This window comes from Bradyrhizobium sp. WU425, assembly GCF_021052305.1.
Taxonomy (GTDB): Bacteria; Pseudomonadota; Alphaproteobacteria; order Rhizobiales; family Xanthobacteraceae; genus Bradyrhizobium; species Bradyrhizobium canariense_D.
The window spans coordinates 5,151,296-6,063,664 of the sequence record NZ_CP088089.1 but is presented as its reverse complement, the minus strand read 5'-3'; the positions used below and the strand labels follow the sequence as shown (position 1 = coordinate 6,063,664).

Annotated in this window: 824 protein-coding genes, 1 tRNA gene, 13 pseudogenes and 4 riboswitches (1 of these 842 running past the window's edge); of the genes and pseudogenes, 482 read left to right on the top strand and 356 right to left on the bottom strand. The window is 63.5% G+C overall.

Going from position 1 to position 912,369, the window contains the following annotated elements; genetic code table 11:
- Both BcanWU425_RS29335 and BcanWU425_RS29330 read right to left on the bottom strand, forming a co-directional pair.
- On the bottom strand, window positions 1-113 hold the beginning of the coding sequence (locus BcanWU425_RS29335; protein WP_204513886.1) for an aminotransferase-like domain-containing protein. Its footprint begins 1,120 nt before the window's first position; 113 of the gene's 1,233 nt are visible here — the first part of the coding sequence; it begins with the start codon at window positions 111-113; the stop codon falls past the left edge of the window.
- A gap of 91 nt (window positions 114-204) precedes the next feature.
- Complete coding sequence (locus tag BcanWU425_RS29330) at window positions 205-732, bottom strand: DUF3124 domain-containing protein (RefSeq protein WP_231188774.1); 528 nt, start codon at window positions 730-732, stop codon at window positions 205-207.
- Window positions 733-799: 67 nt separating this feature from the next.
- Between BcanWU425_RS29330 and BcanWU425_RS29325 the strand changes: the two genes are divergently transcribed.
- The 4 genes from BcanWU425_RS29325 (at window position 800) to BcanWU425_RS29310 (ending at window position 6,205) form a co-directional block, all read left to right on the top strand.
- Window positions 800-2,527, top strand: coding sequence for a cation:proton antiporter (locus BcanWU425_RS29325; protein ID WP_085352555.1), 1,728 nt, complete (start codon window positions 800-802; stop codon window positions 2,525-2,527).
- Window positions 2,528-2,680: 153 nt separating this feature from the next.
- Window positions 2,681-3,757: a 3,4-dihydroxy-2-butanone-4-phosphate synthase gene (gene ribB, locus BcanWU425_RS29320; protein ID WP_018456228.1), complete on the top strand. Its 1,077-nt coding sequence runs from the start codon at window positions 2,681-2,683 to the stop codon at window positions 3,755-3,757.
- Window positions 3,758-3,917: 160 nt separating this feature from the next.
- A complete protein-coding gene (locus BcanWU425_RS29315) occupies window positions 3,918-5,132 on the top strand; it encodes an acyl-CoA dehydrogenase (RefSeq protein ID WP_007594720.1) in 1,215 nt (404 codons plus the stop codon).
- 149 nt (window positions 5,133-5,281) lie between these two features.
- The gene (locus BcanWU425_RS29310) at window positions 5,282-6,205 is read left to right on the top strand and encodes an MBL fold metallo-hydrolase (RefSeq protein WP_204513888.1); all 924 of its coding nucleotides are present in this window, start codon (window positions 5,282-5,284) and stop codon (window positions 6,203-6,205) included.
- A 7-nt stretch (window positions 6,206-6,212) separates the two neighbouring features.
- Here the strand turns inward: BcanWU425_RS29310 and BcanWU425_RS29305 are convergent, their stop codons facing one another.
- Complete coding sequence (locus BcanWU425_RS29305) at window positions 6,213-7,067, bottom strand: DUF1499 domain-containing protein (protein WP_085352553.1); 855 nt, start codon at window positions 7,065-7,067, stop codon at window positions 6,213-6,215.
- A 242-nt stretch (window positions 7,068-7,309) separates the two neighbouring features.
- Window positions 7,310-8,938: a fatty-acid--CoA ligase gene (locus BcanWU425_RS29300; protein WP_085352551.1), complete on the bottom strand. Its 1,629-nt coding sequence runs from the start codon at window positions 8,936-8,938 to the stop codon at window positions 7,310-7,312.
- A gap of 65 nt (window positions 8,939-9,003) precedes the next feature.
- Here BcanWU425_RS29300 and BcanWU425_RS29295 point away from each other — a divergent pair, with 65 nt between their 5' ends.
- Window positions 9,004-10,125 carry an extensin family protein gene (locus BcanWU425_RS29295; RefSeq protein ID WP_085352550.1) on the top strand — a complete coding sequence of 374 codons (1,122 nt, stop codon included), beginning with the start codon at window positions 9,004-9,006 and terminating at the stop codon, window positions 10,123-10,125.
- A 37-nt stretch (window positions 10,126-10,162) separates the two neighbouring features.
- Here the strand turns inward: BcanWU425_RS29295 and BcanWU425_RS29290 are convergent, their stop codons facing one another.
- Complete coding sequence (locus BcanWU425_RS29290) at window positions 10,163-10,849, bottom strand: L,D-transpeptidase (RefSeq protein ID WP_018456233.1); 687 nt, start codon at window positions 10,847-10,849, stop codon at window positions 10,163-10,165.
- A 336-nt stretch (window positions 10,850-11,185) separates the two neighbouring features.
- Between BcanWU425_RS29290 and BcanWU425_RS29285 the strand changes: the two genes are divergently transcribed.
- Together BcanWU425_RS29285 and BcanWU425_RS29280 are read left to right on the top strand one after the other, a co-directional pair.
- Complete coding sequence (locus BcanWU425_RS29285; protein WP_018456234.1) at window positions 11,186-12,163, top strand: magnesium transporter CorA family protein; 978 nt, start codon at window positions 11,186-11,188, stop codon at window positions 12,161-12,163.
- 186 nt (window positions 12,164-12,349) lie between these two features.
- Complete coding sequence (locus tag BcanWU425_RS29280; RefSeq protein WP_026233114.1) at window positions 12,350-12,568, top strand: hypothetical protein; 219 nt, start codon at window positions 12,350-12,352, stop codon at window positions 12,566-12,568.
- 206 nt (window positions 12,569-12,774) lie between these two features.
- On the opposite strand, the gene BcanWU425_RS29275 is transcribed toward BcanWU425_RS29280, so the two are convergent.
- Together BcanWU425_RS29275 and pdxH are read right to left on the bottom strand one after the other, a co-directional pair.
- Complete coding sequence (locus BcanWU425_RS29275; protein WP_026233115.1) at window positions 12,775-13,527, bottom strand: SDR family NAD(P)-dependent oxidoreductase; 753 nt, start codon at window positions 13,525-13,527, stop codon at window positions 12,775-12,777.
- Between the two features lie 97 nt (window positions 13,528-13,624).
- The gene (gene pdxH, locus BcanWU425_RS29270) at window positions 13,625-14,266 is read right to left on the bottom strand and encodes a pyridoxamine 5'-phosphate oxidase (RefSeq protein WP_018456236.1); all 642 of its coding nucleotides are present in this window, start codon (window positions 14,264-14,266) and stop codon (window positions 13,625-13,627) included.
- Window positions 14,267-14,379: 113 nt separating this feature from the next.
- Between pdxH and BcanWU425_RS29265 the strand changes: the two genes are divergently transcribed.
- Together BcanWU425_RS29265 and BcanWU425_RS29260 are read left to right on the top strand one after the other, a co-directional pair.
- On the top strand, window positions 14,380-14,787 hold the full coding sequence (locus tag BcanWU425_RS29265; protein ID WP_018456237.1) for an RT0821/Lpp0805 family surface protein: 408 nt from the start codon (window positions 14,380-14,382) through the stop codon (window positions 14,785-14,787).
- A gap of 109 nt (window positions 14,788-14,896) precedes the next feature.
- Entirely contained in the window at window positions 14,897-15,862 is a 966-nt protein-coding gene (locus BcanWU425_RS29260; protein ID WP_018456238.1) for a DnaJ C-terminal domain-containing protein, read from the top strand.
- Window positions 15,863-16,190: 328 nt separating this feature from the next.
- Here the strand turns inward: BcanWU425_RS29260 and BcanWU425_RS29255 are convergent, their stop codons facing one another.
- Window positions 16,191-16,961: an anti-sigma factor family protein gene (locus BcanWU425_RS29255; protein WP_085352549.1), complete on the bottom strand. Its 771-nt coding sequence runs from the start codon at window positions 16,959-16,961 to the stop codon at window positions 16,191-16,193.
- Between the two features lie 106 nt (window positions 16,962-17,067).
- Window positions 17,068-17,556 carry a sigma-70 family RNA polymerase sigma factor gene (locus BcanWU425_RS29250; protein WP_007594679.1) on the bottom strand — a complete coding sequence of 163 codons (489 nt, stop codon included), beginning with the start codon at window positions 17,554-17,556 and terminating at the stop codon, window positions 17,068-17,070.
- A gap of 172 nt (window positions 17,557-17,728) precedes the next feature.
- On the opposite strand from BcanWU425_RS29250, the gene fabI reads away from it, so the two are divergent.
- The 4 genes from fabI to BcanWU425_RS29230 all read left to right on the top strand — a co-directional run bounded on the left by fabI (window position 17,729) and on the right by BcanWU425_RS29230 (window position 21,683).
- On the top strand, window positions 17,729-18,544 hold the full coding sequence (gene fabI, locus BcanWU425_RS29245; protein WP_204513889.1) for an enoyl-ACP reductase FabI: 816 nt from the start codon (window positions 17,729-17,731) through the stop codon (window positions 18,542-18,544).
- A gap of 14 nt (window positions 18,545-18,558) precedes the next feature.
- Complete coding sequence (locus BcanWU425_RS29240) at window positions 18,559-19,158, top strand: histidine phosphatase family protein (protein ID WP_204513890.1); 600 nt, start codon at window positions 18,559-18,561, stop codon at window positions 19,156-19,158.
- 165 nt (window positions 19,159-19,323) lie between these two features.
- Entirely contained in the window at window positions 19,324-20,412 is a 1,089-nt protein-coding gene (gene aroC, locus BcanWU425_RS29235; protein WP_018456243.1) for a chorismate synthase, read from the top strand.
- Between the two features lie 80 nt (window positions 20,413-20,492).
- A complete protein-coding gene (locus BcanWU425_RS29230) occupies window positions 20,493-21,683 on the top strand; it encodes an adenylate/guanylate cyclase domain-containing protein (protein ID WP_204513891.1) in 1,191 nt (396 codons plus the stop codon).
- Between the two features lie 44 nt (window positions 21,684-21,727).
- Here BcanWU425_RS29230 and BcanWU425_RS29225 read toward each other — a convergent pair whose 3' ends face one another.
- The 7 genes from BcanWU425_RS29225 to BcanWU425_RS29195 form a co-directional block, all read right to left on the bottom strand.
- Complete coding sequence (locus BcanWU425_RS29225) at window positions 21,728-22,843, bottom strand: HWE histidine kinase domain-containing protein (RefSeq protein ID WP_231188772.1); 1,116 nt, start codon at window positions 22,841-22,843, stop codon at window positions 21,728-21,730.
- A gap of 112 nt (window positions 22,844-22,955) precedes the next feature.
- The gene (locus tag BcanWU425_RS29220; protein ID WP_026233118.1) at window positions 22,956-23,207 is read right to left on the bottom strand and encodes a hypothetical protein; all 252 of its coding nucleotides are present in this window, start codon (window positions 23,205-23,207) and stop codon (window positions 22,956-22,958) included.
- Window positions 23,208-23,758: 551 nt separating this feature from the next.
- Entirely contained in the window at window positions 23,759-24,064 is a 306-nt protein-coding gene (gene clpS, locus BcanWU425_RS29215; protein ID WP_007594672.1) for an ATP-dependent Clp protease adapter ClpS, read from the bottom strand.
- A gap of 43 nt (window positions 24,065-24,107) precedes the next feature.
- On the bottom strand, window positions 24,108-24,449 hold the full coding sequence (locus BcanWU425_RS29210) for a DUF190 domain-containing protein (protein WP_085384121.1): 342 nt from the start codon (window positions 24,447-24,449) through the stop codon (window positions 24,108-24,110).
- 2 nt (window positions 24,450-24,451) lie between these two features.
- Window positions 24,452-24,880: a fluoride efflux transporter CrcB gene (crcB, locus tag BcanWU425_RS29205; protein WP_085361373.1), complete on the bottom strand. Its 429-nt coding sequence runs from the start codon at window positions 24,878-24,880 to the stop codon at window positions 24,452-24,454.
- Window positions 24,881-24,886: 6 nt separating this feature from the next.
- Window positions 24,887-25,276 (bottom strand): fluoride efflux transporter CrcB, encoded by a 390-nt coding sequence (crcB, locus tag BcanWU425_RS29200; protein WP_026233119.1) that lies wholly within the window; start codon window positions 25,274-25,276, stop codon window positions 24,887-24,889.
- Window positions 25,277-25,292: 16 nt separating this feature from the next.
- Window positions 25,293-26,501: an MFS transporter gene (locus tag BcanWU425_RS29195; RefSeq protein ID WP_085384122.1), complete on the bottom strand. Its 1,209-nt coding sequence runs from the start codon at window positions 26,499-26,501 to the stop codon at window positions 25,293-25,295.
- A gap of 126 nt (window positions 26,502-26,627) precedes the next feature.
- Window positions 26,628-26,705: riboswitch (Fluoride riboswitch) on the bottom strand.
- A gap of 286 nt (window positions 26,706-26,991) precedes the next feature.
- On the opposite strand from BcanWU425_RS29195, the gene BcanWU425_RS29190 reads away from it, so the two are divergent.
- Together BcanWU425_RS29190 and BcanWU425_RS29185 are read left to right on the top strand one after the other, a co-directional pair.
- On the top strand, window positions 26,992-27,876 hold the full coding sequence (locus BcanWU425_RS29190) for a DUF1194 domain-containing protein (RefSeq protein ID WP_018456251.1): 885 nt from the start codon (window positions 26,992-26,994) through the stop codon (window positions 27,874-27,876).
- Window positions 27,877-28,051: 175 nt separating this feature from the next.
- Complete coding sequence (locus BcanWU425_RS29185; RefSeq protein ID WP_018456252.1) at window positions 28,052-28,684, top strand: hypothetical protein; 633 nt, start codon at window positions 28,052-28,054, stop codon at window positions 28,682-28,684.
- A gap of 4 nt (window positions 28,685-28,688) precedes the next feature.
- On the opposite strand, the gene BcanWU425_RS29180 is transcribed toward BcanWU425_RS29185, so the two are convergent.
- The 3 genes from BcanWU425_RS29180 to BcanWU425_RS29170 all read right to left on the bottom strand — a co-directional run bounded on the left by BcanWU425_RS29180 (window position 28,689) and on the right by BcanWU425_RS29170 (window position 30,535).
- The gene (locus BcanWU425_RS29180; protein ID WP_018456253.1) at window positions 28,689-28,853 is read right to left on the bottom strand and encodes a hypothetical protein; all 165 of its coding nucleotides are present in this window, start codon (window positions 28,851-28,853) and stop codon (window positions 28,689-28,691) included.
- Between the two features lie 29 nt (window positions 28,854-28,882).
- Window positions 28,883-29,071: a hypothetical protein gene (locus BcanWU425_RS29175; protein ID WP_204513893.1), complete on the bottom strand. Its 189-nt coding sequence runs from the start codon at window positions 29,069-29,071 to the stop codon at window positions 28,883-28,885.
- A 405-nt stretch (window positions 29,072-29,476) separates the two neighbouring features.
- Window positions 29,477-30,535 (bottom strand): class I SAM-dependent methyltransferase, encoded by a 1,059-nt coding sequence (locus tag BcanWU425_RS29170; protein WP_204513894.1) that lies wholly within the window; start codon window positions 30,533-30,535, stop codon window positions 29,477-29,479.
- Between the two features lie 167 nt (window positions 30,536-30,702).
- On the opposite strand from BcanWU425_RS29170, the gene BcanWU425_RS29165 reads away from it, so the two are divergent.
- Window positions 30,703-31,305 (top strand): hypothetical protein, encoded by a 603-nt coding sequence (locus tag BcanWU425_RS29165; protein WP_204513895.1) that lies wholly within the window; start codon window positions 30,703-30,705, stop codon window positions 31,303-31,305.
- Here BcanWU425_RS29165 and BcanWU425_RS29160 read toward each other — a convergent pair whose 3' ends face one another.
- The 9 genes from BcanWU425_RS29160 to BcanWU425_RS29120 form a co-directional block, all read right to left on the bottom strand.
- A complete protein-coding gene (locus tag BcanWU425_RS29160) occupies window positions 31,306-32,553 on the bottom strand; it encodes a class I SAM-dependent RNA methyltransferase (protein ID WP_204513896.1) in 1,248 nt (415 codons plus the stop codon).
- Entirely contained in the window at window positions 32,546-33,280 is a 735-nt protein-coding gene (locus BcanWU425_RS29155; protein ID WP_085384123.1) for a TlyA family RNA methyltransferase, read from the bottom strand. The genes BcanWU425_RS29160 and BcanWU425_RS29155 overlap by 8 nt, the downstream gene beginning before the upstream one ends.
- Before the next feature lie 26 nt (window positions 33,281-33,306).
- Complete coding sequence (locus BcanWU425_RS29150; RefSeq protein ID WP_018456259.1) at window positions 33,307-33,861, bottom strand: nucleoside 2-deoxyribosyltransferase; 555 nt, start codon at window positions 33,859-33,861, stop codon at window positions 33,307-33,309.
- Window positions 33,862-33,894: 33 nt separating this feature from the next.
- Window positions 33,895-35,823: a 1-deoxy-D-xylulose-5-phosphate synthase gene (gene dxs / locus BcanWU425_RS29145; RefSeq protein ID WP_026233122.1), complete on the bottom strand. Its 1,929-nt coding sequence runs from the start codon at window positions 35,821-35,823 to the stop codon at window positions 33,895-33,897.
- A 175-nt stretch (window positions 35,824-35,998) separates the two neighbouring features.
- On the bottom strand, window positions 35,999-36,199 hold the full coding sequence (locus tag BcanWU425_RS29140) for a hypothetical protein (protein WP_085361378.1): 201 nt from the start codon (window positions 36,197-36,199) through the stop codon (window positions 35,999-36,001).
- A 222-nt stretch (window positions 36,200-36,421) separates the two neighbouring features.
- Window positions 36,422-36,673 (bottom strand): exodeoxyribonuclease VII small subunit, encoded by a 252-nt coding sequence (locus BcanWU425_RS29135; RefSeq protein ID WP_007594646.1) that lies wholly within the window; start codon window positions 36,671-36,673, stop codon window positions 36,422-36,424.
- A 73-nt stretch (window positions 36,674-36,746) separates the two neighbouring features.
- Window positions 36,747-37,676 carry a histone deacetylase family protein gene (locus tag BcanWU425_RS29130; protein ID WP_085352539.1) on the bottom strand — a complete coding sequence of 310 codons (930 nt, stop codon included), beginning with the start codon at window positions 37,674-37,676 and terminating at the stop codon, window positions 36,747-36,749.
- Between the two features lie 133 nt (window positions 37,677-37,809).
- The gene (locus BcanWU425_RS29125; protein WP_018456263.1) at window positions 37,810-39,468 is read right to left on the bottom strand and encodes a bifunctional metallophosphatase/5'-nucleotidase; all 1,659 of its coding nucleotides are present in this window, start codon (window positions 39,466-39,468) and stop codon (window positions 37,810-37,812) included.
- Window positions 39,469-39,668: 200 nt separating this feature from the next.
- Window positions 39,669-40,427, bottom strand: a complete 759-nt coding sequence (locus BcanWU425_RS29120) for an enoyl-CoA hydratase-related protein (RefSeq protein WP_204513897.1) — start codon at window positions 40,425-40,427, stop codon at window positions 39,669-39,671.
- Between the two features lie 245 nt (window positions 40,428-40,672).
- Between BcanWU425_RS29120 and BcanWU425_RS29115 the strand changes: the two genes are divergently transcribed.
- Window positions 40,673-41,914 carry an MFS transporter gene (locus tag BcanWU425_RS29115; RefSeq protein WP_085352688.1) on the top strand — a complete coding sequence of 414 codons (1,242 nt, stop codon included), beginning with the start codon at window positions 40,673-40,675 and terminating at the stop codon, window positions 41,912-41,914.
- Window positions 41,915-42,005: 91 nt separating this feature from the next.
- Here the strand turns inward: BcanWU425_RS29115 and BcanWU425_RS29110 are convergent, their stop codons facing one another.
- Window positions 42,006-43,784, bottom strand: a complete 1,779-nt coding sequence (locus tag BcanWU425_RS29110; RefSeq protein WP_085361379.1) for an acyl-CoA dehydrogenase — start codon at window positions 43,782-43,784, stop codon at window positions 42,006-42,008.
- A gap of 253 nt (window positions 43,785-44,037) precedes the next feature.
- Here BcanWU425_RS29110 and BcanWU425_RS29105 point away from each other — a divergent pair.
- From BcanWU425_RS29105 to BcanWU425_RS29095, 3 genes and pseudogenes are all read left to right on the top strand, one after another.
- Window positions 44,038-44,112 (top strand) — tRNA-Gln (locus BcanWU425_RS29105).
- A 274-nt stretch (window positions 44,113-44,386) separates the two neighbouring features.
- A pseudogene (locus BcanWU425_RS29100) lies at window positions 44,387-44,666 on the top strand (aldehyde dehydrogenase family protein); the annotation flags it as partial.
- Window positions 44,667-44,741: 75 nt separating this feature from the next.
- Window positions 44,742-45,218 carry a 2Fe-2S iron-sulfur cluster-binding protein gene (locus tag BcanWU425_RS29095; RefSeq protein ID WP_083926417.1) on the top strand — a complete coding sequence of 159 codons (477 nt, stop codon included), beginning with the start codon at window positions 44,742-44,744 and terminating at the stop codon, window positions 45,216-45,218.
- A 49-nt stretch (window positions 45,219-45,267) separates the two neighbouring features.
- On the opposite strand, the pseudogene BcanWU425_RS29090 reads toward BcanWU425_RS29095, so the two are convergent.
- A pseudogene (locus tag BcanWU425_RS29090) lies at window positions 45,268-45,591 on the bottom strand (cyclic nucleotide-binding domain-containing protein); the annotation flags it as partial.
- 1,666 nt (window positions 45,592-47,257) lie between these two features.
- Between BcanWU425_RS29090 and BcanWU425_RS29080 the strand changes: the two are divergent.
- Window positions 47,258-47,602, top strand: a complete 345-nt coding sequence (locus tag BcanWU425_RS29080; RefSeq protein WP_204513898.1) for a hypothetical protein — start codon at window positions 47,258-47,260, stop codon at window positions 47,600-47,602.
- Window positions 47,603-48,366: 764 nt separating this feature from the next.
- Here BcanWU425_RS29080 and BcanWU425_RS29075 read toward each other — a convergent pair.
- The 3 genes from BcanWU425_RS29075 to BcanWU425_RS29065 all read right to left on the bottom strand — a co-directional run bounded on the left by BcanWU425_RS29075 (window position 48,367) and on the right by BcanWU425_RS29065 (window position 51,137).
- The gene (locus BcanWU425_RS29075) at window positions 48,367-48,540 is read right to left on the bottom strand and encodes a hypothetical protein (protein WP_204513899.1); all 174 of its coding nucleotides are present in this window, start codon (window positions 48,538-48,540) and stop codon (window positions 48,367-48,369) included.
- A 1,035-nt stretch (window positions 48,541-49,575) separates the two neighbouring features.
- Entirely contained in the window at window positions 49,576-49,752 is a 177-nt protein-coding gene (locus BcanWU425_RS29070) for a hypothetical protein (RefSeq protein WP_231188768.1), read from the bottom strand.
- Window positions 49,753-50,798: 1,046 nt separating this feature from the next.
- On the bottom strand, window positions 50,799-51,137 hold the full coding sequence (locus tag BcanWU425_RS29065; protein WP_204510834.1) for an H-NS histone family protein: 339 nt from the start codon (window positions 51,135-51,137) through the stop codon (window positions 50,799-50,801).
- A 628-nt stretch (window positions 51,138-51,765) separates the two neighbouring features.
- Between BcanWU425_RS29065 and BcanWU425_RS29060 the strand changes: the two genes are divergently transcribed.
- The 40 genes from BcanWU425_RS29060 (at window position 51,766) to BcanWU425_RS28865 (ending at window position 86,058) form a co-directional block, all read left to right on the top strand.
- On the top strand, window positions 51,766-52,251 hold the full coding sequence (locus BcanWU425_RS29060; protein WP_231188765.1) for a hypothetical protein: 486 nt from the start codon (window positions 51,766-51,768) through the stop codon (window positions 52,249-52,251).
- Window positions 52,252-54,548: 2,297 nt separating this feature from the next.
- Window positions 54,549-56,801 (top strand): VCBS domain-containing protein, encoded by a 2,253-nt coding sequence (locus BcanWU425_RS29055; RefSeq protein ID WP_231188763.1) that lies wholly within the window; start codon window positions 54,549-54,551, stop codon window positions 56,799-56,801.
- Window positions 56,798-57,100 (top strand): Ig-like domain-containing protein, encoded by a 303-nt coding sequence (locus tag BcanWU425_RS29050; RefSeq protein ID WP_231190920.1) that lies wholly within the window; start codon window positions 56,798-56,800, stop codon window positions 57,098-57,100. The genes BcanWU425_RS29055 and BcanWU425_RS29050 overlap by 4 nt, the downstream gene beginning before the upstream one ends.
- Window positions 57,097-57,699 (top strand): Ig-like domain-containing protein, encoded by a 603-nt coding sequence (locus tag BcanWU425_RS29045; protein ID WP_326956062.1) that lies wholly within the window; start codon window positions 57,097-57,099, stop codon window positions 57,697-57,699. Before BcanWU425_RS29050 ends, BcanWU425_RS29045 begins: the two co-directional genes overlap by 4 nt.
- Window positions 57,696-57,998 carry an Ig-like domain-containing protein gene (locus tag BcanWU425_RS29040; RefSeq protein WP_231190920.1) on the top strand — a complete coding sequence of 101 codons (303 nt, stop codon included), beginning with the start codon at window positions 57,696-57,698 and terminating at the stop codon, window positions 57,996-57,998. The genes BcanWU425_RS29045 and BcanWU425_RS29040 overlap by 4 nt, the downstream gene beginning before the upstream one ends.
- Window positions 57,995-58,597, top strand: a complete 603-nt coding sequence (locus BcanWU425_RS29035; protein WP_326956062.1) for an Ig-like domain-containing protein — start codon at window positions 57,995-57,997, stop codon at window positions 58,595-58,597. The genes BcanWU425_RS29040 and BcanWU425_RS29035 overlap by 4 nt, the downstream gene beginning before the upstream one ends.
- Window positions 58,594-58,896, top strand: coding sequence for an Ig-like domain-containing protein (locus tag BcanWU425_RS29030; protein WP_231190920.1), 303 nt, complete (start codon window positions 58,594-58,596; stop codon window positions 58,894-58,896). The genes BcanWU425_RS29035 and BcanWU425_RS29030 overlap by 4 nt, the downstream gene beginning before the upstream one ends.
- The gene (locus BcanWU425_RS29025; RefSeq protein ID WP_231190920.1) at window positions 58,893-59,195 is read left to right on the top strand and encodes an Ig-like domain-containing protein; all 303 of its coding nucleotides are present in this window, start codon (window positions 58,893-58,895) and stop codon (window positions 59,193-59,195) included. The genes BcanWU425_RS29030 and BcanWU425_RS29025 overlap by 4 nt, the downstream gene beginning before the upstream one ends.
- A complete protein-coding gene (locus tag BcanWU425_RS29020) occupies window positions 59,192-59,494 on the top strand; it encodes an Ig-like domain-containing protein (RefSeq protein WP_231190920.1) in 303 nt (100 codons plus the stop codon). The genes BcanWU425_RS29025 and BcanWU425_RS29020 overlap by 4 nt, the downstream gene beginning before the upstream one ends.
- The gene (locus tag BcanWU425_RS29015; RefSeq protein WP_231190920.1) at window positions 59,491-59,793 is read left to right on the top strand and encodes an Ig-like domain-containing protein; all 303 of its coding nucleotides are present in this window, start codon (window positions 59,491-59,493) and stop codon (window positions 59,791-59,793) included. Before BcanWU425_RS29020 ends, BcanWU425_RS29015 begins: the two co-directional genes overlap by 4 nt.
- On the top strand, window positions 59,790-60,692 hold the full coding sequence (locus BcanWU425_RS29010; RefSeq protein ID WP_326956064.1) for an Ig-like domain-containing protein: 903 nt from the start codon (window positions 59,790-59,792) through the stop codon (window positions 60,690-60,692). Before BcanWU425_RS29015 ends, BcanWU425_RS29010 begins: the two co-directional genes overlap by 4 nt.
- Window positions 60,689-61,291 carry an Ig-like domain-containing protein gene (locus BcanWU425_RS29005; RefSeq protein ID WP_326956062.1) on the top strand — a complete coding sequence of 201 codons (603 nt, stop codon included), beginning with the start codon at window positions 60,689-60,691 and terminating at the stop codon, window positions 61,289-61,291. The genes BcanWU425_RS29010 and BcanWU425_RS29005 overlap by 4 nt, the downstream gene beginning before the upstream one ends.
- Window positions 61,266-61,514, top strand: a complete 249-nt coding sequence (locus tag BcanWU425_RS29000; RefSeq protein WP_231188761.1) for a VCBS domain-containing protein — start codon at window positions 61,266-61,268, stop codon at window positions 61,512-61,514. The genes BcanWU425_RS29005 and BcanWU425_RS29000 overlap by 26 nt, the downstream gene beginning before the upstream one ends.
- Window positions 61,511-61,813 carry an Ig-like domain-containing protein gene (locus BcanWU425_RS28995; protein ID WP_231190920.1) on the top strand — a complete coding sequence of 101 codons (303 nt, stop codon included), beginning with the start codon at window positions 61,511-61,513 and terminating at the stop codon, window positions 61,811-61,813. Before BcanWU425_RS29000 ends, BcanWU425_RS28995 begins: the two co-directional genes overlap by 4 nt.
- Window positions 61,810-62,712 (top strand): Ig-like domain-containing protein, encoded by a 903-nt coding sequence (locus BcanWU425_RS28990; protein ID WP_326956064.1) that lies wholly within the window; start codon window positions 61,810-61,812, stop codon window positions 62,710-62,712. Before BcanWU425_RS28995 ends, BcanWU425_RS28990 begins: the two co-directional genes overlap by 4 nt.
- The gene (locus BcanWU425_RS28985) at window positions 62,709-63,011 is read left to right on the top strand and encodes an Ig-like domain-containing protein (protein WP_231190920.1); all 303 of its coding nucleotides are present in this window, start codon (window positions 62,709-62,711) and stop codon (window positions 63,009-63,011) included. The genes BcanWU425_RS28990 and BcanWU425_RS28985 overlap by 4 nt, the downstream gene beginning before the upstream one ends.
- On the top strand, window positions 63,008-63,310 hold the full coding sequence (locus tag BcanWU425_RS28980; RefSeq protein WP_231190920.1) for an Ig-like domain-containing protein: 303 nt from the start codon (window positions 63,008-63,010) through the stop codon (window positions 63,308-63,310). Before BcanWU425_RS28985 ends, BcanWU425_RS28980 begins: the two co-directional genes overlap by 4 nt.
- Window positions 63,307-63,909 carry an Ig-like domain-containing protein gene (locus BcanWU425_RS28975; RefSeq protein ID WP_326956062.1) on the top strand — a complete coding sequence of 201 codons (603 nt, stop codon included), beginning with the start codon at window positions 63,307-63,309 and terminating at the stop codon, window positions 63,907-63,909. Before BcanWU425_RS28980 ends, BcanWU425_RS28975 begins: the two co-directional genes overlap by 4 nt.
- Entirely contained in the window at window positions 63,906-64,208 is a 303-nt protein-coding gene (locus BcanWU425_RS28970) for an Ig-like domain-containing protein (RefSeq protein ID WP_231190920.1), read from the top strand. Before BcanWU425_RS28975 ends, BcanWU425_RS28970 begins: the two co-directional genes overlap by 4 nt.
- Window positions 64,205-64,507 carry an Ig-like domain-containing protein gene (locus BcanWU425_RS28965; RefSeq protein WP_231190920.1) on the top strand — a complete coding sequence of 101 codons (303 nt, stop codon included), beginning with the start codon at window positions 64,205-64,207 and terminating at the stop codon, window positions 64,505-64,507. Before BcanWU425_RS28970 ends, BcanWU425_RS28965 begins: the two co-directional genes overlap by 4 nt.
- Window positions 64,504-64,806: an Ig-like domain-containing protein gene (locus tag BcanWU425_RS28960; RefSeq protein WP_231190920.1), complete on the top strand. Its 303-nt coding sequence runs from the start codon at window positions 64,504-64,506 to the stop codon at window positions 64,804-64,806. Before BcanWU425_RS28965 ends, BcanWU425_RS28960 begins: the two co-directional genes overlap by 4 nt.
- The gene (locus tag BcanWU425_RS28955) at window positions 64,803-65,405 is read left to right on the top strand and encodes an Ig-like domain-containing protein (RefSeq protein WP_326956062.1); all 603 of its coding nucleotides are present in this window, start codon (window positions 64,803-64,805) and stop codon (window positions 65,403-65,405) included. Before BcanWU425_RS28960 ends, BcanWU425_RS28955 begins: the two co-directional genes overlap by 4 nt.
- Entirely contained in the window at window positions 65,402-69,844 is a 4,443-nt protein-coding gene (locus BcanWU425_RS28950; protein ID WP_326956060.1) for a beta strand repeat-containing protein, read from the top strand. The genes BcanWU425_RS28955 and BcanWU425_RS28950 overlap by 4 nt, the downstream gene beginning before the upstream one ends.
- 94 nt (window positions 69,845-69,938) lie before the next feature.
- Complete coding sequence (locus BcanWU425_RS28945; protein ID WP_231188757.1) at window positions 69,939-71,651, top strand: type I secretion system permease/ATPase; 1,713 nt, start codon at window positions 69,939-69,941, stop codon at window positions 71,649-71,651.
- 9 nt (window positions 71,652-71,660) lie between these two features.
- A complete protein-coding gene (locus BcanWU425_RS28940; protein ID WP_204513902.1) occupies window positions 71,661-73,031 on the top strand; it encodes an HlyD family type I secretion periplasmic adaptor subunit in 1,371 nt (456 codons plus the stop codon).
- Window positions 73,032-73,437: 406 nt separating this feature from the next.
- A complete protein-coding gene (locus BcanWU425_RS28935; protein WP_204513903.1) occupies window positions 73,438-73,677 on the top strand; it encodes a hypothetical protein in 240 nt (79 codons plus the stop codon).
- Between the two features lie 17 nt (window positions 73,678-73,694).
- A complete protein-coding gene (locus BcanWU425_RS28930; RefSeq protein WP_018458240.1) occupies window positions 73,695-73,910 on the top strand; it encodes a hypothetical protein in 216 nt (71 codons plus the stop codon).
- A 101-nt stretch (window positions 73,911-74,011) separates the two neighbouring features.
- On the top strand, window positions 74,012-74,518 hold the full coding sequence (locus tag BcanWU425_RS28925) for an A24 family peptidase (RefSeq protein WP_162496568.1): 507 nt from the start codon (window positions 74,012-74,014) through the stop codon (window positions 74,516-74,518).
- A gap of 1 nt (window position 74,519) precedes the next feature.
- Entirely contained in the window at window positions 74,520-75,485 is a 966-nt protein-coding gene (gene cpaB, locus BcanWU425_RS28920) for a Flp pilus assembly protein CpaB (RefSeq protein ID WP_018458242.1), read from the top strand.
- The gene (locus tag BcanWU425_RS28915) at window positions 75,485-76,690 is read left to right on the top strand and encodes an AAA family ATPase (RefSeq protein ID WP_018458243.1); all 1,206 of its coding nucleotides are present in this window, start codon (window positions 75,485-75,487) and stop codon (window positions 76,688-76,690) included. Before cpaB ends, BcanWU425_RS28915 begins: the two co-directional genes overlap by 1 nt.
- A complete protein-coding gene (locus BcanWU425_RS28910; RefSeq protein ID WP_204513904.1) occupies window positions 76,687-78,111 on the top strand; it encodes a CpaF family protein in 1,425 nt (474 codons plus the stop codon). Before BcanWU425_RS28915 ends, BcanWU425_RS28910 begins: the two co-directional genes overlap by 4 nt.
- Window positions 78,108-79,040 (top strand): type II secretion system F family protein, encoded by a 933-nt coding sequence (locus BcanWU425_RS28905; RefSeq protein ID WP_018458246.1) that lies wholly within the window; start codon window positions 78,108-78,110, stop codon window positions 79,038-79,040. The genes BcanWU425_RS28910 and BcanWU425_RS28905 overlap by 4 nt, the downstream gene beginning before the upstream one ends.
- Window positions 79,037-79,945 carry a type II secretion system F family protein gene (locus BcanWU425_RS28900; RefSeq protein ID WP_018458247.1) on the top strand — a complete coding sequence of 303 codons (909 nt, stop codon included), beginning with the start codon at window positions 79,037-79,039 and terminating at the stop codon, window positions 79,943-79,945. The genes BcanWU425_RS28905 and BcanWU425_RS28900 overlap by 4 nt, the downstream gene beginning before the upstream one ends.
- 2 nt (window positions 79,946-79,947) lie before the next feature.
- Window positions 79,948-80,595 (top strand): methyltransferase family protein, encoded by a 648-nt coding sequence (locus BcanWU425_RS28895; RefSeq protein WP_018458248.1) that lies wholly within the window; start codon window positions 79,948-79,950, stop codon window positions 80,593-80,595.
- 51 nt (window positions 80,596-80,646) lie between these two features.
- On the top strand, window positions 80,647-81,093 hold the full coding sequence (locus BcanWU425_RS28890; RefSeq protein WP_085352212.1) for a hypothetical protein: 447 nt from the start codon (window positions 80,647-80,649) through the stop codon (window positions 81,091-81,093).
- A 9-nt stretch (window positions 81,094-81,102) separates the two neighbouring features.
- A complete protein-coding gene (locus BcanWU425_RS28885; protein WP_204510516.1) occupies window positions 81,103-82,440 on the top strand; it encodes a TadG family pilus assembly protein in 1,338 nt (445 codons plus the stop codon).
- Window positions 82,437-82,856: a TadE family protein gene (locus BcanWU425_RS28880; RefSeq protein WP_204510517.1), complete on the top strand. Its 420-nt coding sequence runs from the start codon at window positions 82,437-82,439 to the stop codon at window positions 82,854-82,856. Before BcanWU425_RS28885 ends, BcanWU425_RS28880 begins: the two co-directional genes overlap by 4 nt.
- Window positions 82,857-83,349: 493 nt before the next feature.
- A complete protein-coding gene (locus tag BcanWU425_RS28875) occupies window positions 83,350-85,038 on the top strand; it encodes a type II and III secretion system protein family protein (protein WP_204510518.1) in 1,689 nt (562 codons plus the stop codon).
- Window positions 85,039-85,047: 9 nt separating this feature from the next.
- On the top strand, window positions 85,048-85,446 hold the full coding sequence (locus BcanWU425_RS28870; RefSeq protein WP_204510519.1) for a hypothetical protein: 399 nt from the start codon (window positions 85,048-85,050) through the stop codon (window positions 85,444-85,446).
- Between the two features lie 75 nt (window positions 85,447-85,521).
- Entirely contained in the window at window positions 85,522-86,058 is a 537-nt protein-coding gene (locus BcanWU425_RS28865) for a tetratricopeptide repeat protein (RefSeq protein ID WP_204510520.1), read from the top strand.
- Between the two features lie 37 nt (window positions 86,059-86,095).
- Here BcanWU425_RS28865 and BcanWU425_RS28860 read toward each other — a convergent pair whose 3' ends face one another.
- Window positions 86,096-86,866: a hypothetical protein gene (locus BcanWU425_RS28860; protein WP_204510521.1), complete on the bottom strand. Its 771-nt coding sequence runs from the start codon at window positions 86,864-86,866 to the stop codon at window positions 86,096-86,098.
- A 602-nt stretch (window positions 86,867-87,468) separates the two neighbouring features.
- Window positions 87,469-88,731: an ROK family protein gene (locus BcanWU425_RS28855; RefSeq protein ID WP_204510522.1), complete on the bottom strand. Its 1,263-nt coding sequence runs from the start codon at window positions 88,729-88,731 to the stop codon at window positions 87,469-87,471.
- Between the two features lie 256 nt (window positions 88,732-88,987).
- Here BcanWU425_RS28855 and BcanWU425_RS28850 point away from each other — a divergent pair, with 256 nt between their 5' ends.
- The 4 genes from BcanWU425_RS28850 to BcanWU425_RS28835 all read left to right on the top strand — a co-directional run bounded on the left by BcanWU425_RS28850 (window position 88,988) and on the right by BcanWU425_RS28835 (window position 94,087).
- On the top strand, window positions 88,988-89,953 hold the full coding sequence (locus BcanWU425_RS28850; protein WP_204510523.1) for a sugar-binding protein: 966 nt from the start codon (window positions 88,988-88,990) through the stop codon (window positions 89,951-89,953).
- A 65-nt stretch (window positions 89,954-90,018) separates the two neighbouring features.
- Window positions 90,019-91,545, top strand: a complete 1,527-nt coding sequence (locus tag BcanWU425_RS28845) for a sugar ABC transporter ATP-binding protein (RefSeq protein WP_085362206.1) — start codon at window positions 90,019-90,021, stop codon at window positions 91,543-91,545.
- Window positions 91,542-92,603, top strand: a complete 1,062-nt coding sequence (locus tag BcanWU425_RS28840; protein ID WP_231188753.1) for an ABC transporter permease — start codon at window positions 91,542-91,544, stop codon at window positions 92,601-92,603. Before BcanWU425_RS28845 ends, BcanWU425_RS28840 begins: the two co-directional genes overlap by 4 nt.
- A gap of 137 nt (window positions 92,604-92,740) precedes the next feature.
- Window positions 92,741-94,087, top strand: coding sequence for a carbohydrate porin (locus BcanWU425_RS28835; protein WP_204510525.1), 1,347 nt, complete (start codon window positions 92,741-92,743; stop codon window positions 94,085-94,087).
- 109 nt (window positions 94,088-94,196) lie between these two features.
- On the opposite strand, the gene BcanWU425_RS28830 is transcribed toward BcanWU425_RS28835, so the two are convergent.
- Complete coding sequence (locus BcanWU425_RS28830) at window positions 94,197-95,084, bottom strand: VOC family protein (protein WP_018458262.1); 888 nt, start codon at window positions 95,082-95,084, stop codon at window positions 94,197-94,199.
- 166 nt (window positions 95,085-95,250) lie between these two features.
- Here BcanWU425_RS28830 and BcanWU425_RS28825 point away from each other — a divergent pair, with 166 nt between their 5' ends.
- A complete protein-coding gene (locus BcanWU425_RS28825; RefSeq protein ID WP_204510526.1) occupies window positions 95,251-96,438 on the top strand; it encodes a CaiB/BaiF CoA transferase family protein in 1,188 nt (395 codons plus the stop codon).
- Here BcanWU425_RS28825 and BcanWU425_RS28820 read toward each other — a convergent pair.
- Window positions 96,435-97,220, bottom strand: a complete 786-nt coding sequence (locus tag BcanWU425_RS28820) for a DUF72 domain-containing protein (RefSeq protein WP_018458264.1) — start codon at window positions 97,218-97,220, stop codon at window positions 96,435-96,437. The genes BcanWU425_RS28825 and BcanWU425_RS28820 overlap by 4 nt on opposite strands.
- Between BcanWU425_RS28820 and BcanWU425_RS28815 the strand changes: the two genes are divergently transcribed.
- Window positions 97,219-97,530 carry a hypothetical protein gene (locus tag BcanWU425_RS28815; protein WP_018458265.1) on the top strand — a complete coding sequence of 104 codons (312 nt, stop codon included), beginning with the start codon at window positions 97,219-97,221 and terminating at the stop codon, window positions 97,528-97,530. The two genes, BcanWU425_RS28820 and BcanWU425_RS28815, sit on opposite strands and share 2 nt — an antisense overlap.
- Window positions 97,531-97,536: 6 nt before the next feature.
- Here BcanWU425_RS28815 and BcanWU425_RS28810 read toward each other — a convergent pair whose 3' ends face one another.
- The 4 genes from BcanWU425_RS28810 to BcanWU425_RS28795 all read right to left on the bottom strand — a co-directional run bounded on the left by BcanWU425_RS28810 (window position 97,537) and on the right by BcanWU425_RS28795 (window position 102,425).
- Complete coding sequence (locus BcanWU425_RS28810) at window positions 97,537-98,685, bottom strand: amidohydrolase (RefSeq protein WP_204510527.1); 1,149 nt, start codon at window positions 98,683-98,685, stop codon at window positions 97,537-97,539.
- 105 nt (window positions 98,686-98,790) lie between these two features.
- Window positions 98,791-99,879: a mandelate racemase/muconate lactonizing enzyme family protein gene (locus BcanWU425_RS28805; RefSeq protein ID WP_018458267.1), complete on the bottom strand. Its 1,089-nt coding sequence runs from the start codon at window positions 99,877-99,879 to the stop codon at window positions 98,791-98,793.
- A 74-nt stretch (window positions 99,880-99,953) separates the two neighbouring features.
- Window positions 99,954-101,147 carry a M20/M25/M40 family metallo-hydrolase gene (locus tag BcanWU425_RS28800; RefSeq protein ID WP_204510528.1) on the bottom strand — a complete coding sequence of 398 codons (1,194 nt, stop codon included), beginning with the start codon at window positions 101,145-101,147 and terminating at the stop codon, window positions 99,954-99,956.
- Window positions 101,148-101,171: 24 nt separating this feature from the next.
- A complete protein-coding gene (locus BcanWU425_RS28795; protein ID WP_231188752.1) occupies window positions 101,172-102,425 on the bottom strand; it encodes an MFS transporter in 1,254 nt (417 codons plus the stop codon).
- 143 nt (window positions 102,426-102,568) lie between these two features.
- Between BcanWU425_RS28795 and xylB the strand changes: the two genes are divergently transcribed.
- The 6 genes from xylB to BcanWU425_RS28765 all read left to right on the top strand — a co-directional run bounded on the left by xylB (window position 102,569) and on the right by BcanWU425_RS28765 (window position 111,275).
- The gene (gene xylB, locus BcanWU425_RS28790) at window positions 102,569-104,014 is read left to right on the top strand and encodes a xylulokinase (protein ID WP_204510530.1); all 1,446 of its coding nucleotides are present in this window, start codon (window positions 102,569-102,571) and stop codon (window positions 104,012-104,014) included.
- Between the two features lie 210 nt (window positions 104,015-104,224).
- Window positions 104,225-105,760 (top strand): sugar ABC transporter ATP-binding protein, encoded by a 1,536-nt coding sequence (locus BcanWU425_RS28785; protein ID WP_204510531.1) that lies wholly within the window; start codon window positions 104,225-104,227, stop codon window positions 105,758-105,760.
- Window positions 105,753-106,808, top strand: a complete 1,056-nt coding sequence (locus BcanWU425_RS28780; protein WP_018458272.1) for an ABC transporter permease subunit — start codon at window positions 105,753-105,755, stop codon at window positions 106,806-106,808. The genes BcanWU425_RS28785 and BcanWU425_RS28780 overlap by 8 nt, the downstream gene beginning before the upstream one ends.
- Window positions 106,809-106,961: 153 nt before the next feature.
- A complete protein-coding gene (locus BcanWU425_RS28775) occupies window positions 106,962-107,909 on the top strand; it encodes an ABC transporter substrate-binding protein (RefSeq protein ID WP_018458273.1) in 948 nt (315 codons plus the stop codon).
- A 984-nt stretch (window positions 107,910-108,893) separates the two neighbouring features.
- On the top strand, window positions 108,894-109,841 hold the full coding sequence (locus tag BcanWU425_RS28770) for a phosphatase PAP2 family protein (protein ID WP_204510532.1): 948 nt from the start codon (window positions 108,894-108,896) through the stop codon (window positions 109,839-109,841).
- Window positions 109,842-110,183: 342 nt separating this feature from the next.
- Entirely contained in the window at window positions 110,184-111,275 is a 1,092-nt protein-coding gene (locus BcanWU425_RS28765; protein ID WP_204510533.1) for a sensor histidine kinase, read from the top strand.
- A 160-nt stretch (window positions 111,276-111,435) separates the two neighbouring features.
- Here the strand turns inward: BcanWU425_RS28765 and BcanWU425_RS28760 are convergent, their stop codons facing one another.
- The 5 genes from BcanWU425_RS28760 to BcanWU425_RS28735 all read right to left on the bottom strand — a co-directional run bounded on the left by BcanWU425_RS28760 (window position 111,436) and on the right by BcanWU425_RS28735 (window position 116,754).
- Window positions 111,436-113,166: an adenylate/guanylate cyclase domain-containing protein gene (locus BcanWU425_RS28760; protein ID WP_204510534.1), complete on the bottom strand. Its 1,731-nt coding sequence runs from the start codon at window positions 113,164-113,166 to the stop codon at window positions 111,436-111,438.
- A gap of 130 nt (window positions 113,167-113,296) precedes the next feature.
- Window positions 113,297-114,703, bottom strand: coding sequence for an invasion associated locus B family protein (locus BcanWU425_RS37595; protein WP_204510535.1), 1,407 nt, complete (start codon window positions 114,701-114,703; stop codon window positions 113,297-113,299).
- A 358-nt stretch (window positions 114,704-115,061) separates the two neighbouring features.
- Complete coding sequence (locus tag BcanWU425_RS28745; protein ID WP_231188750.1) at window positions 115,062-115,412, bottom strand: hypothetical protein; 351 nt, start codon at window positions 115,410-115,412, stop codon at window positions 115,062-115,064.
- Between the two features lie 407 nt (window positions 115,413-115,819).
- Window positions 115,820-116,101, bottom strand: a complete 282-nt coding sequence (locus BcanWU425_RS28740) for an HGGxSTG domain-containing protein (protein WP_204510536.1) — start codon at window positions 116,099-116,101, stop codon at window positions 115,820-115,822.
- Entirely contained in the window at window positions 116,098-116,754 is a 657-nt protein-coding gene (locus tag BcanWU425_RS28735; RefSeq protein WP_204510537.1) for a hypothetical protein, read from the bottom strand. Before BcanWU425_RS28735 ends, BcanWU425_RS28740 begins: the two co-directional genes overlap by 4 nt.
- A gap of 442 nt (window positions 116,755-117,196) precedes the next feature.
- Between BcanWU425_RS28735 and BcanWU425_RS28730 the strand changes: the two genes are divergently transcribed.
- Window positions 117,197-118,171 carry a Bug family tripartite tricarboxylate transporter substrate binding protein gene (locus BcanWU425_RS28730; protein ID WP_204510538.1) on the top strand — a complete coding sequence of 325 codons (975 nt, stop codon included), beginning with the start codon at window positions 117,197-117,199 and terminating at the stop codon, window positions 118,169-118,171.
- Here the strand turns inward: BcanWU425_RS28730 and BcanWU425_RS28725 are convergent.
- On the bottom strand, window positions 118,158-118,640 hold the full coding sequence (locus BcanWU425_RS28725) for an NUDIX domain-containing protein (protein ID WP_085352065.1): 483 nt from the start codon (window positions 118,638-118,640) through the stop codon (window positions 118,158-118,160). The two genes, BcanWU425_RS28730 and BcanWU425_RS28725, sit on opposite strands and share 14 nt — an antisense overlap.
- A gap of 102 nt (window positions 118,641-118,742) precedes the next feature.
- Here BcanWU425_RS28725 and BcanWU425_RS28720 point away from each other — a divergent pair, with 102 nt between their 5' ends.
- On the top strand, window positions 118,743-119,867 hold the full coding sequence (locus BcanWU425_RS28720) for a DUF1236 domain-containing protein (protein ID WP_204510539.1): 1,125 nt from the start codon (window positions 118,743-118,745) through the stop codon (window positions 119,865-119,867).
- A 49-nt stretch (window positions 119,868-119,916) separates the two neighbouring features.
- Here the strand turns inward: BcanWU425_RS28720 and BcanWU425_RS28715 are convergent, their stop codons facing one another.
- Window positions 119,917-120,873, bottom strand: a complete 957-nt coding sequence (locus BcanWU425_RS28715) for a lytic transglycosylase domain-containing protein (RefSeq protein WP_018457183.1) — start codon at window positions 120,871-120,873, stop codon at window positions 119,917-119,919.
- Between the two features lie 183 nt (window positions 120,874-121,056).
- On the opposite strand from BcanWU425_RS28715, the pseudogene BcanWU425_RS28710 reads away from it, so the two are divergent.
- A pseudogene (locus BcanWU425_RS28710) lies at window positions 121,057-122,090 on the top strand (L,D-transpeptidase family protein).
- Window positions 122,091-122,436: 346 nt separating this feature from the next.
- Here BcanWU425_RS28710 and BcanWU425_RS28705 read toward each other — a convergent pair.
- Together BcanWU425_RS28705 and BcanWU425_RS28700 are read right to left on the bottom strand one after the other, a co-directional pair.
- Window positions 122,437-123,294, bottom strand: a complete 858-nt coding sequence (locus BcanWU425_RS28705) for a VOC family protein (RefSeq protein ID WP_231188748.1) — start codon at window positions 123,292-123,294, stop codon at window positions 122,437-122,439.
- 147 nt (window positions 123,295-123,441) lie between these two features.
- Window positions 123,442-124,632: a urate hydroxylase PuuD gene (locus BcanWU425_RS28700; RefSeq protein WP_204510541.1), complete on the bottom strand. Its 1,191-nt coding sequence runs from the start codon at window positions 124,630-124,632 to the stop codon at window positions 123,442-123,444.
- Between the two features lie 234 nt (window positions 124,633-124,866).
- On the opposite strand from BcanWU425_RS28700, the gene BcanWU425_RS28695 reads away from it, so the two are divergent.
- The gene (locus tag BcanWU425_RS28695; protein ID WP_204510542.1) at window positions 124,867-126,207 is read left to right on the top strand and encodes a PQQ-dependent sugar dehydrogenase; all 1,341 of its coding nucleotides are present in this window, start codon (window positions 124,867-124,869) and stop codon (window positions 126,205-126,207) included.
- A gap of 168 nt (window positions 126,208-126,375) precedes the next feature.
- On the opposite strand, the gene BcanWU425_RS28690 is transcribed toward BcanWU425_RS28695, so the two are convergent.
- Genes BcanWU425_RS28690 through BcanWU425_RS28680 form a run of 3 tightly spaced genes read right to left on the bottom strand, consistent with a single transcriptional unit; the run spans window position 126,376 to window position 128,559 of the window.
- Window positions 126,376-127,176, bottom strand: a complete 801-nt coding sequence (locus BcanWU425_RS28690) for an SDR family NAD(P)-dependent oxidoreductase (protein WP_085352069.1) — start codon at window positions 127,174-127,176, stop codon at window positions 126,376-126,378.
- 1 nt (window position 127,177) lies between these two features.
- Entirely contained in the window at window positions 127,178-127,732 is a 555-nt protein-coding gene (locus tag BcanWU425_RS28685; RefSeq protein WP_204510543.1) for a carboxymuconolactone decarboxylase family protein, read from the bottom strand.
- A gap of 14 nt (window positions 127,733-127,746) precedes the next feature.
- Window positions 127,747-128,559 (bottom strand): SDR family NAD(P)-dependent oxidoreductase, encoded by an 813-nt coding sequence (locus tag BcanWU425_RS28680; protein ID WP_204510544.1) that lies wholly within the window; start codon window positions 128,557-128,559, stop codon window positions 127,747-127,749.
- A gap of 232 nt (window positions 128,560-128,791) precedes the next feature.
- On the opposite strand from BcanWU425_RS28680, the gene BcanWU425_RS28675 reads away from it, so the two are divergent.
- From BcanWU425_RS28675 to cyoD, 4 genes are read left to right on the top strand one after another with little or no spacing between them, the layout of a single operon-like run.
- Entirely contained in the window at window positions 128,792-129,625 is an 834-nt protein-coding gene (locus BcanWU425_RS28675; RefSeq protein WP_018457175.1) for a ubiquinol oxidase polypeptide II, read from the top strand.
- Window positions 129,615-131,615 (top strand): cytochrome o ubiquinol oxidase subunit I, encoded by a 2,001-nt coding sequence (cyoB, locus tag BcanWU425_RS28670; protein WP_085362444.1) that lies wholly within the window; start codon window positions 129,615-129,617, stop codon window positions 131,613-131,615. The genes BcanWU425_RS28675 and cyoB overlap by 11 nt, the downstream gene beginning before the upstream one ends.
- Complete coding sequence (locus BcanWU425_RS28665; RefSeq protein ID WP_018457173.1) at window positions 131,615-132,256, top strand: cytochrome (ubi)quinol oxidase subunit III; 642 nt, start codon at window positions 131,615-131,617, stop codon at window positions 132,254-132,256. Before cyoB ends, BcanWU425_RS28665 begins: the two co-directional genes overlap by 1 nt.
- A complete protein-coding gene (gene cyoD / locus BcanWU425_RS28660; protein WP_018457172.1) occupies window positions 132,253-132,642 on the top strand; it encodes a cytochrome o ubiquinol oxidase subunit IV in 390 nt (129 codons plus the stop codon). The genes BcanWU425_RS28665 and cyoD overlap by 4 nt, the downstream gene beginning before the upstream one ends.
- Window positions 132,643-132,861: 219 nt before the next feature.
- Here the strand turns inward: cyoD and BcanWU425_RS28655 are convergent, their stop codons facing one another.
- Window positions 132,862-133,650, bottom strand: a complete 789-nt coding sequence (locus BcanWU425_RS28655; protein WP_204510545.1) for a thermonuclease family protein — start codon at window positions 133,648-133,650, stop codon at window positions 132,862-132,864.
- Between the two features lie 196 nt (window positions 133,651-133,846).
- On the opposite strand from BcanWU425_RS28655, the gene BcanWU425_RS28650 reads away from it, so the two are divergent.
- The 4 genes from BcanWU425_RS28650 to BcanWU425_RS28635 all read left to right on the top strand — a co-directional run bounded on the left by BcanWU425_RS28650 (window position 133,847) and on the right by BcanWU425_RS28635 (window position 138,797).
- The gene (locus tag BcanWU425_RS28650; protein WP_204510546.1) at window positions 133,847-135,445 is read left to right on the top strand and encodes a GMC family oxidoreductase; all 1,599 of its coding nucleotides are present in this window, start codon (window positions 133,847-133,849) and stop codon (window positions 135,443-135,445) included.
- 7 nt (window positions 135,446-135,452) lie between these two features.
- Entirely contained in the window at window positions 135,453-135,902 is a 450-nt protein-coding gene (locus BcanWU425_RS28645; RefSeq protein WP_018457169.1) for a hypothetical protein, read from the top strand.
- A 91-nt stretch (window positions 135,903-135,993) separates the two neighbouring features.
- Window positions 135,994-137,013 carry a S1C family serine protease gene (locus BcanWU425_RS28640; RefSeq protein ID WP_204510547.1) on the top strand — a complete coding sequence of 340 codons (1,020 nt, stop codon included), beginning with the start codon at window positions 135,994-135,996 and terminating at the stop codon, window positions 137,011-137,013.
- A 59-nt stretch (window positions 137,014-137,072) separates the two neighbouring features.
- Window positions 137,073-138,797 carry an FAD-dependent oxidoreductase gene (locus BcanWU425_RS28635; RefSeq protein ID WP_231188746.1) on the top strand — a complete coding sequence of 575 codons (1,725 nt, stop codon included), beginning with the start codon at window positions 137,073-137,075 and terminating at the stop codon, window positions 138,795-138,797.
- A 204-nt stretch (window positions 138,798-139,001) separates the two neighbouring features.
- Here BcanWU425_RS28635 and BcanWU425_RS28630 read toward each other — a convergent pair whose 3' ends face one another.
- The gene (locus BcanWU425_RS28630; protein WP_085352076.1) at window positions 139,002-142,478 is read right to left on the bottom strand and encodes an indolepyruvate ferredoxin oxidoreductase family protein; all 3,477 of its coding nucleotides are present in this window, start codon (window positions 142,476-142,478) and stop codon (window positions 139,002-139,004) included.
- A gap of 176 nt (window positions 142,479-142,654) precedes the next feature.
- On the opposite strand from BcanWU425_RS28630, the gene BcanWU425_RS28625 reads away from it, so the two are divergent.
- From BcanWU425_RS28625 to BcanWU425_RS28615, 3 genes are all read left to right on the top strand, one after another.
- Window positions 142,655-143,632 (top strand): hypothetical protein, encoded by a 978-nt coding sequence (locus tag BcanWU425_RS28625; RefSeq protein ID WP_204510549.1) that lies wholly within the window; start codon window positions 142,655-142,657, stop codon window positions 143,630-143,632.
- Window positions 143,633-143,828: 196 nt separating this feature from the next.
- On the top strand, window positions 143,829-144,530 hold the full coding sequence (locus BcanWU425_RS28620; RefSeq protein ID WP_204510550.1) for a cysteine hydrolase family protein: 702 nt from the start codon (window positions 143,829-143,831) through the stop codon (window positions 144,528-144,530).
- Between the two features lie 10 nt (window positions 144,531-144,540).
- Entirely contained in the window at window positions 144,541-146,196 is a 1,656-nt protein-coding gene (locus BcanWU425_RS28615) for a regulator (RefSeq protein ID WP_085362231.1), read from the top strand.
- Here the strand turns inward: BcanWU425_RS28615 and BcanWU425_RS28610 are convergent, their stop codons facing one another.
- From BcanWU425_RS28610 to BcanWU425_RS28565, 10 genes are all read right to left on the bottom strand, one after another.
- A complete protein-coding gene (locus BcanWU425_RS28610; RefSeq protein ID WP_204510551.1) occupies window positions 146,197-147,021 on the bottom strand; it encodes a carbohydrate ABC transporter permease in 825 nt (274 codons plus the stop codon).
- On the bottom strand, window positions 147,018-147,956 hold the full coding sequence (locus BcanWU425_RS28605) for a carbohydrate ABC transporter permease (RefSeq protein WP_204510552.1): 939 nt from the start codon (window positions 147,954-147,956) through the stop codon (window positions 147,018-147,020). Before BcanWU425_RS28605 ends, BcanWU425_RS28610 begins: the two co-directional genes overlap by 4 nt.
- A complete protein-coding gene (locus BcanWU425_RS28600; RefSeq protein ID WP_204510553.1) occupies window positions 147,953-149,275 on the bottom strand; it encodes an ABC transporter substrate-binding protein in 1,323 nt (440 codons plus the stop codon). The genes BcanWU425_RS28605 and BcanWU425_RS28600 overlap by 4 nt, the downstream gene beginning before the upstream one ends.
- Window positions 149,276-149,353: 78 nt before the next feature.
- A complete protein-coding gene (soxA, locus tag BcanWU425_RS28595; protein WP_204510554.1) occupies window positions 149,354-150,133 on the bottom strand; it encodes a sulfur oxidation c-type cytochrome SoxA in 780 nt (259 codons plus the stop codon).
- Entirely contained in the window at window positions 150,130-150,447 is a 318-nt protein-coding gene (gene soxZ / locus BcanWU425_RS28590) for a thiosulfate oxidation carrier complex protein SoxZ (RefSeq protein ID WP_204510555.1), read from the bottom strand. The genes soxA and soxZ overlap by 4 nt, the downstream gene beginning before the upstream one ends.
- Window positions 150,447-150,914: a SoxY-related AACIE arm protein gene (locus BcanWU425_RS28585; RefSeq protein ID WP_204510556.1), complete on the bottom strand. Its 468-nt coding sequence runs from the start codon at window positions 150,912-150,914 to the stop codon at window positions 150,447-150,449. The genes soxZ and BcanWU425_RS28585 overlap by 1 nt, the downstream gene beginning before the upstream one ends.
- Before the next feature lie 8 nt (window positions 150,915-150,922).
- Window positions 150,923-151,372, bottom strand: coding sequence for a sulfur oxidation c-type cytochrome SoxX (gene soxX, locus BcanWU425_RS28580; protein WP_204510557.1), 450 nt, complete (start codon window positions 151,370-151,372; stop codon window positions 150,923-150,925).
- A complete protein-coding gene (locus BcanWU425_RS28575) occupies window positions 151,365-152,636 on the bottom strand; it encodes an NAD(P)/FAD-dependent oxidoreductase (protein WP_204510558.1) in 1,272 nt (423 codons plus the stop codon). The genes soxX and BcanWU425_RS28575 overlap by 8 nt, the downstream gene beginning before the upstream one ends.
- Window positions 152,637-152,690: 54 nt before the next feature.
- Complete coding sequence (locus tag BcanWU425_RS28570; RefSeq protein ID WP_204510559.1) at window positions 152,691-154,877, bottom strand: xanthine dehydrogenase family protein molybdopterin-binding subunit; 2,187 nt, start codon at window positions 154,875-154,877, stop codon at window positions 152,691-152,693.
- Between the two features lie 11 nt (window positions 154,878-154,888).
- Window positions 154,889-155,338, bottom strand: a complete 450-nt coding sequence (locus BcanWU425_RS28565; RefSeq protein ID WP_007594050.1) for a (2Fe-2S)-binding protein — start codon at window positions 155,336-155,338, stop codon at window positions 154,889-154,891.
- 257 nt (window positions 155,339-155,595) lie between these two features.
- Here BcanWU425_RS28565 and BcanWU425_RS28560 point away from each other — a divergent pair, with 257 nt between their 5' ends.
- On the top strand, window positions 155,596-157,215 hold the full coding sequence (locus tag BcanWU425_RS28560) for a B12-binding domain-containing radical SAM protein (RefSeq protein ID WP_018457153.1): 1,620 nt from the start codon (window positions 155,596-155,598) through the stop codon (window positions 157,213-157,215).
- Between the two features lie 4 nt (window positions 157,216-157,219).
- Here the strand turns inward: BcanWU425_RS28560 and BcanWU425_RS28555 are convergent, their stop codons facing one another.
- Complete coding sequence (locus BcanWU425_RS28555; protein WP_085362235.1) at window positions 157,220-158,608, bottom strand: MFS transporter; 1,389 nt, start codon at window positions 158,606-158,608, stop codon at window positions 157,220-157,222.
- 169 nt (window positions 158,609-158,777) lie between these two features.
- On the opposite strand from BcanWU425_RS28555, the gene BcanWU425_RS28550 reads away from it, so the two are divergent.
- A complete protein-coding gene (locus BcanWU425_RS28550) occupies window positions 158,778-159,839 on the top strand; it encodes an isocitrate/isopropylmalate dehydrogenase family protein (RefSeq protein ID WP_204510560.1) in 1,062 nt (353 codons plus the stop codon).
- A 280-nt stretch (window positions 159,840-160,119) separates the two neighbouring features.
- A complete protein-coding gene (locus BcanWU425_RS28545) occupies window positions 160,120-160,416 on the top strand; it encodes a UBP-type zinc finger domain-containing protein (protein WP_231188744.1) in 297 nt (98 codons plus the stop codon).
- A 110-nt stretch (window positions 160,417-160,526) separates the two neighbouring features.
- On the opposite strand, the gene BcanWU425_RS28540 is transcribed toward BcanWU425_RS28545, so the two are convergent.
- Window positions 160,527-161,270, bottom strand: coding sequence for an SDR family NAD(P)-dependent oxidoreductase (locus BcanWU425_RS28540; protein WP_085352088.1), 744 nt, complete (start codon window positions 161,268-161,270; stop codon window positions 160,527-160,529).
- Between the two features lie 163 nt (window positions 161,271-161,433).
- Between BcanWU425_RS28540 and BcanWU425_RS28535 the strand changes: the two genes are divergently transcribed.
- The 5 genes and pseudogenes from BcanWU425_RS28535 to BcanWU425_RS28515 all read left to right on the top strand — a co-directional run bounded on the left by BcanWU425_RS28535 (window position 161,434) and on the right by BcanWU425_RS28515 (window position 167,600).
- Window positions 161,434-162,204, top strand: a complete 771-nt coding sequence (locus BcanWU425_RS28535; protein ID WP_018457149.1) for a methyltransferase domain-containing protein — start codon at window positions 161,434-161,436, stop codon at window positions 162,202-162,204.
- A 210-nt stretch (window positions 162,205-162,414) separates the two neighbouring features.
- The gene (locus BcanWU425_RS28530; protein WP_018457148.1) at window positions 162,415-163,416 is read left to right on the top strand and encodes a DctP family TRAP transporter solute-binding subunit; all 1,002 of its coding nucleotides are present in this window, start codon (window positions 162,415-162,417) and stop codon (window positions 163,414-163,416) included.
- Between the two features lie 67 nt (window positions 163,417-163,483).
- Window positions 163,484-163,996: pseudogene (locus BcanWU425_RS37590) on the top strand (TRAP transporter small permease); the annotation flags it as partial.
- A gap of 255 nt (window positions 163,997-164,251) precedes the next feature.
- A complete protein-coding gene (locus tag BcanWU425_RS28520; RefSeq protein WP_409363702.1) occupies window positions 164,252-165,544 on the top strand; it encodes a TRAP transporter large permease in 1,293 nt (430 codons plus the stop codon).
- A 124-nt stretch (window positions 165,545-165,668) separates the two neighbouring features.
- Window positions 165,669-167,600: an alkyl/aryl-sulfatase gene (locus BcanWU425_RS28515; protein WP_204510562.1), complete on the top strand. Its 1,932-nt coding sequence runs from the start codon at window positions 165,669-165,671 to the stop codon at window positions 167,598-167,600.
- 133 nt (window positions 167,601-167,733) lie between these two features.
- Here the strand turns inward: BcanWU425_RS28515 and BcanWU425_RS28510 are convergent, their stop codons facing one another.
- Window positions 167,734-168,804 (bottom strand): glycosyltransferase family 4 protein, encoded by a 1,071-nt coding sequence (locus BcanWU425_RS28510; RefSeq protein WP_018457145.1) that lies wholly within the window; start codon window positions 168,802-168,804, stop codon window positions 167,734-167,736.
- Window positions 168,805-168,914: 110 nt separating this feature from the next.
- Window positions 168,915-169,160, bottom strand: a complete 246-nt coding sequence (locus BcanWU425_RS28505; protein WP_018457144.1) for a hypothetical protein — start codon at window positions 169,158-169,160, stop codon at window positions 168,915-168,917.
- On the opposite strand from BcanWU425_RS28505, the gene BcanWU425_RS28500 reads away from it, so the two are divergent.
- From BcanWU425_RS28500 to BcanWU425_RS28485, 4 genes are read left to right on the top strand one after another with little or no spacing between them, the layout of a single operon-like run.
- Window positions 169,083-170,846 carry an ABC transporter ATP-binding protein gene (locus BcanWU425_RS28500; RefSeq protein WP_026233312.1) on the top strand — a complete coding sequence of 588 codons (1,764 nt, stop codon included), beginning with the start codon at window positions 169,083-169,085 and terminating at the stop codon, window positions 170,844-170,846. The genes BcanWU425_RS28505 and BcanWU425_RS28500 overlap by 78 nt on opposite strands.
- Window positions 170,847-170,902: 56 nt before the next feature.
- A complete protein-coding gene (locus BcanWU425_RS28495) occupies window positions 170,903-173,107 on the top strand; it encodes an amylo-alpha-1,6-glucosidase (RefSeq protein WP_026233311.1) in 2,205 nt (734 codons plus the stop codon).
- Between the two features lie 22 nt (window positions 173,108-173,129).
- A complete protein-coding gene (locus BcanWU425_RS28490; protein ID WP_026233310.1) occupies window positions 173,130-173,651 on the top strand; it encodes a PRC-barrel domain-containing protein in 522 nt (173 codons plus the stop codon).
- A gap of 23 nt (window positions 173,652-173,674) precedes the next feature.
- The gene (locus BcanWU425_RS28485) at window positions 173,675-174,988 is read left to right on the top strand and encodes an MFS transporter (protein WP_231188742.1); all 1,314 of its coding nucleotides are present in this window, start codon (window positions 173,675-173,677) and stop codon (window positions 174,986-174,988) included.
- 38 nt (window positions 174,989-175,026) lie between these two features.
- Here the strand turns inward: BcanWU425_RS28485 and BcanWU425_RS28480 are convergent, their stop codons facing one another.
- The 4 genes from BcanWU425_RS28480 to fixL form a co-directional block, all read right to left on the bottom strand.
- Window positions 175,027-175,725: a helix-turn-helix domain-containing protein gene (locus tag BcanWU425_RS28480; RefSeq protein ID WP_026233309.1), complete on the bottom strand. Its 699-nt coding sequence runs from the start codon at window positions 175,723-175,725 to the stop codon at window positions 175,027-175,029.
- A 103-nt stretch (window positions 175,726-175,828) separates the two neighbouring features.
- On the bottom strand, window positions 175,829-176,251 hold the full coding sequence (locus BcanWU425_RS28475) for a response regulator (RefSeq protein WP_018457138.1): 423 nt from the start codon (window positions 176,249-176,251) through the stop codon (window positions 175,829-175,831).
- Window positions 176,252-176,310: 59 nt separating this feature from the next.
- Window positions 176,311-176,928: a response regulator FixJ gene (fixJ, locus tag BcanWU425_RS28470; protein WP_018457137.1), complete on the bottom strand. Its 618-nt coding sequence runs from the start codon at window positions 176,926-176,928 to the stop codon at window positions 176,311-176,313.
- A 3-nt stretch (window positions 176,929-176,931) separates the two neighbouring features.
- Entirely contained in the window at window positions 176,932-178,449 is a 1,518-nt protein-coding gene (gene fixL / locus BcanWU425_RS28465) for a sensor protein FixL (RefSeq protein ID WP_085362240.1), read from the bottom strand.
- Between the two features lie 205 nt (window positions 178,450-178,654).
- Here fixL and BcanWU425_RS28460 point away from each other — a divergent pair, with 205 nt between their 5' ends.
- From BcanWU425_RS28460 to ccoS, 10 genes are all read left to right on the top strand, one after another.
- A complete protein-coding gene (locus BcanWU425_RS28460; RefSeq protein WP_204510564.1) occupies window positions 178,655-179,488 on the top strand; it encodes a universal stress protein in 834 nt (277 codons plus the stop codon).
- Window positions 179,489-179,526: 38 nt separating this feature from the next.
- Complete coding sequence (locus tag BcanWU425_RS28455) at window positions 179,527-179,952, top strand: CBS domain-containing protein (RefSeq protein WP_085362242.1); 426 nt, start codon at window positions 179,527-179,529, stop codon at window positions 179,950-179,952.
- 210 nt (window positions 179,953-180,162) lie between these two features.
- The gene (gene ccoN, locus BcanWU425_RS28450; RefSeq protein ID WP_007607681.1) at window positions 180,163-181,812 is read left to right on the top strand and encodes a cytochrome-c oxidase, cbb3-type subunit I; all 1,650 of its coding nucleotides are present in this window, start codon (window positions 180,163-180,165) and stop codon (window positions 181,810-181,812) included.
- Window positions 181,813-181,822: 10 nt separating this feature from the next.
- On the top strand, window positions 181,823-182,557 hold the full coding sequence (gene ccoO, locus BcanWU425_RS28445; RefSeq protein WP_204510565.1) for a cytochrome-c oxidase, cbb3-type subunit II: 735 nt from the start codon (window positions 181,823-181,825) through the stop codon (window positions 182,555-182,557).
- A 13-nt stretch (window positions 182,558-182,570) separates the two neighbouring features.
- A complete protein-coding gene (locus tag BcanWU425_RS28440) occupies window positions 182,571-182,735 on the top strand; it encodes a CcoQ/FixQ family Cbb3-type cytochrome c oxidase assembly chaperone (protein WP_018457132.1) in 165 nt (54 codons plus the stop codon).
- A 6-nt stretch (window positions 182,736-182,741) separates the two neighbouring features.
- Window positions 182,742-183,617, top strand: a complete 876-nt coding sequence (gene ccoP, locus BcanWU425_RS28435) for a cytochrome-c oxidase, cbb3-type subunit III (protein ID WP_204510566.1) — start codon at window positions 182,742-182,744, stop codon at window positions 183,615-183,617.
- Between the two features lie 111 nt (window positions 183,618-183,728).
- The gene (gene ccoG, locus BcanWU425_RS28430; RefSeq protein ID WP_204510567.1) at window positions 183,729-185,195 is read left to right on the top strand and encodes a cytochrome c oxidase accessory protein CcoG; all 1,467 of its coding nucleotides are present in this window, start codon (window positions 183,729-183,731) and stop codon (window positions 185,193-185,195) included.
- A gap of 15 nt (window positions 185,196-185,210) precedes the next feature.
- Window positions 185,211-185,696, top strand: a complete 486-nt coding sequence (locus BcanWU425_RS28425) for a FixH family protein (protein WP_085352098.1) — start codon at window positions 185,211-185,213, stop codon at window positions 185,694-185,696.
- Window positions 185,697-185,707: 11 nt separating this feature from the next.
- Window positions 185,708-187,900 (top strand): cation-translocating P-type ATPase, encoded by a 2,193-nt coding sequence (locus BcanWU425_RS28420; protein ID WP_204510568.1) that lies wholly within the window; start codon window positions 185,708-185,710, stop codon window positions 187,898-187,900.
- The gene (gene ccoS / locus BcanWU425_RS28415; RefSeq protein ID WP_007594007.1) at window positions 187,900-188,067 is read left to right on the top strand and encodes a cbb3-type cytochrome oxidase assembly protein CcoS; all 168 of its coding nucleotides are present in this window, start codon (window positions 187,900-187,902) and stop codon (window positions 188,065-188,067) included. The genes BcanWU425_RS28420 and ccoS overlap by 1 nt, the downstream gene beginning before the upstream one ends.
- On the opposite strand, the gene BcanWU425_RS28410 is transcribed toward ccoS, so the two are convergent.
- Both BcanWU425_RS28410 and BcanWU425_RS28405 read right to left on the bottom strand, forming a co-directional pair.
- Complete coding sequence (locus BcanWU425_RS28410; protein WP_204510569.1) at window positions 188,064-189,266, bottom strand: MFS transporter; 1,203 nt, start codon at window positions 189,264-189,266, stop codon at window positions 188,064-188,066. The genes ccoS and BcanWU425_RS28410 overlap by 4 nt on opposite strands.
- Window positions 189,267-189,366: 100 nt before the next feature.
- Window positions 189,367-189,849: a cupin domain-containing protein gene (locus BcanWU425_RS28405; protein WP_204510570.1), complete on the bottom strand. Its 483-nt coding sequence runs from the start codon at window positions 189,847-189,849 to the stop codon at window positions 189,367-189,369.
- A 242-nt stretch (window positions 189,850-190,091) separates the two neighbouring features.
- On the opposite strand from BcanWU425_RS28405, the gene BcanWU425_RS28400 reads away from it, so the two are divergent.
- On the top strand, window positions 190,092-190,376 hold the full coding sequence (locus tag BcanWU425_RS28400; protein WP_204510571.1) for a hypothetical protein: 285 nt from the start codon (window positions 190,092-190,094) through the stop codon (window positions 190,374-190,376).
- Between the two features lie 80 nt (window positions 190,377-190,456).
- Window positions 190,457-191,173: a peroxiredoxin-like family protein gene (locus BcanWU425_RS28395; protein ID WP_085362251.1), complete on the top strand. Its 717-nt coding sequence runs from the start codon at window positions 190,457-190,459 to the stop codon at window positions 191,171-191,173.
- Between the two features lie 24 nt (window positions 191,174-191,197).
- Here BcanWU425_RS28395 and BcanWU425_RS28390 read toward each other — a convergent pair whose 3' ends face one another.
- Complete coding sequence (locus tag BcanWU425_RS28390) at window positions 191,198-192,085, bottom strand: LysR family transcriptional regulator (protein WP_018457123.1); 888 nt, start codon at window positions 192,083-192,085, stop codon at window positions 191,198-191,200.
- A 177-nt stretch (window positions 192,086-192,262) separates the two neighbouring features.
- On the opposite strand from BcanWU425_RS28390, the gene BcanWU425_RS28385 reads away from it, so the two are divergent.
- The 3 genes from BcanWU425_RS28385 (at window position 192,263) to BcanWU425_RS28375 (ending at window position 195,327) form a co-directional block, all read left to right on the top strand.
- Window positions 192,263-193,078: a 3-hydroxybutyrate dehydrogenase gene (locus BcanWU425_RS28385; protein ID WP_094183368.1), complete on the top strand. Its 816-nt coding sequence runs from the start codon at window positions 192,263-192,265 to the stop codon at window positions 193,076-193,078.
- Between the two features lie 68 nt (window positions 193,079-193,146).
- Window positions 193,147-194,292, top strand: a complete 1,146-nt coding sequence (locus BcanWU425_RS28380; protein ID WP_018457121.1) for a patatin-like phospholipase family protein — start codon at window positions 193,147-193,149, stop codon at window positions 194,290-194,292.
- A 36-nt stretch (window positions 194,293-194,328) separates the two neighbouring features.
- Window positions 194,329-195,327: an oxygenase MpaB family protein gene (locus BcanWU425_RS28375; protein ID WP_210350865.1), complete on the top strand. Its 999-nt coding sequence runs from the start codon at window positions 194,329-194,331 to the stop codon at window positions 195,325-195,327.
- Between the two features lie 127 nt (window positions 195,328-195,454).
- Here BcanWU425_RS28375 and glgA read toward each other — a convergent pair whose 3' ends face one another.
- The gene (gene glgA, locus BcanWU425_RS28370; protein WP_085352107.1) at window positions 195,455-196,870 is read right to left on the bottom strand and encodes a glycogen synthase GlgA; all 1,416 of its coding nucleotides are present in this window, start codon (window positions 196,868-196,870) and stop codon (window positions 195,455-195,457) included.
- Window positions 196,871-197,065: 195 nt separating this feature from the next.
- Between glgA and BcanWU425_RS28365 the strand changes: the two genes are divergently transcribed.
- The 3 genes from BcanWU425_RS28365 to BcanWU425_RS28355 all read left to right on the top strand — a co-directional run bounded on the left by BcanWU425_RS28365 (window position 197,066) and on the right by BcanWU425_RS28355 (window position 200,725).
- Entirely contained in the window at window positions 197,066-198,262 is a 1,197-nt protein-coding gene (locus BcanWU425_RS28365) for a CaiB/BaiF CoA transferase family protein (RefSeq protein ID WP_204510572.1), read from the top strand.
- Between the two features lie 184 nt (window positions 198,263-198,446).
- Window positions 198,447-199,514 (top strand): alcohol dehydrogenase, encoded by a 1,068-nt coding sequence (locus BcanWU425_RS28360; RefSeq protein WP_204510573.1) that lies wholly within the window; start codon window positions 198,447-198,449, stop codon window positions 199,512-199,514.
- Window positions 199,515-199,645: 131 nt separating this feature from the next.
- The gene (locus BcanWU425_RS28355; RefSeq protein ID WP_204510574.1) at window positions 199,646-200,725 is read left to right on the top strand and encodes an isocitrate/isopropylmalate dehydrogenase family protein; all 1,080 of its coding nucleotides are present in this window, start codon (window positions 199,646-199,648) and stop codon (window positions 200,723-200,725) included.
- Between the two features lie 33 nt (window positions 200,726-200,758).
- Here BcanWU425_RS28355 and BcanWU425_RS28350 read toward each other — a convergent pair whose 3' ends face one another.
- The 5 genes from BcanWU425_RS28350 to BcanWU425_RS28330 form a co-directional block, all read right to left on the bottom strand.
- Window positions 200,759-201,043 (bottom strand): hypothetical protein, encoded by a 285-nt coding sequence (locus BcanWU425_RS28350; protein ID WP_085352111.1) that lies wholly within the window; start codon window positions 201,041-201,043, stop codon window positions 200,759-200,761.
- Between the two features lie 180 nt (window positions 201,044-201,223).
- The gene (locus tag BcanWU425_RS28345; RefSeq protein WP_018457114.1) at window positions 201,224-202,045 is read right to left on the bottom strand and encodes an enoyl-CoA hydratase; all 822 of its coding nucleotides are present in this window, start codon (window positions 202,043-202,045) and stop codon (window positions 201,224-201,226) included.
- A 111-nt stretch (window positions 202,046-202,156) separates the two neighbouring features.
- Window positions 202,157-203,506, bottom strand: a complete 1,350-nt coding sequence (locus BcanWU425_RS28340) for a L,D-transpeptidase family protein (protein ID WP_085352113.1) — start codon at window positions 203,504-203,506, stop codon at window positions 202,157-202,159.
- Window positions 203,507-203,881: 375 nt separating this feature from the next.
- Window positions 203,882-204,253 carry a helix-turn-helix domain-containing protein gene (locus tag BcanWU425_RS28335; RefSeq protein WP_026233304.1) on the bottom strand — a complete coding sequence of 124 codons (372 nt, stop codon included), beginning with the start codon at window positions 204,251-204,253 and terminating at the stop codon, window positions 203,882-203,884.
- A 29-nt stretch (window positions 204,254-204,282) separates the two neighbouring features.
- Window positions 204,283-205,329, bottom strand: coding sequence for a LysR family transcriptional regulator (locus BcanWU425_RS28330; RefSeq protein WP_231188740.1), 1,047 nt, complete (start codon window positions 205,327-205,329; stop codon window positions 204,283-204,285).
- A 514-nt stretch (window positions 205,330-205,843) separates the two neighbouring features.
- Here BcanWU425_RS28330 and BcanWU425_RS28325 point away from each other — a divergent pair.
- A complete protein-coding gene (locus BcanWU425_RS28325) occupies window positions 205,844-206,110 on the top strand; it encodes a hypothetical protein (RefSeq protein ID WP_018457109.1) in 267 nt (88 codons plus the stop codon).
- A 206-nt stretch (window positions 206,111-206,316) separates the two neighbouring features.
- Window positions 206,317-207,048 carry a cytochrome c biogenesis CcdA family protein gene (locus BcanWU425_RS28320; RefSeq protein WP_204510575.1) on the top strand — a complete coding sequence of 244 codons (732 nt, stop codon included), beginning with the start codon at window positions 206,317-206,319 and terminating at the stop codon, window positions 207,046-207,048.
- Here the strand turns inward: BcanWU425_RS28320 and BcanWU425_RS28315 are convergent.
- The 3 genes and pseudogenes from BcanWU425_RS28315 to BcanWU425_RS28305 form a co-directional block, all read right to left on the bottom strand.
- A complete protein-coding gene (locus BcanWU425_RS28315) occupies window positions 207,045-208,181 on the bottom strand; it encodes a mandelate racemase/muconate lactonizing enzyme family protein (RefSeq protein WP_204510576.1) in 1,137 nt (378 codons plus the stop codon). The two genes, BcanWU425_RS28320 and BcanWU425_RS28315, sit on opposite strands and share 4 nt — an antisense overlap.
- Window positions 208,182-208,194: 13 nt before the next feature.
- A pseudogene (locus BcanWU425_RS28310) lies at window positions 208,195-209,651 on the bottom strand (sensor histidine kinase).
- 345 nt (window positions 209,652-209,996) lie between these two features.
- Window positions 209,997-210,341 (bottom strand): DUF1236 domain-containing protein, encoded by a 345-nt coding sequence (locus BcanWU425_RS28305; RefSeq protein ID WP_204510577.1) that lies wholly within the window; start codon window positions 210,339-210,341, stop codon window positions 209,997-209,999.
- Between the two features lie 137 nt (window positions 210,342-210,478).
- Here BcanWU425_RS28305 and BcanWU425_RS28300 point away from each other — a divergent pair, with 137 nt between their 5' ends.
- The 4 genes from BcanWU425_RS28300 (at window position 210,479) to BcanWU425_RS28285 (ending at window position 214,001) form a co-directional block, all read left to right on the top strand.
- A complete protein-coding gene (locus BcanWU425_RS28300; protein ID WP_026233301.1) occupies window positions 210,479-210,712 on the top strand; it encodes a hypothetical protein in 234 nt (77 codons plus the stop codon).
- 374 nt (window positions 210,713-211,086) lie between these two features.
- Window positions 211,087-212,085, top strand: a complete 999-nt coding sequence (locus BcanWU425_RS28295; RefSeq protein ID WP_204510578.1) for a TRAP transporter substrate-binding protein — start codon at window positions 211,087-211,089, stop codon at window positions 212,083-212,085.
- Window positions 212,086-212,169: 84 nt separating this feature from the next.
- On the top strand, window positions 212,170-212,685 hold the full coding sequence (locus BcanWU425_RS28290) for a TRAP transporter small permease (RefSeq protein WP_204510579.1): 516 nt from the start codon (window positions 212,170-212,172) through the stop codon (window positions 212,683-212,685).
- The gene (locus BcanWU425_RS28285) at window positions 212,682-214,001 is read left to right on the top strand and encodes a TRAP transporter large permease (RefSeq protein WP_018457100.1); all 1,320 of its coding nucleotides are present in this window, start codon (window positions 212,682-212,684) and stop codon (window positions 213,999-214,001) included. Before BcanWU425_RS28290 ends, BcanWU425_RS28285 begins: the two co-directional genes overlap by 4 nt.
- A 49-nt stretch (window positions 214,002-214,050) precedes the next feature.
- On the opposite strand, the gene BcanWU425_RS28280 is transcribed toward BcanWU425_RS28285, so the two are convergent.
- On the bottom strand, window positions 214,051-215,325 hold the full coding sequence (locus BcanWU425_RS28280) for a serine hydrolase domain-containing protein (protein WP_018457099.1): 1,275 nt from the start codon (window positions 215,323-215,325) through the stop codon (window positions 214,051-214,053).
- A 170-nt stretch (window positions 215,326-215,495) separates the two neighbouring features.
- Between BcanWU425_RS28280 and BcanWU425_RS28275 the strand changes: the two genes are divergently transcribed.
- Window positions 215,496-216,413 (top strand): intradiol ring-cleavage dioxygenase, encoded by a 918-nt coding sequence (locus tag BcanWU425_RS28275; protein WP_204510580.1) that lies wholly within the window; start codon window positions 215,496-215,498, stop codon window positions 216,411-216,413.
- Between the two features lie 31 nt (window positions 216,414-216,444).
- On the opposite strand, the gene BcanWU425_RS28270 is transcribed toward BcanWU425_RS28275, so the two are convergent.
- On the bottom strand, window positions 216,445-217,338 hold the full coding sequence (locus BcanWU425_RS28270) for a LysR family transcriptional regulator (RefSeq protein WP_204513906.1): 894 nt from the start codon (window positions 217,336-217,338) through the stop codon (window positions 216,445-216,447).
- Window positions 217,339-217,438: 100 nt separating this feature from the next.
- On the opposite strand from BcanWU425_RS28270, the gene BcanWU425_RS28265 reads away from it, so the two are divergent.
- Window positions 217,439-218,308 carry an SDR family oxidoreductase gene (locus BcanWU425_RS28265; RefSeq protein ID WP_204510581.1) on the top strand — a complete coding sequence of 290 codons (870 nt, stop codon included), beginning with the start codon at window positions 217,439-217,441 and terminating at the stop codon, window positions 218,306-218,308.
- Window positions 218,309-218,350: 42 nt separating this feature from the next.
- Window positions 218,351-219,025 (top strand): NAD(P)-dependent oxidoreductase, encoded by a 675-nt coding sequence (locus tag BcanWU425_RS28260; protein WP_204510582.1) that lies wholly within the window; start codon window positions 218,351-218,353, stop codon window positions 219,023-219,025.
- Between the two features lie 23 nt (window positions 219,026-219,048).
- On the opposite strand, the gene BcanWU425_RS28255 is transcribed toward BcanWU425_RS28260, so the two are convergent.
- Entirely contained in the window at window positions 219,049-220,785 is a 1,737-nt protein-coding gene (locus BcanWU425_RS28255) for a bifunctional protein-serine/threonine kinase/phosphatase (RefSeq protein ID WP_204513907.1), read from the bottom strand.
- A gap of 55 nt (window positions 220,786-220,840) precedes the next feature.
- Window positions 220,841-221,680, bottom strand: coding sequence for a formate/nitrite transporter family protein (locus tag BcanWU425_RS28250; RefSeq protein ID WP_018457093.1), 840 nt, complete (start codon window positions 221,678-221,680; stop codon window positions 220,841-220,843).
- A 674-nt stretch (window positions 221,681-222,354) separates the two neighbouring features.
- Between BcanWU425_RS28250 and BcanWU425_RS28245 the strand changes: the two genes are divergently transcribed.
- From BcanWU425_RS28245 to BcanWU425_RS28195, 11 genes are all read left to right on the top strand, one after another.
- Window positions 222,355-223,674: a CmpA/NrtA family ABC transporter substrate-binding protein gene (locus BcanWU425_RS28245; RefSeq protein ID WP_085362268.1), complete on the top strand. Its 1,320-nt coding sequence runs from the start codon at window positions 222,355-222,357 to the stop codon at window positions 223,672-223,674.
- Between the two features lie 60 nt (window positions 223,675-223,734).
- A complete protein-coding gene (gene ntrB / locus BcanWU425_RS28240; protein ID WP_204510583.1) occupies window positions 223,735-224,631 on the top strand; it encodes a nitrate ABC transporter permease in 897 nt (298 codons plus the stop codon).
- Between the two features lie 12 nt (window positions 224,632-224,643).
- Window positions 224,644-225,438, top strand: a complete 795-nt coding sequence (locus BcanWU425_RS28235; RefSeq protein WP_085362269.1) for an ABC transporter ATP-binding protein — start codon at window positions 224,644-224,646, stop codon at window positions 225,436-225,438.
- A gap of 338 nt (window positions 225,439-225,776) precedes the next feature.
- A complete protein-coding gene (locus tag BcanWU425_RS28230) occupies window positions 225,777-227,156 on the top strand; it encodes an MFS transporter (RefSeq protein WP_204510584.1) in 1,380 nt (459 codons plus the stop codon).
- 119 nt (window positions 227,157-227,275) lie between these two features.
- On the top strand, window positions 227,276-227,704 hold the full coding sequence (locus BcanWU425_RS28225; RefSeq protein ID WP_026233298.1) for a globin family protein: 429 nt from the start codon (window positions 227,276-227,278) through the stop codon (window positions 227,702-227,704).
- Window positions 227,705-227,714: 10 nt separating this feature from the next.
- Window positions 227,715-228,932, top strand: coding sequence for an NAD(P)/FAD-dependent oxidoreductase (locus BcanWU425_RS28220; protein ID WP_085385885.1), 1,218 nt, complete (start codon window positions 227,715-227,717; stop codon window positions 228,930-228,932).
- A 15-nt stretch (window positions 228,933-228,947) separates the two neighbouring features.
- Window positions 228,948-231,653, top strand: coding sequence for a nitrate reductase (locus tag BcanWU425_RS28215; RefSeq protein WP_231188738.1), 2,706 nt, complete (start codon window positions 228,948-228,950; stop codon window positions 231,651-231,653).
- Window positions 231,654-231,885: 232 nt separating this feature from the next.
- Window positions 231,886-232,788, top strand: coding sequence for an SMP-30/gluconolactonase/LRE family protein (locus BcanWU425_RS28210; RefSeq protein ID WP_085352126.1), 903 nt, complete (start codon window positions 231,886-231,888; stop codon window positions 232,786-232,788).
- A gap of 45 nt (window positions 232,789-232,833) precedes the next feature.
- Window positions 232,834-233,673 carry an aldo/keto reductase gene (locus BcanWU425_RS28205; RefSeq protein ID WP_085352127.1) on the top strand — a complete coding sequence of 280 codons (840 nt, stop codon included), beginning with the start codon at window positions 232,834-232,836 and terminating at the stop codon, window positions 233,671-233,673.
- A gap of 185 nt (window positions 233,674-233,858) precedes the next feature.
- On the top strand, window positions 233,859-234,800 hold the full coding sequence (locus tag BcanWU425_RS28200) for a DMT family transporter (protein WP_018457082.1): 942 nt from the start codon (window positions 233,859-233,861) through the stop codon (window positions 234,798-234,800).
- A 59-nt stretch (window positions 234,801-234,859) separates the two neighbouring features.
- Window positions 234,860-235,939: a zinc-binding dehydrogenase gene (locus tag BcanWU425_RS28195; protein ID WP_085352129.1), complete on the top strand. Its 1,080-nt coding sequence runs from the start codon at window positions 234,860-234,862 to the stop codon at window positions 235,937-235,939.
- Window positions 235,940-235,943: 4 nt separating this feature from the next.
- On the opposite strand, the gene BcanWU425_RS28190 is transcribed toward BcanWU425_RS28195, so the two are convergent.
- Window positions 235,944-236,405, bottom strand: coding sequence for an Lrp/AsnC family transcriptional regulator (locus BcanWU425_RS28190; RefSeq protein WP_014497003.1), 462 nt, complete (start codon window positions 236,403-236,405; stop codon window positions 235,944-235,946).
- 133 nt (window positions 236,406-236,538) lie between these two features.
- On the opposite strand from BcanWU425_RS28190, the gene BcanWU425_RS28185 reads away from it, so the two are divergent.
- Window positions 236,539-238,902, top strand: a complete 2,364-nt coding sequence (locus BcanWU425_RS28185) for a transketolase (protein WP_204510586.1) — start codon at window positions 236,539-236,541, stop codon at window positions 238,900-238,902.
- Window positions 238,903-239,108: 206 nt separating this feature from the next.
- Complete coding sequence (locus tag BcanWU425_RS28180; RefSeq protein WP_085352131.1) at window positions 239,109-240,539, top strand: aldehyde dehydrogenase family protein; 1,431 nt, start codon at window positions 239,109-239,111, stop codon at window positions 240,537-240,539.
- A gap of 54 nt (window positions 240,540-240,593) precedes the next feature.
- Here the strand turns inward: BcanWU425_RS28180 and BcanWU425_RS28175 are convergent, their stop codons facing one another.
- Together BcanWU425_RS28175 and BcanWU425_RS28170 are read right to left on the bottom strand one after the other, a co-directional pair.
- Window positions 240,594-240,800, bottom strand: coding sequence for a hypothetical protein (locus BcanWU425_RS28175; protein ID WP_204510587.1), 207 nt, complete (start codon window positions 240,798-240,800; stop codon window positions 240,594-240,596).
- Between the two features lie 131 nt (window positions 240,801-240,931).
- Window positions 240,932-241,909, bottom strand: a complete 978-nt coding sequence (locus BcanWU425_RS28170) for an SMP-30/gluconolactonase/LRE family protein (RefSeq protein WP_204510588.1) — start codon at window positions 241,907-241,909, stop codon at window positions 240,932-240,934.
- Between the two features lie 89 nt (window positions 241,910-241,998).
- On the opposite strand from BcanWU425_RS28170, the gene BcanWU425_RS28165 reads away from it, so the two are divergent.
- Window positions 241,999-242,823 (top strand): NAD-dependent epimerase/dehydratase family protein, encoded by an 825-nt coding sequence (locus tag BcanWU425_RS28165; protein ID WP_204510589.1) that lies wholly within the window; start codon window positions 241,999-242,001, stop codon window positions 242,821-242,823.
- 38 nt (window positions 242,824-242,861) lie between these two features.
- On the opposite strand, the gene BcanWU425_RS28160 is transcribed toward BcanWU425_RS28165, so the two are convergent.
- Entirely contained in the window at window positions 242,862-244,133 is a 1,272-nt protein-coding gene (locus BcanWU425_RS28160; RefSeq protein WP_204510590.1) for an MFS transporter, read from the bottom strand.
- A 299-nt stretch (window positions 244,134-244,432) separates the two neighbouring features.
- Between BcanWU425_RS28160 and BcanWU425_RS28155 the strand changes: the two genes are divergently transcribed.
- Window positions 244,433-244,846 (top strand): hypothetical protein, encoded by a 414-nt coding sequence (locus BcanWU425_RS28155; protein ID WP_085352135.1) that lies wholly within the window; start codon window positions 244,433-244,435, stop codon window positions 244,844-244,846.
- Window positions 244,847-244,912: 66 nt separating this feature from the next.
- On the opposite strand, the gene BcanWU425_RS28150 is transcribed toward BcanWU425_RS28155, so the two are convergent.
- Together BcanWU425_RS28150 and BcanWU425_RS28145 are read right to left on the bottom strand one after the other, a co-directional pair.
- Window positions 244,913-245,329: a DUF1236 domain-containing protein gene (locus BcanWU425_RS28150; RefSeq protein ID WP_026233295.1), complete on the bottom strand. Its 417-nt coding sequence runs from the start codon at window positions 245,327-245,329 to the stop codon at window positions 244,913-244,915.
- A 181-nt stretch (window positions 245,330-245,510) separates the two neighbouring features.
- Window positions 245,511-246,212: a GntR family transcriptional regulator gene (locus BcanWU425_RS28145; protein ID WP_085352224.1), complete on the bottom strand. Its 702-nt coding sequence runs from the start codon at window positions 246,210-246,212 to the stop codon at window positions 245,511-245,513.
- A 176-nt stretch (window positions 246,213-246,388) separates the two neighbouring features.
- On the opposite strand from BcanWU425_RS28145, the gene BcanWU425_RS28140 reads away from it, so the two are divergent.
- The 4 genes from BcanWU425_RS28140 to BcanWU425_RS28125 all read left to right on the top strand — a co-directional run bounded on the left by BcanWU425_RS28140 (window position 246,389) and on the right by BcanWU425_RS28125 (window position 251,257).
- Complete coding sequence (locus BcanWU425_RS28140; protein WP_204510591.1) at window positions 246,389-248,119, top strand: IlvD/Edd family dehydratase; 1,731 nt, start codon at window positions 246,389-246,391, stop codon at window positions 248,117-248,119.
- A 62-nt stretch (window positions 248,120-248,181) separates the two neighbouring features.
- Entirely contained in the window at window positions 248,182-249,189 is a 1,008-nt protein-coding gene (locus tag BcanWU425_RS28135; protein ID WP_204510592.1) for a TRAP transporter substrate-binding protein, read from the top strand.
- 149 nt (window positions 249,190-249,338) lie between these two features.
- A complete protein-coding gene (locus BcanWU425_RS28130) occupies window positions 249,339-249,920 on the top strand; it encodes a TRAP transporter small permease (protein ID WP_204510593.1) in 582 nt (193 codons plus the stop codon).
- Window positions 249,917-251,257 (top strand): TRAP transporter large permease, encoded by a 1,341-nt coding sequence (locus BcanWU425_RS28125; RefSeq protein WP_204510594.1) that lies wholly within the window; start codon window positions 249,917-249,919, stop codon window positions 251,255-251,257. Before BcanWU425_RS28130 ends, BcanWU425_RS28125 begins: the two co-directional genes overlap by 4 nt.
- A gap of 17 nt (window positions 251,258-251,274) precedes the next feature.
- Here the strand turns inward: BcanWU425_RS28125 and BcanWU425_RS28120 are convergent, their stop codons facing one another.
- Window positions 251,275-252,069, bottom strand: a complete 795-nt coding sequence (locus tag BcanWU425_RS28120; RefSeq protein WP_018457067.1) for an enoyl-CoA hydratase/isomerase family protein — start codon at window positions 252,067-252,069, stop codon at window positions 251,275-251,277.
- A 224-nt stretch (window positions 252,070-252,293) separates the two neighbouring features.
- Between BcanWU425_RS28120 and BcanWU425_RS28115 the strand changes: the two genes are divergently transcribed.
- The gene (locus tag BcanWU425_RS28115; RefSeq protein ID WP_204510595.1) at window positions 252,294-253,514 is read left to right on the top strand and encodes an NAD(P)/FAD-dependent oxidoreductase; all 1,221 of its coding nucleotides are present in this window, start codon (window positions 252,294-252,296) and stop codon (window positions 253,512-253,514) included.
- On the opposite strand, the gene BcanWU425_RS28110 is transcribed toward BcanWU425_RS28115, so the two are convergent.
- Together BcanWU425_RS28110 and BcanWU425_RS28105 are read right to left on the bottom strand one after the other, a co-directional pair.
- Window positions 253,515-254,432, bottom strand: a complete 918-nt coding sequence (locus BcanWU425_RS28110) for a ribokinase (protein ID WP_018457065.1) — start codon at window positions 254,430-254,432, stop codon at window positions 253,515-253,517.
- Window positions 254,433-254,450: 18 nt separating this feature from the next.
- Window positions 254,451-255,344: a sugar kinase gene (locus tag BcanWU425_RS28105; protein WP_007593904.1), complete on the bottom strand. Its 894-nt coding sequence runs from the start codon at window positions 255,342-255,344 to the stop codon at window positions 254,451-254,453.
- Between the two features lie 210 nt (window positions 255,345-255,554).
- Here BcanWU425_RS28105 and BcanWU425_RS28100 point away from each other — a divergent pair, with 210 nt between their 5' ends.
- From BcanWU425_RS28100 to BcanWU425_RS28060, 9 genes are all read left to right on the top strand, one after another.
- Entirely contained in the window at window positions 255,555-256,403 is an 849-nt protein-coding gene (locus tag BcanWU425_RS28100; RefSeq protein ID WP_018457064.1) for a VOC family protein, read from the top strand.
- Between the two features lie 221 nt (window positions 256,404-256,624).
- A complete protein-coding gene (locus BcanWU425_RS28095; RefSeq protein WP_018457063.1) occupies window positions 256,625-257,284 on the top strand; it encodes a TetR/AcrR family transcriptional regulator in 660 nt (219 codons plus the stop codon).
- Between the two features lie 290 nt (window positions 257,285-257,574).
- A complete protein-coding gene (locus BcanWU425_RS28090) occupies window positions 257,575-258,384 on the top strand; it encodes an ABC transporter permease (RefSeq protein WP_204510596.1) in 810 nt (269 codons plus the stop codon).
- Window positions 258,385-258,446: 62 nt separating this feature from the next.
- Entirely contained in the window at window positions 258,447-259,439 is a 993-nt protein-coding gene (locus BcanWU425_RS28085; protein WP_204510597.1) for an ABC transporter substrate-binding protein, read from the top strand.
- Window positions 259,436-260,284: an ABC transporter ATP-binding protein gene (locus BcanWU425_RS28080; protein WP_204510598.1), complete on the top strand. Its 849-nt coding sequence runs from the start codon at window positions 259,436-259,438 to the stop codon at window positions 260,282-260,284. Before BcanWU425_RS28085 ends, BcanWU425_RS28080 begins: the two co-directional genes overlap by 4 nt.
- A gap of 4 nt (window positions 260,285-260,288) precedes the next feature.
- Window positions 260,289-261,686: a hypothetical protein gene (locus tag BcanWU425_RS28075; protein WP_204510599.1), complete on the top strand. Its 1,398-nt coding sequence runs from the start codon at window positions 260,289-260,291 to the stop codon at window positions 261,684-261,686.
- A complete protein-coding gene (locus BcanWU425_RS28070; protein ID WP_204510600.1) occupies window positions 261,683-262,834 on the top strand; it encodes a Gfo/Idh/MocA family protein in 1,152 nt (383 codons plus the stop codon). Before BcanWU425_RS28075 ends, BcanWU425_RS28070 begins: the two co-directional genes overlap by 4 nt.
- 10 nt (window positions 262,835-262,844) lie before the next feature.
- The gene (locus BcanWU425_RS28065) at window positions 262,845-264,050 is read left to right on the top strand and encodes a dihydrodipicolinate synthase family protein (RefSeq protein ID WP_231188729.1); all 1,206 of its coding nucleotides are present in this window, start codon (window positions 262,845-262,847) and stop codon (window positions 264,048-264,050) included.
- A complete protein-coding gene (locus BcanWU425_RS28060) occupies window positions 264,050-264,913 on the top strand; it encodes a sugar phosphate isomerase/epimerase family protein (protein ID WP_018457056.1) in 864 nt (287 codons plus the stop codon). Before BcanWU425_RS28065 ends, BcanWU425_RS28060 begins: the two co-directional genes overlap by 1 nt.
- A gap of 136 nt (window positions 264,914-265,049) precedes the next feature.
- Here BcanWU425_RS28060 and BcanWU425_RS28055 read toward each other — a convergent pair whose 3' ends face one another.
- Window positions 265,050-266,270: a cytochrome P450 gene (locus tag BcanWU425_RS28055; RefSeq protein ID WP_204510601.1), complete on the bottom strand. Its 1,221-nt coding sequence runs from the start codon at window positions 266,268-266,270 to the stop codon at window positions 265,050-265,052.
- Window positions 266,271-266,377: 107 nt separating this feature from the next.
- Between BcanWU425_RS28055 and BcanWU425_RS28050 the strand changes: the two genes are divergently transcribed.
- The 9 genes from BcanWU425_RS28050 (at window position 266,378) to cnbZ (ending at window position 277,805) form a co-directional block, all read left to right on the top strand.
- Window positions 266,378-266,932, top strand: a complete 555-nt coding sequence (locus BcanWU425_RS28050; protein ID WP_204510602.1) for a phosphonopyruvate decarboxylase — start codon at window positions 266,378-266,380, stop codon at window positions 266,930-266,932.
- The gene (locus BcanWU425_RS28045; RefSeq protein WP_204510603.1) at window positions 266,929-267,519 is read left to right on the top strand and encodes a thiamine pyrophosphate-dependent enzyme; all 591 of its coding nucleotides are present in this window, start codon (window positions 266,929-266,931) and stop codon (window positions 267,517-267,519) included. The genes BcanWU425_RS28050 and BcanWU425_RS28045 overlap by 4 nt, the downstream gene beginning before the upstream one ends.
- Before the next feature lie 89 nt (window positions 267,520-267,608).
- Window positions 267,609-268,310 (top strand): TetR/AcrR family transcriptional regulator, encoded by a 702-nt coding sequence (locus BcanWU425_RS28040; protein ID WP_085352143.1) that lies wholly within the window; start codon window positions 267,609-267,611, stop codon window positions 268,308-268,310.
- A gap of 1 nt (window position 268,311) precedes the next feature.
- Window positions 268,312-269,505 (top strand): efflux RND transporter periplasmic adaptor subunit, encoded by a 1,194-nt coding sequence (locus tag BcanWU425_RS28035; protein ID WP_018457051.1) that lies wholly within the window; start codon window positions 268,312-268,314, stop codon window positions 269,503-269,505.
- 76 nt (window positions 269,506-269,581) lie between these two features.
- A complete protein-coding gene (locus BcanWU425_RS28030; protein WP_026233289.1) occupies window positions 269,582-272,677 on the top strand; it encodes a MexW/MexI family multidrug efflux RND transporter permease subunit in 3,096 nt (1,031 codons plus the stop codon).
- Window positions 272,678-272,818: 141 nt separating this feature from the next.
- The gene (locus BcanWU425_RS28025; protein ID WP_204510604.1) at window positions 272,819-275,416 is read left to right on the top strand and encodes an ATP-binding protein; all 2,598 of its coding nucleotides are present in this window, start codon (window positions 272,819-272,821) and stop codon (window positions 275,414-275,416) included.
- Window positions 275,413-275,802: a response regulator gene (locus BcanWU425_RS28020; protein ID WP_018457048.1), complete on the top strand. Its 390-nt coding sequence runs from the start codon at window positions 275,413-275,415 to the stop codon at window positions 275,800-275,802. Before BcanWU425_RS28025 ends, BcanWU425_RS28020 begins: the two co-directional genes overlap by 4 nt.
- A complete protein-coding gene (locus BcanWU425_RS28015; protein WP_204510605.1) occupies window positions 275,799-277,049 on the top strand; it encodes an adenylate/guanylate cyclase domain-containing protein in 1,251 nt (416 codons plus the stop codon). The genes BcanWU425_RS28020 and BcanWU425_RS28015 overlap by 4 nt, the downstream gene beginning before the upstream one ends.
- A 9-nt stretch (window positions 277,050-277,058) precedes the next feature.
- Window positions 277,059-277,805 (top strand): 2-amino-5-chloromuconate deaminase CnbZ, encoded by a 747-nt coding sequence (gene cnbZ, locus BcanWU425_RS28010; RefSeq protein WP_204510606.1) that lies wholly within the window; start codon window positions 277,059-277,061, stop codon window positions 277,803-277,805.
- Here the strand turns inward: cnbZ and BcanWU425_RS28005 are convergent.
- From BcanWU425_RS28005 to BcanWU425_RS27950, 12 genes are all read right to left on the bottom strand, one after another.
- Entirely contained in the window at window positions 277,802-278,689 is an 888-nt protein-coding gene (locus tag BcanWU425_RS28005; RefSeq protein ID WP_085352146.1) for an ABC transporter permease, read from the bottom strand. The two genes, cnbZ and BcanWU425_RS28005, sit on opposite strands and share 4 nt — an antisense overlap.
- Before the next feature lie 4 nt (window positions 278,690-278,693).
- Window positions 278,694-279,635: an ABC transporter permease gene (locus tag BcanWU425_RS28000; protein ID WP_018457044.1), complete on the bottom strand. Its 942-nt coding sequence runs from the start codon at window positions 279,633-279,635 to the stop codon at window positions 278,694-278,696.
- Between the two features lie 31 nt (window positions 279,636-279,666).
- Window positions 279,667-281,178: an ABC transporter substrate-binding protein gene (locus BcanWU425_RS27995; RefSeq protein ID WP_204510607.1), complete on the bottom strand. Its 1,512-nt coding sequence runs from the start codon at window positions 281,176-281,178 to the stop codon at window positions 279,667-279,669.
- A 23-nt stretch (window positions 281,179-281,201) separates the two neighbouring features.
- On the bottom strand, window positions 281,202-282,302 hold the full coding sequence (locus BcanWU425_RS27990; protein ID WP_204510608.1) for an ABC transporter ATP-binding protein: 1,101 nt from the start codon (window positions 282,300-282,302) through the stop codon (window positions 281,202-281,204).
- Entirely contained in the window at window positions 282,302-283,291 is a 990-nt protein-coding gene (locus BcanWU425_RS27985) for an ABC transporter ATP-binding protein (RefSeq protein WP_085362287.1), read from the bottom strand. Before BcanWU425_RS27985 ends, BcanWU425_RS27990 begins: the two co-directional genes overlap by 1 nt.
- Window positions 283,288-283,998 (bottom strand): DUF1028 domain-containing protein, encoded by a 711-nt coding sequence (locus tag BcanWU425_RS27980; protein ID WP_085362288.1) that lies wholly within the window; start codon window positions 283,996-283,998, stop codon window positions 283,288-283,290. The genes BcanWU425_RS27985 and BcanWU425_RS27980 overlap by 4 nt, the downstream gene beginning before the upstream one ends.
- Window positions 283,999-284,007: 9 nt before the next feature.
- Entirely contained in the window at window positions 284,008-285,813 is a 1,806-nt protein-coding gene (locus tag BcanWU425_RS27975; RefSeq protein ID WP_018457039.1) for a gamma-glutamyltransferase family protein, read from the bottom strand.
- Window positions 285,814-285,894: 81 nt separating this feature from the next.
- On the bottom strand, window positions 285,895-286,884 hold the full coding sequence (locus BcanWU425_RS27970) for an ABC transporter ATP-binding protein (protein WP_018457038.1): 990 nt from the start codon (window positions 286,882-286,884) through the stop codon (window positions 285,895-285,897).
- Window positions 286,881-287,867 carry an ABC transporter ATP-binding protein gene (locus BcanWU425_RS27965; RefSeq protein ID WP_231188728.1) on the bottom strand — a complete coding sequence of 329 codons (987 nt, stop codon included), beginning with the start codon at window positions 287,865-287,867 and terminating at the stop codon, window positions 286,881-286,883. The genes BcanWU425_RS27970 and BcanWU425_RS27965 overlap by 4 nt, the downstream gene beginning before the upstream one ends.
- A gap of 88 nt (window positions 287,868-287,955) precedes the next feature.
- Window positions 287,956-288,927 carry an ABC transporter permease gene (locus tag BcanWU425_RS27960; RefSeq protein WP_018457036.1) on the bottom strand — a complete coding sequence of 324 codons (972 nt, stop codon included), beginning with the start codon at window positions 288,925-288,927 and terminating at the stop codon, window positions 287,956-287,958.
- Between the two features lie 10 nt (window positions 288,928-288,937).
- Window positions 288,938-289,918, bottom strand: coding sequence for an ABC transporter permease (locus BcanWU425_RS27955; RefSeq protein WP_007607877.1), 981 nt, complete (start codon window positions 289,916-289,918; stop codon window positions 288,938-288,940).
- A 103-nt stretch (window positions 289,919-290,021) separates the two neighbouring features.
- Window positions 290,022-291,617: an ABC transporter substrate-binding protein gene (locus BcanWU425_RS27950; protein WP_018457035.1), complete on the bottom strand. Its 1,596-nt coding sequence runs from the start codon at window positions 291,615-291,617 to the stop codon at window positions 290,022-290,024.
- Window positions 291,618-291,921: 304 nt separating this feature from the next.
- On the opposite strand from BcanWU425_RS27950, the gene BcanWU425_RS27945 reads away from it, so the two are divergent.
- From BcanWU425_RS27945 to BcanWU425_RS27920, 6 genes are read left to right on the top strand one after another with little or no spacing between them, the layout of a single operon-like run.
- Entirely contained in the window at window positions 291,922-292,179 is a 258-nt protein-coding gene (locus BcanWU425_RS27945; protein ID WP_007593837.1) for a DUF6489 family protein, read from the top strand.
- The gene (locus BcanWU425_RS27940) at window positions 292,179-292,979 is read left to right on the top strand and encodes an esterase/lipase family protein (RefSeq protein WP_018457034.1); all 801 of its coding nucleotides are present in this window, start codon (window positions 292,179-292,181) and stop codon (window positions 292,977-292,979) included. The genes BcanWU425_RS27945 and BcanWU425_RS27940 overlap by 1 nt, the downstream gene beginning before the upstream one ends.
- Before the next feature lie 46 nt (window positions 292,980-293,025).
- Window positions 293,026-294,576 carry a WS/DGAT/MGAT family O-acyltransferase gene (locus BcanWU425_RS27935; protein WP_018457033.1) on the top strand — a complete coding sequence of 517 codons (1,551 nt, stop codon included), beginning with the start codon at window positions 293,026-293,028 and terminating at the stop codon, window positions 294,574-294,576.
- 10 nt (window positions 294,577-294,586) lie between these two features.
- Entirely contained in the window at window positions 294,587-295,582 is a 996-nt protein-coding gene (locus tag BcanWU425_RS27930; protein WP_018457032.1) for an alpha/beta fold hydrolase, read from the top strand.
- Window positions 295,583-295,627: 45 nt separating this feature from the next.
- A complete protein-coding gene (locus BcanWU425_RS27925) occupies window positions 295,628-298,861 on the top strand; it encodes a bifunctional cytochrome P450/NADPH--P450 reductase (protein ID WP_204510609.1) in 3,234 nt (1,077 codons plus the stop codon).
- 30 nt (window positions 298,862-298,891) lie between these two features.
- A complete protein-coding gene (locus tag BcanWU425_RS27920) occupies window positions 298,892-299,566 on the top strand; it encodes a spermidine synthase (RefSeq protein ID WP_204510610.1) in 675 nt (224 codons plus the stop codon).
- 29 nt (window positions 299,567-299,595) lie between these two features.
- Here BcanWU425_RS27920 and BcanWU425_RS27915 read toward each other — a convergent pair whose 3' ends face one another.
- Both BcanWU425_RS27915 and BcanWU425_RS27910 read right to left on the bottom strand, forming a co-directional pair.
- Window positions 299,596-300,060 (bottom strand): nuclear transport factor 2 family protein, encoded by a 465-nt coding sequence (locus tag BcanWU425_RS27915; RefSeq protein ID WP_204510611.1) that lies wholly within the window; start codon window positions 300,058-300,060, stop codon window positions 299,596-299,598.
- A 149-nt stretch (window positions 300,061-300,209) separates the two neighbouring features.
- Complete coding sequence (locus BcanWU425_RS27910) at window positions 300,210-301,124, bottom strand: alpha/beta fold hydrolase (RefSeq protein ID WP_204510612.1); 915 nt, start codon at window positions 301,122-301,124, stop codon at window positions 300,210-300,212.
- A gap of 170 nt (window positions 301,125-301,294) precedes the next feature.
- Here BcanWU425_RS27910 and BcanWU425_RS27905 point away from each other — a divergent pair, with 170 nt between their 5' ends.
- The 16 genes from BcanWU425_RS27905 (at window position 301,295) to BcanWU425_RS27830 (ending at window position 315,114) form a co-directional block, all read left to right on the top strand.
- Window positions 301,295-301,678: a hypothetical protein gene (locus BcanWU425_RS27905; protein WP_018457027.1), complete on the top strand. Its 384-nt coding sequence runs from the start codon at window positions 301,295-301,297 to the stop codon at window positions 301,676-301,678.
- A complete protein-coding gene (locus BcanWU425_RS27900) occupies window positions 301,675-302,757 on the top strand; it encodes a PHA/PHB synthase family protein (RefSeq protein ID WP_026233284.1) in 1,083 nt (360 codons plus the stop codon). Before BcanWU425_RS27905 ends, BcanWU425_RS27900 begins: the two co-directional genes overlap by 4 nt.
- Window positions 302,754-303,347 carry a GNAT family N-acetyltransferase gene (locus BcanWU425_RS27895; protein ID WP_204510613.1) on the top strand — a complete coding sequence of 198 codons (594 nt, stop codon included), beginning with the start codon at window positions 302,754-302,756 and terminating at the stop codon, window positions 303,345-303,347. The genes BcanWU425_RS27900 and BcanWU425_RS27895 overlap by 4 nt, the downstream gene beginning before the upstream one ends.
- 202 nt (window positions 303,348-303,549) lie before the next feature.
- Window positions 303,550-304,005, top strand: coding sequence for a phasin (locus BcanWU425_RS27890; RefSeq protein WP_204510614.1), 456 nt, complete (start codon window positions 303,550-303,552; stop codon window positions 304,003-304,005).
- Between the two features lie 165 nt (window positions 304,006-304,170).
- Window positions 304,171-305,457 carry a DUF445 domain-containing protein gene (locus BcanWU425_RS27885; RefSeq protein ID WP_018457023.1) on the top strand — a complete coding sequence of 429 codons (1,287 nt, stop codon included), beginning with the start codon at window positions 304,171-304,173 and terminating at the stop codon, window positions 305,455-305,457.
- A gap of 201 nt (window positions 305,458-305,658) precedes the next feature.
- Complete coding sequence (locus BcanWU425_RS27880; protein WP_018457022.1) at window positions 305,659-306,429, top strand: esterase/lipase family protein; 771 nt, start codon at window positions 305,659-305,661, stop codon at window positions 306,427-306,429.
- Window positions 306,430-306,521: 92 nt separating this feature from the next.
- Window positions 306,522-307,388, top strand: a complete 867-nt coding sequence (gene paaX, locus BcanWU425_RS27875) for a phenylacetic acid degradation operon negative regulatory protein PaaX (RefSeq protein ID WP_018457021.1) — start codon at window positions 306,522-306,524, stop codon at window positions 307,386-307,388.
- 73 nt (window positions 307,389-307,461) lie between these two features.
- Window positions 307,462-308,454 (top strand): 1,2-phenylacetyl-CoA epoxidase subunit PaaA, encoded by a 993-nt coding sequence (gene paaA, locus BcanWU425_RS27870; protein ID WP_231188726.1) that lies wholly within the window; start codon window positions 307,462-307,464, stop codon window positions 308,452-308,454.
- 10 nt (window positions 308,455-308,464) lie between these two features.
- Window positions 308,465-308,752, top strand: a complete 288-nt coding sequence (gene paaB, locus BcanWU425_RS27865; protein ID WP_008136594.1) for a 1,2-phenylacetyl-CoA epoxidase subunit PaaB — start codon at window positions 308,465-308,467, stop codon at window positions 308,750-308,752.
- On the top strand, window positions 308,752-309,522 hold the full coding sequence (gene paaC, locus BcanWU425_RS27860) for a 1,2-phenylacetyl-CoA epoxidase subunit PaaC (RefSeq protein ID WP_085352161.1): 771 nt from the start codon (window positions 308,752-308,754) through the stop codon (window positions 309,520-309,522). Before paaB ends, paaC begins: the two co-directional genes overlap by 1 nt.
- Complete coding sequence (gene paaD, locus BcanWU425_RS27855) at window positions 309,516-310,019, top strand: 1,2-phenylacetyl-CoA epoxidase subunit PaaD (RefSeq protein WP_018457018.1); 504 nt, start codon at window positions 309,516-309,518, stop codon at window positions 310,017-310,019. Before paaC ends, paaD begins: the two co-directional genes overlap by 7 nt.
- Before the next feature lie 2 nt (window positions 310,020-310,021).
- Window positions 310,022-311,104: a 1,2-phenylacetyl-CoA epoxidase subunit PaaE gene (gene paaE, locus BcanWU425_RS27850; RefSeq protein ID WP_085352162.1), complete on the top strand. Its 1,083-nt coding sequence runs from the start codon at window positions 310,022-310,024 to the stop codon at window positions 311,102-311,104.
- A gap of 55 nt (window positions 311,105-311,159) precedes the next feature.
- Complete coding sequence (gene paaI, locus BcanWU425_RS27845) at window positions 311,160-311,609, top strand: hydroxyphenylacetyl-CoA thioesterase PaaI (RefSeq protein ID WP_204510616.1); 450 nt, start codon at window positions 311,160-311,162, stop codon at window positions 311,607-311,609.
- Between the two features lie 28 nt (window positions 311,610-311,637).
- The gene (gene paaK / locus BcanWU425_RS27840; RefSeq protein WP_085352164.1) at window positions 311,638-312,969 is read left to right on the top strand and encodes a phenylacetate--CoA ligase PaaK; all 1,332 of its coding nucleotides are present in this window, start codon (window positions 311,638-311,640) and stop codon (window positions 312,967-312,969) included.
- 79 nt (window positions 312,970-313,048) lie between these two features.
- A complete protein-coding gene (locus tag BcanWU425_RS27835) occupies window positions 313,049-314,053 on the top strand; it encodes a quinone oxidoreductase family protein (RefSeq protein ID WP_204510617.1) in 1,005 nt (334 codons plus the stop codon).
- A gap of 2 nt (window positions 314,054-314,055) precedes the next feature.
- Complete coding sequence (locus BcanWU425_RS27830) at window positions 314,056-315,114, top strand: YeeE/YedE family protein (RefSeq protein ID WP_204510618.1); 1,059 nt, start codon at window positions 314,056-314,058, stop codon at window positions 315,112-315,114.
- Here the strand turns inward: BcanWU425_RS27830 and BcanWU425_RS27825 are convergent.
- A complete protein-coding gene (locus tag BcanWU425_RS27825; RefSeq protein ID WP_204510619.1) occupies window positions 315,093-316,007 on the bottom strand; it encodes a DMT family transporter in 915 nt (304 codons plus the stop codon). The two genes, BcanWU425_RS27830 and BcanWU425_RS27825, sit on opposite strands and share 22 nt — an antisense overlap.
- Window positions 316,008-316,108: 101 nt before the next feature.
- On the opposite strand from BcanWU425_RS27825, the gene pdxR reads away from it, so the two are divergent.
- The gene (gene pdxR / locus BcanWU425_RS27820; RefSeq protein ID WP_204513908.1) at window positions 316,109-317,539 is read left to right on the top strand and encodes a MocR-like pyridoxine biosynthesis transcription factor PdxR; all 1,431 of its coding nucleotides are present in this window, start codon (window positions 316,109-316,111) and stop codon (window positions 317,537-317,539) included.
- Between the two features lie 10 nt (window positions 317,540-317,549).
- On the opposite strand, the gene BcanWU425_RS27815 is transcribed toward pdxR, so the two are convergent.
- The 4 genes from BcanWU425_RS27815 to BcanWU425_RS27800 form a co-directional block, all read right to left on the bottom strand.
- The gene (locus tag BcanWU425_RS27815; RefSeq protein WP_204510620.1) at window positions 317,550-318,773 is read right to left on the bottom strand and encodes a bifunctional alpha/beta hydrolase/OsmC family protein; all 1,224 of its coding nucleotides are present in this window, start codon (window positions 318,771-318,773) and stop codon (window positions 317,550-317,552) included.
- A 25-nt stretch (window positions 318,774-318,798) separates the two neighbouring features.
- Window positions 318,799-319,461: a sulfite oxidase-like oxidoreductase gene (locus tag BcanWU425_RS27810; RefSeq protein ID WP_018457009.1), complete on the bottom strand. Its 663-nt coding sequence runs from the start codon at window positions 319,459-319,461 to the stop codon at window positions 318,799-318,801.
- 54 nt (window positions 319,462-319,515) lie between these two features.
- A complete protein-coding gene (locus tag BcanWU425_RS27805; RefSeq protein WP_204510621.1) occupies window positions 319,516-320,739 on the bottom strand; it encodes a cytochrome P450 in 1,224 nt (407 codons plus the stop codon).
- A gap of 67 nt (window positions 320,740-320,806) precedes the next feature.
- A complete protein-coding gene (locus tag BcanWU425_RS27800; protein ID WP_007607931.1) occupies window positions 320,807-321,016 on the bottom strand; it encodes a ferredoxin in 210 nt (69 codons plus the stop codon).
- Window positions 321,017-321,151: 135 nt separating this feature from the next.
- Between BcanWU425_RS27800 and BcanWU425_RS27795 the strand changes: the two genes are divergently transcribed.
- Window positions 321,152-321,799 carry a TetR/AcrR family transcriptional regulator gene (locus tag BcanWU425_RS27795; protein WP_204510622.1) on the top strand — a complete coding sequence of 216 codons (648 nt, stop codon included), beginning with the start codon at window positions 321,152-321,154 and terminating at the stop codon, window positions 321,797-321,799.
- On the opposite strand, the gene BcanWU425_RS27790 is transcribed toward BcanWU425_RS27795, so the two are convergent.
- From BcanWU425_RS27790 to BcanWU425_RS27775, 4 genes are all read right to left on the bottom strand, one after another.
- Entirely contained in the window at window positions 321,796-322,446 is a 651-nt protein-coding gene (locus tag BcanWU425_RS27790; protein WP_018457005.1) for an aspartate/glutamate racemase family protein, read from the bottom strand. The genes BcanWU425_RS27795 and BcanWU425_RS27790 overlap by 4 nt on opposite strands.
- A gap of 63 nt (window positions 322,447-322,509) precedes the next feature.
- Window positions 322,510-323,523, bottom strand: a complete 1,014-nt coding sequence (locus BcanWU425_RS27785) for an amino acid ABC transporter substrate-binding protein (protein WP_085352170.1) — start codon at window positions 323,521-323,523, stop codon at window positions 322,510-322,512.
- Between the two features lie 12 nt (window positions 323,524-323,535).
- Window positions 323,536-324,885 carry an aspartate aminotransferase family protein gene (locus BcanWU425_RS27780; protein ID WP_204510623.1) on the bottom strand — a complete coding sequence of 450 codons (1,350 nt, stop codon included), beginning with the start codon at window positions 324,883-324,885 and terminating at the stop codon, window positions 323,536-323,538.
- A 3-nt stretch (window positions 324,886-324,888) separates the two neighbouring features.
- Window positions 324,889-325,761, bottom strand: coding sequence for a MurR/RpiR family transcriptional regulator (locus BcanWU425_RS27775; protein ID WP_204510624.1), 873 nt, complete (start codon window positions 325,759-325,761; stop codon window positions 324,889-324,891).
- An 86-nt stretch (window positions 325,762-325,847) separates the two neighbouring features.
- On the opposite strand from BcanWU425_RS27775, the gene BcanWU425_RS27770 reads away from it, so the two are divergent.
- Entirely contained in the window at window positions 325,848-327,035 is a 1,188-nt protein-coding gene (locus BcanWU425_RS27770; protein ID WP_204510625.1) for an amino acid ABC transporter permease, read from the top strand.
- Between the two features lie 2 nt (window positions 327,036-327,037).
- Window positions 327,038-328,144: an amino acid ABC transporter permease gene (locus BcanWU425_RS27765; RefSeq protein WP_204510626.1), complete on the top strand. Its 1,107-nt coding sequence runs from the start codon at window positions 327,038-327,040 to the stop codon at window positions 328,142-328,144.
- A gap of 155 nt (window positions 328,145-328,299) precedes the next feature.
- Here the strand turns inward: BcanWU425_RS27765 and BcanWU425_RS27760 are convergent, their stop codons facing one another.
- Both BcanWU425_RS27760 and BcanWU425_RS27755 read right to left on the bottom strand, forming a co-directional pair.
- Window positions 328,300-329,718 carry an amidase gene (locus tag BcanWU425_RS27760; protein WP_018456999.1) on the bottom strand — a complete coding sequence of 473 codons (1,419 nt, stop codon included), beginning with the start codon at window positions 329,716-329,718 and terminating at the stop codon, window positions 328,300-328,302.
- Window positions 329,719-329,871: 153 nt separating this feature from the next.
- Window positions 329,872-330,648 (bottom strand): SDR family oxidoreductase, encoded by a 777-nt coding sequence (locus BcanWU425_RS27755; RefSeq protein WP_204510627.1) that lies wholly within the window; start codon window positions 330,646-330,648, stop codon window positions 329,872-329,874.
- 157 nt (window positions 330,649-330,805) lie between these two features.
- Here BcanWU425_RS27755 and BcanWU425_RS27750 point away from each other — a divergent pair, with 157 nt between their 5' ends.
- Window positions 330,806-331,879 carry a tartrate dehydrogenase gene (locus BcanWU425_RS27750; protein WP_204510628.1) on the top strand — a complete coding sequence of 358 codons (1,074 nt, stop codon included), beginning with the start codon at window positions 330,806-330,808 and terminating at the stop codon, window positions 331,877-331,879.
- A 193-nt stretch (window positions 331,880-332,072) separates the two neighbouring features.
- On the opposite strand, the gene BcanWU425_RS27745 is transcribed toward BcanWU425_RS27750, so the two are convergent.
- The 4 genes from BcanWU425_RS27745 to BcanWU425_RS27730 are packed head-to-tail and all read right to left on the bottom strand — an operon-like array spanning window position 332,073 to window position 336,282.
- Window positions 332,073-333,146 carry a malate/lactate/ureidoglycolate dehydrogenase gene (locus tag BcanWU425_RS27745; protein ID WP_018456996.1) on the bottom strand — a complete coding sequence of 358 codons (1,074 nt, stop codon included), beginning with the start codon at window positions 333,144-333,146 and terminating at the stop codon, window positions 332,073-332,075.
- A gap of 11 nt (window positions 333,147-333,157) precedes the next feature.
- Window positions 333,158-334,069, bottom strand: coding sequence for an NAD(P)-dependent oxidoreductase (locus BcanWU425_RS27740; RefSeq protein WP_204510629.1), 912 nt, complete (start codon window positions 334,067-334,069; stop codon window positions 333,158-333,160).
- A gap of 12 nt (window positions 334,070-334,081) precedes the next feature.
- Window positions 334,082-335,332, bottom strand: coding sequence for a Zn-dependent hydrolase (locus BcanWU425_RS27735; RefSeq protein WP_018456994.1), 1,251 nt, complete (start codon window positions 335,330-335,332; stop codon window positions 334,082-334,084).
- A gap of 32 nt (window positions 335,333-335,364) precedes the next feature.
- A complete protein-coding gene (locus BcanWU425_RS27730) occupies window positions 335,365-336,282 on the bottom strand; it encodes a LysR family transcriptional regulator (protein ID WP_018456993.1) in 918 nt (305 codons plus the stop codon).
- Between the two features lie 118 nt (window positions 336,283-336,400).
- Between BcanWU425_RS27730 and BcanWU425_RS27725 the strand changes: the two genes are divergently transcribed.
- The 6 genes from BcanWU425_RS27725 to BcanWU425_RS27700 all read left to right on the top strand — a co-directional run bounded on the left by BcanWU425_RS27725 (window position 336,401) and on the right by BcanWU425_RS27700 (window position 341,975).
- A complete protein-coding gene (locus tag BcanWU425_RS27725; protein ID WP_085352173.1) occupies window positions 336,401-337,216 on the top strand; it encodes a putative hydro-lyase in 816 nt (271 codons plus the stop codon).
- Window positions 337,217-337,305: 89 nt separating this feature from the next.
- Window positions 337,306-338,550, top strand: coding sequence for an ABC transporter substrate-binding protein (locus BcanWU425_RS27720; protein ID WP_018456991.1), 1,245 nt, complete (start codon window positions 337,306-337,308; stop codon window positions 338,548-338,550).
- 192 nt (window positions 338,551-338,742) lie between these two features.
- Window positions 338,743-339,576, top strand: a complete 834-nt coding sequence (locus BcanWU425_RS27715) for a branched-chain amino acid ABC transporter permease (RefSeq protein WP_018456990.1) — start codon at window positions 338,743-338,745, stop codon at window positions 339,574-339,576.
- Window positions 339,576-340,559 (top strand): branched-chain amino acid ABC transporter permease, encoded by a 984-nt coding sequence (locus BcanWU425_RS27710; protein ID WP_018456989.1) that lies wholly within the window; start codon window positions 339,576-339,578, stop codon window positions 340,557-340,559. Before BcanWU425_RS27715 ends, BcanWU425_RS27710 begins: the two co-directional genes overlap by 1 nt.
- A complete protein-coding gene (locus BcanWU425_RS27705) occupies window positions 340,556-341,287 on the top strand; it encodes an ABC transporter ATP-binding protein (protein WP_018456988.1) in 732 nt (243 codons plus the stop codon). The genes BcanWU425_RS27710 and BcanWU425_RS27705 overlap by 4 nt, the downstream gene beginning before the upstream one ends.
- A complete protein-coding gene (locus BcanWU425_RS27700; protein ID WP_018456987.1) occupies window positions 341,271-341,975 on the top strand; it encodes an ABC transporter ATP-binding protein in 705 nt (234 codons plus the stop codon). The genes BcanWU425_RS27705 and BcanWU425_RS27700 overlap by 17 nt, the downstream gene beginning before the upstream one ends.
- Window positions 341,976-342,157: 182 nt before the next feature.
- Here the strand turns inward: BcanWU425_RS27700 and otnC are convergent, their stop codons facing one another.
- Entirely contained in the window at window positions 342,158-342,823 is a 666-nt protein-coding gene (otnC, locus tag BcanWU425_RS27695) for a 3-oxo-tetronate 4-phosphate decarboxylase (RefSeq protein WP_204510630.1), read from the bottom strand.
- A 103-nt stretch (window positions 342,824-342,926) separates the two neighbouring features.
- Between otnC and ltnD the strand changes: the two genes are divergently transcribed.
- From ltnD to BcanWU425_RS27665, 6 genes are all read left to right on the top strand, one after another.
- On the top strand, window positions 342,927-343,844 hold the full coding sequence (gene ltnD / locus BcanWU425_RS27690) for an L-threonate dehydrogenase (protein ID WP_085362313.1): 918 nt from the start codon (window positions 342,927-342,929) through the stop codon (window positions 343,842-343,844).
- Between the two features lie 17 nt (window positions 343,845-343,861).
- Entirely contained in the window at window positions 343,862-344,644 is a 783-nt protein-coding gene (gene otnI / locus BcanWU425_RS27685; RefSeq protein WP_018456984.1) for a 2-oxo-tetronate isomerase, read from the top strand.
- Entirely contained in the window at window positions 344,641-345,930 is a 1,290-nt protein-coding gene (otnK, locus tag BcanWU425_RS27680) for a 3-oxo-tetronate kinase (protein ID WP_204510631.1), read from the top strand. Before otnI ends, otnK begins: the two co-directional genes overlap by 4 nt.
- Window positions 345,931-346,096: 166 nt before the next feature.
- Window positions 346,097-347,788, top strand: coding sequence for a methyl-accepting chemotaxis protein (locus tag BcanWU425_RS27675; protein WP_204510632.1), 1,692 nt, complete (start codon window positions 346,097-346,099; stop codon window positions 347,786-347,788).
- Between the two features lie 247 nt (window positions 347,789-348,035).
- Window positions 348,036-351,215: an efflux RND transporter permease subunit gene (locus BcanWU425_RS27670; RefSeq protein WP_204510633.1), complete on the top strand. Its 3,180-nt coding sequence runs from the start codon at window positions 348,036-348,038 to the stop codon at window positions 351,213-351,215.
- A complete protein-coding gene (locus tag BcanWU425_RS27665) occupies window positions 351,202-352,404 on the top strand; it encodes an efflux RND transporter periplasmic adaptor subunit (RefSeq protein ID WP_204510634.1) in 1,203 nt (400 codons plus the stop codon). Before BcanWU425_RS27670 ends, BcanWU425_RS27665 begins: the two co-directional genes overlap by 14 nt.
- Before the next feature lie 108 nt (window positions 352,405-352,512).
- Here the strand turns inward: BcanWU425_RS27665 and BcanWU425_RS27660 are convergent, their stop codons facing one another.
- Both BcanWU425_RS27660 and BcanWU425_RS27655 read right to left on the bottom strand, forming a co-directional pair.
- Window positions 352,513-354,030 (bottom strand): acetyl-CoA acetyltransferase, encoded by a 1,518-nt coding sequence (locus BcanWU425_RS27660; RefSeq protein ID WP_204510635.1) that lies wholly within the window; start codon window positions 354,028-354,030, stop codon window positions 352,513-352,515.
- Window positions 354,031-354,145: 115 nt separating this feature from the next.
- Window positions 354,146-355,279, bottom strand: a complete 1,134-nt coding sequence (locus tag BcanWU425_RS27655; RefSeq protein WP_204510636.1) for a nitronate monooxygenase — start codon at window positions 355,277-355,279, stop codon at window positions 354,146-354,148.
- A 306-nt stretch (window positions 355,280-355,585) separates the two neighbouring features.
- Here BcanWU425_RS27655 and yghU point away from each other — a divergent pair, with 306 nt between their 5' ends.
- A complete protein-coding gene (gene yghU, locus BcanWU425_RS27650) occupies window positions 355,586-356,467 on the top strand; it encodes a glutathione-dependent disulfide-bond oxidoreductase (protein WP_204510637.1) in 882 nt (293 codons plus the stop codon).
- Window positions 356,468-356,516: 49 nt separating this feature from the next.
- Here the strand turns inward: yghU and BcanWU425_RS27645 are convergent, their stop codons facing one another.
- From BcanWU425_RS27645 to BcanWU425_RS27635, 3 genes are all read right to left on the bottom strand, one after another.
- The gene (locus BcanWU425_RS27645; protein ID WP_027516797.1) at window positions 356,517-357,794 is read right to left on the bottom strand and encodes an acyl-CoA dehydrogenase family protein; all 1,278 of its coding nucleotides are present in this window, start codon (window positions 357,792-357,794) and stop codon (window positions 356,517-356,519) included.
- Window positions 357,795-358,067: 273 nt separating this feature from the next.
- Window positions 358,068-358,448, bottom strand: a complete 381-nt coding sequence (locus BcanWU425_RS27640; protein ID WP_204510638.1) for a VOC family protein — start codon at window positions 358,446-358,448, stop codon at window positions 358,068-358,070.
- A gap of 111 nt (window positions 358,449-358,559) precedes the next feature.
- Window positions 358,560-359,339, bottom strand: coding sequence for an SDR family NAD(P)-dependent oxidoreductase (locus BcanWU425_RS27635; RefSeq protein WP_204510639.1), 780 nt, complete (start codon window positions 359,337-359,339; stop codon window positions 358,560-358,562).
- 165 nt (window positions 359,340-359,504) lie between these two features.
- Between BcanWU425_RS27635 and BcanWU425_RS27630 the strand changes: the two genes are divergently transcribed.
- The 3 genes from BcanWU425_RS27630 to BcanWU425_RS27620 are packed head-to-tail and all read left to right on the top strand — an operon-like array spanning window position 359,505 to window position 361,656.
- Window positions 359,505-360,293, top strand: a complete 789-nt coding sequence (locus BcanWU425_RS27630) for an enoyl-CoA hydratase/isomerase (protein WP_026233276.1) — start codon at window positions 359,505-359,507, stop codon at window positions 360,291-360,293.
- Complete coding sequence (locus BcanWU425_RS27625) at window positions 360,290-361,276, top strand: phosphotransferase family protein (protein WP_204510640.1); 987 nt, start codon at window positions 360,290-360,292, stop codon at window positions 361,274-361,276. The genes BcanWU425_RS27630 and BcanWU425_RS27625 overlap by 4 nt, the downstream gene beginning before the upstream one ends.
- Before the next feature lie 2 nt (window positions 361,277-361,278).
- Window positions 361,279-361,656, top strand: a complete 378-nt coding sequence (locus BcanWU425_RS27620; protein WP_204510641.1) for a DUF6285 domain-containing protein — start codon at window positions 361,279-361,281, stop codon at window positions 361,654-361,656.
- Window positions 361,657-361,802: 146 nt separating this feature from the next.
- On the opposite strand, the gene BcanWU425_RS27615 is transcribed toward BcanWU425_RS27620, so the two are convergent.
- A complete protein-coding gene (locus BcanWU425_RS27615; RefSeq protein WP_204510642.1) occupies window positions 361,803-362,582 on the bottom strand; it encodes an enoyl-CoA hydratase-related protein in 780 nt (259 codons plus the stop codon).
- 210 nt (window positions 362,583-362,792) lie between these two features.
- Between BcanWU425_RS27615 and BcanWU425_RS27610 the strand changes: the two genes are divergently transcribed.
- The gene (locus BcanWU425_RS27610; protein ID WP_204510643.1) at window positions 362,793-364,067 is read left to right on the top strand and encodes an acyl-CoA dehydrogenase family protein; all 1,275 of its coding nucleotides are present in this window, start codon (window positions 362,793-362,795) and stop codon (window positions 364,065-364,067) included.
- Window positions 364,068-364,233: 166 nt separating this feature from the next.
- Here BcanWU425_RS27610 and BcanWU425_RS27605 read toward each other — a convergent pair whose 3' ends face one another.
- Together BcanWU425_RS27605 and BcanWU425_RS27600 are read right to left on the bottom strand one after the other, a co-directional pair.
- Entirely contained in the window at window positions 364,234-365,811 is a 1,578-nt protein-coding gene (locus BcanWU425_RS27605) for a fatty acid--CoA ligase (RefSeq protein ID WP_204510644.1), read from the bottom strand.
- A 134-nt stretch (window positions 365,812-365,945) separates the two neighbouring features.
- Window positions 365,946-366,818 carry an SDR family oxidoreductase gene (locus BcanWU425_RS27600; RefSeq protein WP_018456968.1) on the bottom strand — a complete coding sequence of 291 codons (873 nt, stop codon included), beginning with the start codon at window positions 366,816-366,818 and terminating at the stop codon, window positions 365,946-365,948.
- Window positions 366,819-366,934: 116 nt separating this feature from the next.
- On the opposite strand from BcanWU425_RS27600, the gene BcanWU425_RS27595 reads away from it, so the two are divergent.
- The 5 genes from BcanWU425_RS27595 (at window position 366,935) to ppc (ending at window position 374,027) form a co-directional block, all read left to right on the top strand.
- Entirely contained in the window at window positions 366,935-367,744 is an 810-nt protein-coding gene (locus tag BcanWU425_RS27595) for a crotonase/enoyl-CoA hydratase family protein (RefSeq protein ID WP_204510645.1), read from the top strand.
- A gap of 128 nt (window positions 367,745-367,872) precedes the next feature.
- Entirely contained in the window at window positions 367,873-369,417 is a 1,545-nt protein-coding gene (locus tag BcanWU425_RS27590) for an acyl-CoA synthetase (RefSeq protein WP_204510646.1), read from the top strand.
- A gap of 171 nt (window positions 369,418-369,588) precedes the next feature.
- Complete coding sequence (locus BcanWU425_RS27585) at window positions 369,589-369,993, top strand: YccF domain-containing protein (protein WP_018456965.1); 405 nt, start codon at window positions 369,589-369,591, stop codon at window positions 369,991-369,993.
- A gap of 292 nt (window positions 369,994-370,285) precedes the next feature.
- Window positions 370,286-370,510 (top strand): hypothetical protein, encoded by a 225-nt coding sequence (locus BcanWU425_RS27580; RefSeq protein WP_204510647.1) that lies wholly within the window; start codon window positions 370,286-370,288, stop codon window positions 370,508-370,510.
- A gap of 727 nt (window positions 370,511-371,237) precedes the next feature.
- Window positions 371,238-374,027, top strand: a complete 2,790-nt coding sequence (ppc, locus tag BcanWU425_RS27575; RefSeq protein WP_204510648.1) for a phosphoenolpyruvate carboxylase — start codon at window positions 371,238-371,240, stop codon at window positions 374,025-374,027.
- Window positions 374,028-374,079: 52 nt separating this feature from the next.
- Here ppc and BcanWU425_RS27570 read toward each other — a convergent pair whose 3' ends face one another.
- The 4 genes from BcanWU425_RS27570 to BcanWU425_RS27555 all read right to left on the bottom strand — a co-directional run bounded on the left by BcanWU425_RS27570 (window position 374,080) and on the right by BcanWU425_RS27555 (window position 377,799).
- A complete protein-coding gene (locus BcanWU425_RS27570; RefSeq protein WP_085362324.1) occupies window positions 374,080-375,192 on the bottom strand; it encodes an SMP-30/gluconolactonase/LRE family protein in 1,113 nt (370 codons plus the stop codon).
- A 129-nt stretch (window positions 375,193-375,321) separates the two neighbouring features.
- Window positions 375,322-376,236, bottom strand: coding sequence for an SDR family oxidoreductase (locus BcanWU425_RS27565; RefSeq protein WP_007593675.1), 915 nt, complete (start codon window positions 376,234-376,236; stop codon window positions 375,322-375,324).
- Between the two features lie 5 nt (window positions 376,237-376,241).
- Window positions 376,242-377,381 (bottom strand): thiolase C-terminal domain-containing protein, encoded by a 1,140-nt coding sequence (locus BcanWU425_RS27560; protein WP_085362325.1) that lies wholly within the window; start codon window positions 377,379-377,381, stop codon window positions 376,242-376,244.
- Between the two features lie 4 nt (window positions 377,382-377,385).
- Window positions 377,386-377,799: a Zn-ribbon domain-containing OB-fold protein gene (locus tag BcanWU425_RS27555; RefSeq protein WP_026233272.1), complete on the bottom strand. Its 414-nt coding sequence runs from the start codon at window positions 377,797-377,799 to the stop codon at window positions 377,386-377,388.
- 173 nt (window positions 377,800-377,972) lie between these two features.
- Here BcanWU425_RS27555 and BcanWU425_RS27550 point away from each other — a divergent pair, with 173 nt between their 5' ends.
- From BcanWU425_RS27550 to alkB, 4 genes are all read left to right on the top strand, one after another.
- Window positions 377,973-379,322 carry an amidase gene (locus tag BcanWU425_RS27550; RefSeq protein ID WP_085352193.1) on the top strand — a complete coding sequence of 450 codons (1,350 nt, stop codon included), beginning with the start codon at window positions 377,973-377,975 and terminating at the stop codon, window positions 379,320-379,322.
- Window positions 379,315-380,001 (top strand): DUF2848 domain-containing protein, encoded by a 687-nt coding sequence (locus tag BcanWU425_RS27545; protein ID WP_085352194.1) that lies wholly within the window; start codon window positions 379,315-379,317, stop codon window positions 379,999-380,001. The genes BcanWU425_RS27550 and BcanWU425_RS27545 overlap by 8 nt, the downstream gene beginning before the upstream one ends.
- Before the next feature lie 158 nt (window positions 380,002-380,159).
- Entirely contained in the window at window positions 380,160-380,906 is a 747-nt protein-coding gene (locus BcanWU425_RS27540; RefSeq protein WP_085352195.1) for a 2OG-Fe(II) oxygenase, read from the top strand.
- Window positions 380,907-380,915: 9 nt separating this feature from the next.
- Entirely contained in the window at window positions 380,916-381,569 is a 654-nt protein-coding gene (gene alkB, locus BcanWU425_RS27535) for a DNA oxidative demethylase AlkB (RefSeq protein WP_204513909.1), read from the top strand.
- 168 nt (window positions 381,570-381,737) lie between these two features.
- On the opposite strand, the gene BcanWU425_RS27530 is transcribed toward alkB, so the two are convergent.
- From BcanWU425_RS27530 to hpaH, 6 genes are all read right to left on the bottom strand, one after another.
- Complete coding sequence (locus BcanWU425_RS27530; protein WP_204510650.1) at window positions 381,738-383,366, bottom strand: thiamine pyrophosphate-dependent enzyme; 1,629 nt, start codon at window positions 383,364-383,366, stop codon at window positions 381,738-381,740.
- A 25-nt stretch (window positions 383,367-383,391) separates the two neighbouring features.
- Entirely contained in the window at window positions 383,392-384,261 is an 870-nt protein-coding gene (locus tag BcanWU425_RS27525) for a fumarylacetoacetate hydrolase family protein (protein WP_204510651.1), read from the bottom strand.
- Between the two features lie 3 nt (window positions 384,262-384,264).
- Entirely contained in the window at window positions 384,265-385,248 is a 984-nt protein-coding gene (gene hpaD, locus BcanWU425_RS27520) for a 3,4-dihydroxyphenylacetate 2,3-dioxygenase (RefSeq protein WP_085352199.1), read from the bottom strand.
- A 66-nt stretch (window positions 385,249-385,314) separates the two neighbouring features.
- A complete protein-coding gene (gene hpaE / locus BcanWU425_RS27515; RefSeq protein WP_231188724.1) occupies window positions 385,315-386,853 on the bottom strand; it encodes a 5-carboxymethyl-2-hydroxymuconate semialdehyde dehydrogenase in 1,539 nt (512 codons plus the stop codon).
- Window positions 386,846-387,244: a 5-carboxymethyl-2-hydroxymuconate Delta-isomerase gene (locus BcanWU425_RS27510; protein ID WP_204510653.1), complete on the bottom strand. Its 399-nt coding sequence runs from the start codon at window positions 387,242-387,244 to the stop codon at window positions 386,846-386,848. Before BcanWU425_RS27510 ends, hpaE begins: the two co-directional genes overlap by 8 nt.
- 30 nt (window positions 387,245-387,274) lie before the next feature.
- The gene (gene hpaH / locus BcanWU425_RS27505) at window positions 387,275-388,081 is read right to left on the bottom strand and encodes a 2-oxo-hept-4-ene-1,7-dioate hydratase (RefSeq protein ID WP_204510654.1); all 807 of its coding nucleotides are present in this window, start codon (window positions 388,079-388,081) and stop codon (window positions 387,275-387,277) included.
- A gap of 110 nt (window positions 388,082-388,191) precedes the next feature.
- Between hpaH and hpaR the strand changes: the two genes are divergently transcribed.
- The 12 genes from hpaR to BcanWU425_RS27445 all read left to right on the top strand — a co-directional run bounded on the left by hpaR (window position 388,192) and on the right by BcanWU425_RS27445 (window position 405,224).
- Entirely contained in the window at window positions 388,192-388,710 is a 519-nt protein-coding gene (gene hpaR, locus BcanWU425_RS27500) for a homoprotocatechuate degradation operon regulator HpaR (protein ID WP_018456948.1), read from the top strand.
- A gap of 240 nt (window positions 388,711-388,950) precedes the next feature.
- Window positions 388,951-389,727, top strand: coding sequence for an HpcH/HpaI aldolase family protein (locus BcanWU425_RS27495; protein WP_018456947.1), 777 nt, complete (start codon window positions 388,951-388,953; stop codon window positions 389,725-389,727).
- A gap of 93 nt (window positions 389,728-389,820) precedes the next feature.
- Window positions 389,821-391,344 carry a UxaA family hydrolase gene (locus tag BcanWU425_RS27490; protein WP_018456946.1) on the top strand — a complete coding sequence of 508 codons (1,524 nt, stop codon included), beginning with the start codon at window positions 389,821-389,823 and terminating at the stop codon, window positions 391,342-391,344.
- Between the two features lie 104 nt (window positions 391,345-391,448).
- Window positions 391,449-394,718: a transglutaminase family protein gene (locus BcanWU425_RS27485; protein WP_204510655.1), complete on the top strand. Its 3,270-nt coding sequence runs from the start codon at window positions 391,449-391,451 to the stop codon at window positions 394,716-394,718.
- A gap of 27 nt (window positions 394,719-394,745) precedes the next feature.
- Window positions 394,746-397,283 (top strand): circularly permuted type 2 ATP-grasp protein, encoded by a 2,538-nt coding sequence (locus tag BcanWU425_RS27480; protein ID WP_204510656.1) that lies wholly within the window; start codon window positions 394,746-394,748, stop codon window positions 397,281-397,283.
- Window positions 397,280-398,158 (top strand): transglutaminase family protein, encoded by an 879-nt coding sequence (locus BcanWU425_RS27475; RefSeq protein WP_204510657.1) that lies wholly within the window; start codon window positions 397,280-397,282, stop codon window positions 398,156-398,158. Before BcanWU425_RS27480 ends, BcanWU425_RS27475 begins: the two co-directional genes overlap by 4 nt.
- 210 nt (window positions 398,159-398,368) lie before the next feature.
- Window positions 398,369-399,196: a metal-dependent phosphohydrolase gene (locus BcanWU425_RS27470; RefSeq protein WP_026233269.1), complete on the top strand. Its 828-nt coding sequence runs from the start codon at window positions 398,369-398,371 to the stop codon at window positions 399,194-399,196.
- Between the two features lie 12 nt (window positions 399,197-399,208).
- Entirely contained in the window at window positions 399,209-400,099 is an 891-nt protein-coding gene (locus BcanWU425_RS27465; RefSeq protein ID WP_204510658.1) for an alpha/beta fold hydrolase, read from the top strand.
- Between the two features lie 135 nt (window positions 400,100-400,234).
- Complete coding sequence (gene folE / locus BcanWU425_RS27460; protein WP_018456940.1) at window positions 400,235-400,861, top strand: GTP cyclohydrolase I FolE; 627 nt, start codon at window positions 400,235-400,237, stop codon at window positions 400,859-400,861.
- 27 nt (window positions 400,862-400,888) lie between these two features.
- Window positions 400,889-402,412, top strand: a complete 1,524-nt coding sequence (locus tag BcanWU425_RS27455) for an FAD-dependent oxidoreductase (protein WP_204510659.1) — start codon at window positions 400,889-400,891, stop codon at window positions 402,410-402,412.
- Between the two features lie 179 nt (window positions 402,413-402,591).
- The gene (locus BcanWU425_RS27450; protein ID WP_018456938.1) at window positions 402,592-403,800 is read left to right on the top strand and encodes an ABC transporter substrate-binding protein; all 1,209 of its coding nucleotides are present in this window, start codon (window positions 402,592-402,594) and stop codon (window positions 403,798-403,800) included.
- A gap of 194 nt (window positions 403,801-403,994) precedes the next feature.
- The gene (locus tag BcanWU425_RS27445; RefSeq protein ID WP_018456937.1) at window positions 403,995-405,224 is read left to right on the top strand and encodes an acyl-CoA dehydrogenase family protein; all 1,230 of its coding nucleotides are present in this window, start codon (window positions 403,995-403,997) and stop codon (window positions 405,222-405,224) included.
- An 87-nt stretch (window positions 405,225-405,311) separates the two neighbouring features.
- Here the strand turns inward: BcanWU425_RS27445 and BcanWU425_RS27440 are convergent, their stop codons facing one another.
- Window positions 405,312-406,649 (bottom strand): epoxide hydrolase family protein, encoded by a 1,338-nt coding sequence (locus tag BcanWU425_RS27440; RefSeq protein WP_204510660.1) that lies wholly within the window; start codon window positions 406,647-406,649, stop codon window positions 405,312-405,314.
- A 634-nt stretch (window positions 406,650-407,283) separates the two neighbouring features.
- Here BcanWU425_RS27440 and BcanWU425_RS27435 point away from each other — a divergent pair.
- The 3 genes from BcanWU425_RS27435 to BcanWU425_RS27425 all read left to right on the top strand — a co-directional run bounded on the left by BcanWU425_RS27435 (window position 407,284) and on the right by BcanWU425_RS27425 (window position 408,897).
- The gene (locus BcanWU425_RS27435; RefSeq protein WP_085352210.1) at window positions 407,284-407,775 is read left to right on the top strand and encodes a septal ring lytic transglycosylase RlpA family protein; all 492 of its coding nucleotides are present in this window, start codon (window positions 407,284-407,286) and stop codon (window positions 407,773-407,775) included.
- A gap of 362 nt (window positions 407,776-408,137) precedes the next feature.
- Window positions 408,138-408,599 carry a hypothetical protein gene (locus BcanWU425_RS27430; RefSeq protein ID WP_231188720.1) on the top strand — a complete coding sequence of 154 codons (462 nt, stop codon included), beginning with the start codon at window positions 408,138-408,140 and terminating at the stop codon, window positions 408,597-408,599.
- 49 nt (window positions 408,600-408,648) lie between these two features.
- Window positions 408,649-408,897 carry a cupin domain-containing protein gene (locus tag BcanWU425_RS27425; RefSeq protein ID WP_231188718.1) on the top strand — a complete coding sequence of 83 codons (249 nt, stop codon included), beginning with the start codon at window positions 408,649-408,651 and terminating at the stop codon, window positions 408,895-408,897.
- Window positions 408,898-408,954: 57 nt separating this feature from the next.
- Here BcanWU425_RS27425 and BcanWU425_RS27420 read toward each other — a convergent pair whose 3' ends face one another.
- The 3 genes from BcanWU425_RS27420 to BcanWU425_RS27410 form a co-directional block, all read right to left on the bottom strand.
- On the bottom strand, window positions 408,955-410,925 hold the full coding sequence (locus BcanWU425_RS27420) for an AI-2E family transporter (RefSeq protein WP_026233267.1): 1,971 nt from the start codon (window positions 410,923-410,925) through the stop codon (window positions 408,955-408,957).
- A 103-nt stretch (window positions 410,926-411,028) separates the two neighbouring features.
- The gene (locus tag BcanWU425_RS27415; protein ID WP_018456931.1) at window positions 411,029-411,343 is read right to left on the bottom strand and encodes a hypothetical protein; all 315 of its coding nucleotides are present in this window, start codon (window positions 411,341-411,343) and stop codon (window positions 411,029-411,031) included.
- Window positions 411,344-411,761: 418 nt separating this feature from the next.
- A complete protein-coding gene (locus tag BcanWU425_RS27410) occupies window positions 411,762-413,501 on the bottom strand; it encodes a methyl-accepting chemotaxis protein (protein ID WP_231188717.1) in 1,740 nt (579 codons plus the stop codon).
- 219 nt (window positions 413,502-413,720) lie between these two features.
- On the opposite strand from BcanWU425_RS27410, the gene BcanWU425_RS27405 reads away from it, so the two are divergent.
- The 4 genes from BcanWU425_RS27405 (at window position 413,721) to BcanWU425_RS27390 (ending at window position 420,206) form a co-directional block, all read left to right on the top strand.
- Entirely contained in the window at window positions 413,721-415,103 is a 1,383-nt protein-coding gene (locus BcanWU425_RS27405; RefSeq protein WP_204510662.1) for an ethanolamine ammonia-lyase subunit EutB, read from the top strand.
- 151 nt (window positions 415,104-415,254) lie between these two features.
- Window positions 415,255-416,841, top strand: a complete 1,587-nt coding sequence (locus BcanWU425_RS27400; protein ID WP_085352431.1) for a B12-binding domain-containing radical SAM protein — start codon at window positions 415,255-415,257, stop codon at window positions 416,839-416,841.
- Between the two features lie 6 nt (window positions 416,842-416,847).
- Window positions 416,848-417,633 carry an ethanolamine ammonia-lyase subunit EutC gene (gene eutC / locus BcanWU425_RS27395; protein ID WP_204510663.1) on the top strand — a complete coding sequence of 262 codons (786 nt, stop codon included), beginning with the start codon at window positions 416,848-416,850 and terminating at the stop codon, window positions 417,631-417,633.
- 206 nt (window positions 417,634-417,839) lie between these two features.
- On the top strand, window positions 417,840-420,206 hold the full coding sequence (locus BcanWU425_RS27390) for an efflux RND transporter permease subunit (RefSeq protein ID WP_231188715.1): 2,367 nt from the start codon (window positions 417,840-417,842) through the stop codon (window positions 420,204-420,206).
- 121 nt (window positions 420,207-420,327) lie between these two features.
- On the opposite strand, the gene BcanWU425_RS27385 is transcribed toward BcanWU425_RS27390, so the two are convergent.
- The gene (locus tag BcanWU425_RS27385) at window positions 420,328-420,825 is read right to left on the bottom strand and encodes a hypothetical protein (protein WP_018456925.1); all 498 of its coding nucleotides are present in this window, start codon (window positions 420,823-420,825) and stop codon (window positions 420,328-420,330) included.
- Between the two features lie 455 nt (window positions 420,826-421,280).
- Between BcanWU425_RS27385 and BcanWU425_RS27380 the strand changes: the two genes are divergently transcribed.
- From BcanWU425_RS27380 to BcanWU425_RS27355, 6 genes are all read left to right on the top strand, one after another.
- Window positions 421,281-421,514, top strand: a complete 234-nt coding sequence (locus BcanWU425_RS27380) for a hypothetical protein (RefSeq protein ID WP_007593627.1) — start codon at window positions 421,281-421,283, stop codon at window positions 421,512-421,514.
- Between the two features lie 193 nt (window positions 421,515-421,707).
- Entirely contained in the window at window positions 421,708-422,592 is an 885-nt protein-coding gene (gene hpnC, locus BcanWU425_RS27375) for a squalene synthase HpnC (RefSeq protein ID WP_018456924.1), read from the top strand.
- A complete protein-coding gene (gene hpnD / locus BcanWU425_RS27370) occupies window positions 422,582-423,421 on the top strand; it encodes a presqualene diphosphate synthase HpnD (protein ID WP_018456923.1) in 840 nt (279 codons plus the stop codon). The genes hpnC and hpnD overlap by 11 nt, the downstream gene beginning before the upstream one ends.
- Window positions 423,421-424,674 carry a hydroxysqualene dehydroxylase HpnE gene (gene hpnE / locus BcanWU425_RS27365; protein WP_085352235.1) on the top strand — a complete coding sequence of 418 codons (1,254 nt, stop codon included), beginning with the start codon at window positions 423,421-423,423 and terminating at the stop codon, window positions 424,672-424,674. Before hpnD ends, hpnE begins: the two co-directional genes overlap by 1 nt.
- 76 nt (window positions 424,675-424,750) lie before the next feature.
- Window positions 424,751-426,718, top strand: a complete 1,968-nt coding sequence (gene shc / locus BcanWU425_RS27360; RefSeq protein WP_085352236.1) for a squalene--hopene cyclase — start codon at window positions 424,751-424,753, stop codon at window positions 426,716-426,718.
- Window positions 426,715-427,464 carry a phosphorylase gene (locus BcanWU425_RS27355; RefSeq protein WP_026233265.1) on the top strand — a complete coding sequence of 250 codons (750 nt, stop codon included), beginning with the start codon at window positions 426,715-426,717 and terminating at the stop codon, window positions 427,462-427,464. Before shc ends, BcanWU425_RS27355 begins: the two co-directional genes overlap by 4 nt.
- An 81-nt stretch (window positions 427,465-427,545) precedes the next feature.
- Here BcanWU425_RS27355 and hpnH read toward each other — a convergent pair whose 3' ends face one another.
- Window positions 427,546-428,706: an adenosyl-hopene transferase HpnH gene (gene hpnH / locus BcanWU425_RS27350; protein ID WP_007593619.1), complete on the bottom strand. Its 1,161-nt coding sequence runs from the start codon at window positions 428,704-428,706 to the stop codon at window positions 427,546-427,548.
- Window positions 428,707-428,741: 35 nt separating this feature from the next.
- A complete protein-coding gene (gene ispH, locus BcanWU425_RS27345; protein ID WP_035993095.1) occupies window positions 428,742-429,668 on the bottom strand; it encodes a 4-hydroxy-3-methylbut-2-enyl diphosphate reductase in 927 nt (308 codons plus the stop codon).
- 461 nt (window positions 429,669-430,129) lie between these two features.
- Between ispH and BcanWU425_RS27340 the strand changes: the two genes are divergently transcribed.
- Entirely contained in the window at window positions 430,130-432,718 is a 2,589-nt protein-coding gene (locus BcanWU425_RS27340; RefSeq protein WP_018456918.1) for a hopanoid transporter HpnN, read from the top strand.
- On the opposite strand, the gene BcanWU425_RS27335 is transcribed toward BcanWU425_RS27340, so the two are convergent.
- The gene (locus tag BcanWU425_RS27335; RefSeq protein ID WP_204510664.1) at window positions 432,686-433,318 is read right to left on the bottom strand and encodes a DUF2147 domain-containing protein; all 633 of its coding nucleotides are present in this window, start codon (window positions 433,316-433,318) and stop codon (window positions 432,686-432,688) included. The genes BcanWU425_RS27340 and BcanWU425_RS27335 overlap by 33 nt on opposite strands.
- 141 nt (window positions 433,319-433,459) lie before the next feature.
- Between BcanWU425_RS27335 and hpnO the strand changes: the two genes are divergently transcribed.
- Both hpnO and BcanWU425_RS27325 read left to right on the top strand, forming a co-directional pair.
- Entirely contained in the window at window positions 433,460-434,851 is a 1,392-nt protein-coding gene (gene hpnO, locus BcanWU425_RS27330) for an aminobacteriohopanetriol synthase HpnO (protein WP_026233264.1), read from the top strand.
- A gap of 115 nt (window positions 434,852-434,966) precedes the next feature.
- Entirely contained in the window at window positions 434,967-435,371 is a 405-nt protein-coding gene (locus tag BcanWU425_RS27325; protein ID WP_204510665.1) for a GFA family protein, read from the top strand.
- Between the two features lie 15 nt (window positions 435,372-435,386).
- Here the strand turns inward: BcanWU425_RS27325 and BcanWU425_RS27320 are convergent, their stop codons facing one another.
- The 5 genes from BcanWU425_RS27320 to BcanWU425_RS27300 all read right to left on the bottom strand — a co-directional run bounded on the left by BcanWU425_RS27320 (window position 435,387) and on the right by BcanWU425_RS27300 (window position 439,955).
- Window positions 435,387-436,142, bottom strand: coding sequence for an anti-sigma factor family protein (locus tag BcanWU425_RS27320; RefSeq protein WP_018456914.1), 756 nt, complete (start codon window positions 436,140-436,142; stop codon window positions 435,387-435,389).
- Window positions 436,139-436,687 (bottom strand): sigma-70 family RNA polymerase sigma factor, encoded by a 549-nt coding sequence (locus BcanWU425_RS27315; protein ID WP_018456913.1) that lies wholly within the window; start codon window positions 436,685-436,687, stop codon window positions 436,139-436,141. Before BcanWU425_RS27315 ends, BcanWU425_RS27320 begins: the two co-directional genes overlap by 4 nt.
- Before the next feature lie 157 nt (window positions 436,688-436,844).
- Window positions 436,845-437,180, bottom strand: coding sequence for a cupredoxin domain-containing protein (locus BcanWU425_RS27310; RefSeq protein ID WP_018456912.1), 336 nt, complete (start codon window positions 437,178-437,180; stop codon window positions 436,845-436,847).
- 23 nt (window positions 437,181-437,203) lie between these two features.
- Entirely contained in the window at window positions 437,204-438,148 is a 945-nt protein-coding gene (locus BcanWU425_RS27305) for a metallophosphoesterase family protein (RefSeq protein WP_204510667.1), read from the bottom strand.
- A 187-nt stretch (window positions 438,149-438,335) separates the two neighbouring features.
- Window positions 438,336-439,955, bottom strand: coding sequence for a GMC family oxidoreductase (locus BcanWU425_RS27300; RefSeq protein WP_204510668.1), 1,620 nt, complete (start codon window positions 439,953-439,955; stop codon window positions 438,336-438,338).
- Window positions 439,956-440,155: 200 nt separating this feature from the next.
- Here BcanWU425_RS27300 and BcanWU425_RS27295 point away from each other — a divergent pair, with 200 nt between their 5' ends.
- Window positions 440,156-441,328 carry a M20 aminoacylase family protein gene (locus tag BcanWU425_RS27295; protein WP_018456909.1) on the top strand — a complete coding sequence of 391 codons (1,173 nt, stop codon included), beginning with the start codon at window positions 440,156-440,158 and terminating at the stop codon, window positions 441,326-441,328.
- Between the two features lie 87 nt (window positions 441,329-441,415).
- Here the strand turns inward: BcanWU425_RS27295 and BcanWU425_RS27290 are convergent, their stop codons facing one another.
- The 3 genes and pseudogenes from BcanWU425_RS27290 to BcanWU425_RS27280 all read right to left on the bottom strand — a co-directional run bounded on the left by BcanWU425_RS27290 (window position 441,416) and on the right by BcanWU425_RS27280 (window position 445,821).
- Window positions 441,416-443,044 (bottom strand): inorganic phosphate transporter, encoded by a 1,629-nt coding sequence (locus BcanWU425_RS27290; RefSeq protein WP_204510669.1) that lies wholly within the window; start codon window positions 443,042-443,044, stop codon window positions 441,416-441,418.
- 98 nt (window positions 443,045-443,142) lie between these two features.
- Window positions 443,143-444,586: pseudogene (locus BcanWU425_RS27285) on the bottom strand (UdgX family uracil-DNA binding protein).
- Window positions 444,586-445,821 (bottom strand): putative DNA modification/repair radical SAM protein, encoded by a 1,236-nt coding sequence (locus BcanWU425_RS27280; protein ID WP_204510670.1) that lies wholly within the window; start codon window positions 445,819-445,821, stop codon window positions 444,586-444,588. Before BcanWU425_RS27280 ends, BcanWU425_RS27285 begins: the two are co-directional and overlap by 1 nt.
- Before the next feature lie 162 nt (window positions 445,822-445,983).
- Here BcanWU425_RS27280 and BcanWU425_RS27275 point away from each other — a divergent pair, with 162 nt between their 5' ends.
- From BcanWU425_RS27275 to BcanWU425_RS27265, 3 genes are read left to right on the top strand one after another with little or no spacing between them, the layout of a single operon-like run.
- Window positions 445,984-446,772, top strand: a complete 789-nt coding sequence (locus BcanWU425_RS27275; RefSeq protein ID WP_204510671.1) for an ImuA family protein — start codon at window positions 445,984-445,986, stop codon at window positions 446,770-446,772.
- On the top strand, window positions 446,669-448,261 hold the full coding sequence (locus BcanWU425_RS27270) for a Y-family DNA polymerase (RefSeq protein ID WP_166520834.1): 1,593 nt from the start codon (window positions 446,669-446,671) through the stop codon (window positions 448,259-448,261). The genes BcanWU425_RS27275 and BcanWU425_RS27270 overlap by 104 nt, the downstream gene beginning before the upstream one ends.
- Window positions 448,258-451,626 (top strand): error-prone DNA polymerase, encoded by a 3,369-nt coding sequence (locus tag BcanWU425_RS27265; protein WP_204510672.1) that lies wholly within the window; start codon window positions 448,258-448,260, stop codon window positions 451,624-451,626. The genes BcanWU425_RS27270 and BcanWU425_RS27265 overlap by 4 nt, the downstream gene beginning before the upstream one ends.
- A gap of 115 nt (window positions 451,627-451,741) precedes the next feature.
- Here BcanWU425_RS27265 and BcanWU425_RS27260 read toward each other — a convergent pair whose 3' ends face one another.
- Together BcanWU425_RS27260 and BcanWU425_RS27255 are read right to left on the bottom strand one after the other, a co-directional pair.
- Window positions 451,742-452,512 carry an SDR family NAD(P)-dependent oxidoreductase gene (locus tag BcanWU425_RS27260; RefSeq protein WP_204510673.1) on the bottom strand — a complete coding sequence of 257 codons (771 nt, stop codon included), beginning with the start codon at window positions 452,510-452,512 and terminating at the stop codon, window positions 451,742-451,744.
- Between the two features lie 176 nt (window positions 452,513-452,688).
- On the bottom strand, window positions 452,689-452,976 hold the full coding sequence (locus BcanWU425_RS27255; RefSeq protein ID WP_007593600.1) for a hypothetical protein: 288 nt from the start codon (window positions 452,974-452,976) through the stop codon (window positions 452,689-452,691).
- Window positions 452,977-453,030: 54 nt separating this feature from the next.
- On the opposite strand from BcanWU425_RS27255, the gene BcanWU425_RS27250 reads away from it, so the two are divergent.
- The 3 genes from BcanWU425_RS27250 to BcanWU425_RS27240 all read left to right on the top strand — a co-directional run bounded on the left by BcanWU425_RS27250 (window position 453,031) and on the right by BcanWU425_RS27240 (window position 458,985).
- On the top strand, window positions 453,031-454,443 hold the full coding sequence (locus tag BcanWU425_RS27250) for a CoA transferase (protein WP_204510674.1): 1,413 nt from the start codon (window positions 453,031-453,033) through the stop codon (window positions 454,441-454,443).
- A 145-nt stretch (window positions 454,444-454,588) separates the two neighbouring features.
- A complete protein-coding gene (locus BcanWU425_RS27245; RefSeq protein WP_085352249.1) occupies window positions 454,589-455,833 on the top strand; it encodes an efflux RND transporter periplasmic adaptor subunit in 1,245 nt (414 codons plus the stop codon).
- Between the two features lie 35 nt (window positions 455,834-455,868).
- Window positions 455,869-458,985, top strand: coding sequence for an efflux RND transporter permease subunit (locus tag BcanWU425_RS27240; protein ID WP_018456899.1), 3,117 nt, complete (start codon window positions 455,869-455,871; stop codon window positions 458,983-458,985).
- A 9-nt stretch (window positions 458,986-458,994) separates the two neighbouring features.
- Here the strand turns inward: BcanWU425_RS27240 and BcanWU425_RS27235 are convergent, their stop codons facing one another.
- The 6 genes from BcanWU425_RS27235 to BcanWU425_RS27210 form a co-directional block, all read right to left on the bottom strand.
- On the bottom strand, window positions 458,995-459,564 hold the full coding sequence (locus tag BcanWU425_RS27235) for a LysE family translocator (RefSeq protein ID WP_231188709.1): 570 nt from the start codon (window positions 459,562-459,564) through the stop codon (window positions 458,995-458,997).
- Window positions 459,565-459,770: 206 nt separating this feature from the next.
- The gene (locus BcanWU425_RS27230) at window positions 459,771-460,784 is read right to left on the bottom strand and encodes an amidohydrolase family protein (protein WP_204510675.1); all 1,014 of its coding nucleotides are present in this window, start codon (window positions 460,782-460,784) and stop codon (window positions 459,771-459,773) included.
- A gap of 51 nt (window positions 460,785-460,835) precedes the next feature.
- Entirely contained in the window at window positions 460,836-461,393 is a 558-nt protein-coding gene (locus tag BcanWU425_RS27225; protein WP_018456896.1) for a hypothetical protein, read from the bottom strand.
- 24 nt (window positions 461,394-461,417) lie between these two features.
- Window positions 461,418-462,815 (bottom strand): TolC family outer membrane protein, encoded by a 1,398-nt coding sequence (locus BcanWU425_RS27220; protein WP_204510676.1) that lies wholly within the window; start codon window positions 462,813-462,815, stop codon window positions 461,418-461,420.
- Between the two features lie 222 nt (window positions 462,816-463,037).
- A complete protein-coding gene (locus tag BcanWU425_RS27215) occupies window positions 463,038-463,817 on the bottom strand; it encodes an enoyl-CoA hydratase (protein ID WP_018456894.1) in 780 nt (259 codons plus the stop codon).
- Window positions 463,818-463,968: 151 nt separating this feature from the next.
- The gene (locus BcanWU425_RS27210; RefSeq protein ID WP_018456893.1) at window positions 463,969-464,625 is read right to left on the bottom strand and encodes a hypothetical protein; all 657 of its coding nucleotides are present in this window, start codon (window positions 464,623-464,625) and stop codon (window positions 463,969-463,971) included.
- A 293-nt stretch (window positions 464,626-464,918) separates the two neighbouring features.
- Here BcanWU425_RS27210 and BcanWU425_RS27205 point away from each other — a divergent pair, with 293 nt between their 5' ends.
- Together BcanWU425_RS27205 and BcanWU425_RS27200 are read left to right on the top strand one after the other, a co-directional pair.
- Entirely contained in the window at window positions 464,919-465,464 is a 546-nt protein-coding gene (locus tag BcanWU425_RS27205) for a sigma-70 family RNA polymerase sigma factor (protein WP_085352255.1), read from the top strand.
- 2 nt (window positions 465,465-465,466) lie between these two features.
- Window positions 465,467-466,105 carry an NrsF family protein gene (locus tag BcanWU425_RS27200; protein ID WP_018456891.1) on the top strand — a complete coding sequence of 213 codons (639 nt, stop codon included), beginning with the start codon at window positions 465,467-465,469 and terminating at the stop codon, window positions 466,103-466,105.
- A gap of 10 nt (window positions 466,106-466,115) precedes the next feature.
- Here the strand turns inward: BcanWU425_RS27200 and BcanWU425_RS27195 are convergent, their stop codons facing one another.
- Window positions 466,116-467,219 carry a DUF2336 domain-containing protein gene (locus BcanWU425_RS27195; protein ID WP_026233261.1) on the bottom strand — a complete coding sequence of 368 codons (1,104 nt, stop codon included), beginning with the start codon at window positions 467,217-467,219 and terminating at the stop codon, window positions 466,116-466,118.
- Between the two features lie 63 nt (window positions 467,220-467,282).
- On the bottom strand, window positions 467,283-468,440 hold the full coding sequence (locus BcanWU425_RS27190; protein WP_018456889.1) for a GGDEF domain-containing protein: 1,158 nt from the start codon (window positions 468,438-468,440) through the stop codon (window positions 467,283-467,285).
- A 433-nt stretch (window positions 468,441-468,873) separates the two neighbouring features.
- Here BcanWU425_RS27190 and BcanWU425_RS27185 point away from each other — a divergent pair, with 433 nt between their 5' ends.
- The 4 genes from BcanWU425_RS27185 (at window position 468,874) to BcanWU425_RS27170 (ending at window position 473,012) form a co-directional block, all read left to right on the top strand.
- Window positions 468,874-469,443, top strand: a complete 570-nt coding sequence (locus BcanWU425_RS27185) for a sigma-70 family RNA polymerase sigma factor (protein WP_007593582.1) — start codon at window positions 468,874-468,876, stop codon at window positions 469,441-469,443.
- The gene (locus BcanWU425_RS27180; RefSeq protein WP_026233260.1) at window positions 469,440-470,135 is read left to right on the top strand and encodes a hypothetical protein; all 696 of its coding nucleotides are present in this window, start codon (window positions 469,440-469,442) and stop codon (window positions 470,133-470,135) included. The genes BcanWU425_RS27185 and BcanWU425_RS27180 overlap by 4 nt, the downstream gene beginning before the upstream one ends.
- A 15-nt stretch (window positions 470,136-470,150) precedes the next feature.
- Window positions 470,151-471,857, top strand: coding sequence for a S8 family serine peptidase (locus tag BcanWU425_RS27175; RefSeq protein ID WP_204510677.1), 1,707 nt, complete (start codon window positions 470,151-470,153; stop codon window positions 471,855-471,857).
- A gap of 513 nt (window positions 471,858-472,370) precedes the next feature.
- Complete coding sequence (locus BcanWU425_RS27170) at window positions 472,371-473,012, top strand: TIGR03809 family protein (RefSeq protein ID WP_204513910.1); 642 nt, start codon at window positions 472,371-472,373, stop codon at window positions 473,010-473,012.
- A gap of 27 nt (window positions 473,013-473,039) precedes the next feature.
- Here the strand turns inward: BcanWU425_RS27170 and BcanWU425_RS27165 are convergent, their stop codons facing one another.
- The 14 genes from BcanWU425_RS27165 to BcanWU425_RS27100 form a co-directional block, all read right to left on the bottom strand.
- Window positions 473,040-474,410: a TIGR03808 family TAT-translocated repetitive protein gene (locus BcanWU425_RS27165; protein ID WP_204510678.1), complete on the bottom strand. Its 1,371-nt coding sequence runs from the start codon at window positions 474,408-474,410 to the stop codon at window positions 473,040-473,042.
- A gap of 103 nt (window positions 474,411-474,513) precedes the next feature.
- Window positions 474,514-475,167, bottom strand: a complete 654-nt coding sequence (locus BcanWU425_RS27160) for a pyroglutamyl-peptidase I (protein ID WP_018456884.1) — start codon at window positions 475,165-475,167, stop codon at window positions 474,514-474,516.
- Window positions 475,164-476,153, bottom strand: coding sequence for a methylmalonyl Co-A mutase-associated GTPase MeaB (meaB, locus tag BcanWU425_RS27155; protein WP_018456883.1), 990 nt, complete (start codon window positions 476,151-476,153; stop codon window positions 475,164-475,166). The genes BcanWU425_RS27160 and meaB overlap by 4 nt, the downstream gene beginning before the upstream one ends.
- A 51-nt stretch (window positions 476,154-476,204) precedes the next feature.
- Window positions 476,205-477,719, bottom strand: coding sequence for a tripartite tricarboxylate transporter permease (locus BcanWU425_RS27150; protein WP_018456882.1), 1,515 nt, complete (start codon window positions 477,717-477,719; stop codon window positions 476,205-476,207).
- Between the two features lie 4 nt (window positions 477,720-477,723).
- The gene (locus BcanWU425_RS27145; RefSeq protein ID WP_007608177.1) at window positions 477,724-478,218 is read right to left on the bottom strand and encodes a tripartite tricarboxylate transporter TctB family protein; all 495 of its coding nucleotides are present in this window, start codon (window positions 478,216-478,218) and stop codon (window positions 477,724-477,726) included.
- 174 nt (window positions 478,219-478,392) lie between these two features.
- Window positions 478,393-479,385 (bottom strand): tripartite tricarboxylate transporter substrate binding protein, encoded by a 993-nt coding sequence (locus BcanWU425_RS27140; RefSeq protein ID WP_018456881.1) that lies wholly within the window; start codon window positions 479,383-479,385, stop codon window positions 478,393-478,395.
- A gap of 366 nt (window positions 479,386-479,751) precedes the next feature.
- The gene (scpA, locus tag BcanWU425_RS27135) at window positions 479,752-481,908 is read right to left on the bottom strand and encodes a methylmalonyl-CoA mutase (protein WP_204510679.1); all 2,157 of its coding nucleotides are present in this window, start codon (window positions 481,906-481,908) and stop codon (window positions 479,752-479,754) included.
- A 23-nt stretch (window positions 481,909-481,931) separates the two neighbouring features.
- A complete protein-coding gene (locus BcanWU425_RS27130) occupies window positions 481,932-482,396 on the bottom strand; it encodes a GFA family protein (protein ID WP_007608185.1) in 465 nt (154 codons plus the stop codon).
- On the bottom strand, window positions 482,393-484,264 hold the full coding sequence (locus tag BcanWU425_RS27125; RefSeq protein ID WP_204510680.1) for a methylmalonyl-CoA mutase family protein: 1,872 nt from the start codon (window positions 484,262-484,264) through the stop codon (window positions 482,393-482,395). Before BcanWU425_RS27125 ends, BcanWU425_RS27130 begins: the two co-directional genes overlap by 4 nt.
- A gap of 81 nt (window positions 484,265-484,345) precedes the next feature.
- Window positions 484,346-484,837, bottom strand: a complete 492-nt coding sequence (gene folK, locus BcanWU425_RS27120; RefSeq protein WP_018456875.1) for a 2-amino-4-hydroxy-6-hydroxymethyldihydropteridine diphosphokinase — start codon at window positions 484,835-484,837, stop codon at window positions 484,346-484,348.
- A 1-nt stretch (window position 484,838) separates the two neighbouring features.
- Complete coding sequence (gene folB, locus BcanWU425_RS27115) at window positions 484,839-485,207, bottom strand: dihydroneopterin aldolase (protein ID WP_018456874.1); 369 nt, start codon at window positions 485,205-485,207, stop codon at window positions 484,839-484,841.
- Complete coding sequence (gene folP / locus BcanWU425_RS27110; protein WP_026233258.1) at window positions 485,204-486,064, bottom strand: dihydropteroate synthase; 861 nt, start codon at window positions 486,062-486,064, stop codon at window positions 485,204-485,206. Before folP ends, folB begins: the two co-directional genes overlap by 4 nt.
- 271 nt (window positions 486,065-486,335) lie before the next feature.
- A complete protein-coding gene (locus BcanWU425_RS27105) occupies window positions 486,336-486,743 on the bottom strand; it encodes a DUF4332 domain-containing protein (protein WP_018456872.1) in 408 nt (135 codons plus the stop codon).
- A 26-nt stretch (window positions 486,744-486,769) separates the two neighbouring features.
- Entirely contained in the window at window positions 486,770-487,135 is a 366-nt protein-coding gene (locus BcanWU425_RS27100; RefSeq protein WP_018456871.1) for a hypothetical protein, read from the bottom strand.
- 346 nt (window positions 487,136-487,481) lie between these two features.
- On the opposite strand from BcanWU425_RS27100, the gene BcanWU425_RS27095 reads away from it, so the two are divergent.
- From BcanWU425_RS27095 to BcanWU425_RS27085, 3 genes are all read left to right on the top strand, one after another.
- Complete coding sequence (locus tag BcanWU425_RS27095) at window positions 487,482-489,110, top strand: helicase HerA-like domain-containing protein (protein ID WP_204510681.1); 1,629 nt, start codon at window positions 487,482-487,484, stop codon at window positions 489,108-489,110.
- Between the two features lie 133 nt (window positions 489,111-489,243).
- The gene (locus tag BcanWU425_RS27090) at window positions 489,244-490,572 is read left to right on the top strand and encodes a glycosyltransferase family 87 protein (protein WP_204510682.1); all 1,329 of its coding nucleotides are present in this window, start codon (window positions 489,244-489,246) and stop codon (window positions 490,570-490,572) included.
- 51 nt (window positions 490,573-490,623) lie between these two features.
- Window positions 490,624-492,018 (top strand): M20/M25/M40 family metallo-hydrolase, encoded by a 1,395-nt coding sequence (locus BcanWU425_RS27085; protein ID WP_204510683.1) that lies wholly within the window; start codon window positions 490,624-490,626, stop codon window positions 492,016-492,018.
- A gap of 203 nt (window positions 492,019-492,221) precedes the next feature.
- Here the strand turns inward: BcanWU425_RS27085 and BcanWU425_RS27080 are convergent, their stop codons facing one another.
- A complete protein-coding gene (locus BcanWU425_RS27080; protein WP_018456867.1) occupies window positions 492,222-493,001 on the bottom strand; it encodes a class II aldolase/adducin family protein in 780 nt (259 codons plus the stop codon).
- A gap of 187 nt (window positions 493,002-493,188) precedes the next feature.
- Window positions 493,189-494,838, bottom strand: coding sequence for an ArnT family glycosyltransferase (locus BcanWU425_RS27075; RefSeq protein ID WP_204510684.1), 1,650 nt, complete (start codon window positions 494,836-494,838; stop codon window positions 493,189-493,191).
- 313 nt (window positions 494,839-495,151) lie between these two features.
- Between BcanWU425_RS27075 and BcanWU425_RS27070 the strand changes: the two genes are divergently transcribed.
- Together BcanWU425_RS27070 and BcanWU425_RS27065 are read left to right on the top strand one after the other, a co-directional pair.
- Window positions 495,152-496,021 (top strand): DUF308 domain-containing protein, encoded by an 870-nt coding sequence (locus tag BcanWU425_RS27070; RefSeq protein ID WP_204510685.1) that lies wholly within the window; start codon window positions 495,152-495,154, stop codon window positions 496,019-496,021.
- Window positions 496,022-496,211: 190 nt separating this feature from the next.
- Window positions 496,212-496,628 carry a MucR family transcriptional regulator gene (locus BcanWU425_RS27065; protein ID WP_231188698.1) on the top strand — a complete coding sequence of 139 codons (417 nt, stop codon included), beginning with the start codon at window positions 496,212-496,214 and terminating at the stop codon, window positions 496,626-496,628.
- Window positions 496,629-496,633: 5 nt separating this feature from the next.
- Here BcanWU425_RS27065 and BcanWU425_RS27060 read toward each other — a convergent pair whose 3' ends face one another.
- Window positions 496,634-497,065 carry a SufE family protein gene (locus tag BcanWU425_RS27060; protein WP_018456863.1) on the bottom strand — a complete coding sequence of 144 codons (432 nt, stop codon included), beginning with the start codon at window positions 497,063-497,065 and terminating at the stop codon, window positions 496,634-496,636.
- A 68-nt stretch (window positions 497,066-497,133) separates the two neighbouring features.
- Entirely contained in the window at window positions 497,134-497,559 is a 426-nt protein-coding gene (locus BcanWU425_RS27055) for a DUF5330 domain-containing protein (protein WP_085362369.1), read from the bottom strand.
- Window positions 497,560-497,943: 384 nt separating this feature from the next.
- On the opposite strand from BcanWU425_RS27055, the gene BcanWU425_RS27050 reads away from it, so the two are divergent.
- Genes BcanWU425_RS27050 through BcanWU425_RS27040 form a run of 3 tightly spaced genes read left to right on the top strand, consistent with a single transcriptional unit; the run spans window position 497,944 to window position 500,950 of the window.
- Window positions 497,944-499,860 (top strand): PAS domain-containing sensor histidine kinase, encoded by a 1,917-nt coding sequence (locus BcanWU425_RS27050; protein WP_204510686.1) that lies wholly within the window; start codon window positions 497,944-497,946, stop codon window positions 499,858-499,860.
- Complete coding sequence (locus BcanWU425_RS27045; RefSeq protein ID WP_204510687.1) at window positions 499,853-500,548, top strand: peptidoglycan-binding domain-containing protein; 696 nt, start codon at window positions 499,853-499,855, stop codon at window positions 500,546-500,548. The genes BcanWU425_RS27050 and BcanWU425_RS27045 overlap by 8 nt, the downstream gene beginning before the upstream one ends.
- Window positions 500,549-500,605: 57 nt before the next feature.
- Window positions 500,606-500,950 (top strand): DUF1491 family protein, encoded by a 345-nt coding sequence (locus tag BcanWU425_RS27040; RefSeq protein ID WP_204510688.1) that lies wholly within the window; start codon window positions 500,606-500,608, stop codon window positions 500,948-500,950.
- On the opposite strand, the gene BcanWU425_RS27035 is transcribed toward BcanWU425_RS27040, so the two are convergent.
- Entirely contained in the window at window positions 500,947-501,933 is a 987-nt protein-coding gene (locus BcanWU425_RS27035) for a DUF2336 domain-containing protein (protein ID WP_204510689.1), read from the bottom strand. The two genes, BcanWU425_RS27040 and BcanWU425_RS27035, sit on opposite strands and share 4 nt — an antisense overlap.
- A gap of 254 nt (window positions 501,934-502,187) precedes the next feature.
- Between BcanWU425_RS27035 and BcanWU425_RS27030 the strand changes: the two genes are divergently transcribed.
- Together BcanWU425_RS27030 and BcanWU425_RS27025 are read left to right on the top strand one after the other, a co-directional pair.
- Window positions 502,188-502,376 (top strand): hypothetical protein, encoded by a 189-nt coding sequence (locus BcanWU425_RS27030; RefSeq protein ID WP_018458490.1) that lies wholly within the window; start codon window positions 502,188-502,190, stop codon window positions 502,374-502,376.
- A gap of 15 nt (window positions 502,377-502,391) precedes the next feature.
- Window positions 502,392-503,153: a hypothetical protein gene (locus tag BcanWU425_RS27025; RefSeq protein ID WP_204510690.1), complete on the top strand. Its 762-nt coding sequence runs from the start codon at window positions 502,392-502,394 to the stop codon at window positions 503,151-503,153.
- Here the strand turns inward: BcanWU425_RS27025 and BcanWU425_RS27020 are convergent.
- Entirely contained in the window at window positions 503,150-504,007 is an 858-nt protein-coding gene (locus BcanWU425_RS27020; RefSeq protein WP_204510691.1) for a LysR family transcriptional regulator, read from the bottom strand. The two genes, BcanWU425_RS27025 and BcanWU425_RS27020, sit on opposite strands and share 4 nt — an antisense overlap.
- A gap of 75 nt (window positions 504,008-504,082) precedes the next feature.
- On the opposite strand from BcanWU425_RS27020, the gene BcanWU425_RS27015 reads away from it, so the two are divergent.
- Window positions 504,083-504,910 (top strand): MBL fold metallo-hydrolase, encoded by an 828-nt coding sequence (locus BcanWU425_RS27015; RefSeq protein WP_026233595.1) that lies wholly within the window; start codon window positions 504,083-504,085, stop codon window positions 504,908-504,910.
- Between the two features lie 9 nt (window positions 504,911-504,919).
- Here BcanWU425_RS27015 and BcanWU425_RS27010 read toward each other — a convergent pair whose 3' ends face one another.
- From BcanWU425_RS27010 to BcanWU425_RS27000, 3 genes are all read right to left on the bottom strand, one after another.
- Complete coding sequence (locus tag BcanWU425_RS27010; RefSeq protein ID WP_204510692.1) at window positions 504,920-505,513, bottom strand: amino acid synthesis family protein; 594 nt, start codon at window positions 505,511-505,513, stop codon at window positions 504,920-504,922.
- 9 nt (window positions 505,514-505,522) lie between these two features.
- A complete protein-coding gene (locus BcanWU425_RS27005) occupies window positions 505,523-506,386 on the bottom strand; it encodes a fumarylacetoacetate hydrolase family protein (RefSeq protein WP_204510693.1) in 864 nt (287 codons plus the stop codon).
- 93 nt (window positions 506,387-506,479) lie between these two features.
- A complete protein-coding gene (locus tag BcanWU425_RS27000; RefSeq protein WP_018458496.1) occupies window positions 506,480-507,181 on the bottom strand; it encodes a GntR family transcriptional regulator in 702 nt (233 codons plus the stop codon).
- Between the two features lie 112 nt (window positions 507,182-507,293).
- On the opposite strand from BcanWU425_RS27000, the gene BcanWU425_RS26995 reads away from it, so the two are divergent.
- The 4 genes from BcanWU425_RS26995 to BcanWU425_RS26980 all read left to right on the top strand — a co-directional run bounded on the left by BcanWU425_RS26995 (window position 507,294) and on the right by BcanWU425_RS26980 (window position 511,818).
- Window positions 507,294-508,286, top strand: coding sequence for a zinc-dependent alcohol dehydrogenase family protein (locus BcanWU425_RS26995; protein ID WP_018458497.1), 993 nt, complete (start codon window positions 507,294-507,296; stop codon window positions 508,284-508,286).
- Window positions 508,287-508,302: 16 nt separating this feature from the next.
- Window positions 508,303-509,208 (top strand): VOC family protein, encoded by a 906-nt coding sequence (locus BcanWU425_RS26990; RefSeq protein ID WP_085395560.1) that lies wholly within the window; start codon window positions 508,303-508,305, stop codon window positions 509,206-509,208.
- 75 nt (window positions 509,209-509,283) lie between these two features.
- Complete coding sequence (locus BcanWU425_RS26985; protein WP_204510694.1) at window positions 509,284-510,261, top strand: tripartite tricarboxylate transporter substrate binding protein; 978 nt, start codon at window positions 509,284-509,286, stop codon at window positions 510,259-510,261.
- A 177-nt stretch (window positions 510,262-510,438) separates the two neighbouring features.
- Complete coding sequence (locus tag BcanWU425_RS26980; protein ID WP_204513911.1) at window positions 510,439-511,818, top strand: carbohydrate porin; 1,380 nt, start codon at window positions 510,439-510,441, stop codon at window positions 511,816-511,818.
- A gap of 34 nt (window positions 511,819-511,852) precedes the next feature.
- Here the strand turns inward: BcanWU425_RS26980 and arsC are convergent, their stop codons facing one another.
- The 3 genes from arsC to BcanWU425_RS26965 are packed head-to-tail and all read right to left on the bottom strand — an operon-like array spanning window position 511,853 to window position 513,310.
- The gene (arsC, locus tag BcanWU425_RS26975) at window positions 511,853-512,254 is read right to left on the bottom strand and encodes an arsenate reductase (glutaredoxin) (protein ID WP_204510695.1); all 402 of its coding nucleotides are present in this window, start codon (window positions 512,252-512,254) and stop codon (window positions 511,853-511,855) included.
- The gene (locus BcanWU425_RS26970) at window positions 512,251-512,955 is read right to left on the bottom strand and encodes an aquaporin (RefSeq protein WP_204510696.1); all 705 of its coding nucleotides are present in this window, start codon (window positions 512,953-512,955) and stop codon (window positions 512,251-512,253) included. The genes arsC and BcanWU425_RS26970 overlap by 4 nt, the downstream gene beginning before the upstream one ends.
- Window positions 512,948-513,310: an ArsR/SmtB family transcription factor gene (locus BcanWU425_RS26965; protein ID WP_204510697.1), complete on the bottom strand. Its 363-nt coding sequence runs from the start codon at window positions 513,308-513,310 to the stop codon at window positions 512,948-512,950. Before BcanWU425_RS26965 ends, BcanWU425_RS26970 begins: the two co-directional genes overlap by 8 nt.
- 126 nt (window positions 513,311-513,436) lie before the next feature.
- On the opposite strand from BcanWU425_RS26965, the gene BcanWU425_RS26960 reads away from it, so the two are divergent.
- The 3 genes from BcanWU425_RS26960 to BcanWU425_RS26950 all read left to right on the top strand — a co-directional run bounded on the left by BcanWU425_RS26960 (window position 513,437) and on the right by BcanWU425_RS26950 (window position 516,470).
- A complete protein-coding gene (locus tag BcanWU425_RS26960) occupies window positions 513,437-513,754 on the top strand; it encodes an ArsR/SmtB family transcription factor (protein WP_018458504.1) in 318 nt (105 codons plus the stop codon).
- A gap of 51 nt (window positions 513,755-513,805) precedes the next feature.
- A complete protein-coding gene (locus BcanWU425_RS26955) occupies window positions 513,806-515,173 on the top strand; it encodes an NAD(P)-binding domain-containing protein (RefSeq protein WP_204510698.1) in 1,368 nt (455 codons plus the stop codon).
- A gap of 115 nt (window positions 515,174-515,288) precedes the next feature.
- A complete protein-coding gene (locus BcanWU425_RS26950; RefSeq protein WP_204513912.1) occupies window positions 515,289-516,470 on the top strand; it encodes an MFS transporter in 1,182 nt (393 codons plus the stop codon).
- 12 nt (window positions 516,471-516,482) lie between these two features.
- On the opposite strand, the gene BcanWU425_RS26945 is transcribed toward BcanWU425_RS26950, so the two are convergent.
- The 3 genes from BcanWU425_RS26945 to BcanWU425_RS26935 are packed head-to-tail and all read right to left on the bottom strand — an operon-like array spanning window position 516,483 to window position 518,914.
- Complete coding sequence (locus BcanWU425_RS26945; RefSeq protein ID WP_204510699.1) at window positions 516,483-517,283, bottom strand: ABC transporter permease; 801 nt, start codon at window positions 517,281-517,283, stop codon at window positions 516,483-516,485.
- Window positions 517,280-517,876, bottom strand: a complete 597-nt coding sequence (locus tag BcanWU425_RS26940; RefSeq protein ID WP_085395539.1) for an ABC transporter ATP-binding protein — start codon at window positions 517,874-517,876, stop codon at window positions 517,280-517,282. The genes BcanWU425_RS26945 and BcanWU425_RS26940 overlap by 4 nt, the downstream gene beginning before the upstream one ends.
- Before the next feature lie 3 nt (window positions 517,877-517,879).
- Window positions 517,880-518,914 carry a Cj0069 family protein gene (locus BcanWU425_RS26935; protein WP_204510700.1) on the bottom strand — a complete coding sequence of 345 codons (1,035 nt, stop codon included), beginning with the start codon at window positions 518,912-518,914 and terminating at the stop codon, window positions 517,880-517,882.
- Between the two features lie 480 nt (window positions 518,915-519,394).
- Here BcanWU425_RS26935 and BcanWU425_RS26930 point away from each other — a divergent pair, with 480 nt between their 5' ends.
- The 7 genes from BcanWU425_RS26930 to BcanWU425_RS26905 all read left to right on the top strand — a co-directional run bounded on the left by BcanWU425_RS26930 (window position 519,395) and on the right by BcanWU425_RS26905 (window position 523,751).
- The gene (locus tag BcanWU425_RS26930) at window positions 519,395-519,628 is read left to right on the top strand and encodes a hypothetical protein (RefSeq protein WP_026233600.1); all 234 of its coding nucleotides are present in this window, start codon (window positions 519,395-519,397) and stop codon (window positions 519,626-519,628) included.
- A gap of 16 nt (window positions 519,629-519,644) precedes the next feature.
- Entirely contained in the window at window positions 519,645-520,553 is a 909-nt protein-coding gene (locus BcanWU425_RS26925; RefSeq protein ID WP_094183500.1) for a DUF1259 domain-containing protein, read from the top strand.
- Between the two features lie 153 nt (window positions 520,554-520,706).
- A complete protein-coding gene (locus BcanWU425_RS26920) occupies window positions 520,707-521,018 on the top strand; it encodes a conotoxin (RefSeq protein ID WP_231188696.1) in 312 nt (103 codons plus the stop codon).
- 401 nt (window positions 521,019-521,419) lie between these two features.
- A complete protein-coding gene (locus BcanWU425_RS37460) occupies window positions 521,420-521,554 on the top strand; it encodes a hypothetical protein (RefSeq protein ID WP_268738913.1) in 135 nt (44 codons plus the stop codon).
- 90 nt (window positions 521,555-521,644) lie between these two features.
- Window positions 521,645-522,406 carry a sulfite exporter TauE/SafE family protein gene (locus BcanWU425_RS26915; RefSeq protein ID WP_204510701.1) on the top strand — a complete coding sequence of 254 codons (762 nt, stop codon included), beginning with the start codon at window positions 521,645-521,647 and terminating at the stop codon, window positions 522,404-522,406.
- 221 nt (window positions 522,407-522,627) lie between these two features.
- Window positions 522,628-523,221, top strand: a complete 594-nt coding sequence (locus BcanWU425_RS26910; RefSeq protein WP_039800453.1) for a hypothetical protein — start codon at window positions 522,628-522,630, stop codon at window positions 523,219-523,221.
- Window positions 523,222-523,250: 29 nt separating this feature from the next.
- Window positions 523,251-523,751: a GlcG/HbpS family heme-binding protein gene (locus BcanWU425_RS26905; RefSeq protein WP_026233603.1), complete on the top strand. Its 501-nt coding sequence runs from the start codon at window positions 523,251-523,253 to the stop codon at window positions 523,749-523,751.
- Between the two features lie 113 nt (window positions 523,752-523,864).
- Here the strand turns inward: BcanWU425_RS26905 and BcanWU425_RS26900 are convergent, their stop codons facing one another.
- Complete coding sequence (locus BcanWU425_RS26900; RefSeq protein WP_083926524.1) at window positions 523,865-524,125, bottom strand: DUF1127 domain-containing protein; 261 nt, start codon at window positions 524,123-524,125, stop codon at window positions 523,865-523,867.
- Here BcanWU425_RS26900 and BcanWU425_RS26895 point away from each other — a divergent pair.
- The 4 genes from BcanWU425_RS26895 to BcanWU425_RS26880 all read left to right on the top strand — a co-directional run bounded on the left by BcanWU425_RS26895 (window position 524,037) and on the right by BcanWU425_RS26880 (window position 527,577).
- On the top strand, window positions 524,037-524,402 hold the full coding sequence (locus BcanWU425_RS26895; RefSeq protein ID WP_231190996.1) for a hypothetical protein: 366 nt from the start codon (window positions 524,037-524,039) through the stop codon (window positions 524,400-524,402). The two genes, BcanWU425_RS26900 and BcanWU425_RS26895, sit on opposite strands and share 89 nt — an antisense overlap.
- 130 nt (window positions 524,403-524,532) lie before the next feature.
- Window positions 524,533-526,494 (top strand): hybrid sensor histidine kinase/response regulator, encoded by a 1,962-nt coding sequence (locus tag BcanWU425_RS26890; RefSeq protein WP_085352288.1) that lies wholly within the window; start codon window positions 524,533-524,535, stop codon window positions 526,492-526,494.
- Between the two features lie 235 nt (window positions 526,495-526,729).
- Window positions 526,730-526,918, top strand: a complete 189-nt coding sequence (locus BcanWU425_RS26885) for a hypothetical protein (protein ID WP_085352289.1) — start codon at window positions 526,730-526,732, stop codon at window positions 526,916-526,918.
- 263 nt (window positions 526,919-527,181) lie between these two features.
- Window positions 527,182-527,577 carry a response regulator gene (locus tag BcanWU425_RS26880; protein ID WP_085352290.1) on the top strand — a complete coding sequence of 132 codons (396 nt, stop codon included), beginning with the start codon at window positions 527,182-527,184 and terminating at the stop codon, window positions 527,575-527,577.
- 36 nt (window positions 527,578-527,613) lie between these two features.
- Here BcanWU425_RS26880 and BcanWU425_RS26875 read toward each other — a convergent pair whose 3' ends face one another.
- The 3 genes from BcanWU425_RS26875 to BcanWU425_RS26865 form a co-directional block, all read right to left on the bottom strand.
- Complete coding sequence (locus tag BcanWU425_RS26875; protein ID WP_026233604.1) at window positions 527,614-527,808, bottom strand: hypothetical protein; 195 nt, start codon at window positions 527,806-527,808, stop codon at window positions 527,614-527,616.
- Between the two features lie 657 nt (window positions 527,809-528,465).
- Window positions 528,466-528,879, bottom strand: a complete 414-nt coding sequence (gene rnk / locus BcanWU425_RS26870; RefSeq protein ID WP_143273371.1) for a nucleoside diphosphate kinase regulator — start codon at window positions 528,877-528,879, stop codon at window positions 528,466-528,468.
- Between the two features lie 9 nt (window positions 528,880-528,888).
- The gene (locus BcanWU425_RS26865) at window positions 528,889-529,380 is read right to left on the bottom strand and encodes a GreA/GreB family elongation factor (RefSeq protein ID WP_085352291.1); all 492 of its coding nucleotides are present in this window, start codon (window positions 529,378-529,380) and stop codon (window positions 528,889-528,891) included.
- A 478-nt stretch (window positions 529,381-529,858) separates the two neighbouring features.
- Between BcanWU425_RS26865 and BcanWU425_RS26860 the strand changes: the two genes are divergently transcribed.
- The 9 genes from BcanWU425_RS26860 (at window position 529,859) to BcanWU425_RS26825 (ending at window position 537,871) form a co-directional block, all read left to right on the top strand.
- Window positions 529,859-530,014, top strand: coding sequence for a hypothetical protein (locus BcanWU425_RS26860; protein WP_158091577.1), 156 nt, complete (start codon window positions 529,859-529,861; stop codon window positions 530,012-530,014).
- A gap of 163 nt (window positions 530,015-530,177) precedes the next feature.
- On the top strand, window positions 530,178-533,099 hold the full coding sequence (locus tag BcanWU425_RS26855; protein ID WP_204510702.1) for a monovalent cation/H+ antiporter subunit A: 2,922 nt from the start codon (window positions 530,178-530,180) through the stop codon (window positions 533,097-533,099).
- Entirely contained in the window at window positions 533,099-533,440 is a 342-nt protein-coding gene (locus tag BcanWU425_RS26850; protein WP_018458528.1) for a Na+/H+ antiporter subunit C, read from the top strand. Before BcanWU425_RS26855 ends, BcanWU425_RS26850 begins: the two co-directional genes overlap by 1 nt.
- Window positions 533,437-535,068 (top strand): monovalent cation/H+ antiporter subunit D, encoded by a 1,632-nt coding sequence (locus BcanWU425_RS26845; protein WP_204510703.1) that lies wholly within the window; start codon window positions 533,437-533,439, stop codon window positions 535,066-535,068. The genes BcanWU425_RS26850 and BcanWU425_RS26845 overlap by 4 nt, the downstream gene beginning before the upstream one ends.
- Entirely contained in the window at window positions 535,065-535,553 is a 489-nt protein-coding gene (locus tag BcanWU425_RS26840) for a Na+/H+ antiporter subunit E (protein ID WP_018458530.1), read from the top strand. The genes BcanWU425_RS26845 and BcanWU425_RS26840 overlap by 4 nt, the downstream gene beginning before the upstream one ends.
- Entirely contained in the window at window positions 535,550-535,831 is a 282-nt protein-coding gene (locus tag BcanWU425_RS26835) for a K+/H+ antiporter subunit F (RefSeq protein WP_018458531.1), read from the top strand. Before BcanWU425_RS26840 ends, BcanWU425_RS26835 begins: the two co-directional genes overlap by 4 nt.
- A complete protein-coding gene (gene mnhG / locus BcanWU425_RS26830) occupies window positions 535,828-536,178 on the top strand; it encodes a monovalent cation/H(+) antiporter subunit G (RefSeq protein ID WP_018458532.1) in 351 nt (116 codons plus the stop codon). Before BcanWU425_RS26835 ends, mnhG begins: the two co-directional genes overlap by 4 nt.
- A gap of 408 nt (window positions 536,179-536,586) precedes the next feature.
- On the top strand, window positions 536,587-536,715 hold the full coding sequence (locus tag BcanWU425_RS37455; RefSeq protein WP_018458533.1) for a hypothetical protein: 129 nt from the start codon (window positions 536,587-536,589) through the stop codon (window positions 536,713-536,715).
- Between the two features lie 253 nt (window positions 536,716-536,968).
- Window positions 536,969-537,871, top strand: coding sequence for a universal stress protein (locus BcanWU425_RS26825; RefSeq protein ID WP_204510704.1), 903 nt, complete (start codon window positions 536,969-536,971; stop codon window positions 537,869-537,871).
- Between the two features lie 81 nt (window positions 537,872-537,952).
- Here the strand turns inward: BcanWU425_RS26825 and BcanWU425_RS26820 are convergent, their stop codons facing one another.
- The 4 genes from BcanWU425_RS26820 to BcanWU425_RS26805 all read right to left on the bottom strand — a co-directional run bounded on the left by BcanWU425_RS26820 (window position 537,953) and on the right by BcanWU425_RS26805 (window position 542,010).
- Entirely contained in the window at window positions 537,953-538,129 is a 177-nt protein-coding gene (locus BcanWU425_RS26820; RefSeq protein WP_018458535.1) for a hypothetical protein, read from the bottom strand.
- 424 nt (window positions 538,130-538,553) lie between these two features.
- A complete protein-coding gene (locus BcanWU425_RS26815; RefSeq protein ID WP_018458536.1) occupies window positions 538,554-539,138 on the bottom strand; it encodes a DUF1254 domain-containing protein in 585 nt (194 codons plus the stop codon).
- Window positions 539,135-539,713, bottom strand: coding sequence for a DUF1214 domain-containing protein (locus BcanWU425_RS26810; protein ID WP_018458537.1), 579 nt, complete (start codon window positions 539,711-539,713; stop codon window positions 539,135-539,137). Before BcanWU425_RS26810 ends, BcanWU425_RS26815 begins: the two co-directional genes overlap by 4 nt.
- An 8-nt stretch (window positions 539,714-539,721) precedes the next feature.
- Window positions 539,722-542,010: a transglycosylase domain-containing protein gene (locus tag BcanWU425_RS26805; RefSeq protein ID WP_085352296.1), complete on the bottom strand. Its 2,289-nt coding sequence runs from the start codon at window positions 542,008-542,010 to the stop codon at window positions 539,722-539,724.
- Between the two features lie 295 nt (window positions 542,011-542,305).
- On the opposite strand from BcanWU425_RS26805, the gene BcanWU425_RS26800 reads away from it, so the two are divergent.
- Window positions 542,306-542,821: a YcgN family cysteine cluster protein gene (locus tag BcanWU425_RS26800; protein WP_026233606.1), complete on the top strand. Its 516-nt coding sequence runs from the start codon at window positions 542,306-542,308 to the stop codon at window positions 542,819-542,821.
- A 154-nt stretch (window positions 542,822-542,975) separates the two neighbouring features.
- Entirely contained in the window at window positions 542,976-544,556 is a 1,581-nt protein-coding gene (locus BcanWU425_RS26795; protein ID WP_085352297.1) for an MDR family MFS transporter, read from the top strand.
- 6 nt (window positions 544,557-544,562) lie between these two features.
- Here the strand turns inward: BcanWU425_RS26795 and BcanWU425_RS26790 are convergent, their stop codons facing one another.
- Together BcanWU425_RS26790 and BcanWU425_RS26785 are read right to left on the bottom strand one after the other, a co-directional pair.
- The gene (locus tag BcanWU425_RS26790) at window positions 544,563-547,064 is read right to left on the bottom strand and encodes a GAF domain-containing sensor histidine kinase (RefSeq protein ID WP_204510705.1); all 2,502 of its coding nucleotides are present in this window, start codon (window positions 547,062-547,064) and stop codon (window positions 544,563-544,565) included.
- A gap of 114 nt (window positions 547,065-547,178) precedes the next feature.
- A complete protein-coding gene (locus BcanWU425_RS26785) occupies window positions 547,179-548,813 on the bottom strand; it encodes a thiamine pyrophosphate-requiring protein (RefSeq protein ID WP_204510706.1) in 1,635 nt (544 codons plus the stop codon).
- A 465-nt stretch (window positions 548,814-549,278) separates the two neighbouring features.
- Here BcanWU425_RS26785 and BcanWU425_RS37585 point away from each other — a divergent pair, with 465 nt between their 5' ends.
- Together BcanWU425_RS37585 and BcanWU425_RS26775 are read left to right on the top strand one after the other, a co-directional pair.
- Complete coding sequence (locus BcanWU425_RS37585) at window positions 549,279-549,632, top strand: hypothetical protein (RefSeq protein WP_326951828.1); 354 nt, start codon at window positions 549,279-549,281, stop codon at window positions 549,630-549,632.
- Window positions 549,633-549,644: 12 nt separating this feature from the next.
- Window positions 549,645-551,090, top strand: a complete 1,446-nt coding sequence (locus BcanWU425_RS26775; RefSeq protein ID WP_204510708.1) for a hypothetical protein — start codon at window positions 549,645-549,647, stop codon at window positions 551,088-551,090.
- A 1-nt stretch (window position 551,091) separates the two neighbouring features.
- Here BcanWU425_RS26775 and BcanWU425_RS26770 read toward each other — a convergent pair whose 3' ends face one another.
- The 7 genes from BcanWU425_RS26770 to ku all read right to left on the bottom strand — a co-directional run bounded on the left by BcanWU425_RS26770 (window position 551,092) and on the right by ku (window position 556,683).
- Window positions 551,092-551,775, bottom strand: coding sequence for a class I SAM-dependent methyltransferase (locus BcanWU425_RS26770; RefSeq protein ID WP_210350868.1), 684 nt, complete (start codon window positions 551,773-551,775; stop codon window positions 551,092-551,094).
- 8 nt (window positions 551,776-551,783) lie between these two features.
- On the bottom strand, window positions 551,784-552,779 hold the full coding sequence (locus tag BcanWU425_RS26765) for a glycosyltransferase family 2 protein (protein WP_085352302.1): 996 nt from the start codon (window positions 552,777-552,779) through the stop codon (window positions 551,784-551,786).
- A gap of 175 nt (window positions 552,780-552,954) precedes the next feature.
- A complete protein-coding gene (locus BcanWU425_RS26760; RefSeq protein ID WP_204510710.1) occupies window positions 552,955-554,517 on the bottom strand; it encodes a hypothetical protein in 1,563 nt (520 codons plus the stop codon).
- 185 nt (window positions 554,518-554,702) lie between these two features.
- Window positions 554,703-554,867 carry a Flp family type IVb pilin gene (locus BcanWU425_RS26755; RefSeq protein ID WP_018458549.1) on the bottom strand — a complete coding sequence of 55 codons (165 nt, stop codon included), beginning with the start codon at window positions 554,865-554,867 and terminating at the stop codon, window positions 554,703-554,705.
- Window positions 554,868-555,059: 192 nt separating this feature from the next.
- The gene (locus BcanWU425_RS26750; protein ID WP_018458550.1) at window positions 555,060-555,242 is read right to left on the bottom strand and encodes a hypothetical protein; all 183 of its coding nucleotides are present in this window, start codon (window positions 555,240-555,242) and stop codon (window positions 555,060-555,062) included.
- A gap of 169 nt (window positions 555,243-555,411) precedes the next feature.
- Entirely contained in the window at window positions 555,412-555,648 is a 237-nt protein-coding gene (locus BcanWU425_RS26745) for a hypothetical protein (RefSeq protein ID WP_018458551.1), read from the bottom strand.
- A gap of 51 nt (window positions 555,649-555,699) precedes the next feature.
- On the bottom strand, window positions 555,700-556,683 hold the full coding sequence (ku, locus tag BcanWU425_RS26740; RefSeq protein ID WP_018458552.1) for a non-homologous end joining protein Ku: 984 nt from the start codon (window positions 556,681-556,683) through the stop codon (window positions 555,700-555,702).
- 233 nt (window positions 556,684-556,916) lie between these two features.
- Between ku and BcanWU425_RS26735 the strand changes: the two genes are divergently transcribed.
- The 14 genes from BcanWU425_RS26735 to BcanWU425_RS26670 all read left to right on the top strand — a co-directional run bounded on the left by BcanWU425_RS26735 (window position 556,917) and on the right by BcanWU425_RS26670 (window position 573,915).
- A complete protein-coding gene (locus tag BcanWU425_RS26735) occupies window positions 556,917-557,072 on the top strand; it encodes a hypothetical protein (RefSeq protein ID WP_007593402.1) in 156 nt (51 codons plus the stop codon).
- A gap of 231 nt (window positions 557,073-557,303) precedes the next feature.
- A complete protein-coding gene (locus BcanWU425_RS26730; protein ID WP_018458554.1) occupies window positions 557,304-557,975 on the top strand; it encodes a response regulator transcription factor in 672 nt (223 codons plus the stop codon).
- Window positions 557,976-558,097: 122 nt separating this feature from the next.
- Complete coding sequence (locus BcanWU425_RS26725; RefSeq protein ID WP_018458555.1) at window positions 558,098-559,474, top strand: sensor histidine kinase; 1,377 nt, start codon at window positions 558,098-558,100, stop codon at window positions 559,472-559,474.
- A 159-nt stretch (window positions 559,475-559,633) separates the two neighbouring features.
- Window positions 559,634-561,034 (top strand): hypothetical protein, encoded by a 1,401-nt coding sequence (locus tag BcanWU425_RS26720; protein WP_204510711.1) that lies wholly within the window; start codon window positions 559,634-559,636, stop codon window positions 561,032-561,034.
- Window positions 561,035-561,134: 100 nt separating this feature from the next.
- Entirely contained in the window at window positions 561,135-561,404 is a 270-nt protein-coding gene (locus BcanWU425_RS26715; protein WP_007593394.1) for a hypothetical protein, read from the top strand.
- A 131-nt stretch (window positions 561,405-561,535) separates the two neighbouring features.
- Window positions 561,536-562,651, top strand: coding sequence for a c-type cytochrome biogenesis protein CcmI (gene ccmI, locus BcanWU425_RS26710; protein WP_204510712.1), 1,116 nt, complete (start codon window positions 561,536-561,538; stop codon window positions 562,649-562,651).
- Between the two features lie 37 nt (window positions 562,652-562,688).
- Window positions 562,689-563,198, top strand: a complete 510-nt coding sequence (ccmE, locus tag BcanWU425_RS26705) for a cytochrome c maturation protein CcmE (protein WP_026233609.1) — start codon at window positions 562,689-562,691, stop codon at window positions 563,196-563,198.
- The gene (locus tag BcanWU425_RS26700; protein WP_204510713.1) at window positions 563,195-565,177 is read left to right on the top strand and encodes a heme lyase CcmF/NrfE family subunit; all 1,983 of its coding nucleotides are present in this window, start codon (window positions 563,195-563,197) and stop codon (window positions 565,175-565,177) included. Before ccmE ends, BcanWU425_RS26700 begins: the two co-directional genes overlap by 4 nt.
- A 4-nt stretch (window positions 565,178-565,181) precedes the next feature.
- Window positions 565,182-565,664, top strand: a complete 483-nt coding sequence (locus BcanWU425_RS26695) for a cytochrome c-type biogenesis protein (RefSeq protein ID WP_026233610.1) — start codon at window positions 565,182-565,184, stop codon at window positions 565,662-565,664.
- 232 nt (window positions 565,665-565,896) lie between these two features.
- Window positions 565,897-567,480, top strand: a complete 1,584-nt coding sequence (locus BcanWU425_RS26690; RefSeq protein ID WP_204510714.1) for a Do family serine endopeptidase — start codon at window positions 565,897-565,899, stop codon at window positions 567,478-567,480.
- 283 nt (window positions 567,481-567,763) lie between these two features.
- Window positions 567,764-568,444, top strand: coding sequence for a response regulator transcription factor (locus tag BcanWU425_RS26685; protein ID WP_035969420.1), 681 nt, complete (start codon window positions 567,764-567,766; stop codon window positions 568,442-568,444).
- A complete protein-coding gene (locus tag BcanWU425_RS26680) occupies window positions 568,428-569,882 on the top strand; it encodes a sensor histidine kinase (RefSeq protein ID WP_085352306.1) in 1,455 nt (484 codons plus the stop codon). Before BcanWU425_RS26685 ends, BcanWU425_RS26680 begins: the two co-directional genes overlap by 17 nt.
- Window positions 569,879-572,869 carry a bifunctional [glutamine synthetase] adenylyltransferase/[glutamine synthetase]-adenylyl-L-tyrosine phosphorylase gene (locus tag BcanWU425_RS26675; protein WP_204510715.1) on the top strand — a complete coding sequence of 997 codons (2,991 nt, stop codon included), beginning with the start codon at window positions 569,879-569,881 and terminating at the stop codon, window positions 572,867-572,869. The genes BcanWU425_RS26680 and BcanWU425_RS26675 overlap by 4 nt, the downstream gene beginning before the upstream one ends.
- Window positions 572,870-573,021: 152 nt before the next feature.
- Window positions 573,022-573,915: a LysR family transcriptional regulator gene (locus BcanWU425_RS26670; RefSeq protein ID WP_204510716.1), complete on the top strand. Its 894-nt coding sequence runs from the start codon at window positions 573,022-573,024 to the stop codon at window positions 573,913-573,915.
- Window positions 573,916-573,918: 3 nt separating this feature from the next.
- Here BcanWU425_RS26670 and BcanWU425_RS26665 read toward each other — a convergent pair whose 3' ends face one another.
- The 13 genes from BcanWU425_RS26665 to BcanWU425_RS26605 form a co-directional block, all read right to left on the bottom strand.
- Complete coding sequence (locus tag BcanWU425_RS26665) at window positions 573,919-576,249, bottom strand: PAS domain-containing sensor histidine kinase (protein WP_018458565.1); 2,331 nt, start codon at window positions 576,247-576,249, stop codon at window positions 573,919-573,921.
- Between the two features lie 227 nt (window positions 576,250-576,476).
- The gene (locus BcanWU425_RS26660) at window positions 576,477-577,850 is read right to left on the bottom strand and encodes a cation-efflux pump (RefSeq protein ID WP_204510717.1); all 1,374 of its coding nucleotides are present in this window, start codon (window positions 577,848-577,850) and stop codon (window positions 576,477-576,479) included.
- Window positions 577,851-578,064: 214 nt separating this feature from the next.
- On the bottom strand, window positions 578,065-579,033 hold the full coding sequence (locus BcanWU425_RS26655) for a zinc-binding dehydrogenase (protein WP_204510718.1): 969 nt from the start codon (window positions 579,031-579,033) through the stop codon (window positions 578,065-578,067).
- 25 nt (window positions 579,034-579,058) lie between these two features.
- A complete protein-coding gene (locus BcanWU425_RS26650) occupies window positions 579,059-580,054 on the bottom strand; it encodes an NAD(P)H-dependent flavin oxidoreductase (protein WP_018458568.1) in 996 nt (331 codons plus the stop codon).
- A gap of 1,025 nt (window positions 580,055-581,079) precedes the next feature.
- Window positions 581,080-581,727 (bottom strand): hypothetical protein, encoded by a 648-nt coding sequence (locus BcanWU425_RS26645; RefSeq protein WP_085352311.1) that lies wholly within the window; start codon window positions 581,725-581,727, stop codon window positions 581,080-581,082.
- Window positions 581,728-581,797: 70 nt separating this feature from the next.
- Entirely contained in the window at window positions 581,798-581,998 is a 201-nt protein-coding gene (locus BcanWU425_RS26640) for a hypothetical protein (protein WP_007608336.1), read from the bottom strand.
- 183 nt (window positions 581,999-582,181) lie between these two features.
- Entirely contained in the window at window positions 582,182-583,588 is a 1,407-nt protein-coding gene (locus BcanWU425_RS26635; protein ID WP_204510719.1) for a hypothetical protein, read from the bottom strand.
- 274 nt (window positions 583,589-583,862) lie between these two features.
- Window positions 583,863-584,648 (bottom strand): fumarylacetoacetate hydrolase family protein, encoded by a 786-nt coding sequence (locus BcanWU425_RS26630; protein ID WP_204510720.1) that lies wholly within the window; start codon window positions 584,646-584,648, stop codon window positions 583,863-583,865.
- On the bottom strand, window positions 584,648-585,667 hold the full coding sequence (locus BcanWU425_RS26625) for a 2-dehydropantoate 2-reductase (protein ID WP_204510721.1): 1,020 nt from the start codon (window positions 585,665-585,667) through the stop codon (window positions 584,648-584,650). The genes BcanWU425_RS26630 and BcanWU425_RS26625 overlap by 1 nt, the downstream gene beginning before the upstream one ends.
- 104 nt (window positions 585,668-585,771) lie before the next feature.
- Window positions 585,772-586,197 (bottom strand): CBS domain-containing protein, encoded by a 426-nt coding sequence (locus BcanWU425_RS26620; RefSeq protein WP_018458573.1) that lies wholly within the window; start codon window positions 586,195-586,197, stop codon window positions 585,772-585,774.
- A gap of 174 nt (window positions 586,198-586,371) precedes the next feature.
- Complete coding sequence (oxlT, locus tag BcanWU425_RS26615; protein ID WP_204510722.1) at window positions 586,372-587,694, bottom strand: oxalate/formate MFS antiporter; 1,323 nt, start codon at window positions 587,692-587,694, stop codon at window positions 586,372-586,374.
- A gap of 255 nt (window positions 587,695-587,949) precedes the next feature.
- On the bottom strand, window positions 587,950-589,236 hold the full coding sequence (gene oxlT, locus BcanWU425_RS26610) for an oxalate/formate MFS antiporter (RefSeq protein ID WP_026233613.1): 1,287 nt from the start codon (window positions 589,234-589,236) through the stop codon (window positions 587,950-587,952).
- Between the two features lie 251 nt (window positions 589,237-589,487).
- Window positions 589,488-589,625: a hypothetical protein gene (locus tag BcanWU425_RS26605; RefSeq protein WP_007593333.1), complete on the bottom strand. Its 138-nt coding sequence runs from the start codon at window positions 589,623-589,625 to the stop codon at window positions 589,488-589,490.
- A 277-nt stretch (window positions 589,626-589,902) separates the two neighbouring features.
- On the opposite strand from BcanWU425_RS26605, the gene BcanWU425_RS26600 reads away from it, so the two are divergent.
- Window positions 589,903-591,234 (top strand): Hsp70 family protein, encoded by a 1,332-nt coding sequence (locus BcanWU425_RS26600; protein ID WP_085395521.1) that lies wholly within the window; start codon window positions 589,903-589,905, stop codon window positions 591,232-591,234.
- Between the two features lie 39 nt (window positions 591,235-591,273).
- Here the strand turns inward: BcanWU425_RS26600 and BcanWU425_RS26595 are convergent, their stop codons facing one another.
- On the bottom strand, window positions 591,274-591,717 hold the full coding sequence (locus BcanWU425_RS26595; protein WP_026233614.1) for an SRPBCC family protein: 444 nt from the start codon (window positions 591,715-591,717) through the stop codon (window positions 591,274-591,276).
- A gap of 396 nt (window positions 591,718-592,113) precedes the next feature.
- On the opposite strand from BcanWU425_RS26595, the gene BcanWU425_RS26590 reads away from it, so the two are divergent.
- From BcanWU425_RS26590 to BcanWU425_RS26580, 3 genes are all read left to right on the top strand, one after another.
- The gene (locus BcanWU425_RS26590; RefSeq protein WP_007593324.1) at window positions 592,114-592,323 is read left to right on the top strand and encodes a cold-shock protein; all 210 of its coding nucleotides are present in this window, start codon (window positions 592,114-592,116) and stop codon (window positions 592,321-592,323) included.
- Between the two features lie 98 nt (window positions 592,324-592,421).
- Window positions 592,422-592,664 carry a transcriptional regulator gene (locus BcanWU425_RS26585; protein ID WP_085395520.1) on the top strand — a complete coding sequence of 81 codons (243 nt, stop codon included), beginning with the start codon at window positions 592,422-592,424 and terminating at the stop codon, window positions 592,662-592,664.
- 54 nt (window positions 592,665-592,718) lie between these two features.
- The gene (locus BcanWU425_RS26580) at window positions 592,719-592,943 is read left to right on the top strand and encodes a hypothetical protein (RefSeq protein WP_026233616.1); all 225 of its coding nucleotides are present in this window, start codon (window positions 592,719-592,721) and stop codon (window positions 592,941-592,943) included.
- A gap of 64 nt (window positions 592,944-593,007) precedes the next feature.
- Here the strand turns inward: BcanWU425_RS26580 and BcanWU425_RS26575 are convergent, their stop codons facing one another.
- The 4 genes from BcanWU425_RS26575 to BcanWU425_RS26560 all read right to left on the bottom strand — a co-directional run bounded on the left by BcanWU425_RS26575 (window position 593,008) and on the right by BcanWU425_RS26560 (window position 597,410).
- A complete protein-coding gene (locus BcanWU425_RS26575; RefSeq protein WP_007608360.1) occupies window positions 593,008-593,190 on the bottom strand; it encodes a hypothetical protein in 183 nt (60 codons plus the stop codon).
- A 373-nt stretch (window positions 593,191-593,563) separates the two neighbouring features.
- Complete coding sequence (gene frc, locus BcanWU425_RS26570; RefSeq protein ID WP_018458582.1) at window positions 593,564-594,841, bottom strand: formyl-CoA transferase; 1,278 nt, start codon at window positions 594,839-594,841, stop codon at window positions 593,564-593,566.
- A gap of 64 nt (window positions 594,842-594,905) precedes the next feature.
- Window positions 594,906-596,639, bottom strand: coding sequence for an oxalyl-CoA decarboxylase (oxc, locus tag BcanWU425_RS26565; protein WP_007608367.1), 1,734 nt, complete (start codon window positions 596,637-596,639; stop codon window positions 594,906-594,908).
- Between the two features lie 78 nt (window positions 596,640-596,717).
- Complete coding sequence (locus BcanWU425_RS26560) at window positions 596,718-597,410, bottom strand: GntR family transcriptional regulator (RefSeq protein WP_162496371.1); 693 nt, start codon at window positions 597,408-597,410, stop codon at window positions 596,718-596,720.
- Between the two features lie 348 nt (window positions 597,411-597,758).
- Between BcanWU425_RS26560 and BcanWU425_RS26555 the strand changes: the two genes are divergently transcribed.
- From BcanWU425_RS26555 to BcanWU425_RS26505, 11 genes are all read left to right on the top strand, one after another.
- On the top strand, window positions 597,759-599,888 hold the full coding sequence (locus BcanWU425_RS26555; protein WP_204510723.1) for an acetate--CoA ligase family protein: 2,130 nt from the start codon (window positions 597,759-597,761) through the stop codon (window positions 599,886-599,888).
- Between the two features lie 61 nt (window positions 599,889-599,949).
- Complete coding sequence (locus tag BcanWU425_RS26550) at window positions 599,950-600,792, top strand: IclR family transcriptional regulator (protein ID WP_204513913.1); 843 nt, start codon at window positions 599,950-599,952, stop codon at window positions 600,790-600,792.
- Window positions 600,793-600,895: 103 nt separating this feature from the next.
- Complete coding sequence (locus tag BcanWU425_RS26545; protein ID WP_204510724.1) at window positions 600,896-601,864, top strand: Bug family tripartite tricarboxylate transporter substrate binding protein; 969 nt, start codon at window positions 600,896-600,898, stop codon at window positions 601,862-601,864.
- Window positions 601,861-602,346, top strand: a complete 486-nt coding sequence (locus BcanWU425_RS26540; protein ID WP_204510725.1) for a tripartite tricarboxylate transporter TctB family protein — start codon at window positions 601,861-601,863, stop codon at window positions 602,344-602,346. Before BcanWU425_RS26545 ends, BcanWU425_RS26540 begins: the two co-directional genes overlap by 4 nt.
- Window positions 602,346-603,845 (top strand): tripartite tricarboxylate transporter permease, encoded by a 1,500-nt coding sequence (locus BcanWU425_RS26535; protein ID WP_204513914.1) that lies wholly within the window; start codon window positions 602,346-602,348, stop codon window positions 603,843-603,845. The genes BcanWU425_RS26540 and BcanWU425_RS26535 overlap by 1 nt, the downstream gene beginning before the upstream one ends.
- A gap of 52 nt (window positions 603,846-603,897) precedes the next feature.
- Window positions 603,898-604,698: an NYN domain-containing protein gene (locus tag BcanWU425_RS26530; RefSeq protein ID WP_204510726.1), complete on the top strand. Its 801-nt coding sequence runs from the start codon at window positions 603,898-603,900 to the stop codon at window positions 604,696-604,698.
- Window positions 604,699-604,783: 85 nt separating this feature from the next.
- Window positions 604,784-606,586, top strand: a complete 1,803-nt coding sequence (locus BcanWU425_RS26525) for an adenine deaminase (protein WP_204510727.1) — start codon at window positions 604,784-604,786, stop codon at window positions 606,584-606,586.
- 153 nt (window positions 606,587-606,739) lie between these two features.
- Complete coding sequence (gene gcl, locus BcanWU425_RS26520) at window positions 606,740-608,530, top strand: glyoxylate carboligase (RefSeq protein WP_204510728.1); 1,791 nt, start codon at window positions 606,740-606,742, stop codon at window positions 608,528-608,530.
- 12 nt (window positions 608,531-608,542) lie between these two features.
- Complete coding sequence (gene hyi / locus BcanWU425_RS26515; protein WP_204510729.1) at window positions 608,543-609,328, top strand: hydroxypyruvate isomerase; 786 nt, start codon at window positions 608,543-608,545, stop codon at window positions 609,326-609,328.
- Window positions 609,329-609,340: 12 nt separating this feature from the next.
- The gene (locus tag BcanWU425_RS26510; RefSeq protein WP_204510730.1) at window positions 609,341-610,228 is read left to right on the top strand and encodes a 2-hydroxy-3-oxopropionate reductase; all 888 of its coding nucleotides are present in this window, start codon (window positions 609,341-609,343) and stop codon (window positions 610,226-610,228) included.
- A 115-nt stretch (window positions 610,229-610,343) separates the two neighbouring features.
- Complete coding sequence (locus BcanWU425_RS26505; RefSeq protein WP_085352324.1) at window positions 610,344-610,727, top strand: DUF1236 domain-containing protein; 384 nt, start codon at window positions 610,344-610,346, stop codon at window positions 610,725-610,727.
- A 43-nt stretch (window positions 610,728-610,770) separates the two neighbouring features.
- On the opposite strand, the gene BcanWU425_RS26500 is transcribed toward BcanWU425_RS26505, so the two are convergent.
- The 3 genes from BcanWU425_RS26500 to BcanWU425_RS26490 form a co-directional block, all read right to left on the bottom strand.
- Window positions 610,771-611,148: a VanZ family protein gene (locus tag BcanWU425_RS26500; protein ID WP_085395512.1), complete on the bottom strand. Its 378-nt coding sequence runs from the start codon at window positions 611,146-611,148 to the stop codon at window positions 610,771-610,773.
- A 76-nt stretch (window positions 611,149-611,224) separates the two neighbouring features.
- A complete protein-coding gene (locus tag BcanWU425_RS26495) occupies window positions 611,225-611,827 on the bottom strand; it encodes a thiamine pyrophosphate-dependent enzyme (RefSeq protein WP_018458596.1) in 603 nt (200 codons plus the stop codon).
- Between the two features lie 11 nt (window positions 611,828-611,838).
- Window positions 611,839-612,405 carry a thiamine pyrophosphate-binding protein gene (locus BcanWU425_RS26490; protein ID WP_204510731.1) on the bottom strand — a complete coding sequence of 189 codons (567 nt, stop codon included), beginning with the start codon at window positions 612,403-612,405 and terminating at the stop codon, window positions 611,839-611,841.
- A 264-nt stretch (window positions 612,406-612,669) separates the two neighbouring features.
- On the opposite strand from BcanWU425_RS26490, the gene BcanWU425_RS26485 reads away from it, so the two are divergent.
- On the top strand, window positions 612,670-613,719 hold the full coding sequence (locus tag BcanWU425_RS26485; protein WP_204510732.1) for a hydroxyacid dehydrogenase: 1,050 nt from the start codon (window positions 612,670-612,672) through the stop codon (window positions 613,717-613,719).
- A 185-nt stretch (window positions 613,720-613,904) separates the two neighbouring features.
- Window positions 613,905-614,117, top strand: coding sequence for a hypothetical protein (locus BcanWU425_RS26480; protein ID WP_204510733.1), 213 nt, complete (start codon window positions 613,905-613,907; stop codon window positions 614,115-614,117).
- Window positions 614,118-614,177: 60 nt separating this feature from the next.
- On the opposite strand, the gene BcanWU425_RS26475 is transcribed toward BcanWU425_RS26480, so the two are convergent.
- From BcanWU425_RS26475 to BcanWU425_RS26460, 4 genes are all read right to left on the bottom strand, one after another.
- Complete coding sequence (locus BcanWU425_RS26475; protein WP_204510734.1) at window positions 614,178-616,382, bottom strand: xanthine dehydrogenase family protein molybdopterin-binding subunit; 2,205 nt, start codon at window positions 616,380-616,382, stop codon at window positions 614,178-614,180.
- 7 nt (window positions 616,383-616,389) lie between these two features.
- Window positions 616,390-617,406, bottom strand: a complete 1,017-nt coding sequence (locus tag BcanWU425_RS26470; protein ID WP_204510735.1) for an FAD binding domain-containing protein — start codon at window positions 617,404-617,406, stop codon at window positions 616,390-616,392.
- Complete coding sequence (locus tag BcanWU425_RS26465) at window positions 617,403-617,894, bottom strand: (2Fe-2S)-binding protein (RefSeq protein ID WP_018458602.1); 492 nt, start codon at window positions 617,892-617,894, stop codon at window positions 617,403-617,405. The genes BcanWU425_RS26470 and BcanWU425_RS26465 overlap by 4 nt, the downstream gene beginning before the upstream one ends.
- A gap of 139 nt (window positions 617,895-618,033) precedes the next feature.
- Window positions 618,034-618,513 carry an Lrp/AsnC family transcriptional regulator gene (locus tag BcanWU425_RS26460; RefSeq protein ID WP_018458603.1) on the bottom strand — a complete coding sequence of 160 codons (480 nt, stop codon included), beginning with the start codon at window positions 618,511-618,513 and terminating at the stop codon, window positions 618,034-618,036.
- Window positions 618,514-618,647: 134 nt separating this feature from the next.
- Between BcanWU425_RS26460 and ald the strand changes: the two genes are divergently transcribed.
- Complete coding sequence (ald, locus tag BcanWU425_RS26455) at window positions 618,648-619,763, top strand: alanine dehydrogenase (protein ID WP_085362406.1); 1,116 nt, start codon at window positions 618,648-618,650, stop codon at window positions 619,761-619,763.
- Window positions 619,764-619,772: 9 nt separating this feature from the next.
- On the opposite strand, the gene BcanWU425_RS26450 is transcribed toward ald, so the two are convergent.
- Complete coding sequence (locus BcanWU425_RS26450) at window positions 619,773-620,408, bottom strand: 2-hydroxychromene-2-carboxylate isomerase (protein ID WP_204510736.1); 636 nt, start codon at window positions 620,406-620,408, stop codon at window positions 619,773-619,775.
- A 240-nt stretch (window positions 620,409-620,648) separates the two neighbouring features.
- Here BcanWU425_RS26450 and BcanWU425_RS26445 point away from each other — a divergent pair, with 240 nt between their 5' ends.
- The gene (locus BcanWU425_RS26445; protein ID WP_231171117.1) at window positions 620,649-620,828 is read left to right on the top strand and encodes a hypothetical protein; all 180 of its coding nucleotides are present in this window, start codon (window positions 620,649-620,651) and stop codon (window positions 620,826-620,828) included.
- A 149-nt stretch (window positions 620,829-620,977) separates the two neighbouring features.
- Window positions 620,978-622,036 carry a YeiH family protein gene (locus BcanWU425_RS26440; RefSeq protein ID WP_018458606.1) on the top strand — a complete coding sequence of 353 codons (1,059 nt, stop codon included), beginning with the start codon at window positions 620,978-620,980 and terminating at the stop codon, window positions 622,034-622,036.
- Between the two features lie 74 nt (window positions 622,037-622,110).
- Here the strand turns inward: BcanWU425_RS26440 and BcanWU425_RS26435 are convergent, their stop codons facing one another.
- The 5 genes from BcanWU425_RS26435 to BcanWU425_RS26415 form a co-directional block, all read right to left on the bottom strand.
- Window positions 622,111-622,983 carry an ABC transporter ATP-binding protein gene (locus BcanWU425_RS26435; protein WP_026233618.1) on the bottom strand — a complete coding sequence of 291 codons (873 nt, stop codon included), beginning with the start codon at window positions 622,981-622,983 and terminating at the stop codon, window positions 622,111-622,113.
- Window positions 622,980-623,888, bottom strand: coding sequence for an ABC transporter permease (locus BcanWU425_RS26430; RefSeq protein WP_085352332.1), 909 nt, complete (start codon window positions 623,886-623,888; stop codon window positions 622,980-622,982). Before BcanWU425_RS26430 ends, BcanWU425_RS26435 begins: the two co-directional genes overlap by 4 nt.
- Complete coding sequence (locus tag BcanWU425_RS26425; protein WP_204510737.1) at window positions 623,885-625,306, bottom strand: ABC transporter substrate-binding protein; 1,422 nt, start codon at window positions 625,304-625,306, stop codon at window positions 623,885-623,887. The genes BcanWU425_RS26430 and BcanWU425_RS26425 overlap by 4 nt, the downstream gene beginning before the upstream one ends.
- Before the next feature lie 181 nt (window positions 625,307-625,487).
- A complete protein-coding gene (locus BcanWU425_RS26420) occupies window positions 625,488-626,267 on the bottom strand; it encodes a Crp/Fnr family transcriptional regulator (protein WP_018458610.1) in 780 nt (259 codons plus the stop codon).
- 192 nt (window positions 626,268-626,459) lie between these two features.
- Window positions 626,460-626,756 carry a gamma-butyrobetaine hydroxylase-like domain-containing protein gene (locus BcanWU425_RS26415; RefSeq protein WP_018458611.1) on the bottom strand — a complete coding sequence of 99 codons (297 nt, stop codon included), beginning with the start codon at window positions 626,754-626,756 and terminating at the stop codon, window positions 626,460-626,462.
- Window positions 626,757-626,965: 209 nt separating this feature from the next.
- Here BcanWU425_RS26415 and BcanWU425_RS26410 point away from each other — a divergent pair, with 209 nt between their 5' ends.
- The 25 genes and pseudogenes from BcanWU425_RS26410 to BcanWU425_RS26290 all read left to right on the top strand — a co-directional run bounded on the left by BcanWU425_RS26410 (window position 626,966) and on the right by BcanWU425_RS26290 (window position 654,522).
- Window positions 626,966-627,739 (top strand): ferredoxin--NADP reductase, encoded by a 774-nt coding sequence (locus BcanWU425_RS26410; RefSeq protein ID WP_204510738.1) that lies wholly within the window; start codon window positions 626,966-626,968, stop codon window positions 627,737-627,739.
- A gap of 104 nt (window positions 627,740-627,843) precedes the next feature.
- Window positions 627,844-629,586 carry a fumarate reductase/succinate dehydrogenase flavoprotein subunit gene (locus BcanWU425_RS26405; protein WP_026233620.1) on the top strand — a complete coding sequence of 581 codons (1,743 nt, stop codon included), beginning with the start codon at window positions 627,844-627,846 and terminating at the stop codon, window positions 629,584-629,586.
- 28 nt (window positions 629,587-629,614) lie between these two features.
- Entirely contained in the window at window positions 629,615-629,848 is a 234-nt protein-coding gene (locus BcanWU425_RS26400) for a 4Fe-4S dicluster domain-containing protein (protein ID WP_007593252.1), read from the top strand.
- A 2-nt stretch (window positions 629,849-629,850) separates the two neighbouring features.
- Window positions 629,851-630,828, top strand: a complete 978-nt coding sequence (locus tag BcanWU425_RS26395; protein ID WP_204510739.1) for a HEAT repeat domain-containing protein — start codon at window positions 629,851-629,853, stop codon at window positions 630,826-630,828.
- 111 nt (window positions 630,829-630,939) lie between these two features.
- Entirely contained in the window at window positions 630,940-632,112 is a 1,173-nt protein-coding gene (locus tag BcanWU425_RS26390) for a fumarylacetoacetate hydrolase family protein (RefSeq protein WP_026233621.1), read from the top strand.
- Window positions 632,113-632,557: 445 nt separating this feature from the next.
- On the top strand, window positions 632,558-633,520 hold the full coding sequence (gene ytfQ, locus BcanWU425_RS26385) for a galactofuranose ABC transporter, galactofuranose-binding protein YtfQ (RefSeq protein WP_204510740.1): 963 nt from the start codon (window positions 632,558-632,560) through the stop codon (window positions 633,518-633,520).
- Window positions 633,521-633,641: 121 nt separating this feature from the next.
- Window positions 633,642-635,186 (top strand): sugar ABC transporter ATP-binding protein, encoded by a 1,545-nt coding sequence (locus BcanWU425_RS26380; RefSeq protein WP_204510741.1) that lies wholly within the window; start codon window positions 633,642-633,644, stop codon window positions 635,184-635,186.
- On the top strand, window positions 635,183-636,175 hold the full coding sequence (locus BcanWU425_RS26375) for an ABC transporter permease (RefSeq protein WP_204510742.1): 993 nt from the start codon (window positions 635,183-635,185) through the stop codon (window positions 636,173-636,175). The genes BcanWU425_RS26380 and BcanWU425_RS26375 overlap by 4 nt, the downstream gene beginning before the upstream one ends.
- Complete coding sequence (gene yjfF, locus BcanWU425_RS26370; RefSeq protein ID WP_204510743.1) at window positions 636,172-637,152, top strand: galactofuranose ABC transporter, permease protein YjfF; 981 nt, start codon at window positions 636,172-636,174, stop codon at window positions 637,150-637,152. The genes BcanWU425_RS26375 and yjfF overlap by 4 nt, the downstream gene beginning before the upstream one ends.
- Entirely contained in the window at window positions 637,149-637,928 is a 780-nt protein-coding gene (locus tag BcanWU425_RS26365; RefSeq protein WP_204510744.1) for a FadR/GntR family transcriptional regulator, read from the top strand. Before yjfF ends, BcanWU425_RS26365 begins: the two co-directional genes overlap by 4 nt.
- The gene (locus tag BcanWU425_RS26360) at window positions 637,925-638,851 is read left to right on the top strand and encodes a Gfo/Idh/MocA family protein (protein ID WP_204510745.1); all 927 of its coding nucleotides are present in this window, start codon (window positions 637,925-637,927) and stop codon (window positions 638,849-638,851) included. Before BcanWU425_RS26365 ends, BcanWU425_RS26360 begins: the two co-directional genes overlap by 4 nt.
- 2 nt (window positions 638,852-638,853) lie before the next feature.
- Window positions 638,854-639,930, top strand: coding sequence for an aldose epimerase family protein (locus tag BcanWU425_RS26355; protein ID WP_204510746.1), 1,077 nt, complete (start codon window positions 638,854-638,856; stop codon window positions 639,928-639,930).
- Complete coding sequence (locus BcanWU425_RS26350) at window positions 639,930-640,808, top strand: SMP-30/gluconolactonase/LRE family protein (protein ID WP_204510747.1); 879 nt, start codon at window positions 639,930-639,932, stop codon at window positions 640,806-640,808. The genes BcanWU425_RS26355 and BcanWU425_RS26350 overlap by 1 nt, the downstream gene beginning before the upstream one ends.
- 70 nt (window positions 640,809-640,878) lie before the next feature.
- Entirely contained in the window at window positions 640,879-641,952 is a 1,074-nt protein-coding gene (gene chvE, locus BcanWU425_RS26345) for a multiple monosaccharide ABC transporter substrate-binding protein (RefSeq protein ID WP_007593237.1), read from the top strand.
- Between the two features lie 184 nt (window positions 641,953-642,136).
- Window positions 642,137-643,711, top strand: coding sequence for a multiple monosaccharide ABC transporter ATP-binding protein (gene mmsA / locus BcanWU425_RS26340; RefSeq protein WP_231188693.1), 1,575 nt, complete (start codon window positions 642,137-642,139; stop codon window positions 643,709-643,711).
- The gene (mmsB, locus tag BcanWU425_RS26335; RefSeq protein ID WP_007608442.1) at window positions 643,708-644,898 is read left to right on the top strand and encodes a multiple monosaccharide ABC transporter permease; all 1,191 of its coding nucleotides are present in this window, start codon (window positions 643,708-643,710) and stop codon (window positions 644,896-644,898) included. The genes mmsA and mmsB overlap by 4 nt, the downstream gene beginning before the upstream one ends.
- Window positions 644,899-644,968: 70 nt before the next feature.
- Window positions 644,969-645,628, top strand: coding sequence for an HAD family hydrolase (locus BcanWU425_RS26330; protein ID WP_204510749.1), 660 nt, complete (start codon window positions 644,969-644,971; stop codon window positions 645,626-645,628).
- An 8-nt stretch (window positions 645,629-645,636) separates the two neighbouring features.
- Window positions 645,637-646,587: a sugar-binding transcriptional regulator gene (locus BcanWU425_RS26325; RefSeq protein ID WP_204510750.1), complete on the top strand. Its 951-nt coding sequence runs from the start codon at window positions 645,637-645,639 to the stop codon at window positions 646,585-646,587.
- Between the two features lie 430 nt (window positions 646,588-647,017).
- Window positions 647,018-648,271 (top strand): annotated as a pseudogene (locus tag BcanWU425_RS26320) (ABC transporter substrate-binding protein).
- A gap of 90 nt (window positions 648,272-648,361) precedes the next feature.
- On the top strand, window positions 648,362-649,234 hold the full coding sequence (locus tag BcanWU425_RS26315; protein ID WP_085385945.1) for a carbohydrate ABC transporter permease: 873 nt from the start codon (window positions 648,362-648,364) through the stop codon (window positions 649,232-649,234).
- A gap of 3 nt (window positions 649,235-649,237) precedes the next feature.
- Window positions 649,238-650,068 (top strand): carbohydrate ABC transporter permease, encoded by an 831-nt coding sequence (locus BcanWU425_RS26310; RefSeq protein ID WP_085352347.1) that lies wholly within the window; start codon window positions 649,238-649,240, stop codon window positions 650,066-650,068.
- A 16-nt stretch (window positions 650,069-650,084) separates the two neighbouring features.
- Window positions 650,085-651,092 carry an ABC transporter ATP-binding protein gene (locus BcanWU425_RS26305; protein ID WP_204510752.1) on the top strand — a complete coding sequence of 336 codons (1,008 nt, stop codon included), beginning with the start codon at window positions 650,085-650,087 and terminating at the stop codon, window positions 651,090-651,092.
- A gap of 30 nt (window positions 651,093-651,122) precedes the next feature.
- Window positions 651,123-651,896 (top strand): SDR family NAD(P)-dependent oxidoreductase, encoded by a 774-nt coding sequence (locus BcanWU425_RS26300; RefSeq protein WP_018458634.1) that lies wholly within the window; start codon window positions 651,123-651,125, stop codon window positions 651,894-651,896.
- Window positions 651,897-651,934: 38 nt separating this feature from the next.
- Window positions 651,935-653,581, top strand: coding sequence for an FGGY-family carbohydrate kinase (locus tag BcanWU425_RS26295; protein WP_204510753.1), 1,647 nt, complete (start codon window positions 651,935-651,937; stop codon window positions 653,579-653,581).
- A 5-nt stretch (window positions 653,582-653,586) separates the two neighbouring features.
- Window positions 653,587-654,522: a carbohydrate kinase family protein gene (locus tag BcanWU425_RS26290; protein WP_204510754.1), complete on the top strand. Its 936-nt coding sequence runs from the start codon at window positions 653,587-653,589 to the stop codon at window positions 654,520-654,522.
- Between the two features lie 7 nt (window positions 654,523-654,529).
- On the opposite strand, the pseudogene BcanWU425_RS37580 reads toward BcanWU425_RS26290, so the two are convergent.
- Window positions 654,530-655,416 (bottom strand): annotated as a pseudogene (locus BcanWU425_RS37580) (LysR family transcriptional regulator).
- Between the two features lie 121 nt (window positions 655,417-655,537).
- On the opposite strand from BcanWU425_RS37580, the gene BcanWU425_RS26275 reads away from it, so the two are divergent.
- The 7 genes from BcanWU425_RS26275 (at window position 655,538) to BcanWU425_RS26245 (ending at window position 663,796) form a co-directional block, all read left to right on the top strand.
- Complete coding sequence (locus BcanWU425_RS26275; RefSeq protein ID WP_204510755.1) at window positions 655,538-656,959, top strand: amidase; 1,422 nt, start codon at window positions 655,538-655,540, stop codon at window positions 656,957-656,959.
- A gap of 99 nt (window positions 656,960-657,058) precedes the next feature.
- Window positions 657,059-658,009 (top strand): ABC transporter permease, encoded by a 951-nt coding sequence (locus BcanWU425_RS26270; protein WP_026233628.1) that lies wholly within the window; start codon window positions 657,059-657,061, stop codon window positions 658,007-658,009.
- The gene (locus BcanWU425_RS26265) at window positions 658,006-658,899 is read left to right on the top strand and encodes an ABC transporter permease (RefSeq protein WP_018458640.1); all 894 of its coding nucleotides are present in this window, start codon (window positions 658,006-658,008) and stop codon (window positions 658,897-658,899) included. The genes BcanWU425_RS26270 and BcanWU425_RS26265 overlap by 4 nt, the downstream gene beginning before the upstream one ends.
- 2 nt (window positions 658,900-658,901) lie before the next feature.
- Window positions 658,902-659,915: an ABC transporter ATP-binding protein gene (locus BcanWU425_RS26260; protein WP_026233629.1), complete on the top strand. Its 1,014-nt coding sequence runs from the start codon at window positions 658,902-658,904 to the stop codon at window positions 659,913-659,915.
- Window positions 659,912-660,916: an ABC transporter ATP-binding protein gene (locus BcanWU425_RS26255; protein ID WP_204510756.1), complete on the top strand. Its 1,005-nt coding sequence runs from the start codon at window positions 659,912-659,914 to the stop codon at window positions 660,914-660,916. The genes BcanWU425_RS26260 and BcanWU425_RS26255 overlap by 4 nt, the downstream gene beginning before the upstream one ends.
- Window positions 660,917-660,970: 54 nt before the next feature.
- Window positions 660,971-662,467 carry an ABC transporter substrate-binding protein gene (locus tag BcanWU425_RS26250; protein WP_018458643.1) on the top strand — a complete coding sequence of 499 codons (1,497 nt, stop codon included), beginning with the start codon at window positions 660,971-660,973 and terminating at the stop codon, window positions 662,465-662,467.
- Window positions 662,468-662,821: 354 nt separating this feature from the next.
- Window positions 662,822-663,796 (top strand): magnesium transporter CorA family protein, encoded by a 975-nt coding sequence (locus BcanWU425_RS26245; protein WP_204510757.1) that lies wholly within the window; start codon window positions 662,822-662,824, stop codon window positions 663,794-663,796.
- Between the two features lie 42 nt (window positions 663,797-663,838).
- Here BcanWU425_RS26245 and BcanWU425_RS26240 read toward each other — a convergent pair whose 3' ends face one another.
- Both BcanWU425_RS26240 and BcanWU425_RS26235 read right to left on the bottom strand, forming a co-directional pair.
- The gene (locus tag BcanWU425_RS26240; protein ID WP_018458645.1) at window positions 663,839-664,465 is read right to left on the bottom strand and encodes an alpha/beta hydrolase; all 627 of its coding nucleotides are present in this window, start codon (window positions 664,463-664,465) and stop codon (window positions 663,839-663,841) included.
- Window positions 664,462-665,400 carry a ring-cleaving dioxygenase gene (locus tag BcanWU425_RS26235; protein ID WP_204510758.1) on the bottom strand — a complete coding sequence of 313 codons (939 nt, stop codon included), beginning with the start codon at window positions 665,398-665,400 and terminating at the stop codon, window positions 664,462-664,464. The genes BcanWU425_RS26240 and BcanWU425_RS26235 overlap by 4 nt, the downstream gene beginning before the upstream one ends.
- A 130-nt stretch (window positions 665,401-665,530) precedes the next feature.
- On the opposite strand from BcanWU425_RS26235, the gene BcanWU425_RS26230 reads away from it, so the two are divergent.
- Window positions 665,531-666,442 carry a LysR family transcriptional regulator gene (locus BcanWU425_RS26230; RefSeq protein ID WP_204510759.1) on the top strand — a complete coding sequence of 304 codons (912 nt, stop codon included), beginning with the start codon at window positions 665,531-665,533 and terminating at the stop codon, window positions 666,440-666,442.
- Window positions 666,443-666,494: 52 nt separating this feature from the next.
- Here BcanWU425_RS26230 and BcanWU425_RS26225 read toward each other — a convergent pair.
- The 6 genes and pseudogenes from BcanWU425_RS26225 to cobU all read right to left on the bottom strand — a co-directional run bounded on the left by BcanWU425_RS26225 (window position 666,495) and on the right by cobU (window position 673,253).
- Window positions 666,495-667,376, bottom strand: a pseudogene (locus tag BcanWU425_RS26225) (alpha/beta fold hydrolase).
- A 76-nt stretch (window positions 667,377-667,452) separates the two neighbouring features.
- On the bottom strand, window positions 667,453-670,128 hold the full coding sequence (locus BcanWU425_RS26220) for a hybrid sensor histidine kinase/response regulator (protein WP_204510760.1): 2,676 nt from the start codon (window positions 670,126-670,128) through the stop codon (window positions 667,453-667,455).
- On the bottom strand, window positions 670,125-671,156 hold the full coding sequence (locus BcanWU425_RS26215; RefSeq protein WP_204510761.1) for an ABC transporter substrate-binding protein: 1,032 nt from the start codon (window positions 671,154-671,156) through the stop codon (window positions 670,125-670,127). The genes BcanWU425_RS26220 and BcanWU425_RS26215 overlap by 4 nt, the downstream gene beginning before the upstream one ends.
- Before the next feature lie 177 nt (window positions 671,157-671,333).
- Window positions 671,334-671,966 carry a 5,6-dimethylbenzimidazole synthase gene (bluB, locus tag BcanWU425_RS26210; protein ID WP_204510762.1) on the bottom strand — a complete coding sequence of 211 codons (633 nt, stop codon included), beginning with the start codon at window positions 671,964-671,966 and terminating at the stop codon, window positions 671,334-671,336.
- 4 nt (window positions 671,967-671,970) lie between these two features.
- Window positions 671,971-672,753 (bottom strand): adenosylcobinamide-GDP ribazoletransferase, encoded by a 783-nt coding sequence (cobS, locus tag BcanWU425_RS26205; protein ID WP_204510763.1) that lies wholly within the window; start codon window positions 672,751-672,753, stop codon window positions 671,971-671,973.
- Window positions 672,750-673,253 (bottom strand): bifunctional adenosylcobinamide kinase/adenosylcobinamide-phosphate guanylyltransferase, encoded by a 504-nt coding sequence (cobU, locus tag BcanWU425_RS26200; protein WP_204510764.1) that lies wholly within the window; start codon window positions 673,251-673,253, stop codon window positions 672,750-672,752. Before cobU ends, cobS begins: the two co-directional genes overlap by 4 nt.
- Window positions 673,254-673,374: 121 nt before the next feature.
- On the opposite strand from cobU, the gene cbiB reads away from it, so the two are divergent.
- Window positions 673,375-674,328 carry an adenosylcobinamide-phosphate synthase CbiB gene (gene cbiB, locus BcanWU425_RS26195; protein WP_231188690.1) on the top strand — a complete coding sequence of 318 codons (954 nt, stop codon included), beginning with the start codon at window positions 673,375-673,377 and terminating at the stop codon, window positions 674,326-674,328.
- Between the two features lie 11 nt (window positions 674,329-674,339).
- On the top strand, window positions 674,340-675,302 hold the full coding sequence (gene cobD, locus BcanWU425_RS26190; protein WP_204510765.1) for a threonine-phosphate decarboxylase CobD: 963 nt from the start codon (window positions 674,340-674,342) through the stop codon (window positions 675,300-675,302).
- On the opposite strand, the gene BcanWU425_RS26185 is transcribed toward cobD, so the two are convergent.
- Both BcanWU425_RS26185 and cobO read right to left on the bottom strand, forming a co-directional pair.
- Entirely contained in the window at window positions 675,291-676,739 is a 1,449-nt protein-coding gene (locus tag BcanWU425_RS26185; protein WP_204510766.1) for a cobyric acid synthase, read from the bottom strand. The two genes, cobD and BcanWU425_RS26185, sit on opposite strands and share 12 nt — an antisense overlap.
- Window positions 676,740-676,749: 10 nt before the next feature.
- On the bottom strand, window positions 676,750-677,385 hold the full coding sequence (gene cobO, locus BcanWU425_RS26180; protein ID WP_204510767.1) for a cob(I)yrinic acid a,c-diamide adenosyltransferase: 636 nt from the start codon (window positions 677,383-677,385) through the stop codon (window positions 676,750-676,752).
- A gap of 40 nt (window positions 677,386-677,425) precedes the next feature.
- Window positions 677,426-677,643, top strand: a riboswitch (cobalamin riboswitch).
- Window positions 677,644-677,738: 95 nt separating this feature from the next.
- Here cobO and BcanWU425_RS26175 point away from each other — a divergent pair.
- The 7 genes from BcanWU425_RS26175 to cobJ are packed head-to-tail and all read left to right on the top strand — an operon-like array spanning window position 677,739 to window position 685,670.
- On the top strand, window positions 677,739-678,122 hold the full coding sequence (locus BcanWU425_RS26175; protein ID WP_204510768.1) for a DUF1636 family protein: 384 nt from the start codon (window positions 677,739-677,741) through the stop codon (window positions 678,120-678,122).
- Window positions 678,119-679,168, top strand: a complete 1,050-nt coding sequence (gene cobW / locus BcanWU425_RS26170) for a cobalamin biosynthesis protein CobW (RefSeq protein ID WP_204510769.1) — start codon at window positions 678,119-678,121, stop codon at window positions 679,166-679,168. Before BcanWU425_RS26175 ends, cobW begins: the two co-directional genes overlap by 4 nt.
- Window positions 679,168-682,416, top strand: a complete 3,249-nt coding sequence (cobN, locus tag BcanWU425_RS26165; RefSeq protein WP_204510770.1) for a cobaltochelatase subunit CobN — start codon at window positions 679,168-679,170, stop codon at window positions 682,414-682,416. The genes cobW and cobN overlap by 1 nt, the downstream gene beginning before the upstream one ends.
- Window positions 682,413-683,576 (top strand): precorrin-3B synthase, encoded by a 1,164-nt coding sequence (gene cobG, locus BcanWU425_RS26160; protein ID WP_204510771.1) that lies wholly within the window; start codon window positions 682,413-682,415, stop codon window positions 683,574-683,576. Before cobN ends, cobG begins: the two co-directional genes overlap by 4 nt.
- Window positions 683,576-684,205: a precorrin-8X methylmutase gene (locus tag BcanWU425_RS26155; protein ID WP_018458662.1), complete on the top strand. Its 630-nt coding sequence runs from the start codon at window positions 683,576-683,578 to the stop codon at window positions 684,203-684,205. The genes cobG and BcanWU425_RS26155 overlap by 1 nt, the downstream gene beginning before the upstream one ends.
- A 2-nt stretch (window positions 684,206-684,207) precedes the next feature.
- Window positions 684,208-684,939, top strand: a complete 732-nt coding sequence (locus BcanWU425_RS26150; RefSeq protein ID WP_026233633.1) for a precorrin-2 C(20)-methyltransferase — start codon at window positions 684,208-684,210, stop codon at window positions 684,937-684,939.
- Window positions 684,936-685,670, top strand: coding sequence for a precorrin-3B C(17)-methyltransferase (gene cobJ / locus BcanWU425_RS26145; RefSeq protein ID WP_018458664.1), 735 nt, complete (start codon window positions 684,936-684,938; stop codon window positions 685,668-685,670). Before BcanWU425_RS26150 ends, cobJ begins: the two co-directional genes overlap by 4 nt.
- On the opposite strand, the gene BcanWU425_RS26140 is transcribed toward cobJ, so the two are convergent.
- On the bottom strand, window positions 685,646-686,392 hold the full coding sequence (locus BcanWU425_RS26140) for a cobalt-precorrin-6A reductase (RefSeq protein ID WP_204510772.1): 747 nt from the start codon (window positions 686,390-686,392) through the stop codon (window positions 685,646-685,648). The genes cobJ and BcanWU425_RS26140 overlap by 25 nt on opposite strands.
- Here BcanWU425_RS26140 and cbiE point away from each other — a divergent pair.
- The 8 genes from cbiE to cobT all read left to right on the top strand — a co-directional run bounded on the left by cbiE (window position 686,391) and on the right by cobT (window position 693,596).
- On the top strand, window positions 686,391-687,572 hold the full coding sequence (gene cbiE, locus BcanWU425_RS26135; protein ID WP_204510773.1) for a precorrin-6y C5,15-methyltransferase (decarboxylating) subunit CbiE: 1,182 nt from the start codon (window positions 686,391-686,393) through the stop codon (window positions 687,570-687,572). The two genes, BcanWU425_RS26140 and cbiE, sit on opposite strands and share 2 nt — an antisense overlap.
- Window positions 687,569-687,937 (top strand): cobalamin biosynthesis protein, encoded by a 369-nt coding sequence (locus BcanWU425_RS26130; RefSeq protein WP_162496360.1) that lies wholly within the window; start codon window positions 687,569-687,571, stop codon window positions 687,935-687,937. The genes cbiE and BcanWU425_RS26130 overlap by 4 nt, the downstream gene beginning before the upstream one ends.
- On the top strand, window positions 687,934-688,716 hold the full coding sequence (cobM, locus tag BcanWU425_RS26125) for a precorrin-4 C(11)-methyltransferase (RefSeq protein ID WP_018458668.1): 783 nt from the start codon (window positions 687,934-687,936) through the stop codon (window positions 688,714-688,716). The genes BcanWU425_RS26130 and cobM overlap by 4 nt, the downstream gene beginning before the upstream one ends.
- Window positions 688,716-690,026 carry a cobyrinate a,c-diamide synthase gene (locus BcanWU425_RS26120; protein ID WP_018458669.1) on the top strand — a complete coding sequence of 437 codons (1,311 nt, stop codon included), beginning with the start codon at window positions 688,716-688,718 and terminating at the stop codon, window positions 690,024-690,026. The genes cobM and BcanWU425_RS26120 overlap by 1 nt, the downstream gene beginning before the upstream one ends.
- Window positions 690,023-690,754, top strand: a complete 732-nt coding sequence (gene cobA, locus BcanWU425_RS26115; protein WP_018458670.1) for a uroporphyrinogen-III C-methyltransferase — start codon at window positions 690,023-690,025, stop codon at window positions 690,752-690,754. The genes BcanWU425_RS26120 and cobA overlap by 4 nt, the downstream gene beginning before the upstream one ends.
- A 45-nt stretch (window positions 690,755-690,799) precedes the next feature.
- A riboswitch (cobalamin riboswitch) is annotated at window positions 690,800-691,018 on the top strand.
- A 37-nt stretch (window positions 691,019-691,055) separates the two neighbouring features.
- Window positions 691,056-691,733, top strand: coding sequence for an energy-coupling factor ABC transporter permease (locus BcanWU425_RS26110; RefSeq protein ID WP_085352375.1), 678 nt, complete (start codon window positions 691,056-691,058; stop codon window positions 691,731-691,733).
- A 45-nt stretch (window positions 691,734-691,778) separates the two neighbouring features.
- Window positions 691,779-692,528: a precorrin-6A synthase (deacetylating) gene (cobF, locus tag BcanWU425_RS26105; protein WP_085352376.1), complete on the top strand. Its 750-nt coding sequence runs from the start codon at window positions 691,779-691,781 to the stop codon at window positions 692,526-692,528.
- 15 nt (window positions 692,529-692,543) lie between these two features.
- On the top strand, window positions 692,544-693,596 hold the full coding sequence (cobT, locus tag BcanWU425_RS26100) for a nicotinate-nucleotide--dimethylbenzimidazole phosphoribosyltransferase (RefSeq protein WP_085352377.1): 1,053 nt from the start codon (window positions 692,544-692,546) through the stop codon (window positions 693,594-693,596).
- Here cobT and BcanWU425_RS26095 read toward each other — a convergent pair whose 3' ends face one another.
- Window positions 693,597-694,169 (bottom strand): histidine phosphatase family protein, encoded by a 573-nt coding sequence (locus tag BcanWU425_RS26095; protein WP_204510775.1) that lies wholly within the window; start codon window positions 694,167-694,169, stop codon window positions 693,597-693,599.
- Between the two features lie 72 nt (window positions 694,170-694,241).
- Window positions 694,242-694,443, top strand: a riboswitch (cobalamin riboswitch).
- 116 nt (window positions 694,444-694,559) lie between these two features.
- Between BcanWU425_RS26095 and BcanWU425_RS26090 the strand changes: the two genes are divergently transcribed.
- The 7 genes from BcanWU425_RS26090 to BcanWU425_RS26060 all read left to right on the top strand — a co-directional run bounded on the left by BcanWU425_RS26090 (window position 694,560) and on the right by BcanWU425_RS26060 (window position 705,468).
- Entirely contained in the window at window positions 694,560-696,917 is a 2,358-nt protein-coding gene (locus tag BcanWU425_RS26090) for a TonB-dependent receptor (protein ID WP_085385842.1), read from the top strand.
- Between the two features lie 11 nt (window positions 696,918-696,928).
- Window positions 696,929-698,362 carry a PepSY domain-containing protein gene (locus BcanWU425_RS26085; RefSeq protein ID WP_085352380.1) on the top strand — a complete coding sequence of 478 codons (1,434 nt, stop codon included), beginning with the start codon at window positions 696,929-696,931 and terminating at the stop codon, window positions 698,360-698,362.
- Window positions 698,363-698,831: 469 nt separating this feature from the next.
- Window positions 698,832-700,841, top strand: a complete 2,010-nt coding sequence (locus tag BcanWU425_RS26080; RefSeq protein WP_204510776.1) for a hydantoinase/oxoprolinase family protein — start codon at window positions 698,832-698,834, stop codon at window positions 700,839-700,841.
- Complete coding sequence (locus BcanWU425_RS26075; RefSeq protein ID WP_085352382.1) at window positions 700,838-702,418, top strand: hydantoinase B/oxoprolinase family protein; 1,581 nt, start codon at window positions 700,838-700,840, stop codon at window positions 702,416-702,418. Before BcanWU425_RS26080 ends, BcanWU425_RS26075 begins: the two co-directional genes overlap by 4 nt.
- Window positions 702,419-702,428: 10 nt before the next feature.
- On the top strand, window positions 702,429-703,724 hold the full coding sequence (locus tag BcanWU425_RS26070; RefSeq protein WP_231188685.1) for an aminotransferase class III-fold pyridoxal phosphate-dependent enzyme: 1,296 nt from the start codon (window positions 702,429-702,431) through the stop codon (window positions 703,722-703,724).
- A gap of 137 nt (window positions 703,725-703,861) precedes the next feature.
- The gene (locus tag BcanWU425_RS26065; protein ID WP_018458680.1) at window positions 703,862-704,794 is read left to right on the top strand and encodes an N-carbamoyl-D-amino-acid hydrolase; all 933 of its coding nucleotides are present in this window, start codon (window positions 703,862-703,864) and stop codon (window positions 704,792-704,794) included.
- 5 nt (window positions 704,795-704,799) lie between these two features.
- Window positions 704,800-705,468 carry a flavin reductase family protein gene (locus BcanWU425_RS26060; protein WP_026233636.1) on the top strand — a complete coding sequence of 223 codons (669 nt, stop codon included), beginning with the start codon at window positions 704,800-704,802 and terminating at the stop codon, window positions 705,466-705,468.
- Here the strand turns inward: BcanWU425_RS26060 and BcanWU425_RS26055 are convergent.
- Complete coding sequence (locus tag BcanWU425_RS26055) at window positions 705,465-706,127, bottom strand: aspartate/glutamate racemase family protein (protein WP_204510778.1); 663 nt, start codon at window positions 706,125-706,127, stop codon at window positions 705,465-705,467. The two genes, BcanWU425_RS26060 and BcanWU425_RS26055, sit on opposite strands and share 4 nt — an antisense overlap.
- 56 nt (window positions 706,128-706,183) lie before the next feature.
- Between BcanWU425_RS26055 and hydA (BcanWU425_RS26050) the strand changes: the two genes are divergently transcribed.
- The 13 genes from hydA (BcanWU425_RS26050) to BcanWU425_RS25990 all read left to right on the top strand — a co-directional run bounded on the left by hydA (BcanWU425_RS26050) (window position 706,184) and on the right by BcanWU425_RS25990 (window position 721,759).
- The gene (gene hydA, locus BcanWU425_RS26050) at window positions 706,184-707,653 is read left to right on the top strand and encodes a dihydropyrimidinase (RefSeq protein ID WP_204510779.1); all 1,470 of its coding nucleotides are present in this window, start codon (window positions 706,184-706,186) and stop codon (window positions 707,651-707,653) included.
- Between the two features lie 16 nt (window positions 707,654-707,669).
- A complete protein-coding gene (locus tag BcanWU425_RS26045) occupies window positions 707,670-708,644 on the top strand; it encodes an NAD-dependent epimerase/dehydratase family protein (protein WP_018458684.1) in 975 nt (324 codons plus the stop codon).
- A 1-nt stretch (window position 708,645) separates the two neighbouring features.
- Window positions 708,646-709,395 (top strand): SDR family oxidoreductase, encoded by a 750-nt coding sequence (locus tag BcanWU425_RS26040; RefSeq protein ID WP_204510780.1) that lies wholly within the window; start codon window positions 708,646-708,648, stop codon window positions 709,393-709,395.
- The gene (locus BcanWU425_RS26035; protein WP_204510781.1) at window positions 709,392-710,828 is read left to right on the top strand and encodes an NAD(P)-binding domain-containing protein; all 1,437 of its coding nucleotides are present in this window, start codon (window positions 709,392-709,394) and stop codon (window positions 710,826-710,828) included. The genes BcanWU425_RS26040 and BcanWU425_RS26035 overlap by 4 nt, the downstream gene beginning before the upstream one ends.
- Window positions 710,829-710,947: 119 nt before the next feature.
- Window positions 710,948-712,567: an ABC transporter substrate-binding protein gene (locus tag BcanWU425_RS26030; RefSeq protein WP_085352389.1), complete on the top strand. Its 1,620-nt coding sequence runs from the start codon at window positions 710,948-710,950 to the stop codon at window positions 712,565-712,567.
- A 25-nt stretch (window positions 712,568-712,592) separates the two neighbouring features.
- Window positions 712,593-713,627 carry an ABC transporter permease gene (locus BcanWU425_RS26025; RefSeq protein WP_377786573.1) on the top strand — a complete coding sequence of 345 codons (1,035 nt, stop codon included), beginning with the start codon at window positions 712,593-712,595 and terminating at the stop codon, window positions 713,625-713,627.
- Window positions 713,624-714,472 carry an ABC transporter permease gene (locus BcanWU425_RS26020; RefSeq protein ID WP_027569265.1) on the top strand — a complete coding sequence of 283 codons (849 nt, stop codon included), beginning with the start codon at window positions 713,624-713,626 and terminating at the stop codon, window positions 714,470-714,472. The genes BcanWU425_RS26025 and BcanWU425_RS26020 overlap by 4 nt, the downstream gene beginning before the upstream one ends.
- The gene (nikE, locus tag BcanWU425_RS26015) at window positions 714,469-716,139 is read left to right on the top strand and encodes a nickel ABC transporter ATP-binding protein NikE (RefSeq protein ID WP_085352390.1); all 1,671 of its coding nucleotides are present in this window, start codon (window positions 714,469-714,471) and stop codon (window positions 716,137-716,139) included. Before BcanWU425_RS26020 ends, nikE begins: the two co-directional genes overlap by 4 nt.
- A gap of 141 nt (window positions 716,140-716,280) precedes the next feature.
- Window positions 716,281-717,882, top strand: a complete 1,602-nt coding sequence (locus BcanWU425_RS26010) for an ABC transporter substrate-binding protein (RefSeq protein ID WP_204510783.1) — start codon at window positions 716,281-716,283, stop codon at window positions 717,880-717,882.
- Between the two features lie 17 nt (window positions 717,883-717,899).
- Window positions 717,900-718,841 (top strand): ABC transporter permease, encoded by a 942-nt coding sequence (locus BcanWU425_RS26005; protein WP_204510784.1) that lies wholly within the window; start codon window positions 717,900-717,902, stop codon window positions 718,839-718,841.
- On the top strand, window positions 718,838-719,761 hold the full coding sequence (locus BcanWU425_RS26000) for an ABC transporter permease (protein WP_204510785.1): 924 nt from the start codon (window positions 718,838-718,840) through the stop codon (window positions 719,759-719,761). Before BcanWU425_RS26005 ends, BcanWU425_RS26000 begins: the two co-directional genes overlap by 4 nt.
- Before the next feature lie 19 nt (window positions 719,762-719,780).
- A complete protein-coding gene (locus tag BcanWU425_RS25995) occupies window positions 719,781-720,770 on the top strand; it encodes an ABC transporter ATP-binding protein (RefSeq protein ID WP_204510786.1) in 990 nt (329 codons plus the stop codon).
- On the top strand, window positions 720,767-721,759 hold the full coding sequence (locus BcanWU425_RS25990) for an ABC transporter ATP-binding protein (protein ID WP_204510787.1): 993 nt from the start codon (window positions 720,767-720,769) through the stop codon (window positions 721,757-721,759). Before BcanWU425_RS25995 ends, BcanWU425_RS25990 begins: the two co-directional genes overlap by 4 nt.
- A 179-nt stretch (window positions 721,760-721,938) precedes the next feature.
- Here the strand turns inward: BcanWU425_RS25990 and BcanWU425_RS25985 are convergent, their stop codons facing one another.
- The 11 genes from BcanWU425_RS25985 to BcanWU425_RS25935 form a co-directional block, all read right to left on the bottom strand.
- Window positions 721,939-722,226 (bottom strand): YciI family protein, encoded by a 288-nt coding sequence (locus BcanWU425_RS25985; protein WP_018458696.1) that lies wholly within the window; start codon window positions 722,224-722,226, stop codon window positions 721,939-721,941.
- Between the two features lie 80 nt (window positions 722,227-722,306).
- Complete coding sequence (locus BcanWU425_RS25980) at window positions 722,307-723,281, bottom strand: sugar ABC transporter substrate-binding protein (RefSeq protein WP_204510788.1); 975 nt, start codon at window positions 723,279-723,281, stop codon at window positions 722,307-722,309.
- A gap of 42 nt (window positions 723,282-723,323) precedes the next feature.
- Window positions 723,324-724,301 carry an ABC transporter permease gene (locus BcanWU425_RS25975; RefSeq protein WP_204510789.1) on the bottom strand — a complete coding sequence of 326 codons (978 nt, stop codon included), beginning with the start codon at window positions 724,299-724,301 and terminating at the stop codon, window positions 723,324-723,326.
- Window positions 724,298-725,248 carry an ABC transporter permease gene (locus BcanWU425_RS25970; protein ID WP_204510790.1) on the bottom strand — a complete coding sequence of 317 codons (951 nt, stop codon included), beginning with the start codon at window positions 725,246-725,248 and terminating at the stop codon, window positions 724,298-724,300. The genes BcanWU425_RS25975 and BcanWU425_RS25970 overlap by 4 nt, the downstream gene beginning before the upstream one ends.
- Window positions 725,241-726,767: a sugar ABC transporter ATP-binding protein gene (locus BcanWU425_RS25965; protein WP_085352395.1), complete on the bottom strand. Its 1,527-nt coding sequence runs from the start codon at window positions 726,765-726,767 to the stop codon at window positions 725,241-725,243. Before BcanWU425_RS25965 ends, BcanWU425_RS25970 begins: the two co-directional genes overlap by 8 nt.
- Window positions 726,764-728,158 (bottom strand): FAD-linked oxidase C-terminal domain-containing protein, encoded by a 1,395-nt coding sequence (locus tag BcanWU425_RS25960; RefSeq protein ID WP_085352396.1) that lies wholly within the window; start codon window positions 728,156-728,158, stop codon window positions 726,764-726,766. Before BcanWU425_RS25960 ends, BcanWU425_RS25965 begins: the two co-directional genes overlap by 4 nt.
- A gap of 57 nt (window positions 728,159-728,215) precedes the next feature.
- Window positions 728,216-729,100 (bottom strand): intradiol ring-cleavage dioxygenase, encoded by an 885-nt coding sequence (locus BcanWU425_RS25955; protein ID WP_231188683.1) that lies wholly within the window; start codon window positions 729,098-729,100, stop codon window positions 728,216-728,218.
- Between the two features lie 15 nt (window positions 729,101-729,115).
- Window positions 729,116-730,018 carry an NAD(P)-dependent oxidoreductase gene (locus tag BcanWU425_RS25950; RefSeq protein ID WP_018458703.1) on the bottom strand — a complete coding sequence of 301 codons (903 nt, stop codon included), beginning with the start codon at window positions 730,016-730,018 and terminating at the stop codon, window positions 729,116-729,118.
- A gap of 20 nt (window positions 730,019-730,038) precedes the next feature.
- Window positions 730,039-731,409, bottom strand: a complete 1,371-nt coding sequence (locus BcanWU425_RS25945) for an amidohydrolase family protein (protein WP_204510792.1) — start codon at window positions 731,407-731,409, stop codon at window positions 730,039-730,041.
- Between the two features lie 4 nt (window positions 731,410-731,413).
- Window positions 731,414-732,493, bottom strand: coding sequence for a maleylacetate reductase (locus BcanWU425_RS25940; RefSeq protein WP_204510793.1), 1,080 nt, complete (start codon window positions 732,491-732,493; stop codon window positions 731,414-731,416).
- Window positions 732,490-732,813 (bottom strand): Dabb family protein, encoded by a 324-nt coding sequence (locus tag BcanWU425_RS25935; protein WP_018458706.1) that lies wholly within the window; start codon window positions 732,811-732,813, stop codon window positions 732,490-732,492. Before BcanWU425_RS25935 ends, BcanWU425_RS25940 begins: the two co-directional genes overlap by 4 nt.
- 108 nt (window positions 732,814-732,921) lie before the next feature.
- Here BcanWU425_RS25935 and BcanWU425_RS25930 point away from each other — a divergent pair, with 108 nt between their 5' ends.
- The 6 genes from BcanWU425_RS25930 (at window position 732,922) to mdlC (ending at window position 740,654) form a co-directional block, all read left to right on the top strand.
- A complete protein-coding gene (locus BcanWU425_RS25930; protein WP_018458707.1) occupies window positions 732,922-733,845 on the top strand; it encodes a LysR family transcriptional regulator in 924 nt (307 codons plus the stop codon).
- Between the two features lie 43 nt (window positions 733,846-733,888).
- Window positions 733,889-734,356, top strand: a complete 468-nt coding sequence (locus BcanWU425_RS25925) for a MarR family winged helix-turn-helix transcriptional regulator (RefSeq protein WP_018458708.1) — start codon at window positions 733,889-733,891, stop codon at window positions 734,354-734,356.
- 46 nt (window positions 734,357-734,402) lie between these two features.
- Window positions 734,403-736,112 carry an FAD-dependent oxidoreductase gene (locus BcanWU425_RS25920; protein ID WP_204510794.1) on the top strand — a complete coding sequence of 570 codons (1,710 nt, stop codon included), beginning with the start codon at window positions 734,403-734,405 and terminating at the stop codon, window positions 736,110-736,112.
- An 89-nt stretch (window positions 736,113-736,201) separates the two neighbouring features.
- On the top strand, window positions 736,202-737,527 hold the full coding sequence (locus tag BcanWU425_RS25915) for an MFS transporter (protein ID WP_026233642.1): 1,326 nt from the start codon (window positions 736,202-736,204) through the stop codon (window positions 737,525-737,527).
- Window positions 737,528-737,562: 35 nt separating this feature from the next.
- Entirely contained in the window at window positions 737,563-739,011 is a 1,449-nt protein-coding gene (locus BcanWU425_RS25910; protein WP_204510795.1) for an aldehyde dehydrogenase, read from the top strand.
- 35 nt (window positions 739,012-739,046) lie between these two features.
- The gene (gene mdlC / locus BcanWU425_RS25905) at window positions 739,047-740,654 is read left to right on the top strand and encodes a benzoylformate decarboxylase (RefSeq protein ID WP_204510796.1); all 1,608 of its coding nucleotides are present in this window, start codon (window positions 739,047-739,049) and stop codon (window positions 740,652-740,654) included.
- Here the strand turns inward: mdlC and BcanWU425_RS25900 are convergent.
- From BcanWU425_RS25900 to BcanWU425_RS25890, 3 genes are all read right to left on the bottom strand, one after another.
- Window positions 740,651-742,186, bottom strand: coding sequence for a glucosamine inositolphosphorylceramide transferase family protein (locus tag BcanWU425_RS25900; protein ID WP_085395552.1), 1,536 nt, complete (start codon window positions 742,184-742,186; stop codon window positions 740,651-740,653). The genes mdlC and BcanWU425_RS25900 overlap by 4 nt on opposite strands.
- 30 nt (window positions 742,187-742,216) lie before the next feature.
- Entirely contained in the window at window positions 742,217-743,392 is a 1,176-nt protein-coding gene (locus tag BcanWU425_RS25895) for a glycosyltransferase family 4 protein (RefSeq protein WP_204510798.1), read from the bottom strand.
- A gap of 302 nt (window positions 743,393-743,694) precedes the next feature.
- Entirely contained in the window at window positions 743,695-745,041 is a 1,347-nt protein-coding gene (locus tag BcanWU425_RS25890; RefSeq protein ID WP_204510799.1) for a lipopolysaccharide biosynthesis protein, read from the bottom strand.
- 428 nt (window positions 745,042-745,469) lie between these two features.
- Here BcanWU425_RS25890 and BcanWU425_RS25885 point away from each other — a divergent pair, with 428 nt between their 5' ends.
- The gene (locus BcanWU425_RS25885; RefSeq protein WP_018458716.1) at window positions 745,470-746,693 is read left to right on the top strand and encodes an FAD-dependent oxidoreductase; all 1,224 of its coding nucleotides are present in this window, start codon (window positions 745,470-745,472) and stop codon (window positions 746,691-746,693) included.
- A 30-nt stretch (window positions 746,694-746,723) separates the two neighbouring features.
- On the opposite strand, the gene BcanWU425_RS25880 is transcribed toward BcanWU425_RS25885, so the two are convergent.
- On the bottom strand, window positions 746,724-747,860 hold the full coding sequence (locus tag BcanWU425_RS25880; RefSeq protein ID WP_204510800.1) for a GNAT family N-acetyltransferase: 1,137 nt from the start codon (window positions 747,858-747,860) through the stop codon (window positions 746,724-746,726).
- A 1,067-nt stretch (window positions 747,861-748,927) separates the two neighbouring features.
- Between BcanWU425_RS25880 and BcanWU425_RS25875 the strand changes: the two genes are divergently transcribed.
- Window positions 748,928-750,076 (top strand): ABC transporter substrate-binding protein, encoded by a 1,149-nt coding sequence (locus BcanWU425_RS25875; RefSeq protein WP_085352421.1) that lies wholly within the window; start codon window positions 748,928-748,930, stop codon window positions 750,074-750,076.
- Between the two features lie 34 nt (window positions 750,077-750,110).
- Here the strand turns inward: BcanWU425_RS25875 and BcanWU425_RS25870 are convergent, their stop codons facing one another.
- The gene (locus tag BcanWU425_RS25870; RefSeq protein WP_018458719.1) at window positions 750,111-750,869 is read right to left on the bottom strand and encodes an SDR family NAD(P)-dependent oxidoreductase; all 759 of its coding nucleotides are present in this window, start codon (window positions 750,867-750,869) and stop codon (window positions 750,111-750,113) included.
- Window positions 750,870-751,032: 163 nt separating this feature from the next.
- On the opposite strand from BcanWU425_RS25870, the gene BcanWU425_RS25865 reads away from it, so the two are divergent.
- Genes BcanWU425_RS25865 through BcanWU425_RS25840 form a run of 6 tightly spaced genes read left to right on the top strand, consistent with a single transcriptional unit; the run spans window position 751,033 to window position 756,898 of the window.
- Complete coding sequence (locus BcanWU425_RS25865) at window positions 751,033-752,292, top strand: extracellular solute-binding protein (RefSeq protein WP_204510801.1); 1,260 nt, start codon at window positions 751,033-751,035, stop codon at window positions 752,290-752,292.
- Between the two features lie 2 nt (window positions 752,293-752,294).
- Window positions 752,295-753,236, top strand: a complete 942-nt coding sequence (locus BcanWU425_RS25860) for a carbohydrate ABC transporter permease (RefSeq protein WP_085385835.1) — start codon at window positions 752,295-752,297, stop codon at window positions 753,234-753,236.
- A complete protein-coding gene (locus tag BcanWU425_RS25855; RefSeq protein ID WP_085352423.1) occupies window positions 753,229-754,077 on the top strand; it encodes a carbohydrate ABC transporter permease in 849 nt (282 codons plus the stop codon). Before BcanWU425_RS25860 ends, BcanWU425_RS25855 begins: the two co-directional genes overlap by 8 nt.
- A gap of 22 nt (window positions 754,078-754,099) precedes the next feature.
- Window positions 754,100-755,197 carry a Gfo/Idh/MocA family protein gene (locus tag BcanWU425_RS25850; protein ID WP_085394191.1) on the top strand — a complete coding sequence of 366 codons (1,098 nt, stop codon included), beginning with the start codon at window positions 754,100-754,102 and terminating at the stop codon, window positions 755,195-755,197.
- Between the two features lie 10 nt (window positions 755,198-755,207).
- Entirely contained in the window at window positions 755,208-755,852 is a 645-nt protein-coding gene (locus BcanWU425_RS25845) for a ThuA domain-containing protein (protein ID WP_085394203.1), read from the top strand.
- Entirely contained in the window at window positions 755,849-756,898 is a 1,050-nt protein-coding gene (locus BcanWU425_RS25840; RefSeq protein WP_026233645.1) for a LacI family DNA-binding transcriptional regulator, read from the top strand. The genes BcanWU425_RS25845 and BcanWU425_RS25840 overlap by 4 nt, the downstream gene beginning before the upstream one ends.
- A 23-nt stretch (window positions 756,899-756,921) precedes the next feature.
- On the opposite strand, the gene BcanWU425_RS25835 is transcribed toward BcanWU425_RS25840, so the two are convergent.
- The 25 genes from BcanWU425_RS25835 to BcanWU425_RS25715 all read right to left on the bottom strand — a co-directional run bounded on the left by BcanWU425_RS25835 (window position 756,922) and on the right by BcanWU425_RS25715 (window position 784,749).
- On the bottom strand, window positions 756,922-757,548 hold the full coding sequence (locus tag BcanWU425_RS25835) for an FMN-dependent NADH-azoreductase (protein ID WP_204510802.1): 627 nt from the start codon (window positions 757,546-757,548) through the stop codon (window positions 756,922-756,924).
- Between the two features lie 3 nt (window positions 757,549-757,551).
- Window positions 757,552-759,126, bottom strand: a complete 1,575-nt coding sequence (locus BcanWU425_RS25830) for an isochorismatase family protein (RefSeq protein WP_204510803.1) — start codon at window positions 759,124-759,126, stop codon at window positions 757,552-757,554.
- Window positions 759,127-759,144: 18 nt separating this feature from the next.
- Window positions 759,145-759,993: an MBL fold metallo-hydrolase gene (locus tag BcanWU425_RS25825; RefSeq protein ID WP_007593031.1), complete on the bottom strand. Its 849-nt coding sequence runs from the start codon at window positions 759,991-759,993 to the stop codon at window positions 759,145-759,147.
- 41 nt (window positions 759,994-760,034) lie between these two features.
- Window positions 760,035-760,919: an amidohydrolase family protein gene (locus tag BcanWU425_RS25820; protein ID WP_204510804.1), complete on the bottom strand. Its 885-nt coding sequence runs from the start codon at window positions 760,917-760,919 to the stop codon at window positions 760,035-760,037.
- Window positions 760,916-762,037, bottom strand: coding sequence for a vWA domain-containing protein (locus BcanWU425_RS25815; protein WP_204510805.1), 1,122 nt, complete (start codon window positions 762,035-762,037; stop codon window positions 760,916-760,918). The genes BcanWU425_RS25820 and BcanWU425_RS25815 overlap by 4 nt, the downstream gene beginning before the upstream one ends.
- Complete coding sequence (locus BcanWU425_RS25810) at window positions 762,034-762,915, bottom strand: AAA family ATPase (protein WP_018458729.1); 882 nt, start codon at window positions 762,913-762,915, stop codon at window positions 762,034-762,036. Before BcanWU425_RS25810 ends, BcanWU425_RS25815 begins: the two co-directional genes overlap by 4 nt.
- Window positions 762,916-762,922: 7 nt before the next feature.
- Window positions 762,923-763,945 (bottom strand): xanthine dehydrogenase family protein molybdopterin-binding subunit, encoded by a 1,023-nt coding sequence (locus BcanWU425_RS25805; RefSeq protein ID WP_085352430.1) that lies wholly within the window; start codon window positions 763,943-763,945, stop codon window positions 762,923-762,925.
- A 1-nt stretch (window position 763,946) separates the two neighbouring features.
- Window positions 763,947-765,548, bottom strand: coding sequence for a xanthine dehydrogenase family protein molybdopterin-binding subunit (locus BcanWU425_RS25800; protein WP_204510806.1), 1,602 nt, complete (start codon window positions 765,546-765,548; stop codon window positions 763,947-763,949).
- Between the two features lie 11 nt (window positions 765,549-765,559).
- Window positions 765,560-766,036 (bottom strand): (2Fe-2S)-binding protein, encoded by a 477-nt coding sequence (locus tag BcanWU425_RS25795; RefSeq protein ID WP_007593025.1) that lies wholly within the window; start codon window positions 766,034-766,036, stop codon window positions 765,560-765,562.
- Window positions 766,037-766,041: 5 nt separating this feature from the next.
- The gene (locus tag BcanWU425_RS25790) at window positions 766,042-766,860 is read right to left on the bottom strand and encodes an FAD binding domain-containing protein (RefSeq protein WP_018458732.1); all 819 of its coding nucleotides are present in this window, start codon (window positions 766,858-766,860) and stop codon (window positions 766,042-766,044) included.
- Window positions 766,857-767,306 carry an SRPBCC family protein gene (locus tag BcanWU425_RS25785; protein WP_085394730.1) on the bottom strand — a complete coding sequence of 150 codons (450 nt, stop codon included), beginning with the start codon at window positions 767,304-767,306 and terminating at the stop codon, window positions 766,857-766,859. Before BcanWU425_RS25785 ends, BcanWU425_RS25790 begins: the two co-directional genes overlap by 4 nt.
- Before the next feature lie 5 nt (window positions 767,307-767,311).
- Window positions 767,312-767,749, bottom strand: coding sequence for an SRPBCC family protein (locus tag BcanWU425_RS25780; protein ID WP_007593021.1), 438 nt, complete (start codon window positions 767,747-767,749; stop codon window positions 767,312-767,314).
- Between the two features lie 9 nt (window positions 767,750-767,758).
- On the bottom strand, window positions 767,759-770,662 hold the full coding sequence (locus BcanWU425_RS25775) for a flotillin family protein (RefSeq protein ID WP_204510807.1): 2,904 nt from the start codon (window positions 770,660-770,662) through the stop codon (window positions 767,759-767,761).
- Window positions 770,663-770,687: 25 nt separating this feature from the next.
- Window positions 770,688-771,521 carry a phosphoenolpyruvate hydrolase family protein gene (locus BcanWU425_RS25770; protein ID WP_018458736.1) on the bottom strand — a complete coding sequence of 278 codons (834 nt, stop codon included), beginning with the start codon at window positions 771,519-771,521 and terminating at the stop codon, window positions 770,688-770,690.
- A 3-nt stretch (window positions 771,522-771,524) separates the two neighbouring features.
- The gene (locus BcanWU425_RS25765) at window positions 771,525-773,738 is read right to left on the bottom strand and encodes an ABC transporter permease (RefSeq protein ID WP_204510809.1); all 2,214 of its coding nucleotides are present in this window, start codon (window positions 773,736-773,738) and stop codon (window positions 771,525-771,527) included.
- A complete protein-coding gene (locus tag BcanWU425_RS25760) occupies window positions 773,731-774,513 on the bottom strand; it encodes an ABC transporter ATP-binding protein (protein ID WP_204510810.1) in 783 nt (260 codons plus the stop codon). The genes BcanWU425_RS25765 and BcanWU425_RS25760 overlap by 8 nt, the downstream gene beginning before the upstream one ends.
- Window positions 774,506-775,627 (bottom strand): branched-chain amino acid ABC transporter permease, encoded by a 1,122-nt coding sequence (locus tag BcanWU425_RS25755; protein WP_204510811.1) that lies wholly within the window; start codon window positions 775,625-775,627, stop codon window positions 774,506-774,508. Before BcanWU425_RS25755 ends, BcanWU425_RS25760 begins: the two co-directional genes overlap by 8 nt.
- Window position 775,628: 1 nt before the next feature.
- Window positions 775,629-776,639 (bottom strand): branched-chain amino acid ABC transporter permease, encoded by a 1,011-nt coding sequence (locus BcanWU425_RS25750; RefSeq protein WP_018458740.1) that lies wholly within the window; start codon window positions 776,637-776,639, stop codon window positions 775,629-775,631.
- A 200-nt stretch (window positions 776,640-776,839) separates the two neighbouring features.
- On the bottom strand, window positions 776,840-777,667 hold the full coding sequence (locus BcanWU425_RS25745) for an AraC family transcriptional regulator (RefSeq protein WP_027569321.1): 828 nt from the start codon (window positions 777,665-777,667) through the stop codon (window positions 776,840-776,842).
- A gap of 130 nt (window positions 777,668-777,797) precedes the next feature.
- Complete coding sequence (locus tag BcanWU425_RS25740) at window positions 777,798-779,048, bottom strand: ABC transporter substrate-binding protein (protein WP_026233649.1); 1,251 nt, start codon at window positions 779,046-779,048, stop codon at window positions 777,798-777,800.
- A 339-nt stretch (window positions 779,049-779,387) separates the two neighbouring features.
- Entirely contained in the window at window positions 779,388-780,353 is a 966-nt protein-coding gene (locus BcanWU425_RS25735; protein ID WP_204510812.1) for an ABC transporter ATP-binding protein, read from the bottom strand.
- Window positions 780,350-781,324, bottom strand: coding sequence for an ABC transporter ATP-binding protein (locus tag BcanWU425_RS25730; protein WP_026233650.1), 975 nt, complete (start codon window positions 781,322-781,324; stop codon window positions 780,350-780,352). The genes BcanWU425_RS25735 and BcanWU425_RS25730 overlap by 4 nt, the downstream gene beginning before the upstream one ends.
- Window positions 781,325-781,327: 3 nt before the next feature.
- Window positions 781,328-782,188, bottom strand: a complete 861-nt coding sequence (locus tag BcanWU425_RS25725; RefSeq protein WP_204510813.1) for an ABC transporter permease — start codon at window positions 782,186-782,188, stop codon at window positions 781,328-781,330.
- On the bottom strand, window positions 782,185-783,129 hold the full coding sequence (locus BcanWU425_RS25720; protein WP_204510814.1) for an ABC transporter permease: 945 nt from the start codon (window positions 783,127-783,129) through the stop codon (window positions 782,185-782,187). Before BcanWU425_RS25720 ends, BcanWU425_RS25725 begins: the two co-directional genes overlap by 4 nt.
- 78 nt (window positions 783,130-783,207) lie before the next feature.
- Window positions 783,208-784,749 (bottom strand): ABC transporter substrate-binding protein, encoded by a 1,542-nt coding sequence (locus BcanWU425_RS25715; RefSeq protein ID WP_204510815.1) that lies wholly within the window; start codon window positions 784,747-784,749, stop codon window positions 783,208-783,210.
- A gap of 239 nt (window positions 784,750-784,988) precedes the next feature.
- Here BcanWU425_RS25715 and BcanWU425_RS25710 point away from each other — a divergent pair, with 239 nt between their 5' ends.
- Complete coding sequence (locus BcanWU425_RS25710) at window positions 784,989-785,945, top strand: MurR/RpiR family transcriptional regulator (protein WP_085350847.1); 957 nt, start codon at window positions 784,989-784,991, stop codon at window positions 785,943-785,945.
- A 33-nt stretch (window positions 785,946-785,978) separates the two neighbouring features.
- Here the strand turns inward: BcanWU425_RS25710 and BcanWU425_RS25705 are convergent, their stop codons facing one another.
- Window positions 785,979-787,346 (bottom strand): amidase, encoded by a 1,368-nt coding sequence (locus BcanWU425_RS25705; RefSeq protein WP_085350848.1) that lies wholly within the window; start codon window positions 787,344-787,346, stop codon window positions 785,979-785,981.
- Window positions 787,327-788,523, bottom strand: coding sequence for an MFS transporter (locus tag BcanWU425_RS25700; protein ID WP_204510816.1), 1,197 nt, complete (start codon window positions 788,521-788,523; stop codon window positions 787,327-787,329). The genes BcanWU425_RS25705 and BcanWU425_RS25700 overlap by 20 nt, the downstream gene beginning before the upstream one ends.
- A 26-nt stretch (window positions 788,524-788,549) precedes the next feature.
- Here BcanWU425_RS25700 and BcanWU425_RS25695 point away from each other — a divergent pair, with 26 nt between their 5' ends.
- Window positions 788,550-788,885 carry a hydroxyisourate hydrolase gene (locus BcanWU425_RS25695; protein ID WP_026233653.1) on the top strand — a complete coding sequence of 112 codons (336 nt, stop codon included), beginning with the start codon at window positions 788,550-788,552 and terminating at the stop codon, window positions 788,883-788,885.
- Here BcanWU425_RS25695 and BcanWU425_RS25690 read toward each other — a convergent pair whose 3' ends face one another.
- Genes BcanWU425_RS25690 through BcanWU425_RS25675 form a run of 4 tightly spaced genes read right to left on the bottom strand, consistent with a single transcriptional unit; the run spans window position 788,886 to window position 792,753 of the window.
- Entirely contained in the window at window positions 788,886-789,701 is an 816-nt protein-coding gene (locus BcanWU425_RS25690; RefSeq protein WP_204510817.1) for an ABC transporter permease, read from the bottom strand.
- Entirely contained in the window at window positions 789,701-790,564 is an 864-nt protein-coding gene (locus BcanWU425_RS25685; protein ID WP_085362425.1) for an ABC transporter permease, read from the bottom strand. Before BcanWU425_RS25685 ends, BcanWU425_RS25690 begins: the two co-directional genes overlap by 1 nt.
- A gap of 17 nt (window positions 790,565-790,581) precedes the next feature.
- On the bottom strand, window positions 790,582-791,628 hold the full coding sequence (locus BcanWU425_RS25680; RefSeq protein ID WP_007608710.1) for an ABC transporter substrate-binding protein: 1,047 nt from the start codon (window positions 791,626-791,628) through the stop codon (window positions 790,582-790,584).
- Between the two features lie 30 nt (window positions 791,629-791,658).
- Entirely contained in the window at window positions 791,659-792,753 is a 1,095-nt protein-coding gene (locus BcanWU425_RS25675) for an ABC transporter ATP-binding protein (protein ID WP_018458754.1), read from the bottom strand.
- 88 nt (window positions 792,754-792,841) lie between these two features.
- Between BcanWU425_RS25675 and BcanWU425_RS25670 the strand changes: the two genes are divergently transcribed.
- On the top strand, window positions 792,842-794,233 hold the full coding sequence (locus BcanWU425_RS25670; RefSeq protein WP_085362426.1) for an amidase: 1,392 nt from the start codon (window positions 792,842-792,844) through the stop codon (window positions 794,231-794,233).
- On the opposite strand, the gene BcanWU425_RS25665 is transcribed toward BcanWU425_RS25670, so the two are convergent.
- Window positions 794,230-794,979 (bottom strand): aspartate/glutamate racemase family protein, encoded by a 750-nt coding sequence (locus tag BcanWU425_RS25665; RefSeq protein ID WP_018458756.1) that lies wholly within the window; start codon window positions 794,977-794,979, stop codon window positions 794,230-794,232. The two genes, BcanWU425_RS25670 and BcanWU425_RS25665, sit on opposite strands and share 4 nt — an antisense overlap.
- Window positions 794,976-795,692, bottom strand: a complete 717-nt coding sequence (locus tag BcanWU425_RS25660) for a GntR family transcriptional regulator (RefSeq protein WP_018458757.1) — start codon at window positions 795,690-795,692, stop codon at window positions 794,976-794,978. Before BcanWU425_RS25660 ends, BcanWU425_RS25665 begins: the two co-directional genes overlap by 4 nt.
- Before the next feature lie 206 nt (window positions 795,693-795,898).
- Between BcanWU425_RS25660 and BcanWU425_RS25655 the strand changes: the two genes are divergently transcribed.
- Window positions 795,899-796,639, top strand: coding sequence for a maleate cis-trans isomerase family protein (locus BcanWU425_RS25655; protein WP_018458758.1), 741 nt, complete (start codon window positions 795,899-795,901; stop codon window positions 796,637-796,639).
- A complete protein-coding gene (gene hydA, locus BcanWU425_RS25650) occupies window positions 796,639-798,060 on the top strand; it encodes a dihydropyrimidinase (protein ID WP_204513915.1) in 1,422 nt (473 codons plus the stop codon). Before BcanWU425_RS25655 ends, hydA (BcanWU425_RS25650) begins: the two co-directional genes overlap by 1 nt.
- Window positions 798,061-798,285: 225 nt before the next feature.
- Here the strand turns inward: hydA (BcanWU425_RS25650) and BcanWU425_RS25645 are convergent, their stop codons facing one another.
- The 3 genes from BcanWU425_RS25645 to BcanWU425_RS25635 all read right to left on the bottom strand — a co-directional run bounded on the left by BcanWU425_RS25645 (window position 798,286) and on the right by BcanWU425_RS25635 (window position 800,498).
- The gene (locus tag BcanWU425_RS25645; protein ID WP_231188681.1) at window positions 798,286-798,582 is read right to left on the bottom strand and encodes a hypothetical protein; all 297 of its coding nucleotides are present in this window, start codon (window positions 798,580-798,582) and stop codon (window positions 798,286-798,288) included.
- 141 nt (window positions 798,583-798,723) lie between these two features.
- Complete coding sequence (locus BcanWU425_RS25640) at window positions 798,724-799,884, bottom strand: iron-containing alcohol dehydrogenase (RefSeq protein ID WP_204510818.1); 1,161 nt, start codon at window positions 799,882-799,884, stop codon at window positions 798,724-798,726.
- A gap of 35 nt (window positions 799,885-799,919) precedes the next feature.
- Window positions 799,920-800,498 (bottom strand): TetR/AcrR family transcriptional regulator, encoded by a 579-nt coding sequence (locus BcanWU425_RS25635; RefSeq protein WP_204513916.1) that lies wholly within the window; start codon window positions 800,496-800,498, stop codon window positions 799,920-799,922.
- A gap of 86 nt (window positions 800,499-800,584) precedes the next feature.
- Between BcanWU425_RS25635 and BcanWU425_RS25630 the strand changes: the two genes are divergently transcribed.
- From BcanWU425_RS25630 to BcanWU425_RS25610, 5 genes and pseudogenes are all read left to right on the top strand, one after another.
- Window positions 800,585-801,691, top strand: a complete 1,107-nt coding sequence (locus BcanWU425_RS25630) for an efflux RND transporter periplasmic adaptor subunit (RefSeq protein ID WP_204510819.1) — start codon at window positions 800,585-800,587, stop codon at window positions 801,689-801,691.
- A gap of 39 nt (window positions 801,692-801,730) precedes the next feature.
- On the top strand, window positions 801,731-802,186 hold the full coding sequence (locus tag BcanWU425_RS25625) for a nuclear transport factor 2 family protein (protein WP_231188679.1): 456 nt from the start codon (window positions 801,731-801,733) through the stop codon (window positions 802,184-802,186).
- Window positions 802,187-802,247: 61 nt separating this feature from the next.
- A pseudogene (locus BcanWU425_RS25620) lies at window positions 802,248-802,642 on the top strand (efflux RND transporter permease subunit); the annotation flags it as partial.
- Window positions 802,643-803,072: 430 nt separating this feature from the next.
- Window positions 803,073-804,272 carry an ABC transporter substrate-binding protein gene (locus BcanWU425_RS25615; protein ID WP_085362428.1) on the top strand — a complete coding sequence of 400 codons (1,200 nt, stop codon included), beginning with the start codon at window positions 803,073-803,075 and terminating at the stop codon, window positions 804,270-804,272.
- Window positions 804,269-806,128, top strand: coding sequence for an AMP-binding protein (locus BcanWU425_RS25610; RefSeq protein ID WP_231188677.1), 1,860 nt, complete (start codon window positions 804,269-804,271; stop codon window positions 806,126-806,128). The genes BcanWU425_RS25615 and BcanWU425_RS25610 overlap by 4 nt, the downstream gene beginning before the upstream one ends.
- Before the next feature lie 26 nt (window positions 806,129-806,154).
- Here BcanWU425_RS25610 and BcanWU425_RS25605 read toward each other — a convergent pair whose 3' ends face one another.
- Window positions 806,155-806,667, bottom strand: coding sequence for a winged helix-turn-helix transcriptional regulator (locus BcanWU425_RS25605; protein WP_018458768.1), 513 nt, complete (start codon window positions 806,665-806,667; stop codon window positions 806,155-806,157).
- A gap of 239 nt (window positions 806,668-806,906) precedes the next feature.
- On the opposite strand from BcanWU425_RS25605, the gene BcanWU425_RS25600 reads away from it, so the two are divergent.
- Entirely contained in the window at window positions 806,907-807,539 is a 633-nt protein-coding gene (locus BcanWU425_RS25600; protein ID WP_085351026.1) for a 2-hydroxychromene-2-carboxylate isomerase, read from the top strand.
- A 99-nt stretch (window positions 807,540-807,638) separates the two neighbouring features.
- Window positions 807,639-808,838, top strand: coding sequence for a CaiB/BaiF CoA transferase family protein (locus tag BcanWU425_RS25595; protein WP_204510821.1), 1,200 nt, complete (start codon window positions 807,639-807,641; stop codon window positions 808,836-808,838).
- A 33-nt stretch (window positions 808,839-808,871) separates the two neighbouring features.
- On the opposite strand, the gene BcanWU425_RS25590 is transcribed toward BcanWU425_RS25595, so the two are convergent.
- Both BcanWU425_RS25590 and BcanWU425_RS25585 read right to left on the bottom strand, forming a co-directional pair.
- Window positions 808,872-809,480, bottom strand: a complete 609-nt coding sequence (locus BcanWU425_RS25590) for a glutathione S-transferase family protein (RefSeq protein ID WP_377830600.1) — start codon at window positions 809,478-809,480, stop codon at window positions 808,872-808,874.
- A 70-nt stretch (window positions 809,481-809,550) separates the two neighbouring features.
- A complete protein-coding gene (locus tag BcanWU425_RS25585; protein WP_026233658.1) occupies window positions 809,551-810,294 on the bottom strand; it encodes an SDR family NAD(P)-dependent oxidoreductase in 744 nt (247 codons plus the stop codon).
- Between the two features lie 229 nt (window positions 810,295-810,523).
- On the opposite strand from BcanWU425_RS25585, the gene BcanWU425_RS25580 reads away from it, so the two are divergent.
- The 7 genes from BcanWU425_RS25580 to BcanWU425_RS25550 all read left to right on the top strand — a co-directional run bounded on the left by BcanWU425_RS25580 (window position 810,524) and on the right by BcanWU425_RS25550 (window position 816,549).
- Window positions 810,524-810,769, top strand: a complete 246-nt coding sequence (locus BcanWU425_RS25580) for a hypothetical protein (RefSeq protein ID WP_204510823.1) — start codon at window positions 810,524-810,526, stop codon at window positions 810,767-810,769.
- A gap of 14 nt (window positions 810,770-810,783) precedes the next feature.
- Window positions 810,784-811,521 carry an SDR family oxidoreductase gene (locus BcanWU425_RS25575; RefSeq protein WP_018458774.1) on the top strand — a complete coding sequence of 246 codons (738 nt, stop codon included), beginning with the start codon at window positions 810,784-810,786 and terminating at the stop codon, window positions 811,519-811,521.
- Window positions 811,522-811,530: 9 nt separating this feature from the next.
- A complete protein-coding gene (locus tag BcanWU425_RS25570) occupies window positions 811,531-812,712 on the top strand; it encodes an acyl-CoA dehydrogenase family protein (RefSeq protein ID WP_018458775.1) in 1,182 nt (393 codons plus the stop codon).
- 23 nt (window positions 812,713-812,735) lie between these two features.
- Window positions 812,736-813,866, top strand: a complete 1,131-nt coding sequence (locus BcanWU425_RS25565; protein WP_018458776.1) for an acyl-CoA dehydrogenase family protein — start codon at window positions 812,736-812,738, stop codon at window positions 813,864-813,866.
- Window positions 813,867-813,880: 14 nt separating this feature from the next.
- Entirely contained in the window at window positions 813,881-815,068 is a 1,188-nt protein-coding gene (locus BcanWU425_RS25560; protein WP_204510824.1) for an acetyl-CoA C-acyltransferase, read from the top strand.
- A 22-nt stretch (window positions 815,069-815,090) separates the two neighbouring features.
- The gene (locus BcanWU425_RS25555; protein ID WP_204510825.1) at window positions 815,091-816,101 is read left to right on the top strand and encodes an NAD(P)H-dependent flavin oxidoreductase; all 1,011 of its coding nucleotides are present in this window, start codon (window positions 815,091-815,093) and stop codon (window positions 816,099-816,101) included.
- Between the two features lie 151 nt (window positions 816,102-816,252).
- A complete protein-coding gene (locus BcanWU425_RS25550; protein ID WP_085350863.1) occupies window positions 816,253-816,549 on the top strand; it encodes a YciI family protein in 297 nt (98 codons plus the stop codon).
- A 24-nt stretch (window positions 816,550-816,573) separates the two neighbouring features.
- On the opposite strand, the pseudogene BcanWU425_RS25545 reads toward BcanWU425_RS25550, so the two are convergent.
- A pseudogene (locus BcanWU425_RS25545) lies at window positions 816,574-816,741 on the bottom strand (acetyl-CoA C-acetyltransferase); the annotation flags it as partial.
- A 170-nt stretch (window positions 816,742-816,911) separates the two neighbouring features.
- Here BcanWU425_RS25545 and BcanWU425_RS25540 point away from each other — a divergent pair.
- The 7 genes from BcanWU425_RS25540 to BcanWU425_RS25510 all read left to right on the top strand — a co-directional run bounded on the left by BcanWU425_RS25540 (window position 816,912) and on the right by BcanWU425_RS25510 (window position 823,915).
- Window positions 816,912-817,799, top strand: coding sequence for an AraC family transcriptional regulator (locus BcanWU425_RS25540; RefSeq protein ID WP_204510826.1), 888 nt, complete (start codon window positions 816,912-816,914; stop codon window positions 817,797-817,799).
- Window positions 817,800-818,007: 208 nt separating this feature from the next.
- Entirely contained in the window at window positions 818,008-819,081 is a 1,074-nt protein-coding gene (locus BcanWU425_RS25535) for an ABC transporter substrate-binding protein (RefSeq protein ID WP_026233659.1), read from the top strand.
- A 60-nt stretch (window positions 819,082-819,141) separates the two neighbouring features.
- Window positions 819,142-819,966, top strand: coding sequence for an ATP-binding cassette domain-containing protein (locus tag BcanWU425_RS25530; RefSeq protein WP_085350866.1), 825 nt, complete (start codon window positions 819,142-819,144; stop codon window positions 819,964-819,966).
- Complete coding sequence (locus tag BcanWU425_RS25525) at window positions 819,963-821,219, top strand: sugar ABC transporter permease (RefSeq protein WP_085350867.1); 1,257 nt, start codon at window positions 819,963-819,965, stop codon at window positions 821,217-821,219. Before BcanWU425_RS25530 ends, BcanWU425_RS25525 begins: the two co-directional genes overlap by 4 nt.
- A gap of 27 nt (window positions 821,220-821,246) precedes the next feature.
- A complete protein-coding gene (locus tag BcanWU425_RS25520) occupies window positions 821,247-821,975 on the top strand; it encodes an SDR family oxidoreductase (protein WP_085350868.1) in 729 nt (242 codons plus the stop codon).
- 24 nt (window positions 821,976-821,999) lie between these two features.
- Window positions 822,000-823,625, top strand: a complete 1,626-nt coding sequence (locus tag BcanWU425_RS25515) for an FGGY-family carbohydrate kinase (RefSeq protein ID WP_204510827.1) — start codon at window positions 822,000-822,002, stop codon at window positions 823,623-823,625.
- Between the two features lie 113 nt (window positions 823,626-823,738).
- Window positions 823,739-823,915, top strand: a complete 177-nt coding sequence (locus tag BcanWU425_RS25510) for a hypothetical protein (protein ID WP_158091523.1) — start codon at window positions 823,739-823,741, stop codon at window positions 823,913-823,915.
- Window positions 823,916-823,938: 23 nt separating this feature from the next.
- Here BcanWU425_RS25510 and BcanWU425_RS37575 read toward each other — a convergent pair whose 3' ends face one another.
- A complete protein-coding gene (locus BcanWU425_RS37575) occupies window positions 823,939-824,532 on the bottom strand; it encodes a hypothetical protein (RefSeq protein ID WP_311979540.1) in 594 nt (197 codons plus the stop codon).
- Here BcanWU425_RS37575 and BcanWU425_RS37570 point away from each other — a divergent pair.
- Entirely contained in the window at window positions 824,531-825,211 is a 681-nt protein-coding gene (locus BcanWU425_RS37570; RefSeq protein ID WP_311979541.1) for a hypothetical protein, read from the top strand. The genes BcanWU425_RS37575 and BcanWU425_RS37570 overlap by 2 nt on opposite strands.
- A 179-nt stretch (window positions 825,212-825,390) precedes the next feature.
- On the opposite strand, the gene BcanWU425_RS25500 is transcribed toward BcanWU425_RS37570, so the two are convergent.
- On the bottom strand, window positions 825,391-825,825 hold the full coding sequence (locus tag BcanWU425_RS25500) for a hypothetical protein (RefSeq protein WP_231188675.1): 435 nt from the start codon (window positions 825,823-825,825) through the stop codon (window positions 825,391-825,393).
- A gap of 163 nt (window positions 825,826-825,988) precedes the next feature.
- The gene (locus tag BcanWU425_RS25495) at window positions 825,989-826,411 is read right to left on the bottom strand and encodes a hypothetical protein (protein WP_231188673.1); all 423 of its coding nucleotides are present in this window, start codon (window positions 826,409-826,411) and stop codon (window positions 825,989-825,991) included.
- 319 nt (window positions 826,412-826,730) lie between these two features.
- On the opposite strand from BcanWU425_RS25495, the gene BcanWU425_RS25490 reads away from it, so the two are divergent.
- Both BcanWU425_RS25490 and BcanWU425_RS25485 read left to right on the top strand, forming a co-directional pair.
- Window positions 826,731-827,030, top strand: a complete 300-nt coding sequence (locus BcanWU425_RS25490) for a hypothetical protein (RefSeq protein ID WP_143273136.1) — start codon at window positions 826,731-826,733, stop codon at window positions 827,028-827,030.
- Window positions 827,031-827,554: 524 nt separating this feature from the next.
- Entirely contained in the window at window positions 827,555-827,860 is a 306-nt protein-coding gene (locus BcanWU425_RS25485; RefSeq protein ID WP_085351027.1) for a hypothetical protein, read from the top strand.
- Between the two features lie 28 nt (window positions 827,861-827,888).
- On the opposite strand, the gene BcanWU425_RS25480 is transcribed toward BcanWU425_RS25485, so the two are convergent.
- Window positions 827,889-828,041 carry a hypothetical protein gene (locus BcanWU425_RS25480; RefSeq protein WP_204510828.1) on the bottom strand — a complete coding sequence of 51 codons (153 nt, stop codon included), beginning with the start codon at window positions 828,039-828,041 and terminating at the stop codon, window positions 827,889-827,891.
- Between the two features lie 215 nt (window positions 828,042-828,256).
- Here BcanWU425_RS25480 and BcanWU425_RS25475 point away from each other — a divergent pair, with 215 nt between their 5' ends.
- From BcanWU425_RS25475 to BcanWU425_RS25460, 4 genes and pseudogenes are all read left to right on the top strand, one after another.
- Window positions 828,257-828,454 carry an SANT/Myb domain-containing protein gene (locus BcanWU425_RS25475; RefSeq protein WP_231188671.1) on the top strand — a complete coding sequence of 66 codons (198 nt, stop codon included), beginning with the start codon at window positions 828,257-828,259 and terminating at the stop codon, window positions 828,452-828,454.
- Between the two features lie 26 nt (window positions 828,455-828,480).
- Window positions 828,481-828,786 (top strand): annotated as a pseudogene (locus BcanWU425_RS25470) (MBL fold metallo-hydrolase); the annotation flags it as partial.
- Window positions 828,787-829,340: 554 nt separating this feature from the next.
- Window positions 829,341-831,107 carry a cytochrome b5 domain-containing protein gene (locus tag BcanWU425_RS25465; protein WP_204510830.1) on the top strand — a complete coding sequence of 589 codons (1,767 nt, stop codon included), beginning with the start codon at window positions 829,341-829,343 and terminating at the stop codon, window positions 831,105-831,107.
- Window positions 831,108-832,492: 1,385 nt separating this feature from the next.
- On the top strand, window positions 832,493-832,807 hold the full coding sequence (locus BcanWU425_RS25460) for a hypothetical protein (protein ID WP_204510831.1): 315 nt from the start codon (window positions 832,493-832,495) through the stop codon (window positions 832,805-832,807).
- A 128-nt stretch (window positions 832,808-832,935) separates the two neighbouring features.
- Here BcanWU425_RS25460 and BcanWU425_RS25455 read toward each other — a convergent pair whose 3' ends face one another.
- From BcanWU425_RS25455 to BcanWU425_RS25410, 9 genes are all read right to left on the bottom strand, one after another.
- On the bottom strand, window positions 832,936-833,265 hold the full coding sequence (locus BcanWU425_RS25455; RefSeq protein WP_085350875.1) for a GcrA family cell cycle regulator: 330 nt from the start codon (window positions 833,263-833,265) through the stop codon (window positions 832,936-832,938).
- Window positions 833,266-833,302: 37 nt separating this feature from the next.
- Complete coding sequence (locus BcanWU425_RS25450) at window positions 833,303-833,473, bottom strand: hypothetical protein (protein ID WP_166517563.1); 171 nt, start codon at window positions 833,471-833,473, stop codon at window positions 833,303-833,305.
- 150 nt (window positions 833,474-833,623) lie between these two features.
- Entirely contained in the window at window positions 833,624-833,935 is a 312-nt protein-coding gene (locus BcanWU425_RS25445; protein ID WP_085350876.1) for a hypothetical protein, read from the bottom strand.
- Window positions 833,936-834,100: 165 nt separating this feature from the next.
- The gene (locus BcanWU425_RS25440) at window positions 834,101-834,466 is read right to left on the bottom strand and encodes a dodecin family protein (RefSeq protein ID WP_326951669.1); all 366 of its coding nucleotides are present in this window, start codon (window positions 834,464-834,466) and stop codon (window positions 834,101-834,103) included.
- 2,160 nt (window positions 834,467-836,626) lie between these two features.
- Window positions 836,627-842,506 carry an ATP-binding sensor histidine kinase gene (locus BcanWU425_RS25435; RefSeq protein ID WP_231188669.1) on the bottom strand — a complete coding sequence of 1,960 codons (5,880 nt, stop codon included), beginning with the start codon at window positions 842,504-842,506 and terminating at the stop codon, window positions 836,627-836,629.
- A gap of 1,650 nt (window positions 842,507-844,156) precedes the next feature.
- Window positions 844,157-844,339: a hypothetical protein gene (locus BcanWU425_RS25425; RefSeq protein ID WP_018458807.1), complete on the bottom strand. Its 183-nt coding sequence runs from the start codon at window positions 844,337-844,339 to the stop codon at window positions 844,157-844,159.
- A 417-nt stretch (window positions 844,340-844,756) separates the two neighbouring features.
- Window positions 844,757-845,497, bottom strand: coding sequence for a Crp/Fnr family transcriptional regulator (locus tag BcanWU425_RS25420; RefSeq protein ID WP_204510833.1), 741 nt, complete (start codon window positions 845,495-845,497; stop codon window positions 844,757-844,759).
- Between the two features lie 1,417 nt (window positions 845,498-846,914).
- A complete protein-coding gene (locus BcanWU425_RS25415; RefSeq protein ID WP_085350879.1) occupies window positions 846,915-847,151 on the bottom strand; it encodes a hypothetical protein in 237 nt (78 codons plus the stop codon).
- 985 nt (window positions 847,152-848,136) lie between these two features.
- Entirely contained in the window at window positions 848,137-848,475 is a 339-nt protein-coding gene (locus BcanWU425_RS25410) for an H-NS histone family protein (RefSeq protein WP_204510834.1), read from the bottom strand.
- Between the two features lie 628 nt (window positions 848,476-849,103).
- On the opposite strand from BcanWU425_RS25410, the gene BcanWU425_RS25405 reads away from it, so the two are divergent.
- On the top strand, window positions 849,104-849,583 hold the full coding sequence (locus BcanWU425_RS25405; RefSeq protein WP_231188667.1) for a hypothetical protein: 480 nt from the start codon (window positions 849,104-849,106) through the stop codon (window positions 849,581-849,583).
- A 1,678-nt stretch (window positions 849,584-851,261) separates the two neighbouring features.
- On the opposite strand, the gene BcanWU425_RS25400 is transcribed toward BcanWU425_RS25405, so the two are convergent.
- Window positions 851,262-851,675, bottom strand: a complete 414-nt coding sequence (locus tag BcanWU425_RS25400) for a hypothetical protein (protein WP_231188665.1) — start codon at window positions 851,673-851,675, stop codon at window positions 851,262-851,264.
- A 1,029-nt stretch (window positions 851,676-852,704) separates the two neighbouring features.
- Here BcanWU425_RS25400 and BcanWU425_RS25395 point away from each other — a divergent pair.
- Entirely contained in the window at window positions 852,705-853,004 is a 300-nt protein-coding gene (locus tag BcanWU425_RS25395; RefSeq protein WP_026233247.1) for a hypothetical protein, read from the top strand.
- A 395-nt stretch (window positions 853,005-853,399) separates the two neighbouring features.
- Window positions 853,400-853,595 (top strand): annotated as a pseudogene (locus BcanWU425_RS25390) (cold-shock protein).
- 99 nt (window positions 853,596-853,694) lie between these two features.
- Here the strand turns inward: BcanWU425_RS25390 and BcanWU425_RS25385 are convergent.
- From BcanWU425_RS25385 to BcanWU425_RS25365, 5 genes are all read right to left on the bottom strand, one after another.
- The gene (locus BcanWU425_RS25385) at window positions 853,695-853,907 is read right to left on the bottom strand and encodes a hypothetical protein (protein ID WP_018456774.1); all 213 of its coding nucleotides are present in this window, start codon (window positions 853,905-853,907) and stop codon (window positions 853,695-853,697) included.
- 893 nt (window positions 853,908-854,800) lie between these two features.
- Window positions 854,801-854,974, bottom strand: a complete 174-nt coding sequence (locus tag BcanWU425_RS25380) for a hypothetical protein (RefSeq protein WP_162847236.1) — start codon at window positions 854,972-854,974, stop codon at window positions 854,801-854,803.
- Between the two features lie 321 nt (window positions 854,975-855,295).
- Window positions 855,296-855,511, bottom strand: a complete 216-nt coding sequence (locus BcanWU425_RS25375; protein ID WP_204510836.1) for a hypothetical protein — start codon at window positions 855,509-855,511, stop codon at window positions 855,296-855,298.
- Window positions 855,511-855,879, bottom strand: coding sequence for a hypothetical protein (locus tag BcanWU425_RS25370; RefSeq protein ID WP_143275430.1), 369 nt, complete (start codon window positions 855,877-855,879; stop codon window positions 855,511-855,513). The genes BcanWU425_RS25375 and BcanWU425_RS25370 overlap by 1 nt, the downstream gene beginning before the upstream one ends.
- Before the next feature lie 771 nt (window positions 855,880-856,650).
- The gene (locus BcanWU425_RS25365) at window positions 856,651-857,076 is read right to left on the bottom strand and encodes a hypothetical protein (protein WP_157642985.1); all 426 of its coding nucleotides are present in this window, start codon (window positions 857,074-857,076) and stop codon (window positions 856,651-856,653) included.
- An 80-nt stretch (window positions 857,077-857,156) separates the two neighbouring features.
- Between BcanWU425_RS25365 and BcanWU425_RS25360 the strand changes: the two genes are divergently transcribed.
- Entirely contained in the window at window positions 857,157-857,372 is a 216-nt protein-coding gene (locus BcanWU425_RS25360) for a hypothetical protein (protein ID WP_018456770.1), read from the top strand.
- A gap of 671 nt (window positions 857,373-858,043) precedes the next feature.
- On the opposite strand, the gene BcanWU425_RS25355 is transcribed toward BcanWU425_RS25360, so the two are convergent.
- The gene (locus BcanWU425_RS25355; RefSeq protein ID WP_018456767.1) at window positions 858,044-858,202 is read right to left on the bottom strand and encodes a hypothetical protein; all 159 of its coding nucleotides are present in this window, start codon (window positions 858,200-858,202) and stop codon (window positions 858,044-858,046) included.
- 179 nt (window positions 858,203-858,381) lie between these two features.
- Between BcanWU425_RS25355 and BcanWU425_RS37750 the strand changes: the two genes are divergently transcribed.
- Complete coding sequence (locus BcanWU425_RS37750) at window positions 858,382-858,912, top strand: hypothetical protein (RefSeq protein WP_231188663.1); 531 nt, start codon at window positions 858,382-858,384, stop codon at window positions 858,910-858,912.
- Here the strand turns inward: BcanWU425_RS37750 and BcanWU425_RS25345 are convergent.
- The 8 genes from BcanWU425_RS25345 to BcanWU425_RS25315 all read right to left on the bottom strand — a co-directional run bounded on the left by BcanWU425_RS25345 (window position 858,893) and on the right by BcanWU425_RS25315 (window position 866,631).
- Window positions 858,893-859,135: a hypothetical protein gene (locus BcanWU425_RS25345; protein ID WP_204510837.1), complete on the bottom strand. Its 243-nt coding sequence runs from the start codon at window positions 859,133-859,135 to the stop codon at window positions 858,893-858,895. The genes BcanWU425_RS37750 and BcanWU425_RS25345 overlap by 20 nt on opposite strands.
- Entirely contained in the window at window positions 859,104-859,391 is a 288-nt protein-coding gene (locus BcanWU425_RS37745) for a DUF7662 domain-containing protein (RefSeq protein WP_433994716.1), read from the bottom strand. Before BcanWU425_RS37745 ends, BcanWU425_RS25345 begins: the two co-directional genes overlap by 32 nt.
- A 135-nt stretch (window positions 859,392-859,526) precedes the next feature.
- The gene (locus tag BcanWU425_RS25340) at window positions 859,527-859,823 is read right to left on the bottom strand and encodes a hypothetical protein (RefSeq protein WP_085358638.1); all 297 of its coding nucleotides are present in this window, start codon (window positions 859,821-859,823) and stop codon (window positions 859,527-859,529) included.
- Window positions 859,824-860,305: 482 nt separating this feature from the next.
- A complete protein-coding gene (locus BcanWU425_RS25335; RefSeq protein WP_085349057.1) occupies window positions 860,306-860,902 on the bottom strand; it encodes a DsrE family protein in 597 nt (198 codons plus the stop codon).
- Window positions 860,903-860,936: 34 nt separating this feature from the next.
- Complete coding sequence (locus BcanWU425_RS25330) at window positions 860,937-861,488, bottom strand: hypothetical protein (RefSeq protein ID WP_231188661.1); 552 nt, start codon at window positions 861,486-861,488, stop codon at window positions 860,937-860,939.
- Window positions 861,485-862,504, bottom strand: a complete 1,020-nt coding sequence (locus BcanWU425_RS25325) for a TAXI family TRAP transporter solute-binding subunit (RefSeq protein ID WP_204510839.1) — start codon at window positions 862,502-862,504, stop codon at window positions 861,485-861,487. Before BcanWU425_RS25325 ends, BcanWU425_RS25330 begins: the two co-directional genes overlap by 4 nt.
- A gap of 119 nt (window positions 862,505-862,623) precedes the next feature.
- Window positions 862,624-864,024, bottom strand: a complete 1,401-nt coding sequence (locus BcanWU425_RS25320; RefSeq protein WP_231188658.1) for a hypothetical protein — start codon at window positions 864,022-864,024, stop codon at window positions 862,624-862,626.
- Window positions 864,025-866,415: 2,391 nt separating this feature from the next.
- Window positions 866,416-866,631 carry a hypothetical protein gene (locus BcanWU425_RS25315; RefSeq protein ID WP_085349052.1) on the bottom strand — a complete coding sequence of 72 codons (216 nt, stop codon included), beginning with the start codon at window positions 866,629-866,631 and terminating at the stop codon, window positions 866,416-866,418.
- Between the two features lie 696 nt (window positions 866,632-867,327).
- Between BcanWU425_RS25315 and BcanWU425_RS25310 the strand changes: the two genes are divergently transcribed.
- From BcanWU425_RS25310 to BcanWU425_RS25300, 3 genes are all read left to right on the top strand, one after another.
- Complete coding sequence (locus BcanWU425_RS25310; RefSeq protein WP_085358644.1) at window positions 867,328-867,573, top strand: hypothetical protein; 246 nt, start codon at window positions 867,328-867,330, stop codon at window positions 867,571-867,573.
- Window positions 867,574-867,784: 211 nt separating this feature from the next.
- Window positions 867,785-868,900 (top strand): serine/threonine protein kinase, encoded by a 1,116-nt coding sequence (locus BcanWU425_RS25305; protein WP_204510841.1) that lies wholly within the window; start codon window positions 867,785-867,787, stop codon window positions 868,898-868,900.
- A 37-nt stretch (window positions 868,901-868,937) separates the two neighbouring features.
- Entirely contained in the window at window positions 868,938-869,963 is a 1,026-nt protein-coding gene (locus BcanWU425_RS25300) for a nucleotidyltransferase family protein (RefSeq protein WP_231188656.1), read from the top strand.
- Window positions 869,964-870,032: 69 nt separating this feature from the next.
- Here BcanWU425_RS25300 and BcanWU425_RS25295 read toward each other — a convergent pair whose 3' ends face one another.
- The gene (locus BcanWU425_RS25295; RefSeq protein ID WP_085395796.1) at window positions 870,033-870,416 is read right to left on the bottom strand and encodes an H-NS histone family protein; all 384 of its coding nucleotides are present in this window, start codon (window positions 870,414-870,416) and stop codon (window positions 870,033-870,035) included.
- A 715-nt stretch (window positions 870,417-871,131) separates the two neighbouring features.
- Here BcanWU425_RS25295 and BcanWU425_RS25290 point away from each other — a divergent pair.
- Complete coding sequence (locus BcanWU425_RS25290) at window positions 871,132-871,500, top strand: H-NS histone family protein (protein ID WP_204510843.1); 369 nt, start codon at window positions 871,132-871,134, stop codon at window positions 871,498-871,500.
- A 68-nt stretch (window positions 871,501-871,568) separates the two neighbouring features.
- Here BcanWU425_RS25290 and BcanWU425_RS25285 read toward each other — a convergent pair whose 3' ends face one another.
- From BcanWU425_RS25285 to BcanWU425_RS25275, 3 genes are all read right to left on the bottom strand, one after another.
- Window positions 871,569-873,038 carry an exopolysaccharide biosynthesis polyprenyl glycosylphosphotransferase gene (locus BcanWU425_RS25285; RefSeq protein ID WP_204510844.1) on the bottom strand — a complete coding sequence of 490 codons (1,470 nt, stop codon included), beginning with the start codon at window positions 873,036-873,038 and terminating at the stop codon, window positions 871,569-871,571.
- Between the two features lie 162 nt (window positions 873,039-873,200).
- Window positions 873,201-875,282, bottom strand: coding sequence for a hypothetical protein (locus tag BcanWU425_RS25280; RefSeq protein ID WP_204510845.1), 2,082 nt, complete (start codon window positions 875,280-875,282; stop codon window positions 873,201-873,203).
- A 99-nt stretch (window positions 875,283-875,381) separates the two neighbouring features.
- Window positions 875,382-877,661: an AAA family ATPase gene (locus BcanWU425_RS25275; protein ID WP_231188655.1), complete on the bottom strand. Its 2,280-nt coding sequence runs from the start codon at window positions 877,659-877,661 to the stop codon at window positions 875,382-875,384.
- A 348-nt stretch (window positions 877,662-878,009) separates the two neighbouring features.
- On the opposite strand from BcanWU425_RS25275, the gene rfbC reads away from it, so the two are divergent.
- The 9 genes from rfbC to BcanWU425_RS25230 all read left to right on the top strand — a co-directional run bounded on the left by rfbC (window position 878,010) and on the right by BcanWU425_RS25230 (window position 893,428).
- Window positions 878,010-878,567, top strand: a complete 558-nt coding sequence (gene rfbC, locus BcanWU425_RS25270; protein ID WP_231188651.1) for a dTDP-4-dehydrorhamnose 3,5-epimerase — start codon at window positions 878,010-878,012, stop codon at window positions 878,565-878,567.
- Window positions 878,568-878,577: 10 nt separating this feature from the next.
- A complete protein-coding gene (gene rfbB, locus BcanWU425_RS25265) occupies window positions 878,578-879,636 on the top strand; it encodes a dTDP-glucose 4,6-dehydratase (protein WP_204510847.1) in 1,059 nt (352 codons plus the stop codon).
- Between the two features lie 8 nt (window positions 879,637-879,644).
- The gene (gene rfbD / locus BcanWU425_RS25260; RefSeq protein WP_204510848.1) at window positions 879,645-880,634 is read left to right on the top strand and encodes a dTDP-4-dehydrorhamnose reductase; all 990 of its coding nucleotides are present in this window, start codon (window positions 879,645-879,647) and stop codon (window positions 880,632-880,634) included.
- On the top strand, window positions 880,543-881,442 hold the full coding sequence (gene rfbA, locus BcanWU425_RS25255; RefSeq protein ID WP_311979544.1) for a glucose-1-phosphate thymidylyltransferase RfbA: 900 nt from the start codon (window positions 880,543-880,545) through the stop codon (window positions 881,440-881,442). Before rfbD ends, rfbA begins: the two co-directional genes overlap by 92 nt.
- A gap of 88 nt (window positions 881,443-881,530) precedes the next feature.
- Window positions 881,531-888,265, top strand: a complete 6,735-nt coding sequence (locus tag BcanWU425_RS25250; RefSeq protein ID WP_204510849.1) for a DUF4082 domain-containing protein — start codon at window positions 881,531-881,533, stop codon at window positions 888,263-888,265.
- A 9-nt stretch (window positions 888,266-888,274) separates the two neighbouring features.
- Window positions 888,275-888,610: a hypothetical protein gene (locus tag BcanWU425_RS25245; RefSeq protein ID WP_204510850.1), complete on the top strand. Its 336-nt coding sequence runs from the start codon at window positions 888,275-888,277 to the stop codon at window positions 888,608-888,610.
- Window positions 888,588-890,792 carry a peptidase domain-containing ABC transporter gene (locus BcanWU425_RS25240; RefSeq protein WP_204510851.1) on the top strand — a complete coding sequence of 735 codons (2,205 nt, stop codon included), beginning with the start codon at window positions 888,588-888,590 and terminating at the stop codon, window positions 890,790-890,792. Before BcanWU425_RS25245 ends, BcanWU425_RS25240 begins: the two co-directional genes overlap by 23 nt.
- Complete coding sequence (locus tag BcanWU425_RS25235; protein WP_204510852.1) at window positions 890,789-892,216, top strand: HlyD family type I secretion periplasmic adaptor subunit; 1,428 nt, start codon at window positions 890,789-890,791, stop codon at window positions 892,214-892,216. Before BcanWU425_RS25240 ends, BcanWU425_RS25235 begins: the two co-directional genes overlap by 4 nt.
- Before the next feature lie 24 nt (window positions 892,217-892,240).
- Entirely contained in the window at window positions 892,241-893,428 is a 1,188-nt protein-coding gene (locus BcanWU425_RS25230; protein ID WP_231188649.1) for a hypothetical protein, read from the top strand.
- A gap of 1 nt (window position 893,429) precedes the next feature.
- Here the strand turns inward: BcanWU425_RS25230 and BcanWU425_RS25225 are convergent, their stop codons facing one another.
- Window positions 893,430-894,317 (bottom strand): glycosyltransferase, encoded by an 888-nt coding sequence (locus BcanWU425_RS25225; protein ID WP_204510853.1) that lies wholly within the window; start codon window positions 894,315-894,317, stop codon window positions 893,430-893,432.
- Between the two features lie 190 nt (window positions 894,318-894,507).
- Here BcanWU425_RS25225 and BcanWU425_RS25220 point away from each other — a divergent pair, with 190 nt between their 5' ends.
- From BcanWU425_RS25220 to BcanWU425_RS25180, 9 genes are all read left to right on the top strand, one after another.
- Complete coding sequence (locus tag BcanWU425_RS25220; RefSeq protein ID WP_204510854.1) at window positions 894,508-895,302, top strand: WecB/TagA/CpsF family glycosyltransferase; 795 nt, start codon at window positions 894,508-894,510, stop codon at window positions 895,300-895,302.
- A 3-nt stretch (window positions 895,303-895,305) separates the two neighbouring features.
- Entirely contained in the window at window positions 895,306-896,430 is a 1,125-nt protein-coding gene (wecB, locus tag BcanWU425_RS25215; RefSeq protein WP_204510855.1) for a non-hydrolyzing UDP-N-acetylglucosamine 2-epimerase, read from the top strand.
- A complete protein-coding gene (wecC, locus tag BcanWU425_RS25210) occupies window positions 896,423-897,685 on the top strand; it encodes a UDP-N-acetyl-D-mannosamine dehydrogenase (RefSeq protein ID WP_204510856.1) in 1,263 nt (420 codons plus the stop codon). Before wecB ends, wecC begins: the two co-directional genes overlap by 8 nt.
- 38 nt (window positions 897,686-897,723) lie before the next feature.
- Window positions 897,724-898,785, top strand: a complete 1,062-nt coding sequence (locus BcanWU425_RS25205; RefSeq protein ID WP_204510857.1) for a Gfo/Idh/MocA family protein — start codon at window positions 897,724-897,726, stop codon at window positions 898,783-898,785.
- A gap of 44 nt (window positions 898,786-898,829) precedes the next feature.
- Window positions 898,830-900,305 (top strand): oligosaccharide flippase family protein, encoded by a 1,476-nt coding sequence (locus tag BcanWU425_RS25200; protein WP_204510858.1) that lies wholly within the window; start codon window positions 898,830-898,832, stop codon window positions 900,303-900,305.
- Window positions 900,306-900,331: 26 nt separating this feature from the next.
- Window positions 900,332-900,853, top strand: coding sequence for an acyltransferase (locus BcanWU425_RS25195; RefSeq protein WP_204510859.1), 522 nt, complete (start codon window positions 900,332-900,334; stop codon window positions 900,851-900,853).
- A 93-nt stretch (window positions 900,854-900,946) separates the two neighbouring features.
- On the top strand, window positions 900,947-902,122 hold the full coding sequence (locus tag BcanWU425_RS25190; RefSeq protein ID WP_204510860.1) for a DegT/DnrJ/EryC1/StrS family aminotransferase: 1,176 nt from the start codon (window positions 900,947-900,949) through the stop codon (window positions 902,120-902,122).
- Complete coding sequence (locus BcanWU425_RS25185; RefSeq protein WP_204510861.1) at window positions 902,119-903,120, top strand: NAD-dependent epimerase/dehydratase family protein; 1,002 nt, start codon at window positions 902,119-902,121, stop codon at window positions 903,118-903,120. Before BcanWU425_RS25190 ends, BcanWU425_RS25185 begins: the two co-directional genes overlap by 4 nt.
- Window positions 903,060-904,256 carry a DegT/DnrJ/EryC1/StrS family aminotransferase gene (locus tag BcanWU425_RS25180; RefSeq protein WP_204510862.1) on the top strand — a complete coding sequence of 399 codons (1,197 nt, stop codon included), beginning with the start codon at window positions 903,060-903,062 and terminating at the stop codon, window positions 904,254-904,256. Before BcanWU425_RS25185 ends, BcanWU425_RS25180 begins: the two co-directional genes overlap by 61 nt.
- Before the next feature lie 25 nt (window positions 904,257-904,281).
- On the opposite strand, the gene BcanWU425_RS25175 is transcribed toward BcanWU425_RS25180, so the two are convergent.
- Entirely contained in the window at window positions 904,282-905,616 is a 1,335-nt protein-coding gene (locus BcanWU425_RS25175) for a glycosyltransferase family 4 protein (protein WP_204510863.1), read from the bottom strand.
- A 192-nt stretch (window positions 905,617-905,808) separates the two neighbouring features.
- Here BcanWU425_RS25175 and BcanWU425_RS25170 point away from each other — a divergent pair, with 192 nt between their 5' ends.
- Window positions 905,809-907,260, top strand: a complete 1,452-nt coding sequence (locus BcanWU425_RS25170) for a class I SAM-dependent methyltransferase (RefSeq protein WP_204510864.1) — start codon at window positions 905,809-905,811, stop codon at window positions 907,258-907,260.
- Window positions 907,261-907,360: 100 nt separating this feature from the next.
- Window positions 907,361-908,662, top strand: coding sequence for an O-antigen ligase family protein (locus tag BcanWU425_RS25165; RefSeq protein ID WP_204510865.1), 1,302 nt, complete (start codon window positions 907,361-907,363; stop codon window positions 908,660-908,662).
- Here BcanWU425_RS25165 and BcanWU425_RS25160 read toward each other — a convergent pair.
- Together BcanWU425_RS25160 and BcanWU425_RS25155 are read right to left on the bottom strand one after the other, a co-directional pair.
- Window positions 908,646-909,431, bottom strand: coding sequence for an FkbM family methyltransferase (locus BcanWU425_RS25160; protein WP_204510866.1), 786 nt, complete (start codon window positions 909,429-909,431; stop codon window positions 908,646-908,648). The two genes, BcanWU425_RS25165 and BcanWU425_RS25160, sit on opposite strands and share 17 nt — an antisense overlap.
- A 311-nt stretch (window positions 909,432-909,742) precedes the next feature.
- Complete coding sequence (locus BcanWU425_RS25155) at window positions 909,743-910,621, bottom strand: right-handed parallel beta-helix repeat-containing protein (RefSeq protein ID WP_204510867.1); 879 nt, start codon at window positions 910,619-910,621, stop codon at window positions 909,743-909,745.
- 144 nt (window positions 910,622-910,765) lie between these two features.
- On the opposite strand from BcanWU425_RS25155, the gene BcanWU425_RS25150 reads away from it, so the two are divergent.
- The gene (locus BcanWU425_RS25150; protein WP_204510868.1) at window positions 910,766-911,854 is read left to right on the top strand and encodes a glycosyltransferase family 2 protein; all 1,089 of its coding nucleotides are present in this window, start codon (window positions 910,766-910,768) and stop codon (window positions 911,852-911,854) included.
- Window positions 911,855-912,369 lie beyond the last annotated feature (515 nt).

The window sequence follows — 912,369 nt, the reverse complement described above, 5'->3', positions numbered from 1 at the left end:
TCGGAGTCGTTGTTGCCGCCGACAAAACTGTATTTGGCGAGGCCCGTCCAGCGCGCAGAGGGGGCCGGCAGCCCTGCGGGAAACAGGGGCGCAAAATCGAAGCTGGACGTCATGGGAGCGTTCCTCGTTGTTTTCTTTTTGAGCCGGCCGGCGTTGCGTCGGCCATGCCTATTTCTTTTGCCCGCATCCGGCGGACAGACGGCCTTAGTTCTTGCCGGCCGTCCGGGTCGGACGGCCTTGGCTGATGAAAGCGTAATCCGCATTGGCGACGCCGCCAACCATCAAGGCCTCGACAGCAGGCTCGGCGATCTCGCTTGCTGCGGCCCAATCGACCAGGAAATTGGCTCCGGTCCCGCCGCGTACGTCGTCGGTCGGAATGAAGATCGAGACGGTGGCGAGGGGCTTCAACGCGACGGGCGCCTTCAGATAGCTCTCGACCTGCTTGCCTGCGGTGTCGAAATAGGCGATGCGTTTGACGACCAGCGGCTGGGTCTCGGAGGCGTTGTGCACGCTCAAGGTCACCGAGAAGTCGACGCGCAGCTTGCCCTGGCTCATCGCGACACTGGAATAGGCGGGCACGTAGAACCCGCCGGCGACGGCGAGTTCTTCTTTCGGCAGCGCGGTGAGGGAATCTGCAAAGTTTTGTTCGATATTGACCTTGGATTGAGCGGCTGCGGGCACGGAGCAGGCGAGGGGGCATAGCAGCAGTGCAGTGGCGAGCCCCATCCGCATGTGACGAATTGCTTGCTTGCCGCACCGCACTCGATCACTAGGGTGCGGCAAAACGGACCAATCTGGCATGCACGAGCTCATTCGCGACATCACTCTCTGTATCCTGTTTGCCTGGATGCTGGGCCTGCTTGCCCACTTCTCCAGGCAACCGCTGATCCTTGCCTATCTTATCGCCGGCTTCTGCATTGGTCCATTTGGCGCCGGCTGGGTCAAGTCGCAGGAATCGATCAGCGTCATCTCCGAGCTTGGCCTGATCTTCATGCTGTTCATGATCGGCCTGGAGATCGACCTGAAGAAGATCGTGCGGGCCGGAAAGGTCATCCTGTTCGCGGCGGGCGGCCAGCTCCTCGGCGGCTGCCTGCTCGGGGTGCTGTTCTTCGTCGGCATCGGCCTGTCGCTCGGGGGCGGACAGTTCGATGCGGTTTACCTCTGTGTCGCCTGCGCGCTGTCGAGCACCGTCATCATCGTCAAGGTGCTCTACGAGAAGCGCGAGCTCGACACGCTGCCCGGCCGCATCACCCTCGGCGTGCTGGTGCTCCAGGACATCTTCGCCATCCTGTTTCTGGCGGTGCAGCCGAGCCTTGCCAATCTGGAAATCAGCGTGATCCTGCTCTCGATCGGGCGGGTCGCAGTGCTGGTCGCCGCGGCACTGCTGGTGAGCCGCTACGTGCTGCCGCGCCTGTTTCACCAGATCGCCCGCCGCCCCGAGTTGATCCTGCTCGGCGCGCTCGCCTGGTGCTTCCTGGTCGCCGAGACCGCCGAGCGGCTGTCGCTGTCGCGCGAGATGGGCGCCCTGATCGCCGGCGTCTCGCTCTCGACCTTTCCCTATGCGCTCGATGTCACGGCCAAGGTCACCACGCTTCGCGATTTCTTCATCACGCTGTTCTTCGTCGCGCTCGGCATGACCATTCCCGTGCCCGGCCTCTCCGTGATCGGACTTGCCCTGATGATCGCGGCGTTCACGGTGGTGAGCCGCCTCGTGACCACCTTCGTCCCGCTCTATCTGATGAAGCAGGGCCTGCGCGCCAGCCTGTTGCCGGCCCTGAATCTCGCGCAGATCTCCGAGTTCTCGCTGGTGGTGATCCAGACCGGCGTTGCCGACCACCACATCGCAGCCCAGACGGCGAACGCGGCCTCCTTCGCCTTCGTGGTGCTGGCGGTGCTCTCGACCTTCGTGATGACCCGCAGCGACGAGATCACCCGCTGGGCGATCGGTCCCCTGAAGCGGATCGGCCTGCGCGATCTCGACCACGGCAATGGCCACGGCGAGGAAGGACACGAGGGCCATGGCGAGGCGCGCCGCATCGTCATCCTCGGCTTTTTCCGTGCGGCGAGCGCGCTGCTGGCCGAGATCGAGCGGCAGGCACCGGTGCTGCTCGAGCAGATCACCGTGATCGACTTCAATCCCAATGTGTACCAGACGCTGCTGTCGCGCGGCCTGCACGTGATCTATGGCGATATCAGCAGCGCCGACACGCTGCTCCATGCCGGCGTCGGCAAATCCGAGATGATCATCCTCAGCGTCCCGGATGCGCTTCTGAAGGGTGCCAGCAACGAGAAGCTGGTCCGCCACGTCCGCACCCTCAACCCGACCGCCATGATCATTGCCACGGCCGATCTGTTGTCGGATGTAGACGAACTCTACGCGGCTGGCGCCAGCTATGTCACCGTGACCCGGCTCAGCGACGCCCATGAGCTGTTCACGGTGATCGAGGCCGCCCAGGCCGGCCTGTTGGCCGACAAGCGGGCCGAGCTCGATCAGCGGCTCGGCGAGCGGCGCGAAGTGCTGCCCTGACCGCTCCCGGCCGGCTTCTCACCGGGCTTAGGCCCGACGCGAGCCGCCCGTCGGGCAGGGCTGCGGTCCGGCATATGCGGTTGCGCCGGGGACACTAGCGCCCCGGCTCAAGTCCGGCTAAGCCTCCGGGCCATAACCGATAGAGATTGGGAAATGCCGGATAACGTCCAGGAAGTCTTGCAGGCCTTTGCCCGGGGTGAGCTCGTGGTCGTCACCGACGACGAAGACCGCGAGGGCGAGGGCGATCTGATCGTCGCCGCCTCGTTCTGCACCGCCGAGAAGATGGCGTTCATCATCCGCCACACCTCCGGCATCGTTTGCGCCCCGATCACCAGCGAAGATGCGCGCCGCCTGCGGCTCGATCCGATGGTGGCCCACAACGACTCAGCGCACACCACCGCATTCACGGTCTCGATCGACTACAAGCCCGACGGCGGCACCGGCATCTCGGCCGAGGAGCGCGCCTCGTGCTGCCGCGCGCTGTCCAATCCCAATGCCGGCGCCAACGACTTCGCCCGTCCCGGTCACATCTTCCCGCTGATCGCCAAGGACGGCGGCGTGCTGCTGCGCTCCGGCCATACCGAGGCCGCGGTCGACCTGTGCAAGCTCTCCGGCCTGCCGCCGGTCGGCGTCATCAGCGAGTTGATGAACGACGACGGCAGCGTGATGAAGGGCGAGCAGGTCGCCCGCTTCGCCGCCCAGCACAAGCTCAAGCACGTCACCATCGCCGACATGATCGCCTACCGCCAGGTGCGCGAGAAACTGATCGAGCGGGTCTCGACCTTCGTCACCGAGAGCCCGATCGGGCCGCTGCAGGGCTATGCCTACCGCTCGCCGTTCGATTCCATCGCCCATGTCGCCTTCGTCTACAACGGCGTCGGCGACGGCAAGAACGTCCTGACACGCTTTCACAAGCCGAACATCGTCAAGGACATCTTCACCGGCCACAAGCGCATGGCGGCGGTGCTCGAGCACTTCAAGAAATCGGGCCGTGGCGTTCTGGTCTATCTGCGCGACGGTGCGGCCGGTGTCCCTGTGGCGCCGCTGCCCGATGAGAGCGCGACCGAGGCCGACCGCAACCGCCAGTGGCGCGAAGTCGGCGTCGGTGCACAGATCCTGCGCGATCTCGGCGTCACCTCGATCCGGCATCTCACCTCCTCGGTGCACGACTACAAGGGCCTTTCGGGCTTCGGCATCGAGATCGTCGCCAACGAGCTACTCGAAAGCTAGCGCTGTCATCCAGGGGTGCGCGAAGCGCATCCCCCGAGGCGCGCCTCGCGGGTCCCCGGGAATCACGCAGACCCGTACATCTGCAACGCAATTGCACTTGTTGCCGCGGCGCTTTACTTTGTCGGGCAAATTTTGACGGAACCAGACGAAAGGACGTTTCATGACCGCGCGCCCTCAGGCCAAGGACAAGCCGGCTTCGGCTTCTTTCCAGTGGGACGATCCGTTCCTGCTCGACGAGCAGCTCACCGAAGACGAGCGCATGGTGCGCGACACCGCGCGCGCCTACGCCCAGGACAAGCTGCTGCCGCGCGTCGCCAAGGCCTATCTCGAAGAGAAGACGGATCGCGAGATCTTCAACGAGATGGGCGAACTCGGCCTGATCGGCATCACGTTGCCGGAGGAATATGGCTGTGCCAATGCAGGCTATGTCGCCTATGGTCTGGTCGCGCGCGAGATCGAGCGGGTCGATTCCGGCTACCGCTCGATGAACTCGGTGCAGTCCTCGCTGGTGATGTATCCGATCTACGCCTATGGCGACGAGAACCAGCGCAAGAAGTACCTGCCGAAGCTCGCCAGCGGCGAGTGGGTCGGCTGCTTCGGGCTGACCGAGCCTGATGCCGGCTCCGATCCGGCCGGCATGAAAACGCGCGCCGAGAAGGTGTCGGACGGCTATCGCCTGACCGGCAGCAAGATGTGGATCTCGAACGCGCCGATCGCCGACGTGTTCGTGGTCTGGGCCAAGTCGGCCGCGCACGACAACCAGATCCGCGGCTTCGTGCTGGAGAAGGGCATGAAGGGCCTGTCGGCACCGAAGATCGGCGGCAAGCTGTCGCTTCGCGCCTCCATCACCGGCGAGGTCGTGATGGACGGTGTCGTGGTTCCGGAAGACGCGCTGCTGCCCAACGTCTCCGGCCTGAAAGGCCCGTTCGGCTGCCTCAACCGCGCCCGCTACGGCATTTCCTGGGGCGTGCTCGGCGCGGCCGAGGACTGCATGCACCGCGCCCGCCAGTATACGCTCGACCGCAAGCAGTTCGGCAAGCCGCTCGCCGCGACCCAGCTCGTGCAGAAGAAGCTCGCGGACATGCAGACCGAGATCGCGCTGGGCCTTCAGGGCTCGCTGCGCGTCGGTCGCCTGATGGACGAGGGCAAGTTCGCTCCCGAGATGATCTCGATCATGAAGCGCAACAATTGCGGCAAGGCGCTCGACATCGCCCGCGTCGCGCGCGACATGCACGGCGGCAACGGCATCTCGATCGAGTATCACGTGATGCGCCACGTCCATAACCTCGAGACCGTCAACACCTACGAGGGCACCCACGACGTCCACGCCCTGATCCTGGGCCGCGCGATCACGGGCATTCAGGCGTTTTTCTGAGCAAACCGCCCCAGTGTGGGATGCGACTGAACTCTCCAATCGCGTCATGGCCGGGCTTGTCCCGGCCATCCACGTCTTAGACCACGCGAAGAACGTGGATGCCCGGCACGAGGCCGGGCATGACGAAGTCAGCAAGGTACGAGCAAGCCATGTCCGACAACGACGACGTCCCGTTCAACCGCGACTTTCCGCTGAAGCCCGGCATCGTCGAGGAAGTCCGCCCCGGCGTGCGGCGCGTGCTCTGTAACAATCCGAGTCCGTTCACTTTCACCGGCACGGTCAGCTACATCGTGGGCCGGGGCAACGTCGCGATCATCGATCCCGGTCCGGACGACGAGGCGCATGCGGCGGCGCTGCTCGATGCCGTCAGCGGCGAGACGGTGAGCCATATCTTCGTCACCCACACCCACCGCGACCATTCGCCGAACACCGCGCGGATCAAGCGGTCGACCGGCGCGCCAGTTTACGCCGAAGGCCCGCACCGCGCCTCGCGCCCGCGCTTCGAGAGCGAGAAGCACAACCCGGAATCCGGCGCCGACCGCGACTTCGCGCCCGATATCAGGATCGGCCATGGCGACGTGGTCGAAGGAGATGGCTGGCGGCTCGAGGCCGTGGCGACACCCGGCCATACCGCCAATCACCTCGCTTTTGCCTGGTCCGAGCGAAAATTCAACTTCGTCGGCGATCACGTGATGGGGTGGTCGACCTCGATCGTGGCCCCGCCCGACGGGTCGATGATCGACTACATGGAATCGCTGGATCGTCTCGCCGCGCGCGAGGAGGATGTGTATTTCTCCGGTCACGGCCCCGAAATTCCGGACGGTCCGCGCTTCGTGCGCTTCCTGATCCGTCACCGCAAGGCGCGCGAGGCCTCCATCCTGCACCGCCTTGCCAAGGGCGAGACCGACATCCCGACCATGGTCCGGGCGATCTATATCGGCATCGATCCGAGGCTCACCACGGCGGCGGGCTACTCCGTGCTGGCGCATCTGGAAGACCTGGTCGCCCGCGGCGTGGTGGCGACGGACGGCGATCCCGTGATCGGCGGGACCTATCGGATGGCGAACGCTTAGCCTACCGTCACTTCTTCACCGTCTTCGCCGGCGCCTTCGGCGGCGCCACCGGCGTCTTCTTCACCGGCTTGAGTGCGTCGGCATCGGCGGCGGTGTTGAGATCGTCGATGAATTTCTTCACGCGTGCGGCGTTGCTGCCGAGGTCGCTCTCGAAATAGCGCGAGGCGGAGCGGATATCGACGCGGGAATCCTCGCCGTCGGGCACGACCCGGATGGCGATGTCCTCGCGGAAACCCATGATCGGTGAGCGCGCCACCGCCTCGATGCGGCCGATGCGGCGCGGGGGCTGCGGCGCGCGCTCGTCGATGATCAACCATTTGCGCTTGTTGACCAGCTGAAGCGCGATCGCATAGGCGCGGTCGACTGAAATCTCGAGCTCGATCGGCTCGATATCGGGATAGAATTGACGCTGCTGCTCGGCCGAATAGAGGCCGGCATACACAGCGGTATTGGCACCATCGCCGGTGCGCAGGCGGGCCAGGGCGTCGAAGCGCGGCGGGTCGATCGGGTCGGTGGTGATGTCGTGGATCGCCGGCAGCTTGCGGTATTGCAGGCCGAGATAAGCGGGATAGGCGAGGATCGCGCCGTCGATCAGGAACGCAAGCAGGATGCGCGCCATGCCGCGCGAGCCGTTCTGCCAGATCGCGGCGAAGCCGGCGAGCCCGAACAGGATCGAGAGCGCGGCAATCCCGAGCCCGCCGAAGAAGGTCGCGAGCGCCGGCTTCATCTCCAGGAAGCCGAACCGGACGATGATGATCGAGACCACCACCGCCACCACGGCGAACACGGCCAGATTGCGCGCCCAGCTCGCGAGGCTGGAGACGGGCTCCGACTGGTAGGGAGCGGAAAACCTGCGGGCCATCGGGTCAGCTCTGCCGGGATCTTGGGGACGGTGCCGGCCGATCTGGCACGACGATGGGCCGTTGAGACCACGGCCCGCGGGCAAATTCAAGAGTTCCGCAGAAGGCTGCATCGTCATGGCCGGGCTTGACCGGCCATTCACGTCTTTTTGCCATGAGGACGCGGATGTCCGGGCCGTCGCCGCGCCGAAGGGGCTTTGGCCCCGCAGGCGGGACGAAGCCCGGGCACGACGTCCGAGATGGCCTACGCCGCCGCGTTCGGGAAGCGGTATTCCCTAAACTGATCGCGCAGCGCGGTCTTCAGGATCTTGCCCGTCGCCGTGTGGGGGATACCGTCGACGAAGGCAACGTCGTCGGGCATCCACCATTTGGCGATCTTGCCATCCATGAACTTCAGGATGTCCTCGCGGCTGGCCTGCTGGCCCTGCTTCAGCTGCACGATCAGCAGCGGACGCTCGTCCCATTTGGGATGGAACACGCCGATCACGGCGGCTTCCGCCACCGCGGGATGGCCGACTGCGAGGTTCTCCAGCTCGATCGAGGAAATCCACTCGCCGCCGGACTTGATCACGTCCTTGGAGCGGTCGGTGATCCGCATGTAGCCGGCTTCGTCGATGGTCGCGACGTCGCCGGTGTCGAAGAAGCCGTCCTCGTCGAGAATGTTGGCGTCGACCCGGTAATAGGCCTTGGCGACGGCCGGGCCGGCGACCTTGAGGCGGCCGAAGGTCGTGCCGTCCCACGGCAGTTCCTTGCCGGCATCGTCGGTGATCTTCATCTCGACGGCGAACGGCGCGTAGCCCTGCATCTGGAGCACGTCGAGCCGCGCCTCGCCGGTCGCATTCTGGAACGGCGGCTTCAGCGCCGCGACGCTGCCGATCGGGCTCATCTCGGTCATGCCCCAGGCGTGACGGACGTTCGAGCCCATGTCGAGGAAGGCCTTGATCATCGAACGCGGCATCGCCGAGCCGCCGCAGATCACCATCTTCAGGTCCGGCAGCTTCAGATTGTTCGCGGTCATGTGCTGGAGCAGCATCAGCCACACCGTGGGCACGCCGGCGGTATGCGTCACCCTCTCGGTCGAGAGCAGCTCATAGACCGAGGCGCCGTCGAGCTTGGCGCCGGGCATGACGAGCTTGGTGCCCTGCGACGGCGCGGAGAAGGCGATGCCCCAGCTGTTGGCGTGGAAGAGCGGCACCACGGGAAGCATGGTTTCGGAGGCGCTGGTACCGAGCGCGTCGACATTGTTGGCCATCAGCGCGTGCAGCACGTTGGAGCGATGCGAATACAGCACGCCTTTGGGATCGCCGGTGGTGCCCGATGTGTAGCACATCGCGGCCGCCGTGTTCTCGTCAAAGTCCTTCCATTTAAACTTGCCGTCGGCCTCCGCAATCCAGTCCTCGTAGGCGACCACGTTCTTCAGCGTCGTCTGCGGCATGTGCGCCTTGTCGGTGAGCACGACATAGCGTTCCACGCTTGTCAGCTTGTCGGCGATCTTCTCCAGGACCGGAATGAACGTGATATCGGTCATCACGATGCGGTCCTGCGCATGGTTGATGATCCAGGCGATCTGCTCGGGGAAAAGGCGGGGATTGACGGTATGGCAGATGGCGCCGATCCCCATGATGCCGTACCAGACCTCAAGATGGCGCCAGGTGTTCCAGGCGATCGTTGCGACACGGTCGCCGAGCTTGATGCCGTCGCGCTCCAGCATCTGCGAGACCTTGAGCGCGCGCTTGTGGATATCGGCATAGGTGGTGCGATGGATCGGTCCCTCGACCGAGCGCGTCACGACCTCCTGCTTGCCATGAATCTTGGCGGCGTGTTCGATGATCCTGTGGCAGAGCAGGGGCCAGTCTTGCATCAAACCAAGCATTCCGTCGTTCCTCCGAGAAGCCGCTGGGCGGATTGTCGCTCTCAGCGTTGGGCCAAAGAATTGTCATGAGTTTTAGCCTGCCCGCCTTTCGCCGCAAATGGTCTTATCGCGGCTATATGTCCGTCGGCGCGGCAATGGTTACCGTCGCGCTCGGGCTCGCGGATCGGGCAGAGGCGCGCAAATATGGGTCCCCGCTGGACATCTTTGGTATTGCGGCACCACGGCCGCGCGCCACGGTTCATTCTGCCAATATCTCTGGCAGGATCCCGCTCCCAAGACCTCGCCCCGAGGAGGCCCCCAAGGGGTCGGCCAAGGCATCGGACGAGGCTCCTGCGGAGACCGAAGACAAGCCTTCCGCGGACAAACCTGGCGCCGCCCAGCCCGCCGAAGCCGCGCCGCCGCCCGAGAAGCAGGCCTCGGCGTGCCGCCTCGCGCTGACCGAGGAGATCGCGATCGCGCCTTCGATCCCGGATATCCGCGGCCCCGGCGCCTGTGGCGGCGAGGATCTGGTGCGGCTCGAGGCCATCGTGCTGCCGGACAAGCGCAAGGTGGCGGTCAAGCCGGCGGCGATCCTCCGCTGCACCATGGCATCCGCAATCGCCGATTGGGTGCGCAAGGACGTGGTGCCGCTGGCCGCGAGCCTCGGCTCGACCATCAGCGATCTCGACAATTTCGACAGCTTCGAGTGTCGTGGCCGCAACCGCGTCGTCGGCGCCATGCTGTCCGAGCACGGCAAGGCCAATGCGATCGATGTGCGCGCCATCAAGCTCGCTAACGGGCAGTCGATCGGCCTGACCGACCGCACCATGCCGCGCGAGGTGCGCGAGCGCGTGCTGCATTCGGTCTGCTCGCGCTTTTCGACCGTGCTCGGCCCCGGCTCGGATTGGTACCACGAGGACCATATCCATCTCGATCTCGCGCAGCGGCGCAACGACTACCGGATCTGCCAGTGGAACGTCTGGGATCCGCTGCCGCAGGTTGCCCCGCTGCTGCCGGCGGAACGGCCCGAGGAGGCGCCGCCGCGTGAGGTCGCGGCCAAACCCGAAGCGAAGCCCGAGGCCAAGCCCGAGACGAAGCAAGGAATTGACGACGAGGCGTCGGAGAAGTCGGCTGCCTCCCCGGACAAGCCGGCGGCCGACGGCCAAAAAGCCCGGCCGCACAAGCCGGCAACAAAAAAGCGCCGGTGAGACCGGCGCTTTTGAATGTCAGAGATCAGGTACCTGATCAGTAGCTGCCCGCCTGGCCAGTTTGGCTGCCGCCGAGCGCAAGCCGTGAATTGTAGGGCGAGTCGCCATGCTTGGGCTCGAGCACCACAACGAGGGTGCCGACCTTGACGCGATCATAGAGGTCGATCGCGTCCTCGTTGGTCAGGCGGATGCAGCCCGACGAGATCGACGCGCCGATATATTCCGGCTGGTTGGTGCCGTGAATGCGGAACAATGTGTCCTTGCCGCCGGAGTAGAGATACATCGCGCGGGAGCCCATTGGATTGTCCGGACCGGGGGCGACGAAGGTGGGCACGCCCAGGCGCGAAATTTCGCCGGGGGTGGGGTGCCAGGCCGGCCACTCGGTCTTGCTGCCCACCTTGGCGATGCCCGACCAAGCCATGGCTTCTTCACCGACGGTGATGCCGTAGCGGATCGCCTTGCCGCCATCCAGAACGTAGTAGAGGTAATGGTTGTCGGAATCGACCACAATCGAGCCCGGCGATTCCTTGCGGTGGTACTCAACGATGGCGCGGCGGAACGGCTCTGCGACCGGGGTGTTCTCGTACCGAACCTTGGCAAGGAGTTCCTTGTCCTTCGGCTTGAAGGCCTTGGTGTCGGTCGCTTCAAAATGCGTGGCCTGCATGCAGCCCGACAGCATCAGGCCAGCGGCCAAAATACCCAGCGTAACTTTCAGCGACGACATGATTTGGTTCCAATCGACAACAACAAGCTTTCGTGGAGCTTGAGTAAGCCCAATTCCACGATTCCGTTGGCCCCATTATCGTTGAAATCTGCCACAATTCCAGCCTCACGACGCTTCTCCCGCGCTGCAAGACCTTACCTGTGGCTTTTCTGCCGCAAGTTTTGCGGGCCAGCGCCGGTTTTTGGGCAAAACGGTCGTAAGTGTCGATTCCGTGCCACAGTTGGGCCATGGCGTCGCCACAAATGCAAACGCTCCGTTAATGTGCTTGTCATCATCAACTTGTCAGAATCGCGCTAAGCGCTGTCAGTCTGTCGCAGGCCCCTGCTGGAGTTGTGCATGTTTTCTGTGTTCGTTCCCTTCGAGTCCTCCCTCAAGAAGGCCGTCATCGAGGATCTCGCAGCAGTCCCGGAGCATGCGGTCTGGATCGACCTGGTCAACCCCACCGCGGCCGAGGACAAAGCCGTCGAGAAGCTCTCGGGGATCGCAATCCCGACCCGGGAGGACATGCAGGAGATCGAGATCTCGAGCCGCCTCTATATGGAGAACGGCGCGCGCTACATGACCGCGACGCTGATGTGCCAATCCGATACCGATATGCCGAGGACCACGGCGGTCACGTTCATTCTGGGCGACCACCGCCTGGTAACGGTGCGCTATGACCAGCCCAAGCCCTTTGCGCTGGTCGAGGCCAAGCTGGCCCGTTCCTGCACACCGGCCATCACCGGCGAGATGGTGCTGATGGAGCTGCTCGATGCCGTGATCGACCGCTGCGCCGACATCCTGGAGCGCTGCGGCGCCGAGATCGATCAGGTCTCCCATGACATTTTCGAGCCGGAGAGCGAGCGCCACGGTCACGCCAAGCAATATTCGCAAATCCTGATCTCGATCGGCCGCAAGGGCGATCTGACCTCCAAGGTCCGCGAGAGCCTGGTCTCGATCGGCCGCGTCGTCGCCTTCCTTTCCGCGGTGGTGGAGGGCGTGAAATGGTCGAAGGACATGCGCGAGCAGCTCAAGACCATGCAGCGTGACGTCGTCTCGCTGACCGATCATGCCTCCTATCTCTCCAGCAAGATCACCTTTGTGCTCGACGCCATGCTCGGCGTCGTCAATCTCGAGCAGAACAACATCATCAAGCTGTTTTCGGTCATGGCGGTTGTCCTGATGCCGCCGACGCTAATCGCCTCGATCTACGGCATGAACTTCAAGTCGATGCCGGAACTCGAATGGGTGCACGGTTATCCGTTCGCGCTGGTGCTGATGCTGATTGCGGCGATCGTTCCGTACTGGATATTCAAGTGGAAGAAGTGGCTGTAATAGTGACCGAGACCTTACGCCGGACGCAGAGACACAGTGTCTGGTGTCGCAGAATAGAGCGGGATTGCGGCCGCACGGCGATGTGTGCTCGCCGCCCCAATTCCTCCGGTAAAATTTGAGCGGTGGGCTGAACGTTTGCGCGAAACTTGTCTGCGATAAGGAGCAGGTAAGCCGCGAGGAACAGCCATGGTTGAAAAACACATAACGACGCCCCCCAACGTCATCGATCTGGCGAGCTATCGCCACGTCGCGACGAGCGGCAAGGCGTCGTCGATGTCGGCGCGCATGTGCCGGCACTGTGGTGCTCCGCTGCTCGACGGCGAGAACGACGACGATTGCTCGACTGCAATCAGCACGGCCGCTCCGCAGCCACGCGAGAGGTCACGTCGGATTCGACTCGATTGAGGAACGGAAAGCTAAGGGCGATCCAGGTCTTGCGGCGGCGTTGTCTGGATCGCCTTGCTTCTCCGGCGTAATTTCCAGCATCATCATTGCGAGGAGCTCGCGACAAAATTGCGAAGCAATTTTGCACTGAAGCGACGAGGCAATCCAGACTGTCCTCACCGAGGCAGTCTGGATTGCTTCGCTTGCGCTTGCAATGACGCGGTAGCCTACACGTGCTGGCCGCCGTTGATGTGGATCTCGGCGCCGTTGACGTAAGAACTGGTGTCCGTGCACAGCACGTAGATGATCTTGGCGACCTCGTCCGGTGTGCCGAGCCGGTGCATCGGGATCTGCTGGTCGACGATCTTCTCGGTGCCCGGCGACAGGATCGAGGTGTCGATCTCGCCCGGCGCGATCGCGTTGACGCGCACGCCGACGCGGCCGAAGTCGGAGGCCATTTCGCGCGTCAGGGACGCCAGCGCGGCCTTCGAGGTGGCGTAGGCCGCGCCCGCGAAGGGATGCACGCGCGAGCCCGCGATCGAGGTGACGTTCACGACAGAGCCCTTGGCCGCCTTCAATTCCTCGATCAGCCCGCGCGCCATCATGATCGGCGCGAAGAAGTTGACATTGAACACGTGCGTCCAGGTGTCGAGGTCGGTGTCGATCGAGCCGAGCCTGGAGCCGCCGGCCCCCTTCGGCGAGATCGCGGCGTTGTTGACCAGCGCATGCAGCATGCCGCCTTCGAGACGGTCGCGGATGTCGGAGATCGCGCGCGTGGTATCTGCGGGGGTGGCGAGGTCGACCTGGATATGGTCCTCAGGGCCCGCGTCCCAGGGACAATCCTCCGGGAACGGATGCCGCGAGCAGGTGATCACGCGCCAGCCGGCCGAGGAGAAACGGATCACGGTGGCATGGCCGATGCCGCGGCTCGCCCCGGTCAGGAGCAGCGTACGGCGCGGCGCATTGGACGACTGCGGCATGGACATCTTTCAGGCTGGAGCATGATCCGGACCCGGAGGGCCGCGTTAGCGCAAACTGTGCAGCGGTTTTCCGAAGGGATCATTCTCGAACAAAGTTCTAGGGATACATTCGCGTCTTGGACCATTTCTGGCCGGCCGCGTCACGGCGAAATTCAATGCGGTCGTGCAGGCGGAACGGGCGGTCGTGCCAGAACTCGATACGCGACGGTGTTATACGCCAGCCGCTCCAGCCCGGCGGACGCGGCACCTTGCCGATCATGTGCTTGGCGGCGACCTTGGCGATCGCCTGCTCGAAAGCGAAGCGGCTCTCGAGCTCCTGCGACTGCTTGCTCGCCCAGGCGCCGATCTGCGCCTGCTTGGGACGGGTGGCGAAATAGGCGTCGGCTTCGGCCTCGGTCACCGGCGTCACGTTGCCGCGGATGCGGACCTGACGGCGCAGCGACTTCCAGTGAAAAAGTAACGCCGCCTTAGGATTTGCGGCGAGTTCGCGGCCCTTCTGGCTGGCGATGTGGCTGTAGAAGACGAAACCATCGGTATCGAAGCCCTTCATCAGCACCATGCGCACGTCCGGCAGGCCGTCGGGATCGACGGTCGCGAGCGCCATGGCGTTCGGATCGTTCGGCTCGCTCTTGATGGCTTCGTTCAGCCAGGCCTCGAACAGCGCAAACGGCTCGTCGGCGGCGGTGAAATCACCGGATGTTAAGGGTGTCTGGTGTTTCATCGAGGTCGTGTCGGTCATGTCTGGGGTCCGAGTTGCGTCCTGCGGTCCAAAACGCGTTGTTGTCTGCTACCGCCCTATATAGGGTATGGGGACGCGTTGGCCTATCGGCGATCCGGCCGTCCGGCTTCGTCATGACGATCATTCTGATCGGACTCGGCACCGGCGGTTGCAGCTTTTCCCGCAACGACAAGAGTGCCTACGCCAAGGCCGATGACAGCGACCTTACCGGCTCGATCGCAATGCCGGCCAGGGTGGCGGCACCGACAGAGACCGATCTCGCCTTTGCCCGCAACGCCGCCTCCGACGTGCTCAGCAAGAACGATAAGGATTCCAGCCAGCATTGGGAGAATCCGGAAACCGGGGCGCGCGGTTCGGTCACGCCGATCGCGCAATCCTATGCCGCCGAGGACGGCCGCAAGTGCCGCGACTTCCTGGCGAGCTACGTCAATGGCAGCACCGAAAGCTGGCTCCAGGGCGCGGGCTGCCAAAGCAGCCGTGGCAGTTGGGAGATTCATACGCTAAAGCCGTGGCGGAGCTAGGAATCGCTTCACCAGGCTAGTTGCAAAAATACCACTCGCCCCCCACATGAGGCTCAGTTGGGGCGGGGAGCCCTTTGAACAATTCGATTTCTTGAAGGAGACGTGACGGATGCGCGACCCCTATGAGGTCTTGGGGGTGCCGCGGAGCGCCAACGCTGCCGCGATCAAGAGCGCCTATCGCAAGCTTGCCAAGAAGCACCATCCCGACAGCAACAAGAACGACCCGAAGGCGGCCGAGCGCTTCGCTGAGCTCAATACGGCCAATGAGATCCTCGGCGACGAGGACAAGCGCAAGCAATTCGACCGCGGCGAGATCGACGCCGACGGCAAGCCGCGCTTCCAGGGTTTTCCGGGCGGCGGCGGTGGGCCGCGCGGGCGCGCGGGTCCCGGCGGGTTCGAGAGCTATACGTTCCGCGGTGGCGGCGCGGGCCCTGGTCCGGGCGGCGGCGCGTTCGAGGACATCCTCAACAGCATGTTCGGAGGAGGGCCGCGTCCGCGCCCAGGGGCCGGCGGCGGTGCCCAGTTCGAATTCGACACCGGCGGGATCGGGCTCGATCTCGACGTCAATGTCGCCATGACCGTCTCGCTGGAGGAGGCGGTGAAGGGCGGCGAGAAGCGCGTCCGGCTGCCGAACGGCAAGGAGCTCAACGTCAAGATTCCGGCCGGCGTGACCGAAGGCCAGCAGATCCGGTTGCGGGGGCAGGGCGAGAGCGCTCAGGGCCACCCGCCGGGCGATCTCCTGATCACGATCGGCATCGCGCAGCATCCGTTCTTCAAGATCGAGGGCGCCGATCTCAGGATCGACCTGCCGGTCACGCTCTACGAGGCGGTGCTTGGCGGCAAGGTCCGCGTGCCCACCCTCGGCAATGCCGTAGAGCTTTCGGTTCCGCAAAACACCTCCAGCGGCCGGACCTTCCGCCTCAAGGGCAAAGGATTGCCAAAAACTGGTGGAACCGGGGATCTCTTCGTCACCGTCAGGATTATGCTACCGGACGGGAACGACGCCGAGCTTGAAGCATTGATGGAAAAGTGGCGGGAGCAGCGCCCCTACAATCCACGTAGCGGGCTTGGCTAAGTGTGATCCGGAAAGTGTGAGGGGTTCTCCTAAAGACTGAGAGCGTCGTGCATCGAGATGATGCTCATCATATGCCCGAGGCGTGGTAGCCCTTCTTGGCTCACGTGCTCGACGTGTCGGCTGTCCGGCGGGGCAGCCGATAAAAAGGTGCGGCCTCGAGAGGGGGACCAGCGCGGTACCAAAAACCCCAATCGAGGCCGCCCGCGTCGATCGGCGGATCGAACGCTGCTCATTTTCGCGTGATCATCCGGTGCGATAATGAGACGCGCCGATGTCTTCATTCCAAATTTTCAATGTCGGAATCGAGGCACCGCGTTTGCGTGGTTGTCTAGGTGCCGCTTTTCTCTGCTTGGTCGTAGACCGCCTGCGCCACTTTGGTCAGCCGGTCCCGGTCGCCGCCACCGCTGACGACGTAGCCGACACCGCGCTCCGACCAGAACAGCGCCCCGTCCTTGTCCGTTCTGGCATACCGCATCTGCGTCGCGCCATTCTCGGTCTTGGCGGTGTAGATCGTGTACCGCTCGCCCGAGGCGCCCTCATACATCAGGAACGACGCCGGGCCGTTCGGCCCCGGCAAGAGCCGGCCGCCGACGAGCTTTAGTCCACTCGCCTCCAGGTTCGGAGCAAACACGGTCCAGCCGCAGCGTCTGGTCAGCCAGGCCTGGAGGTGGTCGCGCTCGTTGCCGCCGACCTCGACGGGATGGCGAACCTCGACGACATAGAGGCGGTGGGCGTCGAGTGCGTCGGTCGTAAAGCTCTGGAAAGTCGAGGGCGCGTTGGCGGCACCGTGCGCCAGCCAGCCGGCGGTGCCGCCGGCCATGAAGGCCACCAGCACAGCCGCGGCGGCGCCATAGAGCCAGTGCCGCGGGCGGCGCTCCAGCCGTTCGAGCTCGAGCCGCGCCGGCACCGGCTCCTGGGCGACGGAATCGTAGCGGGCGTGCAGCATCTCGGCCATGGCGCGCCAGGACTGCACGCGCTCGCCATCCTCGGGCTGCGCGGCAAGCCAGGCCTCGACATCGGCGCGGCGCTCGGCCGGCAGCTCGCCGTCAACATAGGCGTGCAGTTCGTCCTCGGTCACTGGGATCTTGCGGTCGTTCATATCGATCGTCTCTGGCTCTGCGGCCCAAAATGTTCTTCGTGGTTCAACTGCGCCGCTTTCCGCGCCATGCAGGAGAAACGACCGGCGCGATGCATCAATCCTGCCATCATTTCACCCGCCTGAGCGCCGGGCGCTCGCCCTCCAGCGAGGCTTTGACGTGGGCGCGGGCGCGTGCCAGGCGCGACATCACTGTGCCGATCGGCACGCCCTGGATGTCGGCGACCTCGCGGTAGCTCATGCCCTCCAGCATCACCAGGAGCAGCACCGAGCGTTGCTCCTCGACGAGCGTCGCCAGCGCCCTCTCGATATCGCGCCCTTCGGCTTCGGTCCCGCTGGCATCCGGGTTGTTCTCCGTCAGCTGCATGAATTGCGGCCGTCGTGCCAGCGAACGCCGCCGGTTCTTGTTGAGGTTGGTCAGGATCGTATAGAGCCAGCTCCTGACGTCGCCTCCGAGGAACAGACGCTCCGAACGCAGCGCCCGCACCAGCGTATCCTGCACCAGATCGTCGGCCGCATCCGCCTCGCGCGTGAGCGCGCGGGCGTAGCGGCGCAACGCCGGGATCATGGCTTCAACACTCTGGCGAAACGCACTCATTGCGGTCTTGACGTCCTGATGTCGGCGCGAGCGCCACAACGATCATAACACCCGAGCGGAACGGCTATTCCGGCGCTTGAAACAGCGTTAACGCCGCGTATTAGGACTGTACCGCAACGGAGGGCTGGTGTACCTCCAAACCTCACCGGGAGCTCGACGGGACGTTAGCAAAATGGCGCAGAATTCAGGTCTGATGCAGGGCAAGCGGGGCGTGGTCCTCGGCGTTGCCAACAACCGCTCGATCGCCTGGGGCATTGCCAAGGCATGCCACGCGGCCGGCGCGGAGCTTGCCTTCACCTATCAGGGCGATGCGCTGAAGAAGCGCGTCGAGCCGCTCGCCGCCGAGATCGGCGGGCTCGTGCTCGGCCATTGCGACGTCACCGATGCTGCGACCATCGATGCGGCCTTCGCGGTGCTGAAGGAGAAGTGGGGCAAGATCGACTTTCTGGTGCATGCGATCGCCTATGGCGAGCAACTCGACGGCCGCTACGTCGACACCACGCAGGAGAATTTTTCGAAATCCCTGCTGATCTCCTGCTATTCGTTCACGGCGGTGGCGCAGCGCGCCGAGAAGCTGATGACCGACGGTGGCTCGCTCATCACGCTCAGCTATTACGGCGCCGAGAAGTGGATGCCGCATTACAACGTCATGGGCGTCGCGAAAGCGGCGCTCGAAGCGAGCGTGCGTTATCTCGCCGTCGATCTCGGTGAGAAGAATATCCGCGTCAACGCGATCTCCGCGGGGCCGATCAAGACCCTCGCGGCGTCCGGCATCGGCGATTTCAGATATATCCTGAAGTGGAACGAGGCCAACGCACCGCTGCGGCGCAACGTCTCCACGGAAGACGTCGGCGGCAGCGCGCTGTATTTCCTCTCCGACCTCTCGCGCGGCGTCACCGGCGAGGTGCACCACGTCGATTCCGGCTATCACGTGCTCGGCATGAAGCGCCCGGACGCGCCGGACATTTCGTTCGGCGGGAAGGACTAACTTTTCACCCAGCAATGCCCGTCCCCACGATCTATTACCTTCGCCACGGCGAGACCGAGTGGAATGCGCTCGGGAGGCTTCAGGGCATCAAGGACATTCCGCTGAACGCACGCGGTCGCGGTCAGGCGGTGCAGGCCGGCGGCATTCTCGCCGATCTCTTCAAGCGCGAGGACCGCGACAAGGCCGCATTACCCTACGTGTCGAGTCCGCTTGGCCGCGCACGAGAGACCATGGAACTGGCGCGGAGCAAGCTCGAACTGCCGACTGCGGGCTATACGCTCGACGATCGCCTGCGTGAGATCGGCTACGGCACCTGGGAGGGACTGACGCTGGCCGAGAGCGAGGCCTCCGATCCCGACATCTACGCCCGGCGCCTCGCCGACAAATGGACGGTGGGCCCCGCGGGCGGAGAGACCTACGCCGATGTGCAGGTCCGCGTGCGCGCTTGGTACGACCAACTCCGGACCGACACCGTCGCGGTCGCCCATGGTGGGACCTGCCGGGCCCTGATGGTTTCACTCGGCCTGGAGACGCCGGCGAGCGCCGCCGAACTTTATATCGAGCAGGGCGCCGTCTACGTGTTCCGCGACGGGCGGTTGGAGAAGTTTAGTTAAGCCGGTTCGCTTGCGCGTCCTGCGCCGTCATGCCCGGGGCGCCCTTTTGCGCTTGTGGGCCAAGAACGTGGATGGCGGGACAAGCCCGGCCATGACGACCGTGTAGGCATTTGACCCCAATTTCAGGGCGAGTTAAGTCAGCACTGACTTACGAGCTAGATACGGATGTCCTTCAACACCTTCGGCCACATGTTCCGCGTCACGACCTTCGGCGAGAGCCATGGGGTGGCGATCGGCTGCGTGGTCGACGGCTGCCCGCCCATGATCCCGCTCGTCGAGGCCGACATCCAGGGTGATCTTGATCGCCGCCGACCCGGCCAGTCGCGCTTCACGACCCAGCGTCAGGAGCCGGACCAGGTCAAGATCCTCTCCGGCGTGATGGCGCATCCGGAGACCGGCGTGCAGGTGACGACGGGCACGCCGATCGGGCTCCTGATCGAGAACACCGACCAGCGCTCAAAAGACTATTCCGAGATCAAGGACAAGTTTCGGCCTGGCCACGCTGACTTTACCTATGAAGCGAAGTACGGCCTGCGCGACTATCGCGGCGGCGGCCGCTCCTCGGCGCGCGAGACCGCGACGCGCGTCGCCGCCGGCGCGATCGCTCGAAAGGTGCTGCCCGATGTGAAGGTGCGCGGCGCGCTGGTGCAGATGGGGCCACACAAGATCGACCGCGCGAAATGGGACTGGGACGAGATCGCGAAAAACCCGTTCTTCTGTCCGGACAAGGACAAGGCCGCGTTCTTCGAGACCTATCTCGACGGCATCCGCAAGAGCGGCTCCTCGATCGGCGCGGTGATCGAGGTCGTCGCCGAAGGTGTGCCGGCTGGCCTTGGCGCCCCGATCTACGCCAAGCTCGATGCCGAGCTCGCCGCCGCAATGATGAGCATCAATGCGGTGAAGGGCGTCGAGATCGGCGCCGGCTTCGGCGCGGCCGAACTCACCGGGGAAGAGAATGCCGACGAGATGCGCACGGGCAATGACGGCACGCGTTTTCTGTCCAACCACGCTGGTGGCGTGCTGGGCGGCATCTCCACGGGGCAGCCGGTGGTGGTGCGTTTCGCCGTCAAGCCGACCTCGTCGATCCTGCAGCCGCGTCTCACCGTCGATCGCAACGGCGCCGACACCGAGATCATGACCAAGGGCCGCCACGATCCCTGCGTCGGCATCCGCGCCGTCCCCGTCGGCGAAGCCATGATGGCCTGCGTGTTGGCGGATCATTTCCTGCGCGACCGCGGCCAGGTCGGGCGCTAGCGTTCCGCAGGGCGCTTGTATCGCGCCACTAGTCCACCGCGCAGCTTGACGATCCCACAACTTCGTCCGCAAATGCGCGCATGGAAAGCTCCGAGCTCCAACGTATCACCAACTGGCTGATCGACGGCGCCTGGTCGTCGAAGGCCCCGGCCGAGATGACGGCCGAAGCCTGCGAACGGATGGTTGCAGCCGGTCTGCCGCTATGGCGGTTCGGCATCTTCATCCGCACGCTGCATCCCGAAATTTTCGGTCGCAACTTCATCTGGCGGGAAGGCGAGGAGGTCGAGATCGGCACGGTCGATTTCGAGATCCTGGAGACGCCGGAATTCGCCAGAAGTCCGCTGCGGGTCGTGTTCGAGCAGGGACTTGAGGTGCGGGGACGCATGGACGATCCCGGCAGCAAGCATTTCCCTTTTTTCGACGATATGCGTGCCGAAGGCGTAACCGACTACGTCGCGACGCCAATGCAGTTTCTCGACGGCTCGGTCCACGCGACGAGCTGGACAACGCGCCATCCAGGCGGCTTCACCGATGAACACATCGCGGCGATTCACACCATCGTCAAGCCGCTCGCGCGCATCACCGAGATCATCAGCCTGCGCCGCACCGCCGAGATGCTGCTCGACACCTATGTCGGCAATCGTGCCGGCGCGCGCATCCTTGGCGGTCAGATCCGCCGCGGCCACAACGACACCATGCAGGCTGCGATCTGGCTCTCCGATCTGCGCGGCTTCACGGCGCTGTCGGACCGGCTGCCGGCCGAGACCGTGGTCGAGATCCTCAACCATTATTTCGACTGCCAGGTTGCCGCGATCCGCGGCCATGGCGGCGAGGTGCTGAAATTCATGGGCGACGGCCTGCTCGCGGTATTCCCGATCGACGAATATGTCGGCGATGCCGCGCATGTCTGCACGCGGGTGCTGGAGGCAGCGCGCGAATCTCGCGCCAGTGTCGAGGCGCTCGCATATCCTGTCGGCGACGTCGTCGAGCGCTTCCGCTTCGGCGTGGCGCTCCACGTCGGCAACATCCTCTACGGCAATATTGGCGGCGGCAACCGCCTCGACTTCACCTGCATTGGCCCCGCGGTCAATCTTGCTGCGCGGCTGGAGAAGATCACGGGTCGCCTGGGGCGGACCGTCGTGGCCTCAGAAGGCTTCGCCAATGTCTGCCACCACGACTGGCACGAGCTCGGCGAATTCCCGATCGCGGGCTTTTCCAAGGCGCAGCGCGTGTACGGGCTGACGGAGGAGACGCCGGTGGTGATGGCCTGAGGTCATCCTCGGATGTCCGCCGCCGTCAGCCTGGTGAGCAGAATTCAGGCGTTCGACGCCATCACCGACTTCAGCGGTACATCCAGCTGATAGACAAATCCGGACGGTTCGTAGGCCAGCCGCACCTGTCCGTTCAGTTGCTGGCCGAGCGACTCGATCATCCGGGTGCCGTAGCTCCGTCGTGTCGGCGGCGCCACCACGGGGCCGCCGCTTTCGCTCCACTTCAGGCGCAGCCTTTGCTCGATCTCGTCCACCGTCCATGCGATCTCGACATGTCCGGAGGAACTGGACAGTGCGCCGAACTTCGTCGTGTTGGTGCAGAGCTCGTTGAACGTCATCGCGAGCGCTATCACGGCACCGGATGTGATCCGGAGATCCGGCCCATTGAAATGGAATCGTCGACCTCCCTGACCGTCATAGGGATCGGTGGCGCCGCTCAGGGTATGAGTGAGGCTCGCATTGGACCAGCTGACCTGTATCAACAGGTCGTGGGCGCGCCCCAACGCCAGCAAGCGGCCATCCATGGCTTTTTGGCCTTGCTCGAGATTGATTGCGGCCCGGAAGCTCTGGGCTGCGATTGCGCTCACCGTCGCAAGCGTATTCTTGATGCGATGATGCAGCTCTCCGAGGATGAGCTTTTGCAACTTGTCGGCCGCCTCGCGTTCGTGGGCTTCGATGCCGGCTTGAGCGAGCAGGACCTTGGCGTCGGTGTCGGCCTGTTCCAGCAACAGGCGCAGATTGTCGTTCTCCGCCACCAGAACCGATTCCTGTGGCGATCGGGCAACCCCAAGGTTTTCCCCGGGATCCGTTGTGGTCGGAAGGATTTTTAGCGCGCCCGCTCCGATCATCGTCTGCAACTGCGAGATCATTTCGTCGACGGCGAGCGGCTTGCGAAAGAAGCGGCTGTCCGCCGGCGTTTCGGTTTCAGACGGCTTTACCTGACCGGAGACCAGTACGATCTTGATGGCAGGCCAGCGATCGTGCACCGCGTGGGCCAGCTTCAGGCCGTCCATGGTCCCGGGCATCTGGATGTCGCTGAACAGAAGCGAGATGTCCGACCGCGACTCGAGGATCGAGATGGCTTCGTCGGCGTTGACGGCCTCCACAGGGCAGAAGCCTGCATCCTCTACGATATCGACCGCGCGCATGCGCAGGATCATCTCGTCTTCGACGACGAGAACGTTCGGCAAGGAGGTTGGGGGCGTTGACATCTGTGCACGACACTTTCCTGGATCATCCGACAAGCTCGGCCGGCGCTTTGCGATGGTTGGTCTAGCGGCGAGCCGTCACCAAACGAGCTTCATGAACCCTGACATCGGATTCACCCCGGCGCAGACACGATGCTTCGAAGTCCGGCCAGACCTGGCCCAGGCAATTCCGCGCCACCGGAAGGCTCGCCAGCCGGTCCGCCTTCGCCAAAGCAACGGTTTCGCGCGCTTTTACTTGCGGAGCAAAACCGGGCAGCACCATTACGGACACTCCGAGGAGCGCGAACATCGCGAACGCGACAAGAGATTTCATCATTTGGGCTGCTTTGGCTGTTGACCGCCCCGTTTCGTTTGGGGACGCTGTTATAACAACCAAAATGAAATATAGTTCATTTCATACAACTTATATTTGAAGTGCGATTTGAAGGCGGATGCCGCCCTTGGCCCGGATCGTCGCTCGACGTGAACAGGCGGTCGACAAGGTTTGCTTGCCATTACCTCGGGGTTTTGGGGCCAGGCAGGCTTATCCAATCATGAATGTGCGAGGCCGTTTCACTCAATCGCGCCGCCTTGAGCAGCGATTCCCGCTGAACGCCGGGCGGGGCAATCTCTGCGCGACGGCGAGCCTCGGCTGCCAATTGGGCAAGGCGATTGCTCAGAGGGATGGTGCGCTTGGTGGTGTCTTGCATAGGACGCTCCGCATTGGGCGGGAGCGCAAAGACTCTCTCAGTCACCGATGGATGCCGTGATGAGCCGGTGATGGCTCAGCATGCGCCTGTTGACAGCCAATAGATACACTATTCGGCAGAGCAGATTCGGCGCCGAAATCGAAAGCGGGCGCAAAAGCACCAAAGCCGGACCGGTGCACTATTCCTCCGGCTCCGTGGTGAACAGCAGGGGATAGCCCTTGGTGCGGCCGGCATCCGTTGCGCGGGTAGCCTTGGTCTCGGCGACGTCCTTGGTGAAGACCGCGACGACGCAGGCGCCGAGCTTGTGGGCGGTGATCATCACCTTGTAGGCCTGATCCTCGGTCATGCGGAACTCGGCCTTGAGGATCATCGTGACGAATTCGCGGGGCGTAAAGTCGTCGTTGATCAGGATGACCTTATGCAGCTTCGGCCGCTCGACCTTGGTCTTCGTCCTGGTTTTCGGTTTGGCAACGGTATCGTTCATTCCGCCTCCCGGATATGGCGGGCTCGGGTTCCTGCCGGCGCGCTCAGCGCGCGGCCTTCTCACCATATTGCAGGACCTGCACCTTCTCCAAGGTGATCAGGCCGCTCGACATCATGCCATCTAGGATGGGCAGGAATGCATTGATGTTGTCCTCGCTGTCGACGATCTCGATCAGCAACGGCAAGTCTTCCGAGAGCCGCAGAATCTTGGAAGTGTGGAGCCGGCTGGACTTGCCGAAGCCCATCGGGCCGCGCAGCACGGTGGCGCCGGCCAGATGCCGCTCGCGCGCCGTCATCACGATCGCTTCATAGAGCGGCTTGCCGTCGAATTGGTCGTTCTCGCCAAGGAAGATCCGGAGCGAAACTGCCTGATTAAGGATTTGCATGGTCAGCTCCTTCGCAAGCGGTTGGTGCCGCTGGCTATCATGTGGCCTGCCCATACCGACACCAGCCAGCAGATGACGGATGCCGCGATATAGGCGAGCGCCGTATATTTCATGCCGCCGTGGAACAGGCGGAAGGTCTCCAGGCTGAAGGTTGAAAAGGTCGTGTAGCCGCCGCAGAACCCGGTCATGACGAACTGCCGGTGCTCGGGCCGCGCCAGCAGGCGGCCGTCGGGCCCGGTCAGCGTCGCGTAGAAGCCGATGACTAGTGAGCCGGTGGCGTTGATGAACAGCGTCGCGACCGGGAAGCCGGAGCCGGTGTCGAGCGCGAGCCCGACCAGATAGCGCGTTAGCCCGCCGACCATGCTGCCGGCGGCAATCCAGGCATAGAGCGTCGCGGTGCGCCAGCGATCGGCAGAGGAGGGGGACTTCATCTGCCTCTAGCCTCCCAGAGTGTCCGCGAGGAGGAAGCCGCAACTGACGGCCGCGAGGCAGAGCACGACCGAGACCGCGAGATTCCCGAGCGCGTGCATCGCCTCGCCGTTGCGCGCCAGCGTCAGCGTTTGCAGGCTGAACGAGGACACCGTGGTGTAGCAGCCAAGAAAGCCGGTGACCGCGAACAGCCATGGATCGGGCGCGGCGAAGACCGAGCCGGGATGGGTCGCCAATGCGCCAAAAATGCCGATCAGGAAGGCGCCGGTGACGTTGACGGTCACGGTGCCCCACGGAAACGTCTCGCCCAGCCGCCGCGCGATCGCGCCGGAGATGAAATAGCGCGCACAGCCGCCCAGCACGCTGCCGATCATAATCGCAAGCACTCCGCTCAGCACGGCGAACAGCCCCCCGTCATCGTTTCTCCTCCGTTGCCAGCCCGTTGCCGACGGCAAATAGTCCCATGAGCGCGACCAGCGCGAAGCCGAGCCCCGCCAGGAACGTGCCAGCCGGACCATAGGCATCCCACAAGGCGCCGGCGATCACGCTTGCGGCCAGCAAGGCAAGGCCGGTGAACAGGTTGAAATAGCCGAACGCGGTGCCGCGCAAGCTCGGTGGCGCTGCGTCGGCGACGAGGGCCGAGAGCAGGCCTTGCGTCAATCCCATATGCAGTCCCCACAGCACGACGCCGAGGGCGAGGCCGCCAAGGTTTGGCAGCAGCGCGAGCGCGAGATCGGCGCCGGCGAGGAAGACGAGGCCGAGCGCGAGCAGGCCGGTGCGGTTGATCCGGTCCGAGAGCACGCCGGCCGGATAGGCCGACAACGCATAGACGATGTTCATCAGCACCAACACGGCCGGCACCCACATCGCATTGAGCCCGATATTCTGCGCACGCAGGATCAGGAAGGCCTCGCTGAAACGTGCCAGCGTGAACACGACGCCAACCGCGACCACGCGCCAGTACACGGACCCGAGCTGGCGCATCGCAGCGGTATTCAGCGGATTCCTTGACGGCTCCCGGCCGGGGTCCGGCTCCGGCTCGCTCACCGCGAACGCGATCAGTCCGAACGACAGGAAGCCCGGCAGCACGGCCACCCAGAACACCATCGTAAAATTGTCCGCCGTCCACCACATCAGGCCGATCGCCATCAGCGGCCCGACGAACGCACCGATGGTGTCGAGCGACTGCCGCAGGCCGAAGCTCGCGCCGCGCAGACCGATAGGTGCTATATCGGCGATCAGCGCATCGCGCGGCGCGCCGCGAATGCCCTTGCCGACGCGATCGATGAAGCGCGCGGCAACCAGCCATTCGACGCTGGGGGCAAGCGGGAACAGCGGTTTTGTCAGCGCGGCCAGCCCGTAGCCGAGCGCAGCGAGCAATTTGCGCCGACCGAGCCAGTCGGACAACGCGCCGGAGAAGATCTTCGTGATCGAGGCGGTCGCCTCGGCAATGCCCTCGATGAAGCCGACGGTGAGCGTGGAGGCGCCGAGCACGGTGACGAGATAGACCGGCAGCAGCGCGTGGATCATCTCGGAAGAGACGTCCATCAGCATCGAGACGAAACCGAGCACCCAGATCCCCCTGGGCAGCCCCGCACGCGCAGCATTCGGTGTTGTCGTCATCACGTCCAGGACTTCTCCTCGGCCTCTGCTTGACCTCTCCTCGGCCTTCATCCAGGCAACAAAAAACCCGCCGGCGGCGGGTTTGTCCATGCTCCCGCCGAAGGCAGAGGCCTAGAAATTGCCTCTCCTCAAGCAGGAGTCATCAGCCCACTACGGTCACAGGCCGCCGGGCGGTTGTCGGGGGACTCCATCCCCATCTGTCCGGCCAGCCTAACATGGAAATCGCGCCGGACAAGTGGGCGAGGTGCGCTGTCCAGTGGCCCGTCAGTCCGGGAGCGGACCGCACATGACGGCATGCCGGCGCCAGCGATCGCGCAGTCCAGCGGCGCGAGCGCGGCAACATCGCGGCTGCTTTGCGTACTGCTTCGCAATTCCGCCTGCAAATGCCTAACTGGCAAATGCCTAACCGGAATGTGAAGCGCGAGCGATCTTCGGACTTTGCGGCAAGGCGATTGCATGTCACCATCAGGTCATACGACGGGAGGCTGCGATGCGCTTGCTGTTCTCGATCGGGGCTGTGCTGGTGACCGGCATGTTCGCCGGAGGGGACGTCGCGGGCATCGCGGCACCAGGACCCAAGTTTGAGTCGCCCAGACTGGCGCTACTCAAAAATCAGCCGCAGCGGCAAGCAGCCGACAGAGACGCGCAGACGGTCGATGTCGAGCTGATCCTCGCCGTCGACGTCTCCTACTCCATGGACATGGACGAGCTCGCGGTCCAGCGTGAAGGCTATGCGCAGGCGATCCAGTCGAAGGAATTCCTGCAGGCGCTGAAGCTGGGCCCGAACGGCCGGATCGCGGTGACCTATTTCGAGTGGGCCGCTTCGACCGACCAGAAGATCATCATTCCGTGGCGGCTGGTCGACGGACCGGAGACCGCCGATGCCGTCGCCGCCGAAATCCTGAAGACGCCGATCCGGCGTGCCTCGCGCACCTCGATCTCCGGCGCGATCAGTTTCGCGATGCCGCTGTTCGACGAGGATCCCTATCGGGGCTTGCGCCGCGTGATCGACATTTCCGGCGACGGTCCCAACAACAATGGCACTCCGGTCACGATTGCGCGCGACGCAGCGATCGAGAAGGGTATCGTCATCAACGGCCTGCCGATCATGGTCAAGGAACCCTCCTACTCGACTATGGATATCGACAATCTCGATTTCTACTATGAGGATTGCGTCATCGGCGGCCCCGGTTCCTTCGTCATCACGATCAAGGACCGCGATAAGTTCAAGGAAGCCATCCGCACCAAGCTCTTGATGGAGGTTGCGGGCCGTATGCCGGAGCGTCCCGTGATGCGGGTTGCGGAGAAGGACAAGGAGCCGCGTGTGAACTGCATGATCGGCGAGAAGATCTGGTCGGACCGCTGGGGTCGCTGAGCGCGGCCACCGGACGAGACCTTTTGCCCTATTTGCCGGCGATGGAATTTTAACCATGCGTTTACCCTTGCGTGGCCCTAATCGGCTGCTTTCATTTGTTTCCGGATAAGGTTCTGACGTTGCTGTCGGGGCGCGAAAGAAGCGGGCCTGTCAGACACATCCGCCGAGCAACCCAATGGCCATCGTCACCTCGAGCACCAGCCAGATTTCTCCCGCTCTCGAGCGAGTGTATCACCAGAGCTCCCTGCTCGGTGAGTGGAAGGGCAATTGGGCTGGCAACAACCAGCCCGTCAGCTTCAAGGTCGTGAACATCCGCGGGGCCCGGGCGCAAGTCGAGTACACCCATAACGGGCGCACCGAGCGCGGCTTTGGCGAGGTCGCCGGTTCGCTTCTCACCTTCGGCACGGTCACGGTCGGCACCAAGGACGGCAAGAGTCTGGTGCTGTTGTCATCTGCAGGCGCGGGCAAGCAGACCGCGACTCTCGAGAAGCAGGCGCCGCCGGCCTCCGACAGCCGCCTGATGGGAAGCTGGGGCGGCTATTCCAGTGACAATGGCAAGAGCGCGAGCTTCAGGGTGCTCGCTGTCAACGGCAACGAAGCGCAGGTCAGCGTCACCACAGATGGCGTCACCCGTCAGGGCACCGGCACCGTCTACAAGAACGTCATCATGTTCGGCCAGGCGCAGATTGCGACCGACGACGGGCAGAATGGCAAGATCATCTACCAGGTCCGCAACAAGTCCTTCGTGGTGCCCGTGACCAAATATCCGCCGTCGGATACATCGTCCTCGGTGGACAGGACGGCGTAGCAGATCACGGCTGCTGCTCGCTGGACCGCGTCAGCGCCTTCAATTGCCGGTCGATCTGACGCAAGACGTCGCAGGCGGTCGCCAAAGCGCCATTGCCGATCAGTCGCCAGATCTCCGTCGCCTGCTCGTCCAGATGCGGAATTGTCAGCGGTAACCGCGCTGCTTCCATAGCGCACCCTTCTCGTTGATGAGATAGCGCTAGTTCAGTGCGAACACGATCTGCGCAACGCAGGCCAGCGACCGGTAGACGCATCCGGCGATATGGGTCTGCTCGTTACGTGCGGCCGCAAGCTCCGCATTCTCGATGCCGAAGAGGATTTCCCACTGGAAGCGCCGGATCAGGGCATCCCGCAACGGTTGCGGGTAGGGCAGCGCGATCGATTTCAACCGGTTGATCAGGTCTTGCGGATCGCGCAGTGGTTGGCAATGCGATCTCGCCCATCCAGATCGCCGAGCAGAAGCCGTGTGGATGGCCGGGTTGGTAGTCCATGGTGATGATGCCGGCCCGACAGGATTCCATGATGACTTCGACAGCGTCGGCGTTGCGATAGAGCAGGTCGACCCTTTGTCCGCCAACGGACAGCCAGGCACCTCCGATGATCCACGGCCCCCATTCAGCGCCATCGCAAATTCATGGAGAGCGGCTTCGTCGTCCTCCCGTCATGACGGACTCGCGTCGCCTTGTCCGATCGCCAGCTTATGTCGCGGCGCGAGCGAGGGAGGGTGTCGGCGCCGGGCGTGGCTGCAGCATCGGCATGGCATATGCCGCGGCCACGCGCCGGAATCGGAAGATCAGATCCGCGCCTCCAGAATCAGATTGAAGGGCGTTTCAGCGGCGCGGCGGAAGCGCGTCAGTCCGCCCTCTTGCGCGACCTTGCGCAGCCTTGCCTCGCCCGCTTGCGCGCCCAGTGCGAGGCCCACCTCCTGGTCGAGCGAGGCCGGCGTGCAGATCATGGTCGACGCCGCATAATAGACCCGCCCGACCGGGTTGAGATTGTCCTCGAGGCGGTCGCCTGCGAACGGCTCGACCAGCATGCAGGTGCCGTCCTTTGCCATGGTCTCGCGCACGTGGCCGATGGCGCCGACGGGATCGCCCATGTCATGCAGGCAATCGAAGAAGCAGACGAGATCATAGCCCTCGGCCGGATAGGTCTTGGCGGAATGAACAGCGAAGCTGACCCGGTCGCCCAATCCGGCTTCGGTGGCCGCCTTTCGCGCGGCCTCGATCGAACCCTCGTGATAGTCGAAGCCGTAGAAGCGGGAGTTCGGGAAGGCTTCCGCCATCAGCCGTGTCGAGACGCCGTGCCCGCAGCCGACATCGGCGACCTTGGCGCCGCGCTTCAGCTTGTCCACGACGCCGTCGAGCGCGGGCAGCCATTCCTGCACCAGATGATGCATGTACCCGGTCCGGAAGAAGCGGGCGGTGCCGCAGAACAGGCACTCGCTGCGCCGGTTCCAGCCGACGCCCTTGCCGGATTTGAATGCGTCCGAGATCTTCGGCTCGTCGAGAAACGCCGAGGCAATGACATTGCCGAACGCGCCGAGGAACACCGGACTGTCCTCATCGGCAAGCGCCATCGCCTGCTCCGGTAGCATCGAGAATTTTGCCGAAGCGGAATCGTATTCGATGTAGCCGGACGCCGCCTGACTCGCGAGCCATTCGCGGACGTAGCGCTCCGCCGTCCCGGTGGCGCTTGCGAGCTCGGACGAGTTCATCGGTCCCTTGGCGGCAAGGGTACGGTAGAGACCGAGCTTGTCCCCGAGCAGGACCAGCGACGCATTCATCGCCGCCCCGAATTCGGTGACCATCTTGCCCATAAAGGCATTCAACTTGTCGGAATTGACCTCCATGACAGCCTCCGTGCTGACGCGCCCCCTTAGGTGGGTCAATCCGGCATGGGGGAAGTTCAAATTGGCAGAAAAACGTGATCCCGGAACTCAGGGAAGAATGGTGTCGCTATGCTGGCATTCATGATGTCTGGTGGGTATAATTCGCAAGCTTTTCGACGGTTATTTGAATGTTCAGGCTTACACCCTCTTGCGGTCTCGCGGTTTTTCTTGCCCTGCTCTGCCTCGGCGAAGCGCCGGCTCATGCGCAAGCCGCACCCCTGCAATATTGGATCCCCGGCGGACCTTTCGGCTTCGGCGGTGTTGCCGGCCAGAGCGCCGATAGCTACGGCATTTTCCCGAGCTTCAATGGCGGCGACGCAAGCGGCCGCAGCAATTCTGCGAACGGCTTCTTTGTCGGCAGCCAGCATGGCAATCTCAATTGGAGCGGCCTCAGCCCGGCCGGACTGAGCGGCAATTTCACCGCGCTCTCCTACGACAGCACGCAGTTCGGCTACAACACCAAGACCGCGGGCGGCATGCCCGTCACGTTCTTTGCCGGGTTCGACACCCTGAAATACGGCGGCGGCATTGGCAGCTCGCTTGCGCCGCTCACCTCCAGCGCCTCGCCCGGCTACGGCGCATTTGCGGGTGTCGAGCTCAAGCCGACCTCCAACCTCAGCCTGTCGTTTGGGGCCGGGTTCACCCAGCAGGACTCGGGCCGCATGGATAGCGATCTCAGATCGAACATGCTGCCCGGCGAGTCGCCGGCGTTGAATGGCCTTCGACGCTAACTAGCGCGTGAACTTCGCAACGAGCTCGACATGCGGCGTGTGGCGGAACTGATCCACCGGCACGACTACGTCGATCTTGTACCCGCCATCGATCAGCAGCCGCGCGTCGCGGGCAAAGGTCGCGACATTGCAGGAGACCGCGACCACCACCGGCACCTTGCTCGCGACGAGCTTCAAGGCCTGCGCCTGCGCGCCCTGGCGCGGCGGGTCGAACACGACGGCGTCGAAATCGCGCAGCTCCGGCGCCACCAGGGGACGGCGAAACAGATCGCGCGGCTCGGCCTTGATCGGCTTGAGACCCGGCGTGCGCGCGGCCTTTGCGAGCGCTGCAATGGCGCCGGCGTCGTTGTCATGGGCGGTGACGCGGGCCTTCTCGGCGAGCCGCAATGCAAACGGCCCGACGCCGCAGAAGAGATCGAGAACGTTCTTCGCCTTGCCGATGCGCTCGGCGACCAGCGACGCGAGCGTCTCTTCGCCGGCGACGGTCGCCTGCAGGAACGAGCCCGGCGGCAGCGTCACCTCGGCGCGGCCCATCTGCAGGGTCGGTGGCAGGCGTTGCAGCACCAGTTCGCCGTGCCGTGTCAGCCGCGCCAGGCGGTGCTGCTCGGCGACGCGCGACAGCGCCGTCACGAGCGACGTGGGCAGCGGGCCGGAGCCGCGCACGTCGACATCGAGACCGTTGGCGGTCGCGGTGACCTGGATGTCCAGCGGTTTCGTCACCGGCATTTTGGACGTCAGCAGCTCGGCGAGCGCCCAACCGGCATCGAGTGCACCCTCGAGCCCGGGATCGAGGATCGGGCAGCGATCAATCGGGATGACGTCGTGCGCGCTGGCAGCCGAAAAGCCGACCTTGAGGATGTCATGGGTGCCGAACCGGCCGTGCAGCGTGATGCGCCTGCGCCCCGCGCCGTGAGCGTCGACCAGCGGCGTCACCTCGCAGTCGATGCCGGCCTGGGCCAGGGTCTCGACCACGATGCCGCGCTTCCAGGCGTGATACGGTTCAGTCGCCCAGTGCTGGATCGCGCAGCCGCCGCAGACGCCGAAATGCGGACAGAACGGCGCGACGCGCTCGGGACTGGCGACGTCCACTACCAGCAGCTTGCGGCGGTCGGGATGATTGCCGACGACATGATCGACTTCGACGGTCTCGCCGCCGAGCGTGTAGGGCACATAGATGGCATCGCCAGCGTCGAGCGAGACGCCGTCGCCGCGATGGCCGACGTGATCGATCGTCACGCGCTCAACCACGGCGCGCGCCCAGGAAGAATTCGATGTTGCCGTCGCCGCCGGTGATCGTCGACGGGAACACCTCGATACCGGTGCAGCCGAGCGAGGCAGCAAAGGCGGCGATGTCGTCGCAGATCTCGCGGTGCACGGCGGCGTCGCGGACGATGCCCTTCTTGTTGTGCTTCCGGTCCGCCTCGAATTGCGGCTTGATCAGCGCCAGCAGGCTCATCGGCGCGGCGGCCAGCGACAGCGCGATGGGCAGCACCGTCTTGAGCGAGATGAAGCTGACGTCGATCACGACGACATCGGGCCGCGCCGGCAGGCGCTTGCCGTCATAGGCGCGGATGTCGGTCTCTTCCATCGACACGATCTTGGCGTGACCGCGCAGCGAGGGATGCAACTGGCTGGTGCCGACATCGACGGCAAAGACGAGGCTCGCGCCATTCGCCAGCAGTACCTCGGTGAATCCGCCGGTGGAGGCGCCGACGTCGAGGCAGACATGGTCCTCGATCTCGATCGGGTAGCGCTCCAGCGCGCCGGCGAGCTTGACGCCGCCGCGGGAGACGTAGGGGTGCGCGGGCTCGGCCTGGATCACGGCGTCCTCGGCGATGGTCTCCGACGGCTTTGCGACCTGCTTGTCGTCGGCGGTGACGAGCCCGGCCTCGATCGCCGCGCGCGCCCGCGCCCGGCTCTCGAACAGGCCGCGCTCGACCAGCAGAACATCCGCGCGCTTGCGGGCAGGGGACATCATCTCTCCGAAGACGCCTGAGGCGCTTATGTAGCGATCAATCGCGCGGCCGCCATCCGGACGCAAGCCTCGAACGCGGCCAGATCGTGCCAGACGTCGATCGGCATCTGCGCCGGCGTCACCAGCGGGCAGCCATGCAGCTCCAGCGCGTGGATCATCATGAGATTGTCGACGAGGCCAAAATCCTCGACCGTCAGCCCCTGCGCGTCGACCAGCCGTCCGTCTTCGGACGTCACGTCCATGAAGCGACTGACACGGTCGGCATAGGCGGCACCGTCATTGGAATAGGCGAGGCAGAACTTGCGGCGGCCGGCCATGTAGCCGAGCTCGTAGACGGTGCCGGGATCGGCGCCGGCGCCGCGGAACGGCGTGAGGTTGGCGATGATCGCATCGGCCGCGTCCATCATCGCCTCGTTGCCGCAAAAGATCTGCCGCGAGGCGTCGGGCGCGGCGAGGTCGATTTCGTTGTCGAGGGGATAGAGGCCGGTGACGCCGTGCGCGGCACAGACCGCGACTTTGTGCCGGCCGATCTCGACCGCATCTGGCAGGAACACGTCGGGGCCTGCCAGATAGATTTTCATCACAGCTGCTTCGCGGAAGGTCGAAGCTCGCTATCAGGCGAGCTTGACCGTCTCGGCCTTGACGTCCTTGCCGAGCGCCTCGAACACCTTGGCGACGATGCCCTTGGCGTCGAGACCGGCACGACCGTACATCGCCGCCGGGGTGTCGTGGTCCTGGAACACGTCGGGCAGCACCATGGTGCGGAACCGCACCAGGCCGCTGTCGAGCGCGCCCTGATCGGTCAGATATTGCGCGACATGCGAGCCGAAACCGCCGACCGAGCCTTCCTCGATCGTGATCAGGATCTCGTGGTCGCGCGCGAGCTTGAGCACGAGCTCGGTGTCCAGCGGTTTCATGAAGCGCGCATCAGCGATCGTGGTCGAAAGGCCGTGGGCTGCAAGCTCGTCGGCGGCCTTCTCGCATTCGGCGAGGCGCGTGCCGAAGGAGAGCAGGGCGATCTTGCTGCCCTGGCGGACGATGCGGCCCTTGCCGATCTCGAGCGGAATGCCGACTTCGGGCATCTCGATGCCTCGGCCTTCGCCGCGCGGATAGCGCAGCGAGCTCGGACGATCATTGATCGCGACCTGGGTTGCAACCATGTGCACCAGCTCGGCTTCATCGGACGCGGCCATGATCACCATGTTCGGCAGACAACCGAGATAGGCGTTGTCGAACGAACCGGCATGGGTGGCGCCGTCGGCGCCGACGAGGCCGGCGCGGTCGATGGCGAAGCGAACCGGCAGGCTCTGGATCGCGACGTCATGCACGATCTGGTCGTAGCCGCGCTGCAGGAACGTCGAGTAGATCGCGCAGAACGGCTTGTAGCCCTCGGTGGCGAGACCGGCGGCGAACGTCACTGCGTGCTGCTCGGCGATGCCGACGTCGAAGGTGCGGTCCGGGAACGCCTTGTTGAAGATGTCGACGCCGGTGCCGGAAGGCATGGCCGCGGTGATGGCGACGATCTTGTCGTCCTTCTCCGCTTCCTTGACGAGGCTCTGGCCGAATACGTTCTGATAGGCCGGCGCGTTCGGCTTGGACTTGGCCTGGGTGCCGGTCGCGACGTCGAACTTGACGACCGCGTGGTACTTGTCGGCGGAGGCTTCCGCCGGGCCGTAGCCCTTGCCCTTCTGCGTCACGACGTGGAGCAGGATCGGGCCGGTCTCCATGTCGCGCACGTTCTTCAGCACCGGCAGGAGATGGTCGAGGTTGTGGCCGTCGATCGGGCCCACGTAATAGAAGCCGAGCTCCTCGAACAGCGTGCCGCCATCCATCATGAAGCCGCGGGAATATTCCTCGACGCGGTTGGCTCGGTTGGCGAGGATCTTGGGCAGGCGCTGGTTGATCTGCTTGGCCACATCGCGCAGCGTGCGATAGGTCTTGCCCGAGTAGAGCCGCGACAGATAGGCGCTCATCGCGCCGACCGGCGGCGCGATCGACATGTCGTTGTCGTTGAGGATGACGATCAGGCGCGAGTTCATCGCCCCCGCATTGTTCATGGCCTCATAGGCCATGCCCGCCGACATCGCGCCGTCACCGATGACGGCGATAACGTTGTTCTTGCCGCCGGAGAGGTCGCGCGCGACCGCCATGCCGAGGCCGGCGGAGATCGAGGTCGAGGAATGCGCGGCGCCGAACGGATCGTAATCGCTCTCGCTGCGCTTGGTGAAGCCGGACAGGCCGCCGCCGGTGCGCAGCGTGCGGATGCGATCGCGCCGGCCGGTGAGGATCTTGTGCGGATAGGCCTGGTGGCCGACGTCCCAGATCAGCCGGTCGCGCGGGGTGTCGAAGACGTAATGGATTGCAGTGGTGAGCTCGACCACACCAAGGCCTGCGCCGAAGTGACCGCCGGTCACCGAGACGGCATCGATGGTCTCCTGACGCAGCTCGTCGGCGACCTGGCGAACCTGCTCGACCTTGAGTTTGCGCAGGTCGTCCGGCGTCCGGATGGTGTCGAGAAGCGGCGTTTTACTATATGCGTTCACGGCGATTTCCAATTTGTCAGCGCCGGAAGATCGTTCCGGCGCGCGATGGGTTTGCTCAATATCGGCGCAGCGCGAGTCCTTAAACCGTCGGAGCCACCTGCATGGGGCAAAGCCCCGTCTTCAAGCTTAGGTGAGCTTAAGTGCTCTCCGGTTCAGTCTCTGTGATCCCTGTCACTTAGATCGGCTTCGTCCATCCCAGCCAATTCATCAGCAGTTTGAAGCGCTTGTCGTCGGTAATCAGTGCCCACGCAAGGCTTACAAAAAGCCACACTCCGCGCAGCTTTACACCAAAGCTTGGGCCAAAGCCAACCCGCTGGGCCCGATTACGGGCATGCACCTGCAACCCGCGGGCCAGAGTGGTTAATCCTGGCGCCATCGGAAGGGTTCCAACCTAGCCCGGTTCCTCGGCAAGGTTTTTCGCGTGGGGAAGCTATTTTTAGGCCGGATTCAGGAGGACAAGGGGCGCTCTGAGGGAGGTTCCATAATCTCCGGAGCGCCGGTTCCCTGGAATCAGGCAGCAGCAACGCCGACGGCGGCGTGCGATCATGAAAAATTGCCGGTGCGCGCTGCGTGAGATAGGCGGCTTTGAAGGCGGCCCTTACTGGACGTCGAGCGGCGCGGTGCCGGTCGCCTGGCCGCTGGCATCGGTGGTGATCTTGTCGACGCGCGCCTCGGCCTGGCGCAGCAACTCCTCGCAGCGGCGCTTCAGGGCCTCGCCGCGCTCGTAGATCGTCACGGATTCCTCGAGCGGCACCTTGCCGTCCTCGAGCCGTTTCACGATCGTTTCGAGCTCCTCGATGGCGCGTTCGAAGGTCAGCCTGGAGATGTCGATTTGGGTATTTTCGGCCATATAAGTTTCCGATTGCCCGATTCGCTTCACGTCGGAGAAAGCAAAGTTTTGCGGGCGCAATGTGGCGGGTGTGTCAGGCGCCCATCAGGGCGCCGACATGCGCCGTAACAGATTCTTTCAGTCCTTGCAGGTCGTAGCCGCCCTCGAGCACAGAAACAACGCGCCCTCCGGCGGTCTTGTCAGCGAGGTCCATCAACTTACGCGTCACCCAGGCATAATCCTCCGCGCGCAAATTCAGCGACGCCAGCGGATCGCGATAATGCGCGTCGAAGCCGGCAGAGATGACGAGCAGCTCCGGGCTGAATTTTTCGAGCTGCGGCAGGATCAGATTCTCGAACGCGATGCGGAATTCCGGCCCGCCGTCCTCGGAGGCGAGCGGTGCGTTGACGATGGTGTCGTGGTCGCCGCGCTCGCTCTTGGCACCGGTGCCCGGAAACAGCGGCATCTGGTGCGTCGAGCAGTACATCACGGTCGGGTCCGACCAGAAAATATCCTGCGTGCCGTTGCCGTGATGCACGTCGAAATCGACGATGGCCGCGCGCTTGATGCCGTATTTACGCTGCGCGTGGCGCGCGGCGATGGCGACGTTGTCGAAGAAGCAGAAACCCATCGGCTTGCCGATCTCGGCGTGGTGGCCGGGCGGGCGCACCGCGACGAAGGCGTTGCGATGCTCGCCCGCCATCACCGCTTCGGTCGCCGCGACCGCGCCGCCGACGCCGCGCATCACCGCTTCCCACGTGCCAGGCGACATCGAGGTGTCGCCATCGATATAGACCTGTCCGCTGGTCGGCGCGATGTGGCGCAGCTCCGTGACGTAGTGCTCGTTGTGGCAGAGCGTGACGAAGTCGAGATCGCCCTCCGGCGCCTGGTCGCGCACCAGGAACTGGAAGCGCTCATGCGACAGCGCTTCCTCCACCGCGCGCAGGCGGTCCGGCCTTTCAGGGTGTCCCGGCGGCGTGACGTGGTCGAGGCAGGCCTTGTGGGAGAGGAGAAGCGTACTCATCAGTCGGCCTCATGGGATGCGGGCTCTCGATGTCGCTTGGCGCATCCGGCGCCAAAACGCAAATGCAAAACCCAATCTATGCGTTCCCCCGGGAATGGCAAAGGGTGTCCCGGAGCGGCCTGTTTGATCCGGATCAATTCACGCGCAGGATGCGGCTCAGCGGCAGCGGTCCGATCGGTCCGTGCGCCCGGAAGAACGCGAACAGCGCGTCAGCGTCGTAGCCGCCATATTGCGGCCCCGTGCCTTGTTTGGCGACCGTAAACCCGTCGCCCCCGACTGCGAGGTAATCGTTGAGGGTGACGCGGTAGCCGCTTCCGGCTTCGATCAGCCTGCCATTGAGCGTCATCTTCTCGTTGATCACGCGCTCGCCGTATGGCTTCGCCGCATCCCAGGCGTAACTGAACCCGTTCGAGACCTGGAGAATCCGCGGCCGCTTCGGATCGAGCCATTGCTGCTCCAGCATGTCCTTGAGCTGGCTGCCCGTGAGCGTCATGGTGACGAGCCGGTTGCGGAACGGCTGGCTGGCGAAAACGTCGCCGAAGGTGATCGCGCCGTTCTCCTTTGGCACGATGTCGGTGCGGATGCCGCCGGGATTGGTGAGCGCGATGACGGCGCTGCCGTCCTTGGCGTCCCTGGTCGCGGCCAGCTGCGCGTCCGCAATGACGTCACCGAGCGGGCTTTCGCCGGCCTCGTTCGGCACGCGTGACAGCGTCTGCGTCACCGATCCAGCCGGGCGATTGGCGATCGGCGCCGAAAGCCTGTCGTAAGCGTCGATCAATGCGGTCTGCTCGGGATCCCTAGGCAGCGAGGCATTGGCGACGAGGACGTTCTCGGCCCTAGCGCTGACGATGTCGCGCGTTGCCGGATCGAGCTTGAGGTCGATCGCGGTGACCAGAGTACCGTATTTGTCGCCGCTGGTGACGAGCCGCCCGTCAATATCGCAGACATAAGCACGATGGGTGTGGCCGCTGACGACGAGGTCGACGGCGCGATCGATTTTTTTCACGATGTCGACGATCGGCCCCGTGATAGCAGGGCATTCATTGTAGTCGCCGGCCGGCTCGCCGCCCTGGTGGATCAGCACTACGATCGCCTCGACCCCACCCGCTTTCAGCTGCGGCACCAGCGCGTTCACCGTTTCGGCTTCGTCGCGGAATTCGAGGCCGGTGATGCCCGATGGCGAGACGATGCCCGCGGTGTCCTTCAAGGTCAGCCCGATGAAGGCGATGGGGATGCCTTCGAATTCCCTGATCTCGTAAGGCGGCAGCACGCTCTTGCCCGTCGCCGTCTCGATGGTGGACGCCGCTAGATAGCGGAATCTGGCGCCCGTAAAGGAATGCGGCCCCTGACAGCCGTCGACGGGATGACAGCCCCCGTTCTGCATCCGCAGGAGCTCGGTCTTGCCTTCGTCGAATTCGTGATTGCCGACCGAGCTGATCGCGAGCCCCATCATCGAGAGCGACTCGATCGAAGGTTCGTCGTGGAACATCGCCGACAGGAACGGGCTCGCGCCGATCAGGTCGCCGGCGGCGACGAAGATCGTGTTCTTGTGGCCCTCGCGCAGCTGCTTCACCAGCGTCGCCATGTATTCGGCACCGCCGGCCGCCACCATCACCTTCCTGGCCTTGTCCTCGGGATCGCTGATCCGGATGCCGCCCGGCGGCGGGCGCAGATTGCCGTGGAAATCGTTGATCGCCAGGATGCGCAGCTCGACGGGTGCGGCGGTTTGGGCGGACGCGGGCAGGGCGGCGAGCGCGAGCGAGAAGACGGTCAGCCGGAGAACATGTTGCATGAAACCAGACTAGTCGTTCCGCACGAAGATTTCACGAAGCTTTCTTCCTTCTCCCCTTCTCGAGAAGGTGTCGCGAAGCGCCGGATGAGGGGGTGTCTCCGCAAATTCAAATGTGAGTTCGACTCGCGGATAGAACCCGTCACCCGTCTCGCCGCTTTGCGGCGAGCCAGGCTCTCCCGCCATGGGAGAGGGAAGACAGCCTACCGCTTCTTCCTGTTCATAAACGCGTTGAACGCGGCGGTGGCTTCTTCCGACTTCAGCCGCTCGCCGAACAGATGGGCCTCCTGATCGATGCGGCGGGTGAGCTCCTCGGATGCGACGCGGAGCAGTTTGCGCGAGATCGCGACCGCTTCGGCGGGAAGCCGACAGATATCGCGCGCCACCTTGCGTGCCTCGACCTCGGTATGACCCGGCGAGACCACGGTGTTGACGAAGCCGGCGGCATGCGCTTCCGCGGCCGTAAAAGTCCGTCCCATCACCAGCATGGCGAAGGCGCGCTGGTAGCCCATCGTGTTCGGCATCAAGAGGCTGGACGCGCCGACCGGCACGAGCCCGAGATGGATGTAGGGCGCGGAGAAGGTCGCCGCGTTCGAGGCCAGCACATAGTCGCAATGGAACAGCATCACGGTGCCCATGCCGATCGACGCGCCGTCCACGGCCGCGATCACCGGCTTGGCGTTGTGAGCTAGCGAATAGAGAAACTTGGCGCCGTCGGACAGCGTCTCGGGGCGCGACGTGTCGGCGTGCATGAAATCGTCGATGTCGTCGCCGGCGGTGAACACGCCGGAGCCCCCGGTGATGATCATGCAGCGGATGTCGGGATTGTTCTGCGCGGTGTCGATCGCGCGGCTCATCTCCCGATACATGTCCTGCGTGATCGCGTTCTTCTTGCTCGGGCGGCGCAGGGTGATCACGCGCGTTCCGCGCTCTTCGCTGACGACGATATTGCCATTCGGCATGAGGGGCCCCTGCGGTCGCCGCGATACTGACATTGCTAGACTCGCGAAACGTCAGCCTACATCATCTTGCAGGCGTGCCAATGCGCTAGCGCGACCTTTTGGAGACCGAATTCGCCCGAGACGGGCGCATCACGCTCGCCGCCGTGTTCCGCGTTGCAATGATCAACCGCCATTTTCGATTGAAAAACCACTGGTTGTGGTGCACGATCGCCTCGCGCCGTTCCATTTGGCCGATTGCCCGATTGATGATTGCCGCCACTCGTGTTGACGAATCCTCGCTGCACTATCGCGGCTGGCGCGTCGTGCTGGCCTGCTTCCTGATGGCTTTCTTCATGTTCGGCTTCGGCCTGTACGGTCAGGGCGTCTATCTCGCGGAACTGCAGCGCGCCCATGGCTGGCCGGGCACGCTGGTCTCCGCGGCCAGCACCTTCTCCTTTCTCCTGACTGCCGTCCTCGTCATCTTCACCGACGATCTGCTCGCCCGCATCGGGCTGCGGTCGCTGATCCTGTGCGGCCTGTCGGCGCTCGGCGCTTCGACGGTGCTGCTGGCGCTGCTGCAGACGCCGTGGCAGCTCTATCTCGCTTATGCGCTGATGTCGGTCGGCTGGACCGGCATGGGCACGGTGGTGATCGCGACCGTGCTGAACTCCTGGTTCGAACGGCGCCGCGGTCTCGCGCTCAGCCTCGCCTACAACGGCGCGACCTGCGGGGGCATCGTGCTCGTGCCGCTGCTGCTGTCGCTGAGCGGCAGCATCGGCTTTCGTTCCGCGATGCTGGCGGCCACGCTGGCGATGGTGGTGCTGGTGCTGCCGGTGGTGGTCATCTTCACCGGGTGGCGAACCGAAATGCCGCCGACGTCGGGTGGGAATTCATCCACTGGCGGCACTGCCTTGCCTTCGGTTCACTCACGCAAGACGCTGCTCGCCAACGCGGCGTTCTGGACCATGGTGCTGCCGATCGCGGTCGCGCTGCTGGCGCAGATGGGATTCATCATCCATCAGGTGACGTTCCTCGAACCGCTGATCGGCCGCGCCAGTGCGGGCCTTGCCGTCACCGTCATGGCGGCGATGGCGGTGGTCGGGCGCCTCTCGCTCGGCCTGTTCGTGGACCGGCTCGATCCGCGGCTCGCCTGCGCGGCATCGATGACGAGCCAGGCGGCGGCGCTGTTCGTGCTTCTGCAAAGCACGAATCCGACCGTGCTGCTCGTGTGCTGCGCCGTCTACGGTTTCTCGATCGGCAACATGATCACGTTTCCGCCCTTGATCATCCAGCGGGAGATCGGCGCGAGCGCCTTCGCCGCTGCGATGGGGCTGGGCACCTCGATCAGCGGCATTGTCAGCGCCTTCGGCCCCGGCATCGTCGGTCTCGTGCGCAGCGTAACCGGCGACTACACGAGCGCGTTTGCGATGTGCGTGGTGCTCGACGTGGTGGCGGCGAGCGTCGTACTATGGCGGCCGGGGCGACGTACGAAGCTTGCGGCTTCGTAGCCCGGATGGAGCGCAGCGCAATCCGGAATTCGTGTCACCAGCAATGATGGCCCCGGATTGCGCTGCGCTCCATCCGGGCTACGCGTCCCGGCTACCCCAACAGCACCGCATCCGCTGCGGCGACCGACTCCGCACTCTCCGTCACGGTGCGCTCGAGCGCGCCGGCCTGCACGGCGATGTTCTCGGCGAAGAAGCGCGCCAGCGAGACGTAGCGCCCGGCGTCCGCGATGCCGTCGGATTTCGCGGCGAGCGCTTCGGACGCCAGCATGCAGCCGCCGAGCGTGGCGCCGAACTGTTGCAGATACGGCGTCGCGCCGGCCAGCGCCTCGTTCGGCGCGGAAGGAAGCCGCTCCAGCAGCCATTTGCTGGTGCGCGTCAGCGCCTCAAGTGCCTCACGCAATTTCACGCCCGTGGTGCCGAAGGCGGGATCGTTGGAGGCTTCGACCTGCTTCACGATTGCGGAGAGTTCGTCGAGCAGCGCCCACACCGACGCGCCGCCGTTGGCCGCGAGCTTTCGCGTGACGAGGTCGATGGCCTGGATGCCGTTGGTGCCCTCGTAGATCGCGGTGATGCGGGCATCGCGATAGTGCTGCGCCGCGCCGGTCTCCTCGATGAAGCCCATGCCGCCATGCACCTGCACGCCGAGATAGGCGACCTCGTTGCCGATGTCGGTCGAATAGCCCTTGGCCATCGGCGTCAGCAATGCCGCACGCGCGGCAGCGTCGGCGCGGACCTTCGGATCCCTGGCACGCGTCGAGACGTCGATCGCCACCGCGGTCGCATAGCAGATGGTGCGCGCCGCAGCGGTCTGCGCCCGCATCCGCATCAGCATGCGCTTGACGTCGGGATGCACGAAGATCGCATCGGAACCGTCACCCTTGTTGCCGAGGGCGCGGCCCTGCTTGCGCTCTTGTGCGTACGACAATGCCTGCTGATAGGCACGGTCGGCAACACCGACGCCTTCGAGGCCGACGCCGAGGCGGGCCTGGTTCATCATCGTGAACATGCAGCGCATGCCCTGGTTCTCTTCGCCGACCAGGAAGCCGATCGCGCCGCCATGATCGCCCATGGTCATGGTGCAGGTGGGGGAGGCATGCATGCCGAGCTTGTGCTCGACGCCGGAGGCAAAGATGTCGTTGCGCGCACCCAGCGAGCCGTCTTCGTTGACCATGAATTTCGGCACGAGGAACAGCGATATCCCCTTGGTCCCTGCGGGCGCGTCCGGCAGGCGCGCCAGCACGAAATGCACGATGTTGTCGGTCATGTCGTGCTCGCCGTAGGTGATGAAGATCTTCGTCCCCTTGATGCGATAGGTGCCGTCGGCCTGCTTCTCGGCGCGGGTGCGCAACGCGCCGACATCGGAGCCGGCCTGCGGCTCGGTCAGCTGCATCGTGCCGGTCCATTCGCCGGAGACGAGCTTCTCGAGATAGATTTTCTTCAGCTCGTCGCTGCCATGCGCGTCCAGCGCCTCCATCGCCGACGCCGTCAGCAGCGGGCAGAGGCCGAAGGCGACGTTGGCGGCGCTCCAGATCTCGCTGCAGGCGGCGTTGATCGCGAGCGGCAGGCCCTGGCCGCCGAAATCCTCGGGGCCGGAGACCGCGTTCCAGCCGCCCTCGGTCCAGCGCTTGTAGGCATCCGGCCAGCCCGGCGCGGTCGTGACCTTGCCGTCGCTGAGCTTGATGCCGTGCTCGTCGCCGACTTTGTTGAGCGGCGCCAGCACGTCGGTTGCGAACTTGCCGGCTTCCTCCAGCACGGCGCTCACGATATCGCCGTCGAAATCGCCGTAATGGCCGGCCTCCATGGCAGCTTTCAGGCCGGCGCCGTGGTTGAGCGACAGCAGCATGTCAGAGATCGGCGCGCGGTAGGTCATGGCTCACTCCCGTGGACAGTTCTTGGCGCCGTATTCCCATGAAACGGGGGAGGTCTCAACTGTCAGGAGGGTGGCGGAACGCCCGTCGGCAACGGGCTGGCGTAGCGCTCCTGTAAGGCATGGCGCGGCGCCACCGGCGCCTGTGGTATTTTGCCCCTCCGGGCGGTTGAAATGCCGCGCCTCTCCCTATAGACCGGCACCACTCGAGGGAATCCGCGGACGCTCCTGTCGCCGCCGTTTCCCGAGGGCCTGATGGGGCGTAGCCAAGTGGTAAGGCAGCGGATTTTGATTCCGCCATTCGGAGGTTCGATCCCTCCCGCCCCAGCCAGCGCTTAAGCTGCTGAGTTCGTTATGTAAGCAGCTCTGATGCCGCCGAATTTTTTGAACGCGTTTGGAAATGGAGCTTCTGATGCTCGTTCCCGAATCAAACTAAACGGCGTCGTGCATTACATCGACCATAGTGGCCTATCTCCGTGGCTTTCATCTCAGTATATACCGCCGAGGCTACTTGGGGTGGTCTGTTACGCCCTCATCGTAGGATAGGGTACTACAGCGAACAATCGGACAAGCAGTCGAAATAATGCATTGGTGCGGAATTCGCCGTGCTGTCCATCATTTCCTACAACACAGTGGAGGAGGCGATCGAGATCGCCGACGACACTGTCTACGGCCTCGGCGCCCACGTGCAGGGCACGGATATGGAAACGGTGCGGGCCGTAGCCGGAGAGATCCGGTCTGGTCAGGTCCATGTGAACTATCCTGACTGGGACCCGAACGCACCTTTCGGTGGATACAAGCGTTCCGGCAACGGCCGGGAGTACGGCCTAGAGGGGTTTGGAAGAATATCTCGAGACAAAGGCCGTTCTCGGATTCTACTCATGAAGTTGCTCTCGTCGCATCGGGTCTTGGCGCTCGTCACGACCAGCGTCCGCCAATGCAAAAGTGTTTCCGGCCGTGATGGCACACGCGTCGGAATCCGCAGAACACCTTCTGGCTCAAGGTCGGGGCTTTGACGGCTGGCTGAGTTGGCCCGTGAGTTCAGTTCGCCCGACATGTGGAGCGGTATCTCATATTTCTCCAGGCCATTTCGAAATCAATCTGTCGCGAGAAACCCGTGCGGCCGTGGATAGATGGCTCCGCGTCGCTGAAGCAAACCGATGGTTCGCGCGATCTTGGGTTGGAAGATGGGCACGGCCGTTATGTTTCGATATCGTACGATTGCCGTTGAGCCCGGGAAGTCGATTCCTGGATGCACTGATCGATTCAGGAATTTCGCTTGTGGAAGGTGGCTGCGGAACCTGCGAGACACGCGTGATCGAAGGCATGCCGGATCACCGCGAGCAGTTTCTGAGCAAGCAGGAACAAGAGACAAACAAGACGATCATGATTTGCTATTCGGGTGCAAAGTCGAAAAAGCTGACCTTGGACCTCTAAATAGGCCCAACCGACTGCCAACGTCTAATGACAGAACGTGCGCCTTGTCCGATGAGGGGATTCGCGAGGCGATGCCCGCGGCACGAACGACGGCGGTAACGGCCGAAGGGGACGGCTCTAGCACGGAAAGAGTGCCTACTGCTCCCTCGCGCCCTATTGCGGCGCTGGCGACCGTCTGTCCGTTGGCCATGTCGATCATCACAGAAATGGCGCCACTATGAGGAAAGAGGACGTGCTCGGTCTGGTCACCCGCCTGCGAGACGACCGCATCCCGATCGAGCGCTACCATCTCTAGCTCGGGCGCCAGCAGATCGAGGTCCGCCGCCGGTAGTGCTGCCAGAAGTCGGTTACCAATTTCGCCGGGAAGCGTCACTGCGGCCTCCTTGAACGATCCGCCGCATCGCATTTCGAGCGTCATAGGGCGGCCAACTCGAACTTTGTTTGAATCCGCCTACGCCTCGCGCCCCGAAGTCCAATTCAGCTGCGGAAGCTCTCAATCTCAAAAACTCCAACCACACGCGCCTCGGAGGCGAATTGTTGTCTCTCAGGGTGATTGAGGAGTTAGGTCCCAGCGCGCCGCTCCGCAATTGTGAAATGCGCATGGGTAATACCATAGGGAGTTCCGCTTTCCGGGACGCGGCAAACGCCGCGGCGATCTCGCAAGAGAGGGCTCGGCTTGACCTAGAAGCTCAACAGCTACGTGATGAAGCCGGGTCATTTCCGCCAGGACAAACGAGACAGTCTGCTTAGGAAGGCCCGGCAGAACGAAATCACGTCTCAGTAACCGAGTGGCTGACCTTGTCAGTAACCGAGTGGCTGGCCTTGCCAAGATGGCAGCCACCGAAATAGGGCGCCTCCGTTGGCGGCATGAGTGGCGGCTCAAACGAGCATCCACATCGTAAACGCGGCGCAGAGGCAGATCGTGCCCACGACAGTCATCCGGCAAAGAAGCGCTCGGTCCGGTCCATGTCGATCATCTTCGAGATCGATCCACGCCCGTAAACGTTTAAAGCTGCACGCTGGCTCCTGCTTGCGCCTGTCGTAATCTGTCAGAGCTTACGTCCCATTAGATGGTGTGAGCGCTCTGCGAACTGGCATTCCAGCAAATTCGATCTGAGGGGCTTCGAAATCAATTGAATCAGCTGGTTGCTAACCGCTATCTGCAAGCCCGCACTGAGCAGCTCTTGACCCTGAGTACGGCAACGCTCGTTGCGTGTGTCGGGCTCTTAGTGTCCAAGTTGCAGTAACTGATAGCCCTCCGAGGCTCGCGCAATAGCGGGGGTTGTGTTGATCAATTGGCATCGGTCGTCGAGCAGGTTCGTGGTCCAATGCGGCGAGACAAAGTAAGGATCAAACGTCGGAGTGATGAAAAGCTAACCATAATCGAAGAAGGATCGCTCAAAAGTTCACTGCTGCTGGTGCGAACCTTATTGCATGCCTGCGCAGAGCGCAGGCGGACGACGCTCTGGCGCTGACACTCGACATTGCACTCAGCGCTGGGACTGCTCACCTGCTTTGATGGATGGCGGACAAAAGGCTCCAGTCATCGGACTGGAGCCGCCACCTTCCTAAGCGCCTCCGCGAGGGGGATTGCGGGCAGTCGGAAGAGCGGGGTTTATCGATCTAGGTCAATGTTTCAACCGGATGCACGCTAGCGGCAAAAGTCAGACTATTGCGCTGTCATAAAACCAGTCAAACACCGGGCTTGTCATTTCAATCTGCGAGACTTTAACTCTGACACTCAGAAATAACAGGTTTGTGAAAAACAAGCCGAAGGGGGTCCGCAGTGGAGAAGGTGCGACGCTTACGCGCGATGGGTTCGCTGTGTCGTCAACAAGCAGCGTACAATGGCGTGAATAAATGGAAGCTCCTCGCGGAAGCAGAATACTGGGAGCACTTGGCTGAGCTTGAGCTGTCGTCCCATTTCCAAGAATGCAACGTCGCTTGTGCAAATGAAAGAACAGAGCCTCAAGCACGCACAGAGGAGAATGATTACTCGCGCCGGGAGACGATTGCCCCCGGATCAACGGCGACCACGAATGACGCGCAGTGTGCGCTTATGCCCCTATGAGCAAGATCCTCGTCGCGGCAATCGAAATGTGGGTTGGTCCAGCGCGCCAGTGTCGGCGACCTTACTCTTCTGGCCTATATGTCGCGATTTTGCGCGCACCTTCCCAAAGCTCGACGTCTTGGCCGTTAACGAGCTGCTTGGCTCGTTCGCTCGCCGTTGGTTCGTCGACGCAATCAAGTTCAAGGCGAAGCTGTATGTGGCCGTCCGATCCAAGAATGTAGGCTCGATACTCCGGCATGAGTTGCTCCAAAACATCAGTTCCGAAGCTGAAACCCGAGAAAATTACAACAACATCAAGAAGCTGTCCATTTAATTAGGACGATACTCCCATCCGTTCCAGACGGATCACTGCTCTGGACATACTCAAGAGCGCCACCGACGCTGAGGAGGTACACGTTCGGATTCACTCAACCCCGAATATTAAGCTGCCTATGATCGATTAATACATTTTACGAATTAAATTCGGATAACTGAAAATAATGTGGTACCTTTGTCGGTCCGAAGACGTTCGTGAAGTGGATGTCATACCTCGACAGAAGATGACGATCGACGTGAATTTTTGAAGACCTGCGGTAGATTTGCGGCCGTAACGCCGCCCGCCATGACCTTGCTTCTATCGACCTCACTCACGTCAAACGCCATCGCTGCGTCTGGGGCAAAAGGTGTGAACGGAGGTGGGGCAGAGCACCATCACCATGAGCACCACCTCGAACACCATCCTCACGACCGGGACGACGATTAGTTGATGAGGGAAGAGGTCCGCCTCAGGCACTCCGGGGCCTCTGCCTTGTAAGCACATGGCCTACTCACCTAGTCGTGAGTTGGGTCGCTGTCGGCGCTCTACACATCTCGGTCGGGTTAATCGAGACGGTCTCTCGCCCATGGGCGCGACCTGCGCCGATAGTGCCACAAACAGCATCAATGTCGTTAGGGGCACCATTCCGGCGCATCATGCTCGCGCGCCGAGAGCGTCGTCGGTCGTGGCGACGTGCAGCGTGTTCAGACTGCGGCCATCGGGCAGCGGAACGGATCAGCAATCACGCCGCTGTCAGTCTCGATTGCTCATCATGCTTCGTGCTACTGCAGTTTCTGGTTGTTGGCTACTTCTCGCGCTAAACTAAGCTCAAGCTCAGTGAGCTTTTCGATCAAGTGCTCCACGATCTCCGCGCAGTCCGAATGCGTCAGCGAATGCACTCCGCGCGATGTCAGGTGGTTCTTGAGGATAGTCGCCATCATGGCTTTGACGCTCATGGACCGGCCTCGTCTGAAAAAGCGGATCGTCACAAAATCAATCTGAAGTAGACGTTGACTATGGACGACACGCAACGGCAAGAAGTTTGGTTCAACCTCCATACAAGTACGGGCGGCGCCTCGCGCTATGTTGCGTTGCGAAGCACGTGCCGTTGCAACACCAAAGCAGCGCTTCGCTCCGAATTCGGGACTTACGAAACAATTCGTTAGCTTTTATCTGGCTTGCTAGGTGCGTGCCGATTACCGCCGATTGCGGCACATGGAATGGGAATACCGGCCCCGGCTGTTCCTCCCAACCTGCGGCCGGGGCCGTTTGAACTTGCACTGCACCGTTCAACCCGGTCCACGACAATGTTTAGAGGCATTGCCATCACGCTATTTGGGCTGACCATTCTTTCGCAGCTCGATCAGACGCTCTTCTATGGTCGAAATACTGGCGCCGCGCTCAGGCTTGTGCGGGACATTAGTCGTGGTTCCGGCCTGTGGTCAGCCGTGCTGCGCTCCTTCGGGCGGGGCATGCGCGAGCTTCCTCGACGGCTACTTCTTCAACAATACCCCTATCGTTCGCGCCATTCGCCTCACTGATCCTGCGTGACGGCCCAGCTCGGCTGCAATCTTCGATACGCCAGCGCCCGTCCGTGCCAGCTTCGACAATTGCTGGACCTCGCGGTCGGTCCATTGCTTTGGCTTCGGCGTTTTCATGGTGCGGTGCTCACCCGCACCAGTTAACCAGCGCGCCTCGTTTCGAACACTTGGGAAATTTACGGGTGGGTCCGTGGGCTGCGATCGAGGTTCACCGAGAAATAGTCGACCACTTCCGTAGCCTGGGCGCTTGCCTGAAACCCCGCTGTTCTTCGAAATCGACGGAAGGACCATATGGATGAACTGCTGGCGGCGTACAATGACATCACCGCTTCCGGATTGGGCCCTCCCAACCGCAATGCGATGCGGCGAAGGCGGAGCAGCGTTCGCTGGCGGAGCCATGCGCAAAGTTCGGTTGTGCACGCCGATCTAGCCGGCTTGACCTCTTCCGCATCAGCCACGCGTTCGCTGAGAGGGCGGCTTAAACTCCACGACCTCGTGCTGGTCGCACGGATTAGCTCGCTCATTTTTCTTGACGATTAGCTCAAGCTCGAGAGCCTCGAAGGCGAGTTCATCCGCCAAGCGCTTAAACAGCTCGCGCTTTTCTATGTCCGTCGCTTGCTGGCTCATCAGCATAAACTCTCTGGCGTCAGCGCGGACCTTTTCCAAACGTCGTCGGAGGTCCTTCATTGTGTGCCGGCTTAGCTTTTAAACTTATCCTTGGCCCGAACAAATCAGTTTGCTGGTTCGGATCCACCCGGAGTCAACTGCCGAAACTCGATACTGGTTCTATGCGGACCGCCAAATTCGCCGCTCTTCGTGCTGCGATATTTGGGCCACGCTCCATGACCCCGCCCCTGTTCAGGGATTGCGGGCTGAGGACGGCCGTCTTGGCCGATGAGCCATCCCTGTCCGGCTCTCGCCGGATGATGCATAGAACTAGCATACCTGAAGGGGGCATGAATGTTCGAAAGCGCACAGACGCGAGTGTTGCGCCGGACTAGGCTGGGAGCGATCCTGGACGCTCGCAAAGCGCTCGGGACCCAACGGCCTCGGGGAGATGCGAAAATGTGCCGGCTGCGCTGAAGCGGCTCCGTCCGCGAACGCAGTGTTGCCGGTTGCGTGCCGGGTATGAGGCAGGAGTAAGCTCGGCAGATTTAGATCAACGATGGTCGTTCTCGTGCGTACTTTTCTTCTCATTGTGGGAATATGGCTACTGGTGAACGTTCTGTTCGTTGTAGTTGTCCTGCCCTCGCGCAGACCGTCACCTACTCGGCGAGCAGGAATTCCATCTCCGGTGACGATTAACACGACGGCCGGTCGCTCGGACGATCACGACCCACCACTCCTGCAGCGCGCAATGAGGCCGGTTGCAATCAGGGTTCTTTTCATCGTGCTCATCCCTCCAGTCCTTCGAGCGTGGAATGCGGTTAGGCGGCACTTCAGAGGGCACGACAACTAGACACGGCCATCGCGTGCTTGAGATTCTCGTCGATGTCCTCACTGCGCCGCGGGCCCCCCGAGCGATTCAGCGAGACCATCAGCACAGCGCTCTCGCTATGGCCATGCCTCGAAGCATGGTTATGACCCGCGCTTCAACGATGATGTGAGGAGCTCAGAGCCCAGGGGGAACAGCCGGCGCCAGCATTTCCATCCCAAAATGCCGCAACGCGCGCTCAATTGGTCTGCCGCTTTTCGGCTGAAGCCCGATCGATTAGGAAATCGTCCAATTTTCGGCCGCCTCGAAGCTGCGGCCGCAGCCATCGAGGCAGCCTGCCGCGACCCGACCATGTCTCCGCCGGGTTCTTCGGATTGCGATATTTGGGACGAACGGGCGGGTATGGACGGCGCTCGCGATTGAACCGCGTGGCCTCGTTGGCCAGTCCAATCCTGTGGAGCCGTTCCTCCAAATGTGCTTTTTGCATCAACATTTTCTGAGTGAGTTTGGCGGCGACCTCTTGGTGAAATATCCAGAGCTCGTCAACGGAGAGCGAATTGAAATGCGCGGTGTTCATGGCTCCATCCCTAATCTTGGGCAGAAGGCCCAGGCAGACAAGTCGGGAATCCGGGAACAGACAAGCCCTCAGTTAAATATTGATCATGCAATCCACATTTAATACGAGAGGTAGCAGGGAGAAAGGCGCGACAGTGGTAATATCGTGGCGGAGTATTTAAATCGCCGCGCGGGGTAGCCACGTCTCGTGACCTCCACAAACTCACCCTTGGCCAGTTGCGCTTTCGTGCTCGGGGACGAGCGCAAAGATGGCGATCACCGGACGGCGGCGCGGACGGCTCGATGAATCGCGCTGCCTCGTGACCGGCATATTAATCAGGTAGCCAAGAGTACAATTAATTAATTCATCGCGCCGCCCGATTTAAGCCGCATGGGAGCCGTTGTCGCCGCTAAGGTTCGAGCGGGGGGTGGGGCGCACCCGGGAGTTTTCGATGTCCGGTCATTTGCGATTATACTTCGCCAGTTTGGTGCTTGTCGGAGGTTTATCGGCGGCGCCTGCGTCTTCCAACCCTCTTGCCGACTTCTTCAATACTGCTACGCCCCAACCCACGGTAACCTCTCCGCCGCAAGCCGAATGCGTCCCGCGTCCCGGTACCTCGACCACTGGTGGACAGCATTGGGTCTACCGAATGGACGGTCGCCGCAAATGCTGGTTCCTGGCCGAGGGCATCGCGACGGTGAAGAAGCCGATTCGGGCTCGCATGGCCAAAGACCGCAGCGCCAGTTTGGACGAGAACGGGACGAGGTGGAGCGCGGTCGTTGATGCGCGCGCGGAGGTGCTGCGCTCCGCACCGCCCGAGCAATCTCAGCCGCCTGTACCCGAAATGAAGGTAGCTGATGCCGCTTCCAATCTCGGCACGGGGTCGGCGGCCCCCATTGTCGATCTTCCCAACCAGATCACCTCCGAACACTCCGCACCGGGCCAAGTCGACGTTGGGCAGCTTCTCGCCGACGCACCTCAAGATATGCCGCTGGGCGCGCGCACTGCAGAGGCGCACGGCGAAGCGCGCAGCTGGACGGCCTGGTTCGGTGTACTGCTGATGACGCTTGGTGGCCTCTCGCTCTTGAGCTCGAGGCCGCACGCTTCGGCATGCGTGGAGATTACGTTAGCTTAGATGCGAGGTACATCCGCCGCGCAATCAATGGATTCCACGAGCCGGTATAGCCGAACTGCCACACGTACAAAGATTCCGTGCGCCACGCCTAGTTTGGCACCGGCTTAGACGGACATTCGAGTACGATGACGGTCGCCTTTGGGATCGGACTGCATTATGCGGTACAAGGTGTTCGTGGTGGACGGCAGCCGGCAACTGATCTGCGCTGCAAAGCTCGACTGCATTGATGAGCAGACGGCGAGACGCCGAGCCGAGCAAATGCATGACGAGCACGACGTTGAGCTTTGGCAAGGCGATCGACTCGTTGCTGTGTTCCGAAGTGCAACGTCGAATGAAGGTCGGAGCTAACGCGCGATCCTGAATCGACGGCCGGTCTCGCCGCCGAGTTAGTTCGAGCATTGTGAGGCACCCCGGCCTGGCTGGTTGCCGACATGTCGCAGCGACGTCGTCACCAAGGCTCGCTACTGCGGTCCCGGCCGTCTCTAAACGGCTCTTGCTCCGCCGCTCGCTTTGGTACGCCGTCTTCTGCCCATCGTTCTTGCTTCTACATGTCGGAGCTTGCGTCGAAGCTTCTCCACCTCTCTAAGCTCCTCCAGAAGCGCCTGGTGCCGTTCATTCAGAACAGCACTAGAAAAAATCTGACGCGTACTCGACATCACATGCCTCAGAAAATGATTTGAAGTAAGAAGTCGACGAAAAGCGAAAGATAAAGAATACTCCACCGAAGCTCAATGAGCTGAAGCCGCAGCCGCCAGATGCTCCCAGTACTCTGCCTCTGCAAGCAGTTTCCAGCTTCTCTCAGGTTGGAGTGCGGCAGTCTGTCGGCATAGCAGCGCCATTGCACGCAGGCGGCGGGCAGCTTCCATTTCAACCTCCCATGTTTTCCCCCAACATATTTTTCGTTTTTGCGATGGAGTCATCATGATTATATGACATAATCAAATTTCTCATTTAATGGCGGTCAATTTGGTTCCATTTGTAAGCCGACCGGGAACTGCTTTCGGTTTAAGCTTCACATGGATTTCGAATGCTTGCTCGCCGACCCCCGCTGCGCGGTAAAGCGAACGAGACTGCACGGGACGGCAGCACGAGATGCGAAGCTTCATGCGCGAGCATCGCAATGTCAGAAATCCCAGCCGAGGACTCCTCGCCGCCCTCCAGGGCACGTGCGTCGGCTACTGAGCGATAACCCAGCAGTTGGGTTGCGTCAGCGGTCTGGCTACGCGCCTCGCTCTAGGAGCGCACCACCCTTGAGTCCCGCGATGGTCTCACACTCTGGAACGTGGGCCCCCGGCGACAACCACGGCTACCGCCCTCCATGAGGATGACCAGCATCACATTGAAAGCCAAATTCGCCGCGTCACGGCGGGCTTACCTGGAGCGCGTCGGGTGCGTAAGTTAATAATCACGCGCGACGCATTGCGAGGCTGTTGCTTTCATGCCTCGTCTTCGCAGATAGGGCTGAGTTTGGCTCCAGTTGGCTCCCTGCGACTGTCGATCTACGCGAAGCAATGACCATCTCGCGGACGGAGTGCATCAGGGTAAAAGCCGTAAAATTCCGGAGTCGCCTCGCAAGGAGTGGCGCAAGAGCCCCCTTCTTCTTGATTTTGATGCATTAATCATTAAATGCGGCGTATAAATAAATAAATAGACTGGCGCTTTAATTTAAAATAGGTTTGATTTAATCCGGGAGTGGATGATCGTGACGCTTCTTGGCCACGGTGGTCGCTTCTGAAGTGGCGAATATTGCAAAATCAATAATTGCCAAACGTGGCGGCCAAGCACTGGCCACGATGGGCAAGGGGGGTACCGCTAGATCTTTCGCGTAACTTGGCAGCAGTTGATGGAGCTGCGGTCGGCGGACCTATCGCCGTTCGAGCGAGCGCTACCAATTTGCGTGAATTGATTTTGCGGCGACGCTCTCTGCTCTGCATTGGCAGGCGAGGTTGCGAATGACGTGCACGCATTTTGTAGCAATGTTCACTCGGGCGCGGGAAATTTCGAATTCTTCTCCGTCAATTTTCGATTTTTCGATCCAGCCAAGTTTGCGGTTTGCAAACATGGCAGCTGTCGGGCGCTCGACCGTGCACACGACATTCGCTCGCAAGCTCGGAGCGGCTCTAGCCCTAAACAGGCTTGAGCGGCACGAAGCGCTGAGCAGGACGATAGGCATGCTGAGTAGCTCGGCATCTTTCTTCAGCAGCATAGGCAAGGCAACGGCCGATCATCCCCGCGCCATTGTGCAATTTGTGCCGGTCCGTGAATGCGGACGGCGCATCATCCAGAGGATTTAAGCTATGGCGACGCAGGCAACGGGCGGCGGCAGCACGGTTTCGTTCGGCAATACTCCGCAAGCCAACACGGACATTTTCTCGTTTGCGGAAGACGCCAGCAACATTCTCATCTTGAACGTGCTGGCAAATGATCTTGGGGGCGCGGCCAAGACGCTGTTCTCCCTGGACGATGGAATGAGCTCCTCCGCGTCCACCAAAAACTACGCACCAGCGGACTTACTGGTCAAAGATGTAGCGTACAGCAGCGATGCCGCCGGAATGGCCGCAACCGGTGACCGCAGCGCCCTCGGTGCACGCATCTGGATCGAAGCGGACGGCACCGTTCATTACGACAAGGGCGACATCAACGTTCAGCTTCAGGCGCTGGCGACCGGGCAAACGCTGACTGACACGTTCACCTACGCGATCCAGCTGGGCAATGGCACGCTCAGTTGGGCGACCGTGACACTCCAGTTCAATGGGGCAAACGACTCGGTCTTCATCACATCGAGTCCGCAGAGCGGTTCGGTGGTCGAAGACGCGAATGCCACACCCGATGTCTCGGATTCGCAGAGCGCGGCCGGCACTATCAGTTTCAACGACGCCGATCTCAACGACACGCATTCGGCCTCGTTCGCAGCAGCTTCTTCTAACACCACTTCACTCGGCACTTTCTCGCTCGACCCTGTCAACGAGGCGCCCAATGCCGCCAACGGCGCGGTGCAGTGGCACTACAATTTGAACAACGCGGCTGCGCAGTACCTCGCTGCAGGCCAAACCGTCGCCGAGAGTTTCGTGGTGACGATCAATGATGGTCACGGCTCGACAGCCACCCAGACGGTGACGGTCACGATCACCGGCACCAACGACATCGTGTCGATCACCTCGGGTGTCCAGAGCGGCGCGGTGGTGGAGGACGCCCCGTCGACGCCAAGTCTGTCGGATTCCCTGGCTACGGCCGGGAGCATCAGCTTTAACGACGTAGATCTGAGCGATGGGCATACCGCGACGTTTGTCGCCGGGGCCGGCAACACTACCGCGCTCGGCACGTTCTCGCTCGATCCGGTGAGCGAGGCGGCCAATGCTGCCAACGGGTCGGTGCAGTGGCACTACGCCTTGAACAGCGCGGCTGCGCAGTACCTCGCCGAGGGCCAGAGCGTGACCGAGAGCTTCGTGGTGACGATCAATGATGGCCACGGCTCGACAGCCACCCAGACGGTGACGGTCACGACCACCGGCACCAACGACATCGTGTCGATCACCTCGGGTGTCCAGAGCGGCTCGGTGGTGGAGGACGCCCCGGCGACTCCGGATCCGTCGGATTCCCTGACGACAGCCGGCACCATCAGCTTTACCGACGTGGATCTGAGCGACGGGCATACCGCGACGTTTGTCGCCGCGCCAGCCAACACCTCCGCGCTCGGCACCTTCTCGCTTGATACGGTGAGCGAGGGCGCCAACACTGCTAGCGGCTCGGTGCAGTGGCACTACAACTTGAACAACGCGGCCGCGCAATACCTCGCTGCGGGCCAGAGCGTGGTCGAGCACTACGCCGTGACAGTGAGCGACGGCCAAGGCTCGACGGTCACTCAGGACGTCGCCATCACCATAGCTGGTGCGAATGACGTCGTTAGCGTCACCTCTGGTGTTCAGGCCGGCACAGTGGTCGAGGATGCCCCGGCGACGCCGGACCCGTCGGATTCTCTGACCGCAGCCGGCACGGTCAGCTTCACTGACGTGGATCTAAGCGACGGGCATACCGCCACATTCGTCGTTGCGCCAGCCAACACGACTGCGCTCGGCACCTTCTCGCTTGGTCCGGTGAGCGAGGCGGCAAATGCCGCCAACGGGTCGGTGCAGTGGCACTACAACCTTGACAACGTGGCCGCGCAGCACCTCGCTGCGGGCCAGAGCGTGACCGAGAGCTTTGTCGTTACTGTCAATGATGGTCATGGCTCAACGGCCACCCAGACCGTGACGATCACGCTGACCGGCACCAACGACACGCCGGTTGCGGTTGCCGACACCAACAGCGGTCTGGAAGACAGCACCATCACGGGCTCTGTGGCGACCAACGACAGCGACGTGGATGACGGCGCGACGCTGACCTATGCGCAGACCAGCGCGGTCGCCGGCCTGACGATCAACGCGGACGGCAGCTACAGCTTCGAGGCGTCGAATGCGGCCTACCAGCACCTGGCCGAGGGCGCGACGCAGGTCGTGGTTGCGAATTACACGGTCACCGACGAGCATGGCGCCAGCGCCCCTCGACGCTGACGATCACGCTGACCGGCACCAACGACACGCCGGTTGCGGTTGCCGACACCAACAGCGGTCTGGAAGACAGCACCATCACGGGCTCTGTGGCGACCAACGACAGCGACGTGGATGACGGCGCGACGCTGACCTATGCGCAGACCAGCGCGGTCGCCGGCCTGACGATCAACGCGGACGGCAGCTACAGCTTCGAGGCGTCGAATGCGGCCTACCAGCACCTGGCCGAGGGCGCGACGCAGGTCGTGGTTGCGAATTACACGGTCACCGACGAGCATGGCGCCAGCGCCCCTCGACGCTGACGATCACGCTGACCGGCACCAACGACACGCCGGTTGCGGTTGCCGACACCAACAGCGGTCTGGAAGACAGCACCATCACGGGCTCTGTGGCGACCAACGACAGCGACGTGGATGACGGCGCGACGCTGACCTATGCGCAGACCAGCGCGGTCGCCGGCCTGACGATCAACGCGGACGGCAGCTACAGCTTCGAGGCGTCGAATGCGGCCTACCAGCACCTGGCCGAGGGCGCGACGCAGGTCGTGGTTGCGAATTACACGGTCACCGACGAGCATGGCGCCAGCGCCCCCTCGACGCTGACGATCACGCTGACCGGCACCAACGACACGCCGGTTGCGGTTGCCGACACCAACAGCGGTCTGGAAGACAGCACCATCACGGGCTCTGTGGCGACCAACGACAGCGACGTGGATGACGGCGCGACGCTGACCTATGCGCAGACCAGCGCGGTCGCCGGCCTGACGATCAACGCGGACGGCAGCTACAGCTTCGAGGCGTCGAATGCGGCCTACCAGCACCTGGCCGAGGGCGCGACGCAGGTCGTGGTTGCGAATTACACGGTCACCGACGAGCATGGCGCCAGCGCCCCTCGACGCTGACGATCACGCTGACCGGCACCAACGACACGCCGGTTGCGGTTGCCGACACCAACAGCGGTCTGGAAGACAGCACCATCACGGGCTCTGTGGCGACCAACGACAGCGACGTGGATGACGGCGCGACGCTGACCTATGCGCAGACCAGCGCGGTCGCCGGCCTGACGATCAACGCGGACGGCAGCTACAGCTTCGAGGCGTCGAATGCGGCCTACCAGCACCTGGCCGAGGGCGCGACGCAGGTCGTGGTTGCGAATTACACGGTCACCGACGAGCATGGCGCCAGCGCCCCTCGACGCTGACGATCACGCTGACCGGCACCAACGACACGCCGGTTGCGGTTGCCGACACCAACAGCGGTCTGGAAGACAGCACCATCACGGGCTCTGTGGCGACCAACGACAGCGACGTGGATGACGGCGCGACGCTGACCTATGCGCAGACCAGCGCGGTCGCCGGCCTGACGATCAACGCGGACGGCAGCTACAGCTTCGAGGCGTCGAATGCGGCCTACCAGCACCTGGCCGAGGGCGCGACGCAGGTCGTGGTTGCGAATTACACGGTCACCGACGAGCATGGCGCCAGCGCCCCCTCGACGCTGACGATCACGCTGACCGGCACCAACGACACGCCGGTTGCGGTTGCCGACACCAACAGCGGTCTGGAAGACAGCACCATCACGGGCTCTGTGGCGACCAACGACAGCGACGTGGATGACGGCGCGACGCTGACCTATGCGCAGACCAGCGCGGTCGCCGGCCTGACGATCAACGCGGACGGCAGCTACAGCTTCGAGGCGTCGAATGCGGCCTACCAGCACCTGGCCGAGGGCGCGACGCAGGTCGTGGTTGCGAATTACACGGTCACCGACGAGCATGGCGCCAGCGCCCCTCGACGCTGACGATCACGCTGACCGGCACCAACGACACGCCGGTTGCGGTTGCCGACACCAACAGCGGTCTGGAAGACAGCACCATCACGGGCTCTGTGGCGACCAACGACAGCGACGTGGATGACGGCGCGACGCTGACCTATGCGCAGACCAGCGCGGTCGCCGGCCTGACGATCAACGCGGACGGCAGCTACAGCTTCGAGGCGTCGAATGCGGCCTACCAGCACCTGGCCGAGGGCGCGACGCAGGTCGTGGTTGCGAATTACACGGTCACCGACGAGCATGGCGCCAGCGCCCCTCGACGCTGACGATCACGCTGACCGGCACCAACGACACGCCGGTTGCGGTTGCCGACACCAACAGCGGTCTGGAAGACAGCACCATCACGGGCTCTGTGGCGACCAACGACAGCGACGTGGATGACGGCGCGACGCTGACCTATGCGCAGACCAGCGCGGTCGCCGGCCTGACGATCAACGCGGACGGCAGCTACAGCTTCGAGGCGTCGAATGCGGCCTACCAGCACCTGGCCGAGGGCGCGACGCAGGTCGTGGTTGCGAATTACACGGTCACCGACGAGCATGGCGCCAGCGCCCCTCGACGCTGACGATCACGCTGACCGGCACCAACGACACGCCGGTTGCGGTTGCCGACACCAACAGCGGTCTGGAAGACAGCACCATCACGGGCTCTGTGGCGACCAACGACAGCGACGTGGATGACGGCGCGACGCTGACCTATGCGCAGACCAGCGCGGTCGCCGGCCTGACGATCAACGCGGACGGCAGCTACAGCTTCGAGGCGTCGAATGCGGCCTACCAGCACCTGGCCGAGGGCGCGACGCAGGTCGTGGTTGCGAATTACACGGTCACCGACGAGCATGGCGCCAGCGCCCCTCGACGCTGACGATCACGCTGACCGGCACCAACGACACGCCGGTTGCGGTTGCCGACACCAACAGCGGTCTGGAAGACAGCACCATCACGGGCTCTGTGGCGACCAACGACAGCGACGTGGATGACGGCGCGACGCTGACCTATGCGCAGACCAGCGCGGTCGCCGGCCTGACGATCAACGCGGACGGCAGCTACAGCTTCGAGGCGTCGAATGCGGCCTACCAGCACCTGGCCGAGGGCGCGACGCAGGTCGTGGTTGCGAATTACACGGTCACCGACGAGCATGGCGCCAGCGCCCCTCGACGCTGACGATCACGCTGACCGGCACCAACGACACGCCGGTTGCGGTTGCCGACACCAACAGCGGTCTGGAAGACAGCACCATCACGGGCTCTGTGGCGACCAACGACAGCGACGTGGATGACGGCGCGACGCTGACCTATGCGCAGACCAGCGCGGTCGCCGGCCTGACGATCAACGCGGACGGCAGCTACAGCTTCGAGGCGTCGAATGCGGCCTACCAGCACCTGGCCGAGGGCGCGACGCAGGTCGTGGTTGCGAATTACACGGTCACCGACGAGCATGGCGCCAGCGCCCCCTCGACGCTGACGATCACGCTGACCGGCACCAACGACACGCCGGTTGCGGTTGCCGACACCAACAGCGGTCTGGAAGACAGCACCATCACGGGCTCTGTGGCGACCAACGACAGCGACGTGGATGACGGCGCGACGCTGACCTATGCGCAGACCAGCGCGGTCGCCGGCCTGACGATCAACGCGGACGGCAGCTACAGCTTCGAGGCGTCGAATGCGGCCTACCAGCACCTGGCCGAGGGCGCGACGCAGGTCGTGGTTGCGAATTACACGGTCACCGACGAGCATGGCGCCAGCGCCCCCTCGACGCTGACGATCACGCTGACCGGCACCAACGACACGCCGGTTGCGGTTGCCGACACCAACAGCGGTCTGGAAGACAGCACCATCACGGGCTCTGTGGCGACCAACGACAGCGACGTGGATGACGGCGCGACGCTGACCTATGCGCAGACCAGCGCGGTCGCCGGCCTGACGATCAACGCGGACGGCAGCTACAGCTTCGAGGCGTCGAATGCGGCCTACCAGCACCTGGCCGAGGGCGCGACGCAGGTCGTGGTTGCGAATTACACGGTCACCGACGAGCATGGCGCCAGCGCCCCTCGACGCTGACGATCACGCTGACCGGCACCAACGACACGCCGGTTGCGGTTGCCGACACCAACAGCGGTCTGGAAGACAGCACCATCACGGGCTCTGTGGCGACCAACGACAGCGACGTGGATGACGGCGCGACGCTGACCTATGCGCAGACCAGCGCGGTCGCCGGCCTGACGATCAACGCGGACGGCAGCTACAGCTTCGAGGCGTCGAATGCGGCCTACCAGCACCTGGCCGAGGGCGCGACGCAGGTCGTGGTTGCGAATTACACGGTCACCGACGAGCATGGCGCCAGCGCCCCCTCGACGCTGACGATCACGCTGACCGGCACCAACGACACGCCGGTTGCGGTTGCCGACACCAACAGCGGTCTGGAAGACAGCACCATCACGGGCTCTGTGGCGACCAACGACAGCGACGTGGATGACGGCGCGACGCTGACCTATGCGCAGACCAGCGCGGTCGCCGGCCTGACGATCAACGCGGACGGCAGCTACAGCTTCGAGGCGTCGAATGCGGCCTACCAGCACCTGGCCGAGGGCGCGACGCAGGTCGTGGTTGCGAATTACACGGTCACCGACGAGCATGGCGCCAGCGCCCCTCGACGCTGACGATCACGCTGACCGGCACCAACGACAGCCGGTTGCGGTTGCCGACACCAACAGCGCGGTCGCCGGCCCAACGACAGCGACGTGGACGATCAACGCGGACGGCAGCTACAGCTTCGAGGCGTCGAATGCGGCCTACCAGCACCTGGCCGAGGGCGCGACGCAGGTCGTGGTTGCGAATTACACGGTCACCGACGAGCATGGCGCCAGCGCCCCTCGACGCTGACGATCACGCTGACCGGCACCAACGACACGCCGGTTGCGGTTGCCGACACCAACAGCGGTCTGGAAGACAGCACCATCACGGGCTCTGTGGCGACCAACGACAGCGACGTGGATGACGGCGCGACGCTGACCTATGCGCAGACCAGCGCGGTCGCCGGCCTGACGATCAACGCGGACGGCAGCTACAGCTTCGAGGCGTCGAATGCGGCCTACCAGCACCTGGCCGAGGGCGCGACGCAGGTCGTGGTTGCGAATTACACGGTCACCGACGAGCATGGCGCCAGCGCCCCTCGACGCTGACGATCACGCTGACCGGCACCAACGACACGCCGGTTGCGGTTGCCGACACCAACAGCGGTCTGGAAGACAGCACCATCACGGGCTCTGTGGCGACCAACGACAGCGACGTGGATGACGGCGCGACGCTGACCTATGCGCAGACCAGCGCGGTCGCCGGCCTGACGATCAACGCGGACGGCAGCTACAGCTTCGAGGCGTCGAATGCGGCCTACCAGCACCTGGCCGAGGGCGCGACGCAGGTCGTGGTTGCGAATTACACGGTCACCGACGAGCATGGCGCCAGCGCCCCCTCGACGCTGACGATCACGCTGACCGGCACCAACGACACGCCGGTTGCGGTTGCCGACACCAACAGCGGTCTGGAAGACAGCACCATCACGGGCTCTGTGGCGACCAACGACAGCGACGTGGATGACGGCGCGACGCTGACCTATGCGCAGACCAGCGCGGTCGCCGGCCTGACGATCAACGCGGACGGCAGCTACAGCTTCGAGGCGTCGAATGCGGCCTACCAGCACCTGGCCGAGGGCGCGACGCAGGTCGTGGTTGCGAATTACACGGTCACCGACGAGCATGGCGCCAGCGCCCCCTCGACGCTGACGATCACGCTGACCGGCACCAACGACACGCCGGTTGCGGTTGCCGACACCAACAGCGGTCTGGAAGACAGCACCATCACGGGCTCTGTGGCGACCAACGACAGCGACGTGGATGACGGCGCGACGCTGACCTATGCGCAGACCAGCGCGGTCGCCGGCCTGACGATCAACGCGGACGGCAGCTACAGCTTCGAGGCGTCGAATGCGGCCTACCAGCACCTGGCCGAGGGCGCGACGCAGGTCGTGGTTGCGAATTACACGGTCACCGACGAGCATGGCGCCAGCGCCCCTCGACGCTGACGATCACGCTGACCGGCACCAACGACACGCCGGTTGCGGTTGCCGACACCAACAGCGGTCTGGAAGACAGCACCATCACGGGCTCTGTGGCGACCAACGACAGCGACGTGGATGACGGCGCGACGCTGACCTATGCGCAGACCAGCGCGGTCGCCGGCCTGACGATCAACGCGGACGGCAGCTACAGCTTCGAGGCGTCGAATGCGGCCTACCAGCACCTGGCCGAGGGCGCGACGCAGGTCGTGGTTGCGAATTACACGGTCACCGACGAGCATGGCGCCAGCGCCCCTCGACGCTGACGATCACGCTGACCGGCACCAACGACACGCCGGTTGCGGTTGCCGACACCAACAGCGGTCTGGAAGACAGCACCATCACGGGCTCTGTGGCGACCAACGACAGCGACGTGGATGACGGCGCGACGCTGACCTATGCGCAGACCAGCGCGGTCGCCGGCCTGACGATCAACGCGGACGGCAGCTACAGCTTCGAGGCGTCGAATGCGGCCTACCAGCACCTGGCCGAGGGCGCGACGCAGGTCGTGGTTGCGAATTACACGGTCACCGACGAGCATGGCGCCAGCGCCCCTCGACGCTGACGATCACGCTGACCGGCACCAACGACACGCCGGTTGCGGTTGCCGACACCAACAGCGGTCTGGAAGACAGCACCATCACGGGCTCTGTGGCGACCAACGACAGCGACGTGGATGACGGCGCGACGCTGACCTATGCGCAGACCAGCGCGGTCGCCGGCCTGACGATCAACGCGGACGGCAGCTACAGCTTCGAGGCGTCGAATGCGGCCTACCAGCACCTGGCCGAGGGCGCGACGCAGGTCGTGGTTGCGAATTACACGGTCACCGACGAGCATGGCGCCAGCGCCCCCTCGACGCTGACGATCACGCTGACCGGCACCAACGACACGCCGGTTGCGGTTGCCGACACCAACAGCGGTCTGGAAGACAGCACCATCACGGGCTCTGTGGCGACCAACGACAGCGACGTGGATGACGGCGCGACGCTGACCTATGCGCAGACCAGCGCGGTCGCCGGCCTGACGATCAACGCGGACGGCAGCTACAGCTTCGAGGCGTCGAATGCGGCCTACCAGCACCTGGCCGAGGGCGCGACGCAGGTCGTGGTTGCGAATTACACGGTCACCGACGAGCATGGCGCCAGCGCCCCTCGACGCTGACGATCACGCTGACCGGCACCAACGACACGCCGGTTGCGGTTGCCGACACCAACAGCGGTCTGGAAGACAGCACCATCACGGGCTCTGTGGCGACCAACGACAGCGACGTGGATGACGGCGCGACGCTGACCTATGCGCAGACCAGCGCGGTCGCCGGCCTGACGATCAACGCGGACGGCAGCTACAGCTTCGAGGCGTCGAATGCGGCCTACCAGCACCTGGCCGAGGGCGCGACGCAGGTCGTGGTTGCGAATTACACGGTCACCGACGAGCATGGCGCCAGCGCCCCTCGACGCTGACGATCACGCTGACCGGCACCAACGACACGCCGGTTGCGGTTGCCGACACCAACAGCGGTCTGGAAGACAGCACCATCACGGGCTCTGTGGCGACCAACGACAGCGACGTGGATGACGGCGCGACGCTGACCTATGCGCAGACCAGCGCGGTCGCCGGCCTGACGATCAACGCGGACGGCAGCTACAGCTTCGAGGCGTCGAATGCGGCCTACCAGCACCTGGCCGAGGGCGCGACGCAGGTCGTGGTTGCGAATTACACGGTCACCGACGAGCATGGCGCCAGCGCCCCTCGACGCTGACGATCACGCTGACCGGCACCAACGACACGCCGGTTGCGGTTGCCGACACCAACAGCGGTCTGGAAGACAGCACCATCACGGGCTCTGTGGCGACCAACGACAGCGACGTGGATGACGGCGCGACGCTGACCTATGCGCAGACCAGCGCGGTCGCCGGCCTGACGATCAACGCGGACGGCAGCTACAGCTTCGAGGCGTCGAATGCGGCCTACCAGCACCTGGCCGAGGGCGCGACGCAGGTCGTGGTTGCGAATTACACGGTCACCGACGAGCATGGCGCCAGCGCCCCTCGACGCTGACGATCACGCTGACCGGCACCAACGACACGCCGGTTGCGGTTGCCGACACCAACAGCGGTCTGGAAGACAGCACCATCACGGGCTCTGTGGCGACCAACGACAGCGACGTGGATGACGGCGCGACGCTGACCTATGCGCAGACCAGCGCGGTCGCCGGCCTGACGATCAACGCGGACGGCAGCTACAGCTTCGAGGCGTCGAATGCGGCCTACCAGCACCTGGCCGAGGGCGCGACGCAGGTCGTGGTTGCGAATTACACGGTCACCGACGAGCATGGCGCCAGCGCCCCCTCGACGCTGACGATCACGCTGACCGGCACCAACGACACGCCGGTTGCGGTTGCCGACACCAACAGCGGTCTGGAAGACAGCACCATCACGGGCTCTGTGGCGACCAACGACAGCGACGTGGATGACGGCGCGACGCTGACCTATGCGCAGACCAGCGCGGTCGCCGGCCTGACGATCAACGCGGACGGCAGCTACAGCTTCGAGGCGTCGAATGCGGCCTACCAGCACCTGGCCGAGGGCGCGACGCAGGTCGTGGTTGCGAATTACACGGTCACCGACGAGCATGGCGCCAGCGCCCCTCGACGCTGACGATCACGCTGACCGGCACCAACGACACGCCGGTTGCGGTTGCCGACACCAACAGCGGTCTGGAAGACAGCACCATCACGGGCTCTGTGGCGACCAACGACAGCGACGTGGATGACGGCGCGACGCTGACCTATGCGCAGACCAGCGCGGTCGCCGGCCTGACGATCAACGCGGACGGCAGCTACAGCTTCGAGGCGTCGAATGCGGCCTACCAGCACCTGGCCGAGGGCGCGACGCAGGTCGTGGTTGCGAATTACACGGTCACCGACGAGCATGGCGCCAGCGCCCCCTCGACGCTGACGATCACGCTGACCGGCACCAACGACACGCCGGTTGCGGTTGCCGACACCAACAGCGGTCTGGAAGACAGCACCATCACGGGCTCTGTGGCGACCAACGACAGCGACGTGGATGACGGCGCGACGCTGACCTATGCGCAGACCAGCGCGGTCGCCGGCCTGACGATCAACGCGGACGGCAGCTACAGCTTCGAGGCGTCGAATGCGGCCTACCAGCACCTGGCCGAGGGCGCGACGCAGGTCGTGGTTGCGAATTACACGGTCACCGACGAGCATGGCGCCAGCGCCCCCTCGACGCTGACGATCACGCTGACCGGCACCAACGACACGCCGGTTGCGGTTGCCGACACCAACAGCGGTCTGGAAGACAGCACCATCACGGGCTCTGTGGCGACCAACGACAGCGACGTGGATGACGGCGCGACGCTGACCTATGCGCAGACCAGCGCGGTCGCCGGCCTGACGATCAACGCGGACGGCAGCTACAGCTTCGAGGCGTCGAATGCGGCCTACCAGCACCTGGCCGAGGGCGCGACGCAGGTCGTGGTTGCGAATTACACGGTCACCGACGAGCATGGCGCCAGCGCCCCCTCGACGCTGACGATCACGCTGACCGGCACCAACGACACGCCGGTTGCGGTTGCCGGTCATACGCTCAACTACACGGAAAACCACGCCGCCACCGCGATCGACCCGGCGCTGACGGTGTCAGACGTCGACAACGCCAATCTCGTCTCGGCGACGGTGCAGATCACCGGCAATTACGTCAATGGCCAGGATGTGCTGGGCTTTACCAACCAGAACGGCATCACCGGATCGTTCAACGCGGCGACCGGGATGCTCACTTTGACCGGGTCATCCAGCGTCGCGAACTACCAGACCGCGCTGGACTCGGTAACCTACTTCAACACCAGTGATAACCCGTCGGGCCTGGCGCGCACTGTCACCATCATCACCAATGACGGGGCCGCCAACAGCGTGGCCGTGACAGACATGATCAATGTGACGCCGGTGAACGACGCACCGGCGCTGGCGACGACCAGCACGCTGGCCTACACCGAGAACCAGGCTGCGACGGCGATCAACACGGCGCTGACGGTCACCGACGCGGACAACCCGACGCTCACCAGCGGCACGGTATCGATCACGGCAAACTTCGTCTCGGGGCAGGACATTCTGGCCTTTACCAATGTCCCCGCAACCATGGGCAACATCGCCGGCTCCTACAACGGCGCTACCGGGGTCATGACCCTAACTTCGGCCGGCGGCACGGCAACGCTGGCGCAGTGGCAGGCGGCGGAGCGTGCGGTGACCTATGCCAACAGCAGCGACAATCCGTCGACGCTGGCGCGTACCGTGACCTATACGGTGGACGACGGCCAGGGCGTCAATCACGCCAGCAACGGGCTGACGAGCACCATCAACATCACGGCAGTGAACGACGCACCGGCGCTAGCGACGACCAGCGCGCTGGCCTACACCGAGAACCAGGCTGCGACGGCGATCAACACGGCGCTGACGGTCACCGACGCGGACAACCCGACGCTCACCAGCGGCACGGTATCGATCACGGCAAACTTCGTCTCGGGGCAGGACATTCTGGCCTTTACCAATGTCCCCGCAACCATGGGCAACATCGCCGGCTCCTACAACGGCGCTACCGGGGTCATGACCCTAACTTCGGCCGGCGGCACGGCAACGCTGGCGCAGTGGCAGGCGGCGGAGCGTGCGGTGACCTATGCCAACAGCAGCGACAATCCGTCGACGCTGGCGCGTACCGTGACCTATACGGTGGACGACGGCCAGGGCGTCAATCACGCCAGCAACGGGCTGACGAGCACCATCAACATCACGGCAGTGAACGACGCACCGGCGCTAGCGACGACCAGCGCGCTGGCCTACACCGAGAACCAGGCTGCGACGGCGATCAACACGGCGCTGACGGTCACCGACGCGGACAACCCGACGCTCACCAGCGGCACGGTATCGATCACGGCAAACTTCGTCTCGGGGCAGGACATTCTGGCCTTTACCAATGTCCCCGCAACCATGGGCAACATCGCCGGCTCCTACAACGGCGCTACCGGGGTCATGACCCTAACTTCGGCCGGCGGCACGGCAACGCTGGCGCAGTGGCAGGCGGCGGAGCGTGCGGTGACCTATGCCAACAGCAGCGACAATCCGTCGACGCTGGCGCGTACCGTGACCTATACGGTGGACGACGGCCAGGGCGTCAATCACGCCAGCAACGGGCTGACGAGCACCATCAACATCACGGCGGTGAACGACGCACCGGTGAACACTGTTCCTGCTACTTCGGTGAATGCGGGCAATGGATCGGGCACGGCGACTTTTTCGGGAGCAAGCCTCATCAGCATTAGTGATGTGGACGCCGGAAGCGGCAGCGTTACCGTGTCACTATCCCTTGGCGCTTCGGCCCAATCTCTAACCGGTATTCTTACACTTGCTACGACTACCGGCCTCACATTCAACGCCGGAGCCAATGCTACAAAGGCCATGACGTTCACGGGCACAATCACCGATATCAATAACGCCCTGAATGGCATGGTATTCAGTAACGGTTCAAATAATAGTACCCGAACACTGACGATTACAACCAACGACAACGGAAATTCCGGCTCAGGCGGAAGCCATACCGATGTTGACACCGTCTCGGTCGTAAAGGGAAATGGGTCTACCCCCATTACGCCGGCCGGCACTGCCGGAGAGGCGATCAACTTAGCTCTTCCGGATCAGTCGTTAGATCACTTGGTTGCCGTCACGGCTAACATTTCCGGTATTCCCTCTGGATGGATATTGAGCGAGGGAGCCGTTAACAGCGACGGTAGCTGGACCGTGGTGACCAATGACATCGCATCGCTCGCAATTACCTCACCCTCGAATTATACGGGTGCATTGGTGCTCAACGTGACGGAGACCTGGACCAATACTGACGGTAGCACCGGGTCCGCAATTGCCATCGATAACGTCGAAGCCTATGCGCCGGGATCGCCGATCTTCGCGCTCTCAGGGGACGACAACCTGACTGGCTCGAGCGGCCACGACATGTTTGTGTTCTCGCAGCCGATCGGTCATGACGTGATCTATAGCTTCGACGCGACCTCGGATCGGATCGATCTGATCGGCTATGCCAACTTCACCGGCTTTGGCGACATCCAGGCGCACATGGCCAACGATGCTGCCGGCAATGCGGTGATCACGCTCGCCGATGGCCAGTCGATCACGCTAAATGGGGTCGACGCCTCATCGCTCACCGCGAGCGACTTCGTCTTCGATCAAACGCCGGTCACTGAAAACGCCGGCCACATGGTGATCAGCGACGGCGCGATCCTACCGCTCTCCGGTGTCATCGACAACACCGGCACGATGGAGTTGAACTCGACAGGCGACGAGACAGACCTTCAGCTGATCGAGCATGGCATCACACTGCAGGGCGGCGGCCATGTCGACCTTTCGGACAGCAGCGAGAACGTGATCACCGGAACGGTCTCCGACGTCACGCTGACGAACGTGGACAACACGATCTCCGGTGCCGGCCACCTCGGCGATGGGGTGATGGTGCTGGTCAATGAAGGCACGATCATCGCCACCGGCACCAATGCACTCGACATCGATACCGGAGCTAACGCCGTCACCAACCCCGGCACGCTCGAGGCAACCGGAACCGGTGGACTGGAGGTCCACAGCGACCTCATCAACACCGGCGTGTTGTGGGCCAATGGCGGCAACGTCACAATCGATGGCAATGTCAGCGGTAACGGAACGGCTCAGATTAGCGGTTCGGCCACACTCGAATTCGGAGCGGCCTCATCTGCGAATGTAGCGCTTGATGCCCAAGCGACCGGGACAATCGTGCTCCATGACTCCTTCGACTTTAGCGGGGTCGTGTCCGGATTTAACGGGGATGACCACCTGGATCTCCTCGATGTGGCATTCGGGGCCGGCACGACCGCGAGCTATGTCGCAAATCAGGCTGGTGCTGGAGGAACCCTGTCGGTGACCGACGGAGTCCATACCGCCAATATTACCCTGTTGGGCCAGTACGACCCCGCGGGCTTCCAAACCGAGGCAGACAAGAACACGGGAACGCTCATCAGCTACCACGACCATCTGGCCTGATGCGCGGCGGGGAAATGGGTCGGGGCGAATGTTGCGGCCCTGACTTTGGATTACGGCGTGATTTTGAAGAGGGGCGGATTTTCCGCTGATCTGTGTGAGTACTCCGTTCAAAAGACCCGACGAACTCCGGCGTTTGCTGCAAAGCTGCCGGGGCTATTTCGTCACTGCCGCGATCTTCAGCTTGGCGATCAATCTGCTTTACCTGGCCGGACCGCTCTACATGCTGCAGGTCTATGACCGGGTGATCGCAAGCGCCAGCGAGATCACGCTGCTGATGCTCACGATCGCGCTGTTGATGGCGTTGCTGGCGCTGGCAGGGCTGGATGCCGTACGCGCCCGCGTGCTGACCCGCGCCAGCATTCGCCTCGACCAGACGATCGCGGCGCGCGTGATGACGGCGATCATTCATCGCTCCGCTGGCGCCGGCGGCGCGCGCAGCCAGCTGCTGCGCGATTTCGACACCTTCCGCCAGTTCGTCACCGGCATGGGGATCCATGCGATCTTCGATCTGCCCTGGGCGCCGATCTACATTGCCGTGATTTTTGTGCTGCACCCGTTCCTGGGGGCGTTCGCATTGGGCTGCTCCATCCTGCTGATTCTTATGGCCCTGTTTAACGAGTGGCGGGTCAAGCTGCCGTTGACGGAGGCCGGCGAGGCGGCTTCCCGGAGCTATAGCTTTACCGAGATGAGCCTGCGCAATACCGAAGTGGTGCGGGCGATGGGCATGACCGAAGGGCTGCTGAGGCGTTGGGCCCGTGATCGCACCCGTATGCTTGAACGGCAGGTCTCTGCGAGCGATCGCGCCGCCACCATGCAGAGCATCATCCGTTTTCTGCGGCTTGCCATGCAGTCGATGATACTTGGCCTCGGCGCCTATCTCGTGATCGAGCGACTTGCAACCGTCGGCGCCATGTTCGCCGCGAGCATTCTGCTCGGAAGAGCCCTGCAGCCGGTAGAGCAGATCGTTGGATCCTGGCGCAATCTTGTATCTGCTCGTGGAGCATTCCTGCGCATCCGCGAGCTCTTGAAAGCCGATCCCCAACGGGAGGTCGGTTTGACGCTGCCGCGCCCGCAGGGCCGACTCTCGGTCGAGGGGCTCTCCTATGTGCCGCCGTTTGGTTCGAAGCCCATCCTGCGCGGGGTATCGTTCGCAATCGAGCCGGGCGAAGTGCTGGGCATCATTGGTCCTTCGGGCGCCGGGAAATCCACGCTTTCGCGTCATCTGGTCGGTGTGCTTGCGCCATCTGCTGGCGCGGTGCGACTGGACGGGGCGGACGTCTCGAGCTGGATCAAGACGTCACTCGGCCAGCATATCGGTTATCTCCCCCAGGATATTGAGCTGTTTGCTGACACAGTTGCCGTCAACATCAGCCGATTCCAGGAGGGCGAAGACAGGGAGGTGATTCTGGCGGCGCGGATGGCGGACGTGCACGAGATGATCCTGCGCCTGCCGGATGGCTATGATACGCAGGTGGGAGAAGGCGGCGCCATACTCTCGGGCGGTTATCGTCAGCGTATTGGTCTTGCCCGCGCCATCTTCGCCAATCCGAGCCTTCTCGTGCTCGACGAGCCGAGCTCCAATCTCGACGCCGAAGGAGACGCCGCGCTCGCCGATTGCATTCTTCAACTCAAGAAGCGCGGCACGACGGTGGTGATTATCTCCCATCGGCCGGCCACCATCGGCGTGGCTGACAAGATCCTGGTGCTGCGTGAAGGCGTCGTCGAGATGTTCGGACCGCGCGCCGAGATCCTGGCCCGTCTGACGAGGCCCGTACCGATCCACACGGTCCGCGAGACGACGGGTTAGGACATGGTCATGGCGCTGATGGAGTTTACAAGCTGGTCGAAACCACGCGCATTAGCGCCGAGCTCGACGACTGATCAACTCAGGAGCGGTGCACCGAGCGACTCGATTCGTCGCGTAGCACTCGCGGGATGGCTGATCATCGCCATCTTTTTCGGCGGATTCGGCACCTGGGCGCTGACGGCACCACTCAACGGCGCCGTGGTTGCAAATGCTATCGTAAAGGTCGACGGCAACCGCAAGAGCGTTCAGCACCTCGATGGCGGCATTGTCAGGGAATTGCATGTCCGAGAAGGGGAGCGGGTGCTGGCAGGCGATCTCCTGATCGTTCTGGACGATACGCAGGTCCGTGCCGAGTATGAGGTGCTCACACAACAATATGCCGTGCTTCGTGCAACGGAAGTACGGCTCCTGACGGAGCTCGATCATGGATCCGAGCTGGCCATGCCGGCCGATTTGAGGGCGCGCTCTGATGACCGCTACTTTAAGAGCGTATGGACCGGTCAGCTCAATCAGTTCGACAGTCGGCGAGCATCGCTTGACGGGCAACGAAGCGTCATTCGCGAGAAGATCAACCAGCTTGGGTCACAGATTGTGGGCGCCGAGGCACAGGTCAAGGCCTTCACCGATCAGATCAACTCGGTCCGCAACGAGGCAAAGGATCTTGCGCCGTTGGTCGAACGGGGCCTGATTGCGCGTCCGCGAATTCTCCAGCTGGAGCGGACGGCGTACGGTTTGGAAGGCCAGATCGCCGATACAAAAGCCGGTATCGCGAAGGCCCGACAGGCCATCGCCGAGCAAGAGCAGCAGATCGCCCAACTCGACAATGATCGGATGACAGATGTCACCAAGGACTTGCGTGACACGCAGGCCAGATTGCTCGAGGTCATTCCGAAGGCGTTGAGTGCAAAGTCGGTCCTGGGTCGCATGGAAATTCGGGCGCCCTATACCGGCCGGGTCGTGGGATTGACCGTGTTCGCCGTCGGCAGCGTCATCCAGCGCGGCGACAAGATCCTCGACATCGTACCGGCCGAGGACGCACTCACCATCGAAGCCCAGGTTGCGGTGGAGGACATCAGCGACGTACATCCCAATATGCGCGCCGAAGTCCATCTCACTGCCTACAAGCAGCGCATCGTCCCGATCATTCACGGCGACGTCATTCAGGTTTCGGCTGACCGCCTCACTGATCCCAAGACAAATGCGCCGTACTACACGGCCTTTGTCCGGATTGATCAGAGTGAGTTGGCGGACATGCCGAACATTCGCCTGTACCCTGGCATGCCGGCGACCGTTATGATCCCGACCGTCCAGCGAACCGCGTTTGATTACATCGTCGGGCCGCTCGCGATGTCATTCAATCAGTCGTTCCGGCAGAAGTAACCGGTCAAGCAACCGATGGACGAGGCAATCCAGTAGCGACGCCGAGCCGGACGACGAAGGATCAAATGGCCTCGTCCCGGAGGCCAACTTCGCTTGACGACGCAAATCGCTGCAAAAGCCAGAGGCCGAGGAGGTGCGGTGTGAGAGGCACGAGGCCATCAAGGCATTCATAGCGCTTACCGCACGGGCGATATCAACGGCTTACAGACGGCGCGCTAGGTCATCCGGCCGACCTCGCGAAATTTGATCCATGCACGCTGGTGTCGTCGCTGCATCCGCCGGACATATGCGAGTGGATTGAAAGGGTTGGATGCACTCCGACAGCTCATCGGCTTTGCATAAATATCGAATTTCCGAATAATCAAATTATACCGGCGGCCACCCGTAATAATCCGGTGATTCTTTAATGACTCTCAGCCAGCGCTCTGCCCAGGATTCCGATTGTTGGCCGGCTATCGTCTTTGTATTACGACGTTTTATCGATTTTTGGATTGTCACGACGGCGCGTTTTGCGGCGGTTAATTCAGGATGGCATTATATATTAAATATTGACGCTAATAAACATTTAATGGATAGTTTATCGCTGGCGGCCGGATATAATCCGCAGCCGCTGGAAGTTGCCGAGGTGTCTGCAAATTCATCTTGAAAGAAGGGATTCTTCCAATGTTGCAATATTACATCGAGACCAAGGAAGCGTTGAAGCGTCTGCGGACGGACCAGGATGGCGTGGTGTCATTCGAGTACATCATCGTCGCGGTTTGCATCGTTGGCGCAGTGGGTGCCGTGTTCGGTGGCGGAGCCGGTGGACAGATCGGGGCGGCGTTAACGACCGGGATCACCGCAATCACCACCGCTTTCACCACCGCGATCGCTGGTTGATACGGCCATCTTGGCGCCAGAGGGGGGCAATCCAAGCTGCCCCCCTCCCGCAGGAGTGCTCCCGCTAGTTTGCCTTCCACCTTTTTTGAACCGTGCATTTCATGAGTTGGATTGCTCCCACAGCCTCGACCCTGGAAATCCTGTTGTTGCTCTATGTCGCAACGATGGACGTTGCGACGCGCCTGATCCGAAACGAAATTTGTCTCGCGCTGGCGCTCCTCGGGATCGCCGGTCAGTTGCCTAGCCCGATTCAAGTCGCTGTGTCGCTGATCGCAGCCGCGATCCTCTTTCTGCTGCTTTTTGTCCTATACGCGCGCGGAGGAATTGGTGGCGGCGATGTCAAGCTGCTGGTTGCCCTGGCGGTTGGTCTCCCCCCGAGCGGCGTGATGCAGTTGCTAACGGTCACCGTGCTGGCCGGCGGCGTTCTTGCCTTGGGGCATCTGATGATGCGCCACCTGCCATATCCCAGGTTGGCACCCGCCGGATCGTCGCTCGTACGGCGGATCTACGCGATCGAGCGTTGGCGCCATTTGCGACACGCCCCGCTGCCTTACGGAGTTGCTATCGCATGTGGCGGTATCTGGACCATACTGAGCAAAGGATCGTGAAATGTCATCCGCGCTGCGTCTGTCGATCATCGTGGTGCTTTTGCTTGCAACCACAGCGTTCGGACTGATTGCCTATAGCATGAACCTGCCGAAGGCCACGCCTCCGGTCCCGGTACAGGTGACAGCGACGACCCTCGCGCCGGCGGCGCCGGCGACGGCCGGATACTTTATCGCGGTACGGCCGTTGCCGAGGGGGACGTTGGCCCGCGAAGAGGATTTCGCCGTGCGCGCGGTGCCGCCGGAGCGCGTTCCCCAGGGAGCTATCCTTGAAACCCCCGAGTCCAAGTCCGGACTTCCGGGGTCACTCATCCGCAACTTCGTCGAAGCGGGCAGTCTCATTACATTGCAGGATATCCTGCGTCCGCGGGATCGGGGTTTCCTCGCCAGTATCCTGGCGCCAGACAGCCGTGCCATCAGCATCAAGGTTGACGAGGAGGCCGGTGTCTCGGGCCTCATCAGGCCGGGCGATCACGTGGACGTCGTGTTGACCCAGGTTTTCGAGAAAGTCGATACCGCGCGTCGCGCCCTGAGCGAAACCGTTCTGCGCAATGTTCGAGTCATCGCGATTGATCAGGAGATCGTGCAGGGCGCGCGACCCATTAGCGGGATGGCAGGTAAGCAAACGCAGACTGTTTCACTGGAGCTTACGCAGGTCCAGGTCAAGAAAGTCACCGTCGCAAAGCAGCTCGGGACGCTCTCCTTGGCCGTACGCGCAGCAGTCGATCAGTGGGACAAGGCAGACACCGGCGCGATGTCGAGCTGTGATGTGTCGCCTGAACTTGCCCGCCAGTATGCAATTTCTGCACAGAGAACGGCAGTAGTCGTTCATTCAGGCGGTGAGGTCAAGCAATACACGGTCAGAAAGCAAGTGGAAGACGCTCTCGTCAGCTGCGATGGTGCATCGGATGCCGTAGGCCCGACTGCAACGGCGGTGGGTTACGATAACAGGTTGTCGGAGAAACGCTGATGAACATTGCCATAGCCACTCCGCCTGAAGAATCGACCTCAATCGTCACGCGTAACCGCATCGTCGGTTTCGTAAATGATGAGCTCAGCGCTGCGGCGTTGCGCAAGGGGCTCGAAGGCGCCAACCTCTCGATCAGGCGCGGCACGATCCGCAATGCCATACGGATGCTTGAAACCGACACCGACCTGTTTGCGCTGGTGGCAGACATCAGTGGCATCGATGATCCTTTTACTGAACTGGAAAGGCTGTCTGGCGTCTGTCCACCCGATGTCCGAGTAGCCGTGATCGGCGATAACAGGGAGATTACCTTCTACCGTGAGCTCCTGGAGCTCGGCTTGACGGAGTATCTGCCGCGGCCGCTCACGCGCGATATGGTGCTGGACAAGCTGCGCCCCAAGCTGCTCGGCGACGTGGCAGCCAACCACATCGATCGTGGCGGGCACGTGGTCTCGATCTGCGGGGCGCAGGGCGGCGCCGGCGCCACGAGCATCGCGATCAATCTGGCGCTGCAACTCGCCGAGACAACCAAGGCCAAAGTGGCGCTGCTTGATCTTCATTTGCAGGGCGGCGAGGCCGCCGTGATGCTGGGTGTTCGTCCCGGGCCGGGGCTGCGCATCGCTCTGGAAAATCCGATGCGGGCGGACACACTCTTCCTCGAGCGCGCGGCAATCGAAGTCAACGAAAGGGTTTGCTTGGTCTCGGCCGACGAGGACCTCGATGCGCAGCTCGAAATTACGGAAGCTGGCATACGACACGTGCTGGGTCTGCTGCGTCAACGGTTCAACTACATCGTCGTGGATGTACCCGTCCCGTTTCCGCCGTCGATCTATCCCGTGATTAAACTTTCCCGTCATGTGATGGTGCTGCTCGAATCCGAGGTGACCGGACTTCGCAATGCCCATGCGCTACGCGCCGCCGTGATCAACATCGCGGGCAAGGACCGGGTCTTTACCTTGCTCAACCGGGCCGGTCGTCCCGGGGGCCTGCCGAGGGCGGCGGTCGTCAAGGCGTTGGGTGCAGAGCCCGACATCGTCATTCCCGATCTCGGCAAGGGCATGACCGAGGCGCTCAATCTGGGCATTCCAGCTCTGAAGCACGTCAGAAAATTGCGGCGCCACCTGGCACCGATCGTACGGGAGATCAGCGGTGTCGCTGCTGAGCGGAGTGGCTGGTGGAGGAGGGTGCTCACAGCACATCTGCGATGAAAAAATTTGGTAGGCGTGAAGACGACGCACCAGCTCACATATCTTCATTGGCGACAAGCCTCCCTGCATCTGCGATGGGCTTGCCTTTGCCGCCGCTCAGCACGGCTGTATCCGCACCGAGCGTGCCGTCGCCCGCGCCAAGGCGCGACGAACCGCCGATCGACCAACCCATAATCCCGCCTTCGCTGCGCGAACGGGTAATTGAGCAGATCGAGCCATCGGTGGCCGCAACCGTCTCGCGGGAAGTTCTCCGGCGGCAGATTGAGGAGATCATCCATCAAATTGCCAACCAGGAACGGCTCGAGCTGTCGGGCCGTGAGCAGCTGCAGCTCGCAGACGAAATTGCCGACGACATGACGGGCTACGGGCCGCTCCGTCCGCTACTACTGGACCAATCGATCAACGATATCATGGTGAACGGTCCGAGTAATGTCTACGTGGAGCGAAACGGCAAGCTGGAACGAGTTGCGGTGCGATTCCGGGACAATGGTCACATTGCTTCCGTCGCTCAGAAGATTGCCGCGCAGGTTGGCCGGCGCGTCGACGAGTCCAGTCCGATGGTCGATTGTCGCCTGCTGGATGGCAGCCGGGTCAACATCATCCTCCCGCCGCTGGCGATCCATAGTCCGTGCATTTCCATCCGAAAATTTCCAAGCCGCCGTTTGGACATAGCCGGATTGATTGAAAACGGCTCAATGACCGCGGCCATCGGACGTTTGCTGGAGATCGCCGCCCGCTCGCGGCTCAATGTTCTGGTCTCCGGCGGTACCGGATCCGGCAAGACGACGCTCCTGAACGCTATGAGCCAGTTCATCGATCACACCGAACGCATTGTCACGATCGAGGACGCGGCGGAGTTGCAGCTTCAGCAGCCGCACGTGATCAGCCTGGAGACCCGGCCCCCCAGCCTCGAGGGCACAGGGCAGGTGACACAGCGCGATTTGCTGGTGAATGCCCTGCGCATGCGTCCCGACCGGATCGTCGTTGGCGAGGTGCGCAGTGCCGAAGCATTCGACATGCTGCAGGCGATGAACACCGGCCATGATGGTTCGATCTCCACGGTACACGCGAACAGTACCCGGGATGCCCTGACCCGCATCGAAAACATGGTGCAGATGGGACAGGTCAATCTACCGTCGCGCGCCATTCGAAGTCAGATCGTCGCTGCGCTGGATCTCATTGTGCAGGTCGAACGCATGCGGGACGGACAGCGCCGCATCATTCAGATCAGCGAGGTGATCGGCCTTGAAGGGGAGGTGATCACCACCAATGACATCGCAGCCTTCGAGTATCAAGAGGAGGATGTGAACGGGCGGATATCGGGCAGCTATAAGTCCAACCTTGCAACTCCGAAGTTCAAAAGCCGTCTTGTCTATTTCGGGCTAGATGGTGCTTGGGCCGAGGCCATGAGGCAAGTATGATGCTGGAGTCCGTGATCGTCACTGTTCTGGCCCTCGCGATGTGTGCAGCAGCCATCTCGTTGTGGCTCGACGCTCGGGAAAGACGCATCAATCGCCAGTTGGCGATTGCTCTGCCAACGTCGCATCCGGCTAACCTACCATCCATTCGCCGCTTGGAGACCGGGTCCCAGGCTCAGTTTCTCAATCGGCTGTCCAATTACAATCCCGATATACCCTACGTGTTGCATCCGGCCTATGTGCTGCTCGCCGGTGCATTCGGAGCAGCAGCGATCCTTTATGCGAACAGCCAGCTGGGATATTCCCTGGTCTACGTGTCCATCGTCGCCGCAATCACGGCCATTATTGTGATACGAGGCCTGTTTGGATGGCAGAAACGTCGGTTCGCTCTTCAGCTTTTTCGACAGCTGCCTGACGCGATCCAGCTGGTGACAAGTACCGTGCGATCAGGCCTGCCTGTGCACGAGGCATTTCGTGCCCTCGCGCGCGATATGCCGCAGCCAACGGCTGGGCAGTTTGCCATCGTATGCAGCGAAGTGAATCTGGGTAGACCTCCAGAGGAAGCTGTCCAGGCTGTCTATCGGCGAACTCAGGTGGCGGAGTATGCGATCTTTGCGGTGACACTTGCCGTTCAGATGAAGTCCGGTGGCAGCCTGGCCGAGACCTTGCAGAACCTGGGAGACACTGTCAGGCAACGTGTTGCGCTGGCTGCTCGCGCCAAGGCACTGGCGGGAGAGGTGATCTTTTCCTCACGAGCGCTGACGGTCTCGCCATTGATTGCAGGTGGGGTCCTATACGCAGCCAATCCGCAAACCGTCGATCTGTTGTTCACCGATCCGGTCGGAAACAAGCTGCTGGTCTACGCAGTCGTTTCGGTGCTTGTTGGAGCCCTGGTGATAAGTTGGATGGTCAGAAGGGAAACAGCACTATGACCTCTGGTCTCAGTCTGGTGGCCCTCGCAGTCGTGGCTGGGACTGCGTCCTGCATGTTGATTATCCGCGAAATACACGTTCGTACATTGGACGCCCGGGTGTCGAACGCTGTGATGGGCGTTGCTGGCCAGTCTGCCCCCTTCCAGGATGTGACCGGTTGGTTTTCGTCACTCGGCATGCGGTATCGTCGCTTCTATGCTGAGGAAAATCTGGATCAGCTACGAACCATCCTTCAATCATCAGGTTTCAATCATCATCGAGCCTTGCCGACCTGGATCGGTGTCAAAGCCGTCAGCATGGCCCTCTGCCCGATCATCGCCGGGTGTGTCGCTCAGCTTTTCGGGAAGGCACTGCTGGATGTGCTGGTCTTCACACTTATTGGCGTGGCGATCGGCATTTTAGCGCCGCGATTGATACTGGCGGTGCTGAAGCGGCGGTTTGATGCCGCCATTCGACTGGGCACGCCGGATATGATCGATTTGCTGGTTGTGTGCAGCGAATCGGGAATGGGCCTGGAAAGCGGGCTGGCACGCGTAGCGCAAGAAATGCATGAGACCAATCCTGCTATAGCCCGGGTCATGAGCGGCCTTCTTGATGATCTCCGAATCCTGCCAAGGCGCAGCGACGCATTCGATAAACTGGGATCTACGTCGGATGGGCTCCGCCGGTTCGGACTCATGGTCGCCCAAAGCCTGCAATACGGAACGCCGGTGGGCCAGGCTCTGCGGAGTGTCGCTGTCGACCTCCGGCGCGAACGTATTACCAAGCTTGAAGAAAGAGCACACAAGTTGGGCGCCAAGCTGACTATTCCGATGGTGTTGTTCCTGCTTCCAGCCATGTTCGTCATTTTGGGAGGAAGTCCCATTCTGCACCTCGTGCGTTCGTTCGCCAGCTTCGGTAAGTAGCCATGAGCACGATTGCCCTGTCGAAAACCTCCTCTTACGATCGGACGATGCAACTGTTCGGCGGCATGTGGTTCATGTTGCTGGCGCTTGGCGTCGCCATCAAGATCGGATCGTCGGCTCATGATCCCTGGCCGTCGCTCCTGTCGAGTGTTTGCCTCGCTGTCTTCTACGTGCTCCTGGCGCTGTTGATCATCACGCGGCCTCCGGCGAAGGCGCAAGCGAACGGCCGTCTGCCAAGGATAGCGGCGTTCGTCGGTACCTACATGCCGTGGACGATCGCCTTCTTCGGCGAAACCGACAAGGCGTTACCAAACCTGGCGTCCACCGCGTGCGTGTTGATCGGCATGATCATGATGCTGGTCACCATCCGACATCTTGGCAGGTCGTTCAGTCTGGTGCCACAGGCGCGCAACGTGGTGCAAACGGGCCCGTATCGGTGGATCAAGCACCCGCTCTACCTTGCGGAGGAAATCGCCGTGTTGGGCGTGGTGCTGAGAAGCCCGACGCCGCTGACAGCGGCCTTGCTCGTCTTGCATATCGGCGTTCAGGTTTGCCGCATTTATTACGAAGAGGACCTGCTTCGTCGCAACTGCCCGGAATATTCCGGTTACGAAGCATCGCGCTGGAGAGTGGTCCCTTACGTTTGGTGAGTGCTGTTCCGGTCGACGACCGGATGGGTGACTATCGGTGGAGGTCAACTCATGAGCCGCAAGAAGTCTTTGATCGTGGATCAACGCGGCGCCGTCGCACTTGAGACCATGATCGTCTACATTTTCTTGGTGTCGTTCCTGCTTGTGCCGCTCGCCGACTTAGCCGCCGCGGGCTTCCAGTTTATCTCCGCATGGAGCGCATTGCGCTCCTTCGGGCAGTATGTGCAGTACGCTAATCCGCTCGCCCCTGACGGCACGGTGAGCTGGAAGACAGGGCTACAGACCACAGTCGCAGGTCATGCGATCAGCAACCTTCAGGTTTTGTGCGGCGACGCAGGGGCCACCTGTTCGCCGAGCAATCTTGCTTCTCCGAAGTACATTACATTTTCGACAACCATCACTTTGGCTCCGCTTGGGGCACGCCCGCCTTTTGTGGGTTCGCTGCTGTGTCCCACCACCTGCACGTACACGCTGCGTCACTCAGAACGCTTCCAGTAGGGTGTTTCCATGCGTGATCTACTCCATTCCCAACGAGGCTCCGTCGCATTCGCAACAGTCATCGCTCTCGTGCCACTGATCGGAGTAGTCGCACTCGGGGCCGAGGCTGGATCGTGGTACGTCACCCGCCAGCACGCGCAGAACGCCGCCGACTCAGCGGCCTATTCCGGCGCATTGCGGCTTTCATGTACAATGGCGGGTGCGGCCTGCGAGACGCAGTCAGTGGATTATCGCGGCAAGGAATTCGCGGCTCAGAATGGGTTTTGCAACTACAGTCCCAATGACGCTACCGCCTATCCGGGCAGGAATTGTCCGACGAGCCTTCCGACGAGAACCTCGCGGGTCGTGCAGATCGATATCGGCAACTACAATGCGGGCACGTTCACAACGCCCGTTGCGGGCACGGGCAACGCTGTGCGCGCCAGAGTCAGCCAGCAACAACCGGCGTACCTGGCGGCAGTGCTGGGCTTGACCACCGTCAACATCCCCGCCCAAGCCATTGCAATGGTCCAGCAGCCGACCAAGGCCTGCGTCCTGGCGCTTGGACCTGACTCAGGCGCACTCAAGCTTGCTGGCAACCTCAGCAACAACGGAACTGGCTGCGCTCTGATGTCGGATAGCAGTGTTCAACTTGCCAGCACTCCAACGTTCACCGGCTCGGGATGGGCAGTTTACGGTGTAAGTGGCTGCACCCCCACAGGCAGCTGCAGCAATGTCAGTGTGCCGCACAACTATTTCATGACGTACGCTAGCAATCCGCTCAGCAAACTGGACACCGCATCGTTTAACAGCAGGACGGGCAATACAAGTATGCCCTGCACCCTTCAGGCGGATGGGTGGAAGCATTGCGCGCCAAACAGCGCCGGGACTGGAGCTTACGGCAGTTTCACGGTGCAGAATGGCGACAAGTACGTTTTGGATCCGGGAACATATTTCTTCTACAAAGCAAATATAAAGATGACCGGCGGACAACTGAAAGGCGCAGGCGTAACCCTCGTCTTGCTCGGAGACTCGCAGCTCACCATCAACGGGGGGACGGCTGATCTCTCCGCACCTGCCACTAACACCTTCTCCTCTGATCTAAATGGCGTCCTGATTGATGATCAGGCCCCGAGCAAGACCAGCAACAAGGTCACTATAAACGGCGGCGGCCAGGTTAGCCTGGGCGGGGCTATCTACTTTCCCAAGGTCGACGTTAGCTGGGCCGGTACGACTTCAAGTGCGAATACGACCTGTTCGCAAGTGATCGCCAAAACGATCGACATGAGCGGTGGCGGCTACCTCAGCACGCAAGGCTGTGCGCCGGCCACCATCATTTACACCCAAGTTGTCGCTTTGGTGCAATGATGAGAAAGCTCGACAATCGCGGTATCGCGCCCTTTGAATTCATCGTGGTGTTCGTGGCGCTTTTCACATTGATGTTCGTCATCTTCGATCTTGGGCGCTATGCCATCACGATGCAATCCTTGCGGACGCTTGCGAGTGCTGGCGCCCGTGCGGTCATGATCAGCTGCTATACGCCTGCCTTGCTTCAAAGCCCGCCGCAGTCGCCGGCCGGCTGCACCGGGGATCCCCTGTCCACCTCCGCAAAGCAGAACGCGGCACCCTTCCTGTTTTTCGGAGGTCTGACGCCAACGCTGACCGTGGGGGCCAACAGCAACAGCTTGAGTGTTACAGCTTCCCAGGCAAGCTTTACCATGCTGATGCCCATATGGGGCACAGCGCTCAATGCGCCGAGCGCCTCCAACCAGATTCCCTTCTAGGGGCGAATATGGCAGCACGCCTGACATGTTTCGCCCGACAGCGCTACGTGGCCACGCCGTTCGGGCGTCCGCTTTTCGATCGGGGATTAAGAAGTTGGTCGAGTTTGGTCAAACGCGCGGGTGCGGAATTTCACCAGAGGGATTTGCACTCGGACAAGCGAATCTCCGGGCGTGCGACCGAATGTCCTTCGATAGCAAAGCCGCGACGCAAGCGCGCGCCAATTGCACTCGTGCTGCGGGATAGTTCCCCACAGCCAGTGGGAATGATGCGCGCTGGCAACATTGAAGAGTTTTCTTTCCGCTTGCGGCGGTGCGGTAAGTATCTCGTCTTGCAAGCTGCCTGCATCAGGGAGGATGATCTTGGAAACACGAAGTAACGAATTGTAGTGGGACAGAATGTAAGCTCTGCGACGTGGTGCGCAGAGGGGAAATGTTGAGGACGTCGAGCACGTAGATTTGCGGGGATCTTCGTGGATCGCAGTGGGGGACTCGGATGAGTGGCGATGGCGTTTCGGGTAACAAGGTCGGGAGGCTTCTCGCCTTCGGCGTGATGGGTCTGGGCGCGGCGCTCGCCTCGTCTGGGTTCGCTGACCGCGCGGCGGCTGCAGACCGGCGGGGCTCATCCGGCGGCGTCATCGTCAGCGAGATGAACGACGTCCAGCGGGTCAAGCTCGTCCTCAACAAGTCACGTACCTTCAAAGTCGACACGGCCTTTGCGACGATCGTGGCGGGCTCGTCTGACATCGTCGACGTGAAGTCGCTGAGCGATCACCTCATCTACGTGCAGGGCAAGCAGACCGGCACTACCAACGTCATCCTGTTCGACAGCTCGATGAAGCAGATCGGGATTCTCGACGTCGAGGTCGTGATCGATACCGGCAATCTGCAGCAGAACATCCGGACCAGCACCGGCGGGCAAGGTATCCGCGTGTCGGCTTCCGAGGGCCAGGTGGTGCTCAGCGGGGTCGCGACCGACGCAGTTACGGCCGAGCGGGCCATGGCGATCGCCACCAGCACGGTCGCGAAAGGGGGGGTCGTCGTCAACGCGATGAGCGTCGCGGCCCCGCAACAGGTGATGCTGGAAGTGCGCTTTCTCGAGGTCAACCGGGACGCCGGCCGAAACCTCGGCGTCAATCTCTATGCGGCGAATGCCAACGGCACCAACGTGGGTAATACGGGCCTTGGTTCAACTACGGCCATCGGGCGGGCACCCATCGGCGGAGTCAATAGTCTCACTAGGGCACCCACGACCGGCAACACTAGCACCCTTAATAACAGCAGCACTTCTGTTGGCGCCGATCCTGCTGGTAGCCTTCCGGTACTCGGAACATTGGGTACGCTTGTTGGCGCTGTTGCGGGCGGTGCAGCTCCGGCCCCGTTCGGAAGCTTGTTGACCAGCATCATCCGAACCAGCAGTGGCGGCTCGGTGGACTTGTTGATCTCGGCGTTGGAAACCAAGGGATTGGCTCGCCGGTTGGCGGAGCCGAACTTGACCACGCTTTCCGGGGATGCCGCTCGCTTCCTGGCCGGCGGTGAATTTCCAGTGCCTGTAGCATCCACGGCCGGTACCGCTGGTCTCGTGCCAACAGTGACTATCGAATTCAAGAAGTTCGGTGTTGAGCTGGCTTTCGTCCCCACCGTTCTCTCGCGCGGCGTTATCAACCTTCGGGTCGAGCCGTCGGTCAGCGAGCTTGATTTCTCCAATGCGGTGCAGATTGCGGGGACGGTCATTCCCGCGTTGACCCGCCGCGACGCTCGCACCACGGTCGAGCTGCGCGACGGCCAGAGCTTTGCGATCGCCGGCCTGCTCCAGACGCGCAACCGGCAAGACGTTTCGCAATTGCCCTGGATCGGCTCGGTGCCGGTGATCGGAACCTTGTTCAGCAGCAAGTCGTACCAGCAGCAGGAAACGGATCTGGTCATTATCGTGACACCGCGCCTGGTCGCGCCGGCGGCACCCGGTCAGCAACTGGCGTCTCCGCTCGACTCGCGCCTGCCGGCCAACGACGTCGACTTCTTCCTGAACGGCCAGATGGAAGTCCGAAAGCGCTACAATGACTACGTCAATTCCGGTGGCGACGTGAAGGGCCCGTACGGCCACATCATCGCTCCTGAGCTCAGGACGCCTGTTCCGCCGCCGGCTGCCGCCGCCGACCAGCCGGTCGTAAAGACCCTCAACTAGGAGCGAGAGATGACCATAAGGTATCTGGTTCTGTTCGCGCCCTTCCTGCTCGGGGGATGTTACGGTGTCGCGGGTCATGACGAGATGGACCGCTATTTCCAACGCTCCGACACCATCACTATGAGCGCCGGCGATGCCAAGCAGGTCAACGCCGTCACCCACACGATTCATCCCTGGCCGCGAAACGTGGGGGATCGCAGGATTGCATACGACGCTCGGCGCGTTGGCGCCGCCGTGACGCGTTATGGCAACACGCAACGGCCGGTGGATCAGCTTCCCGATATCGGGCCGGCGACGGAAGCGATGGGCCAGCGGCCTCCCACCAACCAGAATATCAACGTGACCGGAATGGGGGCTGGGTCGAGTAGTGGAATATCGGTGCCGGTCGGCGGCGCAGCAAGTAAGTAGAGGCGCCAAGGGGGCCTTTGGGTAGTTTAACAATGATATTTCAATGAGTCCGATGAGCCGGGCGGGACGAGGGTTATGCGGCGCATCATCGTAATGCTGGTGTATTGTTGCTTGGGAACAGCCCTTGCTGGGTGCGAGCAGACATTGAGGGAGGCCGCAATCGTGGCCCCCGTGGAGCCGCCGGGCGGAGATCCCGTTCAGGAGCCGACCGATGTCAAATATTACCCTTCCGACGAGCCGGTGCGGCTGGGGCTGGAGCATTACAATCGCGGCAGTTACGGGATTTCACAGCGGTATTTCAAGGACGCGGTGGAGAAATCGCCGAAGGATTTGACGGCTTGGATTGGGCTCGCAGCGAGCTATGATCGGCTGCGTCGTTTCGACCTGGCCGATCAGGCCTATGCGCAAGCGATCCGGCTGGGAGGCGAAACCGTTCAGATTCTGAATGACCAGGGATATTCGTACATGCTGCGCGGCAATCTGAATGCAGCGCGACGGAAATTCGAGAAGGCCTATTCGCTCGACCCAGGTAATCCGGTCATCGCCAATAACCTCGAGCTTCTCAATGGCAGCCGGCGGTTCATTGAAAGACCACCAAACAACCAGCCATAAGCAATCGACCGGATACTGCGATCACGGCCAGTTCTCGTCAATTTGGCCCAATCACAGCATCAGCGTGACGGCTGCCGCTGCGGACGATGACAACAACGCCATTGCGAACGGTAAATCGTGCGCCGAGCAGTTTCCGCACCTTCTCCGTGATCGGAGAGGGAAACGGAACGGTGTCTCCCACGACGGGTTCGCCGACCTTGATCGTCTCAGTCGCGGAGCCTGCAACTGGTGCAGGCTTGATATAGTCTCGGATAAGCTGAATCTCTTCACGAGATAGGATGAGCGGAGCCTGGTCAGGACGGGTCTCCGACGGCGGCTTGGATGTTTCACTGCTTGCTTTTTCACGTATCTCATTGGTGCTTGCGATCTGATCGAGCCTGGCAACGCGTAGCTTGAGCGCGATGATGTCACGTTGCAGTGCTGCGATCTCCAATTTGCGCGCGTTGGCCTGCATGAAGACAATGATCGCGCAAACGCAGCTGACGACAAAGCCGACGCTCAGCAATGCGATCAACCACCGCTCAAAGTTTCCCATCGACCGTCCGGCCGTCCGGGGGAGTTGTTCGCGCTGGAGATGGCTCCGCCAGATGCGGCGTGCTCGGTGCATCCAGTCGGTAGAGCCCGTTACGCTTGCCGCCGGCCGGCCTGACCCAAAATGCGCGGGCGACGAGGCGGCTTCCTCTCGAGCCGGATCAACTAACGACGCCGTGTCGACTTGCTCAAGCTCTAGATCCTCGGGGACGCGATCCTCCGTAGGCAGATGAGCGGCAGGGTGGAAGGGATCCATCTGCTTATCGAGCCGGCCCATCTCCATTCTCCGTGGAGCCATCTATCAACTTCAGCAGTTCCGCCGACGCGGATAGAATAGGGTACCCGAGGATTGGGTCAATCGGAACGAAAAAGGCGCCAGGCCGCGCCGTGAACCGTTCTGAGGATAGCTTTAGGAGATAGGGCACCAACAGATGCCGAGGTTCGCCCCGCGAATGCACGTTCCGACCACGCGGACCATAGACAATGCAATGAGGCACCATGTGGTGCGACGAATGCCCAATTTCAGCTGGTTAAGCCCAGGGTGCGACCGGTAAGTTATTGGTTGTTCTACCCCTGTGGCTGTCTCTTAACGAGCCGCTTTATCGGGATCTTCAGACGCTTACGCCAAGGCGCTTGCATGCGTGATAGCGCGCGCCATGACTAAGCGAATCTGAAGGGCAGCTGCGTTGCTCGATCGATCGCTAGCTGCCCCCTTTTCATTTGGAAACACTAGCCAACCTACTGAAATTACTGGAGCGTGTTTCGACCATTTTTTCCAAATGCGCCTTGAAATCACTATATAATCAAGCAGGTTTTGATTCCGCCATTCGGAGGTTCGATCCCTCCCGCCCCAGCCAGCGCGCAAGCTGCTCGCGGCGCTTACTCCGTCGCTTCCATGTGGTTTTGGTCCACCACCCGCAGCGTCCGTCGCACCATGCCCTCGACAATGACCGCCGATTCGCTTGGACGCAGATGGATCGCCGTGGACCTGAGCAGCCATGGCAACACCGCCTGCTCAAGCCGCTCTTCATAGGCGTGGCGCATCATGTCGAATGCCATCAGGCCCGGACCCGCCAGGATGACATGGTGCGGCCGCAGCACGGATATCGTTGCTGCGACCGCCTCGGCGAGCGCGCGACCCGCCTGCAGGAATAGGTGCTCGAGACGCGGATCGCCGCCCAGCGCGCGCTCGCGCAACAGGGCCATCTGTCCCTCCGATGGCTGCTGCGAGTCCGCCGGCGGCAGATCGAGAAAGGTGCGGGCGTCGCGGTAGAGCGCGTAATCGGCAAGATAGGCCTCGATACAGCCGCGCTGGCCGCAGCGGCATTGCGGCCCGTCCGGCGCCAGCTTGACATGGCCGATCTCGCTGCCGGCGCCCCAGCGTGCTTCACCATCGGCAACGACGCCCATCCCGATGCCGTGACCGACCATGATCGTGGCCGAGAGGCCTTGCGCCAATGCCGGTTCGGCGGCCGTGAGGGCGAGCGCGACCGCGACAGCGTCGTTCGCCATGACGACATCGACGCCGAACGCCTGACGTATCGGCGTCGCCAGATCGACTTCGGTGATCGACAGTGCGGGACTCCACAGTGTCGTGCCGGTGTCGACGTTCACGATGCCTTGCAGCGCAATCCCGATTCCTAACAGCCGATGGCGCGGCGTCGCCGTCGCATCGAGCAGCGCATTGATCTGCGCAATCACGAGATCGCGCAGCGCGCCTGCATCGAGCGCGCGCGTCGACAGTGCAAGTCGCGACTGCGCCACGCCGGAGCCCCGGAAATCCGCGATCAGCGTCTCGATCAGGTTCATGCGCACGGAGACCGCGGCGATGCGCCCGAACTCCGGATTCAGGGTCAGCAGCACGGCCGGCCGGCCGCGGCGGCGGCCATTCAGCCCGTCCGCATCTTCTTCCTCGCCGTCCTCGGACCACGGCGTTGCCGCCGTCTCGGTCTCACAGAGCAGCTCTTCTGCGATCAGCCGCGACGTCAGGCCGGAAACGGCCGGGAAGCTCAGCCCTGTACTCCGGGCGAGCGCCACGCGCGGCAGCGGCCCTTGGCGTCGCAAGACATCGACGAGACGGCCGCGGTTGGATTCACGGGCGGTGTTTGACACGCGTCTGGACGGCTCAATTTGGTCAACCATGCTGCCTCTTTAATTCATCAGGTAAATTTAATGGAGGGAATGGGATGCGTGTGTGACCGGAAAAGCACAATCGGATTCGGTTTTCAGCAGCCATATTTACTATTATCGTACCATCTGTACTATTTAGACTTGAAGAAGGGGCAAGTACATCCTGATCCGGCTGGTTTGCCCTGCGGCATTTGTTCGCGACGTAAATAAAAGATAGCGCATAAGCGCTGTGAAACCCCTGAACGGGGGTGACCCAAGGGAGGTGTACATGAACGAATCGCTGAAGAAACTAATGGTGTCGCTGTTTGCGACCGCAGCTGCGCTGGCCATCGCCACGGGGGCGGCGCAGGCCCAGCAGAAAAAGACCATCGCGCTGGTCACCAATGCCGCGGCCGATTTCTGGACGATCGCCGGCCGCGGGCTCGAAAAGGCTCAGAAGGAGCACCCGGAATACGACATCCAGTTGATCGTCACCAACGAAGCGACGGCGGCGGGCCAGCGGCGCGAGCTGGACGACCTGCTGGTGCGCGGCGTCGCCGGCATCTCCATCTCGGTCGACGATGCGCCGCACGCAACCGAAGAGCTCAACAAGGTTGCGGCCAAGACCGTGTTGATCACGACGGATAGCGACGCGCCGCAGAGCAAGCGTCTCGCCTATATCGGCACCGACAACGTCGCGGCCGGGCGCCAGGCGGGCGAGGAGATCAAGAAGGCGTTGCCGAACGGTGGCAAGATCGCGCTGTTCGTCGGCACGATGGACGCGGACAACGCCCGCGAGCGGGTGCAGGGTATCAAGGACGCGATCGCCGGCACCAAGGTCGAGCTGGTCGACGTGCTCACCGACCAGGTGGACTTCGCCAAGGCCAAGGCGAACATGGAGAACGTGCTGGTCAAATATCCCGACATCGCGCTGTTGTCCGGCCTCTGGAGCTACGAGACTCCGCTGATCTATGACGCAGTCAAGGCGGCTGGCAAGGCCGGCAAGGTGAAGATCGTCGGCTTCGACGAGGATCAGCGCACGCTGCGGGGAATATCCGACGGGACGATCGAGTCCACTGTCGTGCAGCAGCCGTACGAGTTCGGGTATCTCTCCGCCATCAACATCATCAAGACGCTGAACGGCGACAAGTCCTGGATTCCGGCTGATAGCAAGCTGATCGTGCCGACCCAGGTGGTCAGCAAGTCCAACGTTGCGGAGTTTACCGCTCATCTGAAGGAGCTGCTGAAGAAGTGACTTCAGCGTGCTTCACGGCCCGGCCGCCGCGGTGGCCGGGCTTTGGGCGGGAGGGAAGCGGAGACATGGCAGAGACACTGCTGGAGCTCAGCGGGATCAGCAAGACCTATCCCGGGGTCAGGGCGCTCGACGACGTCAATCTGCGCGTCTATCGCGGCGAAGTGTTGGGTTTGATCGGCGAGAACGGCGCCGGCAAATCGACGCTGATGCGCGTGCTGGGTGGCGTGATCGCGCCGAGCGAAGGCGTGATCCGCATCGGCACCAGCGAGTATGCCCGAACCACGGTGACCGAGGCGACGCGGGCCGGCATCGCCTTCGTGCACCAGGAGCTGAACTTGTTCGAGAATCTCGACGTCGCAGCCAACGTGTTCATCGGGCGCGAGAAGCTGATGGGCGGGCCGCTGAAGCTGGTGGACAATGCCGAGATGCGTGCTCGCGTGACCCCGCTGCTGGAGCGGCTGGGTGCCGATTTCGCGCCGGATACGCTGGTCGAAGACCTCTCCATCGCCGAGCGGCAAATGGTGGAGATCGCCAAGGCGCTCTCGATCGACGCCCGCGTGATCATCATGGACGAGCCGACCTCCAGCCTGACGATCTCGGAGACCGAACGGCTGCTGGAGGTGATTGCCGATCTGAAGGCGCACGGCATTTCCGTGATCTATATCTCTCACCGGCTCGGAGAGATCATGACCTGCGCCGACCGCGTCGTGGTGCTGCGTGACGGTCGCACCGTGGGAGAGCTGGCGCGGAACGAGCTAAGCCATGCCGCGATGATCCGGTTGATGATCGGTCGCGACCTCAAAGCGCTGCATACCCCGCCGAAACAGGCGCCGCAGCCGGGCGGCTGCGATATCGTCGGCGTCGTGACGTCGGCCTTTCCCGACCGGCAGGTTGATCTTTCCGTGCGGCATGGCGAGATCCTGGGACTGGCGGGGCTCGTGGGCGCTGGCCGCACTTCTCTTGCCCGCGCCGCCTTCGGCATTGACCCGCTGCTGGGCGGCGAGATCAGGATCGACAACGCACCGGTCGCTGTCGCATCGCCGCGCGACGCGATCAGCCAAGGCATCTATCTGGTGCCGGAGGACCGCAAGAAATCCGGGCTCGTGCTGGAGCTGCCGATCCGCGAGAACATGACGCTGGCGAGCCTGCTGGATCATGCGCGGATGTGGCTGGTCAGCGGCGCGGCCGAGCGCAAGGTCGCGAAACAGCAGGTGAGGCGCCTCTCCATCAAGGCGCCAAGCATCGATATGGAGGCCGTGACGCTCTCCGGCGGCAACCAGCAGAAGGTCGTGCTCGGCAAATGGCTGTCCATGCAGCCGCGCGTAATGTTCTTCGACGAGCCGACCCGCGGCATCGACGTCGGCGCCAAGGGCGAGATCTACGCGTTGATGCGCGAGCTTGCCGACCAGGGCGTCGCGATCGTGATGATCTCCTCGGACATGGAGGAGGTCATCGGCGTCTCCGACCGCGTGGCGGTCATGCATGAAGGCGGCGTCAGCGGCGTGCTCGAGCGGGAGCAGTTCAGCGAATACAACGTGTTGCGGCTAGCCATGGGCCAGGCGCTGGAAACCGCGGAAGCGGCCGCGCCATGATCAGGAAAGAGCTCGGTCTGGCATTGCTGCTGGTGGTGATCGCCGCCATCACGGGCGCGATCAATCCCGCCTTCCTGTCGCTGGTGAACCTCTTGAACATGGCCAATCTGATCGGCCTCTTCGGTGTGTTCGCGCTCGGCGAAGGGCTCGTGATCATCACCGGCGGCATCGACCTGTCGCTCGGCTCGATGTTTGCGCTGCTCGGCGTCGTGTTCGTCGATCTTCTGACGACCTACCAGGTGCCGTGGCCCCTGGCGCTGCTCGCCGTGCTGCTGGGCGGGCTGGTGCTCGGCGGCATCCAGGGGTTCCTGATCACCCGCCTGAAGATGCAGCCCTTCATCGTGACGCTGTGTGGGTTGCTGATCTATCGCGGCGCCGCGCGCTATTACACGAGCGATTCGACCCGTGGCTTCGGTTACGGCGACGAGGCGGCGACACTGAGCAACATCGCCTCGGGCAATTTGGCGGGAATCCCGAACACCTTCATCCTCCTGATCATCCTTGCGCTGATCCTTGGCGTGCTGCTGCACCGCTCGGTCTACGGGCGCTGGCTTTATGCCGTCGGCAAGAACGAGGAGGCGGCACGCTTCTCGGGCATCAACACCAATATCGTGATCGCAACCGCCTATATCATCAGCGGCGGACTCGCCGGAGTTTCGACGGTCTTGTTCGTGTTCTACACGAACTCGGTGTCGCCGAGCTCCTTCGGAAATTTCTACGAGCTCTACGCGATTGCGGCCGCCGTGCTGGGCGGGTGCAGCCTGCGCGGCGGCGAGGGGTCCATTCTCGGTATCGTGCTGGGCACGGCGCTGCTGCAGGTGCTGCAGAACCTGGTGAATATCCTGGGCATCCCGAATTCGCTGAACTTCGCGGTGATGGGGACGGTCATTCTGATCGGCGTGTTGGCGGATCAGCAATTGCAGGCGCGACGGCGGCGCAAGCTGGCACTGGCCGGCGTCGCCCGCACTGCGCCGAAATCGACATTGGCGGAGCAAGTCCAGGGCACGTCACCGCGCGCCGCGGATGCATTGCCGGCGAGAAGGGTTGATCGGGCATGACAGATCCACGCTCCAGTTGACACAAGGCTGCCTGGTCGGCGGCCGCTGGGGGAGGGAGCGCGTTCCAGGCTCGAGGGCTTTGGGCAGGGGCGTGAGGCGAAACAAGCAAAGCCTGAGACGGCGGGAGGACGAGTAAAATGTTGCGCAGGTTTATGAACACCGCAGGGGTGTGCGGTGTGGGGATTGCTTTCTCATCGCTGTTTTGCGGTGGAGTGTATGCGGCCGACTTTTCGACGAAAGCTGCGCCTGTTCCTTATGCGGCTGACGATTTCTGGACGAGACCGTATCTGTTCGGCGATCTCGGCAGGACCAGGCTGAAGGAGCAGGGCATCGATATCGGCCTGACGCTCGGTAACGAATCGGTCGGCAATGTCTCCGGCGGAAGCAGGAATACCGCGGCCAACGCCGGCCAGTTGTGGTTCGGCGCGAAGCTGGACATGGGAAAACTCGCCGGCATCCCCGGCGGCACCGTCGGTCTCACGCTGGTCGACCGCTTCGGCAAAAATCTGAATACCGAAGCGGACATTCCCGCCCTGCAGCTGACCAACGAAGTGTTCGGCCGCGGCAATATTCTGCGCCTGACGCAGCTCTATTACTCGCAGAAGCTTTTCGATGACCGCCTTGAACTCAAGGGCGGCCGTCTTCCGGTCGGCTCCGACTTCTTCTTCGGCCTGTGCGAGTTCATCAACCTGACCTTCTGCGGCGGTCAGCCCGGCAACATCCAGGGCGGCTACATCTACAATTGGCCGGTGAGCCAGTGGGCCGGTGTCGTCCACTATAAGATCGCGCCGGAATTCACGGTGTCGGTCGGTGTCTACGATGCCAATCCGGGTTACCTGACGACGTCAGACCCGGGCGTCTACTTCTTGCCCGGCATTCCCGCCTCGAACCCCGCCAGTGGCGTGATGGTGCCGGTGGAGTTGGTCTGGACGCCGAAGGGGCCCTTGACCGGGACCTGGAGACTTGGCGGCTGGTACGACAGCGCCTCGTCCATTGATGGCGGTCTTCCGGGTGTTATCGGCACCATCCCGGGCGTCGGTGGTGTGCCCGATCAAAATATCAGCGATCAACGCGGCCGCTTCGGCGTCTACGAGTCGATCCTGCAGCGGTTGACTGTTGACGGCCCGGGTGCGGTAGGCTGGTACACCTTCCTCAATACCACCGTCGCCGATCACCGGACCTCGTACCAGGATTACCAGATCGCCCTCGGCTTCAGGCATACCGGAACGTTCTCCTGGCGTCCCCAGGACGAAGTCGGCTTCGCGGTCGGCACGACGCACGTGAACACGGCTGCCCTCAGTCCGAACGCCGGCGGCAACGAAGTGCCGCTTGAAGTCTGGTACGGATGGCAGGCGACCGGCTGGCTGAACCTCAAGTTCGACGCTCAGTATGTCATCAATCCCGGTGGGCGCGGCTATAACGCGGCGGGCGTGAAGACCGACAACGCCGTGGTTCTTGGCATGCGCACCGAGGTCCACTTCTGACGGGACGCTCACCCGTCTGATGCGAAAGGTGGGGCATGCCCGTCCCACCGGAGCGCACGCAACGTGTGGCGGCTCCACTCAGCGGAGCCGCCCGGGACTTGGTTATCACCTATCCCTCGTATTGATCCGGTCCCATCGCCCAAGACGCCTGATCGTGACCGAACGCGTAATTGCGGTTGTTGATCGCCGGATTGCGATTGACCATCGGCCGCATGAACATCGGGTGGGTGGCGCTGCGCACCTCGTGCTCGACCGTGAACAGCGGCTTGCCGCTGTCGAGATCGACGATGTCGCAGAAGCGGTACTGGTACTGATTGTCCTCGCGCGAGATCAAATCGCGCGCCAGCAGCTTGCGGTAAGGGCCGGAAAAATCGGTGATGTACATCTGCACATGGTGGCCGTCATAGTCGCCTTGCGGCCGATCGGTCTCGCGAAACAACAGATGCTGGTCGCGGCCGGTCTTCACGGCGGCAACCGTACCGTCGCCGTTCCGTAACTCGGATGGCATGCCCATGATCTCGGGGTAGAAGGCGCAGATGCGAGCGGCCGATCCCACCGGCACGTCGAACTCGACATAGGGAACGCCGAGCGCGACACGGCCGAAGCGCGCGGCGTCGGGCTCGTAGCAGCGCAGGCGGTTGCCCCACGGACAAATCGCCTCGACATGGTCGTTATGCTCGGCGAAGGCGAACGCGGTGCCCTCGAGCTTTTTGGCGACCGACGCCAATCGCGCCAGCAGCGCCTCGCGGCCCGCGATGACGAGTCCGACATGACCGCGCAGCACCTGCGGCCGGCCGCTCGGCAAATGAAACTGGCTCCGTCCGGCGTTGATCCACATGTTGGTGTCGGACACCATCAGATACGGATCGCGGGTGAGCCCGAGACCTGCGACATAGAACAGCGTGGCGAGGCGCTGGTCCGGGACCTGGATGTTGACGTGCTCGAAATGGATCGCGTTGCCGAGATCTTCTTTGGATCGATCGAATTGTTGCGGCATGGACGGGGCTCTGATGGGGGAGGGACAGGTCCATACTAGAGCACAATTTCCGCCAGTCGAAATGATTCGCCGATCACATCTCGAGGGTGGGGCATGGCGTCCATTGCCACCTTGCCGCAAATGCCAATCCCTGTAAGCTGACAAAAAGCACAAAGGAAAGAGATCGATGGGAGGGGTTCTGGCGGGCGTCCGCGTTCTTGATTTCGGGCGCTATATCGCGGGGCCCTATTGCGCGACCTTGCTGGCCGAATTCGGCGCCGAGGTCATTCGCGTGGAGAAGCGCGACGGCAGCGAGGATCGTTTCGTGGCGCCGGTCGGCGAAACTGGCGAAGGCGCGCTGTTTCTTCAAGTCAACCGCAACAAGAAGTGCCTCACGCTCGATCCGATGAAGCCGGAAGGACAGGAGGTGATGCGCCGCCTGATTGCGACCGCGGACGTGGTCGTCGCCAATTTGCCGCCGCAGACCTTGCGCGCGATGAAGCTCGACTACGATTCGCTCAAGGCGATCAAGCCGGACATCATCCTGACGACGGCCACCGCGTTTGGCGGGCCGGGGCCATGGTCCGACCGTGTCGGCTTCGATGGTGTCGGCCAGGTCATGTCGGGCTCGGTGTACATGACGGGCGCCGGCGATCCACCCTACCGGGCCGCGGTCAACTGGGTCGATTTCGGGACCGCGCTACATTGCGCGTTCGGCACGCTCGCCGCACTGATCGAGCGCGGCAAATCCGGGCGCGGGCAGATCGTCGAGGGCGCGTTGCTCGCAACCGCCTTGTCCTTCACCAACGCGACGCTGATCGAGCAGGCCGTCATCAACGTCAATCGCGTGCCGACAGGCAATCTCGGCCAGACCGCGGCGCCTGCCGACATCTACCGCACCAGGGACGGCTGGGTGCTGTGCCAGGTCACGGGGCATCCGCTGTTCAAGCGCTGGGCGAAACTGATGGGCGAGGAGGAGGTCTGGCTGAACGATCCGCGCTTTGCCGACGACATCAGCCGCGGCAACAATGGCCCTGTCATCAGCGAGCGCATGGCGCGCTGGTGCGCCGAGCGCACCACGCAGGAAGCCGTCGACACCCTGGGCAAGGCCATGATTCCGACCGGCCCCGTGCTGAGCCCGCAGCAGGCGCTGGATCATCCGCACGTCCGCGCCGCCGGATTCATGCAGGACGTCGACTATCCAGGTCTGCCGAAGCCCGCACCGGTGGCACGCGCCGCCGTCCGCCTGTCGGAAACGCCCGGCGAAATCGCGATGCGCCCGCCCACGCTCGGCGAGCATACCGATCTTATCCTGACCGAGCTCGGCTACGACAAGGCCGCGATCGCGGCGCTCCGGCAAGGCGGCATCGTCTAGCGGTGAACAACGGCACCTGCACGGCGGCTTGCCGTCGTGATCGCCGCGCTTTGCCGCACGTTGAGCAATTGCTTCAACGCCTGTGCATCGGCCGGCGCCGCGCTCTTCTGGTCGTTGTCGAAATAGACGTAGACGTCGCAGCCCTGCCGCTTCCAGGATTTGATGCGCCGCGCCCATTGCGCCAGCGTGGGTTTCGTATAGTGCCCGTGATAGCGCCCGCTGGGCCCGTGCCCGCGCACATAGACGAAATCCGCCGTGCGCTTCCATGGCGCGGGCGCGTCGTGATGATCGGACAGGCACAGCGAGATGTTCTCGTCGGCCAGCATCCGCAAGATGCGCGGCTGATACCAGCTCGGATGACGGAATTCGAAACTGTAACGCCGCTTCCGCGACAACAGCTTGAAGAAGCCGGCGAGGCGGTCCGCGTCGGCCTCGAATTGCGGCGGGAGCTGGAACAGGATCGGGCCGGCCTTGCCGCCGAGCCGTGAGATGCGATCCTCCAGCAGTTCGAGGCTGTTCACCGAGCGATCCGACAGGCGCTTCCAGTGCGTGATGAATTTCGAGGCCTTCCAGGCAAAGACGAAATCGCGGCCGGTCTGCTCCCGCCAACCCTCGACGGCCTCCGGCGTCGGGGTGCGGTAGAACACCCCGTTCAGCTCGGTGGTGTCGAACTGTCCGGCGTAGTAGCTCAGCTGCTGCTTCAGCGTCACGCCCTTGGGAAAGAACGGGCCTCGCCAGGAGGCGTAATGCCAGCCGGAAGTTCCGATCAGAACGCGCGCCATGTTCGACGTGTCCATCCATTGCGATTTGCCGGATGGGAACGTCCGTGCGGCCGATACGTTGCTCGTGAGCTTGATCAACGCAGGACCGGAACCGATGTACGCGCTGTTCGAAGGCAACAAGCAGATCGGCGATCCCTTTCCGACGGAGAAGGAGGTGTGGGAAGCCGCCTTGATCGAGGGGCTGGTAACCGACGTACCGGTCGCGGACGAGGAGGGCGGCCGCCTTCTGCCCGCCGGCTATCACGTCGCGCAGGTCGAGGAGACGTTCGAGCCGAAGCCCGGCTGGAAGTTGCCGCGCGAGATCTCGTGAGCGGGCCTAGTTCGAGGCCAGCGCCGCCTTGGCGAGTTCCGCCATCCAGCTCGATGCCACCGGTAGGATCGCGTCGTTGAAATCATAGCGCGGGCCGTGCAGCTCGGCGCCATCCCGCAATTCGCCATTGCCGATCCAGACGAAGGCGCCCGGACGCCGCGAGAGATAGTGGGCAAAATCCTCGCCGGCCATGCTGGGCGCGAGGTCGCGCCGCAACTCGGCCCGTACCGTGTCCGCCGCGAGGCGCGCGAGATCCGCTTCTGCCGGCGTGTTGATGACCACGCCGACGCCAATGACGATCTCGGGCGTGACCTTGACGCCGAAGCTCGTGGCAATCCCGGCGCAGATCTGTTCGATCCGCGCCAAAACGGTGTCCTTCACCGCATCGCGATGGTAGCGCAGCGTGCCGCCGATCGAGACGCGTCCGGCGATTTGGTTGCGTGCCGTGCCGCCTTCGAGCGTGCAGAGCGAGAGCACGGCGGTGTCGAGCGGATCGACGCTGCGCGAGACGATCGATTGCAGCGCCACGATCAAATGGCCGGCCGCCATCACCGGATCGCGCGTCAGATGCGGCATGCCGGCGTGACCGGCATGGCCATCGATGGTGATGGTGATGCGCCCGCCGGAGGCCATGACGACGCCGTCATGGACCGCGATGGTGCCGGCGGCGAGCCCCGGCCAGTTGTGAAAGCCGAACACCCGTTGCATCGGAAAGCGGTCGAACAGCCCGGCCGCGACCATCGCGCGCGAGCCGCCATAACCTTCCTCGGCCGGCTGGAAGATGAAATCGACCGTCCCGCTCCAGCTGGTGTCGGCGGCGAGCAGCGCGGCCGCGCCGAGCAGCGAAGCGGTATGCCCGTCATGGCCGCAGGCATGCATCACACCGGGGTTTTGCGAAGCGTAAGCTAGCCCCGTATCTTCGGTGATCGGCAGCGCATCCATGTCGGCCCGCAGGCCGACGCGGCCCTGGGCGTGGCCGCGCGTCAGGGTCGCGACGATGCCGTGACCGCCGATGTTGGCCTCGAAGGAAATGCCGAGCTCGGTGAGCTTGTCCTGCACGAAGGCCGCGGTGGCTTTCTCCTGGAGGGACAGTTCGGGATGCGCATGCAAATGCCGGCGCCACGCGGTCAGTTTCTGGTGCAGCTCGGGGGTCAAGGCGGGAATCTCTCGGCTTGTGTGTCGGCGTCGACACCATAGCCGAATAACCGCAGCTTGCATCAAGCCTCAGCGAATGCCTCGCGTGCAGCAACGCGCTCCCGTCTACGCCGACAGCTTCGCCAGCCCGTCCCAATCGAAGCTGATGCCGTGGCCGATACGGTCCGGCGCGAGCGCAAGCCCGTCCTGCAGCACCAGTGGATGCTCGATAAATTTGTCGAGCCCAAAACCGTGCGCCTCCAGATACGACCGGTTCGGGCAGGCCGCGAGCAGGTGCACGGTGACGTCATGCGCGCCATGGCTGGTGACGGGCAGGTTGAACGCCTCCGACAGCCGCGCGATCTTCATGAAGGCGGAGACGCCGCCGCAATTGGTGACGTCAGGCTCGGGATAGGACACCGCGCCCGCGACGATGTAGTTCTTGAACTCCCAAAGCGAACGCAAATTCTCGCCCGCCGCGATCGGCACGCCGCCGGCCTGCATGATGCGAGTGTGGCCCGCGACGTCGTCGGGAATGATCGGCTCCTCGAGCCAGGTGAGGTCATACGGTTGGAACGCGCGGGCGGCGCGGATCGCTTCCTCGACCGTCCATTTCATGTTGGCATCCACCATCAACGGAAAGCCGTCACCGAGATGCTGTCGCATCGCCGCGACCCGCGCCACATCCGATTTGAGATCGGGGCGGCCGGCCTTCATCTTGATGGCGCGAAAGCCCTTGCTGAGATTGCCGTCAGTCTGCGCGAGCAGTGCCTCGACGGAGAGATCGAGATCGATGCCGCCCGCATAACACGGCACGCGCGCGTCGAACCCGCCGAGCAATCGATACAGCGGCAATTGCGCGCGCCGCGCCTTCAAATCCCACAGCGCGATGTCGAGTGCCGAGAGCGCCAGCACCGCCGGCCCGCCGCGCCCGCCATAATGCAGTGCCCACCAGACCTGGTGCCAGATCGCCTCGGTATCATCGGCCTCGCGGCCTTCGACGAGCGGCGGGATCTCGCGCTTGAGGATGTCGGCGACGGCGCCGCCATTGCGTCCGACCGTGTAAGTGTAGCCGACGCCCTCGGCGCCATCGGCATCCCGGATGCGGCAGGTGATCAGCTCGAACGCCGCCATGTCGCCATGCATCGAGTCCGACAGCGTGACGGGAAGGGGGATCCGGTAGAATCCGGTCTCGATGGTCGAAATGCGCGGCATGCGGCCTCCCTGCGTTTTCTTTGCAGGCTAGGCCGACGCGCACCGCCCGGCAAGCGCGCGCCATGCAAGGCAGCTCACCGCATCGTCGCGAGCTGCACGGCCAGCGCGCAGGCGCGGTCGTATTCGTCGAGATTGATCCACTCGTCGATCGTGTGCACCTCGTTCTGGCCGGCGCCGAAGGTCACGGTCGGAACGCCGTGGCGGACCATCCAGTTGGCATCGAGGCCGCCATTGGCGGTGCGCACGTTCGGGGTGCCGCCGACGGCGGACACGGCCTCCACCGCGCGTCTGACGACGGGAAGGTTGTCCTTCATGCGGAACGGGAAATAGTCGGTCTCGGCCTTGAACTTGACCTTGCCGGACTTGCCTTGCGCGTTGGTGACTTTCTTGGCCGCCTTCTCGAACGCGGCCTTGTAGGCTTTCGTGATCTCCTTGAAGAACTTTCCGTCGTGGCTGCGGCTTTCGCCGCGCACATGCACGTAGTCGGTGACGACGTTGGTGGCGTCGCCCGCGGGCCTTCCCTCGCCGCCGGTGACGGGGCCGACATTGCTGGTGCCTTGCTGCTTGCGCTTGACCACCTTGCCGAACCAGCCGCCGGCCTTCACGTCGGCGAGCGCAAGCGCGAGGATCATGGTCGAGGAGATGCCGCGCTCCGGCGCGACGCCGGCATGCGAGGCGCGGCCGAAGATTTCCACGGTCCAGCGGTCGGCACCCACGGCGCCGATGACGACGTTGGAGGCCGAGCCGCCGTCATAGTTGAAGGCCATCACCGGCGAGCCGAGCTCGTCCAGCTTGACGTGGCGCGCGCCATAGAGCCCGCTCTCCTCGCGCACGCAGAACAGCAGCGTGATCGGCGGATGATCGAGTTGCTGCTTTTCGAGCTCGGCCGCCAGCGTCACCAGCACGCCGCAGCCGCAGCGATTGTCGCCGCCGAGCGCGGTCTTCGCATCATTGACGATCTTGCGACCCGACTTTTTCGGCTTGGCGCCGGCGCATAGCGGCACGGTATCCATGTGGGTCATGAACATGATGCGCGGCTGGTTGTGCAGCGCGCCGCGGCCGGGCAGGTCGACGATGAGGTTGCCGGTCTCGGTCGGCACCGGAATGCGGGTATTGGCGTCGTCGAGCCGGATCGCTTTCGCCGGCACGCCGCTCTCCTTCAGCGCAGCCGTGAGCTCACGCCCGATTGCGGCCTCCTGTCCGGTGACGCCCTCGACGGCGAGAAAGCGCAAGAGGCGGTCGGTGGCGGCTTTGGTGTCGACAGGCATGAGATGTCCCCTTGATGCAGGGCTCTACTCTATCGTCGGTCTTGGCGAGGTATAGACCAAAAAGATCAGCGCGCCGATGCCAAGCATGGCTGCCATGAAAAGCAGCACCGCCGGCAACCCTGCAAAGGCCGCCACCGCACCGGTGATCGATTGCATCAGCGCCGCGCCGAGGAAGAAGGCGAGGTTGATCGCCGCGAGCGCCTTGCCCGCAACTTGGGCGTCGACCAGCTGCCGCGACATGCCGAACAGCAGCGGCTGTGCGGAAGTGGCAAGCCCGATGAGCACGATCAGCACGAGGTCGTATTGCGGCGGCATCACCGCAACACCACACAACACGGAAATGGCATAGCGCGGGGCCCCTAACGCCATCAGCGCCAGCAGCAACGCGCCGACGAGGTGCGTTCCCGCCACCAGCGCGCGGCGGCGTCCCAGCCTGCGGTCGATCATGCCGATGACAAGCGGACCTGCGATCATGGCCAGCGTGAACGCGCCGAGCTGGTTGCCGGCCTCGACCCGCGACAATCCCTTGACCTGCATCAGCCACGGTCCGCCCCACAGGCCGCGCAGCACCAGCGAGGTCGCAAGCGACACCAGCGCCAGCGCGATCAGGCCGCGCAAGGGCCGCGACAGTCCGAGCCTGAGCACCTCGATCATCTGCGACAGCGGCGAGGACTCGTCCTTGTGCTCGGCCGGCTGGCTCGGCACCAGCAGGAACACCGCGAGCGCCACGGCGACGCCGCCGAGCGCCGAGATCCAGAACCCGGCGCGCCAGCCGCAAGTGTCGACCACGAAGGCGAGCGGACTCGACGACAACAGCATGCCGATATTGCCGATCGAGAGGATCGCGCCGGACCACAGCCCAAAGCGCGCGGCCGACAATTGCTTGGCCGCCAACGTCATCGGGCACATCAGCATGCCGGAGGTGGCAATGCCCAGCAGCACCTGCCCGATGGCGAAGCTTTCGGGTCCCGTTGCGAACCCCGACGCGATGGCGCCGACCACGGTTCCCGCGAGCAGGCTCAGCGACACCGGCCGCACGCCAAAGCGGTCCATCGCCGCACCGACCGGGATCTGCGCGGCCGCAAACGCGAACGGGTAGACCGAGGTGAGGCTCGCCAGCGCCTGCGGTTCGATGCCGAAATCCGCCGCCATCAGGTCGAGGCTGACCGCCGGAATGGTGCGCAGCAAGGTCGAGAGCATGTGCCCGCAGGCCAGCGCAAGCAGCGCAAAGATCAGCGCGCGGGTGGCTCCCGCGTCGTGGGTGGCGGCGGTGGTCATGGGCGTTGCGTCCCGGCAAGGTTTCGGGTGGGGTTACATGATTGACGGGTGCATGCCAACATCGGGACCGCCATGGCCGCAATGTCGTGGATGCACAAGGCAACGGACGCGCAAGATCCTAAACGTGCAAGGCTAGTGACATCATGTATCTCGGCATCGACCTCGGCACCTCCGCCGTCAAAATCGTTCTGGTCGACGACGCGCAGCGCGTGGTGGCGAGCCGCAGCCGGTCACTGACGGTCTCCTCGCCGCGTCCCGGCCATTGCGAGCAGGACCCGGCACAGTGGATCGAGGCGACGTTCGCGACGCTGGACGCGCTGAAGGCGGATCACGCGCGCGAGCTGGCCGAGGTCGAGGGCATCGGCCTGTCCGGCCAGATGCACGGCGCGACGCTGCTCGACGCCAGCCACAGGCCGTTGCGGCCCTGCATTCTCTGGAATGACGGACGGTCCTTTGCGGAATGCGCCGAGCTGGAGCGGCGCTGGCCCGCCTTGCGGACCACGACAGGCAACAAGGCGATGCCGGGATTCACCGCGCCAAAATTGCTGTGGGTCGCCAGGCACGAACCGGAGATCTTCGCGGCGACAAAACTCGTGCTGCAACCAAAGGCCTATCTGCGCCTGGTGCTGACCGGCGAGGCGATCGAGGATGTCTCGGACGCCTCGGGTTCGCTGTGGCTCGATGTTAGCAGCCGCGATTGGTCGGATGAAGGACTCGCCGCGACCGCGCTATCGCGCCGGCAGATGCCCCGTCTGGTCGAGGGCTGCGCGCCGGCTGCACGGCTGCGGAGCGAGTTGGCGCAGCGCTGGGGCATGACCGGGCGGCCGATGATCGCGGGCGGGGCCGGCGACAATCCGGCGGGAGCCATCGGCATCGGCGCCATCAATCCCGGGGCAGCCTTCATTTCGCTCGGAACCTCCGGCGCATTGCTGGTGCCGACCGAGACGATCGCGGCCAATCCGGAGCGGGTCGTGCACACGTTCTGTCACGCCGTCCCCGACAGGTGGATTCAAGCCGGCGCGATCCTCTCGGCGGCATCGTGCCTGGCCTGGATCGCGCGGCTGTTGGGGATCCCTGAGACTGAGCTGCTGGCGCCGCTCGGGTTGCGCCCGCGGGCGCCGTCGCCGGTCAGCTTCCTGCCGTACCTCTCCGGCGAACGCACCCCGCACGATGACCCCGACGTGCGCGGCATGCTCGATGGGATCAGTCACGCCACCGATCGTGACGCGATCGTGCAAGCCGTGCTCGAAGGCGTCGCCTTCGCGCTTGCGGATTGCCGGGACGTGCTGGCCGAGACCGGATTGGTGATCGCGGAGGCGGATGTCATCGGCGGCGGCTCACGGTCGCGGTTCTGGCTTTCGGTGCTGGCCAATGTCCTGAACGTGCCGGTGCATCGCTTTGCCGACGGCGAGACGGGCGCGGCGTTCGGTGCGGCGCGGCTTGGCCGCCTCGCCGTCACCGGTGAGGCGATCGACGCCGTCTGCACCGCGCCACAGCGCGTCGAGACCTTCGAGCCCGACGGCGCGCTTGCGCAGGCCTATGCCGAGCGGCTGCCGCAATGGCGCCGCCTGTACCGGCCGCGGCGCTGATCGCGATACGCGATGATGTGGCGAAGAAAAGGCATCACGCGCGGGATCGGTTCCGTCTGCAAAAGATAAAAGCAGCGCCGGACCGTTGGTCGGTATGCCGGAGGTATTGCCCTGCGCCACAACCTTTTGTTTAATGCTTGCGCGCGCGCCAGGGACCAACGAGACGCGGGTGAGATTGCGATGCCGCCGTCGGCGCATCGGGGAGGTGTGATGAGCGAGCCCATCCTCGAGATGCGCCGGGTCTCTAAATCGTTCTTCAGCATCAAGGCGCTGCGCGACGTCGACCTCACCGTCTACGCGGGCGAAATCCACGCTTTGATGGGCGAGAACGGCGCCGGCAAATCCACCCTGATGAAGATCCTTTCGGGCGCCTACCGGCCGGACCCGGGCAGCGAAATCCGCATCGACGGCCAGCCCGTGCAGATCAGCGGTCCGCTCGGCGGCCGCGCAGCCGGCATCGCGATCATCTATCAGGAACTCTCGCTCGCCCCCAACCTGAGCGTTGCGGAGAATATCTATCTCGGTCGCGAGGTCTCCCGCGGCGGCTTGCTGGCGCGCGAGGCGATGCAGGCCGGCGTCGGTCCGATCCTGGCGCGGCTCGGCGCGGATTTCACGCCGCAGACGCAGGTCGCCAATCTCTCGATGGGCCAGCGCCAACTGGTCGAGATCGCGCGCGCGCTGCACGCCCGCTCCAGGATCCTGATCATGGACGAGCCGACCACCGCGTTGTCGGCCGGTGAGAGCGAAAGGCTGTTCGCGCTGATCCGCCAGCTGCGCGCCGAAGGTCTCGCCATCATCTACATCTCGCATCGCATGGACGAGGTCTATGCGCTCGGCGACCGCGTCACGGTGCTGCGCGACGGCACGCTGGTCGGCTCGCTCGACAAGGCAGACATCCGTGCCGACACCATCGTCCGGATGATGGTGGGACGCGACGTCTCGTCCTTCTACAAGAAGGAGCATGATCCCAGGAACGATCCCAACGCGCGGTCGGGAGCTCCCGTGCTTGCGGCCGTCGACATCGCCGACGGCAGGCGCGTCAAGGGATGTTCGCTGGCGGTGCATGCGGGCGAGGTGGTAGGGCTTGCCGGCCTGGTCGGCGCCGGCCGCACCGAGCTTGCGCACCTCATCATCGGCGCCGCGCCCATGATCTCCGGCCATGTCGAGATCGACGGGCGCGCGGCCTCCATCCGCACGCCCGGTGAGGCGCTGGACGCCGGCATTGCCTACCTCACCGAGGATAGGAAGGCGCTCGGCCTGTTCCTCGACATGTCCTGCCTCGACAACATCAATCTCGCGGTGCTCGGCCGCGATGCGAAATTCGGCGGCATTCTCGACCGCGACAAGGCCCGTGACCGCGCCAAGCGCGCGTTCGCGGGGCTCGGCATCCGCGCTGCGAATGTCGGTGTTCCCGCTGGCGGGCTCTCCGGCGGCAACCAGCAGAAAGTGCTGCTGTCGCGGCTGCTCGCGATCGGCCCGAAGATCCTGATCCTCGACGAGCCGACGCGCGGTGTCGACGTCGGCGCCAAGTCCGAGATCTATTCGATCATCGACAATCTCGCGAAGTCGGGCACCGCGGTTCTCGTCATCTCGTCCGACCTGCCCGAGATCATCGGCATCTGCGACCGTGTCATCGTGATGCGCGCGGGACATATCGCCGGGCAGATCCGGCGCGACGCGACATCGCCGCTCAGTCAGGAGGAGATCATGGCACTCGCCACCGGAACGGAGCAGCTCGATGCCTGAGAACGGCGCTTCCGCCAACACCGCCCCCGCCAAAGCCGTCCCCGTCGCGCCCGGTCTTGCCGCCGCGCAGGAGACGAAGCGGCAGCGGACGCGGATGATCATTCGCGCGGTCGGCATGCTGCCGGTGCTGCTGCTCTTGTGCATCGGCTTTCACGTGCTGTCGGACGGCCGCTTCTTCACCGGCCAGAACATCGGCATCGTGGTGCAGCAGTCCGCGGTCAATACCGTGCTGGCCGCAGGCATGACCTTCGTCATCCTCACCGGCGGCATCGACCTGTCGGTCGGCTCCATCTTGGCGGCGGCGGCGATGGCCGGGCTGATCATCTCCAAATTTCCCGATCTCGGGGCGCTGTGGTTGCCGGCCGCGGTGCTCACCGGCACCGTCTTCGGCATTCTCAACGGCGGCTTGATCGCGCTGTTGCGCCTGCCGCCCTTCATCGTCACGCTGGGATCGTTGACCGCCGTGCGCGGCGCGGCGCGCCTGCTCGGCGCCGACACCACGGTGTTCAATCCGTCGATCCCCTATGCCTTCATCGGCAACGGTGCTCTGACCCTCATTCCCGGCGTATTGTCGATTCCCTGGCTCTGGGTGATCGCGTTGCTGGTCATCCTGGTGTCGTGGCTGGTGCTCAAGCGCACCGTGCTCGGGGTGCATATCTACGCGGTCGGCGGCAATGAGAGCGCGGCGCGGCTCGCCGGCATCAAGGTCTGGGCCGTGTTGATTTTCGTCTACGGCGTGTCCGGCCTGCTCGCGGGCCTCGGCGGCGCGATGCAGGCAGCGCGCCTCTACGCCGCCAATGGCCTGCAGCTCGGCCAGTCCTACGAACTCGACGCCATCACCGCCGTGATCCTGGGCGGCACCTCCTTTGTCGGCGGCATCGGCTCGATCTGGGGAACGCTGGTCGGCGCGCTGATCATTGCCGTGTTGTCGAACGGCCTGATCCTGATCGGCGTGTCCGACGTCTGGCAATATGTGATCAAGGGTCTGGTCATCATCGGCGCGGTGGCGCTGGACCGCTATCGGCTGCAGGGCTCGGCTCGGACTTGAGAGCATGATCCGAAAAAGTGCGAAGCGGTTTTTCGAAAGGATCATGCTCAAACAAGGAGCATGAAAATGCAGCCGGCACCGCGCCGTCATGTTCATTCCGTCACGGCAACTGGTCGCCGCGCCGGAGCTTCAAACAGACCAGGGAGGAAGCCAATGTTGAAGTCGATCTCGCTTGCCGGCGCCGCGATGGCGCTCGTCCTGAGCTCCGCGCCGTCCTACGCCAAGGAGCTTAAGTCGATCGGCATTTCGCTGGGCTCGCTCGGCAATCCATTCTTCGTCGCGTTGTCGAAGGGCGCCGAGTTCGAGGCCAAGAAGACCAACCCCAACGTGAAGATCACGACGGTGGGCTTCGAATATGATCTCGGCAAGCAGGTCACCCAGATCGACAATTTCATCGCCGCCGGCGTCGACCTGATCCTGCTCAACCCTGGCGATCCCAAGGCGATCGGACCAGCGATCAAGAAGGCGCAGGCCGCCGGCATCGTCGTCGTTGCCGTCGACACCGCGGCCGAAGGCGCCGACGCCACGGTGACCACCAACAACGTCCAGGCCGGCGAGATCTCCTGCCAGTACATCGTCGACAAGCTGGGAGGCAAGGGCGACGTGATCATCGAGAACGGCCCGCAGGTCTCCGCGGTGATCGATCGCGTCGTCGGCTGCAAGAACGTGCTCGGCAAGAATCCCGGCATCAAGGTCCTGTCCAGCGACCAGGACGGCAAGGGCTCGCGCGAAGGCGGCCTCACGGTGGCGCAGGGCTATCTGACCCGCTTCGCCAAGATCGACGCCATCTTCGCCATCAACGACCCGCAGGCGATCGGCACCGACCTCGCCGCGCGCCAGCAGCAGCGCACCGGCATCGTCATCACCGCGGTCGACGGCGCCCCCGACATCGAAGCGGCCCTCAAGGACCCGCAGGCGACGCAGATCCAGGCCTCCGCCTCGCAGGACCCGTTCTTCATGGCCCGCCGCGCCGTGCAGGTCGGCGTCAGCATTCTCAACGGCCAGAAGCCGGCGTCCACCGTCGAGCTGCTGCCGTCGAAACTCGTGACGCGCGACAATGTCGGCGAGTACAAGGGCTGGACCTCGGATCGGTCGCAGTAGCGGGCGAGAGGCGGCCGGCGCCGGATGCGGCGCTGGTCGGCTCGCGTGGCGCGGTATTGGCTAGGCGTGCAGCGGTATCTGCCGCTTGCGATAGCCAAGGTTTCCGAGTTCCTCGGCGAATGTGGTCTTGTTGGCCGTGGCTGCCTCCCTGCTTCGACTCACTGATGCCCGATGGCGGGGCCTGACGCACCAGCGGAAGATGTGGCAGCGATACCTGCAGGATGGCCCCGTTCGCATATCACCCAAAGCGGCCTGCGGAACCCGCAGGAGGTCCGGGTCTCCTTGGCGGCGCCGCGCATGCGGAAGGCTGTTTGCCAGCATTTTCGCGCGTAACTTAACGTATACTTTATAGTTCACTGCCTATTGGAGGTTGCAGAGGATTCCCGATGACCTTGAGCCTTTCTTCCGCCGCCACCACGTTGGGTCGCCTAGCCCGGGACGAGCGCGGCAATATCGCCGTCATCTTCGCCATCGCCTTGTTGCCGGTCTTGTCATTCGTCGGCGCTGCAGCGAAATCGACGCCGCCTTCACCCAGATCGGCACATCCATTTCCAAGCTGCGCGTTTCGAAGTAGCCCCACATATCCATTTTGCTTGATATTGGCCCGGGGAAGCAAAGGCTGAAACAGCAGGCAGAGCCCGCCAAGGGCGAAATCGCATCCTCACGTGAGCGCCAACGCGGGTCACATGTTGGCTCGGCGGCTGACCTTCGCGCGAGCGATCGTGACGTCCGTTCGCGAGCTAGACCGGACCGTCGCTCATGCAAAGCGGAGTCGCAGTTTTGACCCGAAGCGGACGTGAGCTCCCTCGGAGCCTACGGTCAGCCGATGATTCAATGCGAACACGCGTAGTCAGATTTGATGAGCAGCGCGGAACCCATCGAGTTCAACACGCGGAAATTGTGTGAGCCAAATTAAACAATCATTAGATGAGCACCAGATATTGATGCTCCAGAAGGGGTCAGGGATCCCGAACGATGCGATAGATGGACAGAGTGATGCGAAATGAAGGCTTTGTCTTTGCCGTCCTCAATGCTTATCGGTTCAGCGAAATTCTGCGCTTGTGGATCGCAATTGCGATTGTTGCAGCCGTTGACCTCGTATGGCTTCGCGCCGCTGGGATGACGATGGCTATCGATCCGACGCAAGCGATTGCGTTCTGTGCTGCTGCTCTTCTCTCCTTTGTTTACACGAGGTTGAGGCCGGATCGGCGTATCGCTGAGCTTGCCACGGCTTTGGCTCAGATCATTGCCTTTACGGTCGTGGGCGCGATCCTGAGTTATCTAACCATCACGGCAAAGTTTCCGTTGGTCGATTCCCAGCTGGCCGGTGTCGACACCCTGCTGAGACTGAATTGGCTGGCTTTCTTTGAGTGGGTTGAGGTCAGACCAATTATCAAAGCGGTCCTCGCAGTCGCGTATCACAGCTGTATGCTGCAGGTCGCCATCTTGTTGGTGTGGCTGAGTGCGTGCGGGCGATTTGAAAGGATGCGAGAGTTTGTTTGGCTGTTCGTAACATCGCTCCTCGTGATTCTTCCGATCTCATGGAGACTGCCGGCAGCGAGCGCATGGGTCTACTTTGGCGTCGTCGAACGCGTCGACGCGTATCATTTGATCGATTTCAACGCACTCCGAAGCGGCGAGATGACACGCATTTCGTTGACGCACGTGAATGGTCTGATCACATTTCCTTCGTTCCACGCTGCGCTGGCCACAATACTTATATACGCCAGCCGAGGCATGAAGATGCTTTTCCCACTATACCTTGTCTTGAACTTGCTGATGCTTGCTGCAACACCTACTGTAGGCGGCCACTATTTCATCGATATCATCGCCGGTGCGGGCATCGTTCTCTGCCTCGCTTGCCTTCGACAGCTTCGCTGGGGCGTTTTGTTTGCGCGATGGAACACCTCGCCATCGCACGCGGCCGGATAGTCATCCACGCTCTGCAAGCGACAGAGCGATTTGTCTTGGCAGAGGTCATCAAACGACAAACAGATTGAAGTTCGCTTGTGGCCTGAAGGCGAAGGTCGCCATCGCCTGCGGTACACCGGAGCGGGGGCCAGCCGACATCGAGAACACGCGGGCAAACTGACCCGGAACGGACATCGCCAGGGTCTGGTCGATGTCGCCGGCGCGCCCGGTGTAGTGGCACCCCCATCTGGCCCGAAACTGATCTATCGCAGCGCCCGGCGTGGACCGCTTTGACCAACCATCGACATTGCATTGCCGAGAATTTTGGCTTTACGCTTGGGCAACGTGTCAGGAGTTGCGCGCATGGGCGGGGACACAGGTAGCCTTTTCTTGTCGGGGGGCGGCGAGATGGGCGCTCTCACAAGAGCGTTTGACTGGTCAAAAACATCGCTCGGCTCGCCGGAAGCGTGGCCGCAAAGTCTTCGGGTCACGGTGCGGCTCGTTCTTACCTCACGCCACCCGATGTTCATTTGGTGGGGACCAGACCTCATCCAGTTCTATAACGATGCGTATCGCGAAACGATGGGTCCCGAGCGGCATCCGAGCGCCTTGGGCGCGGGCGGCCGTGAATGCTGGGATGAAATATGGGACATCATTGGTCCCCAGATTGAATACGTCATGGCAGGTAAGGGGGCGACGTGGCATGAGGATCAATTGGTGCCTGTAACCCGCCACGGTCGGCGCGAGGATGTCTGGTGGACGTACAGCTTCGGTCCAATTGACCTTGAAGATAAAGTCGGCGGCGTACTCGTTGTCTGTAAAGACGTCACCTCCGAGCACATGGCAAGGGAAGCCCTGAAGCTTATCAACGAAGAGCTAAAGCACCGGTTCAAGAACACCTTTGCTGTGCTTGGTGCTGTTGCCAGCCAAACATTTCGTGACGTATCGAGCCGCGCCGATCTTGAAAAGTATAAGGCACGACTTGCCGCGTTCGGACGAGCACACGCCTTGCTGACTGCGGCGAATTGGGCTGCCGCCCCACTTCGAGATGTCGTCAACACCGCCCTGAGCCCTTACAGAACAGGCGAAGGCCGGATCACGACGTCCGGTCCTCCGCTTGTTCTCGGATCGCGGCAGGCTCTCGCCCTTTCCTTAGCGGTTCACGAGCTCGCCACCAATGCAGTGAAGTATGGCGCTCTGAGCGTGACAAGCGGCCGGGTGTCCATCGTGTGGGCAACCGAAGGTCAGGCGGGTGATCAAAAATTTGTCTTCGTCTGGCAGGAATCCGGCGGTCCATCTGTGTCGGAGCCCGCCGATAAAGGCTTCGGCTCGCAACTCATTTCGGGGGCGCTGGCATACGACTTCAGAGGGTCGGTTGCGGTGTCCTATGAATCGACCGGACTCACTTGCCGCCTCACGGCTCCGCTCGAAAATCTGGAAATGTCACCACAATAGCGGGAGCTTTTACCCGACCCATGTTGACTGCCGCGAGGACGAGGAGCCCCTCACGGGCCCGCCGTCATGTCGGGTCCTGTCCCGTAGCTGACCTGCCGCGCGCAGCCGGTGGAGGACCGCTTGTGACCCATTGGAGACGTCCGCCGTATCAGCCCGGCGCTCATTTTTCGATGTGCCACGACCCGTCCCAGTCGTTCGGAGGCGGTTCTGCTTTGAAGCTTCCGATGCGCTCGATTAGGGCCCTTGCAGGCCCGTCGTCGGGCATCGCTTCAAGCGACGCATTGAACGCAGCAAGCGCATCATCCCATCGCCGGTTGCGATAGTTCGAGAGCCCTTCCAGATACTTGTCCCGCAAGACCAGTTGTTGTGGCGTGACATCAGCTCGGCTTCCGAGGATTTCAAAAACGGCCTCGAAACGAGTTTGACCCGCCACCACAATGCGATCGATCTCCCGCGCCTCAAGTGAAGTGCCCACGGCAGCAATAGTTCTTTCGGAAACGAGATTGCGGATGCCGTACACCTTGTTCGCGCCTTCCAGCCGCGAGGCGAGGTTCACCACATCGCCCATGACGGTGTAGCTCATCATCACGTCGGAGCCGATGCTGCCGACCAGCGCCTCGCCGGTCGCGATCCCGATCCTTAGATCGCATTGCTTCATTGGAGTTGCGCGAACGCCAAGTAGCTCAGGAATCTCCTCGCGCAATTTTCCGATACGTTCGATCATTTCCAGGGAGGCGGGGCATGCAAGGCGGGCATGATCGGCCTCGTCGACGAAAGGTGGGCCCCAATAAGCCATGATGCCGTCGCCGATATACTTGTCGATGATCCCTCGGTTGTTCCGGATTGGTTCGGACATGACCGAAAGGTAGTGGTTCATGACCTTGACGAGACCTTGCGGGGTCATGCCTTCGCTAAGGCTGGTGAAGCCCTTCAAGTCGCAGAACAACACAGTCATCACCCGGCGCTGGCCTTCGGCGGCCGTCAAATTTGGGTGATCGATCAGCCCTTCAACGACGCGCGGATCGATGTATTTTCCGAATGTTTCCTTGATGCGTTGGTTGTTGCGCAATTGCACAACCATTCGATTGAAGGCGGCAGCCAGTTGTCCGATTTCGTCAGTCGCCCTTACATCGATTGATTGATCGAGCTGACCCGCTTCCACCGCGCGGGCACCTTCAAGCAATAGTCGGACAGAGCGAATGATGCCGCCGCTGACCAGATTGGCGAAGATCAATCCGACGATTGAGGCAAGCAGCGTCACGATGGCCGAGGTCAGGGCTACCCGGGTTTGTTCCGACCTTATTTTTGCGATGGCCCCATCGCTGACGGTCAACATACTCAACCGAATAGCGTTGATTTTCTCATCCAGCTCGTCGCGAACAGCGTCTGCTCGCGCAAGGCTGCGTCTGACCGCTGCAAAGTCTCTGGCCTCAAGGTGTGAAAGTAACTCTCCGGTTTCTTGCTTCAGTTGGCGGCGAGTATCGCTCAGATTTTCAATCCGGTTTTCGATGCGCGCCAGGGCTGCATTGTCCGAGGGTGTACTTGCGTCCTCAATGATCGAATTGATCAGTGTCCGCGCGGCTTGCGCTTCGCTTTCGACCTCGGCTCCCTTCTCGTTGTAGAGCTCCAAGCGGGCTCTATATCCGAGCACATCGGGCGGCTCCTGCATCTTCGCGATCACCATGCGGCGGACTGCGAGACCTCGTTCCAGAGACAGAGTATTGATCCGCGTTAGATGCCCGTTGATCGGCGCGTACCGTGCAGAGAGTTCATCAAGCAGATGGCCGACCCGCCTGACCATCACTATCGATAGGACCGACGTCGCCAGCATGAGGATGATCAATCCGACGGAGATCGCAACAATCCGCCGCCGTATCGACTGCTTGATCATCGATCCGGAGAATTTCTTCAATCCTTTAAGAGCAGGAATCTTTGAATGTCTCGTGCTCCGTAGAGAAACGTCCGATGTACTCACAGTCGAGCTTCCTTTCGGTCAGCCCCGTCAGGCGGTCCAACTTCATTCATTCTTCAGTCAGGCTGAAATCGAAAGTTTCGGCAGGCGGGTCTTGGTGAACAGCCCCGAACTGGCTCAGCGGCAACTTTATCGTCACCGAAGAGGAGTAAAGGTCTGTGAGTTCGAGTTTGAGCTGTTGGCCGGCTTCCATTTGAGCCGCCACCGTTGGTTCAATTCCACGTGCTGCGATGCAGATGTTGGTGAGACACCAGGTGAAAGGAACCTGGACAGGACTGCCTTGATCTACCGTCACCTTGACTCCCTGCTGCAGATTTGCCCCTTGCGGAACGAACAGCTGCAGGCGAGCGGGACCGTCAGCTCGTTCGATCAGATCGACACGGGCCACGATCTGATCGAGATCGTCCGTGGCGGTTGACGTCGATCGGCATATGTTGGTTCGATCGGATGAGGCGAAACAAAGCTTTTTCCAGGTTGAGAAATGGATGTTCTCAGGCAGCCGCAATCGTGGCGGCTTCGACGGAGGCTCCCGCTGGGCAGAAGGGCCGTTGACTGGCTGCCCAAGCGGCGGAGCGGTCGCTGAATGCTTCTCCAGAAATTGCGATACCAAGGGCGACCAGATCGGCACCGCGTCGGCGAAATCGATCATGAAGTGCCCGTCGGTCCCAAAGGACGGGAGCATACGATAATCGGCATTTCCGCCCGCTTCGACAAAGGCCTGATGCATCCTCATCGTCAATTCCGGACCGAAGTAGCTGTCGTTTTCCGCGTAGATCCAAAGCATCGGTACGCGTGCGGTGCGGCCGAATTCGCTGGTGGCGGCAACGAGCTTGTCGGGAGCACAATTGTTGTTGGGTTTGCCGTCAACTCGGCCTCCGCGTCCCGCTGCAAAGGTAATGATGGCCTGAACTGATGACGGGTTTAGGCTCCCAAGAGCAATCGAGCCCCATCCGCCGCCCGACTGGCCAACGACGATGACCTTACCCGGCTGGATCATCTTCTTCTTGCTCATGTAGTCGATGACCCACTCGTTCAGAGTGGCGATGGCGAGCCCGGGACCACGGAAGTTTGGGTTGTCGCAGCTACCGACGTGGGCAAAGACGGCTCCGTAGAGACCCTGATCTTTATCATCGAGACTGCTGGCCCCGTACCTGACGGGCGAGATGACCACATAACCGCGACGTGCAAACCAACGTGCCGCGTCCCGATACTCGATCGCCGGAAACATCGTCCGCTGGTTGGCTTCCAGCGAAATTCCATGGTTCATAACCACTAGCGGAAACGGACCATCTCCGACCGGCCGTACCAGGAAGGCAAGCACCGGCAGTGGAAACGGCAGCGCCCAAATTTCCTCTTGGATTACTTGTCCCGCAGTTCGGTCATCTGCCGCGGCTGGGGAATGGACTGCCGAGGGGAAAGCCAGCAAAAGAAGAATGGCCAGCAAGTGCTTCAGCATCTTCTTTCTCCGACGATCTGGTCTGGGTCTGACGCTAGGTCTCGGAGGCAGGAATCCGTTGATTTGGATCAAAGCGACCAACCGCAAGTTCCCGACGTCGTGCGGCTTAGTGGCCTAGCAAAAAAAGCGTCGTCGGAAACTCGGATGAGCGTGCACGGCCTTTCATGCGGCTCCTGGCTTTTTGACGGCCTTAGGGCCTGTTTCGAGCTTTAACCCCGCCGCCGCTATCGTCGTTGGTCTGCTTGTGGGCCTGAAGGCGAAGTATCCGGCACGCCGGCAGCTAGGGCCATAGCGGACATCGAGAATACGCGGGCAAATCGGTGCGAATGACCCGAAGCGGAGCACCTTGAAAGTGAGGTCAAGTCATGAATCCGGGCATGAAGCATCGGACGCGCGGATGGCCGTCTATGTAATGCCTCCAGACCATTGTACGGCCGAAGCGGTTTGGTTCTGTGACAACCGCACCGTCAGGTACGAGCACCCATTCGCCGTCGATGAGGACGCGGTAACGGCCCCGACTGGACTCCCAATCGGCATCGGACACTATGTATCCGTCGGCATCAGTACAGCACTTTCCAAATTCGCTCTGCAAGCTTTCAAACCAAGACTTCAGCGCAGAGTGGTCGTATCGGCCATCGTCGCGTGCAAGGACCGGCGTCAGTAGCAACGCTGAACCCAGCAACGATGCCGCAAGTTTCGCTGGAAACATCTGTTTGCCTCCGCGATATTCGCCGGCCGATCCGCTGGCTTGGTTCGGCTTAGGCTGGCAACCCGGAAACTAAATCCGTTGCAACTGCCGCTGACGATCGCTCGATGCTGTGATGGGACAGTTCATTCCCATCCCCACTGAGGTGAGTCCGGAAATTCGAGCGAAGGTTCAAATACGACAACGCTTCAACTAAAGGTCAGTGCAGCTGCTTCTTTGGCCTAGCCTGCCCTTAGCCGACCTCTGGGCTGGCGCCGAGCTTGTCCGCTCATGACGGCGTAGCCGACCAAAGCCCTCACAGACTTAAGGAAATGACCCACGGTGCATGAGTCTGCACGGCATCTGTTGCGGATCTCCACAACCGCGTTCGTCAACGACGATTGCGATCTACGGTGCGTCGCCTTTATGGCCTATTCGGCAACTCGCGACAGCTCCGCAAGGAGCTTCAACGCATCATTCAGCACGGCCCGATCCTGCGCTCGTTCAGCGGCCGCATCACCCGTGAATTCGCCATGCGTCCGCGCATTCTGATTTCCCTTCGGCGCGCCTGATCTCCGTGCGCCGCCGTGCATGCGGCAGCGAGACTTGCCGTGCACTGCAGGCGCGCGGCAGGCGAGGCCGCTGCGCGTCCCGGCGCCGCAGCGCGGGCTCGTCCACATCGCGCCGGTGTTGCGGATGTGATCGCCGCTCATGCATTGCTGCCCTGTCTGGATTCGGCCCGTTCGTATTCGCCGGCCTCACGCGGCGGGACCAGTCCTGCGGCTGCCGCAGCGTGCGGCTCCGCGACGATCATGCTGGCGTGCTGGGTCACGTTGCCCACGATCGCCCTGCCGCCGTCCTGCACCGACAAGTTCCGGACCGTGATCGCGCGCTCGCCGTTGTTGCGGTGGCGGCTGAGTGCCTCGATCTGGCTTGCGAAGGTGCGGGCCAGCCGGGTCAGCGCGCGTGTGAGGCTCTCCTGCTGCGGAATGTCGTCGGTGAGGGCGAGGCGGCAGGCAGAACGCATCGTTGCGGCGTGAACGGACACCATCTGCACTGCGAGCATGGCCTCGATCGAGTCCTTCGGCGCGATGCTCTTCACCAGCGAGATCATGAAGGCGAGATTGGCTTCATCGGGCTTCCGTCCGGTCACGCTGGCCTTCACCAATTGCTTGAGGAGACCATGCAGCGCGTCGCGATCGGCGGCGCCGAGCGCCTCCGCCAGCAGCCGTTCGCCGGCTTGGGGGTCGGCATGGCGGATCGCAATCCCCCGCTTGTAGAGCTTGATCCGCGGGCTCACGTCGGGGCCGCTGCGATCGTTTGCCGCAACCGGCAGCGTGCTGTGGCGTTTGGCAGATGTCGTCATGTGCTGTGTCCTTTGCCCGCGCGGGCTCACTGCGCGCGACATCGATCGCTCGGCTTGCGCGCCTGTGGGATTTTCGGGATGTTGATGAAGGGCTTACGCGCAATCGCCGCGCGACGCCCCATGGTCGGGCGGCGTGGACGCTGACGATTGTTGCGATGATGCCATTCTGCCGGTGTTTTGCCCGACGTGTCAAACGAAGATTGCGAAGCGCGCAATCCTCGTTCGTGCAAATCCTCGTTCGTCCAAGTTCTTGATCTCGCAAGCGTCGGCTACTGTGCATGGGGTTGTTTTTGCGTTTTTTGTTTCGAACCGGCTCCGACCTGCCGCGCGACGGAATGCCGGCCCGCAAACGCGATTGCGAAATCCGCCGCGGCCGCTCATCATGATCCGCGAAAGCGCCGCGGCCCGCAGAAGTGGCGCGATTCGTCTGGGGAGAGAACGAATGCAACGAACGCTTCGCCTGCTGGCGATCGTCGCCGGATTGTGCGTGACGACGGAGGCCTTCGCGCAAAAATATCCGGTGCGGCCGGTCAAGATCATGGTCGGCTTCAGCGCGGGCGGCCCGGTCGACGTCGTCGCGCGCATCGTCGCCGATCGGCTGAGCAACAAGCTCGGACAAGCTTTCGTGGTCGAGAACCGCGCCGGCGCCAACGGCATGATCGCGGCCGAAGGGGTCGCGCGTGCGGAAGGCGACGGCTACACGATGCTGGCCTGCAACTCCTCCACCATCACGCTCAACAAGACGCTGTTCAAGGATATCCGCTACGACCCGGAAAAGGACTTCGCGCCGCTCACCACCGTCGTGTCGGCGCCGCTCGTGCTGGTGGTCAATCCGGAGAATCCCAGGACGGCCAACATCAACACCGTCGCCGATCTCGTCGCCGCGGCAAAGGCTGCGCCCGGCGCGCTTGCCTACGGCTCGGGCGGCAACGGCAACCTTGCCCATCTCGCCATGGAGCTGCTCAGCGAGAGGGCCGGCGTCAAGATGATCCACGTGCCCTATCGCGGTGGTGCTGCGTCCGAGGTCGGTATCCTCGCGCAGGAGGTCCTGGCAGTGTTCGATCCCTTATCCGCCGTGCCGCTGGTGAAGGCCGGCAAGCTGCGCGCGCTCGCGGTGTCCTCCGCCGAGCGGCTGCCGGCGTTGCCTGATGTGCCGACCGTCGCGGAAGCCGGCTATCCCGGCTTCGACATCTCGTTCTGGGTCGGCTTCTTCATGCCGAAGGCAACCCCCGCGCCGACGCTCGAGATGCTGCACCGGGAGATCGTCGCCGCAGCCAACGATCCGCTGTTACGGGAGCGGCTGGAGACGCAGGGCGTCGTCAGCGTGCTGAGTTCGGCCGACTACGCCGCCAAGATCGCGAAGGAGATCAAGGAACTCGCCGAAGTGGTGGCGGCGGCGAACATCAAGGCGGAGTAGGGCGTCTGCTTGGCGTGCTGCCGGCCACCTGAGCCAGCCGCTCGAGCAGCGGGCGCTGTCCTGCGTTGATCTTCTCGTGCGCTGCTGCGAGCGTGAACCATTCGGCACGATCGACCTCCGGGAAGGTCTGACGTTTGCCGCTGCGTGGCGGCCATTCCATCTCGAATGTGTTGCTGCGAATGCTGCGCAAATCGACGTCGAACTCGGCCGCGAACGCGGTGACGATCTTGCCGCCGCGCTGCCTGACCTGGCCAAGCGAAGTCAGCGGCGTGGACAGCTCAAGCCCAAGCTCCTCGGCAAACTCCCGTCGCGCGGCGGTTTCTGCGTCTTCGTCTGCGTACTCGCCCTTCGGAATCGACCATGCCCCGAGGTCCTTGTTGCGCCAGAACGGTCCTCCGGGATGAACGAGCAGAACCTCGAGCTCCCCACGTTTGCGATAGGCAATGATCCCGGCGCTTTTCGATGGCATCGCAGGTTCCGTTCAGGCGGCGCATTCGGCCGGGAAAAAGTGGAACAGACGCTTTTAGCGCAGGTTAATAGCTAACGCTTTGACCGAACAAGGGAGTGAACCATGATCCGCCTGTTGGCAACGACCGCCTTAGGGCTGGTGCTGGCGAACGCCGCCTTTGCGCAATCGCCAAGCAGCAACACCAAGTCTGAGCAAACGCCGCAACCCCAGTCCAATTCCGCAGCTCCGTCCAACACGTCGCCGTCTGGCGCGGCACAAACACAGCAGTCGCGATCGCAGCCGCAGCAATCATCAACGCCCGGAGCGTCGACACAGAATACCCAGGCGACCACTCCGTCTTCCGGATCGGCCAATTCCGGCTCCGGGACCAACGCCACCAACAGCGCGGACACGTCCTCGCGGCCGCCCAGTGGTACGGCAAACTCCAACGCGGCCGGTAACCAGCCCGCCTCGCAGCAGAGCGCCAATCCGCCGGCGGCGAACTCGAACCAGACGCAGGATCGCTCCAACCCTCCGTCGAACAATACCAATCAGGCGCAGCAGGCGCCTGGTTCATCTGGTACCAACCAGGCCCAGCAATCGCCAAACACGCCGAGCAGCAATCAGGCGCAAGACCAGCGGACCGGTGCCAATTCACAGGCCGCCGCCCGCACTGACGTCAACCTCAACAAGCAGCAGGAGACCAAGATCAGCGCGTCCATCTCGCATCTCAACGTGCGGCCGCTGACCAGCGTCAATTTCTCGCTCAACGTCGGCACGGTGGTGCCGCGCGATGTCCAGCTATCGACGCTGCCACCCGATGTGGTCGAGATCGTGCCGCAATATCGCGGCTACAGCTTTGCGCTGGTGAAGGATGAAATCGTCGTGGTCGATCCGGCGACATACAAGATCGTAACCGTGCTGCCGTACTCGGGACAATCCACCGCGACAACGACGACCACGCGTGAGCGCAGCGCCAGCAAGTTTTCGGATCGCGATCGCGAAGTGATCCGCAAGCATGCGAAGACCCGCACCGAGGGACGGAGCGAACGACAGACCACCGGCAGCACCGCGCGGTCCGAGATCCATGTTGGTGACCGCGTTCCCGAGAGTGTCGAGGTCGAGGAATTCCCGAGCACCGTCTATCGGGACGCGCCCGACCTGCGCGAGTACCGCTACATCCACCGCGATACGCGGACCTATGTCGTCGAGCCCCGCGAACGCCGCATCATCGAGGAGATCGACTAGTTCGCGGCCACTGGAAGCCGCTCCATCGAGCGGCTTCCGGATTTGCGCATCAGCCCGAAGATCGTTCGCGCGCTGCAAAACGGATGGCGCGGGCCTTCGCGCTCTTTCCCGCCGCACGCGCGGCGATCATGCTGCGTGCCTTGCCGTGGGTGTTCTTCCGGATCAGAGACGCGAGCCGCTTGCGTGCGTGGCTGGCGGTCAATCGCGCCGCCAGTTGCTCGGCCTTGCGAATGATGGTGGCGACCGAGGGCGTCAGGTTCACCGGAACCCAGGCGACGTCCTTCGTCTTGGACAGGCTGCCGATGCCCTCGCAGGGTGCTTCGCGCGGCAGGTCGATCCGGATCGCGAGGGCTTCCGCGCGTTCGGTCCAGTCCTCGGCCCTGGTGCCGGTGATGATGCGGACATAGTCGCGTGTCTCACGCGGCAGCTCGCTCTCTTTGGCGAGCCATTTCTGGATTCGGCCGGGACCTGCGTTGTAGGCGGCTGCGGCAAGGCCGAGATTTCCGAAATCGTCGCGCAGCTTGCGCAGGAACTTGGCCGATGCCGGCAGCGCCTTCATCGCATCGAACGGATCATCTAGCCCGACCTCCGCTGCCGTTTCCGGCATGAACTGCGCGACGCCCTGCGCGCCGGCCTGGCTGACCTCGTTGGACTTGAAGCGGCTCTCCTGCCAGATCAAACGCGCGAAGAACGGCACGGGAATGCCGCTGGCTTCGGCAGCTCCGCGAAGCGCGTGGCAGAAGCGTTCCGTCGGCGAAACCGGCGCCTGCGCGACGGGTTCGACCGTATCCGGCGGCTCGGGGGTCTCCTCATAGGCCGCACGCGCATTGGCGAGCTCGAGGGCCTGCACGCTTGCAAGGAACAGCTCGACCACCGGAACAAGTGACGAGGCCTGAGTGTTTTGAAGAACGGCGTGATCGAAAGCTGATGGTTGGCGGGACGCCGACGGATCGAAGTCGCACATCAGAATCATGAACGCGGCGCACGCCGCGACGACAAATCGCATTGCTGGAGCAACCTCGAACTGTGGGTGAACGGCCAGCGATGCGCCGGCGATAAGGAGTTATTAACCGAGCGATTGCGGCAAAGCTGCGGTCTCGTCGGTTCCCACGGTGTTACTACGGTGTTCCCGCCGGAAACTCTTTGCTCCGCGAATTTGCGGGGGCGTTGGCGAATGGGGACGAGCGAGATGATGCGGTGGATGCTTGGCGCGGTGATTTCGCTGGCGGCGATCTCTTCGGCGCTTGCGGGCAATCTCGATGCGGCAGCGGTAAACGATGCTGCGCGTCCCGCAAAGCAACCTGCTAGCGACAAGCTCAACGCCGCGATCGTGAAGCTTCAGATTCTGCTCGACCGTGCGCGGTTCTCGCCCGGGGAGATCGACGGCAAGCTCGGAGAGAGCGCGCAGAAGGCACTGAAAGCATTCGCCGAGCAGAACGGCGTTGCATCGGATAAACGATCGCGCCCGAGCTTTGGGACAAGTTGAACGCCGCGAGCGAAGGCGCCGTCCTCGTCGAATACAAGATCACGGACGCGGATGTGAAGGGCCCGTTTCTGAAGGAGCTGCCCGGCAAGCTTGATGACATGAAGCCGCTGAAGGCGCTGAGCTACACCAGCCCGCTCGAAGGGCTTGCCGAGAAATCCCACATGAGCGCCGATCTGCTCAAGGCGCTCAACCCGGACAAGGCCTTCGACAAGGTGGGAGCGACCATCGTCGTTGCAAACGTTCCGGCGCGGCGAGAGCTTCCGAACATCGCGCGGCTCGACGTCGACAAAAGGAACGGGACGCTGAAAGCATTCGACCAGGGCGCCACCCTGATCGCGTTCTATCCCGCGTCAATCGGAAGTCCGGATCGTCCGACGCCGAGCGGTACGCTCAAGGTCACCAGCACCCACGAGAATCCGGTTTATCACTACAACCCTGACTACAAGTTCAGAAGCGTCAAATCGAAACAGCCGTTCGATGTTCAGCCGGGCCCGAACAATCCGGTGGGAGCATACTGGATCGGCTTGTCCGCACAGGGGTACGGCATCCACGGAACGTCGGAGCCCGACAGGGTCAGCAAGTCCGCGTCGCATGGCTGCGTCAGGTTGACCAATTGGGACGTGCGCGCGCTGGGCGAGCACGTCAAGCGCGGCACACCGGTGGTCTTTCTGGATGCGCCGACGGACTCCTCGTCCGAGCAGCGGCGGAAGTCCGGCGGTAGGCGCGCCTCGAACTAGTCTTTGGGAAAGTCCTTGCGCATCGCGATTTCGGCGGCATCACCGGGCGACAGCACGGTCTGGTCGAACGCTGCTTGCCCTCGTCATGATATCGTAGAGCGAGATGCCCTTGATGGCTTGCCCATGAGCTCGCGGACGCAGTCGGCGAGCGTGCCGTTGTAGACGGGATAGGGCGGACCTCGATCCTTTTGCCTCTGGCCCTTCAGCGACGGTCACTTCTTCAGTTCGGCCGGCGCGTCATAGGCGACCGGCGATATCTCTTTGAACATGCGCTCGGCCCTGAAGGCGCGGGTAGCCCCGAAGCCTGGGGCCGCCCTGTAGACGCTCGTTGAAGAATTAGTTCAAATCAGCCGGCAACAAAGGCGAGCAGGGTGCCGTTCGCCTTGGCCGGCGGCACGCAGATCGCAGGTCCGCTGCGCACGGCTGCCGAACCAAGCGCCTTGTCGGTGGCAGCGAGATCGCCGCTGACAAGCACCAGGGCAGCGCCACCGCGTTCGGAAAGACCCGCGAGCGGCACGCCGGGATAACGTTTGCCGAGCTGCTCCAGCGTCAAGTAAACGAATTCGGCACGATCGCCACCGGAGGGCACGGTCACTGCGCCGTCGGCTTCAGCCTTCGGCTCGCGGTCGATCAGCTGTCCCAGATCCGCGGCTTCCTTCGCGGGCTCGGGCGTCGCGATCAATGTCTGCTTGATCCGCTTGGCCGCATTGGCGTGCTTCATCAGCTCGGGAATCCACACCGTCTCTGGCGTCTTGTGCTGGCAGGCAAAAATGCGCACGCCGCCGGGCGCTTCTGCGGTCGGCCACATGAAGGTGCGGAATTTCGCCGCCGAGATCGTGCCATCAGGCAGCGTCACGGGCCGTTCGAAATCGGTCGGGCCGATCGGCTCCAGGCCACGCGCGCGGATTTCCTCCGCGCCGGCGGTGGAATCGACCGCTGTGAAGGCGATGCGCTCGATGCCTTCGCCGCGCTGGTCGAGGAAGGCACGCGCCGGCGCGTTGTGCTCGGTCGCCGCGAGCACGCCGAGCAGCTCCATATAATCCGGGTCGAACATGATCGTGTAGTTGCCGGTGCCCATATGTGTGCTGTGGGTGCCGCGCGGCGAGATGGTGAAGCCGAGCTGCCGGTAGTTTTCGGCGGCTTTGTCGAGGTCCTGCACCATGACCACGGCGTGGTCGATACCGATGACGTTCTTGAGGGCCACTGTTCTTTCCCCGAGTGCAAACTGACTGGACCGCCGTCGGCGGCCGCAAATCCTGTCTACGCCGGATAGGCGGTCAAGTCATTTTCAAATCGGTGGGACATGCGGAAATTTCATTCCGTGAAGCGCGATATCTGACACTTGATGGCGTCAGCGCGCCTGCTCGATATAGGCGGCGAGGATGGCGCGCTCCTCGCTGGTCATTTCCGTGATGTTGCCCGGCGGCATCGCGTTTGACCAGGCGGCGACGCGGCCGATCAGGCGGATGTTGCGATGGATGTGCTCGGGCGCGTCCAGCAATATGCCCTTCGGCGCGGTGACGATGCCGGCCCAGACCGGTTCGGCGGCGTGGCACATGCTGCAGCGGGACATCACGATCTCCTCGACATTGGCAAGCGTCGGCTGCGCCGACAGCGCGCTTGTCTTGACCTCGCGCGGGCCGGCCGCCGAGAGGAACAGGATCGCGATCACGCCGACCGCTGCGACGCCCCACACCCACCACGGCGATTTGCGCCCGGCGTGCCGCTCGTTGAAGAAATGGCGGATCACGGGGCCGAGCGCCAGGATGATTGCGACGATGATCCAGTTGAAGCGGGTGGCATAGAGCAGGGGATAGTGGTTGCTGATCATCAGCACGACGACAGGCAGCGTCAGATAGTTGTTGTGGACCGAGCGCTCCTTGCTGGTCTTGCCGAGCTTCGGATCGGGCGCCTGTCCTGCGATCAGGGCGGCCGCAATCTTCTTCTGGTTCGGGATGATCAGGGTGAAAACGTTGGCGACCATGATGGTGCCGATGATCGCCCCGATCTGGTTGAAGGCGCCGCGCCCGCTCAGCACGTGGGTGAAAGCATAGGTCAATGCGACCAGAAACAGATAGCCGCCGATGGCGAAGGGCAGCTCGCGCTGCGCGAGCCCGGTACGGCAGGCGCCTTCATAGAGCAGCCATGCCAGCGCGAGGCTCGAGAGGCTGAACAGGCCGGCCTCGAATGGCGTGAGGTCGAGGATCGACTTGTCGACCAGGAACAAATCGGCCTCGAGATAATACACCACCACCATCAGCGCGAAGCCGGACAGCCAGGTGGTGTAGGCCTCCCATTTGAACCAGGTCAGCTCGTCCGGCATCTGCGCGGGCGCGACCAGATATTTCGTGATCCGGTAGAAGCCGCCGCCATGGACCTGCCAGGCCTCGCCCTGGACGCCCTCCGGCAGCTTGCTGTCAGGCCTGAGGCTGAGGTCGAGGGCGATGAAATAGAAGGAACTGCCGATCCAGGCAATCGCGGCGACCACGTGCAGCCAGCGGAGCAGCAGGCTCGCCCATTCCGATATGATGGATCCCCACATGATCACCCCAACGGATGCGACTCCAATGCCGCAGCTTCATGACCGCTACCGGCGGTGCCGCCCTTACAATGTGTCGCACCGATCAGCCGCATTTTCCAGTACGATGGGCTGCGGCTGATGCACATCGTGCGGGCATGAGCTGACGTGGGATTCGGCAGGCATTTGACCTGTCGCAGAACGTTTGCGCGTCGATCGGCGTTGATGCGCAATACGTGAAGGCCGGGAGGAAACGATTTGAAGAACAGGATTTCATTCGCGGCGATGTCCGCGGGATGGCTGGCCGCGGTCGCGACCTGCGCACAGGCTGAGGCGGTGCTGCAAGGCAAGGACGCCTACGGCGATTGGCAGGCCGACAAGCCCGGCACGGTCAGGTTGATCCGGCCGCAGGATCTGGTCAGGCCCGGCGCCACGCGGTCGGTTGCGAGTTCGTCGCGCGTGGTGCCGCGCCCACCGGAGGGGGCGCTTCAGGTACCGGCCGGCTTCAAGATCGAGCTGTTCGCCGAGGGCCTGCGCGCCCCGCGCATCGTGCGCGTGGCGCCGAACGGCGATGTCTACGTCGCCGAGACGCGCGCGGGCAACGTCCGCGTGTTGCGCGCCGGCGAAGGCGGCAAGGCCGCGACCAACGAGGTGTTCGCTGCCGGACTGCGGCAGCCGTTCGGCATCGCCTTCTTCCCAAACGGCGACAATCCGCAGTGGGTCTATGTGGCCAACACCGACAGCGTCGTCCGCTTTCCCTACCAGGCCGGCGATCTCAAGGCGCGCGGCAAGGCGGAGACGATCGTGGCAAGCCTGCCCCACGACGGCGGTCATTCCACCCGCGACATCGTCTTTACGCCCGACAACAAGCGCATGCTGGTGTCGGTCGGCTCGCTCAGCAACGTCGCCGAGGGCATGGGCACGCCGCCGGGTGGCGTGGAAGCCTGGTCGAAAGCGCAACCGCTCGGTGCGGCCTGGGCCAGCGAGACCGAACGCGCCACCGTGCTCGCCTTCACCCCCGAGGGCAAGGAGCGGAAGATCTACGCCAGCGGCATCCGCAACTGCGTCGGACTTGCGATCCAGCCGCAGACCGGGCTGCCCTGGTGCTCGACCAACGAACGCGACGGGCTCGGCGACGATCTCGTGCCTGACTACGTCACCAGCGTGAAGGAAGGCGCGTTCTACGGCTGGCCGTGGTTCTATATCGGCGGCAACGAAGACCCGCGTCACGCCGGAGCGCGGCCGGACCTCAAGGGCAAGGTGACGGTGCCCGATGTGCTGGTGCAGCCGCACTCGGCCTCGCTCGGCATGGCCTTCTATCAGGGGACGCAGTTTCCGTCAGAGTATCAGGGCGATGCTTTCGTGGCCGAGCACGGCTCCTGGAACCGGTCGAAGCGCACCGGCTACAAGGTGATCCGCATCCGGATGAAGGACGGCAAGCCGACCGGCGAGTACGAGGATTTCGTCACGGGGTTTGTGGTGAGCGATACCGAGGTGTGGGGGCGGCCGGTCGGTGTGGCCGTGGCAAAGGACGGGGCGCTGCTGGTGTCGGAGGACGGCAACGGGACGATCTGGCGGGTGACAAGCGTGCCGCGATGAAGGTGTACCCTCGCCCCTTGCGGGAGAGGGTGGCTCGCCGCGCAGCGGCGGGACGAGTGAGGTTCTATCGGCGAACTCCTCTGCGTGTGCGGAGAGAAACCCCTCATCCGGCGCCTCGCGCCACCTTCTCCCGCAAGGGGAGAAGGAAGAGCAGCGTGCTTAGGATGTCTACCCCCGTCTCACACTCGCTCCGCCATCCACCGGCAACGTCACACCGGTGATGAAATTCGCCTCGTCCGAGGCCAGGAACAGCGCGGCATTCGCGACGTCCCACCCCGTGCCCATCTTCTTGCGCAGCGGCACCTTGCTGTCGCGCTCGGCTTCGACTTCGGCGCGGGTCTTGTGCCATTCGCGGGCCCGGGTGTCGACGGCCATCGGCGTGTTCATCAGGCCCGGCAGGATGACGTTGGCGCGGATGCCGTATTCCGCATTCTGGTAGGCGAGCTGTTCGGTGAAGGCGATCATCGCCGATTTCGTCGCCTTGTAGGCGACGTAAGGGTAGGTGGTGATCGCCGCCATCGAGGAGATGTTGATGATCACGCCGCTTCCTTGCGCGCGCATGATCGGGATCACCTCTTTCGCCGCCAGAATGCAGCTCTTCAGATTGATCGCGACGACGCGGTCGAACGCCTCCTCGGTGATTTGCAGCAGCTCGGCGTCGCCGCCGGACAGGCTGACGCCCACATTGTTGTGCAGCACGTCGATCCGGCCCCAGCGCGCCTGTGCCTCCGCGACCATTGCCTTGATGTCGGCAGACTTTGTGACGTCGGCCCTGAACGCCGCTGCCGTGCCATGCTGCGCGGCGATCATGGCGGCGGTTTCCTGCGCTGATTCCAGATGATGATCGACGCACAACACCTTGGCGCCCTCGCGCGCGAAGGTCAGCGCCGTGGCGCGGCCGTTGCCCATGCCTTCGCCCGGGCTCTGCCCGGCGCCCACAACGACCGCAACCTTGTCCTTCAAGCGCATGTTAGTTCACTCCCGGAATCGGGTACTGCTGGAGTACCTCTTTGTAATATGGCTCGTTGTCGATCTTCATGGTGGCGAGCACGCGCACCACGCCGCAATAGAAGGCGATGGTCAGCACGAGGTCGACCATATGTTCGTCCGAGAGATGCTGCTTGATCTCGGCAAAGGTCACATCCGAGATCGCGAGTTCGCGCACCATCTCGCGGGCACCTTTCAGGATCGCCTTGGCCTGTGGCTCGAGCGTCGAGGGCCTACCGTCGGTCTCCGCCATCAGGCCGGCGATGTCATCGTCGGTGACGCCGAACTCCCTGCCGATCTTCACGTGATGAGTGAACTCGTATTCCGACTTCTCCATCCAGCCGACCTGGAGGATCGCAAGCTCCCGCAGGCGCGGGTCGAGTTTGCTCTTGAAGCGGATGTAGCCGCCGATGCCGTTGAAGGCGCGCGCCATATCCGGCGAATTGATCAGCAGCTTGTGCAGATTGGTGTTGCGCTTGAGCATGTCGCGATATTCGGGCGCGACCTGGTCGGCCTCGAGATAGGGCAGGCGAGCCATCCCTGATGTTCCTTTCAGTGTTCTTGTGATTCACGTTCGGGGGCTTGTAGCGTCACGCCGCCGTCGACCACCAGCACCTGGCCGGTGATGTAGCGCGCAAAATTGCTGAGCAGGAATTTGACGGCATGGCCGACGTCCCAGCCGGTGCCTTCCGTTTTCAGCACGGATGCCTTTTCCCGCTGGACGCGAGCCTGCTCACTCATGCCGCGGGCATAGACCATCGGCGTGTACATCGGCCCGGGACAGATGCAGTTGACGCGGATGTTCTCGCGGCCGTGATCGACCGCCATCGCGCGGGTGAGACCGATGATGGCGGCCTTCGAGGTCGTATAGCTCGTGAGCCCGCGTGGCCGCAGCGCCGAGATCGAGGAGATGTTGACGATCGCACCGCCCTGCGCGGTCCGGATCATCGCAGGGATCGCGTGCTTGAAGAGCAGGAACATGCTCTCGACATTGACCTGCATGACGCGGCGATATTGCTCGGGCGCTTCGTCGACCACGCTGCCGCGGCTCCCGATGCCGACATTGTTGTCGAGGAAATCGAGCCGGCCCCAGCGGTCGAGCGCGGCTTCGACCAGTGTCTTGCAATCGCTCTCCCTGGTGACGTCACCGCCATGCGCCGCGGCCGTGCCGCCTTCGGCTGCGATCATCTCCACGGTGCGTTCGGCGAGCTTGAGATCGCGATCGGCCACCAGCACTTTGGCGCCGGCGCGAGCCAGTAGAAGTGCGGCGGCGCGGCCGTTGCCTATGCCGTCGCCCGCAGCACCCCCGCCGCTGACCAGCGCCACCTTGCCGGCGAGACCGGGATCGTCCTCGGGCCCCTGCATGTCGTTTCATCCCAAATATTTTCGTGCAGTCTAGCAATCGCGCGGAGCGGCGAGAAGGGCCGGCTCCCGCTTTCATGTCATTGACATCGCATGGAATTGCATGCCGCCGCACGAGAAGGGCGAACGATCGACCCGCGCCGTTAGGAACCGACCTCACGCAATCGCGTTTGTTGCGGAGCCTTTCCCGCGCTAGGCTCTGTCCCGGGGCTTCCCAAACGCCAGTGGCTTGCCGATGAATCTGCTCGATCCACAAGGGCCTGTGGCTGCGGCCAACAGCACCATCCTGGTCGATTCCGTCTTCATCATGCTCGCGATCGTGGTGCCGACCATTTTCGCGATTTTGGCCTTTGCGTTCTGGTTTCGCGCCTCGAATCCCAAAGCAAAGTTTCAGCCCGACTTCGTCTATTCCGGGCGGGTGGAGATGGTGGTGTGGGCGATCCCCGCGCTCACCGTGATCCTGCTCGGCGGCGTCGCCTGGATCGGCTCGCACCAGCTCGATCCCGCGGCACCCGTGCCCGGCACCGGCAGCCCGGTTCGCATCCAGGCCGTCTCGCTCGATTGGAAATGGCTCTTCATCTATCCGGACCAGCGCATCGCCACCGTCAATACGCTGACGGTGCCGGCAGGCGCCGAGCTGAATTTCCAGCTGACGTCCTCGAGCGTGATGAACACCTTCTTCATCCCGCAGCTCGGCAGCATGATCTACACCATGAACGGCATGGTGACGAAGCTGAACCTACGCGCCGACAACGAAGGCAAGCTGCAGGGACTGTCGGCGCATTTTTCCGGCGACGGATTTCCGGACATGATGTTCGACGTCAACGTGGTCTCGCCGCTCGCCTTTCCGGACTGGGTCGCGACCACGGCGAAGAGCGATGCTGTCCTCAATGAGGACAGCTACAAGAAGCTGATGCAGCAGGGCGTCGAAAAGGGCAGGCCAAGCTACAGGCTCGACGATCCCCGACTGTTCGACCTGATCGCGACCCAGCACATTCCGCCGGGACCGGGGCCGGAGCTCGCATCCGAAGCAGGCCGGTCGCACAGTGGAGGCCATGATGCTCGGTAAGCTCGATTGGTCGGCCATTCCGTTCGATCAGCCGATACCGCTGATCGCAGGCGCCGTGGTGTTGGTCGGGATTCTCGGCGTGCTGGCCTGGGTCGTGGTGAAGGGGCATCTGCCCTATCTCTGGCACGAGTGGATCACCAGCGTCGACCACAAGCGGATCGGCGTGATGTACATCCTGCTGGCCTCGGTGATGCTGCTGCGCGGCGGCAGCGACGCCATCATGATGCGGATTCAGCAGGCGGTCGCCTACCAGTCGCAAGGCTATCTGCCGCCGGAGCACTACAACCAGATATTCTCCGCGCACGGCACCATCATGATCTTTTTCGTGGCGATGCCGTTCGTGATCGGACTGATGAATCTCATCGTGCCGCTCCAGCTTGGCGTACGAGATGTCGCTTTCCCGACGCTCAATTCGGTCGGCTTCTGGCTGACCGCGACCGGTGCGCTGCTGGTCAATCTCTCGCTTGTGATCGGCGAGTTCGCCCGCACCGGCTGGCTCGCCTTTCCGCCGCTGTCGGAACTGTCCTACTCGCCGGGCGTCGGCGTCGATTATTACGCATGGTCGCTGCAGATCTCCGGCGTCGGCACGTTGGTGGCCGGCATCAATCTCGTGACGACGGTGCTGAAGCTGCGCACCAAAGGCATGAACTATCTGCGCATGCCGATGTTCTGCTGGACCACACTGGCCTCGAACCTCCTGATCGTCGCGGCTTTCCCGATTTTGACCGCCACCCTCGCGATGCTGCTGCTCGACCGCTATCTCGGCTTCCACTTCTTTACCAATGAGGCCGGCGGCAATGTCATGATGTTCATGAACCTGATCTGGGCCTGGGGGCATCCCGAGGTCTACATCCTAGTTCTGCCGGCCTTCGGCATCTTCTCCGAGGTGGTCTCGACCTTCTCCGGCAAGGCGCTGTTTGGCTATCGCTCGATGGTGCTGGCGACCATGGCGATCTGCGTCATCTCCTTCATGGTCTGGCTGCATCACTTCTTCACGATGGGAGCGGGTCCCGACGTCAACGCTATCTTCGGCATTGCCAGCATGATCATCGCGATACCGACGGGAGTGAAGATCTACAACTGGCTGTTCACGATGTATGGCGGACGCATCCGCTTCGAGACGCCGATGCTGTGGTCGATAGGCTTCATGGTCACCTTCATCATCGGCGGATTGACGGGCGTGCTGGTCGCGGTGCCGCCGGCCGATTTCATTCTCCACAACAGCATGTTTCTGGTCGCGCACTTCCACAACGTCATCATCGGCGGCGTGCTGTTCGGCGCCTTCGCCGGCTTCGAGTACTGGTTCCCGAAGGCGTTCGGCTTTCGCCTCAACGACCGCTGGGGCAAGCTCGCATTCTGGTTCACTTTCCTCGGCTTCTACGTCACCTTCATCCCGCTCTACGTCGCCGGCATGCTGGGCATGACGCGGCGCATGCAGCACTATGACGTCGCGGCGTGGCGGCCATGGATGCTGGTTGCAGCGGTCGGCATGGCCGTGCTGACGATCGGCGTGATCTGCCAGATCGTGCAGCTCGTGGTCAGCATCCGCAACCGCGAGGCCCTGCGCGACCGCACTGGCGATCCCTGGGACGGCCGCTCGCTGGAATGGGCGACGTCGTCGCCGCCACCCGTTTTCAACTTCGCTTTCAATCCCGATGTGCGCGGCGAGGATGCCTATTGGGACATGAAGGCTCATGCCAAGCAGCAATCGCTCGATCATGATGCGCCCGAGTATCATGACATCGAGATGCCCAGGAACTCGCCGACCGGGTTCGTCTGCGCGTTCTTCGCCACCGTCATGGGCTTTGCGCTGATCTGGCACATCTGGTGGATGGTGATTTTGGGCGGTATCGGAGCGTTCGCGACATTCGTCGTGTTCGCCTGGCGCGACCATGACGAATACGTCATTCCGGCCGAGGAGGTCGCGGCGATAGACCGCGTCAACCTCGAGGAGCGGCGCAGCCTCGTCAGCATGGCGGGGACAGTCTGATGTCAATGACCGCGACCGCCGGCCGAGCGCACGCCGATCCCCATCACATCGGCCTCGTTATCGAGCATCCCGGGCCGGCGCCGAAGCGCATCGTGACCGCCTATGGCTTCTGGATCTTCCTGCTCTCCGACATCGTGATGTTCTCCTGCTTCTTTGCGGCCTACGCGGTGCTGGCCGACCAGACCGCCGGCGGCCCGAAGGGTTCGGAGATATTCGAGCCGCGAAACGTCGCGATCGAGACGGTCTGCCTGCTGCTGTCAAGCTTCACGTGTGGCATGGCGAGCATCGCGGCCGATGTGCGCAACCGGCTGTGGTTCTATCTCGGGATGGCCGTGACGTGTTTGCTCGGCCTCATCTTTCTGGTCATTGAGTTTCGCGAATTCGCTGATCTCGTTGCCCGCGGCTATGGCCCATCGCGCAGCGCTTTCCTGACCTCGTTCTTCTCCCTCGTCGGCTGCCATGGCCTCCACGTCTCCGCCGGCATATTGTGGCTGCTCACCATGATGGCCCAGGTCTTCGCAAAGGGTTTTCGTGCCGACGTGCTGCGCCGGATGATGTGCTTTGCGCTGTTCTGGCACGCGCTCGACATTGTCTGGGTCGGAGTTTTCTCCGTCGTCTATTTGCTTGGGAGTGGCGTATGAGCGATCAGACGCATATGCCGGCCGGCCATGATCTTGCGCCGGGCGATGAGGAGCAACACAGTGTCGGGACGCGCATCCTCGGCTACGTGGTCGGTCTTGTTCTCGCGTTGCTGCTGACGGCGACGTCGTTCTTCATCGCGGGCACGGATCTGGTCTGGCAGCCTTCGATTCCCGTCGCGCTGATCGTGCTGGCGATCGCGCAAATGGGCGTGCATCTCGTGTTCTTCCTGCACATCACCACCGGCCCCGATAATACCAACAACGTGCTGGCGCTCGCCTTCGGGCTGCTGGTGGTGTTCCTGGTGGTCGGTGGCACCGTCTGGATCATGGCGCATCTGAACGCGAACATGCCGGCCATGGATCAGATCATGCCGATGCGCCGCTAGCGCATTGTGCAAAAAAGAAGAGCCGCTTGTTGTGACAAGCGGCCCAAGTCTAGGGAGGAAACGCCCGAGCAAAGCAATCGGGCCGGAGCCGGATTGCCGCCAAGGAAACGCTCGCGCAAAGCGCTCGCGTACGCTTACAAATGCAGCAACTCCCGATAGAGTTCAATTCCGGATGAATACTGTCTCCGGCTGCCGCTCACGGCTGCGTGATGAGCTTCGCTATTTTGGCCGCCGGCAATTGTAGGCCTTGCGGAAGCCCGCAGCCTGGGCGTCGTCCTCCGAGCAGAACCAGCGGTCCGGCTTGGTGGTCGCGGGGTAGCTCGGGCAGCCCCGTAAATGGTAGATGCCGATATTGCCGGTCACGCGCGCGCGCACCGCAAGCTTGCCCTTGATGCCACAGCTCGGCGGCATCGTCAGATCCTCGGGAAACAACACCGCGCGAATCTCCTTGTCGCGGTCGGCGCGGCAGGCGGCGCCCAGGAGCGCGCCGTCCTTCTTGCCGGTGCGGAATTCTTGCGGTGCAACAAAGCAGCCCTTCCAAATTCCGGCCGAGGTTGATTTCGCATCGGCCGCGGCCGACTTGACGTTCGCCTTGACCGGCTCGCGGGCGATGGCATAGCCCAGCTTGACGAGCTGCTCGTTCAAGCTGGTCTTGTCGCCTTCGGCCGTGCAGATCGCGCGGTGCCGCTTGCCAAAACTCTTTTCCGGTCCGACATCGTCGCAACGCACCGATCGCTTGCCAATCAGCTTGGCGAGCTGGTCGCGGGCCTCGATGCCGCAGGTCCAGGGATCGGCGTGGTCGTCGATGCAGACCTGGTCCAGCTCGGGTGCGTCGACGCCGTCGAGGCGGTAGGTGACGTCGCCGAGCTGGATGGCGTTGCCGTCGCGGACCGTCGCGGCGGCGGTCAGCGCCGAGGCGGGGCCGGAGGTGCCCAGAAATCCGGACAGGGCGAGAAAGCAAACGAACGCAAAAGCGCGGGCGTTGGCAAAGGATTTTCGGAAGGCCATAAGGTCTCGCTATCGATGGCTCGTGCGCCTTGTTCCTAGCATCCGGATGTGGCGATACCAATGGTCTGCGCCCCGCGAAGTGCGACATTCCGGCCCCGCGGCTTTACTCGGCCGCAGCTCTGATCCTATCGTTCGCCGGCCTCGCGGAGCGGAGGCCGAATCGCCCGGGAAGCGGCGAAGGGAGGAAAAATTTGCGATGAATGACCCCGTGGACGTCCTGATCATCGGCGCCGGCGCTTCAGGCGCGGCGGTGGCGTGGTCGCTGGCCGAGACCAAGATGCATATTCTCTGCCTGGAGCAGGGCGGCTGGATGAACCCGGCGGAATATCCCAGCACGGGCCGGGACTGGGAGGCCAAATTCTACGGCGAGTGGTCGTCAAGCCCCAACGTCCGCGGCCGGCCCGAGGACTATCCGATCAACGACGACAATTCGCCGATCAAGGTCGTCAACTACAATGCGGTCGGTGGCTCGACGGTGATGTACACCGCGCACTGGCCGCGGTTGCATCCCTCCGATTTCAAGGTGAGGACGCTCGACGGCGTCGCCGAAGACTGGCCGATCGATTACGAGGCGCTGACCCCGTTCTTCGAAGAGAACGACCGGATGATGGGCACGTCCGGCCTGTCGGGCGACCCGCTCTCGCCGCTGACGCATCCGCCGATGCCGCCGCAGCCGATGGGATTGTCGGGAGCGATCATCGGCAAGACCATGAACAAGCTTGGCTGGCACTGGTGGCCGTCGGATACGACGGTCGCGACCATGGACTACGAGGGCCGCGCGCGCTGCATCAATCTCGGCCATTGCACGCCGGCCTGCGCGCAAGGCGCCAAATCCTCGACCGACATCACCTATTGGCCGCATGCGGTCCGGGCCGGTGTCGAGCTGCGTACGCACTGCCGTGTGCGCGAGATTACCACCGACGAGAGCGGCATGGCCACCGGCGTGGTCTATTACGACAAGCACGGCGTCGAGCAGTTTCAGCCGGCGCATGTCGTTATCGTCGCCTGCAACGGAGTCGGCACGCCGCGGCTGCTGCTGAATTCGGCATCGAACCGCTTTCCGAACGGGCTTGCCAATTCGTCCGGCCTCGTCGGCAAGAACCTGATGTTCCATCCCTATGCGCAGATCTACGGCTATGTGAAGGAGCCGACCGATAGCAACCGCGCGCCGCCGACCTGCCTGTGGAGCAAGGAATGGTATGACACGGACCTGTCGCGCGGCTTCGTGCGCGGCTATGGCGTTCAGTTCGTGCGCGGCGCGGGGCCGGTGTTCGAGGCTGTCGTCAGCGAGCAGAAGGGCATTCTGCCGTGGGGCGCCGATCATCACCGCGTCTTCCGCAAGCTCAACGGCCACCGGATCGGGTTTTCCGCGATCTGCGAGGACCTGCCGGAGGAGCATAACCAGGTCACGCTCGATCCGGTCTTGAAGGACAGCCACGGCATTCCCGCGCCGAAGATCGACTACACGATCAGCGAGAACAGCCGGAAGATGATGGAGCATGCGCTGGCGCGCGGGCGGGAGATTCTCGAAACCGCGGGGGCGAGCGACATCTGCGTCAACTCGCCGATCCCGTGGGGCGGCTGGCACCTGCTCGGCTCGGCACGCATGGGCACCGACCCCGAACGCTCCGTCGTCAACGAATGGGGCCGCTCGCACGATGTGAAGAACCTCTTCATCGTTGACGGCAGCATCTTCGTCACCTCAGGAGGCGTGAACCCAACGTCCACCATCCAGGCCCTCGCGCTCTACATCGCCGACCAGATGAAGCAGCGCCTCGCCAATCTCTTCGACTGAGGCCATCATGTCCGCAGACAACCAACTGACACGCGCCCAGCGCGACGACCTCCGAGCCATCGCCGCGATGATCGTTCCCGCCAGCGAAGAGTACAAGGTGCCCGGCGCCGACGATCCCGCGATCCAGGCTGACATGCTGGCGACGTTGGGACGGGACAGCAAACTGGTGGTGGCGGCGCTCGACCATCTGGCGCGGCTTGCTGGCCAACCGTTGGCCGAGCTCGATGCTGCCAGGCGCGATGCGGTGGCGCAGGAGTTTCGCAGGCATGGCGGCCCGGCTGCCGCGACGCTCGTCCGTGTGGTGCTGCAATGCTACTACCGCGACGACCGTGTGCTGGGCTCGCTCGGGATCGAGCCGCGCGCACCTTTTCCCAAGGGCCATGTGCTGCCGGATGGCGACTGGTCGCTGCTCGACCCGGTCAAGGCAAGGGCCGGCACGCTGCGACGGGCGCCCTAGCCACCTGGGCAGTCCAGCCTTGCGCCTTGGACGGGTCCCTTGCGCCTCACGGAGCAGGCCACCATCTGTGTGAGCCCCAAGGACTGTTGCCATGTTGGATTTTACCTCAGATATCGCCGATGACGGATCGTCATCGCGAGCGACAGCGGCTGTCCCGGGCAACGACCGGGCCCTGCTGGACGCCTATTCCAATGCCGTGATCGACGTGACCGACCGTGTCGGTCCGGCCGTCGTGCGCGTCGAGACCGGACCAAAAGTGCCGAACGGCCGCGAGCGCGGCGGGCTCGGCTCCGGCATCGTGATCTCGCCGGATGGGCTCGTGCTCACCAATAGCCACGTGGTCGGCTCGTCAAAGGAGATCCGGCTGCGCGACGTCGAGGGCCATGTCGGCGACGCCCGGGTGCTCGGCGTCGATCCCGACACTGATCTTGCGCTGCTTCGCGCCAATGGCGTGAGGAACTTGCCCTATGCGGCGCTCGGCAACTCCAAGACCTTGCGGCGGGGCCAGCTCGTGATCGCGATCGGCAATCCGCTCGGCTTTGAATCGACCGTCACCGCCGGCGTGGTCTCGGCGCTCGGGCGTTCGATCCGCTCGGTCAGTGGCCGCACCATTGAGGACGTGATCCAGACCGACGCTGCGCTCAACCCCGGCAATTCCGGTGGCCCGCTGGTATCGTCGAATGCCGAGGTGATCGGCATCAACACCGCCATCATTAACGGCGCGCAAGGCATCTGCTTCGCGGTCGCCAGCAACACCGCGCAATTCGTGCTATCGGAGATCATCCGCCACGGCTATGTCCGCCGCGCCTATATCGGTGTGGCCGGCCAGACCGCGCCGATTCCGCGGCGGCATGCGGTGCTGGCCGGTGTCGAAAACAAGATGGGCGCGCTGCTGGCGCAGATCGAGCCGGACGGGCCGGCGGCGAAGGCGGGCCTGTTGTCCGGCGATGTCGTGATTGGCCTCGACGGCGTCGAGATCAACGGCGTCGACGATCTGATCCGTGTGCTCGACCGCGACCGGATCGGCCGGCGGCTCGCCATGGACGTCCTGCGGCTCGGCCGTCTGCGGGCGATCAATATCGACCCGGTCGAGCGCAAGCCGGCCCGCTAGCGTGTGGGCGCCTAAGCGGGGTATGACGGTGTCATGCCTCGCTTCGGGAACCCCGCCGCATGATGCCGGCGCATGAGACCTACGATGTCATCGTCGTCGGCGCCGGTGCCGGTGGCATGACGGCCGCGGCCGTCGCCGCCGCCGAAGGCCTGCGCGTGTTGGTGATCGAGAAGACCGCTTTCGTCGGCGGCACCACCGCGTGGTCCGATGGCACGGTCTGGATTCCCGCCAATGCCAAGATGGAAGAGGCGGGGCTCTCCGATAGCGTAACGGACGCCGTGCAATATTTGTCGAGCACAGTGCCGGAGCCCGCCAATGCGGGCCTCCGCGCCGCTTTCCTCGCGCGCGGACCGGAGGCGGTCACCTATCTCGAAGCCAACACGCAAGTGCGGCTCCAGCCGGTGGAAGCGTGTCCGGACTATTATCCGGAGCGATTGGGCGCGACGCCGGGCGGGCGCGTGCTCGAGCCGGTCGTCTTCGACGGCACGCGGCTGGGGGCCGCATTCGCGCGGCTGCGCGCGCCGGTGCCGGAGTTCACGCTGTTCGGCGGGATGATGGTCAACCGCCTCGACATCCCGCATTTGCACCGGGCCGGAAAATCGCTGCGCTCGACTCTTCGCGCGGCGCGGCTGGTTTCGGAGCATGCGTGGCAGCGGCTGCTCGGCCCGCGCGGCACGACGCTGCAGCTTGGCAACGCACTCGCCGCACGGCTGTATGCCTCGCTGCTGGCCCGGCAGGTCGAGATCCTCTTCAGTGCGGACGTCGAAGGCCTGTCCACGCAGGGCGAACGGGTCGGCGGGGTAATTATCCGTCATGGCTCGCGCGATCGCCTGATCGCCGCGCGGCGCGGTGTGGTGCTGGCGACCGGCGGCTTTTCGCACGACGCAACCTTGCGCAAGCGCTTCTTCCCACCCGCTGCCGGATTCATCTCGGCGACCCACCCGTCCGCCACGGGTGACGGGCTCCGCCTCGCGACTGTAACCGGCGCAGCGCTCAATACGGATGCGACGAGCCCGGCCTATTGGGTGCCGGCCTCGCTGTTCCGGCGTGCCGATGGAAGCCGTGGTGTTTTCCCGCATACAGCGACCGACCGCGCCAAGCCCGGCGTGATCGCGGTCAATGCGGCCGGCCGGCGCTTCGCCAACGAGGCGCTGTCCTACCACGAGTTCGTGCTCGCGATGCTGCGTGACGGTGACGGCGAATCGGACCGGCCGTTCTATCTGATCTGCGACCGTCCGTTCCTGTGGAGTTACGGCCTAGGCCGCATCAAGCCGTTCACCCGCAATATCAGACGCTATGTGGCGAGCGGCGAGTTGGTCGAGGCCGCTGATATCGCGCAGGTCGCAGCGAAGATCGGCATCAAGCCGTCGATACTCGCGGCGACGATCGCAAACTACAATTCCGATGCGAAGGACGGCCGCGATCCCGAGTTCGGTCGCGGCAGCACCATCTCTCAGCGACACCTTGGTGATATCAGCCACAAGCCGAACCCTTGCGTCGCGCCCATCCTCTACGCGCCGTTCTTTGCGATGCGGATTTATCCGGCCGATCTCGGCACGGCGATCGGCATGAAGGTGGATGCCCAGGCGCGCGTATTGCGCGAGGACGGCACGCCGGTTGCGGGCCTCTACGCCTGCGGCAACGACATGGGCTCGATCATGAACGGCAATTGTCCCGGGCCGGGGATCGCGTTGGGACCGGCACTGACGTTCGGGTACATCGCAGGAAGGCATCTGGCGGAGGGGAGTGTGGCCGGGGCGAGTGCGGCCACAGCGTTGGTCTAGCCATTTCCACCGCTGTCATGCCCGCGACCCGGCTACGCCAAGGCTTCGCCGAGGTCGAAGTCTGGGCGCGCCGAAGCTTTAGCGTAGGCGGCAGGCGGGGCATCCAGTACGCCGCAGCCCATCGGACTAATCACAACCGCCTCGGAGTACTGGATCGCCCGCCTTTGCGGGCGATGACACCGAGAATGTAGCGCCAGTCTTCCGCTACTCCGCAGCCGCAGCAAAGCGGCTGTTCTCCAGTTCTGCTTCCAGCCGCGCCTTCTCCGCCGCCGCCAGTTTGATGTTGGCTTCCTTGACATGCCCGAAGCCGCGGATCGTCTCCGGCAGCCGCGCGAGCCTCGTCAGCAGCGGGATCTGCTCCGCTTTCAGCCCGGCGATGCGCTGATCGATCATGTCGAAATAATCCGCGACCAGCTTCCGCTCGGTGCGGCGCTCCTCGGTGCGGCCGAACGGGTCGAACGCGCCGCCACGCAGGAACTTCAGCCCGGCGAGGAGGCGGAAGGCGTGAATCATCCAGCCGCCGAATTCCTTCTTCTGGAGGTGTCCCGTCGTCTTGTCGCGCTGCGCGAAGATCGGCGGGGCCAGATAGAACTTCAGCTTGAAGTCGCCGTCGAATTTCTCCGAGACTTTCTTGGAGAAGCTGCCATCGGTGTAAAGCCGCGCGACTTCGTATTCGTCCTTATAGGACATCAGCTTGAACAGGTTTTTCGCGACAGCCTCGGTCAGCTCCGTGCTAGCAGGCGAGGTTGCTGCTTCCGCCTTGCGCACCTTGGCGACGGCGGCGAGGTAGCGATCGGCGTAGGCCCTGTCCTGATAGCCGGTCAAAAACTCCGCGCGCGTTGCGATGATGTCGTCGAGCGACTTTGTCGGCGCGGAGGTTCGGCTCCTGAATTGCAGCACGCTCCGCACCCGCGACATGTCGTGGGCGGCGAGGCGTCCCCAGGTGAAGGCGAGCTTGTTCATTTCGATCGCGGCGCCGTTGATCTCGATGGCGCGAAGCAGCGCTTCCAGCGACAGCGGGATTGCGCCCTTCTGGAAGGCGAAGCCGAGCATGAAGGGATTTGTCGCGATCGAATCGCCCATCAGTGCCGAGGCAATGCCGGTGGCATCGATGATGTCGAGGTTCTTGTCGCCGACGGCGTCGCGCAGCACGGTCTGCATCGTCCCCATCTCGAAATCGAGGTCGGGGTTTTGCACGAAGCTCGCGGTCGGCTGCAGGTCGGCGTTGATATACGCTTTCGTCGTTCCGCGCTCGGCGCGACTGAGCGCGGAGGGACCGGCCGAGACGATCATGTCGCAGCCGAGGATGACGTCGGCGCCGCCCGTCGTGATCCGGACCGCGGAGATGTCTTCCGGCTTCGCGGCAATGCGCACATGGCTCATCACCGCGCCGTTCTTCTGCGACAGGCCGGTGAAGTCCAGCGCCGAGCAGCCGCGGCCGTCGACATGGGCGGCCATGCCGAGCAGCGCGCCGATGGTGATGACGCCGGTGCCGCCGATGCCGGTGACGAGGATGTTGTAGGATGCGTCCAGCTCACGCGCGGGTGGCAGCGGCAGGTCGGCAAACAACTGGCCTGAATCCACCGCCGAGGTCTTGATCCGCTTGAGCGTGCCGCCGTGCACGGTGACGAAGCTCGGGCAAAAACCCTCGACGCAGGAGAAGTCCTTGTTGCAGTTCGACTGGTCGATCTGGCGCTTGCGGCCGAACTCGGTCTCCAGCGGCTGCACCGAGACGCAGTTCGACGCTTGCGAGCAATCGCCGCAACCTTCGCAGACGAGCTCGTTGATGAAAGCGCGCTTGGCGGGATCCGGATAGAGCCCGCGCTTGCGGCGGCGGCGCTTTTCCGCGGCGCAGGTCTGGTCGTAGATCACGACCGTAAGACCCTTGATGTCGCGCAGCTCGCGCTGCACGGCGTCGAGCTCGCGGCGATGATGGACGGTCGCGCCTTGCGGGAAGTAGTTGGTGTCAGGGTATTTGGTCGGATCGTCCGAGACGATCGCGAGCCGCTTGACGCCCTCGGCCCAGACCTGATGCGCGATCTGGGCGACGTTGAAGCCGCCCTCGGCCGGCTGGCCGCCGGTCATCGCGACGGCGTCGTTGTAGAGGATCTTGTAGGTGATGCTGATGCCGGCGGCCGATGCCGCGCGAAGGGCGAGCAGCCCGGAATGGGTGTAGGTGCCGTCGCCGAGATTCTGGAAAATGTGCTGCTCGGTCGTGAAGGGCGCTTGTCCTATCCAGTTCACGCCCTCGGCGCCCATATGCGAGATCAGATCGGTGCGGCGCGTCGGCATGCTCAGAGCCATGCCGTGGCAACCGATGCCGGCCATGGCTCGGCTTCCCTCGGGCACGCGCGTGGAGGTGTTGTGCGGGCAACCCGAGCAGAAGAACGGCGTGCGCGCGAGCTTGATTTGCCCGGAGGCCGGAACAGGAGTGTCGAAGGCCTCGAGCCGGGCGAGGCGCTGCTCCAGCACTGGGCTGTGGTGGCCGAGCTTGCGCAGCCGCGCCACCAGTGCGGATGCAACGATGGTCGGCGTCAGCTCGCCCTCGCTCGGCAATAGCGGCGCGCCGCGTTCGTCGCGCTTCCCGGTAACGGTTGGGCGCCTGGACGCATCGATATTGTAGAGGATGCGCATCAGCTGGTCTTCGATGAAACCGCGCTTCTCCTCGACCACCAGCACGTCCTGAAGCCCTTCGGCGAAGCGCTTGGCCCCGCTTTCTTCCAGCGGCCAGGTCATCGCGACCTTGTAGATGCGCAGGCCAAGGTCCTCCGCGTCCTTGTCGGAAATGCCCAGATCGGCCAGCGCCTGCCGCAGATCAAGATAAGCCTTACCGGTCGCGACGATGCCGAGCCGTGCCGGCCTGGAGTCGAGCACGATGCGGTCGAGCTGGTTGGCGCGCGCAAAGGCCTGCACCGCCGCCATCTTCGGGCCGAACAGGCGCCTCTCTGCGTCCAGCGGCGGATCGGGCCAGCGGATGTTGAGGCCGCCGGGCGGCATCTCGAAATCGTCGGGGAGCTTAATCTGGATGCGTTCGGGATCACTGTAGATCGACGCCGAACTCTCCACGGTTTCGCTGATCGCCTTGAAGCCGACCCAGCAGCCGGAGAAGCGCGACAGCGCAAAACCGTAAAGGCCGAGGTCGAGATAATCCTGCAGCGTCGCCGGGTTGATCACGGGGATCAGCGCCGCTGCGAAGACCTGCTCGCTCTGGTGTGCCAGTGTCGAGGATTGGCAGCCATGGTCGTCGCCGGCAAGCGCGAGTACGCCGCCATTCAGCGAGGTGCCGGCGGCATTCGCATGCTTGAGCGCGTCAACCGAGCGATCGACGCCGGGCCCCTTGCCGTACCAGATGCCGAACACGCCATCGACCTTGGCGCCGGGAAACAGGCCGACCTGCTGGCTGCCCCAGACGGCGGTCGCCGCTAGGTCCTCATTAAGGCCGGGGACGAAGGCAATGTCGTGCTGCTGGAGGTATGACTTCGCGCGCCACAGCGCGTGGTCGTACATGCCGAGCGGGGAGCCCCGATAGCCCGAGATGAAGCCGCCGGTGTTGAGGCCCTGAAGTCGATCGCGTTCGCGCTGCAACATGGGCAACCGGACCAGCGCCTGCGTGCCGGACAGGAAGATCCGCTTCGATTCGAGCCGGTATTTGTCGTCCAGCTCGACCTGCATCAGCGTCATTTCGGAAGTCCTCGTCTCTTGGTCGGCTCTTATTCGACTTGGGGTTTGCGCTGCGGGAGGGAGGAGCGGCTGCGCGACGCGAATTGTGACAGTCAAGGGCATGCACAGGCGAAGTCAATATCGCTGGCCGCATCCGTGGCGCTCCTGCTAGTCATGGCTTGCTTGCGGAGGACACCATGACGGCACAAGTGTTCGATACCGAGATCACGGAGACCGACGGCGCTCTGATCGGGCCGTGGCGTCAGCCGCGTCAGATGCTGCAATCCCAAACCTACGACGCGCACGCCTCGATCCACGACGACGCCACCGCGCAGAAGCTCGGCTTCAAGGGCGGCACCATCGAGGGCCCGACCCATTTCAGCCAGTTTGCTCCGCTCGGCGCGCGTTTGTGGGGACAGGTCTGGTTCGAGAGCGGATGCCTCTCCGCGCACTACCGCAGCGTCTGTTACGAAGGCGAGGCGGTGCAGGCGATCCTGTCGAAGCCGTTGCCCGGCACCAGCCAGTGCCAGATCCAGATGGTGAAGCGCGACGGCACGGAGGTGCTGCGCGGCACGGCTTCGGTCGGAGAACCGCAGGCCGCAACCGCGCTGGAGGCGCGCCTTGGCGAACTCAAGCCTCTGACCGATCCCGTGATCCTGCGCGACGTCAAGGTGGCGCAGACGAGCCGGCGGCAGGCGGTGCGGATGGCGTTCGACCAGACCATGGGCGAGCTCTATCCGTTCTCGCTGCGGCAGAAGCTCGCCGTCATCACCGAGACCTCGCCGTATTATTCAGGCGCCGGCAATCCTTCTGCGAATCCGTGGGGCAGGGCGATCATCCCGATGGAGATGCTGAGCGTGCTGTTCCAGTACCGCTCCAAGGACGATCCTCTCCCGGCCAAGGGCCCGGCCGTCGGCCTGTTCGCCGACCAGGAGATCAGGCTGGTGAGGGGCCCGCTTTTTGTGGATGAGGAGTACGACGTCGAGCGCGAGGTTGTCGCGCTCTCTGGCAGCCGACGCACCGAGAGCGCCTGGGTGAAGACGCGCGTGTTCGACAAGACGAATTCGGTGGTGGCGACCATGCTGCTGAACATGGCGACGCTGAAGGATTCCTACGCGCCGTATGAGGAGGAGTATCGGCAGTTGTACGGGGCCGGGCGGAATGACGGCGGATAGGGTTGCCGCCGCTCATCCTCTAGGCAATTGCGCGTCGCAAAGCCGTCGCACAGCGAATGAGCAGGCGTCGGTCCATTTCCTAACTTCCTGACACCACAGCAATTTTCTCGGCCGCCCGCGCCCAATCGTCATTGTACACAATGGCATGGCGCTTGCAGAACTCCTGCAGAGGGAGTTCTCGTGGGGGCCTTGAGTCATGTTGAACTCGACCAAGCCGACACTGGGTGTCATCAGCGCCGAACCGGAGCCGGTCAAGCTCGAGTGGTCGGCCACCGCGCTTCTGATCATCGACATGCAGCGCGATTTCATGGAGCCCGGCGGTTTCGGCGAGACGCTCGGCAACGACGTCAGCCAGCTCGCGCGCGCGGTGAAGCCGATCGGTGCGGTGCTGAAGGCGGCGCGGGATACCGGCATGCTGGTGATCCACACGCGCGAGGGCCATCTGCCCGATCTCTCCGACGCGCCGCCGGCGAAAATCGAGCGCGGCGCGCCATCCTTGCGCATCGGTGACCCCGGTCCGATGGGCCGCATTCTCATTCGCGGCGAGGCCGGCCACGACATCATCCCGGAGCTCTACCCGCTCGACAGCGAGATCGTGATCGACAAGCCCGGCAAGGGCGCGTTCTACGCCACCGAGCTCACCGACGTGCTGGAGAAATACGGCGTCGAGAATCTGCTGGTGTGCGGCGTCACCACCGAGGTGTGCGTCAACACCACCGTGCGCGAGGCCAATGACCGCGGCTATCGCTGCATCGTCATCTCGGACGGCTGCGCATCCTACTTCCCCAAATTTCACGAGATGGGCTTGAAGATGATCAAGGCCCAGGGCGGCATCTTCGGCTGGGTTGCAAGCTCAGCCGCGGTTCTGGAGGCGATGAAGATTTCCACATCAGCGTAGGGGCATCACGATGAGCACAGGCACGACAGGGACGGCCGGCACCTCCGAGTTCAAGCCAGCACTATGGACACCGGGCGACTGGAACGCGTTTTTCGGCTTCGGCACCAACATCCTCGTCAACATGCTGGTGCTCACAGGCCTGTTGCGCTTCGTGTTGAAGATGCCCGACTCACTGGTGTTCGGCCGCATCCTTCCCGCACTCGGGCTGATGATGTGCCTTTCCACCTTCTACTACGCGTTCCTCGCTTATCGTCTGGCACAGACGACCGGCCGCAACGACGTCTGTGCGTTACCGTCAGGCGTCAGCGTACCGCACATGTTCATCGTCACCTTCGTGATCATGCTGCCGATCACGATCAAGACCGGCGATCCGCTCAAGGGCTGGTCGGCGGGCCTGGTCTGGGTGTTCTTCCAGAGCTTCATCCTGATGATCGGCGGCTTCATCGCGCCGTTCATTCGAAAAATCACACCGCGCGCGGCGCTGCTCGGTACGCTCGCCGGCGTATCCGTCACCTTCATCTCGATGCGGCCGGCGCTCGAAATGTACATGACTCCGCAGATTGGCCTGGTCTGCTTCGCCATCATTCTGGTGAGCTGGTTCGGTGGCGTGAAATATTGGCGCGGCATTCCCGCCGGTCTCGTCGCGATCGCGGTGGGCATGGTCATCGCATGGGGTTCGAACCTGTTCGGCCTCGGTCTCGGTGGACTGAGCGTCAAAGGCGTCGGTGATGCCTTTGCCAATTTCGGCTTCTCGGTGCCGATCCCGGCGGTAGGCTACGTTTTCTCCGGTTTCGAATTCCTCGGAATCATTCTGGTTACCGCCATTCCGTTCGGCATCTATGATCTCGTCGAGGCCATGGACAATGTCGAGAGCGCGGAGGCCGCCGGCGACGAATATCCGACCACGCGCGTGCTCACCGCCGACGGAATCGTCAGCCTGATTGGCTGCCTGATGGGCAATCCCTTCATCAACGCCGTCTATATCGGCCATCCCGGCTGGAAGGCGATGGGCGGCCGCATCGGTTACTCGGCTGCGACCGGCATCATGGTGGTGGTGCTGGCCTGGTTCGGCATCATCTCGGTGCTGCTGGCGCTGGTCCCTGTCGTCGCGATCTCGCCAATCTTGCTCTATATCGGCATGCTGATCGGCGCGCAGGCGTTCCAGACCACGCCGGTCAAGCACGCGCCCGCGATCGTGCTGGCGCTGACGCCGCATCTGGCCGCCTGGGCCAAGCTCCAGATCGACACCATGCTGGGCTCGACCATGAACGCGGCTGCGACCGTTGGCGGAATGGCCGCCGACAAGGCCGACGCGGTCAAGGCTGCGGCGATCGCAGCACTGCCTCAGCAGGGCGTGTTCTATCACGGACTCGAAGTGATGGGCGGCGGCTCCATCCTCGGCGGCCTGATCCTGGGTGCGATCGGTGTCTTCATCATCGAGCGCGACTTCGAGAAGGCCTCGGCGTTTGCGCTGGTTGGTGCGGTCCTGACCTACTTCGGCTTCATGCACGGCGAAGCCGTCGGCATCGGCGGCGGCTTTGGCGTCACGCCCGCGGTCGCGTTCGCCTATGCCGTGATGGCCGCCGGTTTGTTCGCGGCCAGCCGGCTCGGCGCGAGCGAGTCCTACATGCCGCACGCGGACATGCACGCGGCACCGGCGGAGTAGCTACCCGCCCTTGACGGCACCCGCGGTGAGCCCGGCGACGATCTGTCGCTGGGCGAACACCGTGAGCAGCAGCACCGGAAGGGTGACGATCAGCGCGGCGGCCGCGAGCGGCCCCCAGCTCAATTGGTCGAACGAGATCATGTTGTAGACCGCGACTGGCAAGGTGCGTGTCTCGCGTCCGGCCAGCACGATGCCAAAGACAAAGTTGTTCCAGGAGAAGATCACGGCGAGAATGAAAGCGACCGCGATGCCAGGCTTGGCGATCGGCAGCGCGACATGGCGGAAGACCTGCCAGCGCGTGGCGCCGTCGATGAGGGCTGCTTCTTCCAGCTCCATTGGCGTCGTCTCGAAATAGCCGATCATAATCCAGATCACGATCGGCACCGTGACCACGAGGTGGATGATGATCTGCGGCACCAGCGTGCCGAGCAGTCCCAGCCACTGGAACATGAGAAACAGCGGGATCAGATAGGACAGGCCCGGCGTGATGCGGGCGATCAGGATCACGATCGCGGATTTATGCGCGGCCATGCGTGCGATGCCGTAGCCGGCGGGAACGCCGACGAGCAGGGCAAGCAGCGTCGCACTGCCGGTGACGATCAGGCTGTTGATGAAATAGGTCAGAAAGCGGTTGGAGGCGAGCACGTCGGCATAGTTTTTCCAGGCGACATGCTCGGGAAAGAACACCGGCGGGTATGCGGCGTTGTCGATCTCGAATTTGAGCGACAGCGACAGCATCCAGAGAAAGAACAGGATCGCCGGCGACACGATGAGGAACACCGAGAACCACAGGCCGATCTTGCCGATGATTTGCCTTGGACTCATGTGCCGCTCGCGATCTCGGTCCACAGCATGCGTTGGCGTGCATAAAGCATCACCGCCGCGAGCAGAACGATCAGCAGGAAGAACACGACCGCGATCGCCGAGCCGTAGCCGAGGTCGTAATAGGAGAAGGCGACGCTGTAGAGATAGATGTTGATCGTCTCCGACGCCGATCCCGGACCGCCCTGCGTGATCGCGAAAATGATGTCGAAGCTCTTCACGGCATCGATCATGCGGATCATGCCGGCGATGAACAGGAACGGCATGATCAGCGGCAGGGTGATGAAGCGGAACACCTGCCAGATGCTGGCGCCGTCGATCTGTGCACTTTCGTAAGGCTCGGTCGGGATCGCTGCCAGGCCGCCGAGTACGATCAGCATGACCAGCGGCGTCCATTGCCAGGTCTCGACCAGCACCAGCGAGGGAATGACGGTCGCGGGATGGAATACCCAGAGCTGCGCGGGGATTCCGACCAGTGACAGCAGATAGTTCAGTACGCCGAGCTGCGGGTGGAACATCATGGTCCAGACCAGCGCGATCGCCACCGGCGTCGCCATCATCGGCATGATGAAGACGCCGCGCAGAAAGCCGCGGCCAGGGAATTTCTGGTGAAACACTACGGCCGCAAACGTGCCGAGCACGAGCGGCAGCAGCACGGACAGTATGGTGTAGACCAGTGTGTGCCCGACGGCCTCGATGAAGCGGGGATCGCTCGTCAGCCGCAGATAATTGGACAAGCCAACGAAGGTGGTCGAGGAGCCGACCTTCCACTCGTTCAGGCTCATCCAGATCGTGAAGACCCACGGAAAGATGATGATCGCGATCACGACGACCAGCGCCGGGACCACGAACGGCCAGTAGGACGGCGGCCGCAACTCCTTCTCCGGCGCGGCTTCGGACTGTGCCGCGCCCGGAGTCGATTGTGTCAACGCACTCACGCCTTCTCGCTACGCTCCAGGATCGGCCGGTACTGATCGTTGGCCTTCTTCAGCTCGGCGGCAGGATCGGCGCCGGACAAGGTCGCAGTGACCGCGGCGCCGACGATATCGCGGAATTCGGCGACGGGAATAACGACGGGCAGGCCCAGCTTGCTGATCTTGCCGGAATCGATCACCGATTGCAGCCATTCCTTGGTCTTGACGCCCTTCTGGACCTCGGGATCGCCAAGGATGGAGTTGCGGAACGGCACGCCGCCGCCGGCCTGCAGCAGCCGCGCGCCCTGGGTTTTCGAGACCACCCATTGGCAGAGCAGATAGGCGGCTTCCTTGTTCTTGCTCGCAGCGGCAACGCCGATGCCGTCGCCATAGGTCGAGGAATATTGGCCCTTGGGGCCGGCGGGCACGACGGTGTAGCCGACCTTGCCGACGACGCGCGAGGCGGCCGGGTCTTCCAACGGCGGCGCCCAGCCGACGCCGTCGATCCACATCGCGGATCGGCCTTGCGTGAACGAGGCCATCGACTCCATCCAGTTGAAGCCGGCGACGCCTGGAGGTGCCGATTTCGTCAGGAGCGTCTGATAGAGCTTGGTCGCCGCAATGGCTTCCGGACCGTCCGTCAGGATGTTGCCCTTGGCGTCGAGGAATTCCCCGCCATAGTTGAGGAAGAAGTTGCTCCACATCGCCATGTTGGCGTTGCGTAAGCCGCGCCCGACAAAGCCGTAGATCCCTTCCTTGGTATCGGTGAGCTTCTCGGCCGCCGCAGCCATCTCGTCGAGGGTCTTGGGAACGGTGACGCCCTTCTTCTCGAACAGCTCCTTGTTGTAGTAGAGGATGAAATAATCGACCGACCACGGCAGCGACAGCATCTGGCCCTTGTCGTTCCTGGCGTATTGCAGGCCGGCTGCCGAGAAGTCGCCCTCGACGAGATCGGCCGCGGTGAGCGCCGGGTCCTTCATGAAGGGCGTCAAGTCGGCGAGCCAGCCGGCCTTCTCGAATTGCCGCTTCTGCACATGGTAGCTGAGATGGACGACGTCGAAGCTCGGCCGTCCCGAGGTGAACTCGATCACCACCTTTTGGCGCTGCTGCTGCTCGGGAATCTGCTCCGCTTCGACCTGGATGCCGGTGAGTTCGGTGAACTCCTTCACGTATTTTTGCAGGTTGTCGCCGCGGGGCCCCTTGGCGAGGATCACCTCGAGCTTGGTCCCCGCGTATTTCTTCCAGTTCACCTCGGCACGCGCCGGCAATCCCGTCAGGCTGAGCGCGCCAGCTGCGGCAGTGCCCGTCAAGAGCGTACGACGCGAGATTTTGTGGTTGACCACTTGAGGTCCCTCCCTGTGACTCAATTTGGGCGGATACTAGCGGCCGTTCTGCTTCTGCCTAGTCCTAATCTGCGGAATTCAGGGCCGCACGGCCGGCGTCTCCATCGGCAAGCCATGCGCTCGCGACATCAGATAGAGTTCGAGCGCGACCAACTCGGGCGCGCCGAAATCATAGGCCTGGGCGCGGACACCCGTCATGCAACTGCGTAGCCGCCGCTCCAGCGATCCCAGCGTCTGCCATTCCAGGCGATAAAGCGGATAGCCGGTCGGCTGTCCTTGCGTGACCGGCGCGCCGGCAAGCCGCTTGTTGAAATTGTCGTCGTGGCAATTGGTGCAGGCAAGATTGAGCTGGCCTTCGCGCTGCATGAAGAGGGCGCGGCCCTGTTCGACGAATGGCTTCAGTTGCGGATCGTCGCCCGCGGTGATCGCGGTGCCGCGCGATTGGTGCGCGACGAAGGCGGACAGGGCCAGCAAATCGCGGCTCTCGTAGGGGAGCGGCCTCGCCTGCTGATGATTGCTGCGGCACAGATTGATGCGCTGGTCGAGCGTGACGGGGCGCGCCAGCGCCTTGTCGAAGGCCGGATAGCGCGCCGCGACGCCTTTCATGCTGCCGCGTGCATCGCCATGGCAATCCACGCAGGCCTTGTCGGCGCTGCCGGTCCTCTTCGTCCATAACGCCTCGCCGTCGAGCACGAACAGCATGCCGGGATTTGAGGTGTCGTCATCCTGCATCGCGCGCGTGTCGGGCCCCATGAACGAATAGCCGGAGCGGCGCGCGTCCGGCGCAATCTCGCCGGCGAGCAGGGCAGGGACCGTGGCGAGGAGCGCCGCGGCCGATATCGCGCGCCAAAAACTCATTCGACCGTGATCGACGCCGATGCGCTGGACGAATAGCCGTTGTCGCCGATCCACTCGAACTCGAACTTACCGCTCTGCTTCGCGACCGTGAAAAACGACAGATAGGGATTGGCTGCTATCGCCGGAAAGAGATCGGCGCGAAAAATCTCGGTGCCGTTGTAGCGGCACGTGAAACTCGTGATGATGTCGCGCGGCACCAGCGCGCCGTCCGCGGTATGGCGGAAGCCCGTCTCCATGATGTGCGAGGTCAACGTGCGGATCTCGATGATTTCGCCGCGCCTGGCTTTCGGCGGAACGTTGATGAGCGCGGCCATCAATTCATCTCCTCGGTGCAGGCGGCCAGCGTCACCACGATCTCGGCCGTGACCTGCCAGAACGTGTCGTCGGAAAGACGCGCGATCGCCACCACCTTCTGGGTGTCGGCGAGCCGAATCCGGGTCGAGATTTGGGCGCGGCCGGACGAGGGGCCGAGATAGAAATTGCCGATGTTCGGCTGCGGGTTCTTCTCGTTGAAGACGTGGATGCTCTTGACGTAGTCGCCCGCCGTCATCGGGCTCGCGACGCTCACGGTCAGCGGCACCGTGTTGCCGTTCTCGACCAGCGGCGGAATGTCGAGCTTCACCTTGCCGGTGCGGACAGGTGCTTCGCCGACGACGTTGCGGATCGCGGCAGTGAGCATCGCCGGTGTCGCCTCGAGCGGCCGCAGCGTGACCATCGGGATCGCCCCGGCGAACGTCACGCTTCCGGCAAGATTCAGGAATTGGCGTCGCGTGGTTGGCATGAACAGTCCTAGTCCCGAAGCGTTGCGAGAAAAGCCACGATGTCCTCGATCTCGGCGGCGGACAATATCGGTTTGCCGACGAAATTTCGCCCGACCCGCACGAGGTGGTCGGTGCGATAATAGGACGGCATGATGGTCTCCGCGTTGAAGCGCGCCGCATCGACCAGTCGAAGCCGCAACTGGCTCATCGTCCAGCGGTTCCCCGCACCCGAGAGGTCGGGCGCGAGGTCGCCCTGGAACCGGGTCTCCGGGAACGGACCGGAATGGCAGAGGATGCAGGTCGTCGTGCGCGCCAGCACCAGCGCGCGCCCGCGCGCGGCATCGCCGGGCGCGCCGGTGAGCGATTCCGCGATGCCGTCGCCGGCGACGTTGTAGTGCCGGAGCTCCTCGGCTCCCGCATGGCAGGCGAACGCGCAACTGGCGATGAGCGCTGCGATATGGACCAATGCTCTAGCCAAAGGTGTCCGCCGTGATGGCTCGAAACCAGCGCTCGGCTTCAGTCGCCTCGCGGGCGCGCAATTCGCGCGGCGCATCGGCCGGGCTGGTCGCTCCGCCCTCGACCTCGGCGAAGATGTCGCCCCTGGGCTGGTAATTGCCCGCGAGTGAAAAGCCGTAGCCGGGTGCGACAATGTTGTAGCACACGCCTGTCAGTCGCGGCGTTTCTGGTGCGCGGCCGGCAAGGAGGTTCACGATCGCGGAAGCGCAGGCCTTGCCCTGTGCGCTTGCCGCGGATGCCGATTTGGGAATGCCCCCGCCGAGGCAGGCATCGCCGATGACGTGGATGTTCGGGACAAGTTTCGATTCGAAGGTAACGGGATCGATCGGGCACCAGCCGGTCGCATCCGCCGCGCCCGCGACCTCAGCGATGCGTCCGGCACGCTGCGGCGGGATGACGTTGGCGACGTCGGGGGTGTAATTGCCGAATTCGGTGACGACGGTCCTGGTCCCAGGATCGACCGAGGTCACGCGGCCGCCTTGCGACAGAGCGATGCGTTCGATCATGTCACCGTAAAGCTCCTTCCACGCCTTCTCGAACAGCCGCTGCTGGGAGAAAGTGTCCTTGGCATCGAGAATCAAGACCTTTGAACGCGGCTTCGTCGTTTTCAGGTAATGCGCGATCAGGCTGGCTCGCTCGTAAGGCGCCGGCGGACAGCGCGAGGGATTGGCGGGGATGGCAATGGCGACAGTGCCGCCGTCCGGCATGGCCTCCAGCTGCCCACGCAGCAATAGCGTCTGCGCACCGGCCTTCCAGGCATGCGGCATCTTTTCTGATGTGGCGTCGTCGTAGCCGGGCAGAGCCTCGAAATGGAAGTCGATGCCGGGAGAGAGGACGAGACGATCATAGGGCAGCGCAACGCCATCGGCCGTCACGACGCTGCGCAGCTGCGGCTCGATCGTGGTTACGGCTTGGCTGATCACCGTGACGCCTTCGGCGGCGACCTTGTCATAGCCAAACTGCTGCACGTCGATCTCGCGCAGACCCGCGATCACCTCGTTGCTGAACGGGCAGGAAGTGAAGACGGTACTGGGTTCGATCAGGATGACTTGCAAGTTTGCCCGCGCGCGCTTCAGCGCGCGGGCGCACGCCGCACCACCGAAGCCGCCGCCGACCACGACGACGCGGCCCGCCGATTGCGCGCGCAGGATCGTAGGGGTGGCGAATGATGTGGCCGCGGCGGCGATGCTGAGGACGGCATCCCGCCGTGTCACCGGCGCATTCATGAGTCTTGTCCGGAAAGTGTGCCGCGGCGGCGGTTGCGGCCGCCGCGGCGTTTCTCAGGCGAAGGTGATGTTCTGGTCGCGCAGCGGCACCGAACGGATGCGTTTGCCCGTCGCCGCGAAGTACGCATTGAGCACCGCCGGCGCCGCGACGCCGATGGTCGGCTCGCCGACACCGCCCCAGAACCCGCCGCTCGGCACCATCACCGACTCCACCTTCGGCATCTCGTTGATGCGCATCGAATTGTAGGTGTCGAAGTTGGTCTGCTCGATCTTGCCGTCCTTGACGGTGCAGCCGCCGTAGAACAGCGCGGAGAGGCCATAGACGAAGGACCCCGCGATCTGCCGCTCCACCTGGGCCGGATTGACGACGTAGCCGGGATCGGTGGAGGCGACGATGCGATGCACCTTGATCTTGTTGCCGTCGGTCACCGAGATTTCGGCAGCGCCGGCGACATAGCTGCCATAGCCCATCACCTGCGCGATGCCGCGATAGATGCCCTGTGGCGCCGGAGTGCTCCAGCCGATCTTCTCGGCCACGGCATTGAGCACCGCCAGATGCTTGGGGTGATTGCCCATCAGCTTGCGGCGGAATTCGAGCGGGTCCTGGCCTGCGGCCTGGGCCAGCTCGTCCATGAAGCATTCCATGTAGATCGCGTTGTGATTGACGTTGACGCCGCGCCAGAAGCCCGGCGGAACGTGCGGGTTGCGCATCGCATGCTCGACCAGGAGGTTCGGCACGGAGTAACCGAACGCGGCTTCGCCGGACTGGGCGACGCCCTGGAATGCGGCCGGATCCATGCCGTTCTGCAGCGCTTCGGGGCGGAGCGAGAACAGGATCGATTGCCCGGACAGGCGGTAGTGCAGCGCGACCAGATTGTTGTCGGCATCGAACGCGCCGGTCATCTTGCACTGGGTGATCGGGTGATATCTGCCGTGCGCCATGTCCTCTTCGCGCGACCACAACAGCTTGATCGGCGTGCCCGGCATCTCCTTGGCGATCAAGACGGCCTGGCGGACATAGTCGGTCTGGCCGCGCCGGCCGAAGCCGCCGCCCGGCATCACCTTGTGCACGTCGCACTTCTCCGCCGGCAGGCCCGACGCTTCCAACGTGGCCGCGAAGGCTGCCTCGCCATTCTGCGTGCCGCACCAGACCTCGCATTTGTCCGCCGTGTAGAGCGCCGTGGCGTTCATTGGCTCCATGGTGGCGTGGTTCTGGTAGGGATAGCTGTAGACGGCCTCGATTTTCTTGGCGGCACCGGCAATCGCCGCCTTCGCGTCGCCGTTCTTGTTGCCGACATAGGCCGGCTGCCCGTTGTCGAGGCCCTCGGTCAGCCATTTCGCGATCGACTCGCTCGAGACCTTGGCGTTGTCGCCCTCGTCCCAGACGATCGGCAGCGCCTCCAGTGCGGTCTTGGCGTGCCACCAGGTGTCGGCAACGACGGCGACCGCGGTGTCGCCGACCTCGACGACCTTCTTGACTCCTTTCATGCCGGTGATCTTGGCTTCGTCATAGCTTTTCAGCTTGCCGCCGAACACCGGGCAATCCTTGATCGCGGCGTTCAGCATGCCCGGCAGCTTGACGTCGATGCCGTAGACCATGGTGCCGGTGGTCTTCTCGGCGGTGTCCAGCCGCTTCACGCCCTTGCCGATCAGCTTCCAGTCCTTGGGGTCCTTCAGCTTGACCTCGGCCGGCGGCGTCCGCTTGGCCGCGGCCTCGGCGACCTTGCCGTAGGTCGTGGTCTTGCCGGACGGCGTGTGGGTAATGACGCTGTTGGCGGCCGTGCATTCGGACGCCGGCACTTTCCACGCCTCGGCGGCGGCCTGGATCAGCATCACGCGTGCGGTGGCACCGCCCTTGCGGACATAGTCTTGCGAAGAGCGGATGCCGCGGCTGCCGCCGGTCGAGAAATCGCCCCAGACGCGCTTGCGGGCGACGCTCTGGCCCGGTGTCGGATATTCGGTCGAGACCTTCGACCAGTCGCATTCGAGTTCCTCGGCGACGAGCTGGGCAAGGCCCGTGAGGGAGCCCTGGCCCATTTCGGAGCGGGCGATGCGGATGACGACGGTGTCGTCGGGCCTGACCACGACCCAGGCGCCGATCTCCGGGGAGCCGTCGGCCGCGCGGACCACGGCGGGACCGCCGAAGGGGATATCGAGGCCGATTGCGAGACCTGCGCCGACCGCGGCGGTGCCGATGACGAAGGCACGGCGGTTCATCCTGGGAGAGACATGCTTGTTCATGTGGCGGCTCCTTACGCGCTTGCGATCGTGTGGATCGCTTCGCGCACCTGCTGGAAGGTGCCGCAGCGGCAGATATTGGTGATGGCCTCGTCGATGTCGGCGTCGGTCGGCTTCGGCTTCTCGCTCAGCAGCGCCGCCACCGCCATGATCATGCCGCTCTGGCAATAGCCGCATTGCGGAACGTCCTGGGCAATCCAGGCTTCCTGCACCTTGTGCAGCGCGTTGCCGGAGGCGAGCCCTTCGATGGTCGTGATCTTCTTGCCTGCGGCTTCGCCGACCGAAACCCCGCAGGAGCGGGTGGCGACGCCGTCGATGTGAACGGTGCAGGCGCCGCATTGTGCAATGCCGCAGCCATATTTGGTGCCGGTGAGGCCGGCATTCTCGCGGATCGCCCAGAGCAGGGGCGTATCCGGCTCGACGTCGAGCGTGAAGGTTTTTCCGTTGATTGTTAGGTTTGCCATCGCAGTCCCCTGATTGGCCCAATCCACCGACTGGACTCAGCGGCGCAATGTGTCCGGCAAATTGGAAACGTTCAAATCAATAGTCCGAGGGGTAACCGGCGGGGATTCCTTCCCCGGGCGCCCGCGGCACGGCTTGGAGCGACGTCTACTGGCTTCCGCGCCGACGCCCCCGGAACCGAGAGCGACAGTTTGTCCCTTTTGGCAGGGTGCAAGTCGAGAATGCTCTGCTACAGTGGAATCAGCCAAAAAGGGGTTCCATGAACGTACCGCAGCCTTGCAAAGTCCTGATGCTCTATCCGCTGTTCTCGGCAGAGTCCTTCTGGAGCTTTGGCGAATCCTGCAAAGTGTTGGGTGTGAAGCGGCCCGCGGCCCCTTTGGGGCTGATCACCGTTGCCGCGATGCTGCCCGAGAGCTGGACGGTCCGGCTGATCGATTGCAACACGGAATCCTTCAGCGACGAGGATCTTTCCTGGGCCGACGTCGTCTTCACCGGCGGAATGATGCCGCAGCAGGCCGACACGCTGCGCCTGATCGAAATTTGCCGTGCCGCGGGCAAGCCGGTGGTCGTGGGCGGTCCCGATCCCACCTCGAGCCCCCATATCTATGAGAGGGCCGACTTCCAGGTGCTCGGAGAGGCCGAAAGCGTTCTCCACGAATTCGTCGCGGCCTGGGACAGTGGCGCACGCTCCGGCGTCTTCATTGCGCCGAAATTCCAGGCCGACGTCACCAAGACGCCGGTTCCGCGCTTCGATCTGCTGAAGTTCGAGGACTACCTTTATCTCGGTGTGCAGTATTCCCGCGGCTGCCCGTTCACCTGCGAGTTCTGCGATATCATCGAGCTCTATGGCCGGGTGCCGCGAACCAAGACGAACGAGCAAATGCTGGTCGAGCTCGACAGGCTCTATGCCATGGGCTACCGCGGCCATCTCGACTTCGTCGACGACAATTTCATCGGCAACAAGAAGTCGTTGCGGCTGTTCCTGCCCCAGCTGGCCGAATGGCAACGTGCTCACGGCTATCCCTTTGAATTGTCGACTGAGGCCTCGGTCAATCTGGCCGACGATCCCGAGCTCCTGAACCTGATGGGCCAGGCGAATTTCTTCGCCATCTTCGTCGGTATCGAAAGTCCGGATCCGGCGACGCTGGTCGCCATGCGGAAGAAGCAGAACACGCGGCGCAACATCGCCGAGAGCATCCACAAGATCTACGCCGCGGGCATGCTCGTCACCGCGGGTTTCATCGTCGGCTTCGACAATGAGAAGCTCTCGATGGCGGATGCCATGATCGACTTCATCGAAGAGGCGGCGATCCCGGTCAGCATGGTCGGCCTGCTCTATGCCTTGCCGAACACGCAGCTGACGCGCCGCCTGGAGCGCGAAGGGCGGTTGCATCCGGGCCATGACTTGGCGCCGACCATCGGCGCGGATCAGTGCACCGCCGGGATCAACTTCGATCCGGTGCGTCCATTGCGCGACATTCTGACGGACTACAAGCGCGTGCTGGAGCACATCTACAGCCCGGCCGCCTATGCAAGGCGTATCGACCGACTGATGACGCTGCTCGACCGCTCTCGCCAGCGCCAGGAGCTCGCGGAAGGCGATATCCGTGCCCGGATCGGCGCGATGGAAACGGTGCACAAGGTGGTCACAGCCCTTCCCGAGGCGCGCGGGCCGCTGTGGCAGACCTTCATGAACTGCGCCAAGCGCGACACAACATCGGCGCGGATCGCCGTGCAGATGATCGCTGCCTATGCGCATCTCGGGCCGTTCTCGCGCAAGGTCATCGCTGCCATCGATGAGCGCCTCGCTGCGCTCGACGAGGAGACTGTCATTCCGGCCGCGACAGTCGAGGTGACGGCGGCCCGACATCTGGCTTGACCGTCTACTCCACCGCCAGCCGCAAAAAGCTCATCACGCTGCCGAGTACGGCGAAGCCGGCGCCGAGTGCCAATGCCACGACTGCGCCGTCGTGACCGGCCAGCGAGAAGCAGAGCGCGGCCAGCGCCGCCCCTGTCGTCTGCCCCGTCAGGCGCGCGGTGGCGACGATGCCGGAGGCGCTGCCGCTGCGATGCGGCGGCGCGCTCGACATCACCGCTTTCATGTTCGGCGCCTGGAAGAAGCCGAATCCCATGCCGCAGATCACCATCCGCCAGATAATGTCGGGAATCGCAGGATTGGCCGGCAGCATCGCCAGCAGCGCCATGCCGAGGCCGAGCAGCACGAGCCCGATGCCGCCGAGCAATCCGACCGCGTGCCGGTCGGAGAGGCGCCCGGCGATCGGCGCCATGATGCCGACCACCAGCGGCCATGGCGTCATGAAGAAGCCGGTCTCGACCTGCGAACGCCCCAGCACGTCTTCGAAATAGAACGGCAGCGAGACGAAGGCGAGGCCCTGCACCGCGAACGAGCACACGGCCGTCGCGGCCGACAGCGCGAACATTGGCCGGCTGAACAGGTCGATCGGCAGCATCGGCGCCGGATGGTCGGCATGGCGGCGCGTCAGGATGAAGCCGAGCACCAGGGCCGTGACCAGCTCGATGCCCACGACAACCGGTGAGAGATTGTGCGCGGCACTGCCGATGCCCGTGATGAACAGCCCGAGACAGGCCGACGCCAAGGCCGCGCCGAGAAAGTCAAAGCCGTGATCGGCGCGCGGCGTCTTCGGCAGCATCGCAAATCCGATGCCGATCGCGACGAGGCCGAACGGGATGTTGACGGCGAACAGCCATGGCCACGGGCCGAGCGCGAGGATAGCGGAAGCGATCGAGGGACCAAAGGTGAAGGCGGTCGCGACCACCAGCGCGTTGTGGCCGAAGCCGCGGCCGAGCATCCGGCCGGGATAGACGAAGCGCACCAGCGCCGTGTTGACGCTCATGATGCCGCTCGCACCTAACCCTTGCAGCGTGCGCGCAACCAGCAGGCTCTCCAGCGACCAGGCCACCGCGCAGAACAGCGAGGCGATGGTGAACAGGATCAGGCCGCCGAGATAGATGCGCTGGTGCCCGACGATCTCGCCGAGTGCTCCCAACGGCAGCAACGTCGCCACCAGCGCGATCTGGTAGACGTTGACCACCCAGACCGATTGCTCCGGGCTCACATGCAGGTCGCCGGCAATGGCGGGCAGCGCGATGTTGGCGATCGCGGTGTCGAGCGACGCCATCGCCAGCGCGGTGAAGATCGCGGCAATGGCCCAGCGCCGCTGTGCGGCTGGAAGGCCGTCGGAAATGGTGTGGTCGGGCTCGCGCGCGCCGGCGGGTAACGTGATTGTCATTGCGTTAGCGCGTTGCTCCGGCGGCCGGCTCCAGGGGACTCGGCATGTACTACGGCGCGGCCGCCTTCCACAGGCATATGCTTGCATGCTGTGTATGCGCGAAGGCTGGGCGATGAACCTGCGCGCCGGCGTATGATCGCGCGAACTGCTGCAATGTCAGGGGACCGCCATGCACATCGTCGTTTTGCCCGGTGACGGCATCGGGCCCGAGATCACGGCCGCGACATCAGGCGTGTTGCGCGCGGCCTCCGAACGCTTCCAGCTCAATCTGCAGCTGGAGGAGCACGCGGTCGGGCATGCGAGCCTCAAACAATTTGGCACGACGGTGCGCCCCGAGCTGCTCGACATCGTCCGCGCCGCCGACGGCCTGATCCTCGGGCCGACCGCGACCTTCGACTTCAAGGACGAGGCCCATGGCGAGATCAACCCGTCGCGATATTTTCGCAAGAACCTCGACCTCTACGCCAATGTCAGGCCCGCACGCACCTATGCGGGGCGGTCCGGCCGGGTGGGCGATTTCGACCTCGTCGTGGTGCGCGAGAACACAGAAGGGTTTTACGCCGACCGCAACATGGAGCAGGGCAATGGCGAGATGCTGGTCACGCCTGACGTCGTGATCTCGCTGCGCCGGATCACGCGCCTGTGCTGCGAGCGCATCGCGCACGCGGCGTGCCGGCTGGCGATGAAGCGGCGCAAGCATCTCACCATCGTGCACAAGGCCAATGTGCTCAAGCTCGGTGACGGCATGTTCCTCGAGATCTGCCGCGAGACGGCGAAGGCCTATCCCGGCCTTGGGATCGACGACATCCTCATCGACGCCATGATGGCGCATGTGGTGCGCAACCCCGACCGCTTCGACGTCATCGTCGCCACCAACATGTTTGGCGACATCCTGTCCGATCTCACCGCCGAACTCTCCGGCAGCCTCGGTCTCGGCGGCTCGCTCAATGTCGGCGACAGCTTCGCCATGGCGCAGGCCGCGCATGGCTCGGCGCCTGACATAGCCGGACAGGATGTTGCCAATCCAGTCTCGCTGATCCTGTCCACGGCCCTGCTGCTCGGATGGCACGGCGAGAATAGCGGCGCGGTGCGCTACGAGGAAGCCGCACGTGCGATCGAGGCGGCGGTGGCAAAAGCGATCGGCGAGGGCAGGGCAACGCGCGATGTCGGCGGAAAGCTCGGCACGATCGCCGCGGGGGCGGCGATTGCGGAAATCCTGCAGGCCGGGTGAGTGGTTATGCGGGGCCTTGTTTTTTTTAAGGGCTCAAAACAAAAAAGCGCGAAAACAACCCCATGCACAGTAGAAGGCCCCTTGATTAATAAGGGATTTCCGAACCGCGCAGCGGCGGCATTCGCCGCTGCCATGACGTTGACCCGTCGGGCAAAACACTGGCAAAATGCGATCGTGGCGGAGATCGCGGCGTGAATGCATCGGTGGTGGCTGCGGGCAATTTCAGTGAGCTGACCTAGGTGGCATCAATCTCGCGGCCAAACCAAGCGGAACGGGGTGCGTGGAATGCTCGGCTGCGGGCGGGTGGTGGTTTCACCTTCGCAGATGTGTCGAATGCGGTCACATCGGCTGCTGTGATGCGTCACCAAATCAGCACGCAACGAAACACAGCGCGGCGACAGGTCATCCGATCATCACGAGCTTCGAGCCGGGCGAACGATGGTTTTACGACTATCGCACGGGAGAGGCTTTCGCCGGCCCGAAGCTTCAAGGTCCTCACGCGCATCCGTTGGATCAGCCGGTGCCCGGACCGGACGGCGCGGTGCCTCCGGACTGGCAAACGCTGCTGCATGAGTAAGGCGGTAGGCCGTAGGATGGGTAGAGCACTTGCGAAACCCATCAGGTTCACGTCGTATGCTGTCGATGGGTTTCGCTGCGCTCTACCCATCCTACGAAGTCCAATCGGTTCTAGAACTGATACCTCCGCAACCCCCCATCCACCGGGATCACCGTGCCCGTGATGTAGCGCGCCACGGGTGATGCCAGGAACACCGCGAGCGCGGCGAGGTCTTCCGGCTCGCCCCAATAGCCGACCGGGATCTCTTCTTCCGCGAAGCGCTCGCGATAATCAGGCGCGTAGTTGCGGCGGATCTGTTCGCTCATGATGCGGCCGGGCGGGATGCAGTTGATGGTGATGCCGTGCTCGCCGATCTCGCGCGACAGGCCTTTGGCCCAGGCGTGCACGGCGGCTTTGGCGGCAAACGCGGCGTTGAGGCCTTCCGGCTCGGACTTGCCGGTGATGTTGACGATGCGGCCCCATTTGCGCTCGATCATCTGCGGCAGCAGCGCATGCGCGATGCGGCGGTAGCTGGTGAAATTCAGCGCGATCGCCTCGTCCCATTGGCTGTCAGGCGCATCGACGGGGAGGGGGCGGCTTCCGCCGGCATTGTTGATCAGGATGTCGACATGGCCGAGCTCTTTGAGCGCGAACGCCGAAATCTTCTCGGCCGCGTCCTTGGCCATCACGTCCTGCTCGAATGGCGTGATCAGACCGGAGCCGACTTCCGTTACCAGCTCGGCGAGCAGGTCGGTGCGCCGTGCCACGCCGACGACGCGCACGCCTTCGGCAGCCAAGCCCTTGGCGATGGCACGGCCGATGCCGACGCTCGCTCCGGTGACGACGGCGGTTTTCGATTTGAGCCCGAGATCCATGGTGACACGCCCTCTTGTTCGCTTTTCTGCTTGTCGCTGGGCTGTTCGTTCTTCTGTTCGTTTTCCTGCCCTGTCCCCGTCAGCCTGATTTGCCCGACCGGGAGGAGCAGTGGTAACCAAGAGCCGCGTTGAAGGGAACACGAAAAAGAAAAGGCGCCGAGCGATGGTCTGGGATCCGCAGCAATATCTGAAATTCTCCGGCCACCGGCTCCGGCCCGCCGTCGACCTCTTGATGCGGATCCCGGATTCTGGTCCGCGTGCGATTGCCGATCTCGGCGCCGGCGCCGGCAACGTCACCAAGCTGATCAAGGAGCGTTGGCCGGACGCGACGGTGACCGGTGTCGAGGGTTCGGCCGAGATGGTCGCCGCCGGCCGCAAGGCGGCGCCGGACGTGGAATGGTCACACGAGGATCTCGGCCACTGGCGTCCGACGAAGCAATATGACGTCGTCTACTCCAATGCCGCGCTGCACTGGCTGCCAAATCATGCGGCCCTGTTTCCGTCGATCATGGAGAAGGTGACGCCCGGCGGAATGCTCGCTGTGCAGATGCCGCGCAACTTTCTGGCGCCCTCGCATGTGCTGATCGGCGAGACCGCGCTGAACGGTCCCTGGCGGTCCAAGGTCGAGCATCTCGTCACGCCGCCGCCGGTCGAAGCGCCGGCCTATTATCACGGTCTTCTTGCTCCGATGTCGGCCAATATCGACATCTGGGAGACCGAATATCTGCAGGTGCTGGAAGGCGAGAATCCCGTGAAGGAGTGGACCAAGGGGACCTGGCTGACGCGCTATCTCGACATCTTGCAGGGCGACGAGAAGGCCGCGTTCGAAGCCGCCTATGGGATGCGGGTCGCGAAAGCCTATCCGAAGAACGCCGCGGGACAGACGCTGTTTCCGTTCCGGCGTCTGTTCATGGTCGCCCAGCGCAACGGCTGATCGCACTGCCGCAATGCGACATAAGCGCTCGTTTCCGGGAGCGGCAGCAGGTGCCGGGTTGCGCATTCAGCAGCGGCCAAGATAGCTTGAAGGTTGCTTGGCTGCGGCAAATTGGGCTTAGGTCTAGTTGTTCGGGTGGCGGATTGCTGTCAGTACTGAAATCGGAAAACAAAAAAGACCCGGTTTTAGAGGTTGTTGGGAGGTTCGTTCATGCGCAAGCTGCTTCTTGCGGTCGCCGCCGCAGCTGTTCTCGTGGGGCCCGCCGTTGCCGAGGCCCAGAGCCCGATCGTCATCAAATTCAGCCACGTCGTCGCCAACGATACTCCCAAGGGCAAGGGCGCCCTGAAGTTCAAGGAACTTGCGGAGAAGTACACCGACGGCAAGGTCAAGGTCGAAATCTACCCGAACTCCACGCTGTACAAGGACAAGGAGGAGATCGAGGCGCTGCAGCTTGGCTCGGTGCACATGCTCGCCCCCTCGACCGCGAAGTTCGCACCGCTCGGTATCAAGGAGTTCGAGGCGCTCGACCTGCCTTGGTTGTTCAAGGACGATCAAACCTATTCCAACGCGATGAAGGGCACGATCGGCAAGTGGCTGTTCGATAAGCTCGAGACCAAGGGCATCACCGGGCTCGCTTATTGGGACAACGGCTTCCACATGCTCTCCGCCAACCGTGCCCTGATAAAGCCGACCGATTTCCAGGGTCTCAAATTCCGCATCTCCGGATCGAAGGTCGCCGACCAATATCTCCGTATCATGGGTTCGATCCCTCAGATAATGGCGTTTTCCGAAGTCTACCAGGCTTTGCAGACGGGCGTGGTCGACGGCTGCGAGAATACCGCGTCCAATTACCTGACTCAGAAGTTCTACGAGGTGCAGAAGGACATCACGGTGTCCTATCACGCGCACCTGCAATATGCCGTCATCGTCAATTCGAAATTCTGGTCCGGCCTGCCGCCCGATATCCGCGCCCAACTCGAGAAGGCGATGAACGAGGCGACCGACTACACCAATTCGATCGCGCGTCAGGAAAACGAGGATGCGCTGGCCGAGATCAAGAAGACGGGCAAGACCACGCTGCATTATCTGACTGACGCCGATCGCAAGGCGTGGCAGGAGGCGATGCAGCCGACCTACAAATGGGCAAAGGGGCGGGTCGGGCAGGAGGTGCTCGATCTCCTCGCCAAGGAACTCGACGTCAAGATGAACTGACGCCGGCGCGCTGGAAGAACAACCATGAACGGTCGGGGGTGATCGCACTCCCGGCCGTTGCTCTTGAATGATGAGCCAAGCTGAGGGGACCAAGTTGCTGCGTGCATTGAATCGTGTGCTCGATCATCTCGAGGAATGGCTGATCGCGACGATGATCGCGGCCGCGACATTGCTCATCTTCGTTGCCGTGCTGCACCGATATGGCGCCGGGCTGTCGATCGACATCGCCAAATGGGCGGAGGCGCGCAATCTGTCCTTGCTGGCCGCGCCCGCGCGAGCGGCGTTCGTCTGGCTTGCCGCTCTCGACTTGTCCTGGGCGCAGGAACTCTGCATTTACATGTTCATCTGGATGGCGAAGTTCGGTGCGGCCTACGGGGTGCGCACCGGCATCCATGTAGGCGTCGACGTCCTGGTCAATGTCCTTCCCGGCGGATCGCGCCGCCGCGTCATCACGTTCGGCCTGATGTGCGGCGCCCTTTTCACTGCCATCGTGTGCTATTTCGGGGCCGCGTTCGTCGGCCAGATGTGGCAGACCGGCCAGCAATCCAACGACTTGGAAGCACCGATGTGGCTGGTGTATCTCACCATCCCGCTCGGCTCCGGGCTGATGTGCTTCCGCTTCCTGCAGGTCGCCTGGTCGTTCTATCGCACCGGCGAACTGCCGCATCACGACATGGCAGGCGTCGAGGGCGTCGAAATAGACCCGGTCCATCCGGCCCCGGTCACGCGCAGTCAGGTCGTCCGCGACGAACGCAGCCCGCTCGGCTGGGTCCTGATGTTGTTGCCGGTCCTGATCGTCGCCGTGTGCTTCGCCCATTCGGCGCACGTGATCACGATGCCGCAGGGCCTGCGTGTCGCCGTGGTTTTCGGCCTTCTGCTGTCGTTGATGCTCACGGGCATGCCGATCTCCATCGCGCTCGGCCTGACCGTGCTCAGCTTCATGTTCACGTTGACCGACGTACGGACGGAATCGGTGGCGCTGAAGCTGTTTACCGGCATCGAGAGCTTCGAGATCATGGCGATCCCGTTCTTCATCCTTGCCGGCAACTTCCTGACCCATGGCGGCGTGGCGCGCCGGATGATCACGTTCGCGACTTCGCTGGTCGGCCATTGGTACGGAGGCCTTGCGCTCTCGGGCGTGGTCGCCTGCGCGCTGTTCGCCGCGATTTCCGGCTCGTCGCCGGCCACCGTGGTGGCGATCGGATCGGTGATCCTGCCCGCGATGGTCGCGCAGGGATTTCCCAAGAAGTTCGGGGCGGGCGTGATCACGACCTCCGGCTCGCTGGGAATTCTCATTCCACCGTCGATTCCAATGGTGCTGTTTGCCGTCTCCACCAACACCTCCGTCGGCAAGCTGTTCATCGCCGGCATCGTGCCGGGAATGGTGCTCGCCATGCTGCTTGGCGCCACGACGTTCTACCGGGCCTGGCGTAACGACTATCCGAGGATGCCGAAAGCAACCCTCTACGAACGCTTGGATGCGTTCCGCAAGTCGATCTGGGGTATCCTGCTGATCGTGATCGTGATCGGTGGCATCTACAGCGGCCTGTTCACACCGACCGAAGCTGCCGCCGTCAGCGCGGTGTACGCCTTCATCGTCGCAGTGTTCATCTACAAGGATCTGAAGCTGCGAGACGTGCCGCGGGTGCTGCTGTCGTCGGCAAATCTTTCAGCGATGCTGCTCTACATCATCACCAACGCCGTCTTGTTCTCGTTCCTGATGACTTACGAGAACGTGCCGCAAGCGCTCGCGCAATGGATGATCGACCAGGGCCTCGGCTGGATCGGCTTCCTCCTCGTCGTCAATCTCCTGCTGCTATTAGCCGGCAACGTGATGGAGCCATCCTCGATCATCCTGATCATGGCGCCGATCCTGTTTCCGGTTGCGATCAAGCTCGGCATCGATCCGATCCATTTCGGCATCCTGATGACGGTCAACATGGAGGTCGGGCTGTGCCATCCGCCGGTCGGCCTCAATCTCTACGTGGCCTCAGGCATCGCCAAGATGGGTATCACCGAGCTCACGGTCGCGGTGTGGCCATGGCTGCTGACGATGTTGGGATTCCTGGTGGTCGTGACCTATTGGCCCGGCCTGTCGCTGTGGCTGCCGAGGCTGTTGGGCATGTAGCCCGCGAACACGCTGCTTCTCTCCACCTGTGGGCGCGGGGCTACGCATTGCTGCGCCCTCCCGTCATGGCAATCGGCCGCGGGATGCGGTTAGATGCCGCGCAACAGGCGGGGAGGAGATCGAGATGACGGACACGTCCAGCAACGAGCCGAAGGGCGCAACGCCGTCCGTCATCGCGCAGCAAACGGCGATGCTGAATGCACTGCCGTTTTCCGACACGCGCGATTTCGACGACGCCGCGCGCGGCTTCCTCGGCACGATCGAGAACGCGGAGATCACCAATCCGCAAGGGCGGACGGTCTGGAGCCTCGAGCCGTACGCCTTTCTTGCCGCCGAGCAGGCGCCGACCACGGTCAATCCGAGCCTGTGGCGGCAGTCGCGGCTCAACATGCAGCACGGCCTTTTCGAGGTCGTGCCCGGCGTGTACCAGGTGCGGGGGCTCGACATTGCCAACATGACGCTGATCGAAGGCCACAGCGGCGTCATCGTCGTCGACACCCTGACCTCGATCGAGGGCGCGCGCGCCGCGCTCGATCTCTACTACAGGCATCGTGGCCAGCGGCCGGTCGCGGCCGTGATCTTCACCCATACCCACACCGACCATTGGGGTGGTGCGCGCGGCGTGCTGGAGGAGGATGCACTCGCGAGCGGCCGCGTGCCGATCATCGCGCCGAACTTGTTCATGGAGCATGCCGTCTCCGAGAACATCATCGCGGGACCTGCGATGCTGCGCCGGGCGCAGTACCAGTTCGGGCCGCTCCTCGCCAAGGGCGCGCGCGGGCAGGTCGATTGCGGCCTCGGCAAGTCGATGGCGGCAGGTTCGGTGGCGCTGCTGCGACCGACTGACCTGATCATGGCGACCGGCGACCGGCGCGTAATCGACGGCGTTGAATTCGAATTCCAGATGGCGCCGAACAGCGAAGCGCCGGCGGAGATGCATTTCTTCATCCCGCGCTACAAGCTGTTGAACCTCGCCGAGAACTGCACCCACAATTTCCACAATCTGCTGCCGTTCCGCGGCGCCGATGTGCGCGACGCGCTGGCCTGGTCGAAATATCTGGGCGAGGCCTTGCAGCTCTGGGATGGCAAGGCGGAGGCGATGTGCGGCCAGCATCACTGGCCGGTGTGGGGACACGAACGCATCGGCACGATGATCCGGCAGCAGCGCGACCTCTACAAATTCGCGCATGACCAGACCATCCGCCTGATGAACCACGGCCTCACCGCGGCCGAGATCGCTGAAACGATCCAGCTGCCCAAGAGCCTGGAGGGCGCCTGGCACGGCCGCGGCTATTACGGCCACATCCGGCACAATGTGAAGGCGATCTATCAAAAATATCTGGGCTGGTACGACGCCAATCCGGTCAATCTCGATCCTTTGCCCCCGGTTGAGTCGGGCAAGAAATACGTCGAGTACATGGGCGGCGCCGACGCCATCCTCGCGCGGGCGCGTGCCGATTTCGACAAGGGCGAATTCCGCTTCGTGGCGCAGGCGCTCGGCCATCTCGTCTTTGCCCAGCCGGACAACGCGGCGGCGCGTGCATTGCTGGCGGATACGCTGGAGCAGCTCGGCTACGCTGCTGAAAGCGCGACCTGGCGCAATGCCTATCTGTTCGGCGCGCAGGAATTGCGCCAGGGCATGCCGAAGGTGCCGGCGCGCCCGCCGATGCCGCGCGAGACGCTGGCGGCGCTGCGCACCTCACAGCTCTGGGACGTGCTCGGCATCCGCCTGAACGGACCAAAGGCGGAAGGAAAGCACATCGTGCTGAACTGGAGCTTCTCCGACACCGGCGAGACCTTCGTGCTCAATCTGGAGAACTGCGCGCTGACTTACACAGAGGGCATGCAGGCGCACAATGCCGATGCCAGCTTCACGCTGGCGCGGTCGACGCTCGACGAGGTGATCGCAAAACTGACCAGCTTCCCGGAGGCCGTGGCCGCCGGCAAGGTCAAATTCGCCGGCAACCCGATGCGCCTCGCCGAGCTGATGGGCCTGATGGACGAATTCCCGCGCATGTTCGAGATCGTCGAGCCGAAGCGGGCCGTGGTGAGGTAGGGCAGCCGTCACCGCGTTCCTACTGTCATCATCCGGCTTGACCGGACGATCCAGTACTCCGCGGCGGGAGTTGCGTGAGCAAACTGCTGCCGCGGCGTACTGGATGCCCCGCCTACGCGGGGCATGACAGTGGCTACTCCGCGCTGCTCACCAGCTTGATCCGCGGCGCCTGTTCCTCGCCGAGGCTGCGATAGGCCGCGAGATAATCCAGCGCCATGCGACGCGCCGTGAAACGCGTCTCGAACTGCTTGCGAATGACGGAGCGGTCGAGTTGCTGCAGGCGGCCGACGACGCCGGCCGCGCTGAGGACGTCCTCGACGACGAAGCCGGTGAGGCCCTCGTCGATGATCTCCGGCACTGAGCCGCGGTTGAAGGCGATGACCGGCGTTCCGCAAGCCATGGCCTCGATCATCACCAGGCCAAACGGCTCCGGCCAGTCGATCGGGAGCAATAAGCCCAGCGCGCCGCTCAAAAAGTCCGACTTCTCGTGATCGCTGATCTCGCCGATGAATTCCACCAGCGGATTGTTCTCGATCATCGGCCGGATCAGCTCGTCATAGTAATCCTGGTCGGCACGATCAACCTTGGCGGCGATCTTGAGCGGAATGCCACAATGCGTCGCGATCTTGATGGCGCGGTCGACGCCCTTTTCCGGTGCGATGCGGCCAAGCACGGCGAGGTATTCCTGTTTCGCCGGCTTCGGCGTCAGCAGGTTCTCCGGCAGGCCGTGGTGGATCGTCCTCACCCAGTTCGCCTGCGGCACCGGCCGGCGCTGCGCGTTCGAGATCGAGATGACGGGGACCTTCGAGAAGGTGTTGAAGACCGGTTGATGCTCCGGCAGGTCGAGCCGGCCGTGCAGCGTGGTCAGGAACGGTGTCGGCTGCCGGTAGAACAGCGACCACGGATAATAATCGAGATGGAAGTGGAGGAAGTCGAACTCCTCGTCGTCACATTTCTGCCGCACCCGCTCCAGCATCACCATGTGCAGCGCATTGGGATCGCGCACGGAACCGTCGAGGCGGAGCGCCCGGGGCCATAACGCGTCCAGCTTCGCCGAGGTCTGCGAGTCGCCGCTGGCGAACAGCGTTACGTCGTGCCCAAGGGCCACCAGCTCTTCCGTCAACCAATGCACCACCCGCTCGGTGCCGCCATACAGCTTGGGTGGAACAGCCTCCGTCAACGGAGCTACCTGCGCGATGCGCATCTCACCATCTCCTCTGTGCGATCATGATTGTAGAAAGCCCCCGCCTGTTCAGCACCGGCACGCCAGACAAGGGAACGTTCCCGCACTTGCGAAGTTCCTCCTTCCGAACGTTACTTATTCGACACGTCGGACGCCTGTCGCGATGCTGCCATCACATCTTCGCAGAACGCCCGCATCCGCATGTCGTGATGGCGTTGCCCGGGAACCGAGGCGAAGTGGTCGATGTTCAGTCGGCTAACAACAAAAGTTTGAATCATCACGACGGGGTCAATAGTCACATGGATCATCTTTCTGGGTATGCGCACCGGCCGTTTGCCTTTGTTTTGCGCTATCTTCGGCGTCGGCTCGCGTCGCATCTCGTGATCCTGACCGCTGTGGTGGCGGCCGTTGCCTGCTCAGTAGGCACTCAGTATGGCGTCAAATCCCTGGTCGACAGCTTGTCGGCCGGCGCTTCGCATGGTGGGAGCGTATGGCTGGCATTCATTTTCCTCATGACGTTGATCGCCGCCGATAATTTCCTTTGGCGGATCGCGAGCTGGACCGCCAGCTTCACCTTCGTCCGTGTCACGGGTGATTTACGCCGTGACATATTTCGTCATCTGACCGGCCACGCGCCGAGCTACTTCTCCGACCGGATGCCCGGCATGCTGACGAGCCGCATCACGGCGACGTCCAATGCGGTGTTCACGGTCGAAAACATGTTCGTCTGGAATGTGTTGCCGCCGTGCATCGCAACAGTTGCGGCCATCGCGCTGATTGGAACCGTCAGCCCTTACATGGCACTCGGCCTGATGGTGATTGCCGGCGGCATGGTGCTTGCGATGTTCCGCCTTGCGGCCGCAGGGAAACCTCTGCATGACGACTTCGCCGACAAAGCCGCCGTCGTCGACGGCGAGATGATCGACGTCATCAGCAACATGCCGCTGGTGCGCGCCTTCTGCGGCATCGGGCACGAGCATGAGCGGTTCGACGCGACCGTGAACCGGGAGCTCACCGCGCGCGGCCGCAGCCTGCGCTATCTGGAGAAGCTGCGGCTTATCCATGCCGGCGTCACAGTCGTGCTCACGATCGCCCTGATGGCCTGGGCGATCATGCTCTGGCAGGACGGCAGGGCAACGACCGGCGACGTCGTGCTGGTCTGCACCCTCGGTCTCTCCATACTGAACGCGACGCGCGATCTCGCGGTGGCGCTGGTCGACGTCACCCAGCACGTTGCGCGGCTGACCGAGGCGATCGCCACACTGCTGGTGCCGCATGAATTGCGCGACCACCCCGAGGCCGAGCCGCTGGTGAAGAGCGGCGCCGCGATCGCGTTCAACAATGTCACCTTCGGCTATCCCGGCGGCGAAAAGATCTTCGAGCGCTTCAGCCTGCGGCTGCAACCCGGCCAGCGCGTCGGCCTGGTCGGCCAGTCCGGCGGCGGCAAGTCGACGCTGTTCACGCTGCTCCAGCGCTTCTACGATACCGACGAGGGAAGTATCACCATCGACGGCCAGGACATTTCCAAGGTGACGCAGCTGAGCCTGCGCGAGGCCATCTCGGTCGTGCCGCAGGACATTTCCTTGTTCCACCGCTCGATTCGCGAGAATATCCGCTATGGTCGCCCGAACGCGACCGACGACGAGGTGCTGCGCGCAGCCATTGCGGCGCGCTGCGATTTCGTCGAGAGTCTGCCTGGTGGTCTCGACACCATGGTCGGCGACCGCGGCGTCAAGATGTCCGGCGGCCAGCGCCAGCGCATCGCAATCGCGCGCGCCTTCCTGAAGGACGCGCCGATCCTGCTGCTGGACGAGGCGACCGCCGCGCTCGACAGCGAATCCGAGGAGGCGATCCGCGAGGCGTTGTCGCGGCTGATGCGCGGCCGGACGGTCATCGCGATCGCGCATCGCCTCGCGACTCTGCGCAATTTCGATCGCGTGGTCGTGTTGAGGGGTGGTAAGATCATCGAGGACGGGTCGCCCGAGCGTCTGATGCAGGGCCACGGGCCCTATCGTGAGCTGGTCACGCAGGAAATGAGCCGGCTCGCCCAAGCCGCCGCGTAAACCAATAGTCGCGTTCGAGTCGGTTGCGTGTCGAAACAAGCGCAGGGGAGCTGCTGATGTCGGCTGAAGCCGTTACCCAATTCGTCTCCGTGACGCGGACCGTGGACCAGGTCGCGGAGCAGCCTTTCTATATTCCGATGACGGGACCGTCAGCGCGGCCGCGGCGTTCGCTCAAGCACGACGACACCTTTATCGTGCTCGACAGCCATGGTGACATCGGCGCTTCGGCCGGCGGGCCCGATGGCCTGTTTCATCACGACACGCGCTACCTTGCGAGGCTCGAGCTCGTGCTCGACGATCTCCAGCCGTTACTGCTGGGCTCGAACCTGCGCGACGACAACTCAGCCCTGACCGTCGATCTCACCAATCCGGACATCTACCGGCAGGGCAGCCTCGTGCTGCAAAAGGACCTGCTGCACATCGTGCGCACGATCTTCCTGTGGCGCGGCACCGCGTATCAGCGCATCGGCGTGCAGAACCACGGCGACCGCCCAGCCGGCTTTGCGCTGACGCTGCTGTTCGACAACGATTTCGCCGATCTGTTCGAGGTCCGCGGCGAACGGCGCCCGCGCCGCGGCATCGGCTCGAGCCGGCTGTTGGGACCGACCGACGTGCTGTTCGATTACCGCGGTCTCGATGACGCCGAGCGCACCACGGGCCTGCATTTCGACCCGCGCCCAACCAAGTTGTCGGTGAATGCCGCGACCTGGCAGCTCGAACTCGACCCGCATGAGTCGAAATCCTTGTTCGTGGCCGTGTCCTGCAATCGGCCGGTCGCGGAGAAGCCTGCGCGCTTTTTCAGAAGCCTGCTCGCCCATCGCCGCGAGATGCGGCAATCGACGATGGGGGCGGCCAGCATCGAGACCTCCAACAACATCTTCAACGAGGTGCTGTGCCAGGCCATGGCCGACCTCAACATGCTGATGACGGAGACGCCGCAGGGCCGCTATCCCTATGCGGGAATTCCCTGGTACTCGACGACGTTCGGCCGTGACGGGCTGATCACCGCGTTGCAGATGCTGTGGGTCGATCCGCGAATCGCCAAGGGCGTGCTGCGGCGGCTCGCCCATTTCCAAGCCAAGGCGGTCGACCCGCTCGCCGATGCCGCGCCGGGCAAGATCCTGCATGAGATGCGCGGCGGCGAGATGGCGGCGCTGCGGGAGGTACCGTTCGCGCAATATTACGGCAGCGTCGATTCCACGGCCTTGTTCGTCCTGCTGGCAGGAAGCTATTTCGAACGCACCGGCGACGAGGCGACATTGACCGAGCTGTGGCCGGCGATCGAGGCGGGGCTGGCCTGGATCGACGGCCCCGGTGATCCCGACAAGGACGGCTTCGTCGAATATCAGCGCGCCACGGAAAAGGGCCTCGCCAACCAGGGCTGGAAGGATTCCTACGACGCGATCTTCCATGCTGATGGCCAGCTCGCGGAAGGCAATCTCGCGCTGGCCGAGGTGCAAGGTTACGTCTTTGCGGCCAAGCGGCTCGCCGCGCGCTGCGCGCTTCGGCTGGGCAAGCCTGATCTCGCCAAGAAGCTCGAGGCCGAGGCCAAGACGCTGGCCGAGCGTTTCGAGGCCGCGTTCTGGTGCGAGGAGCTCGGTACCTATGCGCTTGCGCTCGACGGCAAGAAGCGGCCCTGCAAGGTGCGGACCTCCAACGCCGGCCAGGTCCTGTTCAGCGGCATGATCCGCGAGGACCGCGCGCGCCTCGTCGCCGCCGATTTGATGCGGCCGCATTTCTTCTCGGGCTGGGGCATCCGCACCGTCGCGCAAGGCGAGGTGCGTTACAATCCGATGTCCTATCATGACGGGTCGATCTGGCCGCACGACAATGCGCTGATCGCGCTCGGGCTCGCGCGTTATGGGCTCAAGCATTCGGTCGCGCATGTCTTCAAGGGATTGTTCGACGCCGCGACCTACATGGACCTGCGCCGGTTGCCCGAATTGTTCTGCGGTTTCCGGCGCGAAAAGCGGCGCGGCCCGACGCTCTATCCGGTCGCCTGCGCGCCGCAGGCCTGGGCCAGCGCAACGGCGTTCACGCTATTGGAGGCGGCGCTGGGCATCGAGTTCGACGTGGCGCGCGGCGAGATCCGGCTGCGCAATCCGCATCTGCCGGCGTTCCTGCACGAGGTGATCTTGCGCGATCTGCGTCTGGGTGAGTCCAGCGTGGACCTGCGCGTCAGCCGCCATGGCGACGACGTGGCGCTGGAGGTGTTGCGCACGCGTGGCCAGATTCAGGTCTCGATCGTGCTGGCGCGCTAGCGGCGCGCCGTGAGGAGGGTGCATGCGTACCGCCGGATGGTTGGCTCTGGGCGTCGTGATCGTCTGCGGAACGACTCTCGCCGTGTCACGCGCCGCGGAGGAGTCGCCCGCACCCTCGACGGAAGCGAATGCACCGCCGACGGCGCAGCCGCCGGCGTCATCGGTCCCCGTCACGCCAAAGAATGCCGCGCCACCGCCGTCGGTCACGATCATCGGCGCGAGCGATGCGCACGGTGTGCTTGGCCGTGACGTGCTCAGCGCGGCGAACGAAGACATGGGCCGCATCGTCGACGTCATCGTCGATCGGAGCGGGCACGTGCGCGCCGCCGTGATCGATTTCGGCGGCTTCCTCGGCGTCGGCAGCCGCAAGATCGTGGTGGACTGGAACGCGCTCCGATTCGGCAAGATCACCAACAAGAAGGACAGCATCACGCTGGAATTGACCAAGGCACAGGTCGCAGCCGCGCCGGAATACAAGGAGGACACGCCGATGGTGGTACTCGGCGCGTCCGGCAGCCTGCAGCCGCTGCAAGCTGTTCAGTGAGGCGCGGGGAGGGATGGCCGCCGGTGCTGTTGTCGAGGAAGCTGAATGATGCAGACCGCGAGGGCCGCGTTGAGCAGGATAAATTCTCGGCGCCGTCGCCTGCCGGCATTCCGGCTCCGTCGCGCCAGAGCCTGCGTGGCCTCGACTGGTTCATCTTCTTCCTCGCCGACGTGCAGACCGGATTCGGGCCGTTCATCGCAGTTTATCTGACGACCCAGAAATGGACCCAGGTCGAGATCGGCCTCGTGCTGTCGATCGGCGGCATCGTTGCCCTGATCGGTCAGATGCCGGGCGGCGCCATCATCGATGCCGCGAAATCCGAGCGGCTGGTCGCCGGCCTCGCGATCGGCACGATCGGCTGCTGCGCGCTCGCCTATGCGGCGATGCCGATCTTCCCCGTGGTGGTGGCTGCGGCCACCTTGCACGCGGCAGCGAGCTGCGTGCTCGGACCGGCGATCGCGGCGATCAGCCTCGGTCTGGTCGGCCCGCTCGCGATCGGCGAGCGTCTCGGCCGCAACGCGCGCTTTGCTTCGCTCGGCAACGGCGTTGCGGCCGCCGTGATGGGTACTGCCGGCTATCTGCTGTCGAGCCGGTCGGTGTTCCTGGTCACCTTCCTGCTCGCAATTCCCACCTTGATCGCACTCTCTCGCATCCGCGAGCACGAAGTCGACATCGCGCGCTGTCACGGCGAGATGCCGCGCGAGGCGGAGGATCGCGGCGACACCAATATCTGGCATCTGATCCGGCAGCGGCCGCTCATTGTCTTTGCACTCAGCGTGCTCCTGTTGCAGCTCGCGAACGCCTCGATGATGCCGCTGATGGCAAGCGCGGTGACAGCGCGATCGAGCGAGTGGGCGACGGTGCTCGTCGCTTTTTGCATCGTCGTGCCGCAGGCGATCGTGGCGCTGCTGTCGCCGAGCGTCGGGCGCAAGGCGCAAGTATGGGGCCGCAGGCCGCTGCTGCTGATCGGATTCGCGGCGCTGACGATTCGCGGTCTGCTGTTCGCGACAGTGCGCGATCCGTATCTGCTGGTGCTGGTGCAGGTGTTCGACGGCCTCACCGCGGCGGTGTTCGCGGTGATGATCCCGCTGATCGTGGCCGACGTCGCCTTCGGCAGCGGCCATTTCAACCTCGCGCAGGGCATTGTCGGCACGGCAATGGGCATCGGCGCGTCGCTGAGCACCGCGCTTGGCGGCTATGTCAGCGATAAATTCGGCAATGCCATGGCGTTCACCGGACTGTCCGGCGTCGCGGCGACGGGACTTCTGCTTATTCTGCTTGTCATGCCGGAGACGCGGCGCAAGGGCATGATCGCAGCAAAAGAAATGGCCGGCTGAATCAATCAGCCGGCCATGAGGGGGTGGGAGAGGGGAGATCAGGCGTCGAGATTGTGCAGGCGTGCGCGGTTGCGCAGCACGATATGGCGGGCGCCGGAGAAGCCGAGAATGCCCTGGGCGTGAAGCTGCGACAGCGCGCGCGAGACGGTCTCGAGCGTGAGACCGAGATAGTCGCCGATGTCGCGGCGGCACATCGGCAGCGCCATCATGCCTGCAACCGCGAGGCGGCGGTCCATTTCGAGCAGGAAGGTTGCGACGCGCTCCATCGCGGTCTTGCGGCCCAGCAGCAGCATGTGGTCCTCGGCGTGGCGAAGCTCACCGGCGGTCATCGCCCAAAGCTTGCGGGCGACCTGGACGTCGGTGGCTGCGGCCTTCTCGAGGCTCGCGCGCTTCACGAGGCGCACAGTGGTGTCGATGATAGCTTCAGCAGCAAGGCGGTGGGTGGTGCCGGATTCGAGGCCGAACACGTCGCCGGGAAGGTGGAAGGAGCCGATCTGGCGGCGGCCGTCGGAGAGAAGCTTGTAGCTGCGCACGGCGCCGGTGACGACCTGATAGACATACTCGGCCGACTCGTCCTCGCCATAGATTTCCTCCTCCTTGCGGTAGGAGAACTCGGTGGCAACGAGGCCGACATGGCCGGCGATCGCACCGAACTGGTCAGAGACGGGATGGGCGGGTGCGATCTTGCCGCCGATCTGGGTCTTGATCGCCGGGGCGTTGAAGGTCTGGGTCAGCATCTGCGCCATCTCCGTTGTGATGACGCTTAGGTACGCGGTATCGGGTGCCTCGAAAATTTCGCGAGATATCTTAAGGAGATTGCCTTACGTAGAATCCCGTAGGTCAGCTATGGACCCGGTTCTGGATGGCGTGGCGAATGCGTTTGACCAGGTTTTCGTCCAGAAGCGGCTTCAGAATCACTTCATTCACGCCTGCGGCCGCCGCCCGGGCCGAGATATTCGAGTCGGGATAGCCGGTGATCAGGATCACGGGGGTATCGCCCTCGGACTGGCGCAGTCGCCCGGCCAGCTCGATGCCGTTGATGTCAGGCATTTTGTAGTCGATCACGTAACAGTCTGCACCGGACGGGCGCGCCGCATTGAGCAGCGCCGTGGCGTTCCTGAAGGTCCGTACGGCAAAACCGTCGGTTTCCAGCAAAAACCTCAGCGAGCCAAGCACAGCGGCATCGTCGTCGACCACATAGACAGTTGGCTTTGCGGGTGACGACATCTGGAGCCGCTCGGGATGGGAGCTGATCGCAATCATTCCGATCTGGTAGCACAGGGCGAGCGGAGGGTTTTGACTTGCCTCAACTCCTGTTGACTTCAATCATTGAGCATTCCGGCGCGCATCGCTAGCCGGACCAGCTCCGACAGGCTGTTGGCCTGCATCTTGGTCATTACGTTGGCCCGGTAGACCTCGATGGTGCGCGGGCTGATGTCGTACTCGCGAGCGATCAGCTTGTTGGAGAGGCCCGCGATCAGCCCCTCCATGACCTGTCGTTCTCTGGGGCTCAGGGACGCGACGCGAGCGGCGACGTCCTGGCCCATGGCCTCGTTCCTGGCGGCCGGCTCGCCCTCGCGGATCGCGGATTCGATCATGGCGACGAGGCGGTCATCCTCGAACGGCTTTTCCAGGAAATCCATCGCACCGAGCTTCATCGCCTCGACCGCGAGCGGCACGTCGCCATGACCGGTCATGATCAGGATCGGAAACCGGCTGCGCTGCGCCTTCAGGCGCTTCAGAAGCTCGATCCCATCGATGCCGGGCATCCGCACGTCGGAGACGACGCAGCCGAAGGCGAGGCCGGGCAGGGCATCGAGAAAACTCTGCGCGTTGTCGAACAGTGTGACGCCGAAGCCGGCTGAATCCAGCAGGAAGTTCAGCGAATCCCGCATCGCCTCGTCGTCGTCAATGACGTAGATGGTTCCCTTGGTCGTCATGGATCAGTTCTCGTCGGCTGCCGGCAAGGTGAAGCGGAATGTCGCCCCACCCGATGCGTTGCTCTCGGCCCACATCCGGCCGCCGTGAGCCTCGATGATCGAGCGGCTGATGGAAAGTCCCACGCCCATGCCGGTGTCTTTGGTGGTGAAGAAAGTCTGAAACAGGTTTGGCATGACGTCGTCCTGGAAGCCGGAGCCGGAGTCGGAGACCTCGATCTCGATCATGTCGTCGGCGGCGCGGGTGTTGGTGACGACGAGCTCGCGCCGTGGCGACTTCGCCATCGCTTCCAGCGCGTTGCGGAAGAGGTTGACCAGCACCTGCTGGATTTGCACCCGGTCGGCGAGCACGAGATCGGCATTTGGATTGAGGCTGAACCGAAGCTGCACGTCCTGCTCGCGCGCGCCGGCGAGCCCGAGCGCGCCGGCCTCCTCGATCAGCTTGGACAGGCTCTCGACCCTTTTCTCCGATTCGCCGCGGGAGACGAAGTCGCGCAAGCGGCGGATGATCTGGCCGGCGCGCAGCGCCTGCTCGGCGGCGCGGTCCAGCGCGCTCTCGATCTTCGGCGTATTCGGATCCTGGCTTCCGGCGAGGAGCCGCCGCGACCCCTTCATGTAGTTGCTGATCGCTGCCAGCGGCTGGTTGAGCTCGTGAGCGAGCGCGGACGCCATTTCGCCCATCGCGCTCAGCCGCGAGACGTGGACAAGTTCGGACTGCAGTTCCTGGAGCCGCGCCTGGGTTTTCTGATGCTCGGTCAGATCGCGGACGAAACCGGTGAAATAGGGCTCGCCGCCCGACTGCATCTCGCCGATCGACAGGTGCATCGGAAAGGTCGTGCCGTCGCGGCGCTTGCCGGTCACGATGCGGCCGATGCCGATGATGTGTGGGTCGCTGGTGGTCCGGTAGCGCGCGATGTAGCCGTCGTGACGTGAGCTGTCGGGCTCCGGCATCAGGATGCGGACGTTCTGGCCGATCGCCTCCGACTCGACCCAGCCGAACAGGCGCTCGGCCGCCGCGCTGAAGAGCTGGATGACGCCGTGGCCGTCGATGACGATCATGGCGTCTGGAATCGTCTGGAGGATCGAGCGGAGGTGACTCTCGCGCGTGCGCAGGGTTTCCTCGACCTGCTTCTCTTCATCGACGTCAAGAAAGATGCCGCTGAGATGTCGGGCGGCGCCGGCGTCGTCCCGAATCAGCCCCGCGCGCGCACGGATCCACTGCGCTCTGCCCAACGCCCCCGCGACCCTGAACGACACGTCGAAGCTGCCGCCCCGTTCGGAGACGTGTCGGATCGCACTCTCGATCCGCTCGCGGTCGTTCGGCTCCAGCCGGGACAGGAACAGCGCGTAACTCACCGATTGGCCAGATTCGATTCCGAACAGGATCCTGGCCGTCTCCGACCACTCCAACTCCAGTGTCTTGAGATCGAGGTCCCAGGTCCCGACGCCAAATCCTTCGATTCGAACGCGGAAATGTTCGCCCCGGCCGTCATCTTGCGGATGAATCACGCGGGTCGGCGCCAAACGATCACTCCCATTCTGATGCGGGGAACCGCACAGCGTTACCGTTGGCAATGTACCCAAGGAGGGGCCAGAGGCAAGTTCCGATGTCTTATACCATCGGCAGATTTCCGGCCGGCGCGGTGATCCAAGGTTTTGATCTATCTCATCCTGCCCCGGCGGCGGTGGGCTTACGATCGGATCAAAGCTCATTGCCCCGGAGACTCCGATGACATACGCGACCGTGATGGTCAGCCTGGCGCTCGATCAGCCCAACGAGGCGCGGCTTCAGGTCGCGGGCGAGCTTGCCGAACGATTTGAGGCGTCGATCATCGGCGTTGCTGCGGCGCAGTTCGCCCCGCCGCTCTACTACAGCGATGGCGCCGCAGCGCAGGGACTGATCGATGAGGGAGAAGCCTCGGTCAAGCGACGCCTGAGCAGGCTCGAGGCGCAATTCCGCGCCGCGATCAGGAATCGCGGCGGGCATGTGGAATGGCGCAGCGCCATGGATTTCCCGGCGCGCCTTACGTTCGCTCAGGCACGTTGCGCCGACATCGTCGTCGCCGGCGGGCAGAGCCCGGCCTTCTCCGACGCCTTCGCGCTCGCGAGCCCAAAGGATCTGGTGATGCAAGCCGGCCGACCGATCCTGGTCGTGCCTGACGGGGTCAACTGGCTCGATCTGCGCAGCGTCCTGGTGGCGTGGAAGGATACGCCGGAAGCGCGGCGGGCGCTCGCCGATGCGCTGCCATTACTGCGCAAGGCCAGGGATGTCACCGTCCTCGCAATTCCCGAAGGTGACGACGACCGCACTGCCGCGGTCGCTGGCGCGACCGACGTGACGGCGTGGCTTGCCCGCCACGGCGTGACCGCGATCACGCGCGTTTCCGAAGCGGCCCGGAACGAAACCGTCGCCGGGCAACTGGAGAAAATTGCCGGCGACGTCGGCGCCAGCATGATCGTCGCCGGTGCCTACGGTCATTCGCGCTTCCGCGAACTGATCCTCGGCGGCGTCACCCAATATCTGGTCACTCAATCTGCCCGCTGCGTGCTGCTGTCGCACTGACGCTGGAGCGATACAAGACCAATCAAAGAGGACGCGCCGTGTACAGATTCCTTGAACAGACCGTCGAAAGCTACATGACGCAGGACGTCAGGACAGTGAGGCGCGACCTCGACCTGCTCGCGCTGAGCGAGATGTTCGAGCGCGATGATTTCAATTCCTATCCGGTCGAGGACGACGGACAGGTCGTCGGCATCGTCACCAAGTTCGACATCCTGAAGTGCTTCGCCTTCACGCCGAGCCAGATGCTGCCGCGCTACCACGACCTGATGACCCGCAAAATCGGCGACGTCATGACGCCCGACTTTATCTATGTCAGCCCCGACACGCGGCTGACGCGCGTGCTCCAGATCATGGTCGAGCACCGCATCAGGAGCATCATCGTGCTCGACGGCGCGCAGAAGCTGATCGGAATCGTCGCGCGCGAGGACGTCATCGCGGCGCTCAAGGCGACGGCACGCGACTGAGGAGGCGGCTGCAGATTCGCAATTCTCGACTCCGCCATGTCACGCAGGCGGTGGGCTGCCGTTTATGCTCTGCGGTGCCCAAGCGACTGATATCGCTCTGCGATCTACATCGGTCTCACATTAACAGAAATCCACATAGCTTGATTTCAATCAATTCCCCGCGAGGGCGAATGTGGTTTCTGGCCCTGTGTTCTTTCAGAGAGAGTCCGCATGAGCCAGCCCTCCATCTCCAAGTCCATGACGTCAGGTGAAAGCGGCCTGGCTGTCGTGTTCGCGGTCACCGCCTTCCTCTGCGTGATTGCCTCGGCCAAGGCGCTCGATGCGCCCTTCGCCTTCCATGCCGCGCTGAGCGCGGCGGCGAGCCTGGCCGCGGTCTTCTGCATCATCAACCGTTACCTCGACCGACCGGCGGCGCTGCCGCCTGCGGAGATCAACGGCCGGCCCAACTACAACATGGGGCCGATCAAGTTCTCCTCCGTCATGGCGATGTTCTGGGGCATTGCCGGCTTTCTCGTCGGCCTCATCATCGCCTCGCAACTGGCGTGGCCGGCGCTGAACTTCGATCTGCCCTGGACCAGCTTCGGCCGCCTGCGTCCGCTGCACACGTCCGCAGTGATCTTCGCCTTCGGCGGCAACGTCCTGATCGCGACGTCGTTCTACGTCGTCCAGAAGAGCTGCCGCGTGCGCCTTGCAGGCGATCTCGCGCCCTGGTTCGTCGTCGTAGGCTACAACTTCTTCATCCTGATCGCCGGCACCGGCTATCTGCTCGGCGTCACCCAGTCGAAGGAATATGCCGAGCCGGAATGGTACGCCGATCTGTGGCTGACCATCGTCTGGGTCACCTATCTGCTGGTCTTCCTTGCCACGATCATCAAGCGCAAGGAGCCGCACATCTTTGTCGCGAACTGGTTCTATCTCGCCTTCATCGTGACGATCGCGGTCTTGCATCTCGGCAACAACCCGGCGCTGCCGGTCTCGGTGTTCGGCTCGAAATCCTACATCGCCTGGGGCGGCATCCAGGATGCCATGTTCCAGTGGTGGTACGGCCACAACGCGGTCGGCTTCTTCCTGACCGCCGGCTTCCTCGCCATCATGTATTACTTCATCCCGAAGCGGGCCGAGCGGCCGATCTATTCCTACCGTCTCTCGATCATCCACTTCTGGGCGCTGATCTTCCTGTACATCTGGGCCGGCCCACACCATCTGCACTACACGGCGCTGCCGGACTGGACCCAGACGCTCGGCATGACCTTCTCCATCATGCTGTGGATGCCGTCCTGGGGCGGCATGATCAACGGCCTGATGACGCTGTCGGGCGCCTGGGACAAGCTGCGCACCGATCCCGTGCTGCGCATGCTCGTGGTCTCCGTCGCCTTCTACGGCATGTCGACCTTCGAAGGCCCGATGATGTCGATCAAGGTGGTCAACTCGCTCAGCCACTACACCGACTGGACCATCGGCCACGTGCACTCCGGCGCGCTCGGCTGGGTTGGTTTCGTCTCCTTCGGCGCGCTCTACTGCCTCGTGCCCTGGATCTGGAATCGGAAGGGCCTCTACAGCCTCAAGCTCGTCAACTGGCACTTCTGGATCGCGACGCTTGGCATCGTCCTCTACATCTCGGCGATGTGGGTGTCCGGCATCCTCCAGGGCCTGATGTGGCGCGCCTACACCTCGCTCGGCTTCCTCGAATATTCCTTCATCGAGACCGTCGAGGCGATGCATCCCTTCTACATCATCCGCGCCGCCGGCGGCGGGCTGTTCCTGATCGGCGCGCTGATCATGGCCTATAATCTCTGGATGACGGTTCGCGTCGGCGAACAGGAAGTCCAGATGCCCGTCGCTCTTCAGCCGGCGGAATGAGGAGTCTTCCATGTCGTTCTGGACACGCCACCAAATCTTCGAAAAGAACTCGATCATCCTCATCGTCGGCATCCTGCTGGTGATCGCGATCGGCGGTCTCGTCGAGATCACCCCGCTGTTCTACCTCAAGAGCACGATCGAGGCGGTCGACGGGATCAGGCCGTATACGCCGCTGGAGCTCGCCGGGCGCAACGTCTACATCCGCGAGGGCTGCTATCTCTGCCATTCGCAGATGATCCGGCCCTTGCGCGACGACGTCGAGCGCTACGGACATTTCTCGTTGGCCGCCGAGAGCATGTACGACCATCCGTTCCAGTGGGGCTCGAAGCGCACCGGTCCCGACCTTGCCCGCGTCGGCGCCAAATATTCCGACGACTGGCATGTGACCCATCTGGCCAATCCGCGCGCGATCGTGCCGCAGTCGGTGATGCCAGGCTATCCGTTCCTCAGCCAGACCGAGATCGATCCGGACACGATCGCCGACCACATGCGCACGCTGCGGACCGTCGGCACGCCCTACACCGACGACCAGATCGCCAATGCGGGCGCCGACATGAAGGCCCAGGCCGATCCTGACAATGCCGGCTCCGACGCTTTCACCAAGCGCTACGCCAAGGCCGTGGTGCGCAACTTCGACGGCAAGGCCGGCACGCCGACCGAGATGGACGCGCTGATCGCCTATCTCCAGATGCTCGGCACGCTGGTCGATTTCAAGATCTACAACGAGAAAGCCAATCTTCGCTGAGAAGGCACCCACGATGAAAGCCATCCTGACACTCGACAATCTCGCGTCCGGTCTCGTGACCACGATCTGGACGCCGGTCTTCGTCGCGATCTTTCTCGCGATCATCGCCTACGCATTATGGCCCCGTAACAAGGCTGCGTTCGACGAAGCAGCACACCTGCCGTTGCGGGAGGAGTGAGAGACCATGACCGATCATCATAGCGACATCGATTCCGTCACCGGCAAGTCCACGACCGGACATGAATGGGACGGCATCAAGGAGCTCAACACGCCGCTGCCGCGCTGGTGGGTGATCAGCTTCTACCTCACCATCGTCTGGTCGATCGGCTACTGGATCGTGTATCCGGCCTGGCCGCTGATCTCCAGCAATACCACGGGCCTGTTCGGCTACTCGACACGCGCCGATGTCGCGGTCGAGCTCGCCAATCTCGAGAAGATCCGCGGAGCCAAGATGGTTGCGCTGGGCGCGGCCTCGCTCGCCGACATCGAGAAGGACCTGGCGCTGCTGGCGCTCGCGCGCGCCAAGGGCAAGACCGTGTTCGGCGACAATTGCGCGCCATGTCACGGCTCAGGCGGCGCGGGTGCCAAGGGCTATCCGAATCTGAACGACGACGACTGGCTGTGGGGCGGTTCGCTCGACCAGATCATGCAGACCATCCAGTTCGGCGCACGTTCCGGCCACGCCAAGACGCATGAAGGCCAGATGCTCGCATTCGGCAAGGACGGCGTGCTGAAGCCGGATGAGATCGTCACGGCCGCCAACTATGTCCGGGCACTGTCGGGCCTTCCGACCCGCAAGGGCTATGACGCGGCCAAGGGCGAGAAGATCTTCGCGGAGAATTGCGTCGCCTGCCATGGCGACGGCGGCAAGGGCAACCCGGAGATGGGTGCCCCCAACCTGACCGATAAGATCTGGCTCTATGGTTCGGACGAGGCGACGCTGATCGAGACCATCAGCCAGGGCCGCGCGGGCGTGATGCCGGCCTGGGAAGGGCGGCTCGATCCCGCCACCATCAAGGCGATGGCAGTTTACGTCCACTCGCTGGGCGGCGGAAAATAGCCAATCCGGGACAAGCGGGGGCGAACAAAAAAAGCCCCCGCTTGCGCTGGATCAACTGACGCGGCGGCGTCGGGTCTAGGTTTTATCGCACCTCTCGAAAAGCTGCAGGCGATGAACAGGACCGCGAACCCAAAAGAGCTCCCATTAGACGATGACAACGGGCCGCTCTATGTGGCCCAGAAGAAAGTCTATCCCCAGAGCACCTCCGGCACCTTCCGCCGGATCAAATGGGGCCTGATGGCCTTCTGCCTCGGCGTCTACTACTTCCTGCCGTTCGTGCGCTGGAACCGCGGACTCGGCGCTCCCAGCCAAGCGGTGCTGATCGATCTTCCCAACAGTCGCTTCTATTTCTTCTTCATCGAGCTGTGGCCGCAGGAGGTCTACTACTTCACCGGCCTGCTCATCGTCGCCGCGGTGGCGCTATTCCTGATGAACTCGGTCGGCGGCCGTATCTGGTGCGGCTATCTCTGTCCGCAGACGGTGTGGACCGACCTGTTCTATGCGGTCGAGCGTCTGATCGAGGGTGACCGGCGCGAGCGGATGAAGAAGGACAAATCGTCCGACCCGATGAAGCTGGAGCGGATCTCCGAGATCGTGCTCAAGCATTCGATCTGGCTCTTGATCGGGTGGTGGACCGGCGGCGCCTGGGTGCTCTATTTCAACGACGCACCGACGCTGGTCAAGGAACTCGTCACGTTCCAGGCGCCGATGCTCGCCTATGTCTGGATCGGCATTCTCACCGCGACGACCTATCTGCTCGCCGGCTACATGCGCGAGCAGGTCTGCACCTATATGTGCCCGTGGCCGCGCATCCAGGCGGCGCTGACCGATGAATGGGCGCTCAACGTCACCTACCGCTACGACCGCGGCGAGAAGCGTACGTCGGTGAAGAAGGCGGCCGAGCTGCGCGCGCTCGGGCAGCAGGTTGGTGATTGCGTCGATTGCTACCAGTGCGTGGCAGTCTGCCCGACCGGCATCGACATCCGCAACGGACCGCAGATGGAATGCATCCAGTGCGGGCTCTGCATTGATGCCTGCGACAATGTGATGACGAAAATCGGCCGGCCGAAGCGGCTGATCGGCTATGACAACGACGTCAACATCCAGCGCCGCCAGGAAGGCAAGGCGCCGATCTACCGCATCGTCCGGGCCCGCACCGTCTCCTACAGCGCGATCATCGCGGCGGTCGGCGGCATCATGATCTATACGCTGGCGACTCGCAGCCTGCTCGACGTCAACGTGCTGCACGACCGCAACCCGGTCGCGGTCAGGCTCAGCGACGGCTCGATCCGCAATGCCTACACGGTGCGGCTGCTCAACAAGAGCGGTTACGACCGGGTCATCGCGATCGACGCGAGCGGCCCGGTCAATGCGACAATCCATGTCATCGGAATCGATTCTGTGACGCCGGACCGGCCGATGATCGTGGTTCCGCGCGACTCCACCAGCGAGCTGCGGCTGCTCGTGACCGCTTCGGTGGAGGGCAATCCGGAAAAGTCCATCCCGGTTCACTTTCACGTCACCGATATCGGCCTCGGCGAAGTCGCCAGCGCCACCGACAATTTCGTCGCGCCCTAGGATCAGGAGTTCGCCATGGCAACCAAGCCGCTGACCGGAACAAAAGTGTTTCTGATGCTGGTCGCCTTCTTCGGCGTCGTGATCGGCGTCAACGCGACCATGATGAAGCTCGCGATCGCGACGCTGCCAGGGACGGACGTCGACAGCCCCTATGCCGCTGGGCTCGCCTATGACCGCGAGATCTCGGCGGCGCAGGACCAGGCTGCGCGCAAATGGAAGGTCAACGCCCATGTCGAGCGCCGCGCCGATGGCGGCGCCGTGCTTCAGGTCGAGGCGCGCGACGCGAGCGGCCAGCCGATCGCCGGACTGAAATTCGGCGGCCGCCTGGAGCGGCCGACCGACAAGCGCGCCGATCTCGCAATCGAGCTCTCGGAGGCCGGTATCGGCCTCTATCGCGGCGATGCCGCATCGGTCGCGTCGGGCCAGTGGGACTTGGTGATCCAGGGCGAGGCGCGGGGAACGCGCGTGTTCATGTCGCGCAACCGCGTGATCCTGAACTGAAGGATTTTGCCATGCACGTCTCGCGGGACTTTTCGCATTACGTCCGGACTGCGGGCGAGGGCGTCCAGCACATCGATCTCGCGGTCGAGGGCGTGCACTGCGCCGGCTGTATGGCCAAGATCGAGCGCGGGCTGTCCGCGATTCCCGACGTCACGCTGGCGCGCGTGAACCTCACCGACCGGCGCGTTGCGCTGGAATGGAAGGCGGGCACGCTCGATCCTATCAGCTTCATCGATCGCCTCGAAGAGCTCGGCTACAAGGCCTATCCTTACGAAACCGAGAGCGCGGAGGCGACCGAGGTCGCCGAATCGCGCTTCCTGCTGCGTTGCCTCGGCGTCGCCGCGTTCGCCACCATGAACGTGATGATGCTGTCGATCCCGGTGTGGTCCGGCAACGTCTCGGACATGCTGCCGGAGCAGCGCGATTTCTTCCACTGGCTGTCGGCGCTGATCGCGCTGCCGGCGGCGGCCTATGCCGGCCAGCCGTTCTTCCGCTCGGCCTGGCGCGCGCTGTCGGCCAGGACCACCAACATGGACGTGCCGATCTCGATCGGCGTGACGCTGGCGCTCGGCATGTCCGTGGTCGAGACCATCAACCACGCCGAGCACGCCTATTTCGACGCGGCGATCATGCTGCTCACTTTCCTACTGGTCGGTCGCTTCCTCGACCAGAACATGCGGCGGCGGACCCGCGCGGTCGCGGGCAATCTCGCCGCGCTCAAGGCGGAGACCGCGGCCAAGTTCGTCGGGCCCGACGAGATATCCCAAGTGCCGGTGGCCGCGATCTATCCCGGCGACATCGTGCTGCTGCGGCCCGGCGAGCGCTGCGCGGTCGACGGCACTGTGATCGAGGGCCGTTCCGAGATCGACCAGAGCCTGATCACCGGCGAGACGCTCTACGTCACGGCAGGCCAGGGCACGCCGGTCTATGCGGGATCGATGAACATCTCGGGGACCTTGCGGGTGCGGGTCTCGGCGGCCTCCGAGGCGACGCTGCTCGCCGAGATCACGCGGCTGCTCGACAATGCGCTGCAGGCGCGCTCGCGCTACATGCGGCTCGCAGACCGCGCTTCGCGACTCTACGCGCCGGTGGTGCATGCCACCGCGCTCGTCACCATCCTCGGCTGGGTCATCGCGGGCGCCGGCTGGCATGATGCCATCGTGACCGGCGTCGCGGTGCTGATCATCACCTGTCCCTGCGCGCTCGGGCTCGCCATTCCGACGGTACAGACCGTGGCCTCTGGCGCGATGTTCAAGGCTGGTGTCCTGCTGAATTCCGGCGATGCCATCGAGCGTCTCGCGGAAGCCGATCACGTCGTCTTCGACAAGACCGGCACGCTGACGCTGCCCGATCTCGAAGTGATGAATGCGGCCGATATTCCAGCAGACATCTTCGAGCTTGCCGGGCGGCTCGCGCTGTCGAGCCATCATCCGGTCGCCGCCGCGGTCGCGCAGGCCGCCGACGCCAGATCGCCGATCGTTGGCGCGGTCGAGGAGGCCGGCCAGGGCGTGCGCGCTGTGGTCGATGGCATCGAGATTCGCCTCGGCCGTCCGTCTTTCTGCGGCGCCGAGACGCTGGTCTCGGACGTGACACATCTCGACCCCGAAGCCTCCGTCGTGGCTTTCAGCAAGGGCAGCGAAAAATTCATCCTCTCCGTGCGCCAGGGCCTCCGTCCCGATGCGCAGGCTGTGATCGCGGCGCTGAAGGCGCGCAATATCGGCATCGAGATTCTCTCCGGCGACCGTGAACCGGCGGTGATCGCGGCGGCCCACGCGCTGGGCATCTCCGAATGGCGCGCCGGGGTGACCCCGGCCGACAAGATCGCGCGGATCGAGGTCCTGAAGCAGCGGGGCATGAAGGTCCTGATGGTCGGCGACGGCATGAACGATGCGCCCTCGCTGGCGGCGGCCCATGTCTCGATATCGCCGATCTCGGCCGCGCATTTGAGCCAAGCGACCGCCGATCTCGTCTTCCTCGGTCGGCCGCTGGCCCCGGTTGTCGCCGCCATCGATGCTTCGCGCAAGGCGCTGCACCTGATGCGGCAGAATCTCTGGCTGGCGATCGGCTACAATTTCCTCGCGGTGCCGGTCGCGATCAGCGGCGTCGTCACGCCGCTGATCGCGGCTGCCGCCATGAGCGGATCGTCGATCCTGGTGATGCTGAATTCGCTGCGTGCGCGCGGCGCCCCGCGGGAGATCGTGTGATGGAAATCCTGGTCATCCTGGTGCCGCTGGCGCTGATGCTCGGTCTCGCCGGTCTGGCCGCTTTCCTTTGGTCGCTTCGAAGCGGCCAGTACGACGATCTCGACGGCGCCGCCTGGCGCGCCATCGCCGACGACGAGCCGCCGCAGGAGGCGCCGGCCAAGCGCTAGCGCTTCAAGGCGAGCGTCAGCAGGGCCGCGACAGCGAGCGCCAGGCCCACCCCGGCCACGCAGGCATGCCAGCCATACGCGTCGAACAGCCGGCCGAGGACGGCGGTGCCGACGAGCCCACCGCAGAAATAGCAGGCGAGATAGGTGCCGCTGGCGATGCCGCGGTTTACAGCCGCAGCCTGTCCGACGAATCCTGTCGCAGCCGCTTGCGCGGAAAAGGTGCCGGTTCCGACCAGAACCATCCCGGCGAGGACCGCGCCCAGGTGCGGGACCAACATCAGCGGCAAGCCGACCCCGGCGATGGCGAGCGAGCCCCAGATCGTCGGACGCGTTCCGAGGCGCGACGCCACTTTGCCAGCCAGCAACGTGGTGACCACCGACGGCAGGAAGACGAAGTAAACGAAGCCGAGGTCCATCATGCCCAGCGACAGCGGTGGTCGAACCAGAACGAAATTGACGAATGTGAAGGTGCCGATGAATGCGAACAGGATGCAGAAGCCGATGCCGTAGGCGGCACGCAGCCGTGCATCCTGCCACTGCGCGATCGTCGCGGCAAACGCCGATGCCGTCGACGTCGTTGCACGCGTCGGCTGTACGCGCGCAATGGTGAAATAGACCAGGGCGGCACCGGCCAGATTGAGGGCCGCGAAGAAGTAGAAATTCCATGCCAGGCCAAGGCTATCGGCGATCGCGGCCGAGACCAGCCGGCCGACGAGATTGCTGGCGACGTTTCCTGTGATGTAGGCGGCAAAGGCGCCGCCGGAATCCATTGCGCTGCATTGCTCGCCGAGATGAGCCAATGTCAATGCGAAGGCGGACGCCATGCAGAGACCCTGCGCGACCCGCAGGCCGGTGAAGACGGCAAGATTGGGTGCAGTCGCCAGCAGGCTCGTCGGAATCGCGAGCAGGGTCAGGCTGAGCAGGATGCCGGTCCGCCTGTCGATGTGCGGGCTGAGAAGGCCGACGACGAGGCCTGCGACGGCCATGCCGAACGTGCTGGCGTTGACGGCCAGGCTCATCGCGGCCGGCGTGACGCCGTAGCGGCGCGTCAGCGAGGGCAGGATCGCCTGCGTCGCGAAGAGATCGACGACCGTCAGGAACGCAGTGAGGCCGATCACGAGAGAGCGAAGCGCAAGACCTGGTGAATGCGCGTCCATCGCCATCGCGGTTGGTTTGATCGGCGCGGAAAGATCGGTCATGGCAGGCCTCCCTTGTGATGAATGTGGCGCCCGCATGCGGGGCAGCATGGGGATCGCGGGCGCCACATTCCGTCACGCGTGCGCTGGGGTCGCGCACCCGTTACATGTTGTGGTCGTGCGGGTCCTTGCGGACGTCGCCGACATAGAGAATGACCGTTTCCTTGCCGAGGTTCTTCCACCAGTGCGAGGTGCCGGACACCTCCGGGCGGATGTCGCCGGCCTTGTGCACGATCGGATCGACGCAGTTGGAAACGTGTTCGACGATCTCGCCTTGCTGCACGAAGATCAGGGCAGGGCGGTCGTCATGGCTGTGCCAGGGCACGATGCCGCCGGGCTCGATGGTCAGCTTGCGGAAGCGCAGCTCGCGGCCTTCGATATGCGCCGGCTGTTTGCCGAGGTCGATGGCGCCGAGCGTGACGTCGGTGACGCCGACCGGCTTGTAGTCGACCATCTGCTGCGCGTTCGGCTTGATCTTGTCGGCCGGGCATTCGCCGGCGGAGACTGGCTGCGCCGAGAGTGTCAATACGCCGAGGATGGCCAAGCCGGGCCAGACCGCACGCGACAATGTGTGATGCTTGAACATCGGGACGTCTCCTGTGTTGGCCGCAACCGCAATGGTCGCTGGCTATGTTGGGACTTTCGTCGAGAGAGCGCTCGTTCTGAAATGCTCTTTCGCTCTCGCTGCGATAGACCGGCGCTATCGGGCCCGATAGGCGCTCGCTATCGAACCGATTGGGGATTGGCATTTCCGCTTCCCGAGCGACTGGCGTTCGATGGTGGGGCGCCCGGTTGGCGGGCGTTCACGTCACTCCGGAGGAACATCTCATGACGAAATTGTCCAAGACCTTGATTGCCACGGCTGCGTTCGTGGTCATCGCCACATCGGCCTTCGCGGAAGCCACATGGGACTTCAAGGCCGGCATGGCCTATATGTATGGCGGACCCGGCAAGATGTCGGCGATGGCCATGGCCCCGGCGGAGAAGAACCACGAGGCCATGATGAAGAACGCCAAGAAAGTCCCCGACAACACCGTCTTCTTCATGGACAACGGATCGCTGTATTCCACCTCGGGGCGGCTGGACCCGACCGGCAATTTCTACGTGAACTGATCGCGTGCGCATGACGGCCGCCCCTTGCGGGCGGCCGGATCGGGCACCTAATATTCGTCCCCTGAACGCTGGAGCGCAAGATGACCTCTCTCTCGCCGGCCGATGCCGAGCGGCTTAAACACGCCTTCCAGCGCTGCCGTGACATGGATGGCACGCTGAACGAGCAGCTCCGCGCCTATGCCGACGCCAGCCGCGACGTGTTCCCGGCCTATGGCGAGGCAGTCGACAATCTGGTGACCAGATTGAATGGAAACGGCGGCGGCGAGACCGCGCCGCGTCCGGGCGAGTCGATGCCGCCGTTCATGTTGCCGGACGAGAGCGGGCGTCTCGTCGCGCTGTCCTCACTGCTGGAGAGCGGCCCGGTCGCCGTGATGTTTTTCCGCGGCCATTGGTGTCCCTATTGCCGGCTCAATGTCCGCGCGGTGGTCCAGGCGCTGGACCGCGTCGAGTCCATGGGTGCGCGCATAGTCGCGATCATGCCGGAGACGCAGGAATACACCCAGCAGCTCAAGGCGGAAGCTGGTGCCCCATTTCCGATCCTGACCGACCTCGACAACGGCTATGCGTTGTCGCTCAATCTCGCGATCTGGCTCGGTGCCGAGATCCAGCACCTGTTGTCCTATCAGGACATGGCGAAATTCCACGGCAATGATGGCTGGATGCTGCCGATCCCGGCCGTGTTCGTCGTTGGTCGCGACGGTCTCGTGAAAGCCCGCTTCGTCGATCCGGATTTCCGCAAGCGAATCGAGATCGATGATCTGCTTGAAGCGTTGGAAGGCGCGAGCAGGGAGGCCTGAAAGAGTGAGGAGCGAGCGTGGCTGCTACCCCGCAATCTCCCGCCAATCCGCACCGCGCAACATGCGCATAACGGCATTGGCCACCGCCGTGCGCTGCCGGCCGGCCACCCCGTAGAGGCTGACGGTGCGACGGGCGTCCAGCCCGGCGACCGCAGCGCGCGTCAACGTCTCCGGAACGGGCGAGGTGTGCGGCAGCATGGCGACGCCGATGTCGGCCTCGACCAGCTCGATCAAATCGCGCTCGTTCGAGATTTCGTGACCCTGCTCGATCGCGATGCCGTGCTCGCGCAGGCTCGCCGAGATACGGGCGGAATGCTCGCAAAACGTCCGGCTCAGCAGCTGCTCCGCGCGCAGATCGTCCAGTGCGATGCTGCTGCGGCCGGCCAGGCGATGTCCGTCGCTGACCACGAGCTCGAAGCTCTCGGTGAACAGCGGCCAGACATCGAGCCGCTCCCAGGCCTCGTCGATGTCCGCGGCAATCCCTAGCTCGGCCTCGCCCTTCTTCAGGAACTCGGCCACTTCACGACTCGAGCCGCGCAGGAAGCGGAATTCGAGCCGGTTGAACTGCCGCTTGATCTGGTTGAGATGCGGAATGAGGAGCGACAGGTCGATCGCATGCGTCAGCGCGACGCGGAGCGCGCCGATCTCGCCGCTCCGGAACGAGGAGGCCAGCGATCGGGCGCCGGTGGCCGCTTCGAAACACTGCTTCAGCAGCGGATGCATGCGCTGGCCGAGCTCGGTCAATTGCGCCGCGGGCCGTTCGCGGCGAAACAGATCGCCGCCGAGCTCGGCCTCGAGCTGCTTGATCGCGCGCGTCAGCGAAGGCTGCGTCACGTTGCATTCCTCGGCGGCACGCGTGAAGTTCAAGAGTTGCGCCACCGCGAGGAAATAGCGGACCTGGTGCATTTCCATGGATCGGCTCCCGGCAAGATCAGCCGAAAGCTAGCCGATCGGCGCGGAGAATGACATCCCGACCGCAATAGCGCACAGGCATGGTTTCGGAAGCCAACGGGCATTTCCGTCAAACCCGGCGATGCTTCACAGTCGGCTCAGCACAAGTCGTCATGTCAAAGGAGTTTGCCCGTGAATATGTCCGTCAAACCGCAGACGTCCGCCTCCCGGGCGCTCGCGGGCAAGGTTGCGCTGGTCACGGGCTCAACCAGTGGCATCGGCCTCGGTATCGCGCGGGCACTTGCCGCGGCCGGCGCCGACATCGTGCTGAACGGCCTTGGTGTGGCGGCCGAGCTCGACCGGACGCGCGAGCAGATCGCGGCGGAGTTCGGCGTCAAGGCAAGGTTTTCGCCGGCCGACATGACCAGACCGAATTCGATCGCCGAAATGATCGCGGCGACGGTTGCGCAGGCCGGCCGCCTGGATATCCTGATCAACAATGCCGGCATCCAGCACGTTGCGCCGCTGGAGCAGTTTCCGGTCGAGAAATGGGACCAGATCCTCGCGATCAATCTGTCGTCGGCCTTCCACACCACGCGGCTCGCGCTGCCCGCAATGCGACAGAACGGGTTCGGGCGGATCATCAACATCGCCTCCGCGCACGGCCTGGTCGCCTCGCCGTTCAAGGCGGCCTACGTCGCCGCCAAGCACGGCATCGTCGGGCTCACCAAGGTGACCGCGCTGGAGACGGCAGAAGAGGGCATTACCTGCAACGCGATCTGTCCCGGCTATGTCTATACGCCACTGGTCGAGGCGCAGATCGATGGGCAGGCCAAGGCGCATGGAATCTCGCGTGACCAGGTGATCCGTGACGTGCTGCTGGCGCAACAGCCGAACAAGCGCTTCTCGACCGTCGAGGAGCTCGGTGCGCTCAGCGTATTTCTGTCCACCAACGCAGCGGCCACGATCACCGGGATTGCGTTGCCCGTGGACGGAGGCTGGACCGCGCATTGAGGCGAGCGCGTAACATAGGGTCGCTAGGAGCGAACATGGCAAGGGTACGGGCTCTCAGGGAGCAGAATATGAACGATGTGAAGCGCGATACCAGCGTGTCGAAGGATCTGCCCGGCCAGGTGGTGCTGGTGCTTCAGGGCGGCGGTGCACTCGGATCCTATCAGGCCGGGGTGTACCAGGCGCTGCACGAGGCCGGCATCGAGCCGGACTGGATCATCGGCACCTCGATCGGCGCCATCAATGCCTGGCTCATTGCGGGCAACGCGCCTGACCAGCGGCTGCTGCGCCTGAAGCAGTTCTGGAAACGGATGGAGCAGAATCCGGTCTGGAATCTGCGCACCCCGTTTGCCGGCTTCAATGAAAAGCTCGCCTATTGGTCGACCTTGACCCACGGCATTCCCGGCTTCTTCCGTCCCAATCCATTGGCGCATGCGGGCGATTCCTATCCGCTCGGAGCCGATCACGCCGGCTTCTATTCGACGGCGCCGCTGGAGCGGACGCTGCTCGAGCTTGTCGATTTCGGCCGGATCAACCGCTGCGCGCCACGGTTGACGGTCGGCGCCGCTCACGTCCGCAGCAGCCAGATGCGCTATTTCGACAGCCGCGACGGCGAGCTGACGGTGAAGCATGTCATGGCTTCGGGCGCGCTGCCGCCGGCGTTTCCGGCGGTACGCATCGACGGCGAGCTCTATTGGGACGGCGGCATTCTGTCGAACACGCCGACCGAGGCCGTCTTCGACGACAATCCGCGCAAAAATTCGCTGATCCTCGCCGTGCATTTGTGGAATCCCGCCGGCGCCGAGCCGACCACGATGGCGGAGGTGCTGAACCGGCACAAGGATGTGCAATATTCCAGCCGGATCGCGAGCCAGATCACGCGCCAGCAGCAAACCCATCGCCTGCGCCACGTCATTAGCCAGCTCGCCGCGCGACTGCCTGAAAGCGAGCGCAGCAATCCGGCGGTGAGGGAATTGATCGACTACGGCTGCCCGACCAGGATGCATGTCGTGCGCCTGCTTGCGCCGCAGCTCGACCGCGAGAGCCACACCAAGGATATCGACTTCAGTCCGTCCGGCATCATGCGGCGCTGGGATGCCGGCTATTCGCACACAAAGTCAGTGCTTGAGCGAAGGCCGTGGGTTGGCGAGTTCGATCCGCTCGCGAGCGTGGTGCTGCACGAACATATGGACGAGATGCCGATGGCGGCGGAGTAGGGCCGCAAGCGATCGTCCCCTTCATCGAATTGCCACATGCCTTGCGGATTGTCGGTCCTGGTCCGCAATCGAAAGTCCCTGCAGGTGGTGTCCGGGAGCGAACTTGAATCTGCCCTTGATACCGTCCGCGCCAACGCGGCGGGACCGGTCGCCGGCGTGTTCGGCCCTGACACGGTGACCTGGCAAATCGACCGCGAGGCCGTGATCTTTCTCGGCGCCGGCCGGGCGCTGCTCCTTCAACTCGCGCATCCCTGGGTCGCCGCCGCCATCGCCGAGCATTCGAAAACCCTCGCTGATCCGATCGGACGATTTCACCGCACCTTCGACATCGTCTTTGCCATGGTGTTCGGTTCGCTTGACCGCGCGCTGTTGTCGTCGCGGCAATTGCACCGGCGCCACAGCATGATCGTCGGCGAGATGCCCGAGACCGTCGGTCCATTCGCGGCAGGCTCGCGCTACTGTGCCAACGACATCCCGTCGCTGCGCTGGGTTCATGCCACGCTGGTCGAGACCGCGCTGATGGCGCATGATCTGGTCTTGCCGCCGCTCTCGGCGGACGAACGCGAACGCTACTGGGCCGAGAGTCGGTTGTTCGGTGCGTTGTTCGGGTTGACGGCGCACGATCTGCCGGCGGACTGGTCCGGCTTTGCGGCCTACACCGCGGCAATGACGCAGTCGGATACGCTGACCGTCAGCCCGGCCGCGCGCGAGATCGCCGCGCAGATCTTTGGTGGAGCGCGCCCGTGGTTGCGTCCGCCGCGCTGGTATCGCGCGCTCACCGCGAGCCTGCTGCCGGAAAGCTTGCGTGTGGGATTCGGGTTCGAGCTTGACGAGCGTGACACCAGATCCGCCGAGAAGGCGCTGCGATGGATACGGCGGGTCTATCCAAGGTTGCCAGACCGGCTGCGCTATGTCGGTCCCTACCAGGAAGCGCAAGCGCGGCTGCGCGGAGAGCCGCAGCCCGACTGGATGACGCGGTGCCTCAACCGTGCCTGGATCGGACGGTCGCAGATGGATGTGCGCGGGAGGGGGTGAAGTCCTCCGCCGTTGCCACAAACCACCGTCATTGCGAGGAGCTCTTGCGACGAAGCAATCCAGGCTGCTGCCACGGAAACAGTCTGGATTGCTTCGCTACGCTCGCAATGACGAGGACACGCAGGCCTCACACCGCCGCCAGCTTCCGGTACAGCGCGTTGTAGCTGCCGGCCGGGATGCTCCAGGAGAACGACCGTCCCATCGCACTGCGACGCATGGTGTCGAGCTGGTCCTGCGCCATGAAGGCGGAGAACGCACGGCGGACGCCGCCGAGGAAGGATTCATGCGAAGGTTTTGAGAACAGGAAGCCGGTTTCGCCGTCGGTAATGGTCTCGGCGAGGCCGCCGGTCTGGTGGCCGATCGGCAGCGAGCCGAAGCGCTGGGCGTACATCTGGCTGAGCCCGCAGGGCTCGAAGCGTGACGGCATCAATGTGAAGTCGCTACCGGCGAAGATGCGGCGCGCCTGGGCCTCGTTGAAGCCGATCACGACCCCGATCGCGTCAGGCCGCCGGCGATGCGCGTCGATTAGCGCCTGCTCGAGCGCCGGCTCGCCGGAGCCGGTGACCACGATCTGCCCGCCGGCATCGACGATCTCGTCGGCCGCCGCCAGCACGAGGTCGATGCCCTTCTGGTGCACGAGGCGGGCGACGATGCCGAACATCGGGCCGCGCGACACCGCAAGCCCGAACTGCTTGCGCACGTAATCCGCATTGGCCTTCTTGCCGACCCAGTCGCCGGCGCCGAACTGCTGGGCAAGCTGGGCGCAGGAACGCGGGTCCCAGCTCTCGTCGATGCCGTTGAGGATGCCGGTGAGCTCGGCCGCGTCGGAGCGGACTCGAAGCAGGCCTTCGAGACCGCAGCCGAATTCATCCGTGGTGATCTCCCGCGCATAGGTGCCGCTGACTGTGGTGAGATGCGAGGCGTAGACCAGCCCGGCCTTGAGGAAGGAGAGCTGGTCGTAGAACTCGACGCCGTCGATGTGGAAGGAGCTCTCCGGCGCGCCGATCCGCCGCAGCGAGTCCTTCGGGAAGAGGCCCTGATAGGCGAGGTTGTGAATGGTCAGGATCGACGGCAGCTTGGAGCCGCGCCAGGCGAGGTAGGCCGGCACGAGCGAAGCCTGCCAGTCATTGGCGTGGATCAGGTCTGCTGCCCAATCCTTGTCCAGCGTGCCCATCGCCAGCTCAGCGGCGGCCGAGGCAAAGCGCGCGAAACGGATGTCGTTATCGGGCCAGTCGCGCCCGGACTCGTCGCCATAGGGGTTGCCGGGCCGGTCGTAGAGTTGCGAGCACAACAGCACATAGACCGGCAGGCCGTCCTTGGTCGCGGCGCGGCCGAGCGAGCAGGCCGGCATCTCCGCGAACGCCGGACAGCGGCCAACGACCTGAATATGCGTGAGTTGTTCGATGATGTCGCGATAGCCGGGCAACATGATCCGGATGTCGGCGAAAGGACGAAGGGCTCGGGGGAGTGCAGCGGAAACGGCTCCAAGTCCGCCGACGCGGACAAAGTCGTCCATTTCTGTCGTAACGAACAAGACCCTCAAGAACTGCTGCCCTCTGCCGGAGCCCGATTGCTGCTATGCAAGAACGGGTCCAGTTGCCCTGGAATTCCCAAACCCCCCCGCGAGACGTGTCTGTTCGGTAAAGACTTTCCTACTCAGCGGCCGCCCTCTAGGGTCGGCGCACCAACAACAGAGAACTTCGATAAGTTCCTAAGTGACTCAAGGACGCAAGCAGGCATGCAGCTATCAGATAAGCATGAGGGGACCACGCCAAAGGCCTTCGCCGGCCTTAGGGTCCTGGATTTTTCGACCACCATCGCCGGTCCCCATTGTGCGCGGATGCTCGCCGACATGGGCGCCGAGGTCATCAAGATCGAGACCGACGGCGGCGAGACGATGCGGACCCGGCCGCCGCTGCGCAAGGGCTGCAGCACCGTGTTCGGCCAGCTCAACGTCGGCAAGAAGAGCGTCGTGCTCGACCTCAAGTCCGAGGACGGCAAGGAGGCGGTCCGCCGGCTGGCCGCGACTGCCGACATCCTGGTCGAGAACTTCCGCCCGGGCGTGATGCATCGGCTGCGGCTCGACTATGACAGAATACGCACGGTCAACCCGAAGTTGATCTACTGCTCGATCTCCGGCTACGGCCAGAGCGGCCCGTCGGCCGAGCTGCCGGCCTATGCGCCGGTGATCCATGCAGCCTCGGGCTACGACATGGCGCATCTCGCCTATCAGCCCGGCCGCAGCCGCCCGGATTATTGCGGCATCTACCATGCCGACGTCGTCACCGGCACCTACGGGTTCGGCGCGATCGCGTCGGCGCTCTACCAGCGCACCCTGACTGGGCTCGGCCAGCATATCGACGTTTCCATGCTGGAATCGATGCTGACGCTGACATTGATCGAGTTGCAGAACTCGCAGTTCACCGTGAAGCCGCCGCCGCGCCCGATGTTCGGGCCGACCGAGACGGCGAGCGGTTATGTCATGATCACGGTTGCCAGCGAGAAGACGTTTCAGGGACTGATGGGAGTGATCGGCCGCCCCGAATGGATCTCCGATCCGCGCTTCTCCACCTACGCCGCGCGTCGCGATCATTGGGCCGACTTGATGGACGGTGTCGAGGCCTGGTCGCGGCAGCTCTCGACCGATGTCTGTCTTGTCGCGTTAGGTGCGGCCGGCGTGCCGGCCTCGGCCTACCGCACTGTGTCCGAAGCACTGGCCGATCCGCAGCTCGCGCACCGAGAGGCGCTCTCGTCTGTCGAGGATGAAGGCGGCTCGTTCCAGGTCCTCAATCTGCCGTTCCGGATGACCGGTGCTGATACAACACCGGGCAAGACGATGGCCGTTCTTGGCGAGCACACGGACGGACTGCGCGCGGAGATCGGGCTCACCGACAATGCGCCAATTCCGTCAGGCAAAACAGCCGTGCAAGGCTGAGGGCAAGGCTGACGGCAAGTCTCACGGGAAGTCTGACGGATACCACGCTGTGGCAAGCAATGCGGCGTTGCGCGTGGCCGGCTTGCCATCATCCGTCAGCCTAAATTAGACAGGTCCGAGTTTGTCTCGTCCTGCCGCCCATGCCATGGTGGCGACGATAAGAAAAATATCCGGGAGGACGCCAATGAAAAGTTTCAAGGTCGCCGATTTCAAGGCGCCGCTGCAGGAGTTCGACGAGGCCACGCCGCAACCGTCCGGCACGCAGGTGCTGATCAAGGTGAAGGCGGCCGGCGTCTGCCATAGCGACCTTCACATTTGGGAAGGTGGCTACGATCTCGGCCACGGCCGCAAGCCGCTCTCGCTGAAGGATCGCGGCATCAACCTGCCGCTGACCATGGGGCACGAGACGGTCGGCGAGGTGCTCGCCTTCGGCCCGGACGTGAAGTCGTCGGACCAGGGCGACGTGAAGATCGGCGATGTCGGGCTGGTCTATCCCTGGATCGGTTGCGGCAAATGCGCGACCTGTCTCGCCGGTGACGAGAACATGTGCCTGACGCCGCGCTCGCTCGGCGTCTATTGCGCCGGCGGCTATTCCGACCACATGCTGGTGCCGCATCCGCGCTATTTGCTCAACCTCAAAGGCCTCGATCCCGCGTCAGCTGCACCCTACGCCTGCTCGGGCGTCACGACCTACAGCGCGCTGAAGAAGCTCGAGCAGCACTTCGACACGCCGATCGTGATGTTCGGCGCCGGCGGACTTGGCCTGATGGCACTGTCGCTGCTGAAGGCGATGGGCGGCAAGGGCGCGATCATGGTCGACATCGACGCGAAGAAACGCGAAGCGGCGGAGCAAGCCGGCGCGCTCGCGACCGTCGATCCCAAGGCGGCCGACGCGCTGGAGCAGCTTGCCAAGAAAGCCGGTGGTCCCATCCGCGCCGTGCTCGATCTCGTCGGAAACGCCGCCACCACGCAACTCGGCTTCGACTGCCTGACCAAGGGCGGCAAGCTCGTCCTCGTCGGCCTGTTCGGCGGCGGTGCGACCTGGGCGCTGCCGCTGATTCCGATCAAGGCGGTGACGATCCAGGGCAGCTATGTCGGCAATTTGCGCGAGACGCAGGAGCTGCTCGACCTGGTGCGAGCGAAGAACATAGCGCCGATCCCCGTGACGCGGCAGCCGCTCGCCAAGGCCAACGACGCGCTGGTGCAGCTGCAGCAGGGCGCGGTGGTTGGCCGCACGGTGCTGACGCCGTAACCAACGCTCCATCCTCCGTCATTGCGAGGAGCGAAGCGACGAAGCAATCCAGAGTGTTTCCGCAGATGCAGTTCTGGATTGCTTCGCTTCGCTCGCAATGACGATTTAGCTCGCTCCTCCTGAGGCTTCCCATGTCCGCAAATAATGCCTTCCACATTGCCGTGCTTGCCGGTGACGGCATCGGTCCCGAAGTCATGGCGCCGGCCATCGAAGTCCTGCGCAAGATCGAGACGAAATCCGGCCTGAGCTTTCGCTTCACCGAGGGGCCGGCGGGCGCCAATCATTATCTCGCCGCCGGCAAGTCGATGCCGGACACCACCATCAAGCTGTGCGAGGAGGCGGACGCGATCCTGCTCGGCGCCTGCGGCCTGCCGTCGGTGCGCTATCCTGACAACACCGAGATCGCGCCGCAGATCGAGCTGCGCTTCATCTTCGATCTCTATGCCGGTGTGCGCCCGGCGCGGCTCATTCCGGGCGTGCCGAGCCCGATCGTCGGCGCCGACCAGCGCGGCATCGATCTCGTCGTGATCAGGGAGTCCACCGAAGGCCTGTTCGCCTCGATGGGCAAGGGCGTCGTCACCCATGAGGAGGCGCGCGAAACCATGGTGATCACGCGCAAGACGTCCGAGCGCCTGTTCGAGTTCTCGTTTCGCCTCGCCGAGCGGCGCAAGGCGCGCGGCAAGCCCGGCGCGCTGGCCTGCGTCGACAAGGCGAACGTGTTCAAGGCCTTTGCGTTCTTCCGCGGCATCTTCGACGAGATCGCCAAGCGTCATCCGGAGGTGAAGACCGACCGGCTCTATGTCGATGCTTGCTCAGCGATGCTGGTGAAGCGTCCTTGGGATTTCGACGTGATGGTGATGGAGAACATGTTCGGAGACATCGTCTCCGACATCACCGCGAGCCTGATCGGCGGCCTCGGCATGGCGCCCTCGGCCGACATCGGCGACAAATATGCCGCGTTCCAGCCTTGCCACGGCACCGCGCCCGACATCATGGGGCAGGGCAAGGCCAATCCCACCGGGATGATCTTGTCGGCTGCAATGATGCTGGACTGGCTCGCCGACAAGCACGGTGTCGAGGGCGCCGCCGAGGCCTGCGAGCAAATCGAGCGCGCTGTGGACAAGGTCTACGCCGGCGGCCTCAAGCCGATGGAGTTCGGCGGCAGCAACGGTACCGCCGACATTACGAAGGCGGTACTTGCGGCGCTGTAATCAAGGAAGAGGGGCCTCGCGGCCCCTCGAAATTCACCAGCGACGCCAGTGGCGGTGGCCGCCCCAGCCCCACGGACGGCCGCCGTAGAAGCGTCGCGGGCCGCCGTAAAAACCGTAGGCGCCGTAATAATTCGGACGCCAGAAGCAGCGACCCCAGGGGTTGCAGACCCAGCGCACCTGATCGACGTCGGCTGCCGGGCCGCTCGCGATACGGTCGGCCTGCGGAATGCCGTTCGGCATCGCTGCGAGTGCCTGTCCTGATGCGAGAGCGGCGCCGCCCAGGGCAGCCAGACCAACAACAGCAAATTTCAGTTTCATCGCAATCTCCCTCGTTTGATGGCGAGAGAACTTCCAGCAAATCAGCTGGTTGCTATGGTGTTGCGGGGCCGTGGGAATTTAATCTTCCTGAATGCATGTTCAGTTTGCCCGCCGTCATCGCGAAGAGCCAAGCAGGCAGAGGCACTCTGGATTGTTTCATTTTGCTCGCTGGCGACGGAATCACTGTCCCTGGAACTGCGGCTTGCGCTTCTCCATGAAGGCCTGCCGGCCCTCGCGAAAATCCACGCTGTCCATACAGGCCGTGCCGACCGCCCTGATCGCGTCCATGTCGCGCGCGCTTTCGTCCTTCAACACTTGCGCGATGGTGAGCTTGGCGGCCTTGATCGCGAGCGGCGCATTTTGCGAGATCGTCTCGGCGATGGCCATGGTCTCGCCCCAGAGCTGATCCTCCGGAAGCACGCGCTCGACCAACCCGATGCGCAGCGCTTCCGACGCATCGATGCGCATGCCCGTATACATCAGGAGCCGTGCCCAGGACGGGCCAACCAGCGACACCAAGTGCCGCAAGCCGTCATAGCCATAAGCGATGCCGAGCTTCGCCGCGGGAATGCCGAACTGGCTGCCATGGGAGGCGATGCGGATGTCGGCGAGCATCGCCACCTGCATGCCGCCGCCGAGACAAAAACCCTGGATGCAGGCAATCGTTGGCTTGGGATAATCGGCGAGCAGCGCGCGCTGGGCGGCGCTGCGTTTTGCGTATTCCTCGGAAGCGGCGGCGTTATGGCGCGTCTTCTCGAACTGGCTGATGTCGGCGCCCGACACGAATGCCTTGCCACCGCCGCCGCGCAGGATCACGACGCGCACGGCAGCGTCATCGCGTAAGGCGGTCAGCGCCTCGCCAAATCCCTCCCACATCTCCAGCGACATCGCGTTGCGCTTGTCGGGATTGTTGAACGTGATCACGCCGACGCCACTGGCTGTGTGCTTGAGGATCTTGCCGTCGGCGTAGGGAATTTCGGTCGTGCTGGACATGTCGGACATCGCGGGCGCTTTCGTTGGCGAGGCGCAATGTTCGGCCGGGGCGAGGCCAGGGTCAACCGCGACAACGGACCTGGCTTTGCAGCCGCCTGTGCCGCGATTGCATGGCGCGATCTATCTGGTCATGTGCGCGGTCAGCGGGTGGCTGCCGGCATTGCTGAAGAAGGCCGCCTCTTCGGCGGTCGCCTCCAGCAACTGCTCGTCCTGGTGATAGACGTCGTTGCGGAACTGGACGGTCTGGTCCTTGGTCATCCACGCCGTGAGGTAGATCCAGGCCACCGGCACCTTCTTCGCCATGGCGACGTCGAGATGCTGGCCGCTGGCGATCTCCGCGTCGATCGCGGCGCGGCTCCATTTCGGCTGGTCCTTCAGCAGCCAGGCGGCGAGATCGCGCACATTGTCGACGCGCGAGCAGCCGTGGGAATCGAAGCGGTAATCATCGCTGAACAGATTGCGCTGGTTGGTGTCGTGCATGTAGACCGAATAGGAATTCGGCATGTCGATCTTGACCGCGCCGAGCGCGTTGAACGTGCCGTTGTGCTGGCGCACGGTGAAATTCGGCGTATGGGTGCCCGACCAGTCAACCGAATTCGGGTCGATCGGATTGTCGTGGGCGTCGAGCACCTCCATGTGCATGCGCGACAGATAGCTGGGATCCTTGCGCATATGCGCGGAGATCTCGGTCTTGGCGATCGAGGAGGGCACCGTCCAGGTCGGATTGAGGACGACGCTGCTGATCTGGGCCGTCAGCGTCGGCGAGGGCTTTTCGGTCTTGCCGACGATCACGCGATAGCGCCTTACCACGACGTCGTTCTCGACCGCTTCGGCAAAGGCGGCGGGGATGTTGACCACGACATAGCGCTGGCCGAAGCCGAAATTCATGTTCTCGAGCCGCTGCAGCGAAGCCTCCAGCTGCCGGATGCGCTTCTGCACCGGCACGTTCATCGCCGCGATCGTGCGCGGCGTCATCGTTCCGGTCGGCGCGAGGCCGTGGCGGGCCTGGAAGCGTTTCACGGCGTCGGCGAGATCCTGGTCGAGGGCGCCGCTCGCCTTGTCGGCGGAAAGATCGCCGGAGACGATCAGCCGTTTGCGCAGGAGATCGTCATTGGCGCCCTGGGCGCCGGGCGCGAATTTGGCGTCCGCCGGGATCGTCGGCCAGCCGCCGCGCACGGCCAGATCGGAATAGCTCAGCGCCGCATCCTTGATGCGCTGGGCGGAGCCTTCGTCATAGGTCGGCTCATGCGTCAGCGCGAGCGCTGCGGCCGAACGGCTCTCCGCCGTAGATGCGGCCGCCGGCGCGGCGGTTTTCGGTGCGGCTGCGTGGGCCGGATTGGCGATGGCCGGCACCGTGCCAGCCGCAGTCGCCGGCTTGGGCCCGGCCTGTCCAATGGTCTCGGTCTGAGCAAGCGCAGAGGCGCTCGCAAGCATGCCGACGGCAATGATTATCGCATGGCGCTTCGACATGTGTCCCATCTTCCCTATGAGAGCGAGGCCCGGACAGGCGCTCGCATCGGCAATTCCCGGTTCGTCGGGCTGATTCGAGAAATCGGCGGGAGGCTAGCGCCTCCCGGTTGCGGCTCCCTTAAGCACGGCGCATCGCGAGCCCCATGCGCAAGGCACGCGGTCTCTGGATTGGGTCGCGAGAGGGCCGGAATGGGTTCGCGCAAACCGCGGGCGACGGCGGGAAAAATGGTCAACAAAAAGGGGCGGTCATGCCGCCCCGAGAAGTCCGCGCGAGCGCGCGGCCGGAGATATCTCGTCCGGATCTCGTCCAATCCAGCCGCGCCCCGTGGCGCGGCGGATTGAACATCGGGCAGAAAGGCACGAATGCCGATCGGCTCAGGCTTCGTTCGCCGCGATCGATTCCATCAGCGAGACGAGCTGACGCTGCACCGTCTGGTCCTTGATCTTGCTGTAGGCGCGCAGCAGGCGGAGGCTGAAGGCCGAGTCCAGGAAGAGCAGGCTCTCGACTTCGCGCGCCTTGTTGTCGCCGTCATAGAAGAAGGTCACGGGCACATCGAGGGCGGTGGCGATCTGCTGAAGCCGGGCCGCGCCGACGCGATTGACGCCCTTCTCGTACTTCTGGACCTGCTGGAAACTGACGCCGAGCTTCTCGCCGAGCTCGGCCTGCGAGACCTTCATCTCGACGCGCCGTAGACGGATTCGCTTGCCCAGCTCAATGTCCGGCTTGCCGGCACTGCGCTGCTTCATTCTCTTCGCCGCTGTCTTCATCTTTTTTCTCATCGGTCTTCGGTTGAAAACCCCCCGAAGAGCTGGGTCAGGGGTTCGCCCATATACTCGTCCTTGAATTCATGCGGGTGCACGAACTCTTCCTTAAACCACGGGAAACGCGCCGGATTGAAGGCTTCGATCAGCCAGTCAATCATGTGTCGTACGCGCGGAATCCGGCCGCTACCGGGATGGTAGGACAACCAGATATCCAGCGGTCTGTTCAGCTCGACCTCCAGTGGAATCAACTTCCCGCCAAGCGCAATGGCGTAGCTCGGAAACACGCCGATTCCGGCGCCATTCGCGACCGCCCAGTAGTTGGCGCTCGAGACGTTGGTCTTCATGACCAGAAGGTCACGTTCCGGAACGCCGGGGAAGAAGCTCTCGAAAGTTTGCTTGGCAGCAAGCTGGTCGGCGAACTGCAGCACCAGGCGGTGCTTGATCAACTCCATCGCCGAGCGCGGCGCGCCATGTTTCGAAATGTATTTCTCGGAGGCCCAGAACATCAGATGCATGCGGCCGAGCCGCACCAGCTTGACGTCGAGCGCCGAAGGCCGCGACAGGTGAATGGCGACGTCGGCCTCATGGCGGGAGACGTCGGCCGAACGCATCGCGCAATGCAGATCGACCAGGATCTTCGGATAGGTCTGCTGGAATTCGACCAGTCGCGGGGCGAGCCAGAATGTGCCAAGTCCCTCGGTGACGGCGACGCGGACCTCGCCGGACAGGGCGTTCGCCGTCGAATCGCTGGTGCGCAGCACGTCGAAGGCAGCCGCCTCCATTTGCTCGACGGCGGAGACCACCAGCGCGCCTTCGTCGGTCAGACGGGTGCCGTGGACGTCGCGGGTGAACAACGTGGTGCCGGTCTGGCGTTCGAAATCATCGATCCGGCGGCGAACGGCGTTGATCGACAGCGACAGGCGCTCGGCCGCCGAGCGGAAACTTCCGCATCGGACAACTTCCAGGAAAATGCGCGCCGCATCCCAGTCCGAGAGGCCGCTGACGTTTGTCTTTGGGCGTTCCTCCAGAGGAACGCCCCTTTCCGCCAAGGAGTGCATACAAGTCCCTTCGGGTCGCTAAACTGGCAGAATCTCGGGCAAACCACAACCACGGCGGGTTGGGGAACGACGAGTTTTGAACGTCATCCTTACTACGCCGCAGGTGGTATTCGGGTGCTGCCAAGCCTAGGAACAAGGGCTAGGAATCGGGCAAACCATCGCCCGTATGAGGGGTGTGGCGTGAGTTCCGTTGTGAGCCGTGACTTGCCTGCGGGATTGTCGGCATTGTCCGCAATGAACGTCCTTGCGCGAGAGCAGGTGCCTTCCGCGATGGATCAATTGCAGCACGCCAGGCGTTTTACGAGCGAGCGTTTTACGATCGAGCGCTTTACGACTGAGCGTTTCGACGGCCGGCGGCGCGACGCGATACGCGCCGGAACCGCGGTTTCAAGGCAGAAACACACTGAAATCATGTTCGGGGGCGTAGCGGCCTCGTGTTATCCTCGACGCTCCATGGGGGCCAAAGGGGTCGTCACAACCACGTCTCACAGGCCGAATTAGCGGAAAGAACGCCGTGTCGCATTCAGACGAACAGTTGCAGTCGGTGCTGGAAACGCTCGAAGAGTGCCGCAGGGTGCTCAACGAGAGCAATAGCCGTGAGTCGGCCGAGCTGCTGTCCATTGTCATCCTGGACGTGCGGATGAAGCTCAAAGGAATTGACAGTGCCGATCTCAAGGCACTGTGCGACGAAATGCTGCGGACGGCCACGAGCGAACCGCAGCCCCCTTCCAAGCAGACGCAGGACCAGCCCCGGCGTCCGCTGCTCCGCGTGGTGAAGTAGCCGCGCCGCCGAGTTTCGCTTTTTGGCGAGATTTGTGCGTGTCCCGGTGCCGCATCTGTGATCACAGACGGCATCGGGAGGAGCCCTGGTTTTGTGCGCCTCTGTTGCGCATTCGCTGGCATCGGCTACACCAGAGCCGGTTCGGCTCCGGGCCGCGCGCATTCCCCTCGCGCCGCATCGGCGCCAGAGATGGTTCCGACTGCATCATGCAAAATGTTTCGATCCCGGCGGCGCTGATTGCCGGCCTCGTCAGCTTCCTCTCCCCGTGCGTCCTGCCGCTGGTCCCGCCCTACCTGATCTATCTGACGGGCGCGACGATCGAGCATGTCGAAAGCGAAGAGCCCGCATCGGCCTCCAAACGCGCCATCATGATGTCGGCACTCCTGTTCGTGCTCGGCTTCTCCACGGTGTTCGTGGCGCTCGGCGCCAGCGCCTCGCTGATCGGGGCGCTGATCCGGGCCTGGTCGGCCGAACTCTCGATCCTCGCCGGCATCGTCATCATCGTCATGGGCCTGCACTTCCTCGGCCTGACGCGCATCGGCCTGTTGATGCGCGAGGGACGCTTGACCGCGCCCAAGCCCGTCGGCCTCTGGGGCGCTTATGTGATGGGGCTGGCCTTTGCCTTTGGCTGGACACCCTGTATCGGCCCGATCCTCGCCGCGATCCTCTCGGTCGCCGCCGCCGAAGCGACAGTGACGAGAGGCGCCGGCCTGCTCGCGGTCTATTCGGCCGGGCTCGGCATTCCCTTCCTGATCGCTGCCCTGATGATCGAGCAGTTTTCCACCCTGTTCGCGCGCATGAAGGGCCATCTCGTCAATGTCGAGCGTGCCATGGGCGTCCTGATGGTGATCACCGGTATTGGATTCCTCACCGGCGCGGTCTCGAACGTGAGCATCTGGCTGCTGGAGACGTTTCCGACGTTGCAGACGATCGGTTAGGCCTCCGCATCAAAGCGCGCTAGCGCGGCGCGGTCGATCTCGATACCGAGGCCCGGCCCCTCGGGCACCCGCACGACGCCGCTCGCATGCTCGATCGGCTCCTGCAAAATCGCCTGCCGGATCGGATGTTCAGTGCGGTCGAATTCCAGCATCGGCTCGAGCGGTGACAGCGAAGTCGGCGTTTGCGAGGGCAGCACCGCGAGGAGCTGGAGCGAGGCGGCGATCGCAATCCCGGTGCCCCAGACGTGCGGATTGTAGCGGATGCCGAACGCCTCACTCATGTCGGCGATCTTCTTGCATTCACTCAAACCACCCGCCGCGCAGGTGTCGGGCTGGGCGATGTCGAGCGCGTGCGAGACGAACAGCTCGCGGAAGCCGAAGCGCGTGAATTCGCACTCGCCGCCGGCGACCGGAATCGTGAGCGCGGATTTCACCGCGCGATAGCCCGCGACATCCTCCGGCGGCACCGGCTCCTCAAACCATCCGATGTCATGGCGCTCGATCAGGCGGCCGAGCCGGATCGCCGCGACCGCGTCATAGGCGTGGTTCGCATCGACCATCAGCGCGACATCGGGGCCGATCGCCTCGCGCACCGCGCGGGTGATTGCGGCATCTTCGGCGATGCCGAAACCGACCTTCAACTTCACGGCACGGAATCCCTCGGCGGCATAACCCGCCGCTTCCTCCGGCAGATAGGTCAGCGGATCGCCTGACTTGCGCCGGTAGAGACCGGTTGCGTAGGCGGCAACCTGCTTGCGCGCGGCGCCGCCGAGAAGCTGATGCACGGGTACGCCAAAATGCTTGCCCTTGATGTCCCATAGCGCGATGTCGATGCCGCTCATTCCCTGGATCACGACGCCCTTCTGGCCGTGATCGCGCAAGCGCGCGTAGACCATCTGCCATAGCACGTCGGTGCCCAACGGATCCTCGCCGATCAGCCATGGTTCGATGCTGCGAACTACCGCCGCCGTCATGCGTGCCGGACCGTAGCATTCGCCCCATCCGATAAGACCATTGTCGGTCTCGATCTCGACCAGCATTGCGGTGCGCGTGTCGTACCAGGCGCGCGAATAGGCAAAGGGCTGCGACAGCTTTGCTTCGAGAATGTGCGTGCGAACCCTAGTGATCTTCATTGCCGGCCTCCGTTCATCGCGCCTCGTCCAGCGCGCAAATCACCGTGCAGACCACGCCGCGGGCAGGAAGTCGACCGTTGCCTCGCCGCCGAGCTGGTCGCGCGCGCTGCGCTCGATCAGGCGCGAGCCGAAGCCGCGTTGCACCGGCGCCGTCACCGGCGGTCCGCCGATCTCGGTCCAGATCAGGCGCAGCCGCGGCTTCGGCGCATCGGCGATGACCTGCCACTCCAGCGTCACCCGGCCGGTCTCGTTGGATAGCGCGCCGTATTTCGCGGCGTTGGTGGCGATCTCGTGCACGATCATCGACAGCACCACGGCGAGCCGCGGCGACAGCGGCACCGCGGGTCCGGCCATGCGGATGCGCTCCGGATTATTCAGCAGGAACGGCTGGAGCGCGCGGGCGATCACGTCCCGCAGCTCGGAGCCCGCCCATTTCTCCTGGCTGAGCAAATTATGCGCCTCGGCCAGCGCGCCGAGCCGGCCCTCGAATTTTACCCGCTCGTCCCGGCTGGCGCTGCGGAAGGTCTGCACGGCGATCGCCTGCATCAACGCGAGCGTGTTCTTGACGCGATGGTTGAGCTCGTCGATCAGGAGATCGTGCAGCATCTCGCCGCGCGCGATCGTGGTCGCCATCCGGACCGCGAAGGTCAGGCCGGTCAGCAGCAGGACGCCGCCGATAAAACTGGTGATCGCGATGTTGCGCCAGAGCGGAGCGATTAGCGAGCTCTCGGCGACGCCGGCCACGATGGTCCAGCCGGTCAGCCGCGACCTCGTATAGACGGTCGACAACGCGACGCCGTCGAGCGAAACCGTCGAGAGTGCGGCTTCCGGCGTGCGCAACATACTCTCGTACAGTGCGCCGGTAGCCCGTTTGCCAAAGATCTCCGTAGGGTTCGGCGTGCGCGCGAACACGATAGCCTTGGTGTCGAGCAGGGAGACCGTCCAATCCCGGTCGGGCCGTTGCTTTTCCACCAGGTCCTGAAAGGTGCTGACCGGCGGGCTGAAGCAGAGGTCGTAGATCACTTCGCCGTCGCGGAGCACCGGAACCTCGACCGTAAGCACCTGCCGGCCGTTGATCGCGCCGGTGAACAGGTCGGAATATTGCGGCGACCTGGTCGCAAACACCTTCTCGATGATCTCAAGATGACCGCGTGGCGGCAGGCTTGCGGTGTCCTCGGTCGCGGAGGAAAACAACAGCCGGCCCTTGCGATCGGAGATCAGCACGAGGCCGCCTTTGCCGTACTGGTCGACGAAGCCGAGCGCGATGCGGCGGAAGCTCTGGAAGTCGTCGTTGCGCAGCGAATTCGTCAGTGCAAGCACCTGCAGGCCGCCGGTCATCCGCTGCACCTCGGAGTCCAGCACGAGGCGCATGCTGCGCACATTCTCCAGCACGCGGCGGGTCGCGTCGTTGCGGTCCTGTTTGTAATTGTAGACGGCAATGCCGACCGCGAAGACGATCAGCGGCAACATCGTTCCCGTCACCAGAAGAGCGAGCCGGACCGGCAAAGTGAGCTTTGACAAACGCGGGCGTCCCGGTTCCAGCGCAGGGGAGCGCCGGATTTATGATTTTGGGAGACCATAGGGGCGGGATTTGCGCTACGCCATAATTTTTGCGTTCGGACGCGCCACCCAGGAAGAAGATTTTGCAGCGCGGTCCGCGGCTGCGCCTCAGCTCATGCTGATTGCGGTCAGTAGGAGACACATGGCGTACACGGCCGCCAGGCTGAGCCCGGCGATCCGGGCCTCTCGATGCGATTGCATAACGTCAACTCCCAGAGAGGGAGGCCGCCTCAAGGCGGCCCCCTTACACCTGGATCAATCAATTTCCTGAACGACCGTGCGCGTACCGGGATCGACGAGCATCACGCGATCGCCGGAGTAGACGTAGCGATACTTCGTCAGCGACGGACCCCAGTCTGCGGGAACGGCCTCAAGCTCGACGCCGCTCGGCACCGCCGCACCGACAACGATCTTTTCCTTCGTGGTCACCGGGCGAATGCGATGCTCGGTGACGTAGGATTTGATCTTGGTTCGGTACTGCGGCTCGATCTGGACGGCCGCCGCGTGGCCCGTCCCGGTCGTCGTCACGACGGTCGATTGCGCGAAAGCACCGGTCGACATCAGGACCGCCGCGGCGGAAAGCAGGAACAACTTCTTCATCTCGTTCTCCTCGTTTGAACATGCGCCGCAACAACCCCTCATTGCGGACAGCGTTCCCGGCTCAGGGAACTAATTGCCGCTTTTTCCCGTTTGTAGATGACCGGGCTGACGGCTCGGGCTCTGGAGGAGGACTACAAATGAAGTTGAAGATAGTAACTGCAGCATTGATGCTTTCCGCAATATCCCTGCCGGCGTTCGCGGCCGACGAGTTCTATGTCGTGCAGGACGTCAAGACGAAGAAGTGCACAATCGTCGACAAGAAGCCGACGGACACGTCCATGACCGTGGTCAGCCCATCGGGCGCGATCTACAAATCGCGCACCGAAGCTGAAGCCGGAATGAAGACCGTCAAGGTCTGCACGTCCAACTGAGGAGGATGACAAATGCCAGTTCTGATTCTCTGGGCCGTGCCGGCCGTGCTGGTGATCGGCGGCGGCATCTATCTGATCGGCCACATGCACTAAGCGGCAGTGGAAGGCGGGTCTGTGCGTGCAGCGCACGGGCCCGCACGCCGTCTGTCTGCTAAGAGAGGCTGCTCCCCTCGGCCTGCCACGCACCGGCAGGAGCGCAAGTTGCAGTGCAGCAGTTCGCGAAAGGGGTGGCCCTGCGACGAAGAGGGCCTCCCGCGCGCGTGAAATGACTTCCGTCCCGCCGAGGTTTTCCATACGCTTCCCACTCGCAAGCCGCATACCGGCTGCGCTCACGGCCCGGCGACAGGGCCGGAGCATCAAAAGGAGGGGAGACGATGAAGCGAAGATTATTTCTCGCTGGGCTCGGCGCGACCACTGCGGCGGCTGCGATGGGCATGCCGTCAATCGTCAGGGCACAGTCGCCGATCACATTGAACGGCGCGGTCCAGTTCAACGACGACCACGCCTTCAACCGGGCCCTGCTCCGGTTCGAAGAGCTGGTCAAGAAGTACTACGGCAAGCCCGTCAACTTCACACTGCACAGGAATTCCTCGCTTGGCCTCGAAAAGCAATATTTCGAGTACATGTCGCAGGGCAAAGCCGTCGATTACGGCATCGTCTCGCCGGCTCACATGTCGACCTTCGCCAAGGCGGCCCCGTTCATCGACGCGCCCTTCGTGTTCAAGGGCATCGACCACATGAACAAGGTCGTCGAAGCCAATATCCTGGCGCCGATCGCCGACGAAGTTGCGTCCAAGGCCGAGGTCGTTCTGATCGGCTATTCCGGCGGTGGCATCCGCAATATCTTCGCCAACAAGCCGCTCAAGACTCTCGCCGACCTTAGGGGACTCAAGGTGCGCGTACAGGGCGCGCCGATCTGGTCGAAGACCTTTGCGGCCGTAGGCATGAGCCCGACGGTGATCGCCTACAACGAAATCTACAACGCGATCCAGAACGGCGTGATTGCGGCCGGCGAGAACGAGGCGGCCGGCGTCGAGGCGATGAAGTTCTACGAAGTGGCTCCGCATCTCAACCTGACCCAACACGCCGTGTCGATCCGGCCGATCTGCTTCTCGGTGAAGACGCTAAAGACCTTGCCGAAGGAGTTGCAGGACGCGATCATGAAGGCCGGCAAGGAGGCCGGCGACTACGGCCGACAACTGGAGTCGAGTGAAGAAGTCGTCAAGCTCGACACGCTGGAGAAGGCCGGGAAGCTCAAGCGCGTTCCCTTCGAAGAACGGGACGCCATGAAGAAGCTCGCCGATCCCGTGATGGCCACCTACGCCAAGGAAATTGGCGCGGAAGGCATTTTCGAGAAGATCAACGTCGTCTGAAAACTGTCGCCGCCCACGCGACAGGACGTCGGGGCAAGCCAGACGGCTTGCCCCATTGCGTGATTGTGATCCCCCGGAGTCGTGATGACTGAAATATCGATGCCACCGAACCCGTCGCCATGGCGCCGAGCAACGGCGGCTTATGCAAAACTGCTGGAAATCCTGCTCGCCGCCTCCGTCGGTATGCTGGTCATTCCGGTCACGTTGCAGATCATCTCGCGCTACACGCCTTTGATTCCGTCCTACATCTGGACCGAGGAGATGGCGCGGTTCATGTTCATCTGGACGGTCATGATTGGCGCCATGGTCGGCATCAGAGAGTCGCAGCATTTTGAAGTCGACGTCTGGCCTGACCTGTCACGCCGAAGCGAAGCCATGGTCCGGATTCTCGCGCGGCTCGGCGTGCTGGCGCTGGCACTGGTGTTCGTAACCGCCGGAATCGAGTTCACCCGCTTTGCCTGGAACAGAACTTCGGAGCTGGCCGATCTGCCGCTTTGGCTGATCCACGTCGCCTGGCCGATTTCCGGCGTGACCTGGATCGTGTTCGCCGGTGAACAGATCGTCGACGAGATGCGGATTTTGTTTGGGACAAATCAATGAGCGGCAATGTTCTTTCTGCCGGGCAGGCCGCAATGGTCCTGTTCGGTACTTTCGTTGGCCTGCTCATCATCCGCGTCCCGGTCGCCTTCGCGCTTGGCCTTGCCTGCGTGCCGATCCTGCTGATCGAGCCGCATCTGTCGCTGATGACGCTCGCGCAGGAAACCTTCAACGCCTACAATTCATTCATCCTGCTAGCGGTCCCGTTCTTCCTGCTCACCGCCAATCTGATGAGCATCGGCGGCATCACCGACCGGCTGGTCGCGCTGTCCCGCTCGATGGTCGGGCACTGGCCGGGGTCGCTGGCGCAGATCAACGTGGTGCTGTCGGTGTTCTTTGCCGGCATCTCCGGATCCTCCACCGCGGACGCGGCGAGCCAGTCCAAGATATTCATCGATGCCCAGACCAAGGAGGGCTACGATCTCTCGTTCTCGATCGCCATCACCGCGGTCTCGGCCGTGCTCGCCGTCATCATCCCACCCTCGATCCTGATGATCGTGTGGGGCGGACTGATCTCGACCTCGATCGCCGCGATGTACCTCGCAGGCATCGTGCCGGGATTGCTAATCGCGGGCGCGCAGATGGCAACAGTGCATATCTATGCCGTGCGCCGGGGCTATCCGACCTATCCGAAGGACACCTGGAGGGAGATGTGCTGCGCCATCTGGCGCTCGATACCGGCGCTGATGACGCCGTTCATCATTGTCGGCGGCATCCTGCTGGGGTGGTTCACCGCGACCGAATCCGCCTGCGTCGCAGTGCTCTATTCCGTGGCGCTGTCGACGTTCTTCTACCGTGAAACCGGCGCGCGCGAACTCTACAAGGCGCTGCTCGATACCGGGCGCCTTGCCGGCGTGGCGCTGTTCTGCGTGGGTACCGCGAGCGCGTTCGGCTGGCTGCTGGCCTATTACAGGATTCCGCAGGAACTGCTGGCTAACGTCTCGACCTGGGGCATGGGCGCGATCGGGGCCGGCTTCTTCATCGCGTTCTGCTTTCTGGTGGTGGGCTGCTTCCTCGACGCCATTCCGGCGATCATCATCGTCGGCACCGTTCTCGAACCGCTGGCGAAATCGGTCGACCTTCATCCGGTGCAGTTTGCGATCATCTCGATCGTCTCGCTCGCCTTCGGATTGGTGACGCCGCCTTATGGCCTCTGCTTGATGATCGCCTGCTCGATCGCCGGGGTACGGCTGCGCTATGCGCTTAAGGACACGGTGATCATGCTGATCCCCATGCTGCTCGTGCTGGCGGCGCTCATTATTTGGCCCAGCGTTTCCCTGTTCCTGCCGCGCCTGATCGTGCCGGAGATGTTGAAATGAGCGGGGCTTGATCCCGCGGCTCTGATGCCGCGGGATCGGTGCATTTTTCTCAGAGATTGCTCTCGGTGATCGCAGCGTAGACCATGCTGCGCAGCTCGCGCCGGAGCGGGTAGGCGCTCGACGGCAGCACCTGCGTCATGAAGATGGTGATCAATTCTTCGGCCGGGTCGATCCAGAACGACGTCGTGGCCGCGCCGCCCCAATTGTATTCACCGGGGCTGCCGGCGACCAGCGTCTCGGCCGGGCGCATCGTCACGGCGAAGCCGAGGCCGAAGCCGATGCCGTTGTAGGCGGCTTCCGCGAACAGCGAGCGCGACACTTCCGGCAGCGAGCGTCCACCCGGAATGTGGTTGGTCGTCATAAGCGCCAGCGTCTTCGGCCCGATCAACCTGACGCCGCCGAGTTCGCCGCCATTGAGCAGCGCACGGCAGAAGGTGAGATAGTCGGCCGTCGTCGAGCACAGCCCGCCGCCGCCCGAAATCAGGGACGGCGGTGACAGGAACGAACTCTTGGTTGGATCATCCTGCAACGTCAGGCCCTCGCGGCGCTGGCCGGCATGGAAGGTCATGCCGCCACCCGGGTCGGCCGAGTAACAGGCAGCGAACCGGTGGGCCTTGGAAGCCGGCACGTGGAAATCAGTGTCGGTCATGCCGAGTGGATCGAGAATGCGCTGTTTCAGGAACTGCTCGAAGGGTATGCCGGAGATCTTGCCAATGAGGTAGCCGAGCACGTCGGTCGAAACCGAGTAATTCCAGGCCTCGCCCGGCGAGAACTCCAGCGGGATTTTTGCAAGGCTCTCGATCATGGTCTGGAGCGTGCCGGATTTCTCGACCTCGCCGATCTTTTCGGCGCGGTAGGCGGCATCGACGTTCGAGCGCTGCTGGAAGCCGTAGGTGAGGCCGGAGGTGTGGCGCAGGAGGTCGACGATCAGCATCGGCCGCGACGGCGGCCGGGTCAGGAAGGAAGGCGCAGTGCCGGCGACGAACACGCCGAGATCCTTCCATTCCGGAATGTACTTGGCGACCGGCTCATCGATGGCGACGAGGCCTTGCTCGACCAGCATCATGAAGGCGACGCTGGTGAGCGGCTTCGTCATGGAATAGATGCGGTAGATGGTGTCATCCTTGACGGGCAGCTTGCGTTCGACGTCGGCAAAACCCTGCACCGAGCTGTGGGCGATCTTGCCACGGCGATAGACCAGGAGATGCGTGCCCGGGAAGCGACCGGCATCGATGTACCGGCTCTTCAGATGCGCATCGACACGGTCGAGCGCGGCCTTGGACATGCCCACGGATTCGGGCGAGGCGGGGGTGGGGGCGAGCATCAGTTCCTCCGAAAGTTTTGTCCGCCGTTGATAGCCGAAAAGGCGGTCTTATTCCAACCCGGTCGCGCTTAACGCCGGCCGGCTGTTTGGTGTAGGCTTCACTTTGGAACGCCTCCAAGCAGCCCAAAAAGATCCCCAACGGGCCAATGAGAAAACGCAGGCAAACGACCATGACCCAGTTCAACGAAACCGAACTCACCGAAGCCGTCGTCCGGAGCTTTGACCAGACACCTGACCCGCGCGCGAAATTCCTGCTCCAGGAATTGGTGAAGTCGCTGCACGATTACGTGAGCAAGACCGGCCTCACTTTCGCGGAATGGGAATACGCCATCGATTTCCTGACCCGCACCGGCCAGAAATGCACGGACACACGACAGGAATTCATCCTGCTGTCCGACGTGCTCGGCGTCTCCATGCTGGTCGACGCGGTCAACCATCGCGAGCGCGAGGGCGCCACCCAGACCACCGTGCTCGGGCCGTTCTATGTCGGCGAGCACAAGGTGACCGCGCACGGAACCGACATCTCTCCGAACAATCAAACCGGCGAACGGATGTTCGTGCAGAGCCGTGTCACCGATCTCGACGGCAAGCCGCTCGCGAATGTCCCCGTCGACGTCTGGCACGCTGACGATGACGGCTTCTATGACTCGCAGAAGCCGAACTATGACGAGGTCGGCGCCTCGGCGCGGGCGCGCTTCATCACCGACAGCGATGGCCGCTTCTTCTTCCGCACCATCTTGCCGTGCAGCTACCCGATCCCGACCGACGGCCCGGTCGGCGAGATGATCGTGCAGACCAACCGTCACCCGATGCGCCCGGCGCATGTGCACTTCCTGGTCAATGCCAAGGGCTACGAGCCGCTGATCACCCACGTCTTCATGGACGGCGACAAATATCTGGATTCCGACGTGGTGTTCGGCGTGAAGGACGACCTCGTCGCCAAGGTCGAGCCGCGCAACGATCTCGAGCTGCCCGACGGCAGCAAGGCGAACGGGCGATGGCACCTGATGACCTACGAATTCCACCTCAAGCCCGGCGGCGGCATGGCGCCGAAGCCGCTGGGGACGAAGGCGGAGGAGCACGCCTGACCGTCAGGCGCGAGCAGCGCGCGCCGCCCGCTCATCTCCCGATAAACGCCGCCAGCTCGTCAGGCGTCCCCATCGGAAAGGCTTCTTTCATGAAGTCGAGGAAGGCGGAGACGCGCGCGCTCAACAGCCGGCGCGATGGATAGAGCGTCCACAACGCGATCTCCGGTCCGTCGATGTCGCCCCAATGCACCAGCGTGCCGGCAGCCAGGTCGTGACTGACCAGTGATACCGGAAGGCGTGCGGCGCCGACGCCCGCCCGGACCGCGTCGCGAACCATGACGAGCGATGACAGGCGCAGGACCGGATCAATCGCGATGCGCGACCTTCCACTGGGCATCGTGACTTCCCAGCTTGTCAGCTGGTCGCCCGCTCCGCGCATGACAGCCGGCACAGCGATGCCGTCCCTCGGTCGTTTCAGGTCCGGGCTTGCCACGACCACCAGCCGATCGCGCAGAAAGATTCGTCCGACAAGGCTGTCATCCGGATCGGGATTGACCCGAATGACGAGGTCATACCCTTCCTCCACCATGTCGACGGAGCGATCTTCCGTCGTGACCTCAAGACGGATCTCCGGATATCTGAGCGCGAACCCAGCCGCGAGGTTTCCCATTGCAGTCTGCGAGAACAGCAAGGGCGCGCTGATCCGCAAGCGCCCCCGCGGCCTGTCCCCACCCGAGGCGATCGCTGTCGCCGTCTCATCGAGCTCGGTGAGCAAGGCCCCCGTCCGCTCGTAAAGGGCGCGTCCTTCCTGTGTGAGTTTCAGGGTGCGCGCCCCGCGCTCGAACAGGCGCAGGTCGAGGGCAGCTTCCAGCTCGGCGACCCGCCGGGACAGGGTGGCTTTCGGGCGTCCGGTGGCGCGTGCGGCCCGTCCGAAGCCGCCGTGCCGGGCGACGAGATTGAAGTCGGTCAGTGCGAGCAGGTACATCGTTCCACCAGTGAGACAGTCCGTCCAAATATAGCGGCTATCGGTTCGTTTGTGGATCGCTAATTTCCGGGTGTCTTCTGACCAACCCGGAGTGATCTCCATGACCATCCTCGTTACCGGTGCAACCGGCACCGTCGGCCGCCACGTCGTCGAACAGCTCGCCAAACGCGGCGCCGATGTCCGTGCTCTCGCCCGCGATCCAGCCAAGGCAAACCTCCCGGCAGGCGTCACCGTCGTGCAGGGCGACCTGCTCGACGTCGACTCGATCCGCAGCGCGTTCAAGGGCGTCTCGACCCTGTTCCTGCTCAACGCAGTGGTGCCGGATGAATTCACGCAAGCGCTGATCGCGCTCAACGTCGCCCGCGAGGCTGGCGTCGAGCGGGTCGTGTACCTCTCGGTGATCCACAGCGATCGCTACGTGAACGTCCCGCACTTTGCCGGCAAGTTCGGCGTCGAGCGGATGATCGAGCAGATGGGCTTCAACGCCACCATCCTGCGCCCGGCGTACTTCATGAACAACGACGTCACGATCAAGGACGTGGTGACCGGATATGGCATCTATCCGATGCCGATCGGGAGCAGGGGACTCGCCATGATCCATGCGCGCGACATCGGTGAGATCGCGGCCCTCGAGCTGATCCGTCGTGAGCGCGCTGCAACACCGCTTCCGCTCACGCGCATCAATCTTGTCGGTCCCGATACGCTGACCGGCGCGAAAGCCGCCGCCGCCTGGTCGGAGGTGCTGGGTCGCACGATCGCCTATCCCGGTGACGATACCGCCGGCTTCGAGAAGAATCTCCGGCAGTTCATGCCGAGCTGGATGGCCTACGACATGCGGCTGATGAGCGAGCGTTTCCTCACCGAGGGAATGGTCCCCGAAGCCGGCGACGTCGAGCGTCTGACCGCGTTGTTGGGCCGTCCCCTGCGCTCCTATCGCGACTTCGTCTCCGAAATCGCGGCCTCTGCCTGACGGCATGGGCACGTCCCCATCACGACAACGAGGACTCCCATCATGACCTCTTCAATCGCCACTGTTCCGGCGGATCCGCAAGGTGCGACGAAGATATTGGTGCTTGGAGCGACCGGTGCCACCGGTCGCCTGATCGTCAACCAGGCGGTGGCGCGAGGCTACGACGTCACCGTGCTGGTGCGTTCCGCCGAGAAGGCACGTGACATCACGGGGGCGAAGCTTATCGTCGGAGACGCCCGCGATGAAACAGCCCTGCGCGCAGCCCTCAAAGGCCGTGAGGCCGTGGTCAGTGCGCTGGGTACACCGGTAAGCCCGTTCCGCGAGGTGACGCTTCTCTCGACCGGGACGCGCGCGCTCGTGAGCGCGATGAAGGCCGAGCAGGTCTCGCGGCTCGTTTGCATCACGGGAATGGGCGCCGGCGACAGTGCCGGGCACGGCGGCTTTGTCGCCGACAATGTGATCTTTCCGCTTCTCCTGAAGAAGGTGTACACCGACAAGGACCGGCAGGAAGCAATCGTCAAAGACAGCGGGCTGGACTGGGTCCTGGTTCGCCCCTCGATCCTGAACAACAAGCCCGGCCGCGGCTCGGTCCGGGCCCTGACGGATCTTTCGGGCTTCCATGGCGGTAGCATCGCGCGCGAAGACGTTGCGACATTCGTGCTGGATCAAGTGCGCGCCGATACCTGGCTGCATCGGTCTCCGCTGATCACGTGGTGATGCTTTGCGTGGCGACACCCGGATCAGCGCGCGTGCAACATCGCAAGCAGGACCACGACGACGCAGGCGAGCGCCGCCGTGGTCAATTTCCAGAACATCAGCGGGCTGCGCTCCAAGAGCGGCGTGATCCGCGTGTCGAGATAGGCCGGATTGGGTGTGCGAAGCTCGAAGACGAATTCGGACAGATCCTCGTGCCGCTTGTAGGGATCCGGATGCAGCGCACGTCTGAGCGCGCCGTCGACCCAGGCGGGCACGTTGCTGTCGTCATCGGCCGGGCGGTATTTGAGCCTCCGCACGTCCGCCTTGCGCCGGATCCTGGCGATTTGAGTGCCGTAGGGAAGCTTTCCCGTCAGCATCTGGTAACAGATCACGGCGAGCGAAAACATGTCGGAGCGCGGCGAGCCGCCTTGCCCAAGAAAATATTCCGGCGCCGTGTACTGGACCGTTCCCAGAATTTCGTCGGCCTCGTCCTGAGGGGTGGCCTCCGCGACGCCTGCCACCCTGACCGATCCGAAGTCAATGATCTTCGCGGTGCCGGTCTTGTCGATCAGGATGTTGTCGGGCCTCAAGTCCTGATGCAGCATCTCCATGCGGTGGAAGGCGCGCAGGCCCGCGGCGATCTGCTCGACCAGTCCGCGGACGGTTTCGAGATCGGGACGTGGATTGTCCGTCATCCATTGCCGCAAAGTCTGACCTTCGACGAATTCGGTCGCGACGTAGAGGTAGCTGCGCCGTTTCGACTGTGACAACGGCTTGAGCACGTGCGGGCTGTCGATCCGGCGCGCGATCCACTCCTCCATCAGGAAGCGCTTGAGGTATGCGGCATTGTCGCGCAAATCGATCGACGGGAGCTTCAGCGCGACCGGCTCCTCGGTCACCGCGTCGACGGCAAGGTAGATGTGGCTGCGGCTGCTGGCGTGGATTTCGCGGACGATCCTGTAGCCGTCGAAGACGGCCCGCGGCTCCGGCAGCGGGGGAAGCGGCAGCTGGGAGGTCTGGTTGAAGATGCCGGCCGGCTCGCGCTGCGGCACTGCATCGATGCGGAGGATCTGGACTGTGATGTTGTCGTCGCTGCCGCGCCGGTAGGCTTCCTCGACGATCGCCTTCGCCGCTCCGTCGAGCTCGGCTGCATGCTCGCTGAGCGCACTCGTGACAAAACGCGCGTCGACGAATTCATAGGCGCCGTCGGTCGCCAGCAGGAACGTGTCGCCAGTCTCGATCTCGAAACTCTGGTAGTCGATCTCGAGCTGCGGATTGATCCCGAGCGCACGGCCGAGATAGGTCTGCTCCGAGGACACGATGATCCGGTGATCGTCGGTCAGCTGTTCGAGCGCCTTGCCGGCCACGCGGTAGACGCGACAGTCGCCGACGTGGAAGATGTGCGCGGTGGTCGCCTTGATGACCATGGCGCTCAGCGTGCAGACATAACCCTTGTCACGGTCATAGGCATATTGGCTCTTGCGCGTCTGCGCGTGGAGCCAGGAATTGGTCGCGTCCAGCACGCGGCGGGCGGAGGTCTTCACCGTCCAGGATTCCGACGTGCAATAATAGTCCATCAGGAAGCTCTTGACCGCCGACTCGCTGGCGATCTGGCTCACCGTGCTGCTGGAGATGCCGTCGGCGAGGACGGCCGCAATGCCCTTCAGGCTGAGCATCGGCTCGTCCGGAACGAGGACGCCGTGAAAATCCTGGTTGATGGGCTTGCGACCCTTGTCGGAATGCTGGCCGACCGAGATCTGAAGTCCGCGGGTCATCGTCATCACCGGCAAAGGGGAGCCTCACCCTGATCGGGCGAGGCTCTCCTGTCGAGACGTATCAGGCCGCGACGCGGGGCGACGTGGCCTTGCCGGCCTGGCGCTTCGGCTTGGTCATGACGTGCGTGGCGTAGAGAGTCATGCCGGTGAAGGCGAGGCCGCCGACGAGGTTGCCGAGCACGGTCGGGATCTCGTTCCAGATCAGGTAATCCATGATCGAGAATTTTGCGTGCAGCATCAGGCCCGACGGGAACAGGAACATGTTCACGACGGAATGCTCGAACACCATGTAGAAGAACACCAGGATCGGCATCCACATCGCGATGACCTTGCCGGGGACCGAGGTCGAGATCATGGCGCCGACCACGCCGGTCGAGACCATCCAGTTGCAAAGCATGCCGCGCAGGAACAGCGTCGCCATGCCGGCCGCGCCATGCGCAGCGTAGCCCAGCGTTCGGCCTTCGCCGATATTGCCGATCGCGGTGCCGATCTTATCGGGGTCCTGCGTGAAGCCGAAGGTCGTGACGAAAGCCATCATGAAGGCCACGGTGAAGGCGCCGGCGAAGTTGCCGACGAAGACGAGGCCCCAGTTGCGCAAGACGCCACCGATGGTGACGCCGGGGCGCTTGTCGATCAGGGCGAGCGGGGAGAGCACGAACACGCCGGTCAGGAGGTCGAAGCCCAGCAGATACAGCATGACGAAGCCGACCGGGAACAGCAGCGCGCCGATCAGCGGCTGCCCCGTGTTCACGTTGATCGTGACGGCGAACCATGCCGCGAGCGCCAGGATGGCGCCGGCCATGTAGGCGCGGATGATGGTATCCCGGGTGGACATGAAGACTTTGGACTCGCCCGCATCCACCATCTTGGTGACGAATTCCGAAGGCGCGAGATACGACATCGATGGTTCCTTTTGCTTCCTAAGAAAGAGATCTCGCCCTCCTGCGAGAGCGATTGAACGTCACTGCCCGTGCGGGCTGACCTGCCGCGCACGAGGCGATGGAGAGTTGGAAGCCTTTGGCATTGCGTCACGACGACCGAGCCGAGGAGGGCCGCGAAGCAGTTGAGCTTCCGGGATGCAGCCGCCAGCGCCTGCATCAATGCGGCAAAGCCGCAGTCTTCATTGACGTAAATGGAGAAGCAAGTTGCGTGCCGTGTGCTGGGCTCATAAAAAGCAAGCAACATCAATCTGGTAGAGCTTTGGCTGCCCCGACTTTTGCGCTTGATGCGGCCTTTTGCTTGAGCTGCTGCACAACTGTTGTGCGCCGCACAATTATTGGGCAAGCCGCAAATTTCGCGAGCGGAACGGGCCTGCGACAGACTGGCGCGCTGCCTGTAGCATACTGATCTTTCGAGATTTTCTACGTTGCGGCGCTTGGCACGAAGCTTGAATAGTTCCAGGCCGACGCCATTGAAGCCGTCCCGCGAGACTTCTCATCCGAATTGCCGGCGCCACCAGACGGGGGTCCCCCCGTCGCGCGTTCGCATGCGCTGCTTCAGGCGTCGCCGGACGGACGGGCTGCTCGTGTGCACTGACGCAATCATTCTGCAACGACGCAAAGGACGATACCGCCTATGACCAAGCGCACCCGCCGGCCGTCGGACACTGGCCTCAGCCGCCGTCAATTGTTGAAGGCCGCCGGCTCGACCGCCGCACTCCTGGCCGCCGTAAAACTGAATTTCCCCGCTGGCGCCTTCGCGCAGGACGCCGGCCCCGAGGTCAAGGGTGCCAAGCTCGGCTTCATCGCGCTGAGCGATGCCGGCCCCTTGTTCGTGGCCAAGGACAAGGGCCTGTTCGCCAAATACGGCATGCCCGACACCGACGTGCAGAAGCAAGCCTCCTGGGGCACCACGCGGGACAATCTCGTGCTCGGCTCCGAAGGCAACGGCATCGACGGGGCGCATATCCTGACCCCGATGCCGTATCTGATCTCGGCCGGCAAGGTGACGCAGAACAATCAGCCAACGCCGATGTACATCCTGGCGCGGCTCAATCTCGACAGCCAGTGCATCTCCGTCGCCAACGAATATGCCGACCTGAAGCTCGGCGTCGACGCCACGCCCTTCAAGGCGGCGCTGGAGAAGAAGAGGGCCTCGGGCAAGGCCGTGAAGGCCGCGATGACCTTCCCCGGCGGCACGCATGACCTCTGGATCCGTTACTGGCTCGCCGCCGGCGGGATCGATCCCGACAAGGACATCGAGACCATCGTGGTGCCGCCGCCGCAGATGGTGGCCAACATGAAGGTCGGCACCATGGATTGCTTCTGCGTCGGCGAGCCCTGGAATCTGCAATTGATCCATCAGAACATCGGCTACACCGCCATCAACACCGGCGAACTCTGGAACAAGCATCCGGAAAAATCCTTCGGCATGCGCGCCGCCTTCGTCGATAAATATCCAAAGGCCTCGAAGGCGCTGCTGATGGCAGTGATGGAAGCGCAGCAATGGTCGGACAAGGCCGAGAACAAGGCCGAGCTTGCCGCCATCATGGGCAAGCGGCAGTGGATGAACTGCCCCGTCGAAGACGTGCTCGACCGCACCGCTGGCAAGTTCGACTACGGCATCCCGGGCAAGGTGGTCGAGAACTCCCCGCACATCATGAAGTATTGGCGCGACTTCGCCTCCTATCCGTTCCAGAGCCACGACCTCTGGTTCCTCACGGAGGACATCCGCTGGGGCAAGTACGAGGCGAATTTCGACACCAAGGCGCTGATCGCCAAGGTCAACCGCGAGGACATGTGGCGCGATGCGGCCAAGACGCTCGGCGTCGCAAGTGCGGAGATCCCGGCCTCTACGTCGCGCGGCAAGGAGACCTTCTTCGACGGCAAGGTGTTCGATCCGGAAAATCCCGCTGCCTATCTGAAGTCGCTCGCGATCAAGCGCGTCGAAGTCTGATGGAGCCAGCGGCCGCCTCCGGGCGGCCGCATCGTCTTTTGCAGCCGGAGAGATATTGCGATGAACATGCCCGCCACGAAGATCGAGGTTGAGACCGCGAAGCCCGCGAGCGCTGCCGCACCGGTCGTCGCGATGACACCGAAGCGGCCGCCGCGCTCGGAGACTTACGCGCGGATGGCGCGGGAGACCGCCGTGCGCGTCATCCCGCCGCTCGTCGTGGTCGCGTTGCTCATGCTGATATGGGAGCTGGTCTGCCGTCGCGCCGGCTCGGCGCTGCCGCCGCCGTCAAAAGTCTTCAAGAACACCAAGGAGCTGATCCTCGATCCGTTCTTCGACCATGGCGGCATCGACAAGGGTCTGTTCTGGCATCTCTCCGCCAGTCTCCAGCGCGTTGCCCTCGGCTATTCGCTCTCCGCCATCGCCGGCATCGCGCTCGGCGTCCTGGTCGGCCAGTCGGTCTGGGCCATGCGCGGGCTCGATCCGCTGTTCCAGGTCTTGCGCACGATCCCACCGCTGGCCTGGCTGCCGCTTTCGCTCGCGGCCTTCCGTGACGGCCAGCCGTCGGCGATCTTCGTCATCTTCATTACCTCGGTCTGGCCGATCATCATCAACACCGCGGTCGGCATCCGCAACATTCCGCAGGACTATCGCAACGTCGCCGCAGTGGTGCAGCTCAACCCGCTCGAGTTCTTTGCCAAGATCATGATCCCTGCCGCCGCGCCCTACATCTTCACGGGACTTCGCATCGGAATCGGCCTGTCATGGCTCGCGATCGTCGCCGCGGAAATGCTGATCGGCGGCGTCGGCATCGGCTTCTTCATCTGGGACGCCTGGAACTCCTCGCATATCAGCGAAATCATCCTGGCGCTGTTCTATGTCGGCATCATCGGCTTCGTGCTCGACCGCCTGATCGCGGGCGCCGGCAAGATCGTCACCCGCGGCACCGCGCTGAACTAAAAGGGGAAGCACATGACCGCTTATCTGAAGCTCGACCATATCGACAAGATTTTCACCCGCGGCGCAGCCTCCACGGAGGTGCTGAAGGATATCAATCTCACCATCGACAAGGGCGAATACGTCTCGATCATCGGCCATTCCGGTTGCGGCAAGTCGACCCTGCTCAACATCATCGCAGGCCTGACCAACGCCACCATGGGCGGCGTGCTGCTCGAGAACCGCGAGGTGAACTCGCCGGGACCGGATCGCGCGGTGGTGTTCCAGAACCACAGCCTGTTGCCATGGCTGACCGTGTACGAGAACGTCCGGCTCGGCGTCGACAAGGTCTTCGCCAAGACCAAGAAACGCGCCGAACGCGACGCCTGGGTCATGCACAATCTCAACCTCGTGCAGATGGCCCATGCCAAGGACAAGCGGCCCTCGGAAATCTCCGGCGGCATGAAGCAACGCGTCGGCATTGCCCGCGCGCTTGCCATGGAGCCGAAAGTATTGCTGCTCGACGAGCCTTTCGGCGCGCTCGACGCACTGACCCGCGCGCATTTGCAGGATTCGGTGATGGCGCTGCATCAGAAGCTCGGCAACACCATTCTGATGATCACCCACGACGTCGACGAGGCGGTGCTGCTGTCCGATCGCATCGTCATGATGACGAATGGGCCGAGCGCGCGCATCGGCGAGGTGCTGGAGGTGCCGCTGGCGCGGCCGCGCAAGCGGCTCGAACTCGCGACCAACGTCACTTACCTGAAGTGCCGGCAGCGCGTGCTCGAATTCCTCTATGAGCGTCATCGCTTCGTCGAAGCCGCGTAGGCGCGTCACCAACAGGTGCTCACGCAACGCCTAATTTTGAATCATCAAGCTCAATCCTTGTGCGGCGCACAGGGATTGAGCGAATCGCAAAATTTGCGTGCGAAATAGTGCTGCAAGAATTTGGGGCACGACGAACAAGCTCCTGAATTTCCTGCGTTTCCGGAATGCGCGCAGTTGGCACGGAAATTGAAACACCGACCGCGACGCCAACGACGACGTCCCTCAACATCATCAATCAGCATCGTGAACTCGCCACCGGGGCTTGGCCTCGGCGCGCGCCTCCGTGGCCGGAGGCTGAGCCTGCAACGACGCAGCGGTGAGGCAAGAAGGGATACTCAATGACGAAGAATCCAACCTGGATTTCAGACTGGCGCCCCGAAGATGAGGCGTTCTGGAATGCGACTGGCAAGACTATCGCGCGACGCAACCTGATCTGGTCGATCGTGGCCGAACATATCGGCTTCTCGGTCTGGCTGATCTGGAGCATCGTCACCACCAAGCTGCCGCAGGCGGGCTTCCACTACACCACCGACCAGCTGTTCCAGCTCGTCGCGGTGCCCGGGCTGATCGGCGCGTTGATGCGCTTTCCCTACACCTTCGCGGTGACGACCTTCGGCGGGCGCAACTGGACCATCTTCAGCGCGGCGATCTTGCTCATTCCGACGCTTTCGCTGGCCTATTTCGTCGGCCAGCCCGACACGCCGTTCTGGCTGATGCTGCTGATTGCCTCGACCGCCGGTCTCGGCGGCGGCAATTTTGCTTCCAGCATGACGAACATCTCGTTCTTCTTCCCCGACCGGATGAAGGGGTGGGCGCTCGGACTGAATGCGGCCGGCGGCAATATCGGCGTCTCCAGCGTGCAGCTCCTGACCCCGATCCTGATGACGGTCGCCGTCATCAACCTGTTCCAGGCATCGCCCGTCGACGGCGTCTTCCTCCAGAACGCCGGCCTGATGTGGGTGCTGCCGATCGCGATCGCGGTGTTCGGCGCAGTGTTCTTCATGAACAACCTGACCACGGCCAAGTCGTCGATCAAGAACCAGCTCGCCGTGGTCAGGCGCAAGCACACCTGGATCATGGCGTATCTCTATATCGGCACGTTCGGCTCCTTCATCGGCTACTCGGCTGCATTTCCGCTGTTGATCAAGACCCAGTTCCCGCAAGTCACCATTGCGATCGCGTTCCTGGGGCCGCTGGTCGGCTCGCTGTCGCGGCCGCTCGGCGGCTGGCTTGCCGACAGGATCGGCGGCTCGGTGATCACGTTCTGGAATTTCATCGTGATGGCAGGCGCGACGATCGGCGTGCTCTACTTCGTCGGGCACAAGGATTTCATCGGCTTTCTGTCGATGTTCCTGGTCCTGTTCGTGACAACGGGCATCGGCAACGGCTCGACCTACCGCATGATCCCCTCGATCTTCCGCGAGCAGAACTTGTTCAGGGTGCGCGGCAAGGGCGATGCGGAGCGCGCGGTCGCCTTGAAGACGGCGAGCATCGAGAGCGGTGCTGCGGTCGGCTTCATCGGCGCGGTCGGCGCCGTTGGCGGCTATCTGATCCCGACCGGGTTCGGCAAGTCGATCGCGCTGACCGGCGGGCCGCAGCTCGCGCTCGCGATCTATCTCGGCTTCTACGCCTCCTGCCTCGCGCTGACCTGGTGGTTCTATCTGCGTCGCAGCCCGCAGGGCGAAGGCGCGTCAAGCCTCGCCGGCGCGCGTGTCTAATACTTGGTACGAATCTCGCTTCTCCCCATACGCGGGGAGAAGCATTGCCCGACAGTTTGACAATGAACCTGGTTCGCAATGGCGCGCAGCAAGGCAAACCCAACAGGCAGGAGAACATCATGACGCCGGAACAGATCACCCTCGTGCAGCAGAGCTTTGCCAAGGTCGCGCCGATTTCCGCGCAGGCCGCGGTGCTGTTCTACGATCGCCTGTTCGAGGTGGCGCCATCCGTGCGCGCGATGTTCCCCGAGGACATGACCGAGCAGCGCAAGAAGCTGATGGGCATGCTCGCCGCCGTCGTCGGCGGTCTGTCGAATCTGGACTCGATTCTTCCGGCGGCCTCCGCGCTTGCGAAGCGTCACGTCGGCTACGGCGCCAAGGCCGAGCACTACCCCGTGGTCGGCGCGACCTTGCTGTGGACCCTGGAGAAGGGCCTTGGCGAGGCCTGGACGCCCGAACTCGCTACCGCCTGGACCGACGCCTACGGCGTGTTGTCCGGCTACATGATGTCCGAGGCCTACGGCGCACAGTCGCAGGCCGCTGAATAGGAGATGCGTTGTGAGTGAACCGCTGGTCATTGTCGGAAACGGTATGGCGGCCGCGCGTCTGGTCGACGAGCTCGCCAAGACCGCACTCGGCCGCTACGCGGTCGCCGTCATCGGCGAAGAGCCGCGGCTCGCTTACAACCGTGTTCTGCTCTCCTCCGTGCTGGCCGGCGAGACCGGCTCGCACGAGATCGAGCTCCGACCCGCCGACTGGTGGCGCCATCGCGGTGTCACGGTGCGCTACGGCTATCGGGTCACCGAGATCGACACCGGCCGACGCGAGCTCAAGATCGAAGGCGAAGAGAGCATGGAATATTCCAAGCTCGTGCTCGCCGTCGGCTCGACGCCGCTACGGCTCAACGTGCCCGGCGCCGATCTCGCCGGCGTGCACACCTTTCGCGATACCCGCGACGTCGACCTGCTGCTGACGCTCGCGGCCGCCAGGAAGCGCGTCGTCGTGGTCGGCGGTGGTCTGCTCGGACTCGAAGCGGCCTACGGCCTCGCCAAGGCCGGAGCGCCGGTGACGCTGCTGCACCTGATGGACCGGCTGATGGAGCGCCAGCTCGATGCCTCCGCCGCGGACCTGCTCAAGACACTGGTCGAGCGCAAGGGCATTCGTATCCTGCTCAATGCATCCACAGCGCGCATCCACGGCGAAGGTCATGTCCAAGCGGTCGAGCTTGCCGACGGCAGCCGCATCGAGGCCGATGCGGTGATCTTCGCCGCCGGCATCAGGCCCAACATTGCGCTCGCAAAGGACGCCGGCATCGCAGTCAACCGCGGCATCGTCGTCAACGACGAGATGCAGACGGCGTCACCCGATATCTACGCGCTTGGCGAATGCGCCGAGCATCGCGGCACCTGCTACGGCCTCGTCGAGCCTGCCTACGAGCAGGCGCGCGTGCTGGCGCGGCATCTCGCGGGCCGTCCCGCGGCCTATCAGGGCAGCGTGGTCTCGACCAATCTGAAGGTGTCGGGCGTCAGCGTATTCTCCGCGGGCGACTTCATGGGCGGGGAGGGCAGCGAGAGCCTCGTGCTGTCAGACCGCAGGCGCGGCACCTACAAGAAGCTCGTCATCTCCGACGGCCGGCTCACCGGCGCGGTGCTGATCGGCGATACCGTCGATGCGCTCTGGTATCTCGAGCTGATCCGCAATCGTGACAAGGTGGCGGCGATCCGCACCGACATGATGTTCGGCCGCGCGCTCGCGCGTCCCTCCAAAGCGGCTTGATTGAGGCGGCTCGATATGACGGCGATCGATCCCACGCTCCGCGCTACCAAAACGACCTGTCCGTATTGCGGCGTCGGCTGCGGCGTGCTGGCGACGCCAGACGGCAAGGGCGGCGCGGCGATCGCGGGCGATCCCGATCATCCTGCCAATTTCGGCCGGCTGTGCTCCAAGGGCTCGGCGCTCGGCCAGACGGTCGGGCTCGAAAGCCGGCTGCTCTATCCGATGATCCGCTGCAAGGGCGTGCTCGAACGCGTCGCCTGGAGCGATGCGCTCGATCACGTCGCCCACCGCATGCAGCACATCGTCGCGCGCGACGGCGCCGACGCGGTCGCATTCTATCTCTCGGGCCAGCTGCTGACCGAGGACTATTACGTCGCCAACAAGCTGATGAAGGGCTTTGTCGGCACTGCGAACGTCGACACCAATTCGCGGCTCTGCATGTCGTCATCGGTCGCCGGTCACCGCCGCGCCTTCGGCGCCGACACCGTGCCCGGCTGCTACGAGGATCTCGACCAGGCCGATCTTCTGGTGTTCGTCGGCTCGAATGCCGCCTGGTGCCATCCCGTGCTGTTCCAGCGCATGCTGAAGAACCGGCAGGAGCGCGGCGCGCGCATGATCGTGATCGATCCGCGCCGCACCGACACCGCGACCGACGTCGATCTGTTCCTCGGCCTCAAGCCCGGCACCGACACGGCGTTGTTCTCCGGCCTGTTCGTTCACCTCGCCGACAATGGTGCCCTGGATCAGGACTACATCGGGCAAAACACGTCGGGCTTTGACGACGCGCTGGCGCGCGCACGCAGCATCGCCGGCAGCATCACCGCGACCGCACTGGCGACCGGCCTCTCCGAGCAGGACGTTGCCACCTTCTTCAAGATGTTCCGTGACACGCCCCGCGTCGTCACGCTGTACTCGCAGGGTGTCAATCAGTCGGCGCAGGGCACCGACAAGGTCAACGCGATCCTGAACTGCCATCTCGCCACGGGGCGCATCGGCAAGCCCGGTGCGTCGCCGTTCTCGCTCACCGGCCAGCCCAACGCGATGGGCGGCCGCGAGGTCGGCGGCCTCGCCAACCAGCTCGCCGCACACATGAACTTCACGCCGCCGGACATCGATCGCGTGCGGCGGTTCTGGAAGGCGCCGCGTATCGCGACCCATGAAGGGTTGAAGGCGGTGCAGCTGTTCGAAGCCATCAACCGCGGCGAGGTCAAGGCGCTGTGGGTGATGGGCACCAACCCCGCGGTGTCGCTGCCCGACGCGGACTTCGTGCGCGAGGCGCTGAAGAAGCTCGAGCTGTTCGTGGTCTCCGAGAACGTGCTCTCCAACGACACGGTCGATGCCGGGCCGCACGTGCTGCTGCCCGCGCTGGCCTGGGGCGAGAAGTCGGGCACCGTGACCAATTCCGAGCGCCGGATCTCGCGCCAGCGTTCGTTCCTGCCGGCGCCCGGCGAGGCGCGGCCGGACTGGTGGATCCTGAGCGAAACCGCAAAACGCCTCGGCTTCGGCGACAGTTTTAATTACAAATCCGCAGCCGACATCTTTCGCGAGCACGCCGCGCTCTCGGCGTTCGAGAACGATGGCAGCCGCGACTTCGATATCGGCGCGCTGACCTCGCTGTCCGACGAGGGCTTCGACGCGTTGAAGCCCGTGCAGTGGCCCGCGCGCGAAGGCCAGGCGCCCGGCGAGCGCTTCTTCGCGGCCGGCGGGTTCTTCACCAATGACGGCAAGGGCCGCTTCGTCGCGCCGGAGGTGCCGGCGCTGCGCGGCGAGACCGGGCCGTCGCGGCCGCTGCGGCTCAACACCGGGCGCATCCGCGACCAGTGGCACACCATGACGCGCACGGGCCTCAGCCAGCGGCTCGGCGCGCATCTGCCCGAGCCGTTCGTCGAGATTCATCCCGATGACGCCGGCAGATACAACGTCGTTCATGACGGCTATGCCCGCATCACCACTGACTACGGCCAGTGCACCCTCAAGGTCGTCGTCAGCGACCGCCAGCAGCGCGGCACGCTGTTCGCGCCGATCCACTGGAGTGCGATGAACGCCTCGCACGGTCGCGTCGGGGCGCTGGTCGCACCGTTCACCGATCCGTTCTCGGGGCAGCCGGAGTCGAAGGCGACACCGGCGGCGATTTCGCCTTATGAATACGTCTTCCGCGGCTTTGCGTTGTCGCGCAAGCAGCTGGAGCTGCCGCCGAACCTGATGTGGACCCGCGTCACTGTTACCGGCGGCTTCGGCTACCTCTTCGCCGACAATGCGGACCTGTCGCGCTGGCCGGCCTGGCTCGGTGGCGTTGCCGGCGAGGACGTCGCCGACTATCGCGACCTCGGCGGCGGCGTTTATCGCGCGGCCTCGTTTGCCGGCGACCGCATCGAAACCTGCCTGTTCGTCGGCCCCGCGCATGATGCCGGGGACTGGGAGGTGGTGAAGAGCCTGTTCGTGGCCGACCACGTCACCGATGAGCAGCGGCGCATGCTGCTGTCCGGCAAGTCGAGCGAGGGCGCGGCTTCGACCGGTCCTGTCGTCTGTGCCTGCTTCGGCGTCGGCCGCGGCACCATCTGCGACACCATCGCCGCAGGCGCGCGCACAGCCGCCGAGATCGGCGCAAAGCTCAAGGCCGGCACCAATTGCGGCTCCTGCATCCCCGAGCTGAAGCGCCTGATCGCGACGACCGAAATTGCGCCGGCGAAGCATGCCAAGCACGCGGGCGCGGCGGGGTAGGGGCGACTTTCTCGGTCGTCGCGCATACTCCGCCGTCATCGCCCGGCTTGACCGGGCGATCCAGTACGCCGAGACGCCTGTGATCAAGCGCTAAGGCCACTGCGTACTGGATTCCCTGCTTTCGCGGGGAATGACAGCGAGGGCGGGGCGCTATGCTTCGGCCCAATCGACGCACGCCTCATTGTGCCCTATGGTGCCGCGCTCTCGCCCTCAACACGCAAAAACAACAATGATGTACCTGGAAACGCCGCCGCGCCTGATCGAGACCAGGCTCTTTTCCGCCATGCCCGACAAATTCCGCCGCAAGGGCGAGCGCACCGATTGGGCCGATGCCAACCGGCCCGGTGTGCCGACGGATTCCTTCATCGAAGGGCCGTCGTTCGACAAGGATGCCAATCTCTACATCGTCGACATTCCCTTCGGCCGCATCTTCCGCATTGCGCCTGACGGCGAGTGGTCGCTGGCGATTGAATATGAGGGCTGGCCGAACGGGCTGAAGATCGCGGCCGACGGCCGCATCCTGGTCGCCGACTACAGGCACGGCATCATGGAGTTCGACGCCAGGGCAGGGCGCATTGCGCCGGTGCTGACCTCGCGCAACTCGGAGTCTTTCCGGGGCTGCAACGATCTGCATCTCGCGTCCAACGGCGACATCTATTTCACCGACCAGGGACAGACCGGCCTGCATGACCCCAGCGGCCGCGTCTATCGCCTGACGCAAAGCGGCCGGCTCGATTGCCTGATCGACACTGGTATCAGCCCGAATGGCCTGGTGCTCGATCCAACCGAGACCGTGCTGTTCGTCGCAATGACGCGCGACAACGCGGTGTGGCGGCTGCCGTTCATGAAGGACGGCAGCGTGTCGAAGGTTGGCCGCTTCTGCTCGCTGTTCGGCACCAGTGGCCCTGATGGCATGACAATGGATGCCAAGGGCCGCCTGTTCGTCGGTCACGCCTCACTCGGCCATGTCTTCGTGTTCGCGCCCAACGGCGAATTGATTGCGCGGGTGAAATCGTGTGCAGGGCCGAACTGCACCAATGTCGCGATTGGTGGCGCGAAGAAGGATCGGCTCTACATCACGGAGTCCGCAACCGGTAGCGTATTGGTCGCTGACATCGGCGGATTGAACTCTTGAGCGCGACGGCGGTTGCCTCAGCGAACGAGTGGTATCGGAGCAAATATGAACACGAAACCCTTCGGCAAAACGGGTGCCAGCGTCTCCGTCATCGGGCAGGGCACCTGGTATCTCGACCATGGCGATCGCAAGCGCGCGATCGCGGCGCTTCAGCGCGGGCTCGATCTAGGCATGACCCACATCGATACCGCCGAGATGTATGGCGATGCCGAACTCGTCATTGCGGATGCGATCGCGGGCCGACGCGACGAGGTTTTCTTGGTGTCAAAGGTGCTGCCGAGCAACGCCTCGCGCCGCGGAACCATCACTGCCTGTGAGCGCTCGCTGAAGCGGCTGAAAACCGATCGGCTCGACTGCTATCTGCTGCATTGGCGCGGCTCGTATCCGCTGGAGGACACCGTCGCCGCATTCGAGGAACTGGTGAAGGCCGGCAAGATCAAATCCTGGGGCGTCTCCAATTTCGATGCCGATGATCTCGACGAGATCCTCGACGCCGCCGGCGAACACCGCATCGCCTGCAATCAGGTGCTCTATCATCTGAAGGAACGCGCGATCGAGCACGCGGTGATCCCGTGGTGCGAACGGCATGGTGTCGCTGTGGTCGCCTATTCGCCATTCGGCCACGATGATTTCCCTGCGAGCAACAGCAAGGGCGGCGCGGTGCTGGCGCGCATCGCGGAGGCGCGTCGCGCGACGCCGCGCCAGGTCGCACTGAGCTTCCTCACCCGTGCAACTACGGTGTTCGCGATCCCGAAGGCGTCGTCCGCGGAACATGCCGGCGACAATGCTGCGGCCGGCGATCTGGTGCTGACGAAATACGAGATCGCGGCGCTCGATGCGGCGTTTCCGCGCGGTCCGAAGCCGCGCGGCCTGCCCATGCTGTAGTGCACAAACGCCCGTTATTAATGGAGTCTTGACGTGCGCGGACGTGAGCGCATATCGGCATCCTGTTTTCGGAAGTTGTGAAAGCGGCGCAATTATCGTTTTTTACGATCATTCCCGATTCGCATTCCTAGGTTCCAGCCGTGACCCCGCCGCCCGCCGCAGCCGCAAGGCTCGACAGTATTCCCATGCCCATGCCGGAAAAGAAGCCGCAGGCGCGACGGGCGCCGGCGCGCGTCGATCACCCGTTCAAAGGCATCGCGCTGGTGCTGCTGTCGACGATCTTTCTCGGCTGCTCCGATGTTACCGCGAAATATCTGTCGTCGAGCCTGCCGTCGATCGAGATCACCTGGATCCGCTTCGTGACGTTTGCGCTGATGTTCACGCCGGTGATGCTGCCGGGCTCGCCGCTCCATGCGATGCGCACCGAGCGCCTCGGCCTGCAGTTGATGCGCGGCGCGGCATTGCTCGGCTCTTCGCTGTTCTTCATCACCGGCCTGAGCTTCCTGCCGATCGCAGAAGCGTCCGCGACCGGCTTCGTCTCGCCGCTGTTCGTCACCGCGCTCTCGATCGTCTTCCTGAGCGAGAAGGTCGGCATGCGCCGTTGGATCGCGACCGCGATCGGCCTGACCGGCGTGCTGATCATCCTGCGCCCGGGCTCCAGCGCGTTTCACGCCGCCGCCTTCTTCCCGATCGTCTCGGCGTTCTGCTGGGCCGCGGCGCTGATCCTGACGCGCATGATGAGCGGGCGTGAAGCCGTCCTCACCACGATGGCCTATTCGGCGCTGACGGGCGTTGCGATCCTCTCCCTGATGGTACCGTTCGTCTGGGTCACGCCGACCTGGACGGCGATCGGGCTTGGCATCGTGATCGGCGTCGCCTCCACCGTCGGCCAGTGGATCATCGTGCTGGCCTATCGCTACGGCGATGCCTCGGTACTGGCGCCGTTCTCCTACACGCAGTTGCTGTGGGTGAGCATCCTCGGCTTCTTCCTGTTCGGCGAAGTGCCTGATGTCTGGACCGTCACCGGTGCGGCCTTCATCGTCGCCAGCGGCCTCTACATCGCCCATCGCGAGCGCATCCGCCGCGCCCAGCTCCTGATCCTGGAAGAGCGTTCCCCGAACCCCTGACGCAAGATCGCGCGTCCGCTTCGTGCTATCGACGGCTCCAACAAGACGGGAGGAGCCGGATGCGCGCTGCGATTTTCAGGAACGGTGAGATTGTCGTCGACCGGATGGCCGAGCCAAAGCCCGGCCCCGGCCAGGTGCTTGTCAAGACGCTCGCCTGCGGCATCTGCGGCTCCGATCTGCACGCGCGCCAGCACGCCCACCGCATGGTGGAGATGGCGCGAAAGACCGGCCGCAAGCCGATGGATCTCGCCCGCGACGTCGTGTTCGGCCACGAGTTCTGCTGCGAGATCGTCGACTTCGGCCCGGGGACCGTGCGCAAGCTCAAGTCGGGCACGCGCGTCTGCTCGCTGCCAGCCCTCGTAACGCCGCAGGGCATCGAAGGTATCGGTTACTCCAACGACAATATTGGCGGCTATGCCGAGGCGATGCTGCTGAGCGAAGCGCTGCTGCTCGAGGTGCCCAACGGTCTCGCGCCGGAGCATGCCGCGCTCACCGAACCGCTCGCGGTCGGCGTTCACGCCGTCGCCAAGGCCAACATCCGAGGCGGCGAAGTGCCGCTCGTGATCGGCTGCGGTCCGGTTGGGCTCGCGGTGATTGCGGCGCTAAAGCTCAAGGGCCTGCATCCGATCGTCGCGGCCGACTATTCGCCGGCGCGGCGCGCGCTTGCGGCAAAACTCGGCGCCGATGTCGTCGTGGATCCACGAGTGTCGCAGCCCTATGCCACCTGGGCCGAGCATGCGCAGATGTCCGATGCCGAAAAGGCGGCCCGGCCGCCGTTCCAGGCGATGCTGCCCGCGCTGAAGCCCGCGATCATCTTCGAATGCGTCGGCGTGCCCGGTCTGTTGCAGCAGGTCTTCGAAGGCGCGCCGCGCGATGCGAGGATCGTCGTGGTCGGTGTGTGCATGGAGACCGACAGGAGCGAGCCCATGCTCGGCATCATGAAAGAGCTCAACGTCCAGTATGTGCTCGGCTACACGCCGGACGAATTCGCGGCGTCACTGCGCCTGATCGCGGAGGGGCAGGTGGATGCGGCGGCAATGGTGACGGCGGAAGTCGGCATCGACGGTGTCGCAAAGGCTTTCGCAGATCTCGCCAACCCTGAGGCTCACACCAAGATCATCGTGCAGCCGTGGCGGTGATGCCTTACACCGGCAGCGCGATCGAATATTTCACCTGGCTGAGCGCAAAGCTGGACTCGATCGAGGCGATGCCGTCGAGCCGGGTCAGCTTGGTCTTCAGGAAAGTCTCGTAGGAGGCGAGGTCGGCGGCGACCACGCGCAAGAGATAGTCGCGATTGCCGGTCATCAGATAGCATTCCAGCACCTCGTCCCATTTCGAGATCGCGCGCGCGAAGCGGTTGAGGTCCTCCTCCTTCTGCCGGGCCAGCTTGATCGAGATGAAGACGCTGACATGCAGCCCCAGCGCCTTCTGGTCCACGGTCGCGATGTAGCGCGAGATGACGCCGCGTTCCTCGAGCAGCTTGACCCGGCGATGGCATGGCGACACCGACAGCCCGACCTTGTCGGCCAGTTCCTGCATGGTCAGGCGGCTGTCGTTCTGGAGCAGAGCGAGGATTTTTCGGTCAATGGCGTCGAGGTCGGGCATTGGGATGAACCTGTCGTTTTTGTCGGCTGATTGGTAAGCTATCCCAATATTGGCTGGTATTGCGCGAAAAATTGAGAAGTTTGGCGCTTCCTGCAGGGGTATCATCGGGCACCTGTTTTCCGGGAGCATTGCCATGCCCGTTGATACCGCCCGCCTCGACACCTTGACCGCGCTGGCCCGCAAGACGCTGTGGCTGTCGTCATGGACCATCCATCACGCCAACCACATCCGCCCGAATGCGGACGGCCTGAAAGTCGGGGGACATCAGGCCTCGTCGGCCTCGCTCGCCACCATCATGTCGGCGCTGTATTTCCACGTGCTGAAGCCCGAAGATCGCGTCGCGGTGAAGCCGCATGCGAGCCCGGTGTTCCACGCCATCCAGTATCTGTTCGGCCGGCAGAGCCGCGAGAAGCTGGAGAATTTTCGTGGCTTCAAGGGCGCGCAGTCCTATCCCTCGCGCACCAAGGACGTCGACGACGTCGATTTCTCCACCGGCTCGGTCGGCCTTGGCGTGGCGCAGACGCTGTTCGCCTCGCTGGTGCAGGACTACGTCAAGGCGCATGGCTGGATGAAGGATCGCCGCGAGGGGCGGATGATTGCGCTGGTCGGCGATGCCGAGATGGACGAGGGCAACATCTTCGAGGCGCTGGCGGAAGGCTGGAAGCACGGCCTGCGCAACACCTGGTGGGTGGTCGACTACAACAGGCAGTCGCTCGATGCCGTCGTCCGCGAAGGTCTCTGGGAAAAGTTCGAGACCGTATTCCGCAATTTCGGTTGGGACGTGGTGATCGTGAAATACGGCCGCCTGATGCGCGAGGCCTTTGCCGAGCCCGGCGGCGAGGCGCTGAAGCGCTGGATCGACAATTGCCCGAACGCACTCTACGCCGCACTGTGTTTTCAGGGCGGCGCGGCGTTCCGCAAACATTTGCACGACGAGATCGGCGATCAGGGCCCCATCACCAAGCTGATCGACAGGCGCAGCGACGACGAGCTGCTGGCGCTGATGTCGAACCTCGGCGGCCATGACATGGCGAGCATGCTGGACGCCTTCGAATCCATCGACCACGATCGCCCGGTCTGCTTCATCGCCTACACCATCAAGGGCGTCGGCCTGCCGTTCCAGGGCCACAAGGACAATCATGCCGGCCTGATGACGGTCGCGCAGATGGAGAAATATCGCGACAGCCAGAACATCCGGCCCGGACACGAATGGGACAGATACGAGGGTCTCGCGCAAAGTGCCGCCGAGCTCGACGCCTTCCTCGCGGGCGTGCCGTTCAACCAGGACGGCCGCCGGCTCACCGCGCCTGTTATCGAGGTGCCGTCGCAGCTTGCCTTCAAGCCGGCGCCGCAGATGTCGACCCAGCAGGGTTTTGGGCTGGTGCTGAACGAGATCGCGCGCGGCGACAGCGAGCTCGCCAAGCGCATCGTGACGACATCGCCTGACGTCACCGTCTCGACCAATCTCGGTCCGTGGGTGAACCGGCGCGGCCTGTTTGCGCGCGGCGAGAAGGCGGACTTATTCCGTAGCGAGAAAATTCCATCCACCTTCAACTGGGACTTCTCGCCCAAGGGCCAGCATCTCGAACTCGGCATCGCCGAGATGAACCTGTTCATCATGCTCTCGGCGCTCGGCCTGTCGCACCAGATCAACGGCGAGCGGCTGCTGCCGGTCGGCACGCTCTACGATCCCTTCATCGAGCGCGGTCTCGATGCGCTGAACTATGCCTGTTACCAGGATGCGCGCTTCATGGTGGCGGCGACCCCCTCAGGTATCACGCTCGCGCCCGAAGGCGGCGCGCATCAGTCGATCGCAACCCCTTTGATCGGCATGGCGCAGGATGGCCTTGCCTCGTTCGAGCCGGCCTTTGTCGACGAGCTCGCCGTGATCATGGGGTGGGGCTTCAATCACATGCAGCGCGATCCGGGTGAGGGCGGCTCGGTCTATCTGCGGCTCTCGACGCGCTCGATCGAGCAGGCGCAGCGGATCATGACGCCCGAGCTCGCACAGGGCATCACCGACGGCGCGTATTGGTTGCGCAAGCCGGGCCCCAATGCCGAAGCCGTCATCGCCTATACCGGCGCCGTTGCGCCAGAAGCGATCGAAGCGACCGGCTTCATCGGCGAGAGCCGGCGCGACATCGGCCTGCTCGCGATCACGTCCGCAGATCGTCTGCATGCGGGATGGACCGCCGCACGGAAATTGCGCCGTGATCGGCGCGGCGTGCAGCATCTCAGCCACATCGAAAAACTGCTCGCACCGCTGCCGCGCGACTGCGGCATCGTGACCGTGATCGACGGCCATCCGGCGGCGCTCGGCTGGCTCGGCAGCATCCGCGGCCATCGCGTCGAGGCGCTCGGCGTCGAGCAGTTCGGCCAGACCGGCACCATCGCAGACCTCTACCGCCACCACGGCATTGACGCCAACGCCATCATCGATGCGGCCGAAAGCCTCACCACCGGCGCGCCGGTGTTGCATCGGAAGATGGCGGTGTAGTTCTCCGTCGTGGTCCTGGCCCCCGTGCGCAATTGCGCACTGGGCCAGGACGACGGCAATCGAGACCTTGCCACCCCTCCGCCATCGGCTCATATAACCTCGGTCCGCCGCAATGCTGGCCCCGCATATGGCGGGTTCAATTGCCGGCGCTTTCGTGCAAGGATGCCTGCCGAAACGCCCCCCAAGCCCCCAAGAAGAGGTTCACTATGGTCAATCGCATGCAGTTCTACATCGACGGCGCCTGGGTCGATCCCGCCGTCAAGAAGTCCACCGCCGTGGTCAATCCGGCGACGGAAGAGGCGATGTACGAGGTTGCGCTGGGCTCCAAGGCCGACGTTGACAAAGCCGTCGCCGCCGCCAAGCGCGCGTTCGTGACGTTCTCCCAGACCAGCCGTGACGAGCGCGTCGCGCTGCTCACCAAGGTCATCGAGATCTACAAGGGCCGTCTTAAGGAGATCGGCGCCGCCGTCTCCGACGAAATGGGTGCGCCGCTGCCGATGGCGGAGAAGCTGCAGGCCGGCGCCGGTCTTGGCCACCTCATGACCACGCTCGACGTGCTCAAGAACTATCATTTCGAGGAACCGGTCGGCACCGCCATGGTGCTGCGCGAGCCGGTCGGCGTGGTCGGCATGATCACGCCCTGGAACTGGCCGCTCAACCAGATCGCCTGCAAGGTCGCGCCCGCGCTCGCCGCCGGCTGCACCATGATCCTGAAGCCGTCGGAGTTCACCCCGACCTCGGCGCTGATCTTCGCGGAAATCCTTCACGAAGCCGGCGTGCCGAAGGGCGTGTTTAACCTCGTCAACGGTCTCGGCCCCGAGGTTGGCGCCGCCATGAGCGAGCACCCCGACATCGACATGATCTCGTTCACCGGCTCGACCCGCGCCGGCATTGACGTGGCCAAGCGTGCGGCACCGACCGTGAAGCGCGTCAGCCAGGAGCTTGGCGGCAAGTCACCGAACGTCATCCTCGAAGGCGCCGACCTCACGAAGGCGGTGACCGGCGGCGTGATGCACATGTTCAACAACTCCGGCCAGTCCTGCAACGCGCCCTCGCGCATGATCGTGCCGGCCTCGAAGATGAAGGAAGTCGCCGCGATCGCGAAGGCTGTCGCCGACAAGACCAAGGCGGGCGATCCGCGCGCCGAAGGCACCACCATCGGTCCCGTGGTCAACCGCGGCCAGTGGGACAAGATCCAGGGTCTGATCAAGAAGGGCATCGACGAAGGCGCAACGCTCGTCGCCGGCGGTCCGGGCCTGCCCGAAGGCGTCAACAAGGGCTTCTATGTCCGTCCCACCATCTTTGCCGACGTCACCCCTGACATGACCATCGCCCGCGAAGAAATCTTCGGACCGGTGCTGACGATCATCGGCGCCAAGGACGAAGCCGAAGCCGTGCACATCGCCAACGACACGCCCTATGGGCTTGCCGGCTACGTTACGGGCGCTTCCGTCGAGGACGCCAAGCGCGTCGGGCGGCAGATCCGCGCCGGCAACGTCAATCTGCAGGGCGTGCCCAACGATCGCAGCGCACCGTTCGGCGGCTACAAGCAATCCGGCAACGGCCGCGAGTGGGGCAAGTACGGCCTCGAGGACTTCCTCGAAGTGAAGGCCGTCGCTGGCTTCAACGCGGCGTAGGCGTTACTGCCTGGGTGAACATGACGCCGGAGCGGGACACCGCTCCGGCGTTTTCTATTCTCTTACGGTTGCCCCCTGTGCTTTCAGGCGGCACCACCCCGGGTAGTCCGTCACAATTTCGAAGAAATCGTCATGATAAATGAAACCCAACTCTGTCAGGCGTGCGCTCATCGCTTTCAGGGCTTCGCGCCCGAAATGCGGACCGAACGACAATAGGTCGTCACTCTGATCAAGCGGTTGATCGACCTCCAGAGTCTTCAACAGATTATCTAAGGCAATCGCTCTCTCGACCAATGCTGCTCGACGTACAACTAGGCCATATTCGCCCGTAATGTTGATCCAACCTTTTGCCGGTCATGGAGAATCCTGAGAGGGGTCTGAAGCTGCGACGACTATCCCCCGACCGCGCCCTGCGTGTTCACATACAACGCGTAGATCGACTGGCTTGCCGCCATGAACAGGCGGTTGCGCTTGACGCCGCCGAAGCAGAGGTTGGCGCAACGTTCGGGCAGGGCGATGCGGCCGATCATGACGCCGTCGGGCGCGAACACCACGACGCCGTCGAGCTCGGGATCGCCCATGCCCCAGCCGCACCACAGATTGCCGTCGATGTCGCAGCGCATGCCATCAGGCGTGCCCGGGCCTGCGTCGATGAAGACGCGCTTGTTGGAGATCGTGGTGCCATCAGGCGAGACGTCATAGGCGAGGATCTTGCGGTTCGGCACGCCGCGTGATTCCACGACGTAGAGGATTTTCTCGTCCGGCGAGAAGCACAGCCCGTTGGGGCCGAGCACGCCTTCGGCAACGATGGTCGCCTTGCCGGTCGCGGGATCGAACCTGTAGACGTTCGGCTCGATCTCAGGCTCGGCCTTGTAGCCCTCGTAATTGCCGAGCAGACCGAAGGTGGGATCGGTGAACCAGACCACGCCATCGGATTTCACCACGACGTCGTTCGGCGAGTTGAGCTTCTTGCCGCCGAACGAGTCCATCAGCACGGTGATGCTGCCGTCATATTCGGTGCGGGTGACGCGCCGCCCGCCATGCTCGCAGGTGACGAGCCGGCCCTGGCGATCCCTGGTATTGCCGTTGGCGAAATTGGAGGGCTTGCGGAACACGCTGACAGCGCCGGTCTCCTCCTCCCATTTGACGATGCGCTGGTTCGGAATATCGCTGCACAGGAGATAGCGCCCGTCGCCGAACCACACCGGACCCTCGGCCCAGCGCAGGCCGCTCGTCAGCCGCTCTACCGCCGAGAGTTTTAGCCAGTATTTTTCGAAGCGGGGATCGAGTGCCTTTATCGCCGGATCGGGATAGTAGCTCGCCGGCCGCCAGCCTGGCCGCTCCTGGGGATGGGACGATGCCTCATTCATGTCGGTTCTCTCGTTTCGTTCCCTCTGGACAATCCTGCTATCATTAGAGACATGTGACCGCAAATTGGTTGCCAAAGGCGAGGAAAGACATGCCGCGTATCTTGATGACGGGAGCTTCGGGCGGGATCGGAACGCGTCTGCGAAAACTGTTGCCGCCGATCTATCCGGACCTGCTGCTCAGCGACATCCGCCCGCCCGCCGATCTCGGCCCCAACGAGCAATTCAAGGCGGCGGATCTGTCCGACCTCGCCCAGTGCGAGGCGATCTGCGAGGGCGTCGACGGCATCATCCATTTCGGCGGCTATTCGGTCGAAGGTCCCTGGAACGACATCCTCCAGGCCAACATCATCGGCGGCTACAATCTGTTCGAGGCCGCGTACCGCAAGGGCGTCAAGCGCGTGGTGTTCGCCTCCTCGAACCATGCCGTCGGATTCTATCCGCGCCACCACAAGATCGGCACCGACGTGACCCCGCGTCCCGACGGCCGCTATGGGGTCAGCAAGGTGTTCGGCGAAGCGGTCGGCGCGCTCTATGCCGACAAGCATGGCCTGAAGGTGACGTGCCTTCGCATTGGCAATTTCGGCGACGTGCCGCTGGACCTTCGCCGGATCTCGATCTGGCTGAAGCCGGAAGATCTGGTGCAGCTCTGTCAGATCGGGCTCGAGCATCCCGACATTCATTTCGAGATCTTCTACGGCGTGTCCCTGAACGAACGTGCCTGGTGGGACAACCACCGCGCCTACGAGTTCGGCTACCGTCCCACGGGGCGCTCCGAGGATCATGTGGCGCATGCGATGGCCGAGCAGGCCAAGCTGAAGCCCGATCCGGTCGGCGATCACTATCAGGGCGGCGCGTTCTGCAGCAACGACTTCGACGGCGACACAAGTCGCATCATCGATTGGACCAAGCGGTAGGAGCGCATTCGCAAATCTAGGGTGTCGGAATCGACGCCCTAGACAACGCGTTTGCCGGCCTGGGCCGCGACGGGCCTCTGTACAAAGTACATCAGGATCAGGGAAATCACCGCCGTCGTCACGACGACGTATCCCAGCCGGTCGAAATGCCGGAGCGTACCGTCGGCGTCCTGCGCGATGAGTGCAGCGGCGAGCACGGAGCCGAGCCCGCCGGAGAGCTGTTGCAGCGACGCGCCGACCGCGCTGAAGGAGCCGCGTTGCGCCGGCTCGGGGATTGCCGAAATCAACGCCTGCGAAGGAATCATGCGGGAGAAGATGCCGACGAACATCAGGACGTTGACCAGGATCGCGACCGTCAGGCTCACCTCGCCGAGATGGGTGTAGATCAGCACCATCACGATGGACATGGCGCTGCCGAAGACGAAGGTGGGGTATTTGCCGAAGGCATCGCTCGCGCGTCCCACCAGCGGGCCGATGACAATGCTGAACAGGCCGGAGACGAGATAGATCGTCGGCAGATGCACGATGTCGATGCCGAGATTGTGCACGGTGTAGGCGCTGCCGAACGGCATCAGCATGTAGCCGCCGGTCGCCAGCAGGGTCGTTACCGAAAACGCCATCCAATAACGCGGCTGCGAGACCGTGGCGATCAGATGCCGGAACGGATTTCGATCCTGCTTCAGCCCGAGATGGCCGTTCACCGGCTTCATCAGGAGCATCACTGCGGTCATCCCGATCACCGACAGTCCGACCAGCGCGCCGAACGCGACGTGCCAGTTCCACTGGTTGGCGAGGAAAAGACCGGCCGGGATGCCCAGCACCTGGCTTGCAGCGAAGGCGGTTTGCACGAAACCCATGACGCGGCCGCGCAATTGCAGCGTGAACAAATCGGTGACGATGGCGAGCACGACCGAGCCGATCACGCCGCCGAACAGGCCGGTCACGATCCGCCCCAGCAGCAACAGATGATAGTTGGGCGCGATCGCGCACAGCATCGTGCCAAGGGTGAAGCCGGCGTAGAAGAACAACAGCAGCCGCTTGCGATCAAACCGGTCGGCAAAGCCGGCCGCCAGGATGCCGGAAATCCCCGCGCTGAACGCATAGGCCGAGACCGCCACGCCGAACAGAGCGGCCGAAATATCAAGCGCCAGCATCATGATGGCGCCGAGCGGCGACATGATCATGAAATCGATGATGATCGTGAACTGGACCAGCGCCAGCAGCGCAACGAGGATCGCCTGGTAGCGCGAGAAGCCTCGGGATGGCGCTTGCCGCTCGGCGATCGGCTCCGTCAGGGTTTGTTCGGTCATGGCATTTCATTTGGGAGGGAGTGGAGGAGGACGCGCGACGTGGCGCCGGAGCCCGGCCCATATTTATTCCGGCTCTGCGAAATTTCGATGGCTTGACAAACAGTTTTAGTGTTCGTCCCAGCGCGGTGCCTCGATTCACACGGGGCGAGCGACGCAAAGGCCTGAGCCTCGCTTTGGCCGTTCCGGCCATTGATCCAGATCAACGTTGCTCTGGCCGTCTGGCTCTCGATTTTGCGAGACCGCAATTCGGCAATCGGTGCCTCGATCACGGCTCAACGGCGGCAGCGCGAGCCAGGACAATGAAAATCGAATTGCCAGCCGCCGTACTGCTCACGCTGTTCATGTCGGGACCGGCGCGGGCCGCGATGCTCGGCGACGCCGAGGCGACGTTTCTCGACCAGCTCGTCACCGCATCCGCGGTGCTCGAACAACGATGTGTCGGCTACGAGGTCGATGGTGCCGGCAGTGTACAGCTCGGCGCCCGACTTCTCGGCAGCACGGATGCCGCGATGGCGATGATCGACGCCTATGCTGCAGCCATCAAGGCCCGCGATGGCGAGAGCTCCGATCCCGGTAAATTCCGCCCCGAAGTGTCCGACGCTGCCGGCAAAACGTTCAGGCGCGTCCGGACCGATCTGATCAGAAACCCGAAGAGAGCCTGCGCCGACTATGGCGATGCCAGCGTGGATCGCGGTCTGCTGAGGCGGTACTGAACCGGGACTTGAGGGATTCAGATCTGCGCAAACGAAAGGGCCGTCTCGAAAGACGGCCCTTGGTTGTTATTCGACGATCTCAACGATCCGGTGGGTTCGCGGTTCGACCAGAACCGTGCGACCGTTCACCACCGTGTAACGATACTCACGGGCGCCGTACTCGGGCGGCACCTCGTAATAGGTCACGCCCTCTTCCGGAAGAACCGCCCCGACTCTCACATCTTCGCGGTACTGATATGAGGGCCGCCGCTGTTCGACGACGTAGGAGTGAAAGCGAGGACGTTGATCGACACCAAGGACTCCCGCCACGCCGCCAACGACGCCGCCGACGACGCCACCCACAACTGCACCGACAGGCCCTGCCGCTCGCTCACCATCCCGCGCACCGCGTTCGACGCCTCCGGGAACGCCCTGGGCCTGGGTCGTTACGGGAAGCAGGACGGCGACGGCAACAGCGGCGGCTCCGACTAAACGGCAAATCATGGCAGCTCCTATGGTGGGGGATTGGTGCAAGACCAAGTACCAAGCCGACCATAGGTTCCCCAGAAGTTGTGGACTGCGGGCGTTATTGCCCGAAATGGGCTCGTGCGGCCTGCAATTGCGGGCAATCCAGCGCGCCCGTATCGCGTGAACTGCACCACCGCGCGAAGCGAACGTCTCCCATCTATGAACGCGGGCCCTGCTGTTCGGCTTGCTCACCCCCAATCCGCGCCAGATAGTCCGACTTGCTGAACTGCATATGATCGACGCACAGCTGGGCCAGCGCCCAGCTGTCACGGCCTTTCAATAGCTCGATCATCAGCTCGTGCTGGCGCCTTGATTGCGCGAGGCCGTCTCGGTCGGCGAGGTTCTTGGCGCGCATCGGCAGCGTCAGGTTCATGTAGTCCTGCAGCGAGCGCACCAGATAGGGATTGCCGCAGGCCGAGAACAGCGCGAGGTGGAAGGCGTCGTTGGCCTCGTGGATACCGCGCAGGTCCTGCAAATCCGCTCTCGCGCAATATTGTCGTTGCAATGCGGAGAGCTCGTCGATCAGGCCTTGTTGCGCGGGCAGGGGAATCATCAGCGCCGCCTGCCGCGTCAGCATCTCCCGGACCTCGTAGATCTGCCGGACCTCTTCGGCCGAGTAAAACCGCACGGTGGCGCCGACATTCTTCTCGCGGCGGACGATGCCCCGGCGCTCCGCATCCACCAAGGCCTGCCGCACGAAATGGCGCGAAGTGCCGTAAGCCGACATCAGCGCGTCCTCTGTGAGGCGCGCGCCTGGCGCAAGTCGGCCGAAGATGATGTCCTCTTCGAGCCGCGCGACGATGTCGTCCGGATCGTCGCGCCGGACCATCGTGGCGTCTGCGATGTGAATGTCGGACATGCCCTCGGCCTCCCGGCGCTTGGCCGGTTCGTCCTGTGGAGCAGGGAAGGCCCTGATTGTCAATAATCTGGTCTCCCACCAGCGCGCAACACGGGTAAATGGCAGGTTTGACGTCTGTCTTATTGACAATCAAGGGGCAGTCTGTAGGACAATGACCCGGTAATGGGAGTGGTATGATGACGAGTGGGTTGCGCAAAGGGCTGACGAGCTATGGCGATGCCGGCTTCTCGCTGTTCCTGCGCAAGGCGTTCATCAAGGCCATGGGCTATTCCGACGACGCGTTGGAGCGTCCGATCGTCGGCATCACCAACACCTATAGCGACTACAATCCCTGCCACGGCAACGTCCCGCAGATCATCGAGGCCGCCAAGCGCGGCGTGATGCTGTCGGGCGCGATGCCGTTCGTGTTCCCGACGATCTCGATCGCGGAGAGTTTTGCGCATCCGACCTCGATGTATCTGCGCAATCTGATGGCGATGGACACCGAGGAGATGATCCGCGCGCAGCCGATGGATTCGGTGATCGTCATCGGCGGCTGCGACAAGACTCTTCCTGCGCAGGTGATGGCGGCGATCAGCGCCGACCTGCCGACGGTGGTCATCCCCGTTGGCCCCATGGTGGTTGGTCATCACAAGGGCGAGGTGCTGGGCGCCTGCACCGATTGCCGTCGCCTCTGGGGCAAGTATCGCGCCGGCGAAATGGATGATGTCGAGATCGAGGCGGTGAACGGCCGCCTTGCGCCGTCGGTCGGCACCTGCATGGTGATGGGCACCGCCTCCACCATGGCCTGCATGATCGAGGCCATGGGCCTGTCGCTGCCGATGAGCGCGACGATTCCCGCCCCGCATGCGGAGCGCTTTCGCCTTGCCGAGGCGAGCGGCAGGGTGGCCGCCGAGATGGCCAAGACCAAAGGTCCGAAGCCGAGCGAGGTGCTGACGCCGGCATCTTTTAAGAATGCCCAGGTCGTGCTCCAGGCGATCGGCGGCTCGACCAACGGCCTGATCCATTTGACCGCGATGGCACATCGTTCGCCACACCGGCTCGACCTCGGGGTGTTCGACCAGATCGGCCGCGAGGTGCCGGTGCTGGTCGATCTCAAGCCGTCGGGCGAGCATTACATGGAGCATTTCCATCACGCCGGCGGCGTGCCGAAACTGCTGGCGCAACTCGGCGATCTCGTCGATCTCGATGCCAAGACGATCACCGGCCAGACGCTGCGCGATATCGCGGCGAACGCGGAAGACGTGCCCGGCCAGGACGCGATCCGTCCGCGGGACAATCCGATCAAGAAGGAAGGTGGCCTCGCCGTGCTGCACGGTAATCTCGCGCCGCGCGGCGCGGTTATCAAGCAATCCGCCGCGAGCCCAAAGCTGCTGCAACACACGGGCCGTGCGGTGGTGTTCGAATCCGTCGAGGATATGACGCTGCGGGTGGACGATCCCGATCTCGACGTCACGGCCGATGACGTGCTGGTGCTGCGCAACGCCGGTCCTAAGGGCGCGCCCGGCATGCCGGAGGCGGGCTATCTGCCGATCCCGAAGAAGCTCGCGCGCGCTGGGACCAAGGACATGGTGCGCATTTCGGATGCGCGCATGAGCGGCACCGCATTCGGCACCATCGTGCTGCACATCACGCCGGAATCCGCCGTCGGCGGCCCGCTGGCGCTGGTGAAGAACGGCGACATGATCCGGCTCGACGTCGCCAAGCGCAGCATCGAGCTTCTGGTGGATGCTACCGAACTGGAACGGCGGCGTACGGCATTGAAGCCCGCGGCTGCGCCGGATGAGGCGCGGCGCGGCTATGCGTGGCTGTTCAACGAAACCATCATGCAGGCCGACGAGGGCTGCGACTTCGATTTCATGCAGAGGACTGGGAAGAAGACTGAGCAGAAAACTAAAAGTGGGTGACCAACCACCCGGAAGCGTAGCCCAGACCGCTAAAGCGGCGGGCGTTAAAACAGGGGGAAACGATGATTGCACGATCCATGCCAAGATTCTTGCATCGGCTGGCGGCAACGGCCGCAATCCTGTTCGTCACGGGCGCATCGGCGCAGGAGGTGAAGCATTATCGCTTCGCCTACGACCAGCCGCGCAATACCGGCTACTCCATCGCGGGCGACCTCTTTGCCGAAAAGCTCAAGGAATTGAGCAAAGGCACCATGATCATCGATCAATATCCGGGCGCGCAGCTCGGGCAGGAGCCGCAGGTGCTCCAGCTCGTGAAGGCGGGCGACGTCGAGTTCTCGATCATCTCCTCGGCGAACACCGCGACGATCTCGCCGCAAGCGGGCGTGATGTCGTTGCACTTCCTGTTCCGCGACGAGAACCACGTGGTCAAGGGTCTGGCCGATCCAAAAGTGTTCGAGGCGCTCAAGACCATGATCGACGAGACCACACAGGGTCTGCACGTCATCGCGACCGGCTCGCAGGGCGTGCGCCACATGTACTCGAAGAGGGAGATCCACAATGTCGGCGACATCAAGGGCCTGAAGATCCGGGTGCAGGCGACTGCGACCGAGGACACCATGTTCCCGGCCTACGGCGCCCAGACCGTGCACATGCCGTTCGGCAGCGTCTACACGAGCCTGCAGACCGGCGTCGTCGACGTCGCCGAGAACAGCATCAACGTCTACCTCGTCAACAAGCACTACGAGGTCGCGCCGGTCCTGAACATCACCGAGCACGAAGCCAACAACGCGCTGGTGTTCATCTCGGACAAGCTCTGGCAGAGCCTGTCGGCCGAGCAGAAGAGATGGGTCCAGGCGGCGGGGAACGAGGTCAGCTCCAAGGAGCCGCAGAAGGCCTTCGACCTCGAACGCACCGCGGCAGAGAAGCTGAAGAAGATGGGCGTGAAGATCGTCGACAACGTCGACAAGAAGACCTTCACGGCGATCGCCGATCCCTATCTCGACAAGCTCGCCAAGGAGCTCGGCCCGCACGCCGAGAAGATCAAGGATTTGATCCGCTCGATCAACTAGGCCGCGTACCGTTGCCTCCGCGTCGTCCCGGCGAAAGCCGGGACCCATACGCCGCGGCGGAGCTTGGGGCAGGATAGCCGCCAGCTTGCTTTGACCACACGCAGCTGGGGATATGGGTCGCGGCTTTCGCCGGGACGACGGGGATAGTGATGACAATCGCCGACAAACTGCTGGTGCAACGCCAACGGCACCTCAAATGGCGCGGGCTGGACTGGCTCGAGCTCGCCTTGATGATCCTCTGCGGCGTGCTCTGCTTCGGCTTCTCGCTGTCGGTGACCGCCGACATCGTCACCCGTACCATCGGCCATCCCTGGCTCTGGCTCCAGGAAGTGACCTCGACGCTGTTCATCTATGCGATTTTCGTCGGCACCGCGGCCGCGACCCGGCGCAACGACCACCTCTATCTCACCGCGATCTCCGAGGCGATGCACGGCACGCCGCGTCTGATCGTCGAAGTCATCATCCGGATCGTGGTGCTCGGCGTCGCCTTCTGCCTGATCTTGTACGGATATCAGAACTATCTCCGCGGCTTCGGCAGTTTTCGCCTGCCGTCGGGCACGCCGATCGCCTCGCTCTACGCGATCATCCCGCTGTCGGGCGTGCTGGTCGGCCTGTTCACCATCGAGCAGCTCGTCAACGGTCTGCGCAACGGCTTTGACCACCCCGAGCCGCCCGAAGAGGACGACGGGGCGCCTGTCATCAGCGACGAACAGATGAGGGCGCAGCCGTGAGCGCACCCATTGTTCTGGCGTTGATGACGGTCTGCTTCCTGTCGTTCGGCTATCTCGGCGTGCCCGTGCCGTTCTCGCTGATGGCCGGTGTCTTCATCGGCGCGCTGCTGTCGGACGTCTCGCTCGCCGCAATCATCCAGAAAATCTTCGACGGCGTCGATTCCGAGGCGCTGCTGGCGATCCCCTTTTTCCTGCTGGTCGGCGAGCTCATGAGCTCGGCCAATGTGGTGGTTCGAATAGCCAACCTCTCGGTGTCCCTCGTTGGCCACATCAGAGGCGGCCTGTCGCAGGTCGTGGTCGTCTTCAGTATGTTCTTCTCGGAAATGTCGGGTTCGACCACCGCCGACGTCGCCGTGATGAGCCGCGCTCTGGGCGGCCCGATGAAGCGCGAGGGTTACGAGCCCGCCTTCATCGCCGCGATCATCGCATCCGCATCGACCATCGCGGCGCTGGTGCCGCCGAGCATCACCGCGGTGGTCTATGGCGCCGTCGGCAATGTCTCGATCGCCGGCCTGTTCATGGCAGGCGTCGTGCCGGGCCTGATGATCGGCTTCGGGTTGATGATCTATTGCTATTTCTTCGGCCCGTCCGGCCTGCGCAAGCCGCGCGCGCCGCTGCGGCAGGTGGTGTTCGCGGCCGGCGATGCGGCGCTGCCGCTGATGATTCCGGTGATCCTGTTGGGGGGCATCCTGACCGGCTGGTTCACGCCGACGGAAGCCGGTGTCGTCGCCGTGGTCTGGATTGTCGTCGTCGTGATCCCAGCGCTCAACCGCGGGCATATCAGGAAGATTCCGTACGATTTCTGTCTCGCCGGCCTGATCTTCTCGCTGCCGCTGATCACGATCGGCGCCGCCAATGCGTTCGGCTGGATGCTCGCCTATTTGCGCGGTGCAAGCTACATCGCCGAAGTCATCACCTCGCTCGCCGGCAACGACCCGCATCTGATCATGCTGCTGATGGTGCTGCTGTTCACGGTCGTCGGCGATTTCATCGAGCCGGTGCCGACCATCATCATTTTCATGCCGCTGGTCAACACACTGACGGAAGCCGGCGACATCAACGCCGTGCATATGGGCGTGGTGCTGATCGCCACGCTCGCCTTCGGCCTGATCACGCCGCCTTACGGCTTGGTGCTGCTGATGGCCTCGAAATTCGTCGGCGTCAGTTTCGCAAAGGCGCTACGCGCCGCTTTGCCGATCTATCTGGTGTTCCTCGGGACGATCGCGTTTGCGATCTATTTCCCGAGTGTGGTGCTGTGGCTGCCGCAGAAAGTGCTGCCGGAATCGGTCGGATGCTTCAAGTCGCCGGCGGGCACGGGCTATATCTGTCCCAAGTAAGCCTGCTCGAGTGAACGCTACTTGCTCTTGCTGGTGAATTTCTTCACGGCGGTTCGAAACTCCGCAGTGTTCATCGCCATGATGATCTTGTGCTCCTCGGCGTCGAGCTGCTGCTTCACCGGGGTCGTGGCGGCCTGGTAGACCAGCGACTTGGTGCCGGCAATCGCGGCGAGCGGGTTCTGCGCCAGCCGCTCGGCGAGGGTTCGCGTTGCCGCCTTCAACTCGGCGGCGGGAACGAGCTTCGCAACCAGACCCCATTCATGGGCCTGCTGCGCGGTAAAATTATCCTCGGCCAGGAAAATCTGCAGCGCGCGGCGGGAGCCGACCGTGTTGACGATGCCGACCGTAGATCCGCCATCCGGCGAGACGCCGATCTTGGCATAGGCCGGCGTGAATTTGGCATCCTCGGCGGCGATGCAGAGATCGGTGACGAAGGCGAGGCCCATGCCGGCGCCGGCCGCCGAGCCGTGCACGCTGGACAGCGAGACCTTCGGCATGCGCCGGAGGATCTCGATGAAGGCGTGATAGTGCTTCAACAGCTCGCCGACGACCGGCGTCACCGTGCCCGCTTCGGCGGCGGCGCCGATCGTCTGCAGATCGCCGCCAGCCGAGAAGGCGCGGCCTTCGCCTTCGAGGACCACGACCCTGATGTCGTCGGCGCCCTCAATGTAAGCCGCGAGCTGTTCGAGCTGTTGTGCAATCGCCAGATTGATCGAGTTGAACGCGGCGGGCCGGTTGAGCGTGATGGTCGCGATCGGCCCGTCGATCCGCAGCAAGGCGGGATCGTCGGGCTGGGAGACGGGAGCTGGCATCTTGAAATCCCCGGCATGAGGTCGTTCGTGCGACTAAATCGCAGAAGGCGAGGGGTGACAATCCCCGGCAGGCGCCCTTGCGCAAGCCGGAACGATAGGTTCAAATGGACCTGCCTTCGTCAGGGACGGACACGAGCGCCGGCTCCTCCGGGCAAGCAAGCCAAAATCAGCGCGAGAGGAGACGACATGGGTGACGCTCGTGTCTTGCGGAAATGGGCTGTCCAATGACGGACGGTCCGGTGGTCATTATCGGTGCCGGCCATGGCGGCTACCAGGTGGCGGCATCGCTGCGTCAGGCGGGATTTTCCGCTGCTATCTGCCTGATCAACGACGAGGCGCATCTGCCCTATCAGCGGCCGCCTTTGTCCAAGGCTTACATCAAGGGGACCGCCGGGCCGGAGAGCCTGATGTTCCGGCCGGGGAAATTCTACCAGGACCAGAGCATCGAGCTGGTCGCGGGCCGCGCCGTGTCGATCGACCGCGCGGGGCGCAAGGTGCTGCTCGCCTCGGGCAGGCCGCTGCCCTACGGCCACCTCGTGCTGGCGACCGGCGCCCGCAACCGGCTGCTCGATCTGCCCAATGCGAACCTTCCCGACGTGAAATATCTGCGCATCCTCGACGACAGCGAGGTGCTGCGGCAGATCATGCCGTCAAAGACGCGGGTCGTGGTGATCGGCGCCGGCTTCATCGGCCTCGAATTCGCGGCCACCGCGCGCATCAAGGGGCTAGAGGTCGACGTGCTCGAACTCGCCCCGCGCGTGATGGCGCGCGCGGTGACGGCTGAGGTGTCGGAGTATTTTCAGGCGCGGCATCGCGAGGCCGGCATCCGCATCCACCTCGGCGTGCAAGCAACCGCGATCGAGGCGGAGGACGGCAAGGTCACCGGCGTCTCCTTGAGCGACGGAAGGCATTTGCCGGCGGATCTTGTCGTGGTCGGCGTCGGCGTGCTGCCGAACATCGAGCTTGCGGCGGAGGCGGGGCTGCCGGTCGCGGCCGGGATCATCGTCGACGAATATCTCTCGACGGCCGATCCTGATATCTCGGCGATCGGCGATTGCGCGCTGTTCAACAGCCCGCGCTTCGGCGGATCGCAGCGGCTGGAATCGGTGCAGAATGCCACCGATCACGCGCGCTGCCTCGCGGCGCGGCTGACCGGCGACCGCAAGGCCTATGACAGCCATCCCTGGTTCTGGAGCGACCAGGGCGAGGACAAGCTCCAGATCGCGGGCCTCACCACCGGCTACGACCGCGTCGTCCTGCGCGGCGATCCCACCAGGAAGGCATTCTCGGCGTTCTGCTACAAGGGCGACAATCTGCTCGGCATCGAATCGATCAACCGTGCCGGCGACCACATGTTCGGCCGCCGCCTGTTCGGCCTGGATCGCTCGATCACGCCGGAGCATGCCGCCGACGAAAGTTTCGACCTGAAGGGCGCGCTGGCGTGATCAGTTCGCATTGAGGACGGCGGCGACTTCCGCGGCCGTCGGCATCGACGGCCCCGCGCCCATGCGCTGCACGGAGATCGAGGCGGCGGCATTGGCGAAGGCGAGTGCTGCGCGCAAGTCGACGCCGTCGGCGAGTTGCGCCGCGAGTGCTCCCACAAAACAATCGCCTGCGCCCGTGGTGTCGACCGCCTTCACCACGCGGCCTTGCACCGAAATCTCCTCGCGTCCCGCGAGCGCCAGCACGCCGCGCTTGCCGAGGGTCACGCAGATGGTCTGGTCCTCGCGCGCCTGAAGTTTTCGTGCGACGTCGAGGATGCGCGCCGCCTCGTCACTGTCGGACAACTCCACGCCGGCGAGGAGGCCGAGCTCGGTCTCGTTCAGCACGAGGATGTCGATCAGCGCGAGCAATTCGCTCGACATGGTTTGTGCCGGAGCCGGATTGAGCAGCGTCGTGGCGCCAATGTCGCGAGCCCGCCGGAAGAACGCGGCGATCGTCGGCAGCGGGATCTCGAATTGGCTGACCGCGACGTCGCCCTTGGCTAGCGGGACGGCCGCGACGTCATCGACGCCGACAAGCGCATTGCTGCCGGGAATGACGACGATGGTGTTGTCGGCCTCCGCCACCGTGATGATGGCCGTGCCTGTGTGCGCCTCGGCCGTCTCTCGGATCGCGCCGAGATCGATGCCTTGCGCGCCGAGGAACGTCCTCAGCTCACCGCCGAACGAATCCTTGCCCAGCCGGCCGATCAGCGTGGTCCGCGCGCCAAGCCGCGACGCCGCCACCGCCTGGTTGGCGCCCTTGCCGCCCGGAAAATACAGCACCTGCTTGCCGGCGACGGTCTCGCCGACCCTGGGATGGCGATCGGCTGTCGCCACCACATCCATGTTGATGCTGCCGGCGACGAAGACGCGCCCCATGAGAGACCCCTGCGAGCGCTAGACCCTAACCTCGAACTCGTGCCTGACCTTGGCGATGTCGACAAGAGTCGGCAGGCCAGCTTCGTTGCCAAGACGCTGGATCTTGAAGGTCGAGGCTGCCCGGGCAAAATCGAAATGCTCGCGCCAGCTTTTGCCGGGATGGGCGAGATAGGAATAGACATAGGCGCCATGGAAGACGTCGCCGGCGCCGTTGGTGTCGATCACGCGCTCGCGCGGAATCGGCATCGCCGGCATCACCTGCACCGTTCCGGTCTCGTCGTACCAGAGCAGGCCCTTCTCGCCCATGGTGATGCCGCCGATCTTGCAGCCGCGGCTCTTGAGATAGTCCAGCATCTTTTCCGGCGTGAGATCCATCTGCTCGCACAGGCGCTCGGCGACGATCGCGACGTCGATGAATTCCAATAGCTCATGCGTGTTGGTGCGCAGGCCGCCACCGTCGAGCGAGGTCAAGATGCCGGCCTCGCGGCAGACTTTTGCGTAGTGGATCGCGGCATCGGGCTGATGGCCGTCGACATGCAGCGCGCGGCAGCCGCCGAGATTGAGCATCGGGAAGGGATGGATGTGGTCGTCGTCGCGGCAGCGGACGATGGCGCGCTTGCCGTCCTTGGGCATGATGAAGGACAGCGAGGACTGATTGACCTTCCGCCCATGGAGCGAAATCGCATATTTCGCGCACATGTCCATGAACATGCGGCCGAGCCAGTCATTGGCCGCGGTGGCGATCAGATCGGGCACGATGCCGAGCTTGGCGCAGCAGAACGCCGCGGTCACCGCATTGCCGCCGAAGGAAACCGCGTAGTCGGAGGCCACGTGCTTCTCGTCGCCGGTCGGCATGTGGTCGGTGATGAAGACGACGTCGATATAGGTCTGTCCGATGAAGAGAGCCTGCATTGCTTGTCCGTGATGCGCTTTGTGGTCCCGGCCGGCGTGCTTACTGTAACACCGGTTCCGTCGCGGGACCGCTGAAATTATTCGCAAAACCGCCGCTGGGAGTGCTTGAGGTCGGCATGCGGCCGGAATACGACCATCACCGGGTAATGCCAAGCCCGGACAAACGCCGTCTCTCGGTCCACGGTTCCGGGCCGCTCAACAGGGGGAAGCATGATCACCGGCCTCGATCACGTCGTCGCACTGGTCAGGGATATCGGTGCGGCCAAGGCGGCCTATCAGACGCTGCTCGGGCGCGCGCCGGCCTGGCAGAACTCGGGCGAGGGCGCCGACCGGGTGTTGTTCACTCTTGCGAACATGACGATCGAATTGATGGCGCCGAACGGCTTCAGCGTGGCCGCCGACCGCATGCGCGCGCTGCTCGATGACCAGGAAGGCGTGCTCGCCAGCCTGTGCTTTCGTGTCGCGGACATGAGAAAAATGCACCGGCGGCTGGAGCGGGTGGCGCTCAAGCCGGATCCGGTCGCCGAGGTCGAAAGCAGCGATGCGGAGAGCGGTGCGGTCCTGCACTGGAAGCGGACGCGCGCCGCCACGGAGCTCACGCGCGGCGTGCGCATGTTCTTCCTCGAACTGGCTGATGAGCGTCCGCTTTCGCCGGCGACCGATATCGCGCCGATCGATGCGCTCGACCACGTCGTGATCACGACCGAAGACTCCGATCGCGCCGCCGCGCTCTATGGCGCGCGGCTCGGGCTCGATCTGGCGCTTGACCGCTCGCACCAGGATTGGGGCCAGCTGATGTTCTTCCGCTGCGGCGATCTCGTCGTCGAGGTGGTGCGCCGCCCCGTTGCGGGCGGCGATTCCCTGCATGACCGCCTCTGGGGCCTGAGCTGGCGGGTGGCCGATATCGACGCCACGCGCGCCCGCCTGATTGCCGCCGGCCTCGACGTCAGCGACGTGCGCAACGGCCGCAAGCCGGGCACGCGGGTGATGACGGTGCGGACCGGCACCTGCGGCACCCAGACGGTCCTGCTGGAGCGCTCGTCGAAGCCGGTGGATTGAGGTTCAGTCCTCCCCTCGTCATTGCGAGGAGCTCTTGCGACGAAGCAACCCAGACTGCCTCCGTGGTGGCAGTCTGGATTGGGTCGCTACGCTCGCAATGACGAAACTATGCGGCGGGCCGAGCGCGTGTTACACGGCATCCTGATAGCACCCAGCGAGCAACCGGTTTGGCGAAAGCAGCGGCAAAGCGAACTCTGAAATGGCAGCGCGATCCCGAGGGGATGCGGCTGCGCATTCTCGAAGCCGCCAAGCAGGAATTCTCGGCGCACGGGCTTGCCGGTGCGCGCGTCGACCGCATCGCGGCCAACGCCGGCGCCAACAAGCGGATGCTGTATTATCACGTCGGCAACAAGGACGAGCTCTATCTCGCGGTGCTCGAAGGCGCCTATGACAAGATCCGCAGCGAGGAGCGCGGGCTCGATCTCGAACATCTCGATCCGCCCGAGGCCATCCGCCGCCTAATTGAGTTCACCTGGAATTATTTCCTGCGCAATCCCGAATTCCTGTCGCTGCTCCAGACCGAGAATCTCGCGCGCGCAAAGCATCTCAAGAAATCGACCAAGGTGAAGTCGATGCACTCGCCCTTCGTCGAGATGATCGGCACCGTGGTGCGGCGCGGTGTGTCCGGCGGCGACTTCAAGGTCGCGGTCGATCCTGTCCAGCTCTACATCTCGATCGCGGGACTCTGCTTCTTCTATCTGTCGAACTCGGCGACGCTTAGCGTGATCTTCGGTCGCGATTTGCTGGCCAAGGACGCCAAGGACGAGCGGCTGGACCACATGGTCGGCCTCGTGCTGGCAGCGCTGACGGGGCAGTCGGCCGCACTGTTAGCTATGACGAAGGCGCCGAAGTCGCGCGCTGCGGTGGCGCAGACGGTTTAGCGGTGTAACTCGCTACAGCTCGATGGATTATCGGCGCTTCTCCGAACTCAGCCGTCATCGTCCGGCTTGACCGGACGATCCAGTACTCCGAGACGGTTTTGGTTGAGCCGACGGGTCGCGGCGTACTGGATTCCCCGCCTTCGCGGGGAATGACACCGAAGACGTGGCGCTGCCGACGCGTCCCTCAAGCCACCCGGAACCCGCCCAAAACGTCGCAGGAAAACCGCTGGACAGTATTTACCCAACGGGTTAATTTCTCGCCCAACGAACAAGACTGCCGGGAGTGAGACGTGGCTGAGCTGAAGCCGCAGAGTGCGGTGTCCAAGATGCTGAATGCGGCCTGGATTCGGCCGTTTTTGTTCCTGGTGTTCATCGTCGTGGCCTGGGATCTCGCCATCCGGCTGTTCAAGATTCCCGCCTACCAGATCCCGTCGCCGGGCGATGTCATTGCGGTGCTGCGCACCGATTGGCCGGAACTGTTGCGCCAGTCCTGGCCGACGACTTATGCCACCGTCTGCGGTTTCGCGCTCTCGGCGTTGTTTGGCATCCCCATCGCGATGCTGATCGCGGGCTCCGAGACGGTGGAGAGCTACGTCTATCCGCTGCTGGTGTTCTCGCAATCCGTGCCGAAGATCGCGATCGCGCCGCTGTTCGTAGTCTGGTTTGGCTTCGGCATCATTCCGAAAGTGATTTCGGCGTTCCTGCTCGGCTTCTTTCCGGTGGTGGTCTCCGCCGTGCAGGGCTTCAAATCGGTCGATCCAGATATGGTCGATCTCGCCCGCGCCATGCAGGGCAGCCGCTTCCAGGTGTTTTGCGCGGTGAACCTGCCGCATGCGCTGCCCGCGATCTTCTCCGGCCTCAAAGTGTCAGTGACGCTCGCCGTGGTCGGCGCCGTCGTCGGCGAGTTCGTCGGCTCCAATTCCGGCATCGGCTATGTGATGCAGCGCTCGATCGGCACCTTCGACCTGCCCACGATGTTCGCAGCGCTCGTGATCCTGGCGCTGCTCGGCGTCATCCTGTTCTGGATCGTGGACCGGATCGAGAAGCTGGTCATTCCCTGGCATGTCAGCCAGCGCGAGGACGTGATTTTCGCCTCTTAACAGCAACCAAAGCAACGAACGGCCGCCAAAGGCCGGCGCAACAACGATAAGGGAGAGTGACGATGAAGCGGTGGATAGGAGCTGTCTCGGCGGCGCTGATGGTGTTCGCAGCCATGCCGGCGCAAGCGGCCGACAAGGTCGTGCTGATGCTCAACTGGTACGTCTATGGCGAGCACGCGCCGTTTTATTACGGCAAGGCCAAGGGCATCTACGCCGCCGAAGGCATCGACCTCGAGATCCAGGAAGGCCGCGGCTCGGCTGCGACCACGCAGGCGGTGGCCGCCAAGACCGCCGATTTCGGCTATGTCGACGTGCCCACCATGATGCGCGCCGCGATCAAGGGCGCCCCGGTGGTCGCGACCGGCGTGCTGCTCCAGACCAGCCCGATGTCCGCGATGGGTTTCGTCGACAAGAACATCAGGAAGCCCGAGGATATCAAGGGCAAGACGGTGGCGATCACGCCGGCCGATTCCATGACGCAGATCTGGCCGCTGTTCCTGAAGAAGACCGGCCTGAAGGAAAGCGACTTCCAGACGGTGGCGGGCGATGGCCAGACCAAGCTCAACGCGGTCATCAACGGCCAGGCTGACCTCTTGCTCGGCTACGTCATGGACCAGTCGATGAAGATCAAGGACGCCACTGGCAAGGACGTCTATCCGATCAAGTTCGCCGACTACGGCATCAACATGGTCTCCTCGGGGATCATCGCCAACACTGACTATGTGAAAGCCAATGCCGACCTCGTCCGCCGCTTCATGTCGGCGACGACGAAAGCGGTCGAAGCCGCCGAGAAGGAGCCGAAGGCCGCGGCACAGTCGATCCTCGATGCCAACCCCAAGGGCGGCAAGATCGACACGCTGACGCAGGGTTTTGAGCTAACCATTCCGCTCTACCGGACTGCTGAGACCAAGAGCAAGCGGCCGTTCCAGGTCACCGACCAGAACATGACCGACAGCGTCAATCTGATGGTCGAATATGGCGGGCTCGATGCCAAGGCCAAGGAGAACCCGAAGGCGTTCTATACCAACGACTATCTGCCGAAGAGCGGTTCGTGAAACCCGCGACAGCCCTGAGTGAAACCCTGCAACCGGCCGCGCATCTGAGACTGGTGAGCGACCGGGCTGCGGGCGATGCGTCGGGCATCAAACTGTCCGGCGTGTCGAAGACCTATAGGACGCGCGACGGCGATGTGCCGTCGTTGCGGCCGCTCGACTTTCACATCAACGACGGCGAGTTCTTCGTCGTGGTCGGCCCATCCGGCTGCGGCAAGTCCACGCTGCTCAAGCTGATCTCGGGACTGCTGCCGCCGACGACGGGCGAGATCCTGGTCGAGGGTGAGAAGGTGACGACGCCGCACGGCAATGTCGGCATCGTGTTCCAGAACGCGCTGCTGCTGCCATGGCGCAACATCCTGTCCAACGTGATGCTGCCGATCGACATGAAGCGGCTGCCGCGGCAGACATATCTCGACCGCGCCAAGGCGCTGTTGAAGCTGGTCGGGCTCGAAGGCTTCGAGAAGAAGCTGCCGTGGCAGCTCTCCGGGGGCATGCAGCAGCGCGCCTCGATCTGCCGCGCGCTGGTGCATGATCCCAGGATCATGCTGATGGACGAGCCGTTCGGCGCCCTCGACGCGTTGACGCGCGAGCGCATGAATGTCGAGCTGATGCGGATCCAGCGCGAGACCAGAAAGACGGTGCTGCTGATCACGCATTCGATCCCCGAGGCCGTGTTCCTCGCCGATCGCGTGCTGGTCATGACCGAGCGGCCCGGCGCGGTCGCCGCGATCTACGACGTCCCGCTGCCGCGCCCGCGCTCGCTCGACGTGATGGCCGACCCTGTGTTCACCGAACTCGTACAGCGCATACGCAAGCATTTCTTCTCGCAAGGTTCGCTGGACTAAAGCCATGGCGCCGCGTCTGAAGCTGCGAGATATCGCGTTCTTCGAACGTCCCGTGCAGTTCGCGCGGCCGTTCCGCTTTGGCGCGATCACGATCAACGCGACGCCGCAGCTGTTCGTGCGGGTCGAGATCGAGGTGGAGGGCCGGGGAAGCGCGGTCGGTGCCAGCGCCGAGCTGCTGGTGCCGAAATGGTTCGACAAGCGGCCGGAACTGTCGCCGGCGCAGACTGTCGATGATTTGCGCCGCGCGCTGGAGATCGCGCGGGGGCTTTATCTCGCGCGAACCGGGTTTTTGACGGCATTCGATCTGCATGCCTCGTGCATCGGTGCCCAGGTCGCGACATGTGCGAAAAAGAACATTCCGGCGCTTGCGGCGGCTTACGGCCCCGCCGAAATCGACAAAGCGATCCTCGATGCGCTGCTCCGCGCTGCCGAGACCAATTTTTTCGACGGCATGGCCGGCAACATCGCCGGCATCGACGCGCGGCTTTCGCCCGACCTGAAGGAGACGGATCTCACGACGTTTCTATCCGGCCGGAAGCCGCTGCCGCGTGTTGCCATCAGGCATACCGTCGGCCTCGACGACACCGTTGAAGGCGAGGGCGGGGTGGCCGATGCCCGCGAGAACTCCGGGGCAAGATACTTCAAGCTGAAGCTATCGGGGGACCCCGTCGCCGATGCAGCGCGGCTGGCGCGCATCGGCAAGGAGCTCGATGCGCTGGACCGTGACTACAACCTGACGCTCGATGCCAACGAGCAATATGCCGATCTCGCAGCCTTGCATGAACTCATCGGCCGGCTCGACCATGACACTGCGCTGCGATCGATTTCATCCAGGCTGCTCTATATCGAGCAGCCAATGCCGCGCGATGTTACGAGGCTGTCGCCGCTCGGCTCTCTCGCTGCGCGCGGTTTCATCATCGACGAAGCCGACGATTCCTACGATACGTTTCCTGCGGCACGGGCGCTTGGCTATCACGGCATCTCGTCGAAATCGTGCAAAGGGCTTTACAAGTCCATCGTCAACGCGACGCGCGCGGCGAAATGGAGCGTGGCCGGCGAAAGATTCTTCGTGACCGGCGAGGACCTGACCTGCCAGGCGGGCGTCGCCGTGCAGCAGGACCTTGCGCTCGGTGCCTTCATCGGCATCACCCATGCCGAACGTAACAGCCATCATTATGTGGATGGCTTCGGTGATACGCCTGCCGCAGAGACCCAAGCGTTCGCCGCCGCTCACCCCGATCTCTACGCCGATGCCGGGCAGGGTATCCGTCTCTCCATTCACGACGGCGATCTCCTGACGGGATCGCTTCGCACAACGGGTTTTGCGACGTCGGTCCATCCGGACTGGTCGGCGCTACGCCCGCTCGAACAGCCCAAATCACCTAGGGAGCAATCGGCATGACCACCCAACGCCTCGGCCTCATCATGAACGGCGTCACCGGCCGCATGGGGCTCAACCAGCATCTGATCCGCTCGATCGTCGCGATCCGCGAGCAGGGCGGCGTCCGCTTGAAGAACGGCGACCGCGTGATGCCGGACCCGATCCTGGTCGGCCGCAGCGCCGAGAAGGTCGAGGCCCTTGCCAAGCGCTACAACGTCACGCGCTGGACCACCGATCTCGATGCCGCCCTCGCCGACAAGAACGACACCATGTTCTTCGATGCCGCGACCACACAGGCACGGCCGGGCCTTCTGACCCAGGCCATCAATGCCGGCAAGCACGTTTATTGCGAGAAGCCGATCGCGACGAACTTCGAGGCGGCGCTCGAGGTCGTCAAGCTCGCCAATTCCAAGGGCATCAAGCACGGCACGGTGCAGGACAAGCTGTTCCTGCCCGGCCTGAAGAAGATCGCCTTCCTGCGCGACTCCGGCTTCTTCGGCCGTATTCTCTCGGTGCGCGGCGAGTTCGGCTATTGGGTGTTCGAAGGCGGCTGGCAGGAGGCGCAGCGGCCGTCATGGAATTACCGCGACGAGGATGGCGGCGGCATCATCCTCGACATGGTTTGCCACTGGCGCTACGTGCTCGACAATCTCTTTGGCGAGGTCGAGAGCGTGAGCTGCATCGGCAACACCGACATCCCCGAGCGTTTCGACGAGCAGGGCAAGAAGTACAAGGCGACCGCCGACGACTCCGCCTATGCCACGTTCCAGCTCAAGGGCGGCGCCATCGCCCACATCAACATGTCCTGGGTGACGCGCGTCTATCGCGACGATCTCGTCACCTTCCAGGTCGACGGCACGCTGGGCTCGGCCGTCGCCGGCCTTTCCGACTGCATGATCCAGGCGCGGCAGGCGACGCCCCGGCCGGTATGGAATCCCGACGAGAAGCGGCTGCACGATTTCTACGGCGACTGGCAGAAGCTGCCTGACAACGTCACCTACGACAACGGCTTCAAGGAGCAGTGGGAGATGTTCATCCGCCACGTCTACGAGGATGCGCCCTACAAATTCACGCTGCTCGAAGGCGTCAAGGGCGTGCAGCTCGCCGAATGCGCGCTGAAGAGCTGGAAGGAGCGGCGCTGGATCGACGTCGCGCCGATTAAGGTCTGAGGAGGGAATAATGAACAAGCCCGTCCAGCCCAAGCCCGTTCCGTCAACGTCGTCCCTGTCGCTCAAGCTGCCGAAAGCCGATCGCTCGATCGAGACCTACCGGCTCGCGGCCTCGCGAACGTTTCCGGCAAAGCTCGAGGGGCCGCTGAGCCGCATCGCGTTCTCGGCCGTCCATACCGTGACCGATCCCTTTGCCGACAACGACCCGTGGCTCTCCGCCGCTGTCGACTGGGACAAGACTATCGCCTTCCGCGAGCACGTCTGGGACCTCGGGCTTGGCGTTGCGGAAGCCATGGACACCGCGCAACGCGGCATGGGGCTGGACTGGCCGACCTCGCTGGAGCTGATCACGCGCTCGGTGTCTGCCGCCAAGCGTCGCAACGCGCTGGTGTTTTCCGGAGCGGGCACCGACCATCTCGCGGTGGAGGACGCCAGAAATATGGACGACGTGATCCGCGCCTATGAGGAGCAGACATCGGCGGTCGAGAAGGTCGGCGGCCGCATCATCTTGATGGCGTCGCGCGCGCTGGCGAAGCTTGGCCGTAATGCCGACGATTACGCAAAGGTCTATCATCGCGTGCTGTCGCAGGTTCGCGAGCCCGTGATCATCCACTGGCTCGGCGACATGTTCGATCCGGCGCTGACGGGATATTGGGGCACCAACGATCTCGACAAGGCGATGGATATTGCGGTCGCCATCATCAACGGCAACGCCGCCAAGGTCGACGGTGTCAAGGTATCGCTGCTCGACAAGCAGCGCGAGATCGACATGCGCCGTCGTCTCGACAAGCGCATCAAGATGTATACGGGCGACGATTTCAATTATGCGGAGCTGATCGCCGGCGACGTCGAAGGCTTTTCGCACGCGCTGCTCGGCATTTTTGACGCGATCGCGCCGGCGGCGTCCTACGCCTTGTCGCGCCTGGCAGCGGGTGACGAAGCCGGCTTCCACGACGTGCTGGGGCCGACGGTGCCGCTGTCGCGGCACATCTTCAAGGCGCCGACGCGGTTCTACAAGACCGGCGTGGTTTTCATGGCCTATCTCAACGGCCACCAGGACCACTTCACCATGGTCGGCGGGCAGGAGAGCACGCGCTCGACGCTGCATCTGGCCGAACTGTTCCGGCTGGCCGACAAGGCCGGACTGCTCGCCGATCCGGAGCTGGCGACGCGGCGGATGCAGGCGGTGCTCTCAACGCACGGAATCGAATCCTGATGCGTGATTTCTCGTCCGACCATCGTTGGCTGTCGCTCAACACGGCGACAATCCGGAAACAGGGTGATCTCGTCGAGATCATCGACGCCTGTGCCAGGCACGGTATCCGCGCCATCGACCCCTGGCGCGACCAGGTCGCAACCGTCGGCCTCGATCGTGCCGCGCGTGCGGTGCGCGATGCCGGTCTCGACCTATCGGGCTATTGCCGTGGCGGCATGTTCACCTCCGACGCAGCGCGCCGCGGCGAGGTGCGAGACGACAACCGGCGCTGCGTCGATGAAGCCAAGGCACTGGGCGCCCCCTGCGTCGTGCTCGTCGTCGGCGGCCTGCCGCAATATTCGCGGCCGGGCAGCGAGGCGTCGAAGGACATCGCCGGCGCGCGGACGCAGGTCGAGGAAGCGCTCGCCGAAATGCTCGACTACGCCAAACAGGCCAAGCTGCCGCTGGCGATCGAGCCGCTGCATCCGGCCTATGCGGCCGACCGCGCCTGCGTCAACACGACGAAGCAGGCGCTCGACATCTGCGACCGGCTCGACCCTGATCGCAGCGGCATGCTCGGCGTCGCGCTGGACGTCTATCACATCTGGTGGGATCCGGAGCTGATGGGGCAGATCGCGCGCGCCGGTCGAGATCGCCTGCTCGCCTTCCATGTCTGCGACTGGCTGGTGCCGACCAGGGACATTCTCAACGACCGCGGGATGATGGGCGACGGCGTGATCGACATCAAATCGGTGCGCGCAGCGGTCGAAGCACAGGGCTTTGCCGGCTATTCGGAGATCGAAATCTTCTCCAACGACTGGTGGGGTAAACCGTTGGACGAGGTGCTGCAAACCTGCATCGCGCGGCACAAGACGGTGGTTTAGGCCTTCCGGCAATTGTTGCGCGCGGCGGCGCTGATGGCCTGAGATGTCAAATGGTTGCGCGGAATCGCTGGCCCATCCCGCGCCGGTAACCTTCTACTGTGCATGGGGTTGTTTTCGCGTTTTTTCGTTTGAGGCCTCAGCCGATCGCGCAGGGCACGCTCAAAAAGCCGCGGAACCGCACCCGTCCACCCCTGACCGGCCGTCCGCTCACGGCATAGTTCGGGAAGCGCGCCAAGAAGCGTGAGACCGCGATGGCGCCTTCCAATCGTGCCAGCGCCATGCCGGCGCATTGATGCGCGCCGGTGGCGAAGGCGAGATGCCGGTTCGGCGTGCGCGCGATGTCGAATCTCTCCGGGTCCGGAAACTGTGCGGGGTCACGGTTGGCAGCGCCGATACAGAGCGTGATGGATGTGCCGGCTTCGAGCATGACGCCGCCGAGTTCGACCCGCTCCGTGGTCATGCGGTTGCCGAGCTGGTTCGAGCTCTCGTAGCGCAGCATCTCTTCGACCGCAGTCTTGATCAGCTCAGGATTGTCGATCAGCCGCCGCTTCTGATCCGGATTCCGGTCGAGCGCCACGAGGCCGTTGCCGATCAGGTTGGTGGTGGTCTCGTGGCCGGCATTGAGCAGGAAGATGCAGTTGTGCAGCAGCTCCTTCTCGGTCAGCCGCTCGCCGTTGTCTTCACCCTGTATCAGGCGCGTCAGCACGTCGCGCTCGGGGTTGCCGGGCCTTTCGCGCCGGCGCGCGACCAGCGTTCGGAGGTAGGCGAGGAAGTCCGTCACCGCCTTGTTGCCGCGGGCAGCCACTTCAGGCGACACCACCGGTTCGAGGGCGCCCAGGATCGCCAGCGACCAGTCGCGCAGCGGCGCGCGCTCGTCATGGGGCACGTCAAGCAGATTGCCGATCACCTCGATCGGGATCGAGGCGGCGAAGTCCTCGATCAGCTCGCAATCACCTTTGGCGGCAATGGCGTCAAGCAAGCCGTCGACCAGCTTGATGATGTCAGGCTCCATCCCCGCGATCGCGCGCGGCGACAGCGCGCCCATGATCAGACGCCGCACGCGGGTATGCGCCGGCGGATCGTTGAAGACGAGGCTCGTGGTGTGGTGCTCGTAGAGCGGGGTGTCGCCGTATTTCGGCGCGAACTCGCGCTTCTTGTCCGAGCTGAACGATTTTGTGTTCTTGTAGGTCGTAACGAGGTCGTCATAGCGGGTCAGGAACACGGTGCCGTTGCGCAGGCGCTTGACCGGCTCGTTCTCCCGCAGTGCACGATAGGTCGGGTAGGGATTGTCGTAGAATTCCGCCGTCAGCTGTTCCAGATCGAAACTGGCCGCCAGTTCATTCGCACTTGCGTTCATGCCGCCATACTCGCCGGTTGAGTCCGATATGCTGTATTCGCTCTTTTGAGCGGCTCGGTTCACCGTCTACAGTCGAGCCGCGATTTGCAAGCCGACCGGACAGGAAAATGCACGCCCGCGCTGACGCTGCCGACACGGCCGCCGAGTCCAGCACTCATTGGCCCGACGATATTTTCGCGACCTTGCAACGCTTCGACGTTCGGCAGGTGCCCTACGTGCCCGACGCCGGCCATTCAAAGCTGATCCAGCGCGTGCTGGCATCGTCCACGATGCGCGGCATTCCGCTCACGACGGAGGAGGAGGGCGTGGCGCTTCTCGCCGGCGCATGGACGGGGGGCCAGCGCGGCGTGCTGTTGATGCAGTCGAGCGGGGTCGGCAATTGCATTAACATGCTCTCGCTGATCCCGATCCTGCGCTTTCCCTTCCTCACGCTGGTGACGATGCGTGGCGAGTGGGGCGAGTTCAATCCATGGCAGGTGCCGATGGGATCGACCACGCAGGGCGTGTTCGAACTCTCGGGCGTCAAGGTGCTGCGGGCTTCGACCGCAGCAGAGGTGCCGGCCGTGCTCGAGGCGGCGGCCGCGCAGGCCTACAACGCGCTCACACCCACCGCCGTCCTGCTGTCGCAGCGCCTGATCGGCGCCAAGGTTTTCACCAAATGAGCAAGGCCAATCTCCTCGACCGCCGTCAGGTGGTGTCCACGCTTCTCGCGGACCGCAAGGACGTGGTTGCGATCGGCGGCCTCGGCGCCTCCACCAACGACATGTGCGCAGCCGGCGACCATGCGCGCAATTTCTACCTCTGGGGCGGCATGGGCGGGGCGGCGATGATCGGCCTGGGCCTCGCTCTGGCGCAGCCAAAGTTGCCGGTGCTGGTCATCACCGGTGACGGCGAGATGCTGATGGGCATGGGCAGCCTTGCCACCATCGCCCTCCAGAAGCCGTCCAACCTCTCGATCGCGGTGCTCGACAACGAGGCCTATGGTGAGACCGGCGGTCAGACCAGCCACACTTCCGTGGCCGCCGACCTGGTCGGCGTCGCCCGGGCCTGCGGCATCGGGGATAGCCGGTCTGTGACGACCATGGCCGAGGTCGAGGCCTTCGCCAAAGCCGTCCACGACGTCACGGCCGGGCCGCGCTTTGCCAATGTGAAGATCGACAGCGCCAATCTGGAGCGGATTTTGCCCAGCCGGGATGGGACTTACATTCTCAACCGGATCCGCGGCGACCTCGGCTTCCGTCCGATTTAGCACTTCGGATACCTCTAAGAGACGATTCTTGTAGGTTGCATCGCACCATTCGGCTTGACTTTTGCGTGGGTGAGTGCTTACTCACTAGCATGAGCTCATTGCGTATGACGAGCGACCTGAGGCGTCAATTGATCCTCGGCGCCGCAAAGCGTTGCTTTGCCCGACACGGCTATACCGGCACCACGACCAAGAGCGTGGCGGCCGCCGCTGCCATTTCCGAAGCGCTACTGTTCAAGCATTTCCCGTCCAAGGCCGCGCTTTACGCCGAAATTCTCAGCGATGAATGCGAGGCGGACCCGGCGCTCATGGAGCTGCTCGAACGTGAGCCGTCGACCGCTACGTTGGTCGAAGTGATCCGCGGCATGGTCGGGCATTTCATGCACATCGCCGATGGCCCTGACCAGGAAGAGGCCCAGCGCCTGCGACTGATGACCACGAGTCATTTGGAGGATGGCGAATTTGCCCGGTTGCTATATGCCAAGATCGAGGCGCTGATCGGGGCGGCCTTCGTCGCCTCGCTCGAGCGTGCGGTTGCCGCGGGGGACGCGCGGCCATACAACGGCGAACCGCTCAACCTGTTCTGGTTTGCGCATCACACCGTGATGACGGCTGCGCTGACTAGGCTGCCGGCCACGCCGTGTCTCGCTTACGGCAAGGCGAACGACCTCGAGCGGCAGCTCTGTGAGTTTCTCCTGAGGGGTATCGGACTTAACGACGCCGCAATTGTTTCGCATTTGGGCCGCGATCAGGCCAGTTGTGCGGGCAAGACGGCGATTGCAGAAAGTGCATGACATGAACATCGTGACCGAACACAAGATTTCGGGCGAACCGATCGACAACAAGGCTCCCAAGCGTCCGGTCCGGCCGGTGCTCTGGTTCATCGTCGTCGGCACGCTTCTGGCCGTGCTCGTCGGTGGCCTCGTCTGGTTCAATTATTTCCGCGGCCAGATGATCAAGCAGTTCTTCGCCAACAACAAGCCGCCGCCGGTCGCGGTCAGCGCCGCCGAGGCAAAGTCCGAGGTGGTGCCGAACCTGTTGACCGCCGTCGGTGGTCTCGCCGCCGTGCACCAGGTCGACGTCAGCGCCGACGTCAACGGCCGTGTCACCGAGATCAAGTTCGAGCCGGGCACGCATGTCGAGGCCGGCACACCGCTCGTGCAGATGTTCGACGCGCCGGAGCAGGGCGACCTCGCCAATTACAAGGCGCAGGCCACCGTCGCACAGCTGTCGCTCGATCGCGCCAAGCAACTGGCGTCGCGCCAGTTCGGGCCGCAGGCAACCGTCGACACCGCGCAGGCCGCGTACGATCAGGCGCAGGCGGGTATCGCCAAGACCGAAGCGTTGATCTCGCAGAAGCTGGTCCGCGCGCCGTTCTCCGGCGATCTCGGCGTCCGCAAGGTCGAGGTCGGCCAGTATCTGACCGCCGGCACGGCCATCGTTTCGCTGACGGATCTGTCGGAGCTGTGGGCCAACTTCACGGTGACGGAAAAGGACTCGGGCAGCCTCAAGGTCGGTCAACCGGTCCGGCTGAAGGTCGACGCCTATCCCGGCCGCACCTTCGACGCCAAAATCACCACGATCGAGCCGCAGATCTCGACCGACACCCGTAACATCCGCGTGCAGGCGACCATCGCTAATCCGGAGAAGATCCTGAAGCCCGGCATGTTCGTGACCACCACGGTGGTGCTGCCGGACAAGCCGGCCGTAGTCACCGTGCCGGAGACGGCGGTCGACTACACGCTGTACGGCGACTCGGTGTTCGTGATCACCGAGAAGAAGGAAGCCGACGGCAAGACCAGCCTGAGCGCGGTGCGCACTTTCGTGCAGACCGGCAACCGGGTCGAAGGCCGCGTCGAAATCGTCAAGGGCGTGAAGCCGGGCGACAAGGTCGTCGCCGTCGGCCAGCTCAAGCTGCAATCGGGCGCGGCGGTGTCGATTTCGACCGACCCGGCTCCGCAGATCCCGGCGCAGCCGCCGCGCTACTGACATCGTACACGTTGCAGCATGATCCGGCACGGCCGGGTCACGCGCTTTGCAAGTCAAAGAAATCGAGATCGCCGCGATGCGCTTTACTGATATTTTCATCAAACGCCCGGTCCTGTCGGTCGTCGTCAGCCTGCTGATCCTGCTGATCGGCCTGCGCGCGGCGACGACGCTGCCGATCCGGCAATATCCGAAGCTGTCGAACACGGTCATCAACATCACGACCGTCTATCCGGGCGCGTCCGCGGACCTGATCCAGGGCTTCATCACCACGCCGATCGAGCAGGCGGTCGCCTCCGCCGAAGGTGTCGATTACATCACCTCGTCCTCGGTGCTCGGCACCTCGACGATCCAGGTCTACATCAAGCTGAACTTCGATCCGAACCAGGCGCTGACCGAGGTTCTGGCCAAGACGAACTCGGTCAAATATCTGATCCCGAAAGAATCCAACGACCCGATCGTCACCAAGACCACGGGCCAGACCACGGCCGTGATGTATCTCGGATTCTCGTCCGAAGAGCTGTCGGGCTCGGCGATCTCGGACTACCTGACGCGCGTTGTGCAACCGGTGCTGTCGACCGTCGACGGCGTCGCCTCCGCCGACATTCTCGGCGGCCAGACCTTTGCGATGCGGCTGTGGCTTGATCCCCTGAAGATGGCCGGCCGCAACGTGTCGCCTGCGGATGTCGCGACCGCGATCACCGCCAACAACTTCCAGTCTGCGGCGGGGCAGACCAAGGGCTATCTCATCGTCTCGAACGTATCGACCAATACGGGCCTGACCGACGTCAACCAGTTCAAGAAGATGATCGTCAAGGCCAAGGACGGCGGCTTCGTGCGGATGGAGGACATCGCCACCGTCGAACTTGCGGCCCAAAGCACGGACGCGAGCGTCGCCTTCAACGGCGAGCACGCCATCTTCATCGGTGTGCAGGCGACGCCGCAGGGCAACCCGCTGACGCTGGTCAAGGGCGTGCGGGCGCTATTCCCCGAGCTGGAGCGCAATCTGCCACCGTCGATGAAGATGAAGGTCGCCTACGATTCGACCAAGTTCATCCAATCCTCGATCGACGAGGTCGAGAAGACACTGGGTGAAGCCGTGATCATCGTGATCGTGGTGATCTTCCTGTTCCTGGCGTCGTTCCGTTCGGTCATCATTCCCGTTGTCACCATCCCGTTGTCGATGATCGGCGTCTGCACGCTGATGCTGGCACTGGGCTTCAGCTTCAACCTGTTGACCCTGCTCGCGATGGTGCTCGCGATCGGACTCGTGGTCGACGACGCCATCGTCGTGGTGGAAAACATCCATCGTCATCTGGAGGAAGGGAAAACGCCTGTCCAGGCGTCGCTGGAAGGCGCGCGCGAAATCGTGGGTCCCGTCGTCTCGATGACCATCACGCTCGCAGCCGTGTACGCTCCGATCGGTTTCCTCGGCGGTCTGACCGGCTCGCTGTTCCGCGAATTCGCCTTCACACTTGCGGGCTCGGTGATCGTGTCCGGCGTGATCGCGCTGACGCTCTCGCCGATGATGTGCTCGGTGCTGCTGAAGAACACGGAAGAGGGGCGCTTCGCCAAGTTCGTCAACAAGGTGTTTGGCGCGCTGACGCGGTGGTACGGGCGCAGGCTCGACCGCTCGCTCGACTACAAGGCCATCACCGGCCTGTTTGCGGTGACCATCCTCGGGCTCGTCGGCTTCCTTTACATGCACACGTCGAAGGAGCTGGCGCCTGAGGAAGACCAGGGTATCGTGTTCGCGGTGACCAAGGCGCCGAAATACGCCAATATCGACTATGTCGATTTTTACGGCGAGAAGCTCGACAAGGAATTCCAGAAATTCCCCGAGACCGATCTGCGCTTCGTGCTGAACGGCATCAACGGCCCGCAGGGCGGTATCGCCGGCATGCTGCTCAAGCCCTGGGAGGAGCGCAAGCGCTCGTCGATCCAGCTGAAGTCGCTGGTGCAGGCCGAGCTTTCCAAGATCGAGGGCGTGCAGGCGTTCGCTTTCAACCTGCCGCCGCTGCCGGGCGGTCCGGGCGGCCTCCCGGTGCAGATGGTGATCAACTCCACCGCCAGCTTCCAGACTGTCTACGAACAGATGGAGAAGCTGAAGGCCGCCGCCCGCAAGAGCGGAATGTTCATCGTCTCCGACAGTGATCTTGCCTACAACCAGCCGAACGTGAAGGTGACGATCAACCGCACCAAGGCGCAGGATCTCGGCGTCAACATGCAGAACCTCGGCAGCACGCTCGCGGTGCTGCTCGGCGGCAACTACATCAACCGCTTCAACCTCGAGGGCCGTTCCTATCAAGTTATCCCGCAGGTGCCGCGCGGCCAGCGGCTCTCGCCGGAATCGCTCGCCGGCTACTACGTGACCACCAATACCGGCCAGCAGCTTCCGCTCTCGACGGTTGTGTCGATCGAGACCAAGACCGAGCCGAATTCGCTGACACATTACAATCAGCTCAATTCAGCGACCTTCTCGGCCGTGCCGATGCCCGGCGTGACCGTCGGTGCGGCGGTCGACTTCCTCGAGAGCGAGGCCAAAAACCTGCCGCAAGGCTTCAGCCATGCTTATCTGGCTGACAGCAGACAGTATGTGCAGGAAGGCAACCAGCTCGCGATCACCTTCGGCTTCGCGCTGATCATCATCTTCCTGGTGCTGGCGGCGCAGTTCGAGAGCTTGCGCGATCCGCTGGTCATCATGATCTCGGTGCCAATGGCGATCGTTGGCGCACTGATCCCGCTGTTCTTCGGCGTGGCGACCATGAACATCTACACCCAGGTCGGCCTGCTGACCTTGGTGGGCCTGATCACCAAGCACGGCATCCTGATGGTGGAGTTCGCCAACGAGCTCCAGATCAACGAGCGGCTCGATCGCCGCTCCGCCATCGAAATGTCGGCCCGTATTCGTCTGCGGCCGATCCTCATGACCACGGCCGCGATGGTGACGGGCCTGATCCCGCTCCTGACCGCGACCGGCGCAGGGGCCGCCAGCCGCTTCTCGATCGGTCTGGTGGTCGTGGCCGGCATGTCGATCGGCACGTTGTTCACGCTGTTCGTGTTGCCGGCGGTCTACGTGGTGCTGGCGACCGACCATCGCGCGGCGGCCGATTCCGAGCGGAACAAGCAGGTCAACGACCTCGACCTCAACGCCAAGGCGCTGCGGCCGACCTGAGGCCACCGATAAAGCGAACCCGAGGGCGGCAGCGGCCAATCCGCTGCCGCCCTTTTCTATTTGCCTCGGGGGCCCGGCTGCCATCAGGCTTTCCCGCGCTCGCGAGAGACAAGGTCCGGTCTTCTTGCTAGGTTCAGCGGGATGAGCCTTCCCCTCCATCCCGACACCCCGCAAGCACGGACGCTGCCGAGCGCCGCGGGGGATGGCGTCGCGTCCGGTACGATGCCGGGGCAGGGGATCAGGACGCGGCTGTTCGCCAAATATGTCGCGTTGTTCGTGGCCGTCGTCGCGATCGCGCTGCTGGCCAACGGCCTGTTCGAGGTCGTCTTTTATTATCGCGAGCACAAGGCCGCGCTGATCCGGGTTCAGCATGAACAGGCCGAGGCGGCCGCTGCCAAGATCGGTCAGTTCGTCAAGGAGATCGAGAGCCAGCTCGGCTGGACCACGCAGCTGCCCTGGTCGGCGGGCTCGCTCGAGCAGCGCCGCTTCGATGCGCTGCGGCTGCTGCGCCAAGTCCCTGCGGTCACCGAGCTCGCGCAGGTCGATGCGACCGGCAAGGAGCGGCTCCGGGTCTCGCGGCTTGCCATGGACGCGACCGACAGCGGGATCGACCTGTCGGAGGATCCGAAGTTTACCGAGGCGGTCGCGCACAAGGTCTATTACGGTCCGGTCTATTTCCGCAGGGAGTCCGAGCCGTATATGACCCTAGCGCAGGCTGGGTCGCGCAAGGATGCCGGCGTCAGTATCGCGGAGGTCAATCTCAAGTTGATCTGGGACGTCGTCTCCCAGATCAAGGTCGGCGAGCACGGACACGCCTACGTGGTGGGTCCGGAGGGACGCCTGATCGCGCACCCCGATATCAGCCTGGTCCTGCGCAACACCGACATGTCTGGTCTCACCCAGGTGCGCGCCGCGCTTGCCGGAGGCAGCGCCGCGTTCGACCCGCTTTCCGAAGCGCGCAATCTCCAGGGACAGACGGTGCTGACCGCGTCGGCCCCGATCGCGCCGCTGCACTGGACCATGTTCGTCGAGCTCCCGGTCGAGGAGGCCTATGCGACGCTCTATGCCGCGTTGGAACGGCTTGCATTCGTGCTGCTCGCGGCGTCGATCTTCGCGGTGCTTGCCGGGATATTCCTCGCGCGCCGCATGGTCGGGCCGATCCAGGCGCTGCGCAGCGGTGCCGAGCGCATCGGCAGTGGCGATTTCTCCCAGCGCATCTCGATCCGAACCGGAGACGAACTGGAGGGGCTCGCGGACCAGTTCAATGACATGGGCGAGCGCCTGCAGGAATCCTATGCGGACCTGGAGAAGAAGGTCGAGGTGAGAACCGCCGAGTTGACCGAGTCGCTCGAGCAGCAGACGGCGACGTCGGAAGTGTTGCAGGTCATCAGTTCGTCTCCGGGCGAACTCGCACCGGTGTTCCACAAGATGCTCGAGAATGCCACACGAGTCTGTGGCGCGAGTTTCGGCGTCATGAATTTGTGGGATGGAGAGAATTTCACAATTGCTGCGGACTACAATGTGCCGCCTGCGTTCGCGGCTTCGCGGAAAGATATGGCGATCCGTCCCCATCCGGAGAGCGCGCTTGCCGTGGTCGTCAGAACACGTCAAGTCGTCCACGTTCACGATGTGCAACAAACTCCGGCCTATCTTGCCGGAGGTCCGACCATTCGTGGAATCTCAGACGTCGCCGGCGCCCGTACGATCGTAATCGTGCCCATGATGAGGGAAAGCGAGCTGATCGGAACCGTCGCGGTTTATCGCAAGGAGGTCCGGCCGTTCACCGACAAGCAAATCGCGTTGGTTGAGAACTTCACGAAGCAAGCCGTCATCGCCATCGAGAATACGCGACTGCTGAACGAATTGCGCAAGCGCACGACGGAGCTGTCGCAATCCCTCGACGATCTTCGCACCGCGCAGGACCGCCTGGTCCAGACCGAGAAGCTCGCGTCGCTCGGCCAGCTCACGGCGGGAATCGCGCACGAGATCAAGAACCCACTCAATTTCGTCAACAATTTCTCGGCGGTGTCGACCGAGTTGATCGACGAGCTCAACGAGGCGCTGCAGGCGGCCTCGCTCGACGGCAAGACGAAGGCGGAGGTCGACGAGCTGACTGGCATGCTCAGGAGCAACCTCGAAAAGGTGGTGCAGCACGGCAAGCGCGCCGATTCCATCGTCAGGAACATGCTCCTGCATTCGCGCGAGGGCTCCGGAGAGCGCCGTCCGGCGGACATCAATGCCATCGTCGAGGAAAGCCTCAACCTCGCCTATCACGGCGCGCGAGCCGAGAAGCCTGGCTTCAACGTCACGATAGAGCGCGGCTTCGACCCCGCCGCAGGCATGGTCGATATCTATCCGCAGGAAATTACGCGAGTCGTCCTCAATCTGATCTCGAATGGCTTCTACGCCACTGCCCAGCGCAAGGAGAGCGCCGCAGACGCCTTCGAGCCCACCCTGCGCGCAGCAACCAGAACGCTCGGCGACAGGGTCGAAATCCGCATTCGCGACAACGGCACCGGGATCCCGTCCGAGGTGAAGGAGAAGATGTTCAATCCCTTCTTCACCACCAAGCCGGCCGGCGAGGGCACCGGGCTCGGCCTTTCCATGAGCCATGACATCGTGGTGAAACAGCACGGCGGCACGATCGACGTGAACACCGCACCAGGCGTATTCACCGAATTCATCATCACCCTGCCGCGCGTAATGGCGGCGGACGGCACTTCCGGAGGCAAGACTTGAACGTTTACATCCTGGTCGTCGATGACGAGCCCGACGTCGAGGCGCTGTTCCGGCAGCAGTTTCGGCGCGATTTGCGCGCCGGCCGCTTCCAGATGGAATTCGCGTCGTCGGCACCCGATGCGCTGAAGCTCGCCGCCGAGGTGCGCGATCCCTCGTTGATCCTGATTTTGTCCGACATCAACATGCCCGGCATGAGCGGGCTCGACATGCTGCCGAAGGTGCGTCTTGCGCATCCGGACGTTCCCGTCATCATGATCACCGCCTATGGCGACGCCGAGACGCGCCGGAAGGCGATCGAGCGCGGCGCGGTCGCACTCCTCACCAAGCCGATCGATTTCGCGCTGCTGCGGCAGGAAATCGACACAAGGCTCGAGAAAGCCGCATGACCGCGACCATCCTCTTCGTCGACGACGAGCCGGATCTCGAGGCGTTGGTCCTGCAAAAATTCCGCAAGCAGATTCGCGATGGGTCGGTGACCATCATGTTCGCGCGAGACGGCGTCGAGGCGTTGCAATCGCTCGAGCAGAATCCGCATGTCGACATGGTGGTCTCCGACATCAACATGCCAAGGATGGATGGGTTGTCGCTGCTGGCGAAGCTCCAGGAAGCGGACGACAAGAAGTCCACCATCATCTTGTCGGCCTATGGCGATATGAGCAACATTCGCACTGCGATGAACCGCGGCGCGTTCGACTTTCTGACCAAACCGATCGATTTCGCCGACCTGGAGATGACGATCGAGAAGACCATCCGCCATATCGAGATGCTGCGGGAGGTGCGGCGCCGCCAGACGGAAGCCGAGCGCGCTCACGCCGCGCTCTCGCGTCATTTCTCGCCCGAGCTCGCCAAGCGTCTGGCGGCCGGCGGTGAGAGCGAGGGAATCGAAGTGCAGTGGCGCGATATCGCGACCATCTTCACGGATATAACGGGCTTCACCTCGCTGGTCGAGAGTGCGCCGCCGGAGACGCTGGGCGCGCTTCTCAACGAATATGTCGGCGGCATGACCGAAATTGTCTTCACGCATGAGGGGACGGTTGCCAAGATCATCGGCGATGCAATCCAGGTGCTCTTCAATGCGCCCGGAGATCAGCCCGATTATGCGACGCGTGCGGTTGCCTGCGCGCACGAGCTCGACGCCTGGGCGGAGGATTTTTCCGCGCGCTGGAAGCGGAGAGGGGTGAATTTCGGCACCACCCGCATCGGCATTCACGCCGGGCCGGCACTGGTCGGAAATTTCGGCGGCAACCGGTTTTTCGACTACACCGCGTATGGCGACTCCATCAACATCGCGGCGCGACTGGAAGCCGCGAACAAGGATCTGGGCACGCGGATTTGCGTCAGTGCCGGCATCGCCGAGGCGGCTGAGAATTTTCGAGGTCGTCCCGTCGGGGAGCTGATGCTGCGCGGACGCAGCGAAGCGTTGCGCGCGTTCGAGCCGCTGACGCCGGCCCAATTCGCTGCGCCGGAAACGGCGCTGTATTCCGAAGCTTTTGCCAAGATGGAAGCCGGTGATGCCGCCGCCATGCCTGCCTTCGCGGCGCTGGTCGGCATGCATGCCGGCGATTCCCTGGCCGGCTTTCACCTGAAGCGCCTGCTTAACGGCGACAAGGGCATTCGCATGCAACTGGAATAGGAGTCCGACATGGTTGGTGAATTCTCCGCCGGCAACTACCGTTTCATTCCGTCCGTATTCCAGTATTCGGCCGGTGCGGCCGCAGACGATGGCTATCAGATCGAGCGCGTCCGCTTCGACCGGCTGGTGCCGCTCGCAGAAGGCTTTGCGCTTGCCGCGAAGCATATCCAGGAGGCGGGGCGGCCGCTGACGGCCTTCTGCGCTTGCGAACTGCGCTCGCCCGCGGCCTTCAGCGAAGAAGGTTTTCGCGCGTTCAACCTGCACTATGTGAAGACGTTGTCCGAATGGGGCATCTTCGACGGCACCACAAATCCGGTGGCGCGCAGCAATGTCTGTCCAGAGATCGATCCACCGGCCGAGCCGTCGTTCTACGCGTTCTCCTTCACGCGGCCGACAAGCTCGAAGACGCCGAGCTTCGTGATTTCCGGCGGCGCCGAGGCGCGCGAGGGCGGCGGGACCTATGTCGAGCGCACCGTGCGCTACCGCGACCTCAGCCCGGAAGGCCTTCGCGAGAAGGTGCGCTTCACGACGACGTCCCAGATGGAGAACAGGATGACGGCCTTCGGCTTCGGCTGGAAGGACACGACCGGCGTGCAGGCCTATTCCGTGCACGACTTCCACCACGCGCTGGTCGACGAACTCGTCCGCCGCGGGGCGTTGCGGTCCGGCCTGACCTGGCACTATGCCCGGCCGCCGGTGGTCGATCTCGAATACGAGATGGATTGCCGCCGCGTGATGCGCGAGGTCGTGATCTAGCGCTGGCGTGGATCGAGCGCGTCGCGCAGGCCGTCGCCGAGCAGGTTCAGCGACAGCACCACGAGGAAGATCGCAAGCCCCGGCCAGATCGCCATCCACGGCGCCTGGGTCAGGAAGCGCTGCGCTGCGTTGAGCATGCTGCCCCAGGATGGCGCCGGCGGCTGCTGGCCGAGGCCAAGGAAGGACAGCGCGGCTTCGGCGATAATGGCGGCCGCAATCGACAGCGTCGCCTGCACTAGCAGCGCCGGCAGGATGTTCGGCAGGATGTGCGAGAACGCGATCCGCCACGGCGGATTGCCGAGCGCGCGCGCCGCCTCGACATAGTCCTCAGCCTTGACAACCAGCACCTGGCCGCGGGTCAGGCGGATGAAAATCGGGGTTGCCGAGATGCCGATCGCGATCATGGCGTTGCCAAGGCTCGGACCGAGGAATGCGGCGAGTGCGATCGCCAGGATCAGGAATGGGCAGGCCAGCATCGCGTCAGTCATCCGGCTGATCAGTGCATCGACGAAGCCGCCGCGATAGCCGGCAAGCAGGCCGAGCGGAACGCCGACGCCCAGAGCGATCGCCACCGAGGTGAGGCCGGCGAGCAGCGAGGCGCGGGCGCCGTAGACGACGCGGCTCAGGATGTCGCGACCGAGCTCGTCGGTTCCGAACCAGTGCGCCGTCGTGGGCGGCTTGCGAACCAGGCTCCAGCTCGTCGCGATGGGATCGTAGGGAACGACGAGCGGCGCGAGAGCCGCGAAGCCGACGAACAAACTGATCATGACAAGTCCGAACACTGCGGCCTTGCGTTTGAACAGGCGCCGCCGGGCGCGACGCGCCGGGCTGTCCAGCTCGTCAGCTTGCGCGATGGGAGCAGCGGGCAGGGCGGCATCGGTCATGAGTCTAGCCCCGTAGCCGCGGATTGACGAGGATGTAGGCGACATCGGCAACCAGGTTCAGTGTGATGTAGACCGTCGCCGTCACCAGCACGACGCCCTGTACCACCGCGTAGTCGCGGTTGAACACGGCGTCCACGATCAGTTTGCCGAAGCCCGGAATGGAGAAGATCTGCTCAGTCAGAACCGCGCCCGACAAGAGCGTGCCGAGCTCGAGCGCGCCGAGCGTAATGATTGGCGTGAGTGCGTTGCGCATGGCGTGCTTGAGGATGACCGAGCGTTCGGACAATCCCTTGGCGCGCGCGGTGCGGACATAGTCGCTTTCCAGCACCTGCAGCATGGCGCTCCGGGTGTGCCGCATTAGGACCGCGGAAATTGCGTTGCCGAGCACGAAGGCCGGCATGATGGTGGCGGCGAGGCTCGCGCGCCAGTTCTCAGTCAACGGCACGTAGCCGGACGCCGGCAGCCAGCCGAGTTCGATCGAGAACAGGAAGATCAGCATGATGCCGAGCCAGAAATTCGGCGTCGAGATGCCCCACAGCGCGAACAAATTGGCACCATAATCCCAGACGGTGCCCCTTTTCACGGCGGAGACGATGCCGGCGGGAATGCCGATCAAGAGCGCGATCAACATTGCCATCGAGCCGAGCTGGAGCGTCACCGGCAGCTTCTGCGCGATCAGCTCGCGCACCGGCATCTTGTTGCGCAGCGATTCACCGAAATTGCCTGATAGAACGCCCTTGAGCCAATAAACGTACTGCACGGGGATCGGCTGATCGAGCCGGTATTGCTGGCGGATCTGCTCGATCACGGCGGGATCGCGCTCCTCACCGGCCATCACCAGCGCTGGATCACCTGGCAACAATTGCTGGAGCGAGAAGATCAGCACCGACACGAAGAACAGTGTCGGCACGATCTGCGCGATGCGGCGGGCGAGGAAGTTCAGCATGGCGCCGGCCGCGTGTCAGGCGAGGCCACGCTCACTTGAACTTCAGCCCGACCACGCGCACGAGCCCGTCGGGCATCTGCCTGTAACCCTGGAGCTTGGTCGTGTGCGCAATCAGAAGCGTGCGGTGGTAGATGTAGATGATCGGCAAATCGTTGAGCACGATCCCGGTCAGCTTTTCGTAGATCGCCTTGCGCTCATCGAATTTGGCGGTCAGCCGGCCGTCTTCCATCAGCTTGTCGGCTTCCGGGTTCGAATAGACGCCATCGTTCTGCGGTGCCTTGCTGCGCATGAAGATGTAGGAGTTGCCGTCGGGATCGATGCGGCCGCTCCAGTTGATCTGGAAGATCTGGAACTCGCCGGCCTGGGCCTGCTTGAAGGTGGTCGCGAATTCGACCGCGCGGATCTTGATGTCGAAGCCCGCTTCCGCCGCCATCGACTGGATCACCTGGGCAACCGCTTCGTTCTCCGCGCCCTTGGGGATCATGTAGCCGACGGTCACCGGCGAGGTGATGCCCGCTTCCTTCAGCAGCGCCTTGGCCTTCGCGACGTCGCGGCCGTGGACCGGGAACGCCTTCTGGTAATAGGGATGTGTCGGGCTGACCCATTGATTGCCTGGGGTGAACTCGCCGTTAAAGACAACTTGGTTGAGAGCTTCGCGATCGATCGACAGATCGAGCGCTTGGCGTACTTTCGCCGACTGGCTGAGCGGCCCCTTTGCTTTGTCGTTGCCGATATTGACGGTCAGGCCGTAATAGCCGAGCTCCGGTGCCGTCGACAGCACGAGCCGCGAATCCGCACGCACGTCCTTGATGTCGGTGGCGAGCACGCGCTCGATCAGATCGAGTCCGCCGGACTTCAGGTTGGCAAGGCGCACCGTGGCGTCAACGATCGGCAGGAAGACCACCCGGTCGATATGGATGTTGTCCTTGTTCCAATAGTCGGCGAATTTTTCGAAGACCATGCGGTCCTGCTGCACGCGCTCGACGAACTTGTAGGGACCGGCGCAGACCGGATGCAGGCCGAACTTGTCGCCGGCCTCCTTGGCAGCCTTCGGCGACACCATCATGCCGGAGCGGTCGGTCAGCTGGGCGATCAGCGGGGAGTAAGGTGTCTTAAGCACCAGCTTGATGGTCAGAGGGTCTACGATTTCGACATGGTCGACGCTGGCGAGCTCGGACTTGCGGAACGAGGTCGGCAGCGTCATGTGACGCTCGATCGAGAACTTTGCGGCTTCCGCGTCGAGCGGCTCGCCGTCGTGGAATTTCACGTTGGGCCGGAGCTTGATCGTCATCTCCTTGCCGTCGGGCGAGGTCTCATGCGACAGCGCGAGCTGCGGCACGATGTTGAGCTTCTCGTCGATGTCGAACAGCTTGTCGCAGAAGGCGGAGAACACGATGCGGCCGACATAGGTGCGGCCGATGCTGGGATCGAGGATGTCAGGATCCTCGGCGATGCCGATGCGAAGTGTGGTCTGGGCTTGGGCCGCGCCTACGAGCGACGTCAGCAATGCCGACGCCAGGAGTGCCAAACGCATAGGACTCATCGCTCTCAACCTCTGTTTTACGGCTATGCCGGGTTCGTCCCCAATGAACTAACCCCGCTGCCGCGGACTGCTTCCGGGCCGCCGCTGAAGGCGGCGACCAATTTTTCGAGAACCGGGGAGAAGCCGCCGTCCGTTGGGACGATCGCCTCGGACGACGGCAGTTCCGACGTTCGGTGGCATGCCGTTGCATGTCCGATGCCATCCTGCACGAGCTGAGGCATTTCGTTGCGGCAACGGTCGACCACGTAGGGGCAGCGGGTGTGGAAGCGGCATCCCGGCGGCGGATTGAGCGCGCTGGGGATTTCGCCCTGCAGCACAATGCGGCCGCGCTTTGCCCGCGGTTTAGGCACGGGAATCGCGGACAATAGAGCCCGGCTGTAGGGATGACGCGGTGCGGCAAACAGCGCGTCCGCCGCCGCCGTCTCGACGATCTGGCCGAGATTCATCACCGCCACGTGGTCGGCGATGTGCTTGACCACCGCGAGGTCGTGCGAGACGAAAATGTAGGCCAGCCCGAGCCGGTCCTGCAGCTCGCGCAGCAGATTGAGGATCTGCGAGCGGATCGAGACGTCGAGCGCCGAGACCGGCTCATCGCAGATGATCAGTTTCGGCTCGACCGCGAGCGCGCGGGCGATGGCGATACGCTGGCGCTGGCCGCCGGAAAACTCGTGCGGGTAACGACGCGCCAGCCGCGGCTCCAGCCCGACCAGCCGCAGGATCTCCTCGACGCGTTCGCGCCGCCGGGCGGGCGGCACCAGATTGTGCAGCGCCAGCGGCTCGGTCAGGATCTGGCCGACGGTCATGCGCGGATTGAGCGAGGCGTAGGGGTCCTGGAAGATGATCTGCGCCTCGCGGCGAAAGGCGCGCAGTGCGCCGGCGTCGAGCGAGAGCAGATCGCGGCCTTCGAAACGGATCGTGCCTGCATCCGGCTCGATCAGCCGCAGCACCAGGCGGCTAACGGTGGATTTGCCGCAGCCGGATTCACCGACCAGCGCTAGCGTCTTGCCGGCATCGAGCGAGAAGGAAACGCCATCGACCGCTTTGACATGCGCCAGCGCCCGGCCGAACAGCGAACGCTCGGCGACGAAATGCTTGAGCAGACCCTGAACCTCGAGCAGAGCCATCACGACACCAGACGTTCGAGCGGAGCGCGCAGGCAGCGCGAGAGGTGGCCGGGGCTGACTTCGAGCAGCGGGGGCGGCGCCTTGGTGCAGGCGTCCAGCACGAAGGGGCAGCGTGCGGCGAAGCGGCATCCCGCGGGCGGCTGCATCATGTTCGGGACCATGCCCTCGATCGTGGCGAGCTGGTCGGCGCGATGGTCAAGCCGCGGGATCGAGCCGAGCAGGCCGACGGTGTAGGGATGCTGCGGCGCTGAGAACAGCTCGTCCACCGGCGCGCGCTCGACGATCTCGCCGGCATACATCACCGCGACCTCGTCGCAGACTTCGGCGACGACGCCGAGATCGTGGGTGATCAGGATGATGGCAGCGCCGCTCGCCGCCTTCAATTCGCGCATCAGCTCCAGGATCTGCGCCTGCAGCGTGACATCGAGCGCGGTGGTCGGCTCGTCCGCGATCAGCAGCCGCGGGTCGCAGGCGAGCGCCATCGCGATCATGACGCGCTGGCGCATGCCGCCGGAGAGCTTGTGCGGATATTCGTCGATCCGCCGCTCGGGCGAGGGGATGTGGACGCGACGCAGCAGATCGATCGCCCGCTCGCGCGCACTCCTGCGCGAACCGCCGCGGTGGCGCAAAATCGTCTCGATGATCTGGTCGCCGATGGTGAAGCTCGGATTGAGCGAGGTCATCGGCTCCTGAAAGATCATCGCGAGCCGGTTGCCGCGGAGGTCCCGCAGCGTCTGGTCCGACGTCTTAAGCAGGTCGAAACCGTCGAAGCGGATCGCGCCGGAGATCTCCGCGCTCTGCTTCGGCAGCAGGCCCATGATCGCCAGCGACGTCACGCTCTTGCCGCAGCCGGATTCGCCGACGAGGCCGAGCGTCGCGCCATTGGCGACGCTGAGATCGACGCTGTCGACCGCATGGGTGACGCGGCCGTCGTCGCCGTGAAAACGAATGCGCAGATCGCTGATCTCGATGAGGGGGCTCGGGTTCATGAGCGTATTGCGCGCGCTGCGGCGATGCTGGCGTCGATGACGCTGCGATCGGTGTTGCCGGCAGGGTTCTGCCGGGTTGGCATGGAAACGCGGAAGTGGACCCAGAGTTCGTGGCTGACGCGCTCGAGCCGCTCGAGCTCGCCGAGCGGATCGGGATGATCGTCGGCGCGCAGGTCCAGCGCCGGCCATTCCTCCTCGCCGTGGATCAGGAGCGCGGCGGACTGCTTGCCGCGCTTGTCGCCGCCAGCGGCCTCGCCCGCGCGCAGCGCGGCAAGCAGGCGGCGCGGGAAGGGCAGGCTGTCATTGGCGATATAGGTTTTTGCGGTCTCGTCGAGCACGTCGGCGCCCGCGAGCATGTTGCCGGCGATCGAGAAGCCGCTGCCCGCAATGTGCCCGCACCAATCCACGCAGTCGCGCCCGGTATGCGCGGCAATCGCGCCGCTGGCGTCCATGATGTGAATCTGGCGGCTCTCGCGGCCGTCGTCGGTCGCGAGCAGGGCGGCCAGCACGTCGTGCGCGTTGAGGCCCTCACGCAGCAGCTTGACGCCGTCGATACCGTAATAAGGATTGACGAAAGCCTGCGTCGCGATGGCGCCAAGGCCCGCCGCGATGTAGGGGACACGCGCGCCGACGGCGAAGAAGCGCGTGGCAACGGCGATGCCAAACTGGCCGGTAGCAGAATCGCGCGCGATGATCGACCAGGTCATGTGCTGCCTTTAGCGTCCTGCGGCGTAGCCCTGCATGCCGCGCGGATTGGCGGCGGCGCGGCGGCGCGGACCGACGCGCGAGGCCGCGGTGAGGCGGCCTTCGGACCAGTCCGGACCGACCTCGACGATATGTCCGCGCTCACGCAGGTTCTCGATCGTCGCCTTCGGCACGCGGTTCTCGATCACGAGCACGCCGGGGCGCGCGGTGCGGGGCCAGAACGAGATCGGGAAATGCTCGGAATGCCAGGCCGGCGCGTCGATCGACTCCTGGAGATTGAGATTGCAGTGGACGTGTCGGAGGAAAAACTGCGTGATCCACTGGTCCTGCTGGTCGCCGCCGGGCGAGCCCCAGGCGAGATAAGGCTCGCCGTCGCGCAGTGCCATGGTCGGCGACAGCGTGGTGCGGGGCCGTTTGCCCGGCGCGAGCGAGCTCGGTTGGTTCTCCTCCAAATCGAACATTTGTGCGCGGCTGCCGAGGCAGAAACCCAGCTCGGGAATGACAGGCGAGGATTGCAGCCAGCCTCCCGACGGCGTCGAGGACACCATGTTGCCGACCTTGTCAATGATGTCGAAATGCACGGTGTCGCCGCGCACCTCGCCGAAGCGCCCCACGGTTGGCTCGCCGGCGCCGAGCGCGCCGACGGCCTCGCGCTGGCCCTCAGCTCGGCGCAGCTTGACCACGCCGCCAAGGCCCTCGACCGTGCCGGGCCGGAGATCGAGCGAAGCTTTCTCGGTAACCAACTTACGACGTTCGTCGTTATAGGCATCTGACAGCAGCGTTGCGATCGGGATTTCGCTGAACTTGGGGTCGCCGTAGAATTTTTCGCGATCGGCAAAGGCGAGTTTTGCGCATTCGATCTGGAGATGGATGAACTCCGGTCCGGTCGGATCGAGCCCATCGAGGGCAAAGCCCTTCAGCAGCGCGAGTTGCTGCAGCGTCACGGGACCCTGGCTCCAGACCCCGGCCTTGCAGACCGTGTAGCGGCCATAATCGTAGGTGAGCGGAGCCTCGACCGTCGGCTGCCAGCGCGCCATGTCGTCGGCCGACAGCACACCGCGATGCGGCGAGCCGCTGACGTCCATCACGTCCTGCGTCCGGCAGAATTTGTCGATGGCTTCCGCGACGAAGCCCTGCGACCAAGCCTTGCGTGCGCGCTCGATCTCGGCATCGCGGCCGCCGCCGCCGCTTTCGGCCTCGCTCAGGATTCGCGCATAGGTCGCCGCAAGTGTCTTGTTGGTGAAGAGCGTGCCGGGCTTTGGCACTTCGCCGTTCGGGAGATAGACGGCGGCCGATGTCGGCCAGTGCGTGCGGAATAATTGCTCGACGGTCTGGATCGTGGCGCAGGCGCGCTCGACCAGCGGATAGCCGTCGCGCGCATAGGAGATCGCGGGCTCCAGCACATCGCGCACGCGCATCGTGCCGTAGTCACGGAGCAGCATCATCCAGGATTCGAAGGTGCCGGGGACGCAGGCCGCGAGCAGGCCGGTGCCGGGCACCATGTCGAGGCCTTCGCTCTTGTAATGCGCGATGGTGGCGCGGGCCGGTGCCGGGCCCTGGCCGCAGATCACCTCGGTGCGGCCGCGCTTCACGTCGTGCACGATGATCGGAACGTCGCCGCCGGGGCCGTTCAGATGCGGCTCGACCACCTGGAGCGTGAAAGCGGTGGCGACGCCGGCGTCAAAGGCATTGCCGCCCTTTTCCAGAAGGGCCATCCCGATAGCGGTCGCGATCCAGTGCGTGGTCGCAACGACCCCGAAGGTGCCTTCGATCTCGGGGCGTGTCGTGAAGGGATCGGGATTGACGATGCTGGCCATGGACTACCTCATTTGCGGCGCGCGCAATTGATCACAGGGCCAGGCCGCCGCCAAATGCGCAGGCTGCATGGCACGCGCGCGTCACGCCGGTACCGGCGCGGTGTTGACCGCGTGGCAGGCGACGCCGTCGATCAATTCAGGTGCTTCCCTACGGCAGAGATCGAACGCCAGCGGGCAGCGCGGATTAAAGGCGCACCCGGACGGCGGGTTGATCGGGTTCGGGATCTCGCCCTTCACGGGGATGCGCTGGCGGCCGCTCATGGCAAGATCAGGCACGGCGCCAAGCAGCATCTTGGTATAGGGCATGCGCGGATGGGCAAACAGCTCGCGCCCTTCCGCGATCTCGACGATGCGGCCGAGATACATCACACCGACGCGGCTCGCCATGTGGCGGACGACGGCGAGGTTGTGGCTGATGAACATGTAGGTCAAGCCGAACTTGTCCTGGAGGTCGCGCATCAGGTTCAGGATCTGCGCCTGCACGGAGACGTCAAGCGCGGAGGTCGGCTCGTCGCAGACGATAAACTCCGCGTCGGAGGCGAGCGCGCGCGCGATCGCGATGCGCTGACGCTGGCCGCCCGAGAATTCGTGCGGAAATTTCAACCTGTCGTCGGGATGCAGGCCGACGAGGGTGAGAAGCTCTCCGACCCGCGCCTGGATGTCGCGCTCGCCCTCGATCAGGTCGAACGCGCGGATTGGCTCGGAGATGATGGCGTCGACTCGGAAGCGTGGGTTCAGGCTCGCATAGGGATCCTGAAAGATCATCTGGATGCGGCGGCGCAGTTTCCGCCGCGCCTGGGCCTGCCGCGGATCGGTCATTGAGATGCCGTCGATCAAGACGTTGCCGGAGCTTGGCGGCAGCAAGCCGACGACCATCCGCGCCACCGTGGTCTTGCCCGAGCCGGATTCGCCGACCAGTGCAAAGGTCTCGCCCTTCCTGATGTCGAAGGTGACGCCATCGACGGCCTTGAGATATTCGAGCTGCCCGCCTTCGAGCATGCGGTTGAGCCAGGGTTTCGAGACGTCGAAGACGCGGCGCAGATTCGTGGCCTGGATGAAGGGAGCGCTCATGCCGCGCTCTCCGCCGGCACGCCGTCATAGAGATGGCAGGCGACGGCTTGCGTGCCGCGCGGCAGCGGCTCCGGCCTCTCCACGCGGCATCGGTCGAATGCGAATGCGCAGCGCGGATTGAACGAACAGCCGCGCGGGATCGCCGGCAGGCGCGGCATGGAGCCGGGGATCTGCACCAGACGCTTGTCGTCGCCGGCAAGCGTCGGGATCGCGCCCATCAGGCCCTTGGCGTAGGGGTGCAGCGGGTTCCTGACCACGTCCTGCACCGGACCGATCTCGGCGACGCGGCCGGCATACATCACCGCGACCCGGTCGGAGGTCTCGGCGATCACGCCCATGTCGTGGGTCACCAGCATCACCGCAGTGCCGTGATCGCGGCCGAGACGCTTGATCAGCGAGATGATCTGCGCCTGCACGGAAACGTCGAGCGCGGTGGTCGGCTCGTCGGCGATGATCAGCTCCGGTTCGGCGCAGATCGCGAGCGCAATCACCACGCGCTGGCGCATGCCACCGGAGAATTCGTGCGGATAGCCGTCGATGCGCTTTTCCGGAGCCGGGATTCCAACTTCGGCGAGCAGGTCGATGGCTCGGCGGCGGGCGGCGGTCTCGGACAGGTTCAGATGCGTTCTGATCGTCTCGATGAGCTGGTCGCCGACGCGGTAGAGCGGATTGAGCGAGGTGAGGGGGTCCTGGAAGATCATGCCGATCCGCTTTCCCCGGATACGGCGCAGCTCCTCCGCCGGCAAATTGTCGATGCGCAGGCCCGCAAGGCGAATCTCGCCGCCGGCGATGCGGCCCGGCGGATCGATCAGGCCGATCACAGCCAAGCCTGTGACGGACTTGCCGGCGCCGGATTCGCCGACCACGCCGAGTACCTCGCCCTTGGCGATGTCGAAGGAGACGCCATCGATGGCGCGTAGCGTGCCGCGGCGGGAGGCGAACTCGACCTGAAGATTACGCACGGAGAGGATGGGGTCGGTCATGAGCGAGACGCTCTCATCCAGGTTTTGCTCATCCGAATCATGCTCATCCAAGTCTCGCTCATCCGAGTCTTGCTCATCGAAATGTTGTTCATCGGAGCTTCGGGTTGAGCGCGTCGCGCAGCCAGTCGCCGAGCAGGTTGATCGACAGGATCAGGGCAGCGAGCGCGATACCAGGGAAGGCCACAATCCACCATTCGCCCGCGAACAGGTAGTTGTTGCCGATGCGGATCAACGTGCCGAGCGAGGGCATTGTGTCGGGCAGGCCGACGCCAAGGAAGGACAGCGTTGCCTCGGTGATGATGGCGAGCGCAAGGTTGATCGTGGCGATGACCAGGATCGGACCCATCGTGTTTGGCAGCACATGGCGGAACATGATCTTTGGTGCGGGAAGGCCGATCAATTGCGCGGCCGCCACGTAATCCTTGTTCTTCTCGACCATCACGGAACCGCGCACCGTGCGGGCATACCCGACCCAGAAACTCAGGCCAATCGAGATCACCAGCACCACCAGCATGCTGGTTGCATCCAGCCGGTTGCCGAGGATCGATTTGGCGATGCCGTTGACCAGCAGCGCGATCAGGATGGCGGGAAAAGTGAGTTGCACGTCGGCGATCCGCATGATCACGCCGTCCACCGCGCCCCCGAAATAGCCGGCGACCAGGCCAAGCGCGATGCCGAGCGCGCCGGCGAAGATCACGCCGGCCACGCCGACGGCGAGCGAGATGCGCAGCCCGTAGAGAATGGCGGAGAACACGTCGCGGCCCTGCTCGTCGGTGCCGAGCAGGAACGGGCTCTGCCCCTCGGCGGTCCAGAGCGGTGAGATCCGGGAATTCATCAATTGGAGCTGTGCCGGATCGAACGGGTCCTGCACCGCGAGCGCGGAGGCAAAGATCGCGAGCAGGAAGAACAGCACGGTAATGACTGCCGCCACCATGGTCAGCTTGGATCGGCGAAACGAATAGAAGATGTCGCTGTTGAGTGCGCGACTGAACCAGCTGCGGGCGGCATGCGTCGGCAGCGTGCTCGGCTTGTCGGGATGAGAGGCGACCACTTCGGACATACAGGCTGCCTTATGTGGCGCGGCCGACGGTCGCGCGCAGGCGCGGATCGACGACGGTGTAGAGGATGTCGACCACCAGATTGATGGTGACGAAAATCAGTGAGACCATCAGCAAGTAGGCGGCCATAATCGGGATATCGACGTTTTGCACGGCCTGTACGAACAGAAGTCCCATGCCGGGCCATTGGAACACGGTTTCGGTGATGATCGAAAATGCAATAACCGAGCCAAACTGCAGGCCGGCTACCGTGATCACCGGAATCAGCGTGTTCTTCAGCGCGTGGCCGAAATGAATGGCACGGGTTGTCAGCCCGCGGGCGCGGGCAAAGCGGATATAATCTGTCCGAAGCACTTCCAGCATCTCCGCGCGCACCAGCCGCATGATCAGGGTCATCTGGAACAGGCCGAGCGTGATCGAGGGCATGATCAGCGCCTTCAGGCCCGACAATGTGAGCAGGCCCGTGGTCCACCAACCCAGCTTGACGACTTCGCCCCGGCCGAACGAGGGCAACCAGCCCAACGTCACTGCGAACAGGTAGATCAGAAGGATGCCGATCAGGAAAGTCGGCAGCGAGATGCCAATCAGCGAAACCGCCTGGAATAATTTGGCGAGCAGGGTGTCGCGCCTGAGCGCCGAATAGACGCCCATCAGGATGCCGGAGACCATTGCAAATACGGTCGCGCAGATCGCAAGTTCCAGCGTTGCCGGCATACGCTCCATCAACAGCGTCGAGACCGGCTGGCGGAACTGATAGGAGACGCCGAACTTGAATTGCGCCGCATCGGCGAAATAGCGCACGAACTGCACCGGCACGGGATCATCGAGGCCCAGCGACTTGCGCACGGCGGCGCGTTCGGCCGCCGGCGTATCAAGCGAGACGATCTGGTTGATGGGGTCGCCGGCGAAGCGGAACATCGAGAACGCGATGATGCCGACGGCGAACATGACGCCGATGGCCTGAACGGCCCGGCGAAGAGTGAAAGCGAGCATGCCTTCCACTTTCCTTGAGTGTGCGTCTGGCCGACGTCTTTGTCAGCCGAAAAGGAAAGGTCCCGGTAGCCTGACGCTGCCGGGACCTTGTGTTCAACTGACGCTATTCCTTCTTGGTCGCCCAGTGGAACATGACCAGATTGTCGGCGCGCTGCGGCAGGTTGACCTTTTTCGATACGCCCCAGGCCAGCGCCTGCTGGTGCAGCGGAATATAAGCCCAGTCCTTGATGCTGATCTCATACGCTTGCTTGATCAGCTGGTTGCGCTTTGTGGTGTCGGTTTCGACCAGCACCTTGTCGGTGATGGCGTCGAATTCCTTGTTGCAATAGCCGCCGAGATTGGCCTCGCCGCGCGATGATTTCGCATCGTCGCGACAGCCCATAATGTCGTAGAGCACGTTATGGGAGTCCATCGTGCTCGGCGTCCAGCCCAGCATGTAGAACGAGGTCTGATAGCCGCCCTGCTTCAACACCTTGGCGAAGTATTGCGCCTTGGGCTGCGCCAGCAGATTGATCTTGACGCCGATGCGGGCAAGCATGCCCACGACGGCCTGGCAGATCGCCGCGTCGTTGACGTACCGATCGTTCGGGCAATCCATGGTGACCTCGAAGCCTTCGGGGTACCCGGCCTCGGCCAGGAGCTTCTTGGCACCATCTGGATCGAACTTCGGCCGGGTGAACTCCTTGGACAGCACGAACAATTCCGGAGCGATCATCAGCGCCGAGGGCGTGGACAGCCCGCGCATCACCCGCGTCTTGATCAGCTCGATGTCGATGGCTTTGTAGAAGGCTTCGCGGACCTTGACATCCTTGAACGGGTTCTTGCCCTTGATGTTGGAGTAGAGCAGCTCGTCACGCGTCTGATCGAATCCGATGAAGATGGTGCGCAACTCAGGGGCCTTCAGCACCTGGGCATTCGGGCTCGCATCGACGCGGGAGATGTCCTGGATCGGCACCGGCTCGATCACGTCCACTTCACCCGAGAGCAGCGCGGCGACGCGGGTGGCATCGGACGAGATCGGGGTGAAGATAATCTCCTTCAGGTTACCTTCCATCTTGCCCCAGTAGTTGGGATTGGCCTTGAACACGGTCTTCACACCGGGCTGATGGCTTTCGATGATGAAGGGACCGGTGCCGTTCTCGTGAAGCGAGGCATAGCTCGGAGAGGTCGCGGACACCGGCGTCGGCTCGACCGCTTTGTTCTCCTCAGCCCATTTCTTGTCCATGATGTACCAGACATCCCACGACGAATTTAGGATGGGATTGGGCGAGGGCAGGACGAAATCGACTGTGTAGTCGTCGACCTTGACGACCTTGACGTTGGGCGCCAGCCGGGTCTGCATGTTCGAGTTCTTGTTGCGGACGCGATCGGCGGAGAACAGCACGTCGTCGGCGGTGAAGGGGTCGCCGTTATGAAATTTGACGCCCTTGCGCAAATGGAAGCGCCAGCGGGTCGGCTCCGGTGTCTCCCAGCTCTCAGCCAGCGCCGGGATGATCTTCAGGTCCTTGTCGCGCGCGGTGAGGCCTTGATAGACGTGACCGAGATGAGCGTGCGTGGTGGACTCGTTCAGCGAATACGGATCAAGCGACTTGAGATCGCCCTGGTTGGCGTAGCGCAGCGTCTGGCTCGACGCCGGCGAGACCGCCAACGCAAGCATACTGGCGAGCGTCGCCGCAAACAGACTTCGTCCGACTGACATTCTTGACCTCTCCACTCGCCCGCACCGTCATTTTTGATTGTTCGGCGGGGCTGATCGAACCATGTTGCCCAGAGTTCTCGACCCGTGCAAGCGCCATTCCAGCAAGGAACGCGCCAAGTTGCACCGCTGTGCAGCAATGCTGACCGGCATGACGGGAGGACGGGCGCGGCCGCGGCCGATTTTGATTGACCATATCCGCCGATCGGGGAAGCCGGAGCGCCGCCACCGGCTTCAGGTCGCTTGCGTTGTACACCGCCTCGCGGCGATACTGCAGTAGGCCGCTCGAATCTCATCTGGAGGGGACATGAAAGTTAACATCGAAATCGACTGTACCCCCCTCGAAGCCCGTCAGTTCATCGGATTGCCCGACCTGGCACCAATGCAGACGGCGGTCATGGACAAGCTGCAGCAGCAGGTTCTGAGCAACATCGACAAGGTCTCGCCGGAATCGCTGATCCAGAGCTGGTTCACCTTCGATCCAAAGCTTGCCGAGCGATTTCAGGACATGTTCGTCACCATGGCCGGCCTCGGCGGCACGCGCAGCGGCGATAAGAAGAAATAATGCCGCCCGGTCCGGACGGGCCGCAGACCTCAGGCCGGCTTCGTCCGCCGGGCCTTGCTTTGCTGCTCGCCGAAGCCCGTGGGTTGCTCGAACTCAACGCCAGCCTGCTGCTGTCGCCGGTCCTGATGCGGGCGCCAAAAGGCGACGGCCATCCGGTGCTGGCGCTGCCTGGCTTCCTCGCCAGCGATCTCTCGATGGCGCCGATGCGGCGCTATCTCAGCGAGCTTGGCTATGAGGCACATGCCTGGCGGATGGGCCGAAATTTCGGCGGGTTCGGACGGATGCGGGATTCGTTGCGCGCCCGTCTAGCCGAAATCCATGCTGCGAGCGGCCGCAAGGTCAGCCTGGTCGGATGGAGTCTCGGCGGCGTCTATGCGCGCGATCTCGCGCTCCAGGCGCCCGACATGGTCCGCAATGCCATCACGCTCGGCAGCCCTTTTGCCAATGACATACGGGCGACCAATGCGACGCGGCTCTACGAGATGATGTCCGGCGAGCGTGTCGAGGATTTCGCCGAGCTGCGCGTGGCGATCGCCGGCGATCTTCCGGTGCCGGCGACGTCGATCTATTCGCGCGCCGACGGGATTGTGAACTGGCGGACCTGCCTGCTGCGTCCCTCCGACCGTGCCGAGAACATCGAGGTGCACCTGGCGAGCCATATCGGGCTTGGGGTGAATCCCGCGGCGCTGTGGGCCGTGGCGGACCGCCTTGCGCAACCGGAGGGAGAGTTCTGGCCATTTGACAGGGCAGGGCCGTTTGCCATTGCATATGCCCCGCCGGAACAGGCAGTATCGGCCTGACGAGAAGCGCCGCCTAAGGCGCCCGTCAAATACTCGGGAGGGAACTATGGCTGACGGTAAGAAGCTGTCGTCGCTGGACGCGTCGTTTCTCTATCTGGAAACGCCGGAAATGCCGATGCATGTCGGGAGCATGGCGATCTTTCGTCTGCCGGACGACTACAAGGGCGACTTCTTCGAAGATTTCAAGGCGATGATCGTCTCGCGCCTGCACATCGCGCCGATCCTCAAAGCGCGGCTGGAGAAGGCGCCGCTCGATATCGATCATCCCTCCTGGATCGAGGACGATCAGTTCGACATTGACCGTCACATCTTCCGCGCCAGCCTGCCGCAGCCGCGCGACCGCGCTACGCTCGAACGCATCGTGGGCTGGATGCACGCCAAGCTCTTGAACCGTGCCCGCCCGCTCTGGGAGTTCTACGTGTTCGAGGGCATGAAGGACAACGAGGTCGGGCTCTATTCCAAGATGCATCATGCCGCCATCGACGGCGGCGCCGGTGCGGCGCTGACCAACATGATCTACGACATCTCGCCGATCCCGCGGAAGGTCGATCCGCCGACCGCGGGAGCGAAACCCGGGCAGGAGCCGCGCGACATCGCAGCGAACCTGGTCGATTCCTACCAGCAGCTTTTCACCCAGCCGCTCGATCCATCGGCGGCCGCGAAGAATCTGCAGCTGCCACGCACCGGCAAGAGCGATATCGGTTCGATCCTGTTCGACAATGCGATGTACCAGATCGAGAGTGCGGTGCGCTTTGCCGGCAACATCCCAACCATGGTCAAGAGCGTCTCGGACGTGCTCGGCAAGATATCCGATCCAAAATCGCGCGAGAGCCTCGCCAGCATGGTCTCGCCGCCGACCATGCTCAACAAATCGATCTCGTCCGAGCGCAGCTTCGCCGGTGTCTCGATTTCGCTGTCGCGATCCAAGGCGCTGGCCAAGCAGGCCGGCGGCAAACTCAACGACGTCGTGCTGGCGCTCGCTTCCGGGGTGGTCCGGCGCTACCTGCAGCAACATGGAACGCTGCCGGCGAAGTCCTTGACCGCTGCCGTACCGATCTCGCTGCGCGAGGAGGGCAACACCGACGCCAACAACCAGGTGTTCGGCATGATCTGCTCTATCGCAACCAACATCGACGATCCCAAGGCACGCCTGGAAGCCATTATCGCGCAATCGACCAAGTCCAAGGAGATGTCGCATCCACTGCGGGCTCTGATGCCGCAGATCTCCAATATCTCGATGCTGGGCGCGCCGATTGTCGTGCAGATCATGGCGCTGCTCTACAGCCGCTCCGACTTGTCGAATGTGTTGCCGCCGGCTGCGAACATTACGGTGTCCAACGTGCCGGGGCCGCGGCAGACGCTCTACGCCGCGGGCGCGGAGCTGTTGCACATCTTCCCGGTATCGATCTCGACGCACGGACAGGCGCTCAACATCACCGTGCAGAGCTATCGCGACCAGCTCGATTTCGGCTTCATCGTCGGCGCCAACATCATTCCGCACGTGCAGGTGATGTGCGACATGCTGCCGGAAGAATTCGCCGCGCTCGAGGCTGCCTATGCTTCGCCCGCGGCGGACATAAAGGGCGCCGCTGAGTAGGAATGTTCCGATGATTGAAATGCCACCGCTCAAGTTCGTACAGACGAACGGAATCCGCATGGGCTATTACGAGGCGGGCCCGGTCACAGACAAGCCGCCGATGGTGCTGTGCCATGGCTGGCCCGAACTCGCATTTTCCTGGCGCCACCAGATCAAGGCGCTGAGCGAGGCCGGCATCCGCGTGATCGCGCCGGACCAGCGCGGCTACGGCGCGACCGACCGGCCAGAGCCGGTCGAGGACTACGACATCGAGCACCTGACCGGCGATCTGATCGGCCTGCTCGACCATCTTCAGATCGACAAGGCGATCTTCGTCGGCCATGACTGGGGCGGTTTTATCGTCTGGCAGATGCCACTCCGGCACATCGACCGGGTCGCCGGCGTGGTCGGCATCAATACGCCTCATACCAACCGCGCCTGGGCCGATCCGATCGAACTCCTGCGCGCGCGCTTCGGCGAAAAGATGTATATCGTGCAGTTCCAGGATCCCGCGCGTGAGCCCGACAAGATCTTTGGCAGTCGCGTCGAGCAGACCTTCGATGCCTTCATGCGCCAGCCCGTAGCGCGCCCGGCAGATGCTCCGGCGGAGGAAGTCGTCGCGGGTGTCGGTGCCTCCCCGCGACTGAACCTGGCATTTCCGCAGATGATCGCGGGCTACGATGCGAAGCACGATCCTCGCACGCCGATCCTGTCGCCCGAAGAGAAAAAGGTGTTCGTGGACAATTTCACCAGGACGGGCTTCACCGGCGGCATCAACTGGTACCGCAATATGTCCCGCAACTGGATGCGCGCCGAAGGGCTCGATCATACGGTGCGCGTGCCGTCGCTGATGATCATGGCCGAGAACGACGCGGTGTTGCCGCCGTCTTCCGCCGATGGCATGGACAAGCTGATCCCCGATCTGGAAAAATATCTGGTCCGCGACAGCGGCCATTGGACGCAGCAGGAGAAGCCGGAGGAAGTCAGCGCCAAGCTGATCGAATGGCGTAGAAGGCGGTTTGGCTAGCTCGCAACGACGGCGTTGAATACCGAGGCAGGGGAAGCACTTTTAATGTCATCGAAGAACCGTCTGGACCCGATCCCGCAGCCGCCGACCAAGCCGGTGGTCGGCAACATGCTGTCGCTGGATTCGGCCGCACCGGTGCAGCATCTGACCCGGCTTGCCAAGGAGCTGGGGCCGATCTTCTGGCTCGACATGATGGGCTCGCCGATCGTGGTCGTCTCCGGCCACGATCTCGTCGACGAGCTCTCCGACGAGAAGCGTTTCGACAAGACGGTGCGCGGTGCCCTGCGGCGGGTGCGCGCGGTCGGCGGCGACGGCTTGTTCACGGCCGACACCAGGGAGCCGAACTGGAGCAAGGCGCACAACATCCTGCTCCAGCCTTTCGGCAACCGCGCCATGCAGTCCTATCACCCGAGCATGGTCGACATCGCGGAGCAGCTCGTGGGCAAATGGGAACGGCTCAACGCCGACGACGAGATCGACGTCGTCCACGACATGACGGCGCTGACGCTGGATACGATCGGCCTGTGCGGCTTCGACTACCGCTTCAATTCGTTCTACCGGCGCGATTACCACCCCTTCGTCGAGTCGCTGGTGCGCTCGCTCGAAACCATCATGATGACGCGCGGCCTGCCGTTCGAGCAGCTCTGGATGCAGAAGCGCCGCAAGACCATGGCTGAAGATGTCGACTTCATGAACAGGATGGTCGACGAGATCATTGCGGAGCGCCGCAAGGGAGGCGAGGCGACCGACGACAAGAAGGATATGCTTGCGGCGATGATGACGGGCGTCGATCGCTCGACCGGCGAGCAGCTCGACGACGTCAACATCCGCTACCAGATCAACACGTTCCTGATCGCAGGCCACGAGACCACCAGCGGCCTGTTGTCCTGCGCGCTCTATGCGTTGCTCAAGCACCCCGACATTCTCAAAAAAGCCTATGACGAGGTCGACCGCGTCCTCGGTCCCAATGTCGACGTGCGTCCGACCTATCAACAGGTCACGCAGCTCACTTACATCACGCAGATCCTCAAGGAGGCGCTGCGGCTATGGCCGCCGGCGCCGGCCTATGGCATCTCCCCACTGAACGACGAGGCTATCGGCGGCGGCAAGTACAAGCTCAGGAAGGGCACGTTCACCACCATCCTGGTGACCGCGCTGCATCGCGATCCCTCTGTCTGGGGTCCCAACCCGGATGCGTTCGATCCGGAGAATTTCAGCCGGGAGGCGGAAGCCAAACGGCCGATCAATGCCTGGAAGCCGTTCGGCAACGGCCAGCGCGCCTGCATCGGCCGCGGCTTCGCCATGCACGAGGCCGCGCTCGCGCTCGGCATGATCCTCCAGCGCTTCAAGCTGGTCGACCACCAGCGCTACCAGATGCATCTGAAGGAAACGCTCACGATGAAGCCGGAAGGCTTCAAGATCAAGGTCCGTCCGCGCGCCGATCGCGAGCGCGGCGCCTATGGTGGACCTGTAGCGGTGTCGTCGGCGCCGAAGGCACCGCGCCAGCCCACCGCGCGCCCCGGCCACAACACGCCGATGCTCGTACTTTACGGCTCCAATCTCGGCACCGCCGAAGAGCTGGCGACGCGGATGGCCGACCTTGCCGAGATCAACGGCTTTGCCGTGCATTTGGGGCCGCTCGACGATTACGTCGGCAAGCTGCCGCGGGAGGGCGGCGTCCTGATCATCTGCGCCTCCTATAACGGCGCGCCGCCGGACAATGCGACACAATTTGTCAAATGGCTCGGCGACGAGCTGCCGAAGGATGCGTTTGCCGATGTGCGCTACGCCGTGTTCGGCTGCGGCAACAGCGACTGGGCCGCGACCTATCAATCGGTACCGCGCTTCATCGATGAACAATTATCGGCGCATGGTGCGCGCGCGGTCTATCCGCGTGGCGAAGGCGATGCGCGCAGCGATCTCGACGGCCAGTTTCAGAAATGGTTCCCGGCGGCCGCCCAGGTCGCGACCAAGGAATTCGGCATCGACTGGAATTTCACCCGTACCGCGGAGGATGATCCGCTCTACGCGATCGAGCCGGTCGCGGTGACCGCCGTCAACACCATCGTCGCCCAGGGCGGCGCGGTGGCCATGAAGGTGCTGGTCAATGACGAGCTTCAGAACAAGGCCGGTTCCAATCCGTCGGAGCGCTCGACGCGCCACATCGAGGTGCAGCTGCCGTCCAACATCACGTACCGCGTCGGCGATCATCTGAGTGTGGTCCCGCGCAACGATCCGACGCTGGTGGATTCGGTTGCCCGTCGCTTCGGCTTCCTGCCGGCCGACCAGATCAGGCTTCAGGTCGCCGAAGGCCGCCGCGCGCAATTGCCGGTCGGCGATGCCGTGTCAGTGGGCCGCCTGCTCAGCGAGTTCGTCGAGCTCCAGCAAGTGGCGACACGGAAGCAGATTCAGATCATTACCGAGCATACGCGTTGTCCGGTCACGAAACCAAAACTGCTGGCCTTCGTTGGCGAGGAGGCTGAAACACTCGAGCGTTATCGCACCGAGATTCTGGCGAGGCGAAAATCGGTGTTCGATCTGCTGCTCGAATATCCGGCCTGTGAATTGCCGTTCCACGTCTATCTGGAAATGCTCTCCCTGCTGGCGCCGCGCTATTACTCGATCTCGTCTTCGCCGTCGGTCGACCCGGTTCGTTGCAGCGTCACGGTCGGCGTGGTTGAAGGACCGGCCGCCTCCGGCCGCGGCACGTACAAGGGTATCTGCTCGAACTATCTCGCCAATCGACGCGCGGGCGACGTTATCCATGCAATCGTGCGTGAGACCAAGGCCGGCTTCCGGCTCCCGGACGATCCATCCGTGCCGATCGTCATGATCGGCCCGGGCACGGGACTGGCGCCGTTCCGCGGCTTCCTCCAGGAGCGCGCCGCGCGCAAGGTCAAGGGCGCCGCGCTCGGTCCGGCCATGCTGTTTTTCGGCTGCCGTCATCCCGATCAGGATTTTCTCTACGCGGACGAGCTGAAGGCGCTGGCGGCGAGCGGCATCACCGAGCTGTTCACGGCGTTCTCGCGCGCGGAGGGGCCAAAGACCTATGTGCAGCACGTCCTCGCTGCGCAGAAGGACAAGATCTGGCCGCTGATCGAGCAGGGCGCGATCATCTATGTCTGTGGCGACGGCAGCAAGATGGAGCCCGACGTGAAGGCGGCGCTGGTCGCGATCCATCGCGAGAAGAGCGGCAGCGATGCCGCCACGGCTGCCCGCTGGATCGAGGAGATGGGTGCAAAGAACCGGTATGTTCTGGACGTATGGGCGGGTGGATAACCCGGCAGCCGGACGTGCTAAAGCTCTCGCATGATTCCCTGGGAAAAGATCGATACCGCCAAAATCCCCGGCTCCGATGAAGAGCTTCGCCTGATGCGGCGAGGCAAGGAGTTCTCAATCAAGCTCGGCACCAACGAGCTGATGAACAACCGCCTGTCGGGCTCGGAGGCCGCGCTCGCCACGCTCGCGGCGAAGCAGATCGAGACGGTCGCAAAACCTGTCGTCCTCATCGGGGGCCTGGGCATGGGTTTTACGCTGCGTGCGGCGCTGACCGTGCTCGGAAGCAAGGCGAAGATCGTTGTCTCCGAGCTCGTGCCGGCGGTGGTCGCCTGGGCGCGGGGTCCGATGGCGCAGGTGTTCGGTGACAGTCTCGATGACGTCAGGGTGAGCATCCGGGAAACCGACGTTGGCGAAATCATCCGGGCGCAGCGGTCGGCATTCGATGCCATCCTCCTCGACGTCGATAACGGGCCGGAAGGGCTGACCCGGAAGGGCAATGATGCGCTCTACAATGCGAGTGGGTTGAAGGCGGCGAAGACGGCGCTGCGGACGGGCGGCGTGCTCGCGGTCTGGTCCTCGGGGCCCAACCCGGCCTTCACCAAGCGGCTCGGGAGCGCCGGATTCGAAGTCAACGAAGTCAATATCCGCGCCACCGGAAGAGGCGGTGGCGCACGTCACGTGATCTGGCTGGCGAGGAAGAGCTAGGCCGCCTGCCCAGCAACCGGTTCGATCCGTCAGAACATCGTGTTGTTGTTCGCCGGATTTTCCGGGATCGGTTGCACGACGTCCCAGTGTTCGACAACCTTGCCGTTCTCCAGCTTGAAGATGTCGACGATCGCATTGCCCCTGCTGCCGGGCTCGCGAACCGCGTGAACGTGCAGGATGACGTAGTCGCCATCCACGAAGCTGCGCTTGATCTCGCTGTGCGAGTTCGGGAATTTCTCGCGCAGGAAGCCAATGAACTTTCGGAATCCGTCCGGACCATCGGCCGCGTTTGGATTGTGCTGGACGTAGCGGTCGCCGACATAGGCGAGGGCTGCATCGGCGTCCTTTTGGTTGAGCCCCTTCTCGTAGAACGCAAGGACAGTTTTGCGATTGGCTTCTTCTTGCGCGCCACCCGCCATCGCGGCGCCGCTGGCGAGGGACAGCGTGAGGACTGAAGCAGCGACGATTGCGGCCGACCGGACGATGAGATGCATGTGAACTCCGAGAGGCCGCGGCCTCTTTGTTGGCGATTGAGGTTCTCAGCGATTGAAGGAGGCCTGTATAGCTTTCGCACCGGCACGCGTTAAGAGAGTAACCGGCAGCTCACATGGTCACCGTGAGGAGACTGTCTGCGTCGGTCAATCTACGCCGCCTGCACCTCCGCGCCATGGGCGTGCTTGGCGATGGCGTCGATGATGTCCGGCCAGAACCGCATCGGCAGCGCGTGGCCCATGCCGTCGATCATCAGCAGCTTGGCCCCCGGAATTGACTCTGCCGTGTCCCTGCCGCCCTCGGGGCGGACCAGCGGATCGACGGTGCCGTGGATGACGAGTGTCGGCGTCTTGACGCCATGCAGCCGCTCCTTGCGGCTACCCGAGGCGAGCACCGCGCGGAGCTGCCGGCCGACACCGGCCGGATTGAGCCCGCGCGCGAACACGCGCTCTGCACGACCGGGATCGAGCGCCTCTTCCTCCGGGAAGGACCCGGCCCGCAACACGTTCCAGGTCTGGCCGTAGCGGACGATGAACTCCTCCTTGCTGCGCGGCGGCGGCGCCATCAGCATCGCGGCGGCCTCGCGTGTCGGGGGCGGCAGGCGCGGATTGCCGGTCGTCGACATGATCGAGGTGAGCGAGCGCACCCGCTCGGGAAACGACAACGTCACTTCCTGCGCAATCATGCCGCCCATGGACGCCCCGACCAGGTGCGCCGACTTGACGCCGAGCGCATCCATCAGCCCGACAGTGTCTTTTGCCATGTCGATCAGCTTGTAGGTTGCGGCCACAGGAATCCTGAGAAACCGGAGCTTCAACAGCTCGAGCGGCGTCAGACGCTTGCCGCCTGTGAGATGGCTCGACTTGCCGATGTCGCGATTGTCGAACCGGATGACGCGAAAGCCGTGCGCGGCGAGCTGCTCACAGAACGCATCGTCCCAGTGGATCATCTGGGCGCCTAACCCCATGATCAGGAGCAGCGGCTCGGCACTGTCGTTGCCGAAAGTCTCGTAACAGATGTCGATGCCGTTGGCGTGGACGGTTTGCGGCGGATGATAGGCGTTCACGGGTGCGTTCCCTCGGCTTTTGATTAATGCTGTATCGCACGGTTTCCCCTCGCAATGAAGCCGCGTCCGCGACACCGGACCCGCTGCTTGCCGGTTGACCGGCACCGCGCAACGGTGTGGTATGGCGAAAAAGGAAGGGCATCGAAGCTCTCGCTTTCAGGAGGACGCCGATGACCGACAAAAGCAACGACCCCATTGCCATGTGGCAGAAGATGGTTGGCGAGATGGAGAAGGGGTTCAACTCCTTCGCCAATCAGGCCATGTCGTCGCCCGAGTTTTCGCAAGCCGTGAACCGGGCCGGCGGCGTTGCTGCAGGTGCTCAGAAGCAGCTCGGCGACCTCATGGAGAAATATCTGGTCTCCATGAATCTGCCGAGCCGGGACCAGGTCACCGGCCTTGCGGAACGGCTACAGTCCATCGAAGGACAGATCGGTGAGATCAAGTCGATGCTGAGCCAGATGGCGGCAAGTTCCGGAATTTCTCAGGGCTCCGATACTGCATTGCGCCCGCCGCGCACCAAGCGCCCGCCGTCTGAAGGCGGAGAGAAGACATGAATGCACCCGCCGGATTAGACTTCGCAGGGATCCCGGAGCGCATCCAGTCCGAGGTGCAACGCGCCATCCAGAGAAGCATCAAGGGCGTCGAATATTTCTCGACGTCCGGCCCCACGCTCGGGTCGACGCCGAAGGACGTGCTGCATTCACGCGGCACGATGAGCCTCTACCACTATCGACCGATGTCCGACGAGATCTATCGAATTCCGATTTTGATCGTGATGGCGACCACCAATCGCGGTTACATTCTCGACCTCGTGCCCGGCCAGAGTTTCATCGAGTTCCTGTTGAAGCGCGGCTACGACGTCTACATGCTCGACTGGAGCGCGCCACGGCCGGAGGAGAAGAGCCTCCGCATGGAGGATTATGTCCTCGACTTCATCCCGGACTGCATCCGCCGCGTGCAGCAGGATTCCGGCGAACAGGACGTCTCCGTCATCGGCTATTGCTTCGGCGGCGTGCTGTCGCTGCTCTACGGCTCGATCCACAAGGATGGGCCGATGAAGAATTTGATCTGCTTCACCACGCCGATCGACTTTCGCGAGATGAAGCTGTTCTCGAACTTCTCCGACCGTCGCTATTTCGACGTCGATCGCCTCGTCGACAGCGTCGGCAACGTGCCGCCCGAGATGATCCTGTCGTCGTTCGAGATGCTGCGCCCGGCCTCCCGCACCGTCAGCCAGATCCAGCTCTGGGAAAACATCTGGAACGACGAGTTCGTCAAATCCTACCGGATGTTCGACCGCTGGGCGACCGACACGCTGCCGCTGGCCGGCGAATATTTCCGCACCATCACCAAGGACCTGATGTGGGACAACAAGCTGTTCAACGACACCATGTCGGTCGGCGGCCGTGCGGCGAAGCTCGAGGACATCAAGGTGCCGTTCCTGCATGCGGTCGCCGAGCATGACCACATCGTGCCGTATGAGGCGGCAAAGCACCTGATCGCCAAGATCGGATCGGAGGACAAGGAGGAGGTGATGCTGAAGGGCGGTCACGTCTCGCTGGTCGCCGGCGCCAATGCGGTGAAGCGGCTGTGGCCGAAACTGGATTCCTGGCTGGGGAAGAGATCGACATGAGTGAGCAGCGTTCCTATCCGCGCCATGTGAAGACGGACGCGGGCGATATCGAGATCCGCCTGATGTCCCCGGCGGACGAAGCCGCGGTGCTCGCCTTCGGCAAGGGCCTGCCGACCCACGACCTGTTGTTCCTGCCGCGCAACATCAGTGAGCCGAAGGTGCTCTCCGCCTGGGTCAAGGAGATCGCGCGCGGCGCGATCAGGAGCCTGCTCGCGGTCAGGGACGGCACGGTCGTCGGCTGCGGCACGCTGGTGCGCGATCCGCACTCCTGGTCGCCTCATGTCGGCGAGATCCGAATGGTGGTTTCGCTCGACGTGCGCGGGAAGGGGGTGGGAAGGACGCTGTCGCAGGAGACCTTCGCCCTAGCGCTCGGGGCCGGCCTCGAGAAGCTCTCGGTCCAAATGACGGTCGATCAGCAGGCGGCGATCACGCTGTTCGAGAGCCTTGGCTTCAAGGCCGAGGCACTGCTGCGCGACCATGTTCGCGACGTCGACGGCAAGACCCACGATATCGTGGTGCTCGGGCACAACATCGCGCAGGTCCAGGCCCAGATGGAGGCCTATGGGCTGCTTGGCGCCGTCCAGCATTGAGAACCGCTGGACGGTGTTCGGGAACCCGGATGGTCAGGGAGGCGCCAGATGCCTCTCAACATGGCTATTCACGGTTTCGTGATATCGCACTGCAATATTGATATTGCATCGCACAATTAACTATGGCATATAAGCCGTGCCCCGGGCCAAAACCGGACGGGGTGAGCCCATAGCTCAACCAATGAGGATGGAGAGACCCCCAATGACCACCGAAACCAACACCGCTTTCGAAGGCTTCAAGGACGCGTTCAAGAACATCCAGAACCTGGAAGTTCCCGAGGCCGCCCGCGAGTTCGTCAAGAAGTCCGCCAACACTGCCAAGGACCGTGCTGCCGAGGTGTTCGCTGGCTCTGAGCGCGTGACCGCCGCCGTCGAAAACGCGGTGACCGAGACCGTCACCGAAGCCGGCAAGATCAGCCGCAACATCCAGCAGGCGATCTACGAGGACGCCGAGGCATTCTTCGCAGGCATCGACAAGCTCGCGTCCGCCAAGTCGTTCAGCGAAGCTGTCGAGATCCAGTCCGGCCTGCTCCGCGCCCGCGGCGAAGCGTTCGTCTCGCGCGCCAAGGCGACCACCGACTATTTCGGCAAGCTCGCCGCTAACGGTGCGAAGTCCGCTCAGGACAATTTTGCCAAGGTCTACAACAAGACCGCCTGATACGGCCCCCTGAGTAAAAACTGAATTTGAGGCCCGCTTCGGCGGGCCTTTTGTTATTCCGCCGTAGCCGTCATTGCGAGCGAAGCGAAGCAATCCAGTCTGCCTCCTTGGAAAGACTCTGGATTGCTTCGCTTCGTTCGCAATGACGGATAGGGTGATGCTGTGATGACTCCATCAGGCGCCTTCTCTTTCGACACTCCCGGCGACGCCGAACGCGCAGCCGAATTGCGTCGCGTGAAAGCGCTGGCGACGCTGGTGCTGGGCTCGACGCTTGTCCTGTTCGTCGTTGCGAAATGGCTGCTGCCCGTACATCCCGTGTTCGGATTCATCGCGGCCTTCGCCGAAGCCGCGACCATCGGCGGGCTCGCCGACTGGTATGCGGTGGTCGCGCTGTTCAAGCGTCCACTCGGCCTGCCGATCCCACACACCGCGATCATCCAGAGCAACCAGGCCCGTATCGCCGACAAGCTCGGCGAGTTCATCCAGGTGCATTTCCTCGAGGCCGCTCCCGTCGAGGCCAAGCTGAAGGAGATCGATTTCGGCTCCTTCGTCGCCGACTGGCTGCGCGATCGCAAGCGCAGCGATGACCTCGCGCGCTTTGCGCTGCGCCTGCTGCCGGAGGCTGTCTCCGCGACCGAGAGCTCCGGTCTGATGACCTTCATCATCCGCCGCATGTCCTCGCAGCTCCAGGCCGTCGATCTGGCGCCGCTCGCGGCCGGCACGTTGCGCGGCTTCGTCGCGGAAGGGCGGCACCAGATCCTGTTCGACGATCTTCTGCGCGTGATGCACGAGACGCTGAACCAGACCGAGACGATGGCGATCATCCGCGAGAAGGTGCGCGCGGAATTGCCGACCTTGCTCAGGCTCTATCGCGCCGACAAGTTTCTGGTGAACAAGATCGTGGCCTCCGCCACCGCGTTCTTCAATGAAGTGCGCAGCGATCCCAAACATCCTTTTCGCGGCGAGTTCGATCGCATGGTGCTGAGCTTCGTCGACCGGCTCGGCACCGACCAGGCCTATATCGACCGCATCGACGGCTTGAAGCGCGATCTGCTCGCGCGTCCCGAGCTTGCCGATCTCGCCCGCACCGTCTGGGCCAATACGCGGTCCTTCATCGAACGTAGTGCAAGCGGCGAGACGCAGGTGCTGCAGCATCATCTCGCGGGAATGTGTGTCGCGGCGGGCGAAGCGCTTGCGGGCGATGCCGAGCTGCGCGGCGAGATCAACAAGGGGCTGGTCGCGGTGCTGCGCAGTTTCGTCGCGGACCAGAAGAGCGGCGTCTCGACCTTCATCTCCGACCAGGTCAAGTCGTGGGACATGGCGCAGCTGATTTCGCTGATCGAAATCAACATTGGCCGCGACCTGCAATACATCCGCTTCAACGGCTCGCTGATCGGGGGGCTCGCGGGTCTTGCGCTTTACTCCGTAGAATTCCTGCTTCGATTGTTGTGACTTTTGCGTCACGGACGTCAGCATTAACGCGCGGGCCTATTGTGGCCCGGGGTGTCTCCCGCTTGAATGTCGGGAACCCGCTGCCTAGCTGATTCATGTTGCGTTGCGGAACGATCCAGAAGCCGGCGTGTTGGAATCCCATACCCATCTGCCGGCAAACAACCGGTGGCCTTTTCAGCAATTTTCCCAAGGGGACCATTGATGACCGCTACTGCCCAGACGCTGAGCCCGCCGTCTCGCACCCTGATGTTCCTGGAAGGGCGAGCGATCCACGAGTTCGGCGCCTTCCTCGGCGCGCTGCCGCTGCTCAGCCTCGCGCCGCGCGGCGATGGGCATCCGGTGCTGGTTCTGCCGGGCCTCGTGGCCTCCGACGGGTCCACGCGTGCACTGCGCACCTTTCTGTCCGGCAAGGGCTATGCGGTGAGCGGCTGGCGCCAAGGCCGCAACTATGGCCTGCGCGAGGGCGTGCAGCACGCGATGGTGGATCTGGTTCAGGAGCTCAGCGACAGGCACGGCCGCAAGATCAGCCTGGTCGGCTGGAGCCTCGGCGGTCTCTATGCGCGCCAGCTCGCCAAGATGATGCCCGACCGCGTACGCCAGGTGATCACGCTCGGCAGCCCCTTTGCCGGCGATCCGCATTCGACCAATGCCTGGCGAGTCTATGAATGGGCGAGCGGCCGGAAGTCCAACGAGGTCGACCCGCAGTTCGGCGGCGATCTCGCCGTTCCGCCGCCGGTGCCGACCACGGCGATCTTCAGCCGCACCGACGGCGTCTGCGCCTGGCAGGGCTGCATGGAGAAGACGGGCGCGCAGACCGAGAGCATCGAGATCGAGAGCAGCCATTGCGGCATGGGCCATCATCCCGCCGCTGTCTTCGCGGTGGCTGATCGCCTTGCGCAGAAGGAAGGCAGCTGGCGGCCCTTCGACCGCAGCGGCTGGCGCAGCGTGGTCTATCCCGATCCGCATCGGTAATTCTTTGCCTCTCTCCGTAAGAACGGGGCAAGGGAGAAGAGCGTCGCACCCGTCCATTGTCGTGCCCGCACCAAACGCGCTATGCCTCGCGCATGGCGCATCCGTTGTCCCGCATCATCGATCAGCTCAAGCGCGAGCCGTCGCGCACCGGCTCTATCGTCATCACGGTATTCGGTGATGCCATCGTGCCGCGTGGCGGTTCGGTATGGCTCGGCACGCTGCTGGAATTCTTCGAGACCCTGGACATCGACAGCGGCGTGGTGCGTACCGCGATGTCGCGGCTTGCTGCCGATGGCTGGCTGACGCGCGAAAAGGTCGGCCGCAATAGTTTTTACCGCTTGGCCGACAAGGGCCGCCAGATCTTCGAGGCCGCGACACGCCATATCTACGATCCGCCGCCATCCGACTGGACCGGGCGCTTCGAGCTGCTTCTGATCGGCAATGGCGAGGATCGCGATGCCTCGCGCGAGGCGCTCCGCAATGCCGGCTTCGGCAGCCCGCTGCCGGGCGTGTGGGTCGCCCCGTCAGGCGTGCCAGTGCCCGGCGAGGCCGCGGGCGCCATCCGTCTGGAGGTCTCGGCCGAGGATGACAGTGGTCGCCGGCTGCTCAGTGCGAGCTGGCCACTGGATCGCACCGCGGACGCCTATCTCAAGTTCATGAAGACGTTCGAGCCGCTGCGCGCCGCGATCGCGCGCGGCAGCGACTTGTCCGAGGCCGACGCCTTCACGGCGCGCATCCTCCTGATCCACCATTATCGCCGAGTCGTGCTGCGCGATCCGCTGCTGCCCGAAAGCCTGCTTCCGGCGAACTGGCCAGGCAAGGCCGCCCGTGCGTTGTGCGGCGACATCTATCGCGCGCTGCTTGTCCCATCGGAACAATGGCTTGATGGTCGTGGGACCAATGAAAAGGGGCCATTGCCGCTGGCGCGGAAACTCCTGGAGAGGAGATTCGAGACTTGATTGTTATGTTACAGAAATATCTTGCGTGATCTGATTCTTGTTATATATTGCTCAATAAAATGGGAGGATGCGCATGTATACCCAGGCGCTGAACACGGCCGAGACCGATGATCGCGGCCTCGAGGATGCGGCCAAGGCTGCGCAGTTCCAGACGCGCATCGATGCCGAGGAGCGCATCGAGCCGAACGACTGGATGCCGGCGGCTTATCGCAAGACGCTGACCCGCCAGATCTCCCAGCACGCTCATTCCGAAATCGTCGGCATGCTGCCCGAAGGCAACTGGATCACCCGCGCGCCGTCCTTGCGCCGCAAGGCCGCGCTGCTCGCCAAGGTGCAGGACGAGTGCGGCCACGGGCTCTATCTCTATGCCGCGGCCGAGACGCTCGGCACTTCGCGCGAAGAGCTGGTCGACGCCATGCTCGCGGGCAAGGCCAAATATTCCTCGATCTTCAACTACCCGACCCTCACCTGGGCCGACATCGGCACCATCGGCTGGCTGGTCGACGGCGCCGCGATCATGAACCAGATTCCGCTGTGTCGCTGCTCCTATGGTCCTTACGCGCGCGCGATGATCCGCGTCTGCAAGGAGGAGTCGTTCCATCAGCGCCAGGGCTATGAGATCATGCTGACGCTGTGCCGTGGCTCCGAGGAGCAGAAGGAGATGGCGCAGGATGCCTTGAATAGGTGGTGGTGGCCGGTGCTAATGATGTTCGGCCCGCCCGATGCCACCAGCCAGCACAGCGACACCTCGACGAAATGGAAGATCAAGCGCTTCTCCAATGACGAGCTGCGGCAGAAGTTCGTCGACGCCACCGTGCCGCAGGCGCAATATCTCGGCCTCACCATTCCCGATCCCGGCATGATTCAGGACGCCGACGGGCACTGGCGCTACAGCGAGATCGACTGGACCGAGTTCAAGCAGGTGCTCGCCGGCAACGGTCCTTGCAACCGGGATCGCATCGCGGCACGCCGCAAGGCGCACGATGAGGGCGCCTGGGTGCGCGAGGCGACAGCTAGCTATGCCGCAAAGCGCACGCAGCGTCGAACTGCACAAGCGGCAGAGTAGGGAGATCGCGATGGCCACGCCGAACACGCCGCTGTGGGAAGTCTTCATTCGCAGCCGCAACGGGCTCGCGCACAAGCATGTCGGCTCGCTGCATGCGAGCGACGCCACGATGGCCTTGCAAGCCGCCCGCGATATCTACACGCGTCGCGGTGAGGGCCTTTCGATCTGGGTGGTGCCGTCGACGGCGATCACCGCAAGCGATCCCGCCGAGAAGGGCATGATGTTCGAGCCGGCGGAATCAAAGATCTACCGCCACCCGACGTTTTACGAGGTGCCTGAGGAAGTAGGACACATGTGATGGCGAACATCGAGGTCTCCGAAACACCGCTGGTGCTCTACGCATTACGCCGCGCCGACGACGCGCTGATCCTCGGCCACCGCCTGTCGGAATGGTGCGGGCATGCGCCGATGATGGAAGAGGACATGGCGCTCTCCAACATCGCGCTCGACCTCATCGGCCAGGCCCGCGAGCTCTACACCTACGCAGCCAAAGCCGAAGGCAAGGACAACGACGAAGACAAGCTCGCCTACCTTCGCGATGTCAGGCAGTATCGCAATCTGCTGCTCCTCGAGCAGCCGAACGGCGACTTTGCCCAGACGCTGGTGCGGCAGTTCTTCTATTCCGCCTTCGCCGATCTCTACTGGCGCGCCATGATGACCTCGCGCGATACGACGCTCGCTGCGATTGCCGCGAAGTCGGAGAAGGAGAGTGCCTATCACTTGCGGCATTCCTCGGAGTGGATGATCCGGCTCGGCGACGGCACCGACGAGAGCCATGCCCGCGCGCAGGCTGCGATCGATCATCTCTGGGCGTTCACCGGCGAGATGTTTGCCGTCGACGACGGCGAGCACGCCTTGATCCATGCCGGTATCGCCGTAGACCCAGGCACCTTGCGGGGTCGTTGGCTGACGACACTTTCGGATGTGATCGGCGAAGCAACGCTCAAGCTGCCGCAGAACGACTGGATGCAGCAGGGCGGCCGCGTGGGCCGGCACAGCGAGCATCTCGGCCATCTCCTCTCAGAGCTGCAATCGATACAGCGTACCTTCCCGGGGCAGACATGGTGACGGTGCTGGAGCCCCATAGCGATCTGCGCCGACGGGCCTGGGATGCCGCGGCGAGCGTGGTCGATCCCGAAATCCCGGTTTTGACCATCGCCGATCTCGGCGTGCTCCGTGATGTCGTCCTCGACGGCGATCAGGTCGAGGTCGCGATCACCCCGACCTATTCGGGCTGTCCGGCCATGAACATGATCGCGCTGGAAATCGAGGTCGCGCTGGAGCGCGCCGGTTTCCGCAGTCCAAAGGTCCGCACCGTGCTGTCGCCGGCCTGGACCACCGACTGGATGAGCGAAGAGGGCCGCCGGAAGCTTCATGCCTACGGCATCGCACCGCCGCAGGCCTCGAATTCACGCCGCGCGCTGTTCGGCGAGCAAGCCGTTGTGTGCCCGCAATGCGGCTCGGCGAATACCGAGCTGCTGTCCGAATTCGGCTCCACCTCCTGCAAGGCACTCTGGCGCTGCAGGGCGTGCCGCGAACCCTTCGATTATTTCAAGTGTCATTGACCATGTCAGCAGTCGCACCACGCTTTCATCGCCTGGCCGTCAACGACCTCCGCCGCGAGGCGTCGGACGCCATATCGCTGACATTCGCCATCCCGACGGAGCTTGCGACCGACTACGCTTTCACGCCCGGCCAATACCTCACACTCCGCACCATGCTGGATGGCGAGGAAGTGCGCCGCTCCTATTCGATCTGCTCCGGCCCCGACGACGGCGAGATACGGATCGCCGTCAAGAAGGTTGATGGAGGCGCGTTTTCGAGCTGGGCAGCGGACGATTTGAAGTGTGGCGACGCGCTGGACGTGATGACGCCCACGGGACGCTTCGGCGTGATCCCGCCAGCCGGCGGCGGCCGCATCCATGTCGGCTTTGCCGCTGGGTCCGGCATCACGCCGATCCTGTCGATCGTCAAGGGCGTCCTCGCGCGCGAAGCCGACAGCCGCTTCTTCCTGTTCTATGGCAATCGCACGACCGATAACATCATGTTCCTCGAGGCGCTCGAAGAGCTCAAGGATCGCTTCATCGACCGCCTCTCGATCTTCCACGTCATCTCGGGCGAGGAACAGGACATTCCGATCCTGCACGGCCGGCTCGACGGCGACAAGGTGAGGGTGCTGCTGCGCTCGCTGGTACCGGCGGAAAGCGTCGATCACGTCTTCATCTGCGGTCCGTCCGGCATGAGCGAGGACATCGAGGCGACCTGTCGCGATCTCGGCATCGCGGAGGAGCGTATCCATGTCGAGCGGTTTGTCTCGGAGTTCGGTGGCAAGCCGCGGCCGAAGAAGATCGTTGCGCCGGACGCGCCGCCGAAAGCGATCGCGTCGCTGATCATCGACGGCAAGCGCCGCGACGTGCCGGTGGCAGAGGACGAGGCGATCCTCGATGCCGCGCTACGCGCCGGTGTCGATCTGCCCTTCGCCTGTAAGGGCGGCATGTGCTCGACCTGCCGTGCCAAACTGGTGGAGGGCGAGGCGCCGATGGACATCAACTACTCGCTGGAACCCTGGGAGCTGAAGGCCGGCTTTGTCCTGACCTGTCAGGCCAAGCCATCGTCGGAGCGGGTCGTGGTCGACTACGACCACGTTTGACAGTTTTAGCCAGGCAGCAGAACATCGTGTCCAAACAATCGGACGGGAGAAGCGCGTGAACGTCAAAGCCGCCTTGTCGCCCGAGGATATTGCCCGCGCCTGCGCCGATGCGATGTGGGCGGAGGACGATGCCTCCAAAGGACTCGGCATGGAGATCGTCGAGATCGGCCCGGGGTTCGCGACGCTGGCGATGAATGTGCGGCCGGATATGGTCAACGGCCAGCGCATCACCCATGGCGGCTTCATCTTCACGCTGGCCGATTCCGCCTTCGCTTTCGCGTGCAACTCGCACAACGACCGCGTCGTGGCGGCGCAGGGCCAGATCACCTTCATCAAGCCAGGCAAGCTCGGCGATCGCCTCGTCGCAAAGGCCCGCGAGGTCACGCGTGGCGGCCGCTCCGGCATCTATGACGTGCGCGTCACCGCCGGCGATACAGTCATCGCCGAATTTCGCGGGCATTCGCGGGCGATTCCCGGAAATTGGCTGCCGGCGCAGGATCAATAAAGAAAAGCAATGATACGGGGAAACGAGGATGGCTCTGACGAGGCTCAAGGAAGGTGGCAACACGTATAAGGCCGAGCTGGATGCGCACGAGCGTGCATCGCGCGACGAGATCATGGCGCTGCAGGTGCAGCGGCTGGCCTGGTCGCTGAAGCACGCCTACGACAACGTGGCGCACTATCGCAAGGCTTTCGACGCGGCCGGCGTGCGCCCGTCCGACTTTCGCGAACTCTCGGATCTTGCGAAATTTCCGTTCACCGTAAAAACGGACCTGCGCGACAACTATCCCTTCAACATGTTTGCCGTGCCCCGTGAGAAACTGGTGCGCGTGCATGCGTCCTCCGGCACGACGGGCAAGCCGATCGTGGTGGGCTATACGCAACGCGACATCGACACCTGGTCGGACGTGATGGCACGCTCGATCCGCGCCGCGGGCGGCCGCACCGGCATGATCATCCACAATGCTTATGGCTACGGTCTTTTCACGGGCGGGCTTGGCGTGCACTACGGCGCCGAAAAACTCGGCTGCACTGTGGTGCCGATCTCCGGGGGCATGACCGAGCGGCAGGTGCAGCTCATCAACGATTTCCGGCCCGACATCATCACGGTGACGCCGAGCTACATGCTGGCGATCCTCGACGAGTTCAAGCGTCAGAAGCTCGATCCGCGCCAGTGCTCGCTCAAGGTCGGCATCTTCGGCGCGGAGCCCTGGACCAATGCCATGCGCGGCGAGATCGAAGATGCCTTCGACATGGATGCCACCGACATCTACGGCCTCTCCGAGGTGATCGGGCCCGGCGTTGCGCAGGAATGCATCGAGACCAAGGACGGCCTGCATATCTGGGAGGATCATTTCTATCCCGAAGTGATCGATCCCGACACCGGTGCGGTGCTGCCCGACGGGGAGAAGGGCGAACTGGTGTTTACATCGCTCACCAAGGAAGCCTTTCCGGTGATCCGCTATCGCACCCGCGACCTGACGCGGCTTCTGCCGGGCACGGCGCGGCCCGGCATGCGGCGGATGGAGAAGGTCACGGGGCGCTCGGACGACATGATCATCCTGCGCGGCGTCAACCTGTTCCCGACCCAGATCGAGGAGGTTCTGCTCGCCACCGACTGGTGCGGCGGGCATTTCATTCTGGAATTGACTCGGGAAGGACGCATGGACGAGTTGACCATCATTGCCGAGGCGCGGCCGGAGAGTTGGGATGGCCGGGGTCTCCTCGACCATGCCGATCGGATCTCAACCCATATCAAGAACACGATCGGGATCAGCTCCAACGTGCGGGTGGTTGCGCCTGCGACGCTGGAACGCTCGCTCGGCAAGGCGAAGCGGCTCTACGACAAGCGGCCGAAGGATTGAGTTGATGGGATTGACTTGACGGATTGACTTGACCGCCCCCAAAGGCGACAAGGCCCGCGAGAAATCGCGGATCTTTTCCATGTCGTCAGCCGATCCCAAAGCCGTCGAGGCGCGCTGCGTCCGCCTCAATGCCAAGGCCGAGAACGCCGCTGGGATTGCACCTCGCGTCGAGCCTCATACGCTCGCGCGCGGTCCGAACGATCTCCTGATCGAGGTCAAGGCCGCCGCCGTCAATCCGTCCGACGTCAAGGCCGCGACTGGGCTAATGGCCTATGCCATCTTCCCGCGCACGCCGGGGCGCGATTACGCCGGCGTGGTGATCGACGGGCCCGCCGGTACGATGGGCCGCGAGGTGTTCGGCTCCTCCGGCGATCTCGGCATCCGCCGCGACGGCACTCACGCCAGCCATCTCGTCGTTGAATCCGACGCGGTGGTGGAGAAGCCGAAGACCGTGTCTTGGGAGGAGGCCGCCGGCATCGGCGTGCCCTTTGTCACCGCCATGGAGGGTTTTCGCCGCGCCGGCATTCCAAAGCCCGGGGAAACGGTGCTGGTGTTCGGCGCCAACGGCAAGGTTGGTCAAGCGGCGGTGCAGATCGCGACCTGGCAGGGCGCGCGTGTCATCGGCGTGGTGCGCAAGGCGGAACCTTATGAGGGCCACACCAATGCATCCATCGAGGTGATCGACGCTTCCGCGACCGACGTCGCCACACGCCTGCGCGAGGTGACCGATGGCAAAGGCGCCGACATCGTCTTCAACACGGTCGGCGATCCCTATTTCCAGGCGGCGCACAAGTCGCTCGCGCTTCGCGGCCGCCAGATCCTGATCGCCGCCATCGACCGCATCGTGCAGTTCAACATTCTCGAATTCTACCGCGGGCAACACACCTATGTCGGCATCGACACGCTCGGCCTGTCGTCGATCGCGACAGGCGCTGTGCTGCGTGACCTCGGCCCGGGCTTCGCGAGCGGGCACCTGAAACCGTTTCCGATCAAGGCGAACGCCGTCTATCCGCTCGAACGCGCGAAGGAGGCCTATGTCGCCGTTGCAGGCTCCTCGCGGGATCGCGTGATCCTGAAACCTTGATCATGGATTCGTCTCCCCAACTCATCATCCTCGCCGGCCTCGTCGTCGGCCTGGTCTACGGCGCTGTCGGCCTGCTCAGCGGCTTCTGCCTGATGAGCAGCATGCGCGGCTGGTTGTCGGAGGGGGATGGGCGGTTGGTCCGAACCTATGCGCTGGCGATCGCGGTTGCGACCACAGCGAGCCAGTTCCTCGCCGGCACCGGCATGGTCAATCTCGGCAAGTCGATTTACCTGCAACAGTCCTTCTCGATGCCGGTGCTGTTTCTCGGCGGACTTCTGTTCGGATATGGCATGGTACTGTCCAACGGCTGCGGTTCGCGCGCGCTGGTGCTGCTCGGTCGTGGCAATCTCCGCTCCTTCGTCGTGGTGGTCGTGCTCGCCATCGCCGCGCAGATGACGCTCAAGGGCCTGATCGCGCCGGCGCGCATCGCCGTGGTCCAGGCCTCGCAAACCACGGTCAACGTGAATTCGCTGCCGTCATTGTTCGCCATGTTCGGTCCGGCTGAAGCGCTTTCGCGCGCAATGGCTGCTGCTGTCGTTGTCGTCACGCTGATCCTTTTTGCTTTCGCGCACCCAGCGTTCCGGCGTTCGCCCGGCCAGATTGCAGCCGGTGTCGTCGTGGGTCTCCTCGTCGCCGGCGGCTGGTTCGTCACCGGCTATCTCGGCGCGGATGATTTCAACCCCGTCCCCGTGACCTCGCTTACCTTCGTCGCGCCGATCGCGGACAGCCTGCAATATGCCATGCTCTCGACGGGCCTGACGCTGAATTTCGGCATCGCGACGGTTGCCGGTGTCTTCGCCGGCAGTCTGGTCACCGCGCTTGCGACGGGCCGTTTCCATCTCGAAGGCTATTCCTCGCCACGCCATATGCTGCGATCGGCGGCTGGCGCCGCGCTGATGGGCATCGGCGGCGTGATGGCGTTCGGCTGTTCGATCGGCCAAGGGCTCACCGGCGTGTCGACGCTCGCGCTCGGCTCATTCGTCGCTGTCACCGGCATCCTGCTCGGCACGACGGCGGGCTTGCGCGGGATACTGCGCGTTCAGCCCTTCGCGGTAGCCTGACCACGCAGCAGGCGATCGCCGAGCGATGCGAGACCGATGCCGGTGATGATCAGCGCGGCCGCTATCACCAGACTCATGTCGATCGGCTCGCCCAGCAGGATCGCGGCGCTGGCGATGCCGACGAGCGGCGTTGCGGTGGTGCCGAGCGAGGTCGTCAGGGCCGAGATGCTCTTATTCACCATCGACATCGCCCAATAGGCGAGCACCGTCCCGATCAGCCCGGAATACAGGAACAGCAAAACGAGTCTCCACGACCACTCCACATGCGGCAGGCCATCCGCGATGGTCGCGCTCACCGATAGCACGATGGTTGCCACGAGCACTTGCCAGATCAGAAGCTGGAGCGGCGAGGCAATCCAGCGATGGGCGCGGATATAGATAATGTTCGCGGCCCATGAGATCGCGGCCAGGATCACCATGCCGGCGCCGAGCACGACATTGGTGTTGGTCCAGTCGATCGAGGCCGGGTTCAGGATGACGATCAGGCCGATCAGGCCCAGCAGCGCGCCGGCGAGCTTCGGCGCCGTCAAAGTGTCCTTCCCGAGCAGCGGCGCGGCGATCGCGACCCAGAGTGGCGTGGTGTAGCCGAGCACAACGGCCTTGCTCGCGGGTAGGAAGCGCACACCGGCCGCAACCAGGACCGAGAACACGGTCATGTGCAGCAGTGCAACGCTCAGGACCACCGGGATGTCGCGACGCTCCGGAATCATCAGATTGTTGCTGAGCCCGAGAATCACGAACAATCCAGCCAGCGCGATCCAACTCCGGATCGCTGAAGCCCACAGTGGTGGAAGGAATTGGACAAGTTGCTTCGTCACCGACCAGTTTATGCCCCAAGCCAGCACGACGATGAGAAACAGGCCAACGGCTGCGCGGGGGGATAGGGAGTTCATTTCGGAGGTCCTTGAAGCAGTCCAGTCCAGCGGATAGCATCTCGTCTGGCACCTGAAACAGTGCCAGATCGGAAAGGAATAGGGTGCCAGTTCCGGACAGCATGATCTCCGCCCTGATCGACCTGAACCGGGCCGACGACGAGGGGCTGGTGGCTCAACTGACGAGCCAGCTCCGAAGCTTGATCGCGACCGGGCGTCTCGTCAAAGGCCGCACGCTGCCGTCGAGCCGTGGGCTTGCGAGCGATCTCGGCGTCTCGCGCAACACCGTCAGCTATGCGTTCGAGCAACTCGCCGCCGAGGGATATCTCGAAGCCTCGCACGGCCGCCGTCCGATGGTTGCGGTCGACGGCGGCGAGCGCGTCACAGAGGCTGGCGCCGTCGCATCTCGCATACGCCCTGGCAAGCCGCGGCTTTCGCCCTGGGCGTCGAGCCTCACGCAGACCGACTGGCCGATGTCTTATCAGGCGCGACTGAGACCCTTGCGTCCCGGACATGGCGATTTCAGGGAGTTTCCCAACGAGGTCTGGGCGCGCTGCCTGCGCCGCAGCGCTGTGCGCGCGGCGAGGCGCGAGCTCGGACCGGTCAATCGGCCGCGCCTGCGCGAGGCACTGGCGCATTATCTTGCGACCAGCAGGGGCGTGCGCGCGACGGCGGATCAGATCCTGATTCTGCCGAGCGCGCAGGCTGCGCTGACTTTGATCGCGGCCGCCGTCATCACCCCCGGCGACGATGTCTGGGTCGAGGATCCCGGCTATCCCGGCGCCGCGGCCGCCTTCCGCGCATCCGGTGCGCGCGTGATCGGGATGAGTTTGGACGAGCAGGGCATGCAGCGGATTGGTGGCTTGGCGGCCCCGACCTTGATCTTCATGACGCCGTCGCATCAGCACCCGACCGGCCGCCTGATGTCGCTCTCGCGCCGCACGGAGTTTCTTGGCCTGAGCAGGCCCGGCAAGACCTGGATCGTGGAGGACGATTACGACGGCGAATTCCACTATGATAGCCGGCCGGTGCCGGCCCTGCAGGGACTCGATGCCCACGGCCGCGTGTTCTATGTCGGCACGTTCTCCAAGGTCATGACCTCGGATATCCGGCTCGGCTACCTCGTCATACCGCGGGCCATGGTCGGTACTCTCGAGATCGTACAGCGGCACATCGGACTGATCGCCGCGAGCCACATCCAGGAGGCGCTGGCCGAGTTCATTGCCGACGGGCATTTCCTGGCGCATCTGCGCCGGGTGCGCCGGATCTATCACGCCCGCCGCGATCACCTCGTGGAGGGATTGGAGCGCCATTTGGGCGATGTGCTCTCTGCCGAAGTGCCCCCCGGTGGCATTCAGCTCGTCGCGCGTCTCAAGCGCGGTCGCGCTGATCAGGTGGCGGTCAAGCGGCTGGTCGAAGCGGGCGTTGAAACGCGTGCCCTGTCCGGCTTGGCACTGGGCAGGCCGCGCGACCACGGCCTGCTGCTCGGCTTCGCGGCCTGGCGCGAGAGCGAGATCACCGCGGCGGTGCGAACAATGGCGTCGTGCTTCTAGCGCAGTCGCGCTAATCCACGGCCTTGGTCACGATGCGGATTTCCGACGTCAGCGTCCGGTGCACCGGGCACTTGTCGGCGATCTCCATCAATTTCTTGCGCTGCTCGGGATCGAGCGCGCCGTCCATCGCGATGTCGCGCTCGATCTGGTCGAGCATGCCATCGCGCGTCTCGCATTCCGCGCAGTCTTTTGCATAGATCTTGGAATGCTTCAGTGAGACGGTGACACGATCGAGCGGCAACGACTTGCGGTTGGCATAGAGGCGCATGGTCATCGAGGTACAGGCCCCGAGGCCAGCGAGCAGGAGATCGTAAGGACCAGGGCCGGCATCCTCGCCGCCGGCGGCGACCGGCTCGTCCGCGACGAGCTGATGCGGACCGACGGAGATGGTCTGGTTGAACTTGCTCTTGCGGGTCTCCTGCACCACGACCCGGCGCGGCGCCTCGGGGAGATCCATCGCCTTCGCAGGTTTGGCCGCGTCGATGTACCGGCTCGCCCAGGCCGCGATCACGTCGGCTGCATAGAGCGCGTCGGCCGGCTTGGTCAGGAGATGATCGGCATGGTCGAGCGAGACGAAGCTCTTGGGATGCCTGGCGGAGACGAAGAGCTTCGTCGCATTGTCGATACCGACGGTATCGTCGACCGGAGAATGCATCACCAACAGCGCCTTGTGCAGGCCGGCGACGTCTTTCATCAGCTCGTGCTCGGCGACGTCGTCGAGGAATTCGCGCTTGATCCGGAACGGGCGTCCCGCAAGCGAGACTTCGACCTCACCTTGCGTGCGAATGTCGCCGAGATGCTCTTTGAAAAGGCCGGTGACGTGGGCGGGATCGGATGGTGCCGCAATGGTCACAACCGCCTTGGCTTCCGGGATTCGTCCTGCTGCCGCAAGGATCGCGGCGCCGCCGAGGCTGTGACCGATCAGAATCGACGGCGCCTTGCGGACGCTACGCAGATGATCGGCGGCGCGCACGAGATCGGCAACGTTGGAGGAAAACGTCGAATTGGCAAAATCCCCCTCGCTGGAGCCGAGCCCGGTGAAGTCGAAGCGCAGCACCGCGATGCCCTTGGCGGCCAGCGCGACCGAGATGCGTTTGGCGGCCAGCGTGTCCTTGCCGCAGGTGAAGCAATGCGCGAACAGCGCGAAGGCCCCGGGCTCGCCGTCGGGTAGCTCCAGCGCGGCCGAAAGCTGATGGCCGCCTTCGCCGGTGAATTGAAAGCGCTCTGTCGGCATGGGTTTCCCCCGTTCCTTGCTGAACCTAGTCGCCCGAATAGCGTTGCTCTGCCCAGGGATCGCCGCGGTTATGGTAGCCACGGACTTCCCAGAAGCCCGGCGCGTCCTCGGTCAGGAATTCGATCGACTGAACCCATTTGGCGCTCTTCCAGAAATACAGATGCGGCACGACCAGCCGTACCGGGCCGCCATGTTCGGCCGACAATGGCTCACCGGACCAGCTATGGGCGAGCAATGCGTCCTCGGCGGCAAAGTCGTCCAGCGCGAGGTTGGTGGTGTAGCCATCATGGGAATGCAACACGACGAAGCGCGCGTCCGGGCGCGGCTGGCAGGCCGCGAGCAGCTCGCGCGTGGCGAGCCCCTCCCACTCATTGTCGTAGCGCGACCAGGTGGTGACGCAGTGGATGTCGGAGATGAACTGCGCCTGCTTCTGGGCGGCGAACTCGGCAAAGGTCCAGAACACGGGGTTCTCGATCGCGCCGTAGACGTCGAGCCGCCAGTGCTCGCGCGAAATCGGCGGTACGACTCCGAGATCGAGCACCGGCCAGTCCTTTGTCAGATGCTGACCGGGCGGCAGGCGCTGATCTTCCGGGCGCGTGATCTTGCCTGTCAAAAAGCGGCCCTCGCGCGCCCATTTTTCCTTGGTGCGCGTCAGCTTGCTGTCGGGCGGCTCGTTGTCTTCGGCCATCGGCTACTCGTGGCGGTGCAAGTCCGGCCTCTCCGTATCACTGTTTGGAGAGGTCTACATCGCCTTTCCAAGCAAAAATGGCAACTGGCGGGGGCCTCTGACGGTTCCTTGGGACCAGGTCACCGTGCCTGCCGGATCGAGGGCGAAGCCCGGAATGCGCTTCAGCCATTCCTCCAGCGCAACCTGCATCTCCATGCGCGCAAGGTTCGAGCCGACGCAGCGGTGGATGCCGAGGCCGAAGGCGGCGTGGCGGTTCTCGCGGCGGTCAATTACGACCTTGTCAGCATCCGGAAACATTTTCGGATCCCGGTTGGCGGCCGGGAAGGACAGCAGCACCATGTTGCCTGCCTTGACCGGGCAGCCCGAAATCGTGGTCTCCTTGACCACTTCGCGCGCCATCGTCACCGGCGAATAGGCGCGCAGCAGCTCCTCCACCGCGGTCGGGATCAGCTCGGGCTCGGCAACCAGGCGCTCGCGGTCGGCGGGCGTCCGGGCAAGGTGCCAGAGCGAGGAGCCGATCGCGCTCCAGGTAGTGTCGATGCCGGCGATCAGGAGCAGGCGCAGCGAGCCCAGCACATGCGAATCCTCGAGCGGATTGCCGTCCTTGTCCCTGGCATTCATCAGGTAGGAGATGAGGTCGTCGGTTGGCTTGTTCTTGCGCGCTTCGATATGGGCGCTGAAATAGGCGCTCATCTCGTGCACCGCCTGGAGCAACGTGTTTTCGTCCTTGATGCCAAGTTCCAGGATCATGTGGATCCATCGGATGAAGAGATCGCTGTCCGTCTCGGGGATGCCGAGCATGTGTGCGATCGCGCGAACCGGAATGTGCTTGGTGTAGCGCTCTGCCGCGTCCAGTCGGCCTTCGGTGATGAAACCGTCGATCAACTCGTTGCAGATCGCGCGCACCCGCGGCTCCAGCTTCTTCATCGCGTCCGGCGTGAACGGCGGCAGCAGCAATTGCTTGGCTGGCTTGTGCACCGGCGGATCGGACGTGATCGGCGGGGCGGAGTTTCTGCTGGTGATCTCCGGGCGAACGTCGCGGACGATGATGCGACGTGAGGAGAAATGCTCGCTGTCGTTGGCGATCTCGCGCACTGCCTCATAGGTCGTCGGCATGTAGCAGCCGAGGAAGCGTTCGGTATGCACGACCGGGCTTGCGGCGCGCAGCTCGTCCCAAATCGGGAAGGGATCTTCCGTCCATTGCGGATCGGTGTGGTCGAAATCATGGACCCAGTCGGTCACGGGCGGATGGGCGGTGGGCTGGCTGATGTCGGACATCTCGAAATCCCTCGAAATCCCTTGGGGGCTCGTGGTCGCGGAAGGCACGCGGGCAGAAGCGGGCGCGCTACTCCTCGATCACGTCGATCGCGATTTCCGGGCAATTGGACTTGGCGAGCCAGGCCTTGTCTTCGAGGCCGGGCGGGACCGTGCCGTCGCCGGCTTCGTGGGCGTTGCCGTATTCGTCCAGCTCGAACAGCTCCGGCGCCAGCGCCTTGCAGCGCGCGTGCCCCTGGCATTTGTCGGGATCAACGTGAACCCTCAGTCGCTCTGTCATGGCGGCTTCCTCGATGGTGTGCACTCCGGCCCGAAGGCGGCGCGCGCTCCCATTTGGGTTTTTGTTCAAGTTATAGGCTATTACATTCGCGGCAGGCTTCCCCTGTCAAGCGCAAACTTATAGGCTCTGCGCAACATGCGTTCACAACTTGCCCGCAAGCCCGAGAATACCTACCACCACGGCGATCTCCGCGACGCCTTGATCAAGGCCGCGCTGCGCAAAGCCGAGCAGGGCGGGACGGAGGCGATCAGCATCAAGGCGCTGGCAAAGCAGCTGGGTGTTTCGCAGCCGGCGCCCTACCGGCATTTCGCCGATCGCGAGGCGCTGCTTGCGGCGGTGACGGCGGAGGCGTTCCGGCAGCTCAACGGGATATTGCGGGCGGCGATGGCAAAGCCGTCGAAGCGGTCGAAGCTGTCGCTGCTGGCGCAGGCGACGCTGGATTTCGGCTTACGCCGCAATGGCATCTACCGCTTGATGTTCGCCTCGCGCACGGTGTCGTGTGCGGCGAAAGGCAGCGAGCTGCACGAAGCGACCCGCGAAACCTTTGCGCTCGTGGTCGACGCATTGGAAGCCCCGGCCGTTGATTATCTGCGCGAGCGGCAGGCGCTCAAGATCTGGGCGGCGGTGCACGGCGTGGTGATGCTGGCTGAGCAGGGACTGTTCACCGGCGAGGCGGCCCATGCCACGCGCGAAGACCTGGTCGAGGATTTTGTCAGTGAAACCAAGGCCGCGCTTGCGGCGGCGATCAAAGGCGCGCGGCGCCGGAAACAGGCTGGCGCTTAAGCCCTCGCCGCCAACAGCTTCATCAGCTTCTCGACGGCGCTGTCGGGCGTGGTCACGACAGGGCGGCCGGTGGCTTCTGCCACGAGAGGCGCGGTTGCCGCGATGCTGAACTGCGCGAGCGCGACGACGTCGCAATCGCGCAAATCGCGTGCGGCTTCCACGATCAGCCGGTCATGCGTAGCGCGGTCGCCACGGTCGAGCGCGGCCAGCGCGCCTTCGGCGAGTTTCGGCACGATCTGGACGGAGGCCGGAAATTCCGGCGGCATCGAAGCCAGCGTCGGCGGGAAGGTCGAGAGCAGGCCGATCCGCCGGCCCATCGTCATCGCGCGCTCGATCATGGCTTCGTTCGGCTTGAGCACCGGCATCGGCGCATGTGCGCGCGCAACCGCCTCGATGCAGGAACCGAAGGCCGAGCAGGTGAACAGGATCGCGTCCGCGCCTGTCGCCGCGGCGTAGTGGCCGAGCGCAAGAAAGCGTTCGGTCATGGCATCGTTGAGCTTGCCGTCACGCGCCAGATCCGACGACAGGCTGTCGTCGAGCAGGTTCATCAGCCGCGCTTCCGGCCACACCTTCGCGAACGCAGCTTCGATCGGGGCGATGGAATGCTTGAGGGCGTGGATCAGCGCGATGCGAGGAGACTTCGTCATTGAACGTTACCTGATGGAAGGTCGCGAGCCCCGGACGCAACGCGTCCGGGACACGCAAAACGTTTACTTAAACGGCACCGCGTACATCAAGCCGCCCTTGCTCCAGAGACCGTTGAGGCCGCGCTCGAGCTTGAGCGGGCTCGCCTTGCCGACATTGCGCTCGTAGATCTCGCCGTAATTGCCGGTGGCCTTGATGGCCGTGACCAGCCATTTGTTGTCGAGCCCGAGCCGCGAGCCGAGATCGCCGGAGGCACCGAGCAGGCGTTGGATCGCGGGCGTCTGCGACTTCGCCATCTCATCGACATTGCCTTGTGTGACGCCGAGCTCTTCGGCCTCGATCAAGCCGTAGTGCAGCCAGGTGATGATGTCGCTCCAGACCTCGTCGCCATTGCGGGTGAAGGGGCCGAGCGGCTCCTTGCTGATGGTCTGCGGCAGCACGACGTAGTCGGCCGCGTTCGGCGCCGCGGTCGTCACGGCGCCAGCAAGCGCGGAAGCGTCCTGGGTCATGGCATCGCAGCGGCCGCCGAAGAAGGTCTGGTACATGGTGTCGACGCGGTCGAACACCAACGGCTTCCAATCGATGCCGTTGGCGCGGCCGTAATCGCCGAGCGTGACCTCATGCGTGGTACCCTGCGCGACGCAGACGGTGGCGCCCTTGAGGTCCTTGATCTCCTTCACGCCGAGGTCTTTCTTCACGACAAAGCCCTGACCGTCGTAGAAGTTGATTGGACCTTGCCGCAGGCCCAGCGTGACACCGCGCAGATAGGTCTGCGTCGAGTTGCGGTAGAGCACGTCGATCTCGCCGGACTGGAGCGCGGTGAAGCGGTTCTGCGCGGTCAGCGAGACGTAACGCACCTTGCTGGCATCGCCGAGCACGCCGGCGGCGAGCGCGCGGCAATAATCGACGTCGAGACCCTTGTAGTTGCCTTGCGAATCCGGTGCGGAGAAGCCGGCGAAACCGGCGCTGACGCCGCATATCAGCGTGCCGCGGCTCTTCACCGTGTCGAGCGTTGCCGCCGACGCCACCACCGTCGACGCCGCGAGCACGCCGGCTATGATAACCACTTTCCTCATCATGCTTTTCTCCCCTCAGTGATTGACACGACGCAATACGCTGTCGACGGCCGTGCCGAGCTTGTCGACGATCAGATCGATCTCCTCCGCGGAGGTGATATAGGGCGGCGCCAGCAGCACGTGGTCGCCACGGATGCCGTCTGCGGTGCCGCCGCCGGGATAGCAGCCGAGGCCGTTGGCGAAGGCCTCCGCCTTGATCTTCTGATTCAGCTTCAGCGCGGGATCAAACGAGGTTCGGCTGGCGCGATCGGCGACGAGCTCGATCGCCCAGAACAGGCCGCGGCCCCTGATGTCGCCGATATGGCGGTGATTGCCGAAGCGCTCGGTGAGCCGCTGCTCGAGCTGCTTGCCGCGCTCCTTGACCCGGTCGAGCAGGCCGTCCTCGCGGATCACGTCCTGCACCGCGAGCGCGGCGGCGCAAGCGAGAGGGTGCGCCAGATACGTGTGGCCGTGCAGGAAGGCGCCCGAACCTGAGCGGATTGTGTGGATGATCCTGCCGCTCGCGAGCATTGCACCGATCGGCTGGTAGCCGCCGCCGAGACCCTTGGCGATCGCCTGGATGTCGGGTGCCACGCCTTCCTGCTCCCAGGCGTGCGTGGTGCCGGTGCGGCCCATGCCGCTCATGACCTCGTCGAGAATGAGCAGCGCGCCGTGTCGGTCGCAGATCTCGCGCACCGCCCTGAAGTAGCCGTCCGGCGCCGTGACGGCACCTGCGGTGGCCCCGACGACGGGCTCTGCGAGGAACGCGGCGACGGTGTCGGGGCCAAGCCGCTGAAACTCGGCTTCGAGTTCGGCGGCGAGCCGCGCCACGAACTGCGCATCCGATTCACCTTCGTGCTTCTCGTGATAAGCGAAGGCCGGGGTCACATGGCTGAAGGCGTTGGAGAGCAGCGGCGCGTAGGGCGCGCGGCGCCAGGCATTGCCGCCCGCCGCGAGCGCGCCGAGCGTATTGCCGTGGTAGCTCTGCCGCCGCGCAATGAAGTGCTGCCGCTGCGGCTCGCCGCGCTCGATGAAATATTGCCGCGCGAGCTTGATGCTGGCTTCAACCGCTTCCGATCCGCCGCTGACGAAATAGGCGTAGGCGAGGCCACCGGGCTCGTGGCCGACCAGCGTCTCGGCAAGCGCCTCCGCCGGCTCCGACGAGAAGAAGGCTGTGTGGGCATAAGCGAGGGTCGAGGCCTGCTTCGTCAGCGCCGCGATGACGCGTGGATGCTGGTGGCCGAGGCAAGAGACCGCCGCGCCGCCGGAGGCGTCGATCACGCGGCGTCCGTCCTCGGCAAAGAGATAGACGCCTTCGCCGCCGATTGCCTTGGGCGGCGTTTCGCGCAGCGAGCGATGCAGCACGCGGCTGGTGCGGGCGGCCATGGGTCAACCTTTCTCTGATACGTAAGTTGAAGCCGCGGCCAGCCGGGCCTCGGTATTCTCCAGGCGCTTTTTCGCGGCCGTGCCGCCGAGCGAAAACGTCACGGCGGCGAGCGATTGCGCGATCGCGATGGCGCCGGTGAGGCTCGGGAAAAAGCCGGGAGAGGAGGCCGCCTCGAACAGCAGCACGTGGTCGGCACCTTCAGCCATCGGCGCCGATGGGCTATCGGCGATCGCGATCAGGGCCGCGCCGGCACGATAGGCGGCCTGCGCGACCCGGACGCTCGCGTGGGTGTAGGGCATGAAGCCGATGACGATGACGGCCTCGCCGGGCCGGAACGCGCCCATATCGAGATCGTCGGGGCCGGACGCGCCGACGAGCTGCACCTGTTCGGGACGAAACAGCCGGAGCTCGTAGTTCAGCAATTCCGCGACGCTGCGGCAGCTTCGGTAGCCGGTGATCCAGATCCGCTTGGCGTGGTGGAGTGCGCGCGCCGCCTCCGCGATCGGCCGGGCCGGGATGCGCGGAAGGCCGGCGGCCTCGGCCTCCAGCTTGTCGGTGATGAGCGCGACATCGGCGTTCGGGCCGTGGCGGCGGCCCTTGGCGCGGCCGGAGAAAGGCGCTAGCTGCGAGGGCCGCCGCGCCTCCGTCAACGCCGCGCGCAATTCATCCCAACCCGAATAGCCGATCGCCTTGGCAAGCCGCGTGAACGCGGCGGGATCGGCGCCGGCAACCGCTGCGAGATCGCGCATCGAACGCGTGGTGGCGTCGTAATCGTTGGCTGCAACGAAACGCCCGACCTCCTGCAACCGCATCGGAAGCGATGGCAATGCAATGCGCAGTTCGCTCAGTGGCGAGGATTTCGCGGGCTCGGCCATGAAACATTTGTTGCACGAAGCTGAGTTTGGTGCAACAGTTGACGTGCGCTGCCGGAAATCGCCGTCTTGAGAAGGATTTTTGTGCTGTGACGTCAGACGGTCCGAGACCGCCGCCGCGCCGTCGCTTCTTCGGCGCCTTCGGGCAGCGCGAGCTGAAAGGCCTGTTCTGGCAGGTTCTGGTGGTGGGGATCGTAGTCGCGGTCATCGTGTTCCTCTGGTCCAACACCGTCACCAATCTCTCCGTGCGCCGCATCACGACCGGTTTTGCCTTCCTTGGCCGTGAGGCCGGCATGCCCATCGCCGACAGCCTGCTCGCCTACAATCCGAGGGACTCATATCTCTGGGCCTTTGTCGTTGGCATCGCCAATACCCTGCGCGTCGCCGTGATCGGAATCGTGCTTGCAACGATCCTGGGCACGGTGATCGGCATCTCGCGGCTGTCGGCCAATTGGCTGCTGTCGCGGCTCGCCGCGGTGTATGTCGAGACGCTCCGCGACATCCCGCTGCTGCTCCAGCTCCTGTTCTGGTACGTGCTGATGCAGGCGCTCCCGGCCGCGCGCGCGGCATGGCGGCCGATTGAGGGCGTGTTCCTGTCCAATCGCGGGTTGATCCTGCCGGCGATTCCCATCGGGACGCCGCAGCTTTGGGTGCTCGGCACCGCAGTGCTCGGACTTGTCGTGTTCTATGTGATCCGGCGGCGGCTCATCGCGCAGCAAATGCGCGACGGCAAGCCGCGGCCGGCCTGGCCTTTTGCACTCGGCTTGCTCGTTGTGCTGCCTGCGGCGGTGTCCGTGCTGCTGGGCGTGGCCTGGACGATCGAATGGCCTGAGTTGCGCGGCTTCAACTTCGTCGGCGGACTGACGCTCGCGCCGGAATATTTCGCGCTGGTGATCGCGCTCGTCACCTACACCTCGGCCTTCATCGCCGAGATTGTGCGCAGCGGCATCCAGTCGGTGCCGCGCGGCCAGTGGGATGCCGCCAACGCGCTGGGACTGCGCCGCAGCTTCATGCTGCGGCAGATCATCCTGCCACAGGCGCTACGCGTCATCGTGCCGCCAATGACGAGCCAGTACCTCAACCTGACCAAGAACTCTTCGCTCGCGGTGGCGATCGGCTATCAGGACGTGGTCTCGATCGCCAATACGACATTGAACCAGACCGGGCAGGCGATCGAGGCCATTGCCTTGATCATGGCGGTGTTTCTCACCATCAGCCTCGGCATCAGCTTTTTCATGAACTGGTACAATTCGCGCATCGCGCTGGTGGAGCGCTGACCATGACGGCGATCGCCGACATTCCGGAAGCACCGCGCGCCGTCCGCCGCCCGCAGATTGGTAACCCGGTGCTGCGCTGGCTGCGCACCAATCTGTTCTCGTCGATCCCGAACGGCATCCTCTCGGTCGTGTTGCTGGCGGTGCTTGCAAAGGGCCTCTTCAGCTTCGTGCAATGGGGTATCGCCAATGCGGTCTGGGTCACCCCGGCGAACGATTCCAGCGCCTGCCGCGCGGTACGCGGCCTCGGTGCATGCTGGGCAATCATCCCCGAAAAATACCGCTTCATCCTGTTTGGCACCTATCCGTTCGACGAGCAGTGGCGGCCGGCACTGGCGGTGCTGCTGTTCATCGCCCTGTTCTATCTCTCCAGCCGCCGCGCCTTATGGCGGCGCGAACTGGCCTATCTCTGGATCGGAGCGCTCGCGCTGATCAGTATGCTGATGTGGGGTGGCATACTCGGTCTGTCGTTCGTCTCGCAGGACCGTTGGGGTGGTTTACCGGTGACGCTGATCCTGGCGACCTTTGGTCTGGCCTTCGGCTTCCCGCTCGGCATCCTCGTCGCACTAGGCCGGCGCTCAAAACTGCCGGCGATCCGCTCGCTCAGCGTGCTCTATGTCGAGCTGATCCGCGGCGTGCCGCTGGTCAGTCTGCTGTTCATGGCGAGCGTGATGTTTCCGCTGTTCATGCCGAACGGATTCAACATCGACAAGCTCTTGCGCGCGCAGGTCGCGATCATCCTGTTCGCGGGTGCCTATCTTGCCGAAGTCATCCGCGGCGGCCTCCAGGCCGTGCCCCGCGGGCAATACGAGGCCGCCGAGGCGCTCGGCCTGTCCTACTGGCGCAAGAACCGGCTGATCGTCCTGCCGCAGGCGATCCGTCACGTCATCCCGCCGCTGGTCAACACCTTCATCGCCTTCTTCAAGGACACCAGCCTCGTTCTGATCATCGGTATCTTCGACCTGCTCACCACGGCCAAGACCGCGATCATCGATCCGGCGTGGCAGCAATTCTCCGTCGAAGTCTACATCTTCGTCGCCGTGATCTATTTTGTCTTCTGCTTCGCGATGTCGCGGTATAGCCGGAGCCTGGAGGCGACGAGCGGAAGGTGAAGGCCGCGCGTGTTCCGGACAAGGTGCGGCGCAAAGCGCTGCACCGCAGAGCCGGGACCCAGAGATACACGGGAAGTCCTGGAGACTTGGGCCCCGGCTCTGCAGCGCACCGCCGAAGAGGCGCTGCGCCGCGTGCGGGGCACGAGAGCGGGAACCTAGTTCTTCACCCGCGGATCAATCGGCGTCGTGCCACGCACGCCCAAAATATCCTCCAGCGTCTTCGCGCCGGCGATCACCTGCGCATCCGCGCGCGGAGCCCCGACGACCTGCAGGCCGACCGGAAGTCCCGATGCGGTGAAGCCGCACGGCAACGACAGCGCGGGACAGCAGGCGAGCGTGATGGCATAGACGATGCCGAGCCACTCGACGTAATTGTCGAACTTCTTGCCGGCGCATTCGGCGACATAACGGTGCTCGATCGGGAAGGGCGGCACGATCGTGGTCGGTACCAGCAGCAGATCGTAGCGCTTGAAGAACTCGATCGCACGCGCTGTCATGCCGACGCGCTGCGCCTCGGCGCGTTCGAGCTGCTCGGTCGTGAGCTTGAGGCCTTCCTCGATGTTCCAGATCACCTCGGGCTTGAGCAGGTCGCGCTTGGTGCGCAGCAGCTGCGCCTTGCTGATCGCGAAGTCGAACGCGCGCAGCACGTGGAAGCACTCATGCGCATCGCGCCAATCCGGATGCGCCTCCTCGACGATGGCGCCGGCTTCGGCAAAGCGTTCCGCCGCTTTCCGCGTGATCGCTTTGACTTCGGGATCGACCGGTGTGATGCCGAGATCCGCCGAATAGGCGATGCGCTTCGGTTTGCTGCCTGACTGCGCCGCCGAGAGAAACGACGTCAAGGGCGTCGGCAGCGACAGCGGGTCGGCGGCATAGTCGCCGCTCATGGCGTCGAGCAGCAGCGCGAGATCCTCGACGTTGCGTGCCATCGGACCGACGACGCCGAGGTTACGATCGATGGCCGCTTTCGGCGTGTGCGCGACGCGGCCGATGCTCGGCCGCATGCCCACGACGCCGCAGAAAGCTGCCGGACTGCGCAGACTGCCGCCCATGTCGGAGCCTTGCGCGAGCCAGGCCATGCCGGTGGCGAGCGCAACGGCCGCGCCGCCTGACGAGCCGGCTGCCGATTTGGACGTATCCCAGGGATTGAGGGTTGCACCGAACACCTCGTTGAAGGTGTTGGCGCCCGCACCGAATTCCGGCGTGTTCGACTTGGCATAGACGACCGCGCCGTTGGCCTCGAGATTTTCGACCAGGATGTCGGACGTCGCCGGGATGTTGTCCTTGAAGATCGGCGAGCCCTGTGTGTTCAGCACACCTGCAACATCGGTCAGATCCTTGATCGGCACCGGCAGGCCTGCGAGCAATCCGCGCGCACCGGCCGGCTTCCGCATCAGCGCCTTTGCGCTATCCCGCGCGCGATCGAAGCACAGCGTCGGCAGCGCGTTGACCTTGCCATCGACTTCGGTGATGCGCTTCTCCAGCACATCCAAGAGCTCCAGCGGCGAGACGTCGCCGGAGCGCAGCTTGTCGACGACGGCGCAAGCGGATTCGCGGATCAGGTCCTGAGACAACTATTCTACTCCTGTGCTTATTTTAGGCGTTATTGCGAGGAGCGAAGCGACGAAACAATCCAGACTTTTGCCGCAGATACATTCCTGGATTGCTTCCGCCTTCGCTAAAGCTTCGGCGGACAAGTCGCTGCGCTCGCAATGACGAGGATAAAGTTAACCCCATCCTGCGCTGATTCCGCCATCCACCGTATAGATGACCCCCGACGTATAGCCTGCGCGATCCGACGCCAGGAACGCCATGAGATCGCCGATCTCGCGCGCATGCGCAGGCCTGCCGAGCGGCAGGCTCTTCTGGAATTCCTTGTAGCGGCTCTCGTCGCCGAACTGGTGGTTTGCCCGCGTCTTCAGCAGGGTGACGTGACGGTCAGTGCCAACCGGGCCGGGATTGATGCCGACCAGACGGATGTTGTCGGCGAGGCTCTTGCCCCCGAGCGCGCGGGTGAAGGCCATCAGCGCGGCATTGCCGGCGCTGCCGCAGATGTAGTTGGCGTCGAATTTCTCGCCGGCGGCGCCGATGTCGTTGACGATCACGCCGCCGCCCTTCGCCTTCATCTGCGCATAGATCATGCGCGTGAGGTTGATGTAGCCGAACACTTTCAATTCCCAGGCGTGCCGCCAGGTGGCCTCGTCGATCTTGTCAATGGAGCCGCCGGGAATGTCGCCGGCATTGTTGACGAGCACGTCGATGTCGGCGGCTTCCTTGGCGAGCCGCGTCAAATCCTCGCTCCTGCGCAAATCCACAATGCTCGTGGCGGCATCGATCTGGTGCGCCGAGCGCAAGCGCTCGGCCAAAGCCTTGAGCTGATCGCCATTGCGGGCGGCGAGGAGGAGATGGCAGCCTTCCTCGGCAAAGGCCTCGGCGGCGGCTGCGCCGATACCCTTGGACGCGCCCGTGATCAGGACGCGCTTGCCACGCAGGTGCAGATCCATGGGAGTTACTCGCAGGAGAGGAACGGGAATAAAATCAGTAGGCGGTCGGCCGCGCCATGGTCAACATTGCAGTGCAGCGTTGCACTGCCGTCGCGTTTGGTCCATTGCAGTGCGGTCAAAAAGACGGCGGCTGCCGGACCAATCAAGGACGTTCTCGATGAGCAAGAAACAATACCGGATCGCGGTCATTCCCGGCGACGGAATCGGCAAGGAAGTGATGCCCGAGGGCCTGCGCGTTCTGGAGACCGCGGCGAAGAAGCACGGCGTGTCCCTTCATTTCGATCATTTCGACTTCTCGTCGTGGGACTATTACGAGAAGCACGGCCAGATGATGCCGGACGATTGGAAGGATCAGATCGGCAAGCACGATGCGATCTATTTCGGCGCGGTCGGCTGGCCGGCCAAGATTCCGGATCACGTCTCGCTCTGGGGATCGCTGATCAAATTCCGCCGCGAGTTCGATCAGTACGTGAATTTGCGCCCGGTGCGGCTGATGCCGGGCGTGCCGTCGCCGCTGGCCAACCGCAAGCCCGGCGACATTGATTTCTGGGTGGTGCGCGAGAACACCGAAGGCGAATATTCCTCCGTCGGCGGCCGCATGTTCCCGGACACCGACCGTGAATTCGTGACGCAGCAGACGGTGATGACCCGCATCGGCGTCGATCGCATCCTGAAGTTCGCATTCGAGCTCGCGCAGTCGCGGCCGAAGAAGCACCTGACCTCGGCCACCAAGTCGAACGGCATCTCCATCACCATGCCCTATTGGGACGAGCGCGTGGAGGCGATGGCGAAGAAGTATCCAAGCGTGAAGTGGGACAAGTATCACATCGACATCCTGACCGCGAACTTCGTGCTGCATCCGGATTGGTTCGACGTCGTCGTCGGCTCCAATTTGTTCGGTGACATCCTGTCGGATCTCGGCCCGGCCTGCACCGGCACCATCGGCATCGCGCCGTCAGGCAACATCAACCCCGAGGGCAATTTCCCGTCGGTGTTCGAGCCGGTGCACGGCTCGGCGCCCGACATCGCGGGGCAAGGCATCGCCAATCCGATCGGAGCAATCTGGTCCGGCGCGATGATGCTCGAGCATCTCGGCGAGAAGGAAGCCGGCAAGTCGATCGTCGATGCGATCGAGCGCACGCTGGCAGAGCGCACGCTCCGCACCAAGGATCTCGGCGGCAATGCCGACACTACGGCTTGCGGCAAGGCGGTCGCGGATATGGTGGATTAGAGCGCTGCTTTCCCTCCCCCCTTGTGGGGGAGGGTGGCTTCGATGCGAAGCATCGAAGACGGGTGAGGGGTTGTCTCCGCGGAGACAGACCTCTCAATTGTGCATTTCCCTTCGCGGACAGAACCCCTCATCCGGCGCTTCGCGCCACCTTCTCCCACAAGGGGAGAAGGGAAGAGCACCGTGCTCCGCCTCACTACCCCGCGATCTTCTCGATCGCCGCCTGATCCAGCCCGAACTTCTTTCCGGCCTCCAGAATCTCCTGCCAGGTGGTCGGATCGACAGGGATGCCTTCCGCGAGCCGCTTCTTCTTCGTCGCGCGCTCGGGCTCACCCGCGATCTTCACCTTGTCGACGCCTGGGGCCGGAGGTGAGCCGGTGTGCCAGGCGACGAAGCTCTCGACTTCGCGCGCGAGATTCTCCGCGGTGCCGAGCTTGCCGGGGTCGATGATGATCGAGAGCATGCCGTTGAGGACGTTGTGCTTGCCATCGGACGGACCCTTGACCACCTGCCCGCCGGAGAGCGCGCCGCCGAGGATTTCGCAAACCAGCGCGAGCCCTGAACCCTTGTGCTCGCCGAACGGCAGGATGGCGCCGTATGGCGGGATCACGGTGTAGCGCGGGTTGGTGGTCGGCTTGCCCTCATTGTCGATGATCGTGCCGGGCTCCAGCTCGACGCCCTTGTTGTGGGCGACGCGGGTCTTGCCCTGCGCGATCCTGCTGGTGGCGAAGTCGAGCACGATGGGGTCCTTGCCCGCGCGCGGGATGCCGACGCAGAACGGGTTGGTGCCGTGGCGCGCATCGCTGCCGCCCCAGGGCGCCACGATGGGACGCGAGATCACGTTGACGAAGTGGATCGAGACCAGCCCATGGTCGATGCACTGCTCGGCCCAGTGGCCGATGCGGCCGATATGGTGCGAGTTTGAGAGGCCGACGAGACACACGCCGTTGCGCTTGGCGCGCTCGGCTGCCAGCTCCATCGCTTCATGGCCGATCACTTGGCCGTAGCCGGTGAGCCCGTCGAGGGTGAGAAGCGGACCGGTGTCGAGCACGACCTTGACGTGCTGGTTCACGGCGAGGCCGCCCGTGGTGACGCTCTGGACATAGCGCGGGATCATGCCGACGCCGTGCGAATCGTGTCCCTTGAGGTTGGCCTCGACCAGATTGGTGGACACGAGCTCGGCCTCGCGGTCCGTAGACCCGCCGGCCTTGACGATGGCGCTGATAGCTTCGATGAGCGGCTGTGCCTTGATGGTGCGGTAATCGGCCATTGTTGTTGCTCTTATTCCTTCACGATCCGGCGGCAGTGCTCCCATGCCGCGCCAATCAGGTTCTCGCTCGCCTCCGGGGTCCGGAACGCCGAATGCGCCGACAACGTCACGTTCGGCAGTTTTGTCAGCGGATGATCGCCGGGCAATGGCTCGATATTGAACACGTCGAGGCCGGCATGGCGGATGTGGCCCGACTTCAGGGCATCGATCATGGCGGCCTCGTCGACGACGGCGGCGCGGGCGGTGTTGATGAGGATGACGCCCGGCTTCATCTTCGCGATCATCTCGCGGGTGATCATGCCGCGCGTCTCGTCGTTGAGCAGCAGATGCAGCGATACGACGTCTGCTCTCGCCAACACCGTGTCGAGATCGGCGAATTCCACGCCCGGATAGCTCTTCGGCGAGCGGTTCCAGGCGATCACCTTCATGCCGCTGCCCAAGGCAATGCGCGCGACCTCCGCGGCAATACCGCCGAAGCCGATCAGGCCGAGCGTCTTGCCAGTGAGCTGCATGCCGTCTTCGCGGAGCCAGTTTCCGCCGCGCATCTCGCGGTCCATCATCGCGATGACGCGGGCCGAAGCCCACATCAGCGTGATCGCGCATTCCGCGACCGCCGTGTCGCCATAGCCCTTGATCAGGTGCACGGAGATGCCGAGCTCAGCGAGCTCCTCCGGGTTCATGTAGCTGCGCGCGCCGGTGCCGAGGAACACGACATGCTTCAACCCTGTGCACTTCTTTGCGACGTCGGTAGGCAGCGCGGTGTGGTCGACGATCGCGATCTCGGCGCCGTCGAGGATTTCAGGATATTGTTCGGGTTTGATGTCGGGATCCCTGTGGATCCGCACCTTGGGATCGCCGGGCTGCTCCAGCCGCTCCATGATTACGGCGAGAGCTTCATTGGCGTCGACGAAAACTCCGCGCATGGTTCTCTCCGGTCAGGATGCGACGCCGGCGATCGCCAGCACCGTGTGCATGAGGACGTTGGTGCCCGCGGCGCAATCGGGCTGCGTGGCGTCTTCCAGCTCGTTGTGGCTGATGCCGTCCTTGCAGGGCACGAACACCATTGCGGCCGGCATGATTGTGTTGAGATTGCAGGCGTCGTGGCCGGCGCCGGAGGTGATGCGGCGAGAGGAGTAGCCGAGCGTCTTCGCCGCGTTCTCGACTGCGGCAATCAATTTGGGATCGAAATGCGTCGGCGGCTTGCGCCAGACCAGGTCGATCTTCACCTCGACCTTGCGGCGTGCGGCGATCTCGGCAATCGCGCTGCGCAGATCGCGATCGAGCGCATCCATGATCGCGCCATCCGCACTGCGGCAATCCATCGTGAAGGCGATCTCGCCGGGAATGACGTTGCGCGAGGGGTTTGCGATCACGGCCTCGCCGATGGTACCGACGGCCTTCGGCCCGTACTTCCTCGCAATGGCCTCCATCGCCAGCACGATCTCGGACAGCGTCGCCAACGCGTCGCGCCGCAGCGGCATCGGCGTCGATCCGGCATGGCTCTCGAAGCCGGAAATCTTGCCGTCGTACCAAAGCACGCCCTGGCCGGAATCGACCACGCCGATGGTCTTGCCTTCGGCCTCCAGGATCGGGCCCTGCTCGATGTGCAATTCGACGAAGGAACCGAGCTTCTGGAACCCGACCGGCTTGTCGCCGCGATAACCGATGCCATCGAGCGCCTGGCCGACGGTGGTGCCATCAGCGTCCTTGCGCGACAAGATGTCATCGGTGGTGAAGTCGCCGACATAGGCAGCGGAGGCCATCATCGCGGGAGCGAAGCGCGAACCCTCTTCGTTGGTCCAGTTGACGACGCAGATCGGCGCCTCGGTTTCGATCCCGGCGTCGTTCAGCGTGCGGATCACTTCGAGCGCACCGAGCGTTCCCAGAATGCCGTCATACTTGCCGCCGGTCGGTTGCGTGTCGAGATGCGAGCCGATGCCGACGGGCGGCTTCGACATGTCGCGTCCCTTGCGCAGCCCGAACTGCGAGCCGAGCGCATCGGTGTGCACCTCCAAGCCGGCGTCCTCGCAGGCCTTGCGGAACCAGTCGCGTACCAGCTTGTCCTCCGCGCTCAGCGTCAGCCGCCGCACGCCGCCCTTGGCCGTCGCGCCGAACTGCGCGGTCTCGTGGATGGAGCCCCAGAGGCGGGCGGAATCGATTTGCAAATTGGTGGCGGCTCGGCTCATGCGGTCAGTCTCTCAATTGTCCGGCGCCTGTTTCAATGACGCGCCGGCGCGGGCGCGTCAACTGCGAGGCTGCTCTGCGCAATCTGACATGCAAGCTCTGCGACCCGCTCCACCGCCACGACATCGGGCGAGGCGAGCCAGCTCGCGGTGAATGTCAGCGGCGCGATTTTGAGATCGGTGTCGAGCAGTTGCAACCGCCCGTCTGCGAGCTCGTTCTCGACGATGGCGTCGGGGATCACGGCGATGCCGAGGCCCTCGACCGCCATGTGGATGACGGTCGCAAGCGAGGCGGAGGCGTGCAGCCGGATCGGAGGCAGCTCCGGCCGGTCGAACACTTCGCGCACGACCTCGTAGGGACGCGTCTTCCGCGGGAAGGTAATGATCGGAAACCGCGCGAGCTCAGCCCGCGTCACCGGTCCATCGCCGAGGCCGAGCGAGGGGCTGGCGAGAAAACCGATCGGATAGTCGGCGAGGACGCGATTGTGCACCCCGGAGGCCGAGAGCGGACCGACGACGAAGGCAAGCTCGATCTCCTGCGCAAGCAGGCGCGCGGTCAGGTTCGGCGTGATGTCGACCTCGATCTCCAGCGACAGGTTTGGGTAGACCTCGTTCATGCTCTTCACCAGCCGCGGCAGCCAAGTGTGCACGATGGTTTCGGCGACGCCGAGTCGCATCACGCCGCGCATCGCCGAGCGGTCGCCGATCTCGGCGATCATCGCGGCGCGCAGGCCGATCAGCTTCTCCGCATAGACCATCATCTGTCGGCCGCTCGGTGTCGGCGAGGCCACGCGGTGGTCGCGATTTAGGAGCTTCACCCCCATCTCGCGCTCGAGCTGGGCGATGCGCTGGGAGATCGCCGGCTGAGTCGTGTTGAGGCGTGCTGCGGCGCCGCGAAAGCTGCCGAGCTTCACAACCCAAAGGAACGTCTCGATCGATCTGAAGTCCAGCATTGGAAGGATTCCCGTCCGATAAATGAAATTTATCGATATTGATTAGAAAGGAAGATTAGACTTTATAGCACGCGTGGTGTTGGCTTGTCTTTGTCGAGTTTATAGGCAGGTCGATCCCATGACTGTTTTGGTGGCAGTGCAGCAAACTGAAACGCCCGACACGCTCCCGAGCCGCAAGGCGCGGCTTGCCTACCGCGAGGGGCTGGTCGCCTCCACCGCCGGCGTTGCCCCCGGCTTCGTCCAGGGCAATCTGGCAATCTTGCCGGCGGAATATGCCGGGGCGTTCCATCGCTTCTGCCAGCTCAATCCCAAGCCGTGCCCGATCATCGGCATGTCCGATGTGGGCAGTCCGCACATCCCGGCGCTGGGCGCCGATCTCGACATTCGCACCGACGTGCCGCGCTATCGCGTCTGGCGCGACGGCGAAGTCGTGGACGAGCCGACCGATGTCACCAAATACTGGCGCGACGATCTCGTGACCTTCGTGCTCGGCTGCTCGTTCTCGTTCGAAGAGGCGCTGCTCGACGAGGGCATGCCGATCCGCCACATCGAGCACAATGTGCGCGTGCCGATGTATCGCACCAACATCGCTTGCGGCGAGTCCGGTCCCTTCGCCGGTCCCATGGTGGTGTCGATGCGTCCGTTCAAGCCGGCGGATGCGATCCGTGCGGTGCAGATCACCTCGCGCTATCCGGCCGTGCACGGCGCGCCCGTGCATCTCGGCCATCCGCACCTGATCGGCATCAAGGACATCGCCAAGCCCGATTACGGCGATCCGGTGCCGGTCGCCGACGACGAGATCCCGGTGTTCTGGGCCTGCGGCGTGACACCGCAATCGGTCATCAACGCTGCCAAGCTGCCGTTTGCGATCACGCATTCGCCCGGCCTGATGCTGGTGACGGATCTCAAGAACAGGACCATGGCCGTGATTTAGTGGGCAGCGTTTGCTGCTTCTTCGAGCTTTACCGCATCCATCAATCGCTTCATTCGATCGGCTGAAATTCAGTAACAGGGGACTTTGCCATGACGATCACTCGCCGCGACGTATTGTTGGGAGCCACCGCTACGGCCGCGCTAGTGCCGCTGGCAGCGCGCGCACAGACTTCGGAAGTCGTGATCGGCGTGATCTATCCGTTCTCCGGCGGCAGCGCACAGCAGGGCGTCGACGCGCAGAAGGCCTATGAAACCGCGCTCGAGGTCATCAACAAGGACACCGATTTCGACCTGCCACTGGCGAAGGGCGAGGGCCTGCCGGGTCTCGGCGGCGCAAAGGTCCGCCTCGTTTTCGCCGACCACCAGGCCGATCCGCAGAAGGGCCGCGCCGAGGCCGAGCGCCTGATCACGCAGGAGAAGGTCTCCGCCATCATCGGCACCTATCAGAGCGCGGTCGCCGTCACCGTCAGCCAGATCTGCGAGCGCTACCAGATCCCGTTCGTCTCGGCCGACAACTCCTCGCCCAGCCTGCATCGCCGTGGCCTGAAATATTACTTCCGCGCCGCGCCGCATGACGAGATGTACTCGGCCGCCATGTTCGACTTCTTCGATGCCTTGAAGAAGAAGGGCACCAAGATCGAGACGCTATCGCTGTTCCACGAGGACACCATCTTCGGCACCGATTCCGGCAACGCCCAGGCCAAGATCGCCGGCGAGCGCGGCTACAAGATCGTCTCCGACATCAAGTATCGCGCCAACTCGCCCTCGCTCTCGGCCGAGGTGCAGCAGCTCAAGAGCGCCAACGCCGACGTGCTGATGCCCTCGAGCTACACCACTGATGGCATCTTGCTGGTGAAGACCATGGGCGAGCTTGGTTACAAGCCGAACGCGATCGTGGCGCAGGACGCCGGTTTCTCCGAGAAGGCGCTCTACGACGCTGTCGGCGACAAGCTGGAAGGCGTGATCTCGCGCGGCACCTTCTCGCTCGACCTCGCGCAGAAGCGTCCGATGGTTGGCAAGATCAACGAGATGTTCAAGACGCGGTCGGGCAAGGATTTCAACGACCTCACCTCGCGTCAGTTCATGGGCCTGATCATCCTCGCCGACGCCATCAGCCGCGCCAAGTCGACTGACGGCGAGAAGATCCGCGACGCGCTGGCCGCCACCGACATCCCGGGCGAGCAGACCATCATGCCCTGGAAGCGCGTCAAGTTCGACGAGATGGGCCAGAACAACGACGCCGACCCGGTGCTGCTGCAATATGTCGGCGGCAAGTTCGTCACCATCTTCCCGCCGCAGGCCGCGATTGCCGAGGCGATCTGGCCGATGAAGTGAGCGCTGCGGGAGCACAGATCGTAGCTCCCGCCCTCATCCTGAGGAGCGGGCGCAACCCGCGTCTCGAAGGACGAGGGCTGGGCCATCCTTCGAGACGCGCGCGGTGCGCGCTCCTCAGGATGAGGACGTAGTTCGGGGGACAGACTTTTGACAGCCCAAACCATTATCCAAAGTCTCGCGAGCGGCCTCCTCATGGGCCTGCTCTACGGACTGATCGCCGTCGGCCTCGCGCTGATCTTCGGCCTGATGGACGTCGTGAACTTCGCTCACGGGGAGTTCCTGATGATCGCGATGTATGTGAGCTTCTTCCTGTTCACGTTCTTCGCCATCGACCCCTTGCTGTCGGCGCCGCTCGTGGCCGCCGCGCTGTTCGTATTCGGAGCGGTCGTCTATCTGTTGATCGTGCGCTTCGCCATGCGGGCCAAGGCCAACGCGGGCATGGTGCAGATCTTCTCCACCTTTGGCCTCGCCATCGTGATGCGCGGCCTCGCGCAGTTCTTCTTCACGCCTGACTATCGCAGCGTTCCGCAGTCCTGGCTCGGCGGCAAGACGATCTCGATCGCCGGCGTCTTCCTGCCGGAGCCGCAGCTCATGGGTGCGCTGGTTTCGATCCTGGCCTTTGCTGGCCTCTACTTCTTCATCCATCGCACCGATTTCGGTCGCGCGCTGGAGGCCACCCGTGAAGATCCCGGCGCGGTGGCCCTCGTCGGCATCGACAAGAACCGCGTGTTCGCGCTCGGCTGGGGGCTTGGTGCCGCGCTGGTCGGCCTCGCCGGAGCGATCATGGCAAGCTTCTTCTATATCTATCCCGACGTCGGCGCGTCCTTTGCGCTGATCGCCTACGTCACGGTCGCGCTCGGCGGCTTCGGCAGCGTGTTCGGCGCGTTCGCCGGCGGGATCATCGTGGGCCTCGTCGAGGCCACCACCGCGCTGGTGCTGCCGCCGTCGCTGAAATCGGTCGGCATCTACGCCGTCTACCTGCTGGTCGTCTTCATCCGGCCGCGTGGCCTGTTCGGATCGATGTGATGGACAAGGATTTTGCCGCGCGGCGCCGCCGCGACCTCATCATCGCCGCGGTGCTGACCGCCCTGGCGGCGCTCGCTCCGCTGTTCATCAAGGACGTCTACGTCCAGAACATCCTGATCCTGACCTTGATGTATGCGGCGCTGTCGCAGAGCTGGAACATTCTCTCTGGCTATTGCGGGCAGATCTCGCTGGGACATGCGCTCTATTTCGGCATCGGCGCCTACACCACCGAACTCCTGTTCACCAAGTTCGGCGTGCTGCCATGGTTCGGTATGCTCGCCGGCGGCGCGGTCGCGGCCGCGATTGCGATGGGGCTCGGCTATCCCTTCTTTCGGTTGCGCGGCCATTACTTCGTGATCGCGACCATCGTTATCGCCGAGATCGGGCTGCTGTTGTTCCAGAATTGGGAATGGGCGGGGGCTGCGATGGGAATCACCATTCCGGTGCGCGGCGACAGCTGGCTGAAGTTCCAGTTCATGCGCAGCAAGCTGCCTTACTTTTATTTCGCGCTGGTGCTGTGCAGCCTCGCCTGGTTCGTCACCTGGTGGCTGGAGGACTCCAAATGGGGCTTCTGGTGGCGCGCGGTAAAGGACAATGCGGAAGCGGCCGAGAGCCTCGGTGTCGTCGTGTTCAACTCCAAGATGGGCGCGGCCGCCGTCTCCGCTTTCCTCGTCGCCATCGGCGGCGCCTTCTATGCCCAGTTTCTCGCCTATATCGATCCTGAAAGCGTGATGGGCTTCCAGTTCTCGCTGCTGATGGCGTTGCCCGCCGTGCTTGGCGGCATCGGCACCCTGTGGGGACCCGTGTTAGGGGCGGCCATCCTGATCCCGATGACGGAGCTGACGCGCTCCTATATCGGCGGCTCCGGCCGCGGCGTCGACCTCATTGTCTACGGCACGCTGATCGTGCTGATTTCGCTCGCCCTGCCGCAGGGTCTGGTGAGCCTGTTCTCTCGTGCGAAGCGGAAGGGAGCCACGCGATGACCCCGCTGCTTGAAACCCGCGGCGTCTGGCAGCGTTTCGGCGGCCTCGTCGCCAACAGCGACGTCTCGATCTCTGTGGGTCGCGGCGAGATCGTCGGCCTGATCGGCCCGAATGGTGCCGGCAAGTCGACGCTGTTCAATCTCATCGCCGGCGTGCTGCCGCCGACGCAAGGCTCGATCTGGTTCGACGGCGAGGATGTCACCAGCATGCCGGCCGCCGAGCGCTGCCAGCGCGGCATCGGGCGCACCTTCCAGGTCGTCAAGAGCTTCGAGACCATGACGGTGATCGACAACGTCATCGTCGGTGCGCTGGTGCGCAACACCGTGATGCGCGAGGCACGCCGCAAGGCGCATGAGGTGCTCGAATTCACCGGCCTTGCTGCGCGCGCCAACGTGCTCGCGAGCGACCTCGTGCCGGCCGAAAAGCGCCGCCTCGAAGTCGCGCGCGCGCTTGCGACTGAACCAAAGCTGCTGCTGCTCGACGAAGTCCTCACTGGTCTTACGCCGACCGAGGCGCAGACCGGTGTCGCGCTGGTGCGCAAGGTGCGTGACGCCGGCATCACCGTGCTGATGGTCGAGCACGTCATGGAGATCGTGATGCCGCTGGTCGATCGTGCCATCGTGCTCGACCTCGGCAAGGTGCTGGTCGAGGGCAAGCCCACTGAAATCGTCCGCGATCCCAAGGTGATCAGCGCATATCTGGGAGATCGTCATGCTGTCGGTGCGTGAAGTCACGACCGCCTATCAGGGCCTGGTCGCGATCTTCGCGGTCAGCATCGAAGTCGCCAAGGGCGAGATCGTCTGCGTCGCCGGCGCCAACGGCGCGGGCAAGTCGACGCTGCTGAAATCCATCGCCGGCGCCGAGCGCCCGCGCTCGGGCACGGTGACGTTCGACGGCAAGCGCCTCGACGGCATGGCGCAGCACCACATCACGGCGACCGGCATCGCCTATGTGCCGGAGAACCGACGCTTGTTTCCGCGCCTCTCCGTGCGCGACAATCTGCGCCTCGGCAGCTATCTCTACCGCGGCGAGGCCGACCGCGAGAGCCCGCTCGATCTCGTGTTCCAGCTATTTCCGCGCCTCTCCGAACGCCTCGAGCAGCGCGCCGAGACGCTAAGCGGCGGCGAGCAGCAGATGCTCGCGATCGGCCGTGCGCTGATGACGCGCCCGCGGCTGTTGATGCTGGACGAGCCCTCGCAGGGCATCATGCCGAAGCTGGTCGACGAGATCTTCCAGGCCGTCAAGCGCATCCGCGACGCCGGCATGACCGTGCTGATCGTGGAGCAACGCATGGCGGAGTGCCTGGAGATCGCCGACCGCGCCTACATCCTGCAAACCGGCCGCGTGCTGATGCAGGGCGCCGCAAGCGAGATCAAGGGCAATCCCGACGTGCGCAAGGCGTATCTGGGGCTGTAGCCGCGAAGCGTTGGGCACGTCGCGCAACACACTCGGCGTCATCGCCCGCGAAGGCGGGCGATCCAGTATTCCAGAAGCCGCTGTGATTGAGCCGAGAAGCCGCGGCGTCTGGATTCCCCGCCTTCGCGGGGAATGACAGCGGTGAGTAGGGCGGTGTTAGTTCGCCCACGGCTGCACGAGGCTCAATGCCCATGCTCCGGCAGCGATACCCCAAACACCTTCACCAGATCATTCACCTGCGCCGGCGACAGGTAGCGCGGGTTCATCCCGCGCAGCAGCAGGTACAGCCTCGCCGTCTCCTCCAACTCCTCGGTCGCGAACACCGCTGCTTCCAGCGTGTCGCCAGCGACGACCGGGCCGTGATTGGCGAGCAGCACGGATGAGTATTTTCCCGCCAGCCCTTTGATCGCATCGGCGACCGCGGGATCGCCGGGGCGATAATAGGGGACGAGCGCGGTGGCGCCGCATTTCATCAGATAATAGGCCGTCATCGGCGGCAGCGCGGCGCGCGGGTCGATCTCCGGGAGCATCGACAGCGCGACCGAATGGGTGGAATGCAGGTGCACGATCGCCCTTGCGCTCCCGCGCGTGGCGTAGAGTGCATTGTGCAGCGGAACTTCCTTGGTCGGCGCATCGCCCGAAACCAGTCGGCCCTGATCGTCCAGCCGCGACAGTTTTGCGGGATCGAGGAAGCCGAGCGAGGCATTGGTGGGCGTCACCAGCCAGCCGCCGTCCAGCCTGACGCTGATATTGCCGGAGGAGCCGGGCGTCAGCCCACGCTCGAACAGGGACCGTCCGAAGCGGCAAATGTCTTCGCGCAGCAATGTCTCGTTGCTCATGCCCGTCATGTCCGTTTGTCCCACGCTTTGGCAGCGCGGCCAAGCCGTGTTATTCGGTTGCCAAGCTGCCGCAAAGGGTGGCCCTCCGGGAAACGTCGCAAGGATCAGTTGCATGTCTGCCTCCACGTCACAGAATCAGCGCATCGCCGTCATCGGGCTCGGCTCGATGGGGTTTGGCATGGCGACCTCGCTGAAGCGCGCCGGTCATGTCGTCACCGGCTGCGACGTCTCGGCTGATGCGGTGGCGCGTTTCGTGACGGAGGGCGGCGCGGGCGCCAAGACGCCGGCCGAAGCTGCCAAGGGCGCCGACATCGTCGTCAGCGTCGTCGTCAATGCGGCGCAGACCGAGACCATCCTGTTCGGCAAGGATGGCGTCGCGGAAACCATGGCCAAGGACAGCGTCTTTCTGTCGTCGGCGACCATGGATCCCGACGTGGCGCGGCGTCTCGCCAAGCAGTTGGAGGCGACCGGCCGGCACTATCTGGATGCGCCGATCTCCGGCGGGGCGCAGCGCGCAGCGCAGGGCGAGCTGACGATTCTCGCTTCCGGCAGCCCAGCTGCGTTCGAGAAAGCAAGGCCCGCGCTCGATGCCATGGCCGCAAAGCTCTACGAACTTGGCGATGCCGCAGGCCAGGGCGCCGCCTTCAAGATGATCAACCAGTTGCTCGCCGGCGTGCATATCGCCGCCGCCAGCGAGGCGATCGCATTCGCGGCCAAGCAGGGTCTCGACATCCGCAAGGTTTATGAGGTGATCACGGCGTCCGCCGGAAACTCCTGGATGTTCGAGAACCGCATGCCGCACGTGCTCGACGGCGATTACACCCCGCGCAGCGCGGTCGAGATCTTCGTCAAGGACCTCGGCATCATCCAGGACATGGCACGCAATGCCAGATTTCCGGTTCCGGTCTCCGCCGCAGCACTTCAGATGTTCTTGATGACGGCAGCCTCCGGCATGGGCCGCGACGATGATGCGTCGGTGGCGCGGATGTATGCGCGGGTCACCGGCGTGAAACTGCCCGGCGACAAGTAAAGGATAAGAGGATTCCGATGCCCCGTTTTGCCGCCAATCTCTCGATGATGTTCACCGAGGTGCCGTTCCTCGACCGCTTCGACGCCGCTGCCGCAGCCGGCTTCACCGCAGTCGAGTTTCTCTTTCCCTATGAGCATTCGGCCGAGGCGGTCGGCGAGCGGCTCAAGCGCAACGGCTTGACTCAGGCGCTGTTCAACCTGCCGCCGGGCGACTGGAATGCCGGCGAGAAGGGCTTTGCGGCACTCCCGTCGCGATTCCCCGAGCTCAAGGCGAGCCTGGAGACCGCGCTGCCCTACGCCAAGGCGACCGGCGTCAAGCGGCTGCATTTGATGGCGGGCATCGCCAACCGCGGCGAGCGGGTTGCTATCGAGGCGTTCTACAAATCGGTGGCGTGGGCCGCCGAGTTCTTTGCGCCGCACGGCATCGACATCGTGCTCGAGCCGATCAATGCACGCAACGTGCCCGGCTATTTCCTCAACGATTTCGGCTTCGCGCGCGACCTGATCCAGGAGCTGCGGCTTCCGAACCTGAAACTCCAGTTCGACATCTATCACTGCCAGATCATCCATGGCGACGTTACGATGCGGCTGCGTGAGATGATGCCGGTCATCGGCCACATCCAGATCGCCAGCATCCCCTCGCGCAACGAGCCTGATGGCGAGGAGCTGAACTATCCGTTCCTGTTCGACGAACTCGACCGGCTCGGTTATGCCGGTTTCGTCGGCTGCGAATATAATCCGCGCGGCAAGACCACCGACGGCCTTGCCTGGTTCAAGCCTTATGCGGGAGTGAAGCCGTGACAGTTGCAGCGAAAATATCCCTTGGCTGCATTGCCGACGACTACACCGGCGCCTCCGACCTCGCCAACACGCTGACGCGCGCCGGCCTGCGCACGGTGCAGACTATCGGCGTGCCCGCGGACGATCTCGCGCTGCTCGAGGTCGACGCCGTCGTGGTGTCCTTGAAGAGCCGTTCGATCGAAGCCGGTCTTGCCGTATCGCGCTCGCGCGCGGCGGACAAATGGCTGCGCAGCCGTGGCGCCGGCCACGTGCTGTTCAAAATCTGCTCGACCTTCGATTCCACCGATGCCGGCAATATCGGCCCGGTGATGGACGCGCTGCGCGCCGATTGCGGCGAGACGGCCGTGCTGGTGACGCCGGCCTTTCCGGAGACCGGCCGCACCGTCTACCAGGGCAATCTGTTCGTCGGCGCCGTGCCGCTGAACGAGAGCCCGCTGAAGGACCATCCGCTCAACCCGATGCACGATTCCAACCTGGTCCGCGTGCTGGCGCGCCAGAGCAAGGCGCAAATCGGCCTGGTCGACCTCGCCATCGTCACGCGCGGCGCGGATGCCGTGCGGGCGCGGCTGGCCGAACTCGCGGGCAAGGGCATTGGCGCGGCGATCATCGACGCCGTGTTCGATCGCGACCTCGAGACCATCGGCCTCGTCGCTGCCCAGCATCGGCTGTCGGTTGGCGCGTCCGGCATGGGTCTTGGGCTGGCACGAGCGCTGGTGTCGACAGGGAAGGTCAAATCGACAGCGGCGAGCAGCGAGGCGGGGGCGGCGGTCGGCGGACCGGCGGCGTGCCTGGCCGGAAGCTGCTCGCAGGCGACGCTTCAGCAGATCGCCAATGCCGAGCGCGTCATGCCGGTGCTGCATCTCGATCCGGACCGTATTACTACGGGCGAGGACGAGGCGCAGCGCGCGCTGGCCTGGGCGAAACCGCGACTGGCCGACGGTCCGGTCCTGATCGCATCGAGCTCGACGCCCGATCAGGTCGCCGCGGTCCAGGCGCGCCACGGCCGCGACGCGGCCGGCCACGCCATCGAGCAGGCGATGGCCGACATCGCCGAGGGTCTGGTGCAGGCCGGCGTCAAGCGCCTGGTCGTTGCCGGCGGGGAAACATCCGGTGCCGTGGTCGACCGGCTGAAGATTCCCGGATTTCTCGTGGGAGTAGAGATCGCAGTCGGCGTCCCGGTGCTGCGCGCGGTCGGTGTCGAAAAAGGCGACATGCTGCTCGCCTTGAAGTCCGGAAACTTTGGCGGCCCGGAGTTTTTCTCCGACGCGCTTGGGCTCATGCGCTGAGCGCAGGGCATTTTTAGCGCCCTGTTCATTTGTTTCGGGCTTCGTACTCGTACGGAGTCGTCGTTAACATCTGCTCAGGTGCTCTCGTGTTGGATGTCGGTTCTGCTCCCTTAGGTTGATTCGTAAAAGTTCCGGACGCCGCCGCGCCAACGCAAAGAGACCGATTATGCTCGCCACCATTTCCATTCGTGCCAAGATCATCAGTGTCGTGGCGTTCCTGCTGGTCGCGATGGCCGGCATGGGCCTGCTCGCCGTCATGAAGATGCGGTCGATGAATGCCAACACCGTCGACATCACCACGAGCTGGATGCCCAGCGTGCGCGTGCTCGGCGACCTGCGTGCCGGCGTGATCACTTACCGCAACGTCATTCGAGAGCACATGCTGTCGGAAACGCTGGACGAGAAGCTCGCGATGGAAAAGACGCTCGCGACCGTGATCGAGGCCAATGCCAAATTCCGCAAGGCCTACGAGCCGATGATCACCTCTCCGGAGGAGCGGAAGCTCTACAACGATTGGGCCACGCTCTGGGAGGACTACAAGAAGGGCACCGAAGTTGTCATGGCGCTCTCGCGCAAGGAGGCCGGCAAGGTTCCGCATGAGGCCCAGGAGCTGAACACCAAGACGGTCAACAAGATCGGCCTTGAGGCCGACGCGATCCTGACCAAGGACATCGAGCTCAACACCAAGGGCGGAGACCAGGCCGCGCAGGATGCCGCCGACAGCTACTATTATGCCTTCATGCTGGTCGCGATCATTCTCGGCGCCGCCGTCCTTGTCGGCTCCGGCGTTGGCTTCTACCTGGTCCAGGACGTCTCGAACGGCATCAATTCGATCATCGAGCCGATGCAGGCGCTGGACAAGGGCGAGCTTTCCGCCGAAGTCCCTCATCGCGGTGAGAAGACGGAGATCGGCGCCATGGCCGACGTGCTCCAGATCTTCAAGGAAGCGCTGATCGCCAAGAAGGCTGCGGACGAGGCTGCCGCTGCCGATGCAGAAGCCAAGATCGAGCGCGGCCGCCGCGTCGACAACATCACTCGCGAATTCGAGACGATGATTGGCGAGATCGTCCAGACCGTGTCGTCGGCCTCGACCCAGTTGGAGGCCTCGGCCTCGACGCTGACCTCGACCGCCGACCGCTCGCAGCGGCTGGCGACCACCGTTGCCGGAGCGTCGGAGGAAGCCTCGACCAACGTGCAGTCGGTGGCCTCGGCGACCGAGGAGATGGCCTCGTCCGTCGGCGAGATCAGCCGTCAGGTGCAGGAATCTGCGCGGATGGCGGGCGATGCCGTCGGCCAGGCCCGCGCCACCACCGAACGCGTCAGCGAACTCTCGAAGGCAGCCTCACGCATCGGCGACGTCGTCGAGCTCATCAACACCATCGCCGGCCAGACCAACCTTCTGGCGCTGAACGCGACCATCGAAGCCGCACGTGCCGGCGAAGCCGGCCGCGGCTTTGCGGTCGTCGCCTCCGAGGTGAAGGCGCTCGCCGAGCAGACCGCGAAGGCGACCGGTGAGATCGGCCAGCAGATCTCCGGCATCCAGGCGGCGACCAACGACTCGGTCGGCGCCATCAAGGAGATCTCGTCGACCATCGAGCGTCTGTCGGAGATCTCGTCGGCCATCGCGGCGGCCGTGGAAGAGCAGGGCGCTGCGACCCAGGAGATCGCCCGCAACGTCCAGCAGGCGGCGCAGGGCACCCAGCAGGTCTCCTCCAACATCACCGACGTGCAGCGCGGCGCAACCGAGACCGGCACGGCCTCCTCGCAGGTGCTGTCGGCGGCACAGATGCTCTCCAACGACTCCGGCCGGCTCAAGACCGAGGTCAGCAAGTTCCTGACCAACGTTCGCGCGGCTTAGGCCGGGCAGGCACGGAGTTGCTGAAAGCGGCGTCCTCGGGCGCCGCTTTTTTTTATGGATGGACCGCGGCATCTGTCATCTTTCGGGGCGCGAGGTGCATATCTGGAATGCTATTTCGCAGTGCGATAGCAGGGAATTGACCGCTCGTGACGCAGTGCCGTTGGCCATTTGGGCGGTCTTCAGGTAAATCAACCGAGAAACCCGCGGGGGCGGTGTTTCCTGTCCCTGATCTGGAATTGCCCAACGAATGATTGCTCTGGTCCGTATTGCCCTGAGCCGGCCCTACACATTTGTCGTGCTCGCGCTCCTGCTCCTGATCATCGGACCGCTGGCGGCGCTGCGGACGCCGACCGACATCTTCCCGGACATCCGCATCCCTGTGATCGGCGTGGTCTGGCAATACACCGGCCTGCCGCCCGATCAGATGTCGGGCCGCATCACCACGCCGTTCCAGCGCGCGCTGACGACAACGGTCAACGACATCGAGCACATCACCGCCAATTCCTATAATGGCTTTGGCATCATCAAGATCTTCTTCCAGCCGAACGTCGACATCCGCACCGCCAACGCGCAGGTCACCGCGATCTCGCAGACGCTGATCAAGCAGATGCCGCCGGGCGCGACGCCGCCTCTGATCCTGAACTACTCCGCCTCCACCGTGCCGATCGTCCAGGTGGCGCTGTCGGGTGACGGGCTGACCGAGCAGAACCTCGCCGATATCGGCATCAACCAGCTCCGTACGCCGCTGGTCACCGTGCCTGGCGCCGCGATCCCGTACCCATTCGGCGGCAAGCAGCGCCAGGTCCAGATCGATCTCGACCCGACCGCGCTCCAGGCCCGCGGCCTGTCCGGCCAGGACGTCGCCAACGCGCTCGCGGCCCAGAACCTGATCACGCCGGTCGGCACCCAGAAGATCGGGCAGTTCGAATACATCATCCAGCTCAACAACTCGCCGCTGAAGATCGAGGAGCTCGGCAATCTGCCGATCAAGACCGTCAACGGCGCGATGGTCTATGTGCGCGACGTCGCGACCGTCAGGGACGGCAACCCGCCGCAGACCAACATCGTCCATGTCGACGGCAACCGCTCGGTGCTGATGATGGTGCTGAAGGCGGGCGCGACCTCGACGCTCGACATCATCGCGGGCATCAAGCAGAAGGTGATCGACGTCAAGGACCAGCTGCCGGACGCGCTCAAGATCGGCTTCATCGGCGATCAGTCGGTGTTCGTCCGCGGCGCCATCGAAGGCGTCGCGTTCGAGGGCGTGATCGCGGCGCTGCTCACCAGCGTCATGATCCTGCTGTTCCTCGGCAGCTGGCGCTCGACTGTGATCATTGCGGTCTCGATCCCGCTCTCGGTGCTCGGCGCCATCATTATGCTGTCGGCGATCGGGGAGACGCTGAACATCATGACGCTCGGCGGCCTGGCGCTCGCGGTCGGCATCCTCGTCGACGATGCCACGGTCACGATCGAGAACATCAACTACCATCTGGAGCAGGGCAAGCCGGTCGAGCAGTCGATCCTCGACGGCGCCAACCAGATCGTGACGCCGGCCTTCGTCTCGCTGCTCTGCATCTGCATCGTGTTCGTGCCAATGTTCTTCCTCACCGGCGTGGCGCGCTTCCTGTTCGTGCCGATGGCGGAAGCGGTAATGTTCGCGATGATCTGGTCGTTCCTGCTGTCGCGCACGCTGGTGCCGACCATGGCGAACTATTTATTGCAGGCGCATGTCCATCACGAGAACGGTCCGCCGAAGTCGCGCAATCCACTGGTCTGGTTCCAGCGCGGTTTCGAGGCTCGCTTCGAGCGCATTCGCGGCGGCTACCACAATTTCCTCGGGCTCGCGCTCGCGCACCGTCCGGTGTTCGTGATCGGCTTCCTCTGCGTGGTCGGCGCGTCCTTCGCGCTGGTCCCGTTCCTCGGACGCAACTTCTTCCCCGCGGTCGATGCCGGCAACATCCTGATGCACGTCCGCACCCAGGTCGGCACCCGCGTCGAGGAGACAGCGAACCAGCTCGCCGACGTGCAGAAGGCGATCCGCAAGCTGATCCCGGGTGAGATCGAAACGCTGACCGACAACATCGGCATGCCGATCTCCGGCATCAACATGACCTACAACAACACCGGCGTGATCGGCCCGCAGGATGGCGACATCCAGATCAAGCTGAAGGAAGGCCACAAGCCGACCGAAGAGCATGTGCGCGTGCTGCGTGAGCAATTGCCGCGGCTGTTCCCCGGCGTCAGCTTTGCCTTCCTGCCGGCCGACATCGTCAGCCAGATCCTGAACTTCGGCGCGCCGGCGCCGATCGACCTGCAGATCCGCGGCGCCAATATCAGCGCCAACTTCGTTTATGCCAACAATCTGCTGGCCAAGGTTCGCAGGATTCCCGGCGTCGCCGATGCGCGCATCCAGCAGTCACCGAACAATCCGACCTTCAATATCGATGTCGACCGCACCCGCGCGCAGTATGTCGGGCTGACCGAGCGTGACGTCACCAACAGTCTCGTGGTCAACCTTGCCGGCTCCTCGCAGGTGGCGCCGACCTACTACCTCAATCCGGACAACGGCGTATCCTATTCGATCGTGATGCAGACGCCGCAATACCAGATGGATTCGCTCAGCGCGCTTCAGACGTTGCCGATCACGGCGGCCGGCAATTCGCAGTCGCCGATCCTCGGCGGCATCGCCGATATCAAGCGATCGACTTCGAGCGCGGTGGTCTCGCAATACGACATCCAGTCGATGGTGCAGATCTTCGCCACGACCTCGGGCCGCGATCTCGGTGCGGTCGCGACCGACATCCGCCAGGTGATCGCCGACACCGCCAAGGAGGTGCCGAAAGGCTCTTCCGTGGTGCTGCTCGGCCAGGTGCAGACCATGAACAGCGCCTTCACCGGCTTGTTGTTCGGCCTGCTCGGCGCGGTCGTCCTGATCTATTTCCTGATCGTCGTGAACTTCCAGTCCTGGTCCGATCCCTTCGTGATCATCACGGCGTTGCCCGCAGCACTCGCCGGCATCGTCTGGATGCTGTTCGCCACCGAGACGACGCTGTCGGTGCCGGCGCTGACCGGCGCGATCATGTGCATGGGCGTTGCCACCGCCAACAGCGTGCTCGTGATCTCGTTCGCCCGCGAGCGCTACGAAGAGCTCGGCGATCCCATCGCCGCGGCGCTCGAAGCCGGCTTCGTCCGGTTCCGCCCGGTGCTGATGACCGCGCTCGCCATGATCATCGGCATGGCGCCCATGGCGCTGGGGCTCGGCGAGGGCGGCGAGCAGAATGCGCCGCTCGGCCGTGCCGTGATCGGCGGCCTGATCTTTGCAACCTTCGCCACGCTGATGTTCGTTCCCGTGGTGTTCAGTATGGTACACAAGAAGCAAGGCGCCAAAGGCGCCGCCTCCCTGGAGCCCCCGCATGTCGCCCACTGAACCCCGCTCCCCGGTGTCGCACCGGAAACTGGGCATTTTCGGCGTGGTGGCGCTAATCGCGGCCGGCTTGGTCGTGGGCACCGGCATCCGCGCCCGCGAGGAGCAGGGCTCCAAATTGAAGGCATGGACCGATGACCAGGCTGTTCCCAGCGTCGCGGTGACGCTGCCTAATGCCAAGGCTCTCAATGCGACCATCGACTTGCCGGGCCGTCTCGAAGCCTATTATCGCGCGCCGATCTTTGCCCGTGTTCCCGGCTATCTCAAAAGCTGGAGCGCTGACATCGGTGCGCGGGTGAAGGCCGGTCAGGTGATCGCCGAGATCGAGGCGCCCGACCTCGACCAGCAACTGCTTCAGGCCCGCGCCGACCTCGCCAGCCAGCAGTCCAGCGCCAGGCTGTCGGAAGCCACCCTCAACCGCCGCAAGACGCTGGTCGCCTCCAACTTCGTCTCCGCGCAGGAGATCGACGAGCGTACCGCCGATCTCTCCAACAAGAACGCGGCGGTTCGCTCGGGCCAGGCCAACGTCGAGCGCCTCGAAGCGCTGGCCGGTTACAAGAAGATCACCGCTCCGTTTGACGGTGTGGTCACGGCGCGCGACACCGACGTCGGTGCGCTGATCAATTCAGGCGGCGGCTCGGGCCCGGCAATGTTCGTGGTCTCCGACATCACCAAGCTGCGCGTCTACATCAACGTGCCCCAGAACTACGTGCCCGCGATCAAGATCGGCGCCAAGGCCGCCATCGTGCTGCCGGAGTATCCGAACCGGACCTTCCAGGCGGCGGTGGAGGCCTCCTCGCAGGCGGTTGACGTCGCCTCCGGCACGACGCGCATGCAGCTCGGTCTCGACAATTCCTCAGGCGAGCTGATGCCCGGCGGCTATGCTAGCGTGAAGCTCAGCCTGCAGCGCGACGCCGCGCCGCTCAGCATTCCCGCCAGTGCGCTGATCTTCAACGGCAGCGGCCTGCGCGTCGCAACCGTCGGTCCGGACGACAAGGTCCTGTTCAAGCCCGTGACCATCGCCCGCGATCTTGGCAAGGAGATCGAGCTCGCCTCGGGAATTGCAGCGGATGACCGCGTCATCACGGCACCACCGGACGGCCTCTCCGACGGCGACCAGGTCCGCGTGACCGGCGCCGGCGCCAAGGGCAAGCCCGCGACGGCGTCGGAGAAGCAGGCGCCGAAGGGGTAGCCTCGGTTTCGTAGGGTGGGCAAAGCGAAGTGTGCCCACCATCTCTCTGCGATCCTAAAAAAGATTGGTGGGCACGGCGCAAGAGCGCCTTTGCCCACCCTACGAGAGCTACGCCACCCTCCATTCCGGCACGCCATCTACCGTCATCGTGATCTCGCCGAGCGAACCCACCGGCGTGCGATCCATGTCGAGCAGATGCGCCAGCGTTGCCGCATCGCTCGCGGGAATCCGCGCCAGCGTGCGCCTATCGTTTTCCGTCCGCAGCATCACCACGCCATGCTCGACCTCGCCGCCGCGGCCGTAGAGCACCGTAAAGCTCTCCACCTTGCCCTTGCCTGAGACATCCGTGACGAACTCCGGCACCGCGCGCTTGTTGCTGTCCGCCGCCGCCTGCACGCTCGTCTCCTGTGCCAATGCTTCACGCGGCGGCGCCTTCGACACCACCAGCGCATGATGCTTGGTGACGAAGCCGCCCTGGCCGTAGAGCAGGCCGAGCTTTGCGCCGTCGCGCACGCGCCGGACCATCGCGCAGGCCGCGTGCGTCATGTAGGTGTTGAGCGGCGCGCCGAAGAAGGTGAGGCCGCCAGTCACGGTCGGCTGCACGTCCGCGCCTAGGCCCAGCGTCCGCCGCGCCATCTTGGGCACGCACGGGAAACAGCTATAGAGCTCGATCGCGTCGAACTTCCTGCCGTCGCCGCCGGCGAGATCCATCACGGCCTTCAAAACGGCGTTCTGCGGATGGCTCTCGTAAAACTGGTCGCGCAAGAGATAGTCGCGCGGCTCCTCGGCCGAGGCGCCGCCGAGCGGATAGACCAGTCTGTCATCGGCGATGCCGGCCGCACGCGCTTTGGCGAGGCTGGTCAGCAGCAGCGCACCGCCCATGTTGACGCTCGGGTTGGCAACCATGAGCTTGTTGTAGGGCCAGGCGATCAGGCGGTTGTCCGCCGTCGGTGTCGTGATCTCCTCCGGCGCATAGCGCCGCTTCAGCCAGGCATTTGGGTTTTGCGCGGCAGCTTCCGAATAGCGCGACCACAGCACGCCTGACTCTGCCATAGCCTCGCGCGGCGTCTGTCCCCAATGGGCGGACGATGCCGCTTCGTAGAACGGATAGACGGTGACGGGGCGGAACACGCCGAGCTTCACGGCCAGCGGCTTCTGGAACGCCGCGCCGCGCTTCGGCTCCTCGACGTCGTGGGCGAACGGGGTCCATGGCAGCTTTGCCCCGGCGCGCTCCGCCTTGGTCGCCGTCGACTGTGCCTCCGCGCCGCAAACCGCAGCGACGCTGCATTCGCAGCGCGCAATGCGCTTTGCTGCCTCGTGGATGTAGCGGATCGGGCTCTCGCCGCCGACCGGGCCGTAATAGCAATGCGAAGGCGTGATGCCGAGCCGTTGCGCCAGCAGCTTCTCCGGATCGCGATAGCGCCAGCTCAGGAAGTTGACGATATCGAGCGATTGCACCTCGTCGAGCAGCTTTGCGCCGGCATCTGCTTCCGCGCGCCGCAGCGCCTGTTCGAGCAGGTCGAGCGGCTCGAGGCCATCGGTGACCTCCTTGGGACGGTCGACGATCTCGCCGACGCCGACGATGACGGGGATGCGGTCTTCGGGGGTATGCTTCTTATCTGTCATGCTTCAATTCACGATGTCAGTTTTTTGTCATTGCGCGCGTAGCGAAGCAATCAGGGTCTTTCCGCGATGGTAGTCTGGATTGCTTCGCTGCGCTCGCAATGACGGTGTGTGGCAATCACTCCGCCACCAGCGCATTCATGTGCTCGACGGCTTCGGCAAACTCTTCCTTGAACTCCTGCACCACCGCACCGGCCGACTTCACGCTGTCGATCAGCCCGACGCCCTGGCCGACGAAGTAACTCACGAGATCGCGCGCCTTGGCGTTGCCGCCCGCCGCGGCGCGGTCGATCGAGTTGAAGGCGTCGCGGCTGACGATACTTTGCAGCGGCATCGGCAATGCGCCGGGGCTCTCGGCTGCGCGCTCCCAGGCGTCGGTCCAGACCGAACGAAGTTGCCGTGCCGGCTTTCCAGTGCGGCCCTTCGAGCGCACCGCATCGCGCGACGATGCCGCGATCATCTTCTCGCGAAAGATCTCCGTGGTCTCGGACTCGACGGTCGCAAGCCACACCGAGCCGGTCCAGGCGCCCGCGGCACCCATCGCCATGCAGGCCGCCATCTGTCGTCCCGTCATGATGCCGCCGGCCGCCAGCACCGGCACGTCGCGGATATTCTTGATCGCCTTGATCACCTCGGGCACCAGCACCATGGTCGAGACCTCGCCGCAATGGCCGCCAGCTTCGGTGCCCTGGACCACGAGGATATCGACGCCGGCCGCGACCTGGCGCAGCGCGTGCTCCTTGGCGCCGACCAGGGCCGCGACCGGCACGCCGTGCTTCCTGCCCATCTCGATCATGGCCTTCGGCGGCACGCCGAGCGCATTGGCGATCAGGCGGATCGGGTGGTTGAACGAGACCTCCAGCAGCTCCAGCGCGGTCCTGCCATCGAACGGCTGCGGCTGGTTGTCGGCGACCTCGGTGGTCGTGAGTTCGATGTCGTATTTCTTCAGGAGATTGCGCGTGTAGTTGCGGTGCTCCTGTGGCACGCGCCCCTCAAGGCTCTTCCAGGTGACGTCCTTCTCGCCCGCAGTCGAGATGTTTTCGGGGATCAGCACGTCGATACCGTAGGGCTTGCCGTCAACGTGCTTGTCGATCCATCTCAGCTCGCGTTCGAGCGTATCCGGCGTGTGCACGGTAGCACCCAATACGCCAAACCCACCGGCGCGGCTGACAGCCGCGACGACATCGCGGCAATGGCTGAAGGCGAGCAGCGGGAAATCGATGCCCAGCATGTCGCAGATCGGCGATTTCATCGTTCTCTCCCGGCGGCCTCGCGTTGCTGTTGTCGCAATCTTGAGCGAAGGCTCGTCGACGCTAGACCATCGTCTTGCGCTATGCCAATCCGGATTTGGCAGCGCATCTTGCGTGCACACGCCGTGTTGCGCGAAGCCGTACGCCCGGCTCTGACAGATGCGGCTTCTCGTGATGGCCGTCCTCGGCTACGTCGGATGCATGACGCGGTCGCGAGGCCCGCGCCGGACGCAGGGCCGGCAGGGCTTGCCATCGGCCGTCCGTGGGCTAATTAATGCAGACGCATCTTTTTCGCCGGAGCCCTCCCCATGACCGACACCCCCGCCTACGTGCCGCCGAAAATCTGGACCTGGAACAAGGAGAACGGCGGGCAGTTCGCCAGCATCAACCGTCCCATCGCCGGTCCCACCCACGACAAGGAGCTGCCGGTCGGCAGGCATCCCTTCCAGCTCTATTCGCTGGCGACGCCGAACGGCGTCAAGGTCACCGTGATGCTGGAGGAGCTTCTGGCGCTCGGCCACAAGGGCGCGGAGTACGACGCCTGGCTGATCAGAATCGGCAACGGCGACCAGTTCGGCAGCGGCTTTGTCGACATCAATCCGAATTCCAAGATCCCGGCCCTGATGGACCGCTCCGGCCCGGAGCCGATCAGGGTGTTCGAGTCCGGCTCGATCCTGTTCTACCTCGCCGAAAAGTTCGGCGCCTTCCTGCCGAAGGACATCAAGAGCCGCACCGAGGCGATGTCGTGGCTGTTCTGGCAGATGGGCAGCGCGCCCTATCTCGGCGGCGGCTTCGGCCATTTCTATGCCTACGCGCCGACCAAGATCGAATATGCCATCGATCGTTTTGCGATGGAGACCAAGCGGCAGCTCGACGTGCTCGACCGCCGGCTCGCCGACAACGAATATCTCGCCGGCAGCGAATACACCATCGCCGACATGGCGGTGTGGCCCTGGTACGGCGCGCTCGCCAAGGGGCTGGTCTACGGCGCCGGCGAATTCCTGTCCGTGCAGGACTACAAGCACGTGCAGCGCTGGACCGACCAGATCGCCAAGCGCCCGGCCGTCAAGCGCGGCCGCATGGTCAACCGTGTCTCCGGAGATCCCGCCAGCCAGCTTCACGAGCGGCATGACGCTAGCGATTTCGAGACCAAGACGCAGGACAAGATCGGCGAGGTGGCCGCGTCGTAGCCCCTTCGCCTCTCCCCGCGTGCGGGGAGAGGGGAAGAGAGGCAGTTGTTCACGCCATGCTCAGCTCGTGGCGTCCCACCACCATCCAGTGCACCTCGTCCGGACCATCCGCGAAGCGGAGATGGCGCACGTCCTGATACATCTCCGCGAGCGGGGTCCAGTGCGAGATGCCCGTGGCGCCGTGCATCTGGATCGACTGGTCGATGATCTTGCAGGCTCGCTCCGGCACCATGGCCTTGACCATGGAGACCCAGACGCGGGCCTCCTTGTTGCCGAGCACGTCCATGGCCTTGGCGGCCTTCAGCACCATCAGCCGCATCGCCTCGATCTCGCAGCGCGCCTGCGCGATGATCTGCATGTTGCCGCCGAGATGGGCGATCTTCTTGCCGAAGGCTTCACGGGTGAGGCCACGCTGCACCATCAAATCGAGCGCCTTCTCGGCCTTGCCGATAGTGCGCATGCAGTGATGGATGCGGCCCGGGCCTAGCCGAAGCTGCGAGATCTCGAAGCCGCGGCCTTCGCCGAGCAGAATGTTCTCCTTGGGCACGCGCACGTTGTTGAAGCGCATGTGCATGTGGCCGCGCGGCGCGTGGTCCTGGCCGAACACGTACATGGGACCGAGCACCTCGACGCCGGGCGTGTCGCGCGGCACCAGAATCTGCGACTGCTGCTTGCTCGGCGCCGCATCCGGGTTGGTCTTCACCATCACGATGAGGATCTTGCAGCGGGGATCGCCTACACCGGAGATGTAATACTTCTCGCCGTTGATGACCCATTCGTCGCCAACGAGCTTTGCGCTCGTCGAGATGTTCTTGGCATCGGAGGAGGCGACGTTCGGCTCGGTCATGACATAGGCGGAGCGGATCTCGCCGTTCATCAGCGGCTTCAGCCACTTCTCCTTCTGCTCCTTGGTGCCGACGCGCTCCAGCACCTCCATGTTGCCGGTATCAGGCGCCGAGCAGTTCATGCTCTCCGATGCCAGTGGGCTCTTGCCGAGCTCGGATGCGATATAGGCGTAGTCGAGATTCTTCAGGCCCTGGCCGGTCTCGTCGTCGGGCAGGAAGAAGTTCCAGAGGCCTTCCTGCTTGGCCTTGTTCTTGGCCTTCTCCAGCACCTCGAGCTGCTTCGGCGTGAAGCTCCAGCGATCCTCTTTGCCTTCGCCGGCCTTGGCGAATTCGATCGACATCGGCTCGACGGTGTCGCGGATGAACTTCCTGACGTGATCGTAGAGCGGCCGGACCTGGTCCGACATCCTGAGGTCGTTGAGCTCGTCGCCGGGATTGAGGGTGTAGTTGGTGGTGCGGGGAATATAGGTGTGTTTTGTCATTGTTCCTCCCGGGGTCGCTGAGATCGCGTTGCGCCGGAGAATAGTCGCAGCGTCGCCAAAGTGCGAGCGCGCATTTTTTCCAACGCGAGCCATGCCATGCGATGGAATATCGCGGACGTTTGAAATGTTGTTTGAATGGGCGGCATTCTCGCTGTCATCGCCCGACTTGATCGGGCGATCCAGTACTCCGAGGCGTATGTGATCTATCGAGAAGCTGCGGCGTACTGGATGCCCCGGTCAAGCCGGGGCATGACAGCGGTGGTTGCGGCCGGCCTAGCTTGCCATCCGGTGCATCGCGCAGATCTTGTTGCCGTCGAGGTCACGCAAATAGGCAATATAGAGGTTGACGCCCGGGCCTTGACGGACACCAGGAGGATCTTCGCAAGGAACGCCGCCGGCGGCGATGCCGGCCGTATGCCATGCATTGACCTGTTCCGGCGAGTTGGCGGCAAAGCCGATGGTGCCGCCATTCGCAGGCGTCGCCGCTTCGCCGTTGATCGGCTTCGTCACCGAGAACACGCCCGTCTTGGTGATGTAGAAGATCCGACGGCCGTCGACGCGCGCCGGCCGCACTTCGAGCGTGGAGAGCAAATTGTCGTAGAACGTCTTGGCCTTGTCGAGGTCGTTGGTGCCGATCATCACGTGTGAAAACATTTGCCGTTCCCCTCATTATGATTTGTAGCCCGGATGGAGCGAAGCGTAATCCGGGTCTTGTTTGCTTTTGGCGGTCCCGGATTGCGCTGCGCTCCATCCGGGCTACGAGAATCAGAACGCCGTATAACCGCCGTCGATCACGAACGTATCCGCCGTGTGGTACGACGAGGCCTTGCTCATCAGATACACCGCGATGCCGCCGAAGTCGCTGGCCTCGCCGAAGCGCCGCACCGGAATTCGCGGCATCACGTTGGCGACGAATTTCTCGTTGGCCATCAGGCCCGAGGTCATGTCGCTCTTGATCCAGCCCGGCAGGATCGCGTTCGCGGTGACGCCGTGACGCGCCAGCTCGACGCCGAGCGCACGCACCAGCGCGTTGATCGCGGCCTTGGTCGCGGCATAGTGCTCGTTGCGCGCGGTGCCGAAGATCGAGGCGAGGCTCGAAGTCGCCACCAGCCGGCCGAAGCGATCGCCGGCCTCGGCGCGCGCGGTCATGTGTTTTGCGGCAGCCTGGAACGCGTGGAACACGCCGTCGAGATTGGTCGCAAACATCGTGCGCCATTCTTCCTCGGTGCGTTCGATAAAGGAGCGCCGGCCGCCGCCGCCGATGCCGGCATTGGCGAAGCAGCCGTCGACCCGGCCGAATGTGTCGAGCGTGGCCTTCATCGCGGCGTTGACCGAGGTCGGGTCGGTGACGTCGCAGACCCGCGTGTCGACCTTGCCTGATAGCCCGGCCAGGCTCGCGGCAGCGGCCTTGTTCTTGTCAGCATTCCGGCCCCAGATCGAGACGTTGCAGCCCTGGCCGGCGAGCGCCTGCGCGATGCCCAGCCCGATGCCGCCATTGCCGCCGGTGATCACGGCGACGCGTCCCGAAAGGTCGAAAAGGTTCATGGCGCGTTTCCTGTTTTTGCATCGTGCGCATCAGCCGCTGCGCGCAAGATTGCTTGCTATGCTCCGATCACCATGGACAAGACCGCGCCAAAAATCAAATATGCGCCCCGGCAAAAGCAATTCCGGTCTGCGAAACTGGTGCAGGCCGCAACTCACGAGGAAACCATGCAGTTCAAACACGTCACGCTCGATCTCGATGGTTCGGTCGCGATCCTCAAGCTCGACCATCAGGAGGTGATGAACGCGGTCTCCGTGGACATGCTGGGCGGTCTCTCAGAAGCGCTCGACACGATCGAGGAGAAGAAGGACGAGGTGCGCTGCGTGGTGCTGACGGGCGCAGGGCGGGCGTTCTGCACCGGGGCGAATCTCCAGGGCCGCAACAACCAGTCGAAGAAGACCAAGGCCGGCCTGACGCTCGAGACCGGCTTCCATCCCTTCCTGCGCCGCATCCGCAATCTGCATTGCCCGATCGTGACCGCGGTCAACGGCCCGGCGGCCGGCGCCGGCATGAGCTTCGCGCTGCTCGGCGACATGATCCTGTGCGCGCGCTCGTCCTATTTCCTGCAAGCGTTCCGCCGCATCGGTCTGGTGCCGGATTGCGGCTCGACCTGGCTCTTGCCGCGGCTGATCGGCAAGGCACGCTCGATCGAATTGTCGTTGATGGGCGAGCGGCTCCCGGCCGATAAGGCGCTGGAATGGGGCCTTGTGAATCGCGTCTATGATGACGGCGTGCTGATGGAGGAGGCGATGAAGCTTGCGCGCGACCTCGCCAGCGGCCCGACGGTCGCGCTGTCGCTGATCCGCAAGCTGTACTGGGACAGCCCGGAGAATTCCTTCGAGGATCAGCTCAATCTCGAATTTCAGTGCCAGCTCCATGCCGGCGACACGGATGATTTCCGCGAAGGTGTTGGCGCCTTCCTGGAGAAGCGTCCGGCGCAGTTCAAGGGCAAATGATCGAGGCTGAGCTTTCCCGCAGCGTTGCGCGCTGGTGCGAGGGGGCGACCGGCGTGACCGGCGCGGCCAAGCTGTCCGGCGGCGCCAGCCAGGAGACCTGGCGCTTCGACATCGTGCATCCCGACGAGCCGATCGGTGCGATCCTGCGCCGCTCGCCGAAGGGGTATGGCGCGGCGCCGACGCGCGCGGCAGGTCTCGGCGCGGAAGCGCAGCTGATGCAGCTTGCCTATGAGGCCGGCGTGCCGTCGCCGCGCGTGATGCATGTGCTCACGCCGGACGACGATCTCGGCACCGGCTTCATCATGCAGCGGGTCGAGGGCGAAACCATCGCGCGCAAGATTCTGCGCGACGACGAGTTTGCGGCGGCGCGGCCGCGTCTCGCACGGCAGATCGGCGGCGTGCTCGCGAAGCTGCACGGGCTGCCGCGGGACAAATTGCCCGAGCTGCGCAGCCGGTCCGCGACGGAGGAGATCTCTGAGTTCGAACGCGATTATCGCAGCCTGGACTGGCCCAAACCCGTCTTCGAGCTGGCGCTGCGCTGGCTCCGCGACCACGATCCGGGCCCTTCGGCCGAGACGACGCTGGTGCATGGCGATTTCCGCAACGGCAATCTCATCATTGGCGCCGACGGCCTGCGCGCGGTGCTGGACTGGGAGCTCGCCCATCTCGGCGATCCCATGGAGGATCTCGGCTGGGTCTGCGTCAACTCCTGGCGCTTTGGCGAGATCGACAAGCCGGTCGGCGGCTTTGGCTCGCGTCAGGAGCTGTTTGCCGGCTATGAGGCGGCTGGGCGCAAGGTCGATCCATCGCGTGTCAAATTCTGGGAAGTGATGGGCACGCTGCGCTGGGGCATCATGTGCGGCGGCATGATGCAGCGCTTTCGCGAGGGCCCGGACCATTCGATGGAACGCGCCATGATCGGCCGCCGCGCTTCCGAGACCGAGATCGATCTGTTGCGGCTGCTGGCGCCGCGGGGGAGTTGACCATGCAGGACGAGCCGACCCCGATCGAGCTGACGAAGTCGGTCGCCGATTTCCTCCGCAACGACATCGCGCCGCTGATCTACGGCCATCAGGCCTTCAAGCTGCGCGTCGCCATCAACATCCTCGACCTCGTGACGCGGCAGTTGACGCGGGAGGAGGGGAGCGACGCCGCTGAGGTGGAGCGGCTGCGTGCTCTGCTCGGCATGGACGGCTCGGTGACCGATCTCAACCGCACGCTGGCCGAGCGCATCGCCAAGGGCGAGGTCGATCTAGCGACGCCCGGCCTTGCCGAGCATCTGTGGCAGACGACCATGGACAAGCTTGCGGTGGACCAGCCGAATTACGCGTCGTACAAACGCGAACTCTCGCGAAGCGGGTAGGCGGTACTACACTCTCTGCTGTCATCCCCCGCGAAGGCGGGCGATCCAGTATTCCAGAGACGGCAGTGATTGAGCCGAGAAGCCGTGGCGTACTGGATGCCCCGGTCAAGCCGGGGCATGACGGCGGTGACGAGCCAAGCGACCCTTCACTTCCCCACCCATTTCGGCGGCCGCTTCTCCGCAAACGCCTTCGGGCCCTCGATGTAGTCCTGCGACGCCACCATCGCCTTCACGGCTGGATATTCGCGCTGTTCCTCGATCGCCTGCTCCAGCGACACGCCGAGGCCCTTCTGGATCGCCTGCTTTGAGGCGCGGATCGACATCGGCGAATTCTTGGTGATCATCTCAGCCCAGCGCAGCGCGGCCGTGAGCGCCTCGCCCTGCGGCACCACCTCGTTGACGAAGCCGAGTTCGAGACCCTCCTTAGCGCTGACATGACGCGCGGTGAGGATCATGCCCATGGCACGCTTCAGCCCGATCTGGCGCGGCAGCCGGTGCAGGCCTCCGGCGAGTGCGGCCAGCCCGACGCGCGGCTCGGGCAGCGCGAAGGTCGCGTTCTCCGAGGCAATGATCAGGTCGCAGGCCAGCGCAATCTCGAAACCGCCGCCCATCGCCACGCCATTGACCGCGGCGATGATCGGCTTGTCGCAGTCGAAGCGCGCGGTGAGGCCGGCGAAGCCGCCTTTGTCCCAGCCCCGCTTGCCGCCGGCGGCCTGCCATTTCAGATCGTTGCCGGCGCAGAACGCCTTGTCGCCGCTACCGGTGACGATCGCGATCCACTGCTCGGGATCGGCGGAGAAATCGTCAAACACCTTGTTGAGCTCGAAATGCGCGTCAGTGTGCAGCGCGTTGTAGACCTCGGGCCGCGACAGCGTGACGATCGTGATCGGCCCCTTGCGTTCCACTTTGGAAAAGTTCAGCTCCATCGCGCGCTCCCGCAGTTTCTCGTGAAGGAATATTGCCGGAATACTACCGCGCCTCCGCGCTAGAGCACCATCGAATTGCGCAATGCGCCTTGCGCATCCGGCACGCCTCCCATTGCTTGACTTGGCGGCGCTCTTCTCACCTTAATCGTGCGAAGCAAAGCTGCGCCCAGCGCCTTAACGCAAAACGAAAAAATCATCCGGGAGAGAGCCGTGGATTTCTCGCTGCCTGCCGATCTCGTCGCCTATCTCGCAGAGCTCGACCTTTTCATCGAACAAGAGATCAAGCCGCTGGAGGCGGCCGACGATAACATCCGCTTCTTCGATCACCGCCGCGAATGGGCGCGCACCGATTTCGAGAATGGCGGCCTGCCGCGCCACGAATGGGAGGCGCTGCTGCGCAAGGCCAAGGATCTCGCAGACGCCGCCGGCCATTTGCGTTTTGCGGTGCCGAAGCAATATGGCGGCAAGAATGGCTCCAACCTCTGGATGGCGGTCATCCGCGAGCACTTTGCCGCCAAGGGCCTCGGCCTGCACAACGACCTCCAGAACGAGCATTCCATCGTCGGCAACTTCCCCGTCGCCACCATGCTCGATCGCTACGGACGCGACGACCAGAAGGCGATGATCGACGGCTCGATCAAGGGCAAGTACCGCATCACCTTCGGCCTGACCGAGCCAAATCACGGCTCTGACGCCACCCATATGGAAGCGCGCGCGGTGCCCGCGACCCGTGACAACGTCAAGGGCTGGATCATCAACGGCGAGAAGATGTGGACGACCGGCATGCACGTCGCCACGCATTGCGCGCTGTTCGCGCGCACGTCAGGCAATGACGGCGATGCCCGCGGCATCACCTGCTTCCTGGTGCCGGCCACGAGCCATGGCGTGAAGATCGAAGAGTATATGTGGACCTTCAACATGCCGACCGATCATCCCCGCGTTAGCTTTACGGACGTGTTCGTGCCGGAGGATGCGCTGTTCGGCGAGGACGGTCGCGGCCTGTCGCTGGCGCAATGTTTTGTCCATCAAAACCGCATCCGGCAGGCAGCGAGTTCGTTGGGGGCAGCGGTCTACTGCATCAACGAGAGCGTGAAGTATGCGCGCGAGCGAAAACCGTTCGGCAAGGCGCTGGCCGAGAACCAGGCGATCCAATTCCCGCTGGTCGAGCTTGCGACGCAGGCCGAGATGTTGCGCCTGTTGATCCGCAAGACCGCCTGGGAAATGGACAAGCTCACCGAGGAGCAGATCGAGCGCACGCTCTCCGACCGCGTCTCGATGTGCAACTACTGGGCAAACCGCCTGTGTTGCGAGTCTGCCGACCGCGCCATGCAGGTTCACGGCGGCATGGGCTATTCACGCCACAAGCCGTTCGAGCACATTTACCGCCATCACCGCCGCTATCGCATCACCGAGGGCAGCGAGGAGATCCAGATCCGCAAGGTAGCGGGATTTTTGTTCGGCTATATGGGGCCGGGGAAGCATTGAGGGATTGTTGCGCGCAGTCTCTCCCCGGAGTCGTCCCGGCGAAGGCCGGGACCCATTACCCCACGGAGAAGTCGTAGCGCGAGACGGCAACTCCGAGTTTTCGCAAAACCCAATCCTGTGGCTATGGGTCCGCCTTCGCCGGGACGACGATGTGGCCGGAGTGGCGCTAATTCACCCTTCTATCCTTCCCGGCCCAATACGGCTCCCGCAACTGCCGTCGCAAAATCTTGCCTGACGGATTGCGCGGCAGGGCCGGCAGGAACTCCACGCTCTTCGGCGTCTTGAAGCCGGCGATGCGCTCGCGGGTGAAGTTGATGATGTCGGTGGCGGTCGCCTGCTTGCCCGGCTTCATCACTACGACGGCCTTCACCGCCTCACCCCATTTGTCGTCGGGTATGCCGATCACGGCAGCTTCCGCGACGTCGGGATGATCGCACAGCGCGCTCTCGACCTCTGCCGGGTAGATGTTCTCGCCGCCGGAGATGATCATGTCCTTGATGCGGTCGTGGATGTAGAGATAGCCGTCTTCGTCCATGTAGCCGGCATCACCCGTGCGCAGCCAGCCGTCGCCGCGCAACGTCGCGGCGGTGGCCTCCGGCAGGTTCCAGTAGCCGGCCATGTTGGAGCCCGAGCGCGTCGCGATCTCGCCGACCTCGCGCGGCGGCAGCGGCTTGCCGTCAACATCGAGGATCGCGATCTCGACGCCCGGTAGCGCCTTGCCGGCCGAGCGCATCCGCTCCAAGCCCTCGATATGATCCTCCGGCGGCAGCGCGACGATGGTGCCTGTCGTCTCGGTCATGCCGTACATCTGCACGAAGCCGCATTTGAAGATTTCGATGCATTCCTTCAGCAGCGCCGCCGGTATCGGCGAGGCGCCGTACAGCATGTATTTCAATCGCGAGAAATCGACAGTCCTCGCGCGCGGCTGCCGCACCACGAACTGCATCGCCGCCGGCACCATGAACAGCTTTGTGATGCCGGACTGCTCGAAGAAATCCAGCACCTTGGTCGGATCGAACTCGCGCGCGATCACGCCGCGGGCGCCGTGGTAGAGCCCCATCACGCCCCAGCCGGAGCCGCCGATATGGAAAATCGGCATCGCGACCAGCGACACGTCGTCGGTCGACCACCGGTTCCACTCGGGCTTGTCCTCGGCATTACCTGTTTGCACCAGGTTGAGGAAGTTCGCATGCGACAGCATCGCGCCCTTCGGCTTGCCTGTCGTACCCGACGTATAGAGCTGGATCGCGATGTCCTTCGTGTCGATCGGCACCTTGGGATCGTCGCCACTCTGTGCATCGCGCCAGGCTGTAAAATCCTGCCATTCCGGCGCGCCGCCTTCGGTGGTGATGACGCTGCGCACGTCCGGCAACTGGTCCTTGATCTGGCGGACCTGGGTGATGAACTCGGGTCCCACGAACAGCACCGGCGCTTTGCAATCGCTCACGATGAAGGCGACCTCGGGGCCCGCGAGCCGCCAGTTCACCGGCGCCATCACCACGCCGGCCTTCATCGCGCCCATCAGCAGCTCGAAATAGATATCGCTGTTTTTGCCGAGATAGGCGATGCGCTGGCCCTTGTTCACACCCATCGCGATCAGCGCATTGGCCACTTTATTCGTCTTGACGTCGAATTCGGCAAAGCTGGTGGCGCGCCCCTCGAACTCGAAGGCGATCGCGTTGCCGCGGCTCGTCGCGCGCTCGCGCACCATGTCGGCGAGATTGGCCAATGGCTGTGTGGTCATGTTTCTCCCATATCGTCTTGTTCTTATGTCGCGGAGTGTGGCGTCATCCGCGGGCGATGACAAGATGGGAGAGGGTACGCCATGGCTTCAGCGTAGTCGTCCTGGCTTTCGCCAGGACGACTACGGAGAGAGCCTCAGCCCCGCTTCGCACGGTCCTTTTCATTCTGCGCCATGATGCTCTCGCGTGCGGTTTTCCAGTCGTCGTCGCTCCAGTCGCGGAGCTGGTAGAAATTGCCGCCCATCGCGAGCGCCTGCGCGCCGTCCATGGCGATGGTCTCGCCGCTGATCCAGTCGCAACCGCCGGAGATCAGGAACACGGCGACGTTCTGCAATTCCTCCATGGTGCCGACGCGGCCCATCGGGTTCATCGCCTTGGTGCGCGCGCCGGCTTCGTCACCGGGCTTGATGCGCTTGCTCATGCCCTCGGTCGGGATCTCACCCGGCGCGATCGTGTTCAGCCGGATGCCGTAGCGGCCCCATTCGGTGGCGAGCGACATCGTCATGGCATGGATCGCCGACTTGCTCATCGCCGACGGCACCACGTAAGGCGATCCGTTGCGTACCCAGGTCGTGGTGATCGAGACGACGTTGCCGGGCTGCTTCAACGCGATCCAGCGCTTGCCGACCGCCTGCGTCACGTAGAACGTGCCGTGCATGACGATGTTGGCGACGGCGTCAAAGCCGCGCGGCGACAGCTCCTCGCTGCGCGAGATGAAATTGCCGGCGGCGTTGTTGATGAGGTCGGTGAGGGGGCCGTCGCGAAAGATGGTCTCGATCATCTCCTCGACCGCGAGCGCGTTGCGGATGTCGACGCCGTGGCTGGTGACGCGGCCGCCATGCTCAGCCATCAGCTCGGTCGCGGTCTCGTCGCAGACGATCTTGCGCCGGCCGCAGATGTGCACTTCCGCGCCGAGCTGGAGAAAGCGCGCCGCCATCGACTTGCCGAGCCCGGTGCCGCCGCCGGTCACGAGGATGCGCCGCCCCGCCAGAAGATTTTCCTTGAACATGGCTGTTTCCCCCGTCGCGATTGTCGGTTAATTGATCGATTGACTAAATCCGGCCGCCGGCTTCCTGTAAAGCGGCACCGAACAAGAACAGCCGGGAATCAGGGGAGAATTCATCCATGGAAGAGCGCGTCTCGATCTCGATCTCGGAAGGCGTCGCCGACGTGCGGCTGGTGCGCGCGGACAAGATGAATGCGCTGGATCAGGCCATGTTCGAGGCCCTTGTGGCCGCAACGGATCGGCTTTCGAAGGAAAAAGGCGTGCGCGTCGTGGTGCTGTCCGGCGAGGGCCGCGCCTTCTGCGCCGGTCTCGACATGGGGCGTTTTGCCGCCATGAAGGAAAAGGGCGGCAACGGAATTCCGGGTGGCGAAAATCGCGACCTCACCAAACGCACGCACGGCCAGGCGAATTTTGCGCAGCAGGCGGTGTGGGGCTGGCGCCAGCTTCCGGTGCCGGTGATCGCGGCGATCCAGGGCGTCGCCTTCGGCGGCGGCTTCCAGCTCGCACTCGGCGCCGACATGCGCTTCCTCACCCCCGATGCGCGGATGTCGGTGATGGAAATCAAATGGGGCCTGGTGCCAGACATGGCGGGCACGCCGATCCTGGCTTCGCTCGTGCGCGACGACATCCTGCGGGATCTCACCTACACCGGCCGCATCTTCTCCGCGCAGGAGGCGATGGCTTACGGTCTCGCCACGCGCATCTGCGACGATCCGCGCGCGAGCGCCCTCGAAGTCGCGCGCGAGATCGCGGGAAAAAGCCCTGATGCGATCCGCGCCGCGAAACGCCTGCTCAACAATCTTTCGGTCGATCCAGGCCCCGCGCTGCTTGCCGAGTCCGTCGAGCAGCAGAAGCTGATCGGCAGTGCGAACCAGACCGAGGCGGTGCGTGCCAATCTGGAGAAGCGCGCGCCGAAGTTTGCGGATTAGCGCAGACCTCATCCCGAGGAGCCGCGAAGCGGCGTCTCGAGGGATGGGCCACGGGCTCTCATGGTTCGAGACGGCGCCTTGCGCCTCCTCACCATGAGGGGCAACTTCAACAACAAAGAAAAACAACAATGAGCGAAACCTCAAATTTCCTCGGGATCGTCTCCGGCGAGCGCAGCCGCTCCCATGCCGAGGTCGCTGATCGTGCCGATCGCATCGCCGCGGGCCTCAGCCAAATCGGCGTTAGGCAGGGCGATTGCGTCTGCATGCTGATGCGCAACGACATCGCCTTCATCGAAGCCGCCTATGCCGCCATGCGGCTGGGCGCCTACGGCGTGCCGATCAACTGGCACTTCAAGCCGGAGGAGATCAACTACATCCTGAACGACACCGGCACCTCCGTGCTGATCGGCCATGCCGACATGCTGCATGCCTTGCGCGATGCGATTCCCCAAGGCGTCACCGTGCTCAGCGTGCCGACGCCCCCGGAGATCCTGTCCAGCTACAAGATCGATCCCGATCATCTGAAGACGCCGGACTTCGCGATCGATTTCGAATCCTGGCTCGCAGAGCACCAGCCCTATGACGGCCCGGTCGTGCCGCAGCCCATGAACATGATCTACACCTCGGGCACGACAGGCCACCCCAAGGGCGTACGGCGCAACGCGCCGACGCCGGAGCAGGCGGCTGCCGGCGAGCGCATGCGCGCGATGATCTACGGGCTCAAGCCCGGCGCCCGCACGATCCTGCCGGGCCCGCTCTATCACTCCGCGCCGAACTCGTTCGGCATTCGCGCGGGAAAACTCGGCGGCGCACTGGTGCTGATGCCCCGCTTCGAGCCCGAGGAATTTCTCGAGCTGATCGAGCGCTACAAGATCGACACCATCTTCATGGTGCCGACCATGTTCATCCGCCTGATGAAGCTGCCGGAGGAGGTGCGCAAGCAATACGACGTCTCCTCGCTCCGCCACATCATTCACGCCGCAGCACCCTGTCCGGCGGACGTCAAGCGCGCCATGATCGAATGGTGGGGGCCGGTGATCTATGAATTCTACGGCTCGACCGAATCCAGCGCCGTCACCTTCGCGACCTCCGAGGACGCGCTGAGGAAGCCCGGCACCGTCGGCAGGATTTCGCCCGGCGCCGAGCTGCGCTTCATCGGTGAGGACGGACGCGTGCTGGGTGTAGGCGAGATCGGCGAGATCTACTCGCGCATGGCCGGGATGGCCGATTTCACCTACCACAACAAGCCGGAGAAGCGCGCCGAAATCGATCGCGACGGCTTCATCACCTCCGGCGACGTCGGCTATATCGACGAAGAGGGCTACGTCTTCATCTGCGACCGCAAGCGCGACATGGTGATCTCGGGCGGCGTCAACATCTATCCGGCCGAGATCGAGTCCGTGCTGCACGCGGTGCCCGGCGTGCATGATTGCGCGGTGTTCGGCATCCCCGATGCCGAGTTCGGCGAAGCGCTGATGGCGGTGGTCGAGCCGCAAGCCGGCGTTACGCTGGATGCCGCCGAAATCCGCACCCGCCTGAAGGCCTCGCTTGCCGACTACAAGGTCCCAAAGCACATCGAGATCCGCACCGGGCTGCCGCGCGAAGACTCCGGCAAGATCTTCAAGCGGCGCCTGCGCGATCCCTATTGGGAGCAGGCGGGGCGGAAGATCTAGCGGTGCGTAGCCCGGGTGAGCGAAGCGATACCCGGGATAACAACCAGTAAGACCCGGATGTCGCTTCGCTCATCCGGGCTACACGAGCACGCGAATACGTGAGCGGCTTTATCGATCGCAACCTCGCGCATCGTGCTATACTCACGGGATCATCGACCTTCGGATCATCCCATGGCTCCCGTTTCCATCCTGCTCAACCTGCTCTGGATTCTCATTGGCGGCGCCTGGATGGCGCTCGGCTGGCTGGTCGCCGCGGTCATCATGGCGGTCACCATCATCGGCCTGCCCTGGGCGCGGGCGGCGTTCAATATCGCCGTCTACACGCTGATGCCGTTCGGCTCGCGGGCGGTCAGCCGCTATGAGGTCACCGGTGTCGAGGATGTCGGCACCGGCCCGCTCGGGGTGATCGGCAACATCATCTGGTTCGTGCTCGCCGGCTGGTGGTTGGCGCTCGGCCACCTCTTCACCGCCGTGGCCCTCGCGATCACCATCATCGGCATTCCCTTCGCCTGGGCCCACCTCAAGCTCGCCGGCATCGCGCTCTGGCCGATCGGCAAGGTGATCGTGCCGGCTTAAGGCAAACTCGTAGGATATCCTACGCCTCCGCAATGCGTCACATTTCATTGCAACTTTTTCCCGGCTTCATTGTTGACGAGCGGGAGCGAACGCGGCCGCAATGTGCCGCGGCTGGCCCTTGGTTCATTCTTATCGGGAGGCGATTGCATGAAGTGGCTTTGCTTGGTGGGCTTTGTGGCGGGGGCCGTTGCTTTGACACCCACACCTTCTGCTTCGGCGATGCCCGTTGCCAAGCCGGACACACTGGGCGCGTCTCAGACTGACACCATCGAGGTCAAGGGCGGCCACGGACATGGCGGTGGCCACGGGTGGGGTCATCGCGGCGGCCGTGGTCATCATTACGGCTGGGGCAGAGGCCGAGGCCATCACTATGGTTGGCGGCACCATCGCCACTGGTAAGCGTCACTATTTGGAGTTGGGTGGGCCGCTCAATGCTTCCGACCCACAATCCCTCGCGTTGCCCGACGGGCAAAACCTGCCACATGCAGGTCAATCGATCGGTTCTCCAATATTCTGATTGACCGAATTCGCTTCTTCGGGTAAACCGCAAACTATTCCGGCCCGCTAAAAAGGGCGTTTCGCGATCGTCACGATACGTGAGCCGAGATGCGATGGACGCGGCAGCGCCGGCGCGTGACGAGGTGGCAGGGCGGGCTACGCCTGTGAGCCATCGCGATCCGCGCGAACGACCCGGCGCGGTCACAGCGTTTCTATTCGACTTCGGGGGCGAGCACGCGCGAGCTTCCGGATGTCCGGGGAGGGACGTCCGCGGACGGCAAAAGCGTGTGGTCCTGACGCCCGGGGTCTGTGCGTCAAGACTTGCGGTGATGTGCGGCCCGACCGGGTGCGCGCATCGATCATCTGCGAGGCGACGGGGGCAATAGTGCGTCGCTCCCCGGGGAGAGCGCGCCATAAGCCGTAAACCATTGCGCAGGGAAGGCCGGGATGTTCCGGCATCACCTGTGGTCACCCCCGCGTGCGTTTTTCGCGTGCGGACCCTGGGTGCCAGCCGGCGCCCGGCCTTCCCTGCGCCCTTTCTTATCGATGAGGGCGAAACGACAGCAAAACTCGGGCCCCGCGCGGCGAGACCGCGGACGTGTGCGCGCGTCCGTCGGCAAGGCGCATTTCTCCCATGATAGGTGATGTTGCCGCGCCGCCCCCAACTTCATCTTGCGCTGCGGCAAAAAACTTGCACACTCGGCTGAGCCGGGCAGCCAAGCGAGCTCGAACAGCGGAGCGAGCCAATGTCCCTCCAGACCATATCATCCGACACCGCCGATCAGCGCCCCAACCGCCCCGAGGACGTCCAGGCGATGGAGGCGGACGCGCGGCTGCGGGACGACATCCGCCTGCTCGGGCGCATTCTCGGCGACACGGTGCGCGACCAGGAGGGGCCGGAATTGTTCGATCTGGTCGAGCGCATCCGCCAGACCTCGATCCGATTCCACCGCGACGAGGACCGGCTCGCCCGCCACGAGCTCGAGCAGATCCTCGACAGCATGTCGACCTCCGAGACGGTGCGGATCGTCCGCGCCTTCAGCTATTTCTCCCACCTCGCCAACATCGCCGAGGACCAGAACAACATCCGCCAGATGCGCGCCAACAAGGGCGGCGGCTCCGGCGTGCTGGCCGAGACGCTCGCCCATGCGAGGGCTGCGGGCATCGGTGCCGATGCCCTGCGCAACTTCTTTAAGAGCGCGCTGGTCAGCCCGGTTTTGACGGCGCATCCGACCGAGGTCCGCCGCAAGAGCACCATGGACCGCGAGATGGAGGTAGCTAGCCTGCTCGATCGTCGCGAGCGCGTCGCGCTGACGGCGGAGGAGGCCGCCGCCAGCGACGAGCAGCTCCGCCGCGAGGTGCTGACGCTGTGGCAGACCAATCTGCTGCGCCGGACCAAGCTCACCGTGCTCGACGAGGTCGCCAACGGCCTGTCGTTCTATGATTACACGTTTCTCCGCGAGGTGCCGCGGCTGGTCAACGCGCTGGAGGACCGGCTGGAGGAGGGCGGCGAGCAGGCGGCCGGCGAGCTCGCCTCGTTCCTGCGCATGGGCAGCTGGATCGGCGGCGACCGCGACGGCAATCCCTTCGTCACCGCCGACGTGATGCGCGGCACGCTGCGGCTGCAGTCGAGCCGGGTGATGCAGTTCTATCTGAACGAGCTGCACGTGCTCGGCTCGGAATTGTCGATCGCGGCCCATCTCGCCGACGTCTCCGAGGAGCTGCGCACGCTGGCGGAGCGCTCGCCCGATACCTCGCCGCACCGGAGCGGCGAGCCGTATCGTCTTGCGGTCTCTGGCATCTATGCGCGCCTGACTGCAACGGCCGAAATGCTTCAGGTCGAGATCACGCGCCGGCCGGTCGGCAAGGGCGCGCCGTATGACAGCGTCGGGGAGCTCAAGGCCGATCTCGACGTGCTGCACCGCTCTCTGATCTCCAACAACGCCGGCGTCATCGCCCGCGGCCGGCTGCGGCTGCTGCGCCGTGCGGTGGACTGCTTCGGCTTCCATCTGGCCCGGCTCGACATCCGCCAGAACTCGGCAGTGCACGAGCGCACCATCGCCGAGCTGATGGACGCCGCCAATCCCGGCATGTCCTATCTCGCGCTCGGCGAGGACGCCCGCATCTCTGTGCTCACCAACGAGTTGCGCTCGACGCGCTCGCTGGTGTCGCCGTTCGTCAAATACAGCGATGAGACCATGGGCGAGCTCAACGTCTTCCATGCCGCAGCAGAAGCGCATGCGAAGTTCGGCTCGGACGCCATTCCCCAATGCATCATCTCGATGTGCAAGGGCATGTCCGACATGCTTGAGGTCGCGGTGCTCCTGAAGGAGGTCGGTCTCGTCCATCCCTCCGGGCGCAGCGCGATCAACATCGTGCCGCTGTTCGAAACCATCGAGGATCTGCAGGCGTCTTCCACCATCATGGACCGCATGCTCTCGCTGCATGATTACCGCCGGCTGGTCGACAGCCGCGGCAGCGTGCAGGAGGTCATGCTGGGCTATTCCGACTCGAACAAGGATGGCGGCTTCGTCACCTCGGGCTGGGAGCTCTACAAGGCCGAGATCGGCCTCGTCGACGTGTTCGAGCGCCACGGCGTGCGCCTGCGCCTGTTCCATGGCCGCGGCGGTTCGGTCGGCCGCGGCGGCGGCCCGAGCTACGATGCCATCATCGCCCAGCCCGGCGGCGCGGTGAACGGCCAGATCCGCATCACCGAGCAGGGCGAGATCATCTCGTCGAAATATTCCAACGCCGAAGTCGGCCGCAACAATCTGGAGATCCTGGCAGCCGCGACGCTGGAAGCGAGCCTGTTGCATCCGCGCCAGAGCGCGCCGCGCCGCGAATATCTGACCGCGATGGACGAGCTTTCAAGCCTGGCCTTCAAGGCCTATCGCGGCCTCGTCTACGAGACCGACGGCTTCGTCGATTATTTCTGGGCGTCCACCGTCATCAACGAGATCGCGACGCTCAACATCGGCAGCCGCCCGGCCTCGCGCAAGAAGACCCGCGCGATCGAGGATTTGCGGGCGATCCCCTGGGTGTTCTCCTGGGCGCAATGCCGCCTGATGCTGCCCGGTTGGTACGGCTTTGGCAGCGCCGTCGAGCAATGGATCGCGGAGCATCCCGACAAGGGCATGCCGTTCCTCAAGGAGCTCTACAAGGAATGGCCGTTCTTCCGCATGCTGCTGTCGAACATGGACATGGTGCTGGCGAAAAGCTCGATCGCGATCGCGTCGCGCTATGCCGAGCTCGTGCCCGACGAGGCGCTCCGGGAAAAGATATTCGGCCGCATCCGCCGCGAATGGCATTCCTGCATCGAGACGCTCTTGGACATCATGGGCCAGGACCGCCTGCTGCAAGGCAACCCGCTGCTGGAGCGCTCGGTGCGCCACCGCTTCCCCTATCTCGACCCGCTGAACCACGTGCAGGTCGAGCTGCTGAAGGAGCACCGCGCGCAGAACCCGGACGAGCAGGTCCTGCGCGGGATCCAGCTGACGATCAACGGGATCTCGGCGGGATTGAGGAATACGGGGTAGAGACATGGTGAGTGGCGAGTGGAATCCATTCGCCACTCACCATTCGCTGCACTCAACAGAAATGCGCGCCCTGCGTCTCCACATACACCGCATAGAGCGACTGGCTCGCGGTCATGAACAGGCGGTTGCGCTTCTTGCCGCCGAAGCAGACGTTGGCGCAGGTCTCGGGCAACAGGATCTGCCCGATGCGCGCGCCGTCGTTTGGCGCGAACACCTGCACGCCGTCATAGCCGGGGCCGACCCAGCCGGCGCCGACCCAGATGTTGCCTTCGGTGTCGACGCGCAGGCCGTCGGGGAAGCCTGATTTGCCGTCGAGCGTCATGTCGATCAGCTTCTTCGGGTTCGAAAGCTTCGCCCCATCGATGTCGTACGACCACACCACGTTCTTGGCTTCAGGATAATGCGTGATGCCGGTGTCGCAGACATAGAGCTTCTTGTAGTCCTGACTAAAAGCGATGCCGTTCGGCTTGAACGGCTCGTCGGCCACCTTCGCGACCTGGCCGCTCTGCGGATCAATGCGATAAACCGCTTCCTTCTGATGGGGCTGCAGCGAGCCGGTATTGGCAAGCTTGCCCTCGTAGATACTGATCGCGCCGTAGCCGGGATCGGTGAACCAGATCGCCTTGTCGTTGGGATGCATCACCATGTCGTTGGGGCCGTTGAGCGGCTTGCCGCCGGCCTGCTCGGCCAGGGTCGTCACCGAACCGTCGTGCTCGTAGCGGACGAGCCGGGTGCGCTCGGCACTGAGCTGGCGCCCCTCGGTGTCGAACGAGTTGCCGTTGGCCTCGTTCGACGGCTTGTGGAACTGCTCGGAGATGTGGCCGTCGTCATCGAGGTAGCGCAGCTGCCGGTTGGCGGGGATGTCACTCCAGACCAGATATTGCCCTTGCGCATTCCACGCTGGCCCTTCCGCCCACAGGCAGCCGGTATAGAGCCGCTTGATTGCGGTGTTGCCGACCTTCGCCTTGAAGCGCTTGGGATCGATGGCAATGATGTCAGGATCGGGATAGCGCTGCGGCTCGGCATTGGCGCCGAAGTCGCGGGCGTCCGCGCGTGAGGCGAGCAGGGCGGATGCGGCAACGGTCGCGGCGCCCTTGAGGAGCGTGCGGCGGGCGAGGCCGCTGCCTGCAGTCGTGTCGTCGGAGTCGGTCAGCATTCTTGTCATGGTTTCCTCCCAAAGTTGTGTTGGGAGGAAATGATCCGCCAGCAATCGGGCGTAAAGCGGAGCGATCTCCGGACAAGGCAGCCGGAGATCGCAGAGCAGGAATGCCGGAAGTGCGGCTCGACGGGATCCTTACACGGGATCCCACGGGAAGATGTCGGCGGAGCGGTCGAGCTTGTAGAATGATCCCTTCAGCGCCGGCATGCCGTGTTCCGCGATCGATTGCGGGGTCCAGCCCTCGCTCCGGTGCACCGAGCGCAGCGGACGGTTCTGGCTGAACAGGAACAGCTCGTTCATGCGCGCGCCGAAGATCTGCCCGGACACGTCCTTGGCGGCATCGGAGAGCAGATAGGCGCAGACCGGCGCGATCTTCTCCGGGCCCATCTGCTTGATCTTCTCGACGCGCGCCTTCTCGGCTTCGGTCTCGGTCGGGATGGTCCCGATCATGCGGGTCCAGGCGAACGGCGAGACGCAGTTGGAGCGAACGTTGAAGCGGCCCATGTCGAGCGCAATAGACTTCGACAGGCCGACGATGCCGAGCTTGGCGGCGGCGTAATTGGCTTGTCCAAAGTTGCCGATCAGGCCGGAGGTCGAGGTGAAGTGCACGAACGAGCCGGACTCCTGCTCGCGGAAAATCCGCGCCGCGGCGTGGCTGACGTAGAACGAGCCCATCAAATGCACCTTGATGACGGCCTCGAACGCTTCCACGCTCATCTTGTGGAAGATCATGTCGCGCAGGATGCCGGCATTGTTGACCACGCCGTCGAGCCGGCCGAAATGATCGGTCGCGGTCTTCACGATCTTGCTGGCGGGGATGGCTTCGGCCACCGACTCGAAATTGGCGACGGCGGTGCCGCCGCGCTTCTTGATCTCCTCGACCACTTCCTCGGCGGGCGCGGCGCTGGTGCCAGCGCCGTCCGCGGCGACGCCGGGATCGTTGACGACGACCTTGGCGCCCTCGCCGGCGCAGAGCAGCGCGATTTCGCGCCCGATGCCGCGGCCTGCGCCGGTGACGATGATGACCTTGTCTTGCAGTGATTTCGTCATGTGGATTACCTCTCGTTCGTAAACACGATCGTGCCCGACGCGGCGAACATGCCGCCGACGCCGTGACACACCGAAATCTTCGCGTTGGCGACCTGCGCCGGCGCGATACCGCGCATCTGCCGCACGCTCTCCTGGAGCGCGTACATGCCGTACATGCCCGAATGCATGTAGCTCAGGCCGCCGCCATTGGTGTTGAGCGGCAGCTTGCCGCCGGGCCGCGTGTTGCCGTCGGCGATGAACTTTCCGGTCTCCTCGTGCGGCATGAAGCCGAGGTCGCCGAGGCCGAACAGCGGCAGATGCGCAAAGGCGTCGTAGATCATGAGATGGTCGACGTCCTTATGCGCGATGCCGGCCTCCTTGAAGGCGAGGGGCCCCGCGGTCTTGAACGCGCGCGAGGAGTTGAACGTCTCCATCTGGCTGACCATCGGCGTCTCCACGCTCTCGCCGGTGCCCATGATGTAGACGGGCTTGCGCGGAAAATCCCTGGCACGGTCCGCCGAGGTCAGGATCAGCGCACCGCCGCCGTCGGTGACGAGGCAGCATTGCAGCAGGCGGAACGGATAGGCGATCATGCGCGAGTTGAGGACGTCCGCGACCGTGATGGGATCCTTCATCATCGCGCGCGGATTCTTCGCCGCCCACTCCCGCTGCACCACTGCGACCGAGGCGAGCTGCTCGTGCGTGATGCCATAGGTCTTCATGAAGCGAAGCACGGGGATCGGGAACATGCTGGGCGGGCCGTAGACACCGAACGGCGCCTCGAACTGGCCTTGCAGGCTGTCGGCAGGAATCGAGCGCGGCGCCTTGCCGATCATCGACTTGCCGCTCTCGGCATGGGTGATCAGCACCGTCTTGCACAGGCCGGCCTCGATCGCTGCGGCGGCATGGCGGACGTGCAGCATGAAGGAGCAGCCGCCGACCGAGGTGCCGTCCACCCAGGTCGGCTTGATGCCGAGATAGTGGCAGACCTGCTGCGGCGTTTCGACGGCGGTGGCGAAACCATCGATGTCGGACAGCTTCAGCCCGGCATCGGCAATGGCATTGAGCGCCGCATCCGCGTGAAGCTGGAGCTGCGAGGCGTTGGGGATGACACCGAGCTCGGTGGTCTCGGCCGCGCCGACGACGGCAACCTGATTGCTGCGCATGGGCTTACCCCTTCGCCGGACGGAATACGGGAAGGGTGATCTTGTCGTCGAGCGCCTCGAAGGCCACCTCGAGCTTCATGTCGAGTTCGAGCGCCTCCGGTGTCTGCGGGCAGTCGATGATGTTGCTCATCATCCGCGGTCCCTCTTCGAGCTCGACTACCGCAATCGCGTAAGGCGGCGTGAAGCCGGGCGCGGCGGGACGGTGGTTGATCACGTAGCTGTAGAGAAAGCCCTTGCCGCTCGCCTTGAAGATGCTGACCTTGCGCGAGGCGCAGGACGGGCAGAACGGGCGCGGCGGGAAATAGACATGCGCACAGGCGTCGCAGCGCTGCAGGCGCAACTCGCCCGCCTTGGTGCCGTCCCAGAAATGCTGGGTCTCCGGCGTCGGTTTCGGTCGCGCGCGATGCGGTTCGGCCATCTCGGCAGGTCCTCCCAAGGCCAAGCGAAGCCCGGCTGTTGCGATCTTGATGCGACAATCGACCATGGCGCGTCAACGGTCCAGCAATGCGCATGCATGCCATCATGCGCACAATGCTTGTGTCGAAGTGAGGCAGCGCTATACATTGCGCGCAAATATTCCGTGAGACAGACATGCCCGATTTTTCGACACTGAAGAAGCTCGCCGAAGACCTCGAAAGCGGCCGCACCAGCTCCCGCAAGCTGGTCGAGGCTTGCATCGCCAAAATCGCCGATCCGGCCGGCGAGGGGCAGCGTACCTTCATCCATGTGGACAGGGACGCCGCGCTTGTGGCGGCGGATGCGATGGACGGTTTGCGCAAGGTGAAGGCGGCGCCGTCGCGCTACGCCGGTATCCCGGTCTCGATCAAGGATCTCTTCGACATCAAGGGCCAGGTGACGCGCGCCGGCTCCCGCGCGCTCGATGATTCCTCGCCGGCCGAGCAGGATGCCCCCACGGTAGCGCGGCTGCGCAAGGCCGGCTTCGTCGTGATCGGGCGCACCAACATGACCGAGTTCGCCTATTCCGGCATCGGCATCAATCCGCATTACGGCACGCCAAAGGGCGCCTGGAACCGGGCCGAGGGCCACGTGCCCGGCGGTTCGTCCTCGGGTGCCGCGGTGTCCGTGCTCGACGGCATGGCGCATGGCGCGCTCGGCACCGACACCGGCGGCTCCTGCCGGATTCCGGCGGCCTATAACGGCATCGTCGGCTACAAGCCGACGCAGCGGCGCGTGCCGCTCGACGGGGCTGTGCCGCTGTCGTTCTCGCTCGACAGCATCGGGCCGCTGGCACGATCGGTCAGTTGCTGTGCCATTCTCGATGCCGTGCTCGCCAACGAGCTGATCGGCCCGCTGAAGCCGCGACCTGTCAAGGGCATGCGGCTGGCGGTGCCGACCACGATCGCGCTCGATGACCTCGACGCGGCTGTGGCCGGGACATTCGAGCGTGCGCTCAAGAGCCTTGCCGATCACGGCGCGATCATCGAGCGCATGGAGATGGCCGAATTCCACGACATCGGACCGATGAACGCCAAGGGCGGCTTTGCGGCTTCCGAAAGCTACGCCTGGCACCGCTACCTCCTCACATCCAAGGGTGACGTCTACGATCCCCGAGTCTCCGTGCGCATCATGCGCGGCGAGGCGCAGAGCGCGGCGGACTACATCGATCTTCTCCACGAGCGCCGCTCGCTGATCGCCCGCGTCAATGCGCGGATCGCGCCCTATGACGCGCTGGTGCTGCCGACCACCGCCAACACGCCGCCGAAAATCGCCGATCTCGCCGACGACAAGGAGTTCACCAGGGAAAACCTGCGGGCGCTCCGCAATTGCACCCTGATCAACATGATCGACGGTTGCGCCATCTCGCTGCCGGCGCATCGCGAGGGCGAAATTCCCGTCGGCCTGATGCTGGCGGGCGCGGGCGGATCGGACCGCCGTATCTTCGAGCTTGCTGCCGGCATGGAGGCCGTAATTCGTGTTTGACCTGACCTTCACCGTTGACGCCCAGGACACCACCACGCCGCTGACGCTGGCGATCGACCAGATGGTCATCGCCGGCTGGACCGGCCGCGATCCGGTCGCGCGCGACAAGCACATTGCCGAGCTGCAGGAGATGGGTATCGCGCCGCCGGCCTCGACGCCGATCTACTACCGTGCCTCGGCGCGGCGGCTGACGCAGGAGGACAGCATCGAATGCACCGGCGGCGATTCCTCCGGCGAGGTCGAGTTCGTGCTGATCGGCTGGCAGGGTCGCATTTTCGTCGGCTGCGGTTCCGACCACACCGACCGCAAGGTCGAAGCCTACAACGTCACGGTGTCCAAGCAGATGTGCGACAAGCCGATCGCATCCACCGTGTGGGAGCTCGAGGACGTCATCGGCCATTGGGACAGGATGATCCTGCGCTCCTGGGCCACGATCAAGGGCGAGCGCGTGCTCTACCAGGAGGGCACGCTCGACGCGATGCTGCCGGTCGTCGACCTCATCGCGCGTGGCTTCGACGGTGGGAAATTCCCCGACGGCTGCGCCATGTTCGGCGGTACGTTTGCGGCGAAGGGCGGCATCCGTCCCGCCGATCGCTTCGATTTCGAGCTGGAGGACCCCGTGCTGAAGCGCACGATCAAGCACGGCTATGACGTGGTGACGCTGCCGGTGCGGGGCTAAAGTCTCTCCTTCGTCATTGCGAGGAGCTCTTGCGACAAAGCAATCCAGACTGGTTCCGCGGAGGAATTCTGGATTGCTTTGCTCCGCTCGCAATGACGGGGAGAGAGACGGAAATCGGGTGGTAGAGGACGGGGCGGTCCTGCGAAGGTCAGAGAGCCATGACAGCAACAGCACGCAAATCGCCTCAATCCCCGTCAGCGGATACTGCCGCCCATGTCGATGCCCTCGACTGGCCGCAAATCACCGGCGAGCTCGACACCCACGGCTCCGCCGTCCTGAAGGGCCTGCTCACGCCGGAGCAGTGCCGCGCCGTCGCCGCGCTCTATCCCGACGACACCAACTTCCGCAGCCGTATCGTCATGGGCCGCCACGGCTTTGGCCGCGGCGAATACAAATATTTCTCCTATCCGCTGCCCGATCTGATCGCGCAGTTGCGCCCGGCGCTCTACGCGCATCTCCAGGGCGTCGCCAATCGCTGGAACGAGGCGATGGGGATCGACATTCGCTATCCCGCCACTCACGCCGCGTTCCTGAAACGATGCCACGAGGCAGGCCAAACGCGGCCGACGCCGCTGCTGTTGCAATATGAGGCCGGCGATTTCAACTGCCTGCATCAGGATCTCTATGGCGAGCACGTGTTCCCGCTCCAGGTCGCGATCCTCTTGTCCGAGCCGGGACGCGATTTCACCGGCGGCGAGTTCGTGCTGACCGAGCAACGCCCGCGCATGCAGTCCCGCGCCGAAGTGGTTCCGCTCGCGCAGGGCGACGCCGTTGCCTTCGCTGTGCATCATCGTCCAGTGCAGGGGACACGCGGCACCTACCGCGTTAATCTCCGCCATGGCGTCAGCCGGATTCGCTCTGGCCAGCGCTACACGCTGGGTGTGATCTTTCACGATGCGAAATAAACGCTGCCGCTGATGGGGGATTTGTTCGATAATGTCGCCGAAGCTCAGCCGTCGCGCGAGAAGATCGCCGACGGCGCCGTGCTGCTGCGCGGCTTCGTCAAGCCGATCGAAAGCGAGTTGATCGATGCGGTGCGCGCCATCGTGGCGCAGTCGCCGTTCCGGCGCATGACCACGCCCGGCGGGCATCTGATGTCGGTCGCCATGACCAATTGCGGCGAGCGCGGCTGGATCACCGATCATACCGGCTATCGCTATGATCCCATCGACCCGCGGACCGGGGCGCCGTGGCCGGCGATGCCACCCGTGCTCCGCGATCTCGCCCGCCGCGCGGCGGAGCAGGGCGGCTTTACTGGCTTTGCGCCCGATGCCTGCCTCGTCAACCGCTATGAGCCTGGCACGCGGCTGTCGCTGCATCAGGACAAGGACGAGCTGGATTATTCGGCGCCGATCGTCTCGGTCTCGCTTGGGCTACCTGCGACCTTCCTGTTCGGCGGCCTGGCACGCAACGACAAGCCGCGCCGGTTCCGGCTCGTCCATGGCGATGTCGTGGTCTGGGGCGGGGCTAGCAGGCTCGCCTATCATGGCGTCGCGCCGCTCGCCGATGGTGAACATGCGTTGCTCGGGCCTAAGCGGATCAATCTGACGTTTCGCAGGACGCGCTGATCTTCCTTCTCCCCTTTTGGGAGAAGGTGCCTTCCCGAAAGGGAAGGCGGATGAGGGGTCTCCATCCGCGGAGACAGCCCCTCATCCGTCTCGCCGCCGCTGCGCGTCAGCGATCCACCTTCTCCCGCAAGGGGAGAAGGAAAGAGTTCCGGAACGACGATGCTTCGTTTACGGCTTCGGCGGGTGGATGAATGCCCACGGGCTCACTTCCGAATCCCGCGTCACTTCCACCGAGATCAGATACGGCCCGCCATGGGCGAGCGCCTTCTCCATCGCCGCCTTGAACTGATCCGGCGCGGTGACGCGCGCAGCGGCGACGCCAAAGGACTCCGCGAGTTTGACGAAATCCGGATTGACCAGATCCGAGGCCACCACGCGGCCGTCGAAGCGCTCGCGCTGGTCGCGGCGGACATTGCCGTAGGCGTTGTTGTTGAACACCAGCGTCACCACGCCGATGTTGAACTGGACGGCGGTGGCCAGCTCCTGCACGCCGAACATGAAGCCGCCGTCGCCGGTGATCGCCACCACCGGCTTGTCGGGATTTGCGACCTTGGCGCCGAGGGCGGTCGGGAAGCCCGAGCCGAGCGTGCCCTGATAGCCTGATGTGATGAAGGTGCGCGGCTCGTAGATCGGAAAGCCGTACCAGGAGGCGAAACCGAACTGGGACAATTCATCGGTCACGATCGCGTTCGCCGGCAGCACCTCGCGCAGGATGTTGAGATACGCCATTTGCGGCTGGATGCGTTGGATCTCGGCGTGCGCTGTCGCAGTGGCCTCGCGGATCGCTCCCCGCCGGCCGCTGGTCCTGGCATAGCCGGCCTTCTTCACGGCTGCGACCAGATCGGCGGTGCCGGCTTTGGCATCGGCGACGATAGCGACATCGGAGGCGAGCCGGCGCATCTCGGCCGGATCGATATCGACACGAATGGATTTCAGTCCCTTCGGCTGATACGGCCAGCGGAAGCCCGATGCCGGCAGTTCGGCGCGCGTGCCGATCGCGATCATCAAATCGGTCGTCGGCCACACCTTGTAGGCCGCCGCCATGGTCAGGCCGAGCTCATGCGCATTGGAGACGATGCCGCGGCCGCTGCGGAAGGCGACGACAGGCGCGTCGGTCATCTCGGCGAGTTCGAGAATCTCCTCGCGCGCTTCGATTGCGCCGCTACCGACGAAGATCATCGGCGCCTTGCTGTTCCTGATCAGCGCGGCCGCTTGCTTGATCATGTCAGGGTCGGGCTGCGGCGCGGGCAGCGGCTCCAGCACTTGCGCAGCCGCGGTGTCGGCGCGCTGGGTGAAGACGTCCCAGGGCATCTCGACCGAAGCGGGGCCACGCCGTCCGGACGTCATCTCCTGGAAGGCGCGCGCGACGGTGGTCGGCGCGTTGCCGGGATATTCGATCCGGTCCGCCCATTTCACATAGGTGCGTAAGGTCGCGAGCTGGTCCGGCATCTCATGCAGATGGCCGCGGCCCTTGCCGAGAAATTGCGTCGGCACCTGGCCGGTGACGCACAGCACCGGCTCGTTGCAGCCGAAGGCGGTGAGCAGCGCGGCGCTGGCGTTGAGCACGCCGGGGCCGGGCACCACGCTGAACACGCCGGGCCTGCCGCTGGAACGGGCATAGCCGAACGCCATGTAGCCGCAGGCCTGCTCGTGCCGCGCGCCGATCACCTTGAGCTGGGCCTGGTGGAAGGCGTCGAACAGGCCGTAGACCTGCGCGCCGGGCAGGCCGAACACGGTGTCAACGCCATGAGCGACAAGGCCGCTTACGATCGCTTCGCCGCCGGTGAGGGTGGTCATGGCATTATTCCATTTCAATCGGTGTTCAGGCTTCGTTGACGACGCCGTTTCGCAAGGTCCCGATGCCATCGGACGCGACTTCGATAACATCGCCCGGCTTCAGATAGCGCGGCGGATCGAACCGCGCGCCGGCGCCGGTCGGCGTGCCCGTGACGATGACGTCGCCGGGGACAAGCGTTGCGAAGGTCGAGATATAGCTGATGAGATAGCGGAACGGGAACATCAATCGGCTGGTGCGGTCGTCCTGGCGCAGCTCGCCATTGACATGCGTGGTGAGGCGGATGTCGGCAATCTGCGATTCCTGCGTGTAGGGCACCAGCCACGGGCCAAGGCTGCCGCTGGAATCGAAGTTCTTGCCCTGCGTGACGTTGAACTTGGCATGGCGCAGCCAGTCGCGCACCGAGCCTTCGTTGCAGAGCGTCAGCGCGGCGATGTGATCGAGCGCAGAACTTTCCGGAATGTGTCGGCCTTGCTTGCCGATCACCAGCACGATCTCGCCTTCATAGTCGAGCTGCGCGGAGGCGCGTGGGCGCACCAGCGGCGTGTCGTGGCCGACGAAGGAGCGCGGCGAGCGCATGAACATGCTCGGATATTTCGGCGCGTCCTGGCCGTCCTTGTACTCGGCATTGCGGTCGGGATAGTTGACGCCGATGCAGATGATCTTTTCCGGCGCGGGCACCGGCGGCAGCCAGATGATGTCGCCGAGTGTGTGATCCGGCGTGCGGCCGGCAGCCTCTTCGGCGAGGCTCGCGAGCTGTCCTGCCGCGATCACCTCGCGCAGCGTCGGATAATCCTTGGCGTGGCGCGCGGAGAGATCGACAATGCCGCCGTCGACGACGGCGCCGTAGCTGACGGCGCCGTTGACGGAATAGGTGGCAAGGCGAGGGAGATTCATTGCTTAATCCGCCACCAGCACGTCGGCCACGAACTTCGGTTCACGCACGGTCTGCCCGGAGAACGGCGAGCCCTGCTCGAACCAGGAGCGCGGGGCGGGCGCGCCCCACAATGTCTGGCGGCGCGGATCGCGCAGCGACCAGCGCAGCGGCTCGTGATCGTGATCGCCGGTGAAATAGTCGCTGGTGTAGAGCTCGAGACGGTGTCCATCGGGGTCGCGGACGTAGAGAAAGAATGCGTTCGAGATGCCGTGGCGCCCGGGGCCACGCTCGATGTTCTTCACGAAGCCCTGCGAGGCCATGACGTCGCAGAGGTGGATGATGTTCATCGCCGTCGGCGTCCAGTAGGCGAAGTGGTGCAGCCGCGGGCCCTTGCCGTTGGTGATGGCAAAATCGTGGACATTGCCCTTGCGATGCATCCAGGCGGCGGCGATGCGCCCGTTCGGTCCGTCCTCCTCCGCGTATTCGGTGAGGCGAAAGCCGAGCCGGGCGTAGAATTCGACGGTGTCCTGCACCTCGGCGGCGAACACGTTGAAATGGTCGAGCCGCTGCGGATGGCAGCCCCTGTAGAGATCGTAGCGGCGCAGCAGATGCGGCCGCCGGTCCATCGACGCATATAGCTCGATCTGGAAGCCGAACGGATCGGTGAACTGCAGCGTGCGGCCCTGGAACGGCTGATCGACGAAGGCGTAGCCAAGGCCGTTCTCGGACAGGAACTTCGCAGCCTTGTCCAGATCCCCGTCGTTGCCGACCTTGAAGCCGAGGCGGTTGCAGGCAGGCGCGGCCGCCTTGCGCAACACCAGCGAGTGATGCTGATGCTCCTCGGCGGCGCGCAAGTAGACGACCTTGTCGTCGGCGTCCTCGACATGCAGGCCGACAACGCTTTCATAGAACTCGCGGCTGAGCTTCAGGTCGGTGACGTCCAGCACGGCGTGGCTGGAGCGGATGATGTTGAACGGCGGCTCGAAGATATGTTGCGGTACGGGCATTGCGTTTCCCCTCTCTAGATCCAGCCATTCCTCGTTGGCGCTCCGCGCGCCGAGGAACCGCGGGCGTTAGATTCCCAGCTTCTGAATCTTATGCGTGCCCCGCGCCAGCGAGACGTGCTTGGTTTCCATGTAGAAATCGAACGAGTAATCGCCGCCGTCGCGGCCGATGCCGGAGGCCTTCATGCCGCCGAACGGCGTCGGCAGATGTCGGACGTTTTCCGAGTTCAGCCAGATCATGCCGGCCTCCAGCGCATCCGCGACACGCAGCGCCCGGCCGAGGTCGTTGGTCCAGACATAGCCGGTCAGGCCGTAGCGGATGTCGTTGGCGATGTCGATCGCGTCTGCTTCGTCCTTGAAGGGCAGCACGGTGAGGAAGGGGCCGAACACCTCTTCCTGCGCCACGCGCATCTTGCCATGCGCGTCGGTCACCAAAGTCGGCTCGACATAATGTCCGCCGCCCGGGCCATCATAGGCCTTGCCGCCGACGGCAATCGTCGCGCCGTCCTGGCGTGCGACGTCGAAATAGGAGCAGACCTTCGCGAGATGACGTTCGTGGATCAGCGGCCCGATCTCGGTGGCGGGATCGAGGGGATGGCCGACCTTCAGCGCTTTCACCCGTGCGGTCAGCTTTTCGATGAATTTTTCGGCGATGCCGGCCTGGATCAGCAAGCGGCTCGACGACGTGCAGCGCTCGCCGTTGAGCGAGTAGATCATGAATACGACGGCATCGAGCGCGCGGTCGAGATCAGCGTCGTCGAACACGATCACCGGGTTCTTGCCGCCGAGCTCGAAATGCACGCGCTTCAAGGTTGGCGCGCCCTGAACCATGATCGCCGAGCCCGTCGAACTTTCGCCGACGAAGCCGATCGCCTTGATGGCGGGATGCTCGGTCAATGCCTTGCCGGCCTCTTCGCCAAAGCCGTGGACGGTGTTGAGCACGCCATCGGGCACGCCGGCTTCCTTAACGAGCTTTGCCAGGATAGCCGCCGTGACCGGCGACCATTCCGCCGGCTTGTGCACGACGGTGCACCCGGCCGCGAGGGCAGGGGCGATCTTCCAGGTCGAGAGCATGAACGGCGTATTCCACGGCGTGATGACGCCGACCGGCCCGATCGGCACGCGCGTCGAGACGTTCCAATGCTCGTCGCTCGGTGTGTTCTGGCCGTCGCGGGCCTCGCCGCATCGATCGGCAAAGAAGCGGAAGTTCTCGGCGGCGCGGATCGCGGCCTTGGCCATGAAGCGATAGGCCTGGCCGGTGTCGATGCATTCGAGCACCGCGATGTCCTCGGCATTGTCCTCGATGGCGTCGGCGACCCGATGCAGCAGCTTCTTCCGCATCGCCGGTCCCATGTCGCGCCAGGACTTGAAGGCCAGCGCGGCAGCGGTGGCGGCGCGATCGACATCCTCGGCATTGCCGCGGGCGACGCTCGCCAGCGTCGCGCCGTCGACCGGCGATTTCGTCTCGAACGTCTCGCCGGAGATCGACGGCACGATCTTGCCGTCCATCATGTGGCCGATACCGTCGGCACGCAGCGTCTTCAGCAGCGGTGCGATGCGGTCGCGATTGGCCTGGAATACGTCGGTTTTCGGCGTGGGCTTATCCATGGGCGGCCTCCGCTTTCAGGGCGTCGTGGATGTTGTTGCGCTTCCAGCTCGTATCCTTGTCGTTGATCTGCATGTCGAACGAGAGCGCGAATTTCGAGCTTGCGAAGACGGGATCAAGATGGCGGGAGAGCGCATGGAAGATTTGTTCGCCGGCTTTCTTGCGGGTTGGCAGATCGCGGCCTTCGCCGATGCGCAGCACCATGTCGAGAAAGCCGTAATCCTGCCGCGCGTCCGCAATCGCATAATGCTCGCATCTGACGGCGCGGACGCGGATGCCGCCGAGCGGGAAGATGCCGGTCTCGACCGCAGCCTTGCGCACCACCTCACACGCCGCGCCGATGTCGAGGCGGTCGTCGAGATTCGCCGAATATTCGATCGTGAAATGCGGCATCGCGGTTTCACTCCCTGTCTTTTTGGTCGTCTAAGCGAAGTAGCAGCTCACCGAGCCGTAGGCGCCATAATCGGCTTGAATTGTGTCGCCCTTGCGGGTCTCGATCGGACGGATGAAAGAGCCGGCGAGCACGATTTGCCCGGGCTCAAGCGCAAGGCCGAGCGGTGCGATCTTGTTGGCGAGCCAGGCGACTGCAGTCGCGGGATGATTGAGCACGCCGGCGGCAAGGCCGGTCTCTTCCAGCTGGCCGTTCTTGAAACAGAGCGCGCCGATCCAGCGCAGGTCCGCGTCCAGCGGGCGGATCGGCCGTCCGCCGAGCACGATGCCGGCATTGGCCGCGTTGTCGGCAATGGTGTCGAAGATCTTTCGGGTCGCCTTGGTCTGGGGATCGACGCGCTCGATGCGCGTGTCCAGAATCTCCAGCGCCGGCACGACGAAGTCGGTGGCGTTGAGCACGTCGAACAGCGTGCAGTCGGGGCCCGCGAGGCGCTTGCTCATGACGAAGGCGAGCTCGGCTTCCACGCGCGTCGCGATGAAGCGCTCCGTCGGGACGAGGCCACCATCGGCGAAGAACATGTCGTCGAGCAATACGCCGGAATCCGGCTCGTTGATGCCAAGCGCGCTCTGCATCGCCTTCGAGGTCAGGCCGATCTTGTGTCCCCGGACGATGCGCCCCTCGGCGACCTTGACGTCGACCCAGGCCTTCTGAATCGCGTAGGCGTCAGCGATGCTGATGTCGGGAAAGTCCTGCGAGAGCTGCCGGATCTGCGTACGGGTCTTTTCCGCCTGGTGCAGACGGTTCGCGCAAGCTCGGATATCGTCGTTTGAAAGCGCCATGTGTAATCTTACAAATCGTCGTGCCGGAAGATACTTAACATGTTAAGTGAATGCGTCAATCGCAAATTGGCTTGCTGCACTGCAAACGTTTCGCGGCTTGAAAGGGCGTCATGACGAAGAGACCGGCTGATCCTGCGAACGGAAGTGAGCCCGCCGTGCGGCAGGTGCCGATGCGCGACTTCTCGCGTTCGCTGCCGATGTCGTTGCTGCGGGCACGCGAGGCGGTGATGCGGCAATTCCGTCCCTCGCTGCGCACGCATGGCCTGACCGAGCAGCAATGGCGCATCCTGCGCGCGCTCGCGGCGATCGACACGGTCGAGGTCACGGAACTCGCGCGCACCGCGTTCCTGCTCGGCCCGAGCCTGTCGCGCATCCTGCGTGATCTCGAGGCGCGCAATCTGATCGAGCGCAAGACCGCCAAGGCGGACCAGCGCCGCAGCATGGTCTCGATCTCGGAAAAGGGCGTGAAGCTGATGGCTTCCGTCGCGCCGTCCTCCGAAGCGATTTATGCCGAGATCACGCGACGCTTTGGCGCGCGCAAGCTCGTCGAATTGCAGGAGATGCTCAGCGAGCTCGAACAAAGTCTCGCAGGGCTCGGCGCGGGCGAGGAGGCAAGTGCCGAGGAGTGAAAGCAGATATGCGCGAGCGCGCGGCAACAATCATGGACATCGCCGCATTTTTTCGCTCAAAGTGCCCCGCAGCCGATGCGCAAAAATCGGCGCGCCGGGACGGATTGCGCCGCCTTTGCCAAGTGAAACCTTGCGTCATCGCGAGCGTAGCGCGGCGGTCGGGTTCGCGCTAATAACGGCATCGTGCTGTCGCGGCGCTCGTCATGGTGACGAAGGTCCAAAACAAAGAAGGAAGGCAACGTGGCGAACAAGGTCAAGGAAATCTGGAAGTCGGGCAAGGCCGTGGTCAACGCGTGGCTCGCGATTCCCTCCGGCTTCTCGGCCGAGATGATCGCGCAATGCGGCTTCGACAGCGTCACCGTCGACATGCAGCACGGCGTGCAGGATTATCTATCGATGGTGCAGTGCTTCCAGGCGATGGACAAGCATCCGATCACGCCGATGGTCCGCGTGCCCTGGAACGAACCCGGCATCATCGGCAAGGTGCTCGATGGCGGCGCCTATGGCGTGATCTGCCCGATGGTCAACACGCCGCAGGAAGCCAGGAACCTCGTCTCCTATGCCAAGTACCCGCCGAAGGGCGTCCGCTCCAACGGCCCGATCCGCGCCGGCATGTACGGCACCGCGGGCTCCTACCAGAAGACGGCCAACGACGACATCGTGCTGCTGCCGATGATGGAGACCAAAACCGCGGTCGAGAACATGGAAGCGATCTTCGACGTCGAAGGCATCGACGGCGTCTATATCGGCCCGTCCGACCTCGGCTTCTCCTACGGCCTCGAACCGAAGCTCGATCGCACCGAGCCCGAGATCCTTGCGATCTACGAGAAGATCATCAAGGAGTGCGGCAAGCGCGGCCTCAATCCGGGCATCCATTGCAGCGGCGCCGAAGGTGCCGCGCGCGCCATCAACATGGGCTTCAAGCTGGTGACGCTCTCGAACGAGGTCGGCCTGATGACGACCTACGCCAAGATGCAGGTCAACGCCACCCGGAAGGATTCCGGCGGCAAGGCCTGAGAACTCGCGAATGGCGATGGGGAGTAGCGAATGAGCTGCTCCCCTTTTCCATTCGCCACTCGCTACTCACTATTCGTCTGAAGGAGACCTCCCATGACCATCAGCCCCGTCATTCGCCTGCATCCCGATGATGGCGTGCTGATCGCGCGCGCGAGCTTGCCGCCGGGAACATTGGTGGCCGACGGCGTGACGACGGTCGAGCGCATTCCTTCCGGCCACAAGGTCGCGATCAAGCCGATCGCATTGGGCGAGCCGGTGATACGCTACGGCCAGATCATCGGCTTTGCGACGGTGCCGATCGCGCCGGGCCAGCACGTGCACGTGCAGAACTGCGGCATGGGCGATTTCGCCAAGGACTATGCCTATTGCGTCGACGTCAAGCCGACGCCGAATTTCGATCTGCCGGCGAGTTTCGAAGGCATCCGCCGTCCGGACGGCCGCGTCGCCACGCGCAACTACATCGGCATCCTCACCTCGGTGAATTGCAGCGCGCATGTCGCAAGCCTCGTCGCCGACGTCTTCAAGAAGAATCCGTTCACCGGCGACAATCCGCTGGCCGACTTCCCCAATGTCGACGGCGTGGTCGCGCTGACCCACAAGACCGGCTGCGGCATGACGCAGAACGAGCCCTTAGCGCTGCTCCGCCGCACGCTCGGTGGTTATGCACGGCACGTGAACTTCTCTCATGTGATCGTGCTCGGCCTCGGCTGCGAGGTGAACCAGATCGGCGGCCTGATGGAGGAGCAGAAGCTCGCGGGACGTCTGCGTGCGATGGACATCCAGGAGGTCGGCGGCACCCGCAAGACGGTGGAAGCCGGAATTGCCTTCGTGCGCGAGGCACTCGCGGAGTCCAACAAGGTCAAGCGCGAGTCCGTTCCGGTGAGCGAATTGACCGTGGCGCTGCAATGCGGCGGTTCGGACGGCTATTCCGGTGTTTCCGCCAATCCGGCGCTGGGTGCGGCCAGCGATCTCATCGTGCGCCACGGCGGCACCGTGATCCTGTCGGAGACGCCGGAGACCTATGGCGCCGAACATCTGCTCACGCGCCGCGCCGTCAGCCGCGAAGTCGGCGAGAAGCTGGTCGATCTCATGCGCTGGTGGGACGAATACACGACGCGCGAAGGCGCCGAGATGAACGCCAATCCCAGCCCCGGCAACAAGGCCGGCGGCCTCACCACCATTCTGGAGAAGTCGCTCGGCGCGATGGCGAAGGCCGGCACGACCAACCTCGTCGAGGTGCTGCGCTACGCCGAACCCATCACCAAGAAGGGGTTCGTGTTCATGGACACGCCCGGCTACGATCCCGTGGCCGCGACCGGGCAGGTCGCCGGCGGCGCCAATCTGGTCTGCTTCACCACGGGGCGCGGCAGCGTGTTCGGCTGCAAGCCGGCGCCCTCGATCAAGCTTGCCACCAACACGCCCATGTACAAGCGCATGGAAGAGGACATGGACGTCAATTGCGGCACCATCCTCGAAGGCGAGGAGAGCGTCCAGCAGTGCGGCCAGCGCATTTTCGATCTCATCCTCAAGACCGCGTCCGGACAGCCTACCAAGAGCGAGAGTTTTGATTTCGGCGGCGCCGAGTTCGCGCCCTGGGTGCTGGGCGCGACGATGTAGCAAAGGCGCAGCCCGTGCCGTAGGCACGGTCTGCCCGTTGTTAGTGCTTGATCGAGGTCACCAGCGGTGTTCTGCTCAAAAAAGCTGCTGGAGTACCGCACCCCGTGTCGATCTACGTCGCACTACACCACGTCACGCACTACAAATACGACCGCCCGATCGATCTCGGCCCGCAGACCATCCGTCTGCGGCCGGCGCCGCATACCCGCACGCCGATCCTGAGTTATTCGCTCAAGGTCACGCCGGCCAACCATTTCGTGAACTGGCAGCAGGATCCGCTGGGCAATTGGATCGCGCGTTACGTCTTCCCGGAGAAGACGACCGAGCTCAAGATCGAGGTCGATTTCACGGCGCAGATGACCACGGTCAATCCGTTCGACTTCTTCGTCGAGCCCTATGCCGACAGCTTTCCGTTCGAATATACGCAAGATCTCAAGACGGAACTCGCGCCTTATCTTGAGACCGTCAAGCCCGATCGGCTGTTCGCGAAATATCTCGATACGATCCCGCACGAAGCCCCGAACACCGTCAACTTCCTGGTCGATCTCAACAGGGAGTTGCAGAAAAGGATCGGCTACGTCATCCGCATGGAGGCGGGCGTGCAGACGCCGGAGGAGACGCTCTCCTCCGCGGCCGGCTCATGCCGTGACTCCGCCTGGCTTCTGATCCAGACCTTCCGTCACCTCGGTCTCGCCGCCCGTTTCGTCTCCGGCTATTTGATCCAGGTCCGTCCCGACATCGATCCGATCGAGGGGCCGCCGGAGGTCGAGAACGATTTCACCGATCTGCACGCCTGGGCCGAGGTCTACCTGCCGGGCGCGGGCTGGATCGGCTTCGACGCGACCTCGGGCATGCTTGCGGGCGAGGGCCACATCCCGGTCGCCGCGACGCCGCACTACCGCTCGGCGGCGCCGATCTCCGGCGGCGCAGGCTTCGCCGAGGTCGAATTCGCCTTCGACATGAGCGTCAAGCGCATTCGCGAGGCGCCGCGCATCACAAAGCCGTTCTCCGACGAATCCTGGATACGGCTGAACGATCTCGGCGAGCAGGTCGACGGCGATCTTGCGGCCCAGGACGTGCGTCTGACCATGGGCGGCGAGCCGACCTTCGTCTCCGTCGATGATCTCGAAGGCGCCGAGTGGAACACGGAGGCCGTCGGCCCGACCAAGCGCGGGCTCGCCGACGATCTGATCCGCCGCCTGCGCGCGCGTTTCGGACCCGGCGGCCTGCTGCACTTCGGGCAAGGCAAATGGTATCCCGGCGAAAGCCTGCCGCGTTGGGCGTTTGGCCTGTACTGGCGCAAGGACGGCGTGCCGATCTGGAAGAATGCCGACCTCATCGCCAGCATCGAAAATCCGCGGTCGGCGCAGGCCAAGGACGTCCAGGCGTTCGTGGAGGGCACGGCGCTGCGGCTCGGGCTCGATCCCGGCTACATCATGCCAGCCTATGAGGATACCGCGTACTGGCTGCAGAAGGAATCCGAGCTTCCCGTCAACGTCGATCCCTCCGATTCCAAATTATCCGATCCGGAGGCCCGCGCGCGGATGGCGCGGGTGTTCGAGCAGGGGCTCAACAACCCTCGCGGCTTCGTGCTGCCGGTGCAGCGCTGGAATGCGGCGCCACGCTGGCGCAGCGAGCGCTGGCAGCTCCGGCGCAGTCATCTGTTCCTGATGCCGGGCGATTCGCCGCTCGGCCTGCGCTTGCCGCTGGACTCGCTCGGCTATGTCCCGCCCGATCAATATCCCTACATCGTCGAGCGGGATCCGATGGAGGCCCGCGGCAAGCTGCCGGTGTTCAGCCTTCCGGCGCGTCCGGACGCGCCGGAGCGGCTCGAGCCCGAACAGCTCAACACCTCGGTCCCCGTCCGCACCGCGATGTCGGTCGAGGTCCGCGACGGCGTGCTCTGCGCCTTCATGCCGCCGGTCGAGCAGATCGAGGATTATCTCGAGATGATCGCGGCGCTCGAAGCGACTGCCGAGGAGATGCAGCTCCAGGTCCATGTCGAGGGTTATCCGCCGCCATTCGATCCGCGTGTCGACGTGATCAAGGTGACGCCCGATCCCGGCGTGATCGAGGTCAACGTCCAGCCGGCAAAGAACTGGCGCGAGGCGGTCGACATCACCGTCGGGCTCTATGAGGATGCCGGCAAGACACGCCTCGGTGCCAATCGCTTCCTGGTCGATGGTCGCCACACCGGCACCGGCGGCGGCAATCACGTCGTGGTCGGCGGCTCGAGCCCGCAGGACTCGCCGTTCCTGCGCCGGCCTGATCTGTTGAAGAGCCTGGTGCTGCACTGGCAGCGGCATCCGTCGCTGTCCTATTTCTTCTCCGGCCTGTTCATCGGCCCGACCAGCCAGGCGCCGCGCATCGACGAAGCCCGCCACGACAGCATTTACGAGCTCGAGGTCGCGCTCACGCACGTGCCGCCGCCGGGCACTCAGGCGCCGCTGTGGCTGGTAGATCGCTTGTTCCGGCATCTCCTCGTCGACATCACCGGCAACACCCATCGCGCCGAGATCTGCATCGACAAGCTCTATTCACCTGATGGCACGACCGGCCGCCTCGGTCTCGTTGAATTCCGCGCGCTCGAAATGCCGCCGGATCCACGCATGTCGCTGGCGCAGCAGCTGCTGATCCGCGCGCTGATCGCAAAATTCTGGCGCGAGCCGCAACAAGGCAAGTTCGTGCGATGGGGCACCGCGCTGCACGACCGCTTCATGCTGCCGCACTTCATCTGGGAGGATTTCCTCGAAGTGCTCACCGAGTTGAAGCAGTCCGGGTATCCGTTCGAGCCTGAATGGTATCTGGCCCAGCTCGAATTCCGCTTCCCCGCGTTCGGCCGCATCCATCATGGCGGCGTGACGCTGGAGCTGCGGCAGGCGCTGGAGCCTTGGCACGTCCTCGGCGAGGAGGGCTCGGCCGGCGGCACCGTGCGCTATGTCGACTCGTCGGTCGAGCGGCTTCAGGTCAAGGCGGAAGGCTTCGTCGCGGGCCGCCATATCGTCGCCTGCAACGGCCGCCGCCTGCCGATGACCGCCACCGGCCGCTCTGGTGAAGCCGTGGCCGGCGTCCGCTTCAAGGCCTGGCAGCCGGCCTCAGGCCTGCACCCGACCATTCCCGTTCATGCGCCCCTGACCTTTGACCTCATCGACACCTGGAACGGCCGCTCGCTCGGCGGCTGCGTCTATCATGTCGCCCATCCGGGCGGCCGCAGCTACGACACCAAGCCCGTCAACACCTACGAGGCCGAGGCGCGGCGGCTGGCGCGCTTCCAGGACCATGGCCATACGCCGGGTCCGATGCAGCCGCCGCCCGAGGAACGCACAAATGAGTTTCCGCTGACCCTCGACTTGCGGACCCCGCTCCTGCAATGAGTATGATGCCGGGGCAGGGAGTGGCGCATGGCCGAGGGCGCAGCCGAAGAGGACGACAAGGCGGGTCAGGCGCAAGGTCAACGTGATGGCCAGCGCGAAGGCCAGCGCCGCTTCGCGCAATGGGTCCGCGACTACAGGCGCCTGCCCGACATCCCCGACGAGTTTCTCGGCCCGGACGGCAAGCCCCGCGCGGTCTGGAGCCGCTTCTTCGATGCCTTCGGTGCGCTCGCGCCCGATGAGGTTGAGCGGCGGTTTGGCATGGCCGACCGTCATCTCCGCGAGGCCGGCGTCACCTATCGCCCGCCCGGCGAGAGCGCCGACCGGCCCTGGTCGATCAGCCATCTGCCGCTGCTGATCGACGAGGCCGACTGGAAGCAGCTGTCCGACGGCATCACCCAGCGCGCCGAGTTGCTCGAGCTCGTGCTGCGTGACATCTATGGCGAGGGCCGCCTCGTCGCCGAAGGCGCGCTGCCGGCGGCCGCGATCGCGGGGAGCCCCGAATATCTCCGTCCCGCCTGCGGCGTGCCGCCGCCGGGCGGGCGCTATCTCTCGCTCTATGCCGCCGATGTCGGCCGCGGGCCCGACGGACGCTGGTGGGTGCTCGGCGATCGCACGCAGGCGCCGTCGGGTGCGGGCTATGCGCTGGAGAACCGCCTGGTGCTCTCGCGCGCCTTCTCGGACCTCTACAAGTCGATGAACGTGCCGCGCGTCGCGCCGTTCTTCGAGGCGTTTCGCGACAGTCTTCGGGCGCGCGCCGACCGCGACGAGCCGCGGATTGGCGTGCTCACGCCGGGCAGCTTCAGCGAGACCTATTTCGAGCACGCGACGTTGGCGCGCTATCTCGGCTTCCTGCTGGTCGAGGGCGACGATCTCGCCGTCAGCGACAATCATATCCACATCCGCACGGTTGCAGGCCTCAAGCGCCTCGACGTGCTGCTGCGCCGTGTCGATTCCAATTCGCTCGATCCGCTCGAGCTCGATGCCTCGTCACGGCTGGGCGTCCCCGGCCTGATCGACGTGCTGCGCAAGGACGGCGTCGTCGTCGCCAACATGCCGGGCTCGGGTGTCCTAGAGGCGCGCGCGATGCTCGGCTTCCTGCCGGCGCTCAGCCGCCGGCTGCTCGGCGAAGAGCTGAAGATGCCGCACATCGCGACCTGGTGGTGCGGCCAGCGCTCGGCGCGCGACGAAGTGTTGTCGCGGCTCGACGAGGTCGCGATCGAAGGCGCGTATCGGCGCGGCGTTCCCGGTTTCGACAGCAACGGTCCGGTGCTCGCGAGCGAACTCGACGCCGCCGGGCGCCGGCGCCTGAGCGACGCCATCGCTGCGCGCGGCATGGACTATGTCGGCCAGGAGGTGGTGCGGCTCTCGACCATGCCGGTGTGGGAACAGGGGCAAATCACGCCGCGTCCCTTCGTGCTGCGCGTGTTCGCAGCCGCGACGCCGGACGGCTGGGCCATCATGCCCGGCGGCTTCTGCCGGATCGCCGAGCAGCCGGATGCGCGCGCGGTGTCGATGGGCGACGGCGCGCGCTCCGCCGACGTCTGGGTGGTCTCGGACAAGCAGGTCTCGACCGCGACGCTGCTGCCTGCGGTCGACAAGGTGCGCATCCGCCGGATCGCCGGCGTGCTGCCGAGTCGCGCCGCCGACAATCTGTTCTGGCTCGGCCGCTATCTCGAACGCGCCGAGGCGACGCTGCGGCTGGTGCGGGCGCTGGGCTCGCCGAGCGGGCCCAACAAGGGCACCGCGGCCTCGCTGCAATCGGCGGAGCGTATCCAGCGCCTGCTGGTGACCTGGGGCGCGATCTCGCAGACCTCGCGCGCGGCGCCCGGCCGCATCGTTGCCGAAGCGCTGCAGAGCCCGGAGCGTTTCGGCTCGGCACTGTCGCTGGTCCGCGCGGCCCAGCGCACGGCGACCTCCTTGCGCGAGCGGCTGTCGCCCGATGCCTGGCAAGTCATCACCGAGATGGTCGAGCGGCTGGCGGTCGAGGTCGAGGACGACGACAGCGTGCTGAGCGCGGCCGAGTTGACCTTGCAGGAGCTCGCGAGCTTTGCCGGCCTTGCGCATGAGAACATGAACCGCGCCGCCGGCTGGCGCTTCCTCGATATCGGTCGGCGCACCGAGCGCGCCATCAACACCACGCGCTTTGCCCGGCAGTTTGCCTATGACGAGGCCGGCGACGAGGATCTCGATATCCTGCTGACGCTGGTGGATTGCCAGATTACCTACCGCTCGCGTTATCTGCTGGCGCCGATCCTGGCGCCGGTGCGCGACCTCGCCGTGCTCGACAGCTACAATCCGCGTTCGGTGGCGTTCCAGGTGACGACGCTGAACGAACACATCGCCGCACTGCCGAGCCTGAAGGAGCACGGCCTGATCGAGAAGCCGCAGCGGCTTGCGGTCGCGCTGCAGGCGATGCTTGCGACCGCGGAGGCCGAGAAGCTCGAGGTCAAGACGCTGTTCGCCCTGGAGCAGGATCTGCTCAGCCTCGCCGAGGCGGTCGGGCAGCACTACTTCCCGCACGGTCCCAATGCGAGCCGGCCGGAAAAGCTGACGGGGCTGGCGTGATCTACGATATCCGTCACGTCACCACCTACGAATACGAGAGCCCGGTTAGCTTCGCGCGCTGCACGCTGCGGCTGGAGCCGAGGAGCGGCAATGGCCAGGAGCTGATTTCGCATAAGGTCGAGATCCGTCCGCGCCCTGCGGAGCGTAGCGTCCGGCGCGATTTCTTCGGCACCTTGACCGAGAGTGTCGTGATCGAGGCCGCGCATCGCACCCTGCGCATCGATTCCCGCTCTCGCGTGAAGGTGTCGCGCCAGCCGCCGGCGCGCGCCGCTGTCAGCCCGGCCTGGGAGAACATTCGCGACATCGCCTTCGAGGCGACGAGCCTCGGGCCGTCCTCGCCGGTCGGCTATGTCTTTGCGAGCCCGCTAGTGCCGGTGCTGGGACCGGTCAGCGCCTATGCGGCGGAAAGCTTTGCGCCCGGCGCGGGCATCCTTGCCGGGGCGGTCGATCTGATGCATCGCATCCGCACCGAATTTCGCTACGACCCCAAGGCGACGGTGATCTCGACGCCGCTCAACGAGGTCTTCGTCAAGCGCCATGGCGTCTGTCAGGATTTTGCCCATGTCATGATTGCGGGCTTGCGCGGGCTGGGCCTGCCCGCGGCCTATGTCAGCGGATATTTGCGCACCATTCCGCCGGCGGGCCAGCCGCCCCTGCAGGGCGCCGACGCCACCCATGCCTGGGTGTCGCTGTGGTGCGGGGAGGAGCTTGGCTGGGTCGATTTCGACCCGACCAACGATCTTATGGTTGCTGGCGACCATATCGTGCTCGCGGTCGGCCGCGACTTCTCCGACGTTTCGCCGGTCGACGGCATCATCGTCGGCTCGCCGAAGCAGAAGCTCGACGTCGCCGTCGACGTGCTGTTGGTGGAATGATTGCGGGTCCTGCCCGCGACACCCATCCCGGGTGTGGCGGGTCTGCACCGCAACCGCGATATCGCGGGGCACAAACCGCAACATATTTCCGAGTTTGCGCCCCCGGGTTTGGCCAGTCGGCCAAGATGGGCTATGCTGGCGCCTGCTCGAGGACGAGAATGAGACGTCGGGAATTGGCGTGGAAAACCACCGACAGACGGGGCTGCATCCATGATGACGTTACCGAAACTGGCGGCGGACTCCCTTGAAAAATTGCTGGGCTCGTTCATGCGTCGCCGGTTCGACGAGCCCTCTGCGCGCATCGTCGAGAGCGCAACCCGCACGGCGATGGAATGCATCGGCAATAGCGACGCGCTTTATCACAATATCGAGCATACGATGCTGGTGACGCTGGCGGGTCACTCCATCCTCAGCGGCCGATATCTTCACGCCCATCTGTCGGCGGAAGACTATGTCCATGTCCTGATCGCCTGCCTGGCCCATGACATCGGCTATGTGCGCGGCCTGTTCGAGGAGGATGACACCGATGGCTTCGTCATCGATGCAGCCGGCACCAAGGTGTCACTGCCGCGCGGCGCCTCGGATGCAAGCCTGATGATGTATCATGTCGACCGTTCCAAGCTTTATGTTTCGCGGCGGCTGCGACACATTCCGGGGCTCGATCCGGAGCGCATCGCCCGCGCCATCGAGGGCACCCGGTTTCCGGCCCGGGAAGGCCAGGACTATGACGACGAGGCCTCGATCCTGCGCGCCGCCGACTTCATCGGCCAGCTCGGCGACCCCAATTATCTGCGCAAGGCCAATGCGCTCTACTACGAGTTCGAGGAAGTCGGCATCAACCGCCAGCTCGGCTACGATTCGCCGGCCGACATCGTGAACCGCTATCCGCAGTTCTATTGGAATAGCGTCGCGCCGCACATCCAGACCGAGATCGGTTACCTCAACAAGACCGAGATCGGTCGGCAGTGGATCGCCAACCTCTACAGCAACGTGTTCCGCGCCGAGCGTGACATCACGTTATCCGGGCCGCAAAAATAGCTCCGCTTTCTAATGCAACAAAAAACGGTCACCACCGATATCCTCGACATCGCCTATCGCGAATACGGCGCGCCGGACGGCTGGCCCTGCATCATGGGTCACGGCTTTCCCTACGACGTGAACGCCTATGCCGAGACCGCGCCGATCATGGCGCAAGCGGGCGCCCGGGTGCTGGTGCCCTGGCTGCGCGGCTACGGGCCGACGCGATTCCGCTCCGCTGCGACGTTGCGCTCCGGCGAGCAGGCGGCGCTGGGCGCCGATCTGCTGGCCTTCATGGATGCGCTTGGAATTGCGCGCGCGGTCGTCGGCGGTTACGACTGGGGCGGGCGCGCAGCCTGCGTGGTCTCGGTGCTGCATCCGGAGCGCGTGATCGCGCTCGTCTCGGGCAATTCCTACAACATCCAGAACATCGCGCGCTCGATGGAGCCGGCTTCGCCACCGGAGGAGGCGGCGCTCTGGTATCAATATCTCTTCCACAACGAACGCGGCCGCCGTGCGCTGGAGCGCAACCGGCGCGGTTTTGCGCGCCAGCTCTGGTTGATGTGGTCGCCGAGATGGGCCTTCGACGACGCGACGTTCGAGACCAGCGCCATCTCGTTCGACAATCCTGATTTCGTCGATGTCGTGATCCACTCCTACCGTCATCGTTACGCGCTGGTCGCGGGCGACCCCGCCTATGCCGCGATCGAGGCGAAGCTCGCCGCCCAGCCGCCGGTTCAGGTGTCGACCATCGCGATCGACGGCGACAGCGACGGCGTCAATTCCGGCACCGCGCACCATGCACGCAAATTCGAGGGCTTTTTCGAGCGGCGCGTCTTTGCAGGGGCCGGCCACAATTTGCCGCAGGAGCGGCCGGCCGAATGGGCCCAGGCCGTGCTCGACGTGCGGAAAGCGGCCTCATAGCGCCGGATTTCTCGTCCCGCTGTCTTGCCGCTCTCACAGCTTCCAATTTTTCCTGATTCCGGGAACCTTTTCCGATCGCAGCCGTCCAAGCTGTGGGCCGCCTTCTGTATGCGGTTCGTTGCAGGGGAGTTTTCGATGAAGACGCAAACGCGCAGGCTGGAACGTGTCGCGGTCGCGCAGGCGCCGAGCGAGCGGCCTGAGAGGGCGGAGGTCGAGCAGGCGATCCGGACCATGATCCGCTGGGCCGGCGACGATCCCGCGCGCGACGGTCTGCGCGATACGCCGGACCGGGTCGCGCGCGCCTTCGAGGAGTATTTCTCCGGCTATGCGCAGGATCCGACCGAAATCCTGCAAAAGACCTTTGAGGAGATCGAAGGCTATGACGAGATGATCGTCCTGCGCGGCGTTCGCTTCGAAAGCCATTGCGAGCACCACATGGCACCGATCGTCGGCCGCGCCTGGGTCGCTTATATCCCGCAAGGGCGCGTCGTCGGCATCTCCAAGCTCGCGCGTCTCGTCGACATCTACGCCAAGCGGCTTCAGATCCAGGAGAAGATGACCGCGCAGATCGCCAACACGATCAACGACGTGCTGAGGCCCGAAGGCGTCGGGGTCATCATCAAGGCGACGCATCACTGCATGACCACGCGTGGCGCACATAAGCCCGGGACAGATCTCGTCACCAGCCGCATGCTCGGCGTGTTCCGCGACAATGCGTTGACACGCCAGGAACTGCTGGGGTTGGCCAATTCGGACGATTGATCCGCGACGGCTCAAGGAGGCAACGCCATGACCGAAGACAAGAAGCCAAGCGGGCCCGACCTGAGCCGAGGCGTGACGCTCGCCGCGTTCAAGGACGGCAAATTGCTCGGCCATGTCGGCGAGGAAGACGTCCTGCTGGTGCAGGCCGGCAGCGAGATCTTCGCGATCGAGCCGACCTGCAGCCACTATCACGGTCCGCTCGCGGAAGGACTGGTAGTGGGCGACACCATCCGCTGCCCCTGGCATCATGCCTGCTTCTCCTTGCGGTCAGGCGAGGCGACCCGTCCGCCGGCGCTGAATGCGCTGGCGTTGTGGGAGGTCTCGCGCGATCAGGACAAGATCGTCGTCCAGCGCAAGCGCGAGATGCCGAAGCCTCCGGCGTGTCACCGGACGGCGCCAACGCCGGAAAAATTCGTCATCATCGGTGGCGGCGCGGCGGGTTTCGCGGCGGCGGAGACGCTCCGTCGCGAGGGCTTTGCCGGCGCCATCACCATGCTCAGCAATGACAGCGCGATGCCGGTCGACCGGCCCAATCTTTCCAAGGATTACCTCGCGGGCAACGCGCCGGAGGATTGGCTGCCGCTGCGAGGCGAGGACTATTATCAGGACGCCGGCATCGATCTCAGGCTCAACACGAATGTTGCCGCGATCGAGGCGAAGACGCGCAGCGTGACGCTGGGCAACGGCGACAGGCTGCCGTTCGACCGGCTGCTACTCGCGACCGGCGCCGAGCCGGTCCGATTGCAGATTCCGGGTGCCGACCAGCCCCATGTCTACACCCTGCGCTCGGTCGCCGACAGCCGCGCCATCATCAAGGCGGCGGGCAGCGCCAAGCGGGCGCTGGTGATTGGCGCCAGCTTCATCGGCCTCGAAGTCGCGGCCTCCTTGCGGGCACGCAAGATCGAGGTGCACGTGGTCGCGCCGGACGAACGGCCGATGCAGAAGGTGCTCGGTCCCGAGATGGGCGACTTCGTGCGCGCGCTGCATGAGGAGAACGGCGTCAACTTCCATCTCGAGGACACCGTGGAAAAGCTGGACGGCACGCGCGCCACGTTGAAGAGCGGCGGCGTGATCGAGGCCGACCTGGTCGTGGTCGGCATCGGCGTCAAGCCGCGCCTTGCGCTTGCCGAGCAGGCGGGGCTTGCGGCCGATCGGGGCGTCAGCGTGAGCGAATATCTGGAGACCAGCGTATCCGGCATTTTCGCGGCCGGCGACATCGCGCGCTGGCCCGATCCGCATTCGCGGCAAACCATCCGCGTCGAGCATTGGGTGGTGGCGGAGCGGCAGGGCCAGACCGCGGCGCGCAACATGCTCGGCAAGCGCGAGCGCTTCGAGGCCGTGCCGTTCTTCTGGTCGCAGCACTATGACGTGCCGATCAACTATGTCGGCCACGCCGAGAGCTTCGACGACATCGCGATCGACGGTAGCATTTCCGGCAAGGACTGCCTGCTGAAGTATAGCAAGGGCGACCGCGTTCTTGCGGTTGCTTCAATTTATAGGGATCTCGACAATCTCAAGGCCGAGCTGGAGATGGAGCGGACACGCGGCTGAGGCGCGCATCCGGTCTCGATTTGCGTCAATGGTGCTGCCCGCGAGGGCGGCTGTGCACCGGCTGATCAGCAACTCGACGCAAGACCGCCTTGCGGAACTCCGCTGATCTGACGTGCTGGCAAGAAGCAGCACGCCGCGCGCCTTCCGAGTCGCGCGGCGATCATCACCGGGGAGAAACCATGAAAGCCGCTTTGGTCCTGGCTGCAGCCTTGGCTGCCTGCCTGTCCACGCCTGTCTCCGCGCAGAAATCCTACGGTCCCGGCATCAGCGACACCGAGATCAAGATCGGCAACACCATGCCCTATAGCGGCCCCGCTTCGCCCCTCGGTATCACCGGCAGGGTGATCTCGGCCTATTTCGACGAGGTCAATGAGAAGGGCGGGATCAACGGCCGCAAGCTCAATCTCCTGTCGCTCGACGACGCCTTCTCGCCGCCGAAGACCATGGAAGCGGCGCGGCGGCTGGTCGAGGGTGACGGCGTCGCCTTCATCTTCGCGACCATGGGCACGGCGCCAAGCTCGGCGATCGCGAAATATCTCAACAGCAACAAGGTGCCGCAGCTGTTTCTGATCAGCTCGGCCTCGAAGTGGAACGATCCCGCCAACATGCCCTGGTCGATGGCGCTGCCATGGGCACCGAACTACACCAGCGAGGCCGCGATCGACGTCGCCTATGCCCGCGCCAAGAACCCGAATGCGCGCTTCGCGGTGCTCTATCAGAACGACGACGCCGGCAAGGAATATCTGCGCGGCGTCAAGGAAGCGCTTGGTGCCGACGCCGACAAGGCGATCGCGATGGCGTCGAGCTTCGAGGTCGCCGACCCCACCGTCGATTCCCAGGTGCTGACGCTCGCCAACACCAAGGCCGACGTGTTCATGATCTATTCGGTGACGCCGCGCGCCTGCGCCCAGGCGATTCGGAAAGCGCATGAGGTCGGCTGGCAGGCGACGCGCTTCCTCGCCTCGGGCTGTGCCAACAAGGCGACCGTGATGGTCCCGGCCGGCCTCGATGCCGGCAAGGGCGTGCTCTCGCTCGGCTCGCTCAAGCCGTTCGTCGAGGCGCCGAAGGACGATCCGGCGATGACGGCCTATATCGATTTCATGAAGAAGCGCCTGCCCAATGCCGACGTCAACAACGTCGCGGGTCTCTACGGCTACACCGTCGCCGAGGCATTGGTGGTCTTGCTGAAGCAGTGCAAGGACAATCTGACGCGCGAGAACATCATGGCGCAGGCGGCCAATTTGAAGAACGTGCCGCTATCGCTACTGATGCCCGGCATCACCCTCAACACCACGCCGCAGGATTTCCGCCCGATCAAGGACGGCTATATGCTCCAGTTCAATGGCAACGACTGGATCGTCGCCAGCGAGCTGCTGCGCGGCACGTGAGGGGCACGCGAGCGGCAGCATAGACAGTGCACCCTCTCCCCTTGCGGGAGAGGGTGGATCGCCGCGAAGCGGCGAGCCGGGTGAGGGGTATCTCTCCGCGAGTCGTCTCTACATTTGAACTCGCGGATACAACCCCTCATCCGGCGCTTCGCGCCACCTTCTGCCACAAGGGGAGAAGGGAACAGGAGGACCCCATGGATTTTCAACACTCCGAACGTTCGCTGGAGCTGCAGGAGCGGGTCCGCCGGTTCATGCGGACGCATGTCGAGCCGGTCGAGGAGCTCTACTACGAGCAGGTGAAGCCGGAAGCGACACGCTACAGGACGCCGCAGATCCTTCAGGACCTGAAGCGGCTGGCGCGCGAGCAGGGGCTTTGGAACCTGTTCCTCTCCGGCGAGCACGGCCAGGATCCCAACAACACTGGCTTGACCAATCTCGAATACGCGCCGGTGAAGGAGATCATGGGCCGCATCCTCTGGGCGCCGGAGGTGTTCAATTGCTCGGCGCCCGATGTCGGCAACATGGAGGTGCTGGCCAATTACGGTACGCCGGCGCAGCAGGAGCGCTGGCTGAAGCCACTGCTGGAAGGGCGCATCCGCTCCGGCTTCTCGATGACGGAGCCGCAGGTTGCCTCCAGCGATGCCACCAACATCCAGTGCGAGATCAGGCGCGACGGCGGCGACTACGTCATCAACGGCCGCAAATGGTTCACCTCGGGCGCGATGAACGAGGATTGCGAGATCCTGATCGTGATGGGCAAGACCGCGCCCGACGATCCCGATCGCCACCGCCAGCAATCCATGATCCTGGTGCCGAGAGCGACGCCTGGCGTGCGCATCGTCCGCGACATGCTGACCTACGGCTATGACGACGCGCCGGTCGGCCATCCCGAGATCGTCTACGAGAACGTTCGCGTGCCCGCGGAGAACATCCTGCTCGGCGAGGGCCGCGGCTTCGAGATCGCGCAAGGCAGGCTCGGCCCCGGCCGTATCCACCATTGTATGCGGCTGATCGGCTGCGCCCAGCGCGCGCTCGAATTGATGTGTCAGCGCGCGGTCTCCCGCACGGCCTTCGGCAAGCCGCTCGCAGAACAGGGCTCGGTGCGTGAGGACATCGCGCACTCATTCTGCGAGATCGCGCAGGCGCGGCTCTTGACGCTGCAAGCCGCCGACAGGATGGACCGCGAGGGCAACAAGATCGCGCGCGACCTGATTGCGGCCGCCAAGATCGTGGTGCCCAGCATGGCCGCCCGCGTTATCGACCGCGCCATCCAGATCCACGGCGCTGCCGGCGTCTCGCAGGACACGTTCCTGGCGCGTGCTTACGTCTACGCCCGCTTCATCCGCATCGGCGACGGACCGGATCAGGTGCATCTGGCCGCGGTGGGGAAGGAGCTGATCAAGCGTGGCGGGGTGATGGGCTAGCAAACGCCATCACTGACGGCCCCATTTCTTCTTTCCCGCGCAAAGCAAGGCGGCATGAACACCTTGCCGGCGGCGCCTTGACCACCGTCACTGGACCAGATGTGCGGGCCGAAGGGGCCTGAATGCGGCGCGCAGCTCGGCGGAGAAAAGCGCCGGCTGCTCCCAGGCAGCAAAATGACCGCCTTTGTCGACCTCGTGGAAGTAGGTCAGGTTGCGATAGGCGCGCCGGGCCCACGTCTCCGGGGCTTGATAGCTCTCGCCCGGGAAGACCGTGATGGCCACCGGCAGTGAGATCTCCGCAGTCTTCTCCGGACCTGCAAGGGCGGGACTGCGCCCGCTATATTCCCAGTAAAGTCGCGCCGAGGAGGTGGCGCTGTTCGTCAACCAGTACAGCGTGATGTCGTCCAGCACCTCGTCGCGGGATTTTTCGGAGTCGGTGTCGTCGAACTTCCAATGCGAGAAGCCGGGATGTCCGAGCATCCAGGCTGCCAGGCCCGCGGGAGAATCCGTCAAGCCGTAGCCGATCGTTTGCGGCCTCGTTCCCATCATCAGCGCGTAGGACCGGTTGCCCATCTTGCCGGCCGCACTGAATGCATCGAACGCCGCGCGTTCCTTGGCGGAGAGGTCTGCCGGAGCAGGCCCGCCGGCCGCGAGGATCGCGGCGATATCGGGCGGGACGATCGCCGGCAAGTTGATATGGATGCCGAGCAAGCCTGCCGGCGCCAGCCGTGCCATCGCACTCGAGACCGGCGAGCCCCAGTCGCCGCCCTGCGCGACATAGTGGGTGTAGCCCAGGCGCTTCATCAGTTCCGCCCAGATGCGCGCTGTGTGGTCGGGACCCCAACCGGTATCGACCGGCTTGCCGGAGAAGCCATAGCCGGGCATCGAGGGGATCACGACGTCGAACGCGTCCTCGGGCCGGCCCGCATGGGCCGTTGGATCGGTGAGTGGATCGATCAGCTTGAGCTGCTCGAATACCGATCCCGGCCGGCCATGGGTTATGACGACAGGCAGGGCATTGGGATGTTTGGAGCGGACATGAATGAAGTGGATGTCGATGCCGTCGATGTTGGTCATGAACTGCGGAAGTCGATTCATCTTCGCTTCGATCTTTCGCCAGTCGTAGGCCGTCCCCCAATAGTTGAGGAGGGACTGGAGCTTCGCCAGCGGGATACCTTGGGAGTGATCGGAAACAGTCTCGCGATCGGGCCATCGCGTCGCCAACACGCGCCGCCGAAGCTCGACCAAGTCCTCCTCCGGCACGGCAATGTGGAAGGGGCGAATTGTGCTTTCGCCCGCGGCCGCCGCTCCACGCAGCGGAAACACGCTCGTGGAAATCACCGCTGCAATTCCAACCGCTGCCGTGCTCAAAAGCGCGCGCCGGCTTCTGTCGATGGTGTTCTCGGAATTGTATGGCATCGGCATAGGACACCTTCCTGGCTTCAGGCGATCGGAGCCTGCGGAGCAGGGCAGTCCTTCGTCTGGCTCTGCAACATGGCTCGGAAGCTGGTCAATAGCTCGTTAAGGCTTGTTAGATGCTGTGAGCAGTTGCGTGATGCCGGGCAGGGTGAAGGAAGACAAGCTCAGCATTTCTGTCCCATGTCCGCTGACACGGACGGAGTGAACAAGCTGACGGGACTCTGTGCGCCGGCTCGTTGTCCGGGAACGCGTTCAGCAGCGGGCCTCGCTGCGCAAGGACATCGCAAACTCTCTCTCTGCGACATCGCGCAAGCAAGCCTTCTCACGCTAGGTGGCTGCCTCCGCCGCAGCAATGATCGCTTCTGCCAAAACCAACGCCGATAAGGATGAAAACACGGTCAGGCAGGCGAGCGCATCGATTGGCCTGATTGGTGGCGCCGTAGAGTCATGCCGTCGCGCGATTTCACTGTCGCCCTCGTCGTCATGCTGTTGACGCAATGTCTGTCTTAGACGGCGACAAGTAAAACACGTGCTGGAACTGTTGGGGTTCCTACAAACGGTTCCGGAGCCAGGGGTTGGCTCGATCCGCAAAACGATTTGCGGCATCGGAACCGAACAATCGAAAATCACAGGAGATATAATGGGGTTCCGATCGAGCGCCGCAATCTGCGGCGCCGTGATTGCACTTGCCGTTTCCGTTTCTATTGCGCGATGTGAAGCTGGTGGGGTTCACTCAAGCGCTGTCGACAACGCCGCTTCCGGGGAAACGATCGTTGGCGCGGCATCCATGTACAATCCGTTCAAGCCAGGCAAAGAGGAGGGCGGCCCGAAGACGGCTTCCGGCGAGCGCTATGACCCCTCGGTCTGGTCGGCCGCCATCAAGACGAGCTTGCGCAAGAAATTCGGTGGGGTCCAATTTGGCGCGAAGCCGAAATACGCCCTCGTCGAGGCCGTCGGCAAGAAGGTCATCGTCAGGATAAATGACGTGGGACCGCTACGGCCCGGCCGCATCATCGACTTCAATGAGCGGACGATGCGCCATTTCGATCCGAGCCTGGAGCGCGGGGTCATTCCCGATGTCAAAGTTCGGCCGCTTGCTGGTGGCGATTGGACCCCCGGACCAGTTGGCTGAACCGTCGCACCAGGAGGTCGCGCAGCACGGCCCTTCCACAATAGGCGAAACGCTTCGATGGCTCTCCATGCGGTCGGCGAGGCGTTGCCCACCGGCGCGACGGTGGTCGGATGTTTGGGAAAACCGACATATCTCCATGCTCGACCAAAGCCGAATAGCGGAGTGAAATCTGCGCGTCTAGATTGAAAGAATGGAAAGGCAAGTGGGGCGGGCAGCCGTTGCTCCGGCGGTCTCATCAACTTGCTTTTTTCCGACGGTTTTTATCAGCGTTCTACGCCCACGCATGTTCGCCAGTATCGATGTCATTGCGAGGCAGTGCCACTGGAGCGGTGTGCGATTGCACGCAACCGCGGAGAACGCAGATGAGCAGCTTCCCTTGGCCCTTGTGGCAAAAGCACAAGAACAAATCGCTGGATCGTGCGGAGCCTCCTTCGGACAAGGTGGAGCCTTCGTCCGAACAGTTCGAAGGCGGGGGTCGGCGACACCTGCTGCAGGCGCTGTCCGTCTTCGCCGCCGGCAGCGCGTTGGGGGAGATGTCAAACCCCGCCGAAGCAAAAGACTCCAGTGATTTGCCACCTCCAAGACGTGCACTGACCGGCCGCGATGAAGCCGGCAAGTCGGTGTTGAAGTCTTTTGAGGTGACTCCAAAGCTGGTGGAAATCGATGCCAATCCAGGACTGACTTTCTATGAACTGTATATGACTGAGGGAGTGCCAGGACTGACTGGCCTGGAGCCGGATCCGATGTCGGCAGGAACGAAGGGCGTTTCCGGGGCCTGCGGGGACCATCTTTCGATTGATCTCGTATCCGCCGAAGCGTCCTGAAGGTTGGAAGCCGCCGCCTGGCGTCACGTTCGAGAGTGGGCTTAGAGAAATGTCGGACAAGATCCCCGGCATGGGAGATCATTTTGAGCGCGGCGCTCCAGGGATGCACACATCGGATACAATAGACTACGGAGTCGTGGTTCGCGGCGAGATGACGCTGGAATTGGACGACGGCCAGAAGGTCCATTTGCGTCAGGGTGATTGCATCGTGCAAAACGGAACGCGCCATCGCTGGCGCAACCCATTGCCCGAACCCTGCCTCATGGCGTTTGTTTCGATCGGCGGGAAGCGCGCCTGACGCGTGGAGACGCGGCGCCTCGTTGGCTGAAATCAGCCATGTCTAGCGTACAAACTGCTAAGCGGCCGTGATCTTCGAAGCCGGGCCTTCGGCTCCAGTGCCAAGGGAGTCCACACCCGTCGCCTCTATGCAGAGTTTAAGCGCCCCGCCCAGAGTTGCAGCAGCCAGATCCGCCTTGGCACCTTCCCGCAGGCTTTCCAGCGCCGCTGGGTCGATGTCCTTCATCCAGCAACCCAGAATGATTGTGGCCTTCGGCAATTTACGGCGAAGGCGTCGCACCGAGTAACGCATGTGGGCGGGGCTGCTTGCATCCATATAGACGAGGCAGACAATGGCGACCCCGGTGGTCTCCAGCCGGAAGATATTCGCCGTCGATAGCGCTTCCGCTGCTTCAACTCGTGCCGACAAGCCATGCGCACCGGTCAGTTGAGCCAGCATGATCGCAGCGGCTTCGTCGATCGGATTTCGCCCGGCCACACAGAGGACGGGATGTTCGCCTTGCCATCCAGTGGGCAAGTCCTCCTTGCGCAGAACCCGCAGACTCTCATAAGGCGCGTCCTCAGCCACGCCCTCTATGGCAGATGTAGCTTCGACATCTGTGGTCGGGCCGACCTTCGGCGGCGGACGCTCATCCTGCTCCGAAATGTTATTGGCAAATTCCTGGACCGCATCCCTGATTTTGGTCAGCCGGTCGGGATCCAGAGCGCCGCGCTCGGCATCCGCTTGAGCCAGTTGCAGTCCTCGCAGGGCGACTTCGTCGTAATAGGAGCTGAGAGATCGCTCCTTCAAGAACTCCTCGGCTTTTGCAGATGCTTCTGTCGGGTCGCCGGCGAGCATCCGCTGATAGAATATCTCAGGCGGAGAGAGTGCTGGTCGGTCTCCAAACATGACGTCCAGGAACTCCAGCCGCTCGACATGGCGGCCCAGTACGACGAGACACACCGTGAGTGGTGTCGCCAGAACGAGGCCGATCGGACCCCAGAGCGCCGTCCAGAACGTCGCAGAAGCCACAACGGCCACCGGCGACAGTCCCGTGCTGTGTCCATAGACCATCGGCTCCAGCACATGGCCGACGACGGGCTCCACCACCACGAACAGCGCGATCGTCCAAAGCAGCATCGTCCAGGTTGGATCGACCGCGACCGCGAGCGCGAGAGGAAAGGCGGCGGCGATGACCGCCCCGATGTAGGGCACGAAGCGCAGCACTGCTGCCAGAATACCCCACAGGATCGCGCTTGGAACGCCGATCAGCCAGAGACCCATTCCGATGACGATGCCGAAGCTGCCGTTCACGAGAAGCTGGATAAGGAAAAGCCGGCTGAGGCGGCTCGCCGCGTCATCAAGGGCAGCCGTGGTGCGCTGCAGGTCATCCGAACCGGCCAGCCTGATCAGACGATTACGAAGATCCTCGCGTTGAAGCAAAATGAAGATCACGAATATGACGATGATCCCGGTCGTTGCGAGCGGATGAAGCAAGGGTGAAATCAGCGTTTGCAAGCTCTCCAGCGCGCCGGGATCGGGCTGAAGCACTTCCACAGGAACGGGCCTCGGCGCGGCCGCTTTCGGAGCTGCTATGGTCCCCAACGAATTCGTGGCCTCCTTGGGCTTGTCGAGTTCTTTGCTGAGGTCCTTCAACATGCTCGAAGCCCGCTCGAGCGTGCCTCGACCAGCGGTGGTCTCACGGAAGGATTGGATCTTCTCGCTTATTGTGGACTGATATCGCGGCAAATCGCCAGCCAGCTGCGTGAGTTGGGTAGCAAGGAGACTGCCCATCGCAAATATGAATGCGAAGGCGATCACGACCACGCTCACCACAGCCAAACTGCGTGGAATGCGCAGACGCTGAACCAGTCGAACCAGGGGCGCCAGCACGAAGCTGAGCAAGACGGCCAGCGCTATGGGGATGATGATCTCGCGACCATAATACAGCACCATGACAATGATCGCGGCGAGAATGGCCATCGCCACGGCGCTCAATAGCGAAATCAATTCTTCCGGTGTTCGTGCTTTGAATGGCTGCCTGATCACAGCTCCTCGCTAGGCCGGGAAAAGCGGCGAGTTTGTTGACGTCCAGTGAGTTCAAAAAAGCCGCGGATTGCTCCGCGGCTTTTGCATTCACAGGATTCGTATCTCAGTAGCGGTCGGTGCCGATCCCGACGCTCACGCCGGGAGCGCGGAAGCCGATGCCGCTGCGCTCTTCATAGCCGCGCCGCTCGATGTAGCGCTCGCGAGGCGCATATCCGTAGGAATCGCGCCCTTCGCGGATGATGACACGGCGTTCGCCGCGCTCACGCCAGCAACGACCGTCTTCGTTGCAGACCATGCGCACGTTCTGAATGTTGCTGTCCGGAGCGACAGACAGGGTGGGAGACAGCGGGGCTGCAGCAGCGGCGGTCACGAGAAGGGTACTTGCTGCGGCCGCCAGAGCGGCTGTGAAAAATTTCATCGTGTTTCTCCCAAATGTGATGTGTCAGTGAGGCAATAGACTGGGAACCCAATGGTTCCATGGCTGAACAGATATCGTCAGCTGCCGCCATTCTGTTCGCAGGCATTCCCTGCCCGAAAGACAGGTGAACTCGCCATGATTGGCGATCATGACCTGGAAGATGGGATTGCGGAGAGAGGCATCGCGCGGTCTCTGTGAAGATCGGCTTCGAGATCCTGCCGGCCCAGCGCGGAAAGCTCCAACATTGACATCATGCTCCTGTTTTGCCCGACGGAGCAAGTAGATTCGTCAAATCCGCAGAAGACGGGGCGGTAGCCAAGCCATTGAAATCGCTGTCCCCGGCTACTGTGCATGGGGTTGTTTTCGCGTTTTTGATGGAGCGACCCCACCGCCGGCTCTGTTGGCGATGGACGTGCGGCTACCCGGCCTTGGCGATGCGGCCGTCCGCCGCGCCTGCGCGCAGGTTCTGGAAGAACTTCTCCACCTCGCGCGACAGCGTCTCCGCCGTCTCGGTCACGCTGCTCGCAGCCCTCAGCACCGAGGAGGCTGCAGTATCGGTCTCGCCGATGGCGTCGCGGAGCGAGCTGATGTTGGCGACGAGGGTCTCGTTGCCTTGGGCAGCCGATTGCGCGTTGGACGAGATCTCGCGCGTGGCGGCGTCCTGCTGGCCGATGGCGCCGGCGATCGCCGAGGTGACGTCGTTGATCTCGCGCACCGCGCCGCCGATCTCGCGGACGGCGTCGACCGCGTTGCGGGTGGAGGACTGGATCATCGAGACGTTTTCGCTGATGTCGGCGGTCGCTTTCGCGGTCTGCCCCGCGAGCGCCTTCACTTCGTGTGCGACGACGGCAAAGCCGCGGCCAGCATCGCCCGCGCGCGCCGCTTCGATGGTGGCATTGAGCGCGAGCAGATTGGTCTGCTCGGCGATCGCCTGGATCAGGCTGAGCACGCCGTCGATGCGTTGCGTGGCGGCCGCCAGGCTCTCGATCTCGGCAATCGATTTCTCGGTGCGCTGCCCGGTCTGCTCGACCGCGCTGGCGGATTGCCGCACCTGCCGGCCGATCTCCACCACCGACGCAGACAGCTCCTCGGCCGCGCCTGCCACCGCCGTGACGTTGTGCGATGCCTGTTCGGTGGCGTTCGCCGCCGTGCCGGCGCGACTGCTCGCGTCCGCGGTGACGCGGGTGATGGTCTGCGCCGTCTCGCGCATGACGGAGGCGTTGTCGCTGAGGCCGCGCATGATCGCGCCGATCGCCTCGCGAAACGCGTCGACGGATTGCTCGATGTGGCGGGCGCGCTCCTCGCGCGCGGCGGAGTCCTGCGAGACCTGCGAGGCGAGGTTGCGGTTGCGCCCCATCGCGTCCTGGAAGATCTGGATCGCGCGCGCCAGTGCGCCGATCTCGTCGGCGCGGTCAGAGTGGGGCACCACGACGTTCTCGGCGCCGTCAGCGACCTGCTTGATGGTCGCGGTGATGGCGGAGAGCGGGCGTGCGATCGAGCGGGCGATGATGACGATGCCGATCACGACGAGGGCGAGCGCCACGCCGGCGAGGCAGGTCAGGACGAAGGACAGGATGCGATTGGTCTCGGTCTCGTGCGCGATTTGCCTCGCGCGCTCGGAATAGACTTTGGACAGCGCCTCGAGATCCTTGTTCAGCGCCGAGCGCACGGCGCGGTTGGCGTCGTTGTCGCCCCATTCGCGGCCCGCGGCCGCATTGATCTCGACGCCGCGGCGCACCAGCTCCTTGCGAAACTCGACGAACTGCTCGATGCGCTTCTTGAAGGTGGCGAACTGTTCGGCATCGTCAGCCTTGACGATGGTCTCCCAGCGCTTCACGACGTCGAGGATCTGGGCGTTGAACTTGAGCAGGCCCTCGCCGTATTTCTTCACCACGGCCGGTTCGGTCGACATGTAGACGCCGCGTGATTCCATCACGACCGCATAGACCAGCGAGTTGACCCGCTCAACGTTCAGCGCGGCGGCGTTCGCGGTCTCGATCGCGGTGGTCAGCTCGGCACCGCGGCGGCTGTTGTAGTCGGACAGCATCGCGATCGCGGCCGTGAGCAGCGCGAACAGCGCGAAGATCGCGTAGAGCTTGTTGGCAAGCGTGAAGCGGCCGGCGAGGCCGGCGGCATTCCCAGATTGGTCGGTTTTCATGGTTTCAGGGGCCCGAATGGCCGGGAGCGGCCGGAGAGCGCAGTCGTACAAATCAATGCAAAACTATGCAGAATGAAGATGGACGCGGCGTTAACGCCGGGTTTGGCCTCCTTCGCCCTCGGTCGAAAGAAAGGTCGATATTTCAGCGTCTTGATCTGAAGGTATAGTCTTGGGATTGCCCTGGAGTCGGCCTTTGGCCGACGAACCCCGGAGAGACCCTTGGTCTACCGCCACACCATCGACGCCACGACGTACACGTTCCCGGATTTGCGCGACCTGCTCGCCAAGGCGACGCCGCCGCGCTCCGGTGACCGGCTGGCCGGGATCGCCGCCGCCAGTGCCGAACAGATGATCGCGGCGCGGATGGTGCTGGCCGACGTCCCTCTCGGGCAGTTCTTACAGGAAGCCGTCATCCCCTATGAGACCGACGAGGTCACCCGCCTCGTTATCGACAGCCACGACGCCAAGGCGTTCGCGCCGGTGGCTTCGCTGACGGTCGGCGCCTTTCGCGACTGGCTGCTATCGGACGCCGCGACGCCCGAAATCCTACGCAAGCTGGCCGGCGGCATCACCCCGGAGATGGCGGCGGCGGTGTCGAAGCTGATGCGCAACCAGGATTTGATCCTGGCGGCGCGGAAATGCGAGGTCACCACCGCTTTCCGCAACACCATCGGTCTGAAGGGCCGGATGAGCACCCGGCTCCAGCCCAACCATCCCTTCGACGACGCCAGAGGGATCACCGCCTCCATCCTCGACGGCATCCTGCTCGGCGCCGGCGATGCCTGCATCGGCATCAACCCGGCGAGCGACGACCCGGCCGTGATCGGCCAATTGCTGCGGCTGCTCGACGAGGTCATCGCGCGGCTGAAGATCCCGACCCAGGCCTGCGTGCTGACCCATGTCACCACGACGCTGTCGCTGATCGGGCAGGGGGCGCCGGTCGACCTCGTGTTCCAGTCGGTCGCCGGCACCGAGGCCGCCAACCGCAGTTTCGGCGTCGACCTCGCGCTCCTCAAGGAGGCCCAAGAGGCCGGGCTGTCGCAGAAGCGCGGCACGGTCGGGCAGAACGTGATGTATTTCGAGACCGGGCAGGGCTCGGCGCTATCGGCCAATGCCCATCACGGCGTCGACCAGCAGACCTGCGAGGCCCGCGCCTATGCGGTGGCCCGCGCCTTTGCGCCCCTCCTGGTCAACAGCGTGGTTGGCTTCATCGGCCCGGAATATCTCTACGACGGCAAGGAAATCATCCGGGCCGGGCTGGAGGATCACTTTTGCGGCAAGCTGCTCGGCCTGCCGCTTGGGATCGACATCTGCTACACCAACCACGCCGAGGCGGACCAGGACGACATGGACAATCTGCTGACGCTGCTTGCGGCCGCCGGCGTCACCTTCATCATGGGTGTCCCCGGCGCCGATGACGTCATGCTGAACTATCAGTCCACGTCTTTTCACGACGCGCTCTATGTCCGCGACGTCTTCGGATTGCGTCGTGCGCCGGAATTCGACGACTGGCTGGTGCGGTCGGGCATTGCGGGCCCCGATTTCCGTCTTGCCGGCGATGCAGGCCTGCTGCCCGATTTTGCCTCACGGTTGATCGCGTGACGTGGCGGAAGCACCCGGTGGCCCGAGGAAACCATTGGTGCCCAAGGGAATTAAGCTCTGCCACAATATTGAGAAATTCCGGCGGCAGCATTACGCTATGTAGCTGTCTGGCAATTTCCGCAGCTAAGTCGAGCGTGGCGGGGGAGCTTTGATGCGAGCTGAAAGTAACGGGACGTCCCGGCGGATTCTCTGCGTGTTTCCGCGATACACATCGTCGTTCGGGACGTTCGAGCATTCCTACCCACTAACCGATGGCGTCCGCGCCTTCATGCCGCCGCAGGGACTTTTGCTGCTCGCGGCCTATCTGCCCGAGGAATGGCAGGTCAAATTCGTCGACGAGAACCTTCGCCGTACGACCAGAGAAGAGTTCGAATGGGCCGAGGCGGTCTTCGTCAGCGGCATGCACATCCAGCGCCAGCAGATGAACGATATCTGCCGCCGCGCCCACGAGTTCGATCTGCCGGTCGCGCTCGGCGGCCCCTCCGTCAGCGCCTGCCCGAACTACTATCCATCCTTCGACTATCTCCATGTCGGCGAGCTCGGCGACGCCACCAATCAGCTGCTCGAGATACTGTCGCGCGACATCTCGCGTCCCGAGACCCAGGTGGTTCTGACCACCAAGGACCGCGTGCCGATGACGGAGTTTCCGATCCCGGCCTACGAGCTCGCCGACGTGAAGAAATACTTCCTCGGCAGCATCCAGTATTCCAGCGGCTGTCCGTATCAGTGCGAGTTCTGCGACATCCCCGGCCTCTATGGCCGCAACCCGCGCCTCAAGTCGCCGGAGCAGATCATCGCCGAACTCGACCGCCTGCGGGAATGCGGCATGACCGACACGGTCTATTTCGTCGACGACAATTTCATCGGCAACCGCAAGGCGGCGCTCGACCTCCTGCCGCATCTGATCGAATGGCAGAAGAGGACCGGCTACATGGTGCGGCTCGCCTGCGAGGCGACGCTCAACATCGCCAAGCGGCCGGAAATCCTCGAGAAGATGCGCGAGGCCTATTTCGTCACCATCTTCTGCGGCATCGAGACGCCCGACCCCGATGCGCTGAAGGCGATGCACAAGGACCACAACATGATGGTCCCGATCCTCGAGGGCGTGCAAACCATCAACTCCTACGGCATGGAGGTCGTGTCCGGCATCATCATGGGGCTCGACACCGACAAGCCGAACACTTCGGAGGCGCTGCTCGCCTTTGTCGAGGAGTCCCGAATTCCGCTGCTCACGATCAACCTGCTTCAGGCGTTGCCGAAGACGCCGCTGTGGGACCGTCTGGAGCGCGAGGGGCGCCTGGTCGAGGACGACGGGCGCGATTCCAATGTTGACTTCCTGTTGCCCTACGACGACGTCGTTGCGTCCTGGAAGCACGCCATGGCCGTCGCCTACGAGCCCGAGAAGGTCTACGGGCGCTTCCAGTATCAATGCGACCACGTTTACGTGCACCGCCTCAAGATGCCAACGCCGGACGAGATGAAGACCTGGACCAACATCAGGCGCGGCCTCGTCATGCTGCGAAACATCTTCTGGAAGGTCGGCGTGCTCGGCGACTACAAGCGCGTGTTCTGGAAGTTCGCGCTGGGCCGCATCAAGCGCGGCGATCTCGAAGGCCTGATCGGCTGCACCCTGATCGCGCACCATCTCATCACCTTTGCGCGGGCGGCCTCGACCGGCCAGCAGAACGCCTCGAACTATTCGATCCGGCTACGCGAGGCCTCCGTTCCCGCCGAATGACACAACATGTCTGATCCGGCCATCCCGCGTCGTCCGACCCTCGATCTGCGGTCGCTTACGCCCGCGCGCGTCGCGCTCGGGCGCAGCGGCGCGAGCCTGCCGACGCGGGCATTGCTCGATTTCACACTGGACCACGCCCGCGCCCGCGATGCCGTACACGCCGTGTTCGATGCGCCGCGGCTGGTCGCGGATCTCTGCGCGCTTGGCCTCGTCGTCACCGAGGCGAACAGCCGGGCGGTCGACCGCGGGGACTATCTGCGGCGGCCCGATCTGGGCAGACGGCTCGATGCCGGATCAGCCGAGTCCTTGGCGCGGAGCGCCTCGGAGCCGTGCCGACTCGCACTCGTGATTGGCGACGGCCTGTCGGCGGCGGCGGTCCACGCCCATGCGGCCGCGCTGGTGATGCGCCTGCTGCCGTTGCTCGCGGCCGACGATGGTGTCGCGATCGGCCATGTCGTCGTCGCCTCAGGCGCGCGCGTCGCGCTCGGCGACGAGATCGGCGCCATTCTCGGCGCGCGGATGGTCGCGATGCTGATCGGCGAGCGGCCGGGCCTGTCGGCGCCCGACAGTCTCGGCGCCTATCTAACTTTCGCCCCCAAGCCGGGTCGCACTGATGCCGAGCGCAATTGCGTGTCGAACATCCACAAGGCCGGGTTGAGCTATGACGAGGCTGCCTTCAAGATCGCCTGGCTGGTCCGCGAGGGGCTCGCGCGGGAAGTGACCGGTGTGGCGCTGAAGGACGAGAGCGCAGACCGCGCGCCGCGTCGAATTGGCACGGCTTTGCCCGAATGAAGGGCATTAAGGCAAAATCGCCACATCTTGATCGATTCGGCCACACTCCGCCTGCTTGCGAGAAGGGCGATTGACCTGCTAAACCCCTCGCAGCGATTTTCTGCGCATTTTCAAAGGGCAAGCCTCCCATTGGTATGGCATTTTCAAGCCGTTCGCGGGGCGCGACAAGCTCACAGACCCGAGCCGATTTAGGAACTGGACAAGGCATGCTCGAAAAGCACAGCGAGAGTGAGGTTCATGTCGACAAGGTCGAGCAGGGACCTGCGTCCTCGATCGCCTTCGGGCTGGAGCGCATCGGGCTGATCGCAGTCCGGGCGCCCATCGTCTCCTGCGTCGTCCTGCTCGTGCTAATCGTCGGCGCCGTGTTCGGCATCCACCGGATCAAGATCGACGATTCGCTCTCGCAGCTGTTCCGGTCCAACACGCCGGAATTCCGCCAGTACGAAGCGGTGACCAAGAAGTTCCCGGCCGAGGAATTCGACGTCCTCGTCGTAGTCGAGGGCAAGACCCTGCTGGCCCGGAACAACCTCGAGAAGCTGCGCGACTTCGTCACCGACATGCAGCTGGTCGAGGGTACGCGCGGACTGGTCTCGCTGTTCTCCGCGCGTCAGGCGCCCGCTCCGGGCAAGCTTCCCGCCGCACTGTTCCCGCCCGAGCTGCCCGAGGGCGAGGCCTATGACAAGTTCATCGAGGGCGTCAAAGCCAACGAGATCATCCGCGGCAAGCTGTTGTCCGAGGACGGCACGCTGGCGCTGATCGTACTGTCGCTCGATCCGGAGGTGGTCGCCTCCAACAAGCTGACCAAGACCGTCGCCGACATCCGCGCGCTGATAAAGGAAGACCTCAGTGACACCGGGCTCAACGTGCAGCTTTCCGGCGTGCCGGTGATGCAGCTCGAGATCCGCAACGCGGTCGAGCGCGACGGGCTCACCTACAACATCCTCGGCATTCTCGCCGGCTGTGTCATCGCCATCATCTTCTTCCGCAAAATCTCGTTCATGGTGGCGGCGGCGTTCCCGCCGATGATCGCGATCCTGCTGGCGCTCGGCGCGCTCGGCTGGGCCAATTTCAATCTCAACATGTTCCTGAACGTGATGACGCCGCTCATCATGGTCATCAGCTTCTCGGACTCGATGCAGCTCACCTTCGCCGCGCGCGACCGGCTGATCGCGGGCCAGGACAAGTTCACCGCATTCAAGAACGCGGTGCTGGTGGTGGGACCGGCCTGCGTGCTGACGCACGGCACCGCAGGCATTTCCTTCATCGCGCTCCAGTTCTCCGACTCCGATCTGATCCGCAAGTTCGGCGAGGCGGGTCTCGCCGCCACCGTCATCGCGCTGGTTGCGGTGTTGTCGCTCGTGCCGGTGTTCGGCGTGCTGCTCGTGCGCAACGAGAAGGTCTTTGCGACCAAGTTCCAGAGCGCGGATGCCGGCGTACAAGCGCTGCGTAATTTCTGCTACTGGATCGCGGTGCGCATGGTGGGCCGTCCCGGCCTGTTCAGCCTGATCGCGGTGGTGTTCGTGGCGGGCCTCGGCGTCATCTACGCAAATCTGGAGCCGCGCTACCGGCTCGCCGACCAGGTGCCGGACAAGCGCCAAGCGGTCGCGGCCAGCGACCGGCTCGACGCCAAGCTCACCGGCGCCAACCCGGTCAACGTTCTGATCCAGTTCCCCAAGGGTGAATCGCTCTATTCGCCGGAGACGCTGCAGACCATCGCGGACGTGCACGCGACGGTGGAGAAGGCCGCCGGTGTCGGCAATGTCTGGTCGGTCGAGACCCTGCGCCGCTGGCTCGCGGACAAGGCCGGCAGCGCCGACGTCGCGACCCTGAAGGAATATGTCAGCGTCATTCCGGAGCATCTGGTGCGCCGGTTCATCGATGCCGAGCAGGACGCGGTCGTGGTCGCAGGTCGCGTGCCGGACAAGGATTCCAGCCAGCTCCTGCCGATCGTCGACAAGCTCGATACCGAGCTCGACGCCGTCCGCAAGAAGCATCCCGGCTATGAAGTGGCGGTCACGGGTCTTGCCGCGATTGCCGCGCGCAATTCGGCCGGCATGATCGAGAAGCTCAACCGCGGGCTCACCGTCGAATTCGCGCTGGTCGCGATTTTCATCGGCCTTGCCTTCCGTTCCTGGGTCGTGATGTTCGCCTGCATCCTGCCGGGCATCTTCCCCGTCGTGATGTCGGGAACAGTGCTGTGGGCGATGGACGAGGGACTGCAATTTGCCAGTGTCGTAGCTCTGACCGTTTCGTTCGGCCTGGGCTTAAGCGCCACCATCCACTTCCTCAACCGCCTCAGGCTCGAGAGCAAGCCGGGCGTCGGCTCGGCGCTCGCAGTGGAGCGCGCGACCGTGCTGGTCGGCCCGGCGTTGATCCTGACCACGTTGGTGCTGGCCTGCGGTCTCGTCGTCACGGTGTTCTCCGATCTGCCGTCGCTACGGCTGTTCGGCTGGCTCAGCGCCTTCTCGATGGTGATGGCGCTCGTCGCCGACCTCTTCATCCTGCGGCCGACGGCGATGTGGTTGATCAATCTGCACGCCAAGCTTCAGGGCACCGACAAGCCGGCGATCTGAGCGGCTGCATCCATCGGACACGGAATCGGCGCGGTCCGGACGATTGCGCCGCGCCTCCGAAAAACAACAAGCCCCGGTTCGCGAGAACCGGGGCTTGTCGCTTTCGAAGCGGTAAGAGCTGTCAGCCCTTCGTCATCGTGATGTTGACGCCGCGAATCTCGCCCTTGGATGAGATCTGCACCGTCTGCTTGGTGCCGTTGGTGCGCAGCGACAAATTGGCGGCAAATCCGTTGGCCTCGACGAACACCTCGATCTGGCCGCCACCGGCGGTGCCTTGGAGATTGCCGAAGATGTTGCGGTTGGTCTCGCTCCAATTGCCGGAGATGCGCTCGCCTTGGCTGGTCACATCGCTGGTGAGGTCGAACTTGTAGCTGTCGGAGGCGCAGTGCAACGCCTGCTTGAGACTGAGACCGGTGCCGGCAACCTTGTAGTCCGCCTTGCAGCGGATGCGCTCGGTCGAGCCGTCGGACAGCGACACCGTACCCGTCCCGGTCCATGCGCCCTCGAAACCTGCAAACGGTCCGGACGACTGAGCCTGACTTGTCGAAACCGAGAAGAGCAGCGCAGCGCCGATGCCGGCCGCCTTGATTGCCAGTTCAGTCCGTCCAAAGAATTTCATCTCAAAATATCCCGTTTAGAACGACGTCCGCTTCTCACGAAGAACGTCTCGCCACATCGAAAGTTTAGTGTTCCGAGCCAGTGACAGGTTCAATGCCCGACTGCCAGAGATGGCAGTTCACGACGCCTTGATGCTTCCACCTCTCGATTTGTCGTATTTCGGCATGTTTCTTGGTCCCGAGGCGGTATCGAGAGATGCAGCTCTGCAACAGGTGCGCAGCAAAACGCGGCGCACCTGAATTATGACGTAGTATCAGTCTCTTACATTTGCCAGAGAAGACGCAGGGAAGCCCTGATTTGGTGGACGTGGCGCCAATTTGGCCGCATTTGCCAGTGCTTGTGCCTTGCCCGAGGCCGCTCCTCCCGCGGCGACTTGCCATCAGAACAATCCGCTCCGGTCGTCGCCCTGTGCTGTCCGGGATTGGTGCGATTCTGCCGTCAGAATGAAGGAATACAATGCGTAAGCTTCTCGTCGCTCTCACCTTGCTGTCGGCCTCCCTCTCGACCGCAGCGTTCGCCCAGCAAGGGCGCGGCACGGACGCCGAGCAGAAGGCCTGCTCGCGCGATGTGCAGAAGCTCTGCCGTCCGGTCATCGACCAGGGTGATTTCACCATCCTGGCCTGCCTCAAGGAGAACCGGGCCAAGATCTCTCAGGCCTGCGACCAGGTCCTGAAGAACCACAACCAGTAAGCTCGGCCACTGGCCCACAAAAGGCGGCCCCGGGGCCGCCTTTTCGGACCTGATCCGCAAAGGGCAGCCATCGAGAGACAGGATTGGTTTTGCGGCCGTATTCCCCTATATGGGGGCCGCGGCGGCATCGCCCGCACGGGCTCGCGCGAGCGAAAAAGCCCTTCCTGTCCAAACGATTGTAGACCAGCCCTCGATGACCTCTGCGAGCGAATTGCGATCCGGCAAGGGTGAGCGCGACGAGAATTTTCCCGTCGCGTCCTGGATCATTCATCCGCGTCATCGCGCGCTGATCCTGGCGTATTACAATTTCGTCCGCACCGCCGACGACATCGCCGACCACGCCACGCTGCCGCCGGACGAGAAGCTCGCTTATCTCGACCTGCTCGAGGCGGAATTGCTCGGCAAAGGCGACACCCAGGCCGAGGCCGTCAGCCTGCGGCACGCACTGGCCGAACGCGGCATGGCGTCGCGCCACGCGCTCGACGTGCTCATCGCGTTCCGTATGGACGTGACCAAGTTGCGCTACGAGAATTGGGACGAGGTCATCCATTATTGCCGCTACTCGGCGATGCCGGTCGGCCGCTTCATGCTCGACGTCCATGGTGAGAGCACCTCGACCTGGGCCGCGTCAGATGCGCTCTGCGCAGCGCTGCAGATCAACAACCACCTCCAGGATTGCGGCAAGGATTTCCGCGAGCTCAACCGCGTCTATCTGCCGCGCGATGCGCTGGCCGCGAGTGGCGCCTCGGTCGAGCAGCTCGGACTGGCGCAGTCGCCACCGGCGATGCTGGCCTGCCTTCAGGCTCTCGCCGTCCGCAACGAAGCGCTGCTCGCCGAGGGCAGGTCGCTAGCTGCGGAGATCCGGGATTTCCGCCTCGGCGTCGAGGTCTCGGTGATCCAGGCCTATGCCGACCGCATCGTGCGCCTGTTGAAGGTGCGCGATCCCCTGCGCGAGCGCGTGCACCTGAACAAGCTCGAGCTCCTCACCTTCAGCCTCGCCGGCATGATCGGCGAAGTCGGCCGCCGCACGGTCGGACGCAAGGCCATTTCCAGACCGGGGACTGCACATGACGCTTGAGGCGACCTCGCCCGGCGCCAATTATGGCTCGACCGCATCCGGCAGTTCGTTCTACGCCGCGATGCGCATCCTGCCGCACGACCAGCGTGAAGCGATGTTCCAGATCTACAGCTTCTGCCGCCAGGTCGACGACATCGCCGATTCCGATGGCCCGCGCGACGAACGGCTCGCCGCCCTTCAGGCGTGGCGCAACGACATCGATGCGCTCTACCAGGGCAATCCGCCGCCGCGGCTGAAGGACTACGTCACCTCGGTGAAGACCTTCGGCCTCAAGCGCGAGGATTTCCTCGCCATCGTCGACGGCATGGAGATGGACGTGCCGCAGGACATCCGCGCGCCCGACATGGCGACGCTGGATCTCTACTGCGATCGCGTCGCGAGCGCCGTAGGGCGGCTGTCGGTCCGGGTCTTCGGCTTGCCAGAAGAAGACGGCATCGAGCTCGCCCATCATCTCGGCCGCGCGCTCCAGCTCACCAACATCCTGCGCGACATCGACGAGGACGCGGGCCTCGGCCGGCTCTATCTGCCGCGCGAAGCGCTGCTGCATGCCGGCATCACCTCCAACGATCCGGACCGCGTGATCGTCGAGCGCGCGCTGCCGAAGGTCTGCCTGCCACTGGCGCAGCGCGCAAAGGTGTATTTCGAGAAGTCGGACGAGATCATGAACCGCAACCGGCGCCGCGCGGTGCGCGCGCCGCGGATGATGTCGAAATACTATCATGCCATTCTGGATCTCCTGATCGCGCGCGGGTTCAACGCACCGCGCGAGCCGGTGCGTGTGTCGAAGATCACACGTATCGCCATCCTGCTCCGATACGCTCTCATCTGATGCAAAAAACAGCTCACATCATTGGCGCTGGAATCTCCGGCCTCTCCGTCGCCGTGCGACTTGCCAATGCCGGCTTCAAGGTCGCCGTGCACGAAGCGACGCAGCAGGCCGGCGGCCGTTGCCGTTCCTATTTCGACGGCGCCACCAATCTCACCATCGACAACGGCAACCATCTGCTGCTGTCCGGCAATAGCCATGCGCGCGCCTATGCGCGTTCGATCGGGACCGAGGCGGGCCTCGTCGGTCCGGAGCGCGCGCAGTTTCCCTTCGTCGATCTCAAGACCGGGCAGCGCTGGCAGATCGACCTCGGCGACGGCCGGCTCCCGACCTGGGTGCTCGACGAGAGCCGCCGCGTCCCCGACACTGGGCTGACCGATTATCTGAAGCTGGCGCCGCTGATCTGGGCATCGGAAGAGACGCTGGTCGGCAAGTCAATTCCGTGCGAAGGCGTTCTCTATCAGCGCCTGGTGCAGCCTCTGCTGCTCGCGGCCCTCAACGTCGATCCACCCGAAGGCTCGGCGGGGCTTGCCGGCGCGATCGTGCGCGAGACGCTGCTCGCCGGCGGGCAGGCCTGCCGTCCCCTGATCGCGCGCGACGGGCTCAGCGCGGTACTGATCGAGCCCGCCGTGACGTTCCTGCAGGGGCGCGGGCACAGCGTTCAGCTCGGCCATGAGCTGCGCTCGTTTGCGACCCATGACGGCAAGGTCGGCGCGCTGAATTTCGGCGGCGAGGATGTGATCCAGATCAGCGAAGGCGACGTCGTCGTGATGGCGGTGCCGCCGCGCGCTGCCTCCAACCTGCTGCCGGGCCTGAAGACGCCGACCGAATTCCGCGCCATCGTGAATGCGCATTTCCGCGTCGAGCCGCCGGCGGGATCGGCACCGATCCTCGGCGTGATCGGCGGCGTCGTGGAATGGCTGTTTTCGTTCCCGAACCGGCTGTCCGTCACCATCAGCAACGGCGACCGTCTGGTCGACATGCCGCGCGAGGAACTCGCGCAGGCGATCTGGAACGACGTCTGCAAGGCGGGCGGTGTTTCCGGCGAGCTGCCCCCCTGGCAGATCGTGCGCGAGCGCCGTGCCACATTTGCGGCGACGCCGGCGCAGAATGCCCTGCGTCCAGGGCCGGTCACTGCGCTGAAAAACCTGTTTCTTGCAGGCGATTGGACTGCTACGGGATTGCCTGCAACCATCGAGGGATCGGTCCGATCCGGTGATCGCGCCGCCGATCTGGTTCTGGCCGCCAAGGGATAGTGACAGGCGGCCCTGACGGGCATTTGTCCCAGTCAATTTCGGCCCATTCAATCGACTATCGGAGCAATCGAGCGAGATGGATTCCGTGAACGCGACCAGCCGCGAAGCCCAAGAATTCAGGAACTTGGAATCGAGCATTGCGTCGGCCACCGAAGGCGTCCTCGGCTTCCAGCAACCCGACGGCCATTGGGTGTTCGAGCTCGAGGCAGATTGCACGATTCCGGCCGAATACGTCCTGCTGCGCCATTATCTCGCCGAGCCGGTCGATGCCGTGCTCGAAGCCAAGATCGCCAATTATCTTCGCCGCGTGCAGGGCGCCCATGGCGGCTGGCCGCTGGTGCATGACGGCGAGTTCGACATGAGCGCCAGCGTCAAGGCGTATTTCGCGCTGAAGATGATCGGGGATTCCATCGACGCGCCGCACATGGTGCGTGCGCGCGAGGCGATCCATTCCCGCGGCGGCGCCATTCACAGCAATGTCTTCACGCGCTTCATGCTTGCGATGTTTGGCGTCGTGACCTGGCGCGCGGTACCGGTGCTGCCGATCGAGATCGTGCTGCTGCCGTTCTGGTCGCCGTTCCACATCAACAAGATCTCCTACTGGGCGCGCACCACCATGGTGCCGCTGATGGTCATCGCCGCGCTGAAGCCACGGGCGAAGAATCCCAAGGGCGTCGGCATCGACGAGCTGTTCCTGCAGGATCCGCGCTCGATCGGCATGACCGCCAAGGCGCCGCACCAGAGCATGGCCTGGTTCGTGCTGTTCCGCGCGCTCGACGGCATTTTGCGCGTGGTCGAGCCGATGTTTCCCAAGAGCCTGCGCAAACGCGCCATCGACGCGGCGCTCGCCTTCACCGAGGAGCGGCTGAACGGCGAGGACGGCATGGGCGCGATCTATCCGCCGATGGCCAACATCGTCATGATGTACGACGCGCTCGGCAAGGACGAGAACTTCCCGCCGCGCGCGATCACGCGCCGGGGCATCGACAAGCTGCTCGTGATCAAGGACGACGAAGCCTATTGCCAGCCCTGCGTCTCGCCGGTGTGGGACACGACGCTGACCGCCCACGCGCTGCTCGAAGCCGGCGGCGACAAGGCGGTGCCGGCCGCCAAGCAGGGTCTCGACTGGCTGATTCCGAAGCAGGAGCTCGAGGTGAAGGGCGACTGGGCGGTGAAGCGGCCCGACGTACGCCCGGGCGGCTGGGCCTTCCAGTACAACAATGCCCATTATCCCGATCTCGACGACACCGCGGTGGTCGTGATGTCGATGGACCGGATGCGCCGGGAGCACGGTGCGGCCGGCTATGACGCCGCGATCGACCGTGCCCGGGAGTGGATCGAGGGCATGCAGAGCAACGACGGCGGCTGGGCCGCCTTCGACGTCAACAATCTCGAATATTACCTGAACAACATCCCGTTCTCGGACCATGGCGCACTGCTCGATCCACCGACCGAGGACGTCACCGCCCGCTGCGTCTCGATGCTGGCCCAGCTCGGCGAGACCGCGGAGACCAGCAAGCATGTCGCGGACGGGATCGCCTACCTGCGCAAGACCCAGCACTCCGAAGGGTCCTGGTACGGCCGCTGGGGCATGAACTTCATCTACGGAACCTGGTCGGTGCTGTGCGCCCTCAACATGGCCGGCGTCCGCCATGACGATCCCATGATCCGGAAAGCCGCCGGCTGGCTGGCCTCGATCCAGAACCAGGACGGCGGCTGGGGCGAGGATGCCGTCAGCTACCGGTTGGACTACCGGGGCTGGGAGGCCGCCCCCTCGACCGCCTCGCAAACGGCATGGGCCTTGCTTGCCTTGATGGCTGCTGGCGAGGTTGATCACCCGGCCGTCGCCCGCGGGGTGGAGTACCTGATTGCAACACAGAACGAAAAAGGACTGTGGGACGAACAGCGGTACACCGCCACGGGCTTTCCCCGTGTATTCTATCTACGGTACCATGGTTATCCGAAGTTCTTCCCGCTGTGGGCGTTGGCGCGGTATCGGAACTTGCGGAACACCAACAGCAGGGTGGTAGGGGTCGGAATGTGACTTTGGGGACGGGGGACTATCTTACCGCGGGTCAAACCGTTGATCCGCGGCCGATATTGATCGTGACTGGACTGGTTCAGGAGGCCCGCATCGCGGCCGGGCCTGGCATGGCGGTCATCTGTTCGTCGAGCAGCCCCACCCAGTTGCGGGCGCTGTTGACGGTGCTGGATCCCGAGACGATTCGCGGTGTGATCTCCTTCGGCGTGGCCGGCGGGCTCGACCCGACGCTGCGCTCCGGCGACGTCGTGCTGGCGACCGAGGTGCTCGCGGGCGATACCCGCTGGGCCGCTGGCCTCTCGCTCGGCGACGACCTCATCGACCGCCTGACGTCGGGGCGCCGCCGCGTTGTGCGCGGCAGCCTCGCGGGTGCCGAGGAAGTGGTCACGGGGCGCTCCTGCAAGGCGGCGCTGCATTCGGAGACGGGAGCGGCCGCCGTCGACATGGAAAGCCACATCGCGGCGGCCTACGCCGCCGAGGCCGGCTTGCCGTTCGCCGCGGTCCGCGTCATCAGCGATCCCGCCCATCGCGCGCTGCCGGCGCTCGCCCGCGCCGCCATCAAGCCGAATGGCCAGATCGACGTGCTGGCCGTGCTGCGCGGCATCGCGCGCAACCCGACTGCGCTGCACGGACTGGTCTCGACCGGCCTCGACTTCAACCGCGCGCTACGCAGCCTGCGCGGCTGCCGCGACTTCCTGATCGGCACCGAACTGGTCGACAGCGAGGCGCTGGTCTCCGAGGCGGCCTGAGCGGGTTCTGCGATCACTAAAAACAAAAGGCCCGGTCGCCATTGGCGATCGGGCCTTTTCTTGTTGGTGGGACTAGCGCGCTTACGCGGCGGTCGACGCCTTCCGTGCGGCCTTCTCCTGTGCGGCGGCGGCCTCGTCCTTGCGGATCTCCGACAGGCGCTTCTGCACTTCCGCGGAGAAGATGTACTGCGCAGGACGCTGCTTGGACATGTCGATCTCCGGCGCCATCGGACCCGTGGTCCTGATGCCGCGCAGCGACACCCACATCGCCTTCAGCGGGTTGTTGATGGCGGCGGTCGCCGCCGTCGGCTCGTAGCCGCAATGGGCCATACAGTCGGCGCACTTCTCGTACTTGCCGGTGCCGTAGGTCTCCCAATCGGTGGTGTCCATCAGCTCCTTGAAGGTTTTTGCATAGCCTTCACCGAGCAAATAGCAGGGCTTCTGCCAGCCGAAGATGTTGCGCGCGGGCATGCCCCAGGGCGTGCACTCGTATTCCTGGTTGCCGGCGAGGAAGTCCAGGAACAGGCCGGAATGCATGAAATTCCACTTCTTGCCCTTGCCCATCGCAAAGACGTCGCGGAACAGCTTCTTGGTCTTGGTGCGGTTGAGGAAGTGCTCCTGGTCCGGCGCGCGCTCATAGGCGTAGCCCGGCGACATCGAGACGCCGACGCCGAGCTCGACGGTCAGGTCGAGGAATTTGGCGATCTCTTCGGCCGGGTGGCCGTCGAAGATGGTGGCGTTGACGTTGACGGTGAAGCCGCGGGCCTTGGCCGCCTTGATCGCGGAGACGGCGCGGTCGAACACGCCCTTCTGCGACACGGCCTTGTCGTGGTGCTCCTTCAGGCCGTCGAGATGCACGGAGAAGAACAGGTAGGGCGAGGGCTCGAACAGATCGAGCTTCTTCTCGAGCAACAGCGCGTTGGTGCAGAGCGAGACGAACTTCTTGCGCGCGACGAGGCCGCGCACGATCTCGCCGATCTCCTTGTGGATCAGCGGCTCGCCGCCGGGAATGGCGACCATAGGCGCACCGCACTCGTCGGCCGCGTCCCAGCACTCCTGCGCCGTCATGCGGCGGTTGAGGATCGCATCCGGATAATCGATCTTGCCGCAGCCGACGCAGGCGAGGTTGCAGCGAAACAGCGGTTCCAGCATCAGCACGAGCGGATAGCGCTTGCGGCCAAGCAGCTTCTGCTTGATCAAATAGCCGCCGATACGCATTTCCTTGAAGAAGGGGATAGCCATTACAAGTTTCTTTCTGGGCTTGAAATTCGGGTGGGTCAGCTCGCAGCCAGTTCGGCCGGAAGCCGGAATTCGATGTTTTCCTCGCGGCCCGGGAGCACCGAGACCTTGACCGGTCCGATCCGCCGCATTGCTTCGATCACGTCATCCACGAGTACCTCGGGCGCCGAAGCGCCAGCCGTGACACCGACGGTTCTGGCATCTTTCAACCACTCGGGATTGAGCGCGCTGCCGTCGGCAATCAGATAACTCGCGACACCGGCCTCAGTGCCGATTTCGCGGAGCCGGTTCGAATTCGAGCTATTGGCAGCGCCCACCACCAAGATCACGTCGACCAGCTTGCTCAAGTCCCTTACCGCAGATTGGCGGTTCTGTGTCGCATAGCAGATATCCCGGATATCCGGGCCTTGAATATCTGTAAAGCGGGCCTGCAGGGCCGAAATGATGTCCTTTGTGTCATCCACCGACAGGGTGGTCTGGGTGATATAGGCCACTGGCGTATCCGCCGGCAGCTCAAGGGCCTTAACCTCTTCAACGCTTTGGACCAGCAGTACGGGGGCGGGAACCTGGCCCATCGTACCCTCGACCTCGGGGTGGCCGGCATGGCCGATCAGGATCAGAGTGCGGCCCCTGGCGATGTAGCGCTTCCCCTGATTGTGAACTTTCGTGACCAAGGGGCAGGTGGCATTGAGCACCGGAAGGTCGCGCGCGGCCGCTTCTTCCTCGACGCTGCGGGCGACGCCATGAGCGCTGAAGACCGTCACCGCCTTCGGCGGCACCTCCGACAGTTCCTCGACGAAGATCGCGCCCTTGTTCTTCAGGCTCTCGACGACGTACTTGTTGTGCACGATCTCATGGCGCACGTAGACGGGCGGGCCGTACTTCTCCAGCGCCCGTTCCACGATCTCGATCGCACGCACTACCCCCGCGCAAAAGCCGCGCGGTTGCGCCAGATAAACTTCCATTGGACGGCCATCACGCAAGTTGCACCAATCCGCTCTCCAGTTCAGGGGACACCCCGATACGAACCAATGAGTTGCAATATCCGCACCATCGGTTCGGCGCACGCGGTAGCCGCCCACCCCTGCCGGGGCCCCGGTGCATGGAGGTGCAGTACTTTGTGTCAAAAAATCGGCAGTAAGGAAAGGTGGAATGAACTTTGGTTCCCTGCCGGATCAGTTTCGCGGTATTATAGTAGAGGGTGCCCGTGGCAGCAACGTGGCGACATTTGTGCGCACGCTTCGTCACTTTCCCGCCTCAACTCCTCGGCTATACCGATGGCCCGCATGATTATGCCATGGTCTTCCGCCGTTTACCTCGAAGCTTCTGACGGCGATAACCACTCAAAACAGCAATAGGTTTCGGCCGGGAACTCCGTTAAACAGCGGGCGTTTCCGGCAAGCTGTTAACCGCAGAAAGAAAAGTAGTGCTGCAAAGCGTCGTCGTTGCCATCGTCAGGGCCTGCACCCGGTTTGCCTCCCTCGTCGTCGTTCTCGGGCTCCTGCTGGCGGTGGGGGCGGGCTATTACACGTCCCAGCATTTCGCCATCAACACCGACATCAACTCGCTGATTGCCCAAAATCTGGACTGGCGCCAACGCGACCAGCAGTTCGATCGCGCCTTCGACCGCGATGCGACGATTACGGCGGTGGTCGAAGCCAAGACGCCGGAGATGGCGACCGCGGCGTCGGACGCGCTCTATGCCAAGCTGAAGGACAACAAGACCGAATTCCAGTCGATGCAGCAGCTCGGCACCGGCGAGTTCTTCGAGAAGAATGGTCTGCTGTTCCTGCCGACAGAGGAAGTTGCCAAGGTCACCGGCCAGTTCGAATCCGCAGCACCCCTGATCGAGATCATGGCGGGCGATCCCTCGATCCGCGGCCTGACCGGCGCGCTCGAGACGGGACTTGCCGGCGTCAAGCGCGGGCAGGTCAAGCTCGACAACACCGAACGGCCCTTCAACCAGATCGCGCAAACGGTCGAGACCGTGCTCAACAAGGGCAATGCGACGTTCTCCTGGCGCCAGCTCGTCAGTGACGAGCCGCTGACGGATTCGGACAAGCGCGCCTTCATCGAGTTCAAGCCGATCCTCGACTACAACGCGCTTGAGCCCGGCAAGGGCGCAACCGACGCGATCCGCAAGGCCGCAGCCGATCTGGATTTTGCCACCAAATATCAGGCGCGAGTCCGGCTGACCGGGCCGGTCCCGATCGCCAACGAGGAATATGCAACCGTCCAGGAAGGCGCCGTCGTCAATGGCATCGGCACGGTCCTCGTCGTGCTGCTCATCCTGTGGCTGGCGCTGCATTCGGCGAAGATCATCTTCGCGGTGTTCGTCAATCTCTTCGTCGGTCTTGCGCTGACCACCGCCGCCGGCCTGATGATGGTGGGCTCGCTCAATTTGCTGTCGATCGCATTCGCCGTGCTGTTCGTCGGCCTCGGCGTCGATTTCGGCATCCAGTACAGCGTCCGCTATCGCTCCGAGCGCTACAAGCACAACGATCTCTCGGGTGCGCTGATCCTGGCCGCCAAGCGCTCGGCAATTCCGTTGTCGCTGGCGGCAATGGCGACCGCGGCTGGCTTCCTCTGCTTCATCCCCACGGACTACAAGGGTATCGCCGAACTCGGCCAGATCGCCGGCGTCGGCATGCTGGTCGCGTTCCTCACTAGCATCACCGTGCTCCCGGCGATGCTGAAGCTGTTGAACCCGCCCGGTGAGAAAGAGCCGGTCGGCTATGCCTTCCTGGCGCCGCTCGATCACTTCCTGGAGAAGCACCGCGTGCTGGTCGTCGGTGGCACCATGTTTCTGGCGGTCGCCGGCCTGCCGCTGCTCTATTTCATGAAGTTCGACTTCAACCCGATGAATCTGCGCAACCCGAAGGCAGAGTCGATCGCGACCTTCCTCGACTTGCGCAAGGATCCCAACACGGGCGCCAATGCCATCAACGTGATGACCACGTCGGAAGAGCAGGCAAGGCAGGTGGAGGCGAAGTTGGAGAAGGTGCCGGAGGTGTTGCGGGTGATGTCGCTCAACAGCTTCGTTCCTGAAGACCAGCCGCCGAAGCTGAAGCTGCTCGCGCAGGGCGCCAAGGTGCTGAACCCCGCGCTCAATCCCGACCAGATCGACGCCGCGCCGTCGGACAAGGAAAACGTCGATGCGCTGAAATCGTCGGTCGACAATCTGCGCCGGACCGCAGGCGATGCGAAGGGCCCGGGTGCGGTTGCCTCGCGTCGGCTCGCGGATGCGCTGGAAAAGCTCGCCAATGCCGATGAAGCCACACGGAACAAGGCGCAGGACGTGTTCGTCGCGCCGATGAAGATCGTGTTCGACCAGCTCCGGAACGCGTTGCAGGCCGAGCCGGTCACCCTGAAGTCATTGCCGGCAGATCTCGTCAGCGCCTGGAAGAGCAAGGACGGTATCATCCGCGTCGAGGCGCTGCCGAAGGGTGATCCCAACGACAACGACACGCTACGCAAATTTGCGGCGGCGGTGCTCGTTGCCGAGCCGACCGCGATCGGCGGTCCGGTCTCGATCCTGAAATCCGGCGACACCGTGGTGAAGGCGTTCATCCATGCCGGAATCTATGCGCTGCTGGTGATCGGCCTGTTGCTGTGGATCACGCTGCGCCGGTTCGTCGACGTGTTGATGACGCTGGTGCCGCTGTTGGTGGCAGGCGCGGTCACGCTCGAGATCTGCGTGCTGATCGGCTTGCCGCTCAACTTCGCCAATATCGTCGCGTTCCCGCTGCTGCTCGGCGTCGGCGTGGCCTTCAAGATCTACTATGTCGTGGCCTGGCGCTCGGGCAGGACAAACCTGCTCCAGACCAGCCTGACGCGCGCGATCTTTTTCAGCGCGCTGACAACGGCCACCGCGTTCGGCAGCCTTTGGCTGTCGAGCCATCCCGGCACGTCCAGCATGGGCAAGCTGCTGGCGTTGTCGCTGGTGACGACGCTCGCCGCCGTGCTGCTGTTTCAGCCTGCCCTAATGGGCAAACCCCGCAATCTCAGGGAGTAGGCAGATGTCGCCGACCTGGTCGGCGGCGCCCTTCTGACCGGGTTTGGCGGTGCCGGCGGCCTTCGGGGCTGCGGGCGCAGGCTGCGCCACCGTAGCGCCGGTCGTTCCCGGGGCTTTCGGCGCCGCGCCGGTGGGCTTCGGCGCGCCCTTGGCCATGGCGTTGGCGGAGCTCAAGGGAATCGGGGGGCTGACCCGGGTCCAGGTCTCGCCACCGCACAGGAACCCCATCACGCAGCCCTTGATCTCGAGCTGGTCGGTGCCAACCGGCGTGATGGTTGCGCTGTAGAGCTGGCCGTCCTTGGCATTGTAGACCTGACCTTCCCATTGATCGGCGCCGGGCTTTTTCTTCATGTCGATCAGGGTCGCCATGCCCAGCGTGGGCCGGGTCTTTTTCGACGCGTCCGGATTGTTCTCGTCGCGGCCCCCGGGCTGTTTTTCCCAGGAAACCGCGCCCCACATGCTGCCATTGCATTGGGCGACACGAATGTTGGCGACGCCGTCGGCAACCCGCCAGTCGCCGGTCGGATCGGCCGCGAGCGCCGGGTTCAGGCAGGTGTAACCGCCAGCCAGTATTAGTCCGGTGTAAAGGGCTAAACGCATGATAGTTCCTTGGCAGTGCAACATGGTCTAAAGCTCTGCTTGCGAAGATGGTCCGAAAAAGGGCAAAAGGCCGCACAGACCGTTTTCAGCGACGTTCCGTTTTCAGTTGACGAGACGGCCCTCAACCGAAGTATGTAGCGGATGCACAGCCCAAATCCAGACATGTCTCAGCTGTTCGCGGACCGCCAGGCCCAGCGCAGCGCCCTGCATAATCGGCATCTGAACGAGCAGTTCGTTCGGGTTCTGAAGACCATCGGCTACGATGTCGGCTTCCAGAAGGGGCAGGGACAGTATCTCTACGACCGCGACGGGGCGCGCTATCTCGACCTCTTGTCCGGTTTTGGCGTGTTTGCGATCGGGCGCAATCATCCTGTCATGCGCGAGGCGCTCAAGAGCGTGCTCGATGCCGACCTGCCCAACCTCGTCCAGTTCGACGTCTCGGTGCTCGCCGGCGTGCTCGCCGAGCGGCTCCTGAAATACGTCCCCTATCTTGATAAGGCGTTCTTCGCCAATTCCGGCGCCGAATGCGTCGAAGCGGCGATCAAGTTCGCCCGCGGCGCCACCGGGCGTCCGGGGATCGTCTATTGTGCCCACGGCTATCACGGCCTGACCTATGGCGCGCTGTCGCTGACCGGTGATTCGAACTTCCGCACCGGCTTCGAGCCGCTGCTGCCGGGATGCACTTCGATCCCGTTCAACGATCTCGCCGCGCTCGAAAAGGCGCTGGCCTCGCGCGAGGTGGCGGCCTTCGTCGTCGAGCCAATCCAGGGCAAGGGCGTCAACATGCCCACCGACGAGTTCCTGCCGGGTGCAGCTGCGCTCTGCAAGAAATACGGCACGCTGTTCGTCGCCGACGAGATCCAGACCGGCATGGGCCGCACCGGCCGCTTCCTCGCGGTCGAGCACTGGAACGTCGAGCCCGACATGGTGCTGCTGTCGAAGTCGCTGTCCGGCGGCCATGTGCCGGTCGGCGCGGTGCTGACGCGCAAAAGCATCTTCGACAAGATATTCAACCAGATGGACCGCGCCGTCGTGCACGGCTCGACCTTCTCCAAGAACGACCTGGCGATGGCTGCGGGCATCGCCACGCTTGACATCATGGAGTCCGAGAAGCTGATCGAGTCCGCCGCCAAGCGCGGTGCCGAGCTGCGCCTCGCGCTCACGCGCATGGTGCCCGGCTACGAGCTGTTGAAGGAGGTCCGCGGCAAGGGCCTGATGATCGGCGTCGAGTTCGGTCCGCCGAAATCGCTGCGGCTGCGGGCGTCCTGGAACGTGCTGGAGGCAGCCAACAAGGGTCTGTTCTGCCAGCTCATCACCGTGCCGCTGTTCAAGGACCACAAGATCCTCACGCAAGTCGCCGGCCATGGCAGCCACACCATCAAGCTGTTGCCGCCGCTCACCATCACCGAGGAAGATTGCGGCTGGATCGAGCGCGCCTTCGACGACGTCATCGCCGGCAGCCACAAGGTCCCCGGCGCGATTTGGTCGCTCGGCAAGACGCTGGTGGACAATGCGGTGCGAAGGTCTGCGTAAGGCCTCTGCTGCGGCCTGATGTCGCGACGTGCGACCTGCTGAAGCAGTCCGTCTCCCGAAATTCCAAATCGACGCTTATTTTCCGGCATTGACCTGACCGGGAGAGGAGTGGGCGATGCCTTTGAGTGGCGGCTGTCATTGCGGCGCGATCCGTTATGAAGTGAACGGCGACATGATGGTGCATGCGCTCTGCCATTGCGCGGATTGCCGCCGTCACTCCGGGGCACCGATGGTTGGCTGGGCGATGTATTCGCTCAAGGCGGTCAAAGTCGTGCGCGGTCAGCCGAAGATCTATCAATCATCCGAGCATGGACGACGTCACTTCTGTGCCGATTGCGGCACGGGGCTGTTCTACATCAACGAAAACCTGATGCCTGATATCATCGATGTCCAGAGCGGCACCTATGATGACCCCGATGCCACGCCGGCGACGATGCACATTCAAGTCGCCGAGCGGATTGGCTGGATGGAGCGGGCTCACGAACTGCCCGTCTTCGAACGGTTTCCTCCGCTCGAATGACTGGATGCGCAGAGGCTAACCGTTCATCGCCGCCTCGAACTTGTCGACGAATTCGGCAAGCTCGTCTGCGCCGAGATCGCTGACGGCCCAGAAGCTCAGGCCGCGATTGCCCCAGCGCCGGCAGTTGAAGCCCTGCATGGTTTCGGTCTTGGGCGCGCGGTATTCCGCGTTCGATGTCTGCGACACGAACAGATTGACGACGTGCTGCCGGCGCTTGTAGACGACGGCACCGATGGCACGGGCGTCGATATAGTCGAGCCTGCCGCCGACCAGCGTAAAACCTTGCGCGGTGAGGTCGATCACGGGTGGGGCGACGTCGAGCTTGCCGTTGAACCACGGCTTCACCGTGTGCTGGTCGGTCGAGACCACGTCGATGAGATGGCCGGCCTGCAGCGAGCGAAGATGCGCGGAGACGACCTCCGACAGGATCCGCTGCTGGTCGTCCTGGCGCAGCACCAATGCGACGACGCCGGAGGCGGCGAGCGCGGAGACTGCCGAGCCCATCGCAAAGCCGCGCAGCACGGAGCGGCGGCTCGGCTGTTGATGCTGCGGCTGCGGCAGCGAGGCCTCGATACGCGCACGCAGACTCGCCGGTGCGGTGTAGCGCAAATCGGCGTCTGCGAGCACGCGCTGCATCTCGCGCTGCGCGGCGAACTCCGCAGCGCAGGCCGGGCAGCCGGCGATATGGGCTTCGACCTCGCGCGCGTGGCCGGCATCGAGCTCGTTGTCGAGCAGCGCGTGAAGCAGGATTCTTGCTTCGTCGCAGGTCATCTTGCTTGCTCCTCATCCGCCGTCCAGGCCGCGCGCAGCATGGCACGGGCGCGGGCGAGGCGGGACATCACAGTGCCGACGGGCACGCCGGCGGCCTCGGCGATTTCACGATAGGATAGGTTGTTGATCTCCCGCAGCACGAACGTTTCCTTGAACGGCTCGGCGAGCGCGTCGATCAGCTTGCGGATCGCGCCCGCATCGCGGCTGCGCAGCACTTCGGTTTCGGGGCTGGCCTCGGTCTCCTGCCAGATCGGCGTCTGCTCGGCAGCGCCGGGCGTATCCTCGATCGCGCTGTGCCTGTGTGCGCGCCGTGCATATTCGGCATTGCAGACGTTACGCAGGATCGCGAACAGCCAAGGCTTTATCGCCGGCCCGCGATAGCTGTCGAAATGCTTCAGCGCGCGCAGATAGCACTCCTGCACCGCGTCCTCGGCATCGGAGGGGTCACGCAAGAGATAGCGCGCGAGCGTGTAGACGTCGTCGAGATGGGGCAGCGCCGCCTCGCGGAAGCGTTGCGCCTTCTGCAAATCGTCGTTGGCGGGCATCGCTCCTCGCTTTGCCTCTTGTTCTGCTCGTTGCTTGGTTTCGTCGCTGTTCGTCTCGTCCCTATTCGTTTCGTCCCTGAGTGTGACCGAAGGCACACGGGCCCGGCCGGTGTGGGACCACCGGCCGGGCAAGACGTTGATGCCTTGGTTCGAGGTGTTACTCAACCTTGATCATCCCCGTCATGTGCGGGTGCAGAGAACAAAAATATTTGTAGTCGCCCGCATTGGTGAAGGTGAACGAGAACTTGTCGTCAGTGTCCAGGGTCTTGGACCTGAACTTCCCGGCCGACACCACGGTGTGGGGGATGTCGTCCCGGTTGGTCCAGGTCACGGTGGTGCCGACCTTGATCTTGAGCTCGGCCGGCTGGAAGACGAAATTGTCGATATGCACCTCCATGTCGTCGGCATGGGCGGTTGTGGCGGGTAACAGCATGGCCGCGGCCAAAGCAAGACCGAAGGCGACACCGAGGTCGCGGCGATTGAGAGTCTTCATTGTCAGCTTCCGTTAGTCCTGCATCAACTCTGGAGCGGCGTGTCGATGATCGCGAGCCGCTGCTCGTTCTGCTTGAAGTTGATGCTGGCAACGCCGAGCATCGCGCGGAGCTTTGCGTCCTCGACCTTCATCGGTCCGGGCGAGGGGGCAGCTCCCGGCGCCGGCTGCGGAAAGGCGGTGGAGCGTGCGGTGTGGAAGGTGACGTTGCCTTCGACCTTCTGCATCACCTGGTGAATGTGGCCATTGAGCACGGTGACCGAACCGAAGCCTTTCACCTGTTCCAGCGCGCGGGCGCCGTCCTCAGTGCCCCAGCCCCATTCGGGGTAGACGGTCCAGAGCGGGATGTGGGCGAACAGCACGATCGGCGTCGATTTCGACTTGCCGCGCAGATCGTCCTCGAGCCAGGCGAGCTGCTCGGCACCGAGATTGCCGAGGCCGCCGGCCTTGAGGTCGACGACATTGACGAGGCCGATGAAGTGCACGCCGCCGGCGTCGAACGAATACCAGCCTGCCCCCTTGGTACCGCGGCCGTAGCGCTCGCGATAAAACTTCACGTCCTCGTCGAGGAAATCATGCTCGCCGGGCACGTAGTGCACGTCGAGCTTGCTCTGCGAGATGATGCGATCGGCATTGTCGAACTCGGCGGCCTTGGAGAGATGCGTGATGTCGCCAGTGTGGATCATGAAGGACGGCTTGACCGGCATCGCGTTGATCTTGTTGACGGCTTCCTCCAGCGTGCCGAGCGCGTTGGGATTGGCCGGCTTGTCGAAGCCGACATGGCTGTCGCTGATCTGGAGGAAGGTCATTCCGGGCGCCGCCGCGGTCGCAGCCTGCGCGGAATCGATGATGCCGAGCGAGCGCGGGACGCCACCGGTGACGGTCCAGAGCACCCCGGTGCCCGCCCAGGTCATACATTCCAACACCTTGCGGCGGCTTAAGCCGTCCTCACCGTGATCGTGTCCGCTCATCGCGCAGCTCCACTCCGCCCGGAATTGGGCTTCGGAGATGTGATTGGGAGAGGAGGGGACTTATTCCCGGACGCGATGACGTTTTCGTGAGGTGGTTGGACGCGTAGCCCGTATGGAGCGTAGCGGAACACGGGACCAGACTTACGATACTCCCTGGATTTCGCTACGCCCGATCAAAGCTACGCATTCACTTTGCATCCTCCAAAATCATCGTCGCGCCTTTCTCGGCGATCATCGCGGTCGGCGTGTTGGTGTTGCCAGACGTGATGGTCGGCATGATCGAGGCATCGACAATGCGAAGGCTGCCGAGACCGTAGAAGCGCAGGCGTTCGTCGACCACCGCCATCGGATCATTTGCTGCGCCCATCTTCGCGGTACCGACGGGATGGAAGATGGTGGTGCCGATGTCGCCGGCGGCCTTGGCAAGAGAGGCATCGTCGTCGCCGACGGCGGGGCCGGGTAGATATTCGCTTGGGCGGTATTTTGCCAAGGCCTTCTGCTGCATCAGGCGGCGGGTGGTGCGGATGGCATCGGCGCCGACCTGACGGTCGTCGTCCGTTGAAAGATAATTCGGCGCGATGATGGGCTTCTCGTCCGGCGCCGCCGAACGCAGACGTACGGTGCCACGCGATGTCGGCTGGAGATTGCAGGCGCTCACCGTGATCGCGGGAAAGCGGTGCAGGGGATCGCCGAACTTGTCGAGCGACAGCGGTTGCACGTGGAACTGGATGTTGGCGCGTGCGCGCGTCGCATCGGAGCGGGTGAAGATGCCGAGCTGCGACGGCGCCATGGTCAACGGCCCGCGGCGGCGGAAGGCGTAGTCGAGGCCCATCAGGCCGCGTCGAACCAGGTTGTAATAGGTCTCGTTCAGTGTGCGCACGCCTTCGACCTTGTAGATCGCGCGCTGCTGCAGATGATCCTGCAGATTGCGGCCGACGCCGGGCTTGTCCATCACGATGTCGATGCCGAGCGGCGACAGCCAGTCGGCAGGTCCGATGCCGGAGCGATGCAGCACCTGTACCGAGCCAATCGCGCCTGCCGAGAGGACCACCTCGCGTTTCGCACGCGCCTCGATGATCTCGCCATTCTGGATGAAGCGCACGCCGACGGCGCGGCCCTGTTCGATGATCAGACGATCGACCAGCACATGCTTTTCGAGCCGCAGGTTCGGGCGGTTCAATACCGGCTTGAGAAAGCCGCGCGCCGACGACCAGCGCCGGCCGCGCTTCTGATTGACGTGGAAATAGCTGGTGCCTTCGTTGTCGCCGGTATTGAAATCCGGGATGCGCTTGATGCCCATCTCCTCGGCCGCATCGCCCACGGCATCGAGTATGTCCCAGGACAGCCGCGGCGCCTCGATGCGCCAGCCGCCGCCGGCGCCGTGATGCTCGCTTGCGCCGAGGAAGTGATCCTCGAGCCGTTTGAACAGCGGCAGCACGTCGTCATAACCCCAGCCGGTCATGCCGAGCTGGCGCCAGTGATCGTAATCGGCGGCCTGTCCACGCATCGAGATCATGGCGTTGATCGCCGAGGAGCCGCCGATCACCTTGCCACGGGGATAGGCGAGCGAGCGGCCGTTCAGGCCGGGCTCGGCCTCGGTCCTGAACATCCAGTCCGAGCGCGGATTGCCGATGGCGAAGAGATAGCCGACGGGAATGTGGAACCAGATCCAGTTGTCGTCGCCGCCGGCTTCGAGGAGGAGGACGCGATTGCTGGAATTGGCCGACAGCCGGTTGGCGACGATGCAGCCCGCCGTGCCGGCCCCAACGACAATATAGTCAAACTCACCTTCGAGCCGCCTTGGCATTCTGCTTCCACCCAATAGGCATTATGCCCAGGCTTGTCCCAGGCATCCACGCACTTTCCGTTCTAATAGTCAGACGTGGATGGCCGGGACAAGTCCGGCCATGACGGGAGGACAGAGCTACCCCAGATCCCCGCCAGTTGGGTGGACTGGTGCTTGCATGGTAGACAGGCCTGCATTTTCAACAAAGCTTGAGACCCTCCATGCCCATCGTGAACCGCGTCGCCGACCTTCAACCCGATATTCAGGCCTGGCGCCGGGACATCCACCAGCATCCGGAGCTGCTCTACGACGTCCACCGCACCGCAGCATTCGTCGCGGACCGCCTGCGCGAATTCGGCTGCGATGAGGTCGTGACGGGCATCGGCCAGACCGGCGTGGTCGGCGTGATCAAGGGCAGCAAGCCGGCCGGCGAGGGCCTCAAGGCCATCGGCCTGCGTGCCGACATGGATGCCCTGCCGGTCGAGGAACAGACCAACCTGCCTTACGCTTCGAAGACTCCCGGCAAGATGCACGCCTGCGGCCATGACGGCCACACCGCGATGCTGCTCGGTGCTGCGCGTTATCTCGCCGAGACCCGCAACTTCGCCGGCGATGCGGTGGTGATCTTCCAGCCGGCCGAGGAGGGCGGCGCGGGTGGCTTGGCCATGGTCAAGGACGGCATGATGGAGCGCTTCGGCATCGAGCAGGTCTACGGCATGCACAACGGTCCGGGCATTCCGGTGGGCTCGTTCGCGATCCGGCCGGGTCCGATCATGGCGGCGACCGATGAGGTCGATATCATGATCGAGGGCCTCGGCGGCCATGCCGCGCGGCCGCACAAATGTGTGGATTCCGTTCTGGTCGGTGCACAGGTGATCACGGCGCTGCAGTCGATCGTTGCGCGCAGCGTCGATCCGCTGGAATCCGCCGTGATTTCGATCTGCGAGTTCCACGCAGGCAATGCCCGTAACGTGATTCCACAAACCGCGACACTGAGGGGCACCATCCGCACGCTGTCGCCGGAGGTGCGCAAGCTGGTGGAGAAGCGCGTCCACGAGGTTGTGGCGGGCGTGGCGCAGATCACCGGCGCCAAGATCGATCTGCACTACAAGCGGAATTATCCCGTGGTGAACAATCACGCCGCGGAGACCGAGATCGCACGTCGCATCGCGGGGCAAGTTGCGGGCGAGGCCAATGTGCTCGAGATGTCGCCGCTGATGGGCGGCGAGGATTTCGCCTATATGCTGGAAGCGCGCCCCGGCGCCTTCATCTTCTGCGGCAACGGCGACAGCGCCGGCCTGCATCACCCCGCCTACAATTTCGACGACGACGCCATCGTTTACGGCACATCGTATTGGGTCAAGCTGGTCGAGGAATCGCTCGCGGCATCGTAAGGCCAAGCGCAAGATCAAGCCGAAAGCACAAACGAAAAAGGGCCCGCGCATCGCACGGGCCCTTTGTCTTCGAGTGACTGATCGGCTTCAGAAGATCCGCGAGAAGATCACGTACAGCGTGCCCGACAACAGGATGGCGACGGGCAGGGTCAGCACCCAGGCCATCACCATGTTCCTGATGGTGGCGACCTGGAGACCCGAACCGTTCGCGGCCATGGTGCCGGCGACGCCGGACGACAGCACGTGGGTGGTCGAGACCGGCAGGCCGAACGCGTCGGCGGCGCCGATCGTGGCGACGGCGACGAGCTCGGCGGAGGCACCCTGCGCGTAGGTGAGATGGGTCTTGCCGATCTTCTCGCCGACGGTGACGACGATGCGCTTCCAGCCGATCATGGTGCCGAGACCGAGCGCGATCGCGACCGCGACCTTCACCCAGGTCGGGATGAACTTGGTCGCGCTGTCTAGCCCGCCCTTGTAGGCGTTCAAGGTCGCGACCTCTTCCTTGCTGAGGTCGTTTTCCTTGTCCTTCATCAGGAATCGGATCCCTTCCGAAGTCAGGTACATGTCGTTGCGGGTGTTGCCGACGACTTCCGCCGGCACCTTGTTCAGCGAACCGTATTTCGCGACCTGCTCGCCGACATCCTTCACCAGCACTGACAGCGAAGGGTAGGTGCCTTCGCTGATGTGATGCGAGGTGACGTACTGCGTCACCGCAGGACGGGGATCGCCGATGATCGCATGGCCGGCGCCCTTGGCCGCAACCACCTTGGAGGCGGCATCCGAGACCTTCGCGAACTGGGCGACCTGCGACTCCGGCAATGCGCGGTTGAGCGCATAGGCTGTGGGCACGGTGCCGATCAGGATCAGCATGATCAGGCCCATGCCCTTCTGGCCGTCGTTCGAACCATGGGCGAAGCTGACGCCGGTGCAGGTCAGGATCAGCAGGCCGCGAATCCACATCGGCGGGGCTTTGTGACCCTCGGGGGCGGCATAGAGCGCCGGGTTCTTGATGATCAGCTTGAGCAGCAGAAGCAGGCCGGCGGCGCAGACGAAGCCGACCAGTGGCGACAACAGAAGCGCATAGCCGATCTCCGTAGCCTTGCCCCAGTCCACGCCCGAGGTGCCATCGCGGCCGCGCATCAGCGCGTTCGCGACGCCGACGCCGATGATCGAGCCGATCAGCGTATGCGAGGAGGAGGCCGGCAGGCCGAAATACCAGGTGCCGAGGTTCCAGAGGATCGCAGCGATCAGCAGCGCGAACACCATCGCGAAACCGGCGCTGGAGCCGACCTGCAGGATCAGCTCGACCGGCAGCAGCGAGACGATGCCGAACGCCACGGCGCCGGACGAGAGCAGCACGCCGAGGAAGTTGAAGAGGCCCGACCACATCACCGCGACTTCGGCCGGAAGCGAATGGGTGTAGATCACGGTCGCGACCGCGTTGGCGGTGTCGTGGAAACCGTTGACGAATTCGAAACCGAGCGCGATCAGGAGGGCAACGATAAGGAGGATGTAGGGCAGGTAGCTCGTGACCCGCGTGCCGGTCGCATCGACATCCGAATAGATGCTGTAGGCCACATAGAGCAGACCCGCGGCGAGGATGCCGAAGAACAGGATCATCGTCAGCGGATTGAAGCCCTTGTCGAGATTTGGCCGCGAGGCCGGCTGGATCGGCGCGGGATCTGCTACCGCGCGGTCGAATGCAACATCGGTCATGTCTGGACGCCCCTTAACTTTCTGTAAGGGCTATTGTCCGCGATTGATTTGAAGGCTGGATGACAGACGGCGCCTGAAAGGGGTTTTCCCGCCTGTATTCAGGCGGCGCGCGCGGCTTTCTTCTGCAAACCGGCGACGATCTTCAGGTCTTCAACAAAGCGCTGATATTCCAGCGCCTTGGCTTCCGGATCGGGCAGCCGCAGCAGATAGGACGGGTGCACGGTCACCAGCGCCTTGTGACCGTCGGGCAGGTCTATGAGCCGGCCGCGGTTCTTTCCGATCGGGGTGATCTTGCCGAACACGCTCTGCGCGGCGGTCGCGCCCATCGCGACGATGAGATCGGGCTGGATGACGGAGACTTCTCGTTCATACCACTGTCGGCAGGCCTTTATCTCCGGTGTATTCGGCTTTTGATGCAGGCGGATTTTGCCGCGCGGCACGAATTTGAAGTGTTTCACCGCGTTGGTGACATAGACCTTCTTGCGGTCGACGCCGGCCTCCTGCAGTGCCTTGTCGAGCATCTGGCCGGCCGGGCCGACGAAGGGATGGCCCGCGAGGTCTTCCTTGTCGCCGGGTTGTTCGCCGACCAGCATGATATTGGCGGACTTCGGGCCTTCGCCGAATACGGTCTGGGTCGCGTCCTTGTAGAGATGGCAGGCGCGGCAGTGGGCGGCCTCCTCGCGGAGCGCTTCGAGATCGTCGGCAGCGGTCTTGCGTTTCATCGGAGCCTCCGGCCGCTTTTGAGGCTTGTGCGGATCGGTTGCGGCATTGGCGATCATGGCGCCGGTCATGCGTTCGGCGTCCTCGATCAAGGGCTTAATGATCGAAGCCTCGGGCAGGTTCCTCCAATATTTCTTCGGCATCTCCGTCTGCATCGCCTTCACCTTCAGGCGGGCCGGATTGAAGATGCTGGCATAGTAGCGCCGCCAGGTTTCCTCCAGCCGGTCTTCGCTCGGCGCCTCGCTCTTGCCGACGCCTGACGTGAACGAGAGCGCGTGGCCATCCCAATGCGCGCACAAATCCGGCGTCAGGATCGACCAGGGCATATCGGCGAAGCGCTTGGCGAAGAACGGCGCGGCGAGCTCGACGATATGATGCTCCGGCTCGAACCAGGCGACGTAGTGTGCTTCGCGTTCCCTGCCGATCTCGCGGAAGCGCACGAAGGCATGCATCTTGTTGCTCGTCGCGGTAGACCGCCTTTGCCATGGCCGTGACTTGCGCGACATCGAGATCGGTCGCGACCTCGATGAGGTCGTGATTGTCCTTCAGCCGAAACAGCAGGCGATAGAGGATCGCGAAACGCTCGGGATCGCGATGCAGGATCGCGGCCTTGGCGAGCTCGACGAATTTTGCTGGCACGTTGAAGGTGCTATCGCCACCGGCCGGCAGCGGAGACGGCGAGGGTGGCGCGAACAGCTCCGCTTCGCCGCCCTGCACGGTCCAGGTGACATCGACCGGTTTCATTTGGTGAAGCACGAGGCTACGCGCGGCTTTGCGCCAGCCGTCGAAATCGGTTTCGTTCTCGAGGGTGATGTACTGCATCAGAAGCCAAATCCCAGTTGTGTGGCCTTCGGCTTGAACCGTTCGATCAGCCGTGCCTCGTCGAGGCGGTGCGGCGCGGGCCGGTGATCGCTCAGCACGATGAACGGCAGCGCTTTGTTCCGGGGCACATGCAGCCGCGCGAGATCGGCGACGCGGATGGTGGTCGTGCGGCGCGCCGCGATGATGCGCTCGGCCGCCTTGGTGCCGAAGCCCGGCACGCGCAACAATTCCTCGCGGCTGGCCCGGTTGACGTCGAGCGGGAAGCGGTCGCGGTGGCGCAGCGCCCAGGCGAGTTTTGGATCGATGTCGAGCGGCAGCATCGCACTGTCGTCGACGATCTCGCCGACGTCGAAGCCGTAGAACCGCATCAGCCAATCGGCCTGGTAGAGTCGGTGCTCGCGCAGCAAGGGCGGCGCGCGCAGAGGCAGCGCGCGGCTGGCATCGGGGATCGGGCTGAACGCGGAATAATAGACGCGCCTCAGCCTGTATGAACTGTAGAGATTGGCGCTGGTGTGGAGGATAGTGTGGTCGGAGGCCGCGTCGGCGCCGACGATCATCTGCGTGCTTTGGCCGGCCGGTGCGAAGCGCTGCGGCTTGGCTTTCGTCTTCGCGCTACGGCTTTCCTCGGCCTCGTCCAGCTTCAGCCGCAGTCGGCCCATTGTGCGGCGGATCGCGCGCACGTCCTTCTCGGGCGCGAATTGCTGCAGGCTCGTCTCCTGCGGCATCTCGATGTTGATGGAGAGACGGTCGGCATATTTGCCGGCCTCGGAGATCAATGCATCGTCGGCCTCGGGGATTGTTTTGAGATGGATGTAGCCACGGAAGTGATGCTCCTCGCGCAGTTTGCGCGCGACGCTTACCACCTGCTCCATGGTGTAGTCGGGGTTGCGGATGATGCCGGAGGAGAGAAACAGTCCTTCGATGTAATTGCGCCGGTAGAAGTCGAGCGTCAGCTTGACGACGTCGTCGATGGTGAAGCGGGCGCGTGGCACGTTGGAAGAGGCCCGGTTGACGCAATAGAGGCAGTCGTAATTGCAGGCGTTGGTCAGCAGCACCTTGAGCAGCGAGATACAGCGACCGTCCGGCGCGTAGGAATGGCAAATGCCCATGCCGGGCGCGGTCGATCCCATGCCCTTGCCGTCGCTGGAATCCCGCCTCTCGGTGCCGCTGGAGGCGCAGGACGCGTCGTACTTGGCGGCGTCCGCCAGGATTTCCAGCTTGCGTTGCACGTCCATATTGGAATCCCTTTGATTCAGCTCATGAATCCCAAGGCCCGCCAATTCGATTGACTCCCGGGGCGTCGTTAGCTTTATATTAGAACATATCATGAACAAATGAGCTAGCCGCTGGTTCTCTTTTTGAGAGCCATCGGCAATCACCCTTGAGGAGCGGCGTATATGAGCGGCGCACGAACAAGCGCGCTTGCAGCCTTGCGCGGCCAGATCGAGCGCATCGAGACGGCGGAGGTCGTGCATCATCGCGACCGTGTCGCGCTCGGCCATCGCGAGGCCGACAGCGCGCTGAAGGGCGGGCTCGCACGCGCGGCAATCCACGAGGTATTTTGCGAAGGACGTCAGGGCGCGGCCGCGACGGGCTTTGTCACCGGACTTGCGGGGCGCGTGACGGCACGCAAACCGCTGCTGTGGGTGCGGCAGGATTTTTCAGAAATTGAAACCGGTGCGCTGTCGATGAGCGGGCTCACCGAGATCGGTCTCGATCCGCGCCGCATGGTGATGGTGCGCGCCGCCGACGTGGAGAGTGCGTTGCGCACGGCGGCCGATGCGCTCGCCTGCGACGCGCTGGGTGCGATCGTGCTCGAGCTCTGGGGCGAGACGCGGCAGTTCGATCTGGTTGCGAGCCGCAAGCTGACGCTGGCTGCGCAGTCTTCTGGTGTCACCGGCTTGCTGCTGCGGATGGCCGCGCAACCTTTACCCTCAACCGCCGAGACCAGATGGATGCTGCGCGCGGCGCATTCGCCGCCGGGCGCGATGTGGAGTGCCTGGGGGGCGCCGCGCTTCGATGCCGAGCTCCTGCGCAATCGTCATGGCCCGTGCGGCCGGTGGATCATGGAATGGAAATGTGATGAGTGCCAGTTCTCTGAATCGTCGGCGTATCCTCAGCCTGTGGCTGCCGCGCCTGCCCATCGATCGGATCCAGCGGTTCTTCGGCAACGTCGGACTGCATGAAAATAATGCGCCCAGCATCGTCGTTGCCAAGGACAGCAACGCGCTGGTGATCCATGCGCTGGACGAGGCGGCCGAGCGCCTCGGTCTGCATATCGGCCAGCCTTTGGCCAATGCCCGGGCGATGTGTCCTGATTTAAAGGTGTTCGACGCCGATGCCGTGGCCGATGCCAAGACGATCGGCGACATCGCCGACTGGTGCGATCGTTTCACGCCGCTGGTGGCACTCGATCCGCCGCACGGGCTGTTCCTCGACATCACCGGCTGCGCGCATCTGTTCGGCGGCGAGGCTGCGCTGTTGCAAACCCTTGTCCGCGCCCTCGACCGCCAGGGCTTTGCCGTCAGCGCGGCGATCGCCGGCACCTCGGTCTGCGCGCGCACGCTGACGCGGCAATCTTCAGGGACCATCGTTGCCGATGGCGAGGAGGCGGCGGCAATCAGTCGGTTTCCGGTGTCCGCACTTGGCGCGGGTGAGGCCATTACCACCGGTCTGCGACGCGCCGGCCTGAAGACCATCGGCGATGTCGCCTCGCGCACGCCGAGCGAAATCACGGCGCGGTTCGGTGCGCGGTTCTCCACGCTGCTCGCGCATGCGCTGGGGCAGGGCGATGCGCCGATCAATCCACGAAAGCCGCCGCCTGATTACATCGTGGAGAAACGCTTTGCCGAGCCGATCGCGACCGACACCATGATCGCGATGACGCTGTCGCGCCTGGCGGATACGTTGATCGCGTCGATGGAGAAGCAGGGCAAGGGCGCGCGCCGCCTGGAAGCTGCCTTCTTCCGTACCGACGGCGCGGTGCGCGCCATCATGGTCGAAACCGGACGTCCCGTGACGCGGAGCGCGGTCGTCGACCGGCTGTTCCGCGAGCGTCTCGATGCACTCGCCGATCCCCTCGATCCCGGCTTCGGCTTCGACATGGTGCGGCTGTCGGCAAGCCGCACCGAGATCGTGGTGCAGGAGCAGCGCGATCTCGACGCCCATGTCCACGACAATGACGAGCTTGCCGCGCTGATCGACCGCATCGCCGCGCGCATCGGCGGAAAGCGCGTCGTCGTGCACCTGCCTGAGGATACCCATATCCCTGAATGTGCGGTGCTGGCGGCGCCTGCCCAGCATCATCTCGCCGTGGCCATGCAGGCCGAATGGCCCGCGCGCACCGAGGGTGAGCCGCCGCTGCGTCCGTTGCGGTTGTTCGACAAGCCTGAGCCGATCAATGTGCCGTTCGCGACCGTGCCCGACGGGCCGCCGCATCAATTCACCTGGCGCCGCGCGCAGCATGCGGTGGTGCGGGTGGAGGGCCCCGAGCGCATCGCCATGGAATGGTGGCGGCAGGACGGCAAGCAACTGACACGGGATTATTTTCGTATCGAGGATGCCGAAGGCCTACGCTTCTGGATCTTTCGCGACGGTCTTTACGAGGGGGAGTGCTTCGACGACGACGGCAAGCCCGCTCCTCCCGGTTGGTATGTGCACGGTCTCTTCGCATGAACACGCCCGCTTATGCCGAGATCGGCATCACCACGAATTTCTCCTTCCTGCGCGGCGGCTCGGATCCGCGCGACTATGTACACCAGGCCAGCATCCTGGGCATTCCCGCGATCGGCATTGCCGATCACAACACGCTCGCCGGTGTGGTGCGTGCCTACAAGGAGCTCGACAATGACAAGGTGCTGCACAAGCCGAAGCTTCTGATCGGCACCCGCATCGTCTTCATCGACGGCACGCCGGATATCCTGGTCTATCCGTGTGACCGCGCCGCCTATGGCCGGCTGTGCCAGCTTCTCACCCGGGGCAAGCGCGGCGACGACATCACGCGGATCGCGAAGGGCGAATGCCATCTCACCTTCGCCGATCTCCTTGCGTTTTCCGAAGGCCAGCTCCTGATCCTGACGCTGCCGCATCGCTTCGATGCGGCGCAAGCGCAGGACATCCTCGCCAAGCTGAAGGCAAGTCGCGCCGAGGGCGTGTGGCTGGCGGCGAGTCTGGTCTATCGCGGCGACGATCGCCGTCGCCTCGCGCAGTTCGATGATCTCGCCGCAAAAGCAAAAGTGCCGCTGCTTGCGACCAACGAGGTGCTCTATCACCACCCCGCGCGCCGTCCCCTCCAGGACGTGCTGACCTGCATCCGGGAAAAGACCACGATCGAGGCGATCGGCCGGAAGCTGGAAGCCAATGCCGAGCGGTTTCTGAAGACGCCCAGGGAGATGGCGCGGCTGTTCCGCGATTTCCCTGACGCTGTCGCGGAGACCATGCGCTTTGCGGACAAGATCACCTTCTCGCTCGATCAGCTCAAATACCAGTATCCGGACGAGCCGGTACCGCGGGGCAAGACCGCGCAAGGGCATCTGGAGGATCTGACCTGGGCCGGTGTCGACAAATATTTCGGCGGCAAGATCGACGACAAGCTGCGCGCCACCCTGAAGAAAGAACTCGCACTGATCGCCGATCTGAAATACGCGCATTACTTCCTCACCGTGCACGACATCGTGCATTACGCCCGCAGCCAGAACATTTTGTGCCAGGGGCGGGGATCGGCGGCGAATTCGGCGGTCTGCTACGTGCTCGGCATCACCTCGGTCGACCCGACCAAGGTCGATCTGCTGTTCGAGCGCTTCATCTCCAAGGAGCGGCTGGAGCCGCCCGACATCGACGTCGATTTCGAGCATTCGCGGCGCGAGGAGGTGATGCAGTATGTCTATCGGCGTTACGGCCGTCATCGCGCCGCGATCATCGCCACCGTCATCCATTATCGCCCGCGCAGCGCCATCCGCGACGTCGGCAAGGCGCTGGGCCTGACCGAGGACGTCACCGCCGCACTCGCCGACACCGTCTGGGGCAGCTGGGGCAAGGGTCTCAACGACATGCAGGTCAGGCAGGCCGGCCTCGATCCGCAAAATTCCATGATCAACCTCGCTGTCGAGCTCGCGACCGAGTTGATCGAATTCCCGCGTCATCTGTCTCAGCATGTCGGCGGCTATGTGCTCACGCAGGACCGGCTCGATACCTATGTGCCGATCGGCAACGCCGCGATGGACGATCGCACCTTCATCGAATGGGACAAGGACGACGTCGACGCGCTCAACATGATGAAGGTCGACGTGCTCGCGCTGGGCATGCTGACCTGCATCCGCAAATGCTTTGATTTGATCGAGCAGCACAAGGGCGAACGCTGGATGCTGGCGAGCGTCCCGCAGGATGATTCCAGGGTTTACGACATGCTGTGCGACGGGGAATCGCTCGGCGTGTTCCAAGTCGAGAGCCGCGCGCAGATGAACATGTTGCCGCGGCTGAGGCCGCGGACCTTCTACGATCTCGTGATCGAGGTCGCGATCGTGCGGCCTGGTCCGATCCAGGGCGACATGGTGCATCCTTATCTGCGGCGGCGGAACGGCCTGGAAAAGGTGAGCTATCCGTCTCCGTCGCCGGATCATGGCGACAAGGACGAGCTTTACAGGGTGCTGCACAAGACGCTCGGCGTGCCCTTGTTCCAGGAGCAGGCGATGCGGATCGCGATCGAAGCCGCGAAGTTCACGGCCGAGGAGGCCAACGGCCTGCGCCGTGCGATGGCAACATTCCGCAATGTCGGTACCATCGACAAGTTCGAAGACAAGATGATCGGCAACATGATCGCGCGCGGTTATGCGCCTGATTTTGCCAGAAACTGTTTCGAACAGATCAAGGGGTTTGGCAGTTACGGTTTTCCGGAGAGCCATGCCGCAAGCTTCGCGCAGCTTGTCTATATCTCCTCATGGCTGAAGCATTATCACCCTGATGCATTCTGCTGCGGCCTCCTGAACTCGCAGCCGATGGGCTTTTACGCCCCGGCGCAGATCGTCAGCGACGCCCGCAAGAACGGGGTCGAGGTGCGCGAGATCGATGTGTCCTACAGTTTTGCGCAGAGCACGCTGGAGCAGGGAAACGGCGGATATTGCGCGGTACGTCTCGGCTTCCGCCAGATCGACGGTTTCCACTGGCTGGACGAGGATGAGGAAAGGCTGAAAAGAGGCGCGTCCCGGAATGACCATGTGGAGAGAGCGCCCGACTGGGCCGACCGCATCGTCGCCGCCCGCAACCGCCGGCCCTTCACATCGCTGGAAGACTTCGCCCGCGACACCGGCCTGCCCAAGCGCGCGTTGATCCTGCTCGCCGATGCCGACGCGTTCCGCTCGCTCGGGCTCGACCGCCGCGAGGCGCTGTGGCAGGTGCGGCGCCTGCCCGACGATGTGCCGCTGCCGCTGTTCGAGGTGGCCACCGCACGCGAGCAGCCGGACGAGCACGCCAGGCCGTTGCCGGTGATGCCGCGCGCCGAACAGGTGGTCGCGGACTACCAGACCATTCGCCTTTCGCTCAAAGGCCATCCGATTGAATTTTTGCGGGAGATGTTTACGCGCGAGCGCATCGTCGCCTGCAAGGACATCAATCACGACAACGAGCGGCGCCGTGTCCGCTGTGCCGGCGTCGTGCTGGTACGGCAGCGGCCGGGCAGCGCCAGCGGCGTCGTGTTCATGACACTGGAGGACGAAACCGGCATCGCCAATGTCGTGGTGTGGCCGAAGATCATGGAGCAGTACCGGAAGGAGGTGATGGGCGCACGCCTCATCCTGGTCGAGGGCTACATCCAGAGCAGTCCCGAAAAGGTGACGCATCTGATCGCCCAGCGGATGATCGACCGTTCGCACGATCTGGTCGGCCTTGCCAACGACGCCCTCGGCCGCAAGCATCCGGTGCCGGCAGGCGCCACCGTGGTCGAACCGCTCAACGACGACCCCCGCGCCCACACGGATGCGCCCGCGCAAAAAATCCGTCATCCCCGCAATGTCCGCATCCTGCCGCCGTCGCGGGATTTTCATTGAGGGTGGGGGCCGCGCCCCTCTCGCCCCGTCATTGCGAGCGCAGCGAAGCAATCCAGACTGTCACCGCGGAGAAATACTGGATTTGCTTCGCTACGCTCGCAATGACGAGTTTGTTCTAAAAATTCACCCGGTTCGAGATCGCGCCGTCCACCACCAGATTGGAGCCCGTGGTGAACCCCGACACCGGGCTCGCCAGAAACACCGCTGCGCTCGCGATCTCCTGCGGCGTCGCCATGCGGCCGGTGGGGTTACGCTTCATCGCATCATTGTAGCGCTCGGGCATGTTATGCTCGATCGTATTCCAGACGCCGCCCTTGAAATAGACCGTGCCTGGCGAGACCACGTTGACGCGGATCTTCTTCTTCGCGTACTGCCGTGCCAGCCCCTTGGCCATGTGGATCAACGCAGCCTTGATCGGGCCGTAGGAACTCGCCGTGTCCGCTTGCGCCGCGGAGATCGATGAGATGATCACGAAGGCGGCGTCGCCACCCTTGTCGCCACTAGCCTCGAGGAACGGCCGCGCGGCGTCGAACGCGTGCACGGCGCCGAGCAGGTCGAGTCGAAAATTCTGCTCCCACGACGCGGCATCATGGCCTTGTGCCATTGCGCCCGCGTTAGAGAACAGCATGTCGATGCCGCCAAGCTCCTTTGCAGCATTCTCGATCCAGGATTTCAGTGCCGCGCCGTCCGTGACATCCACCGGACCGCCGGTCGTGCGGATCCCGCTGGCCTTCAACTCCGAAACGGTAGCGGCAACCTGATCACCGTTGCGCGCGCACACCGCGACATTGCTGCCTTCGCCGGCCAACGTCGCCGCAATCGCCCGCCCGATGCCGCGCGTCCCGCCAAGCACGATGGCGTTCTTGCCTTTGAGACCGAGATCCATTGGTTGGTTTTCCTTTTTTGTTGGTCGCAGCTAGTGTAGCTGTTTCGAGAGATGCCCAAAAGCCTCCACATCGTCATTGCGAGGAGCTCTTGCGACGAAGCAATCCAGACTGCCACCGCGGAAAGACTCTGGATTGCTTCGCTTCGCTCGCGATAACCGTGTGGAAACAGCGGCCCTCACTCTGGTGCCGCCCCCACCGGCGGGCCGCCGGGCGGGCGGTGCAGGAATGTCAGTGAGACGTAGGCGCCGGCCCAGGAGCCGATCGCCGCGAAAGCCACATAGAAAGCGTTTTCGGTGTAGCTGATCACTGCGTAGGAGGAGAGCATGTACCAGACCGCGCTCCAGTTCGCCGCGGGCACGCGCTTGCGCGCGATCACGGCCGAGGTGAACATGACATAGACCGCGTCGGTGGCCGCCGTTGCGATGAACACGGCGCCTGCGGTGAGGGGATCGATGGCGGCCATTGCCTGTCCTTGTGTGCTAATGCGATGATTGCAAGCTAAAGGGAGAGAAGGGTCATGCAAAGCCCCACCGAAATTCTCAGTGGCATCTGGACCTCCGCCGGCGGTGACGCCGCCGCGCTCGCGCGCGTACGGCTGACGGGCGAGGAGCCGCAGATCCCGTCTTCGTTTCGCGTCGCAATTGCTGGCCAAACGACGATCGCCGCCGCCGGCCTTGCCGCCGCCGAAATCTGGAGATTGCGCAGCGGCGAGGCGCAGGACGTCAGCGTCGACCTGCGCCATGCCGTCGCCGAATGCCGCTCCGAGCGCTACTTGCGCGTCGACGACAAGCCGCCGCCGCCCGCCTGGGACGCCATCGCCGGCGTCTACAGAACCGGCGACAACCGCTTCGTCCGCTGCCACACCAATTTCCCGCATCATCGCGACGCCGTCTGCAAGGTGCTCAGCTGCGAACCCGAGCGCGAGAAGGTGCAGGCCGCATTGATGCTATGGAAGGGCGAGGATTTCGAGACTGCGGCCTACGCCGCGGGCGGCGTCGTTGCCCTGATGCGTTCCTACGACGAATGGTCGGCGCTGCCGCAGGCCCGCGCGCTCGCCGAATTGCCGCTGGTCTCGATCGAGAAGATCGGCGAGGCCCCGCCGAAGCCATGGCCGCAACGATTGCCAAAAGGCGATCGCCCGCTCGCAGGCCTGCGCGTGCTCGATCTCTCTCGCGTCATCGCGGGGCCCGTCGCCGGCCGCACGCTCGCCGCGCACGGCGCGGATGTGCTGCTCGTGTCAGGCCCCGAACTGCCGGCCATTCCGTGGCTGACCATCGACACCGGGCGCGGCAAGCTCACCACCTTCATCGAGCTGAAAAGCGAGGCCGGGCGTGCGCAGTTGCGCGAGCTCTTGAGAGACGCCGATATCTTCTCGCAAGGCTATCGCCCGCGCGCGCTTGCCGCTCTCGGCTTCACGGCGGAGGACGCAGCGACAATCAACCCCGGCATCGTCTACGTAACGCTGTCAGCCTATGGCCATGCCGGTCCCTGGGCTGAACGGCGCGGCTTCGATTCGCTGGTGCAGACCACGACCGGGTTCAACCATGCCGAAGGACAGGCTGCCGGCATCGATGGACCGAAGGAATTGCCGGCGCAGATGCTCGACCACGCCACCGGCTATCTGATGGCGTTCGGCGCGATGATGGCCAAGGCCCGCCAGGCCCGCGAAGGCGGCAGCTGGCACGTGCGCGTGTCGCTGGCGCAGACCGGGCGCTGGCTGTGGAATCTCGGACGGCTCGAAAAGGGCCTGAATACCCCGGATATTACGGGTGAGGCCGTACATGCTGCATTCATCGAGGGCATGCCATCTGGCTTCGGCACGTTGAAGGCGGTGCGCCATTCGGCACTGCTGTCGAAGACGCCGGCGCAATGGAGCCGTCCGGCGATGCCGCTCGGCAGTCATCCGGCAGAGTGGCCTGCGATAAGCTGACGTGAAGCTGACGTGTCGCAAATTTTTAACGCAAACCGAAAGGCGCCCGGCGTTTTTTAGGTTGTTTGAAATTACAATTCGGCACTATTAGCGCGACCGATGACGCAGGCATCCGCCGGTATCATCGCAGACATGACCGGGCCCCATGGTAGTTGAAAATACCAAGCGATTGCAGGTGCTTACAAAACAACGGGTAATTACATCCGTAGTTTTACTAGCTCTTGCCGGTGCCGGGGCCTACGGCTTCCTCTATGCGGGAGCCAAGGAGAAGAGCCACTCCGAGATCTCCAGCCAATCGCGCAGAAATGCGCAGAACTTCACGCCGACGCCGTCGGAATGGGCGACGCTGACGATCGAGCCGGTCAAGGCCAAGACCTTCCGCGCCGAGTATGTCACCGAGGGCAAGGTCGCAGTCGACGAGGACCGTTCGACGCCGGTGTTTTCACCCTATGCAGGCCGGGTGACCAAGCTGCTCGCCAAGCCAGGCGAGGTGCTGAAGCAAGGCCAACCGCTGTTCACGATCGAGGCCGCCGACACCGTGCAGGCCCAGAACGATTTCATTGCAGCGATGAGCTCGCAGAACAAGGCCAAGTCGGCGATCGATCTTGCCGATATCCAGTTCAAGCGCGCCAAGGACCTCTACGAGGGCCATGCCATCCCACTGAAGGACTATCAGCAGGCGGAAGCGACCCAGGTTCAAGCGCAGAACGACATGCGCTCCTCGGCGACAGCGCTGGAAGCCGCGCGCAACAAGCTGCGGATCCTCGGCTTCACCGACGAGACCATCAAGGCGTTCCAGGACAAAGGCGTCATCAATCCGGAAGTCACGATCTATTCGCCAATCGCAGGCACGGTCGTGCAGCGTAAAATTGGCCCCGGCCAGTACGTCAATTCGGGCGCCAGCGATCCGGTCTTCGTGGTCGGCGATCTCTCCACCGTCTGGCTCACCGCCTTCGTGCGCGAGAGCGATGCGGCTGCCGTGTGCGTCGGGCAGGACATCAGCGTCAACGTGATGGCGCTGCCAGGCCGCCCCTTGACCGCCAAGGTCAACTACGTCGCCGCCGCGATCGATCCGAACACCCGTCGCCTGCTGGTCCGCGCCACCATCGACAACAAGGACGGTCTGCTGAAGCCGGAGATGTTCGCCAACGTAACGATCTATTCGTCCGGCGACCGCGCCGCGCCGGCGGTACCGAAGCAGGCCTTGATCTACGAAGCCGACAAGGTCCGCCTCTGGGTGGCACGCGAGGACAAGTCGGTCGAGCTGCGCGAGATCAAGATCGGTCTCATCAATGGCAATCTCGTCGAGGTCACCAGCAATCTCAAGCCCGGCGAGCAGGTGGTCACCAAAGGCAGCCTGTTCATCGACCGCGCCGCGTCCGGCAGCTGATCGACGGGCCGGGAAAAGACAAGCTGAAGACCTGAATGGATCGCCTCGTCGCCCTTGCCGTCAACCGGCGCTTCCTGATGGTCGGGATGTTCGTCGCCGTCCTCATCGGCGGCCTGATCGCGTTCAACCAGCTCAACATCGAGGCTTACCCCGATCCGACTCCGCCGATGGTCGACATCGTGACGCAGAGCCCGGGCCTGTCGGCGGAGGAGATCGAGCGCTACATCACCATTCCGATCGAGACCCAGGTCGCGGGTCTGAAGAACGTGACGACCATTCGCACCATCTCGCTCTACGGGCTTTCCGACGTCAAACTGCAGTTCTCTTTCGCCTACACCTATGACGAGGCGTTGCAGCAGGTCTTGAACCGCCTGGCGCAGCTCGCGCCGCTGCCCGGCAATGTGCAGCCGCAGATCTCGCCGCTCAGTCCAATTGGCGAAATCTTCCGCTACCGTCTCGTCGGCCCGCCGAACTACAGCGTGCTCGACCTCAAGACCATCCAGGACTGGATTCTCCAGCGGCGCTTCCGTGCCGTGCCCGGCGTGATCGACGTCACCGGATGGGGCGGCAAGAGCAAGACCTACGAGCTCCAGGTCGACTTCAACAAGCTGGTCGCCAACGGCCTGACGCTGCCGCAATTGCTCCAGGCGGTCGGCAATTCCAACGTCAATGTCGGCGGCAACACCGTCAATATCGGTCAGCAATCGGCCGTGGTGCGCGGCGTCGGCCTGATCCGCTCGATCGACGACCTCGCCAACACCATGGTCTCGCAGACCAACGGCAATCCGGTGCTGGTCAAGGACGTCGCCACCGTCACCGTCGGCCAGAAGCCCCGTCTCGGCATCGCCGGCCTCGATGAGTCCGACGACATCGTGCAAGGCATCGTCCTGATGCGCCGCGGCGAGCAGAGCTCGCCAACCATCAAGCGCGTCCACCAACTCGTTCAAACCATCAACGACTCCAGCATCCTGCCGCCCGGCGTGCGCATCGAGCGCATCTATGACCGCGGCGACCTGATCGACCTCACGACCCACACTGTGCTCCACAACATGGTGATCGGAATTCTGCTGATCGTGTTGCTGCAGTGGATATTCCTCGGCGATCTCCGCAGTGCGCTGATCGTCGGCGCCACCATTCCGTTCGCGCTGTTCTTCGCGGTGATCATCCTGGTGCTACGGGGGGAATCGGCGAACCTGTTGTCGGTCGGCGCGATCGATTTCGGCCTGATCGTCGATGCCACCGTCATCATGGTGGAGGCGATCTTCCGGCGCCTGACGCAGACGACGCCGATGTCGGAATCCGAGCAGATGTCGTCCGAGACGCTGTTCGGCATGAAAAGCCACGCCATCCTCAGCGCGGCGGCCGATGTCTCTCGTTCGATCTTCTTCGCCGCGGCCATCATCATCGCGGCCTTCCTGCCGCTGTTCACGCTCTCCGGCGTCGAGGGCAACATCTTCGGACCGATGGCCCGGACCTATGCCTACGCGCTGGCCGGCGGTCTGCTTGCGACGTTCACCGTCACTCCTGCGCTGTCGGCGATCATTCTGCCGGCGCATGTTCATGAGACCGAGACCAGGGTGATGCTGATCCTGCATCGGATCTACATGCCGGTGCTGCATTGGGCGGTCGCCAACCGCGGCATCATGCTCGGTGGCGCGTTCGGCCTCGTACTGATGACGGTTGCGCTCAGCCGCTTGCTTGGCCTCGAATTCCTGCCGAAGCTGGAGGAGGGCAATCTCTGGATCCGCGCCACGCTGCCGCCGACCATCTCGCTTCAGGAAGGCAACTCCTACGTCAACGAAATGCGCAAGGTGATCCGCGCGCGGCCTGAAGTGGAATCCGTGGTGTCGCAGCACGGCCGCCCCGATGACGGCACCGACGCCGCCGGCTTCTTCAACGCCGAGTTCTTCGCGCCCCTCAAGCCCGCCAGCCAATGGCCCGGCACCCGCGACAAGGAAGAGCTGACCGCGCAACTGCTCAAGCAGCTTGACGATCGCTTCCCCGGCGTCGAGTTCAACTTCTCGCAATATCTCCAGGACAATGTCTCCGAAGCCGTTTCCGGCGTGAAGGGCGAGAACTCGATCAAGCTGTTCGGCAGCGATCTCCAGGCGCTGACCGACACCGCCAACAAGATCAAGTCGGTGCTATCAACCGTGCAGGGCGTCACCGATCTTGCCGTGTTCACCTCACTGGGGCAGCCGACCATCCAGATCGATATCAACCGTGCCAAGGCCGCGCGCTATGGCCTCGCGCCGGGCGACATCAACGCCACCATCAAGGTCGCGATCGGCGGCGACACCGCCGGTGACATCTACGAGGCAGGAAGCGACCGCCACTTCCCGATCATCGTTCGTCTTGCGCCGGAATTCCGCAGGAGCGCCGAGGCGATCCAGAATTTGCGGATCGGTGCGCCCGGACCGAACGGCACCGTCACGCAGATCCCCCTGAGCGAGGTCGCCACCATCAGCCTCGTCTCGGGTGCGGCCTACATTTATCGCGAGCAGCAGGAGCGCTATCTGCCGATCAAGTTCTCGGTACGTGAACGCGACCTCGGCAGCGCCATCCGCGAGGCGCAGCAGAAGATCGCCGCTCAGGTGCAACTGCCGCCCGGCGCGCACATGGACTGGGTCGGCGAATTCGGCAATCTCCAGGACGCGATCCGGCGATTGTCGATCGTGGTGCCGATCTCGCTGGCGCTGATCGGCGTCCTGCTCTGGTTCAATTTCGGCTCGATGACCGACACGCTGCTCGCCATGAGCGTGATTCCGATGGCCATCTTCGGCGGCGTGCTCGGTCTCTTGATCACAGGTACCGCCTTCAGTGTCTCGGCGGCGATCGGCTTCATCGCGCTGTTCGGCATCGCCGTGATGGACGGCATCATCATCCTGTCGCAGTTCAACCAACTCATCGAAGAGGGCATGGACCGCATGACCGCGGTGATACGCACCGGCGAATTGCAGCTTCGGCCGGTGCTGATGACCTGCGTCGTCGCCGGCATCGGCCTGTTGCCGGCCGCGCTGTCGGAAGGCATCGGCTCGCAGGTGCAGAAGCCGCTTGCGGTCGTCGTGGTGACAGGCATGATGCTCGCCCCTATCGTGATCCTGGTGACGCTGCCGGTGTTGATCTCCTTCTTCTCCCGCCGCGCACGCTGACGCCGCCAATCACAGCATCCGCTGCGCGATCCGCACCAGCATCATGGTGCCGAGGCCCAGCAGCATCAAGCTGGCCAACCGACTGCTCATCGACAGCATGCGCGGCGTCAGCCGTGACCGCGCCATTGCCACGATCGTGCTGAGCACGGTCCACCAGATCGCGGAACCGACGAAGACACCGGCGATCAGCGGGGCTGCCGCGGTCTGCATTGAAAAGGCGTGCAGCGCAGCCAGAAACAGGATGACGGTCAGCGGATTGGTGAACCCAAGCGCGATGGCGCTGAGATAGGCCCGCGCCAGATGCACGTTGTCGACGACGTCGGTCGTCTGGAGCGCGACCGAGCCGCGATGGGTCCGGATCGCGAACCACAGCAGCGTGAGCGCCGAGACGGTGCCGAAGCCGGCGGCATTGGCCTCGACCCGGGGCTGTGCCAGCGAGCCCAGTCCTAAAACCGCGAGAGCGCTGTAGGTGAGATGCACGGTCGCGGCGCCGAAGCCGGTTGCGAGGCCCGTGGCCATGCCGGATGCCAATGTGCGCTGTATGCACAGCATGCCCATCGGTCCGATGGGGGCGGCCACGGTGAAACCAATTCCAATGCCGGAAAAAAGCGCGGCAAGATAATGCGATAAAGGCATGCACCCGCACGAACAAATGAAATCTGTGCGTGTGCGTAGCCCCGAAAAAGAATCGCCGCCTCAACCAGAAGGGTGAGAAACGGACGAGAGCACAAACACGTTCGTGTGAGTCCAACGAGTTTGTGCCTTCGCGACAACAGTTCCACGCCTCATTGTGGAACCGTGTCGCGGTCGTTGAACCGAATTGCGCTTGGCGCGACTCCGAACCCGTAGAGTTGCGCCGGGTTGTCGACCAGGATCTTCTTGCGCACATCTGCATCCGGCGCCCACACCGGAAGCTGGTTGAGCAGGCGGCCGTCGTCGATCTGGTAGAGCGGCGCGATGTCGGTGGCTTTGCGTCCCTCGACACGGCTCGAATCCGGATGCGGCCAGTCCGTGCCCCAGACGATGCGGTCCGCATTCGCCGCGATCAGTGCGCGGGCATAGGGCACCATGTCCTGATAATCGGGCGCGAGCTTCGAGGAGCGATAGGCGCCGGAAATCTTGACATAGGCCTTGCCGGATTTCACCAGCGCGACCAGGTCGGAAAATCCCGGCTGCTCCAGCCCAAGCGAGGCCTCAAGGCCGCCGAAATGGTCGAATACAACGGGTACTGGCGCCGTCTCGACGAGGTCCTTGATCGCCGAGATCATGGGAAGCGTCGTGTAGAGCTGCACGTGCCAACCGCGCGCCTTCATGCGCTCGACTGCGGCGGTGAAGCGCGGCCGGCCGACATTGGGGTCGTTGACGCCGCCGGTCGCGAGATTGAGGCGGACACCGCGAAAGCCGTCTGCCTGCATCGTGTCAAGCTGGGCCTCGGTCGTTTTGTCGTCGATCACGGCCACCCCGCGCGCGGCCGCGCCACGCGCTTTCATGCCGAACAGCGTCGACGAGTTGTCGGTGCCGTAGACGCTCGGCGTCACGATCACCACGCGCTCGATATGCAGCGCCTTGTGCAGCGCGGCCATCTCCTCCGGCGAAGCCGGTTCCGGCGTGTAGACGCGGCCCGCGAAGAACGGAAATTTTTCGACATCGCCATGGATGTGGGTGTGACAGTCGCAGGCATGGGCCGGGACGTCGAAATTGACCGGAGTGGCGGGCTGCGCGGCACGTGCGTGGGCTTTGTTCGACATGGCAACTCCGGCGGCAAGGGAGGCAAGCAGGACGCTGCGTCGGCTGAGCATGGTTTCTCTCCCTGTATTATTATTTGGCAGTGGCATCGTGACAGTATCACATCAGCCCGGCAGCCGCTGCGCTTCGCTGCATAGCTGCTCGACGAGGTCCGCAAGCAGGCGTGAGCCGTCGACGCGCACGACCGGGCAGGGCAGCTTCGCGAGCCACGCCTCATCTCTTGCGAGACTGCGACCCTCGCGATCGCCGGCTTCGTAGTGCGAGGCCCAGTCGACGAACGACTCCGCCTCCTCATGACGCCAGCCGCCCTGTGCGACGGCATCCGCTCCGAAATGCGTAGCCTCGCGGTCACGCAGGCGCTGCAAGCGAAGCTCGCGCGGCGTCGTCACAAAGACGACGAGATCGAAGAATGGGATGAACTCGTCGCCCCAGCCGGTGACCGTTCCGCTCAGCACCCAATCGAGCCGCGGCAGAAACATCTCGCGCATCAGGCGCAGACGCTCGGCAGCGGGGCGCGTGGTCTGGTAGGGCGGCGCCGTCGGCAGCCAGAAATAATCATCGCTGTCGTGATGCGGCAGCGCAAGCCGGCTCGCGAGCGCGCGGCCGATCGTCGTCACGCCGGAGCCGGAGGCTCCCATCAGATGGATGCGGCGGCTTTTCATCGGCACCAAGCCAGACGATTGAAACTACTGCCCCGATGGCGTGCGCAGGCCGTGCCAGGCGTCGCGGACCTGCTGGTAGTGCACCTCGGGCAGATAGTCCGGCGTGTTCAGGCTCAAGGTCTTGACGTCGAGATGGCCGACGGCGCTGAGCAGCGTGTAGGAAGCGATCACGCGGTCGCGATTGGCGCCGATCAGGCGGGCCTTGGCCTGGATCAGATCGGCCTGCGAGTTCAGCACATCCACCGTCGTGCGCTGTCCGCCGGCGGCCTCGCGCTGCACGCCCTGGAGCGCGACGGTCGCCGCCTTCACTTCGGACTCCGAAGCCGAGACCGCGATCTTGGCGCCTTCATTGGCAACCCAGGCGCTGACCGCCGCCGTGCGCGCCTGGTTGCGCACCTGATCGAGCACGAGCCGGCTCTGCGCCCTGATTTCCTTGGCCTGCCGGGTCTGTGCGGCGGCCTGGCCGCCGTCGTAGATCGGCACGGTGACATTGGCGACGATCGAGGCCTGATCTTCGGCGAAGGTGCCGAGCGTCGGGTCGTTGTTGCGGCTCTTGCTGGCGCTGCCCTGGACGCTGGCGCTCGGCAGCAGCGCGCCTTCGGCGACGCGGATGTTGGTGGAGGCGACATCGACGTCGAAGCCCGCCGCCATCACCGCTGGGTGCTGGCGGATCGCCATCGTCAGCGCGTCTTCGCGGCTCTTCGGCAGATAGCGGTCGACGACTTCGGCGGCCCGAAGCTGCGACGGCGCATTGCCGATCACCTGCGCGTAGATCGCCTGGCTCACCGCCAGCGCGACTTCCGCGGCGTTGAGATCGGAAAGCCCGCGGTTGAGCCGCGCCTCGGCCTGGGCGCTGTCGGTCGGCGTGACGTCGCCGGCGTTGAGGCGCCGCTGGGTGACCGAGAGCGTTTCGCGCAGGAAGGCGACGTTGGAGCGCTGCGCCTCGACCAGCGACTGGTTGGCGAGGACATTGGTGTAGGCGGTGACCGCGTCGAGCAGCACACCCTGGCCGACGTTGCGCAGCGCCTCGCGGCCAGACTGCACCTGGAGTTCGGCGGCGCGCACGTTGTTGGCGGTGCGGAAACCGTTGAACAGGGTCTGCGACACGGTGACGCCGATGATCCATGGCTTCAGATTGGCGGTCTGGATGGTGTTGTCGGGCAGCAGGTTGCGCACCGACTGCAACCCGGCGCTGAGGCTTGCCACGATCTGTGGCCGGTAGCCGGCGAGCGCCTGCGGCACGTTCTCGTCGGTGGCGCGCTGCCGCGCACGCTCGGCATTGAGTTGCGGATTGGTCTGGTAGGCCTTGGCGAGCGCCTCCGGCAGCGCTTCCGCCCGTGCGGCCGAGGGCAGGGCGCAACACAGCGCCAGCGTGGTCCATGTCGCGAGCACAGGAGCCACGCCCGATCGATGCCGCGTCATCACGCGACCAGCTCTGGCGGCACGCCCAATCATGTAATCCCGCAAATCCCGGCTGTCCGCCCCCGCCGACGGCGGCTCTCTTAGCTGTTTAACCAGCCGAGGTCCCGCAGGCAAACTGCCGCGGGGGAAACCCCCATGTATTCCGTGCTTGTTGCAGGCACGTCACAGGGATTCTGCGGGAAAGCGGCAGAGCCTTACACCAGGCTGACCGCTCGCCTGCCTTTACCTGTTCTTGTTCACCGGCTTCCGCTTCTCGATGAACGCCGCCATGCCCTCGGAGCGGTCCTCCAGTGCGAAGGTCGAGTGGAACAGGTTGCGCTCGACGCTCATGCCCTCGGCGAGCGTGGTCTCGAAGGCGCGGTTGACCGCTTCCTTGGCCATCGCGACCGCGGGCCGCGACATCGCGGCGATCTTCTCGGCCGCGGCCATCACCTCGTCCATCAGCTTGTCGGCGGGAACGATGCGGCTGACCAGGCCGCTGCGCTCGGCTTCGGCCGCATCCATCATGCGGCCGGTGAGGCAAAGGTCCATCGCCTTGGACTTGCCGATCGCACGGGTCAGGCGCTGGGTGCCGCCGATGCCGGGGATGGTGCCGAGCGTGATTTCGGGTTGACCAAATTTGGCGGTGTCGGCGGCGATGATGAAGTCGCACATCATCGCGAGCTCGCAGCCGCCGCCGAGCGCATAGCCTGCGACCGCGGCGATCGTCGGCTTGCGGCAGCGCGCGACCCGATCGCCGCCGATCGCGGCAAAATCCTCCGAGAACATGTCGATGAAGCCTTTCGGCTGCATCTCCTTGATGTCGGCGCCGGCAGCAAACGCCTTCTCGCTGCCGGTCACGACGATGCAGCCGATGGCGTTATCGGCTTCGAGATCGTCGACGGCCGCGGCGATCTCGCGGAAGACGCCGAAGGAGAGCGCGTTGAGCAGCTTCGGCCGGTTCAGCTTGATGATGCCGACCGCGCCTTTGCTTTCGACGATGATGTGTTCGAACGTGCTCATGCTCCACCCACGCTTTTGGTTGAGCGGGCAATGTGCCCGCTCGCGCGGTGGGCTTCAAGAGGCCGCAAAGCCATCGGCGCGAGGACGGCCGGAACACGCGGCCAGATGCGCGTTCCGGACCAGGTCCCGCGGGCCGGCGATCAGGCCAAAATCACGCCATGAACATACGCGCGGCGGAGGCCAGCGTCAGCAGCGTGCCGACGCCGATGAAGATTTTTCCGATCAGGGAGCTCTGGTCCCAGGCCGAGCTCTGCTGGCTGCTTGCCATCACCGGCGCCGGACGCGGCTGCGCGTCGATCACCGCCCTCTGCGCCGGCGTGTTGTCCTGTTGCAGGGCGCGGTCGATGTCGTTGAGCTGATCGGGTGCGACGACCTGGCTCTCGGCGTTCGGGGCGGCGGTATTATCGGCCGCGGCCTGGACGTTGTCGTTGGCCCGGCCCGTCATTGCGGAAGCGGCAGCCGCGGTCGGCGTATCGGCGGCGGCGAGTTGCGCGTTGGCGTTGGCGATTTCCGGCGGCATCTGGCTCGAGGTCGGCGCGTCACGATTGTCGGCCTTCGTCTCATCGGCCGTTGCCGCGGCGTCCTTCTTGTCGGCCTTGTCGTCGGATTTTTCTGCCGTCTTGGTGTTGTCGCGGTGACGCGACGTGTGATGCCGCTGCTTGGTCGGCTTGACCGTGTCGGCCTGTTTGCCCGCGCTGTCCGACTTGCTGCTTGCGGCTGAATTCGGCGCCGCCTGTGCAACGCCCCCGAACAGCAAGAAAAGCCCGGCCAGGAGAATCAGGGCCGCGCGCCCGCTGGCTTTCATCATGTTGACGATCTCCCCAAATTCCGCCCGTCCCGGGACTGAACAGAGACCCTGGGGCGTGACCACAGCGGGGCAGAAAATGGGAATCTTCGGGCCACACCGGGCAAAAGCGCGGCAAAACCGCTGCCTTCGCAGCCGGCCGCGGGGTGCGGACTGGACCGATCGGTGTTATGAGCCGTCGCAGATCCTGACGGCCGCATCGGTCGCGTGGCCAAGCAAGATCACGAATTCGTGATCTGGCTGATGCCAGCGTAACAAACTGAAAGAGCGGCCGAATTGCATGGTGAGGGGCGCGCGTGCGCGGACGTGAGGACGAGTGGACCGGCCTGATGCGGTCGGCCATGGCAGGCGATGACGCGGCGTATCATCGCCTGTTGAAGGCGGTCACGCCTGTGCTGCGCGCTGCCGCGAGGCGCGGCCTGGCTCGGGCCGGGCAGCCTCCCGACCAGGCCGAGGATATCGTGCAGGAGATTTTGTTGGCGGTGCATCTGAAGCGGCACACTTGGGACAGCGAAGCCCCCTTCGCCCCGTGGCTGTTTGCGATCGGCCGCAACAAGCTGATCGACATGCTGCGGCGACGGGGCAGGCGGATCTTCGTCAACATCGACGATTTCGCCGAGACCCTGCCGGGCGAGGCGCCGCAGGAGACGGTCTCGGCCGGCGAAGTCGCCAGCCAGCTCAATACGCTGCCGCAGCGCCAGCGCGACGTGTTGCAGTCGATCGCGGTCGACAGCACGTCGATCAAGGACACGGCGGTGAAATATTCGATGAGCGAGGGCGCGGTGCGGGTCGCGCTACATCGCGGACTTGCCGCGCTGACTGCCAAACTGCGGGACCAGTAGTCATGGACACCGATCAACTCATTCGCTCGCTCGCGGCCGACAACGCCCATCGTCCGCCGCGCGTCGGCGCGGTGCTGACCATGGCGCTGCTGGTCGCTGCGCCGCTGTCGATCCTGATCTTCGCCACCTTTCTCGGTGTGCGTCACGACGTGATGAGCGCGATGCACAACCCGTTCTTCGACATGAAGTTCGCGGTCACGCTGTCGCTCGCGATCCCGGCGATCATCGTCAGCCTGCATCTGTCGCGTCCCGAGGCCTTGCTGCGTGGCTGGGGCTGGCTACTGCTGCTGCCGGTCGGGCTGCTCGCGGTGGCGATCGGCAGCGAGGCGATGATGGCGCCGGCCATGCCGATGACGATGCGACTGGTGGGCAAGAATTCCAGGGTATGCCTGTTCGCAATCCCTGCGATGTCGCTGCCGCTGCTTGCTGGGGCCCTGTTCGGCCTGCGTCACGGCGCGCCGTCCCATCCGGCGCTCGCCGGGGCTCTCGCCGGCCTGGTGTCGGCCGGGCTCGCCGCGACGCTGTACGCTTCACACTGCACCGACGACTCGCCGCTGTTCGTCGCGACCTGGTACACGCTCGCCACCGCGTTGGTGGCGGCAATTGGCGCGCTCGTGGGGGCGAGGGTCCTACGCTACTAGCTCGCCGGCTTCACGCCGCCGGCGTCGCGCCCTGCTGCATGCGGTGGAAGCGCAGCACCTGCTGCGCGGTCGAGCTGCGCAGCGCCTCGTAAGCGTCGCGTAGCGTCAGCATGTCGGTCTGCGAGCCGCCTGAGAGCTTCTCGCGCAGGGCAATGATGGCGCGGACGCTCGACCATTGCATGGCCGCGACCTTGGCGAGGATCATCACGCCCTCGATCCGGCTTTCGATCATCATGGTCTCGGCGGTCTCGACTGCGACGCCCGCAAGCGCCGCGAGCCCCGCATTGGTCTCGTCGAACTTGCCCTGCTCCGCGAAGGTGGCGACCTGGAGCTCGGTGAGGCGGCCGTCCTCATGCAGCGACTTCACCAGCGCGCGCGCCCTCTCGGTCTGCCTGGTCATGCTGGCGGCGCGGATTCGCTGGGCCGCTTCCTGGACCACGCTGGACACGTCGTCCGCGAACTCGGGGTGCGCGGCCTCCAGCTTCCTGCGCACGGCCAAGGAGGCCTTTGCGACCAGCTTCAAATAATGATGGCGGGGCAAGTCGGGCCGCAGGCCGATGCAACTGGCGAGGTCGTCGTCACGCTCGGCGCGGGTCACGAGGTCGGCGAGACTTCCCTCCGACAGTTGCGCACCCGGATTGCTGACGGTCGATTGCACCACGTCCTCGTCGCCGCGGGTCACCAGCACGTCGGTCAGCGCTTCCGACAGCACCCGCCGTAGCGAGATCGCCTTGAGATGGGCTTGACCCCTGGTGCGCGCGATCTCGATCAGGATCTCCTCGTCCAGCCGTTCGGATTTCGACAGCACCGGGCCGGAAACCTCAATCACCTCGTCGAGCGCGAGCGTGCGGATGATCTTCGGCGGCGCAGCCGCGATCGGTGCGAGGCGGTCGGCGAGCAGCGCCTTGGCGGACGTCTCGATCTGCTCGATCAGGCATTGGAACACGTCATCGAACACACGAACGTGGTCGTCGGAATAGTCCGAGGCGTTGCCCACGAAGAGATCTGTGACGCGGCGCAGCGTCTCGACCCGGTGCGCGACGGTGCCGTGCGAGAGCGCGGTTTGCAATTCCTCGAGCAGATTCTCGGATGATTTGGCGGATTTAGATCTCATTGCCCTGTCCTGGCGGGTTCGGCCCGGCAGCGGCTTCGGTCGCGCCGGGAGAAAATGGATTGATCAGCTGGTTGCAATGCGGTTGCGCCCCTGTGCCTTGGCGGAATAGAGCGCGCTATCGGCGCGCACGAGAAACGTGTCGGCGGTATCGTTGTCGCGCAGCGTCACGACGCCCGCGGAAATGGTCACGCGCATGCCCGGGGAGAATGCGCTCCAGTCCAGATCGGCGACGATGCCGCGCAGCCGATCGAGCGTGCGCGATGCCGCATCGCCGTCCGTCCCCGGCAGCAGCAGCAAGAATTCCTCGCCGCCGTAGCGGCCGAAGCAGTCGGCCGGGCGGATGTTGGCGAAAATGGTGATTGCGAAGGTGCGCAGCACCTCGTCGCCGACGGGATGGCCATGGGCGTCGTTGATGCGCTTGAACCAGTCGAGATCGATGAGTGCGATCGCGCAAGGGGTCGATGTCTGCCGCGATTTTTCGATCTCGGCGTCGAGAAGCCGCATGATGCAGCGGCGGTTGTAGGAGCCGGTGAGTTCGTCGAGCTCCGCCAGCTCCTCGATGCGCTGATAGGCGGCCTTCAGCTCGATGCTGCGCCGGTACAGGATCTTGCGCAGCGTGGCGCCGAACAGGCCGAGGAAGGCGCACTGGCCAATCACCAGCACGAAGCACAGCATCGAGGCGGCCCGTTGCAGCTGGGTCGTAACCGGCAGTCCGATTGGCAAGTCCGAGGCGAGGAAGACCAAGGCGAGCCCGCAAGTGGCGAGGCCCCAGGTGAGCATCGCCTGGCTCGATGTCATACGAAGCGTGCCGAAGGCGAAGATCAGAAACAGCACGGCAAGGAACGCAACTCCGACTGTCGGCACCGCGAGCAGGAACAGCAGCTGCAGCGACATATGCGCCGAGATCTGGAAGACGGTGAGGTAATGATCCTCGAACCGGTCGCCGAAGCCCGCTTCCGACAGCACGGTGAAGGTTCCGATGGTCAGAAGGCCGCCGAGCCAGAACAGTGACGGAACGCCCATGGAGATGACGCCGTCATAGGCGTAGAGCAGCAGGACGGAGGCGCCGAGCGAGTAGCTCGCCACCTGGCCGACATACATCTGGCGCCGCTGCCGGATCCGGCGCGCCAGGACCTCGGGTGCCGCAGCCGCGGTCGTCAGGGCGAGATCCGCGGCCTCAGCGGCATTCCTCTCGGGAAAGGACGTCGCAGCCGTGCTCATGGTCCCGCCCAATGGTGGATGTCAGCCCAAAAATCTACGTGGCAAGCCTTTAGGTTTGGTATCCTTCGAAACCGAATCCACGCTGTGCAGCGCAGGAGCGGGGACGTCGAGCGGCCGAGGAATTTGCCGGCCATGAGGCGTCGTGTGCGACGCGGTCGAGCCAAAGCAGGGCTTCGGAAGACATATGTCGTGCTAGGCTGCTAAGGTTCCATGCACGTCGGCCCCTCTATGCTGGACGGCATTGCTCAGGAAAGTGCTTCATTACTATGTTACCGTTCTTGAGCGCGGCGCCCAGCCGCGGGTGGCAAAAGGAAATTTCGCGTATGTGGGGTAGATCACACAGCCTCCCGTATGACTGCGGTAGGCTGAACAATTTTACCCCTCCCGTCGAACCGTCTGCCGCATCGACCCGACCAATCTTGCGAGACGGCCTTTGAGCGTGACACAAGCGGCTTCGGACGAGATCCTGATCGCCAGGATCGCTCAAGGCGACCGGCTCGCCATGCAGGTGCTGTACGGGCGGCACCATGTCAGGGTGTATCGGTTCGGCCTTCGGCTCGTGCGGGACGAGCAGGCGGCGGAAGACCTCATCAGTGAGGTATTTCTCGACGTCTGGCGTCAAGCCGGCAAGTTCGAGGGCCGATCCGCCGTTTCCACCTGGCTGCTGGCCATTACCCGATTCAAGGCCCTGTCTGCGCTTCGGCGCAGGAAGGATTTTGAGTTGGACGACGACGCCGCGAACGCGATCGAGGACACGTCCGACAATCCGGAAACGGCGGTGCAGAAGAAGGATACCAGTGAAGCGTTGCGGGAGTGTCTGACGGGCCTCTCGCCGGATCATCGGGAAATCGTCGATCTCGTCTACTACCACGAGAAATCCGTGGAAGAGGTGGCCGAAATCGTTGGCATCCCGGAGAACACTGTGAAGACGCGCTTGTTCTATGCGCGCAAGAAATTGGCCGAACTGCTGAAGGCAGCCGGCATTGAGCGAGGCTGGCCATGATGGCTTTGAGCAAGAAGATGCTGGAGCAAGAGCCCGGTGAAATTGAACTGCTGCTGCCGTGGCACGCCGCCGGCACGCTGAACCCGCGCGATGCGCGCCGCGTCGACGAGGCGCTAGCGCGCGATCCCGAGCTCGCGAAGCAATATGCCGCGATCCGCGGCGAGTATGAAGAGACCATTCATCTGAACGAGAGCCTGGGTGCTCCGTCGGCGCGCGCGATGCAGAAGCTGTTCGCGGCGATCGACGCCGAGCCCGCGCGGGCGGCCGGTTCGCTGCCGCTGTCGGCGCGCATCGCCACCTTCTTTGCGAGCCTGTCGCCGCGCACTCTCGCCTGGTCGGCGAGCCTTGGCGCCATGGCCCTCGTGCTGCAAGCCGGAATCATCGGCGCGGTGTTGACGCAGACCCAGACTGCGACCTTCCAGACTGCTTCGCTTTCGACCAGCGCTCCGATCACACGCGACCTCGGCACGACCGTCCCGCCAGCGCGCGCGCTGGTACGCTTCACGCCCGAGGCGCGCGTCGCCGACATCACCGCATTGCTCGACGGCTACCAGGCTTCGATCATCGGTGATGCCAAGGGCGGCATGTTCCGCCTCCAGTTCGACAAGGCGATGAGCCGTGACGAACTCAACTCGCTGCTTGGCAAGATGCAGCGCGAGAAGTTCGTCAACCTCGCCGTCGCGGCGCCGTAAGGCGCTTCCAAGCTGATGACGCGCAAGTCCGAAAGTGGAGTAAGAGCCGGGGTCTGCGCTTCGTCGGTCGCAGCCGCGCTTTTGCTCGCCGCCTGTCTCGGCGTCGAGGTTGCGCAGGCGCAGGCGATCATGCGCACGCCGACGATCAGCGTCCCCTCCCGAATGCCGACCATTTCTCCTGGCATCGCCGCACGCGTCAGTCCGGGCGTTGCAGCCAGAGCGGTGGCCGTCGGCCGCGGTCCCGGTCCGATCGTGACGACGAGGATTTCGGCGCGGATGGGGCCGACGCCGGTGCTGCCTTATGCGCGCTACTCCCCGAACCTCTATCCCGCCTGTACCGCGCCCGATCGCGACGCCGCCGGCGAATGCCTGGCGCAGCAGAACGCAGGCGGCGATGGCTCGGGCAAATCGGGCAAGAAGACCGCCGGAAAGCGGCGCGGCAACAACGCGCCCGTCGCCGCGGATTTGCGTACCTTCGCCGACGAATTCGTCGCCGAGATCGATGGCGGGCTGTCGTCGACCGAGGCCGACGAGCTTGCGCGTCGCCATGGCCTGACGCGCGTGTCCTCCGAGAATTTTCCGCTGATCGGGGCGACGTTCGGACTGTTCCGCATCACCGACGGCCGGCCCTCCGCGAGGGTGCGGCGTGAATTCGCGGCCGACGGCAGCGTGCGTTCGGTCCAGCCGAACTTCCGCTACCTGCTTCAGGACCAGAAATCGTCGGTGCCGACCGAGGGAGATCCCGCGCAATATGCGCTGGCCAAGCTCCGCCTGCCGCAGGCACATACTCTCGCGCATGGCGCCAATGTGACGGTTGCTGTGATCGACTCCGGCATCGACGCCCGACATCCGGAACTTGCCAATTCCATTGCCGACAATTTCGATGCGCTCGGTAGCGCCGAAGGCCCGCACATTCATGGCACCGGCATTGCAGGCGCCATCGTGGCGCATGCCAAGCTGATGGGCAGCGCGCCCGAGGCGCGCATCATCGCCATCCGCGCCTTCGGCGGCACCACCGGCGGGGCCGAGAGCTCGTCCTACATCATCCTGCGCTCTCTGAACTATGCCGCCGAGCACGGCGCGCAGATCGTCAACATGAGCTTTGCCGGTCCCAAAGACGCGGTGATCGAGCGGGCCATCGCGGCGACCGCCGCGCGTGGCCTGGTGCTGATCGCAGCCGCCGGCAATGCCGGCGCGAAGTCGCCGCCGCTCTATCCGGCCGCCAATCCCAACGTGATCGCGGTCAGCGCAACCGACCAGCAGGACCGGCTGTTCACCGCCTCCAACCGTGGCAACTACATCGCGGTCGCGGCCCCCGGCGTCGATATCTTCCTGCCGGCGCCTGACGGCAAATACCAGATGACGTCGGGCACCTCGTTCTCGGCCGCCTATGTCTCCGGCGTCGCGGCGCTGCTGCTCGAGCGCAACTCCGCCTTGAAGCCGGAAGCGCTGCGCACGACGCTGGCGAAGACGGCGCGTGACCTCGGTTCACCCGGGCGTGATGATCTGTTCGGCGATGGCGAGGCCGACGCGTTTGCCGCGGTCATGGCCGTTCCCGCCGCCGGCGCGACGCCGGTCGCGGCCGCATCCGGTACAACAAAACGTGAAGATATCGAGAAGCGTCGCGACGAGCCTGCCATCCGCGCATTAGAGCAACCCTCGTTGTCGAGCACCGAGGATAAAGCCACGGTTTCTCAGGCGGATAGGCCGGCGACGCGATAGCGGCTCCGACAACTTTGCGCGCGGCGCGAAGGTTGAAAAATCAAACGCCGCATTGAACGTTCGGCCCGCTGCCACGACCAAATTATGTGGGAGCGGTTATCCCTCCCCATAAGTCATATCAGGCGCGAGCGCCCATCCACCCCAAGCGCCCATATGGCTCGACCCGTCCGGTTGTCCCCCCGGACGGGTCTTTTCTTTTTGGGCGTCCAATCCCTCGAAGCCTGCGCGAGATCAGCTTCCGGTTGAGAGATCGTGGCTCACTCATCGCCACTGCTCCGCCGGCACGCCGCAAGCGCGCTATGCTTGTGCGAAGCTTGACTCCAAAACCGCTTGAATCTCCGCACGACTACGGAGTTTGGCGACGAAAACATCGTCGTTGCTGGACAAGTCAAAACTTTTCCACAAAATATTCACGTCGCGTCTAAATTGATTCGTGTGCGTTGCGTTGCGTCGCGTCCGTATTTTCTCCTGACGGGCTGATTTATGACACATCGCCAAGAGGCTATTCGCGACGTGGCTATTGGCCGCGACATTGCGGCACGCTGGTGCGCTCTCGCCGAGCAGCGGCTGGTGCATCTCTCCGAGATGTTCGAGACCGGGCGCTGGCGCCGCTATCACTCCGAGATCGCATTTCTCGAAAACATCCAGGAAGCGAAGCTCGCCGTCCAGACCTGGCGCGCCCTTGCCACCGGCGCTGACGTCGCCACGGCGGCCGCGAGCGTGTCGCCCGCATTCGGCTGGTCGCCGGCGACCATGCCCCGCATGTTTCCGCGCGAGCAGCAGGCGCAGACAGTGCAACCGAAGGCCGTGCACATCGTCCCGGAGACCGCCGTGCCGGTCAGGCTCGATCCCAAGCCGGGCGGTCTCGCCGACATCTCCGAAGCCCCGGCCGCGCGGGTCGCCGCGCCTGCCCCGATGGCACCGCTCCAAGTGCCGGCTGCCATGGCGCCGCCCACCGCGCCCGTCGCGATGACGGGGCCCAAGGTGCCGGCCGCGACGGCAGCGCCCAAGGCGCTGGCTGCGATGGCGGCGCTTCTGCCGCAGTTCTCTCCGCCGGCAGCCGAAATTGTCGCAGCCCCCGAGCGCCTGGTTGAGTTCACCTTCAGCCTCGACGGGCTCGAAGCGAAGTATCCACTGCTGCGGAACGCGTTCTAGCGTTCGGGAGGAGGCGAGCAGCGGCAGCTATCGCCGCACCGCATTCCCGCCGACCACCAATTGCGCAAACCGCTGGGCGCCGTCCACCGACAGATCGGACGTCACGGCGCGCGCATGATCGAGCCCGACCACGGCGCCGCGCGGGGTTTCCGAGATCATGTTGTTGTTGACGAGCGCGGTGCCGGCGCCGGGCACGACGGACACCCCGACGCCGGCCAGTGCCTTGCGGATCACGTTGCCCGTGATCGCGACGTCGCGGAGATATTTGCCCCAGCCGGCGACGATGCCGTAGGACGGCGCGTTCTCGATCACGTTGCCGGTGACAGATGAATCCGCCTCGATGTAGATGCCGATGCCGGCATCGTCATCCGGCGCGGTGCCGATCGGCCGCTTCGGGATCAGATTGCGGATGATGTTGCCCTGGACCACGGCGATGCGGCCGCCTTCGTTGAAATTGCAGACGGAGACGCCGACCGCGGCGCCGTCCACAATGTTGTTGGCGATCACCGCGGCCTCGAAAGCGAATTCCGAATAGAGCGCGACCTCGCGCACATCGCTAACGCTGTTGCCGGTGATGTGGATGTTCGAGGTCGAGTTGCCGCGCACGGCGGAGTAATCGCAGTTCTTGATGCGATTGCCGCGCACGATGACGTTGCCGGCGCGGAACGTGTTGATGGCGTTGCCGTACTGGCCGGAGCCGCCGGGGCCGGCCTTGATGTCCTCGATGCGGTTATCGGTGACCAGCGTGCCGTCATCGCCGATGGCCGTGCGCAGGATCTCGATGCCGTTGTCGTTGGTGCCGGTGATGGTGTTGTGGGAGACGCTGAGACCCCTGGCATCGAACGACACCACTGCCGTCACCGCGATGTTGGTAAAGATGTTGCCCGAGATGTCGCCGGAGACCTGCTCGAGCCAGATGCCGCTGCCGCCGGAGCCGGTGATCGCGCAATCGGTGATGCGGACGTCGCGTCCGCCGAGGATCTGGATCAGCCCGCGCCGCGTCGGCAGCGGAATGCCGCCGCCGTCGAAGGTGATGCCGGAAAGGCCGATTGCATCGGAGCCGTCGCTCTGGATCGCCGAGGCCCCGCCGGTGAAGACGAATTTTGTCGCGCCGCGCACGCCGATCAGTTGCGCGCCATTTGGCAAGCGTAGCAACCCACTGCGGTAGATGCCGGGTGGCAGCGCTAGCGGCATCTGCGCCCGCGCAGCCTCGTCGATCGCACGCTGGAGCGCGCGGGTCTGATCCTCGCTGCTGCCGGGCCGCACGCCATATTGCGTGGCATCGCGGCCGAGCAGCGACGTCAGCGGCGCCGCACGCGCGGCGTCGGCTGGTATCGCGAGCGCGCCGGCGAGGCCTGCGGTCGATGCTCCAATGAGATGGCGGCGATTGAGGTCCATGACGCGTCCTCCGGCGGACGCGGGGGTCCGCAGCGGTTAGGTAGCGCAAAAACGGGACCGCGCGGCTGGGGCCGTGAGGATTGTTCGCGGTAGGGTTAAATGTTTACACAGTCGTGTTCCGAGCCTTCCGCGCCAACTGTACCATCTCCATCAGCATCGCTTCCCCGGCGTCCACCAGTTCCTCCAGCGTGATCCGCGGCGCGCCCTTGCGGCGCACGGCGCCACTGCGCGCGAGCAGGGGAATATGGATAAATGCGGCGAGCTTTGGCCCGCCGCCCCTGACGTTTTCGATCGCGCGCCAGCTCAGGTAATTGCAGAGATAGGCGCCGGCGTCGCGCGAGGGCCGCGCGTCGATGCCGGTGAGGCGGGCGGCGCGCAGCAGCCTTGCGGTGTGCGGGCCGAAAATCAGCGCGTCCGCATTACCGGCGATGCCGCGCTTGCTCGAGCGGGTGTTGGCGGCATCGGGCCAGAGCATGGTGACGGCGTTGCGCGCGCGGCTCTCGATGCGCAGATAGGGCGTGCGTGCGGCGAGGCCGAACATCAGCAGCGCGTCGGGCTTCTCTTTCGCGAGCACCTCCGGCAATTGCCGGTCCACCGCGGCATAGGTGACTGGGAAGATGTGGCTGGAGATCGCGGCATCGTCGAGTGCGGGACGGCGCAATTGCACCAGCCGGGCGACCAGCGGCTGGGTCGGATTGTAGGGCGCGCCGGGGAACGGGCCGAAGGCGGTGAGGAGAACGCGGAGCTTGTCGCTCATTGCAGCAACTCCAGGATTTTTTCGGCGGCGAGCGCCGGCGTGAGATGGCCGTCGGCCACCTCGGTCTCGATCTTCCGGACCTTGGTCCGCACCGACGCCTCGCTGCGCAACCGCGCCAGCATGCGCTGCTCCAGCATCGACCACATCCACTTCACCTGCTGCTCGCGCCGCCGCGCGGCGAAATCGCCGGAGGCGTTCATGGCCTTGCGATGATCGAGGACCTTTTGCCAGATCTTCGCGATGCCGTCGCCGGTCAGCGCCGAATAGGTCTCGACCGGCGGATGCCAGTGCTCGGAGCGTGGCGTCAGGATATGCAGCGCGCCGCGATAATCGGCGGCGGTGATGTTGGCGCGCTTGAGATTGTCGCCGTCGGCCTTGTTGATCGCGATCATGTCGGCGAGCTCGACCAGGCCCTTCTTGATGCCCTGCAATTCGTCGCCGCCGCCTGGCAGCATCAAGGCCAGGAAGAAATCGGTCATGTCGCAGACCGCGGTCTCGGACTGGCCGATGCCGACGGTCTCGACCAGCACGACGTCGAAGCCGGCCGCCTCGCACAGCAGCATCGCCTCGCGTGTCTTGGCCGCGACGCCGCCGAGCGTGCCCGAGGACGGCGAGGGTCGGATGAAGGCATCGTCGGAAGCCGACAGCCGGGCCATCCGCGTCTTGTCGCCGAGGATCGAGCCGCCGCTGCGGGCTGAGGACGGATCGACTGCGAGCACCGCGATCTTGTGACCCTGTTCGATCAGATGGATGCCGAGCGCGTCGATGGTGGTGGATTTGCCGACGCCGGGCGAGCCGGTGATGCCGACGCGGAGCGCTCTGCCGGTGTCAGGCAAGAGCATCTGCACCAGCTCGCGCGCCAGCGCCTGATGGTCGCTGCGCCGGCTCTCGACCAGCGTGATGGCCCGCGCCAGCGCCGCGCGGCTGCCGGCGCGAAGGTCATGGGCGAGGGATTTGATGTCCAGTGAAGGCTTTTTCTCAACCATGCCCTGCTTTACAACGCCCGCGTGGGGCAGGCGAGGGCCGCCCGCCCGATATCACCGGGATGTCGCCGCCACTCCGGTCCGCACCGGTTTCAGCTTTCGCCACGCCCAGACCATCACCGGCCACAGCAGCGCCCCGATCGCCATGGCGGCGAGGATCGCGGCCACGGGGCGCTCGAAAAACGGCAAAATGCTGCCGTCCGACTTGATCAGCGAAGTGACAAAGGCCTGCTCGACCATGGTGCCCATGACGATGCCGAGCACCATCGCGGCGACGGGATAACCGTTGGCTTCCATGACATAGCCGATCACGCCGAAGGCGGCGACGGTGACGACGCCGAACATGTTGTTGCCGATAGCGAACGAGCCGACTGCGCAGCACAGCATGATGATGGGCATGATGGCGGAGCGCGGTGCCAGCAGGATGTAGGCGGCAACCCGGATCATGGCGATGCCGAGCGGGATCATCAAAATGTTCGCGATGATGAACATCAGATAGATCGCGTACATGCTCGACGCTTTCTCGGTGAACAGCGTCGGTCCGGGGTTGAGCCCCTTCATGTAGAGCACGCCGATCGCGATCGCAGCGATGGTGTCGCCGGGAATGCCGAACAGTAATGATGGCACCCAGCCCGAGGCGATGCTGGCATTGTTGCTGGCGCCGGCCTCGACCAGGCCCTCGACATGGCCGGTACCGAATTTCTCCGGTTCCTTGGAGAAGCGCTTCGACATCGCATAGGACACCCAGGCGGCCATGTCGGCGCCGGCTCCGGGCAGCACGCCGATGATGATGCCGACGATGTTCCCGCGCGTCATCTGCCAATGGTATTTCTTGGTCAGCTTCCACTGACCGGCCATGATGCTTCCGAATTTGCGCCGCGGCAGCGGCGGCGGCTCGGGCGTCAGCATCGCGCGCATCACCTGGGCGACCGCGAACACGCCGACCAGCGCGGGGATCGGCTCGATGCCGCCGAACAGATCGGTGAGGCCGAAGGTGAAGCGCGGCACGCCGCCGGGATTTTCGATGCCGACGCAGGAGACCAGCAGACCGAGGAACATGCCGGCGATCGCCTTCACCGGCGAGGAGCGCGCCACCAGCGTCGCGCACATCAGGCCGAGCAGCGCCAGCCAGAAATACTCGAAGGTCGAGAACGAGAGCGCGATCTCGGCTAGCGGCGGCGCCAGAATCATCAGCGACAGCACGCCGGCGATGCCGCCCACGGCCGAGAACCACACGCCGGCCCCGAGCGCCAACTCGGCCTGTCCCTTCCGGGTCATGGCGTAAGCCTCGTCGGCATAGGCGGCGGAGGCGGGCGTGCCGGGGATGCGCAGCAGCGCACCGGGGATGTCGCCGGAGAAGATCGCCATCGAGGAGGCCGCCACGATGGTCGCAATCGCCGCGATCGGCGAGAGATAGAAGGTGACGGGGACGAGCAGGGCGGTTGCCATCGTCGCCGACAGGCCCGGCAGCGAGCCGATCACGAGCCCGTACACCGAGGCTGCGAACATCGCGATGATGACCTCCCAGGTGGAGATCAGTGCGAACGCTTCAATCAGGGTTTTCAGCATGGGGTCACCAGGGTGTCGGCAACAGGCCGGCGGGAAGCGGCACGCGCAGCAGCTTGCCGAAGATGAGGTGGATGGCGAACGGCGCCAGCGCTGCGAGCGGCAGCGCCAGCTTCCACTTTGCCCCCAACGCGGTCGAGGTGACGTAGACCATGATCGCCGCGGTGATGATGAAGCCGAGCCGGTCGGCCGCGACCACGTAGAACAGCAACAGCGCCGGCGGCAGCAGCGCGCGCAGGCCGTACAACTTTCCCTGAGGCGGCGGGGCAGCCGCTGCCTGGCCATCCTCGAGCGGGATCAGCTCTTCCGCCTCTTCGAAGGTGTGACCGATCCCGAACACGATCGCGAGCCCGCACAGCGCAAGCCCAATGCCGATCACGAGCGGAAATACGTTGGGGCCGACCGGCTGCCCGGGCACCGGCGGCAGCAGCCAGCCGCCATAGGCGGCTGCTGTGCCGAGCACGACGAGAAACGATCCCGTGACGGAGTCGGGAAGGCGCATGGGAGGATCCTATGAGATTTCTTATCCCTCACCCCGTTCTTACGGAGAGAGGGTGGAGTCCGGGGCTGCGTCCGCGTTGGCGGTGAAAGCTGGACTTGGAGAGACTCCCCCTCACCCGAATTTGGGCTGCGCTCAAATTCGACCTCTCCCCGCAAGCGGGGAGAGGTGACAAGATCACGCCTTGCTCAGACCCGCCGCCTTCATCGCTTCGCCCATCTGGGCGTCGCCCTTGTCCATGAAGCTTGCGAACTGGCCGGCATCGCCCCACACGGTGCCGAAGCCGCGATTGCTCATGAAGTCCTTGAACTCGGCGGAGTCGTAGACCTTCTGCAGCGCCGCGGTGAGCTTCGTTGCGATCTCCGGCGGCAGGTTCTTCGGCCCGGCGATGCCGCGCCAGGCGCCGGTCGCGTAGTCGATGCCCATCGCCTCCTTCAGCGTCGGCACGTCCTTGAAGATGGGATTGCGCGCCGGCGCCATGATAGCAAGGCTCCTGGCCTTGCCGGCCTCGATGATGGCGCGGGCTTCCGGCACCGAGCAGGTGGTGAGGTCGAGGCCGCCGGCGGCGAGGTCCTGCATCGCGGGTGCGGCGCCGTTGGACGGCACCCAGGCGACCTGGTTGGCAGGCAGGCCCATCGCCTGCATCCAGCCGACCAGCGCCAGATGCCAAATGCCGCCCTGGCCGGTGCCGGAGGCCTTGAACTTGCCGGGAGGGGCCGCCTTGATGGCTTCCGCGAGCTCCTTCACCGTCTTGTAGGGCGAGGAGGAGGAGACCTGGATGCCCGGGGGGTCTTCGTTCATCAGCGCCAGCGGGGTGTAGCTCTTCGGCGCCAGCTCCGTCAGCCCTTGCCAGTGCATCATCGAGATTTCGACGGTGAGCATGCCGATGGTGTAGCCATCAGGTTGCGCGGTCGCGATCGCGGTATGGCCGACGACGCCGGAGCCGCCGGTGCGATTGACCACGTTGAAGGGCTGGCCGAGATCCTTCTCCAGAAGCGCTGCGACAATGCGCGCGGTCGCGTCAGTGCCGCCGCCCGCGCCCCAGGGAACGATCACGGTGACGGGCCGCGCTGGATAGGCTTGCGCGCGTACGGGTGTGAGACCGAATGCGGCGGATGCCGCGACTGCGGCAGATGAAGCCGCAAAGCTGCGGCGCGTAATCTTGGACATCAATGCCTCCCAGCGGCGCCCACGACGTCGGGCGCTCTTGTCTATGGCGACATTCTAGTCGGCTTTGCAGCGCGGCTGCAAGGTAGCGCTACCAGCGCTCTGCGGGCAACGCGGCCCTCATGCGTGGAATAGTGGAAGGCGAGGCCGGGAGTCTTGCCCGCCTCGGTTGAGGACGCAAACGTCACCGCGCCCATCTGAGCAGGCTCCGCTTCAATTCCGCGAACCAGTCGTCGCAGTCGCGCTCGCATCGCGCTTCATCTTTGCGACCATGAGCGATGCAGTCACCCCCTTCACCATTGCGGTCATGGCGGCGTCGTTGTCGGCGGTCTCGGTGAAGAATGGGCGGATTGCCGAGCGGCGGCCGAATTACTCTGCCGCCTCGCTATGCCCGAGCCGGGCGTTCAGCTTGCGGATCAGCTCCTCGGCCGCGTCCGCGATCACCGTGCCCGGCGGGAAGATGGCTTCCGCGCCGGCCGCGTAGAGCGCATCGTAATCCTGTGGCGGCACCACGCCGCCGACGATGATCATGATGTCGTCGCGGCCCTGCTTCTTCAGCGCGGCCTTGAGCTCCGGCACTGCGGTGAGGTGGGCGGCGGCAAGCGAGGAGACGCCGAGGATGTGGACGTCGTTCTCGACCGCTTGGCGCGCGGCTTCGTCGGCGGTCGCGAACAGCGGCCCAATGTCGACGTCGAAGCCGATATCGGCGAAGGCCGACGCGATCACCTTCTGGCCGCGGTCGTGACCGTCCTGACCGATTTTTGCGACCAGGATGCGCGGACGGCGGCCTTCCGCCTCCTCGAAGGCGTCGATCAGCGCCTGAACCTTCTCGACCCGGTTACCCATGCTGGACGCCTCCCGCTTGTAGACGCCGGTGATGGATTTGATCTCGGCGCGGTGCCGGCCGAACACCTTCTCCATCGCGTCCGAGATCTCGCCGACGGTTGCCTTCGCGCGCGCAGCGTCGATGGCCAGCGCCAACAGATTGCCGTTGCCTTCGCCCGCCGAGCGCGTCAGCGCGGCGAGCGCGGCCTCGACGTCCTTTTGGTTGCGTTCGGACTTCAGCCGCGTCAGCTTGTCGATCTGGAGCCGGCGGACATTGGTATTGTCGACCTTGAGGATATCGATCGGAGCTTCGTCCGTCGGCTTGTATTTGTTGACGCCGATCACCGCCTGCTTGCCGGCGTCGATGCGGGCCTGGGTCTTGGCCGAGGCTTCCTCGATGCGCAGCTTCGGTACGCCGGCCTCGATCGCCTTGGCCATACCCCCGAGCTCCTCGACCTCTTGGATGTGGCCCCAGGCCTTGGCGGCGAGGTCGCGGGTGAGACGCTCGACATAATACGAGCCGCCCCAGGGATCGATGATGCGGGTGGTGCCGCTCTCGTGCTGCAGGAAGAGCTGCGTGTTGCGGGCAATGCGCGCCGAAAAGTCGGTCGGCAAAGCGAGCGCCTCGTCGAGCGCATTGGTGTGCAGCGACTGGGTGTGGCCTTGCGTCGCCGCCATCGCTTCCACAGTCGTGCGCATCACGTTGTTGAAGACGTCCTGCGCGGTCAGCGACCAGCCGGATGTCTGGCAATGCGTGCGCAGTGACAGCGAGCGCGGATCCTTCGGATTGAAAGGCTTCAGCAGCTTCGCCCAGAGCAGCCGCGCGGCGCGCATCTTGGCCACTTCCATGAAGAAGTTCATCCCGGTCGCCCAGAAGAACGACAGCCGCGGCGCGAAGCGGTCGACATCGAGGCCCGCCGCAAGGCCGGCACGAAGGTATTCGACGCCGTCGGCCAGCGTATAGGCGAGCTCGAGGTCCTGCGTCGCGCCGGCCTCTTGCATGTGATAGCCGGAGATCGAGATCGAATTGTATTTCGGCATTTTTTGCGAGGTATACGCAAAAATGTCCGAGATGATCCGCATCGAAGGCGCGGGCGGATAGATGTAGGTGTTGCGCACCATGAACTCTTTCAGAATGTCGTTCTGAATGGTCCCTGAGAGCTTCTCCGGCGGCACGCCCTGTTCCTCGGCGGCCGCAACGTAGAGCGCGAGGATCGGCAGCACCGCGCCGTTCATGGTCATGGACACGCTCATCTGGTCGAGCGGAATGCCCGCAAACAGCGTGCGCATGTCGTAGATGGAATCGATGGCAACGCCGGCCATGCCGACGTCGCCGCCGACGCGCGGATGGTCGCTGTCATAGCCGCGATGGGTGGCGAGATCGAACGCGACCGAGAGGCCCTTCTGTCCGGCCGCGAGATTGCGGCGGTAGAACGCGTTGGAATCCTCCGCGGTGGAGAAGCCGGCATATTGCCTGACGGTCCAAGGCTGGTTGACATACATGGTCGGGTAGGGGCCGCGCAGATAAGGCGCGATGCCCGGATAAGTCTCGAGGAAGTCGAGCCCGGCCAGATCGGTCTCGCTATAAGCGGACTTCACCAGAATGCCCTCGGGCGTCAGCCACGGCTCGGCGCTGCCTGATGGCGCGGCGCTTGTGGTGCGCTCGAACGCGATGTCTGCGAAATCAGGAATGCGGCTCATGGATTCAACCATATCATAGGCGCTCAATCATGGTCCGGATGCTGATGGCTGACGATGGTCGCCATCTTCTCCGGTCCGTAATTCTGCTGCGTGGTCTGGCTTGGAAGATTGGCGATCCCGACCACCCAGCCGAGACGGGACTCGGTGCCGAACTGCCGCGTCGGCACCACGTGGTCCGGGCGGTCGAACGCGCCGGTCATGATCTCGATCCGATCGCCGTCGATGCGGCCAAAGCTCAGCGGCGTGCCGCAGGCGGCGCAAAAGCCGCGCTCGGCGATGGAGGAGGAGCGGAAGAACGACGGCTTTCCCTTGGTCCAGGCGAAGTCCGTCTTGTTGATGTCGGCAAAAGAGGCGAACGGCGCGCCGCTGGCCTTCTGGCACATCCGGCAGTGGCAGATCGAAACCCTGTTCGGCGCCGTCATGACTCCAAAGCGCACTGCCCCGCATTGGCAGCCGCCGGTGAGAACGGGTTTGCCTGCTTCCGTCATGGCTGCTCCATCCGTCGATACGTGTCTTGCAGCGTCGCAAGCGCATCGGCACCGGCAAAGACGAAGCCGGTGACGCCGGCTGCACGCAGCGCCGCCTCGGCATCGGTCGGGCGGCCTGCCAGATAGATAAGTCGGGCCCCGGCGGTTTGCAGGGCCTGCGCCGCGGCTTGGGCGTGTTCCGCATAAACCTTGTCGCTGGAACAAAGACAGGCGAGCCCGGCGCCGGAGGCCTTGAAGGCGGCAGCCAACTGGGCCGGATCGGCGAAGCCCTGGCTGTCGACGGCCTGGATGCCACCGGTCTCGAACAGGCTTTTGGCAAAGGTCGCGCGCGCCGTGAAATCAGCGGGCGTGCCGAGATTGGCCAAGAAGACTTTCGGCCGCGCGCCGTGTGCCTTCAAGGCCGCATCGGATTTGTCCCGCAGCGCCTCGAACGGTTCCGCCAGCCGGATCGGCGGCAGTGCGTCGAATTTGTATTTTTGCTCGCCATAGGGCGCCAGCGCGATCGGCGTCGCCTTCAGCACCGTCGTCTCGTTCTCGTGCAGGTTCGGAAACTCGCTGGCGCCGGTCAGCACGTCGCGGCGTCTTGCGATGTTGGCGTCGCGGGCTTTTCGCGCGGCCGCGACCTTGCTCTGGAACAGGCCCTGCTGAAGCGCAGCGAAGGCGCCGCCGGCTCTCTGGCTCTCCTGGAATAGCGCCCAGGCCGCGTCGCAGAGCTGGCCGGTCAGTGTTTCGATGCCGCCTGCGCCTGCCGCGGGATCGCTGACCTTGGCGAGGTTGCTCTCTTCCAGCAGCACGAGCTGCGTATTGCGCGCCACGCGCCGCGCGAATGGATCGGGCAGGCCGAGCGCCAGCGTATGCGGCAGCACGGTGACCGCGTTGGCACCGGCAAGTCCGGCCGCAAACGTCGCCATGGTCGCGCGCAGCATGTTCACATAGGGATCGCGCTGCGTCAGCATGCGCCAGGCGGTATCGGCGGCGATGTACAGCGGTTTTGGCGTGAGCCCGCACGCCGTCTCGATACGCGCCCACAGCAGCCGCAATGCGCGGAATTTTGCCATGGTGAGGAACTGGTCTGCATCCGCGGCAAGCCGCGCATAGACCATGCCCTGCGCCTGCTCCAGCGGAACGCCCGCGCCCTCGATCGCGCGGAAATAAGCGACGCCGCAGGCGAGCGCGAAGGCGAGCTCCTGCACCTCCGAGCCACCGGCATCGTGGATCACGCGTCCGTCGGCCGATGCAAACGGCCCCTTGAAGCCGAGCGCGGCGAGGCCCTTGACGCCGCCGGTGATGGCCGGAACGATCTCATCCCAGGTATAGGGGCTGTGGCCCCACACCGCGCAGGCCGCGAGCGGATCGAGCCCGAAGCGGATGTCGCAGGCCCCGGGATCGATGCCCTTGCTCTTCACATATTCCGCGACGTGGATCGCCGCCATCCGCGATTGCGGACCGATCTCGAGCTCGAGGCCGATGCCGGCATCGAGATGGACGTCCTTCAAGATCTTTGCGACTGCGTCCGCGGTCGCTTCCAGCCCGAAACCGTGAGCGGCATTGCCGCCGGCGAACACCAGCGCCAGCCCCGTCGCGCCATTTTCGAGATCGGTCAGTGCCTGTGCATTCGCCGCACTTGCATCGGGATGGTCGATCCGCTGCATGATCTGCCAGGGCGCGGATGCCGGCCGTCCCACCACGGGCGCAATGCCTTTGGCGCGCGGATAGAGCGGATCGATCTTGATCCCGTCATAGGTCTTGCCGACCAGCTTCTCGAACGGCGCGCCCTTTAGCACGCCATCGACCAGCTTGCGCCAGTCGTCGACGGTCGCCTTGGGAAAATCCGCCGCCAGCGGCAGGTCGTCAGTCGCGGAGGTCATGCGGCGAAGGGCTCCCGAAAATCTTGTTGTTCGCAGGCGAAATTGCCACGGCCGGCCGTCCCTGCAAACGGTTGTTTTTGGTTAACCGGTATCCGGAAGCCGCTCAATGCCTTGTGTCGAGACGCTGGCGAGACCGTCATGGACACGAATGCCTGCGATCACGCGGTCGGGCGCGATCTCGGCCAGCGGCACCAGCACAAAGGCGCGCTCGAATAGGCGCGGATGCGGCAGGGTCAGGTCAGGCTTCTGCATCGACACATCGTCATAGGCGATCATGTCGAGATCGAGCGTGCGCGGGCCCCAGCGCCGCTCTTTATCGCGGGTGCGGCCGAATTTCTGCTCGACCTTCTGCATCACGAACAGGAGCGCATGCGGATCAAGGCTGGTCTCGATCTCGATGCAGGCGTTGATGAAGGGAGCCTGGTCCTCGTCGCCCCAGGGCGGCGTCGCATAGTCCGACGAGCGCGCGATCAAAGCGGCCTGCGCCATGCCGCAGATATGGGCGATTGCCTTCTGGAAGGTCGCGCGGACATCGCCGACATTGCCGCCGAGCGCAATCAGGACGCTCGCCATGTCAGGGGTGCCGCGAGCGCGTCAGCATGACGCCGACGTCGTCGAAGATCGCGGCGATCGGCGCATGCGGCTTGTGCACGGTGATCTTGACCGCACGGATGCGCGGAAAGTGCGACAGGATGGCGTCGGCCACCGCGCCGGCCGCGCGCTCCAGTAGCTTGTAATTGGTGTTCTTGAAGGCCGCGGTGGTGGTCGCCACGACGTCGGCGTAGGACACGGTGTCGGCGAGCCGGTCGCTGCGGGAAGGCTCCGACAGGTCGGTATAGAGCTCGAGGTCGATGACAAAGCGTTGGCCGACCTCGGTCTCGTGCTCCATCACGCCGTGGCGGGCATGGATCGACAGGCCGGTTACGAAGATCGTATCGGTCATGGCTTGCTCTCGATTGCGTGCGCCACTCGCAGGGCCTGCAAGGTCTCGGCGACGTCGTGGGTGCGGATGATTTTCGCGCCGCGTTGTGCGGCGAGCAGATGTGCGGCGATCGAGCCGGCGAGCCGCTCGGTCGGCTCCGACGGCGACACCGAGGCGATGAAGCGTTTTCGCGAGGCACCAACGAGGATCGGCAGGCCGAACATGTCGAGCTCGCGAAGTCGTGCCAGCGCAATCATGCTCTGTTCTGCCGTCTTGCCGAAGCCGATGCCGGGATCGAGCACGATCTTGTCGCGGGCGATGCCGGCTTGTGCCGCGATATCCAGCGAGCGCTGGAAGAACGCCTTCATGTCCGCAATGATGTCGATGGCGGGATCGACCCTGTCGCGGTTATGCATGACGATGACAGGGACGCTCCTCGCGGCCACCAGCGGCGCCATGCCGGCGTCGCGTTGCAGGCCCCAGACGTCGTTGGCGATCGCAGCGCCCTGATCGAGCGCAAAGGCCACCACCTCGGCCTTCATGCTGTCGATCGAGACCGGCACGCCGAGCGCCACGATGTCCGATAGCACCGGCTTGAGCCGGGCCAGTTCGTCTGCCGCGGTGACCGGCCGGGCGCCCTTGTAGGGCCGGGTGGACTCGGCACCGATATCGATGATGTCGACCCCCACCTCGATCATCGCCCGCGCCCGCGCGAGTGCCTGCTCGGGCGCGATGAATTCGCCGCCGTCGGAGAATGAATCCGGGGTGACGTTGAGCACGCCCATCACCGCCGGGATCGGCCGCTCCAGCAACGTCCGCAGCACGTCAAGCCCGACTGAACCGGCCGCCGGGACGGATGGGGAGGGCGAGGCATTCATGCGGCCCGCTTTAGCGGTCGGGGAGGGGGAGTCAAGACGGGAAGGCGTGGGTTGCCAGCGTTTGGACAGGGCGTCGCACACCCTCGCTGTCATTGCCCGCGAAAGCGGGCAATCCAGTATCCAGAGACAGTGCCGCGATACGGAGGAGCCGCGGCGTACTGGATACCCCGCTTTCGCGGGGTATGACGGCAGAGTTGGGATGCATTGTTGCTCATCGGGCAAAACAATGCCGAGAGAGTAGCGCCCACCCCGTATGCGGAGAGCAGCAGTCCTAATACGAAATCTTTGGCGGCAGCTTCTTCGCCTTGGCGATGATGTCGCCGACCGACTTCTCCGAGGGCAGGATGCGGAGCAGCTTTTTCTTCTCGTTGGCGTCCCGCATGCTCTGGGCGAGCCTTGCCGGGTTACGGTAGGCGAGCTCGCGCACGGTGGTGACGCCGGCGGCGCGGACCAGACCGACCTTGGCCCTGCCCATGCCGGGGATGCGCATGTAGTCGGAGACGTTGGCCCATTCCAGCAGCAACTGCTCGCTGATGCCGGTCTTCACGGAGAGCGCCTTGCGGCCCTTCACGGTCGAAGCCGCCTCGAGCAGCGCGTCGGTGGTGCGGATACCCTGCGCCTTCAACTTGTTGGCGGCAAAGGCCGACAGGCCCTCAATCTCGGAGATCGGATATGTCATGATACTCGATGTGAAATGCGCAGGCGTCAGGCGAACTGGCTGAGGCCCGGGGTCCCCGCGATGATCTTGCCCATCTGATCCGCTCCGATTTTGTCTCGGCCGAAGCGAAAAAGTTCACGGGCGATGTTCTGAATCTCGGACATGCCAAGTCCCAGGCCCATCAGGCGCGTGCCGACCGCCATCAGGCCGCCGCCCATCAGCCGCGACAGTCCTCCGCCGGTGCCGGATGCCTCGATTGCCGCTTCTGCACCTGGAATCTGGTCGATCAGGACCTGGACGCTGTCGGAAGGACCCTCGTTGCGGAGGAAGCCCAAGATAATGCCGACGGTCTTTTCGGCGACAGCACTATCTATGCTGGCGTTTGTCGCCAGCCGCCCGATTAGCTCGTCCATATGGCCGCCCCTCAGCCGGTTCACATGCCGGAGTATTGCTTTCGAAAATGATCTTGAGCCGGTGTGGTGTGAAATACAAGCGATGAACGCCATCAACGTTCCGATTCATTCTCGAACGCGCGAGAAGTGTTGCAGTGATGCAAGAGCGGAGATGAAATCGGCAAAAAAATGCCGCGATGCGAATGCGTCCTTCCTACTTTCGGCGGATGTCCACCTGCATATTTCCGACGATGTCGCATGCCCGGAGCGCGTTGAATGGTTTCAATCAGCGCGCGACATGCGTTAAACTACGGAACTGTGCATTCGAGTTTCGATATGCGAAACAGGGCAGAGAGATCAGGGAATAATGACCGCACAGGACAGCAAGCTCGGTGATACCGACGACAAAATCTTCGTCGGTAAAGGAAACGAGCAGGCTTGGCTGACGCTGGCGTTCGCCAATCGCCACGGCCTCGTCACAGGTGCAACCGGAACCGGCAAGACGGTCTCGCTGCAGGTTATGGCGGAAGGATTTGCGCGCGCCGGTGTTCCGGTCTTCGCGGCCGACATCAAGGGCGACCTCTCGGGCATCTCCGAGGTCGGCGTGCCCGCGGATTTCATCGTCAAGCGCGCCACCGAGATGGGACTGACGTTCGAGCCCGACCAGTTCTCGACGGTGTTCTGGGACGTGTTCGGCGAGCAGGGCCACCCGGTCCGTGCGACCGTCACAGAAATGGGCCCGCTGCTGCTCGCACGTATGCTGGACCTGAACGACGTGCAGGAAGGCGTGCTCAACGTCGCCTTTCGCGTCGCCGACGACAACGGGCTGACCCTGATCGACATGAAGGATCTGCGCGCGCTGCTCGATGCCATCGTGCCCGATGCGGGCAAGAAGGGGACGGATGCCGAGGACAGTCCGCTTGCCGCGATCAAGAAGGCGGCGCAGGGTTTTGGTAATGTCACCAAGGCCACGGTCGGCACCATCCAGCGCCAGCTTCTGGTGCTCGAGAACCAGGGCGCCACCAAATTCTTCGGCGAGCCGGCGCTGACGCTGAAGGACTTCATGAAGACCGACCGCAACGGCCGCGGCATGGTCAACATCCTCGTCGCCGACAAACTGCTGCAGAGCCCACGGCTTTACGCGACATTCCTGCTGTGGATGCTGTCGGAATTGTTCGAGGAGCTGCCCGAGGCCGGTGACCTGCCCAAGCCGAAGCTGGTCTTCTTCTTCGACGAGGCGCATCTGTTGTTCAACGACGCGCCCAAGGCGCTGATGGACAAGATCGAGCAGGTGGTGCGCCTGATCCGCTCCAAAGGCGTCGGCGTTTATTTCGTGACTCAAAACCCGGTCGACGTGCCCGACCGCGTGCTCGGACAATTGGGCAACCGGGTGCAGCACGCGCTGCGCGCCTTCACCCCGCGCGACCAGAAGGCGGTCGCCGCTGCGGCCCAGACCTTCCGCCCCAACCCGAAGCTCGACACCGCCAAGGTGATCATGGAGCTCGGCAAGGGCGAGGCGCTGGTGTCCTTTCTCGAAGGCAACGGCACGCCGGCGATGGTCGAGCGGGTGATGATCCGGCCGCCATCGGCCCGGATCGGACCGATCACGCCGGAAGAGCGCAAGGCGATCATGGATGCAAGCCCGGTGAAGGGCAAATACGACACCGCCGTTGATGCAGAGTCCGCCTACGAGATGATCCAGAAGCGCATTGCCGGCACGGCGGCGACTGCCGATCCCGGCGCGGCTGGCGGCATTGGAGGCGGTGGCATCCTCGGCCAGATCGGCTCGATGGTCGGCACCATCTTCGGCACGAACGTCAAGCGCGGCCGCCTCTCGACGGGCCAGGTCATCGCCCGCGACGTGACCCGATCGGTCACCAATCAGGTAATCGGGGGGATGGCGGCCAATATCGGCAAGTCCGTCGCCGGCCAGCTTGGTGGCTCGATCGGCCGCACGCTGGTCCGCGGCGCGCTCGGCGGCTTGCTGCGCAGGTAGGCAGAAAGCCTCGTTTGAGGCAACTCCTCCGCAAACCCGCCGCTTGTGCGCGGCGGGTACAAATTCGGGTGATCAGGACTCTCCAAGCGTTCGTTGGTCTGCTAGGTGCTATGGCCCCTGACTGGACCACATCGTGACCTCACCTAAATCTTTCGTTCGATCCGGCGCACTCCGAACCCTGTCGTTGCGTGCGCCACTCGACCTGCTCTTCCTGCTCTGCTGCTTCATCCTGGCTGCCGATGTCCTTGGTCCCGAGATCTTCGGGCACGGCAAGACCAAGGACTACGGCCTGTGGTACTGGGCCGGGCAGCAGGTCTTGAAGGGTGGGCCGCTTTATCCCGGCGATATCCACCAGTACTTCGAGTTCATCTACCCACCGCTGCCGGCGATCCTGCTGGCAGTCCCGAGCTGGTTTGGCAAGATCGCGCTCTACAGCGTGCTGTCGATCCTGAATATTGCGGCGTGGTGGTACACCGGGATGCTCTCCAATGTCATGAGCGGTTCGGGCCGCACGCCTGGCCCTTGGCTGGAGGCGCTGCCCGCTCTCGTCACCGTGACCTTCGTGTTCGACATGTTCGATCTTGGCCAGCCGAACCTCGTCTTGCTGGCGATGATGCTCTACGGCTTCTGGAGTTTGCAGCATCAGCGCTCCTGGCTCGCAGGCTTCATGTTCGCGCTCGCCGCCGCCATCAAGGTGTTTCCCATTGCGGTGCTGCCCTATCTGGTCTGGCGGCGAAAGTGGGGAGCCGCCGTCGCTACGGTCGCGTTCGCCGGCATCCTTCTCTATATCGTGCCGGCCCCCATTCGCGGCTTCGAGCGCAACGCCGCCGAGGTCAAGACCTGGTATCAGGGCATGGTCGGGTCGAGTTCGGAAAAAGGATTTGGCCAGCGCGACGAGCAGAACTGGTCGTGGGTGAACCAGTCACTCATTGCTGTCACGCACCGGCTGGTCCGGCCAATCAACTACAATCAGGAGGATCCGAGCAAGCCGCCGCGCACGATGAATGTCATCGACGTCGATTACAGGACGGCGAACTGGATCGTGCTGGCGCTGTCGGCGTTGCTCGGACTCGGCTTCGTCGCGGTCATGCCACGGCAAGCGCGGCGCACGGCGCGCTCGGACGCCGAGGAACTCGGCATCCTGTTCTGCCTGATGACGGTGGCATCGCCTCTGGCGCGGCAATACTACTTCATGTGGCTGTTCTTCCCGATGACGGTGCTGATGCATCGTGCCGCCTTCGACGAGCGGGCGAACGTGCGCCTGGGAACCTGGCTCGCCCTTGGCGCCGCCGGCATCCTCATGCTGCTGGCGCTGCCGTGGTTTCCAAATGTCTTGCAGGCCTGGGGCAACAACCTCGTCGCCACGGCGGTGCTCGCAGCTAGTCTCGCATGGCACATCCGGCATCCGCCGGTTGCGGCTGGCCTCAACGCCGCGGCAGCGCTAAAAGCCGATAGTTCTTGAGAAGACATCTTGAGCCGACGTCTCGGGATTCGAACGCAGGGAATACGACCAATGGCAAATGCGCAGCTTCAATCCGTGCTCGACCACATCGACAAGGAGTTCGACAACAGCCTGGAGCGCCTGTTCTCGCTGTTGCGGATCAAGTCGATCTCCGCCGATCCGGCCTTCGCGGCCGATTGCAAGACGGCGGCCGAGCATCTTGCCAGGGACATCGCGAGCCTCGGCGTTGCCACTGAAGTGAGGCCAACCGCCGGCCATCCCGCGGTCGTCGGCAAGAGCGTCGCGGGCGGCCGTCCGCATGTGCTGTTCTACGGCCACTATGATGTGCAGCCGGTCGATCCTCTCGAGCTCTGGCACCGTCCGCCATTCGAGCCTGTTGTGACCGACCATGCCGATGGTCGCAAGATCATCGTGGCGCGCGGCGCCGAGGACGACAAGGGCCAGGTCATGACCTTCGTCGAGGCCTGCCGCGCCTGGAAGAAGGTGACGGGGTCGCTGCCGATCGACGTCACGTTCCTGATCGAAGGCGAGGAAGAAGTCGGCTCGAAGAACTTCGTGCCCTTCATCGAAGCCAACAAGGACGAGTTTAAGGCTGACTACGTGCTGGTCTGCGACACCGGCATGTGGGACCGCAACACGCCGGCGATCACGACCTCGCTGCGCGGCCTGCTCTATGAGGAGCTCAAGATCACCGCCGCCAATCGCGACCTGCATTCCGGCGTGTTCGGCGGTAGCGCGATGAACCCGATCCGGGTGCTGACCAAAATTCTCGGCGCGCTGTTCGACGACGACAATCGCATCACCATTCCGGGCTTCTATGATGGGGTGAAGGACACGCCGCCGGATATTCTCGCGCAGTGGAAGAAGCTCGATTTCACGCCGGACACATTCCTCAAGCCAGTTGGGCTATCGATACCGGCCGGCGAGAAGGGCAGGCTCCTGGTCGAGCAAGCTTCCACGCGTCCGACCTGCGACGTCAACGGCATCTGGGGCGGTTATATCGGTGAGGGCTCGAAGACGGTGATCCCGTCGCACGCCTCGGCCAAGGTCTCGTTCCGACTGGTCGAAGGGCAGGATCCGCAAAAGATCCGCAAGGCTTTCCGTGAGTACGTGACGGCGCGCATTCCGGGAGACTGCAAGGTCGAGTTCGGCGACCACTCTGCCGGGCCTGCAATCGCGCTCGACTGGAACATGAAGCCGCTCGCCGCGGCCAAGACCGCGCTGACCGAGGAATGGGGCAAGGAGACCGTGTTGATGGGCTCGGGCGCCTCGATCCCGATCGTCGCGGACTTCAAGCGTACGCTTGGGCTGGATTCGCTGCTCGTCGGTTTCGGCCTCGACGACGACAATATCCACTCGCCGAACGAGAAGTACGACCTCCGCAGTTTCCAGAAAGGCATCCGTTCCTGGGCCCGCATCCTCGCGGCGCTGGCGGAGGTGAAGTAGGGCGCAGTGCGTAGGGTGGGCAAAGGCGCAAAGCGCCGTGCCCACCATCTGTCCCGGATCGCGATCGGCAATGGTGGGCACGCTTCGCTTTGCCCACCCTACGAGACCTTACAAATAAAAACGCCGCCCGGAATTGGGCGGCGTTTCATTCCAAAAGGCGTAGAGGTTCGTTGACCGTTACCCTACACCAAATCCCGAAAATTTCAAGAGCGGTAGCCCGGAAGCTCGCGGTCCAGCTTGCGTAGCAGCGGTGGCCACACGAGGTTGGTGGCGCGCAGCTCGGCGCGGTCGCGGTTGGCGAGCAGCTCGGTGTTCTTGTCGATCGCGACATCGTCGACCGGGTAGACCGGCGTGCCCAGCGCGCGCGTACGCACCTGCATCGAGCAGGCTCGCTCGAGGTGATACATGCGCTCGAAGGCCGAGGCGACCGAGCGCCCGACCGTCAACGTGCCGTGGTTGCGCAAGAGCATGTGGTTGTGGTCGCCTAGGTCCTTCTGCAGCCGCGGCCGCTCGTCGTGGTCGAGGGCGATACCTTCGTAGTCGTGATAGGCGAGGTCGTGGGTGACGAGCTGGGCGGTCTGGTTCAGCGGCAGCAGGCCTTCGGCGCTGCTCGAGACAGCGGTGCCGTCGAGGGTGTGAAGATGCAGCACGCAGATGGCGTCCTCGCGAACCTCGTGGATCGCCGAGTGGATGGTGAAGCCGGCGGGGTTGACGCTGTATTCGCTCTCGGAGAGCTGGTTGCCGTGCAGATCGACCTTGACGAGGCTCGACGCCGTGATCTCGTCGAACATCAGCCCGTAGGGGTTGATGAGGAAATGATGGTCGGGGCCGGGCACGCGCGCTGAGATGTGGGTGTCGACCAAGTCGTCCCAGCCGTAGAGCGAGACGAGGCGATAGCAGGCGGCGAGATTGACCCGTTGCTGCCACTCGGCCTCCGTCATGTTCGACGGCACTTCCTTCAGGCGCGCTTCCGCTGGCGACATGGCTGATCTCTCCGAACATCGTTGTTGCAGGGAGGGAGCGTAGTCCTGCCGCGACCTGCCAGCAAGGCACACAAAGCGCGGCAGTCCAGCGTAGCCCGCATGAGCGAAGCGACATGCGGGGCTGCCTGATAGGCCCCGGATGTCGCTGCGCTCATCCGGGCTACGGTCCTACAAGAGAGAAGAATTTTTACGGCGCCGGGATCGAGAGCAGGCTGGAAATGCTGCTGCCGCGGATATCGTAGACGCGGGCGAACACCACGTCGTCGCGCTTGATCTCGACCAGCACGGGGGCGGTGAGGCCCTTGCAGTAGAACTCACCGAGCGTCATGGCGAAATCGGCGGCATTGGAATCCCAGCCAATGGTGAAGTCGGGGCCGAGCGCGACCTGGGCGGGACGCTGCGGACCGCACACGGCGACCTTCCATTTCCGGTTGCGCGGCGGCACTTCCTGGCGTTCGACCAGCTGCTCGCGCAATTCGTCGGAGGCCTGCTTCAGCGCGAGGCCCCAATAATCCAGCATGAAGCGGTCGTCGGCGCCGCGCACGGTGCCGGCGATGTGGTTGAAGTGGGTGTATTGATAGGGATGCAGGCGGATCATCTCGGCGAGCGAGAGCGCAAGGCCAAAGCAGAAGGTGGCGAGCACGACCGGCTGCCAGGTGCGATGATTGGCGCGCAGGCGCTCCATGGCCCAGCCAAAGGCGACGCCGCCGAGCACCGCCATCGGCGGGATCACGAAGACGAAATGGCGGATGCCATTGTACAGCGCCGGTCGCTTCACCATCGCGATCGCGAGCGGCAGCGTCGCGGCGAGCGTGAGCATCAGCAGGATGGTCTTGCGGCGGGCTGGGACCTCGCGGCGGGGCAGCATAACCAAGGTGCCGATCACGGCGCCGAACGTCAGCACCAGCATCACCTCGGGCAACTGAAGTGCGAACAGCGTCGGCAGATAGGACCAGGGCATGTCAGGCACGGATACGATCGCGCCGTCGAACATCTCCTTCCAGGGTTTCTCGAAGAAGTGCGAGAAGTAGGTCAGCGCCTCGAAGGGATTGCCGGGCTCCATGATCGACCACGGCCAGATCAGCCCCATCACGAGATAGCCGAGCACGAGGCCGGGCAGCAGCACGTAGACGACATGAGCGAAGCGTCGGACCGATTCGCGCAGGCCCTCGCTGCGCAGTTCCTCCAGGAACAGCGGCATGAAGCCGATTACGGCATAGACCAGCGCAAGGCCGCCGAGGATGCGGGTGCCGAGCGAGAGGCCGGCACCAAGGCCGACGATCAAGATCGTGCGCGGCGAAGGCTGCGGATATTCCTCGGCGAGGCGCACAAGGCCCAGCATCAGGATGATCATGGCCACGGCGAAGGGCGCATCCTTCGGGTTCATGAACATGTGGCCGTAGAAGATCGGGCAGAGCGCGAGCAGCAAGAGTGAGGCAAGTCCCGCAAGCGGGCCGCCGATACGGCGGCCGAGCCGCCACGTCACGGCAAGTCCGATCACGCCGACGACGGCGCCGACCAGACGGCGCGTCTCGAACAGCTCGAGCGGAATCACCTTGTGCAGGAGGGCCGCGACCATGTCGAAGCCGCCGCCATACATATAGAGGTTGGCGAAGGAGAGTGCCGCGGTGTCCTTGAAACCGGAACCGAACATGCGCAGCAGCAGGTCGGCATATTCGGCGTGGGTGTAGTCGTCCCAGCCGAGCCCATAGTCGCGGAAGGTCAAGCCTGCAATGACGGCGACCGCAGCCAGCACCAGCATGGCGAGATCGTCGCAAGTCCGTTCAACCGAGCGCCGCAGAGGCGTGTCGATCGCCGAAGTCGTGATGGATGTCATGGCTATTGGTGACCCGGAATCCCCTCTTGGCCCTGCTGGTGCGCGCGGGCCTGCTCCCCGGAATCCCTATAGCGCAGTTCCATTACCAAGTAATTGGGCATTATGGCTAAATTCCTGATGCAACGCAGCAAATCCGACCAACTTGAGAGCAGCCTAGAAGTAGCGAGCCGTAGCTGAAGGGAATGTGAATAAGTCCCTGATTTCCTTTCCTTTAGGAACGCAGCCTATAATTCGACGTTGGCGTGGAACACCGGATGACGGTATCGTGGCGTGACGAGTGTCGCGTATGGGCGCGCGGCCGGGGGTGAGTTCGATGGCGTTGGCATTGTTGATCGCGGGGATTTTCGCCGTTTTGGCGGGCCTCCTTGCGATCCTGTTCGGCTTCACCGTCAGGGAATTCAGTCTCGGCAGTACCCTCATAATCTCCGGTACCATCGGCGTCTGCTCCGGACTGTTACTGGCCGGCCTCTACGTGGTGGTCGCGGAGTTGAAGGGCATCGCCCGCCGGCTGGCTGGATCAATTGCACCATCCGACGTTCGGGTCAGGCCCGTGCTGCCGGGTCTCGGGATGGCCGGGACGCCTGCGCCTGAGCCGGCGGGCGCCGAGAAGATGGAGCCGGCGCCGCCATTGCCGGCCGCAGGACCGCCGCCTTGGCAGAACGAAGCAGCCGCGCGCGAGCGTCCGCGCGTCGAGCCGCCGGCAGCGCCGGAAGCTCCGAGCCCGCCTGAGGTTCCGGAACCGCCGCGCCGGCGCAACCTGTTGTTCGCCTCGACCTCCCGCAAGGAGCGTGAGCGCGCGGAAGCGAAGACCGGCGAGGGCTTGCCGCCGCTGCCGCATGCCGAGCCGTCGGCGGAGCCTGCCGCCCCGGAGACGCCGCCTGCGAGCTTTGACGACGCCTGGCCGAAGCCGGACCGTATGAGGCCTCCGGAGCCGCCGGCCGCCGCGCGGCGCCCGCCACCGCGCTCGCCGTCGACCTTCGCTGAGCCTGCTCCGCCGCCCGCACCCGAGCCTGCGGCTGCGGCCGAGCAGACGCCTGTGACCGTGCTCAAATCCGGCATCGTCGACGGCATGGCTTATTCGCTCTATTCCGATGGCTCGATCGAAGCCCAGATGCCTGAGGGGATGATGCGCTTTGCCTCGATCGACGAGCTGCGCTCCCACCTCGACCAGCGCGGCGCTTGAGAGCGGGCGCAGGCAAATCTGGTGCAGGCAAAGGTTAGCGTAGACAAGTAAAGCGGTGGTGTTCTTGTCACTTCGTCAGTAAATCAGCCCGGATTCCTTAGTCGTCCCATTTCAGCCGAACGTATTGTTGACACGGAATACTTTGGCGTCGTCTCTCGCGTGAGACGCAAGGTGGAGAAAGGCGGGGCCGATGTCGGATGCTGGGGCTAAGAATTTCGTTGAGCTGACGGCGGGCATCGTGTCGGCCTATCTCAGCAACAATCCAACGCCTGCGGCTGAGATTCCGAATCTGATCAGCCAGGTGCATGGCGCGCTGGTGCGCGTTTCGTCAGGCCGCACCGAGACGGCGCCGCTCGAGCCAGCGAAGCCGGCGGTCTCGCTGAAGAAGTCGATCGCGCCCGATTATCTGGTTTGTCTGGAAGACGGCAAGCGCTTCAAGTCGCTGAAGCGCCATCTGCGCACCCAATACAACATGACGCCGAAGCAATATCGCGAGAAATGGGGCCTGCCGGCCGACTATCCCATGGTCGCACCGAACTATGCGGTGGCCCGCTCGCAGCTTGCGAAGCAGATGGGACTGGGACAGCAGCAGCGGAAGCGGAAGTAGAGTTTCTACGACGCTTCCGCGAGCGCCTCTTTCGCGTCGGTCTTGATCCGCTCGACCATCGAGCGCAGGCCGTTCGAACGCTGCGGCGTCAGATGGTCGCGAAAGCCGAACTCGTCGAATACGGCAATGGCGTCGGTCGCAAGAATCTCCTGTGGCGTGCGGCCGGAGTAAAGCGACAGAACGATCGCGACCAGCCCGCGCACGATGTGGGCGTCACTGTCGCCGCGATATGTCAGGATCGGCGCGCCGTCATCGCGACGATCAATCAGCTTCTGAAGCCAGACCTGGCTGACACAGCCATTCACCTTGTTCTCGGCCGAATGCTCGGCTTCGGACATCGGTTCCAGGGTGCGGCCGAGCTCGATGACGTACCGATAGCGGTCGTCCCACTCGTCCAGAATCTCGAAATTATCCCTGATTTCATCGATCGTCGTCATGCTGGCCCAAAGTTCCCGTTCAGGCCAATATAGGGACGCAAAGCGCCGAAATCGATAGGGTTTGGGCGCTAATTCGCTGTCGCGGGCGCCGGGCCGCGCCATTCCAGCGCGAGGTCGTCCTGGGACAGGGTGTCGCGCGGCGCCTCGCTCGCAGCAAGATCGCCTTCGCCGGCCAGCGCGATCGAGCCGGTGTGGTCGGGCGCCTTCTTGTCGGGCTTCTCGAGCTGCTCTTTCTTGTCGTTAATGATCTGGTAGATCTTCTTTGCGCCGTCCTGCGCCCGCTGGCCGATGATGGTGGCGGCCTGTCCGCCGACCTCGCACGCCGTCGGCTGGCGCTTGCAGAACTGGGTCATGTCGGAGACGGCCGCGGTCGCAGCCTGCACCGCGTCGGCAGCGCCGATCTGCGGCAGCTTGTCCGATTCGGGCGTCTTGTCCCGCGGCAGGAGCACCAGCACCAGCCCGAGCCAGAATGTGATGCGAAGCAGAAAGCGCATCTTGCGTCCTGTATGTTAGATCCCGCCGCGGCGATCTCCGCGGATGTCGGACCTAGCAACTCTCGATAAATCGCAAGTGATTGCCTTCCGCTTAATTCGCGGAAAATTGACTCAAGAATCTTTGCTATCGATGGTGTCGTAAATTTTCGATTGACGTCCTTGCCGTGAGCGCTGCCGCCACGCCCGTCCACCATTTCGAAACCATGCGGATCACGGTGAAACCCTGTGTTCACCATCCTCGCCGATGACGTCGTCAAATCGTCTAAAAAGCCCTGCGATGACGGGGTGTCCGGCGGCGCGCCGCGATGCCTTAGTGTTCGTTTAAGGTCGCTCTGACACGGTGGCTCAACGATAAGGAGGCGTTCCGGCGCGTCTTCCCGACGAATGAGCCGAAGCGCGAGACCCGTGACAGTTTTGAGTATCATCCGCGATTGTCTCGATGCGCTGCTGCATCCCTCCGCGCGTTACGACGCGCTGACGCGAGCGCGCCATCGTGCCTTCATGGCCCCGCGGCTGCTCGGCAGCCTAGCCGCCTTTGCCGCATTCCCGGTCTATCTCGCCATGCGCGGCGCGCCGAGCGCGATCGAGGTGGCAGCCTTCGCCTGGCTGATTGCGCCGATCCTGTTGTCCTGGTTCCTGTCGCGCACCGGCCGTTACGAAGGCGCGCATGTGCTGTCGTCGCTGGCGCTCTCGGGCCTGATCATGGCGGTTGCGGTGACGACCGGCGGCATCGAATCATTCGCCGCAATCTGGCTGGTTGTCGTTCCCCTCGAAGCTGCGCTGTCGGCCTCGCGCCGCGTCGCGGCCTTTGCCTCGCTGCTGGCGCTGTCCTGCGCCGGCATCCTGATCCTCGTCAGCCAGCTCGGCTGGCTGCCGATTGGCGATACCAGCGCTGCGGAACGCGGCGTGCTGATAGCGTTCGGCGTCGCCTCGGCGACGCTCTATGCCGCAGGTCTGGCCTTCGGAGCGGAATCGCTCGCGCGCACCAGCGTTGCGCTGCTGTTGCGTGAGGAAGAGCGTTACCGCCTCCTGGCGCGGAACATGAGCGACGTCATCTCGAGGCATCAGCGCAACGGCGCGGTGCAGTTCATTTCACCGGCGGTGGAAGCCATGCTCGGCGTGCCCGTCGCGCAACTGCTCGGCCACGGCCTGTTCGATCGCGTCCATGTCGCCGATCGGCCGGCGTATCTGACGGCGCTGTCCGATGCCGCGCGCGGCGACGTGCGCAGTGTCGAGTTCCGGTTGCGCCGGGAGCGTGCCGGCTCTGAGCGCGGCCAGGTTGATTTCATCTGGGTCGAGATGCGCTGCCGCCCGCTCGATCAGGATATGGGCCGTGATGCCACGCGCGAGGCCGATGTCGTCGCCGTGATGCGCGATGTCACCGACCGCAAGCTCGGGGAGCAGGCGTTCGATCAGGCGCGCAGCGCTGCAGAGGCGGCGGACGCCGCCAAGACGCGCTTCCTCGCCACCATGAGCCATGAGCTGCGCACGCCGCTGAACGCCATCATCGGCTTCTCCGAGATGATCACGCAGGAGCAGACCTTGATGCTGGGCGCGGCCCAGCGGAGGGAATACGCCCAGCTCATCAACGATTCCGGCCAGCATCTGCTCTCGGTCGTCAACGGCATCCTGGACATGTCCAAGATGGAGTCGGGCAATTTCGAGATGGCGTCCGAACCGTTCGCGCCGCGTGCATCATTGATGCATTGCTGCAATCTGCTGGCGCTGAAGGCGCGGGAGAACGGCGTCGATCTTGTCACCGATGCGCCGCAGGATCTGCCTGTCATGACCGGCGATCCGCGCGCCTTCAAGCAGATCGTGCTCAACCTCGTCGCGAACGCCGTCAAGTTCACCGAGCGTGGCGGTCAGGTCACCGTAACGGCCGCGGTCTCGGGCTCGCAGCTTGCGCTGCGCGTCAGCGACACCGGAATAGGCATCGCGCCTGACGATCTCAAGCGCATCGGCGCGCCGTTCTTCCAGGCTGGCAAGACCTATCAGCGCCGTCACGAAGGCACCGGCCTCGGACTTTCGATCGTGAAGAGCCTGGTGGCGTTGCATCTCGGCGAATTGACGGTACAAAGCAGGCTCGGCGAGGGCACTGCCGTCACCGTCAAGCTGCCGCTCGTCTACACGCCGCAAGCCAAGACGTCTGATATGAAGACTTCTGATGGCAAGATGTCCGACAGCAAGGCGAGCGAGAGCAAGATCGCGACCCTGAAGCCGGTGCTACGCCAGGAAGTTCAGGACCATCCTCACGACCAAGTTCAGGACCAACCCGCTCTGGTGAAGAAAAGTGCCTAAAAAGTCTGCCAAGGACGAAGCCGCTCCGCGCCGCCGTGGCGCCAAGGCCGCGGTCATCGATGTCGAGACCGAGCGCAATCTCGTGCTGCGCGTGCTGCTGCATAGCCCCAAGGATACCCTGGCCGGTCTCGTCGCCGTTGCCGCCATCGGCGCGATCGTTGCCAATGCGCTGTTCCTGCAGACCGGCCGGCATCCAGCGCCGATGTTCGGCACCGTGATCAATCTTCCCGCACCGTCGTTCCTGGCGCTGTCGAACCCCTTGCCGCGTCCGCGTCCCGTCGGCGCCGATACCTCGCCGCTCGAGCCGAGAGCGACGGAGTTTCGTGCCGAACCCAGACCTGCGGAAAAGCCGCCTGAAAGGCCTGTCGAGGCGACCGCATCGACGCCGCGCTCGGGCGATCCCATGACCAATCTGGTCAAGCAAACGATTTCGGCGCCGCCCTCCGTCACGCGTCCTCCGGCGCCGATCCCCGTGCAGCAGAGCCCGGCCGCGCGGCGCATCGCCGGCGTGCAGCGCGCGCTGTCCGAATATGGCTACGGGAATTTGAAGATCACGGGCGCGATGGGCGCCGAGACCCAGTCCGCGATCCAGAAATTCGAGCGCGAGCACAAGATGCAGGTCACCGGCCAGCTATCCGACCGCCTGCTCCGCGAGCTCGGCGCCGCGATCGGCCACCCCGTCGAATAGTCGTGACTGTTGTGCGAAGGCTGGTGCTGATTGCACCGCTGTCCTATCGTGCGCTCCATGCGTTTGAAATCAAATATCTGGGTCTCAGCCTATCTGCGCCGGTGCCAGACCGAGGGCGTGTACGGCGCGGTGCGGCGTCGCGGCGCGGAGGAGGCGGGTGCGGTGTTCGTGAAGGTCTCGCTGCTTGACGGCAATGCGATGCTCTATGTGCCGGCGCCGCAGACCTCTTATGAAGACGGTCGGCCGGTCGATCGCTTCTTTGTGCCGCTTGCGCCGCAACCGATGCCGGAGCCCGCGGTGGAGGAGCGCCTGACCAAGGAAATCCGCTTCGACTCCGATATCTGGATCGTCGAGACCGAAGACCGCGCCGGGCGGCATTTTCTCGAGCTGGCGAAGGCCTAACGATCCGATCCGTCAGTCCCTGTCCGCACCGCGGGCGCGGAGCCGGGCTGCACGCCCGGGCGCGTCTGGCTTGCGCCCGCACGTGCGCGCTGGCGCTCGCTGTCATGCAGCGAGGGCTGGTACTTTGCGCGGGTGACGGCGAGCGTCGAGCCGCGCCAGGCGGCCAGCATCACCAGCGCCGCGCGATCGCTGAGGCGATCGTAAAGACGCGACAGCCGGTACACGTCGGTCACGGAGTTGCCGATCTCCGGCTTGAAGAACAGCAGGATACGCTGGAACACCGGGCTCGGCATGTCGAGCGCGCGCGCGGCGACTGCGAGCGCTTCGCCGCTTGCATCGTCGACGATCTGGGCTGCGACGCGCGAGGGCAGGATCAGGCTGTCGCCGAGCTCGGAGGTGAAATTCTCGACATCGCCCGCGATCGCCGCCATCTCGAGGATCTGGATCGCGCGCTTGGCGCGCACGGTCGGAATCCGCGGCGCCGCCTTCAGCGGGGTCTGCGCCAGATTGTGCAGGATCAGCGCGCGCTCGGCGGCGCCGGCGCGGAAGAACATGTCGTGGATATCGGCCGCGTCAGTTGGCTGCATTGCCATGTTCGAGGCCATGCGCAGCTCGGCGTCGCTTGGCGTGCGAACCGGCAAGGGGGCAGGAGGGGGGGCAGAGGCGGGCGCCGGGATTTCGCGCGCGAGCGGAACCCTGCGGCCCTCCTGCGCGGCCGACAGTCCGAGCTTCTGCATGATCGGGGCGGGTGTCGACGGATAGATCGCAAGCCGCGCCTTCACGGCCGCGCGCGTCGCGTCGTCGACCTGGTCGATCAGTCGTGTGGCGAGCTCGACGAACTGGCGCTGCTCGTCGTCGCTGTGGGTGCTCGACTGGACATAGAGGTCGGTCAGCACGCGCAGCAGCGTCGGACGAACATCGACGCCTTCGCGACGGGAGAGGGTCATCAGCCCGTCGAATCCTGGAAACAACGACTTGGTCATGGAGAGATACGCGACCTAGAAGAGATACTCGCCGGCAGCCTATCGCGGGCTCCTTTAAAGGCTCGTTAAGGAAAACGAGGCGTGAAGCCGAACGCCTGCTTTGAAGCGTTCTCGTGCCGCAACGGGACGGTGGGTCCCGCCCGTGCGGTTACGGTGCCGCCGGCACGTTTACACCCCGTTAACCATGAACTGATCTTAATGATCCCCATGTTGCAGAGGCGCGCCGGGTCGCGCGGCAATTGAAGAGAGCTGATATGGGGACCATCATCGAATTTCCGGCCGGTCGCCGGGTGGGCGCGTCGGTGGACGTGGCTCCGCGCGCGGACATGGGCACGATTTTGATCCTTCCCGTGATCCGCATCGAGCGCGAGAGCGACGAAACCAGCGGCGATCACGGGCCGGAGCAGGGCACAGCGCCGGGGCGCCGTCGTCGTCGCCGTTAGCCTTCGGACTTTGCAATGCCGGAGAACCTCCGTCAGATCCGGCCCATCGTAACGGCCCTCATGCTCGCAGTGCTGGGCGCGACGCTTGCCGCCTGTAGTGGCGGCGATTTCGGCCGGACCCGTGCCGACATGCGCAGCGACGACATGCATCGCTGGCTGGGCGCGGAAGTCACCTCCAGCGTTGGCCTGAAGCCATCCCGATTCCAGCTCACCGACGAGGAGCGCCAGCTTCGCGACCTCGCCTATCCCCTGATCGAGCCGCCGCTGTCGCGGCCCGCCTGGAAGAGCGTGTTCGGCGACTACAAAGCGCTGCCCTCGCCCTGGCGGCAAACGATCGTGTTCGACCGCACCATGTATGGTCGCACGCTGATCGACGAGCCGCACCGTTCGCATTCTTCGCGCTATACGCAGCTGATGGAAGACGTGCGCAACGACATCACCCGCTTCGAGCCGTTCTTCGCCTCCGCGATCCGCGTCATCGACCTCGACAAGAAGCGCAACGCCAGCATGGCGCGTGTCTCTTCCCTCTCGCCGAAGGAGAAGGAGGACGCGGTCGAGCGCATGCAGGAGAATTCGCTGATCATCCAGTGGGTGCAGCAGTGCCTCGAGCAGCGCGTGTCGTCCTATCGCTGGGGTCTGGAGCGGCTGGTGATCCAGGCGCCCGACGGCATGGCCGCCGATGCCGACCGCCTGATCGGCGAACTCGCCGCCCAGACCGCCAACCCGCCGGTCGCGGCCCAGCCGCCCTACGGCCGTGCGGTCGTCTCGAAGGGTTAGGATTTTCCGCGGGCGCGCGATCGTTGCCCCGCGGGCTTGCGCCGCTGCTTCCGGAGCTTGCTGACAAGATCCTTCAGCGCATCCGGTAGCGGCACGGATGCGCGATAGGCGAGCCCGACCTCGCGCTTGACCTTGACCTCGATCTCGCGCACCGCGACATCCGGATTGCCGCGCGCTACGCCTTCCGGGACGATGGCGATGCCAACGCCGGCTGCGACCAGCGCCATGGCCCAATCCTCTGATTGCGCGATCGCCGCGGTCTGTCGGGCCTGCGGGTTGCGGCGGAAGAACTCGCTTTGCTCGCAATGGCAGCGGTCGATCAAGGGGACGCCGGCGAGATCGGCGGTGCGAAGCTTCTCCTTCAGGGCCAGCGGATGCGACGGCGGCAGCGCTGCGACATAGCGCTCGCTCCACAGCGCCACGAAATGTTCGTCAGCGCGCAGCATGCTCTTGGAGATGATCCGCGCGTCGGCGCGCTCGTCGCTGCCGACGAGGCGGAGTGCGATGTCGGCGCGCGCCGTCAGCGGCTTGAGCAGTGCGATCGTCCGGGGCACGTCGAGCGTGCGCATCAGGCCGAGCGTCACATTGGTTTTGGTGCTCGGTCTCCTGAACAGGCTGCGCGCCGCGTCGGTCTCGTCGATGATGCGGCGGGCGAGCGTGTGAAACTGCTCGGCCGAGGCGGTTGGCGCGACGCCCTTCTTGTGCCGGATGAACAGCGTGGTGCCGAGCTCGGCCTCCAGATGGGTGATCGCGGTGGAGATCGACGGCTGCGAAACGAAGCAGACGCGCGCCGCCGCGGTCAGGTTGCGCTCGCGGTAGACGGCGGCGAAGTAGCGGAGTTCGCGTATGTCCATAGGATATGCCGATATTTTACCTATGGATCTAGCGATGACAAGAACGCTCTGCTCACAACAGGCAGGGAACGCGCGATGAAAATTCACCATCTCAACACCGGCACGATGTGCCCGATGGGGCGGCGCCTCGTGAACGGCACCGGCAGCCTGTTCCAGCGCGCCCGCATGGTCTGCCATTGCCTGCTGGTGGAGACCAATGACGGGCTCGCCCTGGTCGATACCGGCATTGGACTTGGCGATATCGCAACGCCCGATCGGCTGGGACGACGATGGCTGCGGCAGACCGCGCCAAGGCTCGATCCGGCGGAGACGGCGGTGCAACAGGTGAAGGCACTCGGCTATTCCCCCAAGGACGTGCGCCATGTGCTGCTGACCCATCTCGACCGCGATCACGCTGGCGGCGTGCCGGACTTCCCGCATGCCGCGATCCATGTCCATCGCGCCGAATACGACATGGCGGTGCAGCGCAAGCCGGCGCCGCCGGAAGGGCGCTATGTCACCGGGCAGTGGAGCCATGGCCCGAGCTGGACATTCTATGGCGAAGCCGGCGAGGACTGGTTCGGTTTCAAGGGCGTGCGCGCCCTCGGCGACGCAGAGGCGGACATCCTGATGATCCCGCTCGCCGGCCATACGCTCGGCCATTGCGGTATCGCGGTGCGATCAGGCGACAAATGGCTGCTGCACGCCGGCGACAGCTATTTCCATCACGGCCAGCTCGACGCATCGCCCCGCATGCCGCTGGTGCTGGGCTATTTCCAGCGTCGCGCCGACATGGACCGCGGCATGCGGATCGCCAACCAGGTGCGACTGCGCGCGCTGAAGCTGAACCACGGCGAACGCGTCACGATCGTCAACAGCCATGATCCCGTCGATTACGAGCGTTGCCGCTGCAACGCGCATTGATCGCGCCCGTCAGCGCTGTCCGTCGTGCGCGGAGATCGCGGATGCCGCGAGGCCTCCGATGCGCGCGTGAGGCCGGCCGCCGGTCGCCATCACGAGCCCGAAGGCGATCTCGTCGCGCCGTGGTGAATCCCACAGCGTCATCTCCGCGGTGCCGAAATGGCTGCGGACATAGGCGGCGTGGATGTGCCCGAGCGGAACCATGAGCCGCGTGCCCGGACCGCCGATGGTCTTCGCCGCCGGAACGATCGCCTTGGGCTGACCGAGCACCTCGCGCACGCCCTGACCGCCGGCCTCGTGCCAGACCGCGCCGTGCTCGAGCTCGCCGTCCTCGCCGACGATGATGCCCTTGCCATAGGCTTCGATCTGCGCGGCGCCGCCGAGCTGCGCGATCAGCCGTGTTGCGAGCTCGCGCCCGAGTTCGCGCAAGGATGCCTGAAACGGCATCAGGTCGGGTTCGAAGCGGCCCGCGAAAGGATTGCCGATCACCGCAATGGCCGTCCCGACCAGCAGAGGCTTCTCCAGCCGGGGACCGCGCTCGTGCCAGGTGGTCTCGACGCTAAGCGCGGTCTTGCGGATGTCATGGGACACGTCTTGAGACGACATGCGCAGGCGCTATGCTTCGTCGACGACGGGATTGCGCAGCACGCCGATGTTCTCGATCTCGACCTCGACCACATCGCCGGGCGTGAGGAAAACAGGCGGCTTGCGAGTGAAGCCGACGCCGGCCGGCGTGCCGGTGGCGATAACGTCGCCGGGGACGAGGTCGAAGATGGTCGAGCTGTACTCGATCAGCCGCGGAATCGAGAAGATCAGCATCGAGGTGTCGGACGACTGCACCACCGCGCCGTTGACGCGCGTCTCGAGCTTCAATTTGGTGGGATCGCCGATCTCGTCCGGCGTCACCAGCCATGGTCCGAACGGGCCGGTGCCGACGAAGTTCTTGCCGGAGGCGATCTGCTGGGCGTGACGCTGCCAGTCGCGCACGCTGACGTCGTTGTAGATCGAATAGCCCGCCACGTGATCCCAGGCGTCGGCCTGGCTGATGTGACGGCCGCTCTTGCCGATGACCACGGCAAGCTCGCCCTCCCAGTCGAAATTGTCCGAGACTTTCGGCCGGATCACCGGCGCGTTGTGCGCGACCTGGGAGCGCCAGACCCGGAGGAAGATCGGCGGAAATTCCGTGATCTCGCGCTTCATCCCGAACGCCACGGCTTCATTGTGGTGGTCGAGATAATTGCGCACGGCGCAGACGATCTTCTCCGGACGCGGGATCACCGGCAGATATTTGACGTCACTGAGCGCCATTGTGGGCTTGTGCCCGGCGACGATGGCCTCGCGCCCCGCATAGTCGTCGCTGCCGAGGAAGTCCGCGAGAACAGGATACTGGGGCAGGGCGCGACCGAGATCCACCACGCCATTCTCGGCAACGGCGCCCCAGCTCTCCCGATTCCCGTCCAAGAACGACAGCAGCTTCATGGTACGCCTCAAAGGTTGGCATTTTCGATCTTGCCTATTATTTTCGAAAATCAGGCGAGGCGCAAGCCCGCGACGATAAAAAGCCGTTGCCGCCTATTCGGTATCGAGCAGATGCGCGGCGTAGGTCGCCACGTTGTCGGCGGTCGTGCGGATATGCGCCTCGATCAGCTGCACCGCGAGATCCGGATTGCGCGAGATGGCGGCTTGCATGATCGCCTGGTGCTCGCCGGCCTTGTCGCGCGGGCGGGGGCGGAAATTGGCCGAAAGGTGCCGATAGCGCTCGGCGCGATCGAACAGATCGGCGCGAATGGCGAGGAGTGTCGCGGAGCCGCAGGCGGACACCAGCGCCTGGTGGAATTGGCGGTGGGCGATCTTCCATTCGGGATCGCGCAGCGGATGTTCCGGATCGCGCTGCTCGATTCGCTTCAATCTGTGCAGGGTCGAGATGACGGCGATTTCCCAGTCGTCGTCGCCCCGCTCGATCGCGCGGCGGATCAATTCCACCTCGATCAGCACCCGGGCATCGGTGACTTCCACCAGGTCCTGGCGGCTGACCGGCGCCACCCGAAATCCGCGCTGCTCCTGCGCGTCGACCAGGCCTTCGGCGGTAAGCGCCGTCAGCGCCTCGCGCAGCGTCGTGAAACTTACGCCGAATCGTTCGCGCAGGACGTCGAATCGCAGCGGCTCGCCCGGCGCCAGGCCGCAGGCAATGATCTCCTCGCGCAGCCGATGGGTGATGTCGGCGGCAACGGTCTTGCCGAATTCCTTGCGGGAGCGAATGGCGCTTTCGGACATGATTTCTGTCATTTGAATCGATGGCTCAACATGCCGCGCCAACGACCATCTTGCAATAATTTTCGTAAACGTTATGATTTTCGAAAATATAGCTGGGGAGGCGTGTGACATCATGAGAGCGGTGCTGGTGCGTCAGCCGGGTGGGCCGGATGCACTCGAATTGGTTGAGCTTCCGGTGCCTGTGCCCGGACCAGGCCAGGTGCAGATTCGCGCCGAAGCGTTCGGCGTTGGGCAGCCCGATGTGCTGATCCGGCGTGGCGTCTACAAATGGATGCCGCCACTGCCGGCCAATCCGGGCAACGACGTCGCCGGCCGCATCGCCGCGCTCGGGTCCGGCGTCGAGGGGCTTGCGATCGGCCAGAAGGTGCTGCTGAGCGCACGCGACCTGTCGCAGCGCGGCGGCTGCTACGCCGACTATGTGGTCGCGCCTGCGGACGCCATTCATGTGCTGCCCGACAATGTCGATCTGCAGGCGGCCGTGTGCCTGTCGAACTACCAGGTCGCTTACGCGCTGCTGCACGAGTGCCGCCATCCGCGCGCACCGGCGAGCGTGCTGGTGATCGGGGCGGCGGGTGGTGTCGGCACCGCGCTGGTACAGCTTGCCAAGCTCGCACAGATGAATGTCATCGGCACGGTCTCCACCGAGGAGAAGGCCGCATTCGCGCGGGGCAACGGCGCCGATGAGATCATCTTCTACCGCCGCGAAGACGTGGTGGCGCGGACCCGCGAGCTGACGAAGGGCGAGGGCGTCGGCCTCGTGCTCGATCACGTTTGTGGGCCTGAGTTCACCGGCTATCTCGGCGCGCTCGGCAAATGGGGGACGCTGCTGTCGTACAACGCCTTCGCCGGGTTGCCGGAAGAAAACCTGATGGCGGCGATGCGCGACCATCTCGACATCTGCCCGGCGATACGCTGCTTCTCCTTTCATATCTACGACCACGATCGCGACGGGCGTCGCGCGCTCATGCGCAATGTGATTGACGCGCTGAGCCGCAATGCGATCAAGCCGGCGATCTCGGCGGTCCTGAAGCTCGACGAGGTCAGGCAGGCCCACACGCTGCTCGAGCAGGGCTCCGCGCTCGGCAAGATCATCATGACGCCATGAGGGGGTGGATCGCACGATGACGACACAAGCACCCATTGCACGCTTCACCCGGCTCCGGCACGCGAGCTTTGCCTCGCCAGATCCCGAGCGGTTGCTCGACTATTACCGCGCCGTGATCGGTCTTGGCCTCGTCGGCCGCGACGGCAACCGCATCTTCCTCGCCAACGATGCCGAGCAGCTTTCGCTGGTGATCGAACCCGGCCACGCGGCGCTGACGAGCATCGCCTTCGAGATAGCTCCCGATGTCCAGATCGAGACGCTCGGCGCGGCGCTGAAGCAGGCCGATCTGCGGCCCGAACTTCAGAGCGATCCCCTGCCTGGCGTTTCCAGGCTGCTGTCGTTCAGCGATCCCGAAGGAACGCGCTTCGAGTTGATCCAGGGCTGGACGCCGACGCCCGCGCAGGAGCGGATCGGAGCGCTTGCCGTCAGCAAGATCGGCCATGTCGCGCTTGCTACGCCCGATCCGCGCGCGGCCTCGGAGTTCTACGCGAACATGATGGGCCTGCGCGTCTCCGACTGGATCGAGGATCGCTTCGTGTTCATGCGCAGCGGCTTCGAACATCACACGCTGAACTTCGCCCGCGCGCCCGTCCGTGGCCTGCATCATGTCGCGTTCGAGCTGCGTGGTGCCGCCCACATGCACGAGGCCTGCGATCATCTCGCGCGGCACAAGCTGCCGGTTCTCTGGGGGCCGGTGCGTCATGGCCCCGGGCACAACACCGCGATCTACCACCGCAATCCCGACGGGCATGTGGTCGAGCTGTTCTTCGATCTCGACCGCATGACCGACGAGGCGCTCGGCTATTTCGAGCCGCGTCCCTGGCATCGCGACCGACCGCAGCGGCCAAAAGTCTGGGTCGGCCTGCCGCGCGATGTCTGGGGCATGCCGCCATCGCCTGAATGCACGGAGTTCGCCCGCTAGCGGATCAAACGCGAGTTGAAGAAACGCCGCCTCGTCGCGGCCAACGATAGAACAACCAAAAGGGAGGACGCATCCATGCAACGGATGAAGCGGCTTGCTGCGGCGATTTTTCTGTTTGGCGGTTTTTTCGCAACCACTTCGGCGTCGGCGGAGAATTATCCATCGCGCCCGATCCGCCTGCTGCACGGATTTGCCGCGGGCGGGGCGGCCGACACGCTGTCGCGCATCATCGCCGACGGGCTCTCGAAAAAGCTCGGACAACCGATCATCGTCGAGGCCAAGCCCGGTGCCGGCGGCAACATCGCCGCGGATGCCATTGCGAAAGCGGCGGCCGACGGCTACACGATCGGGCTCGTCACCGGCGCTCACGCCATTTCCGCGGCGACCTACAAGAGCCTCGCCTACCAGCCGGCCGAGAGCTTCGAGATGATCTCGACGCTGGTCTATTACGCGCTCGTCATTGCCGTGCGTAGCGACTACCCGGCAAAATCGCTGGGCGAGCTCGTCGCCATGGCAAAGCAGAAGCCCGGTGCGCTCAGCTTTGGATCGGTCGGTTTCGGCAGCACGCACCATCTCGCAGGAGAGCTGTTGAACGCAGCCGCCGGCATCGAGATCGTGCACGTGCCCTATCGCGGCGATTCCCAATCCGTCACCGCGCTGCTCGGCGGAGAGGTTCCGGTGATCGTCGGCACCCCCGTCCTGCTCGCCTCGCAGATCCAGGGCGGTGCGATCCGCGGCCTGGCGGTGACCTCGCCGGCGCGCACCGCATTGTTGCCCGACGTGCCGACGGTTCAGGAAGCCGGTATCAAGGGATATGACGTGCGCACCTGGGCCGGCCTGCTGGCCCCGAAGGGAACGCCGCCCGGCATCATCGCCGCACTCAATGCGGCGACGCTGGACGCTCTCAAGGATCCCGACCTCAAGCAGCGCCTGGAGACCGCCGTCGGCGGCGAGGTTCGCGGCAGCTCGCCGGAGGAGATGAAGACGCTGATCGAGACCGAGATCAGCAAATGGATCGGCGTGGTGGAGCGGGCGAAGATCCCGAAGATCTGATGGTCGAAGTGCAAAAGTGAACATAGTACCGCCTCGCGCATGCGGTAGTTAACAGCGCGCGAATCGGATTTCCGCGCCGGCGCACATTGTTCGACGGCCCGCTTGAATGTCGGGCAGCGGCGTGCGTCATTGATCGCTCGGGAGGTGAGCGTGGCCGCCAGAGCAATCAGGTATTCGATGCGGGCGTTGATCGTTGCGGCTTGCCTGGTCGCGGCTGCCCAGTCCGCGGCTCAGGAAGACAAGAAAACCGACGACGACAAGCCTGCCGATCCCGATACAGGCGAGAGCACGGTCGAGGAGAAAACGCTCGGGCTGCTGCCGAACCCCTGGCAAAAGTACGGGGTGAAGTTTGCGGCCACCTATATCGGCGAGGTGCTCGGAAATCCGACCGGCGGTCTGAAGAAAGGTGCGGTCTACGAAGGCAGGCTCAATCTCGCCGTCGATCTGGATTTCGAAAAACTCGTCGGCATCGACAAGCTGACCTTTCACGCCAACATGTTTCAGATCCACGGCGAAGGCCTCTCGCGCTCGAATCTGCAGAATTTCTTCGTCGTCAGCGGGATCGAAGCGTTGCCCTCGACGCGACTCTACGAGGCCTATTTCGAGAAGCAGTGGGGCGACAAGAAACTATCGCTCAAGCTCGGGCAGCTGGCGGCCGACAGCGAGTTCTTCAATACCAAGTACACGGATGTGTTCACCAACGCCTCGATGGGTTGGCCGGCGATCACGTCGCTTGCTTTGCCAAGCGGCGGGCCGTCGCCGCCCTTGGCGGCCGTGGGCGCGCGCCTCCTGTGGAACGTGACGGACCAGTTGTCCGTCCTTGGCGCGATTTTCGACGGCGACCAGGCCGGGCCCGGTTCCGGCGATCCGCAGGAGCGTAACCGGTATGGCGTCAATTTCCGGGTCAACGATCCGCCGCTTCTGCTCGGCCAGGTTCAATATGCCTGGAATAACAGGAAGGGTGACCCGAACTTGACCGGCCAGTTCAAGGTCGGTGGCTGGCGTCATTTCGGATCGTTCGGGGATCAGCGCTTCGCATCCAACGGCGTCTCGCTGGCCGCGCCAACGAGCAGCGGGGAACCGCGGCTCTTGTCGGGCGATATTGGAGCCTGGGCGGTCTTCGAGCAGCAGATTTATCGGGTGCCGAACAGCGACGATCGCGGCATCGGCATTTTCGCACGCGTGTCCGGCGCGCCGGCTGACCGCAATCTGGTCGATGTCTATGCAGATGGCGGCGTCGAGCTCATCGGGCTCAGCAATGCACGCCCCGACGACAAGTTCGGCATTGCCGCCGGATATGCGCATGTCTCAAAAAGGGCCCAGACGCTCGACGCCGATTATGCCAGGTTCGTCGATCCGCGCTGGCCGGTGCGAAGCTTCGAGGGGCTGCTCACGGCCGTCTATCAATACCAGATCAAGGATGGCTGGACCGTTCAGCCGAACTTTCAATACATCGTCCATCCCGGTGGCGGCGCGACGGCTCCGGCTAGTCCGCTGCCGGGACGGGCATTGCGCAATGCCTCGGTTTTCGGATTGCGCACGACCCTTAAATTTTAAGTCGAGGCAAACGCGAGTGAGGCCATGTCGGCAATCATCGCGCCTCGACCACCTCGCCATCCTCCTTCACGAACCGGCCGACGGGATTGTCCAGGAGATCGATGACGGCTTCCGAGGGCCGGCACAAGCGTGTGCCCTTGGGCGTCACCACGATTGGACGGTTGATCAGGATGGGGTGCGCGAGCATCTGGTCGATCAGCTCGTCGTCCGACCATTTGGGGTCGTGGAGGCCGAGCTCCTTGAAGGGCGTGCCTTTTTCCCGCAGCAGCGCGCGAACGGAGATGCCGAGGGCCTTGACGAGCTCGACGAGCTTTTCGCGGGACGGCGGCGTCTTCAGATATTCGATCACGTCGGGCTCGACGCCGCTTTGCCGGATCATCGCCAGCGTGTTGCGCGAGGTGCCGCAGGCGGGGTTGTGATAGATCGTGACGCTCATAAGGTAGTCTCCGCGATTGGGATGGGGCCTCGCGCCTGGGGCGGTCCGAGCAGCCAGTTCATCAACAGCATGGCGGCAAAGGCTCCGCAGAGCTCCGCGAGAATGAATCCGGGCAGGTCGGTGGGACGTATGCCCGCGAACGTGTTGGTCAATGACCTCGCGATAGCCACGGCCGGATTGGCGAACGAGGTCGAGGCCGTGAACCAATAGGCCGCCGTGATGTACAGGCCGACCAGCCAGGGGACGGCCGCCCGCTGGAAACGGATGCCCGCGACGATCGTCGCGACCAGACCGAAGGCGGCGACGGCTTCGGCGAACCATTGCGGTCCCCCGGTTCGTATCTTCGCCGAGAGGTCGATCAACGGCAGTCCGAACATCAGATGCGCCGCCATCGTTCCCGCGATGCCGCCGGCAACCTGCGCGACGACGTAAAGTGCGGCGTCGTTCACCGGTAGCTCGCGCTTGCCGGTGAAGACCAGCGTGACGGCCGGATTGAAGTGCGCGCCGGAGATCGGTCCGAGCACGGTGATCAGGACGACCAGAATGGCGCCGGTCGGCAACGTGTTGCAGAGAAGCGCAAGCGCGACATCCTTGGTCAGCGTCTCCGCCATGATGCCGGAGCCGACCACGGTGGCGACGAGAATGCCCGTGCCGAGCGCCTCGGCCGCGAGGCGACGCGGAAGATCGAATTGATCAGGCACGGCTCCGCTCCCTTCGTCTCGGCTTGCAGCAGGCTTGCAGGGTTTCGACGACCGGCTCGCAAACTTCCGGCCGCCCGCCGCAGCAATCCCGCAGCAGGAAGACCGCAACGTCGCGGAATTCGGCAAGGTTGGCGCGGTAGACGATCGAGCGGCTGCGCCGCTCGGAGGTGACGAGGCGTGCCCGCGTCAGGATCGACAGATGCGCCGAGAGCGTGTTCTGGGGAACCTCCAACAGCCGGGCAAGATCGCCCGCAGCGAGACCATCAGGCTCGTGCCGGACCAGCGTCCGGAAGGCCTCAAGACGGGTCGACTGGGCCAGGGCGGCGAGGGCCAGGACGGCTTCTTCGGTTTCCATATATCCAGACCTATGGAAGTATGGCGGCTCCGTCAATCTGAATCCGAAGCGCGTCACCGGCCCCAGTATTTCGAATATTCTAGAAATACGGTTGACGGCACGGACCAGCGGGTGCATTGTGAGGCCATGAAGATCGACGACGCAGCAGCACGCCTCGAAGCTCTGGGTAACCGGACGCGACTCCAGATCTACCGGGCCCTGGTCCGGGCCGGGCACTCCGGCATGCCCGTCGGTCGCTTGCAGGACAAGCTGAAGGTACCGGCGTCGACCCTGTCGCATCACATCAAGACCCTGGTCTCGGTCGGGCTCGTCAGCCAGGTCCGGGAATCGACGACTCTGATTTGCCACGCAAACTTCGACGCGATGCGGGGTCTGGTCGATTTCCTGGCGGCGGAGTGCTGCGCAGACGAAGTCGGATGCAAGACGACGCAAACGGCGGCGTGATCTTTTTTGGCTAGTATTGTTCGATGATTCTAGAAGTATGGGAGGAGCCGAATGAACGCTAAGACGGTCGCCATCATCGGGGCAGGGCCTGTCGGCCTCGCAGCAGCTGCGCACGTCCTGGAGCGTGGCATGTCACCCATCGTTCTGGAGGCAGGATCCGAAGCGGGGCACGCGGTGCGCCAGTGGCAGCATGTCCAGCTGTTCTCGCCGTGGGAATACAATATCGACAAGGCCGCGGCGCGCCTGCTCGCGCCGACGGGATGGAATTCGCCGGACCCGGGCTCCTATCCAACCGGTGGCGAACTGCTCGATCGATATCTGACGCCGCTTGCGACGCGAACGCCGCTGCGCGAGCTGATCCGGACATCCAGTCGCGTCTCGGCCATTAGCCGCGTCGGTTTCGACAAGGCGAAGACGAAAGGGCGTGAGCAGGCGCCGTTCGAAATTCGCTACCAGAACGGCAAAGGTCCCGAAGTGCTGCGCGCCGATGCCGTGATCGATACATCAGGCACATGGTTCTCTCCCAATCCCGCCGGAGGTAACGGTCTGCCCGCAATCGGTGAACACGAATGCGCAGGCCACATTGCCTATGGCATGCCCGATGTCCGGGGGGCCGGTCGCGCCAGATATGCCGGGAGGACCGTTGCGGTGCTCGGCGCTGGCCACTCCGCGGTGGGCACACTGATCGATCTCGTGCATCTCGCCGAGGAAGTGCCGGGGACGCAAGCTATCTGGCTGTTGCGCGCCGCCGATCCCGCCAAGGCGTTTGGTGGCGGCCGGACTGACAAGCTCGCTGCACGCGGAGAGCTCGGCAGTGCGTTCGCTGCGCTCGTTGCCTCCGGCAAGATCAGGGTGGAAACCGAATTCGGCGTCACGCATCTGGCTGAGACCGAGGGCCGCCTCGAGATCGCGGCCGGCTCGGGTTGCAGCGGACGGAGCGTGATCGTGGACGAGCTGATCGTCTCGACCGGCTTTCGTCCCGATTTTTCGTTCCTGTCCGAATTGCGCCTGCGGCTCGATCCCGCTATCGAGGCGCCGGTCGCCCTGGCGCCGCTGATCGATCCTAACGAGCATAGCTGCGGCACCGTGCGCCCGCACGGCGCCCGCGAGCTCGCGCACGAAGAGCCGGGCTTCTACATGGCGGGCATGAAGTCGTATGGTCGCGCGCCAACCTTTCTCATGATGACAGGATATGAGCAGGTGCGCTCGATTGCGGCCGATCTCGCCGGCGACAAGAAAGCCGCCGCAAGGGTGGAGCTCGTGCTACCGGAGACCGGCGTCTGCACGCGCGGCGGCGTCGAAGCCGCCGGCGCCGTATCAGGATGTTGCGGTGGGCCGGCGAAGCAGGAATCAACGGCCTGTTGCGCCGCCGACGAAGCAGCAAAGAAGGCCGGCGCTTCGGGGTGCGGTTGTTTATGAAGTCGGTTCTTGCAGCTGATGCCGGAGAGTTATCCATTGTGGTTCGTGCGCCGTTTCGGCGTGGGGGCGGGAGGACAGCATTCGTAACTTGAGCGGCCGGTCTCTGATCGCGGTGATGTGCATCGGCCAGGTCGGCAATCTGCTGCCGCACGTGACGCTATCCGCCAATCTGGCGCAGCATCTGATGCCGGCGTGGGGCCTCTCGGCGGCCGAAGGCGGCTTGATGGCGAGCGGTTACGCGTTCGGCTACATGCTCGCCGTGCCCGTGCTGACGACATTGACCGACCGGATCGACGCACGGCTCGTCCTGCTCTGGGGCTCGATCGTCAGCGGGCTGGCGACCGTAGCGTTCGGAATCTTCGCGCAAGGGTTTTGGTCCGCGACCGCGATCTGGTCCCTGGGAGGGCTTGGATTTGCCGGCGCCTACATGCCGGGCCTGAAGGCGCTGACGGATCGGCTTCCCGCCGGCGATACCTCGCGCGCCGTCACGCTGTACACGTCGAGCTTCTCGGTCGGCGTCGGCCTCTCGTTCCTGGTCGCGCAGCTGATCGCCGACCGTTGGGGATGGCGGACCGCCTTTCTTGTCACCGGCTTCGGTCCGATCGCGATGGTCCTCGCGTGTCTTCTGATGCAGGAGCAGCGGCCCGCGCCGAAGGCGGGGCGTCTGCTCAACTTCGCGCCCGTCTTCGCCAATCGCGAGGCGCTCGGATACATCTTCGGCTACGGCGCCCATTGCTTCGAGCTCTACGGCATCCGCACCTGGCTGGTCGGGTTTTGGACCTTCGTCGTCGCCCATCAAGGCGCCCCGTCGTGGTTGAGCCCCGTCGTGCTGAGCTTCTGCTTTGCGGTGATCTCGATGCCGGCCAGCATCCTCGGCAACGAGGCCGCGCTGAAATTCGGGCGCCATCGCGCGATCACGGTCGTGATGATCGCGTCGGCTTGCGTCGCGCTGGTCATCGGCCTCAACGCGACAGCGCCGGCATGGGTGCTGGCACTGCTGCTGCTCGTCTATGGCCTGACCGTGCCGGCGGATTCGGGCGCATTGACCGCCGGCATGTCGGCCGCGGCTGTGTCCGAACATCGCGGCGCGACCCTGGCTCTGCATTCGACGGTCGGCTTCGGCCTGTCGGCGGTCGGCGCCTGGGGCACCGGCGCCGCCCTCGATGCAGCCGGCGGCCCGCAGAGCGCGACCGGCTGGCTCTTGGCGTTCAGCGTCCTCGCGGTCGGGATTGCACTGGGGCCGCTGGCGCTGCTGTGGGCGCGGAAGGTGCAGCCTGGTGGGGCGAAGTCGATATGAGGTCGCGCAATTCTACTCGGCGGTGGAAAATCGATCGAGGCGCAATCGATGCCGATGATCGGTCAGAAGGCGAGCGCCTCCCATCACGGCGGCGAGCGTCCCCAATCCCGTCCCGCCGGCGATCAAGAACATGATCAAGAGTTGATACTTGACGGCGTCGATCGGTTCGACGCCTGCAAGGATTTGACCGGTCATCATCCCCGGCAAAGAGACAAGGCCGATCGCAGCCATGCTGTTCATGATTGGCGTGAAGCCGCTTCTCAATGCGTCCCGCAGGACCGGCAGCAACGCCTGATACCGGGTACCGCCAAGAGCAAGGCAAGCTTCGACGGCGGCTCGTTCGCGCACCAGTGTATTCGTCAGCACGTCCAGGCCCAGGCTTATTCCCGTCATGGTGTTGCCCAGGATCATGCCCAACAATGGCAGCGCATAGCGCGGATGATACCACGGATCCGGGCGTAGCTCCGTCAGAAGCGCGAACATCGTGACGGTACCGGCCGCCAGCAGCATGCATCCCGCTCCTAAGCCATAGCTCCAGATACCCGGCAGGCGTCGCTTTTGCCGAGCGACGATTTCCCGTGACGCGAAGAGAACCATGATGACGGCGGCGAGGGCGGTCCAGAGCGGCGAGACCGCGGCAAACAGGAACGTCAATACGTATCCAACGAGCACCAGCTGAAGCACCATCCGCACGGTGGCGATGGCCAGCTGCTTTTCAAGCTTGAGGCGGAGAGCGAGCGAGAGAGCGCCGTCCATGACGACAAGGAGCGCGGGCAGAACCAAATCGCCGTATGCCAAGTGAATGTAACTCACGGCCGATTGTCCTCGATCCCGCCGTCGGCATTCATCACAAGGACCCTCGACCCGACGCGGCAGGCCTGGGCGTTGTCGTGAGTGCTCCAGACGACACTCGTTCCGTTCGAAATGCGTTCCGCGATCAAAGATTCCACTGCCGCCGTCGATGCCGAATCGAGGGCCGATGTCGGCTCGTCCAGGAGAAGAACCCGCGACCGCAGCATCAGCGCCCGCACCAGCCCCAGCCGTTGTCGCTCGCCGGTCGACAGCCTTTGGACCGGCCAGGGACCGCAACTGCACGGCAACCCCAGTCTCATGACCAGCGGTAAGGCATCATCCCAGCAGCTGAAGTGATCTTGCACGATGTCTGACCACCAGCCCGGCTCGGCAGCGAGGTAGGTCACCCGCTTGCGCCAAGCCGGAGCGGGCATGGCCTCCCTGAGCGTTCCGTCCAGTTCGACCATTCCTTCGTTGGGATCGAGGTCCGCGATCGAGCGAAGGAGCTGGGTCTTCCCGGCGCCAGAAGGCCCTTGCAGGGCGACGCATTCGCCGTCCTGCAAGTCGAATGAAACGGAGAGGTGCAAGCGCTTGAGCGCGCGGACCGTCAGCATGTGTCAAAGCTTGCGCCGGAGCCGATCGGCAACTCGCCTCGCGATCTCCGCCGGCGCCTCGTCCGGATAAGGATGCACCGAGCTGACATTGATCTCGCCGAGGACATAGCTGTCGGTCCCGTCGGGAAGGACCGGACCAAGCATGAAGTCGGCGTCCCAAATCGCAGGCAGGTCAAGTCGCGCAATATCCAGCAACGACGTCAGCTGGGGCGTCCACTCGTCTTCCATCAACCGACGCAGCCGCTGGAAACGCGGCTCTGCGTTCGAGGTGTAGAGGCGCGGTCCGGCCTCGGAACGGGCGGCCGGCGAGTCGACCAGGGCTTTGACCTTGTGATAGCCGAAGCCGGCACAGCGATCGCCCGCCATGTAGCAACGCACCACGCCTTCGCTTAAGCGAGGCTGGAATGGTTGGTCGATCACGCTGCCGTTCTCGAAATACTCCGCGCAACGACGGAGAAAATCATCCAGCGTCAGTTCCTCGGGCGCGTCTTTCGTCGCGTCCAGCACCTTTATCATGGAGGAGGTCGGCAGACTCTCGACCTTCCAGACGCCTTGGCCGCCATTGCCCCGGTTGCGCTTGATCACGCGCGGACCAGCGGCGAGCCGTGTCGGCAACTCGGCGCGCATGGCCTCGGCGCTTTGATATAACGCCGTGTCGCATCCCCAGCCCATCGAGCGGGTACGATAGAGTACCTCCTTGGTGCCCATCTTGAGGATGACATCGGGATGAGCGCTGACCCACACGCCCTGAGCCGCGACGTCCCGCAGCAATGCGTCGAGACCAGCGCGATCTCGACGGTCTTGAATGGGGTTGACCCAGACCAGCACGCCGTCAATCGCGAGCAATTGTTCACGAACGTCCTCGGCGAAGCTTTCATCATAGATCGCCGGCTGGGCTTCAATGCCGACGGCGGCGAGTGCTTCGAAGACGTGTACGAAGCGGCTGTTTTGCGCCGTCGCATCCCGCCGCGCGGCAGCGTCTCCGCGTGAGAGGATGGCGACGGTGTGTCGATGAGAAGGGTGTCGTTCGATGTCCATGCGCAAGCTCCACGAATGGCGTGCTGCGCAGAGCTTGGACCGAGGCCTCACGGGGAGTCTGCTTTGTCCCCACGCAAAGGACACTAGCGGGGCCGTCCGCGAGTTTCAAGACATGGCTGGCGCGGTTCCGCGGAGCGGTGAATTCTTTGTGACGTTCGTCGGCGACTTCGGTGGGCCGCCCGAAGCCTACGCCCGTTGACAGCCGCCGCCCTCGGGTTTTTACTTGGGTTCGGGGATGTGCGATCTCCCCGTGAGGCGACATGCCCAAGCATCGCGTCCTGATCACCAAGGGCGCACCATGTCATCATACTTTCCTCGATTGCATCCAGCAGACTGGCTCGATTTCTCGGCACGGCGTCCGCGCCGGTCGCATCGCTGTGCGCATTGATGCCCGCGGCCTGTTGCGCCGTGTTGGCACCGAGTAGGGGAAGATCGCGAAACGGACTTCACTTGGGGCAGGACAAGACCAGGAGAATGATCATGCGAACACGAGCAATCTTCCGCACGGTCCTGTTGCTTGCGATCGCGGGCGTGCTGTCGAGCGCGCACGCTCTGACACAGGAGGAGTTGGTCGCCAAGATCCAGGCGGCCGGCTACGCGCAAGTCAGCGATATCAAGTCGACGGCTGAAGGCGTCACCGCCAAGGCGGTGAAGAACGGCAAGGCGGTGACGCTGGTCGTCGACAGCAGTGGTCGGGTTAAAGAGCGAAACTAAGCCGAGGAGTAGCACGATGAAAAGAATCATCTGGGCCGTGGTCGGCATTGGCGTCTGCCTTCTTGCATTTCGCTTCGGCCCCTTCATCCCGGCATATGCCCAGGATGCCGACTGGCAGAAGGTGGACGAGACCCTGGGCCGCAAGCCCGCCGTCTCGGACGACGTCCGCCGTTACGGCTTTCCCCGCACCGATCTCTCCGTGACATTGGACGGCGTCGCGATCAAGCCGGCGCTGGCGCTCGGTGGCTGGATCGCGTTCAAGCCTGCGCATAGCGGCGCCATGGTCATGGGCGATCTTGTGCTGCTCGAAACCGAGATCAATCCGGTGATGGCGAAGATGATCGCGAGCGGGCTCGAGATCACCGCCGTGCACAATCATCTGCTGCGTGCGAGCCCGGCGACGTTCTACATGCACGTCGCCGGACATGGCGACCCGGTCAAGCTGGCCGCGGCGATCCATGATGCCCTGGCCGAAAGCAAGACCCCGCTGACGGTCACGGCGCCGGCGAATCCGCCGCCCGCCATCGACCTCGACACGGCGAAGCTCGACCAGATCATCGGCGTCAAGGGGCAGGCGAACGGCGGCGTCTACCAGTTCAACGTGAAGCGGCGCGACCCCATCACGGAGGACGGCATGCTGTTGACCCCCGTCGCCGCCATGGGCGTCGCAATCGCCATCAACTTCCAGCCGACGGGCGCGGGTAGGGCGGCCATTACGGGCGACTTCGTGCTGACCAGCGACGAAGTGAACCCGGTTATCCTCGCGCTTCGGACGCGCGGCATTGAGGTGACCGCGCTGCACAGCCACATGCTGGACGAACAGCCTCGGCTCTTCTTCATGCACTTCTGGGCCAACGATGATGCCGTCAAGCTTGCGGAGGGCCTGCGCGCGGCGCTCGACAAGACGGCGAGCACGAAGAGCTGATGCGAGGCGGGAGCTGCGCGCGAAGAGGTTCGGTGAAATGCGAGCTGGCCAAATTTACGCGCAAGTATCGCATTGCAGCACTGAAACGGCTCCGACCGTTCCGAACCCAAGCTTGTATCGGTCGTTACCGTTCTACGAACGGAGGAGGTAGGCATGCGTGTCCTAGTGATCACCGCGGCAGTATTGCTGTCTTGTACGCTCAGTCCCTCACGCGCCGACGAGACGGCTCCTGCACGTCAGGCGCAGGCGACCGTTCCGGTGCAGCCGGATCGAACTCCCGAGCAAGCTGAACAGGCCCGAGACCAAGACAGGAAGAACGCCGAAGACGTTAAGATCGAACGTGATTGGAAGGCGCAAGGCGGCACCGATGGCGATCGCGCCGGCCGAGCCGATCAATCGGATCAGGATCATCAAACGGTGGGACGTGATTGGCGGGCCCGGCCTGACAACGCCGAGCGCCGTTGAGCCAAAATCAATCATCTGCGGTCCAAGCCGACAGCGACATATATGGGTGACACGTTCACGAGCACCAGCAGGTGACGAGAAGCTTGGTCGGATCCGCGCCGTCTAGTGGTTAGAAACAAAGCTTCGACGGCATTGACAAATTCGACCGGCGCGTAATATTTGCCTCACGGGGAAGCGATCTCCCCGTGAGGCGACATGCCCAAGAATCGCGTCCCGGTTTCGACAAGGACGCTGCATGTCTTCCGTTTTCCGATCCCCTCTCCAAGCCCCTTTATCCGTTTCGCGCCCACCAGGGCCTCGCTGTCGGCGGTGGGATCACCGTGCCGACGGACTCTGCCGGGCGGCAGCGATCGTGAACCATCCAACTCGAAATTCATCCGTGATCTCAATGGAGGACTGCCATGTCCTGCGTCATGAAGCCGCTGTCGTGCGACCCGAGTCGAATCCGCGGCATGTCGGACGAAGTCCATTATCGCTTCGTCTACGACCAGGACGGCACGCTTCGAAGCTATTCGATGGGCGAGAGAAGCATCTGACATAACAACTGACGATTCGGGGATACCGAGACCTCCCCGTGAGATGGAGTCCCATCCAAGCGCTCGCCACCTCGATCCCTGGACGATCATATGGACGCACTTGGCTTCGCTATCTTTGCTCTTGCCGCCCTTGCCGGTGGCTTCGTCAGCGGCTTCTCTGGCTTCGCGATGGGCCTGGTCGTCTCTGGTGTCTGGCTGCACATCATCACGCCGATCCAGACCGCCACTTTGATCGCGGGGTACGGTCTGCTCACCCAAGGCTACGGCATTTATAGGCTGCGACATGTCCTGGATCTGCGCAAGGCATGGCCTCTCGCGCTTGGAACAGTCATCGGCATTCCGATTGGCGTTGAAATTCTCGTCTATCTCAATCCCCTCTATCTGAGGTTCGGAGTCGGTGTGTTGTTGATGATTTACTCCATTTACGGCTTGGCGCGCCCTGTGTTCGCGCCCATGAGAATCGGCACCGGAGCAGACATCGCAATAGGCATCTCGAATGGGATGCTTGGCGGGTTGACGGGGCTCGGCGGCGTGATCTCCACGATATCGTGCCAATGGCGCGGTTGGCCGAAGGATTTGCAGCGGGCCGTGTTTCAGCCGGTGCTGTTCATCGCCTTCGTGGTCATCTCCTTGTCCCAGGCAGCGGCCGGCTCCATTACCAGGGAAACACTGGTGCTGTACGCGTTGGGCGTTCCCTTCATGGTCGCCGGCCTTTGGTCCGGCTTCAAGATGTTCGGGACCATCCAGGACGAGACCTTTCGCAAGGCTGTGTTGGCACTGTTGCTGTTGGCGGGGCTCTCGCTGGTCGTCTCGACCCTCCCTTTTTCCGCTGATCGGGCATCATGCTATTGAAGCGACTGGGCGTCATCGCCATCCCGAACGGACTGAACAGCGATTTCGATCACGCCGCGTTCGATCCGAAGACGCGCCGCGTCTTCACGGGGGCCTCCTCGCATTCTCCGATGAGTGATGAGTGCAGATCGAGCGCGGCAGGCCGCGCGCGAATTCAATCTTCTGCATGGGCCAGGCTTGCGCTGCCATCCATGCTGGCTTTGTTGATGGGAGGAAATGCCATGGCCGAGACCCTGAATTTCGACAGCGCTGCTGTCGGAACTTCGCCCGACGGGTGGACTTTGACGATGACCGGCAAGGGACAGCCGAAATGGACCGTCGAGGCCGAGGCTACGGCGCCAAGCAAGCCGAACGTTCTCAAGCAATCCGGACGGGCGACGTTTCCCCTCGCCATCAAGCGCGATACGTCCATCCGTGACGGCTTCGTCGAGGTGAAATTCAAGGCCGTTGCCGGCTCCGAGGATCGCGCCGCGGGAGTCATTTGGCGTGCGAAGGATGCCGACAATTACTACGTGGTCCGGGCTAACGCGCTGGAGGACAATGTCGTTCTCTACAAGACGATCAATGGCGTTCGAATGTCGCTCGAGATCGTGGGTCGCAGAGGCGGCTATGGCGTCAGCGCGCCGGTGTCGTCCGGGCAATGGCACCTGCTGCGCTGCGACTTTGCAGGAAGTCGGTTCAAGGTGAGCTATGACGGAAAGCAATTGTTCGAGGTGGAAGACGCCACCATTCCGGACGCGGGCATGATCGGCCTGTGGACCAAGGCAGATAGCGTGACCCTGTTCGATGATCTGACATATGGTGAGAGCAAATAGGCCTTTGGTCACCTATGCCGGAGATTGCCATGAACGTTCGATGCCTGTCGGTCGCGACGGCCCTGCTGATTGCGTCCATCTGCCCAGTACGGGCGGAGGAAGGTCTGGTCGCCTACAAATCGCTCGGTCCAGAACTGGCGCTCGATCTTGCGCGCGCTGCGTTGGCGAACTGCCGCACCCGTGGATACCAGGTTGCAGTTGCCGTCGTCGATCGCTTCGGCGTCACGCAAGTGATGTTGCGCGATCGCTTTGCAGGCCCTCACACGCCCTCGACGGCAGCAGGCAAGGCGTGGACAGCAGCCTCGTTCAAGACCAGCACGACCGAGCTCAATGCGATCAGCCAGCCGGGGATGATGCAGGCGGGCATTCGCAACCTTCCCGGAGCGGTCGTCATTGCCGGAGGACTGATCGTTGAAGCCGGCGGCTCCCTGGTCGGAGCGGTCGGCGTGTCCGGCGCGCCGGGCGGTGACGCGGACGAAGCGTGCGCGAAAGCCGGAATTGATGCCATACGCGACAAGCTGGACTTCTGAGAAGACGCCAACATCGCGGTCAAAAAGTCCTTCGGCCTTTCACGAGCCTGGCGGCCGTCTGATCCACAGGGACAAGCAGACGCGCCGCGTTCGCACGCGCAGGTGTGGGGCGCTCACCGACAGGAATCGACAATATCCGATTTGTCGCGCCAACCTGAGAAGTAACACCGTCGAGCTTCCCCAACGATTGTTCTCGATAAGCCGATGTCCGCGAGAAGCCGGTCATCCAGTTCGAGAAGCTCGTCGTATTGGCGGCGCCGTGTGATGCCGTCCAGCAGCGCGAGCGTGAGTTTCCAGAACCATGCAGGGCTTGGAGAAGGAACGAAGGCTGCGCTGGATGTGCCGATTGAGCCAGTGGTGCTGTCGCAAGACATGTTTCACCTCCATAATGGAGCGAAACAACGCTTGGCTCGAAAGCTGGTCGGGCGGTTGTGTTTGACCCGATGGCCTTTTCTATCATGCTCGTCTCTGCCGCACAAGCGATCCGCTGATCTGGAAGCTGGAGGCGTCGCTGGAGTGCCGGTCATGCTGAAAGGAACGTTCGGCGCCGCCCGTCCACTGGATCAAGCTGACCGCAACGCGGAGCATCACACCCTGCAAATGAGTGTATCCGACCGAGGAGCACTGATCGGAGCGCCGCCTGATGGTTAAGATCCTCGCTCCCTCAGTGGTGCAACTGAGATCCAGATCCCGAAGAGGCATGCAGCGCACGAAGCAGCACCACGGAACAATAAAAAGCCTTCGCGGTTAAACGGTCTCCCCCGACACCGGAGTCGACCATTTGCAAGCCCATCAGTCAAAACTTGACGGGATCGACGATACTGCGCGTCTTCAACTGCTCATCGACGCAATCGTTGATTACGCGATCTACATGATCGACCTCGACGGCACAGTCCGCAGCTGGAACTCCGGTGCCCAGCGGTTGAAGGGCTACTCGCCTGACGAAATCATCGGCAAGTCGTTCGCATCCTTCTACACGCCAGATGATCGCGCCAATGGGCTTCCAGAGCGCGCCTTGAGCGTCGCAGCACGAGAAGGCCGCTTCAGTGCCGAAGGATGGAGAGTCCGCAAGGACGGAAGCCGTTTCTGGGCATCGGTCATCATCGATGCCGTCCGCAATCAAGCCGGTGAAGTGATCGGCTTCGCCAAGGTCACGCGAGATGTTACCGAACGTCAGGAAGCCCATGAAGAGCTTCTCAATAGTGAGCGGCGCTATCGCCAGCTAATCGAGGCGGTGGTCGATTACGCGATCTTTCAGCTCGACCCACTCGGCAACGTGACAACCTGGAATCCCGGAGCAGAGCGGATCAAGGGCTACGCGCCGCCGGAGATCATCGGTCAGCATTTTAGCGCTTTTTACACGCCCGAAGACATCGAACTCGGTGTGCCCAAGCGTGCGCTTTCAGAGGCGGCGGAGCATGGTCGCTTCGAGGCGGAAGGCTGGCGCCTGCGAAAAGACGGCTCCCGCTTCTGGGCGTCCGTCATCATCGATCGCATCACGGACGAGGCCGGAAACATTGTCGGGTTCGCCAAAGTCACGCGCGACGTTACGGACCGGAAGCGCGCCGAGGACGAGCTCAAGCACGTTCAGGAGCAACTCGCCGCATCCCAAAAGCTGGAAGCGGTGGGGCAACTCAGCGGTGGCATCGCGCACGACTTCAACAATCTGCTCATGATCGTCCTTGGCAATCTCGAAACAGCTGAGCGGCACGCCAAGGCGCCCGGAGCCAATCTGAACCGGGCGCTCGCAAACGCGAAGCGCGGCGCACAGAGAGCCGCGGCGTTAACCAGTCGCTTGTTGGCATTTTCGCGCCGACAAGCGCTCGATCCCAAGCCAATCAACGTAAACAACTACGTCAATGGCCTGCAGGAATTCCTTCAGCGCACGCTCGGAGAGCGCATCGAAGTCCAGACCGTCGGAAGTGCGGGTCTTTGGGAAATCGAAGCCGACGCCAATCATCTGGAGTCAGCCATCGTCAACCTGGCAATCAACGCTCGTGACGCCATGCCCGACGGCGGAAAGCTGACTTTGGAAGCAGCCAACATCTCCGCCGACGATGATTACTGCCGGCTCAATCCTGAACTGGCGCCCGGTCAGTACGTCGCCATTTGCGTGACTGACACCGGAGGCGGAATGTCGCGGGACGTTCTCAGTCACGCTTTTGAGCCCTTCTTTACGACAAAGGAGCCGGGCCACGGCACCGGCCTTGGCCTGAGCCAGGTCTACGGCTTCGTCAAGCAATCCGGAGGCCACGCAAAAATCTACAGCGAGGTGGGGCAGGGCACCACCATCAAGATGTACTTTCCGCGCTTCTCCGGAAGCACACGGCCCGAAGAAATCGCACCTGAGGAAATTGCCGAGGGTGAGCTATCCGAGACCGTTCTCGTCGTCGAGGACGATGAGGATCTGCGCGTCTATATTTCTGACGTCCTGCGGGATCTCAACTATCGCGTCCTCTCGGCCCGCAGCGCTCAGGCCGCTCTGACCATTCTCCTGCAAGACGATTCGAAGGTGGACCTTCTTCTCACTGACGTGGTCATGCCGGGGATCAATGGTCGCGAGCTCGGCAGGCGCGCGCATCAAATTAGACCGGGACTGAAGATCCTGTACATGACGGGCTATTCGCGTAATGCCGTGGTCCATCAGGGAAGGCTTGATGAAGGTGTCAACCTGCTGGAGAAGCCAATCTCGCAAGCAAAACTGGCGCTGAAGGTGCGAGAGATTCTGGATCAGTTTGAATGACCAGGGTCTGACCAGCGGTACTATCCTGACCGCTGGCCGGCGGCGGCCACCGTAGCACCGTCCGTTCTCTGGGCCTTAGCCGTTATCCCTTCCCTGACTGCCTGGTGCCTCAACGGGCACCAGGATTCCCATACTGCGCTCATCCTGAGGGAGTGGATCGGTAGCCGGACTTCCCCGCTTGACCTTTTTTCGCGCCGTGAGATTTTTAAGGGTCCGAAAAAAGCCGGGGGCGGCGATGAAACTGTTGAACGAATACCTGGAGCGTGCCGTCAGTCTGGAGAAATTGGCGGCGGGCGAGCAGGATTCGACCTTCAAAACTCAGCTGTTGAACCAGGCGGCGGCTTACAGAAAGCTGGCGGCAAAGCGCGCCTTGGAATATGGACTGCCGCCACCAAGCCCGCCAGAAGACCCGCCGCAGCCCTGAGAGAGTTAAAAGATCGATCTGGATCAGGGCCGCCTGCGGCCGTGCGGCTGGTCAGCGAGGGCGACGAGGCCCGGTGGCGCATCCTCCAAGAGTATGTCGCGGGCTTTCGCGAATTGATCGGGAAGTTGCGCAAGAAGCTGCACTCCTGAAGTCGAGCTGACATCCGTTGGGCGGGGGACCCTTGCTCCCTGTGTTCAAAATGGAACATAACTCTTTATCGCGAGTTCCTTCCCGATCGCACAGCGGGTGCGCAGGGGGCCAGCATGCAAGGGACGGGAGTTACTATCCTCGTCGTCGAAGACGAACAGCTTATCCGCGACATGGTGGCCGACGCATTGTCAGATGGCGGCTTTGAAGCCGAAGTCGCCGTCAGCGGGGAGGATGCAGTTAGTCTTCTGCAGGGCAACCAAACCAAGTATCGCGCACTCGTTACCGATATAAATTTGTTCGGAAAGCTCGATGGCTGGCAAGTCGGCCATCGCGCCAGGGAGCTAAATCCGGACATCTCTGTGATTTACATGACAGGCGCGGCGGCCGATCAATGGCCCGCCCACGGCGTGCCCAACAGCATCTTGCTGACCAAGCCATTTGCACCTGCGCAAATCGTGACCGCCGTAGCTCAACTTCTGAATACCGGAACTCCGCCCGCTCAGTCCTGAGGGGAGTGGACGAAGCCTTCTCCGACCGAGGCAGCCTTAGTTCTTCGTCAAGGGCTTGGGCGGCTCTTCGGCCATGGCCTCGACATCAATGGCAGGAAGCTCGCCAGTGCGGTCTTTCAGGTCTGCCGCACGCTGGACCAAGCCAGCAGCGACCGTGGGATTTTTTGTTGTTTTTGCCATGCGCAGCAATGCCGCTGCGGCCTCACGGGCGAACTGATTTAAGCGCGACACGGTTGGACATCCGACACTTAGCTGACGTGGAATGATTCAAGGGTCGAATATTCGTTCCGAATTCGGCTTAAAAATGCGCGCACGACACAAGAAGGGCTTCAGCTCGGGGCTGGGCCAGCTGAGGTCCTTCGTGTGTCGGCACCACGTTATTTGAGGTGCGGTTGCGAATGATGCCCAACCAAAGAAGTGGTTCTTGGTTCCCGTTATCAGCCCAAATTTCGAAAAAAAACGGGCCCCAGCTCGCGGGGCTATTGGGGGCATGGAGCTGGGGCCACTCGGGGTCGCCCTTGGGGAAGGGCATCGGGAAAACTTGGCAATCGCAGGAATGTTCCTGTCCTTTTCCAAAGAGCGAGTGTGTAGATCAACCGCACGGCCGCGACTTGAGACGTCCTCGTGAACGACTTTTACGACCCCTGAGCCCCGGTCCTCTGGGGGGGCACACCGCGTTGCAAACTCACTATGATGGATCGAAGCCGCGCAGAGTCGTTGGGCGACCAGTCCTGCAATAGTGAGAGGCGCGGTGATCCACAGCGCTACGAAACCAAGGCGTGTGCGCTGTCGAATTCATACGAAGGGCCAGATCCGGGCGCGACGTCCTCGGGACTACGCGCCCACATCGCAAGACGGCGATGCTCGGTCTGACTTAACGTACGCGCCTTATTCGGACACAGCGAGAACGGTCAGGCCCCTGGTGCGCTTGTGGGGCGTCTCGAAGTCGATCCGCTGTCCCGGCGATAGGCCGATCAAGGCCGCTCCAACAGGCGTCAGGACCGAGATCCGACTGAGCTCGATGTTTGCCTCATGCGGATAGACCAGCACGATCTCTCGGCTCGCACCCGTCTCGTCATCGCGATAGGTCACTTTCGATCCCATCCTGATCACGCCTCGCAAGTTGTTCTCGTCCGTCACCGTGGCACGTTCCATCTCTCGAGCCAGAAAATGGGCCACTCGCGGAAACAGATCCATGCTCGAATTGGCCAAGGAACTGAGGCGCCGTGATTCGTCCTCAGTAATCTTGATCGGCGGCAACGCCGGCTGTTCTCGCCGGCTCTCAGCTTCGAAATTGCGCATTGGTCGCTCCTATGCTGCAGTTGGTCCGGGGTCGTCATCGAATGGGTTGCCTGACCGCGTCGGCCCTCTCCGGAAGAATGGGACGACCTTTGAATCCGATGGGGTCAGGCTTTGGACCCTGACGACATTCAGACATCCGGCGACGAAGTACGGCATCTGATCGCCGACCCGCAGTCCGATCAAAGCTGTACCCAGCGGGGTCAACACCGAAATGCAGGCGGGATCCGACCAGCACTCCTCAGGCCAGACCAGTTGCACGGTGCGACGCGGAGCGCCCCAATTCGTGCAATGGGTGACCCATGATCCGATCGTCACGAAAGGACGGACGTTGTCCGTTTCGTCCGCGACGATATCGGCGCGGTTGATTTCGCCCATGAGGAATATCCCGTCCAAATCTCCTTTTTGGACGGCGAGCCGGGCGAGCTGTTCGAGCCGCGGATAGTCTGATGAGGTCAGTGCAATTTTTGGAAGAGGCAGCACGGCGCACTCCTTCTGCTTCAAGACGACCTCTCGAGTGGAGGTCACGAAAGCTGGAAAAGAGCCCGGACGGCGCGAACACCGCCCGGCTAACCGCCTGCTTGGAGGCGGCCGGCGTGAAGAGCAAAACGCGCGGTGCGCGCATCAATGTCGATGACATAAGCCATGATGCTCTGACTATAGTGGTTCATTTCCCTGGAAACATTGCGACGAAACCGCACAGCACCTGTGCACGCGAAATATCGAGAGGAGACAAGGAGCGTCATTGAAGTGAGACATCGAACAAGCACGCGGGTCTACCCAGCTGCGCAAGAACGTGCGTCGAAGATTACACCGCGTGGGATGGACAGGCTGACGTTGCTGCAGGCGATCGCTCTTGTCGCACCGGTAGGCCCCGGGCGGCGGTTTGACGTGAATGTGAGCCGTAGTTCTACAGAACCATTATTATAGTCGGCATCGATCGCTTGCACCTGGCGATGGAACACTGAACGGGCGCCATGACATGCGATACCGCTCCGAGGTCAGCCCAGCTGAGGACACCGAGCCGGTCGAGATGAGTGGCTGGCGGGGGATCGCGCTCTGCGGATTCTGTGCGTTGCTGGGCGCTCTCGCCGCCGTCGTTGCCGCCGCGACTGGCACCCTTCCACACTGGATCTGAACCGCTCAATCGCGGAGCCAGTGTCCGCCGGAATGGCGGTTTCCGGCCAAACCATCACAATGGCGCTAAAATCTAGCAGTGGAGATATCGATCCGCCTCGGCTAAGCAATTGAGGATCAGCGAAAGCATCTCTCCACCTCGCAGCCTGGGGCAATGAACGCAAATGTTCCTGCTTGCCGTTCTCGTCCTTCCTTTCGCAGGAAGCTTTATTGCGGCGCTCTTGCGGGTCAATGCACGCAACGCTGAGGCATGGCTCGCTGGAGCGGTCGCACTTACAGCTTTTTGCCTCATCGGTGCGGCTTATCCGAACGTGACGAATGGCGGCGTTGTCGGGTGGCGAACGGGCTGGGTCGCTGAACTTGGACTCGCATTTGTGCTGAGGCTTGACGGGTTCGCATGGGCCTTCGCCATGCTGATCACCGGCATCGGTTTTCTGGTGGTGCTGTATGCCCGGTACTACATGTCACCCAGTGATCCCGTTCCGCGGTTCTTCTCCCTGCTGCTCGCCTTCATGGGAGCAATGCTGGGAATCGTGCTCTCCGGCAACCTGCTCCAACTGGTTTTTTTCTGGGAGCTGACCAGTCTCTTTTCATTCCTGCTGATCAGTTACTGGCACCACAACGCGGCGGCGAGAGACGGCGCGCGGATGGCGCTGGTGATCACGTCGACGGGTGGGCTTTGCCTCTTCGCCGGCGTGCTGCTCATCGGGCACATCGTCGGCAGCTATGACCTGGAGCAGGTGCTGGCTTCCGGAAACGCGATCCGTTCGCACGCGCTTTATGTCCCCGCACTCGTTCTGATCCTTCTCGGCGCTCTCACAAAAAGCGCCCAGTTCCCGTTTCATTTCTGGCTGCCGCACGCGATGGCCGCTCCAACTCCCGTTTCAGCTTATCTCCATTCGGCAACAATGGTGAAGGCCGGAGTGTTCCTTCTAGTGCGGCTCTGGCCGGCAATGGGTGGAACGAATGAATGGCTGTGGCTGGTGGGCTCGATCGGCCTGATCACGTTTTTTCTGGGCGCCTTTCTCGCCGTGTTCCAGCAGGATCTGAAGGGGCTATTGGCCTACTCGACGATCAGCCATCTCGGATTGATCACGCTTTTGACCGGACTCGATACCCCATTCGGACAGATCGCGGCGATTTTCCATATCATGAACCACGCGACCTTCAAGGCATCGCTGTTCATGGCGGCCGGCATCATCGATCACGAAACCGGCACGCGCGACATCCGCCGCCTTAGCGGGCTATGGGCCTTCATGCCGATTACGGCGACGCTGGCCATGGTGGCTGCCGCGGCAATGGCGGGAGTGCCGTTGCTGAATGGTTTTCTGTCGAAGGAAATGTTTTTTGCCGAGACGATCGAGGTCCATGACAATTCCCTCGTCGATCAGGCGCTGCCGTACATCGTCACTCTCGCCAGCACGTTCACGGTTGCCTATTCGCTGCGCTTCATTCGCGACGTGTTCTTCGGCCCGGCTCCAACCGGCTTGCCACGCGTTCCACATGAGCCGCCCCTGTTGATGCGACTTCCGGCCGAACTGCTCGTGCTGGCATGCCTCATCGTCGGTGTCGCGCCGGCTCTCACAGTGGCGCCGATCCTCGATACGGCTGCCCGGGCGGTTCTCGGCTCCGCGATGCCGGAGTACAGCCTTCGTCTCTGGCACGGAATTACGCCTGAACTTCTGATGAGCATCGTAGCGATGGCCGGTGGGTTGGGCGTCTACGTCATGCTGCGCTCCTACCTGCTCGCGCATGAGGGACCGCCCTTGCTCGGTCGCATCAATGGCAAGCGGATCTTTGACTGGGTGTTGGTGACATTGTCCTGGCGGCTTGCGCGATGGCTCGCCACCAATCTCGGCACGAGGCGTCTCCAACCACAATTGAGACTGTTGGCTGGCGTGGCGTTCGTCGCTGCCCTGCTGCCCCTCTACGCCCGCGGCCTCTCGCTGACGGGACCGTCAAGGAGGGAATTCGACCTCGTCTTTGGACTACTCTGGGTGGTGGGCGTTGGCTGCGCGGTGGCGGCCGCGGTCCAGGCCAAATTTCATCGGGTGGTGGCGCTGATACTGCTCGGGACCGCGGGTCTCGTCACCTGCGTCAGCTTCGTCTGGTTATCCGCTCCCGATGTCGCGCTGACGCAGATCGTCGTTGAGACGGTTACGACGGTTCTCCTGTTGCTCGGCTTGCGGTGGCTGCCGAAACGCATCGCGCGACCAGGCCCGGCAGAGGCGCCCGACAGCATTCGGTGGCACCGCGTTCGCGATTTCTCCATCGCGCTCCTCGCCGGGCTCGGTTTGGGCACGCTTGCGCTGGCGGCCATGCAGCTCCCGGACAACCACAGCATTTCGCGATACTTCGTGGAAAACGCCTACACGAAGGGGGGCGGAACCAACGTGGTGAACGTCATCCTGGTGGATTTTCGCGGGTTCGATACGCTCGGCGAGATCACCGTGCTTGCGGTCGTCGCACTGACCGTCTTTGCGCTTTTGCGCCGTTTCCGTCCGGCCCCCGAAAGCATTCCCGTTCCCGAACAGCAGCATGCCCAGGATGCCCACGACGAGGCTCATCCCGATCGACAGAAGGGCGACACTGCCAAAGACACGCTTGCTACCGCGGCATTGATGATGGGGCTGCTGTTTCCCGTGATCGGCGTCGTGGCCATTTTCCTTCTCTTGCGCGGGCACGACCTTCCGGGCGGCGGCTTCATCGCCGGCATCGCCATGGCAACAGCATTCATCCTGCAGTATATGGCTCGCGGCACGGTGTGGGTGGAAGCTCGTCTTCACGTCATGCCGGTGCGTTGGATGGGTTTCGGCCTCTTGCTGGCAGGGTGTGCGGGAGCTGCCGCCTGCGTTTTCGGACACCCCTTCCTGACCTCGTACTTTGCATATGCCGAACTGCCTCTGCTCGGTCGCGTCCCCACGGCCAGCGCTCTTCTCTTCGATATCGGTGTGTTCTCGCTCGTCGTCGGCGCCACGGTATTGATGCTCATCGCAATCGCGCATCAATCGCTGCGTCGCTATGGCGTGCCGCTCCAGGCGGGGCAACGCGCGCACGATGAGCGAGCGAAAGAGGAGTTGGTGTAATGGAGCTTAGCCTGGCCATCGGCATAGGTGCGCTTACGGCGTCCGGAGTGTGGCTGATCCTCAGGCCGCGCACGTTTCAAGTCATCATCGGGCTTTCGTTGCTCTCTTACGCCGTCAATCTCTTCATCGTGGCCATGGGACGGGTGCGGACGGGAGCGCCGGTGCTGATCGCAAAGGAGATCGGGGATGCAACGAAACATGCTGACCCGCTACCACAGGCGCTCGTACTGACTGCAATCGTCATCAGTTTTGCGACGACGGCGTTGTTCCTTGTCGTTCTCCTCGCGTCGCGCGGCCTGGCTCGCACCGATCACGTCGATGGTCAGGAGCCCGAGGCGTGAGCGGAATCGCAAATCTCGTCGTTGCGCCTATCGTCCTGCCCCTGCTTGCCGGCGCAGGCATGCTGCTCTTGAATGGAGAGCGGCACCGCAACATCGTGGCTGCGGTCAATGTCGCCGCAACGGTTGCACTCGTTTGCGTCGCGGTGATCTTGCTCGGAATGTCTGATTCGGGTCACCCCGGAATCAGGGAAGTCTATCGCCTGGGCGATTGGCCTGCTCCGTTCGGAATTGTCCTCGTTCTCGATCGGCTCTCCGCGCTCATGCTGCTCCTGACCAGCATCCTGGCGTTGGCGTCGGTTGTGTTCTCTCTTGCCCGTTGGCACCGGACGGGCGCGCATTTTCATCCGCTCTTTCAATTTCTGTTGATGGGCCTCAATGGTGCCTTCCTGACCGGCGATCTCTTCAACCTGTTTGTCTTCTTCGAGTTGTTGCTGGCCGCTTCGTACGGACTTCTGCTGCATGGTTCCGGTCTTGCACGGGTGAAGGCCGGGTTGCACTACATCGTCGTGAATCTGGTCGCGTCTCTATTGTTCCTGATCGGGGTCAGCCTGATCTATGGCGTCACCGGGACGCTCAATATGGCGGACCTCTCGGCGCGGATACCTGCAATCGCTGCGGAGAGCCGCGGTTTGCTCGAAGCAGGCGCCGGCATGCTGGCCGTGGCCTTCCTGCTCAAGGCCGGCATGTGGCCTCTGTGTTTCTGGCTGCCGACGGCCTACGCATCTGCGAGTCCACCGGTGGCGTCGATCTTTGCGATCATGACCAAGGTCGGCGTATATATCATCCTGCGTCTATCGCTGTTGCTTTTCGGTGAGGGCAGCGGCGCGTCAGCGGGCTTCGGCAGTGACTGGCTGTTGTGGGGCGGGGTGGCGACGATCGCCTTCGGAGCAATCGGCACATTGGCATCCCAGGACACCGCCCGTCTCGGCGGCTTTTCGGTGCTCGTATCCTCCGGAACCGTGCTGGCAGCCACCGGGACCGGGCAAGTCAGTGTCGCCGGCGGAGCACTGTTTTACCTGGTCAGCTCGACTCTCGGCATCAGCGCGTTCTTCCTTCTGGCCGAACTCATCGAGCGCGGCCGCGAACCCGGAGCTGACGTGATCGCCGTCACGCGAGAAGCTTACGGAGAAGACCACGGTGCGGACGATACCGAAGAGGAAGTCGGCATGGCCATTGTGGCCACGATGGGATTGCTCGGCGTCGCCTTTATCGGATGCGCCCTGGTCATCGCCGGGCTTCCGCCGCTGTCGGGGTTCATAGCCAAATTCGCGCTGCTGACGGCGGCGCTTCATCCTTCAGAGATGCATCCGGGCGGTGCCGTTCCCGGCAGTGGATGGGCGCTCCTGTTGGCGCTCCTCGTGTCCAGTTTTGCGGCGTTGGTCGCGCTGACCCGAGCAGGTATCCGCTCCTTCTGGGCCTCGCCAGATCGCACCGTGCCGCGTGTGCGCCTGATCGAAATGGCGCCCATCATGTTCCTGTTGATCATTTGCGCGACCCAGACAGTGCTCGCCGGTCCGGTGATGCGTTTCATGCAGGCAACGGCGCAATCGCTGCACGCCCCGGCGGGCTACGTCAGCGACGTCCTGGAGATCAGCGTCCAAGGCAGCCGAAAGGCGGGTGGCGAATGACGCGATTCCTGCCCTTTCCGCGGGTGAGCTTCTGTCTTCTCGCATTGTGGCTGCTGCTCAATCAAGCAGTCACGGTCGGACATGTCCTCCTCGGTTGTGTGATCGCGCTCGTCGGCGGGCGGATCCTCACCGTGCTGGAGCTGCCAAGCACGCACGTCAGGCGACCCGGCGTCCTTCTCCGCCTGTTGGGATTGGTAGCGATTGATATCATCCGCTCCAACTTGGCGGTGGGCCGGATCATTCTCGGCTTTGGGCGCCGGCAGCGAAAATCCGGGTTCGTGAACATTCCGCTCGACATGCGCAATCCCTACGGACTGGCCATGTTGGCTTGCATCATCACCTCGACGCCCGGAACGCTGTGGGTGAATTTCGATGCACAGAAGGGCTTGTTGATGATCCATGTTCTCGACCTGGTCGATGAAGCCGAGTGGATCCGCACGATCAAGCAGCGCTACGAACGCCATCTGCTGGAGATATTCGAATGAGCCAGCTCTTGCTGATCTACGCGCTTGTCGCCGCACAGGTACTTCTGGTGTTGGCTATCGGCTGTGGCGCGGCTCGCATCTTTCGGGGGCCGCGAGCACAGGATCGCGTTCTGGGTTTCGACACGCTGTCCGTGAACGCGATGTTATTGCTTCTGACGTTCGGGATTCGATCCGGCGAAACGCTCTATTTCGAGGCGGCTCTGGCCATGGCCCTCTTCGGTTTTGTTGGTACGGTTGCGCTAGCGAAGTTTCTGCTGCGCGGCGAGGTGATGGAATGAACGGCATCGAACACCTGCCGCCCTGGGCTGCGGCTCTCACGGCATTTCTCCTTCTTGTCGGCGCCGCCGCCACACTGGTCGGTTCGCTGGGCCTTTTGCGGTTCGGCACATTCTACGAGCGGGTCCACGCGCCGACGCTCGGGACAACGCTGGGCACCGTATTCATTGCAGCTGCTTCAATCGTTTGCTTTTCGGTACTTCAGAGCAGGCCCGTGCTGCACGAAATCCTGATCATCGGGCTTGGCGTGGTAACCACGCCTATTGCGCTGACCGTATTGGTGGGCGCAGCGCGATTTCGCGATACCGCCGAAAAGAGTGCGCAAGTTCGCGGACCAGAGGGCAATTAGCGCGAGACGCGCGATTTTTTGGTTCCTTGACCGGCCAGTCGGTCAATCCAGGCTAAATGTCGCATTTGATTTCCTGCATCGCATGCCCACCTCTAAGTACATGATGCATGACGCTGAGTAGTAGGCGAGTTCGCCGAAGTCTTTGCATGTTGGCCGCCTGATCGGAGGCAATCAGCCCCGAACTCAGTCCATGCCGCGTTCGCGAGGGCTGGAAGCTCGGTGCCCGGCAGAGCGAGCAATGCACATGCCGCTCGCAAGCGAGCCGCACCGCAAACAGAGGCAGTGATGACTACAACGCTACGACGCCGGATTTATAGGACCCAGCTGCAGATCCGCCGGTAACCCGGACGATTCAGATCGTCCGGGATGGTACCTCAACATTTCTGCAACCAAAGCCGGGAGTTTCTCATGTCGGTGTTCTTCGCGCTGCTCGTCCTGACCTCATGGGTCATGTTCATCTGGATTTCAGATCCCGATGGCTTCCGCGAGGCATTCGCTCGCCGCCGAGCGCCAATTCCTCACGATCCTAAAAGGTGACGTTGGGAGGTTCACCTCCGTCACCGCGTACAACAGTTGCTTATGAGCGAGAAAGATATCGTGCGCCGCATGTTCGCGGGGCGCGATGCTTGGTTGCTTCTCGGCTCCAGATCGTCGGTCCAGGCCAAACCGGACGAACGAAGCTGGCAGGCAACAGCGTCATAGGCCCTCCGCAAGGCAACCGAATTGCCGCGCTGGTCGAGCTTGGCAGGCCATCGGGCCGGCGGCCGTTCGCAATTGTAAGGATTCTGACATGAATATCGTCGCTGCGACAGATTTCTCGACGCGGTCCAATCGCGCTTTGCGGCAGGCCGGCCTCCTGGCGCGCTCCCCTGATGCAACTCTGCACCTTGTTCATGTCGTCGACGAGGATCAGCCAGCCGAGCTGATCCGCATCGAAGAGCGTGAGGCACAGCGGGTGCTGGTTGAGCAGATCGCATCCATGCCGGAGCTGCAAAACGTTCAGTGCTACCCGATCGTGGTCAAGGGCCATCCCTTTGACGGGATATTGCGAGCGGCTGCAGCAGCCGACGCGGATCTCGTTGTAATGGGAGCCCATCGTAAGCAGTTTCTGCGCGACATCTTCACAGGCACCACAATCGAGCGTGTAATTCGCGGAGGAAGGTATCCGGTTCTGATGGTGAACAACGAGGCGCAGCGGCGCTATGAACGCGCTCTGGTGCCGGTCGATATGTCGGATACATCCGCCGATGCAATCCGCGTGGGGCTGTCCACCGGACTCTTGACACAGGGCGCAACAACGATCCTTCACGCCTTCTCGCCGATGACGAAAGCGCGATTGGTCCGCTCCGGTGCGAGCGCGGCCGTCATCAGCGGATATGTCGATAGCGAGCGTCTGAAGGCAACGGAGGAGCTGACGAAGTTTCTGGTGGCGAACAAGCTCGGCACGCAACGATGGTCTCTCCAGGTCGGCGAGGGCGGGCCCATGCAGGTCATCACCCGTGCTGTTTCGGAGAGGCAGCTTGACATGCTGGTGATGGGGACGCACGGGCGATCTGGATTGGTTCGGGCCTTGATCGGGAGCGTAACGGAAGAAGTCCTGCGTTCGTTGAGTGTGGACGTTCTCGTTGTTCCTCCCGCCGGCTCTGAACGCACAATGTCAAATCCGCTGATCGGCACCGACCCGAAGGCGTGACGCGTACCGCGGCTCATCGCTCGCCGGCGAACCCTTCTTTCCGCGAGACCACGGCTCCCGCTCTGTCGGCTGATCGATAGACTAGCGGCGCCGTCGTTCGCTGTCGCGCGCAGCCGGCTTTGCTGCTTGTGGTTTGGTTGAGCCCCGCGTGATCTTCAGCGGATCGCTGGCCGGAAAGGTTTGCTGCAATTGCCGGTCCAATTCCTCGTCGAGTTCCCGCTTCTCCCGCTGCTTCGATGTTTCGTCATGCTTTGGCATTGCTCAATCTCCGCGTTTAGCACTTGGTGACCGGCCGTCCGTGATCGGGAACAGTTGACGCCAAACCGAGCGGAATTGAGGATTTGGAATCAGCACGGATCTTGAAGTAACAGACCGGTGCTCGGGACATCAGCGTCGCTAGTCCCGCCCGCACGGGGGACAATAGTGTTTCTCGATCATGGCACCTGCGCTCCGGCATGAAAAAACCCGCGGCGGATTGCTCCGCGCGGGTGAACTTTCGATGATGCCATTCTGCCAGTGTTTTGCCCGACGTGTCAAAGCTGAACAGCACGACGGGCAGGGATGTATCGGTTCGGCAAACGCCTAGTTGGTGCAATCAAAATGGCTAATGATTTCAATACCCCCGCTACTGTGCATGGGGTTATTTTTCGTTTTTTTGTTTTTGCGCCGCCGAAGCCGCACCTCAGCGCCGTCCGCGCGGTGCTTCCGCCTTGGCCGGCGGCTCGGTCTGCGGTCCGCAGCTCGCGGCAGCGAGGGTTGACTGCGCTTGCGGCATCAGGCCGGGCTCGGGGGCGAGCGCCTTCATCACGATCAGGCCGGTGGTGCTGGGGGAATCGATGATCAGGCGGTCGGCGGCGGTGATCTCTTCGTCTTCGGGCAGCTCGTTGTGCTGCGGCTCGGTCATCAGGTCGAGCTCGATCACCTTCTTGCCGGCCGAGCGGTCGTTGATGGCGTAGTAGGCGATCTCGTTGCGGGTGTAGAACGACACCGACGTGTAGGCCTGGCTGACGGGGACCGTCAGCTTGATCGGCCCGTTCGACAGATCGTAGCGGCAGATCGCGAGCGCAAAGGCCGGGTCCATGAACGGCATCGGCGAGGTCTGCGGATCGGCGAGCGGAAGCTGCGTGACGGCGTTGAGTTTCGTCATCGGCGTCAGCCGCGAATAGGCGTCCTGGGTCGCGATCCGCGGCAACGCCAGCACGCTGACGAGATGGACCACGAGGCCCAGCACCACGCCGGCAACGATGGTGAACAACAGCCGGATCATGAGCAGCCCGCCGTCGTGATCGTGGGCATCGGCGCGTCGCGCTGGGTGCGCGTGGCAACGCCGACCGGGGTGTCGTAGAGCCGCAGCATCAGCGTGTAGCGTTCGATGCCGCCAGTCGGCAGCCAGTTGCCGGCGCGCGAGCGCGAGGCGATGCGGATCTCGAACGAGCCGTCGGACTGCCGCACGATCTCCTGGCTGGTGAAGCCGTAGCGCTGCAGCGAATTGGGAACGAGATGACCCTTGCGGTCATAAAGCGTCAGCGTCCAGAACCGTGCCGGCGGTGTCACGCCGGAGACCACGACGTCGCAGCGGCCGTCGAGCACCTTCTTCTTGTCGTCGGCGGTGGCGGTGAAGGCGACGCCGTCGCCGGTGCCGATAGGCAGCTCGCCGTTGCGCACGATGGTGGCGCGCGAATAGGGATCGACGTCGGCGGTGCCGGTGCGCGGACGCGCGGTCCAGGGGCCGATGGTCAGCGCGCCGATCTCGGTGCCGCGCGTCGTCGTCATCCAGGTCGCGCCGACGCCCACCACGGTTGCGAGCAGAAGGGCCGTCAATGTGATCAGGATCAGCCGCACTTGTTCGGTCAGTTCTTGCGCGGGGCGGATGCGTTCGCATTCTCTTCCGCATAGTTCTGCGGGAAGGCGAGCGCGCTCGTGGACGATGCCGGTTTGGCTTGCTTGGGGTCGGTGGCGGCCGCTTTGGCCGCGGTCCTGGCCGCGTCATCCAGCAGCTTCTCGACGCGCACCAAAACGTCGGCGCCGCGCTTGGTCAATACGGGCGGCGGACCGGGCTTGGTCTCCAGCACCTTCGGCGCCGCATTGGCCTGTGCGTTGGTGATCCGCTCGGGCGGCAGCTTCTGGCCCATGCCGATACCGGCGATCTCCCGGACCTCGACGCCCTGATGCGCCGCGAGCATGATGTCGTGCCAGGTCTGCGCCGGCAGCGAGCCGCCGGTCATGCGGTTGGTCGGCGAATAGTCGTCATTGCCGTACCAGACCGCGCAGGTGAAATTGCCGGTGTAGCCGACGAACCAGGCGTCGCGATACGCATTCGTCGTGCCGGTCTTGCCCGCGGTCGGAATGCCGTCGAGGGCTGCGCGGCGCGCGGTGCCTTCGCTGACGACGTGGCTCATCATGCCAGCCATGTCGGCGGCTACGGAGGCGGGAATCGCCTGGCGCGGCTTCGGCCCGTCGCGGTCCCAGCGCCAGACCGGATCGCCCGCGCCGGTGCGCACTTCCAGCACGGAATGCGGCGTCACTGCCTTGCCGCGGTTGGGGAAAGTCGCGTACGCCACCGCGTGCTCGAGCACGGTGACTTCGTCCGAGCCGATCGGCAGCGACGGCGTGTCGGGCAGCGGTGCCTTGAGGCCGAAGCGGCGCGCGACCTCGACGATCTTGGCGCGGCCGATCTTGGCCGGGTTCGGCGCCTTCGGCTGCTCCTTCTGGCCGATCGCGATCGACAGCTTGACGGGTACAACGTTGATCGAGCGCGTGATCGCCTGCGTCAGTGTCACCGCGCCGGAATAGGAATGGCCATAGTTCTGCGGGCACCAATTGCCGATGCAGACCGGGCCGTCGACCACGATCGAATTCGGCGTGAAGCCGTTGAGGAGCGCGGTGGTGTAGACGTAAGGCTTGAACGACGAGCCCGGCTGGCGATAGGCGTCGGTGGCGCGGTTGAACTGGCTGGCGCCGTAGTCGCGGCCGCCGACCATGGCGCGGATGCCGCCGTCGAGATCGGAGACGACGGTCGCGGCCTGCGTCGCGTGATAGTCGCGGCCGAACTGGCGCAGCTGGTTCTCGACCGCGTCCTCCGCCGCCTTCTGCACGTTGGTGTCGATCGCGAGCCGGACCACGAAGACGCGCTCAGTGTAGGATTTCGGGAAGGTGTCGACCAGCTTGCGCATCTCGTCGAAGGCGTAGTCGAGATAATAATTCGGCGACGCCTCGTAGCGGCGGTCGACCGCGAAGGCGGGGTTGCGGCGGGCGCCGAACACCTGGCCCTCGGTCATGAAGCCGGCGTCGACGAGATTGTCGAGAACGACATTGGCGCGGGCGCGGGCGGCGGGCAGGTTGATGTGGGGCGCGTATTTGGTCGGCGCCTTGAACAGGCCGGCGAGCATCGCGGCTTCGGCGAGCGTCACGTCACGTGCCGACTTGTTGAAGTAGAAATGCGCGGCGCCGTCGACGCCGAAGGTGCCGCCGCCCATATAGGCGCGGTCGAGATACAGTTTGAGGATCTCGTTCTTGGTCAGGCGCCATTCCAGCCAGACCGCGAGGAAGGCTTCGTTGACCTTGCGCTCGATGGTGCGCTCGTTGCTCAGGAACAGGTTCTTGGCGAGCTGCTGGGTGATCGAAGAGCCGCCCTGGCGGACGCCGCCGGCCTGGGCGTTGGTGACGAGCGCGCGCGCGGTGCCGGCGATGTCGATGCCGAAATGCTCGTAGAAGCGGCGGTCCTCGGTCGCGAGCGTCGCCTTGATCAGCACGTCCGGAAAATCTTCCAACGGGATCGAATCGTTGTGCTTGATGCCGCGGCTGCCGATCGGGTTGCCGTAGCGGTCGAGGAAGGTCACCGCGAGGTCGGACTTCTTCAGCCAGTCCTCGTCCGCCGTCTCGCGGAAGGCGGGAATGGCGAGGGTCAGCATCACCACCAGGCCGCCGAGGCCGAGGGTCGCGGCCTCCGACAGCGGCTCGATGAACACCCAGCGCTTCCAACGCCCGACATAGAAGCGGTCCATGAAGGTCGAGTAGCGCTCGTAGAGCTCGCGGATGCCCTTGGCCGAGGAGAACAGCGAGGAGTCGATGCGCGCATCGAGGTCCAGGAAGAAATTCCGGATCCGGGCCTTCCAATGCGGTGGTATGATCTGGCGCACCTAGAACCCTTGCGGCTTGGTTCGAAAGCGTTCAAGCACCCGGCCGGGGGCGGCATCGAGACGTCTTGCGGGAGTGTTGCGGCAAACCCAAGGCGCCCGGCCAGCGACGGTGGGGACTTGCTGTTCCTTCTAGCCGAGCAGGGCCTATAAACCAATGGTCACGCTTGCGATTTTGAACAACAGGCCTAATTGACCCCGGTTCATTACGGGCCTCACGCGGGCGTTGCTTGCAGCCCCACGACCGCACGCCCTAGATGGCACCAACCGTAGCTCTTTCGAACTTTTGTTGAGGCGCATGACCGCAGCTCCCAAACGACCTTCAGGCCAGGAAGGATTCTTCTGGAAAACCAAGACGTTGGAAGAGATGTCGGGGCCCGAATGGGAGAGCCTGTGCGACGGCTGCGGCCGCTGCTGCCTGAACAAGCTCGAGGAAGATGGCACCGGCGACATCTATTTCACCCATGTCGGCTGCAAGCTGCTCGATGGGGTGACCTGCGGCTGCAAGGACTACGCGAATCGTTCCGACAAGGTTCCGGACTGCGTCCGCCTGACCCCGGCCAATGTCCGCACCCTGAACTGGCTGCCGCCGAGCTGCGGCTACAAGCTTGTTGCGGAAGGCCGCGACCTCTATTGGTGGCATCCCCTGGTGTCAGGCGATCCCGACACCGTGCATGACGCGGGCGTCTCCGTACGCGGACGGGTCGAAGGCAGCGAGGTCGAGATTCCGGACGATGAGCTCGAGAACCACATCGTGCAGTGGCCGGCGCAGCTGCCAAAACGGGCGCGCCTGAAGCGACGTCCGAAGGACTGATCCGCCGCACCAGGTAGATCACGTCCTCGCGATGGCCGTGGGTGGGATGCTCCCATGCGCCGCGGTGCCTGCCTGAGAAGAACTTTGCTGTCTACATTGGCTGCATAGAACGAATCCTTCGCGGCGTTGCGCCGCCTCATGGCTTCCGGTCGAGATGAACAAGTTCGAGCGGCAGAGCAGTTCTGCCGACACCCAGACATTGCCCGACGATATCGCTGAAGAGCTGTCGCGCCTTCCGAGCGAGGTCTTGAGCGTCGATCACGCTCCTTCGCTCGCGCCGCCGGCGCCGCTGTCGCAGGACGAGGTCCGCACCATCGTCATCAGCCTGATGCTGACGATGTTCCTGGCTGCACTCGACCAGACCATCGTCGCCACCGCGCTGCCGACCATCGGACGCCAGTTCCACGACGTCTCCAATCTCTCCTGGGTCATCACCGCCTATCTGCTCGCGTCGACCGCGGTCGCGCCGGTTTTCGGCACGCTCAGCGACATCTACGGGCGCCGTGTGATGATCATCATCTCGCTCAGCCTGTTCGTCGCGGGCTCGGTGCTGTGCGCGATCGCTCCGAACCTGCCGATGCTGATTCTTGCACGCGGTCTCCAGGGACTGGGTGGCGGGGGCATCATGCCGGTGGTGCAGACCGTGATCTCCGACGTCGTGAGCCCACGCGAGCGCGGCCAGTATCAAGCCTATTTCTCCAGCGTCTGGATGGTCGGCGGCATTCTCGGCCCGGTCATCGGCGGCGTGTTCGCCGAGCATCTGCACTGGTCGATGATCTTCTGGATCAATGTGCCGCTCGCGGCGGCGGCGATCGCGTTGCTGCTGCCCAGGATGAAGAAGATTCCGGTGTTCCACCGCAAGCGCAAGGTCGACTGGCTCGGCGGCGTGCTGCTGATGGCCTCTGCCGTCGTCTTCATGCTGGTGCTGACCTGGGGGGGCACGCGCTTCCCGTGGCTCTCGCCCACCGTGCTTGCGATGGTGGGCGGCGCTGTAGCGCTCGCGGTCACCTTCGTGTGGCACGCGCGCCGGGCGGAAGAGCCGTTCCTGCCGCTGCCGCTGCTCGGAGGATCGGTTGTGCCGTTCGGGCTGACGGCCGGCGGTTGCGCGCTCGGTGCGATCACGGGCCTCACGGTGCAGCTGCCGCTCTATTACGAGGCGGTCTATCACCTCAGCGCCAGCGAAGCGGGCCTCGCGCTGATTCCGCTCGCGGCGGTCTCGACCTGCGGCGCGGCCATCGCCGGTCGCACCATGGCGCGGGCTAAGCACTACAAGCGGGTCGCCATCGTAGGAACGTCCTGGGCAGCGCTGTGCGGCCTCGGCCTCACGTTGACGACGTTGCCGCTCTGGGCGCTGCTGATGCTGATGGCTGCGTTTGCGCTTGGCCTCGGCACCACTTTTCCGGTCTGCGTCGTCTCGGTGCAGAATTCGGTCGCCCGTCCGCAGGTCGGCACCATCACGGGCGCGTTGAACTTCTTCCGCTCGCTTATGTCCTCGTTCACGGTTGCGGCGTTCGCGGCCATCCTGCTCATCGCACTCGGTGCCGACGTTCCGCTCGCCGGCGAGCATCACGGCGCCGTCAATGCGATTCCCGCGGACGACATGCGGCATGCGTTCCGCTACGTCTTCGGCGCCGCCACCGCGCTGATGGCTGGCGCCGCGCTCTGCCTGATCATGATGGAGGAGCGGCCGCTGGCCGGTCCGTCCACGACGCAACCCGTCGAGATGGCGGAATAAGAACCGCTAGCCGCGGCGTCCGTCCGGAAAGCTGCTGCTTCGCGGCAATCGGATCGTGAACTCGGTGAACGCGCCGGGCTCCGTCGCGACGTCGATTGTGCCGCCGTGCTGCTTCACCACGATATCGTGGCTCATCGACAATCCGAGGCCGGTGCCTTCGCCGGCCGGCTTGGTGGTGAAGAACGGATCGAACATCTTTTCCTTCACCTCGTGCGGAATGCCGGTGCCATTGTCGCGGATGCGGATCTCGATGCTGTCGCCCCGGTCGCGTGTCGCGGCGATCACCACCGGCTCGTAATCGGCGGCGCCGTCATCCGACTTGCGCTTGGCGACCGCGTGGAAGCCATTCGAGATCAGGTTCAGCAGCACCCGGGTGATCTCCTGCGGAAACACTTCCGCTTGCCCGGCAGCCGGATCAAGCTCGCGCTTCAGCGTCACGTCGAACTGCGGCTTCTCGGCGCGGGCGCCGTGATAGGCGAGGTTGAGGCTCTCCTCGACCAGCGCGTTGATGTCGCTCAGCCGATGCTCGCCGCCGCCCTCGCGGGAATGCAGCAGCATGTTCTTGACGATGGAGTCGGCGCGCCTGCCATGCTGCACGATTTTCGCGAGATTGTCCTTCAACAGTCGGGTCAGCTCGTCGACCTCGCTGCGGACGTCGTCCGCGAGCGGGACAGGCGCGAGCGCCTCGTTCAGCTCGTCCGTCAGCTCGGCGGAGAGCGATGCAAAATTGTTGACGAAGTTGAGCGGGTTCTTGATCTCGTGCGCGATGCCGGCGGTGAGCTGGCCGAGCGAAGCCAGCTTCTCGGTCTGGACCAGCCGGTCCTGGGCAGCGCGCAAATCGTCGAGGGATTTGGCGAGGTCCCGGGTGCGGTCCTGCACCTCGTTGAACAGGCGCGTGTTCTCGATGGCGATCACGGCCTGGTCTGCAAAGGTCTTGAGCAGGGCGATCGCCTTGTCCGGGAAAGGACCGGCCTCCGGCCGCGTCACGCCGATGGTGCCGATCGCGACGCCGTCGCGTAGCATCGGGATCACGAGGATGCTGCGATAGCCTCGCGTCCGCGCCAGCTCTCTCATGGCGTCCGTGAGGTCGGGCTCGGTCTGCATGTCGCTGCGGAATGCGAACTCTCCGCTTCTTGCCACCCGGCTGTGAATGCCGGATGCCGACAGCGGCACCGGGAACGAATTGAGCAGCTCTTCATTGCCGGCTTCGTTGTCGGTGCTGAAGGCGGCCAGGTGCAGCAGGTCGTCGATGACGCGCGTGACGGTGGAGGAATGTCCGCCGACCAGGGACTTGGCGCTGTCGGAGATCGCCTGGAACACCGGCGTCACATCCGCGGGCGAGGCCGCGATCACCTTGAGGATGTCGGCGGTCGCGGTCTGCCGTTCCAGCGCTTCCCTCGTGGTGTTGAACAGGCTGACATTCTTGATCGCAATCACCGCCTGGTCAGCGAAGGTCTGCAACAGCCGCACGTGATGCTCGCCGAACGCGCCGGTCGCGCGCCGCGTGGCGATGATGACGCCGATCGCCTCGCCGTCGCTCATCAAGGGCGCGAACAGCATGCTGCGGTAGCCCCGGACGCGTGCGATGTCGCGGGCTGCGGGTTCGACTTCGGTGTCGGGCAATTGCGCCGCCACACCATTGGCCACGAGCCGGTAGGGCGGGAACTGCGCGAATGGCACCGGGAACGAGGCCTGCAGCACGCGATCGCCGGCCGGATCGGTCGGCGTGAACGCCGCAAGGTGCGCCGCGCCCCCAATGTAGCGCAGCACCGCCGTGGAGAAGCCGCCGATCAGCCGGTTGGCATTGGCCGCGATGGCGTCGAACACCGGCTGTACGTCGGACGGCGAGGCGGCCATCACTTTCAGAATGTCGGCGGTGGCGGTCTGACGCTCCAGCGTCTCGCGTGTCTCGTTGAACAGCCGCGCATTCTCGATCGCGATCACCGCCTGGTCGGCAAAGGTCTGAAGCAACTGCACGAGGTCGGCTGCGAACGCGCCGGGCTCGGCGCGCGTGACGCTGATCATGCCGACTGGCGTCGCCCGATTCATCAGGGGCATGAACAGCACGCTGCGGAAGCCGCGCAGCCGCGCAAGGTTCCGATTCAGCTCCGGGACCTCCGCGGCTTCGCTATCGGGAAACTGGATCGTCTCGCCGCCACGCACCAGCGCAAAGGTCGGAAAGTCGGCAATCTTGCGCGGGAACGACGCCTTGAGCCCTTCGTCCGCCTCGGGGCTCGTTGGTGTAAACGCCACGAGGTGGAGCTCGTCCTCGATGAACTGAAGCACGGTGGCGGAGAAGCCGCCGAGCAAGCGCCGGGAGCTGGACGCGATCGCCTCGAAGACCGGCCGGGCATCGGACGGAGAGGCCGCGATGGTGCGCAGAATCCCGGCGCTGGCGTTCTGACGATCGCGCGCAATCGCGAGCTCGCTGCGAAGCTGCGCGTTCTCGGCTGTGGCCGCCTGCAACAGGCGTTTAAATTCCGCGATGTCGTTGGAAGGGGCGGTCATTCGCAATCCGGCTTGATGCCGCGACAAGCGCGGCACCGAGGCGGATTATCACATCTCCTGCGGCCGGAGCCAGCCTCCGCGACAGCGAGTTTTGCTGCCGGAATCCGGCCCGCTTCACGTGCCCGGCCGCGACACCTCGGTCTCCTTGCTGGTGATGAACTCCAGCAGCACGGGAACGCCTTCCTGCGTCTTCTGGATGCCGCGCCTGATCGCGGGGGTGATGTCCTCAGGTCTCGTCACCCGCTCTCCATAGCCGCCGAAGGCGCGCGCCATCGCGGCGTAGTCTCCGGAAATGTCGGTCGAGCGATATTTCTCGGTCGAGACCGGCATCACCTTCAATTCGATCGCCATTGAAAAATTGTTCAGCAGGATCGACATGATCGGGATGCGCTCGCGCACCGCGGTCTCGAAATCCATGCCGGTGAAGCCGATCGCGGCGTCGCCCCAGACATTGATGCAGAGCTTGTCAGGCTTTGCGAGCTTTGCGCCCATGGCCAGCCCAAGGCCGTAGCCGAGTTGCGTCGTCTTGCCCCAGCCGAGATAGGTGAGGGGCTCGACCGACTTCCAGAACGGCGAAAGCTGGTCGCGGGGGCTGCCGGCATCGTGGGTGATGATGGTGTCGCGGATGTCGACGGTATGTTGCAGGTCCCACAGCACGCGATAGGGGCTCAAGGGCGCATCATTGCTGGTGAGCTTCGGCATCCATTTCGCCAGCCACTCCTTGTGCGAAGCCGCGATCTCGGCTGCCACCGCCGACGCGTCGCGATCCGCGCTGACGGTCTTGCCGATCTCCTCCAGCAGCGCGTCGAGCACAAGCCCGGCATCGCCGACGAGGCCAATCCTGGCTTCCACGTCCTTGTTGAGATGGTCCGGATCAAGTGTGGAGTGGATGATGGTTTTGTCTTTCGGCATCGCGATGCCGAAATTGGTCTCGGTGAAGGAGCAGCCAATGCCGAAAATGACGTCGGCATCAGCCAGGAATTTCGGGACGGCGCGTGGCACCGCAAGGCCGCCGGAGCCAAGCGAGAGCGGATGCGTTTCCGGAAAGGACGATTTGCCTCCAAGGCTGGTCGTCACGGGAATGGCGAGCCGTTCGGCCAGTCGTCTCAGTTGCGGCCAGGCCTGCGCGTAATGCACGCCCTGGCCGGCATAGATCACCGGGCGCTTGGCGTTGACGAGCAGGTCGGCCGCCTCCTTCACATGAACAGGGTCCGCGCCGTAGCGGGTGCGCAGCACAGGTGTGTAGTTCAGCGGCTCGGGCACCTCCTCGTTCCACATATCGGCGGGGATCTCGACGATGACAGGGCCGCCGCGGCCGTTCTTCAGCTTGGTGAAGGCGCGACGAAAAATGTTGGCGACTTCCGCGGCCAGGATGATCGGCTCCGATGATTTCGAAAACGCCTTCATCGCCTCGCTGGAATTGAAGTTCGGCTCGATATGGGCAAGTCTGCGCTGATAGCCCATCGGCAGCACCAGCACGGGAACGGATTCGCCGTAGCATTGCGCGACGCCGCCCATCGCGTTCTCCGCACCGGGGCCATGCTGCATGCAGAATGCGCCGATCGAGCGTCCCGATGTGACCCGCGAGATCGCATCCGCCATGTGGATGCCGACGCGCTCCTGCCGCACCATCACCGGCCTGATATCGGCCTTGGCCGCATGCTCGATCAGATGGTTGACCGGATACCCGCAGAGGATCTCGATCCCCTCGCGCTTCATGATTTCCGCAATCGCGGTGCCGAGCTTCATGGCGTCTCTCTCCCTGGCGTAGGCCGGTTGCTCCGGCTGATTAGGGGAGAGAGGATCAGGAAATTGGCGGAGGGTAAAGCGTGAGCGGATGGGGGTTGCGGTAGGTCAGCTATGCAGCGAGCTGCCGTAGCCGGGATGGAGCGCAGCGCAATCCGGAGCCGTGCTACCCGGGTATAACCGTGACGAATTTCGCCGCGCTCCATCCGCTACGACCGCTACTTGCAGCTTTGGCAGATCCTCAGCTTGCGTTTCAACGCCTCGTCTTCTTGATCGATCAATTGCTCAGCGGCGCCTTTAGCACCCGGGTCGGCCCTGGAGCCCTTCGCAGTGCGTGACCTCACAGGCGGGACCACCTGATGCGACGTGTCGTTGTCGTCGCCGGTGCCTACGCTGAAGCCATCGTAGTCGGCGGCTGGGTTCGGCGCCGATGGAAGCCCGCCGATCACAGGCGGCGAAGCTTCTCTGATGGATACTGCCGGCGGAGGTCTGGAATTTTTGGCGCCCGCGTGCGGCGGCGATGCATTGGGCGGAGAAAGCGAAACCGGCGGCGCGGCCGAAGTCTGTCCTCTCGCGCTGTCCTGCGACCAGACGCCGACAAAGATGAGGCTGAAAGCCAAAAGCATCACGCTTCTCATCCGCATCTCCAAGCAGCTGTGGTTGGTGGATCGAGGTGGGAAGGCTATCAGGACTCACATGGTCGTCAAAGCGGTGCAGTCCGGATTTCGCAGCCGTGACTATGGTTCACAAAGCGTGACCGGCCCGCCGCGCACCAAGGCAGGCGCCGTCAAGTCAAAGAGGAATTTAACGCTTGGGCCCTAACTTGCGCTCGCCATGAGTGACCAGGTCGTCCACAGCGAGGTTCAACCGTTTTCGGCGCGTGCGGCGCTTCCCTGGCTGGTGAGCCTTGGCGTTTATGCCCTGCTGCTGATCCTTGGACCGCGGCTGCTCAATGATCCCGACAGCTATTCGCACATCGAAGTCGGCCGCTGGATCATCGCGCACGGCACGCTGCCGGCGAGCGACCCATTTTCTTTTTCGCGGCACAGCGCACCCTGGATCACCTTCGAATGGCTCTCGGAGGTGATCTACGCCGCAGCCTACGCGCTCGCCGGCTGGCCAGGCGTCCTCGTCGTCGGCGCCGCGGTGATAGCGCTCGCCTTTGGCCTGTTCACCTTCTTCCTGCTGCGCGAGCTTTCGCCGACCCAGACGCTGCTCATGGTGATCGTGGCCGTCATCCTCTTGGCGCCGCATATGCTGGCGCGGCCACATGTACTGGTGCTGCCGCTGATGGTGACCTGGGCGGCGGCCCTGGTACGCTGCATGGATTGTCGAGGGCCTCCGCCGTACTGGGCCCTTCCGCTGCTGGTCGTGTGGGCCAATCTGCACGGCAGTGTGGTGCTGGCGCTTGGACTGATCGGCCCTGCAGGGCTCGAGGCGCTGCTCTGCGAGAAGCGGAGTGAATGGCCACGCGTATTCCTGCGTTGGCTGCCGTTCACGGCGCTTGCGGTCGCGGCGTCCTGCCTGACCCCCTACGGGCCCGAACCGCTGCTGATGCCGTTGACCACACTCGGCCTCGGCCCCGCGCTCGGTTGGATCGCGGAATGGCGGCCGCAGGATTTCAGTCACGTAAGTTTCTTCGAGCTGCTGCTGCTGGCCGGCATCTTCGCGCTCTCGCGTGGCGTGACGCTGCCGGTGGTCCGGGCCTTGGTCGTGATCGGCTTGCTGCATTTCGCGCTGGCCCAGATCCGCAATGCGGATCTGCTGGCCATGCTGGCGCCGCTCTATCTGGCGGCTCCGCTGGGGCGAAAGTTCGGCGGACCGATTGGGGACGATGCTGCCGGCTCGTCACGCGGCCTAAACCTGGCCGCACTCGGTGTGATGATCGTGGTGAGCGGGGCGACGCTGGCGCGTGACATACGGCCGGCTCCGGCCATTACCCCTCAGACTGCCGTCGCTGGAGCCAAACTCGCCACGGCGGGGCCTGTGCTCAACGATTATTCCTTCGGCGGCTATTTGATCTTTGCCGGCATTCCCACCTTTATCGACGGTCGCGGTGAACTGTACGGAGGAGCGTTCATCAACCGCTACAATCGCGCGCTGGCGCTGGTCGATCTCGGCGACTTTCTCAAGCTGCTCGACGAGTACAACATCGCCGCGACGCTGCTCGCGCCGGGGACGCCGGCGATAGCGATGCTGGACCGGCTGCCCCAATGGCAGCGCGTCTACAGCGACGACGTGGCGGTCGTGCACAAGCGGCGAGATATGCCGCAAAGATAGATCAAGCGGTCCCGAAGGCGGCGTATTGGCCGCCGAGCGGCACGCCGCTCAGGGTCGCTTCGAGACGCCGCGACGGCTTGGTGTCCCAGGGCAGCAGCAGGAAATGGCGCGCACCGATCTCGCGCAAGCCGCCGGCAGCCATCAATTTTCGGGTTGTGCCGGCCCCGAGCAAGACGGCGTCCCGGTCGAACTCACAACGCGCGACGGCAAGACGGGTCAGCGGGTTGTACGGATTGTGCTCGATGACGCAGACGAGTCCACCGGGGCGCGTCACGCGCCGCATCTCCGCGATGAATTGCGCCCATTCCGTTGGCACGAGATGGTGCATCACGCAGACGGCCGTGACCAGATCGAAGCTGGCATCGTCGAAAGGAAAGGTGCGGCCGTCGAACTCACGGTAGTCGACCCTGCCGTTGTCAGCGCGCGCCTGCGCCAGGCTGGCCGACGAGACGTCGATGCCGCTCAAGCGGCCGACCATGCCGTGCAGCAGTGGATGAAGGCTGCCTACGCCGCAGCCGACGTCCAGCATGTCGGGCCTCTCCGTGTCGAGCCGCTGCGCGATCAGGTTGCCCAGCAGATCGGCCTTGGCGCGCATGAAGAAATGATGCGGCAAGCCGGAGAAGTCGATCGAGGATTGGACCACGTCACGGTAGTTGTCGTGATAGCCGTCGAAGAGCTCGGTCATGCGCTGTGTCACTCGTTGACGGCGTGGATCGCGGGTGCGGCTGCCGCCTCGTTGCGGTCGAAGCCTGCGCGGGTCTGCACCACGTAGAGCGGTCGACGTTTCACCTCGGCATGGATGCGGCCGACGTAAAGCCCCACGATACCCGTCATCAGCATGTTCATTCCACACAGCAGGGACACGACGACCATCGTCGAGGACCAGCCGGTCACGAGATGACTATCGTTGCTAAGCCACAACAGGATCACCCAGCCGCCATAGAGCAGTGCCAGACCTGAGACCGTCAATCCGCACCAGATTGCCAGGCGCAAGGGCAGATCGGAAAAGCCGAGCGCGGCGTTCATCGCGAGCCGCAGCATCTTGAACAGCGGATATTTGGTCTCGCCCGCTGCTCGCTCGAGGCGGTGGAAGGTGACCTCCGCCTGCCGGAAGCCGAGCCAGGCGATCATGCCGCGTACGAAGCGGTCCTGCTCCGGCATCTGCCGAAGCGCGTCGAGCACCTTGCGATCGATCAGGCGGAAGTCGCCGACGTCGGCGGGGATGCCGACCGAGGACATCCTGCCGAGAAGCCGGTAGAACAGATGCGCGGTCGCGCGCTTGAATCGGCTTTCGCCGTCGCGCGACAGGCGGCGGGCGTGGACGATGTCGTTGCCTTCCTGCCATTTTGCGATCAATTGCTCGATCACTTCGGGCGGATCCTGCAAATCGGCATCCATGACGATGATCGCTTCACCTTGCGCGGCGTCCATGCCGGCGGTGATGGCGATCTGATGCCCGAAATTTCGCGACAGGCCGATATAGCGAAAGCGCGGGTCGCGCGTGGCGAGCGCCTGTAGCACGATCGAACTGGAATCGCTGCTGCCGTCGTCAACGAAGATCGCCTCTGCCGGCCCGTCGAGCCGGGACAAGACCAGGTCGAGCCTGCGCAGCAGCACCGGCAGAACGGCTTCCTCGTTGAACACGGGGATGACGAGGCTGTAGCGGATCGACTGGAAATTGGCCGCCATGCGAGAGAGTCCAACTCGTTGCAGGAGCGGAAGTCTATGCCGGCGGTGGTTAAGGTCGCCTTGCCACAACCATTAAGGATATGGGGCACCGCAGTGGCTTCCAAAAGGCGGGTGCAGATGGTGATGCCCGATTAACCACGCTGGGCAGCCGCGGCTTCGGCCTAGGACTTGCGGTCTAGGACTTGCGGCGGATCTTGTAGAGAACAAATCGCTCAGAGGTGTCCAGCGCTTCCAGCAGATCCGGCAGCGGGTTTGCGGCTCGCGGCCCGAGGACATAGAGATAGTCGAAGTCCTGATGCCAGGTGCGGACGAACGGCGGAACGCCTGCCGGCGGCCGGCTTGCCGCAATCGCGGTAAGCACGCCCAGCGGCACCGGCCCCCCGTAGGGAATGGCAAGACGGCGCACGTCCTCGCGTGGCCGCACGGGCTGCTTGCCCGCTTCCGTGAATAGATTGGGCACGAACGCGTTGGCATAGTGCACGGCCAGCGTAGGTGCATAGTACATCGGATATGAGGTGAGGTCGGCGAAGGGCGGGTCTCCATTGTCGTCCGTGCTGGCGACGAGGATGCGCGAGCCGCGATCGATCTTGTGGAACGACTCGACGATGGCCGCATAGTCGGTGCGGTAAGGCAGCCACACCGTGAGCACGACGGCGAGATTGATCAGTATGACGCCACTGATCGCGGCGAGCGCTGCCATTCTCCACGCCCGGCTGGGCAGCGTCAGCGAGCAGAAGGCCGGCAGGATCAGAGCCGCAGCGGGAATGACGCGCAGGTCGACGAACGAGGTTCCGAACAGCTTCGAGGGAATGACGACGTAGAGCAGCGCGAAGCCGATCGCGAGCCAGGTCCCGGCTGTTTCGAGCTTGAGGACGCCGCGTCTTGCGGCGAAGAACAGCGAGACCATCAGCGTAAGCCCGGTCGCCGCTGCGATCGTCAGATTGTAACCGTTCATGATGCGCAACGGCCAGATCGGCTTGAATCCGATGAACCAGCTCGTTCCTTCGCTTCCGATCGATCCCGCGGTCATGCGCATGATCCCAAAGAGGGCAAGCGTCGGTATGGCCAACGCGCCGAGCCGCGCGGCGGCGACCCCGTACGACCTTCGCCCATGGCGGATGCGCGAGAGCTCGTAGACGCCGAGCGTCGCGCCATAGACGCCGAGGGAGAAGAAATGTGCTGCAAACAGCGCAGCGACGAAGACCATGTTGACGACGAAACGCAGTGGCCATGGGCGCTCCGCGAGCATCAGATAGACGGCGATGCCGCAAAGAGCGAGGCCCAGTCCGAACTCGAAATTCACGAAGCCCCAGCTGAACGGCAGACAATAAAGGAAAGCGAGCGCCGCAAAGCCGGCGAGATGGACCCGTCCCTTCCGGGCCCATTCGAGCAAAAGCGCGCCTCCGACGATCAGCAATTGGCTCAGGAGCAGAAACAGGCGCGTGGCGTTCTCGACGTTGATCAGCCGCGCCATTTGCGGGACCAGCAGATCCATTCCAAGGTTGGGATAGAATGCCCAGGCCACTTCGTAATACGGATTGGCATTGGGAGTGCCGTTCTGGCTCAGAATGTACATCCGGGCGAGATGATTGGGATAGTCGACCATCGCGGGGATAGGGGTCAGCAGCACCGGAAGAAACGACAGGGCCGCCAGGACAGCAAGAACGCTGATCGGCGTCGATCGGTCCGAGCCAAGACGAGCCCAGATTGTCGAGGTCGGCTTGTCGGAAGGAATCATGTCATAGGGCCGCTAGAGTTTGAGCTTACGCTCTACGACAGCGCAACCGCGCGACACAACGCCAATAATGCGAACTTCGCGAAAATCAAACTGGGGTCGCCGCCGCATCGGAAGGAGGAGCCTATCATCCGGCGCGCTGCACGCGGATTCGTGCTGATGCGATTGCGGCGCGCCGGCTATGCCGGCTACTTCATCGCCGCGCTGATCGAGTTGAATTTGCTGCTCAGGAGTGCGCTGCCCGTGTTGTTCACGGCCGTGATGATCGCGAACGCGATGCCGGTGGCGATCAGACAATACTCGATGGCGGTGGCACCATTTTCGTCGGCAAGAAATGACTTGAGCAAAGTCATCGTCAACTCCTGTTCATCCGTCCAACCTAGGCCGGTGCCGTTTTCGGAATGGTAAATTGATTCACTAAGTTTTCGTGAGCGCGCCAAAACGCAGGGCGGATGGTCCTCACCTGCCGTTTGATATGGTGACATCGATTGACTTAAGGTTTCGTCACCCAATTCGGACGCATTTGGCGATGTCGTCATCCCGTCTCAGGACGAGATCTGGCGTTCCGGTGCGGCCTTGCTGGAGCGTTTCAGCACTATCGCCAGACGTCCGACCAGATAGCTGACCACGGACGGCTGCGCTCGCGCGGAGCTGCCGGCCAGGCTTTCTTCCTCGGCCGCGTCGTTGACGATGCCGATGTAATTCTTTCTGGCGTCCTGCTGCTTCACGAGCCTGCAACCCCGAGTTCAATCGAGGGGCGACGATGCTGCGCTGAGCGGGAAGCGTCGGTTAATTTTGTCTTCCGTAGGATTACGTGCCCTCCGGCCGCAGGCAGACGCTGAAAGCGCGGCTTGACTTAACGGATTGTTGAGCCTGTTCTCGAGCGGGGCGCCCGGCTCACTCGCGCCGACCGTCCGCATTCAGCGCCCGCAACACCGCGATGCGGGCGAACATCATCCAGCCGCCGCCGGTCTCGGCCGCGTTGATCAGGGTTTCGATCGCGGTCTGCCAGTGGCTCGCATCCTGCGTATCCTCGGGCAGTCGCATGATGTGATCGGCAGCTTCTTGCAGCGTCCGCAGCTTGCGCCCGCCACGTAACGAGATGGGTTCGTCGAACGCGGTCGACCAGGGCATGTCAGGTCGGCCGATCGACGAGGGGCAGCATCACGGCGCTGTGCGATGCCGCTAGCCGGCCTTCTTCGCCCGGGCCGGCGCGCGCACCGGCTTGTCCGCCTTTTTGGGAGCGGCTTTCGCAGCAGTGTCCTTGCCGCCCTTGCCGGTGATCGGCAGCAGCATCTCACGCTGGCCTTCGACGCGCTTCTTCGGCTTCTTGCCCTTGACGGCGTCCTTGGTCACGTCCTTGGCCACCTTCGCCGCGGGGCCTGCGTCCTTCTCGTTCGCGATGCTCTTCTTCAGCGCGTCCATGAGGTTGATAACGTTGCCGCTGGTCTTGGGCGCGGCCTTTGCTGCGATGGGCGCGCCGCTGCGCTTCTTGTTGATGAGGTCGATCAGTGCGGTCTCGTAATGGTCCTCGAACAGCTCAGGCTCGAACGCGCCGGACTTCTTCTCGACGATGTGCTTTGCAAGGTCGAGCATGTCCTTGGTCAGCTTCACGTCCTGGATGTCGTCGAAATAGTCCTTCTCGCCGCGCACCTCGTAGGGGTAGCGCAGCAGCGTCCCCATCAGGCCGCTCCCGAGCGGCTCCAGCGCGATGATGTGCTCGCGGTTGGTCAGCACCACGCGGCCGATCGCGACCTTGTCCATGCTCCGGATCGTCTCGCGGATCACCGCAAATGCGTCGTGGCCGACCTTGCCGTCGGGCACGAGATAGTAGGGGCGGATCAGATAGCGGCTGTCGATGTCGGTCTTCGGTACGAACTCGTCGATCTCGATCGTGTGGGTGGACTCCAGCGCGATGTCGTCGAGCTCGTCCTTGGTGACCTCGATATAGGTGTCGGTGTCGACCTTGTAGCCCTTGACGATGTCCTCCGAAGTCACCTCGTCACCGGTCTCGGCGTCGACCTTGAGGTACTTGATCCGGTGGCCGGTCTTGCGGTTTATCTGGTTGAACGAGACTTTCTCGGTATCCGAAGTGGCCGGATAGAGCGCGACCGGGCAGGTCACGAGCGACAAACGCAGAAAACCCTTCCAATTGGCGCGGGGGGCCATGGGCTACTCCAAACGCAACGGGGACAGAAGACGAAGATACCATCGGGGAACACCGAATCATAGCAAGGCGGATCGCTGAATCTTGCAACTGCGTTAATCGGCCGCCCGGCGCGCGGTTGCAGCCCGATCCGGCTGCAAAAACCGGAACATCATATCCGATCATGCGTTGCCACTGGACATTCGCCGCGAGGAGTCGCGGCCATCCGATGCGACGGCCAGAAATTGAGGTCACCATGGCAACCACGCGAGACCAACGTCAGATCGTGGAAACTCCGACGGAGGCGCGCCAGGGCGAGCCTGGGCCGTCGGTGGCGGCGCTGCTCGCCATATCAACCGGGCTCGCGATCCTGATCCTCGCGGTCATCTGGTTCGTGTTCTTCCGGACCTGATCGGCAGATCGACCGGACGGTCTGCACCTTCCGACTCGCCGCGTAACGCGGCACATTGCGCCCGCCGTGCCGTCGGTTCGTCCGGTGGCATGGCGGGCGCAGTGCGTTGACTGCGAACTGGTCGGATATGACCAAAAAGTAACGCGGCCGGTTCCCCGGTGTTCATATTCAGTTCACGCCGGAATTGCTCATCTGTGCAGGTGTTCATGCGGCCTAATTCTGGAGAGAAGCGTGCGCCTGCTCGTCGTTGAGGACGACCCCGATCTCAATCGCCAGCTTACCAAGGCGCTGACCGACGCCGGCTATGTCGTCGATCGCGCCTTCGACGGGGAGGAGGGGCATTTTCTCGGTGACAACGAGCCCTACGATGCCGTGGTGCTCGACATCGGCCTGCCGAAGAAGGACGGCATCTCGGTGCTGGAGGCCTGGCGGCGCAACGGCCGCACCATGCCGGTCCTGATCCTCACCGCGCGCGACCGCTGGAGCGACAAGGTCCAGGGCTTCGATGCCGGTGCCGACGACTATGTCGCAAAGCCGTTCCACCTGGAGGAGGTGCTGGCGCGGATCCGCGCGCTGCTGCGCCGCTCCACCGGCCACGCCCAGAGCGAGCTGACCTGCGGCCCCGTCACGCTCGACACCAGGACCGGCCGGGTCAGCGTGTCGGGTAATCCCATCAAGATGACGTCGCACGAATATCGGCTTCTGGCCTACTTGATGCACCATTCGGGGCGCGTCGTGTCCCGTACCGAGCTGGTCGAGCATCTCTACGACCAGGACTTCGACCGCGACTCCAACACGATCGAGGTCTTCGTCGGCCGCATCCGCAAGAAGCTCGACGTCGACATCATCCAGACTGTCCGTGGCCTCGGCTATCTCCTGACCCCGCCGGCCCCCGGCGCTTGAAGCGCGGTGTCTCGAACTATCTCGTCTAGACGTATCTTGGCTTGACGGGCGGCGCAGCAGGGGCCTTGTTCGGGGTCATGAGTTCCGACGCCATGCCACCCCGCGCCTCCGGGATCATTCCGATGCCCGCCAGCTCGCTTGCGAACCGCCTGTTTCTGTCGGCGACCGCGTGGCTCGTGGTGATCCTGGCCATCACCGGCGTGGTGCTGTCGTCGGTCTACAAGAACGCCACCGAGCGCGCCTTCGACCGCCGGCTCAATCTCTATCTCCGCACGCTGATCGCCGAGGTCGCCACCCCCGACGAGCCGCCGGACCGCCAGTTCCAGTCGCTCGGCGAGCCCTTGTTCGAACTGCCGTTGTCCGGCTGGTACTGGCAGATCACGCGGACCGACACCGAAAAGCCGGAGGTGCGCTCCTCGCGCTCGCTCTGGGACAAGAAGCTGCCAAAGCTGGAAGAGCAGGGCACCGAGCTCACAGCCGCGGGCATCCGGATCGCTTATGTCGACGGTCCAGAGGGACAGAACCTGCGCATGGTGGAGCGGCCGGTCGATCTCGGCGCGGACGGCAAATTTCTCGTCAGTGTCGCCGGTGACGACACCGAGATTTTCGACGAGACGCGCAGTTTCGATTACTACCTCGGCGGCACCTTCACCGCGCTCGGTATCGTGTTGCTGCTGACCACCGTGTTTCAGGTCCGCTTCGGTCTCGCGCCGCTCAAGCGCATCTCCGAATCCATCGCCGACATCCGGTCCGGGCGGGCGGAGCGGCTCGAGGGCGAGTTCCCGGTCGAGATCGCACCGCTGGCGCGCGAGACCAACGCGCTGATCGACGCCAATCGCGAGATCGTGGAGCGCGCGCGCACCCATGTCGGCAATCTCGCCCACGCCATCAAGACGCCGCTCTCGGTCATCGTGAACGAGGCCGGCGCGCATGCCACCGATCCGTTCGCGGCCAAGGTGATGGAGCAGGCCGACGTGATGCGCGACCAGGTCGCCCATCATCTCGAGCGCGCGCGCATCGCGGCGCGGGTCTCGGTCGTTGCGACGGTGACGGAGGTGGCACCGGCCATCGAGGCACTGCGGCGGACCATGGAGAAGATCCACCGCGGCCGCGGCATCGTGGTCGAGGCCGAGGCCGATCCGTCGGCGAAATTTCGCGGCGAGCGGCAGGATCTGGAGGAGATGGTCGGCAACCTCGTCGACAACGCCTGCAAATGGGCGGCGTCGCGGGTCTTCATCGAAGTTCTGGCGGAAGCGCCGCAGCAGGCGAGCATCGGTCCGCGGCTGCATATCATCGTCGACGATGACGGCCGCGGCCTGTCGGAGGCCGAGCGCACCCAGGTCTCACGGCGCGGCCAGCGGCTCGACGAGTCCAAGCCCGGATCGGGGCTGGGACTGTCGATCGTGACCGAGCTCGCTGCGCTCTATGGCGGCAGCCTCTCCCTCGGGCGCGCACCGACGGGGGGCCTGCGGGCGGAGCTGGTCCTCCCCGGAATATAATCCCTTGTTCCGACGCGACTATTTGGCCTGCTGCACACCGATCCGGACGAAACCAGGGGTATTCGGAGGGACTTCCTAAACGGCTTCTTAAGTGGCCCCACCTATGATCGAGCAGGACGGATCCCACGTCCGCCATTTTACCGTTCATTACCCGGGCGCATGAGCCAGACATCGATCGAGCGGCTGAGGGACTATCTCGCGCAGCTCCCGCCGCAGGCGCAGGCGCTGCTGATGCGAGAGTTCGAGCGTGCGCTCGAGCGCGGCCAGGACACGGCCGTGGCAACCCTCGTGCTCGACCAGCTGCGCAAGATTGTCCGCAAGACGGAAGCCGACGAGGCCGCACCGCCGCGTACGGACGATCTGTCGCGGCTGCTGTTCCAGGTGCTGGAACCCTTCCTGGTCGAAGCAGGCGCCCCGATCCGGGTCGGGCAGGTCCGCCGCTCCTCGCTGGCTCCGATCTGGCAATGGCTCGGCCGCGACGGTGCTCCGGATAAGCTGAAGGAACTCGAGGCGGCGCTGGCGCGCACGCCGGCCGACAGCGCAGGGCAGGTCGAAGCGCTGGCCTCGAAGCTCCAGGCGGTCGCTGCGGATGCCATCTTCGAGCTGACGGGGCCGGGCGGGGGTGACAAGTCGCGTGCGCTCGCCCGCGTTGGTCCGCCCAACGTGATTGAGGACCTCTATTCGACCGGGGCGGTGCTCGCGGTCCGCGACGCCATTGCCACCTTGAACGAGAAGCTGCCGCGCTCTTTGCGCGCCTTCGGCGATGCCCAGATCGCCTCGGTGACTGCAGCGCTCAACATTCCGGTCCTCCAGACCCCGCAGATGCTGCCCTTCGCGCTCTCCATCGTCGTGCAGCGGATGACCGCGCCGTGGCAGATCATCCGCCTCGCCATCAAGATTGCCGCGTCCGACGACGAGATCCGTGTTGCGGCAACGCCCTATGGCGTCGCCGTCACGATCGCGCTGCATGATCTGTCCTGCGTGGCCGCCATCCTGCGCATGGACATCAAGCGCGGCCATTTCGACAATGTCGCCGCCAATCTCAAGACGCTGCACGACGGCGTGCGAGGCCTGCGTACCGAGCTCGACCTGCGCAACGATTCTGCCTGGGGCAAGCAGTTGACCTCGATCCGGGCCGACATCTCTAACGCGCTGCAATCCGAGATCGACAGTGTTCCCGGCCGCCTCCGCCGCATCCTGCGCCAGCGCGCCGAGAAGGACATTCCGCCGGGCGCGCGGATCGACAGCACCGAGGTCGAGGAAACCGTCGCGCTGATCGATTTCGTCGCCACCTGCCGCAATTATGCGAGCGAGCTTGCGATCAACGAGGTGACACTGCGCACCTATTCCGACCTCCAGCAATATGTCGAGCGTTCGACTGAGCAGCTGGTGCAGTCGCTGCGCGGCGCCGATCACAAGGTCCGCACCTATCGGCAGCAGCAGGTGCAGGCCGCGATCCGCTTCTGCCAGGTGCTGTTCGGCGATGATTATGCTTCGCTGATGAGCCGCGCCGCGGAGAACGCGGCCACGGGCGAGCGCAAATCGTCGCGCGCTAGCTGATCCAGGCGCATATTTCAGTAGTCACAATTTCAGGTTGACGGTGTCGGTGGCTGGCCCTACGGTCGCCGTGCAGGTTTTTTATATTTCTATCTGTGGGCGCATGAAATCCGTTATCAGTTCCATCGAAATCGAGAATCGCGTCGTTGTTGCCAAATATCAAAGGCTGATGGTCGGCGCGAAGGTGGTGCTGGTCGAGAAGGCAAGCGGTCGGCAGCTTCCTGAGACCGTCACCAGGGTTGCATCACCCGTTCCCGTCGGGGCGTTGCGCATCAGATTGCCCGACGCTATCGAGCCGGGAACATACTTCCTGAAGGCCTTCAACGGGCATGGCGAGGACGCCGCTCAAAGCGCGGACTTCGAGATCGGCTAAGCCGTTGGATTTCCACCATTTCGGGACTGTGCGCGGTCGCGCCGAATTGACAATTGTCAATTGCCGCATCGTCCGGCCGTGGTGTAAAGCGACCTGTGGGCGCGGCTTGCGCGCTGCCGGAAGCTTGCCAGATGATGCTATGGTTCGTGTTCGCGCTGATGACGGTCGCGGCGATCTTCGCCGTGCTTTTGCCGCTCGGCCGTAGCGGACGCGCGCAAAATCAGGGCAGCGAGGTCGCGGTCTACAAGGACCAACTCGCCGAGATCGAGCGTGATCTTGCCGCAGGGCTGATCGCCGCGCCCGAAGCCGAGGCCGCGCGCGTCGAGGTCAGCCGCAGGCTGCTTGCCGCGGCCGGCAGCGAGCCCGCAACGGCACCGAAATCCAGCCTCAAATGGCGCCGCGCGGCGGCCGTGCTGGCGCTTGCCGGCCTGCCGCTGGTTGCGATTGGTGTCTATGTGCCGCTCGGCTCGCCCAGGCTTCAGGACTTTCCACTGGCGCAGCGGGAGCGCGGATCCGGGTCCGGCATGGCGCAGTCGCTCGAGAATCTGGTCGTACAGGTCGAGCAACATCTGGAAAAGAATCCGACCGACGGGCGCGGCTGGAACGTGATCGCGCCCGTGCTGGAACGGCTCGGTCGCTTCGACGACGCCGTGCGCGCCTATCGCAACTCGCTCACCTACAATGGCGAGAGCGCGGAGCGCCGGTCCGATCTCGGCGAAGCGATCTCGGCCGCCGCCGGCGGCGTCGTGACCGCCGAGGCCAAGACCGAGTTCGAGCGCGCGCGCGCGCTCAGCGCCGACGACCCCAAGGCGAACTATTTTCTCGGTCTCGCCGCCGAGCAGGACGGCCGCAAAGACGATGCCGCCAATATCTGGCGCGCGCTGCTGGCGAAAGCGCCGGCGGATGCGCCGTGGCGGCCTCTGGTGCAGACCTCGCTCGCGCGGGTGGGTGGCGGTGGCGCGACGATGCCGGCGCTGTCGGATGAGACCCTCGCAGCTTCCAAGGAGATGAAAGAGGTCGATCGCAACGCGATGGTTCGCGGCATGGTCGAACGGCTCGCCACGCGCCTCAAGCAGAACGGCGACGACGTCGAGGGTTGGCTGCGCCTGGTGCGCGCCTATCTCGTCATGGGTGATCGCGACAAGGCGGTGGGGGCATCGACCGATGCCCGCCAGGCGGTTGCCAACGATGCAGCACGGTTGCGCCAGCTTGATGAAGGCCTCAAGACACTCGGGCTCGACGGATGATGATGTCAGGACGAGACGGGCAGGGAATGGATACGCCATGACGCGCAAGCAGCGACGTATGACCATCATCGGCGGCTCGCTTGCCGTGCTCGCCCTCGCGGCCGCGCTGGTGCTCAACGCTCTGCGCGATTCCATCGTGTTCTTCTCGACGCCGACCATGGTCGCCGAGAAGCACGTTGCGCCCGGCAAGCGGTTTCGCCTCGGCGGCCTGGTGCAGCCCGGCTCGCTCCAGCGCGGCGACAATCTCGCTGTGACCTTCGAGGTCGCCGACGGCGGCGCAAAGCTTCCGGTCGCCTTCAAGGGCATTTTGCCCGATCTGTTCCGCGAAGGGCAGGGCGTCGTCGCCGAAGGCGCGCTCGATGCTGACGGCGTGTTCAAGGCCGACACCGTGCTCGCCAAGCACGACGAGACCTACATGCCAAAGGACGTCGCCGATGCCCTGAAGAAGCAGGGGCACTGGAAGGATGATTACGGCGCCAAAGCTTCCGACGGCGTCAAGCCCGCGGCCACGACCGCGCAGGGCAATCCGCAGGGAGCAGTTCGGTGATCGCGGAGTCAGGACATTACGCGCTGGTGCTGGCGCTCGGACTGGCACTGATCCAGTCCATCGTGCCCCTGATCGGCGCGCGGCTGCGCGATGACGCGCTGATGAATGTGGCGCGCTCCACTGCGCTGGCGCAGCTTCTGTTCGTCGGTGCGTCGTTCATCGCGCTTGTGATGCTGCACGTGGAGTCGGACTTCTCCGTCGTCAACGTCTACGAGAATTCCCACTCCATGAAGCCGCTGCTCTACAAGATCACTGGCGTGTGGGGAAACCATGAAGGCTCGATGCTCTTGTGGGTGTCGATCCTCGCGCTGTTCGGCGGATTGGTCGCGGCCTTCGGCAACAATCTGCCGCTGTCGCTGCGCGCGCACGTGCTGGCCGTACAGGCGTGGATCGCCAGCGCCTTCTATCTCTTCATCCTGGTGACCTCCAACCCGTTCCTGCGCATCACCAACCCGCCGATCGAGGGACGCGATCTCAATCCGGTGCTTCAGGACATCGGTCTCGCCGTGCATCCGCCGATGCTCTATCTCGGCTATGTCGGCTTCTCAATTTCGTTTTCCTTCGCGATCGCGGCGTTGCTGGAGGGGCGGATCGATGCCGCCTGGGCGCGTTGGGTGCGGCCGTGGACGCTGGTCGCCTGGATCTTCCTGACGCTCGGTATCGCCATGGGCTCGTACTGGGCCTATTACGAACTGGGTTGGGGCGGCTGGTGGTTCTGGGACCCGGTCGAGAACGCCTCGCTGATGCCTTGGCTTGCCGGCACCGCGCTGCTTCATTCGGCTCTGGTGATGGAGAAGCGCAACGCGCTGAAGGTCTGGACCATCCTCTTGTCGATCTTGACCTTCTCGCTATCGCTGCTTGGGACCTTCCTGGTGCGCTCGGGGGTCATCACCTCGGTGCATGCCTTCGCGACCGATCCAACCCGCGGGGTGTTCATTCTCCTGATTCTCTGCCTGTTCATCGGGGGCAGCCTGTCGCTGTTCGCGGGGCGCGCGACGTCGTTGAAGCAGGGCGGCCTGTTTGCACCGATCTCGCGCGAGGGTGCGCTGGTGCTGAACAATCTGCTGCTCACTGTGGCCTGCGCGGTGGTGCTGTTCGGCACGCTCTATCCGCTGGCGATGGAGATGCTCGCCGATTTCAAGATGTCGGTCGGCGCGCCGTTCTACAATCTCACCTTCGGTCCGCTGTTCACGCTATTGCTGCTCGCCGTGCCGTTCGGGCCGATGCTGGCGTGGAAACGCGGCGATCTGCTAGGCGTCACCCAACGCCTGCTGGCGGCCGGCGTTGCCGGGCTTATCGCCGTCGCGATGGTCTGGGGCTGGGTGCGCGGCGGCAGCGCGCTCGCGCCATTGGCAATCGGACTTGGCGTCTTCGTCATTGCCGGCGCCGTCACGGATCTGGCCGAACGAACCGGCTTGTTCCGGCTGCCGTTCGCGACGACGCTGCATCGTGCCCGCGGTCTGCCGCGCTCGGCCTGGGGCTCGGTATTTGCGCATGCCGGCCTCGGCGTTGCGCTGATCGGAATCGTCTGCGAGACCACCTGGAACAGCGAATATATCGCGACGATGAAGCAGAACGACGTCGCCCATGTCGCCGGCTATGACGTCAAGCTGGACGGCCTGTTTCAGCGCCAGGGACCGAACTTCCACGAGATGATCGCCGAATTCAACGTCAGCCACGACGGCGAGATGCTCAGCGTGATGACGCCGTCCAAGCGCAGCTTCACCACCCGCGGCTCCTCGACCACCGAGGCCGCGCTGCTGACGCGCGGCGCCAGCCAGCTCTACATCTCGCTCGGCGACGCCACTGCCGAAGGCGCCATTGCCGTGCGCATCTATCACAAGCCGCTGGTGCTGCTGATCTGGTGGGGACCGGTGCTGATGGCGTTCGGCGGCGTGCTATCGCTGTCGGACCGGCGCCTGCGAGTCGGCGCGCCGAAACCGGCGCGTGCCAAGCAGCGCCTGCAGCCGGCGGAGTGATCTGATGCGCCGAATGATGGTCGCGTTCATCGCGCTGATGCTGCTGGCCTTGCCTGCGGCGCATGCCGTGCAGCCGGACGAGATCATGTCGGATCCGGTGAAGGAGTCGCGTGCACGCGATCTGTCGCGTGAGCTGCGCTGCATGGTCTGCCAGAACCAGTCGATCGACGATTCCGATGCGCCGCTGGCGCGCGATTTGCGGCTCCTGGTGCGCGAGCGTATCGCGGCCGGCGACAGCAATTCGCAAGTGCTCGATTTCCTGGTCGCGCGCTACGGCGAGTTCGTGCTGCTCAAGCCGCGCTTCGAGCGCCAGAACATGCTGCTGTGGCTGCTCGCGCCGTTGCTGCTGATTGGCGGCAGCCTGGCGCTATGGCTGCAAATCCGCCGGCGCGCGCGAAATGGTGCAGACCTACCGGCTCCGCCGCTCACGCCCGACGAGGAAGCGCGGCTCGCCGCATTGATGGCGGATGAAGCCAAATCCAGCTAGCTACGTTGCTGCGCGCATCAAGCCGGCACTGCACGGGGGTTCCTGGAACTTGGTTAAGTTCCTGCAGGTTCACTAGTTTTGGCCGCGATAAACTGCCGCATCCGCATGTCCGGTTCATTACAAAAGTTTAACCCCGCCGCCAGCGCACGGTAAGGCGACAGCCCCCATCTTCAGGTCCGTAAGGTGCCGCCGTCAGGCGCCAAATGGATTTCAAGGCCCTGGAGATCTCTGCATGACCGACCGTTCCGACCTCTCGAACCTTCCGTCCTACCGGCAGCCCCGCCGGCCCGTTTTCTCGGCCCGCAAGATCGCGCTGATGGCCTCGGTCGTCGCCGGCCTCGGCGCCGCCGTCTACGGCTTCGGCACGTCAACCTCGCCCGCCGACCTGTTCTCGACCCCGGCGCTTGCGCAGGTCAACAACGAGGTCCGCAAGGTCGAACGCCCGATCGGTTTCGCCGACATTGTCGAGCGCGTGAAGCCGTCGGTGATCTCGGTGAAGGTCAACATGAAGGAGAAGACCGCGAGCAATGACGACGGCGATGATTCCTCCTCGCCGTTCCAGCCGGGCTCGCCGATGGAGCGGTTCTTCCGCCGCTTCGGCGCTCCGGATGGCGTCCCGGGCCTGAAGGGTGGTGGCGGTCGTGGCCGCGTGGTGCAGGGCCAGGGCTCCGGCTTCTTCATCTCGGCTGATGGCTTTGCCGTGACCAACAACCACGTGGTCGACGGCGCCGACAAGGTCGAGGTCACCACCGACGACGGCAAGACCTACACCGCCAAGGTGATCGGTACCGACCAGCGCACCGACCTTGCCTTGATCAAGGTCGAGGGCAGCTCGAACTTCCCGTTCGCGAAGCTTGCCGACGGCAAGCCGCGGATCGGCGACTGGGTGCTCGCGGTGGGCAACCCGTTCGGCCTCGGCGGCACCGTGACTGCCGGCATCGTTTCGGCCAGCGGCCGCGACATCGGCAACGGCCCCTACGACGATTTCATCCAGATCGACGCCCCCGTGAACAAGGGCAATTCCGGCGGTCCCGCGTTCGACACCAATGGTGAGGTGATGGGCGTCAACACCGCGATCTACTCGCCTTCCGGCGGCAGCGTCGGCATCGCGTTCTCGATCCCCGCCAGCACCGTGAAGAGCGTGGTGGCGCAGCTCAAGGACAAGGGCTCGGTCAGCCGCGGCTGGATCGGCGTGCAGATCCAGCCGGTGACACCCGACATCGCAGACAGCCTCGGCATGAAGAAGGCCGAAGGTGCGCTGGTTGCGGAGCCGCAGGCGAATGGTCCGGCGGCCAAGGCCGGCATCGAGTCCGGTGACGTGATCACGTCGGTCAACGGCGAATCGGTCAAGGACGCGCGCGAGCTCGCCCGCACCATTGGCGGCCTGGCGCCCGGCGCGACCGTGAAGCTCAACGTGCTGCACAAGGGCCAGGACAAGGTGGTGAACCTCACCCTCGGCCAGCTGCCGAACACGATCGAAGCCAAGGCCGACATCGACAAGGACAGCGGCAAGGGCGCGAGCCGCGGCACCGACGTGCCCAAGCTCGGCATGACCGTCGCGCCCGCCGATTCCGTGGCCGGCGCCGGCAAGGAAGGCGTCGTGGTCACCGAAGTCGATCCGAAGAGCGCCGCAGCCGAACGCGGCTTCAAGGAAGGTGACGTGATTCTCGAAGTCGGCGGCAAGAGCGTGAGCACCGCCGGCGAAGTTCGCGACGCCATCAACACGGCGCGGACTGACAACAAGAACAGCGTCCTGATGCGGGTGAAGAGCGGCGGTCAGTCGCGCTTCGTCGCCGTGCCCATCGCGAAGGGCTAACCAAGGGCTCGGCCTCAGGAGGCCTCCGAGATGAAGGGTGTCGCCGGCATCAGTCGCCCCCGCCGACGGCGCCCTTCGGGGGAGCAGCGCAACGTTTGCTTCCCCTATCTACCTTCCGGTGGAATACGCCCCCCTCCGTCGGAAGGCCTAGGGCGGTGAAGTCCCCCCAGCTTCACCGCCCGCCTTTTTCTCGATGCCAGAGTCTCTCACTCGGCTTGCATGCGATTGCCGCTCGCGCCATGTTTAGAGAAGGTTCACTCCCTTGACCGTTGCCGAACGCACGATGCGCCTCCTCATCATCGAAGACGACCGCGAATCCGCCGACTACCTCGTGAAGGCGTTTCGTGAGGTCGGGCACATTGCCGACCACGCCGCCGACGGCGAGGAAGGCCTTGCCATGGCCGAGAACGGCGATTACGACGTGCTGGTGGTCGACCGCATGCTGCCCAAGCGCGACGGCCTGTCGGTGATCGGCGCGCTCCGCGACAAGGACGATTCGACGCCGGTGCTGATTCTCTCCGCGCTCGGCCAGGTCGACGACCGCATCAAGGGCCTGCGCGCTGGCGGCGACGATTATCTGCCGAAACCCTATTCCTTCGCCGAGCTGTTGGCCCGGGTCGAGGTGCTGTCGCGCCGCCGCGGCGGTCCGGCCGAGGACACGCTGTACCGCGTCGGCGATCTCGAGCTCGACCGGCTCTCCCATCGCGTCGCGCGCGGCAAGGACGAGCTGACGCTCCAGCCGCGCGAATTCCGCCTGCTCGAATACCTCATGAAGCATGCGGGCCAGGTGGTGACCCGCACCATGCTGCTTGAGAACGTCTGGGACTATCATTTCGATCCGCAGACCAACGTCATCGACGTGCACATTTCGCGGCTGCGCTCCAAGATCGACAAGGGTTTTGAGCGGCCGCTGCTGCACACGATCCGCGGCGCGGGATACATGATCCGTGACGGCATTCGGTAAACTCGTCCGCACCACGGCATTCCGGCTGACGCTGGTCTATTTGCTGTTGTTCGCGATGTTCGCGGCCTCGCTGCTGGCCTATTTCGCCTGGAATACGCGGCGGCTGATCACCGAGGAGATCACGCAGACAGTCAATGCCGAGACCTCGGAGATCAGCGAGATCTACGGCCGCCGCGGCTTGCGCGCTCTCGTGCTCGCGATCGAGTACCGGGCGCTGCGTCCGGGTGCCAACCTCTATCTCGTGACGACGCCGACCGGGCAGGCGATCGCCGGCAATGTCGGCTCGCTGGCGCCCGGCGTGATGGCGAAGCGCGGCTGGTCCGAGACCGCCTACCGGCGTATCGAGGACGCCGACGATCGCGACCACCTTGCGCTCGTCCGCGTCACCGAACTGGAAAACGGCTTCCGGCTTCTGATCGGACGCGATCTGGCCGAGCGGCGACGGCTGTTCGGCATCGTGGCGAAGGCCGCGCAATGGTCGATCCTGATCGTCGTTGTGCTCGGCCTGGGCGGCGGCATCTTTGTGGCGCGCAGGGTTTTGAGGCGCATCGATGCGATGAGCGGCACCGCCCATCGGATCATGACCGGCGATCTCAGCGAACGCCTGCCGGTAGGGCGCAGTGGCGACGAGCTCGACCGCCTCGCCGAAAATCTCAACGCCATGCTGGAGCGGATCGAGGCGCTGATGGCGGGGCTGAAGGAGGTCTCCGACAACATCGCTCACGATCTCAAGACGCCGCTGACGCGCCTGCGCAACCGCGCCGAGGAGGCGCTGGCGAAATCCGGCGGCGAGGTCGATTACCGCGCCGCGCTGGAGCGGACCATCGAGGAATCCGACGGGCTGATCCGTACCTTCAACGCGCTTCTGATGATCGCGCGCGCCGAGTCCGGGCAGGCGCGCGGTAACATGGATGATTTCGACGCGGCCGATGTCGCCAACGGCATTCACGAACTCTACGAGCCGCTGGCCGAAGACGACGGCATGACTTTGAAGGTCAGGTGCGAGCCGACGCCGGTTCACGCCAACCGCGAGTTGATCAGCCAGGCCCTCGCCAATCTTGTCGAGAATGCGGTCAAATACGGCAAGCCGGTCGCGCAATCCGCGGGAACCGTGGTCAGCATGGAGGGCAGGCAGATCACGATCGAATCGAGGCGCGAGGGCGATCAGGTGCTGCTCAGCGTCACCGATCGCGGTCCCGGAATCCCCGAAGCCGACCGCAAGCATGTGGTGGAACGATTCGTGCGGCTGGAAGCGAGCCGCACGCTGCCTGGATCCGGCCTCGGTCTCAGTCTCGCCTCCGCGGTCGCGACATTGCATGGCGGTGAGTTGAGGTTGGGTGACGCCCAGCCCGGTCTTGTCGCCACGCTGGTGCTGCCGGCGCGCGCGGGCGACAGGGTTGCTCCGCCAATGCCGGATGTGCCACAGAAGGTGGCATGAACCACTCCGCGCCGGGAAACGCGGACAAGCATGGTGAGAGACTTGCCGCACGCTTCGCGGAGGCTCCCCATATTGCCGCTTCCGTCACCGACCAAGGACGTTTTGAAAGGTGGCTGGCCGAGCTCGAGCCAGCGCAATTCACCCGTCTTGAAGCGCTGCTGGCTCACCGCTTCGCGCGGGACATCCTGGCCGGCATCGCGGAATTCTCGCCTTATCTGTTTGAGCTGCTGCGCGCTGATCCGCAGCGCCTGATCCGGCTGCTGGAATGCGATCCGGATGCGCATCTCGCCACGCTGATCGCGGAGGCGAACGGCGCCGTGCTCGCGGCATCCGATGAAGCCGAGGTGATGCGGCTGCTTCGCCGCATGAAGGCGGAGGCCGCGCTCCTGATCGCACTGTGCGACATCGGCGGGGTCTGGCCGGTGATGCGGGTGACCGCAGCGCTCACCGATCTCGCGGTGGCCTCGGTGCGGGCGGCGCTTCAATCCCTCCTGCGGCAAGAAGCCGCGCGCGGCAAGCTCTCGCCGCCCAATCCCGAGGCGCCGGAGGAGGGCTGCGGGCTGATCGTGCTTGCGATGGGCAAGATGGGCGCAGGCGAGCTGAACTATTCCAGCGACATCGATCTCATCGTGTTCTTCGATCCCGACAATACGACGCTTGCCGCGGATATCGAACCCCAGCCGTTCTTCGTGAGGGTGACGCAGGGGATGGCACGCATTCTCCAGCAGCGCACTTATGACGGCTACGTCTTCCGCGTCGATCTGCGCCTGCGTCCCGATCCATCCTCGACGCAGGTGGCGATTTCGCGCGACGCCGCGCTGAACTATTATGAGCGGGAAGGGCGTACCTGGGAGCGCGCCGCGATGATCAAGGCGCGAGTCTGCGCCGGCGATCCCAGGGCGGGCGCGGCGCTACTCGCGGAGATCGCGCCCTTCGTCTGGCGCAAGCATCTCGACTTTGCCGCGCTTGCCGACGTTCACGACATGAAGCGGCAGATGCAGACCTATCGCGGCCAGAGCGAGGTTGCGGTCGAAGGGCATAACGTGAAGGTCGGGCGCGGCGGAATCCGCGAGATCGAGTTCTTCGCCCAGACCCAGCAATTGATCGCCGGGGGGCGACATCCCGAACTGCGTGTGCGGCCGACGCTCGCCGCGCTCGGCGTGCTTGCTTCCAGCAACTGGATCACGGTTTCGGCGCGTGACGAGCTGACCACGGCCTACCAATTCCTGCGCCGGGTCGAGCATCGCCTCCAGATGATCGCAGACGAGCAGACCCACACGCTGCCCGAGGACAAGGAGGCGGTCGAGCGTTTCGCCTGGTTCTTCGGCTATCCGGATCGCGAGGCCTTTGCCCGCGACCTTCTGCGGCAGCTCGAGATCGTCCAGGGCCACTACGAAAAACTGTTCGAAGGCGACGATCCGACCGGCACGGCCAAGCTGCCGGCGCTCGACTACAGTGCGGGTCCCGACGATCCGCGGCTGCTTCAGTATCTGGCCACGCTCGGCTTCAAGAAGCCTGCCGCCGTCGCGCAGACCGTGCGTGACTGGATCACCGGCGAGTACCGCGTGTTCCGCGTCGAAGCGACGCGCAACGCATTCGTCGAATTCGTGCCGGCTCTGATCGACGGTCTCGCTCATGCTGAGGAGCCGGATCGGGCCGTCGTGGCGTTCGACCATTTCCTTGGAGCGCTTCAGCGCGGCGGCCGGCTGATCACGCTGCTCGGCCAGAACCGCGATCTCGTCGCGCTGGTCGCCCTGGTGCTGGGCGCGGCGCCCCGGCTCGGCGAGATGCTCGCCCGGCAGCCGCAGCTCATGGATGGCCTGATCGATCCGCGCTTCTTCGGCGCCATGCCCGACAGGCAGGAATTGTCGGGGCGGCTTGCGAGCACGGTGCAGGATGCCGGCTCTTACGAAGAGTTCCTCGACCGCCTGCGCCTGTTCGGGCAGGAGAGCCTGTTCCTGATCGGCACGCGCATTCTCTCGGGCACGGTCTCGGCGCAGCAAGCGAGCACGGCCTTTGCTGACGTCGCCGAGGGCATCGTCCATACCGTGCATGGCCTCGTCGCCGACCGCTTCGCCGCCCAGCATGGCCGGATCAAGGGGCAGGAGACCGCGATCATCGCGATGGGCCGGCTCGGCAGCCGCGAGATGACCGCGTCGTCCGATCTCGACCTGATCCTGCTTTACGATTTCGACGGCGACAGTCCGGACTCCGACGGTGCGAAGTCGCTGCAAGGTGCACATTACTTCGCGCGTTTCACCCAACGCCTGATCAGCGCGTTCACGACGCGCACCAATTACGGAGTGCTCTACGAGATCGACATGCGGCTGCGCCCCTCGGGGCGTGCCGGCCCTGTGGCCTCGAGCCTCGTCTCGTTCGCGGACTACCAGGCCAACGAGGCCTGGACCTGGGAGCACATGGCGCTGACGCGCGCGCGCGTCGTGTCCGCTTCGCCCGAATTCCGGGAACGGATCGAGCGCGTCATCCGCGATGTCCTGACCCGCCGCCGCGATCCCGGAATCATCGCCAACGATGTTGCCGACATGCGGCGCGCGATCGCCCAGGAGAAGGGCGAGGCCGATTGCTGGGATCTCAAATATGCCGCCGGCGGCATGGTCGACATCGATTTCATCGCGCAATATCTCCAGCTCGTGCATGCGCACGAGAAGCCGGGGATTCTCGACGCCGGCACCATGCAGGTGCTGGAAAATGCATGTAGGCTTGGCGTGCTCGCGCAATCGGAGACCGAGATATTGCGGGCCGCGGCGCGGCTGTATCACGACCTGACGCAGATCCTGCGGCTCTGCGTCAGCGACCGGTTCAAGCCGGAGACCGCCGGCACCGACCTTCTGCGCGTGATGGCACGCGCCGGCGATGCGCCGCATTTCTCCTCGCTGGAGGCGCGCGTGAAGGAGACGCAGAGCGAGGTGCGCCGTGTCTTCAGGGCGCTGCTGGAAGGGACGTCGTCGTCGGCTTCAGCGAGGTGAGCGCCTCCCGCACGTTCGGCTCCAAGCCCGCGCCGCGGGCGTCGCGGCGACGCGCTGGATGCAGCGCTAGGCATTCGTGGCGGTTTTTGCGTGTCGCAAGGGGTAGGGCATGCTAGCTTGCATGCCACCATACGATCCGAGGGAACGAACGGTTGCTCGACAAGCTTGAACTATTGCTGGCGCTGGCGAAGGAACGGCATTTCGGCCGGGCCGCCGAAATGTGCGGCGTGACGCAACCGACGATGTCGACCGGGCTGAAGCAGCTCGAGGAGATCCTCGGCGTGATGTTGGTCCAGCGCGGCTCCCGCTTCCAGGGTTTTACGCCGGAAGGCGAGCGGGCGCTGGATTGGGCGCGGCGGATCGTGGGCGATGCCCGCGCGATGCGTGACGAGATCAACGGGCTGAAGCATCAGCTCTCCGGCGAGATCCGAATTGCGGCAATCCCGACCGTGCTCGGTATGGTCGCTGCGCTGACGACGCCGTTCCGCGCCAGGCATCCCGAGGTGCGTTTCCGCATCCAGTCCACCACCTCATCCGAGGTGCTGGGGTTGCTCGAGAATCTCGAGGTGGATGCAGGCCTGACCTATATCGAGAACGAGCCGATCGGCAAGGTGCGCACCATTCCGCTCTACAGCGAGAGCTATCGTCTGCTCACCGCGCCGGATCGAATGTTCGGTGATCGCGAGACGGTGACGTGGCGGGAGGTCGGACAGGTGCCGCTGTGCCTGCTGACGCCCGACATGCAGAACCGCCGCATCATCGACCGCGCGTTACGTTCGGTCGGCGCCGAGGCGACGCCGACCTTGACCTCGAATTCGCTGCTGGTGCTGTTCACGCATGTGAAGACGGGGCGCTGGGCCAGCGTGATGCCGGCCAAGCTCGCCGAGACGCTCGGCCTGTCCGATACGGTGCGCTCGATCCCGATCATCGATCCCGATGTCAATTACAGCATCGGCATGGTGATCCCGCAGCGTGATCCGATGACGCCGCTGATCGCGGCGCTGGTCAATGTCGCGCGAGAAGTCGCGCCGTCGCTGCAATCGTAGAATTCAGGCCGCGGCCGATATTCCGGACGCCGACTTGATCGCGTTGCGGGGCAGGGTGACGCGCACGACGGTGCCGACCTCGAGTTTGGAGCGCAGCCGCATCGAGCCGCCATGAAGCTGCGCCAGCGAGCGGGCGATCGCCAACCCCAGTCCCGAGCCGTGATAGGTCTTGGTGAGCTGGCTCTCGACTTGCTCGAAGGGGCGGCCGAGCCGCGCCAGCGAATGCGGCGCGATGCCGATGCCGGTGTCGGCGATCATCAGCACGATCCTGTCGTCGAGCTGCCGGCTGCGCACCACGATGCGTCCGCCGTCGGGCGTGAACTTCACGGCGTTGGAGAGCAAATTGACGATGATCTGCTTGGTGGCCCGACGGTCGGCGACGACGGAGATGGACTTTGCGATGTCGGCGTCGAGCGTCAGGTGCTTGTCCTGCGCGCGGCCGGTGACGACCCGCAGGGATTCCGCCAGCGTCTGCGCCAGGTCGAGCTCTTCCATGTCGAGCTTCATGCGGCCGGCCTCGATCTTGGACATGTCGAGGATGTCGTTGATGACTTCGAGCAGGTAATGCCCGCTGGTCAGGATGTCGTGGCAGTATTCCTGGTACTTCTCCGAGCCGAGCTCGCCGAACATGCCCGAGCCCATGATTTCGGAAAAGCCGATGATCGCGTTCAGCGGCGTGCGCAGCTCGTGGCTCATATTGGCGAGGAATTTCGACTTGGTCTGGTTGGCTTCCTCGGCGCGGGTCTTCTCGCGCTGGTATTTCTCGGCGAGATCGGCGAGTTCGCCCGCCTGGCGCTCCAGGGCTGCCTGCGAGCGCTTAAGGTCGATGACGGTGGCGCGCAGGCGTAGATCGTTGTCGACCAGCTTCTGCTCGTGCTCCTTGATGCGGGTGATGTCGGTGCCGACCGAGACGTAGCCGCCGTCCTTGGTGCGGCGCTCGCTGATGTGCAGCCAGCTGCCGTCGTCGAGCTGCGCCTCGAAGGTCCGCGCACCGGGGCCCTGGCTCGCAGTCTCGTTGTGCCGGGTGCGAACCTCCGGCATGCGGCCGACCTCCAGCACGGTCTCGTAGGAGGTGCCGGGGATGACGGCGCTGTCGGGCAGCTTGTGCAGGCGCTGGAAGTGCGAATTGCAGAGCACCAAGCGGTCGCTGGCGTCCCACAGGACGAAGGCTTCGGGAATGGTCTCGATCGCGTCGCGCAGGCGCAAATCGGCTTCCACGGTCCGCTCGGCGAGGCTCTTCTGCTCGGTGATGTCGACCGCGATCCCGATCAGGTGAACGCTGGAATCGGTCGCGCCGCTGGTCTTCTCGCAGCGGACGCGGAGCCAGATCCAGTGGCCGTCGACATGCTGCATGCGGAAGGTCTGGTCGATGTGGTCGATCTTCTCGGAGATGAGCTGGTCGGCGATCTCGAACAGGTCGATGTCGTCGGACTTCACCAGCGCGTTGACCTCGCCGAAGGTGAGGAGCTCGTTGCGGCCGTCGAGGCCGAGCATTGAAAACATTGACTGCGACCAGAAGATGCGGCCGCGCGACAGGTCCCAGTCCCACAGCCCGCAGCGGCCGCGGTTGAGCGCGGTGTCGATCCGGCCGCGCACGGCGTCGTTGATCAGGTCGCCCTCGCGGGCACGGGTGGACTGCCAGTGGAAGGCGAAGCCGAGGATCAGGACCACGAAGCCGGTGGTGGCCGACAGCGTCACCGATAGCGCGGCGTCCGAGCCCCAGATCGGCTCGTTGCGCTCCTGGATCACGGTCACGAAGCCGGGCAACGATTTGATCTGCCGCGCGGTCGCCATTGCGGCGTTGCCGTTCGGCAGCGTCATGTCGGAGATGTTGTCGTCGCGCGGCGGTGCCGCCAGCAGTTGCGCCGTCGTGATTGCGTCGAGCAGGCGGTCGTTGCCCGAGGGATCGCTGTCGATCGGGATGCGAGCGAGGATGCGGCGGTCGATTCCAGCCGAGGTGACGATGACGTGGCGGCCCGAGGCGGTGCCCCAGGTTGGGATGAGGTCGGGCAGCAACGCCGGGAGGCTCTCGATGTTCTTCAGCCGCTCCTGTCGCCCGGAGGTGAGGCGGTCGATACGCTCGGCGAGCAGGTCGGCGAGCGCCGAGATGTCGTGGCGGATCACCAGCCGCTTCTGGCGCGTCTGGTCGACGACCTGCACGAACGCGCCGAGGCAGATCGTGATCAGGAATGCGATGATGAGCGTCGGCACGGCGCGGCGTAGCGCAGGCTCCGCGATCAGGAGCCGATGATAGGCAGGTTTCGCGATCGATTGCGCCAATCCTTTGATCGAATCGGATTGGACGCACGCGTTCGCGGCGTCTGCACGCGACATGCCTAAAGCCCCCTGGAAACCTGCTTGCAACTTGAGTTCGGAAGCAGCCCCACATCGCTTCCGAATCATGCTCGATTTGAATCCAGATTTCGCGGGCTGTCGAGAGTCAACGAATCGTTAACGCGAATTTATTCTTATCCAACGCGCAGTTTGTGCGTCGTGCGTCCGCAAACTTACGTGCGCGGCGAGTCCGAAACGAGAACGTGTGACTCCTCGCACATTCTCTGTCACGCACGCGGCGGTTCGGCGTGACTGATGACGCGCTTCACGCTCGGGAACGCGCGCCGCAACGCGCGCTCGATCGCATCGACATGCTCGTGCACCCTGATGACGCTCATCGACGGCTCGGCGCGGCAGTGGAAATTCACGATCTCGCCGGCGTCGGTGTTGCGGACGCGAACATTATGGATGTCGTGGATCTCGCCGCTGGCGGCATATTCCGTCAAGGCTGCGGCGATGGCCCGCACCCGTTCCGGTTCGGCATCGACCCCGAACGGCAGTTCCGGTTCCAGCGGCTCGATGTGGACGTCGACCTCGACATCTGCGCCGAACTCTTCCTGGATGTTGCGTTCCAGCGTGTTGGCGACGTCATGGGCGGCGTAGAGCTGCATCCCCCCGTCGACCTCGAGGTCGATGCTGACGATCAGCTTGGCGCCGAGATCGTGCACGGTGACGTGGTGGATGGCGAGGCCCGAATTGTGGGCGATGACCATGATGCGGTCGCGCACGGTCTCGTTGTCGCGCGCCACGGGGACTGCGGTGAAGGTGAGGTCGGTATCGCCGAAGGCCGTCTCGACGGCTGCTTGCGCGTTGCGCTTGATGTCCTCGACCCGGTCGATGGGGTAGGTCCGCGGCACCTTTGCGATCGTGTCGATAAACGTGGTGGCACCGACCATGCGCACGCGGAGCCGCTCGATGTCGATCACGCCCGGCACGCTGCGGATCGCGGCCGTGGCCGTCTCATGCGCGCCTTCCGGAGCGCGGTCCACCAGCGTCTGCACGGTCGAGCCGGCCATGCGCAGGCCGAGCAGGGCGATCATCACGGCCACTGCGGCGGCGGCAGCCGCGTCGCCCCACCAGAAGCCGAGGCCGGCGAGGATCAGGCCCACGATCACGGCGAACGAGCCCATCACGTCGGAGGCGAAATGCAGCGCATCGGCGGCGAGCGCCTGGCTCCTGGTCTCCCGTGCGGCACGGTGCAGGGCACGGGCGCGCCAGAAATTGACGGCGATGTCGATCACCAGCACGACGAAAGGGACGGCGGAGATCGTCGGCGGCGCAACTCCCTCTCGGAGATGGCTGTAGGACTGGACCAGGATTCCACCGGCGAGCACGTAGAGCAGGGCGGTGACGCCCAGTGCCGAGACACTTTCGAGCTTGCCGTGGCCGTAATGATGCTCTTCGTCCGCCGGCTTGTCGGACACCCGCACCACCGCCCAGGTGATGATGGTGGCGACCAGGTCGATCGACGAATGCAGCGCCTCGGAGATTAGCGCCAGCGAGCCGATCGCGATCCCGACCGCGAACTTGGCCGCCGCCATGCCGCCGCTGGCGAATATCGAGATCGCTGCGACTGAGGTCTTGTTGTGTTGGGAGCTCATGGCGGGGATTTAGCAGGCCGCGGGTGAACATCAAGCGACGATCCACAGGCGTAGACGCTAGTGAGTTGCAGGAGCGGGTGAACTCCGTCGTGCCCGGACTTGTCCCGGGCATCCACGTTCTTCGGAGCGACAAAGACGTGGACGGCCGGGACAAGCCCGGCCATGACGAGTGGAGAGACTGGTGCGCTGCCGCTCTCTCTGGTCGTCGCGGCCACTACACCGTCACGACAATCTTGCCGAGGTGCTTGTTGGCCTCCATGTGCTCGAACGCCTTGTCGATATCGTTGAAGGCAAACACCTTGTCGATCGGCAGCCGCAGTCTTCGCGACTCGACCGCGCCCCAGATGTCCTTCTTGACCTCGTCGAAGATCTCACGGATCTCCTCGATGGTGCGGGTGCGGAAGGTGACGCCGACATAGTCGATGCGGCGGGCCGCGTGCAGGTCGAAATTGAAATCGGCATGGGTGCCGCCGAGCCGGCCGACATTGACGATGCGACCCTTGACCTTGGTCGCCGCGAGGTTCTGGCTCGCGACCTTTCCCGAGACCTGGTCGACGATGAGGTCGACACCTTCGCCGTTCGTCGCCTTCAGCACCTCGTCGACCCATGTGGGGTCGGAGGAATTGACCGCGAGGTCGGCGCCATACTCCTTCAGCCGGCCGCGGCGATAAGCATCGGTCGAGGAGCCGATCACGAGCCTGGCGCCCTTGAGCTTCGCAATCTGCATCGCCATCAGGCCGACGCCGGAGCTGGCGCCCTGGATCAGCACGGCTTGCCCGGGCTGCACGCCGCCGATGGTGACGACGGCGTTGTGCATGGTCGCGAGTGCCACGGGCAGGGTGGCGGCTTCCTCGAAGTTCATGTTCGAGGGCGCGTGGAAAAGGCGGCCGTGATCGGCCAGCGTGTATTCGGCAAACGCCGCGCCGCCCGAGCCCATGATGCGGTCGCCGACCTTGAGGCCCTTGGCATCCGGTCCGAGCGCGGCGACCTCGCCGGCCCATTCCATGCCGAGCACGGTGCCGGCGCCGCCGGCCGCGCCATGGGCGTGGCCCTTGCGCATGCCGGTGTCGGCGCGATTGAGGCCACAGGCGCGGACCCGGACCAGCACCTGCGTGCCTTCAGGCTTTGGTTGAGCGACGTCGGAAATCGTAGCGCCACCAGGGCCGTAGACATAAGCCTTCATGAATTGCTCTCGCTTCTTGCAGTGATTATTCCGCAGCCTGCGCTGTCGGATGAACGATCATGCCTTCGAGCCGGCTGCGGATGATGGCCTCCGCTTCGCGCACGATGCGGGAGATCAGTTCGGCGCAGGTCGGGATGTCCTGGATCAGGCCCTGGACCTGGCCCGCCGACCAGATGCCTTCGTCCGAGTTGCCGGTCGCGTAGACCATCTTGCCGCGGGCGCCCGCGACGAGTTCGCGGATGTCCTCGAACTTGGCGCCTTCCTTCTCCATCGCGACGACCTTGGTCGAGATCTCGTTCCTGGCGACGCGGGAGGTGTTGCGCATGGTGCGGAAGATCAGCTCGGTCTCGCGCTCGTCATTGGCCACGATCTTCTCCTTGATGAGCTGATGAATGGGGCTCTCTTTGGTCGCCATGAAGCGGGTGCCCATGTTGATGCCTTCGGCGCCGAGCGCCAGTGCGGCGACGAGGCCGCGGGCGTCGGCAAAGCCGCCGGAGGCGATCATCGGGATCTTGATCTTGTTGGCGGCGGCCGGGATCAGGATCAGGCCGGGGGTGTCGTCCTCGCCGGGATGGCCGGCGCATTCGAACCCGTCGATCGAGATGGCGTCGACGCCCATGCGCTCGGCCGAGAGCCCGTGACGTACGCTGGTGCATTTGTGCACGACCTTGACGCCGTGCTTCTTGAACTCGTCGACATGCTCCTGCGGCTTGTTGCCGGCGGTTTCGACCACCTTGATGCCGCTCTCGATGATGGCGGCGCGATATTCGGCATAAGGCGGCGGCTTGATTGCGGGCAGGATGGTGAGGTTGACGCCAAACGGCTTGTCGGTGAGATCGCGGCAGCGGGCGATCTCCTTCCTGAGGTCCTCCGGTGTCGGCTGGGTCAGCGCCGTGATGAAGCCGAGCGCGCCGGCATTGGCGACGGCGGCGACCAGCTCGGCGCGCCCGACCCACTGCATGCCGCCCTGGACGATCGGGTGCTCGACTCCGACGAGCTTGGTGAACCGTGTCTGCAGCATGATCTGTTTCCCCGCTTGCGTGGCGCTCTTTTATCGGTCGATGCCGGCAGGATGCCGCCCGGGTCGGGAAAAGTCTATTGCGAGGGCGTGCGGTGGAGGCGGGGCGATCATGCGGGGAGTGGGCGGATTCCGTGAGGCGGATAATTGACGCGGGCTCGTGTCCCGGACGCGCTGCAACGCCTCTTCGCGTTGCCGCGCAGAGCCGCGACCCATGCCCAGCGAGCGCTCTGAAAGATGGGCGCCGGCTCTGCAGCGCACCGTCGAACCGGACGATGCTTCGCTCTGCCGGGGGATGCTGCGCTGCGTCCGGGGCACGGACGCACAATCTTCCGATCAATCTCGATCCGACTTGCAAACAGCAGACGCATCTTCGCATCCTCCGGCGCATTTCGCCCGAGCTTTGCCTGATCGCATCGCCCTCGTCGTGACAAGGGCGCAGGGAAGGCCGGGCGCCGGCTGGCACCCGCAAGTCCGTGCGCCAGAAGAATGCACACGGGGTGGACCACAGGTCAGCCAATCGCCCGGCCTTCCCTGCGCGGTGGTTTACGGCTTACTTCGTGCTCTCCCCGGGGAGCGATGCACTATTGCCCCCGTCGCCCCGCAGATGGCTGATGCAAGCGCCCGGTCGGGCAGCACGCATCACCACAGGACTTGACGCACAGACCCCGGGCGTCAGGACCACACGACTTCGCCGTCCGCGCACGTCCTCGCTGGGTCTTCGGGAGCTGGCGTGTGCTCGCACCCGAAACCATGCGAAGACGCTGTCGGCGCCGTGTCGTAGGCGCGAAGCCTGTGCTCACGGTTTCCCGCCCTGCAAGGCTCGCCGCGCCCGACGCCGTCGCGTCCATCGCTGCCCAACCCGCGGTCCGTGACGATCGCGATCCGCCCCTTGTCCCGGGTCAGGGTGTGTCGTAGGTACGCCAAATCCGAATTTCGGTAAAGTGGAATATTTTGGCAGACGGGGATTGACAGGCGGCGCGCGAAATTTGTGCGGCTGTTTTGCCCGACGGGCGAACCCTGCCGGGCTATTCCGTCGACAGCCGCACCATCTGGCGGCCGCCGTTCATTTCCTTGAGGCTGTTGACAAAGTTTTCGGGGCGCTGCCAGCGGTAGGGGACCTTCAATCCCATGTACTCGGCGATGTCGCCGATGAAGCCGGTGCAATTGGTGGTCTCGGCGTTCCAGACCGGCGAGCTCGCCTGCAATTTCTTGATATAGGCAAACACGCGCTTGGCGTCGGCTTCGTTCAGATAGACGCGGTAGTTCGCGGTCAGATACTCCGGGTCGAGATCGCCGTAGCTCGCGCCGGTCTCCGCCGGCACCCAGGTGAGGTGACCAAGCACATAGGCCCAGGTGTCGCCGGCGGGCGTGAGCCCTGCCACTTCGACGGCGCGCTCGCTGGTCTTGCCGTACCAGACGAAGGCGTGGCCCCAGCTCGCCGCCGTGCGGGCGCGGAAATCGACGTAGTACGGACCTTTTTCCGCGCGCGCGACCGGGCGCCGGGTCGATGGCGCCGGCCGTGATACGGTGTCGGTCGTGGCAAGCGCGTTTGCGTCAGCAACGCGCTTGTTCGCTTCGTGGGCCGAGGCCGAAGGTGTCGTACACGCGAGCATGGCCGCGAGCGCGAATCCCGCAAGGATGCAGGGTCCCGATCGATCAGGTTTGTTCGTCACGCTGTGCCCCTCGACTGTCGGCCACTCACGCAGAGTCTACGCTTGCTTCTGCGGGTATTTCGCTAACGCGTCAGTAGCGCGCTGCGACGGGGCCGGGCGCCTTGCCGATCGGGGCCTTTCCAACCGGGCTCTTGCCAATCGGCATCTTGCCGATCGGCGCCTGCTCCGAATAGACGGGAACGGGCTGGCGGCGCGGCAGATCCGCGGCATTCGCGACCGTTACCAGAGCAAGCGTAGCACCCACGACAAATACAATCTTCTTCACAGTCATACCCCTAGAAGGTTTGGTCCAAACACGGCACCGCCGTGCCCCCAGACACGCCTCACAGAAGGGCGGCCGAATGCGTCCACAGTGCGGCATCGGCGCGACATGTTGGCGGCATCTGCCGGCCGCGCGGAGATGTGATGTGTCTGAATGTTTCGGCGCGCTCTGCCCAGCCTACGCGACTCGGCCTCACCCGATCCGGTTCAGGCTGTTCCTGATCGTCGAGAAGATGCCGCCGATGTCTTTTCGCAAACCGTCGAGCGCGTTGAAACTGTCGAAGATGCGGGCGAGGCGGTCTTCGACCTCGCGTTTGCTCTTGGTCAGCGCGTCGACGCGCGAGGCGAGGGTGACGTCGCCGTTTGCCTCGATCTCGCCGACGGTTTTGGCGAGGAGGTCGTGCGTCGTGCCGACGTCCGCGATCATGGCCTCGATTCCGAACACGGGCGCCTTCAGCGGGACGAGGTCAGCCTGCGACTTCGACAGCTCTGTCTTGAAGGCGTTCAGCGTCGCCAGCGTTTCCTGTAACGCACCGAGGCGCTGGCGCGACTGGAGAACAAAATCGTTCAACGCATTCTGGCGGTCGGCAAGCGTCTTGCCCTCGGCGTCGATCTCGACACGGGCGAGCGAGCGTTCGAGCTGGGCTCGGCGCTCGCCGAGCTCTTCGAAGTCGAGCCCGATGCCTTTCAGGATGTGGAAGCTGTCGTCGATGCGGGCCAGGCGCTGCTCGATCTCGATCTTGTTCTTCGACAGCGTCTCGACGCGGGCGCCGAGCGGTGCTTCGCCGCCGGTTTCTAGCTCGTCGACGCTCTTGGCGAGGCGCTCATGGCTGAGGCTCAGCTCGCCGATCAACGCATTGAGGCCAGCGTCCGACGCGCGCAGCGGCACCAGCTCAGCGTGGGACTTCGCTAGATCGTCCTTGTACTGGTTCAGGGTCGCAAAGGTGTCCTGGACCGCGCCGACCCGGGACAGCAGCGTCGATACGTCGCCCGCGATGTCCTTGAGCCGGTCGGCGAGGTTGTTCTTGCGGTCGTCGGTCTCGAGGTCGTGCAGCGAGCGTTCGAGCTGGTTCTGGCGGTCGCGGATCTCAGTGAAAACCGGCTCGACCGCGCGGCGCTGCTCGGCGATCTTGCCGACCATATCGCGCAATTCCTGCTGGCGGCGGCGGATTTCGGCGAGCTGGTCGTGCATGTCGGTGGATTCGTTGCGGCCCCGCTGCAGCAGGGCGCGCTGCTCGGTCTCGCCCAGCTTGTCGTGCAGGGCGGAAACGGCCTCCCGGGGATCGCTCTCGATCAGGTGCTGGACGGTGGCGTCGAGGTGGTTCTGCAGGGCGTGGGCGACGACCACGTCCTCGCGGGTCTTCTTGAGGCGGTCGCGCAATGTGTCGAGGCGCCGGTCCTGGCGCGAGAGCCGCCAGGCGGAGGCGCCGATCAGTGCCAACGCCGAGGCCAGGATCGCGCCGGTCGCAACACGCTGCGGGACGGGCAGGCCTCCGAACCAGGCAGGCAGGTGGCCGACATCGTAACCGAGCGCCTGCTGGGCGAAGATCGCGATGGCAGTGAGCAGAACAAACCAGGCAACCAGGAAAAACAGCCACATCGTGACTTCCTCACGCCGGCACATTATCGCCATAATTGCTATTGGAGAGCGGAACCGAGATCAAGGGCGGCGGGAGCTTGCTGGATAGGTCCGGCCTCACGATCCACGGCTGAATGCGTCAGCCGATCGGTGGAGGGGGAGAGGCGCGTTTCCCGTGTTGGGGGCAGACGTTCAGGGCGCTGGTCATGCCCGGGCTTGTCCCAGGCATCCACGCGCCTCCGCGCCAACAGAACGTGGATGGCCGGGACAAGCCCGGCCATGACGGAGAGAGAAGCTACAGCCGAAACTCGTTGGTCAGCTCGCCGATGCCGTCGATCGCGACGGTCACAATGTTCACCGGCTCTTTCATCACGCCGACGCCGACCGAGGTGCCGACGGCAATGAGGTCGCCGGGGAGCAGGGTCATGTCGTGGGAGATCCTGCTGACCAGCTCCTGCGCGGTGAAGATCATGTCCGATATCGGATAGTTCTGTCGCTCCGCACCGTTGAGGATGGTGCGGACCACCAGCCTGACCGGATCGAGACCGGTCGCGATGACGGGGCCGAACGGGCCGTAATCGTCGATGCCTTTGGCCCGTGCCCATTGCGGGAAGGTCGGGTCGCTGGTCAGGATGTCGTTGGCGGTGATGTCGTTGACGCAGGTGTAGCCGAAGATGAAGCTGTCCGCTTCCGCCGGCGACACCCGGGCACAGGTCTTGCCGATGACGATGCCGAGCTCGCCTTCATACGTGGTCTTGCCATCGTAATAAGAGGGACGGCGGATCACCGCGCCTGGCGTCGTAATGCTGGTGGTGGCCTTCAGGAGGTAGAGCGGCTCCGGTGGCTCGGGCTGGTTGAGCCTGGCCGCGAGTGCATGAAAATTGTTCCAGAGCGCGACGATCTTGCTGGGCACGCAGGGCGCGAGCAGTTCGACCTCCGACAGCGCCAGCGTCTTGCCGGTGGCTGCATGGCGGCCAAACATCTCGCCCTCATGGACGCTGATACCCGACGACGTTAGCGTGCCGAAGCCGGTCGCACCGCTATTCCGGAAGCGGAGCCATTGTTTGATCTCGCCAGCCATCACGCCACCGCCAGTGCGCGCGGATCCGATGGGGTCGGGATGCCGTCGTAGAGACCGGCAATGCGGGCGCGCTGGGTCACCATCGCCAGCACTGAATCGAGGGCGGGGGTGGCGACGCCGGTGAGGCGGCCCATCTCCTGCACGACGGTGACGAGCGGGTCGATCTCCATCGGGCGGCCGCGCTCGAGATCCTGGAGCATCGAGGTCTTGTGCGCGCCGACCTTGCGCGCACCTTCGATGCGGCGCTCGACGTCGACGCGGAATTTGACGCCGAACGTTTCGGCGATGCCTTGCGTCTCCATCATGATCGCGCGCGACAGCGCGCGAGTGGCCGGATCGGTGCAGATCACGTCGAGCGTTGCATGGGTGAGTGCGCTGATCGGGTTGAAGCAGACATTGCCCCACAGCTTGAGCCAGATCTCGTCGCGGATGCGGTCGAGCACCGGCGCCTTCAGCCCGGCTGCGACGAAGAGATCGGCGAGGCGTTGCACGTCCGGGGTGATCTCGCCGGAGGGCTCGCCGAGCGGAAAGTTGTTGCCGTAGACGTGACGGATCACGCCGGGCGCCTCGATCTCGGTGGCGGGATAGACGATGCAACCGATGGCGCGCTCGGGGCCGATTTCGCGCCACTGCCGTCCGCCGGGGTCGATGCTCTCCAGCGTCGAATTCTCGTATTGGCCGCCGTGCTTGTAGAAGTACCAATAGGGGATGCCGTTGACGGCGGTGACGATGCGGGTGTGGGGTCCGAGCAGCGGCTGCATTGTCCCGATCACGCCGGTGATCGAGTGCGCCTTCAGCGTGATGATGATGTAGTCCTGCACACCGAGCTCGGCGGGATCGTCGGTGCAGCGCGGATGCACGGTGTGCTTCTCCTCGCCCGCGAGCAGCGTCAGGCCGCGCTCGCGCATCGCGGCAAGGTGCGCGCCGCGTGCGACCAGGCTGACGTCGGCGCCCGCGTGCGCGAGCTGAACCCCGAGATATCCGCCGATTGCGCCGGCGCCGTAGATGCAGATCTTCATGGAATCCTCGCGAAGCAGCGGAAGCCGGATTTCGGGACGAAAGATCCGGTCCGGCTCGGAAGGTCCGAGCCGGGGACGGTAGTCGCAGGGGGAAGTGAGACGCTTTAAGCTGCTTGCGGCGTGCCGTTGATCGCTTCGTCCACGAAGGAGGCGATGTCACGCATGCTGATAACCGAGACAAGGCTGTAATCGTCGATGACGGGCAGGTGCCGGATGTGATTCCGGTTCATCAGATGGCGGACGTGCTCGATCGTATCGTTTGAGGTGCAGGATACGAGCTGCTGCACCGAGACGAGCTGCGAAACCTTGACGTTGACGGCATTGGCGCCGTGCTCGGCGACGGCGCGCACGACGTCGCGCTCGGTGAACATGCCGACCGCGGTGTTACCCTCGGAGCGGACCACGTCCTTCACCACCAGTGCGCTGATATTGTTGGCGCGCATCAGCTTGGCGGCGATACCCACCGTTTCGTTCATTCGCACCGTGACAACGCGCGGTGTCTTCTTGCGCAGAATGTCTCCGACCAGCATTGCAACCTCCCTGGGTGAATGATGCGGCAAGTGTGGTATACATAATGCCAATCGTCAAGCACTCGATTTGGCTGATCCGAAAAATCTTGAGGCAACAATACTGACATTTGCCGTGAGCCAAAAAGAAAGGGGCGCATCGCTGCGCCCCTGTCTCACCCGTGCAAGGAGTGTTCGTTATGCCGTCTCGGTCTTGGCGTTCCCCGTCGCGGCGTTGGCGCTCTCGGCTTCCTTGCCGAGGATGAAGGAGCGGCGCATCGGCTTGATCACGAACAGCGCCGTCAGGGCCGCCGTCGCGTTCAGCGCGACTGCAACCACGAACACGGCCTTCCAGCCATACGTGGCCGAGATCACGCTGGCGAGCGGAACGAGCAGGGACGCGGTCCCCTTCGCCGTGTAGAGCATGCCGTTGTTGGTGGTTGCGAACTTCGAGCCGAAGGTGTCGCCGCAGGTCGCCGGGAACAACGAGTAGATCTCGCCGAACACGCCGAAATAGACCGCGGTGGCGAGCACGAAGACGACAGGGAGGTGGCCATAGGCCGACAGCGTCAGCAGCATCAGCGCGGCGGTGCCGAAGGCGATGAACATGGTGTGCTCGCGGCCGATCGTGTCGGAGACGAAGCCGAAGAACGGCCGTCCGAAACCGTCGAAGATGCGGTCGAGCGAGATCGCGAACGTCAATGCCGCCATCTGGAATCCGGCGAGCGTGACCGGCGTGTCGGCGATCTTGAAGTCGTGTGCGATCGGGGCGATCTGCGCCGCGGTCATCAGGCCGCCGGAGGCGACCATGACGAACACGAGATACATGACCCAGAAAATAGGGGTGCGCAGCACCTGGGGCGGGGTGAAGTCGATCTTGGTCTGCGGCAGATTGAGCTGCTTCTTCTTCGGCGGGATCGAGATCCGCGGCGGCTGAATGAAGAAGGCGAGCACGAAGACGATCACGCCCTGGCCGATGCCGAACGTGAGGAACGCGTGCTGATAGCCGCTCGTTGCGATCATGGCTGCGATCGGCACGACGGTGAGTGCAGCGCCTGCGCCGAAGCCGGCGGCAGTCGCACCGGCGGCAAGGCCCCGGCGATCGGGAAACCATTTCAGCGCGTTGCCGACGCAGGTGCCGTACACGGCGCCCGCGCCCATGCCGCCGATGATCGCGGCCGCATAGAGCAAGGTGAGGCTATCGGCATAGGAGTTGAGAATCCACGACAGCGCGATCATGACGCCGCCGAACATGATGACGATGCGCGGGCCGTATTTGTCGACGAACCAGGCCTCGATCGGCACCAGCCAGGTTTCGGTGACGACGAAGATGGTGAAGGCGAGCTGGATCGCGGCGCGTCCCCAATGGTGCGCGTGATCGATCGGATCGACGAACAGGGTCCAGCCATATTGCAGGTTGGCGATCATCGCCATGCAGACGATGCCCATGACCAGCTGGAGCCAGCGGAAACCTGTGCGGAGAGGCGCGGCCGTGACAGCGCCATCGGTGCTGGAAATCATCAAGAACCTCCCAAGCGCCTGTCTGGTTCGACACCGGTCGCAAGATGACCTGATGTCGCAATATTGTGGCTTATCGTCGCAAGCGCGCTGGCGACCTTGGTATACCATATTCCAGATTGCAAGCCCTATCTTGGCGCGCGCCTGAAAATTTGCGGAGTTCCTTTAGGGACGGCGGGTTCACGAAAACGTCGCGCACAACGAAAACGCCCGGCCGCGAGGCCGGGCGTTTTGCGCGAGAAGCGCTTTTGGAGCGCGTCAGACGGTCGATTGCGCGACCACGACCTTGCGCCAGGGCTTGAGCACCGCGATCGCCAGCGCCGAGGCCAGGATGTTGGCGCCGGCTGCGATGATGAACACGTTGTCCCAACTGCCCGACGACTGCTGCATGTAGTTGCCGATCGGGACCAGCAGCGCGGCCGTACCCTTCGCGGTGTAGAGCAGGCCGGCATTGGTGGTCGCGAACTTGGCGCCGAACGTGTCGGTGCAGGTCGAGGGGAACAGCGAGTAGATCTCACCCCAGGCGAAGAACACGAAGCCCGAGAGCAGCACGAACCAGAGCGGATCGTGGCCCCAGAGGTAGAGCATCCAGATGCCGATACCTTCCATGCCGAAGGCGATGAACATCGTGTTCTCGCGGCCGATCATGTCGGAGATCCAGCCGAAGAACGGACGCGTCAGGCCGTTGAGCACGCGGTCGATCGTGGCCGCGAAGGTCACCGCGGTCATCGTCACCGCCATCAGCGTGACCGGCACGTTGTCGATCTTCCAGTCCGCCGCGATCGGCTTCAGGTTCGCCGTCACCATCAGGCCGCCGGCGCCGACGATCACGAACATGAAGTACATCAGCCAGAAGATCGGCTGACGCAGCACCTCGGTCGGCTGGTAGTTGCGCCGGGTCTGCTGCAGATTGGCGTTCACGACCGCGTTCGGCACCTGACCTGCTTTCGGCGCGAGCAGGAAGAAGGCGAGGATGCAGATGATAATGCCTTGTCCGAGGCCGAAATAAAGGAAGGTGGTCTGGAAACCGCTGTCCTTGATCATGGCCTGGATCGGCGCGACGGTCAGCGCGGAGCCCGCACCGAAACCAGCGGCCGTGATGCCCGCGGCAAGACCGCGCTTGTCCGGAAACCACTTCAGCGCGTTACCGACGCAGGTGCCGTAGACGCCGCCGGCGCCGATGCCTGCGATGATCATGCCGAGATAGTAGCCGTTGAGCGTGGTCGCCTCCGCGTTGATCGCCCAGCCGGCGGCACAGAGCACGCCGCCGACCAGCACCACGATGCGCGGACCGTATTTGTCGACGAACCATCCTTCGATCGGCACGAGCCAGGTCTCGAACAGCACGAACAGCGTAAAGGCCCATTGGATCGACGCACGATCCCAGCCGAACTTCTTCTGGATGTCGGGGACGAAGAACGTCCAGCCGTATTGATAGTTGGCGATCATCACCATCGCCGCGACACCGACCGCCAATTGCGTCCAGCGATACGTGTCGCTAACGCGCGCGGCTGTCGGGGCGGTTGCTTGCACCATGTCCGTCATAAAGCCTCCCGTGGCGCCTCTCATTTTTCTGCGAGCGCTGGAACGGCATTCTTGTATGCATTATGCCAAGCTTCAAGCGCTGGTCCGGTCACCGTGCGCAAATGCCGCAGGACCTTGCCCGGTTGCGGCTGTGACTCAGGACAGCACAAGTAGAAATGGCCCCGTGATCCGGGGCCATTCATCAAAAGTAGTATGCGGACTGATCTAAAACCGTCTCCCGCTGCGCGCGCAGGCGCGGGCGGCTGTCCGGCCTACAGGCCAAAGCGCGGCAGGTCGCCGTTGTGATTCGAGATCTCGGCGCTCGCCATCAGGAGGCGGTCGATCGTTGCCATCAGGCGGGCGAACAGCGAGGAGGAGGGCGCGAGAGCGACGGAAGCGGTCTTGGACATCGGAAATCCCTTTCTCGAGACGGTCAGTAGTGCTGTCTCAGTTCGAAAGGGAATTTATGTATACCAGATGCCAATGTCTATGCATGCCATTGCATAGCAGCATTTAGCTCTTCGCATTGCAGCATAATAATCCGTTAAATGGGCCGATTTGAGCGGGATATGCCAAAGCCGGCCGAAACTGAACCATTTGACCGTCGATATCCAAAAACGGAGCCTTGGCAGCGGCACATGAAGCCGTTAGTGGTCTGCCCCCTCCAATCATCTGTCAGAGTGGTTCATGTCGAGCGCCTCGCCCGTCGTCTCGATCGGCATCGATTTTGGGACCAGCAATACGGTCGTGGCCCTTGCGGCGGACGACCGCCGGGTCGAGGCCATCCGCTTCGACCATGGCGGACAGCGCCACAGCGTCTTCGTGTCGGCGCTGTGTTTCTGGGAAGACCGGCCGGGAGCCGGCGCCCAGGCTGAAGGCGGCCCGTGGGCGATCGAGCAGTTCCTGGAAGGACGCCATGTCTACCGCTTCCTCCAGTCGTTCAAGACCTTTGCCGCAAGCTCCAGCTTCAACACCACCCAGGTGTTCCGGCAGCGCTACAAGTTTGAGGATATTTTGGCGGCGTTCCTGCGGACGCTGGCGCGGCATGGCGGCGATAAATTCGGCTTCGAGACGTCCACCATTACAGTCGGTCGCCCCGTCCGCTTCGCCGGGGGCAATCCCGACGAAGCGCTGGCGATGCAGCGCTACCGGGCCGCGTTCGAGCGCCTCGGCGCCGGCCACGCCCGCTATGTCTACGAACCCGTGGGCGCGGCGTTCTCCTTCGCCCGCCGGCTGGAACGCGATGCGACCGTGCTGGTTGCGGATTTCGGCGGCGGCACCAGCGATTTCTCGGTGATGCGGTTCTCGCGTGCCGGCGGCGCCTTGCGCGCCGAACCGCTCGGCCATGCCGGCATCGGGATTGCGGGCGACACCTTCGATTACCGCATCGTCGATCACGTCGTCTCGCCGCGGCTGGGCAAGGGCTCGAGCTTCCGCTCGTTCGACAAGGTGCTGCCGATCCCCACCGGCCACTACACCAATCTCGCGCGCTGGCATCAGCTCGCGATGATGAAGAGCAACGGCGACTTGCGCGAACTCCGGGAGCTTGCGCGCACCGCAGTGAAGCCGGCTCTGCTCGAGGATTTCATCACCATCGTCGATCTCGACCTCGGCTTTTCGCTGTACCGCGCGGTGTCCGACGCCAAGGTCGCGCTGTCGGCCCAGGATCAGGTGGAGTTCCGCTTCAAAGGAGGCGGGGTCGACATCGGCTCGACTATCACGCGGAAGAATTTCGAAGCCTGGATTGCCGACGACATCGCGAGGCTCGGGGCCACCGTCGACAAGGTGCTGGGCGAAGCCGGCATCACCGCGCGCGAGGTCGAGAAGGTGTTTTTGACCGGCGGCACGTCTTTCGTGCCGGCCGTTCGAAAACTGTTCGCCGAGCGGTTCGGCAACGAACGGCTGATGTCGGGCGATCAGTTCGAGTCGATTGCGTACGGCCTTGCTTTGATCGGACACAGCCCGGACCCGGACCGCTGGACCGCAAGCGGCGGGCTCCAGTCGAGGGCGGGCGCGTAGCCTACGGTCACGCGGCCGCCCCTAAGTCGCGTCCGATCGCTATTGCTTGATCTCAGGCTCGACGAGCTTCGCCAGATTGCGCAGCGATTCCTGCCAGCCGAGATAACAAGCCTCCGGCGGGATGACGTCGGGGATGCCGGCCTGCGTGATATCCAGCTCGGTGCCGACGGATACTTTCTTCAGGATCACGGTGACCTGGATCTCGCCCGGCAGATTGGGGTCGTCGAACCTGTCGGTGTAACGGAGACGTTCGCCGGGGACGAGCTCGAGATATTCGCCGCCGAAGGCGTGGCTGTTGCCCGTCGTGAAGTTACGGAACGACATCTTGAACGTGCCCCTGACCTTCGGCTCGAAATGATGGACGGTGCAGGTGAAGCCATTCGGCGGAAGCCATTTTGCCAACGCATCCGCCTCCAGGAAGGCGCGATAGACTTTCTCCGGGCTGGTCGTGAGAACGCGGTGCAGGCGGACAGTGCTGGGCATGATCATTCTTCCTCATGAATCGCCGGGCTCGACGTGGGCGTCTACTGCCCGTTCATGTCCAGATGACGAAGGAGATGCTGCCGATCCGACGCGGCGTCTCGATTTTTTTGATGGATCCACGCATGGGGCGCTCGGCAGCCTTCGAGAGCAGCTCGCCGGGGGCGAAAGATGAGCGCTGAATAGCGCGCGTCCTGCACCTACCGCCGGGCTCCCGAGCCGTTAAATTCCGTCAAGCCTTGCAAATGGCGAGGATGAGGTATACGTTGAGGCTGTTCGTTCAGCCGCTGTGCCTTGTTGAATGCGCCCGCGGGCTCCTTTTCCATAGACATCGACGAATAGAATTTGTTCTGCGTGACGATCACGCGGAACCTGCGCGTATGCGCTTTGGAGAAGAAAATGACGACAGGTACTGTAAAGTGGTTTAACGGCCAGAAGGGCTTTGGATTCATTCAGCCGAACGACGGCGGCAACGATGTGTTCGTTCACATCAGCGCGGTCGAGCGGGCTGGTCTTGCAGGTCTCGCTGAAGGCCAAAAGGTCAACTTCGAACTCAAGACCGACAAGATGCGGGGCAAGGTCAGCGCTGAGAATCTCTCGCTGGCCTAAAGCCTTGGTGCCGTTTCACGGATGTACTGAAACGGCCATGCCACCCGCTCGATCCCAGGATTGAGCGGGTTTTTGTCCGTTGCAGAGCAGGGTGAATAATGAGCGCCAAGAGACCGGCCGAACCGTCACCCGAAAGCATCGCGCGTTCTAACCGTCAGCGTTTGGCCGCTGAGGAAGGCGCGCGGGCGATGGTGGACGTTGGAAAGCAAGCCGTCGATGTTCGCAAGAACATGGCGCGGCTTCGAGAGCTGCGCCAGGCCAAGGAAGCGGCAGACGCCGCCCTTCAGGCGTCGCTGCCGCCGTCCGTCCCGACGAAGCGCAAGAAGAAGGTGACGCCATAACTGGCTTCCATTGCGCCGAGGACAATTTGGAGAGGGCCGATCACATGCCAAAGAGTGCGGGTCGTGCCTAGAATAAAGTCGGATGGCGGTGGCACCATCACCTTCTTTCTCGCGCTTGGCGCGGGACGACAGATGTGCCGTCTTGCGACGACGTTCCTGACGCAGAAGCAGGCTTTCAGTTATCTTCGCAAGAACCGGACCGAGTTCGAGCGCATGGCGCGGGCGCAGCTCGCTTCTGGTGCAGTCGAAGACGGAATCGTCGTGCTCTCGATGCTGTAGACCAGGCGGATTTCGGCGCCCCGCCTTTAGCGGAATTCGCGGTCGGAGTCTGGGATCGTCGTGCCTATTCGGAGCCGCTTCCCGGCTTCGCCTCCCGGGCCAATCGCTCCGCTTTCAGCCGTTCGCGATTCTCGTTGAAGGAGTTCTGGTCCTTCGCATAGTCATTGATCGGCTTCTGCGTTGTCGCAGGCTTGAACGCCTTGTTGGCTTCACGCTTGGCGCGATCAGAGGATTGATCTTTCGACATTTAAGCCCTCAATTTGATCAACGAGCGTGGTCCTGGCGAGTGCCGGACGCGACGCCACCCGTGCCCGAACTGAAAGGCCGACTTGCCATCCTCGGAAGCGAAGGCGACCAGTTCTTCAGCGTGGGGCAGGGTCTTTGCGAGGCGTGCTGCACTCGCCGTGGAGATGGCATGCTGGCATTTCCGGCATGCTCGCATTTCCGGGAGCACACCGGTCGAGGGAGCAACGGCCGGCCACCGCATCTGTTCCTCGCGAACCAATCTTTAATCCAGCCTTGGCGGCGCGGCAAGCGCGCCGATCGTGCGATGCAGCCTTTGCGCGCCAACAAAAAGGCCGCCGAAGCCGGCGGCCTTTCGCGTCGTGAGATAAGCCCGCTTATTCGGCGGCCTGCTTCTGCGGCGGATCGAGCGCGCCGGACTTGTGGATATCGGCGACCTGATGGTCCGAGAAGCCCAGCACGGTGCGCAGGATCTCGTCGGTGTGCTCGCCGAGCAGCGGGGATCGCTCCACCTCGCTCGGGGAGTCCGACAGCTTGATCGGGTTGCCGACGGAGATGTACTTGCCGCGGGTGGGGTGGTCGACCTCGACCACGGTGCCGGTCGCGCGCAGCGACTGGTCCTCGGCGATCTCCTTCATCGACAGGATCGGGCCGCAGGGAATGTCGTCCTTGTTGAGGATTTCCATCGCCTCGAACTTCGTCTTCGTCATCGTCCATTGTTCGATGCGGCCGAAGATCTCATTCAGGCGCGGCAGGCGGACGGCCGGCTTGGCGTAGTTCGGATCGGTCTTCCAGGAGGGCTCACCGATCACGTCGCAGATCTTCTCCCAGACCGGGGCCTGGGTGATGAAGTAGATATAGGCGTTGGGATCGGTCTCCCAGCCCTTGCACTTCAGGATGCGGCCGGGCTGGCCGCCGCCGGAATCGTTGCCGGCACGCGGCACGGCATCGCCGAACGGAATGCCTTCGCCGAACTGGCTGTATTCCTTGAGCGGACCATGGGCGAGGCGCTGCTGGTCGCGCAGCTTGACGCGCGCGAGATTGAGCACGCCGTCCTGCATCGCGGCGGTGACGCGCTGGCCCTTGCCGGAATGGGTGCGCTGATAGAGTGCGGTGACGATGCCGAGCGCCAGATGCAGACCGGTGCCGCTGTCGCCGATCTGCGCGCCGGTCACGAGGGGCAAGCCGTCGCGGAAGCCCGTGGTGGAGGCGGCGCCGCCGGTGCACTGGGCGACGTTCTCATAAACCTTGCAGTCCTCGTATGGTCCGGGACCAAAGCCCTTAATAGAGGCGACGATCATCTTCGGGTTGATCGCCTGGATCTTCTCCCAGGGGAAGCCCATGCGGTCGAGCACGCCGGGGCCGAAATTCTCGACCAGCACGTCGCACTTCTTGATGAGCTCGGTGAGGACTTCCTTGCCCTTGGGGTTCTTGGTGTCGAGCGTGATCGAGCGCTTGTTGTGGTTGAGCATGGTGAAATACAGGCTGTCCACATTCGGGATGTCCTGCAGCTGGCCGCGGGTGATGTCACCCACGCCCGGGCGCTCCACCTTGATCACGTCGGCGCCGAACCATGCGAGCAACTGCGTGCAGGTCGGCCCGGACTGGACGTGGGTGAAGTCGAGAATGCGAACGCCCTCGAGCGCTTTTGTCATCGTGTTGCTCCGTACTCTGATCTACCCCTGCACCCGCAGGGACCTTGTGGGTTGAAGGGGATGCTTACTTCTTCTTCTGCAGAACGCTCTGCGGATTGAGATTGCCGATGCGGCCGCTCTCGGAACCGGCGGCCGGATCGATCACGGCGTTGATGAGCGTCGGCTTGCCCGAAGCCATGGCTTCGTTGACGGCGCGCTTGAGCTCGTCCGGCGAAGTCGCGTTGACGCCGACGCCGCCGAAGGCCTCCATCATCTTGTCGTAGCGGGCGCCCTTGACGAACACCGTCGTCGCCGGATCGGCGTTGGCGCCGTTGACGTCGGTGCCGCGATAGATGCCGTCATTGTTGAAGATGACGACGCAGATCGGCAAATTGTAGCGGCAGATGGTCTCCACTTCCATGCCGGAGAAGCCGAACGCCGAGTCGCCTTCGACCGCGAGCACGGGATGGCCAGTCTCGAGAGCCGCCGCGATTGCCTGGCCCATGCCGATGCCCATCACGCCCCAGGTGCCGACGTCGAGACGCTTGCGTGGGCGATACATGTCGATGACACCGCGGGCGAGGTCGAGCGTGTTGGCGCCCTCGTTGACGAGGATCGCCTCGGGATGATCCTTGATGACGTTCTTCAGCACGCCGAGCGCGCCGTGATAGTCCATCGGCGATTTGTTGTTCATGAGCTTCGGCGCCATCTTGGCGACGTTCTCTTCGCGCTTGGTCGAAATCGCCTTGGTCCATTCGGCGGGCGGGGCGGTCCAGCCCGAAGCCATCGCCTGATTGAAGGCGGAGACGACCGAGCCGATGTCGCCGACGACCGGCGCGACGATCTCGACGTTGGAGTCCATTTCCCTGGGTTCGATGTCGACCTGGATGAACTTCTTGGGCGCTTCGCCCCAGTTCTTGCCCTTACCGTGCGAGAGCAGCCAGTTCAGCCGGGCGCCGATCAGCAGCACGACGTCGGATTCCTTCAGCACCGTCGAGCGGGCGGCGCCTGCGCACTGCGGATGGGTGTCGGAGAGGAGGCCCTTGGCCATGCTCATCGGCAGGAAGGGAATGCCGCTCTTCTCGACGAAGGTTTTGATCTCCTCGTCGGCCTGCGCGTAGGCCGCGCCCTTGCCGAGGATGATGAGAGGGCGCTTTGCGCTCTTCAGAACATCAAGCGCGCGCTTGATCGAAGCGGGCGAGGGGATCTGCGCGGGAGCCGCGTCGATTACCTTGACCAGCGACTTCTGGCCGGCATCGGCGTTCATCACCTGGCCGAACAGCTTTGCCGGCAGGTCGAGATAGACGCCGCCCGGACGGCCGGAGACGGCGGCACGGATGGCACGGGCAAGACCAATGCCGATGTCCTGGGCGTGCAGCACACGGTAGGCTGCCTTGCACAGCGGCTTGGCGATCGCGAGCTGGTCCATCTCTTCATAGTCGCCCTGCTGGAGGTCGACGATCTCGCGCTCGGAGGAGCCCGAGATCAGGATCATCGGGTAGCAGTTGGTGGTGGCGTGGGCGAGCGCGGTGAGACCGTTGAGGAAGCCGGGCGCGGAGACGGTGAGGCAGATGCCGGGCTTCTTGGTGAGGTAGCCGGCGATGCCCGCCGCATAACCGGCGTTCTGCTCGTGGCGGAACGAAATCATGCGAATACCGGCCGCCTGCGCCATGCGGCCCAAATCCGTGATCGGGATGCCCGGCACATTATAGATGGTGTTGATGCCGTTCAGCTTGAGCGCGTCAATGACGAGATGAAAACCATCCGTCAATTCCTGCTCGGTGCCCGGTGCTTCGGACTTGGTCGCGGTATTCAGCATGGGCCTTGTCTCCCTGGTCTCAAGATGCCGTTTCAGGCTTTTGGGGGCGATGCCTCGCCCTTTGGTGAACGTTGCCGGCTAGAAGAGTTCCTGACCATGCGCTTCGACGTAAGCGGCAAGGCCAAGGGTGTGATCGCGGGCGCGCTTCTCGGCGAGCTCGGTATCGCGCGCCTCCAGGGCTTCGATCATGCCGAGATGCTCGGGAAGCGACGTCGCGGTGCGGTCCTTGCGTCCGATGGTCAATTGCCGATAGCCACGCACATGCAGCAGCAAGTCGTTGGTGAGATCGACCAGCACCGGTGATTCCGACAGCGAGATCAGCGCCTGGTGGAAGGCGATGTTGGCGCGCGAATATTCCTCGACGTGATCCTCGGGCAGGCGATCCTTGCCAAATTCCTTGAAGTAGTCGCGCAGCGCCGTGATGTCTTTCTTGCGCGCTGTGGCGGTGATGAGGCGAGCCGCCATGCTCTCCAGCGCCGCCCAGGCGCGGATCATGTCGACGATCTCGCTCTTGGTCCTTCGGACCACCATGATGCCGCGGCGAGGAACCGTCTTCACGAAACCGTCTTGCTCTAGCATCGCGATGGCTTCGCGGATCGGCGTGCGGCTCACGCCGAGGCGCTCGGACAACGCGCGCTCGTCGAGCATGACGGGTTCGGGCGTCGAGTAGATGTCCATCTTGAGGATGGCTTCCTTCAAGGCGTCATACGCCTTGTTCTTGAAGCTCGACTCCGGGGCAATACGAACGATTGCGATATCTGCCTCGGCCATGTTCGGCAACGCCTTGGTTGGTTTCCGCAGTGACACGACGAATCTCCTCCAGTGGGAGTCGTCTTTTACAGGATTATTAACGGGAAAGTTTTTGGCATACCAAATACCAGAATGTCAAGCTGCCTATTTTTTGCAGCGTTCTAAGGTGCGCTGCAGCTTGACAAGTTGGCTTCTGGCATACCAAATGCCATCGCCAGCCATTTTTGATCCAAGCCGGCGGAGTAATCTCGGCTTTATGCCACTCCGTTCCGCGACATGGAACAGAGCGCGGCGAATGGAAAGCATCACGGGCAGCCGCAACGCGCGCGCGCTTTGAGAACGCAAGAACCAAGGTCAAGGGAGAGCCACATGTCCAATTCCAAAGATGCCGTCCGCAAGGTGCTTGACCAGGTCAAGGCGGACAAGCGCACCAGCCTGACCGCGCCGGAAGGCAAGCTGGTCTGCGACGCCTACGGCATTGCGGTGCCGAAGGAGGGGGTGGCGAAATCGGCCGGCGAGGCCGGCAAGATGGCCGCCTCGATGGGCTTCCCGGTGGTGATGAAGATCGTCTCGCCGGACATTCTTCACAAGACCGAAGCCGGCGGCGTCATCGTTGGCCTCAAATCGGCAGAAGACGCCGAGAAGGCCTACGAGACCATTCTCGGCAACGCCAGGAAGTACAAGTCTGATGCCAAGATCGAGGGTGTCCAGGTGCAGCAGATGCTGGCCGGCGGCACCGAAGTGATCGTCGGGTCGATCACCGACGCCTCGTTCGGCAAGCTGGTTGCCTTCGGTCTCGGCGGCGTGCTGGTCGAAGTCCTGAAGGACATCACCTTCCGCCTCGCGCCCGCGACAAAGCAAGATGCGCTGTCGATGCTCGACGGCATCCAGGCGCATGAAATTTTGAAGGGCGTTCGCGGCGGCGAGCCGGTGAACCGCACGGCGCTCGCCGATGTCATCGTCAAGGTCTCGCAGCTCGTCACCGATTTCCCCGAGATCGTCGAGCTCGATCTCAACCCGGTGTTCGCGACGGCCAAGGACGCGATCGCGGCCGACGTCCGCATCGTCGTCGACTTCGCTTACGTGCCCAAGCCGAAGCCGCGCCCGACCGAAGAGATCGTCGCGGCGATGAGCCGCATCATGCAGCCGAAGGCGGTTGCCGTGGTCGGCGCTTCGGCCGAAGACGGCAAGATCGGCAATTCCGTGATGAAGAACCTCATCAACGGCGGCTACAAGGGCGACATCTACCCGATCCATCCCAAGGCCGCCGAGATCCTCGGCTACAAGGCCTACAAGAGCGTCAAGGACGTGCCCGGTGTGATCGACACCGCGGTGTTCGCAATTCCCGCGAAGTTCGTGGCCGCGGCGCTCACCGAATGCGGCGAGAAGAAAATTCCCGGCGCGGTTCTGATTCCGTCGGGCTTCGCGGAAGCCGGCGCGCCGGAGCTCCAGGCCGAGATCGTCGAAGTCGGCAAGAAGTACGACATCCGCCTGATGGGACCGAACATCTACGGCTTCTATTATACGCCTGCCAATCTCTGCGCGACCTTCTGCACCGCCTATGATGTCAAGGGCCACGCGGCACTGTCTTCGCAATCGGGCGGCATCGGCATGGCCATCATCGGCTTCTCCCGTTCGGCCAAGATGGGCGTGTCGGCGATCGTCGGCCTCGGCAACAAGTCCGACATCGACGAGGACGATCTGCTCGCCTTCTTCGAGCAGGATCCGAACACGAACCTGATCGCGCAGCACTGCGAAGACCTCAAGGACGGCCGCGCCTTTGCGGAAGCCGCAAAACGCGTCTCCAAGAAAAAACCGGTCATCGTGCTCAAGGCCGGCCGCACCTCCGCCGGTGCCAAGGCGGCCTCGTCGCACACCGGCGCGCTCGCCGGCAACGACAAGATCTACGAGGATGTCCTGGCCCAGTCCGGCGTGATCCGCGCCCGTAGCTTGCGGCAGCTGCTCGAATTCGCGCGGGGCGTGCCGGTGCTGCCGACGCCGAAGGGCGAGAACGTGCTGATCATTACCGGTGCAGGCGGTTCGGGCGTGCTGTTGTCGGACTCCTGCGTCGACAACGGCTTGTCGCTGATGTCGATGCCGCCGGATCTGGATGCGGCCTTCCGCAAGTTCATCCCGCCGTTTGGCGCGGCCGGAAATCCCGTGGACATCACCGGCGGTGAGCCGCCGATCACCTACGTCAACACCGTAAAACTCGGCCTGACGGACGAGCGCATCCACTCGCTGATCCTCGGCTACTGGCACACCATCGTCACGCCGCCGATGGTGTTCGCCCGCAACATGGTCGAGGTGAAGAAGGAGATGGAGGCCAAGGGCTTCGTGAAGCCGATCGTCGCCTCGCTCGCCGGCGACGTCGAGGTTGAGGAAGCCGCCGAATATCTCTACCAGAACGGCATTCCGGCCTATGCCTACTCGACCGAACTGCCGGTCGAGGTCCTCGGTGCCAAGTACAAATGGGCGCGCGGAGCAGGGCTGCTCTGAGCCGACGATGCCGCTTCACCTCTCCCCGCGCGCGGGGAGAGGTGAGAACAGTCAGGTCGCGATGGGCAGGAACGTGATCCGGCGCAAATCGATCGAGCCCCGATCGCCATCGGCGGCCGATCGCGACGCGCGCGACGGCGGCGTGCAGTCCGTCGATCGCGCGCTGTCGATCCTCGAGACATTGTCCGAAGACGACGAAGGCTATCGCCTCAGCGATCTCGCCGTCCGCACCGGGCTCTCGGCCTCGACCGTGCATCGCCTGCTGGCGACGCTGGAAAGCCGCCGCTTCGTGCAGTTCGACCGCGCCGAATCCAAATGGCATGTCGGCGTGCGCAGCTTCACGGTGGGCGCGAGCTTTGCGCGGCGGCGCAATTTCAGTGCCCAGGCCATTCCTTACTTGCGCAAGCTGCGTGATCTTACCCGCGAGACCGCCAATCTCGCCGTGGTCGACGACGAGTTCATCATCGTGCTGACCCGGATGGAGAGCCGCGAGATCATGCGCTCGCTGACCCAAGTCGGCGGCCGCGTTCCGATGGTGACCTCCGGCGTCGGCAAGGCGGTGCTCGCGACCTATTCCGACGAGGACGTCGGCGCCGTCATCCGCCATCACGGCATGCCACGCCTGACCGAGAAATCGATCGTGCGGCCGAGCGACCTGTTCAAGGAGCTCGAAAAGATCCGCAAGCAAGGCTACGCGCTGGATGATGAAGAGGCCTGCATGGGTCTGCGCTGCGTTGCAGCGGTGGTCTACAACGCCTGCGCCGAGCCGCTTGCTGCGATTTCGGTGTCCGGCATGACCAGCCGGCTGACCGATCAGCGGTTACCGGAAATCGGGCAAATCGTCCGTGATGTTGCCGCCGAACTGACGGCAGCGCTCGGCGGGGCAATTCCGACGCCCCGCTAATCGGAAACCGGGGGTATGTCACTGGACAGTGTCGGCCGTTTTGGCTGATATGCGACCAAACGACACGATGCGGCAAACGTCCGCATGAGCCCGGAGACGTCCCATGTTTCAACTTCCCGCGCGCCTCGTCGGCGCAGCCGTCGCGCTGACCCTTGCGGCAGCCACGCCGGCCTTTGCCCAGCAGCTCGAGCTCAAGCTGATGGCACCTGCGGCGCCGGGCGGTGGTTGGGACCAGACCGCGCGCTCGATGCAGCAGGCGCTGGTCGCTGCCGGCGTCGCACGCAGCGTGCAGGTCACCAACGTTCCCGGCGCAGGCGGCAGTGTCGGCATCGCGCAGTTCGTCAACGGCGCCAAGGGCGACGGCAACCAGCTGATGGTCAACGGCTTCGTCATGGTGGGCGCGCTCGCCATGAACAAATCACCCGTCACGCTCGAGCAGGTGACGCCGATCGCGCGCCTCACCGAGGAAATCCAGGTGATCGTGGTGCCGGCGAATTCTCCGATCAAGACCGCGCAGGATCTGGCCGCAGCGGTGAAGGCCGACATCGCCAAAGTGACCTTCGCCGGGGGCTCGGCCGGTGGCGTCGATCATGTGATGGCAGCATTGTTCGCCGGCGCCGTTGGCGCCGACGCGAAGAAGATCAACTACATCCCGTTCTCGGGCGGCGGCGAGTCGCTCGCCGCCATTCTCGGCGCGAAGGTCACTGCCGGCATTTCCGGCCTCAGCGAATATGATGGGCAGATCAAGTCGGGCAAGCTGCGCGCGATCGGCGTGACCTCGGAGAAACGCATTCCAGGCAGCGACATCCCGACCTTCAAGGAGCAGGGCATCGACCTCGTGATCGCCAACTGGCGTTCGGTGGTCGCGCCTCCCGGAATCACGCCGGAGCAGCGCAAGACGCTGAGCGACGCGGTCGAGAAGATGGTGAAGTCGGACGCCTGGAAAGACATTCTCAAGCAGAAGGGCTGGGACGATGCCTATCTCGGCGGCGACGCCTTCGCCGACTTCCTGAAGAAAGAAACGGTGCGTGTGACGGACGTGCTGAGATCAGTCGGCCTGGTCAAGTCATGACCTCAGGCGATCCCGTCCAGCCACCGCGGCGCGTCGATCGCGCCGGCGTCGTCATCGCCGCGCTGCTCGCAGGTCTTGCCGCGGTGCTGGTCTGGGATGCGCACGGCCTGCAATCGACCGCGATGTACGGGATGGGGCCGGAAGCCATGCCGGTCGTGATCGCCTCCGGCCTCGCGCTGCTCGCGATCGGCAATCTCGTTGACGCGCTGCGCGGCGGTCTGCCAGCGCGCGAGAGCGCAGATCCCGTGCCTGTGGTCTTGATCCTCGCCGGCCTTGCGCTGCTGATTGCCATCATCGGCTTCGGCGGCGGGTTCATCCTGGCGACGTCGGCGCTGTTCGTCACGACCTCGGCGGCATTTGGGCGCCGGGCTGTCCTCGTCGATTCCGCCATCGCCCTCGTGATGTCGACCCTCATTTACCTCGCGTTCGACCGCCTGTTGACGTTGAGTCTTCCGGCCGGCCCCCTGGAGCGACTGCTGTGATGGAAACTTTCGCGGCGCTGGCCCACGGCATGGCGGTCGCCGTCCAGCCGATGAATCTCCTCTACGCCCTGATCGGCGTATTCCTTGGCACCGCCGTGGGCGTGCTGCCCGGCATCGGCCCGGCGTTGACGGTCGCGCTGCTGCTGCCGGTGACGTACAAGCTCGATCCTGGCGGTTCGCTGATCATGTTTGCCGGCATCTATTACGGCGGCATGTATGGCGGATCGACTACGGCCATCTTGATCAACACGCCCGGCGAGAGCGCCTCGATGGCGACGGCGCTCGAAGGCAACAAGATGGCCAAGGCCGGCCGCGGCGGGCCGGCGCTCGCGACCTCCGCGATCGGCTCCTTCGTCGCCGGCACCATCGCCACCATCGGGCTTGCCTTTCTCGCGCCGTGGTTGGTCGATTTCGCCGTGCGCTTTGGCCCGGAGGATTATTTCGCGCTGATGTGCGTCGCCTTCGTCACGGTGTCGGCGACCTTCGGCGATTCCCCGATCCGCGGCCTGACCAGCCTGTTTATTGGTCTGACATTAGGTCTCGTCGGTATCGACAAGCTGAACGGTCAGGCGCGGCTTGCGTTCGGGGTGCCCGAGCTGCTCGACGGCGTCGAGGTGACGACGCTCGCGGTCGGCCTGTTCGCGGTGGGCGAGGCGCTCTACGTCGCATCGCGCCGCCACCACACCGAAGAGAAGCTCGAGCCGGTGCGCGGCTCGCTGTGGATGACCAAGGAAGACTGGAAGCGATCGTGGAAGCCGTGGTTGCGCGGCACCATGTTCGGCTTCCCAATCGGTGCGCTGCCTGCCGGCGGCGCGGAGATCCCGACTTTCCTGTCCTATTCCTGCGAGAAGCGACTGACCAAATACCCCGAAGAATTCGGCAAGGGCGCGATCGAAGGTGTCGCAGGACCGGAGGCCGCCAACAACGCTTCGGCTGCCGGCACGCTGGTGCCGCTCTTGACGTTGGGATTGCCGACCTCGGCGACGGCCGCGATGATGCTGGCGGGCTTCCAGCAATACGGCCTCAACCCGGGGCCGCTGCTGTTCGCTGAGCGGCCCGACCTCGTGTGGGGCCTGATCGCGAGCCTGTTCATCGCCAATTGCATGCTGCTGGTGCTCAATCTGCCGCTGGTTGGCCTATGGGTGCGGCTGCTGGCGATCCCGCAGCCGTGGCTCTATGCCGGCATCCTCGTGTTCGCGACCATGGGCACCATCGCCGCAAAGCCGTCGGTGGTCGAACTGTCGATGCTGGCCGGCTTCGGCGTGCTCGGCTTTCTGATGCGGCGGTTCGATTTTCCGATCGCGCCCGTCGTGGTCGGCCTGATTCTCGGCCCGATCGCCGAGAGCCAGCTGCGTCGCGCGCTCGCGATCAGTCTCGGCGATCCCATGACGTTGCTCCAGAGCCCGATCTCGGCGACGCTGCTTGCGCTGGCGTTCATCGCGCTGCTGGCACCCTTCGTGCTGAAAGGGATGGGACGCTTCAAGGCGAACGAGGACTAGCCATTCCGCCGCGAGCGTCTTCTAATGTTACGTTCATCTCGTAGGAAAAGTCATGCCGTCAGAGCTCCGTTCGCCCCGTCTCGCTGTCCTGATCGATGCAGACAATGCTTCGGCAAAGATCGCCGATGGGCTGTTCGAGGAGATTGCCAAGATCGGCGAGGCCAGCGTTCGCCGCATCTACGGCGACTTCTCCAATGCCAGGTCGAGGGGCTGGGCCGACATCCTGTCCAAACACGCCATCATCCCGCAGCAGCAGTTCGCCTATACGACGGGGAAGAATGCCTCCGACATCACGCTGGTCATCGACGCAATGGACCTGCTTCACAGCGGCCGGTTCGATGGCTTTTGCCTGGTGTCGTCGGACAGCGATTTCACCCGTCTGGCCGCCCGCATCCGGGAGCAGGGCATCGACGTCTTTGGGTTCGGCGAACAGAAGACGCCGGAGAGCTTCCGGCAGGCCTGTCGAAGGTTCGTCTACACGGAGAACTTGCTTGCCGCCCCAGCGAACACCCAGGACGCCGCCTCGAGATCGACGTCGCTTCAGCCGCTCGATGCCGCAACCCCCATCATCAAGAAGGTCATCACCCAGATGGAGAGCGAGGACGGCTGGGTGACGCTCGGGGAAGTTGGCCGCCAGCTCGCCAATCTCGCGTCCGATTTCGATCCGCGAACGTTTGGCTTCCGCAAGCTGAGTGACCTCGTGCGCAAGACGAATGCGTTCGAGATTGACGAGCAGAACGGGAGGTCGATGCGGATTCGGGTCAAGCCCGCTGCCGCACCGGCCCCGCGACGACGGAACTCGCGCAGACCTGGGAGGCCCGCGGCGGCAGGCGCTTCTCCGCCTAAAGCGTAAGCAGAGCCTGCCGTTATATTTGCGCTTGCCCGGTCGGGCGCAGGGCGTAACCATCGCAGGGCCATAACGCCACGCGAGGGTTCTGATGACCAGACTTGCCCGCTTCGCCGTCGCACCGCTGCATTCGATGACCCGGCGTCTCGCCGATGTGGCCTCGGCGCGTGTCGCGCCGGATCTCGTCGTCACCGGCGCGCGGGTGCTCTCGACCTATTCGGAGCGCATCCATGCGAACCGCGAAATCTGGATCACCGGCGGCCGCATTGCTGCGATGAAGCCGGCCGGCGCTGCGAAGAATGTCTTCGGCGACGTGCCGGTTTACGACGCGGCGGGCGGCATCATCGCGCCGGGGCTGGTCGATCCGCACATCCACATCGAATCCTCGATGGTGACGGCCTGCGCCTATGCCGAGGCCGCCCTGCTCAACGGCACCACCACAATCTTCTGCGACAGCCACGAGATCGGCAACGTCATGGACGTCGTCGGCGTCGAGGCGATGCTGGAGGACGCACGCGAGGCTCCGCTCTCGATCTTCCTGACGGTGCCCTCGACGGTTCCTGCGACTTCGGCCGCACTGGAGACTGCGGGCGGCGATCTGACGCCCGACAAGATCGCCGGCCTGTTCGACCGTTGGCCGGAAGCCGTCGGGCTCGGCGAGAAGATGGATTTCGTGCCTGTCACCATGGGCGATGAGCGAAGCCACGCCATCCTCGCTGCCGCCCTGAAGCGCGGCCGGCCGGTGTCCGGCCATATCTATGGCCGCGACTTCGTTGCGGCCTATGCGGCGAGCGGCATCACCGACACCCATGAGGCGATCGACCGCGACATCGCCGACGATCTGCTCGATGCCGGGGTCTGGGTGTTCCTGCGCGGGGGACCGCCGACCACGCCCTGGCACTCGCTGCCGCAGGCGATCCGGACCATCACCGAGCTCGGCGCCTCGCACAAGCGCACGGCCGTGTGCACCGACGATCGCGACGCCGACGATCTCCTGCTGTTCGGTCTCGACTGGGTGGTGCGCGAAGCCGTGAAAGCAGGGATGTCGCCGGAGCAGGCCTGGTCGATGGGCTCGCTGCATGGCGCGACGCGCTTCAACATGGACAGCGATATCGGCGGGCTCGGCGGCGGGCGCCGCGCCGATCTGGTGCTGATGGACGACAATCTGAAGCCGCAATGCACCTGGTATGGCGGCGAACTCGTGGTCGAAAACCGAAAAATCACGCCGAAGCTCGAGCAGGCGCTGTCGCAGCGCTATCAATATCCGCAGGCGGCCTATGCGACGGTGAAGCTGCCCGAGAAGGTCAAGCTGACGCCGGAGCTGCCGGCGAAGGCCTGCACTGTCAACGCGATCAAGACCGCGTTGCCCGGCATCACGCTGATCCATGAGAAGATCGCGATCGAGCCCGCAAAGGACTGGCCCTCACTGTTCGCCCGCTACGGCCTATGCTTCGTCACGGTGGTCGAACGCCACGGCAAGTCGGCCGGCAATGTCGCCTACGGCCTGTTGAAGGACTTTGGACTGAAGCGCGGCGCGGTCGCCTCCAGCGTCGGGCACGACAGCCACAACATCATCGTTGCCGGCACCAACGAGGCCGATATGCAGGTCGCGGTCGCCGCCATCAAGGAGCAACAGGGCGCCGTCTGCCTCGTCGCCGAGGGCAAGGTGAGGGCGCTAGTGCCGCTGCCGATCGCTGGGCTCTTGTCCGACAAGCGCGTCACGGAGGTGGCGGAAGAGGTCAAGGCGCTGAAGAAGGAATGGGCGGAGGCCGGCTGCACCATCCCCTACATGGGTTTCAATCTGATTCCGCTATCGGTCATTCCGGAAATTCGTATCACCGACAAGGGCCTCGTGCTGGTGCCGCAGATGCAGCTGGCGCCGCTGTTCGAGTGATCGCTTTCACGGATATCTCGATCTAACCGATTGAGACCGCCACGTTTTTCCCGCGGCTGCCGCATCGTGGAAAATAAAATCGATCTCGTTGAGTGAAGCCCTCGCGGGCCCGATGATCTCGCTCGAGCCAATGCAACTCAAGCGAGGTCCGATATGGCGAAGATGCGAGCCATCGATGCTGCCGTGCGAATTCTGGAGAAGGAGGGCATCTCGACTGCCTTCGGCGTTCCCGGGGCCGCGATCAATCCGCTTTACTCGGCGCTGAAGAAGCGCGGCTCGATCCGCCATATCCTGGCGCGCCATGTCGAGGGTGCCTCGCACATGGCCGAGGGCTATACGCGGGCCAAGGCCGGCAATATCGGCGTCTGCATCGGCACCTCGGGGCCGGCCGGGACCGACATGATCACCGGGCTCTATTCCGCGATCGCTGATTCCATCCCGATCCTCTGCATCACCGGGCAGGCGCCGCGCGCGCGGCTCTACAAGGAGGATTTCCAAGCCGTCGACATCGAGTCGATCGCAAAGCCCGTGACCAAATGGGCGGTGACGGTGCGCGAGCCGGCGCTGGTGCCCCGCGTGTTCAGCCAGGCGTTTCACGTGATGCGCTCGGGAAGGCCCGGCCCGGTGCTGATCGACATGCCGCTCGACGTGCAGCTCGCCGAGATCGAGTTCGACGACGAGACCTATGAGCCATTGCCGGTCTACAAGCCGACCGCGACCCGCAAGCAGGTCGAGAAGGCGCTGGAGATGCTCAATGCGGCCGAACGGCCGCTGATCGTCGCGGGCGGCGGCGTGATCAATGCCGACGCCTCGGATCTGCTGGTGGAATTCGCCGAGATTGCCAACGTGCCGGTCGTGCCGACGCTGATGGGCTGGGGGGCCATCCCCGACGACCACGTGCTGATGGCCGGCATGGTCGGTCTTCAGACCAGTCACCGTTACGGCAATGCCACCATGCTCGAATCCGATTTCGTGCTCGGCATCGGCAATCGCTGGGCCAACCGCCACACCGGCTCGGTCGAGACCTACACCAAGGGGCGCACCTTCGTGCATGTCGACATCGAGCCGACGCAGATCGGGCGCGTGTTCAATCCCGATCTCGGCATCGTCTCGGACGCGAAGGCCGCTCTCGAACTCTTCGTCACCGTCGCCAGGGAGTGGCGCCGGTCCGGCAGGTTGCGCGAGCGCCAGGCGTGGCCCGCTGCCTGCCGCGACCGGAAGAAGACAATGTTGCGCAAGAGCCATTTCGATAACGTCCCGATCAAGCCCCAGCGCGTCTACGAGGAGATGACCAAGGCGTTTGGCCGTGACACCTGCTACGTCTCCGTGATCGGCCTGTCGCAGATCGCCGGCGCGCAGTTCCTGGGCGTCTACAAGCCGCGCAACTGGATCAATGCCGGGCAGGCGGGCCCGCTCGGCTGGACGCTACCCGCGGCGCTCGGCGTGCGCGCGGCGTGTCCGGATCGTGATATCGTCGCGCTCTCAGGCGACTACGATTTCCAATTCCTGATCGAGGAGCTCGCAGTTGGGGCGCAATTCAATCTGCCCTACATCCACGTCGTCGTGAACAATTCCTATCTCGGCCTGATCCGCCAAGCCCAGCGCGGCTTCGACATGGACTATCACGTCCAGCTCTCGTTCGAGAACATCAACGCGCCTGAGCTCGGCGGCTACGGTGTCGATCACGTCGCTGTCGCCGAAGGGCTCGGCTGCAAGGCGATCCGCGTCACCGACCCGAAGGACTCGCAGGCGGCGTTCGCGACCGCGCGCGAATGGATGGCCAAGCATCGCGTGCCTGTGATGGTCGAGTTCATCCTCGAACGCGTCACCAACATCGCGATGGGCACCGAGATCGACAACATCGTCGAGTTCGAGGAGGTGCTGGATCTGCCGCTCGACGAGGTCGCGACAGCGAGGACCGGCGTGCTGCAGCCGGCGGAATAGGGAGATAGCAACATGCCGAAATTCGCTGCGAACCTCACCATGCTCTTCAACGAAATGCCGTTCGTGGACCGCTTCGCCGGGGCCAAAGCGGCGGGCTTTTCCGGGGTCGAGTACCTCTTCCCCTATGATTTCGACAAGGCGCAGTTGCGCGAGCAGCTCGACAGCCATGGGCTGACGCAGGTGCTGCACAATCTGCCGGCCGGCAATTGGGCCGCGGGCGAGCGCGGCATCGCGATCCTGCCGGATCGCGTCAGCGAGTTCAGGGACGGCGTGTTTCGTGCCATCGACTATGCCAAGGCGCTCGATTGCGAGCAGCTCAACTGTCTCGTCGGCATCGCGCCCGTCGATGCCGATCCGCGTGAGCTCAACGAAACGCTGGTCGGGAACCTGCGCTTTGCGGCGTCGACCCTGGCGCGGGAGAACATCAAGCTTCTGGTCGAGCCGATCAACACGCTCGACATTCCCGGCTTCTTCCTGAACGGCACCGAGCAGGCCGTGCAGCTGATCTCCGAGGTGCGCTCGAACAATCTGTTCATCCAGTACGATATCTACCACATGCAGATCATGGAGGGCGACCTCGCCCGTACCATGCAGGAATATCTCCCGCAGATTGCGCACATCCAGCTCGCCGATAATCCCGGCCGCCACGAGCCCGGCACGGGCGAGATCAACTATCCCTTCCTGTTCCGCCATCTCGACGCGATCGGGTATCGCGGCTGGATCGGTTGCGAATACAAGCCGCGCACCACGACGCTGGACGGCCTGTCCTGGCACGCGGCGCAGACTTTCGAGACCTGAGGAAACTTTGACATGATCGACATCGGCTTTATCGGACTTGGCACCATGGGACGGCCGATGGCCGGTCATCTTCTGGCCGCAGGCCATCGCGTTCTCCTGCACGATGTCGGGCCGGTCGCACCCGAGCTGATCGCCGCCGGCGGCGTTGCCTGCAAGTCAAGCAAGGAGGTTGCGGAGGAAGCGGATGCGGTCATCATCATGGTGCCCGATACGCCGCATGTGGAGGCCGTGCTGTTTGGCAATGACGGCGTCGCGGGCGGCATTTCCAAGGGCAAGATCGTGGTCGACATGAGCTCGATCTCACCGCTGGCGACCAAGGAGTTTGCGAAGAAGATCGAGGCGCTCGGCGCGGATTATCTCGACGCACCGGTGTCAGGCGGGGAGGTCGGTGCCAAGGCGGCAAGCCTCACCATCATGGTCGGTGGCCCCGAGCGCGCCTTCAACAGCATGAAGCCGATCTTCGACAGGATGGGAAAGAACGTCACCCGCGTCGGCGCCAATGGCGACGGCCAGACGACGAAGGTCGCCAACCAGATCATCGTCGCGTTGACGATCGAGGCGGTCAGCGAAGCGCTGCTGTTCGCGTCGAAAGCCGGTGCGGATCCGGCACTGGTGCGGCAGGCCCTGATGGGCGGCTTTGCGTCGTCGCGGATTCTCGAAGTGCATGGCGAGCGCATGGTGAAGCGCAATTTCGATCCCGGTTTCCGCATCGAGCTGCACCAGAAGGATCTCAACCTCGCGCTTGAAGGCGCCCGCGCGCTCGGCCTGTCGCTGCCGAGCACGGCAGTGGCGCAGCAATTGTTCTCGTCTTGCACCGCACATGGCGGCAAGGGTTGGGATCACTCGGCAATGGTGCGTGCGCTGGAACTGATGGCGCGGCACGAGATCGCCGCAGCCTGAACTGTTACCAGGTAACAGTCTCCACTTGTAGTTCTGCCTAGATCCGGCGGGGAACCGGAACAATGATCCGGCCCCGCGGTTGAAGGCGCACAACAATCAGTGGAGACATAAGCACATGAAGACCCGTCTTGCGATTACGTTCGCTGCCGCGTCGCTGCTGGCGTCGAGTGCAGCCTTTGCCCAGTCGACGACCGAACAGGGCGCCAGGGACGGCGCTCGCGCGGGCGGCGACGTCGGCGGCCCGGTCGGAGCGATGGTCGGTGGTACCGTCGGTGCGGCGGTCGGCGCTGGTCTGGAAATCCCGAATGCGATCCTCGGCGGAATTCCGCGCGATGATTCCGTCGTGGTCCACGAGCGCGTCGTGGTCGGCGAGCCACTGCCGCCGACCGTGGTGCTGCGGCCCGTGCCGAACTACACCGAATATCGCTATGCGGTCGTGAACGATCGCCGCGTGATCGTGGAGCCGCGCACGCGCCGCGTCGTTAAGATCATCGACTGATCGACCGGAGCGTGAGCTTTGAAGAGACGGGCCCTGCGGAGCGTCACTCCGCGGGGCCTTGACTCGTCAGGGCCGAATTTGCGCGAAACCGCGTCATGGCCCAATCGGCGATGGCCGCCAGCGCGAAACCGATGCAGGTGGTGCCGGCATCGACCAGAAAGTCCTCCAGCCGCGCATGCCGTCCCGGTGCCCAGAATTGCATCAGTTCCAGCAGGCCGATCAGCACCACGGCGATCGCTGTGGCCGACAGGCGGCGGCGCGGATAGGCGAGGCCGAAGGCTACTCCCACCAGGACGAAGGCAAGGGCATGTTCGCCGTCCTGGCCAAGGTCGGAATGGGGCCGTAGGCCTGGCGGGCCGAGGGTTGCAAAGGCGACGGCGGCGGCAAGCAGCCAGGCAGAGGAGCGAAGCAAAATGGACATCCGCACCGCTTAGCACGGATTGCAGCAGCCTGCCGAGGCGCCAGGATCAGATCGCCGTGTAGTTAATGACGAACCGTTAAAGTGGCTCGCGCACGCCAAGGCCGTGCATGAAGCGTTCCCGGATTTGTACGGGATCGCGTCGGGTGGCGCCGACGCCGGGCTTGTCATCGATGCGGACGGCGATCAGGCTGGGCTCGCCGGCCGACATGGCTTCCTCGACCAGACGCTCGAAATCCGCCTCGTCCGCGGCCCAGGCGCTGTTGGCAAGCCCGGAGCCGGTTGCGATGGCGACGATGTCAGCCACGTTCGCGGCCGGTGTCGGCTGCGCGCCCGTGATCTGGTAGATGCCGTTGTCCATCACGATCATGATGAGGTTCTTCGGCTTCAACGCCGCGATCGTCGAGAGTGCGCCGAGCTGCATCAGCAGCGAGCCGTCGCCTTCGAGCGCAAAGACGCGCCGGTCCGGCTGCGCCAGCGCCACGCCCAGCGCGATCGGGAAGGCGAGCCCCATGCTGCCGAGCATGTAGAAATTTTGCGCACGGTGGCCGGCGGCCCAGAGGTCGAAATTGGTGTTGCCGATGCCGCCGATCACGGCTTCCTCGTGCTCGAGTTTCGCGATCAGGCGCGAGGTGACGTCGAAGCGGTTCATCACTTTGGTGTTGCGCACGTCTGTATTCATTTGGGCCGGACTCACTTGTCGAACACCTTGCCGCCCGTGAGCAGCGGGTTGAGGATCAGCGCGACTGGCGCCTGCGTCGTGATGGCCTGCTTGATCGAACGGTCGGCAATGAATTCGAGCTCGTCGAGCCGGGTGATGGTGTGATGCTCCAGCGCCAGCGAATCCAGCACCGGACGCATGGTGCGGCAGACCAGTGACTGGCCGTAGTTGAACTCGCCGAGCGTGCCGCGCTCGGACACGAACATGATAAGCGGAATCTGGTAGGGCACCGCGAGCGAGGCCAGCACGTTGGCGAGCGTCGCAAAGCCTGAGGTCTGCATCAGCACCGCACCGCGCCGTCCGCCCATCCAGGCGCCCGAGACGATGCCGACGGCCTCCTCCTCGCGGGCGGTGGCAAAGGTGGTGAAGAACTGATCGGCGTGCAGGTTCTTGATCAGCGGCGTCAGCACGCGGTCGGGCACGTAAGGGACGAGGCTGATCTCATTCCGCTTTAGGGTTTGCAGGATGATGCCGTGCCAGCTCTTGTCACTGGAGGTCTGTGCCGCCTCGGACGAGGTTTGTTGCTCCGCAATCGGCATTGCGTTCTCCCTTCGGCCGCGCATGCTTCTTGGTCTTTGCCATTGTCTTGGCCGTCGTCTTCCGTCGCGGCGGTCTGCCGAACTTGACGCAGGCAGCGGGATTGTCAACATGTCCGGACTGCACCGTGATCTGCGCCAGACGGCCTGCCGCAGCTGGTGCCGCCGTGTCATAAGCGGCAACAACAAGAGAACGGAGGAACGCATGACAGGAACGCGCGAAGCGCTGGCCCTGCGGATCTCCTGGAGAAAACCGGAAGGGTCCTGATGTCCGTCAACAGCAAGCGCGTCTTCTACGTCAAATATCTGGCCAATCCGATCTATATCGACATCCTGAAGGCGCGGCCCGACGTCCGGCTCGATCGCATCGAGAACGAGAGCCCCGAGGATTATTTCGCGCCGATCATCGAGGCGGCTCATGTCTACCAGATCGGCGCCGCCCGTGACGAACTGGCCCCGCACTTCCATGTCGATGCTGCCTTCCTGAAGCGCGCGCCGAACCTGCTGCTCGTCTCCAGCAACGGCGCGGGATTCGATCCTGTCGATGTCGAGGCTTGCACCGATGCCGGCGTGCTGGTCGTCAACCAGTCCGGCGGCAATGCCCACTCGGTCGCCGAGCATGCGCTGGCGATGATGCTGACGCTGTCCAAGCGCATCATCCAGTCCGACCGCAAGCTCCGCAGGGAGTCCAACGTCAACCGCAACGAACTCGTCGGCAACGAGATCGAGCACAAGACCGTCGGCATCATCGGCCTCGGCAATGTCGGTCGCCGCATCGCCGCGCTGTGCAAGGGCCTGTTCGGCATGAAGGTGCTGGCCTACGATCCGTACCTGACGGCCGAGGTGATGGCCGAGCGGGGCGGCGAGAAGGTCGAGCTCGACGAGCTGCTGCGCCGCGCCGATTTCGTCTCCATCTCCTGCCCGCTCGACAGGGGCAGCCGCAACATGATCAGCGTGCGCGAATTTGCGTTGATGCAGCCGCATGCGTACTTTATCACCACGGCGCGCGGCTTCATCCACGATGAGGATGCGCTGCTCCAGGCCTTGCGCGAGAAGCGCATTGCGGGCGCCGGTCTCGACGTCTGGTCCAAGGAGCCGCCGCCGCCGGAGCATCCGCTGCTCCAGCTCGACAACGTGCTGGCGAGCCCGCATACAGCGGGCGTCACGATCGAGGCGCGGCAGAACATGGGCCGCATCGCGGCCGAGCAGGTGCTGGATACGCTCGATGGCAAGCGGCCGCCGCGCATCATCAATCCGGAGGTCTGGCCACGCTATGTGGAGCGATTCAAGCAGGCGTTTGGTGTGATGCCGACGTAGTTGACAGTCGCTCTGTCCTTCCGGGGTGCGATGCTCCTGCTGCCCAATGTCCCGGTTAGAGCTACGCGCCACGGAACGATCGGCGGGGGGAACCGCGCCCGACTTTGATCCGTGTCAAAATCTCCCTCCCGGATTCCGCCTAAATGGGATAAGAGTGAGCGCCGCCGGGGCAGGCAGGAGGTCCCATGTCAACTTATGTGGTCAGGTTCATGAAGGACGTGCTCGGCCAGTACGGCCGGCAGATCGAGGTGTGCCAGGGCACGCTCGAGATCGACGCTTCCGACGAGGACGAAGCCAGAGAGCGGGCGAAGGCGAGGTTTTGCGAGGATCAGGCGTTGCACCACTGGTCGCTGCATGCCGACCGCATCCAAGTCAAACCGGCTGACTTTCCCTCGTGAGGCCTGGCGGCCGGGCGCCGTGAGGTGACGCCGGCGCCGAGAGGGGACTGCTGCACCGTCTCAGTCGAGCAGCTTGTCCAGTGTGATCGGAAATCGACGGATGCGTTTGCCGGTGGCGTGATAGACGGCGTTCGCGATCGCGGCGGGAACGCCGACGATGCCGATCTCGCCCAGCCCCTTGATGCCGAGCGCGTTGATGTGCGCGTCCGGCTCGTCGACGAAGATCACGTCGATGTCGTGAACATCGGCATTCACGGGAATATGGTACTCGGCGATGTTCGCGTTCATGATCCGCCCGAAGCGGTGATCCATCACCGTCTCCTCGTGCAGGGCCATCCCAATCCCCCAGACCACGCCGCCCATGATCTGGCTGCGGCCTGTCTTGGTGTTGAGAATCCGCCCGGCCGCGACGGCGCTCACGACCCGCGTCACGCGAATGACGTTTAGCTCTTCGTCCACCTTGACCTCGGCGAAGACGGCCGAGTGGGTGTTACGCGCGTGCTTCTTGTCCTCGCCGAATTGATTGAGCTTTTCCTTCTCGATGCGTTCGACGCCGCCGTGACGCATCGCGTCGGCGATCGAGACCGCGCGGCTGTTGTTGCTGGCGCTGGCAATGCTGCCGTCGGTCAGCACCGTATCGGCTAGCTCGGCGCCGGCGAGCGGCGAGCCTGGCATCTTCCCGGCCAGGCGTAACAGTTCCTTGCGCACTTCCTCGGCGGCTGCGAGCACCGCATGCGCGCTCGAAGCGGCCATCCAGGAGCCGCCCTCCACAGGCGCCTGCGGCAGACTGGAATCTGCGAGCCGGACGCTGATGTTCTCGATCGGCAGGCCGAGCGCATCGGCTGCGACCTGAGCCACAATGGTGTAGGTGCCGGTGCCGATGTCGGATGCGGCGCAGGACACCTCGGCATGTCCGTTCGACGTCAGCACGATACGGACGGCGACCGGCATCTGCAGTGCTTCCCACACACCCGTCGCCATGCCCCAGCCGATCAGATCCTTGCCGTCGCGCATCGAGCGCGGCGCAGGATCGCGTCTGCTCCAGCCGAAGGCGTCCGCGCCGCGCGCGTAGCATTCGCGCAACTGCTTGCTGGTGTAGGGCAGGTTTTCGCTCTGGTCGCGATCCGAGTAGCACTTCAGCCGCAATTCGATCGGGTCGAGCTTGAGTGCGACGGCGAGCTCGTCCATCGCGCATTCCAGCGCGCAGACGCCCGACGCAGCGCCCGGTGCGCGCATGTCGCAGGGGGTGGAGACGTCAAGGTGCACCAGCTTGTGGGAGAAGCGGCTGTTCGGGCTCTTGTAGAGCTGTTCGGCCCAGCCGGTATCGTTGCGGGCAAAATCCTCATAGCGCGAGGTGACGGCAATGGCCTCGTGCGTGACCGCGTCGAGGGCGCCATCGGATCTTGCGCCGAGCCCGACGCGCTCGATGGTCATCGGCCGGTAGCCGAGCCCGTACATCTGCTGCCGCGTCAGTACGACGCGAACGGACCGCTTCAGCGCGAGCGCGCCGAGTGTTGCCAACACCACCTGATATTGCGGCCGCAAGCCGGAGCCGAAGGCGCCGCCGACGTACGGCGAGACCACGCGAATGTCGTCCGGCTTCTTGTCGAACACGCTGCAGAGAAATTTGTGGACGTTCTGGACGCCTTGGGTCTTGTCGTAGATCGTGAGCTTGCCATTGCTGTCCCAGACCGCCGTGGTCGCATAGAGCTCCATCGGGTTGTGATGCTCGGTCGGTATCACGTAGTCCGCCTCGTGGCGCACATCAGCTCCCGCAAGGGCGGCTGCGGCGTCGCCCCGCGGTTTATGCGGCTCGTTCTTCTCGGCGGCGTTGCTGCGTTCGCCTTCGAGGTCGGTTGCAAAACCATGCTGCTCATATTCGACCCGCACGAGCGTCGCGGCGAATTTCGCGGTTTCCCAGTCCTCTGCGACGACAAGTGCGATCGGCTGGCCATTGAACTTGATCTTGTCATCATAAAGCGGACGGAAAGGCGAGCCTTCCTCGGGCGCCACCTCGTCCTTCCAGGCCTCGTCCTTGTCGGCCAGCGACGGACGGTTCGCATGCGTGAGCACGTCGAGCACGCCCTTGATCTGCAGCGCCGCATTGGTGTCGAGGCGGGCAATGCGCCCGCATGGAATGGTGGCCTCGACGACGAAGCCATGGAGGAGCTTGTCGGCCGGAAATTCGCCGGCGTATTTGGCGGCCCCGGTGACCTTGGCCCGGCCGTCGACACGCGACGTTGGCGTTCCGACATAAGCGTTCATGGGGTCCTCACGCGATCTTCTTGTGGGCCTGGGATTGCGGCGTGGCATTCGCCGCCTGCGTCAGTGCGCGCACGATGGCGCGGCGTGCGAGCTCGACCTTGAAGCCGTTATGTGAGCGGGCCGTTGCTCCCTGGAGCAAGAGATCCGCGGCGTGCGAGAAGTGATCGGGCGTCGCGGCCTGGCCGCGCAACGCCGCTTCGACTTCAAGGCTGCGCCAGGGCTTGTGCGCCACGCCGCCGATCGCCACGCGTGCCCCGCTGATCGCGTTGCCCTCCAACTCAAGCGCGGCGGCAACCGAGACCAGAGCAAAGGCATAAGACATCCGGTCGCGAATTTTCAGATAACTGTAGTTTTGAGCAAAGCCGCGCGGCGGAAGCTCAATCCCGGTGATGATCTCGCCGGTGCCGAGATTGGTATCGACATGAGGCTTGTCGCCGGGCAGCCGATGGAGATCGGTCAGAGCGATGGTGCGTTCGCCGGAGGGACCCGCGATGTGCACGAGCGCATCGAGCGCGGCGAGCGCCACGCTCATGTCGGATGGATTGGTCGCGATGCAGGCGGCGCTCGTGCCCAGGATCCCATGGTTGCGGTTCAGCCCGTCCATTGCCGAGCAGCCGCTGCCGGGATGTCGCTTGTTGCACGGCGTGGCCGTGTCATAGAAATAAGCGCAGCGCGTTCGTTGCATCAGATTGCCGCCGACCGATGCCATGTTGCGCAGTTGCGCCGAGGCGCCGGCCAGGATGGCGCTGGCGAGCAGGGGATAGCGCTGCTCGATCAATGGATGATAGGCGAGGTCCGAGTTCGGCACCAAGGCGCCGATGCGCAAGGACCCGTCGGGCGTCTCTTCGACCTTGCGGAGCGGCAGGCGGGAAATGTCGATCAGCCGGGAGGGGCGCTCGACATTCTCTTTCATCAGGTCGATCAGATTGGTGCCGCCGGCAATCAGTTTGGCGCCGGGACCGGCGGCGAGCAAGCGGATGGCGTCGGCGACATCAGTGGCTCGAGCGTACTGGAAGTTGTTCATGGCTGGCCCATTGCCTGCTGGATGGCGGCGACGATGTTTGGATAGGCGCCGCAGCGGCAAAGGTTTCCGCTCATCAGCTCCCGGATCTCGTCGGTATCTTTGGCACGGCCTTCGGCGAGCAGTCCGGCCGCCGAGCATATCTGTCCCGGCGTGCAATAGCCGCACTGGAAGGCGTCATGGTCGATGAACGCCTGTTGCAGGGGATGCAGCGCGCCATCCTTGGCAAGACCTTCGACAGTCGTGATCTCCGCGCCGTCCTTCATGACGGCGAGCGTGAGACAGGAATTGACGCGCCGGCCGTCCACCAGCACCGTGCAGGCGCCGCACTGACCATGGTCGCAGCCCTTCTTGGTGCCGCTCAGTGCAAGATGGTCCCGCAAGGCATCGAGCAATGTGGTCCATGGCACGAGATCGAGCGTGTGACTGACGCCGTTGACGACAAGATGGATCGGAATGCGTTCGGAAATCTGATGCGTGACATCGCCCATGTCCTGCTCCCTGCGACGGCGACCGTGCCGGACGTCAGCCGTGTTGACGCGGGGGCACGCCTCCGCCGGCCAATAGCGCCCAACGGACCACCGACCGGTTGGTTCCTTGCCAGCAGTTCGCCTTTCCGAGAGGTTGCGGTCAGCGCTTTGCTTCGCCGAACACCACATTCGGCACGGCGCGGTCGACAACTTCGCGCAGCGCGAAGCTCGATTGTACCCTCGCGACGCGCGGCAGGCGCGACAGCTCCATGCGGTGGATGCGCTCGAAATCCTGGATATCGCGGGCGAGCACGATCAGGATGTAGTCGTCGGTCCCCGACATCAGGAAGCAGCGCACGACGGACGGGCATTTCACCACCTCCGCCTCGAACGCCTTCAGCGCCTCATCGCTCTGGCTTTCCAGCGCGATACGGACCAGCACCGTGGTGGTGAGGCCGAACTGCGCGAGGTCGAGCGTGGCCTGATAGCCCTGGATATAGCCATCGTCTTGCAGCGCCTTCTGCCGCCGCGCGAGCGCGGTGCTTGATAGCCCGACCTTGTGCGCGAGCTCGGTGTGACTGGCCCGCGCGTTGGTCGTGAGCTCCGCGAGGATGGCGAGATCTTTCCTGTCGAGGGCCAAGGTTTCGTTTCCAGCGTGAAAGGGCGTTTGCGCGCCGGAAACCGGCGCAGGGAGGCCAAAGCTAGCGGATATTTGCACGAAACCAAACAGGGCACGTCGCTACGATCATGAGGTGAATCACAAGGAGGCCCGGGATGCGCGTCGGTGTGCCCAAGGAAATCAAAGTGCAGGAATATCGCGTCGGGCTCACCCCGGGTGCGGTCCGCGAATATGTCGCCGCGGGGCACGAGGTGACGGTCGAGACCGGTGCGGGCGGCGGCATCGGCGCCTCCGACGAAGACTACCGGCGGGCAGGGGCCACCATTGCCGAGAGCGCGCGCGACATCTTCGCGAAGTCCGACATGATCGTGAAGGTGAAGGAGCCGCAGACAAGCGAGTGGCCCCAGCTCCGCGAAGGCCAGATCCTGTTTACTTACCTTCATCTTGCGCCGGATCCCGAACAGGCCAGGGGTTTGCTCGCCTCCGGCTGTACTGCGATCGCCTATGAAACCGTCACCGACGCGGCCGGTCACCTCCCCCTGCTTGCGCCGATGAGCGAAGTCGCCGGCCGCCTCGCTATCGAGGCCGCCGGCGCCGCGCTCAAGCGCTCCGCTGGCGGTCGCGGGCTGCTGCTGGGCGGTGTCCCTGGCGTGCAGCCGGCGCGGGTCGTCGTGCTCGGCGGCGGCGTGGTGGGAACGCAAGCCGCGCGCATGGCCGCGGGCCTTGGCGCCGAAGTCACCGTGATCGACCGCTCCATTCCAAGGTTGCGGGAGCTTGATGATCTCTTTGTCGGACGCGTGCGCACCCGCTTCTCCACCATCGAGTCGGTCGAGGAGGAGGTGTTCGCCGCCGACGTCGTGATCGGCGCGGTACTGGTGCCGGGCGCGAGTGCGCCCAAGCTCGTCACGCGTGCGATGCTGACATCGATGCGCCCAGGCGCCGTGCTGGTCGACGTCGCGATCGATCAGGGCGGCTGCTTCGAGACCTCGCACCCGACCACGCATGCCGATCCGACCTATCTTGTCGACGGCATCGTGCATTATTGCGTGGCCAATATGCCCGGCGCGGTGCCGGTGACGTCGAGCCAGGCGCTGAACAACGCGACGCTGCCGTTCGGCTTGATGCTCGCGAACAAGGGTTTTGCTGCTGTGCTGGAAAATCCACATCTGCGCAACGGACTGAATGTGCATCGCGGCCGCATCACCAATAAGGCGGTGGCGGAGAGCCTCGGGCTGGAGTTTGCTCCGCTGGGGAGCGGACTGGCGGCGTAGCGTTGCTGCTCATGCTGGCTTGCGATGGCGTCTGCCGAGCGCGGCTTCGATCGTCTCAGGCTTCTCGATGCGTTCGATCAGCATGTCGATACGGTCGCCGCCCCAGAACAACTCGCCGTTGAACACCATGGTCGGCACGCCGAACACGCCGAGCGCTTCGGCCTCGTCGATGATACGGTCATGCTCGGCGCGGGCGGGGCCATGGACGTAGGCTTCGAACTCACTGGCCGAGCCACCGCAGGACGTGATGACGTCCGTGATTGCGGCGAGATCGTCGATCTCGAGCTCATGGCTCCAGAACCGACGAAACACCGTGTCGTGATACGGACGGAAGAAGCGGTGCTGTTGGGCGAACAGCATGCCGACGCTGGAATAGAACGCGTCGTAGATCCGCCGGGGCCCTTTCATGATGAGCCCTTGCGCATTGGCATAGCGCCGGGCGTCCATATAGGCGTAGCGCACCTTGCGCCAGAAATGCGGCGTGCGCTGTTCCACGGTCCCCATGAATTCGGCAACGCGCAGCGTATAGGGCAGCCATTCGAGCTCGACGCCGTGCGTCTCCTGCAGTTCGAATAGGCGCTTGTTGGCCACGAACGCGTAGGGGCTCTTGTAGTCGGTGTAGACGCGCACGCGGGGGTTTGGCATTGGCAGATTCCTTTCATACGCGCGGCGCTACCTACTCGCCGTGGCGCCGGTGCTCAAATAGGCCGGAAGAAGAAAACTATTGCCCCGGGTCCGTCCGGCGGAAGGAGTTTCCTCTTCGGGAGGCAAAAAAGCCAATCGCTTCCATTGCTGTTTGGGGCCGAAACGACGACATTTCCATCAGAAATTGATGGATTGACTGCTATGGAACGCACCAGGTTTGAGCCTTTCGGCGAGCAATTGGTGTCCGCAACGGACACCCAGCCGCGCTCGCGCGGGTCAAAGCTGCTGCTGCGGGTCGGCACCGGGCTGTTCTGGTCGCTGGTCGCCGGTATCGTGCTGGCGCGCGCGGCCTTCTTCGAGCCCGGCGTCTATGACGGCTTCAGCCGCGTCGCCTCGCTGGCCAAGAGCCTGATCTTCTAAGGCGCGCCTGATCTTCCAACGGGCGCCTGATCTTCCGAGCCAGATTATTCCGGATTGAGGATAGAACTTCCCTCGGCCCTGATATGTCGAAAACTTATTCCCCAATCGGATGGCGCTGCGTATAAATCCTTCTCCTTGGGGAGAGATTTGTGTCGCAGAATCAAGCATCCAGCCCGGCCGACGCCAAGCGGACCACGGCCATCAGCCGCATCGTCGCGCTGATTCCCGGGATCCTCCTCTGCATCGCCGTGGCCGGCGTTTCGGCCCTGCTCGAACGGGCGGAATTGGGCATCTTCCAACATCCCTATGTCGAGGCGCTGGTGATGGCGATCTTGCTCGGCATGGCTGTGCGCAGCTTTTGGAAGCCCGCGCCGCGCTGGCAGTCCGGCATCGCCTTCAGCGCCAAGCAGCTGCTCGAAGTCGCCGTCATGCTGCTGGGGGCCTCGATCAGCTTCGCTGCTATCGCGGCGTCCGGCGTCGCGCTGTTGGCCTCGATCGCGGCCGTCGTTGTGGTCGCGCTCTGCGTTTCCTTCGGCATCAGCCGGCTGCTTGGTCTCTCGACGCGGCTCTCGATCCTGATCGCCTGCGGAAACTCGATCTGCGGCAATTCGGCGATTGCAGCGGTGGCGCCGATCATCGGCGCCAACAATGACGAGATCGCATCCTCCATCTCCTTCACCGCGATCCTCGGCGTGATGATGGTGCTCGGCCTGCCGCTGCTGATTCCGCTGCTGCAGCTATCGGCTACGCAATACGGCATCCTTGCAGGCCTCACTGTCTATGCCGTGCCGCAGGTGCTGGCTGCGACGGTGCCGGCGGGACTCGTCTCGACGCAGATCGGCACGCTCGTCAAGCTGATGCGCGTGCTGATGCTCGGGCCGGTGGTCGTCGGCCTCTCGCTGACGGCGTCGCGCTGGCACAGCGATGCCAAGAAGACCAATGTCGGCTTCTTCCGCCTGGTCCCGTGGTTCATCCTCGGCTTCCTTGCGCTGGCGACCTTGCGCTCGCTCGAGATCGTGCCGTCCACGGTGATTGCCCCGATCACGCGGATCACGGGTTTTCTCACGGTGGTATCGATGGCCGCGCTTGGCCTCGGCGTCGATGTGAAGGTGCTTGCCAATGTCGGGGGACGGGTGACGGCGGCCGTGACCTTGTCGCTACTGCTGCTGCTCGGCATTAGCATCGCGCTGGTGCACTGGTTCAAGTAAGGCAAGCTGCTGCGCATACTCCACTTCCTTCTCCCACAAGGGGAGAAGGAAGTCAGCGCGCAAGTCGAAGATCCCTAAATCACATCCGCGAGCGAATGCCCGTGCAGCTCGATGTTCAGCCCCTGCATGCCCATGTCGTTGAGCTCGCCGCCCATCGCCTTGATGCTCTCCTCGCGGATCAGCGACATCAGTCCGCGGCGCAATGCCAGGAATTCCGACGACATCATCATCGACTGCTGCCGCGGCCGCTCCAGCGGGATCGGAATCTCCGCCTTGATCGAGCCGGGGCGTGCGGTCATGCAGTAGACACGGTCGGACAGGAAGATCGCCTCGTCGATGTCGTGGGTGACGAACAGCACCGAGATCTTCAGCCGCTGCCACATGTTGGTGAGGATCTGCTGCATGATGACCCGGGTCTGCGCGTCGAGCGCGCCGAAGGGTTCGTCGAGCAGCAACACTTTGGGTCCCGTCGCGAGCGCGCGGACGATGCCAACGCGCTGCTTCATGCCACCTGAGAGTTTCTCGGGGTAATGCTTTTCGAAGGCTTCGAGGCCCGCGAGTCCCAGCAGCGTGCGGGCGGCGCGCTCGCGCTGCGAGCGCGGCATGCCGCGCATCTTCAGGCCGAACTCGACGTTCTCCCGCACGGTCTTCCAGGGAAACAGCGAATATTGCTGAAACACCATGCCGCGCTCCGCGCTGGGGCCGTTCACCTTCTCGCCGTCGACGGTGACGATGCCCGTGGTCGGCTTGAGGAAGCCGGCAACCGCGTTGAGCAGCGTCGACTTTCCGCAGCCGGAGGGCCCGACGATCGAGACGAACTCGCCAGGCTTCACATGAATCTGCGTATCGGCGACGGCTTCGACCGGCCCCTCGATGCTGTCGTAGCTGAGGGAGAAGTTCTTGACCTCGATATGGCCCTGCGGTGCCTTGACAACGATCTCACTCATCTTGACCTCCACGGCATCACCAATTGTCCGGCGCCTCGGATCAACATGCTCGATCCGAGGCCAAGCACGCCGATCGCGATCATGCCGAGCGCGATGTCGGCATACTGGACCAGCGAATAGGCCTCCCAGGTGAAATAGCCGATGCCGTACTGTCCGGAGATCATCTCGGCAGCGATCAGCGACACCCAGGCCACGCCCATGCCGACGGTGAGGCCGGTGAAGATGTGCGGGAGCGAGGCCGGAAAATACACATCGCGGAAGATCGAGCGCTCCCGCGCGCCGAGACATTGCGCGGCACGCACCAGCACGGGATCGACCAGCGACATGCCGTGCAGCGTGTTGACCAGGATCGGGAAGAACGATCCGAGGAACGTGATGTAGACGATGCTCTGCTCGTTGGTCGGCCACAGCATGATCGCCATCGGCACCCAGGCGATCGCCGGGATCGGCCGCAGCACCTCCGCCACGGGAAAGATGATCTCGTGGACGAGCTTGAAGCGGCCCATGATCAGGCCGAGCGGCACCGCGACGATCGCCGCGAGCGAGAAACCGAAGAAGATGCGGCGGCAGCTCAAGAGGACGTGCAGCAGGAATTTCGGATCGTGGATCGCCTTGGTGAAGCTCGCATAGACCGCGAGCGGCGAGGGCACGTTGGTGAAGCGCACGAAGAACACGACGCGATAGGTTGTCAGCAGATGCCAGACCAGCAAGAAGGCGAGCAGCGAGATGATGCCGATCGCGGTCGCGCGCAGCCCGCCCCGGTTGAGCCGGTACCAGCGCAGTGCGAGCGTGCCGAAGGAGGGTGGAGACGCGGGTGGCGTGGAGGCGGGCATGGCGCTTGCCTCCGCGATTGCACTTGCCGGCATGCTGTCCTCGGAATGTCTGAGGAGGGCGGGACTGCTCACGTCTTGCCCCCGCCGACCGCCGCCTTCACCGCGTCGTCGAAGCCGAGCACCTTGCCGCTGATCTTGGCGGCATAGGCTTCGGCGTCCTTCTTCAGCAGGAACGGCGCAACCTCACCATTGCCGACCGCGAAGAAAGCCTGGTCTGCGAACAGCTTGATGCCGCGGGTGGTATCGAAGACGTAGGCGACGTTGATCTTCCTGCCCTTGGCCTTGTAGTCGGCATAGGCGCCGAGCGTGCAGCTGGCTGACGAGAAGGGCACGATGCCTGAATCGTCGACCCAGACCTCGCCGGCCTTGCGCGGATCGGCGATCGGTTTCTTGCAGAAGGAATCGTCGCCGGAGATCTCGTAGTTCTTGGTGCTCGCAAGCTGCGCGTCATAGTCGAGCTTCATCTCGGCATAGGCTTTGCGGATGTAGCTGTCATCGACCCATTTCTTCGGGTCGAACTCCTTCATCCGGCCGAGGTTCTGCAGCACCTTGACGTCGGCCGTGGCAGCGTCGATCAGCGCCGGCTTGATCGAGGGATCGGTCGTCATGTTGCCGCTGGGGCCGAGAAAGATATAGACGACCTCCTTGCTGATGCCGGTCCATTCCTGGATCTTCTCGGCGGCGAGCTTGGGATCGTCGCGCAGCCATTGATTGGCGGCGATCACCGCCTTGAAGTAGGCGACGACGACTTCGGGATATTTTTCGGCGAAATCGGTTCGCACCACGATGCCGTGGAAAGTCGGGAGATTGGTCTCGACGCCGTCGAAGATCTTTCGCGCAAAACCGCGGAACGGCAGCAACTCGGCGAACGGAACGAAGTCGGCATGCGCGTCGATCTTCTTCTCCTGGAGATTGGTCGAGCCGACCTCCGGACTCTGGCTCACCAGCTGGAAGAAATCCGATGCATAGCCGCGGTCCTGCATCGCCTTCAACACCATGCCGTGTGCGGCCGAGCCGAACGGCACGCTCACGAGCTTGCCCTTGAGATCGGCGAGATCGTAGTAGGGCGAATCCTTGTGAACGACGATGCCGTTGCCGGAGCCCGACAGGCTGTAGGCGGCGATGCCGATCAGCCGGCTCTTGCTCTCGGGATTGCTGTCAAAAGTGAAGCCGTTCACGATCAGCGGATAGTCGCCCATCATGCCGATCTGCAGCTTGTTGGCCATCATCGCGTTGGTGACGGGCGGGCCGGAGGTGAAGTTCTGCCACTCCAGCTCGAACTTGATGTTGGCGTATTTGCCGTCCTTCGGCAGATATTTTTCGAGGAGATGGAGCTGGCGGATGACGACGCCGGCGGTCACCGTGTTGGTCGTGGTGTCCTGCGTTCCGATGCCCAGCGTGACGGTTTCCGCCGCGGCCGGCTGCGCGAGGAGAAGCGCCAGCGACGTCACCGACATCGCGATCGAGAGCGTGGGAAGATGGCGGACCATTCTCATCCTCATTCGGTTGGATGTGCTGTGGTTGCCATGATTGGGTGAGGGCGTGGGCAGGGCAAATCCGGAATGAGCGCCACAGTCGATTAGTTGCCGGGAAAAGTTGATTGCATACTCCTTGGGCAGTCCTGCACTATTAAGCCGCTTGCATGGGCACCGGCCCTGGTCGCAAGCTCGGTCAGTCGGCCGCCTGCCCTCGCATCTCTTCCAGCACGTCGGACCGGCAGACCACGATCTGGGAGCGCTTGGTCAGCACGATTCCCTTTTCCTGCATGCGCTTCAGGCTGATCGTGACCCATTGCCTGGTGGCACCGACCATGTGGGCGATATCGGCATGGGTGAAGGCGGCCGCGATCACCCGGCCGTCGGCGTCATCGACGCCATAGAGGTCGACGAGATGCAGCAACAGATGCGCAAGGCGCTGTGTGATCGAGCGCGTTCCCAACATCTGGGCCAGCGCCGAATAGCACTTGCCCTTGAAGGTCAGGCCTTCGATCAGGCCGATCGCGAGGTTCGGGATCTCGACCGCAAGGGATCGTAGCTCCTTTCCGGGCAGATGCACCACGCTGCAATTGCTGGATGCAACGCCGGACCATTGATGCACGGTGCCTTCGAACACTTCCGGCCCGCCGACGAAATTGCCGACATGCCAATAGGCCAGCGTGATCTCGCGGCCGAGCGGAGAGGTGTAGAACACCCGGATCCGGCCGCTCTCGATCAGCCAGATACCGTCATGCTTGCCACCCTGGCTGAACAGCGTCTGGCCACGGTTGAGCACTTTTCGGCGGCCCTGCTTCAGCACCAGCTCCCGCTCGCGCTGGCTGAGCTTGTCCATCAAGGGCGGCGGTCCGCCGATCCATTGCTGGTTCTCGGTGAGCAGCAGCGAGGAACCGCCGGTAGGCCGGACCGTTGCGGGAACCGTCCCGCGAACCACATTGGCCGCCGCCTGCAACATCATCTGCCTCCGGAACGTTCAAACCGTTCTAAAGAGGAGCAATGTCCGTGCCAGATTCACTCCGCTGTCATCGCCCGGCTTGACCGGGCGATCCAGTATTCCAGAGACGTCAATGGGCTATCGAGAAGCCGCGGCGTACTGGATTCCCGCCTTCGCGGGGAATGACAGCGAAGCTTGGAAGACGACCTGTGGCGTCTACCGCCCCACCAGGCTCAGCAAATACGGCTTCGGGTAAATCCCCCGATTGTGCCCATCCGAAAACGAGATGTTCAGCCCGTAACCGAGATCGCCGATCTCGGTGATCGCGATGCCTGGAAACCGCTCGGGAAAGCGGCCGTCGAAGCGGGCGCGGGTGCAGTGGGCGCATTTGCAGGAGAGGCGGAGCGTTTCCGCCGCCAAGTCCAGCGTGTCGTCCTGAGCGGTGCGGACGCGGAGCGTCGCGAGGTCGGCGCTTGCTTCGTAATCTGCCACGGTCGGTCCCACCAAGGTCATGACGTGTCTCCGACCCTTCTCTACCTTGCCGCAGCACTGCCGCGATAGCAACTAATTGCCAGGCGCAGGGTGCGCGGCGCTGATCGTCGCTGCCTGCTGTTCGATCATCGCCCACGAAATGTGAAACTAATCGACCGGCAATTTCAGTTCGGCGTTGCCGGATTCCTGTCTCTCCGAAACCTTGTGCGCAATCGAGATCAGGAGAGACAATGAGCGCATTTCAGAAGGAAACGGTTTTGTCGGTCAGGCACTGGACCGACAGCCTGTTCAGCTTCACCGCGACGCGCGATCCGGGCTTCCGCTTCCAGAACGGCCAGTTCGCGATGATCGGGCTGGAAGTCGAGGGCAAGCCGTTGCTGCGAGCTTACAGCATGGCGAGCGCCAATCACGAGGAGGCGCTCGAGTTCTTCTCGATCAAGGTGCAGGACGGTCCGCTGACCTCGCGCCTCCAGAAAATCAGGGAAGGCGACGTCATCCTGGTCGGCCGCAAGGCCACGGGCACGCTGATCACCGGCAATCTCATTCCCGGCAAACGCCTGTTGCTGCTCTCGACCGGAACGGGACTCGCGCCGTTCGCCAGCCTGATCAAGGACCCCGACGTCTACGAGAATTACGAGACCATCGTGCTCGCCCATGGCTGCCGCCAGGTCTCCGAACTCTCCTATGGTGAGCACCTCGTCGAAGGCCTGCGCAGTCACGAGTTCTTTGGACCGCTGATCGGCGACAAGCTCGTCTACTATCCCACAGTCACCCGCGAGCCGTTCAGGAACCGCGGACGCATCACCGACCTGATCGCGTCGAACCAGCTCTTCGAAGACATCGGTCTGTCAGGCCTCGATATCGAGACCGACCGCATCATGCTGTGCGGCAGCCCGGCGATGCTGGAGGAACTTCCCGCGATGCTCTCTGGGCGCGGGTTTGCCGAGGGCAATCACAGCAGGCCCGGCCATTTCGTGATCGAAAAGGCCTTTGTCGAGCGCTGAGGCGCAAATCGCAGCCCCGCGACAACTAATTGCTATCGCCGGGACGCCTGCTGAACAAATCTGATGCAAAGGCGCCGGACCTGCCGGCGAACCAGGAGCAAGCGATGTCACTAGATCAGATCGTCGACGGACTTTCGGAGGTTTCCTGCGACGTGCTCGTCATCGGCGGCGGCACGGCGGGCCCGATGGCGGCGTTAAAGGCGAAGCTGAAGAATCCGAAGGCCAATGTCGTGCTGCTCGAGAAGGCCAACGTCAAGCGCTCCGGAGCGATCTCGATGGGCATGGACGGCTTGAACAACGCCGTCATTCCCGGCTACGCGACGCCGGAGCAGTACACCAAGGAAATCACCATCGCCAATGACGGTATCGTCGATCAGAAGGCGGTCTACAAATACGCGCAGAACTGCTACTCGATCATCGAGGAGCTCGACAGTTTCGGCATCCGCTTCCTGAAGAACGAGAACGGCGACTACGCTGTCAAGAAGGTGCATCATATCGGCACCTACGTACTGCCGATGCCGAACGGCGAGACCGTGAAGAAGGCGCTGTATCGCCAGCTCCGCCGCGCCCGCATCCTGATCTCCAACCGCTACATGGCGACGCGGCTGCTCAAATCCGCCGACGGCCGCATTGCCGGCGCGATAAGCGTCAATACCCGCACCGCCGAGATGCTGGTGATCAAGGCCAAGGCCGTCATCCTGTGCATGGGCGCCGCCGGCCGTCTCGGCCTGCCGACCTCGGGCTACATGTTCGGCACCTACGAGAACGCGGCCAATTCCGGCGACGGCTATTCCATGGCCTATCACGCCGGTGCAGCACTGGCGAACCTCGAATGCTATCAGATCAATCCGCTAATCAAGGACTATAACGGCCCGGCCTGCGCCTACGTCGCCGGTCCCTTCGGCGCCTTCACCGCCAACAACGAGGGATCGCGCTTCATCGAATGCGATTACTGGTCCGGCCAGATGATGCTGGAGTTCTACAACGAGCTGTTGTCCGGGAAGGGCCCGGTGTTTCTCCAGCTCAAGCATCTTCACCCCGACACCATCTCGGAGATCGAATCGACGCTGCACAAGGTCGAACGTCCCACGCGCGGCCTGTTCCAGCAGGGGCGCGGGGTCGACTACCGCAGCGAGTCGATCGAGATGCACATCTCCGAGATCGGCTTCTGCTCCGGTCACAGCGCGTCGGGCGTGTTCGTCGACGACAACGCGCGCACCACCGTCCCGGGCCTCTATGCCGCCGGCGACATGGCGAGCGTGCCGCACAACTACATGCTCGGGGCCTTCACCAACGGTTCGGTCGCCGGCGTCGACGCGATGGAGTTTGCGGACAATCACGACTTCGCGGAATTCGACGCGGCTGAGGTCGCCCGCGAACGTGACCGCGTCATGGCGCCGACCAAACGCGAGGACGGTATTCCGCCGAACCAGATCGAGTACAAGACGCGGCGTCTCGTCAATGACTATCTCCAGCCGCCGAAAGTCACGCGCAAATACGAGCTCGGCATGCGCCGGCTCGCTGAAGCGAGGGAAGACATGCAGGAGCGCATGATCGCGCGCAATGCGCACGAACTGCTCCGCGCGCTCGAAGTCCAGTCGATCATGGATTGCGCGGACATGGCTGTGCATGCCTCGCTCTACCGCGAAGAAAGCCGTTGGGGCCTCTATCACTGGCGGACGGATTTCCCGGAGAAGGACAACGAAAACTGGTTCTGCCACACGCTGCTGAGTAAGCAGGACGGCAAGATGACCAGCGAGAAGCGTGCCGTGGAGCCCTATATCGTACCGATCGCCGACGATGAGAAGGATCTCTACGACAAGCAGCGCATCCGCGCGACAGCCTGACCCGCCGCACAAATACAGGAGACATACGATGCCTCTCGCTTCCTATCAGACATCGGTTCCGGTGGTCGTCGATGACGCCAAATGCATCGCGGACAAGGGCTGCACGGTGTGCGTCGATGTCTGTCCGCTCGACGTACTGCGTATCAGCGATATGACCAACAAGGCCTACATGGCCTATGACGAATGCTGGTACTGCATGCCCTGCGAGGCGGATTGCCCGACCGGCGCCGTCACCGTCAACATTCCTTATCTCCTGAGGTAGCCATGTCGAGCCCGTTCGAATCCTACGACGATCTCGAAGACGCCGACGAGCGGCTCCAGGCTGCCGATCCAGGGGAGCGCCGCGTCGCGATCATCGTGCTCGGCCATTCCGGCGATCCCGCCGCCGTCGGCCATCTCGCCAAAATGGTCGGCGATCCTGATGCCGGCGTCCGCCAGCAGGTCGCGATGGCGCTCGGCGAGTTCGACGGGCCGGAGGCCGCGGCTGCGCTGGTGAAGCTGCTCGTCGATCCTGAACGAATCGTTGCGTCCGCCGCGGCCGACAGCATGGCGGAGTTCAAGGATCCGGCTTGCGCCGAGATCATCCTGCCGCTGGTCAAGCATGCCCACGCCTTCGTCCGCATGGGCGCGTTGCGTGCGCTGAAGGAGCTGCGCTGCAAGGACACACTGAAACCGGCGCTGGAAGCGCTCCAGGATTCCGATGCCGCCGTGCGGGTGCAGGCGATCGGCGTGATCGGGTTCCTCAAGCTGGAGGAATCAATTCCGGCGCTGACCGCGCTGATCAACGATCCCGACGCGCATGTGCGCCGTGCCGCCGTCAGCGCGCTCGCCTTCTCGCAGATGAAGCCCGCGGCCGAGATGATCACGCGCGCGTTGAAGGATTCGGACTGGATGGTGCGGGAGATGGCCGCGGAAACGCTGGGCCTCAACGTCAACGGATCGATTGCCGCCGACCAGCTCATCGCTTCGCTCAGTGACGAGTTCTGGCAGGTGCGGCTGAAGGCAATCCGCAGCCTTGGCCGGATGAAGATCGAGCGCGCGGTGCGCCCGATCGGCAACTGCGTGAACCATGAGCAGGCCAATCTGCGGAAAGAGGCGGCGGCTGCGCTTGGCGAGATCGCCCACCACGACGGCGAAGCGTTCCTTGCCGTCATCGCCGACGATCCCGATCCCGAGGTGCGCAAGAACGCGCGCTGGGCGCTTCAGCAGATTGCGGCCCGAAAAGCGCGGGCGGGGGCATAGAAGCGCGGCGGGCTGCCGCGCTGGACTTCCCGTCCCAGACGTTTATTGGTCTTCGCCAATGTGATAGGCCTCCGCGAGCGAGGCCGATCCGAAAAGAGCGAGGATACGCCCATGACGACATTGACGGTAAAGGACCTTCTTCCCGAGGACGGCACGCGGGGAACGCTCGTCGGCCGCGTCTGGCTGCCGCAGGCGAATGGCCCGGCCGTGGTCGCCGTGCGCGGGGATGGTGTGTTCGACGTCACCGCAAAATTCCCGACCGTCAGCGCACTCTGCGAGGAAGACAATCCGGCGAAGGCGCTTGCCGCGACCAAGGGCGAGCGCATCGGCGATCTCGAGGCCATCGTCGCCAACACGCCTCCCGATCAGCGCGATCCGAAAAAGCCGTGGTTGCTTGCGCCCGTCGATCTCCAGACGCTGAAGGCGGCCGGCGTCACCTTTGCCATCTCGATGCTGGAGCGCGTGATCGAGGAGCGGGCAAAGGGCAATCCGGCCTCGGCCGAAGCGATCCGGAAGGAAGTGACCCGGCTGATCGGCGACGATCTGTCGAAGCTCAAGCCGGGCTCGGACAAGGCGATGCACCTGAAGCAGGTGCTGATCGACCAGAACGCCTGGAGCCAATATCTCGAGGTCGGCATTGGCCCCGATGCCGAGGTCTTCACCAAGGCGCCGACCTTGTCTTCGGTCGGCACCGGCATGGATGCGGGGCTGCATCCGAAGTCGACCTGGAACAACCCCGAGCCGGAGCTGGTGCTGTTCGTCTCGAGCCGCGGCACGATCGTCGGTGGCGCCCTCGGCAACGACGTCAATCTGCGCGACTTCGAGGGCCGCTCGGCACTGCTGTTGTCGAAGGCCAAAGACAACAACGCCTCGTGCTCCATCGGCCCGCTGCTGCGCCTGTTCGACGACAGCTTTACCCTCGACGACGCCCGCAAGCTCGACATCAGCCTGAACGTCAAGGGGCAGGACGGTTTCGTCCTCGACGGCCATTCCTCGATCAGCATGATCAGCCGCGATCCGACCGATCTGGTCGAGCAGACCATCGGCAAGGTGCACCAATATCCCGATGGCTTCGTGCTGTTCCTCGGGACCATGTTCGCGCCGGTTAAGGATCGCGACGCGCCGGGACAGGGGTTCACCCACAAACGCGACGACATCGTCACGATCTCGGCGCCCCAGCTCGGCAAACTCGTCAACCGCATGCGGGCCAGCGACGAATGCGAGCCCTGGACGTTCGGCATCGGCGCGCTGATGAAGAATCTCGCGCAGCGCAAGCTGATCTAGCTCACTGCACGCCGGATGTGGGGGACTCTCCACGAGTCGCTTTGCCTCGATCGACGCAGAAACTCTCTCCCCACCGTCATTGCGAGCGCAGCGAAGCAATCCAGAATCCCTCCCCGGAAAGACTCAGGATTGCTTCGCTGCGCTCGCGGTGATGGGGGGAGGGGTTGCGGGTTCGCCTTTCACCATCCTCCTAGACAGTGTCCTCGCCCCAACTGCCGCATCATTTCGTTCATCTCCGCGTTGCATCCGTGGAATAAAATCGCGCTGCGCGTGACATAGAAGTCGCTCATCCGCTCGCGCGCGCTTTCCCCCTCAATAGTCAAATAATATGACTAGTCGGAACCAAACTTCCGTGAAATAGTCCCTCCCGCCACCTCAAAGGCCGGCCTGTGGGTGCGATGCTACCAATCGGCGCCCCCGGATAACATGTTGGGAGACACGCCTGATGATCGTCAAAGCCCTCTTTGCGGCCAGCGCGACGGCCGCGTTGCTGCTCGCGCTGCCGGCGAATGCCGCCGAGCTCACCATTGGCTTCTCGCAGATCGGATCGGAATCCGGCTGGCGCGCGGCCGAGACCTCGGTCTCCAAGCAGGAGGCCACCAAGCGCAAGGTCAATCTCAAGATCGCCGACGCGCAGCAGAAGCAGGAGAACCAGATCAAGGCGATCCGCTCCTTCATCGCGCAGAATGTCGATGCGATCTTCCTCGCGCCCGTCGTCTCAACCGGCTGGGACTCGGTGCTGAAGGAAGCCAAGGAGGCCAAGATCCCGGTCGTGCTGCTCGACCGCGACATCGATCCCTCCGGGAAGGAGCTCTATCTCACCGCCGTGACCTCCGACAGCGTGCACGAAGGCGAGGTCGCCGGCGACTGGCTGGCCAAGACCGTCGGGTCCAAGGCCTGCAACATCGTCGAATTGCAGGGCACCGTCGGCGCCAGCGTCGCCGCCAACCGCAAGAAGGGTTTTGACACCGCCATCGCCAAGCATGCGAACCTGAAGGTGGTGCGCAGCCAGACCGGAGACTTCACCCGAGCCAAGGGCAAGGAAGTGATGGAAAGCTTCATCAAGGCCGAAGGCGGCAAGTCGATCTGCGCGGTCTATGCGCATAACGACGACATGATGGTCGGCGCGATCCAGGCGATGAAGGAGGCCGGCCTCAAGCCCGGCAAGGAGATCCTCACCGTCTCGATCGATGCGGTCCCCGACATCTTCAAGGCGATGGTCGCCGGCGAAGCCAATGCCACGGTCGAGCTGACGCCGAACATGGCTGGCCCCGCGCTCGATGCCATCGCGGCCTTCAAGGACAAGGGCACCGTTCCGCCGAAATGGATCCAGACGGAATCCAAGCTCTACACGCCCACCGATGATCCGCAGAAGATCTACGACAGCAAGAAGGGCCTCGGTTACTGAGGCGGGTGCGTTGCCGGACGGCCGTGTGTCGGCAGTCCGGCGATCCCGCTCTAAACCGCTGCGCGAACGAACAGGCTCCGTGTCCGCATCGTCAGCGGGCGCCCTTGGGAGTATATTTGTCATGGAGAACAGCCCGATTTCCGCTGCTTCCCTGCTGGAGGTGCGTGGGATCAGCAAGAGCTTTGGCGCCGTGCGTGCGTTGCAGGAGGTCGACTTCACGCTTCGCGCCGGCGAGATCCATGCGCTGCTCGGTGAGAACGGCGCCGGCAAGTCCACGCTGATCAAGGTCGTCACGGGCGTATTTCCGCGCGATGCCGGCATCGTCAGGCTGGGCGGCGAAGAGGTCGCGCCGCGGTCGGCCAAGGCGGCGCTTCAGGCCGGCATCGCCACGGTCTACCAGGAAGTCAATTTGCTGCCGAATCTCTCGGTGGCGCAGAACCTGTTTCTTGATCGGCAACCGATGCGCTTCGGCATCGTGCGCGAAGGCGAGATGCGACGCCGCGCCAAGGCGCTGCTCGCGGATTTCGGACTTGACATCGACGTATCAGCGCCGCTTGGCAATTATTCGGTGGCGATCCAGCACGTCACCGCGATCGCGCGTGCCGTCGATCTCTCGGCGCGCATGCTGATCCTGGACGAGCCGACCGCGAGCCTCGATCGCCATGAGGTCGAGATCCTCTTTCGCATCATGCGTCAGCTTGCCAAGCGCGGCATTGGCATCGTCTTCGTCAGCCATTTCCTCGACCAGGTCTACGAGATCTCCGATCGCATCACGGTTTTGCGAAATGGTCGCCTGGTCGGCGAGCGCGAGACCGCGTCGCTGTCGCGGCTCGAGCTGATCCGGATGATGCTCGGCCGCGAACTGGCCGAGACCACCAGCGCGCGGACCGCGACGCGCGAGCATCAGGCCCGCGAAGTCTGCGCGAGCTTCGAGAACTATGGCAAATCAGGCTATGTCGCGCCGTTCAATCTCGAGCTGCGCCATGGCGAGGTCGTCGGTCTCGCCGGCCTGCTCGGCTCGGGCCGGACCGAGACGGCGCGGCTGGTGTTCGGCGCCGAGCGCGCCGATCGCGGACAGGCGAGGGTGGAAGGCGCGCCTGTCCGGCTTCAGTCGCCGCGCGACGGGGTGCGTCACGGCTTTGGCTATTGCCCTGAGGAGCGCAAAACCGACGGCATCGTCGCCGAGCTCACCGTCCGCGAGAACATCGTGCTCGCGCTCCAGGCCAAGCGCGGTTTGCATCGGCCGCTGTCGCGACGCGAGCAGGACGAGATCGCAAGCCGTTACGTCAAGATGCTCGACATCCGTCCGCCCGATCCGGAGCGTCCCGTCTGCCTGCTCTCCGGCGGCAATCAGCAGAAGGTCCTGCTGGCACGGTGGCTTGCGACTTCGCCGCGGCTGCTCGTGCTGGACGAGCCGACCCGCGGCATCGATGTCGGTGCGCATGCCGAGATCATCCGCCTGATACGCGAGCTCTGCGACGACGGGCTCGCGCTGCTCGTGATCTCCTCCGAGCTCGACGAGATCGTGACCTATTCGGACCGGGTCGTGGTGCTGCGCGACCGCGCGCATGTCGAAGAGCTCGCCGGCGAGGCGATCGATGTCGGCAACATTCTCGCGGCCATTGCGGCCGACGGCGCCGCGACAGCGCATGAGGGCTGGGCATGACCGCGCTGTTGCCGCGCCGCGGCCTTGCCCAGATCCTCGCGTTGATCGTCATCCTGGCGGTCGATCGCGTGGTGTCGCCGCAATTCTTCGATCTGCGCCTCCAGGACGGCCGGCTGTTCGGCAGCCTGATCGACGTGCTCAACCGCGGCACGCCGGTGGCGCTGCTCTCACTCGGCATGGTCCTGGTGATCGCGACGCGCGGCATCGATCTGTCAGTTGGCGCTGTGATGGCGATCTCGGGCGCGATCGCGGCGAGCCTCGCCGACAACCACAGTCTGGTCGTGGTGCTGGCGGCTGCGCTCGGCACCGGCCTGATCTGCGGGTTGTGGAACGGATTTCTCGTCGCGGTGCTCGGCATGCAGCCGATCGTGGCGACCTTGATCCTGATGGTGGCGGGGCGCGGCATCGCCCAGCTCATTACCGAAGGCCGCATCGTGACCTTCTCCTCGCCCGATCTGGTCTGGCTCGGCAATGGCTCTATCCTCGGCCTGCCGGTGCCGGTCGCGATTGCGCTGGGCATGCTGATCCTCACCGGCGCGGTGGTGCGCGGCTCGGCACTCGGATTGCTGATCGAGGCCACTGGCGGCAATGCGCGGGCAAGCGAGCTCGCCGGCGTCGGCACGCGCGCGATGATTTTGGCGGTCTATGTCTGGTGCGGCGTTTGCGCAGCGCTTGCCGGCGTCATCGCGGCGGCCGACATTATGGGCGCGGATGCCAACAATGCCGGCCTCTGGCTCGAGCTTGATGCCATCCTCGCAGTGGTGATCGGCGGCACCTCCCTGTTCGGCGGCCGCTTCAGTCTCGTGCTGGCCGTACTCGGCGCGCTGATCATCCAGACCATGAACACGGGCATTCTGCTGTCGGGCTATCCGCCGGAGTTCAATTTGCTGGTCAAGGCGGTGGTGGTGCTCGCCGTGCTGCTGCTGCAATCGCCGAAGCTGTCCGGCTTTGCCGGCGCCGTGGCGCGGCTGCGGAGGACCAAGGCATGAAAGGCCTGCCGCCCGTCCTCATCACGGCGATCGTGCTCGTCGCCGGATTCGCGCTCTGCGCGATGCAGTTTCCCAACATCGCCTCCACCCGCGTGGTCGGCAATCTCCTCACCGACAACGCCTTCCTCGGCATCGTCGCGACCGGCATGACCTTCGTCATCATTTCCGGCGGCATCGATCTCTCGGTCGGCTCGGTGATCGGCTTCACCACGGTGTTCGTCGCGCTGGCGATCGAGCGCTGGGGAATGCCGCCCCTGGTCGCCTTCGTCGCCATTCTCGCGCTCTCGGCCGCCTTCGGAGCGGCGATGGGCGCGGTGATCCACGTCTTCGATTTGCCGCCTTTCATCGTGACGCTCGCCGGCATGTTCTTGGCCCGGGGTGCCAGCTTCCTGCTCTCGACGGAATCGGTGCCGATCACAGCACCGGTCTATTCCACCGTGTCGGACTTCGCACTGCGACTACCCGGCGGCGGGCGGCTGACGGCGGTCGCGATCATCATGCTTGCGATCGTGATCGGCGGCGCATCGCTGCTGCAGCTCACCCGGTTCGGCGCCAATGTCTATGCGCTCGGCGGCAGCCGGGCGACCGCTAGCCTGATGGGCGTCGCCGTCGGCAAGATGACGGTGAAGATCTACATGCTGTCGAGCCTGCTCGCCGGCATCGCCGGCATCGTCTTCTCCTTTTACACCAGCGCCGGCTATTCGCTGTCCGCCGTCGGCGTCGAGCTTGACAGCATCGCGGCCGTCGTGATCGGCGGCACGCTGCTCACGGGCGGTCAGGGCTCGGTGATCGGCACCTTCCTCGGCGTGCTGATCCAGGGCATGATTCAGACCTACATCAATTTCGACGGGACACTGTCGAGCTGGTGGACCAAGATCGCGACCGGCGTGCTGCTGTTCGCCTTCATCGCCTTGCAACAAGGATTGGTCGCGCTCGCGCGCCGGCCTGTGGCAAAGCGCGCGGGAGCAGTCTCATGACCACCTCGCGCATCCTCGTCATCCCGACGCGCCGGGCGCACTCCAATCACGCGGAGGTGGCCCGTTCGATCGGCGTTGACATCATTGCCGGCCGCTACGCGGAGGGAACGCGCCTGCCTGGCGATGCCGAAATGATTGCGATGTTCGGGGTGTCGCGGCCGGTATTGCGGGAGAGCGTGAAGACGCTGGTCGCCAAGGGTCTGCTCACCACCAAGGCCCGCGTCGGCACTGTCGTGCGCGAACGCGTCGCCTGGAACATGTTCGACGCCGACGTGCTGGCCTGGCACCTGGACGCCGGGATCGACAAGCGTTTCCTCAACGACCTCGCCGAGATCCGCCTTGCGGTCGAGCCGCGCGCGGCGATGCTGGCGGCGGCGCAGCGGTCGGAGCAGGATCTGTCCGAGCTCCGGCGCTGCATGGAGCGGATGCGACTTGAAGCCTCCGACTCCGTTGGCTTCGCCGATGCCGACCTCGCGCTCCACGTCGCCGTCGCGCGCGCCTCCGGAAATCTGTTCATGCGCTCGATCGGGCACGTCATCGAGGCTGCGTTGCGCGCCTCATTCCTGCTCAGCGCACCGGTCGAACCAGAGGACCGCGACACCGTTCTGCTCTGGCATCAGAAGATCGTCGATGCCATCGCGGCCGGTGATGCCACGACCGCGGCGGAGGCGATGGTCTACGTCATTCACAACGGCATGCGCCGCCACGAGGGTACAGTGATCGAGACTGTACCGGCCGAAGCGCTGCCGTCCGCGGAAGCTGGAGAAAGATCGTGACTGAACTTCGCATCGCCATCGTCGGCTTCGGCAAGATCGCGCGGGACCAGCATGTCGGCGCCATCGCAGCGGTTCCCGGCGCGACGCTGGCGGCCGTCGCCAGCCGCAATGCCTCGTTGCCGGATCTGCCGCATTTCGCGACCATCGAAGAGCTGCTGGAAAAAGGTCCGCCGATCGACGCGGTGTCGCTCTGCACGCCGCCTCAAGTGCGCCGCGCCCAGGCGATCGCAGCGCTGAGGGCCGGCAAGCACGTCATGCTGGAGAAGCCGCCCGGCGCCGGCGTTGCCGAGCTCGATCCGCTGATCGCGATGGCGGGTGAGGCCAAGCGAACGCTGTTTGCGACCTGGCATTCGCGCCATGCGCCGGCAGTCGAGCCGGCGCGCGAGTGGCTCGCCGCGCGCCGCATCCGTTCCGTGCACGTCAACTGGAAAGAGGACGTCCGCGTCTGGCATCCCGGGCAGGCGTGGATCTGGGAGCCGGGCGGGCTCGGGGTGTTCGATCCCGGCATCAATGCGCTGTCGATCCTGACCAGGATCCTGCCGAAGCCCGTGTTCGTCACCGCGGCCGAGCTCGCCTTCCCCGCCAATTGCCAGGCGCCGATCGCCGCGAAGCTGACGCTGACCGACATCGACGGCCTACCTGTGACCGCCGAGTTCGACTTCCGCCAGACCGGGCCGCAGAGCTGGGATATCCTCGTCGAAACCGACCAGGGCCGGATGACGCTATCACGCGGCGGCCGGATCATGGTGATCGACGGCAAGACCGTTGCCGAGGCGCCCGATGAGGAATATCGGGAGCTTTACCGGCGCTTCGTCGCGCTCGCCGCGACAGGCGCGAGCGACGTCGATTTGGCGCCGCTTCGTCTCGTCGCGGACGCCTTCCTGCTCGGCAGGCGCACGATCGTCGAACCGTTTGTGGATTGATCATGGCTGGATCGAAAACAGAAAGAGACGTGTTCGGAACGCTGCCGGACGGCCGCAAGGTGGACCGCATCGTGCTGCGCAGCGAGGGCGGGTTCGAGGCGCGCATCATCACCCATGGTGCAGTCTTGCAGGCCTTGATCGCGCCGGACGGCAAGGGCGGCCACGACGACGTCGTGCTCGGCCATGATGGGTTTGCCGGCTATCTCGCCGAACGAAAGTTCTTCGGCGCCACCGTCGGCCGCTACGCCAATCGCATCGCCAACGGACAATTTTCGCTGGACGGCGAGACGGTGCAGCTTCCCGTCAACAACGGTCCGAATGCGCTGCATGGCGGCCTCGACGGCTTCGACCGCAAGCTCTGGGACATTGCGGAGATCGACGATGGCGCCGAGCCCGCGGTCACGCTGACCTACACGAGCTCGCATGGCGAGGAAAACTATCCCGGTCGGCTCGATGTGCGCCTGACCTATCGTGTTACCGGCCCGGCTGAGCTATCCCTGATCATGGAGGCGCGGACCGACCGGCCGACCATCGTCAACCTGACCAACCACAGCTTCTTCAATCTGGAGGGCGCGACATCAGGCACGCCCATTCTCGATCACAAGCTGACGGTCGCGGCCGGGCATTTCCTCGCGATCGACCCCACGGCCATTCCGTTGCCGGAGCCGCCGCGCAGCGTTGCCGGCACGCCGTTCGACTTCCGCGAGCCGCGGGCGATCGGCGAGCGCATCCGCGAGAGCGACCAGCAATTGCGCAACGGCAGGGGCTACGACCATACCTACTGTCTCGCGCGCGACGGTAAGCTCAGTCTCGCGGCGCGACTGGAGGCGCCGCGCTCGGGGCGCATCATGGAGCTGTTCACCGATCAGCCCGGTCTGCAGGTCTATTCGGGCAATTATCTCGACGGCACGATTTCGGGCAAGGGCGGCAAGCTCTACCGGCAGTCGGACGCGATGTGCCTGGAGCCGCATATCTGGCCGGACGCACCGAACCGGCCGGATTTCCCGAGCCCGCGCCTAGCGCCCGGCGAGGTCTATCGCCATCATACGGTCTATCGCTTTGCGGTGAGGAGGTCCTGATGGAACAGGTGCCGACCTCGGTTCTTTCGGACGATCCTTGCCATCTCGGCGAGGGACCGACCTATGACGTGACCACCGACACGGCCTGGTGGTTCGATATCCGGGAGGGGCGACTGTTCGAGGCGCAGCTCGGCAGCGGCAGCATTCGCGTTCATGCGCTGGGCCGGATGGCGAGCGCGCTTGGGCGGATTGATGCCGAAAGGCAGTTGATCGTCGCGGAAGACGGCCTCTATATCCGCAAAATTGCCGACGGCGCGATGAGGCTGCTCTGTCCGCTTGAAGCCGACAATCCCGCGACCCGCTCCAACGATGCCCGCGTGCATCCCTCCGGCACGTTCTGGATCGGCACTATGGGTCGGAAGGCGGAAGCAGGGGCAGGCGCGATCTACGCGTTCCATCACGGCGAGATATCGATGCTGTTTCCGCGCATCAGCATTCCCAACTCGATCTGCTTCTCGCCCGATGGCGCCACGGGCTACTTCGCCGACACGGCGCGCGCGGTGCTCTACGCGGTGCCGCTCAATCCCGTCACCGGCCTGCCGCGCGGCGAGCCGGAGGTGCTGCTGCGCCACACCGGCGTTGGCGGCCTCGACGGTTCGGTGTGCGATGCCGACGGGCAGATTTGGAACGCGTGCTGGGGCGCGAGCCGCATCGACGTCTACTCTCCGCAAGGCGAACGCCTGCGTTCGCTGAGCGTGCCGGCAAAGCAGGCGAGCTGCCCCGCTTTTGTCGGTCCTGGTCTGTCGCGTCTCCTCGTCACCTCGGCCTGGCAGGACATGTATGCGGCGGCGCGTGCCGCCGATCCGCAAGCCGGCTACACCTTCCTGTTGGAGGCCACCGCGCGCGGTCGCGCGGAGCCTGACGTCAAGCTCGCATAGGAGGCTAGAAGCCGCACACCAAATTTCTCGACGACACGAAAAAACAGTCTGACATCCAAGGGAGTGAAACATGTTGAAACTGAAGACGACCTTCCTCGCGCTGGCGCTGGCCGGCGCTGCGACGATGGCCGCGGGCGTCACCGCCTCGGCCCAGGACAAAGCAACAGTCGGCATCGCCATGCCGACCAAATCGTCGGCGCGCTGGATCGACGATGGCAACAATATGGTGAAGGTGCTGAAGGAGCGCGGCTACAACACCGACCTGCAATATGCCGAGGACGACATTCCGAACCAGCTCTCGCAGGTCGAGAACATGGTGACCAAGGGCGCGAAAGCGCTGGTGATCGCCGCGATCGACGGCACCACGCTCTCCGACGTGCTCAAGCAGGCGAAAGCAAAAGGCATCACCGTGATCGCCTATGACCGCCTGATCCGCGGCACGCCGAACGTCGACTATTACGCCACCTTCGACAATTTCCAGGTTGGCGTGCTCCAGGCCGAATCGATCGTGCAGGGCCTCGGTCTTAAGGACGGCAAGGGCCCGTTCAACATCGAGCTGTTCGGCGGCTCGCCCGACGACAACAACGCTTACTTCTTCTACAACGGCGCGATGAGCGTGCTGAAGCCGTACATCGACAGCGGCAAGCTCGTCGTCGTCTCCGGCCAGATGGGCATGGATAAAGTCGCGACGTTGCGCTGGGACGGCGCCACCGCGCAGGCCCGCATGGACAATCTGCTCAGTGCCTACTACGGCAACAAGAAGGTCAACGCGGTGCTGTCGCCGTATGACGGCCTGTCGATCGGCATCATCTCCTCGCTGAAGGGCGTCGGTTATGGCAGCGCCGGCCAGCCGATGCCTATCATCTCGGGCCAGGATGCCGAGGTGCCCTCGATCAAGGCGATGCTGCGCGGCGACCAGTATTCGACCATCTTCAAGGACACCCGCGATCTCGCCAAGGTGACCGCCGACATGGTCGACGCTGCGCTTGCCGGCAAGCAGGTCACCGTGAACGACACCAAGACCTACGAGAACGGCGCCAAGACCGTGCCGTCCTATCTGCTCAAGCCGGTCGTGGTCTACAAGGACAATTGGGAGAAGGTCCTGGTCGACAGCGGCTACTACAAGAAGTCGCAGTTCCAGTAGGCTTCTTTTCTTTCCCTCTCCCCGCTTGCGGGGAGAGGGTTAGGGTGAGGGGAAGCCTCCGCGAGGAAGGAAGCAGTGCGTCTCGCGGAGACTCCCCCTCACCGGATCGCATCGAACGATGCGATCCGACCTCTCGCCGCGAGCGGGGAGAGGTGATCTAACACTGATTGAGGGACGTGAAATCATGACCGCAATGCTGGAGATGCGTAACGTCAGCAAGAGCTTTTCCGGTGTGCAGGCGCTGCGTGATGTCAACTTCTCGGTTGAAGCCGGGCAGATCCACGCCCTCGTCGGCGAGAACGGTGCCGGCAAGTCCACGCTGATGAAGGTCCTCAGCGGCGTCTACCCGGCCGGCAGCTACGAGGGCACCATCATCTTCGATGGCGAGGAGCGCCGCTTCCGCGACATCAACGATTCCGAGGCGCTCGGCATCATCATCCATCAGGAGCTGGCGCTGATCCCGCTGATGTCGATTGCCGAAAACATCTTCCTGTCGCATCCGCCGTCAAAGCTTGGCGTCATCGACCGCGACGAGGTGTATCGGCGCACGCGCGACCTGCTCGCGCAGGTCGGCCTCAAGGAATCGCCGGATACGCTGATCACCGATCTCGGCGTCGGCAAGCAGCAGCTGGTCGAGATCGCCAAGGCGCTGTCCAAGCGGGTGCGGATGCTGATCCTGGACGAGCCGACCGCCAGCCTCAACGAGGCCGACAGTGCCGCGCTGCTCGAACGTCTCATGGCCTTCCGCGAGCAGGGCATCGGCTCGATCCTGATCTCGCACAAGCTCAACGAGGTCGCCCGCGTTGCCGATCACATCACCGTCCTGCGCGACGGCCGCACCGTCGACGGCATCGACTGCCGCGCCGAGCCGATCCAGGAGGACCGCATCATCCGCAGCATGGTCAACCGCGATCTCGCCCATCGCTTTCCGGAGCGCAGCGCAAAGATCGGCGAGCCCGTTCTCACCGTCGAGAGCTGGTCGGTCTACCATCCCATCCATCCCGAGCGGCAGGTGATCAAGAACGTCGATTTCAGCGTGAAGCGCGGCGAGGTCGTCGGCATTGCCGGATTGATGGGCGCCGGCCGCACCGAATTCGCCATGAGCCTGTTTGGCCGGTCGTGGGGCACCACGATCAGCGGTCGCATCCGGCTCGAGGGCCATGAGATCGTGCTGCCAAACGTGGCGGCCGCGATCGACGCCGGCCTTGCCTATGTCACGGAGGACCGCAAGCAGCTGGGACTGATCCTCGCCGACGACGTCCGCAAGAACATCACGCTCGCAAGCCTCGACCAGGTCGCTCCTCGCCGCGTCATCGACGACATCGCCGAGCTGAAGGTCGCCAGCGACTACCGCAACCGGATGCGCATCCGCTGCTCCGACGTTTATCAGGAGACCAGCCAGCTCTCCGGCGGCAACCAGCAAAAGGTCGTGCTGTCGAAATGGCTGATGACCGACCCCAAGGTCTTGATCCTGGACGAGCCGACCCGGGGCATCGACGTCGGTGCCAAATACGAGATCTACTGTATCATCAACGAGCTTGCAGAGGCCGGCCGCGGCGTGGTGGTGATCTCATCGGAGATGCCCGAGCTGCTCGGCATCTGCGACCGCATCTGCGTCATGAACGACGGTGCCTTCGTCGGCGAGTTCCCCGGCGCCGAAGCGACACAGGAAAAGATCATGCGCGCCATCATGCGCAACGACACAAATTATGGAAGCCGCGCCCTGGCGGGTGCAGAGATGGGAGGATCGCAGCCATGACCGACAAGACGGTTTCGCTGCCCGAGGAGGGTCGGCACGGCAGCTTCATCAAGAACAATCTGCGCAATTACGGCATGCTGATGTCGCTGATCGCGATCATGCTGTTCTTTCAGGTCATGACTGGCGGCACGCTACTGCAGCCGCTCAACCTGACCAATCTGGTGCTCCAGAACAGCTACATCGTTATCATGGCGCTCGGCATGCTGCTCGTCATCGTCACCGGCCATATCGACCTCTCGGTCGGCTCGGTCGCGGGCTTCGTCGGCGCGGTGGCTGCCGTGCTCATGGTGACCTACAAGGTCGACTACACGCTCGCCTTTATCGCCTGCCTGCTGCTGGGCGCGGCAATCGGCGCCGCGCAGGGCTATTGGGTGGCCTATTTCAAGATACCGTCCTTCATCGTGACGCTGGCCGGCATGCTGGTGTTCAAGGGCCTCGCGCTTGCGGTATTGCAAGGCCAGTCACTAGGACCGTTCCCGGCCACCTTCCAGAAGCTGTCCTCCGGCTTCATTCCGGAGATGCTGCCCGAGGCCGGCACGCTGCATCCGACGTCGATGCTGGTCGGTGCGGTGCTCGCGCTCGGCCTCGTCTACGCCAGCGCCAAGGGGCGCTCGCGCGAGCAGCTGCACGGCATCGAGGTCGAGCCTTACGCGTTCTTCCTCGGCAAGAGCATTCTCCTGGCTTGCGCTGTGCTCTATTTCACCTATCTGATCGCCTCGCATCGCGGTCTGCCGAACGTGCTGGTCATCATGACCGCGCTGATCGCGCTGTACGGTTTCGTCACCCGCCGCACCGTCATCGGTCGGCAGGTCTACGCGGTTGGCGGCAATGCGAAAGCGGCAAGCCTGTCGGGCATCAAGACGGAACGGTTGACCTTCCTCACCTTCGTCAACATGGGCGTGCTCGCTGCGCTCGCCGGCCTCGTCTTCGCCGCGCGCCTCAACACAGCAACGCCGAAGGCGGGCCTCGGCTTCGAGCTCGACGTCATCGCGGCCTGCTTCATCGGCGGCGCCTCGGCCTATGGCGGTGTCGGCCGCGTCGGTGGCGCCGTGGTCGGCGCCATGATCATGGGCGTGATGAACAACGGCATGTCCATCCTCGGCATCGGCATCGACTATCAGCAGGTCATCAAGGGCCTGGTCCTGCTTGGGGCGGTGTGCATCGACGTTTATAATCAGCGGAGATGAGGCTGCCGCCGACTACGATCGGCTTCAGTGAGCTATTGCTCAACAGGTGAGCATATGATCGAATGACCGAATGGATCCTGGTCAGTTCGATCTCATTATCTTCGATTGCGACGGTGTGCTCGTCGACAGCGAGCTGTTGAGCTGTCAATGCCTGTCGGACGAGCTGTCCGAATCCGGGATATCGCTGACACTTGCACAAGCGCTGGAGCTGTTCCTTGGACGAAGCACGAGCGCAATTACTCGGCATTATCGCGAGCTCGGCCACGCAATGCCGGTCGATTTTCCGTCCCGGCTGAAGTCGCGCGTGTTGATGGCGTTCGAAAAGGCGCTTCATCCGGTTTCTGATGTCGATATGATCTTGTCGGGCCTGCGGGCACCATTCTGCGTGGCTTCCTCCAGCGACATCGACCGTGTCGCGCTCTCCCTTGACGTCACCGGCCTGCGGGCGCATTTCGGCGACCGGATCTACACCGCGCAGATGGTCAGGCACGGCAAGCCGGCGCCCGATCTCTTTCTGTACGCGGCCGAGCAGATGGGCGCGCAACCTGCGCGCACGCTGGTGATCGAGGATAGTCCGAGCGGCGTGCAGGCGGGCAAGGCGGCCGGCATGACGGTCTGGGGATTTGCCGGCGGCAGCCATTATCGCGGACGCGACGGGCAGGCTATACTGTCGGGTGCGGGGGCCGACCGGGTCTTCGCGCGCATGATCGATTTCTGGAAGGACGCCTGACGCCTGCCATGGCCGCCGAGAACGAAAAGTCCAGGCTCGACGACGCTGCGCGTGCCGGCTGGCTCTATTTCATTGCCGGTCACACCCAGGACGAGATCGCGAAGATGCTCCAGGTGTCGCGCGCGTCGGCGCAGCGGCTGGTGTCGCTATGTCTCGCCGAGCGGCTCATCACCTTCCGGCTCGAACATCCCATCGCCGCGTGCATGGAGCTGGCGGCGCGGTTGAAGGAACGTTTCGACCTTGCCCATTGCGAGGTGGTGCCGGCTGATCCCGCCGCGCCGCAGGCCACAGCGGGCATTGCCGAACGCTGCGCCAACCTGCTCGATTCCACCCTGCGTTCGGAAACGCCCGTCATCGTCGCGCTCGGGACGGGACGCGCCGTGCGCGCCGCGGTCGAGCGCGTCACGCCGATCGACCGGCCCAATCACCAGATCGTCTCGCTCGTCGGCAACATCTCCGCCGACGGTTCTGCGAGCTTCTACGATACCGTCGGCCGGCTCGCCGATCGCACCGGCGCACGGCATTACCCGATGCCGCTACCGTTCCTGATGTCGTCCGAGGACGAGCGCAACAAGATGGTCCGGATCGAGCCGATCGCGAAGGTGAAGGCGGTCGCGGAGAAGGCGGATTTGCGCCTCGTCGGCATCGGCCAGATGGACCAGAAGGCGCAGGTCCATGTCGACGGCTTCGTCACCCGCGACGAATTGTTCGAGATGATGCGGCAAGGGGCGATTGGCGAGATCACGGGCTGGGCCTATGATTCCAAGGGCCGCCTGCTGAAGGCCGGCACCAACAAACGGTTGACCAGCATTCCGCCGGAGGTCCCGGCGAAGACCACGACGATCGGCGCCGCCGTCGGCGCAGCCAAGGTGCCGGCGATCGCGGCGGCGCTGAATGGGCGGCTGATCAACGGTCTGATTACGGACGAGGCGACCGCAAGGGCGATTCTGGAGCGCTGAGGCGGTTCGTCGTTTCCCGCGCGGGGCGCGAGGCAGGGATTTCGCCACCCACGCCGCTGTCGTCGTCCGCGACCCGGCTACGCCAAGGCTTCGCCGGGATTGAGGTCTGGGGGCGCCGAAGGTTTAGCGAAGGCGGCAGGCGGACGATCCAGGACGCCGCAGCGCCGCTTGAGGCAAACCGACAGACGGCACGGAGTACTGGATGCCCCTTCGCGGGGCATGACGGGGAGGGCGACGCACGAGCTCCCCCGCATCGCAGCACTCATAAGTTGCCGAAACGTCCGCGCGCCTGCTTGACAACGGCCCGCCCTCAGCCGAACATACGCCCAACGCGTGGGCATATGCTCAAAAGCGCGAGCTTAGGGAGGTCACCGTGAAACACGTCCTCGGCGCCGTCTGTGGCGCGTCTGTCCTGCTGGCTGTCCCCGCGATGGCCGAAACGACCCTGACGATTGCCACCGTGAACAACGGCGACATGATCCGCATGCAGGGGCTGACGGGTGAATTCACCAAGAAGAACCCCGATATCAGCGTCAAATGGGTGACGCTGGAAGAGAACGTGCTGCGCCAGCGCGTCACCACCGACATCGCCACCAAGGGCGGCCAGTTCGACGTCCTCACCATCGGCACCTACGAGGTGCCGATCTGGGCCAAGAAGGGTTGGCTGGTGCCGCTCGCCAATCTCGGCGCCGACTACGACGTCGCCGACCTCCTGCCCAAGATCAAGGATGCGGTCTCGGTCGACGGCAAGCTCTACGCCGCGCCATTCTACGGCGAGAGCTCGATGGTGATGTACCGCACCGACCTGTTCGACAAGGCCGGCCTCAAGATGCCGGAAAGCCCCACCTGGGATTTCGTCGTCGACGCCGCCAAGAAGCTCACCGACAAGAGCGCCGGCGTCTACGGCATCTGCCTGCGCGGCAAGGCCGGCTGGGGCGAGAACATGGCGTTCCTCTCCGCCATGGCCAATTCCTACGGCGCGCGCTGGTTCGACGAGAAGTGGCAGCCGCAGTTCAACACGCCGGAATGGAAGGCGACGCTCACGACCTATGTCGACCTGATGAAGCAGGCCGGCCCTCCCGGTGCGAGCTCGAACGGCTTCAACGAGAACCTCGCGCTGTTCAATGCCGGCAAGTGCGCAATGTGGATCGATGCCACCGTCGCGGCGTCGTTCGTCACCAACCCGAAGGACTCCAAGGTCGCCGACAAGGTCGGCTTCGCGCTGGCGCCCAACACCGGGCTCGGCAAGAACGCCAACTGGCTGTGGGCCTGGAGCCTCGCAATTCCCGCCGGCTCGAAGAAGGCCGAAGCCGCCGAGAAGTTCATCGCCTGGGCCACCAGCAAGGATTACACCAAGGTCGTGGCTGCGAAGGAGGGCTGAGCGAACGTGCCGCCGGGCACCCGAACCTCGCTCTACCAAAACCCTGATTATCTGAAGGTCGCCCCGTTCGCCAAGCTGACGCTGGCCTCGATCGATGCCGCCGATCCGAACAAGCCGACGGTGAAGCCGGTGCCCTACGTCGGCGTGCAATATGCGGCCATCCCCGAATTCCAGGGCATCGGTACGCAGGTGGGCCAGCAATTCTCGGCCGCGCTTGCGGGATCGATGACGGTCGATGCCGCGCTCACCGCGGCGCAATCTTCAACCGAGCGCGAGATGAAGCGCGCGGGTTACATCAAGTGAGCTCGAGCTCTCCCTCCTGAGCTCAGACTTGCGGCCATCCACCGCTCCAGGTGGATGGCCGCCTTCTTCCCGCAAGCGGAGAAGCCAAGAATGGCAACCCGGCAGACGCAGCTTCTCGCACGGACGCTCCTGACGCCGGCCGTCGGGCTGCTGTTCATCTGGATGATCGTCCCGCTCGCGTTGACGATCTATTTCTCGACGCTGCATTACAGCTTACTCGATCCCGGCTCGGAAGCGTTCGTCGGGCTGGAAAACTTCCGCTACTTCCTCACCGACCCCGCGTTCCTCGCCTCGCTCCAGAACACGCTGGTGCTGGTCGGCTCGGTGCTGGCGCTGACCGTCCTGCTCGGAGTTCCGCTGGCGCTATTGCTCGACCAGCCGGTGATCGGCCTCAACATCGTGCGGTTGATGGTGATCGCGCCGTTCTTCGTGATGCCGACGGTGAGCGCGCTGGTCTGGAAGAACCTGCTGATGCATCCTGTGTCCGGGCTGTTTGCCTGGATCGCCTCGCTGTTCGGGTTGACGCCGATTGACTGGTTTACCGACGCGCCGCTGCTCGCCGTGATCCTGATCGTGTCCTGGCAATGGCTGCCGTTCGCGACCCTGATTTTGCTCACCGCGATGCAGTCGCTCGACGAGGAGCAGAAGGAAGCCGCTGAAATGGACGGTGCCAGCGCGGTCTCGACCTTCATCTACATCACGCTGCCGCACCTCGCGCGCCCCGTCACGGTGGTGATCCTGATCGAGACGATCTTCCTGCTCACCGTCTTTGCCGAGATCTACGTCACCACGGGCGGCGGCCCGGGACTCTCGACCACCAACATCGCCTTCCTGATCTATTCGCAGGCACTGATCCAGTACGATGTCGGTACTGCCTCGGCAGGCGGCCTCGTCGCTGTCGTGATCGCCAACGTTGTTGCCTTTTTCCTCGTCCGTATCGTCGGTCGCAACCTGGAGGCATAAGACATGGCGCGTACGGCGACGAGGCAGCGGGTGGTGGTCTCGACCATCGGGGCGTGGTTCTTCGGCTTCCTGATCTTCTTCCCGATCCTCTGGATGGTATTGGCGAGCTTCAAGACCGAGCTCGAGGCTTTCGCGATCCCGCCGTCCTTCCTGTTCTTCCACTGGACCGCGGAAAACTACGCGACGGTGCAGGAGCGCAGCGATTATGTCCTCCACGCGATGAACTCGATCATCATCGCCGGCGGCTCGACCTTGATCGCGCTTTTGATCGCGATCCCCGCGGCCTGGTCGATGGCGTTCTCGCCGACCAAGCGCACCAAGGACATCCTGCTCTGGATGCTCTCGACCAAGATGATGCCGCCGGTCGGCGTGCTGGTGCCGATCTACCTGATCTACAAGTCATTCGGCCTGCTCGATTCCCGCATCGGCCTCGTCTTCATCCTGTGTCTCGGAAACTTGCCGATCGTGATCTGGATGCTGTTCACATATTTCAAGGAGATTCCGCGCGACATCCTGGAAGCCGCGCGCATGGACGGCGCCACCATCGGCCGCGAGCTGATCTACGTGCTGACGCCGATGGCGATCCCGGGGCTCGCATCGACCATGCTGCTGAACCTGATCTTGGCCTGGAACGAGGCGTTCTGGACGCTCAATCTGTCGACCTCGAACGCTGCGCCGCTCACCACGTTCATCGCGTCCTATTCGAGCCCGGAAGGGCTGTTCTGGGCAAAGCTGTCGGCGGCTTCCACGTTGGCGATCGCGCCCATTCTCGTCCTCGGTTGGTTCAGCCAGAAGCAGCTCGTGCGCGGGCTCACCTTTGGCGCGGTAAAGTAGGAAGGGCTGCCGGATCATGGGTCAGATCACACTTCAGGACGTGCAGAAATCCTTCGGCCCCGTGCACATCATCAAGGGCGCGGACCTGGAGATCGCCGATGGGTCGTTCGTGGTGTTCGTGGGGCCGTCGGGCTGCGGCAAGACCACGCTCTTGCGGCTGATCGCGGGGCTCGAGGACGTCTCCGGCGGCAAGATCCTGATCGACGGCAAGAACGTGGTCGACACGCCGCCGGCCAAGCGCGGGCTCTCGATGGTGTTCCAGTCCTATGCGCTCTATCCGCATATGAGCGTGCGCGGCAACATCGGCTTCGGCCTGAAGATGGCGGGGCTGGCCAAGGACGAGATCAACCGTAAGGTCGAGGCCGCCGCCGCAACGCTGAACCTCACGCCCTATCTCGATCGCAAGCCGCGCGAGCTCTCCGGCGGCCAGCGCCAGCGCGTCGCGATCGGGCGTGCCATCGTCCGCGAGCCCAAGGCGTTTTTGTTCGACGAGCCGCTCTCCAACCTCGACGCGGCGCTGCGCGTGCAGATGCGGATCGAGGTGACGCGGCTCCAGAAGCAGCTCGGCACCACCGCGATCTATGTCACCCACGACCAGGTCGAGGCCATGACCATGGCCGACAAGATCGTGGTGCTCAACGGCGGCAAGATCGAGCAATACGGCTCGCCGCTGGAGCTCTACGAGAAGCCGGCCAACCTCTTCGTCGCCGGCTTCATCGGCTCGCCCAAGATGAACTTCGTGACCGGCGAGCACGCCTTGCAGAAGGGCGCAGCAACGATCGGCGTACGGCCTGAGCATCTCAAGATCGAGCGCGACGGTGCCGGCGGCTGGCAGGGAACGATCGCGGTGGCCGAGCACCTCGGCAGCGACACCTTCCTTTATGTCGATGCCGGTCAGCTCGGCATGCTGACGGCGCGCTACATCGGTGAGTTGAGCCTGCACGCCGGCGACCATGTATCGCTGCTGCCGGAGCCCGCGCGCATCCATCGCTTCGACGCAAGCGGCAGCGCCATCCGGGGCTGACAAGAAACGGCAAGAATCGGAAAAAGCAACATGTACCTGGAAAAATTCAAGCTGAACGGCAAGACCGCTTTCATCACCGGCGGCGGGCAAGGCATCGGCTTCGCCTGCGCCGAAGCGCTGGCTGAAGCCGGCGCCAGGGTCGTCATCGGCGATCGCGACAGTAAGGTCGCCGACAGTGCAAAAGCCAGCCTGAAGGCGAAGGGGTATGACGCCGAGACGGCGATCATGGACGTCACCGATACCAAGCGCGTGGCGGAAGTGGCCAACGACGTCGTTGCCCGGCACGGCAAGGTGGACATCCTCGTCAACAACGCCGGCATCGCCCGCAGCGAGACGCCGGCGGAGACCGTGACCGACGAGCACTGGCTCAATGTGATCGACGTCAATCTCAACGGCACCTTCTGGTGCTGCCGCGAGTTCGGCAAGCACATGCTCAAGGCGAAGAGCGGCGCCATCGTCAATGTCGGCTCGATGTCCGGCTTCATCGTCAACAAGCCGCAGGAGCAGTGCTTCTACAATGCGTCCAAGGCCGGCGTGCACCATCTGACGAAATCGCTCGCCGCCGAATGGGGCGCGCGCGGCATCCGCGTCAACGCGGTGGCGCCGACCTATATCGAGACGCCGCTCAACGCCTTCGTGAAGAGCAATCCGAGAATGTACGACGCCTGGATCGGTGGAACCCCGATGGCGCGGATGGGGCAGGTCGAGGAGATCGCCTCCGTGGTGCTCTTTCTCTCGTCCGAGGCCGCGAGCCTGATGACCGGCAGCATCGTGCTGGTGGATGGCGGCTACACTTGCTGGTAGGCTTGCGTCAAAACTGACGAGAGCTTCCGGGGGCGACAATGCCGCGAGCGTATATCGGCGTCGATGTAGGGACCACAAGCACGCGGGCAGGGGTGTTCGACGAGGCGGGCACCTTGCTGGCTATCGCACGGCATCCGATCAGGATATGGCCCGAGGCCGGTGACATCGTCGAACAGTCGTCCCAGGATATCTGGGACGCTTGCACGGCGTCGGTGCGGGCCGCGATGGCGGAAGCTGCAATCGCGCCCGACAGCGTCGGCGGTATCGGTTTCGACGCCACCTGCTCCCTCGTGGTGCTCGACCGGCAAGGCGAGCCGCTCACCATCAGCGCCTCCGGCGACCGGCAGCGCAACGTCATCGTCTGGATGGATCACCGCGCCACGGCCGAGGCGCGGCTGATCAACGAAACCGGTGATGCCGTGCTGCGCTATGTCGGCGGCTCGATCTCGCCCGAGATGGAGATGCCGAAACTGCTGTGGCTGAAGCGGCACATGCGCACGAGCTTCGACGCCGCAGGGCACTTCTTCGATCTGGCGGATTACCTGACCTGGCGCGCCACCGGCTCGTTGCAACGCTCGACCTGCACGGTCACTTGCAAATGGAACTACCTCGCGCATGACGGCGGTGGCTGGAGCGCGCCATTCTTCAAGCGCATCGGCCTGTCGGACTTCGTCAACGAGAAATACGCCCGCATCGGCACCGAGATCGTCGCGCCTGGCACGCGACTCGGCGCCGGTCTAACCGGTACGGCAGCTGCCGATCTCGGCTTGTCACCGGGCACGCCGGTCGGAGCGTCCCTGATTGATGCCCATGCCGGCGGCATCGGCGCCATCGGCGGCCGCGATGAATCGGAGGGCGCGACAGATGTCTGCGACCGCCTCGCCTACATCATGGGAACGTCGGCCTGCATCATGGCGACGACGAAAGAACCGTGCTTCGTACCGGGCGTGTGGGGTCCTTACTATTCGGGCATGGTACCAAATTTCTGGCTCAACGAGGGCGGGCAGTCGGCTGCGGGCGCTGCGATCGACCATCTTCTCAAGTCGCATCCCGGCCACGCGGAGGCGAGCGTGGCGGCGCGCAGCGAGGGCCTCGACCTCATCGAGTTTCTCGAGCGCCGCATCATCGCGCGCGCAGGCGGCGCCAGCCGCGCCGTGCTGCTGGCCCGCAACGTCCATGTGCTTCCTGAGTTCATCGGCAACCGCTCGCCCTATGCCGACCCTGACACGCGCGCGGTGATCGCGGGCCTCGATCTCGACACCGACATCGCCTCGATGGAACGGCTGTTCGTCGCCGGTCTGTGCGGGCTCGCCTATGGGCTTGCCGAGGTGATCGAGGCCTTTGCCGCGCATGGCGTCCATTCCAGCATCATGATCATGGGCGGCGGCGCCAGCCGCAGTCCGCTGGTGCGGCAAATCATGGCGGATACGACTGGCCTCACCGTGGCGCTGCCGCAGACCAGGGAGCCCGTGCTGCTCGGCGCCGCGATGCTCGGCGCAGTCGCCGGCGGCGCCTATGCCTCGATCGGCGAAACCATGGCCAAGATGTCGGCGCTGGGAGGGAAGAGCGAGCCCACTACGCCCGACATTGCCGCCTTTCACGCCCGCAAGCGCGAGGTCTACAAGTTGCTGCGCGAGGTCGATCGCGGCAGCCGCGCGGCGATGCGTGGAATGGCCGGAGGTTGAAACGGATGTTGATTTCCTGCGGCGACGCGCTGATCGATTTTGTCCCGACGCGAAATACCGACAGGCGCGAAGCGGTGATGCCGGCGGTCGGCGGCTCCTGCCTCAACGTCGCAATCGGCATGGCGCGGCTCGGCGCGCCGACCGGCTTTGTCGGCGGGATCTCGACGGACATGTTCGGGCGCATGATCACCGACCACGCCGCTGCATCCAATGTCGAGCTCGGTCTCGCCACCCGCAGCGATCAGCAGACCACGCTCGCCTTTGTTCGTATCATCGCGCGAGAGTCGCATTATGCCTTCTACGACGCCGAGACCGCGACGCGGAATTGGACCTACCGGCGCGGCTCTATTCCCTTCGATACGGTCGAAGTTCTCCATGTCGGCTCGACCACGCTGGTCAATGACCAGGGCGCGAGCGAGACCATGGCCCTGATCGCGGACGCACGAGCGTCCTCGACAATCTCCTTTGATCCGAACTGCCGGCCCAACCTCGTGAAGGACAAGCCGGCTTATCTCGCCCGCATGGCCGAGTTTGCCGGCTGTGCCGATCTCATCAAGATGTCAGACGTCGATTTTACCTATCTGTTCGCCGGCGAGCCGTATCACCAGCGTGCGAGCACGCTGCTTGCACGCGGCGCGAGCCTCGTCGTCATCACCCGTGGCGACAACGGTGCGATCGCGTGGCATGCGGGGGCAGGGCAGATCGAGGTCGCCGCCCCCAAGGTCGTGGTCGCCGACACCATCGGCGCGGGTGACAGTTTTCAGGCGGCGTTGTTGTTCGCCCTGCACAAGCAGGGACGCCTCGCCCGACAGCAACTGAAGGATATCGGCGCGGACGAGCTTCGCGGTGCACTATCCTTTGCTGCCAATTGCGCCGGTCTCACCTGCACCCGTCCCGGTGCCGATCCGCCGTGGAGTCACGAGATTATCTGGAGCTTGTAGCGTCGCGTCACAGCGGTGCCACTACCTTCTCGGCGCATTTGAGGAAGGTCCGGATCAGCGGGCTGTGAGAATCCCGCCGCCAGCAGACCGCGATGTCGATGGAATCGGTCGCATCCCGCAACGGCCGGAACACGATGCCGCGCGGCGCTCCGAGCTGGGCGCAGGCGGGCAGGATGGCGAGGCCTTCACCGGCGAGAACCAGGCTCATCGCCGAATGCACTGTCTCTACCCGGCTCGCAATCGGCATCACGATCTGATGCCGCCGCAGCAGGGCCGCGACCGCGGAGGAGGAGGGGTCCCGCTCCGGCGGAGGCAACGCGATCAGCGGACGGCCTTGTAGTCGTGTCATTGACACCGCGCTCAGGCGCGCAAGCGGCGAACGGTTTCGCACCGCCAGCACGAACGGCTGCGCGCCGATTCGGGCCACCTGGATCTCGGGATGGTGGATCGCCGGCATGCACAGCGGACTGTGACGCTGCGGTCGAGCAGACGCGGCTCGCGCGTCGTGGCACTGAGCTCGGCGAAATCGAGATCGACGCCGGGAACGGATCGCCGCAACTCGGGGATGAGACGCGGCAGCATCGCGTTCGCCAGTACGAACATGTAGCCGACGGACAGCCGACCACGGCTGCCGGCCGCGACCGCGCGCGCGGCCTCGATGCCGTCGGCCGCCAGCGCCAGCGCCTCGCCGGCGCGCGCCAGCAGCGCCTGGCCCGCTTCGGTCAAATCCATGCCGCGCGTGCCGCGGCGGAACAGCGGCGCGCCGACCTCGGCCTCGAGCTTGCGGATTTGGACCGAGAGCGGCGGCTGCGCCATCCGCAGCCGCTCGGCCGCCTTGCCGACGCTGCGCGCCTCGGCGACGGCAACGAAATAGCGGAGCCGGCGAAGATCCATTGGCATACCGAAATCGTATGGGTTGGTGCTCAAAATCGTATTGGACGGCGAGTTAACAAAACTGTCATCCTGGCTGTCAATGCTATCGGCCAACGGTGGCCCGCTTCGGAGCGATGTGACGATGAACGGCGATCCTTGCCTGCTATCCGCAACCGTGCTGCGCGGTCTCATCGCGACAAAGCAGATCTCGCCCGTCGAGCTCACCCGCGCGGTGCTCGCCCGCGCCGAAGCGCTCCAGCCCGAGCTGAACTGCTTCATCACGATCTGCGGCGACGAGGCGCTTGCCGCCGCGCGCGAAGCCGAGCGCAAGCTGATGGCGGGCGAGCCGCTCGGCCTGCTGCACGGCATCCCCGCAACCGTCAAGGACATCGTCAACACCAGGGGTGTCACGACCAGTTTCGGCGCCATTCCCTACAAGGATAATGTTCCGAACGAGGATGCCGTCGCGGTTGCAAGGCTGCGTGCGGAAGGCGCCATTCTGATCGGCAAGACCACGACGCCCGAATTCGGCAGCAAATGCCTGACCGACTCGCCGCTGTTCGGCCGCACCCGCAATGCGTGGAGCGCCGAGCGCTCGTCGGGCGGCTCCAGTGGCGGCGCGGCGGTGGCGGTGGCGAGCGGCATCGCGCCGCTTGCGATCGCAACCGATGGCGGCGGCTCGACGCGGATTCCCGCCGCTTGCAACGGCGTGGTCGGGCTGAAGCAGAGCAATGGCGTCATCCCGCATAGCCAGGCGCTGGACGTGTTCGGCAACCAGACCTATGTCACGCCGATGACGCGGTCCGTCCCCGACACCGCGCTGATGATGCAGGCGATGGCCGGCGAGGATTCTTGCGATCCCTGGTCGATCGGCGTTCCCGTGCCCGACTTCATCGGCACGGCCGCCCCGCGTGGCGATCTGCGTGGGCAGAAAATCCTGTATTGCCTGTCGCCACCCGGACGCCCGGTATCTGTCGACGTCGAGGCCGGCTTCAAGGCGAGCCTCGATCGACTCGCGGGCCTAGGTGCCGAGCTCGAGGAGTTTTCGGGCGAGGGGTTCGACATCGAGCCGATCTGGCGCGCCATCAATCACACGGTCTGGCGGACGCGCTTTGCAAAATTCGCGGCCGAGCATGGGGACGCGCTGAGCGAGGCCTTCCTCAGGCAGCTTGCGCTCGCCACCGACTTCAGTGGCGTTGCCTATCAGGAGGCGATGTTCGCGCGCACGGCGCTGTTCCGCCGGGTGCAGTCCCTGCTTGCGCATGGGCATCTGCTGGCGATGCCGACCCTCACCCGCACCGCCCTGCCGATCGATCAGGACCTGTTCGGCACCATCGAGATCGACGGCAAGCAGTTTGACAGCGTCCGGCCGCACTGGTTCCCCTGGACCATGCCGTTCAACATGACCGGACACCCCGCGCTCAGTCTGCCCTGCGGCTTCGGCCGCGACGGCCTGCCGATCGGCTTGCAACTCGTCGGCCGCTTCCGCGCTGAGGCGGACTTGCTGCGCGTGAGCGCGCTGTTCGAGGCGTCGCATGACCTCCTGTCCCGCTGGCCCGGCTGAGGTGAGGCACATGCCGCAAGGGACTTGTTTGCAAAGCACTTGCCTCCGATGCTCGGACATGTTGATCGTGCTGCGGATGAGCCCTGAATCCGAGCGCGCATGAGCGTATTTGTCCTCCGACGTGTGCTGACCCTGCTGGCGACGCTGGTCGGCGCGTCCGTGATCATTTTCCTGGTGCTGGATGCGCTTCCGGGCAACGCCGCGCAGATGCTGATGGGCGCCGACGCCTCGCCAGATGCGGTCCGCGCGCTCACCGTCAAGCTCGGGCTCGACCAGCCGCTGGCGGTTCGCTATCTGCATTGGATCAAAGGGCTGCTCGTCGGCGATCTCGGCAACTCCTATGTCTACGGCACACCGGTCGCCAGCCTGATCGTGGAGCGGCTGGTGTTGACCATTCCGCTCGCGATGATGTCCATGCTGATCACGGTGACGCTGGCGCTCTCGGCCGGCATCTACACCGCCGCCAACCACAACAAGCTCGGCGACGTCGGCGTGATGTCGCTGACCCAGATCGGCATCGCGCTGCCGAATTTCTGGTTCGCAATCCTGCTGGTGCTACTGTTCTCGGTACGGCTGCAATGGCTCTCCGCGGGCGGCTTTCCCGGTTGGGAGGACGGCGTCTGGCTCGGCATCAAGTCGCTGCTGCTGCCGGCGGTGTCGCTTGCGGTCGTGCAGGCCGCGATCCTCGCACGCGTCACGCGCTCGGCTGTGCTGGAAGTGCTGCGCGAAGACTTCGTCCGCACGGCGCGCGCGAAGGGCCTCGGCAAGCGCGAGGTACTGTGGAGTCATGTGCTGCGCAACGCCATGATCCCTGTGATGACGGTCATGGGCCTGCAATTCGCCAATCTGCTCGCCGGCACCATCGTGATCGAGAACGTGTTCTATCTGCCGGGGCTCGGCCGCCTGATCTTTCAGTCGATCGCCAACCGCGACCTCATCGTGGTGCGCAACTGCGTGATGCTGCTCGCGACCATGGTGGTCATCGTCAATTTCGTGGTCGACGTGCTCTATGCCTTCGTCGATCCCCGCATCAAGGTCCACGATCTGTGAGCGCGCCGTTGACCACCCTCGTCGACGCGCCGGCCGTAGCGCGCCCTCTGCCGGCCCGGACCTTCTGGCGCCGCGCGCTGCGTCATCGCAGCTTCGTGCTCGGCGGCGCGCTGAGCCTGCTGGTTCTCGCCTCGGCGCTGCTGTCGCTGGTGTGGACGCCCTGGTCGCCCTATGAGATCGACATCGCGTCAAAGCTCCGGCCGCCCTCGGCCGCGCACTGGCTCGGCACCGACGTCTTCGGCCGCGACATCGTTTCGCTGCTGCTCGCCGGCGCCCGCTCCACCATCATGGTCGGCATCATCGCGGTCAGCATCGGCCTCACCTTCGGCGTCTGTCTCGGCCTCATCGCGTCGGCCAGGCGCGGCTGGACCGAAGAGATCATCATGCGCTTCTCCGATTTCACCTTCGCCTTTCCGGCCGTGCTCTCGGCGATCATGCTCGCCGCGGTCGTCGGGCCCGGCATGGTGACCTCGATCGTCGCCATCGGCATCTTCCAGATCCCGACGCTGATCCGGCTGACGCGCGGCTCGGCCAACGCGATCTGGGCGCGCGAATTCGTGCTGGCCGCGCGCGCCGCGGGGAAAGGGCGCTTTCGCATCACCATCGAGCACGTGCTGCCCAACATCATGTCGATTCTGATCGTACAGGCGACGATCCAGTTTGCGCTCGCGATCCTTGCCGAAGCCGCCTTGTCGTATCTCGGTCTCGGCACGCAGCCGCCGCAGCCGTCCTGGGGACGGATGCTGAACGACGCGCAGTCGCTGCTGTTCCAGTCGCCGATGCTCGCCGTCTACCCGGGTGCTGCGATTGCAATCGCGGTGCTCGGCCTCAATCTGCTCGGCGACGGACTGCGCGATCTGCTCGACCCTCGACTGGCGCGGGAGCGATGATGATGAGCGAGCGCTCGTCCATGCCGTTGATCGAGGTTGTCAATCTCGGCGTGCGCCTCAACACCAGCCGCGGGCCGGCGCAGGCCGTGCGCGGCGTCAGCTTTGCGCTGAAGCGCGGCGAGACGCTCGGGCTCGTCGGCGAATCCGGCTGCGGCAAGTCGGTCACCGCGTTGTCGCTGATGGGGCTGCTGCCGGATAGCGCGTCCGTCACCGGCAGCATCAAGCTGGATGGCGGCGAACTCGCTGGTTTGTCGGACGCGGAATATTGTCGGCTGCGCGGCAATCGCATCAGCATGATCTTCCAGGAGCCGATGACCGCGCTCAATCCGATGCACACGATCGGCAACCAGGTCGCCGAGCCGCTGCGGCGTCACAGGAAATTTTCGGCATCGCAGGCGCGGCGAGAGGCGATCGCCTTGCTCGACCGCGTCGGGTTGCCTGATCCGGCCAGGCGCGTCGACGCTTATCCGCACCAGTTTTCCGGCGGCCAGCGTCAGCGCGTCACGATCGCGATGGCGCTCGCCTGCGAGCCCGACCTTCTGATCGCGGACGAGCCGACCACGGCGCTCGACGTCACCATCCAGGGCCAGATCCTCGACCTCATCGCCGATCTCGTCGAGGAGCGCGGCATGTCGATGATCCTGATCTCGCACGATCTCGGCGTCATCGCCGAGAACGTGCAGCGCATGATGGTGATGTACGGCGGCACGATCATCGAGAGCGGACCGACCGACGAGGTGTTCCGCCGGATGGGCCATCCCTACACGCAGGGCCTGTTCCGCGCCCGACCGAAACTCGGCGCACGCAAGGGGACGCGGCTGACGACGATATCGGGCACGGTGCCGGAGCTCGCCGATCTGCCTTCCGGTTGCACCTTCGCCGATCGGTGTCCGCTCGTGATCGAGCAGTGCCGGGCTGCGCTTCCAGCAATGGTGGACGTCGGACCGGGCCATTTCGTGCGCTGCATCCGGACGGACGTGTCGATGGCCGAACGCGTCGGAGCGCTGACCGTATGAGCACGGCGCCTCTTCTCGAAGTGAAGGATATCGAGCAGCGCTACACGTTGCCGCGCGAAAGCGTGTTCCGCCCGCCCGGGCAGGTGCGCGCGCTCAACGGTGTCAGCGTGCGGGTCGACGCCGGCAAGAGCCTCGGCATCGTCGGCGAATCCGGCTCCGGCAAGTCGACATTCGCGCGGGTGGTGATGGCGCTGGAGCGGCCGACATCGGGGCAGGTCGCGCTGCTCGGCCGCGACCTCAACCGCATCTCCGCGGACGAGTTGCGCCGCGCCCGCCGCGATTTCCAGATGGTGTTCCAGGATCCCTACGGATCGCTCGACCCGCGCCAGACCATCGCGCGCATCGTCGCCGAACCGCTCACCGTGCTGGAGGGGATTGATAGCACGACGCTACGTGCCCGCGTCTCCGCAGTGCTACGGCAGGTGGGTCTGCGCGATGCCGACATGGAGAAATATCCACACGAGTTCTCCGGCGGTCAGCGCCAGCGCATCGCCATTGCGCGCGCGCTGATCACCCAGCCGAAGCTGATCGTCGCCGACGAGCCGGTCTCCGCGCTCGACGTCTCCGTGCAGGCGCAAGTCTTGAACCTGATGCAGGACCTCCAGGAGCAGTTCGGCCTCAGTTACGTCCTGATCAGTCACGACCTCGCCGTCGTCGACTATCTCTGCGACGAGGTCGCGGTGATGTATCTCGGCCGGATCGTCGAACAGGGCAGGCCTGAGGATTTGTTCGAGCGTTGCGCCCTTCCCTATACGCGAGCGCTGCTGGAGGCCGTGCCGCGGGTGCGCGCCGGCGGAGGCCGGCGGCGGCGCGGAGCCCAGGCGATCGCCTCGCAATCGGCGGCCGCGACCGGCTGCCCCTATGTCTCGCGGTGCGCGCTAGCCGACCAGCATTGCCGCGAGGTTCTGCCTGAGCTACGCAAGGTGGGCGAGACGCATCTGGCCGCTTGCCACAAGGCGGAAGCCGTGATGGCGTTGCCGCAATTGCCCGTGGAAGGTTAGCGTCCGCGGCAGGATTGGCGTAGGCTTGAGACAAGACAAGGCCGGGAGTTACGCATGTTCAGGAAACTATCGATCGTCGCATTCGCCGCCGCACTTGCCGCTGCTCCGTTGCCGGTGCTGGCTCAGAGCAAGAAGGACAGCGTCGTCATGGCGATGGCGCTGGAACCGCCGGGGCTCGATCCCACCAACGCCGCCGCCGCCGCGATCGCCGAGGTCACGCTCTACAACATCTATGAGACCCTGACCAAGATCAACGAGGACGGCACCACCTCGCCCCTGCTGGCGGAGAGCTGGACTGCAGCGCCCGATCTGAAGACCTATACGTTCAAGCTGCGCAAGGGCGTCAAGTTCCACAACGGCGAGCCGTTTGACTCCGCAGCCGTGAAGTTCTCGTTCGAGCGCAACGCGGTCCCCACCAGCACCAACAAGGACAAGAGCCTGTTCCAGAGCTTCGAGAAGGTCGATGCGCCCGACGCCGACACGGTCGTGATCAGCCTGAAAAATTCCGAGCCGAACCTGCCGTTCCTGCTGGGGCAGGCGAGCGGCTCGATCGTCGAGCCGAAGAGCGCTGCCACCAATATCACGCAGCCGGTCGGGACCGGGCCCTATCAGCTGGGCGCCTGGGCCAAGGGCTCCTCGATGACCCTGACCAAATGGGCTGACTATCGCAACGCCGCCGCGATCAAGCTCGCGAAGGTGACGATCCGCTTCATCTCCGATCCGTCCGCACAGACGGCGGCGCTGCTGTCGGGCGACGTCGACGCGTTTCCCCGGGTGTCGGCCCAGCGCACCATCGCGCAGTTCAAGGCGGATCCGCGCTTCAACGTTATGGTCGGCGGCTCCAGGGCCAAGACCATCGTCGGTATCAACCATCGCAAAAAGCCGCTCGACGATGTTCGCGTGCGCCGTGCCATCCTCGCCGCGATCGATCGCAAGGCGATGATCGACGGTGCGGTCGACGGTTTCGGCACGCCGATCGGAAGCTTCTACGTGCCGGGCGCGCTCGGCTATGTCGACACGACAGGCATCAACCCCTACGATCCCGAGAAGGCCAAGAAGCTGCTAGCCGAAGCCGGCGTTACCACCCCGCTCGAGCTGTCGTTGAAGCTGCCGCCGCCGTCCTATGCGCGCCAGGGCGGCGAGGTCCTCGCGGCCCAGCTTGCCAAGGTCGGCATCATCGCCAAGATCGAGAACGTCGAATGGGCGCAATGGCTGTCGCAGGTGTTCGCCGGCAATGGTCCGCATAATTTCGACCTCACCATCGTCAGCCATGTCGAGCCGTTCGATCTCGTCAAGATCACCGAGCCGGACTACTATCTCGGCTACAACAACGACGCCTTCAACGCGCTCTACAAGCAGATCGTGTCGACGCCGGATGAAGCCGCCCGTGCCAAGCTTCTCGGCGACGCCCAGCGCATGCTGGCCACCGATGCAGTCTCGGGCTATTTGTACCAGCCGCAGCTGATCACCATCACCAACAAGAAGCTGAAGGGCGTCTGGAAGGACGTACCCCAATACGAGAACGATTTCTCGACATGGGCGTGGGAGTAGGGCGCGCATGTCGATTGCGCGATGTCGGTGACGATCTCTCCCAACGGAAGAGATCGTCACGAGACCGGTCCAAACAAAAAACCTGAAGAACAACCCCATGCACAGTAGCCGAGGGTAGTGATTTCAATGACTTGCGCGCGACGCGATTGATGAGTTGCGCGTCGCGCGATGCCGTTGACGCGTCGGGCAAAACACTGGCATGATGGCATCATCGAAGAAGGCCGCGCCCGCTTGGTTTGATTGGGCCGCTCGATGCTCCCCCGACTTTGAACGTTCGGAACCCTCATGCGTTAGCTTGGCGCAGGATGGCCGCAGGCCGTGCGATCCGGCGCGAGGGTATGCGGAGTTCGGTTCTTGCTCAAACTATACAGGTGGCCATCCGACGACTGGCAGAAGATCGGCGCGGAGATGCCCTCCGAGATCATCTGGGCTGATCTATTGGACGCAACCGCGGAGGAAAAGCAGTTCGTCGAACGATTGCTCGGGATACGCGTTCCGTCCGAGGATTCGCTCAGCGAGATCGAAGCGTCGAGCCGCCTGATCCTCGACAACGGCACGCTCTATCTCAGCTCGCCGGCGGTCCGGCTCAACGAGAACAACGAGGCCGAGATCACGCCGGTGGGATTCGTCATCGGACCGCACGTGCTGGTGACGGTGCGTTTCGCGCAGCTGCCGATCTTCGAGGACATCGGCAAGCGCATCGGTTCCGATGACAGCCTGGAGAACGGCATGTGCGTGTTCACCAGCCTGATCGAGGCCATGGTCGACCGCGGCGCCGATGTCCTTGAGCATCTCGGCGCGAAGGTCGACAGGCTCTCGCGGGACGTCTTCAAGGGCGGGCTCGTTCGCAGCAAGCGGCCGGTCCGCTCCAGCCGGCGGATGCGCGAGGCGCTGGAAAACATCGGCGAGTTGGCGGATCGGCTCGCCAAGGCGCGCGATGTCCTGCTTGGCGTTGGCCGCATCGCTTCATTCGCCGGCGATGTCGGGGGTGAATGGATCACCGCCGCGTCGAAGAAGCGGCTCGAAGCCGTCTCCAAGGATGTCGCTTCGCTCGGCGATTACGAGACGCGATTGTCGGACAAGATCCAGCTTCTGCTCGATGCCGTGCTCGGCTTCATCAACATCCAGCAGAACGAGCTGTTCAAGATCTTGACGATCGTCTCGGTCGTCGGCGTGCCGCCCACGATTCTGGTCGGCATCTGGGGCATGAACTTCAAGCACATGCCGGAGCTGGACTGGACCTTCGGCTATCCGCTGGCGTGGCTCGCCATCATTGCCAGCGGCGTGCTGCCGCTGATTTGGTTCAAGCGGCGTGGCTGGTTCGAATGAAGCCGCGGCGCACCGTTCGAAATCGATGCGCCGCTTCTTCTGTCAGGCGACTTCGGCGGCGAATTTGCCGATCCAGTCGCGGGCAAGCGTCAAATCGGCCTGCGATAATTGATGGCCCGCCGGCAGGACCTTGTGACCGACCTGCGCGCCCGCTTCGGAAAGCAGTGATGCGAGCCGGGCCGAATTGCTCGCCGGCACGATCGGATCAGCCTGCCCGGACAACAGCAGGATCGGCTTGCCTGCGAGGTTGACCTTGGGCGGATCCGACAGCGGCACCATGGCGCGGAGCAGGATCGCACCAGCAAGCGCGTCCGGCTTCAGCAACAACAGCGCGGCTGCGATGTTGGCGCCGTTGGAGAAGCCGACCGCGACCGGCGCGGCGAGGCCATATCGCTGCCGCGCTTCCGCAACGAAGTCGCCGAGCTCAAGGGCGCGGCGGCGCACGTCGTCCTCGTCGAACACGCCCTCAGTGAGGCGGCGGAAGAAGCGCGGCATGCCGTGTTCGAGCACGCGGCCGCGCGGCGATAGCAGGGCCGAGCCGGGCGAGATCATCTTGCCGAGCCCGAGCAGGTCGTTCTCGTCGCCGCCGGTGCCGTGCAGCAGCAGGAGAGGAGGAGAGCCCGCGTCACGCGCGGGCTCGAAACGATGGATGAATGAACTCTCGGTCACGACACCCTCTCTTCCAGGTTCGGCAACACGCCCTCGATCTGCTTGCGCTGTGCTTCGAGGAAGCTCGGCAGCTTCAGGTCGTGTCCCAGCGTTGCCACGGGCTCGTCGACGGCGAAGCCTGGGATGTCGGTCGCGATCTCGAACAGCACGCCGCCGGGCTCGCGGAAGTAGATCGAGCGGAAGTAGTTGCGGTCGCGCTGTTCGGTCGGGTGCAGGCCGTGATTGCTCACGAGCCTTTGCGCCATCTTGCCCTGCTCGGCGTCATCGGCCGCGCGGAAGGCGATGTGATGCACGGAGCCGCCACCTTGGTGTCCGCGCAGGAAGCCCTTGGCTTCGTAGATGTCGACGACGCTGCCTTCGGCATCGCCCGGTGCCTTGAAGCGGATCACCGAGCCTTCGCGCGCCGTCTCCTTGAAGCCGAACACGTCGGTGAGGACGGCAGCCGTTTTTGCCGCGCTGTCGAGCAGCAAGGTCACGACATGGAAGCCGCGGATCGCATGCTCGGCCGGCACCTCGCCATTGCTCCAGCCGGGCTCGCTCTCGGCGCCGGGGATACCGACGAGCGCGAGCGCCATGCCATCAGGGTCTGTGAACGGCAGCACGGACTCGCCAAAACGCTTCTCCAGCGCCTCATAAGCGATGCCCTTCTCGACGAAGCGTTGCGTCCAATAGCCGAGCGAGCTTTGCGGCACGCGGAAGGCGGTCTGGTGCGTCTCGCCGACGCCGCGGCGCCCGGCCGGCACGCCGGCCCAAGGAAAGAACGTCAGGATGGTGCCGGGGCGGCCGGTCTCGTCGCCATAATAGAAGTGATAGGTGCCGGGATCGTCGAAATTGACCGTCTTCTTGACGAAGCGCAGACCGAGATCACGGGTGTAAAAGCCGAAATTCCTGATGGGGTCGCCCGCGATCGCGGTCACATGGTGCAGTCCAGACATTGTCGGTCCTCCAAAGCTCGGGGAGCGGTCTTGCTCTGCAGGGAAATATCGTTCCGCTTTGGATTGGAGACAATCCATGCAAATATGACGGCTATGTCTACGATTTGGAAACAATCGCCGGCGCCAGCCCGTGGATAAGGTCGCCAGCCTGCGAGCCTTCGTAAAGGTGGTCGAAAGCGGCAGTTTTGCCGAGGCGGGCCGGCAGTTGCGGCTGTCACGCTCGGCGATCAGCAAATACATCGCCGACCTCGAAGAAAGCCTCGGCGTGCAGCTCCTGAACCGGACCACGCGCCATGCGAGCCCGACCGAGAACGGCCAGCGCTATTTCGAGCGCGCGGTCGTGATCCTGTCGGAGATCGAGGCGGCCGACCAGGTCGTGGCGCAAGCGCAATCGGCGCCGCGCGGCCTGTTGCGCGTCAACGCGCCGATGTCGTTCGGCACCCTGCGGCTCGGGCCGGTGCTTGCCGATTTCATGGCGCGATATCCGGAGCTGCAGCTCCAGCTCGTGCTCAGCGACGACCTGCTCGATCCCGTGCAGGACGGTTTTGACGTGACCTTGCGCATCGCGGAATTGGAATCGTCGAGTTTGATCGCGCGAAAGATCATCCCGGTGGCGCGCATGATCTGCGCTTCGCCCGATTATCTGGCGCGTCACGGCACCCCAAAACATCCGCAGGATCTGCGCGAACATGTCTCGCTGACCTACGGCTTCCTGCTCACTGGCAATCAGTGGAAGCTCACGGGAGCGGGCGGCGACCACTGGATCCAGCCGGCCTGGTCGCTCTGCGTCAACAATGCCGAGGTGCTGCGCGATGTCGCGATCAAGGGCAGGGGGCTCGCGCTGCTCCCGGAGTTCATCGCCGCCGACGCCTTGAGGGCAGGCGAGCTGCGGACGGTGCTGGACAAGTATTCTGCGCCGCCGCTTGCGCTCTATGCGGTCTATCCGCCGACCCGACATCTGTCGGTGAAAGTGCGGCTGTTCATTGATTTCCTGGTCGAGCGCTTTGGCCGGGAGGGCGAGGCGTCAACCCGATCAAAATGACCCGCGCGGAAGGGCTGAGCCGAGATATGTCGGCTCCGCGCGGCTCGCTGCTCTATTTTTTGGTATCGAGGAATTGGCGTAACGCCTTCACGGTCACCGCCGGTTGCTCTTCCATCAGCCAATGACCGGCGTCCGGAATGACCAATTCGGTGACGTCAGTCGCGGCGTTTCGCATCACGACCGCCTCTGTCGCACCGAAGGATTTTTCGCCCCCGACAGCCAGCACGGGAATGGTCAACTTGGTCGCGATCGCCTTCTTGTTGTCCTCGGCGTCGGTTCGGATCGACCTGAACTGGGCGAACGCAGCACGCATGGCGCCCGGCCGCGCATAGAGCGCTGCGTAATGACGGCGTGTTGCGTCCGCGATCCTGGAAGGCGTCCCCGCGAAGTCATTCCAGAAGCGGTCGAGGTAGATGCGCTCGCGGCCCTTGACCAGCCGCTCCATGTCCGGGCCTCCGAGATCAAAATGCCAAAGCTGCGGGCTGCGAACCACCTCGTCCCATGGCGGCACCCCAGGCACCGGGGCATCCATCACGATCAGCTTCTCGGCCAGGTCGCGATAACGGGCCGCGTAGGCCTAGGCCACCATGGTTCCGATGTCGTGGCCGACGACGACGGCCTTTTCGATGCCGAGCGCTGCGAGAACGGCCCGCATGTCGGCAGCCTGGGTCCATTTGTCATAGCCATTGTCGGGCTTGCTCGAGAGGCCCATACCGCGAAGATCGGGCACGACAACGGTGTGGTCGCGCGCGATATCAGCGGCGAGCTTGACCCACATGTCGCCGGTATCACCAAAACCGTGAATCAGGATCACGACAGGCCCCTGACCGCCGACGCGAACATGAATCTGCGTGCCGATGGCCGCGATGGTTTTGGTCTTGAAGCCGGACGGAAACTGTTCGACCTCGGCGCGCGCGGCAGGGGCGAGCAGCATGAGAAGAATGGCGAGACATCTTGCGCGCACCGGCGCCTCCGATCATCTTGTATTTCAGTCCAGTGACCGAACGCTGTTAGGCCGGCCGGAGCAATTCATCCAGCGCGTTCATCGAGGCCTCTCGAAGCGCGGCGAGTTCGCGGGCGGCGCTCTCGCATTCGGGCGGGGACATCGTGACTGCCGCCAGCTCGACCTCACGGCAGAATTCGAAAAGGCGGACGAGGCCGAGCGTACTCGCGCCGCTGCCGAGCTGGTGCGCGCCGCGCGCGAGCTGCGCGGGATCGCCAGTCGCCGCAGCCTTGGCAATCTCCTCGACCAGCTTTTCGCTCGTCAGTTCCAGCAGGTCGTGGAGTTTTGCGATCTGCGCCGCGCCCAGCAGCTCCTTCTGGTCATCAAGGAAATGCCGGTCGATCAAGGCGCCTGCGGCGAGCTGCGGCGTGGCTGGCTGGTTTTGGGCATCGTCCTCGATCGCCTCGCGCAGCGCATTGATCAGGATCGGCTTGCTGACGATCCTGGCAATGCCTGCGCCCGCGAGCCGCTCGCGGGCGCGGCGCGACATGTCCGCGGTTACCGCGATGATGCGCGGCATGCTCGGCAGACCAAGCTTGCGGATCCGCGATGCCGCCTCGACGCCGTCGATGTCGGGCATGTGCAGATCCATCAGGATGATGTCGAACGCCTGATCGCGGGCGAGCGCGATGGCCGACGCGCCGTTCGTGGCGATGGTGGCGCGGTGGCCGAGCCTCTCGAGCATCGCTTCACCAACCTCGCAATTGACGGGATCGTCGTCGACCAGCAGCACGCGAAGCTGCCGCGATGGCGGCTGAACCGCACCTTGCGCGATGTCGGTGGTGGCGAGGCCAAGCGGTACCTCAAGCATGAAGGAGCTGCCCCTACCCGGCGTGCTCGCCACCGTCAGCTCGCCGCGCATCAGGCGGGTGAGGCGCCGCGCGATCGCCAGTCCAAGACCGGTGCCGCCGAACCGCCGCGCGATGCTGTCGTCAGCCTGGACGAAATCCTCGAAAATCCGCTTGTGCATGTCGGGCGCGATGCCGATGCCGGTATCGCGCACGGTGATGCGCAGCAGCACATGATCGTTATGTCCCTCGGCGGCCGCGCTCAAGCCGATGCCGCCCCGCGGGGTGAACTTGATCGCGTTGCCCATCAGATTGAGCAGGATGCGATTGAGCCGCACCGGGTCGCCGTGCACGGAAGTATTGACCGACGCGTCGCAGGCGAGATCGAAGGAGAGGCCCTTGTGAGAGGCCTGCGGACGCATCAGATCGGCGGCCGTCTCGATCAGCTGGTCGAGGCGGAAATCGCGGGTCTCCAGAGTCTCGGCGCTGGCCTCCAGGCGCGCATATTCGAGGATGCCGTCGACCAGCGCGATCAGCGTTTCGCCCGACGCGGCCGCGGTCGTGAGGTGGCGCCGCTGCGCTTCGCCGAGACTGCCGTCGTCGAGCAGTTGCAGCACGCCCATGACGCCGTTCAGCGGCGTGCGCAGCTCGTGGCTGACGACCGCGAGAAAGCGCGATTTGGTCTCGTTGGCCGCGACCGCCGCGCTGCGGGCACGCTCGGCGGCATCGTGCTCGGCAAGGGCTTGGTCGCGGGTCTTTTCCAGTTCGGAGGTGCGCTCGATCACCTTGCGTTCGAGCGTCGCATAGGATTCGCGCAAGTGAGCGGCCATCCGGTTGAATTGATCGCCGAGCGCCTCCAGCTCGTCGCCGGTCTTGATCGCGAGCCGCAGGCTGAGGTCGCCGCTGCCGATCCGCCGCGCGCCCTGCGTCAGGATCTGGATCGGCACGGTCATGCGCCGGCTCAGAAAGAGAGAGACCAGCACCGCACATACCAGCAGGATGACCAGGAGAAAAGTCGAGCGCCCGATCGACGCATAGATCGGCGCATAGGCCTCGGTGAGCGGCAGCTCGACGAACACCAGCCAGCCCAACGAGGGGACCGTCGCATAGGTCGACAGCACGCGTTGACCGGACAGATCCTCCTTGACCAGGCCGCCGGAGGGGGGCCCGATGCCATCGAGCGCGGCCCGGACGTCGGGATGGCCGGAGAGATCGCTGCGGCGCAGCGCCCGCCACAAATCGGGATGCGCGATCAGGATACCCATGCGATCGACCACATAGGCCTTGCCGGTGTTGCCGACCCTGATTCCGGCGACGAGGTCCCAGATGAAGCGAAGATTGACCTCGGCGACAATCACATCCGGCGCCAGGCCCGTTCCGCGCGTGGCGAGTGTCATGAACGGCTCGGTGTCGCCGAGGAAGTAGACCGGCCCGTAATATGCGCGGCTTTCGTTGGCGCCGCGGAAGGCCTGCGAGGCGGAGAGGTCGGTCTTGCTGCCGATCCTGTCCGCGACACGGCGCGACACGCGCACCTGCTCGCGGCCTTGGGCGTCGAGCTCGGCGATGTCCGCAATCGCAGGCGAGAGGCGCAGGAGGCGGATGGCGTTCAGGCGCTGGTCCTCGTTCGTGGACAGCTCCGGGGGCAGGCGCGAGAGCCATCTGATCTGGTTTTCGATCTGGCCAATGAACTGGCCGATCTGGAGGGCGGCGCTTGCTGCCTGCTCGCGCTGGGTCGCCGCCAGGAGTTGCTTCTGCTCGCGATAGGAGAACCAGACGTCGAAGCCGGTGTTGATGGCGAGCGCGGCAAAAGCGAGCGCGACGATCGAGTAGAGGTATTTGCGGAACAGCCGGCCGGGAGGTGGCCGCAAATCTCCCTGATCGATCGTCTCGTTCACTCGCGAATCTCGTCGGCGCGCGCGAGCAGTGTGAATGGTATCGTCAAATCCAGCGTGCGAGCGACCGTGCGGTTGATCAGGAGTTCGTATTTCCGCGGCGATTGCACCGGCAGATCTCCGGCCTTGGTACCGCGCAGGATGAGATCGACATAGTCGGCCGAGCGCACTTCGAGCGTCGGCCCGTAGCTCATCAGCCCGCCCGCATCCATGAAATAATAGAACGGGTAAATCGCAGGGACGCGATATTTGGCCGCCGCCGCCACCGCCGCCTGCCGGTGGACCACCAGGAAGCTGTCGACCAGCGCAATCATTGCCGCCTTGGGGGGAGCGGAAAAGGGCCTGACGGCTTCGTCGATCTCCGTTGGCGCGCTGACGGGGGCGGGGATCACGGACACGCCGGCCAGTGCTGCCTCTTGCTCGATGGAATCGAGGAAGAAACGGCCGCCGCGAGGAGTGGTCGCCGGGTTGTACAGGATACCGACGCGCGCAAGATCCGGCACGGCCTCCCGGATGAGCTGAAGCCATTTGCCGCCCATCTCGGCGGTGCTGTTGGTGAAGCCGGTCACGTTGCCGCCGGGATGAGCAAGGCTTTCGACGAAGCCGTTGCCGACGGGATCGTTGGCGGTCGCGAACACGATCGGGATGGTTTTTGTGGCTTCCAGGACGGCCGCGGTTTCGACCGTCGAGCCGGTCAGGATCACATCCGGCTTGAGCGCCAGCAATTCCTGAACCGCGGTCTTCAGCCGATCCGGCGCGCCGAAGGTCGATCGGAGCTCGAGGCGGAAATTGACGCCTTCGACCCAGCCTCGCTGCCTCAAGCCCACGATGAGGCCACCCAGGCGGGAGGTCGGGCTGTCGATCATGCTCCTTCTGGTCAGCTCGTCGTCGAGCGGCAACGCCGTCAGCGATCCCACGACCCGCACGCGATCAGATGTTGCGCCGAGCGCCAGCCACCCCGCGGCGGTCGTGCTGGCAAGGCGAATGAACCCGCGGCGATCGACCGCGAGAGCGGAAGGCCGTTCGGTCATGACATTCTTTGCATGGTGGCTAGCCCCAGGCGCATGCTTAGCGCGAACGGCCGGCATCCACAATTGACGAAAAAATGCGTTTGTGACTGCTCATTCGCAGCGTTTGGCAGTCCGATACCGTATTCCTACGTCGGCAGTCGCTCGCAACACAGAAAATGGATCTCCGGCGTGGCCTGATTAACGCTGCAGCGTGAATTCCTCTGCCCCCCGCCGCTGCTCCCACTTCGCCTGTTCCAGCTCGGGCCGGTCGCATTCGACTTCCGGATAGCCGATACAGAGATAGGCGATGAATTTCCAGGTGTCGGGCACGTCGAGAATGGCGTGGATGCGATTCGGATGGAGGATCGATACCCAGCCAAGCCCGATGCCCTCGGCGCGCGCGGCCAGCCACATCGCGGTGATCGCCGCAACCACGGAATATTCCGTCGTCTCCGGCATCGTCGCGCGGCCGAGGCCGTGACCGGTGTCGCTGGCCTTGTCCGCGAACACGGCGAGGTGGCCGGGGGCCTGTTCGAGACCCGACAGTTTCAGCGTGGCATAGCGTGCTGCGCGCTCACCGGCATAGGAATTCAGCGCGTCCGCGTTGCACGCTTTGAAGTCGTCGATCACGGCGCGACGCCGTGCGGCCTCATCGACGATGACGAAGCGCCAGGGCTGGCTGAGGCCGACCGAGGGTGAGAGACAGGCCGTCTCGATCAGGCGATCGATGGCGCCGTCCGGCAACGGATCGGCGCGAAAGCGGCGCACGTCGCGGCGCCACACGAACAGCTCGCGCAAGTGCTGGCGGAAGGTGTCGTCGAATTCGACCATTGCGTCACCCTCCGATCTGGAAAGCTGCGGCAACCAGCAGGATCAGAATCTCGCCGGTCTGCTCGAACGCGCCGAGGATGTCGCCGGTCTGCCCGCCGATCTGGCGGATGGCAAGTCGCGCCAGCATCAGGCCGGAGAGAGCGAGCAGGATCAGGCTCACCAGCGCCTTGCCCGGCCCAAGCGCGAGCACGAGCGCGAGGATTCCAACAGCGAATGCGATCGCAACGCTGCGGCCCGGCGGTGATCCCGCACTCGCCGACAGGCCGTCAGGTCGCGCAGGCGCGACCTGCGACATGAAGGCCGGCAAGCCCGCGCGGGCCGCAGTGTGCGCAGCGCACAGTGCGAGCGCGACGACCCACGGATTGGCGATCGTCGCGAGCGCGCTCCAGCGCAGGCCGAACGACAGGATCAGCGCGCAGACGCCATAGGTGCCGATCCGGCTGTCGCGCATGATCTCGAGCTTGCGCTCGCGGGTGCGGCCGCCGCCGAGCCCGTCGGCGGTATCGGCAAGGCCGTCCTCGTGCAGCGCGCCGGTGACGAGGGCGGTCGCGGCCAGCGCGAGCAGGGCGGCAAGGTTCGGCGACAGACCCAACAGGCTCGCGACCTTGTAGACCAAGGCGCCGGCAAGGCCGACCAGCAGTCCCGCGACTGGAAGAGCCCAGGTCGCGCGTGCGACGGCGCCGTCAGCTGCGGGCTTCGACAATGCGACGGGGAGGATTGTCACGAACGATGCCGCCATCCTGAGATCGGCGATGACGTCTCGCAAAAATTGGTCGCGCGGCATCATTTCAGTTTCATCGGCAGGCCGGCGACGACGAACTCGGCCTCGTCCGCAACGGCCGCGATGGCCTGGTTCATGAAGCCGGCGGCGTCGCGGAAGCTCCGCGCCAGCGCATTGTCGGGGACGATGCCGAGGCCGACTTCGTTGGTGACGAGAACGACGGGACTTTTCAGCCGGGGCAGGGCGCCGGCAAGCTCCTTGATCTCGCGTTCCCAGTCGCGCCCCCCATGCATCAGGTTGGAGAGCCAAAGCGTCAGGCAATCGACGAGCCGCGCGCCGCCGCCGTCGGTGGCGAGCAGCGCGGGCAAGAGATCGAGCGGCACTTCGCGTTCAATCCAGTCGGTTCCGCGGCGGGCGCGATGCATGGCGATGCGCGCCTCCATTTCGGCATCGAGAGCCTCGGCTGTCGCGAGGTAGACCGGCCGCCCGGGAAAGGCGCGCGTGCGCATTTCCGCGCGCTTGCTCTTGCCCGACCGTGCTCCGCCGGTGATCAAAATGACGGCCATGAAGTCTCCTGTCGGCCTGCACTAATCACCAAACGCGGCCAAAAACAAAGCCGAAATCCGCCAATCAGGGGCTTGCGCTCCGGCCACCCTTTGCGCAACAGGGGCAGGACAGGAGACGGGTGTGGGTTTTGCGGGTGCGATGGCGGTTGCGATGGCGGTTGCGATGGTGGTGGATGCCCTGTTGGGCTGGCCGTCGTGGTTGTTCGCGCGGATCGGCCATCCCGTCACCTGGCTGGGCTGGCTGATTTCTGCCATCGACACCGCCTGGAATCGACCGTCTGATCCGCCGGCATTTCGCCGCGCCGCTGGTCTCGCCGGAGCGCTCGCGGTGATCGCGCTCTCGGTCGCGCTCGGCTGGGCGCTGCAGTCCCTGCTTCCCTTGGGCTGGATCCAGATCGTGCTGGTCGGCGTCCTCGCCTGGCCGCTGGTCGCCCTACGCTCCTTGCACGACCACGTTGCTGCCGTCGCAAACCCGATGCGAGCGGGTGACATCGCCGCCGCCCGAGACGCGGTCTCGCGCATCGTCGGCCGCGATCCCGCAGCGCTCGACGAGGCCGGGATCGCGCGTGCGGCGATCGAGAGCCTCGCCGAGAATGCATCCGACGGCATCGTCGCACCCGTGTTCTGGGGCGCGCTGTTCGGTCTTCCCGGCATTTTGGGCTACAAGGCGATCAACACGCTGGACTCCATGATCGGCCATCGCTCCGAACGCCACGAAGCCTTCGGCTGGGCCGCGGCGCGCATCGACGATGTCGCCAATTTCATTCCGGCGCGGCTGACCGGATTTCTGTTCGTGCTGCTGGCGCCCCAGCGATCCGAGGCGCTGTCGTGCATGACGCGGGACGCACGCCGTCATCGTTCGCCCAACGGCGGCTGGCCGGAAGCAGCCATGGCGGGTGGGCTCGGTGTGCGGCTCAGCGGTCCGCGGATCTATCACGGCAGCATCACGAACGAGCCATGGCTGAATGAAGCTGCGCGCGATCCGCTTGCCGCCGACATCGATCGAGGCTTGACGGTTTACCGCCGCACCATGCTGCTGCTCGCCGGCATCCTTGCGATCCTGGCCTTCGCGTGAAAGAACAGCGCATGCGCGAGCACGGTGGAAATCTCGATCAGGCCCAGCAGCGCTTCGGCGGTCGCGCGGAGGACTGGATCGATCTGTCGACCGGTATCAACCGCCTGCCTTATCCCGTGGGCGAGGTGAGTTCGCGCGCGTGGAGCGCGTTGCCGTCGCGCGCCGAGATCGAGGCGCTGCATCACGCGGCGCGGCACGCTTACCGCACGAGCGCGGCGGTTGTCGCGCTCGGCGGCGCACAGGCGGCGATTCAACTGCTGCCGCAACTTGCGCCACCCGGCCGCGCGCGCATCCTCGCCCCGACCTACAACGAATATGCCGGGGTCCTCTCGGCCGCGGGCTGGGAGGTCCAGGAGGTCGGGGACTTCGACGCATTGGCGGGCGCGGACCTCGCCATAGTCGTCAATCCCAACAATCCCGACGGCCGATGCCACCCACCAAGGGATTTGCTGACGCTGCTGCCGCGCGTCGGTCGTCTCGTCGTCGACGAGAGTTTCGCCGATGTAGCCCCGCAGCTATCGCTTGCATCCGGGGACCGGCCGGGGCTGCTGATCCTGCGCTCCTTCGGAAAGTTCTATGGCCTTGCCGGCCTGCGGCTCGGTTTCGCGCTCGGCAATTCGTCCGACATCGCCAGGCTCGCCTCGATGTCGGGGCCTTGGCCGGTCTCGGGAGCGGCGATCTCCATCGGCTGCCGCGCGCTGCGTGACGATGCCTGGGCGGAGGCCACGTCCGCGCGGCTGGCGCGAGACTGCGGTCGTTTCGACGGCATGGTGCAGTCGCAAGGCTGGACGCTCGTCGGCGGGACCCAGCTGTTTCGTCTCTACGAGACGCCCGACGCGCCTGCCGCGCAGGAGAAGCTGGCGCGTCGCCATATCTGGTCGCGCGTGTTCGCGCGAGAGCCGACATGGCTGCGCCTCGGGCTTCCGGGCGGCGAATCCGAATGGACGCGCCTGGCCGAGGCTCTAGCGCGCTAGCGCGAGCAGGCCGTCGATGTCGAGATGTTGCTCGATGTGATCGGCGAGCGCATCGAGCGCGCTATCGACCCTGGCGTGATAGGGCTCGTCGCCGGCGGGAATGTCGAGCTTCGCCAAAAAGGCCTTGCGGAAATCATCCGACGTGAACAGGCCGTGCAGATAGCTGCCTTGCACGCGCCCGTCGCGCGAGATCGCGCCTTCCGGTTCGCCATTCAGCCTTGCGAATGGCCGCGCGCGATCCGGCCCATCAGTGCGGCCGATGTGGATTTCGTAGGCTTCGATCGGTTGATCCGTCGCGGCATGCACGGCCGCGACACGCGTCAGCGTCTTCTGCGGGCTCATCACCGTCTCGACATCCAGAAGCCCGAGACCCGGTGTGTCGCCGGCGGGGCCCTCGATCCCATCGGGATCACTGACGCTGCGTCCGAGCATCTGATAGCCGCCGCAGAGGCCGAGCACATGGCCGCCTCTGCGGCAATGCGCCAGCAGATCGATGTCCCAGCCCTGCGCGCGGAGAAAGGCGAGGTCGCCGCGGGTGGATTTCGAACCGGGAATGATGACGAGGCGCACATCGCCGGGAATGGCTTCGCCCGGCCGCACCATCACCAGATCGACGCCAGGCTCGAGCTTGAGCGGATCGAGATCGTCGAAATTGGCGATCCGCGACAGCGCGAGACAGGCGATCTTGCATTGGCCCGGCTTGCGCGCATCGCTCAGGCCCAGCGCATCCTCTGCCGGCAGCTCGCCGGCGCGCGCGAACCAGGGCAGCACGCCAAAGCCGCGCCATGCGGTCTTCTCTTCGATCAGCTTGTAGCCGTCATCGAACAGCGTGGGATCGCCGCGGAACTTGTTGATGACAAAGCCCTGGATCATCGCGGCATCATCCGGGTCGATCACTGTCTTGATGCCGACGAGTTGCGCGATGACACCGCCGCGGTCGATGTCGCCGACCAGCACGACCGGCACATCGGCCTTGCGCGCAAAACCCATATTGGCGATGTCGGCCTTGCGCAGGTTCACCTCGGCCGGGCTGCCGGCGCCTTCCACCAGCACGAGATCGGCGCGCGCCTTCAGCCGCTCGAAGCTCTCCAGTACCGCGTCCATCAATGCCGGCTTCATCGCCGCATATTCACGCGCACGCGCGGTCGCGATGCGTTTTCCATGCACGATCACCTGCGCGCCGACATCCGTCTCGGGCTTCAGCAGCACCGGGTTCATGTCGGTGTGCGGCTCGACGCCGGCGGCGAGCGCCTGGAGCGCCTGGGCGCGGCCGATCTCGCCGCCGTCGACAGTCACGGCCGCGTTGTTCGACATGTTCTGCGGCTTGAACGGGAGCACGCATAGGCCGCGTCGCACAAAGGCGCGCGCGAGGCCGGCGACGATGAGCGATTTGCCCACGTCCGAGCCGGCCCCCTGGATCATCAATGCGCGCGCCATCGCGAGTTTCTTAGAACTCGACGCCGGCTTGCGCCTTGATGCCGGAGCGGAAGGGATGCTTGACCAGCGTCATCTCGGTGACGAGATCGGCGATGTCGATCAGCTCGTCCTTGGCGTTGCGGCCGGTGAGCACGACATGCGTCATCGGCGGCTTCGAGGTCACCAGGAAATCGACGACCTCGGCGATATTGAGATAGTCGTAGCGCAGCGCGATGTTGATCTCGTCGAGCACGACCATGCGGAGATTCGAATCGAGGATCAGCTCCTTGGCCTTCTCCCAGCCGGCGCGGGCGGCGGCAATGTCGCGGGCGCGGTCCTGCGTCTCCCAGGTAAAACCTTCGCCCATGGCGTGGAACTGGCAGAGGTCACCGAAATGGCCGGTGAGCATGCGGCGCTCGCCGGTATCCCAGGCGCCCTTGATGAACTGCACGACCGCGCAGGGGAAGCCATGGGCGACGCAGCGGACGATCATGCCGAAGGCCGAGGAGGACTTGCCCTTGCCGGCGCCGGTGTGGACGATGATGAGGCCCTTTTCGCCGCTCTTGGTCGCCATGATCTTGTCGCGGGCGACCTTCTTCTTCGCCATTTTCGAGGCATGGCGGGCGTCGGTTTCGTCGGCCGTCTGGCTATCCGGTTCGGAGGTCATCGGACGGGGTCCTTCGGCTTGACAAGAGGCGGTCGGGGGCAAATGGTGGCCCGGCGTTGGTTCCTGTCCTACGACAGGCGAAGAGGGAATGCGATAGGGTCCGAATCGGCAAGATTTGGTTCCAAAATGCAGCCGCCCCCGCGACCGTGACCGGAGAGATGCCCGAAGCCACTGATCCCCTGGGGATCGGGAAGGCGGGGATCGAAGGGGAAACCCTGCTCCGCAAGCCGGGAGACCTGCCAGCGCGGACGATTTTGGACCGGCGGACGGGGTGTTCCGCGACGGGGAAACGGGCCTTCGCAAGAACGGTTCGTGGGCCTCTTCGCTTCCCGCTGTTTATTCTGGAAGAAGCGATGACCGTCACACTTCATGTCTGCATCACCTGCCGCGCCGGCCAGACGCTTGGCGAGGGCGAGACGACGCCCGGCAAGCGCCTGCATGGTGCGATCCTCGAGGCCGGCGTGCCTGACGGCGTCAGCGTGGTTCCCGTCGAATGCCTGTCGGCATGCAACCAGGGTTGCTCGGTCGCGCTCAGCGCGCCCGGCCGCTGGTCCTATGTCTATGGTCGCCTCTCGGATGCGAATGCGAACGACGTGGTCGCGGGCGCCGCGGCCTATGCGGCCGCGCCCGACGGCCTTGTGCCCTGGCGCAGCCGCCCGGAGATCTTCCGCAAGCAATCGCTTGCCCGCATTCCCCCCATTTCCCCCTTGGCCGTCGTGCCGGAGGCCGCCGAATGAATTCGCTCGCAAAAGTCCCGGTCACGGTCGTCACGGGCTTTCTCGGCTCCGGCAAGACCACGCTGATCCAGCATCTGCTTGCCAATGCCAACGGCAAGAAGCTCGCGGTGCTCGTCAACGAGTTCGGCAGCGAGGGCGTCGATGGCGAGATTCTGAAATCCTGCGCCGATGCGAATTGCCCGGAAGAGAACATCATCGAGCTCGCCAACGGCTGCATCTGCTGCACCGTCGCCGACGATTTCATTCCGACCATGGAGAAGCTGCTGTCGAGGCCGGTGCGGCCCGATCATATTCTGATCGAGACTTCGGGCCTGGCACTGCCCAAGCCGCTGCTCAAGGCGTTCGACTGGCCGGAGATCCGTTCGCGCATCACCGTCGATGGTGTGATCGCGCTTGCCGACGCCGAAGCTGTCGCCGCCGGCCGTTTCGCGCCCGACCCAATTGCCGTCGAAGCGCAGCGCGCGGCGGACGGCAATCTCGACCATGAGACGCCACTGTCGGAAGTGTTCGAGGACCAGATCGCCTGCGCCGACATCGTGCTGCTGACCAAGGCCGATCTTGCGGGCGCGGCAGGCCTCGAAGCGGCCAAGGCGGCGATCACCGCCGAGATGTCGCGCCGCGTGCCGATGCTGGCGATCACCGACGGCGCGATCGACGCGCGCCTCATCCTCGGCCTCGGTGCTGCCGCCGAGAACGATCTCGCCGCGCGTCCCTCGCATCACGACGGCGAAGAGGATCACGAGCACGACGATTTTGCGTCCGTCGTGATCGATCTTCCTGAGGTCACCGATATCGAAGCGCTGGTTGCATCCGTTCAGCGTCTGGCGCGCGAGCAGAATGTGCTGCGCGTCAAGGGTTACATCGCGGTGCAAGGCAAGCCGATGCGCCTCTTGCTGCAAGCGGTGGGCGAGCGCGTGCGCCACCAGTTCGACCAGCCCTGGGGCGCGGGTGCGAGGCAGTCAAAGCTGGTCGTGATCGGCGAGCACGGCGATATCGACGAGGCCGCGATCAAGGCGGGACTCGGTCTTTCAGGATCCGGTATCTGATGCACGTCGTCTTCCGCGAGAGCCGCGGTCTCGAGGAGACCGCGATACCAAGGGACATTGGCCAGGACCCGGCCGATCTCGTGGTGCTCTCGTATTCGGATTCCGATCTTGCCGCGTTCGCGGCCGGCTGGCGCCGTGGCCGCGACAGCCTGCCGTCGCTGCGGCTCGTCAATCTCGCAGAACTTCGTCATCCGCTCTCGGTCGACACCTATGTCGAACGCACGCTTGCGCACGCGCGCGGCATTCTCGTGCGTTTGATCGGCGGGGAATCCTATTGGCCGTATGGGCTCGCGGCCCTGCAGCAGCTGGCGAAGGAGCGCGGCATCGTGCTGGCCGTGCTGCCGGCCGACGGCCGCGACGATACGCGGCTGGACGCGTATTCGACCCTGCCGGTCTCGACGTTGCGGCGGCTCAAGGTGCTCTGCGACACCGGCGGCCCCGTCCCATCGCAAGCCGCGATCGCGCAGCTTGCGCTGGCTTCGGGCCTCTATGCGGGACCTGTTATCGGCGACATGACCGTGCCCGAGATGGGCTTTTACGATCCCGCGCGCGGCGTCATTGCCGCGCCGGCGTCGGGTGAGGGCAGGCCGCGCGCGCTCGTGGCCTTCTATCGCTCCTATCTCACCGCTGCCGACACCGGCCCGGTCGATGCCCTGGTCGCCGCATTGCGCGAGAAGGGGTTCGACGCGTTTGGTGTCTTCGTTACCTCGCTGAAGGCTCCAGGCGTTGCAGATTGGTTGCGCGGATATCTCGCGCAAAATCCTCCGGCCGCGATCGTCAATGCGACCGCGTTCTCGGCGATGGGCGACGACGGCACGACGCCGTTCGACGCCGCATCCTGCCCCGTGTTCCAGGTCGCGCTCTCCACGGCCCGCCGCGAGGACTGGGCGAGCTCGCTCCGCGGCCTGTCGCCCGGCGACCTCGCGATGCATGTGGTGCTGCCCGAGGTCGACGGCCGCCTGTTCGCGGGCGTGGTGAGCTTCAAGTCTGCCGCGATGCGGGATCCCGATTTGCAATTTTCGCATCTGGCACACAGGCCTGACGAGGAGCGCGTGAAGGCCGTCGCCGCGCGCGTTGCGGCCTGGCGGCGCCTTGCGGAGACGCCGGCCGCTGACAAGCGGATGGCACTCGTGCTCTCCAACTATCCGGGCCGTCCGCATCAGATCGCGCACGCGGTGGGTCTCGATGCGCTGGCGTCGGTCGAGGCTTTGGTGTCCGACTTCGCGGAGGCCGGATTTGATCTCGATCCGGTCCATGCCCTCGGCGAGACGCTGCTCAAGCAGACCTTGAGCTGGAGCGTCGCCGATTACCGTGCTGCACTGTCGCGCCTTCCGCAAGTGTTGCAGGATGATCTCGCGCAAGCCTGGGGCGCGCTGGAGACCGATCCGGGTTGTCGCGACGGCGCGTTCCATTTCGCTGCGATTCAATGCGACCGGTCGATCATCGCGGTTCAGCCGGAGCGTGGCGATGCGACCGCGCGCGATGCCGACTATCACGATCTCGCCCGCACGCCGCGCCATGCCTATGTCGCGTTCTATCTCTGGCTCCGCGAGCAGGGCTGTGATGCCGTCGTGCACATGGGCGCGCACGGCACGCTGGAATGGCTGCCCGGAAAATCCGTGGCGCTGTCGCAGGCGTGCTGGCCGGAAGCCCTGATCGGCGATTTGCCCGTCATCTATCCCTTCATCGTCAACGACCCCGGCGAGGCTGCGCAGGCCAAGCGGCGCCTGGGGGCCGTCACCATCGGCCATCTGCCGCCGCAGCTCGCAATATCAGCGGTGCCGGACGGATTGCGCAGGCTTGAACAGCTCCTCGACGAGTACTCGACGGCCGATGGTCTCGATCCCGCCCGCCGCCAGCGTCTGATCGCCGCGATCCGCGATGAGGCACGCGCGGCTGGCCTCGAAGACGATCTTGGCCTCGATGCAGCGGCCGCTCCGGCCGAAGCGATCCCGCGGATCGACCGCTTCGTCTGCGATCTCAAGGAAAGCCAGTTCGGCGACGGCCTGCACGTGTTCGGCCGCGGCGCCTGCGGTGAAGCAGAGCGCGACGCTTTGCGGGCCGCGCTTGCAGGCCGGCGCGTCGCGCCGGGGCCGTCAGGTTCGCCCTATCGCGGCCGCCAGGACGTGCTGCCCACGGGACGCAACCTTTTCGCCGTCGATCCGCGCGCGGTGCCGACGCCGTCGGCGCATGCGCAAGGCATCAAGCTCGCCGAAGAATTGCTACGTCGTCATTTGCAGGATCATGGCGACTGGCCAAAGGGCCTTGTCGTCGATCTCTGGGGCTCGGCGACAATGCGCACCGCCGGCGAAGAGTTCGCCATGGCGCTGCATCTGGCCGGCCTCGCACCGCGCTGGGATCATGCTTCCGGCCGTGTCACCGGCTACGACATCATCGCGCCTGCGGAGCTTGGCCGGCCCCGCATCGACGTCACGCTGCGTGTCTCGGGCCTGTTCCGCGACGTCTTCTCAGGCCTTGCGCAATTGTTCGAGGCGGCAGCCGCGGCGCTGTCGGTCCGCGAGGACGAGGGCGACGAAAATCCATATCGCCATCGCACATCGCGCGTGTTCGCGCCGCGTCCCGGACAATACGGCGTGGGTCTCTCGGCAATCCCGGACGCCTTCACGCCCGAGACGCGCGAAGCCGCCGGCGAAGCGTGGCTCTCGGCATCGTCATGGGCGTTCTCGGCCGATGGCGAAATCAAGCTCGATCGTGCCGGTATCGAGAAGCGGATCGTATCGGCCGATGCTTTTGTTCACATGCAGGATTTGCCGGAAACCGATCTTCTGCTCGCGGCCGACTATGCCGCGCATGAGGCCGGCATTGCGGCTGCCGCGGCCCATCTCGGCGCGGCGGGACCATCGCTCTATCATCTCGATGCGACGCGCCCCGAGCAGCCGCATGCGCGTACGCTGACCGAGGAAATCTCCCGTGTCGTCCGCGCGCGCGCGGCCAACCCGGCCTGGATCGCGGGCATGATGCGCCACGGTTTTCGCGGGGCGGCCGAGATCACCGCGACGCTCGAGCACATGGCCGCCTTCGCGCATCTGGCCGGCGCCGTGCCGCCGCATCTGTTCGACCTCTACTACGATGCGACGCTCGGCCATGACTACGTCCACGCCTTCATGGCCCGCGAAAATCCGGCGGCACTCGCCGCGATGGAAACGTGTTTCACGCGCCTGCATGAAGCCTCGCTCTGGCGAACGCGCCGCAACTCGATTGCGGCTGCGCTGCGGGAGGCCTCATGAGTGCTTCCGTGGTCAAGGGCTGGTGTCCCGGCGCGCTGCGCCCGATGCAATCGGGCGACGGGCTGGTGGCCCGCGTGCGTCCGTTCGGCGGACGGCTCGACGCGGCGCAGATCTCCGGACTGGCTCATCTCGCCGAACGCCATGGCAATGGCCTGATCGACGTGACCAGCCGGGCCAATCTCCAGATCAGGGGCGTCAACGAGACCAGCCACAGGCTGCTGCTCGATGGCCTTTCCCAACTGGCGCTGCTCGACCCGGATGCGGAGACCGAATCCCGTCGCAACATCCTTGTGACGCCGTTCTGGCGTAGCGGGGACGAGACCCAATCGCTCGCCGCCGAGCTCGAGGAGGCGCTCGCCGACAGCCAGCTCGAACTTCCAACCAAGTTCGGCTTCGCCATCGACGACGGCACCTCACGCGTGCTTGCGGGCGATTCCGCCGACGTGCGGATCGAGCGCGATGGTTCCGGCGGACTGCTGGTACGGGCTGATGGCGACAAACTCGGCCGCTCGGTCCCACGTGGCGAGGCCGTGACCACCGCGCTCGCATTCGCCGGCTGGTTCGTGACCTCCGGCGGCGCGAGAGGCGGGCCAGGGCGGATGGCGGCGCATCTTGCAGCCGGTGCAATCTTGCCGGCGGCATTGCGCGGCGAGGCCGAGCCGGCGCCGATCATGGCCGCGGCGCGTCCCGGCCTCTATGCGCAAGGTGCGATGGTCGGGGTCGCCTTCGGACAGATGGCGCATGCAACGCTCAACCAGTTCGCCGGTTGCGGACATGCGCTGCGCATGACGCCGTGGCGGATGGTTTTGAGCGAAGCCAAGCGCGTGATGCCGAACGCGACCGGCCTGATCACCGAGGCCTACGACCCTGCGCTGCGCGTCATCGCCTGTAGCGGTGCGCCACGCTGTCGCGAGGCGCATGCCGATACCCGTGGCCTTGCCGCGGCCCTGGCGCCGAACATCGGCGCGGCCGCACGGCTACACGTCTCCGGCTGTGCCAAGGGCTGCGCCCATTCTGGTCCCGCCGCCATCACTCTGGTCGCGACCGGCGCAGGCTTCGATCTCGTGCGCGCCGGGTCGACGCGCGATGAGCCCATCCTGCGCGGGCTGAATCGCGACGACATCGTCAAAGATCCCTCCATCCTGATGGGAGGGCACTGATGCCGCACACGTACGAGACCGACGGCGCTGCGATCTACCGGCAGTCCTTTGCCACCATCCGGGCCGAAGCCGATCTTGCGCGCTTCACGCCGGACGAGGAGCAGGTGGTGGTGCGGATGATCCATGCCGCCGGCATGGTGGGCCTCGAAGCGCATATCCGCTTCACATCAGGCATGGCGGTCGCCGCACGCGCGGCCTTGCAGAAGGGCGCACCGATCCTGTGCGACGCGCGCATGGTCTCTGAAGGAATTACGCGGGCGCGGCTTCCCGCCGCCAACGCCGTCATCTGCACGCTGGGCGACGAGACCGTTCCCGCGCTCGCGCAGTCCATGCGCAACACCCGTTCGGCCGCGGCCCTGGAGCTGTGGCGGCCGCATCTCGACGGCGCGATCGTGGCGATCGGCAATGCGCCGACCGCGCTGTTCCATCTCCTCAACATGCTGGAGGACCGGGACTGCCCACGGCCCGCGGCAATCATCGGCTGTCCGGTCGGCTTCGTCGGCGCGGCCGAATCCAAGGCTGCGCTGATGGCCGTTTCCCCGGTGCCGGCGCTGACGGTCGAGGGCCGCCTTGGCGGTTCCGCGATCACGGTCGCCGCCGTGAACGCGCTGGCGAGCCGGAGCGAATAGCGATGGGACGCATCATCTGCTGCGGTCTCGGCCCCGGTGACCCTGATATGATGAGCGTGCGCGCCGATCGCACGGTGCGCGGCGCGAGGCATGTCGCCTATTTCCGCAAAAAGGGCCGGCCCGGCCAGGCGCGCCGCATCGTCGAGGGCATGCTGGCTGCCGACGTCACCGAATATCCGATGGAATATCCTGTTACGACCGAGATCGCCTTCGACACGCCTGAATATGTCCAGTTGCTTGCCGGCTTCTACGACGAATGGGCGGAGCGACTGGCGCGGCTGGCGCGCGCGGTCGACGTCGTCGTGCTCTGCGAGGGCGATCCTTACTTCTACGGCTCCTTCATGCATCTGCACATGCGCCTGCAGGGCCGCGTCGAGATCGAGGTGATCGCCGGCATTCCCGGCATGGTCGGCTGCTGGAATGGCGTGGGACAGCCGATTGCGCTCGGCGACGACGTGACGACGGTGCTCATGGGCACGCTCGCCGAGGACGAGCTCGAACGCCGCATGCGCGATTCCGATGCGCTCGTGATCATGAAGACTGGGCGCAATCTCGCGAAAGTGCGCCGCGCGCTCGCTGCCGCCGGACGGCTGGACGATGCGTGGCTGGTCGAGCGCGGCACCATGCCGGGCGAGCGCGTGGTGCGGCTTGCGGAGATCGACGCCGCCGACTGCCCCTATTTTGCGATCGTGCTCGTGCACGGCAAGGGCCGGCATCCGGACGCCGCCGAATGACGGGCACGCTGACCATCGCTGGCCTCGGCCCGGGCAGCGCTGCGCTGGTGACGCCCGAGGTCTCCGCCGCGCTTGCCGCCGCGACCGACATTCTGGGCTACGCGCCCTATGTCGCGCGCGTGCCAGCGCGGGCAGGGCTCACTTTGCATCCTTCCGACAATCGCGAAGAGCTGCAGCGCGCGAGCGAGGCGCTGCGGCTCGCGGCCGAAGGCGGCCAAGTCGTCATCGTGTCCTCCGGCGACCCCGGCGTCTTCGCGATGGCGTCCGCCGTGTTCGAGGCGCTCGAACAGGCGCCGCAATGGCAGGAGCTGCCGATCCGCGTGCTGCCCGGCGTCACTGCGATGCTGGCGGCTGCCGCGCGCGCCGGCGCACCGCTCGGCCATGATTTCTGCGCGATCAATCTCTCCGATAATCTCAAGCCGTGGGCGGTGATCGAGAAGCGCCTGCGGCTCGCCGCGGAAGCCGATTTTGCCATCGCGATGTACAATCCGCGCTCGGCGAGCCGGCCGGAAGGATTTGGCCGTGCGCTCGCGGTGCTGAACGAGGCCGGCTGTGGCGACCGTCTTGTGATTTTCGCGCGCGCGATCAGCGCCGCCGATGAAAAGATCGAGACCGTCAGGCTGAACGAAGCCCGGCCCGAGATGGCCGACATGCGCACGCTGGTGATCGTCGGCAACTCGCAGACACGCCGCGTCGGCCGCTGGGTCTATGCGCCGAGGCAGGCCCGATGACCGAGCCACTGCATGATCTCGGCCACGCTCTCGACCCGCAAGCGTTCCGGCAGTTGCGGCCGCGAGATCATGATCACGGGCAGGCCGAGCCTGCGGGCGGCGTCGATCTTGGCGCGCGCGCCGTCGCCGCCGGAATTGCGGGCGACGATCCGGGTGATGCCTCGCGCGCGCAGCATCTCCAGTTCGCCCTCAAGCGTAAACGGCCCACGCGACACGATGACGTCCGCGGCGAAGGGCAGCGGCGCATCGGGCGGATCGACGAATCTCAGCGTGTAGGCGTGCTGCGGCTTGGTCGCGAACGGCGCGATGTGCTGGCGGCCGATGGCGAGGAACACATTTGCCGGCACTTCAGGCAGTGCGGTGACCGCGGCGTCGACATCAGGTATTTCGATCCAGTTGTCGCCGGGCGCTTTGGTCCACGGCGCTCGCTCGAGAGCGATCAGCGGCGTGCCGGTTTCCGCACATGCCGCGACCGCATTGCGGCTCATCTCGGCGGCAAAGGGATGCGTCGCGTCGATTACATGCGTGATGTGTTTCCGACCAATGTAATCGACAAGTCCGCTTGCGCCGCCAAAACCGCCGATCCGCGTCGGCAACGGCTGACCGGCGGGCGCGCGGGTGCGGCCGCCATAGGAATACACGGCATCGACGCCGGCGCGCGCGATCTCCGCCGCGAGCAGGCTCGCGTCGGCCGTTCCGCCCAGAATGAGGGCGCGCGTCATGGCTGATCCCTGGCTGACCATCATCGGTATCGGCGAAGATGGCCTTGCCGGGCTGTCCGAGGCAAGCCGAAAGGCGCTCGATGATGCCGAAACTGTCTTTGGCGGTGAACGGCATCTTGCACTCGCCGGCATAACCGGGCGCGGCCGTCCATGGCCGGTGCCGTTCGATGCAGAAATCGTGTTGAGCTGCCGTGGTCGCCCGACGGCGGTGCTCGCCTCCGGCGATCCGTTCTGGCACGGGGCCGGCGCGAGCCTCGCCGAGAAGCTCCATGGCGACGAATGGATCGCGTATGCGGCTCCCTCGACATTCTCGCTCGTTGCTGCGCGGCTTGGCTGGCGTCTGGAATCCGTTGCCTGTCTCGGTCTCCACGCCGCGCCATTCGAGCGTCTCGTGCCACACCTGGCGCGAGGGGCACGCATCATTTGTCTCGTGCGCGACGCAAAGGCGGCAGGCGATCTCGCGAAATGGCTGACGGCGCGCGGATGGGGTGCCTCGGCATTCTGGACACTCGCTGCGCTTGGCGGGCCGCGCGAAAGGATCAACGCGCATCGCGCCGACAGCTTCGCAGGCGATCTTGCCGGAAATCTGGTCGCGGTAGCCGTTGAGGCGGCGGGCGCGCAGGGCATCCCCCACAGCTCGGGACTATCGGACGAACTCTTCGTCCATGACGGCCAGATCACTAAGCGTCCGGTCCGTGCGCTCGCGCTTTCGGCGCTGGCGCCGCGTCCCGGTGAACGGCTATGGGACATCGGTGCGGGCTCGGGCTCGATCTCGGTCGAGTGGACGCTGTGCGGGGGCACCGCGATCGCCGTCGAGGCGCGCGAGGATCGCGCAGCGAACATTCGCAGCAATGCGACGGCGTTCGGGTTGGCACATCGGATCACAGTCATCGCGGGAAAAGCGCCTGAAACCCTTGCTACGCTGGACGGGCCTGACGCCGTGTTCATCGGCGGCGGTCTCGACATCGCGATGTTCGACGCCATCTGGCCGCGGCTCTCGCCCGGTACGCGGCTGGTCGCGCATTCAGTAACGTTGGAGACGGAAGCGTTGCTCGGTGAGCTGCACCAGCGCCACGGCGGCGAATTGATGCGGGTCGAGATTGCGCATGCCGCTTCGCTCGGCCGCTACCGGTCCTGGGAGGCCGTGCGGCCCGTGGTGCAATGGAGCGCGGTCCGATGAAGGTCGCCGGGCTCGGATTCAAGCGGGACGTCACGCTGGCCTCGCTGCGTGAGGCGCTTCTGGCGGCCGGTGGTCCCGAAGGCCTCGCAGCAGTGGCGACGGTCAGCGATAAGGCCGACGAGGAGGTGTTGAAGCAGCTCGCGCGCGAATGCGGCTTGCCGATCAAGGCGGTTGCCGCCGAAGTGCTTGTTGGCATCGACACGCCGACGCAGTCAAAGCTCGTCGTGGAAAAGTTCGGGACGGGATCGGTTGCCGAGGCGGCGGCGCTCGCAGCGGCCGGACCTCGCGCGCGATTGATTGCGACGCGGGTGGTCTCGCAGGATCGCACCGCGACCGCGGCGATCGCGGAAGGAGACGGCGCATGACGGTGCATTTCATCGGGGCAGGGCCAGGCGCTCCTGACTTGCTGACGTTGCGCGGCCGCGATCTCATCGCCGCCTGTCCGGTCTGCCTCTATGCTGGCTCACTTGTGCCAGAGGGCGTCTTGGCGCATTGCCCGCCCGGGGCGCGGATCGTCAACACCGCGCCGCTGTCGCTCGATGAGATCGTCGCGGAGATCGCCGCCGCCCATGCCGATGGCAAGGACGTTGCGCGGCTGCATTCCGGTGATCTCTCGATCTGGTCGGCGATGGGCGAACAGCTCCGCCGCCTGCGCACGCTCGACATTCCCTACACGGTCACGCCCGGCGTTCCCTCTTTCTCGGCCGCCGCGGCTGCGCTGGAGGCCGAGCTGACGCTGCCCGGCCTTGCCCAGACCGTGGTGCTGACGCGCACGCCGGGCCGCGCCAGCGCGATGCCCGAAGGCGAGAAGCTTGCCGCCTTCGCCGCCACCGGCGCGGTGCTCGCCATCCATCTGTCGATTCATCTGCTCGACAAGGTCGTCGCTGAGCTGACGCCGCATTATGGCGCGGATTGCCCGGTCGCGATCGTCTGGCGTGCGAGCTGGCCCGAGCAGCGCATCATCCGCGCCACGCTCGCAACACTCGACGCTGCGGTCGGGGGCGAGATGGAGCGCACCGCGTTGATCCTGGTCGGCAAGACGCTGGGCTCGGCGGATTTTTCCGAGAGCCGTCTCTATGCTGCCGACTATGACCGCCGCTATCGGCCGGTCGGCGCCGAGCCGCGCTTTCCGGAGGTGTCGTGATGGCGGCAGGGCTCGTTATCTCCGCGCCGGCCTCCGGCGTCGGCAAGACCACACTGACGCTGGCGCTTGCTCGCGCCTGGCGCAACAGCGGATTGCGGGTGCAGTGCTTCAAGAGCGGCCCCGATTACATCGATCCCGCGTTTCATGCCGCCGCGACGGGACGCGCCTCGGTCAATGTCGACAGTTGGGCGATGGATCGCGGGACAATCTCGCATCTCGTCAGTCGCGGCATTGACGCCGATGTCGTGCTGGCCGAAGGCTCGATGGGTCTGTTCGACGGCGTCGCCGCGCGTGGCGTCTGCGGCACCGGGGCGACCGCCGACATCGCGGAGATGCTGGACTGGCCGGTGCTGCTGGTGATCGATCCCTCAGGACAGGCACAAACGGCGGCCGCGATCGCGGCGGGCCTTCGCGACTACCGCCCCGGTGTGCGCCTTGCAGGCGTCGTGCTCAATCGCGTTGCCAGCCCGCGCCACGAAGCCCTCGTGCGGCGCGCGCTGCTGGATGCCGGCATCGCCGTATTCGGCGCGCTGCCGCGCCATGCCGAGATCAGCCTGCCGAAGCGGCATCTCGGACTGGTGCAGGCCGAGGAGCAGGCGGAAATCGGCAAGCTGATCGACGAGGCCGCGCGCTTCGTTGCCGAGCATGTCGATCTCGACGCGGTGCTGCGTTCGGCGGCCACCTGGTCGCCGCAACCTGCCGCAAGCGGCGTCAACGTGACGCCGCCCGGCCAGCGCATTGCGCTTGCCCGTGATGCCGCGTTCTCCTTCGTCTATCCGCACATGCTGGAAGCGTGGCGCGCGGCGGGTGCGGAGATCTCGACATTCTCGCCGCTCGCCGATGAAGCCCCTGATCCGGTCGCCGATGTGTGCTGGCTGCCTGGCGGCTATCCCGAGCTGCAGGCCGGCAGGATCGCTGCCAATGCGCGCTTCCGCAGCGGATTGCGCGCCTTCGCCGAGACGCGCCCGGTGCACGGCGAATGCGGGGGCTATATGGTGCTGGGCACCGCTTTGACCGACGCCGATGGCATCAGCCACGAGATGACGGGCCTGCTCGGCCTGGAGACGAGCTTTGCCAAGCGCCGCATGCATCTGGGCTATCGTCTGGCCGAGCTCGCCGCGCCGATGCCGGGTCATCAGGCGGGTGCACGCCTGCGTGGCCATGAATTCCACTATTCGACCATAGTCGCGCAGCCCGACACGGCGCTGGCGGTCGTGCACGACGCGACAGGTGCGGTCATTGCCGAGACCGGCTCGCGGCGGGGACAAGCCACCGGCACGTTCTTCCATCTGATCGCGGAGGACCGGTGAGCGGTTTTGTCTCCTTTGTCTCCGCCGGGCCCGGCGATCCCGAGCTGCTCACGCTCAAGGGTGCAGCGCGGCTGCGCGAGGCCGACGTTGTGCTCTATGACGATCTTGCTTCAGGCGCGATCCTCGATCTGGCCCGGCCCGGCGCCAATCTCGTCGCGGTGGGAAAGCGGGCAGGGCGGGCCTCGACCAAGCAGCACCATGTCAACCGCCTGCTGGTCGACTATGCCGTGACAGGCGCGCGCGTGGTGCGATTGAAGTCGGGCGATGCCGGCATCTTTGGCCGGCTTGAGGAGGAGCTCGAGACGCTGCGCGAAGCGGGCATCGGCTACGAGATCATTCCCGGCGTCACCTCGGCCTGTGTCGCCGCCGCGCAAGCCGGCATTCCGCTGACCCGGCGTCACACCTCGCGCCGCGTGCAGTTCGTGACCGGGGCGGACGTCACCGGCGAGCTGCCGCCAGATCTCAATTGGGCGGCGCTGGCCGATCCGGAGGCGACAACCGTGGTCTATATGGGCCGGCGGACGTTTCCGGCGTTGGTCGTCAAATTGATCGAGCACGGGCTCGCCCCAACCACGCCGGCGTTGTTTGCCGAATCGCTCGGCCGTCCCGATGAGCGGCTGGTCCGCACCACCATTTCGGAACTTGCTGAGCAGCTTGCGCGGGGCGGAGCGGCCTCCACGGCGGCCGTCATCCTGTTCGGCGCGCTGGCGGGGAATTATCCGTCATGACCGCCTCGTCCGCCCGTCGCCCCTTGACGCCCGGCCGGCGAAAGAGGCACACAGGAGACGCATGGTGCTCGACGCGGCGCAAAGCGCCGGAGCATAATCGGGAATGGGGATGGGCGGACCCAGTTGCGGCGCCCAAAACCCCAGCCGCCCCCGCGACTGTAAGCGGGAGGGACTTCGATCAGCCACTGGGCCGCGAGGCCCGGGAAGGCCGGAGACTCCCAGTGAACCGCGAGCCAGGAGACCGGCCGTGCATGTTTTGAGGCCAAGGCCGTCGGGTGTGACGGCAAGAAGGATCTGAGCCATGCATATCGAACCCGGACTAGTCTCGGACGCCAAGCTCGTATTGAGTTACGCAACCGGCATCGCTGTCGGCGGTGTTGCCCTGAAGCTCGCGGCTGAGACCGTGCGCGAGCAGGGCATCACGTCGTTCGCGGCGCGGACGCTCGCCACCACGGGACTTGTGTTTATCTTCTTCGAGATCCTGCCGCACTTCCCGGTCGGCGTCTCCGAAGTGCACTTCATCCTCGGCTCGACCTTGTTCCTGCTGTTTGGCGCGGCGCCTGCGGCCTTCGGCCTCGCGTTTGGCCTGCTGTTCCAGGGCATCTTCTTCGAGCCGCCCGACCTGCCGCAATATGGCATGAACGTCACCACGCTATTGGTGCCGCTGTTCGGAATCCAGGCGATCGCCACGCGGATCATTTCGAGCAACACGGCCTATGTCGATCTGAAGTACCGCCAGGCGCTGGCGCTTTCGACGACCTATCAGGCGGGCGTCATCGCCTGGGTGGCGTTCTGGGCGATTTATGGCTCCGGCTTCGGCGCGACCAACCTCGCCAACATCGCGACCTTCGCGGCGTCCTATGCGCTGGTCATCGTGATCGAGCCGCTCGCCGATCTCGGCGTGCTCGCGCTGGCGAAGTCGTTGCGCGGCGTCACCGCGCCCGGCCTCGTCACGCCGCGTTTGCACAACGCGGCCTAGAGACAAGCGAACGGGCGGCCATGATGGCCGCCCTTCGCAGCCACGATGCTCACGCTCTCTCTGATAGGCATCGGTTGCGGCGATCCCGAGCAGCTGACGCGCGCCGCGATTACTGCCATCAACGCGGCCGATCTCGTCCTGATCCCGCGCAAGGGGACTACAAAATCCGATCTCGCCGATCTCAGGCGGACGATCTGCGCGGATGCGCTCACCAGCGACAGGACGCGTATTGCCGAGTTCGATCTGCCCGTGCGGGACGCCGCTGAAGCGGACTATCGCAAGGGCGTGGACGATTGGCATGATGCCGTGGCCGCCGTCTGGTCGCAGACGATCGGGGATCATCTCGAAGGCGAAGGCAAGGTCGCGCTGTTGATCTGGGGCGATCCCTCGCTTTACGATTCCTCGCTGCGTATCGCGCGGCGGCTCGATCCCTTGCCGACAATCGAAGTCGTGCCCGGCATCACCTCGATCCAGACGCTGTGCGCGGCGCATGCGATGCCGCTCAACGACATCGGCGAGCCGTTTCTGATCACGACCGGACGCCGCTTGCGCGATGGCGGTTGGCCGGCAGGTGTCGACACCGTGGTGGTGATGCTCGACGGCGGCACGGCATTCCAGTCGCTTGATCCGGCGGGCCTGCACATCTGGTGGGGGGCCTATCTCGGCATGCCCGATCAGATCGTGATGTCCGGCGCGCTGGCCGAGATCGGCCCGCGCATCGTCGCCGTGCGGCAAGAGGCGCGCGAACGGCACGGCTGGATCATGGACAGTTACATCCTCAAGCGCAGGCCGTAAGGCAAGCGAGGCAGCATGCTCCCCGAATGGGTCACCCAACAATGCCCCGATATCTCCGCAGTCCACCGCGAGGCGGCGGTGGCGCGGCAGGCGCAACTGACGAAACCGACCGGCGCGCTCGGCCGGCTCGAGCAGCTCGCGATCGAGCTTGCGGGCCTGCAAGCAACCGAGCAGCCGCGCGCGGCGCGGGTGCCGATCATCATCTTCGCCGGCGATCACGGCATCGTCGCGCAGGGCGTCTCGGCCTATCCGCAGGAAGTGACCATCGCGATGCTGGCGAACTTTGCCTCCGGCGGTGCCGCAATCTCGGTGCTCGCGCGTGAGCTGGGCTCCAGCCTGGAGGTCGTCGACGCCGGCACGCTGGCGCAGGGGGAGATGGCTGGAATCATGACCGACAAGCCGCGCAGCGGTACGCGCGATTTCAGCGTCGAAGCTGCGCTCACCCCCACGGAGCTGGCATTTGCGTTCGAAGCCGGCCGACGTGCGGTGACGCGCGCACAGGCCGGGCAGCCCGATCTTCTGATCTTCGGCGAGATGGGCATCGGCAACACCACGACATCGGCGGCGATCGCGGCCGGCTTGCTCGGCGTGAGCGCCGCGGAGATCGCGGGCAGCGGTACCGGCATCGACGCGGCCGGCCGTGTGCACAAGGCGCGGGTGATCGACGCTGCAATCGCACGCCATGACATTGCGGGCGCTGCGCCCGAAAAGATCCTGTGCGCCGTCGGCGGTCTCGAGATCGCCGCCATCTGCGGTGCCGTTATCGCGGCTGCACAGCACCGCATCCCCGTGTTGATCGACGGCTTCATCGTGTCGGTCGCGGCGCTGGCGGCGGTGCGGCTCAACCCTTCGTGCCAGCTGTCCCTGCTGGCCTCGCACCAGTCGGCGGAGCAGGGGCATCGGCTGGTGCTGCGCGCGCTGAACGTGCAGCCGCTGATCAGCCTGGATCTCAGGCTCGGCGAAGGATCGGGCGCGGCCATCGCGCTGCCGCTGGTGCGGTCGGCCTGCGCGCTCCACAACGGCATGGCGACCTTTGCGCAGGCCAATGTGCCTGATCGTCCGGCCTGATCAAATCGTCCGCTGATTGACGGAGACGACGCGCCAGCCGGTCGCGAGCCGGTCAATCCTGGTCAGCGACAGCGGATCGATCATGAAGCGCAGGGCCGCTTGTGGCGTCAGGTCGAGCGCGATGCACAGCGCCGCCCGGATCGTGCCGGAATGCACGACGAGCGTTGCGGCCCCGGTGCCGATCTTCGACAAACCCAGGCGGACCCGCGCGACCTGTTCCTCAAAGCTTTCGCCGCCGGGCGGCCGTCCGCGCGCCAGATCGCTCCAGAACCGTGCATAGGCCTCGCCACCGGTCGCGGCGAGTTCGTCATGCCGACGGCCGGTCCAGTCGCCAAAGTCTTGCTCGCTGAATTCGTCCAGCTGCAGCGGCTCGAGTCCCAGCGCGCGGGCCGTTTCGACGGTGCGCCGCGACGGGCTCGCATAGCTCGCGGCGTCCCGCGGCAAGCGCTGGCGCAGCGCCTCCAGCTGCGCGCGAGCACCGAGATCGGCCGGCGCGTCGGCTGCATGGATGATCCCCGAAACGCCATCGACGGGCGCGTGCCGTATCAGCCAGAGGAAGGTCTCGCCTTCCATGCTTTTCTCCAAGGAAACTGGTCGTTGTGGCAATAGCGCCGCAACTGGCACATTGACTCTGTCTGGATCGTAATCCTAGATGCTCGCGACGGTTTCCCCGAGAGGGGATGAAAAGGGAATGCGGTGCGGGGACGTTGTCCCCAATGCCGTGGCTGCCCCCGCAACTGTAAGCGGCGAATCTTGCGTCACGAGCCACTGGGTATCTCGGTCCCGGGAAGGCGATGCAAGGTACTGACCCGCAAGCCAGGAGACCTGCCGTCAGCCGTGGTCACACGCGAAGATGTCGGTCGGGGAGTACAGACATTCGGCTTCATCGGAAGGCTGCAAGCCGGACGATGGGACCCTGGTTCGCGGTGACGTGCCACTGACGTCACTCCGAGGTCCAAGACCGTGTATTCCCTTCGTATCGTACGACCACGCCGTTTCCTACTGGCATCCGCCGCTCTCACATCTTTCGTCGCCATCGACATGCCAGCGGCCTTGGCGCAGCAGGCCCGCGAGCCACTGCCGCCCGTCGAGGTGTCGGCGCCACAATCCCGCAGGCAGTCCAGCCCGGCCGGACGGGACGCGCAGAGCTCACGCCGCGCAGCAGCGCGCCGGCCGGGGACTGCATCCGCAGTGCCCAAGCCCGTCGTGCCGACCACGGCGGCACAGACGCCGCTCAACACCAATGCCGTCGCCGAAAGCGCTTCGCGCCTCGGCCTGACCGTGCGAGAAACACCCGCGACCGTGGAGGTGATCTCGGCCGCAACCATGCGCGAGCAGGGCTACCGCACAGTCTCCGACGTCGCGCAGGGAGCGGTGGGCGTCACAGCCGGCGACAATCCGGCCGAGCCTTCGGCTTTCTCCATGCGCGGCTTCACCAACAGCCAGATCAACACGCTCTACAACGGCATCAAGATCGGTCCGCAGAACATGACCTCGCGGATCATGGACACGGCCAATCTGGAGGCTGTCGAATTCCTGAAGGGTCCGGCATCACTGATGTCAGGCGAGGGCGCCGCCGGCGGCGCGATCAACTTCGTCACCAAGCAGCCGCACACCGGTCCGATCCGGAACGAGGCGGATTTCTCCTGGGACTCGCTGAACTCGTTCCGGGCGCATTACGGCTCGGGCGGCAGCACCAATGTGCAGGGGCTGGACTACCGCTTCGACGTCAGCCGTTCCTCGCTCAACGGCTTTGCCGACGACACCAACACCAAGACGCTCGATGTCTCCGGCCAGCTCAACTACCGCATCTCCGACAGCCTCAAGGTCTGGGGCGCGATCGAGTATCGGGAAGATCGCTCGAAAGCCTATTGGGGTGCGCCGCTGGTGCCGATTGCCTTCAGCGGCTCGCATGCGACGACGGGGATCGTTTCCGGCAATTACGTCTCGAACTACAACAAAACCGATCTCGGTGCCGTCACGATCGACGACCGCACCTTCAATACTAACTACAACGTCCTCGACAACAGGAACGTAGCGAAGGAGGTGTGGCTGCGCGGCGGTTTCGAGCTGAATCTGGCGCCCGACCTGACGCTGAAAAGTCAAGCCTATGCTTACGGAGCTGAGCGCACATGGTTCAACAATGAGATCGAGGCGTTCAATTCCGGGACCAACATGGTCGATCGTGAGCGCTTCTATGTCGCGCACAGCCAACGCTTGGTCGGCAACGTCACCGATTTGATCTGGGACGCGAATATCGCCGGCTTTGACAACCGTTTGGTCACGACGCTTTCCTCAAGCTACCTTGATTTCGTGAGGCCGGGCGCCGCAAATTTCCCCGGCGATTCCATTCCGCTGGTCGATCCGCCTCGCGGCTATTACGGCCTGCTCACCATTCAGCAGCAGACCGCGCGCATCGACAATGAGGCGCTGTCGTTCGAGGACCGGTTGAAGTTGACACGGACCTTTGCGCTGGTCGGCGGCCTGCGCGTCGAGCATATCGGGCTCGACCGCAATTCGACCGACAAGTTCGGTCTGGAGAAGGCGAACTTCCCGTTCTCGCAATCCTGGGTCCCGACCACGGGCCGTATCGGCTACACCTGGGAAGCCGTACCGGGCCTGACCTTTTTCAGCCAATACGCCACCGGCGCAGACATCTCGGCCAACAACATCTTCCTGCTCAATCCGACCGATCCGCTGAACCTGACCACCGCGCGCACCTACGAGACCGGCGTCAAGCACCTGTTCTGGGACAACCGGGCGGAGTGGTCGTTCTCGGCCTACGACATCCTGCGCAAGAACGTCTATGCCGCGGCCGGCGGCATGCAGCTCAACCTTGCCGGACGGCAGGAATCGAAGGGCGTCGAGCTTGCCGCGTCCGTGCGTCCGATCGGTCCCCTGCGTCTCTGGGGCAACATCGCCTATGTCGATGCGCGCTACGCCGACTTTAATTTTGTCGGCGGCTCGTTCTCCGGCAACACGCCGCCGAACGTGCCGCGCGTCGTGGCGAATGCCGGAGCGTCGTATCGGTTCTTCACGCCGTGGCCCGTGGAAGTCGGCGTCACCGGCCGTCACGTCGGCGACCGCTACAACACCGATGCGAATGTCGTGACGATGAAGGCCTACACTGTCGCGGACGTCTATGCCTTCGTCGACATCCCGAAGACGGTGTTCAACGCGGTCGACCAGGCTCGCCTGACTTTCCGGGTGCGCAACATCGCCGACAAGCGCTATGCGATCTGGGGCGATCCGTTCTATCCCGACCAGATCCTCTTGGGTGCACCGCGCACCTATGAACTCTCGGCCGCATTCAAATGGTAGGATGCTGATCGATGATGCGCGCGATCGTCCTGCTGCATCGATGGCTCGGGATCGCGTTCTGCCTGCTGTTCGCGATGTGGTTCGCGACGGGAATCGTGATGCACTTCGTTCCGTTTCCGTCTCTGACGGAAGCGGAACGCTTCGCCGGGCTTGGGCCGCTGGCGAGTGCTGGGACGAGGATTGCAGTCGCCGATGCCGTTGCCGCGAGCGGCATCGCGGATGCGACGCGCGTTCGCCTGATCCAGCGCAGCGACGGCCCGGTCTATGTCGTCTCGGGGCCATCGCGCGCAGGCGCAATCCGCGCCTCCGATGGGGGCGACGCGTCGGTCGCGTCTTCCGACGTCGCATTGGCCATCGCGCGAGATCACGCCCGCAGCCGCGGGCTGGATGCCGGACCAACCGAGATCGTTGCGCGCTCGGACTACGACCAATGGAGCGTGCCGAACGGCTTTGACCGCCATCGGCCCTTGTTTCGGGTTGCCCTCGGTGATGCCGACGGGAGGGAAGTCTATGTCTCCTCGCTCACCGGCGAGATCGTCCTGGATACGACGCGCAACGAGCGGACCTGGAATCTGGTCGGGAGTGTGCTGCACTGGATCTATCCAACGGTCCTGCGAAGCAACTGGTCGCTGTGGGATCGCGTGGTCTGGACCTTGTCGCTGCTGGCCCTGATCGCGGCTTTGCTTGGCTCTGTGCTCGGGCTTGCGCGGATCAAACCTCGCAGCGGTCTGATCGGCTCGCCCTATCGCGGCTGGCATGCGCTGCATCATCTCATCGGCCTCGTTGCGATGGTGTTCGTGCTGAGCTGGATTTTCAGCGGCTGGCTCTCCATGGATCACGGGCGGCTGTTCTCGCGCGGGCAATGGGCCTCCGCTGAATCCAGCGTGATGAACGCTTCACCGAACTGGACGGCGGCCCCATCGCTCGATCGGCAGCCTGTATCGCCATCGACCCGTGAAATCGAATGGTTTGCCTTCAACGGCACTCTCTATCGGCGGGATCGAACGGCCCTTGCCGGTCAGACCTTGATCAAGGCAGGGGACGCGCCCCGCGATGGACCGACGAGATCTCTGGATGTGCACGAGGTCCAGGGGTTGACCGCGCGCCTGGCGGCCGGCTGCGGCGGTCCGTCTGTACTTGCCGAGGACGACAACTATCCCGCGCGGTCCACTGTCCCGGGCGCCCCGGTCTACCGCTCGTATTGCGGTGACCTCTGGTTCGACATCGACGGCGCCGACGGCAATTTGCTGCAAAGGCTGGATCCATCGCGGCGGGCCTATCGCTGGTTCTACGGCGCGCTGCACACGCTGGATTTTCCGGTTCTCGTCGCGCACCCGTTGCTGCGCGACGGCTTGGTCGTCGGGCTCTGCTCCCTTGGCTTTCTGTTCTCCATCACGGGCATCATCATCGGCTGGCGCCGCCTGCGTCCGTCCTTCGCGGCCTGAGAGCCGGAGCGGGCAAAACCACCGCTTACTGATCGTACAATAAAGAGAGGCTGAGCCGACTGCCATGCATAGCTCATAAGCAATCGCATGGTCCGTAGGGCCGGTCGATCGCCTGCAAATTAGACAGTGCGTGCGGGGCGCGTGGATTGCGCTGCAGCGGATGTGGTGTTTCGTCCGGGAAAATTCGTGGTGCGCCGCACTTATGTCGCGTCGAACGATCCACACCGACGTGCTCTCCATGCGGGCAGGGCTGCACTAAAATGTGCCTCGCCGCGCCGCGCCGGTCGCGGGCTGGTCCAGTGCATTGCGACAACTCTGGCCCTATCCCGAGGCCATCGCTCTGTCGCACGCTCGCAAGCGGTGGCATGACAGGGGATGATGATGAGCGCTCTCGGTTTGCGATTGAACCTCGCGAAGGACGGGAACCACCCGGCGTCCGGTTCGAATGTCGTCCGCAGCTGACCCACACATGAGCACTGACGAAAATCACTGGGAAGTTGGCACCGATATCGGCGGCACCTTCACCGACATCATCGCGATCCGACACTCCCCCGCGGAGGCACGGATCGCGAAGGTGCCGTCGCGACCTCAAGCTCCGGTTCAGGCGATGCTGGAGGCGATCGAGGCGGTCGGCCTGCGCAAGAGCGAGATCAAGCGCTTCGTCCACGGCACCACGCGCGTGACCAACGCCATCGTCGAAGGACGGCTGCCGAAAGTGGCACTGGTGGCGACCGAAGGCTTTGCCGACGTGCTGGAGATCGCGCGCTATCGCCGCCGCGATCTCTATCGTCTCGACGTCCCGCCAAAATCGCTGCCGCTGGTGCCGCCGGAACGATGCTTCGGGCTTGCTGAGCGCCTCGATCACGAGGGCCGGGTGCTGAAGGCGCTGGATGACGCGGAGATCGAGCGTCTGGTGGCCTGGCTGAAGGGGACCGGCGTGCAGAGTGTCGCGGTCGCGCTGCTGCATGCCTATGCCAATCCGGTGCACGAGAAGATGCTCGGCGAGCGGCTCAAGGGCGTCGTTGCCCACGTCTCGCTGTCGCACGAGGTCAATCCCGAGGCGCGCGAATACGAGCGGACTTCGGCGACCGTGTTCAACGCCGCGGCGATGCCGATTGCGGTGGAATATCTCAGCGAACTGGAGCTGCGGCTGCCGATCGGTCCCGGCCTGCAGGTGTTTCATTCGGCCGGCGCCATGGTGCCGATCTCGGCCGTGAAGCGGCGGCCGCTGGTGATGGCGATGTCGGGCCCCGCGGCCGGCGTCTCCGCATCGGTCAGCATCGCGCGCCAGCTCGGCACGTCCCGGATGCTGACGTTCGATATGGGCGGCACCACGACCGACGTGTGCCTGATCGTCGACGGTCAGGCCGAGATGACCGACGGCCGCATGCTCGGCGACAAGCCGCTGCGCCAGCCGATGCTCGCGGTGCACTCGATCGGGGCGGGCGGCGGCTCGATCGTGCGCAACGGCTCCGGTGGCCTGACGGTCGGACCGGAAAGCGCCGGCTCCGAGCCTGGACCGGCCTGCTACGGCCGCGGCGGTACCGAGCCGACCATCACCGATGCCAACGCCGTGCTCGGCTATCTCAATCCGGACGCCAAACTCGGCGACCGGATCGGAATTGACATCAAGGCAGCCAGTGATGTCATCGCGCCGATCGCGCGCACTCTGGGGCTGAGCCTGACCGAAACCGCGCTCGGCATCATCAAGGTCGCGAACGCGACAATGGCGCGCGCGCTCCGCCGCGTCACCGTCGAGCGCGGCATCGACGGGCGCGACTGCACGCTGCTCGCCTTTGGCGGTGGTGGCCCGATGCATGCCGCGGGCCTTGCAGATCTCTACGGGATTGCCGAGGTCGTCGTTCCCAGCGCGTCGAGTGCGTTTTCGGCACTGGGCTGTCTCACTGCCGATTTCAGCTTCCTCCAGCAGCAAACTCTGCGCGCTGCGCTCGATGGCATCGACCTCGCCCGTGTGTCGGAGCGGATCGGGGTGCTGATCGACGATGCCTCGGCGCCGCTGATCGCCAACGGGGTTGCCGCGACCGAGATTCAGATCGAGCTGGTGGCCTTGATGCGCTACGCGGCGCAGAACGACGCCATTCCGGTGCCGTTCGCGCGACCGCTCGACGTCATCACGCTGAAGAAGGATTTTCTGGCCCGGCACCACGAGCTGTTCGGCTATGCGACGGGCGAGAGCTGCGTCATCGAGTCCGTGCGGGTGCAGGCGCGCCGTCCATCGACGACCGTCGTGAGCCGGCCGGCCATCGCGGTCAGAACGGTCTCCAAAGGCGAGCGCATCTGCTCGTTCGATGGCTTTCACGACATCGCCACAAGCATCATCAACCGTGCCTCGCTGACCGAAATCGTCAGCGGCCCGGCCATCATTGAAGACGCATGGTCGACCGTGGTGGTCCCGCCCGGCTGGCAGGCGAGGCCTGATGTTTCAGGCAATCTGTTCCTGACGCGGGGGGCCGCATGAAGCTCGATCCGTTCGTCGTCGAAGTCATCCGGCACGGGCTTTCGGCCGCCGCCGAGGAAATGAGCCTGGTGATGACGCGCTCGGCGCGCTCGCCGCTGCTGCGCGAGGCCGGCGACCTGTCGTCGGCGATCACGGACGCCCGCGGCGACCTGGTCGGGCAGGGCCGCGACATCCCGATCCATCTCGGCGCGATGGCCTACACGGTCCTCGAATTGCTGAAAGTGGTGCCGCGCGACAGCCTGAACGACGGCGACGCATTGATCTACAATGTCGGCCCGCTCGGCGGCAATCATCTCAATGACGTCAAGGTCGTGCGCCCGGTCTTCATCGACGGCGAGATCGTGGCGTTCGCGGTCAGCCTCGCACACTGGCCCGATATCGGCGGCACCTGGCCCGGCAGCTATTTTGCGAAAGCCATCGACACCTTCCAGGAGGCGATGCGCATTCCGCCGGTTCTGATCGCCACGGCAAGCGGCGTCAATACGCCGATCGTGCAGCTGCTCAAGGCCAATGTTCGAGATCCGGAATCCTGCGAGGGCGATCTTCTCGCCCAGATCGCCGCAACGAAAGCCGGTGAGAAGCGCATCGTCGAGCTATGCCGCGAGCACGGCAAGGCGGTCTTCACGGCGGCGCAGTCGCGCCTGCACGATCTTTCCGAAATCGAGATGCGCGAGGCGCTCCGCGATCTGCCTGACGGCGTCTACGAGGGCGAGGATTATCTGGACGACGGCGGCGTCGACGACGCGCCCGCGCGCATTCATGTCAAGATCACCATTGCAGGCGACGAAGCGACCTTCGATCTCTCGGGAAGCTGCGACCGCGTCTCGAATTTCTGTAACACGACGCCGTTCATGGCGCGCTCTGCGGTGGCCTATGCCGCGCGCATCATGAGCGGGCGCGACATGAACCAGAACGCGGGCGCGCTGCGGCCGCTGACCATCATCACGCGCCCGGGCTCCATTCTCGAGCCGGGGTGGAATGCCTCGGTTGCGGCCGGCAATCACGAGACCTCGATGCGCATCGTCGATGCGATCTTCCGCGCTATGCAGGACACCATTCCCGAACGTCTGTCGGCTGGTGGGGCGACCACGGCAGGCGTCCTCTTCTTCGCCGAGCCGCGGCAAAACGGTTCGTGGAAGATGCTCTACGAGGTCCACGGTGGTGGCGAGGGTGCGCGGCATGATCGGGACGGCATCTCCGCGACGCGGGTGCATCTGTCCAACACTTCGAACACGCCAATCGAGGTGATCGAGGCGAATTACGCGATCCAAGTCGAGCAGCAGGCCATTCGTCGGAATTCCGGCGGCACGGGAGTCCATCGCGGCGGGGACGGCGTCATCCGTACCTATCGCATCCTGGCGCCGTCGATGCATCTGACTACCTGCATCGAGCGCATGGTGATTGCGCCGTTCGGCATGCAAGGCGGCGAACCCGGCAAGGCCTGCCGCATCTCGCTGATCAGGCAGAGCGCGAACGTCGCGATCGACGGCAAGTCGAACCTGGTGCTGCAGCAAGGCGATCTCGTCACGATCGAGACCTGTGGTGGCGGTGGCTACGGCGCCGAGGCTGCGGAATGAGGGGATTGCAATGAGCAGATTGTTGCGAACCGGGCTGAATGCCGGCGACAGCGCGCCCATGGACGTGGTCGGCGGCGAGGGCGTCTATTTTCATCTGTCGGATGGTCGCAAGCTCGTCGACGGCAGCAACACCGCCGGCGGTCTCGGACATCGTCATCCCGCGATGGTGGAGGCGATCCGCCGCGCCGCGGATACGCCCGTCGTGAACGAGGGCTGGACCTGGGTCGGCCGCGAGCAGGCGGCTGACGACTTGATGGCCACCGCGTTCAAGGGCGAAGACGATTGGGTCGGTGCGGTGCGCTTCTGCATCAGCGGCAGCGAGGCCAATGACATGGCGCTGTCGCTCTGTCAGGCCCTGACGCAGCGGTCCGCGCTGGCGACGCGCGAACGCGCCTATCACGGCATTACGGGCCTGTCGCGCAGCATGACCGTGCAGCCGCAATGGCATGGCGGCCTCGCGGTGCACTCAGGCGGCTCGAAGCTGCCGGCGCCGATGGCGCCGGTGCGGATATTGCCGGCGCCGCAGGGCGCGATCTACGGCGCGCCGGCCAACAATGTTCCCCCCAGCGAATATCTGGCCGATGCCACGCGCCTGCTTTCGGATACGGCAGCGACGATCATCGACTACACGCAAGGCGGCATCTACTACGATGGCGCCTATCAGGACGAGGTGGCGCGGTGCGCGCGGCAGGCCGGCTCCTACTGGATCGCCGACGAAGTGGTGACTGGTGCGGGCCGTGCCGGGCGCTGGTTCGCGTTCCAGGGAGCCGAAAGTCGTCCCGATATCGTGACGCTCGGAAAATCGCTCGGCGGTGGCGCGGCGGCGGTTGCCGCGGTCGTGGTGTCGAAAGACATCGTCGAGCGGCTCAAGGGCACGAGCTGGCAGAATTACGGCACGTTGCGCGGGCATCCCATCAGCATGGCTGCCGTCAGCGCCTATCTGAAAGTCATCAGCGATGACGAGATTTTGGAGCACGTCAGGGGTCTCGAAAAGCTGTTCACCCGCCGCCTTCTGGCGATCGCGCAGAAACATCCAAGCGTGCAGCGCCTGGCGGGGCAGGGGCTGCACTGGACCGTGGAGTTGCACGGGCCGGACTGGCGCTCCTGGCATGCCGACACCACCGAGGTGCCGATTGCCTCGCGCGTCGCGGAGCGGGCGCTGGAGGCGGGCGCCGTGATCGGGACCAGCGGCGAGCAGACTTCCCTGTTCCTCGCGCCGCCACTCGTGATTTCCGAGCATGAGGCCGGGCAGCTTCTGGACGCGCTGGACCACGGTCTCGATATTGCGGATGAGGAGCAGACATGAGGATGGAGCGTGCAGCGCACACGATGCCGATGTGCAGGCGCCGGCTGGCAAGTCCGGGCGATGCTGCGTTATGCTGCGCGCGCCGGCACGTGCTTGAAACTGTAGCTTAGCTCAAAGACATCACCAGGAAATCGCTGATGCGTATCGTCAATGTTGCCGCCGCCCAGATGGGCCCGATCCAGAAAGCGGACAGCCGCGAGGCCGTGGTCAAGCGCATGATCGCGCTGATGGATGAGGCCAAGAGCAAGGGCGCCGACCTAATCGTCTATCCGGAACTGGCGCTCACGACCTTCTTTCCGCGTTGGTACGTGGAGGACCGGGCCGAGTTCGACAATTGGTTCGAGCGCGAGATGCCGAACGCGGCGACGAAACCGTTGTTCGAGCGCGCGGCGCAGCACCAGATGGCGATGAATTTCGGCTATGCGGAGCTGACGCCGGACGGGCATCATTTCAACACTGCTGTTCTCACCGACAAATCCGGCAAGATCGTCGGCAAATATCGCAAGATCCATCTGCCGGGCCATGTGGAATACGACACCAAGCGCTCGCACCAGCATCTGGAGAAGCGCTATTTCGAGCCGGGCGATCTCGGCTTCAATGTCTGGCGCGAGCTGGGCGGCATCATCGGCATGGCCATCTGCAACGACCGGCGCTGGCCCGAGACCTATCGCGTGATGGGCCTGCAGGGCGTCGAGATGGTGCTGATCGGCTACAACACGCCGTCGGTGAATGCGGAGAGGAGCGATGAAGGCGTCGAGAAACGGTTGTTCCATAACCGCCTCTCGGCGCAGGCCGGCGCCTATCAGAACGCGACCTGGGTTGTCGCGGTGGCCAAGGCCGGTAACGAGGACGGACACCCGCTGTTCGGCGGCAGCCTGATCGTCGATCCCAACGGCGAGATCGTCGCCGAAGCGAAGACGGAGGAGGACGAACTGCTGGTCCATCCTTGCGACCTCGATGCCACCACCTTCGGCAAGACCACGATCTTCAATTTCGCGCAGCACCGCCGCATCGAGCATTACGGCCTGATCACCAGCCGTACCGGCGCGGTGCCGCCGCCGGAGACGTGACGTCGATGACTGGCCAGAGCACATCCGGCATATCCTTGCGCGAGCTCGATCCGCGCGACCGCTACAAGCTGCTCTGCGGCGTGGTGGTGCCGCGGCCGATTGCGCTGGTGACGACGCTCGATGCCAACGGGGCGGTCAACGCCGCGCCGTTCAGCTTCTTCAACGTGTTTTCGGAGACTCCGGCGCTGATCGTGCTCGGGCTTCAGCACAAGCCGGATCACAGCCCGAAGGACACCACCCGCAACATCCATCGCGACGGCGAGTTCGTCGTTCACATGGTTGATGAGGCGCTCTCCGCGGCGATGAATGACTGCGCGGTCGATTTCCCGTCCGGTGACAGCGAGGTCGCCGCGGCAGGGCTGGCGACGCTTCCCTCTGTAGACGTGAAGGTGCCGCGCCTCGCCGCGGCACCCTTTGCGCTCGAATGCCGGCGCCATGTCGCCCTAAATTTTTCGCCCGATCGCGAACTGCTGGTCGGCGAGGTGCTCCGGGTTCACGCCCGCGAGGGCCTCGTCGACGAGGCCAACATGTATGTCGATCTCGACGCCTACCGGCCGATCGGCCGCATGTTCGGCAATCTCTACACGACGCAGCGGGATACGTTCGCGCTTGTCCGGGAGAGCCACGCGCAATGGCTCGCGCGGCAGGACGCCAAAGAGCTGAAGGACGCCTAGTGGTTCGAGAACTGCACCGTACCCAGCGCCATGGTGACGGCCGCCTGTGTCGGGTCGATCACGGCAATGCCGAGCGCCTCTTCCAGCGGGCGGCGGTGCCGTGCCATGCCGGCGCAGCCCATCACGATGGCACGGGCGCCGTCCTCGTCGCGCAGCGCGCGGCCGATTTCGATCATTTTGGCCAGCGTGCCTTCGCCCGAGGCGGTTTCCGCGACGCTCATGTTGAGCGGCCGCTCGCCGGCGAGCCGTTCGGTCAGTCCCATCTGCCCGAGATAGCGCATGTGACGTGGGATCGAGCGCTGGGCGATCGCGATGACGCCAAAGGTTTCGGCGCGAGCCAGTGCGGTCAGCACGCCGCACTCGGCGATGCCGAACACGGGGCGGTCGGTGCCTTCGCGACAGACCTGAAGCCCGGGATCGCTGTAGCAGGCGATGACAAAGGCCGCCGAGCTGTTGTCGCCCTCGACCAGCCGCCGCAGCGGCATGGCGACGCCATCGACATCGGCCTGGCTTTCGATGCCGAAGGGACCCTCGGCCAGCGTCTGGCAGACCAGTTCCGGCCCGCCCTCGAAACCGAGCGGCTTCAGCGCGTCCTCCAGCCCTCGCGTGACCGCAGGGTTGGAATTTGGATTGATGACGAGAATGCGCGGTCGGGACATGCTGGTCTTCCTGCAAAATTTCGATCACTTGGCTTGAGCCTATCATGGAGTGCCTCATGACTGAACCCGCTTACGACCTGATCATTCGCGGTGGGCGCGTCGCGACGACGACCGACGTCTTTGAAGCCGATGTCGCCATCTCCGGTGAGACCATCGCCGCTATCGGCCGCGGGCTTCCGGCTGCGAAGCGCGAGATCGACGCGCGCGGGAAACTCGTTCTACCCGGCGGCGTCGACAGCCACGCCCATATCGAGCAATTGTCCGCTGCCGGCATCATGAACGCCGACACCTTCGAGAGCGCGACCGTCTCGGCGGCCTTCGGCGGCACGACCACGGTGATCCCGTTTGCGGCCCAGCATGTCGGCATGAAGCTGCCGCAGGTGGTGGAGGATTACCACGCGCTGGCGAAGAAGGGCGCCGTGATTGACTACGCCTTTCACATGATCATTGCGGATGCGACCAAGGAAACGGTCGAGGAGCATATTCCGGCGCTGGTGAAGCAGGGCCACGCCTCGATCAAGATTTTCATGACGTACGACCGGCTCAAGGTCGACGACGAGCCGCTGCTGGACATCCTTCTTGCCGCACGCCAGTCCGGCGCGATGTTGTGCGCCCACGCCGAAAATCACGGCATCATCGCCTGGATGGTGAAGCGCCTGCTCGCGCGCGGCTACACGATGCCGAAATACCACGCCGTCAGCCACGCCCGCGTGTCGGAGGCGGAAGCCTTCACCCGGCTGATCGGCATGGCAGCGCTGATCGACCAGCCCATCATGATCTTCCACGTCTCCACCGCCGAAGGCGCCAAGGTGATCCGCGATTCGCGCGGGCAGGGGTTGAAGGTGTTTGCCGAGACCTGTCCGCAATACCTGTTCTTCACCGCAGCCGATCTCGACAAGCCCGAGGTGGAAGGAGCCAAGTGGATGTGCAGCCCGCCGCCGCGGACGCATTCAGACCAGGAGGCGCTGTGGCAGGCGCTGTCGCTCGGCGATCTCCAGACCATCTCGTCGGATCACGCGCCGTATCGCTATGACGAGACCGGCAAGCTGCGCGCCGGCCCCAATCCGAACTTCAAGCAGGTCGCGAATGGCCTGCCGGGATTGGAGCTGCGCCTGCCGCTGCTGTTCGACGCGATGGTGTCGAACGGGCGGCTGGGCCTGGAAAAGTTCGTCGAACTGACGTCGACGGCGCCGGCCAAGATTTACAATCTGCATCCGCGCAAGGGCTCGATCACGGTCGGCGCCGATGCCGATATTGCAATCTGGGATCCTAATCGCGAGGTCGAGATCGCCGATGAGATGATGCACGACCTTGCCGGCTACACGCCGTTTGCAGGCCGCAAGCTGAAGGGCTGGCCGGTGTCGGTGCTGTCGCGTGGCCGAGTGATCATCGATGGCAACAAGTGCCTCGCGAGCGCAGGCAGCGGCCAGTTCCTGGCACGCAGCGGCGGCGAGGCGGCCATGCCGACGGGGCGGCTCGTGGCCGACATGGATCCCGAGCGCAATTTCGGAGCGAAGCTACTGTGACGGTGGATCGCGCGCGATGAAGATCGTCATCTTCGGCGGCACCGGCTTTGTCGGGCTCAATGTTGCGGAGGCGCTGCTCGCGCGCGGCCATGACGTGACGCTGTACGACCGTGCAGAGTTGCCGCCATCCGCGCGGCGGTCTCTTGCCGACTACGGCGCACGGCTCAAAGCGGTGCAGGGCGATATCACCGACGCAGATGCCATCGATGCCCTCATCGCCGAAGGAGTTGATGCGATCGTGCTCGGCGCGGCCATCACCGCCGGTGATGAACTGGAGAGGGCATCGACCGCGCGCGTTCTCGAGATCAACGTGATGGCGCAGATCCCGATCCTGCTCTCCGCGATCCGGCATGGCGTGCGCCGGGTCGTCAATCTCTCCTCGGCATCGGCCTATGGCGCCGCGGGCGCGCGGGTCGAGATTCTGGACGAGGACACGCCTTGCGATCCGGTCTCGTTCTACGCGATCAGCAAGTTCACATCGGAGCGATCGGTTGCGCGTCACGCCGAGCTCTTCGGCGGTGATTTCCTAAATGTGCGGCTGAGCGCGCTATTCGGACCGTGGGAGCGACCGAGTTCCGTGCGCGACACGCCAAGCCTCCAGTTCCAGATCTTGGCCGCGTTCGCGCGCGGCGAGCCGGCGATCATGCCTGAAGCGGGCATGCGGGACTGGATCTACGCGCCGGATGCGGCCGAGGCCGTCGCACTGCTGATCGAAGCCGAGCGGCCGCGCCACCGGCTCTACAACATCTCCCGCGGAGAACTTTGGCCTGCGCTGCAATGGGGCGAGGCCTTTGCGGCGTTGCATCCCGGCCTGGAGTGCCGGGTCGCGGCGCCCGGCGAGAAAACCGTCATCAAGCTGCATGGGCCCTATCGCGCGCCGCTGTCGGTGAACCGGATGGCGGATGAATTCGGCTGGCGCGCGCAGTTCGGCTGCGCCGAGTCGGCGGCCGCGATGAGCGCCTGGTTGACGCAGCATAAGGAGTGGATCTGAGATGCGGCTGCAGGGGCGCACGGCCATCATCACGGGCGCAGGCTCCGGCATCGGCCGCGCCAGTGCAAAGCTGTTCGCGGAAGAGGGCGCACGTCTTGCTCTGGTCGATCGCGATCCAGCCGGACTTCAGGAAACGTTGAGCTTGGTCGGCGAGGCAACGACGCATATTGGCGACGTCGGCGATGCCGATTTCGCCGAGGCGGTGGCAAATGATGTGGTAGCACGGCACGGCCAGCTCGATATCCTGATGACTGCCGCTGGCTTCTCCTGTGGCGGCACCGTGTTGACAACGGACCCCACCGATTGGGATGCGGTGTTCCGCACCAATGTCGGCGGCACCTGGCTGTGGGCGAGGGCAGCCGTGCCGCAGATGCAGCGGCAGAACAGCGGTTCGATCATCACGCTGGCGTCGCAGCTTGCGATTGCCGGCGGCAAGGGCAACAGTGCCTATATCGCCGCCAAGGGCGCGATTGTCAGCCTGACCCGGACGATGGCGGTGGATTTCGCGGCGGACGGCATTCGCGTCAACGCCATCGCGCCCGGTGCGATCGACACGCCGATGCTTCGCCGCAGCTTTGCGCGCCACGCCAATGCGGACGAGGTGCGCGAAGCCTCCCGCGACCGCCATGCCATGAAGCGGTTCGGCCAGGCCGATGAGATCGCGCAGGCCGCGCTCCACCTCGCAAGCGATGCCTCCTCGTTTACGACCGGCACCGTGATGGTGGTCGACGGAGGCTGGCTCGCGGCATGAGTGATGCGCTGACAGAGCTGGAAGCGAACGTTCGCGCCGATCTCGCGCGGATCGCGCATCCCGGTGCCGCCTGGCTCGAACCGAAGACGGGACCGGATGGCAAGCCGGCGCTGGATGTGCTCGTGATCGGCGCCGGTCAATCCGGCATCGCCATCGGCTTCGGCCTGCTGCGCTCCCGCGTCAGCAACATCCTGCTGCTGGACAAGGCCGAGGAGGGGAAGGAGGGGCCATGGCTCGCCTATGCCCGCATGCCGACGCTGCGCAGCCCGAAGGACTATACGGGACCTGACCTCGACATCCCCAGCCTGACCTATCAATCCTGGCATGAGGCCCGCTTCGGCACGGAGAGCTGGCAGACACTCGACCTGATCCCGCGCGGCCACTGGGCTGAGTATCTGCTCTGGCTGCGGCGCACAGTCGGCTTGCCGGTGCGCAACGGGAGCGAGCTTCTGGAAATCCGGCCGGCGCGGGATGGTTTGCTGGCCGCACGCGTGAAACGTGGCGATGGCGTCGAGACACTCCATGCGCGCAAGATCGTGCTTGCGACGGGGCAGGAGGGGATGGGGAACTGGATGATCCCCGAGCCGCTGAGCCATCTGCCCATGAGCTCGGTCGCAACCGTCGCCGACGACGTCGACTTCGAAAACCTTCGCGGCAAGCGCGTCGCCGTGATCGGTGCCGGCGCATCTGCCTTCGACAACGCAGCAACCGCGCTGGAAGCGGGCGCGGCGGAGGTGCACCTGCTGTGTCGTCGTGCGCAGATCCAGCTGATCCAACCCTATCGCTGGCTGACTTTCCGCGGCTTCCTCCGCCATCTCAGCGATCTCGACGATGCCTGGCGGTGGCGCTTCATGCGCACCATCCTCGACATGCGCGAAGGCTTTCCGCAGGCAACTTACGATCGCTGCGCAAATCACGCCAATTTCACATTGCACGAGGGCGCCCCGATCGAGGCGGCCCGCGAGACCGATCGTGGTGTGGAATTGCAGACGCCGCGCGGCGCCATACCTGCGGATTTCGTCATCTGCGGCACCGGCATCGACATGGATTTTTCCGCCCGTGGCGAGTTGCGCGCATTTGCCGGCAATATCGCAACCTGGGCCGACCGCTACCAGCCCCCGGAGAGCGAGCGCAGCGCGCGGCTCGGTCGCTTTCCCTATCTCGCCGACGATTATGCCTTCACCGAGCGTGTCGCGGGCGATACGCCGTGGATCTCGAATATCCATCTCTTCGCCATCGCCTCCACCATGAGTTTCGGTCCGTCGGGATCGTCGATCAACGCGATGACGACCGCGGCGCCGAAGCTAGTGAATGGCCTGACGCGCGGCCTGTTTCGTGCCGATGTCGAACGGCATTGGGCCTCGCTTCGCGCCTATGACGTGCCGCAGGCCGTGGTGACGCGGCCAGCGCGAAACTTGGAGGAATCGCGATGATCGTCCATGCGCCGCCGCGACAAAGCGTCCACAAGAGCGCATCAAGAGACTGGCGCGCAACTTGCTTCTTTCTTCACCTGTCCTGTCGGCGTTCTTGTCGAAAATTTTGGGGAAAACGAATGCGTTTTGTGTCTTTCAGGATGGCATCCTCCGTGCTCGCCACCACTGCGCTTCTGCTTGTCGCCGCTGCGCCTGCGCAAGCGCAAACCAGGGCGGAGACGCTGCGCTATGTCACCGGTGCATCGGTCAACACGCTCGATCCCAACATCCCGGGCTCGACGCGGGAATCCTTCGCACTGAGCATGAGCACTTACGACCGCCTTGTGGCGTTCGGCCGCAAGCAGCTCAACGGCAAATGGGTGTTCGATCTCGACAAGATCACCGGCGAGCTCGCCGAATCCTACGACGTCAGTCCGGACGGACTGAAGCTGACGTTCCGTCTGCGCAAGGATGCTAAGTTCCAGGACGGCTCGCCCGTGACCGCCGAGGACGTCAAATGGTCGCTGGATCGCTGCGTCACCGCGCCGATCCTCGGCAAGGCACAATTGCTGACGGGATCATTGACGTCGGCTGACCAGTTCAAGGTGATTGATCCCCTCACAATCGAAGTGACGCTGCCAAAACCCGACAAGCTCGCGCTGCCGAATCTCGCGACCGTCTACCCGCTGATCATCAACTCGAAAGTCGCCAAGGAGCATGCGACACCAGAGGATCCATGGGCCACGGCCTGGCTGAAGGAGCACACCGCCGGCAGCGGTGCTTATGTCATCGAGAGCTTCAAGCCCGGCGAGCAAGTGATCATCAAGCGCAACGAGGATTGGAACCGCGGCTCGCCCGACAAGCCGGCGTTCTTCAAGCGCGTAATCGTGCAGTCCGTGCCGGAGCCCGCGACCCGCGCCAATCTTGTCGAGCGTGGCGATGCCGATCTCGTCGTTGATCTCCAGGCCAGCGACGTGCAATCGCTCGAAGCCAAGGGCAAGCTCAAGGTGATCTCGACGCCGCAATACAATTCGATCACCTTCGTCTCGATGAACAACCAGATCCCGCCTTTCGACAACGTCAACGTCCGCCGCGCCGTCGCCTTCGCGCTGCCCTATGAGGACATGTTCAAGGCTGCCCTGTTCGGTCGCGGAGCCCCGCTGTTCGGTGCGACTTGGCCGGATGGCAAGCCGTTGAACGGCATCTATCCGTTCCAGGCGCCGGTGAAGACCGATCTCGACAAGGCGAGGGAGTATCTGAAAGCTGCTGGACTCCCGGAGGGTTTTTCGACCACCTTCAGCTTCAACGTCGGCCAGGCCTCGACCGCCGAGCCGATGGCGGCCCTCGTGAAGGAATCGCTCGCCAAGATCGGGATCAAGGTCGACATCCAGAAGCTGCCGGACGCGCAGATGTCGACGCAGATCAACGAGAAGAAGCTGCCCTTGTTCACGGAAGGCATCGTCGCCTGGCTGCCCTCGACCGATTACTTCTACCGCAACTTCTACACGGGCAATCAGCGCTGGAATTACAGCTCGATCAACAATCCGGAGCTGGCGACGATCGCGCAGGAAGCGCGCTTCGAGCCCGACAAGGCCAAGTACGAGGAGGATGGCCGCAAGCTCAACGCGATCCATTTCAGCGAGATGCCGCAGATCCCGCTGTGGCAGCCGAACCAGGACGCCGTGATGGCCTCGTCGATCGAGGGTTATACCTACGAGTTCCATCGCCAAGTGGATTATCGGGACGTCAGCCGCAAGTGATCTCGACATGCAAGGGCTCTGAATGGTGATGACAGGTCTTGGTGCGACGGTGGCGCGGGCGGGGAGGCGGCTTCTGTCGTCGCTGCCGGCGTTGTTCGGCGTGCTGGTCTTCACCTTTCTACTGATGCGGGTCCTCCCCGGAGATCCCGCGGTGTTCTTCGCCTCGGGGCCCAATGCCGGCAAGGAAGAGATCGAGCAGATCCGCAAGCAGATGGGGCTCGACAAGTCGGTGCCGGAGCAGCTCGTGTTCTATCTGTCCGATATCGGGCGCGGCAATCTCGGCCGCTCCATGATGACCGGCCAGCCGGTCCTGAAGGACCTTCGCGAACGGCTGCCGGCCTCGCTGGAGCTCACCTTCACGGCGCTGCTGATCGCGCTGATCGCGGCGGTCCCGCTCGGCGTGGTCGCAGCCTTGAAACCGGGATCGCTGGTCGATCACGGCGTGCGGCTGTTCTGTGCGCTCGGCGTCTGCGTGCCGACCTTCGTCTCGGGCCTGCTGCTGATCTATGTGTTCTACTATCTGCTCGGTCTTGCGCCTGATCCGACCGGGCGGATCGACGTCTTCACCTCACTGCCGCCGCAGCGCACCGGGTTCCTGTCGATCGATTTCCTGATCGCGGGGGACATCGAAGGCTGGTGGGCGGCCTGCAAGCAGTTGATCCTGCCGGCGCTGAGCATGGCCCTGTTCGTCATCGCGCCGCTGGCGCGGATCACACGTGCCTCGATGCTGGTCTCGCTCGGTAGCGATTTCGTGCGCACCGCGCGCTCCGTCGGATTGTCCTGGCAGAAGGTCGTCGTCACCTATGCGCTGCGCAATGCGATCCTTCCCGTCATCACCATTGCCGGCATCGTGTTCTCGACGATGCTTGGCGCCAATGTCCTGGTGGAGAAGGTGTTCTCCTGGCCGGGCGTTGCCTCCTACGCGCTCGATGCGCTGCTGTCGTCCGACTATGCGCCGGTGCAGGGATTTGTGCTGCTGATGGCTGGCATCTTCGTGCTGGTCAATCTGGTCGTCGATATCTGCTACGGCATCGCCGATCCCAGGGTGTCGATCGGATGACCAGCGCAACCCTCCGCCATTCGGTCTGGATTTTGCGCGGCAACCCGCTGACCGGCGTCGCCGCGGCCGGTGTCCTGCTGTTCGTCCTGGTCGCGATCTTCGGACCGTGGCTCGTGCCCTATGATCCCATCGTCTCCAATGTCTCGGAGGCCTTGCAGCCGCCGAGCGCGGCGCACCTTGCCGGCACCGACCAGCTCGGGCGCGACGTGTTCAGCCGCCTCGTCGTTGCGGCACGGCTCGACCTGGCCATCGCGGTCTCGGCGGTCGGCATCTCCTTCGTGATCGGCGCCGTCGTGGGCTCGTTCTGCGGCTATGCCGGCGGCAGGCTCGACCGCTCGGTCGGCCGCTTCGTCGATGTCATGATGGCCTTTCCGCTGTTTGTGCTGGCGATGGCGATGGTTGCGGCGCTCGGCAACCGGATCGAGAACATCGTGATTGCGACCGCGATCATCAATCTGCCCTTCTACATCCGCTTCGCCCGTGCCGAGGTCAACGTCCGGCGCAATGTCGGCTGGGTGGAGGCGGCGCGTTCCTGCGGCGAGAGTCATTTCTCGGTGGTGCTGCGCTTCCTGTTGCCGAACATCCTGCCGGCGATGGCGGTGCAAATCTCACTCAACCTCGGCTGGGCGATCCTGAACGCCGCCGGTCTTTCCTTCATCGGCCTTGGCGTCAAGCCGCCGACCCCGGAATGGGGCATCATGGTCGCGGAGGGGGCGCGCTTCATCTCGACGGGGCGGTGGTGGCTGGTGGCCTTTCCGGGCCTCGCGTTGATGATGGCCGTGCTGTGCTTTAACCTCCTCGGTGACGGGATGCGGGACATTCTCGATCCGCGCATGCGCACATGAGCGAGGAATTGCTCAGGATCGACGACCTCCACGTCGAATTCTCGACGCGACGAGGGATGGTCGAGGCCGTGCGCGGTGTGACGCTCACGGTCGAAGCCGGCGAGATGCTTGGCCTCGTCGGCGAAAGCGGCTCTGGCAAGTCGGTCACCGGTTTTGCCACGACGCGGCTGCTCGATGCGGCCGGCCGCGTCACCGCAGGCAAGATACTGTTTCGCGGGCAGGACGTCACAAAACTCAGGGGTGACGATCTCCGGCAGCTCCAGGGCGCCGCGATGTCGATGATCTTCCAGAACCCGCGGGCGGCGCTCAATCCGATCCGCGCGATCGGTTTGCAGATCGCGGACGCGATCCTCACGCACAAGCGGATATCGAAGGATGCCGCCCGCGCCGAAGCGCTGGAGCTGTTGCGCGCCGTCCAGATCCGCGACCCCGAGACGCGGATGAACGCCTATCCGCACGAACTCTCGGGCGGCATGTGCCAGCGTGTCATGATCGCGATCGCGATTTCCTGCAATCCCGCGCTGTTGATCGCCGATGAGCCGACGACCGGACTCGATGTCACCACGCAGAAAGTGGTGATGGACCTCCTGGCGGAGATTGCCGCCGCGCGCGGCATGGCGACGATCCTGATCACGCACGATCTCGGGTTAGCGGCGCGATATTGCCGCCGTATCGCGGTGATGGAACGCGGCCGCATCGTCGAAGAGGCAAGCCCCAGGACGCTCTTCGGCGCGCCGCAGCACGCCTATACCAGGCGTCTGGTGGCGGCGTCGCCAACCGCGACCTCCCGGATTGAGGATCTCGTGACGGAAGAGGAGCGGGAAGGCTACGCGGCTGTCATCGGCAGGCCCAGACGGGAGCCCGTCCACGGGACTCCGCCGCTGCTGGAAGTGCGCAAGCTCGCAAAACGCTTCGACGAGGGCGCTGCGGCGGTGGCGGACTTCTCGATGACGATGGCCGGCGGCGAGAGCGTCGGCCTCGTCGGTGAATCCGGCTCCGGCAAGAGCACGACGTCGCGCATGATCTGCCGCCTGATCGACCCGAGCGAGGGCGAGATCGTGTTCGACGGCCAGGCGATCGGCCATGTGGCGTCGCGCGACTTTCACCGCTCGCAGTTCCGCAAAGATATCCAGATGGTGTTCCAGGACCCGAACGAGAGCCTCAATCCGCGCTTCACCGCCTTCGACTGCATCGCCCATCCCCTGATGCGGCTCGATCGTATGCGTGGGGGCGATGCGCTGCGCAAGCGGGTGGAAGACTGCGCCGATCGCGTGGGGCTGCCGCTGGATCTGTTGCCGCGCTTTCCGCATCAGCTCTCCGGCGGCCAGAAGGCGCGCGTCGGCATCGCCCGCGCCATCGCCTGCCGGCCGCGCCTTCTGGTGCTGGACGAGCCGACCGCTGCGCTCGACGTCTCCGTTCAGGCCGTGGTGCTGCAACTGCTCGACCGCCTGCGGCGCGAGAACGACATCGCGCTGCTGTTCGTCAGCCACGATCTCAACGTGGTGCGGATGCTCTGCGACCGCACCATCGTGCTGCGCAATGGCGGCATCGTGGAGCAGGGCGAGAGCCGGGCGTTGTTCGACAATCCCAAGACCGACTACACGCGCAAGCTGGTCGAGGCGATCCCGCATATCGAGACCGGCCCGGTGCTGGCGGCCGCGCTTTGAGGTCTCGACTGGCCCAGCTAGTGCGGATATCGCGCTGGCGAAGGTCTGGTTAGTGGCATACCATTTGCACGCCAATGAGCTCTGGTTTCACCTGTTCTTGGCCAACGATGGCCGGCATCACGGCACTATTGGGAGGATTTCATGGATCGCAGGACCGTATTGAAGGGACTGGCCGGCGCGGGCGGTCTGGCATTGAGCGGCCTCTCGGCCCCTGCGATCGCACAAGGCGCCTCCGCGCGCACCCTGCGCTTCGTGCCGCAAGCAAATCTCGCCAATTTCGACCCGATCTGGGGCACGCAATATGTCGTGCGCAATGCCGCCGCGCTGGTCTGGGATACGCTCTACGGCGTCGATTCCGCACTGCAGCCGCAGCGGCAGATGGTCGAGTCCGAGGAAGTGACCGACGACGGCACCACCTGGACGTTCAAATTGCGGCCGGGGCTCAAATTCCACGACGGCGAGCCGGTGCTGAGCAAGGACGTCGTTGCGAGTCTCACTCGCTGGGCGGCACGCGATCCGATGGGGCTGATGCTCAAGGCGCTGCAGCAGGAACTCACCGCTGTCGACGACCGCACCTTCAAATGGGTGCTGAAGCAGCCGTTCCCGAAGATGCTCTACGCGCTTGGCAAGAACAATTCGCCTTGCGCCTTCATCATGCCGGAGCGCATTGCGCAGACCGACCCGTTCAAGCAGATCGGCGATTATGTCGGCTCGGGGCCGATGAAGTTCGCCAAGGGTGAGTGGGTCCCGGGCGCCAAAGCCGTGTTCGAAAAATTCGCCGACTATGTGCCGCGGCAGGAGAAGGCATCGTGGCTCGCCGGCGGCAAGCAGATGCTGCTCGACCGCGTCGAATGGATCGTGATGCCGGATCCGGCGACCGCCGCGGCCGCGTTGCAAAACGGCGAGATCGACTGGTGGGAGAATCCCATCGCGGACCTCGTCCCGGTCCTGAAGAAGAACAAGAACATCAGCGTCGACATCGGCGATCCCCTCGGCAATGTCGGCTCGTTCCGCATGAACTTCCTGTATCCGCCCTTCAACGACGTGCGGGCGCGGCGCGCAGTGCTGATGGCGATGAGCCAGGAAGACTATATGCGTGCGCTCGTCGGCGACGACAATTCGCTGTGGAAGTCGCTACCCGGCTTCTTCACGCCCGATACGCCGCTCTACACCGAGGCGGGCGGCGAAGTCTTGAAGGGCAATCGCGATCTTGACGCTGCAAAGAAGCTGCTCGCCGAAAGCGGCTATTCCGGCCAGCCGGTGACGTGCCTGGTGGCGCAGGACCAGCCGATCACCAAGGCGTTCGGCGATGTGACCGCCGATCTCCTGAAGAAGCTTGGCATGAATGTCGACTTCGTCGCGACCGATTGGGGCACCGTCGGCTCCCGCCGCGCGCAGAAGACACCGCCCGGGCAGGGCGGCTGGAACATGTTCCACACCTGGCATGCAGGTTCGGACTGCATCAATCCGGCGCCCTACACCGCCATTCGCGCCAACGGCGACAAGGCGTGGTTCGGCTGGCCGAGCAGCCCCGGCACCGAGAAGGAGGTCACGTCCTGGTTCGAGGCCAAGAACCTCGACGAGGAGAAGGCCGCGGTCGCTCGCCTCAACAAGGTCGCGCTCGAGGACGTCGTCTACGCGCCGACCGGCTTCTTCCTCAGCTACACGGCCTGGCGCAAGAACGTCTCCGGCATCACGAAAGGGCCGCTGCCGTTCTTCTGGGGCGTGTCGAAATCCGCATGACCCTGCGCTGAAGCCAGATGCTCTCCTACATCCTCCGGCGTATCGCCTCGACCTTGCCCGTGATGGCGATCGTCGCGCTGTTCGTGTTCAGCCTGCTCTACATCGCGCCGGGGGATCCCGCCGTGGTGATCGCGGGCGATCAGGCAAGTCCGGAGGATGTGGAGCGCATCCGTCAGAGCCTCGGGCTCGACCGACCCTTCCTGATCCAGTTCGGCAGCTGGGTCTGGCGCATTCTGCACGGCGATCTCGGCACCTCGATCTTCACCAATCTGCCGGTCTCGACGATGATCGGGCAGCGTCTCGGGCCGACGCTGTCGCTGATGACGGTCACGCTCCTGCTCACGATCGTAGTCGCGGTGCCGCTCGGCGTGCTGGCGGCGTGGAAGGCGGGAAGCCTGATCGACCGAGCCATCATGGCCTTTGCCGTGTTCGGCTTCTCCCTGCCGGTCTTCGTCGTCGGCTATGTCCTCGCCTACGTCTTTGCGCTGGAGCTCGAATGGCTTCCCGTGCAGGGCTATACGCCGCTTGCCCAAGGCATCTGGCCCTGGCTGCAAAACCTGATCCTGCCGTCGATCGCACTCGGCTGTGTCTACATCGCGCTGATCGCGCGTATCACGCGCGCCACCATGCTCGAAGTGCTGCAACAGGATTATATCCGCACCGCGCGCGCCAAGGGCCTCGGGCAGGGCGGCATCCTGTTCGTCCACGCGCTGAAGAACGCGGCAGTGCCGATCGTCACGGTGATCGGGATCGGCATTGCGCTTCTGATCGGCGGCGCGGTCGTCACGGAAAGCGTGTTCGCGATTCCCGGCCTCGGCCGGCTCACGATCGACGCGATCCTGCGCCGCGATTATCCCGTCATCCAGGGCATCGTGCTGCTGTTCAGCTTCGTCTACGTCCTCGTCAATCTGATGATCGACGTCGTTTATACGCTCGTTGACCCGAGGATCCGCTATTGACCGACACGACCGTCAATCCGCAAGCGCTGCCGGCGGGCTTCGTCCTCGCGCCGCAACTGCCGGAGATTCTTCGGCCCGTCGTGATCCGGCGCGGCTTCATCGGCCTGCTGCGGGGCCATCCCACCGTCGCCATCGGTGGCACGTTGCTGCTGATACTCGTCCTGATCGCGATTTTTGCGCCTTATCTTGGCACGGTGGATCCGACCGCACTTGCGCCGGCCAAGCGCACCCGCGCGCCGTCGGCGCTTTACTGGTTTGGCTCCGACGTGCTCGGTCGCGACATCTATTCACGCGTGCTGTTCGGCGCGCGCGTCTCGCTCACGGTCGGCTTGTCCGTTGCGATCTTCGCCTCCGCGGCCGGTCTCGCCATCGGCATCGTCTCCGGCTTCATCCGCTGGGCCGACGGCATCTTGATGCGCTTCATGGACGGCCTGATGTCGATCCCGCCGATCCTGCTGGCGATCGCGCTGATGGCGCTGACACGCGGCAGCGTCGGCAACGTCATTCTGGCGATTACGGTTGCCGAAATCCCGCGGGTTTCCCGTCTTGTCCGTAGTGTGGTGCTGTCGCTGCGCGAGCAGCCTTACGTGGATGCAGCGGTAGCCTGCGGCACGCGCACACCGATGATCATCCTGCGCCACATCCTGCCGAACACGCCGGCGCCGATGCTGATCCAGGCGACTTACATTTGCGCCAGTGCGATGATCACGGAAGCGATCCTGTCCTTCATCGGCGCGGGAACGCCGCCGACCATTCCGTCCTGGGGCAACATCATGGCCGAGGGGCGGGCGCTGTGGCAGGTCAAGCCCTACATCGTGTTCTTTCCGGCGGCGTTCCTGTCGGTCACCGTGCTCGCCGTCAATCTGCTCGGCGATGGCCTTCGCGATGCGCTCGATCCGCGCATGGCCAAGAGCCTTTGATGGCGAGGGGCTGATCGCGATGGCACTGCTTGAAGTCGAAAACCTCCAGACCCACTTCCGCACGCCCAGCGGCATCAACCGCGCGGTGGAAGGCGTGTCGTTCCATGTCAACGAGGGCGAGACGCTCGCCATCGTCGGTGAGTCCGGTTGCGGCAAGTCGGTGACCTCGATGTCGCTGATGCGGCTGATCCCGGAACCGCCCGGCAGGATCGCCGGCAGCATCCGCTTCGCGGGCAAGGACCTGCTGCAAATGTCGGATCGCGAGATGCGCGCGATCCGCGGCAACGACATCTCGATGATCTTCCAGGAACCGATGACCAGCCTCAATCCGGTCCTGACTGTCGGCCGCCAGATCCGCGAGACGCTGATGATCCACCAGGGCCTGGACAAGCAGGCCGCGGAGGCGCACGCCATTGAGATGTTGATTCTGGTCGGCATTCCCGAGCCGACGCGTCGCGTGCGTGAATATCCGCATCAGCTCTCCGGCGGCATGCGCCAGCGCGTCATGATCGCCATTGCACTCGCCTGCAATCCAAAGCTTCTCATTGCGGACGAGCCGACCACCGCCCTCGACGTGACGATCCAGGCGCAGATCCTGAAATTGATGCTGGATCTCAAGCACCGGGTTGGCGCAGCCATCATCCTGATCACCCACGATCTCGGTGTCGTCGCCGAGATCGCCGAACGCGTCATGGTCATGTATGCCGGCCGCAAGGTCGAGGAAGCGCCGGTGGCGGACCTGTTCCGATCGCCGCGTCATCCGTATACGCAGGGCCTGCTCGGCGCAGTGCCGCGGCTCGGCTCGTCGCTGACCGGCACCGCGAGACGGCTGGCGGAGATCCCCGGGCAGGTGCCTGATCTGCGCAAGCCCATCGTCGGCTGCGTCTTCGCCGGACGTTGCGCGCTCGCGACCGATCTCTGCCGGCAGTATGCGCCGGGGCTCGAAGAGAAGGGGCCACGTCACGTCGCGGCCTGCCATTATGCGGCCAAGGGAGCGGTCGCGGCATGAGTCCCCCGCTGCTCCAGGTCAACGACCTCAAGAAGCACTTCCCGGTTAAAAAAGGCCTGTTCAGCCGCAAGTCCGAATCGGTCTATGCGGTAGACGGCGTGTCGTTCGAGATCGCGCGCGGCGAGACGCTGTCGCTGGTCGGCGAGTCCGGCTGCGGCAAATCGACGGTCGGCCGCGCCATTTTGCGACTGTTCGACATCACGGCAGGGCAGGTCATCCTCGACGGCCAGCGTATCGACGACGCTCATCCGAGCACGATGCGCCAGATGCGCCGCCGGGTGCAGGTGGTGTTCCAGGACCCATTCTCGAGCCTCAATCCGCGCATGCGCGTGCGCGACATTCTGGCCGAGCCGATCCGCAATTTCGGCCTCGCCAAATCCGCGATCGATCTCGAGACACGCGTGACGGCGCTGATGGACACCGTGCGCCTGCCGCGCGAGGCGCTGAACCGCAGGCCGCACGAATTCTCCGGTGGCCAGCGCCAGCGCATCGGCATCGCGCGTGCGCTCGCCGCCGAGCCCGAGCTGATCGTCTGCGACGAGGCGGTGTCGGCGCTCGACGTCTCGGTAAAGGCCCAGATCGTCAATCTGCTGCAGGATCTGCAGCGCGAGTTCGGCCTGGCGCTGCTGTTCATCAGCCATGACCTCGCGATCGTCGAGCACATGACCCATCGCGTCGCGGTGATGTATCTCGGCAAGATCGTCGAGGTGGCGCCGCGCTACGAGATCTTCGCCGCGCCAAAGCATCCTTACACCAAGGCGCTGCTCTCGGCGGTGCCGCTGCCCGAGCCTGGCGCTCAGCGCAATCCCATCATCCTCAAGGGAGACGTGCCGAGTCCGATCAACCCGCCGAGCGGGTGCCGCTTCCACACCCGTTGCCCATACGTATTCGATCGCTGCCGGACCGAGGAGCCGACGTTGCGCGCGGCTGGACCCGAGCAGTGGGTGGCCTGTCATCTCGAAGAAGGTGCGACGGTGACGAGCGGCTAGCCGTCTGGGCGGTCGCAAAGCTCTGGATCGAGGCGCAGGGGCGTCAATCGGGCGAGGATGACACTCTGCTCCTGTTTTGCCCGACGAGTCAAAAACGTTTGCGAGGAAAATTCATGTGTAAAAACAACCTCATTCTACTGTGCATGGGGTTGTTTTCGCGTTTTTTGTTTTAGCCGCCTTCAACCCTGGCGGCGCAGGAAGCCCGTGATCGTGACCTTTTCCCAGATGTCGGCCGCGGCAAACGGATCGGCTTGGTTGAAAGCCTCGACCTCGCTGCGGCCGGGCGCCTCGATCAGGAACAGGCTGCCAATCATCCTCTCGCCGTCGTCGGAGACCAGCGGCCCTGACATCACGATCTTGACGCCGAAGCGCGAGGTGTCGCTCAGGAAAGCCTTGTGGGCGTCGTAATTGGCGAGCCGGATCGGCAGCGCGCCGGCGCGGTCGAGGGCGTGAATGGCGAACAGCATGATGGTCTCCGTTTATATCACGTTTTCTTGGGACGGCCGCGGCTGCGGCCGTCCGGGCTTGTCGTGATGGCGGCGGTTGGTTACTTGCCGCCGAGCTTGCTGGCTTCTTCGAAAGTCGGGCAGCTCCGTTGCTCCAGCGGCACGTCGAACGGCTGGTAATTGTCCTTGGTGATCACGGTCGGCTTCAGCACGATCTCAGCAATGACGGGCTGGTTGCGCAAGGAGCGGATCGCCATCATGGTGCCGAGGCAGCCTTGAAAGAATCCGTTGTAATCGCCGCTCGCGAGCAGCTTGCCGGACTTAATCGCGTCGATCGCTTCCTTGGTGCCGTTGATGCCGATCACCTGCGCCTTGCGGTTGGCGCCGTCGAGGGCCTCGATCGCGCCGACCGCCATGGCGTCGTTGGCGGCGAGCACGCCGTCGATCTGCGCGTTCGACTGCATCAGATTCTCCATCACCTGGAGCGCCTGGAGCCGCTGGTAATTGCCGGGCTGCGAGGCCAGCAGTTTCGCACCGGCGTTTTCCTTCAGCGCGTCGTTGAAGCCGCGGACGCGGTCGACATTGGTCAGCGAGCCCTTGACGCCCTCGATGATGACGATGTTGCCCTTGCCGCCGAGCGTCTTGAGCAGGAAGCGCGCGGTCTCGAGCCCGAGGCTGTAATCGTCGGCGCCGACGAAGGACAGGAACTTGCCGCCGGCCGAGCGGTCGGTGATGTTGACGACGGGGATCTTGGCGTCGTTGATTTTCTCGACGCCAGGCACCATCGCCTTGTAGTCGACCGGCGTGAAGACGATGGCGCTCGGCTTCTTCACCACGACGTCTTCGATCTGGCTGAGCTGCTCCGGAATGCTGTCGGGCTTGGTCGGGATGTACTGCAGCGTCTTGGCGTTCAGCATCTTCGCCATGTTGTCCGCGCCGACTCGCACCGTCTGGAAGAACGGGTTGGTCTGGTTCTTGGTGAAGACGGCGATGGTCTCGCCGTCGGCTCGCGCTTGCGTGGTGAGCGCAGCCGCCATCAGCAGCGGCAGCGCCAAATAGCCCAGTGTCTGTTTCATGTTGCCTCCATCCCTCGTTTTGCTTGTTGGTCGTTCAAGAACTCATTGCGCGCGGCGGCGGGTCTTCATGTCGAGCCAGACCGCGAGAATGACGATGATGCCGGTGACGAGCGGCTGCCAGTTGGCGCTGACCGACAAGAGGTTCATGCCGTTCAGCACCAGCGTCAGGATCAGTGCGCCGATGAAGGTGCCGAACACGGTACCGACGCCGCCAAACAGCGAGGTGCCGCCGATCAGCACCGCGGCGATCGCGGGCAGCGTCAGGCTTTCGCCGATGTCGGCCTCGGCCGAATTGAGCCGCGACAGGAAGATGATCGAGGCGAGCCCCGCCATGGTGCCGGAGACGGCGTAGACCAGCAGCAGGCGTCGGGCGACCGGAATGCCGGAGAGCCGCGCCGCGACCGGATTGGCGCCGATCGCGTAGATCTCCTGGCCCCAGATCGTTCGCTGCGCAAACAGCGTTCCGATCCCGAGGAACACCAGCAGCAGATAGACCGGGATCGGCAGGCCGAATAGATAGCCGCTGCCGATCTGGCGGAAGCCGGCCGGGAAGCCGTGAAGGGTTTCGCCCGCCATGTACCAATAGGTGAGGCCGTTCAGCACCCAGAGCATGCCGTAAGTGGCGATGAAGGAGGGGATGCGCAGCGCGGTGACCATGACGCCGTTGAGGAGCCCAACGATGCCGCCGCAGGCAAGCCCCGTGAGTATGCCGAGCGCCGGCGAGCCGGTCTTGTGGATCACGGTCCCGGCGATGCAGGCGGACAGCGCCACATTGGCGCCGACGGAGAGATCGAGGCCCGCGGTCAGCACCACCAGGGTCAGGCCGGAGGCGATGAAGAAGGTCAGGCTCGCCTGCCTGAGCACATTGAGAATGTTGCCGAGGCTCAGGAAGGAATCGCTGAGCACGGCGAGCACCGCACAAATCAGCAGCGCCGCAAGCAGGCGATAGAACATTTGGATCGCGTCCTGCGACAGGAACGAGCGGGGCGGCGCGATGGCGTCTTTGCTGATGTCGGTCATGCGCGGCTCCGCAGGCCGTCAAGGAAGAGGGCAACGATGACGAGGACGCCGACGCTTGCGACCTGCACCGAGGACGGCAGCGAGATCAGGTTCAGCCCGTTGCGCAGCACGCCGACCGAGAGCACCCCGAGCAGCGTGCCGAGCAGCCAGCCATTGCCGCGCTCGAACGATGTGCCGCCGACGGCGACGGCCGCGATCGCATCGAATTCGAGACCGAGGCCCGCGGTTGGATGCCCGGAATTCATCCGCGCAGTCATCAAGAGGCCGGCGATGCCGGCCATGGCGCCGCCGATCGCATAGACCGCGATCAGCAGCTTGTTCGGTGAGAGGCCGGCGTAGCGCAGCGCCTCGCGGTTGCCGCCGAGCGCGAAGATGTAGGTGCCGAAGCGGGTGTGATAGAGCAGGCCGTGGAAGACCGCGTAGGTCACGAGTGCCATCACGATCGGCACGGGAATTCCCAAAAGCGTCGCCGAATAGATGTCGCGCACGCTGTGGGGGATGCCGACCACGCTGTGGCCGTCGCTGACGATCAGCGATAGGCCCTGCGCCATGCCGAGCGTGCCCAAGGTCGCAACGAAGGGCGGGATGCCCACGATGGCGACCAGCCAGCCATTGGCGAAGCCGAAGGCCGCGCCGACGAGGAGCCCGGCACCGAGGCCGAGCAACATCGAGTGGGTGGTGAGCGAGACGATGGCGACGCAGAGCGAGGTCAGCGTCAGCACCGCGCCCATCGACAGATCCAGCCCCTCGGTCATGATGATCAAGGTCATCGGCAGCGCGAGCATGGTCAGGATCGTCGACTGCACCAGCACGTTGGAGAGGTTGGCGACCGACAGGAAGCCGGGCGCGATCGTGCTGAACAGCGCGATCAGCAGCACCAGCACGATGGCAACGCCGGGAATCCGTTGCAGCGGATTCGGTTGAGAGACGACCGCGGCCTCACGCATGATGCATCCCCAGTCGCACGATGTTCTCCTCGGTCAGCTCGCTACGCGCGAGATGCCCGGCGATGCGCCCTTCGCGCATCACATAGGCGCGGTCGCAGACGTGGCAGATCTCGACCTGTTCGGACGAGATCATCAGCGCCGCCGCGCCTTCCGCGACAAGGCGGTCGATCAGGGCGAAGATTTCGGCCTTGGCGCCGATGTCGATGCCCCGGGTCGGCTCGTCGAAGATGAAAAGTTTCGAGCCGGCGGCGAGCCACTTGCCGATCACGACCTTCTGCTGATTGCCGCCTGAAAGCAGGCCGACGGTCTGCCGTGCGCTAGGCGTCGCAATGCGTAGCTGACGGATCAGGCCGTCGGCAGTGCGCTGCGCACTGCGCTGGTCGAACAACCCGCTCGGGAACAGTTTTCGCAGCGCCGACACTACCAGATTGTCGCTCACCGATCGCAGCAGCGCGAGACCTTCGCTCTTGCGGCTCTCCGGGATCAGCGCAATGCCGCGGCGGGCGGCGAGGTCGGGCTCACCGGAAATGACTTTGCCGTCGAACACGATCTCGCCTGATGTCACGGGATCGGCACCGAAGATCGCGCGCGCGACTTCGCTGCGACCGGAGCCGACCAGGCCACACAGGCCGACAATCTCACCGCGGCGCACCTCGATGTTGATGTCGGCGATCCCCGTCGATGAACTCAAGGCCTTGACCTCGAGCAGCAGCTCGCCGGGCTTGTCGGCAAAATTGCGCGGGTAGGTCATGTCGACGTTGCGACCGACCATCATGCGGACGAGCTGGTCCGGCGTGACGTCAGCAGGTTTGACGCCGTCGATGCGGCGGCCGTCACGCAGCACGGTGATGCGGTCGCCGAGCGCGAACACCTCCGCCATGCGGTGCGAGATGTAGACGATCGAGACGCCGTCGGCCTTCAGCCGCGCGATCAGCGCGAACAGCAGCTCGGTCTCGCGATCGGATAGCGCCGCAGTCGGCTCGTCCATCACCAGGATGCGGGCGTTCTGGCTGATCGCCTTCGCGATCTCGACCATCTGCTGCTGCGCCACCCCCAGCTTGTCAACGATGGTGGAGGGATCGATGTCAAAGCCGATCGTGCCGAGCACGCGCGCCGCGTCGGCCAAAATCTTGCGGCGATCGATCGTGCCGGGGATGCGGCCCTTCGGCTCGCGGCCGAGAAAAATGTTCTGGGCGATATCGAGATGGGGGACGAGGGAGAATTCCTGGAAGATCACGGCAATGCCGAGCTTCTGCGCGTCCGCGGCCGAGTGGATCGCGACCGGCTCGCCTCTGTAGTAGAACTCGCCGGCATCGGCGCGATAGGCGCCGCACAGCACCTTCATCAGGCTCGACTTGCCGGCGCCGTTCTCGCCCAGCAGCATGTGGACTTCGCCGGGGAAGACGGCAAAGGAGACGTCGTCCAGCGCCTTGACGCCGGGAAACTCCTTACTGATGTCGCGCAGCTCAAGGAGCGGGACAGGTGAGGCGGGCTCGACGGCTAATGCGGCGGTGCTCATGCCTGCGCTCCGCCTGCAAAGATCTTTCCGGGGTTCATCAGTCCGTCAGGGTCGAGCGCGGTCTTGATCGACCGCATCACATCGACGGCCTCGCCGAGCTCGTCGGTGAGATAATCGATCTTGCCGAGCCCAATGCCGTGCTCGCCGGTGCAGGTGCCGTCCATGGCAATCGCGCGGGCGACCATGCGGGCCTGCAGCGCCTTGGCGCCTTCGGCTTCCTCGGGCCTGGCCGGATCGATCAGAATCAGCATGTGGAAATTGCCGTCGCCGACATGCCCGACGATCGGCGCCGTAAAACCGTGCTCGTCCGCGTCGCGCCGGGTATCCGTGAGGCATTCCGCCAGTCGCGAGATCGGCACGCAGACGTCGGTGATCACGGCACGCGCGCCGGGGCGCAGGCCCAGGCCCGCATAGAGCGTGTTGTCGCGGGCGTGCCAGAGCCGGCTGCGATCCTCCGGTGCCTTGGACCAGGCAAAGCCGTGGCCGCCATGGTCGGCGGCGATGGCCTGTGCGGCCTCGGCCTGCTCGGCGACGGAAGTCTCGGAACCATGGAATTCAAAGAACAGCGTCGGGGCTTCGCGATAGCCGAGCTTCGCGTAGGCGTTGATGCCGCGCATCATGACGTCGTCGAGCAACTCGATACGCGCGATGGGGATCGCGGACTGGATCACGGAGATCGCGGTGTCCACGGCGTTGTGCAGGGTGTCGAAGCTGCAAACCGCGGCCGAGATCGCCTGCGGCACGGGATGCACCTTCAGCGTGATTTCGGTGATGAGTCCGAGCGTGCCCTCGGCGCCGACGAACATGCGCGTCAGGTCATAACCGGCGGCTGACTTGCGCGCGCGTCTGGCGGTCCGGATCACGCGGCCGTCGGCCAGAACCACCTCCAGCGCCATGACGTTGTCCTTCATGGTGCCGTAGCGCACCGCCATCGTGCCGGAAGCTCGCGTGGACGTCATGCCGCCGATCGAGGCGTCGGCGCCGGGATCGATCGGAAAGAAAAGCCCGGTGCCGCGCAGCTCCGCATTGAGCTGCTTTCGGGTGATGCCGGGCTGCACGACGACGTCCATGTCGCTATCGTGCACCGTCAGCACCTTGTTCATGCGTGCGAAGTCGAAGCAGACGCCGCCCGCGACCGCGGCCGCATTGCCTTCGAGCGAGGTCCCGGCGCCGAACGGTACGATGGGCATATTCGCGCCAGCGCACAGCTTGACGATCTCCGCGACTTCCTGCGTGGTTTCAGGGAAGACGACGATGTCGGGCGGCAGGTTGCGATAATGCGACTCGCTCTGCCCATGCTGATCGAGCACGCCACGCGCGACGCTCGCGCGCGGGCCGATCATGCCTGTGAGGCGATCGGCCAATATGCTCGTGCTGACTCGCGGTCCCATTCTTACTCCCTGTCTGGCCCTGTTGTCGGACTCTTGTCTGGTCCGCCGTCGTTCAGCTTAAGCGGCTCTTGCGCTGCTAGCGACCTGCTTCAGGCCGAAATCATAGTTGAGGTGAAAATACTCGATGTCTACCATGCGACCATCGGGCGCACGGCCGGGCGGGCACTGCACAAATTCGCGGATCAGGCTGTCCTTGACGCCGAACACCACGTCGCTGTCGAGATACTGGTCGCCGGCCACGAACACATGGGTCACGAGTTGCTCGAAGCCGGGCGCCGAGATCATGAAATGCACGTGCGCCGGGCGCCAGGGATGGCGGCCCTGGACCGCCAGCATGTCCCCAACTGTGCCGTCATGTGGGATCGGATAGGCAGCCGGCTTGATCGACCAGAAATTGAAGCGGCCGTTCTGGTCGGTGTGGAAGCGCGCCCGCATCGCAAGATCGCCGATCTTGTCGAGCTGCTGCACGTCGTAATAGCCATCATCGTCGGAATGCCAGACATCCACGACGGCGCCGGCAAGCGGCCGTCCGTCGACGGTCGACACCGAGCCGGTGACGAGCATCGGATCGCCTTCCATCGGGCCGGAGATGTCAGCGCCGTTGTCTTTCTCGGGCGACGCCTGCACGAAGAACGGACCGAGCACCGTGGTTTCGGTGGCGCCTTCCGGCACGGGATGATTGATCGCGTCGACCAGCATGGAGACGCCGAGCGCGTCCGACAGCAGGATGAAATCCTGGCGCTTGTCGTCGCACATGTGGCCGGTGCGGGTCAGGAACTCGATGCCGTATTCCCATTCCTTCTGGGTCGGTCGCACCTCGCGGACGAAGGCATGAAGGTGGCGCACCAGCGCTTCGCTGACCTGCTTGATCCGCGGATCGGTCGCGCCTGCGATCCGATCCAGCACCGCGTCCGTGATCGTGTTCTCGTTGAAATTTCGCATAGGTGCCTCCGTGAATCAGAGTTTGGGCTCGCCAAGGCCGGACAGCCGCTCGAGGTGCTTGACGGTCGCGATGAAGTCGGCGTCGCCGTCGCCCTGCGCGACCAGCGAGCCATAGGTCTCGCGCACCTGGGCCGCGAGCTGAAGCGGCACGCCGACGGCGTGGCCGGCACCGAGGATCAGATCGAGATCCTTGGCCATCTGCCTGCAGGAGAAAGTCGAGTCGAAATCGCGGCTGCGCAGCGGCGCGGTCTTGTATTTCACCATCGGCGAGGCGACCGCGCTGTCGTCGAGGACTTTCAGAATGTCCTGCCAGCCGATGCCGCCCTTGCGCGCCAGCGCCAGACTCTCCGCCATCATCGCGGCCGACACCGCGATCATCAGATTGACCGCAAGCTTCGCATATCGCGCTTCCTCGCCGGGCCCAAGATAGGTCTGGGCGCGGGTGAAGGCGGCAAGCAGCGGCTTTGCGTTTTCGTAGGCGTCCTCCGGGCCCGAGACGAAGCAGCTCAGCGCGCCGGTGTGGACGATACTGGCATTGCCCGAGACCGGCGCCCGCAGGTAGAAGACACCGCGCGCCTGGGCGGCGGCGTCGACCTCTGCGGACGCCTCGACGCTCACGGTGCTGGTCTCGATCACAACAGATCCAGCCGCCATCGCGGCGATGAGGCCGGTTGGGCCGAGCAATGCGCCGCGCAAGGCAGCGTCATCGGGCAAGGACGTGACGATCGCGGCCTTGCCGTCCACGGCCTCGGCCGGTGAAGCGGCAATCGAAATGCCTTGCGTGCGAGCCTCCTCGAGCCGTGCGGCGCTCCGGTCGAACGCGGTCACCGCATAACCGGCCTTGGCGACGAGCACCGACATCGGCAAGCCCATCTTGCCGATCCCGATGAAAGCGATGTGTTTCGAAGCGTCCGTCATTGTTGTTGTCCTTGACGCCCTCAGGCGGCGTGTCCCTGTCGTTCGATGTCGTGCACCAGTCGCCGGCCGGATTGCACGAGCAGTTCCTTCTTCGCCCCCAGGCCCTCGGCCAGCAGCCGACCATTCCGCTTCTTCCACACGCCGCCGATCATCACGGCCTCGATATTGGCAAGGCTCGTCTGCATCACCACGGTGGAAACGGGATCGTGCACCGGGACGAGGTTGAGATCGGAGCAATTGATGATGACGAGGTCGGCGAGCTTGCCCGGTGTCAGCGAGCCGATCTGGTCCTCGCGGCCGAGCATGCGGGCGCCTTCCGTCGTGATCCAGCGCAGCGCCTCGCGGACGGGGATCGTGGTCGTCGCCGGAATGGTGCCGCTGGCCTTGCGCGACTCGGCGTTGTCGAGCGCCCGCTGCATCGAGAGCGCAACGCGCGCGGCGGAGAAGAGGTCGCCCGCCAGTACGGATTCCAGATCGATGCCGATGGTCGGCCGCACGCCGCGCTTGAGCAGCCGTCCGGTGATCGGAAAGCCGTGGCCCTGGATCATTTCGTTCTCCGGCGTCACCGAGAAGGAGACGCCGAGATCGACCATCCGGTCCAGCAGTTCGTCAGGCAGGTCATTGCCATGGACGATGTTGATGCCGGGGCCGACTAGACCCGCCCCGATCAGCTTCTCCCAGCCACCGGGCGTCTTCGCGGGACCACCGCCCTGATGCATGGATGCGATCAGCTTGAGCTCGTGCGCCATGCGGAAATCGTGCATGGCGACGTCGAGCGTCGAGTAATGTGGCCCCAGGATCGCAAGGCCGAGCGTGACGAGGCCGTCGCGGTCGGCGAGGGGCCCCGCCAGCAGTCGTTCGACCTCATTGCGTGGATGCGGCACTTCCGAGAAGTGCGGCTCGCCCGGTTTCGGTTCGGGCTTGGGCGAGCCGTGGAAGAAGGCCGCACGGATACCGCTCTCGATCAGGCCGCGCACGGCGGCGTCGGTATGATCGGGCGTCGGATTGTTGTGGCACCAGTCGGCCAGCGTGGTGGTGCCCTGGTTCATCTGGTTCAGCGCGCCCACCAAGGTCGCGATATAAATGTCCTCGGGCCTGAAGACCGTAGCGAGACCCGCATGCATGCGGCGGAAATATTCCAGCAGCGTCCAGTTGGCGGCATAGCCGCGTAAGCCCGTCTGCCAGGTGTGCATATGGGCGTTGATCAGGCCGGGGATGACGATGCGCCCGGTGCCGTCGACGATCTCGGTCTCGGCCGCGCCGCCGACGTCGATCGATGGACGGACGTCAACGATGCGGCTGCCCTCGATCAGCACGTCGCCGCCAGGTAAATCGCCGATCGTGTCATCCATGCTGATGATGACAGCGGATTTGAGGAGCGTGCGCCGCATCGAATCAAACTGCCGTTTTGATGGCGCCGGGCGGCTCGCCGGCCCAGGCGCGCGTGATCAGGTCGCGGATGGCGTCGCGTTCGAGCGGGCGCGGGTTCCAGTAGGCGTTGGTGACCGCGAGGTCGGCAGCCTTGTCGATGCCGCCTTCGGGCATGCCGATGTCGCGCAATGCGACCTTCGCACCCAGCCGCTTCGCGAGCTCGAAAAGTCCTTGCGGTGCATCGGCGGCGCCGATTGCGCGTGAGATCCGCGCCATCGCATCGGGCACGGCCGGCGCGTTATAGGCCAGCGCGTGCGGCAGCACGATGGTGTGGGTCTCGGCATGCGGCAGGTCGAAGGTGCCGCCGAGCGTGTGGCAGAGCTTGTGATGCAGCGCCATGCCGACGGTGCCGAGGCAGACGCCGCACAGCCAGGCGCCATAGAGCGCTTCGGTGCGAGCCTCGCGATCGTCGCCCTTGGCGGCGATGGCGGGCAGGGCACGCGCCAAGGCGCGAATGCCTTCTTCTGCCATCAGCGAGGTGACGGGATTGGTGTCGCGCGCGTAGAGCGCTTCTACCGCATGTGCGATGGCGTTGATGCCTGATGTCGCGGTCAGGCTCGCCGGCAGCGTCAAAGTGAGATCGACATCGTAGATCACGGTCTCCGGCAGGATGGCGGCGTCGCGGACCGTGGTCTTCAGGCCATTCTCGGTCTGGCCGACGATCGGCGTCATCTCCGAGCCGGCATAGGTCGTGGGAATGCAAAGCTGGTTGATGCCGGTGCGCAAGGCCAGCGCCTTGCCGAGGCCGGTCGTGGATCCGCCACCGAGGGAAATGACGCAGTCGGCCTCGCACGCCTTCATCGCCGCGAGCGCCCGCTCCGTGACCTCGACCGGCGTGTGCATGGTCGCGCCCGGAAAGATGCCGCCGTAGAGCGGACCGAGCGCCGCGCCCAAACTTTTGCCTTGCGCCTCCTGCTGCGGCGTCGTCAGCACCAGGGCGCGCTTGCCACCGAGCCGCTCGACCTCGGCCTTGGCCGAGGCCAAAGCTCCGCTGCCGAACACGACGCGGCAGGGCAGGTTTTCAAAGGTGAACGTACCGATCATGCGCCGGTCTCTTTGATGGGATAATCGACCTGGAAGCGTCCGATCCGCAAGTCGCCCAGCGCCTCGCGCACGCGCAGATGTTCCGGGTGGGTGGCATAGGCCGCGAGCGCAGCGTGGTCGGTGAATTCGGAGAACAGAACGACGTCGCAGGCGTAGTCGACATCGCTGACATCGAGACCGACTTCGATATGGGTGAGGCCGTCGATCCGGCCGCGCAGCCCCTCGAACAGGGTCTTGACCTTGACCCGGGCGGCAGAACGCTCCGCCGGCGTCTCGCCGCGCAGCCGCCACATCACGATGTGCCTGATCGGGCCCGACATTTCCCTGTTTCCTCGCCTGCTATCTTGCTTGTGTTTAGGCCATTTTGACTTGCGGGATACGGAAATAAAGCTCAATAATCGTAAGTCTCTTTTCCTGTTTGCGAAAAAATGGACCGCCTGCTCCAGTTGGAAGTATTCGCCAAGACGGCCGAGCTCGGCAGCATGTCCAAAGCTGCCGAAGCCCTACGGATGTCGAATGCTGCCGCGAGCCGCCATCTCAGCGCTCTCGAGGAGCGCCTTGCAGTCCGGCTGATCGAGCGCAACACCCGTCGGCTGTGGTTGACTGAGGCGGGGCAGGAGCTGCTGGAGCGCTCGAGCCGGGTTTTGAGCGAGTTGGCCGAGGCCGAGGACATCGTCAGCGATCGGGCGCTGTCGCCGCAAGGCATGCTGCGGGTCACGAGCTCGCTGTCCTTTGCGGTGATCTATCTGGCGCCGATGCTGCCAGCCTTCCGCGCGCGCTATCCGAAGCTCAACATGCAGATCACCACCGCCAACCGGTACTCCGATTTCATCGAGGCCGGCATCGACGTGGCGATCAGGACGCGCGAGCAGGAGCCGGATTCCAACATCATCGTCCGCCGCATCGGCCAGATGCGGCGGGTGCTCGCTGCTGCGCCGTCCTACCTCGCAAGCTGCGGCGAGCCGGAGCAGCCCGCCGATCTCGCGCGCCACAACATGCTGATCTACAATCTCGCCAACGATCCCTATTCGCTGCGCCTGCGCAAGGGCAATGGCGCGCAGACTGTTCGCATCACGTCGACGCTCGACAGCAATGACGGCCAGGTCATCCGCGGCGCCGCGCTGGCGGGGCTCGGCATCCTCATCCAGCCGCTCTATATCGTGCAAAGCGATATCGCTGCGGGCCGCCTCGTCCCCGTTCTGATGGACTGGGAGCTGCCGCTGCTCACGATGAACATCGCCTACCAGAACCGTGCCGGACTGCCTGCCAAGATCAGGGTCTTTTCCGACTTCCTGGTCACCCACATCCGCGAGCATTCGCAGCCGGGGATCTGGATCGACGCGGCGAAGTGAGCGACATTTTCGAATTCAGGCGGCTTTGTAGAAGGCACATCCATTGAAAGCCAGGACATCCGGCACCGCATGGCGGCATGCCAACATCGGTCGGCTGCTCAACAACGCGGTGCGGCGCTTCGAAGGTCGTGTGCTCGAACTGATGAGCGAGAAGGGGCATGGCGAAACGAGGATCGCGCATGTCGGCCTCACACGTAATCTCGACGTGGAGGGGACCAGACTGACGGAGCTCGCCCGCCGCGCCTCCATGAGCAAGCAGGCGATGGGCGAGCTGGTCGATCAATGCGCCGAGCTCGGCTTGGTCGATCGGATCGCCGATCCGACCGATCGCCGCGCGCGCATCGTCATGTTCACGCCGGCCGGGCGCAAATGGCTCGATGCGTTCCGCGACGCGGTCGACGTCGCCGAGCAGGAGATGCGCGCCGAACTCGGCAAGGCCACGATGGATGCGATCCTGAAGGGACTGGCGGTCTATGGCGCGACGTTCGATACGCTCGATGACGCCAAGTAGTCAGGCTACTTGACGATATCGTCAGGCGACCTTACCATGCGGAATAATGCTGGTTGGGAGAAGCGCCTTGGAAACATGTCTGACGGCCTCGGTGCTCATCGTGGGTGGGGGGCCCTGCGGCCTGATGCTCGCCAACGAGCTCGGCCGGCGCGGCGTGTCCGCGATCCTGGTCGATGAAAAGCCGGGCACGGCATTCAATCCGCAAGCCAATGCGACGCAAGCGCGCTCAATGGAGCACTATCGGCGGCTGGGTTTTGCCGACGAGATCCGACGCGAAGGTCTGCCTGCGGATTATCCGACCGACGTTGCGTATTTCACGCGCTACACCGGTTACGAGCTGGCCCGATTTCAATTGCCGTCATCGTCACGCGCGGGCGAGCTCGTCAAGGGCATGTCGGGCTCCTGGAGCGCCGCCGAGCTGCCGCATCGGGTCTCGCAAAAATACGTCGAGGCGGTGCTGCGCCGCCACGCCGAACGGCTTCCCGGAATACGGCTCAGCTACGGTCATCGTCTGATCAGCTACGTCGAGAGCGGTGACGGCGTTATCGCCGAGATCGAATGTCTCGATGACAACAGCCGCTTTCAGGTCCGGGCCGACTTCCTGGTCGGAGCCGACGGGCCGCGCTCGATGGTCCGGCAATCGCTCGAGATCGTCTACGGCGGCGAAACCGGAACGCAGCGCGATTTCATGGGCGGCCGCATGCTGGCGGTCTATCTCCGTTCGCCTGGCTTCTACGCGAGCATCCCGCATGCCAAGGCGTGGATGTACAATTGCTTCAACGGCGACCGCCGCGCCTTCATGGCATCCGTGAATGGTCGCGACGAATTTGCGTTTCACACGCAGCTTCGGCCCGGGGAAGACGAGATTGCGATCACAATCAACGAGGCCAAAGCAGCGTTCCAGCGCGCTTGCGACGCGCCGATTGACTGCGAAGTGCTGTCATTCGTGACCTGGACCGCCGGCCACGCGCTGGTCGCGAACGGAATGCAGCGGGGCAGAGTGTTCCTCGGCGGCGACGCGGCGCATCTGTTCACGCCGACCGGAGGCCTTGGCTACAACACCGCGATCGAGGATGCGGTCAACCTCGGCTGGAAGCTCGCAAGCGTCGTCAAGGGTGTGAGCCCGGCGGGGCTGCTCGACAGCTATGAGGTCGAGCGGCGTCCGGTGGCGCTGCGCAACACCGATTATGCGCGTCGCTTTGCCGACTCGCTCGGTCTGTTCGCTCCCGCGCCTGACATCGAGGACGCCACCGAGGCCGGCGACGAGGCGCGGCGGACGGCGGGCGTCTATCTCGAACAGCACGCCCGCGCGGAATTCAACATTCCCGGCGTCACCTTCGGTGGGCGCTACGACGGCTCGCCGATCATCGTCTCCGACGGCAGCCAGCCGCCGCCCGATGCCGCGAACGTCTACGTTCCGAGCGCCTGTCCCGGCGGCCGCGCCCCGCATACGTGGTTGGAGGACGGCGTCTCGCTGTACGACCTGTTCGGGTTCGAGTGGACGCTGCTCCAGTTCGGCGAGGTCATGACCTCTCAAGCGTCAGTCGTCGAGACCATCCGTGTGATCGGGGTTGATGTGAAACTCGTCACGCTGCCGAAATCCCTGCGCGATCTCTATGAGGCGGATCTGGCTTTGATACGCCCCGACCAAATCGTGGCTTGGCGCGGCAGCGCGTCACAGGCTGGTACGATCGGGCGCGTCCTTGCCCGAGCACTCGGACACAACGCGAGCGACGGCGCACGGCTGGCAAGCTGATCGACTCTCGCCGTTGCATCCGACCAGCGGCTGCGGCGGCCAATAACAACAAGACAACAAAACGACAAATGACACCGGAGGAGGAAACCGTGACGACAAGAGCATTGGAGCACTACGACGACCATGCCGCCGCCGGCGCCACTGCCGAGCAGACGGCGAGCAGCCGCCGGCGTATCCTGATCGCCGGCACCATCGGCACCGCGATCGAATGGTACGACTTCTTCATCTACGGCCTGATCGCGCCGCTGGTGTTCGATCAATTGTTCTTTCCGAAGTTCGACCAGCTCACGGCGACGATTGCGGTGTTCGCGACGTTTGCCGTCGGATTTTTGGCGCGTCCGCTCGGCGGGCTTGTATTCGGCCATTTCGGTGACCGTCTCGGCCGAAAGTCCGTCTTGCTGTGTACGCTGCTCATGATGGGACTTGCGACCATGTCGATCGGATTGTTGCCGACCTACGCCAGTGCAGGCGTGGCTGCGACCGTCGCGCTCGTGGCGTTGCGCTTCGTTCAGGGGTTTGCGCTCGGCGGCGAATCGACTGCGGCGATCCTTATGGCGATCGAGACGGCGCCCGGGCACCGGCGCGGCTTCTCGGCCGCGGTGATCCAGGCCGCAGGACCCGTCGGTGTCGTGCTCGCCTCGTTTGCGGCGCTCACGATCGCGCGGCTGCCGGAAGCGGACCTGCTGTCATGGGGCTGGCGCGTGCCGTTCCTGATCAGCGCGGTTCTGGTCGCGCTCGGCGTCTATATGCGCCTGCGCATCGAGGAGAGCGCGACATTCCGAAAGGCGAAGGTGACGGAAGTAGCGCCTGTGGTCGAAGCGCTGCGGGAACATTGGCGGCCGATCCTCATCGTATTCTTCGCCGAGATGGCGCAGACGTCCTATTTCTATCTGACAGCCATCTTCACCATCTCCTTCGCGACCCGTCAGCTCGGCGTCCAGAAAGACGTCATCACGCAGGCCGTGCTGTTCGCCAATCTCGTCGGGCTCGTTGCGATGCCACTCATCGGAGCCTGGTCCGACCGTATCGGACGAAAGCGTCTGTTCTTGGCCGGCGTGGTGCTTGCAGCCATCTCGATGTTTGCATTCTACGGTGTGGTCGCGAGCCGCGACACGGTGCTGGTGACGGGCGCGGTGATCCTCGCCGCGGGGGTGATCCATCCGCTGATGTTCGGCAGCGAAGGAAGCTATTTTCCGGAATTGTTTCCGACCCGCATTCGCTTCACCGGCGTGTCGATCGGAAAGCAGCTCGGGACGGTGCTCGGCGGCGGCATTGCGCCGCTGGTCGCCACCAGCCTGTTTGCGCAGACGGGCTCCACCTACGCGATCACAGGATACTACGTTGCGCTCGCGCTCGCGGCGATGATTGCGCTCGGCTTTGCGCGTGAAACCGGAAAATCGCGGCTGCTCGGCTAGAGCGAGCGCCATTATCAACCCCAGGGAGGTTTTTCATGGACGTCAGTCTTCTCATCAACGGGCAGGATCAGGCCGCTTCCAGCGGCAAGGTGTTCGAGCGGCGCAATCCGCTGTCGCAGGAGGTCGCAAGCCGCGCGGCCGCCGCGACCGCTTCCGATGCCGACGCCGCGGTGGCGGCGGCCTCCGCCGCGTTTGCCGCATGGTCGGCGCTCGGCCCGAATGCGAGGCGAGCCCTGTTGCTGAAGGCCGCAGATGCGCTTGAGGCCAAGCGCGACGCCTTCGTCCGGATCATGATGGCCGAGATCGGCACGACGGAGATCTGGTCGGCCTTCAACGTCAAGCTCGCGACCGGCATGCTGCGCGAAGCGGCGTCGCTCACCACGCAGATCGCCGGCGAGGTGATCCCGTCGGACAAGCCGGGATGCCTCGCGATGTCCATTCGACAGCCCGCCGGCGTGTGCCTCGGCATCGCCCCGTGGAATGCGCCGATCATTCTCGGCGTTCGCGCCGTGGCGACGGCGCTCGCCTGCGGCAATTCCGTCGTGCTCAAGGCCTCCGAGATATGCCCGGGGACGCACCGGTTGATCGGCGAGGTCTTCAAGGACGCAGGCTTTCCGCCCGGTGTCGTAAATGTTCTGACCAACGCACCGGCCGATGCGCCCGCTCTGGTCGAGCGCCTGATCGCCAATCCGGCCGTGCGGCGGATCAATTTCACCGGCTCGACCCGCGTGGGTCGCGTCATCGCCGAGCTGGCCGGGCGCCAGCTCAAGCCAGTGCTGCTCGAACTAGGGGGCAAGGCGCCTCTGGTCGTGCTCGACGATGCCGATCTCGATGCCGCCGTCGCGGCCGTGGCGTTTGGCGCCTTCATCAATCAGGGCCAGGTCTGCATGTCGACCGAACGGGTGATCGTCGACGAGGCGGTAGCGGCGTCCTTTGTCGACAAGCTCGCGAAGAAAACGGCTGCGCTTCCGGCCGGCGACCCGCGCTCCGGTCCCGTTGTCGTCGGCTCGATGATCGACGAGGCGCCGGCCAAGCATGTCGTTGCGTTGATCGACGACGCGATCGCCAAAGGCGCCGTCAAGCTCGCGGGCGGCGACCGGGTTGGCACGGTCGTCCCGGCCACCGTGCTCGACCGCGTGGTGCCCGGCATGCGCATCTATACCGAGGAGAGCTTTGGTCCCGTCGTCTCGGTGATCCGGGCAAGTGGCGTGGATGACGCGGTGCGGCTTGCCAACGATACCGAGTACGGCCTCTCGGCCGCCGTGTTCGGCCGCGACGTCGCGCGTGCGCTGACGGTGGCGCAGCGGATCGAAAGCGGCATCTGCCACGTCAACGGCTCGACCGTGCATGACGAGGCGCAGATGCCGTTCGGCGGCATGAAGGGATCGGGCTACGGCCGCTTCGGAGGTCAGGCCGGGATCGCCGAGTTCACCGATCTGCGCTGGATCACCATCGAGACCCAGCCGCAGCACTATCCCTTCTGACCGCGCAACAAGCGAAGCCCATCAGGACGCTATTCATGAATTCGAAAGTTCTCACGGTTCGGGAAGCGACCCTCGGTGTGCTTCGCTCCTTTGGCGTCGATCGCGTTTTCGGCAACCCCGGCTCGACCGAGCTTGCCTTCCTTGGCGACTGGCCCGACGACATCGACTACGTGCTCGGATTGCAGGAAGCCTGCGCCGTCGGCATGGCAGACGGCTATGCGCAGGCCACGGGACGAGCGGCGTTCGTCAATCTGCACTCGGCGGCTGGGCTCGGTCATGCCCTCGGCAATCTCTTCACCGCATTCCGCAACAAGACACCGATGGTCGTGACAGCCGGGCAGCAGGCGCGCAGCCTATTGCGGATGCGACCCTATCTCTTCTCCGAGGACGCCGCACAGTTTCCAAAGCCCTATGTGAAATGGAGCGCCGAACCGGCGCGCGCCGAAGATGTTCCAGCGGCGATCGCGCAGGCCTTCCTCACCGCTATGCAGCATCCCCGCGGTCCGACATTCGTGTCGGTCCCGTCGGATGATTGGGCGCGGCCCGCAACCGCTCCACCGGTCCGCTGCATCGCGACGGAGTTTGCGCCCGATCCGGCGGCGATCGTTCGGCTCGGCGCGGCAATCCGAGCCGCCAAAAAACCTATCTTCGTTGTCGGACCCGAGATCGATCGCAGCGGCTGCGTCGACGCGATGGTCGCTGTGGCCGAGCAGGCGAGCGCGGCCGTTTGGGCAAGCCCGATGTCGAGCCGTTCGAGCTTTCCGGAATTGCATCCGCTGTTCGCCGGCTTCCTTCCGGCAGCACCGGGAGGGCTCGCCCGCGCATTGCGCGGCGCCGATCTGATCGTCGTGGTCGGCGCGCCGGTGTTTACTTTCCATGTCGAAGGACAATGCGAATTGCTCGACGATGGAACGCCGGTCTGGCAGATCACGGATGATCCGACGGAAGCCGCATCCGCCTCTGTCGGTGACACCATCATCAGCACGCTCCCGAAGGCGCTGGCTGGGCTGCTGTCGGTGATGCCTGACATCGCGGAGCGCGAGGTGCCGGCCGCGCGGTTGCGGCCTGCCGCTCCTGCCGCGCAAAATCCGATTCCGCCGGGCTATGCGCTCGCCCGGCTCTCGGCGTTGATGCCGGGCGATGCGATCGTGGTCGAGGAGGCGCCGTCGCATCGTCCCGCCATCCAACAATTCCTACCACGGCCTGGCGCGGACAGCTTCTACACGATGGCGAGCGGCGGACTTGGTTATAGCCTGCCGGCCTCGGTCGGCGTGGCGCTGGCGCGGCCAGGCCGCCGCATCGTCGCCCTGATCGGTGACGGATCGGCGATGTATTGCATCCAGGCAATCTGGACCGCGGTGCAACGCCGCCTGCCGATCACTTTCGTGATCATGAACAATTCAGGCTATGGCGCGATGCGCGCCTTCAGCCAGCTGATGCAGGCGCATCGCCCGCCCGGGATCGACCTGCCCGGGCTCGACTTCGTGGCGCTCGCAAGGGGAATGGGTTGTCCGGGGCAGCGCGTGACCGATGTCGGCGACGTCGACGCCATCTTGACCGAAGCGTTGGCATCAAGCGGTCCCGCGCTGGTCGATATCGCCGTCGACGACGCCACGACGGACCTGTTCAGCCATCCGCGCTAGCTGGCGGCAGAGGGGCTGGTCCGCGGCGACAAGACAGCCGATGGAAATTTGCCTCCGAAGGCACGGGTCTTGGGTTGGACACGCGACCCGTCGATCACCTCGAGTTGTCCGCAGCGATTCAAGGTATGCAACTTCCTGCCGGGCCATGCTGGCCCTGGCCGCAGAGAGTGGCGGATAATCTGCTTGAACGTCGTCGGCGACAGTTCGACGATTTCCGCCAGGGCGAGCGCTGCCCCATATCCGCCGGCACAATCCTGGACCGGGCGCCACAATTTGTCATTGATGGTGACGAAATTCCCCGCAGGCCGCGTGCTCGCGCGGTCGATCAGGACCGGGTTGCTGGCATGCGGCAACCACGGGCCCATGAGGTGCTCGGCGTGATAGATCGCCAACGAATCCGAATACCCGCCAGTGCCATCGCGCCAGGCTCCGAACAGATAGTGCAGGCCGTTGTGCCGCGTGATCGTCACATCGGCGAGTTCAAGTCCTGAAAGCAGCGTCGCGTGGCGCTCCCATTTGTCCGGGAACCGAACGCATTTATAGATGGCGACGTCCCCATTGGTCGAGCTCTCCGGGATCATCCACAATGCGCCATCGTCCTCGATCAGGAACGGATAGGAGAGGTGCCAGGGCTCGTCCAATACGGGCACGACCGCTCCGACCGGGCCCTTATCGTCGAACTCGATCGCGGAAATGATTCCTTTTCCAATCCGGTGATCGAGATCCTCAAAGAAGACGAATGTTCTTCCCTGCCACGTGATGGGGAAAGGATCGGCGTAGAAGTGGTTTCCGGGATCGGCAAGGACGTTCCAGCGAGGCCCTGACAGGTCTCCGGTCTGCCAGACGCCTGCGCCCTTGTTGATGCGCCATCCGACATGCCAATGCGGGGCATAGCAGCAGAGGCGATAGATCTCCTTGGCGATCGATATGGTGAGGCCGCGCGCGACATAAGCCGTTGGCGGGCGGCCGTTGTCCGCTCGGGCCGGTCGTGCCAGCTGCGGCACGATGCGCGGTCGTCCCGACAGGATGGCGGCCACCATGGTCAGGGTTCGCGCCATGACCGTTTCCAGGCCCCCGCTCAGACCGGCCGCGATTTCGGCGGAGGGATGGCCACGATCGAGGACTGCACCGTCGACCTCGTCGACGATTTCGATCACCGGCAGATCGCCGGCGAGAATGGCGGCAAGAGCTGCGTTTTCGCCTGCCACTCCATTGAACAGCGGGCGGAGATACTGCCGGGCGGAGCAGTTCGGATCCCGCGCGCCACCGGTGAAATCGACGATGACGTCTGCCGTGCCGGCGCGAGCCTGCATCCGGTCCGGACTGATCTTCAGCCTTTCGGTGCCGCTGTGTTTGCCCTTGTGCAACACCAAACGTTCGAGTTCGAACAGCATGTCGAGACCCGCCGGCCGCGGCTCCGCCGTTGCCGTCCACGCGATCTGGACCGGTACATCCCGCCCGTCGATCGACAGCGTCTCGCGGCCCATCCACCGCCGCGCATTCTCAATTTCACAGCGAAACTCGATGGTCATGTCGAGCCGATCCGTTTCCATGCGCCCCGATCAAATGACCTGGCCGAGAATTCGAACGTATTCCTCCACCATGGCGTCCACTGAATAGCGCAGCTTCAGGCCTTTGGCGTTTTGCCGCAGTTCGTCGCTCAGTTTTTGGTCCGTCAGGAGCCTGGAGACGGCGGCCGACAGCTTGGTATGATCGGAGGCATCGACGAACAGCGCTGTCGGCTTCCCTTCGACGGACAACACTTCGCGCAAGACCGGAAGATCGGTGACGACCGAGGGAACGCCGGCGTTTGCAGCCTCCACAGCGGCGAGGCCGAAGGTCTCCGCCTGCGTCGGAAATACGAACACGTCGAGAGCGGCGAGAAACTCCGCCATCTGGCGTGGGGTGATTTCGCCGAGCAGATGCAGCCTGTCCGATACTTTCAAGTCATCCGCCAACTGCCGCAGCCGGGCCTCGTCGGCTCCCTGCCCGGCCAGTGCGAGGTGCCAGGAGGGTTGATCCGGCAACAGACATATCGCCGCGTCGAGCCGCTTGTGCGGGTGTAATCTTGCTGCGCAGCCGAGCAGGGGGCTATCCGGCGGGAGATTGAACTTCTGTCGCGCAGCTTGCTTCGACAGGGTGAGCGCCCTGTCGTCGAAGCCGTGCGGGACATGCACCATGCGCGCGCGATAAGCCCTGGGGTAGCGCGAATACTCGCGCTGCATGTCCAGCGAGTTGAGCGTGATGCGGTCGAAGAAGCCGAGGCTGCCCATGACGATGTCGGCCGTACGGACCGGCCAGCTCATCGACAGCGCGGATGAAACCTGATTGGCGATGACAGGTGCGCGGCAGATCAGGCGCGCCACACCGGCGCCGATGACATTGCCGAAGTGCTGAAAGGTCAGAACGGCGTCAGGCCTGGTGGCCCTGATATGGCGGCCGAGCGTCCACAGCATTTGCAGCAGCGCCAGCGGATTTCCCGGCCGGCTCGACGCGCAATAGACCGTGTGGGGCGGCTCATCGAACGAATCCGACTTGCGGAAGAAGAAAAGATTGGTGACGCGATAGCCGCGGGCGGTCAGCCCGGCGCCAAGCAGGCGCGAGATCTCCTGCGCACCGGCGTTCTCAGCCTGGGTCTGTACGAGCAGCACGTGCGGCTTGCGTCCGCCACCGTTGGGCGACGGGAGTGCTGTCGCAGTCGTCTCGCCCAACGCCTTGTTTGGCTGGTAATGCAGCACGGATCCCGACCCATTAGAGAAGCGAATTTTTCACCTTCTTAACTCCGTATCTACCATGCGGGCATCGCGCGGACACCGACTAGCAATAAACGGAGTTAATGCGCCCTGCCGCAAGGGCATGAGGGAATTCCGCTGGTTCCCGACGAAGTGCAGAGGACGCGGGCAACCGCCGATTAACCATCGATATTTGGGTTGGAGCGGGCCCACTAAAGCATATGAAAACGACGCACATTCCGCCGGTGCGCCGACGGCTGCTGGTGCGCTCTCCTTCATGCGGGACACGCGCGACATATGCTGACGCTCTATTCGCCGGAGTCCGCGCCACGGACCGCGTAGGCGCTGGGCTTCGATGCCGAGAAGCGCAAAAGCCCTAGAATCGAAGGATCGACGCCGGTTCGCCGGCGACAGAGGATGTTGAGGACGATGGTCGCTAACGCGAGCGACACAGTGGCTGAGATCGCTGCGCCAAGAACGCCGAGCCAGGGAATGAGGACGAGAAATCCAACCAGCCGTAGCGCTACGTTCCCGGCAATCACGGGGACATACTCGCGCTCATGGCCGGTCAGTTGCAATATCGCCGCAGACGGACCGCCCGCCGCCTGGACCGCCGTTCCGATCGCGAGCACGATCAGGACCCAGTGCTGCGCAGCGAAATGTGGCCCGAACAAGTTGAGTAGATGGGGACCTCCAACCCAGATCAGGAGGAGTCCGCTGACCACGCACACCGCGGTCACTTCCGCCATGAGCCGCAACGTTCGCTCGAATTCCTGATGGTTCTTGCTGAAGTACAGCGAGGGGAGCCGACGTGCGCCAAAGCTGTACAATGCGGCCGACAGCATGGCGAAGATGTTGGCCAGGCGCGAAGCGGCAAAATAAATTCCGGCGGTTGCCGGGTCCAGCATCCAGTAGACCAGAATGACGTCGAAATACTGGTTCGCGGCTTCGAGGATGGATGCGACCCAGAAATGAAGCGCGCTCGATCTCCAGCGCGACGGTTCGGAACGCACCGCCGTGCCGCGGAAATCCGGCAGAACTCGCGCAATCGCGATGATCTGTGCGACCAGTCCGACCGACATGGCAATCGTCATCACGGCGATCAATTCGGCGGGATCAAGCTGCCGATGGCCGAACATGATTGCGAGCAGAAACAGCACCACGCTGACTCGCCAGAAGAACTCCCTGTTTCCTTCCCCCATGAGAATGCTGACCAGCGAGCGTGCGATCTGGCTGCCAAGCATCAGTCCGGCATTCACGGCTGTGTAGGCCGACACCGCGACAACCAGCAGCCACGAGGCGCCTTTGATGTTCGCGCCGATCGCGATTGCGCCGATCGCAATCAGCATCGCGACGGAGGAAATCTTGAAGCTCGATAGCAGCACGCCCTTGGTGAGATCAGGCTGATTTCCCACCCGATACTCGTTCAGAAATCGCACCAGCAGCGATTCCTGGCCCACCAGACCGACGACCGCTGCCATCTGGGCGACCGAAAGCCAGGTCGCAAAGATGCCAAACCCATTGGGCGACATCGTTCGTGCCGCAAGCGAGAACAACGCGAACGCAAGCGCGCCGCTACCAACCTTGAGAAGGATGGTTCCGGCAACACCGCGCGTCACGTCGCGCCGCATGAACTGGACGATGGATTCGATCATGGAGATTTAAGGGGCAACTTCCCCTGAAGAGACATTTTCCGATTACCTGCGACAGCCTAGCATGCCGAAAAACCGCGAGTGTTAATGGACGGCCTCCATGATCCCGCCGGCCGCGGCGACGTCGCGGCCATGCCTGTTGCTTCACTATGGAACATCGCTGACCCCATTGTCCCAGATAGAGCAAAGTGCGGCCCGGTCGCGTGGCGGCAGAGCGCCGCATCGACGGCCGATGAGGCGAGATGAGCCGTTGGAATGCGGACCGGCTCGGCGGGAATGGCCGAGCAAGGCGCGTGCCGGATCTCATCGGGCCGGGCAGGTCTCCGCTGCGTTAACCGAGATATCGAGAAATGATCGCGTTTGGTCCTACGATGCGACATCAGGCGAGAGAATTGCACGGGCAACCATCGTTGACCGTGGGAGCCTGGACCATGACGGCGGATAGCAACGTGACCGAGCCGAGCGCTGGATCTGCGACCGCGGCGATCGTCGTCGACATCGCGATCGTCGGCGGCGGCCTTGCGGGCTCGCTCGCGGCGGCCGTGCTCGCGCGGGCAGGGCATCGTGTCGCTCTCGTCGACAAGCGCGCGGTCCATCCGGACGAGTTTCGGGTCGAAAAAATAGGCGGCCGTCAGCTGGAGATGTTGCGCAAGCTGGGCTTCCTCGATGCGCTCGACAACGTGGCCTGTCGATATGATCAGGTGCTCAACATCAGGGAAGGCAAGGTGGTCGATGTCAGCGTCGGCCGGGCTTACGGGCTTCCATATGCCGATCTCGTCGCCATGGCGCGCAGCCAGCTGCCTGATCCGTCCAGCCTCATTGTCGATGAGGTCACTGCGGTCAATTGTCGCGACGATCTCCAACATGTCGAGCTCGCGTCAGGGGGGCGCATAACTGCGCGCCTCGTCGTGCTGGCCACGGGCATGGCGGGCGTGCTCGGCTACAAGCTCGGCATCAAGCGGCGCGTGCTGGCCGAGCGCCATTCGGTTTCGTTCGGCTTCACGATCGCCCGCCGCGACCACGCGCCGTTCGATTTCGAGGCGTTGACCTGTTATGGGGAGCGCACAGCGGACGGCATCGATTATCTCAGCCTGTTTCCCGTGCGTGCCGGCATGCGGGCAAATCTCTTCATGTTCCGAGACCCGACCGATCCGATCATGCGCGAGCTGCGCCGTGAACCGGAGGCGACGGTCTTGCGCCTGCTTCCGGGATTGCGGCCCTACCTTGGCGATTTCCACGTGATCGACCGGGTGCAGAATTGGGTGATGCACCTGTCCGTCGTGGAAGGACATCTCCAGCCCGGAGTCGTGCTCATCGGTGATGCGTTCCAAACGAATTGTCCGGCCGCCGGCACGGGCGTCGCCCGTCTGCTGGTCGACGTCGAGCGCCTCTGCACCGAATATGCGCCGCGTTGGCTCGGGACCGAGGGCATGGGCCGGGAGAAGATTTCTGAATTCTATTCCGATCCCGACAAGGTCGCGGCGGACCAGCAGTCACTGAAGATGGCGCGCTTCCGGCAGGCCCTGACGTCCCGCAACGATATTGGCTGGGACGTGCGGCGGCGGCTGCACTTCCTGCGACGCAGTATCACCCACCGGCTCGATCAGATGCGGCCCGGCTGGCTCGCGCAGGTTCGAAGCGCGCTACGCGCCTGAGAGCGGCACCCGGTCGGCCCCTCGCACCGGTCAGCGCGTCGGCGTTGAGGTCCGGGTCGGCAGGAACCTGAACTCCGACATCCGCTTGGCGGCCAGCTTGAGCCAAGGCGCCTGTTTCAGTGCGAACAAGGAGATGGCGCCCGTGGTGCTGCCCGCCTGCGTGACCGTCCACATCGGTGAAGGCTGAGCGCCGAACTGCTTCTTGTAGGGCTCGTCGCCGATGGTGAAATCGAGCATCTGATCCCCGCGCTCGATGCAATCCTTCGCCACCTGCTCGAACATCAGCGCGCCCAAGGACTGGCTTTTGTATCCGGCAATGTCGAAGGCGCCCATGATCACGAGGAAGCTGCCGTGATGGCTGAGTCCGAGCACGGCTGCGATGACCTCGCCGTTCATCTTCATCGCATAGAGCCGGACAAAGGAGCCGAGGCCGCGCTGCGCCACGTCGGAATAGAAGCCGTAATATTCGGGGCGCTGGAGCAGATCTCCGTCGCCGTGTGCCTGAAAGCGCGGCCCGCGAAATTTCTTCATCACGTCCAGCACCTCCAAGACAGCGGCACTGTCGCGGCAGCATGAAAAACTCAAGTCCCCCTTCTTCTGGAGCTGCCGGGCTTTCTTTGCGAGCTCCTTCTGGTAGGAACGGTCCAGCGCACTGGCGCGCCATTGCTCGAACGGCGCGACCAGAACGGTCGCATAGGCATTGGTGTCCATCGCTATGCGGCGGGGCGCAGCCAGCAGGTTCTCGATCGGAAGCCGTCCATCCGGCAGCTTGGTCATCCGGAGCAGATCGAACGGGCGGACGAGGCACCGGATTTCTGCGCAGGCACTCTCGTCCTTGAGCAGCTCGGAAAATACCTGCGGGCTGCATACGGGCGCGAGGTAGTCGGAAACGCGGAGGTCGGCGAATTCGACGGTCCGTATCGGGCCGCGCCGGATCCGCAGCAAGGGCAACACCATCGCAAGGGCGCCCGTCGCGCGGTGGCGGACCACGACAACCAGAGGAGTTGCGCCCACATGAGACGCGAGCCTGGTGTAGAGGGTGTCGAGCCAGAGCGGATGCTGGAACGCGGTGGCGGCCGAGTTGTCGAACAGCTCCGCGTAGTCCGGCGACAGGAAGTCGAATCCCTGCTCGATGGCGATGTCGAATGTGTTGCTAGGTCTGTTCATACGCAACCAAGAAAGCAGATGGCTCGGGACGATTGATGGAGCCGGATCTACGCTCTATAGCAGGGTCGTTACGGGGGAGACACCGGCGGCGTATGATTTGCATTAATCCTTCGAGCGAGGCGCGTATGGTTACCAAACCGCTAATTCCTCATCGAGCGGCCTCGCAGCCGAAACAGCCACGACCGCGTCAACCCCCCTCGTCAGAAATATTCCACTTTACCGAAATTCGGTTTTAGCGTATGTGTCGTCCATCCCGGCTCATCCTTGAGGGGCGATCTTGTGGTCGTCATGTTCGCGAGCCGGGCTTGCGGTGGACGCGGCAGCGTTCGGGTGCGAGAGGCTAAGGGCAGGGCGGATTGCTCTCCGTGAGCCCAGGCTGCGTTCCGACGAGCGGCGCTGCTAGGCTTCGTCTCGTCTGTAAGTTTCCGGCTCCGTCGACAGGGCTGGGAAAACTGCGGCGAAATGGCGAACCGTGCGTACGGCAAAAACCGTGTGGTCCTGGCCGTCGTTGCTACGGTCAAGCCCTGGCGAATGCGGCATCTGCGTCAACCGGCGCGGTGGCGGTGACTTTCGTTGGGACGAGGGAGGCCAAAGAGAACTCGGCTCCCGGGAGAGCACGGCATAAGCCGTCCAACCATCGCGCAGGGAAGGCCGAGTGATTGGCTACACCTGTATGCTGCTGTGCGGTTTTCCTGCGTGTGCTTTTCGCGCAGCGGACCGCGGGTGCCAGCCGGCACCCGGCCTTCCCTGCGCCCTCTTGGACAAGAGGGTGAAGCGACCAAGCAAAGCTCGGGCGAAATGCGCCGCGAGAACGCGAAGGCGTGTCCGTCTACCTCGAGATTCCGGTTCGAGCACCGATGTCTTGTCCCTAACGCTAGGGACAGACACGTTGCCGCGATCCGCTTAGCATGATCCGCCCGCTTGCTCGGGACCGCAGGAGGGAACGCGTATGTCGGACGACGTGCCTTCTGGGCAGCGTCGGTGCGTCCCGGAGAGCAGTGCAAGCTCGAGCCGGGGCGCCCGATGCAGCCGGCGGAGTCATCAAAGCGGACAGGGAGGAACGGGACATGAAGATCGGTTTCGCGCGAGCCTCGCTTCTTGTGGCATGCGTCCTTTTTGGAAATGCTGCTCACGCGGACATCAAAATTGGAATTGTGATTTCGGCAAGCGGCCCGGGATCCGCTCTGGGACAGCCGCAGCTCAAGACGGTTGCAGCTCTTCCGAAAGAGATCGGTGGAGAGAAGGTGACCTATATCGTCCTGGACGACGAGTCGGATTCGACCAAAGGGGTCCAGAACGCACGCCGGCTGGTGATCCAGGATAAGGTCGACGTGCTGGTCGGCTCCTCTCTGACCCCGGTGACCATGCCGATGCTGGATGTCGCGCTCGAATCGAAGACGCCGCTGCTGTCGCTCGCTGCCGCTACGGCCATCGTTCAACCGATGGATGAGAAGCGTGCCTGGGCTTTCAAGGTCGTTCCCAATGACGACCTCATGGCGGCCGCCATCCTCAAGCATATCGCGACATCAGGCGTGAAGACGCTCGGCTATATCGGCGTTTCGGATGGCTACGGCGAGGGCTACTACAAGGAGGTGAGCCGCCTCGCGCCTGCGTTGGGGCTGACCGTAACCACACATGAGGTCTACGCGCGCGCCGACACCAGCGTCACCGGTCAGGCGCTGAAGGTGATGTCGACCAATCCCGATGCCGTCTTCATCGCGTCCGCAGGAACTCCGGCCGTCCTGCCGCAGCAGGCGCTCCGCGAGCGCGGATACGCCGGGAAGATATTTCAGACACACGGCGTGGCCAGTGAGGAGTTCATCAAGCTCGGCGGCGCGAACGTCGAAGGTGCGGTATTCGCGGGCGAAGCTTTTACCATTGCCGCCGATCTTCCCGCAGGAGATCCGTTCCGTCGTTCGACGGAGGAGTTCGTGACCGCGTATGAAGCGGCGAACGGACAAAAGCCCAACATGTTCGCTGCTCACCTCTGGGATGTCGTGGCACTGATCGGAAAAGCTGCACCGGATGCGCTGAAGACGGCAAAGCCTGGCACAATCGAATTTCGCGCGGCGCTGCGGGACGCACTCGAGCGTGGGCAGAACATCTATCTCAACAATGGGCTGTCGAACATGAGCAAGGCCGATCACAACGGCTATGATGAGCGCTCGGCCTTTCTCATCAAGGTCGAAGGCGGGAAGTTCCGCCTGGCAAAGTAGCGGCGCGCCGATGCACGATCTGGTCTGGTCCGCCTCAGACCCAGCCGCCATCGACGATGTAGTGCTGGGCTGTGCAGGCAGAAGCCTCGTCGGAAGCGAGGAAGATGGTGAACTTCGCGACCTCGTCGGGCATGAGCTTGCGCTTCAGGCATTGTCGTTGCATGAGCTCGACCTCGCCCTGGGGTGTCATCCATTTATCGAGCTGGCGCTCAGTCATGATCCATCCCGGCGCTATCGCGTTCACGCGGATATTGTAGGCGCCGTAATCGCGCGCCAGAGAGCGTGTGAGACCGATCACACCCGATTTGCTGGCGGTGTAGGCGGCCATGCCGCCTTGTCCGGCGATCCACGATACCGAGCCGAAATTGATGATAGCGCCGGCGTTCGCCGCCTTCATGTCCGGCAACACGGCCTGCGCAGCAAAGAACTGGTGCTTCAAGTTGACCCCGATGCGGTCGTCCCAATATTCCGGTGTCATTTCCTCGGTGCTGTGCCGCTCGTCATGCGCGGCATTGTTGACGAGGATGTTGATCGCGCCGCGCACATTGCGCGCCTCCGCGACACCGGCACGTAACGCGGCAATATCGGTCAAGTCGACACGCATGAAACGCGCGCTAAGACCTTGATCCGACAGCTCGCGTGCCAGCGATTGGCCCGCGTCGACATTGATGTCGAAGAACACGACATTGGATTTCTGCTGTGCGAAGCGCCGCACGATCGCAGCGCCAATTCCCGATGCGCCTCCGGTGACGAGAACGACCTTGCCGGCGAGGTCGGAATAAACGGCAGCCATGGATATCCCTCGATTTGCGTTGGGGGCAGCGCGACGCGGCCCGACTCTCCCGCTCACCTTAGCGACCTCCCTCGTGAGGTGCATAGGTCAGAATTTCAGTTGCGTACCTCAAAAATCGAAGGCAGGATTGCATCAAAGAATAAGAGCCCTTGGGAGGAATGTGATGAGACTGCTCGGGAAACTGGGACTAGCCGTTGTCGCATGCCTGTTCGGAGCGAAACTCGCTGCGGCCGAAACGACGGTCAAGTGGCTGCACATCGAGGCCAACCCGGCCCAGGTCAAAATCTGGGAGGAGGTTGCGCGCGCCTATGAGGGGTCGCATCCCGGCGTCAAGGTCGAGATGCAGTTCCTCGAGAACGAGGCCTACAAGGCCAAGCTGCCGACCATCCTGCAATCCAAAGACCGGCCCAACATCATCTACAGCTGGGCCGGCGGTGTCCTGAAGACGCAGATCGAGGCCGGTGTGCTCGACGACATCACCGATTCTGTGGAGGGCTACAGCGACAGTCTCACACCGGCGGCGCTCGCCGCCTTCACCAGCAACGGCCGTGTTTATGGTCTGCCCACGGCGCTCTCGCAGGTCGGCTTCCTCTGCAACAAGGAGCTGATGGCCAAGGCGAAGGTCGACCCTGCCGGGATCAAGAGCTGGGACGATCTGCTTGCTGCCGTGAAGACGTTGAAATCCGCCGGCGTGACCCCGATCGTGGTCGGCGGCGCCGATAAGTGGCCACTGCACTTCTACTGGACGCATCTTGCTGTGCGCATCGGCGGCAAGGCGGCGTTCGATGCGGCGTTGCGTGGCGAGAACGGCGGCTTTGCCGGGGAAACCTTCCAGAAATCCGGCGAGCTGTTCAAGCAACTCGTGGATCTCCAACCGTTCCAGAATGGCTTCCTGGGTTTCAAGAACCCGCAGGCGGTCGGCTATTTCGGCGACGGCAAGGCGGCGATGACGCTCGCGATCAGCACGGTCTATCATCTGCAGCGCGCTCTCGCCGCCGACAAGGTCGGATTGATCGAAGACAAGATCTGCTGGTTCGACTTCCCGGTCGTGACCGGCGGCAAGGGCGCTCCGACCGACACGCTCGGGGGCATCACCGGTTGGTTGATCACAAAAGGCTCGCCGAAGGAGGCTGTCGATTTCCTGAAGTACTTCGTCTCCAAAGAGGTGCAGACGCGGCTTGCCGCGGGCAACTTCATCATCCCGGTGGTGCAGGGTGCGGATGTCGGCCTCAACAACGCCTTCATGAAGCTGATCGCCGCCAATCTAGCGAAGTCGAACTACCACCAGAACTTCTATGACCAGAGCCTGGGTCCGTCGGTCGGCCGCGTCGTCAACGACGTTACTGCCGAGATCGCCGGCGGCAGCATGAGCCCGCAAGAGGCTGCCAAGGCGATCGAGGCGGCGTGGAAACAGGGCAACTGACGGTGACGCGGCGGACCGCGAGCGTGTCGGCGATCGGCGCTGCTGGCGAGATGATCCCGCAGGTCACGGTCCGTGGCCCGAGTTGGGACGGCAGGCTGACGGTGCTCATCCTGTTCCTGCCGCCGGCGCTGCTGTTGTTCACGTTGTTCGTTGTGCTGCCGATCGGCGAAGCAGCCTGGTATTCGGGCTTCAATTGGAACGGGTTCGGCAGGCCGACCAACTGGATTGGCCTGGACAATTACCGCTTTGTGCTGGAGACCCGCGCCTTCTGGCTCGCTCTGCGCAACAACGGCCTGATCATCGCTGTTTCGCTCGCCATCCAGCTGCCGCTTGCGCTCACCCTGGCCTTGATGCTCGCCGAACGCTTTCGAGGGGCGGTGGCGCTGCGCATGCTGTTCTTCATGCCCTATATCCTGGCGGAGATCGCGACCGGGCTGATCTTCAGCTTCGTCTATGATGGCGACTACGGCCTTGTGGCCTCGATCTGGCGCAGCTTCGGCGCCGAGCCGCCGCATCTGCTTGCATCGACGGATACGGCCATGCTGGCGGTGCTGATCGTGGTCGTCTGGAAGTACTTTGGCTTCCACATGATGCTATTCATCGCAGCGCTCCAGGGCCTCGACAAGAGCCTGGTCGAGGCGGCGCGTATCGACGGCGCGACCCGATCGCAAGCCTTGCGACATGTGGTCATCCCCTTGCTCTATCCGACGATAAGGCTCTCCGTGTTCTTCGCCATCGTCGGCTCGCTGCAGCTGTTCGACCTCGTCATGCCGCTGACGCGCGGGGGGCCAGCGGACTCCTCGAACACGATGGTGAGCTTTCTTTACAACAATGGCATCTCACGCATGCGGGTCGGCTACGGCAGTGCCATCGGCGTCATCCTGTTTGCGATCTGCGTGACCTTTGCCTTCACGTACAAGCGATGGTTCATGCGCGATGAGTAACGCCAGGACCATCCGCGCCCCGTTCGATCCCTCAGTATTGTTCAAGCTGGTGTTCCTCGCCGTCGTTGCCATCATCGTAGTGGTGCCGCTGCTCGCGACCTTGTTCGGTGGCTTCAAATCGCTCGGCGAACTGCGCGTCAATCCGTTCGGCCTGCCACGCCACTGGGAGTGGCAGAACTATGCCGACATCCTGTTCTCGGCACGCTACTGGCAGCTCTTGCGCAACTCGCTGATCATCTCGACCCTCACGGTGGCCCTGACCCTGATCGTCGCCTCGATGGCGGCGTTCACCTTCGCCCATATCAGGTTCTATGGCAGCTCGATGCTGCTGAGCTACCTGACGCTGGGCCTGCTGTTTCCGGCCGCGACGGCGGTGCTGCCGCTCTTCATCAAGGTCCGCGATCTCGGGCTGCTCGATACATATTTTGGCGTTGCCCTGCCGCAGACGGCCTTCAGTCTTGCGATGAGCGTGTTGCTGCTGCGGCGCTTCTTCAAGGACATCCCGTACGAATTGCTGGAGGCCGCGCTGGTCGACGGGTGCAGCTATATCAAATTCTTCCGCTATGTGACGTTGCCGTTATCGCGGCCGATCCTGGCGACCGTCGGTACCATCACCTTCGTCAACAGCTGGAACGCCTATCTGCTGCCGCTGGTGATGCTCAACACCGACGCGCTCTATCCCTGGCCGCTCGGTATCATGATTTATCAGGGCGAGTATTCGTCCGAGTGGCATCTGATCCTGGCCTTCATCACGTTGACCATCCTGCCGACGATCATTCTCTTCCTCCTGGCGCAGAAGCACATCGTCGCAGGCCTCACCGCCGGCGCGGTCAAGGGATGAACGGTACCTCACGGAGATCACAATGAGAAAAGTCGGCATCGGCATCATCGGCTGCGGCAATATCAGCACCGCTTATCTGAAGGCGGCCCAGCGCTTCGCGGTCATGGAAATCAAGGCGCTCGCCGATATGCGCAGCGATGCGGCAGAGCGGCAGGGCGCCGCCTTCGGGTTGCCGGCGATGCGGGTTGATCAGCTGCTCAAGCGAGACGACGTTGAGATCGTCATCAATCTCACTGTGCCACTCGCCCACACCGACGTCAGCCTGGCGGTGCTGAACGCCGGCAAGCACGTTCATTCCGAGAAGCCGCTCGGCATTAACGTCACGGAAGCGCGCAAGGTGATGGAGCTCGCCGCGCAGAAGAATCTTCGCGTCGGTTGCGCGCCCGATACGTTCCTGGGCGGTGGGCACCAGACCGCGCGCAAGCTGATCGACGATGACGCGATCGGCACGCCCGTGGCCGGCAGCGCGTTCTTCGGCTGCCCCGGCCATGAGCGCTGGCATCCGGCGCCGGGTTTCTATTATTTGCGCGGCGGCGGCCCTATGCTTGACATGGGCCCGTACTACATCACCGATCTCGTGCAGCTGCTCGGCCCGGTGGCGAGCGTGATGGGCTCGACCGCGCGTCCGAAATCCGAGCGGCTGGTCACCAGCCAGCCGATGAACGGAACGCTGATCCCGGTCGAAGTTTCGACCCATGTCGCCGGCACGCTCGAATTCGAGAGCGGGGCGGTCGTCTCGATCGCGATGAGCTTTGACGTGCCCAAGCACCGGCACGCGCCAATCGAGATTTATGGCGACAAGGGCAGCATGCTGGTGCCGGACCCGAACCGCTTCGGCGGCGAGGTGCAGGTCGCCAAGGCTGGCGGCGACTGGGAGCCGGTCCCGCTGACCCACGGTCATGTCGATGGCGAGTTCCGTTCCATTGGCGCCGCCGATATGGCCTCCGCGATACTGAACAACCGGCCGCATCGTGCGAGCGGCGCGCTCGCTTTCCACGTGCTGGAGGTGATGGAGGCGTTCCAGATCTCTGCCGACGAAGGCCGGCGCGTCAAGATCGAGAGCCGCGTCGAGCGGCCGGCGATGCTGCCGGCCGGGCGCGAAACCGGACAGATCGACTGAGGGAATGACCATGCGCAAGGCATTAATTGTATGGGGCGGCTGGCCGGGACACGATCCCGATCTCTGCGCTTCGATGATCCGCGGCTGGCTGAAGGCTGAAGGCTTCGAGGTGCGGATCGAAACCACCACCGCCGCGTTCGCCGATCCCGCGATTCACGACCTGTCACTGATCATCCCGATCTACACCATGTCGAAGATCGAGAAGGCGGAAGCGCTCAATCTCTGCGCTGCGGTCCGAAGCGGCGTCGGGCTCGCCGGCCATCATGGCGGCATGGGTGACGCGTTCCGCGATTCCGTCGACTACCAGTTCCTGTGCGGCGGGCAGTGGGTTGCGCATCCCGGCAACATCATCGACTACAAGGTCGACTTGACGAAACCGGATGATCCCATCATGAAGGGCCTGAAGAGTTTCGAGCATCGTTCCGAGCAGTACTACATGCATGTCGACCCCGCCAACGAGGTGTTGGCGACGACGACCTTCACCGGCGAGCACGCCCCCTGGATCGAGGGCGTGGTGATGCCGGTGATCTGGAAGAAGCGATACGGCGCGGGCAGGGTGTTCTATTCCTCGCTCGGCCACCGCGCCTACGAGCTCGACGTACCGGAGATCCGGACGTTGATGACCCGCGGCATGCTGTGGGCGGCGCGCGAATGAATGCTGGTGCGAGCCAGCCGGTGATTCGTGCCACGCTTGAGGACGTTGCGCGCACGGCGGGTGTTTCGCTCGCCACGGTCGACCGCGTCGTCAACCGGCGCGAGGGCGTGCGCGCCAAGACCGTCGCGCGGGTCGAGGCCGCGGTGGCAAAACTCGGCTATCGAGCCGACGTCGCGGCCGCGCGGCTTGCCCGCGGGCAGACGTTCCGCTTTGCCTTTGTGCTGCCGACGGGCAGCAACAGCTTCATGACCAACCTGACCGAGCAGGTCCAGCGCACCGCAGACTGGCTCGCCGGCCAGCGCGGCTTCATTGATATCCTGCGTGTCGACGTGTTCGATCCGGACGTACTCGCCGCCGCGCTGGAAAATCTCTCGCCTGCCTATCAGGGCGTCGCCGTGATCGCGCTCGACCATCCCAGGGTGCGCGCCGCGATCGACGAACTCACTGCGCGCGGGGTCGCTGTGGTGACCCTCGTGTCGGACGCGCCGAGCTCGCGCCGGCTGCACTATGTCGGCATCGACAACCCGGCGGCAGGCCGCACCGCTGCAACGCTGATGGGACGGTTCCTCACTGGTCGCAAGGGGACGGTGGCCGTCATCGCGGGATCGTTGTCGCTGCGCGATCACACCGAACGGCAATTCGGCTTCCACCAGATCCTGTCCAGCGAATATCAGAGCCTAGTCGCGCTGCCGGTGATCGAGGGCCGCGACGACAGCGAGCGCACCCGGGAGCTCACTGCGGCACTGCTCGCGCGCCAGCCCGATCTGCGCGGCATATACTGCTGCGGCGCCGGGAACCGTGGCATCGCCGACGCGCTTGAGGCCTCGGGACGGGCGCGCGAGGTGGTCTGGATTGCCCATGAGCTGACCCAATACACGCGGCGTTTCCTGGTCCGCGGCACGCTCGATGCCATCATCAACCAGGATCCCGGCCACGAGGCACGGTCTGCGGCGCGAGTCCTGCTCGCGCATTGTTCGGGTGAGCCGATCAGCCCCGACCAGGAGCGCATCCGCATCGACATTTTTCTGCGGGACAATCTGCCGTAGCCTCGACTGACCTGCGGGGCGCATCAGAAGCTCTCGGCCATTGCGGCCAGGCGTCGATGGGCTCGTTCGCGAGCCACCTCAATGGGCTGTTGCGGTCCGGTGGTTGGTCCGATCGGAATGAAACGGACATTGCTGATGCCGACAAAACGCAAAATTTCGCGCAGGTAAGGCGCTGCCATGTCGATGCGCCCGCGATTCATTCCGGTGGCGAAATCGCTGCCACTGGCAATGATGACGATGGTCGGCCGGTCCTTCAGCAACGGGATATACCCCAGCGACGGATCGAACCGAAAGGTGAGCCCGGGCTGGACGATAATGTCGAACCATTGCTTGAGCTTATAGGGAATGCCGAAGTTCCACATTGGCGTCGAAATCAGCACCCGCTCGGCGAGCGCTAAGCGCACCGCCATCCGCTCGGCTTCCGCGAAGCTGTCCCGCTGCGCGTCGTTGAAGGCCTGCGCCTTCATCCGTGCATATTTGGCTTCGACAATGGGGCCTGAAAATTCCGGCAAGCGCTCGCGCCAGAGATCCATAACGTCCACGTCCCAGTCGGGCCGAGCTCGGCGAAAGCCGTCGAGGAAAACGCGTGCGCCGGCGCCTGACCAGGAGTCGCCGCGGGGCGAGCAAGACAGGTGCAGGAGCTTCGCCACCGCTCATCCCAGCGCTTTGATGACCGCATCGGCCTTGGTCACGACGGCGACGTTCTGCATGGCGAAATTGATCGACGCGGCGTGCCAATCGGCGTTCATGGTCGAGCAGCAATCCTCGGGAACGATCATGAAGTAGCCCTTGTCGGCACCGGTCCGCGCTGTGTGCTCAACTGACATGTTGGTCCAGGCGCCGGTGTTGATGATCATGTCGCGGCCGGTGGCTTTCAGGATCGTTTCGAGCCTCGTGCCTTCCCAGGCACTCATTCGCACCTTCTCGACCACGAAATCGCCGGGCCGTGGTTCGAGACCTGACACCGGTGCCGCCCCCCAGCTTCCGCGCACCATCGCCTTGCTGTCGACGAGACCCTCGAACAGCGGCGCATTCAGCGTCACGCCGGGCGCGCCGGGCTCGACGACGAACCAGACATGAATGATGGCGACGCCGCGCACCCGCGCCGATTCGGCCAGGCGGCGGACATTCTCGACGACGCGCTGCTGCTTCGCGTGACCTGGCGCGCCGGAATCGGCAAAGGCGCCGCCGTCCATGATGACGTCGTTCTGGAGATCCTGGATGATCATGGCGCAGCGTCGCGGGTCGAGCTGCATTTCGCCGTCGGCAAGGATGGGGGCAGCGGAAGCAGAGCCCGCGGCCGCCGTGCCGCTGCCTCGCTTGCCGCTCATATAGGGCTCGTGGCGCGGTCCGACCCTGGTGGGAATGGCATAGACCGAGTGCGTCGAAGTCAGATACAGCGTGCGGAAATCCGGCCCGCCCCAGGTAAGGTTGGCGACGAGTTCGGGCAAGCGGAGCTTGCCGAGCAGCTCGCTCCGCGGCGAATAGACCCAGACCCCGCCGGGTGCCGTAACCCAGACGTTGCCGTGCTGGTCGCACTTCATGCCGTCGGGCAAGCCGGGCTCGAGCTCGGAGCGGATACCGCTCGCGAACACACGCGCACTCGACAGCGAGCCGTCGCCGTTGACGTCGAATACACGGATGAGTGCCTGTACGGTGTCGTTGACATAGAGCAATTTCTCGTCGGGCGAGAAGCACAGCCCATTCGGCTGGTCGAACAGATTGCGATCCACGACCAGCTTCGGCTCGGCGCCGGGCACGACGCGATAGACGCCCTGGAAACCGAGCTGCCTCGGCCGCTCGACGCCATAGACCGGCATGCGGCCATACCAGGGGTCCGAGAAATAGATCGCGCCGGAGGAGTGCACGCAGACGTCGTTGGGGCTGTTGAGCTCCTGTCCCCCAAAGTGCGAGGCCAGCACCTCGCGCCGCCCGTCCGGCCGCTCGCGGATCAACGACGATGTCGCGTGCTCGCAAACGACCAAATTAAGTTCGGCGTCATAGGTCATGCCGTTGCATTTGTTCGACGGGCGTTTGACCTCGGCAATGCCGTGCCGCGAATCCCAGCGCCGGCGCACGTCGCCCGGCATGTCTGAGAACAGCAGATAATGATCGACCGGATGCCAGATCGGTCCCTCCGTGAAGTCAAAACCGGTGCCGATTTGCGCGACTGGTGCGTAGGGATCGATCAGGGTCTCGAATTCGGAGCGCAAGGTGACGTGGGTCATCGGTCGATCCTCTGGCGTCTAGGCCGGAAACCAGTTGCGCTGGGGCAGAGACTGCACGACCGGCCCAGGCACCTGGTCGTGCAGCCGGCCGACGACGTTGCCGCCTTCGATCTTGGCGGGGCGGTCGTGGACCGGCAGCAGATAGCGCGAATTGCTGAGCAGCTTTTTGATGGCGGCCTTCTCGGCCCGCTTGGTGGTGCCGTGGTTGCCAGTGGTGCGTGGCTCCCAGTCGTGGATCTCGTTGAAGGGCGTCACGATCTGATCGTTGAAATCGTAGATCACGTCGCCGCAGATGGTGGCGATGCCGTCGGCGGTTTCGACGATGATGTTCATCGAGCCCTCGGTATGCGCATTCGCAGCGTCGCAGTAGACGCCCGGCATCAGCTCGATGGGACCTGTAATCTCGAGGTCGAGAAAGCGCAGCGCACTCTTGGTGTGCAGACGGTCGATCAGATGCTTGATATCCGGCGCCGGATATTGCGGATGCATCAGGCCGGACACGGAATATTCAAGCTCCCGGCGGTTGAGGACGACGGTCGTGTTCATCGGAAACAGATCGTCCTTGCCGGCGTGGTCGATGTGCAGATGGGTGTGGCAGACGAAACGCACATCGCCCATCCGCACGCCGTGCCGCGCAAGCTGGTTCTCGATCATGTGCTCGTGATACTGCAGGCCGCGCATCCCCAGCGTTTCCATGATCTGGTTGGAACGGTAACCGGTGTCTACCACGACCGGATACTTGCCGCCGAGGATCAGGAAACCGAGGGTGAGGACGCGGCGGGTGCGGCCGCAATCGCGGCCGAGAACCAAAAAGCTCGATTCCAGCTCAATATCGCCATAGTCCAAAATCTTGATCTCCAGCGGCATTCCGTCCCTCCCTGTGTCCGTTCTCGTTGTTTCCTCGGCGCTCAGAGCCGATAGACGCGCATAGCGGTGGTCTTGAAAATGGCTTCGCGCTGATCATCGCGTAGCGGCGCCGCGGCGGCACGGAATGCATCGATCAACGCGCGATAGCTGGTCCACAATTTCTCGATCGGAAAATTCGAGCCGAACAGGCAGCGTTCGGCGCCGAAGATCGCAATCGTATCGGTCAGGACGGATGCGACATGCGCGGGGTCGTTGCGGTGGATGAAGGTTCCGAGCCCCGATAGTTTCGACACGACGTTCGGGCATGCGGCGAGGCGGGCCATCCCGGCGCGCCACGCGGCGCGGCCTGCCGGTGAAAGGTCCTCCAGCATGCCGGCGTGCTGGAGGATAAAGATCACCTTAGGGCAGGATTCCGCAAGGCGCGCAGCGTCAGGCATCTGTGGCGTGAACACCTGAAGCTCAAAGCTCCAGCCATAATCCGCAAGGCGGGCGATATTGCGCTGGATCACGGGATCGGTGCAAAGGTCCGGCCGCGCGGCAAAGCGATAAAGCGGGTTCTCGTGCCAATGCAGTTGCATGCGAACGCCGCGTACGAGGGCATAGCGCTTCAGGCGGTCGAGCTGTGGACGCACGTCGTCCACCGAAAAGTCGGCGTAAGCTACGATGGCATGCGGCCAGCCGTGCTCCTCGGCGGTCTGCTGCACCCAAGCGGCCTCGTCCTCGAAGCGGTCATTGGCCCAGTTGGTCTGGACATAGACCGAGCGGGTAACGCCGCTGCCCTCGATGTCGCCGAGATATTCCTCGATCGGGTAATCGCGCCGGATCGGCTCGTATGGACCGAAGATGCGCGGCTGCATCGGACCCACCAGCCAGGGCAGGTCGGTCTGGCGCCAGATATGATGGTGTCCATCGACGACGTCGGTCACGCAACTCTCCTTTGTCCCAGCGCCAGCACATGCGCGACGATCGACGCGCTCGAGCCACCATCGACGAGGTCGTCGACGAAGCGTTCGATCGCGACCAGCGCTTCGGTCTGCGGGCGAAAGTCGGGACCGGACGCGAGCGGCGTCAGCCAGCTCATGCGCCACGCACGGCGCGATAGTTTCGCGACCGCATCGCGCAGCGCATCGGGTTCGCCCCGTTCCAGGCCGTCGGAAACGATGATCACGGCAGCGCCCCGCGCGTATCCGCCGAAGCGGGGCACGGCGAGAAAGGCCTGAAGGGCGTCGCCGATTCGGGTGCCGCCGTCCCAGTCGCTGACCGCATGGGCCGCCGCCCTGAGCGCCTGCTCTCGGCGTTTGAGTCGCAACGGGCGGGTGATGCGGGTCAGCCGCGTGCCGAAGGTGAAGACCTCGACGTTGGGTGCCGCCTGCACCAGCGTGTGCGCGAACTTCATATTCTCTTCGGTGCGGGTCTTCATCGAGCCGGAGACGTCAATCAGAAGCAACACCTTGCGCGGGCGTTGCCGCCGCTTCAAACGTCCCAGCCGGAGGATTTCGCCATCGCTGCGAACGGAGTCGCGCAGGGTGCGGCGCAAATCCGCGTAGGGTCCGCTGCGAGCCCGCATGCGGCGATGGCCGCGCCGCTTCGGCAGGCGCCTCGGCGCCTCGCGGGACAGCCGGCGCAGCGCATCGGTGGTCGAGAGCTGCGCAAAGCGGCGCTCGACCAGGGCTCCGGCGCGCGCAGCTGCGAGACCGGACTCGTTGGCCTCGTCCGACAACAGCGGCTCGTCGTTTCCACGGGCCTCCTCTTGCAGCCGAACAGTCTCGTCGTCCTCACCGTCATTGACGCGGTCGATTGCCTCGTTCCCGCGAAAATGCAGATCGAACAGCCGGTCGAACGTTGCGCGACGCTCTGGTGGAGGGGCTAGTGTTGCGAGGGCTGCCTGCCGAATGTCCTCCAGGCTGCGGGGACCGAGCAACTGGATTGCGGCCAGGAACGACGTCGTCTGTTCCGGTGCGACGGCAAATCCGTTCGTTCGCAACAAGCCGACGAACGAGATGAATACACGCGCAGCGCGCGGCAATTCGGGTTCGGCGCTCATGCAGAGGCCTCCGCCAGCAGGGCATCGAGGCGCGGCGAAATGAAGTGCAGATCCTCCTCGTCTTTCAAGGCAACGCCGATCGAGCGCCTGAAGGCATCAGGCCACCGTGCGCCGCCCTTGTGCAGCAGCGTGGCGGCCTCGGCCCAGTCGACGGCCTCGGCGATCCCGGGCGCCTTGCTGAGTGGTTCGCGTCGCAGCTTCTCGACGGCGGCGACGACGGCCCGCGCGGTGCCCTCGGCGACGCTGGAGGCCCGCATCATCACGATGCGCGCTTCGCGTTCGGCGGAGGGATAGTCGATCCAGTGATAGACGCATCGCCTCCGCAACGCTTCATGAAGATCCCGCGTGCGGTTCGAGGTCAGGACGACAACCGGGCGCTCAGAGGCGCGAACCGTACCGCGCTCCGGAATCGAGATCTGGAAGTCGGACAGGAACTCGAGCAGGAAGGCTTCGAATTCTTGGTCGGCGCGGTCGATTTCGTCGATCAGCAGCACAGTTGAGTCAGGTGCGCGCAGCGTCGCCAGCATCGGTCGCTCGATTAAAAACGTTTCGCCGTAGATGTCGACGCTCTCATCGCCGGCCTGGCGGATTGCGAGCATCTGGCGCGGATAGTTCCATTCGTAGAGTGCGGCAGATGCGTCGATGCCTTCGTAGCATTGCAGGCGGATCAGGCGGCGGCCGAGGACCGCGGCAATGGCTTTGGCGGCCTCGGTCTTGCCGACGCCCGGCGCGCCCTCGAGCAGCAATGGCTTGCCGAGTGCCAGCCCGAGATAGGCTGCGGTCGCCAGCCCCTCGTCGGCAAGGTAATAGGCTGCCCGAAGCGCTTTCTCCAGTGCCTCTGGGCTGTCGATGCCGACGATGTTGCTGCGGACGGCCATCGAGACCTCAGCGCCGCGCCTGAGGGCGCGCGCCGCCCTCGGCCTTGATCGCGCGCAGCACCTTCTCCGGCGTAATCGGCAGATCGTCGATGCGCACGCCGACGGCGTTGAAGATGGCGTTCGCAACGGCCGGCAATACGGGATTCGCGCACATTTCGCCGGGCCCCTTGGCGCCGAAGGGGCCATCGGGAGCGGGGCGTTCCAATACGGCGATGTCGTGCGGGCAGATATCGCCAGGACCGGGCATGACATATTCGACGAAGTCGCGAGGGCCGTGGACCGGGTCGGGATAATAGGGTTCTGGCGTCTCGTAGAGCGCGTGACTGACGCCCATCCAGGCGCCGCCGACGAGCTGTTGCTCGACCAGGCGCGGGTTGAGCGCACGGCCGAGCTCATAGGCAGAATCCATGCGGATCATCGTGACCTCGCCGGTCTCGTCGTCAACCTCGACCTCGGCGACGAGACAGGCATGGGCGTAACAGGTCGCCGGCGACATCTCGCCGGTTTCCGGATCGACATTGGACAGAGGAACCAGGAAGATGCCACGACCCGCGATAGTCTTGCCCTGCTTGAACTGCGCGGCGATGGCGACGTCCTTGGTGGAGATCGAGCGGTGCGGCGCGCCCTTGACGTGGATGTTGCCACGTCCGTCGGTTTCGAGATCGGCGGCGTTGACCTCGAGTTCTTCTGCGGCCGCCTCCATCATCACGCCGCGCGCCTCGCGCGCCGCCGCCATCACTGCATTGCCGACGCGATGGGTGCCGCGCGAGGCGAACGAGCCCATGCAATGCGGGCCAGTATCGGAATCGGCGGTATCGACATAGACGTCCTCGACGGGTACGCCGAGCGTCTCTGCGCAAATCTGCCGCGTGACCGACTTCATGCCTTGGCCGAGGTCGATCGAGGACAGCGCTACGGTGAACTTGCCGCTTGGATTGGAATGAACCAGGGCTTGGCTGGGATCGCCGCCGAGGTTCATGCCGATGGGATAGTTGACCGACGCGATGCCGCGTCCGCGATGTCGCGTCATCTCAACGCCTCCTGGTGCCGAACACGGATGAGAATCGGCCCGCCCCATGCGAGGATGATGTTGGTCGCGGTGGCGACGGCGATGGCGGTGGCGGCGCGGGCGGTGGGGGCTCGCGCGGGGGTTCGCGCGACGCGGCCGTTGGCAGGCGATCATAGCTCGTGCGCTGCTGCGCCGGCGCGGTCGTCCGTGCGTGGATGTCGGCAGGCGTCCGCGGGATGGCAGCGCGGCTGCCGCCTCCGTCTTTGCGGGAGGAGGCGCGCTTGAACTCGTCGCGGATCGGCCATTTGGCTTTCTCGGCCGCGACCTGGACGCACTCGATCAGCGCCGTGTTCTTGGCCTCGCGCCGATGCGCCTTCATGTCGCCGTCGCGATAGGCATTGAGGATGCGGAACTCCATCGGATCCATGCCGACGAGGTTCGCGAGCTTGTCCATCTGGCATTCGATCGCAAAGTCCATGGCGGTGACGCCGAAGCCGCGCATCGCGGTTGCAGGCGTACGGTTGGTGAAGACGCAGTAGACGTCGCCATAGACGTTCGGGATGGTGTAGGGTCCTGGCAGATGGGCTGCGCATTTCACCGCTGCATAACTGGAGAGCCGCGTATATGCGCCGCTGTCGAAATATGCGCGGATCTTTCTCGCGACGACGCGGCCATCGCGCATCACGCCGTCCTTGATGTAGATGCGCTCGGCGCCGCGCGGCGGGCCGTATTGCATCTCTTCTTCGCGTCCGAACACGTAGCGCACGGGACGTCCCGTCAGCATCGCACCCAGGATGCATAACGGTTCGGTCAGCGTGTCGACCTTGCCGCCAAAGCCGCCGCCGACGGTGCCGCCAATGAAATGGAAGGTGTTGGAAGGGACGTCGAGGATCTTGGCGCAGGTGTCGACCGAGAAGAACAGCGCCTGCGTCGACGTATAGACGACATAGCGCCCGTTGGTGTCGGGCGCCGCGATCGACCCATTGGTTTCGGTCGGCGCGTGCTCGATTGGTGACATCTGGTAGCGTTGTTCAAGCACGTGATCGGCGGTCGCGAGTGCGGCATCGGCATCGCCGAAGCGGAGCTTTTGGTGGTCGTATGTGTCGTGATAAATGAAGGCATTCTTCGGATAGGTATCGTTGACGACGGGCGCGCCGGCCTTCAGCGCATCTTCCACGTCGAACACGGTTGGCAACGGCTCATAGTCGATCCGCACCTTTGCGATCGCCTCGAACGCCTCGCGCTCGCTGTCGGCGACGATGGCCAGGATCGGCTCACCCTTGTAGCGGACCTTGTCGACGGCCAGCGATGGTTCGTCGTCCTTGCCGAAATTGATCAGGCTCAAAAGTGTGTTGAGGTTGCGGGGCACGTCGGAGCCGCGGATGATCCGGCGCACGCCGGCTGAGCGCTCGGCGTCCGCGGTATCGATCCGCCGGATCCTTGCATGCGAATGGGTCGAGCGAACGACTTTCAGGTGCAGCATGCCCTGGAGCTTGTGGTCGTTGAAATAGCTCGAGGTGCCCGTGACATGGCCAAGCATGTCCTGGCGCTGTGTGCCCTTGCCGATCTCGTTGAGATTATCGTCGCGCTCGTCGGCGAAGATGTCCTTGCGTAGTTCCAGCATGATCTGGTCCTTCAGGCGCTCACCCTGCCGCCGGAGGCGGCGAGGATGGCGTTGATGATCGGCTCGTAGCCGGTGCAGCGGCAGATGTTGCCGGAGATCGCCTCCACGATCTCGGCGCGGCTCGGGGAGGGATTGCGGTCGAGCAGCGCCTTGGCAGCCATCAGCATGCCCGGCGTGCAATAGCCGCACTGGGCAGCAAAATTCTCGGCGAAGGCGCGCTGCAGCGGATGGAGGTTCGGTCCCTGCTTCAGGCTATCCAGCGTCTCGACAGAGCGGCCGGCGACGGTCTCGGCCAGCGTCAGACAGGAGAGATGGAGCTCGCCGTCGATCAGGACGCTACACGTGCCGCAGCCCCCCTGGCCGCAGCCGAATTTCGGCGTCATGTCGCCGATCAATTCGCGAAGCGCGACGAGCAGGTTGGTGCCGCCATCGACGAAAATGGCGACATCGCTGCCATTGTGACGAAATTGCAGGGCAGTCTTGGCCATACGATCTATTCCTGACCCAAGAGAAGACGACGCAGATGGACGCCGACGATCTCGCGGCGGTACCAGGCGCTGCCGAGCGCGTTGTCGGAGGGCGATGTTCCTTCCGCCGCTGCGGAGGCTGCGGCCGCAACGGTCGCGGCATCGAGCGAGCGACCTTCCAGAGCGCGTTCGGCCGCCCGCGCACGTATTTGCGTCGGCGCCATCGATCCCAATGCGATTCGTGCCCCGGCGACCCGCCCGCCACTGATGGGCAGATGTGCGGCGAGCGTGATGACCGAGCCGCCCTTGGGCTTGATCCGTGCGATCTTGCGGTAGCGAAAAGCCTCCGCGCTAGTCGGTCGCGTGCATGACACCGACAGCACGAGCGCGCCCGCCTGCCTTTCACGTGACTGCAAGAACTCCTCAATTGGAATGTCGCGCGATCCAAAGCCGCCTTGCAGGGCGACCGTGGCATCGAGCGCAAGCAGGGCGACGGTGAAATCGCCGTAGGGATTGGGCGCAAACAGATTGCCGCCCACGGTACCCATGTTGCGCACCGCCGGGCCGCCAATCGAGCGGGCAGGGGCGTGCAGGAAAGCGAGGTCGCGCTCGCCCAGAATCCGGGCGAAAGTTACGCCAGCACCCAGGGTGATCCGCGGACCAGATGGGTCGATGCGCGTCAAGGCTTGGTCATTGGCGCGCACGATGGTCGAGAGCGAGATATCGCCTTCGTTCAGCGCGCGCATCACCAGCGTGCCGCCACCGAGATAGCGCGCGGTGCGATCGGACGACAGCGCGGCGGCGGCCTCGCTCGAGCTCGTGAAGGTCTTCACCGTCACAGTCATGTTGACACAGCCTCCTTGAGGTACCGGCGGATCGCTTCGAATCCCGTCTGGTAGATATCTTCCGCGACCATGTGGGTGATCCGGTCCTTGTCCTCCGGCCGCGTCGAAAAGCGGGATTCCCAGTGCCAGAAGGTGCGGTCGCCGTCGGTCACGGGCAGCAGGCGGACATGAGCCACATAGTTGAACATCGGGACAGGCGTATCGAGCAGGCAATAGCTGAAGGCCTGCTCCAGATCCGACAGCGTCAGCAATTGCTCGCGCAGCTCCGAGCCGTCCTGCAGCTTGAAGCGCCTGACACAGCCGATTTTGTCTGGGGCCTGCGCACGCTCGATCGTGGAGGCTGCGACCGCCGGATGCCAGCGATCGTGCCCGTTGAAGTCGCGCAGCACGGCCCACACGGAGCCGGTCGGCGCATCCAGGATCGTGCTCTTGACGATATGCGGCACGGCGCTCAGCCTCCGAACTGGCGTTTGAGGGCGTCGAAGCCGCCCTGGAACACGCCACCCCCGATATTCGCGACGAGCTCCGCCTCCCGCTCGGGTGCGCAGTCGAACTCCGCGGTCCATTCCATGAAGGTCTGGTCGCCATCCGTGACCGGCGTTAGCCGAAGCGTCGCGACGTAGTCCTCGACTCCCATCGGGGATTCGAGGATCGAGTAGGTGCAAAACATATCGTAATCGGACAGGCCGAGCAGCTTTTCCCGGATGCGATCACCGTTGCGCAGGCGAAAATCCCTGACGCAGCCGATCTTGTCGGAGGGCTCGCCGCCCTCGATGCGGCTTTCCGCAATCGCGGGATGCCAGTTCGGCAGACCGTTGAAGTCGCGCACGCGCGCCCAGACGCGATCGTTGCGTGCGTTGACGACGGTTGAGACGTAGACCCGGGCCATGGTGCGACCTCAGCTCTTCTTCCGAGGGCTGCGCTCGGCGGGCGGCTCGCCGTCGGCTGAAGGCGAGGGCGCAGTGGCTGGCTTCTCGCCACCGCCGCCGCTCTTGCGCGCGGAGTCCTTGATGCCCTGCATGTCGCGAGCTTCCCGGATCAGGCCTGGCATCTTGGCGAGGCTGCCACCTTCGACGCCGATGTCCGCCAGAAGCGAATCGATCAGCGGCGCCTGGACGCGGTAGCGCAGCGCCGAGTCGATCACCTCGTCGGTGGCGCTACGGCCGCCATTCCCGCCATGGCCGTTGCCGTTGAGACCATCGACTTGCAGGATGCGGATGCCCTCGATCTTCTCCATCGGCTTGACGCTCTCACGGACGATGCCCTCGATGCGGTCGAGCAGCTTTCTACGGAATAGCGAGTAGCGCGCCTGGTCGGTCAGCACGTTCTCGGCCTCGTTGAGCATACGCTGCGCCTCGGCCTCGACTGCAGCGCGGATCCGTTCGGCTTCCGCGGCAATTCGCGTCTCCTCGGCCTGCTTCTCGGCGATCAGGATCTCCACGGTCTTGCGACGCTTCGCGATCTCGCTCTCGCGCGCGGTTATGACGCGCTCGGTGGCTTCAGTGGCATGCACCCGCGCTTCCTCAGCCGAGGCCTTGGCCGCGGATTCCTCCAGCGACTTGAGGTGGATAGCAATCGCCTTTTCCATCAAGACGGTCTCGACCTCCTTCTCGCGATTGATTTCGAGCTTGCGCAACTCGCGCTCGCGGCCGATGCGGGCCTCGTCGAGGCCGCGATCGGAGGCGATGCGGGAGCGCTCAACCTCTTCCCGCGCGGCAATCTCGGCTTCCTGGAGCGACTGGACGCGAGCGACTTCGAGCTGTTCGATCGAACGGCGGCGCTCGATTCGCGCCGCCTCCAGCGCATGCTCGCGCGAGACGTCGGTGGTCTCGACCTCCTTGCGCGCGACAATCTCGGCCTGCCTGACCTGGCGGTCGGCGTCGATGCGCTCGGACTTCTTGGTCGAGAGCGCGATGACGCGGTCCTCATCCGCGATCTCGATCGCCTTCTTGTGCTCGATATTGAGGACTTCGCGCTTCTTGGAGGACGTGATCCGCTCGGCCTCGAGCGCGAGATCGACGCCGATGCGCTGGCGTTCGATGGTGTCGCGCCGGTTCAACTCGGCGGCCTCGATCACGGCAGTACGCTCGATCTCGAGCGCGCGCGTGTCACGCTCGGCCTGGATACGCTCGGCTGCAACGGACTTCTCCTGCGCGATCCGGGCGGCTTCGATGGCTTCGCGTGAGGCAATGTCGGCTTCCTCGATAGCCCGGTTGCGGGCGATTTCCAGCGACCGCACGCGCTCTTGCTGGGTGATGCGGGCAGCTTCGGTGGCTTCGCGCGCCGCGACCTCTGCGACTTCCAGCGTCTGATTTCGCTCGATTTCCAACTGCCGGGTATTCTGCTCGACCGCGATGCGCTCGACGGCGAGCCTGTGCTCCCGGTCGATGCGCGCCGCCTCGACCGCGCGCTGCGCCTCAATCTCGGCTTCCTGGATGTTACGCACCTGCTGGATCTCCAGCGCACGGGTGCGCTCATCGGATGCGATGCGCTCGACATTGACAATCATGGTCTGGGCGATGCGGGCCTTTTCGGTCGTCTCGCGGGCAGCAATCTCGGCTTCGTCCACGGCGCGGGTCCGGTCGATCTCGCGGCGCCGGGTCTCCTCTTCGTTAGCGATGCGGGCGTCGGTCACGACGCGGTCCTGCTGGATACGCGCTTTCTCGATCGCTTCGCGGGCGGTGATCTCGGCTTCCTCGACGGTCCGCATCCGCTCGATTTCGCGCTGGCGCACCTCGCGCTCGGAAGCGATGCGGCTGGTATCGATCGAGCGCTGGTTGGCGATCCGGGCTTTTTCGATTTCCTCCCGTGCGAGCAGTTCCTTCTCCTCGATGGTGCGGGTGCGCTCGATCTCCCGCTGGCGGGTCTCACGCTCCGAGGCGATACGGGCTTCGGCGATCGCCTGGTCGTTGGCGATTCGCGCCTTCTCGATGGTTTCACGGGCGGAAATCTGCGCCTGCTCAGCTTCGGTCTCGCGCAGGGCCCGTTCGCGTGCGACCTCGGTGCGTTGCAGGGCGCGGCGCATCTCGATGTCACGCTCCTGTTCGAGGCGCGCCGTCTCGCTTTCGCGTTCGATCTCGAGAGCCTGCCGCTCGGCCTCCAGGTTGCGGGAGCGGATCTTGATCATCGAATCCTGCTCGATGTCGTTGCGCAGTTTGCGCTTGGCCTCGATGTCCTCCATCAGGCGGGTCAGACCTTCGGCGTCGAAGCGGTTCGAGGGGTTGAAGAATTCGAGATCGGTCTGGTCGAGATCGGTGATCGCGACTGATTCCAGCTCGAGCCCGTTCTGGGCGAGGGCCTCTGCGGCGTTCGCCTTGAGGCGGGCGACGTACTCACCGCGCTGCTCGTGCATTTGCTCGAGGGTCATCTCCGAGGCAACGGAACGAATGGCCGAGATGAATTTGCCGGCGAGGAGGGCGTGGAGCTGTTCGGGCTCCATGGTGCGGCGGCCGAGTGTGGCGGCCGCGATAGACACGGCTTCGCGGGTCGCCTGCACGCGGACATAGAAATCGGCCTCGATGTCGACGCGCATGCGGTCACGGGTGATCACGGCGTCCTGGCGGGAGCGCACGATGCCCATCGGCTGCACGTTCATGTTGACGGGCGTGTAGTCGTGGATGAACGGCAGCACGAAGGCGCCGCCGTTGATCACAACGCGCTCGCCGAGCAGGCCGGTCCGGACGAATGAGGTCTCCTTGGACGAGCGGTGATAGAGCCAGTTCACGATGTAGACGCCGACCACGATCACCACGACGGCGACGATCAGCCAGAGGATCAATTCACCGACCAGAGTCCCTGACATGTTTCTCTCCCTCGACCTTTCGGCGTTATCGCGCGCCGATCGCCTTGAATTTGCGAACCTGATCCGTCAGCGCCCGCTCGACCGGCAGCCGTTCCATTGAGGAGGCGCCGTAGAAGCCGTGGCAGTTGCGTGTGTTCCTCATGATGAAATCGGCATCGTCCGGATCGGAGATTGGTCCGCCGTGAGCGAGCACCAGAATGTCCGGATTGACGCCGAGCGCGGCGGAGGCCCAGGTATCGATGTGCGCTGGGCAATCCGTCAGCTTGAGTGCGGTCTGCGCGCCGATGCTGCCCCCGGTCGTCAGGCCCAGATGACAGACGATGATATCCGCGCCTGCGATCGCCATCGCGGCAGCTTCCTTCTCGCTAAAGACGTAGGGCGTCGTCAGCAGGTCCTTCTCGCGCGCCTTTGCGATCATGTCGATCTCGAGGGCATAGGACATACCGGTCTCTTCGAGATTGGCGCGGAACACGCCGTCGATAAGGCCGACGGTCGGAAAGTTTTGTACGCCAGCGAATCCGAGCGCTTTCAATTGGTCCAGGAAAAGATCCATGTCGCGGAACGGATCCGTGCCATTGACGCCGGCGAGCACTGGCGTCCTGGTCACCACGGGCAGCACTTCGCCGGCCATCTCCAGCACGATGGCGTTGGCGTCGCCGTAAGCCATCAATCCCGCGAGCGAGCCTCGGCCGGCCATGCGGTAGCGGCCGGAATTGTAGACGACGATGAGGTCGACACCGCCGGCCTCCTCGCACTTGGCCGACAGGCCGGTGCCGGCGCCGCCGCCGACGATGGGCTCGCCGCGCCTTGCCATCTCGCGGAAGCGATTCAACAGTGCAGCGCGTTCAAACCGGGCCATCGGTCACCTCGCTAGTCTCCGGCGCGCCCCAATGCGGCCGAACAATGTTCGGAACGCGCTGACGATGGTGGAGGCGAACTCGGGGTCATTGATATTCTTGGGAATGCGGATGAGCTGACGGTTGGCGGTCTGCCGCACGTTGCGCTCCAGCGTGCGGAACAGCGCCGCATCGGCGTCCGGATCCCAGAATGGCTGTCCTCGCGCGTCGAGCGCGGAGACACCGCCCTCAGGCAGGAAGAAGCGCACCGGGCCGTCCATCCGGTTGAGCCGGTCGGCGATCCAGTGCCCCATGCGCTCGTTCTCCTCTGCAGTGGTGCGCATCAGCGTGACCTGCGGGTTGTGGACGTGGAATTTCCTGCCGCGGTAGCGCTGCGGGATGGTCTCGGGGGCGCCGAAATTCACCATGTCCAGAGCGCCCACCGAGCCGACATAAGGCACCCGGCTGCGGATGATGGCGCCAAAGCGGTCGTCGATGGCCGGGAACACGCCGCCCATCAGGAGATCGCCGACCTCCGTAGTCGTGAGGTCGATGACGCCTGCGAGCTGTCCGGAATCGACGAGCTTCTCCATTGAGCGTCCTCCGACGCCGGTGGCGTGGAAGACCAGGCACTCGAAATCCTCGCGCAAGTCGGCCGCGATCTTCTGCCCCGCCGGCGTGGTGACACCAAACATGGTGATGCCGACCGACGGCAATCCGCTGTCGCCGCGATCCTTCCGCGCATGCTGATCAAGGCGCGCTTTGACCATGCCGGCCAGCGCGTTGGCGCCGTTGGCCAGCACGGCGCGCGAGATCGAGTTGAGGCCCTGAACGTCGGTAACCGAATGCATCATGGTGATGTCCGCGGGGCCGACATAGGGCCCGACGTCGCCAGAGGCGACGGACGAGACGATGAGCTTCGGCACCCCGACAGGAAGCATCCGCATACCGGGCGCGACCAGCGACGCTGCGCCCGAGCCACCGGCAGAAATCACGCCGGCAACATTGTTCTGGCGTCGCAACCAGCTGGCGAAGGCCTCGGCCATCGCGGCGACGGCGGCGCCGCGGTCGGGTCCGAATACCGCCGATCCGCCGCGACCATGGTTCAAGGCAATCTCCTGGGCGGAGACGTCGCTGGCCGCGTGCCTGCCGCTGGTGGAGACATCGACCAATCGGGTTCGCAGGCCGGTCCCGGCGATGATGTCGCGGATGAAGCGGAGCTCCGTGCCCTTGGTGTCGAGCGTACCGACGACGAGGACGACCGGAGGGCCCTGCGTTTGTGCGGCGACCGGTTCGCGCCGTCGCCGTGCCGTCTCGTCGAGTCGCATCACCTGTGTCGAGAACATGCGGGCCGCAGCCTCGATGCGGGCGATCGGCACAGGTTGCGACCACCGTGTCGGCGGCGTCGGGTTTGACATGTAGATGCGGATCGCGCCGCCTGGACGCGTCTGCTGCGGAGGAGGCTTCGCTTCCGTATCCGCCGGTGGCACGTCGAGGTCGAGCTCGAGTCCGGCGTGCATTCCGACACCGAGCAGGCGCTGCTGCAGTTCGCGATCGGCGGCAAGCCGCACCGAATCGATGATGCGGTTGACGCGGCCGTTGACCATGATCGCGACATTGCGCGACACGGCGGTCGCCACGCCGATATTCTGCTCGATCACGAGCACGGACATGTCGCCGTCCTCGCCAAGTCGTAGCAGCATCTCCTCGACCTGGGCCACGATGACGGGCGCGAGCCCCTCAGTGGGCTCGTCCATGATCAGGAGCCGCGGGTTGGTGAGCAACGCGCGCGAGATCGCAAGCATCTGTTGCTCGCCGCCGGAGAGCTGGCCGCCGCCGTGATCCTTGCGCTCGGCCAACCGCGGAAACGTCTTGTAGATGCGCTCGACCGTCCAGGCGCCGCGGCGCAAGCCGGCGGCAAGCCGCAGATGCTCATCGACGCTGAGTGAACGCCACAGCCGCCGTCCCTGCGGAACGTAGCCGACGCCGAGTCGGGCTATGTAGGCAGGCGGCTGTCGGGTGATCTCATCCCCGCGGATGCGGATCGAGCCGCCGCTGACCGGCACCAGCCCCATGATGGCCTTGCATAGCGTGGTCTTGCCCATGCCGTTGCGGCCAACGACCGAGAACACGCCGGCCTCGAGCGTCAGATCCACGCCCTGCAGCGCATGCGAATGGCCGTAATAGACGTCCAGGCCGCGGACTTCGAGCGCGGCGGCGGTACGGCGGACCTCATTCATGGCCGCCTCCGAGGTAAAGCTCCTGCACTTCGGGATCGGACTCGATCTCTTGCGGACGGCCTTCCTTGAAGATCCGCCCGTTGTGCATCATCGTGACGCTCTCGACGACGCGCAGGGCGACGTCCATGTCGTGCTCGATGATGATGTAGCCGATATGCGCGGGCAGGGAGGTCAATATCTCGATCAGCTCGGCACGCTCGGTCGGCGACAGCCCCGCGGCGGGTTCATCGAACAGGACGAATCGCGGCGCGCCGGCAAGCGCAAGTGCGATCTCGAGCTGGCGCTGCTGGCCATGCGCGAGCTCGGCAACGCGCTGATCCTTCACGCCCGAGAGATGGACGGCCTGCACGAGATTTTCGGCCGCGTGCATCAACGCATCGTTCTGACCGGGGCGGAGAAACGAGAAGCGTCCCCGTGAGACGCCACGGCAGGCGAGGTAGACATTGTCCTGGACGGTAAGGCCCGGAAACAGCGCGGAGATCTGGTAAGTCCGGCGCAGGCCACGGCGGATGCGCTCATAGGGCGGGAAGTGCGTGACGTCCTCGCCGAAGAAGCGGATGGTGCCGGAAGAAGGTGGGAAGTCGCCGGTGATGCAGTTGAACAGCGTAGTCTTGCCGGCGCCGTTAGAGCCAAGCACGGCGCGCCGTTCGCCGGGGCGGACGGTAATGGTGATGTCGGTGAGTGCCGCCAGCGCGCCGAACAGACGTGTCACGCCGCGCAGCTCCAGCGCCGCGCGGGCGCCCACGACAGAGAGGCGTTGCGCGACGCTATCCATGGTGGGATCCTTGGCTGGATCCTTGGTCAGATTCTCGGCCACGTCGTCCGCTTGAACTTGCCGCGCCGGAGCGTTGGCGGCGCCGCCAGCTCTGCCAGAGTCCGATGACGCCGTCCGAGGACCAGAACACGATAGCGAGGAAGCCGAGGCCGATCAGGAGCCGAAAGCGGTTGCCGTCGAGCCCCAGCTTGACCAGGAAGTCGAGTGCGAAGGTCCGCAGCAGTACGAAGATCAGCGCGCCCATAAAGGGTCCGATGGGACGCGTGATGCCGCCGACGACTGCGATGATGAGGATATCGATGCAGGCCCCAACGCTCACGGATCCCGGCGAAATCTGCCGGTAATTCCAGACCTGGAGTACCCCTGCCAGCGCCGCGACGAAGGACGCGAAGACGTAGGCCGCGACGCGATGCGCATTGACGTTGAAGCCGAGTGCCGCCATGCGGCGGGGATTGTCGCGGACACCTTGCAACGCGAGGCCGAACGGTGCGCGGGAGATGTAGTCGACGGCGAAGTAGCACAGCGCGGCTACTGCGAGGACGATATAGTAGAATGGAATGTCGGCGCGCCAGTTGACGCCCCAGAAATGCGGTGTGGCAACGGTATTGATGCCGGTATGACCGTTGAAGATCGCCCAGTTCTGGTTAGTGAAATAATAGAACGCCGCGCCGATCGCGAGCGTGATCATGATGGTGTAGATGCCCTCGGTGCGCACCGCCAGCGCGCCGCCGAGCGTGCCGAATATGGTCGCGAGCGCGAGCGCCATTGGGACCGCAAGCCACCACGGCCAGCCCAGGCTGATATTGGCGTTGCCGCTGACGCCAAACACCGCGACCATATAGGCGGAGAAACCCGCGATGGTGAGCTGCATCAGGCTGACCATGCCGCCATAGCCGGCAAGAAACATCAGACTCAGCGCCATGGTTCCGAGGATCAGCGTGGTCGCAAAGATCTCGATCAGGAAGAAGCCGTTGGCGATCAGGGGCATGATTAGGAGAATGGCCGCGACGGCCCAGGCCGCCGGATTGTCGATCTCCGGCCATCCGCGCAATTTCGAGCGCTGCACCGCAGTGGCGGGACGAACCGGGACGCGGGCGTCGTGGGCGAGGGACATGTCAGCGCCTCGTCAACAGGCCCTGCGGCCGAATTGCCAGCACCAAAACCATGATCAGGAAGGTCACGACGATGGCGTAGGTCGGGATGTAGACCGAGCCGAGCTGTTCGGCGAGGCCGATGATGAGCGCGCCCAGCGCAGCCCCTGGGATCGAGCCCATGCCACCGACGATCACAACGACGAGGGAGGCGAGCAGGAAGCGGATATCCTCGCCGGGTGAGAGCGACTGGAACGTTCCGCCGACAACGCCCGCAACGCCAGCGAGGCCGGCGCCGAGCGCAAACACCACCACGAAAACGAGTTGGATCCGTACTCCGGTCGCAGCCAGGATGTCGCGATCGTCGACCCCGGCGCGGATGATCATGCCGATGCGCGTGCGGTTGAGCGCCAGCCACATCGCCACGCCGATCACGACGGAGGCGACGAAGATCACGAGTCGGACCAGGGGATAGCGGAGATAGACCGGCTCACCTGAGGACTTGACCGCAGTGACCAGCGGCAGCTCCACAGGTCCGATCAGCCAGTTCGGGGTCTGGATCTGATAGAAATCGCCACCGCATGCCCACAGCATCAAATCGGCGAACACGATCGAGAGTCCGATCGTCACCATGGTCTGGCGCAGGTCCTGGCCTTCCATGCGGCGGAAGACGAGGACCTGGAGCAGGACGCCGACCAGTGCCGTCAGGATGAAAGCGACGATGAAGCTGAGGACCCATGAACCGGTCGCGACGCTGATGGCGTAGCCGACATAGCCGCCGAACAAATAGAGCGAGCCGTGCGCGAGGTTGACGTTACGCATTAAGCCGAAGATCAGCGTAAAGCCGCTGGCGACGAGGAAATAGAGACCGCCGAGCGTGATGCCGTTGAAGAGCGCGTTGAGGAAGACCCGCTTGCGGCCGAACGCATCTTCGACGCTCTGCGGCCACACTGCGAAAATTAGCCAGAGTGCTACCGCGATTGCGATGATGACAATCAGTGCCCAGGCGGGATGGCGTTCGACAAAGCGGGTCATGATCGCCGCTCCGTCTTCGCGTCACCCCATCTCTCACCCCGCAAGCGGGGCGGAGGGGCACGCAGACCGTCGCCGGCCGCAAGCCCTGCCATGAACGTGCGCTCCCTATCGCGCGCGATCCTCGTTTCGGGATCGCGTTTGTCGCATCCTAATGCGACTGTAACGGAGGCGCTTGATCGTGAGTATCTTTTCGCGTGACCTCAGGCGCGCAAAACCTTGGCCGCGCGGCGATAATCGGTCGGCGCCATGCCGACATTGGCAGCGAAGAAGCGGGTGAATCCGCTCTGCGACGAGAAGCCGAGATCGAAGCCGATATCGGCGATCGGCGCTTCGCTCGCCACCAGCGCCTCCAGCGCCTGCTCCATCATCAGCGTGTTGAGATAGAGGTGTGGCGTGACGCCGGTCTGGGTGCGGAAGAGCCGGTAGAAATGCGGCCGGGAAAGGCCAGATTCGCGCGCGATGGTATCGAGCTCGATCTCGGCGCCAGGACTCTCCGACATCATCTTGATGCACTTGCGCACACGAAAATCCGTGACGGAACCGTTTGCGCGCGGATCGCGCGCGGTCGCCGCCTGTTGCCAGCTTTCGTCATAACAGATGTCGATCAGGCTTCTCAGCTCGCCATCGAGGCTGTTGAGCGAGGGAGCGCCGCACACGAGGGCGGCTGCGTGCCTGATGTGCTTGTCCAGCGCAACGGACCGCGTGAACTGGGTGCGGCCGAAGCGCAGGCGGTCGGCGCCGGGCGCGTCGGGCGCAAACCACTCCGCATTGACGTAGAGCACGAAGAAAACGGCGCCGCCTTCGAGATCGGACGGCAGGAAATTATGCGGCTCCCACGGATTGACCGCGACGACGGAACCTTCGGTGAGCTCGTAACGTCCGTCACTGACATCGATGCATGCGGAACGCCCGCCGACATGGAAGATCAAATGACCTTCGCGATGTGCGTGGATGTTGAAAGGGCGGTTCAACTGATAGACCGTCGCCCGACCAAAGCGGCCGTGGAAGACGGCGAGCGCCCGGCTCATGCCTCTCCTCCCAAAAGCTCTTGGTATTTTTTGGTAGCGTTCAACAACCGAGGAGAGAATGCAAGGGCGCACGTGTCGCGCTTCTGGCAAATCTCTCCCCGGCCGGTCATCGCTCGCGAATGAGACTAGGTCAGTATTTCTTACATTCCGGTACTGTGCGGCTCGGCAAACCGATTTTGGCGAACACCGCGGGATCGTAGCCCAGCGTTTGGTTGACGTCCGGGATCACCTTCACGACCTTTGAGAACAGCGCGCCCTTGCCGTCGTCGACGACCTCGGTGACAAAGTTGGTGCCGATCGCCTGGCGGTTGGAGTCCAGCTTGATCTTGCCGTTGGGTGCGTCGATCTCGATCTTGGCAAGGGCCTCCTTGTACTTGGCCTGATTGTTGGAGAGATCGCCATTGACCTGGCGGAGCGCCTGGATCAGCGCCATGGTCGAGCCGTAATAGTTGGTGGCGAGCAGCGATGGGCTCGGGAAGCGCTTGTTGGGCGGGAAGGCGTCCTGATAGTCCTTCACGAACTTCTGCCAACTTGGGTTCTCCCAAGTGTCGGCCTGGCCGCTCGCGGCCAGCGTGCCGATCAGGGCATTCTTGGCGTTTCCCTTGGACGACAGGATGGTCTGGTCGATCATGATCGAGCCGCCCATCAGATGCGCCTTGCCGCCGGCCTGCTGGTACTGATTCAGGAAGTTGACGGCGTCGGCGCCGCCGAGGCCGAGATAGATTGCGTCGACGTCGTCGGGCAGTGCGGCGATGACCGAGGCAAAGTCCTTGGTGCCGAGCGGCACCCATTGCCGGTTGGTGACCTGTCCGCCGGCACCGCAGAACTCGAGCACGAGGCCGAACACCTGCGTATAGATGAAGGAGTAGTCTTCGCCGACGGTCGCGATCTTGCGATACTTCTTTTCGTCATAAGCATATTTGCCGAGGCCCACCTGCCACTGCGCACCGTCCATGTTGTAGCGGAAAAAGTTCGGAGCCGGATCGACATAGGTCGTTTCCTGGGCCCCGGAGGCGGCGTTGATGAAGGTCAGTTCGGGATGGGTCTTTGCAAAATTTTTGACCGCGATGCCTTCGTCACCAGAGAGCGGCGACAGCAGGATCTGTACCTTGTCCTGCTCGATCAGCTTGCGCACGGCTCGTACGGCGGAGTCCGGCGTCGCGTCGGTCGAGGCGATGACAAATTCGAGTTCCTTGTCGCCGACCTTCTTGCCGAGGACGTTGAGGGCCGTCTGGAAGCCGCGGATGCCGTCCTCGCCGAGTACGGTGTAGGTGCCTTCGAGCGTCGCGGTGACGCCGACCTTGATCTTCTCCTGTGCGAAGGCGGTGCCCGAAAGTAACAGGCTGCTCAACGCGATCAGTCCTAGACTGCCTTTCAACATTGCTCTCCTCCCTGGGCGTTCTTGTCACTGTTTTTCACCGCGCCTTGACGCGCCCGCCGCGCGGTGCGGCGTTCGGACAAGGCTAACGGTTCTTGAAACGGAGGCTAACCGAACTCCGATGCAGCGCACGTGCTGGAGCCGTGCGCGGCTTAACGGGCAGTCTCATTTTGAATGTTGCGTCGCGATTAACATCGCGGTGCAACAGGCGTCAGGCTTCCCGATTTGCACCCGCCAGCCGCATGGCGGCCGCGGACTGCCGCCGCTTGAATTGGATCGCTCGAATAGAGGAGAAATCAATCGTAGGCGTTGCGTCATTTCGCGGCGCGCGGCACTCGCTGGTTATACGTTGTGGCAGGCGATCGTCCGACCGTCCGCACCGACAGATCGAAGTTGTGGCACATCGACGAGACAGCGATCGCTGGCCATAGGGCAGCGGGGCGCATATGCACAGCCGTGCGGTCGCGTGAAGAGGCTTGGCGGTTCACCCATTTCGATCGCGCCCTGGATCCGTTTCGATGGATCGGGCTTCGGAATTGCCGCCACCAACGCGCGCGTATAGGGATGGAGCGGATGATCCAGGACCGTCCGCGTCCCGGCCTGCTCCACGATGCGGCCCATATACATGACAGCAACGCGGCTGCTGATCTGCCCGATCACGCCAAGGTCGTGCGAGATGAAGAGCATCGACAGTCTCAATTGGTCACGCAGATCCATCATCAGATTGAGCACTTGGGCCTGCACGGACACGTCGAGGGCCGAGACCGGCTCGTCGGCGACGATGATGCACGGCGTGGGAAGAATGGCGCGTGCGATTCCGACCCGTTGCCGTTGCCCGCCACTCAGTTCGTAGGGGTAGCGAGCGGCGAAAGACGGGTTCAACCCGACGGCCGTCAAGGTGGCAGCTATGGCCGCGCTGCGCTCGGCGCGGTTCTTGAAGAAGCCGCTGATGTCGGCCGCCTCCGCCACCGAATCTCCAATTGCGCGCCGCGGGTTGAGCGATGCATTGGGGTCCTGGAAAACCATCCGGACGCTCAGACGCGTCTCGCGGAGGCCGGAGCCGCGGGCTCCGATCATTTCGGTTCCCTTCAAATTGAAGTTGCCGCTGTCGGGCTGGACCAGCCCGACGAGGGCTCGGCCCAGCGTGGTCTTGCCGCAGCCGGACTCGCCCACGATCCCGAGGACCTCGCCTTCGGCCAGCGACAGCGATACACCATCCACCGCCTGCACCCGGTATTTCCGACCGGCCCGCCTGGCACTGAACGAGACCATCATGTCCCGGACCTCGAGGATTACATTGCCGCTCATGGCAGCTCTCCGCCGGCCAGCGGAAACGCGCAGAGCACCTCGTGCCCTTGGGAAGCCTCCAGGCGGGGCGGGGTCGCCACGCGGCACTCATCGCGCACCGCTGCGCAACGCAAGGCAAACACGCAGCCAGCGGCGACCGAACCTGGCAGCGGCGGCTGACCAGAAATGGTCGGCAGCCGGCGCGCGCCGGAATTTCGCGACGGCATGCAATCCATCAGTCCGCGGGTGTAATGATGACGGGGTGCGCCGAACAGCGCATCGACTGAAGCGGTTTCCACGATCTGGCCGGCGTACATGACAGCGACACGATCGGCGAGCTGCGCAATGACTCCCATGTCGTGAGTGATGAACAATATCGCCATATCGAGCCGATTGCAGAGCTCGCGCAAGAGCCCGAGAATCTGAACCTGTATGGTGACATCCAGCGCAGTGGTCGGTTCGTCGGCGACCAGCACCTGTGGCCTGCAGGCCAGCGCAATCGCGATCATGACCCGCTGGCGTTGGCCTCCGGACAACTGATGGGGATACGCGGACAGCTGCATTTTGGGGTCGGGCATACGTACCAGTTCGAGCAGTTCGCGCGCACGGACCAGCGCCGCTGCGCCCGAAATTCCCTCATGCACGCGTACGGCTTCGGCGATCTGATCGCCGATCCGACGAACAGGGTTCAGTGAGGTCATCGGCTCCTGAAAGATCATTGCCATGCGGCCGTGGCCCGCTTCGACACGTTGCCAGGGCTGCAGCTGCGTTACGTCGCAGCCCTCCAACAGGACGCGCCCGGCCCGGACTCGGGGACCGGGCTGCGGCAGCAATCCCATGACCGCAAGCGAGGTCATGCTCTTTCCGCAGCCGGACTCGCCGACGAGGCCGAGGATCTCGCCCTTGGCCAAGCCGAAGGACACGCCCGCGACGATGTCGACCGGCGCGGTTTCCGGCCCCACTGACACCGTAAGGTCGCAAACTGTCAGCACGGCCTAACCCTTCTCACCAAAGACTTGACGGAACCGCGGATCGAGTCGATCGCGCAATGCATCGCCGACCAGGTTCAGAGAAAATGCCGTCGCCACGATCATCATGCCCGGGAAGAAGAGCAGCCACGGCGCCCGGGTGATGAAGGTCCGTGACTCCGCCAGCATATTGCCCCAGCTCGGAATGTCTGGAGGGGCGCCGAGGCCCAGGAAATCGAGTGAAGCCGCGCCGAGCTGCGCGAACGCGAAGACGAAGCTGGCCTGCACGAGAAGTGGCGAGACCAGGTTCGGCAAGATGTGCCGACTGATGAGCCATGCCGCTCCGGCGCCCATGCTGCGGGACGCCTCGACATAGGTTTCCGCGCGCAAGCGCAGCGTCAGTCCGTAGACGATGCGGGTCGTCGTCGTCATGTAGCCGATCCCAATGGCCAGAATGACGGTGGCCACACTCGGGCTCAAGATGACAATCAGGCCAAGTGCGAGAAGCAGAGTCGGGAAGGCCATCAGCACGTCGACCATGCGCATCAGCAGGTGACCCAGCCGCGGGAACAGTGCGGAAAGTACGCCGGCCGGAACGCCTGTCGCGAGAGCGAAGACGACCACGCCCGAGCCGATCAAAAGTGCCATGCGTGCTGAATGAATGGTGCGCGACAGGGTATCCCGGCCGAATTGGTCGGTGCCGAACCAGTGGGGCATGTTCGGGGGCGTCAGGCGGATCAGGGGATCGATGGCATACGGATCGTAAGGCGACAGCCAGGGTGCGAAGACCGCGGCGAGCACAGTCGCCAGAAGGACGCCGAGCCCGGCCAGCGCGATCGGGCGGGCGATGAACGGCTTGAGCCACAATGTCACGCTGTTGCTGCTCATTGAAGTTCAACCCGCGGATCGAGCAGACGATAGCTCAGATCGACGATCAGATTGATCAGGAGATAAACCACCACGATGACCAGGATGACGCCCTGGATCACAGGGTAGTCTCGGCGAAGGATCGACTGAACGACGAGGCGGCCGATGCCGGGCAGGGCAAACACGGTTTCGGTCACCACCGCCTCGGACAGCAGCGCGGCGAAGGTGAAGCCGAAGGCCGAGACGACCGCCAGGAGTGCATTGCGCCAGATGTGGCGGCGCACGACCTGCCACGGCCGGATTCCCTTTGCCCGCGCCGTGCGCACGTAGTCCTCCCGGGAGACGTCGAGCATGCTGGCGCGCGTCAGCCGCAGGATCAAAGCAGCATTCGGAGCCGCAAGCGCCAGGCTGGGGAGGACGAGATAGCGGAGATTGACGACACCGCCTTCGAAGATCGACGGATAGCCGGAGCTCGGAAACCAGCCGAGCCACGCGGCGAAGATCAGGATCAGATAGAGCCCGACCCAGAACGTGGGTATCGAGGCCATCAGCATCGCCCCACCGGACAATCCCTGATCGAGCCACGTGCCGTGCTGGACCGCCGCAATCATTCCGATCGGCACGCCGATGACCGCAACCCAGATCATCGTCATGGTGGCGAGCAAGGTGCTGGTCTCGGCGCCATCGGCAATCACCGACAGCACGGGCGCCTGGAAGAAGATCGACCGCCCGAGGTCGCCCTCGAGCACATGGCCGGCCCAAGTGAGATATTGCAGGATGATCGGTTGGTCGAGACCGAGCTGGTGTCGCAAGGCGTCGATCTGGTCGGGAGTCGCGGTATCACCGAGCAAAACATAGATCGGGTCACCCGGCACGATATGGATGAACGCGAAGATGATGATGGACGCTGCCAGCAGCGTCACCGCCGTCGTTCCTGCGCGCTTGAATGCGTAAGACCACATGTGATTGGGCGCCTGTCAGCGGCAACGATGCGCGCCGGCGCCGGCGCTCGACAGTCCTCGCGGCCTCATTGCCCGTCCTTATTTCGTGGACACATTCCAGAACACGGGACCGTTAGGGTTGAGCCCCTTGAGCTTGGGAGAAGCAATGTCGTAGGTGTAGGCATCACCTACTTTCATCACCGGTACCTGCTCATAGATCAGCGACTGGATCTTGTCCCATGTCGACTTGCGCGCGGCTGGATCGGTCGTGTTGATCAACTCGGCCCGAAGCGAGCCGATCTCCGGGCTGTCCCACCAGCCGGGATAGCTCGCATTCAGGAACGTGAGCAGCAGCGGGTCCGGCGCGAAGGAATGGTGGGTGACGAAGATGTCCCACTGTTCCGGCTGGCCGCGCATCTTCAGAAGGGTCGCCCAATCGACGACCATCATCTGAACATTGATTCCGGCGTCGGCCAGCTGACGGGTGAAGACGGAGGCTTCGTCATAGTGTGCCTGATAGTTCGTCGAGACCAGCAGGCGGATCGGCGTCCCCGTGTAGTCCGCCTCCTTTGCGAGCTCCTTGGCCTTCTTCGGATCGTGCGCACTATAATTTGAGGCGCTTTCCGTCGAGTACCAGGGGGTGCCATTGGGAAAGATCGATCCTTCGGCATTCCACAGGTCTTTGGGACCGAAGGCGACGCGCAGCGCCTGCGACTTGTCCAACGCGGTCTGGATGGCGCGGCGGAGCTTGTAATTGTCCTTCAGGATTCCCTGCTTCGAGTTCATGAAGAAAAGGCCGAAGATCGGCGCGTTGGTACGCTGCACCTGAACCGATGGATCTTTGCTCAGGGACTCGTACAGATCGCCGGAGATCATTTCCGCGTAGTCGTAGTCACCCGCCTGCACGCCGCTCACGCGCGTGCCGACGTCAGGCACCGGAATGAACCGGATCTTGTCGAAGCTCGCAACGCGGGCGCCGGCGAAGCCGTCACCCTTTTCCTTCACCGGCTTGTAGCCCTCGAACCTCTCCACCTCGACATAGCGGTTCGGCCGCCACTCCACGAACTTGTAGGGCCCGGTGCCGACATAGTCCTTTTGCTCGATCGGCCGGTTCCCCGCTTTGGCGGCTATGTCTTCCGGATAGATCACAAGACCGCCATTGACGTCCGCAATGAGAGCCTTCCAGGCGCCGTTCGGCGCGGACAATTTCAGCGTGACTTCATACTTTCCGGTCGCCTCGACCGACGTAGCCGCCGCCATCAGGAGCTTGCCGCGCGCACCGAAACTGCCCCATCGCGTCATCGAGGCGACCACGTCCTTGGCGGTCATCTCCTTGCCGTTGTGGAAGAGGACACCTTCGCGGAGCTTGATGACGATGGTCCGACCGCCGTCTTCCGTGCGATCGCCCTCGGCCAGCATCGGACGCGGCGTATAGGTCGAGTCTAGCGCATACAGGGTCTCGAAGATGTGGCGGCCGATGACCGATGCGACGTCGGCGGTCGTCAGCATGACATCGAGCGGCGGCGGTTCTCCGATGGTGGCTTCGCGTAGCAGGGTGGCGGCATTGGCCTGCGCAATCAAAAATGACGCGGTGGCCAGCCCCACGACGCCACGCATCAAGACACTTGGACCGTATCTCATGATCGCCCTCCCGCCTTGTTGAGCCGCCTGCTTCCCGGTGCAGGGATGTGCCTTTCAGCTGTTGGGCTGACGGCACGCTATTGCTTGTTTGAAAGTTACATACACAATTCGGCGATTATCAAGCGAAAAATGCTGTTCTTGATGAGGCATGCCGATATACGTTTGGTCGATGCTGAAGGTTTCTTACGGCAGCTTCTTGCCAAGGGCGCAGGTTGATCTGACCTGGGAAAGGGCGGGCAATGGCGCGTGCAAAGCGAAATCACCCGGCGAGAGCCGTTGGTGCAGCAGTCTCGAAGCCGCCCGGCGACGACAATGTCGTGGCCGGCGACATCATCTCCCTCATCAGGCAGAGCGCTCCAAGCCTCAGCCCGTCCGAGCAACGCGTTGCCACGGTGCTGCTGGCCGATATGGAGTTTGCCGTTCACGCCAGCAATTCCGAGTTAGCCCGTCGGGCGCGCGTCAGCGAGCCGACGGTAACCCGATTCAGCCGCTCCGTCGGTTGCCGGGGCGTCCGCGACCTCAAGGTGAGGCTGGCTCAAGCAATGGCGGTCGGGCGGATTTACGTTGAGCTTCCCCCGCATGTCGGGACCGATCTGGCGCGCCCCGCGCTCTGGCGGTCGGTGTTTCAGGAAATTCGCCGTGCAATTGCCGCTGCCGAGGAGGGACTTCGCAAGGAGGACATCGAGCGGGCTGCCGAAGCTATCTCCCGCTGTTCGAAGCTTGCAGCGTTCGGGGTGGGGGGCGGTTCCACTCTTGCGGCGGCGGAGGTTCAGAACCGGTTCTTTCGTCTTGGGATTGCCGTCTCGCATGCCTCCGATCCGAGCTTGATGCGCATGATTGCCGCGACCTTCGGACGGGATGATGTCGTCGTTGCCATCTCGACCACCGGTGCAGCGAACGAGGTGATCGAGGCAGCCAGTATCGCCAAGCAATACGGCGCCTTGGTCGTCGCAATTACCAAGCCGCAAAGCAGGTTGGCCTCAATCGCCGATATTGCGCTTGGCGTACACGTGCCCGAAGCGCCCGACGCGCTCAAGCCGACGGCGTCGCGCTATGCATTTCTCGCCACCATCGATCTGCTTGCGGCGTCAACTGCCTATTGCAAACCGCTCGAAGCCCAGGCGCGCATGCGGCGGATCAAATACGAGTTGCTGAAGGGGAGCGACGGGGACGCCAAAGGGCCGCTGGGAGACTGAGCGGGCAATTAGCGCACCGCCCGCCTCTCGGGATTATATTCGCAGCATGGCCGCGATCTCTTGCGCTGCTTCAAGCAGCGTGCGGTCTTGTCCGCGCGCGGCGATGACCTGAAGGCCGAATGGAAGTTCGCACCGATCCGTTCCGCACGGCAGCGAAATCGCCGGCAGACGAGCATGATTGACAAAGGGCGTTAACGCCGCGTGCGCGCGCGGGCTCGCCGCGCGGCCACCGATCATGTCGGGTCCGAGCTGGGTGAATGGCCAGGCGACACAGGGAACGGTTGGCGCCAGCAGCAGATCAACCTCGGTGAAGAATGCCGCGAAAGCATTGGCGATTGCGGCGCTTGCCAGCAGCGCACCGGCAACGTCGGCGCCCGACCACGACAGCCCTCGCTCGATCTGTCTGGCGATGTCAGGATCGAACACGGTCGGATCCTCGCGGAAGGCATCTCGATAGAGTGCGGCGAGGCCGGCCTGCTGAAGCGGCATGATAGCCTCTTCCGTCGCGCCCGCCGGCCAGACGGGATCGCGCTGCGCGATGCTGAGGCCAGCGGCGGAGAGACGCGCGATGGCGAAAGCGAGCCCTTCAGCGACAACATCGTCGACGGCGACGTCGAGCCCAAGGCGCGGCGAGAACGCGATGCGCAGACCGGCGATGTTTTTGGCCTCTTGAGCGATGCCGGCTGAATCCGGATCGCGCGGATCGACGCCGGCCATGGCCTCGAACGCCAGCGCGATATCGGCAACGTCAGTGGCGATCGGCGCGATGACGGAGAGGCCGAAAAACGGTTCGGCGAAGCCTGGCCCATAGGGGATCGCGCCATAGGACGGTTTGAACCCCGCGACGCCGACATGGGCCGGCGGCCTGCGGCTCGAGCCGCCCGCATCGGTGCCGATCGCTAGCGGCACGAGGCCGGCCGCAACCGCCGTGGCAGGGCCGCCCGACGAGCCGCCGGGCGTCAACGTGGGATCCAGCGGATGCCGCGTTGGCCCATACAGCGGCGAGGTGGTCACGCCCTTGCAGGCGAATTCCGACGTTGCGCCGATGCCGACGACGACGGCGCCGGCCTTGCGCAGCTGCTCGATTGCAATCGCATCCTGCGGCGCGACGAATTCGGCGAACAGGCGCGAGCCCTGTGTCACACGCCAGTCACGGACCCAGATGTTGTCCTTGACGACGACGGGGACACCGGCGAGCGGCATCGTCTCGCCGGCACGCAGGCGATCATCGACCGCTGCGGCGTCGGCAAGCGTACGCGCAGGAGCGGTCGTCACCACTGCGTTCAGCGCCTTGGCGGCCTCGATGCGCGCAAGCGCGGCCTTGGCGGTCTCGACCGCACTCGCTCGTCCGGCGGAGACGTCGGCCGCAATCTCGCACGCGCTACTTCTTCCCTTTGTCATGGCCTCCCCAGACCAGTGCCAATGTGCCGCAGAGGGCGAGGCAAGCCAAGGCGAAGAAGGCAGCACCGAGACTGGCTGCGCTGTCCAGGAAGGACACCAGCGCCGGTGCTGCCAAGAGGCCGGCGTAGGATGCGGTCAGCACCGCGCCGGTGGTTTCGCCAATCCTGTCCTGCGGGGCGAGGCGTGCGATCTCGGCGACGAAGACACCGTTCCACCCGGAGGCCGTCAGGCCGAACAGAGTTGCAATCGCGAACTGGCCGGTCCGCCCGAGCGATACGCCATCGAGACCCAGCAGCGCGGCGCAGAACGTCATACCGAGGCCGATGACGACGAGAACTCCGCGCGAGGCATTGAGGCGCGTTGCGACGAAGCCCCAGCCGAGCCGGCCGATCAGGCCGCCGGCCTGGGCGCAGGCAAGCGCCATGCCGGCCTCGACATGGCTGAGGCCGAGCTCGCGGGTGCCGAGCGTGACGAAGACCGTATTGAGCGACACCTGCATCGCGCTGAAGGGCATCGAGGCCAGCGCCAGCATTGCGATGCGCCGGTCCGCGGTCACCAGTGCCAGCCGCGTGCGAAGGCTAAGCTCCGGCAGTGGCACGACCTTGACGGCGTAGGCGGGCCGCAGGCGCTCGAACCACGCTATCGCCAGCAGCGCACAGGCGCCCACGGCGGCATAGCACCAGGCGGGCCCGAGCGAGATTGCGATCGCGGGCAGAACCAGCGAGCCGCAGACGGCGCCGATCTGGTTTCCGGTCTGGCGAACCGAGAACACGAACGCGCGCCGCTCGGCCGTCACGAGCCGCGCCAGCAGCACCGCGCTTGCGGGCGTCTCCGGTCCGAAGGCGAGGCCAAGACAGAGGCCGGCTGCGAGCAGGGCCGCCGTCGAGCCGAGCGAAGCCAGCGCCATGCTGGCGATGATCGCCGCCGCGCAGAGGCTCGCGATCCGCATCGAGCCCAGGCGGGCGATGAAGCCGCCGCCCCAGAACGAGGCGGGAATGCCGACCGCGAACACGGCGCAGGAGAACATCGAGAGCTGCCAGACCTCGATATGGGCGCGCGGTGCCACCACGCCCGGCGCGAACAGAGCCAGAGCCACCAGCGCCTGCAATGAGGTCGTGGCGCCAAGCGCGGGCAGCAATGCGGGCGCTGGTCGAACGGCCGTGTTTGCGTCTACCATGGTGCAGCGCTCTCGGGGGGAACATTGTGGCAGGTGGCATTTCCATTCACGCGGTCGATGTGGCGAGCGGACGCCCGGCGCAGGGTCTGCGCGTCGAGATCTGGCGGATCGATCCGGACTCGCTGCGCGTCGCCGACGGACGGCTTGGTGTCAACGGCGTGCTCGATCATCCCGTTGCGCAGGGGGCGGGCGTGACGGCGGGCGAGTATGAGGTCCTGTTTCATCTCGGCGAGTTCTTTGGCGAGCGCGACGGATTTCTCACGGTGACCCCGTTCCGCTTTCGCATCAAGAATGTTGACGAGCATTTTCACCTGCCGCTGAAATTCACGCGCTGGGGCTATTCGCTGTTCCGCGGCGCCTGATCAGTTGGTCAGCCGCCGCGATAACCCCGTGACGCGCTCCATAATCGCGACCAACGCGACGGTTGCAATGATCAGCACGCCCGACAGCGCGGCGATGGTGACGTCGAGCTTGCCCTCGAGGTCCTGCCACATCCGGATCGGCAGCATGTCGGTGGCGGCATCACGCAGGAACAGCGACACCGGCACGTTGTCGAAGGACGACATGAAGGCGATGAAGGCGCCCGCGATGATGCCCGGCCGGATCAGCGGCAGCACGATGCGCCGGAACGTGTAGATGCGGCCGGCGCCCAGCACGGCCGAGCTCTCCAGCAGGGTCGGCTCCAGCTGGGCAAGCGCCGCAATCGTATTGCGCACGAAATAGGGCACGCAGACCACGGTGTGGCCGATTACCAGCGTCAACGGCGACACCGGCAGGCCGACCAGCGAGAACAGCATCAACGCGGCAAGGCCAAAGGCCAGCGCCGGCAGAACCAGCGGCGACATGAAGAGGGAATCGAGCAGCCGCGCCGACAGCGTCGGTGAGCGCGAGATCGCGAGCGCGGCGGCAACGCCGAGCACCACGGACAGGCCCGTCGCCCACAGTGCCACGATGAGGCTGTTCTTGGCTGCGAAGTGCAGCTGCCAGGCGTTCCACAATTCGGCGTACCAGCGCAGCGAATAGCCCGGCGGCGGAAAACGCAGCGAGAAGCCGCTGGTGAACGAGACGATCAGCACCACCAGCGACGGCGCGATGATGATGATCAGCGCAATCGCGGCGATCAGGCTCATGACCAGCTCGAAACTGAACGCCTCCAGGGTGCGCTTGCGCCCGCTCATCACGCACCTCCATAGCCGCGCGACAGGCGGCCGAGCGTGGTGAAGACGGAGACGACCGCGAGCACCGCGAGCAAAAAGATGATCGAGATTGCGGAGGCAAACGGCCAGTTCTGCAGGGTCGAAGCCTGCTGGTAAAGATACATCGGCATGAACAGCATCTGTCCGCCGCCGATCAGCGACTGGGTGATGAAGGCCGTGATCGCGGCGGCATAGGTCAGCGTGCAGCCGGCGATCACGCCGGGCAGCGACAGCGGCAGCACGATCCGGAAGAACGTGCGCCAGCTTCCAGCGCCGAGCGAGCAGGAGGCGTCGTCGAGATTGGAATCGATCCGGCCGAGCGCGGTGATCAGCGGCAGCGTCATCAGCGGCATCTGCACCTGCGCCAGCGCGAGGACGACGCCGAACTGGGTGTAGAGCAGTTTCAGGGGCGTCTCGATGATGCCGAGCGATTGCAGCGTCGCGTTGATGATGCCCTGGCGGCCCAGGATGACGATCCAGGCGAAGGTACGGACCACGACGCTGGTCAAAAGCGGCAGCAGCACGATCAGGATGATGATGGTCTGAAGCCGCGGCCCGACCCGCTGGTAAAGCCAGGCGATGGGAAAGCCGAGCACGAGGCAGACGGCCGTCACCTCGGCCCCAAGCAGCAGCGTCGAGCCGAGCACGCTGAGGCTGAAGGGATCGGTGAGGAAGTGCAGATACTGGCCGAGTCCCCAATGGAGCGCGGCCGTGTCGTTGTGCAACGAGAGCCACAGTAATTGCAGCAGCGGCGCCACGAAGAACACTAGGAAGAACAGCGCCAGCGGCGCTGCCAATCCCATCCCGTAGGACGTGACGTCTCGTGATGCCGGTGCTGTGCCCATCATGAGTCCTTGAAGCTCTAGATCTTGATCTCGCGGTTGAAACGCTCGATCCAGGCCGAGCGCTGCTCGTTGATCTTCTTCCAGTCCTGGAACACGAATTTCTGCTTCAGCTCGGCCGTGTCCTTGGCGAGCACGCGCGCGATCTCGCCGCCCATCGCCACCTTGGAATTGGTCGGCACGATCAGGTAGGGCGGGTTCATCAGCGTGGTCTGCACTTCCGGGGTCAACGACGCCTCGATCAGCTTGAAGGCGAGCTCGCGGTTGGGCGAGTTCTTGACGATGTGGATCGTGGTCTTGAAGGCGATGGCACCTTCCTTCGGGGCCACGAACTCGACCGGCACGCCGCGCGCTTTCAGGATCTGGATGGCGTTGAAATTGCCGGGCGAGATATCGATCTGGCCCTGCTGGAACAGGGTGGCGAGCGCGCCGGGATTGGCGGCGACCGCGGCGAGGTTGGGCTTCAGCTCCTCGATCGCCTTGAAGCCGGGATCGACATTGGCTTCCGAACCGCCGCGCATCTTGGCGATCTCGACCAGCCAGCCGGTGCCGAGCGTCGAGTTAAGGTTGGTGATGCCAACGCGGCCCTTGAACTCGGGCTTCCACAGATCGGCCCAGGAGGTCGGCGGCGTCTTGACGGCTTCCGGATTGTAGGTGAGGCCGACGACCTGAAAGAAGGGGGCAGGGCCCATCGGCTCCTGGGCCTCGGCGATCAGGTCCTTGTAATAGGCGCTCTTCTCGACGGGGTATGGCTCGACCAGATCCTGGCCGATTGCGACCAGGGCCGGGCCGGGATCGTGCAGCATGACGTCAATCGGCGGATTGGCCTTGGCGGCGTTCACCTTGGCGATCTGGTCGACCGAGAGCATGGGGTCGAGCACCATCGCGGCATCGGCGTTCGCCTTGCGAAAGGCCGGCACCAGCACGGCCTTGTGCGCCTCCTCCCAGCTTCCGGTGAAGGTCGCAAACACCAGCGGGCGGGCCTGGGCGTAGCTCAGTCCGGGAAACGCCTTCATGGCGCCGAGTGTGAGTGCGGTCGTCATCAGGCTTCGGCGGTTCATGATCATGGTCGAACTCCCTCTGGACAAAAACTGAATTCAAAGCGTTGCAGGAAAAGCGTTTGCGAGCGACGGGGCGAGCGGCGCGAGGCGCACCGCGGCGCCGCTCTCCAGGGTGCGCGTCTCGCCGATGCGCGCCTGGGAGATCTTGACGCCGGAGCCGTCCGCGGTGGTGACCTCGTGGACGACGGTGGCTCCTAACGGCAGCGACATGCCGACCACGCCGGCAAAGCCGGTCTCGTCGCCAACGAATTGCAGATGCTCGGGGCGTATGCACACGGTGACGCGGCCGCCCTCGGTGAGAGCGCCGCCGGCGGGACGCGCAATGATTTCCGCGCCGGCATCGAGGCGGACTTTTGCGGCCGTGCGGTCTGCCGAGACGACCACGCCGGGCATGCGGTTGCTGGCGCCGACGAACGTGTTGACGAACAGGGTCTGCGGCCGGTCGTAGACGTCCGACGGCGACCCGAACTGCTCGAGCTTGCCGTGGCTCAGGACGGCGACGCGGTCGGCCATCGACAGCGCTTCTTCCTGGTCGTGGGTCACGATCAGCGTGGTGATGCCGGAGACGCGCTGGAGCCGCTTGACCTCGATCTGCATGTCGAGCCGCAGATTCTTGTCGAGCGCGGCAAAGGGCTCGTCGAGCAACAAGATTGACGGCTTGATCGCGAGCGCGCGGGCCAGCGCGACGCGCTGCTGCTGGCCGCCGGAGAGCTGCCGTGGCAACCGTTCCGACATGGTCGGCAGCTGCACCAGATCCAGCAAGCGCTGTGCTTCGCGCTGGCGGGTCGCCTTGTCGATCCCGCGCGCGGCAAGCCCATAAGCGACGTTCTCGCTGATGCTGAGATGGGGGAATAGTGCGTAGTTCTGGAACACGATGCCGACCGCGCGGCGGTTCGGCGGTAGCGCGTCGACGATGTCGTCGCCGATGATGATCCGCCCCTGCGTCTGCGCGATGAAGCCGGCGATGATGCGCAGCAGGGTAGTCTTGCCGCAGCCGGAGGGGCCGAGCAGGGCGATGATCTCGCCCCCTTTGATGTTGAGATTGATGTTCTCGACCGCGAGCGCGCCGCTCGGATAGCGGTGGGTGACGGCGTCGACCACGAGCGATCGGCCGCCTTGCGCTTCAGCCATGGTGTTGCCTCCCGTTGCCCCGGAGTAGAAAGCAAGTCTCATGCCCGCACCGGTCGCTTTTCGCCGCGAGGTTTGGCATGGTGGGGTGATGACGTCGGATCGATCGGTTTGCGACCTCACTGCCACGGCCCTCGCACGCGCCCTCGCGAAGGGCGAACTCTCCTCGCGCGACGCGGTCGAGGCGCATCTGGCGCGGATCGCGAGTCTTGATAGCCAATTGGCGGCCTTCGTGACTGTCGATGCGGAGGGGGCCCGCCGTGCCGCTGATATCTGCGACGCCGCGCCAACGCGGGTCGGCCCGCTGCATGGGGTGCCCATAGGGATCAAGGACCTCACCGACACTGCGGGGGTTGCGACCACGTACGGATCGGCTCTGTTCCGCGATCATATTCCGGCCGAAGACGATCTCGTGGTCGCGCGATTGCGGCGCGCTGGCGCGATCATTCTGGGAAAGACCAACACACCCGAATTCGGCTTCGGCGCGGTCTGTACCAACAAATTGTGCGGGCCGACGCGCAATCCGTTCGATCCGGTACTGACTTCGGGTGGATCTTCCGGTGGCTCCGCGGTTGCGGTCGCGGCCGGCATGGTGCCGTTGGCCCATGGCACCGATTTCGGTGGCTCCGTGCGCACGCCCGCAAGTTTTTGCGACGTCGCCTCGATCCGGCCGACGCCCGGTCGCATCCCGGCGCCGCATCGCCCCCTCGGCTGGGACATGCTCGCCACCCACGGTTTTCTCGCCCGCGGCGTCGACGATCTCGAGCTTGCGCTGTCGATCTGTGGGGGAGGCGATGTGCACGACCCACTCTCGATCGGTGTCGTCAATGAGGATCGGCCGGTTGCAGTGCGTCCCCGGATCGCAGCGACGCCCGATTTCGGGATCGCGGCCGTCGCGCGCGATGTCCGTGCACGTTTCGCCGCGGCCTGCGAGGCGCTCGGAGCCGTGGCCGATGTGGTGCCGTCCGCGCCCGATTGCGGCGGTGCGATCGAGGCATTTCGGACGCTGCGCGCCGCGCACATCGCCAACGGCTATGGCGAGCTGCTGAAGTCGCGCCGCGCCGAGCTGACGCCCACCGTGATCTGGAATATCGAGGCGGGCGCAAAGCTCTCCGCGGAGGACTATCTCAATGCCGAGCGTCGCCGCACCGCGATCTATCGCAGCTTTCGCGAGCTGTTCAGCCGCGCCGATTTCCTGGTAGCGCCGGCGGCGTCCGTTTTGCCCTGGCCGAATGAGATCAGCGACGTCACCACGATCGATGGCGCGGCGCTGGAGACGCCGATCGATTATCTCGCCGTCACCTTCATCGTGTCGCTGGTCGGTTTCCCGGTGCTGACCCTGCCGGCCCCCCGAGCGGAGAACGAGCTGCCGTTCGGTATCCAGATCATTGCACCGCCGGGATGCGAATCCCGCCTGTTTGCCTTCGGCCGTACGATTGAGAACAAGCTTGGTTTTTCGCATCGCTGGCCGCAGCTCCCCTAGTTATCGCGATGCTCGAGCCGGGCGGCGAGCGCATCGGCAAGACCAAGGGTGGGTTTGGCGGCGGGCCGGCGGTACGTGCCTGCGGTTGCCTTGCGCAGGCGAAGCGCGACCAGGGCCTCGGCCTGCTTCACCGACGCGATGACTTGATCGACGACTGGGACGGGGATCCGGTCGGCCACGCGCTCGGCGAGGCCCGAGAGCGGCGCACCTGCAAAAATCAAGACGTCCGCGTCGTCCTCCACGATCGCGCGCCGGGCGAGATCGACCAGCACATCCTCCTTCTCGGTGCCGACCTCGGAGATCGCCTGGAACGGCGTATCGAGCATGCGGATGCCGGCGCAGCGCTCCCACAGCCCGTGGGCGCGGACGCATTCCTCGTACCAGGGGCCGAGCGCCTGGGCGAAGGTGACGATGGCGAAACGCCGTCCGGCCATGCAGGCGGTCAGCATCGCCGCTTCCGCCATGCCGACCACGGGAATGTCGAAGGTTTCGCGCGCGGCGAACAGGCCGGGGTCGCCGAAGGCGGCGATGATCGCGGCGTCGACCTTGCGATGCTGCCCGGCCAGCATCTCCAGCGCAATGGCACCGCCGATCTGTGCCTCGGTGCGTGTCGAGATATAGGGCACGCCGCGGGTCGCGGTGCAGGGGATCAGCTCGGTCCCGGGCGCAGCCGCGCGCTGCCCGACATCCGTCATCAACTGGGTGACTGCGGTGCTGGTGTTCGGGTTGAGCAGCAGCAGCTTCATGATTGCGCCGCCGTCTGCTTGGCTTGAGAGGCCGCGATGACTTCGAGCAGCGCCGTGCCGGTGCGCCGAACATGGGCGCCGAGCAGGCGTCCTGCGGTTTCGCTATCGCGCGCCTCGAGCGCGGCAAGGACGCCGGCGTGCTCGTCGACCGAATTGCTCCAGCGCCGGTCGGCGCCGAGCGCGAGGTAACGCGCGCGCTCGGCGCGGGAGATTAGCGTCACGTGCGCCTCGCGCAGCGGCGTGTTGCGCGCCATGCGGACGATGGTGTCGTGGATCTCGCCGTTGATGGCGAAGTACTCGTCGAGCTTGCCGTTGCGATGATGACCTTCCATGCGGGTCTGAAGCGTGCGCAGGCGGGCGAGATCGCGCTCGGTGGCGCGCTCGGCGGCGAGCTCGGCGGCCAGCCGCTCGATGCCGGCCAGCGCCTCGAACAATTCCGAGATGCCGTCGACGGCGAGGTCGGCGATGCGCGGGCTGCGGTTGGGGCGGAGCTCAATCAATCCCTCGGCCGCGAGCACTTTCATCGCCTCGCGCAGCGGAGTGCGCGATACGCCCAGCTCCTTCGACAGCCTGGTTTCCTGGGTCTGCGATCCCGGCGGCAGCTCGCCGCGAATGATCATCGTCCGCATCCGCGCGGCGGCGCGCTCATGCAGGCCCATCCGTTTGAGTTTGGGCGACTTTCGGCCCGGGTTGGGTTCGGATTTTTGCGGCACGCCGGCCTTCCTGCTGACGTGCGATCGTAGCTAATTTCCTTCACGTGAGGTGCCCAAATAGAAGACGTATGTGGCTCAAAACACGTGCATATCGAATAAATTGTATGCAGCATGCAGATTGCGGGTTGCGTGGACCGATGCGGACGCGGATGATCCTTTTGAGGAAGCGGAGGAGCGCTTTCGCCGCAACGGAGCGACTGCGATCGATGTCAATTGTGCGCAAACGCCTCGGCATGATCACGCCGTCCTCCAATTCGGTGCTGGAGCCCGTCACCAGTGCGATGCTCGCCGGCGTGGCCGATGTCACCGCGCATTTCTCGCGTTTCCGCGTCACCGAGATCGCACTCGACGCCGCCGCGCTGAACCAGTTCGACGCCTCGGTGATGCTGCCTGCGGCGGACCTGCTGGCCGATGCGAAGGTCGATGCCATCGCCTGGAACGGTACGTCCGCAAGCTGGCTCGGCATCGGCAGAGACCGGAGCCTTTGCGAGGCAATCACGGTGCGCACCGGCGTGCCGGCGACGACCTCCACGCTCGCCTGCATCGATGCCGCTCGCGCGCTCGGCGCCAAACGTGTCGGCCTGGTCTCGCCCTATACCGACGACGTGCAGCGGCGGATCGGTCACGTCTGGGCCGAGGAGGGGATCGCCCCGCACGCGGAGCGGCACCTCGGACTGCGCGACAATTTCTCTTTCGGCGAGGTCGCGCCTGCGACGATTGCTGGCATGATCCGCGCTGTGGCGGCTGACGGCGCCGATGCTGTCGTCATCCTCTGCACCAACCTCGACGGCGCCGCGCTGGCGGCTTCGCTCGAACGGGAATTGAATGTCGCGGTGGTCGATTCGGTAGCGGTCACGCTGTGGCGAACCCTGGAGCTCGCCGGCGGCGATGCCGGGGCTCTTGCCGACTGGGGGCGGATCTTCCAGACATCGACGGTCATCAAGTGATGGAGACTCCTGTGACGCAGCTCGATCTTGCTATTCGCGGCGGCACCATCGTGACGGCCAGCGACGAGTTCCGCGCCGATATCGGCATTCGCGACGGCCGCATCGTCAGCATTGCTGATCATCTCGAAGGCGCAGCGCGCGAGATCGACGCGACCGGGCTGCTGGCCCTGCCGGGCGGGATCGACAGCCATGTCCACATCTCGCAGGCCTCCGGCCCCGACGTGGTGATGGCCGACGACTTCGCCTCAGCGACCCGTTCGGCAGCCGCCGGCGGCAACACCATGGTGCTGCCGTTCGCGCTGCAGCAGAAGGGCACGTCGCTGCGGACCTGCGTCGAGAACTACCGCAAGCTTGCCGAAGGCGAGTGCTATATCGACACGGCGTTCCATCTCATCATCTCCGATCCGACCGCGGTCGTGCTCGGGCAGGAGCTGCCGGCCCTGGTCAAGGACGGCTACACCTCGTTCAAGGTGTTCATGACCTATGACGACCTCGTGCTCAGTGACAAGCAGCTGCTCGAGGTCTTCGAGGTCGCGCGCCGCGAGGAGGCGCTGGTGATGGTCCATTGCGAGGGTTACGACGCCATCCGTTTCCTGACCTCCAAGCTGGAACGCGAGGGCCATATCGCGCCCTATTATCACGGCGTGTCGCGGCCACAGGCGGTCGAGCGCGAAGCCACGCATCGCGCCATCAGTCATGCCGAGGTGATCGGCGTTCCCATCATGATCGTGCACGTCTCCGGGCGCGAGGCGATGGAGCAGGTGCGCTGGGCTCAGCAGCGCGGATTGCCTGTTCATGCCGAGACCTGCCCGCAATACATTACGCTGACGGCTGACGACATGAAGGGTCTGAACATGGACATGTCAGGCGCGAAATATGTCTGCTCGCCGCCGCCGCGCGACGCGGAAAGCCAGCAGGCGATCTGGGAAGGCATCACCACGGGCGTGTTCCAGACTTTCTCGTCCGATCACTGCCCGTTCCGTTACGACGATCCCAGGGGCAAGCTGACGCCGAACGGCCGCACCTCGTTCCGCTGGGTGCCGAACGGCATTCCAGGTGTCGAGACCCGGCTGCCGATTCTGTTCTCCGAAGGCGTGTCGAAGGGACGGATCAGCCTGCAAAAATTCGTCGAGCTGACCGCGACCAACCATGCGCGCATCTACGGCCTCTATCCGCGCAAGGGCTCGATCAGCGTCGGCTTCGATGCGGATATCGTGCTCTGGGATCCCAAATTGAAGAAGCCTATTCGGCAGGCCGATCTGCATCACGGTTCGGACTACACGCCATGGGAAGGGTTCGACGTCACCGGATGGCCGGTAACGACGATCGCCCGTGGCCGGGTGGTGTACGAACACGGCAGGATCGTCGGCGACAAAGGCGCAGGCGACATTCTCAGCCGCGGCAGGTCGAGCCTGATCTGATCGGACTCAACGCGTTGCTGCTCAGCTATGGCGCCCGTGCGCGCGGCGCGACGGCCGTCTCAAGTCCACAGATCATGCCGGTCATATGTTCGTATCCAGCCTTCGCATGCGGCAAAACGAATCTAATCAATTCGGACAAGGTTGTCAGGCCGTCCCCCATAAGGCGACGTCCTTGACACGATTCTCGAAGCTGCCTGGTGGCGTCGTCCGACCTGTGCCGGGCGCTCAGCCGTGCGGAATGAAGCCGTTCAACGAAGCGTCATGGCGCAGATGTTCGACCAGCCCGGCGGCATCGCGGCCGCCATTGCGCTTGGGATCCTTCATTTGCGCGCAGATCTCGGCGCCGCTTTTTCCGAACCGGATGAAGTCAACGGGAGCGAGTTGCCAGTCGATGCCGGCGCGGGGCGGAGCAGGAGCCGGTTCGTTTACTTGCGTCGAAGTCATGTGACAGGTTGAGCAAGGGATCGCCTCCTTGTCTTTACGGCTTTCTCCACCGTGGATGTTCATGCCAGCGGGCAGCATCCGCGCTCTCCTGCATGAACAGTTGATAGACGGTTGCCGGCGCGTCGCCGGCCCTACTTGCCGGCGTGGGCGCGGAGCTGATGTCATGGCTGGATTCTCCCGCACGTCAATTTGGGCAAGTATCAGTTCATTCGGATTTGGCTAGGCGGCCATTCGCAACAGATCGACGATGTCGGCTTCGCTTTTAAAAGGCCGCGGATTGGCCTGCACGAAGCGATGATTGATCGCAATCTTGCTGATCTGCTCGAACTTGTCTTCGCCGATCCCGACGTCGGCAAGGCGACCGGGTAGTCCAAGTCTCCTGGTGAATTCTGCGAAGGCGGCTGCCGCTTCCATGCCCGGCTCGCCAAGAGCCGCTGCTAAGCGCGTTTGCGCATCCTCTGTGAACGCCTTGTTGTAGCGAAGTAGGCTCGGCATGATGACCGGTGTGCAATAATAGTGTGGTACGCCGAAGGTCCCGCCAAGCACGTGGCCGATGCCGTGACTGGCTCCCATCGGGACCCGCGCCTGGAGGCCGAAAGCGGCGAGCCACGCGCCATATTGAGACAGTCGACGCGCCTCCAGATCATCGGGTTGCTGCAAGGTCCGTTGCATTCCCTCTCGAAGCGTGCGGATGCCGGCCAGGACCACCTCGTCGCTAAGCGGCGTGCCGGCGGGTGAGCACAATGCTTCGATGCCGTGGTCCATCGAGCGCGTTCCCGATCCCATCCAGAGCTTCGAGGGCGTATGGACGGTAAGGGCAGGGTCGAGAATGATCGCCACCGGCATCATCAGAGAATGGAAGAAGATCTGCTTCAGCCTGCTGCGTTCATCGGTGACGAGCGCTGCTGCATTGTATTCGCCGCCGTTCAGCGTGGATGGCACCGCGATCTGTCGAACCTTTGGCGATCGGAACGGAGAGACGGTGACGCCCGGGCCCATGGGAAATGGATCGAAACCCGCTTCGTCACGGATGTCATGTTCCATCGCCATGATGACGATCTTGGCGAGATCGATCGCCGAGCCTCCCCCGACGGCGACCACCAGGTCGGCTCCGGCGTCTTTGGCTTGACGGGCAACCTCGGCAGCTTGCTTGCGCGTGGTGTGCTCTGCAATTCCATCGAAGGTCGCGACATGTCTTTCGCCGAGCGCACGCCGGATCTTCTCGATCTCGTCGGTCTTGGTGTTCAAGGTGCGGCTGACGATCAGGAAGACGCGCTTGGCATCCAGCCGCACCGCTTCATCGTTCAAGGCCTCAGACGCAGCTTTGCCGTAAACGACACGGTCGATCGCCGGAAAATTGTGTATCCCTGCTTTGCGCATTTGCGTTCTCCCTGTGAGTTATCAAGCACCGATCTTCAAGCGGCGACAGTGTCGCGAATCTGTCGCGACGCCGTTTCCAGAAAGGCCTGAGCGAGATCGGGATCGTTGACGACGCGTGAGAGTGTCAACGCTCCGACCATCGTCGAAAGAATGGCCATGGCTTTGCTCCTGGATTCCTCGTCGCTCGTTTCGGCAATCAGGCGGCTGAGGATTTCGATATGCGCTTTGATCCCGCCTTCGAACGACGCTTTCACCTCGCTGCTCTGTCTGGCCACATCCGAGCCGAGCGCCACGATCGGGCAACCGTCCATCTTTTCGTCGCGATGATCCGTGCTGAGATAGAACCCCATCACCGCCCAGAGGGGATCCTCAGGGGCCGCGGCGATGGCGGTCGACCATCGCAGCGTGGCGCTCTCCAGCGCGCGCGTCGACGCCTGCGCGGCCAGGTCCTCCTTTGACTCAAACTGCTTGTAGAATGCGCCTTGGGTCAGCCCGGCAGCTTCCATCAGGTCCTTGAGGCCGATGCCGTCAAATCCCCGCGACCGAAACAGGCGGCTTGCGACATTGATGACGTTTTGCCGGTTTTCCTCAGCCTGAATGCGACTCACTCGCATCATTGGTCTCCCCATTTTAGATTGCGTTCGACATCTATTATCCGATATAGAGCTCGAACGCAATCTATCTGGCATGAGGCCACGTTATGAAAAAGCGACAGATGATCGTGCTGGGGAGCGTCCTGATCGCGGGATGCGCGGTGGCCGCATTCGTTACGCTTCGCGCGCCGGCGGCCTCGGCCGTGAGCGATCCGAGGCAAGAAGCCCCGATCGTCAGGATCACGGCCGCGGCGCGGGTGACCGGATCGGAGCGTGGCTTCACCGGCATCATCGGGGCGCGGGTGCAGAGCAGCCTCGGTTTTCGCGTTCCCGGCAAGATCGTGGAGCGGCTTGTGAATACCGGTGAGCAGGTCAAAGCCGGTCAGCCGCTGATGCGGATCGACGAAACCGACCTTCGTCTTGCGGTCACGGCGAAGCGCAACGCCGTTGCTGCCGCGCGCGCGTCCGTCGTGCAGACCGAAGCGGACGAACCGCGATACGCCAAGTTGGTGAGCAACGGCTGGGCTTCCCGACAGCGCTACGAGCAAGCCAAGGCCGCGCTGGATACGGCCGAGGCGCAGCTTGCGAGCGCTGAAGCCGATGCACGGGTTGCCGAGAACGAGGCGACGTACTCGATCCTGGTCGCGGACGCGGACGGAACGGTGGTCGAAACGCTTGGCGAGCCCGGGCAGGTCGTTTCGGCCGGCCAGACGGTTGTTCGGATTGCCAAGGCCGGTCCTCGCGAGGCGGTGGTCGCGCTCCCTGAAACGATCCGGCCGGCAATCGACTCCGTGGCCGAGGCCAGCGTGTACGGAGTAGCCGAAGGGTGGCGCTATACGGCGCGTTTGCGGCAATTGTCCGACGCCGCCGATGCCCAGACCCGAACCTATGAAGCCCGGTATGTCCTGGACGGTGAAGCCGCGGCCGCACCACTTGGCGCGACGGTGACCATTCGGCTACCGAGCCAAACGAGCGAGCCGCAAGTTCAGGTGCCGCTCCGAGCAGTGCTCGATGATGGCCGCAAGACCGGAGTTTGGATCCTCGACAGCGCCACCTCAAGCGTACGCTTTCGGCCGATCAAGCTTGTTCGGGTGACCGACGAAACCGCCGTGATCTCCGGCTTGAATTCTGGTGATCCAATTGTTTCGCTCGGCGCTCACCTCCTGCAGGAGGGCGCTCGTGTCAGGACCGCCGCTGAAAGCCGGAGCAACTGAAGAGTCTCAATCGTTCCGCCCCAGCCGCTGGAGAAGCACATGTACAGCTACATCGTCGAGCAGGAAATCCGAAAGACCTTCGACCATGTCAACAACCATCGCTGGGATGAAGCGGTGAAGGCGGTCGCGCCGCACATCCATCACCGTGTTTCCGGCCATCACGCGTTGGGCGGGGAGCGCCACGACAAAGCGGCCCTGCGCCGCTGGTTCGAGCGGCTCGGACGCGTCCTGCCCACGCTCCATATCAGGGTCAACAACGTCTGGGTGAAGGGCTGGCCCTGGAACACCACCGTGTTTGTCGAATGGGACGGCACCGCAACGCTGCTCGATGGCGACGGCTCGTACGTCAACCGCGGTCTCCACGTGTTCACCCTGCGGTGGGGCAGAGTCCATGCCCTCGAGGAATTTCAAGATTCACAGGAAGCCGCGCGCGGGCTTGACGCCCAAGCGGCAGCTGGCCTCAAGGAAGCTGCCGCCCAGCCAATTGTAAGTTAGCAGATGAACCTTAATCTTTCCGCGATCGCCGTTCGCGAACGGGCCGTTACCCTGTCTTCATCATCCTGCGTTCGGGTTCAACGCCATTCTTGGCCTGATCGGACTGGCAGGCATCCTGATGCGCAATACCCTGATCCTGACCGAACAGATCAAGGAGAATCGTGCTGCCGGCCTCGATGACTATCACGCCGTCATCGAAGCCACCGTGCAACGCACCAGGCCGGTGATCCTGACCGCACTTGCCGCCGTGCTGGCCTTCATTCCTCTGACGCATTCCGTGTTCTGGGGATCGATGGCCTATACGCTGATTGGCGGCACGGCAGTTGGCAAGGTCCTGATCCTGCTGTTCCTTCCTGCGCTTTATGTGGCCTGGTTCGCATCAAGCCAGCCCCGGACGAGCTCTATGAGCGTTCGGCGAAGGATGCAGAATTGCGAACAGCAATCGCCGCCGAGTAGGGCTCGGCGAAATCTATCCCTGCTGCGCCGTGGGTGCCTGGCTAGATAAGCCAGGCACTGCGTGGTCTCGCGGCGGCCTTATAGTTCAAAAAAAGAATGTGCGCAGCAGCATGGAAATGCGCCAGCGATCCTGTCCTAGAACAGCCGAAAACGCGGCCTTATACGCAGGATTTAGACCAAATTATTTCCAAGTACGAGGACGGGGCCTGTCGTCCAAGTCACGGCACGTGAGCATCTAATCGCTTGACGAGTTCAAAAAAAGAACTGTAGGCTGCGCACGAGATGGCCGAACGCAACGGCCGCGACGTGCCGGATTTACGGCTGGACCTGTTCTGCGCGATGCCTCTTCGCAAAGGGCGCGACGAGCCGCCACCGGCGCAACAAAACAAAGCCGCACACTCGAGAAGGGGTGCAAGTTTGGGAGGACGCAATGCTGGTGAGATGGAAGATCGTCGCGGCTCTGGCTCTATTCCTGAGTGGTCCCGCATTCGCCGCCGACGAGCCGGGAATCTCTGCTACCGAAATCAAGATTGGCGGGGTTTTTCCCTTCAGCGGACCGGCATCATCGATCGGTCTCGTGGGCAAGGGGCTCATGGCCTACGTTCAGGCGTTGAACGACCGCGGCGGCGTCAAAGGACGCAAGATCAACTACATCGCCTATGACGACGGATATAGTCCTCCCAAAGCGGTGGAGCACGTCCGCAAGCTCGTTGAGAGCGACGAAGTGTCGTTCATGTTCGGCCAGCTCGGAACCCCCGGCATCTCAGCCACTGCAAAATACCTTAGGGCCAAAGGGGTACCGAGTGTCGCCATCGTCAGCGGCTCGTCCAAGTTCACGGACGTCGCCAATTACCCGCTGATCACCACGGGTCTTGTCAGCTACGACACCGAAGGAAAAATCTACGCCAAATACCTGACGAGAACGCTACCGAACGCCAAGTATGCCATCCTCTATCAGAACGACGATCTCGGCAAAGATTACCTCGCTGCCTTCAAGGCGTTTCTCGGCAAGGATTTCGACCGCAAGGTCGTCAGTGCTTCCTACGAGGTCACTGAACCGACGATTGATTCGCAGATTACCAATCTGAAGAGCTCGGGTGCCGAGGCCTTGGTGATCGCCGGGACGCCGAAGTTCGCGGCGCAAGCCATCCGGCAAGCTTCGGTGATCGGCTGGAAGGCGACCGTGATCATCAATTTCCCGTCCGGATCGGTCGGAGGCACGCTTGCACCGGCCGGGCTCGACAAATCGGTCGGCGTGATGGTCGGCACGACCAACAAGGATGTCCTGGACGAGACATGGAAGGACGATCCGGGCATGCGGGCTTACCGGGCATTTTTCGACAAGTATCTGCAGGGCGCCGATATCACCAACGGCAGCTATCTGACCGGCTATCAGCAAGGCGTCCTGCTCGAGCAAATCCTCAAGCAATGCGGTGATGATCTGTCGCGGAAGAATATCCTGGCGCAGGCGAAGAACCTGAAAGACGTCGTCGTTCCGACTGTGCTGCCCGGGATCAAGGTCAACACCAGCGAGACCGAGAACATGATCTGGACGCAGATGCGGCTGCAGCGCTGGACCGGCACGACGTGGCAAGCGTTCGGAGACGTCCTGGACGCCAGGTCCGAGTGACGCTTGGCGCAGCCCGTTCTATCCATCCGCGGCAATTCAGGAGATCGTTTTCGATGTCGACGAAGCCATTGACGTTTGCGCCAAGGGAGCTCTCCGTCGAGCGCCGGACCGACGGCACGCTCATATTGAGGTCGCCGCTCGAATTGGGGCCATGTGACTGGCGCGTCACCGATTTTCTGCCGCGCTGGGCAGCCGCGGCTCCGCAGCGAATATTCCTCGCACAGCGCAATGCCAAAGGGGGATGGGACGAGATCACCTATGGCGAAGCATGGTCGCAGGTCCAGGCGGTCGGCCAGAGTCTGATGGACATGGGCGCAAAGCCGGCTGACAGGCTGGCCGTGCTTTCGGGCAACTCCATCGAGAACGCGGTGATCTCCTTTGCGGCGATGTCGATAGGTGTCATTCTGGCGCCTATATCGCCGAACTACACGCTGATGCCCGGCGGCCTTGCGCGCCTCAAGGACATCGCGCAGGTGCTGCGTCCGAACTTCGTTTTCGTTCAGAGTGGACGCGACTTTTCCGCGGCCCGTTCCATTCCCGAATTGGCAGACTCGACCTGGATCAGCGTCGATGGCGCGCCGGAGACGACGCCCTTCCGGGTCCTGACGGATCGAACGGACCGTGAAGGATTCACGCGTGCGTCGGGTGCAATCCCCAGCGACGCCGTTGCAAAAATTCTCTTCACCTCCGGTTCGACCGGCCTGCCAAAGGGCGTGCTGAACACGCATCGCATGATGGCGAGCTCGCTGCAAATGGGGAGCCTGCTGGTGTCGCCTCCGGAGGCGCCGGTTCAGGTCGAATGGCTGCCGTGGCACCATACGATGGGCAGCAACGTCATTCTTCACGGCATTCTCAGGAACGGCGGGACGCTCTACATCGATGACGGTCGGCCGCTGCCTCAGCTCTTTCACAAATCGGTGGCGAACCTCAAGGAGATCTCGCCGACGGCGATGTTCAACGTTCCCGCCGGCTATAACCTGTTGTGCGATGCCATCGAGAACGACTTCGCCCTCGGCGCCAGCATCTTCAAACGGCTGGATCGATTGAGCTACGCGGGGGCTGCCATTTCGCAAGGAACGCTCGAAAAACTCTATCGGCTGACTTCATCGGTCACGGGCCGGCGGATTCCGGTGATGTCGGGGTACGGGACGACCGAAACGGCGCCGACAATCAGCACGACGCATTGGGCAACGGATCGGCCGGGCGAGATTGGCCTTCCCGCGCCGGGCGTGCAGCTGAAACTGATCCCTGTTTCCGACACGTACGAGGCCAGGGTCAAGGGCCCCAACGTCACCCCCGGTTATCTCGGCAGAGCCGATCTGACGGAGAAGGCTTTCGACGAGGAGGGGTTCTACCGCATCGGCGACACCGTGTCGTTTATCGATCCCGAGAAGCCGGAGTTCGGTCTGCGTTTCACCGGCAGAATTTCGGAGAACTTCAAGCTCGCGAACGGCACCTGGGTTGCGATCGGCAATATGCGTGCCGCCATCCTGGCCGCAACGCGCGGCGTCCTACTGGACATTGTCGTTGCCGGAGAAAACCGTGATGCCTGCGCGCTGCTGTGCTGGCTGAATCCAACCGAGGCGGCGCGGATTTCGAACGCGCCGGCTGCGGATTTGACCTGCGACCCCAAGGTGATCGAATTCCTGAGACATCGTTTGCAGGAATACAATGAGGCCGTCGGAAGCAGCGAAAAAATCTGCACGTTCACCCTGCTGAAGGATCCGCCCTCATTGGCCGCGGGAGAAATCACCGACAAGGCCTATGTCAATCAACGTGCTGTGCTCAAGCACCGGGCTGAACAAGCGGACCGTCTCCACTGCAACGAACCCGACGCAGCCGTGATTCGAGTCTGATTCAGTGCCTGACGCCGGTGGCCGGCTCAAGCGGCGCTGCGGCGCGCCTTTGCCTTCGGCTTGTCAGGTGCGGCTGTCGTCAGCGGGCTTTGGGCGCCGGGGCCTGGATGGGTATGAACCTCCTTGGCCGAGAGCGGCTCGCCGCATTCAGAGCACACCATGACCGGGTCGAAGTCCTTTCCGCACTTGCGGTGCTGGTGCAGCAGCGGCCGGCCGCGCTCGTCGACCATGTGAGTGTCGCCCCAATGCACGAGCGCCATCATGATCGGATAAAGGTCGAGACCCTTCTGGGTCAGGATATATTCGTGCCGCTTTGGCGCCTCCTGGTAGGGAATGCGGCGCAGAATGCCCTGCCGGACCAGCTTCTTCAGCCGTTCGGCGAGGAGATGACGTGTAATTCCGAGCGCCGACTGGAATCCTTCGAAGCGCCGCGTGCGCAAAAAACATTCGCGCAGGATCAGAAGGGTCCAGCGGTCACCGATCACGCCGATGGTTCGGGCCATCGAACACGGCTCTTCCTCCAGTTCTTTCCACTTCATCCGTATTCTCCAGTCATCCCAGCGAGACCCGCTCGAATCGCTGCCGAGGCCGCCATATTTGCCTTGCATTCTAGATAGGTACTGAATTCCAAACAATACCCGATGAAACGGTCAAACCAGCATAAATCTAGCCGAATTTGACAGTTCGTTTTTAGAACTGTAGAAGTGAGAACAGGCAAGCCATGCGATTGGATCGCCGGTCCCTGACCATCCAATACGCTCTGCGGGAGAAAGCGGTCATGACCCTCAAGGTTGAATTCCAGTTCGATTTCGGCAGCCCAAACGCGTATCTGGCGGAGGTCGCCATCCCCGGGATCGAGCGGCGGACCGCGGTAAAATTCGAGTACGTCCCGGTCCTGCTCGGCGGGATCTACAAGGCGACCGGCAACATGTCCCCGTTCGACTCGCTTCGCGGGATCAAGAACAAGCCGGAATACCAGGCGCTCGAGACCCAGCGGTTTATCCGCCGCCACAACATCACGAAATTTCGTCAGAATACCTTCTTTCCAGTCAACACTTTGATGCTGATGCGCGGCGCCGTCGCGGCCCAGTTCGAAGGCGTATTCGAACCCTATTTCCGCGCCGCCTATCATCACATGTGGGAGGAGCCCAAGAAGATGGATGATCCCGAAGTGTTCCGGACCGCATTTGCCTCCTCGGGGATCGACATCGACAGGCTGGTTACGCGCGCGCAGCAGGATGACGTCAAAAAGAAGCTGATTGACCTGACCAATGACGCCGTCGCCCGCGGTGCCTTCGGCTCGCCGACATTCTTCGTCGGCAAGGAGATGTTTTTCGGCAAGGATCAACTCCGGGACGTCGAGGAATCGATCGTCGAACAGACCCGGCAGCCCGTTTCCAAGACCGGCTAGTTACCGACTTGCGGTCCGTGCGGGTTGAGGCGAAGGGCTGGCGGTAAGCCGGAGTTTATCCTCAGCCCGTCGGCAGAAAAACAATCCAGGGAGAGTGAAATGGCTGGTCCGCTTAGCGGCGTTCGTGTCCTCGATCTGACCGGCGTGGTGTCGGGCCCGTTTGCGACCATGTTTCTGGCGGACCAGGGCGGCGACGTGCTCAAGATCGAGCCGATCGGTGGCGATATCACCCGTCGCAGCCGGGCCACCATCGACAAGGACGGCGAGTTCTCCGCGCTGTTCATCTCGTCCAACCGCGGCAAGCGTTCGCTCTCGATCGACGTCAAGAGCCCCGCCGGGCACGAGGTGCTGGCCAAGCTGGTCGCGCAGGCCGATGTTCTGGTGCAGAACTTCCGGCCCGGCACCATGGAGCGCCTCGGCCTCGGCGTCGAAGAACTGCGCCGGCGTCATCCGCGCTTGATCTATGTCTCGATCAGCGGCGTCGGCGACACCGGGCCCTATGTGAAGAAGCGCGTCTACGATCCAATCATTCAGGGCCTGTCGGGCTTTGCCGATATCCAGTCGCAGCCGGTCACCAATCGCCCGCAGATGATCCGCACCATCGTGTGCGACAAGACCACCGCCGTGTTCACCGCGCAGGCGGTGGCGGCGGCGCTCTACGCGCGTGAGAAGACGGGGCAGGGGGATCATATCCAGGTCGCGATGCTGGACGCGATGATTTCCTACCTCTGGCCGGAAGGCATGATGCAGTACACGGTGGTCGGAGCCGAGGCCGCTGCCGCCGATCCCAACGACCGCCCGGATCTCGTGTTCAAGACCAGCGATGGTTACATCACGGCCGGCACCATCTCAGATTCCGAATGGCAGGGCTTCTGCCGCGCGTCCGGCGATCCCGAACTCGCCAACGATGCCCGGTTTGCGACCCCGTCCGCGCGTTCGGTGAACGCCACGGCGCGCATCAACAAGATGGCGGAGTATATCGGCCGGCACACGACCGCCGAATGGCTGGAGCGGTTGGACGCTGCGGATGTCCCTTGCGCGCCGATCCTGCGGCGCGGCGAGATCATCCACAATGAGCAGGTCGTGGCGCGCGGAATCATCGCGGAGTTCGACCAACCGAAGGTCGGCCGTGTGCGCCAGCCCAAGCCCGCGGCTCGCTTCGAGGTCAACCAGGCTGCCATCGGCGGACCGGCCCCGCGCGTCGGGGAGCACTCGCGCGAGGTGCTTCGCGAACTGGGCTACGATGATGGCGCGATCGACGATATGGTCGCTGCACGCACGTTACGCGTGGCCATGTAGGTCGATGCACTTCGCGCGTCCGGCGAACGGTTCTCAGGCCTTGGCAGGCGTCGGTTTAATTGGTGCGCGCGGAGCATTCGCGGCAACCGCTCGCTGGTAAGCCTCCCGGCTTCGCATGCGCTCGAGATAGGGCTGCGCATTGTCGCAGATGCCTACCCCGTAGGCGACCGCCCAGTCCAGGCACGTCGTCAGCAGGATGTCGGCGCTGCTGAATCGCTCGCCCATGATAAAATGTCGGCCGTCGGCCAGCGCGACCTCGACATGGCGCAGCTGCGCCCGAAAGTATTCTGCGGCTTGAGCTACGACCTCCGGCGCGACGCCGTAAATTGGGCCGAGCGCATCGGCGCTGTGACGGCGCATCACATACAGGCTAGTCGAGTCGAGCTCGGTGACGATAAAGAAGCACCATTCCAGCCACGCGGCATAGTCGCGGGTGGATTCAGGGATCAATGCACGCTCCGGCGTTGAGTACATCCGCGACAGATAAGCGACGATCGCGGCGCTCTCGCCGATGCGGAAATCACCGTCCTGCAGCAGCGGAATCTTCTGGCGCGGATTGAGCCTGGTATATTCGGCGGTCTTGGTCTCGCCGGTCCGTGGGCCGATCGGTTTGATCTCGTAGGCCAGCCCCAGCTCGTGCATCGCCCAGTGCGGCCGAACGGTGCGGCTTGTCCCGACGCCCCACAAAGTGAGGTCTGGATTGTCGCTCATGTCACCATTTCTCTACGGCGGGGCGAAGATCGAGTTCATGGGTCCAGCCGTCGCGGCTTTGCTGATGGGCAAACCAATACGCTTCGGCAATTGAGGAGGTCTTGGTCAGGCTGTCGGGCGGGATCTCACTGGCCTCGATCCCCCTGGCCGCTTTCATGCGCTGATGAATAGCCTCGCTATCGACGCCAGCGTCGATGATGAGATGGACGACGTGAATGTTCTTGGGCCCGAGCTCGCGCGCCATCGCCTGGGCCAGCGCGCGAAGGCCGAATTTTGCCGACGAGAACGCGACAAATCCCTTGCTGCCCCGGATGCTTGCGGTCGCACCGGTAAAAAGAATGGTGCCGCATCGGCGCGGCAGCATGACGCGCGCGGCTTCGCGTCCGACCAGGAAGCCGGCGTAACAGGCCAGCTCCCAGGCCTTGAAGAAGAGCTTTTCGGTAGTCTCCAGCAGGGGCTTGTTGACGTTCGAACCGGCATTGAACAGGCAGATCTCGATCGGACCGATGTCGCGCTCGACGCCCGCGAATAGCTTCTGGACTTCTGCTTCCTGACGGGCGTCGACGCTGAAGGCGTGGATGTTGTGGCCTTTCGCCCTGAGCTCGTCGACAAGCGCCTGAGATTTGGTCGGATCGCGTCTGCAGATGCAAATAGTGTAGCCGCCGCTGGCAAACCGCCGCGCAACGGCAGCGCCGATGGCATCACCCGCGCCGACCAGCATCGCGACCCCGCGACTTTCTCCCATGCTGCCTCTCCCATAAGTTCTTATTTGATACGCTAGGGGTATCGGTTGGAAGTCCGGTTGTAAACGGTGTTCTCAAGAGCGCTGGAACAGGGCAGTAAGCTTGCCGTTTTCTGATCCGATCGTGACAACAAAATAGCGATTGACGAGTTCTAAAAAAGAACGCATGCTTCGCTTCGAGGCGCAATGCTGAAAAAGGCGCCGATGTTTTTCATTCGGGAGGCGGTTAGTCGTGGCGAAGCTGTCGCAAGCACTCGGTCTCGATCAAACCGCTTTTCGGTTTGCTGGCCGCATCGACCAATCGACAGATCGCCATCTTGCCAAAGCGGTGGACCAGATCGGGCCGATCGAGGACTGCGCCACGACCATGGTAGCCGCGATCGGCGCGATGGCGAATCCCGATCGTTCTGGTCTCGCTCAAAAAATGTGGTCCACCAGGGCCGATAGAACTGCTTCGCACACAGCGCGCCTAACCTAACTGGGAGAAGTTCCTTGAAAAAGAGAAATGCAACCGTCGCCGTGATCGGCGCGGGCGATTTCATCGGTGGCGAGATCGCCAAGAAATTTGCCTCCGAGGGCTTTACTGTCTTCGCGGGTCGCCGCAACGGCGACAAGCTGGCGCCGCTGGTCAAGGAGATCGAGGCTGCCGGCGGCGAGATCCACGCACGTTCGCTCGACGCGCGCAAGGAGGAGGAGATCGTCTCCTTTCTGAGCGACGCCGACAAGCACGCACCATTGGATGTCTGCATCTTCAATATCGGTGCCAACGTCAACTTCCCGATCCTCGAGACGACCGAGCGCGTGTTCCGCAAGGTCTGGGAGATGGCCTGCTACTCCGGTTTCCTCGCCGGGCGCGAGGCGGCCCGGCTGATGCTGCCGCGCGGCCAGGGCAACATCTTCTTCACCGGTGCGACCGCTTCATTGCGCGGTGGCAGCGGCTATGCCGCCTTTGCCAGCGCCAAATTCGGACTGCGCGCTGTGGCGCAGGCGATGGCGCGCGAACTCGGCCCGAAGAATATCCACGTCGCGCACCTCGTTATCGATTCCGGCGTCGACACCGAATGGGTCCGCCAGCGGCGCCTGGAAGCGCTCGGGCCTAATGCGCTCGACGATCCGGATCTGCTGATGCCGCCGGCCTCGGTCGCGGCGTCCTATTGGCAGCTGTATCAGCAGCCGAAGAGCGCCTGGACCTTTGAGCTGGAAATCCGCCCCTTCGGTGAGAAGTGGTAGGAAGCGCAGATGGAACTCGCACTGTCTCCCGAAGATGCGGCCTTCCGTGATGAGGTGCGCGCTTTCATCGCCGAAAACTATCCGAAGGAAATGCGGGTCCCTAATCCGGAGACCGACCTGACCAAAGAGCAATCGTTGCTCTGGCACCAAATTCTCTACGAGAAGGGCTGGATCGCGCCGCTTTGGCCCAAGGAATTTGGCGGCCCTGGCTGGTCGATCACCCGGCGTTTCATCTTCGAGCAGGAGACCAGCCGGGCCGGGACGCTGCCGCCGTTGGCGTTCAGCGTCACCATGGTTGGTCCGGTCATTTACACCTTCGGCAATGATGCCCAGAAGCAGAAGTTCTTGCCGCGGATACTGTCGGGTGAAGACTGGTGGTGCCAAGGCTATTCCGAGCCGGGCTCAGGCTCAGACCTCGCCACCGTCCGGACCAAGGCTGTGCGCGACGGCGACCATTACATCGTCAACGGTCACAAGACCTGGACAACGTTGGCGCAGCACGCCGACTGGATCTTCTGCCTGGTGCGTACTGATTCGAGCGCCAAGCCTCAGGCGGGCATCTCGTTCCTCCTGATCGACATGAAGTCGCCAGGCGTGACCGTGCGTCCGATCATCACGATCGACGGTTCGCACGAGGTCAATGACGTCTTCCTCGAGGATGTCCGCGTTCCCGTCGAGAACCTGATCGGCGAGGAGAACAAGGGCTGGACCTACGCAAAATTCCTGCTGGGCAACGAGCGCACCAGCATGGCCGGGATCGGCCGGTCGACGCGCTACCTCGACCGGTTGAAGAAGATCGTGAAAGCGGAGATCGCAGCGGACGATCCGGCGCATCTCGAATTTCGCAAGGAGATCGGCCGGCTCGAGCTCGATGTGCTCGCGCTCGAGGCCACCGAGCTGCGGGTCGTTGCCCAGATGGCGCGCGGCATCGATCCGGGGCCCGCGGCCTCGCTGTTCAAGATCCGCGGCACCGAGATCTTCCAGGGCATTACCGAGCTCACACATCGTGCCATCGGCAACTATGGCCTGGCGCTTCGCGAGCAACCGTCGGGCGCAAACCAGTTCATGCCGGGTGCCGATTACGGCCACACAGCGTCGGAGAAATACCTGAACGCGCGCAAGCTCAGCATCTACGGTGGATCAAACGAGATCCAGCGCAACATCATCGCCAAAGCGGTGCTCGGTCTCTAGCAACAGCGCAACAAGAGGATCGGATGGATATCCAGTTCACGGAAGAGCAGGAACTGTTGCGCTCCAGCGTACAGCGTATGCTACGCGACCAATACAGCTTCGAGGCGCGCCGCAAGATCGTGGCCAGCGAAGAGGGCTGGAGCCGCAAGCAGTGGGGCGCTTTTGCGGAGCTCGGCCTGCTCGCCGCGCCATTCTCCGAGGAGAGCGGCGGACTTGGTGGCGGCCCGCTCTCTACTATGATCGTTGCCCAGGAGTTCGGCCGCCACCTTGTCGTGGAGCCGTACGTGGAGACGGTCGTGCTGGTCGGCGGCTTGATCGAGCAGGCAGGGACGAAAGAGCAGAAGCAGGCCTTCATTCCCGATATCATCGCCGGACACAAGATCTGGGCGCTGGCCTGGACCGAAAAAAACTCGCGCTTCGATCTCGCCAATGTCGCGGCCACGGCGCGGCGAGAGGGAAAGGACTACACGCTTAGTGGTGAGAAGACCGCCGTCATAGCGGCGCCTTGGGCCGATTATCTCATCGTCTCCGCCCGGACTGCCGGCAAGCGCGACGATTGTGGCGGCGTCAGCCTGTTCGTCGTCGACGCCCGGGCGGCGAATCTCGAATTGCGGAGCTTCAAGACCATCGACGGCCGCCGTGCCGCGGAGATCACTTTCCGCGATGTGCGCGGCGAGTTGCTCGGCAGCGAGGGCGAAGGCGTCGCCCTGCTGGAAGGCTGCCGCGACAGGGCCATCGGCGCGCTCTGCGCCGAGGCGGTCGGCGCGATGGCCGAACTGAACTCTGCGACGCTGGAATACGCCAAGGCCCGAAAGCAGTTCGGCGTCACCATCGGCAGCTTCCAGGTGTTGCAGCACCGGATGGTCGACATGTTCATCGCGCATCAGGAGGCGCTTTCCCTGATGCAGCATCTCAGTCTCAGCCTCGGTGCCGGCGAAAGTGGCATCTCGCGCCTCGCCTCCGGCGCCAAGTCGAGGGTCGGCTATGCCGGCAAGTTCATCGCCGACCAGGCGGTGCAGCTCCACGGCGGCATGGGCATGACCGACGAATTGAACGTCGGTCACTACTTTAAGCGAATCTCCTCGATCAATATCCAGTTCGGCGATCCCGCTCACCACTTGCTGCGTTATGTGCAGCTCGACGCGGCAGCGTAACCAAAGAGGCAGCCATGACGACAGAGGCAGTTATCGTTTCCACCGCCCGCACCGGCGTCGGCAAGGCCTATCGCGGTGCGCTGAACAACACCGAGGGGCCGACCATGGCTGGCCATGTGATGGCCGAAGCGGTGAGGCGCGCGGGCGTTGAGCCGGACGAGGTCGAAGACGTGGTGATGGGTTGCGCGATGCAGCAGGGCACCATGGTGATGAACGTCGCACGCAAGGGGGCGGTTCGTGCCGGCCTGCCGGTCACCGTCGCCGGCACCACGATCGATCGGCAGTGCGCCTCCGGCCTGCAGGCGATCGCGGTCGCGGCCCGCTCGATTATGCTGGACGGCGTCGAGATCGCGATCGGAGGCGGGATCGAATTGATCAGCCTGGTGCAGAACGAACACATGAACAGGTTCCACGCCGTCGACGACGAGCTGATGGCGATGAAGCCCGAGATGTACATGTCGATGCTCGACACTGCCGAGATTGTCGCCGAGCGCTACAAGATCGGTCGCGACCGGCAGGACGAATACAGCCTCGAATGTCAGCGCCGCATTGGTGCCGCGATGCAGGCCGGTCGCTTCAATGACGAGATCGTCCCGATCACAACGACGATGGCCGTCGTCAACAAGGACACCAGGGAAGTCTCCTATCAGCAGGTGACGCTGTCGAAGGACGAAGGGCCGCGCCCCGAGACCACGGCGGAAGGACTGGCGAAGATCAAGCCGGTATTCGAAGGCAAGACCATCACGGCCGGCAATGCCAGCCAGCTCTCCGACGGAGCATCGGCCTGCGTGCTCATGAGCGACAAGACCGCCGCCAAGAAGGGCCTTAAGCCGCTCGGCATCTTCCGCGGCTTCGTCGCCGCCGGAGTCGAGCCGGACGAAATGGGCATCGGTCCGGTCGCGGCGATCCCGCGCCTTCTCAAGCGCCACGGCCTGAGGATCGATGACATCGATCTTTGGGAGCTGAACGAAGCCTATGCTGTCCAGGTGATCTACTGCCGCGACAAGCTCGGCATCGATCCGGACAAGCTGAACGTCAATGGCGGCTCGATCGCGATCGGCCATCCCTACGGCATGACGGGCAGCCGGCTTGCGGGCCATATCCTGATCGAGGGGCGGCGGCGCAAGGCGAAGTACGGCGTGGTGACCATGTGCATCGGCGGCGGCATGGGCGCGGCCGGCCTATTTGAACTCGTCAACTGATCGGAAAGCGGAGAAAGCGCACGTGAAGACAGCAATCACTGAACTGTTCGGCATCCAGCATCCGATCATCCAGGGCGGCATGCATTATGTCGGCTTTGCCGAGCTTGCCGCCGCGGTCTCGAATGCCGGCGGTCTCGGCATCATCACCGGCCTGACCCAGCGGACGCCGGAGCTGCTGGCGAAGGAAATCGCGCGCTGTCGCGACATGACCGACAAGCCGTTCGGTGTGAACCTGACCTTCCTGCCGAGCTTCACTGCACCGCCTTATCCGGAATATATCGCCGCCATCAAGGAAGGTGGCGTCAAGGCGGTGGAGACCGCCGGCCGCAGCCCGGAAGCGTACATGCCCGCGCTGAAGGCTGCCGGCATCAAGGTGATCCACAAATGCACTTCGGTGCGGCATTCGCTGAAAGCCGAGAAGATCGGATGCGACGCCGTCAGCGTCGACGGCTTCGAATGCGGCGGCCATCCCGGCGAGGACGATATCCCGAACATGATCCTGCTGCCGCGCGCGGCGGATGAACTGAAGATTCCGTTCGTGGCCTCGGGTGGCATGGCGGATGCGCGCAGCCTCGTTGCTGCGCTGTCGATGGGCGCCGCCGGCATGAACATGGGTACCCGCTTCGTCGCAACCAAGGAAGCGCCCGTCCACGCCAACGTCAAGCAGGCCCTCGTCAAAGCCACCGAACTCGATACCGTGCTGGTGATGCGCGCGCTGCGTAACACCGAGCGCGTGCTCAAAAACAAGGGTGTCGATCAGTTGCTCGAAGTCGAGCGCGAGAAGGGGACGAGCCTCAAGATCGAGGACATCCATGAGCAGGTCGCGGGTGTCTACCCCAGGGTGATGGTCGATGGTGACATGGATGCCGGTGCTTGGAGCTGCGGCATGGTGGTCGGACTGATCCACGATATCCCGACGGTGAAGGAGCTGATCGACCGCATCATGAGGGAAGCCGAGCAGATCATCCGGCAGCGGCTGACTGGATTTCTTGACGGTACTGTCGCCGATCTGGCCACGCGCGCCGTTGCTTGACAAAGGTTTGCATGCGAGCGCTTCAGTGCCGAGATCAATGCTCGCTGATCGCATTGAGCAGCGGATCGGCGTGACCGATTGATCTCTCAAGTTGGGGGGGCGGGCCAGGCGACAAGCAAGCTGAAATGTCGTTTTCACCGAGGAGCGGCCAATGAAGTACTATCTCTGCAAGTACATTCCGCCCCGGGCGGATTTCCTGGCGACCATGAGCGCCGCTGAGAAACAATGGATGAAGCAGCACGGTGCGTTCCTGGATGATCTGCTCGCAAAGGGGCAGATCGTCGCGCACGGACCCGTCACGGACCCGCGTGGCGGTTATGGCGTGTCGCTCTATCAGATCCCGGACGATCTCGACATCGAGGCGGTCACCTCGGAAGATCCTGTCGTGAAGAACGGCGCCGGCCACTATGAGCATTACCCGATGATGCATTTGAAGGCGCGCGGCTGAGATCCTCCCCTGGACCAATTTGGCAGCGTGGGTGGCATGACCTTTGATCTGTGCCAGCACGGGTAGGCCATCGCGATCGGCGAGACAGCGTTTTGCAAGGATGGGAGCCGCGGCGCCGTCGGCATTGGCGGGGGAGGCGGCCGGCGTAATAGTGCCGTTGGTGCGGAACGCTGCCTTCAATCCGGGAACTTGGCCGGACGGCGTGCTGCACGTCAAAAAAGTATCAGTTCACATCTGAAATGGTGGTGGCGTGCCTAGGTACTGGTCGCTACTCTGCCAACGAGAGGAAGCGCTGAACCAATCAGCCGATAAGGGAGCGGAGGCGGATCATTACAAGCCGCACCGGCCTGAAGGGAGGGGACATGGAACCGGACCTGGAAGTTGTCCAGATACGGCGCGGCGAGTCATTCAAGGCGTGGTCGCACGGCTACCCATTCCACACCGTCCGCTGGCATTTCCATCCCGAGTACGAGCTCCATCAGGTCGTGGCCACCAGCGGACGCTATTTCGTCGGTGACTTCATCGGCGACTTCGAACCAGGTAATCTCGTGCTCACCGGCCCCAATTTGCCGCACAATTGGGTGAGCGATCTGCCGGCAGAGTGCGCCATCCCGCTACGCGGACGCATCCTTCAATTCAGCGAAGAATTCATCGGCGACCTGATGAAGGTCATGCCTGAGCTTTCGGGCCTTGCCGCACTGCTGGATTTTTCCCGGCGTGGTGCGCTGTTCACCCGCAGCACGAGCGATGCGCTCGTCCCACTCATGGAGGAGATCGTCACGGCGAACGGCGTGCGCCGGATCGAGCTGTTCTTGATGATCTTGGGGATACTCTGTCGCGCCGCGCGACAGGCGCGTCCGCTGTCCAGCCCAAACTATCTGCCCGATCCGTCTGGCTACATGTCCGTGGGAATGAACAAGGCACTCGCATTCATCCGGAAGAATCTGACGCAACCTTTCGGCGAAGCGGAGCTTGCTGCGATCGCCGGTCAATCGCAAAGCGCATTTTCGCGCTCGTTCCGCCGGCACACGGGCATGTCATTGGTGCAATACGTTAAGCGGCTGCGTATCAATCTCGCTTGTCAGATATTGATGAGCGACGAGCAGGCTTCCATCACCGACATCTGCTTCGAGGTCGGCTTCAACAATCTCTCCAATTTTAACCGGCAGTTCCTGGCCGAGAAAGGCATGCCCCCTTCGCGCTTCAGACGATTGTTGGCGCACAACATCGATGCGGCGCACGCGGCCTAGCCGCATAGGAGCAAAGAAGGAGGATCGTTACGGAAGAATGACGCGGACACGCCGACGGCGGTGTCCGCGACAGCAATCGTTCGACCAGAATTCTGCGCGGCTCCGAGCACCGGCGCTCATCGTGCCGTCGGAAACGGAAGCAGCGAGGGCCTGACTTCGAAGGATCAACGACGACACCCTGACACCCAGTCTGGAAAGGAAATCTGAAATGAGAAAGTTCTCTGCTAAATATGCGGGCACAATTGGCATAGCCCTCTCGCTGCTCGGCACAACAGCCATTTCTTCGCGGGCCGCAGAGGTGAAGAACGCGACCGTCGCCTTCCTGATGCCGGACCAGGCCTCCACCCGCTATGAACAACATGATTATCCGGGCTTCGTCGCAGAGATGAAGAAGCTGTGCGACAGTTGCAAGGTGATCTACCAGAACGCCAGCGCGGATGCCGCGCGGCAGCAACAGCAATTCAACTCGGTGATTTCGCAGGGCGCCAAGGTAATCGTGCTCGACCCCGTCGACTCCACTGCCGCGGCATCCCTGGTCAAGATGGCACAATCGCAAGGCATCAAGGTCATTGCCTATGACCGGCCGGTCCCCGACGCCAAGGTCGATTTTTACGTGTCCTTCGACAATCAAGCCATCGGCAAGGCTATCTCCGAATCGCTCGTCAAGCATCTTAAGGCCGCCAACGCGACGGCGAAGGAGGGCGAAGGCGTACTCGAAATCAATGGATCGCCGACCGATGCCGCTGCGGGACTCATCAAGAAGGGGATCCACGAGGGGCTTGATAAGAGCGGCTATCCAATTCTGGCCGAATACGACACGCCGGACTGGGCGCCGCCGAAGGCGCAGCAATGGGCGAGTGGCCAGATCACCCGCTTCGGCAAGAAGATCCTCGGCGTCGTAGCTGCCAATGACGGCACGGGCGGTGGCGCAATTGCCGCCTTCAAGGCCGCAGGTATCGAGCCGGTGCCGCCGGTGACGGGCAACGATGCGACGATTGCCGCGCTTCAGCTCGTCATCGCAGGCGATCAGTACAACACGATCTCCAAACCCAGTGAGATCGTGGCAGCTGCTGCGGCGCAAGCGGCGGTGAAATTCCTCTCCGGAGAGATGCCCAAGGCGGAAGCTACGCTATTCAATGCGCCATCGAAGTTGTTCGTGCCGGCCGTCGTCACTCAGGAGAACCTGAAGGCGGAGATTATCGATAAGAAGATCCAGACGGCCGATCAGCTCTGCACGGGCCGATATGCCGCGGGTTGCAAGAAGCTTGGCATCACGCAGTGACGACGTCGGTCCCGGCCGCTTCCGGCGGCCGGGACGAAGGATGAGAGGGCGAATTGGGACATGACCACGATCTCGGATGCCGATGACGCGCAGGGCGGACCGCGCAAGCCGGTCTTGAGTCTTCGCGGAATTTCCAAGCATTTCGGCGCCGTGTCCGCCCTGACCGATGTTGATCTCGATGTGCATGCCGGCGAAGTCGTGGCACTTGTGGGTGATAACGGTGCAGGAAAATCCACGCTGGTGAAGATCCTTGCCGGCGTGCACCAACCCACCTCCGGAACGATCACGTTCGGCGGTGAACATGTTGTCCTGTCCGACCCATCCATGGCACTCGGCCTCGGCATCGCCACCGTTTTCCAGGATTTGGCCCTCTGCGAGAATCTCGACGTGGTCGCAAACATCTTCCTCGGCCGCGAGCTCAACCCGCTGCGGCTCGACGAGGTCTCCATGGAGCTTCGCGCCTGGACCTTGCTCAACGAGCTGTCAGCGCGGATCCCGAGCGTGCGAGAGCCCGTGGCGTCGCTCTCCGGCGGACAGCGCCAGACCGTGGCGATCGCGCGCTCGCTGCTGACTGAGCCGAAACTCATTCTGCTCGACGAGCCGACTGCGGCGCTCGGCGTTGCCCAAACCGCTGAGGTGCTAGACCTCGTCGAACGCGTTCGCGCACGCGGTCTCGGCGTCATCATGATCAGTCACAACATGGAGGACGTCCGCGCGGTTGCCGATCGGATCGTGGTGCTGCGCCTCGGTCGCAACAACGGCGAGTTCGATCCCGACGTGTCCAATCAGGATCTCGTTACGGCGATTACCGGAGCGGACGAAAATTCTGTCTCGCGCCGCGCCAGGCGGCGCCGCGCCCCTCAGTCGCCGGAGCTTGGGCGATGACCGACGACACGCAACAGGTTTCGACGGCGCGGTTGCTCGACCGCAGTGACGAACGAGTCAAGCACGCGGACACGCTTGGAAACATGATCGGCGCCTTTGTGGACCGTGTGCGGTCGGGTGATCTCGGAGCGCTGCCGGTGGTCGTCGGGCTCATCGTCATCTGCGCGGCGTTCGAGACTCTCAACCCTGTTTTTCTCGCGCCGAACAATCTGGTCAATTTGCTTTTCGATTGCGCGACAGTGGGTGTGATCTCGCTGGGCATCGTCTGTATCCTGATGGTCGGCGAGATCGATCTGTCGGTCGGATCGGTGAGCGGGTTCTCTTCGGCGCTCGTCGGCGTGCTTTGGGTCGCTCAGGATTGGCCGGTCGCCGTGGCGATCGTCACGGCGTTGGTGCTGGGCGCTGCCATCGGCGCGCTCTATGCATTTTTGTTCAATCGTCTGGGTATGCCGAGCTTCGTCTCGACGCTGGCCGGCCTGCTGACGTGGCTCGGCCTGCAGCTGTATCTGCTCGGCTCCTCCGGCTCGATCAACCTTCCGTATGGATCGACGCTGGTCAATTTCGGACAGATGCTCGTCATGCCGTCGATCGTATCCTACGTGCTGGCGGCGGTCGCGAGCGTGGTTATGTTCGTGACCGGCTACCGAACGGCCGCGCGCCGGCGGGCGGCGGGGCTATCGGCCAGTTCGCTTGGCCGCATGGTGCTGAAGGCGCTGCTGGTCACCATCGTGCTCGAATTCGTTGTCTATTATCTCAATCTCGGGCGCGGCATTCCCTGGATGTTTGGTCTGTTCGTCGGCTTGTGCGTGATCATGAATTACGCATTGACGAGAACCAAATGGGGCCGCTCGATGTCTGCCGTCGGCGGCAATCGCGAGGCGGCCCGTCGGGCTGGCATCAACGTTCGCCGGGTCTATTCGACCGCATTCATGTTGTGCTCCACGCTGGCCGCTGCCGGCGGCATTCTGGCCGCAGCGCGGCTGGCATCTTCCAGCCAGCAGGCCGGGACCGGGGATGTGAACCTCAACGCGATCGCCGCCGCGGTCATCGGTGGCACGAGCCTGTTTGGCGGCCGCGGGAGCGCCTATTCCGCGCTCCTCGGCGTCATCGTCATCCAGTCCATCGCGAGCGGCCTCACGCTGCTCGATCTCTCCTCGTCGCTGCGGTACATGATTACGGGCGCAGTACTTGCCATTGCAGTCATCGTCGATTCGCTGGCACGGCGCTCGCGCCTTTCCCACGGCCGAGCTTGAACAACTCTCATAGGAAAAGGACAAGCCTTGGCCCAGGAACTTGCAGAAAAAGTCGCGGCGATCACCGGCGCCGCATCGGGCATCGGTCTCGAATGCGCTAGAACATTGATCGGGGCCGGCGCGCGGGTAGTGCTGATCGATCGGGCGGAGGAGGCGCTGAGCAGCGCCTGCGTTGCGCTGGGCGATCAGGCGATTCCTTTACGTATCGACCTCACCGATCCCCTGAGCATGGAAGAGATGATGCCGCAGGTGCTGGAGAAAGCGGGTCAACTGGACATCTTCCATGCGAATGCTGGTGCCTATGTCGGCGGCGAGGTGCTTGGCGGCGATCCCGACGCCTGGGACCGCATGCTCAATTTGAACGTCAATGCGCTGTTCCGGTCGATCCATGCGGTGCTGCCGCACATGGTTGAGCGCAAGAGCGGCGACATCATCGTCACCAGTTCGATCGCAGGTCTCGTGCCTGTCGTCTGGGAACCGATCTATACCGCGTCCAAGCACGCCGTGCAGGCTTTTGTGCATACTCTGCGCCGGCAGGTCGCGAAACACGGTTTGCGCGTCGGCGCCGTTGCGCCCGGTCCAGTCGTGACCGCGCTCATCAAGGATTGGCCCAAAGAGAAGATCGAGGAGGAAATGGCGGCCGGTGGCTTGATGCAGCCCGTGGAAGTCGCGCAGGCAGTGCTCTTCATGTTGACGCGCCCGAGAAACGTCACCATCCGCGACCTCGTCATTCTGCCGCAGAGCAACGATCTGTAACATCTTCCGATCGGCGATCCTGAGATGAACAAGCAACCCGATAACCGCCATTTCCTTGGCATCGATGTCGGCACCGGCAGCGCACGGGCCGGACTCTTCGACCGCTCCGGCAGGCTCCTGGCGAGTGACAGCGCCCCTGTTGCACTTTGGCGGGAGGCTGGCGACGTGGTCGAGCAGTCGAGCGAGGATATCTGGCGTGCCGTATGCCGCAGCGTGCGTAGCGCGGTGGTGCAGGCGGGTATCGCGGCGGACAGTATCGCTGGCATCGGCTTTGACGCGACCTGCTCGCTGGTGGTGCTTGGCGAGGCGGGTGTGCCGCTGCCCGTCGGGCCGTCCGGCGATCCTGCTCGCAACGTCGTTGTATGGATGGATCACCGCGCTGCGGATCAGGCGCGCCGTATCAACCAGTCGGGCGAGAAAGTTCTCGACTATGTCGGCGGAACGATCTCTCCCGAGATGGAGACGCCGAAACTGTTGTGGCTCGCCGAAAACATGCCCGAGACGTTCTCCCATGCGTGGCAGTTTATGGACTTGACTGATTTTCTCACTTGGCGTGCAACAGGGAGTTTGTCCCGCTCCATTTGTACCGTGACGTGCAAGTGGACCTATCTGGGCCACGAAGACCGCTGGGACGATCAATTCTTCCGCAGGATTGGCCTCGGCGTGCTGCCGGATGAGCAGTTCCGCAGGATCGGCACCGAGATCGTGCCCGGCGGGACCAGGCTGGCAGCGGGCCTGACGGCGAAGGCCGCGGCCGATCTCGGACTCGCGACGGGTACGCCGGTCGCCGCCGGCCTCATCGATGCACATGCCGGCGGGGTTGGTACGGTGGGGGCGCGCGGAGCGGCGGGTACGGTGCTCACGCGCATGGCCTATGTATTCGGAACGTCCGCCTGCACCATGTCGACCACACCGGACCCATCCTTCGTCCCTGGCGTTTGGGGACCTTATTTCTCCGCCATGGTGCCTGGGCTTTGGCTCAATGAAGGCGGACAGTCGGCCGCCGGCGCTGCGATCGAGCATCTGTTGCAGATGCATCCGAATTCCGCGCAAGCGACACAGGCTGCGGGCCAGAAGCAGCAGACGCTTGCCGATTGGCTTGCCTCGGAAATCGAATCACGCGGCGGTGCCGAAATGCTCCCGGATTTGGTCGGCCAGCTTCATGTCGTCCCCGAATTCCTCGGCAATCGAGCGCCGTTCGCCGATCCCGGCGCGCGCGCACTGATTGCGGGCCTTGATATGCGCTCGGATCTGGAGAGTCTGCTCGCGCTTTATCTTGCAGGGCTTTGCGGCCTCGGCTGCGGGGCCCGGCAGATCGTTCGCGCTCAGCAAGACAAGGGCATTGCGGTCGATACGATCGTGGTCAGCGGCGGTGCCGCAAAGAGCCGCCTCGTGCGGCAGGTCCTCGCCGATATGACGGGTTTGACGGTCGCTGCGCCAGCCTCTCCGGAGGCCGTCCTGCTCGGCTCCGCGATGCTTGGATCAGTTGCCTCGGGCGACCATTCCGACCTCAGTGAGGCGATGCAGGCGATGTCGGTCTTGGGAGACATCCATCAACCCCAGGCCGCTTTGGCAGGCTGGGTTGATCAGCGCATGGGAGCCTTCGAGGCTCTGCAGAAGGTCGGCCGGGCAATTAGAAGAGCTTCTTAGCTCTTGCCAACTGGACCCGGCACCAAGCACGGCATCTGACCGGGCCGAGGCGCGATCCTAGACCATCCGTGGTTCTGAGAGCCCATGGGGCAAGGTCGTTGCGATCGTGAACGGTGAGCGCCAATGAGGCAGGACCGCTGCATCCTGGCACGACGCATCTGGTCGCGGACCTGACGGAGAAGTTCGACGACATCAACTGGCTCGTCGCGGCCAAAGGCGGTCGCCAGCGTCAGGGGGCGGCTGAAGGGATCCTGTGGGCGGGGAGTAACCCGGGTCTCGCCCCGCTGTAGGCGGGGCGAGATGCCTGCTTTTCTCAGATGAGGAAGTCGGTCGGGTGCAGGCTCGCGGCGTGGACACCGTCGAGTGTAATGGTGTCGCTCGCCGATACATGAATCACGGCATCGCCGTCGGCATTGTCGCTGATCAGCTTCGACAGCGCCGTCCAGTCCGCAAAGCCGTAATCGTGCAGGTTGATCAGATCGTGCTCGGTCACGGTGCTGCCGACCGCCTTGTTTCCTTGATCGAAGTCGGTGATGAGGTCGTTGCCGGAGCCGGTGTTGAAGACGAAGGTGTCGCTGTTCCCGCCGCCCGAAAGCTGGTCATTTCCGGCGCCCCCGTTGAGCAAATCCTTGCCGCCGGTGATCGAGCCCGGTGTTGCGGGATCATAGACCTTTGCATCGCCATACAGAAAGTCGGTGGCCGCTCCGCCGGTGAGGATATCGTTGCCGCGATGGGCATTGCCGGACATGGTCGGAGCGTCGCCGAACAGCATATCGCGCGCATCGTCGGTGTACTCGGTGCTGATCTTGACCGTGAGGATGTCGTTGCCACCCTGTGCGTTGTCGGTCAGGGACGTGGAGGAATCTCCCGACAGCGACGCACCGGCCCAGACGTTTTCGCCGCTCATGGTCAAGATGATGTTGTCGTTGCCGCCATGCGCATCGCCGCTGATGGAGCCGATGGCATCGCCGCTGGCTCTCGCTGAACCCTCCCGGGTGTTCAAGCTGATGTCGAGCGTGTCGTTGCCGCACCTGCGCCGTGCCGCTCATGGAGCCACCGGCATCGCCGGCGTACACATTGTCGAAGCCTCGCCAGCCCACAGCGCCCGTGATGGTGTCACTGCCGCCGTGCGAATTGCCGGACATGTCGCCGGCGACATCGCCGAAAGCATGCACGTTGGTGTACATCGAGTGGTCTTGGGTATCGATCGTGTCGTTGCCGCCCCTGGCGTCGTCGGTCATCGCCTGGGCATCGCCGACCACGAGGGCGGCGTTCCAGCCGTAGTTGACGTTGACCGTGAGCGTGTCGTTGCCGCCGTGGGACTGGCCATGCAGCGTCGTGTTGTCGTCGCCAAAGATCGTGACCTCTGCTTCGGGCTGAGTGATGGTTGCGGTCACGGTGTCGTTGCCGCCCCAGGCGTCCGTGGTGGTCGGAAAGTTCGGATCTCCGATGACGGTTTCGATTTGGCCAAATTGGTCGAGCAGGATGTCGATGGTGTCGTTCGGCAGATGCTGCATGGCGTAACTCCCATTTCATTGTCGGAGGCGGGCCTGACATCGGCAAAACTCTTGCGCGACGTGCTGTGACCACGCTTCACGGAGACGAATCTAGCTTTGGTCGATGGCGGAGATTTGCTGGAATTCGGGACAGAGTTTGTTCGCGACAGGTTTCGCTGCGCCGTGCGGCGAAACTGGTCGGTGCGCACTCGCGATTGCGATGTCGCCCCGCGCGTCGGGGTACGACATCGCCGCTTTGATTTATTCCCTCAGATGATGAAGTCGGTCGGATGCAGATTCGCCGCGTGAATCCCGTCCAGCGTGATCGAGTCGTTGCCGGAGAGATGAATCACGGCATCGCCGGAAGCATTGTCGCTGATCAGACTCGACAGCGCCGCCCAGTCCGCGAAGCCGTAATCCTGCACATCGATCAGATCGTGTTCCGCTGCGGTGCTGCCGACGGCCTTGTTGCCCTGATCGAAGTCGGCGATCGTGTCGTTGCCGGAGCCGGTGCTGAAGGCGAAGAAGTCGCTGTTCCCTCCGCCCCACATCCAGTCGTCGCCCGCTCCGCCGTTCAGCGTGTCGCTGCCGCCGGTGATCGAGCCTGGCGTCGCCGGTTCATAGATTCCTGCATCGCCATACATGAAATCCCGGCCGACGCCGCCATTGAGGATATCGTTGCCACCATGAGAATGACCGGCCATGATCGGCGCGTCGCCGTACACTGACGAGACCGCATCCGCGTACTGGCCTTCGATCTTGACGGTCAGGACATCGTCGCCGCCCTGGGTAAGATCGTCAGGGACGTCGACGAGTCCCCCGACAAGGTCGCGCCGGCTATGGCGCTGTCGCCGTTCAAGGTGACCGTCATATTGTCATTGCCGCCTTGCGCAAGGCCGCGCAGGGCGCCGATGGCGTCGCCACTGACGGTCGCCACGCCGTCCGTGGTGAGCACGCTGACATCGAGCGTGTCGTTGCCGCCGTGCGAGGTGTCATCATGGAACCGCCGGCATCGCCGGCGAACAGGTTGGCGCCACCGCGCCACGCGATCGAGCCGGTTATCTCGTCATGGCCGCCCTGCGCGTTGCCCGACATGTCCCGCGCGACGTCGCCGAAGGCCGAGACAGTGGTATAGACCGTGCCATGGGCATCCGCGACGATGGTGTCATTGCCGCCCTTGGCGTCCTCGATCATCGATTGGGCATCGCCCACCACGAGAGCGGTGTTCCAGCCGCCGCCGATATCGGCGAACAATATGTCGTTTCCGCCTTGCGAGTGACCAAGCAGCATCGACTGGTCATCGCCGAAGATCGTGAGCCTCGTATTGAGCTCGGTGACGTTGCCGTCACGGTGTCGTTGCCGCCCGAGACGTCCTTGGCTGCGGGAAATCCGAGATCTCCGTACACGGTCTCGATTTGACCAAACTGGTCAAGGATGACGTCGAAGGTATCGTTCGGCAGATGCTGCATGGCGTAACTCCCATTTCATGTCGGTAGCGGGCCGGACGTGTGCACCAGTCTTGCGACACGCTTGATCGACACGCTTCACCGGAAGCAAATCTGCCCTTGGCAAATGGCAGAGATTTGAATGAATTCAGGAGAGAGTTTGATTGCTCGCATCGATCTGCGGTCGCGCCCGCGAGAAAGAGAATGTTGATGGAACTGTCGGCGAGGATCTACCGCCGATTGGCGCGTTCGAGTGCGAGCTTACTTCTCCTCTGGTTGGGATGAAGCGCAGCTTTCGCCGTCGTCATTTCCTCGATCAAGTCGGCGATACCGTCTCTCGCGATCTTGTCAGTGACAAGAGACAACAACCGACTATGGCGCGCTATCTTGTTGTCGATCTCATCGCATTTGCCGCACGTGAGCATACCCTGCGCTATTGCAGGCGGAGCGAACGAGGCAACTGAGACTAAAAAATGTTCATTGCCGAGCTTCGTTCCTGCCGCCATGGACGGTTGGGACGCTGGCTTGCTGTGCGAGCCAGTGACGGCGGCGGTTTTTACTTGTGCGTCGGTGGGACCTCATTGAGGAGCTTCGAGACCGCAGTGACAAGCTGGGCCGGTGCAAACGGCTTCTGCAACAGGATGCTATTTGGGACGCCCTGCGAACCCCAATCGTTACCTCGGCAGACGAGAGGATGTCAGTCGCGAAGCCTGCCTCCAGCAGGGCTTCCTCGACACCGCCTGCAATGGGTATTCATCCTCCACCACCAAGATGAGAGGCGACGGCGCTGTCATGTTCACTCCGTCTCGGAACGCTGAACCTACTATGTTGCGGCGCTTTGTTCCCTGAAAATGTGTCCAAAAGTGAACATAGGCCGATCCGAGGGCCCCAGGGAGCTGGCCGGCTGCATGGCGGATATCAAGGCCGACGAGACGGAGCATGGGCGCACTCTCAATCTTCCGTGGTGGAGGACGTAGCGCCGATCCGCATGATGGTCTGCGACATGCTGGAGGAGTTGGGCGACAAGGTCATCGCCGAAGCAGGCACCCTGAAGGAAGCAATCGAAGTCGCGCGGGTGGCAGACTTCGATCTGGCCATTCTCGACCTGAGGCTTGCCGATGAAACAACTGAACTGGTGGCGGAGATCACTCGTGGTCGCGGGTTGCAATTTTTCTTCCTGACCGGCCACACATCCGATGGATTGCCGGGCGGCTTCCGCAATGCTCCCCGATTGGAGAAGCCCGTCCTCTGCTCCGCGCTCGCGGAGATGATCGAAAACTGCGCCAGGTCTTGACCAGCGAACAGGCCGCTCGCGGGGAGTTTCACGCTGCCAACTTGCCCTTCGCCAAGCTTTCAAGATGTTTCCACGCCAAAGCGGCCCTCAACCACTTCAAACGCTCGGCAGCACAGGTCGCGGCGACCGCTTTGCGCATTGCGGCGATGGCCTCTGCTTGATGGTCAAGGTCTCTGGTCATCGGAGCGATCATTCGCTCGAATTATTAAAGCCGACGAAAATTTACGGCCCGGAAAACTACCGGCTTGCCCCGCCGTGGAGCCTCCATCCAAGCCCTGTGCTCGCTCAGTCCGGCGCCATCCGCTCGCCTTGTCCTGCGAGATAGGCATCATATGTTAAAGCACGACTCAGCAATTGCAGCCCGATAACCTGGCAACAGGCTGGGGACGCGGGACGATGGCACAGTCACGCTATCCGTTGATCCGGAGGTGGACACCGGAAGAGCATCAACAGCTGCTGGTGATGGCGGCGGCTGGGCGCCGACCCGACGAGATCGCCCAGGCGCTCGGCAGGACAGAGCCGGCCGTGCGAGGCCGCGCCAACCTGCATAACATCCCGCTGCGACTGATGACGCAAAAGCGAAACGGCCCATGATCAAGGGCGCGTTTGGACCAATGCCGATGGACTATTTCGTGTGGCTGGCGAGGGGAGGCGGCCGCATCTTCGTCATCGACACCGGGTTCAATGCCGAGGTCGCGAAGCAGCGCAGGCGAAATTACCTGCGCTGCCCGGTAGAGACGCTTGCCGCGTTCGATATCGACGCTGCCCACGTCAAGGACGTGATTCTCACGCATCTGCACTACGACCACGCCGGCAATTTCGACCGATTTACGCATGCGCGGTTTCACCCTCAGGAGCGCGAGCTTGCCTGTGCGACCGGGCGCTACATGCTTTATCCTCGGCTGTCGCATTCGTTCGAAGTCGAGGATGCCGGGAAGCGTAGCTGTGCACGTTACATCGGTGCGGTCGCTGCTCGCCGACGAGACCTCGACCAAATGGCTCGATGCTGCCGTGAATACCAGGCTGCCTTGGGCCGCAGGGTACCGGACCCGCTGCCGGGCGCCAGGGCGCCGCCATTCGTGCCGGTGCTGCCGATGATGCCTGTACCGCCGAGTATACCGCACCGTCTGGCTGCTGGCTGCGAGGGCCAATGAAAGGATCGGGTAGGTCCGACGACCTTTCGCACTGCCCGGTCGCTCCCTTCGGAAGGCGGCGCCAAATGTCGGTTCGTAGACGAGGACCGAGGTTTGCAACGCAGCGCCAAGCCGACGCGACTGGCTCATCCTCAATGGAAGTTGGCGCTCGGTCGGCGTGTTTGCTCACGGAGGCCGATGACCGAGGAACTCCAGAACTCTATTTGGCGTGCGACAAGATCCTTTATTGCCAATCAGCCCGGCGCTAGTCTCGAGCCCATTGAGGCGCCTTAAACTTATTCCAGCCGCGAGTTGAGGGGCATTCGATTGCATCGGAAGGAAGATGGATGAGGGCAGTGATCGTCGGTGCGGGAATGGGCGGGTTGATGACGGCCTTGGCGCTGCGTCAGTCGGGAGTGTTCGCATCGGTCGATGTCTACGAGCAAACGAAGGTGCCTAGCACCGCAGGCGCCGGGTTGAACATCCCGCCCAACGGGGCGCGAATATGTCGTTGGCTAGGCGTCGACCTGGATGGGGGAGATTCCAAAGGCCCCGACGGGGTCATTGACGGCGGCCGCGCGGCAATCCTGGAGTCGACACGACAGTTCAACGCAGATGGGAGCGTGACAAAGAGGCCATTCGATCATGTCACCGCCGCAGGCGACGGCGCCGGCTTTCATCACATGCACAGGCTGGACCTTTTGATGTGCCTGTACAAGCGAGTGTCCGACTTCGGTATCGACAGCGGCGCGCCATGCCCGATCGCGGTGCACATGGACTGCAGACTGACGCAGCTGCGTCAGACCGCAGGCGAGGTAATAGCGACCTTTTCGAATGGTCGAACCGCCACGGGAGAGCTTCTCGTAGGTGCGGACGGGATCAACTCTGCGACGTTACAGCTGGCGTGGCCGAATTCGCGTCCCAAGCGTTGGACGGAGGTAACCTGCTTTCGAGGACTCATTCCGCGGACGGGGGTTGCGTCCCTCCGCAAAGCGAACGGTAACCCGCTGGACCACAATCCCATCAACTCCTTCAGCATGGACCGCCATCGGGCGGATAGGAGCGGCGCGACCACGTACTGGGTACGCGGCGGCGAGTTGTTGAACGTGTGGATCGCGCATTATGAGCCTGAGTCCGCCGCGTTCGAGCAGGAGGAGGGCGACTGGTTTCCCGTCAGTCAGCAGGAGATCGTTCGCGAGGTCGGCGAGGCATTCGCGGGCCATCCCAGCAGAGACGACCTCATCGCTCTGTCGGGGGCGATCGTTCGTCCTACCAAGTGGGGTCTCTACGATCGCGATGCGCTCGAAACCTGGGTGCAGGGCCGCATCTGCCTGCTCGGTGACGCGGCGCACCCGATGCTACCCACATTCGGTCAAGGAGCTGCTCAGTCCTTCGAAGACGCCGCCGCCCTTGCCAGCGCCTTTGCGCTTCACCAGCGCGATGTGCCTACAGCCTTGTTGCACTACGAACGCGTGCGGCATTACCGCGCTACCCGCTTTCAATTGGGATCCAAATTCGCCTTCGACCATTTGCGAGCGAAGGACACCGCTGAGCAGAAGGCGCTACTGGAGAGACTCGATGAGCGTGTGAGTCCTGCCTTTGCCCATGATAAGCGCGGCGGCGAGGACGATTCCTGGATCTACGCCTACGACGCCCGCAAGATCGGCAGCGAGTTGCCTGCCAAGAGGCTAGGTCCGTGGGACTTCCGCCGAACCGCCAAGGTAAGGTACGGTGGGATCAAGCTCTGGATGCCCGCCAATCCGGCGAAGGGTACGCGCCGCGTCACGCGCGAAGAGGTCGCTCTGCACAACACACAGAACGACTGCTGGATCATCATCTCGGGAAAAGTTTATGACATCACCGAGTGGGCCCCTCATCACCCTGGCGGCGCTGGAATCGCACGAATGTACGCTGGCAAGGAGGCCACTGCCGAATTCGGTGACTTCACAGCACCGAGGCCGTCGCGCACATGGCAAATTTTTGCGTGGGCGCTCTCGTCGAGAATTGAACCACCTCGTCGTAGCCGGGCACCTGGCGGCACTGCCGTAGGCCGCATCCGAGCCGCGCCATCGACCCGCCTCGCACATCGCGAAGAGAATTCCGACAGCCGGTAGACTTCCAAATATCGTGCCGGCTCGCGACGGCTGAGGCGCACGACATTCGCGGGCCAACGCACTTACCGTCACGCGAGACGACCGCATCGGTCGCCGAGGCGAGTAATGCCATTCGAGTTCTGGTCGTGGAGGATGAAGCTCGGATCTGCAGCTTGATCGAGGACGCCTTTTCGACGGCGGTTTCGAGGTGCCTACTTGATCAATTCGGGGGACGGTCGCGCGGACGACGAACCGGCCGCGCGAGTAGCCGGCGGAAACCGAGGCTCGCAATCCTCGACCTGCGCCTCGAGGAAGCCGTTCGCGACAATGAGCGCCTTGACCGCCTCCCGGGTGTCTCGACCTCAGGCAGCGATGGCCTGGTCGGCGGCAGCCTCCAATTCGAACGGTACCGGTCGGGATGGCTCCCGATCCCGATTCACTAACCCAAGTCTACCTAAGTATGGTCACTTCATACCTGCGCGCGATGGCGCCGACCAAGGGCTAATGTTACTGATACATCCAGACTGAAAAGTAACGGAACCGGCCCTGCGAGCCGCAGTTGCGGGACGAGACCGGCGGCGTAGCGCCCGCCGGCCCTTCTCCCGATCTAGCGGCGCTTCGCCGCTCAACTGACGCTTACGGCCGTAGTTTGTGCAGAGAGTCCGCCATGAGAAACATCGCCGACCTCCTGATGTGGTTCAGACGGGGAAGCCAACGCGTGTCCAATACTCAGGTTGTAGCTATGGCTGAAGATCGATCCAGCATGGCTGATTTTGTCCGGATCCTGCAGGCCTGCGATCAGGCCCAGTAAGACAGGGGTTTGGTGCGAGCGCGTCAGTCCGTGATGCGGACGTCCGAGCAAACCAAAGCCAAGACCTCACACCACACCGCGTCCAGCTGTTTATGCCTAGCACGTCCGTTCAGGGTCAAACAGCGACAAGAGCAGAGGACTCTGATTTGCAGCTTCGGGCAAACTGCGGAAGTCACTCGGCTCCAGCCTTGGTTCAGTTCGGCGCTGATGTCAGTCAGCCCCAACGGTTCGCGCGCCGCATACAATGAAGCTAGCGCGGGATTCTGCTAGGCCCGGGCCGGGCCCAGCAACCGCCTGCTGAGACATCCAATGACTTCGCACTCTTGATTGGCCCCGCGCCGCGCTGCCAGCAACATGAACCGCCTGCATGTCCCGTTCCTGCAGGGCACCCGCCGCATTGACAACGACATCAACGCCGGCAAGAGCGTCCTTCCATTTCGAAGCGTCGGTGGTCCGACCATATCGAGGGTGATGTGGTGCGTATTAGGTGCCGGTGGGTGGCGCGACACCAATACGCATTCGGGCCCTTCGGCAGACAGTCTGGCCTGGATTGCCGATCGAACAAGCCCCGTGCCACCAACGAGACGGATGCGCATTGACTGGTCCTTCGATCGGCGGCGGCTTTCGCAAATTGCTGATCGAACAATTAGAGGTGTGGACGGTTAAAGCACGGCTGATGCAATCGTTCCTCGCGGCGGAACAGGTGAGTTGGCCGCAAGCAGCGCCTTATCGTTGGCAAGCATCGCTTTTCGAGCGCACGACGATCGCCATCGACGTTGCGGCGTCATCGATATCGACGGCAGGTCATTCAAAGGGCCAGATCCGGCATTACGGCTTCCACTTCGTGCCGCTTAGTCGAAGATCTCTTGAATCGGTGACATGTCGGCTTTCGGCGGCAAACCACAAGTAAGTTCAGCCTATCATCTACCGCTGCTGTTGACTCCAAGCAGATGAAGCCTTGGGATGGGTATACGACTGCCGAACCCGTCGAACTGGGCCAGGGACTTGCGGGAGCACAACCACATTCTTGGTGAGCTCTTAGCCAGTGTTTCTGACCGCCTCTGCCAGCATGGAGTAGAGCTGCTGCTTGCTGAATTCCTTGGGCGGCTGCCTCTGCACTGCGTTCCGCGACACCTTCCGTGCGACTGGACGGGCGCAGGCAGCCGACGAGGTCGGCCTCAGCTTCGGGCGCGGCCTTATCTTGGGCGTTGCTGTGGGCGGCTTGTGGCCGCGCTTCAAGCCCAGACGGGTCAGCATGCCGCACACCGCGTTACGACTGCACCCGAGACGACGCGCAATCTGCGCCGCGCTCTGTCCTGCGGACCAGAGCCTGTTGAGGAGCGCTATGTCTTTCGCATCCCAGCCCATGAGAGATATTATAGCGCCGGCTGCCGAACACGCCAGTCTAGTCTTCGTCCGGCTCGCGCACGACCGGCGGTTCGTCAGCGTCATCTTCCTCTTCGTCGTCCTCGTCGTCTTCATCGGGATCTCTTGGCGGCATCGCGGTGCCCATAAGCACAAGCGGTGTCCAGTAGATCGCGGCGGTGGAAAATGCTTCGAAGGTATGTTGCTTCATGTGGCTGCTACTCCTCGAGAATACGCGTAGTCGCATATTCATGGCGATGGCACGCGCGTCCAGGGCGCGATCGGTGCAAACGAGATGGAAACATCAAGTCGACGACATGAGCAAAGGAGGGCAACCGGCACGCAAATGGCGGCGTTTCAGCTACTTTATGCCCGAGAACTCATTCGGCTCTATGTTCACCAAAACCTCGCCGGTGGTGATTTCGGGAACTCCAAGATCGAGGTCATGTAGACTTGCTTGAACAAACGCGAGTATCTTGTCGTTCGCTGCATTGGCGCTTTCGCGATCGTCAAATATCATCACGGCGATACCAACGCCGTCGCCCGCATCCAGAACTTGGTAAGATCTGAAGCCGTGCGATTGCCTTAGGATCTGGCCGACGCCGCTCTTGGCGCGGCGAGCGGCGTCCGCTACCGAACGAACCTTGGTGTACTTGCGAATGACCATGTACATGAGGCCACCATGCGCCACACGCCTCGACGCATCAAAGCATATCGGTCCCGGTCGGACTAGGGCCAACTTCCGAGACCGGGCCACAGTGTCCGGCTAGGCGAACAGGGCAACGCGCCTTTTCCAATGAGTCCTCCTCGCCCTGCGCATGGGGCGAGGTGCTGAGGCTCAGGAGCCCTCGAACTTGAACGATACGTTGAGCTTGGCGCGATAGGCCTCGACCTTTCCCTTGTCATCGAGCTGCATATCCAGCTTGACGACCTCTGCAATGCGAAGATCTCGGAGAGATTTTGCAGCTTGCTCGACCGCATTTGCGGCGGCCTTCTCCCACGAGTCGTTGCTGGTACCGACCAGTTCAATGACCTTGTAGACGCTATCAGGCGTGTCGTCCTCCTGTCCGGGATGACGAAGGAAATCTAGCATCAGGATCTCGACCCCGATACGGGGATGCCGTCCGGAGCCGGAAAGGGACAAAATTGCATTTGGCGGGGGCAGCTTTTGGCCGGAGCCAACCTGCCGGGCCAGCGCCATCATGTCCGCTCCTAGCGAGCAGACGGAAAAACGTCCGATTGCCTGTCACTTTCCTGTTTGACCCGGTGCCGACCATTTCAGTCTCGGGTCACTCGATCGCGGCTGCTGAGACTAACCAAAAATACGAACCGGCTAAGCCGTCCAAGCCCCTGGCTCCGGCGCTTGCCACCAGGCAGGGATTCGCATCCGTGCTGGCTTGCCCTTGTCCACCTGCTCTAGCGACGGTCTGTAGATAGCTATCGGTCAGATCTCATGATTTGCCGCGGAAGCAGGAGCACTACATTGATCTGGCGATCGAGGATCGTCGTGGCGATGATCGTCGTCTTCGAACTCATCGTGGCGGAGCATTTAACTTAGTGCTAGAGACAACCCTCGCTCAGGCCGGCAGACCGGCATCACATCCACAATCTTGCCTCCCGACCGGTTGCGCTTTCACATTGCCATGCCAGCGTGGAGATCGGTCCAAATCTTACCGCAGCGTCGCCCATCAACGGGGTGGTTGCGTCGCGGACCGAGGACAGGATCGTCGCCCGGCGAAACGTGGACGGCTCGATTAATTGAGCGCGCTGCCGCGTATTGCCGCCAAAGTGCTAGACGAGCTTATGAATTCGGGGGCCAGGCGCGCAATTAATCCATCACGCTGCCAGATTTAAGCCGCATGGGGCCCATATTGCCGCGAAGGCTTTGCCGGTGGGGACGCATTGGCGCGAATATCGGTGTTCGCAGTGCAATAGATCTTGCTCACTGTCCATTCGGTCTTGAACGAGGAGCAGAAGCCCTCCGTGGCCGCGTCGTTCCTTCTTGCTCGCAATTTGCGTTCGACCTTTATGGATCACTCGGCCTCGAGCTTCATGCCTTTCGGCTCGGCCAGAGATCAAAGAGCGTCAAGATGTTCTGCCGACCCCCGCCGCCCTGGAGCAGGACAACGCGACATGCTCGCGATGCTGGCGACGCTGGAGTTCTCGATCTCTGCTCTGTCGCGCCTTGGCCCCTGTCGCTAGCGCCCCTGAAACCTGAACAGCACATCCTGCATGAGCCTCATCCCGCAGGATGCGCTCTTCAGAAGCTAGAACCGACAGCTATCAGCGGCAGCCGTAGCGACCGTTAATCAGAACGCGGAGACATGCCGTGCCAACCGCGGCCGCGCCAACGGCCGCGCCGCCTACGACCGCGCGCCATGTGGTGCGCCGTGCAACGCCGGCGACTGACACGAGTGTCAAGGGGCGCCCGACGCGCAGGGCGCCAATTTCCTCTATGTGCGCCGTAGGGTTACCGGATCAACCAATTTGCAGCGCCGCGCGCCAATCAGCGTGAGGATGATTGGGGGGGCGTACCCCGAATCGATGTGGTTTGCCATCGAAGCCGTGTGCGAGCGGCCACTAATCCTTACCTCCTCGTGATCTATGGCCTTTCCATGCTCGATCTAGTGGAAGGCGGATGCACTTAGGACGAAGTGATGCACTGGCGCGAGCGGTTCAGGGCTCGCTGCGGAGCGGCCTGACGTTGCTCAGCAACAAGTCCGCTGCCAAGATCGACACGCTGGTCTATCGCATCAATCACGCCCCAACCGCGCCCTGTTTCGCCGGGGCAATTCGGAAGAGCGGAAATCGATCCATTGCCAGTGATCGTCCCCTGAGGCACGGCTTACGGGCACCGAGTCGGCCATAGGCTCGATTGCCGCAGTGGCTGACGTGACGAGCGCGAACAGAGCGATGAGAACGAGCGGCGATGTTGGATCAGCGGATCCCCGGTTCGAGCCTGGTGCGCCAACCATATCAAAACTGTTCGTATTCAATTAAATTACGGATGGGGTCGACGAGAACAAGGCGGATCTGGTGCGACGTTTTTTGCGTATCGTGCCCCGGATAGCAGTGCGACTTATGCTTTTCCTTTGTTTCTGCATCTTCGCGCAATGCGAAACGGTGTGCAGATTAAACGGCACAGGTCGATTACGCGCTCGTCGTAGAATAGGATACTAAGGCGCGCAAATGCACAACCTGTTTTGCCTAGTCGCCTCGTGATCCCTCGACCGTTTCTGCGACAGCTTGGTGATTTAATCCCCGTCGCGGCAGCCAGGATCGGCAGGGCTGCGATCGACTTGATCTTCTCGATCGCAAAGCGCGAGGTGCGTGCTCGAAGTTGGAACCAGCAATCCGGCCATAATCAAGAAGCGTCGGCAGGGTGGGCTGGTACGGTGAAGTGAAAAATTGCGCCGTGGGGCTGGTTGCGCGTCACCCACAAGCGTCCGGCATGCGCTTCGATAATCGAACGACAGATCGACAGTCCCACCCCCAAACCGCTGGGCTTCGTCGTGTAGAAGGGGGCGAAGGCGTGCTCGAAGGTTTCAGAGCTCATCCCCGGTCCCGAGTCCTTCACCTCGACGAGAACACCGTCCGGTGCACCCTGCGCGGTGGTGATCAGCACTTTCTTGGCTCCATTCGCGACCGTGCCGATTGCCTGGACAGCGTTGATAATCAGGTTGAGAACCACTTGTTGCAATTGGACGCGGTCGCCCTCGACAAGCGGTAAGCTGTCTGCAAATTCCGTCTGCACTGAGATGCCGTTCTTCATCGCTTCGCCGCGGGTAAGCTCAATAACGTCCCTGATCGCCTCATTGATGTCCAAGCGATCCTTCCGGGGCGGTGCTTTTTTTACGAGATCGCGAATTCGTTGGATGATGTCGCTGGCCCGAGCGGTATCGTTCATAAGCCAGTCCAGTGATTCCCTGACCCTCTCAAGATCCGGCGGATTTCTGTCCAGGAAGCGCGCGGCCGCACCAGCATTCATGGATGCCGCGGCAATCGGCTGGCTCACTTCATGCGCGATCGAGGCCGTGAGTTCGCCCATGGTGGCGAGGCGGTTAGCGTGCGCAAGCTCCTTCTGTATCTCGCGCAGCGCCTCTGCGGCCCGCTTCTGTTCGGTGATGTGCCGTCCAACGCCGCGATAACCGATGAAGTGGCCGGACTTGTCGAGCACCGGTAGCCCGGAGACGGACACGTAGCGCTTGCCGCCATCGGGCGTAGGGCGCGCGAGCTCGAAATCGCGGAACGGCAGGTGGGCATCGAGCGTCTCCCGATGCTTGCGCCAAGCCTCCTCGCCGGGCTCCAAGTAGGGCACTTCCCAGCGCGTCTTACCAAGTTCAGAGCCCGACGCGGGTGCGTCGACCATGCCTTCGGCGAATTCCTGGCGAATGAAACGATGCCGCGCATCGGATTCCCAGTACACGTCGAAAGAGAACTGTACGAGAGTCCGGAAACGCTCCTCGCTCTCCTGCAGAGCCACTTCCGATCGTTTGCGCTCCGTCAGGTCAACGACAAAGGAGACGCCCTGGTCTCGTTGTTCGTCGAACGCAGCCATGCCGATCAACACCGACACGCGGCTTCCGTCCTTGCGGAAATACTCTTTCTCGAACGGCTGCACGCTACCCATCTTTTTTAGTTCCGGGATCCACCATCGCTCGTGGCGGTCGAGCCATTCAGGCGGCGTCAGGTCAGTCCAGCGCAGGCGGCCCGAGACGAGATCCTCACGGTCGTATCCCGCGATGTTGAGAAACGCATCGTTGGCCTCCAGAATCGAACCTTCAAGCTCCCAGATGATGATTCCGATGATGTTGGCATCGACAAGGCGTCGGATTTTCGCTTCCCGTTCTCCGAGATCGCGGTACAAAGCCGCATTTTCCAGCGCGATTGCTGCCTGTGAGGCGAGCAGCTTCAGCACCGCAATTCGCGCCGGTGCAACAACGTAGGGCGTCAGTGTATTCTCGAGGTAAAGCACGCCGATAACTTTCGCACGGTTGATCAGGGGCATGCAGAGAATGGAACGAGCGTTGCGCTGATTAACGTAGGGGTCCGCGGCAAAGGGAGGCTGGACCGTGGCATCCTCGAGAACCGCGCACTCTCTGGTTCGCAGTACGTAATGGAGAACGGATTCGGGAAGGAGATCCGCGGTCACCGCTGTATTGCGCATTTCAACAGTAACTTCATCGCCGGTTGTGGTGGCTTCCGCTTCGATGCGCGGCTCGGTGTCGTGCGACAAGATCAGCAGACCGCGTTCAGCCCCTGCTTGTTCGATGGCAGTGCGCATGAGCGTCTCGATAAGCGTCTCCAGAACCATCTCACCTGACACCGCTTCCGACACCTTGATGACAGTGGCGAGGTCGAGATGCTCGACCGGCGCTCCAATCGTGCTCATCGGGCCTGGCTCTGATCTCGCCTCCCTGAGGTGCGGATGCATATCCTCAAGTTGCCGCACTTTGCCGTCTGCCCCCCAACGAACATAGCAGTCGCGCGCTCTCCGCAAATAGATGCCAGAAAAGTCTTCGAAACCACGCTCGCCGTAAAACCGCGCGGCCAATTCATAAGCGAGCGCCTCGTGGTGGACGAAGCCGTTGTCGCGAGCGGAGCGGATGGCTTGTTCATAGAGACGCTCCGCGTCCAGTTCTCTGCCTTGGAGACGGGCGATCTCGGCGCCGGTTAGAATAGCGCGGTCCGCGAAATTCTCCGGGCAATTCTGTGCCCACAAATCGAGCTGCGTGTGGTGCCCAGTCAGGGCCTCAAGGTGCCCTTGACGTTGTTCGGGCTGTGCCGAATTCCAGCATGCAGCGTGCGATAGCGCTGCATAGAACTCGTATTCCACCGTCTCGAGTAGCTGCGGTGGTGACCACGGCAGTCTCCGTGCCTTCGATGCGGCGTCGACGGCCGGCGAATAGTCGCCGGCAAAGAAGCACGCTTGCAGCTTGCGGATCCAATACCAGCTCTCGGGCAGCGCGAATGCCGGATCGGCGGCCAAACGCCGTTCGAACCGAAGCTCGTCGGACGGGTCGTCGTGCAGAGCGCCGAAACGCCGCGTCAGGCCGCGCAGCATACGGATTAGCCCAACCTGGGGCATTATGATGTCGGCCACCAACGCAAACTTCGCCTTCTTGCTCAACTGCAACCCGTGCTCGGCTTCGCGCTGCGCTTCTGCAAGCGCATCGCCCGCCGCAAGGAAATTCGTATTCAAGCTGGCGCAGCTGAAGGCCGCGAACGTGACATCGCCACTGCTGCTCGCGGCCTCAAATGCCCGCTGAAAGGCGTCTCGGGCATGCTGGAGCTGCTTGGTCCATGAAAGGACAAGGTTGCCGTAGTTCAGGTAGGTCCTGGCGTGCACGCGCGAAAATCCGCACCGCTCGACCAGCTCAGTGCCGATACGGCTGAATCGAAGGCCCGCCTGATAGTCGCCGAAGCGCGCGCCGGCAATGGCGCCGAACATGACGTAAGGAACGCATGAAGCATCGTTGTTCCCCCACTCGAGGCTGATCTCCACCGCTTTTAGGGCCACCAGTGAGCGAAGGTTCGCATCAGTGAAAAACGCCGGCGGCATGAGCGCCGTCAAAAGATCTATGGTCGCTAGTGCGAGTGCATCACTCATTAGCGGCAGATCCAATAGCTCCTCGACCGACCGATTCCCGAGCCGAGATCGGACGTGCTCGTATTCGCGTCGGACGTCATCATCGCTTGGGTGGACTACCCATCGAATCCCGAGTTGTTCCAGATAGCTGAGACCGGCGCTAACCGCGCGGTCCGGCTCACTGAGCGCCGTATACAGATCCACCCGGCGGCGCGCGACGACAGCAAGGTCGGCGGCGGTCGCGGTTCGCGTCGTCAGCTCCTGTAAGCGCTGTTCTGCCTCCAGGACCGAGCCGGTCACGAACTCGCATTCGGCGCGATGCAACTCGAACGCAAAGGCAAGCTGCTGGCGTTGTTCCCAGCAGTCGTCTGGTAACATTGCGGCACCGGCAGCGGCATAGTTGAGCGATGCCGCGTAGGCCGCCGCCCCCCACGCGCGCAGGCTGGCTGTCAGATTAAGCTCTGCGAGTTGCTCGCGTTCGTCTCGCGAGGTGATCAAGGACCCGCCACGGTTGAGCTGGTTAACGATCTCGAAAATAGCCTTCTCCCACTTCTCCCGGGGGGTCTGCGCCAGTAGCTCCCGACCGATTCGCAAATGCAGCGCCGCGCGTTGATCATCAGCAATCAGCGAGTAGGCGGCTTCGTGCACTCGATCGTGGACAAACCGATACACTCCTGGCTGGTGCTCGACCAATTCCTGGCGAATGGCCTCCCACAGATCCGCGTGTACCCGCTGCTCGGAGCGACCGAGGACGATCGAAATTGTCCTCGTGTCGGCGACGTTGCCGAGACAGGCCAGCCGCTGCAGCGTGATCTGCGTCTCGGCAGGCAGGCGGGTCAGCTTTGCGATCATCAGATCCACGACATTCTCGGTGTGGCCCTTGACGCGAATGCGAGCGAGATCCCAGCACCAGAACCGTGCGTCATGATCGAAGCGGACCAATCCCTCTTCGGCAAGCGCCTGAAGGAATTGAATCACAAAGAATGGGTTGCCGGCCGTCTTATCGTGAATCAACTTCGCGAGTGGCGCGGCACGCTTCGAATCGCAGCGAAGAGCATCGGAAATCAAACGCGAAATGTGTGAGCTGGCAAGCGGCTCTAAAATGATCTGCTGCACGTTAGCGCCAGCACTCTTTATGGCCTCAAGCCTGTACCACAATGGATGAGCGAAAGTGACCTCGTTGTCGCGAAAGGCGCCGATGAGCATCAGGTATTGCAGATCGGAGCGGGTTAAAAGGTCCTCAACCAGATCGAGCGTGGCGGCATCGACCCACTGGAGATCATCGAGGAACAACGCCAATGGATGCTCGGACTGTGCGAATACCCCTATGAAGCGCCGGAGCACGAGACGGAAGCGGTTCTGTGCTTGCTGCGGGGGGAGCTCAGGGACGGGTGGCTGCTCTCCGACGATCAGCCGCAATTCAGGGATCAGGTCGGTAACGAGTCGTCCATTGGCGCCCAGCGCACCATGAAGCGCTTGGCGCCAGTGCGTCAGCTCGGCTTCGTTCTTGCTCAGAAGGAACCGCACGAGGCTCTGAAAAGCCTCCACTACCGTTGAATAGGGAATATCGCGTTTGTACTGGTCGAACTTGCCTGATGCGAACAGCCCGTGGGACGGAACAAGGCGACGATGGAGCTCATTGACTACCGAGGATTTACCAACGCCGGAATAGCCGGTAACCAGCATCAATTCCGGCGCGCCGCTCTTGATCATCCGGTCAAAGGCGGACAGCATGGCTTTAATCTCGCGGTCCCGTCCGTAGAGCTTCTCAGGGATCCGCAGTCGGTCGGGCGTGTCGTATTGTGCGAGCGCAAACTCTTCGACGCGGCCTCCGGTTTCCCATTCGATCAGGCAGCGGCGTAGATCATGTTCGAGGCCTGAAGCGCTCTGGTAGCGTTGCTCGGCGGATTTGGCGAGCAGCTTGAGGACTATGGTCGAGATTGTAGCCGGTACAGTGCTTACCCGCTCGCCGGGCGCCACTGGCTTTCGCGCAATGTGGCAATGCACCCACTCCATGGAATGTGCCGCTGAGAACGGCAACGAGCCGGTCAGCATCTGATAGAGCGTAACGCCAAGTGAATAGAGGTCACTGCGGAAATCGATCGAGCGGTTCATCCATCCGGTCTGTTCGGGCGCCATGTAGGGCAGCGTGCCCACGATGAATTCCGGCGGCCCAGGGGCGCGTCGCTCGCGGGCGAGGCGCGAGGCGATACCGAACCCGGTGAACCGGACCCGTTCGTCCTCGCAGTTCACCATAATATGCGCCGGCTTCACGTCCTTGTGGACGAGGCCGCGTTGGTGCACCTTGTTCAGGGCTGCGGCGATGCCGATCGCGAGCTGCAAAAAGCGTCCGATGTCCATGGGCGCACCAAGCAACTGTTCGAGCGGCTGGCCACCAGGATCCTCAAGCAGCAGCACTGGACGGTCACCATCGCACTCCAGCCCGAGCGGCCGCATTGCCCAGGTCTCATCTAATTGGTCTTTCAGCGCAAACTCGTGATCAAGACGATCGAGGAGGCCGGACGAAGCGTGTTTCGCCTTGGGAAGTACCGCCAATACAGTTCTGCATGCGCCATCGGAAGCCGGACGCAATGGCCGACAAAAGATGCGGTCATCGTCCTCCCATAGCACTTGGAACCTGCTGTCCATGCGCATCAACCCAAAACACTGGGTTCAACCCCGAAGCCTCCGCGTGACCAATGTCAGGTGAGGAGGTACTGTGTTGCGCTCTGTGGCCACATCGACACTGCCATAAAAGCGGGGTTCTGCCCAGCGTAAGCTGCGGCGCCAGCCAGATGACGGCGAGAAAGCCGAAGCGGCGCTAGCCGGACATCAACCGTGATCGCGCGCGAGCCGGCGGGCGAATTCAGCGGTGTATCGAACTCGAAATATGCTGCCCGATGCGTCGCCACAACTTCTGCTGGCCGTCCGGACCGGCTCGAATGCGAACGGCTTCTGCGGCTCAGGTGTGGTCTGGGCACCTGATTGCTGTGCGGTGCGGCCCACGAGCTGATTGGCTCATAAAGCGGACGCGCACCGCCTTTGATTTCGGTCGCCGGCCTTCATCCTACTCAGTCGTAACAATCCGTGGTTAATGTCACCATCATTCAGAATTCAGAGCTATCGGATGTAGGCGCGCCAGCCGCTGACAGCGCCCTTTACATCTCGCGGGGTCGATTGGCTTCGGCGCTGGCGTTTCGGTTCTCATGTTGTGCGCGGATCGGCCGATCCGTCGACCGTGCAGGCCACAGCCTCAAATAGCAGATTGAGATAGTTGCAGGTCCTGATTTGCACTTATGCGGCTGTGTCGTTGGTTCGTTGGTTCGAACGTTTGTGAGATAGTACGACGTCCGAGGACACTTCCTGAAAGTAGCTCAAACTTGCCCATGATAGACCGGAGCGAGAGAGGATGATCGTACCGGTGGTCATCCGCGCAGAGGGTTGAATTGCTGGTCGGCATCGTGAGGTCCTCCCCAGGCGGCGCGGGAGACGTTTGTGCCCGTTAACAGCGGCGCCGGCCGGCGTGTCGCCCCCTTAGGTTCCTGAGATGATCAGAGCGGCCTGTCCCGTTGCGCAATGCAGCTTACATGGGGACGTCAATTGTCGCACATCTGTGTCGACGAGCCTGGATTTGTACGGGGTTCGCCAGCATAGGCGGGCCGGTGCTCACGAAGCTGGGGCATGAAAGCAACAATCCACAACACGTTGCACCAGCGCACCACTGTTAATTTGCGCGATCGGGACGATTCAGGCCTGCTCTCTGCAACGAACCTAGTAGCTGCGGGGGATGACAATGACTGTCACGCGTGCGATTGGCGCTGCTGCCTTGTTTCTGATGACGCTTAGCTCTGAAGCCTATGCTGCGCGCCAGCACAGACCGGGAGAGCGGATTTCTTGCTCAGAGGTCAAATACTACGTTGCTAAGTATTCGGCGGCCCTGGCTGAGATGTATGCCCGTAACCACGGGGCCACCGGCGCCCAGATCGAGCGGGCGCGGCGTTGCTTGGCCTCGAATGAGGCTGCCGAAACAGGGCAACGCAGGTCCTATAGCGAATGAGCATGACGCAGCCTTCGTAATAAAGCGCGCTGGCCGGGGATATCCTGCAAGGTCAGGGCTGTACGCCTACCCGCGGTCGCAGCTGACGATCGAAGTTAGCTGATTGCCTTGCACGCGCAGATAGGCCTTCCGACTAGTGGCCAGGCGAGCGCGCGATTGCACACTCGCACGCGAGGCCGCTCCGCAGTCATGTCCTCCTCCGCTCATCGCATGCTGATTCCCAATCATCGGTGTCGGGCCATATCCTCTTATCGCTCCAATTTGGTGCCAAAGGCTGTCGCAGCAATTGCACGCTCGACCTCGGAAGCCAACACGCTCAGATGATCGGCAAGCCTCGCGAACAACTCTCGCTTTTGCAGGTCGGTGGCCAGATCGCTGATCGATTTGCAGTCGGCTGCGTCTTTGAGGAGGTTCTCCAGCTGCTCTTGCATGTCTCTCATCGTCTGTGTGCCCCAAAGGCACCCTCGGCTTCATTCAGTTGAACCGATTGAGGCGTACTTGAGCTCCCGCCGATCCATTTCCGAACGGAGCGATTCAGCATAGGTGCGCAGATTGTCGCCAACAAGGCGGGAGCGTCCGCCATTTGCGCGATCAGCCAACACCTGTCGCCGCACGCTTTCCCAAAGAGACAATACGGTCTGATCTTTCGTTTGAAAAGGTCATCCACAGGCCTCCAGTACATGGCGCGCCGATAGTACGCGTACCTCATGAGCGGGATTGTTCGGTTGCGGACATTGCCGTGGAGAAGCTAGGCGCCCGTTGCACATTGGCCACATCGTCCATGTCCGGGATAACGGGCTATCACGCCGAAAGGCGCGATGGTTTGCGGCATCCCCCCGTTTCAGTTACTACGTCGGCAGAACCAAAGCGCGAGACCGGGCTGCATTCATAGAGAAGATCCCCTCGATTTCGAGACGCATGGTATCGTGGCATTCGCACGCCACCGCTGCGAGCCGCAATGGATCAATCTCGATTTCTCCTCGCCGTTCAGATCTGATCGCTCCGGAAGCGCGCAGGTTGCGCATCAGGAGCGTCACTGTCGTTCGTCGCACACCCAGTATTTGCGAAAGCGCCTCTTGGGTGAGTGCGAGGACGTCGTGGTCGGCACGGTCGCGAAGATGGAGCAGCCAGCGTGCCATGCGGGCTTGGGCCGGATGCAGCGCATTGCAGGCGCCGCCGATTTGTAGCTGTATCAGCATCGCTTTGAAATGAATCTGGACTGCGTGGCGGATCGCGGGGCTTCGGCTAAAAGCGGCGTGGAATCGCGATGCGGGGATCCGCGAGGCGATGCCCGCGGCACGAACGACGGCGGTAACGGCCGAAGGGGACGGCCCTAGCACGGAAAGAGTGCCTACTGCTCCCTCGCGCCCTATTGCGGCGCTGGCGACCGTCTGTCCGTTGGCCATGTCGATCATCACAGAAATGGCGCCACTATGAGGAAAGAGGACGTGCTCGGTCTGGTCACCCGCCTGCGAGACGACCGCATCCCGATCGAGCGCTACCATCTCTAGCTCGGGCGCCAGCAGTTCGAGGTCCGCCGCCGGCAGTGTTGCCAGAAGTCGGTTGCCAATTTCGGCGGGAAGCGTCACTGCGGCCTACCTCGAACGATCCGCCGCATCGCATTTCGAGCGTCATAGGGCGGCCAACTCGAACTTTGTTTGAATCCGCCTACGCCTCGCGCCCCGAAGTCCAATTCAGCTGCGGAAGTTCTCAATCTCAAAAACTCCAACCACACGCGTCTCGGAGGCGAATTGTTGTCTCTCAGGATGATTTAGGAGTTAGGTCCCAGCGCGCCGCTGCACAATTGCGAAATGCGCATGGGTAACACCATAGGGAGTTCCGCTTTCCGGGACGCGGCAAGCGCTGCGGCGATCTCGGAAGTGTGGGGCTCGGCTTGACCTAGAAGCTCAACAGCTACGTGATGAAGCCGGGTCATTTCCGCCAGGACAAACGAGACAGTCTGCTTAGGAAGGCCCGGCAGAACGAATTCACGTCTCAGATAACCGAGTGGCTGACCTTGTCAGTAACCGAGTGGCTGACCTTGCCAAGATGGCAGCCACCGAAATAGGGCGCCTCCGTTGGCGGCATGAGTGGCGGCTCAAACGAGCATCCACATCGTAAACGCGGCGCAGAGGCAGATCGTGCCCACGACAGTCATCCGGCAAAGAAGCGCTCGGTCCGGTCCATGTCGATCATCTTCGAGATCGATCCACGCCCATAAACGTTTAAAGCTGCACGCTGGCTCCTGCTTGCGCGCGTCGCAATCTGTCAGAGCTTACGTCCCATTAGACGGTGTGAGCGCAGTCGTGCGACGAACGAAGACGACGCCGATCCACGAGTTGGAGCGTTACATGCGGTGCAAGGATTGTTCGGACGTGCGGGGCTATTGCAGCGGGCAAAACGGACGATCTGTTCTGTCTGTCGCAGAAAGATACCGTTGATGCAGAACCAAAACCAGAATGTTCGGGTCGGGATTCGAGTCGTATCGCCACCAACATGGCAACGACTTTGTACGCTAAAGTACGATCTTCTACGATGTTGTACTCTGACAGCAGCGGTTCGAGCGCTCGTACGGATTGTCTCAGCCGCGAAAGCGCGGCGAACCTTCTGAAAGTCAGGTCGATGCCACAAGCGGGCGTTGCGGGACAGCGGGCTCGAAGAAGGGGCGGCCGAGTTCGACCGGCTCGGACGCAGGGGAACGCTTCCTCCTTCTACTGAGGCTGGTCCGGTCCCTTCAGCTTTCGCGTGGGCTGCGATCGAGGTTCACCGAGAAATAGTCGACCACTTCCGTAGCCTCGGCGCCTTGCCTGAAACCCCGCTGTTCTTCGAAATCGACGGAAGGACCATATGGATGAACTGCTGGCGGCGTACAATGACATCACCGCTTCCGGATTGGGCCCTCCCAACCGCAATGCGATGCGGCGAAGGCGGAGCAGCGTTCGCTGGCGGAGCCATGCGCAAAGTTCGGTTGTGCACGCCGATCTAGCCGGCTTGACCTCTTCCGCATCAGCCACGCGTTCGCTGAGATGGCGGCTTAAACTCCACGACCTCGTGCTGGTCGCACGGATTAGCTCGCTCATTTTTCTTGACGATTAGCTCAAGCTCGAGAGCCTCGAAGGCGAGTTCATCCGCCAAGCGCTTAAACAGCTCGCGCTTTTCTATGTCCGTCGCTTGCTGGCTCATCAGCATAAACTCTCTGGCGTCAGCGCGGACCTTTTCCAAACGTCGTCGGAGGTCCTTCATGTGTGCCGGCTTAGCTTTTAAACTTATCCTTGGCCCGAACAAATCAGTTTGCTGGTTCGGATCCACCCGGAGTCAACTGCCGAAACTCGATACTGGTTCTATGCGGACCGCCAAATTCGCCGCTCTTCGTGCTGCGATATTTGGGCCACGCTCCATGACCCCGCCCCTGTTCAGGGATTGCGGGCTGAGGACGGCCGTCTTGGCCGATGAGCCATCCCTGTCCGGCTCTCGCCGGATGATGCATAGAACTAGCATACCTGAAGGGGGCATGAATGTTCGAAAGCGCACAGACGCGAGTGTTGCGCCGGACTAGGCTGGGAGCGATCCTGGACGCTCGCAAAGCGCTCGGGACCCAACGGCCTCGGGGAGATGCGAAAATGTGCCGGCTGCGCTGAAGCGGCTCCGTCCGCGAACGCAGTGTTGCCGGTTGCGTGCCGGGTATGAGGCAGGAGTAAGCTCGGCAGATTTAGATCAACGATGGTCGTTCTCGTGCGTACTTTTCTTCTCATTGTGGGAATATGGCTACTGGTGAACGTTCTGTTCGTTGTAGTTGTCCTGCCCTCGCGCAGACCGTCACCTACTCGGCGAGCAGGAATTCCATCTCCGGTGACGATTAACACGACGGCCGGTCGCTCGGACGATCACGACCCACCACTCCTGCAGCGCGCAATGAGGCCGGTTGCAATCAGGGTTCTTTTCATCGTGCTCATCCCTCCAGTCCTTCGAGCGTGGAATGCGGTTAGGCGGCACTTCAGAGGGCACGACAACTAGACACGGCCATCGCGTGCTTGAGATTCTCGTCGATGTCCTCACTGCGCCGCGGGCCCCCCGAGCGATTCAGCGAGACCATCAGCACAGCGCTCTCGCTATGGCCATGCCTCGAAGCATGGTTATGACCCGCGCTTCAACGATGATGTGAGGAGCTCAGAGCCCAGGGGGAACAGCCGGCGCCAGCATTTCCATCCCAAAATGCCGCAACGCGCGCTCAATTGGTCTGCCGCTTTTCGGCTGAAGCCCGATCGATTAGGAAATCGTCCAATTTTCGGCCGCCTCGAAGCTGCGGCCGCAGCCATCGAGGCAGCCTGCCGCGACCCGACCATGTCTCCGCCGGGTTCTTCGGATTGCGATATTTGGGACGAACGGGCGGGTATGGACGGCGCTCGCGATTGAACCGCGTGGCCTCGTTGGCCAGTCCAATCCTGTGGAGCCGTTCCTCCAAATGTGCTTTTTGCATCAACATTTTCTGAGTGAGTTTGGCGGCGACCTCTTGGTGAAATATCCAGAGCTCGTCAACGGAGAGCGAATTGAAATGCGCGGTGTTCATGGCTCCATCCCTAATCTTGGGCAGAAGGCCCAGGCAGACAAGTCGGGAATCCGGGAACAGACAAGCCCTCAGTTAAATATTGATCATGCAATCCACATTTAATACGAGAGGTAGCAGGGAGAAAGGCGCGACAGTGGTAATATCGTGGCGGAGTATTTAAATCGCCGCGCGGGGTAGCCACGTCTCGTGACCTCCACAAACTCACCCTTGGCCAGTTGCGCTTTCGTGCTCGGGGACGAGCGCAAAGATGGCGATCACCGGACGGCGGCGCGGACGGCTCGATGAATCGCGCTGCCTCGTGACCGGCATATTAATCAGGTAGCCAAGAGTACAATTAATTAATTCATCGCGCCGCCCGATTTAAGCCGCATGGGAGCCGTTGTCGCCGCTAAGGTTCGAGCGGGGGGTGGGGCGCACCCGGGAGTTTTCGATGTCCGGTCATTTGCGATTATACTTCGCCAGTTTGGTGCTTGTCGGAGGTTTATCGGCGGCGCCTGCGTCTTCCAACCCTCTTGCCGACTTCTTCAATACTGCTACGCCCCAACCCACGGTAACCTCTCCGCCGCAAGCCGAATGCGTCCCGCGTCCCGGTACCTCGACCACTGGTGGACAGCATTGGGTCTACCGAATGGACGGTCGCCGCAAATGCTGGTTCCTGGCCGAGGGCATCGCGACGGTGAAGAAGCCGATTCGGGCTCGCATGGCCAAAGACCGCAGCGCCAGTTTGGACGAGAACGGGACGAGGTGGAGCGCGGTCGTTGATGCGCGCGCGGAGGTGCTGCGCTCCGCACCGCCCGAGCAATCTCAGCCGCCTGTACCCGAAATGAAGGTAGCTGATGCCGCTTCCAATCTCGGCACGGGGTCGGCGGCCCCCATTGTCGATCTTCCCAACCAGATCACCTCCGAACACTCCGCACCGGGCCAAGTCGACGTTGGGCAGCTTCTCGCCGACGCACCTCAAGATATGCCGCTGGGCGCGCGCACTGCAGAGGCGCACGGCGAAGCGCGCAGCTGGACGGCCTGGTTCGGTGTACTGCTGATGACGCTTGGTGGCCTCTCGCTCTTGAGCTCGAGCCGCACGCTTCGGCATGCGTGGAGATTACGTTAGCTTAGATGCGAGGTACATCCGCCGCGCAATCAATGGATTCCACGAGCCGGTATAGCCGAACTGCCACACGTACAAAGATTCCGTGCGCCACGCCTAGTTTGGCACCGGCTTAGACGGACATTCGAGTACGATGACGGTCGCCTTTGGGATCGGACTGCATTATGCGGTACAAGGTGTTCGTGGTGGACGGCAGCCGGCAACTGATCTGCGCTGCAAAGCTCGACTGCATTGATGAGCAGACGGCGAGACGCCGAGCCGAGCAAATGCATGACGAGCACGACGTTGAGCTTTGGCAAGGCGATCGACTCGTTGCTGTGTTCCGAAGTGCAACGTCGAATGAAGGTCGGAGCTAACGCGCGATCCTGAATCGACGGCCGGTCTCGCCGCCGAGTTAGTTCGAGCATTGTGAGGCACCCCGGCCTGGCTGGTTGCCGACATGTCGCAGCGACGTCGTCACCAAGGCTCGCTACTGCGGTCCCGGCCGTCTCTAAACGGCTCTTGCTCCGCCGCTCGCTTTGGTACGCCGTCTTCTGCCCATCGTTCTTGCTTCTACATGTCGGAGCTTGCGTCGAAGCTTCTCCACCTCTCTAAGCTCCTCCAGAAGCGCCTGGTGCCGTTCATTCAGAACAGCACTAGAAAAAATCTGACGCGTACTCGACATCACATGCCTCAGAAAATGATTTGAAGTAAGAAGTCGACGAAAAGCGAAAGATAAAGAATACTCCACCGAAGCTCAATGAGCTGAAGCCGCAGCCGCCAGATGCTCCCAGTACTCTGCCTCTGCAAGCAGTTTCCAGCTTCTCTCAGGTTGGAGTGCGGCAGTCTGTCGGCATAGCAGCGCCATTGCACGCAGGCGGCGGGCAGCTTCCATTTCAACCTCCCATGTTTTCCCCCAACATATTTTTCGTTTTTGCGATGGAGTCATCATGATTATATGACATAATCAAATTTCTCATTTAATGGCGGTCAATTTGGTTCCATTTGTAAGCCGACCGGGAACTGCTTTCGGTTTAAGCTTCACATGGATTTCGAATGCTTGCTCGCCGACCCCCGCTGCGCGGTAAAGCGAACGAGACTGCACGGGACGGCAGCACGAGATGCGAAGCTTCATGCGCGAGCATCGCAATGTCAGAAATCCCAGCCGAGGACTCCTCGCCGCCCTCCAGGGCACGTGCGTCGGCTACTGAGACAGTTATCTTCTTTGGCTTTCAAGGTGATGGCAACCAAGACAGCATCAACAGGGTCAGAAGCAATAGATGTCGCGTGCCTGCTGGGCTTCGCTCCGACAGTTCTCATCATGGCGTATGTGGGCGGCCTAAGCGAAGGAGCCAACGGGTTGCGCAAGACTTTGCAGCAAACACGGTTGGGAGGATCAAGAAAGAGTATCAGGAGCGGGATTGGGTCGTGCTTCGGAACCTCTCCAGTGGGCTGCTCCTGCGTGATCTCGTGGAGAAAGAGAAATTGCAGTTCGTGCGCCATACGTGTCGTTCTCCGAAGTGAGTTCATAGGCATGGAGCCGGGGATTTATCGAGGGGTCAGTAACCTAAAACAAACGAGCCTGGATGCAGAAACCGCCCCATTAAGTCCCGAGGCCGTTTTGCTTGACTAGAAGCGAGGAAGCAATTTCTCGTCCTCGTGCTGAAAGCGCAATTGAGCCTGGTCCAGGTCGCGGCCCGCTTCAGTAGGGTTGGGCGGGGTCAGGCATCGGCAGATTCGGTGCCTTCGGGAGTATCTTCGACGGGTCGAACTGCGCGAGGATCTGCTTGCCCATAGCCACCGGATCTTTGAAAAAATCCAACGGAGACGGGAAATTGAAGCTGCCTGGCAGAGAGTGCAGGGCGTTGAAATCGGAAACGTCATCGACGCCAAGCACTACCTCCTCACCCTCGACGACGAAGTGCTTCTGGCGGTTCTTCAGAGCGGCCGCGGCAATCCATGGGTAACGCTCGATCCAATCCGTGCCATGCGCGATAGCGGGCGGCACGCGTTTGTCCGCGGATACGTCCTGCTCTCTTGCGAGGCAGCAAAGGATGGGGAACGACGGATGCGCTCGCTCCAAGGCAAGCTGGGCGATTTTAAAGCACAGGGTCATTTTTAAATGAATAAATAATATAATGCCAATTTAAATGTTGACCGATATTTAAAATAGAATTAATTTGAGAGTGCCTGGCGCCGGACGAACGCGTCTGGCCACCGAGAAACGGCTCCCGTATCCCGCCCCTGCTTACGCCATGAGATGTGAGGGGCCGTTTCTTGGCCGATGGTGAGGCGGATCATCCTCCGCATGGCTACGTTTTTATCGTCCCCACCATGACAGCAGCGGTGTTACTGGTTGAAATCGCAATTATTATTGTTCTCGTCACGATTTGACTGACGCGAGAAACTAACAGCTGATGAGAAGCGGCGCGCGATCACGCATGATCGTCTCAGTCAGCTCGCCGCATCGTGCGGTCGATTTATCTTGTCAAAGTGGAAAAATGACCCGCCGGTCACACCGGTCGTTTTAGTCGTTGCTCTCACGAGCTTAGACCGCATGCCGGCCAGTATCATGTAAGTAAGGCGCCGCCAGATCAGGTTCATAACGGCTATGAGTGCATTTAGCCGCTCGAGGCGGACTTCAGCGCGGGCGCAAAGCGTTCGGAGAATGTTGCGGCCTTGGCTCCCGGGCTGCAGAAAGAGCGGCCGAGATAATCGTTGAACACCCCACGAATGCGATCGCGAGTAAGGCCGCACCGAAAAATAGTTTCCTCATCTTACTCTCCTCGAGAGGACGTCAATGCCGTTCAGTCTTGGAGGGCGTTGTTTCGCGTCATTGCGTGTGAGGCTCGAAACGGTTTCCTGCCCGCGGTCGTGACTCAAGCTGGGGTTATGGCGGTAGGACCTGCGTTGTGCGCCGCGCAACAACATATGCTCCGAAAAGACCGATGGCGGAGAGACGGCCCCGGCTTCAGGGTTGGCTTTTGAGGTACGCCGGAGCCGCTCCGCCAGCTTGGGCAAGCTAGCGAGACAGCAACGGCGCAGTGAGGACACGGGTTCCTCGCCGCGCAGGTCAGGCGAGGTTTAATTGGCACAATGTAATCCGCCGCGCTTTATCTTCGTTTCTACCCTGCGGCAAGCCACAATGCCTCTGACACTGCGGATGATAGGCCTGGATGATTACACGGTTCACGAGGACCGGCAGCTAGTCGGGCGCATCCGCTACGCCAACGAATGCTCCCCGGGGTTTTGGTTGTGGACGTGCATCGTGACGCTTCCCGGTCCGCCGTTCGGGAAAGCTGGCTCACTCGATGAAGCGAAGGGGCGGTTCATGATCGCATGGGAGAATTTCAAGGCGAAGCATACGGCGGAAGAGTTGGGGAAGGCCTTCGCTGAGATGAATCGCGCCAACCGACCAGACCATTATCTGCGCTCAGTGCGTTAGCGCGTCGCATTTGATTGCGACAAAATTCGCCGGTTCACATTGCGGGCCATTTCCAAGCCGACGAGTTCGTCCCGGCTGTGTAGGCGCCAGCAGTGAGATTGCCCCGGCTTCAGGCCGACTTTTGGGTGGCCGCGGCCGCTCAGTTAGCTCGCGAGGAGCCGGCAAGATTCTCAAGCTCCCTATCGAGGTGTTCGTTCCCTGCTGGTCCACCGTGGGAAATTGACGGGAGGGCGCCGGTTCACGTTGGCTGCCTTCCTCATGTGGGCAACATGACGCCTGTCCCAGTACAGGCGGTCATTCATCCAACTCGCATTTTAAACTAAATCCTAAGTTGGTGGGCTTTTCGTTTTTATCAGCTTCTGTCATGTGGCGACGGTCATTTAGGAGAGACGTGCGTGGCGACAGGTGTTGTGAAGTGGCTCAACCAAAGGCTATGGCTTCATTCAGCCCGACGACCGCGGGAAGGACGTCTTTGTCCACATTTCAGCGGTGGAGAAGGCTGGCTTCAGTGGTTTGGCAGAAGGTGCAAAGGTGAGCTACGAGATCGTGAGCGATCGGGGCGAGCAGTCCGCAGGTAATCTGAGACGGTAGGCGTGGCTGGGACAGGGCCCGCCGGTTCGCACAGGCGGGCCGGGCGCTTTGACCACGTATCGAATTTAGTACTCGCTTTGGCGGCAATCTTCGGCGCGTTCACCGCTCCAGTTCCTTGATGGCGTCCTTTAGCAGCTCGAGAAGCCGGATTTCACATGCCCCCATGACGAACTGATCGGCGTCGTCAGGCACGACAATCTGCCCCTGCACGTGTCCATCATGGGACTGGATGATGAAGTCTCGGGCCTTGCACGCTTCGTTGCGGACGTTCGTTATCGCCTCAAGCGGACCCCATTCAATTCTGACAGCCATTGCTAACCCTCGCTCTTGGCGGAACGCGCGCGAGCTACTGCGGGTCATGCGAGTTGAGGAGCGGTAAAGCCGGCACATCGATCGGCTCGCCTGGCGGTCGATCAACCCGGTTCGCTTTCTTTCCGCTGACGAGGACACCAATATAGCCGTCACCCCGCCCTGCGATCATCAGCCAGTGCGGGAATGCCAAGGACATGGTCGCTGGCCTCAAAATACCGCGCTCACGGGCGCCGTAGGACAAACCTATTCAATCATTTCGCGATTGAACAAGTCAAACATTTAATATATTTAATAGATGCATTGTCTATTTAATTGTGAGATATCAAGAGCGCGGGGTGCACTTATGCCCTCGATAGAGTCTATGCACTTCGGCAGCACAGCGCCTTCCGACCAGCACCCCTATGATCGCGAGCCGGGTGCGCCTCCTGCGTGGCGTCCTTCGGCAGGTGGGCCAATCGACGCCGAGCCGGAGGCCGCGAATGACACCGCGGGCGAATGGCCTCCGCTCCCGTTTCCTGATGGCTGGTACGCCACCTGCTGAGTTGTGACGCGGCGTCTGCCTATATGGTGCTGGCAACCGGCAAAGCCGGCACTTGAAAGCGTCTGCGGGCCGGCGGGGTTGCCAGTTAGCACAGTGGGCGAGGAGTCACCTAATCAGGATGATATGTAAGATACTCGACAGGCAGTGTCGGAAGAGGCGATACTCTTGAGGCGGGGTGATGGGCCTAGTCGCGTCATTTTGCATGTCTGAAGATGTACTTCGCTTCTACCAGTTAGCTGACGTGTGCAGGGAACGGACGGCGCAAGCCCGTCAGTTCCGTCGACGCGGAGCCGTGGCTAAAGCTTGCTGAGGACTGGCTCGAATTCGCACGAGCCGACCAGCAACGGCGCGCTTACGAGCCGCGCTGCATCCGATGAACAGCGACCAGAAGATCTGGCCGCTCGAGCACCTCCACCAGCTTGTCCAAGATGATGCGCTCGTTATTCCGGGGCCTCGGTTCTAAGTATTTTTCCAAAATGCGCTGGGCGTCACTCACAGCCTGAAGAGCTAGCTGTTCATCCGTCATCTGTTAGCCTCCGGTGGCCAATCAGAACGGAAGAACCTACGTGTAAGATAGTTCCAGATCCTTTATTGCCGGTTGATGATGCGGTGCTCACGATAGGTGGGGAGCCCCCGTCAATGGAAGCCATGCTACTGCTTCCGAGGCGAGGCCATTTGTCTTCAGGGGCATCCCATCCCCGTCCCAGTCTGGAATTTTGGGAGGCAATGGTGAAATCGGCTGCCCTGCCGGTGGACTGGCGCGAGGCTGCCAGGCCGAAGCATAGGGTCAGCGTCAACGCAGTCACCACTAGCAGCGCGGACATGAACTAGCTCACGCGCACCTCTCTCACGCCCGAGAGCGCGCATAGCCGAAGGCTTCGGCCGGAGCCATGCACCGCTGAAAAACACCGACAGAATGACGATCCAGGTTCAGCCCTTCCTTCCGCACCTGCAATTCAAGCCAGTCGATGCCGGACTCGGCCTGAGCCGCCTTCCGGGCGCGGGAGTGCTTCACAATGGTCTGCGCGCTTCGGTATGAATGCCCAGTGATGTCGCAGGTCATCAGCAAGTCGCAGCCAGCCCGATCGAGCAGCATGACGCAGGTATCACGTAAGTCCTGGTCGTGCTTTTGTCGAGTTCGCTGGCGCCATTGACGAACATCAGCGTGGGGCAAGGCTTCAGAACGCCATGCTGTCTCATCGCCATTGCTGTCGCGTGCGGCCTGCGCCAATCCGCCAATACACGCTTGCGCTGGTCGACCGCTCGAGCGCGCTGCGCCCTATTTCCCTCATCGAGATGAAGAGGGGCAAACAGCCGATCGATATTTTCAATCAGTTCGGCGGCCAGTCGCTCTGCGCGGATAATTGACTGGCGCGTGTTGTCGCGCGAGAAAGCCGAAGATAAATGCGGAATGCGAAGCCCCTTGCTCAAGCCTCACCACGCGAGGATCGTGAAGTTCACTCCCTTCAGGGCAGTCGAGCTGCACAGCCTCTACGCTCGTTCGCTAACGCAGGATAAATCGGGTTCCAGTCACTCCTCGGGGGTCCGCTCCCCCGCGGCTCGCCGTCGCTGCGATTGAGTGCTCGGAGGCGACTGCAATGCAGGTACAGCCGAGGCGCGTCGCTCCGCCTCTTGGACTTTAAGCCGCAGATCTTCCAGCTCTGACAGTTGACAAACGAGGTCGTTCAACCGTTGGACAAGAAGGATCGAGCTATAACCCTGCATCAACGCCCTCCTGAGTCTGCAGCTATCCAGACAGCAAAAGGACCCCAGCCTCAGGGCGGTGAAGCTGGGGCTATCGAGCCGCCTTGGTGAAGGCAGCTGCCCCTTGGGGAGGCACGGGAAAACTTGGCAATCAGTAAGTCGTTCCAAGCCGAACAAAATGAGCCTTGCTTGGGGCAATGGGGAAAGCTGGGGCCCGACTGCATCGCCCACTTGGGGAGAGGAATCGGGCAAACGCGGTAATTGGCGAGCCCGTACCAACCGCCGTGCCTCCGAAAAACGTTAGCGGCCTCTGTCGTCCTTGCCGTTGGGACAGCCATCGCCGCCGCCGTTACCCCACGGCTCGCTTTTTGCTCACCTCCAAAAGCGCGTGTGCCGGCGAGTGGGTCGCTCGATAGGCAGTGTCGACCGATCGAAAGCGCAGCCGGACGGCTGTAAATTAGATTGAAATTCCATATTTAATATAGTTTAATATAGAAATTAAATGACGATTTTCAGAGTTTTGGGATCATGCCTCATTCTCCGTCCATCGTGCCTCATCCATATCCACGTGACGTCTATCTTGTGCTCGAGGATTATGGAGGTGGGCTCGGCCGTGCCTGGAGCGAAACCTCCGAAGACGACACTGGTCGAGCGACGCTGATGCGCCAAATAATGGAAGGTCAATACAAGCACCCTGCTCGGATCGTGGTCTTCAACACGGTTGAGGGATGGTCGCGTGATGTAACCGTAGAGATCGCAGATGAACTGCGCCGCTGCTTTGTCGAGTTCGATGACATTGCGCCAGCCGCGTTGGAATTCATCGAGAGAATCGGAAGGAACTGACTGTGGTGCGCAGTCGTGCCTTGCTTTGGTTTGCGCTAATCTCACAAACTTATCCGAGATGAGGACGATGAGCGGCAGCACGAACAAACAAGCGACGACGTGGGTGTGAGATAACCGCCTGGTGCGGCATAAGACCAACCCTTCTTGTGTTTGGAGTTGCCATGTCGGTGGGTTATGGTCGCGCTGTTGAATGGGACGGAAAGATCCTGACAGGCTCGGTGGTCGTAAATGGCGTGACGACCAAAGTGACTGCGGACCGAGCGATCATCCATGCGTATGCCGCGGGATTCAGCGATGCGCTCAGTTGGGAGATTGATCGCTTTCGGATAGAAATCTTTGAGAAGCTGATGCCATTCCTCCTTCGTCAGAATAGTTGACGGTAAGCTATGACCTCGCCGCGTGTCGGGGATTTTTCGGCAACGATGCTGATGAACTTCCGCTGCCGTGCACCTTACCTGACTTCCGGCAAGCAGATATCGTCATAGGATTAAAAGAGGCGGAGCATCAATCGATGGTCGAACGCCGCTTTCCTGGCCATCGCGGACCGGGTCCAGAATTGGCACGTGGACGATCTCGATGCCGCAGAGCCCTGTGATGCCCTGCCGCACCTGGAGCTGGCGGTCGCGAATCTGATCGCTATGTTGCGAACGGACGACCTGCGGTCCTAAAGGCCCGTCGGCGAGCCCGAGGCAGGACGGTAGGAGACGCGGGGCAGCCTCCGCTCGATGGCGAGTCGTCAAGGTCCACGTTCATAGTCGCCAGGATGTAGCCGAAGGGTGAGCGCAAGGCATTCAGTTCCTCGACCTCGATCTCCATCCGTATTCCCCATGCGGAATCGTTGCGGTGATCTCGACGTCATTGCCGGCCGACACGCGCCAGGCTGCCACCCCGAAGCACAAGGTCAGCGTCAGGGCGAGGGCAAGCAGAAGCATAGAGACGAAATGGCTCACGCGCGTGTACCCGCAAATCTGAAACCAGTTGAGAGCGTGCACAGAGGCGCGATTCGGAAAATGCAGACGATCTGACGCATCGGCCGTTTTCCCCATCCTTACACGGGGCCAAAAGCGCTCACGATCCCGATCGTGATCGGCACGAGCGCGACCATCACCCACAAAGCGGGCGAGCTGGAGGACAGGCCAACGACCAGTATCAAAACACCGATACCTACGAGGGCCGCTGAGATTGCGTAGGCGACTGCTTTTTCCATCTATCGATCCACGACAACAAGGGATCGGTCGCACAAGGACTCGAGGCAAATCGAAACGTTCCTTTCTTGATTTAACTCGGCCATAGAATCCTATTTAATGCTAGTTTTGCAACTTAATTTCGCCAAATTAAAAGGCGCTTTCTGCGCGTCGGGGCAGGGCTATTAACCCGGAGTCCTGCATGTTCATTCGAGTAGTCGTAGCTTTATTGCTCGCTTTTGCGACATCCATTTCATCTGAAGCGCGCCCCTTGCGCGCCGCTTTGCCACCTGAATGCAACGTGATTATGCCATGCGACTTTTCATCTTCGCTGGTGCAAGCGCAGAGATACACGAGACCGGCACCGCGCCTGCAGCGAGGTGCCGTTGCTAGCCTACGGATGTCTGTGGCCAGCTCAGGGGCCTTAAGTAGTGAGATCGTTAGCGGTCGTCCGGCCGGTTGCCCTCGATCGTTCTGCGGATGTGGTGCGGCGATCCGAGTGTTTGGTCGGGTAGTACCGGAACTGAACCTCGCAGCCAATTGGCTGCGCTTTCCCCGCACCTCGCCAGCACCGGGAATGGTTGCCGCGCGACGTGGACACGTCTTCGTCCTTGAACAGCACATCGCTGGTGACATCTGGAAGGCGTACGATGCCAACTCAGGTGGGCACGCAACGCGAATTCACCCGCGCTCCCTGCGAGGGTACACCATCGTCAACCCTCATGCGGCTTAAAGCCATCGCGCAGCGTTCCCGTTAGAGTTTTCTCGCCACGTTCCGGAGCATCCGGTTCGCGGCTTCCGCTCAAAAACAGGGCCGCAGCAGTTTTCGCTGCGGCCCTGAAGTTGCAACTTGATTCTGCGCCGGCTTGTTCTCGCAGTTTGTCCCGAACACCGAGGTTGATAGGTCCGCCATCATGGGAAGCTTCAATGCAGCCAGGGCGTTCCATGACGATCATTGGTGTTCACATCAGAACGATAGAATTCGACGATGCGGTGCTTCATTGAGACCCGGACACGATAACCAGCGGATATCCAGGCTCTCGCTTGAGGACCTGCTCTCTTCAGTGTGCTCCACCACGCAGTGAAGGTGTAGGCCGATCTCGGCAGAGGCTTCCCCAAGATCGCTTCAATTTCTGAAAAGGTGAGGCGGAGACTTTGACCGTTCTCCGTTCGCAGCCTTTCATGCAATGGCTGGTAAATCGACCTCGGCATGCGAGCACCATATCGACAAAATGGGCCGGCTGCCCGGCATTGGAATAGCAGACTGGTGCATATAGAGCGCGGAGGCAAAAGGCATTATCATTCAGGTCTGCAAGACCTCGCGGAGCCTGACGCAGCGACGTCTCTTCAGTGTTCCCTTAGCTCTAGGTCTCTCAGCAGCACGTGGAGAAAGTCGCTGGCGTGGTCATAGCGTTTACGACCATTCACGATCTCGCGGGTGCGCGGCTCCAGTGTGCTGGCGATGGCTTCAGCGCCGGGTAGATCAGCCTGGTGCGACCACTGCTGTAGCAGCCGATCAGGAATGCCTTTAGCGGATCCAGGCAGCTTCAACACACAATAATCGCCATTGTGCTTGTGATCAGCTTTCGCATAAAGAGCGAATAACGCTCGAAAGGCATTACGGGAAACGGCAGGTTTTGCCATTTAACATCCCCAACATAAAATCGACTCGCTTTAAGTTTAGAAATCTGACGCGTTAACAAAATAAAATCCAGTGTAATTTAATCGCTTGCCCTCGAAAAAGAGGTCATCAGAACTGACGTAAATCGAAGCACTGTGCGTCACAGCTCGCGCCGCCCTGCATCTCCGATACCCTATGCTGCTACGGGACAATCGACCTTAGCAGGCGGCCGAGTAGGATGGGAGGGGCAGGGGCTGCCCCGCAAAATTGCTACCAGACCTCGCAAGTGACTGAGACGAACCGATGTTCGCTCAACCCGCTCCCGAAGTCGCTCTCGTGCGCATGATCAGACAGTCGGTCTGGCGCTGCCCGGTCAATAGCGCGCGATAGATCTGTCCCGATCGAGGCCAGTCAATTTGCATCGGCTGCGGCGACCCACTCGATCGGGGTGTCGCGACCGCAGGCCGGCACCTAGCCGCTCGATAGGCATTGTCTGGTCGCCATTTCATGGCTTGACGTAGGTCCATCCCTGCTCCTGCAACTGCATCACCCTAACGACGCCCGACCTCACCACTTGGGCTTGGGCAACGATCGGAATGTCTTTATTTTCGGCCTTTTGCATTTTCTCTTGCGTGTTTCCACAGGCTTTGAATGATACTTCCGGCGTGCTCAGAGCCATTTCCTCAATTCGCGCTTTCACCGGCGATGTGTCATCGCGGAGCATATGGAGGCCGGGGCCGAAGGTAATCACCTCCACTTTCACTCCTTCACCAACCTCCTTGTAGTATTGCGCGACGTTGAGTGCATTGTTCAATGCAAGATTCATTGACGCGGAGTCGCTTGTGTTGACCTGAAGGATTAAGCGGTGCTCTTTCTTGGCAGCAGACGATGGCGCGATGCGCGCCAGCTCAAATTGTTTTGGCGTCGCGGCCCGCGCCGATGAATTCGCGTGCGTTCTTGCCGCGCCATGTGTTGAGGCTGCAGGCAAACTGGGCTGTGCCGAGAGCAGGCGAGTCTCCTGTGCCGCGGAACTAGACAGCCCGACCGGGAGCGAGATGATTGTCGCGATCATCGCTGTGATAATCTTCGGAAATTTGTGCATTATGTTGTTTCTCCAAGCAAGCTGAGGTTCATGATCAATTGTTGGGCTTCGCGATCGCGCGTGGCCATTTGCATGTTGCCGCCAATTTTGCACGTACGCTCTCGATACCATAGAGAGCGAACACTGCACCGGCGCTAGTCCCCGTTCGGCGTGACACATGCACGGAAAGTTCGCTGTGGCCGGGGATCGATTGCAACAGGCGAACGACATCGCCTTCAAGCGCGACACCGCGTACCGACGTAATTGTTGAGACCTGAAGAGGTGGATCATCATTGATGCGCAGGGATAGGGTGTAATCCTCGCGACGGCCCGACAGGCCGGCTCCATCAAGCAACACTTCGGTCAGGCCGCCGCGACAGCGTATCGACAGGCTCATTGCTGCGTCCCCTTGAGATGGTAGTGTCGCCTTGATGATCGATGAATAATCAACTGGCGAGGTGGTCTCGCTGACGATCCACGCCCCGGCTCCATTTGCGGGCCGATCAGAGACGCGAACCGGCGCCATAGGGTCTTCGGCGCCTCGGGCCCGAGCGAGGTCATTTGCGATCGCGAGCGTCACGACGAGAGCGATCAGGGTGAACGTCATTGCGCCGCCTGGCTCGAACGCGGCAGACGATCGAGCCAGGCCTGCGCCGCGGGAGAACGCGTCAGGCCAGGGACCGTCGCCGCCAAGTTGATCGACTTCCATTTCGGATCGAAACCGGGCTCCTGCAGTTTGTTGATCCGCGAGAACAGGCGGTCGACAAAGCGCGCCACACGATTAAAGCGATTGGATTTGATCGGCCAATTGAAAGCGACCAGCACGGTTGGAACGGCAATAGTTGTCACGCGTTCCCCCTGCCTGATCAAGTTTGGATAATCAGCTGCGTCCAGCCAAGATGGCAGATAATAATCTTCGAACTTGCTCTCGTAGGGGACCGGCAAGAACTTGAAGCCGGCATCCCAGCGACCACGTATGAATGCATCCACCGGCTTCGATGTTATGAAAACGACGGCGGCCAGCTCACCCCTGCGCATTTGTTCCATCGCAACCTGATGGGGGATGAATGCCTTATCGACCTCGATCCCCAGCCGGCTGAAGATCAGCGGGCCCGAATAAGCTGCGGCGGTACCTTGGGTGTTGAAATTGACCTTCTTTCCGACCAGATCACTCAAGCTCTGAATTTCGGGCCTGACGAATACGTGCAGTTCAGATGGAAACAGGTTGAGCACATAGGTGATCCGTCGCTGGATGTCCGGCACTTGGCTCTTGTACTCGTCAAGTGCGTCGGAATTGATGATTGCTGCATCAATGCCCCGCAAATACAGCAGCGAATTGACGTTTTCGGTTGCGCCACGGGTCACGATGGGCAGCACGTGGAGGTCCGTTCCATCATCGGCCACTCGCGCCATTTCCGCGGCAAGCCGAATGGGAGCTCCTTCCAGCAGACCTCCGGCTATTCCGACAGTCCAATCGTTCATGGCCGCAATTTCCGCCCTTGCATGATCCGCACGCGCCCGCGGAGTCTGCTGGGCCATTGCTGGGCAACAGCCCATGATCAAAAGCGGAGCGGATATCACGATGAGGAGAAACCAAGAGCGTATTCCAACCAGCTGCTTCATCGATCCGGCTCCCCTAGGAACGTCTACTCTGTTTTGTCCGCTGCGCTCTTCACTTCGACACGTAAGTTTAAGTTCGATCTGTCGATACAGCGCACGACCATTTGTCTGCACCGATGCTGCTAATGACCAAGTGCGTCGAATCGCTCCCTTGCCTCCTTGACCCCTCCGGCTGCTGCTCTGGCGTAAAGCTCTCGCGCCTTGGACGTGTCGCCGCGCGTTCCGCTCGCGCCCCATTTTGCAAGCAGGCTCGGATCATACGTTTCCGCGAGGGCGAAACTTGCCGGTGCGCTCCCTAATTCAGCAGCACGCTCCAGGACAACTCGTGCCGCGCCAATATCGCCTTGTCGAAGCAATCCGGTTGCGCGAGCGATCAATCGCACGAGTTCGGCGGCGTTTTCGTTCCGGAAAACCGGGGATGGCGCCTTCGGCTCAGCTGCTGTGACCACGAGCTCTCGCGCGAATTGCGCGGGCGGCGCCTGCGGCGATCCCAGCAGCAGTGTTCGGAGCAGTTCCCTTGTTGGCGAATTGCCGGCTCCGCCTTCACCCGACACCCCGGCGGGTAGCCACGGTCCGATACTCGTGCGCGCTGCGGCAAGTTCTTGCTCATCTCGGCCGGATTGGTTGCATTCTCGCCGGAGCTGATTTTTCAACTGTTCGGCTCGATCATCGTTTGCCGCGGCTTGCGCTTCATAGGCGAACAGCTTGGAACGCGCCAACGAGAGCTCTTGCGCCAGCGCATCTGCTCTTTCGTGCTCCTCCTTTAATGACAGCTTCAGTTTAGCCGAGGTATTCTCCGCTGTTCGTTTGGTCTGCATCGTTTCTTCGGTTGCCTTCGCGATCTGCTGGGATCGGTTGTCGAGCTCGATTCGCGTCGTCGCGAGCGTCTCCTCCAGCTGTTTGGTACGATCGTGCTCCTGTCGGAGGCTTGCCTGTACCTGAGCCTCCGCTGCCTCTTTTGCACTGATCTCTGCGGCTTGTCTGGTTACCTCTGCGGACTGGGTCTCCAGGTCGTGATGAGCGGCTGTCAGATTCTGCTCCAGCCGGTTTGCCCGATCTTTCTCCCGCTCGACAGCCTGTTGCAGCTCCCTCGGATCGCTCTGTGCCCGGCGTTCGGGTTCGCGACCCTCTGCGCCGATTTCGCGGCTTAGCCGTGCCTGCACTTCGAAATCGTTGCGCGCCTTGACAAGTTCCCGTTCCAGACGCTGCGTGTGCAAGCGCTCCTCCCGGAGCGATTTCTGGAGCTCATCGGTTTCATTCTCGGTGGCCTCCGCAATGCTGGTCCATTGCTCGCGTGCATGCTGCAACAGCCCCAGCACGGTATCCTGCTCCCGTCGGCATGTTCGAAGGTCAGCAGCAAGGGCCCGTATCCTCTCCTGTTCTGTGGCGAGCACTTGCCGCGATCGCTCGGTATTGCTGATTGTGGCTTGTGCGAGCTTCAGGGGCGTCGTGTCGGCAGATGGTTTCAGCCGCGCCGCGGGCCACCCTCCCGAGCCGGTCGTGCCGCGCAAGTGCGTCGCCATGACATGGGCGTCGCTCGCCGGCCGATTTGGCTCCTGCGCGAGAACGGGTATGGTCAAAACCGATATTACCGTCAGGACAGTCGGTGCAACCCACGCCGACCTTGTTGCGCAGGTGCGCGCACAGCTACGAACACAATCCGAGGCAATCCACACGCCTGCGCGGCGAACGGGCGATTCAAGGCCCGACCCTGCCTGCATCGGCGCTTGTGCCCACATCCGCGACATTAATGCGTCAATCCGTTTCTCAATTTCAATTTACCCTTAGGCAAAAATAAACCATATTTTATTTTATTCAATCATTTATCGCCAATTAAATGTTCGGCCGATACTGCCGGTCGCTTGAGAAGGAGATCGTCCAATGCTCCACCGACTCCCCCGCTGATCATTGCGATTATCACGAGCGTAGCTGTGCTGGCCTGGCCCAAGCAGGCGGCGCAGTGGCGGGCTCCGCGGGTGCCGGCACTGGGACGGGCACGGGCAGCGCCAACACTGGTGGGTCAGCTCCGTCCGGCATGGGTACAAATGCGAGCAGCGCCAACCCTGGTCCATCGGCGCCTCCAGGAATAGGGACACGAGACGTTGGTACCGGTGCAAACCTGAACCGCACCAGTCAAACCAACAGCCCGGACGTTCAACCCACCACGTCGAAGTCGCGGGCGGCGGCGCAGGCCAAGAGAAATGCCGGCGCTGGCCACGCTCAAAATGGTCTGCCGATCGGAGCTATTGGCACCGGCACGAGCAACGAGGAGCAGATGATCGTTGGACCGTCACCTAACCGAAAAATACCGGCAGCGAAGGTCGACGGAAATATCGCTGGAATAGTTGGTAGGGGCTCCAGCCTTTCGGACCAAGTGAGCCGGCCGCGCGCCGCACGAACTGGGGAAAAAGTGCTGGACGCCAAAGTGCAAGTCCAACGGCGAACGACAGATTCGCACAAGCGCATTCCGGACTCAGAAAACAGAACTCGGTAGTCTGAGCGGACCGAGCCGGGCAGCCGAGCGCGCTTTGGCGTCCCTGCTCAGGTCTGCGCGCCGCCCGACGAAGGCGCCGGCAGGGCTTGGTTCTCCATGGGGCGCCTTGAAGAGGACTGACGCCCCGCACACGGCCGAGTGGGATTTGGGCTAGGCGAGAGCATTCACGCGGTTATGCGAGCGCTCGATTCCGCGGCATTCGGATCACGTCCGATCGGTCGGAGCGAGGAGCCAGCCGTGCATTGTTCGAAATGCTCGCGAAGCATGTCATTAGCCAAGTGCTCCCAGAACTCAGCTTCGGCGAGAAGCTTCCAGCTTCGATCTGGATGATGCGCAGAAGTCTGTCGGCACAGCGACGCCATCGCGCGCAAGCGGCGTACGGTCTCCATCCACTCCTCCCATTATTTTTCCCCACCTTATTTTCTGTTTTGCGTCATATTAATTATGATTATACCGGATAATCAAATTTGCCTTCCGTGGCGCGACTACCGAAACGATTTGACGCGAACGACTTTCGGCTTTGCTTTCAAATTGTCTTTCAGATGTAGCGCTGCTTCATAAGACTAAAAAGAGATAAAAAGTCAGGCTTAAACCAACTCAGGTGCGGGACATGATCCGCAGCATGCCGCTCGTGGATGATCTCGGTCAGAGCCGGAAAGGGACGCCGGATCCAAGTGCAGCACTTTTCCTGACACAGAGCCTTCACTCGCATCGGCCTGCCTTGAAACCCCGCTGTGCGCACGCCTCATTGGGGAGCGATCGGGCGGCTTGGAGCTGTGCAAGGGTTATCGGAGGCTTCAAGGTCGATCCGTGAAACGATCGTCTTCGAGTTCGCTGAAATTACGCGCGCCGCTCGCCATCATTGAATCCGCGTGCGGCAACTCGTCCCAAACCGGGGCCTACGCATCCGTGACGCCGGCCCTAGTCTCGCTCGTTCTCCGAGGCTTCGCCCTTCCGCCCTTCGCACTTGCTCTCGTAGCCTGTGCAATTGGGCAAGCAGGCTAACGAGCTCCATCGCCGTTTGACGCAGAACAGCCAAGCGGCTGCAAACCCCACTACTCACTACAATACCCCCAAACAGGCCCTTGCAGGATCAGCGATCGGAAGCGTTAGTTTGCGCCGACCTGCCGGTGTGACGCTTAACTTGCGGTTCATGAGGGCGTCAGTTCGCTTTACGACGATAGGCCAAAATATTTCGCATCCCTCCAGTAAGCCCTGGCAGAAATAGCCGCCAAGACAGGAATCTGGATGAACGCTGCGCCATGATTGAGCGCATCCAGCCCGTACCAAGACTAGTCGGTGCGGCAACCATGCCGCAACAGGTCAACTCCGCACACGGGGCGTCAAATGAGGCGGTCGGCCCAAATTCGTGTAATGCTAGTCAGTTCGGCTCCGCGTCTGTACCGAAGCCCGCTACGCATCAGCACAGCGGCGCTTCCTCGAATATCTCCCCGGGCCGCACGACCGGCTCATCGACCCAGGCCTCGCGAGCGAACCAGTTGTGATTGGCGCGACAGACCGGGCAACGAGTATTGCCATAAAACACAACGCTCCGCAGGAAAGCCTCACGGTCCGACCTAATACCAGTAGGAATCGCGCGACCGGTTTGCGGACATTTGACCATGATCATTCCCATGCGAGCCTCCCTAGGAAATTATTATTCGTTGTCGAACGAAAGAGAACCGGCCGGCTGGAGTGCGTCGTCATCTCAGTGTGGGTTACTTGGGGGGCATCGCACACTGGGAGTGCTTGTTCGAGCAGGGCGGGTTGCTCGTGACGACGTTTTTCCAACCGGCCGGATCGCTGCTTGAGCGATTCCTTGGACGCCGCCGCTCTTTGGCTCGGCAGCGCGGGCGTTGATTATGCGTCTCTCGAAAGCTCCTTAGGCGCCACTGAAAATGGGCCAATCTGAGCGGGTGGGAGTTTTGCGCGTGCTATGCCGCTCGCGACGAAGACGATCATATCGCCCGTGATGGGCAAATTGGCTAATTCGATCACCGGTTTCACTCCACTCTCGTCAGCGAAATATTTTTCGTTAGGATTTAATCCTGCAAATTAAGCCTTGCGCTGTCGGTCTGGTTTGCGACTCTCGTCGAGTTTTATTTTTCGCTGTCCCGCACGCAGGAGGTCAAGATCATCGCGGCGATTTCTGCGACGCTGTTTCTCGGTCGGCTGTTATTTCGACGGAGGGCCCGCTTCTTGGTATTTGAATGGTTGCATCCGGTTCAAACATGAAATAAATATTGATTATATTGTTATCATATAAATCTCGTTGTTAATTGTTGTCAATGACGTAAGCTGTTTTCGTCAATTTTTTTGGTCGGAGGAGACGATGCGGGAATCAGTCCAGAAGAAGCGCAACTCCACCTCGGCTGCGAAGCAGTTGGCTCAAATGCGCGAGAAGCTAGCGAGCATCAGCGAGAGGGAGCGCGTTCTAGGAGAGCGGAGTGCTGCTCGCGAAGTTTACCGCTATCTGCTGGACTCTCACCGGTTGACCGCGCCGGCGACCTTTCTCGGAGGACAAGTGTTGAATATTTCTCTATCTGGGGTGAACGAGGGTGGTCAGCTGGCGGCGTGACCGGGGCCGTATGGTCATTCGAAATGAATCCCAGTCAGGCGATGTGCATCCGCACTGAGGTGGACTTGCGCCGTTGTAGCACGGCGATCAAGCCGAATTTCCTCGGCAACTGCAGCTCGTTTGAACGCGCCGTGGACAGGACATTGCCGGATGTTGTCGCCACCGCGTCGACACGGCGGCGAAACAGATATCGTTGCTATCGGGAATAGCCATGCTGGAAAAAACATCGGCAGAGATGGTGTTGAGACCCGCCGCGGGTGCAATCTTCGCGCTGGTGGACGGTCGATCAGTGCTTTTCAGCGAGACAAGGCAGAAGCTCTATGAGTTGGACCAGCTAGGGGCATTCATTTGGTGCAAGTTGGCACAAGGTGCTTCTTTGGAAGACGTCCATCAGGAGCTCGGGCAGCTAGGCATTGGCGAGCGCGCAGCGCGCGAGTTCACGTGGCAGGCGATGAACGTCTGGATCGATCGAGGGGTGCTCGATCTCGACTGGCGAATGTCGGCCGATTGTGCCTTCTCGACGGTTCTTGGTCAGCGCAGGATCAGCGTCCGGGCTGCAAATCGGGAGCTCTCGCAACAGTTGATTTCGCTATTTTGTGTTACGGACGACAGCGGCGAGGAGGAGGATATTGCGATCGAGACAATGATGCTCGGCGATCAGGTATTCTTCCGCGGGAATGACGGGAGCATCCATAGATGTGAAGCCGCAGCTCTGGCCCCTACAATCAAAGCTCACATCACCGAGCGACTTATCCGAAGCAATCAGTGGGCTTTCGCGCTCCACGCCGCTTCTCTTGCAAAGTGCGGCATGGGCTTACTGCTGTGCGGCCAACCGGGAGCCGGCAAGTCGACTCTTGCACTAGAATTGGTAGACGCTGGATTTCAGTATGCCGGCGATGACGTTGCGCTGATTGGGGCTGACGGAACGATCTGCGGCATCCCATTTGCCCTCACCCTCAAGCAGGGATCGTGGCGGTTGCTATCCCGACTGTATGGCGATTGGAACGACGTGACGCACCGCCGGTCCGATGGCGCCGAAGTGCGGTATTTGCCGATTCCGGATGCGCACAATGGGAGCCTCTCTGCCAAGTGGATCATCTTTCTGAACCGGGTCGCAAGCGGCCCCGTCGAGCTGACCCCCCTGGATCAGCTTGATTCGATCAAGCGGCTCATTGAGGGCGCTTTTGCCGCAGACGGGAAGCTGTCGCAGTCCGGCTTTTTCGCTTTGAAGCGGATTGTTGCGGGCGCACGATCTTTCCAACTCATCTATTCGGAATCGGCGCAGGCTCGACAGCTGCTGATGGACTTGTGCGATGACAAGGCATAGTGCGGCACTGACAAGCCTATGCAACTGCTTGCGAGGCTTGCCGCCCGTCGACGTGGAGTGGACCTCCGTCATCGGGCTCGCAAACCAGACGTTGACGACGCCTGCGCTCATTGACTTCGTTGATCAATTTGCATCGGTGTTGCCAGAGGACGTGTGCACCTATATCCGCCAGATCCATCGCCGAAACGTGCTGCGCAACGATCGGTTGGCCGGTCAACTGGAAGAGGCCGTCATTGCGATGAACGGCCAGGGAGTTACGCCGGTGTTGCTCAAGGGTGCGGCAACGCTAGCCACAGCACCTGTCGAGCGGCGAGGAGTTCGGCTGATGTGTGATCTGGATATTATGGTCGTGCCGGACGAAGCTGAAAGGGCGGTCGCCGCTCTGGGCGCAATTGGCTATGAAATTCATGATCAAGCGCGCCCCGAAAGCCGGAGATGGTATGTCGAGCTAAGTCGACCGCGGGATGTCGGAACCATCGATCTGCAACGGGCCGCTCCAGGCCCCGCGTACCTCTATGCTGGCCCCGGACATGCCCTGAACCATTGCGTCCCCGCGCTGCTGGGGCGGGGACGCGTGTACGTCCCGACGCCCACTTATCGAGCGCTGATGTTGATCATCCACGATCAGTTTCAAGACTACGGCTACTGGCTTGGCGAACTCGATCTGCGGCATCTGGTTGAGTTGCGCGACTTGAATGATTCCGAAGGGCTGGACTGGCAGGAACTTGCCTCTCATTTCTCGGGCGAACTGATGAAAAACGCGGTCGAAACCCAACTGCTCGCCCTTGCTGCGCTGCTTGGGGTCGATATCCCGCGCTCAATGCGCACCCGGCTGATTCCTCGTCTGCAGTTCATGCGACAATTAATGCAAGCGCGCCTTCCGGCCACACGTGTGCCGTTCCTCGCAATGACGGTCCTGGACCTCAGAAACTACCGGCGGGAGGCGACCTCTGGTTGCACGCAAACCGGCATGCGGCGGCCTGGATTGTGGTCCGTGCCAAGAACGGACACCTTACAGTTCCTGTTGAGGGCCGCCACCGCCGTTCGTGTCGGAAAGGTGTAAAGCCAGCAAGCTCGCACGCCTTCAAGGCCAAACAGTTTTAGCAAACGACATGTCTGCAGTTGCGCGGAGTTAATGCCCTTGTCCACCGGCATTCCGATCGGACGACTCGTCGTTCTCGCGAATCCTGAACTCTTCGAGCGTGTGCCCCGATTGGAGCGCGGCAACTAGCCAGCGAGGCTGTTTACCACGCCCCGACCAAGTCTCCGTCGGGCGGAGTGGATTGAAGTATTTTGGCACGACTTTCGGGTATTTGCGGCGCGGCGGCTCGCTCGTTCCGGCATTGGCGGCCCGGCGTTCAGCTTCACCGAATTGATCCGGCTGGTTGAGTTGCGCAAGACGCTTTTCGAGCTCTCGCTTCTCGACTGTGATCTTTTCGGCAAGTATCTTTGTTAGCTCTTCGTGAAGGAGCCAAAGTTCCTCAAAGTCCATGGCTTCGAGATCTTGCCGACGCATAGCATTCTCGTCACCGTTGGACTGACTCCTGATCCATCTGTCATCAAGCTTTCGAGCAATTATTGCCCCAGCACCCGATCAACGATGGACCAAAGTCAGTGTTTCAGATCCATACGACAATGAATAAATAATATATTATTTAATTAAATATTGCGAGGGTTATTTTATTAATGGGGATAGACAGATCAATGACTTGCTGCAGAGCAAGAAACGGGAAGATCTCGATCGAGTTCTTCTTGTGCGGCACAGTCGGAGCATCTTCCCCCGGCTGTACCCCTCGGACATTCGGGCCTGGAACTCAAATCGAGCACGGGCCGTTTGGGCTGACGGACATTGAGTTGGTTGGCGCCCGCTTGCGCATATCCGAAGGCGTGCGATAACGAAATTGCCCAAAAACGAGGGCAGCCTACGCGTCAACCATATTCATCGAGAATGTTGTGGTGCAGATGACTTGTACCGGCGCTCGATGTGATCCCATCACATCGGTTCGCTTGAATAGTCCCACGGCTGCCCGCTGGACGTGTGAAATTTATCCGCTCCGCAATTAGATTATGCGGATAGCCCACTGTTTCGGCTTGATTGATTGTTGCGACGCAGTTATCTGGAATGCGGATTTAAGTACGGTTCCATACTTTTGTTGGGAAAACCGAGTTCACCATCTTGATTAATGTCGATCCGGGGCATATTAAGTTTGGCGCAACTACAGGGTGCGAGCATGCCAGCTAAGAAACTCGAGTTAGAATCAATGTCCCTTGACGATCTCTGGTCGCTTCATGAGGAAATTAGCGGGATCTTATCGGACCGAATTAAGGCAGAAAAGCACGAACTGGAGAAGCGCTTGGCGGTCCTCGGGGGCGGGGTGGCTGTTTTGACGGCCTCAAGCGGACCGGGCGTGTCTCCGCCTGCCAAGGCGAGACGCAAATATCCGCGTGTGCTGCCGAAATACCGGAATCCCCAGACCTCCGAGACCTGGTCGGGGCGCGGCAAGCGGCCGCGGTGGTTGGTTGCTGCCATGAAGTCTGGCCGAAGAATTGAGGACTTTCGCATAGGGGATGCAAGTCCGAAGCTTCGTCAGCGCGCGTAACCTGATCTGCACTGTTCGACGGAGGGGTGGGGTTAAATGGCCGCCGCAGTGCCCGTGATCCTGTGGGCCTAATAGGCGTTGCGTCCCCGCAGCACTTCGAGGGGAGTTCGCAGCAGGATCACGAGATCAAGCCGAAGGCTCCAGTTGTCGATGTACCAGAGATCGTATTGTACGCGTGTTTCGACCGTGATGGCTGTGGGGGTTGGACCGCGGCAGCCATGGACTTGGGCCCATCCGGTCAGTCCTGGCCTGACCCTGCGGCGTAGGGCGTAGTTCCGCACGAGCTTGTCAAATTCTCCGTCATGAGCCAAGGCATGAGGACGGGGACCGACCAGCGACATGCTGCCGTCGAGAACGTTTAACAGCTGTGGCAGTTCATCGAAGCTTGTCCGTCGCAGCCATTTGCCGACGCGCGTCACCCGTCGGTCGAGGCGATGGGCCTGAAGGATCGCCGGCCCGTCCTCGAGCACATGCATCGTCCGGAATTTGCGGATCAGGAAGATCCGGCCATTAAAACCACAGCGTTGCTGTCGAAAGAATATGGGGCCGGGCGAGTCCAGCTTGATTGCAAGTGCGGCCAGCACAAGCAGCGGGGCAAGTATCGTCAAGGCGAGCGCGGCGCCGAAAAGATCAATGATTCGTTTGGTCGCACAGTCCAGCTGCGTAAGCGGCCCACCCTGGAGTTCAACACAGACCGTACTTCCAAGGCTTCGTGTGGGGTGTCGAAGCAATTCGGATGTCGTACCGACCGGCACGAACACAACCGGTAGCGGCAAGACCCGCAAATCGGCAACGAAGGCCCGGAGTTCGGGCCATCGTTCCGGGTGCGCTTCCACAACCACCTGGTCGAGCTCGGAGCTGCGAATGTAGTCAATCACGCGAGCCGTGAGCCGCCTTCGACAGGCAGGACCGAAGCCGATTGGGGGCAAGCTGAACCGGCCTCGGACACAATAACCATGCATCGCCAGCGTTTCAGGCAGTCCGGCGTTTTTCGATGGCGGCTGGTCGCTGACCAGAACAATGTTTGTGCTGGCGAATTTTCTGCCGCTCAGGCCCTTCCCGAGAAGCGCTCTCACTCCCCACCGCTCGGCCATAAGCAAGCCCAGGCCCAGGACAGCGAAAAGTGTGCCCGCTTGGTGAGAAGAGCCCGAACCAATTGCAAAACCGTACCCGGCCCATATCAAGAACAACAATGACGCCCATGCAATCCAGACGGCGCGCATCTGACTTCGCAGGACGAGGAGCTCGGCCGGCCGATAAAGACCGTGCGTCTTCAAGAGGCAAACGAGACATGTTGCGCTGACTAGGGCCAGGCCAAGTGCGTTGCTTAAGTCGCCTGCAGCCCATCCACTCTGAGCTCGGCTCACCCACATCGAAACGACGCTCGCAAAAAGAATGGTCGCAATATCCGCACAGAGCGCCACGTATTCGATCGACTCGTAACGAAGGGGCCATTTGTGCTGGCGGGATACCGACGGCCTGGGACCGATACGGTCCCTATCTTCCTCATGGGGGAAATGTCGGTTTATGAAATTCATTGTCGGGATACCCGAGACCTACAATTTAATTATTAATAATTAAATGAATATATCAAGTAAAAAATCACAATTCGCGCTACTTTAAATGTGCCGAGGTTGATCCTTGGCGCCGGGGGCCGGCGGATTCTTGATCGCCTAGGAATTGAAAGGAATAGCCGGGCGCTAGCGCGGCTTTCTCTCTCCCGAGACCCTGTTCGGCGGTGAAAATTCGCTTCCGGTCCCGGGAACTCGGATGCCCGCATGCATACCCTGAAGATAACCGGGATCTAACTCAGAAATCAGATTGTCCGCAAAAGCCTTGCCATCAGCTCCTGCGGATTTATAGGCGGCGAGGAGGGCCGGTCTGAGGGCAGGCTGATCTGCCAAGGCAATTTTCACGTCACGCTTTATCAGCTCACGCAGTTCGGGCTCACTTGCAACCGAGCCCGTGCCGAGGACGATAGTCAGCCGTAGCGGAAGTAGCGCCAGATCATTTGGTGCGGTGTAGTACGAGAGTTTCAGCAAAGCGATGAGGTCATATCCGGTCGACTTCTGCTCCTTCGAGATCGCCGCCAGCATGAGCCAAAGATCACCTCGCAAAGGCGAGTAGTGCAGTGCATCCGCGAACGCATTTAGCGACGCGAGATGTGTTCCGTCCTCGGGCCTTGAACCAGCAGTTTCATCGACCTTGGGCTGTGCCGTGGCGGGAATTTCTGCGCCCAAGTCGCCGTGGGCGGGAAGAGACTTCGACGGCGTACTCGAAAGCGCCTGGATTGAAGTGCGGCTGAAGGCAGGTTGTCCAATCGGCAGACCGCCGAGATGCGGTCGCTGCGTGAGCAGCCAGGCTGATTGCGCAATCAGAACAACCGCGACGAAGCCCAGCCCAAGACGCACTGACGCATTGCCGAACGCGCTTGGGCGCATTGGCGGGTTCATCGGATCTCGACTGTTTACGCCATTTGCGGACCGCGATGATCGTGAATAGGAGATCTCGCTGGCAGTACTGGGTCGGCTTTGAGCGAAAGCCAACCCGAACAGCGCAGCAGCGAGCAGCGATGCACCGTATTCGAGAATTCCATCCTCAATCAGGGCCAGTACAGCTAACGAAACCGCAGCGCCTGAACCGATAGCAGCGTAGACGTAGTCGTGACCACGCAGCAAGGAACGCCTGAACAAAGTAGCGGCGCCAAGCACCGTAACGATCAGCAAGCCGCAAAGAAAGGTCCGGCCCATTTCGATAGCTATGGCCGCGGCGGCCGTGGGGCGCTCTCGCGCCGCGGCTGTGCCGATGTCTCGATGAATTGGTAGCACTACCGGGTATGCTCCTGCGCCGAGGCCGGTCGGCGCGGTGTCCTGCAGCATCCGTTCAGTCGCAGCTTGCTGATGTCGGGATAGGGCGATCGTCAGATCGGTATCCTGCCTCATTGGCACAATGGTGAAGCTCGCGAGAAACAGGACCGCAGACGTCGCAAGCACGCCTGCTGTGCCCCAAATTCCGTAGAACCAGTTGCGGATGGCGAACACGGCCAACACAATTACCATGCCAAGCAGTGCAGCAACGACAATGCTGGTCTGGCCGCCAACAAGAATTCTCGCCAGACAGATGAGCATTGCCAAAAGAGCGAGCGATAGTTTCGTCGCCCAACCTAGCGCGGAGCCTGAAGGTTGCTTAATGCGTCGGCTTTGCTCCAATGCACCGACCATCATCCCAGAGGATAGCAACAAGCCCAGCGCCGCCGGAACCGCACTATTCACAAGCAAGAGAGCGGTATCCGAGCCGCTTATCTGCCGTAACATTGCATACCCGCTGACGCCAGCTGCGACCGAGACAAGAATGTAGAGGAGCTGTGACGCGCACTGTTTGTCCAACGCGACCACTGCCGTGAGGAGCGCGAGGGCGATGACCGCGTTGTAGTGCAAAACCGCCTGCACGGTTGTGCGAACGTCAACTGTGATCCGTTCGGCAAGGGGCTCATTCAAGGCAGCTGATGCGGCTTGCCATATAGGACTACCGAGTCCATGGATCGGAAGTGGAACGAGCTGGAGAGCCATCCAAACCGCCGGCGCAGCGAGCGCAAGGATGAGAAGGGGCCGTAGACGTCGTGCTAGTCGCGCGACTGCGGAGGAGGAGATGAAGATTGCTGCTCCCAGTACAGCGACGGCGAGAAGAGCCGAGAATATGCCCTGAACGCGCGAGACTTCGGGCGTTGCAAATGCCGAGGCGATGGTCATAAGAACAGCCAGCATTAGGAATTTGACGACCATATAGCATCACCCCCTCTGTCTGACCGATCGGCAGATGCTCAGCTCGACAGGCACTCTGATCTGCCTTCTAGAATTGCAACGCACCGCGACACGGCCAGTTCAAGAGCCCGAAAGGCCGTACCGAATGTAGTGGCTGTCATCATAGTAGTCGCTGCGTCCGGCGTCGTATCGCGCCATCGCCTTAATGTCAGTCTTATTAAATACCGCGCCGATGAGCGCGTCGGAAATGGTCGGAGCGGTATGCAAAGCATGCTGAACGACGTCAATTTTAGTACGCCCCCATTCGACGACCAGTACGTAGCAATCGATCAGAGGAGCGGTCACGCGCACGTCGACAAGAGGAGTGAGCGGCGGAAGATCCACGATGATGTAGTCGTAGCTTTGCCGGAGACGATCAAATAGCTTGCATATCGATGGGTCGGACAGAATCTCGCTTGTATGAAGCAGAGGACCGCGACGAACCGCCGGAAGGAATGCAAGGTTTGTCCTTGGATCTCTCCAGATTGCGTCTTCAAGCGAACAGCAGCCGTTCGCAACTTCAATGATGCCATCTGGGGCTTTGGGCGCGACGCTCGCCGAGAGCGTCGGATTTCTGAGGTCGCAATCGACAATGATGGCTTTCTTGCCGCTGTGTCCGATGAGTTGCGCAAGCGAGGCGGAAATCGTCGTCTTCCCTTCGTTGGGAAGAGCGGATGTTATGCCAATCACCTGGTTCGGGGTCTTCGCCGGACTATGATCGATTGCAAGCTTAATCGAGCGAATTGCCTCGGTATACCGTGAGAGGGGCATGCCGACGACGGCACGATGAATGTCCGGAACGGTCGAAATTATTCGTTGGCTCAGTTCCTCTTGCGTCTGTTGGAGCCGAGCCGCTGGCCTCTGCTGTCGGGACACACTTAGGATCGGGACGAGAGACAAGCACGGGAGTTCCAGCGTGGCCTCGAGTTGGGACGTGGTGCGGAAAACACGGTCCATCACGTCCCTGACGAAGGCCAGGAGTATGCCGAGCGCAAGTCCGCTCAGAAGGCCGATGCCAAGCACCACCTTGGTCTTTGGCTTGCTCTTGGTTTGGGCGGCCGAAGCGGGGAAGATCACCCGCGTCTCTGAAATGGGGAAGGTCTCTTGTTGTGCCGAACCCATGTAGTGTTGCAGAAACGTCTCGTAGAGCGCGCGCAGGCTCTTGGACCGGCTCTCCAGATCTCGAATGGTCAGTTCCGCCGAATTTGTGAGGCGCGAATGCGACACAGCTTGGGTAAGTTGTTTCTCGAGCTCCTGTTGCCGCTGCTGGGCGGCCTCAAAGTCGTTTCGACTGGACTCGGCAAGTCTCCTGACTTCCTCAAGAATCGACGTCCGGAGATCCCGCACTCGATTCCGAAGATTGACGACCGCGAGGTGATCGCGTCCATAACGCGTCGACCATTCAGATTCGCGTCGTGCCAGGTCGAGATATTGCTGTCTAAGGCTCGTGATGATCGGGCTCTGGAGCACGTCGGCGCCCAGCGCCTCAGGTAAACCGGCCACAGGCGAGCTCTTGGAGCCGGTCTGCAGGATGGTTTCATAGCCCTTGAGTTTTACCAGCGCATCGGAGGTCTGTGCACGAGCAGCCACAAGGCGGGCATTGAGCTCATTGATTTGCTGCTCGCCAATCGGCTTACCGCCCGGCGAGACAATGTTGTTCTGAGACTTGTAAGCATTGACGGCGCGTTCAGCGGTCAACGCCTCATCGCCAAGATTGCGGAGACGGTCCTGCAGCCAGCTTGTTGCTGTCCGAGTGGCATCAAACTTTGCGCTGAGCTGGCCGTTGATATAGGTGCTTGCGACTGCATTTGCGATCTCCGCGCTCAGCACGGGATCGCTCGAGCTGAAATTCACTTCGATGACATGGCTATAGCTAATCCGGCCTGCAGAGAGGCGGTCCAGAAAAGCCGCAATGGTGGTTTCGGACGGCTGATTTGGTGCCGCAGACTGCGCATCTTTCAGAGGATCGGATCTCCACCGCTGGATCCAGCGCTGGAGGGAAGACAGGGACAGGTCCGGCGCTTTGAAGTCGGGGTGATTGGCTAGCTTCAGTTGGTTGATCACTTCGACAGCGGTTGCTCGTGATTTGATGATCTGTAGCTGCGTCTCGATTTGAGCGACATCGACGAGCGGCTCCGAGAGAAGTGACTGCTGCTGGAGGAATTGGGCTCTTGGATTTGCGAGAATGATTTGAACCTGCGCCGTGTACGTTGGCGGCACCAGCCGCAGGTAAATCAGGCTGCTCGCAGTTACGAGAGCTGCGGTCACAAGGATCACGAGATATTGGCGCCGTACAAATACGATGCCCAATTTGATCAGCTCGCCGACGCCAGCGCCATCGCGGTCGGGCTGCAGGATCATTGGAAGGCGTGTTCTTTCGGATTGGAGCGGATGGGTATGAAGCATCAAACAGGCCTCTCGGGCAGTGATGACGTCGCGCGGGGGGCGGGCGCCGCCCTCGTTTTGAAATGGGTCGCATCATTTAAAATCAATATATACTATAAAATGTCGCTTGCAAATTAAATGAATATTGAATATTTAAGACAACGGAATTAAACGGGATGGTCGGCGACCACTCACCGGAGCGCGGATTGATTGAGCCTGACCTGTTCCTCCGAGCCACCTGCTGGGCTCGGCCGGTCAGTTTGGAGGGCTTCGGGGAAGATCGGGCCGTCTCATTTGAAGGGCGGCGGCTGGCGGAGAATGCCGATGCTGGAAGTGCGAAGTTTGGCGATTCCGGACGTCAAATTGGTCCGAACAGAAAGGTTTTCTGACGCCCGCGGCTATTTTTGCGAGACGTTTCGTCGCTCCGCTTTTGCGGAAAAGGGGATTCCGAACGATTTCATCCAGGACAATCAATCATGCTCGGAGCCGGTCGGGACGGTTCGCGGATTACACTTCCAGCGACCGCCGTTCGCGCAGGCCAAGCTGATCCGGGTGCTAAAGGGAGCGATTCTCGATGTTGCGGTCGATCTTCGGCGCTCCTCCCCGACGTTCGGCAGGCACGTCTCGGTCAAGCTGGACAGCGAGAGCGACGAGCAGTTGTTCGTTCCAAAAGGGTTCGCTCACGGCTTTTGCACACTGCAGCCTCAAACCATGGTCTTCTACAAGGTTGATGAGGTCTACTCTCCCGCGCACGACGGGGGAATTCATTGGGCCGATTCCGACTTGGCGATCGAGTGGCCCGTGAAGGCCTCAGAGGTCCGGCTTTCCGCAAAGGACCGAACGCTTCCCAACTTCGACCAGCTTGTTTCAGTGTTTGAATAGAGGACGTGGCATGCGTGTCCTGGTGACGGGCGGAGCGGGATTTATCGGTTCTGCCGTCTGTCGACAGCTGGTGTCGGAGGCAGGGGTCACCGTCGTCAATGTCGATAAATTGACATATGCGGCCAATCTGGCGTCGTTGGCATCCATCGACGGCTCAAGCTCCTATCGGTTTGAGCAGCACGACATCTGCGATCAGGAGGCTGTAGATCGTCTATTTGCTCGATGGGAGCCAACTGCGGTCATTCATCTAGCCGCAGAGAGTCATGTCGACCGCTCGATTACAGGTTCGGCAAAGTTCATCACTACCAACATAATCGGCACCTACACGCTGATGGAGGCAGCCAGGCGATACCATGATCGGTTGCCAGACGAGCGGCGGAAGCAGTTCAGATTCGTCCACGTGTCGACGGACGAGGTCTACGGTTCTTTGGGATCGTTCGACCGCTTCCGGGAAGATACACCCTATCGGCCGAGTTCGCCTTATTCAGCGAGCAAGGCGGCTTCGGATCACCTCGCGCTCGCCTGGCATAAGACCTACGGCTTACCGGTTGTCGTGTCGAACTGTTCGAACAATTACGGACCGTTCCAATTCCCGGAAAAGCTCATTCCGCTGACGATTCTCAACGCGATCGAGTACAAGCCGCTGCCTCTCTATGGTGATGGCAGCAATGTGCGTGACTGGCTTTATGTAGAGGATCACGCAGCCGGTTTGATACGGCTGCTGTTCGAGGGCAGGCCGGGAGAGAAGTATAATTTCGGCGGGGACAGCGAACGGTCCAACCTGGAGGTTGTCAGCCAGATCTGTGACGTGCTTGATCGATTACGTCCCGGGCCGGCAGCGAGGCGGTCGCTTATTACGTTCGTGCCGGACCGTCCGGGACACGACGCACGTTACGCGATCGACGCGTCTAAGGCTCACCGCGAGCTGGGATGGCAGCCGACCCGAAGCTTCGAGCAAGGTCTCGCCGACACCGTGGAATGGTATCTGGCCAGCGGCGCCTGGTGGGCGGGCGCTCGCAACAGCGTCTACGACGGATCGCGTCTCGGTCTCCCAGGCACCCTACACTGAGGTCGCACATGATTGAACGATCGATTTTGATTGCTGGTCGGAATGGCCAATTGGCCAGCTGCCTTCGTGATCTTGCTAACCTTCGCGGCTTGCCTGCGGTGGCCCTCGGACGCGAGGAGCTGAACCTGGAAGTCCGGGAGGGGATCGACAGGATGGTTGCCTCGGTCGCTCCCTCTATGATCATCAACGTCGCTGCCTATACGGCTGTAGATCAGGCAGAATCCGAAACCGGAAAGGCCTTCAGCATCAACCGCGACGGTGCGGCGGCGTTGGCGGATATCGCATGGCAGAGAAATATTCCATTTGTACATTTGTCAACCGAATATGTCTTTGATGGTGCGAAGCATGAGGCTTACGACGAGTCAGACGTTCCAGCACCGTTGAACGCGTACGGCGCTTCGAAGCTAGCCGGCGAAGCGGCTGTCTTGGCGGCGCATCCGCTGGCCACCGTCGTCAGGTCCTCTTGGATTTACAGCGCGATTGGCAGCAACTTCGTTCGGACGATGTTGCGGCTGGCCGAGACGCGCCCGATTGTAAAGGTCGTTTGCGACCAGCAGGGAAGCCCAACTTCGGCCGTGGATCTGGCGGCGGCGCTCCTCCACATTGCCGAGCGGTCGCTCACCGGCGATCGCCGCACCGCGGCGGGAATTTTTCACGTGACCGGCCAAGGAACGACGACCTGGCACGGCTTTGCAGAGGCAATTTTCGACGGTTTATCCCGTCGGGGGAGGCAGCCTCCAAAGCTCGAAGCGATTACGACCGAGCAGTATCCTTGTGCTGCGCGCCGGCCACCGAACTCGCGACTGGACTCATCCAAAGCGGAACGCGTGTTTGGAATTCGGTTGCCGGCTTGGCTCGACTCTCTCGAAACCTGTCTCGACCAACTCGTCGGAGAAGGAGACACTGATGCTGAAGGGAATCGTCCTGGCTGGCGGCAGCGGAACGCGCCTTTATCCGATCACGCGCGCGGTCAGCAAGCAATTACTGCCGATCTATGACAAGCCGATGATCTACTATCCCTTGTCGGTGTTGATGCTGGCAGGGATCCGCGAGATCTTGGTCATCACCACGCCGGCAGACCGGTGCCATTTCGAGCGATTGCTCGGAGATGGAAGCCAATGGGGCATTCGCCTCAGCTATGCCGAGCAACCCCGTCCGGGAGGGCTCGCGGAGGCGTTTATCGTTGGGGCCGATTTCATCGGAACCGACCGCGTGGCAATGGTGCTCGGAGACAATATCTTTTTCGGTAGTGGCTTGCGTGAACTGCTCGCCAGGGCTGCCTCACGCGAGGAAGGCGCAACTGTCTTCGCATATCACGTGCGCGATCCCGAACGATACGGCGTCGTTACGTTTGATGATGCGGGACGTCCTGCACGAATCGAGGAGAAACCGAGCAAGCCGACGTCGAACTGGGCAATCACGGGTCTTTATTTCTTTGACAATCGTGTGGTGCGGTATGCCCGTCGCGTCGAACCGTCGGCCCGCGGAGAACTCGAAATAACCGATCTGCAAATGCGCTACCTCTCGGCGGACGCTCTCCACGTCGAACGTATGGGGCGGGGCTTCGCATGGTTGGACACCGGCACGGTCGAGTCGCTTATCGAGGCAGGGACTTTCGTGCAAACCATAGAAAAGCGGCAGGGCATGAAGGTGGCTTGCATTGAAGAGATCGCCTTGCTGCAGGGCTTCATCGATCGAAACCAGCTTCTCGCGCTGATTCAGCCGCTGGAGAAGAGCGGGTATGGGAGATACCTCAACGAAATTCTGCGCCTTTCGGCTGCTGATTCCGCTATCGAGGTCGCCTGATCCAGCTATCAAATTTAATATATAATGAATTGACCTTCGCTATCCATTTAAATTAAATGTATTTATTAGAAATTGCGAGAGGCTGGCCATGCTGAATCAAAGGTCGAGCGTCTTCTATCGAGGAGCAAGGCCTCTCCTCCCGGAAGAAAGTGACTTCAACCCGACGATCCCAAGCCTGGAGCGACCGCCCTTCTGGGCCGCGACCTGGAGCAACAATCTGCCGGTGTGGCAGCCGCTCTGGATTCCATCCCGCGCAGGCCTGCCAGTTGGGAGCTCGAACGTCGGGACCGAGGCAAGTGTGGTCGCAGGTCCGGGTGCAAGTTCCCGGCAGCTGACCGCCATCGGCGGTGTGCTCAGTTACGCTGCCGCAGCGTTGCAGACAACATTGTCTGCCCAGCTGTCGGGTGCGACTCGTTGGATCAATGCGAGCGGCGGCTATTGGAATGTTGCTGCGAACTGGAGTGCCGGCGTTCCGGATATCTCGTCCACCGCGTCCATCGATGCGCCGGGACGCTATGTTGTTGCAGCCGCAGGCAATGTCGACATAACCAGGCTGGTTGTCGATGCAGATGCGACAGTTTCGCTCGGGGCTGGAAGCTCATTCGTCGTAGAGGGCGACGCAACAAACGACGGGAACGTCAAGCTTGGATCCTTCAGCGGAGAGCGCGTTGCTGCGGCAGATTTTAAGGGAGACGTCCGTGGATCGGGGGACTTCGCGATTTCCGACAAGGCAACTCTCGAGATCGGAGGGGCGGTCTCTGGGCAAGTCTTGAGTGGATCTTTTTCCGGAATAACCGTGTCCTTCGAGACCGATGCGGGCAATCTTATCCTCGATCACTCCACCCAATTCCACGGCCTGATCGGAAGTTCATCGCCGGATCGACCGCTTTCGGCTGGCAATCTCATTGATCTCAGGGATCTTTCCTTCACGTCGACGATGTCGGCGTCGGTTCATTACGACAGCAGCTCAAATATCAGTACGGTCGATTTCGGCAACGGAGCCGACAACGTCACCTTGCTGTTCTCCGGGAATGACCCGAACTGGACCTTTGCAAGCGACGGCCAGGGCGGCACCGTCGTTGCGGACCCGACCAACCCGATCGTGCTGGAGAATCAGAAACAAGGCACGCCGCAAAGCGTCTGGCAGATCGCCGCTGGCGCAGACTCAACGAAAATCCAGGGGTTCACGACGGCGATAAGTACCAATGTCGGCAGCACCGTTCAATTCAAGATCAACAACCAGACCGGCGCGCCGAACTACCATATCGATATCTACCGGCTTGGTTACTACGGCGGCAACGGTGCCCGGCTGATTACGAGCTTGCAGCATCAGGCTGCGGCCTCGGTGATTCAACCGGCCCCGTTAAAGGATACGTCCACTGGTCTCGTGGACGCCGGCAACTGGAGTGTGACTGACTCTTGGACAGTTCCGACGACCGCCGTATCAGGCGTCTACATTGCCAATGTTATTGACGGCACGCAGGTTTTCCAAATTCCGTTTGTCGTCCGCAGCGATGCGTCCACCAGCGCTATCGTGTTCCAAACGTCTGACCAAACCTGGGAAGCATATAACCCTTGGGGCGGGGCCGATCTTTACGCCGGCAACGGACCTGGTATCAACGGTTCCGCCTATGCCGTGAGCTACAACCGTCCGATCACGACGCGTGACGGCGGTCTGTTCGGCACCTCCAATGACATGGTGTTCTCGGCGGAGTATCCGGCGATCTACTGGCTCGAGCAGAATGGATACGATGTCTCCTATATCTCCGGCATCGACGCGGCGACCAGCGGATCACTCCTGCTCAACCATCAAGTCTACATGGACGTTGGCCATGACGAATATTGGACCGACAGCCAGGTTTCCAACGTCCAGGCGGCCGGCCATGCCGGCACCAACTTGATGTTCCTCAGTGGCAACGAGGTGTACTGGCAGACAAGACTCGCGGCCAGCATCGATCCCAGTCACACCGCGAACCGAACCCTGATTACGTACAAGGACACCCACGCCAATCAGTTGATCGATCCGACCGGGACGGCAACAAGCACGTTCATGGACGCGCGTTTTGCGTCAACCGGAGGCATGGCGGGGATCCCGTCCAATGCCCTCACCGGCACGGTGTTTCAGGTCGACTCCGACCGTACTGACGTGATCAAAATTCCGTATGGCATGACGAAGTTACGCTTTTGGCGCAATACGTCGGTCGCCAACACGCCGTCTGGCCAATCGGCGTCCCTTGTACAAAATTTGCTTGGTTACGAGTGGGATTCATCGCCCGACAATGGCTTCCGCCCGGCTGGACTGGTCGATGTGTCGTCGACGACGTTGCAGATCAACGGCCAATATCTGTTGGACTATGGCAACACCACGGGTAACGGAACGGCAACGCATAATCTGGTCGAGTTTCGCGACCCCGTCAGTGGTGCTTTGGTTTTCGGAGCCGGTACGGTGTTCTGGTCGTGGGGCCTTGCCTCCGACCACGATCAGGTGACGGGCTCGGCGACGCCGATTGATCCGAATGTTCAGCAGGCGACGGTCAATGTGCTCGCCGATATGGGCGTGCAGCCCGCGACGCTGCAGGCGAGTCTGGTGATCGCATCCCAATCGAGTGATCACACGGCGCCGACCTCCACCATCACGAACGTTTCGGCCAGCAGCGTCCCGGAGAGCCAGTCGGTCACCGTCACGGGAACGGCCAGTGATGTGGGTGGCGTCATCGGCGGTGTCGAAGTCTCGACCGACAGCGGAAAGACGTGGCATCCCGCCACCAGCGGTTTCGGCACCGCGAACGTGACATGGTCGTATACATTCACCGCAGGCGCTTCCGGCCAGTACAAGATCGAAAGCAGGGCGGTGGATGACAGCGTCAATCTTGAAACTCCGGGCGCGGGAGTCGGCTACACGGTTACGCCTTCGACGAACTTGTCGATGTTTAGTCCGACGGATACGCCGGCCGTCATCACCACCAATGATGCCGGCGCCGCAGAACTGGGCGTGAAATTCGTCGCCGCCGTATCGGGCGACATCACCGGCATCCGGTTCTACAAGGGGCCGCAGAACACAGGGACGCATCTTGGCGATCTCTGGACTACCAGCGGCGCGCTGCTTGCAAGCGCGACGTTCACCAACGAAACCGCTAGCGGTTGGCAACAGGTGAATTTCGCGACACCAGTGCATGTGCAGGCCGGGCTCACCTACGTCGCCTCCTACCACACGAATACCGGTCAGTACTCCACGACCGACTTCTATTTCGATAACGCCGGACATACCCGCGGTCCCTTGACGGCCACAGGTAGCGGCCTCAATGGTGTCTATGCGTACGGTCCCGGACCGCTTTTCCCGAACACCGTTTCGAACATAAAGGCTGATAATTATTGGGTAGACGTCGTCTTCAGGGACACCACCCTGCAACCGCAGGCCAACAATGACAGCGGGTTTAACGTTGCGGAAAATGGTGTGCTGAGTATTCCGGCGTCGGCGCTCCTCGCCAATGATACGGATCCGGCCGGCCTGTCGTTTTCGATCACCAGCGTGAGCAGCCCGGTCAACGGGAGCGTAAGCTACAACGCACAAACTCAGACGGTGACGTTTACTCCGACCGCGAATTTCGCCGGACCGGCTCAATTCTCCTACACCATCACTGACACGAGCGAGGCCAGCGGAACCGGCCAGGTCTCCCTCAATGTCAATTACCCGGTTTCCGCTCAGAGCCTGTTCGCCACCACCGACACGCCGAGTGTGGTCAATTCGGGTGACACGAGTTCCGTCGAGGTTGGAGTCAAATTCAGCGCCTCGGTCAACGGGACGATAACCGGCCTCCGGTTCTACAAGGGTTCGTTGAATACGGGTACACACGTCGCGCATCTCTGGACTGCGACGGGAACGCTGCTGGGCACTGCGACTTTCAGCGCCGAGACCGCCAGCGGCTGGCAGCAGGTAAGCTTTTCGAGTCCGATAGCCGTTACCGCGGGCACGACATATGTCGCTTCCTACCACACCAACGGCAACTATTCAGACACTCAGAGCTATTTCACGAATTCTATTACCAATGGCCAGTTGAGCGCGCCAGCGGCCGGGAATGGAGTCTATGCCTACGGATCCGGTGCGCCGTTCCCAACCAACGTTTACAAGTCGAGCAACTACTATGTTGACGTGGTGTTCAACGGATCCTCCAACACCAACGCACCGCCGACGGCGGTCGCCGATACTGGCGACGCCACGGAGAAAGGCGGCCTCGCCAACGGCACGGGCGGCTCGCCCGCTACGGGAAACGTACTGACCAATGACACGGATCCAGACGCCGGCGACACCAAGACCGTAACTGCGGTCGCCTTCGGCTCGACCGCTGGCACGCTTGGCTCGACTTTGAATGGAGCGCATGGTGGCCTCGTGCTCAATGCGACGGGAGCTTTCACTTATACCGTCAACGAAACCGATCCCGCCGTGCAGGCCCTGCGGCTTGCGACCAACACGGTGACTGACGTCTTCAATTATACGATGCGCGACGCCGCCGGCGCGACCTCGTCCACGACACTCACGATCACCGTTCACGGCGCCAATGACGCGCCGGTGCTGGCGGTCCAGACCGGCAACCAAACGGCAACGGTTGGTTCGGCCTTCTCGCTGACGCTGCCTGCCGGCACCTTCACTGACGTTGATTCCGGCGATTCGCTCGCCTACACGGCAACCGCCGCCGATGGCTCGCCACTGCCTGGCTGGTTGAGTTTCAACGCCACCACCCGGACCTTCAGCGGCACACCGGCGTCTGGCGATGTCGGCACGGTCAGCGTAAAGGCAACCGCAACCGATCTCGGCAGTCTCGCCGCCAGCGAAACGTTCAATATAGCGGTGACGACGACGCCGAACGCACCGCCGACGGCGGTCGCCGATACTGGCGACGCCACGGAGAAAGGCGGCCTCGCCAACGGCACGGGCGGCTCGCCCGCTACGGGAAACGTACTGACCAATGACACGGATCCAGACGCCGGCGACACCAAGACCGTAACTGCGGTCGCCTTCGGCTCGACCGCTGGCACGCTTGGCTCGACTTTGAATGGAGCGCATGGTGGCCTCGTGCTCAATGCGACGGGAGCTTTCACTTATACCGTCAACGAAACCGATCCCGCCGTGCAGGCCCTGCGGCTTGCGACCAACACGGTGACTGACGTCTTCAATTATACGATGCGCGACGCCGCCGGCGCGACCTCGTCCACGACACTCACGATCACCGTTCACGGCGCCAATGACGCGCCGGTGCTGGCGGTCCAGACCGGCAACCAAACGGCAACGGTTGGTTCGGCCTTCTCGCTGACGCTGCCTGCCGGCACCTTCACTGACGTTGATTCCGGCGATTCGCTCGCCTACACGGCAACCGCCGCCGATGGCTCGCCACTGCCTGGCTGGTTGAGTTTCAACGCCACCACCCGGACCTTCAGCGGCACACCGGCGTCTGGCGATGTCGGCACGGTCAGCGTAAAGGCAACCGCAACCGATCTCGGCAGTCTCGCCGCCAGCGAAACGTTCAATGTTGCGGTGAGCACCGCGCCCTCGACGGTCAGCTTGTTCTCGAGTTCCGACACGCCATCAGTGCTATCAACGTCCGACACATCGCAAGTCAATCTTGGCGTACGGTTTACGTCCTCGGCGGCCGGAACCATCTCCGCAATCAAGTACTACAAGAGTGCGAATGACACCGGTACTCACGCCGGCTCGCTGTGGAGTAGCACAGGCACGCTCCTGGCGACCGCAACCTTCTCCAACGAGACCAGCAGCGGTTGGCAAACCGTGACGTTCAGCAGCCCAGTATCGATCGCGGCCGGCACCACCTATGTCGCGAGCTTCCACAGCAACGGCCATTATGCCGATACGCCTAACTACTTCGCCACTGCCCACGCGAATGGCCCGCTCACGGCTGCCGCAAGCAACAATGGTGTCTATAGCTATGGAACAGGAAATCTGTTTCCGACTAGCACATTCAGTGCCACCAATTACTGGGTCGACGTCGTGTTCAACAATTCCACCGGCGGCACGAACCAGCCCCCGATCGCCAATAACGACAGTGGTTTCAATGCGACCGAAAATGTACCTCTCAGTATTTCCGGTTCGACGCTTCTAGCAAACGATACCGATTCGAATGGGGATGCTCTTACGATCACGGGCGTCAGTGGCGCCGTCAACGGTACAGTCGGTTTCAGTTCTCAAAACAACACTGTGACGTTCACGCCAGTCAACGGATACACCGGACCGGCGTCGTTCAACTACGTCATCGCGGATGGCCGGGGCGGCACGGCAAGCGCGAGGGCGGATGTCACCGTCCATGCGCCGTCCGCGAGCACTGTGAGTCTGTTCAGCGCGAATCCAACGCCAAGCGTGGTTACAGTGAATGATCCAAATTCTGTCGAACTGGGTATGAAGTTTCAGGCGTCCACCTCGGGCGACATTGTTGGCGTGCGCTTCTACAAGGGACCATCCAACACGGGGACGCACGTCGCCGATCTCTGGAGCAGCACAGGCAGCTTGTTAGCCACCGCGACCTTTTCCAACGAGACGGCGAGCGGCTGGCAGCAGGTCAACTTCGCGACGCCAGTCACGATCACGGCGGGAACGACTTATATCGCTTCCTACCACACTGCGGGCAACTACTCGGACGATCCAAACCTGTTTGCCAATGCGGTGACCAACGGACCACTAACGGCTCCGTCATCCTCGTCAAGCGGGGGTAACGGCGTCTACGCGTACGGATCCGGCAGCCTCTTCCCGAGCAACACCTTTAACGCGACGAGCTACGCGGTCGACGTCGTCTTCAGGGCGCAGCTCGCAGCATAGGAGATTTGGATGCACGCAGAAATTTATACTGACGGGATTGACGAGGTTACAATTGGCGGATCGATCGTGCGGGTGGATCTGTTCAGTCTCTCGCCTACGGAACGTGACGCCAACAATGCGCCAAAGAAGGTCTTTCGGCAAAGGTTGATCTTTTCGGCGGAGTCGTTCGCGAACTCTGTCGAGGTGATGCAGACCGCGCTTCAAGGTCTCGTAGACGCCGGCGTCGTTCAACGCAATCAGCCGAGAGCGCCAGGTGCAGCGCCACAGGCTGCTGTGCGAGTCGAGCGTGCCCCATCGGTTTCGGACAGCTCACGATCTCAAAATGTCTCAACCAACTTCCGTTGAAATCGAACAATGTGAACCGGCAGCGCCCCTATCTGAGGACGAGCCGCGTTTGGCTACCCGGACGGCGCTCGAATGCCTTTCAAGGGTCGCTGCCCATCACGGTATCGATCTGCCGTCGGACCGTTTGCGTCATGCATATGCCGTCGATGATGCCGGCATCTCGACTGACCTCTTGCTGCGCATGGCGCATGAGGCCGGGCTTCGCGCCCAGGCGACGCAGCTCGATTGGAAGGCACTATGCCAGCTCGGCGAAGCCTATCCGGCTCTTGTTCAGCTCTCGAACCAGAACTGGGTGCTTGTGGTCGGCGCCGGGCCGGAACGCGATGCCATAACCGTCTTTGATCCCTTGGCTGAGCGGAGGGACGAACCGCTGCTCGTCGATGCCGAACGATTTTGTGCCAGATGGCTCGGAAAGGTTGTCCTGTTCAAGCGCGAGAGTCGTTCAACACAGGGCCCGAGGACCTTTGGATTGCGCTGGTTCGTACCCGAAATGCTCCGGGAATGGCGCTTGTTCTCTGACGTCGCGATCGCCGCCGTCTTCCTGTATGCGCTCGGCCTCGCGCTTCCAATCTTCTTTCAACTCGTGATCGACAAGGTTCTTGTCCACGAGAGTCTCACGACGCTCTACGTACTCTCGGCTGGCGCGATTATCGCGCTCTCCTTCGATGCCATATTCAGCTTCTTGCGTCGTTACCTGCTGCTTTATGCCACGAACAAGATCGACATCCGGGTTGCGACCAAAACGTTCCGGCACCTTTTGGGACTTCCCGTAACCTTCTTCGAGCATATCTCGGCCGGTGTGCTGGTGAAGCACATGCAGCAGGCCGGGCGGATTCGCGAGTTTCTGACCGGTCGACTGTTCCTGACCGCATTGGACGCGCTTTCGCTGTTCGTCTTCCTGCCTGTCCTCGCGCTCTACAGCGTTAAGCTGACATGCGTCGTCCTGGCCTTTACCGCCATCAGCGGTAGCGTGATTGTGATTTTGATGGGACCGTTCCGACGACGGCTCTACCAGCTCTACCAAGCCGAAGCCGGCCGCCAGGCTCTTCTGGTCGAGACGGTGCACGGAATGCGCACGGTGAAGTCTTTGGCCATGGAGCCCAACCAGAACAGGGCATGGGACGATCGCTGCGCGCAATCGGTATCGATGCGTTTCGGGGTTGAAAAGATCTCGGCGGGCGCCCAGGCACTGACCGGTTTTCTCGAGAAGATGATGACGCTCGGTATCGTGGCTCTGGGCGCGCTGGACGTCTTCGGTGGCGAGATGACGATCGGCGCACTGGTCGCCTTCAACATGCTGGCGGGACGCGTCTCGGGGCCGCTGGTTCAGATGGTGACCATGGTTCACGAGTATCAGGAGGTCGCGCTGGCGGTTAAGATGCTGGGCGAGGTCATGAATAGGCAGCCGGAACGGGACGGTCATCGGGACGGGCTGCGTCCCGATTTGGTCGGCCAGATCGAGTTTGAAAACGTGACCTTCCGCTATGGCGAGGGAGCGCCGGCGCTGGACGACGTCTCGTTTTCAATCGCTCCCGGTTCGGTCTTTGGGATTGTCGGTCGGAGCGGCTCAGGCAAGACGACGCTGACGCGACTGATCGCGGGAATGTATCCGGTGCAGCAGGGACTACTACGGATCGACGGCCATGATTCGCGCGAGATTGATCTTACCCACCTGCGGCGGAATCTCGGGGTCGTGCTCCAGGACAATTTCCTGTTCCGGGGCACCGTGCGCGAAAACATCGCTTGCGTGAAGCGTGACGCGACGTTCGAAGAAGTTGTCAGGGCGGCCCAGCTCGCCGGCGCCGACGAGTTCATAGAGCGGCTGCCGAGGGGATTCGATACCATGCTCGAGGAGCAGGCATCGAACCTGTCGGGCGGGCAAAAGCAGCGGCTTGCGATCGCCCGCGCCTTGATCGTCAACCCGCGCATTCTGATCCTCGATGAAGCGACCAGCGCGCTGGACTCCGAGAGCGAAGCGATCATCCGGCGCAATCTGCGGCGTATCGCCGAAGGACGGACCGTCATCATTGTATCGCATCGGCTTTCGATGCTGTCGGATGCGAGCCAGATTTTGGTCATCGACCGTGGACGAATCGTCGATGTGGATCGTCACGACGGGCTGCTGGCGAAGTGTACGATCTACAGACATCTCTGGAATCAGCAGACGAGACAGGTCGCATGACCGGTGCCGAGAAAAGCAGGGCGGAGGGGAGCTCCGGCAGATCGGGGCCTTCGACCGTTTCGCGGAAGCGGCGAGGGCTGTCGAGGCCCGCGTCGACGGCATCTCGCGTAGTTGCGGAATTTCAGTCCGACGCCGCCGAGATCGAGCAGGGAACGCCACCGCGCGGAGGACGGATCACGCTCTATTGTGTCGTCGCCCTGATCGCGACCGCGATCGCGTTCGCGTGCGTGTCGCGTGTCGACATGATTGTGACGGCACAGGGCAAACTGATTACCACACGTCCCAACCTGGTCGTCCAGCCGCTGGAAACATCGGTCATTCGGGAAATTCGCGTTAAGGCCGGCGATCCGGTTAATCGCGGCGATGTCCTTGCGATCCTCGATCCGACATTTTCTCAGGCCGACCTTGATCAACTGCGCAGCCGCCTGGCGGGTTTCGACGCCTCCATCGACCGGGTCCGGGCGGAATTGGACGGCGTTGAGTACGTTCTCGAGGAGCCTGCGAATGCCGATCAGGCGCTGCAGCGAAAGGTATTTCTCCAGAGAAGGTCGGCTTACGATCTTCAGATCCAGAACTACGACGCGCAGATTGCGTCCGCTCAGGCCAATCTGAAGACGGCCCAGGATGAGGAATTCGTTCTGACCCAGCGGCTGGAGACCATGCAGTCCATTGAGGCCATGCGAAATGTGTTGATGGCGAAGGAGGTCGGTTCAAGACTGAACTTCCTGTTGTCCCGGGACGCGCGGCTGGAGGTTGAAAGCAATCTGGCGCGTGTTCGTGGCGCCATTGTCGACAACATGCATCGTTTGGATAAGGCCCGTGCAGACCAAAAGGTCTTCGCTGCAGAGTTTCGCCGCACTGCCTATCAGGAGCTCGTGGAGACGTTGCCCAAGCGTAACAGCGCCGCGGAGGAGCTCAAGAAGACGGAGCTTCGCCGGCAATTGATCGTGCTGCACGCACCGGCTGATGCGGTGGTACTTGAAATTGCCAATCGGACGGTGGGTTCAGTAATTCGCGAGGCCGAGACATTTTTTGTATTGGTCCCTCGCGACGAGACGCTCCGGGCGGAGGTCAACGTCGAAGGTAGGGATATCGGACAGCTGACGGTCGGGCAGGCCGTACGAATCAAGTTTGAAGCATTTCCGTTCCAGAAGTACGGCACGGCAACTGGTGAGATTGGGGTCATCAGCCAGGACTCATTCTCGCCAGACGCGAAGGCCGATGGTGCGCGCCGCCCGTCAGCTCCCTTTTATCGCGTACTGATCGATTTGCGCGACATGCATCTTCGGCTGCCGCCGGAACGCGTTCAGTTCATGCCAGGTATGGCGGTCACCGCCGAAATAAAGCTCGGAAAGCGGACGGTGATTTCCTATTTCCTCTATCCCTTGCTTCGCGGATTAGATGAAAGCATCCGGGAATACTGACCCGATTGACTATGGTGTAGTGCGATGATGATCGGTCCCAATTTTGGTGTGAAGCTGGCAGTGCCGGCCGCGGCGAACACGCCGTCCCTCAACTCACCGCTGATAAACTATGCGCTCAAAGGCCTGGAACGCTGCTGGTTGCCCGGGGAGCGCCGTTGGTCGCACATTTATCACCTCGACAGACGTGCTTCCCCAAACGAGTCGATACCGCATAGTGACGTGTTTTATACCCTCAATGTCCTGCTTGGGATGTCGCGGGTCGTGGAACGTCCGATCGGTATCGATATCCCAGAGATATTCCATCGAAATGTCATGCAGCTCACCGCACTTCCAGTGCGCAAATATGCCTTTGGCATGGCCTTGTGGGCCGCCGCCGAGCTCGACCTTCCGATTCCGGAGCAGGTGACGCGCGAGCTGAAGCGGACTCTGTCGGATGAGTCACGGTGGAGCACGTTTCGGGCGCAGGATCTGGGCATGCTGCTGACGGGAGTCGTCGCTCAGGCAAGGGCAGGTAACAGGGAGTGGACGTGCTTCGCCGCCCCGCTCTTTCGCTTCCTGAAGGAGCGTTTCCATAGCGAGTCGGGACTGTTCTTCGACGCCCCGGGTGGCTTTCGACGCCGTTTCGCGTCATTTGCGACCCAGACCTATCTCTCCATCGCCTGCTATCAGTATGGCGAATTCCTTGGCGATGCGTCTGCGCTTGTCATGGCCGATACTTGTGTGCGCGATCTCATAGCGGTCCAGGGGCCACAAGGCGAATGGCCCTGGTTTTTCGACGCGCTGAGCGGCCGCGTCGTTGATTTCTACGAAGTCTATTCAGTCCATCAGTATGGAATGGCCCCGGCGCTGCTGGAATGGGCAGAGCGCTTTGGGCGGCGAGAAGCGCGGGACGCCTTGATCAAGGGATTCAACTGGGTACTTGGTCACAACCAGCTGGGCCGGACCATGCTCGTGCCTGAACTAGGCCTGACCATCCGTTCGCAGGTACGCAAGCATGAATTGAAGACCAAGGCGCCGCGGGTGTTGCGCGCGGTCAAGAACGTCTGGCGCGACAAGGGGGGGACGCTGATCGACAACGCGAACGTGGGTGTTCGGCTTGAGTGTCGCAGCTACGAGCTCGGCTGGATCCTGTGGTCATTCGGCCGACGTTCCGATTTGCTGCAACTGACGCACGACCACGTCTTTGGTGCGGAACCTGCTGAACTGGCGTGAACTAACGGTTCCAAGCCATTGCTCGCCGCCCGCCCAGGTGCGAAAGCATCGTCATGGCACGATGTGCTCGGACAGCACACAGAACGGCGATAGCCTTGAGACGGGGGCTGCCGCCATGTAGACGGTCGCTGGTTAGTATCGTAACAGCGCCTGGCGCAAGTGATGCCAGGACCAGCAAAGCCTGCGCAATCCAACGCAATTGCCATGCTGGATTACCTTCAGCCATGTTGCGATAGTGTGCGATTTGTCGATCCCATTTTGCATAGAGCTCCCGAAGGGAGCTTCGCGCTGGATGGAAGACGACCATGTCGGGGATGTACCGAAATCGGAGTCCGGCACGTAGTGCACGCTGCCCCCACTCCATGTCTTCCGCAACATCGACGCCAGCGAATGGGCCGACGCGATCGAAATCGCGACGAAGCACTGCCATATTTCCTGTGCCGGAATAACCGTGGCGCTCGATATAAAGCTTGAAGCGGTAAGCGAAGACGGTCTCATAAGCTGCAACGGCACTAAGACTCTCATTTTCCGCCGTCCAGATGCGAACGTCGCCCCCGAGGACCGTGTCAGGCGGCGACGAGCGCGACCATTGCACTATGATGTGAAGCCAATCCGGATGCGCCCTGCAATCCGCATCGATGAAGGCGAGCATCTCACCTCTCGCGATCGTCACGCCGGCATTGCGCGCTGGACCGGGACCGGGCTCCGATTCATGCAGCAAAGACACCCCGGGATGTCGAGCAACGACGTCCGTTGGGGACGTTGCCGATCCGTTGTCTACCACGATGACCTCGAACGAATGCCGACTCAGGGTCTGTGCGTCAAGGCTACGCAAACAGGCTTCCAGCGCATCAGGCTGGTTGAGGTGGGGAATAATGACGGAAATCATCGTTTAATTTCCCATTTAATTTCTGTTCCGTTCGCCGCCTGCCCTCATCTGCCCGGCAGCTTTCATTCTCCGCAGCGTGTGGCCAAGTTCGATCATTTAAAACTTGCAATTAAATATCCGCTGCGTATTATCTCTATAATAATCTTAAATGCAAACTTAAATGGGGTCTGGTTTTCTGGGAGTAGTTCCAATGCGCGCATCATTTCTGGGATGCCCCGTCGACTTCCTGACAATGGCTGAAACCGTCGAATTGGCGCGCGGGGCCATGCGCAGCCGTCAGCGGTTGCAACATGTGGCGCTGAACGTCGCCAAATTCGTCAATATGCGATCCGATCCCGTGCTTGCGGCCGATGTCGCCAACAGCGATGTCGTTGGCATCGACGGCATGGGAATTCTCTGGGGCGCCCGAGCGCTCGGGCTTCCGGCGACGTCGCGGGTCGCGGGCGTGGATCTCCTTGCCGAGTTGCTTGCGGTATGTGCGCACGAGGGCTTCAAGCCCTATTTCCTGGGAGCCACTCCCGTCGTACTACAACAAGCTGTGCAAGTGGCGCGCGGGAGGTATCCTTCACTTGCCTTTGCGGGCTGGCACGACGGCTACTTCAAACCCGAGCAAGAGAATGACGTCGTCCGGGACATCCAATCCAGCGCGGCTGATTGTCTTTTCATCGGCATGCCGACACCCCGGAAAGAGCGCTTTCTCGCCGCCCATCGCGATGATCTCGGCGTACCCTTCATCATGGGCGTGGGTGGTGCGTTCGATGTTCTAGCAGGCATTGTTCGGCGCGCGCCGGTACAGATGCAGCGGCTCGGGCTCGAATGGCTGTACCGCATCTATCAGGAGCCTGGACGGATGTGGTGGCGATACGCCACGACGAACACGCTGTTTGCAGGCGTCTTGGCGCAGGCCCTCATCAAGCAGGCCCTTCGGTATCGGCTTGGTGCGCCCGGCGTCGTTCCGCCGGGTCCCAGCCGGATCGGAGGGTAAGGCGTGCGCAAGCATTTTTTTATCCTTCTGGGAACCCGGCCGGAAGCAATCAAGCTTTTTCCAGTCATTAATCTGCTCAAGGCTGAGAGGAGCAAGGACATTTCCGTGACGATCTGTGCGACCGCACAGCACCGGCAACTGCTTGATCAGGTCCTCAAGCTGGCAAAAGTGGTCCCGGATTTCGATCTAAACGTCATGACGACCAATCAGACGCTGGATCATCTGACCGCGCGGCTGCTCGGACAAATTGGCGAGCTCCTAGAAAAGTTGAAGCCCACCAGGGTCATTGTCCAAGGCGACACGGCGACGGCAATGACGGGCGCACTGGCATCCTATTATCACCGCATACCGCTCTCCCACATCGAGGCCGGACTGCGCAGCGGTGATATCTTCGCTCCGTGGCCGGAGGAGGTGAACCGCAAGATCGTCGGCTCGATCGCCGATCAACATTTTGCTCCAACAGAGCGCGCAGCATGCGCGTTGCGTTCTGAAAACGTCGCGGATAACCGCATTCACGTTACCGGAAACACGGTGGTAGATGCTCTCATCCTCGCGAAAGCCATGGTCGACTCCGATCCGGGACTGTCGTGCCGCTGGGATGGCATCAAGAAGCGTCACGGCAATCGGCGCATCATCCTGGTGACCTGCCATCGCAGGGAAAATTTCGGCGGAGGCGTCCTCAACATCGCTAACGCGTTGGAGACTATCCTGCGCAGGGAGGACGTTGCCGTCGTGCTCCCCGTGCATCCGAATCCGAATGTCCGTGACCTGTTTGCGTCTCGGTTTTCGGACCACCCGCGGGTCGTGCTTACTTCTCCCCAGGAATACACTGATTTTGTAAGCCTGCTCTCGCTATCTTATCTGGTCCTGACAGACTCAGGCGGCGTACAGGAGGAGGCACCGACTTTTGGAAAGCCGGTCCTGGTGATGCGCGAGACAACCGAGCGTCCTGAGGGGGTGGAAGCGGGAACGGCACGCCTGGTCGGTACGAACTACGAGCGGATCGTTGCTGAGACATTTCGCCTGCTCGACGATGACGAGACCTATGCTGCCATGTCGCGTTCGCACAATCCGTTCGGTGACGGGCACGCGAGCGAGCGGATCGTGAAGGTCCTTCTCGATGCATGAATTCCAAAAAATCAATGTCCTGGGACTTGGCTATATCGGTCTGCCGACCGCAGCGCTTATTGCGAGCCGAGGTTTTCAGGTGGTTGGCATCGACACCAATGAGCGCATCGTCGACACCGTTGCGTCTGGCAAAATTCATATCGCCGAGCCCGATCTGGACGGTCTCGTCTCGAAGGTCGTGTCGAGTGGCACGCTCACCACGTCCAAAACGCCGCAGCCGGCCGACGTTTTCATCATCGCAGTGCCGACGCCCATCGATCGCGAGAACCGTCCGGACCTGTCGAGCGTGAATGCGGCCGTCGACAATATCATAGATCTCCTCGCGCCAGGCAATCTTGTTATTCTCGAATCGACATCGCCGATCGGAACCACCGAAGCCATCGCGAAGCGGATCGTTGAACGCAGGCCAGAGCTGCACATAGGGATCAACGGCAAGGAGGATGGCGCGATTTACGTGGCCTATTGTCCCGAACGCGTGTTGCCGGGACGGATTTTGACCGAGCTTATCAACAATGACAGGTGCATCGGCGGGATTACGCCAACCTGCACGCGGCGTGCTCAACGGTTCTACAAAATGTTCGTTCGCGGTGCTTGCGTCGGCACAACGGCGCGGGCGGCCGAGCTGGTCAAGCTGACGGAGAATGCCTTCCGCGATACCAACATAGCATTTGCTAATGAACTCTCGCTGATCTGCGACAGGTTCGACATCAACGTCTGGGAGGTGATTGACATCGCCAACCGTCACCCTCGCGTAAACGTATTGCGGCCCGGGCCAGGTGTTGGCGGGCACTGTATTGCGGTAGACCCCTGGTTCATCATTGATTCCGCGCCGGATCTCGCCCGTGTGATGCGAACAAGTCGGGAAGTGAACAATGCCAAGACACAGAAGATCATCGAGCGCGCAGAGGCGCTGATCGACGATCATCCCTACGCAAACATTGCTTGTTGCGGATTGACCTTCAAGGCCAATGTCGACGACCTGCGTGAAAGCCCGGCCATGGAAATAGCTACGCATCTCGCTGCGAAATACGGCGAGCGGATCAAAGTTGTCGAGCCGAACTTGCGCCGTCTGCCACCTCAGCTGGCGGATCATCGTGTTGCATTCGTGAGTATCGAGGAAGCCCTGCGCAGTTGCGAAATCGCGCTTCTCCTCGTCGATCATGATGAATTCAAGATGGTGCCGCTGGCAGAGCGGCGGCACCTCGACGTCATCGATACGCGAGGCATATGGCAGGATATGCCGGCGCGGACATAGCGCATACAGTCGTAACTCCCGAATGGGTCGAGGTTAGCATGCGAGATAGCCAGCTGGGAATCGGCGTCGTTGGATACGGCTATTGGGGCCCCAATCTCGTTCGTAATTTCTCGATCAATCCCGCCACCCGCGTTGTCAGCGTGAGCGACCTTGATCCAGCTAGACTCGGCGCCATGGGGCAGGTCTACCCCGGGGTCACAACGACCACTCGCTATGATGATTTGCTGAAGGATAGCTCTATTGATGCAATCGCCATCGCTACGCCGGTGCACACACATTACGAGCTGGCAATTGCGGCGTTGAAGGCTGGCAAGCACGTGTTGGTCGAGAAGCCCCTAGCGCCGAGCGCCGAGCTGGTGACCCGCTTGATCGACGAAGCGGACCGGCGCGGGTTGACGCTGATGGTCGATCACACCTTTCTCTATACGCCAGCGGTGCAGAAGATTCGTGAGCTCTTGCTGAAGAATGAGCTTGGAGACATCTACTATTACGATAGTACACGCTCGAGTCTCGGACTCTTTCAAAAAGATGTAAATGTGATCTGGGATCTGGCGGTGCACGATATCTCGATCATCCATCATATCTTCAATGAGGAGCCGGTCGCGGTTTCGGCAACGGGGTCCTGCCACGTAGCCGGTTCGCCGGAAAACATGGCCCACATCACATTGTTCTTTGCCAACGCGTGTGTGGCCCATGTCAGCGTCAACTGGCTCTCGCCTGTCAAGGTGCGCCAGACGTTCATCGGCGGAAGCAAGAAGATGATCGTTTACGACGATCTCGAGCCAACCGAAAAGGTCAAGGTCTATGATAAGGGAATTACGCTCGATACGCCTCCGGAGGATGCGCATCAATTTCGGATTGGATATCGTGCCGGCGACATGTGGGCTCCGCATATCTCGCCAAAGGAGGCACTACAAACGGAAGTCGAGCATTTTGTCGACTGCGTGCGTACCGGCGGGCAGCCGATTTCGAGCGGCATGTCTGGGCTGCGCGTAATCGAGGTGCTGGAAGCGGCATCGTTTTCGATCGCAAAACAGGGGGCGCCGGTGCTCCTGAGGGAGCCTTACGGGGTTCAGCAACGCGCCAGGGCAACAGCTTGACGTGCGGGAAATCTAGCTGATCTGATAGTCTGGCAGAAGACCCGATGGACCAGGTGCAACGTTCGATCTTGTTCTCCGCGCTCGATCGTTACGGCACCCTTGTGCTGCTCTTTGTCGCAACCGCGGTGCTTGCCCGTTTGTTGTCGCCGGAAGAATTTGGCATCTATGCGGTCGTGACCGCGGTCACGTCGATCATTGCGGCCTGCTTCCAGGAGTTCGCAGGTGCAAGCTATTTGATCCAGAAGCGAGATCTGTCGCGCGCGAGTGTGCAGACCACGTTCACAATCACCCTCGCAATCTCGGCAGTCACCGCTTTGGTCCTGTTCACGTTTGCGCGGTTTGTCGCTCGTATGTTCGAGCTGGACAGCTTGCGTCAAGGCATCGAAGTTTCCGCGATCAATCTACTCCTATTGCCGTTTTCTGGGACTATTGCCGCTTTGTTCCGTCGTGAGATGCAGTTTGGAACACTGGCAATCTGCAACCTTGCCTCCGGTGCAGCAGCCGCGATCGTTTCGACCGGTCTCGCAATGGCCCACTTCAGCTACATGGCGCCGGTGTGGGGAGGCGTTGCCGGCAACGCGGTGCTGGCCCTGATGCTGCTGATTTGGCGGAGAGATCTCGACGCGATGCGGCCGTCGCTGGTCGACTGGCGGGAGATCGTCGGCTTCGGCCTCTATTCAGGAGCTGTTAGCGTTGTCAATGTGTTCTATGGCCTCGCGCCGCAGCTGTTCCTGGCAAGAATCCTCGATTTTGCCTCGGTCGGCCTCTACAGCCGAGCAACCGCATCGACACAGATCTTTGACAAGTTGGTCACGCAAGTCTTGAGTCCGGTCGTCATGCCTGCGGTTGTTGCGCGAAGCAACGCCGGAGGTGATCTCAAGGCCGTCTATCTTGCTGCTATTCGGTTGCTCTCGGTTGTGCAGTGGCCGTTCTTGATTTCGATTGCGATCATGGCCCGGCCAATCATTGTGATCTGGCTCGGCCCGGCGTGGCTGGAGATCGTCCCGCTTGTACAATTACTGTGTATTGCCAACCTCGCCCTTTTCGCGGCCTGCCTGACTTACCCTGTGTTTGTCGCGGTAGGAAGGGTGCAAGATGCACTGATCTCGTCGCTGGTTTCGCTGCCGCCGTCGCTCCTCGTCATCTTCGTCGCCTCGTTCTTCGGCGTGCACGCCGTCGCAGCGTCTGCGCTCCTGACATTGCCCTTCCAGGCTGCGGTCGCGGTGCATTTTCTAGGACGCCATCTCCGCCTTCGGCCGAGCGAATTTGCGCGTAGCCTGCAGATGAGTGCAACCGTAACGGCCCTCGTAGCTTCGGCAGTATCCATGTGCGCGACGCTGACCGAGGCGGAAGGCCTTTCGCCTCTTGTTGGATTGTTACTAACGTTCTCTGTTGCTGTGCTGTGTTGGTGGCTGGGACTAATGATGACGGGGCACCCGCTGTTGCAGCATCTTCATCATGCACTAATGGGTCTTGCGCGTATGGTACCGGCGCGGTGGCCCTCGCGTACGGCGCTCTAGCGGATCGCATAGCTTGGAGATCGAAGATGCCTATTGCGCAAGACGTCGTGCTCGGTCGCAATGTCCGTATCCTGCATCCAGACCTGGTGAACCTGTATGGTTGCGCCATTGGTGACGAGAGCAGGATCGGAACCTTCGTCGAAATCCAGGCGGGGGCGAAGGTCGGTGCACGTTGCAAGATATCGTCGCACAGCTTCATCTGCGAGGGAGTCACGATCGAGGATGAAGTGTTCGTCGGTCATGGCGTAATGTTCACGAACGACAAACACCCGAAGGCAACGACGGCGGATGGTCGTCCTCAGCAAGCGTCGGACTGGACGCTGCAGCGCACTCGCGTCGGTAGGGGAGCTTCGATCGGCTCGAACTCCACGATTCTGTGCGGAGTGACGATTGGAGAGGGGGCCTCCATAGGTGCGGGTGCGGTGGTGACGAGAGACGTTCCGCCTGGGGCTGTCGTCGCGGGAGTGCCCGCTCGGGTATTGTCTGCGGCTGAAACGGCGGTCTTGGGCGATCGCGGCTCAGCAAAGGCGCTTCGTAAACCATTTTAAATTCCCACATAAACGGTAAGATTTAAAGATTGATTAAATATAATAATGCGGGTTAAATGTATTATAATGTTGGTCCAATAGAGGACTTGAATCTTGATACCCTTCCTGGATCTGAAAGCCCAATATAGCCAGATCAAGCCGGAAATCGATGCGGCGGTCGCGAGAGTCGTCGGCAGCGGGCACTTTGTGCTCGGCCCAGAGGTCACTGCGTTTGAGGGTCGCTTCGCGGAATATTGCCGGACCGCCCATTGCCGCGCGGTGAACAGCGGAACCTCGGCACTTCATCTTGCCTTGCTGGCGGCGGGCGTCGGAACCGGTGACGAAGTCATCACGGTATCCATGACCTTCGTCGCGACAACCGCAGCGATCCTCTACAGCGGAGCCAGACCGGTGTTTGTCGACGTTGACCCGGTAACATGGACGATGCATCCCGGTTCGATCGAGGCTGCGATAACACCGCGAACGAAGGCGATCCTGCCGGTTCATCTCCACGGGCAGATGGCCGACATGGACTCCATTATGGAGATCGCGCGTCGTCACGGTCTGGTAGTCATCGAGGACGCCGCGCAGGCGCATGGCGCGGAATACCGCGGACGTCGCGCGGGCTCGATTGGCGATCTGGGATGCTTCAGCTTTTACCCCGGCAAGAATCTTGGAGCCTTTGGCGAGGGCGGGGCCGTCGTAACCGATCGGGCTGAATTGGCACGCCGCGTGTCATTGCTGCGGGATTGGGGACAGGAGACGAAATACAATCACGTCATTCCCGGATACAACTATCGCATGGACGAAATTCAGAGCGCGATACTGAACGTCAAGCTGAACTACATTGAGCGCTGGACGGAAGCTCGTCGTTCGCTCGCTGAGCGATACAATGCACTGCTGTCTGATCTTTTATGCCCGCGTCCCCAGCCGCCCCCGTACGCCCGTCACGTGTATCACGTCTATGCGGTCAGATTGCCGTGGCGCGACGAAGCGCTGACGCTATTGCGTGAAGCCGGTATCGGCGCCGGGATCCACTATCCCGTTCCGGTGCATCTGCAGACTGCCTATGCAGAACTCGGTTATCGTGCCGGTGATCTTCCCGTCACCGAGATGTTGGCGAACGATTTCCTCTCTCTTCCCATTTATCCAGAGTTGCTGCCGGAACAGGTGGTCGAGGTTGCCTCCACACTCAGGAACGCGGCACTGCGGCCCAGCGAAGTGACAAGCGACCGAGCAGAGCATCCAGAGAGTCTCGTGACAAGGTTCCACAACAGGAGAGCGTCTTGATTGATCTCAAGGGAAAACGCGTTCTGGTCACCGGCGGCGCAGGTTTCATCGGCTCCCACATCATTGATCTGCTCTGCGATGAGGGCTGCATCGAGATCGTTGCCATCGACAACATGATAAGAGGCCGGCCGGAAAATCTCGGGCGCGCGCTCGGACGTGGCCCGGTGAGAGTGGTTCATGGCGACATACGCGATCGCAAGCTGATGGAGGCGTTGCTCAAGGCTGCTGATATTGTATTTCACCAGGCGGCGCTCCGAATCACTCATTGTGCGGCCGAACCACGCCTTGCCAAGGAGGTCATGGTGGACGCCACCTACGACCTGCTGGAGTTGTGCATCAAGCACGATGTTGAGAAGATCATCGCGGCGTCGTCGGCATCCGTATACGGCATGGCAGAGGAATTTCCCACCACCGAGCGCCAGAATGCGTACAACAACCGAACTCTCTATGGAGCCGCTAAGGCCTTTAATGAGGCTTTGCTGCGTACCTTCAACGATGCGTACGGGATCGACTACGTCGCACTTCGATATTTCAACGTCTACGGCGGGCGGATGGACATCCACGGCCGGTATACCGAGGTCTTGATCCGCTGGATGGAGCGGCTGGAAGCCGGATTACCTCCGATCATTTTTGGTGACGGTCATCAAACCATGGATTTCGTCCACGTCCGCGACATCGCGCGTGCCAATATCCTTGCGGCCAGGGCAAAGATCACTGATGAGGTGTTCAACGTCGGGAGCGGCACGGAAACCAGCCTGACGGAGCTGGCTACGGTGCTTGCCTCCGTGATGGGACGCCGCGGCCTGGCACCCGAATTCGCGCCGGAACGCTCCGTTAATCCGGTGCCTCGACGGCTGGCATCAACCGGCAAAGCAGAGCGTTTGCTGGGGTTCCGCACCACGGTTTCGCTGGAACAGGGGCTCGCCGAGCTCGTGAAATGGTGGCGATCCGAACGCGAACTTGCTTCCGGCTCCCAGCGGCAGGCGGCGGCATCGTGATTCCGATCGCGGCGCCGCTGCTTGCGGATGAAGAAGCCGATGCTGCGCGCGCGGTCGTGCTGTCGGGCTGGGTGTCGCAAGGCCCGGAGGTGGCCGCGTTTGAGGGTGAGTTCGCCGCACTTGTTGGCGCGCCGCACGCCTGTGCCGTCGCCAATTGTACGACCGCACTTCAGCTTGCTTTGGCAGCGTTGGGTATCGGCACCGGCGACGAGGTGATCACGGTTAGCCACTCCTTCATTGCGACGGCGAACGTCATCCGATACCAGGGCGCCACTCCGGTTTTCATCGATATCGACCCGGAGACCTACAATTTGGATTGCGCTCGGCTGGCCGAAGCCATCACCGAGCGCACGCGTGCGATCATCGCGGTCCATCAGATGGGCATGCCGTGTGATATGGCAGCGCTCATCGCGGTGGCGCGACGCCACGGCATCGTGGTGATTGAGGACGCGGCCTGTGCCGCCGGATCGCAGATCCGGATGAACGGCGAATGGGAGCCGATCGGCAAGCCGCATGGAGACATTGCCTGCTTTTCCTTTCATCCGCGAAAGGTAATCACGACAGGCGAGGGCGGAATGCTCACCACCGCTGACGCCGAGCTTGATCGCAAGTTCAGGCTGTTGCGGCAACACGGCATGAGCGTTCCGGATATTGTGCGTCACGGGTCGCAGCGCGTCATTTTCGAGGAGTACGTCCTTCTCGGTTACAATTGTCGAATGACGGATATGCAGGCTGCGATCGGGCGCAAACAGCTCGAGCGGCTTCCGCAGCTGATCGCGCGGCGGCGCAGGCTGGCATTCCGTTACGCCGAACTGCTTGGGAATATAGAGGGGCTGCGGTTACCTTTGGAGCCGGGGTGGGCGCGATCCAACTGGCAGAGCTACTGTGTACGCTTGCCTGATCGCATCGAGCAGAGGGCGACGATGCAATCGCTGCTAGACCAGGGAATCGCCACCCGTCGGGGCATCATGTGCTCGCATCGGGAGCTGCCCTATGCCGGCGCGAATCCGGGCCACGATCTGCGACAATCTGAGCTCGCTCAGGATCACGCGATCCTGCTTCCGCTTTACGCGCAGATGCAGGATGCGGATCAGGAGCGTATCGCGAATGCGCTGAAGGATGAGCTCGCCCGCTGAATTTGCAGCCCCGATTCACGGTGAGTCAGGAATCGGGCTGCCGGGATATCCCAGCAGCCGGATTCGGCACGCTCCTGTCTGATCGCGGACCGATCGCTTTCGTTGCCGGGTGGGTGGCAGACAGCACCGCCGAGATTCGGGCTCGATCGTTGTCGTCTTCGGCGGAAGCCAGACCCATCCAACGCTGGTATTTCCGTTGGACCTTGTAGCTGGCTAGGCTGACGACGCATCGACCGGCATCTGTCAATCGTCTTCCGGTTGACATCTTGGTGCGCACCGCGTGCAGATAGGTTTGCTCTATCGTTTTCGCGGCGTGCACGAGGCTGAAGCGGTGCTCCACCAGCCGTCGGCCGAACTTCCCAAGCTCGTAACGGAGCGATGCAGAGGCGAGAGCGGTCTCGAGAGCCGATCGAAGGGCATCTGCGCCGGCGCCGCGCGAGCCGTTGCCCAATCCGTACCAGCCTTGTCGCAGGAAGGTCGGCGCACTCTCGGGCGTCAACAGCTCACTGAATCCGTCCTCGCCAACGACCACCAGCGGTTTCCCAAAAGCCATCCCACGCAGCGCCGAACCGCCTTGGCCGATAATAATATCCGCGGCTGCATAGCCGGGGCGCGGATCGGACATCTCGCCCACCAGTACTACGGCATTCCGGCCGACCAGGTAGTTGGTCCGGGCAGCGCGCTCTTCAACCGTGGGGCGCGCGGGTCCGTCGCCTATAATCAGCAGCCGCACTGGCCGACCTTCGAGCGCCATCTCGCCAACGGCATCGCACGCCGATAGCAGACCCTCCAATTTCAAGTTCGGCACCAGCCGACAGACCATCGCGATGACGACCTGGTCAGGTCCGATACCTTGAGCAACGCGAAAACTGGTGCCGTCGACCAGGGGATGATCGGATATCGTATCGACCGGAGGCTCTAGCAGGGTAACCTCCCGGTGTCCTGCTACGACCGCCGCGCGAAGGATCATCTCTGTACCTACGGTCAGAGGAATGGCGCGCGGAAGGAAGGAGGGTACGGACATGGACATGACCGTCCCCACCACAGCAGCCCGCGTCGACAGACCAACGCTCAGAAAAGCCTCGACGATAGGTGGCCATTCATGGCCGTGCACCACGTCTATCGCGCCGTCCTTTACAATGCTGCGCAGCATCTGACCGACCCGCGGCGAGGGGCGGGCTCGATGCCGTGGAATTCCGATGTGTCTAAGCCCTGCCTCTCTTACCTTGTCCAAAAGGGGGCCGGTTTCCGACGCCACGATCACGTCATGACCGAGGTCTCGAACGCCCTCGGCGAGCTGCAGGGCATTGAGTTGCGATCCTCCCAGTTCCATGGAATGCGGATAGATCAGCACCTTCATGCGGGCAGAAGCCTCCAAAGTGCTGCACAGGCTAGCGGACCAGCGGCCGTCACGAGCACCGTAATCAAATGCTGGAATAATATTTAATTTAAATCAATATAATATCGACACTGAAATGCAAATAATTTATCTTGTGGTGATCTTTCTACGATTGCGGGCCGCAGAGCTCGTGGATTGGGATTGTCGCACACAATGAACGAGCATGTCGTGGTGGACGTGGCGCGCCGGGTCAATTCCGCACACCCTCGCGTGCTGGTAGCTATCGCGAGCTACGGGAGCTCGAACGATCGCTATCTTGAGCAGATCATCAAGGAATACAGGTCGATGGCATTCGCGGTTGACGTCGTGATGCTGTCGAACATCGACAAGAGCACTGCGTTCGAAACGGAGTGTCTTGTTGGCCTGCCCACCAGCGATCCGTGGTCGCTGCCCTTTGCCCATAAGAAGCTGTTCGCGGAGCGCCGCGACCAATACGATCTCTTCATCTACTCGGAAGACGACATTTTGATCAGCGAGCGGAACGTGCGCGCGTGGCTCAACGTGACGCCGTTGCTGCCTGATAACGAGATCGCGGGTTTCATACGGGTTGAAATCGGGGACGATGGCAAACGAAGTTACCCGGATGTTCACGCTTATTTCCATTGGGATACGTCTTCGGTGCGGCGTCGAGGCGATCACGTTCTGGCGCACTTTACCAATGAGCACGCCGCCTGCTTTGTGCTAACCCGCGAACAGCTGCGCAACGCGCTGAATTCGGGTCGCTTCGATGTCCTGCCTTACGATGGGAAGTATGACCTGCCTTGTACGGCAGCGACCGATCCTTATACACAGTGCGGGCTCAAAAAATTAATCCCAGTATCGCATCTGGAGGAATTCACCGTCCACCACATGTCCAACAAATACGTGGGAAAGGTTGGAACCACGGCGGAGGAGTTTGACAGGCAGGTGGAGGCCTTGCTGCAGATCGCCCAACGGGCCTGCCCTCCTCAGTCGCTCCTCGCGAGCGAAACCAAGCTGCCGCGTGGGGTTTATTCGAAAGATTACTACGAACCTCTGGTGCAGCAGGTTGTGCAACTGATTCCCGTTACATCACGCAGCGTGCTTTCAATCGGTTGTGGTTCGGGAGCTACCGAAACTTGGCTAGTCCAGAAGGGCATCTCTGTAACGGCAATTCCCCTGGATCCGGCCATCTGTCGTGGCGCCGCGGAAAACGGTGTCGACATCATTGAAGGCGATTTCAGGGTGGCACGAGCCTGCCTTGACGGCCGCCGGTTCGACTGCATCCTCATGCTGAACGTACTTCATCTCGTTCCCAAGCCAGTTGACGTTCTGTCGGCGTTCGGCGATCTGCTCACACGGGACGCTCCGATCATCATTCAGAGTCCAAACATGGCGGGTTTGCCCACGATTTGGAGACAATTGCGCGACTGCCGCATCCAGGTGCCCCGAACGTTTCAGGCCGCGTGCGCTCATTTCAGCTACAGCGGCAGCGTCGAGAAATGGTGCAGGAAGGCCGGTTTGAGCACCGTGCGAACCGTGGGGGTGCCCCACCGGCGCGCTGCGGTATTCTATGATATTGCACCCGCCATTGCAAAGCTCGCTCTCTCTTCGGACCTGATCTGTATCGCCAGGAGAGGCCAGTGAACCAGAGGCAGCAGCGCGCCTGCTGGCGAGAGCAAAGGGCAACGCTGTTTGCAGCATCCACCCTGTCTCGCGGAGGCGTCCCAACTTGAACCGAACGCGATTGGCAGGACTCGAGGCGATCAGCACCGCGACATCCCAGGACTGGAAGGCCTCAGATCTTACATCACCGCGCGAGGCTTTGGCTGGCCGGCGGCACCAGTTCGCCGCTTGGTTCGTCCTCGCCGGCTTGATCATTCCGGCCTGGGAAGCGCAGGTCTCGATCGCGGGCGCAAAGTTTACCGCAGGGCGTTTGGCCGTGACGGTATTGGTCGGGCCCGCGCTCGTGCTTCTTACTCGGCGCGGGCGGCATGCGGTGACTTGCGATCTTCTTGCCTTCCTGACCGCTGCCTGGATGCTTCTGGCCGCAGCATCAACTGCGGGTTTTGCGGCCTTATCCTCGCCTGCAGCGGAGAGTCTGCAATTTCTCTTCAGCTATGTCGTCGCCAGGGGCTATTTTTCCTCTCCGGCTGCGCTCGACACCTTCGTGCGGGCTTTGAAGATCCTGACGGTTGCGGTTGTCCTTGTCGGGGTGGCCGAATATATGACCGGACGCTGGATCGCGCACGAAGCTGCGGCGGCGATCTTCGGTACTTCGCCCCTGGGTTCGGTAACTCGAGGCGGTTCGATCCGCGCGACTTCCACCCTTGATCATCCAATCCTGTTCGGCGTCTTCTGTGCGCTCGTCAACCCGATAATCCTGCTATCGGAACGGACGGGTCGAAAGCTCCTGCTCTCGCTGGTCTGCCTACTGGGATGCATTCTCTCGCAGTCCTCGGCCGCGCTGATGGCTTATTTTTTGGGGGTGGCAGCCTATTCGTACGACCACCTCATGCGGCGGCTTCCGGGTCGATGGGCAATCTTCTGGACAGTTCTTGCCGTCGCGATCGGCGCCCTCATGACGGTCGCGCAACACCCAATCGGCTGGTTAATCTCGCATCTCACTCTGGACCCTGAGACGGGTTACTATCGCATTCTGATCTGGGATGCGGCGTTTTACCGAATCGCGCAGAGCCCGCTGACGGGGTTCTCGTTCGAGCTGTTTGATGAAAACATCCTGGACTCGACTGTCGATTGCGTTTGGCTTGTTGAGGCGCTCCGTTTCGGCATTCCGGCGACGATGTTGTTGCTCGCGACGAATTTGACGGCGGTCTGGCCTGTCACGAGACACGTTCAGGTGAAATCTGATGATTTTCAAGAGCGGATGAACTTCGCGTTCACAATCGTCGTCCTGTTATTCTCATTCAGCGGCATCACCGTCCACTTCTGGAACTATATGTGGATTTTCTGGGGACTAGCCATTGGCATAAAGGCCTCGCTTCACGAAAGCCTTTATTACCGATGTTATGCTACCCGAGGGCCCTAGAGATCCTCAAGTGGGTTTTGGATAGGAACCACGTGAAGGTAGTGTCTGGCCCGGCCAGACCCTGTGCAAAATCACCGCGATCATCGAAATAAGGATCGTAGCCGAACCGCCTCAAGAAATCGATCAGTTCACGTATCGGGTAAGCACACATCAGTGCGGGCGCGCATTGGTGCAGGGTCTCCTGAGCGCCCTTCAGGATTTCGAGTTCGGCACCCTGCGCGTGAAGCTTGATCAGCATCGGGAACATACGGAAGGAGTCAAGGGTCCTGCATTTCACTGTATGCTCCGCGACCGTTAGCCTAGTCTCATCGAAGCGAAACATGCGGCCGCGGTCGCGTAGCCATTGCGTGGCTTCGTCCCGGCTTATCGCGGCCATGCCGTCGCAATCCCATCTTCCATATCGCGGGATAAAGAAGGTCAGCTCGCCCATGTGCTGTCCCAGCGCGTAGTCGTGAATCGTGACCCTGCGGTCGTCCTGATATCGCGAGATCAGGCGCGCGGCCGAACCGGGCTCCGGTTCGAAGGCAACAATATCGCAATCTGGTCGCAGTCGCCTGAAAGCAGCGATACTTTGTCCGCGGTTGGCGCCCACGTCAATGACCAGCCCGCCACGGTGGCCCAACCGGGAAACACCGCCGAACTCGGGTTTCGAGACGTAGCGGGCGACGAGATCTTTGACGGCGAATCTAAGCGGCGCCGCACCCGGAATGTGGGCGTAAAGGAAGCGTGCAAACGCCTTGGTACTCGCGGGCTTCAGCTCAATCGCCATGCTTGTTCACGACCCCTACGATGACCGGCTGGGGGAGTTAAAACCTACAGTGATATTTAATTTCAGTTGCGATTAAATATCTCTCGAATAGATTATATCTAATAAATAGTCACGTGACGCAAGAATTATGCGCACCGCCCAAGGGCGTCGGACTGATGAACAAGGGGTTTCTCCTATTCCTCGAGGATCTTGGCCGGCGCGCACCGGTCAGGAGGTGTCGCTATGGATATACATGCACCTCGGCTTGCATCCTTCCGCCGACCGCGCGATCTTGCAATGCAGCATTCTGGTTAGTGGTTGCGGTCCTTATGTCAGATCGCGCGCCCGGTTACATCGTCCACATTGCCACGCCAGACCGGCCTATTCTTGCGGAATGTTGCGTAGCCCCAACGCCCTTTGCCCATTCGATTGTTCGTGAAGGATACGCCGGTAATCGAGCCGCCGCTGAACTGAGCGTCCGAATAGACGGTAAAGCCGCCACCGATCAGCCGGTTATTGTCGACGACGACGTTGGAGATCGCGTTGAACCAGTTGTCGATCATGATCGCCGACGTCTGGGCGTGGCTGTTAATAATCGTGTTGTGACGGACGTTGATGTCGTGTCCGCCATCGATCTGCACCCCGTCGTAGTGTGGCGATCCAGGAGCGACAAGATCATGCACATAGTTGTCTTCGAACAGGAGAGGGGCCGTGACATTAATGCCATTTTCAACGCCATGGATATTACACCGACGGATCGTTCCGTATCCATTGATGCCGTTCGAACCCTCAGCGCCTTTCACGCCGAGCCCGTCGATCTCGCAGTCCTGGATGATTGGCGGCACACTCAAATTCTCCGCCACATTGACGACGGCGAGAACTGCAGCCGTAATCCTGCAGTGCTCGAGCGTGACCGCGCTATGGTTGATCTGGACTGCTCCTGAAATATCGAGCCCGCGAATAAGCTGTCCGTCACCGGTCGTGGTGACCGGGCCTGAGGGAGGCAGGTTCGTCGTCTCCATAACGCCCGTGCTGGTTTCGTCCGGATATTTCAGAGCAGCATTGCGCGAGTCGGCGGCGAGCGTCGCTCTCTCGGAAAAGACGCGATGGCCCACGTCTTCCCAGGGAGGGCGGACTTGATCGCGTTGAGCTCTTTGAGCATCGATCGCGGCGATCATCATGAGGAAGGAACGTCGCGAGACCAGCGCCATGGCCAAATCCTCCGCCCCACGTCCGCACGACCCTCGAGATCGGGGAATAGCCGATCGGCGTTCCATGGAAGCATCGGCGGACAGTTTTCGCAAACCAGCGTAGTTCCGCGCTTGGGCGCGGTCAATCAAGGACTAGAGGCATTCATGTGCGATTCATTGCGGTCGACGCGCGACGGACGCCCCGGCGTCGTCAGCCCCAGATGCCGGTTCGATATCGCCATCTTGATAGTTGGCTTCCGCAATTCTGAGGACATTCTAACTTGCCTGGCAGCTCTTTCCCGCATGGAATGTGAAGCAGCCTTTGACGTGTTCATCTGCGAGAATGGCGGACGAGAGGCCTACCGCGAACTCGTCGAGCGGCTGAATTGTCCGTCGTGTTTACTCGCAGAATGTGATCCTGCGGACGGACGTGTGGACGGACGTGTAGATCGGGCGGCTTCCTTCACGGAGGTGCGACGGCTGCAATTCAAGAATCGGGCTTCGAATGTTTGGGTAGGTTGCGCTGAAGAAAATCTTGGCTACGCGGGAGGGATCAACGCGTGGCTCAAGCCTCTGACGTTGATTGCCGGGTGGAAGGGAATATGGATACTTAATCCGGATGCCGAGCCGAGGCCGAATGCGCTTGCGGCCCTGATCGAGCGGGCGGAGAAAGGCCGAAAGGCCATGGTCGGGAGCACCATCCTGGAATCTGGAAGCGAGGACCTAATCCGCTTTCGGGGAGGGCTCCACTGGCAGACGCTCGCGGCGAGAGGCACGGCGGTCGGGTTGCATGACAGGATCGGAGATCCGTTCGATCTGTTTGCAATCGAGGAGGGTCTCGACGCTCCATCCGGCGCGTCGACATACGCAACACGCCAATGTGTCGAACAGATCGGCTTCATGGAAGACAGCTACTTCCTTTTCTTCGAGGATCTAGAGTGGGGCGCGCGAGCAAAGAAACTCGGTTTGGGCTACGCGAGCGATTCGATCGTGGCGCATCGGGGCGGAACGACGACTGGATCGTCCGGCACGCTGCGTGGACTATCGAAGCTGTCTGTCTATCTGGAGCATCGAAATGCGATCCATTTTGTCCGGAAACACCGCCCGTGGACACTGCCGATCCGCATCGTCCTTTCGTTGCTTTACGCGCTTCGCTTCTTAATGCACGGTGCACCTCGTAACTCCGTTGCGACCTTGGAAGGCCTATTCGCCGGTCTTTGCGGAGAGACAGGGCGGCCGGCTTGGCATCGATAACGGCGCCTAGTTGTGGTTTGCGCGCTCGGTCTCAGTCGAAAGCCGAGAGTGCGCGCGCAAACGGAGCTTGTGATCTGCATACACAAGTATAGACGAACAAACGATGGTGTTAAATGTACCGTCGCAATTTCGAGGATTGAGCTCACAGTCTTCAGCGACACGGATGTCGCCTGTCGATAAAATCAAAAGCACGCTTTTGATCGTGCCGGACGAACTGGGTTGAACTTAAAATGCACGTCCGATTAAGACTTTAGAGCTCCGCATGCGAAGTGCTAGCTCGCATCTGTTGTGTCCCGAGAGTTTTTGGGTTGATGCCTATTTAAATCGACGGAATATTAGAGGCTTAAAACGCTAATAATCAAATCGGGCGCTCATTGCAGAAAAATGACCTCGGCGAGGCCGTCGTCTCGTCCAAAAAAAGCCGCGCCGGATCAGCCATTACGTTTCGGCGAATGGGACCTACCACGCCTGAGCGCATGGGGGTGAAGGCTTCGGATTTTGCATGTCGCATTGTT

Excerpts from the sequence above, each read along its gene's own strand:
- BcanWU425_RS29330 (WP_231188774.1), bottom strand. The coding sequence starts at position 732 with ATGCGGATGGGGCTCGCCACTGCACTGCTGCTATGCCCCCTCGCCTGC.
- BcanWU425_RS29325 (WP_085352555.1), top strand. The coding sequence starts at position 800 with ATGCACGAGCTCATTCGCGACATCACTCTCTGTATCCTGTTTGCCTGG.
- ribB (WP_018456228.1), top strand. The coding sequence starts at position 2,681 with ATGCCGGATAACGTCCAGGAAGTCTTGCAGGCCTTTGCCCGGGGTGAG.
- BcanWU425_RS29315 (WP_007594720.1), top strand. The coding sequence starts at position 3,918 with ATGACCGCGCGCCCTCAGGCCAAGGACAAGCCGGCTTCGGCTTCTTTC.
- BcanWU425_RS29310 (WP_204513888.1), top strand. The coding sequence starts at position 5,282 with ATGTCCGACAACGACGACGTCCCGTTCAACCGCGACTTTCCGCTGAAG.
- BcanWU425_RS29305 (WP_085352553.1), bottom strand. The coding sequence starts at position 7,067 with ATGGCCCGCAGGTTTTCCGCTCCCTACCAGTCGGAGCCCGTCTCCAGC.
- BcanWU425_RS29300 (WP_085352551.1), bottom strand. The coding sequence starts at position 8,938 with ATGCTTGGTTTGATGCAAGACTGGCCCCTGCTCTGCCACAGGATCATC.
- BcanWU425_RS29295 (WP_085352550.1), top strand. The coding sequence starts at position 9,004 with ATGAGTTTTAGCCTGCCCGCCTTTCGCCGCAAATGGTCTTATCGCGGC.
- BcanWU425_RS29290 (WP_018456233.1), bottom strand. The coding sequence starts at position 10,849 with ATGTCGTCGCTGAAAGTTACGCTGGGTATTTTGGCCGCTGGCCTGATG.
- BcanWU425_RS29285 (WP_018456234.1), top strand. The coding sequence starts at position 11,186 with ATGTTTTCTGTGTTCGTTCCCTTCGAGTCCTCCCTCAAGAAGGCCGTC.
- BcanWU425_RS29280 (WP_026233114.1), top strand. The coding sequence starts at position 12,350 with ATGGTTGAAAAACACATAACGACGCCCCCCAACGTCATCGATCTGGCG.
- BcanWU425_RS29275 (WP_026233115.1), bottom strand. The coding sequence starts at position 13,527 with ATGCCGCAGTCGTCCAATGCGCCGCGCCGTACGCTGCTCCTGACCGGG.
- pdxH (WP_018456236.1), bottom strand. The coding sequence starts at position 14,266 with ATGACCGACACGACCTCGATGAAACACCAGACACCCTTAACATCCGGT.
- BcanWU425_RS29265 (WP_018456237.1), top strand. The coding sequence starts at position 14,380 with ATGACGATCATTCTGATCGGACTCGGCACCGGCGGTTGCAGCTTTTCC.
- BcanWU425_RS29260 (WP_018456238.1), top strand. The coding sequence starts at position 14,897 with ATGCGCGACCCCTATGAGGTCTTGGGGGTGCCGCGGAGCGCCAACGCT.
- BcanWU425_RS29255 (WP_085352549.1), bottom strand. The coding sequence starts at position 16,961 with ATGAACGACCGCAAGATCCCAGTGACCGAGGACGAACTGCACGCCTAT.
- BcanWU425_RS29250 (WP_007594679.1), bottom strand. The coding sequence starts at position 17,556 with ATGAGTGCGTTTCGCCAGAGTGTTGAAGCCATGATCCCGGCGTTGCGC.
- fabI (WP_204513889.1), top strand. The coding sequence starts at position 17,729 with ATGGCGCAGAATTCAGGTCTGATGCAGGGCAAGCGGGGCGTGGTCCTC.
- BcanWU425_RS29240 (WP_204513890.1), top strand. The coding sequence starts at position 18,559 with ATGCCCGTCCCCACGATCTATTACCTTCGCCACGGCGAGACCGAGTGG.
- aroC (WP_018456243.1), top strand. The coding sequence starts at position 19,324 with ATGTCCTTCAACACCTTCGGCCACATGTTCCGCGTCACGACCTTCGGC.
- BcanWU425_RS29230 (WP_204513891.1), top strand. The coding sequence starts at position 20,493 with ATGGAAAGCTCCGAGCTCCAACGTATCACCAACTGGCTGATCGACGGC.
- BcanWU425_RS29225 (WP_231188772.1), bottom strand. The coding sequence starts at position 22,843 with ATGATCCTGCGCATGCGCGCGGTCGATATCGTAGAGGATGCAGGCTTC.
- BcanWU425_RS29220 (WP_026233118.1), bottom strand. The coding sequence starts at position 23,207 with ATGATGAAATCTCTTGTCGCGTTCGCGATGTTCGCGCTCCTCGGAGTG.
- clpS (WP_007594672.1), bottom strand. The coding sequence starts at position 24,064 with ATGAACGATACCGTTGCCAAACCGAAAACCAGGACGAAGACCAAGGTC.
- BcanWU425_RS29210 (WP_085384121.1), bottom strand. The coding sequence starts at position 24,449 with ATGCAAATCCTTAATCAGGCAGTTTCGCTCCGGATCTTCCTTGGCGAG.
- crcB (WP_085361373.1), bottom strand. The coding sequence starts at position 24,880 with ATGAAGTCCCCCTCCTCTGCCGATCGCTGGCGCACCGCGACGCTCTAT.
- BcanWU425_RS29195 (WP_085384122.1), bottom strand. The coding sequence starts at position 26,501 with ATGACGACAACACCGAATGCTGCGCGTGCGGGGCTGCCCAGGGGGATC.
- BcanWU425_RS29190 (WP_018456251.1), top strand. The coding sequence starts at position 26,992 with ATGCGCTTGCTGTTCTCGATCGGGGCTGTGCTGGTGACCGGCATGTTC.
- BcanWU425_RS29185 (WP_018456252.1), top strand. The coding sequence starts at position 28,052 with ATGGCCATCGTCACCTCGAGCACCAGCCAGATTTCTCCCGCTCTCGAG.
- BcanWU425_RS29180 (WP_018456253.1), bottom strand. The coding sequence starts at position 28,853 with ATGGAAGCAGCGCGGTTACCGCTGACAATTCCGCATCTGGACGAGCAG.
- BcanWU425_RS29170 (WP_204513894.1), bottom strand. The coding sequence starts at position 30,535 with ATGGAGGTCAATTCCGACAAGTTGAATGCCTTTATGGGCAAGATGGTC.
- BcanWU425_RS29165 (WP_204513895.1), top strand. The coding sequence starts at position 30,703 with ATGTTCAGGCTTACACCCTCTTGCGGTCTCGCGGTTTTTCTTGCCCTG.
- BcanWU425_RS29155 (WP_085384123.1), bottom strand. The coding sequence starts at position 33,280 with ATGTCCCCTGCCCGCAAGCGCGCGGATGTTCTGCTGGTCGAGCGCGGC.
- BcanWU425_RS29150 (WP_018456259.1), bottom strand. The coding sequence starts at position 33,861 with ATGAAAATCTATCTGGCAGGCCCCGACGTGTTCCTGCCAGATGCGGTC.
- BcanWU425_RS29140 (WP_085361378.1), bottom strand. The coding sequence starts at position 36,199 with ATGGCGCCAGGATTAACCACTCTGGCCCGCGGGTTGCAGGTGCATGCC.
- BcanWU425_RS29135 (WP_007594646.1), bottom strand. The coding sequence starts at position 36,673 with ATGGCCGAAAATACCCAAATCGACATCTCCAGGCTGACCTTCGAACGC.
- BcanWU425_RS29130 (WP_085352539.1), bottom strand. The coding sequence starts at position 37,676 with ATGAGTACGCTTCTCCTCTCCCACAAGGCCTGCCTCGACCACGTCACG.
- BcanWU425_RS29125 (WP_018456263.1), bottom strand. The coding sequence starts at position 39,468 with ATGCAACATGTTCTCCGGCTGACCGTCTTCTCGCTCGCGCTCGCCGCC.
- BcanWU425_RS29120 (WP_204513897.1), bottom strand. The coding sequence starts at position 40,427 with ATGCCGAATGGCAATATCGTCGTCAGCGAAGAGCGCGGAACGCGCGTG.
- BcanWU425_RS29115 (WP_085352688.1), top strand. The coding sequence starts at position 40,673 with ATGATTGCCGCCACTCGTGTTGACGAATCCTCGCTGCACTATCGCGGC.
- BcanWU425_RS29110 (WP_085361379.1), bottom strand. The coding sequence starts at position 43,784 with ATGACCTACCGCGCGCCGATCTCTGACATGCTGCTGTCGCTCAACCAC.
- BcanWU425_RS29095 (WP_083926417.1), top strand. The coding sequence starts at position 44,742 with ATGGCACACGCGTCGGAATCCGCAGAACACCTTCTGGCTCAAGGTCGG.
- BcanWU425_RS29080 (WP_204513898.1), top strand. The coding sequence starts at position 47,258 with ATGACGCGCAGTGTGCGCTTATGCCCCTATGAGCAAGATCCTCGTCGC.
- BcanWU425_RS29075 (WP_204513899.1), bottom strand. The coding sequence starts at position 48,540 with ATGAGCGTCAAAGCCATGATGGCGACTATCCTCAAGAACCACCTGACA.
- BcanWU425_RS29070 (WP_231188768.1), bottom strand. The coding sequence starts at position 49,752 with ATGAGCCAGCAAGCGACGGACATAGAAAAGCGCGAGCTGTTTAAGCGC.
- BcanWU425_RS29065 (WP_204510834.1), bottom strand. The coding sequence starts at position 51,137 with ATGAACACCGCGCATTTCAATTCGCTCTCCGTTGACGAGCTCTGGATA.
- BcanWU425_RS29060 (WP_231188765.1), top strand. The coding sequence starts at position 51,766 with ATGGACGGTCGCCGCAAATGCTGGTTCCTGGCCGAGGGCATCGCGACG.
- BcanWU425_RS29055 (WP_231188763.1), top strand. The coding sequence starts at position 54,549 with ATGGCGACGCAGGCAACGGGCGGCGGCAGCACGGTTTCGTTCGGCAAT.
- BcanWU425_RS29000 (WP_231188761.1), top strand. The coding sequence starts at position 61,266 with ATGGCGCCAGCGCCCCTCGACGCTGACGATCACGCTGACCGGCACCAA.
- BcanWU425_RS28940 (WP_204513902.1), top strand. The coding sequence starts at position 71,661 with ATGGCGCTGATGGAGTTTACAAGCTGGTCGAAACCACGCGCATTAGCG.
- BcanWU425_RS28935 (WP_204513903.1), top strand. The coding sequence starts at position 73,438 with ATGACTCTCAGCCAGCGCTCTGCCCAGGATTCCGATTGTTGGCCGGCT.
- BcanWU425_RS28930 (WP_018458240.1), top strand. The coding sequence starts at position 73,695 with ATGTTGCAATATTACATCGAGACCAAGGAAGCGTTGAAGCGTCTGCGG.
- BcanWU425_RS28925 (WP_162496568.1), top strand. The coding sequence starts at position 74,012 with ATGAGTTGGATTGCTCCCACAGCCTCGACCCTGGAAATCCTGTTGTTG.
- cpaB (WP_018458242.1), top strand. The coding sequence starts at position 74,520 with ATGTCATCCGCGCTGCGTCTGTCGATCATCGTGGTGCTTTTGCTTGCA.
- BcanWU425_RS28915 (WP_018458243.1), top strand. The coding sequence starts at position 75,485 with ATGAACATTGCCATAGCCACTCCGCCTGAAGAATCGACCTCAATCGTC.
- BcanWU425_RS28910 (WP_204513904.1), top strand. The coding sequence starts at position 76,687 with ATGAAAAAATTTGGTAGGCGTGAAGACGACGCACCAGCTCACATATCT.
- BcanWU425_RS28905 (WP_018458246.1), top strand. The coding sequence starts at position 78,108 with ATGATGCTGGAGTCCGTGATCGTCACTGTTCTGGCCCTCGCGATGTGT.
- BcanWU425_RS28900 (WP_018458247.1), top strand. The coding sequence starts at position 79,037 with ATGACCTCTGGTCTCAGTCTGGTGGCCCTCGCAGTCGTGGCTGGGACT.
- BcanWU425_RS28895 (WP_018458248.1), top strand. The coding sequence starts at position 79,948 with ATGAGCACGATTGCCCTGTCGAAAACCTCCTCTTACGATCGGACGATG.
- BcanWU425_RS28890 (WP_085352212.1), top strand. The coding sequence starts at position 80,647 with ATGAGCCGCAAGAAGTCTTTGATCGTGGATCAACGCGGCGCCGTCGCA.
- BcanWU425_RS28885 (WP_204510516.1), top strand. The coding sequence starts at position 81,103 with ATGCGTGATCTACTCCATTCCCAACGAGGCTCCGTCGCATTCGCAACA.
- BcanWU425_RS28880 (WP_204510517.1), top strand. The coding sequence starts at position 82,437 with ATGATGAGAAAGCTCGACAATCGCGGTATCGCGCCCTTTGAATTCATC.
- BcanWU425_RS28875 (WP_204510518.1), top strand. The coding sequence starts at position 83,350 with ATGAGTGGCGATGGCGTTTCGGGTAACAAGGTCGGGAGGCTTCTCGCC.
- BcanWU425_RS28870 (WP_204510519.1), top strand. The coding sequence starts at position 85,048 with ATGACCATAAGGTATCTGGTTCTGTTCGCGCCCTTCCTGCTCGGGGGA.
- BcanWU425_RS28865 (WP_204510520.1), top strand. The coding sequence starts at position 85,522 with ATGCGGCGCATCATCGTAATGCTGGTGTATTGTTGCTTGGGAACAGCC.
- BcanWU425_RS28860 (WP_204510521.1), bottom strand. The coding sequence starts at position 86,866 with ATGGGCCGGCTCGATAAGCAGATGGATCCCTTCCACCCTGCCGCTCAT.
- BcanWU425_RS28855 (WP_204510522.1), bottom strand. The coding sequence starts at position 88,731 with ATGGTTGACCAAATTGAGCCGTCCAGACGCGTGTCAAACACCGCCCGT.
- BcanWU425_RS28850 (WP_204510523.1), top strand. The coding sequence starts at position 88,988 with ATGAACGAATCGCTGAAGAAACTAATGGTGTCGCTGTTTGCGACCGCA.
- BcanWU425_RS28845 (WP_085362206.1), top strand. The coding sequence starts at position 90,019 with ATGGCAGAGACACTGCTGGAGCTCAGCGGGATCAGCAAGACCTATCCC.
- BcanWU425_RS28840 (WP_231188753.1), top strand. The coding sequence starts at position 91,542 with ATGATCAGGAAAGAGCTCGGTCTGGCATTGCTGCTGGTGGTGATCGCC.
- BcanWU425_RS28835 (WP_204510525.1), top strand. The coding sequence starts at position 92,741 with ATGTTGCGCAGGTTTATGAACACCGCAGGGGTGTGCGGTGTGGGGATT.
- BcanWU425_RS28830 (WP_018458262.1), bottom strand. The coding sequence starts at position 95,084 with ATGCCGCAACAATTCGATCGATCCAAAGAAGATCTCGGCAACGCGATC.
- BcanWU425_RS28825 (WP_204510526.1), top strand. The coding sequence starts at position 95,251 with ATGGGAGGGGTTCTGGCGGGCGTCCGCGTTCTTGATTTCGGGCGCTAT.
- BcanWU425_RS28815 (WP_018458265.1), top strand. The coding sequence starts at position 97,219 with ATGTTCGACGTGTCCATCCATTGCGATTTGCCGGATGGGAACGTCCGT.
- BcanWU425_RS28820 (WP_018458264.1), bottom strand. The coding sequence starts at position 97,220 with ATGGCGCGCGTTCTGATCGGAACTTCCGGCTGGCATTACGCCTCCTGG.
- BcanWU425_RS28805 (WP_018458267.1), bottom strand. The coding sequence starts at position 99,879 with ATGCCGCGCATTTCGACCATCGAGACCGGATTCTACCGGATCCCCCTT.
- BcanWU425_RS28800 (WP_204510528.1), bottom strand. The coding sequence starts at position 101,147 with ATGCCTGTCGACACCAAAGCCGCCACCGACCGCCTCTTGCGCTTTCTC.
- BcanWU425_RS28795 (WP_231188752.1), bottom strand. The coding sequence starts at position 102,425 with ATGACCACCGCCGCCACCCACGACGCGGGAGCCACCCGCGCGCTGATC.
- xylB (WP_204510530.1), top strand. The coding sequence starts at position 102,569 with ATGTATCTCGGCATCGACCTCGGCACCTCCGCCGTCAAAATCGTTCTG.
- BcanWU425_RS28785 (WP_204510531.1), top strand. The coding sequence starts at position 104,225 with ATGAGCGAGCCCATCCTCGAGATGCGCCGGGTCTCTAAATCGTTCTTC.
- BcanWU425_RS28780 (WP_018458272.1), top strand. The coding sequence starts at position 105,753 with ATGCCTGAGAACGGCGCTTCCGCCAACACCGCCCCCGCCAAAGCCGTC.
- BcanWU425_RS28775 (WP_018458273.1), top strand. The coding sequence starts at position 106,962 with ATGTTGAAGTCGATCTCGCTTGCCGGCGCCGCGATGGCGCTCGTCCTG.
- BcanWU425_RS28770 (WP_204510532.1), top strand. The coding sequence starts at position 108,894 with ATGGACAGAGTGATGCGAAATGAAGGCTTTGTCTTTGCCGTCCTCAAT.
- BcanWU425_RS28765 (WP_204510533.1), top strand. The coding sequence starts at position 110,184 with ATGGGCGGGGACACAGGTAGCCTTTTCTTGTCGGGGGGCGGCGAGATG.
- BcanWU425_RS28760 (WP_204510534.1), bottom strand. The coding sequence starts at position 113,166 with ATGATCAAGCAGTCGATACGGCGGCGGATTGTTGCGATCTCCGTCGGA.
- BcanWU425_RS37595 (WP_204510535.1), bottom strand. The coding sequence starts at position 114,703 with ATGCTGAAGCACTTGCTGGCCATTCTTCTTTTGCTGGCTTTCCCCTCG.
- BcanWU425_RS28745 (WP_231188750.1), bottom strand. The coding sequence starts at position 115,412 with ATGTTTCCAGCGAAACTTGCGGCATCGTTGCTGGGTTCAGCGTTGCTA.
- BcanWU425_RS28740 (WP_204510536.1), bottom strand. The coding sequence starts at position 116,101 with ATGAGCGGCGATCACATCCGCAACACCGGCGCGATGTGGACGAGCCCG.
- BcanWU425_RS28735 (WP_204510537.1), bottom strand. The coding sequence starts at position 116,754 with ATGACGACATCTGCCAAACGCCACAGCACGCTGCCGGTTGCGGCAAAC.
- BcanWU425_RS28730 (WP_204510538.1), top strand. The coding sequence starts at position 117,197 with ATGCAACGAACGCTTCGCCTGCTGGCGATCGTCGCCGGATTGTGCGTG.
- BcanWU425_RS28725 (WP_085352065.1), bottom strand. The coding sequence starts at position 118,640 with ATGCCATCGAAAAGCGCCGGGATCATTGCCTATCGCAAACGTGGGGAG.
- BcanWU425_RS28720 (WP_204510539.1), top strand. The coding sequence starts at position 118,743 with ATGATCCGCCTGTTGGCAACGACCGCCTTAGGGCTGGTGCTGGCGAAC.
- BcanWU425_RS28715 (WP_018457183.1), bottom strand. The coding sequence starts at position 120,873 with ATGCGATTTGTCGTCGCGGCGTGCGCCGCGTTCATGATTCTGATGTGC.
- BcanWU425_RS28700 (WP_204510541.1), bottom strand. The coding sequence starts at position 124,632 with ATGTGGGGATCCATCATATCGGAATGGGCGAGCCTGCTGCTCCGCTGG.
- BcanWU425_RS28690 (WP_085352069.1), bottom strand. The coding sequence starts at position 127,176 with ATGCGCTTGAAGGACAAGGTTGCGGTCGTTGTGGGCGCCGGGCAGAGC.
- BcanWU425_RS28685 (WP_204510543.1), bottom strand. The coding sequence starts at position 127,732 with ATGGCTCGCCTGCCCTATCTCGAGGCCGACCAGGTCGCGCCCGAATAT.
- BcanWU425_RS28680 (WP_204510544.1), bottom strand. The coding sequence starts at position 128,559 with ATGCAGGGGCCCGAGGACGATCCCGGTCTCGCCGGCAAGGTGGCGCTG.
- BcanWU425_RS28675 (WP_018457175.1), top strand. The coding sequence starts at position 128,792 with ATGAATCTGCTCGATCCACAAGGGCCTGTGGCTGCGGCCAACAGCACC.
- cyoB (WP_085362444.1), top strand. The coding sequence starts at position 129,615 with ATGCTCGGTAAGCTCGATTGGTCGGCCATTCCGTTCGATCAGCCGATA.
- BcanWU425_RS28665 (WP_018457173.1), top strand. The coding sequence starts at position 131,615 with ATGTCAATGACCGCGACCGCCGGCCGAGCGCACGCCGATCCCCATCAC.
- cyoD (WP_018457172.1), top strand. The coding sequence starts at position 132,253 with ATGAGCGATCAGACGCATATGCCGGCCGGCCATGATCTTGCGCCGGGC.
- BcanWU425_RS28655 (WP_204510545.1), bottom strand. The coding sequence starts at position 133,650 with ATGGCCTTCCGAAAATCCTTTGCCAACGCCCGCGCTTTTGCGTTCGTT.
- BcanWU425_RS28650 (WP_204510546.1), top strand. The coding sequence starts at position 133,847 with ATGAATGACCCCGTGGACGTCCTGATCATCGGCGCCGGCGCTTCAGGC.
- BcanWU425_RS28645 (WP_018457169.1), top strand. The coding sequence starts at position 135,453 with ATGTCCGCAGACAACCAACTGACACGCGCCCAGCGCGACGACCTCCGA.
- BcanWU425_RS28640 (WP_204510547.1), top strand. The coding sequence starts at position 135,994 with ATGTTGGATTTTACCTCAGATATCGCCGATGACGGATCGTCATCGCGA.
- BcanWU425_RS28635 (WP_231188746.1), top strand. The coding sequence starts at position 137,073 with ATGATGCCGGCGCATGAGACCTACGATGTCATCGTCGTCGGCGCCGGT.
- BcanWU425_RS28630 (WP_085352076.1), bottom strand. The coding sequence starts at position 142,478 with ATGACGCTGATGCAGGTCGAGCTGGACGACAAATACCGGCTCGAATCG.
- BcanWU425_RS28625 (WP_204510549.1), top strand. The coding sequence starts at position 142,655 with ATGACGGCACAAGTGTTCGATACCGAGATCACGGAGACCGACGGCGCT.
- BcanWU425_RS28620 (WP_204510550.1), top strand. The coding sequence starts at position 143,829 with ATGTTGAACTCGACCAAGCCGACACTGGGTGTCATCAGCGCCGAACCG.
- BcanWU425_RS28615 (WP_085362231.1), top strand. The coding sequence starts at position 144,541 with ATGAGCACAGGCACGACAGGGACGGCCGGCACCTCCGAGTTCAAGCCA.
- BcanWU425_RS28610 (WP_204510551.1), bottom strand. The coding sequence starts at position 147,021 with ATGAGTCCAAGGCAAATCATCGGCAAGATCGGCCTGTGGTTCTCGGTG.
- soxA (WP_204510554.1), bottom strand. The coding sequence starts at position 150,133 with ATGAGTTTTTGGCGCGCGATATCGGCCGCGGCGCTCCTCGCCACGGTC.
- soxZ (WP_204510555.1), bottom strand. The coding sequence starts at position 150,447 with ATGGCCGCGCTCATCAACGTTCCGCCGAAAGCCAGGCGCGGCGAAATC.
- BcanWU425_RS28585 (WP_204510556.1), bottom strand. The coding sequence starts at position 150,914 with ATGCCAACCACGCGACGCCAATTCCTGAATCTTGCCGGAAGCGTGACG.
- BcanWU425_RS28575 (WP_204510558.1), bottom strand. The coding sequence starts at position 152,636 with ATGAATGCGCCGGTGACACGGCGGGATGCCGTCCTCAGCATCGCCGCC.
- BcanWU425_RS28570 (WP_204510559.1), bottom strand. The coding sequence starts at position 154,877 with ATGAACAAGCATGTCTCTCCCAGGATGAACCGCCGTGCCTTCGTCATC.
- BcanWU425_RS28565 (WP_007594050.1), bottom strand. The coding sequence starts at position 155,338 with ATGGCAAACCTAACAATCAACGGAAAAACCTTCACGCTCGACGTCGAG.
- BcanWU425_RS28560 (WP_018457153.1), top strand. The coding sequence starts at position 155,596 with ATGAACGTACCGCAGCCTTGCAAAGTCCTGATGCTCTATCCGCTGTTC.
- BcanWU425_RS28555 (WP_085362235.1), bottom strand. The coding sequence starts at position 158,608 with ATGACAATCACGTTACCCGCCGGCGCGCGCGAGCCCGACCACACCATT.
- BcanWU425_RS28550 (WP_204510560.1), top strand. The coding sequence starts at position 158,778 with ATGCACATCGTCGTTTTGCCCGGTGACGGCATCGGGCCCGAGATCACG.
- BcanWU425_RS28540 (WP_085352088.1), bottom strand. The coding sequence starts at position 161,270 with ATGGATCTCGGGCTCAAATCGAAAACCGCCGTCGTCACCGGAGCGAGC.
- BcanWU425_RS28535 (WP_018457149.1), top strand. The coding sequence starts at position 161,434 with ATGGTCTGGGATCCGCAGCAATATCTGAAATTCTCCGGCCACCGGCTC.
- BcanWU425_RS28530 (WP_018457148.1), top strand. The coding sequence starts at position 162,415 with ATGCGCAAGCTGCTTCTTGCGGTCGCCGCCGCAGCTGTTCTCGTGGGG.
- BcanWU425_RS28520 (WP_409363702.1), top strand. The coding sequence starts at position 164,252 with ATGCCGCAGGGCCTGCGTGTCGCCGTGGTTTTCGGCCTTCTGCTGTCG.
- BcanWU425_RS28515 (WP_204510562.1), top strand. The coding sequence starts at position 165,669 with ATGACGGACACGTCCAGCAACGAGCCGAAGGGCGCAACGCCGTCCGTC.
- BcanWU425_RS28510 (WP_018457145.1), bottom strand. The coding sequence starts at position 168,804 with ATGCGCATCGCGCAGGTAGCTCCGTTGACGGAGGCTGTTCCACCCAAG.
- BcanWU425_RS28500 (WP_026233312.1), top strand. The coding sequence starts at position 169,083 with ATGGATCATCTTTCTGGGTATGCGCACCGGCCGTTTGCCTTTGTTTTG.
- BcanWU425_RS28505 (WP_018457144.1), bottom strand. The coding sequence starts at position 169,160 with ATGCGACGCGAGCCGACGCCGAAGATAGCGCAAAACAAAGGCAAACGG.
- BcanWU425_RS28495 (WP_026233311.1), top strand. The coding sequence starts at position 170,903 with ATGTCGGCTGAAGCCGTTACCCAATTCGTCTCCGTGACGCGGACCGTG.
- BcanWU425_RS28490 (WP_026233310.1), top strand. The coding sequence starts at position 173,130 with ATGCGTACCGCCGGATGGTTGGCTCTGGGCGTCGTGATCGTCTGCGGA.
- BcanWU425_RS28480 (WP_026233309.1), bottom strand. The coding sequence starts at position 175,725 with ATGCTGACCCAGACCTTCAACGCCCCGGCGATCAAGACCCAGATCGGC.
- BcanWU425_RS28475 (WP_018457138.1), bottom strand. The coding sequence starts at position 176,251 with ATGATTGCGATCAGCTCCCATCCCGAGCGGCTCCAGATGTCGTCACCC.
- fixJ (WP_018457137.1), bottom strand. The coding sequence starts at position 176,928 with ATGACGACCAAGGGAACCATCTACGTCATTGACGACGACGAGGCGATG.
- BcanWU425_RS28460 (WP_204510564.1), top strand. The coding sequence starts at position 178,655 with ATGACATACGCGACCGTGATGGTCAGCCTGGCGCTCGATCAGCCCAAC.
- ccoN (WP_007607681.1), top strand. The coding sequence starts at position 180,163 with ATGAGCCAGCCCTCCATCTCCAAGTCCATGACGTCAGGTGAAAGCGGC.
- ccoO (WP_204510565.1), top strand. The coding sequence starts at position 181,823 with ATGTCGTTCTGGACACGCCACCAAATCTTCGAAAAGAACTCGATCATC.
- BcanWU425_RS28440 (WP_018457132.1), top strand. The coding sequence starts at position 182,571 with ATGAAAGCCATCCTGACACTCGACAATCTCGCGTCCGGTCTCGTGACC.
- ccoP (WP_204510566.1), top strand. The coding sequence starts at position 182,742 with ATGACCGATCATCATAGCGACATCGATTCCGTCACCGGCAAGTCCACG.
- ccoG (WP_204510567.1), top strand. The coding sequence starts at position 183,729 with ATGAACAGGACCGCGAACCCAAAAGAGCTCCCATTAGACGATGACAAC.
- BcanWU425_RS28425 (WP_085352098.1), top strand. The coding sequence starts at position 185,211 with ATGGCAACCAAGCCGCTGACCGGAACAAAAGTGTTTCTGATGCTGGTC.
- BcanWU425_RS28420 (WP_204510568.1), top strand. The coding sequence starts at position 185,708 with ATGCACGTCTCGCGGGACTTTTCGCATTACGTCCGGACTGCGGGCGAG.
- ccoS (WP_007594007.1), top strand. The coding sequence starts at position 187,900 with ATGGAAATCCTGGTCATCCTGGTGCCGCTGGCGCTGATGCTCGGTCTC.
- BcanWU425_RS28410 (WP_204510569.1), bottom strand. The coding sequence starts at position 189,266 with ATGACCGATCTTTCCGCGCCGATCAAACCAACCGCGATGGCGATGGAC.
- BcanWU425_RS28405 (WP_204510570.1), bottom strand. The coding sequence starts at position 189,849 with ATGTTCAAGCATCACACATTGTCGCGTGCGGTCTGGCCCGGCTTGGCC.
- BcanWU425_RS28400 (WP_204510571.1), top strand. The coding sequence starts at position 190,092 with ATGACGAAATTGTCCAAGACCTTGATTGCCACGGCTGCGTTCGTGGTC.
- BcanWU425_RS28395 (WP_085362251.1), top strand. The coding sequence starts at position 190,457 with ATGACCTCTCTCTCGCCGGCCGATGCCGAGCGGCTTAAACACGCCTTC.
- BcanWU425_RS28390 (WP_018457123.1), bottom strand. The coding sequence starts at position 192,085 with ATGGAAATGCACCAGGTCCGCTATTTCCTCGCGGTGGCGCAACTCTTG.
- BcanWU425_RS28385 (WP_094183368.1), top strand. The coding sequence starts at position 192,263 with ATGTCCGTCAAACCGCAGACGTCCGCCTCCCGGGCGCTCGCGGGCAAG.
- BcanWU425_RS28380 (WP_018457121.1), top strand. The coding sequence starts at position 193,147 with ATGAACGATGTGAAGCGCGATACCAGCGTGTCGAAGGATCTGCCCGGC.
- BcanWU425_RS28375 (WP_210350865.1), top strand. The coding sequence starts at position 194,329 with ATGCCTTGCGGATTGTCGGTCCTGGTCCGCAATCGAAAGTCCCTGCAG.
- BcanWU425_RS28365 (WP_204510572.1), top strand. The coding sequence starts at position 197,066 with ATGCAGCTATCAGATAAGCATGAGGGGACCACGCCAAAGGCCTTCGCC.
- BcanWU425_RS28360 (WP_204510573.1), top strand. The coding sequence starts at position 198,447 with ATGAAAAGTTTCAAGGTCGCCGATTTCAAGGCGCCGCTGCAGGAGTTC.
- BcanWU425_RS28355 (WP_204510574.1), top strand. The coding sequence starts at position 199,646 with ATGTCCGCAAATAATGCCTTCCACATTGCCGTGCTTGCCGGTGACGGC.
- BcanWU425_RS28350 (WP_085352111.1), bottom strand. The coding sequence starts at position 201,043 with ATGAAACTGAAATTTGCTGTTGTTGGTCTGGCTGCCCTGGGCGGCGCC.
- BcanWU425_RS28345 (WP_018457114.1), bottom strand. The coding sequence starts at position 202,045 with ATGTCCGACATGTCCAGCACGACCGAAATTCCCTACGCCGACGGCAAG.
- BcanWU425_RS28340 (WP_085352113.1), bottom strand. The coding sequence starts at position 203,506 with ATGTCGAAGCGCCATGCGATAATCATTGCCGTCGGCATGCTTGCGAGC.
- BcanWU425_RS28335 (WP_026233304.1), bottom strand. The coding sequence starts at position 204,253 with ATGAAGCAGCGCAGTGCCGGCAAGCCGGACATTGAGCTGGGCAAGCGA.
- BcanWU425_RS28330 (WP_231188740.1), bottom strand. The coding sequence starts at position 205,329 with ATGCACTCCTTGGCGGAAAGGGGCGTTCCTCTGGAGGAACGCCCAAAG.
- BcanWU425_RS28320 (WP_204510575.1), top strand. The coding sequence starts at position 206,317 with ATGCAAAATGTTTCGATCCCGGCGGCGCTGATTGCCGGCCTCGTCAGC.
- BcanWU425_RS28315 (WP_204510576.1), bottom strand. The coding sequence starts at position 208,181 with ATGAAGATCACTAGGGTTCGCACGCACATTCTCGAAGCAAAGCTGTCG.
- BcanWU425_RS28305 (WP_204510577.1), bottom strand. The coding sequence starts at position 210,341 with ATGAAGAAGTTGTTCCTGCTTTCCGCCGCGGCGGTCCTGATGTCGACC.
- BcanWU425_RS28300 (WP_026233301.1), top strand. The coding sequence starts at position 210,479 with ATGAAGTTGAAGATAGTAACTGCAGCATTGATGCTTTCCGCAATATCC.
- BcanWU425_RS28295 (WP_204510578.1), top strand. The coding sequence starts at position 211,087 with ATGAAGCGAAGATTATTTCTCGCTGGGCTCGGCGCGACCACTGCGGCG.
- BcanWU425_RS28290 (WP_204510579.1), top strand. The coding sequence starts at position 212,170 with ATGACTGAAATATCGATGCCACCGAACCCGTCGCCATGGCGCCGAGCA.
- BcanWU425_RS28285 (WP_018457100.1), top strand. The coding sequence starts at position 212,682 with ATGAGCGGCAATGTTCTTTCTGCCGGGCAGGCCGCAATGGTCCTGTTC.
- BcanWU425_RS28280 (WP_018457099.1), bottom strand. The coding sequence starts at position 215,325 with ATGCTCGCCCCCACCCCCGCCTCGCCCGAATCCGTGGGCATGTCCAAG.
- BcanWU425_RS28275 (WP_204510580.1), top strand. The coding sequence starts at position 215,496 with ATGACCCAGTTCAACGAAACCGAACTCACCGAAGCCGTCGTCCGGAGC.
- BcanWU425_RS28270 (WP_204513906.1), bottom strand. The coding sequence starts at position 217,338 with ATGTACCTGCTCGCACTGACCGACTTCAATCTCGTCGCCCGGCACGGC.
- BcanWU425_RS28265 (WP_204510581.1), top strand. The coding sequence starts at position 217,439 with ATGACCATCCTCGTTACCGGTGCAACCGGCACCGTCGGCCGCCACGTC.
- BcanWU425_RS28260 (WP_204510582.1), top strand. The coding sequence starts at position 218,351 with ATGACCTCTTCAATCGCCACTGTTCCGGCGGATCCGCAAGGTGCGACG.
- BcanWU425_RS28255 (WP_204513907.1), bottom strand. The coding sequence starts at position 220,785 with ATGACGATGACCCGCGGACTTCAGATCTCGGTCGGCCAGCATTCCGAC.
- BcanWU425_RS28250 (WP_018457093.1), bottom strand. The coding sequence starts at position 221,680 with ATGTCGTATCTCGCGCCTTCGGAATTCGTCACCAAGATGGTGGATGCG.
- BcanWU425_RS28245 (WP_085362268.1), top strand. The coding sequence starts at position 222,355 with ATGACCAAGCGCACCCGCCGGCCGTCGGACACTGGCCTCAGCCGCCGT.
- ntrB (WP_204510583.1), top strand. The coding sequence starts at position 223,735 with ATGAACATGCCCGCCACGAAGATCGAGGTTGAGACCGCGAAGCCCGCG.
- BcanWU425_RS28235 (WP_085362269.1), top strand. The coding sequence starts at position 224,644 with ATGACCGCTTATCTGAAGCTCGACCATATCGACAAGATTTTCACCCGC.
- BcanWU425_RS28230 (WP_204510584.1), top strand. The coding sequence starts at position 225,777 with ATGACGAAGAATCCAACCTGGATTTCAGACTGGCGCCCCGAAGATGAG.
- BcanWU425_RS28225 (WP_026233298.1), top strand. The coding sequence starts at position 227,276 with ATGACGCCGGAACAGATCACCCTCGTGCAGCAGAGCTTTGCCAAGGTC.
- BcanWU425_RS28215 (WP_231188738.1), top strand. The coding sequence starts at position 228,948 with ATGACGGCGATCGATCCCACGCTCCGCGCTACCAAAACGACCTGTCCG.
- BcanWU425_RS28210 (WP_085352126.1), top strand. The coding sequence starts at position 231,886 with ATGTACCTGGAAACGCCGCCGCGCCTGATCGAGACCAGGCTCTTTTCC.
- BcanWU425_RS28205 (WP_085352127.1), top strand. The coding sequence starts at position 232,834 with ATGAACACGAAACCCTTCGGCAAAACGGGTGCCAGCGTCTCCGTCATC.
- BcanWU425_RS28200 (WP_018457082.1), top strand. The coding sequence starts at position 233,859 with ATGCCCATGCCGGAAAAGAAGCCGCAGGCGCGACGGGCGCCGGCGCGC.
- BcanWU425_RS28195 (WP_085352129.1), top strand. The coding sequence starts at position 234,860 with ATGCGCGCTGCGATTTTCAGGAACGGTGAGATTGTCGTCGACCGGATG.
- BcanWU425_RS28190 (WP_014497003.1), bottom strand. The coding sequence starts at position 236,405 with ATGCCCGACCTCGACGCCATTGACCGAAAAATCCTCGCTCTGCTCCAG.
- BcanWU425_RS28185 (WP_204510586.1), top strand. The coding sequence starts at position 236,539 with ATGCCCGTTGATACCGCCCGCCTCGACACCTTGACCGCGCTGGCCCGC.
- BcanWU425_RS28180 (WP_085352131.1), top strand. The coding sequence starts at position 239,109 with ATGGTCAATCGCATGCAGTTCTACATCGACGGCGCCTGGGTCGATCCC.
- BcanWU425_RS28170 (WP_204510588.1), bottom strand. The coding sequence starts at position 241,909 with ATGAATGAGGCATCGTCCCATCCCCAGGAGCGGCCAGGCTGGCGGCCG.
- BcanWU425_RS28165 (WP_204510589.1), top strand. The coding sequence starts at position 241,999 with ATGCCGCGTATCTTGATGACGGGAGCTTCGGGCGGGATCGGAACGCGT.
- BcanWU425_RS28160 (WP_204510590.1), bottom strand. The coding sequence starts at position 244,133 with ATGACCGAACAAACCCTGACGGAGCCGATCGCCGAGCGGCAAGCGCCA.
- BcanWU425_RS28155 (WP_085352135.1), top strand. The coding sequence starts at position 244,433 with ATGAAAATCGAATTGCCAGCCGCCGTACTGCTCACGCTGTTCATGTCG.
- BcanWU425_RS28150 (WP_026233295.1), bottom strand. The coding sequence starts at position 245,329 with ATGATTTGCCGTTTAGTCGGAGCCGCCGCTGTTGCCGTCGCCGTCCTG.
- BcanWU425_RS28145 (WP_085352224.1), bottom strand. The coding sequence starts at position 246,212 with ATGTCCGACATTCACATCGCAGACGCCACGATGGTCCGGCGCGACGAT.
- BcanWU425_RS28140 (WP_204510591.1), top strand. The coding sequence starts at position 246,389 with ATGACGAGTGGGTTGCGCAAAGGGCTGACGAGCTATGGCGATGCCGGC.
- BcanWU425_RS28135 (WP_204510592.1), top strand. The coding sequence starts at position 248,182 with ATGATTGCACGATCCATGCCAAGATTCTTGCATCGGCTGGCGGCAACG.
- BcanWU425_RS28130 (WP_204510593.1), top strand. The coding sequence starts at position 249,339 with ATGACAATCGCCGACAAACTGCTGGTGCAACGCCAACGGCACCTCAAA.
- BcanWU425_RS28120 (WP_018457067.1), bottom strand. The coding sequence starts at position 252,069 with ATGCCAGCTCCCGTCTCCCAGCCCGACGATCCCGCCTTGCTGCGGATC.
- BcanWU425_RS28115 (WP_204510595.1), top strand. The coding sequence starts at position 252,294 with ATGACGGACGGTCCGGTGGTCATTATCGGTGCCGGCCATGGCGGCTAC.
- BcanWU425_RS28110 (WP_018457065.1), bottom strand. The coding sequence starts at position 254,432 with ATGGGGCGCGTCTTCGTCGCCGGCAGCATCAACATGGATGTGGTGGCG.
- BcanWU425_RS28105 (WP_007593904.1), bottom strand. The coding sequence starts at position 255,344 with ATGCAGGCTCTCTTCATCGGACAGACCTATATCGACGTCGTCTTCATC.
- BcanWU425_RS28100 (WP_018457064.1), top strand. The coding sequence starts at position 255,555 with ATGATCACCGGCCTCGATCACGTCGTCGCACTGGTCAGGGATATCGGT.
- BcanWU425_RS28095 (WP_018457063.1), top strand. The coding sequence starts at position 256,625 with ATGCGGCTGCGCATTCTCGAAGCCGCCAAGCAGGAATTCTCGGCGCAC.
- BcanWU425_RS28085 (WP_204510597.1), top strand. The coding sequence starts at position 258,447 with ATGAAGCGGTGGATAGGAGCTGTCTCGGCGGCGCTGATGGTGTTCGCA.
- BcanWU425_RS28075 (WP_204510599.1), top strand. The coding sequence starts at position 260,289 with ATGGCGCCGCGTCTGAAGCTGCGAGATATCGCGTTCTTCGAACGTCCC.
- BcanWU425_RS28070 (WP_204510600.1), top strand. The coding sequence starts at position 261,683 with ATGACCACCCAACGCCTCGGCCTCATCATGAACGGCGTCACCGGCCGC.
- BcanWU425_RS28065 (WP_231188729.1), top strand. The coding sequence starts at position 262,845 with ATGAACAAGCCCGTCCAGCCCAAGCCCGTTCCGTCAACGTCGTCCCTG.
- BcanWU425_RS28060 (WP_018457056.1), top strand. The coding sequence starts at position 264,050 with ATGCGTGATTTCTCGTCCGACCATCGTTGGCTGTCGCTCAACACGGCG.
- BcanWU425_RS28055 (WP_204510601.1), bottom strand. The coding sequence starts at position 266,270 with ATGAACGCAAGTGCGAATGAACTGGCGGCCAGTTTCGATCTGGAACAG.
- BcanWU425_RS28050 (WP_204510602.1), top strand. The coding sequence starts at position 266,378 with ATGCACGCCCGCGCTGACGCTGCCGACACGGCCGCCGAGTCCAGCACT.
- BcanWU425_RS28045 (WP_204510603.1), top strand. The coding sequence starts at position 266,929 with ATGAGCAAGGCCAATCTCCTCGACCGCCGTCAGGTGGTGTCCACGCTT.
- BcanWU425_RS28040 (WP_085352143.1), top strand. The coding sequence starts at position 267,609 with ATGAGCTCATTGCGTATGACGAGCGACCTGAGGCGTCAATTGATCCTC.
- BcanWU425_RS28035 (WP_018457051.1), top strand. The coding sequence starts at position 268,312 with ATGAACATCGTGACCGAACACAAGATTTCGGGCGAACCGATCGACAAC.
- BcanWU425_RS28030 (WP_026233289.1), top strand. The coding sequence starts at position 269,582 with ATGCGCTTTACTGATATTTTCATCAAACGCCCGGTCCTGTCGGTCGTC.
- BcanWU425_RS28025 (WP_204510604.1), top strand. The coding sequence starts at position 272,819 with ATGAGCCTTCCCCTCCATCCCGACACCCCGCAAGCACGGACGCTGCCG.
- BcanWU425_RS28015 (WP_204510605.1), top strand. The coding sequence starts at position 275,799 with ATGACCGCGACCATCCTCTTCGTCGACGACGAGCCGGATCTCGAGGCG.
- cnbZ (WP_204510606.1), top strand. The coding sequence starts at position 277,059 with ATGGTTGGTGAATTCTCCGCCGGCAACTACCGTTTCATTCCGTCCGTA.
- BcanWU425_RS28005 (WP_085352146.1), bottom strand. The coding sequence starts at position 278,689 with ATGACCGATGCCGCCCTGCCCGCTGCTCCCATCGCGCAAGCTGACGAG.
- BcanWU425_RS28000 (WP_018457044.1), bottom strand. The coding sequence starts at position 279,635 with ATGCTGAACTTCCTCGCCCGCCGCATCGCGCAGATCGTGCCGACACTG.
- BcanWU425_RS27995 (WP_204510607.1), bottom strand. The coding sequence starts at position 281,178 with ATGAGTCCTATGCGTTTGGCACTCCTGGCGTCGGCATTGCTGACGTCG.
- BcanWU425_RS27990 (WP_204510608.1), bottom strand. The coding sequence starts at position 282,302 with ATGGCTCTGCTCGAGGTTCAGGGTCTGCTCAAGCATTTCGTCGCCGAG.
- BcanWU425_RS27985 (WP_085362287.1), bottom strand. The coding sequence starts at position 283,291 with ATGAACCCGAGCCCCCTCATCGAGATCAGCGATCTGCGCATTCGTTTT.
- BcanWU425_RS27980 (WP_085362288.1), bottom strand. The coding sequence starts at position 283,998 with ATGACCTGGTCGATCATCGCGCGCGATTCTGCTACCGGCCAGTTTGGC.
- BcanWU425_RS27975 (WP_018457039.1), bottom strand. The coding sequence starts at position 285,813 with ATGGCCAGCATCGTCAATCCCGATCCCTTCACGACACGCCCCGAGATC.
- BcanWU425_RS27970 (WP_018457038.1), bottom strand. The coding sequence starts at position 286,884 with ATGAGCGCTCCCTTCATCCAGGCCACGAATCTGCGCCGCGTCTTCGAC.
- BcanWU425_RS27965 (WP_231188728.1), bottom strand. The coding sequence starts at position 287,867 with ATGACCGACCCCATCCTCTCCGTGCGTAATCTTCAGGTCGAGTTCGCC.
- BcanWU425_RS27960 (WP_018457036.1), bottom strand. The coding sequence starts at position 288,927 with ATGTCCGAAGTGGTCGCCTCTCATCCCGACAAGCCGAGCACGCTGCCG.
- BcanWU425_RS27955 (WP_007607877.1), bottom strand. The coding sequence starts at position 289,918 with ATGCTCGCTTTCACTCTTCGCCGGGCCGTTCAGGCCATCGGCGTCATG.
- BcanWU425_RS27950 (WP_018457035.1), bottom strand. The coding sequence starts at position 291,617 with ATGTCAGTCGGACGAAGTCTGTTTGCGGCGACGCTCGCCAGTATGCTT.
- BcanWU425_RS27945 (WP_007593837.1), top strand. The coding sequence starts at position 291,922 with ATGAAAGTTAACATCGAAATCGACTGTACCCCCCTCGAAGCCCGTCAG.
- BcanWU425_RS27940 (WP_018457034.1), top strand. The coding sequence starts at position 292,179 with ATGCCGCCCGGTCCGGACGGGCCGCAGACCTCAGGCCGGCTTCGTCCG.
- BcanWU425_RS27935 (WP_018457033.1), top strand. The coding sequence starts at position 293,026 with ATGGCTGACGGTAAGAAGCTGTCGTCGCTGGACGCGTCGTTTCTCTAT.
- BcanWU425_RS27930 (WP_018457032.1), top strand. The coding sequence starts at position 294,587 with ATGATTGAAATGCCACCGCTCAAGTTCGTACAGACGAACGGAATCCGC.
- BcanWU425_RS27925 (WP_204510609.1), top strand. The coding sequence starts at position 295,628 with ATGTCATCGAAGAACCGTCTGGACCCGATCCCGCAGCCGCCGACCAAG.
- BcanWU425_RS27920 (WP_204510610.1), top strand. The coding sequence starts at position 298,892 with ATGATTCCCTGGGAAAAGATCGATACCGCCAAAATCCCCGGCTCCGAT.
- BcanWU425_RS27915 (WP_204510611.1), bottom strand. The coding sequence starts at position 300,060 with ATGCATCTCATCGTCCGGTCGGCCGCAATCGTCGCTGCTTCAGTCCTC.
- BcanWU425_RS27905 (WP_018457027.1), top strand. The coding sequence starts at position 301,295 with ATGACCGACAAAAGCAACGACCCCATTGCCATGTGGCAGAAGATGGTT.
- BcanWU425_RS27900 (WP_026233284.1), top strand. The coding sequence starts at position 301,675 with ATGAATGCACCCGCCGGATTAGACTTCGCAGGGATCCCGGAGCGCATC.
- BcanWU425_RS27895 (WP_204510613.1), top strand. The coding sequence starts at position 302,754 with ATGAGTGAGCAGCGTTCCTATCCGCGCCATGTGAAGACGGACGCGGGC.
- BcanWU425_RS27890 (WP_204510614.1), top strand. The coding sequence starts at position 303,550 with ATGACCACCGAAACCAACACCGCTTTCGAAGGCTTCAAGGACGCGTTC.
- BcanWU425_RS27885 (WP_018457023.1), top strand. The coding sequence starts at position 304,171 with ATGACTCCATCAGGCGCCTTCTCTTTCGACACTCCCGGCGACGCCGAA.
- BcanWU425_RS27880 (WP_018457022.1), top strand. The coding sequence starts at position 305,659 with ATGACCGCTACTGCCCAGACGCTGAGCCCGCCGTCTCGCACCCTGATG.
- paaX (WP_018457021.1), top strand. The coding sequence starts at position 306,522 with ATGGCGCATCCGTTGTCCCGCATCATCGATCAGCTCAAGCGCGAGCCG.
- paaA (WP_231188726.1), top strand. The coding sequence starts at position 307,462 with ATGTATACCCAGGCGCTGAACACGGCCGAGACCGATGATCGCGGCCTC.
- paaB (WP_008136594.1), top strand. The coding sequence starts at position 308,465 with ATGGCCACGCCGAACACGCCGCTGTGGGAAGTCTTCATTCGCAGCCGC.
- paaC (WP_085352161.1), top strand. The coding sequence starts at position 308,752 with ATGGCGAACATCGAGGTCTCCGAAACACCGCTGGTGCTCTACGCATTA.
- paaD (WP_018457018.1), top strand. The coding sequence starts at position 309,516 with ATGGTGACGGTGCTGGAGCCCCATAGCGATCTGCGCCGACGGGCCTGG.
- paaE (WP_085352162.1), top strand. The coding sequence starts at position 310,022 with ATGTCAGCAGTCGCACCACGCTTTCATCGCCTGGCCGTCAACGACCTC.
- paaK (WP_085352164.1), top strand. The coding sequence starts at position 311,638 with ATGGCTCTGACGAGGCTCAAGGAAGGTGGCAACACGTATAAGGCCGAG.
- BcanWU425_RS27835 (WP_204510617.1), top strand. The coding sequence starts at position 313,049 with ATGTCGTCAGCCGATCCCAAAGCCGTCGAGGCGCGCTGCGTCCGCCTC.
- BcanWU425_RS27830 (WP_204510618.1), top strand. The coding sequence starts at position 314,056 with ATGGATTCGTCTCCCCAACTCATCATCCTCGCCGGCCTCGTCGTCGGC.
- BcanWU425_RS27825 (WP_204510619.1), bottom strand. The coding sequence starts at position 316,007 with ATGAACTCCCTATCCCCCCGCGCAGCCGTTGGCCTGTTTCTCATCGTC.
- pdxR (WP_204513908.1), top strand. The coding sequence starts at position 316,109 with ATGATCTCCGCCCTGATCGACCTGAACCGGGCCGACGACGAGGGGCTG.
- BcanWU425_RS27815 (WP_204510620.1), bottom strand. The coding sequence starts at position 318,773 with ATGCCGACAGAGCGCTTTCAATTCACCGGCGAAGGCGGCCATCAGCTT.
- BcanWU425_RS27810 (WP_018457009.1), bottom strand. The coding sequence starts at position 319,461 with ATGGCCGAAGACAACGAGCCGCCCGACAGCAAGCTGACGCGCACCAAG.
- BcanWU425_RS27805 (WP_204510621.1), bottom strand. The coding sequence starts at position 320,739 with ATGTCCGACATCAGCCAGCCCACCGCCCATCCGCCCGTGACCGACTGG.
- BcanWU425_RS27800 (WP_007607931.1), bottom strand. The coding sequence starts at position 321,016 with ATGACAGAGCGACTGAGGGTTCACGTTGATCCCGACAAATGCCAGGGG.
- BcanWU425_RS27795 (WP_204510622.1), top strand. The coding sequence starts at position 321,152 with ATGCGTTCACAACTTGCCCGCAAGCCCGAGAATACCTACCACCACGGC.
- BcanWU425_RS27790 (WP_018457005.1), bottom strand. The coding sequence starts at position 322,446 with ATGACGAAGTCTCCTCGCATCGCGCTGATCCACGCCCTCAAGCATTCC.
- BcanWU425_RS27785 (WP_085352170.1), bottom strand. The coding sequence starts at position 323,523 with ATGATGAGGAAAGTGGTTATCATAGCCGGCGTGCTCGCGGCGTCGACG.
- BcanWU425_RS27780 (WP_204510623.1), bottom strand. The coding sequence starts at position 324,885 with ATGGCCGCCCGCACCAGCCGCGTGCTGCATCGCTCGCTGCGCGAAACG.
- BcanWU425_RS27775 (WP_204510624.1), bottom strand. The coding sequence starts at position 325,761 with ATGGCCGAGCCCGCGAAATCCTCGCCACTGAGCGAACTGCGCATTGCA.
- BcanWU425_RS27765 (WP_204510626.1), top strand. The coding sequence starts at position 327,038 with ATGACGGCGATCGCCGACATTCCGGAAGCACCGCGCGCCGTCCGCCGC.
- BcanWU425_RS27755 (WP_204510627.1), bottom strand. The coding sequence starts at position 330,648 with ATGGATCTGCACCTGCGTGGCAAGCGCGTCCTGATCACGGGCGCGTCC.
- BcanWU425_RS27750 (WP_204510628.1), top strand. The coding sequence starts at position 330,806 with ATGAGCAAGAAACAATACCGGATCGCGGTCATTCCCGGCGACGGAATC.
- BcanWU425_RS27745 (WP_018456996.1), bottom strand. The coding sequence starts at position 333,146 with ATGGCCGATTACCGCACCATCAAGGCACAGCCGCTCATCGAAGCTATC.
- BcanWU425_RS27740 (WP_204510629.1), bottom strand. The coding sequence starts at position 334,069 with ATGCGCGGAGTTTTCGTCGACGCCAATGAAGCTCTCGCCGTAATCATG.
- BcanWU425_RS27735 (WP_018456994.1), bottom strand. The coding sequence starts at position 335,332 with ATGAGCCGAGCCGCCACCAATTTGCAAATCGATTCCGCCCGCCTCTGG.
- BcanWU425_RS27730 (WP_018456993.1), bottom strand. The coding sequence starts at position 336,282 with ATGCTGGACTTCAGATCGATCGAGACGTTCCTTTGGGTTGTGAAGCTC.
- BcanWU425_RS27725 (WP_085352173.1), top strand. The coding sequence starts at position 336,401 with ATGACTGTTTTGGTGGCAGTGCAGCAAACTGAAACGCCCGACACGCTC.
- BcanWU425_RS27720 (WP_018456991.1), top strand. The coding sequence starts at position 337,306 with ATGACGATCACTCGCCGCGACGTATTGTTGGGAGCCACCGCTACGGCC.
- BcanWU425_RS27715 (WP_018456990.1), top strand. The coding sequence starts at position 338,743 with ATGGGCCTGCTCTACGGACTGATCGCCGTCGGCCTCGCGCTGATCTTC.
- BcanWU425_RS27710 (WP_018456989.1), top strand. The coding sequence starts at position 339,576 with ATGGACAAGGATTTTGCCGCGCGGCGCCGCCGCGACCTCATCATCGCC.
- BcanWU425_RS27705 (WP_018456988.1), top strand. The coding sequence starts at position 340,556 with ATGACCCCGCTGCTTGAAACCCGCGGCGTCTGGCAGCGTTTCGGCGGC.
- BcanWU425_RS27700 (WP_018456987.1), top strand. The coding sequence starts at position 341,271 with ATGCTGTCGGTGCGTGAAGTCACGACCGCCTATCAGGGCCTGGTCGCG.
- otnC (WP_204510630.1), bottom strand. The coding sequence starts at position 342,823 with ATGACGGGCATGAGCAACGAGACATTGCTGCGCGAAGACATTTGCCGC.
- ltnD (WP_085362313.1), top strand. The coding sequence starts at position 342,927 with ATGTCTGCCTCCACGTCACAGAATCAGCGCATCGCCGTCATCGGGCTC.
- otnI (WP_018456984.1), top strand. The coding sequence starts at position 343,862 with ATGCCCCGTTTTGCCGCCAATCTCTCGATGATGTTCACCGAGGTGCCG.
- BcanWU425_RS27675 (WP_204510632.1), top strand. The coding sequence starts at position 346,097 with ATGCTCGCCACCATTTCCATTCGTGCCAAGATCATCAGTGTCGTGGCG.
- BcanWU425_RS27670 (WP_204510633.1), top strand. The coding sequence starts at position 348,036 with ATGATTGCTCTGGTCCGTATTGCCCTGAGCCGGCCCTACACATTTGTC.
- BcanWU425_RS27665 (WP_204510634.1), top strand. The coding sequence starts at position 351,202 with ATGTCGCCCACTGAACCCCGCTCCCCGGTGTCGCACCGGAAACTGGGC.
- BcanWU425_RS27660 (WP_204510635.1), bottom strand. The coding sequence starts at position 354,030 with ATGACAGATAAGAAGCATACCCCCGAAGACCGCATCCCCGTCATCGTC.
- BcanWU425_RS27655 (WP_204510636.1), bottom strand. The coding sequence starts at position 355,279 with ATGAAATCGCCGATCTGCGACATGCTGGGCATCGATTTCCCGCTGCTC.
- yghU (WP_204510637.1), top strand. The coding sequence starts at position 355,586 with ATGACCGACACCCCCGCCTACGTGCCGCCGAAAATCTGGACCTGGAAC.
- BcanWU425_RS27645 (WP_027516797.1), bottom strand. The coding sequence starts at position 357,794 with ATGACAAAACACACCTATATTCCCCGCACCACCAACTACACCCTCAAT.
- BcanWU425_RS27640 (WP_204510638.1), bottom strand. The coding sequence starts at position 358,448 with ATGTTTTCACACGTGATGATCGGCACCAACGACCTCGACAAGGCCAAG.
- BcanWU425_RS27635 (WP_204510639.1), bottom strand. The coding sequence starts at position 359,339 with ATGAACCTTTTCGACCTTTCGGGACGCGTCGCCGTGATCACCGGCGGC.
- BcanWU425_RS27630 (WP_026233276.1), top strand. The coding sequence starts at position 359,505 with ATGCAGTTCAAACACGTCACGCTCGATCTCGATGGTTCGGTCGCGATC.
- BcanWU425_RS27625 (WP_204510640.1), top strand. The coding sequence starts at position 360,290 with ATGATCGAGGCTGAGCTTTCCCGCAGCGTTGCGCGCTGGTGCGAGGGG.
- BcanWU425_RS27620 (WP_204510641.1), top strand. The coding sequence starts at position 361,279 with ATGCAGGACGAGCCGACCCCGATCGAGCTGACGAAGTCGGTCGCCGAT.
- BcanWU425_RS27615 (WP_204510642.1), bottom strand. The coding sequence starts at position 362,582 with ATGGAGCTGAACTTTTCCAAAGTGGAACGCAAGGGGCCGATCACGATC.
- BcanWU425_RS27605 (WP_204510644.1), bottom strand. The coding sequence starts at position 365,811 with ATGACCACACAGCCATTGGCCAATCTCGCCGACATGGTGCGCGAGCGC.
- BcanWU425_RS27600 (WP_018456968.1), bottom strand. The coding sequence starts at position 366,818 with ATGTTCAAGGAAAATCTTCTGGCGGGGCGGCGCATCCTCGTGACCGGC.
- BcanWU425_RS27595 (WP_204510645.1), top strand. The coding sequence starts at position 366,935 with ATGGAAGAGCGCGTCTCGATCTCGATCTCGGAAGGCGTCGCCGACGTG.
- BcanWU425_RS27590 (WP_204510646.1), top strand. The coding sequence starts at position 367,873 with ATGAGCGAAACCTCAAATTTCCTCGGGATCGTCTCCGGCGAGCGCAGC.
- BcanWU425_RS27585 (WP_018456965.1), top strand. The coding sequence starts at position 369,589 with ATGGCTCCCGTTTCCATCCTGCTCAACCTGCTCTGGATTCTCATTGGC.
- BcanWU425_RS27580 (WP_204510647.1), top strand. The coding sequence starts at position 370,286 with ATGGCGGTGGCCACGGGTGGGGTCATCGCGGCGGCCGTGGTCATCATT.
- ppc (WP_204510648.1), top strand. The coding sequence starts at position 371,238 with ATGTCCCTCCAGACCATATCATCCGACACCGCCGATCAGCGCCCCAAC.
- BcanWU425_RS27570 (WP_085362324.1), bottom strand. The coding sequence starts at position 375,192 with ATGACAAGAATGCTGACCGACTCCGACGACACGACTGCAGGCAGCGGC.
- BcanWU425_RS27565 (WP_007593675.1), bottom strand. The coding sequence starts at position 376,236 with ATGACGAAATCACTGCAAGACAAGGTCATCATCGTCACCGGCGCAGGC.
- BcanWU425_RS27560 (WP_085362325.1), bottom strand. The coding sequence starts at position 377,381 with ATGCGCAGCAATCAGGTTGCCGTCGTCGGCGCGGCCGAGACCACCGAG.
- BcanWU425_RS27555 (WP_026233272.1), bottom strand. The coding sequence starts at position 377,799 with ATGGCCGAACCGCATCGCGCGCGACCGAAACCGACGCCGGAGACCCAG.
- BcanWU425_RS27550 (WP_085352193.1), top strand. The coding sequence starts at position 377,973 with ATGCCCGATTTTTCGACACTGAAGAAGCTCGCCGAAGACCTCGAAAGC.
- BcanWU425_RS27540 (WP_085352195.1), top strand. The coding sequence starts at position 380,160 with ATGACAGCAACAGCACGCAAATCGCCTCAATCCCCGTCAGCGGATACT.
- BcanWU425_RS27530 (WP_204510650.1), bottom strand. The coding sequence starts at position 383,366 with ATGACCACCCTCACCGGCGGCGAAGCGATCGTAAGCGGCCTTGTCGCT.
- BcanWU425_RS27525 (WP_204510651.1), bottom strand. The coding sequence starts at position 384,261 with ATGAATCTCCCTCGCCTTGCCACCTATTCCGTCAACGGCGCCGTCAGC.
- hpaD (WP_085352199.1), bottom strand. The coding sequence starts at position 385,248 with ATGCCCGTACCGCAACATATCTTCGAGCCGCCGTTCAACATCATCCGC.
- hpaE (WP_231188724.1), bottom strand. The coding sequence starts at position 386,853 with ATGGATAAGCCCACGCCGAAAACCGACGTATTCCAGGCCAATCGCGAC.
- BcanWU425_RS27510 (WP_204510653.1), bottom strand. The coding sequence starts at position 387,244 with ATGCCGCATTTCACGATCGAATATTCGGCGAATCTCGACGACCGCCTC.
- hpaH (WP_204510654.1), bottom strand. The coding sequence starts at position 388,081 with ATGGCGCTTTCAAACGACGATATCCGAGCTTGCGCGAACCGTCTGCAC.
- hpaR (WP_018456948.1), top strand. The coding sequence starts at position 388,192 with ATGACGAAGAGACCGGCTGATCCTGCGAACGGAAGTGAGCCCGCCGTG.
- BcanWU425_RS27490 (WP_018456946.1), top strand. The coding sequence starts at position 389,821 with ATGACCATCAGCCCCGTCATTCGCCTGCATCCCGATGATGGCGTGCTG.
- BcanWU425_RS27480 (WP_204510656.1), top strand. The coding sequence starts at position 394,746 with ATGGCCGAGGGCGCAGCCGAAGAGGACGACAAGGCGGGTCAGGCGCAA.
- BcanWU425_RS27470 (WP_026233269.1), top strand. The coding sequence starts at position 398,369 with ATGATGACGTTACCGAAACTGGCGGCGGACTCCCTTGAAAAATTGCTG.
- BcanWU425_RS27465 (WP_204510658.1), top strand. The coding sequence starts at position 399,209 with ATGCAACAAAAAACGGTCACCACCGATATCCTCGACATCGCCTATCGC.
- folE (WP_018456940.1), top strand. The coding sequence starts at position 400,235 with ATGAAGACGCAAACGCGCAGGCTGGAACGTGTCGCGGTCGCGCAGGCG.
- BcanWU425_RS27455 (WP_204510659.1), top strand. The coding sequence starts at position 400,889 with ATGACCGAAGACAAGAAGCCAAGCGGGCCCGACCTGAGCCGAGGCGTG.
- BcanWU425_RS27450 (WP_018456938.1), top strand. The coding sequence starts at position 402,592 with ATGAAAGCCGCTTTGGTCCTGGCTGCAGCCTTGGCTGCCTGCCTGTCC.
- BcanWU425_RS27445 (WP_018456937.1), top strand. The coding sequence starts at position 403,995 with ATGGATTTTCAACACTCCGAACGTTCGCTGGAGCTGCAGGAGCGGGTC.
- BcanWU425_RS27440 (WP_204510660.1), bottom strand. The coding sequence starts at position 406,649 with ATGCCGATGCCATACAATTCCGAGAACACCATCGACAGAAGCCGGCGC.
- BcanWU425_RS27435 (WP_085352210.1), top strand. The coding sequence starts at position 407,284 with ATGGGGTTCCGATCGAGCGCCGCAATCTGCGGCGCCGTGATTGCACTT.
- BcanWU425_RS27430 (WP_231188720.1), top strand. The coding sequence starts at position 408,138 with ATGAGCAGCTTCCCTTGGCCCTTGTGGCAAAAGCACAAGAACAAATCG.
- BcanWU425_RS27425 (WP_231188718.1), top strand. The coding sequence starts at position 408,649 with ATGTCGGACAAGATCCCCGGCATGGGAGATCATTTTGAGCGCGGCGCT.
- BcanWU425_RS27415 (WP_018456931.1), bottom strand. The coding sequence starts at position 411,343 with ATGAAATTTTTCACAGCCGCTCTGGCGGCCGCAGCAAGTACCCTTCTC.
- BcanWU425_RS27410 (WP_231188717.1), bottom strand. The coding sequence starts at position 413,501 with ATGAAAACCGACCAATCTGGGAATGCCGCCGGCCTCGCCGGCCGCTTC.
- BcanWU425_RS27400 (WP_085352431.1), top strand. The coding sequence starts at position 415,255 with ATGCGAGCTGAAAGTAACGGGACGTCCCGGCGGATTCTCTGCGTGTTT.
- eutC (WP_204510663.1), top strand. The coding sequence starts at position 416,848 with ATGTCTGATCCGGCCATCCCGCGTCGTCCGACCCTCGATCTGCGGTCG.
- BcanWU425_RS27390 (WP_231188715.1), top strand. The coding sequence starts at position 417,840 with ATGCTCGAAAAGCACAGCGAGAGTGAGGTTCATGTCGACAAGGTCGAG.
- BcanWU425_RS27385 (WP_018456925.1), bottom strand. The coding sequence starts at position 420,825 with ATGAAATTCTTTGGACGGACTGAACTGGCAATCAAGGCGGCCGGCATC.
- BcanWU425_RS27380 (WP_007593627.1), top strand. The coding sequence starts at position 421,281 with ATGCGTAAGCTTCTCGTCGCTCTCACCTTGCTGTCGGCCTCCCTCTCG.
- hpnC (WP_018456924.1), top strand. The coding sequence starts at position 421,708 with ATGACCTCTGCGAGCGAATTGCGATCCGGCAAGGGTGAGCGCGACGAG.
- hpnD (WP_018456923.1), top strand. The coding sequence starts at position 422,582 with ATGACGCTTGAGGCGACCTCGCCCGGCGCCAATTATGGCTCGACCGCA.
- hpnE (WP_085352235.1), top strand. The coding sequence starts at position 423,421 with ATGCAAAAAACAGCTCACATCATTGGCGCTGGAATCTCCGGCCTCTCC.
- shc (WP_085352236.1), top strand. The coding sequence starts at position 424,751 with ATGGATTCCGTGAACGCGACCAGCCGCGAAGCCCAAGAATTCAGGAAC.
- hpnH (WP_007593619.1), bottom strand. The coding sequence starts at position 428,706 with ATGGCTATCCCCTTCTTCAAGGAAATGCGTATCGGCGGCTATTTGATC.
- ispH (WP_035993095.1), bottom strand. The coding sequence starts at position 429,668 with ATGGAAGTTTATCTGGCGCAACCGCGCGGCTTTTGCGCGGGGGTAGTG.
- BcanWU425_RS27335 (WP_204510664.1), bottom strand. The coding sequence starts at position 433,318 with ATGCGTTTAGCCCTTTACACCGGACTAATACTGGCTGGCGGTTACACC.
- hpnO (WP_026233264.1), top strand. The coding sequence starts at position 433,460 with ATGCACAGCCCAAATCCAGACATGTCTCAGCTGTTCGCGGACCGCCAG.
- BcanWU425_RS27325 (WP_204510665.1), top strand. The coding sequence starts at position 434,967 with ATGCCTTTGAGTGGCGGCTGTCATTGCGGCGCGATCCGTTATGAAGTG.
- BcanWU425_RS27320 (WP_018456914.1), bottom strand. The coding sequence starts at position 436,142 with ATGACCTGCGACGAAGCAAGAATCCTGCTTCACGCGCTGCTCGACAAC.
- BcanWU425_RS27315 (WP_018456913.1), bottom strand. The coding sequence starts at position 436,687 with ATGCCCGCCAACGACGATTTGCAGAAGGCGCAACGCTTCCGCGAGGCG.
- BcanWU425_RS27310 (WP_018456912.1), bottom strand. The coding sequence starts at position 437,180 with ATGAAGACTCTCAATCGCCGCGACCTCGGTGTCGCCTTCGGTCTTGCT.
- BcanWU425_RS27305 (WP_204510667.1), bottom strand. The coding sequence starts at position 438,148 with ATGAGCGGACACGATCACGGTGAGGACGGCTTAAGCCGCCGCAAGGTG.
- BcanWU425_RS27300 (WP_204510668.1), bottom strand. The coding sequence starts at position 439,955 with ATGCCAAGGCGGCTCGAAGGTGAGTTTGACTATATTGTCGTTGGGGCC.
- BcanWU425_RS27295 (WP_018456909.1), top strand. The coding sequence starts at position 440,156 with ATGCCCATCGTGAACCGCGTCGCCGACCTTCAACCCGATATTCAGGCC.
- BcanWU425_RS27290 (WP_204510669.1), bottom strand. The coding sequence starts at position 443,044 with ATGACCGATGTTGCATTCGACCGCGCGGTAGCAGATCCCGCGCCGATC.
- BcanWU425_RS27280 (WP_204510670.1), bottom strand. The coding sequence starts at position 445,821 with ATGGACGTGCAACGCAAGCTGGAAATCCTGGCGGACGCCGCCAAGTAC.
- BcanWU425_RS27275 (WP_204510671.1), top strand. The coding sequence starts at position 445,984 with ATGAGCGGCGCACGAACAAGCGCGCTTGCAGCCTTGCGCGGCCAGATC.
- BcanWU425_RS27270 (WP_166520834.1), top strand. The coding sequence starts at position 446,669 with ATGAGTGCCAGTTCTCTGAATCGTCGGCGTATCCTCAGCCTGTGGCTG.
- BcanWU425_RS27265 (WP_204510672.1), top strand. The coding sequence starts at position 448,258 with ATGAACACGCCCGCTTATGCCGAGATCGGCATCACCACGAATTTCTCC.
- BcanWU425_RS27260 (WP_204510673.1), bottom strand. The coding sequence starts at position 452,512 with ATGGATCTCGGTCTCAAAGGCAAGAACGCCATCGTGCTTGGCGGGACG.
- BcanWU425_RS27255 (WP_007593600.1), bottom strand. The coding sequence starts at position 452,976 with ATGGCCGCCATCGATCCCCTCACCGCAGGCGCCGTGTTCATCGCAACG.
- BcanWU425_RS27250 (WP_204510674.1), top strand. The coding sequence starts at position 453,031 with ATGCAAAGCCCCACCGAAATTCTCAGTGGCATCTGGACCTCCGCCGGC.
- BcanWU425_RS27245 (WP_085352249.1), top strand. The coding sequence starts at position 454,589 with ATGGTAGTTGAAAATACCAAGCGATTGCAGGTGCTTACAAAACAACGG.
- BcanWU425_RS27240 (WP_018456899.1), top strand. The coding sequence starts at position 455,869 with ATGGATCGCCTCGTCGCCCTTGCCGTCAACCGGCGCTTCCTGATGGTC.
- BcanWU425_RS27230 (WP_204510675.1), bottom strand. The coding sequence starts at position 460,784 with ATGCTCAGCCGACGCAGCGTCCTGCTTGCCTCCCTTGCCGCCGGAGTT.
- BcanWU425_RS27225 (WP_018456896.1), bottom strand. The coding sequence starts at position 461,393 with ATGAAAAGCCGCCGCATCCATCTGATGGGAGCCTCCGGCTCCGGCGTG.
- BcanWU425_RS27220 (WP_204510676.1), bottom strand. The coding sequence starts at position 462,815 with ATGACGCGGCATCGATCGGGCGTGGCTCCTGTGCTCGCGACATGGACC.
- BcanWU425_RS27215 (WP_018456894.1), bottom strand. The coding sequence starts at position 463,817 with ATGAGCACGTTCGAACACATCATCGTCGAAAGCAAAGGCGCGGTCGGC.
- BcanWU425_RS27210 (WP_018456893.1), bottom strand. The coding sequence starts at position 464,625 with ATGATGAAAGCCAGCGGGCGCGCGGCCCTGATTCTCCTGGCCGGGCTT.
- BcanWU425_RS27200 (WP_018456891.1), top strand. The coding sequence starts at position 465,467 with ATGGACACCGATCAACTCATTCGCTCGCTCGCGGCCGACAACGCCCAT.
- BcanWU425_RS27195 (WP_026233261.1), bottom strand. The coding sequence starts at position 467,219 with ATGAGATCTAAATCCGCCAAATCATCCGAGAATCTGCTCGAGGAATTG.
- BcanWU425_RS27190 (WP_018456889.1), bottom strand. The coding sequence starts at position 468,440 with ATGAGCACGGCTGCGACGTCCTTTCCCGAGAGGAATGCCGCTGAGGCC.
- BcanWU425_RS27180 (WP_026233260.1), top strand. The coding sequence starts at position 469,440 with ATGATGGCTTTGAGCAAGAAGATGCTGGAGCAAGAGCCCGGTGAAATT.
- BcanWU425_RS27175 (WP_204510677.1), top strand. The coding sequence starts at position 470,151 with ATGACGCGCAAGTCCGAAAGTGGAGTAAGAGCCGGGGTCTGCGCTTCG.
- BcanWU425_RS27165 (WP_204510678.1), bottom strand. The coding sequence starts at position 474,410 with ATGGACCTCAATCGCCGCCATCTCATTGGAGCATCGACCGCAGGCCTC.
- BcanWU425_RS27160 (WP_018456884.1), bottom strand. The coding sequence starts at position 475,167 with ATGAGCGACAAGCTCCGCGTTCTCCTCACCGCCTTCGGCCCGTTCCCC.
- meaB (WP_018456883.1), bottom strand. The coding sequence starts at position 476,153 with ATGGTTGAGAAAAAGCCTTCACTGGACATCAAATCCCTCGCCCATGAC.
- BcanWU425_RS27150 (WP_018456882.1), bottom strand. The coding sequence starts at position 477,719 with ATGCTGAAAACCCTGATTGAAGCGTTCGCACTGATCTCCACCTGGGAG.
- BcanWU425_RS27145 (WP_007608177.1), bottom strand. The coding sequence starts at position 478,218 with ATGCGCCTTCCCGACTCCGTCACGGGATCGTTTCTCGTCGTGCTCGGC.
- BcanWU425_RS27140 (WP_018456881.1), bottom strand. The coding sequence starts at position 479,385 with ATGTCCAAGATTACGCGCCGCAGCTTTGCGGCTTCATCTGCCGCAGTC.
- scpA (WP_204510679.1), bottom strand. The coding sequence starts at position 481,908 with ATGAGCCGCATTCCTGATTTCGCAGACATCGCGTTCGAGCGCACCACA.
- BcanWU425_RS27130 (WP_007608185.1), bottom strand. The coding sequence starts at position 482,396 with ATGACGGAAGCAGGCAAACCCGTTCTCACCGGCGGCTGCCAATGCGGG.
- BcanWU425_RS27125 (WP_204510680.1), bottom strand. The coding sequence starts at position 484,264 with ATGACCTCCGCGACTGACGACCTGCCGCTGGCGGCGGATTTTCCCAAG.
- folK (WP_018456875.1), bottom strand. The coding sequence starts at position 484,837 with ATGGCGAGCGTCCTGATTGCGCTCGGCGGCAATGTCGGCGATGTCCGC.
- folB (WP_018456874.1), bottom strand. The coding sequence starts at position 485,207 with ATGACCGATACGATCTTCGTAACCGGCCTGTCGATCCATGCCCGCCAC.
- folP (WP_026233258.1), bottom strand. The coding sequence starts at position 486,064 with ATGAATGCCTCGCCCTCCCCATCCGTCCCGGCGGCCGGTTCAGTCGGG.
- BcanWU425_RS27105 (WP_018456872.1), bottom strand. The coding sequence starts at position 486,743 with ATGACATATCCGATCTCCGAGATTGAGGGCCTGTCGGCCTTTGCCGCC.
- BcanWU425_RS27100 (WP_018456871.1), bottom strand. The coding sequence starts at position 487,135 with ATGGACGAGCTAATCGGGCGGCTGGCGACAAACGCCAGCATAGATAGT.
- BcanWU425_RS27095 (WP_204510681.1), top strand. The coding sequence starts at position 487,482 with ATGACCGCACAGGACAGCAAGCTCGGTGATACCGACGACAAAATCTTC.
- BcanWU425_RS27085 (WP_204510683.1), top strand. The coding sequence starts at position 490,624 with ATGGCAAATGCGCAGCTTCAATCCGTGCTCGACCACATCGACAAGGAG.
- BcanWU425_RS27080 (WP_018456867.1), bottom strand. The coding sequence starts at position 493,001 with ATGTCGCCAGCGGAAGCGCGCCTGAAGGAAGTGCCGTCGAACATGACG.
- BcanWU425_RS27075 (WP_204510684.1), bottom strand. The coding sequence starts at position 494,838 with ATGACATCCATCACGACTTCGGCGATCGACACGCCTCTGCGGCGCTCG.
- BcanWU425_RS27070 (WP_204510685.1), top strand. The coding sequence starts at position 495,152 with ATGGCGTTGGCATTGTTGATCGCGGGGATTTTCGCCGTTTTGGCGGGC.
- BcanWU425_RS27065 (WP_231188698.1), top strand. The coding sequence starts at position 496,212 with ATGTCGGATGCTGGGGCTAAGAATTTCGTTGAGCTGACGGCGGGCATC.
- BcanWU425_RS27060 (WP_018456863.1), bottom strand. The coding sequence starts at position 497,065 with ATGACGACGATCGATGAAATCAGGGATAATTTCGAGATTCTGGACGAG.
- BcanWU425_RS27055 (WP_085362369.1), bottom strand. The coding sequence starts at position 497,559 with ATGCGCTTTCTGCTTCGCATCACATTCTGGCTCGGGCTGGTGCTGGTG.
- BcanWU425_RS27050 (WP_204510686.1), top strand. The coding sequence starts at position 497,944 with ATGAGCCGAAGCGCGAGACCCGTGACAGTTTTGAGTATCATCCGCGAT.
- BcanWU425_RS27040 (WP_204510688.1), top strand. The coding sequence starts at position 500,606 with ATGCGTTTGAAATCAAATATCTGGGTCTCAGCCTATCTGCGCCGGTGC.
- BcanWU425_RS27035 (WP_204510689.1), bottom strand. The coding sequence starts at position 501,933 with ATGACCAAGTCGTTGTTTCCAGGATTCGACGGGCTGATGACCCTCTCC.
- BcanWU425_RS27030 (WP_018458490.1), top strand. The coding sequence starts at position 502,188 with ATGGGGACCATCATCGAATTTCCGGCCGGTCGCCGGGTGGGCGCGTCG.
- BcanWU425_RS27025 (WP_204510690.1), top strand. The coding sequence starts at position 502,392 with ATGCCGGAGAACCTCCGTCAGATCCGGCCCATCGTAACGGCCCTCATG.
- BcanWU425_RS27020 (WP_204510691.1), bottom strand. The coding sequence starts at position 504,007 with ATGGACATACGCGAACTCCGCTACTTCGCCGCCGTCTACCGCGAGCGC.
- BcanWU425_RS27015 (WP_026233595.1), top strand. The coding sequence starts at position 504,083 with ATGAAAATTCACCATCTCAACACCGGCACGATGTGCCCGATGGGGCGG.
- BcanWU425_RS27010 (WP_204510692.1), bottom strand. The coding sequence starts at position 505,513 with ATGTCGTCTCAAGACGTGTCCCATGACATCCGCAAGACCGCGCTTAGC.
- BcanWU425_RS27005 (WP_204510693.1), bottom strand. The coding sequence starts at position 506,386 with ATGAAGCTGCTGTCGTTCTTGGACGGGAATCGGGAGAGCTGGGGCGCC.
- BcanWU425_RS27000 (WP_018458496.1), bottom strand. The coding sequence starts at position 507,181 with ATGTCCGAAAGCGCCATTCGCTCCCGCAAGGAATTCGGCAAGACCGTT.
- BcanWU425_RS26995 (WP_018458497.1), top strand. The coding sequence starts at position 507,294 with ATGAGAGCGGTGCTGGTGCGTCAGCCGGGTGGGCCGGATGCACTCGAA.
- BcanWU425_RS26990 (WP_085395560.1), top strand. The coding sequence starts at position 508,303 with ATGACGACACAAGCACCCATTGCACGCTTCACCCGGCTCCGGCACGCG.
- BcanWU425_RS26985 (WP_204510694.1), top strand. The coding sequence starts at position 509,284 with ATGCAACGGATGAAGCGGCTTGCTGCGGCGATTTTTCTGTTTGGCGGT.
- BcanWU425_RS26980 (WP_204513911.1), top strand. The coding sequence starts at position 510,439 with ATGCGGGCGTTGATCGTTGCGGCTTGCCTGGTCGCGGCTGCCCAGTCC.
- arsC (WP_204510695.1), bottom strand. The coding sequence starts at position 512,254 with ATGAGCGTCACGATCTATCACAACCCCGCCTGCGGCACCTCGCGCAAC.
- BcanWU425_RS26965 (WP_204510697.1), bottom strand. The coding sequence starts at position 513,310 with ATGGAAACCGAAGAAGCCGTCCTGGCCCTCGCCGCCCTGGCCCAGTCG.
- BcanWU425_RS26960 (WP_018458504.1), top strand. The coding sequence starts at position 513,437 with ATGAAGATCGACGACGCAGCAGCACGCCTCGAAGCTCTGGGTAACCGG.
- BcanWU425_RS26955 (WP_204510698.1), top strand. The coding sequence starts at position 513,806 with ATGAACGCTAAGACGGTCGCCATCATCGGGGCAGGGCCTGTCGGCCTC.
- BcanWU425_RS26950 (WP_204513912.1), top strand. The coding sequence starts at position 515,289 with ATGTGCATCGGCCAGGTCGGCAATCTGCTGCCGCACGTGACGCTATCC.
- BcanWU425_RS26940 (WP_085395539.1), bottom strand. The coding sequence starts at position 517,876 with ATGCTGACGGTCCGCGCGCTCAAGCGCTTGCACCTCTCCGTTTCATTC.
- BcanWU425_RS26935 (WP_204510700.1), bottom strand. The coding sequence starts at position 518,914 with ATGGACATCGAACGACACCCTTCTCATCGACACACCGTCGCCATCCTC.
- BcanWU425_RS26930 (WP_026233600.1), top strand. The coding sequence starts at position 519,395 with ATGCGAACACGAGCAATCTTCCGCACGGTCCTGTTGCTTGCGATCGCG.
- BcanWU425_RS26925 (WP_094183500.1), top strand. The coding sequence starts at position 519,645 with ATGAAAAGAATCATCTGGGCCGTGGTCGGCATTGGCGTCTGCCTTCTT.
- BcanWU425_RS26920 (WP_231188696.1), top strand. The coding sequence starts at position 520,707 with ATGCGTGTCCTAGTGATCACCGCGGCAGTATTGCTGTCTTGTACGCTC.
- BcanWU425_RS37460 (WP_268738913.1), top strand. The coding sequence starts at position 521,420 with ATGTCCTGCGTCATGAAGCCGCTGTCGTGCGACCCGAGTCGAATCCGC.
- BcanWU425_RS26915 (WP_204510701.1), top strand. The coding sequence starts at position 521,645 with ATGGACGCACTTGGCTTCGCTATCTTTGCTCTTGCCGCCCTTGCCGGT.
- BcanWU425_RS26910 (WP_039800453.1), top strand. The coding sequence starts at position 522,628 with ATGGCCGAGACCCTGAATTTCGACAGCGCTGCTGTCGGAACTTCGCCC.
- BcanWU425_RS26905 (WP_026233603.1), top strand. The coding sequence starts at position 523,251 with ATGAACGTTCGATGCCTGTCGGTCGCGACGGCCCTGCTGATTGCGTCC.
- BcanWU425_RS26900 (WP_083926524.1), bottom strand. The coding sequence starts at position 524,125 with ATGTCTTGCGACAGCACCACTGGCTCAATCGGCACATCCAGCGCAGCC.
- BcanWU425_RS26885 (WP_085352289.1), top strand. The coding sequence starts at position 526,730 with ATGAAACTGTTGAACGAATACCTGGAGCGTGCCGTCAGTCTGGAGAAA.
- BcanWU425_RS26880 (WP_085352290.1), top strand. The coding sequence starts at position 527,182 with ATGCAAGGGACGGGAGTTACTATCCTCGTCGTCGAAGACGAACAGCTT.
- rnk (WP_143273371.1), bottom strand. The coding sequence starts at position 528,879 with ATGCGCAATTTCGAAGCTGAGAGCCGGCGAGAACAGCCGGCGTTGCCG.
- BcanWU425_RS26860 (WP_158091577.1), top strand. The coding sequence starts at position 529,859 with ATGCGATACCGCTCCGAGGTCAGCCCAGCTGAGGACACCGAGCCGGTC.
- BcanWU425_RS26855 (WP_204510702.1), top strand. The coding sequence starts at position 530,178 with ATGTTCCTGCTTGCCGTTCTCGTCCTTCCTTTCGCAGGAAGCTTTATT.
- BcanWU425_RS26850 (WP_018458528.1), top strand. The coding sequence starts at position 533,099 with ATGGAGCTTAGCCTGGCCATCGGCATAGGTGCGCTTACGGCGTCCGGA.
- BcanWU425_RS26840 (WP_018458530.1), top strand. The coding sequence starts at position 535,065 with ATGACGCGATTCCTGCCCTTTCCGCGGGTGAGCTTCTGTCTTCTCGCA.
- BcanWU425_RS26835 (WP_018458531.1), top strand. The coding sequence starts at position 535,550 with ATGAGCCAGCTCTTGCTGATCTACGCGCTTGTCGCCGCACAGGTACTT.
- mnhG (WP_018458532.1), top strand. The coding sequence starts at position 535,828 with ATGAACGGCATCGAACACCTGCCGCCCTGGGCTGCGGCTCTCACGGCA.
- BcanWU425_RS37455 (WP_018458533.1), top strand. The coding sequence starts at position 536,587 with ATGTCGGTGTTCTTCGCGCTGCTCGTCCTGACCTCATGGGTCATGTTC.
- BcanWU425_RS26825 (WP_204510704.1), top strand. The coding sequence starts at position 536,969 with ATGAATATCGTCGCTGCGACAGATTTCTCGACGCGGTCCAATCGCGCT.
- BcanWU425_RS26820 (WP_018458535.1), bottom strand. The coding sequence starts at position 538,129 with ATGCCAAAGCATGACGAAACATCGAAGCAGCGGGAGAAGCGGGAACTC.
- BcanWU425_RS26815 (WP_018458536.1), bottom strand. The coding sequence starts at position 539,138 with ATGATCCGGCTGTTGTTCACCATCGTTGCCGGCGTGGTGCTGGGCCTC.
- BcanWU425_RS26800 (WP_026233606.1), top strand. The coding sequence starts at position 542,306 with ATGACCGCAGCTCCCAAACGACCTTCAGGCCAGGAAGGATTCTTCTGG.
- BcanWU425_RS26795 (WP_085352297.1), top strand. The coding sequence starts at position 542,976 with ATGAACAAGTTCGAGCGGCAGAGCAGTTCTGCCGACACCCAGACATTG.
- BcanWU425_RS26790 (WP_204510705.1), bottom strand. The coding sequence starts at position 547,064 with ATGACCGCCCCTTCCAACGACATCGCGGAATTTAAACGCCTGTTGCAG.
- BcanWU425_RS26785 (WP_204510706.1), bottom strand. The coding sequence starts at position 548,813 with ATGAAGCTCGGCACCGCGATTGCGGAAATCATGAAGCGCGAGGGGATC.
- BcanWU425_RS37585 (WP_326951828.1), top strand. The coding sequence starts at position 549,279 with ATGGATACTGCCGGCGGAGGTCTGGAATTTTTGGCGCCCGCGTGCGGC.
- BcanWU425_RS26775 (WP_204510708.1), top strand. The coding sequence starts at position 549,645 with ATGAGTGACCAGGTCGTCCACAGCGAGGTTCAACCGTTTTCGGCGCGT.
- BcanWU425_RS26770 (WP_210350868.1), bottom strand. The coding sequence starts at position 551,775 with ATGACCGAGCTCTTCGACGGCTATCACGACAACTACCGTGACGTGGTC.
- BcanWU425_RS26765 (WP_085352302.1), bottom strand. The coding sequence starts at position 552,779 with ATGGCGGCCAATTTCCAGTCGATCCGCTACAGCCTCGTCATCCCCGTG.
- BcanWU425_RS26760 (WP_204510710.1), bottom strand. The coding sequence starts at position 554,517 with ATGATTCCTTCCGACAAGCCGACCTCGACAATCTGGGCTCGTCTTGGC.
- BcanWU425_RS26755 (WP_018458549.1), bottom strand. The coding sequence starts at position 554,867 with ATGACTTTGCTCAAGTCATTTCTTGCCGACGAAAATGGTGCCACCGCC.
- BcanWU425_RS26745 (WP_018458551.1), bottom strand. The coding sequence starts at position 555,648 with ATGCCCTGGTCGACCGCGTTCGACGAACCCATCTCGTTACGTGGCGGG.
- ku (WP_018458552.1), bottom strand. The coding sequence starts at position 556,683 with ATGGCCCCCCGCGCCAATTGGAAGGGTTTTCTGCGTTTGTCGCTCGTG.
- BcanWU425_RS26735 (WP_007593402.1), top strand. The coding sequence starts at position 556,917 with ATGGCAACCACGCGAGACCAACGTCAGATCGTGGAAACTCCGACGGAG.
- BcanWU425_RS26725 (WP_018458555.1), top strand. The coding sequence starts at position 558,098 with ATGCCCGCCAGCTCGCTTGCGAACCGCCTGTTTCTGTCGGCGACCGCG.
- BcanWU425_RS26720 (WP_204510711.1), top strand. The coding sequence starts at position 559,634 with ATGAGCCAGACATCGATCGAGCGGCTGAGGGACTATCTCGCGCAGCTC.
- BcanWU425_RS26715 (WP_007593394.1), top strand. The coding sequence starts at position 561,135 with ATGAAATCCGTTATCAGTTCCATCGAAATCGAGAATCGCGTCGTTGTT.
- ccmI (WP_204510712.1), top strand. The coding sequence starts at position 561,536 with ATGATGCTATGGTTCGTGTTCGCGCTGATGACGGTCGCGGCGATCTTC.
- ccmE (WP_026233609.1), top strand. The coding sequence starts at position 562,689 with ATGACGCGCAAGCAGCGACGTATGACCATCATCGGCGGCTCGCTTGCC.
- BcanWU425_RS26695 (WP_026233610.1), top strand. The coding sequence starts at position 565,182 with ATGCGCCGAATGATGGTCGCGTTCATCGCGCTGATGCTGCTGGCCTTG.
- BcanWU425_RS26690 (WP_204510714.1), top strand. The coding sequence starts at position 565,897 with ATGACCGACCGTTCCGACCTCTCGAACCTTCCGTCCTACCGGCAGCCC.
- BcanWU425_RS26685 (WP_035969420.1), top strand. The coding sequence starts at position 567,764 with ATGCGCCTCCTCATCATCGAAGACGACCGCGAATCCGCCGACTACCTC.
- BcanWU425_RS26675 (WP_204510715.1), top strand. The coding sequence starts at position 569,879 with ATGAACCACTCCGCGCCGGGAAACGCGGACAAGCATGGTGAGAGACTT.
- BcanWU425_RS26665 (WP_018458565.1), bottom strand. The coding sequence starts at position 576,249 with ATGTCGCGTGCAGACGCCGCGAACGCGTGCGTCCAATCCGATTCGATC.
- BcanWU425_RS26660 (WP_204510717.1), bottom strand. The coding sequence starts at position 577,850 with ATGAGCTCCCAACACAACAAGACCTCAGTCGCAGCGATCTCGATATTC.
- BcanWU425_RS26655 (WP_204510718.1), bottom strand. The coding sequence starts at position 579,033 with ATGAAGGCTTATGTCTACGGCCCTGGTGGCGCTACGATTTCCGACGTC.
- BcanWU425_RS26650 (WP_018458568.1), bottom strand. The coding sequence starts at position 580,054 with ATGCTGCAGACACGGTTCACCAAGCTCGTCGGAGTCGAGCACCCGATC.
- BcanWU425_RS26640 (WP_007608336.1), bottom strand. The coding sequence starts at position 581,998 with ATGACTGTGAAGAAGATTGTATTTGTCGTGGGTGCTACGCTTGCTCTG.
- BcanWU425_RS26635 (WP_204510719.1), bottom strand. The coding sequence starts at position 583,588 with ATGTGGCTGTTTTTCCTGGTTGCCTGGTTTGTTCTGCTCACTGCCATC.
- BcanWU425_RS26630 (WP_204510720.1), bottom strand. The coding sequence starts at position 584,648 with ATGGCTGGCGAGATCAAACAATGGCTCCGCTTCCGGAATAGCGGTGCG.
- BcanWU425_RS26625 (WP_204510721.1), bottom strand. The coding sequence starts at position 585,667 with ATGAAGATCTGCATCTACGGCGCCGGCGCAATCGGCGGATATCTCGGG.
- BcanWU425_RS26620 (WP_018458573.1), bottom strand. The coding sequence starts at position 586,197 with ATGCTGGTCGGAGACATTCTGCGCAAGAAGACACCGCGCGTTGTCACG.
- oxlT (WP_204510722.1), bottom strand. The coding sequence starts at position 587,694 with ATGATTTCCAGCACCGATGGCGCTGTCACGGCCGCGCCTCTCCGCACA.
- oxlT (WP_026233613.1), bottom strand. The coding sequence starts at position 589,236 with ATGACGGACATGGTGCAAGCAACCGCCCCGACAGCCGCGCGCGTTAGC.
- BcanWU425_RS26605 (WP_007593333.1), bottom strand. The coding sequence starts at position 589,625 with ATGTCCAAGACCGCTTCCGTCGCTCTCGCGCCCTCCTCCTCGCTGTTC.
- BcanWU425_RS26600 (WP_085395521.1), top strand. The coding sequence starts at position 589,903 with ATGTCGAGCGCCTCGCCCGTCGTCTCGATCGGCATCGATTTTGGGACC.
- BcanWU425_RS26595 (WP_026233614.1), bottom strand. The coding sequence starts at position 591,717 with ATGCCCAGCACTGTCCGCCTGCACCGCGTTCTCACGACCAGCCCGGAG.
- BcanWU425_RS26590 (WP_007593324.1), top strand. The coding sequence starts at position 592,114 with ATGACGACAGGTACTGTAAAGTGGTTTAACGGCCAGAAGGGCTTTGGA.
- BcanWU425_RS26585 (WP_085395520.1), top strand. The coding sequence starts at position 592,422 with ATGAGCGCCAAGAGACCGGCCGAACCGTCACCCGAAAGCATCGCGCGT.
- BcanWU425_RS26575 (WP_007608360.1), bottom strand. The coding sequence starts at position 593,190 with ATGTCGAAAGATCAATCCTCTGATCGCGCCAAGCGTGAAGCCAACAAG.
- frc (WP_018458582.1), bottom strand. The coding sequence starts at position 594,841 with ATGACAAAAGCGCTCGAGGGCGTTCGCATTCTCGACTTCACCCACGTC.
- oxc (WP_007608367.1), bottom strand. The coding sequence starts at position 596,639 with ATGCTGAATACCGCGACCAAGTCCGAAGCACCGGGCACCGAGCAGGAA.
- BcanWU425_RS26560 (WP_162496371.1), bottom strand. The coding sequence starts at position 597,410 with ATGGCCGAGGCAGATATCGCAATCGTTCGTATTGCCCCGGAGTCGAGC.
- BcanWU425_RS26555 (WP_204510723.1), top strand. The coding sequence starts at position 597,759 with ATGTCCAATTCCAAAGATGCCGTCCGCAAGGTGCTTGACCAGGTCAAG.
- BcanWU425_RS26550 (WP_204513913.1), top strand. The coding sequence starts at position 599,950 with ATGGGCAGGAACGTGATCCGGCGCAAATCGATCGAGCCCCGATCGCCA.
- BcanWU425_RS26545 (WP_204510724.1), top strand. The coding sequence starts at position 600,896 with ATGTTTCAACTTCCCGCGCGCCTCGTCGGCGCAGCCGTCGCGCTGACC.
- BcanWU425_RS26540 (WP_204510725.1), top strand. The coding sequence starts at position 601,861 with ATGACCTCAGGCGATCCCGTCCAGCCACCGCGGCGCGTCGATCGCGCC.
- BcanWU425_RS26535 (WP_204513914.1), top strand. The coding sequence starts at position 602,346 with ATGGAAACTTTCGCGGCGCTGGCCCACGGCATGGCGGTCGCCGTCCAG.
- BcanWU425_RS26530 (WP_204510726.1), top strand. The coding sequence starts at position 603,898 with ATGCCGTCAGAGCTCCGTTCGCCCCGTCTCGCTGTCCTGATCGATGCA.
- BcanWU425_RS26525 (WP_204510727.1), top strand. The coding sequence starts at position 604,784 with ATGACCAGACTTGCCCGCTTCGCCGTCGCACCGCTGCATTCGATGACC.
- gcl (WP_204510728.1), top strand. The coding sequence starts at position 606,740 with ATGGCGAAGATGCGAGCCATCGATGCTGCCGTGCGAATTCTGGAGAAG.
- hyi (WP_204510729.1), top strand. The coding sequence starts at position 608,543 with ATGCCGAAATTCGCTGCGAACCTCACCATGCTCTTCAACGAAATGCCG.
- BcanWU425_RS26510 (WP_204510730.1), top strand. The coding sequence starts at position 609,341 with ATGATCGACATCGGCTTTATCGGACTTGGCACCATGGGACGGCCGATG.
- BcanWU425_RS26505 (WP_085352324.1), top strand. The coding sequence starts at position 610,344 with ATGAAGACCCGTCTTGCGATTACGTTCGCTGCCGCGTCGCTGCTGGCG.
- BcanWU425_RS26500 (WP_085395512.1), bottom strand. The coding sequence starts at position 611,148 with ATGTCCATTTTGCTTCGCTCCTCTGCCTGGCTGCTTGCCGCCGCCGTC.
- BcanWU425_RS26495 (WP_018458596.1), bottom strand. The coding sequence starts at position 611,827 with ATGAATACAGACGTGCGCAACACCAAAGTGATGAACCGCTTCGACGTC.
- BcanWU425_RS26490 (WP_204510731.1), bottom strand. The coding sequence starts at position 612,405 with ATGCCGATTGCGGAGCAACAAACCTCGTCCGAGGCGGCACAGACCTCC.
- BcanWU425_RS26485 (WP_204510732.1), top strand. The coding sequence starts at position 612,670 with ATGTCCGTCAACAGCAAGCGCGTCTTCTACGTCAAATATCTGGCCAAT.
- BcanWU425_RS26480 (WP_204510733.1), top strand. The coding sequence starts at position 613,905 with ATGTCAACTTATGTGGTCAGGTTCATGAAGGACGTGCTCGGCCAGTAC.
- BcanWU425_RS26475 (WP_204510734.1), bottom strand. The coding sequence starts at position 616,382 with ATGAACGCTTATGTCGGAACGCCAACGTCGCGTGTCGACGGCCGGGCC.
- BcanWU425_RS26470 (WP_204510735.1), bottom strand. The coding sequence starts at position 617,406 with ATGAACAACTTCCAGTACGCTCGAGCCACTGATGTCGCCGACGCCATC.
- BcanWU425_RS26465 (WP_018458602.1), bottom strand. The coding sequence starts at position 617,894 with ATGGGCGATGTCACGCATCAGATTTCCGAACGCATTCCGATCCATCTT.
- ald (WP_085362406.1), top strand. The coding sequence starts at position 618,648 with ATGCGCGTCGGTGTGCCCAAGGAAATCAAAGTGCAGGAATATCGCGTC.
- BcanWU425_RS26450 (WP_204510736.1), bottom strand. The coding sequence starts at position 620,408 with ATGCCAAACCCCCGCGTGCGCGTCTACACCGACTACAAGAGCCCCTAC.
- BcanWU425_RS26435 (WP_026233618.1), bottom strand. The coding sequence starts at position 622,983 with ATGAGTGAGATCGTTGTCAAGGCACCGCAGGGCCATATCGAGGTCAAG.
- BcanWU425_RS26425 (WP_204510737.1), bottom strand. The coding sequence starts at position 625,306 with ATGGTCCGCCATCTTCCCACGCTCTCGATCGCGATGTCGGTGACGTCG.
- BcanWU425_RS26420 (WP_018458610.1), bottom strand. The coding sequence starts at position 626,267 with ATGATGTTGCAGGCGGCGGCCAATGTGGTTCGCGGGACGGTTCCCGCA.
- BcanWU425_RS26415 (WP_018458611.1), bottom strand. The coding sequence starts at position 626,756 with ATGACCTTGGTGGGACCGACCGTGGCAGATTACGAAGCAAGCGCCGAC.
- BcanWU425_RS26410 (WP_204510738.1), top strand. The coding sequence starts at position 626,966 with ATGAGCGCATTTCAGAAGGAAACGGTTTTGTCGGTCAGGCACTGGACC.
- BcanWU425_RS26405 (WP_026233620.1), top strand. The coding sequence starts at position 627,844 with ATGTCACTAGATCAGATCGTCGACGGACTTTCGGAGGTTTCCTGCGAC.
- BcanWU425_RS26400 (WP_007593252.1), top strand. The coding sequence starts at position 629,615 with ATGCCTCTCGCTTCCTATCAGACATCGGTTCCGGTGGTCGTCGATGAC.
- BcanWU425_RS26395 (WP_204510739.1), top strand. The coding sequence starts at position 629,851 with ATGTCGAGCCCGTTCGAATCCTACGACGATCTCGAAGACGCCGACGAG.
- BcanWU425_RS26390 (WP_026233621.1), top strand. The coding sequence starts at position 630,940 with ATGACGACATTGACGGTAAAGGACCTTCTTCCCGAGGACGGCACGCGG.
- ytfQ (WP_204510740.1), top strand. The coding sequence starts at position 632,558 with ATGATCGTCAAAGCCCTCTTTGCGGCCAGCGCGACGGCCGCGTTGCTG.
- BcanWU425_RS26380 (WP_204510741.1), top strand. The coding sequence starts at position 633,642 with ATGGAGAACAGCCCGATTTCCGCTGCTTCCCTGCTGGAGGTGCGTGGG.
- BcanWU425_RS26375 (WP_204510742.1), top strand. The coding sequence starts at position 635,183 with ATGACCGCGCTGTTGCCGCGCCGCGGCCTTGCCCAGATCCTCGCGTTG.
- yjfF (WP_204510743.1), top strand. The coding sequence starts at position 636,172 with ATGAAAGGCCTGCCGCCCGTCCTCATCACGGCGATCGTGCTCGTCGCC.
- BcanWU425_RS26365 (WP_204510744.1), top strand. The coding sequence starts at position 637,149 with ATGACCACCTCGCGCATCCTCGTCATCCCGACGCGCCGGGCGCACTCC.
- BcanWU425_RS26355 (WP_204510746.1), top strand. The coding sequence starts at position 638,854 with ATGGCTGGATCGAAAACAGAAAGAGACGTGTTCGGAACGCTGCCGGAC.
- BcanWU425_RS26350 (WP_204510747.1), top strand. The coding sequence starts at position 639,930 with ATGGAACAGGTGCCGACCTCGGTTCTTTCGGACGATCCTTGCCATCTC.
- chvE (WP_007593237.1), top strand. The coding sequence starts at position 640,879 with ATGTTGAAACTGAAGACGACCTTCCTCGCGCTGGCGCTGGCCGGCGCT.
- mmsA (WP_231188693.1), top strand. The coding sequence starts at position 642,137 with ATGACCGCAATGCTGGAGATGCGTAACGTCAGCAAGAGCTTTTCCGGT.
- mmsB (WP_007608442.1), top strand. The coding sequence starts at position 643,708 with ATGACCGACAAGACGGTTTCGCTGCCCGAGGAGGGTCGGCACGGCAGC.
- BcanWU425_RS26330 (WP_204510749.1), top strand. The coding sequence starts at position 644,969 with ATGGATCCTGGTCAGTTCGATCTCATTATCTTCGATTGCGACGGTGTG.
- BcanWU425_RS26325 (WP_204510750.1), top strand. The coding sequence starts at position 645,637 with ATGGCCGCCGAGAACGAAAAGTCCAGGCTCGACGACGCTGCGCGTGCC.
- BcanWU425_RS26315 (WP_085385945.1), top strand. The coding sequence starts at position 648,362 with ATGGCAACCCGGCAGACGCAGCTTCTCGCACGGACGCTCCTGACGCCG.
- BcanWU425_RS26310 (WP_085352347.1), top strand. The coding sequence starts at position 649,238 with ATGGCGCGTACGGCGACGAGGCAGCGGGTGGTGGTCTCGACCATCGGG.
- BcanWU425_RS26305 (WP_204510752.1), top strand. The coding sequence starts at position 650,085 with ATGGGTCAGATCACACTTCAGGACGTGCAGAAATCCTTCGGCCCCGTG.
- BcanWU425_RS26300 (WP_018458634.1), top strand. The coding sequence starts at position 651,123 with ATGTACCTGGAAAAATTCAAGCTGAACGGCAAGACCGCTTTCATCACC.
- BcanWU425_RS26295 (WP_204510753.1), top strand. The coding sequence starts at position 651,935 with ATGCCGCGAGCGTATATCGGCGTCGATGTAGGGACCACAAGCACGCGG.
- BcanWU425_RS26290 (WP_204510754.1), top strand. The coding sequence starts at position 653,587 with ATGTTGATTTCCTGCGGCGACGCGCTGATCGATTTTGTCCCGACGCGA.
- BcanWU425_RS26275 (WP_204510755.1), top strand. The coding sequence starts at position 655,538 with ATGAACGGCGATCCTTGCCTGCTATCCGCAACCGTGCTGCGCGGTCTC.
- BcanWU425_RS26270 (WP_026233628.1), top strand. The coding sequence starts at position 657,059 with ATGAGCGTATTTGTCCTCCGACGTGTGCTGACCCTGCTGGCGACGCTG.
- BcanWU425_RS26260 (WP_026233629.1), top strand. The coding sequence starts at position 658,902 with ATGAGCGAGCGCTCGTCCATGCCGTTGATCGAGGTTGTCAATCTCGGC.
- BcanWU425_RS26255 (WP_204510756.1), top strand. The coding sequence starts at position 659,912 with ATGAGCACGGCGCCTCTTCTCGAAGTGAAGGATATCGAGCAGCGCTAC.
- BcanWU425_RS26250 (WP_018458643.1), top strand. The coding sequence starts at position 660,971 with ATGTTCAGGAAACTATCGATCGTCGCATTCGCCGCCGCACTTGCCGCT.
- BcanWU425_RS26235 (WP_204510758.1), bottom strand. The coding sequence starts at position 665,400 with ATGTCTGGACTGCACCATGTGACCGCGATCGCGGGCGACCCCATCAGG.
- BcanWU425_RS26215 (WP_204510761.1), bottom strand. The coding sequence starts at position 671,156 with ATGACCGAACGGCCTTCCGCTCTCGCGGTCGATCGCCGCGGGTTCATT.
- bluB (WP_204510762.1), bottom strand. The coding sequence starts at position 671,966 with ATGGTCGAATTCGACGACACCTTCCGCCAGCACTTGCGCGAGCTGTTC.
- cobS (WP_204510763.1), bottom strand. The coding sequence starts at position 672,753 with ATGATGCCGCGCGACCAATTTTTGCGAGACGTCATCGCCGATCTCAGG.
- cobU (WP_204510764.1), bottom strand. The coding sequence starts at position 673,253 with ATGGCCGTCATTTTGATCACCGGCGGAGCACGGTCGGGCAAGAGCAAG.
- cobD (WP_204510765.1), top strand. The coding sequence starts at position 674,340 with ATGCGCGAGCACGGTGGAAATCTCGATCAGGCCCAGCAGCGCTTCGGC.
- BcanWU425_RS26185 (WP_204510766.1), bottom strand. The coding sequence starts at position 676,739 with ATGGCGCGCGCATTGATGATCCAGGGGGCCGGCTCGGACGTGGGCAAA.
- cobO (WP_204510767.1), bottom strand. The coding sequence starts at position 677,385 with ATGACCTCCGAACCGGATAGCCAGACGGCCGACGAAACCGACGCCCGC.
- BcanWU425_RS26175 (WP_204510768.1), top strand. The coding sequence starts at position 677,739 with ATGACCGTCACACTTCATGTCTGCATCACCTGCCGCGCCGGCCAGACG.
- cobW (WP_204510769.1), top strand. The coding sequence starts at position 678,119 with ATGAATTCGCTCGCAAAAGTCCCGGTCACGGTCGTCACGGGCTTTCTC.
- cobN (WP_204510770.1), top strand. The coding sequence starts at position 679,168 with ATGCACGTCGTCTTCCGCGAGAGCCGCGGTCTCGAGGAGACCGCGATA.
- cobG (WP_204510771.1), top strand. The coding sequence starts at position 682,413 with ATGAGTGCTTCCGTGGTCAAGGGCTGGTGTCCCGGCGCGCTGCGCCCG.
- BcanWU425_RS26155 (WP_018458662.1), top strand. The coding sequence starts at position 683,576 with ATGCCGCACACGTACGAGACCGACGGCGCTGCGATCTACCGGCAGTCC.
- BcanWU425_RS26150 (WP_026233633.1), top strand. The coding sequence starts at position 684,208 with ATGGGACGCATCATCTGCTGCGGTCTCGGCCCCGGTGACCCTGATATG.
- cobJ (WP_018458664.1), top strand. The coding sequence starts at position 684,936 with ATGACGGGCACGCTGACCATCGCTGGCCTCGGCCCGGGCAGCGCTGCG.
- cbiE (WP_204510773.1), top strand. The coding sequence starts at position 686,391 with ATGGCTGATCCCTGGCTGACCATCATCGGTATCGGCGAAGATGGCCTT.
- BcanWU425_RS26140 (WP_204510772.1), bottom strand. The coding sequence starts at position 686,392 with ATGACGCGCGCCCTCATTCTGGGCGGAACGGCCGACGCGAGCCTGCTC.
- BcanWU425_RS26130 (WP_162496360.1), top strand. The coding sequence starts at position 687,569 with ATGAAGGTCGCCGGGCTCGGATTCAAGCGGGACGTCACGCTGGCCTCG.
- cobM (WP_018458668.1), top strand. The coding sequence starts at position 687,934 with ATGACGGTGCATTTCATCGGGGCAGGGCCAGGCGCTCCTGACTTGCTG.
- BcanWU425_RS26120 (WP_018458669.1), top strand. The coding sequence starts at position 688,716 with ATGGCGGCAGGGCTCGTTATCTCCGCGCCGGCCTCCGGCGTCGGCAAG.
- BcanWU425_RS26110 (WP_085352375.1), top strand. The coding sequence starts at position 691,056 with ATGCATATCGAACCCGGACTAGTCTCGGACGCCAAGCTCGTATTGAGT.
- cobF (WP_085352376.1), top strand. The coding sequence starts at position 691,779 with ATGCTCACGCTCTCTCTGATAGGCATCGGTTGCGGCGATCCCGAGCAG.
- cobT (WP_085352377.1), top strand. The coding sequence starts at position 692,544 with ATGCTCCCCGAATGGGTCACCCAACAATGCCCCGATATCTCCGCAGTC.
- BcanWU425_RS26095 (WP_204510775.1), bottom strand. The coding sequence starts at position 694,169 with ATGGAAGGCGAGACCTTCCTCTGGCTGATACGGCACGCGCCCGTCGAT.
- BcanWU425_RS26085 (WP_085352380.1), top strand. The coding sequence starts at position 696,929 with ATGATGCGCGCGATCGTCCTGCTGCATCGATGGCTCGGGATCGCGTTC.
- BcanWU425_RS26080 (WP_204510776.1), top strand. The coding sequence starts at position 698,832 with ATGAGCACTGACGAAAATCACTGGGAAGTTGGCACCGATATCGGCGGC.
- BcanWU425_RS26075 (WP_085352382.1), top strand. The coding sequence starts at position 700,838 with ATGAAGCTCGATCCGTTCGTCGTCGAAGTCATCCGGCACGGGCTTTCG.
- BcanWU425_RS26070 (WP_231188685.1), top strand. The coding sequence starts at position 702,429 with ATGAGCAGATTGTTGCGAACCGGGCTGAATGCCGGCGACAGCGCGCCC.
- BcanWU425_RS26065 (WP_018458680.1), top strand. The coding sequence starts at position 703,862 with ATGCGTATCGTCAATGTTGCCGCCGCCCAGATGGGCCCGATCCAGAAA.
- BcanWU425_RS26060 (WP_026233636.1), top strand. The coding sequence starts at position 704,800 with ATGACTGGCCAGAGCACATCCGGCATATCCTTGCGCGAGCTCGATCCG.
- BcanWU425_RS26055 (WP_204510778.1), bottom strand. The coding sequence starts at position 706,127 with ATGTCCCGACCGCGCATTCTCGTCATCAATCCAAATTCCAACCCTGCG.
- hydA (WP_204510779.1), top strand. The coding sequence starts at position 706,184 with ATGACTGAACCCGCTTACGACCTGATCATTCGCGGTGGGCGCGTCGCG.
- BcanWU425_RS26045 (WP_018458684.1), top strand. The coding sequence starts at position 707,670 with ATGAAGATCGTCATCTTCGGCGGCACCGGCTTTGTCGGGCTCAATGTT.
- BcanWU425_RS26040 (WP_204510780.1), top strand. The coding sequence starts at position 708,646 with ATGCGGCTGCAGGGGCGCACGGCCATCATCACGGGCGCAGGCTCCGGC.
- BcanWU425_RS26035 (WP_204510781.1), top strand. The coding sequence starts at position 709,392 with ATGAGTGATGCGCTGACAGAGCTGGAAGCGAACGTTCGCGCCGATCTC.
- BcanWU425_RS26030 (WP_085352389.1), top strand. The coding sequence starts at position 710,948 with ATGCGTTTTGTGTCTTTCAGGATGGCATCCTCCGTGCTCGCCACCACT.
- BcanWU425_RS26020 (WP_027569265.1), top strand. The coding sequence starts at position 713,624 with ATGACCAGCGCAACCCTCCGCCATTCGGTCTGGATTTTGCGCGGCAAC.
- nikE (WP_085352390.1), top strand. The coding sequence starts at position 714,469 with ATGAGCGAGGAATTGCTCAGGATCGACGACCTCCACGTCGAATTCTCG.
- BcanWU425_RS26010 (WP_204510783.1), top strand. The coding sequence starts at position 716,281 with ATGGATCGCAGGACCGTATTGAAGGGACTGGCCGGCGCGGGCGGTCTG.
- BcanWU425_RS26005 (WP_204510784.1), top strand. The coding sequence starts at position 717,900 with ATGCTCTCCTACATCCTCCGGCGTATCGCCTCGACCTTGCCCGTGATG.
- BcanWU425_RS25995 (WP_204510786.1), top strand. The coding sequence starts at position 719,781 with ATGGCACTGCTTGAAGTCGAAAACCTCCAGACCCACTTCCGCACGCCC.
- BcanWU425_RS25990 (WP_204510787.1), top strand. The coding sequence starts at position 720,767 with ATGAGTCCCCCGCTGCTCCAGGTCAACGACCTCAAGAAGCACTTCCCG.
- BcanWU425_RS25985 (WP_018458696.1), bottom strand. The coding sequence starts at position 722,226 with ATGCTGTTCGCCATTCACGCCCTCGACCGCGCCGGCGCGCTGCCGATC.
- BcanWU425_RS25980 (WP_204510788.1), bottom strand. The coding sequence starts at position 723,281 with ATGAAACAGACACTGGGCTATTTGGCGCTGCCGCTGCTGATGGCGGCT.
- BcanWU425_RS25975 (WP_204510789.1), bottom strand. The coding sequence starts at position 724,301 with ATGACCGACATCAGCAAAGACGCCATCGCGCCGCCCCGCTCGTTCCTG.
- BcanWU425_RS25970 (WP_204510790.1), bottom strand. The coding sequence starts at position 725,248 with ATGCGTGAGGCCGCGGTCGTCTCTCAACCGAATCCGCTGCAACGGATT.
- BcanWU425_RS25965 (WP_085352395.1), bottom strand. The coding sequence starts at position 726,767 with ATGAGCACCGCCGCATTAGCCGTCGAGCCCGCCTCACCTGTCCCGCTC.
- BcanWU425_RS25960 (WP_085352396.1), bottom strand. The coding sequence starts at position 728,158 with ATGGGACCGCGAGTCAGCACGAGCATATTGGCCGATCGCCTCACAGGC.
- BcanWU425_RS25955 (WP_231188683.1), bottom strand. The coding sequence starts at position 729,100 with ATGCGAAATTTCAACGAGAACACGATCACGGACGCGGTGCTGGATCGG.
- BcanWU425_RS25950 (WP_018458703.1), bottom strand. The coding sequence starts at position 730,018 with ATGACGGACGCTTCGAAACACATCGCTTTCATCGGGATCGGCAAGATG.
- BcanWU425_RS25945 (WP_204510792.1), bottom strand. The coding sequence starts at position 731,409 with ATGCGGCGCACGCTCCTCAAATCCGCTGTCATCATCAGCATGGATGAC.
- BcanWU425_RS25940 (WP_204510793.1), bottom strand. The coding sequence starts at position 732,493 with ATGATCGGTACGTTCACCTTTGAAAACCTGCCCTGCCGCGTCGTGTTC.
- BcanWU425_RS25935 (WP_018458706.1), bottom strand. The coding sequence starts at position 732,813 with ATGTCGGGCCCGATCAGGCACATCGTGATGTGGCGGCTGCGCGGCGAG.
- BcanWU425_RS25930 (WP_018458707.1), top strand. The coding sequence starts at position 732,922 with ATGGACCGCCTGCTCCAGTTGGAAGTATTCGCCAAGACGGCCGAGCTC.
- BcanWU425_RS25920 (WP_204510794.1), top strand. The coding sequence starts at position 734,403 with ATGCTGGTTGGGAGAAGCGCCTTGGAAACATGTCTGACGGCCTCGGTG.
- BcanWU425_RS25910 (WP_204510795.1), top strand. The coding sequence starts at position 737,563 with ATGGACGTCAGTCTTCTCATCAACGGGCAGGATCAGGCCGCTTCCAGC.
- mdlC (WP_204510796.1), top strand. The coding sequence starts at position 739,047 with ATGAATTCGAAAGTTCTCACGGTTCGGGAAGCGACCCTCGGTGTGCTT.
- BcanWU425_RS25900 (WP_085395552.1), bottom strand. The coding sequence starts at position 742,186 with ATGACCATCGAGTTTCGCTGTGAAATTGAGAATGCGCGGCGGTGGATG.
- BcanWU425_RS25890 (WP_204510799.1), bottom strand. The coding sequence starts at position 745,041 with ATGATCGAATCCATCGTCCAGTTCATGCGGCGCGACGTGACGCGCGGT.
- BcanWU425_RS25885 (WP_018458716.1), top strand. The coding sequence starts at position 745,470 with ATGACGGCGGATAGCAACGTGACCGAGCCGAGCGCTGGATCTGCGACC.
- BcanWU425_RS25880 (WP_204510800.1), bottom strand. The coding sequence starts at position 747,860 with ATGAACAGACCTAGCAACACATTCGACATCGCCATCGAGCAGGGATTC.
- BcanWU425_RS25875 (WP_085352421.1), top strand. The coding sequence starts at position 748,928 with ATGAAGATCGGTTTCGCGCGAGCCTCGCTTCTTGTGGCATGCGTCCTT.
- BcanWU425_RS25870 (WP_018458719.1), bottom strand. The coding sequence starts at position 750,869 with ATGGCTGCCGTTTATTCCGACCTCGCCGGCAAGGTCGTTCTCGTCACC.
- BcanWU425_RS25865 (WP_204510801.1), top strand. The coding sequence starts at position 751,033 with ATGAGACTGCTCGGGAAACTGGGACTAGCCGTTGTCGCATGCCTGTTC.
- BcanWU425_RS25855 (WP_085352423.1), top strand. The coding sequence starts at position 753,229 with ATGAGTAACGCCAGGACCATCCGCGCCCCGTTCGATCCCTCAGTATTG.
- BcanWU425_RS25850 (WP_085394191.1), top strand. The coding sequence starts at position 754,100 with ATGAGAAAAGTCGGCATCGGCATCATCGGCTGCGGCAATATCAGCACC.
- BcanWU425_RS25845 (WP_085394203.1), top strand. The coding sequence starts at position 755,208 with ATGCGCAAGGCATTAATTGTATGGGGCGGCTGGCCGGGACACGATCCC.
- BcanWU425_RS25840 (WP_026233645.1), top strand. The coding sequence starts at position 755,849 with ATGAATGCTGGTGCGAGCCAGCCGGTGATTCGTGCCACGCTTGAGGAC.
- BcanWU425_RS25830 (WP_204510803.1), bottom strand. The coding sequence starts at position 759,126 with ATGACCCACGTCACCTTGCGCTCCGAATTCGAGACCCTGATCGATCCC.
- BcanWU425_RS25825 (WP_007593031.1), bottom strand. The coding sequence starts at position 759,993 with ATGCCGCTGGAGATCAAGATTTTGGACTATGGCGATATTGAGCTGGAA.
- BcanWU425_RS25815 (WP_204510805.1), bottom strand. The coding sequence starts at position 762,037 with ATGAGCGCCGAACCCGAATTGCCGCGCGCTGCGCGTGTATTCATCTCG.
- BcanWU425_RS25810 (WP_018458729.1), bottom strand. The coding sequence starts at position 762,915 with ATGGCCGTCCGCAGCAACATCGTCGGCATCGACAGCCCAGAGGCACTG.
- BcanWU425_RS25805 (WP_085352430.1), bottom strand. The coding sequence starts at position 763,945 with ATGACGCGACATCGCGGACGCGGCATCGCGTCGGTCAACTATCCCATC.
- BcanWU425_RS25800 (WP_204510806.1), bottom strand. The coding sequence starts at position 765,548 with ATGCTGGAACTACGCAAGGACATCTTCGCCGACGAGCGCGACGATAAT.
- BcanWU425_RS25795 (WP_007593025.1), bottom strand. The coding sequence starts at position 766,036 with ATGGCCAAGACTGCCCTGCAATTTCGTCACAATGGCAGCGATGTCGCC.
- BcanWU425_RS25790 (WP_018458732.1), bottom strand. The coding sequence starts at position 766,860 with ATGACTGTGACGGTGAAGACCTTCACGAGCTCGAGCGAGGCCGCCGCC.
- BcanWU425_RS25780 (WP_007593021.1), bottom strand. The coding sequence starts at position 767,749 with ATGGCCCGGGTCTACGTCTCAACCGTCGTCAACGCACGCAACGATCGC.
- BcanWU425_RS25775 (WP_204510807.1), bottom strand. The coding sequence starts at position 770,662 with ATGTCAGGGACTCTGGTCGGTGAATTGATCCTCTGGCTGATCGTCGCC.
- BcanWU425_RS25770 (WP_018458736.1), bottom strand. The coding sequence starts at position 771,521 with ATGGCCCGGTTTGAACGCGCTGCACTGTTGAATCGCTTCCGCGAGATG.
- BcanWU425_RS25765 (WP_204510809.1), bottom strand. The coding sequence starts at position 773,738 with ATGAATGAGGTCCGCCGTACCGCCGCCGCGCTCGAAGTCCGCGGCCTG.
- BcanWU425_RS25760 (WP_204510810.1), bottom strand. The coding sequence starts at position 774,513 with ATGGATAGCGTCGCGCAACGCCTCTCTGTCGTGGGCGCCCGCGCGGCG.
- BcanWU425_RS25755 (WP_204510811.1), bottom strand. The coding sequence starts at position 775,627 with ATGTCCCTCGCCCACGACGCCCGCGTCCCGGTTCGTCCCGCCACTGCG.
- BcanWU425_RS25750 (WP_018458740.1), bottom strand. The coding sequence starts at position 776,639 with ATGACCCGCTTTGTCGAACGCCATCCCGCCTGGGCACTGATTGTCATC.
- BcanWU425_RS25745 (WP_027569321.1), bottom strand. The coding sequence starts at position 777,667 with ATGAGCCGGGCGCTCGCCGTCTTCCACGGCCGCTTTGGTCGGGCGACG.
- BcanWU425_RS25740 (WP_026233649.1), bottom strand. The coding sequence starts at position 779,048 with ATGTTGAAAGGCAGTCTAGGACTGATCGCGTTGAGCAGCCTGTTACTT.
- BcanWU425_RS25735 (WP_204510812.1), bottom strand. The coding sequence starts at position 780,353 with ATGAGCGGCAATGTAATCCTCGAGGTCCGGGACATGATGGTCTCGTTC.
- BcanWU425_RS25725 (WP_204510813.1), bottom strand. The coding sequence starts at position 782,188 with ATGAGCAGCAACAGCGTGACATTGTGGCTCAAGCCGTTCATCGCCCGC.
- BcanWU425_RS25720 (WP_204510814.1), bottom strand. The coding sequence starts at position 783,129 with ATGTGGTCTTACGCATTCAAGCGCGCAGGAACGACGGCGGTGACGCTG.
- BcanWU425_RS25715 (WP_204510815.1), bottom strand. The coding sequence starts at position 784,749 with ATGAGATACGGTCCAAGTGTCTTGATGCGTGGCGTCGTGGGGCTGGCC.
- BcanWU425_RS25710 (WP_085350847.1), top strand. The coding sequence starts at position 784,989 with ATGGCGCGTGCAAAGCGAAATCACCCGGCGAGAGCCGTTGGTGCAGCA.
- BcanWU425_RS25705 (WP_085350848.1), bottom strand. The coding sequence starts at position 787,346 with ATGACAAAGGGAAGAAGTAGCGCGTGCGAGATTGCGGCCGACGTCTCC.
- BcanWU425_RS25700 (WP_204510816.1), bottom strand. The coding sequence starts at position 788,523 with ATGGTAGACGCAAACACGGCCGTTCGACCAGCGCCCGCATTGCTGCCC.
- BcanWU425_RS25690 (WP_204510817.1), bottom strand. The coding sequence starts at position 789,701 with ATGAGCGGGCGCAAGCGCACCCTGGAGGCGTTCAGTTTCGAGCTGGTC.
- BcanWU425_RS25685 (WP_085362425.1), bottom strand. The coding sequence starts at position 790,564 with ATGGGCACAGCACCGGCATCACGAGACGTCACGTCCTACGGGATGGGA.
- BcanWU425_RS25680 (WP_007608710.1), bottom strand. The coding sequence starts at position 791,628 with ATGATCATGAACCGCCGAAGCCTGATGACGACCGCACTCACACTCGGC.
- BcanWU425_RS25675 (WP_018458754.1), bottom strand. The coding sequence starts at position 792,753 with ATGGCTGAAGCGCAAGGCGGCCGATCGCTCGTGGTCGACGCCGTCACC.
- BcanWU425_RS25670 (WP_085362426.1), top strand. The coding sequence starts at position 792,842 with ATGACGTCGGATCGATCGGTTTGCGACCTCACTGCCACGGCCCTCGCA.
- BcanWU425_RS25665 (WP_018458756.1), bottom strand. The coding sequence starts at position 794,979 with ATGAAGCTGCTGCTGCTCAACCCGAACACCAGCACCGCAGTCACCCAG.
- BcanWU425_RS25655 (WP_018458758.1), top strand. The coding sequence starts at position 795,899 with ATGTCAATTGTGCGCAAACGCCTCGGCATGATCACGCCGTCCTCCAAT.
- hydA (WP_204513915.1), top strand. The coding sequence starts at position 796,639 with ATGGAGACTCCTGTGACGCAGCTCGATCTTGCTATTCGCGGCGGCACC.
- BcanWU425_RS25645 (WP_231188681.1), bottom strand. The coding sequence starts at position 798,582 with ATGCTGCCCGCTGGCATGAACATCCACGGTGGAGAAAGCCGTAAAGAC.
- BcanWU425_RS25640 (WP_204510818.1), bottom strand. The coding sequence starts at position 799,884 with ATGCGCAAAGCAGGGATACACAATTTTCCGGCGATCGACCGTGTCGTT.
- BcanWU425_RS25635 (WP_204513916.1), bottom strand. The coding sequence starts at position 800,498 with ATGCGAGTGAGTCGCATTCAGGCTGAGGAAAACCGGCAAAACGTCATC.
- BcanWU425_RS25630 (WP_204510819.1), top strand. The coding sequence starts at position 800,585 with ATGAAAAAGCGACAGATGATCGTGCTGGGGAGCGTCCTGATCGCGGGA.
- BcanWU425_RS25625 (WP_231188679.1), top strand. The coding sequence starts at position 801,731 with ATGTACAGCTACATCGTCGAGCAGGAAATCCGAAAGACCTTCGACCAT.
- BcanWU425_RS25615 (WP_085362428.1), top strand. The coding sequence starts at position 803,073 with ATGCTGGTGAGATGGAAGATCGTCGCGGCTCTGGCTCTATTCCTGAGT.
- BcanWU425_RS25605 (WP_018458768.1), bottom strand. The coding sequence starts at position 806,667 with ATGAAGTGGAAAGAACTGGAGGAAGAGCCGTGTTCGATGGCCCGAACC.
- BcanWU425_RS25600 (WP_085351026.1), top strand. The coding sequence starts at position 806,907 with ATGACCCTCAAGGTTGAATTCCAGTTCGATTTCGGCAGCCCAAACGCG.
- BcanWU425_RS25595 (WP_204510821.1), top strand. The coding sequence starts at position 807,639 with ATGGCTGGTCCGCTTAGCGGCGTTCGTGTCCTCGATCTGACCGGCGTG.
- BcanWU425_RS25590 (WP_377830600.1), bottom strand. The coding sequence starts at position 809,480 with ATGCACGAGCTGGGGCTGGCCTACGAGATCAAACCGATCGGCCCACGG.
- BcanWU425_RS25585 (WP_026233658.1), bottom strand. The coding sequence starts at position 810,294 with ATGGGAGAAAGTCGCGGGGTCGCGATGCTGGTCGGCGCGGGTGATGCC.
- BcanWU425_RS25570 (WP_018458775.1), top strand. The coding sequence starts at position 811,531 with ATGGAACTCGCACTGTCTCCCGAAGATGCGGCCTTCCGTGATGAGGTG.
- BcanWU425_RS25565 (WP_018458776.1), top strand. The coding sequence starts at position 812,736 with ATGGATATCCAGTTCACGGAAGAGCAGGAACTGTTGCGCTCCAGCGTA.
- BcanWU425_RS25560 (WP_204510824.1), top strand. The coding sequence starts at position 813,881 with ATGACGACAGAGGCAGTTATCGTTTCCACCGCCCGCACCGGCGTCGGC.
- BcanWU425_RS25550 (WP_085350863.1), top strand. The coding sequence starts at position 816,253 with ATGAAGTACTATCTCTGCAAGTACATTCCGCCCCGGGCGGATTTCCTG.
- BcanWU425_RS25540 (WP_204510826.1), top strand. The coding sequence starts at position 816,912 with ATGGAACCGGACCTGGAAGTTGTCCAGATACGGCGCGGCGAGTCATTC.
- BcanWU425_RS25535 (WP_026233659.1), top strand. The coding sequence starts at position 818,008 with ATGAGAAAGTTCTCTGCTAAATATGCGGGCACAATTGGCATAGCCCTC.
- BcanWU425_RS25530 (WP_085350866.1), top strand. The coding sequence starts at position 819,142 with ATGACCACGATCTCGGATGCCGATGACGCGCAGGGCGGACCGCGCAAG.
- BcanWU425_RS25525 (WP_085350867.1), top strand. The coding sequence starts at position 819,963 with ATGACCGACGACACGCAACAGGTTTCGACGGCGCGGTTGCTCGACCGC.
- BcanWU425_RS25515 (WP_204510827.1), top strand. The coding sequence starts at position 822,000 with ATGAACAAGCAACCCGATAACCGCCATTTCCTTGGCATCGATGTCGGC.
- BcanWU425_RS37570 (WP_311979541.1), top strand. The coding sequence starts at position 824,531 with ATGGTCAAGATGATGTTGTCGTTGCCGCCATGCGCATCGCCGCTGATG.
- BcanWU425_RS37575 (WP_311979540.1), bottom strand. The coding sequence starts at position 824,532 with ATGAGCGGCGAAAACGTCTGGGCCGGTGCGTCGCTGTCGGGAGATTCC.
- BcanWU425_RS25500 (WP_231188675.1), bottom strand. The coding sequence starts at position 825,825 with ATGGCCGGTCATTCTCATGGTGGCAACGATATCCTCAATGGCGGCGTC.
- BcanWU425_RS25495 (WP_231188673.1), bottom strand. The coding sequence starts at position 826,411 with ATGCTGCTTGGTCACTCGCAAGGCGGAAACGACATATTGTTCGCCGAT.
- BcanWU425_RS25485 (WP_085351027.1), top strand. The coding sequence starts at position 827,555 with ATGATGGTCTGCGACATGCTGGAGGAGTTGGGCGACAAGGTCATCGCC.
- BcanWU425_RS25480 (WP_204510828.1), bottom strand. The coding sequence starts at position 828,041 with ATGACCAGAGACCTTGACCATCAAGCAGAGGCCATCGCCGCAATGCGC.
- BcanWU425_RS25475 (WP_231188671.1), top strand. The coding sequence starts at position 828,257 with ATGGCACAGTCACGCTATCCGTTGATCCGGAGGTGGACACCGGAAGAG.
- BcanWU425_RS25465 (WP_204510830.1), top strand. The coding sequence starts at position 829,341 with ATGAGGGCAGTGATCGTCGGTGCGGGAATGGGCGGGTTGATGACGGCC.
- BcanWU425_RS25455 (WP_085350875.1), bottom strand. The coding sequence starts at position 833,265 with ATGGGCTGGGATGCGAAAGACATAGCGCTCCTCAACAGGCTCTGGTCC.
- BcanWU425_RS25450 (WP_166517563.1), bottom strand. The coding sequence starts at position 833,473 with ATGAAGCAACATACCTTCGAAGCATTTTCCACCGCCGCGATCTACTGG.
- BcanWU425_RS25445 (WP_085350876.1), bottom strand. The coding sequence starts at position 833,935 with ATGTACATGGTCATTCGCAAGTACACCAAGGTTCGTTCGGTAGCGGAC.
- BcanWU425_RS25440 (WP_326951669.1), bottom strand. The coding sequence starts at position 834,466 with ATGATGGCGCTGGCCCGGCAGGTTGGCTCCGGCCAAAAGCTGCCCCCG.
- BcanWU425_RS25435 (WP_231188669.1), bottom strand. The coding sequence starts at position 842,506 with ATGCGCATGGACAGCAGGTTCCAAGTGCTATGGGAGGACGATGACCGC.
- BcanWU425_RS25425 (WP_018458807.1), bottom strand. The coding sequence starts at position 844,339 with ATGCAAGAGCAGCTGGAGAACCTCCTCAAAGACGCAGCCGACTGCAAA.
- BcanWU425_RS25415 (WP_085350879.1), bottom strand. The coding sequence starts at position 847,151 with ATGAAGGACCTCCGACGACGTTTGGAAAAGGTCCGCGCTGACGCCAGA.
- BcanWU425_RS25410 (WP_204510834.1), bottom strand. The coding sequence starts at position 848,475 with ATGAACACCGCGCATTTCAATTCGCTCTCCGTTGACGAGCTCTGGATA.
- BcanWU425_RS25405 (WP_231188667.1), top strand. The coding sequence starts at position 849,104 with ATGGACGGTCGCCGCAAATGCTGGTTCCTGGCCGAGGGCATCGCGACG.
- BcanWU425_RS25400 (WP_231188665.1), bottom strand. The coding sequence starts at position 851,675 with ATGACCCTGTGCTTTAAAATCGCCCAGCTTGCCTTGGAGCGAGCGCAT.
- BcanWU425_RS25395 (WP_026233247.1), top strand. The coding sequence starts at position 852,705 with ATGCCTCTGACACTGCGGATGATAGGCCTGGATGATTACACGGTTCAC.
- BcanWU425_RS25385 (WP_018456774.1), bottom strand. The coding sequence starts at position 853,907 with ATGGCTGTCAGAATTGAATGGGGTCCGCTTGAGGCGATAACGAACGTC.
- BcanWU425_RS25380 (WP_162847236.1), bottom strand. The coding sequence starts at position 854,974 with ATGACGGATGAACAGCTAGCTCTTCAGGCTGTGAGTGACGCCCAGCGC.
- BcanWU425_RS25375 (WP_204510836.1), bottom strand. The coding sequence starts at position 855,511 with ATGACCTGCGACATCACTGGGCATTCATACCGAAGCGCGCAGACCATT.
- BcanWU425_RS25360 (WP_018456770.1), top strand. The coding sequence starts at position 857,157 with ATGTCGGTGGGTTATGGTCGCGCTGTTGAATGGGACGGAAAGATCCTG.
- BcanWU425_RS25355 (WP_018456767.1), bottom strand. The coding sequence starts at position 858,202 with ATGGAAAAAGCAGTCGCCTACGCAATCTCAGCGGCCCTCGTAGGTATC.
- BcanWU425_RS37750 (WP_231188663.1), top strand. The coding sequence starts at position 858,382 with ATGTTCATTCGAGTAGTCGTAGCTTTATTGCTCGCTTTTGCGACATCC.
- BcanWU425_RS25345 (WP_204510837.1), bottom strand. The coding sequence starts at position 859,135 with ATGATCGTCATGGAACGCCCTGGCTGCATTGAAGCTTCCCATGATGGC.
- BcanWU425_RS37745 (WP_433994716.1), bottom strand. The coding sequence starts at position 859,391 with ATGCCGAGGTCGATTTACCAGCCATTGCATGAAAGGCTGCGAACGGAG.
- BcanWU425_RS25340 (WP_085358638.1), bottom strand. The coding sequence starts at position 859,823 with ATGGCAAAACCTGCCGTTTCCCGTAATGCCTTTCGAGCGTTATTCGCT.
- BcanWU425_RS25335 (WP_085349057.1), bottom strand. The coding sequence starts at position 860,902 with ATGCACAAATTTCCGAAGATTATCACAGCGATGATCGCGACAATCATC.
- BcanWU425_RS25330 (WP_231188661.1), bottom strand. The coding sequence starts at position 861,488 with ATGACGTTCACCCTGATCGCTCTCGTCGTGACGCTCGCGATCGCAAAT.
- BcanWU425_RS25325 (WP_204510839.1), bottom strand. The coding sequence starts at position 862,504 with ATGAAGCAGCTGGTTGGAATACGCTCTTGGTTTCTCCTCATCGTGATA.
- BcanWU425_RS25320 (WP_231188658.1), bottom strand. The coding sequence starts at position 864,024 with ATGGCGACGCACTTGCGCGGCACGACCGGCTCGGGAGGGTGGCCCGCG.
- BcanWU425_RS25315 (WP_085349052.1), bottom strand. The coding sequence starts at position 866,631 with ATGGGAATGATCATGGTCAAATGTCCGCAAACCGGTCGCGCGATTCCT.
- BcanWU425_RS25310 (WP_085358644.1), top strand. The coding sequence starts at position 867,328 with ATGCGGGAATCAGTCCAGAAGAAGCGCAACTCCACCTCGGCTGCGAAG.
- BcanWU425_RS25305 (WP_204510841.1), top strand. The coding sequence starts at position 867,785 with ATGCTGGAAAAAACATCGGCAGAGATGGTGTTGAGACCCGCCGCGGGT.
- BcanWU425_RS25295 (WP_085395796.1), bottom strand. The coding sequence starts at position 870,416 with ATGCGTCGGCAAGATCTCGAAGCCATGGACTTTGAGGAACTTTGGCTC.
- BcanWU425_RS25290 (WP_204510843.1), top strand. The coding sequence starts at position 871,132 with ATGCCAGCTAAGAAACTCGAGTTAGAATCAATGTCCCTTGACGATCTC.
- BcanWU425_RS25285 (WP_204510844.1), bottom strand. The coding sequence starts at position 873,038 with ATGAATTTCATAAACCGACATTTCCCCCATGAGGAAGATAGGGACCGT.
- BcanWU425_RS25280 (WP_204510845.1), bottom strand. The coding sequence starts at position 875,282 with ATGGTCGTCAAATTCCTAATGCTGGCTGTTCTTATGACCATCGCCTCG.
- BcanWU425_RS25275 (WP_231188655.1), bottom strand. The coding sequence starts at position 877,661 with ATGATCCTGCAGCCCGACCGCGATGGCGCTGGCGTCGGCGAGCTGATC.
- rfbC (WP_231188651.1), top strand. The coding sequence starts at position 878,010 with ATGCTGGAAGTGCGAAGTTTGGCGATTCCGGACGTCAAATTGGTCCGA.
- rfbB (WP_204510847.1), top strand. The coding sequence starts at position 878,578 with ATGCGTGTCCTGGTGACGGGCGGAGCGGGATTTATCGGTTCTGCCGTC.
- rfbD (WP_204510848.1), top strand. The coding sequence starts at position 879,645 with ATGATTGAACGATCGATTTTGATTGCTGGTCGGAATGGCCAATTGGCC.
- rfbA (WP_311979544.1), top strand. The coding sequence starts at position 880,543 with ATGCTGAAGGGAATCGTCCTGGCTGGCGGCAGCGGAACGCGCCTTTAT.
- BcanWU425_RS25250 (WP_204510849.1), top strand. The coding sequence starts at position 881,531 with ATGCTGAATCAAAGGTCGAGCGTCTTCTATCGAGGAGCAAGGCCTCTC.
- BcanWU425_RS25245 (WP_204510850.1), top strand. The coding sequence starts at position 888,275 with ATGCACGCAGAAATTTATACTGACGGGATTGACGAGGTTACAATTGGC.
- BcanWU425_RS25240 (WP_204510851.1), top strand. The coding sequence starts at position 888,588 with ATGTCTCAACCAACTTCCGTTGAAATCGAACAATGTGAACCGGCAGCG.
- BcanWU425_RS25235 (WP_204510852.1), top strand. The coding sequence starts at position 890,789 with ATGACCGGTGCCGAGAAAAGCAGGGCGGAGGGGAGCTCCGGCAGATCG.
- BcanWU425_RS25230 (WP_231188649.1), top strand. The coding sequence starts at position 892,241 with ATGATGATCGGTCCCAATTTTGGTGTGAAGCTGGCAGTGCCGGCCGCG.
- BcanWU425_RS25225 (WP_204510853.1), bottom strand. The coding sequence starts at position 894,317 with ATGATTTCCGTCATTATTCCCCACCTCAACCAGCCTGATGCGCTGGAA.
- BcanWU425_RS25220 (WP_204510854.1), top strand. The coding sequence starts at position 894,508 with ATGCGCGCATCATTTCTGGGATGCCCCGTCGACTTCCTGACAATGGCT.
- wecC (WP_204510856.1), top strand. The coding sequence starts at position 896,423 with ATGCATGAATTCCAAAAAATCAATGTCCTGGGACTTGGCTATATCGGT.
- BcanWU425_RS25205 (WP_204510857.1), top strand. The coding sequence starts at position 897,724 with ATGCGAGATAGCCAGCTGGGAATCGGCGTCGTTGGATACGGCTATTGG.
- BcanWU425_RS25200 (WP_204510858.1), top strand. The coding sequence starts at position 898,830 with ATGGACCAGGTGCAACGTTCGATCTTGTTCTCCGCGCTCGATCGTTAC.
- BcanWU425_RS25195 (WP_204510859.1), top strand. The coding sequence starts at position 900,332 with ATGCCTATTGCGCAAGACGTCGTGCTCGGTCGCAATGTCCGTATCCTG.
- BcanWU425_RS25180 (WP_204510862.1), top strand. The coding sequence starts at position 903,060 with ATGGTGGCGATCCGAACGCGAACTTGCTTCCGGCTCCCAGCGGCAGGC.
- BcanWU425_RS25175 (WP_204510863.1), bottom strand. The coding sequence starts at position 905,616 with ATGAAGGTGCTGATCTATCCGCATTCCATGGAACTGGGAGGATCGCAA.
- BcanWU425_RS25170 (WP_204510864.1), top strand. The coding sequence starts at position 905,809 with ATGAACGAGCATGTCGTGGTGGACGTGGCGCGCCGGGTCAATTCCGCA.
- BcanWU425_RS25160 (WP_204510866.1), bottom strand. The coding sequence starts at position 909,431 with ATGGCGATTGAGCTGAAGCCCGCGAGTACCAAGGCGTTTGCACGCTTC.
- BcanWU425_RS25155 (WP_204510867.1), bottom strand. The coding sequence starts at position 910,621 with ATGGCGCTGGTCTCGCGACGTTCCTTCCTCATGATGATCGCCGCGATC.
- BcanWU425_RS25150 (WP_204510868.1), top strand. The coding sequence starts at position 910,766 with ATGTGCGATTCATTGCGGTCGACGCGCGACGGACGCCCCGGCGTCGTC.